791 protein-coding genes, 8 tRNA genes, 7 pseudogenes and 1 other annotated feature (2 of these 807 only partly in view) are annotated in these 922,746 nt (G+C 64.3%); of the genes and pseudogenes, 387 read left to right on the top strand and 419 right to left on the bottom strand.

Annotation, left to right across the window (positions count from 1 at the left end; all coding sequences use genetic code 11):
* The 4 genes from NDN01_RS05370 to NDN01_RS05385 form a co-directional block, all read right to left on the bottom strand.
* A protein-coding gene (locus NDN01_RS05370) for an alpha/beta fold hydrolase (RefSeq protein WP_272626335.1) crosses the window boundary here: on the bottom strand, positions 1 to 307 show its 5' portion. 515 nt of this gene lie to the left of the window's left edge; only the first 307 of its 822 coding nucleotides appear in the window; the start codon lies at positions 305 to 307; its stop codon lies beyond the left edge, outside the window.
* A 66-nt stretch (positions 308 to 373) separates the two neighbouring features.
* Positions 374 to 1,387: a phosphatase PAP2 family protein gene (locus NDN01_RS05375; RefSeq protein ID WP_272626336.1), complete on the bottom strand. Its 1,014-nt coding sequence runs from the start codon at positions 1,385 to 1,387 to the stop codon at positions 374 to 376.
* A gap of 417 nt (positions 1,388 to 1,804) precedes the next feature.
* Entirely contained in the window at positions 1,805 to 2,272 is a 468-nt protein-coding gene (locus NDN01_RS05380; protein WP_272626337.1) for a hemerythrin domain-containing protein, read from the bottom strand.
* A gap of 333 nt (positions 2,273 to 2,605) precedes the next feature.
* Complete coding sequence (locus tag NDN01_RS05385) at positions 2,606 to 4,393, bottom strand: aspartyl protease family protein (protein ID WP_272626338.1); 1,788 nt, start codon at positions 4,391 to 4,393, stop codon at positions 2,606 to 2,608.
* Positions 4,394 to 4,553: 160 nt separating this feature from the next.
* Between NDN01_RS05385 and NDN01_RS05390 the strand changes: the two genes are divergently transcribed.
* Positions 4,554 to 5,060, top strand: a complete 507-nt coding sequence (locus tag NDN01_RS05390; protein WP_272626339.1) for a DUF2867 domain-containing protein — start codon at positions 4,554 to 4,556, stop codon at positions 5,058 to 5,060.
* 19 nt (positions 5,061 to 5,079) lie between these two features.
* On the opposite strand, the gene NDN01_RS05395 is transcribed toward NDN01_RS05390, so the two are convergent.
* Positions 5,080 to 5,235: a hypothetical protein gene (locus NDN01_RS05395; protein WP_272626340.1), complete on the bottom strand. Its 156-nt coding sequence runs from the start codon at positions 5,233 to 5,235 to the stop codon at positions 5,080 to 5,082.
* A 350-nt stretch (positions 5,236 to 5,585) separates the two neighbouring features.
* Here NDN01_RS05395 and NDN01_RS05400 point away from each other — a divergent pair, with 350 nt between their 5' ends.
* Positions 5,586 to 5,897 (top strand): hypothetical protein, encoded by a 312-nt coding sequence (locus NDN01_RS05400; protein ID WP_272626341.1) that lies wholly within the window; start codon positions 5,586 to 5,588, stop codon positions 5,895 to 5,897.
* Positions 5,898 to 5,937: 40 nt separating this feature from the next.
* Here the strand turns inward: NDN01_RS05400 and msrA are convergent, their stop codons facing one another.
* The 4 genes from msrA to NDN01_RS05420 all read right to left on the bottom strand — a co-directional run bounded on the left by msrA (position 5,938) and on the right by NDN01_RS05420 (position 8,332).
* Positions 5,938 to 6,444, bottom strand: coding sequence for a peptide-methionine (S)-S-oxide reductase MsrA (gene msrA / locus NDN01_RS05405; RefSeq protein WP_272626342.1), 507 nt, complete (start codon positions 6,442 to 6,444; stop codon positions 5,938 to 5,940).
* Entirely contained in the window at positions 6,441 to 6,890 is a 450-nt protein-coding gene (gene msrB / locus NDN01_RS05410) for a peptide-methionine (R)-S-oxide reductase MsrB (protein ID WP_272626343.1), read from the bottom strand. Before msrB ends, msrA begins: the two co-directional genes overlap by 4 nt.
* Before the next feature lie 114 nt (positions 6,891 to 7,004).
* On the bottom strand, positions 7,005 to 7,364 hold the full coding sequence (locus NDN01_RS05415; RefSeq protein WP_272626344.1) for a VOC family protein: 360 nt from the start codon (positions 7,362 to 7,364) through the stop codon (positions 7,005 to 7,007).
* 26 nt (positions 7,365 to 7,390) lie between these two features.
* On the bottom strand, positions 7,391 to 8,332 hold the full coding sequence (locus tag NDN01_RS05420) for a pyridoxal-phosphate dependent enzyme (RefSeq protein WP_272626345.1): 942 nt from the start codon (positions 8,330 to 8,332) through the stop codon (positions 7,391 to 7,393).
* 94 nt (positions 8,333 to 8,426) lie between these two features.
* Here NDN01_RS05420 and NDN01_RS05425 point away from each other — a divergent pair, with 94 nt between their 5' ends.
* A complete protein-coding gene (locus tag NDN01_RS05425; RefSeq protein ID WP_272626346.1) occupies positions 8,427 to 8,930 on the top strand; it encodes an Lrp/AsnC family transcriptional regulator in 504 nt (167 codons plus the stop codon).
* 32 nt (positions 8,931 to 8,962) lie between these two features.
* Positions 8,963 to 9,601 carry a GNAT family N-acetyltransferase gene (locus tag NDN01_RS05430; protein ID WP_272626347.1) on the top strand — a complete coding sequence of 213 codons (639 nt, stop codon included), beginning with the start codon at positions 8,963 to 8,965 and terminating at the stop codon, positions 9,599 to 9,601.
* A 29-nt stretch (positions 9,602 to 9,630) separates the two neighbouring features.
* Here the strand turns inward: NDN01_RS05430 and NDN01_RS05435 are convergent, their stop codons facing one another.
* Positions 9,631 to 10,446 carry an APH(3')-I family aminoglycoside O-phosphotransferase gene (locus NDN01_RS05435; protein ID WP_272626348.1) on the bottom strand — a complete coding sequence of 272 codons (816 nt, stop codon included), beginning with the start codon at positions 10,444 to 10,446 and terminating at the stop codon, positions 9,631 to 9,633.
* Positions 10,447 to 10,597: 151 nt separating this feature from the next.
* On the opposite strand from NDN01_RS05435, the gene NDN01_RS05440 reads away from it, so the two are divergent.
* Together NDN01_RS05440 and NDN01_RS05445 are read left to right on the top strand one after the other, a co-directional pair.
* Entirely contained in the window at positions 10,598 to 10,870 is a 273-nt protein-coding gene (locus NDN01_RS05440; protein ID WP_272626349.1) for a hypothetical protein, read from the top strand.
* 77 nt (positions 10,871 to 10,947) lie between these two features.
* Positions 10,948 to 11,340, top strand: a complete 393-nt coding sequence (locus NDN01_RS05445) for a response regulator (RefSeq protein WP_272626350.1) — start codon at positions 10,948 to 10,950, stop codon at positions 11,338 to 11,340.
* A gap of 207 nt (positions 11,341 to 11,547) precedes the next feature.
* On the opposite strand, the gene NDN01_RS05450 is transcribed toward NDN01_RS05445, so the two are convergent.
* From NDN01_RS05450 to NDN01_RS05460, 3 genes are all read right to left on the bottom strand, one after another.
* On the bottom strand, positions 11,548 to 12,351 hold the full coding sequence (locus NDN01_RS05450) for a DUF6454 family protein (RefSeq protein ID WP_272626351.1): 804 nt from the start codon (positions 12,349 to 12,351) through the stop codon (positions 11,548 to 11,550).
* A 150-nt stretch (positions 12,352 to 12,501) separates the two neighbouring features.
* On the bottom strand, positions 12,502 to 12,873 hold the full coding sequence (locus NDN01_RS05455; RefSeq protein ID WP_272626352.1) for a VOC family protein: 372 nt from the start codon (positions 12,871 to 12,873) through the stop codon (positions 12,502 to 12,504).
* Between the two features lie 98 nt (positions 12,874 to 12,971).
* A complete protein-coding gene (locus NDN01_RS05460; protein WP_272626353.1) occupies positions 12,972 to 13,661 on the bottom strand; it encodes a helix-turn-helix transcriptional regulator in 690 nt (229 codons plus the stop codon).
* A gap of 143 nt (positions 13,662 to 13,804) precedes the next feature.
* On the opposite strand from NDN01_RS05460, the gene NDN01_RS05465 reads away from it, so the two are divergent.
* Positions 13,805 to 14,452: an Eco29kI family restriction endonuclease gene (locus NDN01_RS05465; protein WP_272626354.1), complete on the top strand. Its 648-nt coding sequence runs from the start codon at positions 13,805 to 13,807 to the stop codon at positions 14,450 to 14,452.
* On the opposite strand, the gene NDN01_RS05470 is transcribed toward NDN01_RS05465, so the two are convergent.
* From NDN01_RS05470 to NDN01_RS05480, 3 genes are all read right to left on the bottom strand, one after another.
* Positions 14,436 to 15,599, bottom strand: a complete 1,164-nt coding sequence (locus tag NDN01_RS05470; RefSeq protein ID WP_272626355.1) for a DNA cytosine methyltransferase — start codon at positions 15,597 to 15,599, stop codon at positions 14,436 to 14,438. The genes NDN01_RS05465 and NDN01_RS05470 overlap by 17 nt on opposite strands.
* Positions 15,586 to 16,032 carry a very short patch repair endonuclease gene (locus NDN01_RS05475; protein WP_272626356.1) on the bottom strand — a complete coding sequence of 149 codons (447 nt, stop codon included), beginning with the start codon at positions 16,030 to 16,032 and terminating at the stop codon, positions 15,586 to 15,588. Before NDN01_RS05475 ends, NDN01_RS05470 begins: the two co-directional genes overlap by 14 nt.
* A 126-nt stretch (positions 16,033 to 16,158) precedes the next feature.
* Entirely contained in the window at positions 16,159 to 18,474 is a 2,316-nt protein-coding gene (locus tag NDN01_RS05480; protein ID WP_272626357.1) for an ATP-dependent helicase, read from the bottom strand.
* 199 nt (positions 18,475 to 18,673) lie between these two features.
* On the opposite strand from NDN01_RS05480, the gene NDN01_RS05485 reads away from it, so the two are divergent.
* Positions 18,674 to 20,323, top strand: coding sequence for an inorganic phosphate transporter (locus tag NDN01_RS05485; RefSeq protein ID WP_272626358.1), 1,650 nt, complete (start codon positions 18,674 to 18,676; stop codon positions 20,321 to 20,323).
* A gap of 198 nt (positions 20,324 to 20,521) precedes the next feature.
* Positions 20,522 to 21,784: an MFS transporter gene (locus NDN01_RS05490; RefSeq protein ID WP_272626359.1), complete on the top strand. Its 1,263-nt coding sequence runs from the start codon at positions 20,522 to 20,524 to the stop codon at positions 21,782 to 21,784.
* Positions 21,785 to 22,145: 361 nt separating this feature from the next.
* Here the strand turns inward: NDN01_RS05490 and rsmD are convergent, their stop codons facing one another.
* Both rsmD and NDN01_RS05500 read right to left on the bottom strand, forming a co-directional pair.
* Positions 22,146 to 22,685 (bottom strand): 16S rRNA (guanine(966)-N(2))-methyltransferase RsmD, encoded by a 540-nt coding sequence (rsmD, locus tag NDN01_RS05495; RefSeq protein WP_272626360.1) that lies wholly within the window; start codon positions 22,683 to 22,685, stop codon positions 22,146 to 22,148.
* 3 nt (positions 22,686 to 22,688) lie between these two features.
* Positions 22,689 to 24,029, bottom strand: coding sequence for a pseudouridine synthase (locus NDN01_RS05500; RefSeq protein WP_272626361.1), 1,341 nt, complete (start codon positions 24,027 to 24,029; stop codon positions 22,689 to 22,691).
* Between the two features lie 144 nt (positions 24,030 to 24,173).
* On the opposite strand from NDN01_RS05500, the gene NDN01_RS05505 reads away from it, so the two are divergent.
* Positions 24,174 to 24,605 (top strand): response regulator, encoded by a 432-nt coding sequence (locus NDN01_RS05505; protein WP_272626362.1) that lies wholly within the window; start codon positions 24,174 to 24,176, stop codon positions 24,603 to 24,605.
* Positions 24,606 to 24,656: 51 nt separating this feature from the next.
* On the opposite strand, the gene NDN01_RS05510 is transcribed toward NDN01_RS05505, so the two are convergent.
* Positions 24,657 to 25,796, bottom strand: coding sequence for an aromatic ring-hydroxylating oxygenase subunit alpha (locus NDN01_RS05510; RefSeq protein ID WP_272626363.1), 1,140 nt, complete (start codon positions 25,794 to 25,796; stop codon positions 24,657 to 24,659).
* A 64-nt stretch (positions 25,797 to 25,860) separates the two neighbouring features.
* On the opposite strand from NDN01_RS05510, the gene NDN01_RS05515 reads away from it, so the two are divergent.
* Positions 25,861 to 27,192, top strand: coding sequence for an AmpG family muropeptide MFS transporter (locus NDN01_RS05515; protein ID WP_272626364.1), 1,332 nt, complete (start codon positions 25,861 to 25,863; stop codon positions 27,190 to 27,192).
* The gene (locus NDN01_RS05520) at positions 27,189 to 27,938 is read left to right on the top strand and encodes a tetratricopeptide repeat protein (protein ID WP_272626365.1); all 750 of its coding nucleotides are present in this window, start codon (positions 27,189 to 27,191) and stop codon (positions 27,936 to 27,938) included. Before NDN01_RS05515 ends, NDN01_RS05520 begins: the two co-directional genes overlap by 4 nt.
* A 7-nt stretch (positions 27,939 to 27,945) precedes the next feature.
* Here the strand turns inward: NDN01_RS05520 and NDN01_RS05525 are convergent, their stop codons facing one another.
* The 16 genes from NDN01_RS05525 to NDN01_RS05600 all read right to left on the bottom strand — a co-directional run bounded on the left by NDN01_RS05525 (position 27,946) and on the right by NDN01_RS05600 (position 45,840).
* Positions 27,946 to 28,380: a DUF6628 family protein gene (locus NDN01_RS05525; RefSeq protein WP_272626366.1), complete on the bottom strand. Its 435-nt coding sequence runs from the start codon at positions 28,378 to 28,380 to the stop codon at positions 27,946 to 27,948.
* Positions 28,381 to 28,450: 70 nt separating this feature from the next.
* Entirely contained in the window at positions 28,451 to 29,788 is a 1,338-nt protein-coding gene (locus NDN01_RS05530) for a bifunctional folylpolyglutamate synthase/dihydrofolate synthase (protein ID WP_272626367.1), read from the bottom strand.
* A gap of 117 nt (positions 29,789 to 29,905) precedes the next feature.
* Positions 29,906 to 30,760 (bottom strand): acetyl-CoA carboxylase, carboxyltransferase subunit beta, encoded by an 855-nt coding sequence (gene accD / locus NDN01_RS05535; protein WP_272626368.1) that lies wholly within the window; start codon positions 30,758 to 30,760, stop codon positions 29,906 to 29,908.
* Positions 30,757 to 31,569 carry a tryptophan synthase subunit alpha gene (gene trpA / locus NDN01_RS05540; protein ID WP_272626369.1) on the bottom strand — a complete coding sequence of 271 codons (813 nt, stop codon included), beginning with the start codon at positions 31,567 to 31,569 and terminating at the stop codon, positions 30,757 to 30,759. Before trpA ends, accD begins: the two co-directional genes overlap by 4 nt.
* Positions 31,566 to 32,795 carry a tryptophan synthase subunit beta gene (trpB, locus tag NDN01_RS05545; RefSeq protein ID WP_272626370.1) on the bottom strand — a complete coding sequence of 410 codons (1,230 nt, stop codon included), beginning with the start codon at positions 32,793 to 32,795 and terminating at the stop codon, positions 31,566 to 31,568. Before trpB ends, trpA begins: the two co-directional genes overlap by 4 nt.
* A gap of 72 nt (positions 32,796 to 32,867) precedes the next feature.
* Positions 32,868 to 33,506: a phosphoribosylanthranilate isomerase gene (locus tag NDN01_RS05550; protein WP_272626371.1), complete on the bottom strand. Its 639-nt coding sequence runs from the start codon at positions 33,504 to 33,506 to the stop codon at positions 32,868 to 32,870.
* 16 nt (positions 33,507 to 33,522) lie between these two features.
* Positions 33,523 to 34,032, bottom strand: coding sequence for a GNAT family N-acetyltransferase (locus NDN01_RS05555; protein ID WP_272626372.1), 510 nt, complete (start codon positions 34,030 to 34,032; stop codon positions 33,523 to 33,525).
* 6 nt (positions 34,033 to 34,038) lie between these two features.
* Complete coding sequence (gene pyrF / locus NDN01_RS05560; RefSeq protein WP_272626373.1) at positions 34,039 to 34,713, bottom strand: orotidine-5'-phosphate decarboxylase; 675 nt, start codon at positions 34,711 to 34,713, stop codon at positions 34,039 to 34,041.
* Entirely contained in the window at positions 34,710 to 35,066 is a 357-nt protein-coding gene (locus NDN01_RS05565) for a hypothetical protein (RefSeq protein WP_272626374.1), read from the bottom strand. Before NDN01_RS05565 ends, pyrF begins: the two co-directional genes overlap by 4 nt.
* Before the next feature lie 101 nt (positions 35,067 to 35,167).
* Entirely contained in the window at positions 35,168 to 37,462 is a 2,295-nt protein-coding gene (locus NDN01_RS05570) for a patatin-like protein (RefSeq protein ID WP_272626375.1), read from the bottom strand.
* The gene (locus tag NDN01_RS05575; protein WP_272626376.1) at positions 37,462 to 38,157 is read right to left on the bottom strand and encodes an endonuclease/exonuclease/phosphatase family protein; all 696 of its coding nucleotides are present in this window, start codon (positions 38,155 to 38,157) and stop codon (positions 37,462 to 37,464) included. Before NDN01_RS05575 ends, NDN01_RS05570 begins: the two co-directional genes overlap by 1 nt.
* Before the next feature lie 118 nt (positions 38,158 to 38,275).
* Positions 38,276 to 39,763: a tryptophan halogenase family protein gene (locus tag NDN01_RS05580; protein ID WP_272626377.1), complete on the bottom strand. Its 1,488-nt coding sequence runs from the start codon at positions 39,761 to 39,763 to the stop codon at positions 38,276 to 38,278.
* 20 nt (positions 39,764 to 39,783) lie between these two features.
* Complete coding sequence (locus NDN01_RS05585; protein WP_272626378.1) at positions 39,784 to 40,815, bottom strand: cupin-like domain-containing protein; 1,032 nt, start codon at positions 40,813 to 40,815, stop codon at positions 39,784 to 39,786.
* A 16-nt stretch (positions 40,816 to 40,831) separates the two neighbouring features.
* On the bottom strand, positions 40,832 to 41,548 hold the full coding sequence (locus NDN01_RS05590; RefSeq protein ID WP_272626379.1) for a SapC family protein: 717 nt from the start codon (positions 41,546 to 41,548) through the stop codon (positions 40,832 to 40,834).
* Between the two features lie 179 nt (positions 41,549 to 41,727).
* The gene (locus NDN01_RS05595; RefSeq protein ID WP_272626380.1) at positions 41,728 to 44,928 is read right to left on the bottom strand and encodes a TonB-dependent receptor; all 3,201 of its coding nucleotides are present in this window, start codon (positions 44,926 to 44,928) and stop codon (positions 41,728 to 41,730) included.
* A 327-nt stretch (positions 44,929 to 45,255) separates the two neighbouring features.
* A complete protein-coding gene (locus NDN01_RS05600) occupies positions 45,256 to 45,840 on the bottom strand; it encodes a LuxR C-terminal-related transcriptional regulator (RefSeq protein ID WP_443025195.1) in 585 nt (194 codons plus the stop codon).
* 423 nt (positions 45,841 to 46,263) lie between these two features.
* On the opposite strand from NDN01_RS05600, the gene NDN01_RS05605 reads away from it, so the two are divergent.
* From NDN01_RS05605 to NDN01_RS05625, 5 genes are all read left to right on the top strand, one after another.
* A complete protein-coding gene (locus NDN01_RS05605; RefSeq protein WP_272626382.1) occupies positions 46,264 to 47,163 on the top strand; it encodes a hypothetical protein in 900 nt (299 codons plus the stop codon).
* Between the two features lie 11 nt (positions 47,164 to 47,174).
* Positions 47,175 to 47,648 carry a hypothetical protein gene (locus tag NDN01_RS05610; RefSeq protein WP_272626383.1) on the top strand — a complete coding sequence of 158 codons (474 nt, stop codon included), beginning with the start codon at positions 47,175 to 47,177 and terminating at the stop codon, positions 47,646 to 47,648.
* A 32-nt stretch (positions 47,649 to 47,680) separates the two neighbouring features.
* The gene (locus NDN01_RS05615) at positions 47,681 to 48,772 is read left to right on the top strand and encodes a hypothetical protein (protein WP_272626384.1); all 1,092 of its coding nucleotides are present in this window, start codon (positions 47,681 to 47,683) and stop codon (positions 48,770 to 48,772) included.
* 67 nt (positions 48,773 to 48,839) lie between these two features.
* Positions 48,840 to 53,831: a hypothetical protein gene (locus NDN01_RS05620; RefSeq protein WP_272626385.1), complete on the top strand. Its 4,992-nt coding sequence runs from the start codon at positions 48,840 to 48,842 to the stop codon at positions 53,829 to 53,831.
* 137 nt (positions 53,832 to 53,968) lie between these two features.
* A complete protein-coding gene (locus tag NDN01_RS05625) occupies positions 53,969 to 54,313 on the top strand; it encodes a RidA family protein (RefSeq protein ID WP_272626386.1) in 345 nt (114 codons plus the stop codon).
* Positions 54,314 to 54,353: 40 nt separating this feature from the next.
* Here the strand turns inward: NDN01_RS05625 and NDN01_RS05630 are convergent, their stop codons facing one another.
* Positions 54,354 to 54,830 (bottom strand): GNAT family N-acetyltransferase, encoded by a 477-nt coding sequence (locus NDN01_RS05630; RefSeq protein ID WP_272626387.1) that lies wholly within the window; start codon positions 54,828 to 54,830, stop codon positions 54,354 to 54,356.
* A gap of 272 nt (positions 54,831 to 55,102) precedes the next feature.
* Here NDN01_RS05630 and NDN01_RS05635 point away from each other — a divergent pair, with 272 nt between their 5' ends.
* The 3 genes from NDN01_RS05635 to NDN01_RS05645 are packed head-to-tail and all read left to right on the top strand — an operon-like array spanning position 55,103 to position 56,894.
* The gene (locus NDN01_RS05635) at positions 55,103 to 55,735 is read left to right on the top strand and encodes a protein-S-isoprenylcysteine O-methyltransferase (protein WP_272626388.1); all 633 of its coding nucleotides are present in this window, start codon (positions 55,103 to 55,105) and stop codon (positions 55,733 to 55,735) included.
* A complete protein-coding gene (locus NDN01_RS05640; RefSeq protein WP_272626389.1) occupies positions 55,732 to 56,136 on the top strand; it encodes a hypothetical protein in 405 nt (134 codons plus the stop codon). The genes NDN01_RS05635 and NDN01_RS05640 overlap by 4 nt, the downstream gene beginning before the upstream one ends.
* Positions 56,133 to 56,894, top strand: coding sequence for a siderophore-interacting protein (locus NDN01_RS05645; protein WP_272626390.1), 762 nt, complete (start codon positions 56,133 to 56,135; stop codon positions 56,892 to 56,894). Before NDN01_RS05640 ends, NDN01_RS05645 begins: the two co-directional genes overlap by 4 nt.
* A gap of 52 nt (positions 56,895 to 56,946) precedes the next feature.
* Here the strand turns inward: NDN01_RS05645 and NDN01_RS05650 are convergent, their stop codons facing one another.
* Both NDN01_RS05650 and NDN01_RS05655 read right to left on the bottom strand, forming a co-directional pair.
* Complete coding sequence (locus NDN01_RS05650) at positions 56,947 to 57,207, bottom strand: hypothetical protein (RefSeq protein ID WP_272626391.1); 261 nt, start codon at positions 57,205 to 57,207, stop codon at positions 56,947 to 56,949.
* The gene (locus NDN01_RS05655; protein ID WP_272626392.1) at positions 57,204 to 58,268 is read right to left on the bottom strand and encodes a Glu/Leu/Phe/Val family dehydrogenase; all 1,065 of its coding nucleotides are present in this window, start codon (positions 58,266 to 58,268) and stop codon (positions 57,204 to 57,206) included. Before NDN01_RS05655 ends, NDN01_RS05650 begins: the two co-directional genes overlap by 4 nt.
* A 967-nt stretch (positions 58,269 to 59,235) precedes the next feature.
* Between NDN01_RS05655 and NDN01_RS05660 the strand changes: the two genes are divergently transcribed.
* The 4 genes from NDN01_RS05660 (at position 59,236) to NDN01_RS05675 (ending at position 64,162) form a co-directional block, all read left to right on the top strand.
* Positions 59,236 to 59,862, top strand: a complete 627-nt coding sequence (locus NDN01_RS05660; protein WP_272626393.1) for a RibD family protein — start codon at positions 59,236 to 59,238, stop codon at positions 59,860 to 59,862.
* Positions 59,859 to 60,626: a hypothetical protein gene (locus tag NDN01_RS05665; protein ID WP_272626394.1), complete on the top strand. Its 768-nt coding sequence runs from the start codon at positions 59,859 to 59,861 to the stop codon at positions 60,624 to 60,626. The genes NDN01_RS05660 and NDN01_RS05665 overlap by 4 nt, the downstream gene beginning before the upstream one ends.
* Before the next feature lie 17 nt (positions 60,627 to 60,643).
* Positions 60,644 to 62,491, top strand: coding sequence for a WD40 repeat domain-containing protein (locus tag NDN01_RS05670; RefSeq protein ID WP_272626395.1), 1,848 nt, complete (start codon positions 60,644 to 60,646; stop codon positions 62,489 to 62,491).
* 69 nt (positions 62,492 to 62,560) lie between these two features.
* On the top strand, positions 62,561 to 64,162 hold the full coding sequence (locus tag NDN01_RS05675; protein ID WP_272626396.1) for a hypothetical protein: 1,602 nt from the start codon (positions 62,561 to 62,563) through the stop codon (positions 64,160 to 64,162).
* A gap of 54 nt (positions 64,163 to 64,216) precedes the next feature.
* On the opposite strand, the gene NDN01_RS05680 is transcribed toward NDN01_RS05675, so the two are convergent.
* Positions 64,217 to 65,440 (bottom strand): hypothetical protein, encoded by a 1,224-nt coding sequence (locus NDN01_RS05680; RefSeq protein ID WP_272626397.1) that lies wholly within the window; start codon positions 65,438 to 65,440, stop codon positions 64,217 to 64,219.
* 121 nt (positions 65,441 to 65,561) lie between these two features.
* On the opposite strand from NDN01_RS05680, the gene NDN01_RS05685 reads away from it, so the two are divergent.
* Positions 65,562 to 66,716: a glycosyltransferase family 4 protein gene (locus tag NDN01_RS05685; RefSeq protein WP_272626398.1), complete on the top strand. Its 1,155-nt coding sequence runs from the start codon at positions 65,562 to 65,564 to the stop codon at positions 66,714 to 66,716.
* A gap of 6 nt (positions 66,717 to 66,722) precedes the next feature.
* Here the strand turns inward: NDN01_RS05685 and NDN01_RS05690 are convergent, their stop codons facing one another.
* Positions 66,723 to 67,622, bottom strand: coding sequence for a hypothetical protein (locus NDN01_RS05690; RefSeq protein ID WP_272626399.1), 900 nt, complete (start codon positions 67,620 to 67,622; stop codon positions 66,723 to 66,725).
* Here NDN01_RS05690 and NDN01_RS05695 point away from each other — a divergent pair.
* The 4 genes from NDN01_RS05695 (at position 67,572) to NDN01_RS05710 (ending at position 73,083) form a co-directional block, all read left to right on the top strand.
* Positions 67,572 to 68,252, top strand: coding sequence for a class I SAM-dependent methyltransferase (locus NDN01_RS05695; RefSeq protein ID WP_272626400.1), 681 nt, complete (start codon positions 67,572 to 67,574; stop codon positions 68,250 to 68,252). The two genes, NDN01_RS05690 and NDN01_RS05695, sit on opposite strands and share 51 nt — an antisense overlap.
* Positions 68,253 to 68,308: 56 nt before the next feature.
* Positions 68,309 to 70,393 (top strand): GNAT family N-acetyltransferase, encoded by a 2,085-nt coding sequence (locus NDN01_RS05700; protein WP_272626401.1) that lies wholly within the window; start codon positions 68,309 to 68,311, stop codon positions 70,391 to 70,393.
* Complete coding sequence (locus NDN01_RS05705; protein WP_272626402.1) at positions 70,390 to 71,253, top strand: glucosamine inositolphosphorylceramide transferase family protein; 864 nt, start codon at positions 70,390 to 70,392, stop codon at positions 71,251 to 71,253. The genes NDN01_RS05700 and NDN01_RS05705 overlap by 4 nt, the downstream gene beginning before the upstream one ends.
* Positions 71,254 to 71,415: 162 nt before the next feature.
* Positions 71,416 to 73,083: a hypothetical protein gene (locus tag NDN01_RS05710; RefSeq protein ID WP_272626403.1), complete on the top strand. Its 1,668-nt coding sequence runs from the start codon at positions 71,416 to 71,418 to the stop codon at positions 73,081 to 73,083.
* An 89-nt stretch (positions 73,084 to 73,172) separates the two neighbouring features.
* Here NDN01_RS05710 and NDN01_RS05715 read toward each other — a convergent pair whose 3' ends face one another.
* The 6 genes from NDN01_RS05715 to NDN01_RS05740 form a co-directional block, all read right to left on the bottom strand.
* Positions 73,173 to 75,638: a glycoside hydrolase family 31 protein gene (locus tag NDN01_RS05715; RefSeq protein WP_272626404.1), complete on the bottom strand. Its 2,466-nt coding sequence runs from the start codon at positions 75,636 to 75,638 to the stop codon at positions 73,173 to 73,175.
* A gap of 33 nt (positions 75,639 to 75,671) precedes the next feature.
* On the bottom strand, positions 75,672 to 76,712 hold the full coding sequence (locus NDN01_RS05720) for a cupin-like domain-containing protein (protein WP_272626405.1): 1,041 nt from the start codon (positions 76,710 to 76,712) through the stop codon (positions 75,672 to 75,674).
* On the bottom strand, positions 76,709 to 78,211 hold the full coding sequence (locus NDN01_RS05725; protein WP_272626406.1) for a tryptophan 7-halogenase: 1,503 nt from the start codon (positions 78,209 to 78,211) through the stop codon (positions 76,709 to 76,711). Before NDN01_RS05725 ends, NDN01_RS05720 begins: the two co-directional genes overlap by 4 nt.
* The gene (locus tag NDN01_RS05730; RefSeq protein ID WP_272626407.1) at positions 78,208 to 79,740 is read right to left on the bottom strand and encodes a tryptophan halogenase family protein; all 1,533 of its coding nucleotides are present in this window, start codon (positions 79,738 to 79,740) and stop codon (positions 78,208 to 78,210) included. The genes NDN01_RS05725 and NDN01_RS05730 overlap by 4 nt, the downstream gene beginning before the upstream one ends.
* A gap of 67 nt (positions 79,741 to 79,807) precedes the next feature.
* On the bottom strand, positions 79,808 to 83,227 hold the full coding sequence (locus NDN01_RS05735) for a TonB-dependent receptor (RefSeq protein ID WP_272626408.1): 3,420 nt from the start codon (positions 83,225 to 83,227) through the stop codon (positions 79,808 to 79,810).
* 355 nt (positions 83,228 to 83,582) lie between these two features.
* Positions 83,583 to 85,127, bottom strand: a complete 1,545-nt coding sequence (locus NDN01_RS05740) for an MFS transporter (protein ID WP_272626409.1) — start codon at positions 85,125 to 85,127, stop codon at positions 83,583 to 83,585.
* A gap of 52 nt (positions 85,128 to 85,179) precedes the next feature.
* Here NDN01_RS05740 and NDN01_RS05745 point away from each other — a divergent pair, with 52 nt between their 5' ends.
* The 3 genes from NDN01_RS05745 to NDN01_RS05755 all read left to right on the top strand — a co-directional run bounded on the left by NDN01_RS05745 (position 85,180) and on the right by NDN01_RS05755 (position 88,980).
* Entirely contained in the window at positions 85,180 to 86,193 is a 1,014-nt protein-coding gene (locus NDN01_RS05745) for a LacI family DNA-binding transcriptional regulator (protein ID WP_272626410.1), read from the top strand.
* Positions 86,194 to 86,371: 178 nt separating this feature from the next.
* The gene (locus NDN01_RS05750) at positions 86,372 to 88,531 is read left to right on the top strand and encodes a TonB-dependent receptor (protein ID WP_272626411.1); all 2,160 of its coding nucleotides are present in this window, start codon (positions 86,372 to 86,374) and stop codon (positions 88,529 to 88,531) included.
* 62 nt (positions 88,532 to 88,593) lie between these two features.
* Entirely contained in the window at positions 88,594 to 88,980 is a 387-nt protein-coding gene (locus tag NDN01_RS05755; protein WP_272626412.1) for a MerC domain-containing protein, read from the top strand.
* Positions 88,981 to 88,987: 7 nt separating this feature from the next.
* Here the strand turns inward: NDN01_RS05755 and NDN01_RS05760 are convergent, their stop codons facing one another.
* Positions 88,988 to 90,205: an MFS transporter gene (locus tag NDN01_RS05760; protein WP_272626413.1), complete on the bottom strand. Its 1,218-nt coding sequence runs from the start codon at positions 90,203 to 90,205 to the stop codon at positions 88,988 to 88,990.
* Positions 90,206 to 90,254: 49 nt separating this feature from the next.
* Here NDN01_RS05760 and NDN01_RS05765 point away from each other — a divergent pair, with 49 nt between their 5' ends.
* From NDN01_RS05765 to NDN01_RS05815, 11 genes are all read left to right on the top strand, one after another.
* Positions 90,255 to 91,076 carry an AraC family transcriptional regulator gene (locus tag NDN01_RS05765; protein ID WP_272626414.1) on the top strand — a complete coding sequence of 274 codons (822 nt, stop codon included), beginning with the start codon at positions 90,255 to 90,257 and terminating at the stop codon, positions 91,074 to 91,076.
* A 690-nt stretch (positions 91,077 to 91,766) separates the two neighbouring features.
* On the top strand, positions 91,767 to 93,035 hold the full coding sequence (locus NDN01_RS05770; protein ID WP_272626415.1) for a TetR/AcrR family transcriptional regulator: 1,269 nt from the start codon (positions 91,767 to 91,769) through the stop codon (positions 93,033 to 93,035).
* 163 nt (positions 93,036 to 93,198) lie between these two features.
* Positions 93,199 to 95,922, top strand: coding sequence for a TonB-dependent receptor domain-containing protein (locus tag NDN01_RS05775; protein ID WP_272626416.1), 2,724 nt, complete (start codon positions 93,199 to 93,201; stop codon positions 95,920 to 95,922).
* Positions 95,923 to 96,001: 79 nt separating this feature from the next.
* Positions 96,002 to 99,235 (top strand): alpha-L-rhamnosidase, encoded by a 3,234-nt coding sequence (locus tag NDN01_RS05780; RefSeq protein ID WP_272626417.1) that lies wholly within the window; start codon positions 96,002 to 96,004, stop codon positions 99,233 to 99,235.
* A complete protein-coding gene (locus NDN01_RS05785; RefSeq protein ID WP_272626418.1) occupies positions 99,232 to 100,719 on the top strand; it encodes a carboxylesterase/lipase family protein in 1,488 nt (495 codons plus the stop codon). Before NDN01_RS05780 ends, NDN01_RS05785 begins: the two co-directional genes overlap by 4 nt.
* The gene (locus NDN01_RS05790; RefSeq protein WP_272626419.1) at positions 100,716 to 101,585 is read left to right on the top strand and encodes an alpha/beta hydrolase; all 870 of its coding nucleotides are present in this window, start codon (positions 100,716 to 100,718) and stop codon (positions 101,583 to 101,585) included. The genes NDN01_RS05785 and NDN01_RS05790 overlap by 4 nt, the downstream gene beginning before the upstream one ends.
* Positions 101,582 to 103,183 (top strand): tannase/feruloyl esterase family alpha/beta hydrolase, encoded by a 1,602-nt coding sequence (locus NDN01_RS05795; protein WP_272626420.1) that lies wholly within the window; start codon positions 101,582 to 101,584, stop codon positions 103,181 to 103,183. Before NDN01_RS05790 ends, NDN01_RS05795 begins: the two co-directional genes overlap by 4 nt.
* A gap of 2 nt (positions 103,184 to 103,185) precedes the next feature.
* A complete protein-coding gene (locus tag NDN01_RS05800; RefSeq protein WP_272626421.1) occupies positions 103,186 to 104,913 on the top strand; it encodes an AMP-binding protein in 1,728 nt (575 codons plus the stop codon).
* On the top strand, positions 104,913 to 105,251 hold the full coding sequence (locus tag NDN01_RS05805; RefSeq protein WP_272626422.1) for a hypothetical protein: 339 nt from the start codon (positions 104,913 to 104,915) through the stop codon (positions 105,249 to 105,251). Before NDN01_RS05800 ends, NDN01_RS05805 begins: the two co-directional genes overlap by 1 nt.
* Positions 105,248 to 107,803 (top strand): glycoside hydrolase family 3 C-terminal domain-containing protein, encoded by a 2,556-nt coding sequence (locus NDN01_RS05810; RefSeq protein WP_272626423.1) that lies wholly within the window; start codon positions 105,248 to 105,250, stop codon positions 107,801 to 107,803. Before NDN01_RS05805 ends, NDN01_RS05810 begins: the two co-directional genes overlap by 4 nt.
* Complete coding sequence (locus tag NDN01_RS05815; RefSeq protein ID WP_272626424.1) at positions 107,800 to 108,459, top strand: IclR family transcriptional regulator; 660 nt, start codon at positions 107,800 to 107,802, stop codon at positions 108,457 to 108,459. Before NDN01_RS05810 ends, NDN01_RS05815 begins: the two co-directional genes overlap by 4 nt.
* Positions 108,460 to 108,484: 25 nt before the next feature.
* On the opposite strand, the gene NDN01_RS05820 is transcribed toward NDN01_RS05815, so the two are convergent.
* From NDN01_RS05820 to bla, 3 genes are all read right to left on the bottom strand, one after another.
* Positions 108,485 to 108,925 carry a YbaY family lipoprotein gene (locus NDN01_RS05820; RefSeq protein WP_272626425.1) on the bottom strand — a complete coding sequence of 147 codons (441 nt, stop codon included), beginning with the start codon at positions 108,923 to 108,925 and terminating at the stop codon, positions 108,485 to 108,487.
* A gap of 311 nt (positions 108,926 to 109,236) precedes the next feature.
* A complete protein-coding gene (locus tag NDN01_RS05825) occupies positions 109,237 to 111,504 on the bottom strand; it encodes a serine hydrolase (RefSeq protein ID WP_272626426.1) in 2,268 nt (755 codons plus the stop codon).
* Positions 111,505 to 111,604: 100 nt separating this feature from the next.
* Positions 111,605 to 112,699: a class A beta-lactamase gene (gene bla / locus NDN01_RS05830; protein ID WP_272626427.1), complete on the bottom strand. Its 1,095-nt coding sequence runs from the start codon at positions 112,697 to 112,699 to the stop codon at positions 111,605 to 111,607.
* Positions 112,700 to 112,869: 170 nt separating this feature from the next.
* On the opposite strand from bla, the gene NDN01_RS05835 reads away from it, so the two are divergent.
* From NDN01_RS05835 to NDN01_RS05885, 11 genes are all read left to right on the top strand, one after another.
* Positions 112,870 to 113,550, top strand: coding sequence for a helix-turn-helix domain-containing protein (locus NDN01_RS05835; RefSeq protein ID WP_272626428.1), 681 nt, complete (start codon positions 112,870 to 112,872; stop codon positions 113,548 to 113,550).
* Positions 113,551 to 113,582: 32 nt separating this feature from the next.
* Positions 113,583 to 114,908: an amino acid deaminase gene (locus NDN01_RS05840; RefSeq protein WP_272626429.1), complete on the top strand. Its 1,326-nt coding sequence runs from the start codon at positions 113,583 to 113,585 to the stop codon at positions 114,906 to 114,908.
* A 188-nt stretch (positions 114,909 to 115,096) separates the two neighbouring features.
* Positions 115,097 to 117,076: a serine hydrolase domain-containing protein gene (locus NDN01_RS05845; RefSeq protein ID WP_272626430.1), complete on the top strand. Its 1,980-nt coding sequence runs from the start codon at positions 115,097 to 115,099 to the stop codon at positions 117,074 to 117,076.
* A 466-nt stretch (positions 117,077 to 117,542) separates the two neighbouring features.
* A complete protein-coding gene (locus NDN01_RS05850; protein ID WP_272626431.1) occupies positions 117,543 to 118,592 on the top strand; it encodes a DUF1611 domain-containing protein in 1,050 nt (349 codons plus the stop codon).
* Positions 118,589 to 119,758: a YkvI family membrane protein gene (locus NDN01_RS05855; protein WP_272626432.1), complete on the top strand. Its 1,170-nt coding sequence runs from the start codon at positions 118,589 to 118,591 to the stop codon at positions 119,756 to 119,758. Before NDN01_RS05850 ends, NDN01_RS05855 begins: the two co-directional genes overlap by 4 nt.
* A complete protein-coding gene (locus NDN01_RS05860; RefSeq protein WP_272626433.1) occupies positions 119,755 to 121,350 on the top strand; it encodes a serine hydrolase in 1,596 nt (531 codons plus the stop codon). Before NDN01_RS05855 ends, NDN01_RS05860 begins: the two co-directional genes overlap by 4 nt.
* Positions 121,347 to 122,402, top strand: a complete 1,056-nt coding sequence (locus NDN01_RS05865; RefSeq protein ID WP_272626434.1) for an alpha/beta fold hydrolase — start codon at positions 121,347 to 121,349, stop codon at positions 122,400 to 122,402. Before NDN01_RS05860 ends, NDN01_RS05865 begins: the two co-directional genes overlap by 4 nt.
* 81 nt (positions 122,403 to 122,483) lie before the next feature.
* On the top strand, positions 122,484 to 124,118 hold the full coding sequence (locus NDN01_RS05870; RefSeq protein WP_272626435.1) for an N-acyl-D-amino-acid deacylase family protein: 1,635 nt from the start codon (positions 122,484 to 122,486) through the stop codon (positions 124,116 to 124,118).
* Between the two features lie 100 nt (positions 124,119 to 124,218).
* Positions 124,219 to 125,643 carry a serine hydrolase domain-containing protein gene (locus NDN01_RS05875; RefSeq protein WP_272626436.1) on the top strand — a complete coding sequence of 475 codons (1,425 nt, stop codon included), beginning with the start codon at positions 124,219 to 124,221 and terminating at the stop codon, positions 125,641 to 125,643.
* A 56-nt stretch (positions 125,644 to 125,699) separates the two neighbouring features.
* Positions 125,700 to 126,710, top strand: coding sequence for a dipeptide epimerase (locus NDN01_RS05880; protein ID WP_443025196.1), 1,011 nt, complete (start codon positions 125,700 to 125,702; stop codon positions 126,708 to 126,710).
* Positions 126,711 to 126,750: 40 nt separating this feature from the next.
* Positions 126,751 to 128,046, top strand: a complete 1,296-nt coding sequence (locus NDN01_RS05885) for a metal-dependent hydrolase family protein (protein ID WP_272626437.1) — start codon at positions 126,751 to 126,753, stop codon at positions 128,044 to 128,046.
* Between the two features lie 196 nt (positions 128,047 to 128,242).
* Here the strand turns inward: NDN01_RS05885 and NDN01_RS05890 are convergent, their stop codons facing one another.
* Positions 128,243 to 128,500, bottom strand: coding sequence for a hypothetical protein (locus NDN01_RS05890; protein WP_272626438.1), 258 nt, complete (start codon positions 128,498 to 128,500; stop codon positions 128,243 to 128,245).
* A 16-nt stretch (positions 128,501 to 128,516) separates the two neighbouring features.
* Here NDN01_RS05890 and NDN01_RS05895 point away from each other — a divergent pair, with 16 nt between their 5' ends.
* From NDN01_RS05895 to NDN01_RS05905, 3 genes are read left to right on the top strand one after another with little or no spacing between them, the layout of a single operon-like run.
* Positions 128,517 to 130,337, top strand: coding sequence for a serine hydrolase domain-containing protein (locus NDN01_RS05895; RefSeq protein WP_272626439.1), 1,821 nt, complete (start codon positions 128,517 to 128,519; stop codon positions 130,335 to 130,337).
* Complete coding sequence (locus NDN01_RS05900) at positions 130,337 to 131,341, top strand: dipeptide epimerase (protein WP_272626440.1); 1,005 nt, start codon at positions 130,337 to 130,339, stop codon at positions 131,339 to 131,341. Before NDN01_RS05895 ends, NDN01_RS05900 begins: the two co-directional genes overlap by 1 nt.
* 2 nt (positions 131,342 to 131,343) lie before the next feature.
* On the top strand, positions 131,344 to 132,627 hold the full coding sequence (locus tag NDN01_RS05905; protein ID WP_272626441.1) for a peptide MFS transporter: 1,284 nt from the start codon (positions 131,344 to 131,346) through the stop codon (positions 132,625 to 132,627).
* A 642-nt stretch (positions 132,628 to 133,269) separates the two neighbouring features.
* Here NDN01_RS05905 and NDN01_RS05910 read toward each other — a convergent pair.
* The 4 genes from NDN01_RS05910 to NDN01_RS05925 form a co-directional block, all read right to left on the bottom strand.
* On the bottom strand, positions 133,270 to 135,945 hold the full coding sequence (locus tag NDN01_RS05910) for a TonB-dependent receptor plug domain-containing protein (RefSeq protein ID WP_272626442.1): 2,676 nt from the start codon (positions 135,943 to 135,945) through the stop codon (positions 133,270 to 133,272).
* Between the two features lie 514 nt (positions 135,946 to 136,459).
* The gene (locus tag NDN01_RS05915) at positions 136,460 to 138,382 is read right to left on the bottom strand and encodes an acetyl/propionyl/methylcrotonyl-CoA carboxylase subunit alpha (protein ID WP_272626443.1); all 1,923 of its coding nucleotides are present in this window, start codon (positions 138,380 to 138,382) and stop codon (positions 136,460 to 136,462) included.
* 5 nt (positions 138,383 to 138,387) lie between these two features.
* Positions 138,388 to 139,989 (bottom strand): carboxyl transferase domain-containing protein, encoded by a 1,602-nt coding sequence (locus NDN01_RS05920; protein WP_272626444.1) that lies wholly within the window; start codon positions 139,987 to 139,989, stop codon positions 138,388 to 138,390.
* Positions 139,986 to 141,128 carry an isovaleryl-CoA dehydrogenase gene (locus NDN01_RS05925; RefSeq protein WP_272628043.1) on the bottom strand — a complete coding sequence of 381 codons (1,143 nt, stop codon included), beginning with the start codon at positions 141,126 to 141,128 and terminating at the stop codon, positions 139,986 to 139,988. Before NDN01_RS05925 ends, NDN01_RS05920 begins: the two co-directional genes overlap by 4 nt.
* A 98-nt stretch (positions 141,129 to 141,226) precedes the next feature.
* On the opposite strand from NDN01_RS05925, the gene NDN01_RS05930 reads away from it, so the two are divergent.
* The gene (locus NDN01_RS05930) at positions 141,227 to 142,111 is read left to right on the top strand and encodes a LysR family transcriptional regulator (protein ID WP_272626445.1); all 885 of its coding nucleotides are present in this window, start codon (positions 141,227 to 141,229) and stop codon (positions 142,109 to 142,111) included.
* Between the two features lie 45 nt (positions 142,112 to 142,156).
* Here the strand turns inward: NDN01_RS05930 and NDN01_RS05935 are convergent, their stop codons facing one another.
* The 3 genes from NDN01_RS05935 to NDN01_RS05945 are packed head-to-tail and all read right to left on the bottom strand — an operon-like array spanning position 142,157 to position 145,747.
* Complete coding sequence (locus NDN01_RS05935; RefSeq protein ID WP_272626446.1) at positions 142,157 to 143,461, bottom strand: dihydrolipoamide acetyltransferase family protein; 1,305 nt, start codon at positions 143,459 to 143,461, stop codon at positions 142,157 to 142,159.
* A 1-nt stretch (position 143,462) separates the two neighbouring features.
* Positions 143,463 to 144,494, bottom strand: a complete 1,032-nt coding sequence (locus tag NDN01_RS05940; RefSeq protein WP_272626447.1) for an alpha-ketoacid dehydrogenase subunit beta — start codon at positions 144,492 to 144,494, stop codon at positions 143,463 to 143,465.
* On the bottom strand, positions 144,491 to 145,747 hold the full coding sequence (locus tag NDN01_RS05945; protein ID WP_272626448.1) for a thiamine pyrophosphate-dependent enzyme: 1,257 nt from the start codon (positions 145,745 to 145,747) through the stop codon (positions 144,491 to 144,493). Before NDN01_RS05945 ends, NDN01_RS05940 begins: the two co-directional genes overlap by 4 nt.
* Before the next feature lie 122 nt (positions 145,748 to 145,869).
* Here NDN01_RS05945 and NDN01_RS05950 point away from each other — a divergent pair, with 122 nt between their 5' ends.
* The 4 genes from NDN01_RS05950 to NDN01_RS05965 all read left to right on the top strand — a co-directional run bounded on the left by NDN01_RS05950 (position 145,870) and on the right by NDN01_RS05965 (position 152,479).
* Complete coding sequence (locus tag NDN01_RS05950; RefSeq protein ID WP_272626449.1) at positions 145,870 to 146,313, top strand: Lrp/AsnC family transcriptional regulator; 444 nt, start codon at positions 145,870 to 145,872, stop codon at positions 146,311 to 146,313.
* 123 nt (positions 146,314 to 146,436) lie between these two features.
* Complete coding sequence (locus tag NDN01_RS05955) at positions 146,437 to 147,417, top strand: LacI family DNA-binding transcriptional regulator (protein ID WP_272626450.1); 981 nt, start codon at positions 146,437 to 146,439, stop codon at positions 147,415 to 147,417.
* Positions 147,418 to 147,768: 351 nt separating this feature from the next.
* The gene (locus NDN01_RS05960) at positions 147,769 to 150,315 is read left to right on the top strand and encodes a TonB-dependent receptor domain-containing protein (RefSeq protein WP_272626451.1); all 2,547 of its coding nucleotides are present in this window, start codon (positions 147,769 to 147,771) and stop codon (positions 150,313 to 150,315) included.
* An 88-nt stretch (positions 150,316 to 150,403) separates the two neighbouring features.
* Positions 150,404 to 152,479, top strand: coding sequence for a hypothetical protein (locus NDN01_RS05965; RefSeq protein ID WP_272626452.1), 2,076 nt, complete (start codon positions 150,404 to 150,406; stop codon positions 152,477 to 152,479).
* Here the strand turns inward: NDN01_RS05965 and NDN01_RS05970 are convergent.
* The 3 genes from NDN01_RS05970 to NDN01_RS05980 all read right to left on the bottom strand — a co-directional run bounded on the left by NDN01_RS05970 (position 152,454) and on the right by NDN01_RS05980 (position 155,607).
* Positions 152,454 to 153,131 carry a DUF6445 family protein gene (locus NDN01_RS05970; RefSeq protein ID WP_272626453.1) on the bottom strand — a complete coding sequence of 226 codons (678 nt, stop codon included), beginning with the start codon at positions 153,129 to 153,131 and terminating at the stop codon, positions 152,454 to 152,456. The genes NDN01_RS05965 and NDN01_RS05970 overlap by 26 nt on opposite strands.
* Positions 153,128 to 154,576, bottom strand: a complete 1,449-nt coding sequence (locus NDN01_RS05975; protein WP_443025197.1) for a tryptophan halogenase family protein — start codon at positions 154,574 to 154,576, stop codon at positions 153,128 to 153,130. The genes NDN01_RS05970 and NDN01_RS05975 overlap by 4 nt, the downstream gene beginning before the upstream one ends.
* A gap of 233 nt (positions 154,577 to 154,809) precedes the next feature.
* A complete protein-coding gene (locus tag NDN01_RS05980) occupies positions 154,810 to 155,607 on the bottom strand; it encodes a TetR/AcrR family transcriptional regulator (RefSeq protein WP_272626455.1) in 798 nt (265 codons plus the stop codon).
* 57 nt (positions 155,608 to 155,664) lie between these two features.
* Between NDN01_RS05980 and NDN01_RS05985 the strand changes: the two genes are divergently transcribed.
* From NDN01_RS05985 to NDN01_RS06000, 4 genes are read left to right on the top strand one after another with little or no spacing between them, the layout of a single operon-like run.
* Entirely contained in the window at positions 155,665 to 156,153 is a 489-nt protein-coding gene (locus NDN01_RS05985) for a MaoC/PaaZ C-terminal domain-containing protein (RefSeq protein ID WP_272626456.1), read from the top strand.
* Complete coding sequence (locus NDN01_RS05990; RefSeq protein WP_272626457.1) at positions 156,150 to 157,487, top strand: MFS transporter; 1,338 nt, start codon at positions 156,150 to 156,152, stop codon at positions 157,485 to 157,487. The genes NDN01_RS05985 and NDN01_RS05990 overlap by 4 nt, the downstream gene beginning before the upstream one ends.
* Before the next feature lie 11 nt (positions 157,488 to 157,498).
* Positions 157,499 to 159,091 carry a class I adenylate-forming enzyme family protein gene (locus NDN01_RS05995; protein WP_272626458.1) on the top strand — a complete coding sequence of 531 codons (1,593 nt, stop codon included), beginning with the start codon at positions 157,499 to 157,501 and terminating at the stop codon, positions 159,089 to 159,091.
* A 2-nt stretch (positions 159,092 to 159,093) separates the two neighbouring features.
* Positions 159,094 to 159,852 carry an enoyl-CoA hydratase/isomerase family protein gene (locus NDN01_RS06000; RefSeq protein WP_272626459.1) on the top strand — a complete coding sequence of 253 codons (759 nt, stop codon included), beginning with the start codon at positions 159,094 to 159,096 and terminating at the stop codon, positions 159,850 to 159,852.
* A gap of 24 nt (positions 159,853 to 159,876) precedes the next feature.
* Here the strand turns inward: NDN01_RS06000 and NDN01_RS06005 are convergent, their stop codons facing one another.
* Both NDN01_RS06005 and NDN01_RS06010 read right to left on the bottom strand, forming a co-directional pair.
* Complete coding sequence (locus NDN01_RS06005) at positions 159,877 to 161,712, bottom strand: CocE/NonD family hydrolase (protein WP_272626460.1); 1,836 nt, start codon at positions 161,710 to 161,712, stop codon at positions 159,877 to 159,879.
* A gap of 9 nt (positions 161,713 to 161,721) precedes the next feature.
* The gene (locus tag NDN01_RS06010) at positions 161,722 to 163,926 is read right to left on the bottom strand and encodes a TonB-dependent receptor (RefSeq protein ID WP_272626461.1); all 2,205 of its coding nucleotides are present in this window, start codon (positions 163,924 to 163,926) and stop codon (positions 161,722 to 161,724) included.
* Positions 163,927 to 164,248: 322 nt separating this feature from the next.
* Between NDN01_RS06010 and NDN01_RS06015 the strand changes: the two genes are divergently transcribed.
* Together NDN01_RS06015 and NDN01_RS06020 are read left to right on the top strand one after the other, a co-directional pair.
* Entirely contained in the window at positions 164,249 to 165,061 is an 813-nt protein-coding gene (locus NDN01_RS06015) for an isocitrate lyase/PEP mutase family protein (protein WP_272626462.1), read from the top strand.
* 54 nt (positions 165,062 to 165,115) lie between these two features.
* Positions 165,116 to 166,282: a serine hydrolase domain-containing protein gene (locus NDN01_RS06020; RefSeq protein ID WP_272626463.1), complete on the top strand. Its 1,167-nt coding sequence runs from the start codon at positions 165,116 to 165,118 to the stop codon at positions 166,280 to 166,282.
* Between the two features lie 2 nt (positions 166,283 to 166,284).
* Here NDN01_RS06020 and NDN01_RS06025 read toward each other — a convergent pair whose 3' ends face one another.
* Positions 166,285 to 166,935 (bottom strand): SDR family NAD(P)-dependent oxidoreductase, encoded by a 651-nt coding sequence (locus NDN01_RS06025; RefSeq protein WP_443025198.1) that lies wholly within the window; start codon positions 166,933 to 166,935, stop codon positions 166,285 to 166,287.
* 695 nt (positions 166,936 to 167,630) lie between these two features.
* Between NDN01_RS06025 and NDN01_RS06030 the strand changes: the two genes are divergently transcribed.
* The 4 genes from NDN01_RS06030 (at position 167,631) to NDN01_RS06045 (ending at position 171,268) form a co-directional block, all read left to right on the top strand.
* Positions 167,631 to 168,131 carry a helix-turn-helix domain-containing protein gene (locus NDN01_RS06030; RefSeq protein ID WP_272626465.1) on the top strand — a complete coding sequence of 167 codons (501 nt, stop codon included), beginning with the start codon at positions 167,631 to 167,633 and terminating at the stop codon, positions 168,129 to 168,131.
* 168 nt (positions 168,132 to 168,299) lie between these two features.
* Positions 168,300 to 170,360 carry a TonB-dependent siderophore receptor gene (locus NDN01_RS06035; RefSeq protein WP_272626466.1) on the top strand — a complete coding sequence of 687 codons (2,061 nt, stop codon included), beginning with the start codon at positions 168,300 to 168,302 and terminating at the stop codon, positions 170,358 to 170,360.
* Positions 170,357 to 170,881, top strand: coding sequence for a hypothetical protein (locus NDN01_RS06040; protein ID WP_272626467.1), 525 nt, complete (start codon positions 170,357 to 170,359; stop codon positions 170,879 to 170,881). Before NDN01_RS06035 ends, NDN01_RS06040 begins: the two co-directional genes overlap by 4 nt.
* Before the next feature lie 6 nt (positions 170,882 to 170,887).
* Positions 170,888 to 171,268 (top strand): cupin domain-containing protein, encoded by a 381-nt coding sequence (locus NDN01_RS06045; RefSeq protein WP_272626468.1) that lies wholly within the window; start codon positions 170,888 to 170,890, stop codon positions 171,266 to 171,268.
* Between the two features lie 159 nt (positions 171,269 to 171,427).
* On the opposite strand, the gene NDN01_RS06050 is transcribed toward NDN01_RS06045, so the two are convergent.
* Entirely contained in the window at positions 171,428 to 174,541 is a 3,114-nt protein-coding gene (locus NDN01_RS06050) for a TonB-dependent receptor domain-containing protein (protein ID WP_272626469.1), read from the bottom strand.
* Between the two features lie 469 nt (positions 174,542 to 175,010).
* Here NDN01_RS06050 and NDN01_RS06055 point away from each other — a divergent pair, with 469 nt between their 5' ends.
* Positions 175,011 to 176,984, top strand: a complete 1,974-nt coding sequence (locus NDN01_RS06055; RefSeq protein WP_272626470.1) for a S9 family peptidase — start codon at positions 175,011 to 175,013, stop codon at positions 176,982 to 176,984.
* 58 nt (positions 176,985 to 177,042) lie between these two features.
* Here the strand turns inward: NDN01_RS06055 and hutC are convergent, their stop codons facing one another.
* The 15 genes from hutC to NDN01_RS06130 all read right to left on the bottom strand — a co-directional run bounded on the left by hutC (position 177,043) and on the right by NDN01_RS06130 (position 196,533).
* Positions 177,043 to 177,777 carry a histidine utilization repressor gene (hutC, locus tag NDN01_RS06060; RefSeq protein WP_272626471.1) on the bottom strand — a complete coding sequence of 245 codons (735 nt, stop codon included), beginning with the start codon at positions 177,775 to 177,777 and terminating at the stop codon, positions 177,043 to 177,045.
* 139 nt (positions 177,778 to 177,916) lie between these two features.
* Positions 177,917 to 180,514: a M14 family metallopeptidase gene (locus NDN01_RS06065; RefSeq protein ID WP_272626472.1), complete on the bottom strand. Its 2,598-nt coding sequence runs from the start codon at positions 180,512 to 180,514 to the stop codon at positions 177,917 to 177,919.
* Between the two features lie 114 nt (positions 180,515 to 180,628).
* Positions 180,629 to 181,231, bottom strand: coding sequence for a HutD/Ves family protein (locus NDN01_RS06070; RefSeq protein WP_272626473.1), 603 nt, complete (start codon positions 181,229 to 181,231; stop codon positions 180,629 to 180,631).
* A 250-nt stretch (positions 181,232 to 181,481) separates the two neighbouring features.
* Positions 181,482 to 182,798 carry a molybdopterin molybdotransferase MoeA gene (locus NDN01_RS06075; RefSeq protein ID WP_272626474.1) on the bottom strand — a complete coding sequence of 439 codons (1,317 nt, stop codon included), beginning with the start codon at positions 182,796 to 182,798 and terminating at the stop codon, positions 181,482 to 181,484.
* Positions 182,704 to 183,258: a molybdenum cofactor guanylyltransferase gene (gene mobA / locus NDN01_RS06080; RefSeq protein WP_272626475.1), complete on the bottom strand. Its 555-nt coding sequence runs from the start codon at positions 183,256 to 183,258 to the stop codon at positions 182,704 to 182,706. The genes NDN01_RS06075 and mobA overlap by 95 nt, the downstream gene beginning before the upstream one ends.
* A complete protein-coding gene (fdhD, locus tag NDN01_RS06085) occupies positions 183,255 to 184,037 on the bottom strand; it encodes a formate dehydrogenase accessory sulfurtransferase FdhD (RefSeq protein WP_272626476.1) in 783 nt (260 codons plus the stop codon). The genes mobA and fdhD overlap by 4 nt, the downstream gene beginning before the upstream one ends.
* Entirely contained in the window at positions 184,030 to 184,263 is a 234-nt protein-coding gene (locus NDN01_RS06090) for a formate dehydrogenase subunit delta (RefSeq protein WP_272626477.1), read from the bottom strand. Before NDN01_RS06090 ends, fdhD begins: the two co-directional genes overlap by 8 nt.
* A complete protein-coding gene (gene fdhF / locus NDN01_RS06095; RefSeq protein ID WP_272626478.1) occupies positions 184,260 to 187,100 on the bottom strand; it encodes a formate dehydrogenase subunit alpha in 2,841 nt (946 codons plus the stop codon). Before fdhF ends, NDN01_RS06090 begins: the two co-directional genes overlap by 4 nt.
* A 4-nt stretch (positions 187,101 to 187,104) precedes the next feature.
* On the bottom strand, positions 187,105 to 188,724 hold the full coding sequence (locus NDN01_RS06100; RefSeq protein ID WP_272626479.1) for a formate dehydrogenase beta subunit: 1,620 nt from the start codon (positions 188,722 to 188,724) through the stop codon (positions 187,105 to 187,107).
* Positions 188,721 to 189,149: an NAD(P)H-dependent oxidoreductase subunit E gene (locus tag NDN01_RS06105; protein WP_272626480.1), complete on the bottom strand. Its 429-nt coding sequence runs from the start codon at positions 189,147 to 189,149 to the stop codon at positions 188,721 to 188,723. The genes NDN01_RS06100 and NDN01_RS06105 overlap by 4 nt, the downstream gene beginning before the upstream one ends.
* Positions 189,150 to 189,306: 157 nt before the next feature.
* Positions 189,307 to 190,212, bottom strand: a complete 906-nt coding sequence (locus NDN01_RS06110; RefSeq protein WP_272626481.1) for a LysR family transcriptional regulator — start codon at positions 190,210 to 190,212, stop codon at positions 189,307 to 189,309.
* 55 nt (positions 190,213 to 190,267) lie between these two features.
* Positions 190,268 to 192,406: a patatin-like phospholipase family protein gene (locus tag NDN01_RS06115; protein ID WP_272626482.1), complete on the bottom strand. Its 2,139-nt coding sequence runs from the start codon at positions 192,404 to 192,406 to the stop codon at positions 190,268 to 190,270.
* A 239-nt stretch (positions 192,407 to 192,645) separates the two neighbouring features.
* Complete coding sequence (locus tag NDN01_RS06120; RefSeq protein ID WP_336298349.1) at positions 192,646 to 193,359, bottom strand: TetR/AcrR family transcriptional regulator; 714 nt, start codon at positions 193,357 to 193,359, stop codon at positions 192,646 to 192,648.
* Positions 193,346 to 195,001: an AMP-binding protein gene (locus NDN01_RS06125; RefSeq protein WP_336298350.1), complete on the bottom strand. Its 1,656-nt coding sequence runs from the start codon at positions 194,999 to 195,001 to the stop codon at positions 193,346 to 193,348. The genes NDN01_RS06120 and NDN01_RS06125 overlap by 14 nt, the downstream gene beginning before the upstream one ends.
* Positions 195,001 to 196,533, bottom strand: coding sequence for a carboxylesterase/lipase family protein (locus NDN01_RS06130; protein WP_272626483.1), 1,533 nt, complete (start codon positions 196,531 to 196,533; stop codon positions 195,001 to 195,003). Before NDN01_RS06130 ends, NDN01_RS06125 begins: the two co-directional genes overlap by 1 nt.
* Positions 196,534 to 196,738: 205 nt before the next feature.
* Here NDN01_RS06130 and NDN01_RS06135 point away from each other — a divergent pair, with 205 nt between their 5' ends.
* Both NDN01_RS06135 and NDN01_RS06140 read left to right on the top strand, forming a co-directional pair.
* A complete protein-coding gene (locus NDN01_RS06135) occupies positions 196,739 to 199,582 on the top strand; it encodes a TonB-dependent receptor plug domain-containing protein (RefSeq protein ID WP_272626484.1) in 2,844 nt (947 codons plus the stop codon).
* Positions 199,583 to 199,614: 32 nt separating this feature from the next.
* A complete protein-coding gene (locus NDN01_RS06140; protein WP_272626485.1) occupies positions 199,615 to 200,925 on the top strand; it encodes a spinster family MFS transporter in 1,311 nt (436 codons plus the stop codon).
* Here the strand turns inward: NDN01_RS06140 and NDN01_RS06145 are convergent.
* The 9 genes from NDN01_RS06145 to cyoA form a co-directional block, all read right to left on the bottom strand.
* On the bottom strand, positions 200,922 to 202,118 hold the full coding sequence (locus NDN01_RS06145) for a DUF3089 domain-containing protein (RefSeq protein WP_272626486.1): 1,197 nt from the start codon (positions 202,116 to 202,118) through the stop codon (positions 200,922 to 200,924). The two genes, NDN01_RS06140 and NDN01_RS06145, sit on opposite strands and share 4 nt — an antisense overlap.
* Positions 202,118 to 203,329: a glycoside hydrolase family 1 protein gene (locus NDN01_RS06150; protein WP_272626487.1), complete on the bottom strand. Its 1,212-nt coding sequence runs from the start codon at positions 203,327 to 203,329 to the stop codon at positions 202,118 to 202,120. Before NDN01_RS06150 ends, NDN01_RS06145 begins: the two co-directional genes overlap by 1 nt.
* A gap of 298 nt (positions 203,330 to 203,627) precedes the next feature.
* A complete protein-coding gene (locus tag NDN01_RS06155; RefSeq protein ID WP_272626488.1) occupies positions 203,628 to 204,161 on the bottom strand; it encodes a response regulator transcription factor in 534 nt (177 codons plus the stop codon).
* Positions 204,158 to 205,450, bottom strand: coding sequence for an ATP-binding protein (locus NDN01_RS06160; protein WP_272626489.1), 1,293 nt, complete (start codon positions 205,448 to 205,450; stop codon positions 204,158 to 204,160). The genes NDN01_RS06155 and NDN01_RS06160 overlap by 4 nt, the downstream gene beginning before the upstream one ends.
* Entirely contained in the window at positions 205,447 to 206,166 is a 720-nt protein-coding gene (locus NDN01_RS06165) for an SURF1 family protein (protein WP_272626490.1), read from the bottom strand. Before NDN01_RS06165 ends, NDN01_RS06160 begins: the two co-directional genes overlap by 4 nt.
* The gene (cyoD, locus tag NDN01_RS06170) at positions 206,163 to 206,522 is read right to left on the bottom strand and encodes a cytochrome o ubiquinol oxidase subunit IV (RefSeq protein ID WP_272626491.1); all 360 of its coding nucleotides are present in this window, start codon (positions 206,520 to 206,522) and stop codon (positions 206,163 to 206,165) included. Before cyoD ends, NDN01_RS06165 begins: the two co-directional genes overlap by 4 nt.
* On the bottom strand, positions 206,519 to 207,148 hold the full coding sequence (cyoC, locus tag NDN01_RS06175; RefSeq protein ID WP_272626492.1) for a cytochrome o ubiquinol oxidase subunit III: 630 nt from the start codon (positions 207,146 to 207,148) through the stop codon (positions 206,519 to 206,521). Before cyoC ends, cyoD begins: the two co-directional genes overlap by 4 nt.
* Positions 207,149 to 207,152: 4 nt before the next feature.
* A complete protein-coding gene (gene cyoB / locus NDN01_RS06180) occupies positions 207,153 to 209,156 on the bottom strand; it encodes a cytochrome o ubiquinol oxidase subunit I (RefSeq protein WP_272626493.1) in 2,004 nt (667 codons plus the stop codon).
* 13 nt (positions 209,157 to 209,169) lie between these two features.
* Positions 209,170 to 210,351: a ubiquinol oxidase subunit II gene (gene cyoA / locus NDN01_RS06185; protein ID WP_272626494.1), complete on the bottom strand. Its 1,182-nt coding sequence runs from the start codon at positions 210,349 to 210,351 to the stop codon at positions 209,170 to 209,172.
* Between the two features lie 158 nt (positions 210,352 to 210,509).
* Here cyoA and NDN01_RS06190 point away from each other — a divergent pair, with 158 nt between their 5' ends.
* Positions 210,510 to 211,835 carry an MFS transporter gene (locus NDN01_RS06190; protein WP_272626495.1) on the top strand — a complete coding sequence of 442 codons (1,326 nt, stop codon included), beginning with the start codon at positions 210,510 to 210,512 and terminating at the stop codon, positions 211,833 to 211,835.
* A 29-nt stretch (positions 211,836 to 211,864) separates the two neighbouring features.
* On the opposite strand, the gene NDN01_RS06195 is transcribed toward NDN01_RS06190, so the two are convergent.
* The gene (locus tag NDN01_RS06195) at positions 211,865 to 213,598 is read right to left on the bottom strand and encodes a cytochrome c biogenesis protein DipZ (protein WP_272626496.1); all 1,734 of its coding nucleotides are present in this window, start codon (positions 213,596 to 213,598) and stop codon (positions 211,865 to 211,867) included.
* A 160-nt stretch (positions 213,599 to 213,758) separates the two neighbouring features.
* Between NDN01_RS06195 and NDN01_RS06200 the strand changes: the two genes are divergently transcribed.
* On the top strand, positions 213,759 to 214,805 hold the full coding sequence (locus NDN01_RS06200; protein ID WP_272626497.1) for a M24 family metallopeptidase: 1,047 nt from the start codon (positions 213,759 to 213,761) through the stop codon (positions 214,803 to 214,805).
* 201 nt (positions 214,806 to 215,006) lie between these two features.
* Here the strand turns inward: NDN01_RS06200 and NDN01_RS06205 are convergent, their stop codons facing one another.
* A complete protein-coding gene (locus NDN01_RS06205; RefSeq protein ID WP_272626498.1) occupies positions 215,007 to 215,492 on the bottom strand; it encodes a YbaK/EbsC family protein in 486 nt (161 codons plus the stop codon).
* Positions 215,492 to 215,767 carry an HU family DNA-binding protein gene (locus NDN01_RS06210; protein ID WP_272626499.1) on the bottom strand — a complete coding sequence of 92 codons (276 nt, stop codon included), beginning with the start codon at positions 215,765 to 215,767 and terminating at the stop codon, positions 215,492 to 215,494. The genes NDN01_RS06205 and NDN01_RS06210 overlap by 1 nt, the downstream gene beginning before the upstream one ends.
* 221 nt (positions 215,768 to 215,988) lie before the next feature.
* Between NDN01_RS06210 and NDN01_RS06215 the strand changes: the two genes are divergently transcribed.
* Complete coding sequence (locus tag NDN01_RS06215; protein ID WP_272626500.1) at positions 215,989 to 216,495, top strand: hypothetical protein; 507 nt, start codon at positions 215,989 to 215,991, stop codon at positions 216,493 to 216,495.
* A 69-nt stretch (positions 216,496 to 216,564) separates the two neighbouring features.
* Here the strand turns inward: NDN01_RS06215 and NDN01_RS06220 are convergent, their stop codons facing one another.
* Positions 216,565 to 218,640: a CocE/NonD family hydrolase gene (locus NDN01_RS06220; protein ID WP_272626501.1), complete on the bottom strand. Its 2,076-nt coding sequence runs from the start codon at positions 218,638 to 218,640 to the stop codon at positions 216,565 to 216,567.
* 267 nt (positions 218,641 to 218,907) lie between these two features.
* Between NDN01_RS06220 and NDN01_RS06225 the strand changes: the two genes are divergently transcribed.
* Complete coding sequence (locus NDN01_RS06225; protein WP_272626502.1) at positions 218,908 to 220,851, top strand: tetratricopeptide repeat-containing sulfotransferase family protein; 1,944 nt, start codon at positions 218,908 to 218,910, stop codon at positions 220,849 to 220,851.
* 201 nt (positions 220,852 to 221,052) lie between these two features.
* Positions 221,053 to 223,551 carry a TonB-dependent receptor gene (locus NDN01_RS06230; RefSeq protein WP_272626503.1) on the top strand — a complete coding sequence of 833 codons (2,499 nt, stop codon included), beginning with the start codon at positions 221,053 to 221,055 and terminating at the stop codon, positions 223,549 to 223,551.
* Positions 223,552 to 223,801: 250 nt separating this feature from the next.
* On the opposite strand, the gene NDN01_RS06235 is transcribed toward NDN01_RS06230, so the two are convergent.
* Genes NDN01_RS06235 through NDN01_RS06285 form a run of 11 tightly spaced genes read right to left on the bottom strand, consistent with a single transcriptional unit; the run spans position 223,802 to position 236,890 of the window.
* Positions 223,802 to 224,980 (bottom strand): DUF3089 domain-containing protein, encoded by a 1,179-nt coding sequence (locus NDN01_RS06235; protein WP_272626504.1) that lies wholly within the window; start codon positions 224,978 to 224,980, stop codon positions 223,802 to 223,804.
* Between the two features lie 22 nt (positions 224,981 to 225,002).
* A complete protein-coding gene (gene purU / locus NDN01_RS06240; protein ID WP_272626505.1) occupies positions 225,003 to 225,863 on the bottom strand; it encodes a formyltetrahydrofolate deformylase in 861 nt (286 codons plus the stop codon).
* A 27-nt stretch (positions 225,864 to 225,890) separates the two neighbouring features.
* Positions 225,891 to 227,192, bottom strand: a complete 1,302-nt coding sequence (locus tag NDN01_RS06245) for a spinster family MFS transporter (protein WP_272626506.1) — start codon at positions 227,190 to 227,192, stop codon at positions 225,891 to 225,893.
* Between the two features lie 23 nt (positions 227,193 to 227,215).
* The gene (locus tag NDN01_RS06250) at positions 227,216 to 227,653 is read right to left on the bottom strand and encodes a sarcosine oxidase subunit gamma (protein WP_272626507.1); all 438 of its coding nucleotides are present in this window, start codon (positions 227,651 to 227,653) and stop codon (positions 227,216 to 227,218) included.
* Positions 227,646 to 230,360 carry a 2Fe-2S iron-sulfur cluster-binding protein gene (locus tag NDN01_RS06255; protein ID WP_272626508.1) on the bottom strand — a complete coding sequence of 905 codons (2,715 nt, stop codon included), beginning with the start codon at positions 230,358 to 230,360 and terminating at the stop codon, positions 227,646 to 227,648. The genes NDN01_RS06250 and NDN01_RS06255 overlap by 8 nt, the downstream gene beginning before the upstream one ends.
* Positions 230,357 to 230,620, bottom strand: a complete 264-nt coding sequence (locus tag NDN01_RS06260) for a sarcosine oxidase subunit delta (RefSeq protein ID WP_272626509.1) — start codon at positions 230,618 to 230,620, stop codon at positions 230,357 to 230,359. Before NDN01_RS06260 ends, NDN01_RS06255 begins: the two co-directional genes overlap by 4 nt.
* Positions 230,620 to 231,876, bottom strand: a complete 1,257-nt coding sequence (locus NDN01_RS06265) for a sarcosine oxidase subunit beta family protein (RefSeq protein ID WP_272626510.1) — start codon at positions 231,874 to 231,876, stop codon at positions 230,620 to 230,622. The genes NDN01_RS06260 and NDN01_RS06265 overlap by 1 nt, the downstream gene beginning before the upstream one ends.
* Positions 231,873 to 233,021, bottom strand: coding sequence for an NAD(P)/FAD-dependent oxidoreductase (locus NDN01_RS06270; protein WP_272626511.1), 1,149 nt, complete (start codon positions 233,019 to 233,021; stop codon positions 231,873 to 231,875). Before NDN01_RS06270 ends, NDN01_RS06265 begins: the two co-directional genes overlap by 4 nt.
* Positions 233,014 to 234,426, bottom strand: coding sequence for an FAD/NAD(P)-dependent oxidoreductase (locus NDN01_RS06275; protein ID WP_272626512.1), 1,413 nt, complete (start codon positions 234,424 to 234,426; stop codon positions 233,014 to 233,016). The genes NDN01_RS06270 and NDN01_RS06275 overlap by 8 nt, the downstream gene beginning before the upstream one ends.
* Before the next feature lie 2 nt (positions 234,427 to 234,428).
* Positions 234,429 to 235,688, bottom strand: coding sequence for a cystathionine gamma-synthase family protein (locus NDN01_RS06280; protein ID WP_272626513.1), 1,260 nt, complete (start codon positions 235,686 to 235,688; stop codon positions 234,429 to 234,431).
* A complete protein-coding gene (locus NDN01_RS06285) occupies positions 235,685 to 236,890 on the bottom strand; it encodes an aromatic ring-hydroxylating oxygenase subunit alpha (RefSeq protein ID WP_272626514.1) in 1,206 nt (401 codons plus the stop codon). The genes NDN01_RS06280 and NDN01_RS06285 overlap by 4 nt, the downstream gene beginning before the upstream one ends.
* A gap of 144 nt (positions 236,891 to 237,034) precedes the next feature.
* On the opposite strand from NDN01_RS06285, the gene NDN01_RS06290 reads away from it, so the two are divergent.
* The 6 genes from NDN01_RS06290 to NDN01_RS06315 all read left to right on the top strand — a co-directional run bounded on the left by NDN01_RS06290 (position 237,035) and on the right by NDN01_RS06315 (position 245,478).
* Positions 237,035 to 238,015, top strand: a complete 981-nt coding sequence (locus NDN01_RS06290; RefSeq protein WP_272626515.1) for a LysR family transcriptional regulator — start codon at positions 237,035 to 237,037, stop codon at positions 238,013 to 238,015.
* A gap of 76 nt (positions 238,016 to 238,091) precedes the next feature.
* Positions 238,092 to 240,452: a transketolase gene (locus NDN01_RS06295; protein ID WP_272626516.1), complete on the top strand. Its 2,361-nt coding sequence runs from the start codon at positions 238,092 to 238,094 to the stop codon at positions 240,450 to 240,452.
* A gap of 134 nt (positions 240,453 to 240,586) precedes the next feature.
* Positions 240,587 to 240,931: a hypothetical protein gene (locus NDN01_RS06300; protein WP_272626517.1), complete on the top strand. Its 345-nt coding sequence runs from the start codon at positions 240,587 to 240,589 to the stop codon at positions 240,929 to 240,931.
* Between the two features lie 270 nt (positions 240,932 to 241,201).
* Positions 241,202 to 241,402 (top strand): hypothetical protein, encoded by a 201-nt coding sequence (locus NDN01_RS06305; RefSeq protein ID WP_272628049.1) that lies wholly within the window; start codon positions 241,202 to 241,204, stop codon positions 241,400 to 241,402.
* Between the two features lie 429 nt (positions 241,403 to 241,831).
* Complete coding sequence (locus NDN01_RS06310; protein WP_272626518.1) at positions 241,832 to 243,088, top strand: MFS transporter; 1,257 nt, start codon at positions 241,832 to 241,834, stop codon at positions 243,086 to 243,088.
* Positions 243,085 to 245,478: a glycoside hydrolase family 31 protein gene (locus tag NDN01_RS06315; RefSeq protein WP_272626519.1), complete on the top strand. Its 2,394-nt coding sequence runs from the start codon at positions 243,085 to 243,087 to the stop codon at positions 245,476 to 245,478. Before NDN01_RS06310 ends, NDN01_RS06315 begins: the two co-directional genes overlap by 4 nt.
* A 540-nt stretch (positions 245,479 to 246,018) precedes the next feature.
* Here the strand turns inward: NDN01_RS06315 and NDN01_RS06320 are convergent.
* Positions 246,019 to 246,822, bottom strand: a complete 804-nt coding sequence (locus tag NDN01_RS06320) for a FadR/GntR family transcriptional regulator (RefSeq protein ID WP_272626520.1) — start codon at positions 246,820 to 246,822, stop codon at positions 246,019 to 246,021.
* 166 nt (positions 246,823 to 246,988) lie between these two features.
* Between NDN01_RS06320 and NDN01_RS06325 the strand changes: the two genes are divergently transcribed.
* From NDN01_RS06325 to NDN01_RS06340, 4 genes are read left to right on the top strand one after another with little or no spacing between them, the layout of a single operon-like run.
* On the top strand, positions 246,989 to 249,322 hold the full coding sequence (locus NDN01_RS06325; RefSeq protein WP_272626521.1) for a TonB-dependent receptor: 2,334 nt from the start codon (positions 246,989 to 246,991) through the stop codon (positions 249,320 to 249,322).
* A 55-nt stretch (positions 249,323 to 249,377) separates the two neighbouring features.
* On the top strand, positions 249,378 to 250,688 hold the full coding sequence (locus NDN01_RS06330) for an alpha/beta hydrolase family protein (RefSeq protein ID WP_272628051.1): 1,311 nt from the start codon (positions 249,378 to 249,380) through the stop codon (positions 250,686 to 250,688).
* Between the two features lie 58 nt (positions 250,689 to 250,746).
* On the top strand, positions 250,747 to 251,952 hold the full coding sequence (uxuA, locus tag NDN01_RS06335) for a mannonate dehydratase (protein WP_272626522.1): 1,206 nt from the start codon (positions 250,747 to 250,749) through the stop codon (positions 251,950 to 251,952).
* Positions 251,945 to 253,846, top strand: a complete 1,902-nt coding sequence (locus NDN01_RS06340; protein WP_272626523.1) for a glycoside hydrolase family 2 protein — start codon at positions 251,945 to 251,947, stop codon at positions 253,844 to 253,846. The genes uxuA and NDN01_RS06340 overlap by 8 nt, the downstream gene beginning before the upstream one ends.
* A gap of 58 nt (positions 253,847 to 253,904) precedes the next feature.
* Here the strand turns inward: NDN01_RS06340 and NDN01_RS06345 are convergent, their stop codons facing one another.
* Genes NDN01_RS06345 through NDN01_RS06360 form a run of 4 tightly spaced genes read right to left on the bottom strand, consistent with a single transcriptional unit; the run spans position 253,905 to position 257,452 of the window.
* Entirely contained in the window at positions 253,905 to 254,552 is a 648-nt protein-coding gene (locus NDN01_RS06345) for a 2-hydroxychromene-2-carboxylate isomerase (protein ID WP_272626524.1), read from the bottom strand.
* Positions 254,539 to 255,432, bottom strand: coding sequence for an NAD(P)-dependent oxidoreductase (locus tag NDN01_RS06350; protein ID WP_272626525.1), 894 nt, complete (start codon positions 255,430 to 255,432; stop codon positions 254,539 to 254,541). The genes NDN01_RS06345 and NDN01_RS06350 overlap by 14 nt, the downstream gene beginning before the upstream one ends.
* Positions 255,433 to 255,476: 44 nt before the next feature.
* Positions 255,477 to 256,769 (bottom strand): sensor histidine kinase, encoded by a 1,293-nt coding sequence (locus tag NDN01_RS06355; protein WP_272626526.1) that lies wholly within the window; start codon positions 256,767 to 256,769, stop codon positions 255,477 to 255,479.
* A gap of 8 nt (positions 256,770 to 256,777) precedes the next feature.
* On the bottom strand, positions 256,778 to 257,452 hold the full coding sequence (locus NDN01_RS06360; protein WP_272626527.1) for a response regulator: 675 nt from the start codon (positions 257,450 to 257,452) through the stop codon (positions 256,778 to 256,780).
* 132 nt (positions 257,453 to 257,584) lie between these two features.
* Here NDN01_RS06360 and NDN01_RS06365 point away from each other — a divergent pair, with 132 nt between their 5' ends.
* Genes NDN01_RS06365 through NDN01_RS06380 form a run of 4 tightly spaced genes read left to right on the top strand, consistent with a single transcriptional unit; the run spans position 257,585 to position 264,062 of the window.
* On the top strand, positions 257,585 to 258,805 hold the full coding sequence (locus NDN01_RS06365) for an efflux RND transporter periplasmic adaptor subunit (protein ID WP_443025199.1): 1,221 nt from the start codon (positions 257,585 to 257,587) through the stop codon (positions 258,803 to 258,805).
* Positions 258,802 to 261,993: an efflux RND transporter permease subunit gene (locus NDN01_RS06370; protein ID WP_272626529.1), complete on the top strand. Its 3,192-nt coding sequence runs from the start codon at positions 258,802 to 258,804 to the stop codon at positions 261,991 to 261,993. Before NDN01_RS06365 ends, NDN01_RS06370 begins: the two co-directional genes overlap by 4 nt.
* Positions 261,994 to 262,022: 29 nt before the next feature.
* On the top strand, positions 262,023 to 263,411 hold the full coding sequence (locus tag NDN01_RS06375) for an efflux transporter outer membrane subunit (protein WP_272628053.1): 1,389 nt from the start codon (positions 262,023 to 262,025) through the stop codon (positions 263,409 to 263,411).
* Positions 263,412 to 263,414: 3 nt separating this feature from the next.
* The gene (locus tag NDN01_RS06380; RefSeq protein WP_272626530.1) at positions 263,415 to 264,062 is read left to right on the top strand and encodes a hypothetical protein; all 648 of its coding nucleotides are present in this window, start codon (positions 263,415 to 263,417) and stop codon (positions 264,060 to 264,062) included.
* Positions 264,063 to 264,137: 75 nt separating this feature from the next.
* On the opposite strand, the gene NDN01_RS06385 is transcribed toward NDN01_RS06380, so the two are convergent.
* The 4 genes from NDN01_RS06385 to NDN01_RS06400 form a co-directional block, all read right to left on the bottom strand.
* Positions 264,138 to 264,911, bottom strand: coding sequence for a class I SAM-dependent methyltransferase (locus NDN01_RS06385; RefSeq protein WP_272626531.1), 774 nt, complete (start codon positions 264,909 to 264,911; stop codon positions 264,138 to 264,140).
* Positions 264,911 to 266,713 (bottom strand): DUF885 domain-containing protein, encoded by a 1,803-nt coding sequence (locus NDN01_RS06390; RefSeq protein WP_272626532.1) that lies wholly within the window; start codon positions 266,711 to 266,713, stop codon positions 264,911 to 264,913. Before NDN01_RS06390 ends, NDN01_RS06385 begins: the two co-directional genes overlap by 1 nt.
* Complete coding sequence (locus NDN01_RS06395; protein WP_272626533.1) at positions 266,710 to 267,417, bottom strand: SDR family oxidoreductase; 708 nt, start codon at positions 267,415 to 267,417, stop codon at positions 266,710 to 266,712. The genes NDN01_RS06390 and NDN01_RS06395 overlap by 4 nt, the downstream gene beginning before the upstream one ends.
* Positions 267,418 to 267,550: 133 nt before the next feature.
* Complete coding sequence (locus NDN01_RS06400) at positions 267,551 to 268,063, bottom strand: lipocalin-like domain-containing protein (protein WP_272626534.1); 513 nt, start codon at positions 268,061 to 268,063, stop codon at positions 267,551 to 267,553.
* A 79-nt stretch (positions 268,064 to 268,142) separates the two neighbouring features.
* Between NDN01_RS06400 and NDN01_RS06405 the strand changes: the two genes are divergently transcribed.
* On the top strand, positions 268,143 to 268,742 hold the full coding sequence (locus NDN01_RS06405; protein ID WP_272626535.1) for a CGNR zinc finger domain-containing protein: 600 nt from the start codon (positions 268,143 to 268,145) through the stop codon (positions 268,740 to 268,742).
* 93 nt (positions 268,743 to 268,835) lie between these two features.
* Here the strand turns inward: NDN01_RS06405 and NDN01_RS06410 are convergent, their stop codons facing one another.
* On the bottom strand, positions 268,836 to 269,741 hold the full coding sequence (locus NDN01_RS06410; protein WP_272626536.1) for a LysR family transcriptional regulator: 906 nt from the start codon (positions 269,739 to 269,741) through the stop codon (positions 268,836 to 268,838).
* Between the two features lie 49 nt (positions 269,742 to 269,790).
* Here NDN01_RS06410 and NDN01_RS06415 point away from each other — a divergent pair, with 49 nt between their 5' ends.
* Complete coding sequence (locus NDN01_RS06415; protein WP_272626537.1) at positions 269,791 to 271,239, top strand: amidohydrolase family protein; 1,449 nt, start codon at positions 269,791 to 269,793, stop codon at positions 271,237 to 271,239.
* Positions 271,236 to 271,706, top strand: a complete 471-nt coding sequence (locus tag NDN01_RS06420) for a nucleoside deaminase (protein WP_272626538.1) — start codon at positions 271,236 to 271,238, stop codon at positions 271,704 to 271,706. Before NDN01_RS06415 ends, NDN01_RS06420 begins: the two co-directional genes overlap by 4 nt.
* A gap of 302 nt (positions 271,707 to 272,008) precedes the next feature.
* Here NDN01_RS06420 and NDN01_RS06425 read toward each other — a convergent pair whose 3' ends face one another.
* Complete coding sequence (locus tag NDN01_RS06425; RefSeq protein WP_272626539.1) at positions 272,009 to 272,836, bottom strand: alpha/beta fold hydrolase; 828 nt, start codon at positions 272,834 to 272,836, stop codon at positions 272,009 to 272,011.
* A 133-nt stretch (positions 272,837 to 272,969) separates the two neighbouring features.
* Between NDN01_RS06425 and NDN01_RS06430 the strand changes: the two genes are divergently transcribed.
* From NDN01_RS06430 to NDN01_RS06450, 5 genes are all read left to right on the top strand, one after another.
* A complete protein-coding gene (locus NDN01_RS06430; RefSeq protein ID WP_272626540.1) occupies positions 272,970 to 273,989 on the top strand; it encodes a GlxA family transcriptional regulator in 1,020 nt (339 codons plus the stop codon).
* Positions 273,990 to 274,280: 291 nt separating this feature from the next.
* Entirely contained in the window at positions 274,281 to 275,564 is a 1,284-nt protein-coding gene (locus NDN01_RS06435) for a TolC family protein (RefSeq protein WP_272626541.1), read from the top strand.
* Entirely contained in the window at positions 275,561 to 276,580 is a 1,020-nt protein-coding gene (locus NDN01_RS06440; RefSeq protein ID WP_272626542.1) for an HlyD family secretion protein, read from the top strand. The genes NDN01_RS06435 and NDN01_RS06440 overlap by 4 nt, the downstream gene beginning before the upstream one ends.
* A 5-nt stretch (positions 276,581 to 276,585) precedes the next feature.
* Positions 276,586 to 277,752, top strand: a complete 1,167-nt coding sequence (locus NDN01_RS06445; RefSeq protein WP_272626543.1) for an ABC transporter permease — start codon at positions 276,586 to 276,588, stop codon at positions 277,750 to 277,752.
* Positions 277,749 to 278,861, top strand: a complete 1,113-nt coding sequence (locus NDN01_RS06450) for an ABC transporter permease (RefSeq protein ID WP_272626544.1) — start codon at positions 277,749 to 277,751, stop codon at positions 278,859 to 278,861. The genes NDN01_RS06445 and NDN01_RS06450 overlap by 4 nt, the downstream gene beginning before the upstream one ends.
* A 74-nt stretch (positions 278,862 to 278,935) precedes the next feature.
* Here NDN01_RS06450 and NDN01_RS06455 read toward each other — a convergent pair whose 3' ends face one another.
* The gene (locus NDN01_RS06455) at positions 278,936 to 281,122 is read right to left on the bottom strand and encodes a TonB-dependent receptor (protein WP_272626545.1); all 2,187 of its coding nucleotides are present in this window, start codon (positions 281,120 to 281,122) and stop codon (positions 278,936 to 278,938) included.
* 50 nt (positions 281,123 to 281,172) lie between these two features.
* Here NDN01_RS06455 and NDN01_RS06460 point away from each other — a divergent pair, with 50 nt between their 5' ends.
* Complete coding sequence (locus NDN01_RS06460) at positions 281,173 to 281,604, top strand: helix-turn-helix transcriptional regulator (RefSeq protein ID WP_272626546.1); 432 nt, start codon at positions 281,173 to 281,175, stop codon at positions 281,602 to 281,604.
* Between the two features lie 252 nt (positions 281,605 to 281,856).
* On the opposite strand, the gene NDN01_RS06465 is transcribed toward NDN01_RS06460, so the two are convergent.
* Positions 281,857 to 282,036 carry a hypothetical protein gene (locus NDN01_RS06465; RefSeq protein ID WP_272626547.1) on the bottom strand — a complete coding sequence of 60 codons (180 nt, stop codon included), beginning with the start codon at positions 282,034 to 282,036 and terminating at the stop codon, positions 281,857 to 281,859.
* A 234-nt stretch (positions 282,037 to 282,270) separates the two neighbouring features.
* Between NDN01_RS06465 and NDN01_RS06470 the strand changes: the two genes are divergently transcribed.
* From NDN01_RS06470 to NDN01_RS06480, 3 genes are all read left to right on the top strand, one after another.
* On the top strand, positions 282,271 to 282,897 hold the full coding sequence (locus NDN01_RS06470) for an LssY C-terminal domain-containing protein (protein WP_272626548.1): 627 nt from the start codon (positions 282,271 to 282,273) through the stop codon (positions 282,895 to 282,897).
* 405 nt (positions 282,898 to 283,302) lie between these two features.
* Positions 283,303 to 287,802 (top strand): hypothetical protein, encoded by a 4,500-nt coding sequence (locus NDN01_RS06475; protein ID WP_272626549.1) that lies wholly within the window; start codon positions 283,303 to 283,305, stop codon positions 287,800 to 287,802.
* A 131-nt stretch (positions 287,803 to 287,933) separates the two neighbouring features.
* The gene (locus NDN01_RS06480; RefSeq protein WP_272626550.1) at positions 287,934 to 289,529 is read left to right on the top strand and encodes an ArnT family glycosyltransferase; all 1,596 of its coding nucleotides are present in this window, start codon (positions 287,934 to 287,936) and stop codon (positions 289,527 to 289,529) included.
* 70 nt (positions 289,530 to 289,599) lie between these two features.
* Here NDN01_RS06480 and kynA read toward each other — a convergent pair whose 3' ends face one another.
* The 11 genes from kynA to NDN01_RS06535 all read right to left on the bottom strand — a co-directional run bounded on the left by kynA (position 289,600) and on the right by NDN01_RS06535 (position 300,339).
* Positions 289,600 to 290,397, bottom strand: a complete 798-nt coding sequence (kynA, locus tag NDN01_RS06485; RefSeq protein ID WP_272626551.1) for a tryptophan 2,3-dioxygenase — start codon at positions 290,395 to 290,397, stop codon at positions 289,600 to 289,602.
* A gap of 38 nt (positions 290,398 to 290,435) precedes the next feature.
* Positions 290,436 to 291,629 carry a kynureninase gene (gene kynU, locus NDN01_RS06490; RefSeq protein WP_272626552.1) on the bottom strand — a complete coding sequence of 398 codons (1,194 nt, stop codon included), beginning with the start codon at positions 291,627 to 291,629 and terminating at the stop codon, positions 290,436 to 290,438.
* On the bottom strand, positions 291,626 to 293,236 hold the full coding sequence (locus NDN01_RS06495; RefSeq protein ID WP_272626553.1) for an AMP-binding protein: 1,611 nt from the start codon (positions 293,234 to 293,236) through the stop codon (positions 291,626 to 291,628). Before NDN01_RS06495 ends, kynU begins: the two co-directional genes overlap by 4 nt.
* Positions 293,233 to 293,637 (bottom strand): RidA family protein, encoded by a 405-nt coding sequence (locus NDN01_RS06500; RefSeq protein ID WP_272626554.1) that lies wholly within the window; start codon positions 293,635 to 293,637, stop codon positions 293,233 to 293,235. The genes NDN01_RS06495 and NDN01_RS06500 overlap by 4 nt, the downstream gene beginning before the upstream one ends.
* Positions 293,634 to 294,047, bottom strand: a complete 414-nt coding sequence (locus NDN01_RS06505) for an acyl-CoA thioesterase (RefSeq protein WP_272626555.1) — start codon at positions 294,045 to 294,047, stop codon at positions 293,634 to 293,636. Before NDN01_RS06505 ends, NDN01_RS06500 begins: the two co-directional genes overlap by 4 nt.
* Positions 294,044 to 295,210 (bottom strand): acyl-CoA dehydrogenase family protein, encoded by a 1,167-nt coding sequence (locus NDN01_RS06510; protein WP_272626556.1) that lies wholly within the window; start codon positions 295,208 to 295,210, stop codon positions 294,044 to 294,046. Before NDN01_RS06510 ends, NDN01_RS06505 begins: the two co-directional genes overlap by 4 nt.
* A complete protein-coding gene (locus tag NDN01_RS06515) occupies positions 295,211 to 296,020 on the bottom strand; it encodes an enoyl-CoA hydratase family protein (protein ID WP_272626557.1) in 810 nt (269 codons plus the stop codon).
* Positions 296,017 to 296,514, bottom strand: a complete 498-nt coding sequence (locus tag NDN01_RS06520; RefSeq protein WP_272626558.1) for a MarR family winged helix-turn-helix transcriptional regulator — start codon at positions 296,512 to 296,514, stop codon at positions 296,017 to 296,019. Before NDN01_RS06520 ends, NDN01_RS06515 begins: the two co-directional genes overlap by 4 nt.
* Entirely contained in the window at positions 296,511 to 297,275 is a 765-nt protein-coding gene (locus NDN01_RS06525; protein ID WP_272626559.1) for an SDR family NAD(P)-dependent oxidoreductase, read from the bottom strand. The genes NDN01_RS06520 and NDN01_RS06525 overlap by 4 nt, the downstream gene beginning before the upstream one ends.
* Positions 297,272 to 299,554, bottom strand: a complete 2,283-nt coding sequence (locus tag NDN01_RS06530; RefSeq protein WP_272626560.1) for a bifunctional salicylyl-CoA 5-hydroxylase/oxidoreductase — start codon at positions 299,552 to 299,554, stop codon at positions 297,272 to 297,274. The genes NDN01_RS06525 and NDN01_RS06530 overlap by 4 nt, the downstream gene beginning before the upstream one ends.
* A gap of 194 nt (positions 299,555 to 299,748) precedes the next feature.
* The gene (locus NDN01_RS06535) at positions 299,749 to 300,339 is read right to left on the bottom strand and encodes a TetR/AcrR family transcriptional regulator (protein ID WP_272626561.1); all 591 of its coding nucleotides are present in this window, start codon (positions 300,337 to 300,339) and stop codon (positions 299,749 to 299,751) included.
* Positions 300,340 to 300,504: 165 nt separating this feature from the next.
* Here NDN01_RS06535 and NDN01_RS06540 point away from each other — a divergent pair, with 165 nt between their 5' ends.
* The 4 genes and pseudogenes from NDN01_RS06540 to tnpA all read left to right on the top strand — a co-directional run bounded on the left by NDN01_RS06540 (position 300,505) and on the right by tnpA (position 306,251).
* The gene (locus tag NDN01_RS06540; protein ID WP_272626562.1) at positions 300,505 to 302,727 is read left to right on the top strand and encodes a TonB-dependent receptor; all 2,223 of its coding nucleotides are present in this window, start codon (positions 300,505 to 300,507) and stop codon (positions 302,725 to 302,727) included.
* 40 nt (positions 302,728 to 302,767) lie between these two features.
* Positions 302,768 to 304,036: an amidohydrolase family protein gene (locus NDN01_RS06545; protein ID WP_272626563.1), complete on the top strand. Its 1,269-nt coding sequence runs from the start codon at positions 302,768 to 302,770 to the stop codon at positions 304,034 to 304,036.
* Positions 304,037 to 305,728: a serine hydrolase gene (locus NDN01_RS06550; protein WP_272626564.1), complete on the top strand. Its 1,692-nt coding sequence runs from the start codon at positions 304,037 to 304,039 to the stop codon at positions 305,726 to 305,728. It begins immediately after the preceding gene.
* 105 nt (positions 305,729 to 305,833) lie between these two features.
* A pseudogene (gene tnpA / locus NDN01_RS06555) lies at positions 305,834 to 306,251 on the top strand (IS200/IS605 family transposase).
* 41 nt (positions 306,252 to 306,292) lie between these two features.
* Here tnpA and NDN01_RS06560 read toward each other — a convergent pair.
* Complete coding sequence (locus NDN01_RS06560) at positions 306,293 to 306,451, bottom strand: hypothetical protein (RefSeq protein ID WP_272626565.1); 159 nt, start codon at positions 306,449 to 306,451, stop codon at positions 306,293 to 306,295.
* Between the two features lie 161 nt (positions 306,452 to 306,612).
* Between NDN01_RS06560 and NDN01_RS06565 the strand changes: the two genes are divergently transcribed.
* Positions 306,613 to 307,398 carry a hypothetical protein gene (locus NDN01_RS06565; protein WP_272626566.1) on the top strand — a complete coding sequence of 262 codons (786 nt, stop codon included), beginning with the start codon at positions 306,613 to 306,615 and terminating at the stop codon, positions 307,396 to 307,398.
* Between the two features lie 36 nt (positions 307,399 to 307,434).
* On the opposite strand, the gene NDN01_RS06570 is transcribed toward NDN01_RS06565, so the two are convergent.
* A protein-coding gene (locus NDN01_RS06570; protein WP_272624721.1) for an IS3 family transposase occupies positions 307,435 to 308,663 on the bottom strand; the annotation gives its coding sequence in 2 pieces (ribosomal slippage) (positions 307,435 to 308,375 and positions 308,375 to 308,663; 1,230 coding nt in all).
* Positions 308,266 to 308,382 (bottom strand) — a sequence feature (AL1L pseudoknot). Its footprint overlaps the gene before it by 117 nt.
* 211 nt (positions 308,664 to 308,874) lie before the next feature.
* Between NDN01_RS06570 and NDN01_RS06575 the strand changes: the two genes are divergently transcribed.
* From NDN01_RS06575 to NDN01_RS06585, 3 genes are read left to right on the top strand one after another with little or no spacing between them, the layout of a single operon-like run.
* The gene (locus tag NDN01_RS06575) at positions 308,875 to 309,828 is read left to right on the top strand and encodes a hypothetical protein (RefSeq protein ID WP_272626567.1); all 954 of its coding nucleotides are present in this window, start codon (positions 308,875 to 308,877) and stop codon (positions 309,826 to 309,828) included.
* Positions 309,828 to 310,799 carry a hypothetical protein gene (locus NDN01_RS06580; protein WP_272626568.1) on the top strand — a complete coding sequence of 324 codons (972 nt, stop codon included), beginning with the start codon at positions 309,828 to 309,830 and terminating at the stop codon, positions 310,797 to 310,799. The genes NDN01_RS06575 and NDN01_RS06580 overlap by 1 nt, the downstream gene beginning before the upstream one ends.
* Before the next feature lie 10 nt (positions 310,800 to 310,809).
* A complete protein-coding gene (locus NDN01_RS06585) occupies positions 310,810 to 313,116 on the top strand; it encodes a hypothetical protein (protein ID WP_272626569.1) in 2,307 nt (768 codons plus the stop codon).
* Positions 313,117 to 313,520: 404 nt separating this feature from the next.
* Here the strand turns inward: NDN01_RS06585 and NDN01_RS06590 are convergent, their stop codons facing one another.
* The 6 genes from NDN01_RS06590 to NDN01_RS06615 form a co-directional block, all read right to left on the bottom strand.
* Entirely contained in the window at positions 313,521 to 314,720 is a 1,200-nt protein-coding gene (locus NDN01_RS06590) for an IS256 family transposase (RefSeq protein ID WP_272626570.1), read from the bottom strand.
* A gap of 475 nt (positions 314,721 to 315,195) precedes the next feature.
* Positions 315,196 to 315,849, bottom strand: coding sequence for a c-type cytochrome (locus NDN01_RS06595; RefSeq protein ID WP_272626571.1), 654 nt, complete (start codon positions 315,847 to 315,849; stop codon positions 315,196 to 315,198).
* Complete coding sequence (locus NDN01_RS06600; RefSeq protein ID WP_272626572.1) at positions 315,849 to 316,790, bottom strand: fumarylacetoacetate hydrolase family protein; 942 nt, start codon at positions 316,788 to 316,790, stop codon at positions 315,849 to 315,851. Before NDN01_RS06600 ends, NDN01_RS06595 begins: the two co-directional genes overlap by 1 nt.
* A 12-nt stretch (positions 316,791 to 316,802) precedes the next feature.
* The gene (locus NDN01_RS06605) at positions 316,803 to 317,258 is read right to left on the bottom strand and encodes a GlcG/HbpS family heme-binding protein (protein WP_272626573.1); all 456 of its coding nucleotides are present in this window, start codon (positions 317,256 to 317,258) and stop codon (positions 316,803 to 316,805) included.
* Between the two features lie 4 nt (positions 317,259 to 317,262).
* A complete protein-coding gene (locus tag NDN01_RS06610) occupies positions 317,263 to 318,480 on the bottom strand; it encodes an MFS transporter (RefSeq protein ID WP_272626574.1) in 1,218 nt (405 codons plus the stop codon).
* A gap of 2 nt (positions 318,481 to 318,482) precedes the next feature.
* Positions 318,483 to 319,742: an acetamidase/formamidase family protein gene (locus tag NDN01_RS06615; RefSeq protein WP_272626575.1), complete on the bottom strand. Its 1,260-nt coding sequence runs from the start codon at positions 319,740 to 319,742 to the stop codon at positions 318,483 to 318,485.
* A gap of 234 nt (positions 319,743 to 319,976) precedes the next feature.
* Here NDN01_RS06615 and NDN01_RS06620 point away from each other — a divergent pair, with 234 nt between their 5' ends.
* Entirely contained in the window at positions 319,977 to 320,582 is a 606-nt protein-coding gene (locus NDN01_RS06620) for a glutathione S-transferase family protein (RefSeq protein ID WP_272626576.1), read from the top strand.
* Here NDN01_RS06620 and NDN01_RS06625 read toward each other — a convergent pair.
* Positions 320,574 to 321,431 (bottom strand): helix-turn-helix transcriptional regulator, encoded by an 858-nt coding sequence (locus NDN01_RS06625; protein WP_272626577.1) that lies wholly within the window; start codon positions 321,429 to 321,431, stop codon positions 320,574 to 320,576. The genes NDN01_RS06620 and NDN01_RS06625 overlap by 9 nt on opposite strands.
* A 347-nt stretch (positions 321,432 to 321,778) precedes the next feature.
* On the opposite strand from NDN01_RS06625, the gene NDN01_RS06630 reads away from it, so the two are divergent.
* The 9 genes from NDN01_RS06630 to NDN01_RS06670 are packed head-to-tail and all read left to right on the top strand — an operon-like array spanning position 321,779 to position 332,224.
* Positions 321,779 to 324,619 carry a TonB-dependent receptor domain-containing protein gene (locus tag NDN01_RS06630; RefSeq protein ID WP_272626578.1) on the top strand — a complete coding sequence of 947 codons (2,841 nt, stop codon included), beginning with the start codon at positions 321,779 to 321,781 and terminating at the stop codon, positions 324,617 to 324,619.
* Positions 324,616 to 326,163 carry an FAD-dependent monooxygenase gene (locus NDN01_RS06635; protein WP_272626579.1) on the top strand — a complete coding sequence of 516 codons (1,548 nt, stop codon included), beginning with the start codon at positions 324,616 to 324,618 and terminating at the stop codon, positions 326,161 to 326,163. Before NDN01_RS06630 ends, NDN01_RS06635 begins: the two co-directional genes overlap by 4 nt.
* On the top strand, positions 326,160 to 327,272 hold the full coding sequence (locus NDN01_RS06640) for an alpha/beta hydrolase (protein WP_272626580.1): 1,113 nt from the start codon (positions 326,160 to 326,162) through the stop codon (positions 327,270 to 327,272). The genes NDN01_RS06635 and NDN01_RS06640 overlap by 4 nt, the downstream gene beginning before the upstream one ends.
* Before the next feature lie 2 nt (positions 327,273 to 327,274).
* Entirely contained in the window at positions 327,275 to 328,324 is a 1,050-nt protein-coding gene (gene gtdA / locus NDN01_RS06645; protein ID WP_272626581.1) for a gentisate 1,2-dioxygenase, read from the top strand.
* A complete protein-coding gene (locus NDN01_RS06650; protein WP_272626582.1) occupies positions 328,321 to 329,013 on the top strand; it encodes a fumarylacetoacetate hydrolase family protein in 693 nt (230 codons plus the stop codon). Before gtdA ends, NDN01_RS06650 begins: the two co-directional genes overlap by 4 nt.
* A complete protein-coding gene (gene maiA, locus NDN01_RS06655; protein ID WP_272626583.1) occupies positions 329,010 to 329,639 on the top strand; it encodes a maleylacetoacetate isomerase in 630 nt (209 codons plus the stop codon). Before NDN01_RS06650 ends, maiA begins: the two co-directional genes overlap by 4 nt.
* A 12-nt stretch (positions 329,640 to 329,651) precedes the next feature.
* Positions 329,652 to 330,491, top strand: a complete 840-nt coding sequence (locus NDN01_RS06660) for a fumarylacetoacetate hydrolase family protein (protein ID WP_272626584.1) — start codon at positions 329,652 to 329,654, stop codon at positions 330,489 to 330,491.
* On the top strand, positions 330,478 to 331,239 hold the full coding sequence (locus tag NDN01_RS06665) for a GntR family transcriptional regulator (protein WP_272626585.1): 762 nt from the start codon (positions 330,478 to 330,480) through the stop codon (positions 331,237 to 331,239). The genes NDN01_RS06660 and NDN01_RS06665 overlap by 14 nt, the downstream gene beginning before the upstream one ends.
* A complete protein-coding gene (locus NDN01_RS06670) occupies positions 331,229 to 332,224 on the top strand; it encodes a bile acid:sodium symporter family protein (protein ID WP_272626586.1) in 996 nt (331 codons plus the stop codon). The genes NDN01_RS06665 and NDN01_RS06670 overlap by 11 nt, the downstream gene beginning before the upstream one ends.
* A gap of 150 nt (positions 332,225 to 332,374) precedes the next feature.
* On the opposite strand, the gene NDN01_RS06675 is transcribed toward NDN01_RS06670, so the two are convergent.
* Positions 332,375 to 333,241 (bottom strand): alpha/beta fold hydrolase, encoded by an 867-nt coding sequence (locus NDN01_RS06675; protein WP_272626587.1) that lies wholly within the window; start codon positions 333,239 to 333,241, stop codon positions 332,375 to 332,377.
* A gap of 189 nt (positions 333,242 to 333,430) precedes the next feature.
* Between NDN01_RS06675 and NDN01_RS06680 the strand changes: the two genes are divergently transcribed.
* A complete protein-coding gene (locus NDN01_RS06680; RefSeq protein ID WP_272626588.1) occupies positions 333,431 to 334,432 on the top strand; it encodes a hypothetical protein in 1,002 nt (333 codons plus the stop codon).
* Positions 334,433 to 334,607: 175 nt separating this feature from the next.
* Here the strand turns inward: NDN01_RS06680 and NDN01_RS06685 are convergent, their stop codons facing one another.
* The 4 genes and pseudogenes from NDN01_RS06685 to NDN01_RS06700 all read right to left on the bottom strand — a co-directional run.
* On the bottom strand, positions 334,608 to 334,802 hold the full coding sequence (locus NDN01_RS06685; RefSeq protein ID WP_272626589.1) for a hypothetical protein: 195 nt from the start codon (positions 334,800 to 334,802) through the stop codon (positions 334,608 to 334,610).
* 94 nt (positions 334,803 to 334,896) lie between these two features.
* On the bottom strand, positions 334,897 to 335,271 hold the full coding sequence (locus NDN01_RS06690) for a hypothetical protein (RefSeq protein WP_272626590.1): 375 nt from the start codon (positions 335,269 to 335,271) through the stop codon (positions 334,897 to 334,899).
* A 197-nt stretch (positions 335,272 to 335,468) separates the two neighbouring features.
* Positions 335,469 to 336,623, bottom strand: coding sequence for an AI-2E family transporter (locus NDN01_RS06695; RefSeq protein WP_272626591.1), 1,155 nt, complete (start codon positions 336,621 to 336,623; stop codon positions 335,469 to 335,471).
* A gap of 89 nt (positions 336,624 to 336,712) precedes the next feature.
* Positions 336,713 to 336,865 (bottom strand): annotated as a pseudogene (locus tag NDN01_RS06700) (IS5/IS1182 family transposase); the annotation flags it as partial.
* Positions 336,866 to 336,968: 103 nt separating this feature from the next.
* Between NDN01_RS06700 and NDN01_RS06705 the strand changes: the two are divergent.
* Positions 336,969 to 337,295, top strand: coding sequence for a hypothetical protein (locus NDN01_RS06705; RefSeq protein WP_272626592.1), 327 nt, complete (start codon positions 336,969 to 336,971; stop codon positions 337,293 to 337,295).
* A 258-nt stretch (positions 337,296 to 337,553) separates the two neighbouring features.
* Here the strand turns inward: NDN01_RS06705 and NDN01_RS06710 are convergent, their stop codons facing one another.
* Positions 337,554 to 339,161 carry a thiamine pyrophosphate-dependent enzyme gene (locus NDN01_RS06710; RefSeq protein WP_443025200.1) on the bottom strand — a complete coding sequence of 536 codons (1,608 nt, stop codon included), beginning with the start codon at positions 339,159 to 339,161 and terminating at the stop codon, positions 337,554 to 337,556.
* 96 nt (positions 339,162 to 339,257) lie between these two features.
* Between NDN01_RS06710 and NDN01_RS06715 the strand changes: the two genes are divergently transcribed.
* Positions 339,258 to 339,563 carry a DUF1330 domain-containing protein gene (locus NDN01_RS06715; RefSeq protein WP_272626594.1) on the top strand — a complete coding sequence of 102 codons (306 nt, stop codon included), beginning with the start codon at positions 339,258 to 339,260 and terminating at the stop codon, positions 339,561 to 339,563.
* A gap of 4 nt (positions 339,564 to 339,567) precedes the next feature.
* Here the strand turns inward: NDN01_RS06715 and NDN01_RS06720 are convergent, their stop codons facing one another.
* Together NDN01_RS06720 and NDN01_RS06725 are read right to left on the bottom strand one after the other, a co-directional pair.
* Positions 339,568 to 340,344 (bottom strand): alpha/beta hydrolase family protein, encoded by a 777-nt coding sequence (locus NDN01_RS06720; protein ID WP_272626595.1) that lies wholly within the window; start codon positions 340,342 to 340,344, stop codon positions 339,568 to 339,570.
* Complete coding sequence (locus NDN01_RS06725; protein ID WP_272626596.1) at positions 340,341 to 341,744, bottom strand: MFS transporter; 1,404 nt, start codon at positions 341,742 to 341,744, stop codon at positions 340,341 to 340,343. The genes NDN01_RS06720 and NDN01_RS06725 overlap by 4 nt, the downstream gene beginning before the upstream one ends.
* A gap of 204 nt (positions 341,745 to 341,948) precedes the next feature.
* On the opposite strand from NDN01_RS06725, the gene NDN01_RS06730 reads away from it, so the two are divergent.
* The 4 genes from NDN01_RS06730 (at position 341,949) to NDN01_RS06745 (ending at position 345,575) form a co-directional block, all read left to right on the top strand.
* Entirely contained in the window at positions 341,949 to 342,707 is a 759-nt protein-coding gene (locus tag NDN01_RS06730; protein ID WP_272626597.1) for a class II aldolase/adducin family protein, read from the top strand.
* 39 nt (positions 342,708 to 342,746) lie between these two features.
* The gene (locus NDN01_RS06735; RefSeq protein WP_272626598.1) at positions 342,747 to 344,255 is read left to right on the top strand and encodes an aldehyde dehydrogenase family protein; all 1,509 of its coding nucleotides are present in this window, start codon (positions 342,747 to 342,749) and stop codon (positions 344,253 to 344,255) included.
* Between the two features lie 7 nt (positions 344,256 to 344,262).
* Positions 344,263 to 344,670 carry a DoxX family protein gene (locus tag NDN01_RS06740; protein ID WP_272626599.1) on the top strand — a complete coding sequence of 136 codons (408 nt, stop codon included), beginning with the start codon at positions 344,263 to 344,265 and terminating at the stop codon, positions 344,668 to 344,670.
* Between the two features lie 68 nt (positions 344,671 to 344,738).
* Entirely contained in the window at positions 344,739 to 345,575 is an 837-nt protein-coding gene (locus tag NDN01_RS06745; protein ID WP_272626600.1) for a helix-turn-helix transcriptional regulator, read from the top strand.
* 30 nt (positions 345,576 to 345,605) lie between these two features.
* On the opposite strand, the gene NDN01_RS06750 is transcribed toward NDN01_RS06745, so the two are convergent.
* On the bottom strand, positions 345,606 to 346,370 hold the full coding sequence (locus NDN01_RS06750; RefSeq protein WP_272626601.1) for an alpha/beta fold hydrolase: 765 nt from the start codon (positions 346,368 to 346,370) through the stop codon (positions 345,606 to 345,608).
* 195 nt (positions 346,371 to 346,565) lie between these two features.
* Between NDN01_RS06750 and NDN01_RS06755 the strand changes: the two genes are divergently transcribed.
* Both NDN01_RS06755 and fahA read left to right on the top strand, forming a co-directional pair.
* Positions 346,566 to 346,694, top strand: a complete 129-nt coding sequence (locus NDN01_RS06755) for a hypothetical protein (protein WP_272626602.1) — start codon at positions 346,566 to 346,568, stop codon at positions 346,692 to 346,694.
* Between the two features lie 8 nt (positions 346,695 to 346,702).
* Complete coding sequence (gene fahA / locus NDN01_RS06760; protein ID WP_272626603.1) at positions 346,703 to 348,031, top strand: fumarylacetoacetase; 1,329 nt, start codon at positions 346,703 to 346,705, stop codon at positions 348,029 to 348,031.
* Between the two features lie 113 nt (positions 348,032 to 348,144).
* On the opposite strand, the gene NDN01_RS06765 is transcribed toward fahA, so the two are convergent.
* The 14 genes from NDN01_RS06765 to NDN01_RS06830 all read right to left on the bottom strand — a co-directional run bounded on the left by NDN01_RS06765 (position 348,145) and on the right by NDN01_RS06830 (position 362,814).
* On the bottom strand, positions 348,145 to 351,003 hold the full coding sequence (locus tag NDN01_RS06765; RefSeq protein ID WP_272626604.1) for a sensor histidine kinase: 2,859 nt from the start codon (positions 351,001 to 351,003) through the stop codon (positions 348,145 to 348,147).
* Positions 351,004 to 351,215: 212 nt separating this feature from the next.
* Entirely contained in the window at positions 351,216 to 351,512 is a 297-nt protein-coding gene (locus NDN01_RS06770; protein WP_272626605.1) for a GNAT family N-acetyltransferase, read from the bottom strand.
* Between the two features lie 79 nt (positions 351,513 to 351,591).
* Complete coding sequence (locus NDN01_RS06775) at positions 351,592 to 352,884, bottom strand: alginate export family protein (RefSeq protein ID WP_272626606.1); 1,293 nt, start codon at positions 352,882 to 352,884, stop codon at positions 351,592 to 351,594.
* A 146-nt stretch (positions 352,885 to 353,030) separates the two neighbouring features.
* Complete coding sequence (locus tag NDN01_RS06780; RefSeq protein ID WP_272626607.1) at positions 353,031 to 353,720, bottom strand: YoaK family protein; 690 nt, start codon at positions 353,718 to 353,720, stop codon at positions 353,031 to 353,033.
* Between the two features lie 25 nt (positions 353,721 to 353,745).
* Positions 353,746 to 354,186, bottom strand: coding sequence for a DoxX family protein (locus NDN01_RS06785; protein WP_272626608.1), 441 nt, complete (start codon positions 354,184 to 354,186; stop codon positions 353,746 to 353,748).
* The gene (locus tag NDN01_RS06790) at positions 354,186 to 355,085 is read right to left on the bottom strand and encodes a VOC family protein (protein WP_272626609.1); all 900 of its coding nucleotides are present in this window, start codon (positions 355,083 to 355,085) and stop codon (positions 354,186 to 354,188) included. The genes NDN01_RS06785 and NDN01_RS06790 overlap by 1 nt, the downstream gene beginning before the upstream one ends.
* Positions 355,086 to 355,107: 22 nt before the next feature.
* Positions 355,108 to 356,961, bottom strand: a complete 1,854-nt coding sequence (locus tag NDN01_RS06795) for an amidohydrolase (RefSeq protein ID WP_272626610.1) — start codon at positions 356,959 to 356,961, stop codon at positions 355,108 to 355,110.
* 86 nt (positions 356,962 to 357,047) lie between these two features.
* A complete protein-coding gene (locus NDN01_RS06800; RefSeq protein WP_272626611.1) occupies positions 357,048 to 357,296 on the bottom strand; it encodes a DUF1427 family protein in 249 nt (82 codons plus the stop codon).
* Between the two features lie 25 nt (positions 357,297 to 357,321).
* Positions 357,322 to 358,158, bottom strand: coding sequence for an alpha/beta fold hydrolase (locus NDN01_RS06805; RefSeq protein WP_272626612.1), 837 nt, complete (start codon positions 358,156 to 358,158; stop codon positions 357,322 to 357,324).
* An 80-nt stretch (positions 358,159 to 358,238) separates the two neighbouring features.
* The gene (locus tag NDN01_RS06810) at positions 358,239 to 358,895 is read right to left on the bottom strand and encodes a hydrolase (RefSeq protein WP_272626613.1); all 657 of its coding nucleotides are present in this window, start codon (positions 358,893 to 358,895) and stop codon (positions 358,239 to 358,241) included.
* Between the two features lie 458 nt (positions 358,896 to 359,353).
* Positions 359,354 to 360,052 (bottom strand): response regulator, encoded by a 699-nt coding sequence (locus NDN01_RS06815; protein ID WP_443025201.1) that lies wholly within the window; start codon positions 360,050 to 360,052, stop codon positions 359,354 to 359,356.
* Between the two features lie 36 nt (positions 360,053 to 360,088).
* Positions 360,089 to 360,604 (bottom strand): M17 family peptidase N-terminal domain-containing protein, encoded by a 516-nt coding sequence (locus tag NDN01_RS06820; protein ID WP_272626614.1) that lies wholly within the window; start codon positions 360,602 to 360,604, stop codon positions 360,089 to 360,091.
* A 377-nt stretch (positions 360,605 to 360,981) separates the two neighbouring features.
* Positions 360,982 to 361,593, bottom strand: coding sequence for a helix-turn-helix domain-containing protein (locus NDN01_RS06825; RefSeq protein WP_272626615.1), 612 nt, complete (start codon positions 361,591 to 361,593; stop codon positions 360,982 to 360,984).
* A gap of 291 nt (positions 361,594 to 361,884) precedes the next feature.
* Positions 361,885 to 362,814 carry a LysR family transcriptional regulator gene (locus NDN01_RS06830; protein WP_272626616.1) on the bottom strand — a complete coding sequence of 310 codons (930 nt, stop codon included), beginning with the start codon at positions 362,812 to 362,814 and terminating at the stop codon, positions 361,885 to 361,887.
* Between the two features lie 112 nt (positions 362,815 to 362,926).
* On the opposite strand from NDN01_RS06830, the gene NDN01_RS06835 reads away from it, so the two are divergent.
* A complete protein-coding gene (locus NDN01_RS06835) occupies positions 362,927 to 363,625 on the top strand; it encodes a pirin family protein (RefSeq protein ID WP_272626617.1) in 699 nt (232 codons plus the stop codon).
* Between the two features lie 100 nt (positions 363,626 to 363,725).
* Positions 363,726 to 364,622 carry a pirin family protein gene (locus tag NDN01_RS06840; RefSeq protein ID WP_272626618.1) on the top strand — a complete coding sequence of 299 codons (897 nt, stop codon included), beginning with the start codon at positions 363,726 to 363,728 and terminating at the stop codon, positions 364,620 to 364,622.
* Between the two features lie 73 nt (positions 364,623 to 364,695).
* Here NDN01_RS06840 and NDN01_RS25955 read toward each other — a convergent pair whose 3' ends face one another.
* The gene (locus NDN01_RS25955; protein ID WP_443025202.1) at positions 364,696 to 365,229 is read right to left on the bottom strand and encodes a hypothetical protein; all 534 of its coding nucleotides are present in this window, start codon (positions 365,227 to 365,229) and stop codon (positions 364,696 to 364,698) included.
* Positions 365,230 to 365,656: 427 nt separating this feature from the next.
* On the opposite strand from NDN01_RS25955, the gene NDN01_RS06850 reads away from it, so the two are divergent.
* The 3 genes from NDN01_RS06850 (at position 365,657) to NDN01_RS06860 (ending at position 370,221) form a co-directional block, all read left to right on the top strand.
* Positions 365,657 to 366,346, top strand: a complete 690-nt coding sequence (locus NDN01_RS06850) for a response regulator transcription factor (RefSeq protein ID WP_272626619.1) — start codon at positions 365,657 to 365,659, stop codon at positions 366,344 to 366,346.
* Positions 366,346 to 367,734, top strand: a complete 1,389-nt coding sequence (locus tag NDN01_RS06855) for a sensor histidine kinase (protein ID WP_272626620.1) — start codon at positions 366,346 to 366,348, stop codon at positions 367,732 to 367,734. Before NDN01_RS06850 ends, NDN01_RS06855 begins: the two co-directional genes overlap by 1 nt.
* Before the next feature lie 126 nt (positions 367,735 to 367,860).
* Positions 367,861 to 370,221, top strand: a complete 2,361-nt coding sequence (locus tag NDN01_RS06860) for a glycoside hydrolase family 95 protein (RefSeq protein WP_272626621.1) — start codon at positions 367,861 to 367,863, stop codon at positions 370,219 to 370,221.
* Positions 370,222 to 370,391: 170 nt separating this feature from the next.
* Here the strand turns inward: NDN01_RS06860 and NDN01_RS06865 are convergent, their stop codons facing one another.
* The gene (locus tag NDN01_RS06865; protein WP_272628055.1) at positions 370,392 to 373,064 is read right to left on the bottom strand and encodes a glycoside hydrolase family 3 C-terminal domain-containing protein; all 2,673 of its coding nucleotides are present in this window, start codon (positions 373,062 to 373,064) and stop codon (positions 370,392 to 370,394) included.
* Positions 373,055 to 373,840 (bottom strand): amidohydrolase family protein, encoded by a 786-nt coding sequence (locus tag NDN01_RS06870; RefSeq protein ID WP_336298369.1) that lies wholly within the window; start codon positions 373,838 to 373,840, stop codon positions 373,055 to 373,057. Before NDN01_RS06870 ends, NDN01_RS06865 begins: the two co-directional genes overlap by 10 nt.
* Before the next feature lie 149 nt (positions 373,841 to 373,989).
* On the opposite strand from NDN01_RS06870, the gene NDN01_RS06875 reads away from it, so the two are divergent.
* On the top strand, positions 373,990 to 374,796 hold the full coding sequence (locus NDN01_RS06875) for an IclR family transcriptional regulator (RefSeq protein ID WP_272626622.1): 807 nt from the start codon (positions 373,990 to 373,992) through the stop codon (positions 374,794 to 374,796).
* Here NDN01_RS06875 and fucP read toward each other — a convergent pair.
* The 4 genes from fucP to NDN01_RS06895 all read right to left on the bottom strand — a co-directional run bounded on the left by fucP (position 374,793) and on the right by NDN01_RS06895 (position 379,417).
* Positions 374,793 to 376,088 carry an L-fucose:H+ symporter permease gene (fucP, locus tag NDN01_RS06880; protein ID WP_272626623.1) on the bottom strand — a complete coding sequence of 432 codons (1,296 nt, stop codon included), beginning with the start codon at positions 376,086 to 376,088 and terminating at the stop codon, positions 374,793 to 374,795. The two genes, NDN01_RS06875 and fucP, sit on opposite strands and share 4 nt — an antisense overlap.
* Before the next feature lie 53 nt (positions 376,089 to 376,141).
* The gene (locus NDN01_RS06885; protein WP_272626624.1) at positions 376,142 to 377,119 is read right to left on the bottom strand and encodes an aldo/keto reductase; all 978 of its coding nucleotides are present in this window, start codon (positions 377,117 to 377,119) and stop codon (positions 376,142 to 376,144) included.
* Between the two features lie 25 nt (positions 377,120 to 377,144).
* A complete protein-coding gene (locus NDN01_RS06890; protein ID WP_272626625.1) occupies positions 377,145 to 378,077 on the bottom strand; it encodes a zinc-binding alcohol dehydrogenase family protein in 933 nt (310 codons plus the stop codon).
* A 206-nt stretch (positions 378,078 to 378,283) separates the two neighbouring features.
* Entirely contained in the window at positions 378,284 to 379,417 is a 1,134-nt protein-coding gene (locus NDN01_RS06895) for an alpha/beta hydrolase (RefSeq protein ID WP_272626626.1), read from the bottom strand.
* Positions 379,418 to 379,997: 580 nt separating this feature from the next.
* Between NDN01_RS06895 and NDN01_RS06900 the strand changes: the two genes are divergently transcribed.
* The gene (locus NDN01_RS06900; protein WP_272626627.1) at positions 379,998 to 380,972 is read left to right on the top strand and encodes an alpha/beta hydrolase; all 975 of its coding nucleotides are present in this window, start codon (positions 379,998 to 380,000) and stop codon (positions 380,970 to 380,972) included.
* A gap of 50 nt (positions 380,973 to 381,022) precedes the next feature.
* Positions 381,023 to 382,939, top strand: a complete 1,917-nt coding sequence (locus NDN01_RS06905; protein ID WP_272628058.1) for an NPCBM/NEW2 domain-containing protein — start codon at positions 381,023 to 381,025, stop codon at positions 382,937 to 382,939.
* A gap of 646 nt (positions 382,940 to 383,585) precedes the next feature.
* Here NDN01_RS06905 and NDN01_RS06910 read toward each other — a convergent pair.
* The 5 genes from NDN01_RS06910 to NDN01_RS06930 form a co-directional block, all read right to left on the bottom strand.
* Positions 383,586 to 383,984, bottom strand: a complete 399-nt coding sequence (locus NDN01_RS06910) for a hypothetical protein (RefSeq protein ID WP_272626628.1) — start codon at positions 383,982 to 383,984, stop codon at positions 383,586 to 383,588.
* Between the two features lie 360 nt (positions 383,985 to 384,344).
* A tRNA-Thr gene (locus tag NDN01_RS06915) sits at positions 384,345 to 384,420 on the bottom strand.
* An 18-nt stretch (positions 384,421 to 384,438) separates the two neighbouring features.
* Entirely contained in the window at positions 384,439 to 385,296 is an 858-nt protein-coding gene (locus tag NDN01_RS06920; RefSeq protein WP_272628059.1) for a hypothetical protein, read from the bottom strand.
* Positions 385,297 to 385,305: 9 nt separating this feature from the next.
* Complete coding sequence (locus NDN01_RS06925) at positions 385,306 to 385,656, bottom strand: MmcQ/YjbR family DNA-binding protein (RefSeq protein WP_272626629.1); 351 nt, start codon at positions 385,654 to 385,656, stop codon at positions 385,306 to 385,308.
* The gene (locus tag NDN01_RS06930; RefSeq protein ID WP_272626630.1) at positions 385,653 to 386,966 is read right to left on the bottom strand and encodes a replication-associated recombination protein A; all 1,314 of its coding nucleotides are present in this window, start codon (positions 386,964 to 386,966) and stop codon (positions 385,653 to 385,655) included. The genes NDN01_RS06925 and NDN01_RS06930 overlap by 4 nt, the downstream gene beginning before the upstream one ends.
* Before the next feature lie 134 nt (positions 386,967 to 387,100).
* On the opposite strand from NDN01_RS06930, the gene NDN01_RS06935 reads away from it, so the two are divergent.
* Positions 387,101 to 387,679: a PadR family transcriptional regulator gene (locus NDN01_RS06935; protein WP_272626631.1), complete on the top strand. Its 579-nt coding sequence runs from the start codon at positions 387,101 to 387,103 to the stop codon at positions 387,677 to 387,679.
* Positions 387,680 to 387,770: 91 nt separating this feature from the next.
* On the top strand, positions 387,771 to 388,082 hold the full coding sequence (locus NDN01_RS06940) for a DUF2218 domain-containing protein (RefSeq protein WP_272626632.1): 312 nt from the start codon (positions 387,771 to 387,773) through the stop codon (positions 388,080 to 388,082).
* Positions 388,083 to 388,109: 27 nt separating this feature from the next.
* Here NDN01_RS06940 and NDN01_RS06945 read toward each other — a convergent pair whose 3' ends face one another.
* A complete protein-coding gene (locus tag NDN01_RS06945) occupies positions 388,110 to 389,261 on the bottom strand; it encodes a glycosyltransferase family 4 protein (protein ID WP_272626633.1) in 1,152 nt (383 codons plus the stop codon).
* 164 nt (positions 389,262 to 389,425) lie between these two features.
* Between NDN01_RS06945 and NDN01_RS06950 the strand changes: the two genes are divergently transcribed.
* The 9 genes from NDN01_RS06950 (at position 389,426) to NDN01_RS06990 (ending at position 397,240) form a co-directional block, all read left to right on the top strand.
* A complete protein-coding gene (locus tag NDN01_RS06950; RefSeq protein WP_272626634.1) occupies positions 389,426 to 390,133 on the top strand; it encodes a glutathione S-transferase N-terminal domain-containing protein in 708 nt (235 codons plus the stop codon).
* Positions 390,134 to 390,328: 195 nt separating this feature from the next.
* Positions 390,329 to 391,702, top strand: a complete 1,374-nt coding sequence (gene radA / locus NDN01_RS06955) for a DNA repair protein RadA (protein WP_272626635.1) — start codon at positions 390,329 to 390,331, stop codon at positions 391,700 to 391,702.
* 101 nt (positions 391,703 to 391,803) lie between these two features.
* The gene (locus NDN01_RS06960; RefSeq protein ID WP_272626636.1) at positions 391,804 to 392,370 is read left to right on the top strand and encodes a CvpA family protein; all 567 of its coding nucleotides are present in this window, start codon (positions 391,804 to 391,806) and stop codon (positions 392,368 to 392,370) included.
* Positions 392,367 to 392,801 (top strand): iron-sulfur cluster assembly scaffold protein, encoded by a 435-nt coding sequence (locus tag NDN01_RS06965; protein ID WP_272626637.1) that lies wholly within the window; start codon positions 392,367 to 392,369, stop codon positions 392,799 to 392,801. The genes NDN01_RS06960 and NDN01_RS06965 overlap by 4 nt, the downstream gene beginning before the upstream one ends.
* Entirely contained in the window at positions 392,798 to 394,549 is a 1,752-nt protein-coding gene (locus tag NDN01_RS06970; RefSeq protein ID WP_272626638.1) for a cation:proton antiporter domain-containing protein, read from the top strand. The genes NDN01_RS06965 and NDN01_RS06970 overlap by 4 nt, the downstream gene beginning before the upstream one ends.
* A complete protein-coding gene (locus NDN01_RS06975; RefSeq protein WP_272626639.1) occupies positions 394,549 to 394,926 on the top strand; it encodes a diacylglycerol kinase in 378 nt (125 codons plus the stop codon). The genes NDN01_RS06970 and NDN01_RS06975 overlap by 1 nt, the downstream gene beginning before the upstream one ends.
* A 10-nt stretch (positions 394,927 to 394,936) precedes the next feature.
* Complete coding sequence (locus NDN01_RS06980) at positions 394,937 to 395,272, top strand: DUF423 domain-containing protein (protein ID WP_272626640.1); 336 nt, start codon at positions 394,937 to 394,939, stop codon at positions 395,270 to 395,272.
* Between the two features lie 294 nt (positions 395,273 to 395,566).
* Positions 395,567 to 396,532: a poly(ethylene terephthalate) hydrolase family protein gene (locus NDN01_RS06985; RefSeq protein WP_272626641.1), complete on the top strand. Its 966-nt coding sequence runs from the start codon at positions 395,567 to 395,569 to the stop codon at positions 396,530 to 396,532.
* Positions 396,533 to 396,592: 60 nt separating this feature from the next.
* Positions 396,593 to 397,240, top strand: coding sequence for a TetR/AcrR family transcriptional regulator (locus NDN01_RS06990; RefSeq protein ID WP_272626642.1), 648 nt, complete (start codon positions 396,593 to 396,595; stop codon positions 397,238 to 397,240).
* 47 nt (positions 397,241 to 397,287) lie between these two features.
* Here NDN01_RS06990 and aroB read toward each other — a convergent pair whose 3' ends face one another.
* Together aroB and NDN01_RS07000 are read right to left on the bottom strand one after the other, a co-directional pair.
* Positions 397,288 to 398,397, bottom strand: coding sequence for a 3-dehydroquinate synthase (aroB, locus tag NDN01_RS06995; protein ID WP_272626643.1), 1,110 nt, complete (start codon positions 398,395 to 398,397; stop codon positions 397,288 to 397,290).
* Positions 398,394 to 398,933: a shikimate kinase gene (locus NDN01_RS07000; RefSeq protein ID WP_272628061.1), complete on the bottom strand. Its 540-nt coding sequence runs from the start codon at positions 398,931 to 398,933 to the stop codon at positions 398,394 to 398,396. The genes aroB and NDN01_RS07000 overlap by 4 nt, the downstream gene beginning before the upstream one ends.
* A 99-nt stretch (positions 398,934 to 399,032) precedes the next feature.
* Here NDN01_RS07000 and NDN01_RS07005 point away from each other — a divergent pair, with 99 nt between their 5' ends.
* The 4 genes from NDN01_RS07005 to NDN01_RS07020 are packed head-to-tail and all read left to right on the top strand — an operon-like array spanning position 399,033 to position 402,830.
* Entirely contained in the window at positions 399,033 to 399,170 is a 138-nt protein-coding gene (locus tag NDN01_RS07005) for a hypothetical protein (RefSeq protein ID WP_272626644.1), read from the top strand.
* Positions 399,151 to 400,956, top strand: a complete 1,806-nt coding sequence (locus tag NDN01_RS07010) for a hypothetical protein (RefSeq protein WP_336298353.1) — start codon at positions 399,151 to 399,153, stop codon at positions 400,954 to 400,956. The genes NDN01_RS07005 and NDN01_RS07010 overlap by 20 nt, the downstream gene beginning before the upstream one ends.
* Positions 400,957 to 401,009: 53 nt before the next feature.
* A complete protein-coding gene (locus NDN01_RS07015) occupies positions 401,010 to 401,870 on the top strand; it encodes a tyrosine-type recombinase/integrase (protein ID WP_443025236.1) in 861 nt (286 codons plus the stop codon).
* Positions 401,871 to 401,882: 12 nt separating this feature from the next.
* Positions 401,883 to 402,830 carry an acetyl-CoA carboxylase carboxyltransferase subunit alpha gene (locus NDN01_RS07020; protein ID WP_272626646.1) on the top strand — a complete coding sequence of 316 codons (948 nt, stop codon included), beginning with the start codon at positions 401,883 to 401,885 and terminating at the stop codon, positions 402,828 to 402,830.
* Between the two features lie 212 nt (positions 402,831 to 403,042).
* On the opposite strand, the gene NDN01_RS07025 is transcribed toward NDN01_RS07020, so the two are convergent.
* The gene (locus NDN01_RS07025) at positions 403,043 to 403,210 is read right to left on the bottom strand and encodes a Flp family type IVb pilin (protein ID WP_272626647.1); all 168 of its coding nucleotides are present in this window, start codon (positions 403,208 to 403,210) and stop codon (positions 403,043 to 403,045) included.
* Between the two features lie 129 nt (positions 403,211 to 403,339).
* Positions 403,340 to 403,525 carry a Flp family type IVb pilin gene (locus NDN01_RS07030; protein ID WP_272626648.1) on the bottom strand — a complete coding sequence of 62 codons (186 nt, stop codon included), beginning with the start codon at positions 403,523 to 403,525 and terminating at the stop codon, positions 403,340 to 403,342.
* A gap of 55 nt (positions 403,526 to 403,580) precedes the next feature.
* Between NDN01_RS07030 and NDN01_RS07035 the strand changes: the two genes are divergently transcribed.
* Positions 403,581 to 404,009 carry a (deoxy)nucleoside triphosphate pyrophosphohydrolase gene (locus tag NDN01_RS07035; RefSeq protein WP_272628064.1) on the top strand — a complete coding sequence of 143 codons (429 nt, stop codon included), beginning with the start codon at positions 403,581 to 403,583 and terminating at the stop codon, positions 404,007 to 404,009.
* A 144-nt stretch (positions 404,010 to 404,153) separates the two neighbouring features.
* Here NDN01_RS07035 and NDN01_RS07040 read toward each other — a convergent pair.
* Positions 404,154 to 404,846: pseudogene (locus NDN01_RS07040) on the bottom strand (PhzF family phenazine biosynthesis protein); the annotation flags it as partial.
* Between the two features lie 7 nt (positions 404,847 to 404,853).
* Entirely contained in the window at positions 404,854 to 405,738 is an 885-nt protein-coding gene (locus NDN01_RS07045) for a DMT family transporter (protein ID WP_272626649.1), read from the bottom strand.
* A gap of 102 nt (positions 405,739 to 405,840) precedes the next feature.
* Here NDN01_RS07045 and NDN01_RS07050 point away from each other — a divergent pair, with 102 nt between their 5' ends.
* Positions 405,841 to 407,232 carry an aminotransferase-like domain-containing protein gene (locus NDN01_RS07050; RefSeq protein ID WP_336298354.1) on the top strand — a complete coding sequence of 464 codons (1,392 nt, stop codon included), beginning with the start codon at positions 405,841 to 405,843 and terminating at the stop codon, positions 407,230 to 407,232.
* Between the two features lie 7 nt (positions 407,233 to 407,239).
* On the opposite strand, the gene NDN01_RS07055 is transcribed toward NDN01_RS07050, so the two are convergent.
* Positions 407,240 to 408,052 (bottom strand): SDR family NAD(P)-dependent oxidoreductase, encoded by an 813-nt coding sequence (locus NDN01_RS07055; RefSeq protein WP_272626650.1) that lies wholly within the window; start codon positions 408,050 to 408,052, stop codon positions 407,240 to 407,242.
* Complete coding sequence (locus NDN01_RS07060) at positions 408,045 to 408,440, bottom strand: hypothetical protein (RefSeq protein ID WP_272626651.1); 396 nt, start codon at positions 408,438 to 408,440, stop codon at positions 408,045 to 408,047. The genes NDN01_RS07055 and NDN01_RS07060 overlap by 8 nt, the downstream gene beginning before the upstream one ends.
* Before the next feature lie 60 nt (positions 408,441 to 408,500).
* Between NDN01_RS07060 and NDN01_RS07065 the strand changes: the two genes are divergently transcribed.
* From NDN01_RS07065 to NDN01_RS07075, 3 genes are all read left to right on the top strand, one after another.
* A complete protein-coding gene (locus tag NDN01_RS07065; RefSeq protein WP_272626652.1) occupies positions 408,501 to 409,118 on the top strand; it encodes a TetR/AcrR family transcriptional regulator in 618 nt (205 codons plus the stop codon).
* Positions 409,119 to 409,863: 745 nt separating this feature from the next.
* Positions 409,864 to 414,156, top strand: a complete 4,293-nt coding sequence (locus NDN01_RS07070) for a YadA-like family protein (protein ID WP_272626653.1) — start codon at positions 409,864 to 409,866, stop codon at positions 414,154 to 414,156.
* 339 nt (positions 414,157 to 414,495) lie between these two features.
* Positions 414,496 to 414,822 (top strand): hypothetical protein, encoded by a 327-nt coding sequence (locus NDN01_RS07075; protein ID WP_272626654.1) that lies wholly within the window; start codon positions 414,496 to 414,498, stop codon positions 414,820 to 414,822.
* A gap of 98 nt (positions 414,823 to 414,920) precedes the next feature.
* Here the strand turns inward: NDN01_RS07075 and NDN01_RS07080 are convergent, their stop codons facing one another.
* Genes NDN01_RS07080 through NDN01_RS07095 form a run of 4 tightly spaced genes read right to left on the bottom strand, consistent with a single transcriptional unit; the run spans position 414,921 to position 419,519 of the window.
* The gene (locus NDN01_RS07080; RefSeq protein WP_272626655.1) at positions 414,921 to 416,315 is read right to left on the bottom strand and encodes an efflux transporter outer membrane subunit; all 1,395 of its coding nucleotides are present in this window, start codon (positions 416,313 to 416,315) and stop codon (positions 414,921 to 414,923) included.
* On the bottom strand, positions 416,312 to 417,196 hold the full coding sequence (locus NDN01_RS07085) for an efflux RND transporter periplasmic adaptor subunit (RefSeq protein ID WP_272626656.1): 885 nt from the start codon (positions 417,194 to 417,196) through the stop codon (positions 416,312 to 416,314). The genes NDN01_RS07080 and NDN01_RS07085 overlap by 4 nt, the downstream gene beginning before the upstream one ends.
* On the bottom strand, positions 417,193 to 417,408 hold the full coding sequence (locus NDN01_RS07090; protein WP_272626657.1) for a DUF1656 domain-containing protein: 216 nt from the start codon (positions 417,406 to 417,408) through the stop codon (positions 417,193 to 417,195). Before NDN01_RS07090 ends, NDN01_RS07085 begins: the two co-directional genes overlap by 4 nt.
* The gene (locus tag NDN01_RS07095; RefSeq protein WP_272626658.1) at positions 417,405 to 419,519 is read right to left on the bottom strand and encodes an FUSC family protein; all 2,115 of its coding nucleotides are present in this window, start codon (positions 419,517 to 419,519) and stop codon (positions 417,405 to 417,407) included. Before NDN01_RS07095 ends, NDN01_RS07090 begins: the two co-directional genes overlap by 4 nt.
* Before the next feature lie 128 nt (positions 419,520 to 419,647).
* On the opposite strand from NDN01_RS07095, the gene NDN01_RS07100 reads away from it, so the two are divergent.
* Both NDN01_RS07100 and NDN01_RS07105 read left to right on the top strand, forming a co-directional pair.
* A complete protein-coding gene (locus tag NDN01_RS07100; RefSeq protein ID WP_272626659.1) occupies positions 419,648 to 420,427 on the top strand; it encodes an AraC family transcriptional regulator in 780 nt (259 codons plus the stop codon).
* A 224-nt stretch (positions 420,428 to 420,651) separates the two neighbouring features.
* Positions 420,652 to 421,212 carry a YkgJ family cysteine cluster protein gene (locus NDN01_RS07105; protein WP_272626660.1) on the top strand — a complete coding sequence of 187 codons (561 nt, stop codon included), beginning with the start codon at positions 420,652 to 420,654 and terminating at the stop codon, positions 421,210 to 421,212.
* A gap of 175 nt (positions 421,213 to 421,387) precedes the next feature.
* On the opposite strand, the gene NDN01_RS07110 is transcribed toward NDN01_RS07105, so the two are convergent.
* Together NDN01_RS07110 and NDN01_RS07115 are read right to left on the bottom strand one after the other, a co-directional pair.
* Entirely contained in the window at positions 421,388 to 423,460 is a 2,073-nt protein-coding gene (locus tag NDN01_RS07110; protein ID WP_443025203.1) for a S9 family peptidase, read from the bottom strand.
* A gap of 249 nt (positions 423,461 to 423,709) precedes the next feature.
* Positions 423,710 to 424,075 (bottom strand): annotated as a pseudogene (locus tag NDN01_RS07115) (transposase); the annotation flags it as partial.
* 96 nt (positions 424,076 to 424,171) lie between these two features.
* On the opposite strand from NDN01_RS07115, the gene NDN01_RS07120 reads away from it, so the two are divergent.
* The gene (locus tag NDN01_RS07120; protein ID WP_272626661.1) at positions 424,172 to 424,531 is read left to right on the top strand and encodes a hypothetical protein; all 360 of its coding nucleotides are present in this window, start codon (positions 424,172 to 424,174) and stop codon (positions 424,529 to 424,531) included.
* A gap of 250 nt (positions 424,532 to 424,781) precedes the next feature.
* On the opposite strand, the gene NDN01_RS07125 is transcribed toward NDN01_RS07120, so the two are convergent.
* Positions 424,782 to 425,021 (bottom strand): hypothetical protein, encoded by a 240-nt coding sequence (locus NDN01_RS07125; RefSeq protein WP_272626662.1) that lies wholly within the window; start codon positions 425,019 to 425,021, stop codon positions 424,782 to 424,784.
* 14 nt (positions 425,022 to 425,035) lie between these two features.
* On the opposite strand from NDN01_RS07125, the gene NDN01_RS07130 reads away from it, so the two are divergent.
* The 15 genes from NDN01_RS07130 (at position 425,036) to NDN01_RS07200 (ending at position 442,955) form a co-directional block, all read left to right on the top strand.
* Positions 425,036 to 425,109 (top strand) — tRNA-Cys (locus NDN01_RS07130).
* A 140-nt stretch (positions 425,110 to 425,249) separates the two neighbouring features.
* A complete protein-coding gene (locus NDN01_RS07135; RefSeq protein WP_336298355.1) occupies positions 425,250 to 425,837 on the top strand; it encodes an OB-fold-containig protein in 588 nt (195 codons plus the stop codon).
* Between the two features lie 54 nt (positions 425,838 to 425,891).
* Positions 425,892 to 427,583 (top strand): flotillin family protein, encoded by a 1,692-nt coding sequence (locus NDN01_RS07140; protein WP_272626664.1) that lies wholly within the window; start codon positions 425,892 to 425,894, stop codon positions 427,581 to 427,583.
* Between the two features lie 446 nt (positions 427,584 to 428,029).
* Entirely contained in the window at positions 428,030 to 428,698 is a 669-nt protein-coding gene (locus NDN01_RS07145; protein WP_272626665.1) for a protein-L-isoaspartate O-methyltransferase family protein, read from the top strand.
* A gap of 15 nt (positions 428,699 to 428,713) precedes the next feature.
* On the top strand, positions 428,714 to 430,228 hold the full coding sequence (locus NDN01_RS07150; RefSeq protein ID WP_272626666.1) for a TolC family outer membrane protein: 1,515 nt from the start codon (positions 428,714 to 428,716) through the stop codon (positions 430,226 to 430,228).
* A 67-nt stretch (positions 430,229 to 430,295) separates the two neighbouring features.
* Positions 430,296 to 430,796 carry a DUF2497 domain-containing protein gene (locus tag NDN01_RS07155; protein ID WP_443025204.1) on the top strand — a complete coding sequence of 167 codons (501 nt, stop codon included), beginning with the start codon at positions 430,296 to 430,298 and terminating at the stop codon, positions 430,794 to 430,796.
* Between the two features lie 183 nt (positions 430,797 to 430,979).
* Complete coding sequence (locus NDN01_RS07160; protein WP_272626668.1) at positions 430,980 to 433,031, top strand: S9 family peptidase; 2,052 nt, start codon at positions 430,980 to 430,982, stop codon at positions 433,029 to 433,031.
* A 45-nt stretch (positions 433,032 to 433,076) separates the two neighbouring features.
* Positions 433,077 to 433,292, top strand: a complete 216-nt coding sequence (locus tag NDN01_RS07165) for a hypothetical protein (RefSeq protein ID WP_272626669.1) — start codon at positions 433,077 to 433,079, stop codon at positions 433,290 to 433,292.
* Positions 433,243 to 433,908 (top strand): AAA family ATPase, encoded by a 666-nt coding sequence (locus tag NDN01_RS07170; RefSeq protein ID WP_272626670.1) that lies wholly within the window; start codon positions 433,243 to 433,245, stop codon positions 433,906 to 433,908. Before NDN01_RS07165 ends, NDN01_RS07170 begins: the two co-directional genes overlap by 50 nt.
* Before the next feature lie 34 nt (positions 433,909 to 433,942).
* Positions 433,943 to 436,771: a valine--tRNA ligase gene (locus NDN01_RS07175; RefSeq protein ID WP_272626671.1), complete on the top strand. Its 2,829-nt coding sequence runs from the start codon at positions 433,943 to 433,945 to the stop codon at positions 436,769 to 436,771.
* A gap of 144 nt (positions 436,772 to 436,915) precedes the next feature.
* A complete protein-coding gene (locus NDN01_RS07180) occupies positions 436,916 to 438,373 on the top strand; it encodes an MATE family efflux transporter (protein WP_272626672.1) in 1,458 nt (485 codons plus the stop codon).
* Between the two features lie 289 nt (positions 438,374 to 438,662).
* A complete protein-coding gene (gene hemB / locus NDN01_RS07185; protein WP_272626673.1) occupies positions 438,663 to 439,655 on the top strand; it encodes a porphobilinogen synthase in 993 nt (330 codons plus the stop codon).
* A complete protein-coding gene (locus tag NDN01_RS07190; RefSeq protein ID WP_272626674.1) occupies positions 439,652 to 440,194 on the top strand; it encodes a GNAT family N-acetyltransferase in 543 nt (180 codons plus the stop codon). Before hemB ends, NDN01_RS07190 begins: the two co-directional genes overlap by 4 nt.
* Positions 440,191 to 440,724 carry a GNAT family N-acetyltransferase gene (locus tag NDN01_RS07195; RefSeq protein WP_272626675.1) on the top strand — a complete coding sequence of 178 codons (534 nt, stop codon included), beginning with the start codon at positions 440,191 to 440,193 and terminating at the stop codon, positions 440,722 to 440,724. The genes NDN01_RS07190 and NDN01_RS07195 overlap by 4 nt, the downstream gene beginning before the upstream one ends.
* Entirely contained in the window at positions 440,724 to 442,955 is a 2,232-nt protein-coding gene (locus tag NDN01_RS07200; protein WP_272626676.1) for a spermidine synthase, read from the top strand. Before NDN01_RS07195 ends, NDN01_RS07200 begins: the two co-directional genes overlap by 1 nt.
* Positions 442,956 to 442,962: 7 nt before the next feature.
* Here the strand turns inward: NDN01_RS07200 and NDN01_RS07205 are convergent, their stop codons facing one another.
* Positions 442,963 to 443,463, bottom strand: a complete 501-nt coding sequence (locus NDN01_RS07205; RefSeq protein WP_272626677.1) for a hypothetical protein — start codon at positions 443,461 to 443,463, stop codon at positions 442,963 to 442,965.
* 92 nt (positions 443,464 to 443,555) lie between these two features.
* Here NDN01_RS07205 and NDN01_RS07210 point away from each other — a divergent pair.
* Positions 443,556 to 443,632, top strand: a tRNA-Arg gene (locus NDN01_RS07210).
* 117 nt (positions 443,633 to 443,749) lie between these two features.
* Here NDN01_RS07210 and NDN01_RS07215 read toward each other — a convergent pair.
* Positions 443,750 to 446,263, bottom strand: a complete 2,514-nt coding sequence (locus NDN01_RS07215; protein ID WP_443025205.1) for a sensor histidine kinase — start codon at positions 446,261 to 446,263, stop codon at positions 443,750 to 443,752.
* A gap of 419 nt (positions 446,264 to 446,682) precedes the next feature.
* Between NDN01_RS07215 and kdpF the strand changes: the two genes are divergently transcribed.
* From kdpF to NDN01_RS07245, 6 genes are all read left to right on the top strand, one after another.
* Positions 446,683 to 446,772: a K(+)-transporting ATPase subunit F gene (gene kdpF, locus NDN01_RS07220; RefSeq protein WP_272626678.1), complete on the top strand. Its 90-nt coding sequence runs from the start codon at positions 446,683 to 446,685 to the stop codon at positions 446,770 to 446,772.
* 13 nt (positions 446,773 to 446,785) lie between these two features.
* Complete coding sequence (gene kdpA, locus NDN01_RS07225) at positions 446,786 to 448,489, top strand: potassium-transporting ATPase subunit KdpA (RefSeq protein WP_272626679.1); 1,704 nt, start codon at positions 446,786 to 446,788, stop codon at positions 448,487 to 448,489.
* Between the two features lie 13 nt (positions 448,490 to 448,502).
* Positions 448,503 to 450,533, top strand: a complete 2,031-nt coding sequence (gene kdpB / locus NDN01_RS07230) for a potassium-transporting ATPase subunit KdpB (RefSeq protein WP_272626680.1) — start codon at positions 448,503 to 448,505, stop codon at positions 450,531 to 450,533.
* A gap of 74 nt (positions 450,534 to 450,607) precedes the next feature.
* Positions 450,608 to 451,189: a potassium-transporting ATPase subunit KdpC gene (gene kdpC, locus NDN01_RS07235; RefSeq protein WP_272626681.1), complete on the top strand. Its 582-nt coding sequence runs from the start codon at positions 450,608 to 450,610 to the stop codon at positions 451,187 to 451,189.
* Positions 451,190 to 451,198: 9 nt separating this feature from the next.
* Positions 451,199 to 451,888: a response regulator gene (locus tag NDN01_RS07240; RefSeq protein WP_272626682.1), complete on the top strand. Its 690-nt coding sequence runs from the start codon at positions 451,199 to 451,201 to the stop codon at positions 451,886 to 451,888.
* A gap of 214 nt (positions 451,889 to 452,102) precedes the next feature.
* Complete coding sequence (locus NDN01_RS07245; protein WP_272626683.1) at positions 452,103 to 454,064, top strand: TonB-dependent receptor plug domain-containing protein; 1,962 nt, start codon at positions 452,103 to 452,105, stop codon at positions 454,062 to 454,064.
* 3 nt (positions 454,065 to 454,067) lie between these two features.
* Here NDN01_RS07245 and NDN01_RS07250 read toward each other — a convergent pair whose 3' ends face one another.
* The 12 genes from NDN01_RS07250 to NDN01_RS07305 form a co-directional block, all read right to left on the bottom strand.
* Positions 454,068 to 455,417 (bottom strand): ATP-binding protein, encoded by a 1,350-nt coding sequence (locus NDN01_RS07250; protein ID WP_272626684.1) that lies wholly within the window; start codon positions 455,415 to 455,417, stop codon positions 454,068 to 454,070.
* Between the two features lie 96 nt (positions 455,418 to 455,513).
* On the bottom strand, positions 455,514 to 456,281 hold the full coding sequence (locus NDN01_RS07255; RefSeq protein ID WP_272626685.1) for a 3'(2'),5'-bisphosphate nucleotidase CysQ: 768 nt from the start codon (positions 456,279 to 456,281) through the stop codon (positions 455,514 to 455,516).
* Positions 456,263 to 458,200 carry a sulfate adenylyltransferase subunit CysN gene (gene cysN, locus NDN01_RS07260; protein ID WP_272626686.1) on the bottom strand — a complete coding sequence of 646 codons (1,938 nt, stop codon included), beginning with the start codon at positions 458,198 to 458,200 and terminating at the stop codon, positions 456,263 to 456,265. The genes NDN01_RS07255 and cysN overlap by 19 nt, the downstream gene beginning before the upstream one ends.
* The gene (cysD, locus tag NDN01_RS07265) at positions 458,200 to 459,102 is read right to left on the bottom strand and encodes a sulfate adenylyltransferase subunit CysD (RefSeq protein WP_272626687.1); all 903 of its coding nucleotides are present in this window, start codon (positions 459,100 to 459,102) and stop codon (positions 458,200 to 458,202) included. Before cysD ends, cysN begins: the two co-directional genes overlap by 1 nt.
* 93 nt (positions 459,103 to 459,195) lie before the next feature.
* A complete protein-coding gene (locus NDN01_RS07270; RefSeq protein WP_272628071.1) occupies positions 459,196 to 459,414 on the bottom strand; it encodes a hypothetical protein in 219 nt (72 codons plus the stop codon).
* 65 nt (positions 459,415 to 459,479) lie between these two features.
* Complete coding sequence (locus NDN01_RS07275; protein WP_272626688.1) at positions 459,480 to 460,733, bottom strand: N-succinylarginine dihydrolase; 1,254 nt, start codon at positions 460,731 to 460,733, stop codon at positions 459,480 to 459,482.
* Complete coding sequence (locus tag NDN01_RS07280) at positions 460,734 to 461,750, bottom strand: arginine N-succinyltransferase (protein ID WP_272626689.1); 1,017 nt, start codon at positions 461,748 to 461,750, stop codon at positions 460,734 to 460,736.
* A complete protein-coding gene (locus NDN01_RS07285) occupies positions 461,747 to 462,955 on the bottom strand; it encodes a hydrolase (protein ID WP_272626690.1) in 1,209 nt (402 codons plus the stop codon). Before NDN01_RS07285 ends, NDN01_RS07280 begins: the two co-directional genes overlap by 4 nt.
* Before the next feature lie 125 nt (positions 462,956 to 463,080).
* A complete protein-coding gene (locus tag NDN01_RS07290) occupies positions 463,081 to 464,172 on the bottom strand; it encodes a hypothetical protein (RefSeq protein WP_272626691.1) in 1,092 nt (363 codons plus the stop codon).
* A gap of 202 nt (positions 464,173 to 464,374) precedes the next feature.
* A complete protein-coding gene (locus NDN01_RS07295; protein ID WP_272626692.1) occupies positions 464,375 to 465,268 on the bottom strand; it encodes a DUF481 domain-containing protein in 894 nt (297 codons plus the stop codon).
* Between the two features lie 32 nt (positions 465,269 to 465,300).
* Positions 465,301 to 465,777 carry an RNA pyrophosphohydrolase gene (locus NDN01_RS07300; protein WP_272626693.1) on the bottom strand — a complete coding sequence of 159 codons (477 nt, stop codon included), beginning with the start codon at positions 465,775 to 465,777 and terminating at the stop codon, positions 465,301 to 465,303.
* On the bottom strand, positions 465,774 to 466,763 hold the full coding sequence (locus NDN01_RS07305) for an alpha/beta hydrolase (RefSeq protein WP_272626694.1): 990 nt from the start codon (positions 466,761 to 466,763) through the stop codon (positions 465,774 to 465,776). The genes NDN01_RS07300 and NDN01_RS07305 overlap by 4 nt, the downstream gene beginning before the upstream one ends.
* Before the next feature lie 42 nt (positions 466,764 to 466,805).
* Between NDN01_RS07305 and NDN01_RS07310 the strand changes: the two genes are divergently transcribed.
* The 4 genes from NDN01_RS07310 to fdxA all read left to right on the top strand — a co-directional run bounded on the left by NDN01_RS07310 (position 466,806) and on the right by fdxA (position 471,087).
* The gene (locus tag NDN01_RS07310; RefSeq protein ID WP_272628074.1) at positions 466,806 to 467,720 is read left to right on the top strand and encodes a histone deacetylase family protein; all 915 of its coding nucleotides are present in this window, start codon (positions 466,806 to 466,808) and stop codon (positions 467,718 to 467,720) included.
* Positions 467,721 to 467,814: 94 nt separating this feature from the next.
* Positions 467,815 to 469,683 carry a 2-oxoacid:acceptor oxidoreductase subunit alpha gene (locus tag NDN01_RS07315; protein WP_272626695.1) on the top strand — a complete coding sequence of 623 codons (1,869 nt, stop codon included), beginning with the start codon at positions 467,815 to 467,817 and terminating at the stop codon, positions 469,681 to 469,683.
* The gene (locus NDN01_RS07320) at positions 469,680 to 470,714 is read left to right on the top strand and encodes a 2-oxoacid:ferredoxin oxidoreductase subunit beta (RefSeq protein WP_272626696.1); all 1,035 of its coding nucleotides are present in this window, start codon (positions 469,680 to 469,682) and stop codon (positions 470,712 to 470,714) included. Before NDN01_RS07315 ends, NDN01_RS07320 begins: the two co-directional genes overlap by 4 nt.
* Before the next feature lie 31 nt (positions 470,715 to 470,745).
* Positions 470,746 to 471,087, top strand: coding sequence for a ferredoxin FdxA (fdxA, locus tag NDN01_RS07325; RefSeq protein WP_272626697.1), 342 nt, complete (start codon positions 470,746 to 470,748; stop codon positions 471,085 to 471,087).
* Positions 471,088 to 471,096: 9 nt separating this feature from the next.
* On the opposite strand, the gene NDN01_RS07330 is transcribed toward fdxA, so the two are convergent.
* The gene (locus tag NDN01_RS07330) at positions 471,097 to 472,269 is read right to left on the bottom strand and encodes a cupin domain-containing protein (RefSeq protein ID WP_272626698.1); all 1,173 of its coding nucleotides are present in this window, start codon (positions 472,267 to 472,269) and stop codon (positions 471,097 to 471,099) included.
* Between the two features lie 114 nt (positions 472,270 to 472,383).
* Between NDN01_RS07330 and NDN01_RS07335 the strand changes: the two genes are divergently transcribed.
* From NDN01_RS07335 to NDN01_RS07345, 3 genes are read left to right on the top strand one after another with little or no spacing between them, the layout of a single operon-like run.
* Positions 472,384 to 473,757, top strand: coding sequence for a cryptochrome/photolyase family protein (locus NDN01_RS07335; RefSeq protein ID WP_272628076.1), 1,374 nt, complete (start codon positions 472,384 to 472,386; stop codon positions 473,755 to 473,757).
* Positions 473,758 to 473,811: 54 nt separating this feature from the next.
* Positions 473,812 to 475,083 carry an SAM-dependent methyltransferase gene (locus NDN01_RS07340; protein WP_272626699.1) on the top strand — a complete coding sequence of 424 codons (1,272 nt, stop codon included), beginning with the start codon at positions 473,812 to 473,814 and terminating at the stop codon, positions 475,081 to 475,083.
* 5 nt (positions 475,084 to 475,088) lie between these two features.
* The gene (locus NDN01_RS07345) at positions 475,089 to 476,258 is read left to right on the top strand and encodes a serine hydrolase domain-containing protein (RefSeq protein ID WP_272626700.1); all 1,170 of its coding nucleotides are present in this window, start codon (positions 475,089 to 475,091) and stop codon (positions 476,256 to 476,258) included.
* A 49-nt stretch (positions 476,259 to 476,307) separates the two neighbouring features.
* Here the strand turns inward: NDN01_RS07345 and NDN01_RS07350 are convergent, their stop codons facing one another.
* Both NDN01_RS07350 and purF read right to left on the bottom strand, forming a co-directional pair.
* Entirely contained in the window at positions 476,308 to 477,018 is a 711-nt protein-coding gene (locus NDN01_RS07350; protein WP_272626701.1) for an SDR family NAD(P)-dependent oxidoreductase, read from the bottom strand.
* A 116-nt stretch (positions 477,019 to 477,134) separates the two neighbouring features.
* Positions 477,135 to 478,604, bottom strand: a complete 1,470-nt coding sequence (purF, locus tag NDN01_RS07355; RefSeq protein ID WP_272626702.1) for an amidophosphoribosyltransferase — start codon at positions 478,602 to 478,604, stop codon at positions 477,135 to 477,137.
* A gap of 130 nt (positions 478,605 to 478,734) precedes the next feature.
* Here purF and hisI point away from each other — a divergent pair, with 130 nt between their 5' ends.
* Genes hisI through NDN01_RS07375 form a run of 4 tightly spaced genes read left to right on the top strand, consistent with a single transcriptional unit; the run spans position 478,735 to position 481,875 of the window.
* On the top strand, positions 478,735 to 479,097 hold the full coding sequence (hisI, locus tag NDN01_RS07360; protein WP_272626703.1) for a phosphoribosyl-AMP cyclohydrolase: 363 nt from the start codon (positions 478,735 to 478,737) through the stop codon (positions 479,095 to 479,097).
* Complete coding sequence (locus tag NDN01_RS07365) at positions 479,094 to 479,603, top strand: hypothetical protein (protein ID WP_272626704.1); 510 nt, start codon at positions 479,094 to 479,096, stop codon at positions 479,601 to 479,603. Before hisI ends, NDN01_RS07365 begins: the two co-directional genes overlap by 4 nt.
* A 37-nt stretch (positions 479,604 to 479,640) precedes the next feature.
* Positions 479,641 to 480,069, top strand: a complete 429-nt coding sequence (locus NDN01_RS07370; protein ID WP_272626705.1) for a MerR family transcriptional regulator — start codon at positions 479,641 to 479,643, stop codon at positions 480,067 to 480,069.
* Between the two features lie 3 nt (positions 480,070 to 480,072).
* The gene (locus NDN01_RS07375; RefSeq protein ID WP_272626706.1) at positions 480,073 to 481,875 is read left to right on the top strand and encodes an acyl-CoA dehydrogenase C-terminal domain-containing protein; all 1,803 of its coding nucleotides are present in this window, start codon (positions 480,073 to 480,075) and stop codon (positions 481,873 to 481,875) included.
* 70 nt (positions 481,876 to 481,945) lie between these two features.
* On the opposite strand, the gene NDN01_RS07380 is transcribed toward NDN01_RS07375, so the two are convergent.
* The 4 genes from NDN01_RS07380 to NDN01_RS07395 form a co-directional block, all read right to left on the bottom strand.
* Entirely contained in the window at positions 481,946 to 483,304 is a 1,359-nt protein-coding gene (locus NDN01_RS07380; protein WP_272626707.1) for a cell wall hydrolase, read from the bottom strand.
* A 450-nt stretch (positions 483,305 to 483,754) separates the two neighbouring features.
* Complete coding sequence (locus tag NDN01_RS07385) at positions 483,755 to 484,045, bottom strand: hypothetical protein (protein ID WP_272626708.1); 291 nt, start codon at positions 484,043 to 484,045, stop codon at positions 483,755 to 483,757.
* Between the two features lie 98 nt (positions 484,046 to 484,143).
* Positions 484,144 to 485,064 carry a cysteine synthase A gene (cysK, locus tag NDN01_RS07390; RefSeq protein ID WP_272626709.1) on the bottom strand — a complete coding sequence of 307 codons (921 nt, stop codon included), beginning with the start codon at positions 485,062 to 485,064 and terminating at the stop codon, positions 484,144 to 484,146.
* Complete coding sequence (locus NDN01_RS07395) at positions 485,061 to 486,344, bottom strand: MFS transporter (protein WP_272626710.1); 1,284 nt, start codon at positions 486,342 to 486,344, stop codon at positions 485,061 to 485,063. Before NDN01_RS07395 ends, cysK begins: the two co-directional genes overlap by 4 nt.
* A gap of 151 nt (positions 486,345 to 486,495) precedes the next feature.
* Between NDN01_RS07395 and pdhA the strand changes: the two genes are divergently transcribed.
* The 4 genes from pdhA to NDN01_RS07415 all read left to right on the top strand — a co-directional run bounded on the left by pdhA (position 486,496) and on the right by NDN01_RS07415 (position 492,247).
* Entirely contained in the window at positions 486,496 to 487,539 is a 1,044-nt protein-coding gene (pdhA, locus tag NDN01_RS07400; protein ID WP_272626711.1) for a pyruvate dehydrogenase (acetyl-transferring) E1 component subunit alpha, read from the top strand.
* Positions 487,539 to 488,900, top strand: a complete 1,362-nt coding sequence (locus NDN01_RS07405) for a pyruvate dehydrogenase complex E1 component subunit beta (protein ID WP_272626712.1) — start codon at positions 487,539 to 487,541, stop codon at positions 488,898 to 488,900. Before pdhA ends, NDN01_RS07405 begins: the two co-directional genes overlap by 1 nt.
* Before the next feature lie 250 nt (positions 488,901 to 489,150).
* Positions 489,151 to 490,902: an ABC transporter permease gene (locus NDN01_RS07410; RefSeq protein ID WP_443025206.1), complete on the top strand. Its 1,752-nt coding sequence runs from the start codon at positions 489,151 to 489,153 to the stop codon at positions 490,900 to 490,902.
* A 25-nt stretch (positions 490,903 to 490,927) separates the two neighbouring features.
* Positions 490,928 to 492,247, top strand: coding sequence for an ABC transporter ATP-binding protein (locus NDN01_RS07415; RefSeq protein WP_272626713.1), 1,320 nt, complete (start codon positions 490,928 to 490,930; stop codon positions 492,245 to 492,247).
* 16 nt (positions 492,248 to 492,263) lie between these two features.
* On the opposite strand, the gene NDN01_RS07420 is transcribed toward NDN01_RS07415, so the two are convergent.
* From NDN01_RS07420 to NDN01_RS07445, 6 genes are all read right to left on the bottom strand, one after another.
* Complete coding sequence (locus NDN01_RS07420; RefSeq protein ID WP_272626714.1) at positions 492,264 to 493,010, bottom strand: TadE/TadG family type IV pilus assembly protein; 747 nt, start codon at positions 493,008 to 493,010, stop codon at positions 492,264 to 492,266.
* Complete coding sequence (locus NDN01_RS07425; RefSeq protein WP_272626715.1) at positions 493,001 to 493,591, bottom strand: TadE/TadG family type IV pilus assembly protein; 591 nt, start codon at positions 493,589 to 493,591, stop codon at positions 493,001 to 493,003. Before NDN01_RS07425 ends, NDN01_RS07420 begins: the two co-directional genes overlap by 10 nt.
* A complete protein-coding gene (locus tag NDN01_RS07430; protein WP_272626716.1) occupies positions 493,588 to 495,441 on the bottom strand; it encodes a TadE/TadG family type IV pilus assembly protein in 1,854 nt (617 codons plus the stop codon). Before NDN01_RS07430 ends, NDN01_RS07425 begins: the two co-directional genes overlap by 4 nt.
* 175 nt (positions 495,442 to 495,616) lie before the next feature.
* The gene (locus NDN01_RS07435) at positions 495,617 to 496,288 is read right to left on the bottom strand and encodes a TadE/TadG family type IV pilus assembly protein (protein ID WP_272626717.1); all 672 of its coding nucleotides are present in this window, start codon (positions 496,286 to 496,288) and stop codon (positions 495,617 to 495,619) included.
* Positions 496,285 to 496,815 (bottom strand): TadE/TadG family type IV pilus assembly protein, encoded by a 531-nt coding sequence (locus NDN01_RS07440; RefSeq protein WP_443025207.1) that lies wholly within the window; start codon positions 496,813 to 496,815, stop codon positions 496,285 to 496,287. The genes NDN01_RS07435 and NDN01_RS07440 overlap by 4 nt, the downstream gene beginning before the upstream one ends.
* Before the next feature lie 77 nt (positions 496,816 to 496,892).
* On the bottom strand, positions 496,893 to 498,839 hold the full coding sequence (locus NDN01_RS07445) for a pilus assembly protein TadG-related protein (RefSeq protein ID WP_272626719.1): 1,947 nt from the start codon (positions 498,837 to 498,839) through the stop codon (positions 496,893 to 496,895).
* A 179-nt stretch (positions 498,840 to 499,018) separates the two neighbouring features.
* Between NDN01_RS07445 and NDN01_RS07450 the strand changes: the two genes are divergently transcribed.
* Positions 499,019 to 499,717: a squalene/phytoene synthase family protein gene (locus NDN01_RS07450; protein WP_272626720.1), complete on the top strand. Its 699-nt coding sequence runs from the start codon at positions 499,019 to 499,021 to the stop codon at positions 499,715 to 499,717.
* 63 nt (positions 499,718 to 499,780) lie between these two features.
* Positions 499,781 to 500,245 carry an EF-hand domain-containing protein gene (locus tag NDN01_RS07455; protein WP_272628079.1) on the top strand — a complete coding sequence of 155 codons (465 nt, stop codon included), beginning with the start codon at positions 499,781 to 499,783 and terminating at the stop codon, positions 500,243 to 500,245.
* A gap of 293 nt (positions 500,246 to 500,538) precedes the next feature.
* Here NDN01_RS07455 and trmFO read toward each other — a convergent pair whose 3' ends face one another.
* The 5 genes from trmFO to NDN01_RS07480 all read right to left on the bottom strand — a co-directional run bounded on the left by trmFO (position 500,539) and on the right by NDN01_RS07480 (position 505,155).
* Entirely contained in the window at positions 500,539 to 501,855 is a 1,317-nt protein-coding gene (gene trmFO / locus NDN01_RS07460; protein WP_272626721.1) for a methylenetetrahydrofolate--tRNA-(uracil(54)-C(5))-methyltransferase (FADH(2)-oxidizing) TrmFO, read from the bottom strand.
* Between the two features lie 43 nt (positions 501,856 to 501,898).
* Positions 501,899 to 502,345: a hypothetical protein gene (locus NDN01_RS07465; RefSeq protein WP_272626722.1), complete on the bottom strand. Its 447-nt coding sequence runs from the start codon at positions 502,343 to 502,345 to the stop codon at positions 501,899 to 501,901.
* Between the two features lie 226 nt (positions 502,346 to 502,571).
* Positions 502,572 to 503,915: a helix-turn-helix domain-containing protein gene (locus NDN01_RS07470; RefSeq protein WP_272626723.1), complete on the bottom strand. Its 1,344-nt coding sequence runs from the start codon at positions 503,913 to 503,915 to the stop codon at positions 502,572 to 502,574.
* Positions 503,912 to 504,292, bottom strand: a complete 381-nt coding sequence (locus NDN01_RS07475) for a hypothetical protein (RefSeq protein WP_272626724.1) — start codon at positions 504,290 to 504,292, stop codon at positions 503,912 to 503,914. The genes NDN01_RS07470 and NDN01_RS07475 overlap by 4 nt, the downstream gene beginning before the upstream one ends.
* A 314-nt stretch (positions 504,293 to 504,606) precedes the next feature.
* Positions 504,607 to 505,155, bottom strand: coding sequence for a GbsR/MarR family transcriptional regulator (locus NDN01_RS07480; protein WP_272626725.1), 549 nt, complete (start codon positions 505,153 to 505,155; stop codon positions 504,607 to 504,609).
* Between the two features lie 363 nt (positions 505,156 to 505,518).
* Here NDN01_RS07480 and NDN01_RS07485 point away from each other — a divergent pair, with 363 nt between their 5' ends.
* From NDN01_RS07485 to NDN01_RS07500, 4 genes are all read left to right on the top strand, one after another.
* On the top strand, positions 505,519 to 506,184 hold the full coding sequence (locus tag NDN01_RS07485) for a lysoplasmalogenase family protein (protein WP_272626726.1): 666 nt from the start codon (positions 505,519 to 505,521) through the stop codon (positions 506,182 to 506,184).
* Positions 506,159 to 506,590: a DUF488 domain-containing protein gene (locus tag NDN01_RS07490; RefSeq protein ID WP_272626727.1), complete on the top strand. Its 432-nt coding sequence runs from the start codon at positions 506,159 to 506,161 to the stop codon at positions 506,588 to 506,590. Before NDN01_RS07485 ends, NDN01_RS07490 begins: the two co-directional genes overlap by 26 nt.
* Before the next feature lie 149 nt (positions 506,591 to 506,739).
* Complete coding sequence (locus NDN01_RS07495; RefSeq protein WP_272626728.1) at positions 506,740 to 507,126, top strand: VOC family protein; 387 nt, start codon at positions 506,740 to 506,742, stop codon at positions 507,124 to 507,126.
* Between the two features lie 300 nt (positions 507,127 to 507,426).
* On the top strand, positions 507,427 to 508,758 hold the full coding sequence (locus tag NDN01_RS07500; RefSeq protein WP_272626729.1) for a dicarboxylate/amino acid:cation symporter: 1,332 nt from the start codon (positions 507,427 to 507,429) through the stop codon (positions 508,756 to 508,758).
* On the opposite strand, the gene NDN01_RS07505 is transcribed toward NDN01_RS07500, so the two are convergent.
* The 4 genes from NDN01_RS07505 to yaaA all read right to left on the bottom strand — a co-directional run bounded on the left by NDN01_RS07505 (position 508,759) and on the right by yaaA (position 513,546).
* Positions 508,759 to 509,103 (bottom strand): DUF952 domain-containing protein, encoded by a 345-nt coding sequence (locus NDN01_RS07505; protein ID WP_272626730.1) that lies wholly within the window; start codon positions 509,101 to 509,103, stop codon positions 508,759 to 508,761.
* Positions 509,104 to 509,235: 132 nt separating this feature from the next.
* On the bottom strand, positions 509,236 to 512,010 hold the full coding sequence (gyrA, locus tag NDN01_RS07510) for a DNA gyrase subunit A (RefSeq protein WP_272626731.1): 2,775 nt from the start codon (positions 512,008 to 512,010) through the stop codon (positions 509,236 to 509,238).
* Positions 512,011 to 512,107: 97 nt separating this feature from the next.
* Entirely contained in the window at positions 512,108 to 512,797 is a 690-nt protein-coding gene (locus NDN01_RS07515) for an SDR family NAD(P)-dependent oxidoreductase (RefSeq protein WP_272626732.1), read from the bottom strand.
* Positions 512,794 to 513,546 carry a peroxide stress protein YaaA gene (gene yaaA, locus NDN01_RS07520; protein ID WP_272626733.1) on the bottom strand — a complete coding sequence of 251 codons (753 nt, stop codon included), beginning with the start codon at positions 513,544 to 513,546 and terminating at the stop codon, positions 512,794 to 512,796. Before yaaA ends, NDN01_RS07515 begins: the two co-directional genes overlap by 4 nt.
* Before the next feature lie 193 nt (positions 513,547 to 513,739).
* Between yaaA and NDN01_RS07525 the strand changes: the two genes are divergently transcribed.
* Entirely contained in the window at positions 513,740 to 514,987 is a 1,248-nt protein-coding gene (locus NDN01_RS07525; RefSeq protein WP_272626734.1) for a tetratricopeptide repeat protein, read from the top strand.
* 40 nt (positions 514,988 to 515,027) lie between these two features.
* Positions 515,028 to 516,317 carry a hypothetical protein gene (locus tag NDN01_RS07530; protein WP_272626735.1) on the top strand — a complete coding sequence of 430 codons (1,290 nt, stop codon included), beginning with the start codon at positions 515,028 to 515,030 and terminating at the stop codon, positions 516,315 to 516,317.
* Positions 516,318 to 516,374: 57 nt separating this feature from the next.
* Here NDN01_RS07530 and NDN01_RS07535 read toward each other — a convergent pair whose 3' ends face one another.
* Positions 516,375 to 516,842, bottom strand: coding sequence for an Lrp/AsnC family transcriptional regulator (locus NDN01_RS07535; RefSeq protein ID WP_272626736.1), 468 nt, complete (start codon positions 516,840 to 516,842; stop codon positions 516,375 to 516,377).
* Between the two features lie 184 nt (positions 516,843 to 517,026).
* Between NDN01_RS07535 and NDN01_RS07540 the strand changes: the two genes are divergently transcribed.
* The 3 genes from NDN01_RS07540 (at position 517,027) to NDN01_RS07550 (ending at position 520,533) form a co-directional block, all read left to right on the top strand.
* On the top strand, positions 517,027 to 519,390 hold the full coding sequence (locus NDN01_RS07540; RefSeq protein ID WP_272626737.1) for a sensor histidine kinase: 2,364 nt from the start codon (positions 517,027 to 517,029) through the stop codon (positions 519,388 to 519,390).
* Between the two features lie 2 nt (positions 519,391 to 519,392).
* The gene (locus NDN01_RS07545; protein ID WP_443025208.1) at positions 519,393 to 520,442 is read left to right on the top strand and encodes a polysaccharide deacetylase family protein; all 1,050 of its coding nucleotides are present in this window, start codon (positions 519,393 to 519,395) and stop codon (positions 520,440 to 520,442) included.
* Positions 520,443 to 520,456: 14 nt separating this feature from the next.
* Positions 520,457 to 520,533, top strand: a tRNA-Ile gene (locus tag NDN01_RS07550).
* Positions 520,534 to 520,750: 217 nt separating this feature from the next.
* Here NDN01_RS07550 and NDN01_RS07555 read toward each other — a convergent pair.
* From NDN01_RS07555 to NDN01_RS07565, 3 genes are all read right to left on the bottom strand, one after another.
* The gene (locus NDN01_RS07555; protein WP_272626738.1) at positions 520,751 to 523,153 is read right to left on the bottom strand and encodes a TonB-dependent receptor domain-containing protein; all 2,403 of its coding nucleotides are present in this window, start codon (positions 523,151 to 523,153) and stop codon (positions 520,751 to 520,753) included.
* 155 nt (positions 523,154 to 523,308) lie between these two features.
* The gene (locus NDN01_RS07560) at positions 523,309 to 524,262 is read right to left on the bottom strand and encodes a FecR family protein (protein ID WP_272626739.1); all 954 of its coding nucleotides are present in this window, start codon (positions 524,260 to 524,262) and stop codon (positions 523,309 to 523,311) included.
* A 118-nt stretch (positions 524,263 to 524,380) separates the two neighbouring features.
* Complete coding sequence (locus NDN01_RS07565; RefSeq protein WP_272626740.1) at positions 524,381 to 525,034, bottom strand: RNA polymerase sigma factor; 654 nt, start codon at positions 525,032 to 525,034, stop codon at positions 524,381 to 524,383.
* A gap of 127 nt (positions 525,035 to 525,161) precedes the next feature.
* Here NDN01_RS07565 and NDN01_RS07570 point away from each other — a divergent pair, with 127 nt between their 5' ends.
* The 5 genes from NDN01_RS07570 (at position 525,162) to NDN01_RS07590 (ending at position 527,353) form a co-directional block, all read left to right on the top strand.
* On the top strand, positions 525,162 to 525,887 hold the full coding sequence (locus NDN01_RS07570; protein ID WP_272626741.1) for an outer membrane protein: 726 nt from the start codon (positions 525,162 to 525,164) through the stop codon (positions 525,885 to 525,887).
* A gap of 132 nt (positions 525,888 to 526,019) precedes the next feature.
* Positions 526,020 to 526,508: a BA14K family protein gene (locus NDN01_RS07575; protein WP_272626742.1), complete on the top strand. Its 489-nt coding sequence runs from the start codon at positions 526,020 to 526,022 to the stop codon at positions 526,506 to 526,508.
* The gene (locus tag NDN01_RS07580; RefSeq protein WP_272626743.1) at positions 526,505 to 526,813 is read left to right on the top strand and encodes a DUF805 domain-containing protein; all 309 of its coding nucleotides are present in this window, start codon (positions 526,505 to 526,507) and stop codon (positions 526,811 to 526,813) included. Before NDN01_RS07575 ends, NDN01_RS07580 begins: the two co-directional genes overlap by 4 nt.
* A 64-nt stretch (positions 526,814 to 526,877) precedes the next feature.
* The gene (locus NDN01_RS07585; protein ID WP_272626744.1) at positions 526,878 to 527,072 is read left to right on the top strand and encodes a hypothetical protein; all 195 of its coding nucleotides are present in this window, start codon (positions 526,878 to 526,880) and stop codon (positions 527,070 to 527,072) included.
* 204 nt (positions 527,073 to 527,276) lie between these two features.
* A tRNA-Pro gene (locus NDN01_RS07590) sits at positions 527,277 to 527,353 on the top strand.
* 66 nt (positions 527,354 to 527,419) lie between these two features.
* Here the strand turns inward: NDN01_RS07590 and NDN01_RS07595 are convergent.
* The 4 genes from NDN01_RS07595 to NDN01_RS07610 are packed head-to-tail and all read right to left on the bottom strand — an operon-like array spanning position 527,420 to position 531,325.
* Positions 527,420 to 529,336, bottom strand: a complete 1,917-nt coding sequence (locus tag NDN01_RS07595) for an asparagine synthase-related protein (protein ID WP_272626745.1) — start codon at positions 529,334 to 529,336, stop codon at positions 527,420 to 527,422.
* Positions 529,333 to 529,611, bottom strand: coding sequence for a PqqD family protein (locus tag NDN01_RS07600; protein WP_272626746.1), 279 nt, complete (start codon positions 529,609 to 529,611; stop codon positions 529,333 to 529,335). Before NDN01_RS07600 ends, NDN01_RS07595 begins: the two co-directional genes overlap by 4 nt.
* Complete coding sequence (locus NDN01_RS07605; RefSeq protein WP_272626747.1) at positions 529,612 to 530,490, bottom strand: sulfotransferase domain-containing protein; 879 nt, start codon at positions 530,488 to 530,490, stop codon at positions 529,612 to 529,614.
* Complete coding sequence (locus NDN01_RS07610) at positions 530,474 to 531,325, bottom strand: hypothetical protein (RefSeq protein ID WP_272626748.1); 852 nt, start codon at positions 531,323 to 531,325, stop codon at positions 530,474 to 530,476. The genes NDN01_RS07605 and NDN01_RS07610 overlap by 17 nt, the downstream gene beginning before the upstream one ends.
* Positions 531,326 to 531,568: 243 nt before the next feature.
* Here NDN01_RS07610 and NDN01_RS07615 point away from each other — a divergent pair, with 243 nt between their 5' ends.
* On the top strand, positions 531,569 to 531,724 hold the full coding sequence (locus NDN01_RS07615; RefSeq protein ID WP_272626749.1) for a hypothetical protein: 156 nt from the start codon (positions 531,569 to 531,571) through the stop codon (positions 531,722 to 531,724).
* Between the two features lie 239 nt (positions 531,725 to 531,963).
* Here the strand turns inward: NDN01_RS07615 and NDN01_RS07620 are convergent, their stop codons facing one another.
* Positions 531,964 to 533,916: a sensor histidine kinase gene (locus tag NDN01_RS07620; RefSeq protein ID WP_272626750.1), complete on the bottom strand. Its 1,953-nt coding sequence runs from the start codon at positions 533,914 to 533,916 to the stop codon at positions 531,964 to 531,966.
* Positions 533,903 to 534,571 (bottom strand): LuxR C-terminal-related transcriptional regulator, encoded by a 669-nt coding sequence (locus NDN01_RS07625; RefSeq protein WP_272626751.1) that lies wholly within the window; start codon positions 534,569 to 534,571, stop codon positions 533,903 to 533,905. The genes NDN01_RS07620 and NDN01_RS07625 overlap by 14 nt, the downstream gene beginning before the upstream one ends.
* A 443-nt stretch (positions 534,572 to 535,014) precedes the next feature.
* On the opposite strand from NDN01_RS07625, the gene NDN01_RS07630 reads away from it, so the two are divergent.
* The 6 genes from NDN01_RS07630 (at position 535,015) to NDN01_RS07655 (ending at position 544,342) form a co-directional block, all read left to right on the top strand.
* Positions 535,015 to 536,574, top strand: a complete 1,560-nt coding sequence (locus NDN01_RS07630; RefSeq protein WP_272626752.1) for a ShlB/FhaC/HecB family hemolysin secretion/activation protein — start codon at positions 535,015 to 535,017, stop codon at positions 536,572 to 536,574.
* 14 nt (positions 536,575 to 536,588) lie between these two features.
* Positions 536,589 to 541,367 (top strand): beta strand repeat-containing protein, encoded by a 4,779-nt coding sequence (locus NDN01_RS07635; RefSeq protein ID WP_272626753.1) that lies wholly within the window; start codon positions 536,589 to 536,591, stop codon positions 541,365 to 541,367.
* A 26-nt stretch (positions 541,368 to 541,393) separates the two neighbouring features.
* Positions 541,394 to 541,558, top strand: coding sequence for a hypothetical protein (locus tag NDN01_RS07640; RefSeq protein ID WP_272626754.1), 165 nt, complete (start codon positions 541,394 to 541,396; stop codon positions 541,556 to 541,558).
* Between the two features lie 120 nt (positions 541,559 to 541,678).
* A complete protein-coding gene (locus tag NDN01_RS07645) occupies positions 541,679 to 541,840 on the top strand; it encodes a hypothetical protein (protein ID WP_272626755.1) in 162 nt (53 codons plus the stop codon).
* A 290-nt stretch (positions 541,841 to 542,130) separates the two neighbouring features.
* Positions 542,131 to 543,744 (top strand): SulP family inorganic anion transporter, encoded by a 1,614-nt coding sequence (locus tag NDN01_RS07650; protein WP_272626756.1) that lies wholly within the window; start codon positions 542,131 to 542,133, stop codon positions 543,742 to 543,744.
* Positions 543,728 to 544,342, top strand: coding sequence for a ParB-like protein (locus tag NDN01_RS07655; protein WP_272626757.1), 615 nt, complete (start codon positions 543,728 to 543,730; stop codon positions 544,340 to 544,342). Before NDN01_RS07650 ends, NDN01_RS07655 begins: the two co-directional genes overlap by 17 nt.
* A 21-nt stretch (positions 544,343 to 544,363) precedes the next feature.
* Here NDN01_RS07655 and NDN01_RS07660 read toward each other — a convergent pair whose 3' ends face one another.
* A complete protein-coding gene (locus NDN01_RS07660) occupies positions 544,364 to 545,314 on the bottom strand; it encodes a DUF808 domain-containing protein (protein ID WP_272626758.1) in 951 nt (316 codons plus the stop codon).
* A 244-nt stretch (positions 545,315 to 545,558) separates the two neighbouring features.
* Here NDN01_RS07660 and NDN01_RS07665 point away from each other — a divergent pair, with 244 nt between their 5' ends.
* The 4 genes from NDN01_RS07665 (at position 545,559) to NDN01_RS07680 (ending at position 554,570) form a co-directional block, all read left to right on the top strand.
* A complete protein-coding gene (locus NDN01_RS07665; RefSeq protein WP_272626759.1) occupies positions 545,559 to 546,878 on the top strand; it encodes an efflux RND transporter periplasmic adaptor subunit in 1,320 nt (439 codons plus the stop codon).
* A gap of 98 nt (positions 546,879 to 546,976) precedes the next feature.
* Positions 546,977 to 550,024: an efflux RND transporter permease subunit gene (locus NDN01_RS07670; protein WP_443025237.1), complete on the top strand. Its 3,048-nt coding sequence runs from the start codon at positions 546,977 to 546,979 to the stop codon at positions 550,022 to 550,024.
* Positions 550,021 to 553,152 carry an efflux RND transporter permease subunit gene (locus NDN01_RS07675; RefSeq protein WP_272626761.1) on the top strand — a complete coding sequence of 1,044 codons (3,132 nt, stop codon included), beginning with the start codon at positions 550,021 to 550,023 and terminating at the stop codon, positions 553,150 to 553,152. The genes NDN01_RS07670 and NDN01_RS07675 overlap by 4 nt, the downstream gene beginning before the upstream one ends.
* Positions 553,149 to 554,570 carry an efflux transporter outer membrane subunit gene (locus NDN01_RS07680; protein WP_272626762.1) on the top strand — a complete coding sequence of 474 codons (1,422 nt, stop codon included), beginning with the start codon at positions 553,149 to 553,151 and terminating at the stop codon, positions 554,568 to 554,570. Before NDN01_RS07675 ends, NDN01_RS07680 begins: the two co-directional genes overlap by 4 nt.
* A gap of 4 nt (positions 554,571 to 554,574) precedes the next feature.
* Here the strand turns inward: NDN01_RS07680 and NDN01_RS07685 are convergent, their stop codons facing one another.
* From NDN01_RS07685 to NDN01_RS07695, 3 genes are read right to left on the bottom strand one after another with little or no spacing between them, the layout of a single operon-like run.
* Positions 554,575 to 554,901, bottom strand: coding sequence for a DUF3325 family protein (locus tag NDN01_RS07685; protein ID WP_272626763.1), 327 nt, complete (start codon positions 554,899 to 554,901; stop codon positions 554,575 to 554,577).
* Positions 554,891 to 556,495 carry a PepSY-associated TM helix domain-containing protein gene (locus tag NDN01_RS07690; protein ID WP_272626764.1) on the bottom strand — a complete coding sequence of 535 codons (1,605 nt, stop codon included), beginning with the start codon at positions 556,493 to 556,495 and terminating at the stop codon, positions 554,891 to 554,893. The genes NDN01_RS07685 and NDN01_RS07690 overlap by 11 nt, the downstream gene beginning before the upstream one ends.
* Positions 556,492 to 556,731, bottom strand: coding sequence for an iron transporter (locus tag NDN01_RS07695; RefSeq protein WP_272626765.1), 240 nt, complete (start codon positions 556,729 to 556,731; stop codon positions 556,492 to 556,494). Before NDN01_RS07695 ends, NDN01_RS07690 begins: the two co-directional genes overlap by 4 nt.
* Before the next feature lie 176 nt (positions 556,732 to 556,907).
* Here NDN01_RS07695 and NDN01_RS07700 point away from each other — a divergent pair, with 176 nt between their 5' ends.
* Complete coding sequence (locus tag NDN01_RS07700) at positions 556,908 to 559,214, top strand: TonB-dependent siderophore receptor (protein WP_272626766.1); 2,307 nt, start codon at positions 556,908 to 556,910, stop codon at positions 559,212 to 559,214.
* Between the two features lie 17 nt (positions 559,215 to 559,231).
* On the opposite strand, the gene NDN01_RS07705 is transcribed toward NDN01_RS07700, so the two are convergent.
* The 4 genes from NDN01_RS07705 to phhA form a co-directional block, all read right to left on the bottom strand.
* The gene (locus NDN01_RS07705; protein WP_272626767.1) at positions 559,232 to 559,582 is read right to left on the bottom strand and encodes a 4a-hydroxytetrahydrobiopterin dehydratase; all 351 of its coding nucleotides are present in this window, start codon (positions 559,580 to 559,582) and stop codon (positions 559,232 to 559,234) included.
* Positions 559,579 to 560,583: a fumarylacetoacetate hydrolase family protein gene (locus NDN01_RS07710; protein ID WP_272626768.1), complete on the bottom strand. Its 1,005-nt coding sequence runs from the start codon at positions 560,581 to 560,583 to the stop codon at positions 559,579 to 559,581. The genes NDN01_RS07705 and NDN01_RS07710 overlap by 4 nt, the downstream gene beginning before the upstream one ends.
* Positions 560,584 to 560,646: 63 nt before the next feature.
* The gene (locus NDN01_RS07715) at positions 560,647 to 561,861 is read right to left on the bottom strand and encodes an aromatic amino acid transaminase (RefSeq protein WP_272626769.1); all 1,215 of its coding nucleotides are present in this window, start codon (positions 561,859 to 561,861) and stop codon (positions 560,647 to 560,649) included.
* The gene (gene phhA, locus NDN01_RS07720; RefSeq protein ID WP_272626770.1) at positions 561,858 to 562,721 is read right to left on the bottom strand and encodes a phenylalanine 4-monooxygenase; all 864 of its coding nucleotides are present in this window, start codon (positions 562,719 to 562,721) and stop codon (positions 561,858 to 561,860) included. Before phhA ends, NDN01_RS07715 begins: the two co-directional genes overlap by 4 nt.
* Before the next feature lie 244 nt (positions 562,722 to 562,965).
* Here phhA and NDN01_RS07725 point away from each other — a divergent pair, with 244 nt between their 5' ends.
* A complete protein-coding gene (locus NDN01_RS07725) occupies positions 562,966 to 563,436 on the top strand; it encodes an Lrp/AsnC family transcriptional regulator (RefSeq protein WP_272626771.1) in 471 nt (156 codons plus the stop codon).
* Positions 563,437 to 563,456: 20 nt separating this feature from the next.
* Here the strand turns inward: NDN01_RS07725 and NDN01_RS07730 are convergent, their stop codons facing one another.
* The 4 genes from NDN01_RS07730 to NDN01_RS07745 all read right to left on the bottom strand — a co-directional run bounded on the left by NDN01_RS07730 (position 563,457) and on the right by NDN01_RS07745 (position 566,723).
* On the bottom strand, positions 563,457 to 563,771 hold the full coding sequence (locus NDN01_RS07730; RefSeq protein WP_272626772.1) for a hypothetical protein: 315 nt from the start codon (positions 563,769 to 563,771) through the stop codon (positions 563,457 to 563,459).
* On the bottom strand, positions 563,768 to 564,907 hold the full coding sequence (locus tag NDN01_RS07735; RefSeq protein WP_272626773.1) for a class I SAM-dependent methyltransferase: 1,140 nt from the start codon (positions 564,905 to 564,907) through the stop codon (positions 563,768 to 563,770). The genes NDN01_RS07730 and NDN01_RS07735 overlap by 4 nt, the downstream gene beginning before the upstream one ends.
* A complete protein-coding gene (locus NDN01_RS07740; protein WP_272626774.1) occupies positions 564,907 to 565,839 on the bottom strand; it encodes a VOC family protein in 933 nt (310 codons plus the stop codon). The genes NDN01_RS07735 and NDN01_RS07740 overlap by 1 nt, the downstream gene beginning before the upstream one ends.
* Positions 565,840 to 565,967: 128 nt before the next feature.
* Positions 565,968 to 566,723 carry a GntR family transcriptional regulator gene (locus NDN01_RS07745; protein ID WP_272626775.1) on the bottom strand — a complete coding sequence of 252 codons (756 nt, stop codon included), beginning with the start codon at positions 566,721 to 566,723 and terminating at the stop codon, positions 565,968 to 565,970.
* Between the two features lie 86 nt (positions 566,724 to 566,809).
* Between NDN01_RS07745 and NDN01_RS07750 the strand changes: the two genes are divergently transcribed.
* Positions 566,810 to 567,208, top strand: a complete 399-nt coding sequence (locus NDN01_RS07750) for a GlcG/HbpS family heme-binding protein (RefSeq protein ID WP_272626776.1) — start codon at positions 566,810 to 566,812, stop codon at positions 567,206 to 567,208.
* A gap of 97 nt (positions 567,209 to 567,305) precedes the next feature.
* Here the strand turns inward: NDN01_RS07750 and NDN01_RS07755 are convergent, their stop codons facing one another.
* The 10 genes from NDN01_RS07755 to NDN01_RS07800 all read right to left on the bottom strand — a co-directional run bounded on the left by NDN01_RS07755 (position 567,306) and on the right by NDN01_RS07800 (position 579,618).
* Positions 567,306 to 568,157, bottom strand: a complete 852-nt coding sequence (locus tag NDN01_RS07755) for an SDR family NAD(P)-dependent oxidoreductase (RefSeq protein ID WP_272626777.1) — start codon at positions 568,155 to 568,157, stop codon at positions 567,306 to 567,308.
* 11 nt (positions 568,158 to 568,168) lie between these two features.
* Positions 568,169 to 570,145, bottom strand: a complete 1,977-nt coding sequence (locus NDN01_RS07760) for an oxidoreductase (RefSeq protein ID WP_272626778.1) — start codon at positions 570,143 to 570,145, stop codon at positions 568,169 to 568,171.
* A 15-nt stretch (positions 570,146 to 570,160) separates the two neighbouring features.
* Positions 570,161 to 570,460: a hypothetical protein gene (locus NDN01_RS07765; protein WP_272626779.1), complete on the bottom strand. Its 300-nt coding sequence runs from the start codon at positions 570,458 to 570,460 to the stop codon at positions 570,161 to 570,163.
* 68 nt (positions 570,461 to 570,528) lie between these two features.
* A complete protein-coding gene (locus NDN01_RS07770) occupies positions 570,529 to 572,895 on the bottom strand; it encodes a TonB-dependent receptor (RefSeq protein ID WP_272626780.1) in 2,367 nt (788 codons plus the stop codon).
* Positions 572,896 to 573,060: 165 nt separating this feature from the next.
* On the bottom strand, positions 573,061 to 573,654 hold the full coding sequence (locus tag NDN01_RS07775) for a glutathione S-transferase family protein (protein WP_272626781.1): 594 nt from the start codon (positions 573,652 to 573,654) through the stop codon (positions 573,061 to 573,063).
* Entirely contained in the window at positions 573,651 to 574,505 is an 855-nt protein-coding gene (locus NDN01_RS07780) for an alpha/beta fold hydrolase (RefSeq protein ID WP_272626782.1), read from the bottom strand. Before NDN01_RS07780 ends, NDN01_RS07775 begins: the two co-directional genes overlap by 4 nt.
* Positions 574,505 to 575,920, bottom strand: a complete 1,416-nt coding sequence (locus NDN01_RS07785) for an FAD-dependent oxidoreductase (protein WP_272626783.1) — start codon at positions 575,918 to 575,920, stop codon at positions 574,505 to 574,507. Before NDN01_RS07785 ends, NDN01_RS07780 begins: the two co-directional genes overlap by 1 nt.
* Before the next feature lie 310 nt (positions 575,921 to 576,230).
* Complete coding sequence (locus tag NDN01_RS07790) at positions 576,231 to 577,004, bottom strand: IclR family transcriptional regulator (protein WP_272626784.1); 774 nt, start codon at positions 577,002 to 577,004, stop codon at positions 576,231 to 576,233.
* Between the two features lie 57 nt (positions 577,005 to 577,061).
* Positions 577,062 to 578,387, bottom strand: a complete 1,326-nt coding sequence (locus NDN01_RS07795; protein ID WP_272626785.1) for an MFS transporter — start codon at positions 578,385 to 578,387, stop codon at positions 577,062 to 577,064.
* Between the two features lie 46 nt (positions 578,388 to 578,433).
* Positions 578,434 to 579,618, bottom strand: coding sequence for a class I SAM-dependent methyltransferase (locus NDN01_RS07800; protein WP_272626786.1), 1,185 nt, complete (start codon positions 579,616 to 579,618; stop codon positions 578,434 to 578,436).
* Positions 579,619 to 579,817: 199 nt separating this feature from the next.
* On the opposite strand from NDN01_RS07800, the gene NDN01_RS07805 reads away from it, so the two are divergent.
* Genes NDN01_RS07805 through NDN01_RS07815 form a run of 3 tightly spaced genes read left to right on the top strand, consistent with a single transcriptional unit; the run spans position 579,818 to position 583,274 of the window.
* Complete coding sequence (locus NDN01_RS07805; protein WP_272626787.1) at positions 579,818 to 581,014, top strand: FAD-dependent oxidoreductase; 1,197 nt, start codon at positions 579,818 to 579,820, stop codon at positions 581,012 to 581,014.
* Positions 581,011 to 581,811, top strand: coding sequence for a maleate cis-trans isomerase family protein (locus NDN01_RS07810; RefSeq protein ID WP_272626788.1), 801 nt, complete (start codon positions 581,011 to 581,013; stop codon positions 581,809 to 581,811). The genes NDN01_RS07805 and NDN01_RS07810 overlap by 4 nt, the downstream gene beginning before the upstream one ends.
* Positions 581,808 to 583,274: an aldehyde dehydrogenase gene (locus NDN01_RS07815; RefSeq protein ID WP_272626789.1), complete on the top strand. Its 1,467-nt coding sequence runs from the start codon at positions 581,808 to 581,810 to the stop codon at positions 583,272 to 583,274. Before NDN01_RS07810 ends, NDN01_RS07815 begins: the two co-directional genes overlap by 4 nt.
* A gap of 189 nt (positions 583,275 to 583,463) precedes the next feature.
* Here the strand turns inward: NDN01_RS07815 and NDN01_RS07820 are convergent, their stop codons facing one another.
* From NDN01_RS07820 to NDN01_RS07835, 4 genes are read right to left on the bottom strand one after another with little or no spacing between them, the layout of a single operon-like run.
* Positions 583,464 to 584,387, bottom strand: coding sequence for a polysaccharide deacetylase family protein (locus tag NDN01_RS07820; RefSeq protein WP_272626790.1), 924 nt, complete (start codon positions 584,385 to 584,387; stop codon positions 583,464 to 583,466).
* Positions 584,387 to 585,313: a polysaccharide deacetylase family protein gene (locus tag NDN01_RS07825; protein ID WP_272626791.1), complete on the bottom strand. Its 927-nt coding sequence runs from the start codon at positions 585,311 to 585,313 to the stop codon at positions 584,387 to 584,389. The genes NDN01_RS07820 and NDN01_RS07825 overlap by 1 nt, the downstream gene beginning before the upstream one ends.
* Positions 585,313 to 585,996, bottom strand: a complete 684-nt coding sequence (locus tag NDN01_RS07830; RefSeq protein ID WP_272626792.1) for an isochorismatase family protein — start codon at positions 585,994 to 585,996, stop codon at positions 585,313 to 585,315. Before NDN01_RS07830 ends, NDN01_RS07825 begins: the two co-directional genes overlap by 1 nt.
* Positions 585,993 to 586,979 (bottom strand): hydroxymethylglutaryl-CoA lyase, encoded by a 987-nt coding sequence (locus tag NDN01_RS07835; protein ID WP_272628083.1) that lies wholly within the window; start codon positions 586,977 to 586,979, stop codon positions 585,993 to 585,995. Before NDN01_RS07835 ends, NDN01_RS07830 begins: the two co-directional genes overlap by 4 nt.
* A gap of 109 nt (positions 586,980 to 587,088) precedes the next feature.
* Between NDN01_RS07835 and NDN01_RS07840 the strand changes: the two genes are divergently transcribed.
* Genes NDN01_RS07840 through leuD form a run of 3 tightly spaced genes read left to right on the top strand, consistent with a single transcriptional unit; the run spans position 587,089 to position 590,305 of the window.
* A complete protein-coding gene (locus NDN01_RS07840; RefSeq protein ID WP_272626793.1) occupies positions 587,089 to 588,270 on the top strand; it encodes a CaiB/BaiF CoA transferase family protein in 1,182 nt (393 codons plus the stop codon).
* Between the two features lie 2 nt (positions 588,271 to 588,272).
* Positions 588,273 to 589,676 (top strand): 3-isopropylmalate dehydratase large subunit, encoded by a 1,404-nt coding sequence (locus tag NDN01_RS07845; protein ID WP_272626794.1) that lies wholly within the window; start codon positions 588,273 to 588,275, stop codon positions 589,674 to 589,676.
* Positions 589,673 to 590,305, top strand: coding sequence for a 3-isopropylmalate dehydratase small subunit (gene leuD, locus NDN01_RS07850; RefSeq protein ID WP_272626795.1), 633 nt, complete (start codon positions 589,673 to 589,675; stop codon positions 590,303 to 590,305). The genes NDN01_RS07845 and leuD overlap by 4 nt, the downstream gene beginning before the upstream one ends.
* A 253-nt stretch (positions 590,306 to 590,558) precedes the next feature.
* Here leuD and NDN01_RS07855 read toward each other — a convergent pair whose 3' ends face one another.
* The gene (locus tag NDN01_RS07855) at positions 590,559 to 591,296 is read right to left on the bottom strand and encodes a TetR/AcrR family transcriptional regulator (protein WP_272626796.1); all 738 of its coding nucleotides are present in this window, start codon (positions 591,294 to 591,296) and stop codon (positions 590,559 to 590,561) included.
* Positions 591,297 to 591,633: 337 nt separating this feature from the next.
* On the opposite strand from NDN01_RS07855, the gene NDN01_RS07860 reads away from it, so the two are divergent.
* From NDN01_RS07860 to purU (NDN01_RS07880), 5 genes are read left to right on the top strand one after another with little or no spacing between them, the layout of a single operon-like run.
* On the top strand, positions 591,634 to 592,833 hold the full coding sequence (locus NDN01_RS07860) for a sarcosine oxidase subunit beta family protein (RefSeq protein WP_443025209.1): 1,200 nt from the start codon (positions 591,634 to 591,636) through the stop codon (positions 592,831 to 592,833).
* Between the two features lie 11 nt (positions 592,834 to 592,844).
* On the top strand, positions 592,845 to 593,132 hold the full coding sequence (locus NDN01_RS07865) for a sarcosine oxidase subunit delta (protein ID WP_272626798.1): 288 nt from the start codon (positions 592,845 to 592,847) through the stop codon (positions 593,130 to 593,132).
* Positions 593,129 to 596,056 carry a sarcosine oxidase subunit alpha family protein gene (locus NDN01_RS07870; RefSeq protein ID WP_272626799.1) on the top strand — a complete coding sequence of 976 codons (2,928 nt, stop codon included), beginning with the start codon at positions 593,129 to 593,131 and terminating at the stop codon, positions 596,054 to 596,056. Before NDN01_RS07865 ends, NDN01_RS07870 begins: the two co-directional genes overlap by 4 nt.
* The gene (locus NDN01_RS07875) at positions 596,049 to 596,633 is read left to right on the top strand and encodes a sarcosine oxidase subunit gamma family protein (protein WP_272626800.1); all 585 of its coding nucleotides are present in this window, start codon (positions 596,049 to 596,051) and stop codon (positions 596,631 to 596,633) included. Before NDN01_RS07870 ends, NDN01_RS07875 begins: the two co-directional genes overlap by 8 nt.
* Entirely contained in the window at positions 596,630 to 597,472 is an 843-nt protein-coding gene (purU, locus tag NDN01_RS07880) for a formyltetrahydrofolate deformylase (RefSeq protein WP_272626801.1), read from the top strand. Before NDN01_RS07875 ends, purU (NDN01_RS07880) begins: the two co-directional genes overlap by 4 nt.
* Positions 597,473 to 597,636: 164 nt before the next feature.
* Here purU (NDN01_RS07880) and NDN01_RS07885 read toward each other — a convergent pair whose 3' ends face one another.
* The 4 genes from NDN01_RS07885 to moaA form a co-directional block, all read right to left on the bottom strand.
* Positions 597,637 to 599,394, bottom strand: a complete 1,758-nt coding sequence (locus NDN01_RS07885; protein ID WP_272626802.1) for a hypothetical protein — start codon at positions 599,392 to 599,394, stop codon at positions 597,637 to 597,639.
* 406 nt (positions 599,395 to 599,800) lie between these two features.
* Positions 599,801 to 599,875, bottom strand: a tRNA-Asn gene (locus tag NDN01_RS07890).
* 102 nt (positions 599,876 to 599,977) lie between these two features.
* The gene (locus NDN01_RS07895; protein WP_272626803.1) at positions 599,978 to 600,751 is read right to left on the bottom strand and encodes an NAD kinase; all 774 of its coding nucleotides are present in this window, start codon (positions 600,749 to 600,751) and stop codon (positions 599,978 to 599,980) included.
* A gap of 10 nt (positions 600,752 to 600,761) precedes the next feature.
* On the bottom strand, positions 600,762 to 601,757 hold the full coding sequence (gene moaA, locus NDN01_RS07900) for a GTP 3',8-cyclase MoaA (RefSeq protein WP_272626804.1): 996 nt from the start codon (positions 601,755 to 601,757) through the stop codon (positions 600,762 to 600,764).
* 144 nt (positions 601,758 to 601,901) lie between these two features.
* Here moaA and NDN01_RS07905 point away from each other — a divergent pair, with 144 nt between their 5' ends.
* Positions 601,902 to 603,905: a putative bifunctional diguanylate cyclase/phosphodiesterase gene (locus NDN01_RS07905; protein WP_272626805.1), complete on the top strand. Its 2,004-nt coding sequence runs from the start codon at positions 601,902 to 601,904 to the stop codon at positions 603,903 to 603,905.
* On the top strand, positions 603,902 to 604,333 hold the full coding sequence (locus NDN01_RS07910) for a YybH family protein (protein WP_272626806.1): 432 nt from the start codon (positions 603,902 to 603,904) through the stop codon (positions 604,331 to 604,333). The genes NDN01_RS07905 and NDN01_RS07910 overlap by 4 nt, the downstream gene beginning before the upstream one ends.
* 35 nt (positions 604,334 to 604,368) lie before the next feature.
* Here the strand turns inward: NDN01_RS07910 and NDN01_RS07915 are convergent, their stop codons facing one another.
* From NDN01_RS07915 to NDN01_RS07925, 3 genes are all read right to left on the bottom strand, one after another.
* On the bottom strand, positions 604,369 to 606,009 hold the full coding sequence (locus tag NDN01_RS07915; RefSeq protein ID WP_272626807.1) for an ATP-binding protein: 1,641 nt from the start codon (positions 606,007 to 606,009) through the stop codon (positions 604,369 to 604,371).
* 480 nt (positions 606,010 to 606,489) lie between these two features.
* A complete protein-coding gene (mfd, locus tag NDN01_RS07920; RefSeq protein WP_272626808.1) occupies positions 606,490 to 609,945 on the bottom strand; it encodes a transcription-repair coupling factor in 3,456 nt (1,151 codons plus the stop codon).
* Between the two features lie 130 nt (positions 609,946 to 610,075).
* Positions 610,076 to 610,342 (bottom strand): FAD assembly factor SdhE, encoded by a 267-nt coding sequence (locus tag NDN01_RS07925; RefSeq protein WP_272626809.1) that lies wholly within the window; start codon positions 610,340 to 610,342, stop codon positions 610,076 to 610,078.
* On the opposite strand from NDN01_RS07925, the gene recG reads away from it, so the two are divergent.
* Positions 610,341 to 612,476, top strand: a complete 2,136-nt coding sequence (recG, locus tag NDN01_RS07930) for an ATP-dependent DNA helicase RecG (protein ID WP_272626810.1) — start codon at positions 610,341 to 610,343, stop codon at positions 612,474 to 612,476. The two genes, NDN01_RS07925 and recG, sit on opposite strands and share 2 nt — an antisense overlap.
* A 2-nt stretch (positions 612,477 to 612,478) precedes the next feature.
* Here recG and NDN01_RS07935 read toward each other — a convergent pair whose 3' ends face one another.
* The 7 genes from NDN01_RS07935 to serS all read right to left on the bottom strand — a co-directional run bounded on the left by NDN01_RS07935 (position 612,479) and on the right by serS (position 618,962).
* Positions 612,479 to 612,808 carry a PilZ domain-containing protein gene (locus NDN01_RS07935; protein ID WP_272626811.1) on the bottom strand — a complete coding sequence of 110 codons (330 nt, stop codon included), beginning with the start codon at positions 612,806 to 612,808 and terminating at the stop codon, positions 612,479 to 612,481.
* A gap of 65 nt (positions 612,809 to 612,873) precedes the next feature.
* Entirely contained in the window at positions 612,874 to 614,046 is a 1,173-nt protein-coding gene (locus NDN01_RS07940) for a M23 family metallopeptidase (protein WP_272626812.1), read from the bottom strand.
* Between the two features lie 50 nt (positions 614,047 to 614,096).
* Positions 614,097 to 614,417 (bottom strand): PilZ domain-containing protein, encoded by a 321-nt coding sequence (locus tag NDN01_RS07945; protein ID WP_272626813.1) that lies wholly within the window; start codon positions 614,415 to 614,417, stop codon positions 614,097 to 614,099.
* Positions 614,418 to 614,553: 136 nt separating this feature from the next.
* A complete protein-coding gene (gene tyrS, locus NDN01_RS07950; RefSeq protein ID WP_272626814.1) occupies positions 614,554 to 615,783 on the bottom strand; it encodes a tyrosine--tRNA ligase in 1,230 nt (409 codons plus the stop codon).
* Between the two features lie 49 nt (positions 615,784 to 615,832).
* Positions 615,833 to 616,909: a M23 family metallopeptidase gene (locus tag NDN01_RS07955; protein ID WP_272626815.1), complete on the bottom strand. Its 1,077-nt coding sequence runs from the start codon at positions 616,907 to 616,909 to the stop codon at positions 615,833 to 615,835.
* Between the two features lie 11 nt (positions 616,910 to 616,920).
* Positions 616,921 to 617,685 (bottom strand): 5'/3'-nucleotidase SurE, encoded by a 765-nt coding sequence (gene surE / locus NDN01_RS07960; protein WP_272626816.1) that lies wholly within the window; start codon positions 617,683 to 617,685, stop codon positions 616,921 to 616,923.
* Positions 617,685 to 618,962 carry a serine--tRNA ligase gene (gene serS / locus NDN01_RS07965; RefSeq protein ID WP_272626817.1) on the bottom strand — a complete coding sequence of 426 codons (1,278 nt, stop codon included), beginning with the start codon at positions 618,960 to 618,962 and terminating at the stop codon, positions 617,685 to 617,687. Before serS ends, surE begins: the two co-directional genes overlap by 1 nt.
* Here serS and NDN01_RS07970 point away from each other — a divergent pair.
* From NDN01_RS07970 to NDN01_RS07985, 4 genes are all read left to right on the top strand, one after another.
* Positions 618,961 to 619,308, top strand: coding sequence for a hypothetical protein (locus tag NDN01_RS07970; protein ID WP_272626818.1), 348 nt, complete (start codon positions 618,961 to 618,963; stop codon positions 619,306 to 619,308). The genes serS and NDN01_RS07970 overlap by 2 nt on opposite strands.
* A 12-nt stretch (positions 619,309 to 619,320) precedes the next feature.
* Positions 619,321 to 619,977, top strand: a complete 657-nt coding sequence (locus NDN01_RS07975; protein WP_272626819.1) for a hypothetical protein — start codon at positions 619,321 to 619,323, stop codon at positions 619,975 to 619,977.
* Positions 619,978 to 620,529: 552 nt separating this feature from the next.
* Positions 620,530 to 620,994 (top strand): RNA polymerase-binding protein DksA, encoded by a 465-nt coding sequence (gene dksA, locus NDN01_RS07980; protein WP_272626820.1) that lies wholly within the window; start codon positions 620,530 to 620,532, stop codon positions 620,992 to 620,994.
* Between the two features lie 80 nt (positions 620,995 to 621,074).
* A complete protein-coding gene (locus NDN01_RS07985; RefSeq protein ID WP_272626821.1) occupies positions 621,075 to 621,452 on the top strand; it encodes a PilZ domain-containing protein in 378 nt (125 codons plus the stop codon).
* 50 nt (positions 621,453 to 621,502) lie between these two features.
* On the opposite strand, the gene NDN01_RS07990 is transcribed toward NDN01_RS07985, so the two are convergent.
* Positions 621,503 to 621,658: a YdcH family protein gene (locus NDN01_RS07990; RefSeq protein WP_272626822.1), complete on the bottom strand. Its 156-nt coding sequence runs from the start codon at positions 621,656 to 621,658 to the stop codon at positions 621,503 to 621,505.
* A 175-nt stretch (positions 621,659 to 621,833) separates the two neighbouring features.
* On the opposite strand from NDN01_RS07990, the gene NDN01_RS07995 reads away from it, so the two are divergent.
* Positions 621,834 to 622,031, top strand: coding sequence for a YdcH family protein (locus NDN01_RS07995; protein WP_272626823.1), 198 nt, complete (start codon positions 621,834 to 621,836; stop codon positions 622,029 to 622,031).
* A 109-nt stretch (positions 622,032 to 622,140) separates the two neighbouring features.
* The gene (locus NDN01_RS08000; protein WP_272626824.1) at positions 622,141 to 622,590 is read left to right on the top strand and encodes a DUF1465 family protein; all 450 of its coding nucleotides are present in this window, start codon (positions 622,141 to 622,143) and stop codon (positions 622,588 to 622,590) included.
* A gap of 37 nt (positions 622,591 to 622,627) precedes the next feature.
* On the opposite strand, the gene NDN01_RS08005 is transcribed toward NDN01_RS08000, so the two are convergent.
* Positions 622,628 to 623,113, bottom strand: coding sequence for a DUF2141 domain-containing protein (locus NDN01_RS08005; RefSeq protein ID WP_272626825.1), 486 nt, complete (start codon positions 623,111 to 623,113; stop codon positions 622,628 to 622,630).
* 432 nt (positions 623,114 to 623,545) lie between these two features.
* Here NDN01_RS08005 and NDN01_RS08010 point away from each other — a divergent pair, with 432 nt between their 5' ends.
* From NDN01_RS08010 to NDN01_RS08030, 5 genes are all read left to right on the top strand, one after another.
* Positions 623,546 to 624,418 carry a glycosyltransferase family 2 protein gene (locus NDN01_RS08010; RefSeq protein WP_272626826.1) on the top strand — a complete coding sequence of 291 codons (873 nt, stop codon included), beginning with the start codon at positions 623,546 to 623,548 and terminating at the stop codon, positions 624,416 to 624,418.
* Positions 624,393 to 625,196, top strand: coding sequence for a ChbG/HpnK family deacetylase (locus NDN01_RS08015; protein ID WP_272626827.1), 804 nt, complete (start codon positions 624,393 to 624,395; stop codon positions 625,194 to 625,196). The genes NDN01_RS08010 and NDN01_RS08015 overlap by 26 nt, the downstream gene beginning before the upstream one ends.
* Before the next feature lie 63 nt (positions 625,197 to 625,259).
* Positions 625,260 to 625,772: an RNA polymerase sigma factor gene (locus NDN01_RS08020; RefSeq protein ID WP_443025210.1), complete on the top strand. Its 513-nt coding sequence runs from the start codon at positions 625,260 to 625,262 to the stop codon at positions 625,770 to 625,772.
* Positions 625,744 to 626,700, top strand: a complete 957-nt coding sequence (locus NDN01_RS08025; RefSeq protein ID WP_272626829.1) for a FecR family protein — start codon at positions 625,744 to 625,746, stop codon at positions 626,698 to 626,700. Before NDN01_RS08020 ends, NDN01_RS08025 begins: the two co-directional genes overlap by 29 nt.
* Entirely contained in the window at positions 626,651 to 629,032 is a 2,382-nt protein-coding gene (locus NDN01_RS08030) for a TonB-dependent receptor (protein ID WP_336298356.1), read from the top strand. Before NDN01_RS08025 ends, NDN01_RS08030 begins: the two co-directional genes overlap by 50 nt.
* A 33-nt stretch (positions 629,033 to 629,065) precedes the next feature.
* On the opposite strand, the gene NDN01_RS08035 is transcribed toward NDN01_RS08030, so the two are convergent.
* Positions 629,066 to 630,028: an NAD(P)H-dependent flavin oxidoreductase gene (locus NDN01_RS08035; RefSeq protein ID WP_272626830.1), complete on the bottom strand. Its 963-nt coding sequence runs from the start codon at positions 630,026 to 630,028 to the stop codon at positions 629,066 to 629,068.
* 118 nt (positions 630,029 to 630,146) lie between these two features.
* Between NDN01_RS08035 and NDN01_RS08040 the strand changes: the two genes are divergently transcribed.
* The 3 genes from NDN01_RS08040 to NDN01_RS08050 all read left to right on the top strand — a co-directional run bounded on the left by NDN01_RS08040 (position 630,147) and on the right by NDN01_RS08050 (position 634,527).
* Positions 630,147 to 632,738 carry a M1 family metallopeptidase gene (locus NDN01_RS08040; RefSeq protein WP_272626831.1) on the top strand — a complete coding sequence of 864 codons (2,592 nt, stop codon included), beginning with the start codon at positions 630,147 to 630,149 and terminating at the stop codon, positions 632,736 to 632,738.
* 71 nt (positions 632,739 to 632,809) lie between these two features.
* Positions 632,810 to 633,985, top strand: coding sequence for an RsmB/NOP family class I SAM-dependent RNA methyltransferase (locus NDN01_RS08045; RefSeq protein ID WP_272626832.1), 1,176 nt, complete (start codon positions 632,810 to 632,812; stop codon positions 633,983 to 633,985).
* 32 nt (positions 633,986 to 634,017) lie between these two features.
* Entirely contained in the window at positions 634,018 to 634,527 is a 510-nt protein-coding gene (locus tag NDN01_RS08050; protein WP_272626833.1) for a tetratricopeptide repeat protein, read from the top strand.
* A gap of 25 nt (positions 634,528 to 634,552) precedes the next feature.
* Here NDN01_RS08050 and rsmA read toward each other — a convergent pair whose 3' ends face one another.
* From rsmA to NDN01_RS08070, 4 genes are all read right to left on the bottom strand, one after another.
* Positions 634,553 to 635,371 carry a 16S rRNA (adenine(1518)-N(6)/adenine(1519)-N(6))-dimethyltransferase RsmA gene (gene rsmA, locus NDN01_RS08055; protein WP_272626834.1) on the bottom strand — a complete coding sequence of 273 codons (819 nt, stop codon included), beginning with the start codon at positions 635,369 to 635,371 and terminating at the stop codon, positions 634,553 to 634,555.
* A complete protein-coding gene (pdxA, locus tag NDN01_RS08060; RefSeq protein WP_272626835.1) occupies positions 635,368 to 636,363 on the bottom strand; it encodes a 4-hydroxythreonine-4-phosphate dehydrogenase PdxA in 996 nt (331 codons plus the stop codon). Before pdxA ends, rsmA begins: the two co-directional genes overlap by 4 nt.
* Positions 636,364 to 636,378: 15 nt before the next feature.
* Complete coding sequence (locus NDN01_RS08065; RefSeq protein WP_272628086.1) at positions 636,379 to 637,755, bottom strand: peptidylprolyl isomerase; 1,377 nt, start codon at positions 637,753 to 637,755, stop codon at positions 636,379 to 636,381.
* Positions 637,756 to 637,880: 125 nt separating this feature from the next.
* Positions 637,881 to 640,118 (bottom strand): LPS-assembly protein LptD, encoded by a 2,238-nt coding sequence (locus NDN01_RS08070; protein WP_272626836.1) that lies wholly within the window; start codon positions 640,116 to 640,118, stop codon positions 637,881 to 637,883.
* Positions 640,119 to 640,278: 160 nt separating this feature from the next.
* Here NDN01_RS08070 and NDN01_RS08075 point away from each other — a divergent pair, with 160 nt between their 5' ends.
* From NDN01_RS08075 to NDN01_RS08090, 4 genes are all read left to right on the top strand, one after another.
* Entirely contained in the window at positions 640,279 to 641,745 is a 1,467-nt protein-coding gene (locus tag NDN01_RS08075) for a leucyl aminopeptidase (protein WP_272626837.1), read from the top strand.
* A 170-nt stretch (positions 641,746 to 641,915) separates the two neighbouring features.
* Positions 641,916 to 642,356 (top strand): DNA polymerase III subunit chi, encoded by a 441-nt coding sequence (locus NDN01_RS08080; protein WP_272626838.1) that lies wholly within the window; start codon positions 641,916 to 641,918, stop codon positions 642,354 to 642,356.
* 90 nt (positions 642,357 to 642,446) lie between these two features.
* Positions 642,447 to 642,869: a nucleoside-diphosphate kinase gene (gene ndk / locus NDN01_RS08085; protein WP_272628088.1), complete on the top strand. Its 423-nt coding sequence runs from the start codon at positions 642,447 to 642,449 to the stop codon at positions 642,867 to 642,869.
* A 13-nt stretch (positions 642,870 to 642,882) separates the two neighbouring features.
* Positions 642,883 to 643,389 carry a GNAT family N-acetyltransferase gene (locus tag NDN01_RS08090; protein WP_336298357.1) on the top strand — a complete coding sequence of 169 codons (507 nt, stop codon included), beginning with the start codon at positions 642,883 to 642,885 and terminating at the stop codon, positions 643,387 to 643,389.
* Between the two features lie 31 nt (positions 643,390 to 643,420).
* Here NDN01_RS08090 and NDN01_RS08095 read toward each other — a convergent pair whose 3' ends face one another.
* The 4 genes from NDN01_RS08095 to purM form a co-directional block, all read right to left on the bottom strand.
* Positions 643,421 to 644,119, bottom strand: a complete 699-nt coding sequence (locus tag NDN01_RS08095) for a hypothetical protein (protein WP_272626840.1) — start codon at positions 644,117 to 644,119, stop codon at positions 643,421 to 643,423.
* Positions 644,116 to 644,493, bottom strand: a complete 378-nt coding sequence (locus NDN01_RS08100) for an MmcQ/YjbR family DNA-binding protein (protein ID WP_272626841.1) — start codon at positions 644,491 to 644,493, stop codon at positions 644,116 to 644,118. Before NDN01_RS08100 ends, NDN01_RS08095 begins: the two co-directional genes overlap by 4 nt.
* Positions 644,490 to 645,011: a phosphoribosylglycinamide formyltransferase gene (gene purN / locus NDN01_RS08105; protein WP_272628091.1), complete on the bottom strand. Its 522-nt coding sequence runs from the start codon at positions 645,009 to 645,011 to the stop codon at positions 644,490 to 644,492. Before purN ends, NDN01_RS08100 begins: the two co-directional genes overlap by 4 nt.
* A gap of 153 nt (positions 645,012 to 645,164) precedes the next feature.
* Positions 645,165 to 646,271, bottom strand: a complete 1,107-nt coding sequence (gene purM, locus NDN01_RS08110) for a phosphoribosylformylglycinamidine cyclo-ligase (RefSeq protein WP_272626842.1) — start codon at positions 646,269 to 646,271, stop codon at positions 645,165 to 645,167.
* 61 nt (positions 646,272 to 646,332) lie between these two features.
* Between purM and NDN01_RS08115 the strand changes: the two genes are divergently transcribed.
* Genes NDN01_RS08115 through NDN01_RS08130 form a run of 4 tightly spaced genes read left to right on the top strand, consistent with a single transcriptional unit; the run spans position 646,333 to position 651,894 of the window.
* Positions 646,333 to 647,589 carry a heavy-metal-associated domain-containing protein gene (locus NDN01_RS08115; RefSeq protein WP_272626843.1) on the top strand — a complete coding sequence of 419 codons (1,257 nt, stop codon included), beginning with the start codon at positions 646,333 to 646,335 and terminating at the stop codon, positions 647,587 to 647,589.
* A complete protein-coding gene (locus NDN01_RS08120) occupies positions 647,586 to 648,221 on the top strand; it encodes an HdaA/DnaA family protein (protein WP_272626844.1) in 636 nt (211 codons plus the stop codon). The genes NDN01_RS08115 and NDN01_RS08120 overlap by 4 nt, the downstream gene beginning before the upstream one ends.
* Positions 648,218 to 650,392: an RNA degradosome polyphosphate kinase gene (locus NDN01_RS08125; protein WP_272626845.1), complete on the top strand. Its 2,175-nt coding sequence runs from the start codon at positions 648,218 to 648,220 to the stop codon at positions 650,390 to 650,392. Before NDN01_RS08120 ends, NDN01_RS08125 begins: the two co-directional genes overlap by 4 nt.
* 35 nt (positions 650,393 to 650,427) lie before the next feature.
* Positions 650,428 to 651,894, top strand: coding sequence for a Ppx/GppA family phosphatase (locus NDN01_RS08130; protein ID WP_272628093.1), 1,467 nt, complete (start codon positions 650,428 to 650,430; stop codon positions 651,892 to 651,894).
* A gap of 13 nt (positions 651,895 to 651,907) precedes the next feature.
* Here NDN01_RS08130 and NDN01_RS08135 read toward each other — a convergent pair whose 3' ends face one another.
* Positions 651,908 to 652,177 carry an I78 family peptidase inhibitor gene (locus tag NDN01_RS08135; protein ID WP_272628095.1) on the bottom strand — a complete coding sequence of 90 codons (270 nt, stop codon included), beginning with the start codon at positions 652,175 to 652,177 and terminating at the stop codon, positions 651,908 to 651,910.
* A gap of 5 nt (positions 652,178 to 652,182) precedes the next feature.
* Positions 652,183 to 653,361 carry a ribonuclease D gene (gene rnd, locus NDN01_RS08140; protein WP_272626846.1) on the bottom strand — a complete coding sequence of 393 codons (1,179 nt, stop codon included), beginning with the start codon at positions 653,359 to 653,361 and terminating at the stop codon, positions 652,183 to 652,185.
* A 102-nt stretch (positions 653,362 to 653,463) separates the two neighbouring features.
* Between rnd and aspS the strand changes: the two genes are divergently transcribed.
* Both aspS and NDN01_RS08150 read left to right on the top strand, forming a co-directional pair.
* A complete protein-coding gene (aspS, locus tag NDN01_RS08145; protein WP_272628097.1) occupies positions 653,464 to 655,284 on the top strand; it encodes an aspartate--tRNA ligase in 1,821 nt (606 codons plus the stop codon).
* 114 nt (positions 655,285 to 655,398) lie between these two features.
* The gene (locus NDN01_RS08150) at positions 655,399 to 656,175 is read left to right on the top strand and encodes a polyphosphate kinase 2 family protein (RefSeq protein WP_272626847.1); all 777 of its coding nucleotides are present in this window, start codon (positions 655,399 to 655,401) and stop codon (positions 656,173 to 656,175) included.
* 45 nt (positions 656,176 to 656,220) lie between these two features.
* Here NDN01_RS08150 and NDN01_RS08155 read toward each other — a convergent pair whose 3' ends face one another.
* Positions 656,221 to 656,850, bottom strand: coding sequence for a carbonic anhydrase (locus tag NDN01_RS08155; RefSeq protein ID WP_272626848.1), 630 nt, complete (start codon positions 656,848 to 656,850; stop codon positions 656,221 to 656,223).
* Positions 656,851 to 656,999: 149 nt separating this feature from the next.
* On the opposite strand from NDN01_RS08155, the gene lipA reads away from it, so the two are divergent.
* Positions 657,000 to 657,944: a lipoyl synthase gene (gene lipA / locus NDN01_RS08160; protein ID WP_272626849.1), complete on the top strand. Its 945-nt coding sequence runs from the start codon at positions 657,000 to 657,002 to the stop codon at positions 657,942 to 657,944.
* A complete protein-coding gene (locus NDN01_RS08165) occupies positions 657,944 to 658,417 on the top strand; it encodes a type II toxin-antitoxin system RatA family toxin (RefSeq protein WP_272626850.1) in 474 nt (157 codons plus the stop codon). Before lipA ends, NDN01_RS08165 begins: the two co-directional genes overlap by 1 nt.
* Here NDN01_RS08165 and NDN01_RS08170 read toward each other — a convergent pair.
* Both NDN01_RS08170 and NDN01_RS08175 read right to left on the bottom strand, forming a co-directional pair.
* Entirely contained in the window at positions 658,363 to 658,878 is a 516-nt protein-coding gene (locus tag NDN01_RS08170) for a CinA family protein (protein ID WP_272628099.1), read from the bottom strand. The two genes, NDN01_RS08165 and NDN01_RS08170, sit on opposite strands and share 55 nt — an antisense overlap.
* Before the next feature lie 2 nt (positions 658,879 to 658,880).
* Positions 658,881 to 660,035, bottom strand: a complete 1,155-nt coding sequence (locus tag NDN01_RS08175) for a bifunctional 2-C-methyl-D-erythritol 4-phosphate cytidylyltransferase/2-C-methyl-D-erythritol 2,4-cyclodiphosphate synthase (RefSeq protein ID WP_272626851.1) — start codon at positions 660,033 to 660,035, stop codon at positions 658,881 to 658,883.
* Positions 660,036 to 660,121: 86 nt separating this feature from the next.
* On the opposite strand from NDN01_RS08175, the gene dusB reads away from it, so the two are divergent.
* From dusB to hflX, 7 genes are all read left to right on the top strand, one after another.
* Complete coding sequence (dusB, locus tag NDN01_RS08180; RefSeq protein WP_272626852.1) at positions 660,122 to 661,123, top strand: tRNA dihydrouridine synthase DusB; 1,002 nt, start codon at positions 660,122 to 660,124, stop codon at positions 661,121 to 661,123.
* A gap of 78 nt (positions 661,124 to 661,201) precedes the next feature.
* Entirely contained in the window at positions 661,202 to 662,200 is a 999-nt protein-coding gene (locus NDN01_RS08185; protein ID WP_272628101.1) for a two-component system sensor histidine kinase NtrB, read from the top strand.
* Positions 662,201 to 662,210: 10 nt separating this feature from the next.
* Positions 662,211 to 663,665: a nitrogen regulation protein NR(I) gene (gene ntrC / locus NDN01_RS08190; protein ID WP_272626853.1), complete on the top strand. Its 1,455-nt coding sequence runs from the start codon at positions 662,211 to 662,213 to the stop codon at positions 663,663 to 663,665.
* A 52-nt stretch (positions 663,666 to 663,717) separates the two neighbouring features.
* Positions 663,718 to 665,934: a sensor histidine kinase gene (locus tag NDN01_RS08195; protein WP_272626854.1), complete on the top strand. Its 2,217-nt coding sequence runs from the start codon at positions 663,718 to 663,720 to the stop codon at positions 665,932 to 665,934.
* Positions 665,935 to 665,937: 3 nt separating this feature from the next.
* Positions 665,938 to 667,311, top strand: coding sequence for a nitrogen assimilation response regulator NtrX (gene ntrX / locus NDN01_RS08200; RefSeq protein ID WP_272626855.1), 1,374 nt, complete (start codon positions 665,938 to 665,940; stop codon positions 667,309 to 667,311).
* 116 nt (positions 667,312 to 667,427) lie between these two features.
* Positions 667,428 to 667,919 carry an RNA chaperone Hfq gene (gene hfq / locus NDN01_RS08205; protein WP_443025211.1) on the top strand — a complete coding sequence of 164 codons (492 nt, stop codon included), beginning with the start codon at positions 667,428 to 667,430 and terminating at the stop codon, positions 667,917 to 667,919.
* Positions 667,916 to 669,208: a GTPase HflX gene (gene hflX / locus NDN01_RS08210; RefSeq protein ID WP_272626857.1), complete on the top strand. Its 1,293-nt coding sequence runs from the start codon at positions 667,916 to 667,918 to the stop codon at positions 669,206 to 669,208. The genes hfq and hflX overlap by 4 nt, the downstream gene beginning before the upstream one ends.
* Before the next feature lie 27 nt (positions 669,209 to 669,235).
* On the opposite strand, the gene NDN01_RS08215 is transcribed toward hflX, so the two are convergent.
* From NDN01_RS08215 to metG, 6 genes are all read right to left on the bottom strand, one after another.
* Positions 669,236 to 669,862: a hypothetical protein gene (locus tag NDN01_RS08215; RefSeq protein WP_272626858.1), complete on the bottom strand. Its 627-nt coding sequence runs from the start codon at positions 669,860 to 669,862 to the stop codon at positions 669,236 to 669,238.
* Between the two features lie 85 nt (positions 669,863 to 669,947).
* On the bottom strand, positions 669,948 to 670,667 hold the full coding sequence (mazG, locus tag NDN01_RS08220) for a nucleoside triphosphate pyrophosphohydrolase (RefSeq protein WP_443025238.1): 720 nt from the start codon (positions 670,665 to 670,667) through the stop codon (positions 669,948 to 669,950).
* 145 nt (positions 670,668 to 670,812) lie between these two features.
* A complete protein-coding gene (locus NDN01_RS08225; protein WP_272626860.1) occupies positions 670,813 to 671,022 on the bottom strand; it encodes a hypothetical protein in 210 nt (69 codons plus the stop codon).
* Positions 671,019 to 671,783, bottom strand: coding sequence for an MBL fold metallo-hydrolase (locus tag NDN01_RS08230; RefSeq protein ID WP_272626861.1), 765 nt, complete (start codon positions 671,781 to 671,783; stop codon positions 671,019 to 671,021). The genes NDN01_RS08225 and NDN01_RS08230 overlap by 4 nt, the downstream gene beginning before the upstream one ends.
* Positions 671,784 to 671,793: 10 nt before the next feature.
* Positions 671,794 to 672,570, bottom strand: coding sequence for a TatD family hydrolase (locus NDN01_RS08235; RefSeq protein ID WP_272626862.1), 777 nt, complete (start codon positions 672,568 to 672,570; stop codon positions 671,794 to 671,796).
* Positions 672,570 to 674,117 (bottom strand): methionine--tRNA ligase, encoded by a 1,548-nt coding sequence (metG, locus tag NDN01_RS08240; RefSeq protein WP_272626863.1) that lies wholly within the window; start codon positions 674,115 to 674,117, stop codon positions 672,570 to 672,572. Before metG ends, NDN01_RS08235 begins: the two co-directional genes overlap by 1 nt.
* A 376-nt stretch (positions 674,118 to 674,493) precedes the next feature.
* Here metG and NDN01_RS08245 point away from each other — a divergent pair, with 376 nt between their 5' ends.
* Positions 674,494 to 676,941, top strand: a complete 2,448-nt coding sequence (locus NDN01_RS08245) for a TonB-dependent receptor (protein ID WP_272626864.1) — start codon at positions 674,494 to 674,496, stop codon at positions 676,939 to 676,941.
* Positions 676,942 to 677,030: 89 nt separating this feature from the next.
* Here the strand turns inward: NDN01_RS08245 and NDN01_RS08250 are convergent, their stop codons facing one another.
* Both NDN01_RS08250 and NDN01_RS08255 read right to left on the bottom strand, forming a co-directional pair.
* Complete coding sequence (locus NDN01_RS08250) at positions 677,031 to 678,365, bottom strand: HAMP domain-containing sensor histidine kinase (protein WP_272626865.1); 1,335 nt, start codon at positions 678,363 to 678,365, stop codon at positions 677,031 to 677,033.
* A 1-nt stretch (position 678,366) separates the two neighbouring features.
* Positions 678,367 to 679,059 (bottom strand): response regulator transcription factor, encoded by a 693-nt coding sequence (locus NDN01_RS08255; RefSeq protein ID WP_272626866.1) that lies wholly within the window; start codon positions 679,057 to 679,059, stop codon positions 678,367 to 678,369.
* Positions 679,060 to 679,216: 157 nt separating this feature from the next.
* Here NDN01_RS08255 and NDN01_RS08260 point away from each other — a divergent pair, with 157 nt between their 5' ends.
* Positions 679,217 to 679,549 (top strand): GFA family protein, encoded by a 333-nt coding sequence (locus NDN01_RS08260; RefSeq protein WP_272626867.1) that lies wholly within the window; start codon positions 679,217 to 679,219, stop codon positions 679,547 to 679,549.
* Positions 679,550 to 679,756: 207 nt separating this feature from the next.
* Positions 679,757 to 680,599, top strand: coding sequence for a hypothetical protein (locus NDN01_RS08265; protein WP_272626868.1), 843 nt, complete (start codon positions 679,757 to 679,759; stop codon positions 680,597 to 680,599).
* A gap of 331 nt (positions 680,600 to 680,930) precedes the next feature.
* Here the strand turns inward: NDN01_RS08265 and NDN01_RS08270 are convergent, their stop codons facing one another.
* From NDN01_RS08270 to NDN01_RS08290, 5 genes are all read right to left on the bottom strand, one after another.
* Positions 680,931 to 681,911, bottom strand: coding sequence for an AAA family ATPase (locus NDN01_RS08270; protein WP_272626869.1), 981 nt, complete (start codon positions 681,909 to 681,911; stop codon positions 680,931 to 680,933).
* On the bottom strand, positions 681,908 to 682,537 hold the full coding sequence (tmk, locus tag NDN01_RS08275; protein WP_272626870.1) for a dTMP kinase: 630 nt from the start codon (positions 682,535 to 682,537) through the stop codon (positions 681,908 to 681,910). Before tmk ends, NDN01_RS08270 begins: the two co-directional genes overlap by 4 nt.
* Entirely contained in the window at positions 682,534 to 683,703 is a 1,170-nt protein-coding gene (locus NDN01_RS08280; RefSeq protein ID WP_272626871.1) for a D-alanyl-D-alanine carboxypeptidase family protein, read from the bottom strand. The genes tmk and NDN01_RS08280 overlap by 4 nt, the downstream gene beginning before the upstream one ends.
* A 26-nt stretch (positions 683,704 to 683,729) precedes the next feature.
* Positions 683,730 to 684,581: an SPOR domain-containing protein gene (locus NDN01_RS08285; RefSeq protein ID WP_272626872.1), complete on the bottom strand. Its 852-nt coding sequence runs from the start codon at positions 684,579 to 684,581 to the stop codon at positions 683,730 to 683,732.
* A gap of 70 nt (positions 684,582 to 684,651) precedes the next feature.
* Positions 684,652 to 685,671 carry a lytic murein transglycosylase gene (locus NDN01_RS08290; protein WP_272628103.1) on the bottom strand — a complete coding sequence of 340 codons (1,020 nt, stop codon included), beginning with the start codon at positions 685,669 to 685,671 and terminating at the stop codon, positions 684,652 to 684,654.
* A 124-nt stretch (positions 685,672 to 685,795) separates the two neighbouring features.
* On the opposite strand from NDN01_RS08290, the gene NDN01_RS08295 reads away from it, so the two are divergent.
* Positions 685,796 to 685,885 (top strand) — tRNA-Ser (locus NDN01_RS08295).
* A 69-nt stretch (positions 685,886 to 685,954) separates the two neighbouring features.
* On the opposite strand, the gene NDN01_RS08300 is transcribed toward NDN01_RS08295, so the two are convergent.
* From NDN01_RS08300 to NDN01_RS08375, 16 genes are all read right to left on the bottom strand, one after another.
* Positions 685,955 to 687,730, bottom strand: a complete 1,776-nt coding sequence (locus NDN01_RS08300) for a hypothetical protein (protein ID WP_272626873.1) — start codon at positions 687,728 to 687,730, stop codon at positions 685,955 to 685,957.
* Between the two features lie 267 nt (positions 687,731 to 687,997).
* The gene (locus NDN01_RS08305) at positions 687,998 to 688,336 is read right to left on the bottom strand and encodes a PilZ domain-containing protein (RefSeq protein WP_272626874.1); all 339 of its coding nucleotides are present in this window, start codon (positions 688,334 to 688,336) and stop codon (positions 687,998 to 688,000) included.
* A gap of 80 nt (positions 688,337 to 688,416) precedes the next feature.
* On the bottom strand, positions 688,417 to 688,647 hold the full coding sequence (gene rpmE, locus NDN01_RS08310; protein WP_272626875.1) for a 50S ribosomal protein L31: 231 nt from the start codon (positions 688,645 to 688,647) through the stop codon (positions 688,417 to 688,419).
* A 96-nt stretch (positions 688,648 to 688,743) separates the two neighbouring features.
* Entirely contained in the window at positions 688,744 to 689,166 is a 423-nt protein-coding gene (fabZ, locus tag NDN01_RS08315; RefSeq protein ID WP_443025239.1) for a 3-hydroxyacyl-ACP dehydratase FabZ, read from the bottom strand.
* Positions 689,167 to 689,216: 50 nt separating this feature from the next.
* Positions 689,217 to 689,909, bottom strand: coding sequence for an OmpH family outer membrane protein (locus NDN01_RS08320; protein ID WP_272626877.1), 693 nt, complete (start codon positions 689,907 to 689,909; stop codon positions 689,217 to 689,219).
* Positions 689,909 to 692,710, bottom strand: coding sequence for an outer membrane protein assembly factor BamA (gene bamA / locus NDN01_RS08325; protein WP_443025212.1), 2,802 nt, complete (start codon positions 692,708 to 692,710; stop codon positions 689,909 to 689,911). Before bamA ends, NDN01_RS08320 begins: the two co-directional genes overlap by 1 nt.
* 62 nt (positions 692,711 to 692,772) lie before the next feature.
* Entirely contained in the window at positions 692,773 to 693,906 is a 1,134-nt protein-coding gene (gene rseP / locus NDN01_RS08330; protein WP_272626879.1) for an RIP metalloprotease RseP, read from the bottom strand.
* On the bottom strand, positions 693,903 to 695,060 hold the full coding sequence (locus NDN01_RS08335; protein WP_272626880.1) for a 1-deoxy-D-xylulose-5-phosphate reductoisomerase: 1,158 nt from the start codon (positions 695,058 to 695,060) through the stop codon (positions 693,903 to 693,905). Before NDN01_RS08335 ends, rseP begins: the two co-directional genes overlap by 4 nt.
* Positions 695,057 to 695,851, bottom strand: a complete 795-nt coding sequence (locus tag NDN01_RS08340) for a phosphatidate cytidylyltransferase (RefSeq protein WP_272626881.1) — start codon at positions 695,849 to 695,851, stop codon at positions 695,057 to 695,059. The genes NDN01_RS08335 and NDN01_RS08340 overlap by 4 nt, the downstream gene beginning before the upstream one ends.
* On the bottom strand, positions 695,848 to 696,570 hold the full coding sequence (locus NDN01_RS08345; RefSeq protein WP_272628105.1) for an isoprenyl transferase: 723 nt from the start codon (positions 696,568 to 696,570) through the stop codon (positions 695,848 to 695,850). Before NDN01_RS08345 ends, NDN01_RS08340 begins: the two co-directional genes overlap by 4 nt.
* Before the next feature lie 14 nt (positions 696,571 to 696,584).
* A complete protein-coding gene (gene frr, locus NDN01_RS08350; protein WP_272626882.1) occupies positions 696,585 to 697,142 on the bottom strand; it encodes a ribosome recycling factor in 558 nt (185 codons plus the stop codon).
* Positions 697,129 to 697,872, bottom strand: coding sequence for a UMP kinase (gene pyrH / locus NDN01_RS08355; protein WP_272628107.1), 744 nt, complete (start codon positions 697,870 to 697,872; stop codon positions 697,129 to 697,131). The genes frr and pyrH overlap by 14 nt, the downstream gene beginning before the upstream one ends.
* Before the next feature lie 206 nt (positions 697,873 to 698,078).
* The gene (tsf, locus tag NDN01_RS08360) at positions 698,079 to 698,999 is read right to left on the bottom strand and encodes a translation elongation factor Ts (RefSeq protein WP_272626883.1); all 921 of its coding nucleotides are present in this window, start codon (positions 698,997 to 698,999) and stop codon (positions 698,079 to 698,081) included.
* 86 nt (positions 699,000 to 699,085) lie between these two features.
* Entirely contained in the window at positions 699,086 to 699,961 is an 876-nt protein-coding gene (gene rpsB, locus NDN01_RS08365) for a 30S ribosomal protein S2 (RefSeq protein WP_272626884.1), read from the bottom strand.
* 400 nt (positions 699,962 to 700,361) lie between these two features.
* Positions 700,362 to 701,189, bottom strand: a complete 828-nt coding sequence (gene pssA / locus NDN01_RS08370) for a CDP-diacylglycerol--serine O-phosphatidyltransferase (RefSeq protein WP_272626885.1) — start codon at positions 701,187 to 701,189, stop codon at positions 700,362 to 700,364.
* 28 nt (positions 701,190 to 701,217) lie between these two features.
* Positions 701,218 to 701,964: a phosphatidylserine decarboxylase gene (locus NDN01_RS08375; RefSeq protein ID WP_272626886.1), complete on the bottom strand. Its 747-nt coding sequence runs from the start codon at positions 701,962 to 701,964 to the stop codon at positions 701,218 to 701,220.
* Between the two features lie 173 nt (positions 701,965 to 702,137).
* Between NDN01_RS08375 and NDN01_RS08380 the strand changes: the two genes are divergently transcribed.
* Positions 702,138 to 703,358, top strand: coding sequence for an NADP-dependent isocitrate dehydrogenase (locus NDN01_RS08380; RefSeq protein WP_272626887.1), 1,221 nt, complete (start codon positions 702,138 to 702,140; stop codon positions 703,356 to 703,358).
* A gap of 195 nt (positions 703,359 to 703,553) precedes the next feature.
* Positions 703,554 to 705,329, top strand: a complete 1,776-nt coding sequence (locus tag NDN01_RS08385) for a cation:proton antiporter domain-containing protein (protein WP_272626888.1) — start codon at positions 703,554 to 703,556, stop codon at positions 705,327 to 705,329.
* Between the two features lie 17 nt (positions 705,330 to 705,346).
* Here the strand turns inward: NDN01_RS08385 and NDN01_RS08390 are convergent, their stop codons facing one another.
* Positions 705,347 to 707,083, bottom strand: a complete 1,737-nt coding sequence (locus tag NDN01_RS08390) for an alpha/beta hydrolase family protein (protein ID WP_272626889.1) — start codon at positions 707,081 to 707,083, stop codon at positions 705,347 to 705,349.
* A gap of 112 nt (positions 707,084 to 707,195) precedes the next feature.
* Between NDN01_RS08390 and NDN01_RS08395 the strand changes: the two genes are divergently transcribed.
* A complete protein-coding gene (locus tag NDN01_RS08395; protein WP_272626890.1) occupies positions 707,196 to 707,957 on the top strand; it encodes an NRDE family protein in 762 nt (253 codons plus the stop codon).
* A 9-nt stretch (positions 707,958 to 707,966) separates the two neighbouring features.
* Here NDN01_RS08395 and alaS read toward each other — a convergent pair whose 3' ends face one another.
* Positions 707,967 to 710,624: an alanine--tRNA ligase gene (gene alaS, locus NDN01_RS08400; protein WP_272626891.1), complete on the bottom strand. Its 2,658-nt coding sequence runs from the start codon at positions 710,622 to 710,624 to the stop codon at positions 707,967 to 707,969.
* A 42-nt stretch (positions 710,625 to 710,666) separates the two neighbouring features.
* Complete coding sequence (locus NDN01_RS08405; RefSeq protein ID WP_272626892.1) at positions 710,667 to 711,923, bottom strand: M24 family metallopeptidase; 1,257 nt, start codon at positions 711,921 to 711,923, stop codon at positions 710,667 to 710,669.
* A gap of 95 nt (positions 711,924 to 712,018) precedes the next feature.
* On the opposite strand from NDN01_RS08405, the gene NDN01_RS08410 reads away from it, so the two are divergent.
* Positions 712,019 to 713,311, top strand: a complete 1,293-nt coding sequence (locus NDN01_RS08410; protein ID WP_272626893.1) for a dicarboxylate/amino acid:cation symporter — start codon at positions 712,019 to 712,021, stop codon at positions 713,309 to 713,311.
* A gap of 293 nt (positions 713,312 to 713,604) precedes the next feature.
* On the opposite strand, the gene NDN01_RS08415 is transcribed toward NDN01_RS08410, so the two are convergent.
* The 3 genes from NDN01_RS08415 to recA all read right to left on the bottom strand — a co-directional run bounded on the left by NDN01_RS08415 (position 713,605) and on the right by recA (position 716,363).
* The gene (locus NDN01_RS08415; RefSeq protein ID WP_272626894.1) at positions 713,605 to 714,237 is read right to left on the bottom strand and encodes a glutathione S-transferase family protein; all 633 of its coding nucleotides are present in this window, start codon (positions 714,235 to 714,237) and stop codon (positions 713,605 to 713,607) included.
* Positions 714,238 to 714,252: 15 nt separating this feature from the next.
* The gene (locus NDN01_RS08420; RefSeq protein WP_272626895.1) at positions 714,253 to 715,089 is read right to left on the bottom strand and encodes a class I SAM-dependent methyltransferase; all 837 of its coding nucleotides are present in this window, start codon (positions 715,087 to 715,089) and stop codon (positions 714,253 to 714,255) included.
* A gap of 182 nt (positions 715,090 to 715,271) precedes the next feature.
* Positions 715,272 to 716,363: a recombinase RecA gene (gene recA, locus NDN01_RS08425; protein ID WP_443025213.1), complete on the bottom strand. Its 1,092-nt coding sequence runs from the start codon at positions 716,361 to 716,363 to the stop codon at positions 715,272 to 715,274.
* 188 nt (positions 716,364 to 716,551) lie between these two features.
* Here recA and NDN01_RS08430 point away from each other — a divergent pair, with 188 nt between their 5' ends.
* Together NDN01_RS08430 and NDN01_RS08435 are read left to right on the top strand one after the other, a co-directional pair.
* A complete protein-coding gene (locus NDN01_RS08430; RefSeq protein WP_272626896.1) occupies positions 716,552 to 717,565 on the top strand; it encodes an adenosine deaminase in 1,014 nt (337 codons plus the stop codon).
* A complete protein-coding gene (locus NDN01_RS08435) occupies positions 717,562 to 718,077 on the top strand; it encodes a phosphoribosyltransferase (protein WP_272626897.1) in 516 nt (171 codons plus the stop codon). Before NDN01_RS08430 ends, NDN01_RS08435 begins: the two co-directional genes overlap by 4 nt.
* Here NDN01_RS08435 and NDN01_RS08440 read toward each other — a convergent pair.
* The 4 genes from NDN01_RS08440 to smpB form a co-directional block, all read right to left on the bottom strand.
* Entirely contained in the window at positions 718,074 to 718,427 is a 354-nt protein-coding gene (locus NDN01_RS08440) for a response regulator (protein WP_272628110.1), read from the bottom strand. The genes NDN01_RS08435 and NDN01_RS08440 overlap by 4 nt on opposite strands.
* Positions 718,428 to 718,464: 37 nt before the next feature.
* Positions 718,465 to 720,873, bottom strand: a complete 2,409-nt coding sequence (locus NDN01_RS08445; RefSeq protein ID WP_272626898.1) for a hybrid sensor histidine kinase/response regulator — start codon at positions 720,871 to 720,873, stop codon at positions 718,465 to 718,467.
* Between the two features lie 102 nt (positions 720,874 to 720,975).
* Positions 720,976 to 721,542: a DUF2062 domain-containing protein gene (locus tag NDN01_RS08450; protein WP_272626899.1), complete on the bottom strand. Its 567-nt coding sequence runs from the start codon at positions 721,540 to 721,542 to the stop codon at positions 720,976 to 720,978.
* Positions 721,535 to 722,017, bottom strand: coding sequence for an SsrA-binding protein SmpB (gene smpB / locus NDN01_RS08455; protein ID WP_272626900.1), 483 nt, complete (start codon positions 722,015 to 722,017; stop codon positions 721,535 to 721,537). The genes NDN01_RS08450 and smpB overlap by 8 nt, the downstream gene beginning before the upstream one ends.
* 220 nt (positions 722,018 to 722,237) lie before the next feature.
* On the opposite strand from smpB, the gene NDN01_RS08460 reads away from it, so the two are divergent.
* Both NDN01_RS08460 and NDN01_RS08465 read left to right on the top strand, forming a co-directional pair.
* Positions 722,238 to 723,089 (top strand): CmcJ/NvfI family oxidoreductase, encoded by an 852-nt coding sequence (locus NDN01_RS08460; RefSeq protein ID WP_272626901.1) that lies wholly within the window; start codon positions 722,238 to 722,240, stop codon positions 723,087 to 723,089.
* Between the two features lie 10 nt (positions 723,090 to 723,099).
* Positions 723,100 to 724,194, top strand: coding sequence for an acyltransferase family protein (locus tag NDN01_RS08465; protein WP_272626902.1), 1,095 nt, complete (start codon positions 723,100 to 723,102; stop codon positions 724,192 to 724,194).
* Between the two features lie 32 nt (positions 724,195 to 724,226).
* Here the strand turns inward: NDN01_RS08465 and mutL are convergent, their stop codons facing one another.
* Positions 724,227 to 725,999 carry a DNA mismatch repair endonuclease MutL gene (gene mutL / locus NDN01_RS08470; protein WP_272626903.1) on the bottom strand — a complete coding sequence of 591 codons (1,773 nt, stop codon included), beginning with the start codon at positions 725,997 to 725,999 and terminating at the stop codon, positions 724,227 to 724,229.
* 157 nt (positions 726,000 to 726,156) lie between these two features.
* Between mutL and NDN01_RS08475 the strand changes: the two genes are divergently transcribed.
* From NDN01_RS08475 to NDN01_RS08520, 10 genes are all read left to right on the top strand, one after another.
* A complete protein-coding gene (locus tag NDN01_RS08475; RefSeq protein ID WP_272626904.1) occupies positions 726,157 to 727,203 on the top strand; it encodes a rod shape-determining protein in 1,047 nt (348 codons plus the stop codon).
* Positions 727,204 to 727,260: 57 nt separating this feature from the next.
* Positions 727,261 to 728,133: a rod shape-determining protein MreC gene (gene mreC, locus NDN01_RS08480; protein WP_272626905.1), complete on the top strand. Its 873-nt coding sequence runs from the start codon at positions 727,261 to 727,263 to the stop codon at positions 728,131 to 728,133.
* On the top strand, positions 728,130 to 728,642 hold the full coding sequence (gene mreD / locus NDN01_RS08485) for a rod shape-determining protein MreD (protein ID WP_272626906.1): 513 nt from the start codon (positions 728,130 to 728,132) through the stop codon (positions 728,640 to 728,642). The genes mreC and mreD overlap by 4 nt, the downstream gene beginning before the upstream one ends.
* Positions 728,639 to 730,723, top strand: coding sequence for a penicillin-binding protein 2 (mrdA, locus tag NDN01_RS08490; protein WP_272626907.1), 2,085 nt, complete (start codon positions 728,639 to 728,641; stop codon positions 730,721 to 730,723). The genes mreD and mrdA overlap by 4 nt, the downstream gene beginning before the upstream one ends.
* Complete coding sequence (gene rodA / locus NDN01_RS08495) at positions 730,720 to 731,832, top strand: rod shape-determining protein RodA (RefSeq protein WP_272626908.1); 1,113 nt, start codon at positions 730,720 to 730,722, stop codon at positions 731,830 to 731,832. The genes mrdA and rodA overlap by 4 nt, the downstream gene beginning before the upstream one ends.
* A 121-nt stretch (positions 731,833 to 731,953) precedes the next feature.
* Positions 731,954 to 732,029 (top strand) — tRNA-Lys (locus NDN01_RS08500).
* A gap of 244 nt (positions 732,030 to 732,273) precedes the next feature.
* The gene (locus tag NDN01_RS08505) at positions 732,274 to 732,828 is read left to right on the top strand and encodes a phage tail protein (protein WP_272626909.1); all 555 of its coding nucleotides are present in this window, start codon (positions 732,274 to 732,276) and stop codon (positions 732,826 to 732,828) included.
* 22 nt (positions 732,829 to 732,850) lie between these two features.
* Entirely contained in the window at positions 732,851 to 733,375 is a 525-nt protein-coding gene (locus tag NDN01_RS08510) for a phage tail protein (RefSeq protein WP_272626910.1), read from the top strand.
* A 14-nt stretch (positions 733,376 to 733,389) separates the two neighbouring features.
* Positions 733,390 to 733,974, top strand: coding sequence for a phage tail protein (locus NDN01_RS08515; protein WP_272626911.1), 585 nt, complete (start codon positions 733,390 to 733,392; stop codon positions 733,972 to 733,974).
* Positions 733,975 to 734,184: 210 nt separating this feature from the next.
* Positions 734,185 to 735,369: a sugar-transfer associated ATP-grasp domain-containing protein gene (locus tag NDN01_RS08520; protein ID WP_272626912.1), complete on the top strand. Its 1,185-nt coding sequence runs from the start codon at positions 734,185 to 734,187 to the stop codon at positions 735,367 to 735,369.
* Between the two features lie 31 nt (positions 735,370 to 735,400).
* Here the strand turns inward: NDN01_RS08520 and NDN01_RS08525 are convergent, their stop codons facing one another.
* The 4 genes from NDN01_RS08525 to NDN01_RS08540 form a co-directional block, all read right to left on the bottom strand.
* Positions 735,401 to 735,691 carry a PqqD family peptide modification chaperone gene (locus NDN01_RS08525; protein WP_272626913.1) on the bottom strand — a complete coding sequence of 97 codons (291 nt, stop codon included), beginning with the start codon at positions 735,689 to 735,691 and terminating at the stop codon, positions 735,401 to 735,403.
* Positions 735,692 to 735,731: 40 nt separating this feature from the next.
* Positions 735,732 to 736,553 (bottom strand): sulfotransferase domain-containing protein, encoded by an 822-nt coding sequence (locus NDN01_RS08530; RefSeq protein WP_443025214.1) that lies wholly within the window; start codon positions 736,551 to 736,553, stop codon positions 735,732 to 735,734.
* Between the two features lie 65 nt (positions 736,554 to 736,618).
* Positions 736,619 to 737,554 (bottom strand): hypothetical protein, encoded by a 936-nt coding sequence (locus NDN01_RS08535; protein ID WP_272626914.1) that lies wholly within the window; start codon positions 737,552 to 737,554, stop codon positions 736,619 to 736,621.
* 41 nt (positions 737,555 to 737,595) lie between these two features.
* Positions 737,596 to 737,754, bottom strand: coding sequence for a hypothetical protein (locus tag NDN01_RS08540; RefSeq protein WP_272626915.1), 159 nt, complete (start codon positions 737,752 to 737,754; stop codon positions 737,596 to 737,598).
* A gap of 367 nt (positions 737,755 to 738,121) precedes the next feature.
* Here NDN01_RS08540 and NDN01_RS08545 point away from each other — a divergent pair, with 367 nt between their 5' ends.
* Positions 738,122 to 740,032, top strand: a complete 1,911-nt coding sequence (locus tag NDN01_RS08545) for an asparagine synthetase B family protein (protein ID WP_272626916.1) — start codon at positions 738,122 to 738,124, stop codon at positions 740,030 to 740,032.
* Between the two features lie 18 nt (positions 740,033 to 740,050).
* Here the strand turns inward: NDN01_RS08545 and NDN01_RS08550 are convergent, their stop codons facing one another.
* The 3 genes and pseudogenes from NDN01_RS08550 to NDN01_RS08555 form a co-directional block, all read right to left on the bottom strand.
* Positions 740,051 to 741,112, bottom strand: coding sequence for a 50S ribosomal protein L11 methyltransferase (locus tag NDN01_RS08550; RefSeq protein ID WP_272626917.1), 1,062 nt, complete (start codon positions 741,110 to 741,112; stop codon positions 740,051 to 740,053).
* 449 nt (positions 741,113 to 741,561) lie between these two features.
* Positions 741,562 to 741,862 (bottom strand): annotated as a pseudogene (locus tag NDN01_RS25960) (DUF6958 family protein).
* Positions 741,859 to 742,329 carry a hypothetical protein gene (locus tag NDN01_RS08555; protein ID WP_272626918.1) on the bottom strand — a complete coding sequence of 157 codons (471 nt, stop codon included), beginning with the start codon at positions 742,327 to 742,329 and terminating at the stop codon, positions 741,859 to 741,861. The pseudogene NDN01_RS25960 and the gene NDN01_RS08555 overlap by 4 nt, the downstream one beginning before the upstream one ends.
* A 138-nt stretch (positions 742,330 to 742,467) precedes the next feature.
* Here NDN01_RS08555 and NDN01_RS08560 point away from each other — a divergent pair, with 138 nt between their 5' ends.
* The gene (locus NDN01_RS08560; RefSeq protein WP_272626919.1) at positions 742,468 to 743,133 is read left to right on the top strand and encodes a TetR/AcrR family transcriptional regulator; all 666 of its coding nucleotides are present in this window, start codon (positions 742,468 to 742,470) and stop codon (positions 743,131 to 743,133) included.
* A gap of 110 nt (positions 743,134 to 743,243) precedes the next feature.
* Here the strand turns inward: NDN01_RS08560 and NDN01_RS08565 are convergent, their stop codons facing one another.
* Positions 743,244 to 744,359: a ComEC/Rec2 family competence protein gene (locus NDN01_RS08565; protein WP_272626920.1), complete on the bottom strand. Its 1,116-nt coding sequence runs from the start codon at positions 744,357 to 744,359 to the stop codon at positions 743,244 to 743,246.
* Positions 744,360 to 744,665: 306 nt separating this feature from the next.
* On the opposite strand from NDN01_RS08565, the gene NDN01_RS08570 reads away from it, so the two are divergent.
* Positions 744,666 to 745,010, top strand: coding sequence for a hypothetical protein (locus NDN01_RS08570; RefSeq protein WP_272626921.1), 345 nt, complete (start codon positions 744,666 to 744,668; stop codon positions 745,008 to 745,010).
* Positions 745,011 to 745,067: 57 nt separating this feature from the next.
* Here the strand turns inward: NDN01_RS08570 and NDN01_RS08575 are convergent, their stop codons facing one another.
* Positions 745,068 to 746,747, bottom strand: a complete 1,680-nt coding sequence (locus tag NDN01_RS08575; protein ID WP_272626922.1) for an outer membrane protein assembly factor BamB family protein — start codon at positions 746,745 to 746,747, stop codon at positions 745,068 to 745,070.
* A 456-nt stretch (positions 746,748 to 747,203) separates the two neighbouring features.
* Between NDN01_RS08575 and NDN01_RS08580 the strand changes: the two genes are divergently transcribed.
* From NDN01_RS08580 to NDN01_RS08615, 8 genes are all read left to right on the top strand, one after another.
* Positions 747,204 to 750,164 carry a TonB-dependent receptor domain-containing protein gene (locus NDN01_RS08580; RefSeq protein WP_272626923.1) on the top strand — a complete coding sequence of 987 codons (2,961 nt, stop codon included), beginning with the start codon at positions 747,204 to 747,206 and terminating at the stop codon, positions 750,162 to 750,164.
* 162 nt (positions 750,165 to 750,326) lie between these two features.
* On the top strand, positions 750,327 to 752,240 hold the full coding sequence (locus NDN01_RS08585; RefSeq protein ID WP_272626924.1) for a pyrroloquinoline quinone-dependent dehydrogenase: 1,914 nt from the start codon (positions 750,327 to 750,329) through the stop codon (positions 752,238 to 752,240).
* 160 nt (positions 752,241 to 752,400) lie between these two features.
* Positions 752,401 to 752,859, top strand: a complete 459-nt coding sequence (locus NDN01_RS08590) for a hypothetical protein (protein WP_272626925.1) — start codon at positions 752,401 to 752,403, stop codon at positions 752,857 to 752,859.
* Positions 752,860 to 753,043: 184 nt separating this feature from the next.
* Positions 753,044 to 753,445 carry a hypothetical protein gene (locus NDN01_RS08595; protein ID WP_272626926.1) on the top strand — a complete coding sequence of 134 codons (402 nt, stop codon included), beginning with the start codon at positions 753,044 to 753,046 and terminating at the stop codon, positions 753,443 to 753,445.
* Between the two features lie 95 nt (positions 753,446 to 753,540).
* Positions 753,541 to 754,290 carry a GDSL-type esterase/lipase family protein gene (locus NDN01_RS08600; protein WP_272626927.1) on the top strand — a complete coding sequence of 250 codons (750 nt, stop codon included), beginning with the start codon at positions 753,541 to 753,543 and terminating at the stop codon, positions 754,288 to 754,290.
* 456 nt (positions 754,291 to 754,746) lie between these two features.
* Positions 754,747 to 755,607 (top strand): DUF1444 family protein, encoded by an 861-nt coding sequence (locus NDN01_RS08605; RefSeq protein ID WP_272623153.1) that lies wholly within the window; start codon positions 754,747 to 754,749, stop codon positions 755,605 to 755,607.
* Positions 755,608 to 755,647: 40 nt separating this feature from the next.
* Positions 755,648 to 756,049: a lysozyme inhibitor LprI family protein gene (locus NDN01_RS08610; protein WP_272626928.1), complete on the top strand. Its 402-nt coding sequence runs from the start codon at positions 755,648 to 755,650 to the stop codon at positions 756,047 to 756,049.
* Between the two features lie 176 nt (positions 756,050 to 756,225).
* Positions 756,226 to 756,636, top strand: coding sequence for a hypothetical protein (locus tag NDN01_RS08615; protein ID WP_272626929.1), 411 nt, complete (start codon positions 756,226 to 756,228; stop codon positions 756,634 to 756,636).
* A 278-nt stretch (positions 756,637 to 756,914) separates the two neighbouring features.
* Here NDN01_RS08615 and NDN01_RS08620 read toward each other — a convergent pair whose 3' ends face one another.
* The 3 genes from NDN01_RS08620 to NDN01_RS08630 form a co-directional block, all read right to left on the bottom strand.
* The gene (locus NDN01_RS08620) at positions 756,915 to 758,441 is read right to left on the bottom strand and encodes an alpha/beta hydrolase family protein (protein WP_272626930.1); all 1,527 of its coding nucleotides are present in this window, start codon (positions 758,439 to 758,441) and stop codon (positions 756,915 to 756,917) included.
* Positions 758,442 to 758,555: 114 nt separating this feature from the next.
* On the bottom strand, positions 758,556 to 759,026 hold the full coding sequence (locus tag NDN01_RS08625) for a group I truncated hemoglobin (protein ID WP_336298358.1): 471 nt from the start codon (positions 759,024 to 759,026) through the stop codon (positions 758,556 to 758,558).
* Positions 759,027 to 759,038: 12 nt separating this feature from the next.
* Positions 759,039 to 759,923 carry a DUF3034 family protein gene (locus NDN01_RS08630; RefSeq protein ID WP_272626931.1) on the bottom strand — a complete coding sequence of 295 codons (885 nt, stop codon included), beginning with the start codon at positions 759,921 to 759,923 and terminating at the stop codon, positions 759,039 to 759,041.
* Between the two features lie 109 nt (positions 759,924 to 760,032).
* Between NDN01_RS08630 and NDN01_RS08635 the strand changes: the two genes are divergently transcribed.
* From NDN01_RS08635 to NDN01_RS08645, 3 genes are all read left to right on the top strand, one after another.
* Complete coding sequence (locus NDN01_RS08635; protein WP_272626932.1) at positions 760,033 to 760,626, top strand: methylamine utilization protein; 594 nt, start codon at positions 760,033 to 760,035, stop codon at positions 760,624 to 760,626.
* Entirely contained in the window at positions 760,623 to 762,992 is a 2,370-nt protein-coding gene (locus NDN01_RS08640) for an EAL domain-containing protein (protein ID WP_272626933.1), read from the top strand. Before NDN01_RS08635 ends, NDN01_RS08640 begins: the two co-directional genes overlap by 4 nt.
* Before the next feature lie 100 nt (positions 762,993 to 763,092).
* Complete coding sequence (locus NDN01_RS08645) at positions 763,093 to 763,617, top strand: gamma carbonic anhydrase family protein (RefSeq protein WP_272626934.1); 525 nt, start codon at positions 763,093 to 763,095, stop codon at positions 763,615 to 763,617.
* 22 nt (positions 763,618 to 763,639) lie between these two features.
* Here NDN01_RS08645 and guaB read toward each other — a convergent pair whose 3' ends face one another.
* Entirely contained in the window at positions 763,640 to 765,097 is a 1,458-nt protein-coding gene (guaB, locus tag NDN01_RS08650) for an IMP dehydrogenase (protein ID WP_272626935.1), read from the bottom strand.
* A 173-nt stretch (positions 765,098 to 765,270) separates the two neighbouring features.
* Between guaB and NDN01_RS08655 the strand changes: the two genes are divergently transcribed.
* Together NDN01_RS08655 and NDN01_RS08660 are read left to right on the top strand one after the other, a co-directional pair.
* Positions 765,271 to 766,257: an SPFH domain-containing protein gene (locus NDN01_RS08655; RefSeq protein WP_272626936.1), complete on the top strand. Its 987-nt coding sequence runs from the start codon at positions 765,271 to 765,273 to the stop codon at positions 766,255 to 766,257.
* Positions 766,254 to 766,703 carry an NfeD family protein gene (locus NDN01_RS08660; RefSeq protein ID WP_272626937.1) on the top strand — a complete coding sequence of 150 codons (450 nt, stop codon included), beginning with the start codon at positions 766,254 to 766,256 and terminating at the stop codon, positions 766,701 to 766,703. Before NDN01_RS08655 ends, NDN01_RS08660 begins: the two co-directional genes overlap by 4 nt.
* A gap of 19 nt (positions 766,704 to 766,722) precedes the next feature.
* On the opposite strand, the gene NDN01_RS08665 is transcribed toward NDN01_RS08660, so the two are convergent.
* Genes NDN01_RS08665 through NDN01_RS08675 form a run of 3 tightly spaced genes read right to left on the bottom strand, consistent with a single transcriptional unit; the run spans position 766,723 to position 769,225 of the window.
* Positions 766,723 to 767,082 (bottom strand): hypothetical protein, encoded by a 360-nt coding sequence (locus tag NDN01_RS08665; protein ID WP_272626938.1) that lies wholly within the window; start codon positions 767,080 to 767,082, stop codon positions 766,723 to 766,725.
* A gap of 41 nt (positions 767,083 to 767,123) precedes the next feature.
* A complete protein-coding gene (locus tag NDN01_RS08670) occupies positions 767,124 to 767,576 on the bottom strand; it encodes a hypothetical protein (RefSeq protein WP_272626939.1) in 453 nt (150 codons plus the stop codon).
* Between the two features lie 41 nt (positions 767,577 to 767,617).
* Positions 767,618 to 769,225, bottom strand: coding sequence for a phosphoenolpyruvate carboxykinase (locus tag NDN01_RS08675; protein ID WP_272626940.1), 1,608 nt, complete (start codon positions 769,223 to 769,225; stop codon positions 767,618 to 767,620).
* A 181-nt stretch (positions 769,226 to 769,406) separates the two neighbouring features.
* On the opposite strand from NDN01_RS08675, the gene NDN01_RS08680 reads away from it, so the two are divergent.
* The 9 genes from NDN01_RS08680 to NDN01_RS08720 all read left to right on the top strand — a co-directional run bounded on the left by NDN01_RS08680 (position 769,407) and on the right by NDN01_RS08720 (position 778,942).
* Entirely contained in the window at positions 769,407 to 770,114 is a 708-nt protein-coding gene (locus NDN01_RS08680; protein WP_272626941.1) for a response regulator transcription factor, read from the top strand.
* Positions 770,083 to 771,651, top strand: a complete 1,569-nt coding sequence (locus tag NDN01_RS08685) for a sensor histidine kinase (RefSeq protein WP_272626942.1) — start codon at positions 770,083 to 770,085, stop codon at positions 771,649 to 771,651. The genes NDN01_RS08680 and NDN01_RS08685 overlap by 32 nt, the downstream gene beginning before the upstream one ends.
* Positions 771,648 to 772,070 carry an HPr kinase/phosphorylase gene (locus tag NDN01_RS08690; protein WP_272626943.1) on the top strand — a complete coding sequence of 141 codons (423 nt, stop codon included), beginning with the start codon at positions 771,648 to 771,650 and terminating at the stop codon, positions 772,068 to 772,070. Before NDN01_RS08685 ends, NDN01_RS08690 begins: the two co-directional genes overlap by 4 nt.
* The gene (rapZ, locus tag NDN01_RS08695) at positions 772,067 to 773,035 is read left to right on the top strand and encodes an RNase adapter RapZ (RefSeq protein ID WP_272626944.1); all 969 of its coding nucleotides are present in this window, start codon (positions 772,067 to 772,069) and stop codon (positions 773,033 to 773,035) included. The genes NDN01_RS08690 and rapZ overlap by 4 nt, the downstream gene beginning before the upstream one ends.
* Positions 773,032 to 773,439: a PTS sugar transporter subunit IIA gene (locus tag NDN01_RS08700; protein WP_272626945.1), complete on the top strand. Its 408-nt coding sequence runs from the start codon at positions 773,032 to 773,034 to the stop codon at positions 773,437 to 773,439. Before rapZ ends, NDN01_RS08700 begins: the two co-directional genes overlap by 4 nt.
* Positions 773,439 to 773,711 carry an HPr family phosphocarrier protein gene (locus NDN01_RS08705; RefSeq protein WP_272626946.1) on the top strand — a complete coding sequence of 91 codons (273 nt, stop codon included), beginning with the start codon at positions 773,439 to 773,441 and terminating at the stop codon, positions 773,709 to 773,711. Before NDN01_RS08700 ends, NDN01_RS08705 begins: the two co-directional genes overlap by 1 nt.
* Before the next feature lie 127 nt (positions 773,712 to 773,838).
* Positions 773,839 to 774,648, top strand: coding sequence for a TrmH family RNA methyltransferase (locus NDN01_RS08710; protein ID WP_272626947.1), 810 nt, complete (start codon positions 773,839 to 773,841; stop codon positions 774,646 to 774,648).
* 61 nt (positions 774,649 to 774,709) lie between these two features.
* Positions 774,710 to 775,417, top strand: a complete 708-nt coding sequence (locus NDN01_RS08715; protein ID WP_272626948.1) for an META domain-containing protein — start codon at positions 774,710 to 774,712, stop codon at positions 775,415 to 775,417.
* A gap of 168 nt (positions 775,418 to 775,585) precedes the next feature.
* A complete protein-coding gene (locus NDN01_RS08720; protein ID WP_272626949.1) occupies positions 775,586 to 778,942 on the top strand; it encodes a PAS domain-containing protein in 3,357 nt (1,118 codons plus the stop codon).
* 15 nt (positions 778,943 to 778,957) lie between these two features.
* Here the strand turns inward: NDN01_RS08720 and NDN01_RS08725 are convergent, their stop codons facing one another.
* Positions 778,958 to 780,358, bottom strand: a complete 1,401-nt coding sequence (locus NDN01_RS08725) for a DNA recombination protein RmuC (RefSeq protein WP_272626950.1) — start codon at positions 780,356 to 780,358, stop codon at positions 778,958 to 778,960.
* A gap of 98 nt (positions 780,359 to 780,456) precedes the next feature.
* Here NDN01_RS08725 and NDN01_RS08730 point away from each other — a divergent pair, with 98 nt between their 5' ends.
* Positions 780,457 to 782,121, top strand: coding sequence for a formate--tetrahydrofolate ligase (locus NDN01_RS08730; protein ID WP_272626951.1), 1,665 nt, complete (start codon positions 780,457 to 780,459; stop codon positions 782,119 to 782,121).
* 38 nt (positions 782,122 to 782,159) lie between these two features.
* On the opposite strand, the gene def is transcribed toward NDN01_RS08730, so the two are convergent.
* Entirely contained in the window at positions 782,160 to 782,690 is a 531-nt protein-coding gene (gene def / locus NDN01_RS08735; protein ID WP_272626952.1) for a peptide deformylase, read from the bottom strand.
* A 43-nt stretch (positions 782,691 to 782,733) separates the two neighbouring features.
* Entirely contained in the window at positions 782,734 to 783,330 is a 597-nt protein-coding gene (gene recR / locus NDN01_RS08740; RefSeq protein ID WP_272626953.1) for a recombination mediator RecR, read from the bottom strand.
* A gap of 54 nt (positions 783,331 to 783,384) precedes the next feature.
* Here recR and fmt point away from each other — a divergent pair, with 54 nt between their 5' ends.
* Both fmt and truA read left to right on the top strand, forming a co-directional pair.
* Positions 783,385 to 784,305: a methionyl-tRNA formyltransferase gene (fmt, locus tag NDN01_RS08745; protein ID WP_272626954.1), complete on the top strand. Its 921-nt coding sequence runs from the start codon at positions 783,385 to 783,387 to the stop codon at positions 784,303 to 784,305.
* Positions 784,302 to 785,042, top strand: a complete 741-nt coding sequence (gene truA / locus NDN01_RS08750; protein ID WP_272626955.1) for a tRNA pseudouridine(38-40) synthase TruA — start codon at positions 784,302 to 784,304, stop codon at positions 785,040 to 785,042. The genes fmt and truA overlap by 4 nt, the downstream gene beginning before the upstream one ends.
* A gap of 18 nt (positions 785,043 to 785,060) precedes the next feature.
* On the opposite strand, the gene NDN01_RS08755 is transcribed toward truA, so the two are convergent.
* The 8 genes from NDN01_RS08755 to NDN01_RS08790 form a co-directional block, all read right to left on the bottom strand.
* Positions 785,061 to 786,245 (bottom strand): class I SAM-dependent RNA methyltransferase, encoded by a 1,185-nt coding sequence (locus NDN01_RS08755; RefSeq protein ID WP_272626956.1) that lies wholly within the window; start codon positions 786,243 to 786,245, stop codon positions 785,061 to 785,063.
* Positions 786,242 to 787,633, bottom strand: a complete 1,392-nt coding sequence (locus tag NDN01_RS08760; RefSeq protein WP_272626957.1) for an NAD(P)H-hydrate dehydratase — start codon at positions 787,631 to 787,633, stop codon at positions 786,242 to 786,244. Before NDN01_RS08760 ends, NDN01_RS08755 begins: the two co-directional genes overlap by 4 nt.
* Positions 787,630 to 788,010 (bottom strand): hypothetical protein, encoded by a 381-nt coding sequence (locus NDN01_RS08765; RefSeq protein ID WP_272626958.1) that lies wholly within the window; start codon positions 788,008 to 788,010, stop codon positions 787,630 to 787,632. The genes NDN01_RS08760 and NDN01_RS08765 overlap by 4 nt, the downstream gene beginning before the upstream one ends.
* Before the next feature lie 7 nt (positions 788,011 to 788,017).
* Complete coding sequence (ilvD, locus tag NDN01_RS08770; RefSeq protein WP_272626959.1) at positions 788,018 to 789,739, bottom strand: dihydroxy-acid dehydratase; 1,722 nt, start codon at positions 789,737 to 789,739, stop codon at positions 788,018 to 788,020.
* Between the two features lie 7 nt (positions 789,740 to 789,746).
* Entirely contained in the window at positions 789,747 to 790,481 is a 735-nt protein-coding gene (locus NDN01_RS08775) for an N-formylglutamate amidohydrolase (RefSeq protein WP_443025215.1), read from the bottom strand.
* A 211-nt stretch (positions 790,482 to 790,692) separates the two neighbouring features.
* Positions 790,693 to 791,517 (bottom strand): 4-(cytidine 5'-diphospho)-2-C-methyl-D-erythritol kinase, encoded by an 825-nt coding sequence (locus NDN01_RS08780; RefSeq protein WP_272626960.1) that lies wholly within the window; start codon positions 791,515 to 791,517, stop codon positions 790,693 to 790,695.
* Positions 791,514 to 792,938 carry a tetratricopeptide repeat protein gene (locus tag NDN01_RS08785; protein WP_272626961.1) on the bottom strand — a complete coding sequence of 475 codons (1,425 nt, stop codon included), beginning with the start codon at positions 792,936 to 792,938 and terminating at the stop codon, positions 791,514 to 791,516. Before NDN01_RS08785 ends, NDN01_RS08780 begins: the two co-directional genes overlap by 4 nt.
* A 172-nt stretch (positions 792,939 to 793,110) precedes the next feature.
* Positions 793,111 to 794,766, bottom strand: a complete 1,656-nt coding sequence (locus tag NDN01_RS08790; RefSeq protein ID WP_272628117.1) for an electron transfer flavoprotein-ubiquinone oxidoreductase — start codon at positions 794,764 to 794,766, stop codon at positions 793,111 to 793,113.
* 116 nt (positions 794,767 to 794,882) lie between these two features.
* Here NDN01_RS08790 and NDN01_RS08795 point away from each other — a divergent pair, with 116 nt between their 5' ends.
* Genes NDN01_RS08795 through moaB form a run of 3 tightly spaced genes read left to right on the top strand, consistent with a single transcriptional unit; the run spans position 794,883 to position 797,978 of the window.
* Entirely contained in the window at positions 794,883 to 795,644 is a 762-nt protein-coding gene (locus NDN01_RS08795) for a uracil-DNA glycosylase family protein (protein WP_272626962.1), read from the top strand.
* Positions 795,641 to 797,461 (top strand): lytic transglycosylase domain-containing protein, encoded by a 1,821-nt coding sequence (locus NDN01_RS08800; protein ID WP_443025216.1) that lies wholly within the window; start codon positions 795,641 to 795,643, stop codon positions 797,459 to 797,461. The genes NDN01_RS08795 and NDN01_RS08800 overlap by 4 nt, the downstream gene beginning before the upstream one ends.
* Positions 797,451 to 797,978: a molybdenum cofactor biosynthesis protein B gene (gene moaB / locus NDN01_RS08805; protein WP_272626964.1), complete on the top strand. Its 528-nt coding sequence runs from the start codon at positions 797,451 to 797,453 to the stop codon at positions 797,976 to 797,978. Before NDN01_RS08800 ends, moaB begins: the two co-directional genes overlap by 11 nt.
* A gap of 6 nt (positions 797,979 to 797,984) precedes the next feature.
* On the opposite strand, the gene NDN01_RS08810 is transcribed toward moaB, so the two are convergent.
* On the bottom strand, positions 797,985 to 798,500 hold the full coding sequence (locus NDN01_RS08810; protein WP_272626966.1) for a YbjN domain-containing protein: 516 nt from the start codon (positions 798,498 to 798,500) through the stop codon (positions 797,985 to 797,987).
* 72 nt (positions 798,501 to 798,572) lie between these two features.
* Positions 798,573 to 798,920: a VOC family protein gene (locus tag NDN01_RS08815; protein ID WP_272626969.1), complete on the bottom strand. Its 348-nt coding sequence runs from the start codon at positions 798,918 to 798,920 to the stop codon at positions 798,573 to 798,575.
* 50 nt (positions 798,921 to 798,970) lie between these two features.
* Between NDN01_RS08815 and NDN01_RS08820 the strand changes: the two genes are divergently transcribed.
* On the top strand, positions 798,971 to 800,044 hold the full coding sequence (locus tag NDN01_RS08820) for a PA0069 family radical SAM protein (RefSeq protein WP_272626971.1): 1,074 nt from the start codon (positions 798,971 to 798,973) through the stop codon (positions 800,042 to 800,044).
* Positions 800,045 to 800,218: 174 nt separating this feature from the next.
* Positions 800,219 to 800,347 (top strand): hypothetical protein, encoded by a 129-nt coding sequence (locus tag NDN01_RS08825; protein WP_272626973.1) that lies wholly within the window; start codon positions 800,219 to 800,221, stop codon positions 800,345 to 800,347.
* A 7-nt stretch (positions 800,348 to 800,354) separates the two neighbouring features.
* Here NDN01_RS08825 and NDN01_RS08830 read toward each other — a convergent pair whose 3' ends face one another.
* The 6 genes from NDN01_RS08830 to rutB form a co-directional block, all read right to left on the bottom strand.
* Positions 800,355 to 801,038 carry an EF-hand domain-containing protein gene (locus tag NDN01_RS08830; RefSeq protein WP_272626975.1) on the bottom strand — a complete coding sequence of 228 codons (684 nt, stop codon included), beginning with the start codon at positions 801,036 to 801,038 and terminating at the stop codon, positions 800,355 to 800,357.
* A gap of 215 nt (positions 801,039 to 801,253) precedes the next feature.
* Positions 801,254 to 802,372 (bottom strand): SGNH/GDSL hydrolase family protein, encoded by a 1,119-nt coding sequence (locus NDN01_RS08835; RefSeq protein WP_272626977.1) that lies wholly within the window; start codon positions 802,370 to 802,372, stop codon positions 801,254 to 801,256.
* A complete protein-coding gene (gene rutA, locus NDN01_RS08840) occupies positions 802,369 to 803,436 on the bottom strand; it encodes a pyrimidine utilization protein A (protein ID WP_272626979.1) in 1,068 nt (355 codons plus the stop codon). Before rutA ends, NDN01_RS08835 begins: the two co-directional genes overlap by 4 nt.
* Positions 803,437 to 803,440: 4 nt before the next feature.
* Positions 803,441 to 804,211, bottom strand: a complete 771-nt coding sequence (gene rutD / locus NDN01_RS08845) for a pyrimidine utilization protein D (protein ID WP_336298359.1) — start codon at positions 804,209 to 804,211, stop codon at positions 803,441 to 803,443.
* Entirely contained in the window at positions 804,211 to 804,594 is a 384-nt protein-coding gene (locus NDN01_RS08850) for a Rid family hydrolase (protein WP_272626981.1), read from the bottom strand. Before NDN01_RS08850 ends, rutD begins: the two co-directional genes overlap by 1 nt.
* A 4-nt stretch (positions 804,595 to 804,598) precedes the next feature.
* Positions 804,599 to 805,327, bottom strand: coding sequence for a pyrimidine utilization protein B (gene rutB / locus NDN01_RS08855; RefSeq protein WP_272626983.1), 729 nt, complete (start codon positions 805,325 to 805,327; stop codon positions 804,599 to 804,601).
* A 137-nt stretch (positions 805,328 to 805,464) separates the two neighbouring features.
* Here rutB and NDN01_RS08860 point away from each other — a divergent pair, with 137 nt between their 5' ends.
* The gene (locus NDN01_RS08860; RefSeq protein WP_272626985.1) at positions 805,465 to 806,121 is read left to right on the top strand and encodes a Crp/Fnr family transcriptional regulator; all 657 of its coding nucleotides are present in this window, start codon (positions 805,465 to 805,467) and stop codon (positions 806,119 to 806,121) included.
* Positions 806,122 to 806,221: 100 nt separating this feature from the next.
* Positions 806,222 to 806,500: a hypothetical protein gene (locus tag NDN01_RS08865; RefSeq protein WP_272626987.1), complete on the top strand. Its 279-nt coding sequence runs from the start codon at positions 806,222 to 806,224 to the stop codon at positions 806,498 to 806,500.
* A gap of 21 nt (positions 806,501 to 806,521) precedes the next feature.
* Here the strand turns inward: NDN01_RS08865 and NDN01_RS08870 are convergent, their stop codons facing one another.
* Positions 806,522 to 808,120: a long-chain fatty acid--CoA ligase gene (locus NDN01_RS08870; protein WP_272626989.1), complete on the bottom strand. Its 1,599-nt coding sequence runs from the start codon at positions 808,118 to 808,120 to the stop codon at positions 806,522 to 806,524.
* Positions 808,121 to 808,293: 173 nt separating this feature from the next.
* Positions 808,294 to 811,815, bottom strand: coding sequence for a DNA polymerase III subunit alpha (gene dnaE / locus NDN01_RS08875; protein ID WP_272626991.1), 3,522 nt, complete (start codon positions 811,813 to 811,815; stop codon positions 808,294 to 808,296).
* A 129-nt stretch (positions 811,816 to 811,944) separates the two neighbouring features.
* Between dnaE and NDN01_RS08880 the strand changes: the two genes are divergently transcribed.
* The gene (locus NDN01_RS08880) at positions 811,945 to 812,385 is read left to right on the top strand and encodes a MarR family winged helix-turn-helix transcriptional regulator (protein ID WP_272626993.1); all 441 of its coding nucleotides are present in this window, start codon (positions 811,945 to 811,947) and stop codon (positions 812,383 to 812,385) included.
* A gap of 41 nt (positions 812,386 to 812,426) precedes the next feature.
* On the opposite strand, the gene NDN01_RS08885 is transcribed toward NDN01_RS08880, so the two are convergent.
* The 4 genes from NDN01_RS08885 to NDN01_RS08900 all read right to left on the bottom strand — a co-directional run bounded on the left by NDN01_RS08885 (position 812,427) and on the right by NDN01_RS08900 (position 817,824).
* Positions 812,427 to 812,918, bottom strand: a complete 492-nt coding sequence (locus NDN01_RS08885) for a glutathione peroxidase (protein ID WP_272626995.1) — start codon at positions 812,916 to 812,918, stop codon at positions 812,427 to 812,429.
* Between the two features lie 58 nt (positions 812,919 to 812,976).
* Positions 812,977 to 813,651: an ABC transporter ATP-binding protein gene (locus NDN01_RS08890; RefSeq protein ID WP_272626997.1), complete on the bottom strand. Its 675-nt coding sequence runs from the start codon at positions 813,649 to 813,651 to the stop codon at positions 812,977 to 812,979.
* Positions 813,644 to 814,894 (bottom strand): lipoprotein-releasing ABC transporter permease subunit, encoded by a 1,251-nt coding sequence (locus NDN01_RS08895; RefSeq protein ID WP_272626999.1) that lies wholly within the window; start codon positions 814,892 to 814,894, stop codon positions 813,644 to 813,646. Before NDN01_RS08895 ends, NDN01_RS08890 begins: the two co-directional genes overlap by 8 nt.
* 413 nt (positions 814,895 to 815,307) lie before the next feature.
* Entirely contained in the window at positions 815,308 to 817,824 is a 2,517-nt protein-coding gene (locus tag NDN01_RS08900) for a TonB-dependent receptor (RefSeq protein ID WP_272627001.1), read from the bottom strand.
* 256 nt (positions 817,825 to 818,080) lie between these two features.
* Between NDN01_RS08900 and NDN01_RS08905 the strand changes: the two genes are divergently transcribed.
* Together NDN01_RS08905 and NDN01_RS08910 are read left to right on the top strand one after the other, a co-directional pair.
* On the top strand, positions 818,081 to 818,551 hold the full coding sequence (locus NDN01_RS08905) for an Hsp20 family protein (protein ID WP_272627003.1): 471 nt from the start codon (positions 818,081 to 818,083) through the stop codon (positions 818,549 to 818,551).
* Positions 818,552 to 818,684: 133 nt separating this feature from the next.
* On the top strand, positions 818,685 to 818,915 hold the full coding sequence (locus tag NDN01_RS08910) for a hypothetical protein (protein ID WP_272627005.1): 231 nt from the start codon (positions 818,685 to 818,687) through the stop codon (positions 818,913 to 818,915).
* Positions 818,916 to 818,952: 37 nt separating this feature from the next.
* Here NDN01_RS08910 and NDN01_RS08915 read toward each other — a convergent pair whose 3' ends face one another.
* Both NDN01_RS08915 and secG read right to left on the bottom strand, forming a co-directional pair.
* Entirely contained in the window at positions 818,953 to 820,587 is a 1,635-nt protein-coding gene (locus tag NDN01_RS08915) for a CTP synthase (protein WP_272627007.1), read from the bottom strand.
* 87 nt (positions 820,588 to 820,674) lie between these two features.
* Positions 820,675 to 821,034, bottom strand: a complete 360-nt coding sequence (secG, locus tag NDN01_RS08920) for a preprotein translocase subunit SecG (protein ID WP_272627009.1) — start codon at positions 821,032 to 821,034, stop codon at positions 820,675 to 820,677.
* Positions 821,035 to 821,251: 217 nt separating this feature from the next.
* On the opposite strand from secG, the gene NDN01_RS08925 reads away from it, so the two are divergent.
* From NDN01_RS08925 to eda, 8 genes are all read left to right on the top strand, one after another.
* Complete coding sequence (locus NDN01_RS08925; protein WP_272628123.1) at positions 821,252 to 821,572, top strand: MarR family transcriptional regulator; 321 nt, start codon at positions 821,252 to 821,254, stop codon at positions 821,570 to 821,572.
* 40 nt (positions 821,573 to 821,612) lie between these two features.
* Entirely contained in the window at positions 821,613 to 821,882 is a 270-nt protein-coding gene (locus NDN01_RS08930) for an SH3 domain-containing protein (RefSeq protein WP_336298360.1), read from the top strand.
* A complete protein-coding gene (gene argC / locus NDN01_RS08935; RefSeq protein ID WP_272627012.1) occupies positions 821,879 to 822,808 on the top strand; it encodes an N-acetyl-gamma-glutamyl-phosphate reductase in 930 nt (309 codons plus the stop codon). The genes NDN01_RS08930 and argC overlap by 4 nt, the downstream gene beginning before the upstream one ends.
* Positions 822,809 to 822,893: 85 nt before the next feature.
* Positions 822,894 to 824,354, top strand: coding sequence for a glucose-6-phosphate dehydrogenase (gene zwf, locus NDN01_RS08940; RefSeq protein WP_272627014.1), 1,461 nt, complete (start codon positions 822,894 to 822,896; stop codon positions 824,352 to 824,354).
* Between the two features lie 105 nt (positions 824,355 to 824,459).
* On the top strand, positions 824,460 to 825,170 hold the full coding sequence (gene pgl / locus NDN01_RS08945) for a 6-phosphogluconolactonase (RefSeq protein ID WP_272627016.1): 711 nt from the start codon (positions 824,460 to 824,462) through the stop codon (positions 825,168 to 825,170).
* Positions 825,167 to 826,984: a phosphogluconate dehydratase gene (gene edd, locus NDN01_RS08950; RefSeq protein WP_272627018.1), complete on the top strand. Its 1,818-nt coding sequence runs from the start codon at positions 825,167 to 825,169 to the stop codon at positions 826,982 to 826,984. Before pgl ends, edd begins: the two co-directional genes overlap by 4 nt.
* A 2-nt stretch (positions 826,985 to 826,986) precedes the next feature.
* Positions 826,987 to 827,955, top strand: coding sequence for a glucokinase (glk, locus tag NDN01_RS08955; protein ID WP_272627020.1), 969 nt, complete (start codon positions 826,987 to 826,989; stop codon positions 827,953 to 827,955).
* Entirely contained in the window at positions 827,952 to 828,557 is a 606-nt protein-coding gene (gene eda / locus NDN01_RS08960; RefSeq protein ID WP_272627022.1) for a bifunctional 4-hydroxy-2-oxoglutarate aldolase/2-dehydro-3-deoxy-phosphogluconate aldolase, read from the top strand. The genes glk and eda overlap by 4 nt, the downstream gene beginning before the upstream one ends.
* On the opposite strand, the gene NDN01_RS08965 is transcribed toward eda, so the two are convergent.
* From NDN01_RS08965 to fabD, 7 genes are all read right to left on the bottom strand, one after another.
* Positions 828,540 to 829,811: a hypothetical protein gene (locus NDN01_RS08965; protein WP_272627024.1), complete on the bottom strand. Its 1,272-nt coding sequence runs from the start codon at positions 829,809 to 829,811 to the stop codon at positions 828,540 to 828,542. The two genes, eda and NDN01_RS08965, sit on opposite strands and share 18 nt — an antisense overlap.
* Before the next feature lie 71 nt (positions 829,812 to 829,882).
* Positions 829,883 to 830,851 (bottom strand): endolytic transglycosylase MltG, encoded by a 969-nt coding sequence (mltG, locus tag NDN01_RS08970; RefSeq protein ID WP_272627026.1) that lies wholly within the window; start codon positions 830,849 to 830,851, stop codon positions 829,883 to 829,885.
* 6 nt (positions 830,852 to 830,857) lie between these two features.
* Positions 830,858 to 832,117, bottom strand: a complete 1,260-nt coding sequence (gene fabF / locus NDN01_RS08975; RefSeq protein ID WP_272627028.1) for a beta-ketoacyl-ACP synthase II — start codon at positions 832,115 to 832,117, stop codon at positions 830,858 to 830,860.
* 133 nt (positions 832,118 to 832,250) lie between these two features.
* Complete coding sequence (locus tag NDN01_RS08980; protein ID WP_272627031.1) at positions 832,251 to 832,487, bottom strand: acyl carrier protein; 237 nt, start codon at positions 832,485 to 832,487, stop codon at positions 832,251 to 832,253.
* 106 nt (positions 832,488 to 832,593) lie between these two features.
* A complete protein-coding gene (fabG, locus tag NDN01_RS08985; RefSeq protein ID WP_272627033.1) occupies positions 832,594 to 833,331 on the bottom strand; it encodes a 3-oxoacyl-[acyl-carrier-protein] reductase in 738 nt (245 codons plus the stop codon).
* A gap of 1 nt (position 833,332) precedes the next feature.
* Positions 833,333 to 833,758 (bottom strand): GxxExxY protein, encoded by a 426-nt coding sequence (locus NDN01_RS08990; RefSeq protein ID WP_272627035.1) that lies wholly within the window; start codon positions 833,756 to 833,758, stop codon positions 833,333 to 833,335.
* Between the two features lie 142 nt (positions 833,759 to 833,900).
* Complete coding sequence (fabD, locus tag NDN01_RS08995; protein WP_272627037.1) at positions 833,901 to 834,836, bottom strand: ACP S-malonyltransferase; 936 nt, start codon at positions 834,834 to 834,836, stop codon at positions 833,901 to 833,903.
* A gap of 176 nt (positions 834,837 to 835,012) precedes the next feature.
* On the opposite strand from fabD, the gene NDN01_RS09000 reads away from it, so the two are divergent.
* The 4 genes from NDN01_RS09000 to rplI all read left to right on the top strand — a co-directional run bounded on the left by NDN01_RS09000 (position 835,013) and on the right by rplI (position 836,837).
* On the top strand, positions 835,013 to 835,393 hold the full coding sequence (locus tag NDN01_RS09000) for an RcnB family protein (protein ID WP_272627038.1): 381 nt from the start codon (positions 835,013 to 835,015) through the stop codon (positions 835,391 to 835,393).
* A 167-nt stretch (positions 835,394 to 835,560) separates the two neighbouring features.
* A complete protein-coding gene (gene rpsF / locus NDN01_RS09005) occupies positions 835,561 to 835,983 on the top strand; it encodes a 30S ribosomal protein S6 (protein ID WP_272627039.1) in 423 nt (140 codons plus the stop codon).
* A gap of 14 nt (positions 835,984 to 835,997) precedes the next feature.
* On the top strand, positions 835,998 to 836,222 hold the full coding sequence (gene rpsR / locus NDN01_RS09010) for a 30S ribosomal protein S18 (protein WP_034158365.1): 225 nt from the start codon (positions 835,998 to 836,000) through the stop codon (positions 836,220 to 836,222).
* 12 nt (positions 836,223 to 836,234) lie between these two features.
* A complete protein-coding gene (rplI, locus tag NDN01_RS09015; RefSeq protein WP_272627044.1) occupies positions 836,235 to 836,837 on the top strand; it encodes a 50S ribosomal protein L9 in 603 nt (200 codons plus the stop codon).
* Positions 836,838 to 837,475: 638 nt separating this feature from the next.
* Here the strand turns inward: rplI and dapA are convergent.
* The gene (gene dapA / locus NDN01_RS09020; RefSeq protein ID WP_272627046.1) at positions 837,476 to 838,357 is read right to left on the bottom strand and encodes a 4-hydroxy-tetrahydrodipicolinate synthase; all 882 of its coding nucleotides are present in this window, start codon (positions 838,355 to 838,357) and stop codon (positions 837,476 to 837,478) included.
* Between the two features lie 88 nt (positions 838,358 to 838,445).
* On the opposite strand from dapA, the gene NDN01_RS09025 reads away from it, so the two are divergent.
* From NDN01_RS09025 to NDN01_RS09035, 3 genes are all read left to right on the top strand, one after another.
* Positions 838,446 to 840,437, top strand: coding sequence for a lytic transglycosylase domain-containing protein (locus NDN01_RS09025; RefSeq protein ID WP_272627048.1), 1,992 nt, complete (start codon positions 838,446 to 838,448; stop codon positions 840,435 to 840,437).
* A 125-nt stretch (positions 840,438 to 840,562) separates the two neighbouring features.
* Entirely contained in the window at positions 840,563 to 841,045 is a 483-nt protein-coding gene (greB, locus tag NDN01_RS09030; RefSeq protein ID WP_272628127.1) for a transcription elongation factor GreB, read from the top strand.
* A 77-nt stretch (positions 841,046 to 841,122) separates the two neighbouring features.
* Entirely contained in the window at positions 841,123 to 841,503 is a 381-nt protein-coding gene (locus tag NDN01_RS09035; protein ID WP_272627049.1) for a DoxX family protein, read from the top strand.
* A gap of 119 nt (positions 841,504 to 841,622) precedes the next feature.
* Here the strand turns inward: NDN01_RS09035 and NDN01_RS09040 are convergent, their stop codons facing one another.
* Positions 841,623 to 842,288, bottom strand: a complete 666-nt coding sequence (locus NDN01_RS09040; protein ID WP_272627050.1) for a DUF3108 domain-containing protein — start codon at positions 842,286 to 842,288, stop codon at positions 841,623 to 841,625.
* A 262-nt stretch (positions 842,289 to 842,550) separates the two neighbouring features.
* Here NDN01_RS09040 and NDN01_RS09045 point away from each other — a divergent pair, with 262 nt between their 5' ends.
* The 3 genes from NDN01_RS09045 to NDN01_RS09055 all read left to right on the top strand — a co-directional run bounded on the left by NDN01_RS09045 (position 842,551) and on the right by NDN01_RS09055 (position 843,871).
* Complete coding sequence (locus NDN01_RS09045) at positions 842,551 to 842,817, top strand: acylphosphatase (RefSeq protein ID WP_272628129.1); 267 nt, start codon at positions 842,551 to 842,553, stop codon at positions 842,815 to 842,817.
* Positions 842,818 to 842,952: 135 nt separating this feature from the next.
* Positions 842,953 to 843,249 carry an acylphosphatase gene (locus tag NDN01_RS09050; protein WP_336298361.1) on the top strand — a complete coding sequence of 99 codons (297 nt, stop codon included), beginning with the start codon at positions 842,953 to 842,955 and terminating at the stop codon, positions 843,247 to 843,249.
* A 49-nt stretch (positions 843,250 to 843,298) separates the two neighbouring features.
* Complete coding sequence (locus NDN01_RS09055) at positions 843,299 to 843,871, top strand: Uma2 family endonuclease (protein ID WP_272627051.1); 573 nt, start codon at positions 843,299 to 843,301, stop codon at positions 843,869 to 843,871.
* A gap of 79 nt (positions 843,872 to 843,950) precedes the next feature.
* Here the strand turns inward: NDN01_RS09055 and ettA are convergent, their stop codons facing one another.
* A complete protein-coding gene (gene ettA, locus NDN01_RS09060) occupies positions 843,951 to 845,630 on the bottom strand; it encodes an energy-dependent translational throttle protein EttA (RefSeq protein WP_272627053.1) in 1,680 nt (559 codons plus the stop codon).
* A 183-nt stretch (positions 845,631 to 845,813) separates the two neighbouring features.
* On the opposite strand from ettA, the gene NDN01_RS09065 reads away from it, so the two are divergent.
* Both NDN01_RS09065 and NDN01_RS09070 read left to right on the top strand, forming a co-directional pair.
* Entirely contained in the window at positions 845,814 to 847,202 is a 1,389-nt protein-coding gene (locus NDN01_RS09065) for a M20/M25/M40 family metallo-hydrolase (protein WP_272627055.1), read from the top strand.
* A 131-nt stretch (positions 847,203 to 847,333) separates the two neighbouring features.
* Positions 847,334 to 847,567: a hypothetical protein gene (locus NDN01_RS09070; RefSeq protein ID WP_272627057.1), complete on the top strand. Its 234-nt coding sequence runs from the start codon at positions 847,334 to 847,336 to the stop codon at positions 847,565 to 847,567.
* A 92-nt stretch (positions 847,568 to 847,659) separates the two neighbouring features.
* Here NDN01_RS09070 and mgrA read toward each other — a convergent pair whose 3' ends face one another.
* Together mgrA and NDN01_RS09080 are read right to left on the bottom strand one after the other, a co-directional pair.
* A complete protein-coding gene (mgrA, locus tag NDN01_RS09075) occupies positions 847,660 to 848,721 on the bottom strand; it encodes an L-glyceraldehyde 3-phosphate reductase (protein ID WP_272627059.1) in 1,062 nt (353 codons plus the stop codon).
* Positions 848,722 to 848,884: 163 nt separating this feature from the next.
* A complete protein-coding gene (locus NDN01_RS09080; protein WP_272627061.1) occupies positions 848,885 to 852,118 on the bottom strand; it encodes a TonB-dependent receptor in 3,234 nt (1,077 codons plus the stop codon).
* Positions 852,119 to 852,328: 210 nt separating this feature from the next.
* Between NDN01_RS09080 and NDN01_RS09085 the strand changes: the two genes are divergently transcribed.
* From NDN01_RS09085 to NDN01_RS09095, 3 genes are read left to right on the top strand one after another with little or no spacing between them, the layout of a single operon-like run.
* Complete coding sequence (locus NDN01_RS09085; RefSeq protein WP_272627063.1) at positions 852,329 to 853,879, top strand: tryptophan halogenase family protein; 1,551 nt, start codon at positions 852,329 to 852,331, stop codon at positions 853,877 to 853,879.
* Positions 853,876 to 855,381, top strand: a complete 1,506-nt coding sequence (locus NDN01_RS09090; RefSeq protein WP_272627065.1) for a tryptophan 7-halogenase — start codon at positions 853,876 to 853,878, stop codon at positions 855,379 to 855,381. The genes NDN01_RS09085 and NDN01_RS09090 overlap by 4 nt, the downstream gene beginning before the upstream one ends.
* Positions 855,378 to 856,913, top strand: coding sequence for a tryptophan halogenase family protein (locus NDN01_RS09095; protein ID WP_272627067.1), 1,536 nt, complete (start codon positions 855,378 to 855,380; stop codon positions 856,911 to 856,913). Before NDN01_RS09090 ends, NDN01_RS09095 begins: the two co-directional genes overlap by 4 nt.
* A 23-nt stretch (positions 856,914 to 856,936) precedes the next feature.
* On the opposite strand, the gene NDN01_RS09100 is transcribed toward NDN01_RS09095, so the two are convergent.
* A complete protein-coding gene (locus NDN01_RS09100) occupies positions 856,937 to 857,278 on the bottom strand; it encodes a LytR/AlgR family response regulator transcription factor (RefSeq protein ID WP_272627069.1) in 342 nt (113 codons plus the stop codon).
* Here NDN01_RS09100 and NDN01_RS09105 point away from each other — a divergent pair.
* A complete protein-coding gene (locus tag NDN01_RS09105) occupies positions 857,265 to 857,624 on the top strand; it encodes a hypothetical protein (protein WP_272627071.1) in 360 nt (119 codons plus the stop codon). The two genes, NDN01_RS09100 and NDN01_RS09105, sit on opposite strands and share 14 nt — an antisense overlap.
* Before the next feature lie 121 nt (positions 857,625 to 857,745).
* Here the strand turns inward: NDN01_RS09105 and NDN01_RS09110 are convergent, their stop codons facing one another.
* On the bottom strand, positions 857,746 to 858,783 hold the full coding sequence (locus NDN01_RS09110; RefSeq protein ID WP_272627073.1) for a cupin-like domain-containing protein: 1,038 nt from the start codon (positions 858,781 to 858,783) through the stop codon (positions 857,746 to 857,748).
* Positions 858,784 to 858,857: 74 nt separating this feature from the next.
* On the bottom strand, positions 858,858 to 859,874 hold the full coding sequence (locus tag NDN01_RS09115; RefSeq protein ID WP_443025217.1) for a LacI family DNA-binding transcriptional regulator: 1,017 nt from the start codon (positions 859,872 to 859,874) through the stop codon (positions 858,858 to 858,860).
* A gap of 266 nt (positions 859,875 to 860,140) precedes the next feature.
* On the opposite strand from NDN01_RS09115, the gene NDN01_RS09120 reads away from it, so the two are divergent.
* The 4 genes from NDN01_RS09120 (at position 860,141) to NDN01_RS09135 (ending at position 863,437) form a co-directional block, all read left to right on the top strand.
* Positions 860,141 to 861,340, top strand: coding sequence for an endo-1,4-beta-xylanase (locus NDN01_RS09120; protein WP_272627076.1), 1,200 nt, complete (start codon positions 860,141 to 860,143; stop codon positions 861,338 to 861,340).
* A gap of 39 nt (positions 861,341 to 861,379) precedes the next feature.
* The gene (locus NDN01_RS09125) at positions 861,380 to 861,985 is read left to right on the top strand and encodes a hypothetical protein (RefSeq protein ID WP_272627077.1); all 606 of its coding nucleotides are present in this window, start codon (positions 861,380 to 861,382) and stop codon (positions 861,983 to 861,985) included.
* A 39-nt stretch (positions 861,986 to 862,024) separates the two neighbouring features.
* Complete coding sequence (locus NDN01_RS09130) at positions 862,025 to 862,270, top strand: fibronectin type III-like domain-contianing protein (RefSeq protein WP_272627079.1); 246 nt, start codon at positions 862,025 to 862,027, stop codon at positions 862,268 to 862,270.
* Positions 862,271 to 862,696: 426 nt separating this feature from the next.
* A complete protein-coding gene (locus NDN01_RS09135; RefSeq protein ID WP_272627080.1) occupies positions 862,697 to 863,437 on the top strand; it encodes a metallophosphoesterase family protein in 741 nt (246 codons plus the stop codon).
* 232 nt (positions 863,438 to 863,669) lie between these two features.
* Here NDN01_RS09135 and NDN01_RS09140 read toward each other — a convergent pair.
* Positions 863,670 to 864,421, bottom strand: a protein-coding gene (locus NDN01_RS09140) for an IS5 family transposase (RefSeq protein ID WP_443025240.1) whose coding sequence is annotated in 2 segments (ribosomal slippage) — positions 863,670 to 864,103 and positions 864,103 to 864,421 — 753 coding nt in all. Because the reading frame shifts where the segments join, the coding sequence is not laid out codon by codon here.
* Positions 864,422 to 864,715: 294 nt separating this feature from the next.
* Here NDN01_RS09140 and NDN01_RS09150 point away from each other — a divergent pair.
* Both NDN01_RS09150 and NDN01_RS09155 read left to right on the top strand, forming a co-directional pair.
* Positions 864,716 to 865,987: an RES family NAD+ phosphorylase gene (locus NDN01_RS09150; protein ID WP_272627082.1), complete on the top strand. Its 1,272-nt coding sequence runs from the start codon at positions 864,716 to 864,718 to the stop codon at positions 865,985 to 865,987.
* 217 nt (positions 865,988 to 866,204) lie between these two features.
* Entirely contained in the window at positions 866,205 to 867,035 is an 831-nt protein-coding gene (locus NDN01_RS09155) for a DUF6615 family protein (protein ID WP_272627083.1), read from the top strand.
* A gap of 111 nt (positions 867,036 to 867,146) precedes the next feature.
* Here NDN01_RS09155 and NDN01_RS09160 read toward each other — a convergent pair whose 3' ends face one another.
* The 4 genes from NDN01_RS09160 to NDN01_RS09175 all read right to left on the bottom strand — a co-directional run bounded on the left by NDN01_RS09160 (position 867,147) and on the right by NDN01_RS09175 (position 871,422).
* A complete protein-coding gene (locus NDN01_RS09160; protein ID WP_272627085.1) occupies positions 867,147 to 867,860 on the bottom strand; it encodes a hypothetical protein in 714 nt (237 codons plus the stop codon).
* 28 nt (positions 867,861 to 867,888) lie between these two features.
* Positions 867,889 to 869,517 carry an RNA-directed DNA polymerase gene (locus NDN01_RS09165; protein ID WP_272627086.1) on the bottom strand — a complete coding sequence of 543 codons (1,629 nt, stop codon included), beginning with the start codon at positions 869,515 to 869,517 and terminating at the stop codon, positions 867,889 to 867,891.
* A 357-nt stretch (positions 869,518 to 869,874) separates the two neighbouring features.
* Entirely contained in the window at positions 869,875 to 870,906 is a 1,032-nt protein-coding gene (locus NDN01_RS09170) for an oxidoreductase (protein ID WP_272627087.1), read from the bottom strand.
* Positions 870,907 to 870,918: 12 nt separating this feature from the next.
* Positions 870,919 to 871,422: a hypothetical protein gene (locus tag NDN01_RS09175; RefSeq protein WP_272627088.1), complete on the bottom strand. Its 504-nt coding sequence runs from the start codon at positions 871,420 to 871,422 to the stop codon at positions 870,919 to 870,921.
* Between the two features lie 164 nt (positions 871,423 to 871,586).
* On the opposite strand from NDN01_RS09175, the gene NDN01_RS09180 reads away from it, so the two are divergent.
* Together NDN01_RS09180 and NDN01_RS09185 are read left to right on the top strand one after the other, a co-directional pair.
* Positions 871,587 to 872,858, top strand: coding sequence for an MFS transporter (locus NDN01_RS09180; RefSeq protein ID WP_272627089.1), 1,272 nt, complete (start codon positions 871,587 to 871,589; stop codon positions 872,856 to 872,858).
* A complete protein-coding gene (locus tag NDN01_RS09185; protein ID WP_272627090.1) occupies positions 872,855 to 874,513 on the top strand; it encodes a glycoside hydrolase family 43 protein in 1,659 nt (552 codons plus the stop codon). The genes NDN01_RS09180 and NDN01_RS09185 overlap by 4 nt, the downstream gene beginning before the upstream one ends.
* On the opposite strand, the gene NDN01_RS09190 is transcribed toward NDN01_RS09185, so the two are convergent.
* Both NDN01_RS09190 and NDN01_RS09195 read right to left on the bottom strand, forming a co-directional pair.
* On the bottom strand, positions 874,510 to 874,728 hold the full coding sequence (locus NDN01_RS09190; protein WP_272627091.1) for a DUF4287 domain-containing protein: 219 nt from the start codon (positions 874,726 to 874,728) through the stop codon (positions 874,510 to 874,512). The genes NDN01_RS09185 and NDN01_RS09190 overlap by 4 nt on opposite strands.
* Positions 874,729 to 874,735: 7 nt before the next feature.
* On the bottom strand, positions 874,736 to 875,137 hold the full coding sequence (locus NDN01_RS09195) for a DoxX family protein (RefSeq protein WP_272627092.1): 402 nt from the start codon (positions 875,135 to 875,137) through the stop codon (positions 874,736 to 874,738).
* An 87-nt stretch (positions 875,138 to 875,224) separates the two neighbouring features.
* On the opposite strand from NDN01_RS09195, the gene NDN01_RS09200 reads away from it, so the two are divergent.
* Positions 875,225 to 875,749 (top strand): MarR family winged helix-turn-helix transcriptional regulator, encoded by a 525-nt coding sequence (locus NDN01_RS09200; RefSeq protein ID WP_272627093.1) that lies wholly within the window; start codon positions 875,225 to 875,227, stop codon positions 875,747 to 875,749.
* A 24-nt stretch (positions 875,750 to 875,773) separates the two neighbouring features.
* Here NDN01_RS09200 and NDN01_RS09205 read toward each other — a convergent pair whose 3' ends face one another.
* The 4 genes from NDN01_RS09205 to NDN01_RS09220 all read right to left on the bottom strand — a co-directional run bounded on the left by NDN01_RS09205 (position 875,774) and on the right by NDN01_RS09220 (position 880,516).
* Positions 875,774 to 878,236 carry a TonB-dependent receptor domain-containing protein gene (locus NDN01_RS09205; protein WP_272627094.1) on the bottom strand — a complete coding sequence of 821 codons (2,463 nt, stop codon included), beginning with the start codon at positions 878,234 to 878,236 and terminating at the stop codon, positions 875,774 to 875,776.
* Between the two features lie 19 nt (positions 878,237 to 878,255).
* Positions 878,256 to 879,209: a FecR family protein gene (locus NDN01_RS09210; RefSeq protein ID WP_272627095.1), complete on the bottom strand. Its 954-nt coding sequence runs from the start codon at positions 879,207 to 879,209 to the stop codon at positions 878,256 to 878,258.
* Between the two features lie 33 nt (positions 879,210 to 879,242).
* A complete protein-coding gene (locus tag NDN01_RS09215; RefSeq protein WP_272627096.1) occupies positions 879,243 to 879,758 on the bottom strand; it encodes an RNA polymerase sigma factor in 516 nt (171 codons plus the stop codon).
* A 98-nt stretch (positions 879,759 to 879,856) separates the two neighbouring features.
* The gene (locus tag NDN01_RS09220; RefSeq protein WP_272627097.1) at positions 879,857 to 880,516 is read right to left on the bottom strand and encodes a M23 family metallopeptidase; all 660 of its coding nucleotides are present in this window, start codon (positions 880,514 to 880,516) and stop codon (positions 879,857 to 879,859) included.
* A 136-nt stretch (positions 880,517 to 880,652) separates the two neighbouring features.
* Between NDN01_RS09220 and NDN01_RS09225 the strand changes: the two genes are divergently transcribed.
* The 10 genes from NDN01_RS09225 to NDN01_RS09270 are packed head-to-tail and all read left to right on the top strand — an operon-like array spanning position 880,653 to position 891,771.
* The gene (locus tag NDN01_RS09225) at positions 880,653 to 881,462 is read left to right on the top strand and encodes an aldolase/citrate lyase family protein (protein ID WP_272627098.1); all 810 of its coding nucleotides are present in this window, start codon (positions 880,653 to 880,655) and stop codon (positions 881,460 to 881,462) included.
* A gap of 6 nt (positions 881,463 to 881,468) precedes the next feature.
* Positions 881,469 to 882,308 carry an inositol monophosphatase family protein gene (locus NDN01_RS09230; protein ID WP_272627099.1) on the top strand — a complete coding sequence of 280 codons (840 nt, stop codon included), beginning with the start codon at positions 881,469 to 881,471 and terminating at the stop codon, positions 882,306 to 882,308.
* Entirely contained in the window at positions 882,305 to 884,191 is a 1,887-nt protein-coding gene (locus NDN01_RS09235) for a polysaccharide biosynthesis/export family protein (RefSeq protein WP_272627100.1), read from the top strand. Before NDN01_RS09230 ends, NDN01_RS09235 begins: the two co-directional genes overlap by 4 nt.
* 5 nt (positions 884,192 to 884,196) lie before the next feature.
* On the top strand, positions 884,197 to 885,303 hold the full coding sequence (locus tag NDN01_RS09240) for a capsule biosynthesis protein (protein ID WP_272627101.1): 1,107 nt from the start codon (positions 884,197 to 884,199) through the stop codon (positions 885,301 to 885,303).
* Entirely contained in the window at positions 885,300 to 886,283 is a 984-nt protein-coding gene (locus NDN01_RS09245; protein ID WP_272627102.1) for a glycosyltransferase family 2 protein, read from the top strand. The genes NDN01_RS09240 and NDN01_RS09245 overlap by 4 nt, the downstream gene beginning before the upstream one ends.
* The gene (locus NDN01_RS09250) at positions 886,280 to 887,578 is read left to right on the top strand and encodes a hypothetical protein (protein WP_272627103.1); all 1,299 of its coding nucleotides are present in this window, start codon (positions 886,280 to 886,282) and stop codon (positions 887,576 to 887,578) included. The genes NDN01_RS09245 and NDN01_RS09250 overlap by 4 nt, the downstream gene beginning before the upstream one ends.
* Entirely contained in the window at positions 887,575 to 888,588 is a 1,014-nt protein-coding gene (locus NDN01_RS09255) for an NAD-dependent epimerase/dehydratase family protein (protein WP_272627104.1), read from the top strand. Before NDN01_RS09250 ends, NDN01_RS09255 begins: the two co-directional genes overlap by 4 nt.
* On the top strand, positions 888,585 to 890,405 hold the full coding sequence (locus NDN01_RS09260) for a thiamine pyrophosphate-binding protein (RefSeq protein WP_272627105.1): 1,821 nt from the start codon (positions 888,585 to 888,587) through the stop codon (positions 890,403 to 890,405). The genes NDN01_RS09255 and NDN01_RS09260 overlap by 4 nt, the downstream gene beginning before the upstream one ends.
* A complete protein-coding gene (locus NDN01_RS09265; RefSeq protein ID WP_272627106.1) occupies positions 890,402 to 890,818 on the top strand; it encodes a GtrA family protein in 417 nt (138 codons plus the stop codon). Before NDN01_RS09260 ends, NDN01_RS09265 begins: the two co-directional genes overlap by 4 nt.
* The gene (locus tag NDN01_RS09270; RefSeq protein ID WP_272627107.1) at positions 890,815 to 891,771 is read left to right on the top strand and encodes a class I SAM-dependent methyltransferase; all 957 of its coding nucleotides are present in this window, start codon (positions 890,815 to 890,817) and stop codon (positions 891,769 to 891,771) included. Before NDN01_RS09265 ends, NDN01_RS09270 begins: the two co-directional genes overlap by 4 nt.
* On the opposite strand, the gene rfbG is transcribed toward NDN01_RS09270, so the two are convergent.
* The gene (rfbG, locus tag NDN01_RS09275) at positions 891,729 to 892,811 is read right to left on the bottom strand and encodes a CDP-glucose 4,6-dehydratase (protein WP_272627108.1); all 1,083 of its coding nucleotides are present in this window, start codon (positions 892,809 to 892,811) and stop codon (positions 891,729 to 891,731) included. The two genes, NDN01_RS09270 and rfbG, sit on opposite strands and share 43 nt — an antisense overlap.
* Complete coding sequence (gene rfbF / locus NDN01_RS09280) at positions 892,808 to 893,581, bottom strand: glucose-1-phosphate cytidylyltransferase (RefSeq protein ID WP_272627109.1); 774 nt, start codon at positions 893,579 to 893,581, stop codon at positions 892,808 to 892,810. The genes rfbG and rfbF overlap by 4 nt, the downstream gene beginning before the upstream one ends.
* Positions 893,582 to 893,610: 29 nt before the next feature.
* On the opposite strand from rfbF, the gene NDN01_RS09285 reads away from it, so the two are divergent.
* Complete coding sequence (locus NDN01_RS09285; RefSeq protein WP_272627110.1) at positions 893,611 to 895,266, top strand: ArnT family glycosyltransferase; 1,656 nt, start codon at positions 893,611 to 893,613, stop codon at positions 895,264 to 895,266.
* A 15-nt stretch (positions 895,267 to 895,281) separates the two neighbouring features.
* On the opposite strand, the gene NDN01_RS09290 is transcribed toward NDN01_RS09285, so the two are convergent.
* The 3 genes from NDN01_RS09290 to NDN01_RS09300 all read right to left on the bottom strand — a co-directional run bounded on the left by NDN01_RS09290 (position 895,282) and on the right by NDN01_RS09300 (position 902,556).
* Positions 895,282 to 899,487: a translocation/assembly module TamB domain-containing protein gene (locus NDN01_RS09290; protein ID WP_272627111.1), complete on the bottom strand. Its 4,206-nt coding sequence runs from the start codon at positions 899,485 to 899,487 to the stop codon at positions 895,282 to 895,284.
* Entirely contained in the window at positions 899,487 to 901,592 is a 2,106-nt protein-coding gene (locus NDN01_RS09295; RefSeq protein ID WP_272627112.1) for an autotransporter assembly complex protein TamA, read from the bottom strand. Before NDN01_RS09295 ends, NDN01_RS09290 begins: the two co-directional genes overlap by 1 nt.
* Before the next feature lie 280 nt (positions 901,593 to 901,872).
* The gene (locus NDN01_RS09300; protein WP_272627113.1) at positions 901,873 to 902,556 is read right to left on the bottom strand and encodes an O-methyltransferase; all 684 of its coding nucleotides are present in this window, start codon (positions 902,554 to 902,556) and stop codon (positions 901,873 to 901,875) included.
* An 83-nt stretch (positions 902,557 to 902,639) separates the two neighbouring features.
* Between NDN01_RS09300 and NDN01_RS09305 the strand changes: the two genes are divergently transcribed.
* Positions 902,640 to 903,434, top strand: a complete 795-nt coding sequence (locus NDN01_RS09305) for an AraC family transcriptional regulator (protein WP_272627114.1) — start codon at positions 902,640 to 902,642, stop codon at positions 903,432 to 903,434.
* Between the two features lie 250 nt (positions 903,435 to 903,684).
* The gene (locus NDN01_RS09310) at positions 903,685 to 904,263 is read left to right on the top strand and encodes a CC0125/CC1285 family lipoprotein (RefSeq protein WP_272627115.1); all 579 of its coding nucleotides are present in this window, start codon (positions 903,685 to 903,687) and stop codon (positions 904,261 to 904,263) included.
* Between the two features lie 39 nt (positions 904,264 to 904,302).
* Here the strand turns inward: NDN01_RS09310 and secA are convergent, their stop codons facing one another.
* The 3 genes from secA to NDN01_RS09325 form a co-directional block, all read right to left on the bottom strand.
* Positions 904,303 to 907,038: a preprotein translocase subunit SecA gene (gene secA, locus NDN01_RS09315; RefSeq protein WP_272627116.1), complete on the bottom strand. Its 2,736-nt coding sequence runs from the start codon at positions 907,036 to 907,038 to the stop codon at positions 904,303 to 904,305.
* 100 nt (positions 907,039 to 907,138) lie between these two features.
* Entirely contained in the window at positions 907,139 to 907,402 is a 264-nt protein-coding gene (locus tag NDN01_RS09320; RefSeq protein ID WP_272627117.1) for a hypothetical protein, read from the bottom strand.
* 63 nt (positions 907,403 to 907,465) lie between these two features.
* Complete coding sequence (locus NDN01_RS09325) at positions 907,466 to 907,930, bottom strand: energy transducer TonB (RefSeq protein ID WP_272627118.1); 465 nt, start codon at positions 907,928 to 907,930, stop codon at positions 907,466 to 907,468.
* Positions 907,931 to 908,038: 108 nt separating this feature from the next.
* On the opposite strand from NDN01_RS09325, the gene argJ reads away from it, so the two are divergent.
* The 3 genes from argJ (at position 908,039) to NDN01_RS25965 (ending at position 910,278) form a co-directional block, all read left to right on the top strand.
* Entirely contained in the window at positions 908,039 to 909,268 is a 1,230-nt protein-coding gene (gene argJ / locus NDN01_RS09330; protein WP_272627119.1) for a bifunctional glutamate N-acetyltransferase/amino-acid acetyltransferase ArgJ, read from the top strand.
* Between the two features lie 53 nt (positions 909,269 to 909,321).
* On the top strand, positions 909,322 to 909,933 hold the full coding sequence (locus tag NDN01_RS09335) for a glutathione S-transferase family protein (protein ID WP_272627120.1): 612 nt from the start codon (positions 909,322 to 909,324) through the stop codon (positions 909,931 to 909,933).
* A 156-nt stretch (positions 909,934 to 910,089) separates the two neighbouring features.
* Positions 910,090 to 910,278, top strand: a complete 189-nt coding sequence (locus NDN01_RS25965; protein ID WP_443025218.1) for an SEC-C metal-binding domain-containing protein — start codon at positions 910,090 to 910,092, stop codon at positions 910,276 to 910,278.
* Here the strand turns inward: NDN01_RS25965 and NDN01_RS09340 are convergent.
* From NDN01_RS09340 to addB, 11 genes and pseudogenes are all read right to left on the bottom strand, one after another.
* Entirely contained in the window at positions 910,261 to 911,358 is a 1,098-nt protein-coding gene (locus NDN01_RS09340) for an IS630 family transposase (protein ID WP_272627121.1), read from the bottom strand. The two genes, NDN01_RS25965 and NDN01_RS09340, sit on opposite strands and share 18 nt — an antisense overlap.
* 173 nt (positions 911,359 to 911,531) lie before the next feature.
* On the bottom strand, positions 911,532 to 913,961 hold the full coding sequence (locus NDN01_RS09345) for a glycosyltransferase (RefSeq protein WP_272627122.1): 2,430 nt from the start codon (positions 913,959 to 913,961) through the stop codon (positions 911,532 to 911,534).
* Between the two features lie 10 nt (positions 913,962 to 913,971).
* Positions 913,972 to 915,087 (bottom strand): hypothetical protein, encoded by a 1,116-nt coding sequence (locus NDN01_RS09350; protein ID WP_272627123.1) that lies wholly within the window; start codon positions 915,085 to 915,087, stop codon positions 913,972 to 913,974.
* Positions 915,088 to 915,318: 231 nt separating this feature from the next.
* A complete protein-coding gene (locus tag NDN01_RS09355; RefSeq protein WP_272627124.1) occupies positions 915,319 to 916,071 on the bottom strand; it encodes an FkbM family methyltransferase in 753 nt (250 codons plus the stop codon).
* Between the two features lie 517 nt (positions 916,072 to 916,588).
* Positions 916,589 to 917,056: a glycosyltransferase family 2 protein gene (locus NDN01_RS25970; protein ID WP_443025219.1), complete on the bottom strand. Its 468-nt coding sequence runs from the start codon at positions 917,054 to 917,056 to the stop codon at positions 916,589 to 916,591.
* A pseudogene (locus NDN01_RS09360) lies at positions 917,040 to 917,177 on the bottom strand (IS5/IS1182 family transposase); the annotation flags it as partial. The gene NDN01_RS25970 and the pseudogene NDN01_RS09360, both read right to left, overlap by 17 nt.
* An 18-nt stretch (positions 917,178 to 917,195) precedes the next feature.
* Positions 917,196 to 918,259, bottom strand: a protein-coding gene (locus tag NDN01_RS09365) for an IS630 family transposase (protein ID WP_272628134.1) whose coding sequence is annotated in 2 segments (ribosomal slippage) — positions 917,196 to 917,765 and positions 917,768 to 918,259 — 1,062 coding nt in all. Because the reading frame shifts where the segments join, the coding sequence is not laid out codon by codon here.
* Positions 918,260 to 918,352: 93 nt separating this feature from the next.
* Positions 918,353 to 918,526, bottom strand: a pseudogene (locus tag NDN01_RS09370) (IS630 family transposase); the annotation flags it as partial.
* Positions 918,527 to 918,704: 178 nt separating this feature from the next.
* Positions 918,705 to 919,052 carry a thioredoxin TrxA gene (gene trxA / locus NDN01_RS09375; protein ID WP_272627125.1) on the bottom strand — a complete coding sequence of 116 codons (348 nt, stop codon included), beginning with the start codon at positions 919,050 to 919,052 and terminating at the stop codon, positions 918,705 to 918,707.
* A gap of 49 nt (positions 919,053 to 919,101) precedes the next feature.
* The gene (addA, locus tag NDN01_RS09380) at positions 919,102 to 922,542 is read right to left on the bottom strand and encodes a double-strand break repair helicase AddA (RefSeq protein ID WP_272628136.1); all 3,441 of its coding nucleotides are present in this window, start codon (positions 922,540 to 922,542) and stop codon (positions 919,102 to 919,104) included.
* On the bottom strand, positions 922,523 to 922,746 hold the final stretch of the coding sequence (gene addB, locus NDN01_RS09385) for a double-strand break repair protein AddB (protein ID WP_272627126.1). It continues 2,746 nt past the right edge of the window; only the last 224 of its 2,970 coding nucleotides appear in the window; its start codon lies beyond the right edge, outside the window; it ends in the stop codon at positions 922,523 to 922,525. The genes addA and addB overlap by 20 nt, the downstream gene beginning before the upstream one ends.

Below are 922,746 nucleotides of genomic sequence, written 5' to 3' on the forward strand. Positions count from 1 at the left end.
GGGCGACTTCGCCGCCGCCGGTCGAATGGCCGATATGGACCGCATCGTTCAGGTCGAGCGCGGCGGTCAGTTCAGCGACGTCGTCGGCATAGGTGTCCATCTCGTTGCCGAAGGACGGCTGGCTGGAGCGGCCATGGCCGCGACGGTCGTGCGCGATCACGCGATAGCCCTGCCCGAGGAAGAATAACATCTGCGTATCCCAGTCGTCGGCGCTCAGCGGCCAGCCGTGATGGAACATGATCGGCTGCCCGGTGCCCCAGTCCTTGTAGAAGATATCGGTGCCGTCCCTGGTAGTTATGGTGCTCATCGCGGTATCTCCTCGTAAGGTGAAGACGATAGCCGGCCGGATCGTCAGACCCGCGACGGCAATGGTCTAGGCCCGTATGGTGACACTATCCATCATCCCTGGAGAGGATCGGCGCGCTTCGATCAGCTTGACCACGAAGATGGCGAAGATCGCGACCAGGGCGCCGGCGATCATGTCAGTCAGATAATGCGTGCCTTCTACCGGCGTGGATAGCAGCATGGCGATATTGACGATGGTCAGCGGCCAGCGCAGCCGGCGGAACGGCCAGGCGGCGGCGATGAATAGCACGGCGCTGGCGGTGTGGAAGCTGGGCGCCGAGACGAGCCCGCGCAGATCGCCGAGATCGACATGGCTGATCATGTGCAGGCGCAGCTCCGGAATGATCGTCGATTCGGAGAGCTGGCTGACCGGCATATAGGGGATTGGCCCCTGCCATTGCGAAGCGAGCGGCCCCTGCGCCGGGATGAAGCAGAACAGGACGAGGGAGATCACCGCCGCGAGCCAGAAGGAGGCGATGAACGAGCGCGCCGCCCCGCGATGATCGCGCCAGGCGAAATAGCCGAGCAGGATCGCTGGCGTGATGTAGATGCTCTGATAGGCGGCCGTGCCGAGAAGCTGGAGCGACCGGTGGGCGACGACCAGATCGTACCATGCGAGCCAGTTGAAGCGCAGCATGTCGTCGATGCGCTGCAGCGTGGGATCGATGAAGCCCTGGGTGCCGGCTGACAGCGGATAGGTCGCGATGGCGCCCATCAGGGAGATCAGCGTGAATAGGCCGAAATATTCGGCGATGTCACGGGCGATGCGGCGGCCGGGCGTAGGCGGATGGCGCAGCGCATAACGCGTCGCGGCGGCGGTGACGCCCAGCGTAAAGAAGATGATCGTGCTCCACGCCCAGGGGTCGATCCTGAGACCCTGCCACAGCATCAGCGCGATCAGGGTGGCGAGGCTGAGCAATGTGCCACCGGCGACCCAGGCGCCCGGAATGGCATGGGCGTGATCGGTGGCTGGGTCGGTTTGCGCATCGTCGCTGAGGCGGGTGGCTCGGAAAGTCGGTCGGGAAAAGTGGAACAAACGCATGCCTCGAATTGGGGCGCCGGGACGGCGTGCCTGCTGATCTGGTTCACGATGGGCGTGCTGTGACGCCGATATCGTGAACGGGCCATGACGTCCCCATGAACTTGCTACACGGCGAGGACCACCTGATCTGGGTTAACACAGGCAATGAACGACTCGCAACAGGTTGGAATTGCATAGCGAAGCCTGCGGAGCCCGGTTGAAGCCACGAAGGACGGGCGATTTTTGCCGGTTGGTCCAGGAACGGGATATGATCGATGAGCATCTGGCGCTGAGTCCGAACCCTAAGTAACTATCGAGCCTGCCGAGATCGCGTATCGAGGGGCAGGCGTTTTGCGGGCCGCCTCTGAGTCGATACGGCCACGTCTGCTAGGCTCCGCTCGGGATGAAAATAGGGGCGATCTCGATCACGATGTTCTTCTAGACGGCGCGCGTGGCGTCGCCCGGGCAATCGGTCGGAAGTACGGGCCGTGGATCGGCGCGTTGCACCGGCAGGAAGTGATGGATGCCGGATTCCTCCGCTGCGATCCGGGCGCGAAGCCGCCGTATCAGGGCTTGAACCTCGCGGCGATAGGAGGACCATTCCGTGGTGGCTGGCAGTCCTTTCCAGCGATCCATATGGTTCTCCAAATCGTCATGGAGGGTGCGGAGCTGAGCCCGGGATTGGGTCGCGAGTTGCGCGATATGCGGTCTGCGGTCTCCCATCAACGGCACGAGCAAAAGGGCGTCGTCGTTCGACAGATGACTCAGCACCTCACGCGTGAAGTTCCAGCGAGACCGCATGAGAAGGCCGTGGGTTTCGGGGCGAGGCCCTGCCACAATCGCTTCCAGCGATCCGGCCAGTTCCAGGATCCGGCGATGTTCGCATTCCAGCTTCGCGATCGGCATTCGACACCCCTGTGTTCACTGGCGATGTTAGCGAAAGCAGGGCAACCAAGGTGTTGAGGAAGGCTATTGTGTAAGTACGTAAGCCATTGGTCTAATCTAGATTAATAAGGGTATCGGAAGACATAAGATTTGAATGGAACAGTCAGCTTTCGCGCTTGTTGTATTGCCATCGAAACGATCGAGAGGAGCGTGTTGTGGGAAAAGGTGTTTTGCTGTGGCTGATCGGCATTCCACTTCCGATCATCATCCTGTTGCTGATCTTCTGGCACTGACGGGTGCGCGGTTTTTCGTAGAATATGAGATCCTGGCAGGGCTGAGATGTGCCGGCTACGTCTATTTCGGCACGTCCAGCCCGAGTTTCCTGGCTTTCTCTGGAAGATTCTTCTGCATCGCGATAGCGGCGTCGATATCCGCCTTCGCCTGTGCCGCCAGTCCCATCCTGTGTTCGACGAGGCCACGTCCGTAAAGCGACCAGGCCATTTTCGGCTGAAGCGCCAGAGCTTCGTTGTAATCCGCCAGTGCCTTGTCGAGATCGCCGCTGCGAAGCCTCGCCAGGCCGCGACTGTCGAGAAACGCCGCGGTGTGCGGCCGGAGCCTGAGGGCGCGATCGCAATCCCCGATCGCCTTGTCGAGGTCCTTGCCGGAGAGTGCCCGTGCCCAGCAGCGGCCATTGAGCGCCATCGGCATGCGATTGTCCGCCGGATGGGCTGCGATCCAGCGGTCATATTGGGACACGGAGGCGCCGGGATCGTCGAGCGATTCATAATAGGCGCCCAGTGACAGGCGTAAATCGGAGGATTCCGAGAGCATGCGATCGGCCGCCTCCAGATCCGCGCGGGCGCCTGTCCGGTCGTCGGCGCGGAAACGGACCGATGCACGCATCAACTGTGCTTCCGGATAGTCGGGCTTGAGGGTCAGCGCGCGATCGAGATCGATCCTTGCCTCGCCTGGCTTCTCGGTGCGGACGAGGATAAGCGCGCGCTGATACCGATAGTCCGCATTGTCCGGGGCGAGATCGACGGCGCGTGTCAGATCGGCGAGGGCGCCCTTGAAATCGCTGCGTGCTGCGCGTGCGTTGCCGCGAAGGCTGAAGTCCTCCGCGGTGACAGGGCCGGTGGCTGGGACTCCGCCCGCAGCGGGGGCAGGCGCGCTTTTCGCTTCAGTCGCCGCCATCGCTTCGGCCTTTCTGACACTCAGATCGAAGACAGGGCCGCCATTATAGGTGAAGAACATCCGCCGCTGCGCGTTCGATACATAGACGCGGTGCGAAAGGAAGAAGTCGGCGCCGATCAGCATGTCGAAGCCACTTTCGTTGATATCGGCGAAGCGGAGGCGGATCTTGCGGATTTCCTCATTGCCGATCTTCAGGCCCTGGAACGGCCCGATCCAGCTTGGATAGGTGCGCCGCCCGAGGCCGCCGGTGGAACCGGCAGGCTCCACGCCGGGCATGTCGGGCTTGATGCCAGCGCGGGCCGCGGCGCCCCTGGTCAACATCGAGGTGGGGGCGCCCGTATCGAACACGGCGCGCAGCTTCACGCCGTTCAGGATCACCGTGGCTGCCGTGTGCGACAGGATGGAGGTGGGCGCTTCGATCTCGAGCTCCGAGACGGCGAGCGCCTTTTCCTTTGCCCAATAGGCAAGATTCACATTGTTGCAGTTCTTTGCCCGCATCAGGCGGATGGCACCGCCGGCAAGATCATATTCCACGTCGCCGATGCCGAGGACGTTCTGGCCGAGCAGCCCGGTGCCGCCGATCTCGCTGCCACCGACCATGAATTCGATATTGTGCAGGGTGACCGGCCCCAGGCCGAAATCCTTGACCCGCGCGACCGATATGCGCGTCTCCCCGCCGATGCCGACAATGTGCATGTTCCCGGGCGCATCGCTCAGCTTCAATCCAAGCTCGGCGGCCGAACCGGGCGAGATGGCGCTGTAGAAGGCGCCGCTGTCGACGATGAATTTCACCTCGCGGCCGTTGATCCTGGCAGGCACCATCGGACGGAGACCGGACATGGTGACCGGCAGGGCGAGCATCTGGCCGACGGAGCATTTGGTTTCGGCGACGGCGGGCAGGCTTGTAGCGCCGGCAACAAGCGTGGCGAGAATGGCCAGGGTCCGCATCCAGGGTCCTCTTCTTTTTCTTTGCCGCGTGTCGCGCCGGCATTGGTCGCGCGGACCCGGGGCGCGGTCAAGCTTGTGTCGACGAGGTCGTTCAAGCAGGTTTGCCGCTCCAGCGGATCGCATGGGGTGATGGGATGGTGCGGCCGTGATAAACCGTGCCATGACCAAAGCCATTGAAGTGCCTGCGCCGTCCGACAGTATGCTGGCGGCGCGCTACGCCGGCGCTGATCTGCTGGATGCCTATGCCATCGCGCTGCCGGTGGCGGCCACGGAAGATATCGAGCGGCTGACGCGAGCGGTGCTTGCGCGGCCGGCGGGCTGGACACGGGCGTTGATGCGCATCCGCGATGGGGTGATGGCGCCGCTGGGGGTGAAGACGTCAGCGGCGATCGCGCGCAACGCGAGGGGAGAACTGATGGACTTCTTCCCTGTCGTTGAACGATCGGCACGCGAACTGGTCGTGGGCGAGAACGACCGGCACCTCGATTTCAGGACTTCCATCCTGCTTCGCGACACGGCTGACGGCGAAGGGCGGGAGCTTGTCGCGATCACGGTGGTGCATTGCCACAACCTGCTGGGGCGGGCCTATCTTACTGTGATCGCGCCGTTCCACCGGATGATCGTCAGGTCGTATCTTGACCGCGCGGCGGCACGGGGATGGCGATGAACCGGGATACCTTACCGGTTCAGGCCGGAACGGCCTTGCCCCGAGTCGCCACCAGGTTCTTCAGGACGGCGATGCGTTGCCGCTCCTGGCTGGAGTCCCGCGAGGGATGCGCCTGAATCTGGTCGAGAAGGGCGCGAAGCTCCTTCTCCCATTGTTCGCCGTTGATAGTGGACATGATGCCTCCATGCTTCACGTTGCGCCCGTCGAAACGACGATGGGATGCGCAGGGTTCCGTTCCCAACATATAGGGCGCCGGGCGTTAAATCCGAACCCCCGTTCTCGTCGAATAGCCGTCGAGCCCGTCGAGATGGCATATCGAGCTTCGCCTGCCCGGCACGAATGGGAACAGAGGACGACGCCGATTCCCGGAACGATACTCTGGTCCAGGGAAGGGATCGTTTGAAGGCACTATTCCGACGGTCCTTTCTGGCCGCGGCACCGTCGGATCGTTTCGGTCTGGCTGCGCAACTTTCCGGGCGGTCCGTCAGTTCTACCTGAATCGCCATGTCCATGCGGAGTATATCAATGCGCAACGCAATCCTCGCTTTCAGCGCTTTCTCGCTGGCAGTCCCAGCGACGCTGATGATTCCGGCGGGTGCCGCCGAAGCGCGCACGCGGCATCACTACACGCACGGTACCTACAGCCATCATAGCCGTCATGGTTGCCGCTATTCGAAGGGCACCACCGGTCTCGTGGCCGGGGGTGTCGGCGGAGCGCTGGTCGGGCGGTCGATCCTCGGTCACGGGCTGCTCGGCACGGTGGCGGGTGGCGTTGGCGGCGCCTTTGCCGGACGAGCGATCGACCGGTCGATGACCGCGCATCGCCGTTGCCGCTGAGGGTAGGCTGAAACCGCGGGGATGGGCTCCCCGCGGGTGGTCACGCGTCGGCGCGGTGGGGCAGCTTCCAGCCCGGCCGCACGAAGTGGCAGGTGTAGCCGTTCGGAATCCGCTCCAGATAATCCTGGTGCTCGGGTTCGGCTTCCCAGAAATCGCCTGCGGGAGTCACCTCGGTGACGACCCTGCCTGGCCAAAGGCCGGACGCATCGACATCGGCGATGGTATCCTCGGCCACGGCCTTCTGCGTCTCGCTCATATAGAAGATAGCCGAGCGATAGCTTGCGCCGACATCGTTGCCCTGGCGGTTCCGCGTCGTCGGATCGTGGATCTGGAAGAAGAATTCGAGCAGGGCGCGGAAGCTGGTGACGTCGGGATCGAAGACGATCTCTATCGCCTCGGCATGATTGCCATGATTGCGATAGGTCGCGTTGGGCACCTCGCCGCCCGAATAGCCGACTCGGGTTGAGATCACGCCGGGCTGGCGACGGACCAGATCCTGCACGCCCCAGAAACAGCCACCTGCAAGAATCGCGGTTTCCCGGTTCATGCCACTTCCTCCACCTGAGCCAGATAGGCGCCATAGCCCTGGGCCGCCATGTCGTCGCGATGGACGAAGCGGAGCGAGGCCGAATTGATGCAGTAGCGCAGGCCCCCGCGATTGCGCGGCCCGTCATCGAACACATGGCCGAGATGGCTGTCGCCATTGGCCGAGCGTACCTCGGTACGAACCATGCCGAGGCTTGCGTCGCGCAGTTCGTTCACATTGGCTGGCTCGATCGGCTTGGTGAAGCTGGGCCAGCCGCAGCCCGATTCATATTTGTCGGTCGATGCGAACAGCGGTTCGCCGGAGACGATATCGACATAGATACCCGGCTCCTTGTTGTTCAGGTACTTGCCCGTGCCGGGGCGTTCGGTCCCGCTCTGCTGCGTGACATAGAATTCTTCCGGCGACAGGGCGGCGACGGCATCGGCCGTCTTGCGATACTCGGTCATTGGGTATCTCCTCTTCGCAGGGAATATGGGATCGCGGCGCGGATTCTTCCACCGGGGAAGTTGTGCCCGGCCGACGACCCTCTCAAACGGGAAACGAGGAGGACTCTGACGGCGTCATCCCGGCTCGTGGCAGACGAATTCGACGAGGCGATCGTCCGGATCGCGGAGATAGCCGGCGTAGTAATTCGGGTGGATATGCGGGGCGAGCGCCGGTGCGCGGTCGATCCGGTGGCCGGCCTCGCGGCCGAGCGCATAGATACGGTCGACCGTGGCGCGATCCGGCGCGCGGAAGGCGAAGTGAACATTTGCCGACGGTTCGCCCTCGACCAGGAAGACATCGAGCGACACGCCGTCGCCGAACCCCTTGGCCGGTCCGTCGACCCTTTGCGCATAGCCCAGCGGGGCGAGCAGGTCGGCATAGAAGCAGATGCTCGCCGCCAGATCGCGGGTCCTGAGTTCGAGATGGTCGATCATGATGGTCTTTACCTTCTGAGCGGGGCTCAAGAGCGGGAAGGGGAGGCTGGCCCGTCGACATTGCCGCCGCAGAGCGGGACGACGACCTTCTGCCCTTCCCAGCGATCGGGCTGGGCGATCAGGGCGGCGAGGCCGGCCGCGCCGGCCGGCTCGACGGTGAGGTCGAGATGCTCGTCGATAAGCGCCATGGCGGCGCGAATGGCGTCGTCATCGACCAGCACGACGTCATCGACGACCGGGCGGATGCAGGAGACGGCATAGGGGATCGGCACGCGGACCGCGATGCCGTCCGCGATCGTATCGACCGGGGATCTGTCCTCCCGCTGGTTCAGCACCGCCTGCGCCATCGCCGGCGCCCCGGCCGCCGCGACGGCCACGACCCTGACTCCGGGGGCGGCACTGGCCAGCCAGGCACCGACCCCCGACACCAGTGCCCCGTTGCCGAGCGGCAGCAGGATATGGTCGAACGAGTCGGCGTCGCGCGACAGTTCGACGCCGATCGTGCCGGCGCCCTCGGCGATGGCTGCCTCGGCGCCGTCTTCCACGTAAATCTGGCACAAGCGCCGTGCATGGGCGGCCGCGAGTTCCTTCGCGGCGTCGAAATCATGCCCGGCGAGCCGGACGTCGGCGCCGAGCGCGTTCATCGCCGCGACCTTGCAGGCGGCTGCATTGACGGCGGCGAAGATGGTAACCGGAATGCCGCATCGCCGGGCCGCCCAGGCAAGTCCCTGGCCGAAATTGCCGGCGGATCCGCACACCAGATGCTCATTATGGTCGAGCCCGGCGACCAGGGCGCAGGCGCCGCGACCCTTGAAGGAGCGGATCGGATTGGCCGTCTCGTCCTTGAACTGGATCTGGGCGCCGACGGCGCGGTCGAGCGCGGGGGACCGACGCATCGGGGTGTCGCGGAAGACCGGGTCGATCATATCGAGCGCGGCGGCGATTCGGGCGGGGGTTGGGTATCGCATGGCCGGTAGGATATCGGGCAGTGGCGCGGGAAATCGGCGAAGATGCCGTCTGAAATGCCGGAAACCGGCGAATGATCGCTATAGATGACGGACCATGCCGAACACCGATCTCGACCGATTCGACCGCAAGCTGCTTCAGATCGTGCAGCGCGAGGGCGATCTTACCGCTGACGCGCTGGCTGAGCGGGTCGGCCTGTCAGCGTCGGCCGTGCTTCGGCGGCTGAAGCGGTTGCGACAGGATGGCGTGATCCTTGCCAATGTCGCGCTGGTCGATCCGGTAAAGGTGGGCAAGCCGAGCTTCTTCATCGTCGCGCTTGAGATCGAGCGCGAGCGGCCGGAACTGGTGGGCCGGCTGCGGCAATGGATGGCGGCGGAAGATTGCATCCAGGAGATATTCTACGTCACCGGGACGGCGGATTTCATCCTGGTCGTCGCGGCGCCCGATATCGAGGGCTATGACGCACTCATGAGCCGGCTGGTCGCCGACAACCCCAATGTGCGCCGCTTCACCACCAACGTCGCGCTTGGCGTCGGCAAGCGCAGCCTGGCGATTCCGGTCAATGTGGTCGACGAACCGCGCGCCCGGCGGGACCCTTGATCGCGAGCGGCCGGCCATATTGAAGGACCCTCATGAGCACCCTGTCCGTTGATCCGATGATGCTGCACGCCTGGCTGGCGGCGCGTTCCATTGCGCGGGGCCTGCCGGCGCCGGTGCCCGAGCATGGCGGGTTCCGCGTCGAGACCCACACCGACGAGGAGATCAGGCGATGGGTGTTCCCACGGGTGGGGACCGGGCTCGTCGAACTCGGCAGAACGATACATGAGCCTCTGCACCTGCTGAAATTATGCGGCCCCGCCGACGCCTTGCTGGCTTCGCTGCCGCACGGCTGGCAACTCCATCCGCCGACCTATTTCATGACGGCTACGACGGGGTGGACCGAACGGCCCTTGCCCGCGGGCTACAGCGTCGAGGTCTCCCGCCGCGACACGGTGATCGAGCTTCGGGTGATGTCAGACAGCGGCGATCTGGCGGCGAGCGGATACGCAGCTGAAACGGCCCATGCGTTCATCTACGATCGCATCATCACCGCGCCGGATCATCGCCGGAAAGGTCTTGGCCATGTCGTGATGGCCGGCCTTTCCCGCGCCCGGCAAAATCCCGATATACCTCAGTTGCTCGTTGCCACGGAGGAGGGCCGGGCGCTTTATTCCACCCTTGGGTGGCGAACGCTTTCGCCCTATTCAACCGCGTCGATCATGGCCGGCTGATCCGGCATTCGGGCGCCCTCGGATGGATGTCAGAAGAACTCGTCGAGCATGAGGTGGAAGCTGATCTTCCGCTCGTCGGGCTGGTCGATGCCATAGGTCGCGAAGAACCGCTCCTGCAGCGGTCGCCCGAATTCGGCGAGGCCGTGCCACACGATCGCGAGATCCTGGTAGCGATCGGCGATCCCGGCGCGGCCCGCATCGATGCAGCCGGCATCGCCATTGTCGGCGATGAGGATATTGTCGAGCGAGATGTCGCCATGAGTGACGACCGGATCGGGCGCGAACGGCAGCAGGGCGGTCATCTCGTCCCAGACCTGCTCGGCGGTCCAGCCCTCGCGCTCCTCGTCGAAATCGTCGACATCGACGAGCCCGGCATCGAGCCGCCAGCGCGCTTCGCCGAGCCGGAAGCGATGGTCGCTGTTGAACGGGCAGCTTTCCGCCGGGATGGCATGCAGCCGGCGCAGGAAATGCGCGATCGAATCGACGATGGCGATCCGGTCGCCGGGCCGGCTTTCGAGCAGCTCATAGGCTGTCTGGCCGGGCAGGGCGGTCATCAGCAGCCACGCCTCGTCCGGCGTGGTGATGAAACAGCGGATGGCGGGCACCGCGATATGCGAGGCGAGCCAGCGCAGGCGCGCCATCTCGTCCGTCACGTCCGCGATGGTGAGGTCGTGCGCATGCTTGAGGTAGAGATCGGGCTCGTCCCCGGGCCCCTGCAGGCGATAGACGGCGTCCCCTGACTCGCCGACGATATTCCGGGACCAGCGATGGCCCTGCACCAGCGGTGCAAGGGTGGCCGGAAGGGCGATCGGCTGAATGGCGGTCTCACGCGGGGCGGTTGTCATGGGCCTGGCTCTTGAATCACTGGGTCGATGTCGATCCCGGTAAAATCGCCGTCGCTACAGGGCAAGAGGCGGCCGGAAACATGCTTGCGCCATTCGCTTTTCGGCAAGGATTACGGACTAGGGTGTCCCGGCGTACTGGAGGCTGCTGTCCTTGATCGAGATCGAAGTTCAGAACGAGACGCACCAGACTCAGGTCGGGCTGCGCTTCGCTGCCGTCCCGCGGATCGGCGAGGGCCTGCGGCTGCGCCAGCCGGACGGCTTCTGGGCCTCCTATGATGTGATCGACGTGTGGTACCAGAAGGCCGAGTTCGGCGAGATCTGGGTGCCCTATATCCATGTCCGGATGACCGAGGCCGACCAGGCAGCGGTCGCCGCGACGAGCCAGGTCCTCAGCCAGCGGGAGCCGCAGCCATTCACGGTCTGATCAAGCGCCTGCGCGGCCCGGGGGCGATCGGCCGGTCCGCGCCCCTTGCCGATGAAGCACCGCCGCCTGTGGCGGTAGTGCCGGAGCCCGTGGCGCCGCCGCGCCCGCGGCACTGCCTGCTGGTCGAGGATTCTCGGGTGATCCGCAAGGTCGCCCACCGCATCATCTCTGGCCTCGGCTATCAGGTGATCGAAGCCGAGAATGGCGAGGAGGCGCTGGCCCGCTGCAAGGCGGCGATGCCGGACCTGATCCTGCTCGACTGGGAAATGCCGGTGATGAGCGGGGTCGAGTTCGTCGCCGCGCTGCGCCGGATCGAAGGTGGCGTGACCCCGAAAGTGGTGTTCTGCACCTCCAAGTCGGAAACCACCGACATCTACCGGGGCATCGGCGCCGGCGCTGACGAATATGTCACCAAGCCGTTCGACCAGCAGACGCTGCTGGCCAAGCTTCAGCGGATCGGGGCGGCATAACTAAAGCGCCGTTCGCGAAATCTGAACTATTGAAGACGCGGCTTCCATCCCTTCTCTCGCTTCCCCGGCGAAGGCCGGGGCCCAGTTGGAAGGTCGATGTAACGTCTCGCAGCATCCGCCAGGCTCGCCCCCCACCTGGGCCCCGGCCTTCGCCGGGGAAGAAGGGAAGTGTACGCTCGCTCGCGACTGGATTTTACGCGCGGGGCTTTAGACTTCCCGGTCTCTCAATCTGAAATGGAACAGCCGGCTCGGCCCGTCTTCCGGGACAAGGAACAGGTCGCGGCCCTTCAGTGCCATGCCCTCGCCCGTATAGGGTCTGGCCCGGTCGGTGACGCCGGTGCGGGCCGTCCGCGCGAGCTTCATCGATGGCCAGTCGATCCAGTCGATCGTCCCGCTGAACGGCGTAACCGGTCCGCCCGCGACAAGCTGGCGGCCGACGAACTTCATGTCCTGATAGCGCGTGGCGAAGGGGTTGGGCACGACCCGGACCTCCTTCCCGCTCGGCAGGTCGAAGATGCGCAGCAACCGGCTGTCCCAATTGCCCGCGATGAGGGTGCGGCCTGAGACCGCCACGCATCCCAGATGGTCGGCGACCGGAATCCTGCGCCGTATCCGCAACGAGTCCGTGTCGATCTCCACGAGCGCGGCCGAGCTGTCCGGCGTCATTTCAGCCACGGCGACCCAGATCGACCCGTCGGCGAGCGACAGCCCGCCCGGATGATATCGCGGCCCGTCCGTCAGCTCCACCCGCCGCAGCAATCTGCCGCTGAGCCGGTCGAATTCATGGAGATAGCCTTTGCGGCCGGTAAGATCGACCGAGGTGACCCAGATGCGCCGGCTGTCGAGATCGACCCCCTGGACGTGAAACACCTCCCCGCGGAGAGGGAGGATATCCACGAGGCGAGCGTGCTGGATCGCCTCGCTGCTTTCCTCCTGCGCGGCCGCCGCGGTCAGGCTCAGCAACAGCAGGGAGAGGGCGGTCAGGGCGCTCCGGATCTTCTTGCGGGTCATCGGGTCGCCTCCGGGGCTTGCGGTGCATCAGCAGCGGATGCGCGCCCGGTAGCGTTGCTATGCGACGGTGATGTGAATGGGGTCCGAGGGTAGCTCCGTTGGCCGGGCCGAAAAGGCCCGGCCAGGATCACTGCGATCGTGAATCGCGCTTCACGCGGCGGCGGGGGCGAACACGCGCAGTCGATGACCATCGGGATCGAGCGCGACGAAGGTGGTGCCGAAGCTCATCTTCGTCGGGGCCTGGATGATGTTCAGCCCGCGCCACTTCCAGTCGTCGTGCGTTGTCTCGACGGCGCCGGCGTCGGCAACCGCGAAGGCGATCTCGCTCGCGCCCGTCTGGCCCGAGCTCTTCGGTTCGATCGTCTCGCCGGACCACAGGCCAAGCATGACTCCGTCGCGCAACGGCAACATGGCGAAGCCCGATGTCTGGTCGAGGATCGGGATGTCCAGCAGATCATTGTAAAATTTGGCACTGGCCGCATGGTTCTTGACGTGCAGCAGCAGGAAGCTGAAATCAGGCATGAAAGGTCTCCTTGAGCCGGCGGGCGGGGTCGCGGGCCGGCGGGAAACGCTTACGCAATCATGCTGTCAGTTTATGTCAGCAGTCGCCACCCGAAACGTCATTGCTCCGGAATGCCGCGGAGCGTCCGCCATTCCTTCAACAGCGTGGCACGGCGGCGCGGGTAGCGTCCCGTCGTCACGTCGAGCGCGGTGATCCGGTCGGTCCTGAAATGACGATAGCCCTCGCGCAATTCGCACCATGCGGCGACGACCCGCACGCGATCGAAGAAGGCCAGCGCAAAGGGCCAGACGGTCCGCTCCGTCGCGCTTGCCCGCTCGTCCGTATAGACGATCCGCGTCTTGCGCTCCGACCGGATTGCCTCGCGGATCGCGGCAAGCTCGGCGTCTCCGGCGGCGATCGGCTCGCCCGGGCCGATCATCAGGCCCGACGCATCGATACTGTCCTTGAGGTCCTCGGGAAGCACCGCGCCGATCTTGGCGAGCACGTTGCGCGCTGCCTTGCCCAGCAGCCCGTCCGCCCGCTCCGAAACCCAGCGCGAGCCAAGCACTAGCGCCTCGATTTCCTCCTCGGAGAACATCAGAGGCGGCAACATGAAGCCCGGGCGGAGCACATAGCCGACACCCGCCTCGCCATCGATGTGTGCGCCCTGCGCCTTCAGGGCATCGATGTCGCGATACAGGGTGCGCAACGATATGCCGAGCTCGTCGGCCAGCACCGCGCCTGCGACTGCCCGGCGGTGCCGGCGCAGCACCTGGATCAGGTCGAGAAGGCGTTGCGCGCGAGACATGGGGGCTGGTTACCCGATCGTGGCCAAGGCATGCCTGCTGCCATACTTTGGCAGTAGGTGGTATCAAATAAGCAGTAGTTGGTATCAAATTAGAAGCGCATCGCTGGATGACGGGGTTTGGACAACTGTGCCATAGACGGCGCATGCCTGATTCGGAATTCGATCCGCTCGCCGTTGAAAACGTAGGCGTAACGCTTGCCGTCCAACTGCTTGAACAGCCTACAACCGACTTCCCGCCGCCAGTTCGATTCAACGGCCCGGGTGTTTATGCCCTTTACTATACCGGCACGAATCCGGCCTATGCGCCGCTAGTTGAGCTTGACGACGGGCGCTGTACCTACCCTGTCTACGTTGGACGTGCAGCGCGCGAGAATAAGAGCCAAGGCTTCAGTCCGCGCGCGAGTAAAGGCGAGGAACTATATAAGCGGATCAAAAAACACTACGACTCGGTAATCCAAACGTCGAACATTAATGCGGCGGATTTTAAAGTTCGGTATCTGGTTTTGAAACCCGCTTACATTAATCTTGCTGAATCTGTGCTGATTATGGCTTTTCGCCCGCCTTGGAACGGCATGGGCCTTGGAAGCAACGTGACTGGTGGACCGAGAATGGCGGGCAAGGGGTCGCTCTGGGATTCGCTTCACCCTGGCCGTAAGGGGCGACCCGCAGGATCAGATGAGACTGCGAAGCTCGCTGCTGACCTCATTGCGGAGCGAGTGGCAGAACTTCACAAGCCTTCGTCAGATGCAATCATTCGCGATATGCACGAGCGGATCATGAAGTTTGTATAAGGCAGTCCCGAACTTGGGTGGCTACTGCCGCGCCTAGTCTGCACGGCACAGCATTGCCGAGCTGTCGCATCGCTTCTGTCCAAGAGCCATGGAAGATCATGTTGTCAGGGAACGTCTGCAACCGGGCGCTCTCCCGGACTGAGAAGTAACGGACCGAGCCATCAGCTCGACGCAGCATATTCTCGCCACCTGGCACGCCATGCACACCAGCCTTTAGCGTCTTGGCCGGCTCATCCAGAGGACTACCTGTGTGGCCGGGATACGATCGCGCGCCCGGCTGGAGTTTATGGTCATGGTGACGGCTCGCGACCCCCGGCATTAGTTCGGGGTCTGGGAGATCGGCGATAGCGTCGCGCACGGTTTGCCAAGGTTCGAGTTGCGGGAATTTACGGAGCAGTGCTGCGCGCGCCGCGCCTCGGCCAGGAGTCGGGCGGTCCTTCTTTGCTACGCGGTGAAGATCCCAATAGAGATTAGTCCGATATTGCCACCATAGTAGCGCGTCATGAGAGTGGGTAGGTGTGGGGAAATGCCACTCAACGCCGAGATCGGAACGAAAGCCGACAATGAACACTCGCTCGCGCTTTTGCGGTACACCGTAGTCGGCGGCATTCAATACGCGCATGACCACGTTGTAGTGCAAGCCATCGTGCTGGCCCCTCGTCTCATAGTCCTCAAGTCGCGCCAGATGGTCTAGCCACGGCTCCCGCTTGTGGGTGCCCAGGTCGGGGTGGCGTAGTTGAAGTCTAATATATTCAAGGTAGTTGGCAAATGTCGAACGCGTCAGTCCCTTCACATTCTCGAACACGAACGCGCGCGGTTTCAACTCACGCACCGCGCGCACAGCCTGCGGGAACATATCCCGCTTATCGAGGAAGGCGCGATGCTGACCGCCAAGTGAGAAAGGCTGGCAAGGCGGTCCGCCGGTAACCAGATCGACCGTTTCTCGCAATTTTTTGAAGTCGAATAGGCTCACGTCGCCTTCGGTGAGGGGCCACTTGTCCAGCGGCGATAGCCCGCGTTCCTTGTTCTGGCGGATCGTATCACATGCCCAGCGGTCCCAATCGACCACAGCGAGCGGCTCGAAGCCAGCTTGGCTCACACCGATGCCCAAACCGCCTGCGCCTACGAACAGCTCAACCGACTTCATCGAGAAACTCCCTTATCGCGTTCTCTAATTGTTCGCGCTTCTTGCACTGGCATTCCCAGATTTCCAAGACCCCCCAGCCTTGTTCCATCAGTTCACGTGCTACTCGTTCATCCCGAGCTCGATTCCCTTCAAGCTTCGGTATCCAAAAATCATGCCGGGATTTGGGCAAGCGCGCTAGCTTGCATTCGGGGTCGGGATGGCGGTGCCAAAAGCAGCCGTGGACAAAGATGACCTTGCGGCGGCCTGCAAATACGAGATCCGGCTTCCCTGGTAGGCCGGCCTTGTGAAGGCGATAGCGGTATCCCAAGCGGTGGGTGACCCGCCGTACCAACATTTCCGGCTTCGTGTCTCGCGATCGTACACGACTCATTCGCTCGGAGCGTTGGATCGGAGATAGCGAATCCATTGCTCCATATAACTTGGTGAATGCCATCTGGCATTGTTTATGAAAATCCCACGCTTGAACTGGGCATGGTTCGCGACGAAGCGGGGTTGTCGGGTATCGCTATGTTTTTATTGAAGGAAAAAATGGCCCGCTGGTAGGGCGTCAACTGCTATTTCACCCCAAGCTCACAAAACTATCCATCATCCGCTTCCGCCCGGCGGTCTCGAAGTCGATCTCCAGCTTGTTCCCCTCGATCTCGGCGATCTCGCCATACCCGAACTTCTGGTGGAACACCCGCATCCCCACGCTCAGGTCATCGCGCCCCTTGTTGCCGATGCTCACCGCGCTGGCCCGCGATTCCACCACCCGCGACGGCTCCCGCGTAAAGGTCCGGCTGGTGAACGTCCCGCCATTCGGCATCACCCCCGCTGCGCGCTGCCAGCCCGGGCCCCGTCCCGTGCCGCGCCCCACATCAGCGAACGGATCGGCCCGTTCGGACCAGTTGGCGCGCCACAGGCTTTCGCCGCCGCTCATCGAATTCTCCTGCTCGATATGCGCATCGGGCAGTTCGTTCACGAAGCGGCTCGGGATGCTCGACGTCCACTGGCCATAGATCCGGCGATTGGCGGCGTGGAGGATGACCGCGCGGCGCCGGGCGCGGGTGATCGCGACATAGGCGAGGCGGCGTTCCTCCTCCAGCGAGGCCACGCCGCCCTCGTCGAGCGAGCGCTGCGAGGGGAACAGGCCTTCCTCCCAGCCGACGAGGAAGACGGTGTCGTATTCGAGGCCCTTGGCGGCGTGGATCGTCATGATCGTCACCTTGGCCTCGCCCGCCTGCGCCTCGTTATCCATCACCAGGCTGACATGTTCCAGGAACGCGCCGAGGCTTTCATACTCCTCCATCGCGCGGACGAGCTCGGTCAGGTTCTCCAGCCGGCCCGCTGCCTCGGCCGATTTCTCGGCCTGCCACATGCCGGTATAGCCGCTCTCGTCCAGGATCTGGCGGGCCAGTTCGGGATGGGGCAGGTCGTTCGCCATGTCGCGCCAGCGCGCCATGGCGCCGACGAGATTGCCGAGCGTTCGGCGCGCGGCCGGGGTCAGCTCGTCGGTGTCGAGGATTCGCGCGGCGGCGACGGTGAGGGGGATGCCCTCCGCACGGGCGAGCTGGTGGACCTTCTGCACCGCCTTGTCGCCAAGGCCGCGCTTGGGCACGTTGACGATGCGCTCGAACGCAAGGTCGTCGGCCGGCTGGGCGACGACGCGCAGATAGGCGAGCGCATCGCGGATCTCGGCGCGTTCGTAGAAGCGGAAACCCCCGACGATGCGATAGGGCATGCCGATCGCGATGAAGCGGTCCTCGAACTCGCGGGTCTGGTGCTGGGCACGGACGAGGATGGCGATTTCATCGATCGACTTGCCGCCCCGCTGGCATGCCTCGATCTCGTCACCGACCCGGCGGGCCTCCTCCGGGCCATCCCATACGCCGAGGACCTTGACCTTCTCGCCCTCGCTCTCGTCGGTCCACAATGTCTTGCCGAGCCGGCCGCTATTGTTGGCGATCACGCCCGAGGCGGCAGCGAGGATATGCGGGGTGGAGCGGTAATTCTGTTCGAGCCGGATCACTTTCGCGCCGGGAAAGTCCTTCTCGAACTTCAGGATATTCTCCACCTTGGCGCCGCGCCAGCTATAGATCGACTGGTCGTCGTCGCCGACGCAGCAGAGATTCTTGCGCTCCTGCGCGAGCAGGCGGAGCCAGAGATACTGGACGCTGTTGGTGTCCTGATACTCGTCGACCATGATATATTTGAAGCGCTGCTGGTACATCGCCAGGACCTCGCGGTCCCGCTTCAGGATGGTCAGCATGTGGAGCAGCAGGTCGCCGAAATCGCAGGCATTGAGCGCGCGCAGCCGGGCCTGATAGGCGGCGTACATCTCCCCGCCGCGGCCATTGGCGTAAAGCTCGCTTTCGCCCGCGTCGATGTCGGCCGGGGTCAGGCCCTTGTTCTTCCAGCCGTCGATCACCCCGGCAAGCTGGCGCGCCGGCCAGCGTTTCTCGTCGATATCGGCGGCGAGGATGATCTGCTTGAGCAGGCGGAGCTGGTCGTCGGTGTCGAGGATGGTGAAGTTGCTTTGCAACCCGACCAGTTCGGCATGCCGGCGCAGCATCTTCGCGCCGATCGCGTGGAAGGTGCCGAGCCAGGGCATGCCCTCTACCACGTCGCCGACAAGACGGCCGACCCGCTCGCGCATCTCGCGCGCCGCCTTGTTGGTGAAGGTGACCGATAGTATCTCCGACGGCCAGGCTTTCCGTGTGAACAGCAGATGCGCGAGGCGCGCGGTGAGCGCTGCGGTCTTGCCCGTGCCGGCGCCGGCAAGGACAAGCACGGGTCCTTCAGTGGTGAGCACTGCCTCGCGCTGCGGCGCGTTGAGGCCCGAAAGATAGGGCGGGTCCTGGGGGCTTGGCGGACTCTGGGGCACGGGGAGACTCATCGGTGAACAGGTAGGGAACGCGGCCGATTTGGGCAACCACGCTTTCCGGCAGGCGTCCGTGGCCAGGCGAAGGAGGCCGGAGGACGGGCTTTCGATACCGGGCGACAACTATCTTTGTGGGTAGGCCGCAAGTGGAAGCGGCGCTATAGGACGGCCAGCAGTCATCAACCTGTCACATAAGCGCGCAAAGCGGTTCACCATGGCAACGACATTCTCCACGCTCTCCGAATCGGTGGAGCGGCCGTCCGGCGGGCCCAGGCTCGACCAGGCGATTCATCCTGCCGGCCGCTGGCTGTTCCTCGCTGCGCTGGTGGGGGGGCTTGCCTATGCCGGGATCAGCATCTTCACTGATACCGCCCAGGTCGGCGAGCAGATGGCGACCGGGGTCTTCCTGTTCCTCGGGCTCGCGCTGCTGATCGCGCTCGGCTTCGAGTTCGTGAACGGATTCCACGACACCGCCAATGCGGTCGCGACGGTGATCTACACCAATTCCATGCCTGCCTCGGTCGCGGTGGTGTGGTCGGGCTTCTTCAATTTCCTCGGCGTGATGTTCTCCAGCGGGGCGGTGGCCTATTCGATCATCACCCTGCTGCCGGTCGACCTGATCCTTCATGTCGGCAGCAATGCCGGCTTCGCGATGATCTTCGCGCTGCTGCTCGCGGCGGTGCTGTGGAATCTCGCCACCTGGTATGTCGGCCTGCCCAATTCCTCCAGCCACGCGCTGATCGGGTCGATCCTCGGCGTCGGCTTCGCCAACCAGCTCCTGTCGTCTGGCAAGGGCGGCACCGCGGGCGTCGACTGGGGCCAGGCGGAAAAGGTCCTGTCGGCACTGCTGTTCAGCCCGATGATCGGATTCATCGGCGCGTTGCTGTTGCTGCTCGCGATGAAGCTCGTGCTGCGCAATCCCAAGCTCTACACCGAACCCGAAGCCAACACGCCGCCCCCACGGGGCATCCGCGCGCTGCTGATCGCGACCTGCACCGCCGTCTCCTTCGCCCATGGCGGGAATGACGGGCAGAAGGGCATGGGCCTGATCATGCTGATCCTGATCGGCTGCGCCCCGACCGCCTATGCGCTCAACCGGACGATGCCTGAAAGCGCGACGCCGGCCTTTGTCGCCAGCGCGACCACCGCCGCCAATGCCTTTGCCGCGAAGAGCGGCGGCGCGGGCAGCGGTGTCGAGGCGGCCCGCGCGACGCTGACCGTCGCCTTGCAGACCAAGCAGGCGGCCAGCCCGGCTGTCTATGGGGCGGTCGACACGCTCTCGCGCGACGTGAGCCAGCGGATCGGCGGCTATGGCTCGCTTGAGAAGGTGCCGGCAACGGCGACGCCGAACCTGCGCAACGACATGTATCTGGTGCTCGACACCACCCGTCTGCTGACCAAGGACGCGGCCGCGGCCAAGGCGTTCTCCGAACCCGAGCTCAAGGCGATCGGCGATTATCAGGCCAATCTGGAACGCGGCACGCGCTATATCCCGCTCTGGGTGAAGATCACCGTCGCGCTGGCGCTTGGTCTCGGCACGATGGTCGGCTGGAAACGGATTGTCGTCACGGTCGGCGAGCGGATCGGCAAGACTCACCTGACCTATGGCATGGGCGCCTCGGCCGAGCTGATGGCGGCGGGTACGATCCTGCTGGCGCAGAATTACGGCCTGCCGGTGTCGACCACTCATATCCTGACCAGCGGCGTCGCCGGTGCCTCGGTCGCGAACGGCGCCGGGCTGCGCGCGAAGACCGTGGGCAGCATGGCGCTTGCCTGGGTGATGACCCTGCCGGTCGCGATGGCGCTGTCGGGCGGGCTCTACTGGCTGTTGCTGACCCTGCTCGACGCCTTCGGCGCACGCTGATCGGATTTCTCTCCAAAATCTCCCTCTCCCCCTGTGGGAGAGGGAAGGAGGAGCGAAGCGACGGAAGGGTGAGGGGGAGTAAGGTTCGGAACAATAGCGAGTGTCCCCTCAGTCGACCCAATGCTCATTTCCCGACGGGAAAGGGAATGAAGGGACTCAGCGCTTGACCGCGATCCGCCCCCGCGCGAACCAGCGGGCATGAATCCCGTCCCCATGACAGCGCACAAGCGCGTCCTGCTCGCCAGCCTGATCGGCACCTCGGTCGAGTTCTACGATTTCTACATCTACGCGACCGCCGCCGCGCTGGTGTTCGGGCCGCTGTTCTTCCCGGCGGAGGACAAGGCGGCGCAATTGCTGCTGTCCTATGCCAGCTTCGGGCTTGCCTTCATCGCGCGGCCGGTGGGCGCGGCGATCTTCGGGCATTTCGGCGACCGGATCGGACGCAAGTCGACGCTGGTCGCCTCGCTGATGCTGATGGGCGGGTCGACCGTCGCGATCGCCTTCCTGCCGACCTATGCGCAGATCGGCTGGGTCGCGCCGCTGATCCTGTGCCTGCTGCGCTTCGGCCAGGGGCTTGGGCTGGGCGGCGAATGGGGCGGGGCGGCATTGCTGGCGGTGGAGAATGCGCCGCCGGGCTGGCGCAACCGCTACGGCATGTTCCCGCCGCTCGGCGCGCCCGTCGGGTTCATCGCGGCGAACGGCTTCTTCCTGCTCCTCGGCGCCGCGCTGACTGATGCGCAGTTCCGTGACTGGGGCTGGCGGCTGCCCTTCCTGGCGAGCGCGGTGCTGGTCGCGCTCGGGCTGTGGGTTCGGTTGAAGCTGACCGAGACGCCGGCCTTTCTGGAGGCGGCGGCGCAGGAGAAACTGCCCAAGGTGCCCATCGTCGTGTTGTTCCGCGATCATCTGCGCCCGACCATGGCCGGTATCTTCGGCGTGGTGGCGTGCTTCGCGCTCTTCTATCTCGCGACCGCCTTCGCGCTTGGGTACGGCACCACCGTGCTTGGCCATGGGCGGCAGGCCTTTCTCGCGATCGAGCTGGCCGCCATCCTGTTTCTCGCGCTGGGCGTGGTGGTGGCGAGCGTGCTGGCTGACAAGCGCGGGGCGATGCCGATGCTGCGCTGGGGCTTTGCCGGTTGCGCGGTGGCTGGCTTGCTGATGGGGCCGATGCTTGGCGCCGTATCGCTGGCGATCGTCTTCCTGTGGCTTGCCTTCGCCCTGTTCGTGATGGGCTTCGCTTATGGCCCGCTCGGCGGCTGGCTGCCCGAATTGTTTCCGGCCGAGGTGCGCTACACCGGCGTGTCGATGACCTTCAACATCGGCGGAATCCTGGGCGGGGCGATGGCGCCGATCGTTGCGTCCTGGCTGGCGGAAAAGGGTGGGCTCGACCTGGTCGGCGGATACCTGCTCGTGGCGGGATTGCTGAGCTTTGGCGGGCTGGCGTTGCTGCGCACGAGGCGCTGAGACCGCCATCGTCATGCTGCCGGCCGCGGCGATTCAACCTTGCCCGCCCCGCGCCTAGACCCTTGCGGGCGTATGATGCGAGGGCGTGCAAGTATCGTCGGAAGAAATACCGATACCCCTCGCGAAATTCGGCAAGTCGAACGGCTGAATTGGTGTTGGAAGGGTTCGAATATTGGCCACTATGGCGAGCGGCGCTGTCCTGAACAGCCGAAGTTTCCGTCGCTGGGCGGCGCACAGCCGTCAAGAAACGCCTGAATCCGCCTCCCTCGTCAATGGGTCGCGAAAATCAGCGATGACTTGCGATGGCCCCGTCCGCTTCCAACACCAATTCAGGCGGAGGCCCGCACGGCATGGCTGGATATCAGGCGCTCCGGCGCAGCAGGGTGATTTTCATCTTGCCGTGCGTGCGTTCGGCATCGGTCTCGAACCCGTCGACCGCGACCGTCTCGGTCTTGGCTGTCTCGATGCTGATCCAGGTCGCGTCGCTCACCCAGCCGAGCCGGTTGAGCCGGTCGAGCGCGACCATGCCGGCGCCGGTGCCATAGGGCGGGTCCATCAGGATCAGGTCGAGCGGCTGAGTCGCCGGCGGGAGCGCCAGCACGGATTGGGCGCGGATATCGGCTTTCGTGCCGAGCTTCGCGATATTGGCCTTCAGCGCGTCGATCGCCGCCCGGTCCTGCTCGACGAAGATGCACGATCCGGCGCCGCGCGACAGCGCCTCGAGCCCGAGCGCGCCCGAGCCGGCGAAGAGATCGGCGACGGCCAGCCCCTCGAAGCTGCCGAGGCGGCTGGTCAGCATGGAGAACAGTGCCTCGCGCGTGCGGTCGGCGGTGGGGCGGGTGGCGTCGCCCTTTGGGGCGATGATGGGGCGGCCGCGCCATTGGCCGGCGATGATGCGCATGATTTATTTCCGGGTGCGGGGCTTGGGCTTGGGTTTCGCCCAACCGGTTTTGGAACGGGGCTTTCCGGCGGGCTTGGCCGGGCGGGCGTCGGAGGGAGCATCCTCACGCGTGGGACGCGGGGTCTTGGCGCGGACGTTGCGGCCGAGCTCCGGGTTGAAGACTCGGGCCGGGCGGCTCTCGGCCTGAGGGGCGGCCTTGCCGTCTGCCTTTGGCTTCGCGTCGTAGAAACGCTTGGGCTTCGCGCCCGCGGGGGCCGGGCGGGCGGCGCGTTCCTCCGCCGGGCGGCTGTCGCGCGGGGACCAGGTCGATGCCTTGTCGCCGTCGCGCGGCGCGCGGCGGGCCGGGCGGACGTCGAAGGCGGCGCGATCGGCCCTTGCCGCATCCTCGCGGGTTATGCGCGCCGCCGGGCGGACCGCACGTTTCGGGGCCTCCTGCGCCACCCGCGCATCGCGGGCGGCGGCGGGCCGCTCCTCGTGGCGCGGCGGGGCGGCCCGACGTTGCGGCGCGACGCCGCGAGGCTGTTTCGGACGGACCTCCGCCACCGGGGCGGGCGCCGGCGCGCGGCGCTTGAGCTCAGGCGGCGTGTATTCGGGCGTGATGTTCTTGGTCGGGTTCTTGCGGAAGGCGATGACGTCGACCTGGCGCACCTCGCCGACCTCGCCCACCGGCAGGTCGCCCAGCACGAACGGGCCGTAGCGGGTGCGGATCAGGCGGGAGACGCGCAGGCCGAGATATTCGAGGACCCGGCGGACCTCGCGGTTCTTGCCCTCGGTCAGGATCATCTCGATCCAGACGTTCGCGCCGGTGCGGCGTTCGAGATTGGCGTTGATCGATCCGTAGCGCACGCCTTCGATCTCGACGCCGTGGATCAGTTCCTCGAGCTGCGCCTGGGTCACCATGCCATAGGCACGGGCACGATAGGCGCGTTCGACGCCGGTCGCGGGCAATTCGAGCTGGCGCTTCAGCTCGCCATCGGTGGTGAGGAGCAGCAGCCCCTCGGTGTTGAGATCGAGCCGGCCGACGGGGACGAGGCGGGGCAGGTCTCTGGGCAGCCTGTCATAGATGGTCGGGCGCCCGCCGGGATCGCGCTCGGTGACGAGCAGGCCGTTGGGCTTGTGATAGAGGAACAGCCGCGCCGGGGCTGCGGCCTGGACCGGGTTGCCGTCGACCGTCACGCCGTGGAGCGAGGTGAGGATGGTCGCCGGCGTATCGATGACGGTGCCGTTGAGCGCGACGCGCCCTTCGGCGATCATGCGTTCGACTTCGCGGCGCGATGCGACGCCCGCGCGGGCGAGCAGCTTGGCGATCCGCTGCTGCTCCCTGGATTCTCTGAAAATGGACACAGGCGCGCTGATACCCCTTTTCTTCGCGACGACATGAAAAAAATGTTGCGGCCTATCTCGTAGCCGCGCGTTAAGGGACGGATGCGTAACAAGGCCGGGGGAAGATGCTTCCCGCGGCCCAGTAACAAAGGCGGGTACCGGACCATGCTGTTCGGCAGGAAGAAACGGCAGATTTGCAGGTTGCTGATCGTCGAGGACGAACCGCTGGTCGCGTTCGATACGGAACATTTCCTGCGCGAGGCTGAATTTGAGATCGTCGCGACCGTCGACCGCGTCGCCACCGCGCTCGAGGTGATTCGTACCGAAAGGGAGCTCGACCTTGTGCTGGTCGACATCAGCCTGGCGGATGGCAGCGGTTTCGACGTGGCGCATGCGGCGCACGGCGCTAGTATTCCGGTGCTGTTCGTGACCGGCGCCTGCCCGGAAGGCGCGCGCGACGTGGCGGCCGGTTGCCTGTCCAAACCCTATGCCCAGCGCGACCTGCTGGCGGCGATCGACGCGATCGAGGCAGTGATCGTGGGCAAGAAGCCCAGGCGTCTGCCGGATGGGTTCAGCCTGTTCGACAAGGCTGCTTGATTCAAGTCGCCCTTGCTCCGCGGTACAGGCGCATCGGGAGGGACAGGGGAATCAGAGGCGGGCTTCGACCTGGTCGTGGAAAGCGCGGATGCCGGTTTCAAGCGTGCCGAGCGTGACCCGCTCGATGGCGCCCGAGGCAAGCCCCTCCTGGCCGAGCGCGGCGGCCCGGAAGTCCTCGGACGCGAAGACGCCGCCATCGAGAAGGTTCCAGCTCTTCTCCCAGTGCGCCAGCGCCTTCTCGGTCGTTGGCGCCTCGGGAATCAGCATGAAATCCTCGACCAGCACGCGGCCCTCGGACTGGGGCATCAGCACCATCAGGTTCATATAGTCCGGGCTGACGATCAGCACCGTGCCGGGGAACATCTGATAGGTATAGGTGATCGCGGAGCGCAACGTCGGCCAGTCCTCGGCCGAGCAGGCGGCAAGCGCAGCCTCGCGACCCACGGCGGAGCGCTGGTGCGGTCCGATATGGTCGCCCGTCGAGACGCCGTCCTTGAAGAAGGGGCCGATCGTCTGCGCGTGCAGCCGCTGGACATGATAGCTTTCGAGGAAAGCGTCCATGATCAGCTTCCAGTTCGCGGGCACGTCATGAGTCCGCCTGCGGAAGAGATGCTGGCCGGCCATGTCGAACGCGTCGAAATCATGGCCGAGCGCTTCGGCTTCGGCGAAGTCGGCGCTGTCGTCGAACGCGAACCAGATCAGGCCGCCGGCCTCGCGGGTCGGCAGGCGCTTCAGGCCGAAGCCGCTCTTGTCGAGGCCGGGGAAGCTGTCCGGGCGGGGAAGGCCAGCCAGCGCGCCGTCGAGCGTATAGCTCCAGGCGTGATAGGGGCAGATCAGGCGCGGCGCGCAGACCGGCTCGCTGCCCTCGACCAGACGGGTGCCGCGATGCTGGCAGACATTGAGGAAGACCTGGGCCCTTCCTTCCTTGTCGCGGGTGATGAGCAGCGGCTTGCCGAACCCGTCATGCGGCACGGCCATGTTGTTCTGCGGCAGCAGCGCGGACGGGGCGATGACCAGCGGGACGCGGGAGAAGATCCGGGCCTGTTCGGCTTCATGTCTCTTCGGGGCGGTATAGGCCGAGGCGTCGACATGGGTGATCCCCATGTTCGGCCGCGTGCCGCCGGCCGCGAGCTGCGCGGCGAGCGCAAGCTGGCCGGGGGTGGGCACTGCAATCTTCGCGGGCGCGTTCATCTCGCTTCCTCTCCCGATTTTAGACGCTAGTGTCTGCCGGATAAGGCCGGGGAGCAAGAGCGGGATGAGCGAACTGGAAATCGAGCGGCCGGGGACGTGGTGGGACGGCATCCGTCCCTATGTCGAAAAGGCTCCGCTGGCGGCGCTGGCGCTCGGCATCTCGTCCGGCTTTCCGTTCGCGATGATTGGCGCGACGCTGACGACGCGGCTCGCGCAGGACGGGATCGACAAGAAGACGGTGACGGCGTTCAGCCTGGCCTTCCTCGTCTACAACCTCAAATGGATATGGGCCTGGGCGGTCGACGGGGTGAAGCTGCCGATCATCGGCCGACTGGGGCAGCGCGTGTCCTGGCTGATCCTGGCCGGCATATTGGTGATGGCGGCGGTCGCCAATCTCGCGCTGATCGACCCGAAGGCGGATATCATGGCGGCGGCGATCGCCGCGATCCTGGTGGGGGCGGCGGGCGCCACCTTCGATATCGTGATCGACGCCTATCGCATCGAAATCCTGGAACCGCGCCAGCTCGGCGTCGGCTCCGGCATGTCGCAATATGGCTGGCGCATCGGGTCGGCGGGTGCCGGCGCGCTGGCGCTGGTGATCGCGGCGCGGGGCGGGTGGGAATGGGCCTATCTCGCCTGCGCCATGCTGGCGCTGCCGGCGATGCTGGCGGGGCTGATCGTCGGCGAGCCTGCGCGCCATCAACAGGTCGCCGTGCGGCGCGGTCTCGGCGCGATGCTCGCCTCGATCTGGGGTCCGTTCGCGCAATTCTTCACGCGCGAGGGCGCGGCGATCGTGCTGGCGTTCATCCTGATCCACAAGGTCGGCGATACACTGGCGAACCTCACCTTCCGCTTGCTGTTCGACGATCTCAAATTCACCAATGACGAAATCGCGTTCTACGACGTGGGCATCGGATTCTGGGCCTATCTGATCGGTATCTTCGTCGGCGGCGTGCTTTACGCCAAGATGGGGATGAAGCGATCGGTACTGCTGGCATTGGTGCTGATGGCGGTGTCGAACCTGAGCTTCGCGGCGCTCGCCCAGGCGGGGCATTCGAACATCGGCATGGCGGGCGCGATCGGCTTCGAGAATTTCTCGAGCGGCTTCGGCGGCGTCGCTGTGGTCGCCTATTTCTCGGCGCTGACGGACCTGCGTTTCACCGCCGCGCAATATGCGCTGATCTCCGCCGCGGCGAGCATCGTCGGGCGGTTCGTGACCGGCACCACGGCTGGCGGGCTGATCGAGACCTTCGGTTATGTAAACTTCTACCTGCTTACCACGGTGATCGCGCTGCCTGGCGTCTTCCTGTTCTGGTGGATGATCCGGACTGGCCTGGTCGACCGGTCGATCGGCAGCGCCGGCGGTGGCGAGGAGCCGGAGTCGCCAACCCAATGATCGTCTATCTCGCGATCCTGGCGATCCAGGTGATGCTGGTCATCGATGTGATCCGCAACGGGCGCAACCAGTTGTGGATCATGGCGCTGATGTTCCTGCCGGGGCCCAGCACGATCGCCTATCTGGTGATCGAGGTCTATCCGCGGCTACGCGGTAACCGGCATGTGCGCACCGCCCGGGCGAAAGCGGTCGCGGCGATCGACCCCGAGCGCGAGGTGCGAGCGGCACGCGACGCGCTGGATCTTGCCGATACCGCTGCCAACCGCATCAGGCTGGCCGACGCGCTGACCAGGCTCGGGCGCTATGGCGAGGCGCTCCCGCTGCTGCGCGAGGCAATCGAGCGCGGACCGGCGGATATGCGGACGGGCGAGAAACTGGCCCGTGCCCTGTTCGAGACGGGCGACGCGGCGGAGGCGCTGGCGACGCTCGACAGGAACGATCCGGCGAGCGCCCAGAGCGATCGCGACCGGCAGGGCCTGCTTCGCGCGCGTATCCTGGAAGCGCTCGGGCGCAAGGAGGAGGCGATGGTGCTCTACGCCGACCTCGTCACGCGCCTGCCCGGCGAGGAGGGGCGGTGCCGCTATGCCGCGCTCCTGCTCGACCAGGGGTGGGACAAGAAGGCGCGCACCGTGCTTGAAGAGGTGGAGGCAAGGATGAAGCGGCTCGACCGGCAGCAGCGGGCGGCAGAGGCCGACATGTATCGCTGGGCGATCGACCGGCTGGGCGAATTGCGCACCGCGCGCTGAACTGAACTCACACGGAGATCGGGCGCCCGGCATCGGCAAAAGCGGCGGCGAGGGCGGTCGCGCTGGCGAGCACGCCGTCGATGCGGCGGACGCCGAGCAGGTCGGCGAGCAGCAATCGGGCTATCTCTGGCGCTGTCTCGGCGCGGGCGAGGACGGTCAGCACGGCGCTTTCCGCCGCGGTCATGCGCATGCAGCAGCAGGGCGCGATCGAGATGTGCCCGTTCGCGCTGGTCGCGAGATCGGCCATCAGCGCGCGCATCAGGATGAGCGGGCGGCGAAAACCCTCTCCGAAACCGTTGAGCATGGCATGCGCCGCATGAGCATCCGCCAGGCCGTGCGCACCGATCCGCCGGATCGCGAACAGCGCCAGCCGTCCGTTGGGGCAAAGCGGCATGGTATGCGGCAACATCTGCGCGGGGGCGGGGGCTGGGGTGACCGTCATGATACGCGACTCCGTCTGCTGGAAGTGCAGGGTCGCTTTTAGGTTATTGCAAGTCAATAGCAATAAGAAGTCAGTCTGGCGCTTCATCGTTTGCGGCGAGCACTTCACCCGCAAGATAGAGCGAGCCGAGGACCAGGATGATCGGCGGCTCGGCCGGATCGGCTGCGGCGGTAATGTCAGCGAGGGCTGACGGTACGTCGGTCGCCGTGTTCGCGGCGATGTGTAGACCGCGCGCGATCGCAACCAAAGCCTCGGGGCTGTGATGCTCATGGCTGGGTACCGGAACCGCATGCAGGGTGGTGGCGAGATCGGCGAAGGGGGCGAGCAGCCCGGCGGGATCCTTGTTGGATAACATGCCGAGGATGAGGTGCACCTCGCTTCGGCCGGTGCCGGGAAAGGCGATCTGGCGCAGCGTCGCGGCGACCGTCGCGGCGGCGGCGGGATTGTGGCCGCCGTCAAGCCACAGCTCGCTCCCAGCGGGCAACAGGTCGGCGAGCGGGCCCTTGCCGAGCCGCTGCATGCGGGCCGGCCAGCGGGCTGTTCCGGCGGCCGTGCGCAATGCCTCCGGCGGGATGGCCAGCCGGTCCTGATGGCGGAGCATCGCGATGGCGAGGGCGAGATTCTCCGGCTGGTGCGGGCCAGCAAGGTTGGGCAGGGGAGTCTCGATACGGCCGGCAGCGTCCCGATAGACGAGCTTGCTGTCGTCGGCGGAGAAGAACCAGGCGTCCCCGGCAGCGGATATGCGCGCCCGCGCGACGCGCGCCACCGTCTCTACACGATCCGCGACGGACGCGGGATAGCGCATGGTGACGAGGGGGATGCCCTGCTTCGCGATGCCGGCCTTCTCACCAGCGATCTCCTCGGCGGTATCGCCGAGGAAGCTCTGATGATCGATGCCAAGTTGGGCGATGCCGGTGACGAGTGGGCGGGCAATGACGTTGGTCGCGTCGAGCCGGCCGCCCAGGCCGACCTCGACAATGCAGGCGTCGGCGGGGGTGCGCGAGAAGGCCAGGAAGGCGGCGGCGGTAGTGACTTCGAAGAAGCTCGCGCCGATATCGCCTGCGATATCGAGTACTTCCTTGAGCAGGGCGGCGAGGGCGTCGTCCTGAATCAGGCTGCCGGCGATGCGGATTCGCTCGTTGAAGCGGACGAGATGCGGGCTGGTATAGACATGCGCGGTGAGGCCGGCAGCCTCGATCGCAGAGCGGAGAAAGGCGCAGGTCGAGCCTTTGCCGTTGGTGCCGGCGACATGGAGGACCGGCGGCAGGCTGTCCTGCGGGTTACCGAGACGAGCAAGTAGCGCCGTGATGCGCTCAAGGCCAAGGATGTCGGCACCGGGGGAGAGCGACCAGAGGCGGTCGAGCTGGTGCTGGACGGCGGGTGAGGCAGAGGTGGCGAAGTCAGGCATCAGGCATGCACCTTCGTGAGGGGGATGCCACTCCCCGTTCGTGTCGAGCGAAGTCGAGACACTTGGCGCTCCATCAGGGTTTCTCGACGAGGCTCGAAACGAACGGGTTTCTCGATCTTACGCCGCCTTCTTGGCGGAGAGATAGTCGATCACGCTCGCGAGCGTCGTGCGCAGATCGCGGCGGTGCTTCACCATATCGAGCATGCCATGTTCCAGCAGATATTCTGCGCGCTGGAAGCCCTCGGGCAGCTTTTCGCGGATGGTCTGCTCGATCACGCGCTGGCCGGCAAAGCCGATCAGGGCGCCGGGCTCCGCGATCTGGACGTCGCCGAGCATCGCATAGCTTGCCGTGACGCCGCCCGTCGTCGGATCGGTCAGCACGACGATATAGGGCAAGCCGGCATCGTGCAGCATCTGGATCGCCACGGTGGCGCGCGGCATCTGCATCAGGCTGAGAATACCCTCCTGCATGCGTGCGCCGCCGGCTGCGGTGAAGATGATGTACGGGCAATTGTCCTCGATCGCGTTCTCGACGCCGCGCACGAACGCCTCCCCGACCGCCAGGCCCATCGATCCGCCCATGAAGGCGAAATCCTGCACGCCGACCACGGCGCGATGTCCTTTGATCGTGCCGCGCGCGTTGATCAGCGCATCGCCTTCCGACGTCGCGGCGCGGGCGGCCTTGATTCGGTCGACATAACGCTTGGTATCGCGGAACTTGAGCGGATCGTCCTGCACCTTGGGGAGCGGGATGATGGTGTAGCTGCCGGCATCGAAGACATATTTGAAGCGCAGGACCGGGCCGATGCGCTCATGATGCTGGCAGTTCGGGCAGACATGGAGGTTGTCCTCCAGCTCCTTCACGAACACCATCTGCCCGCATCCCTTGCACTTGTGCCAGAGGTTGTCGGGCGAATCCTTCTTGGGGACGACGAACGACAGCGCGTTCCTGACGCTGGTGAGCCAGCTCATACTGTTTCCTTTCGGGCCGCGGCAATCGCCGTGGACAGGGAACGGATATAGGCCTCGACCGGCGCGCCTGCACCTTCGGCGTGCTGGCCGACCAGCTCGACGATCGCCGAGCCGACCACGACACCGTCGGCGACACGGGCGATCGCGGCGGCCTGATCGGGCGTGCGGACACCGAAGCCCACCGCGACGGGAATGTCGGTGGCGGCCTTGAGGCGAGCGACGGCGTCCTCGATCGAATCCTGCGCTGCCTGCTGCAGCCCCGTGATGCCGGCGACCGAGACATAATAGAGGAAGCCGCTCGCGCCGGAAAGCACCGCGGGCAGGCGCGCGGTATCGGTAGTCGGCGTTGCAAGGCGGATCAGATCGATACCGGCGGCGCGGAGCATTGGGCCGAGCTCGTCATCCTCCTCGGGAGGCAGGTCGACGCAGATCACGCCATCGACACCGGCATCGCGCGCGGCACTGGCGAACCAGTCGGCGCCGCGGCGGAGCATCGGGTTGGCATAGCCCATCAGCACGACCGGCACACCGGGATGTCGTGCGCGGAAGGCCCTGGCGATCGCAAGAATATCGGCGGTGGTGGTGCCGGCGCCCAGGCTGCGGAGGTTCGCGGCTTGGATCGCCGGACCATCGGCCATCGGATCGGTGAAGGGCATGCCCAACTCGATCACGTCAGTGCCGCCAGCGACCAGCGCGTCGAGGATCGCGCCGGTGGCCCAGGGCGCCGGATCGCCGGCGGTGATAAAGGTGACGAGCGCGGCGCGATGCTGTTCGCGGGCGCGGTCGAAGGCGGCGGAAAGGCGGGTCATATCTCTACCCCCAGCGCTTCGGCGACGGTGAAGATATCCTTGTCGCCCCGACCGCACAGGTTGCACAGGATGATCTGGTCGCGCTCCATCTCGCGCGCCACCCGGGCGACGGCGGCGATGGCGTGGCTCGGCTCGAGCGCTGGGATGATGCCCTCAGTGCGGCAGAGCAGCTGGAAGGCGTCGAGCGCTTCGGTGTCGGTCGCGCTGGTATATTGGACGCGGCCGATCGAATGGAGCCATGAATGTTCCGGGCCGATGCCGGGATAGTCGAGCCCGGCCGAGATCGAATGCGCTTCCGCGATCTGGCCGTCCTCGTCCTGCAGCAGATAGGTCTTGTTGCCGTGAAGCACGCCCGGCGATCCGCCGGCCAGGCTGGCGGCATGCTGCTTGTCGAGGCCGTGGCCGGCGGCCTCCACGCCGAGCATGGCGACATTGGCGTCGTCCAGGAACGGGTGGAACAGGCCGATCGCGTTCGATCCCCCACCGATCGCTGCGACCAGAAGGTCGGGCAGGCGATCGATGCGGCTCAACATCTGGGCGCGGGCTTCCTTGCCGATCACGCTCTGGAAATCGCGGACCAGCTCAGGATAGGGGTGCGGGCCGGCGGCGGTGCCGATGATGTAGAACGTATCGTGGACGTTCGCGACCCAGTCGCGCAGACCCTCGTTCATCGCATCCTTTAGCGTCATCGCGCCCGAGGTGACGGGGCGGACCTCCGCGCCGAGCAGCTTCATGCGGAACACATTGGGCTGCTGCCGCTCGATGTCGCGCGCGCCCATATAGATGACGCAGGGCAGGCCGAAGCGTGCGCAGACGGTTGCGGTGGCGACGCCGTGCTGGCCGGCGCCGGTTTCCGCGATGATCCGGGTCTTGCCCATGCGCATCGCGAGGAGGATCTGGCCGATGCAATTGTTGATCTTGTGCGCGCCGGTATGGTTCAGCTCGTCGCGCTTGAACCAGACCTGCGCACCCTTGCCCTCGGGGGCTGACTCGCGAAGCGCCTCGGTCAGCCGCTCGGCATAATAAAGCGGGCTGGGGCGGCCGACATAATGTTCGAGCAGGTCCTCGAACTCGGCGATGAAGGCGGGATCGGCCTTGGCGGCGCGATAGGCCTCATCAAGCTCGAGGATCAGCGGCATCAGCGTCTCGGCGACGTAGCGGCCGCCGAACTCGCCGAAATGCCCGCGATCGTCGGGCTGGGCGCGGAAGGAATTGGGCACGTTCATGGTGCGGGCGCTTTAGCACCTCGTGAGAAGGTGTCGAGTTGCCTAAAACTGTTCCGCGAAGAAGCGCGAATTCTATAGCGCTTTTACCGTGTCGAGGAAGGTCGTGATCTTGGTCACGTCCTTGATGCCCGGCGCCGACTCCACGCCCGAGGATACATCCACCATCCGCGCGCCGGTGATCGTCACCGCCTCGGCGACATTGAGCGGATCGAGCCCGCCCGACAGCGCCCAGGGAAGCGGGTGGCGGAAGCCCTGGAGCAGGCTCCAGTCGAAGCGCACGCCCATGCCGCCGGGCAAGGTCGCACCCGGTGGCGTCTTGGCGTCGTAGAGAATGCGGTCGGCGGCACCGGTGAAGGTCTCGGCCATAGCGAGATCGCCGCGCGTCTTGATTGCGACGGCTGCCCATACATCGAGGCCGGTGCCTGCCCTGATCGCGGCAGCGCGGGCCGGGCTGGTATTGTGAAGCTGGAGCGTCTGGAGCTCGCCGGCACCGATCGAGGCTTCGAGCAGGGCATCGTCGGGATCGACAAACACACCGACACGGATGACCCGGCCGGGCACTCGGGCAGCGAGTTGCGCGGCACGCTCGCGGCTCAGGCTGCGCGGGGAGGGTGGGAAGAAGACGAAGCCGACATGGCTCGCCCCGCCCCGGATCGCGGCGTCGAGGGTTTCAGGCGTCGACAGGCCACAGATCTTCGCAGTGACGGACATGATGCCGCCATAGGCGTCAGGCGAGGGGCTTGACCAGTACCGTCATGTAGAATGGCGGTATGACGGCGACCGGGAAGTCCCGCCGTTCCCCCGTGCGGACATAGCCACGGCGCTCGTAATAGGCGATCAGCTCGACCCGGTTCTCGATGACGGTCATTTCCATCGCCGACGTACCGAACGTGCCGCGGGCGAGGGTCTCCGCCGCATCGATCAGGCGCTTGCCGAGGCCTGCCGTCTGCAGGGTCGGTTCGATGCACAACAGGCCGAGATAGGCGAGGCCGTCGCCGCGATCGGTGACCTGGACACAACCGATCGGCGTATCGCCGTTCAAGGCGACCAGCAGTCGTTCGGCGGGATTCGCCAGCGATGGTTCGAGCGTTGCGATGTCGGTACGCGTTCCGTCGAGCAGATCAGCCTCATGGGTCCAGCCGGCGCGGGCTGAATCGCCACGATAGGCCCGCTCGATCACAGGATGCAGGCGCGGCAGATCGTCACGGGCGGCAAGGCGGATCGTTGCGTTGGACATTTCGGATTACAGCGTCGCGCCGATCTCGCGGGCGGCCGTATCGGGGTCTTCGGCCTGGGTGATCGGACGGCCCACCACCAGGATCGAGGCACCGGCGTCGAGGGCCTGGCGTGGCGTGACCACGCGCTTCTGGTCGCCGACCGCGCCATTGGCGGGGCGCACGCCGGGAACGACGAAGAACCCCTTAGGCCAGAGCGCCTTGGCGGCAGCTACCTCAGCACCGGAGCAGACGACGCCGTCGACGCCCGCCTTCATCGCCAGCTCGGTCAGGCGAAGCACCTGATCGTGCGGATCGTCCGGGCAGCCGATCGAGGCGAGATCGCGCGCGTCGAGGCTGGTAAGCGTAGTGACCGCGACGACCTTGGTGCCGGTCGGCGCGGCTGCCTTGGCGTCTTCAAGCATCGAGCGGCCGCCGGCGGCGTGCACCGTCAGGATAGCCGGTTCGAGTGGGCGTAGCGCCATGATCGCCTTGGCGACGGTGTTGGGGATGTCGTGGAACTTCAGGTCGAGAAAGATCGGCAAGCCGAGTTCCGCCATCTCGCGCACGCCGGCGCGACCATTGGCCATGAAGAATTCGAGGCCGAGCTTGATGCCGCCGACATGGTGATGGACTCGCTGCGCGATCGCCTTGGCTTTTTCCAGGTCGGGCGTGTCGAGGGCGACGAAGATTCGGCTACTCATGCGCCACCCGGCGGGACGGCGGTTGGGATGGCTGCCGGAGCAGGCGGGGGCTGGATCGCCGGCGGCTCGGGTTCGAGCGGCGTCGCCACGACCGGCGCAAGTACGCCGCGCAGATCCGCCAGGGTACGCTCCGACGTGGCAAGCCGGTTGCGCAGCCGCCAGCGGATGGCGTTGTAGTAGAGCATCGTCGGCACGAGGCCGATCAGGAAGGTGATGAACAGCAGCAGGGGCAGGTTCACCTCGGCGATCAGGCCGCCCCACAGCTTGAGCGGCACCGTCGTCCAGTTACCCAGGGTGAACACCGCGGCGACGAAGGCGAGCAGGCACCAGAACAGGATCTTCAGGAACTGCATCGAGCGGTGTGGCCTCCGAAACTACCCAGACTGGGCATTTCTACGTCCGCGATGTCGCTTTGACCAGCCTAGCGGCCAAGTTCGTCACGCCGGGTTCGGACTTAGCCGATTTCCTTGCGAAGCGACGCCACCAGCCCGGGAATTGCTTCAAGCTTCGGTTCTTCCTCGTCGAGGATGGCGAGGAAAGCGGCGCGCTTGATCGCTGCGACGCGCCCTGGTTTCAGCCGTGCGTTGCCGGTGAGCGATGACAGCACGATGTCGATCATCCGCTCGGCACCGTGGAGACGGCCCCAGAGATAGTCGTTCTCCCGATAGGCACGGCTGAAAAAGGCGCCGAAGCTATTGAACTGGACTCCCTTGAGCGTCGCCTCGGCGCCGCCCGCGCGGATCGACTTGGCGTCGTCGGGGGAGATGCGATCGACCTTGATCGGATCGAATTCGTCGAGTCCTTCGCCCTGAAGCAAGGGAAGTGTGGCGACATCGAAATAGGGGAAGCCTAGGTAGGTGAGCAGGATCGGCCGCTTCAGCCCGCGCGCCAGGCCGGTGAAGGCGGCGGCGAGCCGCTCTTCGGTTGCTGTGTCGAGCCGTTTCAGGTCGAGCGATTCGGCAAGCTTGTCGAGCAGCGGTCCGGCATCGCCGCGCAGCAGGCGTACCTCCTTGCGCAGATGCGCGTGCCGGTCGGTGCGCTTGCATTCCAGATAGTCTGCGAGCGAGGCGTAGACTGCCTCGCGGATCGGCTCCAGCTCAGCTTCCTCGTGGTCGTTTTCCAGCTCGGTCAGACGACGGGCGAGCAGGCGCAGGCGGCGAATGCGGAAGCCGAGATCGTAGGAGCGCAGGAAGCTGATCGTCGTCGTGCTCGCCCCGTCGAAGAAGCTGGGCTTCATGTCGTCGAAGCCGCGGTTACGCACCGCATCGGCGATATGGCCGCGAATTCGCTCCCAGCGCTGCGGCCCGGGTTCGCCGCCGGCATGGTAGAGCAAGGATGTGAGCGCCTCGATCACGCCGGCGATCTTGAGATGCCCATAGGCGGCATAGCCATAGCCGGCCGCCTTGGCGGCGGCCGACTGGGCGCGAGCGCGCCACGCGGCTAGCCGCGAGACCGTCGGGGAATCGAGGAACAGGGTATAGCCGAACAGCGCCTCGACCCGCGCCTCCACCTCGGGCCGGATGCTGGCGACGATGCCGCGCATCCGCTCGATCGTGCGCGAACGTTCGGCGATGTCTTCGAGATTGTCACGGATCGGTTGCTGGCGCGGCAGCTCGGAAACAGCACCGATGATCGTCTGGAAGAAGCCCGGCGCGTTGGGATTGTGCGGGCCGAAGCGAAGCTTCACGCCGGGGGAGGGATCGATATAGACGAAGCGCCGGTCGATCTCGCGCCGGGCGGGGCGCTCGCGCAGGGCCTCGATCGCGGGACGGAACGGGGCATTGGCGAGAACCGAGCCGTCGATCAGCACCGCCTGGTCGGCCGCGTTGGCGGCGAACTGGCGGGGCAGCACTCGCTTGAGGAAGTCGTCGCGTTCGGGCCAATCGACCTTGCGATGCTTCAGCACCTTGTCGAGCTCGCCGACCATGAAGGGCGGGAAGGCACCGGGAAAGCTCGACGTCGACCGCGCGGCGAAGGCGAGTTCGGCCGGATGGGCGAGGGTTTCGCTGGCCACGCCGTGATCGGTGAAGGGGACGACGAGGCGATGCTCGGTTTCAAGCACTTCGGGCGGCGAGTTGAGCATCAGCCGCTCGGGATGGCCGCGAAAATCGGTGACGGTGACGAACAGGTCGAGCGGCTGACCCTCAGGCAACAGGCGCGCACCGCGTGGCGCTGACGCCATGGCGTTGAGCGCGTCGAGGATCAGGCCGGTGAACAGGGCGCCGCCAAAGGGTGGTTCGAACCAGCGCGAACGGATGAAGTGGGAGAGCTTGCTGCGCACCTCGGTCCGCGCGCCGGCCTCGACCAGTTCGTCGATATTGTCGCCGCTGCGTTTCTCGGCGAACCAGGCGATCGGCAGGGCCCACATCTTTGAGTAGCGCGAAGCCGGGGCCTGATGCGTATCGATCAGCGCCTCGATGTCGGCGGAGTCGAGCCAGAGCTGCGTCAGCGGTTCGAGCGACTGGCCGGTGGAGATCGCCTGGGCAAGGAAAACGCCGTTGATGCCGCCAGCGCTGGCTCCTGCGACGATGTCGACCAGCACGCGCATGCGCAGGCCGGTCTCTTCCTCGATCTCCTGGAACAGATCGCGATACACGCCCTGGCTGCCATGGTCGGAGGTCTCGCCCTTGTGAAAGGCCTGGCTTGCGCGGGCGAGGCGCCAGATCTCCTTGGTGATCCCGTGCATGTAGACAGCGAGGCTGATGCCGCCATAGCAGACCAGGGCGAGACGAAGTTCCTTCTGGCGCATCAGGCGGTTTCCAGCATTGCCCAAATCGGGAGATGATCCGACGCCTTGCGCGCCATCGCGCTGTGATGGACTCCGCAATCGGCGACGCGGAGATCGGTCGATACCATGATCCGGTCGAGCCGGGCGATCGGCCGGCGGACATGGAAACTCGGGCCGGTTGCGGCGAAGCTGTAGTCGCGACCGAAATCGCGCAGGCAGCCGGCTTGCGCGCTCCATTCGTTGAGATCGCCCATCAGCACGGTGGGGCGGCGCGTCGTACTCGAGTCGACATGAGCGAGGATCGCATGTGCCTGCCGCCGGCGCCACAGGCCGGACAGGTCCAGATGCATGCCGACGATACGGATCGGCACGCCGGCGGCGCGGACATCGGCCATCACCGCGCCACGTGGTTCCAGCGCGGGAAGGTGGATCGCTTCGCAGTCGATCACCACTGAATCCTTGCGGACCAGCAGGACATTGCCATGCCAGCCCATGCTGCCGGCGCGCGCGCCGAACGGCACCGCCTTCCAGGGGCTATGGTCCTCAAGCGCGTGGAGGGGAATCACTCCGGATTTGGCTCCGAAGCGTCGATCCGCCTCCTGCAGGGCGATGATGTCCGCGTCGATCTCGCGCAGGACATCGAGGATCCGGTTGGGATCGCGGCGGCGATCGAGGCCGATGCCCTTGTGGATATTGTAGCTGGCGACCTTGATCATGTGCGTGATGGAACGCCGATCGGCAAAGATGGTTCGCCGCGCGTTGGAATACGCCCGACTTTCCCGTCGTATATGCCCAGTTTCGCGCCAGGCCAGTGCGAAAATCACATCCGGCGTGTCATGCCGGGGCGCGGCAGTGAAACTGCAGGAAGTCCTGGTGACTTGGCATCCTTGCGACTGCGCTGGCGATACCGGCCTTCAGGTCGCCGAGCGCCTGCCGCAACTGGCCCGGCGGCATGAGGCGGGCGACCTGATGATAGCCATTGGGGCGGATTCCCTGGCCGAGCATGACCTGAACCCAGGAATCCACGCGGAACAGTTCGTCCGATGCCTGATAGGCCCGGGCGCTCTCGCGGAACAGCGCGATACGGCGGACGAGCGAGTCGGGGATGTCCATGGTCCGGCAACGCCGCCAGAAGGCGCTGTCGTCGCGTTCGGTGAGAAAATAGTGGAGAATGACAAAGTCCCGGACGCCCTCGAGTTCGGTGCGCGACAACTGGTTGTAGCGGTCGATCAGCGCCGCGTCGAAGCCATTGAAGGGGAAGTACTGCATCAGCCGCGTGACCGCGATCATGATGAGATGGATGCTGGTTGATTCGAGCGGTTCGATAAAACCGCTCGCCAGGCCCAGAGCGACGCAGTTCCTGTTCCAGACCTTGCGGCGGGTGCCGGTGCGGTACCGGATCAGGCGTGGGTCGAACAACGGCTCACCCTCGATCTGGTCGAGCAACAGCGCCTTCGCTGAATCGTCCGTCATGTGCTTGCTTGAGAAGACGAGCCCGTTGCCAATGCGGTGCTGGAGCGGGATTTGCCAGCGCCAGCCTGCCTCATGCGCGATGGCGCGGGTATAGGGAACGGCCGGGCCGACCGATTCAGTCTGAACCGCATAGGCGCTGTCGGTGGCGAGCCAATCGCCCCAATCTTCATATCCGGTCTCAAGAGTTCGTTCGATCAGCAGGGCACGAAAGCCGGTGCAATCGATGAACAGATCACCTGAGACAATTTGACCGGATTCGAGAACAAGTGATTGAATAAATCCAGTTTCTGATTCTTGTTTGATGCTGGCGATCTTGCCCTCGACGCGCTTTACTCCGTCTGCTTCGCTTCGCGCGCGCAGGAAGCGGGCGTAAAGTGTCGCGTCGAGATGATAGGCGTAGTTGATCTGGCTGTTGTCGCCAGTGGCAAACCTGCTCGCCTCGGCGGCCTGCAATTCGAAGCAATAATCGCCGATGTCGCCGGCGAAGCCCTCGGCCCGGGCCTGGAGCCAGAAATGATGGAAGTCGGCCATCCAGGTCGATTTGCCGAGCACCCCGAAGGAGTGGAGGTAGCGATCGCCGCTCCGTCCCCAATTCTCGAACGCGATGCCCAGCTTGAAGCTCGACTGGGTGGCGCGCATGAATTCCTGCTCGTCGATGCCGAGGAGGGAATGGAAGGCGCGGACGGTGGGAATGGTGGATTCGCCGACGCCGATCGTACCGATCTCATCAGATTCGACCAACGTGATGTCGAGCAGCCCGCCCAGTTGCTTGACCAGGGCGGCGGCGGCGAGCCAGCCGGCGGTGCCACCACCGGCGATGACGACCTTGCGCACGATCTGTCCGTCCATGCCGGCTTCTCCCATGTCCGTCAGCGATTCAGGCGGTTGAGCAGCATCGCACGCAGGCGGCGCGCCCTCATCTCGTCGAGCGGGGCGAGATTGCCGCGCGCTGCTTCCGGCAGGTGGGCGCCGGCTTGGTCGGCGGGGCCGAAGACATAATAGTCGAACAGCGCGCGCCACGCCCGCTTCTCCGGCTCGGGACGATCGCGCAGACTGAGCATCGCGTGCAGCAGCGTGTTCTGCGGCGTGTCCATGAAGGCCGGGGATGCGTTCCACCAATAGTTGATAAGCACGTTGAAGCGGTCAAGCGCCTCGACATGATGCCACCAAAGCGCCGGGTAGAAGAGCACGTCGCCCGGTTCCAGATCAGCGATCTCCCCGGCTGCAAGTGCCTCGGCGAAACGCGGATGGCGGTCGAGATCGGGGTTGCGGAAATCCACCATGCTGACGACCTGTCCTCCAGGAGTCGGTTCAAGCGGGCCGGGATAGAGATTGCATACCTGTTCGGGTGGGAACAGCGTGAAGCGGCGACGCCCGACCATGCAGCAGGCGATGTTGTTCGACATGTCGTAATGGGCAGACGCGATCGTGCGGTTGCCGATCCAGATGCTGACGATGGGCGGCGCGCTGCCGACCACGGCCGGGTCTAGCGCGAGGTCGTTCTCCCGGCGAAGGCCCGGCAGATAGGTGTCGAGATCGGTGGAACCGACATAATAGGAGGGCGGCCGATCGTCGTTCCATTCGACCTGGAGCCGGTCGAGCAGTTCGCCGAGCAGCATGCGACCGGCCTCGAAGTTCATGGCCGTCACATCGTCGTTGTAGAAGAAGCGCCCTTCGATCTCGGGGCGGCCGACAAAGCCGACGACAGGCTTCCCTGCGTAAAAGGATTTGAGATAGGCGATCGCTTCTTCCGGTGAGGACAGTCCTGCGCGCGCCAGCGGCCAGTCGCGCACGAGGCCCTTCAGGATGACGGGTTGCTGGGCCTCCATGAGCGCGTCGAGCGGGATCGCATCGGGCGCGACGCCGTCGATCACCCTGGTCCTGCGCGCGATGGCCGTCATCTGTTCGTGCTACCGGTCACGCGACTCCCGCCTTTCGGTTCTTGAGGTCGATCAGACGCCCAATATTGCCCATCGAGGCGATCACGAGGAAGGCGAGGGGCAGGAAGCCGCTTGTGTTGAGCCGTTCGAGGCGGGAGCCGTCGAGCTGCGCCAACGCGCCGCGAGCGATAGTGAAGAGATCGGGCAGCACATATTTACGCGCCTCGTCGAGTTCGATTTCGACGGCGACCGGCTCGATCAGGCCGGCTTGGTCAAGCGCCTCGAACATTGGCTGGTTCGCCTCGATTCCGGTGTAGATGGTTCGCAAAATTCCAGCAATATGTTCGAGATATGGCGTATTTCCACCATGTGGTAGGAAGAGTGGGAGCCCTTCGGTTCGGCTGACGCGGGAATGGTCGAGGTCGATATGGATCATCGGCTCGCCCTCTGTCCCGCCATCCTTGAAGCCGATCAGGAACGGGCCGCGCTGCAATATGGCTGGGACGTAGCGGCCCTGCCAGCCTTTCTCGCCAAGGAAGAGATTTTCGTCCCGGTCGAGCCCGAGCAGCGCGACGGCCTGCAGCGCACCGGTCTCGTCCCGCCGGAAGAAGATCGGATATTCGCGCTGGATCTCCTCGAACTCAGTGGGAAAAACCAGCACCTGGTTGACGCTGTCGCCGAACTCGGCGCGGTGACCGGCAATCACCCGCAGATCCGGGTGATCGACATTGTTCAACGGTACCCGGTTGGTCATGCGATGGTATCCAGCCCTTTTAAGCGTGCGGTCAGACGGATTTTCGGCGCTCTCCACCGCCGGACGGGCGTTGCCGGTCATGATGGGGCAAAGATCGACGAAGCTCAATTTCGAACGGGAAAAAGGCCGCTGCAAAACAGCGGCCTTCCTCCCCCAATATTGTCGATCGACAAGACGGATCAGAACTTGAAGCGTGCACCCAGCATGAAGCGGCGATCGAGTTCCTGGGCGAACCACAGCTCGGACTTGTCCCGGGCATAGGTACGGACGCTTTCCTCGAGCAGGTTGATACCCTCCAGCGTGACCGACACATTCCTGGTGACGTCATAGCTGATGTTCATGTCGAGCTGACCGAACGGCGCCGTGAACTCAGGATTGCGAGAGCCCTGGCGATTGATCCCGGAAAGGAACTTGTCGCGCCAGTTATAGGCAAGCCGCGCCGAGAGGCCGTTCTTGTCGTAGATCAGCGTTGCGTTGAACGTGTCGCTCAACCCGAGCAGCGCGAACTGATCTTCCGCCGGAATCGCCCCGATGTCGAAGCCGACATCGCCCCGGACCATCGTATAGGCGGCCGATACGCCGAGGCCGGTATTGCCAAGAAAATACTGGCCGGCAACTTCGATGCCCCAGATTTTCGCATCCTTGTTGTTGATCGGGCGCGAAACCTGGAATTGGTACAGCGGATCGCTTGTGTTCGCGTTCACGTCCAGCGTGTTGTTGATCGTCTTGACATAGTCATCACTCAGCGAATGCGTGACGGGATTGAAATTGGCGGCGAATTGCGTCGTCGCCGCCGCCACGGATCCGGTCGACTGGATCAATGCCGTCATCGCGAACAGGTTAACGTCGCTGGTATCGGCGCCAAGGCCCGCCAGCGCCGCTTTTGCGGCTCCGGAACGGCTTCCAGCCGCACCGGAGCTGGGGTCGCGCAGACCGAACAGGTCGCTGGTGAACTGGCCACGGCCGATGAAGTTGTGCACTCGCTTGTCGAACAGGCCGACCGATATGTAGCTGTCCGGCTTGAAATAATATTCGAGCGAGACGTCGAAATTGTCGGACGTGATCGGCGAAAGCTGGGCATTGCCCCTCGTCGCCGACGCAATGCCACCATTGTTGATCGGGCGCGGCGGTCCGGCCACCGTCGTGGCGGTAAACAGATCGCTGTAGTTTGGGCGGGCGATCGACTTGCTGAACGAGAAACGCGCGACGAGATTGTTCATCGGCTCGATCCGGAAATCGAATGACGGCAACAGGTTATTATAGCTGCCCTTGCCGGTTATGAAGTTGCTCTGATTGGAGATAACGACGGTGAAGTCGTTGTCCGACACCCAGTTGATCGCGCCCGGCACAGCTTCCAGCGACGTCGTGGTCGATTTGGTGCTCTCATACCGGACGCCGGCGACCATGCTGGCTTTGCGCCCGGCGATCTCGCCGTTCCAGGTCATCTGACCATAGGCTGCCCAGATGGTTTCCTTGACCCGGTTATCCTGGTTGCTGGTGATGCCGATGGCATTCCCCGCCTTGGCGTAATAGGGGGAAAGGATGGAATAGAGATTGGCGGCGTTGCCACGGAAAGCGAGCTGCGAGGCAGGGTCGCCGCCCGGATTATACTGGTTGAACTTGCATTCGAGGCAGAACGCCTGGAGCGCACCCGGCGCGAGCTTGTTCACGTCGCCCGGGTTGGTGATGCCCCAGTCACCCAGCGTCTGCTGGGTGGAGACGAAGGTCTGGCGCATGTCGGCGGTCCGGTAGTTACCGCCAAAGTCGAAACGACTGCCGCCGCCGAGGTCCCAGCCGAAGTCGGCCCGGATTTCCTTCACGGTCTGTTTCTGGGTCGAAGCGTTGGTACGACCGACCTGCGATCCGACGTCGTTGACGTCGAGCGCGCCATTGCCGGCACTGCTGATCGTCACCTTCTGCTGCGGAATGCCGCCGCTGCCATAATCGACCGAGTGCGCCGCCACGACATTGGCGCCCATGCCGACCAGGGTCGAGCTCTGGCCGTTGGCGTTGTCCGGGCGGCTGTCCGACTTGCTGATATGACCGTCGAGATTCAGCGAGAAGTTCTCGGCAAAGTCCCATTTGGCGTTAAGCCCGTAATCCTGAAGCGTGCTCTTCTGGGCGCGAGATTGCGCTTCGAAGCCTTCGTCCTTCGCGCCGTTGATCGTCTCGTGGAGATAGGTCGCGGTGGCGACCGTGGGGTTGCCGTCGAAGGTGACGACGTCGAACGGCCGGCTGAACCAGTTGGACAAATCCGAACGGGTCTCGCGCTGCGTGTTCTGCGCATACAGGGCGTCGGCGGTCAGGGTTAGGGAGTCGGTCGGTCGGAATTGCAGGACGGCCTGGCCGTTGAAGCGCTCGCGCGTGCCTTCGGCATAGTGATAACGGCTGTCATTCGGGATCGCGACGAGTTGGTTGGGGTTTTTCGGCGCGTTGTTGACGACGGTGCAATTTGAAGCAGGTGTGCTGGTGGGGCAGATCTGCGGTATGGCATCGGCACCAGGAATCGCGCCCGGTATGTTACGCGCGAATCCACCCGTAAGGAACGTGCTGTACGGGATGATATTCCAGTCGTTCGACGTGGCGCTGATCGAGGTGTAGTTGCGCTTCTGATAGCTGCCGAACAGCGAGACGCCGAACTTCTCGGACGGGTCCGTCCAGTTCAGCACACCGGATACCTCGGGCGTGACCTTGGAGCCGCAGTCGAGGCAGCCGTTGACACTGGTATCGTACACTGCCTTCGCGCCGATGCTGCCCGAAAGACCCGAGGGTCCGTCAAGCGGATGTCGCGAGACAACGTTGATCGTCGCGCCGATGCCGCCTGAAGGAATCGCGGCGCGGCCGGTCTTGTAGACTTCAAGCGTCTTCACGCCTTCCGAGGCGAGGTTGGAAAAATCGAAGGAGCGGCTGGTGCCCTGCGCGCCATCGGCATTCTGGTCACCGCCGACCACGGACACGATCGAGGTCGCCAGGGTGCGGCCGTTGAGCGTGACGAGATTGTAGTTGGGCCCGAAGCCACGCACCGTGACCAGTGCGCCCTCGCCGTTCGTGCGGTTGATCGACACGCCGGTGATGCGCTGCAGCGACTCGGCCAGGTTGGTATCGGGAAATTTGCCGATGTCTTCGGCAGAGATCGCATCGACCACGCCGGAAGAGTTCCGTTTGATCGCAATGGAACGCTCAAGGCTGGCGCGAATGCCGGTAACGACGATATCCTGCTCGGCGTCGCTGGCCTGCCCGTCGGCCACGTTGACTGTCTTTTCCGGATCAGCCTGTGCCAGCGCCGCGCCCGGCATCATCAGGCACGCGGCGACAGCGATCACCGATGTGGAGCGCGCAAGCGCCGACGAACGTCCAAAGCTCTTCCCAAAGCTTTTCATAATCACCCCTCCTCAACGACGCTCTCCGACAGGCGTCGACATTGTTTTTGACGAGCAGGCTTCGTGCCTCTCGATGGTAACGCTACCAAAATGTCTGACGTTGTCAATTGGAGTTGAGTGCAATCCGAAGGGGGATTGAACCAAAATGGCTTGATTTATCATGGTTTTGGAGGGAGGTTATCGATGTTAACGTTCTCAATTCTGCTGACGCTCTCGCGCCACCGAGGAAATCCGGGTCAAATGTAGCGACTGACTCGATATCTGTTGCCGGGATCGGGGAGTCTGGTCGACGTCGCGACAGGCAGGCGCCCGCACTATTCCACGCGCTCAGCCTGCGGATAGGTTGCGATCGTGCAGCAGGGGTTGCATTGCCAACAGCGCCTGGGCGCGATTCTGCACGCCCAGTTTTCTGAAGCTCGCGGAGAGGTGGGCCTTGATGGTCGCCTCGGTAACGCCGAGATCGCCTGCAATCTGTTTGTTCGAGCGGCCGTCCGCCAGCGCGAGCAATACGCGAAGCTGCGCATCGGACAGTTTCCGCAAGTCCCGCTGAGCGTCCTGGGCTCGCCCGTCCGCCACGGCCCCAGGCAGGGGGAATACCGCGATCCCCTCAAGTACCCGGCGCAAGGCAGCCGTCAGTTCGTCGACCGGCCATGTTTTCAGGAAATAGCCAACGGCGCCCAGCGCGCGGGCGGTCTCCACCGTTTCCAGACCGGCGCTTGCGGAAAGAATCACAATCGGGACCGGGCCGAGCTGCCGTTGGATCTGGAGGAAGCCGGAGAAGCCGAATGATCCCGGAAGCGCTGAGTCGAGGATGGCGAGACGATAGCTGCGGTGGAGGCGTGCCAGCGCCTCAGCCTCGATGACGGTGCCGGCCGTGTCGATAACGATGGAAGGCGCAACTGACCGCGCCACCAGGACCAGCCCCTCCCGCACAAGCGGATGGCCGTCCGCTATCAAGATTCGGGCTGCAAACGCCACCGGATACTCAAGGCAACATTCAACATATGTCGACATCTTTACGTGAATTCCGGCCTACGGTCTAGGGAATGTGAGTTCGAAATGGAGTAGTGTCGTATAAAAACTCATACAATCTTAGGATAATCGGGTAGTGGTATCTGTGATGAAGAGAAAATGACTAAAAGTACGTACAATTACGTATAACATTATACCTTAGTCTAATCATCGCACGTTTCGCAAATCACTTTAAATCGATGGTAACCAGAAAAACCACTCTTCTCGTGTATGGAGATGCATGGGGACTGTAGGATGCCGAAAGGCCCCGGTGGTTCAAAATCTGCCGAAATGCTGGTTGTCGGTGGCGTCTTGTTTGCCGGCATGCCTGCTTACGCTGCTACGCCTGCCTGCATATCTGTTTCCAATGTTGCCTCTACCGCCTTCACTCTTGGTGGAGCCGGCGGGTCGCTCAATTCCAACGTTGCAACGATCCGCATCGACGAGCTGCTCGACCTGACGCTATCGCCAGGATCGGGCACTGTCTCCATTCCCACCAAGGAACTGGCAGCGGTGCCGTTCGTCCTGGTCAATACCGGCAATGGTCATGAGGCCTTTCTGCTCGGCGGCCGGATCGACGGGGCCCAGGCCGTGGTCGAGGGCTTTGCCGTGGACCGGGATGGTGACGGCCATTTCGACGGCGCGACCGATCTGGCGATCGATCCTGCCTCCGCGACGCCGCCGCTCGCACCCGGTGCATCGCTGCGGCTGCTCGCGCTGGTTCGGGGTGGCGCTGCGGCTGCCAGTGCCACGCTCGTCGTAACCGCGCGCGCGGCGACCGGATCGGGTCGCCCGGGCAGCGAATTTCCGGGCCAAGGGGACACCGGGTGCGACGCCGTGGTTGGAGCCTCAAGCGGGCTTGCCACGGCCACGGTTGCGCTCAGCGTCGCGCCTGGCACTGACACGGGCCAGATCGCACTGGTCAAGTCGCAACGCATCGATGCGCCGGGCGGCGGCGCCGATCCTGTGCGTGGCGCGACGGTCACCTACACCATCGAATCCCGCTTCGGCGGGACCGGTGTCGTCCGGGCGGCGCGCGTCGCCGATCCCATCCCAACCGGCACGGCCTATGTGCCCGGCAGCCTCCGCCTGGACGGCACCGCACTAACTGACGCCGCCGACACCGATACCGGCGATTTCGACGGCTCCGCCATCCACGTCGCGCTCGGCGACGTGCCCGCGCCGGTGACGCGCACGATCCAGTTCCAGGTCACCATCCAATGAGGAGTAGCATCATGTCCCACCTTATGAAGTTAGGCGGCGCCGTGGCGCTGCTCGCGATTCCGGCGGCCGCACTGGCCCAGCCGGTCGATCTCACGGCGCGCGCGATGGTCGAGCAGCGCAAGGCGGCGCCTGACGGCACCACGAAGATCACCCTGGCACCGGCTGCCCGGGTCACGCCCGGCGACCGGATCGTCTACCAGCTCAGCTATCGCAATACCGGCCGCGAACCGGCGCGCGACCTGGTGATCGCCAATCCGGTGCCGGCAAACCTGGTTTATGCCGGGACGGCGGAGGGTTCCGCCGAGCCAGAGCTGTCGGTCGACGGCACCCGCTTCGGCCGCCTCCAGCAACTCACCGTCCGCACTGCCGACGGCAAGGTCCGTCCTGCCCTGTCCGCGGATGTCCGGGTCGTGCGCTGGCGCCTCAACGATCCTGTTCCCGCTGGCGGCTCTGGGCAGGTCGCATTCAGGGCAATTCTGAAGTGATTTAACTTACTATTATAACAGGGAGTATTTCCATGAAACTCATCCATAGATTGGAACTGCTGGGCGGGGCAGCCATCACTGCCCTGATCGGAACTCCAGCCTTTGCACAGGAGACGCCAGCCGGCACGAGCATCGCCAACCAGGCAAGCGTCACCTATTCGGTTGGCGGTACGCCGCAGACCAGCACGTCCAACACCGCGACGTTCCTGGTCGATAAAAAGGTCAATTTGGCGGTTGCCGAAGTCGGTGGCGCGGCCACGCGCGTGGCGATCGGTTCAACCGATCAGGTGACGACCTTCACCGTGACAAACCTGACCAACTCGGTGCAGGATTTCCGCCTCGTCCCCGGGCAGCAGACCGTATCGATCCCGCTGCTCGGTACTGATGACTTTAACGTCAACAACATGCGCGTGTTCGTCGATTCCAACGGCAATGGCACCTATGATGCCGGCGTCGACACGGCGACTTTCATCGACGAACTGGCGCCCGATGCGACTGTCACGGTGTTCATCGTCGCCAACATCCCCAACACGCAGGGCATCCACACCGCCATCGTCAGCCTGGACGCGATCGTCGCGGCCGGCGGCGGCGCGGGCACGCTGGGCGCCGATCTGGTCGCGACGTCGTTGCTGACGCCGGATTCGCCGAACACGGTCGACATTGTCTTCGCTGACGGCGCGAACGTGCTCGATCTGCCACGCGACGGTCAGCTCTTTGCGTTCGATGCCTATACGATCGACACGGCCGCGGTCACCATCAGCAAGACCTCGCGGGTGGTAAGCGATCCGTACAATCTGCTGGTGAATCCCAAGGCAATTCCGGGTGCTACGGTGGAATATTGCATCACGGTCACCAATGCCGGCCCCGGTATTGCCACCGGGGTGAGCATGTCCGATGCCGTGCCGGCCAACACGACCTATGTGTCCAACTCGCTGACCGTCGGCGGCCTCGGGGTCGGTGGCCAATGCGTGTTGAACGGCACGATCGAGGACGACGATACCACTGGGCCCGACGAATCGGATCCCTATGGCGGCTCGTTCGACGGCACCACGGTTCGCGCGACTTTCGGCAGCGTACTGCCGTTGATCCCGCTCACCGCCTCGTTCCGCGTGGTTCTCAACTAGCCCACGCGGATCGGGTCTTCCTCTCCGGTACGCGGCCCCCTCCTGCGTGCCGGGGAGGATTAAGCCCATGGCGATCTTCCGCTTCTTCGCCCCGATCGCGCGCGCGGTCGCGATGGTCGTCATCCTGACGCTTGCCATTTGCGGCCCGACCGCGCGGGCGCAGACGATCAGCAACACTGCCTCGCTTACCCGCACCGTGAATGGTGGCGACAGCGTCGTGCTGTCCAATACCGTATCCTTCACTGTCCTCGGCAAGCTGCCCACGCGGTTCGATTTCCGCCAGTTGCCACCCGGCTTCGCATTGCAGGGCATGGCATGCGGCGCGGGCTCCAACTTCACCCCGGCGCCGGTTTCAGCCAGCGAGCTGGCGGCCGCCAGGCCGCTCGACGTGCTCGATATCGACAGCCCGCTGATCCTGGTGCTCGAGGCGCCGGGCGAGAACCGCGATCCGCTGACACGGGAGACCGTCCGGATCACCGAGCATACCGCGAGCCGTCAGGGCACGGTCGTGCTGCTCGAGACTGGTCCGAACACGGGCGTCTTTGCCGGCGGCATGCCCGCGACGGGGCAATATGGTGCACTCGCCGCCTGCGACCTCGGCCTTCACCGCGCCGACGGCAATCTCGTGCTCGACTTCGCTGGCAGCGACTATAGCCTGGCCTCGACCGCCTCGCTGCTGCTCGATCCCGAAGGCTATGTGTTCGATTCACGTACCGGCGACCTGGTCGATGGCGCGACCGTGACCCTGATCGACGATTCAACGGGTGCGCCGGCGGCGCGGGTCTTCGGCGACGACGGAGTCAGCGCCTATCCCGCGACCGTGATCAGTGGGGGGACGGTGACTGATGCGGGAGGCAAGGTCTATCGTTTCCGTCGCGGCAATTTCCGTTTCCCGCTCGGGCCGCCGGGACGGTACCGGCTGCGCATCGTGCCGCCGGATGGCTATACCGCGCCGTCGGCGGTGACGCCCGCTGCGATAGCGTCACTGCCCAATTCGGTCGGTGGTTTCATCATCGAGGACGCATCCTATGGCGGCGTGCTCGTCCTTCAGGGCACGGCGCCGATCCGGGTCGACATCCCGCTCGACCGGGCGACGTCGGGCGCGTTGGTGCTCGACAAGACGGCGTCGGTGCGTGAGGCCGAACCGGGCGATTTCGTGCAGTACCGGCTTGAATTGCGCAACACCGGCGTCGCCGCGGTGATCAAAGTCGGCCTCACCGATACCTTGCCGCGGGGACTGCGCTATCACGCAGGGTCGACACGCGGCGTATCCGAGCCTCTCGTCTCCGCCGATGGGCGGACGCTCAGCTTCACCCTGGCGTCGCTCGCCAGTGGAGCAACCGCGCAGATGACCTATCTCGTCGAGATAGTGCCGGGTGCTCCCCAGGGCGAGGCGGTCAACAGCGCGGCGGCAAGCGCGTCGGGCTCAGCCGCGAGCAATCTCGCCAGCGCCTCGGTGCGGATCCGTGCGCCGCTGTTCACCGATGCCTTCACCGTGATCGGACGGGTCACCGAGGGCGGCTGTCATGATCCCGAGCGCGGCCGCAAGGGCGTCCCGGGCATCCGGCTGCTGATGGAAGACGGCACCTATGTAGTCACTGATGCCGACGGGCTCTATCATTTCGAGGGCGTTTCCCCGGGCACCCATGTCGTCCAGATGGATCTGGCCAGTGTGCCCGCGACGCACGCGCCGGTGGTGTGCGACGCCGACACGCGGGTCGCGCACAGTCCGATCTCGCGCTATGTCGAGGGCGGCGGCGGAAGCCTGCAGCGGGTCGATTTCCAGCTTCGCCTGACAGGCAAGGCTGCCGCCGCCGCTGACCTGCTGCCGATCACCCCGCTCGGCGACGCGCAGGCCGCGGGCAATCGCGACGACTGGCTCGCGGTCGCCACGCCGGGCGTCGGCTGGCTGTTCCCGGACGAGAACCACAATCCCCGCGCGCCCGCCGTCCGCGTGGTGGTCCGTCATGACGTCGCCCAGCGCGTGGCGCTGACGCTGAACGGCAAGCCCGTCGATCCGCTGAGCTTCGACGGGACCGATAACGACAAAGCACGCAACGTCGCCATATCGCGCTGGACCGGCCTGGCGCTGATCGATGGTGACAACCGACTCGAGGCGCGGGTGCTTGGGGCTGACGGTAGCGTGGCCGCCACGCTGACCCGTATCGTCCATTACGCCAACACCCCGGCCCGGGCGACCTATGTGGCCGAAAAGTCCCGGCTGGTCGCTGACGGCCTGACGCGCCCGTTGATCGCGGTGCGGGTGACTGACAGCGAGGGGCGGCCAGTGCGCGCGGGGACGATTGTCCCGTTCCGCGTCGATCAACCTTATCGCGCTGCCCAGCAGGTTGCCGCTGAGCAGGGCCGCCAACTCGCGGGGCTCGAACGTACTCAGACGACAGCTCAAGTGGTGGGTGACGAAGGGCTTGCCTTCATCGCGCTTCAGCCGACGCGTCAGGCGGGCATGGTGCGGATCGCCGTCACGCTGGCCGATCGCGAGCGCGAACTGGTCAGCGAGGTGAAGGCGCGTCTCACCGCGCCGGCGCAGGACTGGGTCGTGGTCGGCTTCGGCAAGGGAACGCTTGGCTACGACATTCTCTCCGGTGCTGAGCGGACTGCGAGAGGGAAGCGCGGCGAGGTCGTCACCGACGGTCAGCTTTCGCTTTATGCCAAGGGCCGGATCAAGGGATCGTGGATGATGACCATTGCCTATGACAGCGACAAGGACGAGCAGCGGCTGCGCGACCGCGGGGTGCTCGGGACGATCGACCCGAACCGCTATTACACCGTCTATGGTGACGGAACCCTGCAGGGCTATGACACGCAGAGCCGACGTAAGCTCTACCTCCGGCTGGAACGGCGCGATTTCTATGCGCTGTACGGCGATTTCGAGACTGGCCTCGTCGATACCAAGCTCGGTCGCTACAGCCGGACGATGAACGGCGTGAAGGCAGAGTTCGCCAGCAATCGGGTCCAGTTCACCGCCTTCGCGGCGAATGACGACAGCCGTTACGGCCGCGACGAAATCCAGGGCAACGGCCTGTCCGGTCCATACCGTCTGTCAGCGCAGAATCTTGTACCCAACAGCGACAAGCTGCGGCTGGAGACGCGCGACCGGTTCCGGCCTGATCGCGTGCTCAACAGCCAGTTGCTGACTCGCCACATCGACTATGACATCGATCCCGTCGCGGGTACGCTGCGGTTCCGCGAGCCTGTCCTGAGCCGCGATTCCGATCTCAACCCGATCTTCATCGTGGCTGACTATGAAACCTATGGCGGCAGCAAGAAGCTTGCCGCGGGCGGCCGCGCCACCGTGAAGGTCGGCCGTGCCGAGATCGGCGCAACGCTGTTGCGGGACGAGACAAGTGGGAACGGCACCGTTGCCGGCATCGACCTGCGTTTCAAGGCAACCGCGAACACCGAAATTCGCGCCGAGGCAGCGACCGGCGGCAGGGATGGGATCGGAAAGGGCCAGGCATGGCTCGCCGAGGTGGAGCATCACGGTCCCCGCGCTGATATGCTCGCCTATGTCCGCCAGCAGGATCGCGTTTTCGGGCTCGGCCAGCAGAATCTCGGCGAGGCTGGGACGCGCAAGATCGGCGTTGACGGCCGGCTCAAGCTGGGCGGGCGCTGGTCGCTGGCCGGTTCAGCATGGTATCAGAGCGACCTGGACGAGGCGGCGCGGCGCATCGCGGGCGACCTAAAGGTCGAATATCGCCGCCAGACCGGCACGCTATATGCGGGTATGCAGGTGGCGTCCGATCGCGGGATCGGCGGCACGGCGCTCGATTCGCGGCTATTGACGCTGGGTGGCACGCGGAATCTGTTCAAGAACAAGCTTGAGTTGAATGCGGAATCGCAGGTCCCGCTTGGCGGCAAGGATGCGAGTGTCGATTTCCCGGCACGCCAGCGGATCGGCGCTTCATGGCGTTTCAACGACTGGCTGAAACTGATTGGCGGCTTCGAATATGCCAAGGGAGACAAGTTCACCGCCCAGACCGGCCGTTTGGGGTTCGACGTCGCGCCCTGGGGCGGCGCCCGCCTGCTGACCACGCTCAATCAGGGTGCGATCGGCGAAAATGGCTCGCGCACCTATGCGCAATATGGCCTCAGCCAGTCACTGCCGCTCGGCAAGCGCTGGACGATCGACGCGACGGTTGATTCGAGCGGTACGTTATCCGGCCACATCCCGCGCGGCGACATCGTCAATCCGTTTCATCCGCTCGCGTCGGGCGGGTCGTTGAGCAGCGACGGGATCAACGGCGATTTTGTTGCTGCCACGCTGGGCGCAACCTATCGCGGTGCGCTGTGGAGCTGGAACGGACGAGTCGAGTATCGTACCGGCACGCGCGAGCGGCGTTGGGGCGTGACCAGCAACCTGCTGCGGACGCTGGGACAGGGAAGCACGATCGCCTCCAGTATCCGGGCCTATCGGGTCCGCGAGGCGAGCGGCGCGGTCGCCTCGTCGATTGACGCGGATGTGGCGCTGGCGGTGCGTCCGCTCGATAGCCGCTGGTCGTTGCTGGAACGCTTCCAGCTCCGCCAGGAAGGGGCGGGCGCCGGGATCAGCGCCAGCAACGCGCTGGCCGTGCCGACCTTCGCGGAAGGGACGAACACCACGTTCCGGGCAATCAACAATGTCGCGGTCAATTACCGGACCGGCAGCGAAGGGGGCCGTCACGGCCTCGAGGCGAGCGTCTATTACGGCGCGAAATATGTCCGCGGGCGCTACGCCGACGAACGGGTCGACGGGTTCCTCGACGTGGTCGGGGTCGAGATCCGCAAGGACGTGACCGGGCACCTCGATATCGGTGGCAATGCAAGCATGCAGCATAGCTGGACCAGTGGCACGGCGCAGCTGTCGCTCGGCGCATCAGTCGGTGTGTCGCCGGGCAAGAATCTCTGGTTCACGGCTGGCTACAACATCACCGGCTATCGCGACCGGGATTTCGAGGAGGCGCGCTGGACGCGGCAGGGGCCGTACATCACGGCGCGGCTGAAGTTCGACCAGCTCTCGTTGCGGGACATGGCGCGACCGATCCTGGGGCGTGGGCAATAACGGCGTTCCCGCGCGATCCGTTCCAGGGCGTTGCACCTCGACGACATCTCCGGCAGGCAGCGCGCGATCGACTCGGGAGACCGCACGATCGACCGTTTCACAAGGCAAGCGCGCCCAGGCGCCGGGAGATTTGAAGCATGACCATCACTCGCATCGACGCGGGGGCTCGCATGAGCCAGGCAGTAGTCCATGGCGATACCGTGTATCTGGCAGGGCAGGTCGGCGCACCGGGCGAAAGCGTGACCGCGCAGACGAAGGCGATCCTCGTCCAGGTGGAAGAACTGCTGGCGCGCGCTGGAAGCGGCAAGTCGAAGATCCTCGCGGCGACGATCTGGCTCGCCGACATGAGCGATTTCGGCGAGATGAATGCGGTGTGGGATGCATGGGTCGACGGGCAGGACGCCCCCGCGCGCGCCACCGGCGAAGCGAAGCTCGCAACGCCTGACTACAAGGTCGAGATCATCATCACCGCTGCTCGCTGAGCCGGCATTCGGGAAGCACGGGACCAGGCGTGGTTCCGTGCTATTCCCCCAATATCTTGCGCTGGGTCACCACTGCGGCGCCGCGCGCATCGATCTCGAAACCCGTGACATGGAAACCATGGCGCAGGTTGAGCAGGATCATCGAGTTGTTCTCCGCGCGCGTGCGGGTCTCGACCTGATGATAGCCAAGCGCCCTGATTTCCTTATGCTGGCGCTCCATCAGCCGTGCCGCAAGGCCGATGCGCCGCGCTTCCGGCGCGACTCCACCAAGCCAGCTGTAGAACAGTCCGGTCCCGCGCCGATAGCCGAGCTTGAACCCCGCGGGCGTATTATCCTGGCGCCGCGCGAGCAGCAGATGCGGATCGGCGACGTGCGGCAACCGGTCGGCGAGATACGCCGGATCGAAGGTTGCGAATACCACCCCACAGAGCGGGAGGAGCAGCGCGAGCGCTTCGTTTGTGTTGCCTGAGAAGGTTTCGATGAGCAGTCCGTCGGACGGAAGGGGGATTGGCGACATCAGCCTTATCTGCCGTGCATCGCGCTCTTCCGCCAGTCCTGAGCGGGCATAGCCGGATTCCAAGGCGCGAGGCGTCGAGCGTGAAGATGCGTTCCTCTGCCTCCGTGCCGCGCAATGACGAATGGGTTCGATGCCGCACGGCGGTTCACTGATTTAATTTATAGATATTGAGAATCATTCGCAATTATGCGAAGGCTTGTCTTCGAACCAATGGGCAGGAGAGTCTCATGCGTCGACAGAGTGGAGCAGCCGCCGGTGCAATGGCGACCGCGTTGACGATCCTCGCATTCGCGCTGCTTGTCCTCGCCGCAACACGCTGGGCCGAAAACGGATGGGGTTCGGCCGCCTGGCTTGCCGTCTTTGTGGCGATGTGCGTGATCCGTGTGCCTCATTCCCTCCGTAACCGGGCGAATATCGTCGTGGACGCCCACAAGGATGTCTTCGAGATCGGCCTTCTTGCGATGATGTTCACTACGATGATGCTGCTGCCGCTGTTGCATCTCGCAACCGGCGCTTTTTCGTTCGCGGCGTACCGCCTGCCCGACTGGGTGATCTGGATCGGCGTCCTGGCCCAGCTTCCATTCCTCTGGCTGTTCTGGTGCAGCCATGCCGATCTCGGACGCAACTGGAGTGCGGGGCTTGAGGTGCGTGAGGACCACACATTGGTGATGGACGGGGTGTATGCCCGCATCCGTCATCCGATGTATCTGGCGATCTGGATTTCGGTGCTTGCGCAGCCTTTGCTGGTGCAAAACTGGATCGCCGGTTTTCTCGTCATTCCCGCCTTTGCCGCGATGTGGTTTATTCGTGTGCCCAGGGAGGAAGCTCTGATGCGTGCGCGCTTCGGCGCAGCGTATGACGATTATTGCCGCAAGGCCGGCCGGATGATGCCGAGGGCGTCATGATGTATGTGCCCATTGCGGGTGCGGCATCGCCCGTCCTGCCCGAGGTGATGGTGATGCAGGCGGCGCGACTCTGGCGTCAGGCGAGAAATGCCGGTGATCCGGTGCAGCCCGTATTGCATGGCCTGTTCGCATCCCATGGGTACGACATGCTCGCACCGACCTTCGACAGCGTGATGACGCTGTGCGAAAGCCGGTTCGACCGATCGCTTTGTACAGGATGTCCGCTCGCGCCTTCGTCTGACGAACGCCTGTTGTGCCGGCTGTTGGCATCTCCGGAAGAGCTTTCCCGCATCGCGCCATGTCGAAATTCGGGTTCAAGAGGAATCGAGGCGGCGCTCGGGTGCGCACTCGTCTCGGCACGCATCATGGCAATGGCTGCAATGGAAGGGCGACCGCAATGACTGACTCCCCGTTTGCGTCCGATACCGCTTCGCGCCGTTTTCGCGCGACGCGACCAAACCGGATCGAGAAGGCGCTGACTCAATGGCTGACCCGCACCGCAACGGTCACCGCGGTCGAGCCCTTGTCGCCGCGTTTTCGGTTGATCGACCTTGAGGGCGAGGCATTCAGGCATGTGGCCTGGACCGCAGGCGACAAGATCCAGGTGATACTCGGCGGTCTCCTTACCGCGCGGACCTTTACGCCGATGTCATGGGATGCGCGGCAGGGACGTACACGCCTTCTCGTCTGGTCGCATGGCGAGGGGCCGGGCACTGAATGGGCGACAGGATTGGCACCCGGCGATGCCTGCCAGTTTTTCGGGCCGCGGCGTTCGCTCGACGCCGGCGATCCTGCCACGCCGCTTGTCGTGTTTGGCGACGAGACATCGTTCGGCCTGGCTGCTGCGCTGGCCGGGCGTTCGGGCGCGGAGCCTCCCAGGCTGTTTTTCGAAGTCTCCGAGCCGGACGAATGTCGGCACGTGCTGCGGCGGATCGGCGGGGAGGAGGCCATGCTGGCTCAGCGAACCAAGGACGACGCCCATCTGGAAGCGATGGCCCTGCAGCTTGCGGCTCTCGATACCGGGGCTTCGCTATACGTGGTGACGGGGCGGGCACCGGCGATCAGGCGGATCGTCACCATTCTGAAGGCAGGAGGCGTTCCTTCCTCGCGACTTCGTACCAAGGCGTATTGGGCGCCGGGCAAGGTCGGGCTGGATTGACGTTGCAGCATCGATCACCGCCGATCCAGCCCGGAGTCTCCGAAGAGACCTGCTATCCTGGGGTCTCGAAATCCAGCGTCACCTCCTCGATCAGGAACTGGGCGCGCAAGGTTTCCGCCAGGATGCGCGCACCATAGGCATCGACATCGATTGCTTCGATCTGGATCCTGATCAGGCCGGCGGAGCGCCGGATCAGCGCGAAGGCAGGGACCAGTCCGCGCCGTGCGAACTGGCCGAACACGCGTGGGATCAGTTCGGGATCGTCGACACCCTGGACCCGGTATCGCGCGACGGGACGTGGCGGCTCCATCACGGCGCTGCCATCGCCGGTGCCCTGCCGCGCGCGATCGTCGCGCGGGCGAGCCGGTCTGCCGCCAGGTTGACCGCGATGCCGGCCTGCTCGGCATCCGCCCAGACCTGGTGGAGGCGATCCGGGATCGCGTCGATCCGGGCGGCGACCTCGTCGCTATCCCAGCCGAGATACTCAGCGCAGACGTTGATGATCCCGCCGGCATTGACGACATAGTCGGGCGCATAGAGCACGCCGCGCTCAGCCAGAGCGGTGCCGTCCTCCTCACATCCGAGCTGGTTATTCGCCGCACCGCAGACGATCGCGGCGCGCAGTTTCGGGATCGACCGGGCGTTGAGGACGCCGCCCAGTGCGCAGGGAGCGAAGATGTCGCAACGCGCCTCGATCACGGCGCCAAGCGACGCCACTTCCGCACCCGTCCGCGTCGCGACCGCTGCGGCGACCGCTGAACGCGGTTCGGCGACGATCAGCCGTGCACCGGCCTCGTGGAGCAGATCGGCAAGAGACGCGCCGACCGAGCCGAGGCCCTGGATGGCAACGGTGCAATCGCCAACCGGTCGCCCGAGGCGATGTTCGGCTGCCGCCTGCATGGCGCGGAAGACGCCCAGCGCCGTCCAGGGCGATGGATCGCCACCCGGCCGCCCGTCGCGAGGCGGCAGGCCGGCGACGTAGCGAGTGTGCCGCGCCACCTCGGTCATGTCGCCGACGGTGGTGCCGACATCCTCGGCGGTGACGTAGCGGCCGCCCAGTTCCTCCACTGCCTCACCAAAGGCACGGAACAATGCGGCGCGATCGAAATCGCCCTCAGGGCGGCGCAACACTGCCTTGCCGCCGCCGAGCGGCAGGCCGGCAAGCGCGTTCTTGTAGCTCATCCCTTCGGCGAGGCGGAGCGCGTCCTGTGTCGCCTCGGTAAAATGAGGGTAGGTCCATAGCCGGCATCCGCCAGCGGCCGGGCCGAGCAGGGTGGAATGAAGCGCGATGACGCCGTCCAGTCCGCCGGCGGAATCCTGCAGGCGCACGACCTGTTCGGGCGGATGCGCATCATGCGCACGAGAAAAATCCATGTGGGGTAGCTCCGGAAAACACTGAATTACGTATGCGGCGTGGCGGATGCGTCCCGCGCCAGCGCCTGTGACCGATGGGATCAGATCGCGAAGATCTGCCCGGTCGTAATTCGGGTCCGGGTAATAAGTCGGATCGAGGCGCAGGCGGGGACGCCAGGCATTCGGGCGCACGAAGACAGGGCGTGAGCCGCTGCTTTCTTCGTCACTACCATCATGCCTTGCACGGTCTTGCGGTTCCTCGGACGACCACGCGATTCTTCATCGCTGCAGCCCCGATAGCTGGCCGAGAATGAAAAATCCGCAACTTTTTTTGCGATAGTCGTAAAAATCGCTCATGCATGGGTTCGACGGATTCGAGGAAAAGTCGCCCCGAGGGGGCACGGACCTGAACGTCGCAAGCGTGATGCGGTGTGGTTGACCCCAGTTAACAAAATGCTCAGGACGAAATGTCCTCGCGCTTTCCATTGGAGGGAACTTTAAAATCCGCGATGTGAGGCGATTAAACCGGAACGGTACCAGTTCAGGTTGACTCTGCATCGACGCAAGATGGTTTCTGGATGTTGCAGTGGCGAATGAAGCCGGCGTTTCATTCTAAAATGGTTGCAACACTTCTTTCGCTCTATTCTCCGTATGCTATTCAGTTCCGGCGCGGTGGAGGGATGTCTGATGCACATCGTCGGCGCTGTCGCAGCGCATGGATTCAGGTGGATTGCCCGCCACACATCTGCGGTGCGGGCGCGCCATCTGGCTGGGGCAACTCTTCGCCGGCGGGGCCGTCCACGCTCGATCATCGTCGCGTCGCCCTCTGATGTCGCGCACGCTGGCCGGTCGGGTTTTGAGCCTGGGAAGCGCTTCCGGTTTCAAGTCTTGCCCGGGTCCAGTCTCATATCGTTGCCGAACCCCGTTCTCCTCGGAATCCAACTCTCGCCGATGAGCGGTTCCGGGCAGGAAAGCACTGGAGAAGCGAATGCGGCGACCTTTCATCCATATTAATTTCGCTACGGAAGACGTTTGCAGCGTTCGGCAGCCGCAAGGCATTTCGGGCAATATTTCCTGCGGGGACGACTGGCACAGGGTCCATATCCTGAGGGAGCGCTACGACGCCATCGCGGTGGGCGGGAAGACGTGGAACATAGATCGCCCGCGCCTCACCGTTCGTCCGGAGAAGCTGGGTCGAGAGCCGCGCAGGCAACCGAACCGGGTGATCTTCGCCGGATCGCACCCCTGCGCGATGTCGCATCCCGGAGCGCCGGCCTTCGTTATCAGCTCGCACCATCATGTCGACCCGAGCGCGGTTGCCCTGGCGATGACAGGGCATGACCTGCATGGTCCGTTGGAATCCCTCTACGATTACGGCATCGAAAGCCTGCTGGTCGAGGGCGGCCCGACGCTGCTGCGATCATTCTTCAGCCAGGGGTTCGCTGACAGAGTGACGATCTACGTCCGCGCCGGCACCGCCGAAGCGGCCGACCGCGGCGCCCGCGATACCCTGGGCGCCCTGCCTGCCACCTTGCACGCAAGCGCCTTTGGCGAAGGATTCCTGCTCGAATCCGGGGTGCCGGGAATGGGGGGCGAGATGAGGGCTGCCGGATGAAGAGCGAAAAGGCCACCCGGTTCGTCGTTTTCGCGGCGCCAAGGACGGGCAGCAACCTGTTGTGCAGCCTGCTGAACGCGCATTCCGATATCCTGTGTCATCACGGCCTGTTCAACCCTAGCGGAATCCATTGGGCGAGGGATTGGCAAGGACGGCGCGACCTCTCCGACAATGTTGTCGCGCGTGATCGCGACCCGGCAGGCTTTATCGCTTCCGTCTGGGCTGCCGGTGGCGGCGCGCGGGCAGTCGGCTTCAAGATGAACCGGGATGAGAATGACGCCGCCGTCGATTTGCTGCTGCGTGATCCTTCGGTCCGAAAAATCCTGCTGAGGCGGCGCAACCGCGTGCGGACCTATGTATCCGAAGAGATCGCGCGCCTTACCGGCATCTGGGAGAGTTTCGCCGCGCGGGCTGAGGCGGCGGTCCCGGCGCTTCATGTCGAGGCGGCCGACCTGATCCGGCACAGCGGGCTAAATGCGGCCTATTATGCGGCGCTCGAAACCGTTCTCCGCGCGACGGGCCAGACATGGCTCGACACCCAGTATGAAGCGCTCGGGGACCGGCGGGAAATGGGCAGGATAATCTCCTTTCTCGGGGTCGAGGCGCCTTTGTCGCTACCGGCGGCGAGCCACAAGCGCGGCCCGGCCGAACTGGGCGCGGTGGTGGAGAATTTCGACGAACTGGCCGGAGCCCTGCGGGGAACCGCGCTTCTGGACGATCTCTATCGCCGGGACGCTCCCGAACTCCGTTTCCTCCGATTCTAGCTGCTGGAGCGACACCGATGCTCAATGCCCATCTCTCCCCGATCGTCGCCGACAGCTTCACCCGCCATCGCGGCCCGGTGACTTCTGTCGCCGCGATCCCGGGTCGCGCGGCCGTGGTTGCCGTCGCCTATGACGGAGCGGTGGCGCTGTTCGATCTCGAGGCCGCCACCGTCGATCTGCTGGGTTACCACCGGCATCTAGCCAACCATGTGACGGTCGATGAGGGCGGGAGCAGAGCAGCTTCCTCCTCCTCCGACTATGATATCTACATCTGGGACCTGACCGGTCGTAAGCTGGCCCTGGTGCTGCGCGGGCATAGCGACGACGTGGAGGGCTTCGCTTTCGTTGACGACACCACCGGCGTTTCCGCCTCGCGCGACCGGAGAATCATCGTCTGGGATCTCGTCACCGGCGCGATCCGGCGGACTATCGAGGGGCATGAGAAGGACGTGCTCTCGGTCGCCTGCCGCGACGGACTGATCTATTCGTCGGGCGACGACATGACCCTGCGGCAATGGGATCTCGCCACCGGAGCGCTGATCCGCACCTGGGGCCCGTTCGAGACCGAGACTGACACCTGTGCCATTGACATGCTGAACCACCGGGTGGTGCTTGGGTGCGACGACGGTGTCATCCGCATGTTCGACAGCCGCGACGGTACGGCGCTGGCCTCGATCGAGGCACATGGTTCGGGCATCAAGAAGGTGGCGGTCTCCCCCATCAACGGCGACATCCTGTCCTGCGCTTATGACCAGCGCATCACCATCTGGGATGCGTCGTCCTTCAGCCCGAAGGTGAACCTGGAGAACCATCCCTCGAAATGGGAACGGTCGTTCGGCTGGTCGCCCGATGGCGCGTCGATCCTGGCGGGGACCTTCGATGGCACCGTCGTGCAATGGGATGCCGCGTCGGGCCTGATCGTCCGGGAGGTGGGCGGTGCCCCGGGCGACCAGGGCAATGCCTGTTTCAACGAAGCCGCTGCCGCGCCGGACGGCAGCGTCGCGCTGGTCGCAGATGATGGAATGGTCCGGCTGATCCGCCTGACCGAGCGGGAAGCGTGCCTTGCCGCCCGCACTGAGCCCCCTGGCGGGCGCCGGTTGATGAATGCGGTGACGCGCGATCCAGGCACTGGACGGGTCGTTGCCGGCGCGCATGACCACAAGCTGCATATCTTCGGCGCCGGTCTGGAAAGCGCCGTCGAAGTGGCGCTGGGGCAGGGACCGATCAACTCGATCCGGGTGGCGCAGTGCGAGGGTCATGAGGGTGCGCTGTTCGCTGCATGCTATAGCGGAGCGATCGTTCGCGTATCCCCTGACGGGAGGGATGTGCTGGCCCACTCGCTGCACGACGGTGCGGTGAAGGCGCTGCGCCTGCATCCGCACGAACCGCTGGGTGTCAGTTGCAGCGCCGATGGCGGGCTCCTGTCCTGGACTCTGGACGGCGAGATCCTGCAGCGCTTTCCCGGGCACACCGCCATCGTCGACGATGTCGATCTTTCCCCTGCGGGCGATCGTATCGCCAGCGCCTCGCGCGATTTCACGCTGAACGTCTATGATGTGGCGGATGGCCGGCTGGCCCATTCGATCGAGCTTGGCCGCCGTTCCCCGAAATCGCTCTGCTTCTGGGATGCGGATACGGTGATCGTCGGCGACTATTGGGGGGCGTTGATCAAGGCCGACCTGCGCACGGGCCGGGTCACGCGCAGCACGATCGCCGCGAACGGCATCAGTTCGCTGTCACGCTCTGGAGAGAGGCTGGTCGCCTCTTCCTATGACGGCGGGGTCTATCTTGTGTCGGTCGAGGATCTGTCGGTGCGCAACGTCTATCGCGCGATGACTCAGCGGGTCGGTGACGGAGGTTCATAGCCCGACCCGGCAATTGCCCAATGTTGTTGGCGTTCCTGGTATTTTTCGATTCTTGAAGGAGCATGCGAAATGACACCGAGCAAATGGCTATTGTCGGGGTGCCTGTTTCTGTTTGCAGGCGTCGCGGCCAAATCCTCAGTCCAGTCCCAGATACCTGTCGGGCCGGCACCGCTATGCGCGGTCACCAGCGCTGAATTCGCCACCTGGAAAGTCGGCAGCAATTTTGCCCCGCCGGACAGCGCCAGCTTCGATCCCTCGTCCGACTGTGCATTCTACAAATGGTCGTCGCAGATGTTCCTTTGGTTGACGACCAAGGATGTGCGCGGGAACCTGCTGATGTTCTCGCCCAAGTTCGACAACGCGGTCGAGGACACCAGCACGGGCGCCTTCCAACTGGTCAACAGCACTGGCCTGGATGCACAGAACAAGACCAATGTGTCGTTCCGGGTCCGCGTCAACAAGCCCAAGGTGTTGCTGCTCAAGTCGGCCGGCAGCACCAACAATGTCGTGGGCGGTCCGGCGGGGGATACCGGTTCGACCGGCCAGGCGGGCGGCGGCGTGCTGATCGTCAATGGAAAGCCGATCCCGGTATCCGGCAAGACCGGGCTGTCGACCTATCCGGTCGTCTATTACGCGATCCAGGAGAACGACGTCTTCACCGCGCTCAAGGAGCATTGGCGCAAGGTGCCCTATTATAATGCCGGCCCGAACAAGACGAATTTCCCGATCACGCTCGACCAGGCGAAGGAGATCCAGAAGGCCTCGGGCAAGACTCTCCCCAATCTGAGCCAGCTCGCGATCGAGGTGAAGACCGCCTGGATCGATACCGCCTACATCACGCCAGCGCAGGCCAGCAGCCTTATCCAGATCAAGTCGGATGTGCCTGCCTTCACGCAAGCGCTCAACGCCAAGAACCAGCTGGTGCTGAGCTGGGACGGCACGACCATGGTCACGCGCACGCTGGCGATGGTCGGCATGCATGTGGTGGGATCGGTCAACCATCATCCGGAGATGGTCTGGGCGACCTTCGAATCGAACTTCAACAGCCCGGATGCGACCTATTCCTATCTCAACCAGAATTACGATCCGACCACCAAGGCGTGCAAGACGGGTACGACCTGCCTCAACACCGTTACCTTCAGCACGACAAGCAGCCAGTCATCGATCTTCTATAATGGGCCGAAGGGCGCTTCCACCGCGCCTGACGTGATTGTCGAGACGGCATCGTCGGGCGACGACAGCAGCATCGTCGCCGCGGGGAAGACGTTGACGGCGACCAGCGTGGCGCGCCTCAATCCATGGGGAAGCCAGCAGCCGGCAACACCGTCACTGAGCGATCCGGCCGTGCTCAACAACACGCTGCTCGTCTCGCTGATGAACTCGCTTCAGCCGAAGTTGGCTGCGTCGGGCGGCACCGGCAAAGCGCTGGCCAATTATTTTCTGGTCGGTGCGATCTGGAGCAACCGCATCATCCCGCCGCAGCCGGGTTACCAGCTGATCGGGTCGCAGTTCGCCGCGAACACCACCATGGAGACCTTCCAGCAAGTGCGGCCGGGCAACCCCGATCCAAACGCCACGGCGAACAATTGTTTCAGCTGCCATGGCGACTTCGATGGTACCCAGGGCACCAGTGTCAGCCATGTCTTCCCCAACACGGTGGTGTTCCGCTGATCGCTGCCTGACCTTGCCCCGCCGCGAACCCGGTTCGCGGCGGGGTTTTATTCATCAGAACCGGATCGAGTGCCGATGGAAGGCGCGGGCGAGAAGCGGATCGCCGCCATGCGCGAAATAGCGGTCGCGATAGTCGCGCGCGGTGATGGCGTTCACGCTGCTGTTGCTATGGTCCGACCCGTACAGGAAGATTCCCGGCGCCGTTTCGGAGAGGCGGACGATCCAGTCCTCGTAGATCCGGCGTTTCTGTTCGAGGCTGTAGTGTGTCGCGCTGAAGATGGTGCAGAAGGCGTTGCTCCACCAGATCAGCGAGCCGGGTTCGTCCCGGATTCGTTCGAGCAGGCTATCGGCCTCCAGGATATTGCAGAGCAGATAGTCGTGCCGCAACTCGCGGAACTGCCGCCAATGGTTTTCGAACCTGTCCGCGCCACCCCAGCGCGCCAGTTCTGCAGACCATAGGCGCTCCAACTCGGCCCATTCCATGTTGTCGGGCGAGGCGCCGGGCCAAAGATAATAATGGGCACCATTTTGCCGCTCGAACAGGCTGCGCAGGAAACCGGGATAGTCGTGACCATCCCATTCGGCGTCGAGCCGTCGCCTGAAATCCAGCGCCTGCGTGCTATAGTCGAAAAAGACGACGCTGCTGTCCGAATCGATCCCATGCGTGGCCAGGATACGGTTCGGCTTGAGGCCGGCGGCGACGCAATACAAGGTGGAGACGGGCGCGGCAAAGCCCGGAGGCGGGTCGGCGACATCGTCATAGGATTCATAGTTCAGGACGAACACGCCGCGACCGGCTTTTTCCGACATGTCGTCGAGAAAGGTCAGGAAGTCCGCGGCGTTGCCGAGGTCGGATCGCAGATCGATCAGATGGCCTTCGAGGTCGGGCCCGAAAGGAATCGTGATTGAGTCGGTTGGTTCGCCGTGCTGCGTCCAGGCATTGAGGTTGACCAGCAGGCAGCGACCGGGGACGCCGGCGATGATGAAGTCGCGGTTCTCCGTCCATTCCTCCAGCGCGTCGAAGAAACTGCGGGCCTTGCCGCCATTGGGGCCGGCATGCTCGGCGACAACATGCCCATAGCCCTGCACGAGGCAGTAGCGGGCGCCGGCCACTCTTGCCCGTAAGAGAAGCCGGCCGAGGTCGGCATCTTCGATGATCTCGCCGAAATAATGCCAGCGCAGCCATGAAACGGTCAGATCGCGAGCCCGACCGTTTGCCTCCCTTGTGCCTGTCGTTTCCAGTGGTGAACCGAGCAATCCGCAGATCAGGTCGCGCACACGCCTCTCCCTCAACTGTCGATGCTAAAGTGTATCCGGGGAAGGAACATAGTCGATGTCCCCATTTTGACCGCTAAACATGGCTTGACCGCGATGCTCGCACTGCGGCGTACTGGAGGGAATGAGCACCAGAATACTCCTGTTGCAGGATGCCGTGTATTTTCCGTCCTATGGCGGGGGCAACAAGGCCAATCGGCTTTTGCTGACCGCGCTGGCGGCGCGGGGCTTCGAATGCCATGCGGTGTCCCGGATGCCTCGCGAACGCGGGATTCTCGCTGACAGATTCAGTGCGGAAACGCTAAGCGCGCGCGGTATCGCCGTCGAGCGTCACGCGGCGGGAAGCATGTCCTATCGCCATGAGGGCGTCAGGGTCGAGGCGCTGGATCTCGACGATCCCGAAGCTGCGGCGCGGATCGGCGCGGTGATCCGCGATACGCGACCCGACTGGATCCTCGTTTCCGACGACCGTCCCGCGATATTGCTCGATATCGCGCTGGCCTATGCGCCCGACCGGGTGGTTGCGCTGGTTCATACGCACTTCCATCTGCCGTTCGGTCCGGAGGCTGAGGCTGGAAATGAAGAACAGCACGCCCGGTTAAGACGCGTCCGGAGCATCGTCGCGGTGAGCGAGCATAGCCGCGCCTATCTTCGGGAATATGGCGGGCTGGATTCTGTCCTGCTGCGCTTTCCGGTATTCGGAGACGGGCCGTTCGAACCCCCGGACCGGGCCGCCGCCGGCTCAGTGACGATGATCAACCCTTGCCTGCTCAAGGGACTGCCGATCTTCCTCGACCTGGCGAGGCTGTTCCCCGAAACGCCTTTCGCCGCAGTGCCGACCTGGGGCGTGGACGAGACGGTGCTGCGCGACCTGTCGCTGTTACCGAACATGACGGTGCTCGAACCCGCCGACGATGTCGGTATCGTCCTTCGCGACGCGCATATCCTCGTGGCGCCGTCACTGATTCCGGAAACCTTCGGCTATGTGGCGATTGATGCGATGCTGCGCGGCATCCCGGTTCTTGCCGGCAATCTCGGCGGCCAGCCCGAAGCGAAGCTCGGTATCGACTTCATCCTGCCGGTCGAACCTGCCCGGCGAACCGGGGCAGGCCATGTCGCGCCGCCCCAGGATATCGCGCCCTGGCAGGCTGCTCTGGGCACGCTGTTGTCCGATGAAGAGGCGTATCGGTGCTGCTCGCTTGCGTCCCGCGCGGCTGCGCTCAGCTTCCTGCCGCAGACCGATGCCGGACATTTCTCCCGGTATCTCGCCTCTCTTTAGTATCGCTCAGCACCCCAACTCATGGAGTTCGGCCTCGAGGTCACTGCCTCGCAATTCTTCGCTCAGCGTGTCGAAATTCGAAATCGTTTCGCGCAGGGCGACCGGAGTCAGTTTCAAGGTCTGGCCGTTCGGCTGGACCGGTCGGCCGGCGGCGCCGAGAAAGGCGAGGGCGGGCTCGATCCCCCGTGGGGAAAACAGATCCTCATACCAGAGAAGGACGTGATCCTGCGCAGTCTCGTTCAGGCTGCGCTCGGTCTCGGCATAGAAGCGCTCGTGCAGCGCGATATTCTCCGCCAGGGCCGCGCGGTCGACATGGACCCGGGGGCGAGGCGCCGGTGCGCCGCGATCATCATAGACGACCCATTCCCCGGTCTGCCGCGCCAACAGCAGGGACACGAAGCTTTTGACCCGGTTGCGCCGCTTCAGGAGGACCTTCCGTACCCCGTGATCGGGCAGCACCGCCCGATAGGCCGCCTCATGCTGCCACAGGCACATTTTGAAACCGACCGCTGCCCGTCCGAGATTGGTGCGCCAGACGCGATCGAGGAATTCCACCGGGTCGCTTTCCCGCTCTTCCATGCTGCCCAGCCGGAAATCGCTGTCCTGAAGGTGTCGCGCCACACCGATCACGTGCGGATTGAAGATTTCATGGTGACAAAGAATGTCGGGATGAGAGTTTAGTACCGTGCACAGGAAATTACTGCCGGTTCTGGTTGCATTGAGAATGATGAATCGAACCGGAATGGGGAGTTCTGTCACTGTCCGATCCATTGAAGATTTCTCCGGCGGGCCGTAATTCGTTTTAACGGGAATGTAGCGCGGCTCTTGTCGACCGACAAAGGATCTTCGTTCATCATGACGACTGACGAACGTTATGCGGTAGCGGAGGTATGGGACAGGCGGCATAGCGCGATCCTCGCCGTGGGAGATCCGGACCGGTCGAGCCAGTGGCTCGAACCATTCCTGCCGCTGCTGGAAAGCCATGGCTGCCGCGACGTGCTCGATCTCGGGTGCGGCACTGGATATGACGCACTCGCGCTGGCGCGCCGCGGATATCATGTCCAGGGCTTCGATTATGCCCAGGTCGCCATTGACGAGGCGATCCGGCTCGCACAGGCGGAGGGCCTGACGGTCGATTTTCGCCAGGGCGATGTCGGACTGCCCTTGCCTTGTAGGGATGGCAGTTTCGATGCGGTGATCAGTAACCTCGTTCTGCATTCTTTCGCCGATGCAGCGCTTCGGAGTATCGTCGGCGAGGTCGATCGCTGCCTCAGGCCGGGAGGATTGTTCCTCTTCCATGCCAATTCCACGGACGATCTCGAACGACGGCTTGCCGTGCAACCGCCGGAGCGCCAGCTGGGACCGCGATCCTATGTCCTGGCCGGTGGCCAGACCATGCATTTCTTCAGTCGCGACTATTGCGAGACCCTGCTCGCCGACTGGCTGCCGATCGGGATCGAGGCGGTGACGCGGCTCGATCCGGAAGGCCAGCCGGTGAAGAGCGTCTGGCGGGTCGCCGCCCGGAAGAGGGGCTGATTCCGCCCGTGGCCTGTCGGGTAGTGGCTATCGTCGATCCCTATGACGCAGGTTCAATGCTCGCGCCAGCCTTTGCCGACCATGGCGTCGAAGCGGTGATGGTCCGGAGCACGTTGGCGATACCGAGCGCCGAGGCGGCTTCCTTCGTTCCGGCGAACTTTAGCAATGTGCTGCCCTGGCACGACGATATCGCACAGACCCTGGTCGCCCTGCGGGACCTTCACGTCGATCATGTGATCGCCGGGTCGGAGCGGGGTGTGATGCTGGCCGATCGGCTGAGCGAGGCGCTGGGCCTAGCCGGCAACGGCACGCTCCTCAGCGAGGCGCGCCGCGACAAGGCCCGCATGATCGAAGAGGCCGGCGCGCGCGGTGTCCGGGTGCCGCGTCAGATCCAGTCGGGCAGGCTGCATGATATCATGGCCTGGATCGACAAAGGCGGCCAATGGCCGGTCGTGCTCAAGCCGCGCTGGTCGAAGGGATCCGAGGGTGTGTACCTGTGCGCATCGCGGGAGGAGGTGTCGCGCGCGTTCCATGCCGTTCACGATCATGTCGATCAGATGGGCTTTCGCAACGACACCATATTGGTACAGGAATTCCTGGCCGGGCGGGAATTTGTCATCGACACCGTCAGCCATGACGGGCGCCATCGCCTCGCGGCGCTATGGGTCTACGGCAAGCCGGTACCGGGCTTTGAATCGATCGGCCTGCTCTCCACCAAGGAATTGCTGCCGTCGGACGGGCCGCTGGCCGACATGTTGTTCGCCTTCGCGGTGCAGGTCCTGGGGGCGCTGGAGATTCGTCACGGCGCGGGGCACTGTGAGGTAATCGTCGATGCTGAGGGGCCGGCGCTGGTGGAAATCGGGGCGCGACTGCATGGCGGTCCGCCGGCTCATCTGATGTGCCGGGCCGCCATCGGGACGAGCCAACTAGACCTGCTGGTGCAATCCTGCGTTGATCCGTCCGGATTCCTAGACAGCCTTTCCAGCCGCTACCGCCTGGCGGGTGGTGCGATGATGGCGTTGTTGCGGGACGCCGCGTTGAAGGGGGAGATCGAGACCCTGCCTTCCGCCCGGTCCGTCGTCTGGAACGAGCGGGGAGGGGATCCTCCACCGGCGGTGGCGGGCCTGGCCACGCTGATCCACCCGGAGCGGCAGGTGGTCGCGGACGACCTGTCGATCGTCACCGGCGAACTCTCCTGCGAGATTCTCGGGCAGCGTGGCGCAGTCGAGGCGATGGCGCCTGAATGGCGCGCCTTGCTCGGCCGCTCGCGCTGCAACCGTGCCTTTGGCGGGCCGACCTGGTATCTGGCGGCGCTCGATGCCTGGCCTGACTTGTCGCCGCTGGTGATCGTGGCGCGTCGGGGCGCGAGCATTGCCGGCGTATTTCCGCTGGCCTGGCACCGGAAGGACGAAAAGGCGGGCTTCGCCACTGTGCTGAGCGACTATAACGACCTGGTCGTGGCCGATGGCGATATCGCGGCGGCGCGGCGCCTGATGATCTTTGCGCGGCACCGCTTGCCGCACTTGGATCTCACCTGCATCCGTGCAGATTCGAACTGCGCGACGGCCGACGGGCGAGAGCCGGTGCTGGTCGAGAAGAAATTCATCTGCCCGATCGCCGATCTCTCCGCTGGCTATGACGGCTGGTTTGCCGCGCGAAGCCCCGGCTTCCGGCGCGAACTGGCTTTAGCCACCCGCCGAGCGGCGCGTAACGGCGTTCGCGCCTGCCGGCTTGATCCCGTGCGCGATGCGGCGATCGATCCCGGCGCGTTCTTCCTGGAGATGCAGCAGGCGCGCTTCGGTGAGCGCAGTCTATTCCTGCGCGATCCGGCGGCCCGGAATTTTGTCACCGCCGCGCTGCCGGCGCTATGGCGCGAAGGCACCGCGCCGCTGTTCGGCCTCTGGGTAGGAAAGCAACTGATCGGATTGAACATCTGCATGCTGGGTGCCGACAGCCTGGGCAACTGGAACGCGGGTTTCCTCTCGGCTTTCGCAACCTTCTCTCCCGGCATGCTGATGGCCGATGCCGCGGTGCGTGAGGCGTGTGCGATGGGCCTGGCGGAGTTCGACTATCTCCGCGGAATCGAGACTTACAAGCTTCGGTGGTGCTCCGGGCGGCGCGAGATCGGGCGGCTGGAATGACCGGGCCGCTTCCGGACGATCCATGGTCGATCGGTCTTTACGTCGGCCCCGACCCGCTGCATCTGGCAGCACCGCGCGATCGCGCAAACCCGATCATGACTCGTGAGCAGGTGACTGACATTCCGGCGGCCTTCGTCGCCGATCCATTCCTGCTGCCGCACAGGGACGGATGGCACCTCTTTTTCGAAGTGCTCCATCACGAACGCGGGCTGGGCGAGATCGGGTGGGCCAGCAGCCCCGATGCGGTCGCCTGGTCGTACCAGGGCATCGTCCTGCGCGAGCCCTTCCACCTGTCCTATCCATGCGTGTTCGAGCATGGGGGTGAGGTCTTCATGGTGCCGGAGACGCTCGACGCGGGCGCCGTCCGCCTTTATCGTGCCGATCCCTTTCCGGCACGCTGGGTGCCGGTCGCCGACCTGCTCCAGGGCAGGCTCGCTGATCCGACGCTCTTCCGTTTCGAGGGGCGCTGGTGGATGTACGCGTGCCCTGCACCGTCCAGCCATGACGCATTGTCGCTGTTCTTCGCCGACGCCCTTGCCGGCCCCTGGCATGAACATCCGGCGAGCCCGCTGATCGCCGGCGACAGGAGCAGGGCGCGACCGGGCGGACGGGTCGTCTGCTGGGACGGGCACCTCTATCGTTTCTCTCAGGATTGCGGGCCGCGTTACGGAAGTGGAGTGCGTGTTTTCGAGATCACGCGACTGACGCTCGACGACTATGCGGAACGGGAATGTGCTGAAAGCCCCATCCTCGGTCCGTCAGGCACGGGATGGAACGGCAAGGGCATGCACCATGTCGACGCCTGGCAGATCGCGCCCGATCATTGGATCGCGGCGGTTGACGGTATCAGGATCAAATGATTTCTGTTCCGGTTACCATTGTGGAAGAGTTTCCTGTCTGGATGCAGCCATTCTGGCCTCTTCTTGGATTGATGACATTTTGATGCGGCCATAGATTAAACAGGATCAATTTACTGTCATAATTTAAGGTATTTGTCGATCTCTGCCAAAAAGGGGGCCGTTATGAAGACCATTGCTTTGTTGCTTTGTGCCGGATCGGTGGCTGCCGCGGCTGCCGTAGCCCAGACATCCTCGACATCTTCAGCGCCGCCTCCACCACCCTTCGGGCCCTCAGTCACCGCGGGCCAGACGTTGCAGACGTCCGACATGACCAATGCCAATCCGCTGATCCCTGCGGATATCTATCGTACCAACGCCGTCGCGCACCAGGATCTGGCGACCTTCGCCTGGCTTGAATTCATCTCCGCTGTGGCGCCGAATGCGGCGGGGAGCCGGGGGGTGCCGGGCGGCAGCTTCGCCACTTCCGGCAGCGGTGGCACCGGGCCTTTGGTCTGGGAAACCTACCAGCACCGCACCGAGCTTTTCCCGTGCAATGTCAACGGGACGTCATCGGCCCCCACGCCGCCCCAGCCCTGGGGGGCTTCCCCCAAATATGTGACGACCGTCACGAATTCCAATCCGCAGCTGTGCAGCACCATCACACTGCCGGGCGGCGGGACACTGCCGTATAATAATCTGGATGAGGCCAACCAGATTGGACAGAATACCCTGTTCTTCCCGACCACGCCGGGAAACCCCCAACCGGCGACCGATGCGCAGGTGCTGTTCGAGGCCAAGGTCAACCAGTATGAATCCAATTATGTGAACCAGAATTATGCGAGCTTCATCCCGCAATTTTCTCCCTTCCGCCTCCCTGCCGGGACCGTCACCTTGCCAACGACGACGGTCGAGGTGAAAGCCGCCTGGCGTCCACTGTCCTCGATCCCGTCGAGTCAGCGCTATCGCTATCATGTTTCGAACGTCCTCACTTATGGCGGCAGCGATTCCGCTCCGGTGCCGAGAGTGGTGCCCTATGCGCTGATCGCCCTGCATATCATCCACAAGACGCCGAACTATCCCGCGTTCATCTTCGCGACCTTCGAACAGGTCGACGATTTCAAGAACCAGGTCACGGGACAGCCAACGGGCGTCTATTATGTACCAGCCTATGGATCGGTCGGATATACGACCCCTACAAGCACCACCTTCCCGCCCAGTGGCAAGAAGGTCCCCAATCCCAATATCAACTTCAACACCTCAACGCCCAGCGCGACGCCTTATGGAACGAAGGGCGTGGCCTTGCCGCTTGGTAACGTCAGCAGCATCCCGGGTGCCAAGGTATTGAAGAATGGGGCGGTTGCCATTCCCGTCACCTCGCCGGTGCCGACAGTGCCGGAGATCACCGCGGTGAACAACCGGGCGCTGACCGCAATGAAGGGCATTCCGGGCTTCAACCAGAATTTCATCTGGCAATATTACAAATTGACCGGTGTCCAGGCGATCCCGACCAATGATGAAACCACCAGGGATTTCTACCTGGCCAATATCGTCGTCGAAAGCAGTCAGCCGGGCATCCAGCTCTTCCGGGGCTTCCCGCCGATCACCAACGGCGTGCTGACCAATATCCGGAACCAGGTCAACGTCATCGACTATCACAATGGCCTCGGCACCCTGACGTCCAGCGGCGGTTGCCAGGGCTGCCATGGCGTCGCCCAGACTCAGAACGGCTTCGATTTCAGCTTCCTGTTCTTCGGCGTGGCGGGCGGCGGATTCTCGCCCGAAACGGCGGGCCTGCCCAGCCCGCAGCTCGCGGCGGCGCGGCTTGCGAACAAGAAATACTTCACGAAATAGGTGCCGAAACAAAAAGGGGAGGCGACGGGCACGTCGCCTCCCCTGTCTTCATGCGGGGATAGTTCCCAGTCCGTCGGGCGCGTGGCGGGCTATTTCACGCCGCCGATCATGATTTCGGACTGGTCGGGAGAATAGGGCAGCGAGAAGCCAAGCGTCTGTGCCGTGTCATCGTGATGCGCAGCGAGCACCTTGCCCCGATAGGATACGGGCGCGTCAGCCCGCATGCCATGGACGGTGACGGCAAGCTCACGCCACCATGGGCGGAATGTGCCGTCGCCCGGTGCGACGATGATGCGCATCTGGCCGGTTTCCGAAACCTCGCAGCGGATCGTCCGGCGCAGATAGGCCTTGCGCTGGAACGCGAGGCTGTGGCCGTCATCAGCATAGAGCGTGCCGGTGCAATCGGGGCCGGGATAGACGTCGAGCACGAGCGGCCCTGACGGCGTCTCGGCGGTGCTCTGCACCAGCGGCTGGCGCGGGAGGATCGTCCCGGCGCGGACATAGACCGGCAAGTGATCGAGCCTTGGCGTTTCCTTGATCTTGTCGGTCGCCGCCGTGTCCGGCGCGACCTTCGTCACCGGCAGCCCGCCCCACAGATCATACCAGCCGCCCGAGGGCAGGCAGACGTCATATTCCTGCGGTGATTCAGGCCTGGGCGGCGGCGCGATCAGCAGGGCCTTACCCAGGGTAAACGCCATCGACTGGTCGCAAGGGGCGGTGAGTGCCTGGGGATAATCGTAGAAGACAGGGCGCATGATCGGATCGCCGGTGCGCGCGTTCAGGTCGGCGAGGCCGTAGAGATAGGGCATCAGGCGATACCGTTCCTCGACGAAGCGGCGGCGGATGGCGAGATGCTCGGTGCCGTCGAGCCAGGGCTCAGCGCGCGGGGTGTCTTTTGCGGAGTGGTTGCGGAAAACCGGCGTGAACGCAGCGATCTCGTACCAGCGAGTCATCAGGTCAGGGCTCGGCCCGCCAGTGAACCCGCCGACGTCAGCCCCGGCATAGGAGAAGCCGGAAAGGCCGAGGTTGATCAGTTGGTGGACCGACAGCTTCAGATGATCCCAGGTCGCGCTGTTGTCGCCGGTCCAGGTCGCCGCATAGCGCTGGCCCCCGGCATAGCTGGCGCGGGTCATGACGAAGGGACGTTCGTCCGGGCGCAAGGCGCTCAGGCCGTCAAAGGTCGCGCGGGTATTCTCCATGCCGTAGACATTGTGGATCTCGGCATGGCTGGCTGACCGACTGGCGAAATCGTCGCTGTCGATCTTGTGGACGACGTCGAGCGGCATGGTCGCGGTGGGCGTCTCGAACACCGATGGCTCGTTCATGTCGTTCCAGATGCCGGCGACGCCATCGGCGACCAGCGGCGCGTGCAACTTGCCCCACCAGGCGCGGGTGCCGGCACTGGTGAAGTCGGGAAAGACCGAGGGGCCGGGCCAGACCTTGCCGACGAACATCGATCCGTCGGGGTTGTGAACGAAATGATTGCCCGCAGCGCCGCTGTCATAGGGGACATATCCGTCATTGGGTGCCGCGGCGACGTGAAGGTCGGCGATCGTGACCAGCTTCAGCCCCTGCGTGCCGAGTTCGGTCGCGAGTCCCTTCAAGTCCGGAAAGGCGGTGCGGTTGACGGTGAAGGGCCGGTTGCGATCCTGGAAGTCGATATCGAGCCAGATGACGTCGGTCGGGATCGCATCCTTGCGCAGGCGCGCTGCGAGTCCCCGGACCTCGCCCGCGTCCATGTAGCTGTAGCGCGATTGCTGGTAACCGAGCGACCAGAGCGGGGCGAGCGGTGCCTTGCCGGTCAGGTCGGTATAGCGGCGCACGACGTCGCCGGTGGTCGGTCCCGCGATGACATAATAGTCGATCGGGCCGTCCGGGGCGCCGAAGGCGGTGACATCGTCCTCGCGATGGCCGAAATCGAACCAGGCGCGCCACGTGTTGTCTAGCAGCACGCCATAGCTGCCGCCGGCGCCGCCCGCGCTGACGAAGAAGGGGATCGACTTGTAGATCGGATCGGTCGAGCCGGTGAAAGCATAGGCGTCGGTGTTCCAGTCGACGAAGCTCTTGCCGCGCCGATCGAGCCCGCCGGTCTTGTCGCCAAGCCCGAAAATATGCTCCCCGCGCGGCAAGGCCTTGCGCAGGGTGAAGCCCTTGCCGTCGAGCTTGATCGGGGTGCTGTCGTCGGCGCTGATGAGGCGGCCGTCCCTGTCCTCGATCCTGAGACGCAGATCCGGGCCGACATGGACCCGCAGCCGGGCCGTCGCAAAGCCGTCCGCGAGGCGCTGGACGGGCACCGATTGCGCGCGGCGATCCCTGGGCACGGCCCAGCTCGCATCTTCCGGCAGGGTGCCGTCCCGCGCGATCCGTACCCGCAGGATGGAATCGGTGAGGGCCGTCACGGTAAGCACCATCGGACCGTGACGGGCCTCGATCCCGTTCGCCCGAGCGGCGAGGCTCGCGGGCGCCTGCTGGCCGGCCTGCGCCAGGGCAGGGGGCGCCAGGGCGATCGCGGTGCCGATCAGCAGGGAACGCAGGGACAGGCTCGGTACTGACATGTAGAACTCCCGGTTACGGACGCGCACTGGTGATCACGAGGATTTGAGGATCGTCATACGGAGCTGGCGCCTGAGGTCGGCGCGCTGGTCGGCGCGCATCTCCCCGAGCTGACCGCGCAAGGCAGGCGGAATATGGGCGACGGCATCACCGCTATCGTCGAAGACATGGGCCTCGAACATCGCGCGCCAGTATCGCCGTTCGCTCGGCGGCAGCGCCTTGATCGCGAGCAGAGCGCTCAGAAAGGCGTCCTGGGCATGGCCGAGCCCGCGCGGCACATCGCCCCACCAGTAATTGACCATCGCGTTCCAGGGAGCGCGCGAGGTGACGTGGTGCCACCAGTATCGCGGCATCAGCAGCGCATCGCCGGGGTCGAGATGCGCGACCCGCGCCGCATCGAGCGCTTCGCGAAAACGCGGAAACCTGTCGAAATCGGGTGCCTCCGGATCGACCAGGGAGAGCGGGGGCGGATTGTCCAGGGGGCCGACATAGAGATTGGCCACCTGTTCCGGCGGGAACAGCAGGAAACGGCGCTGGCCGGCTATCACGCAGGCCAGGTTGTGGTCGCGATCATTGTGGATCTGGGTCTTCACCGGTCCGCCGAGCCACAGCCGGGGTTCGGCGGCCGGCGGGACCAGCGGCATTGGGTTGTCGCGCGCGAAGTCCGGGAACTGCGTGCCGAGCGGTAGCATCTGGATCGCGATATAGGGCGCGCCGGGTGTGGTCGTCGCACGCTCGATCCGATCGAGCGTTTCGCCCAGCGGGCGTTGCCGTTTGGTGAAGCTGAACTCGCGCAGATCAGCGGCATAGCCGAACCGCCCGCCGCTGCCCGGTGAGGCCTCCATTACCGGTACCGGTGCCCCGCGGTCCATCGCCCGGAAATAGGCGCCGAGCGCGGCCTGCGACCGACGTCCGGCGGCCAGCGCCGGCCAATGCTCCACCAGCCCCTTCACGATCACTGGCATGCCGGCGGCGAGCAGCGCAGCGATATCGGCCGAAGACCGAACGCTTGCAGTAGGGACTGGCGGCAGCGCGTCCAGGCGATCGGAACGGGTGGCAATCGAGACGGCGGTCACGCTGCCTCGCTCCGGCCGAGGTTCGCGAGATAGCCGTCATGGGTCGGCTGTTCGAGGACCTTGCGCTTGATGAAGCCGAGGATACGACGAAAATCGTCCTTCATGCGCTCCGGCGCCGTGCGGTCGATCGCGGGCGGCCAGCTTTCCGGCGTCTCGCCCAAGCCGGTGAACAGCGCCTGCCAGAGATCGGGTGCGAAGCTTTCGTCCTCCATCGGCGCGATGTCGCCGCGCGCGCGGAAGATCGCGAGCTTGTGCCCGACCGTGGCAGGCGTTGTCGCGCCGCGCGCCGCCCCCCAGAACCCCGTCGGGCCAAAGCGATTGGCGGCGTAGAAGGCAGACTGGAAGTCACGCACGCGCTCGAAGGCGGAGCGGGTGATGCGGTTATATTCGTTCCGCTCTGCAGTGAAGGTCGCGCCCGCCGGGAACAGTGCAAGCAGGTGCACGATGCCGAGCTGGATTGCGTGCAGTTCGACGTCGAACAATGGATCGAAGCTGCAGGCCGCGCTGCCGATCGCCACGCAATTGGCTGACCATGCCTGATGTCTCATGCCCTGTTCGACGGAAGCGGCGACAGGGTCGGAAAGCGTCAGGCCGGCAAGGGTCCCGGCTGCTGCCAGCGCTGACTCGTCGTCCTGCTCCGCCGAAGCAAAAGCGTAGCTGATGTAAGTAGCTGCCTGGGTGGCGTGGAGCGCGGTCCAGCCGGAAGCGCCCGCCCTGATTTCGGCATAGGCAGGAACCGAGGCGAAGCGTGCCGCCCGCGCCGTCAGGCGGCGGTCGGTAACGAAGGCAGAGTGCCAGTCGTCCCGGCCGAGGCCCGGCATCTGGCCGATCAATATTCCTTCCGGGCCGCTCGCGTCCACGAAGAGATCGCCTTCGACGCGCCTCTCGTCGTCGAGCCGGATAGCACTGATCGAGCCGGTCTCGTTCTGGCGCTCGACGTCGATCGTGCCGCTGTGATGCACGGCAATGCCGAGCTTCGCGGCGCGCGCCTTGAGGGTGGCGACATAGGGAAGGGAGGGGAGATGATAACCATAGTCGGTCCGGCCGAAGAGCTGGGTTTCCTCGTCAGGCAACAGCATTCGGCCCTGGCGGGCTGCCATTGCGGTGAGGCAGAAATCCTCGAACGCGGCTTCCAGCCCGAACCGCCGCGCCTTGAGCCAATAAGGGAAGAAGCCGCCGCCATCGATGGGCGCGCCATAGGACCCATGGGCAAGGAGGAAAGGCCGCGTGCCGGATGCAAGGCCCACCACATTGTGGCCGAGCGAGAAGCTTCCGCCGGTTGCGCGCAACAGTGCGGATTCCTCAAGCCCCAGCTTGTTGTGCAGTGCCTCCAGCGGCGGGAGCGAGGCATAGGCGGAGGCTGGACCAAGATCGGTGGGAAGCTCGATCGCGACTACCGATATCCCTGCCGGCGCCAGTGCGCGCCGAAGGACGGTCGCGCTGAGCCAGAGCGCCGCGTCGCGCCCGACGATGACGATGCGGTTGGGTTGGCCGCTCATGCCGGGACGCCCTCCGCCGCACAATAGTTCGCGATGAAGTCGGCATGGGACGACATCGCAGCGACACTGCTTTCGATTCGCCCTGCAAAATCGTCCAGCCGGGCGACGAGCATATCGAGATCGAAGGTGTCGGCGAGGCGGTCATAGCCTGCGGGCATGATGCCCTGGCCGATCAGCACCGAGAGCCAGCTATCGCGCGCGAACAGGCCATATTGGTAATTGGGTGCCATGGCGCGGGCGCGGAACAGCTCGAGCTTGTGCGTCAGGCTGTCCGGGATCGGCATGTGGCGCAGATAGTCCCAGAGCGGCTCGCCCTCGCGCCGGTTGGCGATGTAGTGAAGCACGAGGAAATCGCGCACGCGCTCATATTGCATCACGGTCAGGCGATTGAATTCGTCCGCCAGCCGGGGATCGATGCCCTCCCGCACGGCACGCGGGCTCGGCATCAGATTGATCAGATCGATCACTGCCGCCTGGATCAGATAGATGCTGGTCGATTCAAGCGGCTCGAGAAAGCCGCTGGCGAGCCCGATCGCAACGCAATTGCTGCGCCAGGCGCAAGCACGTCGTCCCGGCGAGAAACGCAGCAGGCGGGGTTCGGCAAGCGCCTCGCCGTCCAGATTGGCGAGCAGCGTTTCCCGGGCCTCCTCCTGCGAGCAGAAGGTGCTTGAGAAGATATAGCCGTTGCCGATGCGGTGCTGCAGCGGGATGCGCCATTGCCAGCCGGCGCGTCGGGCGGTCGCACGGGTATAAGGCGTCAGGTCCCCGCCATGCGCGCAGGGCACGGCAAGCGCGCGATCACAGGGCAGCCAGGGCGTCCAATCTTCCCATCCGACATCGAACTGGCCGGCGAGCAGGAGCGACCGGAAGCCGGTGCAGTCGACGAACAGGTCGCCGCTGATGCTGACGCCCGATTTGAGCGCGACCCCGGCGATCGCGCCGGAAGCCTGGTCGCGGCTGATATCGCACACCTGGCCTTCGATGCGGGCCACGCCATGGCCGGTCGCCCAGCGCCGCAGGAATTCGGCATAGAGTCCGGCGTCGAAATGATAGGCATAGGAATAGGTGGAACGGATCGACTTGGGATTCTCGTCGGGCAGCTCGAACGCATTGGCGCGCGCTGCCGCGACGGCATAGGAATAGGCCTGAAATGGCGCCACCGGTCGGCCGTTCGCCTTGGCGCGAAGCCAGTGATTCTGAAATTCGACGCCGCCCCATGGCTCGCCGAAGGCACCGAAGGGATGGATATAGCGGTCGCCGGGGCGATCCCAGTCACAGAACTCGATGCCCAGCTTGATGGTCGCCCCGGTCTCGCGCATGAACTGCGCTTCGTCCAGGCCGAGCATGTCGTTGAAAAGCTTGATATGCGGCAGCGTCGCTTCGCCGACGCCCACCGTGCCGATCTCGTCGGATTCGACCAGGGTGATGGCATAATCCGCCCCCGGTAACTGCCGGACCAGCCCGGCGGCCGTCATCCAGCCGGCGGTGCCCCCCCCGACGATGACGATATGGTATCGATCATCCTGCATCAGACTACCCTCTCACAAGGGCTGCGCTGCCGTCCATCGGACGGCAGCGCAACTAGGGGGTGCCTCATCAGAACTTCGCGCGGACCCCGAACTGGAAGCGACGGTCGACCCTGCTCCAGGACGAGTCGCGGAAGACCGGCTTCGCACCGGGCGTGACGGGGGAGTCGCCGAAGATCTGTTGCTGGTAGACGCTCGTTGTGTTCAGCAGGTTGCTGCCTTCGACCGAGAGCTCGATATAGCGATTGACCGAGAAGCGGATCGACCCGTCGAGGAACCCGGATGCCTTCTGGAACACCGGCAGGCCGATGCAGCAGTCAAGGTTCTGGGTGAGGTAGCGCGAGCGCCAGTTATAGGCGAGGCGGATACCCACCGGGCCCTTTTCGTACAGTCCAACGACGTTGAACGTGTGTTTCGAGATGCCGGCGAGCTGATGCGAGTCGATCACCGGACCTGAACCGCCGGCGGCGGGAATGCCGATGCCGACCGCGCCGACATCGCCGCCTGAAGTCGCGTTGATCAGGTTCGAATTGTTGATCCCCGACTGCTGCACGAAGGTGTAGTTAAGCTGGGTTCCCAGGCCACTGAGCAGGCCGGGCAGGAAGGTGAAGAAGGTCTGGTACGAGGCTTCGAAGCCGTAAAGCTCGCCACCCTTTTCGACATTCTGCGGGCCGTTGACCTGAACGAGCTGGGTCGAGCCGTTGTTGGTGAAATTGCGGAACGACTGGCCGTAGGAGATGCTGTTGCTCAGCTTCTTGTAGAAGGCGTCGATCGCGAAGGACGAACTCGCGCCCATATAGCGTTCGAACGAGATATCTAACTGGTCGGCGATCATCGGCCGCAAGGCGGCGTTGCCGGCATTGGCCTGGAAGACGAAATTATAGCCAGTGACATTGGCCGGAATGTGCGCCGCCGTCGGCGAATTGTAGACGACATAGGGCGAGTCAGCCGTGGTGTTGTACGTCGGCGCGTTGATCGCGACATAGTTGCGCAAGAACCCGATATCTGGCCGGGAGAGCGCGCGCGAATAGGCGAAACGCACGAAGTTCTTGTCGTCGAGCCCGAAGCGGACGTTGAAGCTCGGCAGCCAGTTGGTGAAGGAGCTCTTATAGGTATTGGGTGCCCCGCCGCCATTGGTGAAGTTGCGGAGTGCCTGGGTGACGTAGCAGCTCGGATTGACCACGTTGTTGCCCGAGAGCGGCGTGTTGCACGGTACGAGCTGGTCAAAAAGGTTGCTTTGCGGAAAGCCCGCAGCGCCGTCGCTACGCTCGACGGTGCGGATCACGCGGACGCCGATATTGCCGAGCACGCTGATCCCGCCGAAGATCGTCTTGTCGTTCCCGCCGAAGCGCAGCATCGCATAGGCCGCCTGGGTCTCCTCCCGAAGATGCATCACCTCTGATGGCGTGAAGCAGTTGTCCACGGTCGCCTCCGGGCGGTCGCAGATCGGGGTATAGCCGGTGCCGAGGGGCGAGTTGGTCGTCGCGCCGCTCAGGCCGTTCATCAGCGCCTGGTAGTTCGTCAGCATCGACTGGTTGACGAAGGCGAGCGAGCCGTTCGGGAAGACGTTGCCGTCGAACAGGCCGCCCATCGGATAGGGGCCGAAGATGCCGGCGCCATAGCCCTTGAACGGGGCGTGCCCGGCGGCGCAGGCGGGATAGGCTCCTCCCGTCGTGTTGTCGGCGTTGAAGCCGGGACCGTTGCAGTTCCAGTTCGCCGCGATCGGCGTCCAGTTGAACGTCGAATAGCGCACCGTCTGGCGACGATCGGCATAGCGCACGCCGACCTTGAGGGAGTCGAGCCAGCTACCCTCGGCGAAATCATATTGTACGTCGCCACGGATCGCGAATTCGTCCGCGTCATTGTCCTCGACATGGCCCTGGATGAACGGGATCCAGTAGTTGTGCGGGTTGGCGAGACCGCCGGCCGCATAGTTCACGTTGGAGCCCGGCAGCAGCTTGACCTGCGGGGTGCCGTCCTTGTTCACGCTATAGTCGAAATTGGCGATCGAGCCGGTCGCGACGAGGATGTCGTTGTTGTAGGTCGACGCGGTGATGTGCTGGATGTCGAGATTGGCATGGAGCCGGTCGCTGACATCCCACTGAATATTGCCCGAAAAGTCCCTGGTGCCTTCACGATGATCGAAATCACGCGATTCATTCTGCAGATAGAGGCCGTCGCGCAGCGTCGTGCAGTTCGATCCGGCGCCGCAATAGTTCACGAAAGGCATGCCGGGTACGGCCGAGCCTGTGTTGATCGCATCCTGGAGGCTTGAAAAGGAGCCGAGCCAGTCCCCGTGTGGCCGGGTAAGGACTCCGGATTGCAGCATGCCGTTGGAACCGAAGGACAGAGCCGGGGTGCCGTCCGCCGGCCCGAGAACGGACGATGCGCGAGGATTGTAGGAAGAGGTGTTGAAATAGCCTCCGTCGAAGATCGTGTGGCTAGCGCGTTCAAGCCAGGCGTTGCGATATTGCGAATCCGTATATTGCGCCGATATGCGGAAATTGCCGGAATTGTTCTCGAATTGGCCAGCGACGACGAAGCCGTGGCGCTTGCGGTCATAATCGACCTGCGAAAAGCGGACGCCGTCCGGCGCATAGGCCCAGCCGCTGCCACCGAACGAATTGGCGGTGCACTGCGCCACGCCGTTGGAGAGGATCGCCTTGTTGTTGGCATCGACCGCGCCGGCCGAGCAATAGGTGTCGATCTTGTCCATGATCACGCTCTCGGTGCGCGTGATGACGTGCGACCAGGCATAATCGGCGAGGATGCCGAAACGGCCGATCCCGGTTTCGAACGTGTCGCTGATCAACCCGGAGAATTCGGGCGTCCATTTACCCGATCGGTCGCCATAATTCACCCGGGCGTTGGCCGCGACGACGAGGCCCTTCTGGTCGAACGGCATGCGGGTCCGCAGGTTGACGGTGCCGGCGATGCCGCCCTCGATCATCTCGGCGGTCTGGTTCTTGTACGCATCGACCCCGGCCAGCAGCTCGGGCGAGATATCGTTGAAGTTCAGGCCGCGCGCTGAGTCGGCCGAGAAGCTGTCGCGCCCGTTGAATTCAGTGCGGACCTGGGTGAGGCCGCGGATCAGCACGCCGGTCGGTTCGCCCGACGGGTGGGTGCTGTCATCCGCTGACTGGAGCCGGTTGACCGTGATGCCGGGCACGCGCTGAAGCGCTTCCGCCGCGGATTTGTCGGGGAACGCGCCGATGTCGGTCGCCGTGATCGAGTCGACGAAGGTGTCCGCGTTCTTCTTGATGTTCTGCGAGGTGGCGAGCGCCTGTCTGACACCGACCACGACGATGTCGCTCGCCGGAGGGGCTTCTTCGCGATCTTCGGGCGCAGTGGTTGCGGATATCTGCTGCAGCCTGGCGGTATTGTCCGATGCCTGCGCGTGCGCCGGTGCGGCGAGCCCCATCACAGTCATTGCCAGCAGCGAGGCGCTGCCCTGCAGATAGCGCTGACGCGTCGATACGATGCGATTCATCCCTCTCCCCTCTCATTGTCGCCCTGTCACGGGCCGTTGGCGCGCGATGAACGAATCCCTCGCGGCTCAATTCTATTTGCGTAAATTTGCGCAAATTTGCGTCATGCGCAAGCAGCTTCGTTCGGAAATATTTTAACTGTTGTTTATCAGTGTATTGCGCGAGAAATTGCGTAACATTCGGTCTAGATGTGCGGTAAAAATGCAACGTTGTTTCGCTTCAAGTTGAACCGAATTGCGCAGTTTATGCAAAAGTTTGCATAGATCGGGGACTCGCTATAGGGAGGGTGAGATGAAGCCGATCCATTTGTCCGGGATGAATTCGGGAAGGCGCGAGGTACAGGGCCGGCGCGGCCAATCAGCCTTTGGAGCGCGCCCGTCCCGCACGATCGGGGATGGTCAGCGCCACGGTTGCGGCAAGCGCGATCGATGCGGCGGCAAGCACCAGCGCCCGCGCAGGTTCTCCCCCCAGCAGGCGATCCACCGTCCAGCCGAGCAATGCGGCCGCGACGAGTTGCGGCAGCACCAGGAAGACATTGTGGATGCCCATATAGACGCCCATCCGGCTTGGCGGGACGGCGCTGGAAACCATGGCGTAGGGTGCGGACAGGATCGAGGCCCAGGCGCAGCCGATGCCGAGCGCCGGAATCCACAGCCAGCGTGGATCAGTGACGAGCGCGAGGCCGAGCAGCCCCGACGCGCCAAGGAACAGGCAGGCGGCATGGGCCTCGCGCCGTCCGATGCGGGCGACCAGATAGGGGAGGGCGAATGCCCCGATCGCGGCCACGCCATTGTAGAAGGCGAACATCACGCCGACCCAGTCGGCGCTGGCATTATAGGCGGCACTGGTCGGATCGGTACCCGCCCCGCTGTCAGTGGCGATGGCCGGCACGGCGTAGATCCACATCGCGAACAACCCGAACCAGGTGAAGAATTGCACGATCGCCAGCCGTCGCAGCACGTCAGGCATGTGGATGATATCGTCGACGATTTCGAGCAGGCCGGTCGGCCGGATGCCGTGCCGTGCGCTCCACGCGGTCAGCCATTGGCCGATCCCCAGCAGTCCCACGATTCCTGCGATGAGGTAGAGTTCGCGGCGATACCCCTCGATCGCGGTGGCCAGCGCGATCGCGGCCGCGGCGATCACCCACAGGGCGCCGTTGCGGACGAGCGACGCCCCGCTTGTGCTCGCCCATTCGGGCCGGGCCAGCGACGCGGCATCGGCGGCGATGTTTTCGGGTGGCTGTTCGCTGGTGGTCGCGACGGTCAGTCCGACACTGGCGAGCAGCCCGACCGCGCCGATATAGAAAGCGGTTCGAAGCGAGGGCGGCAAAACGCCAGGCGGCGCTTCGCTGGCCAGTCCGAACCAGTTCGACAGGACCCAGGGCATGGCGGAGGCAAACACCGCGCCAGTGCCGATGAATACGACCTGCAGCGAGAACGCCGTGGTGCGCTGATCCTCGGGCACGACATCGGCGACCAGCGCGCGGAATGGCTCCATCGCCACGTTGATCGCACCGGTGAGCAGCCACAGCACGACGCTCGCTGCCCAGATGCTCTGGACATTGGGCATCAGGACGAGTGCCACCGCGCTGACCAGCGCCCCGCCGAGCAGATAGGGGCGCCTGCGGCCAAGCGGTCCCCAGGTCCGGTCGCTCAGATGGCCGATGATCGGCTGGACGAGCAGCCCGGTGATCGGGGCCGCGATCCACAGGATCGGCAGTTCGTCGAGATTGGCACCGAGCGTCTGGAAGATGCGGCTGGTATTGACGTTCTGGAGGCCCCAGACGATCTGCACGCCGAGCAGACCGCAGCACATATTGGCCAGCGCGATCCGCGACAGCCGTGCCTTCGCGGCCAGGGAGCACCTGACCCTTTGCTTCGCCGCTGCCCCCGCTTGCAAAGCCGCCCCTTCGGTGTCCTAAGTCTTCCTATCCTCGTTCAACCTGAGCGCAATGACCGATAACAGCAACAGCAAAACGACGCTCGAGGATCTGGCCCGACTCGCCGGCGTCTCCATCTCGACGGTGTCGCGGGCCCTCAACGATCAGCCGCTGATCAGCATGCGGACGAAACAGCGCATCTGGGCGCTGGCGCGCGACCATAATTATCCGTTCCGCAGTTCGATGCCGACCGCACCGATCGGCGCCGAGGGATCGATCGCGATCGTGACGCCGCATATGCGTGGCCGGGCGCTGCCGCTGTCCCATCCCTTCTTCCTCGAACTGCTCGCCAGCATCGGCGAGGCGGCGCGCGCGCGCAGTTGCGACTTCACCGTGAGCCATGTCGCGCCGGCAAGCTTGGACGATCTCGTGCTGGCGACCACCACCAGCCGCGCCAGCGGGGTGATCTTCCTCGGCCAGAGCATGCTGCATGAGGAATTGAACCAGCTTGCCGGGACCAATGCCCGCTTCGTGGTGTGGGGCGCGCATATGCCGGGACAGAAATACCGCTCGATCGGGTCCGACAACCTGCTCGGCGGCCGCCGGGCGACGTCTCATCTGGCGCGACTCGGTCGCAAGGCGATCCTGTTCATTGGCGGCAGTGATCCCGAGGCAGAGCAAAGGCGACTAGGTTATCTGGAGGCCCTGGCGGAAAATGGGATCGAGGCTGATCCGAAGCTGGTCGCGCAGGTCGAGTTCGAACTGGAATCCGCCGAAGCCGCAATCACCCGCCTGCTGCGTCGCGGCATCAGTTTCGACGGCATCGTCGCGGCCAGCGACCTTATCGCGCTCGGCGCGATCCGGGCGTTGCGCCGGGCGGGCCTGTCGGTTCCTTCCGACGTGTCGGTGGTCGGCTATGACGATATGCTGCTCAGCCGGCTCAGCACGCCCGCGCTGACCACGATCAGGCAGGATACGTTCCACGCGGGGCAATTGCTGGTCGCCAGCATCCTCGAGCCGAGCCAGGACCGGTCGCCGGGTTATCTGCCGACTGAACTCATCGTTCGGGAATCCTGCGGGGGGTGACAGGATCGGTGCCGGTTACGGTCATCGAATGCGCAACAAGGCCTCGGTTCACCGGCGTTTTCGGCCATTTCATCGTTGCTCTTGAATCATGACAACAATGTTATGATGTATCATTCTGCTGTTGCGTCTATCGGGCCGTCCGTCGGCAAGGCTGACCGAATGATGTGAAAGGATCGCGATGAGAAGATCGGTGTTGCTCCTGGGCTGCGGCCTTGGGCTTTTGGCGGCGCCTTCGGCCTGGGCGACGGACGCGCCGACCGATCCGGCATCCGACTCGACCCCGAAGGATATCGTCGTCACTGCGCAGAAGCTGGACGCGGCGCGCGACGCCATCCTGCCGTCGCTTGGCGCGAGCGACTATAGTCTCGACCGGACCCTGCTCGAAAAGCAGCCGGGCGGTGTCGATCGCAGTCTCTCCAAGGTGCTACTGCAGGCGCCGGGCGTCACGCTCGACAGCTATGGCTCGATCCATGTGCGCAATGAGCACGCCAATCTGCAATATCGACTGAACGGCGTGATCGTGCCGGAGAGCATTTCAGGCTTCGGGTCGACCTTTGATCCCCGCATCGCCGATTCGATCGACCTGCTCACCGGCACCTTGCCAGCGCAATATGGCTATCGCACTTCGGGCGTCGTCAGCCTGAAGACCCGGTCGAGTGCGTTCGACGATGGCGGTGATGTCGGTTTCTACGGCGGCAGCCGGGGCACATTGTTGCCGAGCGCGTCACTCCACGGGGCGAGCGGCAACCTGAACTATTTCGTTTCGGGCAGCTATCAGGAGAATGATCTCGGCGTCGAGAACCCGATCAACACACGCGATGCCATCCACGATCACACTCGCCAGTATCGCGCCTTCGGCTATCTCTCCGATATCCTCTCGGACACGAGCAGGCTAACCGCGTTCGGCGGCACGTCGATCGGGTATTTCCAGATCCCCAACCGCCCGGGCCAGGGCGGGGCTGGCCCCAATGGCATGAACTGGAACCTCAACGGCATTTCGGACTTCGATTCGGCGAAGCTCGACCAGAACCAGCGCGAAATCACCCATTATGGCGTGCTCGCCTATCAATATGCCGGTGGCGCTCTCAACTTCCAGGTCGCGCCTTTCGTCCGCTATTCGCAGACGCTTTTCACGCCTGACCCGCAGGGAGGCGATCTCATCCTGGCCGGTGTCGCCGACAATTCGCGGCTTTCCAGCCTGACCGCCGGGGTGCAGGCGGACGGCAGCTACAAGCTGTCCGACAGCCATATGCTGCGGTTCGGCGTGTTCTTCCAGAACGAGCGGACCCGGTCGACGGTGACCTCGCGGGTGTTCCCGGTCGATGGCGACGGCAACCAGACGTCCAACGTGCCGCTCACCATTACCGATAGCGGCGGACGTAACGGGCAACTCTACGGCGTCTATCTTCAGGACGAATGGTCGCTGACCCCGACCCTAACGCTCAACTATGGTGCCCGCTTCGATGCGGTCCGCGCCTATACGCGCGAGCAGCAGGTCAGTCCGCGCGTCAACATGGTCTGGAAGCCTAGCGAGGGAACCACCTTCCACCTCGGCTATGCGCGCAACTTCACGCCGCCGCCGCAGGAACTGATCGCCGCACCGACATTGGCCCTGTTCGCCGGGACGACCAAAGCGACCCAGATCACAACGGCCGACCCGGTGCGCGCCGAACGCGAGCATTATTTCGACGGCGGCGTGCAGCAGACGATCATGCCGGGGTTCAAGGTCGGGCTCGACGCCTATTACAAGATCAAGCGGAACCTGCTCGACGAAGGGCAGTTCGGCCCCTCGCTGGTGCTGTCCCCGTTCAATTATGCGAAGGGCTATGCCTGGGGCGTCGAGCTCAGCGCCAACTATACGCACGGTGCGGTCGATCTCTATGCGAACGTCGCGCGCGGCGAGGAGAAGGGCAAGGGCATCATTTCGAGCCAGTATTTCTTCGCGCCCGACGAGCTTGCCTACATCGCGAACCACTACATCTTCACCGACCATTCGCAGAACTGGACTGCGTCGGGCGGCGGCAGCGTCACCATTCATGACGGGATCGGCACGCTCGTGCCGACGGTCGATTTCCTCTACGGCGACGGCCTGCGCGCGGACGATCCGGCCGGCATCGTGCCCAATGGCGGCAAGCTGCCTTCCTATTTCACCGCCAATTTCGGGATCGCACAGAATCTTGATGGCCCCGGCGTGCTCAAGGGCCTTTCGGTCAGGCTCGACGTCACGAACATCTTCGACAAGAGCTATCTGATCCGCGACGGCTCCGGCGTCGGTGTCGGGGCGCCGCAATATGGGGCGCGGCGCGGCGTCTTCGCCGGAATCCGCAAGAGCTTCTGAAAAGCGCGATATCAGCGGCGCCGATTGCGCCCGAACCACATTGACCTGGAACACGACACGCAATGCACATCACTCGATCCGATCGTCTGTCGCGGCTTGACCGGCTTGGCCTCCTGCTCTCCGGCATCTGCCTGGTGCATTGCATCGGCCTGCCGATCCTCATCCTCCTGCTGCCGGCCATAGCCTTCGCCCTCCCGTCCGACGGGGTGGTGCATGCGGCGTTGATCGTCATGGTGCTGCCGGTCAGCGGCTTCGCCCTGTCGCGCGGCCTGTCAAAGCACGGAAACAGATGGGCCGCGCTTCTGGGCGTGAGCGGCCTTTTGTTTCTCGTCCTTGGGCTGGCCTTCTTCGAGTCGGAATCGGTCGAGACGATCTCGACCGTGACAGGCAGCCTGATGATCAGCCTCGCCCATATCCTCAACTGGCGGGGCCATCACCGCACCGGGTGATCCTATTCTAGGCCGACGCTGCAGCCGGTCTGGGATCGGGCAGGAATATCGCAAGCAGGCCGATCGCCGGCAGGAAGGCGCAGACGGCATAGACCATCTCGATGCCTGCCCGATCGGCGACTTCGCCCAGCACGGCCGCCCCGATTCCACCCATGCCGAACGAGAAGCCGAAGAACAGGCCGGAGATCATGCCGATCTTCCCCGGTACCAGTTCCTGCGCGAAGACGACGATCGCGGGGAAGGCCGAGGCCAGGATGAGGCCGATGATCACGGTTAGCGGGCCGGTCCAGAACAGGCTCACATGCGGCAGCATCAGAGTGAAGGGCAGAGCGCCAAGGATCGAGAACCAGATCACATATTTCCGCCCGAACCGGTCGCCCAGCGGGCCGCCGGCGATAGTGCCGACCGCTACGGCGCCGAGAAAGGCGAAGAGGTGCAGCTGTGCGACCTCGACCGACACGCCGAAGCGATGGATCAGGTAGAAAGTGAAGTAGCTGGTGAGGCTCGCCAGATAAACATATTTCGAGAAGATGAGGGCGAGCAGCACCGCGATGCCGGCCAGCACCTTGCCCCGCGGCAAGGTCATCCCGGCCTGCCGGCCAGCGCCGCCGCGCGACAGGCGGGCAAGGCCGTGATGGCGATACCATTGGCCGACATTCCACAGGATCGCGCAGGAGAGCAGCGCCAGCAACGCGAAGAAGGCGAGGCTGGTCTGTCCCCAACGCATCACCACGACAGCCGCCGCGAGTGGCCCAAGCGCCGAGCCGGCATTGCCGCCGACCTGGAACATCGACTGGGCAAGGCCGTGCCTGCGTCCTGCCGCCATGCGCGCGACACGGGAGGATTCAGGGTGGAAGACCGACGATCCCATGCCAAGCAGGGCTGCACCGACCAGCACCAGCCAATAGCTGTGCGCGCTCGACAGGACGAGCAGACCGGCGAGCGAGAACAGCGTCCCGCCGGGCAAGGCGAGCGGGGTCGGGCGCTTGTCGGCATAGAGGCCGACCAACGGCTGCAGGATCGACGCGGTCATCTGGTAGACGAGGGTGACAAGGCCGATCTGGCTGAACGAGAGATCAAGCTCGGTCTTCAGATTGGGATAGATGGCCGGCAACAGCGACTGCATCATGTCGTTGAGCAAATGGCAGAAGCTGATCGCCAAGATGATACCGAACACCGTCGTCTCGGTGGTGGGCAAGGGCGGGGCAGCTCTGGTGGCGTTCATCAGCAAGGTCCATCCATCAAGTCCAGGCGCTCCCTTAGCGCCTCACATCATGACCCGCATTCCTGTATGGGTCTTTCGCTTTTGCGAGTGGGACAGTCTCATGCCCTGGAATAATCCTGCCCTGGTCGAGCATCTTCCCCGGCCGATCGTCGCCATCGGCAATGAATATCCGCCCGCGTTCGAGCTCGACTGGCACCAGCACCGGCGCGGTCAGTTGCTGTATGCCGCGCGTGGCGTGGTGGTGGTGAGCACCCGACACGGTGCGTGGGTCGCACCGCCGGAGCGCGCCATCTGGACTCCGGGCGGCTGCAGCCACGCGGTGAGGATGGTGGGCCCGGTCAGCACGCGCAGCGTCCTCATCGAGCCGGACGCGCATGGGTCGCTGGGCGACAGGAACAAGGTGATACAGGTCTCGCCGCTGCTCCGCAGTCTGTTGGAGGCGGCGTGCGACGTCGAACCTGAATATGATGTCGACGGGCGCGATGGCATGGTGATGGCGCTTCTCCTGGAAGAACTGGCGCGCGCGCCGACCGTCCCGCTGGCGGTGCCCTTTCCCAAGACCGTCGAGATCGTGCGTAAGTGCCAGTCATTTCTCGACCGGCCGACGGCGCATGATACGATCGACCAGTGGAGCGCCGACCTGAACATGGGGCGGCGCGTCTTCACCCGCATGTTCCGACGGGAGACCGGGCTCAGCTTCGGCGCGTGGCGGCAACAGGCCTGCCTGCTCATCGCGCTGCCCAGGCTGGCCGCTGGGGAGGCGGTAACGACGATCGCGCTCGACCTCGGCTATGAAAGCCCTGCCGCGTTCTCGACGATGTTCAAGCGGTTGATCGGCGTCGCGCCCAGCCGCTATCGCATGAGCCTGTGACTCTGGCTGCCATCGCGGTTTGGTCGCGCGAATCTTCGGCTTCGTCGCACGAAGGGGGCTGGTATTTCGCGCCTGCCTAAAAAGGACGGTGGCTGATGGATGGTGGACGAGGAAATCGAATGTTGCGGCGCTCGCTCGCCATCGGCTGCCGCGACATGATATGGGCCGCACGCACGGATCGAGGGGCCTCGTCGGCGAACTGCGGCCGGGCTGGGATAACGAGTAGAACGCCTGCCGTGCTGCGTCGGCGATACCGCACAACAAGAAGTATCTTCCTGTACAAATATTCAAAATATGGTATTTGGCGATCGGGTCCGGGTTTTCGGCATTGGCCGCAATCGGTACAGGTGATGTGATTTCGCGTGCGGTGCACGACGAATTCCGTTGGAAGGGAAGTATTGAATTCGATTTGTCCCCGGGCGTCAGACTTTTTGCGTAGCTGGAACTGCGTTTCACAGGGATCCGCCAAAGATGGCGGGTGCGATCGGGCCGGCATAGAGTGTCGATATATCCTGGATTGCATGTGAGACTGGGTCGAATTCCACGGGATAGGACGTTGCGATACGCAGGCTATTTGCCGCAAGGTGCGTTGTTGCCCTGGCTCTCTGGCCTGCCCGGGTCCTTGGGCGCTGGGTTTCACAACTTGGGCGGCCGTGCCGGGTGCTTTGCTGGAAGGGGATGAGTGTAATCGTGGCATCGACCAAGCCTGCTGCCCCTCAGCAGTCGCACCAGAACGAACAGGCCAGGCAGGGCAGCCGGTCGGCACGAACCAAGGCAAGAATCGCGGATGCCGTCATCACGGTACTTGCTGAGGCGGGGTCGAGCAGGTTGACTCATCGTCTCGTCGCGGCTGCCGCGGGCGTGCCGCTTGCCGCCACGACATATCACTACGCAACCAAGCGCGACATGATTGCCGACGCATCCAGCCGCCTGCTCGATGGCTATGTCCGCTCGTTTCGGCGGGCGGCGGAGCGGCAACGGCGCGGGGACGGCGTCGTAACCGATCTTGCCGGTTTCGCGACCAGGCTTCTCGCTAACGCCACCGGACGCCACCGCAAGTCAGCACTGGCCTGGTGCGAGATCATCCTCGACGCCGCGCGGAGCGCCGAGGGCCATGTGCTGGCAGACGCCTGGTTTCATGAACTGCTTACGGTGTGGAACGATCTTGCCGATGCGATGGGCGGTGAGCGTAACGACCACGCCGTCGAGTCGGCGATCGATACCGTCATCGGTCTGTTGTTCATCACGCTGCCACTAGACCTGACCTCCGCGCAGCTCGGGGCGGTGCTCACTGGTGGCGCTGATCCTGCCGTGGAATGGGCGCCGACGATCGCGCCTCAGGTCAGCGACGCGCCTTCGCCCACGCGCCGGACCAACAAGGCGCGCGAAACGCGGGAGCGGATCCTGGACGGCGCGATCGAGGTGCTCATCGCGCAGGGCGCGGGTGCCATCACCTATAATGCGGTCGCGGCGCAGAGTGCCCTGACCACGGCTGCGCCAGCCTATCATTTCGGCTCGATCGAAGGGTTGCTCAAAGCCGCCGAGGGTGAACTCTTCGCGCGTTCCAAGGGCCGGTATCGGGACATGGTGACATCAGCCCAGGTCGTGGGACCACCACTTGATGTTCTGGCCGACATGACGACCGCCGTCTTCGTTCGCGAGGTCACCCAGCATGGTCGGGCGGCAATCGCGATTTACTCGATTGGCCTCGAATCGTCGCGACGACTCGAGCTTCGCCCTGCGGTCTGGGACGTCGTCATGGACCAGACAAAGGCGTGGAAGCGCCGGTTGGAGCTGCTGGGCCCGACGGCCAGCCCGCTCGACGCGATGCGCATGCAGGCCGTCTTCATCGGCAAGCAAATCCGGGCACTTTCAACAGGTTCCCCGCTTGCTCGCCTGGCCCTCGCCCGGGGTGAGTTCAGGAGTGAGATTGTCGCCATTATCGACAATACCAAATAACGGTACATTCTTTTAAAAATATTGACGGGGGCTTCCCGTGCCCCTACTGCCCGTCCTGCAAGCCGCCGCGACGAGCGGGCTGCGTCCGGAGAAGCGAAGGCGTTGGCCTCGCTAGGTCTCCGGGCGAACAGGCGTCCGCCAGTGGCGCATCGGGGAGGATGAAATGACGGGCGATTTTTCAGCACTTGGTGTTTTGGGGTTGCGGTCGTTGCGCCTGGGCGTTTCGGTCGCCGCGCTGACGAGCGGGCTTGTCTGCGGAGGCCTGGCTCACGCCCAGACCAACCAGTCGTCCGCTCCGGCTGCTTTGCAGTCGCGGGTCGATCCGGTCTCGGGGCGGCAGCTCGATCCCGAAGGCGAGGTCGATGTGGCATCGCAGGAAGCCGATATCGTGGTCACCGGCACGCTGCTGCGCGGCGTCGCGCCGACCGGTACCAACGTGATCGCGGTGACTCGTGACGACGTCCTCGCCACAGGCGCCGCGTCGTCGAACGACCTGCTCTCCTCGATACCGCAGGTCGGCAGCTTCGGAACGGTACCCTCCGGAACGGCGAGCTTCGCCAGCCCCGTCGTGCGCCCCAATATCCGCAACCTGGGTGCGTCGGGCGGCGTGACGACCCTGGTCCTGGTCAACGGACATCGCATGGTCGGCGCCGGCGTGCTTCAGACCACGTTCGATCCTTCGGCGATTCCGCCCGACATCATCGAGCGTGTCGAAGTCGTGCCCGATGGCGGCTCGGCGATTTACGGCTCGGATGCGATCGGTGGCGTGATTAACTTCATCACTCGCAAGCGCTTCAACGGCGTCGGGGCAAGTGCCCGCTACAGCTTTGCCGACGATTATCGCGGCGTGGACGGCAATCTGACCGTCGGCCGCGACTGGGGCAGCGGGTCGCTCTTCGTGTCCTATGCCTATGCCTGGCACGACAATATCCTCGGCATCGATCGCGACTATGTCCATGCCGACAACAGGGCGAAGGGCGGCACCGATTTCCGGACCGCCACCTGCGCGCCAGGCACCATCACCGCCGGCGGGATCAGCTATGCGCTGCCCGGGCTCGTGCCGAACACGAGCAACCTGTGTGACAGCAACGCCTATGCCGACATCTATCCGCGCGAGCAGCGTCATTCGGTCTATGCGGGGCTGACCCAGAAGCTGAACGACAATGTCGATTTCCAGGCGACTGCCTATTGGTCGCGACGCGACACGACGACGCTCAGCTCGCAATCGGGCTTCACCGGCTCGATCCTGTTCACCAATCCCTATTTCCGTCCGATCGGCCTTTCGCCGATCCAGGGGGTCGCGCTGTCGTTCGCCGATGTGTTCGGCAAGAGCGCGACCAGCAAAGCGCGGTTCGACTCCTATGGCGTGACGCCAAGCTTCACGGTCGGGCTTGGCGGAAACTGGCAGCTTCGCGCGCAGGCGAACTTCGGCGAGAGCTACAATGTGGTGCGCGAGCAGACCATCAACTCGGCCGCCGCGACGGTTGCGCTGGCGGGAACGACGACTGCCACCGCGCTCAACCCGTATAACCTCGCTGCGACCAACCCCGCGGTGCTGGCGACGATCGCCGATTTCGAGAATTTCGGCGATGCCACCCAGGCCCTTGCCGAAGGTCGGCTCGTCCTGGATGGCTCATTGGCCACATTGCCTGGTGGTGACATCCGGCTTGCGGTCGGCGCGGAATATCATTTCGAGCAGCTCGATTCCCGCATCTCGCAGGACCGGCGCAACGTCTTCACCAACGCGATCAATTCGTCGTCCAATCGCGACGTGAAGTCGGTCTTCGCCGAACTGCTCGTGCCCATTTTCGGGGCGGGTAATGGTGGGCCGGGCATGCGCAGCCTGCAGATTTCGGGCTCGGTCCGTCATGACGACTATAGCGATGTCGGCGGCACGACGAACCCGAAGGTCGGCATCAGCTACAAGCCGTTCGACGACTTCACGCTGCGCGGCAATTACGGCACCTCCTTCCACGCCCCGAGCCTTGCCGACACGACGAGCACGGCCGACTCGCGGGTGCAGGTCTTCCTGTTCAGCCCCTATCGCGCGGCCAACAGCTCGCCGCTCGACATCCTGCGTCCGATGATCGTCATCGCCGGCGGCAATCCGGACCTCAGGCCGGAGAAGGCCAAGACCTGGTCGGTCGGTTTCGACTGGGTGCCGAAGGCAGTGCCGGGCCTCGTCGCGAGCGCGACCTATTGGAACGTCCGTTTCACCGATGGGATCGCGGTACCGCCGATCACCTCCCCGGTGCTTTATTCCGACCCGAATTATGCCAGCTTTTACATCCTGAGCCCGACCCTGGCCCAGGCCCAGGCAGCGGCGGGCAACCTGATCGTCACCGGCGCGCCGAATCTCGCCAGCCTCTATCTCGGCGGCACGACACCCTATGTGCTGTTCAATGCGCGGCGCACCAACCTTGCGTCGATCCATGTCGATGGCATCGACTTCAATGTCGGCTATACACGTGAGACGGGTTTCGGCTCGATCAATGCGAACGTCTCGGGCACCTATACGTTGAACCGCGAATCGTCCGCGGTGGCGGGTGGACCATTCAGCGACGAGCTGAAGAACGGCGTCGGGCGTACCACGCTTGTCGCAGCCGTTGGTGCCCGTGTCGGTGACCTGACCGGGCGGGCGACGCTAAACTATCGCGGCGGCTATCCGATCCTCGGCCTTCTCACTCAAAACCATGTCTCGTCGTTCAAGACAGTCGATCTGTTCCTCAGCTACGATCTCGGCAAGCTGCTCAAGAACACGTTGCTGACCCTCAACGTCGACAATATCTTCGATCAGGACCCGCCCTATCTCAACAGTGCCAGTGGTTATACCAATGGCAGCACGCTCGGGCGGCTGGTCTCGCTCGGCATCCGTACCAAATTCTAGGAACAAGCCTTTGCTGGTGTCGAGGATCTGGACGGAACGGACGGAAAGCGGCTCGCAGGTGGGCCGCTTTCCCCTCCTTTTGCTGGCGACATTCTCCCTTGTCTGGCTGATTCAGCCGGCACTTGGGGAACCGGACACCAGACCTTCCACATTGAAGGCCGAATATACCGAGGCCCCGCTCGGGCTAGACGAGCCGGCGCCTCGCCTGGCGTGGCGTTCTCCTGTAGCGCGGCAGACCGCTTATCGGATTCGCGTCGCTACATCTCCGCAGGCGCTGGAAAAGGGCGATCTCGCCTGGGACAGCGGCAAGGTCGCGTCTGGGGAGGGCACGCAGATTGCTTATGCCGGCCCCCAGCCAAAGGCTCGCCAGCGTTATTGGTGGCAGGTGCGGGTCTGGGATGGCGACGATCGCGCGAGCGGCTGGAGCACGCCCGGCTGGTGGGAGATGGGGCTGCTTGCACCGGCCGACTGGCGCGCGCGGTGGATATCCGGTCCCGAGCGCCGCGATCATGACTGGAGCGACGTCACCCTCGACGTCGATCTCACGCTCACCGGCAATGCAGTCGATCTCCTGTTTCATGCGCTGCCCCACGGCAAGAGCTATGGCGACGCCTATGTCTGGACGTGGAGCGACGGCAAGGATGGGCCCGTCCTGACCGAGGCGGTGCGCACCTATCCCGGGGGCACCAGTTCCGCCGTCAAGACGGAGGTGCTCAAGCGCGTGCCGCTGACGGTGCCGCTAAAGGGGCAGCGGCATCGACTCACCGTGCGCACAAAGGGCACCCAGATCGTCACCCGCCTTGACGGCCGGACGATCGATACCCTCGAAGATCGTACGCACGGGCACGGCACGATCGGTTTCAGCGCTCGGGAAGAGCGCGCGGCGGTGATCCACGCCGTCGCTGTTTCCGGAAGCGGCAGCCCGCCGGCTCGTGCTGATTTCGCGCGCAACGACAACCCGTTCACTGGCGGCAGCGTTTCGGCCGAAGGGCTGGTCGTGGCCAGTGGCGTGAAGAATGTAGATATGGTCCTGCCGATCGAGGCACCGGCGCCGCTCGTCAGGCGTGCCTTCGGCGTTTCGGCCAAATCCGTCCTTCGCGCGCGGCTCTATCTGGCCGGCGCCGGCATGCCGCGCATGATGTTGAACGGGACCATGGTTGGCTCGCCGCTGGGCGCCGGCTTCACCGCCTATGACAAGCGCGTGCTCTCCTACACGCACGACGTGACTGCGCTGCTGCGGCCCGGGCAGAATGTGCTGGGCGCCGAGCTCGGGCGTGGCTGGTACGGGCTGACCGATCCGAACGAATGGTATTTCCACGTCGCGCCCTGGCATGCCGAGCCTGCGCTGAAGGCACAGCTGGAAATCACCTACACCGACGGCACGACCCAGACGGTCGCGACGGGAGCCGACTGGCAGACGATATCGGGCCCGACCATCAATGATTCAGTCCATCGCGGCGAACGCTATGATGCAAGGCTGCTGCCGGTCGGCTGGGACAAGCCGGGCTTTCGGCCGAACCGCTGGAGTGCCGCGCGGATCGTCACGGGGCCGACGGGTGTCCTGGTGGCCGCCAATTCGGAACCGATCGAACCGGTGCAGTCCATCGCTGCGGCAACGATCAAGCAGGCGGCGCCGGGCGTCTGGGTCTATGATTTCGGCCGGATCGTGGCTGGTCGGCCCGTGCTTGACGCGGAGGGGCCACGGGGGGCGACCGTATCGATGGTCGCGGGCGAACAGATCGGTCCCGATGGACTGGTCATTCCGGCATCCGGGCTGATCGACGCGCAGCTCCAAACCGATCGCTACACGCTTGCCGGCACGGGCCGCGAGCATTGGGAACCGAGCTTCGGCTATCGCGGCTTCCGTTACATCCAGCTCGATGGATTCCCCGGTACGCCGACCGCAGCGACGCTGAGTGCGCGCGTGGTGCGTTCGGCGGTTGCGAAGACCGGCAGCTTCGCCAGTACCGATCCGCTGCTGGCGAGCATCGACGCAGCCGGCACCGCGACGATCCTCAACAACATGCACGGCTTCCAGACCGATACGCCGACCTATGAGAAGAATGGCTGGACCGGCGATGCCCAGGCCTCGGCAGGTGCGGCGGCGCGCAGCCTGGATGTCGCGCGGGTCTGGACCAAATGGCTCGGCGACTTCCGTGACTCGCAGTCGCCCAAGGGAGAGATACCCGAGATCGTGCCGGCCACGCCTTATTACGGCTATGAGGACACGCCAGGCTGGAATCTCATCTGGGGCCCGACGACGCCCTGGGACGTGGCGGCGATGATCCTGCCCTGGGAACTCTACACGACCTATGGCGACACGCGCATCCTCGCGCGCAATCACGACATGCAGCGGCGTCTGGTCGATTACACAGCGACCGTCATCAAGGCGCCCGATTACTATCGCGCGAAGGGCCTGAGCGAATGGTCGCCGCCGGGGAGCATGGACTTTTTCAACGCGCGCGGCGGCGGCATCGATGCGGTGACCACGGCTTATTTCTTCCACGAGGCGGACGTGCTGGCGACGTCATCCGGGGTCATTGGAGAGGCGCAGGATGCGGCGCGCTACCGGGCCCTCGCGGACGCGATCCGCAAAGCCTATAATGCGCGCTACTGGGATGATGCGAACGGCTGGTACCGGACGATCGACGCAAAGGGCGTGGCGGGCGCGCCGCTGCAGATCCAGAATGTGCTGGCGCTGGCTTTCGGCATGGCGCCGAAGGGCCGGGAGCAGGGCGTTGCCGATACGATCGCCCGCGACGTGGAGAAGCAGGGGCTGCGCACGGGCGTATATGGCACGCGCTACGTGCTTGAGGTGCTCAGCGACCATGGCCATGCCGATCTCGCCTATCGCGTGGCGACCCGCACCGACGAACCGAGCTGGGGCTGGTGGATCGCCAACGGCAATTCGACGATGTTCGAAAGCTGGGGCCTCGGCAGCCGTTCCCGCGACCATCATTATTTCGCATCGATCGGTGACTGGATGCGCCAGCGGCTGGCTGGCCTGAGGCCGGGCGCGCCGGGCTACAAGGTCGTGCTGGTCAAGCCGGCGATCCCGGAAGGGCTCGCCAGCGCCGATGCAGCGATGGAAACCGCTTATGGACGCGCCGCGACGCAGTGGCGGGTCGAGCAGGGCAGGCTTGTGCTGCGGGCCGAGGTGCCGCCGAACGCAGGCGGCGAGATCTGGGTGCCGACTCGTTTCGGCGCCATCGCTGCCCCGGCCGGTGCGACGCTGGCCCGACAAGAGACGGGATATTCGGTCTATCGGACCGGCCCCGGAATTCACGAATTCCATGGAGGAGACGCGCGATGATCCGTCCACTGATCGGGCTTGCTCTTCTGGTGGCGGCGTCGTCGGCAATGGCGCAGGAGGTCCGCACCGAGTCCGGGCCGGTCCGCGGCGTTGGGGTCGAAAAGGACGTGGCCTTCAAGGGCATTCCCTATGCGTCGGCTCCCACGGGGGACCTGCGCTGGCGGGCGCCCGCCGCGCCGGCACCCTGGAGCCAAAGCCGGGACGGATCGAGTTTCGGGGCGGATTGTCCGCAAAATGCGCTCGCCGGTGTCACCGGCAGCGGCCAGCCGAGCAGCGAGGATTGCCTGTTCCTCAATGTCTGGACGCCCAGGGCGGTCGCCGGCGCGAAGCTTCCGGTGATGGTGTGGATCCATGGCGGAGGTTTCGTCAGCGGATCGAGCGCGCTGGCCGAGACTGACGGTGCCCGGCTGTCCGGACAGGGCGTGGTGCTGGTCAGTTTCAACTACCGGCTGGGCCGGCTCGGTTTCTTCGCTCATCCGGCGCTCACCGCGGAGGTTGCGGGGAAGCCCACCGGAAACTGGGGCCTGATGGACCAGATCGCGGCGTTGCAATGGGTGCGCAGGAACATCGCTGCCTTTGGCGGCGATCCGGCGAACGTCACGATCTTCGGCGAATCCGCGGGGGGTGAATCGGTTTCCAGGCTGATGGCATCGCCCGCCGCGGCGGGCCTGTTCGCCAAGGCGATTTCCGCCTCGGGCGGCGGCCGCGACAAATGGCCGGTGCTGGCGGCGGCGGAGGCGAAGGGAAGCGTTTTCGCTCCAGGCGCGACTGTAGCGGCGTTGCGCGCCCTGCCGGTTGCGATCGTGCTTGGTGGCATCAACATGCTGAGCAAGGAAGAAGATCGTTATTCAGGTCCAATGACCGATGGGGCGATCGTGACCGGCGACGTCGATCACCTGTTCGCTGAAGGCAAGCAGGCACATATCCCGTATATCGTCGGCAACAATGACGACGAACTCGGTTTCGTACCGGCGGCATTCCTCCCGATGGTGAACGCGCCGGCACTGGCCGGACTGGGGGCAGGGGCCGCAGGAGTGATGGCGGCTTATGTTTCCCAGGAAGATGCCAAGCGTCACGTCGCCGCCGACATCATGTTCAGCGAACCGGCGCTGGCCCTCGCGCTTCGCCATGCCAGGGCAGGATCGCCGACCTGGCTCTATCGCTTCGGCTATGTCGCGGAAGCGAAGCGGAAGGACGGTATCGGCGCTGGCCATGCGACCGACGTGATTTTCCAGTTCGGCAATCTGGCGAAGGGCGATGTCGCGCCCAGCGCCGCCGACCAGGCCGCGGCTGGCCTGTTCGCGAGCTACTGGACCAATTTTGCCAGGACCGGCGATCCGAACGGGAAAGGGATTCCCGCCTGGGGGCGGGTCGATGCCAGGACGCCGGGCATGATCGAGATCGGGATCGGCGGCACCCGGATGGTGCCGGCATCAAACCCGGTGCTCAGCGCCATCGCTACCGCTCGCGACTCCGCCAAGTGAAGGTATTCGATATGCGCCGCCTGCTTGTCCTGTTCGCCCTGCTTTCGGTGACCGCTTCGGGGGACGCCCAGGACGTCGTCCGCCTTCGGGCGGGCACCCCTGCGACACCCCAGGCGGAGGTGACGGAGACCCGCTTTCCGTTCGGCAAGATCGTCCGCAATGTCTCCGATGCGACGCTCACCGCCTATCTCCCCGATCCGGCGATCGCTACCGGCACGGCGGTGATCGTCGCGCCGGGCGGCGGCTTTCACATGCTGTCGATCGAGAGTGAGGGCGCAGCGGTGGCGCGCTGGCTGAACAGCATGGGCGTCGCTGCCTTCGTGCTGAAATATCGCCTGGTGCAGACCGATGACGGATTTGTGCCGCACTTCTTTCAGCTTCTGACTCATCTTCCGGAGCTGGCCGCGGTGGTCAAGCCGGTGCGCCCGGCGGCGACCGCCGATGGCGAGGCCGCGGTCCGCTATGTGCGCGCGAACGCCGCACGCTATGGCTTGAAACCCAACCGCATCGGCATGCTTGGCTTCTCCGCGGGCGGGGCAGTGACGGTATGGACGATGCTGGCCAATCATCCCGCCAGCCGACCGGACTTTGCCGCGACCATCTATCCCGGCCTGTTGCCTGATCCGATCGTCGCGCCGAAAAAGGCGCCGCCGCTGTTCGTGCTGGTCGCCGATGACGACGCGATCGCGCGGGGGGACAGCGGCCGGCTCGAGGCTGCGTGGCGGGCCAGCGGGGCAAGTACCGAATTCGTGACGTACCCCAAGGGCGGCCATGGCTTCGGCATGGAGACCAAGGGCAAGCCGACCGACGAATGGACGGCGCGGATGCGCGCCTGGATGCAATCTCAGGGAGTGTTGACCAAATGAGCGATCTTGTCCGGTACGGCTCGCTTGGCGCCTTCGCACTGCTGGCCGGTTGCGCCGCGCGCGAGAATGCCCCGCCCGCGATCGCGGTGCAGAAGGTTGCGACGTGCGAGGCGCTGGTCGGTATGCCGCTCGGCAATGGGCGGATCGACACCGCGGTGCCGGTCGCCAAGGGCGCGACGGTTTCCACTGATCCGGGCAAGCCCGGTTTGCCGGCGGCGGGTGCTTTTTGCCGGGTCCAAGCGACGCTGACCCCGGTGAAGGGATCGTCGATCAAGGTCGAGGTCTGGCTTCCCGAGCGCGCCGCGTGGAACGGCAAGCTGCTCGGTGCCGGCAATGGCGGGTTCGGGAGCAATCTGACCGTGCCCTCGCTGCTGATGCGGGGCGGGGTCGAGAAGGGCTATGCCTCGGTCGGCACTGACATGGGGCATTTCGGCGAGAGCGACGTCGACGGGAAATGGGCGCTGAATGCGCCGGAAAAGATCAAGGATTTTGGCTGGCGGGCCAATCATCTGGCGGCCGAGACGGCAAAGAAGGTGGTCGCTGCCTATTACGCGACGCCGCTTGCCGCGAGCTATTTCCATGGCTGTTCGGACGGCGGCCGCGAAGCGCTGATGGAGGCGCAGCGTTATCCGGACGATTATGACGCGATCCTCGCCGGTGCCCCGGCCATCCCCTGGACCCGGATGGCCAGCGCCTTTGCGATGGATCACCTGGCAGTATTCGGCCGTGCCGAATCCAGCATTCCGAACCCCAAGCTCAAGCTGCTGCAGGCCGCCTCGCTGGCGAAATGCGACAAGCTCGATGGCGTGGCAGACCGGGTGATCGATGATCCGCGTCAGTGCCGGTTCGATCCGGTGGTGCTTCAGTGCAAGGCCGGCGATGGGCCGGATTGCCTGACGGCGCCGCAGGTGGAGGCGGCGCGCGCGCTGTATCGTGGCCCGGTCGGTGTGGACGGCAAGCCATTCTATTTCGGAACCCAGCCTGGCGCCGAGGCATTTGCCGGGACCTGGGATTTGTGGCTGACCGGTCCCGCGGCGCAGCACGGCAAGTTCTCGACCGAGTTCATGCGCTATATGGTCCATTCGAACCCGGACTGGCAGGTCTCCAGTTTCGACCTGGCGCGCGACTATCCGCTGGCGAAGCGGTTGCAGAGCGAGAATCTCGATGCCGACAATCCCGATCTGCGGGGTTTCTTCCGCCACGGCGGCAAGCTGATCCTCTATCATGGCTGGCAGGATGCGGCGATCCCGCCGGAGAACACGATCGACTATTATCGCCGGGTGCAGCGGGCCAATCCCGCTGATGCCGCCAAGTCTACCCGACTGTTCATGGTGCCGGGGATGTCGCATTGCCTGACGGGCCCTGGCCCCAATGTGTTCGACGCGCTCGGTACGCTCGATGCCTGGCGGCAAGGTGGGGCAGCGCCGGAGCGGATGACCGCCACCAAGTTCGACAATGATCTGTTCGCTTATCTCGGCCTGCCGGCCAAGCCGATCCGGACCCGTCCGCTCTGCGCCTTTCCCAAGGTGGCGCGCTGGAACGGCACGGGCTCGACCGACGACGCAGCGAACTTCAGCTGTTCGGCGCCGAGCAGCTGATCATGACACTGTTGAATATCAGCCATGTTCGGGGACCGGCGGAGCCGCCGCTGCTCGATATGACGATCGGCGCGGCGCTTGTCCGCGCCGCTGACCTCTGGGGCGAGCGTGAGGCGCTGGTCTCGGCCGAGCAGGGCGTGCGCTGGAGCTTTGCGGAGCTGCTGGCGCGGGCTGACTCGCTGGCGGCCGGCCTGATCTCGCTTGGGCTCGAGCCGGGGGACCGGATCGGAATCTGGTCTCCCAACTGCGCCGAGTGGACGCTGCTCCAGTTCGCGGCGGCGCGGGTCGGGCTGATCCTCGTCACGATCAACCCGGCCTATCGCCTGTCCGAGGTCGAATTCACGATCAATCACGTCGAGCTGAGTGCGCTGGTCGTCGCCGAGCGGTTCAAGACGAGCAACTATGTCGAGATGATCGAAGCGCTCGCCCCGGAACTGGCGGGCAGCGTGCCGGGTGGCTTGCGTGCCGAACGATTGCCGTCACTGCGCTGCGCGATCCAGATCGACGGGGCCTCGCGGCCTGGGTGGCTGCAACTGGGCGACACCGCGGTGGTACGCCCGGGCGTGCGCGAACAGCTCGACCGGATCGGGGAAGGGCTCGACCCTGACGATGCGATCAACATCCAGTTCACCAGCGGCACCACCGGCTTGCCCAAGGGGGCAACGCTTTCCCACCGCAACATCCTCAACAACGGCTATTTCGTCGGACGCGGCATGGCGCTCGGGCCGAATGACCGGATCTGCATCCCGGTGCCGCTCTATCATTGCTTCGGCATGGTGCTGGGCAACCTCGCCAGCCTCACCCATGGCGCGGCGATGGTCTATCCCTCTCCCGGCTTCGATGCGGGGGCGGTACTGAACGCCGTCGCGGCTGAGCGCTGCACCGCGCTGTACGGCGTGCCGACGATGCTCATCGCGGTGCTGGCTCATCCCGACTTCGCCTCGTTCGATCTCTCCTCGCTCCGCACCGGCTGCATGGCTGGCGCGATCTGCCCCGAGCCGCTGATGCGCGACGTGATTGGCCGGCTGAACATGCGCGACGTGACCATCGGCTACGGCATGACCGAGACAAGCCCGGTCAGTTTCCAGACCGGGCTTGACGATCCACTCGAGCAGCGGGTCGGATCGATCGGCCGGGTCCTGCCGCATCTCGAATGCAAGGTAGTCGGCGCCGATGGTGAGGTCGTGCCCGTCGGCCAGCCGGGCGAGCTCTGCACGCGCGGCTATTCAGTGATGCTCGGCTATTGGAACGATCCTGAACGCACGGCTGAGTCGATCGATGCGGACGGCTGGATGCACAGCGGTGACCTCGCGACCATCGACGCGCAAGGCTATGGCAACATCGTCGGCCGGCTCAAGGACATGGTCATTCGCGGCGGCGAGAACATCTATCCGCGCGAGATCGAGGATTTCCTGTATCGCCACGCCGGGGTCGAGGACGTCGCGGTGGTGGGGGTCCCCGATCCGAAGATGGGCGAGGAGCTCTGCGCCTGGGTGCGGCTCAGGCCTGGCGCCGAGGCCGATCCGGAGACGTTGCGGTCGTTCTGCCGTGGCCAGATCGCCCACTACAAGGTCCCGCGCTATATCCGTGTCGTCGACGCCTTTCCGACCACGGTCACGGGCAAGATCCAGAAATACCTGATCCGCGATGCAATGATCGCTGAACTCGGGCTCGACGAAAGAGCCTTGGGCCCGTCGTTCGAACCCCATCACAAGCAAGAGGTGAAATAATGAAGCTGTTACTGACTGGCGCTGCCCTCGCGGCTTTCGCCACCGTTTCCGCGGCGAGCGCGCAAACCGCATCCCCGCCGCCCGCGGCTCCGTCGGCAACACCAGCACCTGCATCGACCGCGGGTGCGAAGTTTTCGCTCGATACCCCGATCCAGGACATCGTAGCGGACGAGCGCGGCAAGGCGGTGATGGACAAGAATTTCCCGGGCATGACCGCCTTGCAGGAATATGACATGTTCAAGGCACTGAGCCTGCGCCAGGTCCAGCCCTATTCGAACGGCAAGCTCACCGACGAAATCCTCGCCAAGGCCGAGACCGATCTGGCGGCGATCAAATGAAGCAGCTTGGCCGGCATCTGGGCAATGGCGTCGCACTTCTCGCGCTGATCGGCGGCGTCGTGCCGTCCGGGGTCGCCATGGCGGCGGCTTCGCAGGAAGTGCCGGCCTACAAGGACCGCGGCGCGCCTCTGGAGAAGCGCGTCGCGGATCTGATGGGTCGATTGACGCTCGACGAGAAGATTCTCCTCCTCGCCGGGGAGACGTCGATGACGCTCAACCCGATCCCGCGGCTGGGCATCCCCTCGCTCAAGATGACCGACGGGCCTACCGGTGTCCGGTCCCCTGACGGCAAGCCGGCAACCGTCTTTCCCGTCGGCGTGGCACTGGCGGCCACCTGGAATCCCGAACTGGTCGGGAAAGTGGGCGCGGCCATCGGCCTGGAGAGCCGCGCCCATGGCGCCGACGTCCTGCTGGCGCCGACAGTCAATATTGTGAGAACGCCGCGCTGGGGGCGTAATTTCGAAACCTATTCCGAAGATCCCTGGCTCACCGGCCAGATCGCGCTCGGCTATGTGCGCGGCGTGCAGGGCACCGGTGTAGGTGTATCGATCAAGCATTTCGCGGCGAACAACCAGGAGACCAACCGGTTCGTTGTCGACTCGGTCGTCGATGACCGGACGATGCGCGAAATCTATCTGCCGGCGTTCGAAACCGTGGTGAAACAGGCTGATCCCTGGTCGGTCATGGCATCCTACAACAGACTGAACGGTACCTTCGCGACTGACAATCGCTGGCTGTTGACTGACCTCCTCAAGAAGGAGTGGGGTTTCAAGGGTTTTGTCGTGTCCGACTGGGGCGCCACGCACTCCACCGCGCCTGCCGCCAACGCGGGCATGGACCTGGAGATGCCCGGTCCGCCATCCAATTTCGGCGCGAAGCTGAAGGCTGCGGTCGATGCCGGCAAGGTGAGCGCGGCGCAGATCGATGACAATGCCGGCCGGATAGTGCGCTTCATCGTGCGAAGCGGCGCGCTGGACCGCGCGCCGGCGACCGAGGCGACACCGGGCGCGCTGCATCATGCCGCCGTCGCCCGAAAGGCCGCCGAAGAAGCGATCGTGCTCCTCAAGAATACGGGCGTGCTGCCACTCGATCCGTCGATCCGATCGCTCGCCGTGATCGGTCCCAATGCCGATGTCTCCCGCATCCAGGGCGGGGGCAGTTCGGCGGTGGAACCGTTCGATGCGATAACGACGCCGCTTCAGGCGTTGCGCGCGGCATTGCCGGGCGTGCAGGTCACCTACGCGAAGGGCGTCGATAACGAAGAGACGCCACCTGCGGCATTGCCGGCCATGTTCAGCCCGGGACAGGATCGCGCCGAAACCGGCATGGCTGCCACCTATTACGCCACCGCTGACGCCTCCGGAACGCCGGTGCGGAGCGAGCGGGCGACCAGCTTTCTCAAGCGGATCAGCGGCAATGTCGCGGGTCCGCAGGTGACCGGCTATAGCGCGCTTCGGTGGGAGGGTCTTTTCTGGCCCAAGACCTCCGGGCCTCACGAATTCAGCGTTCGCGGCACTGGTAACGCCACGATCACGTTCGACGGCAAGACCATCCTCGACAAGGCCACCGCCTCGACCCCGGATATCCGCGACGTGCTCGGTTTCCCGATCCCGCGGCGGACCGTGGTGGTGGAACTGGTCGCGGGGCGCGGTTATCCGATCCGGCTCGACTATAAGACCGGGCAGACACCGTACGAATATCTCAGCTTCGGTGTTCGCGAACCGCGGCCCTCGCTCGATGCCGCTGTCGCGGCGGCACGCGCGGCCGATGCGGCGATCGTCCTGGTTGGGTCGTCCTCGACGACTGAAGGCGAAGGGTATGACCGCACGTCGCTCGATCTGCCGGGGGACCAGAATGGCCTGGTCGAGGCAATCGCGGCGGCCAATCCGCGTACCGCCGTCGTCGTGAACGCCGGGGCTGCGATGACGATGCCCTGGCGGGACAAGGTGCCGGCAATCCTCGACATGTGGTTGCCGGGCGAAGGCGGCTCGGCCGCGCTGGCGGATATATTGTTCGGGCGGGTGAATCCCTCAGGCAAGCTGCCCGTCTCGTTCCTCGCGCGGACTGAGGACGATGTGGTGAATCTCAGAAATCCGAAGAGCAGTTACTTGGAAGGGTTACTGGTCGGTTATCGCGGGTACGAGGCGCGAAGCGTAAAGCCGTTGTTCCCGTTCGGTCACGGACTGTCCTACACCAGTTTCGCCTATTCCGGTCTCCAGGCGCCTGTGAAGACAGGTGGAAGCGCGTCGGTGAAGGTACGGCTGACTGTCCAGAACAGTGGATCACGTGGCGGACAGGAAGTCGTCCAACTCTATGTCGCGCCTGCGGTTCCCCTGGCGAATGAAGCGGCGAAGCAGCTTCGTTCCTTCGCGAAGGTCGAGATACCGGCCGGCGGGAAGCGTCGTGTCGAGCTCACGCTCGATCCACGATCCTTCTCCTATTATGATGTTGCTGCCAAGCGCTGGCAGGTCAGGCCGGGCGAGTACAAGCTGATGGCCGGTGCCTCGTCGGAGGACCTGAGGCTGGTTCGCTCGATCCTCGTGTCCAAGTGACGGTCGCCGACGACAGGGCCGACCGCATGGCGGCCTCGAAGACACTGCAACGCGGCCTCGATCTGATCGAGGCCGTGGCGCGCGGGGAGGGGCATCCGGTCAACCTGGCTGACGCTACCGGGCTTACCTACAGTACCACGCATCGCATTGCGGGCGTGCTGGTCGAACGGGGCTATCTCGTTCCGATCAGGCGTGGTGGTTACCGGCTTGGCCCGACTGCTGCGCATATCGGGTTCGAGGCGCAGCGCCAGCTCGACCTGATTCAGGTTGCGCGGCCGCATCTTGAGGCCGTTGCTGCCGCGACGCGTGATACCGCGAGTCTCGCGGTCCTGCGGGAAGACGGGGTCCTCCATCTCGACGTGGTCCTGGGCACACGGCCCACGATCGTCGCGCGGCGTCTCGGGGAACGCCAGCCATTCGACTCAGCGATCGGCAAGGTCCTTCGCGGTGCCGAATTCGCGGCTGGCGAGGAGGAGGGAGGGCAGATCTACTGCGCTGCCGCTCCCGTGCGCGGTTTCGCACGGAACGTGGTCGCCGCGCTCGCGCTGTCGAGCCCGGCGCGCGATAGTGACGAAGCCCGCGCCGGAGCGCTGGCGCGTGCTGTCACGGCCGCAGCCGAAGCCCTGTCGCACGACCTTGGATCGGTTGCCCGGTAGATCGAGGCTTTCCCGCTATCTCTCCCTATTGCGAGGGCGATTGCTCGACTCGAACCAGACGAAGCTCGATGGTCTGGCCGGCCGGCGGCAGATTCATATGCGTGTCGGTGATCCAGAGCAGCTTGCCGTCGGCGCCGAGAATGCGGGCTGACACCGAATAGCGATTGCGCGCTATAATCCGGGCAGGGTCGTAATCGAGCGAGAACGCCAGTGGCACCTGCCGACCCTTTGTCGGGATCGTGACCTGGGCAATCGTCACCGACGGGGCATCCATGAGGCTGACGTCGCTGATGGTGACGACGAGTTGCGCGTCGGCCGGGAGCGCGATTCGTTCACGATAGAGTGCCGTTCCTGACAGGGTGACGGTCTGTTTCGAGGATGGCAGGCTAGGCCCCTTGTCGACGGTGGCGGGATGGCACGCGCTAAGGCCGATGAGCAACGGCAGGAAAAGGTGCGAACTTCTCATCGGGATTTCCTCTCATCAACTGAATGAAGGTCTTGCGTTCACTTCTGTCGAGGGCCGGTCAATCGCAGGCGGCGTTCTCCAGTTCGGCGTTTCGACCGGCGCTCGCGACGACCCTACTCCCGATCTCTCCGCCGCCAACGGACTGGTCGTAGGCATTTTATCGGCGCCGATGCCATTATCGCAAACCTTTTGACTGATAGATAGTCGTCACGCTGGCGATAGGATGTCCGGCATGCGCGCATCTTCCTCACGCGCAGAAAGGGGAGGCGCGGGATGGTAGCGGATCCTTTGTGTTCCGCTCTCGCCAGGCCTCATTGACCTGGTGCGGCGATATCCTGGAACGACCGGTTGCCGATCGGATAGTCCTGCCAGCCGACCAGATCGAAATGCCACCATTCCTGGGCATAGACGGTGAATCCGTCACGCTCCATCGCGGCGCGCAACACTTCGCGTAGCCATCTTTGCTCGTCGCTGCCGCCGACATAGTTGGAATAGGAACGGCTGGAGAACTCGTCATAGCGCCCCGTCGTCACGATCGGCGCACCAGTGGCGAGATCGAACATGGTGAGGTCGACGGCAGCGCCGCGATTGTGACGGGAGCCCTGGCCTGGATCGGCAACGAAGATCCGGTTGGAGGGCGGCGTGGCGTCCCAGAACATCTTGGTGACGTACCATGGGCGATAGGCGTCGTGAATCATCAGGCCAAAGCCCTGCGATGCAAGGGAACGATGAACCCGCCCGATCGCTTCCGCCGCCGGGCGCTGCATGAATGCGCCTGCGCGTTCGTAGATTTTCTGGCCCATGAAGTTGTTGGTGGTGGCGTATCGGATATCGAGGCGAATGCCGGGATCGGTGGCGGTCAGCGCCACAAGATCCGGCATTTTGACCGGACTGGCTTCAGCGGGCGGGCTGGCGGCCCGGGCGGCGGTACGAAGCGCGTCGATGCCTGTATTCATGACCGAATGGACGGCGGCTTCCGCTTCGGCGCCAAAGTCACGTCGCGGAAACCGGATCGCGCCCAGCAACGCCGCAGTCACCTTGCCCGAGGCATCCCGTTCGAAGCGCAAGGATTCCAGCGGATAGAGCCCGAGACGTTCGGGGAAAGCGTAATGGTCGGCTTCCAGTCGCCGCAATGGTGACCAGCCAATCCATTCGATCCGGGCATAGGGCCTGTTGTCGCGCTGGTAGATGCGAAGGATATTGTGGTCCCAGCCATATTCGCCGATCAGGCCGGCCAGTTCGGTGTCAGGCTTTGAGGGACGCTGCCAGTCTGTGCGCACATAGCGCCTGCCTGCCAGTTCGACCGAACTCGCATCCGGGGCGAAGGCAAGCGCATCGCTGAAATACTGGGCATCATCCAGGTAATAACGGTCGCCGTTCTGCCGAACTTCCGCGGCTACTTCCGGACCATCGAGCACAAGACCACCGTCGAAAACGCGAACGTTGACGCTGTCGTCGCCGTTGACGAAACGGCCCGATTTCCGCACGGCGTCGACACCCGATATCCTCCGGGTCTGCAACCATTGCGGCAGTGCCGCCCCATCCCGCGCGGCGAGCAGGCTGCGCAGCGCGAAAGTGCCGATCCGGTCCGCTGTCGGCCCGGCATCGACGGTGCTGAAAACGACCACGCCGATACCGGCATCGGGCATCATCCGAACATCGGCCACATGGCCATAGACGGCGCCCGAATGTCCCACGGTACGCTGGCCGTCGAGCGTCCCCAGTATGAAGCCGAGTCCGAAACGGCGCGCGCCGGGCGGCACCTCAAATTGGGGCCGCCACATCTCCGCCAGGCTTGCGCTCCGCAAAAGCGCGCCATTGTCTCCGGGTAGTGCGCCGGCATTGAGCATCGAGGTGACGAACAGGCCAAGATCACCGACATTGGTGTAGAGATTACCCGCAGCGGACGTCCCCAGATCGAATGCAGGGGCCTGCCAACGGCCACCGTCGAACGACGCCATCTGACCATGGGCGACCGGGACCTTGAGCTCGGTGCGCGCGAAGCTGCTGGCATTCATGCCGAGCGGGGCAAGCACCAGGCTCCGGACGGCATTTTCAAACGGCATGCCGGTAGTGCGCGCGACCACCTCGCCCACGACAGCTAGGCCGGCATTGGAATATTTCGTTATCGTCCCGGGCTTCGCGACCAGGGTCGTGTCGTTGATACTGGCGACTGTGTCCGCCTGCCCCTTGGGGGTGGCATCGAAATAATTCCCGTGGGGCGGCTCGCGGACCAGGCCGCTGCGGTGAGTCATTAACTGTCGCAGGGTGATCGTCGTCCCAAAGGGGTTATGTGGCGAGAATTCGGGTAGATAGCGTGTGACGGGCGCATCGAGATCGACCTTGCCCTGCTCGACCAGCCTCATCACCGCGACATCGGTGAACAACTTGCTGACCGACCCAGCCCGATAGAGGGTGGCCGGGCTTGCCGCTTGGGTGCCTGCCGCATCGGCGGTACCCCAGGCCCCAGACCAAATCACGCCCGACCTGTCGACCAGCGCCACCGCGATCGAGGGGATCGCCTTGTCCTTGAGTTCGGCGCGCGCGGCGGATTCGATATTGCGTGCGGCGGCTGCCACGACGGGCGCGGGTGTCGCCGGGTGACTGGATTGGGCCGTGGCTGGGCTGATGGCCGCGGCGACCGCCACAGATAGGATGAGCAGGGGCCGGATCATTACTTCAGCCGACCAGAAGGAAGTAATCATAGGCCGCGCGGGCGATATCGGCGATCACGCGCTCCTGCACCTCGGTACCCTTGGTGTCTCCCTTGACATAGACGGCGATGGCGAACTTGCTTCCATCGGGCAGCGTGACGAGACCAACGTCGTTGGCGATGCTCATCAGGGTACCGGTCTTGTGCGCGACAACGGTGCCGGCCGGCAGCAACCCCTTGAGGCGCTTGTCGCCGGTGTGGCAGCGCTCCATGATTCCGAGGAGCGCCTTGGTGCTGGCAGCGCTGACCGCCTTGCCCGACTGGATCTTCAGCAACAGGTCAAGCATCGCTTCCGGTGTCGTGCTGTCTCGGGGATCGTCATTGAAGGACTTGTTCGGTTTCCCGCTGGCGTCCTGATCGCGCTTCGATGGATCGGCGGCAAAGGCTGCCTTGATCCGCTCCGCAAAGGTTCCGGGCCCGGGCGGGATATCAAAGGCGCGGTAGATGATATGGGCGGTATCGCCATCGATCTGCTGGCCGGTCACGCCGAGTTTTCGAAGCCAGGCGGTCACGGCGGCCGGGCCGCCGGCCTGCGCAGTGAGCACGTCCGTCGCCGTGTTGTCGCTGCGGGTCAGCATCAATTCAAGCAGGTTGTAGAGCGACAGCGAAACGCCGGGATGCGGCGTCTGCTCGGCGATTCCATCGGAGTCCACGACGATCGCCGGATCAACCGCGATCATCTGGTCGAGCTTCAACTCCCCCTTGTCGATCCGGGAAAAGATGGTTGCAGCCACGGCGATCTTGAACGTGCTGGCGAGCGGAAATGTCGTGCCCGCATTCAATACTGTCCGGCTGTTCCCATCAACGCGCTGCACGGCGACGCCCACCGTGCCGTCGGTCTGCTTCGCCAGCCGCGCGAATTCGTTGGCTAGTCGCGTTCTCGCATCCATTGCCCCCGGGTCCGGTGCGGCGGCTGCGCCATGCGCGAAAAGAGGCGAACCCGCTAGAAGTGCCACGGCGCTTATCGCAGACAGAAGAGGCATTTTTTTCATGGAGACCCTTTTCAATCTGATCGAGGGGAGGGGAGCCACGGACTCTTGCCTCTCACCAGCGGAGTTCATCGATTTTTTTCGGTTTTGTCAACTAATGTCCCGGTTGGGCAATTTTGAGCGGTGAGAGCAATGGTTGAGCCGAAGTTCGATCTGAAAATGGACGCTTTTTCGGGTTTTTAGCTCGTGATGACAGTGATATCGGTATGTGCTAAATAAGAAAATCGAGTGAAAGGAAGAGAATGCGGCCTGCCAGTCTTCGCGAATCTCCGGCCAGTGACCGACAGGCGTTCGCGGAGGACAATCCTGGAGCGGTCCTGCGTGAGATACGCAGAGCCAATGGCTGGACACTTGCCGATGTCAGTCAGCGCACTGGTATGCCAGTCTCCACGCTTTCCAAGGCCGAAACCGGCAAAATGTCGCTCAGCTATGAAAAATTGCTGCGTATCAGCCGCGGTCTCGAGATCGATATAACCAGACTCTTTTCGACCGCGGCGCCGGCCCCCGTCAGTCGAAGCGCCGTTACGGGGCGTCGCAGCATCACGCCGTCAGGCGAGGGGCCTTCGATCCGCACCGCAACGTATAATTACGTCTATCCGTCGGCGGATCTGCTTCACAAGACGCTGAATCCGATGATCATCGATATTCAGGTGCGATCAATCGCGGATTTTGGTGATCTGATGCGCCACCCGGGCGAGGAATATGCCCTGGTTCTTGAAGGGCAATGTGAATTTTATTGTGATCTTTATGCGCCGTCTCTTCTCAAGACGGGGGATTCCATTTATTTCGACGGGACGATGGGGCATGGATACGTGGCGGTAGGTGAGGGGCCTTGCCGTATTCTGTCCATATGCTCGGCCAACGATGCGGATTTGAAATCTGCCCTGACGCCGATCGACGGCCGTGATGTTTCCAATCTTTGAAAATTTTCTAATATTGAAAAAATAATCCTGTCGTGCCAATCATCGCTGATGGTACGGGGGTGATGATGGGCATATCGAAGCAAAACGCCGCCAAGGCGCCGATCGACTGGTGCTTCAAGGGGTGGCCGGCCAATGCGCCTGCCTGTACGCCGGACACGCTGGCGGATCTCGGCTGGTCCATCCTGAACGAGGATGTCATGCTGCCCGTCGCGGTGCTGAGTGAGAGCGCCATGCGTCATAACAGCACCTGGATGCGCCGTTTCACCGAACTGGCGGACGTCAAGCTTGCGCCGCATGGCAAGACGACGATGAGTCCCGAGCTGTTCGACCTCCAGTTCGCGGATGGTGCATGGGGCATGACGGCGGCGACGGTGGCGCAGGTTCGCGTCTATCGTGCGCATGGGATCAGTCGCATCATCCTGGCCAATCAACTTGTGGGGCGTCAGCCGACTGATTATGTGCTGGGCGAACTGCGCGACGATCCGGATTTCGATTTCTACTGCTTGGTGGATTCGGTGGCGGCGATCGAGCAACTCGAGCGGCGGATGTCCGCCTATCCGCTGGCCCCCAAGATCCAGGTGTTGCTGGAACTGGGGCTCGATGGTGGGCGGGGTGGCGTCCGGGACGATGAGGAAGCCATGGCGATCGCCTCGCGCGCGTCAGTGTCTCATCATCTGTCATTGCGGGGTATTGAGGCGTTCGAGGGCATCCTTCAGGGCGGAGGCCCGGAGGGGGAGGCCAGGATGTGCGGCCTCCTGCAGCGCATGGTCGATATCGCCGAGCGGTGCAGAAGGAACGGGCTGTTCTCGGGGCGGCCGATATTGTCGGCGGGGGGCTCGTCTTTCTTCGATGTGGCGGCGGCTGTTCTGCACCAGGCGGGCGAGCGTGCGCCCTATGAGGTGATCCTGCGCAGCGGATGTTATCTGGTCCATGACAGCAGCTTCTATGCTGAACTGGTGGAGCGACTGATCGCGCGATCTCCCAAGGCGGCAAGCCTGGGGGAGGGTTTGCGGCCGGCGCTTGAAGTTTGGGCCTATGTGCAGTCCCGCCCCGAACCGACCCGTGCGATCATCGGGCTCGGCAAGCGGGACACTTCGGCCGATGTGCGCGACCCGACTCCGGTGCGTTGGGCCCGGCCGGGCGAAGGAAAGCCTCTCCCGCTTGGCGCGGGGCACAGGACCGTGCGGCTCGACGACCACCATGCCTATGTCGATGTTCCGGAAGATTCTCCTTTGCAGGTGGGGGACATGGTCGCCTTCGGGGTGTCGCATCCCTGCACCACCTTCGATCGCTGGCCTGCATTGTTTGTGGTCGACGATGCTTTGACCGTCACGGGAGCCGTAAGGACATTTTTCTAGGGCAGGTTTGGTATCGTTGATGTGGGAGGCTCGTCTGGAGCTGCTTGCTCAAGGGTGCCGCCATTTTAATTGACAAATCCCCGAGCGGGATGATTATATCTAAAATCGATAATAATTTCGATATAAGAAAAACTTTCAAGCGCGTTCGCCCCTGGCCTGCGCGTCGAACCGGCAGGGATGGGGACGGGATGCGGTCTTTACGTTCGTTCAAGCTGATTGCCGCTGGCGTACTCGCGATGCTCGTTGCGCCGGCCACGGCCCAGCAGGCAAGGCCGCAGGCGGCTTCGTCGCCCCGGCCGGTTGCGGATGCGCGGGCTGCCCTTCCCGGGCCGCAACTGACCAAGGCCGATGTGGATGCATGGCTGGACGGCTACATGCCTTATGCGCTCAAGCGGGGCGATGCTGCCGGCGCGGTCGTGGTCGTGGTCAAGGACGGCGCAATATTGACCCAGCGCGGTTTCGGTTATGCCGATATCGACGCGCGCAAACCCGTCGATCCGGAAAGCACGCTCTTTCGACAGGCGTCCGTGTCCAAGCTCTTCACCTGGACCGCGGTCATGCAGATGGTCGAGCAGGGGAAGATCGATCTCGACCGGGACGTGAACGCCTATCTCGATTTCAAGATTCCGCTCCGTGATGGAAAACCGATCACGATGCGCAATCTGATGACGCACACCTCTGGTTTCGATGAAGTCCAGCGCGGCATTTACAGCAACGATTCCAGAAATATTCCGCCGCTCGGCGCCTTTTTGAAACAATCGCTGCCACGCCGGATCTTTGCGCCGGGTACCACGCCGGCTTACTCCAATTATGCGACAGCCCTGGCCGGCTATATCGTGGAGCGTGTCTCGGGCGTGCCGTACGACGATTATATCGAACGGCATATTTTCGCGCCGGCCGGCATGAGGTGGTCGACGTTCCGCCAGCCTCTGCCACCCCGGCTCCAGGCGCTGATGGCGAAGGGATATACCCTCGGGTCAGGCAAACCGAACAAGTTCGAAATGAACCATCTTGTCCCGGCGGCCGGCCTGACATCCTCGGGCGCCGATATGGGGCGTTTCATGATCGCTCATCTCGACAATGGCGGCGCGCTGCTCAAGCCTGCAACCGCGCTACAGATGCATACGAGCATGCTGACCGTCATACCGCCGCTCAACCGCATGGCGCTGGGTTTCTACGAACAGAACGTCAACGGCCGCGAGGTATTGTCTCACGCGGGCGATACCGTGGTCTTCCACAGCCAGCTCTGGCTTTTTCCGAATGAAAAAGTCGGCATCTACATGTCGATGAACGCTGCTGGCACGCAGGGCGTGTCGGGGGTCATTCGTAGTCAGCTGCTCGACTCATTCGCCGATCGCTATTTCCCGGCCGAACAGCATGACGCGACGGTCGATGCGGCGACCGCCCGGGAGCATGCGCGCCTGATGGCCGGCACTTATGTCAAATCCCGGCGACTGGAATCGAGTTTCCTGAAGGTTATGGAGCTTGCCGGCGGACAGGTGAAGGTCGGGGTCGACGGCAAGGGCGCGCTTCGTCCGCAGGCTTTCCCCGGCCTGGGTGGGCAGGCGCGCAAATGGGTCGAGATCGCGCCGTTCGTATGGCGGGATCAGGATAGCAAGATGCGTCTCGCCGCCAGGGTGGAGAACGGCAAGGTCACGCGTTTCAGCCTGGACGCGACTCCTTTCATGCTGTTCGAACCCGTGGCTTGGTATCTGTCCAGTGCCTGGCTGACTCCTGCCCTATTGCTCAGTCTGGGAGCGCTGTTGCTCACGGCCCTCTCCTGGCCGGTCTCCGCGCTTGTCCGTCGCCACTATGGGGCCAAGCTGGCGCTCACGAGAACCGAACTGAAAAGCTATCGTCTGACACGCGGCTTCGCTGCTCTTGCGGTTGCGGTCATGCTGGCGTGGCCTGTGTTCATCACCATCCTGCTGTCCGATTTCTCGTTCCTGGGCGGGCAGCTCGATTGGGCATTGATCCTGCTCCAGCTTCTTACACCGATCGCCTTTCTTGGCCTGGCTTTCCTGACAGTCTGGAATCTCTGGCTGGTCTGGAAGGGCAAGCGCGGACGGTTCTCGAAGGTCTGGAGCGTGGTTCTGCTGCTCTCGTCAATCATCCTCCTATGGGTTGCCGTCGGGTTCCACCTTATCGGTTTTGGTACCAGTTTCTGATCGTCGAAAGAGGCGGTGCCCGATGTGCAGTTCGGGCGCCGCTCTTCTTCGTGACGGTGGCGAGAGCCTCAGCGCAGCGAGGCGGGCAGGGTTCGGTGAGTTTTGCGCCGCCGCATGAGGATCGTCGGATGAGAAAATTTCGATTCTATTTGCAATTATCCTAATTGGAAAATACGATCCTGATCGGGATAGAGGTGCTGGAGCGGGAGGGGCAATGCGATTATTTCCACGAACTTTCCCCCGCCACATGATTGACCGTCCAGCGGCGGTTGAATCCACCACTTGTCCGACAGGCAGGGGCGCGCCTCGCCACATCGCCGGGCAGGGTCCTGCTTTTCTCGCACGTGTCGGACGATCCTCCGATCACGATTCAGCAATCGACAAGCCCGATTTCATCGGGCGGCCCGGGCTCGGCCACGTGCCGCGGGCGGACCGTCGATCTTCTCTTTTGATTTGCAAGGTATGAATGGTGGGTACCAACACATCCTTTGATGCGGGCACGATTAGTCTGAGCCTGCCCCAGCCCTATCTGTTGTTCCTCGGGGACACGACCCAGGCCGGATTCGCCAAGACCGCCTTTGGTCTGCGGGACTGGGCGCCCGACAAATGCACGGGCGAATATGCATTGCCCACCGCAACCGTCAGCACCGGGTTGCCGGTATTGACCCCTGCGGAAGCCCATGCCCGGGGTGCGCGATCGATGCTGATCGGTGTCGCCAACAGCGGCGGCGTCATCCCCGCGAGCTGGATTCCGGCTCTGGTCGAGGCGCTTGAGGCTGGCCTGGACATCGTCAGCGGCATGCACGTCCGCCTGGCGAGCCTGCCTGAGCTGGCCGTTCTGGCTGAACGGCTTGGACGGCAGCTCATCGACGTCAGGCATCCGCCGCTTGGCCTGACCGTGGGCACCGGGCGGAAACGAACGGGCAAGCGGCTGCTGACCGTCGGAACCGATTGTGCGCTGGGCAAGAAATATACCGCGCTCGCGGTGTCGCGGGCCTTTGCCGGCCGTGGGCTCGACGTGCATTTCCGCGCCAGCGGGCAGACGGGGATCATGATCGCGGGCGGCGGGCTTCCCATGGATGCTGTCGTTTCCGATTTCGAGGCCGGCGCTGCCGAGATGCTCAGCCCGGATGCTGCGCCCGAGCATTGGGACGTGATCGAAGGGCAGGGCTCGCTCTTCCATCCGGCCTATGCGGCGGTGTCGCTCGGCCTTCTCCACGGCAGCCAGCCCGATGTCCTCATCGTCTGTCATGAGCCGGGCCGGACTCAGATGCTGGGTACTCCAGGCTATGCGTTGCCGAGCCTCGAGGAGACGATCGATATCAACCTGCGTCTCGGGGCCCGGACCAATCCGGCGATCCGGTGTGCGGGCATTTCGTTCAACACGGCGCATCTCGGCCAGGAAGAGGCGATCGCGGTAATGGCCGAGGAGAGCCGGAAGCTGGGTCTTCCGGTTGCCGATCCCATTCGCGGCGGCGATCAGTTCGCCCGCCTGGTCGACAACTGCCTCGCATGACCGGCACGGCTGCCATGACGGGAAAGGGTGGATCCTCCTGGTTTCAGCGTTTCCTGTTGCCAGGCTTCGCCTTCAAGGCGGTGGTGATCGGCGGCGGCTATGCCACCGGACGAGAGCTTGCCGAATTCTTCCTGCCGAGTGGGCCTTGGGGCGGCCTGGCCGCCATGCTGCTGGCGATGGTGTTGTGGAGTGTCATCTGCGCGGTGACCTTCGCATTCGCCCATGCAGTGGGGGCTTTCGATTATCGCAGCTTCTTCGAGGAGTTGCTGGGGCCTGGCTGGATCGCATTCGAGATCGGCTACATCCTCTTCGTTACCCTCATCCTAGCCGTATTCGGTGCGGCCGCGGGCGCGATCGGAAGCGCGATGTTCGGCTGGCCACCGCTTGCCGGCACCTTGTGCCTGGCCGCGGCGATCGCGCTGTTCGCCACCTATGGCAACAGTTCGGTGGAGCGGCTTTTCAAATATGTCTCGTTCCTGCTGTACGGCGTCTACGCCTTGTTTCTGGTGTTGGCGCTGAGTGATTTCGGCGACCTGATCGCGGCGAATTTCAGCATTTGGGCACCGAGCGACGGCTGGGCTTTGGGCGGGCTGACCTATGCCAGCTATAACGTCGTCGGGGCAGTGGCGATCCTGCCGGTGGTGCGCCACATGACCAGCCGGCGCGATGCGGTGGTGTCGGGGATGATCGCGGGGCCTCTCGCCATGGCGCCGGCACTTCTCTTCTTCGTCTGCATGATCGCCTTTTATCCCGGCATCGTCCACGAGACGCTGCCTTCCGACTTCATGCTGCAGCGTCTCCAGCTGCCGTTCTTCCATGTGCTCTTCCAGTTCATGATCTTCGCCGCACTACTGGAAAGCGGGACCGGCTCGGTGCATGCCATCAACGAGCGTATCGATGCGGCGCTGCGCGCGCGCTGGAACAGGTCGCTCAGTAACCGGGCGCGGGGCATCATCGCCGGCACGCTGCTGATCGGGTGCATGTTCCTTGCTGATCGCTTCGGCCTCGTGGCCCTGATCGCCAGTGGCTACCGCGCGCTGGCCTATGTCTTCCTCGCGATCTTCGTCTTGCCGGTGCTCACCATCGGTGTCCTTCGACTGATGTCGCGCAACCCAGGCCGAAAGAAACAGGCGTCCGAAAGCGTCGCCAAGGGGATATCATCATGACATCGACCAGATCGTTCCGCTGCGCCGCGTTGTTCATGGCATCGGCGATGTTCGTCGTCGCGCCCGTCATGGCGGCGGCGCCCGAAGGGTTCAACGCGCGGGTAGAGTCCCTGCGCAAGCAGGCCGGTGTGCCGGGCATGTCAGTGGCCATCGTCGAACAGGGCAAGGTCACGCTTGCCGAAGGCTTTGGCGTTCGCAAGCTTGGCGGCAGCGACAAGGTGGATGCGGATACCATCTTCCCCACCGGCTCGACCGGCAAGGCGTTTACGGTCGCTGCGCTGGCCGTGCTGGTCGATCAGGGCAAGATCAAATGGGACGACAAGGTGACGGATCACCTGCCCGGCTTCCAGATGTACGACCCCTGGGTAACACGCGAGATGACCATCCGCGACCTGCTGGTCCATCGCAGTGGACTCGGATTGGGGGCGGGCGACCTGCTGTTCGTGCCACGCTCCAATCTCAGCCGGGCCGAGAGCGTGAAGCGGTTGCGCTACATCAAGCCGGCAACCAGTTTCCGCAGCGGCTACGCCTATGACAATGTGCTGTACATGGTGGCGGGCCAGCTCATCGAGGCCGTCAGCGGCCAGACATGGGAGGCATTTACCCACGAGCATGTCCTGAAGGCCGCTGGCATGAAGGAATCGACCAGCGATGGCGAAGCGCGCTTCGCGACCGCCAATCGCGCTTTCCCCCATGCTCGGATGAACGGTGGACTTCGGGGCGCCGGCGACCAGGAACAGCTCGACGAGCATGACGAACTGGGCCGCAATGCCGCGCCCGCCGGCGGGATGGCGATCAGCGCGAGCGACATGGCGCGCTGGCTGCAGATCCAGCTTGCCCATGGCAAGCTGCCGGAGGGCAATGGCCGCCTGTTCAGTGAGGCATCATCGCGCGAGATGTGGAACCCCGTGGTGGTGATGCCGATCCGCCAGCTCCCCGAGCCGCTCAAGGCAGCGCAATCGCAGTTCGACGCCTATGCGCTCGGTTGGAACGTGCGCGACTATCAGGGGACGAAGCTCGTCATGCATGGCGGCGCGGTGTTCGGTTTCCTCACCATGGTCGTGCTGATTCCGGAAAAGCAGGTGGGCTTTTCCATCGTCATCAACTCCGAGGACCGCGAGCTCGTCAACGGCCTCGCCTATGAGCTGGTCGATCACTATCTGGGCAGGCCGAACGCGCACTGGCCTGAAAAATGGTCGGCCTTCAACAAGCAGCAGGTCTCCGACGCGCAGAAGGCACTGAAGGCGGTCCAGGCGACGCCAGCGAAGATCGGCCCCTCCCTTTCGCTGGAGCGATACGCTGGGACCTATGCTGACGCCTGGTACGGCAACATTGCCGTGGGCGGGGGCAAGGACAAGCTGACGATCGATTTCACATCGACCCCGCGGATGTCGGGCACGCTTGAACATTGGCAATATGACACCTTCGTCACCCGCTTCGACGACAAGGCGATCGAGCCGGCCTATGTGACCTTCGGTCTCGACGCCGATGGCAAGGTGGATCGCGTGACGATGCGTCCGGTCTCTCCGATCGCCGATTTCAGCTATGATTATCAGGACCTTCTGTTCACGCCTGCAAGGAAAGAGAAATGAGCAAGGGCTCCTGGTGGCCGCGCACGAGGCGCTGGCTGAAACGTATAGTGCTGGGCCTTCTCGCCCTGTTGCTGCTCGTGATCGTCGTTGGCGTGGTCTATGAAATTCTGGGCCGGTGGAATGCGGAGAAGGCATATCCGCCGCGCGGGCAGATGGTCGATATCGGCGGACGGCGCATCCATATCGATTGTCGCGGAACGGGATCGCCGACCGTCATTCTCGAGGCCGGGCTTGGCACGGGCGGGACGATCGACTGGAGCCTGGTCCATGACAAGATTGCCCAGTTCACGCGCACCTGCGCCTATGACCGGGCCGGTATCATGTGGAGCGATCCCAAGGACACGCCACAGGATGCGGCCGCCGTCGTGGAGGACCTCCACGCCACGCTGAAGGGCGCCGGGATAACCGATCCGCTGGTGCTGGTCGGGCATTCGATCGGCGGCCCGTACACGACGACCTATGTCGGCAAATATGGCGATCAGGTTGCCGGAATGGTCATGGTCGACCCTTCCCATCCGGATCAGGTCGCGCGGCTTGGGAAAGTGGTGAAGGGCAATGTCGATCCGATGCAATCGCTGGGACTGATGAAGACCATTTCGGCCTTGTCCTGGACGGGGGCTGTGCGGTTCGGATTCAGCATGGCCAACACAAAGGTCACGAAAGTCCCGAGCAAGGAGATGGCCAAGGCGTCCGCTTATGCCAGCACATCAGTCAATGGGGCGATTTCCGAACTCGAGGGGTTCAATCGTACGATGGCCCAGGCACGGACTGTCCATAGTTTTGGGAACCGCCCGGTGATCGTGCTGACCGCCATGGCACCTCTGACCCCCGACCAGCTGAAGAGCCTGGGCGTACCTCCGCAGCAAGGCGTGCTCTTCAAGCAGACATGGCGGGCTCTCCATCAGGAACAGGCGCGAATGTCGACGCGAGGGCGCGAACAGAGCGTGTTCGACGCGACCCATTACATCCAGGTCGATCGGCCCGATGTCGTGATCGCTGCGGTCAAGGAAGTGGTCGATACGGTCCGCGCGGACGGCAAGACTAGCAAGTAGCAGGCATATCGCGCGCGCCGCGGGCTCCCGGGCCCGCGGCCGATGCGCGGAGCATTCGAACTCCGACAGGGAGAGGGAATAATGAAGCATATTTTTCTTGGCTGCGCCGCATCGATGCTGCTCGTCGCGAACGCGCCCGCACCGGAATATGACCCCGTACCGGAATATGACATCGTCATTCGCGGCGGCCGCGTTCTCGATGGGGCGGGCAATCCGTGGGTCGGTGCCGACGTCGCCGTCAAGGATGGCCGCGTGGTCCGCATTGGCAAGGTTTCCGGACGGGGCAAGAAGGAAATCGATGCCAAGGGACGTTACGTCTCGCCCGGATTCATCGACATGATGGACCAGTCAGGCAGCATCCTGCTCAAGAACGGTGCGGCCGAGAACAAGCTGCGCATGGGGGTAACGACCGTCATCGCCGGCGAGGGCGGAACGCCGGTGGATGCGGCCGCGATTCCCACGTATTTCCAGACGCTTGAACGCCAGGGCATTTCGGTCAATTTCGGGACCTATTATGCCTCCACCCAGGCGCGCGTGAAAGTGATGGGCGATGGCGCGGGTTCCCCCACCGCCGCGCAGCTCGACGCCATGGGTCGCGAGGTGATGACGGCAATGCGGGCCGGCGCGTTCGGCATCACCAGCGCGTTGATCTATTCCCCGAGCAGCTTCCAGACCACGGCGGATCTGGTGTCGCTGGCGAAGGTCGCGGGCCGGTGCAACGGTTTCTACGCGACCCATATGCGCGACGAGAGCGCCGACCTTGTCCCGGCGATCAAGGAAGCGATCGAGATCGGCGAGAAGGGCGGGGTGAAGGTCGAGATATTCCACCTGAAGGCTGCCTTCGCCCCAGAATGGGGCAAGCTGATGCCGCAGGCGCTGGCGACCATCAATGCGGCGCGTGCGCGTGGCGTCGACGTCGCAGCCGATCTCTATCCTTATACCGCCGGCGGCACCGGTCTGGAGATCACCGCCCCGAGCTGGGTGTGGGCCGACGGCGTCGAAAAGGGCATCGAAAGGCTCCGCGATCCCCAGGTTCGCGAGCGCATGAAGAAAGAACTCGCGGCCGGGTCGATGCCCGGCTGGTCGAATCTCGTCTTTGCTTCCGGCGGCTGGGGCAATGTGGTGCTCGCCAACGGCTTCAGTGCGAAATACGCCCCCTATCATGGGCAAAGCCTCGAAAAGATCGGCGCGGCCCTGAAGCGCGACCCGGCTGACGTGGCATGGGACATCCTGCTGGAGGGGCTGCCGAACCGGTCTGTCGCGCTGTATTTCATGATCAACGAGAAGGACATCGAGGCAGCGCTGCATCAGCCTTGGGTCAGCATTGGCAGCGATGCCGCGGCATCGGCGAAGCTGGGTGAGATAGACGCGCTCGGCCTGCCACATCCGCGCGCCTACGGCACCTTTCCGCGCATCATTGCCGAATATGTGAAGCGTCGCCCCGTTCTGTCGCTTGAGGATGCCGTGCGGAAAATGACGAGCTGGCCCGCGCAGCGGATGGGACTGACCGACCGGGGTCTGATCCGCGACGGGATGCGCGCCGACATCGTCGTTTTCGACCTCGACACGCTGGATGACGTGGCAAGCTGGGAAAAGCCCACGGCGCTTCCTGCCGGGATCGAGACGGTGATCGTCAACGGCGTGGTCACGATCGAGGGCGGCAAGCACAATGGCGCGAAGGCAGGCAAGGTCCTTCGTCATAGCTGCGACGCCTAGGCCGTGCAGCATTCATGCCCATGCGCCGTCACATCCCGAACCCTCGTTTCTGGGCACCGGCGGTGAGGGCGGGGCGACACGATCTCCAGAGGAATTGCGCATGATCCGACATGTCTCCAGAGCAAGCCTCGCCGGCCTGGCGCTGGTCGCGTCGACCGCGGCCCTGGGTGGCGAGAAGGTTTCCGCCCCGGCCGATCTCGGCACTGCGGTGTCCGCGCAGATCGCCTGCGCGGGGATCTTCGTAACGGGGCGGGCCGAGGCCGATGTCCTGCGAGACGATATCCACGCGCTTGCGCCGTTCACCAGGGCCGTGACGCTTTCGGTCGATCGCAAGGCGAACACGGTCGCGGCATCCGCACCCGGGGCCACGACACGCACGGCGTTGTATCGTCAGGCCGTCGGCTGCACGTTGCTGACGGGCAACGTCGCCCGCGATGTGCTGGAACGTCAGGCGGCGAAGCTGAAACCCCTGAAGACACAATCGGCAAAGCCCTGGCCGATGGGGGATGCGCAGCCGGCTGGCGCGGCGGTGAAGGTGGATCAGGCCGCGCTCGACAAGGCGGTGGGAGATGCCTTTGAGGAGCAGAACAAGGACGGATATCCTGATACCCGGGCGATTGTCGTCGTTCAGGGCGGGAAGATCGTCGCCGAACGCTACGCGCCGGGCTTCGACCGGAACAGCCGACTGCTCGGCTGGTCGGCAAGCAAGAGTATCGGCGGAACGCTGATCGGCCTTCTGGTCGACGATGGCGTGCTCAAGCTCGATGCGCCCGCGCCGGTTCCCGAATGGCAGGGGGCGGGAGATCCGCGTGGCAAGATCACGCTATGCCAGTTGCTGACGATGTCGAGCGGCCTTCGCTTCGTGGAGCGCTACGATCCCGGGACCGATTCCATCGCGATGCTGTTCGCCGCCTCGGACATGGGCGGGCTGGCGGCATCGCTGCCGCTGGACAAGGCGCCGGGCACCGTCTGGAGCTATTCGTCGGGCACGAGCAATATCTTGTCCGGGATCGTGTTCCGCGCGACCGGCGGGTCGCTCGACGCCGTTACACGGTTCGCGCGCAAGCGATTGTTCGAACCTGCCGGGATGACGAGCACGATCATCGAACCCGACGAAGCGGGTGCGCAGATCGGCAGTTCCTATGCCTATGGCACTGCGCGGGACTGGGCCCGGTTCGGCCTGCTCTATCTCAATGACGGGGTGGCCGGGGGCAAGCGCCTGCTCTCTAGGGATTGGGTCGATTTCATCCGGACGCCGACCGAGGCAGCGCCGCGCCCGTTCTATGGCGGGCAATTCTGGCTCAATCTTGGTGATGATGCGGGGGATCGCCGGCGGATCTTCAAGGATTTGCCGCGCGATACCTTCATGGCGATGGGCCATAACCAGCAGATGGTGGCGGTCATTCCTTCAAGGGACACCGTGATCGTCCGGCTTGGCTGGACCCCCGAAGGGCAAACCTTCGACTTCAACAAATACTTCTCCCGGATCGTGGCTACGCTGGCGCCCGGTGCGGTCGCCCCGTGATGTGAAAAACGAGACTGGTTTCGGCACGGCCGGCCGGTCGACAGGAAGGATTGAACATGAATATGCGTACCGGGCTTTCGCTCGATTATACGGTTGAATCGCTGCCGCTTGCCAAGCCGTTCCGCATTGCGGGCCATGTCTTCACTGAAGCATCCGTGGTGGTGGTCACGATTTCGGATGGCACGCATTTCGGACGTGGCGAGGCGTCGGGCGTCTATTATCTTGGCGACGACGTTCCCGCGATGCGCGCCGCCATCGACGGGGTGCGCCACGCAGTGGAAGCGGGGGTAACGCGCGCCGAGTTGCAACAGCTTCTGCCGGCAGGCGGAGGCCGCAATGCGATCGATTGCGCGCTGTGGGAACTGGAAGCGCGGCGCAGCGGCAAGGCGGTATGGGAAAGCGCGGGAGTGTCCAAGCCAAATCCGCTTCTCACCACTTTCACCCTCGGCGCCGATGATCCGGATGCGATGGCGACGGGTGCGCGTGCCTATGCTCAGGCGCGCGCCCTGAAGCTGAAACTGACCGGGGAGCTTGCTCTCGATATCGCGCGTGTACAGGCGGTGCGCGCGGCGCGGCCCGAATGCTGGATGGGCGTGGACGCCAACCAGGGCTTCGCGATCGGCGACCTGGATACGCTTGTCGCGGCGCTGGTCGCGGCGGATGTGAAGCTGCTTGAACAGCCGCTGGCGCGGGGCAGTGAAGCGGATCTCGATGGCTATGAATGCCCGATCCCGATCGCCGCGGATGAAAGCGCGCTGACGTTTGGCGACGTCGAGGGGCTCGTCGGAAGGTTCGACGTGGTCAATATCAAGCTGGATAAATGCGGTGGCCTTACCGAGGGGCTGGCCATCGCAGAGCGCGCTCGCGCGCTGGGACTCGGCGTGATGGTGGGCAACATGGTCGGCTCCAGCCTTGCCATGGCGCCTGCCTTCGTTCTCGGGCAGTTGTGCGACATTGTCGACCTTGACGGGCCGATCTTCCTCGCCGCCGATCGTATCCCGTCGATCCAGTATGAAAACGGCAATGCGTGGTGCGCCGAGGCTATCTGGGGTCGCGAGGCCATCTGATCGCGTCGAGCGCACCGAGACTGAAAATGGAGAGGGATATATGAAGAAAACGATCGTCGCCGCGCTGATATCCGCCGCCTTCGTCCAGCCGCTCATGGCGCAGGAGCAGGCGGGAATGCCCAAGACCTATATCCACGCAGGGCGACTGCTTGCCGATCCGGCGACCGGCCGTGTCGAAACCAACAAGACCATCGTCGTCGAGGGCAACCGTGTCGCCGACATTCGCGATGGCTTCGTCGGCGAAGGCAAGGTGATCGACCTGCGCGACGAGCTGGTCATGCCCGGCTTCATCGACAGCCATGTTCATCTCACTTTCCAGTCTGGCCCCACCAGTCAGTTGGATGCGGTGACCAAATCGACAACGGACCAGGCCTTTGACGGCGTCGTCTATGCCAAGCGGACCGTGCGCGCCGGATTCACCACCGTCGTTGATCTGGGCGCCGATCCGGAAGCGATCAACGCGCTGCGCGATGCGATCGCGTCCGACAAGGTGATGGGGCCGCGGATCATCGCGGCGGGGGGTGTTGCGGCGAATGGTGGCCATGGCGATATCCATGGCTATCGCACCGAGATCCTTGATCTCTTCCGGTCACCGACCTTGTGCACCGGCGCGGACGATTGCGCCCGCGCCGTGCGGCTCGCGGTGCAGCATGGGGCGGATATCATCAAGACGGCGTCGACCGGTGGCGTGATGTCCAATACGGCGGCCGGGCTGGGCCAGCAGATGAGCGACGCTGAACTGACGTCGATCGTCGAGACCGCACATCGGCTCGGACGCAAGGTCGCCGCACATGCACATGGCACCGACGGCGTTAATGCAGCACTTCGGGCAGGGGTCGATTCGGTCGAGCACGGCACCTATCTCGATGCCGAGTCGATCCGCATGTTCAAAGCGAAAGGGACCTATCTCGTCCCGACATTGCTGGCGGGCGACACGGTCGCGCGTCAGGCGGAAAGCGCTGAATGGATGCCCGCCGCGGTCCGCGCCAAGGCGAGGACGGTAGGTCCCGTGATGATCGCTGCATTGCGTCGCGCGCACGAAGGCGGCGTCCGGATTGCTTTCGGCACGGATTCAGCGGTGTCGCCGCACGGAGAGAACGCTCAGGAATTTGCGCTGATGGTGAAGGCTGGCCTTACGCCCCTGGACGCGATCCGGTCGGCCACCGTCTGGGGAGCGACGCATATCGGTCTCCAGGATGAAATCGGCACGCTCGCCAAAGGCAAGGCGGCTGATATCATTGCGGTGAAGGGCGACCCGTTGGCCGACATCCGGGTGCTTGAGAAGATGGCCTTTGTCATGAAAAGCGGCGTGGTAGCCCGCGCAGTAACGGAATAAGGGGCGGACGACCCAGAGCCCGGCAGCTTTGCCCTGCTCCATGCGAATGGATGCGGGGCAAATCGTCGGCAGCGGTTTCCGTCGTGGCTACATAATTCCGTCCTTCCTGGTGTTCGGCTCCGCAAGGGCTCGCTCGTGACGTCGGATGCGGAGTGCCGTCGCGCGCCAATTTGGTCCAGATTGTGTTGACAGTTTTCTATTTTGGACCATTGTGTTCGAAATCGGAAATTTTTTCCAGATTGGTGTTTTTGCCCACGGTCCCGTGATCGTGGCGATATGGGCAAGAATGGGAGGGGACGTAGGACATGCGCTCAATCAAGTTGTTGGCGCCATTGGCATTGATGCTGATAGGCGGTGGCGCGATTGCACAGCAATCGGCGCGGATCACCTCATCCCCGGTGGCATCCACGACTCCTGAAAAGCGGGTCGCTCCGCTGCCAGCCCCCGCAGCCATTCCCGGCGAGCGAGCGATGACCAAGCAGGATGTGGACACCTGGCTTGACGGGTTCATGCCTTTCTCTCTCAAAAAGGCGGATGTTGCGGGGGCCGTGGTCGTCGTCGTCAAGGACGGACAGGTCCTGACTCAGCGCGGATTCGGTTATGCCGACATCGCGAAGCATGTGCCGGTCAATCCCGACACCACGCTGTTCCGCCCGGGTTCGGTCTCCAAGCTCTTCACCTGGACGGCGGTGATGCAGCAGGTCGAGGCCGGGAAGATCGACCTCGATGCCGATGTGAACAACTATATCGATTTCAAGATCCCGCTGAAGGACGGGAAGCCCGTCACGATGCGCCAGATCATGACTCACACGGCCGGTTTCGAAGAGCATGGCAAGGAAACCATCTTCGACGATCCCCAGTATCTCACGTCGCTGGGCGATTATGTGAAGCGCTCGATTCCCAAGCGCATTTACGCGGGTGGATCGACCCCGTCCTATTCCAACTACGCCACGGCGCTGGCCGCCTATGTCGTCGAGCGGGTCACGAAGATGTCCTTCGACGATTATATCGAACAGCGCATCTTCAAGCCTCTCGGCATGACTCGGTCGAGCTTCCGCCAGCCGCTGCAGAAGACGCTCATGCCGCTGATGGCGACTGGCTATAGCCAGGCGTCGGCCGAGCCGTCGAAATATGAATTCATCGGCCCGGCCCCGGCGGGCAGCCTGGCGTCGCCGGGTGCCGATATGGCCAAGTTCATGATCGCCCATCTCAATCAGGGCCAGGGCCTGCTGAAGCCCGAGACGGCACGCATGATGCACGATACGCCGCTCACGCTGCTTCCGCCGCTCAACCGGATGGAACTGGGTTTCTTCGAGACCAACATCAATGGCCGGCAGGTGATCGGCCATCTCGGCGACACGCAGCTTTTCCACACCGCGCTCCACCTTTTCATGAACGAGAAGGTGGGTCTCTACATGTCGTTCAACAGCACGGGCGAGCAGGCCGGAGTGGGGCCGTTGCGTCGTGCCCTGTTCGAGGATTTTGCCGATCGCTATTTCACCGATCTCAGCAAGCCTGACGGACGTGTCGACGACAAAACCGCGGCCGAGCACACGAAAATGCTCGTCGGGCAATGGCTTAACAGCCGCCGCGCGGAATCGAACTTCTACGCAATCGGAAATCTGCTGCGTCAGGCATCGGTCAGCGTAGATGCCAAGGGCAAGCTCGTCGTTTCAGCCGGGCGCACCGCCAATGGCAAGCTGATGAAATGGGTCGAGATCGCGCCCTTCGTCTGGCGGAACATCGACGGTCATGAGCGGCTCGCGGCCAAGGTGGTCGACGGCAAGATCGTGCGCTGGAGCATCGATGGCATATCGCCGTTCATGGTCTTCGACCGCGCACCGGCCTCACAATCCTCGACCTGGATACTTCCGTTGCTCTACGCGAGCGTCGGAATCCTGTTGCTTACCTTCCTCCACTGGCCAGTCTCCGCATTGATCCGCCGGAACTACAAAGCGCCGCTCGCGCTCCAGGGCCGCTCGCTCCTCGCCTATCGCGGCGTCCGGCTTGGTGCTGGGCTGACGGTCGCGCTGCTCACGGCGTGGTTCATCACCGTGTCGACGCTGAAGGCGACGCCCGCTTTCGACGCAAGGTTGTGGTCGCTTCAGATCGGCGGATTGATCGTCTTCGTTGGCGGTGTTGTGCTGGCTGGATGGAATCTCCTGATCGCGACGCGAGAGAAGCGCGGCTGGTTCGGCAAACTCTGGGCGGCACTCATCCTGCTCGCGGCGGTCATGGTGCTCTACACCGCCTGGACCTTTGGCCTGCTTTCCATGACGGTGAATTATTGATGCCGAAGCTGAAACTTGGGGTGGCGGTCGAAACGCTACGGCTCGCCGCCCCATTTCGTATCTCGGGCCATGTGTTCGATGGCCGGGATGCGATTATCGTCACGCTTGACGATGGTGAGCATGTGGGACGCGGAGAAGCCTCGGGCGTCTATTATGTGGGCGATGATCTGGGCCATATGCTGACCGCGCTGGACAATGCCCGGGACGCGATCGAAGCTGGTCCCTCCCGCGACGAACTGCGCTCCATCCTGCCGGCGGGCGGTGCGCGCAACGCGGTTGACGCCGCGCTGTGGGAGCTTGAATCCAAACGCCTCAGCAAGCCGGTATGGGCGCTGGCCGGGCTCGAACGGCCCCGGCCATTGCTGACCACCTTCACGATCGGCGCCGACGAGCCGGCGAAGATGGCCGAGACGGCAAGGGCCTATGGCGATGCCCGCTCGATCAAGATCAAGCTGACCGGCGAACTCGATCTCGATATCGCGCGCGTGAAAGCGATCCGGGCGGCGCGACCCGATGTGTGGATCGGCGTGGACGCCAATCGCGGCTTCTCCATCGGCGATCTCGATGCGCTGGTCGATGCGATGCTCGCGGCCGGGGTCTCGCTGATCGAGCAGCCGCTTGCACGCGGGCGCGAAGCTGATCTCGACGGCTATGGCTCGCCCATTCCCCTCGCGGCGGATGAGAGCGCACTTACGTTGGAGGATGTCGCCGGCCTGAAAGGCAGGTTCGACGTCTTCAACATCAAGCTCGACAAGTGCGGAGGCCTGACCGAGGGGCTGATGATCGCCGCCGCGGCGCGCGACGCCGGGCTGGGCGTGATGGTGGGTTGCATGGTGTGCAGCAGCCTGGGCATCGCGCCGGGCTTTGTGCTGGGCCAGTTCTGCGATCTCAGCGATCTGGACGGACCGATCTTCCTGAAACAGGATCGGTCACCCGCCACGGTCTATCGCGACGGCACGGTTTGGTGCGACGACGCCATCTGGGGTGTCGGGGCGATCGCGTGAGGATGACAGAGGAACGTTCGTCCACCTGGTTCGGTCAGCCGCGCGGGCTGACCGTGCTGTTCCTGACGAACATGTGGGAGCAGTTCTCCTACTACGGCATGCGCACCTTGCTGGTCTATTACATGACCAAGCAATTGCTGATGAGCCAGCAACAATCCTCGCTGGTGTACGGCGCCTATACGGCGTGCGCCTATTTCACGCCGATCGTGGGCGGGGTCATTGCCGATCGTCTCCTCGGCAAGCGCCGTGCGGTCGTGCTGGGCGCGAGCATCATGGCCGCGGGGCATTTCATGATGGCGTTCGAATCGTTCTTCTATGTTGCGCTTCTCACCATCGCGCTCGGAAACGGGCTGTTTCTTCCCAGCCTGCCGAGCCAGATCAACGACCTGTACAAGGCGGGCGATCCCAGGCGCGGCTGGGCGTATAATGTCTATTATGTCGGCATCAATATCGGCGGTTTCATCGCGCCGCTGATATGCGGCACGCTCGGGGAATTCTACGGCTGGCACTATGGTTTCGGTGCGGCCGGCATCGGCATGTTCGCCGGGCTGCTCATTTATCTCTGGGGGCAGCGTTACCTGCCGCCCGAACCACCCCGAGTACCGACCGTCGACATGCCGGCGGCACGATGGGCGGACCACAAGCGCACCTTCATGGTGCTGGCCGGGATCGCGCTGTCCGTGACGGTATTTCGTGGCGCTTATGAACAGGTCGGCAACACGGTGGCTCTCTGGGCGGACAGTGGCCTGGATCGAGGCGCTGGTGGCTTTGTCATTCCGATGACCTGGTTCCAATCGCTGAATCCACTCCTCGTCATGCTGATGACGCCGCCGCTTCTCAACTATTGGCGGCGCCGCGCCGATGCGGGCCAGGATAGTTCCCCGGCCAGGCGCATGGCGCTTGGCGCTGTGATCGTCGCCTGCGCTTATCTGCTGCTTGCGACGGTCGAATGGAGTGGTGGCGGCGCGAAGGCCACATGGCTGTGGTTCGTGATGTTCTTCGCGATCTTCACGCTGGGTGAGCTCTTCGTCCTGCCGACGGGCCTCGGGCTGTTCGCCAGGCTTGCGCCGCCGCGGCTCGGCGCGACGACGGTCGCTGCATGGTATCTGGCGATCTTCACTGGCAGTCTGTCGGCCGGAATGGTTGGCATGTTGTGGAGCCGGACAAGCCATGGGGCCTTTTTCGCGTTGCTCGGCCTGATAGCGCTGGCGTCCGCGCTGCTCTTGCGCTCGCTCGACGGGCAGGTGCGCAAGGTCGATCCAACCTGGAAGCCCGACATAGATTGATAACCTCCCGAAGGGCGCGCGACGTGGCTGTATCCACGCGCGTCGACCATTGGCCAGCCCCGCGATCGGGATATCATCGCAAGGCTGTGTCTTGCCTCAAAAACAGGGCTGGCGAGATCGCTGGTGCGGATTTGGTCGAAACAGTTCAGCAGCCTCGCGCCACAGCATCCTCGAATTGGGTTTGCCCGGCTTGCTGCGCACCCTGGTCATTGTCGAAACCTGTCATCGCATATCGGGATTGGCGATTGGTCTGTGATGTGATGGCCTGACCGCCGGTGTCTGCCTTGGCGATCGAAGGGGCTGTTCTTTCCTCCCTGGAGGGACAGAGGCTTCGACACGGGGGGCTGGACGCGAACGGGATGCCCAGCAGCGTCCCTGTTTCAGATGGGAGAGTGCTTCCGCGAGACGGATCGCTCACTGGTCTTTTGCGGCGACCAAAGAGGAGCCTGGAAGGGGAAGGCAACGCGGAGCGAGCTCCCGTAGGCTATTTACCCTGCAGGCCATTTACGGCGCCTGGATGAGCGGGGCGACGGATCACAGTTCCCGGAAATGCTTCGGGGCAGCGGTGGATCTCACCGCTGCCCCGATGGCCGCGCTTGGGAGCGGCCGGATGGTGCCCCGTGCTGGGGGCGGTCGTGACGATCAGAACTTCACTTTGACGCCGGCCGAGAAATAGCGACCGATCACGTCGTAGTTCGCGTTGGTGTACGGAACATAGGGCGGGGCGACATCGAACATGTTGTTGACGTTGCCGAACAGGGTGAAGTCTCCCACCTTGAAGCGCAGGCCGAGGTCGACATAGGTCCGGCTGCTGATCTGGTTGTTCAGGATCGCCTGAGTCTTGCTGTAGATACCACCACCGACATAGCGTGCGCGCAGATCGGCCCCGAAACCTGCATTCTCATAGGTCACGGTGCCGGTCAGCCGCCATTTCGGTGTCGAGAAGGCAGTGTCCCCGCCAACGACGCCTGCGACATCCGTCGAGCTGTTGGCATTGGCAATCATCAGATCGAAGATGTGATTGGCGAGCACGCGGAACCCGAGTTTGCCATTGCCCAGCGACGTCCGGTACGATGCCTCGATATCGAGCCCGCGGGTGCTGTACGAAACGAGGTTCCGATACGTAGCCGCAATTGACTCCATTGCACCGTTCGCGCCGCGGGTGATCACGCCGCCGCAGGTGGGATCATTGGGGTTCGTACGGAAACACTGTGCGAGCGTGTCCGTCACGGTGACCACCGTGATCACATTGTCGATCTTGATGTCGTAATAATCGACCGAGACGCTGAATCCCCGCACGTAATGCGGCGAATAGGAACCGCCGACCGTCAGGGTGTGGGAAATCTCGGGCGTCAGGTTGGGATTGCCGCCGGTATAGATTCTCACGCCGGCCTGGGTTGCTTGCCGGAAAGGATCGTAGAGGTCCGCGATATTGGTCGAGCGAGTGGAGAAATATTCGGGGACGCTCGGGGAGCGAATGTCACGCGAATAGACGGAACGCAGCAGCAGGTCATTGGCGAGGCGCAGCGTGCCGCCGGTTTTCCAGGACCAGATGCCACCGCTGGTGCTGTAGTCCGAATAGCGCGCCGCGCCGTTGATCTCGAAATGCACAGCATCCTTGAGATCGATCAGCGGCAGGTTGACCTCGCCGAAAACTTCCTTGACGCTGAAGCGGCCGTTGGTCGGCGCTGAGTTGAGCGTCGCAAAGGCATTCGCCTTGGACATCGGGTCGATATAGTTGGTGACGAGAGCTTCCCACCGGAAATCCGTACCAACGGCGATGTCCACCGGCCCGGCCCAGGTCGAGAAAGGATGGCCGTGAAGGCTGGCGCCCGCCGCGTCGAGCTTGATCGTGTTGATGGACCGGGTTCCGCCAAACGCATAGGCGACGCCCGCCGCGGAGATATTGCCGTTGCCGAGCAGGTTGATCGGCGTACAATTCGGATCGGTAACGGTGACGGCATTTACACGACATACCGGCGTGCCGTTCACCAGCACTGCGTCGATGGCGCGATCGAAATTCGCCTTGATCCGCTGGTTGTAGAGCGACTGGTCGCTCCGGACTTCGCCATGATCGTAATAGGCATCATAACCCCAGCCGTCGCCGAAACTTCCCTTGAGGCCGACCGAGCCTTCGAGGTTGCGGCGGGAGAACTTGAAGTTCAGCATGCGATTGGGGCCGACATCGTCAAGAATCCGGCCCAGCAGGAAGGGCCCGGTGACGCCGGCGGCGCTAAGCTGGCTGCGCGCGGCCGGCGTCAGGAACGCATTGTCCGGCATGATCGCCACGATCGGCGTTTCCGGGAAGAAGCTGTAGTTGCCCCACATGCGGCTGTAGCTGCCATCGGCCCAGAGCTTCAGGGAATCGGTGATATCGAAGGTGGCGCGCGCGTAAACATTGTTGCGCTGATAAGGCGAACTTACGGCGACATAGTCGTAGATGTTCTGGCCGTTGCCGCCGACGGTGAATTGACCCGCCGTCTGGCTGCCGAGCGGTAGCGGACCGACGCTGCCGTCGGGGTTGAAGATCAGGTTGTAGGGCGTGCCATTGGTGCGCAGGAGCGATCCGCCGCGATTGAGGACGGTGTAGTTGACGTCGTTGGCGAGGATCAGCTTGCCATCGGGGCGCTGGAAGACGGATGATTCGAGATTGGGACGGTCCTTGCGGCCGAAGGCACCCTTTTCCTGAAGATAGTCGGCGGAAATCATGAAGTGGCCGCGATCGCCCGCGAAGCTCGTTCCCCATGCCATATCGACGCCGTAGCGGCCCATGTCGCCGCGCGAGGAGACGCCTGTCTGCGCACCCATGCGCAAGCCCTTGAGTTCGTCGTCAAGGATGATGTTGACGACGCCGGCGACCGCGCCCGAACCCCAGGCGGCGGAGGCGCCGCCGGTGACGACGTCGACACGCTTGATGAGATTCTGCGGCACGATGTTGAGATCGTTGCTGCCCGTGAAGCGGTGTCCGTTGAGGAGGGTCAGCGTCCGCACGGCACCCAGCCCCCGCAGATCGGCGGTCGAGACGCCGCTGGTCGTGTTGCCCACCGTCGTCGCCGGAGTCGACGTGCCGCGGAACTGCGGCATATCGTTCAGGACCTGGGCAATGCTCGGGCGATTGCCCTGGCGCAGCTCAGCTTCGCCGACGACCGTGGTCGGCGTCGGCGCGTCGAAACCGGAACGCTGGATTCGCGATCCAGTGACCACGATTTCATCCGCCGCTTCGGCATCGGTATCGGCCGTTTGCGCCGAAGCCGGCGCCAGGCTCAAGGCCATCGAGAGCGCGGTGCTGGTGTACCAGAACAGGCGAATGGACTTCATGCATACCCCCCTTGTTTATAGATACGGAAAATCGGTTGCCATGCGCCCGGCTCCATTCTCGTTTTTTCAAACCGGAAGCCGTTAACGATCTCAACATTTACCGATTGCGATAAGATCAGGTAGTTTCCGAAAATGCAATCCCAATTTGGATATAATTATCTTTTTTGGAAAATTTTCATTCAGAGAAACCCGTTCAGGTCGCTGGCATAAGGGTGGTGCGCCCGGTGGCGATTTAGGCCGCGCCGCCACTCTGGAGGGCCAAATGGATCATGCGGATCATTATAAATTATTGTAATATAAGTGAAATTATTGAGGCGGTTGGCGTGCGTCACGCCGCGGCAAGAGTCGGCCAGGGTGGAGCGGGAGATCATGAGCGCCCCTATTCGGTTCGCCGCGGAAATCCCGGTGATCGACGCTCGCGCCTTTGCCGAAGGCGGACACAATCATTCTGGCGGAATCGGTAGCCGGATGTCGGAGCCGGAATCAGCGTGTGATACCGGTTGCGTCGAAGGTATCAGGCGGATTTTACGGAATCCGCCCGTTCGATCCGCGCGAGCACTGCGCCTTCGCTTACCTGTCCGCCAGCCTCGGCATTGAGTTCAGCCACGATGCCGTCGAACGGGGCGACAAGGCTGTGCTCCATCTTCATCGCTTCCAGGGTGAGCAGCTTCTGGCCTTTGGTGACGGCGTCACCCGCCACGACGTCGACCGCGATGATGCGGCCGGGCATGGGGGACAGGATCGCACCATCGGCGGCAGCGCCAGCGGCGCCTGCGCCCTCGACGCGACAGGGCCGCGTCTCGAACGCTGCACCGCCTTCGAACAGGGTGGTGGACTGGCCGGCCTGCACAGCGTCCGGATTTTCGTCGGAACGTGAGTCTAGGATATAGTCTACCTCGGTCGCGCGACCATCGACAGCCAGGCGAACCCGCCGATTGGCCGGCGCGTTCAGCCTGAACCCGAGCAGTCCGCGCAGCCTGTCGAAGTCCGGATCGCCGGCGTGGCCGGCAACGAAGTCGGCATGGAAGATCGCCCGATCGGCTGCCGCCTGAAGCAGCGCGGGCCCGGGCTCCGGCGCGCGCGCCAACCGGTCGGCGTGATCGGCGATGAAGCCGGTGGTGACGTCACCCGCGCGAAAGCAGGGTTCCTTCAGGAGCCGGGCGAGGAACCAGGCATTGGTCTTCACCGGTTCGCACATCACCCGCGAGCAACCATCGGCCAGGGCGCCCAGCGCCTTGTCGCGAGTTGCCGAATGGGTGACCAGCTTTGCGATCATCGGGTCGTAGAAGGGCGATATCGTATCGCCCTCTTCGACACCGGTTTCGATCCGCAGGCTCTGCGGCAGTCGGAGACGGTCGAGAGGGCCGGTCGACGGGAGGAAGCCTGTTGCCGGGTTCTCGGCATAGAGTCGCGCTTCCATCGCCCATCCGTTGATGGAAAGCTCATCCTGCCGTTTGGGCAACATCTCGCCGCTGGCGACACGGAGCTGCCATTCGACCAGGTCCTGTCCGGTGATTTCCTCGGTGACGGGATGCTCGACTTGAAGGCGGGTGTTCATCTCCATGAACCAGATGCGGTCGGCGCGCAGGCCATCGCTTGCATCGGCGATGAACTCGATCGTGCCGGCGCCAACATAGTCGACCGCCTTTGCTGCCTTGACCGCGGCGGCGCAGATCGCTTCCCGCGTGGTCTCGTCCATGCCGGGGGCAGGGGCTTCCTCGATCACCTTCTGGTGACGACGCTGGAGCGAGCAGTCGCGCTCGAACAGATGCACGACATTGCCGTGCGTGTCGCCGAACACCTGCACCTCGATATGCCGGGGCGAGAGGATGTATTTCTCGATCAGCACCTGGGTGTTGCCGAAGGAGGAGGCCGCCTCGCGCTGGCAGGAGAGCAGGGCGTCGGCAAAGTCGTCAGGTGCATTGACCCGGCGCATGCCCTTGCCGCCACCGCCGGCGACCGCCTTGATCAGCACGGGATAGCCAACCTTGGCAGCCTCGGCGGCGAGGCGTTCGGGGGACTGGTCGTCGCCGAGATAGCCCGGGGTCACCGGCACGCCGGCTGCGATCATCCGCTGCTTGGCGGCGTCCTTCAGGCCCATCGCGCGGATGCTGTCGGGCTTCGGCCCGACCCAGACGATGCCGGCATCGATCACGGCCTGGGCGAAGTCGGCATTCTCGGAGAGGAAGCCATACCCCGGATGGATCGCCTCGGCGCCTGTCTGTTTTGCGGCGGCGATGATCTTCTCGCCCACCAGATAGCTTTCGCGGGCGGGCGACGGGCCGATAGGCACTGCCTCATCGGCCTGGCGGACATGCAGCGCCTTTGCATCGGCGTCCGAATAGACCGCGACCGTGCGCACCCCCAGCTTCCGCGCGGTGCGGATGATCCGGCAGGCGATCTCGCCCCGATTGGCGATGAGAAGGGATTTGATCATCGTCATCACATTCTGAAGACGCCGAACTGCGCGCGTTCTGGCACAGGGGCGTTGAGGGTTGCGGCGAGGGCGAGTCCGAGCACGTCGCGGGTCTGGGCGGGATCGATGATGCCGTCGTCCCAGAGGCGGGCGGTGGCGTGCCAGGGATTGCCCTCGTCCTCGTATTTCTGGCGGATCGGGGCCTTGAACGCCTCGGCCTGTTCCTCGCTCCAGCTTTCCGCATCGCGGTGGACGGTGGCGAGCACCGAGGCAGCCTGCTCGCCGCCCATCACGCTGATCCGGCTGTTGGGCCAGGAGAACAGGAAACGCGGGGAATAGGCCCTGCCGCACATGCCGTAATTACCCGCACCGAAGCTGCCGCCGATCAGGATGGTGATCTTGGGCACGCTTGCGGTGGCGACCGCGGTGACGAGCTTCGCGCCGTGCTTGGCGATGCCCTCCGCCTCGTAGCGCCCACCGACCATGAAGCCCGAGATGTTTTGCAGGAACAGCAGCGGAATGCGCCGCTGGCAGGCGAGCTCGATGAAGTGGGCGCCCTTCACCGCGCTCTCCGAGAACAGCACGCCGTTATTGGCGAGGATCGCCACCGGCATGCCCCAGATATGCGCAAAGCCGCAGACGAGGGAGCTGCCATACAGCGCCTTGAACTCGTGAAACTCGGACCCGTCGACCAGCCGGGCGATCACTTCGTGCACGTCATAGGGCGCACGGACGTCGTTTGGAATGATGCCGTACAGTTCTTCCGCATCGAACTTCGGTGGACGCGGCTCCTTCAGGGCGATGTCGGGCTTGCGGTTCTCGGGCAGCGTCGAGACGATGTCGCGCACGATGGTCAGCGCATGCTCGTCATTCTCGGCGACATGGTCGACCACGCCCGACTTGCGGCCATGAGTCTCGGCGCCGCCAAGCTCCTCGGCCGAGATCACCTCGCCGGTCGCCGCCTTCACCAGAGGCGGTCCGGCGAGGAAGATCGTGCCCTGGTTGCGCACGATCACCGTCTCGTCGGACATCGCCGGGACATAGGCGCCGCCTGCCGTGCAACTGCCCATCACGCAGGCGATCTGCGGGATGCCCTTGGCTGACATATTGGCCTGGTTGAAGAAGATCCGCCCGAAATGATCGCGGTCGGGGAACACCTCGGCCTGGTGCGGCAGGTTGGCGCCGCCTGAATCGACCAGATAGATGCAGGGCAGGTGGTTCGCCTCGGCGATCTCCTGCGCGCGCAGGTGCTTCTTCACGGTCAGCGGATAATAGGTCCCGCCCTTCACCGTCGCGTCGTTGCACACGATCATCACCTGCCGGCCAGACACCCGGCCGATCCCGGCGATCATGCCAGCCCCCGGCACCTCATCGTCGTACAGGCCGTTCGCGACCAGCTGGCCGATCTCCAGGAAGGGCGATCCCGGATCGAGCAGCCGCTCCACCCGCTCGCGCGGCAGCAGCTTGCCCCGCGAAACATGTCGCTCGCGGCTCTTCTCCGATCCCCCCAGCGCCTTCAGCGCCACGTCCGACCGAAGCCGCTCCGCCAGCCCGCGATTGTGCACCGCATTTGCCCGAAAGACCTCGCTCTCAGGCGACAGCTTGCTCTCCAACGCTGGCGCGCTCATGCTCCGATGAGTTCCCGGCCGATGAGCATGCGGCGTATTTCGTTGGTGCCTGCGCCGATATCGAGGAGCTTTGCATCGCGCAGGAAGCGCTCGACCGGCCAGTCCCTGGTGTAGCCGGCGCCGCCAAGCGCCTGGACTGCCTCGCCCGCGACGCGGAAGGCGTTCTCGCTGGCGAGCAGGATGGCGCCGGCAGCATCGAAGCGGGTGGTCTTGCCGGCGTCGCAGGCGCGGGCGACGGCATAGACATAGGCACGTGCCGAATTGAGCGCGACATACATGTCGGCGACCTTTGCCTGCATCAGCTGGAAGGCGCCGATCGGTTTGCCGAACTGCTTGCGCTCGCGCAAATACGGCAGCACCACGTCGAGACAGGCCTGCATGATGCCGAGCTGGATGCCGGCAAGCACGGTGCGCTCATAGTCCAGCCCTGACATCAGCACGCCTACACCGCCATTGACCGGCCCCATGACATTCTCGTGCGGCACCTCGCAATCGGTGAACACCAGTTCGGCGGTGGGTGATCCGCGCATGCCCATCTTGTCGATCTTCTGGCCGATCGAGAAGCCGGGCATGTCCTTCTCGATCAGGAAGGTAGTGATGCCGCGACTGCCCTCGCCGGTCTTGGCATAGACGACCAGCGTGTCGGCATAGGCGGCGTTGGTGATCCAGAACTTGGTGCCGTTGAGCACATAGCCGGCATCGGTCTCCTGCGCGCGCAGCTTCATCGAGACGACGTCGGAACCGGCGCCAGCCTCGGACATGGCAAGGCTGCCGACATGCTCGCCCGAGACGAGCTTGGGCAGGTACTTCGCCTTCTGCTCTGGGTTCGCCCAGCGGCGGATCTGGTTGACGCACAGGTTCGAATGCGCGCCGTAGCTGAGGCCGATCGAGGCCGAGGCGCGGCTCACTTCCTCGCAGGCGATGACATGCTCGAGATAGCCGAGGCCAAGTCCGCCAAACTCCTCCTCCACCGTGATGCCGTGCAGGCCGAGCTCGCCCATCGCTGGCCACAATTCCTTCGGAAACCAGTCCTCAGCGTCGATCCGCGCCGCCAGCGGCGCGATCTGCTCACTCGCAAAACGCTGCGTCACATCGCGGATCATGTCCGCATTCTCGCCAAGCGCGAAATCTAGGGTCATGTCCAACGCTGCTCTCCATTCAATCTTTCCACGGTGATAGCACGTGGCAGGAATCAAGAAAAATTGAACATATAGTGCCTATGCTATAGATGGTATCTATGATTGATCGTTATCTGCTGCGGTATTTCCTGGCCGTTATCGACCATGGCAATTTCTCTCGTGCCGCCGGGGCTTGCAGCGTGTCGCAGCCGACGCTCTCGGTTGGTATCGCCAAGCTCGAGCGCGAACTCGGCCAGATGCTATTCCACCGCACCAACCGGCGGATCGAATTGACCGAGGCTGGCGCGCGCTTTGCCGCGTCAGCCCGGCGGATCGAGGCGGAATTCCTCCTTGCCGAGCGCGCCGTGCAGGAAACGCCAGCGCGTGAGACGTTTCGCCTTGGCGTGCTGGCGACGATTCCGACGCCGTTGATCGAGGATTTCCTGATCGAGCTGCGCCGCGAAGGCTCGGCAATGCGGCTTGAGATCGTCGAGGCCGGCGAGCGCGACCTCAATGAGCGCCTCGGGCGCGGGCGAATCGACGCCGCTGTGACGCTGCTACGCGGCGATCGCGACAAGCAATCGGGTATCTCGCTTTTCTCGGAAGGCTATTCGCTGGCGATGGCGGCCGACCATCCGCTCGCCCATCTGCCTGTGATCGAACCGCGCCAACTCGCCGACAATGTGATGATCGTGCGTCGCCAATGCGAGTTACTGTCCGAGACGAGTCGCTATTTCACCAGCCATGGTGTTCGCCCATTTTTTGCGGCGCGCACCACCAATGAGGATCGCGCCCTGGCCCTTGTCCGCCGCGGCCTCGGGGTGACAGTGATGCCCGACTGCTTTCGTCATGCCGGTGTGGTGCGCCCGGCTCTGGCCGATTTTGCCTTTACCCGCACGATCGGGATGGTGTCGGCGGCGCATGCCGATCCCCAAACGATCGAGCGGAGCAACATCGTTCAGGCACTTCGCCGCACGTTGACGAGACCAGTAACGGACGCCTGATAGCGGAACGGCCTACCTCGCTGTCAGAGCTGGCCCGGGTGGGAATCACCCGTCAGAGAAGAGGAGGACGGGGGTTTCGAGATATTTCTTGAGGGCCTGGACGTAGCTTGCGGCATCCCAGCCATCGACGACGCGGTGGTCGCAGCTGATAGACAGGTTCATCAGCCTGGCGCGGACGATGTCGTCGCCGCGGAAGACGGGGCGCTCGACGATCTTGTTCGGACCGATGATCGCGACCTCGGGCCGGTTGATGACGGGCGTGGTGGCGATGCCGCCGAGCGGCCCGAGCGAGGTGATGGTGAGGGTCGAGCCGCTGAGCTCCTCCGACTTCGCCTTGCCGGTGCGGGCTGCCTCGGCGAGGCGGGTGATCTCGCTGGCGAGTTGCCAGACGTTCAGGTCCTGCGCGTCGCGGATCACCGGGACCATCAGGCCGACCGGGGTCTGCGTCGCCATGCCGAGATGGATCGATCCGTGACGCGTCACCACGCCGGCCTCGTCGTCATAGCGCGCGTTGAGCATCGGGAAGTCGGGAATCGACCGGCAGATCGCGACGATCATCAGCGGCAGCATGGTCAGCTTGGGCCGGTTGCCGCGGTGCGCGTTGAGATCGGCACGCATCTCCTCGAGCGCGGTGACGTCGATCTCGTCGACATAAGTGAAGTGTGGGATGGTCCGCTTCGAGGCGGCCATGTTCTCGGCGATGCGGCGACGCATGCCGATGACCTTCACGGCCTCGTCGGCGCGGGCGCGGCTGGCGTGCGGCGCGTGATAGCCTTGGCCCGAACCGTAGCGCAGATACGCATCGAGATCGGCATGGCGGATCCGGTCGCCCTCAGCCTTCACGCTGCCAAGGTCGATGCCGAGGTCGGCGGCGCGAGCGCGGACCGCGGGGGATGCAAGGACATGGGCGCTCTTCTCCCTCTCCCCTTGGGGGAGAGGGGCAGTTTCGAGCGATGGCGCTTGTGACTGCGCCTCTCCCAAACCCTCTCCCCGATGGGGAGAGGTCTTTTCAGCCACCTCCTCGGCCCCCGGCGTTTCCGCCTCGATCTGTTCCTCGATCTCTTCGGCTTTGGTCTCGACTGGCGCGGCATCGGCTACCGTCTCGGCGGCATCGGTCTCGATCACCACCAGTGCGGCACCGATCGACACTTGGTCGCCGACCTCACCGGCCAGTTCGACCACCACGCCCGCCACCGGCGATTCCATCTCCACCGTCGCCTTGTCCGTCATCATGTCGGCAAGGCCCTGGTCCTCCTCCACACGATCCCCCACCGCCACGTGCCACGCGACGATCTCCGCCTCGGAGATGCCTTCCCCAATGTCTGGAAGCTTGAAGGTGAAGCGTGCCATGTCAGAGATCCATTACAGTAACATCGGCCATCACGCGCCGAAGCGCGGCGGCGACGCGGGCCGGGCCAGGGAAATAGTCCCATTCGAACGCATGCGGGTAGGGCGTATCCCAGCCCGCCACGCGCTCGATCGGGGCTTCCAGGTGATAGAAGCAGCGTTCCTGCACCAGTGCCGACAATTCACCGCCAAAGCCGCCAAACCGGGATGCCTCGTGAAGGATGACGCAACGTCCGGTCTTCTTCACCGAGGCTACGATCGTATCGATATCGAGCGGTACGATCGACCGCAGATCGATGAGTTCGGCGTCCACGCCGCTATCTTCGATCCCGGCCCGCGCGACATGCACCATGGTGCCGTAAGCAAGGATCGTCGCCTCATTGCCGGCGCGAACGACCGCGGCCTTGCCGAGCGGGACGGTATAATGGCCCTCGGGCACCTCGGCTGAAGGATGGCCGGCCCAGCTTGCCACTGCCTGGTCGTGACGGCCGTCGAACGGGCCGTTGTAGAGGCGCTTGGGCTCCAGGAAGATCACGGGATCATCATCCTCGATCGCGGCGATCAGCAGCCCTTTCGCGTCATAGGGCGTTGACGGAATCACGGTCTTCAGGCCGGTGATGTGCGCGAAGATTGCCTCAGGGCTCTGGCTGTGAGTCTGGCCGCCGAAGATGCCGCCCCCATAAGGCGAACGGACAGTGATCGGCGCCCAGAATTCGGCGTTCGATCGATAGCGCAGGCGCGCCGCTTCCGACACGAGCTGGTCGAAGGCGGGAAGGATATAATCGGCGAACTGGATCTCGGCGACCGGCCGCAATCCATAGGCACCCATGCCGATCGCGGTGGCGATGATCCCGCCTTCGGAAATCGGCGCGTCGAAGCAGCGCTTGAGGCCGTGGCGCTGCTGCAGTTTGTCGGTGACGCGGAAAACACCGCCGAAATAGCCGACATCCTGGCCAAAGACGAGAACGTCGGGATCGCGCGCAAGCATGGTGTCGAGCGCCGAATTGAGCGCCTGGATCATGTTCATCGCGGTCATGACCGGATCCCCAGTTCGCCGCGTTGTTCGATCACGCGCCAGTCGGGCTGCTTGAACACGCCCTCGAACATCTCGGTAACGTCGGGCTTGGACTTGCCTAATGTCCCGACCGCTTCCGCCTCGCGCTGGGCGTCGCGCAGGATCTCGCTCAGTTCCGCCTCCATCTGCGCATGACGCTCCTCGGTCCATTCGCCGATCAGGATCAGGTGCTGCTTCAAGCGTTCGATCGGGTCGCCAAGCGGCCAGTGCGCGGCTTCGTCCGCCGGGCGGTATTTGGTCGGGTCATCGCTCGTCGAATGACCGGAGGCGCGGTAGGTCACGAACTCGATCAGCGTCGCGCCGCGATTGGTCCGTGCCCGCTCGGCCGCCCAGAGCGTCGCCGCCCAGACCGCCAGGAAGTCATTGCCGTCGACTCGCAGACCGGGCAGCCCGTAGCCGATGGCCTTGGCGGCGAAGGTCGTGCTCTCCGCGCCTGCGATCCCCGAAAAGCTGGAGATCGCCCATTGGTTGTTGGTGACCGCCAGGACCACCGGCGCGCGGTAGACCGCCGCGAAGGTCAGCGCCTCGTGGAAGTCGCCCTCAGCCGTCGTGCCTTCGCCGATATAGCCCAGGGCGATGCGATGGCCGCCCTTATAGGCCGACGCCATCGCCCAGCCGACGGCATGGCCGAAGCGGCTGCCGACATTGCCGGACAGCGAGTAGAAGCCATAGTCGCGCGCCGAATAGAGGATCGGCAATTGCCGCCCTTTCAGCGGATCGCGCGCATTGGAGTAGATCTGGTTGATCATGTCCACGATCGGATAACCGCGGGCGATCAGCCAGCCCTGCACCCGGTAGGTCGGGAAACACATGTCGTCGGGGGCGAGCGCGAGCGACTGTGCAACCCCGATCGCTTCTTCGCCGGTCGATTTCATGAAGAAGCTGGTCTTGCCCTGGCGGTGTGCCCTGAACAGTCGGTCCTCGAACAGACGGGTCTGCACCATCGCCCGCAGGCCCTTGCGCAGTATCTCCGGCGCGAGCTGCGGATTCCACGGGCCAAGGGCCTCTCCGTTATCGTCAAGCACGCGTACCAGCCCATAGGGGAGTTCCCGCATCTCGGCCTCGTCCGTCGAAATATCAGGGCGACGCATCGTCCCGGCCGCGTCGAGCCGCAGGTGGCTGAAATCGGCAACGTCGCCCGGACGTGCTGTCGGTTCTGGAATATGGAGCGACAACGCGATCGCGTCGGCCCCCGGTATCGCCGGCTTTGTCATGGCCGCGTTATTGCCGATCCGATGAGGAAAGACTTGTTCTCGTTGTTCCGATATGGCGAGCAATCGCGCAAAAATTCGTGCGTTATGGGTGGCGATATTAGGATAGAAATTGCGTGGACAAGATGGATCGTAAAATCCTGGCTTCCCTTCAGGCGAACCCGCAATGGTCGGTCGCCGACCTGGCGAGCGATGTCGGCCTGTCGCACACGCCATGCTGGCGCCGCCTCAAGAAGCTGGAGGAAAGCGGGGTGATCCGCGAGCGCGCGGTAATCCTGGATCCGCTGCTGCTCGACCTGACGGTCAACGTTTTTGCCGAGCTTCGCCTGAAGCAGCATGACGAGGAAACGCTTGAGGCGCTGGAAGCGCAGGCGCGAGACCATCCGGAGATTGTCGAATGCTTCTCGATGAGCGGGCAGGGTGATTATCTGATGCGCGTCGTCGTCCGCAGCGTCGGCGACTATGAGGTGTTCCTGAAGAAGGTGTTGCTCCACCTGCCGGGCGTGGGCTCGATCAATTCGAGTTTCGCGCTGAACTGCATCAAGCTGACGACCAGGCTTCCGCTCTAGCTGCGCGTCTCAGGCAAGGAACGAGTCGCTTGATGAGAGATGATTGTAGATCATAGTAGCGCAATGACGACGAAACAGGCGCCCGAGCGCTCCGAGCCTCGTACGGGGGAAGCGAGACCGACGATGCAGGACATCGCGCGTATCGCGCAGGTGTCGATGCCCACGGTGTCGCGTGTCCTCAGCGGCAGTCCCCTGGTGACCGAGAAAACGCGCGAACGGGTGCTAGAGGTGGCGCTGGCGCAGGGTTATGTCGTCAATCGCAATGCACAGAAGCTCCGCCATTCGCGGACCAGCACGATCGCGGTGATGCTCGATTTCGGATCGCACGTTCACGGTGCGATCGGCGATCCGTTCGTCTTCGAACTGCTCGCTGGCGTGTCCGAGGCGCTGTCGATCCGCAATCAGGATCTTCTTCTGTCTCCTCCCGGCCTGGACGACGTCCGGGCCTTCCGCGATTTCTATCGCGCGCGTGGCGCCGACGGCTTCATCGTGCTGGGGCAGGGGACGCGCGACGCGATGCTTCGAAGCCTTGGCCGTCACGATGTACCTCTGGTGGTGTGGGGCGCAGTGGCGCCCGATACCGGCTACTGCGCCGTCGGTAGCGACAATCTCCTCGGTGGCCGCCTGGCAGGGCAGCACTTCGTTGCGGCGCACCGCAAGCACTGGTTGTTCGTCGGCGATATCAGGCATGAGGAATTGCGCCTGCGTTTCGAGGGGCTGAGAGATGTCGCCACCGAGCAGGGTGACGTTGCGATCGATTTTCTCCCGATCGCATCGATGGGCTTCACCGCGACCGCGGAGACTGTCTCCGCCTATCTCGTCGGCGCGCGCCAGCCGGACGCGGTCTTCGCCTTCTCCGATACCGCGGCGATGGCCGTAATCGGCGCGTTCAAGGAGCGTGGCCAACTCGCGGGGCGCGATTTTTCGTTGGTCGGGTACAATAATATCCCTCCGGCGGCGCATTTCAGCCCCGCGATCACGACGATCAGCCAGAAGACCGATGTCGCGGGCGCGTTGCTCGTGGAGAAGCTGATGCAGCAGATCGACGGCGGCCGGCCGCGTTCGACCACCCTTAGAACCGAGATCGTGGTCCGCGATACCTGACCTTTATTTTTTGAAAACGATATCACTGGCTGCGGCGCGATTATGTGGGCGCCTCGAAAGGATTTTCGTGTTTCGAGTGCAACGGCCAGACTTGGAATGCCAACGGCTGTGGCCCCCTAGCATGGGATGAGAGGAAGCAATCCGGGCAATTTCGCCTAGTGCCGGCGTGTTGTCGAATGATTCTCCGCCGCGGCGGATGACTCCGTGGTGCGGCACGGGGGCACGTTGCCCGTCTGCAACAGCTTGGTCAAATTTCGCAAAAATGTTGCAGAAAAGGTTTTCAAAAAAACGTCCCGGGACTAATCGGCCCGCGAGCCGGAAGACCCGGCGATAGAGTGACTGGGAGGATCTATGCAGTTTTCCATTCGTGCCGGCGTTCGCGCCGCGCTGCTGGCAGGCGTCGCCACGATGCCGTTGACTGCCGCTTTCGCGCAGAACGTGCCGAGTGACACGGCGGCGCCCGCGGCGGTCCAGACGCCCCCGAGCGATGACGCCCAGCCGTTGACTGACATCGTCGTCACCGGCCAGACGACGCGCAACCGCCCGCTGATCACCGCTTCGGCCGACATTACCTATGCCGATCGCATCGCCCTCGATCGCAAGGCGCCGCGGTCGACCGCCGACATGCTCGAGCTCGTGCCGGGCATCTTCGTCGAGGCGACCGCGGGCCAGGTCTCGAACAACTATTCGGTACGCGGCCTTCAGGGCGGCGGCCAGCGCTTCGTGCAGCTGGAAGAGGACGGCATGCCGATCCTCTACAATGGTGGCGGCGCGGATTTCTTCTTCGACCAGGACCTCACCATCGATCGCCTGGAGGCGGTGAAGGGCGGTTCGTCGGGCGTGCTGACCGTCAATGGCGCGGGCGCGACGATCAACTTCATCTCCAAGACCCCCAATTTCAAGCAGGCCGAGGGGATTGCCCGCGTCACCGCCTATAATTACGGGCTGAAGCGCGGCGATTTCTATTATTCGCAGCCGATCTCCGACCACCTCGCGTTCAACATTGGCGGTTATATCCAGTCCAGCCCGGGCGTGCGTGACAACCCGTTCGACTATGCCGGCTGGCGCCTCAAGGGCGCGCTCGAATATCGCTTCGACGATGGCGGCTATATCCGCCTATCGGCCAAGGGCGGCGATATGGAGAACGCCTATTATGCCGACCAGCCCTATCGTTTCACCAATGGCAAGCCGGGCGGCATTCCCAGCCTCGACACGCAATTCGGCAATGTCGGCGGCGACGCCTTCTCGAACATCGCGGTGCCGGTCTCGACCGCTGCCCATCCGAGCGGGTTCCGCGATTTCCGCTACCGCGACGGCATCAAGGCCAAGACCGCGCAGATTCGCCTCGACATCGACAAGCCGGTGAGCGATTCGATCGATCTGTTCGCCAAGGCGCGCTATCTGAAATATTCGTATGATTTCAACGGCCTGTTTCCCGGTTCTGGCACCGGTAACGCTGGCCTGACGAGTGCGGTCAACTATCTGACGCCAGGCGCATCCTCGCCTATCGACAGCCTGCTGACGGCCGGGCGCGCGGCTTTCCCGACGACGGTGCGCTTCGGCATCAAGAACCTGCGCACCGGCGTGCTGCTGGGCGCGAACCAGACGGCGGAGCTTAACGCGCTGAACGGCAATGGCTTCCTTCAGCGCACGACGCTCAATCATGATTATCTCGACGGGCGTGACTTCGGCCTGAATGTCGGTGGCCGCTGGGAGTATCAGGGCGACAGCTTCAAGAACTCGCTGACCGCCGGCGTGATGTACTACAATACCAAGCGGTCGCAGGATCAGTCGGCGACGGCCAGTGTCGTCAATGACGTGCGCACCAATAGCGACATCTACGACGTCGTCGCGCTCGATGCGAACAACAAGGTCATCGGCACGCTCAGCGACAACGGCCTCGTCTCCTATGGCGACTGGGGTGGCGGCATCCGGGAGCGCAAGGATTCGTCCATATCGCTCTACGTGAACGATGAGTTCGCGATTGGTGATCTGCGGATCGACGGCGGCGTTCGCTGGGAAAGCGACGACGCGACGTTCCGCGATGGTCAGACTGCGGCGGTGAACCAGCCGGTGCAGCCGGGCGTGGGTGGTGTGATCCGCAATGTCGGCTCGACCTTCAACGGCACCTATATCACGACGCGGCGCACGCAGAAGAAGGCAGCGTACACCGTTGGCGTGAACTATCTCTTCACGCCGAACTTCGCGGTTTATGCGCGTTACGCCAACGGGTTCCAGACCAACAACACTGATCCGATCACGACGATCGAGCTCTATGAGGCGGGCGTCCGGTATCAATATGGCCGTATCTTCAGCGGGTCGGTCACGCTGTTCCGCACCAACTTCAGGAACCAGAACTATAATTTCGCCGACCCGGTGAACCCGGCGGTACAGAGCAACATCAACGCCGATCTGCGTACCAACGGTGTCGAGGTCGATCTCAACGTCCGTCCGATCGACTGGTTCGCGATCGACTTCCAGGGCGTTTTCCAGGATCCGAAGCTCGTCAACCTGGCGATCAACGGCGCCAACCAGGCGGGCTTCGAAGGCAACCGGCCCGAGCGCACGCCGGCCAAGCTCTTCACCATCACCCCGACCGCGAAGCTCCCGAACGGGCTGGGCGAAGTCTATGGCCGCTACAAATATATCGGCAAGATCTTCGCCGATGCGGGCAACGGCGTCGCGCTGCCAAGCTATGGCGTCACCAGCCTGGGTGTTAACTTCAATGTCACCGACCGGCTCCAGCTGAACTTCAATGTCGACAATCTGTTCGATGTCGTGGGCCTGACCGAGGGCAATCCGCGGCAGGGACAGACTCAGGCGGTCACCGACGGCTATTTCTATGCCCGCGGCATCGTCGGACGGACCTATGGCGGCTCGATCACGATGAAGTTCTGATCCTGTCGATGATTTGATATGTTGACGGGGGCGCGGCGGCTGCAAGGCTTGCCGCGCCTTCGTTATTCCGGAAGCTGAGGAGAAGACGATGCGGCATCATTTGCGCAAGTTCACGGCCGGGGCGCTGCTGTTGGCGGCGGGCCAGAGCATGGCGGCCGGCGAGCAGCCGACGGCTCGGCCCGAGCTTGCCTATCGCCTGGTCGAAGGACAGAATCTCAACACCTTCGTCCGTGACGGGAAGGTCGCCGCGCACCTGCTGCTGCGCAACGGGGCGGATCCGCGAATCCTCGTCGCCTTCCCTGCGGGCAATAGCGGCGTAGGGTTGTGGTTCGCGCCGCTCGCGGCACCGGTGACGTGGCAGCTCGAACAATCGCCTGCTCCAGTGACGCTGGCCGATGCGAAGGGGCGGCCGCTTTACGGTATCGCTGCGACCGCGTCGCTGACGACACCGCGCCTCACGGTCCGGCAGGCGGTCCTGTCGAACGTCCGCTTCCTGCGCGACTATCAATCGGTCGGACGCTTTCCTGCCGATGTTGCAACGCCTGCCCGGGTCGAGGGATCGCGCCTGATCTACGCCCGCGACCGCGTCGATGGAGCGCCGGGATATCGCCTCGAGATCGAAGTGCTCGAAGGGCGGATCGAGGACAACACGATCACGGCCGGCGCGAGCGGCCGGATTCGGATGCGGATCGTCGCGGCAAGCGGCGATATGCCCCTGACCGGCCTGACCGAAGCGGAACTTCTCAACTCGCACGCGGCGCGCGATCCCGCCGCGCGGGACGCGCTACGCTTCCTCAGCTATCGCGAGAAATTCCTCGCCGGGTCATGGCGTTTCGATACCTATTTCGGTCGCGACACGCTGATGTCGGTGCGCTTGCTTATGCCGGTACTGCGCGGCCCCGCGATCGAAGCAGGGATCGGCGCGGTGCTTGCCCGGCTCGACCCGTCAGGCGATGTCGCGCATGAGGAGGGATTGTCTGAATTCGCGATCGTGGACCATCGCCAGCACGGACAAGCGGGTGGCGGCGCGCCGACGCTCGATTATGCGATGATCGACGACGATTATATGCTTGGCCCTGTCGCCGGCGATTATCTGCTCGATCATGCAAGTCCGACGGAAGCCCGTGCATTCCTGGCACGCGCCATCCCCAGCGCGGCGCATCCGGGCAGCGCCGAATCCGCGGGCGCGCTGTTGGTACGCAACCTCCGCTTCGTCCTGACCGCCGCCGGACCGTTCGCCGCTGAGCCCGAATGGAAACGGCTGGTCGCGATCCTGCCGGGGCGGTTGACCGGGCAATGGCGGGACAGCGAAGAGGGACTCGGTCGCGGGCGCTACCCTTATGACGTCAATGCGATCTTCGTGCCCGCCGCGCTTGAGGCTACCGCCAGGCTTCTGAAGGCGGGGCTGCTTGAGCCCTATCTGACACCGGCCGACCGCGTGGCGTTCGCCCGTGCTGATGCGCTCGCGCAAACATGGCGCGAACAGGCGCCCCGCTTGTTTCGGGTCGACGTACCCGCCGGCGAGGCTTCGGCCCAGGTACGACGTTATGCCGGACGCGTCGGCGTCCCAGCTGCGCCGGCGCTTGCGGCGCTCAAGGGGCAGTCGCTGACTTTCCACGCGATCTCGCTTGATGATCATGGCGTGCCCGTGCCGATCATCAACTCCGATGACGGCTTCCTGCTGTTGTTCGGCCATCCCAGCCCTGCCGAGCTCGGCACCTATGTGGGCGCGCTCGCCCGACCGTTCCCCGCAGGCCTGATGACCGATATCGGGCTGTTGGTCGCCAACCCGGCGCTGGCCACGCCGGTGGTGCAGGATCGCTTCACGCCGGCGGCCTATCATGGCGCGGTGGTGTGGTCGTGGCAGCAGGCGCTGTTCGCGGCCGGGCTGGAGCGTCAACTCGCACGCCGCGATTTGCCCGCGGCGACGCGCGCCATCCTGATCGACGCGCAGACCAGGTTGTGGCGCGCGATCGAGGCGACGCGCGCGACACAGAGCTCGGAACTCTGGTCCTGGGCCTATGACAAGGGGCGCTACCGCGTCGTTCCGTTCGGTGCGGGCAAGCAGGATGTCGACGAATCGAACGCGGCCCAGCTCTGGAGCACCGTCTATCTCGCGGTACAGCCGCCGCAGCGGCTCAGTCAGCGGAAAGGAAAGCGGTGACAGTCAGCCGACCCGTCGCCGGGTCGGCATCGAGCGGCGCGCCCGGCCGGATCGCGCCGCTGTGCAGGATTGCGCTGCGATAGATGACGGCTCGGTTGTAGCGCGCGCCGACCTGCGCGGTCCGTTCGAACAGGGGTGTGTCGTCATGGACATAGGCATGCGGCGGCATGCCACCCTCGTTCAGTTCGGTGTTGAGTCTGGCGAGATAGCCTGCGGATCGCTGGCCATCGATCGTCTCGAACCCGCTGGCGCGATGCCGGAAGAAGGCGGTGCCGTCGCCGTCGTCGCGTGACAGATAATGGACAAGCGCGATCCGGCCCGGCTGCACTGCATCGACATGCGGCAGGCGCTGCTCGATGGTCAGGTCGGCTGGCGGCGCGGTCACGATCGAAAAGCTCGCGTCGATAAGGTCGATTGCCCCGGCATGGCCGAATACCTCCCGCAATACCATCGCGAGGACCGGTCGAACCTGCGTGAAATAGTCTTTCGGCAGAGCCGCGCGGATGCCCGGATAGTGGCGATGTGCGGGTTCGAACTGCGCGGATTCCGCCGCGCTGCGCAACCGTTCGGGATCGGGATGGAAGCCCTCGACGATGACGATCGGCTGCCGCTCGTCGCCGATACGCCGCGCGGTGATCTCGGGTTTGATCATCCCGGGGACGCCATTGCCTGAGCCAGTGCGTCATCGTGCCGGGGCAGAGTAGGCACCGCGCGCGCAATCACCGCGGCAATCTGGCGGACCTGCGCCACGTTCGTCGCGGCATCGAGCGCATCCGCAAGCGGGTTGTAGTCACCAGCCTCGATTCCCTGTCCGTCGAGTACTGCCAGCCAACTGGCGTCGCGAAACAGTTCGTCGGAACGGAGCATCAGCCGTCCGGAGCGGCGATACTGGTTTTCGCGCTCCACCAGTGTTTCGGGCAGCGGCATCGCGCGTCGTTCGGCCCAGAATGGCTCGGGCTTGTCGGTTGTTGCGTGATAATGAAGGATCAGGAAATCCTTGATCGTGTCCATATCGGCATTGAGCAACGCGTTGAACCGCTCGGCGAGCGTCGGATCACAGTCGCGATCGGGAAAAAGGGTCAGCAGCTTGGCGATGCCGCTCTGGATCAGGTGGATGCTGGTCGATTCGAGCGGTTCGAGGAATCCGGAAGACAGCCCGATCGCCACGACATTCCCGATCCAGGCGCGACGCCGCGTGCCCGCCTTGAAGCGTAGAACACGTGGGTCGGCCAGTGCTTCGCCGTCCAGGTTGGCGAGCAACGTCGTGGTCGCTTCGTCATCACTGATGAAGCGGCTGGCGTAAACATACCCGTTGCCGGTGCGGTGCTGGAGCGGAATGCGCCACTGCCACCCCGCCGTTCGCGCGGTGGAGCGGGTGTAGGGCGTTGTCTCCGCGACGCGGGCGCAAGGTACGGCCACCGCCCGGTCACACGGCAGCCAGTGCGACCAGTCCTCGAAGCCGCCGCCCATCACCTGATCGATCAGCAATGCGCGGAAACCCGAGCAGTCGATGAAGAGATCGCCTTCCAGTCGCTCGCCCCGCTGGGTGGTGAGGGCGGTAACGAAGCCGCTCGACGGATCGCGCTCGACATCCTGTAGCCGGCCTTCGATCCGTGTGACGCCCGCCGTCTCGGCGATGCCGCGCAGATGCTGTGCGTATAGGCTGGCATCGAAATGATAGGCGTACCCAAGCGTTGACAGGATCGACCGCGCATCGCCCGCCGGTTTGGCGAAGCGGTTCTCCGCCGCGAGCTTTCCGGCCAGCGAAAAGCTCGACAGCGGCAGGTCGACGCCTGCAGCGCGCGCCTTGAGCCAGCGATGGTGGAATGCCACGCCTGGTAGGCGCGCACCGAACTCCCCGAACGGGTGGAAATAGCGGTGGCCGGGCCTTTTCCAATCGACGAATTCGATGCCGAGCTTGAAGCTCGCCTTGGTCGCGCGGAGGAAGTCCGCCTCGTCCAGCCCGATCAGCTCATTGAACCAGTGAATGGTCGGGATTGTCGCTTCACCGACTCCCACCGTCCCGATTTCTTCGGATTCTAGCAGCGTGATAGTCACCGCGCGTCCGAACGAGCGGGCGAGCGCGGTTGCCGTCATCCACCCTGCCGTGCCCCCACCCAGGATAACGACCGAACGGATTCGGCCCGGCCCGAGCGGGTGTTCCCTGTTGGCTGATGACGTCAAAAAATCTGTCTCCTGCGAATCGTGCGGCATTTCTCGTCACGTCGAGCGATGCGATCGATCGCCAATAGCGTGACCGGTGCCAGGCCCGATAGCCTGAGATGACGACTGGGAAAGCCAGTCCTGCAAGGCAGCAGTCCAGTTGGTCGCTATCTCGCGCCGGCGACCACCGGCGAGGGCCAGGAAGCGATGGCGCGGGCGACCGCATGCAGGTCTCCGTCGATCGGCACGCCTGGATATAGCGTCCGCATCCAGAGCACGCTCGCCGCGTCCGCGGCGACGACGTCGTTGGCGCCGAGTTGTCCAAGCAGCGCCAGTAATCCTTCATCCGGATAGACGACGAGCTTGCGCGCCAGGTCATCCATGATCGCGCCGAGCATATAGGCGACCAGCAGCACCAGGGGTTCCGACAATGCCCCTTCGGGATAGCGGCGCGTGACACTGGCGGCGATGCGTTCGTACCAGCGCCGGTTGCTGTTCTGGGCCATCTGGGCGAATTCGGGATCGGCATCGCCCACCTGCAGCATGCATCGCATCAGGCCCGAATTGCTGCGGCAGATGGCGAACCAGCGCCGGTTGGTCCGGCGGATCGTGTCGAACGGCCCCTCATCGGACTGGCTGGTCAGATTGACGCCGAAAAAGTCCTCGAGCAGCGATGTCAGCACCGCCAGCGTTACTTCGGTCTTGTCGCGGAAATAGACGTAGAAGGAGCCCTCGGCGACTTCCGCCGCTTCCGCCACATCGGCGACTCGCAAGGCGTGATAGCCTTTCTGCTCCAGCACCCGCGCGGCGGCGATCTTCAGCCGTTCACGGGTGCGCTGCCCCTTGGTCGGCGGTGGCGCCGAGGCAAGCCGCTCGCTCAGGAAGTCGATGAAGGAAAGCCCGGTATCGGCGGCGGCGGTGAACGGCGCGGCGGTGGTCGGACGAGGGGCGGTTGACGAATTCATAAAACTGAGCTCAATATCATATTTATTAGCGGATCAATTGTACTCACGGGAGACTGCATGTCCACGCCCAGCTTAGACCGAATGTCGCAAGGCTTCACGCCAGGAAGCCTGATCGGCATATCGGACTGGATTACGGTCACGCAGGAAATGATCGACGTCTTTGGCGCGACCACGCTCGATCCGGACCCGATGCATATCGATCCGCGATGGGCGGCCGCCAACGGGCCATTCGGCGGCACCATTGCCTTCGGTTTCCTGACCATCGCGCTGCTGACGCGCATGTTCCATGACGCGACCGGGCAGGGCTGGGACACGGACCCCGCCGTAGTCGGATACAATCTAAATTACGGCTTCGATCGGCTCCGGCTCGTTTCACCGATTCCGGCTGGCGCGCGGGTCCGCGGGCATTTCGAAGTGGCGGACGTGCGCCGCGACGACAAGGGGCGGCGCATCACGGCGATCGATTGCGAGATCGAGATAGAGGATGCTGACCGACCTGCCCTGGTCGCGCGCTGGCTGACCGCCTGGGTGCCGCCCTCGGCATGATCGCCCGCGCTCCGGCACCACCGGCTTTGACCATCTCGCGCGCGGCGACCGGAGTCTATGCGATCGGCTCGCTCGCGAACGGCGTGTTCTCGACCGTGCCGACGGTGCTGCTCCTCTATTTCTGCACCGAGACCCTTGCGATTCCACCGGCGTGGGCGGCGATCATCCTGTTCGTGCCCAAGGCCTGGGCGATCTTCTGGGATCCCTTTGTCGGAGCTTGGTCGGATCGGACCCGGTCGCGCTTCGGGCGACGGCGACCCTTTCTATTGGCGGGGGCGATCGGCCTGCCTCTGGCATTCGCTGCTTTGTTCACGGCCCCGGTAACGGGCGCGGTGAACGGCTTTCTCTGGGCGGGTGGATGCTATTTCCTTCTCGCCACATTCTATTCGCTGTTCGCGGTTCCCTATAGCGCCGTACCCGCCGAGATTACGCCCGATGCGGGCGGCAGGGGCCGCCTGGTCGGGTGGCGGATGACCGCCTCGATGGTCGGTGTCCTCGCGGGTGCGGGGGTCGCTCCGGCGCTTGTCGCCTATTATGGCGGCGGCAGGACGGGTTATGCCGCGATGGGCCTTGTCGTCGCGGCGGCCTGCCTGATCGCGATGATCGGACCGATCGCGATGTTGCGGCGCCACGATCTCGCAACACCCGTCGAGCGAGGGCCTGTCGAGCGAGGGTCAAGGCCGCAGGAGGGGCTTGTCGCTCAACTCCGGCTGGCGATGGCCAACGCAGGATTCCGCAGACTTGCTTGCGCCTTTCTTCTTCAACTCACCGCCGTCGGGGCGGTGTCGGCCGCCGCGCCCTATCTCGTCACCGGGGCATTCGGCCGGTCGGAGCGCGATATCGGCGTCGCGCTCGGGGCAATGCTGCTCGCCACCATCCTGAGCGCGCCGTTCTGGTCGCGGCTCGGCCGGCGCTTCGGCGAAAGGCGGATGCTGGCCGCGGCGGCGCTCGGTTATGCTGCGGCCGCGACGGCGGTGGGGAGCGCGGCGTGGCTCCACGCTCCATGGGGGATCGCCATTGCCTGTTTCGTCAGCGCGGGGGCACCCTTTGCCGGGTTGCAGGTCATGCCGTTCACGCTCGCCGCCCATATCGCGCACGCCGAAAGTGCGGGGCGAAGGGCAGGGGGCGAAAGCGGGATCGAAGGCGTCTTCACCGGAATCTGGACGTCGATTGAAAAGCTCGGCCTCGCGCTCGGTCCGGCGCTTACCGCCTTGATATTGTCGCTGACCGGCAAGGCGGGGCCGGCGGTGGCGGGTTTCGTCGCCTTCGTGCCGGCCCTGCTGGCGCTGGCGTCCCTTCTCTTTCTCGTCCCGTCGCGCGGTGGTCGATCATAAGGAATATGCAGATGACGGGTATGGAATCGGGCGCCCCCCGGCTGGACCGGGTCAGCGACTATCCGGCCTGGATCGCGGCGCGGGCGCCGGATGCCGAAGCGATGGTGCTGGACGACAGGCGCTGGACCTATGCGGCGATGCGCGACGCGATCGACCGGCTGGCGCGGTCGCTGATCGCTGCCGGCGTAGGCAAGGGCGATCGCGTGGCCACCCTGCAGACACCGCATCCGGAGTATCTGATCGCCTTCCTCGCAACGGCGTCGATCGGCGGAATCTGGATCGGCCTCAATCCGCGCTACACGCTGGATGAGCTTGCCTATGTCGTCGGCGATGCCGCGCCCCGTGTGCTTCTGACCCGGACTCGCATCGGCGAGCGCTCTTACGGGGGCGAGATCCGTGCACTACGTGCCGCTTCCTCCGAGCTCGAGCATATCGTGGCGTTCGACGGCGAGCCGCCGGTCGCGGGGGTGAGCCCGTGGTCCGATTTCCTCGCGGCAGGCAAGTCGACGACCGACGCGGCACTGGCGGCTGCCCGGGACGGGTGTGGCGGGCGTGCCCCCTGCCTGATCGTCTACACATCGGGATCGACTGGACAGCCCAAGGGTGCGCTGCTGCATCATGAGGGCCTGGCTGCGTTCTGTCTCGAGCAGAATCGTCTCTGGCCGGTCGAGCCGTTGCGGGCGGTCAATTACTTCCCGATCAATCACGTCGGATGCGTCGTCGATGTCAGCTTGCCGGTCCTGCTCGCGGGTGGGACGATATTGTTTCTGGAACAGTTCGATCCGCGCCGATGCCTGGCATTAATGGAGGCGGAGCGCGCGACATTGTGGGGATCGGTGCCGAGCTGTTTCCAGATGCAATTGGCGCTGCCGGATTTCGACCATTTCGATCTTTCGGCGGTGCAGCTTATCCTCTGGGAAGGCGCCGCGATGCCGCGGGAAATGATCGAGCGGCTGTTGCTGGTGCATCCGCGGCTGGCGACCAGTTATGGCATGACGGAGACGACCAGCGGCATCACCGCGCTTGAGCCGGGCGATGATCCCGACCTGTTGGCGGAGTCGGTAGGGCGGCCCTTCCCGGGTGTGGAGGTCCGGCTGGTCGGAAGCGACGGACGGGATGTGGCGACCGGCGAGGCCGGTGAGGTCTGGGCGCGCTCGGCCTATACCATGCTCGGCTATTGGAACCGGCCGGACGCAACGGCCGGGGCGCTGACGGCCGAGGGCTGGTTCAAGACCGGCGATCTTGCCGTCGCGCGATCCGATGGGCACTACCGGATCGTCGGACGGCTGAAGGAGATGTTCAAGTCCGGCGGCTACAACGTCTATCCGCGCGAGATCGAGGCGGTGATCGAAACCCATCCGGCGGTGGCAGAAGCGGCAGTGGTTTCCGCCGAAGATCCGATCTGGCAGGAAGTGGGCATCGCCTTCGTCGTCGCCGAACGGCCGGTCGCAGCGGACGAACTGGAAGCCTGGTGCCGGGCGCGACTGGCCAATTACAAGATTCCGAAGCATTTCGTTTATGAAGCTGCCTTGCCGCTGCTGCCGATCGGCAAGGTCGACAAGGCGCTGCTCAAGCGCCGTGCCGCGATGCTGGCGGCAGGTTGAACGTGCCGCTTGCGACCCTTGAGCGCCGCGATGCCGTGGCCATCGTCAGCCTGGACCGCGCCGAGCGGCTCAACGCGATCAGCTTCGACCTGCTCGGCGATCTGATCGATGCGCTGGATCGTGCCGCGGACGACCCGATGGTGCGCGTGATCCTGTTGCGCGCCGAGGGGCGGGCCTTCTGCGCCGGCGACGATCTGGCCGAGTTCATCGAAGGGTTCGGGAAGGAGAAGGCACATGCGTTCATCGACCGGCTTCAGGCGGTGACTCGGCGGATCATGCTGGGAACGAAGCCGGTGGTTTGCGCGATCCAGGGCGCGGTCGTGGGCGGGGGTGCGGCGTGGCCGGTCAATGCCGATGTCGCGATCGCGGCCGATGACACGATCCTGTTCTGCCCCGAAGCCGCGTTCGGCCTGTTCCCTACCGGGGGCATGAGCATGCTGCTCGACGAACGCTGCGGCCCAGCCCGCGCGACTGACATTCTGTGGCTTGGTGAACGCCTGGACGCACATAGCCTGTTGCGGGAGAAGATCGTGAGCCGTGTCGTCGCACGCCCGATGCTGGAGGAAGCCGCGCTGGCCGTGGCGGATCGGCTGACGACGTTGCCGCCCGAAAGCCTGGCCCGATTCAAGGCGGCGCGGGTGGAAGATATCGGACTCCGGCTTGACGTCGCGCTGGCACGGGAGAGCCGCCACTGCCTTGTGGCAGGCGATTCTCCCGAGGTGCGGGCCCGTGTGCACGCATATCTTGAGGGTGGTCGCTGAGACTGGAACCGCGGCCGTGGCGCGTCAGGACGGTTTCCAGGGGCGCGTGGTGATCTCCAGCCCGCTCGGTGCCCCGGCGCCGTAGGAGATGGTGAAGATGTCCGGCCCGCCGTTCGAATAGGCATGGAAGGTGTCGGCGTCGGCACCCGCGATCGCGACGCGGAGGCGATGTCCGCGCCTGATCAGGGCGGCGGTGGGGAAGAGGGCGAAGCGCAGCGTCATCCGCGCGCCGGGCGTGACCGCCAGCGCGTCGGCCCTTCGGAAACTGTGCGGCGCTGGTCCCTGATCATAGGGTAGGGTGGCCGGATCGGCCGGCTTGCGGTGGATTGCGCGGAACTGGCCCTCGCCGAGATAGGTCGACCGGCCATCGGGGGCGACATCCTCAAGATAGACGAAGACGGCCGGATCGCTCGTTCGTGCCGCCATGTGGAGCGTGACCACAGGCGTACCGACCAGCTCGGTATCGATATCCATCGGGTTGCTGTCATAAGTCAGCAGCCTGGCGTCCTGCTCGCGCCGGTCGGGATAGGCAGGTGGCGTGCCGAATTGCGTCGACCAGCGCGTCGCCTTGCCGGTGGTGGCGGTGAAATCGACCGAATAACGATCATCGCCACGCTGGCCCGGTATGCGCGAGGCGAGCGACCGGCCCGGAGCGAAGTACAACGTGGCCGGTTTCGTATCCGCCGGTGGCCACGCCGCGGTTGTACGGAACTCCTTGGCGCCCATCACATAATAATGGATCGCACGCTCGACCCGGGCCCCCGCGCGGACGTGATCCGCGAAGGCGATGTTGCTGGCGAAAATGTCTGTGGCAGCGGGTATTGGCGTGCGCTCACCGGGAAAGAAAGGATCGGCGCCGACACTCTGGCCATGATTGTTGGCGGTGATCCAGACCTCGGCCGGCACCTCGGGCGCCGAGCGATAGCGCGCGAGCGCGGCCTCGGCCATTCCGGCATCCAGCCAGGAACCCCAATATTGCACCGGCTTGCGCTCCCGTCGGATGGCGGCGAGCTGCGCGGCGGGAGAGGAGTCGAACAGCGTGTGGCTATTCCTCCCCGGCTCGTCCCGGAATGCGATGCCGTCATAGTCCTCGGGCCCCCAATGAGGGCCGCGCGTCGCCAGGGCCTGGCGCAACAGGTCGAAACTCTCATCGCCATCGACCGGCTGGAGGGTGGGAAACAGTCGGGCGCAGTCCGCGACCTGCTTTAGGCAATCGGCCGCACCACCTTCGGGATCGCGCCCCATATCCATCTCGCGGACTGCGTTTCCCCAGTTCCGGAGCATCCAGTCGTTGGAGACGCCGCCGGGGCTGAACAGGTGCAGATAGGTGTCGAAGTCGGTCTGTCGTGGAATTGCGGCGAGGAGGGCAGGGGCAGGACGGCTCGTCGCCAGATCGGCGGTGTCGGCCATATAGGATACGCCCGAGGCGATGACCTGACCGTTCGACCATGGCTGGTGCGCCAGATGGGCGATGATCTCGTCCATGTCGCGCTGCTCCTCGGGCCCGATATCGACCCGACGCGTGCCGAAGGAAGCAGTCGATCCGCGCGTGTCGACAATGGCGACGACATAGCCGGCGCGCCGCCAGGCCGAACCGAAATCAGCTTCGCCCGCACGCCCGTATCGCGTCTGGATCAGCATTACCGGCGCCGGCTTTTCGGGCGGCACGCCACCGGGGAAGTAGAGGCTGACCGCCAGTCTGACTCCATCGCGCATCGACAGATAATAGGACTTGTCGCTCCACCCATCGGGCCGCGATGACGCGGCGGTGGGAACGGACTGCCCGGCCCGCGCGCCCGGGCAGATGATCGCGCCGGCTACCAGCGCGGCCGTCAGGAGAAAATGGTTCTTGCAGGTCATGGCCGGTCCTCAATACCTCAGCTTGAATTCGGCGCCGAAGGTGCGGGGCTCACCGAGGATGATGAACTTCTGTCCCACCAGTGGCTGGTCGGACAGATCGAACAGACGCTGTTCGTACGTCCGGTTGGTCAGGTTCTTGGCCCAAAGGGATATGCGCCAGCGTTCGTCATGGGATTGCAGCGAGAAGCGGATGTTGAGCAATCCATAAGGATGCACGACGCCATCGGGATCGGTGTCGTTGCTGAGATAGGTTCGCCCACGCAATTGATACTCGCCGAACAGGGAGACCGATCCAAGCCCGGCGACCGGAACGCGATATTCCGCGTTGAGATCGGCGGTATAGGCCGGCGCATAGGGGATGTGGTCGAGCAGCGCCCCGCTCGGCAGGCGTCCGCCGTCGAAACGGGCGTCCTGCACGGACAGGTTGCCGCCCAGCGTCCAGCGGTCGGTTGGCCGCGCGCTGACCTCGATTTCGACGCCCTTGCTGTGCGCCTTGCCGGCATTGAGGATGATCGGATCATAGACCGGGGTGGCCGGATTGTCCTCCGACAGCTGGATCTTGCTCCAGTCCATGTAATAGAGCGCGGTATTGATCACGAGCCGTCGGCCAAGCAATTCGGTCTTCAGGCCGAGTTCGTAGTTCCACAGCGCTTCCGGGCCGAAGGCGATTCCGTCGGCGCTGCCCAGCGCATCGTTGAAGCCGCCGCTCTTGAAGCCCTTGCTCGCGGTCGCATAGCCCATGACGGTCGGCGAGAAACGATAGCGGATATTGGCATTGGGCGTGAACTGGTCCCAGCTTCCGCTCGTCCTGATATCGGTGTTGCCGCCGAGCAGGTTGATCACATCGCGCTGGACATAGTGGATGGCCTTGCTGTCGCTGGTGTAGCGGCCGCCCACCGTGACATCCAGGCGCGGCGTGACCTTCAGGGTCGCGCTCAGGAATGCGGCCTTGCTGGTCGTGTCGAGATTGCCGTCGGATCCGGTGCGAACCCCCGTCAGCGTAGGATCGCCCAGGATGGTGGCGAGATCGGATCCAATCTCCACGAAGCTCTGGTTGCGGCTGTTCTGGCGGAAATAATAGAGGCCAGCGAGCCAGTCGATCGGACCCGTCGAGAGATCGAGGCGAAGCTCCTCCGACCAGCGCCAGACTTTCTCCGGATCGCCATCATACAGGAATTTCAGCGGGGAGCGGTCGGTGTCGGCACGGCTGAAATAATCATGGTCGTGATAGGAGGCGATGTTGGTGATGCCGACACGGCCGATCCGTGTCTTGAAGGTGGCCGACACATCCCATGCCCGCAACCGTTCCTGATTGGGGCTGTCGGAATAGACCTTCCGGTCGAACGGATCGGTATTGAGCGGCAGGCCGGCGGCGACCAGCGCCTGGGGCAGATCGGCGTTCATATTGTAGCGCCGTGTTTCGAAGACGAGCTGTTCCTGGTCGGCCTTCCGGTAACTGGCGGTCAGCAACAGGCTGGTGGTTGGCGCGATGTCGAACAGCAACTGGCCGCGTACCGCCCAGAAGCGATGATTGTTCACGTCGCGGTCGAGCAGTACGTTGTGATCATAGCCGCTGTTGACGTCCCTGATCGCGGAGATCTTGGCGGAGACCACGCCGGGTATGATCGGCCCCGAAACCGATGCGCCAAGGCGAAGTGCATTATAGTTGCCGATATTGGCGGTCGCGGACGCGGTGAAGGTATCCGAAGGGCGCTGCGTGGTGATGCTGATGACGCCGCCGATTGTGTTGCGGCCGAACAACGTTCCTTGCGGTCCACGCAGCACTTCGACACGTGCGATGTCGTAAAGGTCGAGATCGGCGCCCGGACCCTGGGCCTGATAGATCTCGTCGACATAATAGCCGACGGCCGGGTCGGCGCCGGCGGAGCCAGACCCGCCGACGACCCCGCGCAGCGAAGTGGGGGACAGCTTCATGTCGCCGAAATCGCCATATTGCAGGCCGGGGGTCTGGCGCGCGATATCGGCGATATCCTTGATCCCTTTGCGCTCCATTCCCTCGGCGGTGATGGCGGTGATCGAAATGGGAGTATCCTGCAGTCGCTCCGACCGCTTCCGCGCGGTCACCACGATGTCCGCGGCATCGCTCGCGGCAGCGTCCCCATCTGCGCGTCTGTCGGCCTGTGCCCAGGCAGGCGTGGCCAGCCCGAGAGCGATAAAAAAGCCGACACGGGTCCTGGAATCGACGCGCAGCATATGACCTCCCCTCTTGATTATTAAATATGAGCTCAGTATCAATTATTGCTATCAAGGCTGTGGTGCTTGTCAAGAAGCATCCACTGCGGGCCGATCTGGAAAGGGAGGAGACAGGATGTTGATTGGCGTTCCCGCCGCCCCTGGAGTCGCTGGCAGATGATGATCGTCGGCTTGCGCAAGGTGCTGTCGCCCAATCTTCCGGGGTGCTTCGCTCCGGCGATCCGGGCAAGGCGGGGCGGTGTCATCGATCCCCGTGGAAGGAGTCAGTGAACTTATGAGCGTGAGAGCAGCTTTGCGGCATCGGCTGGCAGGCGACGCTATCGTGCGGGCGCCGGGGGTCTTCGACACCCTGTCCGGACTGCTGGCGGAACAGGCAGGTTTCGAAGCTGTCTTTCTTTCCGGTTCGGCGCTGGCCTGGTCGCATCTGGGCAGGCCTGATATCGGCCTGATGTCGGCAAGCGAGACCGCAACGATATTGGCGCGGCTGTGTGACCGGATCGGCATCCCGGTGCTGGTCGATGCCGACAGCGGCTTCGGCAACGCGATCCAGGTCGCGCGGACGGTGCGCCAGTTCGAGGCAGCGGGCGCCGCTGCGATCCAGATCGAGGATCAGGCCGAGATAAAGTCGCCCGGGGCGCCACTGGGAAGACCGCTGATCTCCCTGGGAGCCATGGTCGGGAAGCTGAAGGCAGCGCAGGACGCGCGCCGCCATGACGACACCCTGATCAGTGCACGAACCGATGCCGCATCGAGCCTCGGCTTCGACGATGCCCTGCGCCGCGCTGTCGCCTATGCCGAGGCAGGAGCTGATCTGATCTTCGTCGAATCGCTCGCCGAGCCGGATCAGGTCCAGCGGCTGGTGGATGAACTCGGCGGTGTGCGGCCACTGGTCCACAATATACTGGCGGGCGGGACGTCCCCGCTGACCTCCGCCGCGGCAGCCCGGGAGGCAGGCTTCTCGCTTGTTCTGTTCCCAGGTGCAGTGATCCAGGCGACCGCTCATGCCGGGCAGACCGCGCTTCAGGCTCTGGCGGCTGGAGTGCCGTTCGCCGGGCCGACATTGGATCGCAGCGCCCTCAACGCGGCGATCGAAGGGCCCGCCTTTCTCGCCGCCGCCGCCGGTTATGCGGGCTGAGGGATTTTCCGTCTTTCAATGCAACAGAGTGAGGGCAGCAGAATGAGGATCGTGATGAGACAACGCCGCCGGGTCGCCGCGGCGACACTGTTTGCGAGCCTGATCCTCGGGACGTCCGCCCGCGCAGAGAATGGGGCGGCCGATCTGGAGCGCGAACTTGCCGCATTGCAGGTCGGGTCGCATGTCCCCGGTTTCTGCGTCGTTATGTTCGATGCCGATCATATGATCTACGAGAAGGGTTTCGGCTTCGCCGACCTTGCTGCCAGACGACCCTATACGGTCACCACCGTGCAACCGATCGGATCGATCAGCAAGACTCTGATCGGGATGGCCTTGATGAAAGGGGTCGAGCGTGGCTGGTTCAAGCTGGATGACGACGTCAATACGATCCTGCCCTTCCCGGTGCGCAATCCCGCTTTTCCGGACCGGCCGATCACACTGCGCCAGCTTGCCACCCATACATCAGGCATCGTCGACCGGGAAACCGTCTACGCCGCAAGCTATGTTCCCGGCGATCGCAATCCGCTGCGGATCGACGCGTTCCTGAAGAGCTATTTCAGCAAGGACGGGAAAACCTACAGCAAGCGCAACTTCGCGGCGACCGCGCCGGGCAGCACTTATGCCTACAGCAATATCGGGGCGACGCTGGCTGCCTATGCCGTCGAGGTGAAGGCGGGCGAATCCTATGCGGACTTCACGCGCAAGACCTTCCTTCAGCCGATGGGCATGAAAAGCTCGGGCTGGACCGATGCCGAGACCGGGGCCGACCACGCGATACTCTATGGCGAGAAGCTCAAACCCTATCCGCTCTATACGTTGGCGACGTATCCCGACGGTGGCCTGCGTACGTCCTGCACTGACCTGGCGCGACTGGTGACGGCGGTACTGAAGGGGCGGGCTGGTGAGGATGGTATCCTGAAGGCTTCGGCGATCGCGGCATTGCTGAAGCCCGAATTCGCGGCTGGCGAGATACCTGCCGGCCTGTCTGCAAAGGAGCCGAACCAGGGCATCTTCTGGCAATATCGTCGTGAGGGCACGATCGGCCATTTCGGCGGCGATCCAGGCGTCACGACCTTCATGGGCATCGACCCGAAGACCAATATCGGGCGTATCGTGCTCGCAAATGTCGGCGGCGAAGAAGCGTTGCGCGCTTATGGCGGTGAACTGGCGGCGATCTGGCGCGCGGTGCTTGCCCACGTGCCCGCGGTCGCGCCGAAATAACGTCAGGCCGGCAACAAGCGCAGGGCCCACCCGACAAGCGCCCAGCGGCGCGTCACGAAGGCGTGTTTCGCGCGTCGTCGGATGGCCGAATGGATGCAGGCGGCGGCTCGATCCGGGGTCGCGACCCAGAATGGTTTGTCTGCCTTCATCATCGCGGTGTCGACGAAACCCGGACAGGCCTCCGTCACGGCAATGGGCAGCTTGCTCGCCCGTACCTTGTCCCGCAATCCGTCGAGATAGGTCGAGACGAACGCCTTGGAGGCGCTATAGGCCGCAGCGTCGCCGCTTCCTCTGAACCTGGCGACCGACGATATCCCCACAAGATGGCCGCGACCTCGCTGGAGGAAATGATCGATAGCGAATTGCGCCAGTGCGGCGAACCCCGTCACATTGACGTCGATGGTTTGGCGGTCAGGGCCCCATTGCAGGTCAGGATTGAGCTCGCCCGTGCCGGCACTCAGGACGATCAGGTCAGCGCCTCCAAGGGCTTCGAGCAGGGAGGCAAGCTCGACACGGGCCCGCTCCGAACTGGCGACATCGATCGCGCGGATGACGGTTCCCGTGCCGAGCTCCGAGGCAAGGGCTTCGAGTTTCGGGAGGCGGCGCGCGGCAAGGCCGAGGCGCCAGCCGGCGGCCGCCAATCGCCTGGCCAAGGCTTCTCCGATTCCGGATGACGCGCCGACGATGACTGCAGTGCCTGTGCGTTCACCCAAGTTTGTTGCTCCTTGTCCGCTTCTGCGACGGGTTTGCCCGGTTAAAAGCGTAACCTACCGGGCAAGGGCGTATCAATGTCGGCTCGAACATTGCGATTGATAATCATTATTGAAAAATCTATCGGCTGATCCGGATAGCGGGGGAGCCCTGTAACCGTTCGTTGGATGTTGGCCTGATCATGCTCATCTCGACAGACCCGGTCGTTCCTGTCCAGTCGCGAGACGACGGGGCCGGAGCAGCGGGAGACTGACTCGTGCGACACGATGCCAAGTCTCTCCCTGCGTCCACCTGCACCGGTTCGCCATGGTCGTTTGCCGCGTCCGCGAGCGTGTCCGTGTCCGGCGGATGCATCGATCACCCTTCGGCAGTCGAAGAAGAAGAGACCCTCTACAACGGGGTCAAGCTTATCCTGCTGCTCAGCGGTTCGCTTGAGTGCAGCTCGCCGGACATCGCGCGAGTCAGGATAACCGGGCCATCACTATGTGCTGTCCTGAACGACGGTGATCATGTCGCTTCCCAGGCATTCCATCCGCACGAGCGGCTTTGCTACGTCAGCGTGTGCTTCGATCACGAGACCGGGGCTACACTCTTCGGAGCAGATGGCGGCGCTCTGGCAGGGGGCCATCATCCCGGGGTGCCACGCCTGATCCGCAGGCCGGTTGGCGCGGCGTTGGCCGGCGTGGGGCGGCAGATGCTGACCTCTCGCCTGCGACCCGAAGCGGCATCTCTTTATATGATCGGCAAGGGCTTCGAACTCGGCGGGCTCGCTGCCGATGTCCTTGCCCGCGATTCAGCCGACAACCGGAAGCTCCGCTTGTCGACATCCGAGGTGGAGCGTTTGCAGGAGGCAAGGCGGATTTTGCTGGCATCGCTCGGCGACGCCCCGGATCTTGCCACTCTGGCGCGGCAGGTCGGCCTCAACATACGCAAGCTCACGACCGGCTTCGACGCGCTTTTCGGTGCAACCCCCAGCAGCTTTCTGCAGGCGGCGCGACTGGACGCCGCGCATCGGATGATCGCGACGGGCGAGTGGGGCATTGCACAGGCAGCGTGGCGGGTCGGCTACACGCCCGCTGCCTTCTCCACCGCCTTTCGCCGTCGCTTCGGAATACCGCCAAGCCACCTGCTCAGCTGATCTTTTCACGAAACTCTTAGTCGGTTTCGCGAAAGCCAGGCGCGTTTCGATTGGATGATATTGCGAGTAATTCGCAAATGTCATCCAATCGATCCGGGGGTATTTTCCTTGTTAAGAATTACGGCGTTCGAACGTATCGGACGCGCCCGCTTTCTCTGCGCCGGTGCCATGCCGCTATTGATTCTGGCGCCCCCCGCCCTTGCCGAGGAGGAGGTGTCGTCACCTGACGTCCAGGCGGAGACCATCATCGTCACAGCGCGTCAGACTGCATCCACCGGAAGCAAGAGCGGCACGATTCTCGTGGAGGTGCCGCAATCCCTCTCCATCGTCGATCGCGATCTGATGGAAGCACAGGGCGTTCAGAGCGTGAGCCAGGCGATCGCTTATCAGGCGGGCGTGTTCAATGGTTCGACCCCGGCCAACGGCCGATATGATCGTATTTCGCTGCGGGGGTTCGATGTAACCAATTCCGGCGTGCTGCAGGATGGCCTGCGCCCCACAACCGCGCAGAGCTATACCAAGGCCGAGCCTTATGGCCTGGAACGGATTGAGGTGCTTCGCGGTCCGGCATCCTTGCTCTACGGCCAGAATGCCCCGGGCGGGCTGGTGAACATGATCAGCAAGCGCCCGACTGACAAGCCGATCCATGAGGTCGAGTTTCAGGGTGGGAGCTTCAGTCGAAAGCAGGGACAGTTCGACCTTGGCGGGCCGCTGGGCGAGGGGGTGTCCTTTCGACTTACCGGCCTCGCCCGTGAGGCGGATACGCAGATCGATGTCATTCCGGACAACAAGCTCTTTCTCGCGCCCGCCCTCGCCTGGAAACCCGGGCCTCGCACCACGCTGACCGTGTTGACGAGCTATTCATACGAAAAATATGGCCCGCCGGCCTTTGGAATTCCGTTGCAGGGGTCGCTGCTGCCCAATCCGAACGGAAAGATCGCGCGCAATCTCTACACCGACGAACCCGGTGTCGATAACCACCGGGTACAATATGCGGCAGGTGTCCTGTTCGACCAGGATCTGGGTGGCGGGTGGAAGATGCATTCGGCTGTCCGCTACACTGACACCGATTTTCTCACCAACACCGTCAGCGCGCGGGGCGCGCCACTTGGCGGCCGGCTGTTGAGCCGGGCCTATTATCGTTTCCGCATCACCGGCGATGTCATCGCCGCGGATAGCCAGATCCATGGCGACTGGATATTTACCGGCCTCGCGATGAGAACCATGGTTGGCCTCGACTATCGCCATACCCGTGAAGATTATGTGCTGAACGGGGGACCAGCCGCCTCGATCGACGTCTTCGCACCCGCCTATGGCAAACCTTATGGCCCGGCCGCGATGCCGATGGCGAGCACGCTCCAGATGTCGGATCAGATCGGTCTTTATGGAGAGCAGCAGATACGCTTCTCCGAACGATGGATTCTATCGGCGGGGTTGCGGCATGACTGGTCGGAGACGTCGACACGCAACCGCCTTGCCGTCACGCAGGCGAGGCAGGACGACCAGGCCACCACGTGGCGCGCAGGTCTCGTCTATCGTGGCCCCTGGGGGCTCACGCCCTATGTGAGCTATGCGACCTCGTTCAATCCGATTCTTGGCACCAATTTCGATGGTCAGCCTTATCGCCCCAGTGAAGGAAAACAGCTGGAGGGCGGGTTACGGATCGAACCGCCGGGCTGGCGGACCTATCTGACTCTTTCGGCATACCGGTTGACGCAGACCAACGTACAGACGACCGATCCGAACAATCCGGTCAACCAGATCCAGACGGGGGCGATCCGCTCACAGGGTTTCGAAGCGGAAATCGTCGCCAGCCCGATCCGCGGACTGAACCTCACCGGATCGCTGACGATCGCCGATCTGGCGGTGACGAAGACCATGGTTGCGGCGCAACTCGGCCGGAGGCCAGCGGGACAGCCCGATCGAACCGCCGCGCTCTGGGCGGACTATAGCGTCCCGGCGGGCCCGTTCGCAGGGTTCGGTCTCGGGGCCGGTATCCGCCATGTCGGCGCGAGCTATGCCGACGTTGCGAACAGCATTCGTGTCCCCGACTATTCCCTGTTCGACGCCATGGTCAGCTATGATGTCGGCCGGTGGCGCCTTTCGGTCAACACCACCAACCTGTTCGACAAGCCCTATTATGTGAGTTGCTCGGCGAGTGGCTGCGGCGTTGGTGCGGATCGCACGGTGATTGCGAGAATTCGCTACCGCTGGGGAGCTCGCAAATGAGGGGGCTGGCATATGCGGGGGCGACACTGGCGCTTCTGGCGAGCACGCAGGCCTTTGCGACGCCGGCGCAACTCTCTTCGCAGACTCCGCCACCCGAGCGCGATCTTGCGTGGCGCGGAGAGGAGCGTTGGCGCCTCACCCTTGCGGAGGAGACAGGGCTCCTCCGGCTGGCATTCATCCAGGTGCCTGGCGGCGACTATCTGCTCACCGGCACCCTGCAACTCGACGATGCCGAGCTTGGCGTAACCGGTTCAGGCCGGTGGCGGGGCGGCAAACTCATTCTCGATCTGTCGATCAGCGGTGGCGTGCGCGCGACCGCGCCCGATGAGGAAAAGCGACGCCTCTTTGCTGATCGAAATGCTCCGGCTCTGTTGGATTCAGCCGGCTTTGCGATGATGCGGGCAGAACTTGACCCGACGACGCTGGATGGGATCACGCAGCAATATCAGACAAATATCGTGACGGGAAATCGGTTGCAGGGACCGATCTACCGGGCTGGCCTCCTCCGCCATGTCCGTTGAACAATCATGAGACGAATCAATATCGCTGACCGTCTCGCCTGTATCGGCTTCACTGCACCGGATATTCTGGCGACCTATGCCTGTGAAGGGCCGGCCATGATCGGCCTGGTCCGGATTGCCGCGGGGAGTACCGACCATTTCTGGGAGCGTCATGGCGACGGAGACGAACTGCTGTTCCTGGCGGAAGGGCGGGCGCAGTTCACGTCGCGCGATGCAGCATCCGATGACACCATGATCGAGGTGGGCGCCGGGGACATTGTGCTGCTCTCCCGCGACGAAGCGCATCGCGCGCGTGTACAGGAGGATCTGTGCCTGCTGTTCATTACGCCACGCGACGGGAATGTCGCGTGGTCGGACGACCCGGCCGCGCCGCTCCGGCACGGCTGAACAGCCTTTCAGGCGGCGGCTCCTCTACAGGAAGATATCATCGAGACCATGCAGGCCGAACTGCGCTGACGCGGCATACCAAGGCGGCGCTTAGAAAATCGGGACATTGGTGCCTGTGGCCCGGCGCTCCGGCCGGAGCCACAGGAAGTTTCGTAGAGATCAGAACTTCACATTCATCGATACGGTGTAGCGCCGCCCGAGCAGATCATATGCGGAGAGTTGATCGTAGGGGAAAGGAGGTGCGGTATCGAACAGGTTGGTGACGGTGAAACGCATCGTCGCGCGATCGCCGATCTTCTGCGAGAGGGCGAGGTTGAACAGCCACTGGTCGTCCAGTTCCAGGATATCGCGGCTGTCCGCATTAAAGAGCATGTCGTATTTCGCCTTGCCGGTGTAATTCGCCTGCAGGCTGATTCCGATTCCACCCTTGCCGGCATAGCTGACATTGAACTGCCCGCTATATTTCGGGGTGCCGATCTCGCCAGCCTGAGGATCGACCGTCACGCCGTTGTTCGATGAGCGCAACGTGTCGAGATAGAAGAAGGTCCCATCGAGGCTGAGCCGGCCGCCAAGACCGATGCCGCCGAGCGGAATCAGGTACGAAGCGGTCGCCGTCAGCCCCTTGAACTCAATGAAGCTGCCGTTGACGAAACCGGTGCGGATGCCGGGGTTCGCCGGATTGGCGGCGATCTGCCCGTTGGCGTTGGCATCGGAACTGTGGACGCGCGTGAACTGCGTGCAGAAGCTGTTGCCGGCGTCCGGATTGCCCAGGTTGAAATTGGGGTTGTCGTAGCAGCCTTCGGCGATATTGGCGGCGGTCAGTGAGGCGATATTGCCGGTCACCTTGATCCGGTTCCAGTCGATCGCTGCCTGGAAGCGCGGCAGGAAGCGCGGCCTGAGCACGACGCCGAAGGTGTAGGAATCAGCCACCTCGTTCTTCAATGTCGGATTGCCGCCGGTGACACCCGGCACCGCTGAGGTGCGGGCGATTGAATCGAACGTCGACGGGTTGATGCCATAGGCATCGAAAAAGGCCTTGCAGTTGCGTTGGCGGATTGTGGGGTTCGTGCCGCCGCCGATATTGGCGCGGTCGCACGGGTCCGGGAAGAAGGAGCCTGCATTGGTCTGTGGGGTGAACAGCTCGACGATCGACGGGGCACGGAGCGAACGGGTATAGTTGCCGCGGAACTCGATGTCGGGGATCGGCCGATATCGTCCGCCGCCGGTGTAGGTCCAGAAGCCGCCGTTGATCGAGTTGTCGACGTAGCGCCCTCGTCCCTCAAGTGTCAGGCTGTCGACGAGCGGAACATTGTTGTCGCGCGAGACTAGGGGGAGCAGCAACTCGCCAAACACCTCGTCGGTATCGAAGCTGCCCTGGTTGCCGACGATCGCCGCGCCGCGGCCGCGTCCGGCGACCTGGAAGGGATCGGGCGTGAACTTGCCATATTCTCGGCGATGCTCGTAGCCGAGGTTGAAACCGACCCCGCCCGACCAGAGCGTAACCACGTCGGACGAACCGATGTTGACGTTGTAGACCTCCTGTTCGAGTACCGAGCGCGCTGTGGAGAAATAGTTGACATAGGCAACGGCGCCGGGATCGAGCCTTCCCGGTCCGAACGGGTTGAGCGCGACGCAGGCAGAATCGGCAATCGGCCTGATCCCGCCAGGTGCAGCGTTCACGACCGGATTGGGATTGCAGTTGTTGATCGCGTTCACGAACTTCTGCTGGTCGAGCAGAACCTGGTGGAAAGCGCCCTCGGTACGGCCATAATTGACCGACGCTTCGTAGGTGAAGGTCTTGCCCAGCGCATGGATGTCGCCGGTCAGGCCGAACACGCCGCGATAGACATCGGTTTCTGAACTCGCGGCACCGTTGGTGATGTCGACGAAGTCGCGTGACAGATAGAAATTGGTAACTCCATATCCCTGCAGGATCGAACGGGCCTGAGCGTTAAGGCGCGGATCGTTGATGTTGAAGGTGAGCGCTGAATTGGCGCCGCCCGGGAACAGCGGAGAATTATAGACCGGCTGGTCGATCACCTCGCGGCCGATGCCGTGATAATAGGTGCCTTCGAAGAATGCCTTCACCGCCGGTGTGATCTCATATTCGGCGACGATATTGGCTGAATAACGCTCGAGATCGTTGGTGAGTGGCCGCGTGTCGGTCAGGTTGAAGCCGTCGCCGCCGCTGCCATAGGTGTTTCCGAAAGGGCTGCCCTGAGTATAGGGAATGATATTCCCGCTTGCATCGAATTGCAGACGGTTGAGGCCTCCGGCGCCGAAACCGGGGACGTTGCCGTTGCTGATGCCGTTGACTGAAGTGGTCGGCAGGATCAGACCTGCGGTCGATTCCGAGAAGATGCGCGTATTGCCGATCAGCACCGTATTCGGAATACCGTCGCTCGATCCGCCGTTGAACGGAATGTCGGGATTGATGCGGCCGTCATTCCCCGGCGTGCGGCCGGGAAACTGCGTGCCGGCCGTCGACGCGCTCGGATTCGTCTGGAAGGTGAGGGCTTGCCGCGCCCGCTCGCGGTCCACGGCGCGCAGACCGTCGTTCCGATCATAGGAGCCGCCGATCAGGACGTGCCCACGTCCATCCCCGATTTTGAAACCAGCGATTCCCGACAGGTTGAGGCGGTAATTGTCGCCCTTGTCGCTGATGCCGTTGAGCGTCTGGAGTTCGACCCCTTCATACTTCTTCTTCAGGATCACGTTGACCGTACCGGCGATCGCATCTGAACCATAGACCGGCGCGCCACCGATCGACACATTCTCAATACGGTCGACCATCAGCGACGGGATCACGTTCAGATCGACCTGGAGGCCCGCCGGGTTGCCCAGCACGGTCGGAGCGTTGGTCGAGACGAAGCGCCGGCCGTTGACGATGGTGAGGGTGCGGGCCGTGCCCAGGCCGAACTTGTTCACGAAATTCTGGCTGACGCCGTAGCTGCTCTGGCCGCCCTCGGCGTTCTGCGGAATGCCGAAGCCGGGCTGCTCGTTCAGTGCGTCGGCGACGTTGGTGATGCCGCGGACGTCGAGATATTGGGACGAGACGACCGTGGTCGGTTCGAGCGCGTCATATTCGGCGCGGCGGATGCGCGATCCGGTGACGACGATCGTATCCGTGTCCTCCACCGCTTCGCTGCCGACCAGCGGCGCATCTTGCGCTCCGTCGGGCGAGGTTTTTGCCGCAACCTGGGCTTCCACCCGTGTCGAAAGAAAGAGAAGCGTCCCCGCCAGGGCGCTCGCCGTCAGCAATCGATTCTTCATCCCGGATCCCCTTATTCGTGAGCCTCTCCTTCCCTGCGTTTCCCGGTTCGTCTGACGCTTTCGGCCGCTTCCGATGAATTTATTTGTATAGACATAAGCTATCACGTCTTTGCTGCCGTGCAACACAAAAGGCATAGAACGAGAATGAATATTTCTTGTTGGATTGTTTTTGCCTGAGAATCTTCCAGAAAATAACCATTCTGGCGGAAGGGTCGCCGATTAGGTGGGGCCTGAAGGCTTTTTGTATAGACATTTAGGTGTCCCGATAGGACACTCGGCGCCGTGCTGAGTCGGCGCGGTCAGGGAATAAGAACATATGAATCACAAAAACCGATCGGGGTACAGGGTGGGGCGTCCCGCGATCCTCGCCGGTGTGGCCCTGTATTGCGCAAGCATCGTCGGGGGCGTGCCGGTGGAGTCGTGGACGTCGCGAGCCGCCGCGGCTGAAAATCTGCCTGCGGGCTTTCCGATGAACGAGGAAATCAGGACCAGGGTGCGCGCGATGCGCGGCATCGCCCTGTCAGCTGACGGCAAATCGGTTCTCGCCGGCATTACCGACACCACGGCGGAGGGAGGCCTGCCGCATTTGTGGCTGCTTGGCACCGGAGCGAAGCCGCGCCAGCTGACCTTTTCGCGTTCGGGCGAGCGCGGTGGCGAAACGGCCGGACAATTTTCTCCGGACGGGAGTTCGGTCCTCTTTATCGCAACCCGTGACGGGACGCGCTCCCTGTTCAGGCTGCCGCTTGCCGGAGGAGAGCCTGAACGGCTGCAGATCGCGAAGGACGCGAGTGGCGTTGTAAGCGCGGCCTGGGGTGGGGCCAGGAAGGACAACCCGCTTTCCGCCGGCGGCTTTGCCTTTTCACCCGACGGCAAATATCTCGCTTTCTGGGCCGAGGATCCCGAGACGGCGGCGGTGAAGACCCGCAAGGAACGCAAGGACGACGCCTACAACCACAGCGAGGACGATCATCGCACGCATCTCTACCTGCTCGATCCGGCCAGCGGCGCGGCGCGGGCGGTGAAGTTGAACGGCGTGTTCGACCAGGTGAGCTGGTCCTATGACAGCGCCGATATGATCGTGACCACCGATCCCAAGTCGGACCTTACGGGCCCGGACGCGACGACCTGGAAGGTCACCCCGGATCTGGCGGTGACCAGGCTGGATCTTCCGAACACGGCAGCGGACGCGGCCTATCTGCCCGGGCGCAGGAGGATGGTCTATACGGACAATTGCGCCGACGACGCGCCGCCGCGCTGCAACGACCTGTTCGTGAAGGACCTGGCAACCGGGCGGGCGCGCAATCTGACGCGCGGCTTCGATGGTGCGGTCCCGTCCGACTTCACGGTGCTGCCGAGCGGAGATCTTGTCGCGACCATCGCGACCCATATGCGCAGCCGCCTTGGGCGAATCTCGACGACCGACGGATCGGTAACCTGGTTCGACATTGGCCGCCCGGTCGTTGGATCGCTGGCGACCAACCCCGGCCAGACCGCCTGGGCGATGACCGGGAGTGGTCCGACCGATCCCAGCACGGTGTTCGTGATGCCAAGGCTCGGCGCCGCGGCTTCACCGCTTGAAGCGCCGCCCCTCGTGCCTGCAAGCTGGGCGAAAGTCCCATCGAAGCTGGTCAGCTGGCAAAATGAAGGCCTGACGATCGAGGCGATGCTGTACATGCCGAAGGTCGCGCCGGGCACCAAGGTACCGCTGGTGGTCAGCATCCATGGTGGCCCCGCCGGTCGTTTTGCCGATGATTATTCGAACCTCATCCAGATGCTGGTGGCGGAAGGCTGGGCGGTGATGCAGCCTAATATCCGGGGCAGCACCGGCTATGGCGCGAAGTTCCTCGCCGCCAACAGGAACGATCTGGGCGGCGCTGACTATCGCGACGTCATGACCGGCGTCGACAGCATGCTGAAGGACTATCCGATCGACGAAAAGCGCATGGCGCTGATCGGCTATAGCTATGGTGGTGAAATGGCCGGCTTCGTCGTCGGCAAGACCAACCGGTTCAAGGCGATCGTCTCCGGCGCACCGGTGATCAACCAGTTCAGCGAATATGGCACTGAGCGCGGCACTTTCTACGATCGCTGGTACTATGGAAAGCCATGGCTGAACTTCGCCGATGCGTGGCGGCAGAGCCCGATCTCCACCGTCGCCAATGCCAGGACGCCTTTCCTGCTGTTGCAGGGGGCCGAGGACGTGACCGATCCGCTGGGGCAGTCGCTCGAGATGTGGCGGGCGCTCAAGCAGAGCGACGCGCCGGTCGCGCTGATCGTCTATCCCCGTGAGGGGCATGGCGAGACCGGTGCCCATTTCCGTGCGCTGGTGAGTGCTGAGCCATGGCATGGCATCGACCTGCGGCGGCGGATGTTCGGGTTCCTTCGCTCCGCCTTTGCGGGTGAATCCGACCCGCTCGCCATCGCGCGGAAGGATGTTCCATAGTCCGAAGAAAGGTGGTCGGGGCGTCCTCTGAGGGCGCTCCGGTCGCTTGGAGCAGAGTTCAGGAGCCCGAGACGAACCGCGCGGTCAGGTCGAAATTGTCGCCGTTGAACACTTGGCGGACATAAGTGATCGATTCCTGCTCTCGCCATGTCCAGCGTTCGAGCACGAGACACGGCTTCTCCTCGCGGACCGCGAGCATCCTGGCCTGCTCGCCGGCTGGCGCCGCGGTGATGCGGTGCTCGGCCTCGGTCCAGGGTACGTGGTTGAGCAGCCAGCTCCCGGGCGGCGTTTCCGAAAAATCGGCGTCGATTGCTTGGGGGACTGCGTTCAGGTTGATGAACCTGTCTTCGGTGGCGAAGGGCACGCCATCGGCGAGATGGAGGCAGCGCAATGCCAGCAATTCGCCTTTTTGCGGGATACGCATGATCTCGCCGGCCTCGCTGTCGGCATCGAGCACGACGCAGCTTAACAGGTGGAGCCGGTAGACATGGCCGCGCCGCACGATCTCCTCGCGCATGTCGGGTATCTGCAGCGCGGCCATCTGGATACGCGGCCGGTTGACGAAGGAGCCGCGGCGGCGCTGGCGCGAGATCAGGCCGGCGGCAGCGAGGCTCGACAGCGCCTTGTTCACCGTCATGCGCGAGCAGCCATATTCCGCCATCAATTCATGCTCGATCGGAATACGGTCACCGGGACGCAGCGCACCGGACATGATCTTGGTCTCGATGGCGTCGCGGATCTTCTGGTAAAGCGGCCGATGATCCGGCGGGGAGCGCTTCAGATGGACTGCCATCGGTGCTCCGCCGCTTCGCGTACCTTGACTGAGATAGTCACCATGATTCGAGCACACGACATTTGAGAGAGAAAGGGCTCGAAGGCCAAAAGGTCAAGCGCGGACTGGCTTGGCCGGCCCGCGCATTCCAGTCCGTCGGTCAGTCCGGTTTTACCTCGAGCGTTGAGGCCTCATGCGTCGGATAGGCGTAAAGCAGGTTGAACAGCAGCTTGTAGGTGCCATGCGCCTGGCCCCGCCATTGCGGCTTGAAGCCATAGAGGAAGATGCGTCCCTTGCCGTATTCGACCTCAAGCGCCGCCGCCTTGCCACGGATCTTCTCCGGATGGAGCAGCACGCCGCTACGTAGCGGATTGCCTTCGGTGGGGTAGGAAGCGAGGACATTGCCCTTGAACCCGACGGCCGGCTGGAAGACCGGGCCCTTCTCGAACATCACGACCGGCTCGGCCGACATGCCAGCCGTTGCCCGCGATGGCGTCGCAAGCTTGATCTGCAGAAGCGCGCCCGAGCAGAAGAACTCGTCGCTCCGCGCATTCTTGACGATGTTGGTGACGGGCAGGTCGAACAGGTCGATCGCCGAATCCGCCGCGCCGTTCATGGCGACCAGCGTGCCGCCGTCGGCTACGAACTTCTTGAGTGCGATCGATCCTTCGTCGCCGATGCCGCCGGTATATCCCGGGGGCGCCTCGGTCGCGTCCAGGCCGTTCAGCAACTGATCGCGGCTGCGCAGGTCAGGCAGGATGATAGTGTCGAATTTCGCCGACAGGCCACCCTTCTTGATGTCGTCGTTGCGCAGCGAGACCGGGGCGTATTGATATTGCTCGAGCAGCCAGCGGGTCCAGCCCTCGTCGATATTCGACCCCCAGGGACGATAGAGGCCTACACGCGCGCGCTTCACCGCTTGCGTGGCGGGTGACGATGCGCCGGCGGCGGTGGCGCTGGTCGCGGCGGTGATCGCCGCCATTGCATCGGCACTGATTCCGCTGACGACGATCGCACCGGTCTCTTCGCCGTTGGAGGTAGTGACAGGTGCGGTCGAGAAGCCGATCCTGGCACCCCGCCTGGCTGCCTGGTTGGCGGCGAGGAAACTCGCATTGGCCTTTCGGCTGAGCACAAAGGCGTTGCCTGCGCCGGTAACGCTGCCCTCGACTTTTGCCGTGGAGACGGGGGTGAGCGCGGCCAGCGCTTCGGGACTGAGCTTTTCGGCCACCGCGACCGCCTTCACGCCGAATTGCAGCGGCAGGGTCCAGCCGGTCACGTCATAGGGGAGGTCAACGGGTTTGCCGTCACCCCCGAGGATCGCGTCGGGATATTTCTGCGTCTCGAACAATTCCTGCGCGAGGCCGGCATAGGGCTGGTCCATTTTCACGACCCAGGACCCGGAAGGATAGGTCTGCGCGCCCAGGCTGACCGCCGAGGAAGCCTTGCTGATCGTTAGGCCTTGATCGATCAGCTTCTGCGCCAGCAGCGCGGCTTCTGGCGCGTCGGTCTGGCCGGCGGGGATCACCCAGGCATAGGGCCCATCGCCGCTTGAATATTTCCTGATGGTGTCGCGCGCCGCCTGATAGCGATTGTAGAGCAGCACCTCGCGGTAGCGGACCGCGGTATCGAGCGTCGACATCGATGCGACGGTTTCATAGCGGATCGAATCCGCGAAATGCCACCAGCCGCCTTTCCACGGCGAGGGATACATCACCTGTGCCTTCAGGTCCTGCATGTTCCGCGGGAATTTCTTGGAATCGTAGAATTTCGGCGTGGCCGACGCATGGGCGACCTCGGTGAAGTAGGAGATCGTGTTGCGGAAGACATGGGTATAATCGAGGAAGCCCGGATACCAGTTGTCGAAGCGTGCCTGGGCGATCGCGCCCGGCATCTGCTTCTCCTCGAACGCGTTCATCATGTTGACGCCGATCGCCGTCGTCCACATCCGCATATAGGGGCTGATATTGCTCGACATCGGATCGGCGAAGGGCGGTACCCAGATGCGCGCCGGGAAGGGCGCGACCTGGTGATGAGTGTACCAGATGGTCGGGCTGTAATCCTGCTCCGCCTTGAAGACGTTCTGCGATTCCAGCATGTTGAGCATATAGCCGTCACGATTGTTATCGTGCCCGACATATTCCTGGTAGAGCCAGGGCATGCCGCTGGTCTCCCATGGGGTGCCGCGGTTCTTGCGGTACCAATCCACCACCATGGTCATGCCATCGGGATTCAAGGTCGGCCAGAGCACGACGATGACGTCCTTCAGGACCTTCTGGACTTCCTCGTCGTCGGGCGAGGCAACGAGCTTGTAGGCCAGCGCGATCGCTGATTGGTGAGCGGACACCTCGCTAGAATGCAGGCCGCCATCGATATGGACGATGATCTTGCCGTCCCTTGCCAGCGCCTTGGCGCTCGCGTCATCAAGGCCGTTTGCGGTGGAAAGGCGTTTCTGCAACGCCTTGGCCTCTTCCCATTTCGCCAGATTCTCGGGGGAGGATATGATCGCATACTCGATCGTCCGCCCCTGGGTGGTCTTGCCCGCCGTGACCATCTTCATCTTGTCGGTCGAGGCGGCCAGCTTGTGGAAATAGGCGACCGCGTCTTCATAGGAGGCGAGATAATAATCCTCACCGATATCATGGCCCAACACGGATTTTGGAGTGGGCGGCTGCGGTTGTGATTGCGCCAGGCCCGGTGTCGTCATCATCAAGCCGACGATGATCGCCGAGAGCGCCGCGCCCGATTTCAATCCCCGCATCGATTATCTCCGTCCCATGGCCACGGCCTGAATGACCTCGTTTGTCGCGCAAGGCTAATCCGGAGATTTTGTATATACAATAGAAGCGAGAAAAATTTTTGGGGTGACTATTGCCTATTTTTTAGGCGTTTTGTCACCCTGATACAGTCGCAACCGGATTACGAAGCTCGATGCAGCGCTCTTGACGGCGATGGACTCAGGAATGGGTGCCTCGAACAATAGGGCGTCGAATGGGCGAAGCCTTTCAACGCTGGCGCCGTGAGCGACGGCCGCGTCGCTTGTAGCGACGATCATCAGGCATGTCTCGCCTTTGCCGTCGACATGCACTGTACCGCCCGGCAAGCGTTCAACCTCCGCCTGACACACGTTCCGGCGTACCATCACATTGAGGTCGCGAACGTCGCCACCGATTGGCGTGCCCGTCACCGGTATGTCGGCGGGGAAGGGGAGTGGCGTGTCAGCCGAGGTCAGCCGCCTTTCCGGGGCATCCGCTACCACCAGCGCAAGCTCGCCTTCGAGCACTGACAATATCCGGTCGACGCCGCGAAAATCAGAAAATGGCCCGACGGTGCGCACATCGGCGATGCTGACTCGCCACGTGAAGTCGTTCATGCCAGCATCTGCCGGAAACACTGCCAATTCGGTTGTGGTGCCGCCGCCGTTCTTCCAAGGCGTGGGGCGGCGTGTCGCTGCCGGGAGGAGACGCCGGATGCTCACTCGAATACTCCGGACGAGAGCGGGTTTTCTGGGTGATCGCAATCGATGTCGGTCCCTCCACGAATCGCGGGGAGGATCAGCTTGCTATCGTCCATACGAAACACGAAGGTTCCTTCCGTTCCCAGGGGTGGTGCGGTCAGCATAGTCTGGCTCCGTCCCCTTCCTGCTTGCCTCATCGCATTTGCGACTGGGAATTGTATATACATAATTTGAAGGTGAGTCGGACGTCGGGGCATAGGCGTTCCTGAAACTATTCCAGCGATGCCGCCAACGGAAAGCTGCGCGCGCGCGGGAGGCCTGCCTCCTCATCGACCGCGACCCACCGGTTCGCGCTTAGTAATGGGCGCATCATGTGGGATCGCTGGTCCGGCAGGATTTCAATCGATTGTCCGCCGTCGGCCGCTGATTGCCGGGCCTTGAGCAGCAATGTGGTTCCCGGCCGTGTCGGGAGATCGGCCGGCACGGACTGCCCTTCTTCGAGTGGCCGTCCGGCCATGGCGCGGATCGCAGCTGAGACGAAGAAACGAAAGCCGACGAGCGCGGCTACCGGGTTGCCCGGCAGCCCGAAAAACATCGGACCGCCTTCGAAGGTCGCGAAAAGAACTGGCTTGCCCGGTCGCATGCGGACACCGTGGAAATGGACTGTCGCGCCCATCGCGCGAAGCGTTGCTGAAACATGGTCATGGTTCCCAACCGAAACGCCACCGGTCGAGATGATGATGTCCGCCGATCCTGGCGTCAGCGCCGCCCGCAGCGCGTTCTCGATCGATCGGGGGCAATCGGCGACCGGCGCGCTTCGGGTCACCGGAAGGCCAAGCGCAGCCGTCGCGGCGGCGATCATCGGCCCGTTGGAATCGGCGATGCCGGAAGGCACCCCGTGACCGACGAGTTCGTCGCCGGTCGGGATGATCGCGACGCGCGGCTGCGCCCATAGGGGCAGGTCGACAAGTCCGAAACAGCCCAATGTCCCGATCGTCTCCGGGCTGATCGCGCTGCCGATTGGGAGAACCAGTTCTCCCGCACGAACGTCTTCGCCCCGGCGCCGAACATTTCGGCCGGCGGTTTCGGGAGCGTCGAATCTCAGAGACGCATGTCCCGCCAAATCGGCGATCGACGCGCGCTCGGTGGCGATCACCGTGTCGTACTCAGGCGGCATCATCGCGCCCGTACTGATTACGCAGGCCGCCCCCTCGGTGACAGAGGGGAGGGTGCCCCCAGCGCGGCTTTCGCCGCTGATCGGCAGGGTGACGGGGCGGTCGGCCGTCGCGCCGGAAACATCCCGTGCAGCGAAGGCGAAACCGTCCATTGCGGACGCATCGAAGGCGGGATGGTCCCTCGCGGCTCGTATATCAGCGGCCGTCATACGACCCAACGCATCCGCCAACGGCATTTTCATCAGGCGCGGGCGGGGTGCCAGAGCTGCGACGAGCGCACGCGCTTCGTCGAATGCGGGACGACAGACTCGTGCTGACTCAGTCAATCGGCTTGCTGCCAGACAGCGCGGCAAGGTCGGCGGGCGTATTGATGTTCGGCAAATCGCCCGGCAGCACAATCGCCGTGGCGGCATTCTTCTTTGCCCAGCCGCGCATCGAATGTTCCAGCCCGCTCGCGAGATGTTCATCGAGCAAGACGGCAAGGCTGGACGGCCAGAATCCTACGACAGGCATCCCGTCGAGAAATGACGGGCCAGCCGCCGTCCGAAGCCGGGCGACCAGGTCACGCGGCAGGGAAGGCATGTCACATCCGATTGTGACCACGGCGTCGAAACCGCTTTCGCGCGCGTGGTGCAACGCAGCATTGAGGCCACCGAGCGGCCCCAGCCCGGCGATTGGCCGATCGGGGATCGCGCCTACCCCGCTATTCCCCGGAGGGCGTCCCACGATAATGACCTGATCTACCTGCCTGGCGAGGCAGTCGATCGCATGCTCGATCAACGGCCTGCCCGCGAGAAGCGCCTGCGCCTTGTCGGTACCGAACCGCCGCGACTGGCCGCCCGCGAGGATTGCCCCAAGGACACCCGTCTTCACGGCGAAACCGTCAGGATCGCGTCGGCGCGTGCAAGGACGACTAGGCGTATGCCGGCCTCGCGCGCGCGTTCGACCGCGAGGGTGGTCGGCGCTGAGATGGTCACGAGCATCGGGCAGTTGGAGAGCGCCGCCTTTTCGACGAGTTCGTAGGAACAGCGGGACGACAACAGGGCGAAACCGCCGGCCCAGCCTTCGTTCGCGCGGGCCATTGAGCCGACGAGCTTGTCGAAGGCGTTGTGGCGGCCGACATCCTCGCGGACGGAGATGACGGTGCCGTCGGACGCACATCGTGCGGCTGCATGGACCGCCCCGGTTTCACGGTTCAGGGGCTGCATCCCGCGCAGGCGCCCGATCGCTTCGAATATGGCGGCGTCGCCGACCTCGCTGGCTGCCGTAACTCTCGGCAAGGGCCGCAACGCCTGCTCCAGATTCTCGATGCCGCATAGCCCGCAGGAGGAATCTGAAACCCGATGGCGGACGCGCGCCAGCAACGTGTCCGAGCGTGAGGCCGCCAGCGAGATGCGCAGGATATGCCCGGCGGCGGAATGATGATGATCGATCGCGACGATCTCGCCCGCATTGTCCACCAGCCGTTCACTGAGCGAGAAGCCGGTCGCGAAATCTTCCAGATCAGCGGGTGTCGCCATCATCACCGCATAGCCGATGCCGTTGAACTCGACTGAGACTGGGGCCTCGACCGCGACTGCCCGAGACACCTCGCTGTCTTCGCCCTTCGGCGTCGTCCTAAGGAAGCTGATCGGCAGAGCTGCGTTATCCATCCGGCGACCGTTGGCGCGCCAGCATGGCAATTGCCTGCAGGCTGGTTTTGGAGAGTCCTTCGCCGCCGGCATCGAGATGACCGATGATCTGCGCGCACATCCGTGGATCCCAGAAATGCCAGAGATGGTCCCAGGTGGCTCGTGCCGCCGTAGCCGGCTCCTGGTTCTCGAACTCGGTCGCGATCTGGTTGACCATGCGGACGAGCTTGTCGAGCGTACTGCTCATTCGGCGGCGACCGTTTCTATCCGGCGTGAGCGGCGACCGAGTTCTTCATATTTCTCCTGCCAGTCGGTCGGGCCGTTGGAGCGGCCCACCTGAACTGCGGTGACCTTGTATTCCGGGCAATTGGTCGCCCAGTCCGAATTGTCGGTGGTGATGACGTTCGCCTGGGTGCTTGGGTGGTGGAAAGTCGTGTAGACCACGCCCGTCGCTACCCGGTCGGTCAGCAGCGCGCGCAGCGTCGTATCGCCGGCGCGGCTGACCACCTTCACCCAATCGCCATCGAGGATACCGCGCTGTTCGGCATCGTGCGGGTGGATTTCAAGCCGGTCTTCCTCGTGCCAGCGGCTGTTCTCGGTCCGCCTCGTCTGGGCACCGACATTATACTGGCTGAGGATTCGGCCGGTGGTGAGCAGTAACGGGAAGCGGGGGCCGGTGCGTTCCTCGGTCGCGACATATTCGGTGCGGACGAACTTGCCCCGCCCGCGCGCGAAGCCGCCGAGATGCATCACCGGCGTGCCCTCGGGCGCCGCCTCGTTGCAGGGCCACTGGATCGAGCCGCGTTCGTCGAGCCTCGCGAAGGAAACGCCAGCGAAGGTCGGAGTCACCCCGGCGATCTCGTCCATGATCTCGGACGGATGGGCATAGTTCATGTCATAGCCCATCGCCCGGGCGAGCAACTGGGTGATTTCCCAATCCTCATGACCATTCCTGGGCTGCATCACCTTCCTGACGAGCTGAATGCGGCGCTCGGCGTTGGTGAAGGTGCCGTTCTTTTCGAGGAAGGTCGATCCCGGCAGGAAGACATGCGCGTAATTGGCCGTTTCGTTGAGAAACAGGTCCTGCACCACGACGCATTCCATTGCGGCAAGGCCGGCTGAGACGTGACGGGTGTCCGGATCGGACTGGAGGATATCCTCCCCCTGAATGTAGATGCCCTTGAACGTCCCGTCGACCGCCGCATCGAGCATGTTGGGAATGCGCAGGCCCGGCTCGCGGTCGATCTCGACGCCCCAGAGTTCCCTAAACATCTCGCGTGCGGCATCGTCCGATACATGTCGATAGCCCGACAATTCGTGCGGGAAGCTGCCCATGTCGCAGGCACCCTGGACGTTGTTCTGGCCACGCAGGGGATTCACGCCGACGCCGTCGCGACCGAGATTGCCGGTCGCCATCGCGAGGTTGGCAATGGCGAGCACCGTGGTCGAGCCCTGGCTGTGTTCGGTGACGCCGAGACCATAATAGATCGCGCCGTTGCCCCCGGTCGCATAGAGCCGGGCCGCGGCGCGCAGGGTCGCGGCGGGCACCTGGCTCATCGGTTCGGTGGCCTCCGGGCTGTGGCGCGGATCGGCGACGAATTCGGCCCAGTCCTCGAATTCCGACCAGTCGCAGCGCTCGCGCACGAACGCCTCGTTGACCAGCCCCTCGGTGACGATGACATGCGCCATCGCTGTCAGCACCGCGACATTGGTTCCGGGGCGCAGGGCGAGATGATGGGCCGCCTCGATATGCGGCGAGCGGACGATGTCGGTGCGTCGCGGGTCGATCACGATAAGCTGCGCACCCTGGCGCAGGCGGCGTTTCAGCCGGCTGGCGAAGACGGGATGGCCATCGGTCGGGTTGGCGCCGATGATGACGACGACGTCCGCCGCCATCACGCTGTCGAAATCCTGGGTGCCGGCCGAGGTGCCGAAGGCGGTCTTCAGGCCGTAACCGGTCGGCGAGTGGCAGACGCGTGCGCAGGTATCGACATTGTTGTTGCCGAAGCCGGCACGGATCAGCTTCTGGACGAGGAAGGTCTCTTCGTTGGTGCACCGGCTGGAGGTGATGCCGCCGACCGAATGCTTGCCGTAGCTTGCCTGGATGCGGCGGAACTCGGACGCGGCATGCGCAATTGCCTCGTCCCAACTGACTTCGCGCCACGGCTGGTCGATCGAGGCGCGGATCATCGGATTGAGGACGCGCTCCTTGTGGTTGGCATAGCCCCAGGCGAAGCGGCCCTTGACGCAGCTGTGACCGCGATTGGCCTTGCCTTCCTTCCACGGCACCATGCGGACAAGCTCCTCGCCACGCATCTCGGCGCGGAAGGTGCAGCCGACGCCGCAATAGGCGCAGGTGGTGACGACCGATCGATCGGGCGTGCCGATCTCGGCGACTTTTTTTTCTATGAGGGTCGCGGTCGGGCATGCCTGGACACAGGCACCGCACGATACGCACTCGCTGGAGAAGAAATCCTGGCCCTGGCTCGGCGAGACCCTGGAACCGAAGCCCATGCCCTCGATCGTGAGCGCGAAGGTGCCCTGTACCTCGTCGCAGGCGCGAACGCACCGCGAGCAGACGATGCACTTGGAGGGATCGAAATCGAAATAGGGGTTGGAGACATCCTTGGCTTGGCCGAGATGGCCGGCACCGGCGGCGTAACGAACCTCGCGCAGGCCGACCGCGCCGGCTTGGTCCTGCAATTCGCAATCGCCATTGGCGGCGCAGGTCAGGCAGTCGAGTGGGTGATCGGAGATATAGAGCTCCATCACGCCACGCCGGAGCTTCTTGAGCTTCTCGGTCTGGGTGCGGACGATCATCCCCGGGGCAACGGTTGTGGTGCAGGAGGCGGGATAGCCGGCGCGGCCCTCGACCTCCACGAGGCAGAGGCGGCAGGAGCCGAACGCGTCGAGATTGTCGGTCGCGCAGAGTTTGGGAACGCTGGTGCCCATCAGCGCCGCGGCGCGCATCACCGAAGTGCCCTCGGGTACTTCGATCGCCTGGCCATCGATGGTGAGCGACACCATCGGCCCGGCGCCGGGGGCGGGCTTGGTGCCCAGGTCGATCTCGCCGCGCCATGCCATGCCGCTACTCCGCAGCCACCGGAAGCGCTGTCGCGCCGCCGAAATCCTCAGGGAAATGATCGAGCGCGCTCAACACCGGATAGGGCGTGAAACCACCCAAAGCGCAGAGCGACCCGAACTTCATCGTGTCGCAGAGATCGCGCAGGAGGGTTATCTGACTCTCCCCCTCTCCCTGTGGGAGAGGGAAGGGGCCCGCGCCGAAGGTGTGGGAAGGGTGAGGGGGACACTCGCTAGTGTCGCGAACCTCACTCCCCCTCATCCGGCGTTTCGCGCTACCTTCTCCCACAAGGGGAGAAGGAAGGGTGGCGATAATCCGGTCGATCAATTCCACACCGCGGGTCGATCCGATCCGGCAGGGCGTGCATTTGCCGCAACTCTCCGCCGCGCAGAACTCCATCGCGGAGCGTGCCATCCTTGCCATGTCGACACTGTCGTCGAACACCGTGATGCCGGCATGGCCGATCAGCCCGCCAGCCGCGGCGAAGCTTTCGTAGTCGAACGGCAGGTGGAACATGGACGGGGGAAAATAGGCGCCGAGCGGCCCGCCCACCTGCACCGCGCGTACCGGGCGGCCACTCTCGGTGCCGCCGCCGATCCGCTCGACCAGGTCGCCCAGCGTCACGCCGAAGCCGATCTCGTAGAGGCCGCCATTCTTCACATCGCCGGCAAGCTGCACCGGCATGGTGCCGCGCGACCGGCCGAAGCCGACTGCCGAATAAGCTTCCGCTCCCTCGGCCAGGATGAAGGGCACCGCAGCAAGGCTCAGGACATTGTTGATGACGGTCGGCTTGCCGAACAGGCCGGCGATTGCCGGCAGCGGCGGCTTGGCGCGGACCTGGCCACGCTTCCCCTCGATCGACTCGAGCAGGGCGGTCTCTTCGCCGCAGACATAGGCACCGGCCCCGACCCGGACCTCGAGCGTGAAAGGGGCCACCCGATCGGCCGAGCGACGGATCGCCTCGCGCATCGTCGCGATCGCGAAAGGGTATTCGGAACGGATATAGACATAACCATGTCCCGCGCCGACGGCATGGGCGGCGATCGCCATGCCCTCGATCAGGCAATAGGGATCGCCTTCCATCAGCATCCGGTCGGCAAAGGTGCCGCTGTCGCCCTCATCCGCATTGCAGACGATGAACTTCTCCGGTCCAGCGGTATCGAGCACTGTTTGCCATTTGATGCCGGTCGGAAACCCGGCGCCGCCCCGGCCGCGCAAGCCGCTGGCCTTCACGATCGCTACGACTTCGCCCGGCTGAAGCGCGCGGGCAGTGTCAAGGCCAGCCCAGCCGCCATGCGCGGCATAATCGTCGAGATCGACGGGATCGATTATGCCGCACCGGGCAAAGGTGAAGCGCTGTTGCGAGGCGAAGAAGGGAAGGTCGGCGATCCGGCCGAGCCGATGGGGATGGGTGGCGTCGAACACTTTGCCCACATCCTCGGGTGAGACGGGGCCGTAGCCGATCCGGCCTTCGGCGGTCTCGATTTCGACCAGGGGTTCTATCCGGAACAGGCCGTGGCTGCCGGTGCGGACCACCTCGGCGCCAGCCTGGACGAATGCTTCGGCCACTTCATCGGCGCCAAGCGCGACTGAAGCTGTATCGCGACTGATAAAGACGCGGGTCATCCCGTCCCCTGTTCGAGCAACCGGTCGAGCTTCGGGCCGTCAAGGCGCGACACGATCTTCCCGTTGATGATTGCATTGGGCCCTGTCGCGCACAGGCCTACGCAATAAACGGCTTCGAGCGCCACCTCTCCATCCGAACGCGTAGTGCCCATCGGTGTCCCGAGCCGCTCGACCGCCGCCTGCTCGATCGCATTGCCCCCGCGTGCCTGGCAGCTTTCGGCACGGCAGAGCCTGACGGTATGGCGTGCGGGCGGGCGGCGGCGAAAATCATGGTAGAAGGTAACCACGCCGTGCACGTCGGCGCGGCTGAGGTTCAGCGCTTCGGCGACATGCGGCACCAGGGCATCGTCGATATAGCCGAATTCTTCCTGAAGGCCGTGAAGCAGGGGAAGCAGCGCACCGCGCGTGTCCGTCTCCCGGGGCATCAAGCGGCGAATGGCATCAAGATAGGCGGCTGATCCCGTTGCCTCGTTTGCACTCGATCGGTGGGTCTGTGTTGTCGTGCGCATCACGCTGCGAGATAGCCCTATTCGCCAGTCTCAGGTCAAATCGACTCTCTTCATCGTTGATAGAAAAAATCTATCAACGATGGCGATAGGAGCGCGGCAGTTTGACGGCATGGGCGGCCGCGAGCGCTGCCTGGGCGAGCTGGCTCGAGGGCCGTCGATCAAGCACGACCAATCCGACCCGGCTTGCCGGGAACGGTTCGGCGAAGGGCAGGATACGCGCCCAGGTCCCCGCCGGAATCAGCGCGGCATAGCCTTCGGGCACAACCGTCGCGAACCCGCCTGCCTCGACCATGGCGAGCAGGGCGACATAGGAATCCGCTGTCGCCTTGGGGTGGGCGGCGAATCCGCGCCCGGCGAGGTTGGTGTCGAAGATCCGGCGGTTCTGCATGCCTTCGTGCAACAGGCACAGGGGCTGTGTGAGGACGTCCGGCCAATCGACCGCCTTGTGATCGTCGAACCCGCTTCCCGCACGGGCCACGAACATGGCGCGTTCGGTATAGAGCGGCACGGCGATCACCTGCGCAGGAGGTTCATGGTCGAGATAGGTCAGTCCCGCGTCGAGTTCGAACGCCGCAAGCGCCTGCTCGATCTCGCGCGAGGTGAGGGAGCGCACTGAAAGGGTCAGTTCCGGATTGGCGGCGCCCAGGGTACGGGCGAAATGGCCGACCACGGGCATCGCGGCCGGGATTGCGCCGAGCCTGAGCGTGCCACGCAGCGGGCCCCGCGCGGTCTCGGCCGCATGGGCGAGACCGTCGATCATCGCGATCGCCTGCTGCGCCCATGGCAGGGCTGCCCGGCCCTCTTCGGTGAGACCGATGAATCGCCGGTCGCGATCGATCAGGCGCTTGCCCAACTGCTCTTCGAGCGCGGCGATGCCGGCTGAGAGAGTGGGCTGGGTGACATTACAGGCCGTCGCGGCACGGGCGAAATGGCCTTCGCGGGCGAGCGCGACGAAATATTCGAGGAGGCGCAGTTGCATGATCGGCCTCTTCTATCAGCCAGTCGATGAAGATGCACATTCGTGGGAGGAAGGGCTAGTTGGCCGGCCGCTCGGCGCGGGCATCGGTATCGCTCGGCGCCCGAAGCTTCAGCGCCGGTTTGGGTCGCGGGCTCGTTCCCTGTCCGTTGACGAAATCGATGCCGACGCGACTATTTCTTGCGGCGCGTTCCGTCAGCGCGTTCACCTGCTCAACCATGTCGCGCGCGAGTGTCGCCTGCTCGTCATTGCTGAACGGATAGCCGGTCGGCTGAGCGAGTTTCCCCATTGTCTTTGCGCGAATGTCGATCATTTCTTCAATGCTCGGCGCAATATGACCCGCACTGCCGGTCGGGCTTTCTCCTCGCTCGAGATCTGTCGTCCAGCCCGTCGTGAAGCGCGATGCGGCAACCTCCAGTCCTGCCAGGAAAGAACGGAAACGTACCATGCGGTGGTTGGCCCAATTGAGTACGAGCTTCTCCTTCGGACGGAGCGGATCGCGAAGCGTCCCGGGAAGGAAGCGCTCGGCGATCACCGCGCCCGCCTTCTCGCCGCGGGCCTGCAGATCGTCGATGGTTGAAGCGTCCATGTCGAAGTTGAAGCCTCCTTCGTTCTTCCGCATTCTGATATGGACGATGCGGTCCCTGTAGCCGGGCACGTCGATCAACTGATTGTCGCCCCATTGACGGGCGGTCGTGACGATCCGTCCGGCGAATTTCAACAGGGCGCCCATGCCGTCCGACGGCAGGGGCGTATAGGCGGAGACCCGGCCGCGATTGCTGCGCAGCATATAGACAAGTTCTTCGGGCGGAGCCTGGGTATCCATCGTGAGGCCGTCGGACTGCTGTTCCGTGCCGCCGCCGGCTAGGTTCGCGCCGCGCTCGTCCGGTTCCAGCTCGTCATCATGAGAGAGAAGATTGAGGCAGAAGGTGGGGCGGGTCGGAATGGGCGCGTCGAACAGGTGGATCGGAAAATTGGATGTGATTCCGCCATCCGCGATCCAGAGTTCGGACAGGGCCTGCGTGTCGCCAGGCCGATGCCTGATGATGTAGAGGCGAACCGCACGGAATAGGAAAGGGAAGCTCAGCGACATCCGGACCGCGAACAGGATCGGCAGATTTTCCGGCGCGGGCAATCTGATCAGATCGGCTGGGTCGATGTCGCCCAACGTGACGCCCGCAAGGTCGCTTGTGCGGGCATGCGCGATCATCCAGTCGACGACGATATCCGGAAACAAGTCTTTCAGATCGGAGATGCGCGCGTAAAGCCGGTCTTCGCGCCGCATGAAGGGGAGCTGCACTGACTGGGCGCGGGTGATGTCGGAGGCGACCAGCGCCAGTTCGATGTCGCGTTGAAGAAGATCGAGGACCGGGTCCATCGTCTCCATCCGGTCCTTGTTCGCGCCGGCCGCGATCATGGCTTCCGCACGGTTTCTCCCCGTGGTCCTGTGTTCGGCGATCCACAGGTCGCCGAAGCACAAGGGTGATCCGTCATCCAGGCCCGCAAGCGTCTGGAACTTGTCGTGCAACCACCCCGATAGGGAAGGAAGACTTCTACCGGAGGCGGTGCGGTGCTGCGCTTTGCCCGAGCAGAATCCGAAGCCATGCGTCCCGGCCGCCTTGAGCCCGTTCGACACGACCGGAGCCCAGTCGAGTATGAGAAAGGCCACCAGCATGACGAGCGTGGCGAACAGGAAGAGCAGCGCCAAAGCGATTCCGGTCGCAATACCCGTTGGATGGGCGGAAAGGGCGAACAGGCCGGCGACCAGGATGAAGGCGACAAGCATCGCCAGGCCGAGAGGCGGCAGGAGAATATGCAGGGCGGCACCGGCCACCCCGCGGGTGCGTTTGATCGCGGCGAGCTCCATCAGCCGAGTGAACAGCCGCTCATTGTCAGGCTCGGGCTCGAACATCCGTTGCAGAAGGGGACTTCCATCATGGTCCTCGGCCAGCTCTTCGGAAAGCGCTGCCAGCATTGCCGGTGCATCGGGGTTTCGGGCCGAACGTCGACCGAACTCCATCGCCGCGGCCGCGGCCGCGCCGATCGCGCCGGCGGAGGTGCCGCCGACTGCGCGGAAGCGATAGTCTTTCGCGATCCGGGCGATCGCGGCCGGATAGACGATGCCGCTGGTGACGCCGCCTTTCAGCACGAGGTCGCACTCGTGGGAAGGTTGTAGTGCTGATGCCTGGGCCGTCATGCGGGTGTCCGCCCAGGCATCCCGCACGCGACGCAGCTATTCAGGCCCAATCCCATTGCGTGGGTATAGTCGAGCGGCGGGCGTCGGCCCGTGGGACAGGTCTCGCCGCGATTCATTGCCCCGTTCATGATGAGTCCCCGCAAGACCGATCCCGATCGCCTGCCTATCACAGCGGAGCGGGGGAGAAAGCGGTGCGAGACAGGGAACCCGAGCCATATTGGCGAGTGTTTCCGGGCTCGTCACGCCTTCCCGGTCGCGGTGCCCGCCAGCCGCTCACGCGTGCGCGCTTCGCAGATTGCCTGGAAACCCCCGGTCATGAAGGTTGCCATGCGTGCCTTCACGGCTGCGAAGTCATCGGAATTGCACAGCCCGTTCGACAGCCGGTCGATCCGGCCGGTACGGGCGAGGGTCAACAGCAACCCGCCCGTCACGAAATGATAGCCCCAGAAGATATCCTCTTCGGGACTGTCGGGCATCGCCTGTTTCAGGAAACCGATCAGGCGGAGCACGACCGGGTCGAAATGCTCGTCCATCAACTGGGCGCCCCATTCGGTATTGCTGACCTGTCCCCCCAGAGCTCCCCAATTGCGCCAGCCTTCGCCGCCGTTGATGTAGAGATCGAGATCGGTGTCGAGGAAGGCGTGAAGCGCGCCTTCAACGGTGGGCTCGCCGGCGCATTCCACCTCGTATCGGTCGAGCGCCTTCATCCGGAGCTCGGTGGTGACCGCCGCCCTGCGCTCGAATACGGCCAGGAACAGGGTGCGCTTGTCCTCGAAATAATAATGGATGAGCGAGGTATGGATACCGATCCGTTTCGCCACGTCCTTCAGCGTGACGCCGTCGACGCCGTGCTTGGAAAACAGATATTCGGCGGCATCGAGGATCGACTCGAGGCTTTCCGCCCGCTGTTCCGCCTTCGATCTGCGTTTCGGTTTGGCCTCAGTCGTCATCATGCCCTCGATTTTCGGGTTGGGCCGGAGCAGCGTCGACAAGGTCTGCTGCGGATGCACTGTCCCGCAACACGCCGAACTCGGCCCGCAAGCGTATTTTGTCGATCTTGCCGGTAGATGCCAGTGGCATCCGCTCGACGCGTATGATCGCGTTGGGCAACCACCAGTTGGCGATTCGACCGCGTAGGGCATCGAGCAGCGCCGCGTCCTCTATGCCGGGCCCAGCCGAGGGTTCGATGATCAGCAAGGGCCGCTCGCCCCATTTGTCGTCGACGCGGCCGATGACCGCGGCAAGGGCGACACCCGGAATGCCGCCGACGATGTCTTCGATCTCGGCGGGATTGATCCATTCGCCGCCGGATTTGATCAGGTCCTTCGCGCGGCCGGTGATCGACAGGTCGCCATCATGGCCGATGACGGCGAGGTCGCCCGTATCGAACCATCCCTCCGCATCGGTCGCCGCCTCGATATGGCCGAAATAGCGTTCGACGACGCTTTGCCCCTTGACCTTGAGATGGCCTTCGACGTCCCGTTGCTCGGGCAGCGCCCGGCCTTCGGCGTCGGTGAGCTTGAGGTCGAGGCCGATCGGCGGGCGCCCCGAGCTGCCGGGGCGAGTCCCGCTCGTTCCCCTGGAAGAGATCGTGCCGAGCGGCGACAATTCGGTCATGCCCCAACTGGTGTGGACGGTCACGCCGAGGCGTTCCTCGATGCGGCGCTGGACAGCATGAGGCAGGGGAGCGCCGCCGAGAAAAAGACGCCGTAGCGAGGGCAGTGCCTGGCCGGTCGCTTCGAGATGATCCAGCAGACCGAGCCAGACGGTGGGCACGCCTGCCGCGACGGTCACCTGTTCCTCCACGATCAGCCGGGCAAGGCCGCCACCGCTCGCGTCGCGGCCCGGCAGGACGAGCTTTGCCCCAACAGCGGGCGTGGCGAAAGGGATGCCCCATCCATTGGCATGGAACATCGGGACGGCTGCAAGCACGCTGTCGTCAGCACCCAGGGCGAGTGAATCGACCTGGAGCAGGCGAAGCGTGTGCAGGTAGCTCGACCGGTGCGTGTAGAGCACGCCCTTGGGGGCGCCCGTCGTACCTGAGGTAAAGCAGAGTCCGGCCGCGCTCGATTCCTCGAAGGCACCCCAGGCGGCAGGTTCGCCCTTCGTCCCGATCAGCGTCCCGAGTGTCCATTGTTCCAGTGTCGCTGCGGTGGACTCCAGTTCGCATCCGGTGTCGTCGAGCGCCACCACGTGCCGGATCGTCGGACACAGCGCCACGATCTCCGCGACCATCGGCGCGAGCCCGGCACCGAACGCCAGCACCCGGTTTTCCGCCTGGTTGATCATCGCGGCGATCTGCCGGGTCTCCAGGCGGGGATTGAGGGTGTGGCAGACAATTCCGACACCCACGGCCGCGTACCAGATTTCGAGATGAGCGCGGCTATTCCAGGCGAGTGTTGCCAACCGGTCTCCTTCGCCCAGTCCAAGTGCGAGCAGCGCACCGGACAAACGGTTGGCGTCCCGCCGCAGCCCGGCATAATCGGTCCGCGAGGGTTGCCCGCCACCGGTGACGATCTCGACATCGCCATGCCATTTGGCGGCATGGTCGATGAATTTGTCGAGCGTCAGCGCATAGGATTGCATGCTGGACATCAGCGGGCTTGCATCGCTGCCCAATGTTTCTTCGCGTCGTCGAGCGCCAACGCCTGAACCCTTTCTTCGAGCGGGGTCAGTCTGGTCGCGTACGTGTCGGTGCCGATGACCAGATAGTCGGTCGGTTGAGTCGAAACCGCGGGCCAGTTCGGTGCCCCCCCGCCGTTCGGATTGCCGGTGCGTGCGAACCGGACCCAATAGTCGCCGGTCAGACGCGAAACCTTCTCGTCGGCCGCGTCCCAGCGGTGCTCGGCTGCCTTGTTGCCGAACAGGTATTCGATCTCACCGCCGTGCTGCGTGCCAAGCGATCCGGCGCGTTCGTCGACGGGAACCTGGGTGAAATAGAAGCCGTAAGCCTTCGCGCCAGCTGCCGCGTGCAGATCTGCGACGAAGAGCGATTGAAGGACTGACGCGGCATCTTCGACCAGATCGATCGCGGCGCTCTTTTCCGTGCTGCCCGGCCGTTTGGCATAGGCAGCGAGCAGTTCTGGATAGGCATCGCCAAGGATCGCCTTCGCTGGTTCCGGATTGTTGCCGATCAGGCTGCCCTCGTTCGAATTGGATCCGATCATCAGCGGGATGCGCATCTGCTTGCGCTGGTAGAAGCCCTCGCCCGGGCTTTGCACGACGACCTTGCCGTCGATGAACGGGAAACTGCGACCCTTGATGATTTCCGCGAGCGGGATCGCGCGCAACTGGTCAGCAGTCGCGTCGCGCAGGCCAAGGCCGTCAGTCCAGCGCTGGCCGAGCGCCTCGGCATTCAGCGCTCCGCCCCGGATCGGGAACAGCGCGGTCCCGCCGGAACCGGATTCCGAGATCGCCTTCTGGAACAGTCCGGTCGAGACGGGCGATGCCATCAGCAACTGCACGACGCCCGCACCGGCGGATTCGCCGAACAGCGTGACATTGGCCGGATCACCCCCGAAGCGGGCGATGTTGCGGCGTACCCAGTTAAGGGCGGCCACCTGATCCATGATTCCGTAATTGCCGAGCTGACCGTCCGGGTCCTCGCGGGTGAGGGCGGGATGGGCGAAGTAACCGAGCCGGCCGAGCCTGTAGTTCAGCGTGACGATTACCGCGCCGCGCTCGGCAAGATGCGTGCCCTCGTAAAGTGGCACCCCGGCGGCGCCATAGGTGAAGCCGCCACCGTGCAGGAACACCATAACGGGGTAGGTGCCCGCGCGTTTCGGGCGCCACACATTCAGGAAGAGACAGTCCTCGCTGGTCGGGCCGACCTGTGCCCATGCTTCCTTGTGATCGGGCGCCTGGGGGCAGGCCGCCCCGTAATGGCTTGCGTCGCGCACGCCTTCCCAGCGGCTTGCCGCTGCCGGCGCTTTCCAGCGCAATGGCCCCACGGGCGGCGCTGCATAGGGAATGCCACGAAAGGCCAGCGTCTTCTCGCCAGCGGTTCCAGCAATCTCGCCGGTGTCGATCTGAACATGGGGCCTGTCCCGTTCGGCGGCGATGGCTGCGATCGGCGATGCCGATCCGGCGAGTGCCGCGATGCCCGCGGCGATGTGCATCCATCCCATTGTCCTGCTCCTCCGGCTGCGGATCGTCCGTGACGGGCACCTGCCGGTCGCGTCGATCAGTCTCGATGCGCCGACTAGAACGCTCACTGAGCTGCTAGTCAATAAGATATTCATTCACACGACAGTCAGTATTGACTTGGGATCGCTTTCCTGTGACATCCGGGGCTCTGGCGACGCAGATCGCCATCGATCAGGAGAGGTCAGCATGAAGCGGAGCCTATTGTTCGCGTCGGCGTCGTTCGCGGTTATCGTCAGCAGTTCAGCCATGGCGCAGGTCGCGCCGCCACAGTCAGGCGTGGACGCCGCACCGCAGGATGAGGCAGTCTCGCCCGCATCGGCGAACGATCAGGACATCGTCGTCACCGGTTCACGCACCATCGTCGACGGTTCGCGAGCGCCGACTCCCGTAACGGTCGTTTCGGCCCAGCAGCTCCAGGCTGGGGCGCCCGGGACGGTAGGGGAGGGGCTGAACCAGCTCCCCGCGTTTCGTGGATCGACCAACGCCGCTTCCGGCCAGACATCCTCGACGAGCGCGAATTCAGGCAGCTTCATCAACCTGCGCAACCTTGGCGCGCAACGCACCCTGATCCTGCTTGACGGGCGCCGTGCGCCGCCGTCGACGGTCCTTGGAACGGTCGACACCAACATCCTGCCGCAGGAATTGATCAAGCGTGTCGACGTGGTCACCGGCGGCGCCTCCGCAGCCTATGGGTCGGACGCGGTAGCCGGGGTCGTCAATTTCATTCTCGACAGTCGGTTCGAAGGCGTGAAGGGCAGCCTCCAGGCGGGCACGACCACCTATGGCGACAATGGTACGCAAAAGGTCACGCTGACCGCCGGCACGTCGTTCGCGGGTGGACGCGGGCACATCGTCGCCAGCGGCTCCTATTACAACGCTGACGGCGTCGACAGCACGTTCGCCCGTGCCTATGGCCGCGCCGCCAAGGTGGTGATCCGCGATCCAGCGAACCCGGCGCAGAGCATCATCGTCTCCAACTATCACAACACGATCTTCACGCCCGGCGGGCTGATCTACGGTGGTGCGGGGCTTGGCCTTGGTGTCCAGCAATTCGGCCCCGGCGGTACGGTGTTGCCGTTCCGTCCCGGCACGATCGCAAACGGCGTCCAGACTGGTGGCGACGGCCCCCTGCTCGACCTGACGCTGATGGCGAAGGTCCGCACCAAGAGCGCCTTCACGCATGTCGAATTCGACGTCAGCGACAAGTTCACACTCTATGCCGAGGGCTCTTACGGGCATACGCGCAACCAGTATCGCCAGGTGCCCGACTTCTTCATCCCGGCCTTCAATGCGCCGACGATCATCACTGGCAACCCCTATCTCCCTGCTTCGATCCAGAGGATCCTGACGACGACCGGACAGGTCGGTTTCCAGCTTGGCCGCTATTCGTTCGACACGCCGCCTGCCACCGCGACGACGACCAACGAGACTTATAATCTGGTCGGCGGTTTCCGGTACAAGCTGCCGTCGAACTGGCAGCTTGAGGGCTATTATTCGCGCAGCCAGAATATCCAGCTCACCAAGGTCGCCAACGACCTGATCTACAGCAAATTCTTCGCGGCGGTGGATGCGGTGCGCGATCCCGTCTCGGGCAACATCGTCTGCAACGTCACGCTGACCAACCCCGGCCTGTATCCCGGCTGCGTGCCGATCAACCTGTTCGGCAACGGCAGCCCCTCGCCCGAAGCGATCAACTATATCAAGGGTACGGCGTTTTTCCGCGCCAAGGTTGTCCAGCAGGTCGCCGAACTCAGCGTCAGGGGAACGCTGTTCGATCTGCCCGCCGGCGAGGTGGCGGTCGCCGTCACCGGCGACTACCGGAAGAACTCCGTGGTGCAGATCGCCGATCCGCTGTCGTCGACCCCTGTATCGGCGACCGGCCTGCGCGCGGTTCCCGCCCAGGTCCTTGCCGGTGCCGGCAGCTATCAACTCGGCAACGTCCAGCCGCTCAATGGTGCGTTCGACGTCAAGGAACTCGCTGGCGAGATCAACGTGCCGATCCTCGCCGATACGTCGGCGATCGGCTCGCTCTCCTTCAACGGTGCGGTGCGCTACACTGACTACAGCATCAGCGGCAGCGTCACGACGTGGAAGGGCGGTGCGGTCTGGCGGCCGGTCCCCGCGATCACGCTGCGCGGGACGGTCTCGCGCGATATCCGCGCTCCGAACATCTCGGAACTGTTCGGCGGTTCGATCCAGAGCCAGGTCGCGGTCAACGATACGCGCAACAATGTGCCTGCGAACGTGATTCAAAGCCAGGTCGGCAGCACCAACCTCGCTCCGGAAATCGCCAAGACCTATACTGCGGGAATCGTGTTTTCGGGCGTTCGCGGGCTGACCGCCTCCGTCGATTATTTCAACATTGACGTGAAGGACGTCATCGCCTCGCTGACGCCCCAGCAGACCATCGATGCCTGCACCGCGTCGGCCACGTCATCGCAATGCGCCAATCTCGTCTACTCCAATCCGGCGGCGCGCACCGGGCTGGTCCGGGTCTTCACGCCCCGGCAGAATCTGAGCAAGCTGAAGACCAGCGGGATCGATTTCGAGTTGAACTATGCGACGCCGCTCGGTGGCGGCGCGCTCCAGGTGCGCGGCCTGATGTCGTATCTGCTTGATTACGAAATCGGGATCCCGGGCGGCGCCACCACCGACTATACGGGTGTCGTCGGCACGTCGGCCAATCCCAAGATCACCGCATTGGCGAGTGTCGGCTATACGACTGGTCCCTTCACTTTCTACGCGCAGGAACGGCTGATCGGCAAAGGCCATTTCCAGGCGTCGAACGAGTTCTACAACCCGGCCCTGGCGGACAACAGCGTGCGAGAGACGTGGTATACCGACGTCACGGTGAAGGCCAATGTCGGCACGACACGACGCCTCGAGATATTCGGCACCGTGAACAACCTGTTCGATCGTGCGCCGCCGGATATTCCGGGCGGGTCCTTCCAGCTCGACTATCCGACCAATGCCAGCCTGTACGACGTGGTGGGCCGCACCATTACGGCGGGTGTCCGTTTCAAGCTCTAGGCTCGATACCGCGCTATCGGCCGGATGGGGAAATGATGACGATCGACAGCATGAACGTGCGCGACATCGCGCACGCGGGGCCGAAGGCCAGCCGCTACGCCTGGTCGGTGCTGGGCGTGCTGTCGGTCGTCTACCTGCTCAATTTCCTCGACCGGCAATTGCTGTCGATCCTTGCCAAGCCGATCCAGGACGAACTGCACCTGAGCGATGGCCAGCTCGGCCGCGTCGGCGGACTCTATTTCGCCCTGTTCTATGCGACCATCTCAATCCCGGTCGCGTGGCTTGCCGATCGCGGCAACCGCGTGCGAATCCTGACGGTCGCTTGCCTGCTCTGGAGCGCGGCGACCATGGCGTGCGGTCTCTCGCGCAGCTACGCCGAACTCGTTCTGGCGCGCATGTCGGTTGGCGTTGGCGAAGCGGGGGGTGCCCCGCCATCCTACTCTATCATCGCGGATTATTTCCCTCCGGAAAGGCGCGGCATGGCGCTGGGGTTGTTCAGCCTGGCGACACCGCTCGGCCAGTCGCTTGGTGTCGCGCTCGGCGCGGGGATCGCGGAGGCCTATGGCTGGCGCATGTCCTTCCTGATCGTCGGCGGCGCGGGCCTGTTCGCTGCCGCGGCGACCGCATGGTGGGTTCGCGAACCGAAAAAGGGGGCGACAGACCGCCTCGCCGAACCCATGATTGCCGGGACCGGAACTGGTTTCATCGCGACCGTCCGAATGTTCTTCACAAGGCCTGTCCTGTACCTGTCGGCGCTGGCGGCCGGCGCATGTTCGTTCTGCGGCTATGCCATACTGGGCTTCGCCACCCTGTTCCTGATGCGCGAGCGCGGCATGGCGCTTGGCGAGGTCGCTATCTGGTATGCGCTTGTCGTGGGGATTGCGACGGCGGGCGGCATCTATGTTTCCGGCTGGCTGATCGACCGGTTTGCCGTGCGCTCGCGTCAGGCTTATGCGATCGTACCGGGCGTCGCCATCCTGGCCTGCATCCCGTTTTTTATAGGGTTCGTCTATTCGTCGAGCTGGCAATGGGCGCTGGCCTTCCTCGCCGCGCCCCTGTTCCTGTCGGTCTTCTATCTCACCCCCGCTGCGACGCTGGTGCAGAATTCGGTCGGCGCCGGGCAGCGGACGATGACCAGCGCCCTGTTGTTGCTTGTCCTCAACGTGATGGGTCTGGGCCTCGGTCCGACCTATCTCGGGGCGATGAGCGACTATTTCCGGGCGACCGACCCCACCCATTCGCTGCAACTGGCCTATCAGACGCTGATCCCGTTCTTCGCTCTTGCCGCGTTGCTCCAGTATCTCCTGTCCCGTGCCTTGGCGCGAGAGGCGAGGATCGTCTAGCGGGCGGTTCCCCGCGCCGCGGTCCACGCATCGACGCGATCACGGGCATTCTGGCGCAACGACGCGTAGAAGATCCCATAGTCGTTCAGATGATAGCTGCCGAACAGGATGCTCAGCTTGTCGATGAAGCCGGAAGGGGCGGACCACGGGATATCGACGTCGAGCAATCCGTTGCGACAGACGGCCCCGGTAAGATTTCTGGTCAAATCAAGCGTTTTCGCCTGTGTGCCGAAGGGGGCCGTAGGGAAGGGGAGACTTCCCGCATTCGCGCCTGCGGGTGCAGAGCCTTCGCGGCGCCAGGTCAGCGGGTTGACGCAGATCGCCGGCGCCTGTCCCTTGCTCTTCTCCACGCCGCGCCACCAATAGACCTTGTCGTCGATCAGCATGCGTGCGCCGGTGCGTCCTGTCTGGCTGGTGTTGTAGGAGAGTACGCATCCCGTCGCGCGCGGGGCATCGCATGTCGGGAGGCCAAGTTCCTTGAATGTCGCAGGCGTATAGCCGCCGATCAGATAGGCCGCTACCAGCCGGGATTGCAGCGGGGTGCCGAGGATTTCGTCCTGCAGCAGCCGTACCGCGTGCGCGGTGCCCTGGCTGTGTGACGCGATGATGAAGGGACGTCCCTTGTTCTCGTGCGCGAGGTAGTAGCGGAACGCCCGGGCCACGTCGGAATAGGCGAGCTCGACAGCCGGCATGCTCTTGCCCAGGGCCGCCAGGGTCGCCTGCCTGTAGCGCGGCGCATAGATGCGACAACAGCCATTGAAGACGCTGGCCTGTCCGATCAGCACCGGGGGATTGTACGGTGCGGCGGAATCGGATGCGTCATAGCGCGCGTTCCAGACGGGACTGCCCTTGAAGGTGGTCGGGTGGATGAAGAATACGTCCGCCGGGGCACTGGCCTCGTCGACGACGGTCATGCCCTTTGGTGCGGATCGTTCCAGTCCATTTCTGCCGGGAAAGGCTAGCCAGGTTTCAGGTCGGGCATAGTCCGGGGCGGGCGGGGCGGTTTCCGGTGCGAATGCCGTCGAGGGGCCGCGGAGGCTGCCGACAATGGCATAGCCGCCTAAGCCGATGAATGCGGCGGCGGGCAGCAGGACGATCCCCGCTCCCCACAGCGCGCGGCGTTTCCAGCGCCCCTTCCCGGGGCTCGTCGGGGGCGAAGCGTTCGCGGGGATGATCGGACCTTTGCCAGACATCAAAGGCGGTTCGCTCTCGCCTGCGCACCGAGATAGCGGGCGCTTGGCTTCGGGCTTCTGCGGAAGGTGGCACGATCGACGGCGATCAGCCCGAAATGCTTGTCATAGCCGGCGGTCCATTCGAAATTGTCGAGCAGAGACCAGTAGATATAGCTTTTCACGTCGATGCCTTCGGCGATGCAGGCACGGACCTCGGCGATCGTATCCCTGATGAAGGCGACACGCCGGGCATCGTCTTCCGTCGCGATGCCGGTCTCGGTCAGATAGATCGGCTTGCCGATGTGCTTCGCGGCATAGCGGATCGTGGCGCCCACCGCGGCCGGGTAATATTCGTAGCCGGCTGCGGTCAGTTCGGCCCCCGAGGGCGACGGCAAGAGGCCCTTGTCGCCGATGCGCAGCCTCGAATAGGTCTGCACCCCGATAAAGTCGCTGTTGCGCGCAGCCTCGATCCAGCCGCCATAGATCGTATCCTCGACCGAGTGCGCGAGGTTAGCCGGACCGACGCCCTGGATCTCCTGCATCGACAGAGTCACGCCGACCGGGAAGTCGCCGGGCCCAGCCTTGATCGCGGCATAGGCCTTGGCGTGGGCGTCGAGCATGACGGTGCTGATCTTATCGGGATCGCCGAACAGCATCGACGAGAAACCGGGCGAAGCGGTACGGCGGGCGGCCGCCACGATCATCGCCCTGGCGTTCGCTGCCGCTGCTTCTGTCGCAAACCGAGGCAGGACCTTGCGCAGAAGGACGATGTTCGCCTCGTTGAAGGTCGAGGCAATGCCGATCAGCGAGCCCAGATGCTCGGTCGCCCGGCCGCAGAAACGGGCGAACAGGTCGGCACCATCAGCCACCTCGAAACCGCCACGCTCGGCGAACCAGAGCGGGACGGTGAAGTGGTTATAGGTAACCATCGGCATCAGGTTGCGCGCGTGGCAGGCCTCGAGCACCCGGCGATAATGGTCGAGCTCCGCCAGCGAGAACCGCCCCGGCTCGGGTTCGATGCGCGCCCATTCGATGCCGAAGCGATAGCAGTTCAGCCCCAGCTTCGCGGCGAGATCGAGGTCTTCCTCGTACCGGTGATAGCTGTCGCATGCATCACCCGATGGTTCGGTGAATGCGGTCGGCGTTCCGTTTTCGAGAAACCATGCGTCGGAATGCACATTGTTGCCCTCGCTCTGGTGAGCGGAGATCGCGGTACCCCACAGAAACGGCATCGCCGCCTTCCCGCTGGAGGGCGTTGCCGCTTTGCTGGCGGATCCTGCGCCCAGGGTGAGCAGCGCGGCGGTCCCGCCAACGAGTTCCCGTCGCGTCGGTCGGACAAATCGCCGGCTGTGACCTTGGTCGCCCATTTCTCCTGCCTCTCCTGCTTCGACACGCGGTTTCGAAACCGCTTTTCACCTCACTGTATGACAGGGCAGCGATCGTCAGGAAAGATATTCATTCATTAGTCAGTTAGTAAAAATATCTCGTGGCAAGTAGCGCGGGGATATTCCCGGATGCCGGAGATGACGATCAACGCAGCTGCCGTTTCTCGAGTTTGCGCGCGAGCGTGCGGCGATGCATGCCGAGCCTGCGCGCGGCCTCGGAGATGTTGAAGTCGGTCTCCACCAGGGTCTGGTGGATATGCTCCCATTCCACCGTCTTGATCGAGGACGGGCGGGCGGCGAGTGGTGCGTCCGGGTCTCCCGCCTCGCGCTCGAACGCAGCTTCGATGTCGTCGGTGTTGGAGGGTTTGGCGAGATAATAGGATGCGCCCAGCTTGATGGCCTCGACGGCGGTGGCGATGCTGGCGAAGCCGGTCAGCACCACGATCCGCATCGTTGCATCCTGGGCATGCAGGGATTGAACGCAGGCTAGGCCGGAGGCGCCGCCGAGCTTGAGATCGACCACCGCGTAGCCGGGCGCGAAGTCGACGAGCAGCGCCGCAAGCTCCTCGTGGCTCGCGGCCACGCGCACCTGATAACCCCGGCGCTCGAACGAACGCTTGAGTGTCCGCGCGAAGGCTTCATCGTCCTCCACGATCACGAGCCGGCTGGCGTCGGTCATGCCTGGTTTCCCGCGGGGCGGGCGATCGAGTCGAGGGGCAGCCGAAGGCGCACCACTGCGCCGCCGCCCGGTCGATTTTCAGCGCTCGCGGAGCCGCCCAGCTTGCGCAGCACATTGACGAGAAGGAACAATCCCAGCCCTCCGCCCGCCCGGCCCTTGCTCGAGCGATAGGGCTGGCCGAACGTCTCGAGCATATCGGCGGGGAAACCCGGGCCGCGATCCGCGATCTCGATCACCAGATCGTCTCGCTCGCGCAGCGAGGTGATTCCGATCCAGTCGGGCGAGACCTCGGCCGCATTGTCGATGACATTGCCCAGTACCTGGCGGAGCGCGGGATCGGAGACGATGGGTACGTCGCCGCCGAAGCGGTCGATATAGTCGAGCGTCTCCGGCAACCGGCTGGTGCGCCAGTCGGCCACAACAGCATTGAGGAAGCCGCGCACCGTGGTGAATTCGGGGGCGACACCGCGGGCCTCCCCGGCGGAAAGCAGGATGCCGCTGACGATCGCCTTGCAGCGCGCGACTTCGGCCTGCATGTCGGCGATGTCCTGGCCAATATCCTTGTCTTGGACGAGCCGTGGCATGCGCTGCCAGTCGCCAAGGATGACCGACACCGAGGATAGCGGCGTCCCCAGTTCATGCGCCGCGCCCGAGGCGAGCAGGCCCATGCGGACGATATGGTCCTCCTCGGCAGCGCGCTGGCGGATGGCGGCAAGCGCGGCGTCCCGATCGCGCAGGTTGCGGCTGATGCGGGTGACGAAAAGGACGAGCAGCACCGCGATCAGCGCGAAGCAGACCATGCTGCCGGCGAGATAGAGTTGGAATGGATCTCCGAATGCCGGGGGGACCACCAGTGGCACCGGCTGGACGGCAATGGCCAGGAGCCCAAGGCTTGCGGCGCCGACGATCGTCCAGCTCGACCAGGGGCTGAGGAGCATCGCGCCGATCACCACCTGCAGCAGGAAAAGCGAGGCAAAGGGATTGGCGAGCCCGCCCGAGAAATGCAGCTGCCAGGCGAGCGCGACGACGTCGAGAAGCAGCGCTGCCGTGAGCTCGCTATTGGCGATGGCCCTGCGGCGGCCGAGCAGGGACTGGGTGGCGAGATTGATCGCTGCCAGCAACAGCGGCGCGACGAGCAGCGGGACGAGGGGCAGGCGTACGCCCATTGCGAAATGGACGATGGCGATGGTGAGTAGTTGCCCGCCGACCGCGATCCAGCGGAGCTGGACCAGCAGACGCATGTTGCGCTGGCCGGCATCGGTTTCGGGTGGAGGCTCGGCGCTGATCATGCCGGGGTGTCGTCCCGCCGGATCATCCGCGCCGCTGCCCACAACGCCAGGCCGGCAAGCGTGAACCAGGTGAGGGCGTAGAGGAGATGATTGTCGGTGAAGCGCACGACGGTGAGCCCTCCGACAGGGTAGCCGCCCGGATTGGGCGTTGCGTCGGCGTCGATGAAATAGGGGGCAACGCTGCCCAGTCCGCGCGCGGCGGCGATGGCGGTGACGTCGCGCGAATACCAGCGGTTTGCTGCCGGATCATTTGTCCGCAGGAAACCGCCGCCCGGCTCGCTGACGCGCAGCAGGCCGGTTGTCGTCACTATTCTATTGTCGCTCGTCTGCGGGCGCGTTGCCGGATCGCGCCGGTCGGGAGGTACGAAGCCGCGATTGACCAGCACGGTGAAGTCCGGCGTCTTGAGCGGCGTCAGCACCCAATAGCCACCGCCGCGTTCAGTGACGGCCTGCACCAGCGTCTCGCGATCGTGCAGGAAGCGGCCGGCGATCCGGATAGGGCGATAGGCGTCCTGCGCTGCGGAAATCCCGTTCCAGGCTGTCGGCCCGGGCGCCGGTACGGGTGCGGCGTGCACACGCGCGTCGACCGCCGCGATCAGGCTATGCTTCCATGCCCGCCGTTCGAGCTGCCACACACCCAGCGCCGCCAGCACCGCTGCGCAGAGTACCGCCGCCGTGGCGGCCCTCCACGCACGGGGCCGGCGTGCTGCGGTCACGGCAATTGGCTCGGGTCGTGCGGCATCGGCATCATGTTCGTGTTGAGGTGGTACATCACCCAGAGCGATCCGGAGAGCATGATCGCGACGATGATGATCGTGAAGATGAGCGCAGTCATCGTCCATCCGCCTTCGGCCTTGGGACTCATATGGAGGAAATAGACCATATGGACCACCATTTGTACCGCCGCGAACGCCATCACCGTCACGGCGGTGGTCACGTCGGAAAAGGGCCGCGCCATCACCAGCCAGAACGGAATGGCGGTGAGAACCACCGACAACAGGAAGCCGGTCGCATAGTCGCGCAGAGATCCGTGCGGGACCTCGATCTCGTGAGCGTGCGGATCGTGGCTCATCGCAGCATTCCCATCAGATAGACGAAGGTGAAGACGCCGATCCAGATGACGTCGAGGAAGTGCCAGAACAGGCTGAGGCACATCAGCCGGCGCCTGTTGGCCGGGATCAGCCCGAAGCGGCGCACCTGGACCATCAGCGTGACCAGCCAGATGGTGCCGAAGGTTACGTGCAGCCCATGGGTGCCAACCAGCGTGAAGAAAGCCGAAAGGAAGGCGCTGCGCCAGGGACCGGCGCCCTCATGGATCAGGTGGTTGAACTCATAGAGTTCGATGCCGAGGAACGCCGCGCCGAACAATCCGGTGACGGCGAGCCAGAACAGCACCTGGCCACGCTGCCCGCGCTGCATCGTCAGCATCGCGAAGCCATAGGTGATCGACGAGAAGAGCAGCATCGCTGTGTTGAGCGCGACGAGGGGGAGGTCGAACAGGTCGCGGGGGCCCGGGCCGGCCGCATAGCTGCCGCCGAGCACCGCGTAGGTGGCGAAGAGGATCGCGAAGATGAGGCAGTCGCTCATCAGATAGATCCAGAAGCCAAGCATGGTGCTGTGGCCTTCCGGATGCGCATGCTCGTCGAGGTCGTAGAAGCGGACGGTCTCGTCCGCGACGGGAAGCGTAGTGGTGGTCACGGCGTCAGGCTCCCGCAGCGAGCAGGCGGGTGCGCGCCGCCTCGGTTTCGGCGACAGTCTCGGCCGGGATGTCGAAATCGCGCTTGTAGTTGAAGGTATGAATGATCGTGGTGGCGATCAGCGAGACCAGGCCGACCACCACCAGCCACCAGACATGCCAGATCAGCGCGAAGCCGATCAGCGTGCTGATGCCGGCCAGGACCACGCCGGCGCCGGTGTTGCTCGGCATATGGATCGGGCGGAAGCCGGTCACCGGGCGTTCGGCGTTATGGCTCTTCATGTCATGCCACGCGTCGAGCGAATGGATCACCGGCGTGAATGCGAAATTATAGTCGGGCGGCGGCGACGAGGTCGCCCATTCGAGAGTGCGCCCGTTCCACGGATCGCCGGTGGTATCCACCAGTTCCTCCCGCCTCCAGATGCTCACCGCGAACTGGATGAGCATCGCGGCGATCCCGACGGCGATGACGACCGCGCCGATCGCGGCGATCACGAAGAAGATCTGAAGCGACGAATCGTCGAACACGCGCATGCGCCGCGTCACGCCCATCAGGCCCAGGATGTAGAGCGGCATGAAGGCGAGCCAGAACCCCGTCACCCAGCACCAGAAGCTCACCTTGCCCCAGAACGGGTCGAGCCTGAAGCCGAACGCCTTGGGCCACCAATAGTTGATCGCCGCGAACAGGCCGAACAGCACGCCGCCGATGATCACATTGTGGAAGTGCGCGATCAGGAACAGCGAGTTGTGCAGCACGAAGTCGGCCGGCGGTACCGCGAGCAGCACACCGGTCATGCCGCCAACCACGAAGGTGAGCATGAAGGCGACTGTCCACATCATTGGCAGTTCGAAGCGGATTCGGCCGCGATACATGGTGAAGAGCCAGTTGAAGAGTTTTGCGCCGGTCGGGATCGAGATCACCATCGTCGTGATGCCGAAGAAGCTGTTGACGCTGGCGCCCGATCCCATGGTGAAGAAATGGTGCAGCCAGACGAGGTAGCTCAGGATCGTGATGACGATCGTGGCATAGACCATCGAGGTATAGCCGAAGAGCTTCTTGCCGGAGAAGGTCGAGGTCACTTCCGAGAAGACCCCGAACAGCGGCAGGATCAGGATATAGACCTCGGGATGACCCCAGATCCAGATCAGGTTCACGTACATCATCGGGCTGCCGCCGAAGTCGTTCGTGAAGAAATTGGTACCGGCATAGCGATCGAGGCCGAGGAGCGTGAGCACGGCGGTGAGCACCGGGAAGGACGCGACGATCAGCACGTTGGTGCACAGCGAGGTCCAGGTGAAGACCGGCATCTTCATCAGGCCCATGCCCGGCGCGCGCAACTTCAGGATCGTCACGATCAGGTTGATGCCCGATAGGGTCGTCCCCACACCCGCGACCTGAAGCGCCCATATGTAATAATCGACGCCGACGCCGGGACTGTAGGTAAGCCCCGACAAGGGCGGATAGGCGAGCCAGCCGGTCTGGGCGAACTCGCCGACGAACAGCGATACCATCACCAGCACCGCGCCGCCGGTCGTCATCCAGAAGCTGAAATTGTTGAGGAAGGGGAAGGAGACGTCGCGCGCGCCGATCTGCAGCGGCACGATATAGTTCATCAGGCCGGTGACGAACGGCATCGCCACGAAGAAGATCATGATCACGCCGTGCGCGGTGAAGATCTGGTCGTAGTGATGGGCCGGCAGATATCCGTCCGATCCGTTGAACGCGACCGCCTGCTGGAGTCGCATCATGATCGCATCGGCGAAGCCGCGTAGAAACATCACCAGTCCCAGGATCATGTACATGATCCCGATTTTCTTGTGGTCGACGCTGGTGAACCACTCCTTCCAGAGATAGCCCCAGAGCCGGTAGCGCGTGAGCAGGCCGATCACGGCGAGGCCACCAAGCGCGACGGCCGCGAAGGTCGCGAGGAGGATCGGCTCGTGCAGCGGCAGCACGTCAAGCGAGAGCTTGCCCAGGATCGGGCTGACGGGTGCGGGGTGTTGAATCATGGCTGACCAGCGATCACGAAAGAGGGCGCGGCCGGATTTCGGACGCGAAATTTGGGGCGGGCGGGGTCGACCGATTGGGCAGCGGCAGGCCGGCGCCGGCAAGCGGGGCGAGGTTGCCGGGACGGATCGGCGCGCGCAGCATCGGCGTCATCGGCGCGGCACACATCGCGCCGACGAAATTACGGTTCGCGAACGGCCCGCTGCCGCGACCGGCGAATTTGTCATAGGCCAGCTCGCGCACATTATAGAGGCCGGCCTTGCCCAGCCCGCCGCGCGCGTCGATCGCCATCATGTCGTGCATGCACATCTTGCCTGGCTCGACGCAGAGGTTGGTCACTGCATCGAAGAGCCCGGCTTCGACCTTGGCGAAGCGGCGTACCGGTTCCTGCTCGCTCGGGCGCTCGAGCTTCAGATAGGCGGCGCGATCGAGCGTGCCGCCACCCCGACGCGCCTCGGCCACCCAGGCGTCGAACGCGCCGGGACCAAGGCTGCGGGCGCGGAAGCGCATCGAGGAGAAGCCGGCGCCGCTATAATTGGCCGAGAAACCGCTGAAGTCGCCAGTCTTGTCGAACACGGCGTTGAGCGGCGTCTCCATGCCTGGCATCGCATAGATCTGCCCGGCGAGCGCCGGGATGTAGAAGGAATTCATCACCGACGAGGCGGAGATGCGGAAACGCACCGGCCGGCCGGCCGGCGCCGCCATCTCGTTGACCGTCGCGATGCCGAGTTCGGGATAGATGAACAGCCATTTCCAGTCGAGCGCGACGACCTGCACTTCGAGCGGGCGCACATCCGCCGCGACCGGCTTGCCGGGTGCGGTGCGGGCGAGCGGCCGATAGGGGTCGAGTAGATGGGTGCCCACCCAGGTCAGCGCGCCAAGACAGATGATGATCAGCAGCGGCGCCGCCCAGATGACCAGTTCGAGGCTGGTCGAATGATCCCAGTCGGGGTCGTAGCGCGCTTCCTTGTTGGCGGCACGATAGCGCCAGGCGAACAGGCCGGTCAGGGCCATCACCGGCAGGATGATCACCAGCATCAGGGCGGTGGATGCTATCACCAGATTACCCTGCTGACGCGCGACGTCGCCGGCGGGGTCGAGCACGACCATGTTGCATCCGCCGAGCATTGCGGCTGAGAGGAGCGGCAACAGGAGGCGAATCCGGCGACGAGCGGAGGGGGGGCTGGGGTTGCGCATTCGGCGCGCCTAGTCGGGTTATGCTGCACCGCACATAGGACATTTTGTCCAATCCCCCGAACGGTTCGGAGCAGGCTAGAGGGCCGGAAGCCGGCACACCGGATTCCTGGAATTGAAGAATTGCGCCTGCGCGCCCTGTTGCAGAAAGTTCGAACCCGATGAGCGGTGAAACCGTCCCCACCCTTCAGGCAGAGCGGGATGCGCGCGCGCTGCACGCCCATGGCCACCGTATCGCGCCGGGTGAGATCGCGATCGGCGTGATCATCGGGCGCACGTCCGAGTTCTTCGACTTCTTCGTTTATGCGATTGCCTCGGTGCTGGTGTTTCCGAAGCTGATCTTCCCGTTCCTCGATCCGCTCAGCGGCACGCTGTGGTCGTTCGCGATCTTCGCGCTGGCGTTCCTGGCGCGGCCGGTGGGCACGCTGATCTTCATGGGTGTCGACCACGCTTATGGCCGTGGCACGAAGCTCACCGCGGCGCTGTTCCTGCTCGGGGGCTCAACTGCGGCGATCGCCTTCGTGCCCGGCTATGAGACGATCGGCATCGGCGCCGCCGTGCTGCTCGCGCTCTTTCGGATGGGACAGGGCGTGGCGCTGGGGGGCTCGTGGGACGGCCTCGCCTCGCTGCTGGCGCTCAACGCGCCGGCGAACCGGCGCGGCTGGTACGCGATGATCCCGCAACTCGGCGCGCCGCTCGGCCTGATCGTGGCGAGCCTGTTGTTCGCCTTCTTCGTGTCGGAGCTGTCGGCGGAGGATTTCCTGGGCTGGGGCTGGCGCTATCCGTTCTTCGTCGCCTTTGCGATCAACGTGGTCGCGCTGTTCGCTCGGCTGCGCATCGTGGTGACGCCTGAATATGCGCGGCTCTTCGAAGACCGCGCGCTACAGCCCGCCCCGATCAGCGAGACGCTACGCTTCGAATGGCGCACCGTCGCGATGGGCGCCTTCGCGCCGCTGGCGAGCTTCGCGATGTTCCACATGGTGACGGTGTTCCCGCTTTCCTGGGTGTTCCTCTATACCGGCGACAGCCCCGCGCGCTTCCTGGTGATCGAAGCGGTCGCGGCCGTGGTCGGCACGCTTGCCATCATCGGTTCCGGCCTGCTGGCGGACCGTTTCGGCCGGCGTACCTTGCTCGGGATGTCGGCAGCCGCCATCGCTGCGTTCAGCGGTTTCGCGCCGCAATTGCTCGCGGCGGGCGAGACGGGCGAAATCGCGTTCATGCTGATCGGTTTCGCGCTGCTTGGCCTTTCCTTCGGACAGGCTTCGGGCGCTCTTTCATCGAGCTTCTCGCAGCCGCATCGCTATACCGGTTCAGGTCTGACGTCGGATCTCGCCTGGCTGTTCGGGGCGGGCTTCGCGCCATTGGCCGCACTGCTGCTGGCAAGCCGGTTCGGCCTTCTGGCGGCCGGGGCATATCTGCTCTCGGGGGCTGTCGGCACGCTGCTGGCTCTCTGGCTCAATCGCGAACTGGGCCGTGTCATCGAATAGGATGGGCACGGGCGATGGGACGGCTTCGATCAACCGAAGGTGAAGGCGAACGCCTGGGCCCCGGGGTTGAGGAACTCGATGTCGAAAAGCCGTTCGCGGACCGGGCCTGCCTGCCGGATCAACTGGTACAGCCGCTGCTCGGTCACGATCCCCGAGCCGCCCGGCGTCACGTCGACGCCGTGATCGGCGCCTGGAACCTTGCCGTCGATCGTCACCTTGAACCGGACCGGTCGATGGTCAGCCGATGGCCCCAGCACCAGATGGAGATCCCGCGCCCGGAAGCGATAGGCGATCCGGCCGCCCGCGGCATCGGCGGATGCATGCTCGGCGCCGATCGTCCACCTGCCGGCCAGAGCCCAGTCATTGAGTCTGGAAAGCGCCGGCGCCGTATAGTCATGGGGAGCATCCCTGATGCCACCGCCGGGCGATATGAAATTCTCCGCCCGCGCATAGCCGATATAGGTTTCGGGTGACCGGACGTCCCGGCCGCTGGCAGCGCCAACGCCGCGCGCATCGACCTTGACGATGGTCATGTCGCCGACGGCATTGCCGTTTTCGGCGAGGAGGCGCTGGATCACCTTCTCGGATTCGGCATAACCGCCCTCGCCGAAATGATGATAGCGGATGCGGCCCTGGCCATCGATGAAATAATGCGCCGGCCAATAGCGATTGGAGAAGGCGCGCCAGATCGCGCGATCATTGTCGAGCGCGACCGGATAGCCGATACCGAGATCGCGAACCGCGGCCCGCACATTGGCGGGGTCCTTCTCGAATGCGAACTCGGGTGCATGCACCCCGATCACCACCAGCCCCTGCGCCTTGTATTTTTCCGCCCAGGCCCGGACATAGGGGAGCGTGCGCAGGCAGTTGATGCATGAATAGGTCCAGAAATCGACAAGCACGACCTTGCCGCGCAGTTCCTCCCGCGTCAGCGGCGGCGAGTTTATCCATTCCGTCGCGCCCGACAGGGGCGGCATCACGCCTTCGATCGCCAGCGCGTTCCCCTCCGCCATGGCGGCTGACGGCATGTCCTTGCCTGGATTGAACCGGTCGAGCAGCGACTGCTCGACGCTCGCCGTGCCCGACAGCGAGAGACGGGTGAGCAGTCCGGTATCGAGCCCCAGCGCGATCGCCGCGACACCGAGAAGGACTGCCGCGCCAAGCCCGCGCCGGATCCATTCGCTGATCCCCAGCGACCGCTTCATCGCCGCAAAGACCTTGCCGCCCACCAGCAGGGCAAGCGCCAGCGAGGTCGCCGCGCCGGCGGCATAGGCAAGCAGCAGCAGCGTCGTCTGCGCGCTCGCGCCCTGCAGCGCGGCACCGGTCAGGAGGAGGCCGAGGACCGGCCCGGCGCAGGGCGCCCAAAGCAGGCCCGTCGCGACGCCAAGCAGCAGCGACGCGGCGAAAGTCGATGCGGCGTTCCGGCCCGCGGTCGCCGATTGCGAAAGCCGCGAGCCAAGCTGGACCAGCGGCCGGGTCGCCTGATCGGCGAGGGCGGGAAACAGCAGCAGCAACCCGAAACCGGCCAGGATGACCAGTGCCGCCAGTCGCCCATAGCTGTTCGCCTGCACAGCCCAGCCGCCGCCGACCGAAGCCAGGGTGGCGACCCCGGCAAAGGTGACCGCCATGCCGAGCAGGAGTGGCAGGCCGCTGCGGGCGAAGGGCTGGTCGGCGCGTGCGAAGACGAACGGCAGGACCGGCAGGATGCAGGGGCTGACGATCGTCAGCGCACCGCCAAGATAGGCCAGGAGGAAAAGGATCATGAGCGTGCGCTTCCGGCCGTTGGAGTCGATTCCTATACGTCGCAGATGCGGCGTCGGTTACCTCCCACAGTCTTTTCTCGCAGAGAAGGCTATGGCTGAAAACGCCGATCATGGAATAGGTCGCCCAGACTGGCGAGTGCGGGGCAAGGGAGTCTTTCAGGTGACGGATCAGGAGCCAATCCATCTTTTCTCTTACGGGACGCTGCGCCGTTCCGACGTTCAGATGGCGTCCTTCGGCCGGCTCCTTGACGGATCGGAAGACGCCTTGCCGGGATATCGCGCGGCCTTGGTGGAGATCACCGACCCTATGGTCCTGGCGACCAGCGGTGAGCGTTTCCACCCGATCATCGAGCCGAGCTCTTCACCCGATGACGAGGTGCGCGGTACCGTTTTCCGGATCACCGAGGCTGAACTCCGGGCCGCCGACGCTTACGAGGTTTCGGACTATGTACGGGAGCGCGTAAGGCTGAAATCGGGCGTCGATGCATGGGTCTATGTCAGTGCGGCAAATCGGCGCCAGGCAGGTCGCCTGGAATCCCTGATCGTCGCCGAGGAGCGAGCCTTTGGCCTTCTCGACACGCTGGAGAGAGCCGGTGTCATCGCCGCTGGCCGGACGGAACTGGAAATCGAGCGAGACATCTTCACCATCGCGTCGCGGGATTTCGGGGTGCGCGAGCATTGGCACGACCGGGTCGTGCGCGCCGGGATCAACGCCTTGTGCATAGCCGGCGAAGAGGCCCCCGATCGCGTCGTTGCCGAGGATGATATCGTCTTTCTCGATCTCGGGCCGGTGTTCGAAGGGTGGGAAGCGGATGTGGGGCGCAGCTATGTCGTCGGCAACGATCCGGAAAAACACAGGCTCGTCGCGGATCTCGAGATAATATTCGGCCTGGTCGAACGGCGGTTCGAGAAAGATCGGGACATTACGGGCGCTCAGCTCTACGCCGCAGCGCTGGAGGAAGCGGAGAAACGCGGCTGGCGGTTCGGCGGGAAGATCGCCGGCCACCTCGTCGGCAGGTTTCCCTATGCGCGCTCTCCCGCCGCGAGGGATGGTGGTCGAATCAGCCCCGGCAACCCGCAGCGGATGCGCGATCCCGATCCCAACGGACAGCCGCGTCACTGGATCCTCGAAATTCACCTCGTATCGCCTGACGGCTCCTTCGGCGGTTTCTACGAAAGACTTTTGCGGAGAACCCAAGGCGTTTAGCCCCGACGAGACTTGGTGAGGTTCGGTCGCGCCCTTCATTCCTGCGCTGGTGCCAGACTGGCCGCTTGATCCTCCGGCGTTTGCTACGGGCGTCAGGGCAGAGTTTGCCAATCCGACGATCGAACCAGCCGGAATCGTCCGTGAGATTGAGTCGAGCTTGCGGCTATCGCGCCGTTCCCGTCGTGACAGGGCGATTGCCCGCTATGCCTCAGGCGTGAAGCCCTCATCTGCCCGGCACAGGTCAACCCATTGGGCGTCGGTCAGGGCGGCCAGCCGCTCCGGCGTCAGGCAGACCGAGGCCGTACGGGAACCAGCGGCCGGATAGACGCTGTCGAAGCTCCTCAGCGAAATATCGCAGTAGATTGGTAGCGGGTTCGCCAGTCCGAACGGGCAAACGCCGCCTGGGGGATGGCCTGTGACGAACTCTACCTCGTCTGCGCCGAGCATGCGCGGGCGGCCACCCAGCGTCGCCTTGGTCTTGCTATTGTCGAGCCGGGCATCGCCGCGGGTCACGACCAGTATGACGGTTTCCTTGACCCGCAGCGACAGCGTCTTCGCGATGCGGCCGGGTTCGACACCGAGCGTGGCGGCGGCCTCGGCGACTGTCGCCGTGCTCGCCGCCTGCTCGATGATCGCGATATCGGGGGCCTTCTCCGCGAAGAAGGCCCTGACCGATTCGAGGCTCATCAGGCGTTGATCTTGTCCTTGAGCGCCTTGGCTGCGGTGAAACCGAGCTTCTTCGAGGCGGCGATCTGGATGGTGGCGCCATTGGCCGGGTTGCGGCCTTCGCGCGCTGGGCTCTGCTTCACCTTGAACTTGCCGAAGCCGTTGAGCGAGATTTCTTCGCCGGCGACGGCCGCGTCGGTGATCGCACCGAGGACGGCGTCGACCAGCTTCTTCGCGTCGGCCTTGGTCAGGTCGTTGGCTGCGGCGATCTTGTCGGCGAGGTCGGCGTTGTTCATTTGTATCTCCATTGAAATGAAGCGACGCCCGCTAGCGATGACGGTGCCGCAGGTCCATGGCAAATCAGGCAAACGCGTCGAACTTTTCGTCGCGCCGGTCGCCGGAGGCGGCATGGCGATATGACGAGGCGCGTTGACTTGCCTCGCGGGTCTCGGTCGTGTCATCCTGGACGAGACGCGAACGACAAAGGATCGCGGGGCTTTTGACGAGAGGATTGGCGATGGTGCGATCGGGGCTTGCGATGGCGCTCGGCCTTGCCCTTTCCGCCTGTGGCGGTGCCGGCATGGACGGCAATGCGGCTGATAATGCTGCAGCCAAGGTGATCACCGCTACCGACAATGTCGCCACCGGCGGTCCGGCACCTGGAGCGCTTGACGTCTGGACGGGCAAGCATCCCTCGGAAAAGATCGACGGCGTCACCTTTCTTGGCCAGCCATCGGTCAAGGCGGCGGTTATTGCCGTCGTTCCCAGCGGGAAGGTCCGCGATTTCGTGTTCGGATATAACGGCCCCGATGCGCCGATCGTGAAAAAGGACGGACGTCTCCTCGCCTGGGGCTGCGAAGCGCATAATTGCGGCTATCACAACTGGTCGATCGCGATCACCCCGGACGGATCGAACGCCGAAGTCTGTTTCTACCAGGATGACGCGAAAGCCGATGGCCCGTCGACCTGGTATGTCGCGGGCGGCAAGACCGAACAACGGCCGGGGAATTGTCCGTCCCAATAGCCGGCCATGCATGGCGCCGCCGTCTCGCACGTCAGCGGGGAATTCATATCGCCTTCGCCATGCGCGTCGTTAAACCAAGCTTCGTTTGATCGATCGCTTGGCTTCCCGTGAGAAGACAGGAGCACCATTATCGAAGGCCTTGATCGTCTCGACGATGTCGAACGCCGCCGATGTCGATCTTACTTCAAAGGCGATGCGAATCTCGCAATTCCAGTCGTCGCGGCGATAGCGGCTGACCCGCTCGCCCGACCAGATGCCACTATTGGGATCGCCACGCGTAATCCTCGCGACCGTATTGGGACCATAGCCTGATAGTTGCGTGCCATTGGCGCAGGTCCGGGGCTTGTCGGGCCAGACACCCGAGACGCTCAGCCGGCCATCCTCGTCGGTCGTCTTCACCACGACGTCGCCCTTGTCCGGCGCGATCGGCACGATACGGACCGGCATCGCCGCTTCGATCGGCGGCGACACGCGGATCGGCAGGGTCAATGTGCTGCCCCCCGGCTCCAGCGTGAGTGTCGGGCTGTCGGGAGAGGGCCAGGCCAACGGCCACAGCCCCTCGGAGATGGCGAGCCTCAGGCGTTCGCCCGCCTTCAGCCGCTGGGCAATGAACCCGAGCGAAATCTCCACCTCGACTGGCTTGCCCGGGATCAGCCGGCGCGGCGCATCATGCCCATCGCGATGAGTCAGGTTGAGCAGGCCATAGGCAAGCCGCCACGACGTGCCGTCCGGCATCACCTTGCACAGCCGCGCGGCGACCTGCGCGACCGGCTTGTCGGCGGCCACGCGCAGCCTGACCGTCGGGACGCCTAGCAGATCCATATCGGCCTCGAGCGGCGCAAGGTCATAAGTGATCGAAAGAGCATCGTCGGCCCGCTGGTCGCCCGGCATTTCCTCCTGTCCGAAGGGCACCCATTCCGGCGTTTTCAGTCCGACCGCATTGTGCGATTGATGGCGGCGTGTGGAAGCTGGCCCGGGGCTTGGCGAGAGACCCTTGTCGGTCAGATATAGCCTGCGCGGCCGGATATGTCGCGATGGCCACACCGCTTCCGCCGCCCACTCGCCCGGCATCTCGCCCGGGGCGGATTGGGCAGCGGTTGCGGTCGGCCGGTAGAAGCGCAGCATGGGCTCTTCCATGATGCCGGTGTCTTCGCCGCGCAGCCACTGCGACCACCAGCGTATCTCCTCGAACGCCCAGTCGAGCGCCGGGCCGGGGCCACGGAGCCAGGGATAGGTATGGCCCCAGGGGCCGACCAGCGCCTTGCGGAGGCAGGTGAGGCCTTCGAGCAGTCGTGGCACCGAATGGACATAGGCGTCGGCCCAGCCGCCTACGACATAGGTCGGGCATTTCACCGCGGCATAGTCGAACCTGAGCGATCCGTGCCGCCAATAGGCATCCTCGTGCTGATGCTCGGTCCAGCGGGCGATGATCGGCGGGGACGCCTCGAGCCGCTCCTGCCACATCCGTTTCCAGGCCGGGCCGGCAATGGCAGGGTCCGGTGGGCCGGCCATGACGGCCTTGAAGTTGGTCCCCCATTTGAAGTTCGTCAGGCCGAGGCAGCCCCCGATATAATGGGCGTCGTCGGTGTAGCGACGGTCCGAACAGGCCATCGGCATGATCGCCTTCAGCGCAGGCGGGTTGAGCATGGCGGTCTGGAGCGTGGAAAAGCCGCCCCAGGAAATACCGCGCATGCCGACCGAACCGTTGCACCAGGGCTGGCTGGCAAGCCAGGCGATGATCTGCGCGGCGTCATCCTGCTCGCTCGCGAGATATTCGTCGTGCAGCAATCCCTCGGAATCACCCGAGCCGCGGATGTCGATACGGGCAAAGCCGATGCCGTGGCTGGCGAGTGTTTCGCCCCAATAATCGTCCGCCGCGCTATAGGCATCGCGGGTACGATAGGGGATATATTCGAGGACGACCGGTGCCGGTTTCGTCTCCGCATGAGCCGGCAGCCAGAGCCGGCCGCACAGCCGGATACCGTCGCGCATCTCTATTCGCACGACATCGATGCGTTTCACCTCGCCCTTTTCAGGCAGATTCCAGGGTGCGCGGCCACCGGCCCGGGCGACCGCGCTTCGCCCGAGGGCAAGCCCGGCGACTGTCGCTGCCAGAAAATCCCGGCGTGAATTCAGCATGGTCATGACCCCCTCCGCCCCGGAAAACCGGCATCCATGCCGTTCACCGGTCGTTTTCGGCACAGCCTGCGGGGAACCTCCTCGCGTCACCAATGCCTTTTTGCAATGCCATCATAGATTTTCGGTGGCGCGCTGATAGACAGGCGAGCTTATCCTGCGCCGCGCCATCCCGCTCTGCCCGAGATATCGAATTTCGGGACACCTGTTCTGCCCACAGCCGTCGACGATCCTCCATCCGCGCCCCGGGAACCGACCATTGCCCAGGCCAGGCAGATGCTGGGTACCGATCCGGCTGGGGCGGTGGCGGTCGCGCGAGCGCTTCTGAAACGCGCTCCTCACGCGATGGAGATACGCTTCATCCTCGGCGCGGCGCTTCGCCGCTGCGGCGATCTGCGCGAAGCGCTGGCGGTGCTTGCTCCGCTCACCGACGCTCGGCCTGACGCATGGGGGCTCCACTACGAACACGGGATGACGCTGGCGGCGCTCGGTCAGGAGGCAGCCGCGTCCGCCGCTCTGACGCGCGCGACCGCGGCCAATCCCAATTCGTCGCTGGCATGGCATGCCCTTGGAGATCAGCTGCTCCTGACCGGCCAGCCGGTCGACGCCAGGGAGGCTCAGTCGCGCCCGCTGCCGGGCAGTCTCGGCGACGGGATGTTTGCCGAGGGAGCGAGCGCGCTGTTCGACGGTCGCGAGGGTGCGACGGACATGTTGAGGACGCGCTTCGGTCTGGACCTGAACGATGTGGCGGCACTGTGCCTTCTGGCCGATGTCGGTATGCGCCTGGGGCGTGACGAGTCCGTTCTGCCGCTCCTCGCGGCCGCGACCCGGCTTGCGCCCGGCTATCTCCCGGCATGCTATCGTGAGGCGATTGTTCGTCATCGGCTTGACCGGCCGCAGGCAGCCCTTGCGGCGATCGATCCGGTGATTGCCGCGCGGCCCGGTGTCGCCTTGTACCAGGCACTGCGTGCGGCGATTCACTTGCAACTCGGGTACGAAGGGCAGGCGGTGGAGGATTTCGCCGCGGCGCTTGCGCTTGATCGGAACGATGCTCACGTCTGGCACGGCTATGGTCACGCCCTACGCGCGGTCGGACGACAGGCCGATGCCGTGGACGCCTATCGCCAGGCGCTCGCCCGGGCGCCGGCGTCTGGTGAAGTCTATTGGAGCCTCGCCAATCTCAAGACCTGGCGTTTCGAATCCGCGGATGTCGATCGCATGGAAACTCTTCTCTCGGACAGGGAGCTGTCTTCGGAGGATCGCTGCTACCTGCATTTCGCGCTCGGCAAGGCAAAGGAGGACGACGCGCGTTTCGCCGATTCTTTCGAGCACTATCGGCAGGGAAACGCGGCGCGACGCGTGACGCTTCCCTATGACGCGGCGGCCCATGCCGATTTCGTCCATCGCACGATCGCGACGTTCAGTCCGGATTTCCTTGCGGCACGATCGGGCGTTGGCCTTGATTCCGCCGCTCCGATCTTCGTGCTCGGCATGCCGCGATCGGGGTCAACGCTGATCGAACAGATCCTGGCCAGTCACAGCGCGGTCGAGGGCGCGTCCGAATTGCCGGACGTCACGGCAATGGCACGGCATCTGGCGAGGCGCGAGAGCAAGTCGCATGCCTATCCCGGTTCGCTTGCGGATATGCCGCCGGTCGCTTTTGCCGAACTCGGCGCAGAATATCTTGAACGGACGCGTGTGCGGCGATCTTCGGGGCGGCCTTTTTTCGTCGACAAGTTTCCCGGCAATTTCCTCCATGTCGGGCTGATCCACCTGATGCTGCCAAAGGCGCGGATTATCGATGTGCGCCGCAACCCGCTCGCTTGCTGCGTCTCGTTGTTCAGGCAATGCTTTGCCCAGGGGCAGGCGTATAGCTACGACCTGGCCGATCTCGGCAGCTACTTCGTTCAGTATGAAAAGCTGATGGCGCACTTCGCCACGGTTCTTCCCGGTCGCATCCTGCGCGTGTCGTACGAGGATCTGGTCGACGATCCGGAGCTTCAATCGCGCCGGCTGCTCGACTATTGCGGGCTCGATTTCGAGATGGGCTGCCTGAGGTTCTTCGAGACCGACCGGGCAGTCCGGACGCCGAGTTCGGAGCAGGTGCGACGCCCGATCTTTCGCGACGGGCTTGATCAATGGCGTCGTTTCGAGCCATGGCTCGGGCCGCTGGTCGGAGCCTTGGGGGCGCTCCCGGACGAAGGCGCGGCGCGGCCATGATGCCTATATTGGATGCGCCCATCCGATTATTTTGCTTTCCGCTTGGGCCGAATCGCGAGACCTTCGGCATCAATCGGGGGCAGGCCCCGGACAATCACAAGCTGACGCCCATGCAGGCTCGAGGCTGTGACGGACGGGCCTGATATACACTTTCGTCAAAATGGGGGGCTAATGACAAAGTCATATGAAAAATCGGGCCGGATGAGCCGTCGTGCGCGGTTGCTGGCGATCCTGATGGTATCCGGTGCAAGCCTTGTGGCGGTCGCGCCCGGCACTGCCTTCGCTGCTTCCGATCCTTCCCCGGCGACCCCTCCGGTAGCGACACAGGCCCAGGACGCAGAGGGTGCACCGGCAGACTCGGCTAAGAGCGGGGAACTCGCCGATATCGTCGTCACCGCCAATCGCTCCGGCGCCGAATCCCTGCAGAAGGTGGCGATGGCCGTCTCCGTGGTGAACGTCGACCAGATCACCAAGTCGGGGCAGGGCAACCTGTCCGATCTCGCCAAGTTCACGCCCTCGCTGTCCATCACCGAAGGCGCGCCGGGCTACCAGAAGTTCAATATGCGCGGCCTTTCGACGGGCGGCTATGCCTCGTCGGACACATCCGATCGCTCACTGGTCGCAGTGTATCTCGACGACACGCCGATCTCGGTGCAGGGGCAGACGCCCGACCTCAAGGTCTATGATCTTGAGCGCGTCGAAATCCTGCGCGGGCCGCAGGGAACGCTCTACGGGGCCGGCTCGATGGCCGGTACCGTCCGGTTCGTGACCGCCAAGCCCGATCTCAACCGGATGTTCGGAACGGCCGAAGCCGGTGTCTCGACGACCGAGCACGGGGCGGCCAGCTACAATTTTCGCGGGATGGTCAATCTGCCCGTCGTGTCCGATCAGCTTGCGGTGCGGGCGAATTTCTATGTCGGTCGCGACGGCGGCTACATCGACAATATCGGCACCTACAACAAGCAGAATGCCAACAGCAATCGCACCTATCAGGGGCGCGTCGCCATCCGCTGGACGCCCACTCCCGACCTGACGTTTGATGCGAGCATGACCTATGAGCGCAGCATCGCGAACGGCCTCAGCACGGGCCTGAGCGGACTTGCGCCCTACACCGTCTCGACCAACGGGCCAGAGGGTACCGACGATCGTTTCCGGCTCTACACGCTGGGCGCCGACTATGATGTCGGTTTCGCCAACCTGGTCGTCACCGGTGCCTATACCGATCGTGCGATCGGCTTCGATGCCGAGCCCGGTCCGCAGATCGGCTATTTCTTCCAGGACTATAGCGGCGGTACGCTGCCGATAAGTTCGACCACCTATCCGCTGTTCAAGGCACCGACCAAGTACGACCAGTCGGTCACCAACAAGATCCCGGCCGAGCTGTATCAGATCGATCAGAAGCTCAAGGACTATATGGGCGAAATCCGCCTGGTTTCGAAGGATGGCGGCGCGGTCAAATGGACCGTTGGTGCTTTCTACGAGAAGCAGAAGCGCCATCTCCGGCAGGATATCCCGACGCCCGGCTTCGATACGCTTTCCTACATGAATTACTTCTACGGCCCGTTCAACACGCCGAACGGCAAATATGATTCGAAGCTGGTCGATGGCGCGTTCCAGTCGAACGACATCTTCTCGGGCCTCCAGGACATCGACGAGCACCAGATTGCGGCTTATGCCGACGGCACCTGGCACGTCACCGACAAGCTCGATCTGACGGCTGGCCTGCGCTACTTCAACTTCAAGGAAAAATATTACCTATTCGAGGCCGGCGTCTATGGCGTGGTCAACCATGTGCCGTTGACGACGAACGCAACGCTGAAATCGGACGGCGTCAACCCGCGCGGGAACATCTCCTACAAGATCAACGACAATGTCATGATCTATGGCGAGGTCGCCAAGGGCTTCCGCTATGGCGGCGGCAACCAGCCGGTGCCGCTTGGCACGCAGGGCGTTGCCGGCCAGTGCACCCAGAATCTCGCGGCTTATGGGTATAGCGCCGCACCGCTGACCTTCGGGCCCGACAAGCTCTGGAACTACACGATCGGCGAAAAGGCCAAGCTCGCCGGGGGGCGGATCACCCTGAACGCCAGCGCTTATTATATCGACTGGTCCGACGTGCAGACCCGCCTGCGCCTCGATTGCTCCTATTTCTTCACTGACAACAAGGGCAAGATCACCAGCAAGGGTGTCGAGCTGGAGACGATGATCAAGGCGAGTCCGGAGATCACCCTGGTCGGCAGCGGATCTTACAACAGCTCAAAGGCCAAGGGCGATATCCCGACGGTCGGTGCGTTCGATGGCGACCGGACGCCTTATTTCCCGGCCTGGACCGGCTCGGCATCGATCTTCTACGATCGGGATGTCGGCCCGGGCCAGTTGCATCTCCAGGCGAGCTATCAGTACCAGTCCGAGCAATATACGACGTTCAACAATTTCGCGACCAAGATCGTGAACGGGGTCCTGACCAAGAACGGCCCGAACTCGTCCTATGCGGTCATCCCGGAATCGAACAATGTCAGCGCGTCGATCGCCTATGATATCGGCAATATCGAGCTGGGCGTGTTCGGCAATAACCTGACCAATGGCGTGAAGATCACCAACGTCGCCCGCGCCACCTATTACCAGGTCTATCAGGCGGGCGACCGGGTAACCTATGCTCGGCCGCGGACGATCGGTTTCCGGGCGAAGGTGAAGTTCTGAGGCTTTTGCCCAGAAGGTCGAAGGGGGTGGCGCATGCCGCCCCCTTTTTTGTCTGCGCCTGACGAGAACGGACTGAAGCAGATCCTTCGCGCCGTGATGAAGGAACGTTGGAGAGTTTTGTCATGCCTGTCTGGGCATGACTGCTCGGGCATGAGGAATATTATAAAATAAAATCATATTCTTGTGCGCGTAATGTGTCGTATTTGTTGTTGGAGAGTGTGACATAATCAGTGCGGCGGAGCATGGCGATTCAGGGCAAAACCTTCCCGCTCAGGCGATGCCGTCGATACCATGCCGCACTCTGGCTGCCGATCAGGCGGGCGAGATCGCCTTCCACGATCGCCATGTCGACGACATGGAAGCCCCAGTCGGGATAGTCGGTGTCGCCGACCGTCGCGGTGCCGATAACGGTGTCGGCGAGGTCGGTCGCGGTGCCCGATTCTACATGAACCGACAGATAGGAAAAGCCATTCCGGACCGTGCATTCGGCCGATAAAAGGCCCGGCATCCGCACGAAGCGGGTTGGCACTGACTTGCCCTTTGCCGACCAGATGGCAGGCTGCTTGAACTGCGCGACGCCGCCGCGCCACCATGGGAAGCCGAGCAGGGGATCAAGCGGTGCCTTGCCGCCCTCCAGCTTCGCCGGGTTGGTGCACCCCGCCTCCAGTTCGGCAACCGACGTGCCGATCAGCGGCGAGCGGCCGAACAGGCCGTTCGCCGGTGGCGGATTGGTGTCGCGATAGCTTGCCCAGGTGAGGACGCATCCGGTCTCAGCCCCCGAACGGCAGAGCGGCGTGGCCTTGAGGTCGCCGCCGACATGCTTGCCATAGGGTACCATCACCGAGACACCGGGCAGGATCGCGGAGAGCATGCGTCGCTGGATTGGCTTGCCGTCGATCTCTTCGACCAGCAGACGCTTCAGCATCGCCGAGCCCTGACTGTGTCCGACGAGCACGAACGGGCGTCCGCCATTGTCACGCGCCAGATAATCGCGCCAGGCCGCAAGAACATCGGCATAGGGCAGGGCGAAGTCCTCGGCCGACGGCGCGACACCCTTGCGCATAGCAGCCCGCAGCGCCGGCAGCGTCACCTGGCGGTAGATCGGTGCGAAGATACGGCACTTGTCGCGGAGCGGGGCGGCCTGCGAGGCGACCATGCCCTGTTCCTGGCGATCCGGAATCATGTCGCTGTGCATCGTCTCGTCCATCGACGTGGTCGGATAGACATAGAAGCAATCGGCCCTGGGCTGGCTTGCCGTCACGGGCCGGTCGGCCTTGATCGCACCCTCAACGGCGATGACCGTCGCGGCCATGTCACCCGAGCAGACGTCAGTCCGGCGGGGCCGACACAGCCAGGTTTCGGGACGACGATAGTCGTTCGGCGCGGGTGCCTGCGCGGCCGTCGCGGCGATCAGGAGAAACAGGCTCATGGTCGATCCTTAAGGCTGGCGGTCAATCCCGAAACACGATGGTGCGCGCGCCATTGGCGAGCACGCGGCCGCTGAGATGAAGGCCGACCGCGCGGGAGAGAACCCGCCGCTCGATATCCCGGCCCTTGCGCACCAGGTCCTCGGCGGTGTCGGCATGGCTGATGCGCTCGACATCCTGTTCGATGATCGGCCCTTCGTCGAGATCGCCGGTGACGTAGTGGGCCGTCGCGCCGATCACCTTCACGCCGCGCGCGTGGGCCTGATGATAGGGCTTGGCGCCCTTGAAGCCGGGCAGGAAGCTGTGATGGATATTGATGCAGCGATCGGCGAACTTCGCCGACAGTTCGTCCGACAATATCTGCATGTAGCGCGCGAGCACGACCAGGTCGGCTCCGGTCGCCTGATAGACCTCCCAGATCCGGGCTTCCTGCTCCGGCTTCGTCGCCGCGGTGACGGGAAGATAGTGGAAGGGGATGCCGTCCAAGTCGAGCGTGGCGAAGGTTTCCGCCGGGTGATTGGAGACGATTCCGACCACGTCCATGTCGAGCTCGCCGATGCGGCGGCGATAGAGCAGGTCGACCAGGCAATGATCGAATTTCGAGACGAGGATCAGCACCTTCTGCCGTTCCGCCGCCGGGCGCAGCGTGAGCGTGATGCCGTAGCGGTCGGCCAGGTTGTCGAACCCGCGCTGGAGGACCGCGAGGTCGGTGCCGCCCGGAAGGGCGAAGGCGGTGCGCATGAAGAAACCACCCAGTTCCGCGTCGTTATACTGGCTGGAATCGGTGATATTGCCGCCGCAGGCGAAGATATGCGCGGAAACGGCGGCGACGATGCCCGGCTGGTCCTGGCAGGATAAAGTAAGGATGAAATGCTGCGCTGGCATCGGGGCTCCAAGTAGCGATGAAAGGGATCAGGCGGTTGCGGCGGTCAACTGGATCCGCTGGCCGTCCGCGACGTAGGTCCGGACGCTGGTCCAATAGTGATAGGCAGCCCAGAAGCCGGTCAGCGACAGCGCCATCAGGGCATAACGCAGGGATTCGGCATTGCTGTGCAACGGCCCGGCGAGCGTGTCGCTGATCCAGCCGACCACCAGTGGCGCCACAATCAGATTGGCCACGTTCGCGGTCAGGAGACTGATCGCCATGCCCTGTGCCCGCATCGAGCAGGGTAGGAAATTGAGCAGCAACGCCATGGTCGGCCCGACATAGAGATAGATGGCCGGCACCACGATCCACAGCATCAGCGTCGCGACCCACAGTGAATGAGTCCAGTAGATGACGAAGGACGGGATGGTCGAACACAGGGTTATGCCGGCGAGGAACCAGGCGATGCGTTTCGGCTCGCGCATCTGCGGCATGGCGCAGATCGCGCTGGTCGCCAGCGTCGCGGCGATGCCTGCCCAGAGATAGATCGTGCCGAGCCGGGCGCCCGCCTCCGCTGTCGTCAGCCCGTAGTTTCGTTCGAGAAAAGTCTGGGTCCAGTACATCAGGCCCCAGCCCCACAGGCAGATGACCGTGCCCGCCGCGTTGATGTGCCAGGCCGAGCGCTGCGACCAGAGGAAGCGCAGCGTCTCGCCGAGCGAGGTCTTTTCCTCGGTGATCGGGTCGACGCACTCGAAGCGCCCGCGCACGGGCTCCCGAACAGTGAGGAAGATGATCAACCCGAACAGCACACCGGGCGCGCCGAGCGCGATGAAGGCGGCGCGCCAGCTGTGGAAATGATCGACGATCTGGCCGGCGACGTTCGAGCCGAGCCAGGCGCCGAGCGGGAGGCCGAGCGCATAGACCGTCAGCGCGAAGGCCCGACGATCGCGCGGGAAATAGTCGGCGATGATCGAGGTAGACGGGGGCGTGCCACCGGCCTCGCCGATCCCCACGCCAATGCGCACCAGCAGGAACTGCCAGAAATTCTGGGTGAGACCGAGCAACGCGGTCATCAGCGACCACAGCCCCATCGCGACGGCGACGATGTTGCGCCGGTTGGATCGATCGGCGAGCTGGGAGATCGGGATGCCGACGGTAATGTAGAACAGGGCAAGCGACACTCCGGTCAGCCAGCCCACCCCGGTATCGGAAAGGTTGAATTCGATCCTGATCGGTTCAAGGACCGTCGAGACGACATAGCGATCGGCGATGTTCAGGGCATAGACCAGGCCGAGGACGAGCACGACATACCAGCGGACGGATTCCAGACGCGGCGTAGTCGGTGTCATTATCTGCCCCCCTTAGTCCCCGGTCATGCCGGGTTGTTTGCGCCCGCCCATAGCTCGGTCAGGGCAGGCGCGTAGCTGCTTGCCATAAAGACTTCACATGCCGTGTCGCGTGTCACAGCGATCCAGACCGGTATGTGATGGATCGTCGTTGCCGCGACCTGGCCGATGCCGAAGCTCGGATCCTCGGCGTCGAAGCAACCGCTGACCATGAGGAGCGTGCGCCAGCCGGGGCCGCTGAGCGTCGCGCGAACGAGGCCGCCGCCGATCGTTGTCGCTGCACCGCTGTCAGCGATCCGGACAGCGATATCGTCGGCACGTTCGCCGGCGTCGATCAGCCACCAGCGCCTCGGCTCGACCTGAAGCAAACGGATTCCGTTCTCGGCCGGGGGGGCATCGGCAGCCCAGAGATCAAGGACGATCACGTCGCCTGCCGGCGCGGTGGTGACGGACACATCAATCACGATAACGTGTTCCCTCGCCATCGTAGAAAACCGGGTCGGTCACCGTGACTCGGACATGCTGGTCGCGGGTCGGCGAGGAGGCGAGCAGGACATCGCCCTTGTGGGCCTGGCCATCGACCAGCAATCCAAGCGCGATCGCGCCGTTGCCCAGCACGCGACCTGCCGCGGATGTGACATGACCCTGCACCGGCGCGCCTGTCGCCGCGATCAGCATCGATCCTTCGGGGATTGCCTCGTCATGCGCTTCCAGGCCGACCAGTTGCATCCGTCCGTCGGCAGACAATGCCGGTCGAGTGAGGCCAGCGCTGCCGATGAAGCCGGCGCTCTTGCGCAGCATCCGGCCAAGCCCGAGGTCGTGCGGTGTCGTGCGGCCATCGGCCTCGGCGCCGATCACGATATGGCCTTTCTCGATGCGCAGGAACTCAAGCGCTTCCAGGCCATAGGGGCAGCCGCCGTGCGCGCGCGTTTCGGTTTCAAGCGCATCCCACACCGGCGCTGCTTCGCTGCCCGCAGCATAGATTTCGAAGGCGCGTTCGCCGCTATAGCTTGCGGCGAGGACCAGTACCGGGACGCCGGCGATCGTTGCGTCGGCAACGCCCATATGGGCCGGCGGATCGATGCCGGCCAGCGTCGCGAGAATATCGCGCGCGAGCGGCCCGGCCAGCGCGATGCCTGCAAGATGTTCCTGCTGTGCCACCACCGACACGCGCAGATGCGGGGCCAGTACGCGATGCGCATAGCTCAGATGGGCCTCCATCCGGTCCGCGCCGCCGGTCGAACTGGTGAGCAGATAGCGGTTTTCCTCCAGCCGCCAGAAAGTGCCGTCGTCCATCACCATGCCGTCTTCGCGCAGCATGATGGTGTAGCGCCCTCGTCCGACCGCGAGCTTCACTCCCGTAGCGCAGACGATTTCGAGCAGGGCCGCCGCGTCGGGGCCTGACACGGCAAACTTCGCGAGGGTGGAGACGTCGACGATACCGGCGGCGGTGCGCACCGCGCGGGCTTCGCGCGTGGCCGCGTCATGCAACGTCTCGCCTGCCAGCGGATAGGCACGGGGACGATGCCAATAGCCGAGCGGCTGCCAGATCGGGTCGAGCCGTTGGTGCCGGTCGTACAAGGCAAGGCGGCGGCTCGGCGCGGCATGCCCACCTCCATCGGCGCCAACAAGCGTGCCCAGGGTAAGCGGCGTGAAAGGAGGACGGAAGGTCGTGAGGCCGGCTTGCGGGATATCGACCCCGGCGGCGCCGGCGAGGCGGGCGAGGGCGGCCATGTTGCTGGTCTTGCCCTGGTCGGTCGCCATGCCCAGCGTGGTGTAGCGCTTGAGATGCTCGACCGAGCGATAGCCCTCCCGCCAGGCGAGATCGATATCGGCGGCGGTCACGTCGTTCTGGAAATCGATGAAGCTGTGCTTGGGATCGGGCAGGGCGGCAGTGGCCGGGGCGATGGCCGCAACCGCGCCGGCCGCGGCGCCTACGCTGGTCACCGCCTGACGCGAGGCACCAGGTACGAATGCCTGGATATCGCCGCGCCAGTCGAGCGCGCCGCCCGCTTGGCTGTGGAGATGCACGACCGGCGTGAAGCCACCCGACATGGCGAGCAGATCGGCATCGAACCGCCGCCTGTCCGTATCGATCCGTGCCTCGACCGATGCCAAGTGATGACGCCGTCCCTTGGTCGAGAGCGGTGCTGCATTGGTGAAGACCGGGAAACGTGTCTCGGGCGCGGCATTACGGGCGTCGAGGATCGCGACGACCTCGCCACCGGCTGCTGCGACGGCTTCGGCGGTGGCATAGGCATCATCATTGTTGGTCGCGATCACCACGCGCCGGCCGGGCAGGACATCGAAGCGGGAGATGTAGGTCCGCACCGCCTGGGACAGCATCACGCCGGGGCGGTCGTTGCCCGCGAAGGTCAGCGGCCGTTCGAACGCCCCGGTCGCGAGGACGATCCGCTCAGCCCGGACATGCCAGAGGCGCTGGACCGGCGTACCGGCCGGGGGTATCTGGCCGGGTTCGGCCAGCCGTTCGGCGAGCGTTGCGAAGCCATGATCCCAAAGGCCCGATGCGGTGGTGCGCAACAGGGTGCGTATACCGGGCGGTGCGTCCCCACCGAGGCGATGATCCTGTTCGACCAGGATGACGCGTGCGCCGGCCTGCGCCGCCTGGTGCGCGGCGGCGATCCCGGCCGCGCCACCGCCGACCACCAGCACGTCGCAAAAGGCGGCGCGGTGTTCGTGACGATCCGGATCGGCCTGGGTCGGCGCCTTGCCGAGGCCGGCGGCACGGCGGATCAGCTTCTCGTAAAGCATCCAGCGCGAGGGCGGGCCGAAAAAAGTCTTGTAGTAGAAGCCGGCGGCGAAGAACGGCGAGGCGAGGCCGTTGATTGCTCCCAGGTCGAAGCCGAGGCTAGGCCAGCGGTTCTGGCTATGCGCGACCAGTCCGTCATAGACGAACAGGTCGGTTGCCCGCGTATTCGGCTCGGTCCGGCCGCCTTCGCCGACCGTCACCAGCGCGTTCGGTTCCTCGACTCCGGCAGCCATGATCCCGCGTGGACGATGATATTTGAAGCTCCGCGCAACCAGCCCGACGCCGTTTGCCAGCAACGCCGCCGCCAGCGTGTCGCCCGGCCGGGCAAGCATCGCGACACCGTCGAAGGTGAAACGCAACGTGGCAGCTGCGCCGCCGGAAATCCGCGAAGGGCCGCTCACCGGGGCACTGCCGGAACATAGTCAGTGACTGAGACAATCTCGTGGGTCTGGCGATGACGGCGCAGCACCAGCCATTGCCGGCAACCGAGCCCGTGGCGCCACAATTCGTCATCCAGTCCGCGCGGATTAGTGCGGGCATAGAGCCGCGCGACCGCTTCATTGGCCGGCATATCGAGCGTCACGATCGAATCGAGCGTACGTTCATAGCTGAACTCGATCTGCGCGCGGGGACCGCAATGGGGGCAGTGGATCAGCATCATCAGCGAAGCTGCGGCATGAAGCCGACCCCCGCTTCATCGATCGTTGCACCGCGTGCGAACCGGTCGAAGCTGAAAGGTGCTGCTAGTGGATGGGGCTCGCCGGTGGCGAGCAGATGCGCATAGCACCAGCCCGATCCAGGCGTCGCCTTGAACCCGCCATAGCACCAGCCGCCGTTGAGGTAGAGGCCGTCGACCGGCAGGGCCGAGATGATCGGCGATCCGTCGAAGCTCATGTCGGTCGTGCCCGACCAGCAGCGCACCATGCGCAGCCGCGACAGGGCAGGGACAAGCGCGATCGCTTCCGCCGCTGCCTTCTCGATCCGGGCAGGCAGGCCGCGCTGGGCATAGCTGGGGAATTGATCGGGGTCGCCGCCAAGCACGATGCCACCCTTGTCCGACTGGCTGATATAGCAATGCAGCGACTGCGACATGATGACCGTATCGATCATCGGCTTGACGGGTTCGGTGACGAAAGCCTGAAGAGTCTGGGCCTCGATCGGGAGCTTGATTCCCGCCAGAGCGGCGACGGGCCCGCTATTGCCGGCCACGCAGATGCCGACACGCCCGGCGCCGATCGCGCCGCGGCTGGTCTCGACGCCGGTGATGCGCCCGCCCGCCATGACGAGGTCGGTCACTTCGCAATTCTGGATCACATCCACCCCGAGCGAGTCGGCGGCGCGGGCATAGCCCCAGGCGACGGCATCGTGGCGGGCGGTGCCGCCGCGCCGCTGAGTCAAGCCGCCATGGACCGGGAAGCGCGCGTCCGGCGACATGTCGAGCAGCGGCACGATCTTGTGGACCTGGTCGCGGGTCAGCAGTTCGGCGTCGATTCCAGCGCAGCGCAATGCGTCACCGCGCTCGGCCAGCCGAGTCATGTCCGAATCCGAATGGCCGAGGAACAGCGCGCCGCGCGGGCTGAACATGACATTGTAGTTCAGCTCGTCGCTCATCCCCTCCCACAGGGTCAGTGCGAAATCGAACAGGTTGTGGAGGGCCGGCTGGCGATAGTTGGAACGGACGATCGTGGTGTTGCGCCCGGTATTCCCACCGCCGATCCAGCCTTTTTCCAGTACGGCGATCGATTTCATGCCGTGCACCTTGGCCAGGTAATAGGCAGTGGATAGTCCGTGCCCACCGCCGCCGATGACGACCACGTCGTAATGCTTCTTCGGCGCCGGGTCGCGCCAGGCGCGGGGCCAGTGGCGCTGCCCCGTAAAGCCTGCCCGCAGCAATGCGAGCGCCGAATAGCGCGTCATGCCGCCCAGCCGCGTTGCTCGCACCAGTCGGGCTCAAGCGTTGCGAAGCGGGCGAGGCCGAGCTTGGCGATATCCGCGAAGGAGCAGGCGCCATCGATCACCAGATCGCGGATCGCATGGCCGCTGGCCGGCGACAGGCCGAAACCGACGCCGGACATGGTCGCGACGGTGACGTTGCCGGGATCGGTGAGCCGGTCGAGGATCGGGCGTCCGTCCGGTGTGTTCTCGATCACGCCCGCCCAGGAGCGGATGACGTTCAAGCCGGCGGCCCGGGGGAACATCTCGGCGACGCGGCGGGCGAGGTTGCGGACCAGCGGCGAGGTTGGCCGTGCAACCGGACCCGCCGGCTCCACCGATATCCATTCATGCGGCCCGCCGCCAAAGGCGAGATTGCCGCGCAGCGTCTGGCGTCCGTAGAGGCCGTTGCCGTCGACGCCGCCGATTGTCATCAACGGGGCCGGCTCTGTCACGATCATCTCGGCACGAGCCGAGGCCAGCGGGAAATCCACGCCCAGCGGCGCAAGCAACATACCGGATTGCGGGCCTGCCGCCACGACGAGCGCATCGCACGCGATCCGACCGCGCGGAGTCTCTACCGCGACGACCTTTCCTCCCGCGGTCACGATCGACAAGGCGGGGCAATGCTGCAGAATCTGCCCGCCCAGATCCTGTAATGCCCAGGCATAGGCCTGTACCGTACGCTGCGGATTGGCATGGCCGCCGAAGCGAAGATGGATACCGCCAAGACAGGTCTCGTCGGTCAGCGGCACCATCTCCTGCGCCTGCTTCGAGTCGAGATCGTCGACGCGATAGCCCATCGCGGAGCACATCCGCCCGACGGCGCGATAGTGATCGAGCAGATCAGGATCGCGCTGGATGATGATCCGCTCACGGCGATATTCGGTGGGATAGCCGAGCAGTTCGTCCATCATCGGCCACATGCGCTGTTCTTCGGCGAAGAGCGGGCTCTGATAATGCGAGGCGCCGCCGCCGTTTCGGCCCGATGCTTCCCAGCCGACAATGCCCTTGTCGAGAACGACGACGTCGAGGCCGGATCGCGCCAGCCACCAGGCGGCGCTCAGCCCCGTCACACCGGCGCCGATGACGATGACGGATGCGCCCTTCGGTGCTGCCGGCTCAGACATGCATGTTGCCGCCAAGACCCGCGACATGGTCGGCCTCGTCCGGTGTGCCGATCACGGCATAGGGAGTCCATTGAGTCGGAATGCCGAACCACACGTCCCAGCCCCTGGTCATCTCCGGGCCTTCCTGCCAGTCGGCGAGAATGCCGAGCGGCACCGGGCGAACCGGCGCGCGGAAGCTGGCGACCGGCACCGAGGCGAGCGGCACGCCCTGTTCCTGTGCGAGCAGACACGCGACCTGATCGCGACAGCGGCGCCCCTGGCACTGGCCCATGCCCGCCCGGGTCAGCCGCTTGATCTGGTCGGGATGGGCCGGGCCGTCGTTGAGCAGGCTCGACAGCGACCGCGCGGCCATGCGCTCGGATCGGTCGAGATAGGACGGTGGCTGAACCCCGATCAGGTCGGCACGGGTCACCTCTTCGCACTGGCAGACGATCGTGTCAGCCGGGGCATGGCGGCCCAGCGCCCGGCTCCAGGCTTCGATCCGTTCGGGAGCGGGTGGGGAGGTGGTGGCGCAATCGCCGACCAAGGCTATCCGGTCGCTGGCCTCTGCCCCCGCGGCATCGAGCAGTTCGGTGGCTGGCCGGGTGCCGATCGCGAGGCAGATCGTGTCGCATGCAATGTCGACGATCGCGCTGCCACCGGCTGGTGCGATCCGGGCGGTCTCGACACCGTCGATTCCGCCCGCCGTTGAAACGATCGTGTGGCCGAGATGGATCGGCACACCCGTTGCCGACAGACGTTCCGCAAGGTCGTCCGGGCCCTGCACGGTGTCTGCAATCTCGATGATCCCCGCGACCTCTATCCCATACGACAGTGCGAGCAAGGCAGTCTCCAGACCGAGCCTGTCCGATCCGACGATCAGCACCCGGCGGCTGGCGAGCGCATCGTAGCGGGTCAGCAGTGCGGCGAAGCCCTGAGCGCCGATAACGCCGGGCTGGTTCCAGCCGGCGAAGCCAAGCACCAGATCGCGGGCGCCGGTCGCGAGCACGAGCCGGTCGAAGCCGATCATCGACGCGCTCTCGGCGTCGGCAATCCCCACCATCGGCTCGGGCATGGCGCGCATCGCCGGGCCGTTGATGTAGAGCCCCCAGGCAACGGTGCCGAGGCGGACATCGACGCCCGCCTCGAATGCTGCTTCAAGCGCGGGGTTGCTGGCGAAAACCTGTTCCAGCATGCGGCCGGGCTGCTGCACCGCGGCGGTCATCCGGCCGCCGTAGAAGAGTGGCACGTCAGTGCCCATCAGCCCGCCCGGCACCGGATTCTCGTCAACCAGCAGGACCGAGGCCCCGCCCGCCGCCGCGTCGATCGCGGCTGCCGTACCGGCCGATCCGGCGCCGACGACCACGACGTCGAAACGGGCGTCGGGGGCCGGCAGCTTGCCGTCGATCGCGTGAATGTCGCGCACCGTCACACCGCCTCCAGCGCCTGGGCGAGATCCGCGAGCAGATCGTCGACATGCTCGATGCCGACCGACAGGCGGAGCGAGGCGTCGGTGATGCCACCGGCCGCCCGCTCATCGGGCGACAAGGCATAATGCGTCGTCGTCGCGGGGTGGGTGATCAGCGTTTCCGACCCGCCCAGGCTGACCGCGAAGCGCAGCAGTCGCAGCCGGTCGAGGAAGCGAAACGCTTCGGGTTCCCCGCCCTTTACCGCGAAGGAAAAGGTCGAACCCGCCGCGCGGCATTGCCGGTCATAGACGGTGCGCGCAGGCGTGCCTGGCGCGAGGAAGCCGAGATAGGTGATGCCGGCGATTTTCGGATGATCGCGCAGGAATTCGGCGACGATACGGGCATTGTCCATGGCGCGCTCGACACGCAGATGCACCGTTTCCATCGATCGCAGCATCAGCCAGCTTGTATAGGGATCTAGGTGGCTGCCGAGCGTTGTGCGCAGCAGCCGCAAGGGCGCGACCAAGGCTGTCTTGCCCGAAACGCCGCCCGCCAGCAGGTCGCTATGGCCGCCGCAATATTTGGTGAGCGAGGTCATGCACAGATCGGCGCCGAGTTCGATCGGCCGCTGCATCAGGGGGCCGAGCAGTGTGTTGTCGACGACCACGATCGGGCGGATTCCGGTGCGCGAGCCCACCGCATCGGCGATCGCCACGACCATCGCGATGTCGACGATCGCGGCGGTGGGATTGGCCGGGCTTTCGACCACGATCAGCTTCAGCGCTCCCTTGGCCAGCGCTTCCTCGACCGCGGCTTCGACGCTCTTCCGGTCGCACCCATCGGTGAATTCGGCATGAGCCACGCCAAAGCCGGGCATCAGCCCCGTGTAGAGCCCGTTGGTCCCGCCGTAGATCGGCCGGCTGAACACGACGCTGTCGCCGGGCCGCAGATGCGCGAGAGCGATGGCGCTATGAGTAGCCATGCCGCTGTTGAAGACAGCGGCTGCCTCCGCCCCGTCGAGCGCCGCTAACCGTGCCTCGACCATGTCGAGATTGGGGTGGCCGAGCCGCGAGTAAATGTGGCCGTTGCCACCGACTTCGGGCCCGGTCCCGTCGAAATAGGCCTCGTGGATATCCTTCGCCTGCCGCGCGGAGGCATAGGCGAAGGTCGAGGTCATGTAGATCGGAGGCTTGGCGGCGTTGGCTGCACCAGCCGGATCATAGCCGGCGCGGACCGCCAGCGTCTCGGGGCGCCAGGCGGGATCGTCGGCGGCGCTCATGCCGCAGCGCGATCGAGATAGTCGGCCGCCTTGGCGCAATACCAGTCGACGAAACGAAGCGTCAGCGATTCCGCGTCGGGGCTGTACGGGCCGGGCGTGTAGCCGGGCGAGTTGACGCCGAGTTGATTGTTCTCGGCGAATTCCTTGTCCTGAAGGTTGGTGCGCGTCCACAGGTCGGTAAGCGTCTCGACGTCGTAGTCGACGCCCTCGACCGCGTCCTCGTGCACCAGCCATCTGGAAACGACATGAGTCTCGGTCGGCGAGACCGGAATCGCGGTGAAGGCGAAGGTATATTCGCTGGTCGAGTGGCAGAAATTATTGGGTTCGACCGCCCAGCGCAGCGAGCCGGTATCCCCGCCGCCTGCCTCGCACATCAGCTTCCTGACGTTGAACTGGCCGTCGGTGGTCATCGCGACGGTACCTGGGTTGAGCGGGAAGCGCACCGCCTGCCACCAGTCCTCGCCGACGGGGCCCATCGGCAGTCCGATCTCGGCCATGCGGCGACCAAAGGCGAGCGCTGGTTCGTCCTCAAGGTCGAAATAGGCCGAGGCGTTCACCGGGAAGGTCAGCGACAATTCCGGATGGCCCGTCGCGCAATGATAGCATTCGCGGCCATTCTCCATTACCAGCTTCCAGTTCGCATATTCGACCAGGGTCGATTGATAGGCGAGCTTCGCATGCTGCAGATTGTGTGGCGCGAGCAGCGGAGTCAGGTCGCGCCGCATCGTTTCGATATCGGGCGGCGTCTCAGCGAGGCAGATGAAGATCGCGCCGGCGACCCGTTCGAGGTGAACCTGCTTCAGGCCGTGGTCGCTCTTCTGGAAATCCTCGGGCATGCGGCCTGCCGCGAGCAGGCGGCCGTCGAGGCCATAGGTCCAGCGATGATAGGGGCAGGTCAGGCGCGCAGTATTGCCCTGTCCGGGCTTGCACAGGATCGAGCCGCGATGGCGGCAGCTATTGTGAAAAGCGCGCAATTCGCCGTCGCGGCCGTGCAGGATGATGACCGGCCAGCGGCCCACCATGAAGGACAGATAATCGCCGGGCTGCCTGATCTCAGCTTCGAAACCGGCGAACAGCCATGATTTCCCGAAGATCGCGGCGAGATCGAATTCGAACGCCGCGGCGCCGGTGTAGAATGCCTGTGGGAGCGAATGGCCCGCCGGGCGCGCACGCAGCAGCGCTGAAATATCCCCCAGGTCCAAAGCAAAATCTCCAACTTGCCCCATGGGATGAGTGGCATGACCCGATGGCCAAGCTGAAATCGCATTTGCGCATGGTGGCATGCCAAAAGCTGCAAGCGGCGGAAGCGTGGGCCTGATGCCGTTGCATCAGCACAAAAAACGCGCTTGGTATCGAAAAAGGGCATAGCCACTACACACGGGGAGATAGCCATAGCACGCACATCAACGGTCAATCGGCGCTGGCTCCCTCTGAACGCCCTGCGGGCGTTCGACGCCGTCGGTCAGCGACTGAGTTTCACGGCCGGCGCGCAGGCGCTGAACGTCTCGCAAAGTGCCGTCAGTCGTCACGTTATCAGCCTTGAGGAACTGCTCGGGCACAAGCTGTTCGACCGGTCCGGCCAGACCCTGGTGTTGACTGCCGCCGGCAAGGCGCTGCTGCCCGAAGTCAGCAAGTCGTTCGACCGGCTGGAGCAGACGATGAACGCGATCTGCGCCAATCCGAATGCGAGCCGGCCGATCAGAATCCATATCCCGCCGTCGCTGCTGCATCAGGTGGTGATGCCGATGATCCAGGCATTCCATGCCGAGCATCCCGACATCCGGATCGACATTTCAAGCTCGGGCGTCACCGGCCTGCCGAGCAACGAGACCGACATGGCGATCGTGTTCGACCGGCCCAATATCGACGACCGGGTCACCGACCTGTTGTGGATGGTCCGCGTCGCGCCCGTCTGCTCGCCGCAAACCGCTGCTGCTCATGCGGGCAAGCCGCTGGCGCAGTTCCTCGCCGACAACGACTTGCTTCACGTCAAGCTGGACGGCGAACCGCGCGGCCTGCTCTGGAGCATCTTCGCGCGGCAGTGCCGGATCGACCTCAACGTCGATCGCGGCCTTGCCTTCGATACGGCTCTCCTCGCGGTCGGCTATGCGATGAACGGCGGGGTCGCGCTGACCGATATCGACATGTTCGCGCCGGAGATTGCCGCCGGACGGCTGGTCGTCCCCCATGATTGCGTGATCGACGATGGTTTCGGCTATTATCTGAAGCTTCGCCCGGAAGACCTGGCCGATCCGACGATCAGCCTGGTACGAAGCTGGCTGATCGCGCGGTTCGCGGCGCGCCAGGCAGATCAGGCGGCGGCATGATGACCTGGGGTTTTTGCCCCATGACAAGATTGGCATCGCACGCGGCCGGGGATCGGCTATTCGGGGTTTCATGGACATGACCACGATTCCCCCAGAACGCCGGGCCGATCCGGCCACCATCGCCGTGCTCGAGACGATCGAAACCAGGCTGCGCTGGCTGTCGTCCTGGACGATCCACAACGCCAATCACCTGCGGGAGAGTCGCGACGGGCTGAAGGTCGGCGGGCACCAGGCGAGCTGCGCCTCGATCACCGCGATCATGACCGCGCTCTATTTCGGCGCGCTCAGGCCGCAGGACAAGGTGGCGGTGAAGCCGCATGCCGGCCCGGTGCTCCACGCGATCCACTATCTGCTTGGCCAGCAAAGCCTGGATGCGCTGCAGCGCTATCGCGGCATGGGTGGTGCGCAGAGCTATCCCAGCCGAACCAAGGATACGATCCCGGTCGATTTCTCGACCGGATCGGTCGGCCTCGGTGTCGCGATCACTGCCTTTGCCAGCCTGATCCAGGATTATCTGGTCGCGCATGGCGAGATGGCCGAGGCGGATACGGGCCGGATGATCGCGCTGATGGGCGACGCGGAGCTCGACGAGGGCAATATCTACGAATGCCTGATCGAGGCGTACAAGCACGATATCCGCAATTGCTGGTGGATCGTCGACTACAACCGCCAGTCGCTCGACAGCACCACGGCTGACCGCATGTTCCGCCGCTTCGACGATATCTTCGAAACCTGCGGCTGGCGGGTCGAGACGCTGAAGCACGGCAAGACACAGCGCGAGGTGTTCGCGCGGCCCGGTGGCGGGGCGATCGCCGACTGGATCGACGCCTGCCCCAATGCCGAGTTCGCGGCGCTCACCTATCAGGGCGGCCCGGCCTGGCGTGAGCGTCTGCTGGCTGACCTGGGTGCTGACGGCGCGGCGCGGGCGCTGATCGAGGCGCATGACGATGCGGCGCTGGCTGCCCTGATGACCAATCTCGGCGGGCATTGCATCGAGACGCTGCTCGACGCCTTTGCACGCTGCGACGACGATCGGCCGACACTGTTCATTGCCTATACCGTGAAGGGCTATGGCCTGCCTTTTGCCGGGCACAAGGATAATCATGCCGGATTGATGAACCCGACCCAGATCGAGGGGCTGCGCAGCGATCTCGGTATCGCGCCGGGCGAGGAATGGGCGCCCTATGGCGGCCTTGGCGACAATGCCGCCGCTGCGGTGCGCTCCTTCGTCGAGGCGAGTGCGCTGGCGCGGCCGCGCGGTGTCGCCGCCGCGGCACCCGTCGCGGTGCCGGCCGTGCTGCCGGTCCCGGACGGCGCCGAACTGTCGACCCAGGCAGCATTCGGCCGTATCCTGCTCGATCTCGCCAAGTCCGGGCACCCGCTTGCCGATCGCATTGTCACCACGTCGCCCGACGTCACCGTCTCCACCAATCTCGGCGCGTTCGTGAACCAGCGCGGGCTGTTCCGCCGCCAGGAACTCAAGGACGTCTTTTCCGCCGCACGAATTCCGTCTGCGCAGAAATGGGCCGGGCACGGCGCGGGGCAGCATATCGAACTCGGCATCGCCGAGAACAACCTGTTCCTGATGCTCGCGGCGCTCGGCCTGTCTGCACCTTTGTTCGGCACCCGGCTGATCCCCATCGGCACGGTCTATGATCCGTTCATCGCCCGTGGGCTCGATGCGCTCAACTATGCCTGTTACCAGGATGCGCGCTTCCTGCTGGTCGCGACGCCGTCGGGGCTGACGCTCGGGCCTGAGGGTGGCGCCCACCAGTCGATCAATTCGCCGCTGATCGGTATCGGCCAGCCCGGCCTTACCTATTTCGAGCCGGCCTTTGTCGACGAGCTCGCGCTCATCATGGGCTGGTCGTTCGAGCATCTCCAGGCAGCGGAGGGGGGATCGGTATATCTGCGCCTGACGACGCGGGTGATCGAGCAGATCGAGCGCACCGATGACGGCTGGCAGCAGGACGCGCTGAAGGGCGGTTACTGGTTGAAGCGGCCTGGCGGCGACCGCGATGTCGCCATCGTGTTCACCGGCGCCGTCGCACCGGAGGTTCTCGAAGCCTATAAGGAACTGGCTGGCGACCTCCCCGGGCTGGGTCTTTTGATGGCGACCTCGCCCGACCTGCTCCACCGGGGTTGGTCGGCACAACGCGCAAGCCGATGGACGGGGAAGGGGCGAGGCGCCTCTCACGTCGAAAGCCTGCTTGGCGACCTTGCGCCTGGAGCCGGGCTGGTAACGATCATCGATGGATCGCCGTCGACGCTCTCATGGCTTGGCGGTGTCTGGGGAATGCGCGTGAGCCCGCTCGGAACCGACAGCTTTGGCCAGACGGGGGACCTGCCAGACCTGTACCATCGCTACAGGCTCGATACCGATGCCATCATCGATTCCGTCGCGAATATCTTCCTGGATACCGCGAACGGCAAATAGGCGACCGGTTAGCCGGTCTTCCTGCCGGGCATCGACATTTGCGCGCGCTGGGCGCAGCCTATCTTTCCTGGGAGAGCAATGGCTCGCCCTGACCTTGGGAAGGATCGGAGATCATGGCAAAATCGCCAGGTAAAGTGGCCGCCAAGCCGGCCGGGAAGACAGCAACAGCCGCACCAAAGGCCACGCCGCCAAAAACGCCCAGAAAGGCAGTGTCGGCGAAGATCGCGACCATCGCGCCGGCGCCCAAAAATACCGGCAAGACGGCGAAACCCGCCAAGACCGCACCGCTCAAGCCAAAGGCAGTGGCCAAAGCCGCGCTCAAGGAAACCTCCTCCCGGATTTCGCAGCTCGCCTCGGATATCCTGACCGACCGTATCGTGCCGACCATCGAGCAGATCAAGGCGATCGCCGCGTCAGCGCTCGGTCAGGACGAGACCAAAGGCGGGAAAGGAAAGGGCAAAGGCAAGAAGAAAAAATAGGAGCACGGCGGCCCCGTTCGACGCCATAGAGGCACATCGTCAGCCGGGCGCGGGTGAACGATCGGCTTCACCGTAGGGCACGTTATCGCAACGACCATAGCATATGGCCGTTGATTCCGATCATCGGGCGAGTTCCCGCGTTTCGCTTTCCGGACAGCGACGCGTTGCCTGATATCGTGCCGGATCGTGGCATAGAAGGCTGCGCCATTGAGGCCCACCCGCCTCATGCTGGCTGGACAGCCCGGCATGCTCATGACTATCGGTCCGGGGATGAGTGTCATCGCAACCATCATGAATACGGCCACTGGCCAGCCCATCCAGAAATTCACCTTCGGTCGCATGCCGAAGCCATGGGTCTCCTTCAATCTGGATACAGGCGAACTGGTGACTGCCGACCGGGTCGAGGTCGGAAAGCCGGCGCCGGGCAAATTTGCGGTGCCCGTATCGGTTTGGGTGACGCCGAAAAAATAGCGGCACGGGGGCTGGCATGCTCCCGCAATACGGCTGGCCGCAGGGTGGCAGCGGACATTTGGGAAGCGGTTCGTCCGCAATCCCCGATAGCACTGCCTGAGACGGTTTGCTGGCGGTTCGGCCTGTCGCTGACCGCCTGGAGATCAATGCCGGCCTGATCGGCTTCGTTTCGATCGGTTTGGACCGCGCGGGCTCCCCTCAACATCACCTCGACGGGATACCGTCCTTCAAGCCCGGCCATCGTTGCGCGAGGCGATCAATGTCGCTGGTCGGCCCCGCATGGTAATTGGCCTGACCTCTCTGGACAGGCCATTGCAGGTACGATAGCCTTCATGCGTGGATGACCGCGGGGCTTGCCTTCCGTTGCCGGACTTTCACGGGGGGCGCAAAGCGTCGAGAAAATGTGACGTGGAGGGGAAGGGGAGAGGCATGAAGCGGATACCCCATCTGCGCTGGTGGATCGTCGCGCTGGTCTGTGCCGGCACGATCGCGAACTACCTTGCGCGAAATTCGCTGGGCGTGCTCGCGCCGCAGCTGAAGACCAGCCTGGCGATGACGACTCAGCAATACAGCTACGTCGTCGGCGCGTTTCAGCTCGCCTACACCGTGATGCAGCCGATCGCGGGGTTCGTCGTCGATCGCTTCGGCCTGCGCGTCGGGTTCGCGCTGTTCGGCGTCGCCTGGTCGTTCGCCAACATGTTGCATGCGCTCGCGGCGGGTTGGCTGGGACTAGCGTTCTTCCGCGGGCTGCTCGGGCTGGCCGAATCCGCTGCCGTGCCGTCGGGGATCAAGGCGATCGCCGAATGGTTCCCGGCGCGTGAGCGTTCGGTGGCGGTCGGCTGGTTCAACGCCGGCACGTCGCTTGGCGCGCTGATCGCCCCGCCGGTCGTGATCGCGGTATCGCTCTGGGCTGACTGGCGGGTCGCGTTCATCGTCACCGGCGCGGTCGGCCTCGTCTGGGCGGCGGCGTGGTATGCCTTTTATCGGAGCCCGGCGGCGCACCCGGCGATCACGCCCGAGGAGCAGGCGCTGATCGCGGCCGACCGTCCGAGTGTGCCGGGACCGCGCGCGAGTGCCCGCGAGATCCTGGGTTCAGCGAAATTCTGGGTCATCGCCGTACCGCGTTTCCTGGCCGAGCCGGCATGGCAGACGTTCAGCTTCTGGATTCCGCTCTATCTCGCCACCGAACGCGGCATGGACCTGAAGCAGATCGCGCTGTTTGCCTGGCTCCCGTTCCTCGCGGCTGATATCGGCGGTGTGCTTGGCGGGTATTTGTCGCCGTTCCTGGTCAGGCGCTTCGGCGTTCGGCTCATCACCTCGCGCGTTGCGGGCATCAGCCTTGCCGCCGTGCTGATGATCGCGCCGGGTTGCATTGGCCTCGCCGTCAGCCCCTATACCGCCATCGCCCTGTTCTGCGTCGGCGGTTTCGCCCATCAGATGATCTCGGTGCTGATCAACACGCTGTCGGCCGACGTGTTCACGCCCGAGGAGGTCGGCACCGCCAATGGCTTTGTCGGCCAGGCGGGCTGGATCGGCGGATTGCTTTTCTCGCTGCTGATCGGCCAGCTTGCGGACACGGTCGGCTATGCGCCGCTGTTTGCCGCCCTGTCCGTGTTCGACCTGATCGGTGCCGTCGTCCTGATCGTCGGCATAAGACACCTGACTGTTCCGGAGCCCCGCCGATGAGACGTGCCACGCTTTCCAACCCGCCGCTGTTCTCGCTGGCGGAGCAACGTCGCGGTCGCCTGACCCTCGTCGCCGATACTGGCGCCGTGGCGCATATCTTCGTGCTGGAGGAAGATATCGCGCGGCTCCTGCTGCTGGCCGACGGCGTTGTGACGAGTCCGCCGAGTTGGGCGATCGCGGCGGGGGCAAGTGACATTGCCGAGCCCGGACGCGACCGGATGGATGTGGACGGGTTCACCTGCCCGGATTTCGCCCTTGCTGTCGAGGACGGGCAGATCGTCGTCGAGACGATGCTGCTGCGCATCACCATCCGCCTGCACGGCCTGCATTGTACCTGGGAGCAGCGCGATGGCGAACAATGGCGGCTGATGGCGGCTGATCGCCCGACCCAGGCCTATGATTTCGGCTGGTGGGACGGCCGGGTCTACCATTATTGCGCGCGCCAGACCGGCGAACGCTATTACGGGCTCGGCGACCGGACGGGTGACAGCAATCGCGCCGGGCGCAGCTTCCGCCTGACCAACCTCGATCCGATGGGCTATGACGCCGAACAAAGCGACCCGCTCTACAAGTCGATCCCCTATATCCTCGTCGCTGACGCCATGGGCCGCTGCCACGGCGCTTTCTACGACAGCGTTGCCGGTGTCAGCGTCGACTTCGGGCGCGAGCTCGATAATTATCACGGGCACTACCGCCACATCGTCGCTGATACCGGGGACCTCGACCTGTGGATGATCGCCGGGCCCGATCCGCTGGCGGTAACCCGGCGGTTCACCTGGCTCACTGGACGTCCGGCGCTGATGCCGCGCTGGACGCTCGGCTATTCCGGGTCGACCATGAGCTACACCGACGCGCCGGACGCGGCGGAGCAGATGGCTGGGTTCCTCGACAAGCTCGGCGAGCATGATCTCGGCTGCACCTCGTTCCATCTGTCGTCCGGCTACACTTCGATTGGCGACAAGCGCTATGTGTTCCACTGGAACCGCGACAAATTCCCTGACCCGGCCGCCTTCGTCGCCAGCTATGCCGGGGCGGGCGTTCGGCTCGTGCCCAATATCAAGCCCGCGCTGCTGCGCAGCCATCCGCGCTATGACGAGGTCGCGGCCGCCGGCCTGTTCGTAGGTGACGGGCAGGGTGCACCGGTGGAGGCGCAGTTCTGGGATGAGGTCGGAAGTTATATTGACTTCACCAACCCGGCCGCCGCCGCCTGGTGGCGTGACCAGGTCAAGTCGGCGCTGCTCGATCAGGGCATTGTCGCGACGTGGAACGACAATAACGAATATGAGATCTGGGACAGGCGCGCCCGTTTCTATGGCTTCGGTTCGCCATGTTCCGCCGCCGCGATGCGGCCGGTGCAGCCGATGCTGATGGCCCGCGCGTCCCGCCGTGCGCAACAGGAGACCGCGCCCGGGTCGCGGCCCTATGTCGTCACCCGGTCGGGCATGGCCGGGCTACAACGCTATGCGCAGACATGGACCGGCGACAACCGCACCGAGTGGAAGACCATCCGCTACAATGCGCGCATGGCGATCGGGCTGGCGCTGTCGGGCGTGTCGAACAGCGGGCACGATGTCGGCGGCTTTGCGGGCCCGGCGCCTGAGCCGGAACTGCTTCTGCGCTGGGTGCAGGCAGGTGTGTTCATGCCGCGGTTCAGCATCCATAGCTGGAACGACGATCGCACGGTCAACGAGCCGTGGATGTACCCCGAAATCCTGCCGGCCATCCGCCGGCTGCTGGCGCTGCGCCAGACGCTGGTGCCGTTCCTCTACGACCTGCTGCATCGTTATCATGCCGCGTGCGAGCCAATGGTGCGGCCGACCTGGCTCGACTTCCCCGGCGACGCGCGCGCCTGGGACGAGAATGACGAGCATTTGCTCGGTTCGGATCTGCTGGTCGCGACGGTGATGGAGCCGGGGGCCACGACGCGGTCCCTGCGAACGCCGGCGGGGGCTGACTGGATCGATATGTGGACCGGCGAGCATGTCGAGGGTGGCGCTGAGGTCACCCTCGCGGCGCCGCTCGACGGACCGCCGCCACTGCTCGCGCGTGCCGGATCGGCGATGCTGGTCGATCTCGCGAAGGGCGGATGGCGACCTGAACCCTATCAACGCGGCGTGTGGCTGTTTCCGCCACGCGAAGGCGCGTTCGCCTGGAGCGCGATCGAGGATATGGGCGACGGCGACGGGCCGGTCGATCGCTGGCATGTCGATGGTCGCGCCGACCCCGAGCGCATCGCGATCACGGTGCGGCGCGAGGGGCCGGGAAGCGGTGGTGACGGAAGGCTTACATTGCTGCTGCCGCCCGGGGAGCGGCGCTTGCTACAGGTCAATGACGGGATTGGCGATGCCGTGACTCACGACGGACGTCGCGGCGTTACGCTGGCCGTCTAGTGCATCCAAAGTTCATATCGAGGTACGATTGGAGCGCGAAACGCTTGCCCTTCGATACGCCATCTCGACAAGCCTGTTTCGAGCGTCGTCGTGGCTCTTGCGGCGGCCTTACCAATCCAAATTCCCTGATCTTCGCCGATAACAGGGAATTAACAGGGAATTTGTTTATTTTTGGCGTACATTCGGCCGAGATATCGGAAATATGTGGAATATATTCAATGCCTTGATACGGATTTCCCTGTTATCGAATAACAGGGAAATCCTGTTCCGATAACAGGGAAAGAACCTCCCGGAACAGGGAGTTCGGATAGGCCCAACGATGAGAAACAGCGACGCGGCCAGATGCTCTGCGCATCGTCATGATGCGACGAAGCTCGCTTCGTTTGAATCGATCATGGACGACCCCGCGAGTGTCCGCAGCCGCCGTGAGCACGCGCCAACCGGTGCGCGCTAGTCGGCTTCCGACGCCGTGAGACCGTGCCATCGCCGCTGCGTACCGCCAATCGCAGCCGTCCTTGTTTTAGTAGCCCACGCCTCAGCTCAGACCGCCACCCGCCGTGCAAGATCGCTCCGCTTCGCCTCCACCTCGGCGCGGGCGCGTTCGAACGTGTCGCTCTCGGTCGCGGTCAGCAGGCCATCGATCACGCGCGCAAGGTGATCGCGCATCTCCCGCCGTGCCGCATGGGGGTCGCGGTCGCGGAGCGCGGCGAGGATACGCTGATGCTCGTCGATTCGCGGCTGGACGCCGACGCTGCGCGCCCGCTCAAGCATGTGCGTGCAGAGCGGCGACCGGTAGCGCGCGTCCCATAGCGATTCGACGACATCCACCACGGCCGAGTTGCGTGTCGCCCGCGCGATGGTCAGGTGAAAGGATCGGTCGGCATGCTCGCCGCTGATATTCTCGAGATTCTCTCGCTCCATTTCGCCGATCAGCGTCTCGAGTGTCGCGATTTCGTCGTCGGTGATCGACACCGCTGCAAGCGCCGCCGCCTCGCCCTCGAACAGGCGACGTGCCTCGGTGAGTTCGAAGGCGCCGATGTCGAGCCCGATCATCGCGGCATCCTTGGGCGGATTGTCGACGACGAAAATGCCCGAGCCATGGCGAGTCCTGACCAGCCCGATCACGTCCAGCGCGATCATTGCCTCGCGGATCGTCGGGCGGCTGACCTTATATTCCTCGGCCAGGTCACGTTCCGAAGGAATGCGCTGGCCCGGCGCGAACTCGCCGCGCTGGATCGCGCCGGCGACGGCCGCTGCAACCTGCTGGTACAATTTACGCGAATCCGGCTGCGGGCTGGCGGCCGGAGGTGCGGTGATTGGTCTGGTCAGTTGTTTCTTCGGCATAAGATAGCGCGAGACTAGCATCGGCGGTGCCATGCCGCAACTCGCTGACGCGACTGGTTAGAGCGGCATAGTTTGCGAAAGCTTGTATTTGGTAAGGCCATTTGCTAGCAACACGTCAGACAGGTTTACGGACGACAGAATCCGCGACCGACATGAGGGGGTTGAAATGAGCAAATATCACGATTCCGTTTGCCGCGCCGCACTGATCGCCTCGCTCGCGCTCGGTGCCTCGCCCGCCTTTGCCAAGGACGCGGCACCCGAAGCTCTTGCCAATTCAGCGCAGAGCTCCCCGACTGGCCCGACCAGCGATGCCACGCCGTCGCCGGACATGGGCGGCGACATCATCGTCACCGCGCAGAAGCGCGCCGAGAACGTCCAGCGCGTGCCGCTGGCCATTTCAGTGGTCTCGCAAGCGCAGCTCGATGCGACGGGCGTTCGGCAGTTCCAGGATCTCGGCAAGATCGCGCCCTCGCTGACGGTTCGTCCGGCCGAGCATCCGGTCAACGCCAACGTGTCGCTGCGCGGCGTCGGCACCTTCGCCTTCGGCATCGGCGTCGAACCGAGCGTCGCGGTACTGGTTGACGAAGTGCCGCTCGCCTTCCAGGCCCGCGCTTTCACCGACCTGCCCGACGTTGAGCGGATCGAAGTGCTGCGCGGCCCGCAGAGCACGCTGTACGGTAAGTCCGCTTCGGCCGGCCTGATCAACATCATCACGCGCCAGCCGACGGACACGTTCCACTTCCGCGCCAACGCACTGGCGACAACCGACAGCGAATATGGCGGCAATTTCAGCGTCTCGGGTCCCATTAGCCAGGACCTCGGCTACGTCTTCTCGGCCAGCTATTCCAACTGGGACGGCAACGTCCGCAACCTGTTCAATGGCAAGAAAGTGAACGGGCGCGAGGCGGTCAACGCCCGCGGCAAGCTTCGCTGGGAACCGGCCTCAAACGTCACCATCACCCTGTCGGGCAACTATCTCAACGGCAACACAAGCGTCGGGCGGCCGTTCATCCGCCTCGATCCGACCGCATTGCTGCGCGGCGTCGCCGGACAGACGGCGGGGGTCGTGTTCCCCGGCGTCACGGTCAGCGAGGGCAATCAAAACATCAGCAACAACTACGATTCGCGCACCAAATATCACGGTGGAGGTGGCTCACTGCGCGCTGAAGTCGGGCTCGGCGAGATGACCCTGGTGTCGATCACGTCGTACGACAAGTTCCGCCTCAACGACTATCTGGACCAGGACGACACCTCGTCGCCGACGGCCAACGGCAACAACATCCAGGTCGGCCAGTTCCGGTCGAAATTGTTCACGCACGAACTCCGCCTGCTCTCGCCCGGCGACAAGCCGTTCCGCTATACGCTGGGTGCCTATTATGCGAACGTGGCGTTCGAGCGGCCCTTCCTTCGCGGCCCCGCTTTCTCGCTCGCCAACTGGTATGCGACATCGAAGTCGGAGCAGATCGCCGCTTTCGCTCAGGTCGACTGGGAGATCGTTCCGCACCTGACCCTGACCGGTGGCGGACGCGTCCAGAATGAAAAGATCTATTACACCTTCCGCGACAATCTCGCCGCGCCCGCATCGTCCTTCTTCAGCGGCAATGCCGAGGATACGGCGGGCACCTATCGTTTCAGCGGGCGCTATGAGGTCACACCCGACATCATGCTCTTCGCCACCTATTCGACGGGCTACAAAGGGCAGACCTACGATCTGACGACCGGCTTCAACGCGAACCGGGCCGCGGCGGGCCCGATCAAGCCGGAACGGTCGCGCGACAGGGAAATCGGCGCGCGCATGCAGTTCCTCGACCGGCGCGTGACGGTCAACGTCACCCTGTTCGATACCGACTATGACAATCTGCAGGCACAGACGATCGAGACGCTGGCCGACGGGACGTCCAATTTCCGTCTGACGAATGTCGGTGGGCTGAATACCAAGGGCATCGAGTTCGACAGCTCGGCGCGGATCGGCAGCGACCTCGACCTCAACGCCTCTGTCGCCTATCTCGACGCGAAGTATACGTCGTTCCCGGTCGGGCAATGCTATCCGCTGCAAACCGCGGCGCAGGGATGCATTCCCGCGGTGCCCGCGACCCCCACGAAGCCGGCACAGCCCGCCTATCAGAACCTGACCGGCGCGCGCGCCGTGCAGGCGCCCAAATGGAAGTTCTCGGTCGGCGCCGACTATTCGCCGTCCTTGGGCGGCGACCTGCGCGGCGTGATGCAGGCCAACTGGCAGTATCAGGGCGATGTCTATTATGTGGCGGAGGATCCGCAGACGTTCCAGCGGGCCTACAGCATCGTCAATGTCGGGCTCGGCGTGCGCGACAGCGACCGCAGATGGGAAGTGGTCGCTTTCGTGAACAACCTGTTCGACCAGCAATATTTCCCCTCGCTGGTCAATACAGCGGGCAATTTCGGGAACAAGCTGGCGACCCAGGCGCTCCTGCCGCGCGACTTCCGTCGTTATGGCGGTCTCCGGCTCGGCGTGAATTTCTGATGACGGCGGGGCGCGCACGTCGCCCCGCCACACCACTTGGATCGGGGGCAATGTGATGTTTCGTTTTGCGCTGCCGTTGGCGATGGTGGGCGCCGCGGCAATGTTGTCGGCCGCGAGCCCGCCTGCCCAGGATGCGCCGGCGAAACCCGGTGTCGATGCGCCGGAACTCGCCGCGCTCGGCTCGTATCCGGTCGGCGTTGCCAGGGTTGAGTTCGTGCAACCCGGCCAGCTCGACCCTCTGCAGGGGGCGGACAGGCCCGCCACGGTGGATCGCCATCTGCCGCTCAGCATCTGGTATCCGGCCGCAGCGGCGGGAGGCGGCACACTCTACCGGTCGGCGCTGCCGGGGAAGAATGGTTCCGACATCGCCTTCACCGTTCCCGGCATAGCCTCGCCGGACGCGCGTGCTGCCGCGGGGCGCTTCCCGCTCGTCATCCTAGCGCATGGCTATAGCAACACCCCGGAGGTCCTTTCCTGGCTCGGCGAGAATCTCGCGAGCAAGGGCTATGTCGTCGTGGCGCCGGCCTTTCGCGACCCGCCGATCACCGTCCGCACCGCGGCCGCCGCGGCAGGCCCGATCGCCCGGCGACCGCTCGATATCGTGTTCGTCGCCGCGGAGGCGCAGCGTCGGGCGCGGGCAGGGCAGGGGCCATTCGCCACCGCAGATGCCGACCGTACCGCGCTGATCGGCTATTCGATGGGCGGTTATGGCGTGCTCACCGCGGCCGGCGCGCCACTTGATCCCGGCCTGGCCGCTGCCACCCGCGATGTGCTCGCGCCTTATATCGCCGGTGGGCCCAGGGCGGGCGAGCTCAAGGTCGCCGGTCTCAAGGCGGTGGTCGCGATCGCCCCGCCTCGCGCGGTGCGCGGCGCCGACATGTGGGCGCCGCCCGGTGTCGAGGCGATCCGCGCGCCGACCTTGTTCATCGTCGGCAGCCAGGATCACACGGTCGGCTACGATCCTGGCGTCCGCACGTTGTTCGACGACGAGGTGCATGCGGCACGGTATCTGCTGACCTTCCGTGAGGCCGGGCACAGCATCGGCCTGATCGGCGCGCCGCCGGAAATGCGTGCGGACTATTGGGACAAGGACTGGTTCGAGGATTCGGTGTGGCGCAAGGATCGGCTGATGGCGATCGAGACGCATTTCATCACGGCGTTTCTCGAGCGCTACGTGAAGGGCGACATAAGCAGGGCAGCCTATATCGATGGGCTCGTGCCCAATTCGAACGACGGTATCTGGGCCGGCGCACCGCCGGGTCGTTATGCCGGCTACAGTCCCGGCCCCCCGGCGGCGACCTTGTGGAAGGGATTCCAGCCGAACAAGGCGTCGGGCATGTCATTCGAGTTCAAACCTGCGTCCTAGACTACGAGCAAGAGGTCGCCATCGCATGACGCGGATGTCGGCAAGGGAGTGCCAGTATATGTTCATGACGCAGACGATGCGCTGGTTCGGTCCACCCGATCCGGTCTCGCTGCGCGATATCCGCCAGGCGGGTGCGACCGAGGTCGTGACCGCATTGCACGAGGTCGCCAACGGCGAGGTCTGGACGCGCGAGGCTATCGCGGCGCGCAAGCGCGAGATCGAGCGGGGTGGGCTGGGCTGGACCGTGGTCGAGAGCCTGCCCGTGCATGAGGATGTCAAGACGCGCGGGGCGGCATGGGACCGGCTGATCGATCATTATCGCGAGAGCCTGCGCAATCTCGCGGCATGCGGCATCACCACCGTCACCTATAATTTCATGCCGATCCTCGACTGGACCCGGACCGATCTTGCCTGGCCGCTTCCCGATGGGGCGCTGGCGCTGCGCTTCGAGCTGGAGGCGGTCGCGGCCTATGACCTCCACATCCTGCGCCGGCCGGGCGCCGATGCCAGTTATGCGCCCGTCATGGTCGAGGCCGCGACGCGCCGCTTTCATGCGATGGACGAAACGGCGCGCCATGGGCTCGAGCGGACGATCATTGCCGGACTGCCGGGCAGCGAGGAGAGCTTCACCTCCGCCGAACTCCTTGCCGCGATCGATACCTATGCCGATATCGACGCCGAGCGCCTCCGCGCCAACCATGCCGACTTCCTTGCCGCAGTGTGCCCCGTTGCCGATGAACTCGGGTTGCGGCTCGTCGTTCACCCCGACGATCCGCCCTTCCCGATCTTCGGTTTGCCACGCGTGGTGAGCAACGAGGCCGATCTTACCGCCTTGTTCGCCCGAGTCCCCAATCCTTCCAACGGCTTGTGCTTTTGCGCTGGATCATTTGGTGTGCGGGCCGACAACGACCTGCCCGGCATGATCGAGCGGCTGGGCGACCGGATCGGTTTCCTGCACCTGCGTTCCGTGCAGCGCGAGCCGGACGATGCCTTTCACGAGGCGGCCCACCTCGAAGGCGATGCCGGGATGGCCGGGATCGTGGCGGCGGTCCATCGGTTGCAGCAGCGCAGCGGCCGCTCGATCCCGATGCGCCCGGACCATGGCCATCAGATGCTCGACGACCTGACCAAAGCGACCAACCCCGGCTATTCGCTGCTTGGCCGCATGCGGGGGCTGGCTGAACTGCGCGGGCTCGAACGCGGGATCGCACACGCGACACCCGGAAGATCATCACGAACAGAAACGGGAGACGGATGTGCTTGAAGGAATGAAGGCCGGATGGCTCATCGCCGTCGCCGCATTGTGGGCAACTCCCATAGCCGCGCAGCAGGCCGCCGCGCCCGCCTTGCCCAAGGCGACGGCGCAGAGCGGGCCGCTGCTTGTCTCGGCCGACATGCGCCAGGGGACCGACCTGTCCGGCGCCTGGCATTATTCGATCGATCCGTACCGCTCCGGCCTCGCCGGCTTCCACGGTGAAACGCCCGATCGCGGCCAGCAGCGCTACCGCGATGTCGATGTGCGCAAGGAAATGGCGCAGGACAGCCGGGTCCTCTATGAATTCGACCTCGCCCATTCGCCGATCACCACATTGCCCTCGTCCTGGCTGACCGAGGCGCCTGAGCTTCGCTATTATCAGGGGCTCATGTGGTATCAGCGCACCTTTCCGGTGCCGGCGCAGCGCAAGGGGCGCACCTTCCTCCGCTTCGGCGCGGCGAATTATACGACCGTCGTCTATCTCAACGGCCAGCCGGTCGGGCGGCACGAAGGCGGCTTCACGCCCTTCGCTTTCGAGGTCACCCGATTGCTGCGCGACGGCAGCAACCAGATCACGGTCGGCGTGGATTCGCAGGCGACCGAGGCGACCGTGCCCCCGCCCGTCACCGACTGGGAAAATTATGGCGGGATCACCCGGCCTGTGCGGTTGATCTCGACGCCGGACACTTATGTCGATGACGCCTGGGTCCGTTTGACGCGAGACGGCCGGATGGCGGTCGATGTGCATCTCGACGGACCGCAGGCGGCCAACCGTGCGGTCAGGCTGCGTATTGCCGAGCTTGGCCTCGACCAGGCCGGCACCACCGACGCCGCGGGCAACTGGCGCGCGACCATGGCCGCGCCGCGCGCGATGGTCCGCTGGTCACCCGAACGTCCCAAGCTCTATGACGTCACGATCGCGACCGGCGACGACCAGTGGCGCGATCGCATCGGCTTCCGCACCATCGAGGTGCGCGGTCCGGACATCCTGCTCAACGGCAAGCCGATCTTCCTGCGCGGTATCTCGCTGCACGAGGAAGAACTGGGCAGCGAGCCGACCCGGGCGATCAGCCCGGCGGCGGCGCGGGCCCTGCTCGGCGAGATCAAGGACGGGTTGCATGGCAACTATGTCCGCCTGGCGCACTACCCGCACACCGAGATGATGACGCGCACCGCCGACGAACTCGGTCTGCTCGTGTGGAGCGAGGTGCCGGTCTACTGGCTGGTCGCCTGGTCCAATCCGGACACGCTGGCGACCGCGCGCAACATGCTGGCGGAGAACATCCTGCGCGATCGCAACCGCGCGTCGATCGGGATCTGGAGCGTCGCCAACGAAACGCCCGTCACCGAGGCGCGCAACACCTTCCTCCGCACGCTCGTCGGCGATGTCCGCCGCCTCGACGATACGAGGCTGGTCAGCGCGGCGCTGCTGGTCGAGCGTTCGAAGGACGCGAAGACTCCCACGATGACCCTGGCCGATCCGCTCGCCGATGTGCTGGATGTGCTGGCAATCAATACGTATAATGGCTGGTATACCAACGACCGGCTGACCGATCTTCCCGCCAGCGTCTGGCAGGTGCCCGCCGACAAGCCGCTGGTCTTTTCCGAATTCGGCGCCGACGCCCGGGCCGGGTTCCACGACCTGACCGGGCCGCAGAAATTCTCGGAAGAATATCAGGCGGACTATTATCGCGCGACGCTCAAGATGGCGGATTCTGTGCCGACGCTGCGCGGCATGTCGCCATGGATCCTCAAGGACTTCCGTTCTCCACGCCGGCAGAATCCCGATTTTCAGCAGGGCTGGAACCGCAAGGGGCTCATCTCGGAAACCGGGCAGCGCAAGCAGGCATTCGACGTTCTGGCGAATTACTACGCTGCCAAGGATGGTGCGGTAAGCCGCTGACGACGGGCCGGACGGGGGGAGGGGCGAAGTCCGACGCTCCTCCCGCGATAGTTTCGCTTCAGCTTCGCTTTTGCGGGCGCGTTACGCCGGTAGGTAAAGACCCGAGCCGCGCCATCTCTCCGGTCGTGAAAAGGGCGGGGTTGTCGAGGAAGTCGATCAGCATCTCCGTGCTGTCGTCGCCCCAGAACAGATCGTCGCCGACTGCGATCGTCGGAACGCCGAATACGCCGCGCTCGATCGCGCGGTCGGTGTTCGCCCGCAGCTGGTTCTTGACATGGGGCTGGGCGATGGCGCCTGCGACGTCCTCGAGGCCAAGGCTGTTCCCGATGATCTCGAGAATATCGGGTTCCGAAACGTCCAGCCCGTCGCGGAAGGCGGCATCGAACAGGGCGTCAACTACTGCAGGCGTCGCATCGAGCGCGACGATCAGGCGCAACGCTGCGATCGGGTTGAACGGATGGGCCGGCGGAAAGCGGAACGGGATGCCGAGCGTGTCGGCGCGCCACTGACATGTCCGATAGGTGTGGAGGCGTTTCGGGGCGATCTCCGCTGGTCCCTTCTGTTCCCAATGGCCGAGCAATGCCCCGAGCACGACGGGAACGGGAACCAGGCGAACGCGGTCGCCGAGCCGGCCGCGAGTCTTCCACTGGAGATAGGCGAATGGGGAGATGACATCAAAATACCAGTCGCAGTCACGGCCGCTCATCGTTGCTTCCTTTGGTTCGTGCCTCAATCGCGCGGATCACGGCCGCCATGTCGAGGCGACCATGCCCCAGTTCCTCGCTCTCGCGGTAGAGAAGGTGACTGGCATCCAGCAGCGGCGACGCAATCTCCGCCTCGCGCGCGGCATCCGCGACCAGCCGGGCATTCTTGAGCACGTCGGAGATCGCCGCCTGCACGTCGAAATCCTGCTCGACCAGCTTGGCGAGCTTGATACGCGATACGCTGCTCGCCATCGGCCCGGCATCGAGAATCGCGCGGAATTGCTTCATGTCGAGGCCGTGGCATTCAGCGAAGTGAGCGGCCTCAGCCAGACCAGTGACCATGGTGATGAGAAAGCTGTTGACGGCGAGCTTCATGGTCAGGGCACCCGGAACCGAGCCGCAGCGGAATATCTCCTGGCACATTGGTGCCAGCAGCGGGCTTATTTCGTCCATGACGCTCTCGTCGCCGGCGAGCATTGCCACGAGTTCTCCGGCTTCGGCCGGCTTGCGTGAACCGGAAACGGGCGCTTCCACATAAGCGCCGCCGGCACTGCTGATCTCGATGCCCAGGTCTCGGGAATAGCCGGGAGGGACCGTGCCCATCTGGACGATGACATGACCTGCCACATTGGCCGCGAAGTCAGGCGTGCCGCGACCGAGGACCACGTCGATCGCTGCTTCGTTAGCCAGCATCAGGATCACGATCCGCGCCTGGCGAAACAGGGCGGCTGGATTGTCGGCCACCGCCGCGCCGGCCGCCCGCAATGGGTCGTTTCGTTCGGCAGTCCGGTTCCAGACGATGAGCCTGGTGCCGGCGCGCGCCAGGTTGATCGCCATTGGCTGGCCCATGACGCCCAGGCCGATGAATCCCGTCAGTTCCATCTCGTCCTCGTCTCGCACATCCGCTGCCTGTGGCTCGTGCCGTCCTACAGATCGTCAAGCGCCATCAGAAAGACGAGGCCACGTTGTCCCGATCCGCGGTGCACCGTGAGCGCGCCATGATGGGCATGCGCGACACGCTCGACGATCGAAAGGCCGATCCCGGATCCCTCGATATTCGCCCCCGCGCCCCGCCACAGCCTGTCCTTGAGCCGAACGAAATTCGCCTCCGGGATCGGATCGCCATTGTCGCCGACCGCGATGAGCGCTCCCGGGCCAGAGCTGACCACGATCGCGGTGCCGGGGGGCGTGTGGCGTGCGGCATTGTCGATGAGGTTTTCGAGCGCCAGTGTCAGTGCCTCGGCGTAACCGCGTACCCGTGCCGGTGTGTCCGCGCGTTCAAGCGCGATCGAGCGGCCGGACGCGATGATCCCGGGCGCGCGGTCGGAGACGACGCCTTCCGCCAGCGCATGGAGGTCGACCGAGGTTCCGCCATCCTCGATCGGGCGCTCGATCTCGGCGAGCGCAAGCAACTGGGCGATGACACGGGCCGCCCGATCCACCGCCGACATCATCGCCGTGCGGACCTCCGGGTTCGCGACGGCATCGGCGCGAAGGCGGACGACGGCAAGTGGCGTGCGCAACTCGTGCGCGACGTCGGCGGCAAATGCCGCCTGCACATGAATCGCGGCGGCCAGGCGGTCGAGCGCGGCGTTGGTCGCCTCCGCCAACGGCTCGGCCTCGACCGGGAGAAGGCCGCTCGGCAGGCGGGTGTTGAGCGATCGCGGGCCGATCGTCGCGGCGATCGCTGAGACAGCGCGCATCCGAAGCGTCATGCGCCGCGCGATCAGCGCCCCGATCAGAGGAACCAGCGCCGCGATCGGCAGGCAGATCAGCGCGAATCTGGGCAGGAAGCTACGCACGATATCGTCGGTGACGACCGCCGGGTCGGCATCGTCTTGCGAAACGACGATCCAGCCGCTCCCCACGGGCACGCTATAGCCCTCGACCACACCGCTGCGAAAGAAATGCGCTGTCCCGTCCAGCGGCGCCACCGCCAGTATTTCCGGACGCGCCGGACCATAGGATCTTTCCACGCGGCGGTCGGCCCCGATCGTGCTGACCGCCATGCCGTTGGTCAGCACGACGGGTTGCGCATTGCGCGTATCCGGGCCCGCCGATGCGGCGGATAGCGCCGCTTGCCGACGCAGCAGGTTGCGCTGGAAATGATCGGCTGTCTGGTGGAGCAGGGCGGAGGCGCTCCATAAGAGGGCGATCGCTGCCGCGAGTGCAACCGCCACGTGCAGTGCGACGAACTGCCCGAGCAGCGAGCGAGGCACCGTCAATCTCATGCGACCGGAACGATCATATAGCCCACGCCGCGCACGGTTTCGATCCGGACCCGGGTCGCTGAGTCCTCGAGCCGCTTGCGCAAGCGGTGGACATATACTTCCACCGCGTTGGAGCCGAGATCGCCATCCAGGCCGAACAACTGGTCCTCGACGATGCGTTTCGGCACGACCTTGCCTGCACGGCGCAACAGCAATTCGAGCAACTCGGTTTCCCGCACCGACAGGCTGAGCGCTTGCGATTCAACATACGCCATGCGCGTCTCGACGTCGAACTCGAGCGCGCCGCAACGGAGGGATTTCCCGACATAGCCGTCGCGCCGCCGCAGGATCGCGTGAAGGCGGGCATATAGTTCGTCCACGTCGAAGGGCTTGACCATATATTCGTCGGCCCCCTCGTTCAGGCCGAGGATGCGCGCGTCGATCGAGCCGCGTGCGGTCAGAACCAGTACGGGCCGGGCATCGCCGCGCGCGCGCATCCGCATGAGAAGCGAGATACCGTCTTCGTCGGGCAGGCCCAGATCAAGCAGGACGGCCGCATAGTCGATCGCTTCGAGATATGCCTCGGCTTCCTCGCTGGTACGTGCCCGATCGACCGTCAATCCGCGCCGCGACAAGGCGTCGACGAGCGGCATTGCCACCGCGTCTTCGTCCTCGATCAGCAGGATCCGCATCGTCTCGCTCTTCCGCAACGCAGCAATTTGTAAGCCCGCTGTAAGCGAGCCTGCCTAGGGGTGCCAGCCCTCACCGTAACAGGCCCTCCGATGCACGCTCCATCATCGCCGCACCCGCTGCCCACGATACAAATGTTGCCGCGCCGCGAGCAGGTGCGCTGGCTTGTCATCGCCGTGGCTGTCATCGTCGGCATCGTCGTGCTGTGGCTGGCGATCGGAAGCATGACGCGTCACGATCAGGTCGCCCCTCCTGCCACGCCGCCGGGTACTTTCCGGCCGACGGCGGAGCAGATGGCCGCGCTGAAGACGATCCGGGTCGGCTATGCTGCATCGGAAGACCGCACCCTGGCGAGCGGGGCAATCACGGTCGATGGCGATCGCAGCACGCCGGTGCTGATGCCTTATGCCGGGCAAGTGGTGCGCGTGCTCGCCGATGCGGGTCAATATGTGCGGCAGGGCCAGCCGCTGCTGCTGGTCAAGACGAGCGACTTCGTCGATGCGCGCAGCGGATTGTTCGCCGCCCGCGCCGCCTTTCAGAACGCGCAGGCGCAACTCGTGACGGCGACGCGCAACGCAGAGCGGCAGCGCCAGATATTCGAAACCGCGGGCGGGGCCCAAAAGGACTATCTTCAGGCGCAGACAGATCTGGTCGCGGCGCAGGCCAGCGCGCGGACCACGGCGGCCGCGCTCGGCGCGGCGCGCGACAAGCTCGCGATCCTCGGCAAGTCGCCCGGTGAGATCGGGCAGCTTGAGGGGGCTGGCGAAGTCTCCGGCATCCACGATCGCACCACGCTGCACGCACCGATCGCGGGGCTGATCGCCTCGCGCGACGTCTCGGCCGGGCAATATGTCTCGCAAGGTGGCGACAAGCCGGTGATGACGATCACCGACCCGTCGCATGTGTGGCTGATCGCGCAGATCGCCGAAGGCGATGCCAATGGGGTGCATCTCGGCGATGTGGTGACGGTAACGACGCCCGCGCTTCCCGGGCGCAGCTTCCACGCCACCATCGATCTCGTCGGGGCGGCTCTCGATCCGCAGACTCATCGGTTGCCGGTGCGCGCGACCATCGCCAATCCCGATGGCGCATTGAAGCCGCAGATGTTCGCCAGCTTCTCGATCCAGCGGCCGCAGCGCGGCACCGCCTTGCGCGTCCCCGCCGCTGCCGTGATCCATGAGGGGGATTCCGCGCGTGTCTGGGTCGTTCGCTCCGATGGCCTGTTGCAGGCACGCGCCATAACCGCGGGTGACGCGCAGGACGGTGCGGTCGTCGTGCTGGCCGGCCTCAGGCCCGGCGAGCGCATCGTCACGGCCGGGGCGCTGTTCGTGAACGAGGCGGGTCTTGGCGAATGAACCGCATCGTCGAGTTCTCGCTGCGCCAGCGCCTGCTGATCGTCGGCATCTTCTCCGCGATGTTGCTCGCGGGCGTGGTCGGTTTCTGGAACCTCAATATCGAGGCCTATCCCGATCCAGTCCCGCCGATGGTGGAGATCGTCACGCAGACTCAGGGGCTTTCGGCCGAGGAGATGGAGCGAAACGTCACCATCCCGATCGAAGTCGGCATGGCGGGCATCCCGCACCTGACGGCGATCCGCGCGATCTCGCTGTTCGGCCTGTCCGACATCAAGATACAGTTCAGCTACGACCTGACCAACGAGGCCGCGAAGCAGCAGGTCATCAACCGCCTCTCGCAACTGCCACCGCTCGCCGGGGGCGCGCAGCCAACGCTGTCGCCGACGAGCCCGGTCGGGGAAATCTATCGCTATAAGCTCAGCGCGCCGGCCGGCTATTCGGTGATGGACCTGAAGACGCTGCAGGACTGGGTGCTGCAACGTCGCTTCAAGCGCATTCCCGGGGTCATCGACGTGACCGGCTGGGGCGGCAAGCTTCGCGCCTATGACGTCGTGATCGACAATGACCGGCTGGCCGCGCACGGCGTCTCGGTCGGGCAGGTGCTCGCCGCGCTCGGCAAAAGCGACGGCAATGTCGGCGGGCAGACGATCAATTTCGGTGCGCAGGCCGCGATCGTGCGCGGGGTCGGGCTTATCCAGTCAGTTTCCGGAATCGAGAATGTGCTGGTCGGCACGGCGAACGGGCAGCCGATCCTGCTGAAGGACGTCGCCCATGTTCAGATCGGGAATGCCCCGCGGCTCGGCATCGCCGGCTACAACGACCGCGACGACATCGTGCAGGGCATCGTGCTGATGCAGCGCGGCGCGCAGTCGATGCCGACGATCCAGGCAGTGCAGAAGGAGGTCGCCGACATCAACGCATCTGGCGCGCTTCCACCCGGCGTCCATCTCGACCGGGTCTATGACCGCTCCGATCTCATTCGCCTGACGATCCATACCGTGCTGGAGAATCTACTCGCTGGGATATTGCTGATCTTCATTCTTCAATGGGCGTTTCTCGGCAATCTGCGCAGCGCGATCATCGTCGCGGCGACAATCCCGTTCGCGCTCGCCTTTGCGATCCTGATCCTGGTGCTTCAGGGCGAGAGCGCGAACCTGCTGTCAGTCGGGGCACTCGATTTCGGGCTGGTCGTCGACGCAAGCGTCATCATGGTCGAGAATATCTTCCGCCACATGGTCGAACGATCGGCGCATGTCGAAAACGGGCACGGCCACTACACCATGGCCAGCCGTTTCTCGGCGGTGCTTGGCGCCAGCCACGAAGTGAGCCGCGGGATCTTCTTCGCGGCGGCGATCATCATCGCCAGCTTCCTGCCGCTGTTCACGCTGGCCGGGGTCGAAGGGCATATTTTCGGGCCGATGGCCAAGACCTACGCCTATGCCATCACGGGCGGGCTGATCGCGACCTTCACCGTCGCGCCGGTGCTGGCGACATTACTGCTGCCGGACAAATTGTCGGAGGTCGAGACCCGCATCGTCGCCCGGTTGCGGGGCTGGTACGAGCCAGCGGCCGCCTTCGCGCTGGCCAACCGCGTGCTGACCCTTGGTGGTGCGCTGCTGCTCCTCGGCGCGGCGGTCGTCGGGGTGCGGTCGCTCGGCATCGAGTTCCTGCCGCATCTGGAAGAAGGCAACATGTATATCCGCGCGAGCCTGCCGGCCTCGATCAGCCTCGAGGCTGGCCAGCCCGTGGTCAACGGCGTGCGGCGGATGATCGCGCAATATCCAGAGGTGGAGTCAGTGCTCTCGCAGCATGGCCGCCCCGACGACGGCACGGATTCCACCGGCTTCTTCAACGCCGAATTCTTCGTGCCGCTCAAGCCCTTCGGTACCTGGCCCGCCGGTGTGACCAAGGAGACGCTGACGGCCGAACTCTCCAGTAAATTGCAGGCTCGCTATCCCGGCGTCGATTTTTCCTTCTCGCAATATATCGAGGACAATGTCGAGGAAGCGGCGTCGGGCGTGAAGGGCGCGAACTCGATCAAGCTGTTCGGGCCGGACCTGCCGACGCTCGAAAAATATGCCGATGCGATCAAGGCCGAGATGGCAAAGGTGCAGGGGATCGAGGATCTCGGCGTGTTCCAGTCGCTCGGCCAGCCGACCGTACGGATCGACATCGATCGTGCCAGGGCTTCGCGTTACGGGCTGACACCCGACGACATCAATGCGACGGTGGCGGCGGCGATCGGGGGACAGTCCAGCGCCGAGCTGTACGAAAAGGGCACCGACCGGCACTTCCCCATCGTCGTGCGCCTGCGCCCCGAACAGCGCGACACAGTCGACGCGATCCGCCGCATTACCGTTGGCGCGCCCGCGCCGAACGGCAGCGGTACGATCCAGGTTCCGCTGTCCGAAGTGGCGGATGTGCGGCTGACATCGGGCGCGTCCTTTATCTACCGCGAGCATCAGGAGCGCTACATCCCGATAAAATTCTCGGTGCGCGGGCGCGATCTCGGTGGGGCGGTCGACGAGGCGAGGGCGCGGATCACCCGCAACGTGCATCTGCCCTCGGGTTATCATCTCGAATGGGCGGGCGAACTCGACAATCTCAACAACGCCGTCGCCCGGCTCGAAATCGTCGTCCCGGTCAGCCTGTTGCTGATTCTGCTGCTGCTCTACGCCAATTTCGGTTCGATCCGGGACAGCCTTCTTGCTTTTTCCGCGATTCCGATGGCGATCGTCGGCGGTGTGCTCGCCCTCGCTCTGACCAGGACGGCGTTCAGCATTTCATCGGCAATCGGGTTCGTCGCGCTGTTCGGCATCGCGGTGATGGACGGCATCCTGGTCGTCACGACCTATAATCATGCGATCGACGAAGGCATGACGCGGCGGGACGCGTTGGCGACGACGGTGCGGCACAGCCTGCGCCCGGTGGTGATGACCTGTCTCGTCGCGGCGATCGGCCTGCTTCCCGCTGCCTTGTCGAATGGCATCGGCAGCCAGGTGCAGAAGCCGCTCGCGCTGGTCGTGGTTGGCGGGATGACACTGGCACCGCTTCTCATCCTGCTCGTCCTGCCTGTGCTGATCGACTGCTTTTCCAGGCGCGTGGCACCGGAATATCGGGGCGCGCATGGCCGAGATGTCGGTCACCTGCCATCGCCCGAAGCCGATCATGGGGAGGTTCGGACGTGAAGCCTCTCTTCCTTCCGCTTCTCGCGCTGATGGTCACCGCCTGCGCAGCGGGCCCGCGCGATCTCGACCCCAAGGTTACCTTGCCTCCGCTGCAACCGCAGCAACGCTTCGCGCCGCAAGCGGGCCCGGAACAGGTGACCGCGGATACCGTGGTCGCAGCTGACTGGTGGCGTGCCTTCGGGTCGCCGGAGCTCATGGCGCTGGTGGATGAGGCACTGGCGCACGCAACGGATATTGCCGTCGCCGATGCCGCCCTGCGCCAGGCGCGGGAGCAGGCCGGCGCGGCCGCCGGTGCGGCTCTGCCGGAGGTCGATGCGAGCTACCAGGCGCAGCGAACACGTGTCTCGAACGCGCTTGCGCCTGCGGTCACCGATTCATCGCAATATCTCTACACGCTGCACACCGCGCAGGTGACGGTCAGCTACGGACTCGACCTGTTCGGTGGGACACGTGCCCATATCCGCTCGGCGCGCGCCGCTGCCGAGGTGCAGCGCCATCGGCTCGAGGCGGCCCGTGCCGCGGTGGTCGCCAACCTCGTGCAGGCAGTGATCCAGCGCGCTTCGTTGGCCGACCAGGTTGCGGCGGGCGAGACAAGCGTGTCGGTCAATCGCGATATCCTGCGGAACCTGCTTCAACGCCAGCGGCTCGGCGCGGTCGGCGCGGCCGATATCGCCACGCAGCAGACAGCGCTGGCGACCGCCGAGGCCGCGCTTCCGGCGCTGGTTCGGGCGGAGGCGCACCAGCGCGTCGTGATCGGTACCTTGCTCGGCCGCGCGGCGGGCGTCGAGCTGCCGCCTTTGCCGAACCTCGGTGCCCTTGCCCTGCCGCACGACCTGCCGCTGGCGCTGCCGTCCGATCTTGTTGCGCGCCGGCCCGATATCCGGGCAGCGCGCGCACAACTGGAAGGGGCGGGCGCCGATGTCGGCTTGGCGATTGCGGCCCGGCTGCCCAATATCCAGCTCAGCGCGAGCGCCGGGGGCGCCGCGCAGCATCTGTTCGACCTGTTCCAGGGCGGCAATCCATTCTGGTCGCTGGTCGGCGGTGTCACCCAGCCGATATTCCATGCGGGCGCGCTGCGTCACCAACAGCATGCGGCCGAAGCCGCGCTGGACGGTGCCAAGGCGCAATATCGCGCGGCGGTCCTGCAAGCCTTTGGCGACGTCGCCGACGCGCTCACGGGCCTGCGTACCGACGCGGATGCGCTCGATGCCGCCGCGCGGGCGAGCGACGCATCGGGGCGTGCGCTGGGGTTCATTCGACGCCAGCTAGAGTTGGGGGATGTCGGCACGCTCGCCTTGCTCAACGCCACCGCCGCCGATGCGCAGGCGCGGGGTCAGCTCATTCAGGCCCGTGCAGCACGCCTGACGGACACCGTCGCGATGTTTCAGGCTGCGGGCGGCGGTGTCGTGGAGAATTGAATCATGGCGGGCGTGATCGGGGCGACCAGCGGCAAGTTCATTCTGGTTGGGGCGGCATTGCTGCTGCACGGACGAGTCGATGAAAAGACGGTTAGCGTTTCGATTGCGCCGGGCATTGCCACCTCGGCCATGACTCCCGAGCTGGCGGAGCATGTGAAGATGCGGGGTGGCGGTCCCGACGTAGCAATTCATCTCCGTGCCGAGTCATTTCGCGCAAGGGTCGCGGCGGTCGAAACAGAGCCCGGCCCGGATGCGGCATTGCGGATCGGGCAGGACCTGCTCGACGAGAACCCGATCGAGATCGACTTCGCCCATCATGTGCTGCAACCGCTTTCGGCAAGCGAAGCGCGCCGGCTGGAACGTCGTTCCCAGCCGATCGTGATCAGGCACGAACCTGACGGGACGCTGTCGGTGAACATTGCGGCGGATGGTGGCGCGCCGCTGAGCGCGCGCCTCGATCTCTCCAGTGTCGGGGGCGTCACCGCTCCCGGTTTCGGGCCCGCGAACGCAGTGAAGGTCGGGGGCGTCGAGGTCCCCAAAACAGAAGTGACGGACGGACCTCGGCCGACGGTTGGACTCTACGCCTTCAGGCACGCCCGGGTGATCTTCGATCTGGGGCACGACCGCATCTGGGTTACCCGCTCGGGATAGCGAGTGGAGCGCCTGAAGCCGGCGGCCGTGCCGCAGGCTGCGGCCGAGCTATGATTTCCACGAGCGGGGCGGAGGTCAGCGGGGCTTGCGGAAGCGCAGGACGAACTGATCGGTCTTTCCGCGAATGGCGGGATCGAAAACCGCGGCGGTTCGGGGATCGGCGGCGTTGCGCAAGGCCGAGGACTCGCCGTCGAGCACGAACCCGGCCGCCTCTACCTCGCTTTTAACCAATGTCTCGTCGATCCGGTGCACTTTGGCCATGCCTGCATCGTCGAGTCCCGGCGTTCCGGCATGATCGACGATGACATAGAGGCCACCTGGCTTGAGGGCGGCAAATATCACCTTGTTGAGCGCGGCCGTGCCCTGTGCGCCTGCCCAATTATGGACGTCATGATAATTCTGGGAGGTCCAGACCAGGTCGACCTTGCCGGGCACGCCCAGCGTATCGGCATTGGCGACGCCGTCATGGACGTTACTGCGTCCAGGCTCTCCGGAAACCGACGGCGGAAGCGGCTTGCCCTTTAGCCGGTCGATCAGGATCTGGTCCCATACGGCATATACCGCTCCCTTGGGACCGACGGCATCGCTGAACAGCCGGGTGAAATACCCTTTGCCGGGAAGGTAATCGACCACGGTCTGACCGCGCTTGACCTTGGCGAACTGCATCATGATCGTCGGCTTGCGGTCCGGGTCGCGCGCCTTATCGGCATCGGGGCGTGTGGCGGCCGTGCTGGCGACGGGAGTGGAGCCTTCGCGCTGCGCCAGGGCTGGATATGCGGTGACCGCAACGGCGCCGGCAAGGCAGACGGTCCACAGCATGCGGCTGTGGCCAGAAACAAGGCGGTTCATCAGAATCGATCCTTTCGTGGTGAAGCGGGTAGGGTGGTTAGAGTCCCGGCGATCCAGGCATCGATGCGCGTCTCAAGCACGTCCAGCGGCAGTGCCCCGTCGCCGATGATCCGGTCGTGAAAGTCCCTGATGTCGAACCGGTTGCCAAGCCGGGACCTGGCGCGCTCGCGCAGTTCGAGGATCTCGAGCTCGCCGATTTTGTAGGACAGCGCCTGAGCAGGGATCGAGATGAAGCGATCGACTTCCGCCTGAATCTGGGTTTCGTCCTCGCCGGAATGGGCGTGGAAGAAATCCACCATCTGCTGGCGCGTCCAACGCTTGAAGTGAACCCCGGTATCGATCGCGAGCCGGTCGGCGCGAAGCAGTTCGCTGGACAGTCGACCATAGTCGGACAGCGGATCCTTGTAGAATCCGACCTCCTTGCCCACCAGCTCGGCGTAGAGCGCCCAACCCTCGATATAGGCGGTATAGTCAGCCTGTTGCCGAAAGGGCGGCAAACCGGGCAGCAACTGGGCGATCGAAAATTGCAGGTGATGCCCCGGAACGCCTTCGTGATACGCGGCCGATTCAAGCAACAGCGTTGAGCGAGTCTCGAAATTGGCGGTGTTGACGTAAACCCTGCCGGGCTGCGATCCGTCCGGCGTCCCTTGATGATAGTCGGCGATCGGCGCGGCGGATTCGAGGAAGGTGGGAACTGGCACGACAACCAGATCGGTCCTGGGCAAGGTTCCGAACAATTTGGGGAGCATGGGCTTCATCTGCGCGATGAAGCTGCGATACCGATTCAACATATCCTCGCGTGAGGAGGCATGAAGGCTGGGATCGGTCTTCAACGCCGCGCGGAAGCTTGTCAGATCCGAAAAACCTTGCCCCTTGGCGATCAGGGTCATTTCCGCCTCGATCCGGCTAACCTCGGCCAGCCCGACCTTGTGCATATGTTCCGGGGATTGTGTGGTCGTCGTTTGCTGCTCGGCCAGATACCGATAGATCGCATCGCCGTTCGGCAGGCTCCACAGACCGGGTTCGGCGCGACCGTGGGGCGCGTAGTCGTTCGCCAGAAAGCGGTTGAAACGTCGATAGGCGGGCCTGACCACCTCCTCGATGGTGGTCACCATCTCGGTGCTGATGCGATCTCGCGCTGCCGACGGTATGCCTGCCGGAAAGCGGGTCAGTGGTTGGGCGAAGATGCTGTCCGTGCCGGATGGCGCGACCAGGCCGTCGATCCGTGCGACCAGTTTTTTCAGCAGGTAGGCCGGCGGTATCAGCTTGTCGCGCTGGCCCTGTCGCGCCACCTCGACCGTTTGATCCAGAACCGTGGGGATGCGCTTCAGGCGCGTGATATAGTCGTCATAGTCCCTGACGGTGTCGAACGGGAAATCGGCCGCATAAGTAGGGAGCGCCAGGGGCGTCGAACTGCGCCACTGGTAGATCGGCATCTCATAGAGCTTGAGATCGAATCCTTTCAGCGTTGTCCGCAACTGGCGGACCATCAGGAGATGGGAGAGCTTGTCCTCGCTGGAGAAGCCGGTGGTATCCACCGCGGCAAATCGCTTGAGGAACGCCGCCGTCGCGCCGCGTTCCGACCGGGCATGCGCCAGCGAGGCGTCGGTCCATCGATCATTGTAGCGGCGATCGCCCAATAGCGTAGCGGCTTCGGGATTCGCCTGGAGCTGATGCTCCCACTGCTCGGACAGCAGTTTGTGGAACGCATCGATACGCGCATCGGGCTGTGCGGCCGTCGCCCCACTGAGCGATATGGCCGCAGATCCCAGCGCAGCGACGATGCGCAGGGACCGTTTCACAAAAGGCCCCCGCCATCGACGTCGATCAGCGCCCCGGTGACGAAGCCGTTGGTCATGACGAACAGATAGGCCTGGGCCAGTTCCCGTGGCGCACCAATCCGCCTGACGGGCAGGGAGGCTGACACGCGCGCGATGGTAGCGGCGCGCGTTTCCGACCCGATTTCACCCCACAGGCTCGTGTCGACGACACCTGGGCTGATGACGTTGACTCGACGTGGCGCGAGTTCCTTGGCGAGATGACGGCCCGCGGCATCCACAGCTGCGTTGACCGTGCCCTTCACCAACGTCCCGACACCATATTTGCGCGACACCTGCCCCGACGTGAAGGTGATGGAGGCGGCCGGTCCCAGATACGGCAGCGCCGTGCGTACCGCCCTGACAGCACCGAACAACTTGGTCTCGAACGTATGTTGCAGCACCTCGTCGCCAAGTGATTTGAGAGGCGCCGACCCCATCCGGCTACCCACGGTATAGACCAGATGGTCCACCGCGCCGACTGTCTGCAATGCCGCGGCGAGCGCCACGCGGTCAGTGACATCGACGGCCTTTCCTTCGATGCCGTCGGGGGCGCCGCCCGAGCGGCTGAACGCCACGACGTGAGCGCCCTCGACCTTTGCCAATTCGGCGACTGCGGCACCGATTCCGTCACTGCCGCCAAGCACGACGACGGTTTGATTTTTCAAAGTCCCGGTCATCAGGATCATTTCCCTGCGCGTATTGGATCTGCCCGCCAGGCGCTGGCACAATGCTCCCTTGCGAGAGCCGCTGCGCTGTCGGCGACGCTCGCCGAAAAACGGGTGTGGTGATCGATCCAGGCCAGATTGGTGGCCCCGTTTCTCACCGGACAGCGTCCGGGATGTGCCGCCAGACGGAATAGGCGGTCGTGCCATTGCCGGAAGCGCTGGCTGGAACGGCGTAGGTCAGTACGCCGTCCGTGAACGTATAATCGCGTACCTGAGTCTTCCCTTCCCAATTGGGAAAGGACGCTGCCTCGACCATGAAGACGAGCTGGTGCCTGGTGCGGTCGATCGCCACCGTGCCGAAATGCGTGCTCGAACCGAGCGCGGCTGCGCGATACTCCTCGGGCGTCCCCTTGGCCTTATCGCCGCTGGCGAAAACGGGTCGGCCGATCCTGAAGATCTGCAGATTATAGTGCCCGGACGAGTCGACCGTCAGCAAACCCTTCGGATGCTCGCCATAATTGGTGGTCCGGCTCCCGTCGGCATGAATCTCGTAAGCCGAGTCCATTACCCATCTGCCCTGAAGCGAAGCTAGGTCCTGGGCTTGAGTGGCGGTCGGCATCGCGAGGGTCGCGGCCAGAACGGCAGCGACGGCATAGGGCAACCTCATCTCATTCCTCCACTGAATGCGTAACCTGTCAATGAGGTTACCAATTGCTCCGAGATAAGAAACCTGTCAATGGGGTTACATGATGCAGGCCAAAAATCATGGACATCCGGCCGATGAGCGCGATGGCTTCCGGTTTCGTGGCGGACATAGTGCGATCGATTTGCCAGCGACGTTGCAGGCCCGACTGAAGCCAGCACCGCGAGAATTGCTGAAGGCGCCGGGGGATCTGGCGCGCTGGCTGGTGGCGGCTGGCCTGACCCCGACGGTCCCCGAAACAACCGAGGCGGATCTCGCGCTGGCGCACGCCTTGCGGGAGGCAATCTATGCCCTGGCCAACGCCCGGCTTTCGGAGGGGACGGATCCTTCCGCCGCGCGCGAAATCGTCAACGCGATCGCCGCCAATCCGCCGGCGATTCCCCATTTGTCGCCCGAAGGCACGATCGGAATGATCGGGCCGGCCAGCGCTCTGCTCGCGACGCTGGCGCGCGAGGCGATCTATTTGTTCGGAAGCGAGATGGCCGGTAGCATCCGGCAATGTCAGTCGCCGACCTGCACCCTGTTCTTTGTCGATACGTCGCGATCGGGCGACCGGCGCTGGTGCTCGATGTCGGGGTGCGGGAACAAGGCCAAGGTCGCCGAATTCCGCAGCCGCAAACGCAAGGCGCGGACTGACGCGTGAGCGCTGGGCAGGGGCGATGAAGATGTTGGCGTCGCAACCCCGATATGGGGGAGATGGGGGTGTCGTTGGTCGAGCCAGTCGTCCGGCGAGACGTTACGACCCGTATTGGGCGCTTCTCCAGGCCAGCAGCGCAACCATCTCGGCGACGAGTTGCCCAATACGGCCGCTCGCTTCCCAGGCGTAGAGTGCGACGGCCATCGGTTGCTCTTCACCCAAAGCGCGATGGATGCGGACGTCTCGCCCGTGGGTCGACAGACAGGGCAGAAGCGATATCCCCATGCCGGCCTCGACGGCCACGAGAACGCTCGACAGGCTGTTGCCGGTGAATCCGATGTACCAGCGTCGCTTTTCGCGTTCGATCCGTTCGAACATCTCTTCGCGATAGAGGGCGCCCGGCGGAAACGTCACCAGGGGGATCGGATCGGGCCAGTCGCGGGTGGCCGAGGCACTTTCGAACCACGCCATCGGCTCCACGAAGAATGCTCGGCAGTCGCTGTTCGCCAAGGGCTCCTTGACGACGATCACGTCGAACTCGCCATTTCGATACCGGCGCGAGAGATCACGGCTGAGCCCAGTCGTCACGTCCAGCCGGATCGCCCGATCCATCTCGGAAAAAGCCGCGAACACGCCGGCCATCGCCGGGGTCAGGATGTCTTCGGCGACGCCGATACCCACCGCATGCGAGCCGGCGGGGTCGGCGAGCAGGTGGGCCGCCTCCGCTTGCAGTGCAAGAATACGCCGTGCATGGCCAAGCAGCCGTTCGCCCGCCGGCGTCGGCACGACGGGCCGAGCGCTCCGGTCGATCAATAGCTGGCCCACCGCTTCCTCGAGTCGCGCCAGTTGCTGGCTGATCGTCGATTGAGTCATGTTCAGCGCGGTCGCGGCACTGGTGAAGCCGCCGTGCTCGGCAATGGCGACGAAGGCCTGAAGAAGACGAGGGTCCAGCATGACGACATTCACATAGTGGATGATGTGCATCAAAACATCTAATTTGCGCATGAGTGCCTGTCGGCGATAAGTCTTGCGCGATCAAAGAAGGGTGGCGCAGGTGAAGATTGCTCGCATCATGTTGTCGGCGGCCATGCTGCTCCAGCCGTTCCAGGCCGGGGCGCGGGAACAGGCCGATGTCCTGATCCGGCATGCCACGGTGATCGACGTCGAACATGCCCGCACTATCCCCGATCAGGCGATCGCGACCCGCGGCGAGAAGATCGTCGCGGTCGGCGACGACGCGGAGGTAGCGAAGGCGTGGGGGGCAGGGCGTGAGGTCGACGGGAAGGGCCGCTTCCTGATCCCCGGCCTGTGGGACATGCACATGCATTTCGGTGGCGGTCCGGACCTGGCCGAGGAGAATAAGGCGCTGCTGCCGCTCTACGTCGCCTATGGCATCACCACTATCCGCGATTGCGCGGGCGACATGCCCTATGATGTGCTTGGCTGGCGGCAGGAGATCGCTGACGGCAAGCTGTTTGGTCCGCGACTGCTCACCTCCGGGCCGAAGATCGAGGGGATCAAGCCCGTCTGGAAGGGCACATTGGAAACCGGTTCCGAAGCCGATGTCGACGCTGCGGTGGCGAAGCTGGCCGGGCTTAAGGTCGATTTCGTCAAGATCACTGACAGCACGCTGAAGCCGGAACTGTTCCTCTACGCGGTCGGCAAGGTGCGTGCGGCGGGATTGCGCGCTTCGGGCCATATTCCGATGGCGCTCACGGTAGGGCAGGCGGTCGATGCCGGGATCAGCTCGATCGAGCATCTGAGCTACGCCTATAAAGCGGGCGTGAAGGACGAGGCGCGGATCGCGGCCGATTTCGGCGCCGGCCGCATCGATCGCGCGCAGGCACAGGCCGAGCTTGCCGCCGGCTTCGACCCGGCGACCGCGATGGCTTCCTATGCCAGGCTGCGCGACCGCGGCGTGTTCGTAACGCCGACGCTCAATATCGAACGAACGCTTGCCTATCTCGACAGCGACGATCATTCCAAGGATGCTTTCCTTGGCCTTATCGGGCCGGGAATCCGCAAGACCTATCAATGGCGCATCGACCGCAGCGCGAAGGCGACGCCGGGGGAGATCGAGGCGCGGCACCAGCAATATCAGAAGACGGCGGCAGTGATGCCGATGCTGGAGAAGGCGGGTGTGACGATCATGGCCGGCACCGACGCGGGCTTCCTCAATTCGTTCGATTATCCTGGGCTGGCGCTCCATCAGGAACTGGCACTCTATGTGAAGAACGGGCTGAGCCCTGCCGGGGCGCTTGCCGCCGCGACACGGGCGGGGCCGAAATGGTTCGGCGTGCTCGATCGTTACGGCTCGGTGGAAAAGGGCAAACAGGCCGATCTGCTGCTGCTCGATCGCAACCCGCTTGAGGACATCAGCGCGACGCAGAGCATCGACACCGTGATCCTGCGCGGCGCGGTGCAGGATCGCACGGCGCTCGACCGGCTGCTGGCGGAGGCCAGGGCGAAGGTCGCGCGCTGGGACGCGGAAATGGCCAAGTGACGACGGGCGACGACGACCGGTTCTTGCGCGCTGCGATTGATCTGGCGCGGGAAAACGTCGCATGTGGCGGCCAGCCGTTCGGCGCGGTGGTAGTGAAGGACGGCGCAATCATCGCGACCGGCGTCAACGAGATCATCGCCACCCACGACCCCACCGCTCATGCCGAATTGGGCGCGATCCGGGCTGCGAGCCGGAAGCTCGGTTCGGCCGACCTTTCGGGGTGCACGGTCTATGCCAGTGGCCATCCATGCCCGATGTGCATGGCGGCGATGCGGATGGCCGGGGTGGCCGGAGTGTCCTTCGCCTATACCAATGAGGAAGCCGAGCCGTTCGGCCTCTCGACCGCCGCGATCTATGCCGATCTCGCACGGCCATTCGACGCTCAGTCGATGATCATTCGCCACCTGCCGATGGACGGTGCGGCAGAGCCTGGGGTCTATGCAGACTGGTGGCGCACCCGGCACTGATCCGATGCGAGGGTTGGAGCAATTGTCTTGCCGACGAGATGCCCAGCGTCACGTGCCAGCCGGAATTGATCGGGCGATGCAGCCATCGCCCATCAGCGAGATGATCGGAGATCGCCGTTGTCTGGCTCTCGGGCAGGCGGCTTGTGCGGCGGACACCCCGGTCCGCCGATGGTTGTTGCCCAAGGGTGCAGCCGTCGATCCTAGAAGCGGCCATTCCACTATGACCTTCGAGTCAGACAGGAGTGGGTCGAGGGTAGGCGCTTCACCCTCGACCCGTTGTTTCCCGGGAAATGTTGTTCGGATCAGTTCCGGATGAAGTCGAGAAGGTCCCGATTGATGATATCGGCATGCGTGGTCGGCATGCCATGCGGTAATCCGGGATAGGAGATGAGGCGGCCATCCCTGACAAGCTTCACCGAGCGCGCGCCCGTGATCGTGAAGGGACAGATCTGATCGTCTTCACCGTGCATTACCAGGACAGGGCATTCGATCACGGCGAGATCGTCATAGAACTCGGTCTCCGACAACACCCTGACGCATTCCCATTGGGCGATCGCTGCACCCATCATGCCCTGGCGCCACCAATTGTCCCGGATGCCCTGCGACACCGTCGCGCCCTCGCGGTTGAAGCCGTAAAATGGGATCGTGATGTCCTGATAGAATTGCGACCGGTGGTTGGCGGTGCCGTCGCGAAGGCCGTCCACCACATCTTTGGGCACGCCATCGGGATTGCGTTCGGTCTGCATGAAGGCCGGCGGGATCGCGCTGATCAGCACGGCTTTCGCGACGCGGCCTTTGCCATATTTCGTGACATAGCGAGTGACTTCGCCGCCACCGGTCGAGTGACCGATGTGAACGGCGTTGGTCAGGCCGAGCTTCTCGACCACGGCGAAAGCGTCGGCGGCATAGGTGTCCATATCGTGGCCTTCTGCGGTCTGGCTCGACCGGCCATGGCCGCGGCGATCATGGGCAATGACGCGATACCCCTTGGCGAGGAAGAACATCATCTGGCTGTCCCAATCGTCCGCGCTCAGCGGCCAGCCGTGGTGAAAGAACAGTGGCTGCGCGTCCTTGGGACCCCAGTCCTTGTAGAAGATCTCGGTGCCGTCTGCGGTGGTGACCTTTGCCATCGTCCTAGCCTCTCGTTTGACCGGGAGGAGCTGCTTCCATCCCGCAATTGAATAGCTACGGCGGATGCGGCAGCATCGGGATCGGCGGTTCCGACAAAAACGGAGCCAAAACTGACAATCGGGTGATCGTGCGATGACCGTCAAAGACCACGCTGCCGACGTTCAGCCGCGAGGGACGCACCCGGAGATCGAGGTTGGCATCCTGCTTTATCGCGGCTGCCAGTCGGCGATGGTCCATGGCATGACCGATATGCTGGTTACAGCCGGCGACTTTTCCCTGTCGCGCGGTGGGCAGGCGTTGCGGTTGAGCCATTGGTCGCCCGACGAAGCTGGCGAGTTCGATCGTAGCCACGACACTCATCCAGGCGTTGACGGCTTCCCCGACATCATCGTCGTACCGGGGCGACTATCTGGCCCAGTAACCACAGAGGAAGCCGTGCCGTTCGCGCGCTGGCTAACGGCGCAGCACGCGCGTGGGGCGGTTCTGGCGTCCAGTTGCGGTGGCGCTTTCCTGCTGGCTGAGACCGGACTTCTCTCCGGGCGATCCGCGACCACCCACTGGATGTTCGCTGACCTTTTGCAGACCCGCTTTCCCGACCTCAAGGTCGAGCCAGGGAAGATTGTGATCGACGATGGCGACATCATCACGGCCGGCGGATTGATGGCCTGGACCGATCTTGGCATGCGCCTGATCGACCGCCTTCTCGGTCCGAGCATCATGGTCGAAACCAGCCGCTTCTTCCTGGTCGATGCGAGCGGGCGCGAGCAGCGCCACTTCGGCAGCTTCGCCCCTCGGCTGACGCATGGTGACGAGGCGATCCTGAAGGTCCAGCACTGGCTGCAAGCCAAAGGCGCGCGCGCGGTCAATGTGGCTGACATGGCGCGAGAGGCGGGACTGGAGGAGCGCACCTTCCTGCGACGGTTCAAGGCAGCCACCGGCACCAAACCTACGGAATATGCCCAGTGCGTACGGATGGAAAAGGCGCGCGAGTTGCTCCAGTTCACGAAGCGTCCGATCGACCAGGTCTCATGGTCGGTCGGGTATGAGGATACCACGGCCTTCCGCCGGGTCTTCAACCGGGTGGTTGGATTGGCGCCGGGGGACTATCGGCGACGGTTCGGAGCCGATCAGACAGCTTCCGCGGCCGCGTGACGTCGGCCCGCTAGCCGTGGCCCGGGAGGGGGCATGCCGAGCGGTCTATTTCATGCGCGATCCGATATGGCGCTATGGCTGACACGACGGAAAGCGCTGGAAATGGATGAGATATGCCCGATCCACCGCGCGCGCCGATCACCAAGAAATCGCTCTTTACAAAAACCGAATGATCGTCATCAGTTCGAGCTTGGCGTTCGCGGGGTTTGGTCGATGCGCGTTTGGGCGTTATCGTTTTACACACTTTTCTGCGCATCGCCGGTCTTCGCGCAAGTTCCGGAACCGCTGGCATTGGACTATCGGTCCGCGCAGGACAGGCTCCTCCAGCGCTCCGATGCGATCGAGGCCTCCGCTGCAAATCTGCGTGGTAAAGAAGCGCAGGAAGGCGCAACGCGCACGCTCGGTCGGCCCGATGTGGATGTCGAGGCGCAACTGCTTGAGTATCAGAAGACCCTTTATCTCCCCCTGGGGTCATTGGCGCCGGTCGCTGAATCCTTCGGGATCCGCGATCCGCTGAAGTTCCAGCAGGAGCGGACATCGACGCGGCCGATCGTCACCGCCACCTTGCCGCTCTATGCTGGCGGACAGATTTCCGGGACTCAGGCCGGCGCGCGTGCTCAGGTCGCGCAGGCTAGGGCGGATCGGGATATCGCGGTGGACAATGCGGTCGTCCAGCTCGTGCAGGCCTATTACGGCCAGCAACTGGCGGAGCGCGCGTTGGGCGTCCGCCGCGACGTGCTCGACGGGCTCAACCGCCACGTCGCCGACGCGACGAAGCTGGAGCAGGCGCGCTTCATCAGCCGGGCGCAGCGCCTTCAGGCTGAGGTGGCGCGAGACGATGCGGCGCGTGAATATGAGAAGGCGATCTCAGACCTCGGCACCGCCAATGCGGCGCTGGCCGGAATGCTGCGCGTGCCGGCCGGCGTGCATCCGGTCAGCCCGCTCGGCGTCAACTCGCGCCCGCTGGAACCGCTCGACACATTCAAGGCGGCGGCGCTCGACGCTCATCCGCAGCTCGCGCGGTTGAAGGCGCTGGAGGATCAGGCGCAGGCCGGGGTGACGATCCAGCAATCGAAGCTGCGACCCACGATCTATGGCTTCGGCCAGTATAATTTCGACCGGCGCAACTCGCTGCTGACCGATCCCGACTGGTCGGCCGGCATCGGCCTCAAATACAAGCTGATGTCCGGCGCTGGCCGGCGGCAACAGGTTGACGCAGCCCGCGAGACGGTGGCGCAGGCGGAGGCCGGGCTGCGCGAGGCACGCACTCAGCTCGAGATTGGCGTGACCAAGGCATGGGGGGAGACGGAGGCGGCGCGCAGGCGCTTTCTCCTGCTCGACAGCGCGCTTGTCTCGGCGGAGGAGAATCTGCGGCTCCAGACGCTTTCCTATCGCGAGCAGCAGGCCACCTCGCTCGACGTGGTCGACGCGCAACTGGGCTTCGGCCGCGCCCGCATACAGCGCGCGCAGGCGGCCAATGATTATGTCCAGGCGCTCGCGCAACTGCTCAGCATGAGCGGCCAGATGTCCCGGATGCCCGATTATCTCGCCCGCGCGGACAAGGTGATCCCATGACTGATACCGCGATCGATGACGAAACCCCCGGCCTCGCCAGGCGGCGGCGCCCGATCGCGCTGATCGCTGCGCTGGTCGTCGCGGCGTTGCTCGCGCTCGGCCTGTGGCTCGCCTATCGCCCCGCGCCCGACCAGATCCAGGGCATGGTTGACGCCCGCGAGTTGCGCATCACCAGCAAGGTGACGGGTCGCATCGCAGCCTTCCATGTCGAGGAAGGGCAGGCGGTGAACGCAGGACAATTGCTTTACACGCTCGACAGTCCGGAGGTTGTGGCCAAGTCGGAACAGGCGGGTGGTGTGCTGGCCGCGGCGCAGGCGGTGGAGAGCAAGGCGGACGAGGGCGCGCGGCCTGAAGATATCCGCGCGGCGGAGGCGCAATGGCGCCGTGCGCAAGCCGCCGCCGATCTGGCGCAGACTACATCGGTACGCACCCAGCGGCTCTACCAGCAAGGGGTCATCGCCGGGCAGAAGGCCGACGAAGCCCGCACCAACGCTGTCGCTTCCGTTGAGCAGGCGAAGGCGGCGCGCGCGCAATATGATCTCGCGCTGGCCGGCGCGCGACGGCAGGACAAGGCGGCGGCGAGCGGGCAGGTACAGCAGGCGCGCGGCGCCGTTGCTGAGGTGAAGGCCGCCGCTGACGAGACGCGCGTCCTCGCTCCGGCGGACGGCGAAGTGGGCAAGAGACTCGCCCAGTCCGGCGAACTGGTGCCACAGGGCTTCCCGGTGTTCGTCCTCACCGATACCGCGCATCCGTGGGTGACGCTCAACGTGCGCGAGGACCAGCTCCACGGTCTCGTTCGCGGCAAGGAGATCGATGGCGCAATCCCCGCGCTCGGCAACCGGCGCGGACGCTTCCGCGTGGTCTACACAGCGCCGGCCGGCGATTTCGCGACATGGCGCGCGACTCGGCAATCGAGCGGGTTCGACATCAAGAGCTTCGAGGTGCGCGTCGTGCCGGTCGTGCCGGTCGAGGGGCTGCGGCCTGGCATGACCGTGCTGTTCGACTGGCCGGTATAATCGGCGTGGCAGGGGCCTTCGGCAGCTCATTAAGCCGGGAACTGCGTTTTCTCGCTACTCATTTCTGGGATCTGGCGCTGGTGACATGGGTGCCGCTGCTGCTGATGGCGGTGGTGGCGGTCCAGCTTTCTTCAGGGGTGATGCGCGGCCTGCCGATCGCGGTGGTCGATGAGGATGGCACCGCCGTCTCGCGCGAGTTGACGCGGCGGCTGGACGCCGCGCCAGGCCTTCGCGTGGCGGCGCGGCCGGCGGACATGCGTGCGGCCGAGGCATTGGTGCGATCGAACCGCGCTTATGCCGTGGTGCTGATCCCGGCGAATACCGAACGGGCGGTGCTGCGCGGTACGGCCGGCAGCGTCACCACCTTCTACAATGCCAGCTACTCCACCCCCTCGGGCGCGGCGCTGCGCGAGGTGGGCAATGTCGTGCAGGGCTATGCCGCGACGCTCGCCGCCACACAGACCGCCGCGACCGTCGGCCCGGGCAAGGTACGCCGCCCGCCGGTCGCCGCGCAAAGCGCCGTGCTGTTCAACCCGCAGGGCAGCTACGAACTGCAACTTGTTGCGTTGATCCATCCCGCGTTGCTCCATCTGATCTTCATGGTCGCGGTGGCCAGCGCGCTGGGCCGCGAACTGCGGGACGGCACGATCGGCGCATGGATCGGCGGCGATACGCCGGTACGGGCGACTGCCGCGGTCGCGGGAAAACTTGTGCCCTATATCGCGATCTTCACGGGTTGGGGGCTGCTGGCGATCGGCTATCTCGCCGTGCTGCGCGGCTGGCCGGTCGCGGGGAGCGTGGCGATGCTGCTCACCGGTTATGTCGCGATGTACCTGGCCTATATCGGCGTGACCCTGCTGATCGTCGGGCTGACGCTGACGATGAGCAAGGCGCTTTCGGTCGCGGGACTTTACGCCGGTGCCTCCTTCGCTTTCGCCGGCGCGATCTTCCCGGTCGAATCAGCGTCCGCCTTCGCGCGATTGTGGAGCGCGCTGCTGCCCTATTCGGCCTTCGCCAAGCTGCTGGCCGAACAATGGATCATGGGCGCGCCAGTCGGCCAGTCGCTGTGGCAGGTGTTGGCGATGCTCGCCTTCCTGCTGGTCGGCGGCGGCGTGGGTCTGCCGCGGTATCTGGCGGCTACGCGACGGCCGGAAACATGGGGCCGGCGATGATCGCCCGCGCCTTCCTCGCCACGTTCCGTGCGATCTTCGCCGATCAATCCGCGCTCATGCTGTTGATCGGATCGTGCATCCTCTATGCCTTCTTCTATCCGTCGGCCTATTCCGGCGAGGTGCCGGTCAGGATGCCGGTGGCGGTGGTCGACATGGACCATAGCGGCACCAGCCGCTCGCTGGAGAATCGCCTCGGCGCGGTGCAACAGGCGGAAATTGTCTCGCGCCCTCCTTCGCCTGCCGCGGCGCTGCGGCAGCTCCGGGAGCGACAGGTCAGCGCCATCGTGGTGATCCCGGAGGGGTTCGAGCGGCGCATCCTTTCGGGAGGTCAGGGCGTAGTCGCTCTCTATGGCAACGGCGCCTATCTCCTGCGCACCTCGACTGCGCTGGCCGGCGTCGGAGCGGCCCTCGGCGTGGTGGGACGCGAGGCGGCTGTCGATCAGGCCATGGCGCAGGGGCCGCCCGCGCCGGCCCCGCTTGCGATGATCCAGCGTCCGCTGTTCAACACCCGGGAAGGCTATGGCAGCACGATCTTCCCCGGCGTCGCTTTTCTGATCATCCAGCAAACCTTGCTCATCGGCCTCGCCATGCTCGCCGCAACGATGCGCGAGCAGCAAGGCACGCCCAGTCTCGATCCGCGCAGCCTGTTCGGCATCGCACTTGCCTTCTTCGTCATCGGCTGCGCGAACATCGCGTGGTTCACTGGCTTCGTCTTCTGGTTCCAGGACTATCCGCGCGCGCAGGCTGATCCAAGCGCACTGATCGTCTCCGCCACACTGTTCGTGGCGGCAACCGTGGCGGGGGCATTGGCGCTCGGCAGCTTTTTCCGCACGCGCGAGAGGCCGATCCAGCTCTGGATCGTCACGTCCGTCCCGATCTTCTTCCTCTCCGGCCTGTCATGGCCGATGGAAGCGACACCGCAGTGGCTGACGCTCGTTGCTCGCCTGCTGCCGACGACACCGGGCATTCGTCTGATGGTCGGCATCAACCAGATGGGTGCCACGCTGGACGAGCAGCGTGGCGAGTTGGTCAATCTCGCACTGCTGATACTTCTCTACGGCGGCATCTCTGTTCTACGGTACCGAAGGACGGCAGCGCCGCAGCTTTGAGGCCGTGAGTTTGATAACGGGAGCGTCTCCCACCGGGTGTAATACTGCCCTGGCGATATTGCTTTCCCTGCCGCTCAAAGCTTCCATCCCAGCTCGATGCCGACCTGCCGGGATCGTCCGACCGGCGCGTACCAGTTGCCATCGTTGCCGAAGGCGAGGTTACGGAAGGCGAGGCCGGTGGCGCGGCGGACATCAGTGAGATTGTCGACGAAGAGGCGCGCCGACCAATGATCCTTCTCGTAACCGGCTTGCAGGCCGATCGTCTGCGTTGCCGGCTGCACCGCCTGGCCCAGGCTCTCGAGCGACTCCTTGCCGGTCAGTGACAGTTCGGCGCGCGCGAAGAGGCCGTTCCGGGTCTGGTAGCGCGCGGCGAGATAGCCGTCATAGGCTGGCACCAGCTTGACCCGCCGTCCGCGGACGTTGGTCGTCGCATCCACCTGGAGATTACGATAGCGCGCATCGGTATAGCCCATATTGGCGGTCAGCGTCAGGCCGCGCACCGGCTCGGCGGAGGCCTCGAGCTCGAAGCCCTTGCTCTCGATCGACGCGTTCGAGCCGATATAGTCGGACGAGATGATCCGCCCGGACGGATCGGTCGCGACCTGGATTTCCTGCCAGTTGCTGGCACGGATGAGGAAGGCCGCACCGGCCAGCCTTATGCGGCCATCGGCGGAGCGCCATTTGAAGCCGCCTTCGTGGCTCCACATCGTCTCCGACCGGAATCGCAGCACGTCGTCGGGCAGGCTGGCCTGAGCCGCGGTCAGGTTGAAGCCGCCTGGAATATAGCCTTTCGCGCTGCTGACGTAGAGACTGAGCTGGGGCGACGCCTTGTAGCGGATCGAGAAGCGCGGCAGCACCGCGTGGAAATTCCCGGCAAGCGAGGCGTTGCGATAGAGGAACAGGTTGCCGCCGCCGAGATCGATCTGCCCGGCATTCTGCTGTGCTGCCCGATGCGCGGAATCGTAGCGGATGCCGGTGCCCAGGGTCAGCTTGGGCAGGAAGACCGGCGACCAGTTGGCCGAGGCGAACACGCCCCAGTCGCGCGAATGGGCGAACTGGAAGGGCGCGGGCTTGTAGGAATCGATCGTGCCCGGCCCGACGAACGTGGTCTGGAAACGGTCGGAATCCTCCCGATAGTGAGTGATGCCGATGATATAGTTGAATGGCTTGCCGGCCGGTGATGCGAAGCGCACCTCTGCATTCCAGAAATTCCGGTTCTTGTAGTCCTGGCCGGCGGCGGTGGGCAGGGCGGTGAAGTCGAAATCGAGGCCCTTCGCATTGCTGCGATATTGGCGGTAGGACAGCGCCACGTCGATCTTGCCATAACCGGTATCGTAGCTGGCGCTGAGCCCGCTCACGATTTCGCGCTGCGCGGTGCGTTTGGGCGCGTCGTTGATATAGCTGTACCGGCCGATCCGCCGTCCGCCATTATACGCATCGCCATAGGTGCGATTGTAGAGATCGACATCGAGCGGCACATATTCCTGATCAAAGATGCCGGGCGCGAGCTTGGACAGGATATAGGCGGTGCCATTGACGGTCAGCCGGTCGGTCGGCCGCCAGCGCAGCCGGCCCTGCAGGAACAGCTCGCGCAGGCTGCCCCGGGGTTGGCCGGGCTGAAGATTGCGCAGGAAGCTGTCGGCCTGTCCCGCCTTGAAGGCGATGGAGCCGGCCAGCTGGTCGCCGGCCAGCGGTCCCCCCACGAACCCGTCCACTGTGCCGCCCATGCCATTCCCGAAGGCGATGCCGGTCGCACGTGCTTCCGCCACCAGATGGTCGGTAGGCGCGCGGGTGTTGATGACGATCAGGCCGGATTCACTGTTGGCGCCGTACAGCGTCGCCTGCGGGCCGCGCAGCACCTCTACTGATTCCACCTGGTTGAGCACCGCGTTCGACAGTTCGCGGAACGGGATGCCGTCGATATAGACCGCCGCGCGATTGACGATGAACGGATTGGATTCGATGCCGCGGATCGAGATGAAGGTGCTGCCAAGCTGCCCGCTTTCATTGAACTGCACATTGGGCACCACGGCGTCGAGTTGTCGCACGTCGCGGATGCGCGCCTCGTCCAGTGCCTTTCGGTCGAGCACCGTCACCGACATGTCGGCATCCTGAAGCCGGGTGTCACGGCGCGTGCCGGTGACGATGATGTCGCCGGGAGGACTGACGGCGGGCGTGCTGACATTCTGGGCGAAAGCAGGGCGAGCGAGCGTGCAAGCGATGAGAAGGGCGGAACTCGAATAAAGACGTTGGCGTTGCATGGTTCCCCGGACGGCGATTGTTGAGAATGATTCTTATGGTATAATGTCTCATGATTGATTCACCGCTCCGATCCGGGATAAATTGCTCCGATCCGGGATTTAAGGGCAGGATCGCGGCCGATCGCGCCGGGATCGAGGCCTATGCGGCGGCGGATGGGGATGTGCATCGCCTGTCGCATGCTCGGCTTAACCGTGTCCTTGCCTATGTCGATGCCCGGCTCGGCGACAAGCTGTCGGTCGTAGACCTGGCGGCTGTCGCCGGCATGGATCCCAGCGGGTTCACCAGAGCGTTACGCGCACGGACCGGGCTCGCGCCCTATGCGTGGCTGACCGGTCTGCGCATGACACGTGCGGCGCAACTCATTGCGTCGGGGATGCCGATCACGCAGGCGGCAAGCCATGTTGGTTATTGCAACGCCGGCAAATTTGCCGCGGCGTTTCGTCGTACGCTCGGCTATTTGCCGTCGGCCGCCGCGGCCTGATACGCCTCCTATCGTGCATGAGGATGGCATCGCGATGCAGGACTGAATCCCGAGGAAGTCGGTATGGTGCCGGTATAGGAATCGAACCCGTGACCTTCGGTTCACAAAACCGCTGCTCTACCAACAGTGCTAATCCGATAAACGTCCGACAGCCGCAGAAATCGGCGGATTTTTGACAGTATGGCCGCATAGTCACATACAAAGAGCGCGCCTGATCAGGGCGGCGCTCCAGCACGAAATGGCAAAACGTTGTTACTTTGCGCCAGTGCCGGGTTTCGTCGTTTTGGAAGCCTTGCCATCCTCGATGCGGCCCTCGTTACGAAGGTCTCGGCCCTCCTGGGCCTTCTTCTTGCTCTCCGGTGATTTGCCGTACTCGAAGGCTTCCTCCTTCACGAAACCCGCGGCCTCCTTGATCTTGCCTTCGACGCTCATGATACTCTCCTCAAATCTCAGAGTTGCCCGCCTGGGTCATCAACCCGGCGTATCGAGGGTCGTTCCCAGCGTCGTCCCTCACCCGTCGATCTATTTCTCAGTTGCGGAAGATATTGATCTTGTGTGCTTCGCGGCACTTGGCCAACCTGCTGCTTCATGAAGGCGCCCAAACCGCGACATTGGTTTCTGCTGGCGGTGCTGGCTGTCACCCTGCTTCCCGCCATCTGGTTCATCATGGCCTATGCCGGATTACCGCGGTTGTGGAGCCGCCATGAGCACAAGCTGATGGCGGACAGGCGCCAACTGGTTTCCTACACTTCACAAGATATTCCGGGCGATCCCATAAACCTGAGGATCAGGGGATCGAAATCCGAGATCAGCTGCGCTTTCTCTCAGGGAGGCTGGACAAATGCGGATGACGTCACGGTGGGTTCCGGTTTGAAGATCGCGGAAAGCGTCGCGTTCCATCGACCCTATCCGCAAGCGCCGGTCAGTCCGCTCTACGTCGCTGATCGGGAGGAAGACCTTGCGTTCGAGCGGGAGGAAGGCAAAAGCGCAGACAAGCGTCACCATGTCAGGCTGTGGCGCATCGGTGACGAAGACTGGCTGGCTGCGGCAAGCTTCGACCGGGGTGTCGGCCTCAGCCTGTTCACGCTGCAGATTACGCATCGCATCGGACCTGATGTTGATCGCGAACGCGACATGATCGGGGCCCTGCTCCTGAACAACGGCGGAAAGTTTCTGGGCACCATGGGATCGGGCGTTCGGGGCGGCGTGTGGCACCGCAACGGCGGTGGGAATCGCTATCGCACTGACGGGATCGTCAAGGTTTTCGCTGCCGGGCAAACCTGCAAGATATGACATCTGAGCGCGTGACCGGCAAAGGCTGCCCCCGGGTAGGGTAAGGGTTTAGGTCCGATCGACTCTGACGATGCGATAATCGGCCTTCGGCAGCGCGATTGCTTCCCGCTTGTCGCCAACAATGGACGGCTCCCGTCATCGCTCGAATGAGAATCAAGCGTTTGATTTCAAACTATAGATTAATCTGGAACGCGGTGTGCCAGCGCCGTTCAGCAGCAATGACGCGTTCGAGGTTGGCGGTCCAGGCGAACGATTTCGAGTATCGAGGCCACTCTCCGCGTAAGAAAAGCCGAAGTCGTTGTTTTACGGGTTCGAAATTTATGCGGGTTGCAATGTTGGAAATGATTTGTTCTCTATATGTTCCAGTTGGCGCGTTGGCCTTTTCTGGAAATCGGAGTTACAATCATGCAGATTCTAGGACCTAATCAGCTCGTCTTCGCCGATGGATCGACGCAGAAAGACCTGGCGTTGACGACATCGGGCGCTACCGGCTCGGTCGGCTTCACTGTCACCCAAATTCCCGCGCAGATCGCCTCTGTTCGCAAGACTGCAGCTTCGGCGCCGCTTGCGGTTGGCGCTACCCTGACGTCTGCTGAAGCGGCAAGCCTGGTTGTGACGCGCCCTGGTGGGACCGGAAGTTACGGGCCGACGATTCAGGCCTCGTCGGTCGTCGGGCTGAGGACGCGCGTGTTTGCGTCGGGCACCACGGCGCCTGCGTTCACGGTCGGCGATGCCACGTTCGTGCAGGCGATCAAGGACGGCAATATGTGGTTCCCGAATTTTCCGAGCGGCGGAACGGGGACGCTGACAGTCGACATGCTGTTCGACATCGGCACGGCGATGACCCTGGGCAAGGTCGTGGATTGGGTCATGAGCCTTAATTATGGCGGCCAAACCACTGACCAGTGGACCGGTATAACCGCAGTCGCCCTGGCAAGCACCGACGGGGTGACGATCGCGACGCTCGATGCCCTGACGATCACGCCTGACGCCGCCGATCAATTTGGTCAGAAGAAGCTGAACGGTACCGTAAGCGGCGCGACAAGCGGTCGGTGGGTCGGCATTCGTCTGCTTAACGTGCCGATCAAATATCCGTTTATCGTCAAGGCGCTTGGGGTGCAGGCGCAGACCGGCAGCGGTTCGATCCCGCTACTGGCGAACCCCGTCTATTTTGGCGTCCACGCGGTCGAAAGCTCGGGCTCGGGAGCGTCAATCTCCGCAAGTTCCGTGGTCGGTGTCAAGACCCGGGTCTTCCAGCCTGGCGGCTCGACGCCGGCGCTGAGCGATGGCGGCTCGGTCGGTGTCCGGGCGGTAAAGGACAATAATTACTGGATTCCGAACTATCCCGGCAGCGCAACCGGGCCGGTTACGGTTGATATGATCATGGACGTCGGCTCGGCCGTCACGCTCGGCCAGATTGGCGATTTCCTGATGAGTGTCGGTTATGGCGGTGAGACCAGCGATCGCTGGACGGGCATCACCGCAAAGGCGCTTGTCAGCACTGACGGCGTTACCGTGACCGCGCTCAACACGCTGACCATCGCGGACGGCGCGACCGAACCGTTCAGCAACAAGAAGATCAGCGGAGCGGTGACTGGTGCTTCTCCTGCGCGCTGGCTGGGGATCCGGCTCGAAAATGTCGCAACGTCTCTCTATCCATTGATTCTGGAGGGCTTTGGCGCACAATCGGGCGGCGCCGGTGCCGGCGCTACCGCCGACTTCACCGTGGCGATCGGCGACAGCTCAACCGACTTCGGCACGACGCAGCCCCCGACGGGAAGCATAACCGTCTACGGCGATCCCGGCACGCGTTTCCCCCTCGACATCTATCTGCCGAACTTGGTCGCCAGCTATACGCTGACCGTCCCCGCAGGGTTGTCACTCGTCGAACGGACATCGACGACGGTGACGACAGTGACGGGTTCAGCCTATCCGCTCGGCAACGCGACGGGGCCGTTCTCCCCGACCCAGACCGGCGGGGGGGCCACCAATGCCCAAATCGCGATCATCGGGTCCGGCAAGAGCTTCGACGGGACTTTCCTCAATCTGGCCGCAGGCACCTATCTCGCCAGTCCCGCGCTTGGATTGAATGTTCCGACCAGCCCCGACGCCAGCAAGACGCAGGCGCCGATGGGCATGACCCTCAAGTTCGTCGGCATCATCCCGGCCAACAGCTATGTTGTCGCTTCGGTCTATTCTTACGGCGAAGGAGGTATGACCCTGTTCGGCAACTCGACCGCGGGTACCGTCGTCATTCGCATCGAACGCAATGGCACGATACAGGAGTTCACGAGCAGCGCTGCCTTTTCGAACACGCAGTCCGAGGATGTCTCGGTCCGCTATACCGACAATACGAGCGGCGCGGGCGGGACGATCGTCTTTCTCCGGGCCGGCGTGCAAGTCGGTCCGGCGCAAACGACCACGATCAAGCCCCGTCTTACCGCCTCGGCGGCGATGGAGAGCAACGCGCTGACCGGGAACACCGCCGGGGGCACGGCGCTCAAGATCAGGAATCTTGGCTTCACATTGGATGTCCTCACGCCCAGCTACGGCTATGTCCCGGTCGGTTCGGGCGCTGCCTCGGCAACGCGCGTGCAGAATCTGTACGTGGACGCGACGGGCGTCTCGACACCCCAAGCTGCGAAAACCGTCACGTACCAGCCGAGCGGTGGAGCGGCGCAGGGCGTAGACGTTGTAGTTGGGCCGTTGGTGGTCGCCGCGGGATCCGCCTATCGTGCGGTGCTGGAGGATTGGTCGACGGGTGCTGCGGTCAGCCACGCCAATATTCTCGTCATGACCAAGCCCGCGCGCCAGAATTGCCGGTTTGAAGATGCGCAACTCTACAGCCTCCAGGCACCATGGACCGAATGTCTGCCGCAGGGCCCGGTGCCCGTGATCAACAACATCGCTTATTATTGCGAAGCGGTGCGCGTGGGCAGCTACGTCCAGTTCCAGTTCGGGTACGACTGGACGCCTGCCACCATGCCCAGCAATCCCTTTGGCGATCCGACCGGCAAGGAAAGCTACATGGTTCCGCACAAATGGCGGATCGAGGATAGCGCCGGCAACCTCATCGCGCGGGTCCAGCGTCCCGATGGCGGCGCGCTGAACGGCACTGATATCCCGCGCATCTTCGCGGGAAGCTATGACGGCAACGGTGCGGCAATCACCAACGCGACCAACAAATGGTACCCGCATGGCACCGTCCGTTCGGGTGTGATCTGGCGGTCCGGAACCCCGACTGCCTATACCCAGGCGGTCATTACCGCACAGCTGCCGAGATACGATCTGACCGTTCCTTACGCGATGCACACCGGCTACTCGAACAATGGCGGTGACTTGCGGATTCTTGGCAATGATCAGCTGAACGGCTTCGGCAACACGCGCGTCATGTCATATGAGCCGAGCAACTACGCAACGCTGACTCCGCAGGTCAACGTGACGCAGGACCCTTATCGCGCATCGCTCTATTCGGGGAATTCGCTCGCGGCGGTCGCGTCGACCTGGCTGCGGTATACGCCGTTCAATCAGATGGGACGTTCGCCGATCACCGGGCCCGGCGGCGTGCGTGACGATCGCGCGGCGATCGCCGAGCCGGTTGCGCAATATATGTATGACATCACGGCCAGCAGGCCGCATGATGCGAAACCCTATGGAGTAATCGCGCTCGATTTCATCACTGGCTATGTCAGCGATCCGTATCACTGCTTCGAGGCGGGACGCTGCGTGCCATTGTTCAAGGGTGCCAATGCGACGCGGGTCATTACGTTGCGCAACCACTATTATGGACCCGGAGAAGCCTCGACACCGGCAGATCGCGCCTATTACATCCAGGGCGGTCCCACCTACACATTGGTCGCGTCGCAGAACCCCTTCCGAACCTATGTGCCATCAAAGGGCTCGGCGGCCGACAAGCCCTATTTCGGCACCAACGAGATCGATGCGGCCCACGCGCACCAATTTCCGCACTGGGGTTCGATGCTTTGGCAATCGCCGGAGTTTGCCTTTCTGGGCCACAAGATGTGGGATCAGGATCGGCTCTACTGGAATATCATCATCGCCGAGCCGTCGGCAACGCGGTGGGCCGAGCGGGACGGGGCGTGGCAGTTTCTCCATGCGGCGCTCGCCTGGAAGACGGCCTCCTCCAACTCCGACCGTCTCTATAGCCGGGCTGAGGTGATCGCCTTCGTCAGGCAGGACTTCGAATGGTTCAGCGACAATCACAAGACCTCGACGCCGGGCTTCGATAACCCGCCAACCAATGTCTATACTGGCGGACAGACCGACACCGCCAAAGTAGCTTATGCCGGTGCGTCCCGCTTCGGCGTGATGTTCCCTGTTGGCCCGGGCTTCGGCCAGCATGACTTCTTCGCCGGTTATTGGCTGACGGCCCTGTCGATCGGGGAAAAGCTCGGCTTCAATGCCGCGGTGCGTGCGGCATCGACGAAAGCGGGCGCCGTGCTCGACTTCCTGATCGCCAGGCACAGGCAACGGGTCGTCGGCCGAATCAATCAGGCACCGCGCGCCAATCCAGGCGGTGGCGCAGACTATGAGTTCGTGATCTGGACACAGGCAGCGATCGCGGCTGCGAGCGGCACGGTCGCGTCACTGCCGCAAAACTACGCGGCGGTTGCGATGCAGAACGGGAACGGGCCGACATGGGACAAGATCATCGTGAGCGGCTCCACGATCGATCGCGACGGCCAGGGCCTCGACCAGTTGATTGCCGGGCCATCGCAACTCAAATATCAACTTGGCCTGTCCGGGTCGGATATCGATACGGCCCAGTCGACGGTTACCGGGTGGCGTAACCAAAAAAAGAGCGAGCAGGCAGCACTCGGTGTCAATGCAGGATCGAACTGGTTCAAATATCTGAACGCGATCAATAATCCCGCCATCAGCTAATATATCTCATATGTGGAACGGCAGGGCCGATGCTTCGCAAGGAGCATCGGCCCTGTGCCATCAGGCATGGCCACTTGTCGGGAGATATTGCGATTAGGAATTTTTCAAGCGCCGGCTCCTAGGACAGCCCTATGCTCTACGGGGGTCATGTTCGGCGAACTTTCGCACTGGGGCTGCTACTGGGGCTTACCGCCCTGGCGCTTGCCGGAATGACTGGCGGATTGTCGCGCAGCTTCCTCGATCCCGATGAATCCGCGCACTATGTCAACACGCTCTTCATCGCCGATTGGCTGCGCGCCGGCTTGCCAGCGCCGATGACCTTCGCGCGGGACTTTTACGCGCACTTTCCCAAGCTTTCGATCGGTCATTGGCCGCCGGGCTGGTATGCGCTGCTCGCACCGTCATTCGCGATCATGCGGCCCTCACCATTCGGCGCCGCAATGATAAGCGCGTTCATTGCCGGTCTGCCGGCCGTTCTGACTGGCTGGGGACTGTTCCGGTCGGGCGCACCGCGCCTCGCCATCGCCGCGGCTTTCGTCGTCCTGTTACTGCCGCTGACGGTGGAAAGCGCGCGCTATTTCCTGCTTGACCAGCCAGTGGCGCTTATCGTCGGCTTTGCCGCGATCGCCTGGCTTGCCGCTGCTGAACATCCCTCCTGGAGGCGCTACGCGCTGTTCGGCGCGCTCGCGGTCTTCGCCACCCTGGTCAAGGGCAATGGCACGCTGGTCGTGCTCATTCCCGCGATCGAGATCGGCCTGTCGCGACGATGGAGGCTGCTTGCGGACAAGCGGCTCTGGACCGTTGGGGCGATCACCTTTCTCCTGATCCTGCCTTGGTATCTGATCTCCTTCCGTATCTCGGCCGGCGGCTTCAACTACCAGCCGGGATTCGCCTATGCATGGGCCTCGCTTGCGACCAATTGCACGGCGGTCAGAGACAATATCGGCTGGGTAGGGCTGCTCCTCGCGTCGCTCGGGGCGATCCATGATTGGCGGGATCCCCGTTCGGGGCCGGTCGTTAGAATCGCTCTTGCTACGATCCTGGCGACGCTGATCTTCCAGGCCGGCGTCCCGGTCGCGCTGGCAGATCGCTATATTCTGCCGTTGTTGCCATGGTGCGTCCTTCTGGCGTCGCTGGGTGTCCGAGCGCTGTGGAACGTTCATGGCCTGGGACGTCTTGCCGCGGCAGCAAGCGTTGCCGTCGCTTTCATTGTGCCGATCACGACCTTGATGCATGCGACCGTCAAGCCTGATCTAGGGGCTCCGGCGATTGCGCAAGCAATGGTCAATAGGCCGGGCGTCTGGCTGGTCGACGGCCGCGCGGGCGGTGAGGGCGCGGTGATCGCCGCCGCTGCCTATGCCGATGGCGGCCGACGCCGCATCTGGGTTGCGCGCGCCTCGCAATGGCTGTCTACCAGTGACTTCATGGGGCGGGGGTACGCGCTGACCGCACGATCGCCGCGCGAAGCGAGCGCCATACTGGACCGGCTCGGTGTGCGCGGTGTCGTTCTTGTCGGCGAACGGAGCAAGCTCGCTTACCCGCACAGCGCTGTTCTCCAGCAAGCCCTTCGTCGATCGGCGTTTCATGGAAACACACGCCCATTCGCCGCCGGTCGTGGTGCTACCCTCGTCGCCGCGCGGGACGCGCCGGTGCTTGCACGCCCAGACCTGCTCGCTGCCGGTAGCGGCTCGCATAATTTTTCGATGATGACCGCCGGGACGCGATAAAGAGTCTGAACCAGTCAGATCGGTTTGGAAGCTCCCCACGGGTATTCCTGGGAAAGCCAGATGCGCATTCTCACAGCTCAGTTCTGACTTTCCACAATTCGGGAAACAATACCGTGTCGAGCATGCGGCGGAGATAGGATACACCGCCCGTCCCGCCAGTCCCCGCCTTCAAACCAATGACGCGTTCAACGGTGGTGACATGGTTGAATCGCCATCGGCGGAAATAGTCCTCGAGATCGATGAGCTTTTCGGCCAGTTCGTAAAGCGCCCAATGTTCCGCCGGGGCGCGGTAGATTCGCGCCCAGGCCGCAAGGACCTGCGGATTCTCCTGCCGTGAGCCGCGCCAGTCGGTCCGTTCAGCATCCGAGCCAATGTCGAAACCAGTCCGTGCCAGCAAGCGAAGCGTTTCATCGTACAGGCTCGGCGTGGCAAGGATCGCCTCCAGGAGCGCGGTGATGTTTTCCCGATGGGCATGTGGCTTGAGCATCGCCAGGTTGCGGTTGCCGAGCAGGAACTCGATCGCGCGATATTGATGCGATTGGAAGCCGGACGACTGGCCGAGTGAATCCCGGAAACTCGTATACTCGCTTGGCGTCATCGTCCGCAGGACGTCCCACGCGCTATTCAATTGCTCAAAGATGCGCGAGACTCGTGCGAGCATCTTGAACGCGGGTTGGAGATGATCATCGCGGATCGCCGCGATCGCTGTGCGGAGCTCATGAATTGCCAGTTTCATCCACAGTTCGGATGTCTGGTGCTGGACAATGAACAGCAGTTCGTCGTGCGCATCAGACAGGGGCGACTGGGCGTCGAAGATGAGGTCGAGACGGAGATAATCGCCGTAGGACATGCGTCCGTCAAAAGACATCTCTGCTCCTTCGACTGCCGGATTGTAGGGGCAACCGCTCATGTGACGAGTCCTTTTGTCGTATATTCGGGCGAATCCCACAGGCGGCGGTCGATGACGTCGACCAGGACGTCGACAGCGCCGATGATATCGCGCTTGTCGATGTAGAGTGGGGTCAGGCCAAATCGCAGGATGTCGGGAGCGCGAAAGTCGCCGATCACACCGCGGGCGATGAGCGCCTGCATGACCGCATATCCATCCGGGTGACGGAACGACACCTGGCTGCCGCGCCGGGTGCCGTCGCGCGGCGACGCGAGCACAAGATCAGGACAGCGGCTTTCGACTTCGGCGATGAACAGTTCGGCCAGGTCAAGCGAAGCCGTGCGGATCGCCGCCATATCGACGCCCTCCCAGACATCGAGCGCGGCGTCGAGCGCGGCGAGCGCCAGGATCGGCGGGGTCCCGACGCGCATGCGCTCGATGCCCGCGCCGGGACGATAGGACAGATCGAATGCGAAGGGGGCTTCATGCCCCATCCAGCCCGACAGCGCCGGCCGCGCCTGGTCGGCGAACCGGGGCGCCACATAGATGAAGGCGGGGGAGCCCGGGCCCCCGTTCAGATATTTGTAGGTGCAGCCGATCGCAAAGTCCGTGTCGGCACCGGTGACATCGACCGGCAGCGCGCCTGCGGAATGTGCGAGATCCCAAACCACCAGCGCGCCCGCCGCGTGCGCCTTGTGGATGAGGGCGGGCATGTCGTGTCGCCGGCCCGTTCGATAATCGACTTCGGTCAGCAAAAGAACGGCGACCGTCTCGTCGATTGCCGCTCCGACATCTTCGGGCGCAACGATGCTCAGCTCATAATCGCGCTGGAGCGAGGCCAGCAGCCCCTCTGCCATGTAGATATCGGACGGGAAGTTGCCGCTGTCAGTGAGGACGACCCGCCGTTCCGGGTTCAACTCGAGCGCCGAAGCGAGTGCCTGATAGACTTTGACCGACAGCGTATCTCCCATCACGACGCTACCGGTTGGTGCGCCGATCAGGCGGCCGATCCGATCGCCGATCCGCCGCGGCATGGTCATCCAGTCGGCTTCATTCCAGGCGCGAATCAACCGATCACCCCATTCGGCATTCACGGTATCGAGCAACCGGCGTTCGACGCCGCGTGGCAGCGGGCCCAGCGAATTGCCGTCGAGATAGATGATGCCCTCGGGAAGCTTGAACAGGCCACGGGTCGTTGCAAAGTCAGTCAAGGTCTTGTCTCCACGGGTGCCTGGCGCAGCGCAAAACGCTGGATCTTGCCGGTCGCGGTCTTCGGCAGCGCATCGAGAAAAGCGATTTCGCGCGGATATTTATAAGGAGCGATCGCCGCCTTGACATGATCCTGGAGCGCTTTCGCCAAGCTCGGGTCAGCCGTACATCCCTCCGCCACGACGATGAAGGCTTTCACCTTCATGCCGCGCTCTATGCAGGGTACGCCGATCACCGCGCACTCCAGCACGGCCGGATGCCCATACAGCGCCTTTTCCACCTCGGGCGCGCCGATATTGTAGCCGCTGGAGACGATCATGTCGTCCGAGCGCGCTACGAAATGAAAATAGCCGTCCTCATCGCGACGATAGGTATCGCCGGTGACGTTCCAGCCATCGATGACATAGTCAGCTTGGCGTGGGTCATTAAGATAGCGGCAACCGGTCGGGCCCTTCACAGCAAGTCGTCCTGTTCCTATTGGCATCGTGTGGCCTGCCTGATCGAGGATCGTCACCTCGTACCCGGGGACCGCGCGGCCGGTCGCACCGGGGCGATTGTCGGTGCCGGCCGCCGAAACAAAGATGTGCATCATCTCCGTCGCGCCGAGGCCGTTGACGATTTCCAGGCCAGTCGCATCGCGCCACGCATGCCACACCGCCTCGGGAAGGTGCTCGCCGGCTGAAACACAGAGGCGCAGCGATGACGGGATGTGCGATATGATTCCCAGCATCGCCTTGTAGGCAGTCGGGGCCGTGGCGAGGATCGTGACGCCAAACCGCTCGATGGTCTCCAAAAGGCCTTGCGGGGAGGATTGTTCGGCCGTGACCGCGACGCCGCCGAAGCGCAGTGGGAAGATCAACTGCATGCCGAGGCCGAACGTGAAGGCGATCGGCGCCGAGCACAACCAGCGATCCTGCGCGGTGGGCGCGATGATGTGCCGGGCAAAACTATCCGCGGGCGCAAGAATGTCGCGATGGAACTGAACACAGCCCTTGGGCTTGCCCGTCGTGCCGGAGGTAAAGGCGATGAGCGCGGGGTCGTCGCGGTGTGTCGCGATCGGCTCGAACCCGGGCACGACGGTGGCCATCCGCGCTTCGACGTCGCCCGTGCCGGCATCGCCATCATAGATCAGGCAGGAGCGGAGCGTTGGTGCATTTGCCTGCGCCGCCTGGAAATCGCTCAGGCCGCGACGATCGACGATCGCATGCGTGATTTGCGCACGATCGAGGATCGTCACGATCTCGCTTGCGCGCAGGATCGGCATCGTCGCCACGACCACGCCACCAGCCTTGAGAACGCCGAGCCACGCGGTGAACATCAGCGCCGTATTGGGCCCGCGCAACAATACGCGATTGCCCGGTACCAGACCTTCTTGTTCGACCAGAATGCGGGCGATCGCATCCGAGCGCTCTCGCAACTGGCCATAGGTCCAGCTGCCCGTTTCGTTGATGATCGCCACCGCGTGGGGATCATGACCTTCAAGCAGGGCGACCGCCGCGTTAAGGTGATCGGGATAATGAAGCTCGGGCAGATCGAACCGGAATTCCGGCTGTAGTGACGATGGCGGCAGCCGGTCACGAACGAACGTGTCGACATGCGCCGTGATCATTGCTTGGGCACCACCGCGGTGGTTTCGATCTCGAGCTTCGCCCTTCGTTCGATCAGTCCGGCAACGATGACCACGGCCATGGCCGGGAAATTTCGTCCCAGCATCTCACGATAGACCGCACCGATCTCGCGCCCCGCCGCGAGATATTCGTCGCGGTCCGTAATGTACCAGGTCATGCGGACGATATGCTCGGGACCCGCGCCGGCTTCGGCCAGGATGGCGAGCGTGTTGACGATCACCTGGCGGAACTGGCCGACAAAGTCCTCCGCCTCGATGACCTCTTCGGCATTCCAGCCGATCACTCCGGCCGTGAAAACCATCCGGCCTGTCGCGGCGATGCCGTTGGCATATCCCCTGGGGCGAACCCAGGCAGGGGGGTGCAGGATATCATGGACACTCACAGCATCGTCTCCTCGACACGGGCACGCCAGTCGGCCGGCCAGGGCAGCGAGCGCATCGCGCCCAGCTCGACCAGCACCTGGGTATAATGCGTGGATAACCGGTGCTCGCCGGCACAGGACATGGCGAGCGCGAGATCGATCGAGCTGGTGCCGATCCGTTCGACGGTGAGCGCGAAATCGAGCCAGTCGCCCAGCCGGCTGGGGCTGGCGAACTGGACCCGCATATCGACCGTGGGCAATCCGCGGCCCAGCTCGAGATGAAGGATACGGCGCGGCACGCCGATGACCTGCTCGGTCCAGTCCTCGATGACAGCATCGGCGAGTTCGAGCAGCCGCGGATAATAAGCGATCCCGGCGGCGTCGCAGTGCGCGAAGCGAAGGCGGTGCCGTGCCGAGAAAGCATGACTCACGGCCGGAACGCCTTGAGATGCTCGCGGGCGATAACCACGCGCTGGACTTCGGACGCGCCTTCATAGATGCGCAATGCGCGAACCTCGCGATAGAGCGCCTCTACCGCTACCCCGACCGTCACGCCCATGCCGCCGAACAGCTGCACCGCCTTGTCGATCACGTGCTGCGCGCTGTCGGTCGCATGGAGCTTGGCAAGGGCTGCCTCGCGCGTGTTGCGGACCTGCTTGACGTCGCGGAGCCAACCGGCCCGATAGATGAGCAGCGCCGAGGTATCGATGTCGAGCACCATCTCGGCGAGTGACGCCTGGGTCACGGCATTGTCGGCGAGAACGCCGTCGCCGAGCCGGCGGGTCAGCGCGCGTTCGGTAGCTTCGTCGAGCGCGCGGCGCGCAAAGCCGAGCGCGGCGGCGCCGACGGTGGTGCGGAAGATGTCGAGCGTCGCCATCGCCTGGGCGAAGCCGCGGCCGCGTTCGCCAAGCAGTGCATTGGCGTCAAGTCGGACATCATAGAAGCGCAAGGTTGCCAATGGGTGCGGTGCGATGACCTCGATCCGCTCACTCGCGTCGAGGCCTGCGACACCGGCATCGACGATGAAGGTCGAGACACCCCTGGCGCCGGGCGCCTCGCCGGTGCGTGCGAACAGGACGTAATAGTCTGCGATGCCGCCGTTGGAGATATAGGTCTTGGCGCCATTGAGCGTGTAACCATCGCCGTCCTCGACTGCCGTCATCTCCATCGACGCGACGTCGGAGCCGGAAGCCGGTTCGGTCAGCGCGAAGGCGGCGATCTTTTCGCCGCGCGACACAGCCGGCAGATAGGCCTGCTTCTGTGTCTCGGTGCCGAACAGGGTGATGGTGCCGGAGCCGAGCCCCTGCATCGCAAAGACGAAATCGGCGAGCCCCGAATGGCGCGCGAGCGTCTCGCGGATCAGCGCCAGCGAGCGCACGTCGAGCCCCTCCAGCGCGCCACCATAAGCAGCAGGAACGCAGTAGCGCAGCCAGCCGCCATCGCCGAGCTTGCGCACCAGCGCACGGCACTCAGCATCGACGTCGCCGCCATGGTGCGCCTGGATGTTTTCACTGCACCAGGCATCGAGCTCCTCGCCGAGCGTGCGGTGCGCCGGCTCGAAGAACGGCCAGTCCAGAAAAGCGCGGTCGGCCATTCAATTACCCTCGAATACCGGCGAACGTTTCTCGGCAAAGGCCTCGAACGCGCGCCGGAAATCCTGGGTCGCCATGCACAGCGCTTGCGCCTGAGCTTCCATCTCGATCGCTATGTCGATGCTGACCGCCCATTCGGTGGCGAGTTGGGTCTTGGTGATGCCGTGGGCGAAGGTCGGCCCGCTCGCCAGCGACGCCGCCAGTATCCGTGCCTCGCTCATCAGCGCGGCGCGTTCGACCAGCCGGTTGTGGAACCCCCAGCGCTCTCCTTCGCTCGCCGACATGACGCGGCCGGTGAACAGCAGTTCGGATGCGCGGCCTTGCCCGATGATGCGTGGTAGGATGGCGCAGGCCCCCATGTCGCAACCGGCGAGGCCGACGCGGGTGAAGAGGAAGGCGGTCTTGGTCTCGGGTGTCGCCAGCCGCATGTCGGACGCCATCGCCATGATCGCACCGGCACCGACGCAAACCCCATCGAGAGCGGCGATGATGGGTTGGGGGCACCCGCGCATGGCCTTGACCAGATCGCCCGTCATACGCGTGAAGGCGAGCAACTGTGGCATCGCCATTCCGGTCAGTGGACCGATGATCTCATGGACGTCGCCGCCCGATGAAAAATTGTCGCCCGCGCCTGTCACGATCACGACCTTGACCTCATCGGCATAGACGAGCGCGCGAAAGGTGTCGCGCAGCTCGGCATAGCTCTCGAACGTCAGCGGGTTCTTGCGCTCGGGCCGGTTGAGCGTGACGGTCGCGACACCGTCGGCGAATTCCCAGCCGAAATGCGTGGGGGTGAAGCTGGCCGGGTTCATGGCTGTTCCTTTCGCGTCGCCTCGCCGAGCGAGGATTTGAGATGGCCGAGCGCGGCATAGAGCGCGTCGCCTTCGTCAGAGGTCAGGCTGGCGAAGAGATCGTCGATCCAGCCATGATGGGCGGCGGCCATGTCGTTGAAATGCGCCCGCCCGGCATCGCTCAGGCTGACCACTGACGATCTTTTGTCGGTGGGATGCGGGGTAGTGACGACTAGGTCGTCGCGGCGAAGCGACTGGACGATCGCGGTGACGTTGCCATTGGCGACGAGGAGGGCCCGCGACAGCTCGCTCATCGTCATGCCATCGACGCTGCGGTCGAGGGCCGCGAGCACGTCGAACCGCGGCAGGGTACTGGCGAACTCCGCACCCAGCCTGCGCTGGACCAGCTTCTCGATCGTCATCGTGCAGCTGAGCAGGCGCAGCCAGATGCGCACGCTGGCGCGGTCGTCGAGCGCGCCTTCATGCTTTTCGATGATGGCGGGTTTCGCCGTCATGCGGTCTCTCCGCCCGACACCGAAATAGCCTGGCCGGTGATCGAGGCGCTGCCGGGCTGGCACAGCCACAATACCGTGTCGGCGACCTCGCGCGGCTGGATCAGCCGGGCCTGCGGATTGAAGCGCGTCAGTTCGGTCACCGCCTCTTCGGGGCTGCGGCCGGTCGTGCTCCCGATTTTCGCCACGGCATCGGCGACGATGGCCGTGTCAGTGAAGCCGGGACATACGGCATTCACCGTGATCCTGGTCTTCGCCAGTTCGAGTGCGAGCGCGCGGGTCAGGCCGATGGCACCGTGCTTCGCTGCGACATAAGGCGCGGTATAGGCGTATCCGCGCAGGCCGGCCGTCGAGGCGATTGTCACGATCCTGCCCGCGACTGCCGCCTTGAGATCGGGCAGGGCCGCCTGGCAGCAATGGAACAGCGCATCGAGATTGACCGCCATGACCCGTCGCCAATCGTCTTCGGCGACCCGACCGAAAGGCGCGCTGGCGGCGATACCGGCATTGTTGACGAGGATCGCGATCGGACCGTGCGCCGCGCGTGCGGTTTCGAACGCGCGATCGACCTCCGCGCGAACCGATACGTCGGCGGGCGCGATGCAGGCGCTGGGGATTTGGCCAGCGACCTCTTCGAGCTTGGCGCGGCGCCGCCCGATCAGGCTCAGATTGGCACCCTGGTCAGCCAGTGCGCGGGCGATTTCGGCACCGATCCCCGTGCCGCCGCCGGTGACCACGGCGTGGAGCCCTGCCAGCTGAGTCATGCGCGCGCCTCCATTTCCGCGGCACGCGCGAGATTGCGCGCAAGCTGGGCCTGGCCGGCGAGATAAGGCGGGGGCACGAAGATATCGCGATGGCCCGCGGCAGCGGCGGCGCGCAGCGTCCACATCGGATCGATCAAATGGGGCCGGGCAAGCGCGACCAAATCGGCGCGTCCCGCAGCCAGGATCGAATTGACGTGATCGGGCTCGAAGATGTTGCCCACCGCCATCGTCGCGACGCCCGCTTCGTTGCGGACCCGATCGGCGAACGGCGTCTGGAACATGCGGCCATAGACTGGCCTGGCATCCGCCCAGGTCTGGCCGGCCGACACGTCGATCAGGTCCGCGCCGGCAGCCGCAAAGGCGCGCGCGATCTCGACGGCTTCGTCCGGCGTCACGCCGTCCTCTCCCGCCCAGTCATTGGCCGAGATGCGCACTGACATCGGGCGGTCGGCCGGCCATGCGGCGCGCATCGCGGCGAAGACCTCGAGCGGAAAGCGCAGCCGGTTTTCGAGCGGCCCGCCATATTCATCGCAGCGCTTGTTCATCAGCGGCGTGATGAAACTCGAGATCAGATAGCCATGCGCGGCGTGGAGCTCGATCATGTCGAAGCCGGCGTCCACGGCCATGTGGGTCGCCGCGACAAAGGCGTCGCGCACGGTATCCATATCGGCGCGGGTCATCGCGCGTGGCGCCTGGTTTGCTGCGCTCCATGGCACGCCGGAGGCTGAGAGCAGCGGCCAGTTTCCCGTCTCGAGCGGAACATCATAGCCTTCCCAGCCGACCCTGGTCGAACCCTTGGGACCGGCATGGCCGAGCTGGAGGCAGATTTTCGCTGCGCTGTTGGCGTGGACGAAGTCGACGATTCTGCGCCAGCCGGCGACGTGGTCGGGCGCGTACATGCCGGGACAGCCTGGCGTGATCCGGCCATCGGCGGAAACACAGGTCATCTCCGTATAGACGAGGCCAGCGCCGCCCTGCGCCCGAGAGCCGTAGTGGACGAGATGGAAATCGCCCGGCGTGCCGTCAGCGGCCGAATAGGTCGCCATTGGCGAGACGACCACGCGGTTGGCCAGCGTCATCCCGCGCAGATGATAGGGCACGAACATCGGCGCCAGGGCGTCATTCGTGCCGCCCGCGAACCAGCGCTCGACGCTCTCCAGCCAGGCACGGTCGCGCAACCGCAGATTCTCGTGGCTGACGCGCTGCGATCGGGTCAGCAGCGAATAAGCGAACTGGATGGGCTCGAACCCGAAATAGCGGTCGAGCGTCTCGAACCATTCAGTCGAATTGCGGGCCGAATTCTGTAGCTTGAGCACCTCGACGGTGCGCTCCGCCTGATATTCGATGAGCCCCTGGTCGCGCGACAGGCCGGGCCGGTTGAGCACCTCGGCCAGCTTGATCGCGTCCTCCAGCGCGAGCTTGGTGCCCGATCCGATCGAAAAATGCGCGGTGTGCGCCGCGTCGCCCATCAGGATCAGCTTGTCGTACGCCCAGGCATCGCACAGCACGCGCGGGAAATTGATCCAGGCGGCCGATCCGCGCAGATGCGCGGCATTGGTCATCAGCGCATGGCCATCGAGGTGGCGGGCGAAGATCTTCTCGCACAGCGCGATTGCCTCGGGTTGTTCCATCTCACCGAACCGGAGCTTTTCCCAGGTATCGGGCGCGCACTCGACGATAAAGGTCGAGAGATCGTCAGAGAAGCGATAGGCATGAGCCCAGACCCAGCCAGCCTTGGTCTGTTCGAAGGCGAAGGTGAAGGCGTCGAAGGTCTTGTGCGTGCCAAGCCAGATGAACTTGTTGCGCCGGACGTCGATATCGACCCGGAAATGTTCGGCATAGCGCTTGCGGAAACGGCTGTTCAGGCCGTCGGCGGCGATGACCAGATCATAACCGGCATAGTCTGCGAGGTCGTCGCTCGATTCATGTTCGAAATGGAGCACGACGCCGAGTGCTCGCGCCCGATCCTGCAGGATCTGGAGCAGCCGCTTGCGGCCGATCCCGATGAAGCCGTGGCCCGACGAGCGGATCGACTCGCCGCCGATCGACACCTCGATATCGTCCCAATGAGCGAATTCGCTGGCGATGATACGGCCGCTCACCGCGTCGTTCGCCATGAGATTCTCGACGGTCTGATGCGAGAATACGACGCCCCAGCCGAACGTGTCGCCGGCCCGATTGCGCTCGAACACGTCTATCTCATGCGCCGGATCGCGGAGCTTCATCGAGATTGCGAAATAGAGTCCCGCCGGTCCGCCGCCGACACATGCGATGCGCATCGATCTCTCTCCAAACTATTTCAAGCTTGAAGCAAATCGTGCGACCTTGCAAGTTTGGTCTTTCGAAACGGGAGGAGCGCTGACTGACCGCTTTCGTACCGCTCGAGTGGCAGTATCCTTTCCTCATCGACGTCCGCCTGGCGAGGTGGAGTAGATGATCCGGATGCGCGGCAAGCCGATCGCGACGATAACAGTTATGGCTCGGCGGTGAAGGGCTTCAGTGCGAGGCGCAGCGCCGCTTGGTAGCGCGTCAGGTCGTAATCCGGGTCGGCCATCTCGGCGAATTGGGCAGTGAGCACCATCATGCTGAGAAGCGTGAGCACGGTATCCACATCTGCATCGGGGCGAAGGCGCCCATGGTGTTTCGCCGACAGCACGATCTTTCGGAGCGCATCGCTACTGACCTGCCAGTGGCGGCGCCCCTTTTTCGCCATGTGGGAATCCCCGCGCATTCGGGTATAAATTTCCCAAATATATGATTCGTTGTCGTCAGACTCCAGTTGAATGGAAACGAAATCATCGTGCAGGAAGTGATCCAGGGCATCAGGGCGGTTTAATAATTCTTCACCCCTCTGCTCTATTCTTGCAGTATGTGCGTCAATCAGGGCGTCGAGTATCTCGGATTTGCTTTTGAAATAATAATATAGATGGCCGGGGCTGATATTAAGCTTGCCGCATATGTCGTCTATCTTTGCCTCTTTGATGCCCTTTTCGGAAAAGCAGATGCCGGCCGCCGCCAGAATCTCCGAGCGACGCGCCGCAGCCTTCTTGGTGGGACCGGTCATATCATCTCCTAAAAAATAGGTTCGATACTCTAAAACCGCTTGACAGCAGGAGCCAGCGATAAATAGTAGAGTCCTTACTCTAAAAAATAAGAAATCGATCCTGAGGAGGGGGACTGTATGAATCCAGCTCGCCGCGTGGCCCTGATGGCCACTTGTTCGTTGGCTTTGGCTGCATCATTTGGCGCCGAGGCTCAGGCTCAGGCTCAGGCTCAGGCTCAGGCCCTGGCTGGCGCGTCGGAGGCGCCCGCGCCAGGCCCGGTCACTGAAGGTCCTGCCGCGCAGGAAGGAGTGCCGGAGCAGGACATTGTCGTTACCGCCAACAAGCGCACCGAGCGCCTGATGGACGTGCCGGCATCAGTCACCGCGATCAACGCCGAAGCGCTGGTAGGCCGTGGGGCGAACGGGTTTGAGGATTACGCGGCGAAATCACCCGGCCTGAACATCAACAATGCGTCGGCCAGCGGCGGGCTGAATCAGATTTCCATCCGTGGCGTGACCACCGGCGGCGGCGGAAACCCCACGGTGGGCTTCTACATCGATGACGCTCCGTTTGGCTCTAGCACCAACCTTGGCGGTGGCGCGATATTCGCGCCGGACCTCGACCCTTCCGACCTTACCCGGATTGAAGTGCTGCGCGGTCCGCAGGGGACGCTCTACGGGGCGGGCAGCATGGGCGGGCTCGTTAAATTCGTGACCCAGGCGCCGAATTACGAACAGTTCAGCGGTCGCATTCAGGTCGACGGAAATCAGATCGACGGCGGCGGGACAGGCTATGGTGTGCGGGTGGCCGCGAATATACCGCTCGGCGGCAATCTTGGCTTGCGGGTCAGTGGCTTCAATCGCTGGGATCCAGGCTTCATTGATGATGCGGCTCGCGATGCGCGCAATGTAAACGGCGCCCGCTTCACCGGTGGCCGGGCGTCGCTGGGCTGGCGCGTGAACGAGGACTGGACCGTTCGCGCATCGGCTCTCATCCAACATCAGAGCGGGCGCGGCACGCCGACAGAGGACTTTGATCTCGCCACCGGCAAGCTCCTGTACGGTGATCTGCGTCAGGTGCGTGCGCCGGGCACGGGCGCCACTCGGGCGACCTATAATCTCTACGATGTCCGCATCGAAGGTCATCTGGGCGCGGCGGACCTTGTATCGGCGACAAGCTATGGAAAGCTGACGTCGCGGATCAACACCGACGCCACGCCGCTCTACGGACCGATGCTGAGCGAGGCGCTCGGGCTGCCCGGGCTCGGGGCGGCGATCCAGGGCCAGTCGGGTTTGAACAAGGTCACGCAGGAATTGCGCCTGAGCTCGCCTTCCGGCCAGCGCTTCGCCTGGCAGGTCGGGCTGTTCTATACGCACGAAAGCTCGATGGTAACTCAGGAACTGCCGCTTTTCATGGCGGCGACCGGTGGTCCGCTACCCGTCAGCTTGCCGGCCGCGCTCAAGGTTTCGGTTCCGTCGACATACAGCGAGATTGCCGTATTCGGTGATGCCACCTATCGCTTCAGTTCCCGGTTCGATCTCATGGCTGGCCTGCGTTACAGCCGAAACCGCCAGTCGGCGGACCAGGGCACGCAGGGGTTCCTGATCGGGCCGCCGAGCACGACGCACCTTGCTTCTCGTGATGCCTCGGTGACGTTTCTCGTTACGCCGCGCTTCCACCTCAGCGACAATACGATGGTCTATCTGCGCGTGGCGTCGGGCTATCGGCCGGGGGGTCCGAACATCGTCGTGACCGACGTTCCCAACAGCTACAAGCCGGACACGCTGACCAATTATGAGGCGGGATTGAAGATCGACCTGTTCCATCGGCTTCTCAGCCTGGAAGCATCGGCGTTCTATATCGACTGGAAAGATGTTCAACTGCTCCAGATATCCCCGCTGGGTACGAGTTATTACAGCAATGCGGGCAAGGCTTCGAGCAAGGGAGTGGAGGTTTCCTTCTCACTGCGTCCGGCGCGCGGCTTCGTCGTTGATGGAAATCTCAGCTACATCGATGCGACGCTTGGTCGGTCACTGCCGCTCCCGACGGTCGGCATGAAAGGCGACGCGCTGCCGTTCACGCCGCGCTGGAGCGGCCAGGTCAGTGCTGAATATCAGTTCCCGCTGGGGGATGCGTGGACTGCCACGGCCGGCTCCGATCTACGATACGTGGGCAATCGACAATCCAGCTTCGCCGAGGAGGCTGGCCAGCCTCGGTTCCAGTTGCCGGCTTATGACGTGGTCGATCTGCACGCGGGCGTTCGCAAGGGCGGTCTGTCACTCAACTTCTATCTCAAGAATGTCGGGAACACGATTGGCCAGGCGAACGGATTTATCCTTGGCCCGATCGTCGAGGTGTCGGTGATCCGTCCTCGCACCTTCGGTTTCTCGATCGCCCAGACCTTCTGATCGCGGCTCCCGGTCGCGTCCCTTCAATCGAGAGATGTCCATGAAACACCTGCCTGCTCTCGCATCGGCCCTGGCCTTGGCATTCACGTCCCAGGTCGAGGCTCAGACGGTCATTCACGCGGGGCACTTGCTCGCCGAGCCAGGGCAGCCGGTGAGCGATCGCCAGTCGATCATCATCAAGGATGGACGGATCGTCGCCATAAAGAACGGGTATGTCGATGGCGAGCGGGTGATCGATCTTTCTAACGACTGGGTGATGCCCGGCCTGATCGACATGCACACACATGTGTCGATCACGATGGACATCGACTTGCCCAATCCGGCGGCTGACATGCTGCCGGCGGTACTGGGGCGGCCGGCGCAGCGCGTCCTTGCGACGATACCGCGCGCGCAAGCCATTTTGCGCAATGGTTTCACTACTATCCGCAATCTGGGTGATCCCGCCAACGTCACCTATGATCTCAGGAACGCCATCAATGCCGGGATCGTGGCCGGTCCGCGCATCATCGCGGATGAACCGATGTTCGGCGTATCCGGCGGAGACTATGATGCGAGCGCTTTCGGAGCGCGTGCCGATCTGGAGCCGTTGTTCCGCAGTCACGGTACCTGCACGGGGGCGATCGATTGTGCGCGGGCGGTGCGGGAAGAAGTTCGCCGCGGGGCGGACGTCATCAAGCTTCGGCTGGCGGCGCAAACATCCGATCCGAAAAGCGGGCCGATGGAAACCCCCGAAGAAATCCAGGCCATCGTTACGACCGCCCACCGCCTCAATCGGAAAGTAGCTGTCCATTCCGCGGGCTCCGACGTCGCCAACGAAATCGCCATCGATGCGGGAGCCGATACCATCGAGCATGGCCCGCTCAGCGATCGCAACATCGCCGGCATGATGTCGCGTCGCACTGCCTACACGGCGACGATGATGGCGGCAAAGATGGCGGAAGGGAAATTGGGCGTCGAAGGCGGCTATTATTCCCAGGTCGCCGGCAGCGTCCGCAAGGCTTATCGGGCCGGCGTGCCGATCCTGTTCGGCTCTGACCTGCCAGTCGTCCCTATTGCACGCGTCGCCGAAGAATTCGTCTTGCTCAATGAGGCGGGCCTTACCCCGGCTGACGCCCTGAAGACAGCCACGGTCAATGCTGCCCGGGCCTTGGGCAGGGAGAGCGAGATCGGCTCGATCGTGCCAGGCAAGGCCGCCGATATCATCGCTGTGGCGCACGATCCGCTCAAGGACCTGCGGGAGATGGGCAAGGTCACCTTCGTCATGAAGGGTGGTCAGGTGATCCGGGATGATTCGTCGAAGGCGCCATGAGTGGGCGCTGATCCGCCGCTGATCCGATCCCATAAGATGGAAACCTCCGACATGCGCTCAAATCCAATGTTTACAAGCACGCGGCGTCAGGCGTTGCTGGGATTCGGCGCCCTTGGTGCGGAAGCCGTGCTGGCTTCAGGCAGTGCCAAGGCCGCTCAGCCAGTTTCCGGTATGCCCGACCTTGATGGCATGGTTGGCTTGGCGATGCGGGCGTTTGGTACGCCCGGGCTGTCGATCGCGCTGATCTCCCCCGGCAGCGAACCGATTCTTCGTGGCTATGGCGTGCGCGGGTTGGGCAAGGCGGCACCGGTCGATCCGGGCACCGTCTTTGCCATAGCCTCCAATAGCAAGGCCTTCACGGCGGCGGCGCTGGCCCTTCTGGTGGATGAGGGGCGGCTCGACTGGGACGACCCGGTCGGCAATCATTTGCCCGGCTTTCGCCTGTACGATGCCTATGCCAGCCAGCAGATGACGGTGGCGGATCTTTTGACCCACCGCAGTGGCCTGGGTCTGGGGCAGGGCGATCTGCTCTTCTGGCCGGGCGGGAAGCGCACGGCCGCCGAAGTCGTGCGGCAGTTACGGTATCTGAAGCCCGCGACAAGTTTTCGCGCGAACTTCGCCTATGACAATGTTCTTTATATCGCGGCGGGGGAGCTGATCCGGTCTGTATCGGGACTGAGCTGGGAAACGTTCGTTCAGCAGCGGCTCCTGTCTCCCATGGAAATGCAGGATTCCGCGCCGGACCAGAGCCTCCTGACCACATCCAATCGCGCGGCCACCCATGCGCGGATCGATGGGCCGGTGCGGGGCACCGGGCGGATGCAGATCATCAGCCCGCTGAACGTGCCGGGCTCCGCCGTTCCGGATCCGTCCAACGCAGCCGGAGGCATCTACGCCAGCGCGCGTGACATGGCGCGTTGGTTGCAGGTCCAGCTCGCTCGCGGCAAAACACCTGACGGCAAGCGGCTGTGGAGCGAGGAGGGCGCATCGCAGATGTGGCGCCCGCGCACCCTCGTCAGCGCTTCCGCGACGCCGCCGGCGCGCGACGGCGATCCGCATTTTCTCCTTTATGCCTTGGGATGGGGTTTGCAGGATCACGGCGGCACCCCGTTCCTGGCCCATTCCGGCGGGATCGAAGGGGCGGCGTCCCGGGTGGTGCTCGTGCCGGAACTGGGTGTCGGCTTCGCAATTCTGACGAATGCCGAGGAGCAGGGTTGCCACATGTCGATCGCCGGCATGCTGTTGGATCACTATACCGCGCGGACGCCGACGGATTGGATCGCGGCATGGAAGGCGAAGGGAGCCAGTTCGCAGGCGGCGGCGCTCAAGGCGATTGAGGCCGCGCAGAATATCCGCGCTACTGGTGGGGCGGCTTCTCTGCCGCTTGCCGCCTACGCGGGAATCTATCGGGACGATTGGTATGGCAAGATCGTCATCGCACCGGCGGGCGCGGGGCTGGCGATTGATTTCACCCGCAATGCCGGCATGCGGGGGCGGCTGGAACATTGGTCGCGAGATACATTTCGTACGCGTTTCGACAATCCAGTGATCGAAAACGCCTACGTCACCTTTGCTTTGAACGAAGATGGTTCGGTGGACTGTGTCAAGATGCGGGCCATCTCTCCCATGGCTGATTTCAGCTACGACTATCAAGATATTCTATTGACGCGCGTCAATGATGCTCAAAGATAAAGATGTAATCTATATTATGATATATTTATATTCCTTAGTGTCATGTCGCGCTATTTAGAGTGCTCTGTGAGGAGGAGCTCCTCCGACTTCAGTCGGATACAGACTATGGGCTATTGGACCGGTTGTCACACGACATTCCATCATCGCTATCATCTTGTCTGGCTACCGAAATATCGGTTCAAGGTGCTGCGCGGCGAGGTTCGCTTGCGGGGTCCGTGAGATTATCCGGCAAGTCTGCGCCGAAATGGGCGTGAGGATCATCAACGGCGCCTTGTCGAGCGACCACGTTCATATGTTCGTCGAAATCCCACCGCACATCTCGGTCAGCGACTTCGTGCGCCGCGCCAAGGGACGCTCGTCGCGCAAAATCCAGCAGGAGTTCGAGCATATCCGCAAGCGCTACTGGGGGCAGCGATTCTGGCAGCGAGGCTATTCAACCATCTCCGGTAACATCACAGACGATTTCATCATGCGGCATCTCGACAAACACACCCACCAGGAAGGCTTCAGCCAATCCCAATGATCCTACCGGCGTCAGCCGGTCAGTCTTTCAGACGTGTCCGTTCATGCATGTGAAAAGACAGCAGCTTTCGGGATCGCCGCTGCGTCAATGAACGACGACATTTGGGTGCGTGGCTGACGCCCCAGCAGGTCGGTAAGTAAACGTCGGTTCCTGACCAGTTTCAGCCATCCTTCCACCGAATGCAGCACGGTGCCGGTCACCTATCAGCGGCGGCATCACGATCGAACAGCCAATAACTTTCGCGGCAGCTATCGCCGGCGCACAGAATCGGTATCAATGCGGGGTCGCACCTGCTCAGTTCACCGACCTCTACCATCCGGACCCGATCAAGTGGCGATCCTCCACCAAGCAGGAATCAACAATGCAAGACAATGCTCCGATCGATATTCCGACCGCGATGTTGAATGCCATCACCAGCTTCCTTGGCCAGGGAACCGTCGATTTCCCTCCGTTTCGGTTTTACTTTGGCCCTACGGGTTTTGCCCCAGCCCCAGCCCAGCGGTTATACATTCCATCAGGACCTGAACCAGTCGGGGGGTGGCATTTTTTGTGGGTAACGCCGCTGCCGGGGTACGAAGACGCCGTCATTCCCAACGGGGTTCCTAACGAGGAATACGTCACTCTCTCTCCCCTTGGGAGTCCATGCTGGCAGATCCACAAGCGCTATCTGATGCCGCCCGGCAGCACGCCGCCGAACGACTGTTTCCTCATCAACCCCACCATGCCGGACGCGAACCCGACCTATGCATTGCTGCTGAAAAAGAACTTCCTCGACGTTCCCGGATTTCCCGTTGCCGCACCTACCTTCGATCCCACTTTCAGCGTCGGTCAGGAAACATCCCCCGGGATCCAGAACGTCAGTATCCTCTTCGATGGATCGGCGACAGGCGATGCCCCTTGGAACTGGAACGGATCGTTCCGCTTCCTCGCCAACGAGGCCTATTGGGTGTGCACGAGCACAAATTCGACGCCCGAGGGAGGCAGTGAATCCGTCACGCTGTCGGTCGGCTGCTCAACCGATGACTATCAGCGCTTCTACGACGATCGCAAAATCACCGTGAGTGTCGATGCTGGCGTCATCGCCAAGATGTTCGATTTCGGGGTGTCCGAGGATATGTCGAACGAGATGTCGATGACCGTGATCTGAACCGCGCCGGGTCTGCCGGAGGCCTTGGGTTGTGAGTCACGCTGCCATATCGAGGTTGCTTGCGGCAGCATAATATTGATCTTCGGCTTCGGCAGGCGGGATGTTGCCGATAGGCTCCAGCAGCCGGCGATGGTTGAACCAGTCGACCCATTCGAGCGTGGCGTATTCGACGGCTTCGAAGCTGCGCCACGGCCCGCGCCTGTGGATCACCTCAGCCTTGTAGAGGCCGTTGATCGTCTCGGCCAAAGCGTTGTCATAGCTGTCACCGACGCTGCCGACCGAGGGTTCGATCCCGGCCTCGGCGAGGCGCTCGGTGTATTTGATGGACACGTATTGCGAGCCCCGATCGCTGTGATGGATGAGGCCGCCCCGATGGGCCGGCCGGCGATCGTGAAGCGCCTGCTCCAGGGCATCGAGGACGAAGCTGGCATGCGCCGTCCTGCTGGCCCGCCAGCCGACGATCCGCCTGGCGTAGGTATCGATGACGAAGGCGACGTAGACGAACCCCGCCCAGGTCGCGACATAGGTAAAGTCCGACACCCACAGCATGTTCGGCGCTGGCGCGTAGAACCTGCGATTGACGTGATCGAGCGGGCACGGCGCCGCTTTGTCACTGATGGTCGTGCGCACCGGCTTGCCCCGGATCACCCCTGCCAGGCCCATCTCGCGCATCAGCCGTTGCACGGTGCAGCGCGCTATCGGAAAGCCCTCCCGCATCATATGCCGCCAGACCTTGCGTACGCCGTAGACCGCGAAGTTCTCGGCAAATACGCGCGCGATCTCCGGCTTCAAGGCGACATCGCGCTGCGCCCGCGCCGACAGGCGTGTCGGATCCTGTCGCTGCGCGACGCGCTCGTGATAGGTGGATGGGGCGATCGGCAGAACGCGGCAGATCGGCTCGACCCCATAGGCATCGCGGTGATCGTCAATGAAAGCGATCATCGCCGGAACGGGCGGTCGAGCTCCGCCTGCGCAAAATATGCCGACGCCTTGCGCAGAATCTCGTTGGCCTGCCGCAGCTCACGGACCTCGCGCTCCAGCGCCTTCACCTTGTCGGCAACCTCGGTCGGGACGCCCGCCCGCTTGCCGCTGTTCACCTCGGCCTTCTTCACCCACTCCAGCAGCGTGTGGCCTGAACAACCGATCTTCTCGGCAATGGATATGATCGCTGCCCATCGCGACGGGTGATCGTGCTCGTGATCCAGCACCATCCGTACCGCTCGCTCGCGGACCTCAGGTGCAAACTTGTTCGTCGTCTTGCTCATACAGGCTCCACCTTCTCAGGAGTTGGAGCCTCCGGCAAACCCGGAGCGGTTCAGCGCGCGAATGGACGCTCATAGTACAAGGGAATCGCGAAGCAGCGCGATACCCATCGTAGCAGTCGCGGTTCGATCGGCTTGCGGTACTTGCAGTAATGTTGCACTCATTCCCCGGGGGAAACGCCAAGCGCTCTTTAGTCATTTTTAGGGGGAATGAATGGCACTGTGTCCTATTGTCCGCGCGTATCTACTAGACACGGTTGATGGGAAACTCTTGGGCGGCAATTCCGCTTCGGCAGTCCGTAACGGGCACGTGACGACGGCGGGATTGATCGACTATTTCAATCGCGCGCACACTAAGATGTTGGCGGCGCCGGGCGGGGCTTCCTCGGACAATTTCGAAAGCGCCTTGCACGACTTGCGCTTCGCGCCGTTCGAACATGGCGTCCGGAGGGAGGTCCACGATTCCGGCCTGGGTTTTCCCGACGCGGACTTATCAGGGCTCGCCGGCCAAACCTTCTACCATGTCATGAAGCTGCGGTTTCTCCACTTTCTGGTGGACACCGAATCCCCGCTAATGAACGACCTCGATCTGCCGCTCGGTAAGGATCCGCGAGAGTCCGATGCGTTCCTCGCCGACTGGGAGGAACTGACCGACGATGAGCGGCGCTTCTCGCTGAATGGTTTGCTGGGAAGTCCGATAGTGTGGTTCACCAACGAGGATGGGGCCAAGGCGGCGCGTCTTTACAGCGCCGCGAACGGAATCGGCCTGGCCGATGCCTTCTGCGAGGTGCTGGGCCTGGGCCACCACCATGCCGGCGACTGGATGGTGTTGCTGCATATCCCGGGGAGCGCGATCGAGAAGGCCAATCACTATCGCCCCTTGTTTTGCGACGCGGTCACCCATCGCTACTTCATGGCGCACAGCTGCCTGGTGCCGGGTCCGACGCGCCCCTGGGGGCAAACGGCCAACCTACGCGAGCTCGTTCTCGGCACCATCGACTATGACGGTGCGGTCGAGCGCGTTTCACATCAGCTGACGCCATCGCATTTCGAAGCTGACGAAACCATATATGTCGAGATGTTAGGATCGTTGCAGCGTACCAAGATATTCACTGCTGCGCCGAAGCGGCTTGCCGACGAGGTCTGGGTGCGAAGGAGGGCGGCATAGTGCGCCAACCTGGCAACGATGATCTGACTGTGCTGCGCGGCGTCCCAGCGGAATGGTTTCAGCAGTGGCTGGGCTTGGGGCTGCGGGAATATCTGTTCGAACGCCGCGGCCGCTACGCTTTCCCCGGCGCCGAGCCTTTCATCGAGCAAGGCGAGGGCAATATCGCCAGCGATCTGGTAATTATTGCCGGCGCGCTGGGCGTGCGGGATCGCCATTCCTTCGGGCAGGGCCTGATCGCGCTGCTCGCAAGCCTCGACTTCGGCACCGACTTCGGCGCGATCATTGCGGCCTATCTGATCGAATTGGGGGTAGGCGTCCGTGCCGCTGGCATGCCCCGGATCATCGCCAACAAGGCGTTCAGCATTCAGCCGACCGAAAGCGGCCGGAAACTATACGAGCTCGCATTTACGGTCGCCGGCCAGTTGGCCGACCTCGAAGCGGAGGACACGGTTATATGTCTCCGACATTTGATCAACCAGCCGCGGCTGTTCCGGTCATCTCTGTCCGGCCGAGCCTTGCTGGCGCTCTGCAAGGCGCGGCCGCGTGCGTTCCCGGACCATTTCGACCTCCTCCGCAAGCCGCTCGAGGAAAAACTCGGCAGGAAATCGCGCGTGGCGGCCGAGGAGCAGCGCCGCGTCCGCCAGCGCCGTCGGCTCATTGCCACGCTCGTCGAGATCATGCCGGAGCCCAACTTGCTCGCTTATCCCTGCGCTCCGAACGCCCGGCGCGAGCGCGAAGAAGACAATTGGTGGCTGATGGCGCTGTCGGAGGATTTCCCCGATTTGCTCAAGGAGTTCGTTATCATCGCAGATGCCGAGGCCGCCATACAGGCTGAGGAGGCCCCTGCGGAGGATTTGCCGGTCCTTGCCGTCGGCGCCACGAGACAAGAAATGTGGTATTTCGCGATGGACCTGCTCGGGCCGTACGCGGAGGAGGAATATCTCGAGTCCGAAGATGCCTTTGCGATATGAACATCCATCCATGACCAACGCCGACACCCTAACCAATTGCTACAAGGATGCCGCGCTTCAGCGTTATCTGATGCAGTCCCGCGACGGCGATCGGAAGCTGATCGAGGCAGGATGGCGGTTGTTTTATGCGGTCGACAGTAATGTGGTGGGGTTCTTTCTGGAGCCGCATCGCCATGCGGTGCGAAGCGTCGATCGACGCATTGGATTGGGCGACATATTCCAGCTCGATTCCCTAAGAAACCAGCACGATATCTCGGTCCTGGTCGCCGACTATCCGATACTGAGCCTTGACATGGGTTGCCCCCTTATTGCGATCGAGCCGATCAACGAGGAAATCCGGGCGATCTATGAACGCCACAGCACGGCCTTCTTCGCAGCGCAGGAGGGTCACCTCAATGGGCAACAGCTGGCCGATCGCCTCAATGCGCTCGACATCGATAAGCTGTCGCCCAAAGACCGGGTGCTTCTGACCCATGCGGTCACGCTTGACCATCCTGTGGTTGCGGCGGCGGATCGCATCTATTCGCTGACGCGCGCGGGCAGAATTTTGAGCAGCGAACGTGTTAGTGGGCGCACCCATAGTCCGGAGCTGGCGCGTGCGCTACGGATGTCGGCGACCGCGAGCGACACCATCGCCTTCGCGCTCGGCCGGGCCAAATGGCTCGGCGTGTTCGCCCATGTCGGCCGGCAGAAGGACGGGCGCGCCCAGCGCGACGCAGCGGCCTTGGCGCGCCTCGAACTCTGCAACACCCGCCTACGCAATGCAGGCGTGCGTCAACGCCTCCATTATATCACTGGTGACAGTTTTCTTCTTGAGGCGGCAGAAGGCGTACCGTGGGAGGAAGTCGGCGGCATCGACACCTTCGCGGCGGCGTTCCTCCGTCACCCGCGCGCGTTTCTCGACGAACCCGAGGTGCTGCAGCCGACGGAGGAAGATCGGTCCGAGGAAGGCACGACTCTGGCAAACTGGCTTAAGGTCCTTCTCGGGCGCATTGATCAATCGACGCCCAATCTGCGGCCCGTCGATGGGCACATCAGCTTCTCAGACGAAGTCATCGGCATGATGAATCAGGTCGTCGCTGAAGACGACGGGGCAGCCGAACGCATTCTGAATCGGTGGCGGGAATTCACCCGGAGAGTGGCCGATACCGGAGTGGCGCCCAAAGCCAATGTCGAGCGCCTCACGGCGTTGCTGCATAATCAGGCGGCGATCGACGAGGTCGAGCGCCTGCGCAACCAATTGGAGGCCGAGGTCGAAGAGGCCTGGACCAAAGTTTTCTATGTCAGCGCGGCGGCCCGGCTCGCGCTCGAGGTCGCGGCGCACGACGGCGGCTATGATGTCCCTGACCGCGAAGTGCCGAGGCTCGTCTTCCAAGCGCGTCCGGCATTGGCGCACTTTCTGCGCGAGGCTGGACGCTGGTTCATCCCCGGCGGTGAGTTCGATCATGCGACCTATGAAGCCATGCGACAGGCGGTGCGCAGGGAGGATGAGACCCAATATGGCGACTATGTGGGTCATGCTTTCGTGCTCGCGCAGCAGGGGCAATGGAAATCGGCCAGTATCCTGGCGGGACTGGCGACGAGCAGGGTCCACGGGCGCAATGACTTCGCGCCGCAAAAGAGCAACGGACGCGAGTCCGCCTACCTCCAAGCCTATTGCACGCGATTGACGTCGCGAAGCCCCGACGACCTGGCCAAGGCATTTCAGTTCATCGACCGGGCGCTCGAAATCGCCGGAGTCGAACAGGAGCACACCGTGGCGCTCGGCCTCGTCCATGAGGCGGTGAGCGAACGTTTCGAGATGGAACGGTTCGTGCTGCGCGCGACCATGGCACTCTATCAGTGGCAGGCCGGCAATGCCGACTATCTGCGTCTGACGTTCGAGGAGCTCTTGCCGGAGATCCAGGATCTGGCCGACCGCATCCGCGTCAAGCTGAGCAATCTCCACGAGCATCCGCTCAACGCGGACTACGATCCCAAGATGATCGAGATCGCTCTCGTCTCGGTCCTAGGCCGGTGCTTGCGAACAAGCTTGGGCATGCGCTTCCACTTGGGGGATTTTGGTGAGGTTTCGCGCCAGATCTGGACCGAATTGGACACGTACTGCGATCACAACAAGGCGCCGAGCCAGTTTTCTGAGTTCCTGTGCCGCGTCGGCCGGGCTACATTCGACGAGCAGATCAGCTGGCGCCACCGGCGCAAGAATCTCGATGCTCTCGCTTTCCGATTGCCGGCCAGAATTTTGCCTTACGACAGAAACCGGTACGACACGATTTTGAATCGCGCTCGGGACGCATTGTCCGCGCAACGTCGCTGACTCCGCATTGCAGGCGGTTGATCGATCGCGCCGCAACTGCGACGGGTCGCCGGTAAGCTGCAGCCGATCGGCGATACTGTCGTCGCAGACTCGGGGCCGACCGCTCGACCAGCTTGGTAAGTTCATCACGCGGGGATATCGCCTGCGGCCTCCAGATTAGGCCCGATCCCTTACATGCACCTGCTGGTGCCGTGCGAGCGCGATCAGCAGAACAGGAACATGACGAACAATGATGGCGATCTTTACGGCTGGAGTGATCTGTTGCGGACCGTGTTCAGACTTGTACGGCGTGGCTGACCACCCATGCGAGAAACCTCGCCGATTAGGGTCAGTTGGTCGTGTCCCGGTGAGTGGTGTAACTTCGTCTGCGCGGGCCCGACGATCTTCCGGCTTTGGCCGGATGATCAGGCTGCCATGGCGGGCAGTCCGATGGTTTGATTGTCGCTCAACGGAGCGACGGTTTCCAGCGTCATGTAGCGGGCACGCCGGACGGCCCATTCGTCGTTTTGTTCGAGCAGGATAGCGCCGACGAGGCGGGTGATCGCGGCCTCGTTGGGGAAGATGCCGACGACACCGGTGCGTCGCTTGATCTCGCCATTGAGGCGCTCGATGGGATTGTTCGAGTGGATCTTGGTACGATGGTCCTTGGGGAAGGACATGTAGGTCAGCACCTCGGTTTCCGCATCGTCCATGAAGGCGGTGAGCTTGGGGACACGAGGCCGCAGTTGATCGGCGACCTGTCGCCACTGCGCCTTGGCGGCAGCTTCGTCGTCCTGCGCGAAGGCGGTGCCGACAAAGGCTGAGACGACGCGGCGCTGGGCCTTTCCGGCATGAGCGAGCGCGTTACGCATGAAGTGCACCCGGCAGCGTTGCCAGCTTGCACAAAGCACCTGGGACACGGCGGCCTTGATGCCCTCATGCGCATCCGAGATCACCAGCTTGACGCCCCTGAGGCCGCGCCGGGTGAGCTTGCGCAGGAACGCGGTCCAGAAGGTCGCCGCCTCCGATGCGCCGATATCCATGCCGAGCACCTCGCGCCGGCCGTCGCTGTTGACGCCGACGGCGATGATGACCGCGACCGAGACGATCCGGCCGGCCTGGCGGACCTTTAGATAGGTGGCGTCGATCCAGATATACGGCCAGTCGCCCTCGATCGGCCGGTCGAGGAAGGTGTGGACCCGTTCGTCGATCTCCTCGCAAAGCCGGCTCACCTGGCTCTTCGAGATGCCGGCCCCGCCCATGGCCTGCACCAGATCATCGACCGAGCGGGTCGAGATGCCCTGGATATAGGCTTCCTGGATCACCGCGGTCAGCGCCTTCTCGGCAAGCCGGCGTGGCTCGAGGAAGCCCGGAAAGTAGCTGCCCTTGCGTAGCTTGGGGATGCGCAGCTCGACCGTGCCCGCCCGGGTCTCCCAGTCGCGCTCGCGATAGCCGTTGCGCTGCACGACACGCTCGGCATCCTTCTCGCCGTAGGCGGCACCCGTCAGGCCACCCACCTCCAGTTCCATCAGCCGCTTTGCCGCAAAGCCGATCATCTCTCGCAGGAAATCCGCGTCCGGGCTCTTTCCCACCAGCGCGCGCAGGTCCATCGTGTCGTCGGTCATCGGTGTGTCCTCGTTCAAGTTGAGCTCGCAACCCAACCTTATCCGAAGATCATCGGTGACCACCCACACCAGCTACACCACTCACCGGGACACGACCGGTCAGTTACCCTGTTCCGACTGGACGTCGGCATTCTTTGACGTCGCGTCAATAGCTGGCCGTCAGAAATTGGCCCAGGCTTGCTCATTCGGAGCGATTGCACGACGAACGAGTAAACGACCGCTTCTGTCCGAAACAGTCGTTCACCGTCAATACAAGGAACCGCGGCTTTGTCCCAAAGTCGGTCATTCCCTGTCAACAGGTCGAACGGCGGCTTTCGGGATCGATAGCGCGGGCCCGGAACTACCGCCTTTAGGGCGACGAAGCCTCATTGGCTCGTAGGCCTACGGTGCGTCGCGACTAACCATGTGAAATGTCGGGCAGCAGGCAATGTTCTTCGGGCCTTGTGTGCGACATACTCAGGTACCTCGTCCTCGATTATTCGACCGGCTTGCTCGGTCGCATCGCGAGATAGTCGGCGAGCGGGCCCGCGAGCTCCGGTTTTATGCGTGGCGCGATGAGCGACATCAGCTTGCCGCGGTGACCGCGCAGGCGCTCCCAGTTCCGAAGCTCATATTCGAGATAGGCAGGCTCCTGCGAGGCAAGATTGGGGAAGTCGGGGCGGATGCCCGTGGCATCCATCCGGTGACAGGCCGCGCACGCCGGGAGATCATCCTCCGGTTTCCCGTGGAGGAATATCTGCTCGCCGAGCGCTACGCGGGCCGGATCGCGCGGTTTCGACGGCTTGCGCCAGATCTGGGCGTACCACGCGGCGACATTCGAGCGATCCGCCTCGGAAAGAGCGCGCACGATCGGCGCCATCACCGCGCTTTCGCGGTGACTGGGGGCACCGGCCGGCGCTGCGAACGCCGCTAGCTGCTTTTTCAGATATTCGGGATATTGCTCGTTCAAGGTCGGCACGCCCGGCGCCTTGTCGACACCGGGTGACCCGTGGCAGGCAGCACATCTGGTCTGGGCGATCTGCTGGCCGAGCCGCGGATCGCCGCCCAGCCGTTCAGTGTCCGATGCGGATTGCGGCGAGCACCCCGCCAGACCCGCAATCGCCGTAAGCATGAGCAGACGGTTCGGCATCACCCGATCCGGTAACTTGCGGGTTCATCGGCGATCAACGGGTTCGACAGCACGCCAAGCCCTGACACTTCGATCTCGACCCGGTCATCGGGCCGCATATGGACGAGGCCCGGCGTCGGGAACGGACCATATTGCCGCGAAAGGTCGCGACCTTCGGTGTCATTCTCTGCGGGCGGGAGCGCGCCCGGGGTTCCCATCGCGATCATGTCGCCGGGCCGCAGGCGATAGCCTTTCGACAGATAGGCCACCGTCTGCGCGACGCCGACCAGCAGGTCGTCGAGCCCGGAGCGTTGCCGGACGATACCGTTCAACCGCGTCTCGATACTGTGCCTGGTGGGGTCGCCGAACGCGTCGCGGGTCACCATCCAGGGGCCATAGCTCCCCGAGGCCTCGAAATTCTTGCCGAGACCGAACTGGCGGTTGTGCATCTGATATTCGCGCACCGACCCTTCATTGACGATCGTATAGCCGGCGACATGCTCGAGCGCTCGCTCGACCGGGATATGCCGGCCGGGCTTGCCGATCACCACGCCCAGCTCGCCCTCATAGTCGAAGGCACGGGCGACTTGCTCGGGAGGCGCAACGATCGGCTCGCCACTCCCGACATAGGAAGCCGCCGTCCGCAGGAACAGATGCGGATAGTCGAGCGAGGTCGTCAGGCCCGTCTCGGCGATATGCGTCTTGAAGTTGAGCGCGAGCGCCCAGAACGCATTGGCGCGGCCGAGAAAGGGAAGGAGCGTTATCTGGGACAGGGGGCGGCCGGGGCCGGCGGCTGCGAGCAATGCCGCCAGCCGGTCGAGCGCGCCGTTTGACCCGAGCACTATTTCGATCTGGTTGGGGAGGTCGGGCGCGAGGGCTGTGACCGCGTGAAAGGTGATGCCGTCGGCCGATACGCCAAGCGCTCGGTCGGTGTCCGCATCGCGAAAAGCAAGAAGACGCATGCGCTTGTTCCCTCAGTTGGCGGTCGGGCCGACCACGGCCTCGAGTGTTGCGGTGATCACCGCCACATCGACCGCGGACGGAGCGCCGCTGGCGCCGATCGCGCCGATCACGCGCCCGTCGAGCTTGATCGGCAGCGAGCCCACGGCAGGGAGCATCGGTGCGCCGTAGCCAAGCGGGCCGGCATTGCCCCAGACCATCGGGTTCTCGCGATAGCGCTGGTCGAGATTGTCGCCCGGCTGGCCGCCGGTCGCGGCGCTCGCAAAGGCCTTGCCGCGCGCGATCTCGACCGACACGAACGGCGCTCCGTCCATTCGCGCCGAGGCGACGAGATGGCCCGAGCTATCGACGACCGCGAAGGACAGGGTATGGCCCAGCCGGTCGGCCTCTGCGATGCCGGCGTCGATCAGCGTTCGCGCCATGCGGCAGCTGACCAGATATTGCACGATGCAGGTCGAGTCGGATTCCATGATGTCAGTCTCCCTGCGGGACGGGGGTTGAGCGGGCGGACCGGGCAAGGCCGACCGCGAAGAGCACACCGATGAGCGCCACAAGGGCGATTGCTGCGAAGGCGGTCGCGACCGACGCGCCGAGACCGAGCATGATCCCAATCGCCAGCGGCCCCAGGACCGTACCTGTGCGGCCAACCCCGAGCGCCCAGCCGATTCCAGTCGAGCGGGCCGCGGGCGCATAGGTGCCCGACGAGACCGCAAGGAGCGTGCCGCCGGCCGCCGACGCCGCGCAGCCCGCGCCGATCGCGAGAATGGCAAAGGCGAGCGGCGTGCCGGTCAGAAGGCCCATGAGGCCGATCAGGCATCCGGCAAGACCAAGGGTCGCGATCAGCGCGCGGTGCGCGCCGCTGCGGCCGATCAGCATACCGATCGCCAGCGTGCCGACGATCCCGCCGGCATTGTTGAGCGCCAGCATCGTCGCGGCCTGCGGCGCGGACCAGCCGGCGCGCTGCAGCAGCGCCGGGAGCCACAAAGCGGTGACCACCAGCGTCGACCAGGTCATGAACGAGGTGATCCAGAGAAGGAGTGTCGTTGTGCGGATATCGCCGGCGAAGAGCGACCGGACGGGAGCTGCCCGTGCCGGTGCAACCTCGCGCGATTCGGGGAAAAGAAAGGCGATCCAGACCAGGATCGGAAGGGGGGCAAGTGCCCCGATCACGAAGATCGCATGCCATCCATGATGCGGGAGGATCTGGCCGGTCGTGTAAGCGCCGACCATCCCGCCAAGCGGCACCGCTGCCCAGAGCATCGTCACGGCGCGCGCGCGGCGTTCCTCAGGCGCGAACTCGCCCACCATGCTGATGAAGTTGGGGCTGGCCCCGCCAAGGCCGAGGCCGGTCGCGATCCGGCTGATGATGAGCATCTCGAGCGAGCCCGACAGCGCGGTCGCCATCGTGCCGACCGCGAAGAGCCCGGTCGTCAGCAAAAGCATCCGCTTGCGACCGAACCGGTCGCCCAGCGCGCCGAACAGGAAGGCGCCGATGAGGAAACCCACCTGCGAGGCGCCGAGCACCGAGCCCATCGCATCGGGCTTGAGCCCGAGCTGGGCCGCGATCGCGGGGATCGCCGGCCCGATCGCCTGTGTGTCGAAGCCATCGAGGAACGCGACGATCGCACATCCGATGATGACCCGCCGCGCCAGGGCCGTTCGGCGCGCGTCGGCAGGACAGGGTGCCGTCACGTTCACGCGCCGGGCCGTAAGGACCGCGAGATCTGTTCGAGCCGCGAGGCGTCGAAGATCGCCTTGGGCAGTATCCCGTGCACCGCCTTGCGCGGTGCGCTCGTGTACACGCTGCCTGTCTGGTTGGCATATTGGGTGATGCGGAAGCTGCCCGCGATGCTCGCCAGCGCGTAGATGTCCGGCCCGGTGAGGCCGGTCGCGCCCGACAGCCAGGCGATCATTTGGCGGATGGACCCGGCAAGCGCCTGGTCGACTGTGTCGCCATACGCCAGCACGATCCAGGCGTCGTGGGTTTCAGCGACCGGTGTCGCGACCGCGACCTTCTTGTGAAGGATATACTGGATACGCAGGTCCTCCATCGCGGTTTCGATCGCGGTCTGGTCGACGACCCCATCGCCCTGCGCGGCATGGCTGTCGCCGGTCCAGAGCCGCCCGCCGGGGACCTCGACCCCTAGGAACAGCGAGGTGCCCTCGGTCAGGTCACGCAGTGAGATATTGCCGCCATAGCGACCCGAGAGGATGCCGCTGACCGGCTTGTCGCCCGCGGGCTGCACCGCCATCACCGCCTGGATCGGCGCCAGCGGGATGCGCACGCCCTTAGCGAAATCGGCATAGCGCCGCTGCGGGTCCAGCTTCAGATAGTGAAGATAGGGCTGGTCGAAGGCGTCGGGCAGCGCGCCCATGCCCTTGGGCGTCGAGTTCCATCCCCAGTCGATCGGCTTCAGCCGGATCATGCGGCACTCGATCACGTCGCCGGGTTCCGCGCCCTTCACCGCGATCGGCCCGATCAGCGAATAGGGCCCGGCGGGGTAGCGCTTGCGGATGCTCTCGCGCTCGGCGAACGGCATGCCGAATTTAGCCTCGTTCGCCCAGTTCACCCAGGTGTTGGGATAGTGAACGATATCGCCGCTTTCGATCTCGAGCACGACCGGCGTTGCCGGATCCATCGCGCCGACCTTCACGGTCTGCGGTGTGGACGGCAGTTCATGGAGGCGCCCTGCCGGCAGCGCGGCAAGCGCGGGGCCGGCGGTCCGGGCGAAGGCGGGGCTCGCGGCCGCGGGCACGAACATCGCGGCACCCGCGCCGGCCGCCAGCATGGCGCGTCGGCTGATCCCGCGCTGATCGAGGCTCTCGCCAAGTGCGTCGCGGTCGACGCCGTCGATCGCCTGCGCGTGGTCGCTGTTCGCGACGGCGTGATGCGCCGCGATATGGCGCGGGCAGGGGTCATGTGCTGGGCAGCAGCAATTGGCCGGTTGCGTCATCCTCATCCTCTCTTGCGGTTATTCTTGAGCTAAAGACCGCGTATCGGGCCGCCTGGGATCACTATTGGCTGAAACCAGCATGTTCGATGTTATCAAATCATCCGGATTTCCAAGTTTCGTGAACATTCGGACCGTGCGGTAAGCGACAGGACTTCCCGGCATCCGCACGAGAAGCGCGCCGATCTAGAATGCGCGTAAAGGACACAAGGCCCGGCTTTGCGAGAGAGATGCTGCATGTTAAAGATCTGGGGGCATCGCGCGGCGCCCAATGTCGCCAAAGTCCTGTGGACCTGCGGCGAACTCGGACTCGAGTATGAGCTCGTTCCCACCGGCGGTCCGAATGGCGGGCTGGACGCGCTCGCCTATCGCCGGCTCAATCCCAACGGCCTGATCCCGACGCTCGACGACGATGGCTTCATCCTGTGGGAATCGCACGCGATCATGCGCTATCTCGCGCGCCGCGAGCGTGCGGAAAACCTCTATCCGGCCGAGACGCGGCCTGTCGCCCGTGTCGACCAGTGGCTCGACTGGCAAGCGGCGCATGTCGCTGAAGCCGTGCGCGACCTCGTGCGGCTGACGATCAAGGCGACGGGGCCGGTGCTGGCAGAGCAACTCGCGCATGCTGAAGCCCAGGCCGATGCCCTGTTCGGCATCATCGACCAGGTGCTTCGGACGTCACCCTATATTGCAGGCGCTGACTTCACGCTCGCCGACATCCCGATCGGCGTGGCGGTCCGGCGCTGGACGACCTTGCCGGTCACGCGCGCGCCGCTGCCGGCGCTTGATTCATGGGCCGACGACGTCCTGTCCCGCCCGGGCGCGGCCGCGCTCTCAGCCTAGCGGCGGATCGTCGAGTTGATGGGTCTGGCGACGGAACTCGCTTGGGCTAACCGCCATGTGCTGGGCGAAGAAGCGCGTGAAATTGCTGTGTGCGCCGAAACCCAGCTGGTCGGCAATCTCCACCAGCGGTTCGTCGCTGGTGCTGAGGCTGCGGGTCGCTGCCTTCATCCTGATATGGTCGATATAATGTTGCGGGGACGCGCCAACGCAGCGACGGAACTGCTCGAAGAAGCGTGAGCGCGACAGCCCAACCATCCTGGCGATGTCGTCGATGCGCGGGTTCTCGAAGGCGTGCTCGTGAATATAGTTGAGCGCCTTGCGGATCCGGAAGTCGATCGGCCGCATGGCCGTCGTGCCCGTCCGCTCGACGTCGGGGGCGATATAGGCGCTGATCACCGCATCGATGAGATCGAGCAGTAGCGCTTCGCGGTCGGCGGCGTTTTCGACAAGGTCGCGCGAGATTGCCGCGGCGAGCCGCTCGGCCTGCATGCGGACATTCTCGGTCACCTGCTCGCGCGGGCGCGGGAAGATGAGGCCGGGTCTCAGTCCCTGCGCCTCGAGCACGCGGTCGATCCAATCCGTCTCGATGATCAGCGACAGGATCATCGTCGGACCCGCCTCGTTGGCGAGTTTGAGATGCGGGACCCATGGATTGAACAGGAGCACGGACCCCTCGTCCAGGGCCAGGTCCAGCGTGCCCGAGCGAAACTTCGTGTCCGCCCCACCGAGCATGAACAACATGTTGAACTGCTGATGCGCGTGCTCGACCAGGGCACGATCGGTGAGATTGACCGTTGCGCGCCCGAAATCGCCTGAGACGATCCAGATCGGCGTTTGCGCATGCACCATGGGCGCTCCTCTCTTTCCCCGGCGAAGTTCCCTCGCCTTGGTCCCAGAGCGTAGCGAACCTGGCCGCCGATTCAACGTTTGCTCGATTGCTGCGCAGCATCATTGCAGGTGGTGATCGCTTTGCATGCAGAAAGCCGGTTCATCCAGACACGATTATCGGACGCTTTGATAAGCTTTCGGAGCCTGTAGTTACAAGAAATCCGGTGCTCTCCCTCATAAGCAGGCGAGCCCGAAGCGCCCTTTCGAAGGATGGCGCGGGAGAGGCAAGTCGAGGGAGAGAGCCGTCCATGTTCCGCATGCAACTTAGCAACTGTCGCTCCGAGTTTTGCCGCACGTCGGCGCTGGCGTTGATCCTCGCATGTGGCGCAACGCCGGCGTTCGCACAGGATCAGGCGACGCCCGCCAAGCAGGCCGAGGCTGAGCCGCAGGGCGCGGCCCGCGCTCCGCAGGCCGCCGCACCGGCGGAAACGCCGAACGCCGCCGATATCGTCGTTACCGGCAGCCGCATCGTCCGTTCGGGCTACACCGCCCCGACACCGACGACCGTGATCGGCGCCGAGCAGATCCAGTCGGCAGCGCCCGCGTCACTTGCGGACTATGTCAACGAACTGCCCGCGCTCGTCGGCTCGACGACACCGCGCGTCGCGACCACCGGCGCCTCGGCGACGGTCGGTGCCAATCTCTATAATCTGCGCGCCCTGGGCGCGAACCGCACGCTTGTCCTGCTCGACGGCCACCGCGTCGCACCGTCGACGCTCACCGGCAATATCGACGCTGGCCTGCTTCCCCAGGCGCTGGTCGAGCGCGTCGATGTGGTGACGGGCGGCGCCTCGGCCGCCTGGGGTTCGGACGCTGTCGCCGGCGTCGTGAACTATGTCCTCAACAAGAACTTCACCGGGGTGATGGGCAACATCCAGTCCGGCATTTCGGGGCAGGGCGACGTGCGGACATTCAAGGCTGAACTGAGCGCCGGCGCCAAGTTTGCTGACGGCCGCGGACATATCCTGGTCAGTGGCGAATATCATGACGATGCCGCGGGCGACGCCGTGACCTCGCGCGACTGGTTCAAAAGCTACAAGGTCGTCAACAATCCCGCTTTTGTCGCCGGGAACGGGCAGCCCAGGATGTTGCTGCAATCGGGCGTGGGCCTGGGGGTCGCGACCGATGGCGGCCTCATCACCTCGACCACGACTGCCGGCGGTGTCACCGCGTCGAGCGGCGCGCTGGTGAACACGCAATTCAACGGCTCCGGGACGCCGGGCCCCTTCAGACCTGGCTACAAATCGGGTGTGCTCTCCTTCGGCGGTGACGCGCAGGACGTCAGCCAGATCATCCGGCTCGCATCGCCGGTGAAGGGCGGCACCATCTATGCGCGTGCGAGCTACGATCTCACCGACACTATCACCGCTTATGGCGAGTTCGGCTATGCCAACGTCAAGAGCAAGATCTTCGCGCGCGTTTACGAGCGCGACGGCAACATCGCGATCAAGGCGGACAACGCATATCTCGATTCGTCGATCAAGGCGACGATGGCGGCAAACAACCTCGCAAGCTTCACCCTCGGCAAGATATTCCTCGACTGGGGACCTTCGGTCGGCCGCAACGATCGCGAGCAATTCCGGTATGTCGGCGGCCTGGAGGGAAAGTTCGGTGCGGGCTGGACCTGGGACATCTATGGGCAGCACGGCGAGACCAAGTTCCTGAACGGCGACTATAGCAACAACCCGATCACCGCCAATTTCAACAATGCGGTCGACGCGGTGGTCAACCCGGCGACCAACCAGATCGTCTGCCGCTCGACGCTCACCAATCCGACCAATGGATGCGTGCCGTACAACGTCTTCGGCACGAGCAAGAGCACACCGGCCGCGCTCGCCTATATCTACGGCACGTCGCTCCAGAACATCACAATCAAGCAGGACGTGGTCTCGGGCTCGCTCCACGGCGAACCATTCTCGAGCTGGGCCGGGCCGGTCTCGATCGCGCTCGGCGGCGAGTGGCGCCGCGAATCCTACGCGGCGACCACGACCGCACTCGACCAGACCAATGCTTTCTTCCTCGGGAATTTCCGTCCCTCGAATGGGAACTATAATGTGAAGGAAGGCTTCTTCGAGACGGTCGTGCCGCTCCTGAAAGACCAGCCCTTCTTCCATGCGGTCGATTTTAACGGGGCGATCCGATACACCGATTACAGCCTGTCGGGCAGCGTCGTCAGCTGGAAGCTCGGCCTTACCTGGGACGTCGACGATCAGCTGCGTTTCCGCGGCACGCGGTCGCGTGACATCCGCGCGCCGAACCTCGCCGAATTGTTCCAGGCGGGTAACAACCTCAACCAGACGATCAGCGATCCGGTGCTCAACAAGAGCTACAGCGTCCAGCAATATGCCGCCGGCAATCCCAATCTGGTGCCGGAAAAGGCCGATACAACCGCGCTCGGCGTCGTCTACCGCCCGCACTGGTTCCCGGGCTTCGCCGCCTCGGTCGATTATTTCAACATCAAGATCGACAGGGCGATCTACTCGAACACCGCGCAGGCCGTGATCAATCTCTGCCAGGGCGGCAATCAGCAGCAATGCTCGTTCATCACCCGCAATGCAGCCAATCAGATCACCTTCATCCAGTTGTTGCCCCTCAATATCGGCGGCGAGGGAACCAAGGGCGTCGATTTCGAGGCAAGCTACCGCCGGAGTCTTTCCGATATCGTGCGCAACTGGGGTGGCAGCCTCAATCTGCGTATGGTCGGGACCTATGTCGCGCATCGCACGGTGACCATCGGGGGCGTGACCACCGAATATGCGGGCCAGAACGCCAATTTCGACCAGAACTCCCAAGCGGTGCCCAGCTGGCGCTGGCTTGCCTCAGCGACGTACGACTCCAACCATGTCACCGCGACCTTGACCGAACGCTTCATCGGCGCGGGCAAGATCAACAATGCCTGGGTTCAGGGCGTCGATATCGATAACAACCATGTGCCCGCGGTGTTCTACACCGACCTCACACTCGGCTTCAAAATCCCCGAATTCGGCAAGGGCGCGCAGGTCTATTTCGCGGTCCAGAACCTGTTCGACAGAGATCCACCGGTGGCTCCCATCTACGGCGCTACGGGCTTCCTCAGCACGGGCACCAACGCTTATCTTTATGATGTTATCGGCCGCCAGTTCCGTGCCGGTGTGAGGTTCAAGCTTTGAGCGTCCCGGATTCTTCGGCCTCGTCGGGGAATCTCTCGGCACGTGACGTTGTCCAGGTCCTGATCGTCGGTGCCGGCGCTGCCGGGCTGACGCTGGCGATCGACCTCGCTCGCCGGGGCGTCTCGTTTCGGCTGATCGAACGGGGCGCGGAACCCTTTGCCGGCTCGCGCGGCAAGGGGCTCCAGCCCCGGACGATCGAAGTCTTCGAACAATTGGGGATGATCGATGCCTTTCTCGCGGCCTCGGCACCCTATCCGCCGGTCGCCAATTACGGGGGCGCAGGCGGCGAGGTCCAGGTCGTTCGCAGCGAACCGGAACGCCGGACCGGCGAGCCTTATCCACAATCGCTCATGATCCCGCAGTGGCGGACCGAGGCGCTTCTGCGCGCCCGGCTTGCCGAGCTGGGCGGCCGGGTGGAGTTCGGCGTCGAATTTATCGAGTTGGTCGAGGTCGACGGCCTGGTCCGGGCCCGCGTCACCGCGAATGGCGAGGAGCAGGCAATCGCTTGCACCTGGCTGGTGGGCACCGATGGTGCGCGCAGCGTGGTCCGCAAGCAACTCGGCATCGGCTATCCCGGTGAGACGGGTACGTTCCGCATGCTCATCGCCGATCTTCCGATCGCCAATCTCTCGGATGAGGCCTGGCACCGCTGGCCCAAGGCGCCGGGCGGACAGTTCGCGCTGTGTCCGCTTGCCAATACCGACAGCTTCCAGCTCTCGGCCGAGCTCACCACCGTCGAGGAGCCGGGACAAAGCCGCGAGGCGCTCCAGTCGCTGATCCTCGCACGGACCGGCAATGCCTCGCTCATAGCGGGTGAGCCGACATGGACCTCGATCTACCGCGTGAATTTCCGCCTCGCCGACGCGTATCGGCAGGGCCATGTCTTTATCGCGGGCGATGCCGCGCACGCTCATCCGCCGACTGGCGGGCAGGGTCTCAACACCAGCGTCCAGGACAGCTTCAACCTCGGTTGGAAGCTTGCCGCGGTTGTGGCGGGCGCTGATGAGAGGCTCCTCGATACCTATGAGATGGAGCGGCGGGAGATCGGGGCCGGTGTGCTTGCGATGAGCAAGGTGCTGCTGAGCGCGATGGCCGAAAAGGCCGACATGCGTCGCGGTCGCGATACGCTCCAGCTCGACCTCAATTATCGCGAATCACCGCTCAGCGAAGAGCATCGCACCGAGGCTTGCGGGATTCGTGCCGGCGACCGCGCGCCCGATGCGACGCTATGGGCGCCCGACGGCGCGCCGACGCGCATCTTCGATCTCTTGCGCCATCCGGCGTTCACGCTGCTCGCGGTCGGCGGCCGAGGCCAGCTTGGGCTGAGGACCGAGGCGAGCGTGAGGCTCGTTGAAATCGACCGCGGGCCTGGCGCCTATGTCGATGAAACAGGGATGTTCCGCGACAATTATGGCCTGACCGGCGACAGCCTTCTGTTGATCCGCCCCGACGGTTATATCGCGCTTGCCGCCGATGCGAGGCGGACCGATCTGGTCGAGGACTGGTTTCGCCGCTGGATCGAGCCGGCGAGAATAGTCGCATGAGCGGCCCTGCAATGCGCTGGGTGTCGACCGCGGCGGGGGGGAGCCGGTCGGCTCCCGATAGCGAACGGATCCCGCTTACCGGCATGCTCCTTCAGGCTGGTGAGCGCCCGTCGCGATCGGCCTACCTGTTTCTGCGGCCGGCCGGTGCCTGGCACCTGATGCCGCTCGAGGAAGCGATCGTCGCGCGCGGGATCGACCTGCTCGCCGTCTCGACTCGCTACGCGCGTAACGAGGCGCTCGCGGTCGTCGAACGCGGCTTGCTCGATGTCGGCGCCTGGATCCGCTTCGCGCGCACCGCGCTCGGCTATGAACGGATCAATCTGCTCGGCTGGAGCGGAAGCGGGACACAGGCGGCTTTCTATCAGGAACAGGCGACCCGCCCGACCGTGGTTGCGACGCCCGATGGCGCGCCGCTGGTCCTGGCCGATGCCGGGCTCGAGTCGGCGGACGGGCTCGTCTTTCTCGGGGCGCATACCGCGCGCGCGCGTCTGCTCGCCGATGCGATCGATCCGTCGATCGGCTGCGAAGAGGATTCGGAGACGCGCGATGGCTCGCTCGATCTCTATGCTGCGGGCGCTGCCACGCCGCCCTATGATCCGGGCTTTCTCGCAGGCTACCGGGCGGCCCAGCTTGCCAGGGTGAGACGCATCTCCGGATTGGCGCGCGAGCGGCTTTCGCGCGGGCGTCTCGATCCCTTTGTCGTGCCGCGCACCATGGCCGATCCGCATTTCCTCGACCCGTCGATCGATCCCAATGGTCGCGCCGCCGGTCGATGCTGGCTTGGTTCCCCGGCCTTGGCCAACATTTCGCCCGCAGGGATCGCGCGCGTCGCGACACCCGAGGCCTGGCTCTCGCAATGGTCGATCGACGACAGTCAGGTCGATGCGGTGCGATCGGTCGCCTCGATCGACCGTCCGCTGCTGGTGGTCGAAAACGGCGCCGATGACGCGGTGCCTCCGGCACATCTGCGCGAGACCTTTGCCGCGGCCGCGTCGCCCGACAAAACTTACCGCGTCATTCCAGGCGCGAGCCACAGCTATGCGGGGCAGCCCGCCGAGCTCGACGATGTCGCCAATCTTGTCTGCGGCTGGGCCGCGGAAAGGGACTGATCATGTCCATATTGATCCCCAACGACCAGCGCGAGCAGCTGGAGCAGCTCTATAAGGCAATGGCCCCAGAGAGCCTGACACCCTTGTGGGAAGTGCTGGCGGCGCTCGTATCGCCGACCCCAACAAGTCCGGCCGTCGCGCACCATTGGCGCTATGCCGATGCCGCGCGGTATCTGATGCGCGCCGGCGACCTCATCAGCGCCGAGCAGGCCGAGCGGCGCGTTCTCATCCTCGAAAATCCGGGCTTGCCGGGCCAATCGGCGATCACGCCGAGCCTCTATGCCGGGCTCCAGCTCATCCTGCCGGGCGAAGTCGCCCCGGCGCATCGCCACACGCAGAGCGCGCTGCGCTTCGTGATGGAAGGCGAGGGGGCCTATACGACGGTCGATGGCGAGCGCGCCGTGATGCGCCCCTTCGATCTCGTCCTTACCCCGTCCTGGCAGTGGCATGATCATGGTAACGAGACCAGCAGGCCGATGGTCTGGCTCGATGGCCTCGACATCCCGACCGTCCGGCACTTCGCGGCGAGCTTCGCCGAGAAGACCGACGAGCCGGTCCAGACGCGGCTGGTCGCCGATGACGACAGCCTCAGTCGCTATGGCCGCAACCTGCGACCCTTGCGCGGCAGCCTCGCTGACCGCCGGCCGGCGAACCGTCCGCTGTTCCATTATCCTTTCGCCGAATGGCGCCGGAGCCTTGCCGATCTCGGCGCGGGCACCCCCGATCCGCATGTCGGCCACGCGCTCGAATTCATCAATCCGGCCGACGGTGGCCCGGTGCTCCCGACCATCGCCGCGCAGGTCCAGCTGATCCCCGCCGGCACGGCAACCCGCCCGCGCCGGTCGAGCGACGGCGCCATCCATGTCGTGGTCGAAGGAACGGGGACAGCCCGGATCGGCGAGCGCGCCATCGCGCTCTCGCCGCGCGACTTCTTCGTCGTGCCCTCCTGGACCACGCTGTCGCTCGACGCGGCAAGCGACCTTGTCCTGTTCAGCTATTCCGACCGCGCCGCCCAGCAGCGCCTCGAACTCTACCGGGAAGAACGCCTGTGACCAATGTGATCGAACCTGCGCCACCGACCCTGGCTGCGACCAGCGATGGCCGGTGCTTTCCTGTCCGGCGCGTCTTCTGCGTCGGCCGCAACTATGCCGCGCATGCGCGGGAGATGGGCCGGGATCCCGATCGCGAAGCGCCGTTCTTCTTCACCAAATGGGCCGAGGCGGTCGTCCCCGACGGGGAGGAGATCGCCTATCCGCAGGCGACGAGCAATTTCCACTATGAGGCCGAGCTGGTGCTCGCGATCGGGACCGGCGGCCGCAATATCGCGATCGGCGATGCGTTGGAGCATGTCTGGGGCTATGCGACCGGCAACGATCTGACCCGGCGTGACCTCCAACTCGCCGCGCGCGAAACCGGACGACCCTGGGATGCCGGCAAGAATGTCGAGGCCTCGGCACCGCTCGGGCTCATCCATCCGGCAAGCGAGGTCGGCCATCTCTCGAGCGGGGCGATCCGCCTGCTCGTGAATGATGTGGTCAAGCAGGAAGCAGATATCGCCGACCTCATCTGGTCGGTGCCCGAGATCGTCTCGATCCTCTCGACCTTCTGGCGGCTTGAACCGGGCGACCTCATCTTCACGGGCACACCGGCCGGCGTCGGTCCGATCGGCCCGGGCGATCTGGTCCGCGTCGAGATCGATGGCCTCACCGCGCTTACCAACACGGTCGGGCCAGCGGCGTGATCCTCCACGGTTATTTCCGCTCTACCTCGAGCTGGCGCGTGCGCATCGTCCTCGCCCTGAAAGGTATCACGGTCGAACAGCGCGCGCATCATCTGCGGCGCGGCGAGCATCAGCGTCCCGATTTCCTAGCGCTTAACCCGCAAGGCCAGCTGCCGGTGCTCGAACTCGATGACGGCACGGTCCTGACTCAGTCGCTCGCGATCGCCGAATATCTCGATGACCTCCATCCCGAGCCGCCGCTGCTTCCCGCCGCCCCCGTGGCGCGGGCACATGCGCGCGCGATTGCCCAGTTGATCGCCTGCGACATCCACCCAGTCCAGAATCTGCGCGTGCTTACGCGGCTGCGGGCGATGGGGCATGGCGACGCCGAGGTTAAGGGCTGGGCGGCCGACGTCATCCGCGAAGGGCTGGATGCCTGCGAGACACTGCTCGGTCGGTATGAGGGGCCTTATTGTTTCGGCGCGTCGCCGACGCTCGCCGATGCGGCTCTCATCCCGCAGCTCGCCAACGCCCGCCGCTTCGGCGCCGAGGGTGACTGGCCGCGCATCCACGCCATCACCGCGCTTTGCGCGGACCATCCCGCCTTCATCGCTGCCGACGCGAGTGCGCAGCCCGACGCCGAATAGGAGCCCATTTTCATGAAGTTCATCAGTTTTCGACAGGGCGGAACCGCGCGCTGGGGCGTTCTGCGCGACGACGGCGCCGTCATCGATCTCTCGGATGCCGGTTTCGGTTCGACCCTGCGCCAGGCGATAGCCGCCGATCTCCTCGGCGCCGCCGGAACGCGCGCCGAGCAGGAAACGCCCGCCGGTCAAGTCGAGGACGTGGAGCTCGACAGCCCGCTCCCCGATGCGGGCAAGCTCCTTGCCGTCGGTGCCAATTATAGCGATCACGCGGCCGAGATGAACCGCGACGTCGGCGGCGATCCGCAATTCTTCATTCGCCTGCCGTCGAGCGTGGTGGCGCACGGCGCGCCGATCCTGAAGCCCTTTGTTTCGGATCACCTCGACTATGAGGGAGAGCTTGCGATCGTGATCGGAAAGCCCGGGCGGCATATCGCGATCGAGGACGCGAAGGACCATATCGCGGGTTACACGATCTTCAATGACGGCACGGTGCGCGACTATCAGCAGGTCTCGCTTCCGGTCGGCAAGAACTTCAAGGCGAGCGGATCGATCGGGCCGTGGTTCGTGCCCGCCGCCGACATCAGTTTTCCCCTGACGCTCGAAACCCGGGTGAACGGAGAAGTTCGCCAGCACAACACGACCGACAATTTCACTTTCGGCCCGGCGCGACTCATCGAATATGCCTCTCGCTTCACGCGCCTCGAGCCCGGCGACATTATCGCCAGCGGGACGCCCGCCGGCGTCGGCGCGCGCCGCGATCCTCCGGCTTGGCTCAAGGCAGGCGACACGCTCGAAGTGGAAATCTCGCAGATCGGCATCCTTAGGAACGGGATCGTCAATGAGCCTGCATGATCCGGTCCTTGCGCGGGAGGTTGCCAAGCCGGTGGCGTTTCGGGCACCCATGCCTCCCGCCATGGATAACGCCACCTCGCAATCGCTGACCCGCAAGGCTCTCGACCATGTACGCGACCTGATCGTGCGCGGCGAGCTGCCGCCGCGCTCGCGCATTCGCGAAAAAGAGCTTTGCGAGAAGCTCGGATTGTCGCGCACGCCGCTACGCGAAGCGCTGAAGGTCCTCGCGACCGAAAATCTGGTCGAATTACTCCCGCGGCGTGGCGCCAGGGTCTCCGAGCTCGATCCCAGACGCCTCCGCGAACATTTCGCGGTGATCGCCATGGTCGAGGCGGAAGCGGCGCGCATCCTCTGCAAGTCAGGGACGACTGAACAGATCCGCGACCTGCGCGTTATCCACGACGCGCTGAAGTCGGCCTATGTCAGCCACGATCCGGCGCGCTATTATCTTTCGAACGAGCAGTTTCACCGGGCGGTCGTCGTCCAGTGCGGCAACCGGACGCTCGCCGAAATCCATGCAAGCCTGATCGTCCATCTCCATCGTGCGCGTCATTTCGCGCTGACGACCCAGGAGGTGAACCTCGAATTCGCGCATGATCATGACGAGATCATCGAGGCGATCGAGCGGCGCGACACCGAGGCTGCGGGACGCAAGATGGCCGGGCACCAAGCCGGCGTCGCCGAGCATGTCCTGGCGGCCCTCCATCCTTCGCGGTCCGCGGACGAAGAGGCTCGCCATGAAGATTGACGGCTTTGTGCTCGCCATGCTCGGGGCGGTAGCATTCGCACTGGCCATTCCGTGGCTGGGCACCGGGGACGGCCCGCTACATCTCGGAGTCGTGACCACGATCGGCATCGCGTTCGTGTTCTTCCTGCACGGCGCTGCCCTTGCGCCCGCCGCGATGCGCGCCGGTGCGGCGAACTGGCGCCTGCACCTCGTGGTTCATGGCAGCACTTATCTCCTTTTCCCCGCGATCGGCGCCGCGATCTTCTTCGGCCTGCAGGGCGTACTTGCGCCCGAGATCCGGCTCGGCATCTTCTATCTCTGCGCCTTGTCCTCGACGATCTCCTCCTCTGTCGCGATGACCGCGATCGGGCGCGGCAATGTGCCGGCCGCGATCTTCGATGCCACCATCTCCGGGCTGCTCGGCATGGTACTGACGCCACTCCTCATCAGCCTGGTTGCCAAGACCGCGACGGGCCATCTGGCGCTCTTGCCGGCGATCTGGGACGTCATGAAGACGCTGCTCCTGCCGTTCGCGGCCGGCCAGCTCCTGCGCCCCTGGATCGGCGTCCTCGTGACCCGGAACAAGGCCTGGACTTCGAAGGCGGACCGGCTCGTCATCCTGCTGATCGTCTATTCGGCCTTCTGCGAGTCGACCGCGGCGGGTCTCTGGTCGCGTTACGCGCCAGCGACGCTCTTCGTCATCGCCCTTCTCGTGCTGCTCTTGCTGGCAAGCGTGATCATGATGACCACATTGGTCAGCAGGACGCTCGGGTTCAGCCGGGCGGACGAGGTCACTGCCGTCTTCTGCGGCTCGAAAAAGAGCCTCGCGAACGGTGCGCCGATCGCGCGGGTTCTGTTCGGCCAGAACCCGGCGCTTGGCATGATCGTGCTGCCGCTGATGATGTACCACCAGGCGCAACTGATCGTCTGTTCGGTGTTGGCACGACGCTATGCCGAAAAGGCCGAGGGCGATCGGCCGGTCTCCGAGCCGTTCCCCGCCACTTGATCCCGTTGGGCCCGGCAGCTTTCGAGATCAGCGGATCGCGCCTCAAACGACGATTATTAGGGCGCTTAGCCCCCATAGGTCGCAACCTGAATGATCACTTATTGTGTAGCGGCGGAGCGAACACATTTCGCTCCGCCGCGCCGTGCCGTATCAAGCAGGCGTCGGTTCCGCCGCGACAGGTTCCGCGGCCACGCCCGCCTTTTCTTCGATGAAGGCAAGCAGATCGGCGTTGACGCGATCCGGATCGGTGATCGCGATGCCATGGTTGCCGCCTGGATAGACGATCAGCCGCGCGTTCGGGATGATCCTGGCGGCAGCCCGGCCGCCGGCGTCGATCGGCACGATCTGATCGTCGTCGCCATGGATCACCAGCGTCGGGACATCGATCTTCTTGGCATCCTCGGTGTAATCGAGCTGCCAGCTGAACGACGTCTCATATTCGGCGAGCAGCCCGCCTTGTAGGCCCTGATACCAGAACAGATCGCGCATCCCCTGCGTTACCTTAGAGCCCTCGCGATTGGCGCTGAAGAAGGGAATGGCGACGTCCTTGAAGAATTGCGACCGGCTGCCGAGCGTGCCGGCACGGATCTGGTCGATCGCCTCGATCGGCACGCCGGCCGGGTTGTCGGGCGCCTGCAACATGCGCGGAACGATCGAATCGAGCAGCACGACCTTGGCGACGCGGCTGGTGCCGTGGCGGCCGATATAGCGCGCGACCTCGCCGCCACCGGTCGAATGGCCGACGAGCACGACGTCATGGAGATCGAATTTGTTAAGGAGGTCGGCGAGATCGTCGGCCCAACTGTCGACATCGTTGCCGAAATCGGGTTGATCTGAGCGACCATTGCCGCGCCGGTCATGCGCGATCGCGCGATAGCCATGGGCGCGCAGGAACATCATTTGGTTGTCCCAGGCATCGCCCGTCAGCGGCCAACCATGGCTGAACACGACCGGCTGGCCCTTGCCCCAGTCGCGATAATAAATCTCAATCCCGTCGCGTGTGGTTAGATACGGCATTTCGACGTCTCCTCGTGAGCGGCACAAACGACTATTGCCCGCGACCGGGCGCAGGTAGGCTACCGGCAACGATTCCAGGTTGTAGAGACTCAAGTTGCAGACAGCAGGTAAATGCTATCACAAATAGGTCGACGGCTACAGGCGGAATCGTTTTGGCCTTACCCTATAGTGGTCATAGGAGCGCCTACCATGCCGGCCCACAGCAAGCGTCGCGTGCTGATCTATTTCGCCTGGAGCTATCCGGCAGAGACGAGCGCGCCGCTCGATGAGATCGACGATCGTTTCCCGGCACTCTTCGAGCTCCGGCGGCTATTCTATCCCAAATATGAAGGGCTTTCAGACGAGGTCGGCGTCGAGCGAGGGATTGGTGGTTTCCTGGACCATATCCAGCGACCGAATTTCGCCGCCTTCGCGGCGCTAGCGGAAACGATCACTGGCAACGCTGCTATCCAAATAGAGCGCGTGCGACGTGATGGTGTCAAAACACTGCTCAATGAGGAATTGATCGCGGACGCGGACACCATCGTTGTCATCAGCTTCGATTCCCTACGAACCAACCAGGCAGCGACAGATGCGGAGGTCAAGGCGGTCACGCATTTTCTGAGCGATCCCGGTCATATGCTCTTCGTCTGCCCGCACCACGATATCGGCGAAGCCGATGATGTGACGCTGCCCGAGCGTCGGAGCGTGCAACTCGCCGAGCATCGTCATCACGGCGATTCCGGCATTCCTCCGCGCCAGGGCTTTGGCGGCTTTGCACGCTCGTTGCTTGCCGGCCTTGGCGTGCCTGTCGAGAACCGTTTCGGCTTGCGCCCGGCCGTAACGCCCGAGGGCGAGCCTAGCCCAATCGAGGCCGACGCGAGTAAGGACGTCTTAGGTTTGCTGAATGGTGTAGGGGCGTTCAACCTGCACCCGCATTTGCCGCAGCTCGAACGCCTGGAAGTTGCCATCGAGCGGATGGATGTGCTCGCACGGCAGAACATCGATCTCGCCGTGCCGCCCCACCCTTTTACGCAAACCGGGCGGTCCAATTTCGATGCGCTGCTCCAATCAAACGCTGACGCCTTCGCCGGCAAACTACTGGTGTGCGATACGACGATGTTCAGCTCAACGGCCGGAGGGCTCGCGAACCTGCAGCAGTTATGGAGCAACATCCTCCAGCGGAGCATAGAAAAAGCCATCGTGCAGTGATCCGCGACCGACTGCTTTTAGACACTTTGTGTGCGTTGCAACCGACCGCTGTCCATGAAGTCAGCGGTCCACCCCCAAATGATCTTCTTGGAAATAGGCCAACTGGTGCCGGATCGTGCTGGCCGGAACGGCCGGCCCACTCACATGACGTCGCAACCCGCCCCGGGGCATATCCTCACCGTAATCCCGACTGGCGTCGACGAGCCCTTGCCACAAAGACGCCAATGACCGGCAGCAAACCGAGCAGCGCGACAAATCCGCTCAGTCCGGCGAGCATATACCAGCCGCTGCGAGCGCCTTCCGGCCCGGTCAACAGCACATAATAAGGCTCGGCGACCGGAACCCCGAGCCGCGCGAATTGCCGCGACACCGTGTTGGGCAGGCCGCCTTCGACCAGGACACCCTTGAACCGGTTGCTGGCGTCGGTGGGAAGCGGCTGGATAATGGCGCTGTCGCCATATTCCTCAACGAAAATCCGCGCTGTCGTGCCTCGCTCCGGGCATGGTCATTGCGGCAAAGAGATATCGACCGCCGACGCCCTTGGCGCCGATCGCCTTCCTCGCCACATGGTCACTATCGATCGTGCCGCTCAGCGTCACACGCCCCAGAGGCGGCGCGGCGGCCCCGAGCGTGGCGAGGTCGACATCGACCGACGGACCGGCCCGATCGGGGTAGTGCTGCGCCAAGAGCAACGCGCCCGCGCGCACCAGCGCGCCACCCAGCCCCACGGTGCCCATAACCCGCATTACCAGTTTTTCGGCCCGTACCGGATCGACCGGCTGCGGCGCGGCCGGCATCTTGCCGAGCCGAAACCGTAGGAACAGAATGGCGGGCATCATCAGAAGCAGGGTAGGGGGAAGGAAGGTCAGGAACCCGTCATATTCTCCGACGGATGTGAGCTGCCACTAGCCCAGCCAGCCGATCGAAAACCAGTCCGCTGCGCGCGATCTTGCCATGGGGCTGTCCCTCGGGTTCACCGTTCGTCGGCCGCGTATCCTCGGGTCGAAGCCGGTAGTGTCCGTCGATCCTATGACGGTCACACGTGTCGTTTCATGACGATAGGTCCTCGCCGCCGCCCCTTTGGCGGAGACGGAGCCGTCTCGAGGCCGATCCACTCATTCGAGACGATCAGCAGTGCGGCCATGATCACCGGACCGATGAACAGACCGACCAGGCCGAACTCGGCCAAGCCGCCCAGGGCGCCGATCATGGCGAACAGGAACGGCAGTTCCACCGCATTACCGATAACGGCCGGCTGCACGAAATTGTCCCCGACCGCCATGATCACCGTGCTGAAGGCGAACAAAGCCACCGCGGCAACGATATGGCCCTGCGCGAGCAACACGAGCGTCGCGAGCCCGAACGCGGCCCAAGCACCGAACGGGATCAAGGCGAACACGATCGTGAAGGTCGCGAACAATAGCGGCTGCGGCACGCCCGCGATCCAATATCCGATTCCGATGATGGTACCCTCCAGCACGGACACGCCGATCGTGCCGTTCACCGTGCCACGTACCGCGCTGATCATGCGCTCGAGAAAGTCTTCGCCGAACTGTCCGAACATCCGTCGCGATATGATGCGGGCCCGGTCGTTTACGTGGCGACCTCGCGCGAGCATCGTCGCCATGATGACCAGGGTGATTGCAAATAGGCTGGTATCGCGCGCGATCTCGCCGCCGATCGAACGCATCCAGCCGAGGACCGACGCGCCGCTTATCGACCCCAGCAAAGCGCCGGCGCCCCTGGGGTTGCTCAGATGCTGCTGCCACCACGCTGCAACCCTATCGCCGGCGAGCGGAATTCCGGGCAGCCAGCTTGGTGCCGGTAGCCCGGTTTGCTGTACATGCTGGACCCAGGCGATGGCAGCTTGGCTTTCCTGCGCCAGCGTTACCGCCGCGAATGACAGCGGGCCGAGCACGAACAGTGCGGTTGCGGCCGTAAAGCCGAGGGCTAGCCATCCCGGATGGTTGGGGAAACGTTTCAAGGCGCGCTCATACAGAGGCCATTCGGCCATTCCCAAAACCGCCGCCCAGGCGATCGGAACGAGAAACTCCCAGGCTACCCACACCGCCGCCAGCAAGATCGCTAACGTCAGGTAGAGCTGCCGCGTGCGGACATTCGCCTCGGTTTCCGCGATCTCGGTCGGGGAAGACGGCACGGCGGCCGTGGTGCGCGTTTTGCTGGTTGCCACGTTATCCCCTTATCGGATCGCGCCGCTTGCTTAGCAGCGACGCGCGGGTGGAGCTATCGTCGACATCGCCTTGGAGCCCGTCTCGAATCTCATGCGCAAAGAGCCGGCTGCCGGATGAGCAGCATAGCGGAGCCAGCGTATAGGAAGGCGGTGGCGGATTGGATTGTCTGTTGGAAGTCCTTGGCGAGGCGGCGGTTTCGGTTGAGCCAGGGAAAGGTTCGCTCGACGACAAAGCGGCGCGGATGCGCGCATTGTGCCAACGGCATCTCTCGAACGACGATAACGGCCTCACCGGACGCCTACCGTAGTTATCAGCCATTCATATCTTGAAGATAACCTGCTGGCATGAAGCGCTATCTGCTCCACATCCTCACCAGTCCTATCACCACTATGGCTTCTATGATGTTTCTGCTCGCCAGTTGTCAAAGCTTTGGCGAGCGTGAGATCGCGCGAGCCCGTCGAGACGACACTTGTGGCGCGCGTGCCTTGCGCCCCTTCATAGGGCGTAAGGCCGATCAACCCACGCGTAGCGCGATCGAACGGAGCGTCGTCGACAAAAGGCGCATACGTTGGATCGTTATCGGAGAAGATATTCTCGCCGACCTTCAAACCAGCCGTGTGAATGTCGTGCTAGCCGAAGACAGCACCATTATGAGCGTAGCTTGCTACTAAGCTTAGATGTGACGGTGACATCCGTTTTCCTAGGATTATCTATCTTCAACGCAGGACGGCTGGAATAACTGCAAGTGAGTCGTATGTTACCGGTCAGATGATGCTAATGGAGAGATGGAAGCTCTTGTTAGATCGGCTCCAGAAGGCGGACAGGAGCCTAAATATCACTTCCAGTAGTAACGGTACTTATACTGACATTGTCTTGCTCAGCGCATGCGGTCAATCACTTGCCCGGGCCGGCGGCTCGGCCGTTCTTCCTTAGGGCCACGCTCGCTCATGCGGTTGGGCAGTACCCCTAATCCTGGGCAGCATGATCAGCTGCCAGGGGCTCGGCATCTCGCCCACCGGCACGTGGATCAGCGCCGGCTCATTGGCGCGTAGCGCCTCTGTCAGCGATTGCTCAAGCGTGGCCGGTGTCTCCGCCCGCACCGCGCGCACGCCAAAGCTCTTGGCATAAGCGACGAAGTCGGGGTTATGCAGGCTATCAGCGATACGCCGACCGCCATAGACTTGGTCCTGGATTCGCCGGACATTGCCGAAGGCACCGTCATCGAAGACGATCGTGACCAGCGCGATATTGTGCTTGGCGGCCGTTGCCAGTTCGAACGCCTGATAGCCGAATCCTCCGTCGCCGGCGATCGCTATGACGGGCCGGTCACCGACCGCGACCTTCGCGCCGAGCGCGGTGCCAAACCCGAAACCAAGATTGTCCTGCTGGCCGCCCGACAGGAACGTCCGGGGCAGGACCGCCTGCCAGGCGAGCCTTGCGGCAAATCCCATCTGGGTCACTTCATCGACCAGGATGCCTTCGGGCGGAAACGCGCGCCGGATGGCGGCGAGAAACGCCATTTGCGGTTCGAGTCTGACAAGCTCGCTCCTCATCCAGCCACGCTCGGCCGACAGGTCGCGTGTCTCGCGTGCATCCGTGTGACGGGGCAGCGCCTCAGCAAGCGCCGCAAGGGCGGCCCCTGCGTCGGCGACGATCGCGCAATCGGGGTCGCGGAACCGCCCCGGTTCCTCAGGCTCGATATCGATCCGCACGATCTTGAGGTCGTCATCGACCCCCCAGACGCTTTGCTGGGTATAGAGCCTGGTCCCGACCGCGAGCACGACATCGGCATCGCGCCACAGCCGGTGGGCGGTCGGCAAATTGATCGCCAGGGGGTGCGCGCCCGGTAGCGCGCCGTGCCCGCGCCGGTAACAGCCGACCGGCGCCTGGAGCATCTCGGCGACCCGGGCGAGCGCCTCGCCGGCACCTTGCGCGCCGCCGCCTACCATGATGAGCGGACGCTTCGCTTTGCCGAGAAGCCTTGCCGCCTGCTCGACCGCGTCGCTATCGACCGCCGGCTGCAGGACCGGCAAGGGCAGGGTGGAAGTGCCCGGGCCTCGCGCCGGCCAGACATCGATCGCGCATTCGAGCGCCACGGGTCCGGCACGGCCCGACCGGGCGAGCTGGAGTGCGGAGGCAAGCTTCGCGCCTGTATCCGCGGGTCCTGCGATCCGCTGCGCGTCCTTGGTCAGATGCCGCAAGAGGCCGAGCTGGTCGCGGATCTCGTGAAGATGGCCGTGTCCGCGCTCGATCGCATTCGAGGGGATCTGGCCGGCAAGCGCCAGCACCGGTGCGTTCATGCCATAAGCGGTAAGCAGGGCGGCGGACGCATTGAGGATGCCCGGACCCGGGACTGCGGCGAAGACCTGCGGGCGTCCGGTCGCGAGTGCCGCGCCCAGCGCCATATAGCCTGTCGTCTGCTCATGCCGGGCATGGACCGTGCGTACCCGGTCGCGCGCTGCATGGAGCGCGTCGAACAGCGCATCGTTATGGATGCCGGGTACGCCGTAGAGAACGTCGATCCCATGCGCGATCATCGTGTCAACCGCGAGTTCCGCTGTGCTCTTCGCTGTATTTTCTAGTGACACGTAAATTCCTATTCTATAATTAAGCGTCATGAACGTGGAGAATGGATGATGAAGCCTGCTTATTGGATTGCTCGTTCTAAAGTAATCGATCCGGAACAGTATTTAGAATACGTAAAAAGAGCCGGTCCCGCGTCCCAGAATTACGGAGCGAGGATTTTATCCCGTGGTGGCCGCTTCGAAACATTGGAAGGGACGTTGGAGTTTCAGCGATTTGTTCTCGTCGAATATCCTTCGTTCGATGCCGCCATGGAATTCTATTACTCGCAGGCCTATCAGGAGGCCGCCGCCTTCCGGCGCGCTGGCGCCGGCATCAACGAGCTGGTGATCGTCGAAGGGGAGGACAGCGGCTGATCGCTCACGCGAGCTTCTCGCGGAAGAAGTGGATGAACCGGCTCGCGAGATGGTCATAGGCAAAGCCGCTCGGCACCACCTCGCCGAAATGGCCGAGCACCGGAAACAGTTCGAGCGTCACATCGGCGTTGCCGGCCGCCAGCACCTTGTCGCGGACCATGATCGACTGCTCGACCGGCGCGTGCATGTCATGCTCGCCGTGCAGTAGCAACAGCGGCTGGACGATGTTCTGGACCTGGTCGATCGCCTGGATGCTTTCGTAGAAAGCGCGACCGGTGACGGGATCACCCAGCCAGCCGGTGATCAGCCGGTGGCGCGCGGGCGCGAACGCCGCCGTGCCAAAAGCCTGTTGCAGGAAGTCCGAGACGGTGCCGAATGTCGCGATCGCTTTGAAGCGGTGGTCGGCAGCTGCGGCACGGAGCGCGGCATTGCCGCCGCGCGACACGCCGAACAGCCCGATCCGCTCTGCGTCGATGAAGGATTGTCCGGCCAGCCAGTCATAGGCCAGCGAGATGTCCTCATGATCGTGGCTGGGCAGGCCGCCGCGATAATTCATGCTGAGCACATGGAAGCCGGCCGCACAGAGCCTCGCGGCGGCCCATTCGATGATCTCGAACATGCCCGTCCCCATGCCGCCGGGGCAGGTGACGATCGTCGGCGCGGGTCCTTCGGTTGCGGCCTTGTAGAGCAGGGTGGCGAGCGACGTGCCGTCGGGAAGAGCGATTGACTGCGGCGCGCCCGTCAGGACGACCGGGCCGCCATCGCGCGGCGTGAGTATCATGCGAGACCCCTGTTCTTGATGAGATGCGTGCGTGTGTCGGCGCGGCCACGTGTCTGGATGAAGGCGAGGATGCCGAGCGCGACGGCGCTGAAGAGCCCCGGGATGATGCCGGCAAAGAGGATGTGCGCGGGATTGATCCCGGCACTCAGCAAGATGCCGCCAAGCGCTGGTCCAAAGAGCGAGCCGCAGCGCGCGACCGCGTTGTTGAAGCCGATCCCGGTGCCGCGCAGCGCCGTTGGGAAAAAGGCGGTGATATAGGCGGACAGCGTGATTTGCGAGCCGATCAGGAAGAAGCCGCTTGCGCCGAGCGTTGCCATCAGGACGGGCAGGGGCACCCCTTCGAGCAGTGTCGCCGTGCCCGCGCTCAGGATCGCTGCGACCGCGAAGAGATAGGAGATGGCGAGCACCGTCGAACCGCGCAGACGCCCGTCGACCACCCGGGATATCCCGAGGCTGCCGACAATGCCTGAAAGATTGAGGACGATCGTGCCCAGGATCGCGTCGCTCAACGGGATGCCCGCGCGCTCGAGCAGGGTCGGCGTCCAGTTTACCAGCATGAAGGACAGCAAAAGGCTCGTGAACATCGCGGCTGACAGAAGGATGGTTCCGGCTGCCAGGCCGTCGCGGAACAGTGCGCCGATCGTCGCGCGCCCGACCCTCCGCTCGGTCAGCACGAACCGCGTGTCCGCGGATACCCGAAGGAACGGGCAGATCCGGCGCAGGATGACGAGCAGACGCGGGTCGTTGCTGTCCTTGAGCGCCAGGAAGCGGACCGATTCGGGAAGGCCGATCCAGAGCAGCGGCACGAGCAGGACCGGGGCGATGCCCGCGACCAGCAGCATCGCGCGCCAGTCGGCGAGCATCAGGACATTAGGCGCGATGAGGCCTCCGAGGACGGCGCCGAGCGGGGTCCCCCAGGTAATGATCGAGACGATCGTCGAGCGCCGCCTCGCTGGCGCATATTCCGCCGCCAGCGCCAGCATGTTGGGGATTGCGCCGCCAAGGCCCAGACCGGCGACGAAGCGCAGGAGGACGAGCGAGGTGATGCCGGTCGCAAAGGCGCAGGCGATCGTCAGAAGCCCGAACCAGAGGATCGCCACCATGACGAGCTTCTTGCGCCCGGCCCGATCCGCAAGCAGGCCGAGCGTCGCGGCGCCGATCGCTGCCCCCAGCAGCGTCGCGCTGAACACAAGCCCGAAAGCCGCATGCGAGGCGCCCCATTCCTGCGTGATCGCGGGTGCCAGGAACGACATCACCATCGTATCGAAGCCGTCAAAGATCGAGGCGGCCAGCGTCAGCGCGAAGACGCGCCACTGGAGCGCGCTGATCGCGGCGCTATCGATGGTTGCGGCGATGTCGATCTCGTTTGCCGCGTTTCCCTGCGGGGTATGCCCTTGCAAGTTTCTCTCCTTTGACACTGCTACCTCGCCTGGGTTCCCGCTGCTCCGCTGCTTGTTTTGCATGCAGAACTGGGGACGCGGCTGTGCTGTCCAGGGCTATGCTTCGGCGAGGCTTTTGAGGCCTTATCAGATAGTCCGAATATGTTGACCGGAAGGGGCTGGGCGAATTGACCCGACTGGTTCGCGCCGCCTATCCATTTTTGCATGCAGAATAGCCTTTCCCCTTCGACATCATCGTTCAGCGAGGCTGAATGGGCCGCGCGCCAGGACCTGGCCGCCGCCTACCGGATGATCGACCGCTTCTTCCCGACCACCGACGGGATCTACAATCACCTGAGCCTGCGCGTGCTGGACGCGCCGCGACACTTCCTGATCAAGCGCCACGCGCTGCTCTACCGCGAGGTGACCGCCTCGAACCTGGTGCGGGTCGACATGGATGCGGAGCTCGACGAGGCGGCCGGGGTCAACCGACCGGGCTTCGTGCTCCACAGCGGCGTGCTGAGGGCCCGGCCCGATATCGAGTGCGTGTTCCACATGCATACCGCGATCGGCATCGCCATGTCCGCGCATGGCGGCGGCCTGCGGATGATCTCGCAGGCCGCGATCCGCTTCTACAATCGCATCGGCTACCACCCGTTCGAGGGCGTGACCGACAATGCGGACGAGCGCGAGCGCCTGGCGGCGGCGCTCGGCGACAATCACGCGCTGTTCCTCCGCAATCACGGGATTGTGGTCGCGGGCGCGAGCGTCCGCGAGGCGTTCGAGCGGACGCGCGACCTCATGACCGCGTGCGAGATCCAGCTCCTGCTCGAGGCCGCAACCGACGATATCGTCGAAGTGCCGGCGGCGATTTGCGAAAGCACCGTCCGCCAGCTCGATCAGCATGACCGCGGACGGGGCAAGGCCGACTGGCCTGCCTGGCGCCGCCTGATGGACGACGTAGCACCCGACTACGCGAAATAAACCCGAGCGCTTGAGCGCCGATAAACCAGGAGAGGCTGCATGACCGCCATCGCGCTTGAAAATGATCTGTCGCGCCTGCCGCCGGCGGTACGGCGCTGGCTCGACCGCAAGCCTGCCCATTTCATCGATGGCGCCTGGCACGCGGCGTCCGCTGCGATGACGGTCGCCGATCCGTCGAGCGGCCGCGAGATCGCCGAGATCGGAAAAGGTGCCGCGCCCGAAATCGACATGGCGGTGAGCGCTGCCCGCGCCGCGCTTGCAGCACCCGAATGGCGTGATGCCGGTCCAGTGGCGCGCGAGGCGCTCCTTCACCGCCTGGCGGCGCTGATCGAGGCGCGGGCGGACGATCTGGCGGTGCTCGACTGTATCGACAACGGCATGCCGCTCTGGCTGGCGCGCGCCGTCAATGTCGGCGGGACGGTCGATGTCTTTCGCTATTATGCCGGCTGGCCGACCAAGCTCGCCGGCCGGACGGTCGAGGTCTCCGCGCCGCCGGGCGTGGGTCGCTTCCAGGGCATGACCCGACGTGAGCCGGTCGGCGTGATCGCCGCGATCGTGCCGTGGAACGTGCCCTTGATGATGGCGGCATGGAAGCTCGCGCCCGCACTTGCCGCCGGCTGTACCGTGGTCCTGAAACCTTCCGAGGAAGCCTCGCTTTCCGCGCTGGCCCTCGCCGAGTTGATTGAGGAAGCCGGTTTTCCAGCGGGTGTCGTAAACGTCGTGACCGGGCTCGGGCGCGAGGCGGGCGACGCGCTCGTGCGCCACCCAGGCATCGACAAGATCTCCTTCACCGGCTCGACCGCGACCGGGCGCGCGATCGCCCGCGAGGCAGGCTCGTCGCTCAAGAAGCTGACGCTCGAGCTCGGCGGCAAGTCGCCGACCATCCTTTTCGCCGACGCCGATCTCGATGCCGCGATCATGGGCGCGGCCAACGCCATCTTCCTCAATTCGGGGCAGGTGTGCGTCGCGGGCTCGCGGCTCTATATCGAGGACAAGGTCTACGACCAGGTGGTCGAGCGTCTCGGCGCGCATATCCGCTCGATCCCGGTCGGCGCCGGCCTGAGCGAAGGCGTGTTCATGGGGCCGCTGGTGAGCGGCCGGCAGCGCGAGCGGGTGACGGCCTATCTCGATGCCGCGCGCGCCGGCGGCATGGGAGTCGAGGAGGCCGCCGACTATGCGGGCACCTCGGGCTTCTACGTCGCCCCGACGCTGGTCACGGGCGCGGCGCATGACGATCCGATCACCCAGGAAGAGATTTTCGGCCCCGTTCTCGGTATCTACCGGTTCGAGGGCGAGGATGATCTGCTCGACGCCGCGAACGGCACCGAGTTCGGCCTCGCCGCCAGCCTGTGGACGCGCAATGTCGACCGGGTCCACCGCCTGTCATCTGCCCTCCAGTGCGGCAAGGTTACCGTCAATGCCGGGGGCTTTCCGTATCCGGGCCTTCCGGAAGGGGGCTACAAGGGGTCGGGCTTCGGCCGCGATCTCGGCCCCGACGCCGTGGAGCAATGCCTCCAGACCAAAACTCTCCTCGTCCATATTTCGTGAGGCATTCATGCGTGAACTGAAAGAATTGGCTCTGCCGGTCGGGCGGGCATTGATCGTCGCCCTGTTCCTGTGGAGCGGCCTGCGCAAGCTCGGCCATCCCGATGCCGTCATCGCCATGATCGGGCGGAGCCTGCCCTATCCGACGCTCGGCTTCGGCATCTCGATCGCCTGCGAGCTCGGCGTCGGGACATTGCTCCTCCTCGGATACCGGACCCGGGCGATGGCGGTCCTGCTCGCGCTCTTCACGCTTGCGACCGCAATCGCCTTCCACAGTGATTTCGGCGACCGCGACGCACTGACCAACTTCTTGAAGAACCTCTCGATCCTGGGCGGGCTCCTGCATGTGGTCGTCGCGGGCGGCGGGCGTTTCTCGATCGACGGGCTGCTCGTGCGCCGCGACGGGGCGCAAGCCTGAACCCGACCGCCACATGCAAAGATGCAAGCGGACGAGGACAAGAAAATAGGGATGAGAGGATTTCCGGGATGCATCAGGAAACACCGATCTGGATCGTTACCGGTGATTTCGGTCGCGCGACGGTCAACGTAACGGATCGAGCGCTGGTCGAGCATGCGCACCAGCAGTTCAACATGCTCTTCATGCTGGGCGGCGCGGAAACGGTGTTCCGGTCCGGGTGCGACGATCTACCGCTCGATTGTTCGAGCGTGCTCCTGTTCAATCCCTGGGTTCCTCATTTGAAGCACGCCAATTCGGGCGAGCGGACGATGATCCTCTCGCTGGTCATCGAGCAGGACTGGATCGACCGGGTGCTGGAAGCCCAGGGCTTTCGTACCGGTCTCCGCTTTCCCCATCGCCGCGAAGGCCTGACGCCCCTTGTGCAGCGTGCCGCGCAGCGCCTGGCAGGGACCATCTCCAAGGGCGTGCTCGACAATGGCGAGGATCCTGAGCGGCCGCTGGTCGAACTGATCGATGCCGTGGTCGAGGCCTATATCGCGCCCGAGGCCGCGACCGTGGCGGCAAACGGACCGCCGATCGATTTCAGGATCCGCAAGGCGCTCCTCTACATCCATGATCACGCCTTCGAAAATCCGCGGATCGACGAGATCGCACGGATCGTGGGCCTGTCGCGCTCGCATTTTTTCGAGCAGTTCCGCCGCTGCGTCGGCGCATCGCCGCGCCATTACATCGACCATATTCGCATGCGCGCGGCGATGCATTGGCTGAGCACCAGCGAGCGCACGCTGGTCGAGGTCGCGGACGAGCTGGGCTTTGGCGCGCACAGCAATTTCACGCGCTTTTTCGCGCAGCACATGGCGGTCTCCCCGAGCGAATATCGCCGCCAGACCTCCGCGGTCGCCTGAAGGGAAGAGCGCGGGGCGGATGGCGAGGCGTCAGCGCGGGATGTCCGGGTCGATAAAAGCGATGATCCGGGCGGCGAGCGTAAGCGGGCTTTCATCCATCGGGTAATGTCCGGCCTCGGGCAGCACCGCGAGTTCGGCATGCGCAAGTGCTGCGAGCCACGTCGCCCGAAGGACCTCCTCGGGAACGCCCCGGTCATGCGCGCCCGCGATCACGAGCACCGGCCGTTCGACCCCGGAGGCGGCTTCGGCAAAATCGTCGCCCGCCCAGGATTCCAGATAGGCGGCAAAGGCGTCACGGTCGCTGATCTCCATCGACCGTTCGGCGTTCGCACGTAGCCAGGCGCTCGGCAGGCGTTCGCCCGTCGTCGTGTCGAGAATGGCCTGGCGCGTGCCGACATCGCCGGCCGCCGCGCGGAAGAAGCCGAGGGTAGGGGGATCGAACGGCGCCGGACCGGCCCAGACCGGGGTGATACCGATGACCCGCTCGACGCGCTCGGGTGCAGCTACCGCAAGCGCGAGCGCGGCCTTGCCACCCATAGAATGGCCGATGACCGAGAAGCGCGTCCAGCCAAGCTGATCCGCGACCGCGAGCATGTCGGCGGCCGCGGTCGCCATGTTGAACGGCCCGCTGGACGAACGCCTGGGCCCGTAGCCGCGCAGATCCGGGAGCGCGATGCTGAAGCGATCTGGATCGAAGCCGGGCAGCATCCCATCAAAAGCGGCACTGTCGTTGAACCAGCCATGGATCGCGATGATCCGGCTCGGGCCGTGCCCGTGGATCCTGATGGGCGGCATAGTATCTCCTGTTTTTCGTTCTCACCGCATTGCTTGCGCCGGTCCGGGACCCGCAGGCAATCCATGCGGGGCGATTGTCGGACTGGTCGATAAGCCACCGGAGCGGGGCATCAGGCCAATCGCCCACGGGCCTGTAGAAGGGCCGCAAATCGAAGGAGGACAGCCGCCATGCGGTCAACCAGGGGAGGCGAAACGATGAACGCAAGCGCGCAAGCCCGATACATTCCGGGATTTGGCAACACGGTCTCGACCGAAGCCGTCGCCGGCGCACAGCTCGACTATGACGCGGTCTGGGCAGGCTTCGAAAAGGCGAAAATCCCGTGACCGCTGGCATGATCGATGAAACCCATGATCCCAAGCGTCGGAGCTGGGTCGAGAGCGCCAACGGGCATGCGGATTTTCCGATCCAGAACCTGCCACTCGGCATCTTCTCGCCGGTAGACGGGGATCCGCGCCCGGGCACCGCGATCGGGGACAGCATCCTAGACCTGCGCGCGATCGCCCATTTGCTTGCCGTGGTGCCGGGCGAAGCGCTCTCGGGCACCGCGCTCAACGACCTCTTGGCCCGCTCGCCCCACGAGCGCCGCGCGCTGCGCCAGCGCCTGTCGGCTTTGCTCTCCGATCAGCAGCATGAACCAACGCTTCGCACCCATCTCCATGACGCGGCACATTGCCAGCTCCATCTGCCGGCGCGGATCGGCGACTATACCGACTTCTATGTCGGCATCCATCACGCGACCAATATCGGTAAGTTGCTGCGTCCGGATACACCGCTCCTGCCGAACTATAAATGGATCCCGATCGGTTATCACGGGCGGGCATCCTCGATCCGCCTCTCGGGCGATCCTGTCGTCCGGCCGGTCGGGCAGCGGCGCGAGCCCGACAGCCCATCGCCAGTTTTCGGGCCTTCGGCCCGGCTCGACTTCGAGCTGGAGCTTGGCCTCTGGGTGGGCGCGGGCAATCCGCTCGGCGAACCCGTCGCCATCGCGGACGCCAGTCGGCACATGGCGGGCATCAGCCTTCTCAACGACTGGTCGGCGCGCGACTTCCAGGCCTGGGAATATCAACCGCTAGGGCCGTTCCTATCGAAGAACTTCCACTCCACGATCTCGCCCTGGATTGTCACGATGGAAGCGCTTGCGCCCTTCCGCGTCGCGCAGGCGCCGCGGCCTGAAGGTGATCCTAAGCCGCTTCCGTATCTGTGGGACGATGCCGACCAGGCGAGCGGAGCCTTCGCCATCGAGCTCGAGGTCACGATGACCTCGCTGGCAATGCGTGACAGGGATGTCGCGCCTCAGCGACTAAGCCTCAGTGACGCCCGTGCAATGTACTGGACCGCCGCCCAGATGGTCGCGCACCACACGGTCAATGGCTGTAATCTCAATCCGGGCGATTTCCTGGGGACCGGGACCTTGTCGACCGACAGCCCTGGGGGACTTGGCAGCTTGATGGAAATGACGCTTGCCGGCAAAGCGCCGATCACCCTTCCGACCGGCGAGCAGCGCGCTTTCCTGCTCGACGGGGACGAAATCTCATTCAGTGCGCGCGCCGAGACGCGAGGGTTCGTCACCATCGGCTTTGGACCCTGTCGGGCAATCATAGTGGAAGGAATGGGGCACTATCGGTCTGTAGATGCTTGCGATACGATTACCCTTTTATAGTCGCTGGCTCGCGATCCTTCTACGTGGTGTTGGTTGTGATCTGGTTCGTCCCGGATCGCCGTTTTGCCCGTCTCATAGGGAATTGAGGCCTCATCAGAGGCCGGTCCCCCCGGCTAGCGATAGGCAATTCTTGCCGGAATGATCAGGCGAACATCCGTTCCCGATGGGGTTCCATCCAAAATCTCAAGCCTGGCGCCCAATCGGGCGGCACGCTCGCGCATGCCGACCAGCCCGTAATGGCCTTCCCGCTGGCCCGACCTTCTGACTTCTTCCTCAATCCCGACGCCATCATCGGCGATCGATATCGCGACGCTAGCCGAATCGTTGATAATGCGGATCTCGACCTTGCGCGCGCGCGAATGGCGAAGCGCGTTGAACAAGGCCTCGCTGACGATGCGGTCGATGTCTTCCGCAACGGGCGCGCAGACCGCATCCGCTCGTCCGATTTCGCTGACACTCCACGCCAGATGGCTGTCCAATACCTCGTCGGCGATTTTCGAGAGCATCGGCTTGAGGGCGACCGGTTCGGTCCGCTCGCGCAGATAGCGAACCCTGTCGCGTGCATCCTGAAGCACATCGTCGGCACGCTCCAACGTGGCTTCGAGTTCGGCGCGCGTTGCATTCCCCTTGGGAAGCCGTTCGACGATGGACTGGAAGCGAAGGACCAGCCCCTGAAACCCCTGCAGCAGCGTGTCGTGGAGTTCCTGAGCGATATGCTCGCGGATAGCCAGACGATCCTCGATACGCGTCCGGTTCAACTCCGCCGCACCGCGGATCTTCCATCGCACGAATGCCCATAAAAGCACGGCAAAGAGCAGACCCAGGCCTGCCTTGAACCACCATGTCTGCTGGAAGAACGGCGTGATCACGATTGTCATGCTGGCGCCGGTGGGGTTCCACACCCCATCGGAATTGGCGGCGATGACGTGGAATCGATATTTACCTGGAACAAGCCCCGTATAGCTGGCCTGCCGCTTTGAGCCCGCCTCGATCCAGGAGGCATCCACGCCATCGAGCCGGTAGCGATAACTGTTGTTCGCCGGGTCGGTCAGGCTGAGCGCGACATAGTCGAACTGAACACGCGACGTGCCCGCCGGCAATGTCACCTGGCTCCGCTCATAGCGCGCGCCATTGGCCCCCAGGCTGCGAATGCTGACCGGTGGCGCCACGAGGTTGCGCTGGATGCGGGCGGGATCGATCGAGAAGATTCCGCGGTTCGTCAAGAACCAGGGACGTCCCTGCGCATCTAACACGGCATCGTCGGCCATATAGGCCGAACTTCTGGCGGACACGCCCAGACCTTGGCCCACGAACTGGTGGGCAAGCGGCTTATGCGGCGCCTTGAAGGCTTCGGCCAGATCGCGCGCGGACAGTCGAGCGATCCCCGCGTTGGAGATGACCCAGGCATCGCTTTTCCCGATCGTGAGTCCGGTAACTCCGCTCAGCCACGGATGATCGTGGTACTCCAGGGTTTGGAATCGCCGGCCATCATAGCGCGCCAGCCCCCGTTCGCCGCCGATATACACATAGTCGCCTATCCGCCTGATCAGCTTGACAAAACCCACGGTTATGTCGTCACCTTGCCAGACCGTCTGACTTGTTCCCGGCTTGAGCAGCAGCAGGGCGCGCAATGCCTGGCTGGCATATAATCGTTCGGTGCCGTCGCTGACCATGAAGTTCACCTGGGGCCATTGGTCCTCGCGGTTCCATTTTCCATCGGCCAGGCGATAGATCCCGACGCCGCCGGCCGAGGCCCAGATGGTGCCGGCGGGATCGATCGCGCAGCCGCCCGATACGAACATCTTTCCGGGATCGGGATATTTCGACCAGATACCTGACCGCCTCAGTTGAGTTCCGTCACCAGCAACAACCAGCAAGGATCCCGACCCCGCGCACAGGGCGGTCACTTCCGGCGATTTCAGGATCAGGCGGGGAGGCCCGTCGGCGATTCGATAGACGCCTTCGTCCGTTCCCACATAGAACGCCTTGTCAGCAGCTACCGCGAACCCGGTGGTCGCGGATCCCGCGAGCGGCTGGGCGATAACCGGAGATCGAATATAGTTCAAAAGCCCGTCAGGACCGCCACCCCAGATCGTCCCTTCGCGATCGCGAAAGAGCGTCCTTGATCGTACGTGAACCGTTTCCTGGGTCCTGGGAGCCGCGCCATCGACCGACGTTCGAACAAGGCCGGCTCGATTTCCGGCGATCCAGGCCAGGCCGTCTTCAAACAACAGGGATCGTTCCCCATAAAGACCGCCGCTCTGATAACCTGCCTGGATCAGCTCGGCGCGGCCAGGGCCCGTCAAACGCTGAAAACCTCGGCTCGAAAGCAGCCAGACATTGCCGTGTCCGTCCTGGGCAAAGGATGCGGCAAAACCGGTTTTCGCCGAAACGCGTTCTATCCGGTTGGCGCCGCGCGCGAGCCGCCGAACGGTCGGATATCCCGCGATCCAGAGCGTGCCGTCGCTCGCGATGAAGACGCTCTGGACGGGTTCATCGCCCAGCCAGCTGGTCCTGTCGTAAACCTGCCAATGCCCATTGCGCCAATGCCGGAGCTCCGAGCCGTAACTGCTTTGCACCGCTACCCAGACGTCGCCATCGAGCCCGACCGCGATTGCCCCGACTGACCCACGCGGATGCGGCGCTGGATTCGCGTCGATCAGGCGACCGTTGCGATAGAGGCCGACACCACCATTGTCATAACCGACCCACAGAGCTCCATCGGGTGCCGCAGCAAGAGCGGTTATCTGGTTGGACTGCCAGCGGTCAAATGCTCGCGGCTCGATCTTTTCGAAGGTAAGGCCATCGAAACGATGCAGGCCGTTCGAGGTTCCCAGCCACAGAAAGCCGTCCCGGGTTTGAGTGATTGCCCGAATGTCCGAAGGCGCGCCCTCTTCCACGTCCCAATGCTTGTGCCTGTATCCTTGAATCTGCTGCGCTTGCAGGGCGGGAAAACCACCAGCCAGCGCCAAGACGACAACGAACCCGCGAAAGAGGGCGCCAGACCGGTGCCGCCTCGGTAGACTTCTCAACCGTCCCTTGCGGTCCCGTGCTCCGACAACAGTTTTCGGGCAAGTGCGGCGGCTCGGTGCCGTCATCTGCGCCGTAACTCTTGGACCGGCATTGCCTTCCTTACCCCTTCATTCCACGATAGCGGATAGCCCATCGGGCCATTCTCGCCGCTCTATCCGTCCACGACATCGCCATAATCTGGGTGCCGTGCAAACCAGATGTTCATGAAAGGGCAACGCAGCACCAACTTGAGACCTTCTGCGCGGGCGAAGTCGAACACACCGCGTGCAAGTGCGGAGCCGATGCCTCGACCGCTATATTCACTCGGCACCTCGCTATGGATGAGGATCAGGCGTCCTTCGTCGTCGGTCTGGTAATAGGCGGCTGCGATATCGGCTCCTTCAATCGGAAGTTCGAATCGATGTTGCGCCATATTGCGGACGACGCCCCGTGCGACCGGCAGAATCATGGGTCCATCTCCTCATCAAGTCATCCGACGTCAGCGTGCGAGCCGAAATCGGCTGAATAGCGATTGGTACGGCGGTGATTCACCAGCCAAATTTTAGCTCGATACCAAGATAGTTGCTGTCGCGACCGCCAGCCGCCCGGATGGTTTCGCCGGAATCAAAATGAACGACTTCCAGCGCCCCTGAAAGATTGGCGCTCGCCTTCCAGTCGATGCGGAACTGCGCATAGGCACCGGTCCAGAGATGTCCGGTGCCGATGGTGCGGGGCACGGGGACATTGGGCTGGGTGTAGATTGCGTCGCCGGTCGTCATTCGCCATTCGGCAGCGATTGCCCCCATCATCGTCAGGCGTGGGGTTGGGTTTACGGTGACCGATGGCTTCACATGAACGAAATTCGCATAGCCCGTATAGCCGCCAAGGTTGAGATAGGCACCGTTTGGAAAGAGCGGATTAAAAGTACCCAATGTGCCGTCCGCGCGGTTGCGATCGCCCGAGGCCAAGTCGACCTGCATGCCCAGCCTGGGCTTCAATGCGTTTGCGAGAAAGCTGTAGCCGATCTTGCTGCCCATCGCCCATGCGCGCACGCGGTACGCGCCGACATGTCCGGTCTGCGCCATCGCCTCCGTGTCCCAGTCCACCGGACCACGCCTGCCCGCAAAGCGAATGTCCCACACATCGCGCCGCTCCAGGCCGGTGGCTGCCGGGAAGCTCGCCAGATCGTTGGTGAACCGCGACCAATAGGCTGAAAGCTCGTTGGTCCCCAGCACGTGCCGTTCAAGGCGTATGCCGTAGAAGCGGTTGCGGCCCGAACTGCTGTCGTCGAAAGGATGGTCGTCACGGTTGATGACGGGCTGCGTATAATAAGCGATCAGCCGCCACGGTCCGATCTCATAGTCCGCCCAGGCTGCGTCGAACGACTGGCGCACATTGGGGCCGTCGCGCACCGAGACAAAGCGTTGGAGGTCGAAAGCGAACTGCTGGCGGCCAAGGCGGAGCTTGAGTGTGCCCGAGCCGACCGGCTCCGTGATCGCGACAAAACCTTGCTCAAGGTCGAGCCTGTCGCTGTCGACGAGAGTTTTGGTCTTTTTCCCCGGCGCGAAATCACTTTGAAGCTGGAGGAATATCTGCACCGGCCCGGCCCGTAGATCGGCATGTGCCTCTAGTCGGCTGATTACATAGCTATCGGCCCGGCCGGGTGTGGTGTTGAAGCCGGGCGCGTCGTTGGTCTCGAACCGTTCGCGCAAACCGCCGCCCAGGGAGAGATAGGTTTTCGGATCGTCGGCCGACAATGCGATATATTTGAAGCCGTCGAACGGCCGCGTTCGCAGCGCCGGATCTGCCAGGGCCGACCAGTCCTCCTGCCAGCGGTTCATCGATATCGTCGGCCGCGTGGGGGTGGGCTGACTATCCTTCGCGGGCGAGGATGTGGGCTGCTCCACATCCTGCGCTAAGGCTGGATCTGCCAGGCTGAAGAGACCCGCTGCCGGGATCAGGAAGCAAAGGGTTGACGGCCGACTCATCACCCGTCGTGCGGCAGGTCGTGAGCCAGCGCTATGGTGGCGCCCAGCGTGATGAGCGCGCCAAGCGCGAGCGGCAGCGCAAGCCCGACATGGAGCACCAACAGTGCGCCGATGAGCGCGCCGATGAGGATCGCCAATATCGCTCCGATCCGGCGGCCGAGGTTCGGGTTGCCGCCGCCGCTGGCCGCCGAAGAATCGGCGGCCAACCCTGCAATAGTGAGGGTAAGCACGGTGGTAGTAAGATCCGCGACCTTAAGCTGTCGAACGGTTGCGTTTCGGAAACCCATCGCGGCGGCTGTAAGCGCGATCATCGCAAGCACTGCGATCTCGACCGGCAGCGTCCCTCCCGCCAGCGCGCAGATAGCAGCGAGTCCTAGCAGGATCGCTTCGATCGAGCCGGCCCATAACAACCAGCGCCGCCGACTACGCAGTGCGTGAATCTTGCCCACCCTGCCTGCGACGCCAGCGCCGCCGAAGAAGAGAAGGAGCGCCGTGACGTAGAGCTGCCAGGAGAAGCCCGGTGCGCCCGCCAGCGCAAAGCCAAGGAACACGATATTCCCGGTCATGTTGGCGGTGAACACCTTGCCCAGCCCGAGCACGCTGACGGCATCGACAAGGCCGGTCGTCGCTGAGATCAGTAGCAGAAGCGGAACGATCGCGTCCTTCGGCGTATCTTGCTGCCCGGGCATTTCCTTCATTTCCCCCTTCGTCGGTTCAGGATGCGCGCTTCTTGCGCTGGTTGTATTCGGCGATCATCGCAACGAGCATGAATCCGCCAATGAGGCCAAGATGCTCGAAGAAAGCATTGGTCGCAGCGAAACGCTCCGGCCCGGACGGCATGGTCCAGAAGGCATTGGCGGTACACGCCGCCAGCAGGGTGAACGCGCCCAGCATGCCGGCGCCCAGCCAGACCAGGCGACTGGAAAGGATGAGGAGCGGCCCGACAAGCTCGATCGCGATTGTGAGGCCGGCCCAGAATGCGGGAGGATTCATGCCGAAATGGGCCTGCTCCGCGACCGCGCCGGACCAGTCGGTCAGTTTGACAAACCCGCCGAGCAAATAGGCCCCGACGAGCATCAATCGCGCAAGGAACCAGGTCGGTGGCCAGTCCAGGATGGCGTCGACGAAACGCGGATCGCGGTCGTGGCGTATCATCACCTGACCCGATCGGAATGGATCTCGGCGATATAGCCACCCGGAAACCGGACGATCGCAGTCTGGCGGTTTCCGACGGTAGCCGGCGCCACGAGAATCTCGACTCCTGCGGCCGTGGCTTTAGCAAGCGTCGCGGATAGGTCGCTGACCGCGTAACCGGTCATGTCACGGCCATAAGGCCAGGGCAGTTGCCCGTCGGAGACGAACACGAGCATCTTGCCATAACCGCTCTCGATCGCGACGCGCCGGATCATCTTGTCGGGTTGGCCAACCTCGTTTCCCGGCGCCGAGCGGGTATCTGAGACGATCTTGCCATGCGCAAAGCCGGTCCAGCCGGTGATGAAGCGATCGGCGACGTCCGCTGTCAGATAGATCCGGTTCTCCGGCACCGTCGAAAGCGGCGTGTAGTTCGGCTTGGTGGTGTGCCAGTAGATCTGCATGTTCACGCCGCCCGGCCACTGGATCAGCGAATCCCGGCCAATAGGATCAGGGAAGGTCGCGATTCGACGGATCGCGCCATGTTTGACAGCAGCGGTTACTGCCGCGTCCATATCCGTGACAAGATAGCCCGTTCGCTCGTCGCCGAACGGGTAGGGGATGGGGGTCTTGAAGCCAAAGACCGAAACGGTCCCGGCAGGCGTCAGCACAAGCTGAGACTTGGTCAGGCTCTTGGTCGGCGTGACCTGAAACTCGCCCTGCTTGGACGTCGTGCCGCCGAAGGTCGCAACGAAGCTCGCGACGAACTGGTCGAACTCCGCCTCCGGCACATAGACATGGGTCGTGTCATATTGCGGGCCGACCGAATAATCGGCCGTCGCCGTGTCGCGAGCCAGGACCGGTGAGGCGATCGGCGCTGCGGTTACGAGCGCGGTGGCAATGAGAAAGGCAATACGCTTCATTTGTCGTCTCCGCGATATCGGTTTAAACAGCCCAGCACCCGCAGCCGAGCGCGCCCCAGAAGGTCTGGACATCCGCGGCGGGAACGGTTGCTGCGAGCGCGCTCGCATGATCATGACCATGTACCGAACAGGCCGAGTGGCAGGCGCAAGCCGCCGCGATCTTGGCCTTGGCCTCCGGTGTCTTGTGATAGCCACCGAAGGTTGCCACAGGCGACCAGTCGGGCATCGGTTTCGGCAACTCGGGGGCGATCCGGGCATAGTCGCCCTCGCCATGCACCACCTTGCCGCCGAGCAGCGTGAGCATCGAGCGGATATGGACGATCTGGTCTTCGGGAACGGAGAAATAATCGTCCGACAGGACCGCGAGGTCCGCGAGCTGGCCTTCCTTGATCTGGCCTTTCTTGCCCACCTCGTTCGAGAACCAGGTGTTCTCGTGCGTCCACATCGCCAGCGCCTTGTCCCGACTCACGCGGTTAGCACCGGGATAAAGCTTGAGGCCGCCCATGGTACGACCGGTGACGAGCCAGCTTAGCGACACCCAGGGATTGTAGCTCGCCACACGGGTCGCGTCGGTCCCGCCGCCGACCGGAATGCCGGCCGCGATCATCCTGGCGATGGGAGGCGTGCGTTCGGCCGCCTTCGCGCCGTATCGCTCGACGAAATACTCGCCCTGATAGGCCATTCGGTGTTGGACCGCGATGCCGCCGCCTAGCGCTGCGATCCGGTCGATGTTGCGGTCGCTGATCGTCTCGGCATGATCGAAGAACCAGTTGATCCCGTGAAGCGGGATATCGCGGTTGACCTTTTCGTAGACGTCGAGCGCACGGCCGATCGTCTGGTCATAGGTTGCATGGAGCCGCCAGGGCCAGCGATGTTCGGCGAGCAACCGGATGACGGGCTCGAGATCTCCCTCCATGCTGGGCGGCATGTCCGGGCGTGGAACCCGGAAATCCTCGAAATCGGCGGCCGAATAGACCAGCATCTCGCCGGCGCCATTGTGACGGTAGCTGTCGTCGCCCTGGCCGGGCGTTACCTGCTTCACCCAGCCGGCGAAGTCGGCGAGCTCTTCTTTCGGCTTTTGCGTGAACAAATTGTAGCTGATCCGGACGGTAAGATGGCCGTCCTGATGGAGCTTCTCAATGACCTGATAATCGTCGGGGTAGTTCTGGAAACCGCCGCCGGCATCGATCACCCCGGTCACGCCCAGGCTGTTCACATCACGCATGAAATGGCGCGTGGAATTGATCTGATACTCGAGCGGAAGCTTGGGCCCCTTGGCGAGTGTCGAATACAGGATCGCTGCATTGGGCTGGGCAAGGAGGAGGCCGGTCGGATTGCCGGCTCCGTCGCGGACGATCTCGCCGCCCGGCGGGTTCGGCGTGTCCTTGGTATAGCCGACGACGCGAAGAGCCGCCGCGTTGAGCAGAGCGCGGTCGTAAAGATGCAGGATGAACACCGGGGTATCAGGCGCAACCAAGTTCAGTTCGGCAAGCGTTGGCAATCGCTTTTCAGCAAACTGGTGCTCGGTAAAGCCCCCGACCACGCGCACCCATTGGGGCGCAGGTGTGCGGTCGACCTGCGATTTCAGCATTGCCATCGCCTCGGCAAGCGTCGGCACGCCGTCCCAGCGCAGCTCCATGTTGAAGTTGAGGCCGCCACGGATGATGTGCATGTGGCTGTCGATCAGGCCGGGGATGATCCGACGGCCCTTCGCGTCGATCTCGTCGGTACCGGCCGCGACGGCAGCGCGAACTTCCGCCTCGCTGCCCACCGCCAGGAACTTCCCGTCGCGAATGGCGATGGCTTCCGCCTGCGGATTGGCGCGATCGAGCGTCGATACCTTGGCGTTGGTAATGATCAGGTCGGATTGGGCCATCCTGGGGTTTCTTCCAAACAAGGGTGAGGCGAACAGCGCGCCGGCTGTTGCCGCGCCTGCCGCGATGGTTTCTCGTCGCGTGAGGTTCATGCCTTTTCATCCGGCTTGTCGATGGGCAATCCCAGGACGTGTTCCGCGCAATCGGTACGCAGGAAAGCAACCACTTCCTTGCCCGAGGTCAGACGCTTCGCGATCGGTACGACCTGCTCACCGAGCAACATGCCGAGCAGGCCGAGAAGTGCAATCGCGGGAGGCGCGGGCGACTTGACGCTGAGGAGACTGTAGATGATGCCGACCAGCAGGCCGACGGCGAGCGAAAGTAGGTACGGTTTCATCTCGTCATTCTCCCCAGCAAATCCGTCACGAGCGTACGAAGGCAAGCAGATCGGGATTGATGATGTCGGCGTTGACCGTCAGCATGCCGTGCGAGTAGCCTTTGTAGACCTTGAGCGTCGCGTTGGGCAGGATCTCCGCCTGCAACAGGCTGGCGTTCTGATACGGTACGACCTGATCATCGTCGCCCTGCAACACCAGTGTCGGTACCGTTATGGCCTTCAAATCATCGGTCTGGTCGGTCTCCGAAAAGGCCTTGATGCCGTCGTAATGAGCCTTGGCGCTGCCCATCATGCCCTGACGCCACCAATTGTCGATGACTGCGGGCAGAATCTTCGCATCCGGTCGATTGAAGCTGTAAAAAGGGCCCGATGCGACATCGCGGAAGAATTGGGCGCGATTGGCGGCGAGTCCCGACCGGAGGCCGTCAAACACGTCGATCGGCAGGCCACCCGGATAGCGATCGGTTTTAAGCATGATCGGCGGCACCGAACTGACCAGCACTGCTTTGGCGACCCGGCCCTGCGGCAGACCATGTTGGGCGACATAGCGGGCGACTTCGCCACCGCCGGTCGAGTGACCGATATGCACGGCGTTCCTGAGATCGAGATGCTCGGTGACGGCGGCGGCATCCGCGGCATAATGGTCCATGTCATGACCTTCACTCACCTGCGCCGAACGACCGTGACCGCGACGATCATGCGCGACGACACGATATCCGTTCGCGAGAAAAAACAGCATTTGCGCATCCCAGTCGTCGGATGAGAGCGGCCAGCCATGGTGAAATACGATCGGTTGGGCATCCTTAGGACCCCAGTCCTTATAGAAGATCTGGGTTCCGTCCTTGGTGGTGACAAAGCTCATTTCGGGATTCCTGTTGCTAGAAGTGAAGTGGGGACTGGCGGTAAGGGGAGGAGTGCGGTCGTCGCCAATCCCGTTCCATATCAGTGCCCTTCGGAGGCGCCGAACATCGTCTTGGCGTAGGTGATGCCAAGGCCGTAAGCGCCGCCAAATTGCTTGGCGATGCCAGTGGTGGAATCGTAGGTATCGGTCCGCGCCCAGTCGCGTTGCATCTCAAGCAGATACTGAATGGACGTCATCGGCTTGGCGCCGAGCTGGATCATCCGCTGGACCGCTCGCTCATGCGCTTCCTCGGAAACGTCACCACAGGCGTCGGAGATGAAGTAGACATCGAAACCCTGGTCGATGGCCGAGGCCACCGGGCCGACGATGCATACACTGGTCCACAAGCCAGCCATCACCAGGCGCTCCTTGCCGATCCGATTCACCTCGGCGATGACGGCTGAATCTTCCCAGGTATTCATCGAAGTTCGGTCCAACATCGGCTGGTCCGGAAAAGCGTCGGTGATCTCGGAGAACATTGGGCCGGAGAAGCTTTTCGAGGCAACCGTGGTCAGGATGGTCGACACGTTGAAGGACTTGGCCGCGTGACTGATCAGCGCGGCGTTGTTCCGCAGCAGCTCTGCCGAGATCGACTTGGTCGCAAAAGCCATCTGTGACTGGAAATCGATGAGGATGAGGGTGTGGTCGGTCGGGGTAATCAGTGACTTGCCGGGTGTGGGCGTGGCGGTGATCGTCATGCAAGGCCTCCTCTATTGGGCAGCGTCCAGCTGCTGTTGAACCACGTTAGTCGCGGTCTTGATTTCTGATAAGTCGCTTAAAATGAGACTAATCGTTCGATAAAACTGAAAAGATATCATGCGTCCGGCCGAGATGTGTCCCGTCAGCGACGATCCGCTGGCAACGGTTTAGGGCATCGGGCTGTGACATCGCGCGGATCCTATGCGCGCCAGACACATCCGTCTTGGATCGGTTTGACGTAAACCTGCGTGGGCGACCGGAATCGCTCGTCGATTTTCTTGATTTTGCTGCGCGAGATCAGCCCCGGTGATAAAAAAGTGGGCGGTACCTCAACATCATTGCCGTTGGTCCGAACCGTTCAGCCTCTGCGCGGGACGTACATGGCATGCCCGGGCAAACCGCCTGATCTCGGGCAGGCGACGTCAGTTTTCTACGAAAGAACGGGCGGCGGGCGACCCTAGAGGTCGATCAGACCCCTTTTGGCCGCGATAGTAACCGCATGGGTACGATCGGTCGCGCCAAGCTTCGAAAAGACGATCTTCATATGTCCCTTGACGGTCTCTTCGGAGATTTCCAGCCGAGCAGCGATCTGCTTGTTGGAATTCCCCCAGGCGGCCAGCGACAAGACCGCTACCTCCCGGTCGGAAAGGGCATCGTCCAGGACATGCATCGCGATCGCCGTCGCAACAGAGGCATCAAGATGCTTTCCTCCGATATGGACTGATCGGATCGCGTCGAGCAGTTCGTTTCGAAGGCTCGCCTTGAGAAGATAGCCCATCGCTCCGGCCCGCAAGGCCTTGATTGCGCGACCGTCGCCAGAATAGGTCGTGAGGACAAGGATTTTGGCCTCGGAGTCGGCCATCCTGATGGCCGTGATCGCATCGACGCCGGACATGTCGGGCAATTGGAGATCCATCAGCACGACGTCGGGCTTGAGCCGCGCATATTCGGCGATGGCTTCCGTTCCGTTGCAGGCCTCGCCTACGATCAGAATATCTTGCTGCGTTCCTACAACGGCGCCCACGCCCTCGCGCAGCAACACATGGTCGTCCACCACCAGCACCGAAATGGCGGATGTCGGGCTCAGCCGCGCAGATCCGTTCGCTGCACCGTTTCGCACGCCAGAAATAACATTCTCCGATCTGGTACTATCCATATCTTACCGCCGCATTTTTCATATCCTCAAATCTCTTCAGGGCAATGAGTCGAACGCCCGGCGGAAGGCTGCCTCCGTCCGGCGATCACCGTCTTGTTGGACGAAGAATGTCCATTCAAGAATGTGACCTTCAGCGGGACTCTCCGCTTCGTCGATCGCCCTGACAGCGCCCTGGATCATGATCGCAGCGGACGCTTCAACGATGTCAGCCGGCGTCTCACCCTCCAGCCATGCAAGAAGACAACCTGCCGATTGTACCCGCATCCGAAGCGCCGCGCGCATCGCGAGTTCTGCAGGATGGCCGAAGACTGGATAGGTCGGAGAAAGGCTGGCACCCATGCCGACCAGCATCAGCGCCCGGGCCTGGATCGGTGCCGGCGGTGTCGTTAGCATCATCGTCTCGCCCGATATTCCTTTGAAAATGCCGCCTTCGCGCAACCGGCCCAACGTTCCGTGCAGCACATGGTCGAGCCGACGAGCGCCGCCGATCGGCTGATTGGCGGCATCTCGCTCGAACATGCCGACGACAAGAAGGTCGAGCTTCGCGGTCACCGCATCAACATGCGCGACCTTGAAGGTGACATCTCGCCGGTGTCCAATCGTCCGCGCAGCGACCTCATCCATGCGTCAATCTCGATTTGTCTCTGCTTGCTTATCGGGAGCAGCGTCTAGATTTCAGAATCCTCCCGGAAAATCGGTACGTCATGTTCCCCTGTGATGGAATTTGGACAGGCCTGAGTGAAAACGCTTGCCGCGCAACTGACCGCCAGGGTCGGGTCGTCCACGCGCGTTCCGGACGAGCGGCGTCTTCGTCGGGCGCAGCAAATCGCCACTTCGGCAGGGCCCACAATCCCACCGGGCTGGTCCACATCTCCTGGAGGCCTTGCCTGGGGGCCAGATCAACCTGTCTCGACGTACAAGTTGGCACCTCAGCCAGTGCACTGCCAGTTGCGCCTCCACGACATTGGCGTCGTGCCGAGAATGCTCCGAAAGAGCCGGGTAAGATGGGCTTGATCCGTCAAGCCGCAGGCACAGGCTATTTGCGAGAGGGTATCGCGCGACTTTAGCATCAGCATCTGCGCTCGCCTGATCCGCTGGCGGATGATGTAGGCATGCGGCGTCTCGCCAAGGCTCGTTTTGAAGGCCCGGCAGAAATGACCGGTGCTCAAGCGCGTGACGATGGCGAGATCCTCGGTAAAAAGAGGGGTATCGAGCCGGTATTCGATATATTCAGTCACGCGCCGCTCTTGCCAACTCGCAAGACCGCCCTTGGCCAGACACCCCGCCTGGATCAATCGCTGCGGCAGCAGAATGCTCTCAAGAACGGCATCATCAAGATCTGGCTCGAAAATCGCCGACAGCTGCTCAAGATAGTGACGGGCAAGATCCAAGTCGCCGTCGAGCGAGTTCCTCGCTCCGGCGAGCAACGCTGCAACATGCACCGGAGAGCCGGCGTGAAGGTAGGCCGCCGGTTGCTCATATCGAGATGACGATGAGAGGGCGCTCTCGGGCATAATACACTCCACCAAAAAATGCTTCATCGGGAGTGTCGTTCAGGCGAGCGCGCGGCCGATAGCCCTGGCCGAGATCGATTTTGCCCCCCAATAGAGGGGCCTGCCGACGACACGAAAGGGTTTTTTCGTCAAGAAATCCTGTGTTTTCTATTGTTTATGTTCGTGCGCTAGTTGTCGGTGCTCGCCCTCATGCCGTTACCCTCGCTCGATCCAAAACCGGCCGGTATTCGACAATAGTCCCTCGACGAAGCGGAAGGGCGCCGCTGGTTCCTGTTCGAGGCGTCCCGCAACACCTGAGATGCTCGACTCCCGTCAGCCTCAGATGTCGGACAGACCGAAGCTCGGCTGGTCGTCCAGGTCCAGCCTGGCGAAGCTGTCGACCAGCCAGGATCCCGCCGGGCCTGATGGCGTGTCACGTCGCCAGATCCCGGCAAAGCGGTACATCCCCCCCTTATGGTCCGGCATATCGAGGCGGATCAAGGTTCCGGCCACGAGATCGGCCTCGATCATTGGCAGCGGCATGTTGCCCCAACCGATGCCTTCACGCAGCAATGCGTGCTTCGCGCTCAGGTCGGCCAGACGCCAGGTCTTCGGGCTCATGACGGAATAATCCTGTCCCTCGGTGAACCGGGACCGATCGGTCAGGACGAGTTGGGTGAAGTCGCGTCCGGCGCCGGACGCGATCTGTGCCATGCGCCCGAGAGGGTGATCGGGCGCGGCCACGGGTACCATGAGGACCGCTCCCGCAGCCACGCTTTCGATTCCGTCGACGCCCGCAAAGAGCGGGCCGGACAAGCCGATGGCGGCCGCACCATCGAGGACCATCGCAACAACGGCTCCAAGGGTTTCGACGTGGAGGCGAAGCTGGACGGTCGGAAACTCCACCGCAAATGCCCGCAGGATCTTCCCCAGCTTCTCGGCGGGAAGCATGACATCGACCGCGAGATCCACCTCGGCCTCAAGGCCGTCGAGCAGCCCTTTAACCTTTGCGCGCAGCCCATCGATACCGTGCGAGACGGTCCGTGCTTCGGCGAGCACCGCACGACCGGCGATGGTCAATCGTGGTTTGCGTGTGCCCTCCCGCTCGAACAGGGGAAGGCCCAGTTGCGCCTCGAGATTGCCGATACCGTAACTGATCACCGATACCGCCCGATGGAGTTTGCGGCCCGCGGCCGCGAAGCTGCCTGTCTCCACGATCGCAAGAAAAATCTTGAGCTGGTCGAAAGTTGGCGTGCCCGGATTGTTCACTTTTCAGGTTCCTGGAATGAATCAATGCATTTTATCTGACTAAAATGAAAAGATCATGCGGTCTAGATGGGTGTGTGCAAGGGCGGCTAGGCCGCCAGACAGGAGACCCAACATGATCGAACTTCGTCCCTTTGATCGCCTCGGCGGCGCCAATCACGGTTGGCTCGACGCCAAACATCACTTCTCGTTTGCGAACTATTACGATCCCGCCCGGATGGAGTGGGGCAATCTTCGCGTCTGGAATGACGACACGATCGCACCCAAGACCGGTTTTCCGGCCCACCCGCATCGCGACATGGAAATCATCACCTATGTTCGGGAAGGTGCGATCACCCACGAGGACAACCTTGGCAACAAGGGGCGCACCGAAGCGGGTGATGTTCAGGTAATGAGTGCCGGCACCGGCGTTCGCCACTCGGAGTATAATCTTGAGGACGTAACCACGAAGATCTTCCAGATCTGGATCGTGCCGACGAGCGCCGGTGGCGCGCCGAGTTGGGGCGCCAAGCCTTTCCCCAAGGGGGAACGCTCCGGCCGGTTCGTGACACTCGCCTCGGGCTACGACAATGACGACGATGCCCTGCCGATCCGCACCGATGCACGTATCGTAGCCGCGACGCTCAAGGCTGGTGAAACCGCGGAATATCCGCTGGGCAAGGATCGCAGGGCCTATCTGGTCCCGGCGACCGGCGCTGTTCAACTCGATGACGTCCGGGTCAATGCACGCGATGGCGCCGCGATCAGCGATCTCGGCGTCCTGCGGGTCACCGCGATCGAGGATAGCGAAATCGTTCTCGTGGACGCTGCCTGAAGCAAGGAAGGCGGGCGGCGCGTCGTCGCCCGCCTTTTCGCCCAGCAACGCGGAACCGGCGACCAGCTTCGCCGGCCCTCCTTCAGCAAGGAAATGCGCTATGTCTGTCTTGTCCACTGAGGTCGACCCGGTCGACCTCGTCATCCTGCCCCCGGTTCGCGACCTCGGCGATGGCTTCCATGTCCGGCGCGCACTTCCCTCTGCCCAGCGGCGTATGGTCGGCCCGTTCATCTTCTTCGACCAGATGGGTGAGGCCGTGTTTCGCAGCGGCGAAGGTCTCGACGTTCGGCCGCATCCGCATATCGGCCTCGCAACGCTGACCTATCTCCTGGAAGGCGAGATCCTCCATCGCGATTCGCTTGGCTCTGTCCAGCCTATCCGGCCTGGCGAAGTAAACTGGATGACCGCCGGGCGCGGGATCGTCCATAGCGAGCGCACATCGCCCGAGGTGCGCGCCAGCGGTGGAGCGCTTTTCGGCCTGCAGACTTGGATCGCATTGCCCAAGCACGCCGAAGAAACTGCTCCGGGGTTTGCGCATCACAAGGCCGATACGATTCCGAGCATCGAGGATGCGGGCACGAAGCTGACCCTGGTGGCCGGAACGTCAGACGGCCTCGTGTCGCCGGTGAACACGTTCAGCGACATGTTGTATGCGGACATCGTGATGCAGGATCGCGCGCGCTACCAGCTTCGCGCCGAGCACCTCGAACGCGCGATCTATGTCGTTACCGGTGAAGTCGAGGTCGTCGGACAGTCAGGCGGCTTCGCGGTCGGCAAGCTTGTCGTCTTCAAGCCCGGAGCCGAGATCCTGTTGCGGGCGAAGGGGGAGGTTCGCCTCATGCTGCTGGGCGGCGAGCCGCTTCCCGAGAAGAGGCACATCTTCTGGAACTTCGTGTCGTCCAACGCGGAGCGGATCGAGCAGGCCAAGAGCGACTGGAAGGCCGGACGATTTGCCAAGGTGCCCGAAGAGCACGAATTCATCCCGCTTCCCGAATAGCCGAAGAGGAGGATTTCAATGGCACACGGCACCGCGCATATCGGGTCGACGCGTTACCGCACGGATATCACCGTCAGCGGCTAAGAGACGGCCCGAGGGATTCCCGACTGAATACGAACCAGACAGCGGCCAGAGCAAACACGGCCGCTGCCCGAGACTCACGCTCGCCGACGTACTGGCCTGGATAAAAACGCGCCCTCTGGTAGAATTGCAGGGGCGCTACGACTGGGTGGAAGTCGTTGGTATCAGGAATGCTCAGCGCTTCGGCTACGCCAACATTTCTAGGTTTCGTGGACAAAAGGGAGCCACAGCAATGCTGAAGCGAGGCTGACGAAGCCGAGGTAGGATTCTCTGGTTTTGTCGTGACGTGTGGCGACGCGTCGCCATTTCTTGAGCTTGTTGAAGAGTTGCTCGACACGTTGCGCTGGCGGTATTTGTCGCGGTCGTGGAGGGCTGGGTTGCGACGTCCGCGCTTGGCGGGGATCACCGCCTGGACGCCATGGAAGGCGATCTCCGCGCGGATGGCGTCGACATCATAGCCACGGTTGGCAAGCAATGCCTTGGCCTTGTCCGTGATCATGCGGAACAGCGGGCCAAAGCCCTTCACATCATGCCCTCAAAGAAGGGACGATTGTCACCAGCCGGCCGGCAACCGCGTCCTCGCTCCGACGGAAGCAATGGCCCGATCAGATCCCACTCCTCGTCCAAAAGACCAATCCGCTCGCCCAACGCCGCCTCCAAAAGGCAGCCTTGAATCAACCCCAATCCACCGCGTCAAGCTTCGTCCACGAAGCCTAGGATGCGCTCTATGTCCGGTTGGGAAAAGGACCCAACATGTGAGGGGCCGTTCCGGAGCCGCACGGCGCGTTTCTCGTTCATCGAGATGAGGTTTGTCGCGCGTTCCCGACGCCGGACAAAGCTTGTAACGGTGATTTGTAGCATATTGTCGCCAAGCCCTTTCGCTCTCGCCCGCACGACCTATTGCTCTTCTTGTGACCGAAAATACACATCTTCCCCCGGGACGCCTTCTCGTCGTGGACGACGATGATGAGATCCGGGATTTGGTGCGCGAGCAGCTTGTTCGCGCGGGTTTCGAGGTGGAAACCGCAGGCGATGTCCGTCAGGCGACCCTGGCTTTGTCTGCAAGTGCGATCGACATCGTCATCCTCGATCTGACGCTTCCCGATGGTGACGGTATCGATCTGTGCCAACAGCTACGGACAGGGCAAACACATCCAGCGATCATCATCGTTTCCGCGCGAGACGCGGCGGCTGATCGGATCCTGGGTCTCGAAACGGGAGCAGACGATTATCTCGTCAAACCCTTCGAGCCCCGTGAACTCATCGCTCGGGTGAGAGGCCTGCTCAGGCGCGTGCAAGGGTCGCAGGACGATTCACGCGAGGTCGGCGCCCGCTTTGCGCGATTTGGCCCCTGGAGACTTGATCTCGTCAAACGCAGGCTCGTCGCTCCCGACGACAGCGTGGTCGTGCTTCCCTCGGGGGACTACGAGGTCCTGCTTCGCTTCGTTCGTGCGCCCCACAGCGTGCTGCAACGCGACGACCTGGCGCCGGAACGAAAGATGACGGTCTGGCTGGATCGGTCGCTGGACAGCCGCATTTACCGAATTCGCAGGAGGCTTGCGCGAGAACCCGGTGGCGAAGACCTGATATTGTCGGTCCGCAATCAAGGCTATTGCCTTGCCAGCGACGTCGAATTCCTGTGATGGCGAACACGGCGGTCCGCTTCTTCGCATCGCTGGCGGGTCGATTGGTCATCATCCTGACGATCGGGATGAGCGCGGCCGCAATCTCTTCGCTGGCGGTGGCCGAACGCGTCCGTCAACACGAGTTCGAGCGGTTCAGGGCCGAACGTATCGCCCTGAGCGCCGAAGATGTGCTTCGCCGCCTGGATAGTGCGCCGGCGCAGACTTCGTCGCTTCTTTCGAACGGAGGCATTATCGGTGCGCATTCCTACAAGGGAAAAACGGGCGGGAGCCAACCGATCGATCGCGCCTTGGAGACCGCCTTGCGCAAGCGTTTGCCTCAAGGGCGCGACGCCACCGGGTTCAAGGCGCGCTTCGAGGAGTGTTTCGGACCATTCACCAAAGATCTGGAAGCCAAATTCAGTCAGCGGGCCGCCGGCTTTGTCCCGCTTCTGCCGGAATGTTGGGTCGTAAAGGCTCGCAATCCGGAAGGAGGACCGTTCACCTTGATCGCGTTCGACTTGCCTGCGCTGGGCGTTCAGCGAAGTGCGACGCTCAATCCGGTATATCTGTTGCTCATCATCGTGGCCGCGGCGATCCTCTCGATTATCGTAGCCCGGCTGGCGCTGGCTTCGCTGGACAAGCTGACCCTTGCCGCCCATGCCTTCTCGGACGATATCGATGCCGAGCCGATTGCAGAGACAGGCCCGACCGACGTCCGGGATGCGTTCGTCGCGTTCAACATCATGCAGCGGCGGGTGCGCGAGGGAGTCCGTGAACGGACACGGATCCTGGCTGCCATCAGTCACGATCTCCAGACGCCTCTTACGCGAATGCGCCTACGCCTTGAGCAGATCGACGACATTGCCCTGCGCGAGCGTCTGATCACCGACCTTGCGATGATGCTCCGTCTCGTCAGGGAAGGCCTGACGCTAGCACGCAGCAGCGAGTCCAACGAGGAATGGGCAATGCTCGACCTGAACTCGCTGATCGAAAGCCTTGTCGACGAAGCGGTGCAGGATGGACACGATGTTACGAGTCGGGAGTGTCAGCTCGTGATCCGCTCCAAGCCGGACGCTCTGGCGCGCGTACTTCAGAACCTCCTCGACAATGCGGTACGCTATGCTGGTCGCGCACGTATCATTGCCATCTCTACCGAAAGTGGCGTGACCATTGAAATCCATGACGATGGTCCCGGTATTCCCGGCACCGATCTTGAGCGAATGTTCGAACCCTTTGTGCGAGGAGAAGCGAGCCGCTCTCGCTCAACCGGAGGGACCGGGATCGGCCTGACGATCGCTCGAGCGCAGGCCAAGACGTTTGGCGGCCGTGTCTTTCTCGCCAATGCGCCAGGCGGCGGCTTGATCGCGACATTGGCGCTGCCAAGACCCTCTCTCAACGCTGCTTAGACATGCCGAGAGGACGCCAAACTCGCACCAAGCCAGTCAGGCTAAAAAACTATATATGAGAATTGGATTTCACTTGTAGAATGAAGGTTGCGGTGGGTCCGCGCTGCATCGCATGGGGGGGCATGGATGACGAGTGGCGATAACAAAGACATTTCGCGGCGAACGGTTCTGAGAGGGTCTGCCGGCGTTGCAGCCGGGTTGATGATTCCGGAAAAGTCGGCCGCCGTCACTTCGCCCCATCAACACCGTCTATGGTATCGTCAGCCGGCGCGCGAATGGACCGAGGCGCTGCCGGTCGGCAATGGCCGCCTGGGCGCTATGGTCTTCGGTGGAACCGCGCAGGAACGGCTACAGCTGAACGAGGACACGCTATGGGCCGGAGGCCCATATGATCCCGTCAATGGCGAGGCGCGTGCCGCCCTGCCTAACGTGCGAAACCTGATCTTTGCGGGCCGATATGCCGAGGCGCAGGCGCTTGCCAATGCCAAGCTCATGGCCAAGCCGCTCACCCAGATGCCCTATCAGACGATCGGCGATCTGCTGATCGAGATGCCGGGGGCGGCAGGCGTGGCTGTGACCGAGTATGAGCGTGAGCTGGATATCGATGGGGCGATCGCTACGACCCGTTTTGTGTCAAATGGAGTTCACTTTCGCCGGTCGGTCGTGGCATCCCCGATCCGCCAGGTCATCGCTGTTCATATCGAGGCGAGCCTAGCGGGCGCCATCGATTTGAACGTCATGTTGAAGTCGCCGCACGACGCCGAAGTGAAGGTCTCCGGCGCCACGATCCAGCTCGCCGGACGCAACCGCGCGGAGAAGGGTATTGCTGCCGCCCTCAGGTTCGAGGCCCGTGTCCAGGTGCGTCCCACAGGTGGTACGCTCACCGTGGGTGACGCGGGCCTGGCCGTTCGGGCGGCCGACGCAGTCACATTGCTGATCGCGATTGCGACAAGCTACCGTGGACCTCAGGACGTCGCGGGTGACCCGTCGCAGGTTACAGCTGAGCAGATCGCTGGGGCGCGCGCGCTCGCCTTTCGGCAGATCGCTGCCGAAACGACAGCCGAGCATCGGCGTCTCTACAGGGGCGTGTCTTTCGATCTTGGATCGACACCTGAGGCCGACCGCCCGACGGATGAGCGGATCCGGACCAGCGAAAGCTCCAACGATCCAGCACTCGCCGCACTGTATTTCCAATATGGGCGCTATTTGCTGATCTGTTCTTCACGGCCGGGGAGCCAGCCGGCAAATCTCCAGGGCATCTGGAACGAAAGCATCGCTCCGCCCTGGGGATCCAAATATACGATAAACATCAATACCGAGATGAATTATTGGCCCGCCGAGCCGACTGGGCTCGCCGAATGCACCGAGCCGTTGATCAAGATGGTCCGTGAACTTTCAGAGACAGGTAGCCGGACGGCGCGGGAAATGTACGGCGCTCGCGGCTGGGTCGCTCACCACAATAGCGACCTGTGGCGTGCGACGGCGCCGATCGACGGAGCGCAGTGGGGCTTGTGGCCGCTCGGCGGCGCATGGCTATGCACGCATTTATGGGATCGCTTCGATTACGGCCGGGACCTTGCCTATCTGCGCTCGGTATATCCGCTTATGCGCGATGCAGCCCTTTTCTTCCTGGACGTCCTGCAATCCGATCCCACCAGCGGGGAACTCGTCACCAACCCGTCGCTGTCACCGGAAAATGTGCATCCAAAAGGTGCTTCGATCTGTGCCGGCCCGGCAATGGACATGCAGATCTTGCGCGACCTGTTCGATCAGGTGTCAGCTGCGGCGGGAATCCTGAACGTCGACGCGGACTTTGTTACCCAGGTGCGGGCGACCCGCGCGCGTCTCGCCCGCGACCGGATCGGCGCGCAGGGTCAGTTGCAGGAATGGCACGAAGACTGGGACGCCCAGGCGCCAGAGCCGCATCATCGGCATGTGTCGCATCTCTACGGCCTGTATCCGAGCCATCAGATCAATCTTGACGACACGCCGGACCTTGCGCGTGCGGCACGGCGATCGCTCGAGTTGCGGGGCGATGAGTCGACGGGATGGGCGACCGCCTGGCGCGCCAATCTCTGGGCGCGATTGCGGGACGGCGAGCATGCGCACCGAATCCTCCGGTTTCTGCTCGGGCCCGGGCGCACCTATCCCAACATGTTCGACGCTCACCCGCCGTTTCAAATCGACGGCAATTTTGGCGGTGCAGCAGCCATGGCGGAGATGCTCATGCAAAGCCGTGGCGATGAGATTCTGTTGTTGCCCGCATTGCCCTCGGCATGGCCTACCGGCTCGATGACTGGCCTCCGGGCGCGAGGTCGCTGCCGGGTTGATCTGGCCTGGAAAGACGGCGAGATTTTGTCGGTGACCCTGACGGGCGGTATCGCGGGCAAGCGCACCGTCCGCCTTGGCGACGCACGAACGATCGTCACGCTGAAACCGGGCAAACCTGTTCGCCTAAGAGGGCGCTCTCTCTCGCGCCAAGTCTGATGGCTGATGGCAATGGCGCGTGCCTTCCGCACCGCTCTCGCATGTCAAAGCAAGGCTAACTCGGACCGACGGACGCCGCGACCGGGGCGCTCCCAAGGAGGACGACGCGATGCCACGCCGGCATTACCGGGCCCGACATCGCTGCTGATACCGCATCGCCTCCGCCGCAATCATTTTGGCAGATCGACGGGATCATCGACTCTAAAGACGGCAGATTGGCCTGCCACGCCTGTCTCAGGCTGACCCGAACCCACCGTCACGCGGTACTGTCCCTTCAGGACCCGACGGGTACCGTCGAGTGCGACAGTGCTCAGGTCGCGCGGGCTGAGGTCGAAGCTGACCTTCCGCGCCTCGCCCGGTTTCAGGGAAAGGCGTTGGAAACCCCGCAGCGCGACACGCGGCGTGCCGGGCTCGTCCGGGAAGTTCAGATAGAGCTGAGCGACCTCGTCGCCGGGCCGGGTGCCGGTGTTTCGGATCTCAGTTGTAATGCGGACGCCCTTTTCGGCTCCGCCGCGGGCCGTATCGACCTTGACCGGCGCATAGGCGAAGCTGGTGTAGCTGAGCCCGTAGCCGAAAGGATACACCGGCTTGCCAGTGAAGTAGCGATACGTGCGTCCCTTCATGTCATAATCGCCAAAGGGCGGCAGATCGCCAATGCTCCGGTAGAAGGTCAGTGGTAGGCGGCCGCTCGGGTTGGTGCGGCCGGACAGGACGTTCGCGATCGCGAGGCCGCCAGACTGGCCGGGATACCAGGCCTCGATCAGCGCAGCTGAATTATCCTTGGCCCAGGACAGGTTGATCGGACTTCCGTTCATCGCCACCACCACCAGCGGCTTTCCGGTCGCTTTCGCTTTCTGCAGCAGGGCAATCTGATCGGCAGGGAGATCGAGCGTCGTCTTGTCGCCGCCCTTGAATCCCGGAACCTCGACGGGCGATTCTTCCGCCTCCAGGTCCGATGTCAGACCCACGACCGCTACAAGGACGTCGGCCTTCGCGGCAGCGGCGGCGAGAGCGGCACCCGGCGTATTGGAAACGCGTTTCCAGACCAAACCCGTCCCGGCAGACCCATGAGCGGTCGCTGTGATTTCGACCGGATAGCGCTTGCCCTTGACGAGTTCGACAATCTTCATCGTCGGAAGGCTGTTCCACTGAGACTTGCTCAGATCGACGAACGGCTTGCCGTCGAGCGTCATCTCGCCGTCCGTCCCGTTCATGCCGAGCCGATAGGTCCCACTCTCAGGGGGGACGATGAAACCGGTCCATACGACGCGGTGATAGTCGGTGACTTCCTTCAGCGACAGACCGCGTCCGCCGACATCGGCCTCGCGCCGCGTAATCGACGGCGTGGGCGCGTATTTCAGATCGGCCAGGTTCTTGCGCGAGGCATTTGACGTGAAAAAGCGCGGAGGAGTGGTCGTCGCATTGTAGTAGCGCGCGAGCAGGCCGGGCGCACCATCGGGTGTCCGTAGCGCGGTCGAAGGGATTCGGTCTCCGTCGGTGAACGTGGGCGCCGCTGGCGCATAGCTGATGCTGGCGCCCGGCATGGCTTGGCGAAGCCCGTCCAGGACAGAAATTGGCGGCGCAGACATAGGTGCTGAATAGTTGCCGCGCAGAACGCGGGTAGCGTCGCCGAGCGGGCCGATCACCGCGACGCGCACGCCGCGGCGAAGCGGCAGGACCCCATCATTCTTGAGCAGGACAAGGCTTTTTTCGGCGGCATTCAAGGCAATCCGATCATGTTCGGGCGCTCCGATGGCCGATGACGGCACGGTGTCGGTGCGAAGGCCCGGCAAGTCACCAGTTCGGATGCGCGCGGCGAAGAGCCGGATCAGTGCGCGATCGATGTCGCCGATCGAGATCAGCCCGCGCTCCAAGGCCTCGCGATAGCGTTCCCCGAGACCGCCGGCGTCACCGAGCGTCGCACCATTGCATTCGCTATCGACCCCGGCGCGCATCGCCGCGGCGACTGCGGCGGCCGCATCGGGGGCATATTTGTGATTGTCGCTGATGTCCCTGACCGCATCGCAGTCAGAAACGACATAGCCGTTAAAGCGCCATGCGCCGCGCAGATGATCCTTCAGCAGAAGATCGCTTGCACAGGCGGGCTGACCGTCGATCCGGTTATAGGCGCACATGACCGACCCGGCCTTGCCCTCCACGATAGCGGCACGGAAAGCGGGCAGGTAGGTGTCCTCCAGATCATGCAAGGAGACAAAGACGTTGGCGCCGTGGCGGGTCGATTCCGGGCCGCTATGGACCGCAAAATGCTTCGGCGTCGCGATCACGTCCGGAAGGTCGGGGTTCGGTCCCTGAATGCCGGTGATGAAAGCAACACCGAGCCGGGCGGAGAGAAACGGATCCTCTCCGTACGTCTCCTGACCGCGTCCCCAACGCGGATCGCGGAAGATGTTGATGTTTGGCGACCAGGTATCGAGACCGGTCCCGATCCGTCCGGTCTTGCCGGTCTGGCGCGCCAGCGTGTGCAGGCCGCGCACTTCGGTGCTGATGACGCCCGCAACATCCTTGACCAAGGGGGCGTCGAATGTGGCGGCAAGCCCGATCGGCTCGGGAAAATTGGTGGTCGGGACCGAGCCGAGCGCTCCATGAAGCGATTCTGTCCACCAGTTATAGTCCGGTACGTCGAGCCGCGAGATGGCAGGGGCGACGTTGACGAGTTGATCCAATTTTTCGTCGAGAGTGAGCTTCGTGACTATCTGTGCAGCCATGCGGTCCGCAGTCGCTTTGGCGTCGCTGACGCCCGATTGCGCAGTGGCGGGCGTTGCCGACAGCGCAATGCCGAGAAGCATTGCCTGCCGCAGTTTGCGAAGTCGGCTCATCGCCATAGTCTCTCTCCCATCTTCCTCGTTTGCTCGGTCTGCGACAGGCCGTAAAATTCTGCGGCCGCACCAGCGAACAGGCGCTCGTGTTGCGATTTGCCAAGCCCGGTGAGGCGCGTCGCTGTGACGACCCATTCGTGATACCTGTCGCCCGAAAGACGCAGCACCGGCCAGTCGCTGCCCCACATCAACCGGTCCCCGAAAATGTCGATTAGGTGCTCGACATAGGGTCGGAGCGCCGTCGCAGGTTGGCCGGCACTCTGTTCGGTGCGCAGGCCTGAAAGCTTGCACCAGACGCCGCGGGCCGCCAGCGCGGCTATTTCCATCCGCCAAGGATCGAGCATCTCTCGCGAGATGTGCGGTTTCCCTCCGTGATCGATGACGATCGGAAGATCGGGCCAGCGGTCGGCAAAACGAGCGAGCATCGAGAGGTGTCGAGGCTGAACCAGCGCGTCCAGCCTCAAGCCGTGCTGCTGCATCGCGACAATCGCGGGCGCAACCGCGTCTCGCAGCAGCCACCTGGTGTCGGTTATCGATTGGAGCATGGGGCGGAGGCCCCGAAGCTTAGGCGCTTGCGCCAGTGTTGCGATTCTTTTCGGTGCGTCGCGGGCGGTTATGTCCACCCACCCGACCACCGCTGCAACCAGCGAGGTTTTCCGTGCGAGGTCCAGCAACCAGTCGGTGTCCGCATCACTGGGTTGAGACTGCACGAGCACGGTGGCCTCCAGGCCAAGCCCGAGCGCTTCTCTCGCCAGGTCCTCCGGGCCGAAATCCCGGTGGATCGCAGGCTCGTTACGAGTCGGCCATTAATGTCCCGGTGTGGCGAGAGTCCAGAAATGCTGATGAGCGTCGATCATCGACGATCTTTCCCGAGCTTTACACGGAGGTCGGCAACGATGCATCTGGACATGAAGAAGCGCGAAAGAGGTCCATGGTCCGCACCGTCCCAAAGGGAACCTATTCGGCGCCCGCGATCGAAAAGACGTTCGAGATCATCGAACTGCTGGCCGAGCGGCCGGATGGAGCGCTGGTGAGCGAGATGGCCGGGGAACTCGGCCGGTCGGTCGGCGAACTGTTCCGCATCGTGATCGTGCTCGAACGGCTCGGTTATCTCCGAAAATCTGCCCGAACGGATCGCTACACCGTAACCTACAAGCTCCTCGACATCGCGTTTCGTGCGACGCCTGCGCAGGATCTCACGCGTGCAGCGCTCCCGGAAATGCAGAGGCTTGCGCGTGAGACGGGACAGTCCTGCCATTTCGTCGTTCCGAACGGGGGGAGCGGGCTTGTGCTCGCGCGTGAGGAGCAACCTGGCATGCGCGGTTTCTCGCTGAAGGTCGGAAGCCGCGTCGATATGATCCGCAGCTGTTCGGGACAGGTTATTCTTGCTTTTTCGACCTCGCAGCGCGCGGACGCGATCATCGAGGCAGCGCAGGCCGTCGCCACCGCTGAATTCGACCCGAGCCAGCTTTTGGATCATCTCGCGACGATCCGAAAGCGCGGCTTCGACAGCAGGCAAAGTCCCATTACATATGGCGTGACCGATATCAGCTGTCCGGTGTTCGGCTTCGACGGTGCGGTGGTGGGGGCGCTGACGATCCCCTTTCTCGAATTGATCGACGGCTCGCAAAAGGTTGGCCTTGACGAAGCTCGCACCAGGCTCGACGAGGCGGTGGCGAGAATTTCGGAAGCTCTTGGACATAGTGCAGTGAGCCACGCGGAACCGCCTTCCGCCTAACGCCAAGGACTGGCGGTGCGCGCCAGCTGTGCGTAGCCGGCGATCACGGCGAAGCATGCCAAGGGCAACAGCAAGGCGGCCGGCACGCCGCCTGCACGCTCAGCGATCGCTCCCATCAACGGCGGAAAGATCGCGCCACCGATAATCGCCATGATGATGAGGGAGGATCCGAGCGGGCGCGCAGTGTCGAGGTCCTCCACCCCGAGGGCAAAGATCGTGGGAAACATGATCGACATGAAGAAGCTGGCGAGAATGAGCGCGGCCAGAGAAGCCACGCCAAGTCCTGTTGCCGCCAAGCCGCAGAGCAGGATATTGACCACCGCGTAGATACCCAGGAGTGTCGCCGGCCGGACACGCCACATAAGCGCCGCACCGCTGAAGCGACCGATCATGAAGAGAACGAGGCTGACCGACAGCAAGAAGGCAGCGTTACGTTCGCTGATCTCGGGTGCGACGTCTTTCACGAAGTCGATGAAAAAGCTCCAGATGCCGACTTGAGCGCCGACGTAGAAAAATTGCGCGATCACCGCACCAATCAGCGGCCGATGACGGATCAGCGCCGCAAACTGCGCGCCGAGCGGAGCAGTCGTGCTGGAACGTGCCTCGGGCAATGGTGCGAAAGCCACCGCCGCCGCAACTGCGAGTGCGGCCCCTGCGAGCAGCAGGTACGGCAACTGCACCGTCGTTGCCTCCATCGCGCGATAGGCGGCAAGTTCGGACGGGGACATGGCCACAAGGGTCTCGCCGGAATGCTCGATGCCGGAAAAGATCAATAGTCCCCCGACAATCGGTGCGATGAAACCGCCCAATCCATTGAAAGCCTGGGCGAGGTTGAGCCTCTGCACCGCAGTATCCGGATTCCCGAATGCGGCCGTATAGGCGTTCGCCGTCGTCTCCAGGCAGGCAGCGCCCGCTGCGATGACGAACAAGGCGAAGAGAAACATCGCGTAGCTCAGCATCTGCGACGCCGGATAAAAGAGCAGGGCGCCGCCTGCGTAAAGGCAAAGCCCGGTCAGGATACCGGCGCGATAGCCGAACCGCCGCATCAACAGGCCGGCCGGCAGCGCGACGACGAAGTAACCGATATAGAAAACGAACTGGATGAACCCAGCCTCCGCCCTATTCAAACCAAGCGACTTTTGAAATTGACGTATCAGGATGTCGTTGAAGTTATTGGCAAGCGCCCAGAGGAAAAAAAGACTCACGACCAGAACGAAACCCCAGCGGAACCGCGGGGTGACGAAACCGCGCCTTTCGCCCGTCAGCTCGGTGGCTTCTGAAGTGACGTTCATCTTTGTCCCCAACATCCCGCTCGACTTTTTTCTTTTGCTTTCGCCTGATCCGATCAGGCGGGGGGATCCCCCGTCTGCAGAACCGGTGCCAGTGCCTCCCACAGGGCGTCGGGCAGCGAAATCCGACTAAACTCGACTGCGGCGTAGACCTCGGCCGCGTTGCTTACGCCAATCACGGGCAGGGTCACTCCCGAGTGGCGCGCGACGAACCGCAGGGCCGCCGATGGAAGCGATACGTCGAAAGCCCGGCATATTCGCTCGATCGCTTCGACGCGTGCTCGCACGCCTTCCGAGGCGGGCGCATAAGCGTGGCGGGCGGCGGGGCTGGCAGGGCCGGTGGCGAGGATTCCCGAACTGAACACACCCGCGGCCAGGATGCCGACACCACGTTTGCGGCAGATATCGAAAAACGACGATGCGCTTTGATCGAGCAAACTGAGGCGTCCAGCGATCAGGAAGAGATCAAAATCGGCATGGGCGACGCTGTCTTCACAGACGGCGATCTCGTTTACGCCGAGCCCGATGGCCGAGACGACGCCCTGATCCCGGAGTTCCATAAGCGCGCGGAAGCCACCGTTGATCGCTTGTTCGGACATGCGCCGATGATTGGAACCGTGCGTGCTACCGCCTAGATCGTGCATGAGCAGGATATCGATACGGTCGAGCCCGAGCCGGTGAAGGCTTGCCTCGAACGACCACATGACGCCATCGTAACTATAGTCGAAGACAGGCGCGAACGGCATCGGTGAGTGGAAACCGTCCCGGACACCGCGGGTCTCGGCCGGGAACAGCAGGCGGCCAGCTTTGGTCGACAGAATATAGTCGTTCCGGTCGTAGCCGCGCAACGCGTCGCCGAGCCGCCGTTCGCTCAGTCCGAAACCGTAAAATGGCGCGGTGTCGAAATACCGTATGCCATTGATCCAGGCAGCCTCCACCGCTCCTCGAGCCTCGGCGTCGGTGACCTCGCGATAAAGATTGCCGAGCGAGGACGCGCCGAACCCGAAAAGCCCGCTCGCCGCGAGCCGCGCCAATAGCGCGGCGCGGGCTCTCGGATGTTCAGAAATGAGCGATAGCCTTGAGGACATTATCGGCTTCGGCGATGAGCATGGGGATGCGCTTCGGAAGGTCTTCGGCCTGGACGCCATGCGTCTTCAGGGCATCGAAGGGGATGTGTCCGGCACGAATGGCCGCGATGACGCGGTCGAAATCCGCCGACAGCGCGTTGCGGCTGGCGAGCAGCGTGGTCTCGCGCTTGTGGAACTCGGGGTCGTCGAAAATCAGATTGCCCGGGGCGACCCCGACAAGCACGAGTGTGCCCCCATTGGCTACGAAGGCGAGGCTCTGGGCCATTGCCGACAAGGCCCCGGTGGCGTCGAACACCACGTCGAACATCTCGCCCGCGGTCCGTTCGGCAAGTTTTGCGGATAAGTCTGGACCGGCCGTTTCGATATCTGTCAGGTCGAGGTTTTTGAGCGCATAGTCGAGACGCGCCTGTCGCGTATCGACCAGCGTCACCTTGGCACCTTCGATCTGGGCGAAGAGAGCGGTGGCGATGCCGATCGGCCCGGCCCCAGTCACCAGGACATGGTCCGTCGACTTCAGTCGTGCGCGGCTCACAGCGTGCGCGCCGATTGCGAGGAATTCCAGCATGGCCGCCTGATCGAAAGTCAGTCCGGTAGCGTCGATCACCGCGCTTTCCGGCACTGCCAGGATATCGCACATGCCACCGTCCACGTGGACACCCAACACCTGGATATTGGCACAGGCATTCGGCTTGTCGTGACGGCAGGCAATGCAGGTTCCGCAATACAGATACGGGTTGATTGCGACGACCTGGCCCTTGTGAAACGCCGATCCGGACGGGGCCTGTTCGATCTCGCCGGCCAGTTCATGTCCCATGACTCTGGGATAGGCCAGGAATGGATGGCGGCCGGCGAAGATATGGTAATCCGTGCCGCACAACCCGACCCGGCGGATCCTCACCAGCACTTCGCCGTCCGCCGCCTTTGGCTCCTCGCGTTCGGCGAGTTCAACCTCGAACGGGGCTTCGCATACGACGATTCTCATGCAGGCAGACTATGGCCTATATTTCGTATATGCAATCTTGATCCTGTATATGAGATTAGATGTGCGCCGATCTGGCCCGTCAGCGATCCACAGCAGGGAATCGGGTGGCACTGCAGCCGAGCAAGCGCTCAGCGTCGTGGAGCTAGAAATCCGTTGGTATCGAGCCACAGCACGAACGCGTCGAACCATCCGGTCGTCGTTGTGCCTTTCTTGCCGAGGCCGAAGCCATGGCCCCCATGTTCGTACAGGTGAAATTCGACTGGGCGACCGGCCTGCTGCCACGAGTCGATCAGCCCCAGGCCTTTGCGCGCGAACAGCGGGTCGTCTGCGGCAAGCACCGCAAACATGGGCGGCGCATCGGCTGGGACTGTCACCGGCTCCATGGACCCATAGATCGGGCCGATAAAGGCTGGCTTCGTCGCCGGCATTCCAAGAAAGGTGGTCATCGTGACCATCGCGCCCGCCGAAAAGCCGATCATCCCGACGCGCTGAGGATCGACATGCCACTCGTGAGCGTGGTCGCGGATGAGCTTGAAGGCGGCGGACGCATCGACCATCGCGTCGCTTACGCGTGCCGCCGCTGCGTCCGGCTTGAGGCGGCTGTCACGCCGGCCTGCGTTTGCGAACATGGCGTCCATCGCGGCCTTGAATTCCAAGGCTCCTGCGGGTGTCGGTCGGGTCCTGTACTTCAGAACGAACGCCGCGATGCCGCGGTTCGCGAGGGCTTGCGCGACTTTCCAGCCTTCGGCCTCCGCCGAGAGAAAGATGCCGCCTCCGCCGGGCGCTACGATGACGGCTGCGCCGGTGGCCTTGGCGGGGTCCGGCAGAAAAGGCGTGACCGTCGCGACACTGACGTTGCGGGTGAAAGCCGTGCCATATTGACGAAACCAGGACTCAGGGGCCGTCGATCCCGCGACTCCACCTGTCGCCAGGGCAATGGCGTTCGGCTCGGCCGGCGAGGCGAGGGGAGTTATGCTGTCGTCGGCGGATATGCCTATAGCGCCTGGGGGCTGTTGAATCGGCTGAGCGGAAAAGGCGGGAACAGCGAATACCAATGCCACGCCGGGAGCGATACGCCGCGCGGCGCGCGAAACCTTGGGGACCAGGCTCGATGATGCAAAAGAGATCATATTCTTGATCCTGTGCTGGATTCTGATGATGGAATTACCCCGGAATGCGGCTTGGTTGGATAAGCGCATAACCAATACTCTGAGTAAAGTGCGATCGTGGTTGCCGCTGGTTCGTTCCAAGTCAGCCAACATTTGTAATCCTCGCGCGGTCGCGAAAGGCCGAAGCGTGGCGGATACAATCCGGCGTGGCGAGCGCGGACTGGGGTGACGATAAGAGTTTTTACGGGCCGCTTCGGTTTGTAGTCCACCAAAAATCTCTGAAAAACCTCGTTTTTACTGGGTTGACCAGCAGGACGGGCGGGCCGCTGGCGCGTGGATTTCCACCCCTGCGAAGCCGCGAATACGGTGCGGTCGATGCGAGACCGCGGGTGAAGCGGGCGCCCGCAGACAGAACCATTTCTGGTCTCGTCTCCGGATCAGCCTTGCAGCTTGGGCAGCGTGCTGCAATAAGTCTGAGTAATCATGAGCGGTGATCAAACTGCCTCAACCAGGGGAGGTCTCTGTGAAATCTGTCATTTCGGCGGTGCTTGTCACGATAGTCTGCGTCGGATCGGCTTCGGCTCAGACTGCCAAGCCGGTAGGCGATGCTCCTGCTCCGGCAGTGAAAGAAGATTTCAAGCCTTCGTCCGTCAACCAGCCCGGACAACAATATCCGCAGGTCAATTCACAGGGGCATGTCCGTTTCCGTGTGGTAGCGCCGGAGGCGAAAGGCGTGAGCGTGAGCCTGGGTCTTGGCGGCAGAGGCGGAACCGTCCTGCAGAAAGCCGCCGATGGCGCGTGGACCGGCACCACCGCCGGCCCGCTCGACCAGGGCTTCCATTATTATCATCTCACTGTCGATGGCGGCACCTTCAATGATCCCGGGACACTGAACTTCTACGGCTCGACGCGGTGGGAGAGCGGCGTGGAGATACCGGCGCGAGACGCGGATTTCTATGCGTTGAAGGACGTGCCGCACGGGCGGGTCGAGCAGATACTCTTCGCATCGCCGAGCACCGGGACCCAGCGACGGGCCTTCGTCTACACCCCGCCGGGATATGACAAGAATTCCGCCACGCGTTACCCTGTCTTGTATCTCCAGCATGGTTGGGGCGAGGATGAGACGGCATGGTCCAACCAGGGGCATGCCAATCTGATCATGGATAATTTGATCGCGGCCGGAAAGACGAAGCCGTTCATCATCGTCATGACCTATGGCATGACCAACGATGTGCGGCCCGGCGGGCTGGCGAGCTTCGACATCAAGCCGTTTCAGACGGTCCTTGTCGACGAACTGATGCCGTATGTCGACACGCACTTCCGCACCCTGGCGGATCAACGCCACCGCGCGATGGCCGGGCTTTCCATGGGCGGGTTCGAGACCAAGCTGATCACATCGGCCAACCCGGACAAGTTCGCTTATGTCGGCCTGTTCAGCGGTGGCAGTTTTTCGGTTGAAGACGTCAATGCAACAGTCGGTTTCAAGAACAAAGTGAAGCTGGTTTTCGTCAGTTTCGGAAGTCGGGAACTCCAGGGTGGGCGCAGCGGGCCGCCCGGCGGCCCAAGGGTGGATCCCCGTGCAAACGCTGATGCCTTGAAAAAATCGGGGTTCAACAGCGTCTTCTACGTATCGCCCGACACGGCGCATGAATTTCTTTCCTGGAGAAGAAGCCTTCGCGAATTCGCGCCGCTCCTGTTCAAGGACTGATGATGTACCAGGAAATCAAACTCGCGCGGCAAGCTGCACCCGGACGATCCATGTCGCGACGGCGGATCAAGGCGACGTTGGCGGTTGGCTTTGCAACAGCCCTGTTATCGTCGCCCATTTCCGCCGCGCCCCAGGATCCGCTGGCTCCGACGGGACGCTGGTCGGCCTATACCGCCGGGCGCGCGGAAACGCCGCCGATGGGGTGGAGCACCTGGAACGCTTTCGCCACCGATATCGATGAGGAGAAGATCATCGGGTCAGCGCAGAGGATCGTCGATACCGGGCTGGCTGCCAAGGGCTATCGCTACATCAATATCGACGATGGCTGGGCGCTCAAGCGCCGTATGCCCGACGGGCGGATGATTGTCCGCACCGACAAATTTCCTTCAGCGGACGTCAAAGGCGATGACGCTCCCAATTTCCGGCCATTCACCGATCGGCTCCATGCGATGGGCCTGAAGGCCGGCATCTATTCCGATCTTGGCCGCAATACTTGCTCGGAGGCCTGGTCGCTGACCGACACGGATTTGCCCAAGGGCAATGTTCTTGAGCGCGAAGTCGGTTTGCATGGGCGCATCGACCAGGACATCGCGCTCTATTTCGCGAAGTGGGGCTTCGATTTCATCAAGGTGGATGGGTGCGGCCTTCGTGACTATGGAACGGACAGCGCACGGGTCCGTTCCGGCAAGTTTCGGGCTCTTGGGCCGATCCTGGATTCGGGCGCGGTTACTCGAACCGACATTCCTGCCGTGCAGGCCCTTTTCCGTCAGATCAACGTGGCGCTCGCGCGCGAGAATCCCGACGGCGACTATCTGTTGTCCCTGTGCGTCTGGGGTGCGGCCAATGTCCGCGCATGGGGCAAGGACTATGGCGGCATCTCGCGCACCAGCGACGATATCTCGCCCGCATGGGGGCGGCTGCTGGTCAATTATGATACGACGGTAACCCGGTCGCTCTACGCGCATCCCGGATCCTGGAACGATCCCGACATGCTGCATATCGGGGCAGGGGATTTCGATGCTGACCATTTGACCGAAGCGCGATCGCATTTCGCGCTGTGGGCGATGCTCAATGCGCCTCTCATGATCGGCACCGATCTGCGCAAGACGCCAAAGGCCCTGCTCGATATCTTCGGTAACGCGGATATCATCGCGATCGATCAAGACCCGGCCGGCAACCAGGCAACACTTGCCTATGATTCGAGCGACCTGCAGATCCTGGTCAAGACCCTGGCGTCCGGCGACAAGGCACTTGCGATCTTCAACCGGGGATCAGGGGACTATGATGTCGATCTGAACGCATCTCATCTGAAATTCGATGATTCCGCGCCCATCGAACTCGTCGATCTGTGGACCAGACAAAAGACCAGCTTCGCCAAGACGACCAGGCTTCATGTCAAGCCGCGTGAGACTCTGATCTTTCGCGCGCGCGGAACACGGTTGCTGCAAGGCGGCTATTATCTTTCGGAACAGCCTGGCACGGTAAATCCAGCCGTTGACGGTGTGGTGAAGCCAACCGCCGACCCGACGATCTTCCGCACGGCTGCAGGCTGGGCCGGCACCAACGGCGCCGGCGACAGGCCAAGCTACGCCGGCTGGGGCGGGGCAAGGGCGGACAGCGCACCCTACGGCCAAATCCTACACGTTGCGGGTAAGCCTTTCGCAGCAGGCATCGGCATCCTGGCGAACTCCCGCATGGAGGTTCGCAATCGTGGCGCAACACGATTCACCTCGATGGTCGGTGTCGATGACAGCGCCACGGACAAGCGGGGCAGCGTCACATTCCTCGTCTATGGCGATGGCAAACTGCTCGCGACCAGCAGCCCGCTGAAATGGGGGACGCCGGCGCAGCGGTTGTCGGCTTCAGTCACGGGCACCAAAGTGATCGAACTGGTCGTCCGCGGCGCATCTGCCGATAACCAGCAAATGCCCGTAACTTGGGGCGAAGCTGCCTTGTTGGAGCGGTAAGTCAACAGGGTCGCCACCCCAGGAAAGGCGAGAGTCTCTCGGATGGGCCCGAAGGCTTCCGTCGCCGACATCATGGTAGGTCGATCCAGCCAAAACCTCTCACTCTTCCGACCAAGTCGAGGTCGAAAAGGGGAGGGCACGTCTGCTCTGTGCGATGAGGCGGCATCAGTGTTTGAATCGCCGTCGCGCTCTTTTGCAGATCTAGGTCGCGCTGCCATCCATCGGACACTGCCATTTGGCCCGGAGAGCGGCTCTTCGGCCGAATGGCTCAAACCGACATACATAAAGACTTTGGCACCCTTGGCGATCGACGAAATTGCTCGCAGCAGATTTTTAGTTTGAGTCTTCTCGCGAGCGTCTATCCCCGACCTTCCGGTTTTCTGTGCCTTCGTCTGTTCATAAGCGACTGGGATGTAACCCTTCCGGATCTGCTCGACGTGAACTCTACCACGTTGAGCCACGAACTGCGGTCTGCGAGCCACAGGCGAGATCGGCCCTTCTGTTGAAAGCCAAGCGAAGCCAACTCGGCTTTCGCAGCGGTGGCGATGATCCTGCTGTGAATATCACTCATGCACGCGGTGCTAACCGCTATGTTGGTTCTTCACCAGTTATCGCCGCTCCACGGTTTTCCGACCACGCTTACCCTTCAGGCAGTTTGATGATCCTCATGTCCCCAGACCAGCACCCAGAGCCCGTACAACAAGACAGCCAGAACGGCCCCGTCCGTCAACCAGGCTACACCATTCAAGACAGTGAGGGCGAGCAACCCGATCACCGCCAGGACCAACAGCAGAACCACCGCGATGGGTCGCGCCCATGTCGCTGACGCCTTCAGGCCGCGCCCGATGAGACCTAGCGCTCCCGCGAACAGCGCTGCGGTCAGGGCAAGCACGGCCAGTATCGCAAATATCCCGGAGACCACCCCGTTCATGAACGACAAGGCGGCGCCTAGGCCCGTGGCGGTGTTCGATAGAAGCCCGACCAGGCCGTATGTTGGCACGTCCAGATACTGCGGCGGCCGCGAGGCATGATCCGACCCGATCATGAACGCGCTCCCTCCCAGGACAAGCGCCATGAGCAACGAGGGGACGCCCAACAGCCACGCTGAGATCTGGAAGCCGCGGGTGACGATCCGCCGATGGTTCAAAGGCGGACGAGGGGTAAGCCGGCTAGACAATCTCCGCCTCCTTGTCGTGGTTGCGAACTGCGCGATGCTGTCGAACAGATTCCGAAGTCAAGGTGGCCTTCGGACCTCGCTTACCATTCAGAGCCGGTGGCAATTTAGCGCATCGTTGTCGGAATCTGGGGTTTGATAAAACCCCCAGAAAAACCCCAGCTTTCAAAATGCAGCGCTGGAAAGCCTAGATCGATGCGCAAAAAAAAGACTATAGGATAATACGTTAGGTGGTGCCGGTTGCAGGAATCGAACCCGCGACCTTCGGTTTACAAAACCGCTGCTCTACCAGCTGAGCTAAACCGGCACGTGGCTGCCCAATGCGTCAGACGACGCCGAAGGTCCAGCCCTCTCGTTCCACAATGTTCGCGGTCAGGCCGGGCGGATGCCAGAGATCGGTCCGGCCGGCATTGGCGCGGAGCCATGCGGCGGTCAGGATCGCGTCGGTCGCGTGGTCGGTATAGCGTGCGAGCGGCGCGTGCGGCTTCGATCCGATGACGGCCAGCGCCGCGTCCAGCGCCTCGGCGTCGCGGAACTTGCTCAGGCCCTTGCGCTTGCCCGCGGCACGCGCGGCGATCGAGGTGTAGATCTCCACGACCAGCGCGCCGGTCGATGGGACCGGGTCGAATGGCCAGACGGGGATTGCCGTACCGAGATGATGCAGCAATCGCATGCCGGCAAAACTTGCCTTGGCCACCTGAGCGGCACCGATCGCGTCATAGGTGCTGGCGGGCTTGTGCCCGCCACTGTCCCTGTAGCGCGCCTCGCATCGGCGAAAGTGCATGAAGTGCGCCTTGGGGCCGTCCGCGGCGCCCAGATAGAAATGCTTGCCCCGCCGCGTTTCGAGAAAGGAGGCGGCGCCGAGATCCTCGTCGTCGCTCGCCGCGTCGACATAGGCCCAGAAGGCGCGCGGCGTCGTCGGCGTGTCCTCATCGGGCAGATAGGCGCCGCGCTCGATGAACGGGGGCGCGAAGCTGCAATCGAAGCCGACCAGCAACGGCTCGTCCGCGCGGTCGAGGAGCCATTGGAGGATCTGCGTGCGCGACCAGGCCCTGCCCGGGGGGGCGACCAGCACGGGCGCCGTATCGCCTGCCTCGCACACAGCAAGCGCGATGCCGGGATGGCTGCGTCCTTTGGCGCCGGACCAGTCGATTGCGGCAAAGCGGGTGAACCGGTCAGGAATGGTCAGCGCTCATGCCCTGGTCTTGCGCGGTTTCGGTCGCGGACGCGCGGCGGCCCAGTCGCGTGAACGCTCGATCATCGCATGGACCCGCTCCGGATCGGTGCTGTCGTACCGCACCAGCAACCCCGGCCAGCCCTGATAATGCGGTGTCTGCCAGAAGGTGTCCGGATCGGTCTCGATCAGCATCTCCTTGGTATCCTGGTCGATGGCGAGCACGAAGGAATCCGCTTCGCGGCTGGGATGGAGAAATGCGCGCCCGTTCGACACGATCTTGACCGCCGGCTTGCCATAGCTGGTCGACAGCTCGGTGTCGGGAAGCGCCAGGGCGAAACGGGTGATGCTGTTCCAGTCGAGACTCATTCGCCGCGCTCCTTCAGCTCCTGCCAATGGGCCATGCGTTCGGCGATTCGCTTCTCCAGGCCCCGGTCGGTCGGGGTGTAGAAGGTCTGCGGGTCCATCTCCGCCGGCCAGTAATCGGCCCCGGAAAAACCCTCCGCCGTGTCGTGATCATAGGCATAGCCTTTGCCGTAGCCGATATCCTTCATCAGCCTGGTCGGTGCGTTGAGGATATTCTGTGGCGGCATCAGCGAGCCGGTTTCCTTAGCGCTGCGCCAGGCTGATTTCTGGGCGACGTACGCCGCGTTCGATTTGGGGGCGACCGCGCAATAGAGACAGGCCTGGGCGATCGCGAGTTCACCCTCGGGTGAGCCGAGGAACTCGTACGCATCCTTGGCTGCGAGGCACTGTACCAACGCATTGGGGTCGGCCAGGCCGATATCCTCGCTGGCGAAGCGGGTGATGCGGCGGAGCACGTATAGCGGCTCCTCGCCCGCGGTCAGCATGCGCGCGAGATAATAGAGTGAGGCCTGGGGATCTGACCCGCGCAGCGATTTGTGCAATGCGGAGATGAGGTTGTGGTGCCCCTCGCGATCCTTGTCATAGACGGCGACGCGGCGTTGCAGGAATGCTGACAGTCCCGCCGGATCGAGCGGTTCGGGCAGGTCGACCGAGAAAAGTGTCTCAGCCTGGTTGAGCAGGAAACGACCGTCGCCATCGGCGCTCGCGATCATCGCGTCGCGGGCGTCGGCGGTGAGGGGCAGGGGGCGTTCCTCGATCTCCTCGGCGCGGTCGAGCAGTTTTTCCAGCGCGGCGCGATCGAGCCGCTGGAGTATCAGCACCTGCGCGCGGCTGAGCAAGGCCGCATTGAGCTCGAAGCTCGGATTTTCGGTGGTCGCGCCGACCAAGGTGACAGTGCCGTTCTCGACATAGGGCAGGAAACCGTCCTGCTGCGCCCGGTTGAAGCGGTGAATCTCGTCAACGAACAACAGGGTGCGCTTGCCGATCTTCGCGTGGTCGCGCGCTTCGACAAAGGCCTTTTTCAGGTCGGCCACGCCCGAGAACACCGCCGAGATCGCAACGAAACGCAGGCCGACCGCATCGGCCAGCAGCCGCGCGATGGTGGTCTTGCCGGTGCCGGGCGGCCCCCAAAGGATCATCGAGGAGAGGCGTCCCGCCGCCACCATCCGCCCGATCGCACCTTCCGCGCCGGTCAGGTGCTCCTGGCCGACGACATCCTCCAGCTGCTGCGGGCGCAGCCGATCCGCAAGCGGCGCGTTTTCGGCAAGCGCTTCATGGGCGGGCGGGTCGAACGTGGCGAAAAGGTCGGCCATCGCTGGAACATAGGGTGGCCGGCTGGAACTGGCCACCCCGACAGGTGGGAGCGATGCCACGCAAAATTTCCTCTTGTCAAAACCGATTCAAGATATATCTTAGAGCCATCTTGATACAAAAAGGACTAATGTTAATGTTTCATCATCATATGCGTGGCCGCCAGTGCGGCCCCCGGGGCGGGCGTTTCTCGCGCGGCCCCTTCTCCTTCCAGTGGGAAGTGCACGGCCATGGCGAGCGTGGCGGCCGCAGCCGTCGGATGTTCGACGGCAGCGAGCTTCGCCTCGTCCTGCTCAAGCTGATCGAGGAGCAGCCGCGTCACGGCTACGACCTGATCCGCGATATCGAGGAGCGCACCGGCGGCGCCTATGCGCCGAGCCCGGGCGTGATCTATCCGACGCTGACCATGCTCGACGACATGGGCCTGATCGAGGAGCAGAAGTCGGAAGGCGCCAAGAAGCTCTACGCCATCACCGTCGCGGGCAAGGCGCTGCTGACCGAGCGCGAGGAAGAGGTCGAGGCACTGTTTGCCCGGCTTGAGGACCTCGGCTCGATGCGGGAACGCACCAGCGGCGGACCGATCCGGCGCGCGATGGGCAATCTCAAGGCGGTGCTCCAGCAGAAGCTCGGCGAAGGCGACGTCGATGGCGACACGCTGCATCAGGTCGCGGCGCTGATCGACGAGGCGGCGCAGAAGATCGAGCGGTTGAAATAAGGGCGTGACGCGCCTGCAGTTGTTGCGCCGGCGGCTGGATATCGACCCCGTCGCCGGCGCTCCCTGTCTGATCGAGAAAAGGAACGAGCGCATGGATAGTGCAACCGCCAGCGTGCCGACGGCAAGCGGCAGCAAATATCTCCAGCAACTCTGCAAGCACTGGCAGCACAATCTGGCGGTGGAATTCACCCCGGAGCATGGCACCGTCGTCTTTCCGAAGGACGCGCGCGGCGCCGATTATCCCGGCGACGGATTGGTGACCTTCGACGCGCGTGCCGAGGTACTGGAGGTCAGGATCGATGCGACTTCGCCTGAACAACTCGATGGATTGAAGGGGGCCGTGGCGCGCCACCTCGACCGTTTCGCCTTTCGCGAAGCGCCATTGACCTTCGACTGGAAATAAAAAAGCGGTCCGCCGAAAGGTGGCGCGTCAGGCTTTCCGTCGTTCCAGCACCGCGAGATAGGTATCCAGCACTGCTTGGTTGACCGTTTCCCAGCGATAGCCGGCGGCCTTGGCATGGCCGGCCTCTCCCGCCGCGTGGCGGAAGGCATCATCCTCGCAGAAGCGCTGGAGGGCGTCCGCATAGCCCTGGATGTCGGTCGGCTCGACGATCAGCCCGGTGACGCCGTCGTCGATCAGTCCGACGGCGCCCGACGCATGGGCGGCGACCACGGGCACCTTCGCCGCCATTGCCTCAAGCGTCACATTGCCGAAGGTCTCGGTCACGCTCGGGTTGAAGAACACATCCATCGAGGCGACCGCGCGACCCAGATCGTCGCCTGACTGGAAGCCAGCGAACACTGCGTCTGGGATTTCCTGCGCGAACCAATCGCGCGCCGGGCCCTCGCCGACCACCAGCGTCCTGCGGCGCACGCCGCGCGCGGCGAGGGCGTGCATTGCCTCGGCGAACACGTCGAGGCCCTTTTCCTTCACCAGCCGGCCGAGAAAGCCGATCGCGATCTCGTCGTCGGCGATGCCGAGGGAACGGCGCCATTCCATACTGCGCCGGCCGGGATTGAAGCGGTCGTGATTGACCCCGCGGGACCAGCGCGAGATGTGCGCGGTCACGCCCCATTCGTGCAGGATCTCCCCCATCATCTGGCTGGGTGCCAGCACCTCGTCGACGCGCGAATAAAATTTGCGCTGGGCGTTGATGATGATCGGTTCGAGGAAACCGATGCCGTAATAGCGGACATAGGTCTCGAACCGCGTGTGATAAGACGCGACGGAGGCAATATGGTGCTTCTCCGCATAGCGTACCGCCGCATGCCCCAGCCAGTCAGGCGCCGAGACATGGATCAGATTCGGCGCGAAGGCGTCGACGTCCCGCCGGGTCTTCGCCGGCATGCCGCGGGCGAGCTTGTATTCGTCGCGCCCGCCGGGAAGCTTGATCGAGGGCACGCTGACCAGGTCGCCGGTCTGTGCGAAGGCCGGGCGGCGGCTTGTCGGGGAATAGACGCGCACCGTCGCGCCCTGCTTCAGAAGGTGGCCGACAAGAAGGTTTAGCGCCTGATTCGCGCCGTCGCGCGTATAATTATAGTTGCCGCTGAACAGCGCGACGCGGAGGTCTTTCGCTTGCATTGCGGGCGCATAGACCTGCCGGAGCGAAACGCCAATCTCCGTAGACGCATCGGATGACTTTATTTCTCAATTGTTTCGCAAATGCGGCGGTGCGGCCGCGAGGCGGCAGGGAAGGGGTGCAAGACGATCCCGGCGCTCCTACCTTGCGCGTGAAGGAGCCCCCAATGACCGATCTCTCCGATTTTCCGATCACGCAACGCTGGCCGGCGCAATATCCCGACCGCATCCAGCTTTATTCGCTGCCGACGCCCAACGGTGTGAAGGCGTCGATCATGCTGGAGGAAACCGGGCTGGCCTATGAAGCGCACCTCATCGATTTCGGCGGTAACGATCAGAAATCGCCTGAGTTCGTTTCGCTCAACCCCAATGGCAAGATTCCGGCGATGATCGATCCCGACGGGCCGGGCGGCAAGCCGATCGGTCTGTTCGAAAGCGGCGCGATCCTGCTCTATCTGGCCGACAAGACCGGTCGGTTCATTCCCGCCGATCCGGCAGGCCGCTGGGCGGCGATCCAGTGGGTCATGTTCCAGATGGGGGGCATCGGCCCGATGTTCGGCCAACTCGGCTTCTTCAACAAATTCGCCGGCAAGGCATGGGAGGACAAGCGTCCGCTCGGCCGGTATGTCGACGAATCGAAACGCCTGCTTGGCGTGATGGATGGCGTGCTGGCCGGGCGGGACTGGTTCCTCGGGAACGACTATACCATCGCCGATATCTCGATGCTCGGCTGGGTGCGCAACCTGATCGGCTTCTACGAAGCGCGCGACCTTGTCGGGTTCGACGATTTCAGGAATGTCGGCGCCTGGCTTGAGCGCGGCCTTGCGCGGCCTGCGGTGCAGCGCGGCCTCACCATCCCTGCAAGACCGGCCTGATTGACGCTGGATCATTCACCATGTCACCCCGGACTTGTTCCGGGGGCCACTGTACCGCACGTTCATCGGCGTTGAGGCGTGGAACGGTGGATGCCGGAACAAGTCCGGCATGACGTAGTGGTGGGGATGTCAGTCGCGTTCCCAGGAGCGGAAAAGTTTGTTCCCCTCTCGTTCCTTTCTCGCTAAGGCGTGGGTATGGCGAAACCTCAGAAACGCTATGTCTGTCAGGCCTGCGGATCGGTCGCGAACCGCTGGGCGGGGCAGTGCGCCGATTGCGCTGAATGGAACACCCTGGTCGAGGAGGTGGGTGGCACCGTCACGCCGTTCCAGGCCAAGCATAATCTCCAGTCGGGCGGTCGTGCCGTGACGATGGTCGGCCTCGATGCGGAGGTCGCGTTGCCCGAACGCATGCCGAGCGGCATCGCCGAGCTTGATCGTGCGCTGGGTGGTGGTTTCGTGGAAGGGTCGGCGACCCTGATCGGCGGCGATCCCGGCATCGGCAAGTCGACCTTGCTTCTCCAGGCGGCGGCGAAGATGGCGCTCTCGGGGCTGCCGGTGGCCTATGTGTCGGGCGAGGAGGCGGCCGATCAGGTCCGTCTCCGCGCGCGCCGGCTGGGGCTGGGCAGCGCGCCGGTGCAACTCGCCGCGGCGACCTCGACCCGCGATATCCTGACGACCCTGGGGCAGGGGCGCCCGCCCGCGCTGCTGGTGATCGATTCGATCCAGACCATGCATTCGGACCTGATCGAGGGCGCCCCAGGCACCGTCAGCCAGGTGCGCGCCTCCGCTCAGGAACTGATCCGCTTCGCCAAGGAACGCGGCACAGCCGTGGTGCTGGTCGGCCATGTCACCAAGGACGGCAGCATCGCCGGCCCGCGCGTGCTCGAACATATGGTCGATACGGTGTTGAGCTTCGAGGGCGAGCGCAGCCATCAATATCGCATCCTCCGCGCGATCAAGAACCGCTTCGGCGGCACCGATGAAATCGGCGTGTTCGCGATGGTGGCGGAGGGGCTGGCTGAAATCTCCAATCCGAGCGCCTTGTTCCTCACTCAGCGCGACGAGGGCGTGACGGGCACGACCGTGTTCCCGGCGCTTGAGGGGACGCGCCCGGTACTGGTCGAGATCCAGGCACTCGTCGTCCGCCTCGCCAGCGGCGCGACGCCGAGGCGGGCGGTGGTCGGCTGGGATTCCGGCCGGCTTGCCATGGTGCTCGCCGTGCTTGAGGCGCGGTGCGGTCTCAGCTTCTCGGCGTGCGAAGTCTATCTCAACATCGCGGGCGGCTACCGGGTGCAGGATCCGGCGGCCGATCTGGCGGTGGCGGCGGCGCTCGTCTCGGCGCTGTCCGAGCGGCCGGTGCCGGCGGACGCGGTCGCATTCGGCGAGATCGCCTTGTCCGGGGAGATCAGGCCGGTTGCGCATGGCACCCTGCGATTGAAGGAATCGGGCAAGCTCGGCTTCGAACGCGCGCTGGTACCGGCCGCTATTACCGGCGAGAAGACCCCGTTGAAGCTCTCGGGATTCCGCACGCTCGGTCAGTTCGTTGACCATATGCTGGGGCGCGGCTAGCGCTGGACGCCGAAGACACCTACCTGCCATTCGTATCGAGCATAAGCCGGGCTTGTCGGGAGCCCGCTGCCGGAAGCGAGCGGGGGAAAGCAAGGCGTAACATGGGACTTACTGCACTCGACATCCTCGTCCTGATCGCGGTCGGCGGGGCAGCGATCCTTGGGTTGATGCGCGGTTTCGTAACTGAGATCCTGTCGTTGTTCGCCTGGGTTGCGATCGTGTTCGCGCTGAAGCTGTTTCACTCGCCGCTCGCCCAGTTGCTGTCGGGGTCGGTCGGGACGGTCACGGGGGCCGCGGTCCTGTCTTTCGCGATCATCGCCGGGATCACCTATTTCGCCGGGCGCGCGGTTGCCAACGCGCTTGGCTCGCGTACCCGCGATTCGGTCATGGGTCCGGTCGACCGCGCGCTGGGGTTCGGCTTCGGCGCGCTGAAGGGTCTGATCCTGGCTAGCCTTGGTTTCCTTCTCGTCGCGCTCATGACGGACACGGTGAGCGGCGGCCCCACCCACCGGCCCGAGTGGCTTACCTCGGCGCGGACCTATCCTTTGCTCAATACGACCAGCGCGAGCATCGCGGATTTCGTTGATCGCCGCCGCAAGGGAAAACCGGTGTTCGGCACCGCCGACAACGCGACCGCTGCCGTCAATCTGAGCGAGGCGCGGCGATGAGTGGGGCGCTCTACAATGCGGAGATTTTGCGGCTCGCCGCGACCATTCCGCATCATGATCGCCTGTCCGATCCGATGGGCAGCGCGGAGAAGCGCTCGCCCATCTGCGGCAGCCGTGTGACCGTGGATGTGAATCTCGATTCCCAGGGGCGCGTGAGCGAGATCGGTCTGCTGGTGCGCGCCTGCGCGCTTGGGCAGGCATCGTCGTCGCTGATGGGGGCGAGCGCAATCGGCAGGTCGCCCGAAGAACTTGCCGTCGCGCGCGACGCGCTGACTGCCTGGCTGGCGGGGAGCGGACCTTTGCCCGATTGGCCGGGCTTCGACCTGTTCACCCCTGCGCTGCCGCACAGCGCGCGTCATGCCTCGATCAGGCTGGCGTTCGAGGCTGCCACCGAGGCCGCCGAAAGCGCGCGCGCCGGGCTTCACGCATGAGCGAATCGCTGCTCTTCGATGCGGTGATGCTGCTCGGCTTCGGCCTTGTCTTCGTGCTGATCTTCCGCCGGCTCGGACTTGGCGCAACGCTGGGTTATCTCGTCGCCGGCGCGCTGGTGGGGCCCCAGGCGCTCGGCCTGGTCGGCGGCGCCGAGGACAAGATCAGCGTGGCCGAGCTTGGCATCACGCTGCTGCTGTTCATCGTCGGGCTTGAACTCAATCCGGCGCGGCTGTGGCGGCTGAAGAAGGAGATTTTCGGGCTCGGCCTGATGCAGGTCGTGTTCTGCGGTATCGCGGTCTCGGCGGTGGTGTGGCTCATCACTCAGTTCTCGCCCGCCGCTGCGCTCGCGCTTGGCCTGCCGCTCGCCCTGTCCTCGACCGCGCAGGTCTTGCCGATGCTCCAATCGGCCGGCCGCCTGCGCACGCCTTTCGGCGAACGGGCCTTTTCGATCCTGCTGTTCCAGGATCTGTCGATCGTTCCGCTCATCACCATCGTCGCGGTGATGTCGCGCAATCCGGCCGATGCAGCCGGGCCGCCGGGGTGGCTGCTGTTCATCTACACCGTGCTGGCGGTCGCAGGCCTGATCCTGATCGGACGCTATTGCCTTCGTCCGCTGTTCCGGATCATCGGCAATATGGGCGAGCGCGAGATGTTCGTCTTCGCTGGCCTCTTCACCGTCATCGCGGCCGCCGCCCTGATGGAGGCGCTTCATCTCTCGACCGCGCTCGGCGCGTTCGTCGCGGGCGTGATGCTGGCGGACAGCCCGTACCGTCATGAGCTTGAGGCCGATGTCGAGCCGTTCCGCTCGATCCTGCTCGGCCTGTTCTTCCTCGCGGTCGGGATGATGCTCGATCTCCATGCCATTGCTGAACGGCCCTTTTTCGTGGTCGGCATGGCGCTGGCGCTGATCGCCACCAAGCTGGCGATCATCATGGGGCTCGGACTGCTCTTCAAGATGACGTGGCGCGGCGCGCTCGCGCTCGGCCTGCTGCTCAGCCAGGGCGGGGAATTCGGCTTCGTGCTGTTCGCCCAGGCGCAGAATGCGATGCTGATCGCGCCCGAGGCGGCGAGCCTGTTCGGTGCGATCGTCACACTCTCCATGGCGACAACGCCGTTCCTGATGAAGATTACCCAGCGCGTCCGCACCGAGCCGGAAACCGATGGCGGCACGCGTGAAGGGCCTATGTCGGACGGGGCGAACGCGCTGATCGTCGGCTATGGGCGCTTCGGTCAGACGGTCGGACAGATGCTGATCGCCCAGGGCGTACCCGTGACCTTGATCGACACCGATATCGAGATGATCGATGTCGCCGCCAATTTCGGCGCCAAGGTCTATTATGGCGACGGCACGCGGCTTGAGCTGCTGCGCCAGGCAGGCGCGGCTGAGGCGGAGCTGATCCTGTTCTGCACCGATGGCGACCAGGTCACCCCTGAACTGGTCGAGGCGGTGCATGATTCATTCCCGAAGGCGGCGATCTTCGTGCGTGCCTATGATCGGCGCTCGCTGATCAAGCTGAAGGGCGCGCCGGTGCGCGGCGTGGTTCGCGAAGTGCTCGAATCCGCGATCAAGATGGCGCGGATGGCAATGTCGAGCCTCGGCATAGAGGACGAGGAGATCGCCCGAACCGAGGACATGTACCGCGCGCGGGACAAGGAACGGCTCAAGGCGCAGGTCGAGGCGGGCGATCTTCGCGCCGCGGTCGACCGGATCATCACCCAGCCGCTGCGGGGCGGGGAAGAAGTCTGATGAAGAACCGCTCGCTCGCTGCCCGTATCGGCTTCGCCGTGTCGGGCTGGAAAGCCGCATGGCAGCGGGAGCGCAGTTTCCGAACTCAGGCATGGTGCGCGCTGCTCGCCCTGGGGGGCTTGTTCCTGCTTCAGCCGCCGATGCTCTGGTGGGTGGTCGTCGCGGTGGTCTGCGCGCTGGTGCTGGCGCTCGAACTGATCAACTCGGCGCTGGAGGCGCTGCTCGACCTGCTCCATCCGGAAGTCCACCCGGAGATCAAGGTCATCAAGGACATGCTGGCGGGGGCGGTCCTCGCGATCAGCTGCGCGGCGGTCTTCGCTGCCATCGCCATGGCGGCAAACTATGTCTGGGCTCAACTGCTCTCGCTGGAAAGCTGAAGGAACCGCCATGAGCCCGATCGTCCTTTTCGCGGCGCTATCCGGTGCGCTCGCCGTCGCTGCCGGCGCATTCGGCGCGCATGGCGCGAGCGGGCCCGCGGTGGACTGGCTCAAGACCGGCGCCCAATATCAACTGCTCCACGCGATCGCCGCGCTCGCGGTGCTTCGGCTGGACGCCAGGGGGCCGGCGACTCTCTTCCTCGTCGGGGCAGCGATCTTCGCGGGCACGCTCTATCTGATGGCGCTCGGCCTGCCGCGCTGGCTGGGCGCGATCACCCCGATCGGCGGCGCGCTACTGATCGCAGGCTGGCTGTGGCTCGCCTTGCTGGCCGCACGCAGGGCCTAGACATCTAGGCTGATGGCACTGGATTCGCGCGAAGGCGCTAAGAGAAATTATATAGAAAGAGGGGCCAACTGGCATCCACTCGAGCGACATGCTCTGCGGATATGATCGCGTTTCCGCCCCAATAATTCCTTTGCGCCTTCGCGCTTCGCGTGAATCCGCTTCTTCTTTTCAGCCCAGCGCCAACCTAGATGCTAATTCGCTATCCCGTTGGATAGCGAACTTGCCCAGCCTTTCTTCCCATGCCATCCTGCCCGTCGATCGGCGCACCAGCCGACGACCGGAGGAGAGGATTGCATGAAGAAAGCCATTTTGCTGGCGACAGCCGCGTTTGCCGTGTTTTTGAACGCCCCCGCGTCGGCCGGGCCGAACCTGCCAACCAAGCCGATCGAGCAGAAATATTATGCCGATGGTGCCTGGACGGTCGCCCAGAGCTTCACGCCCGCCGGTTGCGATTCCAAGGGCAATCCCTGCGACATCTTCTATCCGGCCAATCTCGGTGCGAACGGCGTGCACCATCCGATCATCGTCTGGGCGAACGGAACCGGCACCACGCCGATCCCGGCGACCACCTATGCCTATCTGCTCCGCCACCTCGCTTCTTGGGGTTTCGTCGTCATCGCGACGCGGGACGGCACGACGGGCACCGGCCAGACCGTGATCGACAGCGCAAACTATATCAAGGCGCGCAATGCCGACAGCGGCAGCATCTTCTATGGCAAGCTCGATACGACGCGGATCGGCGCGATGGGGCATTCGCAGGGTGCCTCGGGCGCGATCAACGCAATGCTGAAATCGGGCGGCGCGATCCGCACCGCGGTGACCTTCCATTTGCCGCGCCAGTCCTGGTGCAACCCCGCCGATAATTGCCTGCTGACGGGCGACCTCGCGGCAGCGACGAGCGGATCGATCCTCTATGTCAGCGGCTCGACCGACGTGCTGATCGCGCCCGATACGCAGCTCATTCCACCGGGCCAGCTCAACTCGATTACCGCCTATTACAACGCCACCCCTGCGCCGCTGCTCAAGGCCAAGGGTATTATCAAGGGCACCGCGCACAACGATGTGCAGGGCAATCCGACCTGTGCCGGGGCCGCCTTTCCATGCAGCAACGGGGTCCATGGCTATCTCGGCTATTCGACGGCCTGGATGATGTGGCAGTTGATGGGCGCCGCCGATGGCCGCCAGGCCTTCGTTGCCTCGGGCGGCGAGATCTTCACCGAGACGACCAACTGGCAGGGCGTGGCAAGCAACATCCCCTGATCGTGCGCTTTCGCTTCGACGGGGTTGCCGATACGGTACGGCAACCCCCGAGAGGACCACGTGACGGCATCATCATCGACCAGGGCGCCGGACTCGCCCTCGATCCGCCAGCAGCGGCTGCGGAATACGGGCAAGGCGATCCTGGCGAGCGCCCTCGATCATTTTTCGCGACGCGGCTTCGAAGGCGCGTCGCTGCGCGATATCGCGGAGGATGCCGGCGTCCGGCACGGCATGATCCGCCACATCTACCAGACCAAGGAAGAACTCTGGCGTCAGGCGATCGCCTTCCTGTTCGACCGCATGGAACGCGAGATGCCGGCCTCGCTGTCGGTATCCGAGCCCAAGGGTGGCGTGGCTGGCTTCAAGGCCTTTATCCGCTGGTATGTCGGCTATTGCGCGCGGCATCCGGAACATGCCCGGCTGATGGTGCAGCTCTCGATCCTCGAAGGGCCTGAGCTCGAATGGACGGCCGAACGCTATATCGGCGAGGGGTATCGCTGGTATGAGCCGGTCGTCGAGCGGCTGCGCGAGAGCGGCAATCTGCCCGCCGTCGATCCGCTCTCGATATCGCTGATGCTGACCGCCGCCTGCCAGATGCCCTATCTGCTCGCGCCGGAGATCAAGGCCGTGGCGGGCCGCGACGTCCACGCCCCGGCCGAGATCGAAGCGCATGCGGAAGCGGTGATCCGTGTGTTCCTGCGGGAATGATGTCGCGCTGACGAACGGACGGCCGGTCCGTCGCGGTCCGGGCCTGTCTATCCGGCGCGCGCGCCGTGCTCGTCGAGGAACGCGGCGACGTCGTCCAGCTTAACGGATCGGTCGAGGAAAGTGCGCCCGATCCCGCGCGCGAGAAGGAAGGGCAGGGTGCCCGCGTCCATCTTCTTGTCGTGAAGCATATGCGCCACCAGGGTTTTGCCATCGGCGCTCAATCCGGCTGCGGTAACCCGGTCCGGCAGGCCCACTGCGCGCAGATGAGCCGCGACCCGTTCGGCATCCTGGCCTGGCGCAAGGCCTTTCGTCGCTGAATAGCCGAAGGCGAGCGCCATGCCCGCCCCGATGGCTTCGCCATGGAGCAGACGGTCGGAGAAGCCCGCTTCCGCCTCAAGCGCATGGCCGAAGGTGTGGCCCAGATTGAGCAGCGCGCGGACGCCGGTCGTCTCCCGCTCGTCGGCTGCGACGATCCGCGCCTTTGCCGCGACTGAATGGGCGATGGCATATTCTCGCGCCGCGGCGTCGCCGGCGAGCAGCGCCGGCGCATTTGCCTCGCACCATTCGAAAAAGGCGAAGTCGTCGATCAGCCCGTATTTCACCACCTCGGCATAGCCGGCGCGGAGCTGGCGCGGGGGCAGCGTGTCGAGCACCTGCGGATCGATCAGGACGATCGCCGGCTGGTGAAAGGCGCCGATCAGGTTCTTGCCGGCGCGCGAATTGATCGCGGTCTTGCCACCCACCGAGGAATCGACCTGTGCAAGCAAGGTGGTCGGGATCTGCACGAAGCCGCAGCCGCGCTTCACGATCGCCGTCGCGAAGCCGACCAGATCGCCGATCACCCCGCCGCCCAGCGCAATGACATGATCGCCGCGCTCCACGCCAAGGTCAAGCAGCTGGTCGGTGAGCTGTTCCAGCGTTGCCCAGCTCTTGGAGCCTTCCCCCGGCGACAGTATGATCGCTTCGCTCGCGACACCCGCCGCCGTGAGCGAGGTCTGCAGCGTGGCGAGGTGCGGCAGGACATTCTCGTCAGTGACGATCGCCATGGTCCGCCCGCGCGACAGCGGCGCCAGGCGTTCGCCCGCCCGTGCCAGCAGCCCGTCCTCGATCACGACCTCATAGCTGCGCGCACCGAGGGAGACGGGGATGACGGTCATAGGTCGAGGGCTTTCAGGATCGAATTCACGGTCGATTCGTGTGGTGCGTGGTGGCTCGGCACACGGATCGGTGCCAGCGCGTAGATCGGATTGCGGACCTTGGCCAGTTCGTCGAGCACTTCGCGCGGATCGCGATTGCGCAACAGCGGCCGGGTGTCGCGACGGCCGACCCGATCGGCCAGCACGGCCGGATTCGCGTCCAGCCAGATCGCCAGCGCCTGTTCCAGGATCAGTGCCCGCGTCTCGTCGTTGATGAAGGCGCCGCCGCCTGTCGCGATAATCTTGGGGGTGCCGTCGATCAGGCGGGCGATCACGCGGCGTTCGCCGTCGCGGAAATGCGCCTCGCCGAATCGTTCGAAGATCTCGGTGATCGACATGCCGGCGGCTGCCTCGATTTCCGAATCGGCGTCGACGAAAGGCAGGCGCATGCGCGCCGCCAGGCGGCGGCCGACGGTGGATTTGCCGGCGCCCATCAGCCCTACAAGGACGATCGGCAGGCCGGTCCAGTCCGGGATGGGGGTGTGTCTTTGCAACATGGAAGCGGGGGCTATACAGCGAGGGCGCGTCTCGGGCAAAAGGCCGCGCGCAGTAGATTTTCTCACGTCTGTTTTAACGTGTCTGTACAAGGTTCGCTCATGTCCCGTTCGCTCATTGCGCTCATCGTCATCCTTGTCGTCGTGATCGGGGGCCTGTTCTTCCTGGCCGGGCGGACGAACGAGAAGCCGCTTACCCGGGTCGAGAAGGTGGTACCGCTTGCGAATCTCTCGAACTAGCGTCGCGCTCGGCGCGATCGCCGCGGTACTCGTCAGCGCGGGGCTTCCCGCGCTGGGCCAGCAGAAACCCGAATCGCTGTTGCCGCCCGGCTTCGGAGATCCCGTCGCCGCGCCCGCGCCCGCGCCGACTCCCGCGCCTGCTCCGGCGCGCACCGCCACCCCGGCACAGCAGCCCGTCCCCGCGGCTACCTCCACGCCGGTGGATGGCGTGCTGCCGACCCCCACGGCATCGGCCACGCCGGTCGAGCCAGTGCCGGTCGATCCGGCCGTGCTGGCGCGCTACGACATGCCTGATTATGCGCGCCGCTCGCTCGGATCGGTCGGTCCGGTCGGTCCCGATGGCGGCGGGCTGACTCCGCGTGCCTTCGGCAATGCCGACGGGCGTTATGTCGAGGAACTGATGCGCCGTCTCGACGTGCCGATCGCGTCGCGCTGGCTGTCGATCGCGCTGCGCCGTGCCCTTGTGTCGCGAGTCGACACGCCGCAGGGCATCAACGGGGCGGATTTCGCGGCTGAACGGGCGTGGCTTCTGCTGCGCATGGGCGAATCGGTGTCGGCGCGGGGCGTGGTGCAAAGCGTCGACAGCGACAATTACACGCCCAAGCTTTACGAGATCGCGATGCAGACGGCGCTCGCCACGGGCGATCCCGGCCTTCTCTGCCCCGTTGCCGAAGGCGGTGCCGCGCTCCGTCGGGAGCGTGCCTGGGTTCTGGCGCTCGCAATCTGTGCCGGCCTCGCCGGCGAACCGCGCAAGGCACAGTCGCTGATCGCCTCGGCGCGCACGTCGGGCCTGGCCAGCGGCATCGACCTGCTGCTTGCGCAGAAAGTCACCGGTACCGGCGCGCGTGGGCAACAGGCTGTGACGATCGAGTGGGACAGCGTCGACCGCCTGACCGCATGGCGTTACGGCCTCGCCACCGCGAGCGGGGTGGAAATTCCCGCGCCGCTGTTCGCGACCGTCTCCTCCAATGTGCAGGCGTGGCGGGCGCAGTCCCCGGCGCTGCCCGCCCGCGTGCGGGTCGGTCCCGCCGAGCAGGCGGCAGTGCGCGGCGTCTTCTCGAGCGCCGCCCTGGTCGATCTCTATGGCGCGATCGACGCCGATGACGATCAGTCGCTGGCGGAGAGCGGCATCGCGCGGGATCTGCGCAGTGCGTATACGGCGCCTGATCTCCAGGGCCGGTTGAACGCGATCAGGCAATTGTGGGACGAAGCCAAGACGTCGGATGCGCGTTTTGCCCGACTGATTCTCACGGCGCGTGCCGCCGCGCGGATTCCCGCCGGTACCCAGGGGGCTGACGCTGACCGGCTGGTCGCCTCGATGCTGACGGCGGGGCTCGATCGTGCGGCAATGCGCTGGCAGGCGAGCGTGCCCGCCGGCGGCGATGCCTGGGCGATGCTGGCGCTGGCCGATCCTGTGCCGGTTTCGTCGACCTGGTCCGACGTCAACCGCTATTCTGGCGCGAATGACTCGAACGGCCTGAAGAAGCGCATGTTTTTCGCCGGCATGGCGGGACTGGGGCGCCTGTCCGCCGACGACGTCGAACGCGGCGCCCGGTCGCTCGACGTCACCATCGGCATCGACAACGCCTGGACCCGCGCCCTCGCCCGTGCGGCGCAGGCGCGGCAGCCGGGCTCGGTGCTCGTGCTGGCGGGCATCGGCATGCAGACCCCGCTATGGCAGGGGGTGCCACCGGAGGCACTGTACCATATCGTCACCGCCTTGCGCGCGGTGGGGCTTGAGGCGGAGGCGCGCATGATCGCCGCCGAGGCCCTGGCGCGACTTTGACCGGCCCGCCCGGCCCGGGCAACGACCGTGCGCTGATCGAGCGCTTCCTGGAGATGATGGCCGCCGAAGCTGGGGCAGCTAAGAATACGATCGCCGCCTATCGCAGCGACCTGCACCTCGCGTCGGGTTTCCTCCTCGGCGGATTGGGGGGCGCCTCGGAGGCCGATCTCGCGCGCCTGGGCGGGCAATGGCTCGACCTTTCCCGATCGAGCGTCGCGCGCAAATCCGCCGCGCTCAGGCGGTTCTTCGCCTTTCTTGCCGATGAGGGGCATCGCACGGATGATCCCGGCGCGGCCTTGCCTCGGCCCGGTGCGCAGCGCGCCTTGCCTAAGGTGCTCGGGCATTATGACGTCGACCGGCTGTTTGCGGCTGTCGCGGCGCGGATCGCACGCGTGCTCGGCGACCCCAATGATCTGCGGCTCTCCGCCCTGGTCGAACTGCTCTACGGTTCCGGCCTGCGCGCCACCGAGCTGGTATCTCTTCCGCGCAACGCGATCGCGCCCGACCGGCCCTATCTGATCCTGCGCGGCAAAGGCGGACGGGAACGGCTGGTGCCGATCTCGGATCGTGCCCGTGCCGCGGTGGCGGCGTGGCGCGCCCATGTCGCCACTGACCGGGTCTGGCTGTTCCCGTCGGGTAAAGCTCATCTGTCGCGTGTAAGATTATATCAGTTGCTCAAGGATTTGGCTGCCGAAGCCGGTATTCCGCCTGAACGCGTCAGCCCACATGTCCTGCGCCACGCCTTCGCGACTCATCTGCTTGCCGGCGGGGCTGATCTGCGTGCGCTGCAATCGATGCTTGGCCATGCGGACATCGCCACCACTGAGATATATACCCATGTCGACGCCAGCCGGCTGGTCGAGCTGGTCAATACCCGTCATCCTCTCGTTGACGTGAAGAGGCGCGGGGCTTAACCGACGCGGCCGATGGCAAGCTTCCTCGATTTCGAGAAACCGATCGCCGAGCTTCAGGGCCGGGTCGACCAACTCCGTGAGACCGCCGCCGATGGCACGGTCGATATCGATTCGGAGGTCGCTCGGCTTCAGGCCAAGTCCGACAAGCTCCTGCGCGACACCTATTCCAGATTGACCCCATGGCAGAAGACGCTTGTCGCTCGCCATGGCGAGCGGCCGCACTTCAAGGACTATGTCGCCGGCCTTTTCGACGATTTCATGCCGCTCGCCGGTGATCGTGCGTTTGGCGACGATCAGGCGATTCTGGGCGGTTTCGCGAATTTCCGCGGCCGCAAGGTCATGGTGATCGGCCATGAGAAGGGCGACGATACCGCCAGCCGTCTCCGCCACAATTTCGGCATGGGCAAGCCCGAGGGCTATCGCAAGGCGATCCGCCTGATGCAACTCGCCGACCGGTTCGGCCTGCCGGTGCTGACCCTGGTCGACACTTCGGGCGCCTTTCCCGGTGTTCAGGCCGAGGAACGGGGCCAGGCCGAAGCGATTGCGCGCTCGACCGAGCAATGCCTTGCACTAGGCGTTCCGATGATCTCGGCGGTGGTGGGTGAGGGCGGTTCGGGCGGCGCGATCGCGCTTGCTGCGGGCAATAAAGTGTTGATGTTCGAACATGCGGTCTATTCGGTGATCTCGCCGGAGGGCTGTGCCTCGATCCTGTGGCGCACCGCCGACAAGGCGCCCGAGGCGGCCGAGGCGATGAAGGTGACCGCGCAGGACCTGAAGGAACTGGGCGTGATCGATACGATCGTGTCGGAGCCGCTTGGCGGTGCCCATCGCGATCCGGCACTCGCCATCGCCAATCTGGGCGAGGCGCTCGATGCTGCGCTGGCTGAGCTGGGCAATCAGGGCGCCGATCAGCTCCGCCGCGGCCGGCGCGAGAAATTCCTGGCGATCGGCAGGATTTAAGGCGGGGCGCGATCGTCACGCATCCTCTAGCCGCCTGTTTGCCGACAGGTTGGTTCGTCTCCAGCCACTCATGCGATCGGAACGGGACTGGCTCAGCGTGCTGGGTGTCTCTGCGTGAACTCTTTCTTCGCAAAGCCAGCTTTTGGCCACGCACACGAAAAGGGCGGCGGAACCGAAGTTCCGCCGCCCCGATCTCGTTAGCTGATAAGAGCTTACGAAGCCTTCATGTTCGAAGAAACGTTCGTGAAGGTCGTCTTGAGCTGGTTGCCCAGGCCCTGCATCGCAGCGATGGCGGCAACGGCGATCAGCGCGGCGATCAGGCCGTACTCGATTGCGGTGGCGCCCTTGCTGTTCTTGATGAACTTGCGAATGGTCTGCATGATTCCGGTCTCCAATGGTTCTAAAGCTTCAGTACCCGGCTGAACCGGCAGGACCGGACCAGCGCTTTCGGGTCTAGGGGCGGTAGGTTGAGAAAAGTTTAAGCCGGGACGTGGAAATTGCGGAACCAATCAGCCGCCGGTGCGTGCGGTTTCGATCTTGGAGTTGACGTTGCTCCACATGCCAGTCGTGGTGTTGGCCAGCTCGACGAACGACGCGACCATGGTGATCACGACCAGGGCGGCGATCAGACCATATTCGATTGCCGTGCCGCCCTTGCGGTCCTCCACCAGTTTCTGGATCATGTTGAGCAGCATGCAGGGTTCCCGGTCCCGGATATCTTGTCAAACGCTAGTATGGGAGAGTTAACGAATGCCGAATGTCGCTGAAGACCCTGCAATTTCAACGCTTTTCCCGGTGGTCGCGGTTGCGCTGATTGATCGTGAGGGGCGGGTACTGGTGCAGCGCCGGCCCGCTGGGAAGATGATGGCTGGCCTGTGGGAGTTCCCCGGCGGCAAGGTCGAGCCGTTCGAGACGCCGGAAACCGCGCTGGCCCGCGAACTCGTCGAGGAACTGGGGATCGTGGTTGACCCGGCTGTGCTTGAGCCGGCTGCCTTTGCCAGCGAACCGCTCGCGGGGCGGCATCTGCTGTTGCTGCTCTATATCTGCCGGGATTGGGCAGGGACGCCGGATGCGCTTCATGCCGAGAAACTGCTCTGGTGCCGGCCAGAGCAGCTCTACGATCTTGCGATGCCGCCGGCGGATCTGCCGCTGATCGGTCGGTTGAAGGCGCTGGTTTGAATGCTCGCGTATCAGATCGTCGCGGTACCCGAGAACCGGGTTTTGTGTATTGCCCCCGATCCATATCTGGCCATTCGGATCGCGATCGACATGGACAAGTCCGTTGCGCCCCACGCAGCTGCCCTGTGTCGCCAGATAGGGCGCGCTGGCCCGGCCGCTATCGATCAGCCACTGGGCCACCGAAGCATTGAGGCTGCCGGTCACCGGATCCTCTACCAGCCCGCCGAACGGATCGCTGAACAGCGCGCGGACTTCATAGGCGGCCGGGCTGCCCGGCGGATATAGACCGACGACACCGATATCGATCCGCGTCGGGTGCGACCGTTCCGGCTGCACTGCCCGCACTGCCTCGGCCGATGCGAGCATGACGGCCACCCAGCCTGGTCCGTTATCCACCCATTGGGCATCCACGATGTCGGTGACGTCGATGCGCAGCACGCCGGCGATCTCGGCCAGTTTCCCGGTGTCCACCGGGCCTGACCGCGTTATCGGCGGGGCGGCGAAAGCGAGGGAGCCGGCACCCTGACGGATGCAGACAAGGCCGGCACCGCATTCCTGTACGACTACCCCTTCGGTCCGGGGCACGCCGCCGGCTTCGAGCCATGCATGGCAGGTGCCGAGCGTCGGATGCCCGGCAAAGGGCAGTTCACGCTCCAGCGTGAAGATACGCACGCGATAATCGGCGCCCGGATCGGTCGGTGGCAGCAGGAATGTCGTCTCGGACAGGTTCAGCCAGCGCGCGATCCGCTGCATATTCGCCGCGTCGAGGTCCACCGGCGTCGTGATCACCGCGAGTGGATTGCCAGAGAAGGCGTCGTCGCCGAACACGTCGATCATTTTGAAATCATGAGTCACTGGGAATTCTCCTCGTTGAGAAATGCCGGGCGCCGGCGACGCACGCAACCACCGCCAGCGTCGTCACGATCATTCCGGGCCCGATCGATTCGTGCAGCAGGCTCGCCGCGAGACCGAGCCCGAACAGGGGCTGGAGAAGCTGGAGCTGGCCGACCGCAGCGGTCCCGCCGAGCGCGAGGCCACGATACCAGAACATGAAACCGATCAGCATGCTGAACAGCGAGACATAGCCGAGGCCGATCCAGGCGGGCAGGCCGACCGTCGACCAGGCCGGCCAGGGCAGCAAGCAGAGGATGCCGAGCATCACGGGGAGCGCCAGGGCGAGTGCCCAGCAGATCACCTGCCAGCCGCCCAGCCGCCGCGACAGAACGGCACCCTCCGCATAGCCCAGGCCGCAGACCAGGATCGCGGCCAGCATCAGCAGGTCTCCTGCCAGGCTCGAGGTCGTGCCGCGCATCAGGGCGAATCCGGCAATGAGCAGGCTGCCGAGCAGCGCGAACAGCCAGAAGCGGCGATCCGGCCGTTCGCCGCCCCGCAGCACGGCGAAGCCGGCGGTGGCGAGCGGCAGCAACCCGGTGAACACGATCGACCGGCCGGCGCTCATATGTTCGAGGGCGAGCGCCGAAAGCAACGGGAAGCCAACCACGACGCCGAGCGCCACGATGATCAGCGACCGGAGATCCCGCCTTTCCGGGCGTGGCTGGCGCCATGTCGCAAGCAATGCCAGCCCGATCGCGCCGGCGATCCCGGCGCGGACCAGGGTAAGGAACAATGGGTCGATATCGCCGATCGCCACGCGTGTCGCCGGCAGCGAGCCGCTGAAAACCAGCACTCCTGCGAACCCGCTCAGCCATCCATCTGTCGTACGATCCATTGCTCGCTCCTTCGCCGTGCCATTGCGCGACGAGGAAGGATTGGTGATAGGGACAGTGCAGTAAGCTTTGGACAAACTGTACTGCTTGATGCGGAGGTAAGCTTGGCGACCGGAATTCACGCTGAAGGCACGCTGGTGGAGCGGGTGATGGGTGACGTCCGCCGCCGGATCGCGTCGCGGGCGTTGCAGCCAGGGGCGAAGCTGCCCTCGATCCGCCGCCTCGCGGAGAGCGCCGCCGTCTCCAAATCGACCGTGGTGGACGCTTATGAGCGACTTGCCGCCGATGGGGCCATCGTCTCGCGCCGCGGATCGGGTTTCTTTGTCGCGCAACAGGCCGCGCCGCTGTCGCTGGCGGACGTGACGCCCCGGCTTGACCGGGCGATCGATCCGCTCTGGGTCTCGCGCCAGTCGCTTGAGAGCGGCGATCATGTGCTGAAGCCGGGATGCGGCTGGCTGCCGCCGCACTGGCTGCCGGAGGAAGAAGTGCGCCGGGCGCTGCGTGGGCTGTCGCGCGCCGATGACGGCGCCCTGGCCGATTATGGCACGCCGCTGGGCCTGCCGCCCCTCCGTCAGCTCCTGTCGCGACGGCTTGGGGAAAAGGGGGTACCCGCCGGGGCCGATCAGATCATGCTCACCGAGAGCGGTACCCAGGCGATCGATCTGCTCTGTCGCCTGCTGATCGAGCCCGGCGACACTGTGCTGGTCGACGACCCCTGCTATTTCAACTTCCACGCTTTGTTGCGGGCACATCGCGCGACGATCGTGAGCGTACCGATGACGCCTGATGGCCCTGACCTCGCCGTTTTTGCCGCGGTGCTGGAGGCTTGCCGGCCGCGTCTCTACATCACCAACTCAGCCGTTCATAATCCGACCGGGGCGACTCTGTCGCTGCCCACCGCGCATCGTGTTCTCAAGCTTGCCGAAGCACATGACCTCGTCATCATCGAGGATGATATCTTCGCCGATTTCGAGGAGGAGCCGGCGCCCCGCCTTGCGGCGCTCGATGGTCTCGATCGGGTGATCCAGATCGGCAGCTTCTCCAAGACGCTCTCGGCCGCCGTCCGTTGCGGCTATATCGCGATCCGGCGTGACTGGCTCGACCGGCTGATCGACCTGACCATCGCGACATCCTTCGGCGCGGGGCGCCTGTCGAGCGAACTGGTGCTGCGCGTGGTGCAGGACGGCAGCTATCGGCGGCACCTCCACGCCTTGCGAACCCGCCTCGCAACGGCACGGCGGGATGTCGCGGATCGCCTTGGCGAGATCGGCATCCGGCCCTGGATTCAGCCCAGGGCGGGCATGTTCCTGTGGTGCACCCTGCCTGACGGCCGGGATGCGGCTGACCTGGCGCGGGATGCCCTTGCCCGCGACGTGGTGCTGGCGCCCGGCAATGTCTTCAGCCTTTCCCAGTCCGCCGGCGGATATATGCGCGTGAACGTGACTCAATGCGCCGATCCGGTGGCGTTCGAGGTGATGAGCAGGGCCCTGCGATAGGAGCGCCTCAGTGCATCAGCCGTCCTCCGGCAACGTCCAGGGTGGCCCCGGTCACCCAGCCGGCGCTGTCCGACGCAAGGAACAGTGCCATGGCCGCAATGTCCGCAGGCGACCCGAGGCGCCGGATCGGGTGGCTCGCGGCGACCTGCTCCTGCACTGCCGGGGGCATGTGCGCGGCCGTCCGGTCAGTGAGAATGGCCGATGGGGAGATGCAATTGACTCGCACCCCGGCCGGGCCGAATTCCTGGGCCGCCTGTTGAGGCAGGTGGATGATCCCCGCCTTGGCAACGCCGTAGCCGAGTGGAGCGGGGGACGGAGCCCGGCCTGCGGTCGATGCCATGGTGATCGCCGCGCCCCCGCCATCCTGCTTGAGGCTGGCCCCGAACACCTTGAGGGTGAGAAAGGTCGCTGTCAGGTTATTGTCCAGGCTCGAACGCCATGCCGCTTCGGTGACCTCTTCCAGGGGCCCGGGCCTGCTTTCGCCGCCGCCCGCGAACGCCATGAGGATATCGAGCTTTCGCTCTCGGCGGATGAAGTCCGCGCGGGCTGCTTCCAGGTCGGCCAGGATCGCGCAATCGGCGCGTAGCACGGCATGTCCGGGGGAGATCGAAACGAGGGATCGCAGGACGGCATCGAGCTTGGCTGCATCGCGTCCCGTCACGGTGACGCGAACGCCGTTATGCGCCAGCCACCGGGCAGTTTCGGCGCCGATGCCGCCGGAGCCTCCGGTTACCAGGGCGGTCTTGCCTGCAAGATCGCGATAGGTCGGAATGCCGGGTCCGGCGATGTCCGGTCGAGCGGATGAGGCTGGACTAGACATAGCGTGCGACCGCCATGCAGACGACCGTCACCATCAGGAGCCCGGCCGAGACCCGGTAGATCGGTGCGAGAGACGCGGGTGTGGCTGCATCGGGGGAGCCTGCAGCGCGTAGCGCACGCCCAGCGCCAATCGCCTGGACAGCCAGGGCGAGCAGCGCGGCTGCGATTCCCAGGCTCAACACCTTTTCCGGATATCCCCACCCATCGGCATGGGTCAGGTGCCAGAGTATTGCGCCGGAAACCGTGGCGACGATCGCCGCGCCCATCTGCGGCCTGAACAGACGCGCGGCCCCGACGCCACCGTTCCGCGCCAGCACGAAGGTCGTGCCGGCCCAGAAGACCGATGAAAGGACGTGAAACGACAGGACAATGATCAGGAACCACGGCATGGACGTCTCCTCCCACGGCACTGGAGTGCCGGGCATATTGAGTATACAGGTTGTATAGCTATGTCCAAGCCCGACCCTGCGTCAAGACCTTATGCAAGCGCCAAGCGGAGCGCGAAGGCTGCTGAAACCCGGGAGAAGCTGATCACGGCCGCCGCCGCGGTGCTCCGCGATCAGGGGGCGGCCGCTCTGTCACTCGAAGCGGTCGCGAGCGTTGCGGGCGTGACCCGCCTGACGGTCTATCATCAGTTCGGGTCCCGCCGGGGGTTGCTCGAGGCGCTGTTCGATCGCCTGGCCGAAGCGGGTGGGATGATGGACATTGCCTCGGCGATGAGCGCACCCGACCCTCGGGACAGTCTGGCGATGCTCGTGAAGGTTTTTTGCGTTTTCTGGAGTTCCGACGACAGCCTTCCAGGGCTCTACGCCGTGGCGGGGATCGACCCGGAACTGATGGAGGGGCTCAACGCCCGAAACGCGCGCCGGCGTGAGCTTCTTGCCGCGCTGGTCAGCCGTTTTGGAGGACGCGATGCGGCGGCCGAGCAGGATGTCATCGACATATTGTTCGCGCTGACCGGCTTTGGGATGTTTCAGTCGATGGCCTGCGGCGGTCGGAGCCCGGATGCTGTGTGCACCTTGCTGCAGGCGCTGTGCGACCAGACCCTGGCGCAGTTCGCGATCTGATCGAGCGACGGCAATAAAACGAAGCTATCCAGATCGAAGTCGATGACATAATTCGTTTCTTTCGGCGCGATGTTCGTCCCGGGGGCTCTCGGCCGACGAACCTGGTTTCGTGTGTGACAGTCTTGAAATGCCTGCAATCGGATTTCGCTGTCACGTCGCGCCGGGGATGGCGATGACTTGCATGCATGCTAGCCCCTTGGAGAATGGTATCTCGCTGGCACTTCTTCTGTTGTTTAAGTTGTGAGATGGATACTTTTTCATAAATACGCAAATTGCTTTAGGTAATTTACTTTTATCATAAATATTATACCAAAGTATAATAGTAATATGGTGAACAAAATTGGATGCACTCATTATTCACGTGTTTGTTCCATATTGATATGCTCCGTTTTAGATGAATTATTAACAGTAATGGACTAATTTTTATTGTGCTGACGTAGCGCTAAGTAATGATCCATTAAGAAATGAAGTTCAGTTTCGCCGAGGGTCAAGCAAGGCTCATGGAGTGAGGTAGCTTCGTGAATTAGTGGTTTCGGGAGAATAACGAAGTCTCACTCTCTTCAGGAGAGTAAAGATGCGTATCGTTATTAAAAGGGGTCGCGCTCGCCTTGGGTCGGACTCTGCAAATCAATATTCTTCGGATGGCCGTGGGCCGTCGCGTAAAAGTCTGTCCGTCATTGCTGTTCTGCTCAGTTCGGCATGCTTCACGGCCGAGGCCAATGCCCAGGCGGGAACGCCCAACCTGGTGAGCGCCTGCTCTGGCGTCAGCCTGCCGCGTTCCGTGGTGACGGGGATCATGACGCCCGTGATCAATGGCGTCGTCACGCCGATACAAGGTACGGTGAATCCGATCCTCGGCGCGGTCGGCGGCCTTCTTGGCATACCGAACCTCAATATCGATACGGTGACCCTGCTCAACAACGCAGCGTCAGGCGCGCCGATCACGCTGCAGGTTCTCAACGCCAACGGCACAGTGGTCGGCCCGGCCGATCGCTGCGATCTGCAGGCTGACTCGTTCGGCCTCAACACTCAGGGCGGCATCTCCATCGGCGGCAATCGCATCACTGGCCTGGGAACGAACGGTCGCGAGGCGGTGGCTGGCGAGATTAACTCGATCGCTTTCGGCAACTCCGCGGCAACTGATGCGACATCGGCCAATTCGATCGCGCTCGGAACGGCTGCGATCGTTGGCCCGAACGCGGCCGGCGGCATCGCCTTCGGCGCTGGCGCTCATGTAACCGCGGCCAACAGCATCGCGCTCGGCACCAATGCGCTCGCCAGCAGGGGGGCGCTCGCCGGTTATACGGCGCTCGGGCTGACCACGCCGCAGACGTCGGTCGGCGAATTCTCCGTCGGTGCCGCCGGCGCTGAGCGCCAGATCACCAATGTGGCGGCCGGCTCGGCTCCAACTGACGCAGTCAACGTCGCCCAACTCTCGGGGGTCGCCGCTCAACTGGGCGGCCTTTCCAATTCTGCCGTGCTTTATGACGGCGTCGACAAGAGCAAGGTCACGCTCGGCGGCGCGGCCGGCACGACGATCACCAATCTCGCGCCCGGTGCGCTCACGGCGGCGTCGACCGACGCGGTCAACGGCAGCCAGCTGTTCGCGACGAACGGTAATGTCACGACGGTCACCAACGCCGTCACCAACCTGACCACCAACATCCAGAACGGCTCGGTCGGCACGGTCCGGTATTCCAACCCCGGCACGCCGACGGTGCCGAATGGCGGGACACCCACCAACGACCTCACGCTGGTCGGCGCCGCACCCGGCGCGGTCGGCCTGCACAATGTCCGCGACGGTGTCGTCGCGGCCGGGTCGACTGACGCGATCAACGGTGGTCAGTTCAACACGCTGAGCAATCAGGTGGGAACATTGAACACTCTCGCTGTCCAGTATGACGATGCCACCAAGGCACGGGTGACGTTCGGCGGCACCGGGGCACCCGCCGTGGTGCTCGGCAATGTGGCGGCGGGCCTGCTGGCGACCGGCTCGACCGAAGCGGTCAACGGCGGTCAGCTCGTGGCCTTCGGCAACACCACCGCGGCGGCGCTCGGCGGAGCCACGACCTACAATCCCGCGACGAACAGCCTCCAGACCAGTCTGAGCTATGGCGGCACCAATTATGGCAGCGTCCAGGGCGTCTTCAGCGCCATCGACGGGGCGGTGAACGGCAGCGCCGGCATCCGCTACTTCCATGTCCAGTCGGCGCTAGGCGACTCGACCGTCTCGGGCACGAATAGCATCGCGATCGGGCCGCTGGCGAACGCCTCGGCCGCCAACAGCGTTGCGCTCGGCACCAATGCGCTCGCGGGCAGGGGCGCCCTTGCTGGCTATACGGCACTGGGGCTGACCACGCCGCAGACATCGGTCGGCGAAATATCGGTAGGTGCTGCCGGTGCAGAGCGCCAGATCACCAATGTGGCGGCCGGCTCGGCGGCCACGGATGCGGTGAACGTCGCCCAGCTGACCGGCGTCGCCAATCAGGTGGCGTCGCTCGGTGCGACATCAGTGCAATATGACGGCATCGACAAGAGCAGGGTCACGCTTGGCGGCGCGGCCGGCACGACGATCACCAATCTCGCACCCGGTGCGCTTACGGCGGCGTCGACTGATGCCGTGAACGGCAGCCAGTTGTTCGCGACGAACGGTAACGTCACGACGGTCACGAACGCCGTCACCAATCTGACCACCAACATCCAGAACGGCTCGGTCGGTACGGTCCAATATTCCAACCCCGGCACGCCGACGGTGCCGAATGGCGGGACGCCCACCAACGACCTCGCCCTGGTCGGCGCCGCACCCGGCGCGGTCGGCCTCCACAATGTCCGCGACGGCCTCGTTGCGGCCGGATCGACCGACGCGATCAACGGCGGCCAGTTCTTCACGCTCAACAATCAGGTCGGCGCGCTGAACTCCCTATCGGTGCAATATGACGATGCCACCAAGGCCCAGGTGACATTCGGCGGCACCGGGGCACCCCCGGTGGTCCTCGGCAATGTGGCAGCCGGCCTGCTGGCGACTGGTTCCACTCAAGCGGTGAACGGTGGCCAGCTGTTCGCAACCAACGCCAATGTCACGACGGTCACCAACGCCGTGACCAACCTGACTACCAATATCCAGAACGGCTCGGTCGGCACGGTCCAATATTCCAACCCTGGCACGCCGAACGTGCCGAATGGCGGGACGGCTACCAACGATCTTGCCCTGGTCGGTGCTGCCGCTGGTCCGGTCGGCCTGCACAATGTCCGTGACGGTCTCGTCGCAGCCGGATCGACTGACGCGATCAACGGCGGGCAGTTCAACACACTGAGCAACCAGGTAGGGACACTCAGCACCCTCTCCGTTCAGTATGACGATGCCACCAAGGCACGGGTGACGTTCGGCGGCACCGGAGCGCCTGCGGTGGTCCTCGGCAACGTGGCGGCGGGCCTGCTGGCGACCGGCTCGACCGAAGCGGTGAATGGCGGGCAGCTCGTGGCGCTCGGTAACACTACGGCGGCGGCGCTCGGCGGCGGCTCGATCTATGATCCGACGACGAACAGCCTTCAGACCAGCCTCAGCTATGGCGGCACCAATTATAACAGCGTCCAGGGTGTCTTCAGCGCCATCGACGGGGCGGTGAATGGCGGGGCGGGCATCCGCTACTTCCATGTCCAGTCGGCGCTTGGTGACTCGACGGTCTCGGGCACCGACAGCATCGCGATCGGGCCGCTGGCGAATGTCTCGGTTGCCAACAGCGTTGCGCTCGGCACCAACTCGACGGCGGCGCGTGGAGCGCAGGCCGGGTACAGCGCTCTCGGCGTTGCCACGCCGCAGACATCGGTCGGCGAAGTGTCGGTCGGTGCCGCCGGTGCCGAGCGTCAGATCACCAATGTGGCGGCCGGATCGGCGGCCACTGACGCGGTGAACGTTGCCCAGCTGACCGGTGTCGCCAATCAGGTGGCGTCGCTCGGTGCGACGTCGGTGCAATATGACGGTACCGACAAGAGCAAGATCACGCTTGGCGGTGCAGCCGGCACGACGATCACCAATGTGGCCCAGGGCGGTCTCTCCGCGACATCGACCGATGCGGTCAACGGTTCGCAACTCTACGCCACCAACGTGAATGTCGCGAACAATACGACCGCGATCAACAATCTCACCAACAGCATCGCGAACGGCAGTGCCGGGCCGGTGCAATATTCCAGTCCGGGCAATCCGACCACGCCCAATGGCGGTGTCCGCACCAATGACCTGACTCTGGTCGGTGCTGCCGCCGGTCCGGTCGGGCTCCACAATGTCGCGAACGGCTCGATCACGGCCGGCTCAACGGATGCGGTCAACGGCGGACAGGTCTTTGCCCTCGCCCAGGCCACGGCCAACGCCGTTTCCTATGACACCGACGGGGCCGGCAACCGGCTCAACACCATCACGCTGGCCGGTGGCACGGCATCGGCGCCCGTCACCATCGCCAATGTCGCTGCCGGCACGGTCTCCGCCGGTTCCACCCAGGCGGTGAACGGCGGTCAGCTCTATGTGACCAACCAGTCGGTGACGGCGGCCCAATCCACCGCCAACACCGCCCTCGCGCTGGGTCAGAATTCGATCCAGTACGACAATGCCAGCCGTACCGATGTAACGCTTGGTGCTGGCAATGGCGGTGCGCCCGTCTCCGTCCACAATGTCGCCGCCGGAACATCGGCGACAGATGCGGTGAACGTCTCCCAGCTCAACAGCAGCATCAACAACGCCCTGATCCAGGCGAACACCTATACGGATCAACGCCTGGCCGCGATCACCTTCGATATCCGCCAGGTGCGGAAGGACAGCTATGCCGGTACGGCTGGAGCGCTGGCCGCGGCCGGTCTGCCCCAGGCCTATGAAGCCGGACGCGGCATGGTGGCGATGGCCGGCGGCACGTATCAGGGCGAATCCGCCTTCGCGCTCGGCCTGTCCAAGGCGATGAGTGACGGGCACACGGTGGTCAAGTTCAGCGGAACCTATGACACCCAGGGACGCGCCGGTGGCGCGGCCGGTATCGGATATCAATTCTGATATGCGCCGGTGGGCGGCTTTGCCGCCCACCGAACTGACAAGCTCTACTGCCGAACCCTCAATGCAACGGGCCGATCTCATATATTGTGATCGGCCTGTTGTATGTCCGTCTTGTTCGGGTTGTTCAAAGTTTAAATATCATATATTATTTGGCTGAACTATAAAACCATCGGAATTGAATGTTTGTAGGGCCAGAATGGCCTAAATACTGTATTGGATATGCGGTTTGTTCCATGGCATGCGTCGCCATTTTAGAGTATATTTCTCTGAGTCAGATGGATCGTGATTCCCGAGTTTATCGTCTCGAAATTGAGTTGAGTGGGGCGAGGGAGAGTTTTCATGGGAATATCTTTTTTCCGAGAATTTCGGAATGGAAAGCATGATGACCGCGTTCAATTCGCCGCGCCGGTGGATACGCTTCTGTCTTCCATTGCCGAAAAAGCTTTGGTCGGCCGGCATTATCGGATTTACGGGGCAGGCGCCGATGGTCGTGCGATCCTTCTTACCCGGAGTGACCCGCCCTTGATTGTCGAGGTGGAGAGCAGGTCATTCGGGGCCGGCCGTGGTACCGCGTTCATCATCAACGCGGTCAGGCGGGCCCCGGTGAACGGCTGGCATTTGCATGATGAACTCGACCATTTCTGGGATCGGCCGATAGAATCCTGAAAAAGGTGTCGATTTGCGATACCGCTCCTGCAGCTATTCCAGGCGGAATGTCGCAGGTTGGACGGTGGCGTCAGCGTCACGAAAGTACCACATGTAAGTCATTCCCACCCCCCACCGAGGGCGATGAACAGGTCGATCTGGCGATCTACAAGGCTCGCGCGCGCGGCCGACAGGCTGGTTTGCGCGCCGGCATAGCTCGCCTGGGCGTTAAGCACGTCGAGGAAAGGCGTGCGGCCGAAACGCTGGAGTTTTTCGGCGTCGGCGCTTGCCTTGCCGGCCGCGCCTGCGGCCAGCTCCAGATCGGTCAGGCGATCGCGGGCGCGGGCGTAGGCCGAGAGTGCGGTTTCGGTCTGTTGGAGAGCAAGAAGCACCGATCCGTCGAAGCGCGCAAGGCTGGCTTCGGCATCGGCCCCCGCCTGGTCGACGCGGGCGCGTACCACTTTCCGGTTCGGGAACGACCAGGATAGCAGCGGGCCGAGGCTGAAGCCGAAGGAGGATGGTGCCAGCAGCTTGCCCGCGGGTCCTGCCGTGCCTGCCGATCCGCCGAGGCTGACCTTCGGGTAGAGTTCGGCTTCCTCGATCCCGATCGTGGCCGTCGCCGCCGCGAGGTCGCGTTCCGCCATACGGATGTCGGGCCGCCGCCTGAGGAGCATCGCGCCATCGCCCACCGGGATCGGGCGAGGGATGGAAGGGATAGCGCTGCAGCTCTCCACGTCCCGCGGATATTCGGCGGGCGGGCGGCCGATCAGCGCGGTCAGTTCGAACAGCGCCGCCCGTCGTTCGGCGAGGATGTCGGGGATGGCCGCGTTGGCGGCGTAAGCTGCCGTGCGTGCGCGGTCGATGTCGAACCGCGTGCCACGGCCGCCTCGTGCCATACGGATCGCCACGTCGAGGGTGGATTGCTGGATCGCGGCGACACGGCGCGCGGCGGCGAGCGATACGTTGGCGGTGCAGATTCGAGCATAGCTGCGCGTGACGGCGGCGGCGGCGACCACGCGCACATGGTCGCGCGCGGCCAGTGTCGCTTCGGCGTGCGCATTGGCTGCCTCTATGCCGCGCCGGATGCCGCCGGCGAGGTCGAGCGGATAGCCGATATCGAACCCGAGCGCGTAGCTGAAGGTGCCGGGCAGGCCGGCGGACGGGCCGCCGACGCGCGCGCCGAGCGCCTGGCCGGAGACAGCCGTGGTGACGGTGCGTCCTGCTTCGGTCTCGCGCACGATCGCGGTGGCGCGGCGCAGGTTCGCCTCCGCCGCGCGCAAGTCGGTATTGGCCGCCAGCGCTTCGGCGACATAGGAATCGAGCCGTGCATCGCCGTACAGCCGCCACCAATGGGCCGGCAGGTCCTCTGCGGTCGCCTGCGCGTCCTTTTGCCCCAGGAACGGTACGGCTGCCTCGGGGCGTTGGGCGATGGCGGTGGGCGGGACCCGATAGTTCGGGCCCGCGACGCAACCGGCCATCAGCAGCGCCGGGAGCAGCGATAGCAGGCGCTTCATGACCGGGCCCTTGTTGCGGCGGTTATGATCTCGACGGTCGCGGTCCGGCCGGCGATCAGCCTCGCGCCTGGGGGCACCCGATCGATATGGATGCGGACAGGAATGCGCTGTGCCAGCCGGACCCAGGAGAAGGTCGGCGCGACCCTGGGGAGGAGATTGCCCGTATCGTCGCGCTGGTCGTCGGCGATGGCGGCGGCGATGCTCTCGACGCGGCCGGTGATCTCGGTATCGTCCCCCATCAGCCGGATGCGGGCGGGATCGCCGATCGCGACATTGTGGAGCTTGGTCTCCTCGAAATAGCCCTCGATGCGAAGCGAGGCGGTGTCGACCAGCGCCATCGCCTGCGCGCCCGCTGCCAGATAATCGCCCGGATGGATATCGAGGTTGGTGACGATGCCGCCGACGGTCGCCCGGATTTCGGTCCTTGCCATGTCGACGGCTGCGACATCGCGATCCGCGAGCACGCGCTTCAGGGTCGCTTCCGATGTCCGGACCCGGGCGACATTCTGCTCCCGGGCCTCGGTGGCGACTAGGTCACCCAACGCGATGTCGCGCCGCGCTTCCTTGCGCGCTTGTTCCAGTTGGGCCTGCGCTTCCGCGATCGCGGCGTCGGCGCGCGCGATCGATGCGGTAAGCCGCGGGCGATCCAGCACGAGCAGAAGCTGTCCCGGCCGCACGATCTGGTTGTCGCTGACGAAGACCTGCGTCACCAGTCCGCCGACGTCGGTGGACACGCGCACCACGTCAGCGCGCACGCGTCCATCACGCGTCCATGATGCCTGTTCGTAGCGTCCCCACGCATGCCAGGCGATGACGGCGGCGACTGCGACGAGGCACAGCGTCAAGGCATAGCGGCCGAGAAGAGCGAGCAAGGATTTCATTGGAAAAGTCCGATGGAAGGCAGGAACTGCACGAGCAGACCGTAGAGGATGGCAAAGGTCGCGAGCTCGACCAGCGGGCGATAGGCGAATGCGCGGGCGATGCCGGCGATCGTGAAGATGCGCAGCACCACGACCGTGCCGACCAGCGCGACGATGGCGAGCACCAGCAGGCCGGGGATGAGGACGCCGCCGATATTCAGGTCGACGATCATGCCCCGCGTCCCGAGTTTCCTGCACCGCTCGGCGTCAGTGCCAGTTGCAGATCGATGAGCAGGTCGAGCAACCGCGAACGGTCTGCAATCGCGCTGTCCTGGATCCGCGCCATCAAGCTATCGGCGCGTTGCTCCAGATCGACGGTGTCGGCAGGTTTCGTCCAGCTTCCCGTGCCGAAGCGGACGGCGATCGCCGAAAGAAAGTCACTCGCGTCGTCGGCAATCTCGCCTTCTCCGCTGCGGAGCGCCTTACGGAGCTGACCGGCGGCGTGACCCAGGCTGAGATGGTGCAGCGTCTCGTCGAGGATATCCGGTGCCGCGCGTTGGGACAGTTGCAGCCTGGGAAGCAGCAGCGCCGTCCTGTCGATCATGAGGCTCGTCCAGCGCGCTTCGTCGGAGCCGCCGGCCAGGGCTCGCCGCCTGACATCCCTGCGGCTCAGGCGAAGCAGCCGATTGATCGCCACGTCGACCGGTACCGTCTGGAACAGGGTCATGCTGACCAGCGAGAAACCTATGCCCGCAAACAGCGCGAGGACGCTGTTGAGCGATTCGGCGAAGTCGCCGCCATATCTGGCGCCCAGTCCGGCGAGGATCGGGATGGTGAGCGTGACGCCGAGCGCCTTGAACGTCGTCTGCGGACGCGCCTGAAGCGATCCTGCCCATAGGAAGGCGGGCGCAAGAACCGCCACGAGCACCACGAAGTCAGTCACCCGGGGAAGGATCACAAAACTATAGGCGAGGCTGATTGCCACCCCATGGATCGAGCCGACCAGATATTTGCGGACATTCGGCGCTGGCGTGTCGACATTGCCGAACAACGCGCAGCTTACGCCAAGGATCGAGACAGCAAGCCCGCCGTCCGGCCAGGCCGACCAGATCCAGAAGCCGCAGCCGAGAATGATCCCCAGGGCGGCGCCCAAGGCAGCCCGCGCCGCCATCGGCGGATCGCGGTGATGGACATAGCCCCTTGCGGCGGACCCCGGCCACTGGAGCGATGCCGCATCGCGTGTCCGTCCGGGCGTCGCGATGTTCCGCGCGAGCTGATCGCAGTCGTACAGAAGACCGGTCATCTCGGCGAGACGGCCCGCGAGATTGGCGACGAGTCTTTCGCCCGGCTCCGCTTTGTCTTCACTCGTACGTGCTTGGAGCAACCGCGCGCGGCCGATGAGGTCGAGCGCGAGACCGTCCCGCTCGGCCGCGCCGGCCATGTCGATCCAGGATCGAACGTCGTCCAGCAAGGCGGTCAATTCGGCGCGCGCGTTTTCGTCGCCAACTGCTTCGATCCGCTCCTCGATTTCGGTCGCAAGCAGAAGCAGCCGGGCAAGACGGTCATGGATGAGCCGCAGCTTCCCGGCGTGCGGCGTAAACGGGGCCGGATCATAGGGAAGGTGCGCTGCAAGACCTTGCAGCGCGAGAAGATCCGCTGCGAGCTGAAAGCGATCGTGACGGGATGCCCTGGACGGCATGCCGTCCAGGGCATCCCGGGCCAGCCGTCGCGCGTCGCGTAGCGTTGCCGACAGTTTGTCGAGAAACGCGCCGCTACTATGCTTGGGGAGGACCAGGCGATGCACCAGCACCGCACAGAGGATCCCAAGTGATATCTCCTGTACCCGCAGCGACGCGGTGTCGAACACCGCGCCGGGATCTGCCACGCTGGGGAAGCCGATCAGGCTCGTGGTGTACCCTGCCAGGACGAACGCGTAGGCGCGTGGCGTACGATCGAGCAGCGAGAAAAAGAGGCAGAGCCCGATCCAGCCTGCAAGGACGACGCTGCACGCCATCGGACTGTTCACGAAGGTCGGTACGATCGCCACCGTCGCGATCGCGCCGCCGATTGTGCCGGCCAGGCGATAGACCCCGCGACTGAGCGACGCGCCGGCTGAGCCCTGCGAGACGATATAAACGGTGAGAATCGCCCAATATGGCTTCGGCAGCCCGATGCGCAGGGCAACGTAATAAGCCAGCATCGCTGCGGCAAAGCTCTTCGCCGAGAACAATATTGCGTCAGCGTCCGTCTTCCTTGCGGGCGCCCGCAGAAAGGAGAAGGCGCTGCGTGCCGCTGCCGCCATGTCGCCCGGATGCCGCAGGTTCGGAAAATGTGCGGTGATCATGGCTTGTTGATAGCGATTTGCAACAAGGCGCGAAATTCGCTATCCTGTCAAATAGTCACTAAATCTGGCCAAATATTATGTCCGCGGCGCGATCCGCCATCGCCACATTCGACCCCGATCGCACCGACTTGCCGGCGGTCGCCCATCAACTCGACTTCGCGGATCACGAGGGGGAGGTGCCGCGGCACGTGCATCGCAAGGGTCAGCTGATCATAGCGCTGCACGGCGCGGTCACCTGTACGGCGAAGAACGAGATATGGATCGTGCCGCCGAATTGCGGCGTGTGGATTCCAGGCGGGGTACCGCACAGCGCGAAGGCAACCGAGAACGCTCGGCTCAACTATCTGTTCGTTGAGCCGGGAGCGGCCAGCTTGCCCGAGGAATGTTGCACGCTCCTGATCTCCCCGCTGATCCGGGAAATGGTCGATCGACTGGCGCGGGAAGGTGCGGACTATCTCTCCGACAGCCATGCGGCACGGCTCGCAAGGGTGGCGCTGGACGAACTGGTCGGGATGCGGCGCGAACGCTTCAACCTGCCTGTCTCCGCCAATCCGAAAATCCGGGCAATCGCCGACGCGCTGACGGTCGAGCCATCCGACCGCAGTACATTGGGAGAGTGGGCAAAGCGCGTGGCGGTGAGTGAGCGGTCGTTGGCTCGATTGATGATCGCTGAGACAGGGCTGACATTCGGACGCTGGCGCCAGCAACTGCACCTTGTCATCGCACTGCGTGAACTGGCGAGCGGAGCGACGGTGCAGGCTGTAGCGAACGCGTTGGGCTATGAATCGGTCAGCGCTTTCATCACGATGTTCAAAAAGGCGCTGGGGAGCACGCCAACGCAATACTTCACGCGGCTCGGTAGCTCGCCACCCTTGTCGCCACCCCGGGGATTCCATCCGGACGAATGACCGGGCAAGCTCGATGAATGATATGTTGCGGGCTGAGCGAGAGGTGCGTCGAAGGCCTTGAGGTGAGTCGCCAGCCGCCGCGCTTGACCGTCGGGGCTTCATGGCATCCACGATGCGCCAGGCATCCGGCGGCGGCGTGCTGAAGACTGGCCATGGCAGTGCCCTGATATCTTCCGGCTCCGGACTCTTGTATTCCCGCCGGGGGCGATGCAACCCCTGCGCGGATGCACAGCGACACGGATCTGGAAACCATTCTGCTGGGGCCGGTTCTCGCTGACCGTGCCTGTGGCGATTGCGTGGCGTGCTGCACGGTCCTCACGGTGGATACGCCCGACTTCAAGAAGCCGGCGGGAACGCCTTGCGGTCACCTCACGTCGCATGGGTGCGGCATTCATTCGGTGCGGCCCCATATCTGCCGAACATGGTTCTGCGCCTGGCGAAGGGTCGCGGACATGCCCGACGAAGCCCGGCCGGACCGGTCAGGCCTTCTGGTGTCGCTCAATTTCGAGCACGAGCCGCGCAACTGCTTCGAAGGTGTTTCGATCAACGTCCGCGCGCTCGCCGGCAGTGACGCGATCGACAATGGCATGGCGGCAACCGTCCTCGACAGCCTGTGCGATCAACTGATCCCCGTGTGGTTCAGCGACGGGGCGAAGAAGATGCTGATGCACCCCGAGGACGAGGTCGCCCGCCTGGTCCTGTCGGGAGAAGCTGCCCCTGCGCATCTGCAGGATGAGGTGGCGGCGTGGCGCGAGCGCTATGGTGTGTTCGCGGCAAACGGCTAGGTCGGATCGCGCTGACAAGCCCACCCACAAGCAGGCGGCTTATCAGCGCGACGATCATGCTCATATCAGCTCAGCGTCCTCCGCGCCTCCGCGCGAACGATCATCTCTGGGCTGCCAACGGATCGGTTCTGAGCGTCGACGAACCCTGGACGTTGGCGCGCCGGTCGTCCCGCGTTCAGGGCTTGGCGTTGCCGGTCGAGCTAGGGCCGGAGTTCGTACGATAGCGATCGAACCAGGCAATAATCGCGGCTGCTTTCGCTGCTGACTGCGATGGCCTTGATGCGAGTCCGCCATGGCTCGCGCCCGGGACCTTGACCAGGGCGGTCGGCACCCCGCGGATTTGAAGCGCAGCGTAATATTGTTCGGATTCGGAGACTGGCGTGCGATAATCCTCGCTGCCGACCACCACCAGGGTAGGCGTTTTTACGTTGCCGACGAGGCTGAGGGGCGAGCGGCTCCAATAGCTCATCGGATCTTCCCAGGGCAGCTTGGTGAACCAATAGCGTGACGTGAACAGCGTATTGTCCATCGTCAGCGCTTCACTGACCCAGTTGATGACCGGCTTCTGAGTCGCCGCCGCCTTGAACCGGTTGGTCTTGCCGACAATCCAGGCGGTCAACACACCGCCGCCCGAGCCGCCGGTCACGAACAGATTGTTGGGATCGGCGGTCCCGTCGGCAATCGCTGAATCGACCGCCGCGATCAGGTCGTCATAGTCGGCGGAGGGGTAGGCCTTGTCGATAAGATTGGCGAACTCCGCACCGTAGGAGGTCGATCCGCGCGGGTTGGTCCACAGCACGGCATAGCCCGCGGCCGCATAGAGTTGGATGTCGGTTGCGAAACTCGGCCCGTAGGCGGCGTTGGGGCCGCCATGGATCTCCAGGATCAGCGGCACCCGCTGGCCCGGCACCCGGCCGGCCGGCGTCGCAAGCCAGGCGTCGATCGGTTTTCCGTCAGGCGCCGTCACGGCAATTTTCCGTACTGAAGCGAGCGCCTTCGATTCGGCCATCATCGCGTTCAGGTGAGTCAACTGGCGGGCTTTGCCGCCGGCCCAGACCCAGACGTCGGCGGGGGCTTCCGCATTGCCGCCCGTAAACGCGATGGTGCCACCGCGCGAGACGGAGAAGTCGCCGCCGGTATAGGGCCGGTCGAGACCGCCGCCCTGGACATTATCGACCAGTGGCGTGGTTTTGCCATCGAGGCCGATGCGCGCGATCCGGCGTTTTCCATGATCGTCATAGCTGGCGTAGAGTTTGCGTCCGTCCGCCGCCCAGACGACGTCTTCGATCCCGCGATCCAGCGATGCCGTGAGCGAACGCGGGCCGGCCGTGTCGCGGTCGCCGACATAGAGCTGGACGTTTTCATAGCTCCGCCGTTTGTCGTCGAAGCCGAGCCAGGCGATCCGGCTTCCGTCCGGGGACACGCGGGGCTGGGCGTCCGGTCCGTCGCGCGTGGTGAGGGTACGCATCGCGCCGCTGGCAACGTCGATGGCGATCACATCGGAATTCATCACCTGGCGATCGGCCTCCGGTCCACGGATCGCGGCGAACACGATCGTGCGTCCGTCGGGCGTCCAGGATAATGGCCCGCCATCGTCGAAGGCGCCGAAGGTGAGCTGTCGCGGTGCACCACCCTCCGCCGCGACCACGAACAGATGATCGCGGCCCGGCTTGACGTATCCGCCGCCGTCATTGCGATAATTGACCCGGTCGATGACGGTCAGCGGCTCAGCCCATTTGGCACCTTCGGGCTTTGCCGGCGCCTTGCCGAGCGTGGTCGGCTCGCCCGCAACGGTGGCTACATAGGCGATCTGCTTGTCATCGGGCGACCAGGCGAGCGCCTGCGGGTCGCCGGGAAAGCTCGTGATCCGCGCGCTGGCGCCTGTCGCGACCCAGCGGACGAACAATTGGGATCCTTCGCCATCGGCCGCGACATAGGCGATGCGCGTGCCGTCCGACGACCAGCGCGGGCTGCCTCCTTGCGCCGCAAAAGGCGTCTGGCGGCCGGATGCGACGTCGATCAGCCACAAGGACGACTGCATCCGGTCACTCATCACGTCGGCGGCGCGCCGGACATACACGATCGTCCGCCCGTCCGGGCTGATCTGCGGGTCCGCGGCGATCGACAAGCCGAACAGGTCAGCCCCGGTGAAGGTGCGCGTCGCTTCGGTGGGCGGCGCGGCGTTCGGCTGCTGCTGCGCGATTGCCGGGGTCGTTGCCAGGATCAGGAGTGCGAAGGGCAGGCGCAAGACGAGGCTCCTTGGATAATGTGCGCTCGATCATGCCCGATCGTTGCGGTGATGCAACCGCGAGATATTTCTCCCGGCGTGCGAATGTTCGACTTCGACATGGCTTGCTGTAAGTTGGAGTTGGATCGCTAGAGTTGAAACCACCCCGTTCGGCCCGAGTAGCCATCGAGCCTGTCGAGATGGCGTATCGAGGGGTGGGCGTTTCATGTGTTACCTTTGCACCGGTACGGCTCCCACTCGGCGCTACCTACAATGGTCTTGACCTCCTTTTGCCGCGCAGCCTGCTGGTGCGCCCCGATGCGCCCCGATGCGCCCCGATGCGCCCCGATATAAATTGCTGTCGATCATTTGGATGTTACCATTGTGGGCGGCTGTGATGGCGTTCATCAGCTGGTCCCACATGCCCGCTTTCTGCCATCGGGCTAAGCGGTTGTAGCATGTCGTGCGCGGGCCATAGCGCTCGGGCAGGTCACGCCAGGGCGCACCGGATCGCAGCACCCAGAAAATGACGTTCAGCGCGAGCCGGTCATCTATGCGCGGCACGCCTCGCAGCTTGTTGGAAAGCCGCAGCTTGATCATGCGCCATTCGAAATCAGTCGGGTCACATGGGCTCATGCCGATGCTGAATCTGCATTCAGCGAACTACAAAAGCAGCGAGGAGGTTATCGATACGATGGCAGATGTTTAGCAATGGCGGGTAGTCTGGGGTTCATGTCGATCTGCTTCGAAAAATCGCAAGATGCTTGGTTCGCGCAAGGCGGCAAATACGAGATGCACCGTGAAGGTCGGCGAGTCGGTCAGCGCTTCACCCTACTTGTGAATGGTCAGCGTGAAGCATCGTTCTTCGCATGGCCCGAACAGGCACCTGGTTCTGGCGGCCCAGAGTATACATGGACACTTGGGGTGTCGCATAAGACTGCGGAAACAGCAGTAGGTTTCGAAACATACGCTTCGCTGTTCACTTCTTTCTTGAAAGCCTATCAGAACACGACGGGGCTGCCGCTCGGCTCCGTGAACATTGCTTTTGATCCGGATATTGAAAGAAAAGCTCTGGATCAGTGGGGACCGTAGAAACGTAAGATTTTAACCGATATCGGACATTTCAGATTTAGCGGTTCACAACCTAATAGGAGGCGCGGGTTTCGCTGGACACATATGCTTGATTCAACAGGAGCATGAACAATGCTGGATGTAGCCCGGCGGTGCTTCGGCTTGCCGCCCGGCTCTTTCTCATTGTGGTTCGAATGCTGGAGGCATTTCTTCCGTTGATCAGCGGTAAAGTCGCGTCGTTTCCCTGAAATTCCCGCGCGTTTTTCCGCTGTTATGCGATAACAGGGAAAAACGTACTCAAGACGTTGGTTTCTGGTGTGAAAATACCGTTGAAAATCCAACATAACAGCGGAAGAAAAAACGGATCGGCGAACAGCGGCATCGCCGGCTTCAGGAAGGTCGCTGGCGGGATGCTGGCCTTTTGGGCGTTTGATGTCCTCGTCGCCGAGCGCGAAGCTGAATCAGCCGCATCTGCCAAAGCACGGTTGACCCCGCGACAAAAACCAAGCATCTGCGCCCGCCTCTGGCCCGATGGCGGAGTGGTGACGCAGAGGACTGCAAATCCTTGCACCCGGGTTCGATTCCCGGTCGGGCCTCCACTTCCTTGATATAAATCGTTTCCTCCCCTTGCGGGGCGAAGCGGAGTCCGCACCGATCCCGCTTGACGCGGGTCGGGTGCGCACGGGATGATCGCATCATGTTATCGATCTTCCTGACGCCAGATTATTTTCCGTTCGCGGTGGCCTTCGTCGTCATGCTGGGGATCGGTCTGGTCGAAGCGGTTGGTCTCGGGCTTGGTCATCTCGATCTCCATCCGGGCATTGACGGCCATGCCGATTTGGACGCGCACGGCGTGCTGGACTGGTTGGGCCTTGGCGGTGGGTTGCCGCTTCTGATCTGGCTGACCTCGCTGCTGTGCTGTTTCACGATCGCGGGCGTCGCGGTGCAGCAGATCGCCACGGGAGCCTTGGGCGCGCCACTTCACTGGGGCATTGCCTCGGCCGCCGCGCTCGCGACCGGCGGATTCGCCAATGTCTTCGTCGCGCATGGGCTAGGGCGAATCATGCCCGGCTACGAATCCAGCGTGATTGACACCGGGGATCTGCTCGGTCGTCGCGGGATCATCCTGGAAGGCACCGCACGCCGCGGCTTCCGGGCGCGCGCGCGGGTCGTCGACCAGCATGATCAGGCCCATTATGTCATGGTCGAACCTCATGACGACGCCGATACCATCGCACAGGGCGAAACCGTCCTGCTCGTGCGCCGCGAAGGCGTGATTTTCTATGCAATGCCGGAAAACCATCCGACCTTGCGCCCGCTGTTGTAACCACCCGCTGTTATGGCGACCTCTGTCAAAACGATTCGTCCTTAGGAGAACCCGGTGCCCGCATCTCTGCTGAACATCCTGATCTATGCAGGCATCGCCATTATCGGCCTGATCGTCATCATGCTGATCCTGACGCGGCTCTATCGTCGCGCCACCAAGGATGTGGCGCTGATCCGGACCGGCTTCGGTGGCGAGAAGGTCGTTCTCAACGGCGGCATTCTAGTCTTCCCCGTGCTGCACGAATTGATGCAGGTTCGCCTCACGACGGTGAAGCTCGAGGTATCGCGTCTCAACAAGGACGCGCTGATCACACTCGACAAGCTTCGCGTCGATGTGGTCGGCCTGTTTCACATCAAGGTGAAGCCCGACGCCCAGTCGATCGCCGCCGCCGCCCAGACGCTCGGCGAATCGGTCAACAGCCCCGATGCGGTGAAGGCGCTGCTCGACGGCAAGCTCGTCTCGGCACTGCGCTCGGTCGCGGCGACGATGACGATGGAGCATCTCCACGCCAACCGCGCCGACTTCATCCAGAAGGTACAGGAGGCGCTGATGACCGATCTGGACATGAACGGCTTCCAGCTCGAATCGGTCTCGATCACCCATTTCGACCAGACCGCGTTCGAGCATTTCAACGAGAACAACGCATTCGACGCTGAAGGCCTCACCGTGCTCACCCGCACGATCGAGGAACGCAAGAAGATCCGCAACGATATCGTCGCGACCAACCGGGTCGAGATCGAGCAGCGCAACCTCGATGCCAACAACCAGTCGCTTGAGATCGCCCAGGCGGCCGAGCAGGCGCGGCTGACTCAGGAACAGACGCTTGCCGCCCGCCGCGCGGAGCAGGCGACCGCGATCGCAACCGCAGAGGCCGAGCAGACCCGCCTCGCCGAGATCGCGCGCATCACCGCAGAGCAGGCGCAGACCGTGGCTCAGACCGAGGCCGACAAGGTCATCCAGACTGCGACTATCGCGCGCGACGGGGCGGTGCAGACGGCGACGATCGAACGCGACCGCAATATCGAACTCGCCCGAATCACGACGGCGGTGCAGACGGCGCAGAAGTCAGAGGAGGAATCGACGGCTACCGCCGCCGCCAACGAGGCGCGCGCGCATGCGATCCGCGCCGAGGAAAGCGTCGCCACAGCCAAGGCAACCGAAATCGCCAACCGTACGAAGAACGTCGCGGTTATCGCTGCTACGCAGAAGGCCGAGGAGGAGGCGGTCCAGATCACCGTCGCGGCCCGCGCCGAGAAGGAAGCCGCGGAAGCCCGTGCCATCGCGCTTCGCACCGAGGCGACCGCCGAGGCCGATGCCGAAAAGGCCCGTGCCGAGGGCCGTGAGGCAGCGTTCAAGGTCGATGCCGCCGGCCAGACGGCGATCAACGAGGCGACCAACGTCCTCAACGATGCCCAGACCGCATTGCTGGTCCGCAAGGCGATGCTCGAGGCGCTGCCGGGGATCATCGCCGCGGCGAGCAAGCCGATGGAGCAGATCGACAAGATCAGCATCGTCGACGCACGGGGCCTGCACGGCAATCCGGGAGCCGCGGATGGCGGGGAAGGGGGTGGCAACCTCGCTGACGCGGCGGTGGCGGCCGCGATGCGCTACCGCGTCGGCGGACCGCTTATCGACACGCTGATGGCTGAACTCGGCATGGGCGGCGCGACGATGAACAGCCTGCTGGGTGGCGCTGCGTCTGCCCCTGCAAGAAACGTCGGCGAAGAGGCGGATTCTTCAGAATAGGCGGCGGATGGTTTGTCACGCCTTCGGAGAGCGGTCGTCCCCCGTACCAAGAAGCTGTGTGCTGAAATCATCCTTGACCATTCGCCGCCCGCAGCCGCGGCAAACGCTTTCGCGTCGTCCGTCGACGAGGCGCGAATGCCTGCTCGATCGCACATGATGGCCCGTCGCGCATCGAAGCAGCTGGATAAGGTGCATCTGGAGTCCTCCCGTTGCTCTGACTCAGCGCCCCTGGTGCACGCTGCATAGCACAATGGAGATGACAAGGCATTGACGTATGAATGAATTCGTCCTGCCAATCCGTGCGTTCGCCCCATCGTGGCACTCGGACGCCGCCATGATAATATCGCTGCGGCCGCGCTTGGCGTGAAGGCAAGCGCGCGATACAAGCCGCGCAGCGACAACATGTGTATTGCATGACTAAAACAGTTGTGCGACAGGGTGACCCAATGGAAATGACCGCAACCGATTCATCTCGCTTCGAGGCGATGCGCCACGCGATGGTGGCAAGCCAGCTGCGTACCAACGCGGTAAGCGATCCGCGCATCGTGACCGTGATGGCCCGCGTCCCGCGCGAGGCGTTCCTGCCGGCCGAGGTGCGGGAGATCGCCTATCGAGACACCGCCGTGCCGCTTGGCCGCGCGCGGTTCCAGAACGTGCCGATCGCGACCGGGCGCCTGTTGACCGAGGCCTATCTGCTGCCGTCCGACCGGGTGCTGCTGGTCGGTGCGGCCGGGGGCTATACCGCCGCCGTGCTGGCCGAACTGGTCGCGCATGTCGTCGCGGTCGAAAGCGATCCCGTGCTCGCCGCCCAGGCGCGTGAGGCGCTTGCCGGTCGTGCCAATGTCACCCTTGTCGAGGGCCCGCTCGAAGCAGGGCACGCGGCCGATGCGCCTTATGACGTGCTGGTGATCGACGGCGCTGTCGAACATGTACCCGATGCGCTGGTCGCACAGCTCGCCGCCGGTGGCCGTGTGGTGACCGGCATCGCCGATCGCGCCGTCACCCGACTCGCATCGGGCCGCAAGTCCGGCGGGGGCTTCGGCCTGCTCGATTTCGCCGATATCGATTGCGTTCCTCTTCCGGGTTTCTCCCGGCCCAAGACCTTCACCTTCTGAAAGATGCCGCGACCTATGCGACGGATCCATTTGCTAACCGGTGTTGCGGTACTGTTGACAACGACAGCCCCGGTGGCGGCGGAGACGCTGCGCGAGGCCTTGGTCAAGGCATATAACACCAACCCGACGCTCGCGGCCCAGCGCGCCAATGTCCGCGCGATCGACGAGAATGTGCCGATCGCCCGCTCCGCCGGGCTGCCGTCAGTCAGCCTGACCGGCGGCTATACCGAGAATGTGCTCAAGGCGGCGAACAGCTTCGTGGCGCCCGACCGCCAGTTGACCGGATCGTCGACGCTTTCGGTTCCCATCTATAGCGGTGGCGGGGTGAAGAACTCGGTGCGTGCCGCTGAAACGCGCGTTGAGGCCGGGCGTCTCAGCTTGCGCGGTACCGAGGCTGATCTCTTCACCGCTGTCGTAGGCGCCTATATGGACGTCATTCGCGACGAAGCGATCGTCTCGCTTAACGAGCAGAATGTGAAGGTGCTCGACGTCAACCTGCAGGCGTCCAAGGATCGCTTCCAGGTGGGCGACCTGACCCGTACTGACGTTGCTCAGTCCGATGCCCGCCTGGCGGTTGCGCGCAGCCAGCTTCAGACGGCGCAGGCCCGGCTGATCTCAAGCCGCGAAAGCTATATCCGCCTGGTCGGTACGGCACCGGGAAATCTGGAAGTGCCGCCCGCACTGCCCAATCTTCCCGCTGATCCGGACTCCGCGGTCCAGGTGGCGGTTGATCACAACCCGGTGCTGCTCGCGGCGCAGAAGAATCGCGACGCCAGCGGTTTCGATATCGACGTGGCCCGCGCCAACCGTTTGCCGACGGTCAACGTCAATATCGGCGGCAACTATTATAATTATCTTGGGTCGCTCGGCTCGGGAACCGGCGTGGCTGTCGGTCAATCGGGCACTTCGGCTAGCGCCGGACTGGGATTGACGGTGCCATTGTTCCAGGGCGGTCGACCGGCCGCGCAGGTTCGACAGGCGCAGGAGCGTCGCGCCCAGGCCTCCGAACAGGTTACCGAGACGGAGCGCGGCGTAATCGCCCAGGCGCGCTCGGCCTATGCGGTGTGGAAATCGTCGCTTGAGGTGATCGCCTCGTCGGAAGTCGCGGTGAACGCGAACAAGCTCTCGCTGGAAGGCGTCCGCGCCGAGAACAGCGTCGGCAACCGCACGATCCTGGATATCCTGAACGCCGAGCAGGAACTGCTCAACTCGCAGGTGACGCTCGTGACGTCGCGGCGCGACGCCTATGTTGCCGGCTTTGCGTTGCTCGCGGCGATGGGCGATGCCGAGGCGAAGGATCTCGGGCTCGACGGCGGGCCGCTTTACGATCCGATCGCGCATTACAAGAGCGTGCGCGGCAAGATCTGGGATTATGGTTCGCAGCCGGATCCGGCCCTGGTCGGCACCAGCACCGTGCAGACGCCGGCTCAGGGCTCGGTCGTCACCCGGCCGCTCGATCCGATCCTCGATGCCCCTGTAGAACCCGCAGTTGACACGACGGGCCCGAATCCCGCAGGTGTCAGGAAGTAAGGACCGCTGACGAGCGGTCTTAGGGCACGGGGTTCGTTCGATGGGGGATATCAGCGCGGAGCCTTCGATGGAGGACATCCTCTCGTCGATCAAACGCATCATTGCCGAAGAAGGCGAGAGCGCCACCGCGAGCCGCGCTCGTCGCGTGGCGCGCACCACTGTCGCGCCGCGCATCGATCCCGCGTCGTTTGGGCATGACGAGATCCTCGAACTCAGCGATCCGGTGCGATCCATCGACGAGGAAGTTCCCATGATCGATGAGGAGGAACCGGTGGCCCGCTCGCCCGTTGTACCAGCCTCGATGGCGCCTCCTCCGAAGACACCCGCAATCCCAGTGACCCAGGCTGATCCGATCCTGTCGTCCCGTGCGGCCGAGGCGAGTCGGGGTTCGCTCGACGCGCTGTCGCGCATGGTCGTGAAGCCCGAGGTCCAGGGCAGCGACACGCTCGAGGCAATGGTGCGCGAGATGCTCCGCCCGATGCTGCGCGACTGGCTGGACGCCAATTTGCCCGCGATGGTGGAGACGATGGTGTCGCGCGAGATCGCCCGGATCACCGGCTCGCGCTGAGCTTTCGGCGTTGACTTGAATATGGCGGTGTCGTGCGCGACTCGCGCCCGTCGAGTGCGGTTTGAGACGTTTATCCTCGATACTCCCGATGGCTGCTCGATGCTGCCGTAATCTGAAATTGCGCGGTTACGATAGCGCGTCCCCCGATTGCGGGCCGCGCGCCCTTCTGCTCTATCGGGAGGCATGAAAATGCTTCTTTCCGCGAGTATCCTCGCACTCACCGCCGCCACCGCGCCTGCCTATGCGCGCCAGCTCACCATCGATGACGTCTCGATGCTCTCGCGCGTCGGATCGCCCACCGTTTCGAAGGATGGCCGCTGGCTCGTCTGGCAACAGCGCGAGACTGACCTTTCCGCCGATCGCGGCCGGTTCGACCTGTGGCGGCTCGATCTGACGAAGAAGGGGGCCGCGCCCGAGCACCTCGTCGCGGAGCCTGACGTCAACGAAACCAGCCCCCAATTCTCGCCTGATGGCAAGTCGGTGTACTTCCAGTCGGATAAGGGCGGCGATGACGCCGTCTGGGTGGTCGGGGTGACTGGCGGCGCGCCGAAACAGGTGACCGGCTTCAAGGGCGGGCTCAGCGGCTTCAAGGTCGCCCCGACCGGCGACAAGCTCCTCGTCTGGGCCGATCGTCGTCCCGGTGCCCCGAGCCTTGAGCCGGCTATAGTCAAGAAGGATGCGAATGCCGGTGCCGGCCGCACCTATGATCAATTGTTCGTTCGCCATTGGGATACATGGGCGGACGGCACCCGGTCGCAGCTCTTCGTCCTGCCGTTGACCGCCGAGGGTGCGGCTGGCAACGGCGTCGCGATCGAAGGCGCGCTGGTCGGCGATACGCCATCGAAGCCGATGGGCGGCGGCGAGGAGGTCGACTGGTCGGCGGACGGCAAGACCGTGTTCTTCGCACTGCGCGAGGCTGGCCGGATCGAGGCGACCTCGACCAATCTCGACATCTTCTCCGCTCCGGCGGATGGCTCCGCGGCTCCGACCAACCTGACGTCCGACAGCCCCGGCATGGACAATCTTCCCACGGCCTCGCCCGACGGCAAATGGCTTGCCTATTTCTCGATGAAGCGGGCAGGCTACGAGGCCGATCGCCAGGTGTTGATGCTGCGCGATCTGGCCACCGGTCAGGTCCGCGCGCTGACCGAAAGCTGGGACCGCTCGGTCGCCTCGATCACCTGGGCCGACAATGGCAGGACGATCTACGTCACCGCCGACGATACACAGGAAACCCCTGCTTTCGCGGTGGACGTGGCGAGCGGCAAGATCGCCCGGCTGACTCAGGAAGGGCATGTCTCCTCGATCAATGTCACGCCCAAGGGGCTGGTGCTGGCGATGAACAGCCTCACCGCGCCTGATGATTTCTACCTGCTCTCAGGCAAGAAGACGGCGCGGCTTACCTCGGTCAACGCAGCGAAGCTGGCCGATATCGAGATGCCGACGGTTACCCGCTTCAGCTTCACCGGCGCGAACAACGACATTGTCTGGGGCTATGCGGTGAAGCCGGCCGGCCTCGCCGCCGACACCAAGGTGCCGGTCGCGTTTATGGTCCATGGCGGACCTCAGGGGTCGAGCAACAATAGCTGGTCCTATCGCTGGAACCCCGCCGTGTTCGCGGGCGCGGGTTTCGGCCTGGTCGCGGTCGATTTCCATGGATCGACCGGCTATGGTCAGGCCTTCACTGATGCGATCCGCAACAACTGGGGCGGCTGGCCGCTCGAGGATCTGCAAAAGGGCCTCGCCGCAGCGACGACGAAATTCACCTGGCTCGACGGTGGCAATGCCTGCGCGCTGGGTGCTTCCTATGGCGGTTATATGATGAACTGGATCGAAGGGCAGTGGCCCGATCGCTTCAAATGCATCGTCCAGCATGACGGCGTGTTCGACGCCCGCGCCATGGCGTACGAGACCGAGGAGCTGTGGTTCGACGAATGGGAACATGGCGGCAAGACCTATTATGAGGATCCCGCCGCGTTCGAGAAATGGAACCCGGTGAACTTTGTCGACAAATGGAAGACACCGATGCTGGTCATCACCGGCGAGAAGGACTTCCGCATTCCCTACACCCAGGACCTTGCCGCCTTCACTGCGCTCCAGCGCCGCGACATCCCGTCGCGCCTGCTGGTGAATCCCAATGAGAACCACTGGGTGATGAAGCCGAAGAACAGCCGCCAATGGTATCGCGAGGTGCTCGGCTGGATGGACAAATGGACGGGGAAGAAGGTGCAATAACCCTTTCCGAAGATGGGTGGGGCTACTATCTTCAACTCGGAGGCCATGATGACCAAGGTGATGCCGAAAATCCGTGCCAGCGATTTGCAGACCAAGCGTATCCGCTCGCCGGACGGACAGATCATCGCGGTCAAGGTCGTTCAGTCCGATAGTGACACGCTTGAAGCGGATTTCCTTGCCGCCTTCCGGTCGAATGTGCGGCGGATAAGGGATGAACGCCGCGATCGGACGGTTGATGCAGCGGTCACTCCGGAAGGTTGAACGACCGATACTTTGGATCATTGCCGGGCCGAACGGGTCCGGCAAGAGCACGCTGTATAATCGTACCGATATCGAGGACTGGGGCGGTTCCGTATGGATCGTGAACCCCGATCTCCTGACCGCCAGATTGCAGACCGTGGAGAAGCTGGCGCTGGATGTCGCCAACGCGGCGGCGCTTGATCGCATCCAACGATGGCTGGATGCCTCGATCGAGGTTCACCAGACGATAGGGGTTGAGACGGTGCTCTCGACCTCGAAATATCGCGCCCTGATTGAAACGGCGCGCGGCAAGGGCTTCGAGATACGCATGCTGTATGTCGTATTGGATTCTGCTGACCTGCAACTCAGTCGGATCCAGATCCGCGTCGTGGAAGGCGGTCATGATGTCCCAAAGGAGAAGGTGATCGACCGGCGGAGGCGCTCCTTCGGTCAACTGGCGCTCTTTGCAAAGCATCTCGATCGCCTGATGATTTTCAACAATTCAACCGGAGCGCCTTCGCTGGCGGCGTATAAGCGGTTCAAGCAACCGCTTCAGCTTCTGGAGCAGCTTCCGATCGATCTGATGGCCGCGCTGGTTGCCGGTCAGGTAGCGATGGAGGAACGCGCCAGCGATTGACCGCCGCGTCGCCGCCGTTAAGGCCATTCGCATCATGACCGAGCTCCCGAAAACCTTCGACCCCGCTGAAATCGAGTCCCGCTGGTATGCGCATTGGGAGGGGGAGGGCCTGTTCCACCCCGATCGCCCGAGTGCCGAGCCCTGGACGATCGTCAACCCGCCGCCGAACGTGACGGGCAACCTCCACATCGGCCACGCGCTCGACAACACGCTGCAGGACATCCTCGTCCGCCACGCGCGATTGAAGGGCAAGGATGCGCTGTGGGTGGTCGGCACCGACCATGCCGGTATCGCGACTCAGATGGTGGTCGAGCGCAACATGGCGCTTCATCAGCAGAAGCGTACTGACTTCACCCGCGAGGACTTCATCGCGAAGGTCTGGGAGTGGAAAGCCGAGAGCGGAGGCAGCATCACGCGGCAGCTTCGCCGTCTCGGCTGCTCGATGGACTGGGCGAACGAACGCTTCACCATGGACGAAGGCTTCAGCAAGGCTGTGCTGAAGGTGTTCGTGGATCTCCACAAGCAAGGCCTGCTGTACCGCGACAAGCGGCTAGTGAACTGGGATCCGGGCCTCGGCACCGCCATCTCCGACCTTGAGGTCGAGACGCGCGAGATCAATGGCCAGTTCTGGCACCTCCGCTATCCGCTGGAAGATGGCAGCGGCCACATTTCGGTCGCTACCACCCGGCCGGAGACGATGCTGGCCGACATGGCTGTTGCGGTGAACCCGACCGACGAACGCTACACGGCGCTCATCGGCAAGAACGTCAGGCTGCCGATCACCGGCCGCCTTATCCCGATCGTTGCCGACGAGCATGCCGATCCCGAACTCGGCTCTGGCGCGGTGAAGATCACGCCGGGCCACGACTTCAATGATTTCGAGGTGGGCAAGCGCGCCGGGTTCAGGGCCGGCGACATGCTCAACATGCTCGACGCAAAGGCGGAGGTCACGCAGACCGCTGACGGGCTGATCCCGGGCGACCTGATCGGTCTTACCAGCGCCGAGGCGCGCAAGCGGGTCGTCGCGCTGATCGAGGCCGCGGGATTGCTGGAACGAGTCGAGGATCGCGTGATCCAGACGCCGTTCGGCGACCGCTCCGGCGTGGTGATCGAGCCGTGGCTGACGGACCAATGGTATGTCGATGCCGCGACGCTGGCGAAGCCGGCGATCGAGGCGGTAAAGTCCGGCGCGATCAAGGTCGTCCCCAAGACCTGGGAGAAGACCTATTTCAACTGGATGGAGAACATCCAGCCCTGGTGCGTGTCGCGCCAGCTCTGGTGGGGGCACCGTATCCCGGCCTGGTATGGCCCCAAAATCGAAGCCAATGATCAAGGGTTCAAGGTACATATTGTCGAAGGCGGTGAAACTCCTTGGTGGAATTTTGTCTACCTAACGGAAGCGGAGGCTATCGAAGGTGCTCGGCAGAAATACGAACAGATCACAGGCCTATCCGTTCAATTCCGAATAATCGACCAGTCGGAGGTCAAATATCAGTTTGATGGAAGTTTCGTCCGAGCAATTGATGCTAAAACGCTCGAAGTGGATTTGTTTCGCGAGACTGATGTTCTCGACACCTGGTTCTCATCCGCACTCTGGCCCTTCGCGACACTTGGCTGGCCTGAGGACAGCAACCCGACGCTCCATGGCCGCTACCCCAATGACGTGCTGATCTCCGGCTTCGACATCCTGTTCTTCTGGGATGCGCGGATGATGATGCAGGGCATGCACTTCATGAAGGACGTGCCGTTCCGCACGCTCTACCTTCACGGCCTGGTCCGCGCGGCGGACGGGCAGAAGATGTCCAAGTCCAAGGGCAACACGGTCGATCCGCTCGGCCTGATCGACAAATACGGTGCTGATGCGCTGCGCTTCTTCATGGCGGCGATGGAAAGCCAGGGCCGCGACATCAAGATGGATGAGAAGCGGGTCGAGGGGTATCGCAACTTCGCGACCAAGCTATGGAACGCCGCGCGTTTCTGCCAGTCCAATGGTATCGGCGCCAGCACCACGCTCGAGGCGCCCGAGGCTGCGCTGGCGGTCAACCGCTGGATCATCGCGGAGACGATCGAGACGGTGCAGGCGGTCGATATCGCGCTGGCAGACTATCGTTTCGACGGCGCGGCGAATGCCATCTACCAGTTCGCATGGAGCCGTTTCTGCGACTGGTATATCGAACTGATCAAGCCGCTGCTCGGCAACGCGGAAGGACCGGCGACCGGCCCTGAGGCCGACGAAACGCGCAAGGTTGCTGGCTGGGTGCTCGACCAGATGCTGGTCCTGCTCCATCCGTTCATGCCGTTCATCACGGAGGAACTGTGGCATGCCCTGGGCGAGCGCGAGTCCGATCTGATCGTCGCGAAATGGCCAATGGCCGATGCCCGGTCGATCGATCCTGAAGCGAGCAAGGAGATCGACTGGCTGATCCGCCTCGTCAGTGACGTTCGCGCGGCGCGCAACGAATTGAACGTCTCCCCCGGCGCGCGCATGCCCTTTCATGTTCGCGATGCCGATGCGACGACCCTTGCGCGGCTGGACCGGCAGGCCCCGGCAATCGCGCGACTGGCGAGGATCGATCGGGCCGAAGGCGACGCTCCGGCAAGCGGTGCGGTTCAGGTGGTTATCGACGAGGCGACTTTCGTCCTCCCGCTTGAGGGCGTGATCGATCTCGACACGGAACGGGCCCGCCTGACCAAGGGGATCGAGGCGGCTGCCAAGGAACGCGACTCGCTTGCCGGCCGGCTGGGCAATGCGAGCTTCGTCGAGCGGGCCAAGCCCGAGGCGGTCGAGAAGGCGCGCGCCGATCACGCGGAGAAGTCTGCCGAGGCCGAACGCCTGACCGCGGCGCTCGCGCGGCTGGGTTAAACCTCTTCCCCTCCCTGCAAGGGAGGGGCTAGGGGTGACCGAGAGAAAGTCGGGGGCTCCCCGGCTTTTTCTTCCTGCCCCATGCGAGACGCGCGCTCGCACCCACCCCAACTCCTCCCTTGTGGGAGGCGAGTGAGAGACGCGATGGCCCCACCTCCTTCCCGTCCCGGTCAACGCGACCTCACCACGGGGCCGATCGCGGCTACCTTGCTTGCCTTCGCCTTGCCGACGCTTGGGTCGAACATCCTCCAGTCGCTCAACGGATCGATCAATTCGATCTGGGTCGGGCGCTTCCTGGGCGAAAGTGCGCTAGCCGCGACATCGAACGCCAACATCATCATGTTCCTGATGTTCTCCGCCGTGTTCGGCTTCGGTATGGCGGCGACGATCCTCATCGGCCAGTCGGTCGGGCGTCACGACATCGAGGCGGCGCGGCGTGCTTTCGGGTCCACGGTCGGCCTGGTGGTCGGCGGCGCGGTGGTGATCTCCGTCCTCGGCTGGCTGTTCACGCCGCAGATCCTGCGTCTGCTTGCTACTCCCGGCGATGCGCAGAATCTGGCACGCGACTATCTTCGCGTGATCTTCCTCGGCCTGCCTTTCTCGATGCTGGGTGTGCTGATTCAGATGAGCCTGCGTGGCACGGGCGATTCGCTGACTCCCTTGTGGTTCATGCTGCTCAGCGTGTTGATCGACAGTAGTTTCAATCCACTGCTGATTGAAGGAATCGGTCCGTTCCCGCGCATGGGGATCGCGGGTTCGGCCACGGCGACGTTGATTGCCGGTATCGTTTCCTCGGCGGGGCTTCTCATTTACGTCTATTGGCGCGACCTCCCGATCCGCCTGCGCGGCCACGAACTGCGCTATCTGATTCCCGAGATGGCGCTGGTGAAGACAATCGTCGCCAAAGGGTTGCCCATGGGAGCCCAGATGCTGGTGATGTCGACCGCCGGGCTCACCATGGTCGGGCTGGTCAATCGCCTCGGCGTCGAAACAGCCGCCGCCTATGCCGTGTCGCAACAGCTCTGGACCTATATCCAGATGCCGGCGATGGCGATCGGCGTCGCGGTCAGCAGCATGGCGGCGCAGAATATCGGCGCGGGCAAATGGGAACGGGTGAACGCCATCACCCGGGCCGGGATAATCTATAACACCGCCATCACGCTCGCCGTGATCGTCGCGATCATCCTGTTCGACCGGCAGGTGATGGCGCTGTTCGTCGGCAGCGAAAGCCCGGCAATACCGATCGCGCGACACATCCAGCTTATCGCAAGCTGGACCTTCGTGATGTTCGGCGCGACGATGGTGCTGTTTTCGACGGTACGCGCGAATGGCGCCACGATGGCGCCGCTGGTCATCCTGGCGATCGCCTTCTATCCGGTCCGGATCGGGTTCGCACTCCTCGGCCCACGGCTCATGGGGCCAGATGCCCTATGGTATTCCTTCCCGCTTGGATCGCTCGTCTCGCTGTCGCTCGCGATCCTCTATTATCGCAGTGGCCATTGGCGCGAGCAGGTGCTGATCGTGCCACCCAACTCCGAAGAGGCTGGGGAGCAGGCTCATGCGGCCGGCGAACCGGCGGGACGGCTGCATCCGACGGGCTGAGCCTGCGCCGGCAAGGCTCAGGTCTGGTCTATACGATCGTTTAGTGGAAATAAGTCTTTGATAAATTTATATATATTGTGAAATCCCCGCCTTTGTGAAGGGCTGCTCCGCCGCTCGTGATCGGCGCTGAAATGTCAGTGACCCTACTGACATTCCCAACAAGCCCCTGATTCCGCTTTCCGCGATTCAACCGCGCGACATTCTTGCCTATCCGTTATCTGCGGGCCTGAGCAGGGAGTCGCCCAGCCCCGGGCTTGCACAGGCGGGCGGGAGGGATCAAAAGCCGCGCATGTCCGCTCAATACCCCGCTCTTCGCCTTCGCCGGACCCGCGCTTCGGCGTGGAGCCGTCGCATGCACGCCGAAACCGTGCTCACCCCGGCCGACCTGATCTGGCCTTTGTTCATTTCCGAGGGCGAGGGCGTCGAGGAGCCGATTGCGAGCCTGCCGGGCGTGTCGCGCTGGTCGGTCGACAATGTCGTCGCCCGCGCGAAGGAAGCCCGCGATCTCGGCATACCGTGTATCGCCCTGTTCCCGAACACGCAGGCCGATCGCCGGTCCGATCACGGCGAGGAGGCACTGAACTCGGACAACCTCATGTGCCGCGCGATCCGCGCGTTGAAGGATGCGGTGCCCGAGGTGGGTGTCCTGACTGACGTCGCGCTCGATCCTTATACCAGCCACGGCCATGACGGGCTGCTCGACGATACGGGCTATGTGCTCAACGACGAGACGGCTGATGTGCTGGTCGGCCAGGCGCTCAATCAGGCGGCGGCGGGCGCTGACATCATCGCGCCAAGCGACATGATGGACGGCCGCGTCGGCCTGATCCGCGCGGCGCTGGAAGGCGAGGGCCGCACCAACGTCCAGATCATGGCCTATTCAGCCAAATACGCCAGCGGCTTCTACGGCCCGTTCCGCGACGCGGTCGGTTCGCGCGGGCTGCTCAAGGGCGACAAGAAGACCTATCAGATGGATTCGGCCAATGCCGAAGAGGCTCTGCGCGAGGTTGCGCTCGACCTGGCAGAAGGGGCGGACAGCGTGATGGTCAAGCCCGGACTACCTTATCTCGACATCATCCTGCGGGTGAAGAGCGAGTTCCAGATACCGGTCTTCGCTTATCAGGTGTCGGGCGAATACGCGATGATCGAGGCGGCGGTCGCTGCGGGCGCCGCCGAGCGCGACGGTGTGGTGCTTGAAACGCTGATGGCATTCAAGCGTGCCGGCTGTTCGGGCGTGCTTACCTATCACGCGGCGCATGCGGCGCGTCTTCTGAACGCGTGATCGAGACCGGACGCCTGCTTCTGCGGCCGCCGACGGCGGCGGATCGCGCGATGCTGCATGCGATGTGGGCGGACCCCGTGGTCATGGCCGATCTCGGCCCGGTCAAATCGCCGGAAGACAGCGATGCGACGATCGCGCGTCACGCCGCATATGGCGTCAGGCGCGGGTTTGGCTTTCACGTCGTCGAGTTGCGCGAAGGTCGCGAACCGATCGGTTTCTGCGGCCTGAAGCCGGGTGCCGAGGGCACGCCGATCGAGGGTGAGATCGAGATCGGCTGGAGCCTCGCCCGGCCCTGGTGGGAGAAGGGCTATGCGTTTGAGGCTGCTTCCGCCTGCCTCGACTGGGCGTGGGTAAACACCCCGGCACTTCGGGTCGCCGCGATCACCGCGGCGCGGAACCTGCGCAGCCAGATCCTGATGGAGCGACTCGGCATGGTACGACAGCCTGACGATGACTTTTTCCATCATCTGTTCGCACCCGACGACCCGCTCGGGCAGAGCGTCGTGTTCGCGATACACCGGCCGGGAGACACCGCATGATCCACACCGACCGTCTCGTCCTGCGCCGTTGGCGCGAGGCGGACGTCGAGCCTTTTTTCGCCATCTGCTCCGATCCCCGGGTGATGGCGACGATCGGGCCGCTCCAGACGCGTGACGAGATCGTGGCGGCGGTCGCCCGGCAGAACGGTTTTCAGGACCAGCACGGTTTCTGTTTCTGGGCGATCGAACGTCGCGAGGATGCTGCGATGGTCGGCTTCTGCGGGATCAAGCCCGGTGCCGAGGGCACGCCGATCGAGGGCGAAGTCGAAATCGGATGGCGGCTTGGCTTCGCTGACTGGGGCAAGGGCTATGCGCGCGAAGCCGCGACCGCGTCTCTGGAGTGGGCGTGGGATCGTCGGGATATTTCTGCTGTCGCTGCAATCACGACGGTGGGAAACAGCCGCAGTTGGGGCTTGATGGAGCGCCTCGGCATGGTCCGCGCCTCGGGTGAGGATTTCGATCATCCCGGCGTGCCCGACGACAGCCCGCTCAAACCCCACATCGTCTATCGCATTGCGCGGCCCGCCTGATGGTGGGCATTGCCGTGCCGGTGCGGTTTGCCCGGCCCTTGTTCGTCGTGACGATCCTGGCGGGGTCGTTCCTGCTGTTCCTGGTCCAGCCGATGGTCGCGCGCATGGCGCTGCCCCGGCTCGGCGGCGCGCCCGCCGTCTGGAACTCGGCGATGCTGGTCTATCAGGCACTGCTGCTCGGCGGTTACGCCTATGCGCATTGGCTTGGCCGGGTGACGCCGCGCTTGCAGGCGGCGATCCATCTCGCGGTGCTGCTGATCGCGGCCCTGTGGCTGCCGATCGGCCTGATGGCGACTCAATTGCCAGCCAACGCCCAGCCAACCATCTGGGTGCCGTGGCTGCTCGGTGCGTCGATTGGCCCGTTGTTCTTCGCCATCTCGGCACAGGCGCCGCTGCTGCAGCGCTGGTTCAGCGTGTCGAGCGAGGGGGAAGATCCTTATGCCCTTTATGCTGCGTCCAATTTCGGCAGCTTTGCCGGTCTGATCGCCTATCCTTTGTTCGTCGAGCCCGGCTTGGCGCTCAACGGGCAGAGCAGGCTGTGGACCATCGGCTATATCGTCGTAGGCGTGCTCGTCACGGTCTGCGCGATGACGCTGCCGAAGATGAAGATGCGGATCGTCGACGGGCCGGTCGCGGAAAGCGCGCCGCCGACCCGCAAGCGAATCGCGCACTGGATCGCTTTGGCCTTCGTGCCTTCGGGCCTGATGCTGGCCACCTCGACGTACATCACGACTGATGTCGTCGCGATGCCGCTGCTGTGGGTGCTGCCGCTTGGCCTGTATCTGCTGAGCTTCACCATCGCCTTTGCGAGCCGGCGCGGCCCGGCGGATTTGCTCACAAGGCTCGCTCCGGTCGTCATCCTGCTGATCGGCGGGGTGCTGGTCGGCGGGTTGCAGGGCAAGCCGTGGCTCAACGCCGTGCTTGCGCTGGTCCTGCTGTTCATGGCCGCGGTGGCTCTACACACCGCAATGTACCGGCTGCGTCCGGAGGCCGACCGGCTGACCGGCTTCTACCTAGCCATGTCGGTCGGTGGCGTGCTGGGCGGCGTGTTCGCCGCTCTGATCGCTCCGCTGGTGTTCGACTGGACCTATGAATATCCGCTGCTGGTGCTGGCTGCCGGGGTGCTTGCGCCCCAGAGCTTCCTGATTCCCGAGATCGGCATGTTGTGGGAGCGAAACCGGCAGTATCGCCGCTTCATGACGGTCGCGGTGGCGCTGCTGATGTGGGCAGTCATCCTTGTCGTGTTGAACAGCCCGGGCGCTGAATCTGACGATTCGGGGCCGGTCCAGGGGATTGTGTTCGTCGTGATGGTCGCTGTCGGCGTCTTCACCATCGGTATGCGCGGTGCCTTCGTCATCGCACTGGCTGGCGCGTTGATCGTGTTCGGCGGTTACCGCTCGATCCTGCTGTCGTTCGAACCGGGTGCCCGGACGCGCAGCTATTTCGGTGTCTACACGATTCGCGACTATGAGGAGATGCGCCAGCTCCAGCACGGCACTACCGTGCACGGCACGCAGCTGCTCGGTAGCGTGGGGCGTGAGCGAACGCCGACCGCTTATTATGTTACTGGCTCAGGCGTGGGACAGGCAATGCAGGCGGCACCTGCCTTGTTCGGCGATCACGCCCGAATCGGCGTCGTCGGCCTCGGGGCGGGAACGCTCGCCTGTTACGCGCATCCAGGCCAAAGCTGGCGCTTCTACGAGATCGATCCCCTCGTGGTGCATATCGCGCGCGACACGGGGCAGTTCACCTTCCTGAAGAATTGCCTGCCGAACCCAAGGATCGAGGTCGGCGACGCTCGGCTCAACCTTGCCGCCGAAGCGACCGGTTCGCTCGACCTGCTCACCCTCGACGCCTTTTCGTCAGACGCGGTGCCGATGCATCTGATGACGCGGGAAGCGTTCGACACCTATGGTCGGGTGCTCGCGCATGACGGCGTGCTGCTCTTCCACATCTCGAACAAGTTTCTCGACCTTGAACCGGTCGTGTCGGCAGCGGCCGCCGCCGGTGGATGGAGCGCGGCAAAGCTGCTTTACTTCCCGGGCCCCGATGTTGAGGCGCCCCGCGCCGTATCCTTCTGGGTCGCGCTGTCGCACGATCCGGCGACGATCGCGGCCCTCAAGGCACGCGATGCCAAATGGCGGCCGCTCAACCGCTATCCGGGGTTCACGCCGTGGACCGATGATTATTCGACGATCGTACCGCTCGTGAAGCTGTTCCGTAAGCCGTAGGGCAACCTCAGGTTTCGGGGAGCATCGCCTGGATGGCCGCGATTCGCGCGGACTGGGTCTGGAGCTGCGCCTCGGCCGCGGTGCGCAACGAATCGATGCCGGGATAGTCGGGTTCGCCGGCGGTCGCGCGTGCGATCGCCAGATCCTCGATATCGGTAAGGACGGCGGAGGTAGTTGCGCGATAGCCGTCAAGTTCGGCCAGTGCCGACTGGGCGGTGATCCAGCCCTCGCTGCCGGCCGGCTGGCCCTTCGCCGCGACGGCGGCCCGTTCGGCACGATCGGCGGCAGGGGCGAAAGCTGTCGCCGATTCGTCCAGCGTCACCTTCATTGCGGCGAGCTTTGCATCGGTCGGCGCGTCGGGAGTCGCTGTTGCCGGCGGAGATACTTCCGGTTCGGTGAGGCTCGTCGTCTCGACCGGCCGTGGCAGCAGCGAGGGATAGCGAGTCGTCGACCGTGCGGCACACCCGCAGAGCAGGGCAAGGCAGGCAAGGGGGAGGGCGCGTTTCATGCCCTTTCGCTCTATGCGGCAAATAAGATGTGCGCAACGCACGCAACACACTTGCGCCCCGCGAAAGACGCATCTATGTGCCCACTTCCCAAGCGCCCGTAGCTCAGCTGGATAGAGCATCAGACTACGAATCTGAGGGTCGGACGTTCGAATCGTTCCGGGCGCGCCAAGGTTTAGATAAGCCGGAATTTCCCCATTTGCGGGGAATTCCGGCTTATTCTTTGGTCAAGATTCCTGTATCAGATTCGGGCGCCAGTCTGACCGCCTCAAACCAGACCGCCCCCTGCTAAGCCGCAGAGAGTTTGTTGAACTCGAGGGTGAACACGGCGCCGCCTTCAGCGTGATTGCCCGCCCGGACGCCGATCTGCATCGCGTCGGCAAAGCCCTTCACGATCGCCAGCCCAAGCCCACTACCACCTTCTCGATCGCTGCCTGCGCCACGTGTGAAGATTTCGAACAGGTCCCGATCCGGCATCGGGAGCCCCGGGCCGTCGTCGCGAATCGCGATCGTCACCGCGTCGGCAGTCCGGCGGCCCTCGATCGTGATCGTGCCGGTGGTGCCGCCATGCTGCGCTGAATTGACCAAGAGGTTGATCAATATGTGGTGAAGCAGGGTAGCGTCAGCCTGCACGAGCGGCAGGTTGGCCGGAACCTGGAAATCGATATGCTTGCTGCGCAGCAGGTCCTTCAGGTCGTGGATCGCGCCGCTGACCGCGTCGGTCAGGTCGGTCGGCTCGATCGACAGTTTCAGCGCACCGGTATCAAGCCTTACCATGTCGAGCAGATTGTCAAGGAAGCGCCGCAGGCGCTGCATCTCGGCGCGCGCGACGGGGATGGCGGCCGAATTGGGATGCTCGGCCGACACGCTCTCGATCGCTGTCGTCACGGCGGTCAGCGGCGTGCGCAGGTCATGGCCGATCGACGACAGCAGGGCCGCGCGCAGCCGGTCGCGCTCCTTGAGCACTGACAGCTCGCGCATCTCGTCCTCAAGCCGCAGCCGTTCGTGCGCGAGCGAGGCTTGACCGACCAGAGTTGAGAGCAGCACCGCGCGATCCGACGGAACGGGATCGCTCCCGTCGTTTCGCGCAACGCCAAGCACCCCCAGCACGCCGAGCGACGTCTTGAGCGGATGGAACTGCCAGTCCGAAGCGTTGAGCGTCACGGTGCCGTATCCGGCGGTCTCGCCGCGCTTGAATGCCCAGTCGGCCGCGGCGACGTCGATTGGGGTGAGCCCGCTGGCCGGTGGCGCGGCCGCCATGATCTCCGGTTGCCCGCCCCGATCCGCCAGCAACACGGCATTGACGTCGAGCAGCCGAGACACCTCCTCGCACACCGTGTCGGCGGTGGTCTGCGCGTCCGATACTCGGGTCAGAGCCTGGGCGAAGGCGGCGAGCGCTGCGTTTTCCCGCGCGCTGCGCACGCCGATCGCCGCGCGCGAGCGCATCCCACCGGTCAGCCGGCTGGTGAAGGCGGCGATACCGATCAGGATCAGCACGGTCAGCACGCTTTGCGGGTCGGCGATGGTGAAGGTGTAGAGCGGCGGCAGAAAGAAGAAGTTGAAGGCCAGCGCGGCGAGCAGGCCGGCGGCCAATCCCGGCTTCAAGCCGTAACGGCTGGCGGCGGCGACCACCGGCAGCAGATAGATGAGGTCGACCGCTCCCGTGCCGATCCAGGGTTCGACCAGGCGGGCGAGCAGTGTGGTCATGGCGACGAAGGCGACGACCGCGCCATAGACAGCAGGCTTCGCATCCCAGCGAAGGGCCTTTCGGGGGCGTCGCGACGGTGCGGGCGCGCCGGCTGGAATGACGTGGATCGCCAGCCCTTCGACATTGCGCAGCAGTTTTTCGACCACTGAGCCATGGCGTAGTTCGAACCACCAGCTCCGTCGCGACTTGCCGATCACCAGCTGAGTCGCGCGCATGCCCTCTACCTGGGCGTGCAGGCCGTCGATGACGCTTTCGGCTGGCACGGTAGCGATCGTTGCGCCAAGGCTTGCGGCGAGCCGGAGCGTGGCCGCGATTCGCGCTTTCTCTTCGATGCTGAATTCTTCAGCGCGGGGCGTCTCGATGTAGACGGCGGTCCAGGGCGCGCGGAGGGCGTCGGCGAGGCGCTTGGTCGTCCGCACCAGCGCTTCGGCACCGGGCAGTTCGCTGACGGCCACCAGCACCCGCTCGCCGGCCGCGAACGCGCCTGATAATGCGCTCGCATCGAGATGTTCGAGCATCTGCCGGTCGACACTCATCGCCGCGCGGCGAAGCGCCATTTCGCGCAATGCCGACAGATTGGCCTTGGAGAAGAAATGGCCGAGTGCGCGAGTCGCCTCGGCGGGGATATAGACCTTGCCGTCCTTCAGCCGCTCAATGAGCTCGTCGGGCGGGATGTCGACGACCTGGACCTCCGCGTCCTCCAGGACGCTGTCGGGCACCGTCTCGCGCACCCGAACCCGGGTGAAGCTGGCGACCACGTCGTTGAGGCTTTCGACATGCTGGATGTTGAGGGTCGAGAAGACGTCGATGCCGGTGTTGAGCAGTTCCTGGATATCCTGCCAGCGCTTCGGGTGACGGCTGCCCTCGACATTGGTGTGAGCGAGCTCGTCGACCAGCACGAGCGCGGGACGCCGGGCCAGGATCGCATCCAGATCCATTTCGGTCAGCGTCTGGCCGCGATAGTCGATGGTGCGGCGGGGAATCACCTCGAACGGCGTGACCAATGCCTCGGTTTCGGCGCGGCCATGAGTCTCGACCACGCCGATCACCACGTCGATGCCGGCCCGCAGCCGGGCAGCACCCTCGTTCAGCATCTCATAGGTCTTGCCGACCCCGGGCGCGGCGCCGAGGAATATCTTGAGCTGCCCGCGCGCCTCACGCTCCGCGGCGCGGAGCAGGGCATCGGGGGAGGGGCGTTTGTCGGTGATGGCGCGCCTTCCTTACTTCAGCTCCTCGCCTTCCCATGAAGAAGAGGGGCTGGGGAGAATATGACCGTCACCGCACCGAAACACCACGCCCCCGCCGCAATCTATATGCGAACTTAACGCCCGCGCGTTCCATTCGCCGTCGCACCTTAACGCCCCTCGCGCCTATCTGCCCTTCCGACCCGGCCAATCGGCGCCGGCCCATCGGAGGCACAGCCCCATGACCGATATCCTGTGGCTCGGCGCTCTCGCCGGGCTGTTCGCGCTGACGCTCGCCTATATCCGCCTGTGCGACGAGGCGTGAGGCGATGACGCTCCATCTCACGCTGGCCGCGATCACCGCCGCCGCACTCCTCCTTTACCTCGTGGCCGTGCTCCTGCGGCCCGAGCGTTTCTGATCGGTATCGCGTCATGGATATTCAGGGCTGGGGGCTGATCGCCCTCTTCATCGTCATTCTCGTTGCGCTGGCCAAACCGATGGGCATGTGGCTGTTCGCGCTCTACGAGGGGCGTCGCACGCCGCTCCATTATGTCTTCGGGCCCGTCGAGAAGGGCTTCTACAAGCTCGGCGGAATCGACCCGAATGCCGAGCAGAGCTGGCGCCGCTACGCCGTCCACATGGTCGCGTTCAATCTCGCGCTATTGCTGCTGACTTATTTCGTCCTGCGCTTCCAGGACCTTCTGCCGATGAATCCGCGCGGATTTGCCGGCATCGCGCCCGACGGCGCGTGGAACGTCGCGATCAGCTTCACCACCAACACCAACTGGCAATGGTATTCGGGCGAGGCCGCCCTTTCGAACTTCAGCCAGATGTTCGGCCTCGTGATCCATAATTTCCTGAGCGCCGCCACCGGTATCGCGCTTGCCTTTGCCCTGTTCCGCGGTTTTGCGCGGCGCGAGGCGAAGTCGATCGGCAATTTCTGGGCCGATATGACCCGGGTCACGCTCTATCTCCTGCTGCCGATCTCAATCGTCTATGCGACTTATCTGATCTGGAGCGGCGTTCCGCAGACATTCGCGCAGAGCATCGACGCGACCACGCTGGAAGGCGTGAAGCAGACCATCGCACTCGGCCCGGTCGCCTCGCAGGAAGCGATCAAGATGCTGGGTACCAATGGCGGTGGCTTCTTCAACGCCAACAGTGCCCATCCGTTCGAGAACCCCTCGGCGCTCACCAACCTGGTCGAGATGCTGTCGATCTTCCTGATCGGGGTCGGGCTGACCTGGACGTTCGGCAAGGCAGTGGGCAACACCCGCCAGGGCTGGGCGATCCTCGCCGCGATGCTGGTCATCTTCCTCGCAGGGACGAGCGTCGCCTACTGGCAGGAAGCAGCCGGCAATCCGATGCTGCATCACCTCCATGTCGCCGGCGGCAATATGGAAGGCAAGGAGGTCCGCTTCGGCATCGCCGCCTCGGCCCTGTTCGCCAGCGTTACCACGGCTGCCTCGTGCGGCGCGGTCAATGCGATGCACGACAGCTTCACCGCGCTCGGCGGCATGATCCCGATGATCAACATGGAATTGGGCGAGATCGTCGTCGGCGGCGTGGGTGCGGGTATCTACGGCTTCCTGCTCTTCGCCATCCTCGCGGTGTTCGTCGCCGGCCTGATGGTCGGCCGCACGCCCGAATATGTCGGCAAGAAGATCGAGGGCCGCGAAGTGAAGTTCGCCGTGCTTGCCATCGCCGTGCTGCCGCTCCTGATCCTGGGCGGAACGATGATCGCGTCGGTGACGAGCGCCGGGCTGGCCGGTCCGCTCAACAAGGGACCGCACGGTTTCTCTGAGATCCTCTACGCCTTCAGTTCGGCAGTGGCGAACAACGGATCGGCCTTTGCCGGTCTGACGGCGGGCACGCCCTTCTACAACGCGTTGCTCGGCATCGCGATGTGGGGCGGACGTTTCTTCATGATCGTGCCGATGCTGGCGATCGCCGGCAGCCTCGCGGCCAAGAAATATACGCCGCCCTCGTCGGGCTCCTTCCCGACGACCGGACCGCTCTGGGTGGGGCTGCTCATCGGCGTCATCCTGATCATGGGCGGCCTGACCTTCCTTCCCAGCCTCGCGCTTGGCCCGATCGCCGATCATCTCGCGATGATCAGCGGCCACCTCTCCTGATCGGATCACGACAATGTCCGCACCAACCTCCATCTTCACTGCGAGCCTGGTCGTCCCGGCGATCGGCGACTCGTTCAAGAAGCTCGATCCGCGTGAGCTGATCAAGAACCCGGTGATGTTCACCACGGCCATCGTGGCGACGCTGCTGACCATATTGCTGCTCATCGGCGGGGAGCCGCTCAGCTTCGGCTTCCAGATCCAGCTGATCGTCTGGCTGTGGCTGACCGTGCTGTTCGGCACCTTCGCCGAGGCGCTGGCCGAGGGCAGGGGCCGTGCCCAGGCCGCCTCGCTCCGCGCGACCAAGGCAGATCTCAAGGCAAAGCGCCTGCTCGGTGTCGGCGAGACCTATGAGATCGCCTTCGCTACCCAGCTCGAGCGGGGCGACGTGGTCCTGGTCGAGACCGGCGACCTGATCCCGGCCGATGGCGAGGTGATCGAGGGAGTCGCCTCGGTCAACGAGGCGGCGATCACCGGCGAAAGCGCGCCGGTGATCCGCGAGGCGGGGGGCGACCGTTCGGCGGTGACGGCGGGTACCCGCGTCATCTCCGACCGGATCAAGGTGCGCATCACGCAGGAGCCAGGCCAGGGTTTCCTTGACCGCATGATCGCCCTTGTCGAAGGCGCGGAGAGGCAGAAGACGCCGAACGAGATCGCGCTCACCATTCTCCTCGTCGGCCTGACCATTATCTTCCTGATCGCGGTCGCCACGATCCCCGGCTTCGCAACCTATGCCGGTGGCGAAGTGCCGGTGGCCGTCCTCGCCGCGCTGCTGATCACGCTGATTCCGACGACGATCGCCGCCTTGCTTTCCGCGATCGGCATTGCGGGCATGGACCGGCTGGTGCGGTTCAACGTGCTCGCGAAATCGGGCCGCGCGGTCGAAGCGGCTGGCGATATCGACGTGTTGCTGCTCGACAAGACGGGCACGATCACGATCGGAGACCGTCAGGCAAGCCAGTTCCATCCAGTCGGTGGAATCGACATCGACACGCTGGCAAGCGCCGCTTCGCTGGCCAGTCTCGCCGACGAGACGCCCGAGGGCCGCTCGATCGTGGTGCTTGCCCGCGAACGTCACGCCATCCCGGCGCGCACGATGCCGGCCGATGCCGAGATCATCCCCTTCACTGCCCAGACCCGCGTGTCGGGGATCATCACGGGCGGCAGCACGATCCGCAAGGGCGCGGTCGATGCGATCCTCCGTGCAGATCCGGGTCTCGGCGACAGCCCGGTCGCGGCCGAACTGCGCCGCGTGACGGAGGAGATCGCACGTTCCGGGGCCACGCCGCTCGCCGTCTCCCGCGATGGCAGGCTGCTCGGCGCGATCGCCCTGAAGGACGTGGTCAAGGCCGGCATCCGCGAGCGGTTCGGCGAGTTGCGCCAGATGGGCATCCGCACGGTGATGATCACCGGCGACAACCCGCTGACCGCCGCCGCTATCGCCGCCGAGGCGGGCGTTGATGACTTCCTTGCCGAGGCGACGCCGGAGGACAAGCTCGCGCTGATCCGCAAGGAACAGCAGGGCGGACGGCTGGTCGCGATGTGCGGCGACGGTACCAACGACGCACCGGCGCTGGCCCAAGCCGATGTCGGTGTGGCGATGAACACTGGCACCCAGGCGGCGCGCGAGGCGGGCAACATGGTCGATCTCGACAGCGATCCGACCAAGCTGATCGAGGTCGTGGGCCTCGGCAAGCAATTGCTGATGACGCGCGGTGCGCTGACGACTTTCTCGATCGCGAACGACGTCGCCAAATATTTCGCGATCATCCCGGCGATGTTCGTCGCGCTCTATCCGGGGCTAGGCGTGCTCAACGTGATGGGCCTCGCGACACCGCAATCGGCGATCCTGTCGGCCATCATCTTCAACGCGCTCATCATCCCGCTGCTCGTCCCGCTCGCGTTGAAGGGCGTGACCTATCGGCCGATGCCGGCGGGGGCGCTGCTCGCCCGCAATCTCGCCGTCTATGGGCTGGGCGGCCTGCTTGCCCCGTTCGTCGGGATCAAGCTCATCGATCTGGCCGTCACCGGCCTCCACCTCGCCTGATGCTTGTGTCCCCGCGAAGGCGGGGACCCAGTCTGGGCTCCCGCCTTCGCGGGAGCACATAAGGAACTGAAGACATGCTCACCGACCTGAAATCCGCCCTGCGTCCCGCCTTTGCGCTCACCGTCGGTTACGCGCTGTTGCTCGGGCTGGCCTATCCACTCGCGCTAACCGGCCTCGGCCAGGCGCTGTTCCCCTCCCAGGCGAATGGCAGCCTGATAACCCAGAACGGCAAGGTCATCGGCTCCGATCTGATCGGCCAGGCCTTTGCCGCCGACCGCTACTTCCACGGCCGTCCATCCGCCGCGGGCAAGGGCTACGACGCCAGCGCGTCTTCGGGCTCGAACCTGGGCCCGACGTCGCAGGCGCTGGCCGACCGCGTCAAGGCCGACATTGCAATCAATCCGCCTTCACCGGATTCTATGGTCCCTGCTGATCTGGTGACGTCCTCCGCCTCGGGACTGGATCCCCATCTCAGCCCCGAGGCGGCTTTTTATCAAGTGAACCGCGTCGCGAAGGCGCGGGGCCTCAGCCCCGATGCCGTGCGTGCGCTGGTGACCGCGCAGACCGAACACCCGCTACTTGGGTTCCTCGGCGAACCGCGCGTCAATGTCCTGGCGCTCAATCGGGCGCTCGACCAAGCGACCGCGCGGCCCTAACAACAACGCATGCCGATCGCCGCCAAGGTCCTGATCGTCGAGGACGACGCGCACATCCGCCGGCTGCTGCGCGTCGCGGCCGAACGGGCCGGGTACAAGGCGGGTGAGGCGGCGACGGCGCGCGAGGGGCTGTCGCTGCTCGATATCGACAAGCCCGACGTGGTGCTGCTCGACCTCGGCCTGCCGGACAGGGACGGGCTGGAACTGATCCAGCTCATCAAGGCACGCGGCGCGACGTTGATCGTCGTCTCGGCGCGAGAAGATACCGCGGAGAAGGTCGCCGCGCTCGATCTCGGCGCCGACGATTATCTGACCAAGCCGTTCGATACCGAGGAACTGCTCGCCCGGATCCGCACCGCGCTGCGCCACCGCCTGGCCGATCAGGCGGTACAGCCAGTGGTGAGGATCGGCGAGGTGACGATCGATCTCGACACCCGCCGCGTGCTGCGCGGCGGGGAGGAAGTTCATCTCTCGCCCAAGGAATATGGCGTGCTGGCTGAGCTGGCCAGACGGCCCGACCGCATCGTCGGCCACACCCAGTTGCTCCGAGAGATATGGGGCCCGGCGCATGAAAGCCGCGTCGAATATCTGCGCATCGTCGTCCGCAATCTGCGCCAGAAGCTTGAGCCGGACCCGGCCAGACCGACGATCATCCGCAACGAGATCGGCGTCGGCTATCGGTTGACGGGGGCGGGATAGACCCGTGGTCCCGACGGTTGCCTGCGACGCATCAATGACATTGCAGGGCGAGACGCCGCCGATCATGTAGCGCCTCCCGCCAAAAGCCACTAGGGCGGCCATGGCATTGCCGAATCATATAGGATGACACCGGCGTCACCCCGGAAGAGGATTTCTGCCCGTGCGTTGTTTTTACGGTCTTCCTCTTGTCGCCCTCCTGCTACCGGTTCCGGCTGTGGCGCAGACGGTGTCGCCCGACGCTTCGGAGCCCCCCGACATCGTCGTTCTCGGCTCGGGTTTGCCGCTGCCGCCGGGCACGCCGGCCTATGGATCAATGGTGATCGACCGCGCCCGCCTGAGCGGAGACGCTTCCGGCCGGGTCGAGGACGTGCTGGCCGATGTCGCCGGGCTCCAGCAGTTCCGCCGATCGGATAGTCGGTCGGCCAATCCGTCGGCGCAGGGCGTGACGCTGCGCGCCCTGGGCGGGAACGCATCGAGTCGGGCGCTCGTACTGCTCGACGGGATACCGCTTGCCGATCCTTTCTTCGGTTACATCCCGTTCAACGCGCTGGTCGCCGATCGTTTTTCGGGTGTGCGAATCACGCGCGGGGGTGGCGCGGGAGCATTCGGCGCCGGCGCGGTCGCCGGGACGATCGAACTCGCGAGCGCGACGCGCGCTGAACTGCCGCTGCTCTCCGGCAGCGCTTTCTCCGGCAGCTATGATTCGCAGAATGTCACGGCCAGCCTGACCCCTGATCTGGGCAGCGGCTTCGTCTCCGTGTCGGGCAAATGGGAGCGTAGCGACGGTTATCGCACCACGCCCGAATCGCAGCGTACCATTGCGGATTCTCGCGCCCGGTTCGAGGACTGGTCCGGCGGCATCCGCGCGGTCGCGCCGATCGACGCCGAAACCGAGATCCAGGCGCGGGGCCTTGTCTTCCGCGACAATCGCACCCTGCGTTTCAAGGGTGCCGACAGCAGCTCTGAAGGCCAGGACGCGAGCATCCGCTTGGTCCATCGCGGCGACTGGGCGGTCGACGCACTCGCCTATATCCAGGCGCGCAACTTCACCAACAAAGTGATCAGCTCGACCAGTTTCAAGCTGACGCTCGATCAGCGCAACACGCCGTCGACCGGGATCGGCGGCAAGATCGAATTGCGGCCGCCGGTCGGTGGTGACCATGTCCTGCGGATCGGCGTCGACACGCGCCTGGCGGACGGCGCATTGTTCGAGGATGCTTATAATGCGAGCGGCGCCGTCACCGCCCGGCGCAATGCGGGCGGCAACAGCAGCACGATCGGCGCGTTCATCGAGGACGATTGGACGATCGGCAATCTCGTGCTGACCGGGGGCGTACGCGGCGATCGCTGGACGATCACCAACGGTTTCTTTCGCGAACTTTCCGGAACGGGCGCGATCAACAGCGACAAGCGCTTCGCCGATCGCGAGGGTTTCGAGGCCACGGGGCGCGTCGGGGCGTTGTTCCACGCCAGCAGCGCGATTGCGCTTCGCGCGGCGGGTTATACGGGCTTCCGGCTGCCGACACTCAATGAACTGTACCGGCCCTTCACCGTGTTCCCGATCACCACCCTGGCCAATGAGAATCTTGGGCTGGAAAAACTGAAGGGCGTCGAAGGCGGGGTCGACCTGACGCCGGCGCCGGGCATTTCGCTTGGCGTCACGGCCTTCTACAATCGGCTGGAGAATGCCATCGCCAATGTGACGATCGGCACCAACCTGCGCCAGCGCCGCAATGTCGATGCGATCGTCGCCAAGGGCGTCGAGGTGACGGGCGGTATCTGCCGGGGGGCGGTCTCGCTCGACGGTTCCTATGCGTTCAGCGACAGCCATGTCCGCGCCTCCGGCAGCTCGGCAGGCCTGAACGGCTTCATCCCGGCGCAAAGCCCGCGACACGCGGCAAGCGCGACCCTTGCCTGGGAACCCAAGGCGGGCCCATCCCTCTCGACCACGCTGCGCTATGTCGGCAAGCAATATGAAGACGATCTGCAAACTGATGTGCTGCGCGACGCGTTGACTGTCGACGCAGTCGCACGCCTGCCGATCGGCCGGCATTTCACGGTGATTGCGCGGGCCGAGAATTTGTTCGACGAAACCATCGTCACCCGCAACCAGGGCGGGTCGATGGACCTTGGTACGCCGCGCACTCTCTGGATCGGCGTGAAGTTCTCGAGCTGACTGTCAGGTGGTCGGCGGCGCGGCGGGCAGGATCACCGTCACGCGCAGCCCGCCGATCGGGGATCGGCTCGCCTCGATCCGCCCATGATGCGCCTCGACGATCGCCTGCGCGGTCGCAAGGCCAAGGCCGGAGGTCATCACCGACTCGCCCGGTTCGGTGCTGGTGCGGTAGAAAGGCTCGAACAATTCCTGCGCCAGTCCGACATCGATCCCGGGCGCGCTGTCGTCGATGATCAGCCGCCACGCGTTGCGTTGCCCTTCAAGCCCGAGCAGGATTCGCCCGCCGCCGGGCGTGTAGCGCAGGCTGTTCTCGATCAGCGCGGTGAAGAGCTGTTCGATTCGTGGGCCATCCCATTTCACCGGGACGGTCGCCTGGGGAAGATCGCCGGGCTCCAGCGTCACATTCTGGGCCTTCGCGCGCTTGCTGCTCGTCCAGATCGCATTGTGGATCAACGCGCGGGGATCGACTGTCGCGAACCGGACCGGCAGGCGGCCAAGATCGGCGAGCGCGACGGCGTGGAGGTCCTCCGCCATCTCGCCCAGGCGGCGAACGCCTTCAACGACTTCCTCGAACGCTTCGGCATCGGTTGGCGGTGAATCCGCGCGGATGGCCGTGAGCCGCCCGGCCAGGGCATGGACCGGCTTACGCAATTCCTCGGAAACCGAGACCAACCAGGTACGCCGCGCCGTTTCGAGCCGGTCGAACGACCGGGCGATCCGGCCCAGATTGCGCATGGTCCCGCGCGTTTCGGACGGCCCGCTCTCGGTGACGTCCGCGTCATAATCGCCTTGCGCGATGGCGCGACTCGCACGGTACAGGGCTAGTTGAGGTTCGGCCCAGCGGCTTGCGATGAAATAGCCGGCAACCAGAAGGATCAGGAAGATCGTGCTCATCGCAACGACGATGCCGATCACCTGGTTTCTGATGAAGGCGAAGCTCGCGGCGTTGGTCGGCGGCGCGCGCACGATCCGGGCGATCGCAACTACCCGGCCGTCGAGCTTCACGGGACGTTCGGCGCGCACCCGCTCTCCACTGGTGGCTGGTCCCGCGATGTGGCTGCCGGTTGAGCCGACCAACTCTACCCGGTCGCGCAACGGCGCCGCCGGATCGCCCGCCAGGCTGTTTTCCCTGAAGCTTGATTGCACGACCTGCAGCGCGTTCGCCATCGGAACACCTGCCTTGAGTTCCGCCCCAAGCAATGTCGTCATCGCGGCCAGGGCCTGCCGGTCCTGTGCCTCCATATAGGCGGTATTGCCGCGATTGAGATTCCACACGAGGACGGCGCCGGGGAGGACAGCCGCAAGAAGCGCCTGACCCGCCAGCAGCAGGAACAGTCCGGCGAACAACCGCACGATTTTCTCCCCCGAGGGCGGCACGGCCGCCGCCCGTCGCGTAGCGTGAATGGCGGACGGAAACAATCTGGTTCCCGGCCGATTCACTGTGTCCCGCTAAGGGTTCGCGGCGGCCACCGCAGCGAGCACTGCCTCCACATATTCGGGTCGGCAGATCAGCACGTCGGGAAGCAGGGGGTCGGCGCAATTATAGACGAGTGGGCTGCCATCGATCCGTGACGCGTGGAGCCCGGCGGCCTGCGCCACCGCGACCGGCGCGCAATTGTCCCACTCATATTGCCCGCCCGCATGGAGATAGATTTCAGCGCGCCCCTCAACCACGGCCATCGCCTTGGCACCGGCCGAGCCCATCGGAACCAGTTCGGCGTCGAGCGTCTTCGCCACGCGCTGTACAATTTCGTGGGCGCGAGTCCGGCTGACGACCATGCGCGGCCTCGCGGGAAGCGGAGGAAAAGTCGGGGGAGCGTCATCGGTCACGAATATCTGGTGAGTCGCGGGCAAGGCGACGGCGCCTGCCACCGGCACCCCGTCGACTGCCAGTCCGATATGTACCGCCCAATCCTCGCGTCGCTCGCCGAATTCACGGGTGCCGTCGAGCGGATCGACCACCCACACCCGGCTTGCGGCGCACCGGCTGCGATCATCAGCCGCTTCTTCCGACAGGATGAAATCATCGGGCCGAGCAGCGCGTAGGCGATCGAGGATCAGCGTGTTCGCTTCAGCGTCACCACGTCGCTTCAGATCGCCATCAGCGCAATTGCCGGCAACGCAGAGCGTGCGCAACAGCGCAGCCGCGTCGAGCGCTACTGAGCGGGCGACTTCGGAGTCCGTTTCCACTGCCGGCGTCACAGGTCGGGGCTCCATACGCCCATGATATGTTCGACGATCCGTTCCGCAGCTGCTTCCGGGCTCTCGCGGGTCGTGTCGACCCGGACCTCGGGGTGCTTGGGCGCTTCATAGGGGCTGGAGATACCCGTGAAATGAGCGATCTCGCCACTGCGTGCCTTGGCGTAGAGACCCTTCACATCGCGCCGTTCAGCTTCCACGAGCGGGGTATCGACGAAAATCTCGACGAACTCGCCATGCGGAAGCATCGACCGCACCAGCTCGCGCTCCGCCCTGAAAGGCGAGATGAAGGCGGTCAACACGATCAGCCCGGCATCGGCCATCAGCTTGGCAACCTCGCCGATACGGCGGACATTCTCGATCCGGTCGGCATCGGTGAACCCGAGATCCTTGTTCAGCCCGTGGCGGATATTGTCGCCGTCGAGCAGGAAGCTGTGGCGGCCCTGCGCATGGAGCTTCTTCTCGACCAGATTGGCAATGGTCGACTTGCCCGATCCGGACAAGCCGGTGAACCAGAGCACCTTGGGATTCTGGCCCTTTTGCGCGGCATGCGCCTGACGGGTCACATCGATCGCCTGCCAATGGACGTTCTGCGCACGGCGAAGCGAATAGGTCAGCATGCCCGCCGCGACCGTCGCATTAGTCGCGCGGTCGATCAGGATGAAGCCGCCAAGATCGCTGCCGTCACTGAAAGATTCGAAGACGATCGGCCGGTCGGTGTAAAGCTGGGCGACACCGATGTCGTTCAGCCCCAGCGTCTTAACCGACAATTCGGCAAGTGTATTGATATCGACGGCATAGTCTGGCGGCTGAACGGTCGCGCCGACCGTCTGCGTGCCGATCTTCATCCAATAGGTTCGGCCGGGAAGAAGCTGATCCTCCGCCATCCAGACGATAGTTGCCTTGAACTGATCGGCGACCTCGGGCGGCGAAGCGGCGGCGGCGATCACGTCGCCACGCGAGCAGTCGACCTCGTCGGTCAGGGTTAGCGTGACCGACTGTCCGGCAACAGCTTGGTCGAGATCGCCCTTTCCATCCTTTCCTGGCATGGTGACGATCCGCGCGACCGTGCTGGTCTTGCCCGAGGGCAGGATGCGCACGGCATCGCCGGGGCGCACGACGCCCGAGGCGATCATGCCGGCGAAGCCGCGGAAATCGAGATCGGGGCGATTGACCCATTGCACTGGCAGGCCGAATGCACGGTCCTGTGCGGCGTCCGTGCCGAGCGGCACGGTTTCGAGATGCTCGATCAGCGAGGGGCCAGTGTACCACTCCATCGCTTCGGACCGCGACGCGATATTGTCGCCGGCCAGGCCGGATATCGGGATGGCGGTGAAGCTTTCGATCCCGATCGAGTCGGCAAAGGCGCGATAATCGGCGACGATCGCGTCGAACGCCGCCCGATCGTAGCCGACCAGATCCATCTTGTTCACCGCGAGCACGATGTGACGGATACCAAGCAGATTGACGAGATAGGAGTGGCGGCGAGTCTGGGTCAGCACGCCCTTGCGCGCGTCGATCAGGATCGCGGCGAGATCGGCGGTCGAGGCACCGGTCACCATGTTGCGCGTATATTGTTCATGGCCGGGCGTGTCGGCGACGATGAACTTGCGCTTCTCCGTGGCGAAGAAGCGATAGGCGACATCGATCGTGATACCCTGCTCGCGCTCGGCGGCGAGGCCGTCGACGAGGAGGGCAAAATCGATGTTCTGCCCTTGGGTGCCGACACGCTTGCTGTCCGCTTCAAGCGCGGCGAGCTGGTCCTCGAAGATCATCTTCGAATCGTAGAGCAGGCGGCCGATCAGGGTGGACTTGCCGTCGTCGACCGACCCGCAGGTGATGAAGCGCAGCAGGGATTTGTTCTGGTGCAGCGCCAGATAGGCGTCGATGTCCGAGGCGATAAGGTCGTCGGTTTGGTAGGAAGGTGCGGAGGCCATCAGAAATACCCCTCCGCCTTCTTCTTCTCCATGCTGGCCGTCTGATCGTGGTCGATCGCGCGGCCCTGGCGTTCGCTGGTGGTGGTCAGCAGCATCTCCTGGATCACTTCCGACAGGGTCGCCGCCTCGCTCTCCACCGCGCCGGTCAGCGGATAGCAGCCGAGCGTGCGGAAACGGATTGAGCGTTCGACCGGTACCTCACCGGGGTTCAACCGGAAGCGGTCGTCATCGACCATCAGCAACAGGCCGTCGCGTTCCACCGTCGGACGCGGGGCCGACAGATACAGCGGCACGATCTCGATGTCCTCGGCAAGGATGTATTGCCAGATATCGAGCTCGGTCCAGTTGGAGATGGGGAAAACCCGCATGCTCTCGCCGCGGTTTTTTCGGGCATTATAGAGCTTCCACAATTCCGGCCGCTGATTCTTGGGGTCCCATCGCTGATGGGCCGAGCGGAAACTGAAGATGCGTTCCTTCGCCCGGCTCTTCTCCTCGTCCCGCCGCGCGCCGCCAAAGGCTGCGTCGAAGCCGTATTTCTCCAGCGCCTGCTTCAGCCCTTCCGTCTTCCACATGTCGGTGTGGAGGCTGCCATGATCGAACGGGTTGATCCCGCGCGCCTCCGCTTCGGGATTGCGATGGACGATCAGTTCCATGCCCGCCTTGGCAGCCGCACGATCGCGCAGGGCATACATGTCGCGGAACTTCCACGTCGTATCGACATGGAGTAGCGGGAAGGGCGGGGGCGCCGGGAAGAATGCCTTGCGTGCGAGGTGCAGCATCACCGCGGAATCCTTGCCCACCGAATAGAGCATGACCGGGCGTTCCGCCTCGGCCACCACTTCGCGCATGATGTGGATGCTTTCGGCTTCGAGGCGCTGGAGATGGGTGAGGGCGACGTTCATTGCCGTCCAGATAGTGGCGTAAGCGCCAAGCGCGATCAACTTATCCTGTTGGCGGTTAAAGTTGCCTCGCTGCGCTCGCGGGCAAAAGCCCGCTCATTCAGAGCGGGAGCGCTCGACCGAATCCAGTATCCGCGCACCGGCCATGAACACGGCGATCGGGCAGACTGCGAACAACATCCAGCCGCCAGGGCCGGGATATTGGTGCAGATAATGGACGCCGCGCTCCACCGCGCCGAGGCCGAGGCCGTAGATGACGGCGAACGCCTCGAACTTGGTCTTGATGACGAACAGTCGGGAAAATTTCGTCCACATGCCCGTCATTAAGCAATGACCGGGCCAATGGCGGATTTCCGGGATTCAGCGCTTAACGAATATGGTTAGCTGTCAATTAACTCGACAATGCCGAGCGCTTCCAGAAGCGCCGTGCGGGCGCGTTCGATCATGCCGATCAGCGCCGGATCGGCGATCGCGGCATGGGGAATCTCCTCCGGCCAATGGCGTTCGACGACACTCGCGATCAAATCGAGCCGGGCATCGTCAACCAGGAAGCGCGGGTCGATTGTCGCAGGGTCAGCCACCACGCGCAGGCGAAGGCAGGCGGGACCGCCACCATTGGCCATCGACTGGCGGACATCGACCACTTCGAGCCTGCGGATCGGGCCATTGCCTGCGATCATCTCCTGCAGCCAGGTCCAGACTGCTTCATTTTCTCGCGCTTCCTCGGGCAGGATCAGCGCCAAGGCGCCATCCGGCAGGGTCACGAGCTGAGCATTGAACAGATAGGAGGAAACGGCGTCGGCTAGGCTGACACGCGACGCAGGGACCTCGACGATCTCGACTTCGGGCATCATGCCGCGCAGATCGGCGTAGAAGCGCTCCCTGTCGGCGAAAGCCTGTTCGTGCGCGAACAGCACCCGTTCATTGGCGACGGCGACCACGTCATTGTGGAAGGCACCGGCGGCAATGGCGTCTTCCGACTGCTCCACGAACAGCGTGTAGCCAGCGTCGAGCCGGTGCCGCCGCGCGACCGCCATGCTTGCCTCGCGATGCTGGCGGGCGGGGAAGGGACCGCCCGAGACGCCGTAGACGAAGACCTCGACACCCGGTTGGCCGTGGGTCGCGCATAGCCGCATGTGGTTGGCCGCCCCCTCGTCGCCGAACGGTGCGGGCACCGGGCCGTGCACAGTGAACGCTGGATTAGCGAAGGCGACGCGCAACTGGCCCAGCGTGCCGGGCCATTCATGGCTGCGGTGCGGCATGGTCACGAGATTGGCGACCGAGAGGTGACAACGGCCATCGGCGGTGTCTGACGCGGGCGAGACCGTCGCGGCATTGGCGGCCCACATCGCCGAGGCGGACAGTGCTTGGGCCTGGAGGTGCGGCGCGGCCTCGGCATAGCTGGTCGCGATGCTGTCGAGCCAGCCATGGTCGGGGCGGGCGAGCGGCAGCAAGATGCCCTGGGTTAGCCCCAGCGCGAGGTTCGAGCGCATCTTGGCAATGCCTTCAAGCGCGGCACGGCGCGGGGCAGCTACCTTGCCGGCATTGCGAGTCGCGGCAAGATTGCCATGGCTGAGGCCGGCATAGTTGTGGCTCGGGCCGATCAGGCCGTCGAAATTGATCTCGGTCAGCATTCAGGCACGTCCAACATGGCTGATCTCTTCGTTCTCGGTGATGCCCAGCGCCGCGGCGCAGGTGCGATCTATTGCGACTCCGTCGCCACAGGTGCGTACCCGGCCATAGGCGCTGCGGAAATCCGCCAGCGTTCCCGTCGCGACCAGGGCAGCGTCGCCGCCGTCCTCGTCGATCGCGGCAACGCGGGAAACACGAGCCTCGTGGATCGTGCGGACATTGTCGGTCTTCGTGGTCATGGTCGGACCGCCGTCGAAAATGTCGATATAATTCTCGAAGGCGAAGCCCTCATTCTCAAGCATCCGCATCGCGGCGCGGCCGGACGGGTGCGGAAGGCCGATCGAGGCGCGCGCCGAGTCCGACAGCATCGCGACATAGATCGGATGCTTGGGGAAGAGATCGGCGATGAACTGGTGCCCGCGCACCGCATTGAACTGGTCGGCATCCTGGAAGTTCATGCCGAAGAAACGACCGGCAAGTCCGTCCCAGAAAGGTGATCCGCCCGCTTCGTCGATGACTCCGCGCAGTTCGGCCAGGATACGGTCGGCGAAGCGCGCGCGGTGACGCGCGATGAACAGATAACGGCTGCGCGCAAGCAGCATGCCGAGGCCACCGGCGCGCTCGCCGGGATGGAGGAACAGGCCGCCGACCTCGCTGCATCCTTCTAGATCGGTGGTGAGCGACAGCATATCGGCACGGAAGGTCCGGCCAAGCTCCGCGCTGTGCTGGGCCAGCGTGCCGATGCGATAGCTGTAGAAGGGATAGCGCTGGCCGACCTGGGTGAAGATCTGGCAGGTGCCGCGCACTTCGCCCGTCGCGACATTTTCCAGTACCAGCACGAACAGGTCGTCGGCGAGGCTGTCGTCGGCGCGCGCAAACGCATCATGGCTGCGGGCGAGCTTGGTTTTCAATGCCGCGCGATCGGCTGGCAGATTAGTGAAGCCGCCCCCAGTGAGTTTGGCCATCTCGTAGAGCGGCTGCAAATCCTCGTCGCGCGCGGATCGGATACGGAAGGTCATAACGATCCCTTTTCGGCGATGCGGAGAATGGTGAGGGCGGACAAAGCGGCGCGCTCCGCCAGGCTGTCGACGATGAGGAATTCGTCGGGTGAATGGATCGCGCCGCCGCGCGGCCCCATGGTATCGACCACCGGCACGCCGCAGGCGGCGATGTTGTTGCCGTCGCACACCCCACCGGTCGTGCGCCAGGCGATGGCAAGGCCGAGGGCGGCGCCGGCGGTCTTGACCAGTTCGAACAGGTTCGCCGCGCCCGGATCGATCGGTTTGGGCGGGCGGTTGAAGGCGCCATGGACATGGACCTTCACGTCGTGCTCTGCTGCCACCGCGGCTACCACGTTATCGATCGCGGCCTTGGCGCGGGCGATCTCCTCAAGGGAGGAAGGTCGGAAATTGATGCGGAGAATGGCGAGTTCGGGCACGACATTATTGGGGCCGCCGCCCTCGATCCGCGCCGGATTCACCGCCAGCAGCGGGCTGCGCAGCTTGCTGAGCCTCAGCGCGATGTCGGCGGCTGCGACGATCGCGTTGCGGCCTTCCTCGGGGTTGCGGCCGGCATGCGCGCTCTTGCCGTGCACCACGATCGAGAAATTTCCAGTGCCGCCGCGGGCACCGGCCAGGGTTCCGTCGGGTAAGGCTGGCTCATAGGTGAGCGCCGCGACCTTGCCGCGCGCGCCCTGCGCCAGCAGCGCGGCTGAGGAGGCTGAGCCGGTTTCCTCATCCGAATTGATCACGACCTCATAGCCGATCCGGCCAGCGAGCGGTGACGCTTCGACCGCGTTCAGTGCCGCGAGCATCACTGACAGGCCGCCCTTCATATCGGCAACACCGGGGCCGTTGAGCGTGCCCTTGTCGAGGAAGGTCAGGGCCTGAAACGGGTGATCGAGCGGATAGACGGTATCCATATGGCCGGTGAACAGCATCTGCACTGGCGCGTCGGGCCGGACAGTCAGGTGGAAATGCCGTCCATGGGCGAGATCGGAGACGGCGCCATCCGGGCCGACACTGGTCACCGGTGCAGGGGCGACCAGATCGATCTTGCCCGGCAATACGGCAAAGGCGTCGGAGAGTTTTCCCGCCATCGCCGCGACTCCGCTGATGTTGCGAGTGCCGCTGTTGATCGAGGACCATTCCTGCACCTGGGCAAGCATCGGCGCGTCGGAGAGGGAAGCTAGGGCATCTCGTTCGATGGTCGAAAGCGTGGTCATGAGGCGCTGTTAGCTGGATTTAGGCGGCGCGGAAACACCGGCTGCCTTCCTCTCTACCGTGTCATGACAGCGAAGAGTGATGACCAGAACAGGGAGAGCGCGGCGATAGCAAATATTGATGAGGATCAGGCGATGGGGCGCGAACGAGGGCGCTGCAGCTCGGTTCTCGGCAATTGCGCTCTTATCGACAGTGGCAGCCTGTTCACCAGAGACCGGCGCATCGGGGTCCACCAGATCGCGGCGGAAAGGATCAGCACCGCCATGGCGACGGCACCGAACAGGACGGGCCAGGATCCTTCGCGGGCGCCTGACAGAGTAGCAAATGCCGCAAAAGCGAAGACCAGCCCGGACACTATCAGGGCACGCCGGTCGGTGATGAGGGAGACGATCGCAAAAGCGGCATAGAGGGCGAGGATCGAGAACGCCTGTGTGGTGTCGAGCGACATGAGGGTCGATCGAAGCTGTTCGTATTTCTCGATACCGTTCACGGGCATGCCGATGGCGAGGCGCAGACCGACATTGGCGATCACCAGGGCGGCCAGGCCGTGAAGCCAGAAAGCGACGTCGGCACGACGGGTCTGGCGATATACGTCAGTCATGTCCCACCACATGGCGACGGCGAAGGTGGCAATGCCGCAACCGAGCAGCAACACCCCTTCAAGAGTGGGCGCGACCCCGGGGACGACGATCAGCGCGATCATTCCTGGGATATTGTACAGAGCCAGCGCCATCGCGGCGTAGGCAATGGGGACACGAAAGCGAAGCCAGTAGAGGCCGCACAACAAAGCCATTCCGCTTGAAATTGCGATGTTGCCCAGCGGCGACAACGAGGCCGCCGTCGCTGTACCGGAGACGTCGAGCCACAGGGTAAGAAGGCCATAGCCGCCGCCGCCGATCAGGGCGACCAGGAGCAGGAAGCCGGGAAGGAGCATCTTGCGCTGTCGCACGAAATACTCGGCCAGCAACCATGCGGTCGGTACGTAGAATAGACCCGAGACGGGTCCGAGAGACCGGGTCGCCACATAGAGGCTGAAGAACAGCAGGGCGATCCCAACTGACGCGAGGATATCGGAGAATCCTCTGGACAGGCGGAAATGCTCGTCATCTGCGGGCAATTGCGCGGCCTGTTTTGCCGCAAAGCTGCGGAACTTCTCGGTCGCGTCGGCCGGGAAAATGCCTGCCTTCACCGCGGCATCGAGATCGGCATTTTCATACATGGATGAGATCCGCCCACAGGTCCGTGGAGATCGCTAACGTCTGTTCCTCAACAAACCGGTAAGTGCCGGGCCTGGTTGGAGCGAACTGCCCTCAGATTCGTGCTTTTTGTCCGAAGGCGAACCTTTCCCACCCTTCGGCACTGGAGGCATTCCCGATCCGGGTACCACGTCGCTGAAACACAGGCCCGATATGGTGTTCGCCCTAGAAGCTGTACGCCAGCGACGCGCGGCTGGTCGTGTCGGTGCTGACCCGGCCAAGGGTAGGCATGCTTTCATATTGCACGACATAGGAGAGACGAGCCGCAAGAGGACCGATGAGCTTGGCGCTCAACGCGGTCGTGCTGCTGACGGTGCTGTTATAGTGTTGCACATAAGCGGAAGCGGCCTGGCTGACCGAGATCGTCTTGGTCAGTTTCCAGTCGAGATCGAGCGATCCGCGCGCGGCGATGCTGCTTTCCGTCGTATGATCGGTGAAGGAGGTGTCGCGATAGGCCGGGCCGACTTCCAGATCGAGCGAGAGGCCCGGCTGCTTGATCGCGCTGTAGCCGGCGCCGACCGATGTCGAGTAGCGGCTGGTATAGCCGAGGAACCGATCGCTCTCATATTGCGTGGCGCCATAGACATAGCCACGCGGCGAGAATTTGAAATTGGGCTCATAGGCGGCGAGGTAATGTTCGCGGCTCACCACGCCCGCGCTCCGCTTGTAATCGGCGGCGAGACGCAGCTTGTGCCGCCAGCGCAGCGTTTCTCGATTCAGATCGACCGTCCCGCTAACGCCTGCGTCATGGGTGTTGCCGGTCGTCAGATAGCCGCCCAGCTCCGCACGCCCATGCCACAGATCGAGCACGCCTGCGTTGCGTAGCGTCGCCTCGCGTTTCGCCGCGCGCTCCTTGCGCCATGCGTCGAGCGAAGCGGCGATGGCGGAGGCTGCCTCCGGCGCGGTGGCGCGCGCATATTTCGCGACGGTGGCGACTTCGCCTTCATTGCCTGACGCCATGGCGGCGTCGAGCATCGCCTTCATGGCCGGTGGGATCGGCGCCGGGTCCGTATTGGCGAGCAGCAAAGGTGCCGCGAGCAGGGCGATACGTAGGTGCATGCTGGCCGGATAACCCGTCGATCGGCCCACGATCAACCCAGATGGTCGGCAAAAGCCGCCAGAACGTCCGTGTAGAGCGCTTTCTTGAAGGGGACGATGATCTCCGGCAGCTCGGCGGGGGCGACCCACCGCCATGCGCGGAATTCCTGGTGTTTCGTCGCGATGTCGATGTCAGTGTCCTCGCCGAGGAAACGATAGAGGAACCAGCGCTGCCGCTGCCCGCGCCATTTGCCTTTCCAGACCTTTCCGATCAGATCGGGCGGCAGATCATAAGTGAGTTCGTGCGGTGCCACAGCGATCAGCTCGACCTTGTCGGGTTTGACGCCGGTTTCTTCGCCCAGTTCGCGGATCGCGGCGGTTTCGGCGTCCTCGCCATCGTCGATCCCGCCCTGTGGCATTTGCCAGGCTTCCACCGTCGAATCGATTCGCTGGCCGACGAACACCCGTCCGGCGCGGTTTATCAGCATGACGCCAGCGCACGGGCGATAGGGAAGGGAGGAGCCGTTCATGCCGCCGCCTGTGCCATCACGCGCTCGCCTTCGGCCTCGACGATTACGGTTTTCAGTGCCGCGAGCGCACCGGCGACATCGCCAGCCGACGAAGGGATTGCCTGTCGGAGCGTGACGAAGCCGTGGATGTTGCCTTTGGCCTCGCGGAACACAACCGGCACGCCTGCGGCGGCGAGCGCCCCCGCATAAGCACGGCCCTGATCCCCGATCGGGTCGAGGCTGGCCGTCAGCACCACCGCGGGCGGCATGCCGGTCAGATCGCCGACCAGCGGCGAAGTCCGAATATGGGTGACCTCCGCATCATAGGCGGCCTGGAACCATTCCATGCTCTCGCGGGTCAGCAGGAAACCGTCGGCGAAGATGCTGTATGACGGATATTCCTTCGAAGCGTCTGCCGCCGGGTAGATCGCGAACTGTGCGATCACCGGTACCGCAGCCGGTGCATCGCGAAGCGCCATGGCGGTGACGATCGCCAGGTTTCCACCCGCGCTGTCGCCGCAGACCACAAGGCTGGCGACCTTGCGGCCGAGCTCCGCCGGATTCCCGGCCACCCAGCGCGCGGCGGCTTCGCAATCGTCGGGTGCCGCAGGCCAGGGATTTTCCGGCGCGAGGCGATAGTCGACCGAAATCACCGGGATATCGAGAGTCCGGGATATCTCCGCGCAGAAACTCGCATGAGTCTCGATATTGCCGATCACGAAGCCGCCGCCATGATAGAAGAGCATCGCCGGCCCCGGCTCACGGTTCGCCTTCGCGTCGAACAGCCGGGCCGGAATCTCGCCGGCTGGGCCGGGAATCGCCAGATCCGCCACGATGGCGAGATCGCCGGAGGGCAGATCGGCCACATCCTTCATCGCCATATAGACGGCGCGGGCTGCGGGCGGCTCCATCTGGTGCATCTTCGGCCCAGGCATATTGTTCAGATAGTTGAGGAAGCCGCGCACATCGGGCCGGACGAACGGGTCGGTCACTATATTCTCCCACATCCCGCATTGGCGCTGCGGATCCTGGCCAACTACCTACGTATGATGATCGCGGTCGTCCATCACCCCGCTTATGTCGTTGCCGGCGGGCGCGTGGGGCAGGTTACGAAGAATGCCGCGATCCGCGATCTGCTCCGGGCAGAAGGCGAGACGATCGAATGGATCGAGCCCGAGCTGATGCCGCGCCCCTGTATCGAGGCAGTGCACGATCCCGACTATGTCGACGAAGTGCTGAATGCCCGCGTACCGCGCGAGAAGGAACGGCGGATCGGCTTTCCGGTGACCGAGGCAGTGGCCCTGCGTTCGCAAATGGTGGCGGGCGGCACCTGGCTGGCAGCACGAATCGCCCTCGAACGCGGCTTCGCGGCGAATAGCGCGTGCGGCAGCCATCATGCCCTGGCAACTACGGGGGCGGGTTATTGCGTGCTGAACGATCTCGCCATCGCCGCAGTACGGCTGGTGGAGGAGGGGACGGTAGCGCGGGTCCTGATTGTCGACGGCGATGTCCATCAGGGCGACGGCACGGCCGCCTTGACCGCTGGCAGGCAAGGCATAGCAACCTATTCGATCCATGCCGAGCGCAACTTCCCGGTACGCAAGGCGCGCTCGACGCTCGATATCGCCTTGCCGGACGGCACCGGTGACGTCGCCTATCTGGACGCACTGGAGTCGAGTCTGGCGCCGCTGATGGATGAACAGCGGCCCGACTTGATTCTCTATCAGGCGGGAGTCGATCCGTTCGGGGGTGATCGACTCGGCCGGTTGGCGCTCACCAGGGAGGGGCTGATCGCGCGGGATCGACTCGTTGCGGGACTAGCCCGGAAGCGCGGCATTCCGCTCGCGAGCACGGTCGGCGGCGGCTATGACGAGGATGTTGCCGCAGTGGCCCGACGTCATGTCGCGGCGATCCTCACGCTGGGATCGGTGCTTTTACCGGCCCATGATCGGGCATTGCCTTAAAAGAACCATTTGCAGGCGCCTCCGATCAAACTAGGTTGGCCAGTCAACGCTCCGGGCATAGAGGGCGTCGGATAAATCCGCAGGACAAACATAAATGGCATCCGCCGTTCACGAATTGACGCCCGCCGAGGCGTCCGCAAATCCCCCCGCCGAATCGATCGTTGTGCGCTTTGCCGGAGACTCCGGTGACGGCATGCAGCTCACCGGCGGGCAGTTCACCCTTTCGACCGCGCTAGCCGGCAACGACCTTGCGACCTTCCCCGATTTCCCCGCGGAGATCAGGGCGCCGCAGGGTACCTTGTTTGGCGTTTCCGCCTTCCAGATCAATTTCGGGTCGACCGCGATCGAAACGGCGGGCGACGCGCCCGACGTGCTGGTCGCGATGAACCCGGCAGCGCTGAAGACCAATGTCGGAGCGCTGAAGCCGGGCGGGCTGATCATCGCCGACGAGGGCGAGTTCGGCGAGCGCAATCTCGCCAAGGCGAAATATGAGGTCAATCCGCTGCGCGACGGTAGCCTCGCCCGGTGGCGGGTGCTGGCGTTCAACATATCGCAGCTGACGCTTGATGCGGTGAAACCCTTCGGCCTCGGCAACAAGGAGGCGCTGCGCTGCAAGAACATGTGGACGCTGGGGCTCGCGCTCTGGATGTTCGATCGTGACCGCCAGCCGCTGATCGACTGGCTCAAGAACAAGTTCGCCAAGAGTCCGACGCTGGCCGAAGCGAATATCGCCGCGCTCAACGCCGGCCATGCCTATGGCGAGACGGCCGAACTGGCCGGGCCGATGAAGCAGCATCATGTCGCGGCGGCCCCGGCCGAGCCGGGTCTGTACCGCACCGTTACCGGGGCCGAATCGATCTCGCTTGGTCTGGTCGCGGGCGTCCAGCTTGCCGGCGTGAAGATGTTCTTCGGCGGCTATCCGATCACCCCGGCCTCGGCGATCCTGCATCACCTGTCGCGGCTCAAGGAATTCGGCATCACGACCTTCCAGGCGGAAGACGAGATCGCCGCGATCGCCAGCGCGATCGGCGCGTCCTACGCAGGACAGCTTGGCGTCACCTCTTCCTCGGGCCCGGGCATCGCGCTCAAGGGCGAGGCGATGGGCCTTGCGATCATGACCGAGTTGCCGCTGGTCATCGTCAACTCGCAGCGCGGCGGCCCCTCGACGGGCCTGCCCACCAAGACCGAGCAGTCAGATCTTTATCAGGCGGTCTATGGTCGCAATGGCGATGCGCCGATGCCGGTCATTGCCGCACGGTCGCCCGCCGACGCGTTCGACTGCGCGATCGAGGCGGTGCGAATCGCCGTCCGGTACATGACTCCGGTGATGCTGCTGACCGACGGCTATATCGCCAATGCCGCCGAGCCGTGGCTGGTGCCTGACATGGACAGCTATACGCCGTTCCCGGTCACCTATCTCGAGGAAGCGCCGGAAGGCGGCTTCCTGCCTTATGGGCGTGATGAGAAGCTGGCGCGTCCGTGGGTGAAGCCTGGTACGCCCGGCCTGCTCCACCGTATCGGCGGCATTGAGAAGCAGCTTGGCACCGGCAACATCGAATATGGCGCCGCCAACCATCAGGCGATGACCGAGATTCGCCGCGACAAGGTGCTTGGTATCGATGTGCCGGACCAGAAGGTCGAGATGGGTACCGAGAGAGGCAAGCTTGCGATCGTCGGGTGGGGATCGACCTACGGTCCAATCCATCAGGCAGTGCGGCGTGCCCGTGCCAGGGGGCTGGACGTCAGCCATATCCATGTTCGCCACATCTGGCCGCTGCCGGGTAATCTCGGTGCACTTCTCAAGGGTTATGAGAAGATCCTCGTACCCGAAATGAACACCGGTCAGCTCAAGACCGTGCTGCGCGACCAGTATCTGGTCGATGCAAAGCCGCTCAACAAGATTTCCGGTCAGCCCTTCATGATCGCTGAGATCGAAGCGGCGATCGAGGAGGCGCTCGCATGAACGACATGACCCCTATCGCGAAGACCAGCCCGAAGGATTGGGAGACCGACCAGGAGGTGCGCTGGTGCCCGGGTTGCGGCGATTACGCGATTCTGAAGGCAGTGCAGCGCACTATGCCGGAAATCGGCGCGCGACCGGAGAATACCGTGTTCGTCAGCGGTATCGGCTGCTCGTCGCGCTTTCCCTACTACATGGAAACCTACGGCTTCCACACCATTCACGGTCGTGCGCCAGCGGTGGCGACGGGCGTGAAGCTGGCCAATCCCGATCTCGACGTGTGGATCATCACCGGTGACGGCGATGCACTGTCGATCGGTGGCAACCACACCATGCACCTGATCCGCCGCAATCTCGATTGCCAGGTGCTGTTGTTCAATAACGAGATCTACGGCCTGACCAAGGGGCAGTATTCGCCGACCAGCCATGTCGGGACACGCAGCCCGTCGACGCCGTTCGGTTCGCTCGACCGGCCGCTGACGCCCTGTGCGTTCGTACTCGGTTCGGGCGCGCGGTTCGTGGCGCGGGCGATCGACGTGAACAAGAACCTGCCGGCAGTGCTCAAGGCTGCCTATGCGCACAAGGGCACGGGCTTCGTCGAGATCTTCCAGAACTGCATCGTCTATAATGACGATGTGTTTGCGCCTTTCACCGAAAAGGCCAACGCGGCCGGCAGCCAGATGTGGGTCGAGCACGGCAAGCCGTTGCTGTTCGCGGGCGGCACCAGGGGCCTGGCGCTCGATACCGAGAAGCTGGTGCTGAAGGTGGTCGATGTCGAGGGCGGCGACTGGGAAGCGGCGAAGGTCATCGTGCACGACCAGGCCAATCGCGCTGTGGCGCACATGCTGGTCGAGATGCCGTTCGGGGCGTTCCCGATGGCGCTTGGCGTGATCTATGACGATCCGGCTCCAACCTTTGAGAGCGCGGTCGTCGCGCAGAATGCGCAGGCCAGCACGGGCAAGACGCCCAACCTGCAAAAGCTCCTTTCGCAGGGCCAGACCTGGCAGGTCGAGAAACAACCGCACACGATGTAGCTGCGGGGTAGGTGCGGGCAGGGGGCCGGCAATGACGTTCGTCGTCACGGATGCCTGCATCCGGTGCAAGTTCATGGATTGTGTCGAAGTCTGTCCCGTGGAAGCGTTCCGCGAGGGTGAGAACATGCTCGTGATCGATCCTGACGAGTGCATCGATTGCAATCTCTGCCTGCCCGAATGCCCCGCCGACGCCATCGTGCCGGATATCGAAGACGGTGCCGAGGCCTGGATCGAGCTTAACAAGACCTATGCGACGCGATGGCCTGCGGTGTCGAGCAAGGTCGGCCAGACGCCGGACGATGCCGAGGCGTTCAATGGGGTGATGGGCAAGTTCGAGCAGTATTTTTCGGCTGAACCAGGCAAGGGCGACTGACCGGGGGCGTCAGGTCGACGTGTCGGACAGCAGCACGATTGATGCGCGCGCGAGGCTGGATACGGCCTCGCGCACCTCTCGCTCCGACAGGTGGGGCAGGTCCGCGACCAGTGCACCCAAGGTCGATGCATCCCGATCCAGCAGCATGGCCAGAACGGCACGCTCGACGGGCGTCAGCGGCGTTGTCGCGGTACCGTGGCGAATCTGCGTCGTGTCCTCGGCAAGCGGCAGGCGGCGGCGCAGCATCGGCCGGATCTCGATATCCGTGTGGAGAGGATCGGACAGCCCGAGGTTGAGCGCCTTAAGCGATTCGCGCTGCCGGTCCGCCATGGCGAGGAAGTCATCCAGGTCGATCGTATCCACCAGCCGATGGAGCGCCGCGCGCAGATCGTTCTGCCGCGTCGCCAGCGCCTCGCGCCCCGGCAGGGCCGAGATGTCCCGTCGGAACAGTTCCTCTTCGAGGCAGCGCCGCCCGATCCATTGTACGACGTCGCCGCCACGCGGATAGGCGATACCGATCGTCAGGTGGAGTGAATGCCCCTCCTCGACCTGTGCGCGATGGATATCGCCACGGGGAATATAGAGGATGTCGCCGGGTTCGAGCATCGCACTCCATTCCGGCTGTTCGGAGGCGCCGATCTTGGCGAACGCCGTCACGCCCCTGATCGGATAGCGATCGCGCTGGCCGTAGCAGAACCACCGTTTGCGCCCGTGGACCTGCAGCACCATGACGTCATGGTCGTCCCAGTGCGCTCCGAAGGCGCTGTCCCGGCGGAAGCTCACATAGGCATTGACGCTTGCCCGGGCACGCAGGTGGCGCTCGATCATCGCGGCGAGCGCGCTGATGCCCGGTACCAGCCGCTCGATGTCGTTGATGACCAGACTGAGTCCCTTGTCGGCGAGCGACTGGAGCGTGTCGGGTGCCAGCTCCTGAACGCCGGAACTGCTCGAGCGTGTTGTCAGCATCGCCGGGGGCATATCATGCCCGTTGCGGATCGTGCGGACCTGTCCATTCTGCAGCCGCTCGAGGGTGATCAGCGCGTTGAAGGCGGGCCAGGGAAGAAGGCTGGCGAAATCGGCCTGTCGCGCGCTGTGCAGATGCAGCCGGTGTTCCTCGGCGATCGCGTCGGCAAGCGATGAAAGCGGGTTCGGCGCGATCAGGCTTTGCAGGTCGGTGATCATGTGCCGGCTTCCCACTGCCTTGGTCATTCCACCTAGACCAGAAACGACGACCATGGAAAGTGACGCACGAAGTGTCTCTTGCGGCCATTGCGGTCGACGGGCATGGCGGCAGCGATGGATGCGCCGACGCTTCTCTGGTTTCGCCGCGACTTGCGTCTGTCGGATCAGGCAGCGCTGGTTGCCGCGGCGGGCGAGGGGCCGGTGATCCCCGTCTATATCCTCGATGACGAGAAGCCGCGGCATCGCCGCATGGGCGCTGCTTCGCGCTGGTGGCTGCACCACAGTCTCGCCGCGCTTGACCGGCACCTGCGAGACAAAGGGTCGCGCCTGATCCTACGGCGGGGTGAGGCTGCGGCAGAGCTTGGCAGGCTGGCTGAAGAGACCGGGTCACGGCGGGTTCATTGCCTGCGCCACTATGAACCCTGGTGGCGCAACGCCGAACGCGCGGTAGCGAAGACCCTCGATCTGGTGAACCATGACGGCAATTATCTGGCACCGCCGGGTTCGATCACGACAGGATCGGGACATCCCTACAAAATCTATACGCCGTTCTGGCGTGCCTTGCGGGAGCATATGCCGCCGCCGGCGCCGATGTCTGTGCCGCACGTCATTCCGGCGCCCGAGACATGGCCGGAGAGCGATCGGCTTGAGGATTGGGCGCTACTGCCGGCGAAACCCGACTGGGCAGGCGGCTTTCGCGACGAATGGACGCCGGGCGAGGAGGGCGCGAAGGACCGGCTCGAGGATTTCGTTCCGAGAGCAGCGGCATATGACATCGACCGAAACCTGCCGTCCGACGAGGGCAGTTCGCGCCTGTCACCGCACCTGCATTTTGGAGAAATATCGCCCGCGACGGTCTGGCATCATGTCGTCGGAGCATCGGGCGATTCAACCACCTTCCTGAAGGAGCTTGCCTGGCGTGATTATGCGCAGAATGTGATCCTGCAATTTCCCGACTATGGTTCGAAGAACGGGCGTGAAACGCTCGATGGCCTGGCCTGGCGGACTGGCAAGACAGCCGATGCCGATCGCCGCGCCTGGCGACTCGGCCGCACCGGTTATCCGATCGTCGATGCGGGAATGCGTCAGCTCTGGGCGACCGGCTGGATGCACAATCGCGTGCGCATGATCGCGGCGAGTTTCCTGATCAAGCATCTGCTGGTCGACTGGCGCGACGGCGAGGCATGGTTCTGGGATACCCTTGTCGATGCCGACTACGGCAACAACAGCGTCAACTGGCAATGGACCGCGGGCACTGGGGTGGATTCCAACATGTTCGTCCGCATCATGGCGCCGCTGGTTCAATCGACGAAATTCGATGCAGCGCGTTATATCCGGCAATGGGTTCCTGAGCTCGCCGACATCCCCGACTCGGCAATCCACGATCCTGAGGCCGCGGGTTGCCGGCCCGACGCCTATCCGGCGAAGATCATCGGTCACCGCGAAGCCCGGGAGCGCGCGCTGGCTGCGGCGAAGCGGGCGCGGTGATCGTGATACGAATCGCTTTTCCAGCGCTATCGCCGAGTGCATGAGAGCGGCTTCATGAACGCTTCAGCGCCGAACAGGGGACGTCGTTTCGGGACGCGCGCGAGGCCGGCCTATGGCTGGGTCGACTGGTTCCTCACGCCTTGGGCCGGCGTCTTTCACCGCCTGCTCGATCGCATCGATCAGGGGCTTGAGGCAGGCTCCATCAAGGCATCCCTGCCCGACGGAACCCACCGCGTTCTCGGCGGACGCGCCGGCGGCCCGGTTGCGATCGTCGAAATCTCCAGCTGGCGCGCGCTGATTCGCCTGGCGATGGGGGGATCGGCTGGCTGGTATGTCGGCTGGTCGCGCGGCGAGTGGCATAGCCCCGATCCTGTACCGCTGTTCGACCTGTTCATGCGCAATCGCCGGCCGCTGGGCGAGGTGGGGCGATCGCGTGGCGCCATGCGGCGGGTGCGGCGCCTCTGGCATGCGCTGCGGCGCAACCATCGCAGCGGGGCGCGGCGGAATATCGAATTCCATTACGACCTGGGCAATGATTTCTACAGCCTGTGGCTCGATCCCGGCATGACCTATTCGAGTGCGCTGTTCGAAGAACCGATCTCGGCTGCGCAATCGTTGGAAGACGCGCAGGCGACCAAGCTGCGCGCCATTCTGAATCGAACCGGGGTCGGACCGGGCGATGCCATCCTGGAGATCGGCTGCGGCTGGGGCTCCTTTGCCCAGATCGCGGCGGGGGCCGGGGCGAGTGTCCATGGCATCACGCTCTCGGCGGAACAGAAGCGTGCGGTCGAGTCGCGCATGGCGGACGCTGGGCTGGACGGCGTCACCGTCTCATTGACTGACTATCGCGATGTGATCGGGCAATATGATGCCGTTGCCAGCATCGAGATGGTCGAGGCGGTCGGCGAAGAATATTGGCCGGCCTATCTGCAGTCCATTGCAGGAGCGCTTAAGCCGGGCGGGCGGGCAGCGATCCAGTATATCGCGATCGATGATGCGATCTTCGATGCCTATGCCGGCAACGTGGATTTCATCCAGCGCTTCGTCTTCCCTGGCGGCCTTTTGTTGTCGGAGAGCCGCTTTCGCGCGATTGCCCGGGCCCATGGCCTGACCTGGCACGACCAGCGGGAATTCGGGCTTCACTATGCCGAGACGCTGAAGCGCTGGCGCGCCGCGTTCGACGCTGCCGTCACCGCCGGCCGCCTGCCTGCCGAATTCGATCGCCATTTCGTCGATCTGTGGCGATACTATCTGATGTATTGCGAGGGCGGGTTCAGAGGCGGCGGGATACACGTCGCCCAGGTCACGCTGATCAAGGGGGAGTGATGCGAATGAAACGCCGGATGTTGACCACGCTTGCGCTGGCGGGCGCGGTATTGATGCCGGCGCAGGGTTTCGGACAGGCGCAACCCGCGCCGGCCGCGGATGAGGCGACGCAACGCCAGGTCGGTGCCGAGATACTGTTCTGGTCGCAGGCACAGCGCGATTCGAATTTCCCGGCGATGGAGAAGATCTTCCCCGGCAACACCATCAAGGCTGATCCAGCGAAACTGCGCGTGCTGCCCGCAGGAAAACCGCTCCCCATGGCGACCGCGGACGTGAACGCGTTCATGACATCGATGAACGTTGCTGGCCTGATCGTGCTGCAGGACGGCAAGGTGCGGCTCGAACGCTATGCGCGCGGGCTGACCGCGGAAGGGCGCTGGACCAGCTTTTCGGTCGCGAAATCCTTCACCTCGACCCTGGTTGGCGCGGCGATGAAGGACGGCTTGATCAAATCGCTGAACGATCCGGTGACACGCTACATCCCCGATCTGGCCGGCAGCGGCTATGACGGCGTGACGGTCGCCCAGTTGATGACGATGACCTCGGGCGTGAAATGGAACGAGGATTATACCGATCCGAAGTCCGACGTGGCACGGATGTTCCTTGAGCCGGTGGCGGCGGGTGTCGATCCGACCGTCTATTTCATGCGCAAGCTGCCGCGCGAGACCACGCCGGGGACCAAATGGGTCTACAAGACGGGTGAGACCAATCTGATCGGCGTGCTGGTGCGCCGCGCGACGGGCAAGACCCTGGCCGCCTATGCCGAGGAAAAGATCTGGAAGCCCGCCGGCATGGAGCGCGACGGTTTCTGGATGAAGGACCAGACCGGTGCCGAGGTCAGCGGTTGCTGTCTGTCAGTGTCGCTGCGCGACTATGCGCGCTTCGGCCAGTTCGCGCTGGAAGGCGGGCACGGCATTGTCAAAGATGGCTGGTTCGCTGATGCGACCAGAGCGCATGCCAAGGTCGCTCCAGGCGGTTACGGCTATGGTTATCAATGGTGGACCTATCCTGAAGGCCGCTACGGCGCACAGGGGATTTTCGGCCAGATGATCACGATCGATCCGGCGTCGAAGGTGGTTGTCGCGATGGTCAGTGCGGCACCCAAGGCGAGCGACCGTCCGCTGACGCTGGCTCGGCTGGCGTTTTTCCAGAAGCTGATGGCGGCGGCGAAGTAAGGGCTTCTCCGCTTCTCATTCCCCTCCCGCGAGCGGGAGGGGAGAAGGGTCAGTCGACTCGCTCGAAATGGCCGTTTTCGAAATCTTCCGCCACCAGCGCCGTGATCCGGTTCGCCACGACTTCCGGTGCCTTCACTGAGGCGGGGTCCTCGCCGGGATAAGCGCGCTCGCGCATCTTGGTACGGGTCGCGCCCGGATCGACGATCGCGGTGCGGATGCTGCTGATATGCTCCATCTCGTCGCCATACGCGCCCAGCAGTGTCTCGAATGCGGCCTTGGAGGCACCGTACAGGCCCCAATAGGCGCGCGGGTTGCGGCCGACGCTTGAGGTGATGCCGATGACCCGGGCGCGCTTCGACTTGCGCAGCATCGGATCGAACGCGGTGATGAGGGCGGCCTGCGCGCTGACGTTGAGGGTCAGGACTGTCGCCAGTTCCTTCGAATCGATCGCCGGCACGGCTGCGAGGCTGCCAAGCGTCGCGGCATTGAGCACCATGATGTCTAGTTGCGACCAGCGCTCGCCGATCGCGGCGCCGAGGCGGGCGATGCTGTCGGTCTCGGTCAGGTCGAGCGGGGCGATGGTCGCGCTGCCGCCCGCCTCGAATATCTCGGTCTCGACCTGCTCCAGATCCTTCGCCGTGCGCGCGGTGATGACGACATGCGCGCCCGCGGCGGCAAGAGCCCTGGCGGTTGCCGCGCCGATCCCGCGGCTGGCGCCGGTCACGAGGGCGATCTGGTTGGCGAGGGGTTTGTCAGTCATTCTCGTCTCTCTTTGTCACCCCGGACTTGTTCCAGGGCGCACCGGCCCGCACGAACGGACGCGGTGGCGCTTGCACCACGGTGGACGCCGGAACAAGTCCGGCATGACGGGTCTGGCTAGATCACCCGCTCAGCGAGGAGGGCGAACTGGTCGACCGAGGCGACTTCGTCCTGGTCGGTCAGCATCGTCGGGTAATCCCCGGTGAAGCAGGCGTCGCAGTGGCTGGGACGGATATCGGCGCGGTGCGGTTCGCCTAGCGCCTTGTACAGGCCGTCGATCGACACGAACGCCAGGCTGTCCGCCTGGATATATTTGTTCATCTCGTCGATGTTCATGTTCGCGGCGAGCAGTTTTGCGCGCTCCGGCGTGTCGACGCCGTAGAAGCAGCTATGCCGCGTCGGCGGGCTGGCGATTCGCATGTGCACCTCTGCCGCGCCGGCCTCGCGCATCATCTGGACGATCTTGAGGCTGGTGGTGCCGCGCACGATCGAATCGTCGATCAGCACGATCCGCTGGCCCTTGATCAGCGCGCGATTGGCGTTGTGCTTCAGCTTAACGCCGAGATGGCGGACCTTGTCGCCCGGCTGGATGAAGGTGCGGCCCACATAATGCGAGCGGATGATGCCAAGTTCGAACGGGATGCCGGATTGCTGAGCATAGCCGATCGCGGCGGGCGTGCCCGAATCGGGTACCGGGATGATCAGGTCGGCCTCGACCGGGCTTTCGATCGCGAGTTGCGCGCCGATTTCCTTGCGCACGGTATAGACGCTGCGGTCCTCCGAGATCGAATCGGGGCGCGAGAAATAGACATATTCGAAGATGCACGGACGTGGCGAGACCGGCGCGAACGGGCGGTGCGAGCTGATTTCGGTACCGCGCACGATCACCAGCTCGCCCGGCTCTATCGAGCGGACGAACTCGGCGCCGACTACGTCCAGCGCCACCGTCTCCGACGCGAAGATCACTGATCCGTCGAGTTTGCCCATCACGAGCGGCCGGATGCCGAGGGGGTCGCGGCAGGCAATCATGCCCTCGGGCGTCATCACGATCAGCGAATAGGCGCCCTCGACCCGCTTCAGCGCATCGATGAACTTGTCGACGAAGGTGCGGTAGCTCGACGTCGCGACGAGATGGATGATCGTCTCGGTATCGGAGGTCGACTGGAAGATCGACCCGCGCTGGACGAGATCGCGTCGCAGCCGCATTGCGTTGGAAATATTGCCGTTATGGGCGATGGCGAAGCCGCCTGAGGCGAGGTCGGCATAGAGCGGCTGCACATTGCGCAGCGCGGTCTCGCCGGTCGTCGAGTACCGGACATGGCCGCAAGCGACGGTGCCGCGCAGCGCCTGGATGATGTCGTCGCGGTCGAAATTACCGGCGACGTGACCCATTGCACGATGGGTATGGAATTCGGCGCCGTCGAAACTGGTGATGCCCGCTGCCTCTTGGCCACGGTGCTGCAGCGCGTGCAGGCCGAGCGCGACGAGCGCAGCCGCGCCATCACTGCCGGATACGCCGAAAATGCCGCACTCTTCGCGCAGCTTGTCCCCGTCGATAGGGGCTTCAAATGGGTTCGTAGTAAGCATGGCGCCCTTCGGGGGGAGTAGCGTCGCCCGCCATATAGGGACGCCTTTCGGCTTTGTCGCGCTTTTGTCACATGGATTATTCGCCAACCGTCGCATTGGCGGTTTTGCGTGGGCAGGCTAAGCGTCGCGCATGCCCGATTCCCGCGAAACCGGCCTTGCGCTTGACCCGAAATACGACGCCGCCGGCCTGATCACGGCGGTTGCGACCGACCGCACTACCGGCGAAGTGCTGATGCTTGCCCATATGAATGCCGAGGCGTTCGCCGCCACGGTCGCCACGCGGGAGGCGCATTTCTGGTCGCGCAGCCGCGGGCGACTCTGGAAGAAGGGCGAATCGTCGGGGCATGTCTTGCGAGTCGCCGACATCAGGATCGATTGTGACCAGGATGCGGTGTGGCTGATCGTTGATCCCGCCGGCCCGGCTTGCCACACCGGCGAGCGCAGCTGTTTCTATCGTCGGATCGACGGCGACCGACTCGCGACGGTCGAATGAAGCGCGGCCTGTTGCTGTCATTGCTGTTCGTCGCTGGATGTTCCGGTGGCGAACCCCAGCCAGCGAACAACGCGACCGCGGCTACGGGCCTTGAGGCCGCTGCGATCGAGGTCGGGGTGATTCCCGATCCCAACAACACTGACATCACTGGTCTCTACGCGCGCGACACGGACCGGGTCTGCATCGTGCCCAGCGCCACCGCCTATCGGATAGGCGTGTTCGTCGATTATGGCGACAAGGTGATTTGTGGCGGATCGGGCACGGTTACGCGTGCCGGGGAGAAGCTCCAGCTCGAGTTCGACGGGGTCGACGGGTGCAGCTTCGAGGCGCGCTTCGAAGGGGACCGGATCGTATTTCCCGGCAATCTGCCGAGCGCCTGTCAGAAGCTTTGCGCGCAACGTGCCTCGATGGCGGCGCTGGATGTAGCCCGCCTCAGCGAGTCGGTTTCGGAAGCTTCCACCTTGCGGGACGGGAAGGGCAAGCTGCTCTGCAGCAGCGGCGGATGAACTTGACGTTCACGTAAACGGCATTTAGCTTTGCCTCATGTCAACAGTCGCAGCCTATGCAGCGATCGAGCGCCATCCCGATCGCGATCACTTTTCGATCTCCGATCTGTCCGCCGAGTTCGGTGTGACGGCACGGGCCCTGCGATTCTATGAGGATGAAGGGCTTATCGCGCCGGAGCGGCGCGGCACCGCCCGTATCTATTCGCAGCGTGATCGTGCGCGGCTCGCCTGGATCCTGCGCGGCAAGCGTGTGGGTTTCAGCCTTGGCGAGATCCGCGAGATGATCGACCTCTACGATATCGGCGATGGCCGCCAGGTCCAGCGAACGGTCACGATCGATCGTTGCCGCCAGCGCGTGTCGCTGCTGAGTTCGCAAAAGCACGATATCGATGCCGCGATCGACGAATTGAACGATTTTATCACCCTGCTCGAAACGCACGGCGCACAAGGCCGGCTGAAGGACTGATCCATGCCCCAATATACCCCGCCCGTGCGCGATACGCGCTTCATCCTTGAGCATGTGGTCGGTCTCGATCGCTATGCGAACCTGCCCGGTTTCGCCAACGCGACCCCCGATGTGGTGGACGCGGTGCTTGACGAGGGCGGCAAGTTCGTCGCCGAGGTGCTGTTCCCGCTCAACCAGTCGGGCGATCTTGAGGGGTGCACCCGCCACGAGGATGGCTCAGTCACCACGCCAAAGGGCTTCAAGGAAGCCTATGACAAGTTCGTCGAATCGGGCTGGGGCACGCTGTCCGCCCCGGCCGAGTTCGGCGGGCAAGAGATGCCGCACGTCGTCTCGACTGCGTTCCAGGAATATATGATCTCCTCCAACATGGCGTTCGCCATGTATCCGGGCCTGACCCATGGAGCGATCGCGGCGCTGCTGGTCAAGGGTACCGACGAGCAGAAGGCGAAATACGTCCCCAATATGGTTTCGGGCAAATGGGGCGGGACGATGAATCTGACTGAGCCGCAGTGCGGCACCGATCTGGGCCTGATCCGCACCCGCGCCGAGCCGCAGGCTGACGGTTCCTATGCGATCACCGGCACCAAGATCTTCATCTCGTCGGGCGAGCATGACCTGACCGAGAACATCATCCATCTCGTCCTGGCCAAGACGCCAGGCGCGCCGGAAAGCTCGAAGGGCATCTCGCTGTTCGTCGTGCCGAAGTTCTTCGTCAATGACGACGGATCGCTCGGCGCGCGCAACGCGGTTTCGTGCGGCTCGATCGAGCACAAGATGGGCATCCACGCCAACTCGACCTGCGTGATGAACTATGACGGGGCGACGGGCTGGCTGGTCGGCGAGGAGATGAAGGGCCTCGCCGCGATGTTCATCATGATGAACGCAGCGCGCCTCGGGGTGGGGCTGCAGGGACTCGGCGTCGCGGAGACAGCTTATCAGAACGCCGTCCAATATGCGCATAACCGTCGCCAGGGCCGCGCGCTGACCGGCGCCAAGGATCCTCAGGAAAAGGCCGACACCCTGTTCGTCCATCCCGACATCCGTCGGATGCTGATGGATTCGAAGGCGCTGACCGAGGGGCTGCGCGCGCTCTGCCTGTGGGGTGCCCTCCAGGCCGATCTGGAACACGCCGCCGCGAGCGAGGAGGAGCGTCAGCTCGCCGCCGACCTGGTCGGGCTGCTGACCCCTGTCATCAAGGGTTATGGCACCGACAAGGGCTATGAGATCGCGACCAATGCGCAGCAAGTCTATGGCGGCCATGGCTACATCGCCGAATGGGGCATGGAGCAATATGTCCGCGATGCCCGGATCTCGATGATTTACGAAGGCACCAACGGAATCCAGGCGATGGACCTGGTCGGCCGAAAACTTGCCATGAACGGCGGCCGCGCGGTGCAGGCGTTTTTCAAGGTCGTCGGCGAGGATGTGGCGGCCGGCAAGGCGGACCCCGCGACCGCCGATTTCGCTGAGCGCCTCGAAAAGGCCAGCGGCGAATTGCAGCAGGCGACACTCTGGTTCCTCCAGAACGGCATGAAGAGCCCTGACAATGTCGGAGCGGGCGCTCAGCCCTATCTGCACCTGATGGGTATCGTCGCAGTCGGCCTGATGTGGCTGCGCATGGCCTCGGCCGCTGCGAAGCTGAAGGCAGCGGGCGAGGGTGATGGCGCCTTCCTCGATGCGAAGCTGGTGACGGCGCGTTATTTCGCTGAGCGGATCATGCCTGATGCCGGGGCGTTGCGCCGGAAGATCGAGGGCGGTGCCGAATCGCTCATGGCCCTTCCGCCGGAGATGTTCGTCGCGGCCTGAGAGGTCGGAGAACGGTCCAGGGCAGTGCCTCGTTTACTTCCGGCATGACGCTTGAGGTAGATGAGGGGACTTACCGGGCAGCCGGCGACTGATTGGCGGGCGCCGGCAGCGCAGTCGCAGGCTTTGCCGGGGGAGGTGCCGCTTCCACCTTCCGCCGTACGCCCGACAGCTCCGGTATTGGTCTGATCGTCGTCGCCACTGGGGGCGGCGATACCGATGTAGTGCCCGCCAGGCTCTCCAGCTTGAAAGTGTCGGCCTGTCGCGCAACCGGCACCAGCACCTGCAGTTTCATGCACTGGCTGAAATCCGTCCGCTTGAACTCCGTGCAGTTCCACAGCGCCTTGTCGTAATTGCGGGCGCGGTCGCGCAGATAGCTGAATGACATCGCCGCGATCTGGGTCGGCTGAAGTGGCAGGGCGCCTGGTGTCTTCGCCTTGTTCGTCCAGCCCATCACCTTGCAATAAGGGCGCTCCCCGCAGGTGCGTGTGGCGAGCAGGGCAAAGGCGTCCGGCGGCATGTGCGGATCGAGCGTCAGCAGGAAGCTGTTGGTGTCTGTCGTCAGCGACGGTGGCAATGCGGCGCCTGCGGCAGCCGCTTCGACGACGGCGGAGGACGCTTCGACCAGCGCCGCGCCCGTCTTGTGCGCATCGGAATAAAGCGCGAGCTGCGAAACGACGGGTTCGTCGGACGATACATGCCGGTTGAACGCGGGTGGCGTGCCCCACCAGCCGGTCCAGCGGAAGAACAAATGGGTCCGGACCGCGGCGATCTTGTCCAGGCTCGACTGCCAATAGGGTACGACCCAGTCGGTATGGTAATGGGTGGCATAGCCGACCGGTTTGTAGACGTCGCCGCTCAGTGCCAGCGTGGCGGTCTCGCGGGCTCGCATCCAGGCAGCGTCGGACCAGCGATGCCTGACCAGCGCGCCATCGCAGGTGAAGGTGAACTGGCATCCGGTCACCCGGTCGGAACCCTGGAATACCACGCCGCAGATCGTCTTCGGAAAGGCCGGATGACGTGCCCGGTTGATCACGACTTGCGCCACCGAACGTTGGCCAAGCGTGTCGTCACCGGCTTCGTAGAGTACGCCGGCGGCGAGGCAATCGATCGCCCGCGCGCGTTGTTCGTCGGTGCCGACGAATTTGAAGGGGCGTGCCGCCGGATTCGGACCGGTGGAGAACGGGACTGATGCGTTGAACGCCCGGGCATCGTCGGGTGCCAGATCCTGGAATGCCACCGGCTCTACCGGAGGCAGCTCGGCCTTGGGAACGACTCGCTGCGGCAGCCGCTTGACCGGATGATGTAGCAAGACCGGCGGCGCTTTGAGCACGACAAACGTCGGCAGCGCGATCGCCGCAATTGCGACCAGTAACAGAAGGTGGTTCAGGCCGAGACGTGGCGCGCCCGGCTGGGCGGAAGGCTGTGGCATGGGCGCAGGCGTTCAGTGATGAAGGAAGCGGCGCGGAAGGGAGATCAAGGGCGGCTCCTGGCGGTCGGACTGGTGGGCCTTACTCCAGAACGCTTCGGACACGAAATGGTTCGAGCGAGTCTCTCAGAGGGACAATGCCTGGTTGACCGGAACCGCTGGGGTGAATCGGTTTCCTGACACCCCGCATGCGAGTCGCGACGCGGAGAAGAGGTTGACCTGTCTCGTTCCCCTTTGGATGTGATGTGGAGCGAAGACCGTGTTGGAGATAGTTCTGGCATCAGTCGGGCTGGGGGTGTCGCCTAACCATCGTCGATGCCAGGCGAGCGTGCCACGGCGTTCGGCCTCTGCCGACCAAGCGTAATCAAAACGAACTGGTCGATGGCAGACCCGACAATTGCCACCAGCGGCCGTCACTCCGGGATCATCGCCCGCCCTTGGCAAGGTTGTTGCCTATTCCGGCCAGAATCCAGTGGCTTCACAAAGATCCCATTGATCTGCCGTCTTGATGCCACAGGCCCGGTCGCCTTTCGGGCAGTGTTGGACTGACGACTGATATCGGCTGTAGCAGCTCTTGGGAGGGGCAATGCCTGGCCGGCTCACCTTGGCCGGGATCGGGATTACCTTCACCATCGCGACGGCTGGAACGATCTTCGCCACTACCGGAGTCGCGGTCGCGGCGGATGCGGTGCTTTCGCCGCGCTGCCCGAAAATCATGGGCCACACCAGAAACAACGCCAGCATTACGCTGACGCAAATCATCGCCCTATGCATTTCCTGTCCCCCGCAACGCCCCCGCGCCGACCAACGAAATATAGCCGACGCGGATGCTTTACGCGAGATTAACTTTCGGGAAGGAAGTCCGGGACCGACAGATAACGCTCGCCCGTGTCGTAGTTGAATCCAAGCACCCGGACGCCGTCGGCAAGATCGGGCAGCTTCTGGAGGATAGCGGCCAGCGTCGCACCCGAGCTGATGCCGACCAGCATGCCTTCCTCGCGTGCCGCCCGGCGGGCCATGTCCTTGGCAACCGCCGCGTCGACCTTGATCGCGCCGTCGATCGCCTGGGTATGGAGATTGGCCGGAACAAAGCCGGCGCCGATGCCCTGGATCGGGTGCGGACCAGGTTGTCCGCCCGAGATGACCGGCGATGCCTCGGGCTCGACCGCATAGACCTTCAGGTGTGGCCACTCTTTCTTAAGCGTTTCGGCAACGCCGGTGATGTGACCGCCGGTGCCGACCCCGGTGATGATCACATCGATCGGTGAATCGCGGAAATCGTTCAGGATTTCCAGCGCGGTGGTGCGGACATGCACGTCGATATTCGCAGGATTCTCGAACTGCTGGGGCATCCACGAATTGGGCGTCTGCGACACGAGTTCGATCGCGCGCTCGATCGCGCCCTTCATGCCCTTTTCGCGCGGGGTGAGGTCGAAGGTGGCGCCATAGGCAAGCATCAGGCGGCGACGTTCGAGCGACATGCTCTCCGGCATGACGAGGACGAGCTTGTAGCCTTTCACCGCAGCGACCATCGCCAGGCCGACGCCGGTGTTGCCGCTGGTCGGTTCGATGATCGTGCCGCCAGGCTTGAGGTCGCCCGACTTTTCGGCCGCCTCGATCATGCTCAGCGCAATGCGGTCCTTGATCGAGCCGCCGGGATTCGAGCGTTCGGACTTGATCCATACCTCGGCGCCCGGGAATAGCTTCTGCACGCGGATGTGCGGGGTATTGCCGATTGTGTCGAGGATCGTGTTGGCTTTCATCGTGCGGCCTCCATCTCAATATCTGCGGCGTCCTGCGGCGTCGCGGGCGGGTCGAATGTACGGGCGTTGCGGATGCTCGGGAAGAGCCAGGTCCACAGGATAGTGACGACGATCGCGCCGCCGCCGCCGACCAGCACTGCACCGATCGGGCCAAGCGCCGAAGCGAGGAAGCCCGATTCGGCCTCTCCCAGCTCGTTGGACGCTGAAATGGTCAGCTGGGAGACGGCGCCCACCCGGCCGCGCTTGTCGTCCGGCGTGTGGAGCTGGATCAGCGACTGGCGGATATAGACGGAGAACATGTCCGCAGCCCCGGCGATGCCGAGCGCAATCAGGCTGAGTGGCATCGAGGTCGACAGGCCAAACAGCACCGTGGCTGAGCCATAGACAAGCACCGAGCCGAGCATCTTCGGCCCCACATTGGTCTTCAGCGGGCGGAAGGAGAAGAACAGGGCAGTCAGCGATGCGCCTACCGCGGGGGCGGCGGCGAGGGCGCTCAGGCCCTGTGGGCCGACCTTCAATATGTCATGGGCGTAGATTGGTAGCAGCGCGCTGGTGCCGGCGAGGAACACCGCGAACAGATCGAGCGTGATCGTCCCCAGGATCATCTTGTTCTGCCAGACATAAGCGAGCCCATCTGCGATCTGCCTTATCGGATGGGCGGCGCTGACGGCGATGGTGCGGGCGACCGGGCTGATCATCATCAGGCAGATCAGCGCCCCGCTGAACAGGGCGGTCGCGAGGAAATAAGCGGCCGATGGCGCGATGGCATAGGCAAAGCCGCCGATCGCGGGGCCGATAATCGTGCCGACCTGCCAGGAAATCGAGCTAAGCGCGATCGCGGTCGGCAGCACTTCCCTTGGCACGAGATTCGGTGCCAGTGCCGAGAAGGCCGGACCGGCGAACGCGCGGCCGAACCCGAGTAGTACGGCGACCGAGAATAGCACCGGCAGCGACATCCAGCCCTCATAGGTGGCCAGGGCCAGAATGAAGGCGCAGAGGATCTGCAGAGAGACGGTGACGCGCGTGATCCAGCGGCGGTCGAATCGGTCGGCGACCCAGCCGGTGATTGGCGTTGAGAGGAACAGGGGTACGAACTGAAGCAGGCCAATCAGCCCGAGCTGGGCCGCAGCCCCGGCTGGCGACATGGTCTGGCGGGCGATGGTATAAGTCTGCCAGCCGATCACGATGATCATGCCGTTCTGCGCCAGTGTCATGCAGAAGCGGGCGGCCCAATAGGCCCGGAAGTTGGCGATGCGGAACGGGTGGGGAGGCGATTCCATCTGAGCGGGCTTTAGGCGTCCGATCCTCGCGGGAGCAATCGTCGATTGCTTGGGGCCTCGAAACTTCTCATGCACCCGGACGATTGATGTCCGAGACGAAACGGGCCTATAGGCTCGCGTCCTCCCCCTACGGAAACGAGGTTTCCCACACGTGGCCAAAGCCCCTGCTGCTCGGAAAAACGAGCCCCTGACGCCCAACCGCGAGCGTCCCGACGAACCCCAGCCCTACAAGGCGTCCAAGGAAGAGCTGCTCGAATTCTACAAGCAGATGCTGCTCATCCGCCGCTTCGAGGAGAAGGCGGGCCAGCTCTATGGCCTCGGCCTGATCGGTGGTTTCTGCCATCTCTACATTGGCCAGGAAGCTGTCGCGGTCGGCCTGCAATCGGCGCTGACCGAAAAGGACAGCGTGATCACCGGCTATCGCGACCATGGTCACATGCTGTTGTGCGGGATCCCGCCGCAGGATGTGATGGCCGAGCTCACGGGGCGCCAGGCAGGCATCTCGAAGGGCAAGGGCGGCTCGATGCACATGTTCAGCGTCGAGCATAAATTCTATGGCGGCCACGGTATCGTCGGCGCGCAGGTCTCGCTCGGCACCGGGCTTGGCTTCAGCCATAAATACAAGGGCGATGGCGGCGTGTGCCTCGCCTATTTCGGCGACGGCGCCTCCAACCAGGGCCAGGTCTATGAAAGCTTCAACATGGCCGAGCTGTGGAAGCTGCCGGTCATCTACGTCATCGAAAACAACCAGTACGCCATGGGCACAAGCGTCAATCGCTCATCGTCCGAGGATCAGCTCTATCGCCGCGGCGAGAGCTTCCGCATCCCGGGCATCCAGGTCGACGGCATGGACGTGCTTGCCTGCCGCGGCGCAGCTGAAGAGGCTCTGGCCTGGGTGCGCGCCGGCAAGGGGCCGATCATCCTTGAAATGAAGACCTATCGCTATCGCGGCCATTCCATGTCCGACCCGGCCAAATATCGCAGCCGCGAGGAGGTCCAGGCCGTCCGCGACAAGTCAGATCCGATCGAGCATGTGAAGAAGCTGCTTGAGGAACTCGGCGCGAAGGAGGACGAGTTCAAGAAGGTGGATCAGGAGATCAGGAAAATCGTGAACGAAGCCGCCGATTTCGCCGAACAGACGCCTGAGCCGGATCCAGCCGAACTCTACACCGATGTACTGGTGGAGTCCTACTGATGGCGATCGAGATCAAGATGCCGGCACTCTCCCCGACGATGGAGGAGGGCACGCTCGCCAAATGGCTCGTCAAGGAAGGCGACACAGTCAGGTCCGGCGACATCATGGCCGAGATCGAAACCGACAAGGCGACGATGGAGTTCGAGGCGGTCGACGAAGGCACGATCGGCAAGATCCTGGTCGCCGAGGGCACCGACAATGTGAAGGTCGGTACCGTCATCGCTGTGCTGAACGCCGAGGGCGAAGAGGCTGCACCGGCTGCTCCGGCACCGGCCAAGCCTGCCGAGAGTGAAGCACCGGCTGCCGAGCCGGTGACGGCGCCGGAACGTGCCGAGCTCAAGACACAGGCGCCTGAGCCCGAGGTTCCCGCCGGGACCGAGTTGGTCAAGCTGACGCTACGCGAGGCACTACGCGACGCGATGGCGGAGGAGATGCGCAAGGACGACCGCGTCTTCGTTATGGGCGAGGAAGTCGCGCAATATCAGGGTGCCTATAAGGTGACCCAAGGGCTGCTCGACGAATTCGGCGACAGGCGCGTGATTGACACGCCGATCACCGAATATGGCTTTGCCGGCGTCGGCACCGGCGCGGCGATGGGCGGCCTTCGCCCGATCGTAGAGTTCATGACGTTCAACTTCGCGATGCAGGCGATCGATCACATCATCAACTCGGCTGCGAAAACCAACTACATGTCGGGTGGCCAGATGCGTTGCCCGATCGTGTTTCGTGGTCCCAACGGTGCGGCCAGCCGGGTAGGTGCCCAGCATTCGCAGAACTACGGGCCGTGGTACGCCAGCGTGCCGGGCCTGATCGTGATCGCGCCCTATGACGCGGCCGACGCCAAGGGGCTGCTGAAGGCGGCAATCCGCAGTGAGGATCCGGTCGTGTTCCTCGAGAACGAACTGCTCTACGGTCGCACGTTCGAAGTCCCCGCGCTCGATGACTATGTCCTGCCGATCGGCAAGGCGCGGATCATGCGCGAGGGCAAGGACGTCACGATCGTCAGCTATTCGATCGGCGTCGGCCTTTCGCTTGAGGCTGCCGAGGCGCTGGCAGCCGAGGGGATCGACGCCGAGGTGATCGATCTGCGCACGCTGCGTCCGCTCGACAAGCAGGCGGTGCTCAAGAGCCTGAAGAAGACCAATCGGATGGTCGTCGTCGAAGAGGGCTGGGCGACATGTTCGATCAGCTCCGAAATTGTTGCGATCGCGATGGAAGAGGGCTTCGACGATCTCGATGCTCCCGTCCTGCGTGTGGCGAACGAAGATGTGCCGCTGCCCTACGCGGCCAATCTCGAAAAGCTCGCGCTGATCAACGCCGACAAGATCGTCGCGGCGGTGAAGAAGGTAACCTACCGGTAACCACAGCGCGGTGTCTTCGGGCGTCCATCCCGTGATGGGCGCCTGATGGCCGCATGCGGACGAACAGGTTTGACAAGGCGGTGACGGGGGAGCAATCGCGCCCCTGTCGGCGACTCGTCGACGATCAGGAAGCAATCAGACCAATGCCAAGCGACAGTAGTCGATTATCCGCGCCACTGGAGGCGCCCGGCCGGGTCTGATCCATCAGTCTCGCCCCGGGGTGCCGCCAGCGGCGCCCGTCGAGGTGAGAATGAGCATATTGCCCCAAACCGGCCAGAGCCTTGCGCCGTTGTCGCGTATCGTACGCGTGAGAATGGCGTCGAGCTGGGCTGACATGATCGCCTTCCTGCTGCTGACGGGCGCGGCTGTGTTGGTTATTCGCGGCGCGGAAGGGATGGCGGAGCCGCTGTCGCATCTCCGCATGGACCCTGTCACGCTCGATCCGGCGAACCTGCCGGCCTATGCGTTGCGGACCACGCTGCGCATGTTCGCCGCGCTGGGCGCTTCGCTGGTCTTCACGCTGGTCGTCGCGACGCTCGCCGCCAAGAGCAGGCGCGCGGAAATGGTAATCGTGCCCGCGCTCGACATCCTGCAATCGGTGCCGATCCTCGGCTTCCTCACCTTCACCGTCACCTTCTTCATGGGGTTGTTTCCCGGCAGGCAGCTGGGCGTCGAACTCGCGGCGATCTTTGCGATTTTTACCAGCCAAGCCTGGAACATGGCGTTCAGTTTCTACCAGTCATTGCGGTCGGTGCCGTCTGATCTGGAAGAGGTGTCGCGCGGTTTCTCCCTGTCGCCCTGGCGCAGGTTCATCCGGCTCGAACTGCCCTTTGCCACGCCCGCTTTGGTGTGGAACGCGATGATGTCGATGTCGGGCGGCTGGTTCTTCGTCGTCGCATCGGAGGCGATCAGCGTCGGCAATACGCGGATCATGCTGCCGGGAATCGGATCATGGCTGGCACTGGCAATCGACCAGGAGAATTTCCATGCCATCGCCTGGGCGGTGGGCGCAATGGCGGTGGTGATCCTGCTGTATGACCAGCTTGTGTTCCGTCCAGTGGTAGCCTGGGCTGACCGTTTCCGCTTCGAGCAGACTGCGTCGCAGGATCGGCCGCAATCCTGGGCTTACGACCTTTTCCTGCGCGCGCGGCTGCTGCCGGTGGTGTTCGCCCCCCTGATCGGGCTTGGGCGGCTGCTGATGGCGATCGACCGGCGACCGGCGCGTCGGCCCAGAGCACCGCGCGATATCGCGCCCGGGCGGGTCGGGCAGGTTCTGTGGCTTGGTACGTTGGCGGTGGCGCTCGGGGGGGCCGGGTGGCTGGTGATCGGCTATGTCGCCTATCACCTTGCCTGGCGCGATGCGGCGACGGCGTTCGGTTTCGGATTGGTGACCATGCTGCGCGTGCTTGTCTTGATCGCGCTGGCCAGCCTGGTCTGGGTACCGATCGGGGTGTGGATCGGGCTCCGTCCGCGATGGGCTGAACGCCTGCAGCCCGTCGCGCAGTTCCTGGCCGCGTTTCCGGCCAATGTGTTGTTCCCGTTTGCCGTCATCCTGATTGTCAGCTGGCATCTGAACGTCGATATCTGGCTTTCGCCGCTCATGATCCTCGGCACTCAATGGTATATCCTGTTCAACGTGATCGCGGGCGCCAGCGCGATCCCGAACGATCTGCGCGAGGCCGCCAGCATGTTCGGGATACGGCGCTGGCAATGGTGGCGGCAGCTCGTGATTCCGGGAATCTTTCCCTATTATGTAACGGGGGCGCTGACGGCCTCCGGCGGCTCCTGGAATGCGAGCATCGTCGCCGAGGCGGTATCGTGGGGCAGCCAGCATCTGGAGGCGAAGGGCCTCGGCGCCTATATCGCGAAAGCCACTGCCGCGGGTGACTATCCGCGCGTGACGCTGGGTATCGCGGTGATGTCGGTCTTCGTCATCGGTTTCAACCGGCTGCTGTGGCGGCCGCTCTACCGCTTCGCCGACCGCCGCCTCCGGCTCGGCTGACCCCATCAGGAACAAGGAGCCCGACATGGCCACCATCCTCGCCCGCCCGCCAGCGACCCGCCCGCTCGTCACGGTCGAACATGTCCGCCACCGCTACGGGAGGTCGGGCGGCAGCGGGCTGCTCGTGCTCGATGATGTCGACCTGACGCTGAACGAGAATGAGGTCGTCGGGCTGCTGGGCCGCTCGGGATCGGGCAAGTCGACGCTGTTGCGTTCGATCGCCGGGCTGATCACCCCTGACGAGGGCGACATCCGCTTCGTCGCCGATGACGCGGGGGCCGCGCCGACGGTGAGCATGGTGTTCCAGACCTTCGCGCTGTTCCCCTGGCTGACCGTGCTCCAGAATGTCGAGCTCGGGCTGGAGGCGCAGCGTATCCCTGCCGAGGAACGACGTACCCGCGCGCTCGCCGCAATCGATCTGATCGGCCTCGACGGGTTCGAGAATGCCTATCCCAAGGAGCTGTCGGGCGGGATGCGGCAGCGCGTCGGCCTGGCGCGGGCGATCGTCGTCAATCCGTCGCTGCTGTTGATGGACGAGCCGTTTTCGGCGCTCGACGTGTTGACGGCGGAAACGCTGCGCACCGATCTGCTCGATCTCTGGTCCGAAGGCCGGATGCCGATCAAGTCGATCCTGATCGTCACCCACAATATCGAGGAGGCGGTGCTGATGTGCGATCGCATCCTCGTTTTCTCGTCTAACCCAGGCCGGGTCGCGGCGGAGATCCGGGTCGACCTCCCGCAACCACGCGACCGGCTCGATCCGTCTTTCCGCGCGCTGGTCGACGATATCTATGCGCAGATGACAGCACGGGCCGATCCCGTTCCTGCACGCGATGGAGTTTTCCCCGGCAGCGGTATCGCGATGGCGCTGCCGGTGGTGTCGACCAATGCGCTGGCCGGCCTGATCGAGGAGGTCGATGCGATGCCGTTCGACGGGCGCGCCAGCATGGCCGATCTCGCCGACCAGCTTCAGCTGGAGATCGACGAGCTGTTCCCGATGGCCGAGACCTTGCAGCTCATGCGCTTCGCCGATCTTTCGGGCGGCGACCTGGCATTGACGCCAGCCGCGCGACGCTATGCCGAATCAGACGTCGACCAGCGCAAGGCGATGTTTGCCCAGGCGTTGCTCGCCCATGTGCCGTTGGCGCATCATATCCGCCGGGTCCTCGACGAACGATCAAGCCATACGGCTCCGGCGCGGCGTTTCCGCGACGAGCTGGAGGACCATATGTCGCCCGACTATGCCGCCGAGACGTTGCGCGCGGTGACGCATTGGAGCCGGTACGCCGAGATCTTCGCCTATGATGAGGATGACGACCAGTTCAGCCTGGATGATCCCACCTGAACGGAAGGGGCGCGGGTCAACTCGCGTAGAGGTTGCAGGTGGCGCGCGTCGCTGCCGGGGTCGGGTTGAAGATCTGGCTGAAATCGCGATTGTCGCGGACGATGAAGGACGCGACATAGTGGATGCGCGCAGGGCTCATCAGCCAGGTGCCGCTGAGGGGCGTGTAATAATAGTTGATCTCGACGAACATCACGCCCGAGCCCGCTGGCGCGTTCACCTTGGCGTTGGTGTCGCCCATGCCGGTCGCGGCGGCGGTCCCGGCGTTGGTCGACGTCGCCGTCGTCCCGGCGGCCGTCGTGGTAGTGCCGTAGCTCGAATCATAATTGGTGCCGCTTTTCATGCCGAGGCAGCGTTGCCAGTGAATCCGCTGAACCGGTGCGGTATCATAGCTTTGCTGGACATTCTCCAGGCTTGAAAGCGTGATGCGGGCCTTGGTGCCGAGCCCGATTCCCGAACCCTGATAGCGGACGGCCTGAAGGATATCGTTGATATCGACCTCGCGCAGTTGCTGAGTGTTGAGTGCGCTGGTCGTTCCGACACGACCGGCATTGTCGGCGAGGTTCAGGGCGATCTGGCTGACGCGCAGATTGATCAGCGCGAGATTTGCCGTCTCGACGCCGTAGAGCCCCAGAGCAAGGACGACCGGCATGGCCAGCCCGAACTCAAGCATCGCCAGACCATTCCGGTCCTGGCGGAGGTGGGCGATCAGGTTGCGCGGGCGCGACATCACCCGGGGCCAGGCTATCTGCGGGATCAGGTGCATATCGTCACGTTCGCGGTGGTCGTCTGGGCGGCATAAGGCTGGTTCTTCAGCAGGGTGCTCGCCTTGATCGTCTGGGTGGAGGGCCAGCCGAACAGGCCCGCAACGGGAAACAGGCGGGGATAAGTGACGGTCACGGTGTAAAGCGTGACGTCGCTGGCACCGCCCTGGCCCGTGGCACCAGGGTCGGCATCCCACTGGTTGTTGCCGTTCTCGTCGGTGTAGCATTCGCCCGGATCGCGGATGCCGTTGCCGTTTGTGTCGACAAAGGGTTCCGGGGCGACCTCGGTGAAATTGTCGTAGCTCATGCGTGTCGAGCTGAGGGTCGCGTTCTTCGCGATGGTCTGGATCATCGTCTGCACGCGCGCGTCGATCGTCGAGGTGCTGGCTGCCTCGATCGTCGAATCCCGCGCCGCCTTCTGCACCGCGCCGTTGAGGACGCTCTGGGCATATTGCTGATAGAGCATGTCGCCGAGGCCCATCAGGAGCAGCAGCATCACGGGGGAGACGATCGCGAACTCGACGATCGTCGCACCACGCCGGTCCGCTCTCAGGCGAGCGGCCAGGGCGGCCAGCCGCTTCATTGAGAAATCCGCAGCATGGCGACCTGGCCGGCGATGCTGGTGAAGGCGGCGGTGAGCGAGGCGTTGTCGCTGGCATAATAGGCGCTGCCTGGCGAAGCGCAGGCGGTGAGCTGGCTCGTCAGCGTCTGGCCGAAGCCGACGACAAATATCTTGATATTGCGCGCCTTGGCCGCCGAGCATTCCGCGAGGAAGCGGGCGTTGTGATAATCGGTGTCTGACGAATAGGTGCCGCCCGTCACGCGCTTGTCGTAATATTCCATGCCGTACATGCCGTAGATGCTGGTGTTCGGCGCCATGTCGCCGTCAGTCATGAAGACGATGTAGCGGCTCGGCGGGGCGTGGCCTGGCCAGGTGCTGGTGTCGGAGGCAAAGAGTCCGGTCGGCGAAATCAGGCGTGTTCCCCAGATCATGCCCGTATCGTGGTAGGTGCCGCCCTGCGCCTTGAAGTCGACCGCGTTGACATAGTTGGAGACGTCGGTACGCGCCATTGTCGCCAGACGCTGGGCTGGTTTGCCGCACGAAACATAACCGCTGGAGATATTCTGGCTCCATGCCGGGTTGGGGTTGGCGATCATGTTCGTATACTGAGTGGTCGCCCCGTCGGAGGACGTCGGAGCATAGTCCCCATACGGGGTCGTGCTGTTCCCCGCATAATCGACCGAGGTCATGTTGCTGCCGCGATAATAGATCACGTCGGGCCACATCGGCCGCCATCTGGTCGAGTCGTTCGTCGGAACGAGATCAGGATCGAGATCGTAGGGCAGGCTGTTGACGTCAAAGCTCGACGACACGGTAGTGTCGCGTTCCTCGATACAGCCCTGCCACTTCGACGTCGCACCGGTAATCTTCGAGGGATCGGTGACCGTCGCGCCCGCGATGTACTGGCTGACGTTGAACGGCCATTGCGCATAGCGCCAGTTCGGTTTCAGCGGCTGCGTCGTGGTCACGCAAGTGCCGCCATTGTTGTTAGTCCAGTTGGAAGTGACGTTGCTCGCGGTGCCGCTGATCGAATAGCCGCTCGCGGGGCTCCGACCTGTGGCGCGGCCGTTGCAGGTGGTCTGCGACGTGCCGGTGGTAGTGCTGGTGGTGGCCGAGCCGTTATTGGCGTCGCCGATCACCTTGCGCGATTCATAGTTCCAGTTCGTCACCAGATAGTTGCTGGGTAGCAGATAGCCGACGTTCACCGTGGACGTGTAGGTGACGAAACCATAGCGGATATGGGTCAACGGGCTCGAATTGGCAGAAAGCGTGTCGTAGAAATTGAGCACCGCCGAACGGAGTCCGGACAGCTTGGAGCCCGTCTTCTCCGTGACGTAGTAGCCGGTCGTGCCGTCGGGTCTTGTATAGGTGGCGACGGGCTGGTTGCAGCCGGCGGTGCCGTCGGCCGTGGTGCACGCCATCGATCCGGTAGTGTCGAGCACGAACATGATGTCGCTGTCGCCGATATCGTACCGTGCTTGGCAGGCAACGTTGAGGGTTATCGAAGGTGTTCCGAACATCTGCATGATCGTCATCGGCACGATCGCCGATGCGGTGCCGGCAACCTGGCTGTCAGATGTCTTGGTAGGGGTGAAGGATACCGTGTTGGTGGTCATCCAGCCCGTAGTGAAGTTGTTGGTGAAGAAGGCGTTGGCCTGCGCGGCCGCATTCGTATCGAGCGTCGAGCCGGTGGTGGACATGAATTTACGGCCAGCCAGCACGCCGGCATCGCACGCCTGTTGCAGGCGAACCTTCACCACATAGAGGCGGGCCATGTCGACGGCGGAGCCGGCAAGACCCGCCAGCGGGATCATCGCCACCGCCATCAACGCAAGGGTATTGCCGCGGACGTCGCAGGTGAGCGCGGCCATGAAGCCGCGGGATCTTGTGATGAGGTTTCGATCTTGCCTGGACACAGATATTCGCCATTCTTGACGATATGGGCCCCGGGACTTCCAGCTATGGCGGAGGAGTATTAATTTCGAGTCAATCGGAGTGGCCGAGTCGCTTGCGTCGGCAAAGGCGGGAATCTGCTTGTTTGAGACATCAATTGGGACAGGTCGAAGCCGTTACGCCCGCGGAAGGATAGACCTGGGTGAGGTCGCGCCGGTCGCGGACTGCCATCGATGCGAACTCAGTGAAGGTCGTGGTCGGCGCCAGCGTACCGCGTCCCACCAGCGGAACATAAGTGTAGAACACCTCGACGAACATCGTGGCATTGTCGTCTTGCGCCGTCACCTGCCGGCCGGCGGGCCCGATTCCCGTCAGGCTGGTCGTTCCGTTCCCCGGCGGATATTGCCGGGTGTAGGATGTTTTCGCGCCGTAGCAGCGACGCCAGCCGATCTTGTAGGTGCCCGCCGTGTTCGGATTCGAGGTCGGTTCGAGATCGGTCAGGATCACACGGCCGTTGGTTTGCAGATCGAGCTCGCCCGACTGCATCTGCGCGCCGGTGAACAGGTCGTTGATGTCGGCTTCGGTGATGGTCTTCGCCGCGAGCTGGCTGCCGCTGCCCATACGGGCGGCATCGTCGGCGATATGCAGGGCCAACTGGCTGACCCGCATCTTCGCGGTGATATAATTGGTCATTTCGGCGCCGGTGAGCGCCATCATCAGGAAGACGGGGAGGATGAACGCGAATTCGAGCAGTGCGAGACCGCTTTTGTCGTCACGAAACCGGACGTCGACCCGGCGTGGCAGGCGTGGCAGGCGGGCGGTCATGGGCAATTCCTCACGGTCGGCGGGCCGTAGCTTCCCTGGTCGCCATAAGGCTGGTTAGCGAGAACGGTCGACGCGGTGATCTTCGTGGTGTTGGAGCCACCGATGACCCGATACAGCGGAAAGTAGCGTGGATAGCTCATTGCGACGGTGTAGACCGTCTTGTCCTTCGCGCCGCCCTGACCCGAATCGCCGCCGTCGGAATCCCAGTAGGTATTGTTGTTGGCGTCCTGATAGGGTTCGCCCGCGTCACAGGTCCCGTTACCGTTCGTATCTGTCCAGGCTTCTGCCCGCGCTGCCGAGGCCTGGGAAAACGTCCGGTAGTAGCGCCGGGTAATGGTGATCGCCGCGTTGTTCGCAATGGCCCGGACAGAGGCTTTGACCTTGTTGTCCAGGAGTTCTTGTTGTTCTTCTTCCGTTCCTGACTCCAGCGCGGAGTCCCGAGCAACCTTCTGCACGACACCCTGCAGGACCGAGCGCATGTAGAGTGAGTGCGCCGTGTCGAAGGCACCGAGGAGCAGGATCAGCATGACTGGCGCGACTATCGCGAATTCGACAACCGTGACTCCGCGTTGGTCGCGCGCCAGACTGATCGTGAGACCACGCGTCATTTCGTCAGTCTCAACTGCGAGATTTGATTGGCGATCGACGCAAAGGCAGTTTGCAGGGCGGCTGAGTTGCTCGCACTGAAATATTTCCCGGATGAGGCACAGTTGGTCAACCGCGTCACAGTGTTCGGATCGACATAGCCGAAGGAAACGACCCACAGCGTGATATTCTTGTTCTTGATCGCAGTGCATAGGGCGACGGTCCGGGCGTTTACCTGCTGAGTCAGTGTGCCGGTTGTCGTGCACCCGTCGGTGGGAGCGGTGGAAGCGTCAGTCTGGCGCCGGTCGAACCAGGCCAACCCATACGCTTGATAGTTCGAAACGCTGGTGCAGGGATCGCCATCGGTCATGAAGATCATATGCCGCTGGATTTCACCGCCGCTGGGCGTCAGGGCATTCTGCGAGGCAAAGAGTCCCGTCGGTGACAGGAATCGCGCGCCCCAGATCAGGCCGATGTCGTGATAGGTGTTACCGCTCGCGACCATCTGATCAACATAGTTGTCGAAATTGCTTGCATCCCAGGTCTGCAGCTTGCGGGCTTCAGCCGAGCAGGAATAGCTTTCGCCGGTGTAGTTGGTGAAAGTCGTGATGGGATTTTGGCTGTACGGCGTGGAACTGTTGTTGATGTAGGTGGTGCGTCGCGGATAGACGGCGTCGCCCAGGGCGGGAGCCCATAGGGACGAGGCATCCCAGCTGCTTGGTACCCCATCGATGTCGAGATCGCGCGCGCCTGAAGGGATCGGATCATAGCTGCTCTGCCGCACCGTGGCGCGTTCCTCGATGCAACCATCCCAATTGACCGTCTTGCTGATGAAATTGTCCCCGATGGGCAAGCTGATGCTATCGTTCCAGCCGGTTCCGTTCTTTAGAGGGGACAGATTGATGGACACCGGCTTGTAGAGCCATGCCGGGACGGCGACGGCGCCGCTGGCGTTGACGGTCGTGCGATCATACCAGGCGCGCCGTTCGATCGAGCGTGTACGCACCTGGATCATGCAGATCTTGGTCGAACTGTTATAGACGCGCTGATAGTTGCTTTGCGTGGTGCCGGCATAGGCCTTGAACTGGGTGTCGCTTTCGTTGCTGCCGCCGCTCGCGGTATTCCCCACGATCGTATAGCTGTCCGCCGGGACTGCGAGGTTGTTGCTACACGTGCTGCTGTTGTTGGCGCTGATATAGCTGGTCGTGTCGGACCAGCCGCTATAGCTTCCGGCGTTGCGGGTCGTTGTGCCGTCCCAGCTGTTCCATCTGCCGTACAGGCTTGACTGCTGCCGGGATTGATAGGTCCAATTGTCGGCAAACCAGTTGCTGGGCAAAAGCTTCCCGACATTGACGTTGGTTGCATAGGGTACGAAGCCGAACCGAATCTGAACCTGAGTCCCGGTGCCGCCGCTTGGGGTGCCGGTGGTGCAGTCGGCATCGGTATCGAGACGCGCAACGATCTCGTAGAAGCATTTCACCGCAACCTTGAGACCTGCCATTTTCGAACTGGAGCCTGCCGAGCCGCACGAATTGCCGTTCGAATCGCAGTCCATCGAGCCGGTGTTATCGAGCACGAACATCACGTCCGTGTTCGGCAACCGCATTTCCGCGTCGCAATTGACCGAGAGCGTGGCAAAGGCCCAGTCCTTGGTCACGACCTTGACCAGGGTCATCTGCAACTCGACGGATGCCGTGCCGGATACCTTGCCGGCGCTTTCCGTGAAGCTCTTGGTCAGGTTGCGGGTACCGTAGCCGCTGGCCGGGAAGTTCGCGTCGAAGAATCTGACCGCGGTGGCATTGGGCATACCGTTGCTCTGAGTCCAGATGCCGCCGCCCATCGCCTTGCGTCCCGCGAGGGCACCAGCGTCGCAGGCGTGTTGCAGCCGCGTCTTCGTGATGTACATGCGGCTCATGTCGATGCCACCACCCATCAACCCCGCAAGCGGGACCAATGCGATAGCCATGATCGCAATCGTATTACCGCGTATGTCGCTTGCGAGGCGACTCAGGAAGCCGCGCGTCTCCGCGCGCTTCTTCGGATTCTTCGGCAGCATTTGTTAACCCCCGGTGGAAACAATTCCCGCTCGATCGGCTATGGCGAGCAAGGAATAATCACTCTTCAAGCGATATGGTTAACAGAGCGATGGCAAATGCCTTTTCAGGCGAAAATCTTTCCTTCCCCCACGATTCCGAGTGGGAGCTCGCGCTGCACTATGCGCCGCGTGCGGCGGTGCCTGGCATGGTCGCGCTTTTCGGGCTCGATGCCCTTCTCGCGCAGATCCTTCGCACGACCCGTGAGCCGATGGTCGGGCAGATGCGGCTGACCTGGTGGCATGAAGCGCTGACCCGGCTCGACAGCGCGCCACCGCCGGCCGAGCCGGTCCTTCAGGCGCTGGCGCGACATGTCATTCCCCATGGTATTACCGGCGAGCGGCTCGCCTCGATGATCGAGGGTTGGGAAGAACTGCTCGATGCCCCGCCGCTCGGCGACGAGGCGATCGCGCGCCATGCGGTGCTTCGCGGGGGTACACTGTTCGAGATGGCCGGCGTCCTGCTGGGCGCAAGGGCCTCCGATCCGCTGGCGGCGGCGGGGGAGGGGTGGGCGCTTGCCGATCTCGCCCGTCACCTGCGCGACCGGCCGAACGCCGAACGCGCGCTGGCGCGCGCTGCCGCGCCGCTCGCTCAGGCGAGGCGGGGGCATTGGAGCCGCCAGGCGAGGCTGCTCGGCGCGCTGGCGCACCTCGCGCGCCTGAACCTGGCCGTGCCGCTCGACCAGCCAGTGCCGGCCGGCGCACCGCGCCGGGTCGCTCGTATCCTGCTTCACCGGATGACCGGTCGATAGGCTTCCCCGCCGCCCGGAAAGGCGATAGCGTTTCGCTGGTCGGAGCGGGAGGAGACAGGGATGATGTGGCGCTATATCGCGGGTGGTGCTTCGGCGCTGCTGCTGGTCACCGCGGGAGTCATGCTGTCGACCGGCCGGGCCCGTCCACCCTCGCCGCTGGCGACGCAGCCGGTCGCGGCGGTCGCGCAGGACGAGCCGCTTCCTGCCGGCGTCCCCGAGGCGAGCGAGCGGACCCGGGAACAGAAGCGCTTCGACCGGTACGACAAGGATCGCAACGCCCAGGTGACGCGCGAGGAATATCTCGCCCAGCGGCGCAAGGCCTTTGCGAAACTCGACACCAACCAGGACGGCCAGCTCTCGTTCGACGAATGGGCGGTGAAGACCACGACGAAATTCGCGCTGGCCGACAAGGACAAGTCGGGTGCGATGAACGCCGCGGAGTTCGCGACGACCGCGCCCAAGCGCACCGTCAAGCGCAGGCCGAACTGTCCGCCAGCCCAGGCACCGCGCGAGGACGAGGAAGCCTGATTCTCCAACGGTGCCGCTGTTTTCAGCCTTTCGTTTTTCTTTCCGCTGTTATGTCGGATTTTGGAGCGGAAATCCTGCCATGCTTACAATGGCTTGATGCGCGTTTTCCCTGTTACGGCATAACAGCGGAAAACCTGGCCGCAAAAGCGGAGAAATGGCCGGGATTTTCCGCTGTACCCGGCGGAAAACGGCCCAGCAAATCGGTCATGTCAAAGAGCGTGTCGGGGACCTTGGCCGGCACCCCGATCGCCCTGTGCTGTCACAATCCAGGCGATGGTTGAATCAACGGCAGGTCAGGCCGCGATCCAGGCTCCGAACGCTTCGCGCGCGCGATCGGTGTACATCTTCTTGCGGTCGGCCTTTTTGGTGCGGCCCGGGATCGGGGGCATCAGCCCGAAATTGACGTTCATCGGCTGATAGGTTTCCGCGACGGCCGCGCCGGTGATGTGGTGGAGCAACGCACCGAAGGCCGTCTCGACCGGCGGCGGGACGAGCGATCGCCCGCCAAGCTCCGCCGCGGCGAAGCGGCCAGCCAGCAGCCCGATCGCGGCACTTTCGATATAGCCCTCGCAGCCGGTGATCTGGCCGGCGAAGCGGATGTTTGGCTTGTTCTTCAGCCGGAGCGTCGGATCGAGGAGTTCAGGCGAGCGGATGAAGGTGTTGCGGTGGAGCCCGCCAAGCCGGGCGAACTCCGCCTTCTCCAGCCCCGGAATGGTGCGAAACAGGTTGACCTGTTCGGCATGCTTGAGCTTGGTCTGGAAGCCGACGATGTTCCAGAGCGTGCCCTGGGCATTGTCCTGGCGGAGCTGGACCACGGCATGGGGCCAGCGCCCGGTGCGCGGATCGTCAAGGCCGACCGGCTTCATCGGGCCGAAACGAAGCGTGTCGAACCCGCGTTCGGCCATTACCTCAATCGGCATGCAGCCTTCGAAATAGGGCGTGTCCTTTTCCCATTCCTTGAAGTCGGTCTTCTCGCCCGAGATCAGCCCGGCATGGAAGGCAGCGTACTGATCCTTGTCCATCGCGCAGTTGATGTAGTCCTTGCCCTCTCCCTTGTTCCAGCGCGACTGGAACCAGGCGGTCTCCATATCGATCGAGTCGAAATGGACGATCGGCGCGATGGCATCGAAGAAAGCGAGCGCGTCGGCACCGGTCGCAGCGCCGATGCTGGAGGCGAGGCCGGCGGCGGTGAGGGGGCCGGTGGCGACAATGGCGAGGCCGTCGTCGGGCAGAGCGTCGACCCGTTCCCGCACGACCGTGATGTTGGGGTGCGCGGTGATGGCGGCAGTGACGCCGGCCGAGAAGCCGTCGCGATCGACAGCGAGCGCCGAGCCGGCCGGCACCTTGTGGATATCGCCCTCCCGCATGATCAGCGAGCCGAGCGCGCGCATCTCGGCATGGAGCAGCCCGACCGCGTTGCTGGTCGCATCGTCCGAGCGGAAGCTGTTCGAACAGACCAGTTCGGCGAGGCCGTCAGTGTGATGTGCGGGCGTCATCTCGCCCGAGCCGCGCATTTCGGAAAGCTTCACCCTGAAGCCGGCTTCGGCAAGCTGCCACGCGGCCTCGGAGCCGGCGAGGCCGCCGCCGATGATCTGGATGTCATGAGTCATGGCGCGGGCAGATAGCAGCGTGTCCGGCGATCGGCCAGCGGGGCTAATCCTGGTCGGGCCACGCCGTCAGGTGCCGGCAGATCAGGGCGCAGACGATCCCGGGGACGGTGAAGGAGAGGATCAGGAGGAGGAGCGGGCCCTCGCCGTTGCCGTCGCGCGTCAGGGACGCGACGAAGGGAATCGAAAACAATGTCGCCAACGCGGCGCCGGCAGCAGCCCATACCGAGTATGATCGCGACTTCGGCGCGTGTCGCCCCAACCAGGACATGACCGAGGCGCCGAAGAGGATGGGCAAGCCCCCAATGAACAACCCCACCGGCATCGATGCGGCCAGCAGGAGTATGACGAAGCCGAAATGTTCGACCCCGAGGCTTTGAAGCTGCTCCGGATACTGGATCACGAGGCCGGTCAGTAAAGAAAACAAGAGTAGCGGGCCGACGAGTAACGAGGCTGCGATGGTTCCGGCAAGGATCGAGGAGGTGCTGCGCATCCAGTTTCGCTAACATGCGCTTCTTGAAGGGCCGATAGCGGTGCGCGATCTGCACCGTAAATCCACGCACTGCCCATCGGAAGTCCGACGGAGTTCAACCGTGTCCTCTTTCTCCCCGTCACGGAGAGGGGGACCAGCGAAGCTCGCAGACGGTGCGTTTGCGGAGAACCCCCTCTACCACGCGCTGAAGAAGCGCGCGGTCCCCCTCCCCGTGCCGGGGAGGAGTTCAGGTCGTCGTCTCCTCCTCTTCCGCAAGCTCCGCACAGACCCGAGCAGTGTGCTCGTCGGCGGGGAAGGTGCAGTCGATCCGTATCTCGTCGAGCGTCACGTCGTGCGGTGCCGCGAAGGTCGTGAAGGTTTCGAAGAAACGAAGCTCGCCGCGCGGGCTGCCGAAGATGAAGCTGATGATCGGCGCCGGTTCCTCGCCGAGATCGCGCAGCCGCCAGCGTTGGGGCACGCCGGGATAGCTGAACGCCTCGTCGAGCAAATGCCGCGTCCGGCGATCAGGCGGATTAGCTTTGAGATCATCGTGCAGGTGGCGGATGAAGCGCCCCGCCACCTCGGGCCAGTTGACGATGACCGAGCGGAAATCGGCCGGATCGAAGAGCTGGTGGATCAGATTGGCGTGCGGGCTCTGGCGGCCGCCGGTCAGCAGGTTGTTGAGGCGCACTGCCGCGGCATTGGTCATCAGCACGTCCCAGTGCCGGCTGATCACGAAGGCGGGGTAGGGCTCCTGATGCGTGATGATCAGGTCGACCGCCTGGCGCATCCGGTCGAGCGCCGGGGCGGCGAGATCGCGCTCCGGATGCATGGCCGCATAGCCTGCTGCCCTGAGCAGGATATTGCGCTCGCGCAGCGGCATGGCGAGCGTATCGGCGAGCCGGGATATTGTCTCGCGACTGGCCTGCGCCTTGCCGGTTTCGATGCAACTCAGATGGCGGGTCGATATACCCGCCTCCAGCGAGAGATCGAGCTGGCTCATCCGACGCGCTGCCCGCCATTCGCGCAGCAGCATGCCAATCGGCATCATCCGCTGCGTGTGTGGCCATGGCGACTCCTTGGTTCGGAGCGCCTGAATAGCTGGGTTCAGGGTTCGCTCACGGGTTCTTCGTGCTGGTCGGTGCCGCCACTGGACCCGACGGCGGCACAGCAGCGCGCAGCATGCTCCGGTGAAGGTGAAGGCGATAAGCATGGAGTGTGTATCGGGTCGTCCGTCACCGAAGGCCATGACGGGTACGGCGCAGGCGAGGGCGCCCGCCAGCGCCCACATCACTGGCATGCGGGCCGCCTCGTTGCGGTCCCCTAACCAGGTCATGAGTTTCGCGCCGATGAGATTGGGCAGCAAGGCGAGGAGCGACCCCACCAGCGCCGCAACCAGCCCAAGTATCGGGATGCCCACGATCATGGCGGCGCTCATCCGGACCCCGAAGCCCCGGCCGGGATCGTCTGCCCAGATGCCGATGCAAATACCGAGCAGGAAGAGCGGCCCGGCCGATGCGCTGGCCAGCGTGACGCTGGGCAGGTTGATCGGCGTGCCCGTCATCGTCCGCTCCTCCTGCGCGAGGTTCACGCGAAAGCCTCCTGGCGATTTTCACGATCATCGAGCCAGCGATTCACCTTGCGGCCGAACTGAGCGATGGCGCCCATGTTGAAGAAGTGCATCGCGCCAAGCACGATCACCGCAAGACCGACCTTGCCGCTGAGGAAGCGCATCGCGCCCGTGACTGTCGTCGGTTCCTGGCCGAGACTGAGGGTGAGGGTGATGAAGCCGATATTGACGAGGTAGAAGCCGACCACGAGCAGGTGATTGGTCGAGCGCGCCAGCGTCTCGTTCTGGCCGAAACACTGGATGAGGAAGACGACGCCGTTCTTCGACAGGGTGCGCGCGACCCAGATCGTGATCGCCAAGGTGATCGCGAGATAGAGGAGATAGGTTGTCTCGACCATGGTGATTTCCTTTTTTTCTGTAATGAGAGAAATATGTGGACGTGGAACGGTTTCTCCTTCGACGATTTTGATCCTCAGTGTAGGGTGTTGGAGGCGATCGAAAGCAAGATATCAAAAGGGGTTAGCGGCCGATTTTATTCACGCGAAGACGCGAAGAGACATTGTGCAGGACGAGAACAATCCAGCGTCGATCCCCGCGGCGCACTCCACATTTTTCGATCGCGGCTTCATCAACTATTTCCTTCGTGTCTTCGCGCCTTCGTCTGAACCAATTTTCCTGTCGGGATGAGCGTCGTGCCAACTGCCCATTGGACCTAGTCCGCCTTTGCCTTGGCGCCGGGGATGAAGCGGGCGACCTTGCTGCCGAGCTTCATCAAGGTGACCAGGGTGGGCTTGGGCAGGGTGCGGACCTGATCGTACCAGCCGCCCAAGGTCGAGATGAACTCATGCATGCGCGTCACCCGATCGCGGACATGGGCGGGCGTGGCCTTGTCGTTCTTCATGCGCTCGGACAGTTCGGCGAGCAGGGCGAGGGTGGGGTCGATCTCGCGTCGTTTGCGCTCGGCGGTGATGCGCATCAGCATTTCCCACAGGTCGGTTTCCGCGACGAAATGGTCGCGGCGGTCTCCCTCGACATGGACGCGGCGGACGATGCCGTAGCCCTGCAGTTCCTTGAGCCCGGTCGACACGTTCGATCGGGCAAGGCCGAGGGCCTCCACGATCGCTTCGGCATCGATCGGCCTGTCGGACAGATAGAGCAGCGCGTGGATTTGCGCGACCGACCGGTTGACGCCCCATTGAGTGCCCATTTCCCCCCAATGGAGGATGAAGGCCTTGACGTCGGGATGGTCGGTGATCGTCATATGTTTCTCTTTTCTGTAAAGACAGAAATATAAGATATTGAGTGCTATGTCAACGGGACGTTCGCGCGAGATGCCAGCGCGAAGCAGCAGGTGAATCGACCAACCATATTCCATTGCTCCGGCGAAGGCCGGGACCCAGTCGGGAAGGTTGAAGTAGCTGCGAGCAACGCCAGCCAAGGATCGTCCACCGACTGGACCCCGGCCTTCGTCGGGGATGGCCAGAGGGGTGGGGAACGGTAACTCGTGGGCGTGGCGTGCGGTAGTCCGCCCCTGATGGATCAATGTCGCGATCGCCCGCCATATGCCCGGCCGATCCTCGATCGCCGGATTGCGCGATCGGCCGCGCAGCGCGATACCGGCGTCATGATCAAGACCAAAACATCGCCATTTCCCAACTCCTGGCTCATTCCGGCCGCGATTCTTGCCGGTGCCACCTTCTGGGCGGCGAGCCATATGGGGCTGTCCGGCGCCTTGTTCGTTGCCTGGAAGGGGTTGGCCGTCGGGTTGCTGACGCTCTGCGCCGCTCTTGCCGCGCATGACCGCAACGGCTGGTTGCTCGCCGCGCTGCTGGCGCTGGGCACGCTGGGCGATGTGCTGCTGGAAACCTCCGGCATTGTGATCGGCGGGGTGGCTTTCTTCGCCGGGCATCTGGTCTCGATCCTGCTCTATCTCTCCAATCGCGGGAAAGAGGGGTGCGCAGTGGCGGTTGCGATTGCCCTGGCGGTTCCCGTCGCGGCCTTCGCCATCACCCATGATGCGGGCGCGACGGTCTATGCCGCCGGGCTGGGCGGGATGGCGGGCGCTGCGTGGTACAGTCGTTTCCCGCGGAGACTCGTCGCGACCGGCGCCCTGATGTTCGCCGCGTCTGACCTGCTGATCTTTGCCGAACTCGGGCCGCTGAAAGAGTCGATCCTGCCGGTCCTGACGATCTGGCCGCTCTATCTCGGCGGCCAGACCCTGATCGCCTATGGCGTGCTGAGAACCCTCGAAGCGAGGAAGCGGAATGAAGATCTTCACCATCGGCTATGAAGGCACGACGATGGCCGACTTCCTCGCCGCATTGAAGAGTGCCGGCGTGGAGCGGGTGATCGATGTGCGCGCGTTGCCGCTGTCGCGCCGCCCCGGCTTCTCCAAATCGACGCTCGCCGCTTCGCTGTTCGAGGCGGGGATCGGCTATGTCCATCTGAAGGCCCTGGGTACGCCCAAGCGCGGGAGGGACGCAGCGAAGAAGGGCGATCGCAAGACGCTGGAAGAGGTCTATGCGGGGCAGCTCGAACTGCCCGAGGCCCAAGCCCAGGCAGCACAAATGCTCGATCTGGCGCGGGAGAAGCCAAGCGCCCTGCTGTGCTTCGAGCGTGACCCTTGCGTATGCCACAGGACCCTGTTGCTTGACGCTGTTGGCGAGGGTGCCGAAGTGGTCGATCTGTTCGCCTGAGCAGGCGCTCTTCTCAGATCGACATCATTACATCGTATCCGATGATCTCTACCCTGGACCGGCAACATGACTTCGCCAATCGCTTGCCTGTGAAGTCGCGCCCGCTACGCTGATCCGGTTCGCCTGAACCCCAATCGAAAGACCAAATCATGATCGACCATATGGGCATTGCCGCCTCCGACTTCGACGCCTCCCGCCGCTTCTATGAGACGGCGCTTGCCCCGCTCGGAATCGGGCTGGTGATGGAAGTCACGCCGGAGCAGAGCGGCGGGTATCACGGGCTCGGGCTCGGCAAGCAGGGCAAGCCGTTCTTCTGGGTCGGCAATGGCGGGCCAAAGGGGGCAGGCATCCATATCGCCTTCACCGCCGATGCGCGCGCGCAGGTCGATGCGTTCTACGAAGCCGCGATGGCGGCCGGCGGGCGGGACAATGGGGCGCCCGGCATTCGTGCCTATTACCATCCGAACTATTATGGCGCGTTCGTGCTCGACCCCGACGGCATCAATGTCGAGGCGGTTTGCCACCTGCCTGAATAAGGCCGGCTGCCTGCCCCGGGGCCGGCAGCGCATTTTTCTGACTGAACGACTGGGCGGATTGGCATTCAGAACCGGCCAGTCGGGAGTGCAAGGTGGTTCGCGCAGAGGCGCCGAGGGCGCTGAGAAAGTCCGGTCAGGGGCCCGGGCAGTTTGCAATGACGAACATGTCCACAAGCAGGCAGCTTCTCGGCGGGCGGTGATCAAGTCCGGAAATCAACTCCGCATTCTTTGCGCCCTCTGCGCGGATCCTCCTTTCTGCCGAGGTGGTGCCCAAAGAGGGGAATGTCGATCTGACCCGGGATGGACGGTTTGCCGGCACCCCGGACGCGTGACATACCAGTGCCGGGACGATGGTGGGGACTGCCGGTGGTGATCGCTCGATTGCGCGCGTTGCGGACGGCCGTTCCGGGGCCGGGATGGATGTTGCTGGCGCTGGTGTTCGGCTTTGCCGCCGGGACGCTGATCGGCACTGGCCGGGCAGGCGTGATCGACACGATGCGGCTGATCGGCGGTCTTTGGCTCGATTCGCTACGCATGACGATCGTCCCGCTTGTTTTCGCGCTGGTGGTGACGGGCGTCGCCGACCTGGCGACCGCCGACGATGGCCCCGCGCGGCGGATCGGCGCGCGGTTGCCGTTCGTGCTGGTCGGATTCCTGCTGCTTGCGGCCGTGGTCGCCGCCTTGATCGTGCCGCCGCTGCTGGCGCTGTTCCCCTTGCCGGCCGAAACCGTGGCGGGCCTGCGCGCCAATTTCCCGGCGAGCGCACCGCCCGCAATCCCGTCGACCGTCGAGGCGATCAGGGCGATGGTGCCGGTCAACGTCATCGCCTCCGGCGCAGAAGGGGCGATCGTGCCGCTGGTCGTGTTCGCGGTGGTGCTCGGGCTGGCGCTGAGCCGGATCGGGCGATCACGCGCGGCGGCGACGCTTGAACCGTTTCGCGGGCTGGCCGACGCGATGATCGTGTTGGTCGGGTGGGTGTTGCGAGTGGCGCCTGTCGGCATCTTCGCCCTGGCCCTCGTGATCGGCGCGACTGCCGGGATCGGCGCAGCGCTGGCGCTGGGGCATTACATCCTGATCCAGATTGTGCTGGCGCTGGTGCTGACGATGATCTGTTATGGGCTGGCGCGCTGGCCCGGGGGGATCCCGCTGTGGCGTTTCGCCCGGGCGCTTGCCCCGGCCCAGGCAGTCGCGGCGGGAACTCAATCCTCGATCGCGACCCTGCCGGCAATGCTCGCCAGCGCAGAACGGGTCGGCATTTCCGATCGCGATGCCGCCGTCATCCTGCCGCTGGCGGTGGCGGTGTTCAAGGTAACGGCCCCGTCGGGATCGTTGCTGTTCGGGCTGGCCATGGCGTGGATGGCGGGGATCGAGATTTCGCTCGCGCAGATCCTGATCGCGATCCCGTTGGCGGTGCTTTCAACCCTGGTGGTGATCGGCATGCCGGGGGCAGTCAGTTTCTTCGCCGCCGCGACGCCGACGGCGATTGCCCTGGGGGCCCCACTGGAGCTGTTGCCGATCCTGCTGGCGGTCGACACGATCCCGGACATGTTCCGCACGGTGGCGAACGTGACGGCCGATGTGGCGGTGGCGGCGATCGTTGCACCGCCGGCAGCGGAAGAGCGCGCCGGCTGATCAGCCGGAGACGGGTAAGCGTATCTTGCCCTGCTCGTCGCGGTCGAGCGGGCCATAAGCGATCACGGTTTCAAGCAGCAACGGGCCATAGATGTGCGGAAAGAGCTGGCCGCCGCGTGACGGCTCCCATTTCAGCGTATCGCCCTGGGCAGCGAGATCGACGGCGGCGACATGCAGGCCTGATTGTCCGGCGAAATGCTTGTCGACGGTCTCGTCAAGCTGGGCGGCGGTCGACAGGTGGATATAGCCGTCGGTGAGGTCGACTGGCGCGCCTGCGAAGCTGCCGGTTTCAAGCGCCGCCATCTGCTCGCCCGTCAGCACCTTGTAGGCTGTCGTGTCTCTCATGCGAATTCCTCGTCCCTGATATGTCCCCCGTGCCGTTCGTTTCGAGGGACGTCGAGAAACAGATACCGGGCGCGGGAGGCGGCTTCTCGACGTCGCTCGAAGCGAACGGCGTGTTGAAAGCCGCCCCTTCTCCTAAGCCTCGCCGCCGTCGGCCAGATCCTCGCCAGTATCGCCGTCCGGGGTCGCTTCACCAGCGACCGGACCGTCGGCCAGATCGACCTCTGCCTCTTCCTCGGTTTCCTCGATGCGGGCGGCGGAGACGACATGCTCGTTCTTGCCGACGTCAAACAGCTTCACGCCCGCCGAGCCACGGCCGATCACGCGCAGGTCGCCGAGCGACATGCGGATCAGCTTGGCCTGGTCTGTCACCAGCATGAGCTGATGGCCCTTGGATGCCGGGAAGCTTGCCACGACCGGGCCGTTGCGAGCGATGTTGTCGATATTGGTGATGCCCTGGCCGCCGCGGCCGGTGCGGCGATATTCGAAGGCGCTCGACAGCTTGCCGTAACCGTTGGAGCAGACGGTTAGGATGAACTGCTCGCGGGACATCAGCTCCTCGAAGCGTGCGTCATCCATCAGGCGCGGCGCGCGATCGGCCACTTCAGTGTTCTTCCAGGGGGCGTGGCGGAGATAATCGTCACGCTCGTCCTGGTCGCGGACGCCTACCTTGTGCAGGATCGAGAGCGACATGACCTCATCGCCCGCGGCCAGCCTGATGCCGCGCACGCCGGTCGAGTTGCGGCTCTGGAACTCGCGCACCTCGTCACCGGCAAAGCGGATCGCCTTGCCCTGGCGCGTGGCCATCAGCACATCGTCGGCTTCATCGAGCAGCGCGACGCCGATCAGCCGATCGTCCTCGTCCTCGCCCTCGAATTTCATCGCGATCTTGCCGTTCGAGGGCACGTTGGTGAACGCATCCATCGAGTTGCGGCGCACATTGCCCTTGGCCGTGGCGAACATGACGTGGAGCTTGCCCCATTCAGCCTCGTCTTCCGGCAGAGCGAGCACGGTCGAGATCGTCTCGCCCTCGGCCAGCGGGAGCAGGTTGATCATCGGCCGGCCGCGGGTGGCGGCGCCGCCCTCGGGCAGGCGCCAGACCTTCATGCGATAGACCTTGCCGAGGGTCGAGAAGAACAGCACCGGCGTGTGAGTCGAGGTGACGAACAGCTCGGTGACGATATCCTCGTCCTTGGTCGCCATGCCGGCGCGGCCCTTGCCGCCGCGGCGCTGGGCGCGGAAGGTGTCGAGCGTGGTGCGCTTGATATAGCCCTGCATGGTCACGGTGACGACCATGTCCTCGCGCTCGATCAGGTCCTCGTCGTCGATGCCATCGGCGGCGGCGGCGATTTCGGTCTTGCGCGGGGTGGCGAAGGCGAGGCGTACTGCGGCGAGCTCGTCCTTCATCACGCCGTAGAGCTTCACCCGGTCGCCAAGGATCGCGAGCAGCTCGGTGATCGATTCGGCGAGCGTCTTGAGCTCGTCGCCGATCTCGTCGCGGCCGAGCGCGGTGAGGCGGTGCAGGCGCAGATCGAGGATGGCGCGGACCTGGATGTCGGACAGGCGATAGACGTCGCCCTCGATCTCCTTTTCGACCGCTTCGACCAGCTTGATGTAGGGCGCGATCTCGGCGATCGGCCATTCGCGCGCCATCAACGCGGCGCGGGCGACGGGCGGGCTGGACGAGCCGCGGATGATCTTGACCATCTCGTCGAGATTGGTCGTCGCGACGACCAGGCCGAGCAAGATGTGGGCGCGCTCGCGAGCCTTGGCCAGCTCGAACTTCGAGCGGCGGGTGATGACCTCCTCGCGGAACTTGACGAAGGCCTCGATGATGTCGCGCAGGTTGAGCGTCTCGGGCCGGCCGCCGCGGATGGCGAGCATGTTGGCCGGGAAGCTCGACTGGGCCGGGGTGTGGCGCCAGAGCTGGTTGAGCACGACCTCGGCGGTCGCATCGCGCTTCAGGTCGATGACGATGCGCACGCCGTGACGGTTCGATTCATCCCGGATGTCCGAGATGCCTTCGATCCGCTTGTCCTTGGCGGCCTCGGCGATCTTCTCGACCAGGGCGTTCTTGCCGGTCTGGTAGGGGATTTCGGTGAGGACGATCGAGCGCTTGTCGTTCCGGCCTTCCTCGACGACATGGCGCGAGCGGACCATGATCGAACCGCGCCCCTCATGATAGGCGCCCTTGCAGCCGGCGCGGCCGAGGATGATGCCGCCGGTCGGGAAATCCGGACCCGGCACGATCTCCATCAGTTCGTCGATGGTGATCGCGTCGCCGCCGTCGAGCGAGCGCTCGATATAGGCGAGACAGGCATCCACCACTTCGCCGAGATTGTGCGGCGGGATGTTGGTCGCCATGCCGACGGCGATACCGCCGGCGCCGTTGACCAGGATATTGGGGAAGCGCGCCGGCAGCACCGTCGGCTCCTCGCGCGAGCCGTCATAGTTGGGCGCGAAATCGACCGTGTCCTTCTCGATATCCTCGAGCAGGGCCATCGCCGCCTTGGTCAGCCGCGCCTCGGTATAGCGCATCGACGCCGGCATATCCGGATCCATCGATCCGAAATTGCCCTGGCCGTCCATCAGCATCACGCGCATCGCCCAATCCTGGGCGAGGCGGGCGAGCGCCATGTAGATCGAGCTGTCGCCATGCGGATGGTAGTTGCCCATCACGTCGCCGACGATCTTGGCGCATTTGCGGTATGGCCGGCCGGGGACGAAGCCGCCTTCCTGGCTGGCGAACAGGATGCGGCGATGCACCGGCTTCAGCCCGTCGCGCACGTCCGGCAGCGCGCGGCTGACGATGACGCTCATCGCGTAGTCGAGATAGCTCGACCGCATCTCGTCGACGATCGAGATCGGTGAAATATCGGAAGGGTCGGCGAGGATGGTCTCGTCGGTCAAAGTTTCGAGTCTTTCGGAAAGTTATATGTCTGCTGGATGACGGTCTAGCGAAGCCGGCTCCCGATGTCACGCGTGCGCGCGTACGCGTGAGGGCCAATCAGGGGGCGATCTCTACACCGTCCCAGGAGAAATGCTTGCCGCTGTCGGGAATCTTGAGGCCATCGATGCCGTCGAGGAGTTGGACCGCCGCGCGATCGGGGTCGAACAAAGTGCCGGGCGTGACGCTCGCCTGAAACCGGCGTGACAGGGCGGTGTCGACCGTGCCCGGGTGGAGCGCGACGACGATAGACCGGTCGTTGCGGCGCCTTTCCTCGATCGCGAGGGTGCGGACCATCATGTTGAGCGCTGCCTTCGACGCGCGATAGCCGTACCAGCCGCCCAGCCTGTTGTCCGCGATGCTGCCGATCCGTGCCGACAGGACAGCGAAGACGGTACGGCCGGTGCGTGGCATGAGCGGCAGGAAGTGCTTGGCGACGAGCGCGGGGCCGATCGTGTTCACCGCGAACAGGCGGGCGAGCCATGCCGGGTCGAGTTCCTGCATGGCCTTTTCCGGGGCACGATCGCTCTCATGGAGAATACCGGTCGCGACGATGATCAGGGATGGCGCGGGACCTCTGGTGACGAGCGCAGCGGCCGCGGCGATGCTCGCTTCGTCGGTCAGGTCGGTGCCGGTCCCGCTGCGGGAAAAGCCGTGGACCGTGTCGAAGGCGCCTTCGTCAAGCAATGCGGCATGGAGCGCGCCGCCGATGCCGCCCGACGCGCCGATGATGACCGCGCTGCCGCTCATGCGCGAACGAAGCGCCAGCTGTCGGGTTCGCTGGCCTCGGCATCGAAACGATAGCCGGCGCTGTCGAACCCTTTCATCGACTCGGCATCGGCGATTCGGTGCTCGCACAGCCAGCGCGCCATCATCCCGCGTGCCTTCTTGGCGTGGAAGCTGACGAAGCGGGGGCCGTCAGGGCCGGGTTCGCGGAAATCGACGTTGATGACCCGCAGCCCCCCGAGCCTGTCGGCGACGGCGGCGAAATATTCCTGGCTCGCGAGGTTGAGCACCACGCCCGAACCTTCCTCCTCGACATCAGCGCGTACCGCCTCCGCGATTCGGTCGCCCCACCATGCGTAGAGGCTCTTGCGGCGCGGCGCCCAGCGGGTGCCCATTTCGAGCCGATAGGGCCGCATCGCATCGAGCGGGCGGAGCAGGCCGTAGAGGCCTGAGAGCATCCGCACATGATCCTGGGCGAAGGCGACCCCCGATTCGTCAAGCGTCCGTGCCTCAAGACCGAGATAGACATCGCCGGCAAAGGCGTAGAGCGCGGGACGTTCCGGCTGGGCATCGAACCCGGCAAAACGATCGGCGTTGAGCTTGGCCAGCTTCTTCGAGATGTCCATCAGTTCGGACAGACGCTTCTGGCTCAGATTCGCGGCCGACGCGGCGAGGCTGCTCGCCTCCGCCGCGAAGCGCGGCGTCGTCGTCCCGACCGGCGGCACCGGCCGTTCATAGTCGAGGGTCTTGGCGGGGGAGAGAAGGGCGATCACCCGTCGCGCCTAGGCGGGGGAAACGGCCTGAGTCAAAGGGGCTGTCGAAAGTCGGGAGCCGAACATATTCAATGCGCGTTCAGAGCCTCGATGCCATCCGGTCTCAATCCCGCCGCTTGAACGGCGATGCCCCGCCAATTAGAGGCGTTTGCGAATTGAACGCTCGCCCTATTCCGCCTGAGGAGTTTTCCCGATGAAACTGGTCCACCCCGTTGCGTATGCGCTGATGCTTTCCTTGGGTGCCACGGCGATGGTCGCCGTGCCTGCCGCCGCCGCCGAGAAAAAGAAGAACGAGAAGGACGCAGCGCCCAAGATCGTCCCGTCGCCCGGGTTTGCCAAGCCCGCGGTCGCCGTCGACACCGCGATCAAGGCCAAGGACTATGCGACGGCCGAGACTCAGCTCGCCGCGGCCGAACCGCAGGCGAAGACCGATGACGACCGGTATTTCGTGGGCATGTTCCACCTGCAGATCGCCAGCGCGAAGAACGACAATGCGGGCGTGGCAAAGGCGCTCGACCTGTTGCTGGTCAATCCCAAGACGCCGGCCGATTCGCTCCCGGCTTATTACAATGTGCGCGGCTCGATCGCGCTCGACCAGAAGCAGGAAGCCGACGCGGTCAAGTATCTGCTCAAGGCGCGCGAACTTGGCTATCCGGGCACCGACACGACCGTGTCGCTGGCGCGGGCCTATGGCGCGACCGGCAAGATCGATGAAGCGATCGCCGAGCTGGACAAGGCCATCACCGCGGAGACCGCGGCCGGCCGCACCGCGCCCGAGACCTGGTATTCCTTCGTCGTCAGCAATCTCTATGCGAAGCACGATGTTCCGCGGGCCGAAACCTGGCTGGTCCGCCAGCTCAAGGTCTATCCGAAGATCGCCACGTGGCGCACCGGCGTGAACAATTTCCGCAAGGTGAACGATCCGACCGGGACCAAGTTCACCAAGGGCCAGAAGCTCGACATGTTCCGCCTGATGCGCACCAGCAAGGCGCTGAACGACAGCAACGACTATTACATCTATTCCCAGTCGGCACTCGATTCGGGACTGCCATGGGAAGCCGCGGCGGTGATCGACGAGGGGCGTGCCTCGGGCAAGATCCCCGCAAGCGATGGCGGCATCGTCCGCGTCTACACTGCGGCACAGGCGGCGATGAAGTCGGAAGTCTCCGCGTCGACGGCTGCCGGCAAGTCCAAGCCCGCGGTTGCCGGCGACATCTATCTGGCGGCAGGCGACTATGCCAAGGCGGCTCAGTCCTACACGGCGGCAGCCGGGCAGGCCGGTGTCGATGCGAATGCGGTGAACCTGCATCTCGGCGTGGCACTGGCGAACCAGGGCCGCAAGGACGAAGCGAAGGCTGCCTTCGCCAAGGTAACCGGCGCGCCGCAGGCCGATCTCGCCCGTCTGTGGACGATCTGGCTGGACTCGCCGCCGCTGGCGTGATTCACACGGACCGACAGCGCCGCATTTGGAGAGTTTGAGTATGAAGACCATTTCGATGACGGCGCTGGCGGCGGCGCTGCTGGTGCCTCTGGCGGTATCCCCCCCGATGGCCGTGGCCGCGGGCAAGAAGGAAGTCGCGCAGCCGGAAAGCCCGACGAACTTCGTCCTGTCCAAGCAGGTGCGGGATTCGGCGGCGGCGGCGGCGGTGGCGCTGAAAGCCAATGATCTTGCCGGCGCCGAAACCGCGATCTCGACGATCGAGCGGACGGCGAGCAACGACAGCGAGCGCTATGTCGGACGGACCCTGCGGGTGCGCCTGCTGAGCGCTTCGCCGCCGACGGTGCAGAGCCAGACAGCGCTGGTGAAACCGCTGACGGAGCTGATCGCCGATCCGCGCACCTCGAAGGACGACGTGGCGCGGTACAATTACACGCTCGGCGATTTCGCCTATGCGCGGAAGGATTACGCCAAGGCGGTGCAATTCTATCGCCAGGCGCGCGAGAACGGCCTGCGCGACGACGAGCTGAACCTGCAGATCGTCCGTGCGAACGTGGAGGGAGGCCAGGTCTCAGCCGGTGCCGCCGAGCTCGATTCGATGATCGCGGCGCAGATCGCGGCGGGCAAGAAGCCGCCCGAAAGCTGGTATCGGTTCGCGGCGCAGCGCCTGAGACTGAAAAAGGCGCCCGAGGCGGCGGCGTGGACCGGCAAGTGGCTTGCTGCCTATGGGAGCAGGGGCAACTGGCACGACGCGATCGCGGTCAACGGCTTCAAGGACGAGGACGAAAGCAAGCTGCCCGCGGCAGAGCGCCGGGATCGCGACACGAGGTTCGTCGACCTCTACCGGCTGATGCGCGTCACCAAGAGCCTCGGCGGCGAGAAGGAATATCTGGAATATGCCCGGCGGGCCAACAATCTGGGCCTGAAGGACGAGGTGAAGTCAGTGATCGAGGAAGGGCGCGCCTCCGGCGCGATCCCGCCCAAGGAACCGGAAAGCGTCCGCCTGCTCGCCGCCCCGGCCAAGGGCAAGGCGGCGCCGGCCGCGCCGACCGAGGCGGCCGCGCGAAAGGCGGCCAATGGCGCACTGGCCGCGCAGCTTGGCGATGTCAGCATCGGCAAGGGCGCCTATGCCAAGGCGATCGAAATGTATGACGTGGCGCTGGAGAAGACCGTCAAGGATACGGACGACGTCCGCCTGCATCGCGGCATCGCTCTCGCGCTGTCCGGCGACAAGGAACGTGCCCGCGCCGATTTCGGCGCGGTGGCCGCCGCACCCGACAGCGACACGGCGACGCTCTGGAAGATCTGGCTGGATAGTCCGCCTGCCGTTTGACGCCCGGCGGCACGGCATCGGTTGAGAAGGGGCGGCACATTGCCGCCCCTTTTTTTGTCAGTCCTGCCGTACCGGGATGCCCGGCAGTGCCTTGGCAGTGCGGATCGTCAGGGAGGTCTTCACGCTCGCCACATTGGGGGCGGGCGTCAGATGAGTCGTGAGGATTTCCTGGAAGCTCTTTAGGTCGGTCGCGACGATCTTCAGGATGAAGTCGATCTCCCCGTTGAGCATATGGCATTCGCGAATCTCGGGGATTTGCGCGACATGGTCCTCGAAAGCGGCAAGATCATGCTCGGCCTGGCTGCGCAGGCTGACCATCGCGAACACCGTGATCGGATAACCGAGCGTCGCCGCGTCGAGTTCGGCATGATAGCCGCGGATCGCGCCGACTTCTTCCAGCGTGCGGACACGGCGCAGACAGGGGGGGGCGGTCAGACCTACACGTTCCGCCAGATCGACATTCGTCATCCGGCCATCATCCTGCAGCAATCCCAGAATCCGCCGGTCGATCGAATCAAACGCCATTACACAAAGCTCCCCGCCGGCTCTGACTTTCTGGCGAGCGGCCAGCGTTCAGCATAAGATAATTGCGAGCGAACGCAATTGTCCCACATTGCTACGTGTCAAAATCAGCTGTTTCACTCCCGAGTCCGGCCGGTTAAGAAATCCTTAGGGCACGACCGTCGTGACCGGTTGGGGAAAGTGACCTTTGCGCTTCGACGACAGTCTGGAAACGGTGCTCTCGGCAGACATGTCGACCCCGTTCGGCGCGCAATCGGCATGGCGACAGCTGGTCGACCTGATCGGCCGGCGACGCGTGCCCCCCGGTATCAGCGCGATTGCGAAACTCAAGGCGATTCGCCGACATGTGCCGCCCCCGATCCGTGCGGCCAGCGCACGGGGCCTGGCCTTTGCCGATCCGCCCGCGGCGCTCGTCCAGCTCTTCGCCGAAGACGATCCGGTGATCGCGGCGCCGGTGCTGCGCACCGCCCGCCTGCGCGCCGACGAATGGATCGCCATGCTATCCGGCATGTCGCCCGCGGCTCGATCGATCCTGCGCCATCGTCGCGACTTGCCGCCGGTGGTGAGTCGCGCGCTAGAGGGCTTCGGCAGCGTCGATTTCGTGCTGTCGGCCGGTACAGCGGTCGCGCTGGACGAGAGGCGCGCCGGGACGCCCGCGGCGCCGGTCGAGGTGGAAATCCCACCGGCGGTCGAGATACCCGGGATCGAGGCCGGAGAAGCCGAGTCTGCGGAAGTCGAATCCGATGGGGCCGAGGCTGGCGGGGTCGAGGCCCCGGAAGTCGAGACTGAAGAGGTCGAGACTGAAGAGGTCGAGACTGGCGCAATCCGATACGAGGGATATCCGCCGGCCGAGGCGAAAGAGGCGACAATCGACTGGACCGATGTGCTCGGCCCGCTCCCCGCCAACGAACCGGAGTCGGCGATCCTTCACGTCACGGCACCCAAGCCGGAACAGGCAATGCCTGAGCCGGAAGTCACGGAGTCGCGAACTGAGGAGCCGCGGCTTGTCGCCCAGCCACGGGACGTGGTTGTGAAGCCTGTCGTCGAAGCACGGTTGATCGCGCCGCCCGAATCCACCTTCGTCTCGTTTGCCAGTGTCGCACTCGGATTGCCGGTGGTGGCCGAGGCGTTTCGTCAGACTGGTGATGCGGGCGAATGGATTGAGCCACCCCAGCCTGCCGAGGCAGCAGAATCCTTCGAACCTGCCGAAATTCCAGAGTCCGCTGAAATTCCCGAGCGCGCCGAGAGCTCTCAGCCAGTCGAAGCGCTCGCATCCGGGCCACCCGAGATGGTGGCCCCCCAGACAATCGCCTCGGAGCCAGCCGGCCCAATGCCAGTCGCCGAAGTGATCGAGATCGCCAAGCTGCAGCCGCCGCCGGCCGAGGCAGCGTCGGGCATGTTCCAGATCGCCGAGCTGGTCGCCCGGATCGACGCATGGCAGCGCCAGCGCGACGAATCGCCTGCGTCACCGATCCAGTCGGAAATCCAGCCCGAGCTGTTCGAGTTCGAATCAGTCCAGGCGCAGAGTTTCCGCTTCGAAACCGATGCGTCGGGCGTCGTCCGCTGGATCGAGGGGGCTGCCCGCGCGCCGTTGATCGGGCTTTCGCTCGATCTCGCGGCGCTGCCGGGCGGGTCGCGCGTCGATGGTGCCGCAGCGGGTGCGTTTCGTCGCCGGGCGGGCTTCGCCAATGCTCGCCTCGTCGTCGATGGCGAGTCGGATGCGGCCGGCCATTGGCGAATCACCGGCATTCCGGTGTTCGATCGCGAGAGCGGCCGCTTCACTGGCTATCGCGGTACCGCCCGCCGCCCACGCCCAGACGAGACCGCCGAACCGCGCCCGAACCGCAACCCTGCATCCGACGCGCTACGCCAGCTCGTCCATGAGCTGCGCACCCCGACCAATGCGATCGCGGGCTTTGCCGAAATGATCGAAACGCAGATGCTCGGTCCTGTACCGCAGGTATATCGCACTTATGCGACCGACATCCGCAATCAGGCGGGCAGCCTGCTGACGGCGATCGACGATATCGACATGGCGGCGCGGATCGATTCCAAGGCGCTCGACTTGCGCCCGGGGGAGGTGTCGCTGGTGCCGTTGCTGAAGCGGATTGCGGACGACCTCGCACCGCTGGCGACGCTGCGCGGCACCCTGATCGACGTCTATGCCGGCGACCGCGAGCTTGCCATCGCGGGTGACGACCGGGCGGTCGAGCGGCTGATCGGGCGACTGATGGCGACTCTGGTCGCATCCGGTGGGCGGGACGAACGCATCGGCATCGCCGCGACCCTGGAGGCGGACAGTGTCGTCGCAATCGTGTTCGATCGCCCGGCCGCGCTCGCTGCTTATGGTGGCGACAGTCTGCTGACGATCGATGCCGAGGCCGAAGCAGAGCGGGACGGTGCGCCCCTGCTCGGCACCGGCTTCGCCCTGCGGCTTGCCCGGAACCTCGCCGCCGAGCTGTGCGGCACTCTTGTCATTGCCGACAAAGCCTTGACTTTGCGCCTCCCGGCCGCCGTTATCGACAGCGTGGAGCAGGTTTCTTTAAACTGATCGTGGACCAGTCCACATCATCTCAAGGCGCGGTGCCGGGATACCGCGTCCCGCCACCGCCCGCCGCCGACCTGATCGCCTGGCCTGAGGGTTTCGGTACACGTTTCACGATCTTCGTCGATACCGAGGAGGAGTTCGACTGGAACGCGCCGCTCGGGCGGGATACCCATGGCCTGTCGCACGTGGCAGCGATCCCCGAGGCGCATCGGCGCTTCGCCGATCGAGGCGTCCCGCTGACCTATATGGTCGATTACCCGATCGCGACCGACCCGCAGGCGATCGACATGCTCAGCGCGGTGCTGGCCGACGGTGTCTCGGCAATCGGCACTCAGCTGCACTCCTGGGTCAATCCACCGTTCGACGAGGCGCTGACCCCGGCCAACAGCTTTGCCGGCAATCTCCCGGAGGCACTCGAAGCCGCCAAGATCGATGCGCTGACCGCCGCGATTACGGCGGCGTTCGGCGCAGTCCCCCGCGCCTATCGCGCGGGGCGCTACGGCATCGGCCCCGCGACGTTCGGCCTTCTGGCGGCAAGGGGCTATGTGCTCGATAGTTCGATCCGGTCGGCCTATCGCTATTCGGACGAAGGCGGGCCCGATTTCGGCGCGATCGGCAATCATGCGTTCAGGGCAGGACCGGGCGGTGCGATCATCGAACTGCCGCTGACCACGGTCTTCACCGGCTTCGCCCGGCGCGGCGGGATCGGCCTGTACAATGCGCTTGGCAGGCTACCCAAGGGCCGCGGCATCTTCGCCCGGACACATTTATTGTCGCGCGTCGCGCTGACGCCCGAGGAAATGCCGCTTGCCGATGCGCTGGAGGCGGTCGCGGTCGCGGTGGGAGAGGGGGTACGGGTGCTGAACTTTTCCTTCCATTCGCCATCCGTCGCGCCGGGGCACACGCCCTATGTCCGCGACGCAGCCGGGCTCAGGGCTTTTCATCATTGGTGGGACCGGATCTTCGCCGATCTGGAGCGGCGCGGGGTTGCGCCTGCCTCGCTTCGCGAAATCATCGACACGGCGGCCTTGCCACCGGCAAGTGCGCTCCGCTAACGAGCGCGTCGGTGGGGCCTGTAGCTCAATTGGTTAGAGCTGCCCGCTCATAACGGGTAGGTTGCGGGTTCAAGTCCTGCCGGGCCCACCAACGTATCCTTCATAGCTTCGATATGGCATATATAAATCCTTGCTTATCAAGGACTTTCTGAAGAATCTTCACTCAAGCTCATCCGGGGGGGAGATTGCGGTTCCTCGTCGCATCTGCGCGTTCACCGGGGTATCGACGAAGAGAATTTCAGGCTGGCCGAGTCGGGAGGACCCTGCCTTCCGAGACCGGGCCGGTCGCGGCGCGATCGCGACTATCTTCAGAAACCGGCGGCGATGCCGACGCGGATGCTTCGCGGTTCGAGCGGCGTGCGCTGATCGAGATTGCCGGTCTGAAGCAGATTCCCGACCGAAAATCTGTTTCCGCGACTGTCGAGCAGGTTCCGCATGTCGACGAACATTTTATATCGCCCGATACGATACTCGGCGAGGGCGCTGGTCTGCAGGAAATTGCCCTGCGGCACCCTGAGGAGCGGCCCCACGCCGACCCATGACCGGCTCACATAGCGCAACCCGACGCCAACAGTGAGCGTCCGCCCGGAAGGAAAGATCTTGCGATAGTCTGCCGCAAGCCGGGCCGTGACGGCGGGCACATTGGGCAATTTCTGGCGACGCGTGATCTCGATGTCCCGCGCGGGCTTGTCGAGGTTGCTTTCCGCGAGGAATATCCCGCCGGAAAGATTGATTCCCTTGCGTGCCTGCCAGTTCGCGTTGAATTCCAGCCCGTTGACGTGACCGTCGCCGACATTGGCGGTGAACGGCCCGTCCGGCCCGGTGAGGTCGGCCTGGATGTTCCGCCACCGCGCGGCGGAAACGCTGACATTGCCGCTCAGCCCATGGCCGTACGCGCCGAACCGAATGCCCCCTTCGATGACGTCAAGCGTATCGGGACGGAAGCCGGACACGCCTACCTGGCCTGCGACCCCAGTCTCGCCGAACGGCACGACGGCGAAGCCGCCGACGCGATAGCCGCGCTGATAGCGGAGATAGCCGGTCATCGCCGCATTCGCTCGCCAGGTCATGGCCACGCCCGGCGCGAACACGACAGTGTCGCGATCATTGGTCACGTAATCCAATTTCAGTTCATCGCGAGTCGGCAATATCTCAAATCCGCGGAGCCGGATCGCTGACAGCCGACCGCCAACGGTGACCTGCAGCCGCGGCGCAACATCGACGGTCGCCTGCCCGAACACCGCGGTATCGAGCACATAGCTGCGGATACCCCGAAGGAAGTTCAACGTTTCGTCCTTGCCGATCAGATAGAGCAATTGATCGTCGCTCGAGGTGATATGCGCGCCGATCACCCACCCGGTCCCGTCCGCCCGGAGCCGGGAAAGGCGGGCCTCCGTGGTCAACAGATACGCCATGTTGAGCGAATCCGCTTCGGTGGCCTCGACGCCGGTGAGCTTGCTCGCGTCATAGACCGTAACCTGCTGATTGCGTACCAGCCCGATCGAGCCGACCAGTTCCTTGCCATCGTCCCACAGCTTGCGGACGGTGATCTGGCCCAGATAGAAGCGGCTTTCCGAAGGTTCGGCGATCGAGGTCGCGCGCGACAATGGCCGTCCGGTTCCTTCGGTATATTGCGCATCGCCGTTGCGGGTCGACTGAAAGGCACCGCCGAGTTCGACTGACCAGTGGTCGCCGGGCTCGAAGAAGAATGAGCCCCGCGCGCCGAGCTTTCGCGTATCGTTCACGTCCTTCAGGCCGCGCTGCAGATCGTCGATATAGCCGGGCGACCAGCTGCCATAGCCGAGCACGCGAACCGCGGCACCTTGCCAGAGCGGCACGTTGACCACGCCCGCGGCGTCGCCCCCCATGCCGCCATGCCATGTCGCGCCGACTGCCGCCTGGACGCTGCCTTCCCAGATACCCGGCTTCGCCTGATGCGGGATGAGGCGGACCACGCCGCCCAGCGACCCCGCGCCATAGAGCGTTCCCTGCGGCCCCTGGAGTATCTCGACGCGTTCCATATCGTAAAGACTGAGATCCGGATCGGGCGCATTGTAGTTCAGCTGCACCTCGCCCAGATATTGTCCCACCGTCGCCTGACTGGCGCCCGAGAAACTGCTGTCGGCGATGCCGCGGAGGAAAAGTTTCTCGCGACCGGGGCCTAGGCTGGTCGAGGTAAGCACTGGCAGTTCGTCGACCAGCGCTCCCGTGCCGCGCGCACCGGCGTAACGCAGGCGTGGCGTATCGAACCACACCACCTCCGCCGCTCCGGGATAGAGATCCAACGGGTTGCGCTGCTTTCCGGCGGTGACGACGATATCCGTTGGCTCCTCCGCCGGCGGTGGCGAGACGGGCGGCGGAATAACCGGTTTCGGACGAGCGGGGGGCCTGGGTCGCGATGGCGATGGGCGCTCGATCCTGAACGCACCGGGGCCGATCCGCGCGGCGACGAGCCCCGTGCCAGCGAGAAGCCGCGTGAACGCAGCCTCGATCGTCAGCCTGCCCCTGACGCCTTTGCTCCGCGTGCCATTGATGCCGGAAACCGTCGTCGCGACATTCACGCCCGCTTGCCGGCCCATCGCGACAATCGCATCCACCAGCCGGCCGGCGGGAATATTCAGCGTGATCTTGTCACGGTCAGCGGCCTCGGCCGGCGTCGCCACAGCCGAAATGATGGCAAAGAGGAAACCGCCCGCGACAAACCGTGACACGTGAATCTGTTCATTCCCAAAATCGAAGCTGGATGGCGGCGCGGTGGCTCGAATCCGGTCAAGGCCGAGCCGAAAATCGCACTCCCATAGGCTGGTTTTCGATCATCCCCAAGCTATCGCGCAGTGCGCCGTCCGCTAGAAATCGTGACCTGCACCTAACGCCGGGCCGGCACGATTGCGCGCTGGCCATTGCGTTCCTCGATTCTGATCGGGAGGAGCTGCTCCAGCTGGTGGTCGAGCGTCGCCGGATCGCCGATCCTGATAACCCCGGTCACGCGAATATCCCGCAGCGCCGGGTCGACGCTGACCACCCCGCCGTCATAGCGTGCCAGATCGCGCGCGACGGCGTCGAGCGGTCGATCAGTATAAACCAGCCGCCCCTGCATCCAGGCAAAAGCATCGTCGACATCGCCGCGCGAAACCGTGTCGGCCTTCGCTCCGGCGGGGCGCAGCAGCGCTGCACCGGCAGGAAGCCGGGTCGTCTCCGCACCCTTCGCACCGGATACCGCCACCAGCCCGCGCCGCACGGCCACGCCGAACATGCCCGACTGGTTCAGGACGTCGAATTCGGTTCCCAATACCCGGATTTCGCGGCCGCCGGCCGCAACGACGAAGGGGCGCTTTGCCTCGTGCCTGATATCGAATGCGACTTCGCCTGAGGCCAGTTCCGCGGATCGCTTGTCCTGGCCGATATGGACGGTGACTTCAGTGTTGCGGTTGAGCACGATCCGCGAACCGTCGGCCAGCGTCACGGTGCGCGTGCCGACGGCATCGGTGCGATAGGTTTCGCCCGACGGGCCGAACCGAAGCAGGCCGGACTGAAGCGTCACCGCGCCGACCATCGCCGCGGCAACGGCGGCCGGAAGCCAATAGCGATATCTGGCCGATCGCTCGGCGCGTCGGGCGCCCAGGTCGATCACCTCGGCTGAGGCATGCTCTTCAGCATCCACCAGCGGAAGATCCTCGCTTTCGATCCAGATGCGTTCGACCGCCGAATACGCCGCTGCATGCGTCGAATCCGCCTCCAGCCAGTCCTGATGTTCGAGCCAGACCGACTCGTCATCGCACTCCCGGAGCCTGACGAACCAGGAAACGGCCTCGTCTCGCATCGCTTCGCTAAAATCCGTTAGGGTCATAGTTCCTGCTTTCCGAAGGGCGACCCAGCCAGCTTCAATGACGAAGCCCGGCGGCCCCCACCGCAATGAAAATCGATGTGCCGAAAGTTCATCACCCAACCCTCGCGACGAGATGCTTGAGCGCGCGCATCATGTGTTTCTCGACGAGGCTGCGCGACACGCCGAGCTGCGCGGCCACTTCGCTGTGCGACAATCCTTCGAGCTTGTGCATTCGAAAGGTTCGCTGGACCGCCTCGGGCAGGTCGGCAAGCGCGTCACGAAGTCGGCGCAGCCGATCGCGCGCGATCATGACCTCGTCGGCCGGGACACCCTCGCACACCTCCTCGCCGCTCGTGACGACGGTGCGATTCACCCGGCGCCATTCAGCATCGCGGGCAGCGCGGGTACGTTCCTGGCGCAACCGGTCGAGCATCACATTGCCGCAAAGCCGGTAGAGATAGGCGGCGGGATTGCGAACTTCGTCGTTGGCGGGCTGGGATGCCACGCGAAGCCAGGTTTCCTGCACCAGATCTTCGGCCTCGGCTTCGCCCACCCGCGCCGTGAAATAGCGCAGCAAGCTCGCCCTGCGCTCCATGAAAATGGACAATAGCGGATTGAGTTCGCTCATCGGATCAAGCTGATGTCCCTCGCAACGACAGTCGTAAGGCGCTGCCAAACCGCTGTCGATTCCGATCAGCTTCGGAAACAGACGGAGCAAAACGGCCACCGCCTCACAGTTTTTTTCTCGTGCTTCCCGACGAAGCATCCGTCAGCCGCCCGCGTCATTTCCGCGATGCAAATTTCTTTGAGGTGGTCCTGCCACGACACCGTCTCAAGCCTCGCAGCCCGGGATCGAATGGGCTGTGACCCAATTGCATTGCAAGGACACGACAATGTTTTCTCGTTCGACTACCGGCACCACCGGCGCGGCAGCCCTGGCCTTCGCGCTTGCCGCGACGCTCCCCACTTCCGCAGCGTTCGCGCAGACCGACGCCGCGCCAGGCACCTATGTGGTGGTCCGTGCCGGACCGCAGCTCGATGCCGACCTGCACATGAAGGGTGGGGATATCACATCGCCTTCGACCTTTCAGAAGAACACCGATTTCAAGACCGGCCTCGTCGGCGAAATCGGCCTGGGCTACGATCTTGGCGGTTTCCGCTTCGAGGGCACGGTGGGGTATGACACCGCCGGCGCCAATCTCGAAAAGCTCGCCAGCAAGCAGATGGCTGCGAGCGGTCGCCTCAAGACGCTGAACCTCGGCATCTCGGGCTATTACGACCTCAACCTCGGCGGCGGGCTGCGTCCCTATGTCGGCGGTGGCATCGGCGTGGCGCGCACCACGGTGAACCTCTCGCGCATCAGCGCCGTGGCGCCGACCGCAGGCACCGGCAGCACCCTGAGGGGCAGTGACTGGGGCTTCCGCTGGCATCTCGACGCCGGCGCCGGCTTCTCGCTGTCGCCCGCCACCGTCCTGGAAGTCGGCGCGCGCTATTCGAACGTCAACCGCCTCAGCATTGACGGCACCATACCGAACAGCACGGGCGCGCCCGTGACCCGGCAATACAAGCCGCGTGCGACCTCCACGGCGTTGCTGGTTGGTCTGCGGCAGAAGTTCTGAGATGCCGGATGCGTCCCGCTGCTCCCCGGACAGCACAGGCGGCGGGACGCATGAATCGGATCGAGCTTTGAGGTGATCCCTCGCCGGCTTCGTCATCTCAGGGAAGACCCGGCGTCAAACGTCGGCAAGCGAATGCGGTTGCGCAGCAATTTCACGGTGAGATCGATGAAGATGGCTATTCCCAGATTCCGCAGATTGTCTCTTTCAGTTGTGATGGTGGCGTATTTGTCGGGCGCTGTTTCCGTCGATGGCATCGCCTATGCGCAAGACAGGCAGGATTCGCCGCGGCGTGAACGGGGCGGTGACAACTGGTCGTCGCGCGACTGCGACCGCTTCGAAAATCGCGATTCCCGCTGGTGTCGGCGCGATCGGGACGATGAGCGGCGCCGCCATGAAAAGGAGCGCGAGCGCCACAAGGACGATGTCGCCAAGGGCGCGGTCGCAGGCGCGGTAGGTGTGCTCCTTGTCGGAGGGATCGTCGCCGCGCTCGCGAGCAGCGGAAAGGACAAGGAGAAGCGCGCGCGCGAGCGGCGGCGCTACTGCGTCGATCGCTACGGCAGCTATGACGAGCGGACCGATACCTATCGCGCGAGCGATGGCCGCTGGTATCCGTGCGAATGACCGCCGAGACGGAAGAGCGATGGGTGGCGATCGCCGCCCATGCGACGCGACCGCTCCTGCTCTACGCGCGCTTCAGCGGCCGCGCATCGCGGGAAGAATTCGGCTGGTTCCTGCTTGCCGCGCTGCTGATGCTGGCGACGAGCTATTTGCTCGACTGGCTGATACTCTCCTCATCCGCATGGGCGCATCCCGATTTCTTCCGCCTGTCGAGTATGGCACTGCTTCTGTCGCCCACGCTGGCCGTCACCGTCCGGCGCTTGCGCGACATCGCTTCGGAACCGCGCTCTGTTCAGTGCAAGGAGTAGCACGCATAGGATCTGGCCGCAGGTCATCGGGCAAGGGCATGTCCGGTCCGGTGGGAGAATGACAATGCGGGATCCGCTCAGGCTGAATCCGGCAGCAATCGTGACGGGTGCAGGAAGCGGAATCTGTCGTGCCGTCGCGCTTGCCCTGGCTGAGGCAGGGCGGCGCGCTGAGCTGGCTGGGCGACCTCGCGAGGCACTTGCCGGGACCGCTGTGCTCAGCGCGACGCCGATGCTGGCCGTGCCGTGCCGTGCGATGTAGCCGACGCGGGGTCGGTCGACGTTCTGTTCTACGAGGTATTCGAGGCGTTCGGCAGGGGGCGACCTGCTCTCAGCATGCCCTTGTTCGGGCGAGGGTGACCCTTGCCGACATCGCGACTTCCCGGCCGTTTCGAAGCCGTTCTCGCAGTGGCTGGTTCAGGGCCCTTGCTTAGCTGGGCGCGCCCGCCTAAAGCCGCCCTCCAGTCGGGGAGTGGCGCAGTCCGGTAGCGCGCCTGCTTTGGGAGCAGGATGTCGCAGGTTCGAATCCTGTCTCCCCGACCATTGCCGTTTTCAGAAGTCCCTGAGACTCCCGGAGGGCCCCAGCCGCCGCGGCAGTTTCGGGAATCCCTAAGCCCGGTTGGAACCTTCGACAAACCGTATGAAGCGGGCTGCCGTGATCGCGCGGGGCAGGGCATGTTGTATCAGGTTTATGCTGTCCCTGTTCCCGGCGCTATCCGGCGTCCAGTTCTCCAGCGCCGTGCGCAGCTTCGGCAGATCGAGCCGACGCGCCATCGCCGGGTTCTTCGCCAAGGCTGCCAGTTCGTCGATCAGGGCGTCGCGATCGCGCGCGATCCTGACCGACCAGTCGGCCGCCTGGCGGCCGCGTCGAGTCTCATTGAGCACCATGTCGGGAATTCTGCCCCGCAGCATCCGGCGTGCCAGCCAGCGATTCCGGCCGCCGCGCAGATATTGGTCGTCGGGAATGCCGATGCAGAGTTCGACCAGCGGGCGGTATGCCGTCGGATCCCGGCTGGGGATGCCGTGGATCAGATCGAGGCCCTGCCTGATATCGCCAAACTCGCTCATCGAATTGCCGAAACCGGCGATGCGATATGCCCGGCTCGACCGCAGGGCGCGGAAAGAGACGTCGTGGCCCATCTCGCGGGCCCGATCCTGCACCGCCATCTCACGGGCATAGTCGGGATCGAGCGGGCACCAGCTATCGAGCGCATCACCGTCGCCCGCTGAATGCCGCCCCGCCCAGCGTCGATACAGGGCATCGGGCATGAACGGCAGCAGCGCCTGCGATGCGAAGGTGCGGGCGAGCGAACGATCGCCACGCACCGCATTCAACTCGCGCGCCAGCCGCAGCCATCGGCCACGCGCGAGCCACGACGGAAACGCACCCTTGCCGTCGAAGCTGAACGACAGGTTCCCGAGCGCGCCGAGCAGCAGGACATCGCAACCCTGGGCCTTGGCGCGGGCGCGCAAGGCGTGAATCCAGTGGAGGTTCATGGCGTTGCGCGGCGACGCGCCGGCCATCAGGAACATCGCGGAAAGCTTGTGATCGAAGGACAGGCCGGCAGCGTCCAGCGTTTCGGTTTCGAGCGCCGGGTACATGGCGGCAAGTGCCGCGACATGGTGGCGTTCGTCACCAAAGACGGAGGGAGGTTCGATGCCGTCCCAGCCGGCTTCGGGCACGCTGGTCAGGCCGAGCAGGGGCCGGTCGCCGCCCGTCGCTTCCATGGCGAAGGCCGCCACCGCCTGCGAATCCAGCCCGCCACTCAGGCTGATTGCTGGCCGGGCAAAGCCATGCAGCGCGGCCCTGGTACCATCGAGCAACAGTGCATTCGCCGCTTCGACATAGTCGGCGTCGCGTTTCAGGCGGATGTCGGGCAGTGTCGCGCAATCATAATAGCGCCGCGTCACCATCCTGCCGGGCGTAATGGTGGCGTGCGTGCCGGCCGGAAGGCGCGTGACATTGCGGTACCAGCCGCGCTCCTCCTCGATATAGTTCAGATAGAGGCTGTCGGCGATCTTCTGCTCGTCGATTTCGGGCGTGATGCCCCCGCTGGCGAACACGATCCGCGCGGTCGAGGCGACAATGACGCGCTCGCGGTCGTGCCAGACATGCAAGGGCGGCGCCTGCAGGGGGGAACGCGCAAGACGGACACGGCGCTCGCCGGGGTGCGCAAGGATGGTGGAGAACTGGCCGACCGCCCGCAGATCGATCGCGTCGCCCCACCGGGCGTAACCGGCGGCGTAGAGTGTCGCGGCGTCGCGGGTGGCGATGTCGAGGTCCCGGCGCAAGGTGTCGGTGTTGTCGAGATAGCCGTTGAACAGGACATGCGATCCGCATGGTGCGACCGCCGGTCGCCATGCGCGCGCCAGCACTGGCTTCGCGCAATGCGCCGCGAACAGCGCGCCATCGGTACGATGATGCCCGACAGCCACATCGATTCCTGCGCCGAGCGACCGGGTAAAGCGATCGACAACTCCCGGATCGACCGGTTCGGCGTGCCAGTTGAGGTAGAGCCCGATCACGCCGCGATCACGAAGCCCGCTTGCTCTAGCTCGCTGAGAAACGCATCGACATCGGCGGCGCAATCTTGCGGGTCAATGTCATGGCTTTCGGCCAGCAGGGCGGCGATCGCGGCGAGATCGCGGTGCCCATCGATCGCTTGCCAGATCGCTCGCCCGGTGTCCTTCAGGGCATTGAATCGCCCGGTATCGACCTTCATCAGTACGGACTCTCCGTCGATGTCGGTCTCCAGAAATTGCCCGATATTCTTGCGAAAGATCACCAGTCCGGCCTCCATTCAGTCGGCTTCGGCGTATCCGAAGCGGCGCATTACGGGAAGGTGCGCTGATCGGATTCGATCGGCCTGTGCGATGGACAAATGGGCCAGCCAGTCGCCGGCACGTCCGCTGCGGAAAAATTGCGTCGTGCGGCGCGGCGCCTCGCGAAAGCCATGCTCGCGCTCGGCAGACTGGAGTGCCTCGATCTGGCAATGCCGCACGGCCTGGTCGATCCTGTCCGGGACGATGGTGGTCTCCGGTCGTGCAAAGGCGATCACTCGGGCAAGCGCGCCGGCGGTATCCGCCAGCATGTCCTCATAACGGAGCACGAGGACCGGAATGTCTGACTGATCCACCCAACTCGATACATGCGCGCTCCAATCGCCGAGATGCTGCGGGATCTGCGACGACGCGCGCGTGCCGATCGTCATCGCGGGATCGCATAATTTGGCCACCGCGCGCTCCATGTCGGCATGGCCGTCGTGAAACGCATTCGACACCGCGACGTCGAGCGGGTTGCGAATGATGTACACCGCCACGCCCGACGCGGCGGGCGGGAAAAGCCAGCTGCCGTCCTCCAGGCGTTGCTGGCGGTCATGGACCTTCAGCCACACTGGCGCGGCATTGCGACGGGCCATGACATGGTAAACCTGCGGTTGCAGCGCGAGTGCTTCGTGCGGCAGCAGGTCGCTGCTGGATAGCCCCAGGAAATTGTCGAACAGCCAGCGCGACCTGGCCACGCCCCGGGTGACGCCGGGCGCGTTGATGTCGTGCGGGTCGTCGGTCTCGGAGAAATAATTGGCGAGCAACAGCCTGAGCCAGGTGTTGCCCGACTTGGGATAGGAAGCGAGCCAGTCGATGCGCCCGCCGGTCTTGGGAATATCAGCCGTGGGTGCCACGGATATCGGCCTCGATCATGGAAATGCCGGCGGCGAAGTCCGTCGTGTCGCGCGAACGGTTGAATCGCGAGATGGTGATTGCCGAACTGAGGCGCGAAGCTGTAGCGAAATAGTCCGCCTGATCGGCGATCGCACTACAGAATTGCGGGCGGTAATAGGCCGAGCGTAGTGCTGCAAAACGGTCCGCGCCAATAATCGGCCCGATGCCCGGATCGGCGTTGACGACGCTTTGCAGCATGTAGAGCCGGCGGATCGGCAAGGGCTGCGCATCGAACGGGATCTGGTCCGCGACATAGAATTTGTCGATGCCAGGCCGGACGGCGTCGTCCGACCGTCGGTCGGTCAGCGCGAGTGCATCCGCCCACAACTTCAGCCGCCTGTGGCCGGGGACCGCCATCACCTCGCCCGGCTCGGTCAGGTCCAGCACCAGGACATCGTCTGAACAAACCGTCAGGCCGCGTCGGGCGAGGGCCGCGGCCAAGGTCGATTTTCCCTCGCCAGAGACGCCGGTAAAGGCATACACGCCGCCGGCATGCGATACGGCCGACGCATGCAGCGGGACCAGTCCGTTCAGCCAAGCGATCGCGCCATAGACCGAACCGTCGAAGAACAGGCTCACTTCCTTGTCGGAAACGCTGGCGGCGCACGCATAAATGGTGCCGGCGCCGCGACGATAATGGAAGGCAAGGCCCATCGGCAATCTGAGCAGGAAGGCGTCGCGTGAAATCTCGTAGGTCCGGGTAACGGTCAGCGCGTCGGGCAGCGATTCCGGCACCGCCCCCTCGCGCAGCACAGTCTCCGCCTGCAGCCGCGCCATGCCGGGAGATGTAGCCATAAGATCGGAAGCTCCCCGTTGTCGCGGTGGGCCCTATAGAGTCGGCATCTCGGGAAAGTCATCAGTTTTTTGGACATTGATCCCTGGCTGAAGTGCCGATGGGCGACGCGCCGGTATTTCCTCACTCTTGCCGGCACGATCGAGCAGATCCGGGACTCCTGCGACGCGATCTGAAATGCCCCAAACACAGTTGCTTATTCGATATTGCTTCCCTATTTCGCGCCCTCTTTCCTGGGAGCGAAAATGAACATCACCGACATGCCCGACACCGAACCAAAACCCAAGCTGCTCTGGACAGCGCCCAAGCTGGAAACGCTCGGTGACATGAACGACACGATGCTGAGCGTGATGCAGCCGCCCAGTGATGGATCCTTGTCGCCCACCCGCATACCTTCCTGAGACACACGCCAGCTCACCAACATAGCGGCGGAGATTTCGTCACGATCGGGAGTATCCCCGGCGCCGGTGGCTATCCGGCGCCGGGCCTCTGAGGCTCTTTTTTGCCAGGCTGAAATTGAACACCAAGCGATAGGCCCGACACCGCGCCCAACGAGGGAACCGGGTCGCTTCACAACCACACATCCTGAACGATGCGTCCGCGGGGCGCTGCGGTTGGCGACATCGACACCATGAGCGCGTCACGCCGGTTTTCGGGCATCATCTTCCGACATCGAATCCCGAAGCACTGACGGCTGGCGGATCGGCAGGAACAGCGTGAACCGCGTCCCGGCGTCCCCGGATCGGACGTTCACGCGTCCGCCGATGGCCGCGGCACGATGGGCCTGATTGTGCAGGCCGCGACCACGCCGCGCCAGGGCAGGATCGAAACCCCTACCATTGTCGGCGATGCCGATCACCACCTCGCCGTCCGCGACCCGGGTACCGACCCGTACCTCGCTTGCATTGGCGTGTTTGATCACGTTGGCGAAGGCCTCCTGCAGGATGCGCAGGATGTGAAGCGAGTGGCGCTGGTCGAGCCAGGCGAGCGGTGGCGCCTCGGTGACTTCCCAGCGCAGGCGGATATCCGTGGTCTCGAGCCGGGGCTGCAGGCGGAAACGCAGCGTGCCGAGCAGCAGCAGCAGGTCGGTCTCCACCGGTTCCATCGAATCGATCGTAAGCTTGAGATCGTCGATACAGCTCTTGAGCAATTCGGCGATGGCGGCCTCGTCCAGTTCGCCATGTTCCACTACGCGCAGCGCGGTGATCAACGACGAGCCAAGCCCGTCATGCATGTCCTGCATCAGGCGCTGGCGCTCCTGATGGATGAGTTCGCGCCGCTCGATCTCCCGTCGTTTCTGGTGACTTGCGAGCAGTTCGGCCTCGCGTTTCGCGAGTCGGTCGGCGAGGACGATGTTGGCGCGTTCGACCTCGCCCACCGCGACCGTATAGCGGCTGAGGATGACGTGGCAGAACGCGATGGTCATCGCGGTTTGCGCATAGACGGACAGGAATATGTTCTCGATATTGACGAAGTTGTTCTGGAGCATCCAGTCATAGGCCCCGAGCAGCGCACCGAGCACGCCCCAGGCGGCAAGCGCGCATCCCTGCAGCGAGCGAGCGCGCCAACTCCAGTAGAGCCCGTTCAGGCAGACGAGATTGCCGATCACGAACATCGCCGGATACATCAACGGCGCGACGATGGTCGCGTCCTGCGAGCCTGCCATGAGCGGTAGCGTCGCGATCGCGAAGAACGCCGTTATGATGGCCACCGTCCAGGTCAGCAGCGTCTGACGATGCAGGTGGATTCTGATCAGGAACAGGTGGACGCTTGCGACGATCCACATGATCGAATTGACGGTCAGCCAGCCAAACCAGGCATCGGAAATCGGCAGACGATCAAGCCCCATGTAATTGTGCATCGTCCGCACGAACGTGGCGACGGTCACGGTGAAGAACAGCAGGTAGAGGGTTTCCCGCCGCCGGCCGAACCAGACGAACAGCGCGAAGATGCCACTCGCTAGAAAGGCTGCGCTGCCGATATACGGCAACTGGGCCTGGAAGAAGTTGCGCACCATGTAGGCGGGACCAACTTCCGCATAGCTGCCGACCCAGAGGCTCGACAACGCACCGCCGATGCCGCGAACATGACGCAGCCGTACCACGATGTCGCGTGGCGGCGTGCCGCCTGCGGTGTCATCGAACGCTATCCAGAGCGGCTGGTTCGAGCCATTCCATTGCAGGTTCGCATGCGACTGATAGTGGAGGGCACCGTCGACATAGATCGCGATCTCACCGTCCGTCTTCCAGCGTGGGATATAGAGATAGGCCTCGGGGGGAGGATGGGCCCCGGCGGGCAGGCGGAAATGATACCAGGTGGTTTGGGTCGGCGTGATCGAGACATCATCGGCTTGCCCCGGCAGGATCTTGGGGTGTGGCGCATAGGGCAACTGGACGTGGTGCCAGGTGCCCATGATCAAGCGTGGATCTACCGTGCGGGGCGGCCGCGCATAGCCATCGGTGTATTGGATGAGGATGTTCGCGTCGGTGAGATGAATGCCGTTTGGCTTGCTCGCCGAGTAGATGCCGACCAGCGTCGCAACCACCGCCAGCATGACGAAGGCGTAGTTGCGAAGATCTCTAAAGAATTCCATGGCTTCGGGCTTCGAAAATTGCTTCCGCCTTCGATTTCACCTCTAGCTTCTGGTAGATTCGCCGAACAAAGGTCATCACCGTGTTACGAGAAATCGACATGAGTTCGGCGATCTCGTCATAGCTGAAGCCCTTGGTAATGAGCTGGAGCGCTTCGCGCTCGCGCGGCGACAACGGGGCAGCCAGCGGTGCCAGCGCCTCTGGCTGAGGCTCGTTGGGGCGGAAGCGCAGCAGGATCTGGCGCGCGATACGCGGGCTGATCGGGCTGCCGCCCGAATGGAGGCAGCGTATTTCCTCGGCCATCCTCTGGGCCGAGCTGTCCTTGAGCAGATAGCCCGTGGCACCTGCTTCGATCGACGGGATGACGTGCCGGTCGTCGGCGAAGGTAGTGCTGACCATGATCCCGCAGGACGGCCACGCGACATGGGCCGCGCGGATGACATCGATCCCCGATCCGTCCGGCAGGCCCAGATCGACGACGAGAATATCGACCGGCTGGCCCTCCAGCAATCTGGACGCCTGGGCGACATTGTGTGCTGTGCCCGCGAGGATCATGTCGCCCGCTGCGACAACCGCGGCGGCAAAACTGTCCTGAAACGAAAGATCGTCCTCGACGAGCGCGACACGCAGGATGGCCGAACCGTTGGTCGCAGTCATCGGCCGATCCGTTCCCCCGCAGGCGCTCGCCCTCCCAGGCCGCTATCCAACGGCTTGTTCGAACCGGTTTTACCATAACCGGGCTGGGCGTCATGTCGCTATTTATAGCGATATGTGGATCTATTTCTTCACCCTAGAAATGATCGCGAGACGGGGTGCCGGACGCATGGCGTTCGAAATGACAATCAGCCTTGTCACCGTTCGACCGCCGGGGGAGCGACGCGATGCTAGCGGGGATATCATGCGACGGCAGCATCGCTGGCCGTATGGCAGCCCGGCATAGGATAGGTCGTCGGACGGTCGCGGGTGTCGGGCTGTTGGCAGGCGCGTCGGCCGGGATTCCGGTTCTGGCTCAGACCGCGAGCCAGATCACGCCCCCGACCTATGCTCCCCCCGTCGAAGGACGATCCACGTCGCCATTGGTATTGCCAACGGACGCGCTCATGGCGCCGCCCGCCGGGGCCGAGACACTGTTCGTGACACCCGCGGGCGTCGAGACGGAGGACGGGGCATTGTCATCCGCCACCCTCGCTGCCTTGCGCGAAAGCCTGGTCGGCAAGCGGATCAGCATCGCCGCCATCTTCGCGGCGGCGGGCATGGCGGAGGCTGCCGAGGCGCGGCGGGGGCGCGTCCTGCTGCGGGTCGTGGTGCCGCGGCAGGATATCGCCGACGGGGCGACGATACGCTTCGCGGTCGTCGAGGGGTTTATCGAACGGGTCGACCTGTCTGGAGTGCCGGCGCGGGTGCGGGGACGGATCGGCACGGTACTGGCGAACCTGACCGGGCGGCCCGACGTGACGTTGGGGCAAATCGAGCGCCGGCTGACACTGGCTGCCGAGGTTCCTGGTGTCGTGGTGCGCTCAACGCTTGCGGCCGGCGTGCGGCCTGGCGGTACCGTGCTGAGAGTCGACGCCACCTGGCGGCCGGTCAGCGGTTTCTTCACCGTCGACAACTCGCTCGGCGCGACGCTGGGGCGCGAGGCATTCGGGGTCGGCATCGATCTCAATTCAGTGTTCGGGGCGGGCGAGGCCATCTATTTGCGCGCCTCCGGCCTTCCGACGCTGGGTCGCGAGACGAGCTTTCTCGATTCCACCCCGCGCAACCGTGCGCTCGCGGTGGGTGCGATCATACCGGTCGGCCGCGACGGTCTCGCGATCACGGTAGAGGGCACCGACGCGCGTACCGCACCACGGCACGACGTGTCGCTTCCCGGGTTCGCCAGCCGTTTCCGCCGTCTGTCGCTGGCGGTGCGCTATCCTGTCGTGCATCGACGGGCGCTGACAGTCGGTGTCGAGGCTCGCCTCGATGCCGAAGATGAACGTGTCGGGATCATTACCCCGGCGATCCTGCCGCTGTCGCTCGACCGGCTGCGCGTCGCCCGGACCAGCCTGGATGTGAGCGCGTATCTGCCCGGCGGCGGCAGTGCGAGTAGCCGGGTCGAGGCGTCCTTTGGAATCAATGGACTCGGTGCCCGGTCCGCGGCTGACGCAAGTGCCGCGCTGCCGTTGTCGCGTGCGGGCAGCGATGCCGATTTCGCCAAGCTGCTGCTGTCGGCGAGCATCGACGAGCCGGTCGCCACTCATCTGGTGCTGGCGTTGCGCGCGCGTGGGCAGACAAGCTTCGGCCGCCCGCTCGGCAATGCAGAACAGATCGGCGTGGCGTCGCTCGACGCCATCTCACCGCTATCGTCAGGCACGCTTCAGGGCGATGCCGGCTATGTTGCTCGCGGCGAAGCGCGGAGCCCCTTTGTGTTCGGGCGAAAAGGCCTGTTGGCCAGCGTCGCGCCCTATGCGTTCGCCGCCCAGGCGCAGGTTAGGCTGATGCAACCGACGATCGTCGAGCGACGCAGTGCGGATGCATTCGCCTATGGCATCGGGCTGCGGCTGGCGGGGCAGGCCGCACGCGGTTCTCCCGGCGTGTCGACCAGCATCGAATTTGGCCGAGTCCACCGGGACGGATTCACCTCCGGTCGCGCCGCCTTCACCCTTTTCACCCGCTTCTGATCGAGGAAGTTCTAATGAATCGCATGCTCCCGCTCGCGCTGCTCACCTCAACCGCGCTGATTCCTGCCACTGCCATCGCGCAGGAACTGCCGACCGGCGGCCAGCTTCAGGCCGGCGCGGCCACCATCGCGAACCCCTCGGCAGGGACGATGCAGATCACCCAGACGAGCGACCGCGCGATCATCAACTGGCAGAGCTTCTCGGTGGGGGCGGGCGGCCGCGTCGATATCAGCCAGCCCGGCGCGACGTCGGCGCTGCTCAACCGCGTTACCGGCAACACCACCAGCGAGATCGCCGGGCAGATCACCGCCAACGGGCGCGTGTTCCTGGTCAATCCCAACGGGATTCTGATCACCGCGACCGGGAGCGTCAGGGCGGCGGGCTTCACCGCCTCGACTCTCGACATTGCAGACCGTGATTTCATGGCGGGTTCGGACGAACTGACGGTCACGGCGCCGCGAGCGGGGCAGGAGGTGCGCTATATTCGCGGCGGCTTTGCGGGGGCGATGCGCGGCGATGCCCGCGGCCTGGTCCAGGCGCGGTTGCGGTCGCTCGGTGCCTCGGGCGAGCAGGCGGTGGACCTTGGCGGCGACGGCTTCCTTCAGGTCAAGGTACCGTCCGCCGGCGTGACGGTCGCGGGACGCATCACCGCTGACAACATTGTCCTTACCGCAGGCAGCGCGCGCGACATGGCGCGCGGCGTGGTCAACGTCTCGGGGGTGCTCGACGCGACGAGCATCTCAAGCCATGGCGGTACCATCTCGCTTACCGGCGCGACGGTGAAACTGACCGGTGCAACCCTCGACGCTTCGGGCGCGACGGGCGGCGGGGCGATCCGTATCGGCGGCGACTGGCAGGGGTCGGGCACGCTCGCGCATGCCACGCAGCTGGAGGTCGATGCCGCCTCGGTGATCAGGTCGGACGCGACCCGGGCCGGCGATGGTGGCCGGATCGTCCTGTGGTCGGATGAGCGCACCCAGTTCGCCGGGACGATCAACGCACGCGGCGTAGGGGACAGTGCCGGTGGCGAGGCTGAGGTCTCGAGCAAGGGTCTGCTCGGGTTTGGTGGCGCGGTCGACCTTTTCGGCGCGCGGTCTGGCACGCTGCTCCTCGATCCCTACAACGTCACGATCGTGGCCGGCTCGGGCGGCGCGCTGTCGAGCGGGACGTACACGCCCGGCGCCAATGATTCACAGATCGGCGTGACGACGATCACCAACGTGCTCGCGGCGGGCACCAATGTGACGATCACCACGGGGTCGTCGGGGTCGCAGGCCGGCAACATCACCGTCAGCTCGGCGATCAGCTGGTCGGGCAATGCCGGCCTGACGCTCACTGCCGCCAACAACATCGTCGTCAACGCGGCGATCACGGCAACCGGCACCGCCAACGCGAACAAGAAGGTCACGCTGAACGCCGGCAACGACATTTCCACCAGTGCCACCATCTCCAGTGTCGCCAACGGCACGGGGAATGTGATCTCGCTCAACGCGGGGCGCGATATCACGGTCGGCGGGGCGATGACGGCCAACGCCGGCACCGGCACCACGATCAACCTCACCGCTGGCCGCAATATCGGCATCACAAGCACCATCTCGGCGACCAGCACGAGCGGCGGCACCGTGACGCTCACCGCCGGCAACGACACCTATACGGGCGCCACCGTGTCCGAAAGCGGTAGCGGTACGATCTCCGCCAACCGCCTGCGGCTCACGAGCGGCGCGACCGCACAGGCCGACAAGGCGGCGTTCACCCTCAACGGCGCGAACAATTCGATCGTGACGCTCGCCGGCTCGGTCGGGTCGCTCAGCTACACCGGTCGCAGGCAGCTGATCGTCGGCACGGTCACTACCGCGGGTCTTACCGCCAACGGCGCCATCTCGCTCACGACAACCAATTCGAGCGGGATACAATTCAACAGCGCGGTCGCGACGTCCGGCACGCTGACGCTGAATTCGACGGCTCCCCTGGTCACCGGTGCGGGAGGAAGCGTGAACGTCGGCAAGTTCGTGCTGGCGGCCGGTGACTGGCAGCAGGTGGCCGCCGTCCTTCCCGCCTTCTCCGCTGGCGATTTCCAGGTCGCGGCCAGCGGTGCGTCCTTCCTGCGCGCGACGGGGGGCAATGGCAGCGCCGCCACGCCGTATCTGCTGGCCGACGTCTATGGCCTGCAAGGTATCGGGACCGGCGGATATTTTGCCTCTTTCAATTACGCGCTCGCCGGCAATATCGACGCGAGCGGCACGGCCGGCTGGAATGGCGGCGCGGGCTTCGTGCCGATCGGCGGCGGCACGTCGAGCAACATCTTCCAGAGCGGCGTGTTCGACGGCCGGGGCTTCACCATCGCCGGCTTGACGATCAATCTGCCGGGCGTGAACTCGGTGGGCCTGTTCGGCGCCAGCGGCACCGTGATCAAGAACGTCAATCTTACCGGCGCCGATATCACCGGGGCTTATGGCGTCGGCATATTGGTCGGCAGCGCTGACGGTAGCGCCACGATCCTCAACTCCTCGGTCGCCGGTGCCGTTCACGGCACGCTGAATAACAATAGTCAACTCGGCGGCCTCGTCGGGAGCAATGGGGGGCTGATCGACGGATCGTCCGCCAATGTCACGATCGACACCGCCACGGCCTATTCCAGCGGCGGGCTCGTCGGCTCGAACGCCGGCAGCATCACCAATTCCCATGCGGCGGGAACGGTTTACGGGGCACAGTGGGTTGGCGGGCTGGCCGGCTATAATAGCGGTACGATCGACACCTCCTATGCGTCGGCAAATGTCGTCGGCAGCCCCGACGGTGCGGCCGGCAATTCTTCGAACATCGGCGGGCTCGCGGGGCTGAATGACGGCGCGATCAGTCGTTCCTATGCCACCGGCGACGTCGTCGGCGGCACCGCGGTCGGGGGATTGGTCGGTACCAACGGCGCATCCTACGCGGCGACCATCACGAGTTCCTATGCGCGCGGCAACGTCACCGGTTCCCAGCAGGTCGGCGGGCTTGTCGGTAGCAACGGCAAGATGTCCTATGTCTGGAACGGATCGGGGGTCACGCCCGTCACGGTCGCTGGTTCGATTACCGGGTCCAACTATGGGGGAGGGACCGTCACCGGCGATTTCCTGGCGGGCGGATTGGTTGGAGAGAATTTTGCCGGCTCGATCACGCAATCGTTCAACAGCGGCACGGTGGTCGGGGGCCAGTTCACTGGCGGGCTGATCGGACGCAACGACGCCGGCGCGACTGCGAGCGGCGTGTATTCGACCGGCACCGTGACCGGGTCGGCCTATGGTGTCGGTGGTCTGGTGGGCGAGAATTACGGTTCGATCGGCGATGCCTATTCGACCGGTGCGGTCGGCGGCACCGCCGGCTGTTATTGCTACACCGGAGGCCTTGTCGGGCTGAACAGCGGTACCCTGCAAAATGTCTATGCGACCGGTGCCGTGAGCGTGGGCGTCGTTGTCGGCGGTCTGATCGGCAGCCAGTCCGATGGAAATGTCAGCAACGCCTATTGGGACAGCTATTCGACGGGCCAGGGCAGCGCCTTTGGGTCGACGACTTCGGGCAGCGTGACCAATATCCTGTCCGTCACGTCCGATCCGACTCAGTCGGGTGCGGCGAACTATGCCTACAAGGCGGGCGCCTATGCCAATCTTGCGGCGGCGGCCGGTATCGGCACCGCGACCCCGACCGGCTTCGTGTTCCTGGCGGGCAATTCGACGCGACCGTTCCTTGCCTTCGAAGTACCGACCAGCTTCACCACGACCACGGATGCCGGCGGGCGTCTGCTGATCTCCAACAGCCACCAGTTGCAGTTGATCGGCTATGATCAGGCGCGCCTGTCGGGCAGCTACAGCCTGGCCGGGAATATCGACCTGACCGACACCGGTGCGGTCGTCGCAGGGACCCCGGACTCCTATTCGGGGATGTGGGCGGGGACTGGCTTCGTGCCGATCGGTACCGATGGCCTCGGCAATGTCTGGAACGGCACCAGCCACGTGCTGCTCGCCAACGTCACCAGCGGCATCTACGGCTTCACCGGGACGCTCAACGGCAATGGCTTCACGCTGTCCAACCTGCGCATCAATCGCTCGACGCTCAAGAATGTTGGCCTGTTCGGCCTGTCCTCGGGCACGCTGAGCAATCTCAATGTAAGCGGCAGCGTCAACGGCCTGAACGGTGTCGGCGGTCTGGTCGGGATACTTTATAATGGCGGCAGCGTCAGCGGGAGCAACAGCGCGGTCAACGTCACTGGCAACAATCTGGTCGGCGGGCTGGTCGGCAACCAGAGTGACGGATCGAGCATCACCCGAAGCGGCGCGAGCGGCACGGTCAGCGGCGTCAGCAATGTCGGCGGACTGGTCGGCTATGCCTCGGGCGCGACGATCACGCGGTCGTTCGCGACCGGCACAGTGGCGGGCACCAACTATGTCGGCGGGCTGGTCGGTTATCAGTACAACTCAACGACCGCCAACAGCTATGCCACCGGTCAGGTCGGTGCATCGACCAATACCGCGGGCGGGATGATCGGCTATCTCTACGGCGGCAGCCTTGCCAACAGCTATTCGACCGGACTGGTGATCGGCACGCGCAACGTGGGCGGACTAATCGGGCAGAAGGCGAATGGCGCAACCGTCACGAGTTCCTACTGGAATGTCCTGACCAGCGGGCAGGCGACCAGTGCCGGAGGTGCCGGCCTGACCACAACACAGATGCAGGCCCCCCTCAGCTATGCCGGTTGGGACTTCGTCACGATCTGGAACACCCCTAACGCCAGCGCCTCTCCGGCACTCCGCCCCTGATCCTCCTCCTTTCGCGAGACCGAACGATGACCACCCACGACAATCACGATATCCCGGACGCCGCGCTGACACCCAGGCGACCCTGGACCACACCCCGGCTCGAAAGGCTCGGCAGCATGGACGACACCATGCAAGATGCCACCCAGCCGCCCAATGACGGATCGGCATCGCCCAGCCTCCACGCATCCTGAGCGATGCGCCACCGGATGGCACGATCCTGCTGAAGACGCGGTTCTATCGCGCCTCGACTGAAACCCCGTTTGCGAGGAGGTACAGTGAGAGAGATTGTCGGGTTCGCCCTTTGCGGAACAATGTTCCTGATCGCGCTTGGAAGCGTCTGGATGTTGGCGACCCGTCGTCGTCGACGCCGGCGCATTCCCAGGCAGCGCCTGAATATCGTCGCCAGCGTCCAGAACGCCGACGAGCATGATGTTGCGATCGCGCATTTTGCCCTTGGCAGGCGCCGGGCCTGAGCGCTTTCCGATTGCCTTTTCGGTGTAGCTCTTAATTGAAGCGTCTTCATGATATGAAGGTCGTGGATGACGGGTGCATCGATCGAGATGACGCTGGAGTTGCGGGTATCTGAGCTGCGAAACGCCAGGGCGCCTATGCTGTGGGGGTTCCCGCCATCGCGCGTCGCAGCATCGGCGCAGATTCGGCGGCCCTTTCTCAGGTCGAACGATTGGCGCACTGGATATTCGTCGACGGAAGGGGTGTCTTGAAGACGCCCTTCAGTATTGCGGCGATCCCTCCTCAGGCCGCCATGAACGTTGTCGCGGGCCTCTCCGTGGCCGGGCTGATGCTGCCGGAAGCGGTGGCTTATGCGGGCATCGCCGGGTTCACGCCGGGGCGGGCCATTCTCGCCGCGCTTGCCGGTGGCGTGGCCTATGCGGTGCTCGGGCGCAGCCGTTTCGCGATCGTCGGGCCGACCTCTTCCTCGGCCGCCATTCTCGCGGCGGCACTGGCGACCCTGCCGGGGAGCCCGGCCGACCGCGGCGCGATGGCGACGGTGATGGTGGCGATCGTCGGAGCGCTCTTCGCGCTCATCGCGCTGTTCAGGCTCGGCAGCCTGTCGGCCTTCATCGCACGGCCCGTGCTGCGCGGTTTCGCCTTCGGCTTGGCGATCAACATCATCATCCGCCAGGTGCCGCATTTGCTCGGGCTGAAGGTCGCTTCGTCCTCCACGCTGGCCCTGCTTGCCGAGATCGCTTCGAATCTCGGCCGGACGAATATCGCAAGCATTACGATCGGCGTGGTCGCACTGGCGCTGCTGCTTGGCTTGCGCGCGACGACTCGCCTTCCTGCCGCGCTGATCGCCCTGATGCTGGGCGTCGCCGCGTCGCGAATGATCGATCTGACGGCATTGGGCGTGGCCTCGGTCGGGCCGATCGATTTCACTCTTTCCGCCTGGACCTTGCCTGACTTCAGCTTCGCGCGCTGGTCGCGCCTTGCGCAGCTCGCCGCCCCGTTGACGCTGATCCTGTTCGCTGAAAGCTGGGGCACCGTTCGAACGGTCGCGCTGCGCCACGGCGATACGCTGTCCGCCAATCGCGAGTTCGGTGCGTTCGCCGGCGCCAACCTGTTGTCTGCACTCGTCCAGGGCATGCCTGTCGGCGCCGGTTTCTCAGGTGCCTCGGCGAATGAAGCCGCCGGCGCGACGAACCGCCTCGCCGCGATCACGGCGCTGGTCGCGCTCGCGACGGCGGCATTGCTGGCGGGGCCGACGATCGAGGCGCTGCCCGAGCCGTTGCTGGCAGCGGTGGTGATCGCCGCGCTGACTCATGCGCTGTCGCCGGCACCGCTCACGCGATTGTTCATGATCGACCGCGACCAGTGGATCGCGCTGGCGGCGGCATGCGGGGTCATCCTGTTCGGGGTGCTCGACGGAATGCTGATCGCGGTGGCATTGTCGATCGGCGCGCTGCTCAACCGTCTTGCCCATCCGGTGGTAAGCGAGCTTGGCTCCCTCGACGGCGGCCATGACTTTGTCGACCGCGCGCGCCATCCCGAAGCGCGGGCCGTGGCGGGCATGGCGATCTTTCGCCCGAACGCGCCGCTTTTCTTCGCCAATGCCGAACAGTCGCTCGGCACCATCGTGACGAAGGTGCTGGCGCGGACCGGCGATACGGATGTCGTGCTCAGCCTGGAGGAGAGCGACGATCTCGACAGCACCGCGCTGGAGGCGATTGCCGAGTTCGAAAAGATGCTTGAGGCGAAAGGGTTGTCCCTCCACCTCGCACGGGCGCATGATCGAGTCCGCGACGTGCTGGTAGTGGCCGGGTTCGATCGCCTGGCTGACGGCGCCTCGTTCAGCGTCGCCGATGCGGTGCACGCGGTCAGGGCTGGGAAGGGAAACGACCATGTACAACCTGCTTGAGCCGCGCCTGCAGCCAGTCCCGCTCGCCTCGCTGCGTCCGACCCAGATGACGGTCGGGATGATCGAGGTTGACCGCAAACGACGGCAATGGCTGGATCATGTCGCCGCGAACGGGCCCGATTTCCTCGGCAGCCATATGATCCCCGTGGTGCTTGGGCCGAAGAAGGTGCCGTGGCTGATCGACCATCATCACCTGGCGCGCGCGCTGCATGACGAAGGGGTCGAGCATGTGCTGGTCAGCGTGGTCGCCCGGCTGTGCGACCTGCGCAAGACGGAATTCCTGACCTTCATGGACAATCGCAACTGGCTCCACCCCTATGATGCGAAGGGGACGCGGTGCGACGTCACGGACATGCCGCGCTCGCTGGGCAAGCTGACCGACGATCCCTATCGCTCCCTGGCGGGGGCGGTGCGGCAGGCGGGCGGCTATGCCAAGACCGACACCCCCTATTCCGAATTCCTCTGGGCCGATTTCCTGCGCGGGCGGATCCCCGCGAAGATGGTGGCGGGCAAGTTCGAAAAGGCAGTGAACAAGGCGCTGGAGGTCGCGCACGGCGAGGAGGCGAATCACCTGCCCGGTTATTGCGGGACTTTCTGACCGGCGGCAGCCCCGGCCGGATCAGTGAGCCTGAGGCGCGTGACCGGCTTTACGCGGGATCAGATGAAGCACCGCGACGATGACGCCACCGACGACCATGCCGACGATCGCCGCGCCGACCGCGCCGACCAGCCACTCGACCAGCCCGGACGCTACGGGCGAAGCGTGTCCGACTGCCTTCGCCACATCGTGCAGTCCATGCGAGACGACTCCGAGGCCGAATTCGCTGAGCCCGTGCACGATGAAGCCACCGCCGACCCAGGCCATGGCGACCACGCCGAGCGTCGACAGACCCTCGAGCAGCAGCGGCATCGCCCGCACCAGGCCGCGACCGATCGCGCGGACACCGGCCGAGCGGCGCCTGGCGAGATGCAGGCCGATATCGTCCATCTTCACGATCAGCCCGACCACGCCGTACACGCCGACCGTGATCGCGATACCCACCGCGGCAAGCACGACGCCCTGCATCAGCACCGATTGTTCAGGGATATCGGAAAGGGCGATGACCATGATCTCCGCCGAAAGGATGAAGTCGGTGCGCACCGCGCCGCCGACCTGGCGCGATTCCAATTCTTTCGGATCGGTGATCCCGACCACTTCCCTGGCATGGCTCGTGCCGGTGACGGCCTCGACAATCTTCTCGGTCGCCTCGAAGCAGAGATAGGCGCCGCCGATCATGAGCAGCGGCGTGATCGCCCAGGGTGCGAAGCTGCTCAGCAGAAGCGCTGCCGGCAGGAGGACGAGCAGCTTGTTGCGCAGCGACCCCGCGGCGATCTTGGCGATGATCGGTAATTCGCGATCGGGCGTCAGGCCGACGACGTAACGAGGGGTGACCGCGGTATCGTCGATCACCACGCCCGCCGCCTTCACGCCGGCCCGACCCGCCGCCGCCGCGACATCGTCGACCGAGGCGGCCGCCAGCTTGGCGATCATCGCGATATCGTCGAGCAGTGCTACCAGACCACCAGGCATTCGATCGCTTTCCCTTGTTGTGTCGACCGCTGGTATCGCATTCGGCGCGAAGCGCCAGTGGATGGATGGCGGAAGAGAGGACGGGAAACATAAATCCCGCGGGCATTCTACCCCAGGTCCTGAAATCCCGCCCGCCTTCCGTTCCCTTTATTCAAGCAAAATGGGCCAGGCGACTGAGATCAATCAGTCCTTCCTGTCAGAATCAGGTCATTCCAATGAAATTGGATTCACTTGACTGCTTCTCATGTCGGTTCGACACTCAGGCACCACGGCTGGGAGCGGCATCATCGTCGAACCATCGCAAAGTCCCGACATCGAGCATAACGATGCCGGCCATCCGGCGGATACGATCCAGCGGTCGCCGCGGAGCAGGCGCAACGCGCTGTTCGTCATCCTGGCGGTGATTGTCGTGATTGCCGCCGTCTGGTGGTTTGCCGGCCGCGAGCCGACGAAGGGCGGAGGCAGCAGCGGCAGGGGTCGCCCGGCGACCACCGTCGGCGTCGCGAAGGTCACCCGAGCCGACGTGCCTTTGACGCTGTCGGCGATCGGCACTGTTCAGCCGGTCGTGGCGGCGACGGTCCGCGCGCAGATCGCGGGCGTGCTGCAATCGATCCGCTTCACCGAAGGGCAGGCAGTTACCAAGGGCCAGTTGCTCGCACAGGTCGATCCGCGCCCGTCGCAGCAGGCGCTGCTTCAGGCGCAGGGCACGCTGGCGAAGGATCAGGCACTGTTGAACAGCGCCCGTGTCGATCTCGTTCGCTACCAGACCCTGCTGGGACAGGATTCGATCGCGCGCCAGCAGGTCGACACCCAGGCCGCATTGGTCAAGCAATATGCCGGGACGCTCGCCGCCGATCGCGCCGCGGTGAACGCCGCCGCGCTCAATGTCGGCTATACGAGGGTCATCGCGCCGGTGTCGGGACGGGCAGGGCTGCGGCAGGCGGATGTCGGCAACTATGTCACACCGGGCGATGCCACCGGCATCGTCATCATCACCGTGGACTCGCCGATCGATGTCAGCTTCGCGATCCCGCAGAGCGATCTCGCCAAGGTGCAGATGGCGGCGCGCGCCGGTGGCGGACTGGCCGCGACGGCGCTCGACCAGAATGGCCAGACAGTGATCGCCCAGGGGCGCTTCCTGACGCTCGACAATGTCGTCGACACCACGACCGGCACGGTCAAGGGCAAGGCACGGTTCGATAATGGTGCGGGCACGCTGTTTCCCAACCAGTTCGTCAACGTCCGCCTGCTGATCGGCATGGCCAACCAGGCGATCGTCGTTCCCGTCAGCGCGGTGCGGCACGGGCCCAATGGCGATTTCGTGTTTACCCTGGTCCAGGGCAATGTCGCGCGGCTGGTCAAGGTGACGTCCGGGGCATCGGATGGCGCCCGCACGGTCGTCACCGCCGGGCTGAACGGCAACGAGACGGTCATCACGGACGGCGCCGACAAGATCGATGACGGATCGAAGGTTGTGCTTGCCGGCGCGCAACACGGCGCGGGCGCACACGGGGGCAAGGGCAGGGGCGGTGGGGGCAAGCGAGCGCACGGCACGGCGCCGTGACCGATATCCCCAGCGACGCCGCTCCCCCGCAATCCGGCACGCCGGCGGCGAGCCCCTCGCGGCTGTTCATCGAACGCCCGGTAGCGACGACCTTGTTCATGATCGCGATCCTGCTTGCGGGTCTGATCGCGCTCCGCATGCTGCCGCTTTCGGCCCTGCCGGAGGTCGATTATCCGACGATCCAGGTTCGCACGCTCTATCCCGGCGCCAGCCCCGATGTCATGGCCGTGACGGTCACCGCGCCGCTCGAACGCCAGTTCGGTCAGATGGCGGGATTGAAACGGATGACCTCGGTGTCGTCGGGCGGTGCAAGCGTGATCACGCTGCAGTTCGATCTGTCGCTCACTCTCGACGTTGCCGAACAGGAGGTGCAGGCAGCGATCAACGCGGCAAGCACCCTGTTGCCGACGGACCTGCCGGCACCGCCGACCTATGCCAAGGTCAATCCCGCCGATGCGCCGATCCTGACTCTCGGCATCACCTCCAACACCCGTTCGCTGGCCGATGTCGAGAATCTCGTCGACCAGCGGCTCGCCAACAAGCTGGCCCAGGTTTCGGGGGTCGGCCTGGTCTCGCTATCCGGCGGGCAGCGTCCGGCGGTCCGCATCCAGGCCAATGTCGACCGGCTGACGGCACTCGGCATCAGCCTCGACAGCGTGCGCACCGCGATCGCCGCGGCGAATGCCAATGGCGCCAAGGGCAGCTTCGACGGCCCGACACGGAGCTGGTCGATCGATGCCAACGACCAGCTGAATTCAGCTGAGGAATATCGCGCGCTCTCGATCAAGGCGGCGAACGGAACGATCGTGCGGCTTGGCGACGTCGCCACGGTGATCGACGGGTCCGAGAACCGTCGGCTCGGCGCGTGGATGAACAACAAACCCGCGATCATCGTCGATGTCCAGCGTCAGCCCGGCGCGAATGTGATCGGCACGGTCGATGCGATCAAGGCGGCGTTGCCCGGGCTAGAAGCATCACTGCCCGCCGACCTCCATGTCACGCAGCTCGCCGATCGCACGATTGGCATCCGGTCCTCAGTTTCCGACGTCGAGTTCGAGCTCGCGCTGGCGGTGGTGCTGGTGGTGATCGCGATCTTCCTGTTCCTGGGCTCGCCCCAGGCCACGCTGATCGCCAGCATTTCGGTGCCGTTGTCGCTGATCGGCAGCTTCGCGGCGATGTATTTCCTTGGCTACAGCCTGAACAACCTGACGTTGATGGCGCTGACCATCGCCAGCGGGTTCGTCGTCGACGACGCGATCGTCGTGATCGAGAATATCGCCCGCCACGTCGAGGAGGGGGCCAAGCCGTTGACGGCAGCGTTCGACGGTGCCCGGGAGATTGGGTTCACGATCATCTCGCTGACGGTCAGCCTGGTCGCGGTGCTGATCCCGCTGCTGTTCATGGGGGATGTCGTCGGGCGGCTGTTCCGCGAATTCGCCGTCACGCTGGCGGTGACGATCCTGATCTCGGCGGTGGTGTCGCTGACGCTCGTGCCGATGCTCGCCGGGCGCTGGCTCAAGCCGGAGCATGATACGCGCGCGCCGCGCTTCGTCCAGCGGACTCGGGCGTTCAGCGACCGCCTCGGCGAACGCTATGGCGCAGCGCTGGAGCGCGTGCTGGCGGCGCGCGCGCTGGTGCTCGTCATCTTCGCGATCACGATGGCGTTGACCGTGCTGCTGTTCGTCATCGTGCCCAAGGGACTGTTCCCGCAACAGGATACCGGCCAGTTGCAGGCGACGGTTGTCGCCGACCAGAGCGTCTCGTTCCAGCGAATGGCGGTGCTTCAGCAGCAAGTCGCGGATATCGTCCGCAAGGACGTCGCGGTCGATAGCCTCAGCTCGACCATCGGCATCGACGGGATCAACACGACGCTCAATCGCGGCCGGATGCTGATCAACCTCAGGCCCAAGAATACGCGCGAATCGAGCGCGGCCGTGATCGTGCGCCTCAACAAGCGGGTCGCCGACGCGATTCCCGCGGTCCAGCTTTATGTGCAGCCAGTGCAGGACCTGACGATCGATGCCGAGAGCGGCCCGACCGCCTATCGCTTCGCCTTGCAGGGGGCCGACCAGGCAAGCGTCGACAAATGGAGCCTGGCCGTGACTCAGGCGCTACGCGACGTGCCGCAGGTGCGCGACGCGGTCAGCGACGTGCAGAATGACGGTAATTCAGTATCGATCATCGTCGACCGCGACAGCGCGGCACGGCTCGGCGTGACGGCGGCGGCGGTGGATTCGGCGCTTTACAATGCGTTCGGCCAGCGCATCGTGTCGACCATCTTCACCCAGTCGACCCAGTATCGGGTCATCCTGGAAAGCCAGGCCGACCTGCTGACCTCACCCGACTCGCTTGGGCGGATCTATGTCCCGGGCACCAACAACATCGCGGTGCCGCTGTCGACGATCGCGCGGATCACGGCAGGCACCGCACCGCTCGCCGTGTCGCGCGTGGCGCAGTTCCCCGCCTCGACGATCGGGTTCAATACAGCGCCGGGCGTCTCGCTGGGCGCCGCGGTCGATGCGATCCAGAAGACGGAGAAGCGGATCGGCGTGCCGGCGACGATCACCACCCAATTTCTCGGCGCGTCGGACGCGTTCCGCAGCAGCCTCGCCAATGAGGGCTGGCTGATCCTCGCCGCCGTGGTGTGCGTCTATATCGTGCTGGGGGTGCTCTATGAAAGCTTCATCCACCCGGTGACGATCCTGTCGACCCTGCCTTCGGCCGGGCTGGGTGCCTTGCTCGCGCTGCTGCTGACCGGCAACGACCTTGGCGTGATCGGGATCATCGGCATCGTGCTGCTGATCGGCATCGTGAAGAAGAACGCGATCATGATGATCGACTTCGCGATCGCGGCGCAGCGACAGGAAGGCAAGTCGCCAGAGGAAGCGATCCGTTCCGCAGCGCGGTTGCGGTTCCGCCCAATCATGATGACGACCTTCGCGGCCTTGTTCGCTGCGCTGCCGCTCATCTTCGGCGGCGGCATGGGATCAGAACTGCGCCAGCCGCTTGGTCTGGCGGTCGCGGGCGGCCTGATCGTCAGCCAGGCGCTGACCCTGTTCACCACGCCGGTCATCTATCTTGCGTTCGAGGGGCTTGGGGCACGCTGGCGCGAGCGGCGGCAACGGCGCCAGGCCGCGACGACGTGAACCTTTCAGCGCCCTTCATCCGCCGACCGATCGGCACTTTGCTGCTGACCATCGGCATTGCTTTGGCGGGGATCGCGGCGTTCTTCGCCCTGCCGGTCGCGCCGCTGCCGCAAGTCGACCTGCCGACGATTCAGGTGCAGGCGTCGCTGCCCGGCGCAAGCCCTGAAACCATGGCCTCAAGCGTCGCCTCGCCGCTCGAACGCCGCCTCGCGACCATTGCCGGCGTGACTGAGCTGACCTCGAATTCGGGGATCGGCCAGTCGCGCATCACGCTGCAATTCGATCTCTCGCGCGATATCAACGGCGCCGCGCGCGACGTGCAGGCGGCGATCAACGCGGCACGCGCCGACCTGCCGACGTCGCTGAAGACCAATCCGACCTATCGCATGGCGAACCCGGCGGATGCGCCGATCATGATCCTCGCCCTCACGTCCAACACGCGTTCCCCGGATGCGGTGTACGATGCGGTCTCGACCGTGGTGCAGCAGGCGCTGGCGCAGATCGCCGGCGTCGGCAATGTCGAGCTGGGCGGGGCCGCGCTCCCCGCGGTCAGGATCGACGTCAACCCGCTCGAGCTCGCCCGGCTTGGCGCCAGCCTGGACGACGTGCGCGCGGCCATCGCGGCGACCAACGCGAACCGGCCCAAGGGCGTTGTCGAGAACGGGACAACCGCCTACCAGATCTACAGCGCCGCGCCGAGCCAGTCGGCGGCCGACTATGCCTCGATCGTCGTGGCGTCACGCGGCGGGGTCAATGTCCGCCTGAGCGACGTCGCAACGGTCTATAGCGGCCCCGAGGATATCCGCACCCTCGGCCTGTTCAACGGCAAGCGCGCGGTAACGGTGATCCTCAGCCGCCAGCCGGGCGCCAACATCATCGCCACGGTCGATGGAATCAAGGCGGCGCTGCCTCTGTTGCGGGCGCAGATTCCCGCGGATATCCGGCTCGACATCGTCTCCGATCGCACGACCACGATCCGCGCCTCGCTGCGGGAGGTCGAGACGACCCTGGTCATCGCGACGCTGCTGGTGGTCGCGGTGGTCGGTTTCTTCCTGCGCAGCCTTCGGGCGACCCTGGTACCGGCGGTCGCCGTCGTCGTGTCGCTGCTCGGCACGCTGGGGGTGATGTACTTGCTGGGCTATTCGCTCGACAACCTGTCGCTGATGGCGCTGACCGTGGCGACCGGATTCGTCGTCGACGATGCGATCGTCGTGCTGGAGAACATCAATCGGCATATCGAGGCGGGTATGTCGCGGGGTGAGGCCGCCCTGCTTGGCGCACGCGAGGTAGGCTTCACCGTCGTGTCGATCAGCATCAGCCTTGTCGCGGTGTTCATTCCCCTGCTGTTCATGAGCGGGATCATCGGCCGGCTGTTCCACGAATTCGCCATGACGATGACGATCGCGGTGCTGATCTCGCTTGTGCTGTCGCTGACGACGACGCCGATGATCAGCGCGCTGATCCTGCGCGACCGGACGACGGCTTCGTCAGCATCGGGGCGCGGCGCGCGCATCTCGGCGCATGCCGAAGCAGCGGTTGGCTGGGCGCATGCCCGTTACACACGCAGCCTCGACTGGGCGCTGGCCAATCGCGGGGCGACATTGTTCCTGCTGCTCGGTGCGGTGGTGCTCAACGTCTATCTGTTGCGCGTCGTGCCCAAGGGGTTCTTTCCCGAACAGGATACGGGAGCGCTGATGGGCGGAATCAGGGCCGACCAGTCCATCTCGTTCACTGACACCGGCGACAAGCTGACCAGGCTGGTCAACATCATCCGCAAGGACCCTGCAGTCCAGAATGTCGTCGCCTTTACCGGCGGATCGCGCGCTGGTGGCGGATTCCTGTTCGTCATCGAGAAACCGCGCGGCCAGCGCGCGTCGTCGCGCGAGGTGATCAACCGGCTGCGTCCGCAATTGTCGCGCGTGACCGGGGTCAGCCTGTTCCTGTCGCCGGTGCAGGACATGCAGATCGGCGGGCGCGGCGGCAACGCAACCTATCAATATACGTTGAAGGCGGATGATCCCGCCGTGCTGGCCAAGGCCGCCGACAGCCTGACCCGTGCCCTGAAACGCGACAAGATGCTGACCGACGTCGACAGTGACCGCAACGACAGCGCGCTTGCAGCGTATCTGACGATCGATCAGGACGCCGCCGCCCGGCTGGGCCTGACCAACACGCAGATCGATTCCATCCTTTACGACGCCTTTGGCCAGCGTCAGGTCGCGACCATCTACAGCGGGGTCAACCAATATCATGTCGTGCTGGGCGTCGCGCCCGGCTTCGCCGGATCGCCCGGTTCCCTGGACGGAGTCTATCTGCCCGCCAGCCTCACCACGACATCGACCGGCCTGTCGACCGCGACGTCGACCATGACGCCGCTGTCGACGATCGCGCGCTGGGATACGCGCAGCGCCGCAGCGCAGGTCAACCACCAGGATGCCGGGCCGTCGACCACGATCAGCTTCAACCTCGCCAACGGCGTATCGCTCGGCGAGGCAAGCACCGAGATCGCCAAGGTCCAGGACAGTCTTGCCCTTCCCGCCGAAGTGCGTGGGGCCTTTGCCGGATCGGCGCAGGTGTTCCAGCAATCGACCAGCTCGATCCCGCTGCTGATCGGGGCCGCGCTGCTGACGATCTATCTCGTGCTCGGAATATTGTACGAAAGCGCGATCCACCCGCTGACGGTGCTGTCGACCCTGCCCGCGGCGGGAGTCGGCGCCGCGATCGCGCTGCTGGTGACGGGCGCCGAACTCGACCTGATCGCGATCATCGGGATCATCCTGCTGATCGGCATCGTCAAGAAGAACGCGATCATGATGATCGACTTCGCGCTCGAGCGCGAACGCGTGCAGGGCATGTCGCCGGTTGCCGCGATCCGGGAAGCGGCGCTGCTGCGCTTCCGTCCGATCCTGATGACGACGCTGGCGGCGGGATTCGGCGCGTTGCCGCTGGCGATCGGCTTCGGTGACGGCTCCGAACTGCGCCGGCCGCTCGGCATCGCGATCATCGGCGGGCTGATCGCCAGCCAGTTCGTAACCTTGCTGACGACGCCGGTCGTCTACCTCGCGCTGGACCGATTCCGTCGCCGGCCGCGCGCATCATCGTCGTCCATCGGGCCAGTAACAGCATGACCAGAAGCCAGCCTTTGCTCGCCATTCTTGCCTCCACTGCCTTGACCGCGTGCAACCTCGTCCCACCCTATCAGCGGCCGTCGATGGCGATCCCGGCCTCGTTCAAGGAAGCGCCCGGCTGGCAGCCGGCGTCCCCCGCGGACGACAAGCCCCGGGGTGACTGGTGGGCCGGGATGAAGGACCCGGTGCTCGATGATCTCGAACGGCAGGTCGCCACCCGGAACCAGACCGTGGCGGGGGCGATCGCTGCGTATGACCAGGCACGGGCGGTCGTCCGCGAAAGCCGGTCGGCGCTGTTCCCCTCGCTGACCGGATCGCTCGGCGTTTCGAGCACCGGTACCGTGGACGGATCGACGGTAAGCACGAGTACGGGAACCGCGACCGGCACGCGCGAGACGGCCAGTCTTGGCGCGACATGGCAGCCCGATCTGTTCGGCGGCCTGCGTGCCGGGCTGGCGCAGAGCAAGGCCACGGCGGCGCAACAGGCGGCTGCCCTCGGCAATGTCATCCTTGCCGCGCAGGGTGAACTGGCGAACGATTATATCCAGCTTCGCGGTGTCGACGCGCAGATCGACGCGTATGACGCGACGCTGACGGCCTATCGCCGGACGCTCCAGATCACCCAGAATCGCTACAATGTCGGCGTGGCTGCCCGGATCGACGTGCTGCAGGCGGAAACCACCCTGCGCAACGCCGCCGCCCAGGCAACCGACCTGGTGCGTCAGCGCGCGATTTACGAACATGCGATCGCGGTCCTCGCGGGGGAACTCCCCTCGTCGCTATCGCTGGCGAAGACGGACTGGGTTCCGACGGTGCCGGTCGTCCCGCCGGTGATCCCCTCGGCCTTGCTCGAGCGGCGCCCCGATGTGGCCGCTGCCGAACGCGCCGTCATCGCGGCCAATGCCGGCATAGGCGTGCAGCGTGCCGCCTTCTTCCCGAACCTGAGCCTGACCGCCGGGCTCGATCGCAACGCCTCGAGCATCGGCGGCCTCGCATCGCTCGGCGCAAGCGTCTGGTCGCTTGGATTGACCGGGGCGATGACCCTGCTCGATTTCGGGGGCAGAAGCGCGAAGGTTGCGCAGGCGCGTGCTGCCTATGAGCAGGCAGTGGCCAGCTATCGCCAGACCGTATTGACGGCATTCCAACAGGTCGAGGACGGGTTGTCGGGGACCGTCGTGCTCGACCGCGAGATCGGTGACCTGAAGGCAGCATCGGTCGCGGCCGACCGAGTCGAGCAATTGACCCTCAATCAGTATCTCGGCGGGATCGCCGACTATACCACGGTCGTTACGGCACAGGCGACTGCGCTTACGGCCCGCCGCGCGCTGATTGCGGGTATCGTCAACCAGCAGCTCAATGCCATTGCTCTGCAACAGGCGGTCGGTGGCGGGTGGGATGCGTCCGCCGCTGTGCCCTGACAGGTCAAAGCCACGCCGACAGGGCCAGCGGCACCGCGAGCAGCATTGCCGGCAGCCATGCCTGGAGCGCCCGGTCCGGCCAGCGGGACATGGCCAGGACCAGCACGAGACCGCTCAGGCTGAGCAGTCCGAGCCAGGCAACGCCGCCCTGGAACTGGCCAAAGCGGATGAACGCGGCGATGCAGGAGGCCGCGAGCAGGGCCCAGCCGGTGATCTTCGCCAATCGGGGAGAGGTGAGCGGACCGCGCGAGGCGATATGGCGGTGCCGCTGACTCCCGCGCGCCAGGCTGGCAAGCCCGGCATAGCCAAGACAGGCAATCTCAAGCGGCATCGGCCATCTCCCGCGGCACCGCAGCATTCTGTCCGGGTGCGCGACGCTTGCGCTGGGCCTGGACTGGTTTGCGCGCGGCCAGCCGGGCGGCGAAGCCGAGCAATGCGGCCATCGAAAGCATGACCAGGTCAACCGCGACGAACAGCCAGTCGCCGGCCATGATCGACTGCACCAGCCCGCGATCAGTGGTCAGCGCGTTGGCCACCGGCACCGCAACGCATATGGACGAGGCAACCGCCAGCGTCTCGATCCATGCCCGCCGCACCGGGCGCAGCAACGATGCCGCCGCCAGCCCGAACCAGACCCAGAACATCGCCGACACCTCCATATCCTCCCGGCCAGGCAGAGACGCCGGAATCAGCCGGTTGGCGAGCAGGAACGCGGCCATGCCCGCAGGCAGGCAAGCGATGGCGCCAATATTGAGCCGCTGGACCAGACGATAGCCGACAAAGGGCACCGCGCCCGGCTTGGCGCGCTTGGCGGTCCACAGCATCAGCCCCGTCGCGACCATCGCGGCGCCGATCAGCCCGAGCAGGAAATAGCTCCAGCGCAACACAGGGCCGGCGAACCAGCCCATGTGAAGCCCGAGCATCACGCCAGCGGTCTCGATCGCCGGGCCCGGGGCAGGGGATGCGGAGAGGCGGTGCCCGTCCGCGCCCGAATAGGTGATCGACTGCCCGCGCGCATTGAGCGTATCGGCGCCGCTGCGGACGATGGCGATTGTCGCAGCCGAATCATTGGGGTTGCGCACCACGATCCGGCCTGCCCGGCCCCCCCTCCATTCAGCGGTCGCTTCCCGGAGCAGCGGTGCGATATCGATCAGTGGGGCAGGGCGCCCCGATGCCTTCGTCTCGACCTCTCTACCATAGGCATCCGCCGCGAAGGCGTCGAGCGGCGCATAATTCGCCGCGATCGGCCAGGGCATGTACATCAGCACGAGCGTGATCAGCCCCGTATAGGTGATCATCGCATGGAAGGGCAGGGCAAGCACCGCCGAGACATTATGGGCATCAAGCCAGCTCCGCTGGCCCTTGCGCCAGCGCAGCGTGAAGAAATCGGCGAAGATGCGCTTGTGAGTGATCACACCCGAGCCGATCGCCGTGAGCATGAACATCGCGCACAGCCCGGCAAGCCAGCGTCCCCAGGGATGGGGAATCTGGAGCTGGAAGTGGAAGCGATAGAAATGCTCGCCGCCCCGTGTCTCGCGGGCGCTTAGCGTCGCGCCCGTGGCCGGATCCAGGCGGATCTCCGGCGTGCGGGGCGGCCGGGGCGCATTGGGATCGGGATTGGCGCGGGCGCGGGTGAAGATTCGTGTCGCGGTCGTCCGGTCGTCGGGCAGGTAGATGGTCCATTGCTCGTCGTGCGGAAACGCTGCCTGCATGTGCGCGATGGCGGTCTGCGCCGCACGTTCGGGCGACACCGGCTGCAACGCGATCTCCGGCTGCATCCAGCGGGTGATCTCCGGTCGGAAATAGCTTGCCGTTCCAGTCAGGAACATGGCGAACAATATCCAACCGGCCAGCAGCCCAAGCCAGGTATGTATCCACGCCATCGAGCGGCGCAGGCCGCTCTCCTTCACCACGGTCTGCTTCACGGCCTGACGCCCAGCAGCATGGCCGCGCCGATCGACAGCGCGGCCGCGCCCCAGACGAAGCCCGCCACGCGCAACAGTCGCCGTTCATGGAAGCACCAGAGGGCGATCGCCGCATAGAACAGGAAGGACAGGATCATCGCCCAGCCCGTCGCCTCCGCGCGCGCGATCGGCAGCAGCCGGGCCGATAGCGTCGCAAGTCCGGCCGCCGCCGCATAGCCGCCGGCCAGCGCCGTCACGCACCGTGCTCCAATCGCCCATGCGCCCGAAAGAGATCGGGATCGTGCCCGATCGCCGGTTGCTCCCGCATTTCTCAAGACCGTTTGCCCCCTTTCCGCTTTCGACTCTTGCCTTAGCCCCAAAGCGGCCCTAACGGCAATTGCGAATCGTTAGCAATAAGAGAGAGTGTCATCCCTTGATCGCAAAGTCGCACCATGCCCGCCGCGCGCGCCGGCTTCTCCGTTCGCTGCTCCTGGCGACGGCCCTGCTGACGCCGCTGCAAGCCCAGGCCAGCGAGGATGAGACGAAGGATGAGGCTTCCGCCGAGACCATTGTCGTGACCGGCGTGCGGGAGAAGCAGGCGGGGGCGGGGACTAAGACCGACACGCCGTTGATGGCAACCCCCCAAAGCATCACCGTTATCGATAGCGAAGAGCTGGTCCGGCGCAACGCGCTGTCGATCAACCAGGCGCTGAGCTATGTGGCGGGCGTGTCTCCCAACCAGCGCGGCGGCATGGTGACGCGGTACGACCAGCTTATCCTGCGCGGCTTCGCGCCGGGCGTCTATCTGGACGGGATGCGCCTGATCGCCGGCCCTTATTCGACGCCGCAGATCGATTTCAATCGAATTGACCATATCGACGTGGTCAAGGGGCCCGCCTCCGTCCTGTACGGGAACTCGACCCCGGGCGGCCTCGTCAACCTGACCAGCAAGACGCCCGAAGCGACGGCGTCTGGCCGGTTCGAGCTGCAGGCCGGGAACTATAACACGTGGCGCGCGACGGGCGACGTGAACCAGCCGCTCGACGCCGATGGCCGTATCCTCGCGCGGATCGTCGGCGGCTGGCAGAAGGGCGACGGGCTGACGTCGGGCACTTTCGCCGAACGCTGGCATGTTAGCCCGATGCTGACCTTCGCCCCCGACCCGGCAACCAGCCTGACGATCATCGCCACTTATCAACGCTCGCCCAGCGGCGGGGGATATTCAGGCGTGGCAGCCTATGGATCGGTCCTGCCCAATCCCAAGGGCGAACTGCCGCGTGACATCAACACCGGCGATCCCGGATATGAGCGCTACGATCATCGCGCCAAATCGATCGCGGCATTGTTCCGGCACGACTTCAACGAGCATCTTTCCTTCCGTTCGAACGCGCGCTTCCAGAACAACCGGCTGAGCTATCGCCAGCTCTACATCGCCGGGTTCGCGACGACGGGCACCGGAACCGCGCGCAACACCGATTTTGGTACGATCATCCGCGGCGGCGGCGGCGCGGATGAGGATTTCGACACGCTGACGCTCGATAACAGCCTGAACGCGAAATTCGCGACCGGGTCGATCAAGCACAATGTGCTGGTCGGCATCGATTACCAGCATATCGCCGGCGAGAATGTCCAGCAGTTCAACACCGGCGTTTCGGCCAATCCCCTGACCAGCATCCCGAACCTCAACCTCTTCGCACCCGTCTATGGCGGCGTGTTGCCCAGCTTCGACCTGACCCAGCTTTCGTCCGCTTATGTCAACACTTATGGCAAGCGAGACCAGGTCGGCGTGTATATCCAGGACCAGATCGCGATCGGTCGGTTGCAGCTTATCGCAAGCGGGCGGTACGACTGGTACGACCAGACGACGCTCAACAAGCGCAACAACGCGGTCACGGCCCTGTCGCAGACTGCGTTCACGATGCGTCTCGGGGCACTCTACGAACTGCCATTCGGCGTCTCACCCTATTTCAGCTATTCCGAATCGTTCGAACCCCAGGCGGGCACGACCTATCTGGGGGTGCCGTTCGACCCGGTGACCGGCCGGCAATATGAAGCCGGGATCAAATATCAGCCGGCGGGTACCCATGCGATCTTCACCCTTTCGGCTTATGACCTGAAACGCCAGAATGTGCCCGTCGGTGATCCGCGCGCAGGCACGGGCGGCATTCCGACCAACGCCCAGATCCAGATCGGCGAGGTGCGCGTGCGCGGCGTCGAGGTGGAGGGGCGGGGTGAAGTCGTGCCGGGCTTCGACGTGGTCGCGGCGCTGACCTATACCGACGCGATCATCACCCAGGGAACGCCCGCCATCGCGCCGACAGCGACCAACACCGGCACGCCGACCACCACTGGCACGCGCCAGCTCGGTACGCCCAAATGGCTGGGATCGACCTTCCTGTCCTATGATTTCGGGAAATCGGGGAAGATCGCCGGGCCGCTGGCCGGCCTCACGCTTGGCGCTGGCGCGCGTTATGTCGACGGATCGGACGGCACGACCAATTATGCGGTGATCAATGGTGTCACCGCGTTCGAGCGCTTCACCACTCGCAGCTTCGTGCTGGTCGACGCCCTGATCGGCTATGATCTCGGCCGCGCCTCGCCGTCGCTCCGGGGTGTCAGTCTGGCGGTGAATGCCGCGAACCTGCTCGACAAGCGCCATGTCAGCGCCTGCCCGTTCAGCAATAGCTGCTATTTCGGCGCAGCGCGCACCGTGATGGGGTCGGTGCGCTACGCCTGGTAAGGAGGCATGGCAGGCGGTCAATCGGACGATGATTGTCCGCCTGCCGAACTTCCGGTATTTCCGGGGCGCAGTTCGGGAAGCTGTCCATCGTCAATCTGTCGAGCGAGCGCGATGTCTCGCTGCGAAAGGCCCCCGGCGTCGTGTGTCGTCAGCAGGATGTCGATACGACCATAGACGTTCGACCATTCGGGATGGTGATCGGCCTTCTCGGCCAGCAGCGCAATTCGAGTCATTGCCGCAAAGGCATCGATGAATGAATCGAAGGTCAGCGTTCGGGCAATCGCGTCGCGCTCAGGCACATAGGTCCATCGCGGTAACGCGGCGAGCGCAGTTCTACGCTCATCATCCGAGAGACGCGCGATCGTCATCGACATATCTCCTGGTCGATGACGCCGAAAATCGGCCGTCCCAGTTCGTCGTCCATCGAGATCCGTACGCGATCACCGTAACGAAGAAAGGTGGTTCGAGGCTTTCCCTGCCGGATGGTCTCGACCATGCGGATCTCGGCGATGCAGCTATAGCCCTTGCCACCGTCGGCGACCGGGCGACCGGGGCCGCCATCGGCATCGCGATTTGAGACGGTTCCCGAACCGATGATCGTGCCGGTTCCGAGCGCGCGTGTTTTGGCGAGATGCGCGATCAGCGTCCCGAAATCGAAGGTCATGTCGACATGTGGTTCGGCACGGCCGAAGGGGGCGCCGTTGAGATCGACCTTGAGAACCCCGTGCAGCTTGCCGTCGCGCCATCGCTCTCCCAGCGCCTCGGGCGTCGCGAAGACGGGCGAGAGTGCGCTCGCGGGCTTCGACTGATAGAAACCGAAACCCTTGGCCAGTTCAGCGGGAATGAGATTTCGCAGGCTCACATCGTTGACGAGCCCGACCAGCCGAACGAATCCCAGCGCGTCCTCGCGATTTACGCCCTGCGGTACATCCCCGGTGACGACGACGACCTCGGCTTCCATGTCGCAGCCCCAGTCTTCGTCGAAGAGATGGATCGAGTCACATGGCCCGAGAAAATGGTCCGAGCCGCCCTGATAGACGAGCGGATCGTGCCAGAAGCTTTCCGGTAATTCGGCACCACGTGCCTGTCGCACCAGCGCGACATGATTCACATAGGCCGAGCCGTCCGCCCATTGATAGGCGCGGGGTAATGGGGCCGCGGCTGCCGTTTCATCGAACGGCATGCCCGGTTCGACGCCGTTTTCGAGATCGGCGGACAGCGCTTGGAGAAGGGGGGCGACGCGATTCCAGTCATCGAGCGCCGCCTGCAGCGTCGGCGCGACCAGACCAGCATCGACGTAGCGAGCGAGATCGTCGGACACCACGACGAGACGACCATCACGGCCGTGGCGAAGGCTGGCGAGTTTCATGTCGCAGGCTCCTGATGCAGCCACTTGGTTTGACGTGGGGCCTTTTCCATACGCCTCCATTCATCAGGCATCGCCGGTGTTCCTGAACTGATCGCCATCAAGAAAGGGCGTGAGGGCGTCCGTGAAGCGGGCCAGATTGGCGGCATTGAGGCCGGCGACGTTGATCCGAGCGTTGTCGGCCATGTAGATGCCATGCGCCTCGCGAAGCGTCTTCACTGCTTGAGATGTGATGGGAAGCAGGGAAAAGAGCCCGCGCTGCGCCGCGATACCAGCGAGTCCGGGATGCGCCACGGCTAGCGCGGTACGCACAGAATTGAGACGCTGGCGCATCGTCGCGAGTTCGGCGCGCCATATGTCCGCAAGATCCGGATCATCGAGAACGATCCGCACGGTCGCCGCGCCATGATCGGGAGGCATTGACCAAAGGCTGCGCGCGAGCGCGAGCAGATTGTCGCGCGCGATCGCGAGGCGCGCGGGATTCCGCGTCTGGATCCAGAGCGCGCCGACCCGTTCGCGGTAGAGGGCGAAATTCTTGTCGCAACTATAAGCGATGAGCGAATCCGGCACGCTGTCCAGCAGGAACCGCATCCCCGCCGCATCTTCTTCAAGCCCATTGCCGAGGCCCTGATACGCCAGATCGACGAACGGGAGCAGGCCGCGCTCGGCGCAGACGGCCGCGACTGCGCGCCACTGGTCGACGGTCAACTCGGTGCCGGTGGGATTGTGGCTGCAGCCGTGGAGCAGCACCGCATCGCCCTGCGTCGCCGCGTGAAGTGCTTCAAGCATCGCACTGAAGGCGATGCCGCCGCTCGTCGCGTCATAATAAGGATGGAAAGCGGGTGTGAGCCCGGCCTCCGCGAAGATCGGCGCATGGTTGGGCCAAGTCGGGGTCCCGATCCAGACACGTGCAGCGGGCGCCGTCCGCGCGAGGAGTTCGGCACCGAGCCGTAACGCACCGGTACCGCCCGGCGTCTGGAGTCCGAAGCGAGGCGGCTGGTTCGTCCCGTCACCGAAAACGATCGGCGCGAGCAATTCGATAAAGCGCTGATCACCTTCAGCGCCGAGATAGGCCTTACTCGATTGCTCCGCGACGAGCCGATCTTCGGCGGCTTTTACCGCGCGCAGGACCGTCGTTGCCCCGGCTTCGTCGCGGTAGACGCCCACCCCGACGTCGATCTTTTCGGTGCGCAGGTCGGCCCGACACAGAGCGATCAGCGCAAGCAGCGCGTCGGCCGGCAGCGGCGCGAGCCGGGCAAAGGCTTCCGTGCCGGCGCTCATGATGCCGTCCTGGCTAGAGCATAGGCCTGAGTGCCGCGATGGAACATCCGGTCGCCCGGGGCAAGTTCCCCTACATCGATTGCCGGCTGGTCGCGGAGCCTTTCGTAGATCGGCCGGAAATCAGCGTCGCGAGTCCGTGCGAGCAGGTCCTCGAAGCTGTCGATCACGAAGTAATTCTGCTGATAGTCGTCGATCCGATAGCGTGAGCGCATCACTCGCTCGAGATCGAACCCGATGCGATTGGGGGACGCGTCGTCGAGCGCGAAGATGCTCTCGCCATAGGACGAAACGATGCCTGCGCCATACAGCTTCAGATCGGCACCGTCGCGGATTAGGCCGAACTCGACGGTGTACCAGTAGAGCCGCGAGAGCGCGTCGATCATGCCGAGCTTGGCCGCGCGCAAGCCGCCCGCGCCGTAAGCCTGCATGTAATCGGCGAAGACCGGATGGACGAGAAGCGGCACGTGGCCGAAAACATCGTGGAAGATGTCCGGCTCTTGCAGATAGTCGAGCTGTTCGGGAGTGCGGATGAATCGTCCCGCCACGAAGCGGCGCTCGCTGAGATGCTGGAAGAACATCTCATCGGGAACGAGGCCTGGCACTGCGACCACCTGCCAGCCGGTTGCCTTCATCAGCCGCTCGTTGAGCTCATCGAAATCCGGGATACCGGGCTTGGTCATGCGCAGGACGTCGAGTCCTTCCATGAAGGCCGGTATCACACGTCCGGGCAGCATCTCCGCCTGCCGCGCGAAAAGCCGATCCCACATCGCGTGCTCGTCAGGAGTGTAAGACGCCCAGTCCTGCGGGATCGTCCAGTCGGGAGCCGCGTGTGGCGGCGGTGTCTTGTCGTCAGTTGTCATGATTAGAATCTAGCGGATTGCGCTGAAAACAGATTCCAAATAGCGCGTATGTTGCGCTAGCGATGATCGATATGGACCATATTTTTGCAGATTACGGATTGTTTCGATCACGGAGCGATGCGGTAGGAGCCCATGCACGAAAGGGGATGCAATTGATTCGACCATTGGCCGTGCCCGACGATTCTCCACGGCGCATAGCGGTCGAGGCATGTTGTCTGCAGCCCGGCGCTCGCAGGGTCGGCGCATGAGTACGCGGCGGGCTCTCGATGCGATCGATCGCAAGCTGCTTTGCGAACTGCAGCGCGACGCTTCACTCAGCCACGCCGAGCTTGCTGAGCGGGTCGGGGCATCGACCGCTTCTTGCTGGCGGCGCATTCGCGCTCTCGAGGCTGATGGCGTGCTTGGCAGCCATGTCAGGCTCGTCGACGCTGGCCTTGTCGGGCGCGGCGTCCATGTGCTTTGCCATATCCGGATGAAAAGCCATGCGGCCGAAGCTGTCGAAGCCTTCGAGGCATTCGTGGCGTCGCGCGACGAGATCGTCGAATGTTACTCCATGTCAGGCGACTGGGATTATCTGCTGCTTGTTCTTGTCGCTGACGTCGAGGACTATAATCACTTCCTGATGCGGACGGTGCTGCGTCATCCCTCGGTCAGCACCGGTTCTTCTCATTTCGCGCTGGCGCGTGTGAAGTACACCACGGCGGTTCCGATCTGATCCGCTGAATGCGCGGCGCCTCAGCCGCTGGCGGCGGCCCGAGGGTCGACCATCACGCGCAGGACGCGCAATTGCAGCGCTTCCAGCGCCTCCTGCCTTTCAGCGATGGCAACGCTGGGGAGGGGCGCATTGCGCAGGGCGTCGGGCGTTATGCCCCGCAGGCCAGCGACCTCGCGTTCCAGCAGGTCGATCCGATCGTTGGCGACCGAGAGCTCGACCAGAAGCGCGAGCGCGATGGTCAGCACCTGTTCGGTTTCGACATTGTCGAGGCTGGCCGGGCGCGTGCCCCGGCCAGCGGCGATCACCGAGTGGATCGCGTCAGTCGCACTGGTCATGCTGAAAGTCCTTCGGAAGGCTTGCGGCCACTGATCACGTACCAGCGATTGAGGTTGCTCACCGCCGGAACATTATGTTCTTCGACGTCCCTCGCTGCGAAGCCGGCGGCGAGCATGTCGGCCTCAAGATCGGCTTCGGTATAGGTCTGCCAGAATATCTCGCCGTTGAAGCGGGTATCCCAGTTCTTCTCGACGCGGTGCACGTCACTGGGCGCGAAGCGAGTATCGACATCCTGGAAAATAACCACACCGCCTGGCCGCACTACGCGCAATGCCTCGGCCATTGCCCGGCGCCGTTTGTCGGCGCCGATCTCGTGCAACATGTTGTGCGATACGACGAGGTCGAAGCTGTTGTCGGCGAAGGTCAGGGCGGCGGCGTCCATCTGGCTGAAATGCACCGCGACGTCGAGCGCTTCGGCCCGGGCATGGGCATATCGCAGCATGCCGGCGCCGATATCGATCGCGTGCACCTCCGCATCGGGGAAGCGATCGGCATAGGCTGCGGATGCCGCGCCGGCCGAGCAGCCGAGATCCAGGATGCGCGTCGGTTCGAAGCCAGCGAATGCCTCGTCGAGCAGGCGGAAGACGACGCCGGCCTTGCTGTCGCTCTTGCCCGCCCCCTGGCCGAAGGAGAAGACGTTGCCGCCCGTTTCGTAAAGGGCGCCGGCGACGACATCGCCCGGACCGTCGTCGAGCGCATAGCCGCCGGGCTGAAGATGCACGTCGGTGCCGGCCAGTTCGGGCGAGGGGGCATGGGCTGGATCGAGCGTCAGGCTGCCCTTGCGCGTCTCTGAGGTGGCAAGCGCGTGGGCGGCAGCCTGCATCCGCTCACGATCTCGAAAGATCGGTTCGCCGACAGAGACCCAGATCATTTCCTGCGCGGCGCGGTTGGCCGCACTCCACATGCGGTATCCCGTCGATTCGAAGAGCGCCTGGGAAATCTCTTCGGGAGATTGAGGCTGGCGATCGTGCCGCGCGGCGAAGGCCGGTGCGCCCTCGTCATGGAAGCGGCGGACATTCTCGGAGCGGACGCGGGCGTTGAGCAGCTTGCGCAGCGAGACGACCGCGCGCTGGCGGCTCAGTTCCTCGGCATTGGCACGCGGCAGGATCGGGTGCTGGACGTCGCGGACATTCATTATGCTGCCTCCTCGATGAATTCGATCAATTCGCCGGCCGGCCCGCGCACGGTGCATGCCAGGCGGCCGTCATAGCCAAGCCCATCGCGCCGCACCGGCGGCGTGATGGCGAGCGGTGCGACCCGGTCCATTGCCACCGTAGCGATGCTTGCCATGGCACAGCCCGGCGGGAGCATGCCCGGCGCGCAGGGGCGCGGGCCGGCGATCAGGCCCGGACCCGGGGGATATTCGTCGAATTCGAAAAGATAGCCATGGTCGCGCAGGCCCGCCGTGGTCATGCGGGTCACCGTATCGGGGGCCAGGCCCTGTGCCGTCTGGATGAGAGAGATCCTGCTGTCGCGCAAGGGGCGGCGCTTGAGATCGAACAGGTCGCAATACCAGTTGCGCAGCGCGTCGAAGTCAGGCCCGGCGATGACCAGGATGAACGGCCGGTCGATCAGCGAGCGCGGCCGTGGCAGGATCGAGGTGGAACGATCGCCGCTTTCCGTGGTGAAATACAGGCACTCGCCCGACGGACCGACCGCCTGCATCGCGACGATCGATGGCATGAACTGCAACGGTTTCGGCTCGCCGATCACGGTGAAGGCAGTGGCCTTGATCAGTTCATGCACCTGATGGACGTCATCGACGATGATCTCGAACGCAGCCCAGCCGAAGGTGGTGAGCGCACGGTATTCCGGGACGGGATCAGTTTCGACCAGACGGATATAATCGTCACTCGCGCCAGCCGTGCTGAGGATAACGTACCGCTGCCCGGCCATGCCCGGCGTGCCCCAGCTTGCGGCGAGATCCTCACCGACCGCCCCGCTCTCCCGCACATAGTAGCCGATGGATGCATAGTCCCGTTCACAGCCGTCGAGATCCCCGGTGCCGACCGTTGCGAACCGGAAACGTGTCAGCAGCGGGTCGCCATTGGAGGTCCAGTCGTTCATCTCGTCGCCTTGCCGTGGGACGACAGATTATCACCAATTACACTTATTTCTATATCAAATGATCGATCCATGGCAGACATACCGCGATGTTCGCGAAATCCGCACATTTCCGCCATTCCGAACCGCCATCAGGCGCGCGCGGAATGCAGGTCGAGCTTGATCTGGTAGAGATCGGGTCGGAATTGCGCGAGAACGTGCTGCACCGGACGGTCGGTCGTGTCGAATACGGTGCGGCTGACTCGCAGGATCGGCGAGCCAATGTCCACCTCAAGCAGATTGGCGAGCGTCCCGTCCGCCAGCGAGGCCGAGATGGTCTGGGTCGCGGCGCCGATCTGCACCCCCGCCTGTTCGAGCAGGCTCAGCATCGGCGTCGTCTTCAGCGCGGTACGATCCATCGCCCCGCTGAGCTCGGCGGGGACATAGCTGACCAGATGGCTGATCGGCTGATTGTCAAGCCAGCGCACGCGGGCGACGCGCAGCACCTGTGTGTCGGGCGCGACCTTCAGCGCGTCGCTGATCGGCGGGCGGGCGGCGATCAGTTCGAGCTCGAGGATACGGACCTGCGTCTTGCGGCCATAGGTGATCAGCGATTCGAGCGCCTGTTCAAGGCTGCCTTCGATCGGTTTCGCGGGCGACTGGTAAGTGACGTGCGTGCCGACACGACGCTTGCGCTCCACCAGATGGGTGTCGGCGAGTTCCGCCAGCGCGCGGCGCGCGGTGATGCGCGACACCCCGAAGCTCTCCGACAATTCCTCTTCGGTCGGCATGCGCGATCCGAACGCGCGGCTGCCGTTGATGATCTCCTCGCGAAGCTGGAGGAATATCTGATGATAAAGCGGCATCGCCTGAAGGCGATCGACCTGGTCTTCGTTGCGCTTGCTCAAGGCCGGCCGTCCCCTCTTTCCATCATGCTCCGCTGGCCTGCCTCGCTTGTCACTTAACCACCTGTCCACCAAGAGGAAAAGAAACCATGATCGCCAAATATGGCCTGAGTGCCGACGAACTCGACCGGATGCTGGCCGCGGCCCGCGCGAAAGCGGGCGAGCTGGGGCTGGCCGCCTCGATCGCGATCGTCGACGAGGGGGGCTATGCCTTTCGGCTGCATCGTGGTGACGGGGCCGGACTCATGACGCCGACGGTCGCGATGGCCAAGGCGCGGACTGCGGCCCTGATGCGCGCGCCAAGCGGCGCCCTGACCGCGCGCCTGAAGGATGAGCCGGAATTGCTGCGCCTGACCGAATATCTGCCAATGCCCGGTGGATTTCCGCTGCGGTATGAAAATGCGGTCATCGGTGCGATCGGCGTGTCTGGCGGGACATCGCTTCAGGACGAGGCGATCGCCCAGGCCGCGCTGGATGCGCTGGCCTAGACTCGTTCCCGACAAGATGGCTCCCGCTCCGGGGAACGGGCGGGCGCCGCTTCGGCTGGCGAGAAATGACTCCAGGCGAAGTGACGAAGGCTGGAGATCAATGCATTTCCTCGCCGCCCGAAACGTTCATCGCCTCGCCGGTGATATAGCGCGCCTGGCCTGAGCAGAGAAAAGCGCAGGCGTTGGCTGTGTCTTCCGGCGTGCCGACACGGCCGAGCGGAATACGGCCGCGCATCGCGTCCATATATTCCTCGATCGTCTGGCCGCGCATCTTCGCCATATACTCGTTCTGCCACGATCCGAGACCGGTAGTGACGTGGTTGGGGCAGACCATGTTCACGTTGATCTGCGCGGCGCCCATTTCGATCGCGACCGAGCGGGTAAGACCGACCAGGCCGTGCTTCGACGCGATATAGGATGAGGTCAGCGCCGAGCCCGATTTCGACCCCCGACTGCCGATCGAAACGATTCGCCCGCGGCCCCAATCGGCCACTTCATCCTGCTTGAGCATCTGGCGGATGGCGTGCTTCATCGCGAAGAAGGCGCCGCGCAGATTGACGTCTAGCACGGTATCCCATTGTTCCTGCGTCTGCTCGATGAACGGCCCGAACAGATAGCCGACGCCGGCATTATTGACGAGGATATCCAGCGTGCCGAATTCGGCGACCGCGCGCGCCACCAGTCCCTCAACCTCAGCCTCGGCGCGCATGTCGGCGCTATGCGTGACGATGTTCGGTTGGATCGTGCGCAGGTCCCCGGCGACCTGCTCAAGTTCGGACAGTTCAGCGACGCCGTGTGCGGGCGCCATCGCGCCCTTGGTCTGGCCGAGATCGTGCAGCACGATGCGCGCGCCGCTTTCCGCCAGCTTGCGTGCGATGGCCGCGCCAAGGCCACCAAGGCGGCCGGCGCCGGTGACGATCGCCACCTTGCCGTCGAGATCGGGATACATGGGCAAGCTCCTTAGAAATCCATGGCGGCGAGATGGCCTTCGGACGTGGCGGCGAGAACGGTGCGCGGCGCATAGGCGTCACCGATCAGGCACACATCGATGCCCGCCGCACGGAGCGGCACCTCAAGCGTGACATCGGGAACACGGGCCGTGGCATAGGTGAACAGGGCGACGTCAGTGAGTATCGTTTCGGCGCCGCTATGCACGTCGACATAGGCGACCTCGCCCTCCTCGAAGCGCGAGGCGGCGAGCGGTCGGACCGATGTGACGAAGGCGATCTTCTTGCGCCCCAGGCGGGCATACACGCCCTGACGGGTCACCAGCGCCTCGTCGCTCGCGAGGCGTTCGCGGTCGGTGAGCAGAACGACGCGGTCGAAGCGATCGTGCAGCAGTTCGGCGGCGGCATAGACGAACGCGCTGCCGTCCGCGTCGTGGATCACCGCCGTGCCCGCCTGTCGCCCCGGGCGCCGGGCGAGATCGGCCATGGCATCGCGCAGGTCGGGGAAGAAGCCTTCGCCGCGATACTCGTCGGGCAGATAGTCGGGCCAGCCCGGTGTCGCCCCGGTCGCCAGCACGACATGATCGGGGGCGAGGGCGATGATATCCTCAGGGGTCGCACGCCTGTTCCAGTAGAAGGTCGCGCCCGCCCGCTCGGCCGCCAGACGCTGGTAATCATAGATGCTGCTGAGATTCTCTCCACCGGGGAGCAGGGCGTGCAACCGCGTCTTGCCACCGGCTTCGTCGGAAGCGGCGAACACGGAGACATGGTGCCCACGCGCGGCTGCGGTCCAGGCGGCTTCCATGCCGGCGATGCCAGCCCCGACGATCACGACACGCTTGGGGAACGGGGTGGGGCCGGGCTTCCAGTCAGCTTCGTCCGGCGCGCCGACCCGGGGATTGTTGTCGCATTGCAGGCCGCGCCCGACATTGATCATGTGCCAGCAGGTGTTGCACGATACGCAGTAGCGGATCTGCGCCTCGCGGCCCGTTTCAGCCTTAATGCCCCAGGCCGGATCGGTGACCAGCGGGCGACCGAGCATGACGAGATCGGCCAGGCCATCGCGCACGATGCGTTCGCCCTCGTTGGGATCGGTGATCAGCCCGAGGGCGCCGAGCGGCGTGCCGGGTGCCGCCCTGGCCAGGGCGGCGATCCGATCGACATAGGGCGTGCGCGGTCCATGCAGGTCCGGCAGGTGTTCGTACAGCGTGTCGCCATGCGCGCCCCAGCAATAAGTGAGGTAATCGACCGCGCCGGTCGCGTGGACCAGGGCAGTGATCTGCGCGGCGGTGGCGAGATCGATACCGTCGGTCATGCCGTCCTCGGCGGGGAGTTTCGTGCCGATGATGAAGTTGTCGCCACAACCCGATCGCAGCGCGACGATCAGTTCGAGCAGCAGCGTCGCGCGGCCCGCCAGGTCGCCGCCGTAGCGATCTTCGCGTATATTGGATCGCGCGGCGAGGAACTGGTGGAACAGGTGGCCGTGCCCGGCGGAAATCTCGACTCCGGCGAAGCCCGCGCTCTGCAGCGCCCGGGCTGACTGGACGAACTCGCCGATCATCCGGGCTATAGCATCTTCCGACAGCGCATGCGGGATGGTGCCACTGAGATCGTCGGGCAGGGCGGATGCGCCAAACGCGTTGGGATTGCGAAAGCCCGAACGGAAACCGCGCCCATTGTCCTGGACCTGGCCGAGCATCAGCCCGCCATGTTCGCCGACCGCATCCGCCCAGCGTGTCAGCTCGCCCGCATTGATGCCGGACAGGATCGCGGGCCGGGTCGGTAATCGTTGCCAGCCGAGCATCGCCATCGGCTCGCTCACCAGCATGGTCGCGCCGCCCTTGGCGCGATTGGCGTAATAGTCGATCAGGCGGGGTGTAACGCGCCCGCCCTCCGCGAAGTGAGTCGACATCGAGGCATGCACGATGCGGTTGCGCAGGCGGCGTGTGCCGATCGTCACCGGCGAGAAGAGGTGGGGGTAGGCGGTCACTGACGATTCATGCGCTCAATCCGGCGCATGCATTCGCATCACGCGCTGGAAATAGGCGTCGCGCCACGCGGTCCGTTCGGCCTCCACGGCCGGGTCCGCCCGATAGGCTTCGATATCGGCGCGGGAGATCACGTCCTTCCGGTCGAGCAACCGTTCGATCGTGTCGATGCGTTCGCGTGCCACTGCCACTTCGGTCATCAGTTCGAAGAAGAAGGTCATCATCTGGTCGATCGACGGATCGTCGAAGAAAACCGGGCGCTTGCCTTTGCTGGTGCGGGGCAGGCTGACGTCTTCGGGGCGGGTACGTTCGGACATGGGAAATCCTGTGGCGGAAACGCGCATGGCGGAGCGCAAGGGTGCGCTCCGCCATGGGGTCTTGGCAATCAGAAGTCGAAGCGCGCGCGCACCGTCCACCGGCCCGGTTCGTTGAGATACGGGAAGATCAGGAAGGACGACACGTAGTTCTTGTTGAAGCAGTTCGTGCAGTCCGCCGACAGGCTCCAGCCCATGTCGCGATTCCGCAGCATCAGGCCGCCGTTGAACAGGCTGTGCTTGGCCTGATAGCCGCGCACATCGTTCTGCGCCGACGGGAAGCTGCCGTCGGTATAGGCCCAGGTCACCGAGGGGGTCAGCTGGAAGGAGCCGCCCAGATCGGCGGTGTAGTTCGCGCCCAGGGTCGAGTTGAACGGGGCCACACGCGACGGCAGCGCGATGTTGCCAGCCGCGGTGACGATGCCCTGGTTGCAGTTGGTGGTCACTGCCACGCCCGCCCGGCAGCTTGCCGCCTGTGCCAGCACCGATGGGTCGACATTGACAAATCGGGCGTGCTGCAACCCCGCGGTCCAGAAGATGTTGAACCCGCGGACCGGCACGATGGTCAGTTCCGCTTCCAGTCCGTAATTGCGCAGATCTGCGAAGTTGCGCGTGACGTAGAGGATCTGACCCGGAACCAGCGGATTCTCGCGGCCGGCCGGCAGCTGATTGTCATAGTCGTTGAAGTAGAAGCCGTTCAGGTTGAAGCGCACCCTGCGGTCGAAGAACTGGGACCGCAAGCCGCCCTCGAAGGACCAGATGGTTTCGCGGCCGAACGAGAACATGCCAGCCGCGTTATAGGCGCGCGACACCCAGCCGCCGGACTTGAAGCCTTTGGTCGCCGAGGCGTAGATCGAGATGTCCGGCGTGAACTTGTAGTTGAGCGCGAAGCGCGGCGTCCACACCTTGGCGGTCTGCTTTACCGGGTTGCCCGCTGCGATGATGTCCGCAGTGGTGAAAGGTTGGTTGAGCCCGACCGAGGGCAAGGGGCTCGCATTGGGCCTGAAGTGAATGTCCTTGAATTCCGCCGTGTAGCGGATGCCTGCGGTGAAGGTGAGATCGGGCGTGATCTTATAGTCGCCCTGGAAATATCCCGCGATCGCATCGGTATTGTTGTACATCGTGCGATCGGCCGCGAGCGTCGGCACGCCGGCTGCCGTAATCGAGACGTTGGCGAAGCTCGTCTCGTTATCCTCGCGGATGTAATAGACACCGGCGGTGTAGTTCAGCTTCCCGCCGAACGCTTCGCCATTGGCCTTGATCTCCTGGCTGAACTGCCCGTGCCAGCTGTCGTTGGCGAGCACTGACGTGGCACCCGGTACCGCGGTGACGATGTTGCCGGGATCGGTGTAGACAGTCGTCGCGCTGGCCAGGCTCATCGCGCTGTCGGTGAGGTATTCGTTGTAGATGTGGCGATAGCCGGTGATGATGTTGATCGTCAGGTGATCAGCCGCGTCGATCTGCAGGTTGGACGTCAGCGCATAGGTCTGGGCGACGTTGCCGAGCTTGTTGTCGGCGAGTTGCGGCGAAAGATAATTGCGGCCGCCAAAGACCTGCGACACGGTCGAATCCTCGCGCAGGCGCGTGTAGCTGACACGCTTGCCGGTCTTGGGATCGTAGAAGTTGGGGAAGTTGGCGTAGCTCTGGTAATTATAGTCACCAGTCACGTCCCAGCTGGTGTTGCCGGCACCGATCAGACGGAGCGCGCCACGAAATCCATAGCTATGCTCCGAATTCAGCTTTTCGCCGGTGACGCGATTTTCGACATAGCCCGCGTCGTCGATGTAATAAGCCTGGATCTTGCTGAGCAGCTTATCCTTGATGATCGGGATATCGACTGAGCCGCGCACCTGCTTGCGATCATATTTGCCGTAGCTGCCCTCGACGAAGCCGCCAAAATCCGCGCCCGGCTTCTTCATGATCACGTTGATCGCGCCGCCGGTGGTGTTGCGGCCGAACAGGGTGCCCTGCGGCCCGCGCAGCACTTCGATGCGTTCGACGTCGAACAGCGAGAAATTGTTGGCGCTTTGCCGCGACATATAGACGTCGTCGACATAGGTGCCGACGGGCAGATCGAAGGTCGAGATCGTCTCGTTATTGTTCAGGCCGCGCATCGAATAGCTGTTGGCCGTGCCGACCGAGGTGTTGTTGTGGCCGATCAGGTTGGGAACGTAGGACAGGAGGTCGATCGTCCGCGTGATCTGGCGCGTCTGCAATTCCTGCGCGGTGAAGGCGGAAATGGCGATCGGAACATCCTGCAGCCGCTGCTCGCGGCGCTGTGCCGTGACAACGATCTCCGGGAGGCCCTCTTCTTCCGCCGCCGGCGCGGATTCGGCGGCTGTCGTCGGAGCTGTCTGGGCGTCAGCCTGGCTGGCTACTGCCAGCGCATAGAGGCTGAGACCAAAAACCGTGCCGTACCGCAGCTTGTTCGTCATCATTGACCCTTTCAAAAAGCACCCGTCCCCCGTCGACCATGTCGGCGTGGCTCCACCTGCAAGCGTCGTTTGTTATTTGTTATAAAGCTATGACATATTAACGCGACTGTCACGCAAATTGTGCACTGAACTGCGGGATCGCCGCTGGTGTGTCATGGGCGCAACATGTCACCCGTCATAGGCCGGGCGCGCTGTCGCGCGGTCGAGCCAAGCAAGCACATAAGCATATGAATCGAGGGACACTTTTGCCGGCCGCGCAAGCGCGGCGATTGCCGCGAGATTGATGTCTGCGACGGAGAAGTCGCCGCCCAGCAGCCAGTCGCGGTCGGCCAGTGCCGCATCGAGCACCTTGAACGGTGCCTGGAGTTCAAGCTCGGCACGTTCAGCCGCTGCCGCATCGCGATCGGAGTCGGCTTTGATCGCGCGCTCGAACAGGCAGACGGTGAGTCCCCGTTCAAGCTCGTTCAATCCCCAGAAGGTCCATTGCCAGACCTGGGCTTCCTGTTCGACGCTCTCGGGATAGAGGCGGCCGGTACCGTATTTCTTGGCGAGGTACAGGCTCTCGGCGAAGGATTCGAACAGCGTGAAGCCCTCATCGACCAGCGCCGGGACCTTGCCGTTTGGGTTGATAGCCAGAAAGGCGGCATGTTTCGTCTCGCCCGGCGCTGGTTCGATGTTCTGTACGGACAGGCCAAGTTCGCGGGCGACCCATAAGGGGCGACGCGCGCGGGATCCGGGACGGCCGTAGATCGTGATCGTCATGGTTGGTGGCGGCCTTTCGACTGGCGGAAGTTGGGCTTGGCGACGTCGCCGAGGAAATCGAGGATCGGCGCCGCCCATTCGGGCGCGCGTTCGAACACCATGCCCGCGCCGCCGGGCAGCTCCGCATAGGCCCAGTCGGTGCGGCGTTCGACGAGCTGGCGGCCCATCGGAAACAGGCGGTCGGCATGGCTCGCGATGACCAGCGTGGGGCAGGCGATCGAATCGAGATCGGCGTCGAGATCATAAGCGGGCGCCGCGCGGTGGCCGTCCTCTTTCCAGGGGCCGTTGGCGAAATAAGCAACGATGCCGATATGCACCGTCTCGTCGCTCCATGCCGGATCGGCGATGCGGCGGACCGTTGCCCAACGATCCGTAAAGTGGCTTCCGTCCGGCTTGATCTCCTGCACGTCCTGCACGCCGGTAGCGCGTTCGGTGCGCTGCTCAGGTGAATAATAGGGCATATTGTCGGTGACCAGCGCGGTGATCCGGTCAGGCCGTGTTGCCGCGAGACGTGCGGCGACCAGCGCGCCGCCATGATGGCCCGCGACGGCGATCTTCCCGAGATCTAGCGCGTCGATCACCGCCGCGGCCGCGTCGGCATAGCCGGCGATGCTTGCCGTTTCCCGTGGCGGATCCGACATGCCGTGACCAGGCATGTCGGGGACGATCACCTGGTAGCCGGCCGAGGCCAGTACCGGCATCGCCCGGTGATACTGGATCGATCCCCAGGGTGCCTGATGGATCAACATGACCGGGGCGCCCTCGCCGAGCGTGCGGCAGTGCACCTGCCCATCGGGGCCGTCGATATAGAAGCGGCGCTCGCCGGACAGGATGTTGACGGAAGGCAGCATCAGTTCACCCCGCCTGAAAGCCGCTGGCCGAGCAGCCGGCCGAAGGTCAGGGCAGGGGTGACCATCATGCCACCGCACGCCGCTTTCCCCATCGTCTGGCCCGAGCCGAGCAGTTCACCGGCGGCGTAGAGGTTGCCGATCGCGCTGCCGTCCTGGCGGACGACCTGGAGGTCGGTGTCCACCGCCAAGCCGATCGCGCCGGTGATCGCGCTGCCCTGCATGCGGATCGCGTAGAACGGGCCTTGCCCGATCATTGCGGGAGCGGGCGCCCGACCGAGGAAGTCATTGCCGGTCTGCACGCCATAGGTGAACGCATCTACCGTGTCGGCCAGTGCCTCGGCATCGATCCCGGCGCGGCCGGCCAGCTCAGCGATGCTGTCGGCGGTGGAGAAGGAGGGACCATCCTCCACGAATGCCCGTGCCAGATCCTCGCGGCTCCAGCCCACCACGATCGGTGGCGCGGTATCAAGGATGTGCTGGTCGAAGATGATCCAGTAGCGTCGGTCGGGCTGCAGGCTCAGCGCCATTTCGCGTGCATCGACGCTGGGCATATCTTCGCGGATGAAGCGTTGCCCGTGCGCATTGACATAGATTTCCCATGGCATGCGGCGTTCTGGGAAATGCTCAACCGTGCCGATCGCACGCGCGGGGAAGGTGGCGCTGTTGTAGAGCGTGCCGAAATTATTGAATACATTCTCGAAGCCGCGCAGATAGCCACCGACCGACTGGCCCAGCTTCAGGCCCGCACCACGCGAAAAGGGGTAGGGGGCAGCGTTGTAGAGCGGATAGCCGTTCAGTTCGGCGAACAGTGCCGGATCGGCGGTATAGCCGCCCGAGGCGAGGACGACGTTGGTGCCCGCGAAATCATGCGGGGTTCCGTTTGCGTCCTGCGCGATGACGCCGATTACGCGGCCCTCCGTATCGGTGTGCAAGTCAGTTACTTCATGCTGGAGCTTCAATGTCACCGCGCCGCTCGCGACCAGCCCGTCGACGATCGGGACCAGCACGTTCTTGACGCTGATCCCGCCTTCCGGACCCCAGTAATAGCGTTTTTCCCGATATGGCTCGTGGCCGAAGCCGGTAACGGGATGATCGGGCATGGGTGCGAAACCGCGGTCCATCAACCAGTCGAACGTGTCGGCGGCGTTGTCGATCGCAAGGCGGGCAAGCGCGGGATCGATCGTGCCCCGGCTGATCCGCATCACGTCCTCGAAATGGGCATCGGGTGTGTCGGTGATGCCGTTCGCGGCCTGCAGGCGCGTGCCGGCCGCGCTCATCTGGCCGGTCGCAACCCACAATGTACCGCCCAGCTTGTCGGCTGCGTCGAGAAGCAGAACCCTGGCGCCATGTTCCGCAGCGAAGATGGTTGCGGGAAGTCCCGCCGATCCGCCGCCCACCACGATCAGGTCCCACATATCCCGTCCTCGATGTTGTTCTGAATTATAGAACATCGTTCCATAATAAAGCTAAGCTGCGCCGGGATGCGGGGTCAAGCAACATTTTTGCGGAGATCAGCGCCGGGCGGAGGGCTCGTGCGAAGTGATGGACCCGTGGCAGTGACTGGCGCCCCGATCCTGTCCAACACTCAAATAAGTGTCAGTGAGCAGGCACCGATTGATCAGGCGCGCTGTCGGACTGGCGGAGGCGGTCGAATTCACCCGCATCCGCTGGACGCGCGAGTTCGATAGCTGACTGTGGATACGGGCGCGTCAGCCGGAAACGATTCTAGGCGACCAGGCGCGCCTCACCCTCGATCTGGGACACCGATGCGCCGAGTGTGCGTGATGCCTGGGCGGCTGCGGCGCGGACCTGTGCGATCAGGACGGTGGAATTCTCCTCGCCGAAGCGGGACAGCGGCAGCGCCAAACCCATCGCGGCAATGATCTGATTGTCCGGGCCCCAGACCGGCGCGGCGACGCCCCCGACCGCCGCTTCCCATTCTCCGCGATTGATCGCGATGCCCGCCGCACGGACCGCTTCCACCGCGGCAACCAGGGTATCGGGATCAGTGATCGTGCGCGGGCTATAGGTGCGCAAGGGATGCTCAAGCGTCTCGCGCAACGCAGTCGGATGGTACGCCAGGAATATCTTGCCGGTTGCCGAGCAATGCGTCGGCGCGCGTTCCCCGATCTCGGAGAAGGCGCGCACTGAATGCACGCCCTCGGCCTTGTCGATATAGATGACGTCGGCACCGTCCGAGATTGCGAGATGGACGGTCTCCAGCGTTGCGCGAGCGAGCTGATCCATGATCGGGCGGATGGTGCGGCGCAGGTCGAGCCGTTCGATCACCTTGGCGCCCTGCTGCCAGATCTTCAGTGTCGCCGAGTAGCGACTGTCGGCCGCCGTTGCGTAGCCCAGCGCGATAAACGTCTGCAAATACCGATGGACGTTGCTCTTGGTCAGCCCGACCTGCCGGGCCAATTCCGACACGCCTATCGGTTGCTGTGCGGCGACCAGCGCTTCGAGCACCTGCATGCCCTTGACGATCGTCTTATCCAATTCAGTCTCCGCTTATACCGTTCACACCGGAGTGCGTTCTTCAACTATGGGCGCGGATCAATTATGCCCGTGCGCGGGTGCATTCGCCAGTGCCAACTCAAGTTCCACAACGGCCGCGCGGTAATATTTCAGGCCCGCGATGCAGATCAGAATCGCCGGGATGCCGAGTACCAGCACATAGCAGCTCAGTACCACGCCGATCTTTTTCGGATCGCCCGTCATGTCAGTCGCGAAACCGATGATCGGCGGGCCGAGCAGGGGCCCGATCAGCGATATGAAGGTGTTGAAGATCGCCATCGACTGGGTGCGCACCTCACCCGGCGTGATCTGCGCCATCGAGGCAGGGCCACCCGCCGTTGCCACCGATTTGCCGATGAACGCGATGAACATGAACACCACGGCAAATTCAGCGCTGGGCATGATCGGATAGAGCGCGCTGCACGGCACGCAGATCAGCAGGCCCAGGATCAGCACGCGCATCGATCCGTCGACCCGCCCGATCGCGAAATGCCGCTGCGCCCAGACCGCGAGCGCGGTGCCGATCGGGCCGGCGGTAAAATAGAAGATGCCGGTGACGAACCCGGTCTCGGCGATGCCCCAGCCCCACAGGCGCGAGAAGAGTGGCACGTTCCACAAGGTGAGCGCGCTGAGCGCGAAATTGCAGGTCGACCCCACGATCAGGGCGCCGAAGCCGCGCCAGCGCTGCCCCATATAGCGGAACGCGGCGCTTGCGGGCGCGCGCGCCGATATGGTCTCCTGCCGAACCGGCTCCTTCACCGTCATCATCAGCCCGGCGAAGATGAAACCGGGAATGCCGACGAGCACGAATGTCGCCTGCCACGGTGCCAGCGTGCCGAATATCGGCCAGTTGACATGGCCTATCGTCTGCAGATGCCCGACGATAAGGCCGCCGAGCAGGAACGCGAGGCCGGCACCGAGATAAGGCCCGGCCATATATACGCTGATCGCGCGGGGTCGTTCGCGGCGGTTGAAATAGTCGCTGATGATCGACACCGAACAAGGGCTGACCACCGCTTCACCGAGACCCAGGCCGAGGCGCATCAGGAACAGCGGCAGGAAGGTCGCGACGAGACCGCTGCCCACCGTCATCGAGCACCAGATGACGATGCCGGCGAGCAGGAGATATTTACGGTTCGAGCGATCGGCATACCAGCCGAGCGGGATCGCGACGAGAACGTGGAACGTGGAGAAGGCCGGCCCGAGCAGCAGCCCGACCTCGAAATCGCTGAGCTTCATCGCCGCCTTCAGCGGTTCGACCAGCAGGCTGAGGATGAAGCGGTCGAAATAAGAGAGGATGAAGACGCCGAGCAATAATATGACGACATACCAGCGATATGCCGGGCCGTTCTTTTCCAATGTCACGCTCGATGCCCCTTATGCTGTCTGATGGCGGATATCGGTGGGTTGGTCAGGCGGGCTTGCGGCCGCCGAACACGTACCAGCCACCCTTGCCGTGGCGCGGCCGTCCCGGCTCGTCCCACGCGAACGCGGTGCCGCGATCGGGATAGGCATTGATGTCCGGCAGGATGTGCGCGAAGCTTGCTTCCGGGTCGAACCCAGCGCCAGCCATCAGCGCGATCGGATCCTGTCTGCGCCATGCGGTATAGCCGGGCTCGTTGTTGTTACGTGTGTCCCAGTTCCAGAAGTAATTTTCCCACGTATCGACGAGGTCATGCGCGGGAAGCTCCTGATGGACCATCAGCCCGCCGGGCCTGAGCAGGCGATAGCATTCAGCGATCACCTTCCTCGATGCCCAGACCGGGATTTCGTGGAAGAAGAAACTCGATACGATCAGGTCGAAATGCCCGTCGGGGAAATCGGTCCCTTCGGCATTTTGCTGGCTGAAGTGGATCGGGACGTTCTCATGTTCGGCGACGGCATGGCCGTAGCGCAGCAGTGGCGCCCCGACATCGATGCCATGTGCCTCAAGCCCCGGGAAAGCCTGTACATAAGGGATCAGGTTCTTGCCCGACGTGGTGCCGAGATCGAGCAGCCGCCGGGGGGCAACGTCTGGGAATTCGGTCTTGATCCACCGGCTGATGACGCGCGCCACACCGCCCCAGGAGCGATGGCTCTGCTGCGCGGTGAACACGCGCGAGCCGAGGCTCACCACGGCGCCCTGCGCCACATCGTCATCAGTCCATTCGCTGTGGAAACAGCCTGGCGTCAGGTGCACGTCGAGCGTGCTGACATAGGACGGTACCTCGAAGCCGGGTGTGAGGCGGAGCGAACCACCGGCCGGGCTGCGCTCCGCGGCATCGCGTGCGACGGCGATCAGTTCCGGGAGCGCGCGTTCCACCTCCGGCTGAACCGACTGGAAACACATTTCCTGCGCGTTGTAGCGTAGCGTGCTGTAGAAGCGGTAGCTCGGCTCGTTCTTCATCGCGCGATCAATGTCGTGCCAGTCGTTCGGCGCAGGGAGGCGCGGCGCGACTCGATTGCGATAATCGCTTTCCAAGGCGCCTACGAAATCCTGGATCGCGTGGCGGCGAAGCGTGCTGCAGAAGCGCTGGCGGGCGATCTCGTCATGGGTCGGCTGTGTCACCGATTCGATGTCGGCAACCGCGGAATTCGAGACTTGCAGATCGGCCATCGGAGCCTCCTCGGCGTATCTTATCAACATATAGAACGATGTTCCGAAATGAGGCTAACACGCTCGTGGGATAGTGGCAATCGGGCGAATGCGATTCTCGAAAGAGCCGGTGACGACCTGCGCCCGACCGCGAGAAAACCGCTTGCACCCGGCTTATTACTATTAGAAGTAGTACAAATAAGCGATAGCTGGAGCGGGTATGGAAACGGGTGTGATCGTCGTCGGGGCAGGGCCGGTTGGGCTGACCGCAGCCTATCTGCTCAGCCATCACGGCATTCCCTGCACGTTGATCGCGGCGGAGCCGGTGCTCGCCAATGACCTGCGCGCCTCGACCTTCCATCCGCCGACGCTCGACATGCTCGATACGCTTGGCCTAGCCGAACCGCTGGTCGCTCAGGGGTTGCGCAGCCCGACCTGGCAAATCCGCCTGCATGAAACAGGCGAGCGTGCGGAATTCGATCTCTCGGTCCTTGCCGGGGATACGCGCCACCCGTTTCGCCTGCAATGCGAACAGTCGCGACTCTGTGCGCTGCTGCTCGATCGGCTGCGGGCGGAGGGCAAGGTGCACCTGATGCTTGGGCAGCGGGTCGAGGAGGTCTTGCAGCACGATGGGGGCGTCAAGGTGGTTGCCCGCCCGGTCGACGGCGGTGATCCGGTACTGCTCGAGGGGCGTTATCTGATCGGCGCCGACGGATCACGCAGCGTGGTGCGTCAGGCGGCGGAAATCGCTTTCGTGGGCAAGACCTACCCCGAAACGACGATCCTCGCCACCACCCCATTCCCGTTTCAGGATCATCTGCCGGGTCTCTCCAACGTCAACTATGTCTGGAAGGCAGGCGGCACATTCTCGCTGCTTCGCCTGCGCCATCTGTGGCGTTGCAGCCTCTATCCCGACCATGACGAGAGCATTGACGACGGGCTGCAGCCCGAGAGCATCGCTCGCAAACTGCAGGAGATCGCGCCTGACGCGGCGGGGCATGAAGTGCTCGAGACGCGCGCCTATCGTGTCCATATGCGAATCGCGGACGATTATCGCGCCGGCCGTATCCTGCTCGCAGGCGACGCCGCGCACGTCAATTCGCCCGCCGGCGGCATGGGCATGAACGGTGGCGTCCATGACGCGTTCGAACTGGCCGACACATTGCGGCAGGTGTGGAACGGCGCCGCGCCCGACTTGCTCGATCGCTATACCCGCAGGCGTCGCCCGATCGCGGAGCAGGAGGTCCTCGCCCAGGCCGATCGCAATCGCGCCCGGATGCAGGAGCGCGACCATGACAAGCGCCGCGACATGCTCGCCGCGTTGCAAGCCACTGCGGCCGATCCGATCGCGGCACGCGAGCATCTGCTGCGCAGCTCGATGATCGCGGGGCTGCGCCGCGCGGCCGAGATCGCATGACGATCGTGGAGCCGGCAAGCGGCGGCTATGATTATGGCCGCGGGGGGCGCATCGCCATCGGCACACCGCAGGCCAACCCGACGGTCGAAAGCGAGTTCGCCATCCTGCTGCCGCCCGCCGTCAGCCTGACAGTCACCCGGCTGACCAGCACCGCGCCTGCCGCCAGCGACCGGCTGCGTGAGTATCTGCTTGGCCTGGCTGATTCTCTCGCCACGTTCGATACATTCCGGCCTGATGCATTTGGCTTTGCCTGTACCGCGTCCTCCTATCTGGTCGATGCAGCGCAGGCGCGCAGCGTGATCGCCGCCTGCGAGGACAGGCTCGGCTATGCGATCGTCACCGCGGCTGATGCGGTGGATCGCGCACTGCGCCACATCGGCGCGCGGCGTATCGCGCTGCTCTCACCCTATCCAGCGCCGCTCGCCGAGGCCGCCACGGAATATTGGCGCGGGCGCGGTTATGATCTCGCGGTGGTTGCCGCGGCTGGCGATCTCGCGCCCGATGCTGATACGCGCGGGATTTATGCGCTGGGCAGCGATGCGGCCGCCGCCGCGCTTGCCCGGATCGATCTGGCTGGCGTGGACGCGGTGCTGCTCAGCGGCACCGGCATGCCGTCGCTGCCGCTGATCGCCGCTGCGCCGGTGGGCATGCCGATCCTCTCCTCCAACCTCTGTCTCGCCGCCGGCCTGTGCGCGCGCATTGGTGGCGGGGACTTGCTCGATCCGACTTCTCCCGCCTCGCAGGCCTGGCATGCGCGCTGTGTGGCGGCGACTGACCCCGAAAGGACGAAGATATGAACATGATCACCGCGTTGATCGACGGCGAAATTGTCTCGACGGGCCAAGCGCCGATCCCGATCGTGGATCCGGCCACCGACCTGCTGATCGCGGAACTGCCCGAAGCGGACGACGCGACGGTCGACCGTGCCGTCTCCGCGGCCCGCCGGAGTTTCGATGAAGGCGTGTGGCGGACCATGCCGGTCGACAAGAGGCAGGCCGTGTTACGGCGCTGCGCCGACCTGATCGACGCCGCCACCGATAGTCTGGCGGATATCGAATGCGGCAATACCGGGCTGCCCCTGGCGCAGATCCGAGGTCGGTCGATTCCCCGTGCGGCGGACAATTTCCGCTTTTTCGCCGATTATATTGGTCAGAGCACGGGCGAACTGTACGAGCAGAATCCGGACTATCTGACGCTGGTGCGGCGCGAAGCGATCGGCGTCGCGGCGCTGATCAGCCCATGGAATTCGCCGCTCGCCCTCGGGTCGATGAAGATCGCCTCGACCATAGCCTTCGGTAATTCATGCGTGCTGAAGCCGTCCGAACAGGCACCGTTGGCGATTAGCCAGCTGGTGGCGCTCCTTGGAGAAGCGGGCCTGCCCTATGGCGTGGTCAACCTCGTCAACGGCCGAGGCGCGACGACCGGGGACCGGTTGATCCGCAACCCCGATGTCGATGTCGTCACCTTTACCGGTGGGACGCCGACCGGACGGTTGATCATGCGCACGGCGGGCGAGTTGCTCAAGCCGGCGACGGTCGAACTCGGCGGGAAATCGGCCAATATTGTGTTCGACGATGCCGATTTCGAACAGGCGGTGGATGGCGCGCTGCTCGGTATCTTCACCAATAACGGCCAGCAATGCCTCGCCGGTTCGCGCATCCTGGTCCAGCGCGGCATCGCCGATCGTTTCATCGAAGCATTCGTGGACCGTGCACGGCGCATCCGGATCGGCGACCCGCGCGACCCGGCGACCGAAATCGGCCCGCTCGTCTCGGCACGGCACATGCAGCATGTGCTGAGCTTCGCGCCGCAGGCGGGGGAGGAGGGCGTGTCGCTGCTCACCGGCGGTCGCCGCGCGGTGGGGTTCGACAAGGGCTGCTATGTCGAGCCGACCCTGGTGCGCGCTGAATCCAACGATGCCCGCGTCTGTCAGGAGGAAATCTTCGGGCCGTTCGCCGCCTTGGTGGTTTTCGATACCGACGAGGAAGCATATCGGATTGCCAATGCAAGCCGCTTCGGACTGGTTTCCTATGTCTGGTCGCAGAGCCTAGCGCGGATCATGGAGGCGCAGGAGCGCATCGCCGCCGGCATCGTGTGGTGCAACACGCCGATGATGCGCGAACTGCGCGCACCGTTCGGCGGGTGGAAGGAGTCAGGCGTCGGCGCCGACGGCGGCCGTGCCTGCGAGAATTTCTACACCCGGCAAAAGACCGTCACTATCCCGCGGCGCCCGCTGACGTTGCGCAAGATCGGCGTGTAGGGGCGGTCGCCCCCCGATATCCGACCCAGACGACTGGGCCACAGCGGGGACTTTGGTCCATATAGCGGGCGGAAGGCAAATTACCCGGCCATCTGCGGCGAGCGACGGGCCCGCGACAGATGGCCGAACGGTAGGATCGAGGATGACGTCGGCCGGGTTTCCGTCATCAAGGCCGCGCGGATGCCGCGCCTAGATCGCCGGCATCGCGGCATCTACAATCTCGTCGCCGCGCGCGAACCAGGTGCCCGGACGTGCCGCGAGCGTTGCGAGCAGGGCCTCGAACGCGTCGATGCGATAGGGCAACCCCATGATGTATGGCGTGACGTTCAGCGGCAGCATCCGCCCGCCGAATGTGGCGCTCTCGCGTTCGAGCAGATCATAGGCGTCGATCATCTGTTCGGCATAGGAATCGACCGAATGCTGTTGCGCGACCAGGATCTGGCGGTCTGACAGTTCGTGGTTGAGCGGCAGGTTGACGATCTCGCCTGCCGGCGTGGCGAAGCGGTAGGGCAGTTCGTCGTTCACCCAGTCGCACATATAGTCTAGCCCGGCTTCGACCAGCAGGCCGGGCGTTGCGAAGCTCTGCGAGCGGGCGATCGAGTGCCAGCCGCGCGGGCGGATGCCGGAGGCTTTTTCAAGCGAAGCGAGCGCGCGCAGGATCAGCGCGCGCTCCTCGTCCGGGTCGATACCGCTGGCGATCGTGCCGTTCATGTCGGTGGAATGGGCGACGATCTCATGGCCCGCCGCGACGATATCGGCGATGATCGAGGGATAGCGATCGGCGATCGCGCCGTTGACCGCAACCGACACCCGCGCACCGATCTTCGCGAAGGCGTCGAGCAGGCGGTAGAAGCCGACACGCGTGCCATATTCCCGTGCCGTATAGTGGCGATAGTCGGGATAGGATGTCTGCATATGCCCGGGCGCGCGAAACGGTTTGTCCCGTGGCACGATCGGAAACCATTCGAGATTGACCATGATCCACACCGCGACGCGCTTGCCGTTCGGCCAGGCGATCGGCGGGCGTTCGCTCATGCTCGACCAAGGATAGAATTCATGGTCCATGCCGTGTCGGCGCTTGGGATAGTCGAGATAGGCGGAATCGAGCGCCATCAGCGGGCCTCCGTCTTGTAGCGCGCCGCATCCACGGCCGCGGCGTCATAGTCATGAGCCAGGAAATGATCGGCAATGTCGCCGCTGCGCGTGATCCACGCCCGGCCGTCGGCGGCGATATGGCGCAGGACCTCCTCGAACGGGCCGATGCGATGCGGCTGGCCGATCAGATAGGCATGCAGCGGAATGCACATCACCGTCCCGGACGCCGCCCCTTCCGCCGCGAGCCGATCATACTGGCGGATCAGCGTTTCGGCATAGTCGCGCGGGCTCATATTATAGACCGAGAAGCCGTAGTGGTCGTTGACCTCCAGGCTGTACGGCATCGACACCAGCCGCCCCGATGCGACATGCACCGGCCCCGGCTGGTCGTCATGATACAGGTCGCAGGTATAGGTCAGGCCATAGTCGGCGATCAGGTCCAGCGTGCGCGGCGTGTGGGTCAGCGCGGGAGCAAGCCAGCCCTTGATCGTCTGGCCGGTTGCCTCGCGGACAGTCCGGATCGCGTCCTCGATCAGGGCGCGCTCCTGCGCTTCGTCCATGCCGTAGGAATAGCGGGTGTTGTACACGCCGTGGCTGAAGAACTCCCAGCCGAGCGCATTGACCTGCGCGACGATCTCCGGATGGTGCTGGCACATCGCGACCGACAGCGAGACCGAGCCCTTGAAGCCGTGACGCTCCATGACATCGACGAGCCTCTGGTGCCCGACACGATTGCCATAATCGCGATGGCTATAGCCGACGACGTCTGGATGCGGTTTCGTCCAGCTCTTGCGGTGCGGATTGATCGGCGGATCAAGTTCGTAGAATTCGATGTTCGGCGATACCCATACAGCGACCGACTTGCCGTCGGGCCAGGCGATCCTGGCGCGGTCGCGATAGGGGCGGAAATCGTACAGGCCGGGATCGGCTTCACCCTCCCGCATCAACGCGCCTCCAGCCAGTCGATCACCGTCTGCACGGGTTCGACATCGGCATATTTCAATTGCAGATCGGTCAGGTTGGCGAAGTGATAGCTCTCATGCTTGTCGGCGCAGGTCTCGATCGGCACGATCGTGCGGTAGCCGCGCGACAGCGAATCCACCGCGGCGGCGCGCACGCAGCCTGACGTCGATCCGCCGGTGATGACCACCGTGTCGACCTTGTGCCACACCAGCAGGCTCTGGAGCGGTGTTTCGAAGAAGGGCGACGGCATGCGCTTGGTGTAGATCGCATCCCTGGCATGGTCGATCTCGCAGCGATCGTCGAAAGCGTGGCGGCGTGATCCATATTTGATGTTCTGCAAGGAATCCGGCGTGTTCGTCCGCGTGCCCCACACGCCGGCGTCGGACGCATCCTCGGCATAGGCGACGTGAGTCCAGATCACCGGCATGCCCTTGGCGCGGGCGAGCCTGGAGATCGTGTTGACATGTTCGATCTGACGCGGGTCGGTTTCATAGGCGGTCTTGAACTCGTCGATCCGCGTATAGGCGTTCTGGAAATCGACGTTCACGATCGCCAGCTTTTCGCCGAAGCCGAATTTGCTGCGCGCGGGGTTCGCCATGACTTCGTCGAACAATTGCCGCGCGGTCTTGCCGTCGCTGACCATCTTCGTGCCGACGATATTCATGATGCCTCCTTGATCCGACGCGCGCCGGCCGTGTTGAAACCCAGCGGCAGGCCCGCGTCGGGAATGAAACCATAAAGCGGTTCGCCGGGCATCGCGCGACACAGGATATCACGGACCGCGGTCAGCCGGTCGATATCGATTCCGGTGCGCAGGCCCATCGCCTCCAACATGAACACCAGATCCTCCGTCACAATATTGCCCGAGGCGCCGGGCGCGAACGGGCATCCGCCAAGGCCGCCGAGCGAAGAATCGAGTGTCGTCAGCCCACAGTCGAGTGCGGCGAGCGCGTTGGCAAGGCCGAGCCCCCGCGTGTTATGCAGATGGATGCCGGTCAACGCCTGCACTCCTACGACGCCGTGCAGCAAGGCGATCAGCCGCTTCACCGCCGCAGGATCGGCATAGCCGGTCGTATCGGAAATGCCGACCTCGTCGCATCCGGCTGCCATCAGCCCCTCGGCGAGCCGCGCGATCTGCGCGTCGGGAATCGGTCCCTCCAATGTGCAGCCGAACGCGGTGGACAAGCTGCCTTCGAAATGCGGACGGCGCTCGGCCGGCAGGGTTGCGATCAGCCCGGCAATCTCCTTCGCCTCGGCCAGTACCTGGTCATGTGTGCGACGCAGGTTGCGCAGCGAATGTGTCTCCGACACCGACAGGGGCAGGGTGATCTTGTGAGCGCCCGCCTCGATCGCCGCCACGGCACCGCGCATGTTGGGCACGAGCACGGCGACGGTCAGACCGGGGATGGTCAGCGCATGGGCAACGATCTCCGCGGTGTCGGCGAGCTGCGGCAGGATGCTTGCCGGTACAAAGCTGCCAACCTCGATCTCGCGTACGCCGGCCGCCGCTTCGGCATTGATCCACGCTTTTTTTGTTTCGGTCGGCATGATTTGCGATACGCTTTGCAACCCGTCCCGCGGGCCGACTTCGCTGACCAGGATGTCGATGCCGGAAATGGCGGCGTCGGGAATGTCGAGGCCTTGCATGGGGTTCACGATCGATCCGCCCTTTCGTTGCTGGTTGCGTTATTTGTCATAAGTCTATAGCAAATCAGCGGCGCCATTCAAGGCGCGTGACAGCAATATCGAGAGATGGATGCAAACGAGCGCTTTCCCGCTGGCTGGTCTGAAAGTCATTGAATTTACCCATATGGTGATGGGGCCGGCGGTCGGCGTCATCCTCGCCGATCTGGGCGCGGAGGTCGTCAAGGTCGAGCCGATCGGCGGCGACCAGACGCGCGATCTGCTCGGTTCCGGGGCGGGGTATTTCCCCATGTTCAACCGCAACAAGCGCAGCATTTGCCTCGATCTCAAAAGCGCTGAAGGGCTGGACGTCGCACGGCGCCTGCTTGCCGACGCCGATATCCTGATCGAGAATTTCCGTCCCGGGACACTCGCCAAGCTCGGACTGTCCTATGAGTCGCTCAAGCAGGACAATCCCCGGCTGATCTATTGTTCGGCCAAGGGCTTCCTTGCCGGCCCGTACGAACAGCGCACCGCGCTGGACGAGGTGACTCAGATGATGGGCGGCCTTGCCTATATGACGGGCCCACCGGGACGGCCCCTACGCGCCGGTTCATCGGTGATCGACATTACGGGCGGCATGTTCGGGGTGATCGGCATCCTTGCGGCGCTGGAGCGCCGTCACACTACAGGAGAAGGTGGCGAAGTGCGGTGCTCGCTGTATGAGACGACCGCCTTCCTGGTCGGTCAACATATGGCACAGGCGTCGGTGACAGGGCAGGCGGCACGGCCGATGCCGGTGCGCATCTCCGCCTGGGCGATCTATGATGTGTTCGATACCGCGCTGGCGGACGAGCAATTGTTCGTCGGCGTGGTCAGCGATACCCAGTGGACCGCATTCTGTAGCGCCTTCGGACTCGAGGCATTGGGCGGCGATCCACGCTTCGCCAAGAATAATCAGCGAGTCCTGTCGCGCGACGAGATACTCCCGCAGATTCGCGCGCTGTTCGGGGCGATGTCGCGCGCCGACCTGATCGCCAGGCTCGAAACGATCGGGCTGCCGTTCGCGCCGATCATGCGGCCGGAGGATCTGTTCGACGACGCGCATCTCAATGCCGGGGGGCTGATCGACCTGACGCTGCCGGACGGCCGTACGACCAAGCTGCCCGGCCTGCCGGTCGAACTGGACGGTGAGCGGTTGAGCCTGCGCCGCGACATCCCCGGCATCGGTGCCGACAGCGATGCGGTGCTCGCCGAACTGGGCTATGCGGCATCGGCGATCGCCGAGCTCAGGGCGAGCGGGGGAGTCGCCTGATCGTGGGACGCACGCTGTTCGACAAATTATGGGACATGCACGCGGTTGCGGATCTTGGCGAAGGCACCAGCCTGTTGCTGGTCGACCGAATCCTGCTGCACGAACGCACCGGCGGTGTCGCGCTGCAAAGCCTGGCCGACGCCGGCCGCGCGGTCGCCGATCCGAATCAGGTCTTCGTGACGATGGACCATATCGTCGACACCCTGCCTGGTCGTGGCGACAGGACGATCATGCCGACCGGTACGCAGTTCATTACCGCGACGCGGAAAGGGGCGCTCGATGCCGGGCTGACCCTGTTCGACATCGGCGATCCGCGCCAGGGCATCGTTCACGTGATCTCGCCCGAACAGGGCATTGTGCTGCCGGGCCTGTCACTGGTTTGTCCAGATAGCCACACATGCACGCAAGGTGCGCTCGGCGCGCTCGCTTGGGGCATTGGTTCGACCGAGGCGGAACACGCGCTTGCCACCGCCACGTTGCGCGTGCGCAAGCCGAAAACGATGCGCATCACCATCACAGGCCGACTCGGCACGGGCGTGACCGCCAAGGATCTCGCGTTGCACATCGTGTCGCATTTCGGCTCAGCGGGGGCGAGCGGCCATCACCTGGAATATGCCGGCGAGGCAGTGCGCGCGCTCGATGTCGAGGCGCGGCTGACGTTGTGCAACATGGCAACCGAACTCGCCGCCTTCTCCGCGATCATCGCGCCGGACGAGACCGTGTTCGCCTTTCTGCGTGGCAGGACCTATGCGCCGGCCGGTGCCGACTGGGACGACGCGGTGGCCTTCTGGCGGACGCTGCAGTCGGACGATGATGCAGTGTTCGATAGCGATCATGTCATCGATGCCGGTGCCGTGTCGCCGATGGTTTCGTGGGGAACCAGTCCGCAACAGGCCGTAGCGCTTGGCGATCCTGTGCCGACGTTCGATGCGGCAGCCGCCGGCACGCGGGCAAGCCACGATCGCGCGCTCACCTATATGGGGCTTCAGCCCGGCGACCGACTGGAGACATTGCCGATCGACGCCGCGTTCATCGGATCCTGCACCAACGCGCGCCTCTCCGACCTGCGCCGTGCCGCGGCGATCCTGCGCGGGCGCAGGGTGGCGGTCAGTGTGAAGGCGATTTGCGTGCCCGGCTCGACCGCGGTCAAGGCGGCGGCGGAGGCCGAAGGGCTCGACCGCATCTTCCTCGACGCCGGCTTCGAATGGCGGGAGGCAGGCTGTTCAATGTGTTTCTTCGCCGGTGGGGAGAGCTTCGGGTTCCGGCAACGGGTCATCACCTCCACCAACCGCAATTTCGAAAGCCGGCAGGGGCCGGAGACGCGCTCGCATCTCGCCTCGCCGGAAACGGTCGCCGCTTCGGCGATCGCCGGGCATATCGCCGATCCGCGCCTGGTGGCGGCATGAGCGCGGCACCGTTCCGCGCGTTGAACGCGGTCGCCCTGCCGCTGATGCGCGACAATATCGATACCGACGCGATCATTCCTTCGCGCGAAATGAAGTCAGTGTCGAAAACGGGCCTTGCCGAAGGCCTGTTCGCCGGCTGGCGCTATACCGAGATTGGCGGACGCGATCCCGATCCTGCCTTCGTACTCAATCGTCCTGAATATGAAACGGCACGGATCCTGATCGGCGGGGCCAATTTCGGTTGCGGATCGAGCCGGGAGCACGCCGCCTGGGCGCTGGCCGAATATGGCTTCCGCGTGGTGATCGCCCCGGGCTTCAATCCCATCTTTCGCGGCAATTGCGTGCGCAACGGCATCGTGCCGGTCGAACTGGCTGAAGAGGCAGTGCGCGAGATCGCCGCGCTTGTGGAAGCGAGCGATGGCCGGGAAACCGTCACGGTCGATTTGGAGACTATCCACGTCACGGTGGCGGATCGTGCATGGTCGTTCCAGATCGAGGACGAGGCGCGGCGCATGCTGCTGCTCGGCATCGACGCGATCGACCTGACGCTGGAGCGCGGTGCGGAGATCGACGCGTTCCGCACCCGCGACCGGGCCCTGAGGCCCTGGGCGTATCTTCAGGCGCAGTGAACATCTCCCTTCCAACGCTCGCGCCGTCCAGTGATCAACGGTCCAGCGGCGCACCCAGGCAATCCATGAAGAAACGCATGATGCGGAGAGCCTGAAACGACGAGCAGATCGAATTGCTTGTTCGCACGGACTTCGCATCGATGATCGAGCGGGCGCAGCCCCGGGGCTGCACTATAGGAGAAAGCGCCTAGCAGAGGGAAACCGCTATTGGGCTACGCGCGACACCTCGCGGCCGGGAAGGCCTGTGGGCCGATCATTCCCTCTCCCCGGCGCCAGCTCTCCAGGCGATCTTGGTGGCTGTTCCAGCCGGGCTGAGCAACCTTTCCCCACAATCAACGTAGAAATGGGCGAGGTCCTGCAAGGTCACCGCCGGCATCTTCCCGAAAAAGGGTATCTGAAGTCGCTCGTGCGACGCGAAGCCGTGGATTATCGAGTCCACGAAAAACAGGAATGTCGCCTGCTGGGCAATTCTGTCGCCGCCATCGACCGCGGCAAGGATCAATGTGAAAAGGCGCTGTACCACGGCGGAACTCTGGCGATGGAATATCTCCCAGCCCGATGGCTGACGCTCGAACTCGAGCGCATTGAGGAAACGCACCGCGGACAAGCCCCAGGGCTCGCGCGCGATGATCGCGGTATAGGGCTCGATCAACAGTTCCAGGACCTCGCGCAACGCGATCTTCCCGCCTTTGTCGAGTCGGCTTTCGAGCGCCTGGAAACGGTCTTCGCGTTCGCGATCGAACCAGTCCTGGATGTATCGAACGAGATGATCGATCAGACCGGATTTCGACCCGAAATGATAATGCAGCGCGGAACTGTTGCGGACACCGGCCTTTTTCGTCAGCTGTCCGATGGATGTTCCCGCAATCCCGTTCGCCGCGAATTCGTCCAAAGCCGTCAAAAGTAACGCATTTCTGGTCGCGCCCGCTCCGGCAGCGCCGCCGGCGTGATCAAGTTCAATCAATGATGGCGTATTCAGATTGGTGCTCACGGCCCCGTCCTGTTGGCGGTCAGTTTTCGATCGTTCGGGTGGCACTATCACTTGACTGTCTCTAATGTGAACCTATTAATGCGATCGCATTAAGGTAAAAGCATGAATCGGCCTCGGCAGCTGAAATGGGAAAGGGACCTTGGCCGGAGAACAGGGGTAGCGGGGTCGAGTGCAGTTCCGGCCAATGCCCTCCGGCCGAAATATCCATTGAATATAAATCAAAGGCAGAATCGGATTCATTGAATAATTCAGTGAATCTATAAGCGAATGATAGTTCTAGGAGTCGAAGTTGACGAGACGATATTCAGCATTGTCGTTACTTCGAGAGGGGCTATCGGTGCAACGGGGCTGGGAACCGGCGTGGCGCGACGAACCGATCAGGCGCAACTACGACGCCATCGTGATTGGCGGCGGCGGGCATGGGCTTGCAACAGCCTATTATCTTGCGAAGAACCATGGCCTGACGAACGTCGCGGTGCTGGAGCGCGGCTGGATCGGCGGCGGCAATACCGGGCGCAACACGACGATCATTCGTTCGAACTATTTCTTTCCGGAATCGGCTGCCTTTTATGATTTTTCGCTGAAGCTCTATGAAGGGCTAAGCAACGATCTCAATTACAACATCATGTTTTCACAGCGCGGCATGTGGGTGCTGGCGCATGACCGGCATGGTGTCGAGATGGCGCGCCGCTCGGTGAACGCGATGCTGCTCAACGGTATCGATGCCGAGTATCACGATGCTGAAAGCGTGCATCGGCACATCCCCGGCCTCAACCCCAATCCGCGCTTTCCGATCCTGGGAGCGATGAACCAGCGGCGCGGCGGGTCGGCCCGTCATGATGCGGTCGCATGGGCCTATGCCCGCGCCGCTTCGCACCTCGGCGTTCATATCATCCAGAATTGCGAGGTGACCGGCTTCATCATCCGGAACGGCCGGGTCCAGGGTGTCGAAACCAGCCTGGGGGATATCCATGCCCCTAGGACGGGCGTGGCGGTTGCCGGGCATTCTAGCGTGATTGCCCGCAAAGCCGGGCTCAGGCTGCCGATCAGTTCCTATGCGCTCCAGGCCTTTGTGTCAGAGCCAGTCAAACCCTGCCTCGACACGGTGCTGCTTTCGCCCGCGACCGGTGTCTATGTCAGCCAGTCCGACAAGGGGGAGCTCGTGCTGGGGGCGGGGCTCGACCTCTATCTATCCTATGCCCAGCGCGGCAATCTTCCCTGGCTTGAAAAGGCCGCGGCGGGCCTGGTCGAGCTTTTCCCACAATTCTCGCGCATGCGGTTTCTCAGGCAATGGGCAGGCATTGTCGATGTCGTCCATGACAGCTCGCCGATCATCGGACGCACCGATGTCGACGGATTCTACATCAATTGCGGCTGGGGGACGGGGGGCTTCAAGGCGATCCCGGCCGGCGGCTGGTGCCTCGCGCATGTCATGGCCACCGGCGAATCGCATCCGCTCGCCCAAGCCTTCGGGCTCGAGCGCTTTCGAACCGGCGCGTTGGTCGACGAGGCATCAGCCTCCGGCATCGCGCACTAAAGGGAGGGCATATGCTTCTCATTTCCTGCCCCTATTGCGGGCCGCGAGCCGAGATCGAATTCCGCTGCGGCGGTGAGAGCCATATCGTGCGCCCCGGTCCGCATGATACCGTTTCAGACGAAAGCTGGGGCGACTATCTCTTCTTTCGCCATAATCCCAAGGGCGAGCATCTCGAACGCTGGTTCCATGCCGCCGGCTGCCGTCAATGGTTCAACGTCGCGCGCGACACCGTGACCCACCGGATCACCGCGGTCTATCTGATGGGCGAGCCAAAGCCAGCAGCGGAGATCAGCACATGAGCGGCTGGCGCATCCCCTCGGGCGGCCTCGTCAACCGGAGCCGGCCCATTGCCTTTACCTGGGCGGGCCGGCGCTATTCGGGGTTTGCCGGCGATACCCTCGCTTCGGCGCTGCTTGCCAACGGCGTCTCCATCATAGGGCGCAGCTTTAAATATCATCGCCCGCGCGGTCTCATCGCGGCAGGGCTGGAGGAGCCCAACGGCATCGTCCAGCTCGAGGCCGGGGAACACACGCAGCCGAACATCAAGGCGACGCAGATCGAGCTGTATGACGGGCTGGCAGCCGGGCCTGTCAACGCCAGGCCGAGCGCCGACTTCGACCTGATGGCGGTCAACGGCCTGTTCAAGCGGTTCATCCCGGCCGCTTTCTACTACAAGACCTTCATGTGGCCGCGATGGAGCCTGTTCGAGCCCTCGATCCGGCAGGCCGCAGGGCTGGGGGTCGCCCCCGACGCGCAAGATCCGGATCGCTACGAGCATCGCTTCGCCTTTTGCGACACGCTCGTCATCGGCTCCGGTGCCGCCGGGCTCGCCGCGGCGGAGCAGGCGGCGGACGGCGGCGGCCGGGTACTCCTCGTTGAAGCCGATGCCGAGCTTGGCGGCGGACTTCTTTTCGAGCCAGGCCTTGTCGAAGGATGCCACGCCGCCGATTGGCTTGCCGCGGCGCGTGCCGCGCTTGCAAGCCGTGCCAACGTCACGGTGATGACGCGCACCATGGCGTTCGGTTTCTATGATCACGGCCTGATCGGCCTGGCGGAGCGGTTGACCGATCATCTTCCGCTCACGCACCGCAGCGGGCCAAGGCAGCGTCTCTGGAAGGTCCGCGCAGGGCGTGTCATCCTGGCGACCGGGGCCTTCGAACGGCCCATTCCCTTTGTCGGCAACGACCGGCCCGGCGTGATGCTCGCCTCGGCTGCGCAGACTTATGCGTTGCGTTACGGCGCGGCACCCGGCCGGCGCGTCGTCGTTGCGACCAACAATGACAGCGCTTATGCCGCAGCCTTCGCGCTTCACGACCGAGGTGTCGCGATCGCTGCGATCCTCGATACGCGCAAGCAGGCGAGCGACTGGGCCCATGCCGGTGCCGTCGAACGGTCCATTCTGATCATGATGGAAACGACGCCCCTCAAAGCGTCAGGGGCACGTGGCGTCAGAAGCCTCCAGGCCGAAGGGCTCGATGGAAGGCGCAGGCAGAAGATCACCTGCGATGCCGTGCTGATGTCAAATGGCTGGAACCCGGCGGTTCATCTTCATTCGCAATCGGGCGGGTCGCTTTCCTTCCACCACGGGCTGCAAGCCTTCGTGCCCCTGCAGGCGGTGCAGGATTCGGTCAGCGTCGGTGCGGCTGCGGGCATCTTCGCGATCGACGCGGCGATGGCAAGCGGCCGAGCGGCCGGTGGGGGTGAGCCGATCTCGACAGGTGAGGCGGGGATGGTAGGACCGACCCGCCATTTCGCCAATGGCGACGCGGGTGCCGCGAGCGCCTGGGTGGACTATCAGAATGACGTGACCGTCGGTGACGTTCACCTCGCCGCCCGCGAGAATTTCCGGTCGGTCGAGCATCTCAAGCGCTACACCACGCTCGGCATGGCGTCCGACCAGGGGAAGACATCGAACGTCACGGGGATCAGTATACTTTCCGATCTGATCGGCAAGTCAGCGTCGGCGATCGGGACGACGAAGTTCCGCCCGCCATTCGATCCCGTCACCATCGGGGGCTTCGCCGGACGCGCGGTCGGGGATAATCTCGCGCCTCGCACCCGTCCCGCGGCGCACGACCGCGCTGTGGCGGCGGGCGGCAGCTTCGAGAATTACGGAAGCTGGCTGCGCGCTGCCTGTTTCCCTCGTGCCGGCGAGAATGAACATCAGGCAATCGCACGCGAGGTGTTGAACGTGCGCAAGTCTGTCGGCCTCTTCGATGCATCGCCGCTCGGCAAGATCGAGGTCAAGGGGCCGGATGCAGCGGAGTTCCTGCAGCGTATCTATGCGAACGGCGTCAAGACACTCAAGGTTGGTAACTGCCGATACGGCCTGATGCTGAACGAGAACGGCATCGTCTTCGACGACGGGGTGTTTGCGCGACGCGCGCCCGATCATTTTCTGGTCGGCACGACGAGCGGTCATGCCGGTGCGATCGCCGACACACTGATCGAATGGCTTCAATGCGAATGGACTGATCTGCGGGTGGCGGTCGAGAATGTGACCACCAACTGGGCGGTGATGAACGTCGCCGGGCCGCGCGCGCGAGACGTGCTGGACGCTGTCGGTACCGATATCGACCTCTCCCGTGAGGCCTTTCCGCACATGGCCTGTCGCGAAGGCACGGTCTGCGGGGTTGAGGCTCGGATCGAGCGCGTCAGCTTCACCGGTGAGCTCTCTTACGAGATCGCGGTGCGCTGGGGGCACGGCGCCGCGCTCTGGGATGCCCTTATGGCGGCGGGGCTGCCGTTCGGGATCGCTCCGTTCGGGATAGAATCGCTCATGGCGATGCGGATCGAGAAGGGCTTTCTCCATGTCGGGTCCGACACCGACGGCATCACCATGCCTCAGGACATCGGCTTCGGAGGCATCGTCGCGAAAAAGACCGATGACTTCGTCGGGCGGCGTTCGACCATGCGGCCAGACGGCCTGCGCGCCGACCGCCGCCAGTTCGTCGGCCTCGAAGTCACCGACGGCGGGCCGGCGCTTGAGGCTGGCGCGCATGTCCTGCCCGCTGAAGCGACAGCGCCCGGGAGAAGTCAGGGCTGGGTCACCTCATCGGTCGCTTCGCCGACTCTCGGCCGGCCGGTCGCGATGGCGCTGATCGAGCGCGGCCGGGAGCGCATGGGGGAAGCGGTGAAGATCTGGGACATCGGCCGATGGCGCGAGGCGCGGATCGCCGATCCCCATTTCTACGATCCTTCAGGAGACCGCCTCGATGGCTGACACCGCTTCGACGCTGCTCGCGCGCGCCGCGCCGGTCGCCACCGGCATCCGCGCGCATGGCTTCGTCCTCGATTTCGAGCCGTTCCTAGGTGTAGTGAAGTTGAATCTGCTCGAGGATGGCGCGATCCGGAGAGTAGCGCTTGTACTAGGCGCTACTCTGCCATCCGCCTGCCGTGAAATAACGATCGGCTCCGTCTCCTGCGCGTGGCTCGGACCGGCCGAATGGATGCTGACCGGGCGCGAAGCGCATATCGCGCCGCTGGTCGAGCGTTGCCGTGCGGCGGCGGGGGATGAGGGTCTGGTCGTCGACCTGACTCATGGCCGCGCCAGTTATATCCTGTACAGACGCGGCGCACGCGATGCGCTTTCCACCTATTGCCCGCTCGATCTCAGCGACGAGGCCATGCCTGTCTCAAGTGCCGTGCGGTCGCTCCTTGGCGATGCGCCCCTGTTCGTCGCCCGGCTGAGCGATCGTGACGGCCATCCAGCGTTTCGTCTGATGCTCGACCAGACCATGGCGACCTACGCCCGGCGCCTCTTCGCTGCCCTTGATCAAGCTCCAGGAGTCAATGCGTGACCACCTCCCATCTCGTACTCAAGTTTCGCGCACCGGACAGGCCGGGGATCATCGCCAGAATCGCCCCTCTTGTTGCCGCTCAGGGCTGCGATATCCGCGAAGCGGCGGTCTATGGCGATCCCGACACCGGGTCGTTCTTCTCGCGCATGGGGCTGATCAGCCCACTCGACCGGGATTCGCTTGCCGCCGTCATCGCGCCAGCAGCCGAAGACCTCCATCTTGAATGGGACCTCCAGGACCTTGGCCGCAAGATCCGCGTTCTCCTTGCCGTCTCGAAGTTCGGTCATTGCCTCGTCGACATCATCCACAAGCGGGAAATCGGCCAGCTCCCCATCGACATCGTGGGTGTCGTCTCCAACCACGACTCCATGCGTCGGACGGTCGAGTGGCATGGTATTCCTTATCATCACTTGCCGACGACCGACGGCAAAGCCGCGCAGGAAGCACAGTTCATCGAGCTGATCGAACAGACGGGGGCGGAACTTACGGTGCTGGCGCGCTACATGCAGATTCTCTCCGACGACATGTCGCGGGCGCTGTCCGGCCGGTGCATCAACATCCACCACAGTTTCCTGCCGAGCTTCAAAGGCGCCAAACCCTATCATCAGGCACATGGGCGCGGTGTAAAGCTGATCGGCGCGACCGCGCACTTCGTCACGGCCGATCTCGACGAGGGGCCGATCATCGAGCAGGATGTGCGCCGCGTCACCCACGCCGTCACCGCCGACGAGATGGTTGAGATTGGACGCGAGATCGAAGCCTCGGTCCTCTCGCGCGCCATTCGCTGGTACGCTGAGCATCGCATCTTCCAGAACGGCTCCAAGACGGTGATCCTGTGAGCATCCAGCGGGGGGAAGCATTCTGAAATCATGCCCACCATGGTGTCAGGGAAACGCACCGCCTCGATCATCGCGAGGGCGGATTTCCCCGCTGCCCGCCACCAGCGTGGTGGCGACACGATCGCCAATGCATTGCACCAAACCAGGACTGTAGGATGACGCTATCAGGAGCCGGGCCGCCGCGCCATTGCATCGGAAATTTCCTGCTTGAAACCTGTTGGCCGCACGAAACAGGTCCAGCCAGCGTCAGTGTGATTCTGGGCGAGCTCTTTCGCTTTCGGGGCGCAGAAATCTGAATCGTTTTCCGCGTAGAAAGGAAGATAGTCCTTACCGCCTTTTTGATAAACAACCGCGCAAGCGAATTGAGTGGGGCCGTCGCCGAATACCGTGAAGATCGAGCGCTGGTCGAGGCGAGTCTTTTGTTCACCGGCAAGCGTCGGTTGAGGGACCTGGGCCACGGATTCTTCCGCAACATCACCAGCGCAGAGATATGCATCGGCACGCGATTCCGCCTTGGTGTTCTGGCGGCCGGCAGCGCGGGCCTCCCGATCCTTCTGAATAGCCTCAGCAATCACCTGCTGCGTCCCGGCCTCGGTGCCGAGGTACGTGACCACGATGGCCGGCACGATCGTCGCCTGATTGGTCCAGCCGCTAAGCGGTGCGGTGATCACCCACTGGTCGTGGAATATCGCCATGGCGTTCACGCCGGGAATCTTGGCGATGCCGTTCATCACCGGGCCGTTCTCGGAAATAAGCCAGTTTCCCTCGCCCGAGCTGGCGAGGCCGACATAGGAATAGCGAGGATCGACCTTACTGATATCGATGATTGGCTCGTTTGCGTCGTTGCGGAGGAAATTCCCCTGAGCATCGAGCTTGAACCATTCCTTCGGCGGCGCGCAACTGGCCCCGGATGCCGGCACGGCCAGGGTGCAGAAGGAGCCTTCGGTTGGGGATTTTACGTTCTCCGCCAAATCCTGCCCGCCGGTGAATTGCCGATAGCCATCCTGGATCACCATCATGCCGCCGGCCTTCAAGAAGCCATCTCTGACGGCGTCGCCATCGCCTCCGGCGGCAGCTACCGCGAGGCCACCGATGGCACCCGCGACGATCGCTTTCTTTGCGATATCCGGTGCGGGATTCGCCGCATCGACCGGCATCCCGCTCACCGCGCTCAGCCCCGCGCTTGTCGCGCCACTAATGATTCCAGCCTTGATCGCGAGGCCGACGTCGCCATCGGATGCGCGATAAGCGTACCAGGCAGAATACGCTGCCGCGCCGCCCGGGCCGCCGTAAGCGGCGGCCGCCGCTGCGCCGACGGTATTGGCGAGAGAACTTTCCTGGGCAAGCTGCGCTGCACGCCCCTCCTCCGCCGTCAGCGGATCTACGGCTGAATGCCAAAGGGCGTCAGCAAATTTGCCTTCTCGCAAGCGCTTCTCCGTCGCGCTCATCATAACCAGCGTATCGTCTGCTTTAGCCACAAAGTATTTGCGGAGGGCGGTCCCAAGCTCGTTGACATTCTCGACGGCTCGCCCGGCCTCTGCAACCGCGTCATCCTTTGCCTTGGCTATTGTCGCCGCCGTGTCGGCACCGGCATTGCGGCCCGCGCGGTAGACATTGGTAGCAACCGTGCCGCCCGTATGCAGAACTTCCCCGACAGGCTGGCCGATCGCCTTGCCCGTCCGGCTGGTGATATCCGTAACTGTATCCACTGGATTGCCGACCGTAACGCGCGGGGTCCCAATGACGATGCGCGGGCGAACGACCGTTATCCGGGGGTTTCCTATAGTCACGCGGGGCTTGCCAACCGTGACTCGTGGCTTCCCGACGGTGATCCTTGGTTTGCCGATCCTGCAACATGCCGCGGCATCTGCCGCTGGTATAACCACGGCAATGATGAGACCGGATAAAAGATAGAATTGCATTGTTGCCCCTTCGTCGATGCAATCGAGTAGGTGGTACGCAACTGGCGATACGCGAACGTCGCGCGCAGAGAACTAAAGATAAAACAGGCGGCGGCAAGCCCAACGCACCGCAACGACAGGTCCACACCGCCAGATCCTCCCCAGATAGTTACGGAACATCGTCGCGGACGGGCTTTAGCACCCTTCACGGAGCGATTTACGACTCGATATCAAGGCGAACCGGGTGAAGGAGCGGGCTATTTGCGGCAAAGCGGTGCGCGCATATCGTCCCGTTGACCGTTTCGAGCCAAAAATGGCGCGCGTCTGCAGCCTTGGACAGGGGCGAAGGTCACGGCGCTTGTGATGACAGAGGATCGCGTACCGACCCTCGGACCGCCAGAAAATGGCTGTTTTCTAAAACTTACCTTGGCTCCCCGGGCCGGATTCGAACCAGCGACCATTCGATTAACAGTCGAACGCTCTACCACTGAGCTACCGGGGAATGCCGGGTTTCCGCTGGGCTCAGCCCCGCGGGAGGCGCGCCTATAGCAGCGGGGTTTCGCAGTTTGCAAGGCCCTGCGACCAAAGAATTGAGGACCCGAAATCAGGCGATGAATTGCTCCATCGTTATCCGGTCGTCGAGGGCATGCTCGGGGTCGAACAACAGGGTCAGTTCGCGCGTCCGGTCGATACCGACGTCCACCCGGGCCACCTCGCGGATCTCGCGCTGATCAGCGACGGCGCTGACCGGACGCTTAGCGGGTTCCAGCACGCGCAGCGTAATACGAGTCTTGTCAGGCAGGATGGCACCACGCCAGCGTCGCGGGCGGAACGGGCTGATCGGGGTCAGCGCGAGCAACGCGGAGCCGAGCGGCAGGATCGGGCCCTGTGCCGACAGGTTATAGGCGGTCGACCCGGCCGGCGTGGCCACCAGGATGCCGTCACAGGCGAGTTCGTCGATCACCACGCGTTCGTTGACGGTCACTTCCAGCTTCGCGGTCTGGCGCGTTTCGCGCAGCAGCGAGACTTCGTTGATCGCGGGTAGGGTGAAGACTTCCCCATGCACCGTCTCAGCGATCATATGGAGCGGGATAACTTTGAACTCCTTGGTCCGCGACAGTCGCTCATCCAGCCCGTGGCGCCGCCATTCGTTCATCAGGAAGCCGACGGTGCCGAGATTCATGCCGAACACGGGCACGACCGGCTTGCGGCGCTCAAGCATGGCGTGAAGCGTCTGCAGCATGAAGCCGTCGCCGCCCAGCGCGACGATCATCTCCGCATCCTCGACCGGCACCCAGTCATAGGTGTCGGCGAGCTCAGCGGCCGCGGCTTGCGCCGGCGGCGTTGGAGAGGCGACCAGCGCCCGGCGAATTGTCATTGGGGTATTCTCATCCGCCGGTGACGCTCATGTGGCGCGACACCGCCGGCGTCGCGGCGGCGATATCGAAATCGTGACGCGCCGGCTTGGTCGCCATCGCACGGTCAAGAGCAGCGTCGAGGCCGGCCAGTCCGCCCTCGCGCAGCGCGCGTTTCAGGTCGACCCGGTCGTCATGGCCGAGGCAGGTATAGAGAATACCCTCGGTCGTCAGGCGTACACGGTTGCAGGTGTCGCAGAAATTGGCGGTGAGCGGCGAGATCAGGCCGAGCCGGCGCTCCGTCCCGCCGACACGCCAATAGCGTGCCGGGCCGCCGCTGCGATGCGTGTCGCTGACCAGTGGGAAGCACCCGGAAAGGTCGTCGAATATTCGAGTGAGGGGCACGAAACGGTCGGCGCGGTCCTCATCGATTGCGCCGAGCGGCATGGTCTCGATCAGCGAGAGGTCGAAGCCATGCTCCACGCACCAGTCGAGCATCGGCGCGACCTCGGTATCGTTGAGGCCCCTCAGCGCGACCATGTTGATCTTGACCGAGAGACCAGCATCGCGCGCGGCGAAGATGCCGCCGATCACACGTTCCACGTCGCCGTGGCGCGTGATGTAGCGGAACGTCTCCGGATCGCGGCTGTCCAGGCTGACATTGATGCGCCGGATACCGGCCTCGATCAGGTCGCCGGCATGGTCGGCAAGGCGATTGCCGTTGGTCGTCATGGTCAGCTCGTCGAGCCCGGCACCTACATGATATCCGAGCCGCCGGACCAAGTCGCCCACGTCGCGGCGAACCAGGGGCTCCCCCCCGGTTAGACGTATCCTAGTGATGCCGCGCGCGATGAAGCGTTCAGCGATCACCGCGATCTCGTCCAGGCTCAGCAGGGCGGTGCGGGGCAGGAAAGTCATCTGCTCGGCCATGCAATAGCGGCAGCGCAGGTCGCAGCGGTCCGTCACCGAGATCCGCAGATAGCTGATCGTGCGGCCATGGCGGTCGATCAGGGCGGGGGCGCAGGCCATATGCAGGAGCTAAGCCTTCACGGGGGCGCTAACAACCCCGTTTGGCATATGGGGTTCTTGTGGCCCCGGCATCGTCCGAGCCTTGTTCTTCCCGGCCAAAGCTCGGAAGAAGGCGGCAGCGGTCCCTCGACAAGCGCAGGACGAATGAAGAAGAAGGAGGCCGTGATCGACACCGAACCCAGCTATGGTCCCGCGCCCCTTTTCATTCTGTCGTTCCGGCAGCGTGACGAGCTTGCCGAGCTGGCGGCGGGAGCCGGCTGGCGGGTCGTGGCCGCGCGCCGGGCAGCGGGCGCCGAGCGGCGGTTCCTGACCAGCGGCGCCGCGGTCGCGGTGATCGATGCGCGAGGCGCGCTCGGCGAAGGACGGGAGGCGGCATCCGCCATCGGCGGGGCGATCGCCGCCAATGGCGGCGCGTTGCTTGCGCTCGTCTCGCGCGGGGACACGACGGCGATCGGCGATTTCTACGATGCGGGCGCGACGCATTTCCTCGCCAGCCCGTTCAGCGAGGGGGAGTTCCTTCAGGCACTGCGCTATGCGGCGCGCCACGCCGAACGCATGGCGGGCGAGTGGCGGGCGACGGCGCCGGCGGAACCGCTTGGCTGGCGGCTCGATGTGACGACCCGGTCGTTGCTGCTGACCCCGGGGTTCGCGCGGCTGCTCGATGTCGACGAGCATCCCAAGCTGGTCGCGCTGTGGCGGCGGATCGACCCGACCGAACGCCGGGCTGCCATGGCGTCGATCCGGCGCCTTTCGGCGACACGCCAGGCAACGGCGTTCGCGCACGACCTGCCGGGGCTCGGCCGGATCGTGCAGCATCTCCAATATGACGTGAAGACAGGGCGCATCGATGCGCTGGTCGAACCGTTGGGCAGTGCCCCGGAGCCGGCATCGGTCCTGCGCGACGCGCTGATCGGCACGCGCGACGCCGGCAGCGCGCGCCGCTGGATGGACCGGCGGCTGGCAGATCCGGACGGACGGCCGCTGACGGCGATGCTGGTCGCGCTCAACCGTTTCGACATGGTCAATGCAGCTTATGGCCGGGCGGCGGGTGACGCGCTGCTCCGCGCCGCCTTCAAGCGGATCGAGGAGGCGGCGAGCGGTGCGCTCGTCGCGCGGCTCGGAGGATCGGAATTCCTCGTCGCGATCGAGGATGGGGGCTCCCGAGTCGACCTTGTCGCCGAGCGGATCGTGGGGGATCTTGCCAGGCCGTTCGTGACCGGGGAGACGATCGCCGTGCTGGGCTGCCGGATCGGTGTTGCCGGGCGCGAGCCGGGCGATACCGCCGCCAGCCTGCTCCGGCGCGCGAGCGAGGCACTGGCCGACGCCCGCGCCTCCGACAGCGCGACGGTGCGAGTCGCTGAGGCAGGCGGGCGGGAGGAGTCGATCGATGTGCTGGCGGTGGAACTGCGCCACGCGATAGACCGCCGCGAGATCGACATTCTTTTCCAGCCCCAGGTCTCGGTGCCGACCGGCGCGATCGTTGGGGTCGAGGCGCTGGCGCGCTGGGACCACATGCTGCTCGGCACGATCGGCGCCGATATCCTGTTCGCGGCGGCCACACGGGCCGATCTGGAGATCGGACTTTCGGATCATATCCAGCGGATCACCCTCGAACGGGCGGCTGCCTGGCCGGCGGCGCTCCACGGGCTGCGCCTGTCGCTCAACCTGACGGCCGGGGACATTGCGCGGCCCGGCTTTGCCGACCTGTTCCTCGACCGGGTGGACGCCAGCGGCTTTCCCCGCTCGCGCCTCACGGTGGAGATCGTCGAGAGCGGGCTGATCGAGGACCTCGGCATGGCCGCCACCCTGCTGGCGACACTGCGCAGCGCTGGCGTCCGTGTCGCGATCGACGATTTCGGGACTGGCTATTCGAGCCTTGCCTACCTCAAGTCGCTGCCGCTCGACTATCTCAAGATCGACAAGAAGCTGGCGCAGGACATCACCGGCACGCCGCGCGACCGGGTGGTGGTACGCGGCGTGATCGACATGGCGCGTTCGCTCGGGCTGGTGGTCATTGCCGAGGGCGTCGAGACCCAGGAACAGCTCGACCTGCTCGCCAAGGAAGGTTGCCAGATATACCAGGGATTCCTGCGTTCCGGGGCGATCTCGATCGGGGCGCTGGTTGGGCTGATGGAGACGGCACCATGAGGATGACAGTAGCGATCGCTATCACGGCATTGGCAGTGCCGGCGGTGGCCGCGCCGCGCGAGGATGCGGAGGCCGCGATCATGGCAGCGATGCGGGACAGCGCGGTCGCCTGGACTGCGGGCGATCTCGACCGTTTCATGGGAATCTACGCCGATGACTCGACCTTTGTGGTCGCCGAGGGCCTGATCCGAGGCAGGGCCGCGATCGCCGCGCGCTATGCCCCGCGCTTCACGCCGGCGGGCACGGCGAAACGCGGCGCATTGAGTTTCGAGGAGCTGGCCTTCCGTCGGATCGACCCGACGCATGCGTTGCTCGTCGCGCGATACCGGTTGAAGATCGACGGGTCAGCGGACCAGACGGGGCCGACCTCGCTGCTGTTCGAGAAGCGCGATGGTCTTTGGAAGATCGTGGCCGATCACAGCAGCTGATCCGCCCTCGCGGCTGACTATCGTCGCCAGTCGGGTCAGGGCCGGTTGGCGCCGCCGCCGTCGAGCACCTCCCGCACCTTCCAGGCGAGCTGGGCGATGGTGAAGGGCTTGGGCAGGAACGCCACGCCGGCATCCAGCATGCCGTTATGGACCACGGCGTTGCGCGTATAGCCGGTGGTGAACAGCACCGGGATCTCGGGGCGCTGCGCCCGTACCTTGTCGGCCAGCTCGCGACCGCTCATGCCCGGCATGACGATGTCGGTGAACACGAGATCAAGCCGCGGCTGTACTGCAAGCTGTTCAAGCGCCTGATTGGCGTCGCTTGCCTGGACGATCGTGTAGCCCAGCTCGCGCAGGGCATCCACGGTCATGTGACGGACCTGGTCCTCATCCTCGACGACCAGGATGATCTCTTCGGCGCCGCCGGTCGGCAGTTCTTCACGCATCTTGTCGGGTTCGGTCGACGATCCTGCCGCGCCGAGATGGCGGGGCAGATAGATCTTGACCGTCGTGCCTTGCCCGATCTCCGAATAGATTTTCACGTGGCCGCCGGACTGCTTGACATAGCCGAACACCTGGCTGAGCCCGAGGCCGGTACCCTTGCCGACGCCCTTGGTGGTGTAGAAGGGGTCGAACGCCCGCTCGATCACCTCGGGCGGCATGCCGGTGCCGCTGTCGCTGACGCAGATCATGACATATTGGCCCGGCTCGACCTCGGCATGGCTGCGGGCATAGCGATCGTCGAGTTCGGTATTCGCCGTCTCGATCGTCAGCTTGCCGCCGTCTGGCATCGCGTCACGCGCATTGACCGCGAGGTTCAGGATCGCGCTTTCGAGCTGGGAAGGATCGGCGAAGGCGTGCCAGAGGCCACCGGCCAGGATCGTCTCCACCCGGATATGCTCACCGATGGTTCGCCGCAGCAACTCTGACATGCCGCCGACAAGCTGGTTCGCCTGCACTGCCTGGGGGGCGAGGGGCTGCTGGCGCGAAAAGGCGAGCAGCCGCGCCGTCAACGTCGCCGCGCGCTGGGCACCCTGGCTCGCATTGTCGATGCTCTGCAGGATCTTGGGGTGTTCGGACCCGACCAGACGCCGCTTCGCCATGTCGAGCGACCCGATGACGATCGCCAGCATATTGTTGAAATCATGCGCGATACCGCCGGTAAGCTGGCCGATCGATTCCATCTTCTGCATCTGCCGGAGCTGCGCCTCGACCTGGGCGCGCTCCGTCACCTCGGCCTGCAGCGCCGCTGTGCGTTCGGCCACCCGGTCCTCAAGCTGAAGGTTCAGCGCGTGCAATTCGGCCTCGGTCCGGATCTGCGCCGCATGCGCGACGAACATTCCGTGAGTCAGGACGACGATGATTACGGTGGTGAAGGCGTAGAATCCCATCGCGATCCAGCCCGACGGCCAGATCAACATGAGCGACCCGAACGGCTCGATCAGATAATATTTCGCAAGCAGGCCGGACAAGATGGCCGCCAGCATGCCCGGCCCGAAACCGCCGACGAACGCCACGATGACGACGGCCGGCAGGAAGATCAGAAACGGGTAGCCGTCCAGTGTCTCGCCGATCCGCAGCCGGAGCCACAGGGCGAAGACGACGAGCAGGATGGCAAGCAGATAGCCCGGCCACCGTTTTTCGCGGATCGATTGGGTGGCGGTGACCAGGTTCATCAACCAATGCGATATCCCGCATCAGGCCGATAAATCAACGCGAAGTTAGGCCCCGGGATCACAGGATTACCGAGGCTTTCCACGAGGCTGGCCTCGCCGGGTCCGGGATGGACAACAAGGACCGGGCGAGGGTCTATCATCCCGGTTATGCGGCGTTACTGCCCGACCCCGACGGCAGCAATATCGGGGCAGTCTTCCGCGGAAGTCCAAAAGGCAGAAGCGGATTTCCCTGTTCCTGGCGATTAACAGGGAAATTAACAGGGAATTTGATTTTTTCGTCACGCACTTCGGCGGCATATCGTCAATTATCTACATTATAACAATATCTTGAAGGAAATTCCCTGTTATCCGATAACAGGGAATTTATGCCGCCCGAACAGGGAAACGATACCATCGATGAGAAGGAGCGGGCAGGACGCGGCAACACGCCCAAATCCATGCTGCACCTGCATTTGCCCTCATTGAATCGACGGCGGGCAATCACCCCGCTGCCTTGGCCAGCCCCTTGGACAATTGCAGCGCGCCGTTAAGCCGCGCCTTGGGATCGCCCCAGGCGCGGGTGACCACCAGCTTGCTGTCTGGCCGCAGCCTCGCGACTCCATCGAGACGCGCGATCCAGGCAAGCAGGCCGTCGATATTGGGCGGCTTGTCGTCGTGGAAGCTGACCAGTGCGCCGCGCGGCCCGACGTCGATCTTCGCGACGCACGCCTTCTTGGCGTTGAGCTTGATCTCCATGAGGCGGATCAGATTCTCGGTCGGATCGGGCAACGGGCCGAACCGGTCGATCAGCTCCGCCGCGAAAGCCTCGACCGCCTGCGATTCGTCGAGGTCGTTCAGGCGGCGATACAGGCCCATGCGCAGGTCGAGGTCCGGAACATAGTCTTCCGGGATGAGAATCGGCGCATCGACGGTGATCTGCGGAGAGAAGTCGCGTGGGCGCTGGGCGAGGCCGCCGGCCTTCGCTTCCATGATCGCCTCTTCCAGCATCGACTGGTAAAGTTCGTAGCCGACCTCCTTGATATGCCCCGACTGTTCGTCGCCGAGCAGGTTGCCGGCACCGCGAATATCCAGATCGTGGCTGGCAAGCTGGAAGCCGGCCCCGAGACTATCGAGATCGCTGAGAACCTTCAGGCGCTTTTCGGCGGTCTCGGTGACGATCCGGTCGGCCGGAGTGGTGAGATAGGCATAGGCCCGCGTCTTGGCCCGGCCCACGCGGCCGCGCAGCTGATAGAGCTGGGCGAGGCCGAAGCGGTCGGCCCGGTGGATGATCATCGTATTGGCGCTGGGGATGTCGAGCCCGCTTTCGACGATCGTGGTGGAGATCAGCACTTCGAATTTCTTGTCGTAGAAGGCGGACATCCGCTCCTCGACTTCGGTCGGGGACATCTGGCCGTGCGCGGTGACCGCGCGAACCTCCGGGACATGGTCGCGCATGAACTGCTCGATATCGGGGACATCGGCGACACGAGGCGTGACGAAGAAGCTCTGGCCGCCGCGATAATGCTCCCGCAGCAATGCTTCGCGCAGCACGACCGGGTCCCAAGGCATGATATAGGTGCGTACCGCAAGGCGATCGACCGGCGGTGTCTGGATCACCGACAGCTCGCGCAGGCCGGACATCGCCATCTGCAGCGTTCGCGGGATCGGGGTGGCGGTCAGCGTCAGGACGTGGACATCGGTCTTGAGCGCCTTGAGCCGTTCCTTGTGAGTCACGCCGAAGCGCTGCTCCTCATCGACGATGACGAGGCCGAGGCGCTTGAATTCCACTGACTTGGCAAGGATCGCGTGAGTCCCGACAATGACGTCGATCGTTCCGTTTTCCAGTCCTTCACGCGTCGCCTTGGCCTCGGCGGCGGGAACAAGCCGGGAGAGGCGGCCCACATTGAGCGGAAAGCCTTCGAAGCGGGCGGTGAAGTTCTGGAAGTGCTGGCGGGCGAGCAACGTGGTCGGGCACACCACCGCGACCTGCAGGCCTGACATGGCGGCGGCGAAGGCGGCGCGGAGCGCGACCTCGGTCTTGCCGAAGCCGACATCGCCGACGACGAGCCGGTCCATCGGCGTACCGGTGGCGAGATCGCCGAGCACGTCGTTGATCGCGCGGTCCTGATCCTCGGTTTCTTCATAAGGGAAACGATCGACGAAGCTGGCGTAACCGCTCTGGTCGGGCTCGATTGCATCGGCGGGGCGGAGCGCGCGTTCGGCGGCGGTCGCAATCAACTCGCCGGCGATCTCGCGGATTCGCTCCTTCATGCGGCTCTTGCGGCGCTGCCAGGCCTCGCCACCGAGCTTGTCGAGGCTCGCGCCCTCGCTGTCCGAGCCGTAGCGGGTAAGGACTTCGAGATTCTCGACCGGCACGAACAATTTGTCGCCGCCGGCATAAGTCAGCGCGACGCAATCATGCGGGCTCTGCCCGACGGGGATCGAGGTCAGTCCCTCATAGCGGCCGATACCGTGATCGACATGGACGACCAGATCACCGGGCGTGAGCATCGCCAGCTCGGCGAGGAACGCGTCAGCGGATTTCTTGCGCTTCTGGCGGCGGACCAGACGGTCCCCGAGCATGTCCTGCTCGGTCAGGAGCGCGACCTGCGGGGTCGAGAAACCATGGTCGAGCGGCAGGACGATCAGCGCGATGCCCTTGTCAGCGGCTCCGAGAGCCTCCTGCCAGGTATCGACCTTGGTAGCGGCCTTCAAGCCGTGATCGGCGAGGAGCGTGGACAGCCGTTCACGCGCGCCGATCGAATAGCTCGCGAGGATCGGCTTGCGGCCGTCGCGGCGGAGCGTCGCGATATGGTGGACGACAGCCTCATAGACATTCGCGCCGCTTGACCGTTCCGCACCGAAATCGCGCGGGCCATCGACGTTGAAGTCGAGGACGATGGCGCTTTCGGGCTCGTGGAACTGGGTGGTGAGATGGGCCGGCGCGTGTTCGAGCCGCTCGGCGAAGTCCTTGGCGGTGAGGTAAAGCGCATCTGGCGGAAGTGGGCGATAGCTGCCCGGATCGCTCGACTGCGCCTTGACCCGGTTGGCGTGATAGTCGGTGATCGCCTCGAACCGCTGTTCAGCCGCGCCGAGCACGCCGGCATCGCGGACAACCACGGCGTCGGCCCCGAGATGGTCGAACAAGGTCGCCATCTTCTCCTCGAACAACGGAAGCCAATGCTCCATGCCGGCAAGGCGGCGGCCATCGCTGATCGCCTGGTAGAGCGGATCGCCGGTCGCGGTCGCGCCGAAGCGTTCGCGATAGCGGCTGCGGAACCGCTTGATGCTGTCCTCGTCGAGCAAGGTCTCGGACGCCGGCAGCAGGGTGAAGCCGTCGATCCGGCCCGTGGTGCGCTGATCGGCGGGATCGAAGGTGCGGACGCTTTCGATTTCGTCGCCGAAGAAATCGAGGCGAAGCGCCTGATCCTGGCCCGAGGGAAAGAGGTCGACCAGACCGCCGCGTACCGCGAACTCGCCCGAATCGGCGACCGTCTCGACCCGCGAATAGCCGTTGGACTGGAGCAGTTCAGCGAGCCGGTCCCGACCGATGCGTTCCTTGGGCGCGAGCGTCGCGACAAGCTGGCGGATGCGAAAAGGTGTCAGCGTGCGCTGCGCGGCGGCATTGGCGGTCGTGATGAGGAGCTGGGGCCCTTTGACTAGCTGCTGGAGGCGGTGGAGCGTCGCCATGCGCTCGGCCATGACGTGCAGCGTCGGCGAGGCGCGATCGTAAGGCAGGCAGTCCCAGGCCGGGAAGGTCAGGACCTCCAGCTCCGGCGCGAAGACCGGCGCGGTCGCGGCGATGGCGCGCATCGCGGCTTCGTCCGGTGCGATGAACACGGCCCGCGTCTTCGCGGCGCGGGCGAGGTCGGCGAGCAGCCAGGGCTCGAACCCCGTCGGCACGCCGGCGAGGGTGAGAGGCGTCTTGGCCGAAAGAATTGTCTTCAGGTCGGGCATCAAATTTCAGCTTCCGTTGCCGCCATGCCGGACTTGTTCCGGCATCCACCGTTGCGAAAACGCCAGGGCTTCGATGCCCCGCGGGCCGGTGGCCCCCGGAACACGTCCGGGGTGACGCACTTGGTTTAACTCAGCGAGAGATCGGCACGTAGGTCAGCACGCGCATCGCTTCCATGATCGGCCCCTCGTAGCGCGCCGGGCAGGTGTCGGTGCCGATGGCCCAGGCCATGATATCGACATCCTGTTCTTCGAGCAGCTCCTCGAACAGATCGATCTCCGCATCGTTCCAGCCGGAAGCGGCGGCATCGCAAAAGCCGCCGATCAGCAAATCAGCCTCCTTGGTGCCGCGATGCCAGGCTCGAAAGCGCAGGCGTTTCAGGCGGATGTCACGATCCATGGTTTTCCAACGACAATTGGCCGGCGGGCGCTGGCGGCGCACGTCGGCTGGGGGTAGGAGCATGCAGATAGTCATGCGGCCCGATATCCTCAATCCATTGTTCGCCGAGATCACGGCATTGAAAGGCGTCGGCCCCGGACTGGCCAAGCCGCTCGACAAGCTCGGCCTGCACCGCGTGATCGACATGGCATTCCACCTGCCGACCGGCTGGATCGACCGGGTGCCGCGCGAAGAGCTCGACATGGCGGATGCCGGCCGGACGATCGCGATCACGCTGACCGCCGTCGAGCACCGATCGGGCAATGGCCGCGGGCCGAGCCGGGTCAGGGCCGTCGACGCCAAGGGCAACCATGTCAGCTTGGTCTATTTCGGCGGCCATCCGGGCTGGGCGAAGAAACTGCTGCCGACAGGCGAGCCGCGCCGCGTTTCCGGCCGGCTCGAGATGTACGGGCAGGAATTGCAGATGGTCCATCCGGACTATGTGCTGCCGCTCGACGAGGCGCCTGATGTGGGCGAGCGCGAGTCGATCTATCCGCTGTCGGAAGGAATCACCTCGCGCCGGATGGGGCAACTCACCGCGCAGGCGGTGGAGCGCTCGCCGGATCTGCCGGAATGGATCGAGCCGGGACTGCTCGCGAAACATGGCTGGCCATCGTGGCGCGAAGCGCTGGGGCGAGTGCATGCCGACCCGTCCGATGCCAAGGCGAAGGAGCGGCTTGCCTATGACGAGCTGTTCGCCAACCAGCTCGCGCTGATGCTGGTGCGGCAATCGTCCAGGGCGCGGCGGGGCAGGGCGCTTGCCGGTGACGGGCGGCTGCGCGACGCGCTCGAACTGCCCTACGCGCTGACCGGCGCTCAGGCGCGGACGGTGCGGGAGATCGAGGGCGACCTGCAACAGGCCCAGCCGATGCTGCGCCTGCTGCAGGGCGATGTGGGGTCGGGCAAGACCCTGGTCGCGACGATGGCGCTGCTGATGGCGGTCGAGGCGGGGGCCCAGGGCGCGCTGCTCGCCCCGACCGAAATCCTCGCACGCCAGCATTTCGAGACGCTCCGCCGCCAGCTCGGCGGCCTGCCGGTCGAGCTGGCGGTGCTGACCGGGCGCGACAAAGGCAGGGTGCGCGAGGCGACCCTGATGGGGCTCGCCTCGGGCGCGATCCATATCCTGATCGGCACGCACGCGATCTTCCAGGAGACAGTGACCTACAAGGACCTCGCGCTGGTCGTGGTGGACGAGCAGCATCGTTTCGGCGTGGCCCAGCGCATGATGTTGCAGGCCAAGGCGGAGCGCCCCCCGCATCTGCTGGCGATGACCGCGACGCCGATCCCGCGCACGCTGACTCTCGCCAATTACGGCGAGATGGACGTCAGCCAGCTCGATGAGATGCCGCCGGGCCGCCAGCCGATCGAGACGCGGGTCATCTCCGAAGATCGCCTGCCGGAGGTCGTCGATGCACTGGCGCGGCATCTATCGGACGGCGGCCAGGCTTATTGGGTGTGCCCGCTGGTCGAGGAGAGCGAGAAGAGCGATCTGGCGGCGGCCGAGGATCGGGCGGAGACGTTGCGGACACGCTTCGGCGATCGCGTCGGGCTGGTGCACGGCCGGATGAAGGGGTCGGAGAAGGACGCGGTGATGGCCGGCTTCGCCGGCGGGCGGACCGGCGTGCTCGTCGCGACGACGGTGATCGAGGTCGGGGTCGACGTGCCCAATGCGACGCTGATCGTGATCGAGCATGCCGACCGGTTCGGGCTGGCCCAGCTTCACCAGTTGCGCGGGAGAGTCGGGCGCGGCAGCGGGCGGTCGATCTGCCTGCTGATCCGCGGCAACCAGCTTGGCGAGACGTCGCGGGCCCGGTTGGCGTTGATGCGCGAGACCAATGACGGATTCCGTATCGCCGAAGAGGATCTGCGGCTACGCGGGGCGGGCGACCTGCTTGGTACGAAACAGTCGGGCGAAGCGGGGTTCAGGCTGGCGACCGCCGAGACGCTCGAGGCGCTTTTGCCGGCCGCCGCCGCTGATGCACGGCTGCTGATCGATCGCGACGGCGGGCTGGAGGGTGCACGAGGGCAGGCGGCACGGACCGCCCTGTATCTGTTCGAGCGCGACGCGGGAGTGGCGTTGCTCCGCTCGGGCTGATCTCAGCGCATTACCTCCGCCTGGCTGACCAGCATCGCCAGCAGCTCGCCATATTGTTCGGGGCCGATCGGCTGGTCGAATTCGCAGCCGATCCGTCCACCCAGCGACCAGCGCAGCCTGGCGCGGCAGGTACCGATCAGGGGCAGCATGATCTGGAGCCATTCGCCCGGAGCGAGCTGGGCGTCGCACCGGGCCATCAGTCCGTTGGCTGACAGGTCGACGATCACCAGCGACAATGCCTGCCCATCCGGCCCGGTGGCGCGGGTCCGGTGAAAGACGGGAATGCGTTCATCGACGCGCTTCTCCTGGAAGGGATGGCTTTCCAGACCCATGGCTTACCCCTGGTACGCCGGGGAATACTCGGTCGCGTACCTGCACGACTTTGGCCCGAACGCGTTTAACGCCGGGTTTGCCGCGGCTTAAGGGATTCCACGGTGCCGAAAGCGAGGACGATGTTGAAGCCGGGCCATTCCCGGAGGCGCTCCGGCGTGAGATCCTTCGGGGCGTGCCATGGCACCTTGCCGAATTGAGCCATGTCGTCGATCCGCCCAAGCAGGACGAAACGGTCGAAGACGAAGGGGACGCCCTCGGCACCAAGCAGCGAATTGGCGTCGGCCAGATGAAAATGGAGATGCGGCCCGGTCGTATCGCCGGTGAAGCCAAGCCTGCCGATGACCTGCCCCTGCCGGACCCGCTCACCCAGTCTTACCCGAACATTGCCTGGTCTCAGATGCTCGTAGAAGGCGACCTGTCCGTTCCCGAGGCGGAGCGCGACATAGTTGCCCGCACCTTCGCCAAGGGGATGGGCAGGGTTCCGGGAGATTAGCGCGCTCTCAGCGACATCGTCGCGCATGCCGACGATCTCGCCATCCGCCACGGCGAGCACGTCGTCGCCATAGCCGAAGGCATCGCCAGTCCGGTCGGCATCGCCGGTGGTGGTGCGGCCCTGCTGATCGAGCTTGACGAAATCAATCGCATAGCGGCCGGGAAGGCGTGCCCGCCCGTCGATGGTGTAGAAAACCCGTCGATGGCCGCGTTGCCAGGAGGGGTCATGGACCGCTGCCCAGGGCCCGCCCGCGAGTGGCGGCCCCAGGATGACGGGTGAGGCAGCGTTGATCTCCTGCCACGGAGCTTCCGTCCGGAAGATCCGATCATCCCCGGCCACCTTATAGTCGATGATGGGGCGAAACGCCCGAGGGACACCACCGGGCTGAAGGTCGGTTTCCACGAACAGGACCGAGCGAGATCCCGGCGCCACGGACCCGCCCGGGCCTGAAACGCCCGCCAGCCGCCGGTCAAGCGTCTCGCCGGCGAATTCAGCGAGGGTCTTGTTTGCGCGGTCGAGGATCCGGATGCGTTTCACCGTCAACGGCGAATCGCTGAAGTTGGTGAGGTGGATTTCGTAGGTCAGCTCGGCCTTGCCCAGTATTTTTACCGGCGTCGGCGCCTGCGGAACCGTGACATCGAAAGACTGCCTGACGACGGCGGCGGGTGGTTCTTCCCGGGCTTGTCCAGCAGCGGAAAGGAGCGCCAGGCCCGGCAGGAGCGGCCAGTGGATCGGTCGTATCATCCCGGCCACGCTCGCATGCTATGCCACGGTGTTCAACGATTACTGAAGCGTCAGCGGCCGCGCAGCAGCACCGCGAGCAGATCGTAATAATCGGCCAGCTCGATCGCCTGGTCGAGCTCGCAACCGATCCGGCCGCCGAGGAGCCAGCGGATCTCGGTGGAGATCACGCCAACGACCGGCAGCGTGACCGTCAGGCGGTCGCCCACCTTATAGGGCACGTCGCATCGCGCCATGAGGCCGAGCGCCGAGATGTTAACGATGAGGAGGTTAACCGGCCGCGCATCGGGGCCGAAGGCGCGCGTACGGAAATGCACCTCATCGCGCGGCGTGCCACGTTCATCGACCGGTCTCGCACTCCCGAATGCTGCCATGGCTCACTCCCTCGGAGTGCCAAGGCTACAGCGCAGGAGTGAATCCGGTCGAAACGAAATTGTTTAACGACTCCTTGCTTCGCCTCCAAAGCACTTGTGCTTCAAGGGTTTATGGCAGCAATGTTACGTACAAACCCTAGCCCGCGACAAGAATCCCATGATGCTTCTTGCCAGCGGCGATGCGCACCGGCTCTCCGCCGACACGGATGGTCAGCGCTTCATCCGTCACCTTGTCAGCACCGACGCGGGCGCCGCCACCCTTGATCAGGCGCCTCGCCTCGCCCTTGGAGGCGCACAGGCCAAGCGAGACCAGCGCATCGACGATGCCGATCTCGCCGCCCGCGACCGTGTAGGTCGGCAGAGAATCCCCGGCGGAACCTTCCTCGAAAGTACGGCGTGCGGTCTCCGCTGCCTCGGCGGCGGCGGCTTCGCCGCGGCACATCGCCGTCGCCGCATCGGCCAGGATTTTCTTGGCCTCGTTGATCTCGGCACCTTGCAGCGCTTCCAGCCGCGCAATCTCGTCGAGCGGCAGATCAGTGAACAGCCGCAGGAAACGGCCGACGTCGCGATCGTCCGTGTTCCGCCAGAACTGCCAGTAGTCATAATGGGGCAACTGGTCTTCATGGAGCCAGACGGCGCCCGACATGGTCTTGCCCATCTTGCCGCCATCCGCCGTGGTGATCAGCGGGGTGGTGATCCCGTACACCTCGGTCGAATCGACCCGGCGCGACAGCTCGATGCCGTTGACGATATTGCCCCACTGATCCGATCCGCCCATCTGAAGGCGGCAGCCAGCGCGACGCGACAGCTCCAGGAAATCATAGGCCTGCAGGATCATGTAGTTGAATTCGAGGAAGCTCAGCGACTGCTCGCGATCGAGCCGAAGCTTGACCGAGTCGAAGCTCAGCATCCGGTTGACCGAGAAATGCTGGCCGATGTCACGCAGGAACGGGATATATTCCAGCGCATCCAGCCACTCGGCATTGTCGAGCATGATCGCGTCGGTCGGACCATCGCCGAAGGTCAGGAAGCGTTCGAAGATGCGGCGGATCGACGCCACGTTGGTCGCAATACCATCCTCGCTGAGCAGCTTGCGCGCCTCGTCCTTGAAGCTCGGATCGCCGATCTTGCCGGTGCCGCCGCCCATCAGCACGATCGGCTTATGCCCGGCCTGCTGAAGGCGGCGGAGCAGCATGATCTGAACCAGGCTGCCGACGTGCAGCGACGGCGCCGTCGGATCGAAACCGATATAGCCAGGCACGACCTGCCTGTTCGCAAGCCCATCGAGGCCGGCGGCATCGGTGAGCTGGTGGATATAGCCGCGCGTCGAAAGCAGGCGGAGAAGATCGGAGGTATGCTCGGTCATGATGCGGCGGCGCTTAGCATCGGCGCGCGCCCGTCGCTAGCAGGGGCAGCTAGCGGGAGGGCAATTGTCCGAGCGGATCCACCGGCGTGCGGCCCTTGCGCATCTCGAAATGAAGTTCAGGCCGGTCGGCGAGACCCGAATCGCCCGAGGTCGCGATCGTCTGGCCCTTCCTGACCGACTGGCCGCGCTGCACGAGCAACTGGCTGGCGTGACCATAGACGGTGGTCCAACCGTCGCCATGCTTCAGGATCACCAGCCCGCCGAGATTGGCGACCTCGTTCCCGGCGTAAGCGACCACGCCATCAGCGGCGGCGAGGATCGGGGTACCGAGAGGAGCCGCGATCTTGATGCCATTATAGCGTTCGCCGCTCGCGCCCGGGCCGAACCGCGCGACGACGGTACCGCGCAGCGGCCAGGCAAAGGCCCCGTGCAGCCGCGCCGGCTCGGCGAGCGCGGCCGAGGAGGGGAGGACACGCCCCGGAGAGCTGGTGGGCCGGGCCGGGCGCTGGTTGCTGGCGAGGGCCGGCTCGCCACCGGTGACGATATCGTCGACATCGAGACGGAAGGCGGCGGCGCGTTCCGCCACCGTCTGGGGGCCACCGGGAATCAGCACGCGCATGCCGACCCGCAGCGTATAGGGCTGGCTCAGGTCGTTGGCGGTCACGATCCGCGACCAGTCGACGCCATAGGCGCGCGCGATGGCGATGCCCGTCTCGCCCGCGCGGACGAGGTGATAGCGACCCGCCGGGATGGCGAGTCGCTGGCCCGCGCGGATCACGAACGGCGCCGACAGGCCGTTGGCGCGTGCAATCGCCTCGGAACCCGAACCCGTCTTGTCGGCGATGCCGCGCAGTGTTTCGCCGGGCTGGACCACATAGGTGCTGGCGCCGATCGTCTGTGCGGTGGCCGTGACCGGGCGGGCCTGCCATGCGGACGGAGCGGTAGGGGGGCTGCGTACGTCGTTGTCGACGCTCTGGCGTTCATAGCTCTGGCGCTCATAGGGGATCGCCGGAGCCGGCGCGTAGGGCGGATCGGCCGATTGCATCTGCGGGATGCAACCGCACAACAGCGCGAGCGGAAGCGCCGACAGAGCGTGGCGCGCGCGTCTCTCGATATGTCCCCCCATGCCGCCCCCCTTTAGCTATAGGCGGCGTTAAGCATAGCCAGAGATTCACCATGTGTCAGGTCGAGATGAAGGGGCGTGACGGCGACATAGCCGTCGGCGATCGCTTCCAGGTCAGTCGAATGCGCCGGGGTCTCGATGGTCGGTCCAAGCGCGAACCAGTGATATTCGTAGCCGCGCGGATCGCGGTTGCTGACGATCTGCAGCCGGCCGTAGTCGCGCAGGCCCTGGTTGGCGACGCGGATGCCCTTTACCGCGTCAGCCGGCCCGGCGGGGAAATTGACGTTGACCAGCGTGCGCGGCGCGAGCGGGGCGTCGATCAGCGGGCGAAGCACGCGTTCCCCCCAGGCAGCGGCTGCCTCGAACGGCACCGTGTCGCCCATGCCCTCGCGCGAATAGACCTGGCTCAACGCGATCGAGCGGACCCCGGCCAGGGCACCCTCCATCGCGGCCGAGACCGTACCCGAATAGGTGACGTCCTCCGCCAGGTTCGCGCCGCGATTGACGCCCGACAGGATTAGGTCGGGCGGCGAATCCTTCATGATCCGGGCCAGCGCCATCATCACCGCGTCGGTCGGGGTGCCCGCGACCGCGAAACGCCGGTCGGAGAAGCGCCGCACGCGGATCGGGCGGGTGAGGGTCAGCGAATGGCCCGCGCCTGACTGTTCCTCGGCCGGGGCGACGATCCAGACATCGTCGGAAAAGGCCGAAGCGATTTCCTCGAGCACCTTGAGACCCGGGGCATGATAGCCGTCGTCATTGGTCAGGAGGATGCGCATCAGGCCGGCCCCAGCCGATTGAGGCCCCGCAGATAGGGTTGCAGCGCGTCGGGAATGGCGACCGACCCATCCTCCTGCTGGTAATTCTCCAGCACGGCGACGAGGGTGCGGCCGACCGCGAGACCCGAGCCGTTGAGGGTGTGGACGAAGCGCGTGTTCTTCTCGCCCTCCGGCCGGTAGCGCGCGTTCATCCGGCGTGCCTGGAAATCGGTGCAGGTCGAGCAGCTGGAGATTTCCCGGTAACGGTCCTGGCCCGGCAACCAGACTTCGAGATCATAGGTGCGCGCCGCGGTGAAACCCATGTCGCCGGTGCACAGCTTCATGCGGCGGAACGGCAGGCCGAGCGCGGTCAGGATACCCTCGGCGCAAGCGGTCATCCGCTCATGTTCCGCCTCGGAAGTCTCGGGTGTAACGATCGAGACCATCTCGACCTTCTCGAACTGGTGCTGCCGGATGAAGCCGCGCGTGTCGCGGCCCGCGGCGCCGGCCTCCGAGCGGAAACAGGCAGTCAGAGCGGCGAAGCGCAGCGGCAATTCGTCCTCGCTCAGGATCTTCTCGCGCACGATGTTGGTCAGCGAGACCTCGGCCGTGGGAATGAGCCAGCGGCCATCGGTGGTGCGGAACATATCCTCGGCCGCCTTGGGAAGCTGGCCGGTGCCGAATACGATCTCGTCCCTGACCAGCAGCGGCGGGACGACCTGCTCATAGCCATGGTCGTTGCACAGATTGTCCAGCATGAACTGGCCCAGCGCGCGGTGCAGCCGCGCCGCGGCCCCCCGAACAAGGGTGAAGCGCGCGCCGGCAAGCACCACGCCGGTTTCGAAATCCAGTCCGAGGGCCGGGCCGATCGAGTCATGCTCCTTCGGTGCGAAGGCGAAGGTGCCGGGGGTGCCGCGCTCGGCGATCAGGACATTGTCCTCCTCGTCCGCGCCCTGGGGCACGTCGGCGAGCGGCAGGTTGGGAAGGATAGCCAGCTTTCCGTTCAGATCCTCGCCCAGCGCCTTCTCCTCGGCTTCGATCGCGGGCAGCCGTTCCTTGAGGCCGGCAACCTCGGCCATCAGCGTGGCGGCGGTCGCTTCGTCCTTCGACGCCTTGGCCGCGCCGATCGCCTTCGACGCCTCGTTGCGGCGGGCCTGGCCGGCCTGCGCTTCGGTGATCAGCGCGCGACGGCGCTCGTCGAGGGCGACCAGGGTATCGGCCACCGGTGCGAGCCCCCGGCGCGCAAGGGCGGTGTCGAAGGCGGCGGGATTTTCGCGGATGAAGCGGATATCATGCATGGCGGCAGGCTATGGCGGCGGCTCAGCCCCCGCGCAACCCGTGGCGTTGTCCCGGGCGGTCTCAAGCGGAACCTTGCGATTCGAGTCGGCGACAAAGGTCGCCGGAGCCGAACCGGGAAGCGTCGGGGATCAGGCCGAGACGGCAGTTTTCCTGGAGAAACGCTTGCGCGCGACCAACGCGGCCGCCGCAGCGCCGAACAGGAGGACCATCGGCGGCGCGGGCACCGGTGCCGGCGGCCCTCCGCTGGATCCGGTCGAACCGTTGCTGCCATGGCCGCCATTGGAGCTCCAGCCGCCATTGGAACTCCAGCCCTTGCTGCTCGATCCGTGGCTGGACGAGCCATAGCTCGACGAACTGGTGCTGGTGCTCGACCCGTTCGAGGAACTCGAGGTGCTGGTGCTCGATCCGTTGGACGAGCTGGATGTGCTCGACGAGGTCGAGGAGGACACGCCGCTCGACGTGCTGGTCGACGACGAAACGCCGCTGGAAGTGCTGGACGAAACGCCGCTCGACGTGGACGTGGACGAGCCACCGGTCGAGGAGGTGCTGGTGCTCGAAACGCCGCCCGTGCTGGTGCTGGTCGAGGAGCCTCCGCTGCCACCGCTGCCACCGCTTGACGTGCTGGTCGAAGAGCCGCCGGTCGAGGTCGATCCGCCGCTCGTGCTGGTGGACCCGCCGGAACTGCTCGACGTCGACGAAATGATGATGCCGGAGCTGCCGCCGCCCGAGCCGCCGCCGCCGAAGAAGCCGCCTGCGAAGAAACCACCGCCGCCAAAGCCGCCGCCACCACCGACGATGACTGGGCCGCCACCGCCGCCACCCGAAACCATCGGCATCTCGCCGCTCGACCCGGCAAAGGCCGGGGGCAGGGGAATGGGCGCGCCCTGGCTGGTCACCGTCACCACCGCGGGCGCGCAGGTCGCGCGGGTCTTGGTCACGACTCGACGAACCCGACTCACCGGGCGCGCCGCGACCTTGGTCTGGTGGACGACTCGCTTGGTCTGCTTCTGCTGATAGACCTGACGGGTCTGGGACTGTTCGGCGACATGCACCGCGCCGCCGCCGACCAAGGCACCGCCGCATGTGCAGGCACATAGTTTAGCCAAGGCCATCCGCACCGACATTGTTGTCACTCTCTCGCTATCGATACCGGTACGAACCAAATGATCCGGTCCATCACGGCGTCTGACGTGTCGCTATTCAGCAAAGTGCCGAAGAAAGCATTAAGTTCAAGCGCGTTAACCAAGCTTTGGCGGAACTCCAGCCCATTTGTCGCGTTCGCATCGCCATTATCCTGGTTAACGTGCCGCAATGGTACGGCTTCATGGTTAACGCCGCCGGCACGCTTCGCCCAGACGACAAGGCAGCCTGGATGTGGAGCCTGAATGACAGGCCGGCTTCATGAAAGTGCAATGTACGGCTGGCTAGGGGCGATCGCACAATGCCCGGCGATAGTTTTGGCGAGGGGTTGCTTGTGGTGCCCGGGCGGCATGGCTATAGGCCCGCTCGGGATGGAGCGGCGGCGAAGGTGCTCGTAAGGCACCATGTCGCCGACGGGAGAGTGGGATGGCGACGGTCTTGAATCGATTGGACGAATCCGAAAAGTTTCAGCCGCCCGCGGGCGAGGGTGGGGATGGCTATCGGCCAAGTGCCGAGGAGCCGTTCATGAACCCGCGTCAGCAGGCATATTTCCGGGACAAGCTGCAAGCCTGGAAGGAAGCGATCCTGCGCGAAGCCGCCGGCACGCTTTCCCAGCTCCAGGTCGATTCGCTGCGGGAGGCCGATCTCACCGATCGCGCGTCGAGCGAAACGGACTGGTCGATCGAATTGCGCACCCGCGATCGCCAGCGCAAGCTGATCTCCAAGATCGACGCGGCCCTGCGACGAATCGAGGAAGGCGAATATGGCTATTGCGAGGTGACCGGCGAGCCGATCTCGCTCGCGCGCCTTGAAGCCAGGCCGATCGCGACCATGACGGTCGAGGCGCAGGAGCGCCACGAACGACAAGAGAAAGTTTCGCGCGAAGACTGATTTTCCGCATACGTCCTTAAGCGATTGGATACGGTTCGACCGCTATCGTCAGGCGAACGGAGGTCGTTTCGAGCGTTACGATGGACCAATTTTCTCAAGATCCCTACGGCGCGGTCGCTGGCGAAGACGGCGCACACAACCGCAACGACTCGCGTGACAGCCTGTTCCTGATGGCTGACATGCGCGTGCCGGGTGCTTCCAGCGTGCTTCAGGTGCGGGTTCGCAACCTGTCCGCCGGCGGCCTGATGGCTGAATTCCCGACGGGCCTGGATCAGGGCACGCTCGTCGAATTCGATGTGCGTGGTATCGGCTGGGTTCCGGGCAAGGTCGCCTGGTCGGCAGCCGGCAGGATCGGCGTCGCCTTCGACCGGCAGATCGATCCGATGCTGGCGCGCAAACCCGTGGGTACGGGCAACACCACCCCGGTCTTCGTCAAGCCGGTGCTTCCGCGTCGCTGATGCTCGCCTTTGCCTCGCGCGGGCGCACCCGCGCGAGGCGATTCAGCGTCTTACAGCGCCGACATTTCCTCTTTTACGCGCAGTTTCTGCTTCTTGAGCGCCGCCAGGGCGGCTGAGTCGGGCAATGGGCGCTGCGACTCGGCACTGATCTTGCGATCAAGTACGGCATGCTTGGCCTCGAGGGCCGAAAAATGCGCGGTCTGCATGGAAGCGTTCCTCCTACATTGCTGGGCGGGGTAGGGAGTAAAACACGCTCGTCCTTAATTGTCTTCCCCCATTTTGGGCATAATCGACATGCCGAGGGTATTTGAGCGACGGCATGTTTTTGCGGCTCGCGGGGGCCGCGCAATTTGCTAAGGGCAATGCGTGAACGGGGAGCCCATGGACGACACGCAAATCGCCAAGCGTCTGGAAATCCTGCGCGTGGAGCATCGCGATCTCGATTCAGCGATCGCGGCCCTGCTCGATACCGGTTCGACCGATCAACTTCAGATTGCGCGACTCAAGAAGCGAAAACTCCGCCTGCGCGACGAGATCGCGCTTCTCGAGGACCAGATGATCCCGGACATCATCGCCTGACGCCTGCGAGCCTGATCCTTATTGGGACGGCTTTGGCGGCACCCCGCGCAATCCCTATGTCGCCGATGGCCACTTTATGTCACCTATGCTGTACACGAACGGGGGGAACATGAGCGAGCCGCGCATCCACCGACGCCTCATCGATACGCTCTACATCGACGCGATGGTGCTGGCGGATGAGGCGCGGAGCTATTTCGACCAGGGCGGCAAGGCGGATCGCGACGTGCTTGATCCGCTGGCGCGCGTTTCCTTTTCCTGTGAATCGCTGAAGGTCACGACCCGGCTGATGCATGTGATCGCCTGGCTGCTGACCCAGCGCGCAGTCGATTCGGGGGAGATGGCGCCGCGCGACGCGCTCGATCAGTCGCGCCGGCTGGGGCCCGCGCCCGTCAGTGAGCGCGCCGCCGTCGAAGCGATGCCGCCGGCCGCGCAGGCGCTGATCGAGGCGAGCACCGAACTGTATCGTCGTGTGGCCCGGCTCGACCGGGCGCAGGCGGCCAACGATACCGCCGACAGCCCGGCCCGGTCGATGCTTGAGCGCCTGGCGGCCGCCTTCTGACCCTAACGCGGATGAACGCGCTGCGGAGCGGCCCGCCTCAGTCGATCGCCGAGAATCCAAGCCCGCGCAGATACTGGACCTTGATGTTGACCACGGTGACCCCGGGGCCAGCATTGACCGCCGCTTGCTCGAAGGTCGGCTTGGATCGCCCCATCGACCGGTTGGTGGCAACGCCGGCACCATCGCTCCACACGGAAAACTTGTCCCTGCCGATTCGGTTGTGCCGCAGCATCAGCGAAAACCGCCCGGGATGGGGCACGCGCACACAGATCGCCACCTCGCCAGACACCGGCGGTTTCGATCGGGTGCGACGGAATACCCTGCCTTCGGCGAGCAGCGTTTCGTCGGGACGAAGGAAATCGGCCTGAGTGGCCGGATAGAGCTCAAGCCAGACTTCCCCCGTGCGATCCTTCAGGCCCAGAACGTTGACCTGGATCGCGGGGCCGTGGCCAGCCGCGCACAATGCCGCGTCCTCACCGATCGTCTCCGCTGCGAGCGCGGACGGGGCAATGGCCAGTGACACGGCACATAAAACACCGGCAACGGATATAGGCGTCATGAAACATATGTCCGATTGTTGGAAGCAAATGTCCCATAGACGCCGTGGACGGCAGCGATCCTCACTGTTCAGCGCCGAACTCAGCGAGGCGGCGCGACGCCCCGCCGCCGATAGACGAGCAGGCGGTCGATCTCACGCAGCACGGTAAGATCCAACGCGATCATTGGGCATCGGCGCCACCGCGGCGATGCGTCCACTGTGCGGATTCCGCGACGTTAGCCGACATTCGTCGATTTTCGCTCCCGTGGAGTGAGGGTCGGGGCGCGCCATATCGTCTTTAAATCGAGGCACCGGTCGGCGTCGGGACAAAGTTTGGCGGGTATCCGGGGGGAGGCCGCGGTGAACTGGTTCCGATGCCGGCCAACGGAACCTGCCTCGGTTTCGATGGATACGCGCATGTATTTCAATCTCGCTTCGGCTCGCTCCGACCACGCGACGTCAAACGCAGCGCCATCCGCGCTGCCCTGGACCGTCTTGATTCCCTTCTTCAACGAACGGGATTTTCTCTCTGCGACCATCGCGAGCCTGTCCGAGCAGACCCGTCCATTCAGGCTGGTCCTCATCGACAATGGGTCGACCGACGGCAGCGCGGCGATCGCGCGCGCGGAATGCGATCGGCTCGGGCTCGACTATCTGCTGCTGACCGAACGCAAGCCGGGCAAGGTCGCCGCCCTCCGCACTGGCCTCGGCTGGGTGCGCACTCCGTTCGTCGCGACCTGCGATGCGGATACCGTCTATCCGCCGCACTACCTTGCCGAGGCGGAGCGCGTGCTGGGCAAGGATGGATGCGTGGTCGCAGGTGCCTTTTTCGTCGCGCGGGACGCGATGCCGGTCGATATCGCCGCGGAGGGCCGCAAGATCAACGGCGCGGCGCGGCTGTTGCCGCGCCAATGTCATACCGGCGGTGCCGGCCAGGCGTTTCTAACGGTCGCATTGCGTGCGGCCGGCGGGTTCGACCCCGACCGCTGGAACTATGTGCTTGAGGATCACGAGGTCATCCATCGGGTGATGAAGCTCGGGTCGATGCGCTATTCGCATGATTTGTGGTGCGCGCCCTCGCCGCGCGAACGGGATCGGGCCTCGATCCGCTGGACGCTGGTCGAGCGGCTTGCCTATTCGGCGACAGCGCCCTGGGCGGGAGACTGGTTCTTCTACCGTTTCCTCGGCCGCCGGTTGCGGCACCGCCAGTTGCTCAGCCACCATATCCGGGAACGGCGATACCAGAACGTGGAAGGGGCGATTTTTGCCACGACTAATCCTTTGTTCTGACGACTTCGCCTTCTCGCGCGAGGTAAGCCTGACGATTACCGGACTGGCCCAGGCGGGCAAGCTCAACGCCATCAGTTGCATGGCGGTGATGCCCGGCTGGCCGACCGACGCGGCGCTGCTGCGCTATCTGCCCGATCATGTCGAAATCGGCCTGCACCTGACGCTGACGGGAGAGCGCCCGCTTACGGCGATGCCTCGCCTCGCACCTCAGGGCCATCTGCCGGCCATCAACGATCTCGGACGTCTCACCCGGGCCGGCACGGCGCCGCTCGATGAAATCGCGGTCGAGGTTCGCGCGCAATTCGACTCATTCATCCAGGCGCTGGGCCGTCCACCAGCCTTTGTGGACGGCCATCAGCACGCCCACGCCCTCAACGGCATTCGCGATATCGTGCTCGAGGAGACCGCAATCCGAGCGCCGGGCGCGTGGGTCCGCTGTTGCACCGATTCGTTCATCGCGATGATGTCGCGGCCATTTCGCGGCAAGGCGCTGGCCAGCGCGTGGCACTCGCTGGGCCTGAAACGGGATGCGACCAGGCACGGCTTGCGCTGCAACGACAGCTTCGCCGGGCACTATGATTTTGCCAGCGACTACACATCCCTGTTTCCGGTTTTTTTGCGCCGTCCGGGGATGGTTCATCTGGTAATGTGCCATCCTGGGAAGGGTGATCGCGCCAACGACGAGATAGCATCGGCACGGGTGCGTGAAGCCACGGCCTTGCGTGCTCTGTCGATCGCGGACATGGCAGCCGCCGAAGGGCTGGCGTTTCCGGCCTGATCTAGGGGTCGATCGACAGTGGCTGGCGGCGGTCTCAGGGCCATCTTTCTCGAACAGCGGCCAATGCTGCTACGCTTGCTCGTCGCGCGCCTGGGCAATAGCGACGATGCCGAGGACGCGCTGCAGGACATGTGGCTGCGCATCGACCAGCTCGCCGATCGTCCCGTCGCGCAGCCCAAGGCGTTCCTCTACCGGGTTGCGGCGAACCTCGCCACCGACCGCCGCATCGCTGGCGGCCGTCGCGGCGCGCGCGATGCCGCCTGGCTCGACAGCCAGCCCGACGCGGACGAACTGCCCGACGCCGAGCGCGCGCTGATTGCCAGCGACCAGCTCAGGACAGTCGCGGCGGCGGTCGAGGCGATGCCCGAGAGGATGCGGATCGCGCTGCACCGGTTCCGTATCGAAGGCCGGTCGCAACGCACCATTGCCGAGGAGCTGGGAATATCGGTGAGCGGCGTGGAGAAGCTGTTGCAGCGCGCCTATCGTCAAATTCACGATCGCCTCGAAGCGACAGGTGTGGAAGTCGCCTCACCATATCGTCTATCTGATGAAAGGGGCACGAACCGTGCAGGGTGACGAGTCCACTATCATCGACCAGGCGATCGAATGGCATCTCCGCCAGACGGAGATGTCCGATCAGGACTGGGAATCATTCGTGACGTGGCTCGAGATCAGCCCGGCGCATGCGAGCGCCTATGACAGCGTCGTGATGCAGGAACACCTCATCGACCGGACCGACTTCCCGATCGAGGTCGTGCGTCGGGAACTGCCCGCGCGCCGCTGGCCCTGGGCGGTTGGCGGACTCGCGGCGGCAGCCGCGGCGGTGGCGCTCCTCATGCCGCTCGTGACGCCCGCCCGGCCGTCCACCTACGACGTCGCTACCAGGGCCGGGGAGCGGCGCACGCTGCACCTGGCCGACGGCTCCAGGATCGAAATGAGCGGCGACACCCGCCTGCGACTCGACCATAGCCGGCCGCGTCTCGTCGACCTGGAAAGAGGCGAGGCCACGCTGCACGTCCGGCACGATCCCGCCAATCCGTTCACGGTGACGTCCGGTGACCTGACAGTCCGTGATCTTGGGACCGTGTTCAATCTCGCCCGCGATGGAGACCGGCTTGCGGTCGAGGTTTCGTCGGGGTCGGTCCTGTTCCAACCAGATCGCGAATCGGTCGAGCTGGCACCCGGGGATGCGCTGGTCGTCCGTGAGGACAGCCACACGATGACCAGGGCGAAGATATCGCCCGCGTCGGTCGGTGGCTGGCGAACCGGCACGCTGAGCTTCGATGGCGAGCCGCTGGGAAGCGTCTTTGCCTCCATCCATCGTCTCAATGCGACGCAGGTCGTCCTTGAGGGCGGCTTGTCGCAACGGCCGTTTACCGGCATGGTCAAGCTCACGGGAGCCGCCGATCGGGATATACCCCATCTGGCCGCCCTGATCGGGGCGACTTGGCGGCGTGACGGAGACCGATGGATATTGGCGGGTAGCACGGCGCCTTCGCGCTAGGCTGTATCCGGCACTGTTGCTCGCGGCGACCGGCCTGTCGGCGCCGGCAATGGCGCGCGACGTCACTGTAGCGGTACCGGCGACCACCCTCGACAAGGCGCTGACCGCACTCGCCCGAGAGGCGAACGCCGAGATCATCAGCACCGAGGCCGGGCTCCGCACGATCCGCACTCAAGCGGTACAGGGCAGGATGTCGGTGCGGGAGGCGCTGACACGGCTGCTCGCCGACACAGGCTATCGTGCGATACCGATCGGAAGCGGCGGTTATCGAGTCGTACGTGCGCCGGTACGCATCACACCGCGCCGCCGCCCGCCGGCAGGCCCGCCGCCCATCGACCCCGCTGACATCGTCGTTACCGCCAGCAAACAGCGCGTCCCGTTGCTGCGCTATCCGGGCAGCCTGACGTCGATCACCGGCACGCCGACTCTTTCCGCGGCCGGGGTGGGGGATATGGCTGACGTCGCGGTTGTCACGCCCGTCCTGCAAAGCACGCAGCTTGGGGCGGGTCGCAACAAGATCTTCATTCGCGGCGTTGCCGACAGCAGCTTCAACGGCGCCAGCCAGTCGACCGCAAGCATCTATCTGGACGACGTCCAGCTCAGCTATTCGGGCCCGGACCCCGGCTTGCGCCTGTACGATATGCGCGGCATCGACGTGATGGAAGGACCGCAGGGCACGCTGTACGGCGCGGGAGCGATCGGCGGGATCATCCGCCTGACGTCCAATCCGGTGGACCTGCTCGGTACGCATGCCTCGATGGCGTCGGGCGTGACCGCGACACGCGAGGGCGAGGCCGGGTTCGATATAGCCGGCATGGTGAACCTTCCGCTCAAGACCGACGTCGCTGGCGTGCGGGTGGTGGGATATCGCATCCGGGATGGCGGCTATATCGACGATCATGGCCGCGGTCTTTCCGACATCAATCGCACCGACACGACTGGCGGCCGCCTGGCGTTCCGCGTCGATGCGGGCGATGGCTGGCGGATCGATCTGAGCGGCGCCGGCCAGCAGATCGATGCCAGGGACGGGCAATATGCCGAGCTGCCCGAAGGCCCGCTGGCGCGGCGCTCGCGGATTGCTCAACCCTTCAGCAGCCGCCTGCTGTTCGGCCGGCTGGTGATCACCCGTGACTGGGCGAGCGGCTTGCACCTGGTATCGGCATCGGGGCTCGCGGCACTCGACACGTCCGAAGTGTTCGACGCGAGCGCCGCAGTGCCCCCGTCGCCGAACCCGACTAGCTACGATATCGGCAATTCGAAATTGTTGCTGACCCAGGAGACGCGGCTTTCCCGATCGCTCGCCAATGGCGGGTCATGGGTGGCTGGCTTCGCCCTGCTGAGCAATCGCGATGTCCTCTCGCGCACGCTTGGGTCGGCGGGCAGCGAGGCCACCATCATCGGCGTGACCAACGTCACACGGGCGGCGTCGCTGTTCGCCGAGGCGACGATCGCGCTTCGCCGGAGTTTCTCGGTCACGTTGGGCGCGCGCGCGACCGCCGCGCGGATCGATGGCGAGCCTTCCAGCAAACCGCGATCCAACGCGTTCGTGAAGGGACGATCGACCGAGCGGATCGATCCCACCATCGCGCTGTCATGGGTAATCGCACCGCAACTCGCTGCATTCGCGCGCTATCAGACCGGGTATCGGACAGGCGGCCTGGCGGTCGCTCGTGGAATCGGGCGAGTCGCGGACTACAACGCCGACTCGATCACCGTCGGCGAGATCGGTATCCGCAGGCTACGCAGCGGCCAGACCGGCCTGACCTTTTCCGGCAGCTTCTCGATCGCTCGGTGGACCGGCGCCCAGGCGGACCTGATCAATCGGCGTGGACAGCCCTATACCGTCAATCTCGGCGACGCGCAGATCAACTCGCTTGAGGGGATGGTCGGGTGGACCCCTTTGCCGGGCCTCAACGCAAGCGGCACGTTCCTCTATACCCGGAACAGCGTCAGCGCGCCGCTCCCCGGCCAGCCCGCCAGGGACACGAACCGCCTACCCGAGACGCCTTCCTTCGCGGCCCGGGGCAGCCTGTCTTACGAGTGGACCGTCCGGGATGTGACATTCCACTCGCAAGGGTCACTGGGGTATGTCGGCAGTTCCATGCTCGGCACCGGCGACCTGCTCGACGTCAGCCAGGGGAATTATCTGACGCTTGACCTGTCCGGCTCCATGAAGTGGCGCAACATGGAGATATCGCTGGCCGTGGCGAATGCGACGAATGCCACCGCCAATCGCTTTGCGTTCGGCAATCCCTTCACCCTCGCGGCACGCGACCAGGTGACGCCGCTGCGCCCTGTCAATGTGCGGCTGGGGGTGGCAATCAACTGGTAGGCAACCGGCGGAAAACAATCGCCCCGATGCCGATCAGCCGAGTGCGAGCCTCAGTCGCGCGGCCTCGTACTCCCTTTCGAGCCGGTCAACCCGCGCCCCGACGGATTCGACCTTGTCGATCACGCCGATGCCCTGGCCCGATCCCCAGATGTCCTTCCATGCCTTGGCCTTGCTGCCATTGCCGCCACCGAAATTCATGGTCGACAGGTCGCCCTCGGGCAGGTTGTCGGGGTCCATGCCAGCGGCGACGATCGATCCCCGCAGATAATTGCCATGCACCCCGGTGAAGAGGTTCGAATAGACGATGTCAGCGGCCTTTCCGTCGACGATGCCCTGCTTATAGCCGGACTCGGCATTGGCTTCGTCAGTCGCGATGAAAGGCGAGCCGATATAGGCAAGGTCAGCGCCCATCGCCTGCGCGGCGAGCACCGCGTCGCCCGTCGCGATCGAGCCCGAAAGGGCGAGAGGGCCAGTGAACCACTGGCGGATCTCCTGGACGATCGCGAAGGGGGAGAGGCGTCCGGCATGGCCGCCAGCGCCGGCCGCGACCGCGATCAGCCCGTCAGCACCCTTTTCGATCGCTTTCCGCGCGAAACGATCGTCGATGATGTCGTGCAGCGTGATGCCGCCCCAGCCATGCACTGCCTGGTTGAGATCCTCGCGTGCGCCAAGCGACGTGATGACGATCGGCACCTGCCACTTGGCGCAGGTCGCCAGGTCGGCCTCCAGCCGTTCATTCGAACGGTGCACGATCTGGTTCACGGCGAAAGGTGCGGCCGGGCGGTCGGGATGATCGCGATTGTGCTGCGCCAGTTCCTCGGTGATTCGGTGCAGCCATTCGTCGAGCAGGCTTTGCGGCCGGGCATTGAGCGCCGGGAAGGACCCGACGATTCCCGCCTTGCACTGGGCGATCACCAGTTCGGGGCCGGAGATGATGAACAGCGGTGACCCGATGACGGGCAGCCGGAGGCGATCGAACAGGGGCGGCAAGCTCATCTGCGTTTCATAGCGCAACTGAAATGACTGTCCAGCAGCACGAGTTGCCATGTCGCGGCAATGGCTTATTAGGCCAACACACCGGGATACATTATATCTGGCTTCGGAGTCCTCCTTCATGAAATTCGCCCTCGCGTCGCTGCTGCTGGTCAGCGTCTCAACCCCCGCTCTCGCGGTGGGGCAGCTGCCCGCCAACGTCGCCCCGGTCGCCTACGACATCACGGTAAAGCCCGACGCCAAGGCAATGACCTTTAGCGGTACCGAGACGGTGACGATCGACGTCAGGCAGGCGACGAGCACGATCGTGCTGAATGCGGTCGAGCTGAAGCTGGGCAAGGTGACCTTCGACGGGAAGGACATGCCCTTCGCGATCGACGATACGACCCAGCAACTCACCGTCACCTTGCCCGCGCCGGCCAAGGTCGGCACGCACACGATGAGCTTCGCCTGGGATGGCAAGATCAACACGACGTCCGCGGGCTTCTTCGCGATCGACTACAAGAACCCGGACGGGTCGGCGGCGCGCATGCTCGCGACCCAGTTCGAGGCGCCCGATGCGCGCCGTTTCGCGCCGATGTGGGACGAACCCGCGTTCAAGGCGAAGTTCACGCTCAGCGCGGTCGCTCCGGGCAACCAGACCGCCTTTTCCAACATGCCGGCCGCCAGGGTGACCAACCTCACCGACGGCACGAAGAAATATACGTTCCAGCAGTCGCCCGTCATGTCGAGCTATCTCCTGTTCCTCGGCATGGGCGATGTCGAACGCAAGACGGTGATGGCCGGCAAGACCGAGATTGGCGTCATCACTCGCCGCGGCGTGGTCGACCAGGGCGATTATGCGCTGGCCGAGGCAAAGCGCCTGCTGGTCTATTACAACGACTATTTCGGCCAGCCCTATCCGCTGCCCAAGCTCGACATGATCGCCGGTCCCGGCTCGAGCCAGTTCTTCGGCGCGATGGAGAATTGGGGGGCGATCTTCTATTTCGAACCCGAACTGCTGTTCGATCCCAAGCACGCTACTCAGAGCGGGCGCGACCGGATCTTCACCGTCGTGGCGCACGAGATGGCGCATCAATGGTTCGGCGATCTCGTCACCATGTCCTGGTGGGACGATCTCTGGCTCAACGAGGGCTTCGCCTCGTGGATGGAGAACAAGACGAGCCGCGACCTGAACCCGACCTGGGATGCGCGGGCAAGTGCCGTCGCCTTCGATCGCGAGGGGGCGCTCGGCCTCGATGCCACCTCGGCGACCCATCCGATCATTCGCCATGTCGAGACGGTCGATCAGCTTGGCGAGGCGTTCGACAGCATCACCTACCAGAAGGGCCAGGCCGTTATCGGCATGATGGAATCCACGTTGGGCGACGATGTCTTCCGCAAGGGCATCCGCAGCTACATGGCGAAGTACAAATACGGGAACACCGTGACCGACCAGCTCTGGACGGAACTTGGTGCCGCGGCCGGCAAGCCGGTCGTGGACATCGCGCACGACTTCACCCTGCAGGGCGGCGTGCCACTGGTGAAGCTCACAGGCGCGACGTGCAATGGCGGCACCACCCAGGTGAGCATGACTCAAGGGCGGTTCGGCTATGACGAGGTATCGAAAAAGCCCCAAACCTGGCGCGTGCCCCTGACGCTCGGGCCGATCGGCGGCCCGGTGACCAGCACGATCGTGCAGGGCGCCGTGCCCGCCACCGTCGCGGTCCGGGGTTGCGGCACGCTCGTCCTCAATCGCGACAAGGGCAGCTATGTCCGTGTCCAGTACGACGATGCGAGCCACGCGGCGATCGTGCGCGACTTCAGCAAGATGGCACTGACCGATCAGGTCGGCACGCTCGGCGACGATTATGCCCTGGCACTGAGCGGCGACCAGTCGCTCGACCGCTATCTCGCAGTGCAGGCGGCGGTGCCGCTCGATGCGAGCCCGCTCGACTGGTCGGTGGTTGCGGGCAATCTTCGTTCGCTCACCAATTTTTTCCAGGGTACGCCGCTTGAAGCACCGCTTAGGGCGCGGACGATCGCGCTGCTGTCGCCAGTGATGAAGCGCGTCGGATTCGACGCGAAGGCAGGCGAATCGCCGCTGATCACCAACCTGCGTGAAACGCTGGTCGGCCGGCTCGGCTATAGCGGTGATCCCGATGTCGCGGCGAAGGCACGTGCCTATGTCGCTGCGCTGGCAACCGATCCGAACGCCATCCCGCCGGCGATCCGCGCGCCGATCCTCGGTGTCTATGCGGTGAACGCCACACCGGCCGAATGGGAGGCGCTGTTAGCGATCACCAAGGCCGAGAAGAACCCGGTGACACGCAACACCTATGTGCAGTTGCTCGGCACTGCGCGCGACGATGCCCTGGCGCAACGCGCGCTCGACCTGCTGAAGACGGGCGAGTTCACCAATCCGCAAAAGGCGGGCCTGATCCGTGCGGTCGCCGGGCGGCATCCGGAAATGGCGTTCGATTTCGCCGTGGCGAACAGGGATATGGTAAACGGCCTGCTCGAAACGAGCACCCGATCCAGCTTCATCGTCAGTCTCGGCACGACCTCCAACGATCCGGCGATGCCCGGCAAGATCACGGCCTATGCCGAGAAAAATCTGCCCGAGGCATCGCGAGGAGGTGTCACCCGCGTGCTTTCGGCTATTGCAGTGCGCAAGCAGGGTGCCGACCGTGTGCGTGCCGATGTGGCGAAATGGGTGAGCGCCGGGAACTGACCGTCCCGGTTTTCGGTGAAGTGGGGCGCCTGATCGTCTCTTCGGATATAGAGACGTGAAGGAGTGATATCATGACCCCAGCAGCCCGCGTCCAGGCGGCGATCGAACTGCTCGATTCGATCGTCGTCGCCGCCCGCGATTCAGGGGCCGCGGCCGATACGCTGATCGCGCGCTATTTCGCCGAGCGTCGCTATGCCGGCAGCAAGGACCGGCGTGCCGTGCGCGAACTGGTCTATGCCGTGATCCGCAAGCTCGGCGAACGCCCGGCCAATGGCCGTGTCGCCATGCTGGCGCTGGCGGAAAGCGATCCGGAGATTGCCGGGCTGTTCGCGGGTATCGGCCATGGCCCGGCAGCGATCGGTCCCGACGAGCAGGCCGCGGCGCCGGGGATCGCCCCTGGCTGGATTCTCGCCCTGCTGAAACAATCCGGGCTTGAGGGGGAGGAGCTTCCCGCGCTGATCGACCGCGCGCCGCTCGATATCCGGCTGAACTGGCTCAAGGAGGCTCCCGGCCCGATCGAGGGGGCCGAGCCGATCCCCGGCCTGCCCGATGCGCTGCGCCTGCCGTCGGGTACCAATATCGAAGCGCTCGCCGCCTATCAGGACGGCGCGATCGAGGTGCAGGACGCCGGCAGCCAGATCGTCACCCTCGCGGCAAAGGCTGCGCCGGGCATGCGTATCGTCGATCTCTGCGCCGGTGCGGGCGGCAAGACGCTCGCCCTCGCGGCGCTGATGGGCAATGAAGGTGCGCTGCTCGCGACCGATACCGACCGCGCGCGGCTTTCGCGCCTGACGCCTCGCGCGGCGCGCGCCGGCGTGGAGATTGTCGAGACCCGGCTGCTCGATCCAGGGCATGAAGCGGAGATTCTGTCCGACTGGGCGGAGAGCGCCGACTGCGTGCTGATCGACGCGCCCTGCTCGGGCACCGGCACCTGGCGGCGCAATCCGGAAGCGCGGTGGCGGCTGACACCGGAACGGATCGACCGGCTCACCCATACCCAGCGCCATGTCCTGGAAACGGGTGCCGCGCTGGTGAAGCCCGGCGGCGCGCTGGTCTATATCGTCTGTTCGCTGCTTGATGAGGAAGGGACGAACCAGATCGCCGCTTTCCTTGCCGGGCATCCCGAATGGCGTGCTGATCCGGTAGTGCTTCCGGCTGGTCGCCCCCATGGCGCAGGGGTTAGGCTCACGCCCGCGCATGACTCAACCGACGGGTTTTTTGTCGCAAGACTGCAACGTGCGTGCTAGCCAGAGGCATCGTGCCGAAGCTGGAGTTGATCATGCGTTATTCGTCCGTCGCCGCCGCTGCTGCGCTGACGCTTCTTGCGATCTCCACCTCGCTTCACGGCCAGCGCCCCGACGATCAGGTCGATCCGCGCTCGATGGCGCTGCTCGCGAAGGGCAAGGCCGCACAGGCGGCCGGTAATCTCGACGGCGCCACTGATGCGCTTGAATCCGCCCTTGCGGTCGATCCGCGCAATCGTGCCGCCTTCGTATCGCTCGGCCAGGTCGCTGAAGAGCGTGGCCTGCCGGGCAAGGCGATCCGCCTCTACCGCGAGGCGCTGCTGCTCGAGCCCAACGACGTTTCGGCGCTGAAGGGGCAGGGCGAGGCCCTCGTCGCCAAGGGCGCCGTCGCGCGTGCCAAGGACAATCTCGCCAAGATCCGCACTATCTGCGGCAAGGCAGGCTGCACCGACGCGACGGTGCTGGCGGCGACCATCGCCAAGGGCCCGCCGATCGCGACCGCTTCGGTAGAGATTCCGACGGCCAAGCCTGCCGCGAAAGAATAGGGCATCAACGCCGGCGATGCAGGGTTTAGCTGAGCACGCGCGCCAGCTCGACGAACTCGGCCACACTGACGGTCTCCGCCCGGCGAGTCGGCTCGATCCCCACGGTTTCCAGCGCGTCGAGTGCCCCATGAACCGATTTCAGGCTCTGGCGGAGCATCTTGCGCCGCTGGCCGAAGGCGGCGGCCGTCAGCCGTTCAAGCACGCCAAAGTCAACGCCCGGCGAAGCCTCCTCCGGGACAATGTGCACCACGGCTGACATCACCTTGGGTGCTGGCGTGAAGGCCGAGCGGTGCACCGGCATCGCTAGCTTCGCACTGCTGCGCCACTGCGCGATCACCGCGAGCCGGCCGTAGTGATCGTCGTCGGTCTTCGCGACGATGCGCTCGGCGACCTCTTTCTGGAACATCAGGGTCAGGCTTCGCCACCACGGCGCCCATTCGGCCGACAGCCAGCGCACCAGCAGCGCCGTACCGATATTATAGGGGAGGTTGGAGGCGATGTGCGGCTTGTTCTCGAACAGCGGCACGGCGTCGATCTCAAGGGCATCGCCCTCGATCACACGCAGCCGGCCCGGATAGAAGTCGCCGAGTTCGGCCAGCGCCGGAATGCAGCGCCGGTCGCGCTCGATCGCGGTCACCTTTGCCCCCGCGGCGAGCAAGGCGCGCGTCAGGCCACCCGGGCCCGGGCCGATTTCAAGCACCTCGGCATCGGCAAGGTCCCCCGGAATCCGGGCGATCCGCGCAAGCAACTGCGCATCGAGCAGGAAATTCTGCCCGAGCGCCTTGCTCGCGGCAAGGCCGTGGCGTGCGATGACGTCACGGAGGGGAGGAAGGGTAGGGCTCACGCTCCGGCGGCGGCGCGACGTTCCGCGGCGCTCGCGGCGAGCCGAATTGCCGCAATCGTCGCGCCGGGCTCGGCCCGGTCCTTTCCCGCGATACCGAAGGCTGTGCCATGATCGGGCGAGGTGCGCACGATCGGCAGGCCCAGCGTGATGTTCACGCCTTCGTCGAAATGCAGTGTCTTCAACGGCACCAGCGCCTGATCGTGATAGCAGCAAATCGCCGCGTCATAGGTTGCCCGCGCCCGCTCGTGGAACATGGTATCGGAAGCGAACGGCCCGGTCGCGTCGATCCCTTCCTCGCGGAGGATCTCGATCGCGGGGATGATGAAGTCGATTTCCTCCCGGCCGATCGCGCCGCCTTCGCCCGCATGCGGATTGAAGCCGGCAAAGGCCAGGCGCGGGATCAATATCCCGAAATTGCGGATCAGCCCGCGCGCCGTCGCGCGCGCCTTGGCCACGATCAGATCGATCGACAGCAGCCCGGAAACGCTCGCCAGCGGTACATGAGTAGTGACCGGCACCACGCGCAGGCTTGGGCCGGCGAGCATCATCACCGCATTCTCGCCAGCGATGCCGCACCGCTCGGCAACGAATTCGGTCTGGCCGGGATGCGTGAATCCGATCTGGTAGAGCTGGGCCTTGGAAACCGGTCCGGTCACCAGCGCGCGGGCAGTGCCTGACCGTGCCAGCCCCGCGGCGATTTCAAGCGCGTGCAGCGCGCAACGCGCGCCGTCGACATCGGGGATGCCGGGGGTGATCTCGCCCCCGTCTTCGACGTTCAGCACCGGCAGTGCGGAGGTGAACACATCGTTCGCCTCGGCCGGGTCGAAGATCCGTTCGACCGGCCCGTGCCACACCGCGCTGATGGCGCGCACGTCGCCGACCGCGAAGAACGGTGCAAGCTGCTCCCGCTCGCGCGCGGCCCATGCCTTGGCGATCACTTCGGGGCCGACCCCGGCCGGATCGCCCATGGAGACCGCCAGTGGCGCGATCATCGCGAAAACGCTCCCTTAGCGATATTCGATCACGGCATCGCGGCGAAGATCGCGCAGCACGCCCTGCGCGCGCAGGTTGACCCGCTGCTGTTCGATACGGCTCTGGACCTGGTCGGCCTGGGGCAGCGCAGCGGTCTGCGGATCGTCACGGCCGCACAGCACGAGCGTGCGCACGCCCTCGGTGGGCGATCCGAACCAGGGCGTCGCCTCGCCGATCTGCATCTTGAGCACCATTTCCTGAAGGCGGGCTGGCAGGTCGCGCGCCTTTACCGAGGCATTGTCCACCACCTCGGCGTTCAGTTCGCCGGCCACCTTGGCGACATTGCCGCAACCCTGCATGGCATGGGTTACCTTCTCCAGCTGGGCGACACGCTCGCCGGCCGATGCCTGGGTCATGCCCGGGGGAAAGCGGACCGTCAGCTGCTTCAGGGTGAGCTGAGCGTCACGCGCATCGGCCATCAGCACCTGCCGCTTGTCGACCAGATAGAGGATGGAGAAACCGCCCGGCACCTCGATCGGCCCGGCAACCTCGCCGACACCCATCTTCTGCGCTGCCTCGGCCAGGCTCGGGGGCAGGTAGGTGAGCTGGCTGGTGCTGACCCAGTCAAGATCGCCCTGCGTGCTGCGCGTCGACGCATCGGAAAACTGAGTATAATATTCAAAGGGTTTGCCGCCCTTTTCGATATCCTGGATCATCTGGCGCATATTGTCGAAGACCTGCTGGGCGCGGTCAGGCCCCGCCGCGAGATAGATCTCCTTCAGATGATATTCGTTGCTGCCCTGCGCGGCCTTCAGGCGCTCGATGATGCCCTTGACCTCTTCCTCGCCGACATTGACGAACGGTTCCACCCGGCGACGAAGATAACGGTTCCAGGCCAGATCGGCCTCGATCTGGCGCCGCAGCGAGCGGTCGGACGAGCCGACGCTGCGCAGATAGGCGCGCATATCCGCCTCCGACTTGCCGAACTGCTGCGACACGCGGGCAAAGCTCTGGTCGATCTCGTCCTTGGTCACGACGATCTCGTTGGTCCTCGCCTGCTGGATCTGCAGCGTCTCGTCGATCAGGCTGCGCAGCACCTGGAGCCGAAGCCGGTCATGTTCCTCGGGGTTCAGCTTCAACTGGTTCGCCGCAACGATCAGGTTGATGCGCTGATCGACATCCGTGCCGGTGATGACGGCTTCGTTGACGATCGCCGTCGCCTTGCGGATATTGGGATCGAGCTTTCCGAAGATCTGCATGTTCTCCGGGATATTGAGTCCGACGGTCGGCACGCTGTTGTCGCTGACGGTCTGGGCCGGGAGGCCGCTGGTCACACCGACGATTGCCAGCAGACCTGCGCTCGCCATGCCGATCCTGCGCCCGATACCGGCCGTCTTGTTCTTCGAAATCATCACGTTTTCAAAATCCCATCCCGCGCCGTCGCAATCTGGCCTATTGTTCCACCATTGCTGAACCGGCGCTTAGCGGCCCAGATCGCTGTTCGATCGTCCTGAAGTGCAGTTTCCAACCCCAGCGTCTAGCGCCCCAGATTCTTGAACGCCAGCGAGAACAGGAAGCTGTTGCCGGCGCGGGCATCGCCGGTGTCTTCGTAATTGCGCCGCCAGGTCAGCCCGAGGCGAAGACAATCATCCTCATAGGTGACGCCAATGCGGTGGCGGACCGGAGAGAAGCCGTTGGACAGCGACAGCGGATCCTCGGCGCGGTCAGTAAGGTCGATCACGACCGATCCGAACGCCGACCAGAAACGTGCGAACTGGATTCGACCGGCGACACGGGCTTCCTCGCGGTCCTGCAGATCCTCCAGCGTCGTACCGATATCGCGATTGAGCCGGAGATAGCCGAGCAGCACATAGGTGCTGCGCGACCCGATCGTCGCGTCGATCTCGTTGCGGCGCACCGCGAAGCTGTCCTTGTCGAGCCGGTAACGATGCGTGATCGACACGAAATCGCGGAACCTCAATTCTGTCCGGCCGACGATATCGGACGTGCGGTCGCTCAGGCCGGTGCCTTGCGGGAAGAGGGAAGAGCGATTGTCGAGCCGATAGCTTTGCCCGACCGTCGTATTCATCGAGAAGCCCGGCAGGTCGACCGCCCAGTCGACGCCATAAGTGACCCGGCTCGAATCCTCGAACCGATCATAACCGGCGAAGCGATTGAGCGCGAACAGGTTGGAATCCTCGAGATCCACCGCGCGAGAATCCTCGTTGGGGATGCCAAGATTCTCCGTCTTCGGCGCGGCGACGATCTGGAATCGCGGCGTCAGGCGCTGCGTGCCGCCCAGGAAGGATCCGATCAGGGGATATTTCACGTCGATCGCGAACGCCCCCATCGCCCGGGTCTGGAAACCCTCGTCGCCGCGATAGCTGGCGACCGTCGTCGCGAGCGTGTCGCTGGCATTGTACATGTCGCCGCGGACATAGGCGGTGAACGTCACCTCCTGTCCCCACGGCGTCAGCTTGCGCAAATCCCATTGCGCGCTGGCGAAGGCGCGCTGGGTATCCTGTCCCGCGGAGCGGGTGATCGCCAGGGTATTGAGCTCGAATTCGAACTTGCCGCCGAGCAGGCCCTCGTTCACCCGCCGGCGATAGTCGATCTCGGGCAACGCGATCGGCTGAAGCCCCTGGCGGTCGTTGACGCGCAGCGTCTGCACGAACCAGCCGGCCGCCGAGAAATAGCTGTCGGCATCGATCCGCTCGACCTTCGCCGTGGTGCGCAGCCGATCGTCGTTGGAGATGTCGTAGCGGCGCAGGAAGGTGCGGTCGGTGGTCAGGCGCAGCGATCCACTGATGCTCCAGTTCGGATCGAGCTGATAGCGCGCCACGCCGTCGAGATAGCCTCGGAACGCCTGCTCGGTGCTGGTCGGTGTCGTCGTCAGCAGGTCGTCGCTGCGGCGGCTCACCGTGGCATAGGCGCCAACCTTGAACGCCCCCTTCGAGCCCAGCGCGCTATAGTCCGCCTGGAGCATCGGCAGCACGGCGCTGTACACTCGCGGCGTGATGGTCAGGGCCCGATTCGGGCCGAATGCGAAGAAATAGGGCTGGGCGAACTCGAATCCGTTGACGCCATTGTAGCGGAACGTCGGGCTCAGCAGGCCGCTGTCGTTCTCCCCACCGGCCGGATGCGAGAAATTGGGCAGCGGCAGGGTAGGCAGGCCGAACAGGTTGATCTGGGCGCTCTTGTAATAAATCCGGTTCTTGTCCGGCCGGTACACCACCCGCACGGCGGTGATCTTCCACGACGGTTCCTTGGGACAGCCGGTCGAGGTCGTCACGGCGCAGGGCGTATATGCTGCATCGTCCAGCGTGACCGTCTCGTCCAGCGCGCGGGTACCGCGCCGTGCCGCGAGCCGCCCGCCACGCTCGAGCACGACGAGCATGTTGTCGACCACGCCGTCCTTGAGTGAATCGGTCAACTCGATCGAATCGCCATAGGCGGTGTCGCCACCCGGATTGACCACCACGATATTGCCGGTGGCGAAGACCTTGCCGGTCTTGCGGTTCCAGGTGACCTTGTCGGCGCGGAGCCGGTCTCCGCTGCGATACATGCGAACGTCGCCTGTCGCGATCACCGTGTCGCTATCGTTGAGATATTCGAGCTCGGCGGCGCTGAACTGCACCTGGTCGTCCGCCGGCTGCGTTTCGGCAGGCGGCGGCAGCGGCACGGCGGGAATCTGCAGGTCCTGCGCATGCGCGGCGGTGCCGAGCCACAGCGCGAAGGGAAGGGCGCAGGTTGCGAGAAGATCGGAACGCTTCACGTTGGAAAAAACACCTCCAAGCGCGCCGGATGCGGTCGCGATGATGCTGCCCTATCGCACCCGACGCCGCGCGCTGCAATCGTGGCGGTGCTTTGCCAGCGCGATGCGGGTGGCCTAGAGGGCTACGACTCAAACCAAGAAGCCGAAAATCGAGGTTCCCATGCAGATCAGTTTCTCCACGATTCCTTCCGCCGCCGTGCTGGCGCTTCCCGTGGAGAAGGACGGTCTCGACCGGCTGACGACGACCGCGCTCGATGCGGATGCGCTCGGCGTCGTGAAAGGAGCGGCCCGTGCGAGCCGCTTCGACGGAGAGACCGGCGTCTTGGTCGAAGCCTTTGTGCCGCACGCCGGCGGCGTTCGCCGGGTCCTGTTGCTTGGCACGGGCGCCGGCAGCGAAAGCGATTATGAACGGGCCGGCGGCGCGCTGACCGGTCGGCTCCTGACCTCCGGCGTGGAAGCGGTCGCAGCCGATTTCGGTTCCGCCGGCGCGACCGCCAAGGCGGTTGCGCGGTTCGCGGGCGGCGCGGCGCAGCGCGCCTGGCGACTCGACATCTATCGTACCAAGCTACCCGAAAAGTCGAAGCCGACGCTGAAGTCGCTCACCCTGCTCAACACGCCCGAGGGCAGCGAAGCAGCCTGGGCCCCGCAAAAGGCGTTGACCGAGGGGCTTGAACTGACCCGCACGCTGGTGGCCGAGCCGCCGAACGTCATCTATCCCGAAAGCTTCGTCGCGCGGGTGCTGGCCGAAACCGAGGGCCTCGGCCTCGAAGTGACCGTACTCGGCGAAGCCGAGATGGCGGAACTCGGCATGGGCGCGCTCCTCGGCGTCAGCCAAGGCTCGGCCCGTGACGCGCGGCTGCTCGCGCTCAAGTGGAATGGCGCGGGGGAGGGCGATCCGTCGCTGGCGCTGGTCGGCAAGGGCGTTACCTTCGACACCGGCGGCATCTCGCTCAAGCCCGGCGCAGGCATGGAGGACATGAAGTGGGACATGGGCGGCGCCGGGGCGGTCGTCGGCACCATGAAGGCACTTGCTTCGCGCAAGGCGAAGGCCAACGTCATCGGCGTGTGCGGGCTGGTCGAGAACATGCCCGACGGCAATGCCATCCGCCCGGGTGACGTGCTGACCTCGATGTCAGGCCAGACGATCGAAGTGCTCAACACCGACGCCGAAGGCCGGCTGGTGTTGTGCGACGCGATCACCTGGGTCCAGCGCACCCATCATCCCAAGACCATCGTCGATCTTGCCACGCTGACCGGCGCGATGATCATTAGCTTGGGTAACGAGCATGGCGGCTGCTTCTCGAACGACGATTCGCTGGCCGACCAGCTGCTCGCGGCGGGCAAGGCGTCGGGCGATTTGCTGTGGCGCTTCCCGCTGTCCGATGCCTACAACAAACTGATCGACTCGCCGATCGCCGACATGAAGAATGTCGGCCCGCGCGGTGCCGGCTCGATCACCGCGGCACAGTTCCTCCAGCGCTATATCGATACGGGCGTGCGCTGGGCGCATCTCGACATCGCCGGCATGGTCTGGGCCGAGAAGCCCGGCGCGACCTGGGACAAGGGCGCGACCGGATATGGCGTTCGCCTGCTCGACCGGTTCGTGGCCGACAATTTCGAAGGGTAATTCGGCAGGTTTTCGGGAGGGTTTTGTCACACAAGCCAACAGAGATGCTGTTGGAGTTTTCTACTAAACACCTGATTTTATAGAAAATATATTCTGGTTCATTTTCGAATGCTCCCGGACAGGTGTGACAAAATCCTCCAACTTTTGCCGAGTTTGGCGGACAGGAAACGATGCAGGTCGACTTTTATCATCTGACCGCCCAGCCGCTCGACCGAGTCCTGCCCCGTATCGCGGAACGGGTAGTTGAGACCGGCGCCCGGCTGCTGATCGTCGCGGAAAGCGCGGTACAGCGCATCTCGCTCGACAAACTGCTCTGGACCTATGCGCCGGAGAGCTTCCTCGCCCATGGCCAGGCTGGCGGGAAGGGCGATACCCTCCAGCCGGTCCTCATCGCGAGCGCGCCGGAACCGGCCAATGGCGCGCGCAATATCGCGATCGCCGACGGCGTCTGGCGCGAGGAGGCGCTTGGTTTCGATCGTGCCTTCCATTTCTTCGACGGCGATCGGATCGCCGAGGCGCGCCTTGCCTGGAAGGGCCTTGCCGATCGCCCCGGAATCGAACGCCGCTATTGGAAGCAGGGCGAGAGCGGCAAATGGGAACAGGCGGCCTGAGCGCTCCCATCGGCCTTGCATCCCGGCCGGCTCCCGCCTAGGGGAGCCGCGACTTTTCCGCCCCACCAAAGACAGGAGCCCGTGACCGTCATGGCCGCGAACCGTACCTTCTCGATCATCAAGCCCGATGCCACCCGCCGCAACATCACCGGCGCCGTCACCAAGATGCTTGAAGAGGCCGGCCTGCGCGTCGTCGCCTCAAAGCGCATCCAGATGACCAAGGAACAGGCCGAGGGCTTTTACGGCGTTCACCGCGAGCGTCCCTTCTTCAACGACCTCGTTGCTTTCATGATCTCCGGCCCGGTGGTCGTTCAGGTGCTCGAGGGCGAGAATGCCGTTCAGCGCAACCGCGACATCATGGGCGCGACGAACCCGGCGAACGCCGATGCCGGCACGATCCGCAAGGAACTGGCCGAATCGATAGAGGCGAACTCGGTCCATGGTTCGGATTCGGACGAGAATGCAGCGATCGAAATCGCCTATTTCTTCAAGCCCGAAGAGCTGGTCGGCTGAGATGAGCTGGCGGGTGCGACAGGCTAGCGCGGCGGATGCCGCCGCGCTGTCGCTTGTCGCATCCGCTACTTTCCTCGAAACCTTCGCCGGCTTGCTCGGCGGCGACGACATCGGCGCCCATTGCGCCGCGAACAACACGCCTGAAAAATTCACCACCTGGGCGAATGATGCGCGCGGCGCCGTGACCATCGCCGAGGTCGAAAATGGCCATGCCCCCGTCGGTTACGCGGTACTGACCGTACCCGACCTGCCCGTTGACGCCGGCCCGGCCGATGTCGAACTCAAGCGCATCTACACTCTCTCGCTCATGCACGGCAGTGGCCTTGGTCCCGCGCTGATGGAAACCGCGGTCGATCATGCCGTTCGGCTTGGTCGCAAGCGTATCCTGCTCGGCGTCTATGGCCGCAACCTGCGTGCTCAGGCCTTCTATAAGCGCCAGGGCTTCCAGGTGATCGGCGAACGCAAATTCCAGGTGGGCACTACGTTTCACGACGATGTGATCTTCGCGCGGGACATTTAGGAACTGTCTCCGGGGGACGAGGCAGGTGCTTCTACCCCGCAGGCTTGGGCTTCTCCCGCGCCCACAATGCTTCCAGCCGCGCCGGCTGCGACGTCCGTTCCCGCAGCATGATTCCCTTCAGTCGCAACGCTCGCCCGCGCAACAGGCGGCCCTCGGTCCGCCAGACCACGTCATAGATCGCGCTGTCGCTACGCTGCTTGTCGGCATCCCAATAACTGCTGGTGATCAGCACGGGCAGACGCCCCTCGCGGGCATCCGCCCCCTTGTCGGTCGCTTTAAGGATCGCGTCGGCGAACCAGTCGGCCTCGATGCGCGGTTCCAGGATGCTCGACTGGTTGCCCACCCCCAAAGCGGCGGGGAAACGGATATCGACGCTCTGGATCGGATGGTTTTCATCCTTCAGCGCCAGCCGCGCGCCGCCATGTTCCGGTGCCGCCGTCAACAGCACAAGCGTACGCGCCTTGCTCTCGTTCGCTTTTTCGACCTGCTTTCCCTGTTCGTCGGCGCGGCGATCAGACCAGTTCATCCACAGGCTGAGCGCGGCGATCAACAGGCCGGCGACGCTAACGATTTCGGCCAATGTAACCCAGCGCCGTCGCGTCGCCGCTGCCTCGGCACGCTCGACCGCCTGCTGAACCGTGCTTTCGACAACGGGGTCGCGGCGGGGAGCCGCAGGGGGAACGGAATCCGGTTCAGCAAGAGGCGAGGGGGCCGGAATGTCGTCGTTCATCTTCCACGTGCCTCAAGCAATTTGCGCGGCGCCACCAGTTCCCAGCTTGTCGCGATGCGGTCGCCGACATGGTCCCAGTCAGTCTCGCCGGTGTCGAGCCGTAGGCCGATCCAGCCGGCATGGCCGATATAGGCCGGCACATAATAGAGATCGGGGTCCATCTCGACGAGCATGGCCTGCTCCTCGAGCCCGCTGGTCTTGACCTGCACGGCGGTGCGATCGTCGCCATGGTGGTTGTGCGAAAAAGAGGCGAAGACCTTGCCCTTCTCGATGAAGAAGGTCGGCGCGCCGTGCGAGATTTTCTCGACGGCGCAGGGCAGGGCCATGCAGATTTCGCGGACCTTGGCGAGAACGGGCTCGGGATCGGGACTCATCGCATCGCGAAGTCTGCCAGAACCTTCGGGTAAAGGCGATGCTCTTCGGCGAGCACGCGTGCCGAGAGGCTCTCGACGGTATCGGCCGGCAGGATCGGCACCTCCGCCTGCCCGAGCACCTCGCCGCCATCTAGTTCCTCGGTAACGATGTGCACCGAGCAACCGGCAACCGCGTCGCCTGCCTCGATGGCACGCTGGTGCGTGTCGAGGCCCTTGTATCTGGGCAGCAGCGAAGGATGGATATTGATGATTCGCCCGCGCCAGCGCGAGACGAAATCATCGGAGAGCAGGCGCATGTAACCGGCTAGGGCGATGATCTCCACACCGGCATCGCGAAGTGCCGCGTCGATTGCGGCTTCATATTCGGCCTTGGGCATGCCCTTGGGCGATTGAGCGAATGTCCTGAGGCCGGCGTCGCGCGCCCAGGCCAGGCCGGGCGCGTCCGGCTTGTCCGAGGCGACGATGCCGATTTCATACGGGCTGGCTGGATCGTTCGCGGCTTCGGCCAGCGACATCATGTTCGATCCGCGCCCCGAGATGAGGATGCCGACCTTGCGCCTCACTTCTGCCCTCTCGCTTGCAGGAGGGGGTGGAGGGTACCGCCAACGGCACCACTCACGACAGGCCGGGAGCCTGCCCCCGGCCCCTCCCGCAAACGGGAGGGCAGAAGACTACGCCTCATGCGTCGCCGACCATGCCGCGCGGGCGCTCCATGCCTCGTCACTGCCGAAGACGGTGCATCCCCGTGCGCCAGCCTCGATCGTTCCAATCGCGAACACCGTCTCGCCCGCCGCTTCGAGCGCCTGCTTCACGCCATCGGCCTCATCGGCGGCCACCACGGCAACCATCCCGATCCCGCAATTGAAGGTCCGCGCCATCTCTTCCGGCTCGATCGCCCCCTGGCCCTGCAGGAACCCCATCAGCCGCGGCTGTGGCCACGCATCGGCGTCGATTCGCGCGTGAACGCCTTCGGGCAGCACGCGCGGGACATTCTCCAGCAATCCGCCGCCGGTGATATGCGCCAGCCCCTTGATCCGCTTTTCGGCAAGCAGCGGCAGCAGTGATTTCACATAGATGCGTGTCGGCGCCATCAGCGTGTCGATCAGCATCACGTCCTGGTCGAACAGGGCGGGGCGATCGAGCTTCCAGCCCCGATCAGCCGCAAGCCGGCGCACCAGCGAGAAGCCGTTCGAATGCACGCCCGACGAGGCTAGGCCAAGCATCACGTCACCCGGCGCGATCGCAGCGCCGGTCAGCACCCGATCCCGCTCGACCGCGCCGACGCAGAAGCCGGCGAGGTCATAGTCGCCCTCGGCATACATGCCCGGCATTTCCGCCGTCTCCCCACCGATCAGCGCGCAGCCCGCCTGCTTGCAGCCCTCGGCGATCGAGGCGACGACTCGTTCGGCAACCGCCGCGTCGAGCTTTCCGCTTGCATAATAATCCAGGAAGAACAGCGGTTCGGCACCCTGAACGATCAGGTCGTTGACGCACATCGCGACCAGATCGATCCCGACCCCGTCGTGACGGTCATGGTCGATGGCAAGCTTCAGCTTGGTCCCGACGCCGTCATTCGCCGCGACCAGCAGGGGATCGACGAAGCCGGCCGCCTTGAGATCGAAGAAGCCGCCAAAGCCGCCCAGGTCGGCATCGGCGCCGGGCCGTCGGGTCGACTTGGCCAATGGCGCGATCGCGCGCACCAGCGCGTTGCCCGCGGCGATAGAGACGCCCGCCTGGGCGTAGGTGTAAGGACCATTGTCCCGTTCAGTGTCGCTCATTCCGGTCGCCTAGCCATATCCTGCTTGGATTTCCACGTCTGCTTCGCCAAAAGGGCCCGCAATGAACTCCCGCCGCCTTGTCCGTCTGCTTCCGATCGCCCTGACGATCGCCGTCACCGGTGGAATCGTGCTGGCGCAGGATGAAGAAGGCAGCAGCCCAGCCGTGTCGGCCGGCGACGGTTCCGGCAGCTATGAAGTGAGCGGCGTCAACGTGGACGTGACCGGCAAGACCGCCGACGCGGCCCGCACCGGGGGCTGGCGCATTGCCCAGCGCAAGGGCTGGCAGATGCTGTCGCAGCGGCTCGGCGGGGACGGTAGCCTGGTCTCCGACGGCACGCTCGATTCGTTGGTATCTGGCATCGTCGTCGAGAATGAACAGATCGGCCCGAACCGCTATGTCGCCCGACTGGGCGTGCTGTTCAGCCGCGCCCGCGCCGGCGCCCTGTTGGGAGTCGCCGGCCGTACCATGCGCTCGGCACCGATGCTCACCATCCCGATCGAATGGTCGGGCGGGGCCGGACCGGCGTTCGAGCAGAAGACTCAGTGGCAGGAAGCATGGAACCGCTATCGCACCGGGAACAGTGCGATCGATTATGTGCGACCGGCCGGTTCGGGCCCAGATTCGCTGCTGCTCAATGCCGGGCAGGTGGGCCGGCCGGGCCGGGCGTGGTGGCGGACGATCCTCGATCAATATGGCGCATCCGACGTCCTCGTCCCCATGGTCCGTCTTTCCCGCCAATGGCCGGGCGGCCCGATCATCGGCGTGTTCGAAGCACGGCACGGCCCCGACAACCATATCATCGCCCGCTTCACGTTGCGCGTGGGCAATGGCGACGCGTTGCCGGTGCTGCTCGATGCCGGTGTGAAGCGGATCGACGACGCCTATCAGGCGGCGCTTCGCAACGGCACGCTCCGCACCGACCCGACGCTTTCCTCGCGCCCGCCTGAGCCGACTCCGGTCGTCGAGGAAGAAGCCCCGGGTGAGAGCGCGGTCGAAACCAACGATGCCGTCCAGATATCCGGTGGCGTTGCGATCAATATCCAGGTCGATACCCCCGGCGCTGCGTCGGTATCGGCAACCGAGGCAGCGCTCCGGAATATTCCGGGCGTGCGCTCGGCGCTCACCACCAGCCTTGCGCTCGGCGGCGTCTCGGTGATGCGAGTCAGCTTCGATGGCGATCCGGCCACGCTCAGGCCGCTGCTCGAAGCCCGCGGCTGGGCGGTCCAGGGAACGGGAACGACACTGCGTATCCGGCGAGCCGGCGCCCCTTCGCAGGGCGTGACAGCGCCGCCGGCGGAAAACGCGACTAGCGGATGAGCCAGATCGCGCTGCCATTTGATTGGCCGCCGGATCCGCGCGACGATGAGTTTCTCGTCAGCGATTCGAACGCGCGCGCCGTCCAGCTGCTTGAACGCTGGAGCACATGGCCGGTGATGGCTGTCGTGCTCACCGGGCCGCGCAAGTCCGGCCGAAGCCTGCTCGCGCGGATTTTCGCCGCGAAGAGCGGCGGCGAGATCATCGACGACGCCGAACGCCAGAGCGAGACGGCGATCTTCCACGCCTGGAACCGGGCGCAGGAAAGCCGGCACCCGCTGGTCATCGTCGCCGATGCCGGACCGCCCGAATGGACGATCAAATTGCCGGATCTTCGTTCACGCCTCACCGCCAGTCCGATCGCCCGAATCGGGCCGCCCGACGAGGCGCTGATGCAGGCCCTGTTCGAGCGGCAGTTCCTGCGGCGCGGCCTGGATGCCCGCCCAGACCTGATCCAGTGGCTGATTCTTCGCGTCGAACGAAGCCATGTCGCCCTCCTGCGCACGGTCGATGTGCTCGATCAGGCAGTCCTCGCCCGCCACAAACGCTTGTCGATTCCGCTCGCGCGCGCCACATTGGCTGAAGCGGGGCTGATTGCCGGTCGCGCACCCGAATTACCGATCGAGAACCTATGACACGGCCCGCCCATATCGTGCGTCTGGACGATGACGACGATCCGTTCGTCAGCGAAGGCAGCGACCGCTACTTCAACCGCGAGCTTTCCTGGCTGGCCTTCAACCGGCGCGTGCTGGAAGAGGCATGCAACCCGGCGCATCCGCTGCTTGAGCGAGTCCGGTTCCTGTCCATCTCGGGTTCGAACCTCGACGAATTCTTCATGGTGCGAGTCGCTGGGCTGAAGGGGCAGCAACTTCAGGACGTCGACCGCCTCTCGGTCGACGGCATGTCGTCGCGCCAGCAACTCGCCGCGATCGTGGCGGAGGCCGACGAACTGGTCGAAAGCCAGCGCTCGGTCTGGCGCGATCTGCGTCATGAGCTTGCCGAAACCGGGATCGAGGTGCTCGGCTCGAAGACGATCGACGCGGCGGTCACGCCCGAGGAGCTGGCCTGGCTCGAGACCCATTTCCGCGAGCAGATCTTCCCGATCCTGACGCCCCAGGCGCTCGATCCGGCGCACCCGTTCCCGTTCATGCCCAACAAGGGGCTGGCGGTGATGTTCGATCTGGTCCGCCTGTCCGATAACGAGCCGATTCGGGAGCTGGTCATGCTGCCGGCACCGATGGCGCGATTTGTCCGGCTTCCGGGCGAGCGAGCGCGTTATGTCGCTGCCGAATCGCTGGTGAAGCGCTTCTCGTCGCTCGTCTTCCCCGGATATCGCGTCGAGGGTGGCGCTGAGTTCCGCGTGCTGCGCGACAGCGATATCGAGATCGAGGAAGAGGCCGAGGATCTCGTCCGCTACTTCGCCAACGCGATCAAGCGGCGCCGCCGTGGCCGCGTCATCCGTCTCGAGCTGGAAAGCGGCATGCCCGAGGGCCTGTCCAAGGCCCTGCGCGACGAGCTTGGCGGGGCCGACGCCTTTGTCACCGAAAGCGGCGCGTTCCTCGGCGTGGGCGATCTTGAATCGATCGTCGACGAGGATCGGCCCGACCTCAAATTCCCGCCCTATAGCCCGCGTTTCCCCGAGCGGATTCGCGAATTCAACGGCGACTGTTTCGCGGCGATCCGTGCCAAGGACATCGTCGTCCATCACCCCTATGAGAGCTTCGACGTGGTGCTCGCCTTCCTGCGGCAGGCAGCGGGCGATCCCGATGTGGTGGCGATCAAGCAGACACTCTATCGCGCCGGTAAGCAGCCAGCCGTCATCAACGCGCTGATCAACGCGGCCGAAGCCGGCAAGTCGGTCACCGCGGTGGTCGAGCTCAAGGCGCGCTTCGACGAGGAGCAGAACCTGCTCTGGGCCTCGGCGCTGGAGCGCGCGGGCGTGCAGGTCGTCTATGGCTTCATGGAGTGGAAGACCCACGCCAAAGTCTCGATGGTGGTCCGGCGGGAAGCGGGGCAATTCCGCACCTATTGCCACTTCGGCACCGGAAACTATCATCCGGTCACGGCAAAAATCTACACCGATCTCAGCTTCTTCACGGCCGATCCTCGCATCGGTCGCGATGCCGCGCAGATGTTCAACTACGTCACCGGCTATGTCGAGCCGCACGACATGGCGCTGGTCAGCCTGTCGCCGCGCGATCTGCGTCCGCGGCTGATGAGCCTGATCGACAAAGAGATCGAATTTGCGAGAGCGGGCAAGCCCGGCGCGATCTGGGCCAAGATGAATTCGGTGGTCGATCCCGCGGTGATCGAGAAGCTGTATGAGGCGAGCGCCGCCGGGGTGCGCATCGACCTCATCATCCGCGGTATCTGCTGCCTGAGGCCGGGCGTGCCCGGTCTGTCCGAGAATATCCGGGTGAAATCAGTGATCGGCCGTTTCCTGGAGCACAGTCGCATCTGGGCATTCGGCAACGGAAAGGCGCTGCCCAATGACGGCGCGAAGATCTTCATCTCCTCTGCCGACTGGATGCCGCGCAATTTCGACCGGCGGGTCGAATATATGCTGCCGATCGAGAATTCGACGGTGCATGACCAGATCCTCGACCAGGTCATGGTCGCCAATTTGATCGACAATGAGCAGAGCTGGGAGCTTCATGCCGACGGCAGCTATGTGCGGGCCGAACCTGGCGACCGGCCGTTCAACCTGCATCGCTATTTCATGACCAACCCATCGCTGTCCGGCCGGGGTGCCGCCTTGTCGGCCAGCGATGCCGTACCGAAACTTTCGCTGAACCGCAGGCGTTAAGGGGCGTGGCCACCGTTTTGTTCCGCAAGCCGAAAATGGAATCGGCTGTCGAGCCGCGCACCGGCATCATCGATATCGGCTCCAATTCGATTCGCCTCGTCGTCTATCAGGGGCCTGAACGGCTGCCGGCGATCCTGTTCAACGAGAAGGTAATGGCCGGCCTGGGCCGCGGTCTTGCCGAGACCGGCGCGATCGCCGAACCGGCGCTCGACATGGCGGCCGAGGCGCTTGCCCGCTTCGCCGCTGTCGCGCGCGAGATGGAGGTGACCCGGCTGCGTACCGTCGCGACCGCCGCGGTCCGGGATGCCTCCAACGGGCAGGTGCTGCTCGATACCGCCCGCGGGCTTGGTCTTGAGGTCGAACTGCTCTCCGGCGAGCAGGAAGCTACCGCCGCCGGGCATGGCGTGCTCTCGGCCATTCCGGAGGCTGACGGCATCGTCGGCGACCTGGGGGGCGGCAGCCTTGAACTGGTCCGCGTTTCAGGCGGGCGGGTGCGCGATCGCGCCTCCTTTCCGCTCGGTGTCCTGCGCATTGGCGCGTTTCGGGCGAAGGGGCAGGGCGCGCTGGAGCGCCAGCTATTCAAGGCACTGAAAGCCGCCGGCTGGCTCGGGCGCGGCGAGGGGCTGCCCTTCTATCTGGTCGGCGGATCGTGGCGCGCCCTGGCACGACTCGACATGCACCTCAACAGCTATTCGCTGCCGGTGATCCACCAATATTCGATGACGCTGCCGGCGATCGCCCGCATGGGCCGTACGATCAGCCATGTGCCGAAAAGCTGGCTGCGCGCCATTCCGGGTCTCTCCTCAGGCCGCGCAACGACCCTTGGCGATGCCGCCGCGCTGCTCGCGGTATTGCTCAAGCATCTGCAGTCCGACACCACGCTCGTCTCGGCTTTCGGCCTGCGCGAGGGCCTGCTCTACGGCGCGCTCGACGAAACCGTCCGCGCGCAGGACCCCCTGATCGTCGCCGCGCGCGACGAGGGACAGCGCCATGGACGCTTCGCCGAGCATGGCGACCTGCTCGATCACTGGATCGCGCCCCTGTTCACCGGGGATTCGGCTGCCCAGGCGCGGCTGCGGCTCGCGGCTTGCCTGCTCGCCGATGTCGGCTGGCGTGCCAATCCCGAGTTCAGGGCCGAACGCGGCGTGGAGATCGCGCTGCACGGCAATTGGGTCGCGATCGATGCCCGGGGCCGCGCGGTCGTCGCGCAGGCGCTGTTCACCAGCCTCGGCGGCGGCACTGAAATTCCGTCGCCGCTTCATCTGCTGGCGCCGGCCGACGACCTCAAACGCGCGATCACCTGGGGGTTGTCCATGCGACTGGGGCAGCGGCTGAGCGGCGGGCTTGCCGGACCGCTACGCCGGTCCCGCCTGACCGATGACGGCGAGATCGTGACTCTCCACGTCACGCCCGACGACCTGGCGCTTTACGGCGAGGCGGTCGAGCGTCGCCACGCGGCGCTGTGCACCGCACTCGGCAGGAAACCGATCGTTACCGCCTAGAATCCGGCGACTATCAGCCGCAATGGACGCCGGTGACGACGTCCTTCTCGTCGAGATCGACGTTCAGCCGGTCGATACGATAATCCATCGTCACCGCCATGCCCGGCCGGATCACGCGGACGGTCTTCGATCCCGACGCGATTCGCGCCTTCTCGACCGCATCCGCTGAATAAGGCTTGCCGATGATGGCATTGGCAGCGTTGGCGTTGCACGCACTCTCGGTTGCGGACTTTTCCGCCGGCGGGACCGGCGCGCAGGCCGCCAGCGCGGCCAGGATCACCATGATTCTCACGACGTCGCCTCCTCGGTCCGGGTCATCTTGAGCTTGCCGTTGACGACCGCGAAGGCAAGCCGTCCCTCGACCAGGTCGAGCGCGTCACGGCCGAACTGGTCGAAGCGCCAGCCTTCGAGGATCGACAGGTTGTCGCGCTGCCCCGCTGCGAGCGCCTCAAGGTCCTCGCTACGCGCCAGCAGCCGCGCGGCGACGTCGATTTCCTTGGAACGGATCTTGAGCAGGAGCTTGAGCAGATCCGCGACGAGCGCGCCGTCCTTGCCCAGGCCCGGCTTGCGATCGTCGCGCGCCGGCATCTCGTCGACGCTCATCGGCTCGGCAGCCTCGAGCGCGGCCATCAGCCGTGCGCCAATATCGTTTCCGGCCCAGGTCGCGGAAAGACCGCGCACCTTGGCGAGATCGGCCTGCTTGCGCGGCGCATGGCCGGCCAGGTCGGCCAGCGTCTCGTCCTTGACGATCCGCCCGCGCGGCAGGTCCTTGCTCCGCGCCTCAAGCTCGCGCCACCGCGCCAGCGCCTTGAGCCGGCCGAGAACATCGGCCTTGCGCCCGGCGATTCGCACGCGTTTCCACGCCTCTTCGGGGTCATTGGCATAGTTTTTCGGATCGCCCAGCCGCTCCATTTCCTGGTCGAGCCACGCTCCGCGCCCGGTCCGGCGGAGGCGATCGAGCATCTTGGGGAATATCTTCGCGAGATGGGTGACGTCGCCGATCGCATATTCGATCTGCCGCGAATCGAGCGGGCGCCGGCTCCAGTCAGTGAAGCGTGCGCCCTTATCGACCTGGATGCCCAGATAGGCGTCGACCAGGTTGGAATACCCGACCTGCTCGCCTTGCCCCAGCGCCATGGCAGCGATCTGCGTGTCGAACAGCGGGTGAGGGGTCTTGCCCGTCAGGTTGTAGATGATCTCAAGATCCTGGCCGCCGGCGTGGAAGACCTTCAGCACGTCCTCATTCCTGACCATCAGGTCGAGCAGCGGAGTCATGTCGAGCCCCGGTGCCATCGGGTCGATCGCCGCCGCCTCGTTCACATCGGCGATCTGGATCAGACAGAGTTCCGGCCAGAAAGTGTTCTCGCGCATGAACTCCGTGTCGACGCAGACGAAGTCGGCCTGGCCGAGTCGGGTGCAGAGATTGGCGAGGGTTGCGCTGTCGGTGATCAGGGGATGGATATGCATCGCAACGCCATAGACATGTGTCGCCGCCTTGACAAAGCGGCGTATGACGGGGAAGCGCGGCGCTTCGCGTAACTGCCGAACATTTTGAACGAGAAGACGATCATGCACGCCTATCGCACCCATAATTGCGCCGAACTGCGTCCCGAACATGTCGGGCAGGAAGTGCGCGTGTCAGGCTGGGTCCACAAGAAGCGCGACCATGGCGATCTCGTGTTCGTCGATCTGCGCGACCATTATGGCATCACGCAGATCGTCACCGACGTCAGCGGCCCCGTGTTCGCGGTCATCGAGTCGCTGCGCAATGAGTCGGTCGTGACGATCACCGGCACCGTCGTCGCCCGCGCGGCCGAGGCGGTGAACCCCAACCTCGCGACCGGCGCGATCGAGGTCCGCGCCGACGCGGCCGTCGTCCAGTCAGTCGCGCACGACCTGCCGATGCCCGTCGCCAGCGAGAATGAATATCCGGAGGAGATCCGGCTCCGCTACCGCTTCCTCGACCTGCGGCGCGAGCGGCTTCACGCCAACATCATGCTTCGCTCCAAGGTCATCACCTCGCTGCGCCAGCGCATGATCGGCCAGGGCTTTACCGAGTTCCAGACGCCGATCCTGACCGCGTCGAGCCCCGAGGGCGCGCGCGACTATCTGGTGCCGAGCCGCGTGCATCCGGGCAAGTTCTACGCGCTCCCGCAGGCGCCGCAGATGTTCAAGCAGCTGCTGATGGTCGCGGGCTTCGACCGCTATTTCCAGATCGCGCCCTGCTTCCGTGACGAGGATGCGCGCGCCGACCGCAGCCCCGGCGAATTCTACCAGCTCGATTTCGAGATGAGCTATGTCACCCAGGACGATGTGTTCGCCGCGATCGAGCCGGTGCTGCACGGCGTGTTCGAGGAATTCGCCGACTGGCAGGGCAAAGGCCGCACCGTCTCCGCGCTCCCGTTCAAGCGAATCCCCTACCGCGAATCGATGCTGAAATACGGCAACGACAAGCCCGACCTGCGCAACCCGATCCTGATCTCTGACGTGTCCGAGCTGTTCAAGGGCTCGGGCTTCGGCCGCTTCGCCTCGATCGTCGAGGGTGGTGACGTCGTACGCGCCATCCCGGCGCCTGGCACTGCGGACAAGAGCCGCAAATTCTTCGACGACATGAACGCGTGGGCGCAAAGTGAGGGCTTTGCCGGTCTCGGCTATGCGACTCGCAAGGCTGGCGTGTTCGGCGGCCCGATCGCCAACAACCATGGCGAAGAGGGCATGGCGAAGATCGCCGATGCGCTCGGCCTCGGTCCGGATGACGGCGTGTTCTTCGCCGCGGGCAAGGAAGGGCAGGCGGCGAAGCTTGCCGGCCTGGCGCGCACCCGCGTCGCCGAGCAACTCGGCCTGATCGACCAGAACCGCTTCGAATTCTGCTGGATCGTCGATTTCCCGATGTTCGAATATGACGAGGACGCGAAGAAGGTCGATTTTAGCCACAACCCCTTCTCGATGCCGCAGGGCGAGATGGAAGCGCTGGAGACGAAGGACCCGCTCGATATCCTCGCATATCAGTACGATATCGTCTGCAACGGCGTGGAATTGTCGTCGGGCGCGATCCGGAACCACAAGCCGGAGATCATGTACAAGGCGTTCGAGATCGCCGGCTATACGCGCGCCGATGTCGACAGCAATTTCGCCGGCATGATCAACGCGTTCAAGTGCGGCGCCCCGCCGCATGGCGGCTCCGCGCCTGGCGTCGACCGCATCGTGATGCTGCTTGCCGACGAGCCCAACATCCGTGAAGTCATCGTCTTCCCGATGACGCAGAAGGCCGAGGATCTGATGATGGGCGCGCCCAACTTCGCCACGCCGAAGCAGCTGCGCGAACTCAACATCCGTACGGTCGAGGTTGCCGCAGCGAAGCCGGCCGTGGAAGCGGTACGGCCGGAGTAACCAGCTTTACCGTCACCCCGGACTTGTTCCGGGGGCCGCCGTGCCGCATGAATCACGCTCGCAGCGTGTGCGGTGGATGCCGGAACACGTCCGGCATGACGGATTTGGCGACCTATGACGATCAACCTCTCCGATTACGAAGCCGGCAAGAAATATGACGGCGATTACGACGACGACCTGGCGAAGCTGCAGGAACGGCTGGCGCACATTCAGGTCGCGCATATCGTCCACAAGCGGCGCGCGCTGATCCTCCTCGAAGGCTGGGATGCAGCGGGGAAGGGGGGCATCATCCAGCGCCTCACCTCCGAATGGGATCCGCGCAATTTCCAGGTCTGGCCGATCAAGGCCCCGACGCTTGACGAGCTCGGCCATCATTTCCTCTGGCGCTTCTGGAAGAAGCTGCCCGCCAACGGCAATATCGCGGTGTTCGACCGGAGCTGGTACGGGCGCGTGCTGGTAGAGCGGGTCGAAGGCTTCGCCAAGGAAGCCGAATGGCGGCGCGGCTATGACGAGATCAACGAGTTCGAGGCGCAGCAGGGCGATTCGGGCACCACGATCGTCAAGCTGTTCGTCCATGTGACCCAGGAGGAGCAGGACGAGCGCCTCAAGGCCCGGCTCGAACATCCGTGGAAGCGCTGGAAGACCGGCGCGGAGGACTATCGCAACCGCGACAGGCGCAGCGAGTATCTCGATGCGATGGCGGAGATGTTCCGTCGCACCGACACGCGCTGGGCGCCCTGGCACGCCATCGACGGCAACAACAAGAAGGCCGCCCGCATCGCCGCGCTCACCGTGATCGCCAAACGGCTCGAAGCCTCGGTGCCGATGGACGCCCCACCACTCGACCCCGAGGTGGAAAAACTGGCGCGCAAGGCATTGGGGATGAAATAGGGTCCCACCGCCTGGCGCCCTCCCGAAACGGCCTCGGGGCTGCGCTTACGCAGCCCCGAAGTGGCCGAGTTCGTCCATCACGTGCAGTTTCCCGTCGGCGATAGCGAAATAGGCGCCGTGCAGCCTGAGCGTCCCGGCGTTTTCGCGCTCCGGAATGCACGGGAAGGTGCGCAGGTTGCGAAGGCTCACTCTGACCGTCTCAAGCTCCATTTCGCGCACGGCCGTCGGACCAACGCCATATTCAGCCACGATCCGGTCCCGTGCCTCGTCGAGCATGTCGACCCAGTGCGCGATGAACCCGCCGGCGCCGGGCGCCCGACCGGCGAACCGCCTGGATAGCGCTGCCTCCACGCCACCGCACGACCCATGGCCCATCACCACGATGTCGGAGACCTCGAGCTGAGTCACCGCGAATTCAAGCGCGGCCGAAACGCCGTGGCGACTGCCGTCTAATTCGAACGGCGGCACCAGATTGGCGATATTGCGAACGACGAAGATTTCCCCCGGTGACGTATCGAAGATCTGGGCCGGGTCGACTCGGCTGTCCGAGCAGGCGATCACCATCACGCGCGGGTTCTGGCCGGAGCCCAGCTCCACCCAGCGCCCCCGCTGGCGCGCCCAATCATGGGCGCGGAAACGCCGATACCCGTCAAGCAAATCAAGATAACCGCTCATTGAACCTCCGATCGCTCCCGGGCTGCCGCGCGACTCCGGACAAGGCTCGCCCGGACATTGCTGGCGGTCGCGTTAGAAGATCATGCGGGGCTTCGACAAGCTCGGTCGCAACGGTTGTGGGGGAGGGCACTGATCGCTATCTGGCGCTCATGAACGAGATGACACCCGTCGCCCCTCAAAACCCTTCCGCTCCCCGCCAGCGCAAGCCGGACTGGATTCGGGTGAAGGCGCCGACCAGCACCGGTTTCGCCGAGACCAAGGCGATGATGCGCCGCCTCAACCTCAACACCGTGTGCGAGGAGGCAGCCTGCCCGAATATCGGGGAGTGCTGGACGAAGAAGCACGCGACGGTGATGATCCTCGGGGACACCTGCACGCGGGCCTGCGCCTTCTGCAATGTGAAGACGGGCATGCCCCGCGCGGTCGACGCGCTCGAGCCGCAGCACACCGCCGATGCGGCCGCCGAACTGGGCCTCGAACATATCGTCATCACCTCGGTCGACCGCGACGATCTGCCGGATGGCGGCGCGTCGCAGTTCGTGAAGGTGATTCAGGCGCTCCGCCGCACCACGCCAAAGACCACGATCGAGATTCTCACGCCTGATTTCCGCAACAAGGCGCAGGCGGCGGTCGAATCGATCGTCGAGGCACGTCCCGACGTCTACAACCACAATCTCGAAACCGTGCCGCGGCTCTACCCCACGATCCGTCCCGGCGCGCGCTATTATGCGTCGCTGCGCCTGCTCGAATCGGTCAAGCGCCACGATCCTTCGATCTTCACCAAGTCGGGCGTGATGGTCGGGCTCGGCGAGGAACGGCTCGAAGTCCATCAGGTGATGGATGACATGCGTTCGGCCGACATCGATTTCCTGACCATGGGCCAGTATCTCCAGCCGACGCCGCGCCATGCCAAGGTCCTCGATTTCGTGACGCCCCAGGCGTTCGACGCCTATGCCGCGATCGCCCGTGCGAAGGGCTTCCTGCTCGTCGCGGCCTCGCCGCTGACCCGGTCGAGCTACCATGCCGGCGACGATTTCGCGAAGATGCGGGCCGCGCGCGAGGCCCAGCTTTCGAAGGGGCGTGCGAAGGGCTGATGCCGCGCCATTCGGAAACCCGCCGGCTTCCCTATTCGCGGGAACAGATGTTCGATCTGGTCGCCGACGTTGGCAGCTATGCGCAGTTCCTGCCCTGGGTCACGGCGGTGCGGACCCGGTCGAACAGCGAGACCGAGATGGTCGCCGACCTGATCGTCGGCTTCAAAGGCCTGCGGGAGACCTTCACCTCGAAGGTTGCCAAGACCAGGCCCGATCGAATCCATGTCGATTATCTCGACGGCCCGCTCAAATATCTTCGCAACGACTGGGTATTCCGCCCGCACGCTGACGGTTGCGAGATCGACTTCAGTGTCGATTTCGCTTTCAAGAACCGCATGTTCGAGATGCTGGCGGGGCAGGTTTTCGGCGCTGCCCTGCGCAAGATGATCGGGGCGTTCGAGGAACGCGCCGCGAAGCTCTACGGACCTTCCGAGGCCGGCAGCAGCAACTCGAGCGCGCACAAGGCCGCCTGAAGCCTGATTCCGCCCCGACCCAGATCGCCGAAATCCTTACGATCGGCGACGACATGCCCGGGATCGCCGCCCTTCTCGGCGCGGGCGAATACCACTGTGCCGACAGGTTTCTTCTCGGTCCCGCCGTCCGGCCCGGCCACGCCGGTGATGGCCACCGCAATATCGGCCCCGCTCAGTTCAAGCGCCCCCTGCGCCATGCTCCACGCCGTTGCGATCGAGACCGCGCCGAAGGTTTCGAGCACATCAGGGCTGACCTTCAGCATGTCGATCTTGGCATCGTTCGAATACGTCACGAAGCCGCGCTCGAAGATCTCGGATGATCCGGGGATTTCGGTGATCGCCGCCGCGACCAGCCCGCCGGTGCAGCTCTCGGCAACGCTGATATGGCGGCCGATCGCCTTGTTGGCGTCGACCACCCGCTGCGCGGCCGCGACCAGTTCGGCGGGGAGGATGGTGTCCATGCTCATGCCTGATCCCCTGCTATCCTGATGGTGGCGATCGCCTGCGCGGCAATGCCTTCGCCGCGGCCCGCAAAACCAAGCCTCTCGGTCGTCGTTGCCTTCACGCTGACCTGATTCGGTTTCAGCCGCAACAATGCCCCGATCCGGGCGCGCATCGCCTCGCGGTGCGGCCCGATCTTCGGCGCCTCGCAGATCAATGTCAGGTCGATGAAGTCGATGATGCCGCCCTGCGCCGCGACCAGTGACGCGGCATGTTCCAGAAACTGCGCCGAATCGGCACCCCGCCATTGCGGGTCGCTCGGTGGGAAATGAGTGCCGATATCGCCCTCGGCGATCGTGCCGAGCAGTGCGTCAGTGATGGCGTGCAGCGCGACATCGGCATCGCTGTGTCCGGAAAGGCCCTTGTCGTGCGGGACCAGCACGCCGCCGAGCCACAGTTCCTCGCCCTCGACCAGGCGGTGCACATCGAACCCGGTCGCGCTGCGCACACGCATCGTAGCCGCATGGCGTGCCTCGGCCGCCGCGAAGTCGGCCGGATAGGTGATCTTTTCCAGCATCATGTCTCCCTCGACGAGCGCGACATGGGCGCCGGATGCGCGCAGCATCTGGGCGTCGTCGGTCGGCTCCTCGCCCTGCCACGCTCTATGCGCCGCCAATATCGTCTCGAAGCGGAATGCCTGGGGTGTCTGAACGCGGTACAGGCCGTCACGCGGTACGATCTCGCCCAGTGTCTCCGCGCCGCGCGCCAGTGTGTCGGCTACGGGCAGGGCAGGGATTGCCCCCTCATGCGTATCGAGCGCGGCAAGCAGCCGGTCGATCACCGCCCCGGTCAGGAACGGGCGGGCGGCGTCATGGATCAACACGCGGTCCGGCTTGTCGCCGGACAGCGCCTCCAGTCCGGCACGGACCGATGCGCGGCGAGTCGCGCCGCCGGTGACGTGCACGGCGTCGCCCAGCGCTGACGCCAGCGCCTCTTCCTGGTCAGGGCCGATCGCGACGATCACCCGGGAAATCCCGGGATGCGCCACTAAAGCTGCATAACTATGGGCGATCATCGGCTTGCCGGCGAGCGTAGCGAACTGCTTGGGCGTGGTGCCCCCGCTTCGCGTGCCCTGTCCGGCGGCGACAATCAGCGCTGCGGTACCCCCTGGCGTCATCGCGCTCGCCTAGCTGAACCGAACGATCACCGCCAGCCTTGCCGCCAGGACCATCCTCCCTTATAGGGTGCCCGTTTTTCAGGCACATGACCCAGACACTTGCCCCCATCCAGATCGGACCTGTCCGGATCGAGCGCCCCGTGATTCTCGCGCCGATGACGGGCGTCACCGACATGCCGTTCCGCACGATCGTGCGACGCTTCGGCTCCGGCCTCAACGTCACGGAGATGGTCGCCAGCCAGGCGGCGATCCGCGAGACCCGCCAGTCGCTGCAAAAGGCGGCATGGGATCCGGTCGAGGAGCCGGTATCGATGCAACTCGTCGGCTGCACGCCGCACGAGATGGGGGAAGCGGCGAAACTCAGCGAGGATCGTGGCGCCGCGATCATCGACATCAATATGGGCTGCCCCGTGCGCAAGGTGACGAGCGGCGACGCTGGATCGGCGCTGATGCGCGATCTCGACAATGCCGGGGCAATCATCCGGGCGACGGTCGACGCGGTCAGCGTGCCGGTAACGGTGAAGATGCGCATGGGCTGGGACCATTCGAGCCTTAACGCGCCCGATCTCGCGAAGATTGCACAGGATCTCGGGGCGAAGATGGTCACCGTTCATGGCCGCACCCGCAACCAGATGTACCGCGACACGGCCGATTGGGCGTTCATCCGGCGCGTGAAGGACGCGGTGTCCATCCCCGTCATCGTGAACGGCGATATCTGCTCGATCGAGGATGCGGAGGCGGCGCTTGACCAGTCAGGCGCAGACGGCGTGATGATTGGCCGCGGTGCCTATGGCCGTCCCTGGCTGCTGGCGCAGGTCATGGAGTGGTTCGCCACGGGCCGGCGTGTCGTCGATCCGTCAATCGAACAGCAATATGACCTGATTGCAGAGCATTACGAAGCAATGCTCTCACACTACGGCAACGAAGTCGGCGTCAACATGGCGCGCAAGCATATCGGCTGGTACACCAAGGGCCTGCACGGCTCGGCCGAGTTCCGTAACCGCGTGAACCAGATTCCCGATGCGAAGACGGTCCAGGCAATGCTCGCCGAATTCTACGCACCATGGCGCAGCCGCGCGGCGGCGTGACGTCATGACGGGCGCCTTGTGACGGAAAAGGCGGGGCCAAGCTTCGCCGGTCTCTTCGCTGCCTTGCCGGTCGCGGTCATGGTGATCGATCCGGAAGGGCGGATCGCTTTTGCCAATGCCGAGTGCGAAGTGCTGCTCAACATGTCGGAGCGCGCGATGCGTGGCCAGCCGGTGGACAGCGTGCTGACCGCGCCCGGTGGCCCCAGCCGGCGCGACAATCAGGGTTTTTCCGCCTTCGATGCTGAAATAGAGATCGTCCGCGGCGGGCGGGTGATGGTCGACTATATCGAGGCGCGCGTGCCTGACCATGCCGGCTGGCGGTCGATCACGCTTCATCATGGCGCCACCTCGCGCCGGATGGGGCAGTCGGTCGATCGTGCCTCGGCCGCCAGGGCCGCCGTCGGTGCAGCTGCCATGCTGGCCCATGAGATCAAGAACCCGCTCTCGGGAATTCGCGGCGCCGCCCAGCTGCTCGCCGGCGGCGGCAACGACGAACTGACCACGCTGATCACAACCGAAGTCGACCGAATCGCCGCGCTGATCGACCGGATGCAGGATTTCACCGACACTCGTCCGCTGAGCCTTCATCCCGAGAATATCTATCCGCTGCTGGATCATGCCCGACGCGTGGCGCTGGCCGGGTTCGCCCGGCACGTGACCATCGACGAACGTTTCGACCCTTCGCTTCCGCCCGTGCTCACTGATCGCGACGCGATTCTCCAGGTCGTGCTCAACCTGATCAAGAACGCGACCGAGGCGATGGTCGGACAGGCCGACGCTCGGATCACGCTCGCCACCGCCTATCGCCACGGCATGGCGGTCAGTCCTGCGCCCGGCCGTCCGCGCCAGCCTTTGCCGATCGAAATCTGCGTGATCGACAACGGCCCCGGCGCGCCGGAGGACATTGCCGACCACCTGTTCGACCCGTTCGTCTCGGGAAAGCCGGAGGGGCAGGGACTCGGTCTCGCGCTCGTCGACAAGCTGGTGCGCGACATGGGCGGTATCGTGCAATATGCCCGGGAAGGATCGCCACCCCAGTCGGTGTTCCGCATCCTGTTGCCCCGAGGATCAGCATGAAGGTCTCCTTATGAAGAACCAGGGCACGATCCTGGTGGTCGACGACGATTCGGCGATCCGCACCGTCGTCGCACAGGCGCTGCGGCGCGACGGCCATCGGGTGACGACCGCGGCCACGATCGCCGAACTGGACGTGCAACTCGCGGCGGGGCTTCCCGACGTTCTCATCACTGATGTTGTCCTCCCCGACGGCAACGGTCTCGACCGGGTCGAACGGCTGACGGCTGAACATCCCGGCCTGCCGGTGATCGTCTTTTCGGCGCGCAACACCCTGACGACAGCGGTGCGCGCTACCGAGGTCGGCGCCTATGATTATCTGCCCAAGCCGTTCGACCTCGATGTGCTGGCGCGCGCGGTGCACGGCGCGCTCGCCCGCGATCAGGGCGCGCCGGAGGAGAGCGTCGAGGAGGTCGATTCGGCCCTGCCGTTGATCGGCCGTTCGCCGGCGATGCAGGACGTCTACCGCATCATCGCCCGTGTCGTGTCGAACGACCTTACCGTGTTGATCTCGGGCGAATCGGGCACCGGCAAGGAACTGGTCGCCCGCGCGATCCACGATCTCGGGCCGCGGCGCCGTTCCCCCTTCGTGGCGCTCAACATGGCCGCGATCCCGCGCGACCTCATCGAAGCTGAACTGTTCGGGCATGAACGCGGCGCCTTCACTGGCGCGCAGGCGCGCTCCGCCGGTCGCTTCGAACAGGCTGAAGGGGGGACACTCTTCCTCGACGAGATCGGCGACATGCCGATGGAGGCGCAGACCCGGTTGCTCCGCGTGCTTCAATCAGGCGAGTTCACCACCGTTGGCGGCGCGCGGACGATCCGCGCCGATGTCCGCATCGTTGCCGCCACCAATCGCGAGCTCGCCCAGCTCGTCGCGACCGGGCAATTCCGCGAGGACCTGTTCTACCGCCTCAACGTCGTGCCGGTCAGCCTGCCGGCGCTCCGCGCCCGGCGGCAGGATATCGCGCTGCTCGCCCGCCACTTCCTCGACCGCGCCGCGGAGGGCGGCCTGCCGCGCAAGCAACTCGACGCGGCCGCCATCACGTCGCTCGAGAGCTATGACTGGCCGGGCAATGTCCGCGAGCTCGAGAATATCATGCGCCGGATCGCCGTCCTGAGTCGCGATGAAAGGATCGGCGCTGACGAGGTTCGGGCGATGATGGGGGCAGCGTCCTCGGCCCAGGCGGCTCTCCCCGGCGACCCCGGCATCGAAGCCGCGGTTCGTGCCCGCCTTGAACGCCTGGCGCGCGAGGAACCGGCGGCGCTTGACGATGGCAGCCTCTACGACAGAATCATCGCGGAGGTGGAGCGCCCGCTGATCGAAGCGCTGCTCGCGCGGCATGGCCACAACCAGCTTCGCGCTGCCCGCGCGCTCGGCATCAACCGCAACACGCTGCGCAAACGGCTCGATACATTGGGGATCGATGCCGACGCGGGACGGTCGGGCGGGGCGGATATCGGCTGACCCGTGCGCTTTGTGTGTTTTCCTTGCAACAAAACGTTGTATTGAAGACACGATGACAGCCGAGACGGCTCCCGCGAAAAGAACCAAAGCGCTGAGTTTACGCTTCAGCGTGACCCCGTTCGTCGAGTTGCTCGTTCTGGCCGTTGCCGTCGCGATCGCCACTGGCAGCTATTTCATCATCGTCAGCGGCGCGAATTCCCCGACGCTGCTCACGCCGCTTCTCGTTGCCCTGCTCCTCGTCTCGAATCTGGTGCCGGGCGTCGCGTTGCTCGTTCTGCTCGGCCGGCGGATCGCCATGCGCCGCGCCGCTCGGTCACCCATGGGCGGACGCGGGCGGCTGCATGTCCGGCTGGTCGCGCTCTTTTCGGTGATCGCGGCGGCGCCGACCTTGCTCCTCGTGATTTTCGCCTCGCTCCTGTTCCAGTACGGCGTTGAATTCTGGTTTTCCGACCGCGCCCGGGGCATGCTGGAGAATGCGACATCGCTGGCGCAGGAGAATTACAAGGCGGAACTCCACCGTGTCAGTGAGGAAACGCTGACGATGAGCGGGGATCTCGCCGACTATCTGAAATCCTATTCGATCGACAGCGACGAGTTTTCCAAGGGGTTCGGCTTCCAAGTATTTCGCCGGAACCTGTCAGAGGCAGTGATCACGCGTGTCATGCCGGACGGGCAGATGCAGGCGCTGGCACTGGTGAACCCCTATGACCGGGCGCTCGACCGGGTCATCACCGCCCCGATGATCACCGGGATCAATCGCGGTTCGCCGAGCGTCATCGTACAGAACAAGGATCGCGCGGCTGCCGTCGTGAAGCTTGCCTATGGCAACAACACCTATCTCTATGCCGCCCGCATCTTCGACCCGCAGCTTGCCACCCAGTTGAAGCGTGGCGAGACCATCCTGAGCGACTACAGGACCTTGCAGACGCGCTCACGCTCGTTGCAGCTCAAATTCAATGCTGCATTGTTGTTCATTTCCCTGCTGATCGTCGGGATCGCGGTGTGGATCGCGCTCGAGGTCGCAGACCGGCTCGTCCGGCCCGTGGGCGAACTCGTCGCGGCCGCGCATCGGGTCGCCACTGGCGATCTCACCGCACGCGTGCCAACACCGAAGACCGATGACGAGGTCGGCACCCTCGGCACTGCATTCAATCAGATGACCCGCCGGTTGCAAGAACAGACCGGTGCGCTCGAAAGCCGCCGCGCTCTGATCGAGGCGGTGATGTCGGGGGTTACCGCTGGCGTCATCTCGATCGCCGGGGACGGAACGATCCGGCTGATCAACCGGTCGGCGGCGATGCTGCTCCACACCGGCGACGAGGATCTTGTCGGCAAGCCGCTCGCGGACATTTCGCCCGAGCTAGACGCGGTGATCCGCGGCGAGACGCGCGAGGCGATCGTCGAGGTCGATGTCGACGGAGAGCCCCGGACTCTGGCCGTGAAGATCGCGCGTGCCGATGAAGGGCCGATCCTGACGTTCGACGACATCACCGGGCAATTGCTCGACCAGCGCCGGGCTGCCTGGGCCGATGTCGCGCGCCGCATCGCGCACGAGATCAAGAATCCGCTGACCCCGATCCAGCTCGCCGCCGAGCGGCTGCAGCGGCGCTACAACAAGCAGCTTCCGAATGACGACGGCACCTTCACGCGCCTGACCGAGACGATCGTCCGCCAGGTCGGTGACTTGCGGCGGATGGTCGACGAATTCTCGTCCTTCGCCCGCATGCCGAAGCCGACCTTCCATGAGGAATCGCTGGTCGATATCGCGCGACAAACCCTGTTCCTTCACGAGGTCGCGCATCCTTCGATCCACTTCGATCTCGTCCATGACGATCCCGCCCCGATGCTGGTGTGCGATCGCCGCCAGATCGGCCAGGCGCTGACCAACATCGTCAAGAATGCCGTGGAGGCGATCGAGGCGCGCGCAGAGGGGAGCGAAGGCGCGGTCACCATGACGCTTACGCAGCAGGGCGCGTCGCTCGTCGTCACGGTCGCCGACGACGGAGTCGGCCTCCCCGTGGCACGAGAGCGGCTGGTCGAACCCTATGTGACGACCCGCGCCCGCGGCACCGGTCTTGGCCTCGCGATCGTGAAGAAGATCGTCGAGGAACATTGCGGCACGATCGCCTTCACTGACCGCGAGGGGGGCGGGACGGTGGTGACAATGGCGTTCGATACCGCATCGCTCGCGGCAATGGACACCGGCGGCCGCGACACGACGGAGGGGGAAGACCGTCGCACACCTGAACTCACGCGAAATCGGACCTGAACTATGGCACTCGACATCCTCATCGTCGACGACGAGCACGACATTCGCGAACTCGTCGCGGGCGTGCTTGAAGACGAAGGCTATGAGACGCGCGGTGCGGCGGACAGCGACGCCGCGCTTGAAGCGATCTCCGCCCGCCGCCCCTCGCTGGTGCTGCTCGACGTGTGGTTGCAGGGATCGCGCCTGGACGGGCTTGAGCTGCTCGACGAGATGAAGCGCCGCGACCCGTCGATTCCGGTGCTGGTCATCTCGGGTCATGGCAATCTCGACACCGCGGTGGCTGCGATCCGGCGCGGCGCCGCCGACTTCATCGAAAAGCCGTTCGAGGCTGAACGCTTGTTGCTGATGGTCGCGCGTGCGACCGAGACGGAGCGGCTCCGGCGCGAGGTGGCATCGCTACGCGCCTCGGTCGGCGCCAACAACGATCTGACCGGCAACTCCACCGCGATCAACGGTGTCCGCGCGACGCTGAAGCGTGTCGCCTCGACCGGCAGCCGCGTGCTGGTGATGGGCGCTGCCGGCGTCGGCAAGGAAGTCGCCGCGCGGCTGCTCCACGGCTGGAGCCAGCGGGCCGGCGCGCCCTTCGTCATCGTCAGCGCGGCGCGGATGACGCCCGAGCGGGTCGACGAGGAATTGTTCGGGGTGGAGGAGGGGGGGCAGCTCGTCCGCTCCGGCCTGCTCGAACAGGCGCATGGCGGCACCCTGTTCCTCGACGAGATAGCGGACATGCCGATCGCGACCCAGGCGCGAATCCTGCGCGTGCTGACCGATCAGAGCTTCACCCGGGTCGGCGGCCAGCGAGTCGTGAAGGTCGATGTCCGGGTCGTCTCCGCCACTGCGCGCGACCTGACGCTAGAGATCGCCGAAGGGCGTTTCCGCGAGGACCTCTATTACCGCCTCAACGTCGTCCCCGTGCTGATTCCCGGCCTGGCCGAGCGGCGCGAGGATATTCCGGCGCTGGTCGGCCATTTCATCGCGCACTACGCCTCCGAACGCCGCGTACCGACGCCGGAGATCGCGCCCGATGCGATGGTCGCACTGCAAAGCTATGAATGGCCGGGCAATGTTCGCCAGTTGCGCAACGTGGTCGAGCGCACGGTCATCATGGCACCGGGCGACCGGATCGGCCGAATCGACCTCGATCTCCTGCCGGCCGAGGTGCTGGGCGATCCGGGCGAGATGGGCGGCAGCACCAACGCGATCATGGGATCGCCGTTGCGCGAGGCGCGCGAGACCTTCGAGCGCGAATATCTGCGCATCCAGATCCGTCGTTTCTCGGGCAATATCTCGCGCACGGCAAGCTTCATCGGGATGGAGCGTTCAGCGCTGCATCGCAAATTGAAGCTGCTGGGAATCACTGAAACGCGCGACGAATAGTGGACGAAACGGTCGATCGCTCCTAAATGGTGGTACCGCGCTCAGCGAGCGCGCATCCGACGCCGGGAACCCGGCGCATCGCGGGAAATCACCCGCCAAGAACAAAGGATCGACCGATGGCCGACAAGCAGACGTCGCTGCAAGACCTCTTCCTCAATGCGCTCCGGCGTTCGAAAACGCCGGTGACGATGTTCCTCGTCAAAGGCGTCAAACTCCAGGGCATCGTGACCTGGTTCGACAATTTCTCGGTGCTACTCCGCCGCGACGGCCAGTCGCAACTCATCTACAAGCATGCCATCTCGACGATCATGCCCTCGGCCACGGTCGATGTCGCCGCGATCGTCAATGCGGTCGGCGAAGCGCAGAAAAAGGCGCCCCTGCTCCAGGAAATCTTCCTGAACGCGGTGCGCAAGTCGGACGACAACGTCACCATGTTCCTGGTCAACGGGGTCATGCTCCAGGGCCAGATCGCCGCGTTCGACCTGTTCTGCATGCTGCTCCAGCGCGACGGCATGTCGCAGCTTGTCTACAAGCACGCGGTGTCGACCATTCAGCCGGCGCATCCGCTGAATTTGGCTGACGAAACAGCAGGTTCGGAAGACGATTGACCACAGGCTTCGAACGTGATCGCGATGAGTTCGCACGGGGTGCGCGGGCCATCGTGGTCTATCCCGAACATGGCGTCTCCTCGCGCGATGCCGCTGCGCGCCTCGACGAGACTGCCGGTCTTGCCGAGGCGATCGGCGTTGTCGTGGCCGAAAAGATCGCATTCCGAGTCCGCCAGGCCAAGCCGGCAACGCTGATCGGCAGCGGTCAGGTCGAGCAACTCGCGGCGACGGTACGGATGGAGGAGGCGGGGCTTGTCGTGTTCGACGCGCCGCTGACACCGATCCAGCAGCGCAATCTCGAAAAGGCGCTCGAAGCCAAGGTGATCGATCGCACCGGCCTGATCCTCGAGATCTTCGGCGAACGCGCCGCGACTGCCGAGGGGCGGCTGCAGGTCGAGCTCGCCCATCTCGATTACCAGGCCGGCCGCCTCGTGCGAAGCTGGACTCACCTCGAACGCCAGCGCGGCGGCTTCGGCTTTCTCGGTGGTCCTGGTGAAACCCAGATCGAGGCCGATCGCCGCCTGATCCGCGACCGCATGGCGCGACTGCGCAAGGAACTCGACCAGGTCACCCGCACGCGTGGCCTGCACCGCGACCGGCGCCAGCGCGCGCCTTGGCCGGTGATCGCGCTGGTCGGTTACACCAATGCCGGGAAATCCACTCTTTTCAATCGGTTGACCGGTGCTGATGTCATGGCGGAAGATTTGCTCTTCGCCACGCTCGACCCGACCCTGCGTCAGATATCCTTGCCCGGAATCGACAAGGCGATCCTGTCGGATACGGTGGGTTTCGTTTCCGAATTGCCGACCCAGCTCGTCGCTGCGTTCAAGGCGACCCTTGAAGAGGTCATCTCAGCCGACCTGCTGATCCATGTCCGCGACATCGCGCATCCCGACAGCGCGGCGCAAAAAGCTGATGTCGAGGCGGTGCTGACGGAGATCGGCGTCGCCATCACCACGCCGCAGATCGAGGCCTGGAACAAGCTCGACCTGCTCGAAGACGATGCGCGCGAGGAAATGATAGGAGAGGCGGCCCGCCGCACTGACGTCGTCGCGCTGTCGGCGATGACGGGGGAGGGCGTCGACACCCTGATCGACACCGTAGCAGCGTTGCTCACCCAGGGCCATCGCCGCTACCGCATCCAGCTTCCCGTATCGGACGGCGCAGGCGCCGCGTGGCTGCACGCGCATGGCGAAGTGATCGGGCAGGAGATCGACGGCGACGAAGCGGTCTATGAAGTCCGCATGGCCGAGCGCGATTACGAGCGGTTCAATCAGCGCAACGATTGATCCGTTGCGGCGCGTTGCGACGGGCGGTCATTGGAAAATCTGCCAGTTGGCATTCGTCAAACCGCCCAAGCGGGCGACCTCGTCCACGAATGGCATCAATTGCTCGGGTTGATTGCAGCCTATGGTCACCTGCGAGTAGCGATAGTCCTTGTCTGCGGCCATTTCCATTTCAAGAAGCTGGCAATCGACGAATACGTCATCTTTGCTGTCCCAGTGCTCAATCGGAAATTCCCAGATCTTGGCTTGGGTAGCCAGCGCGTTGAGCTTTGTTAGCTGCTGAGCGGTGAGGGGGGACCGGCGGATTGGAATAGGGTCCGTACTGTCGCGGTGGTAGTCGACTCCACCCGTCTCTATCTTCCCCGTTCCGTCGAATTTTTCTCTGATCAGAACGTATCGAAAGAAGTGGCCATGCCCTTCGGTAAAGACGAAGCGCATGACCTTCTTGTCTTTTCCGGCGAAATTCCGCCAAAGGGGCCGCTGTCCCAGACGTTTCAGGGGGCAGGCGGAAAAGCCCATGCTCCAAAAATACTCATAAGTCTCTTCGGGATAGAGGCCGCAGCCCTCCCTGGCGTTCGATTGGCTCGTCAAAGTCAAAGCCAAAACGAGCGCGCAAAGAGAGAAAAATGGTCTGATCGGATTGGTAGCGACCTTCACGCCTCTCTTACCCCTTGGTCGGGTTCTTCCGGTCGCCATGCTGTTCCCATTTTGTTCGCTTGCAAAGCGTAAGCTGAGAGCAATTTCAACTATTCTCAGCCCGCTTGGCCGATACCCAAAGTGCTTCCTTCGCCTCTAGGTCAAGCGCCGCGAACGCTTCGCCGGCCTCGGCCTCCATTGCCTTGAACCGCCGCTCGAACTTCGCATTCGCCACGCGCAGCGCCGCCTCGGGATCGACGCCGAGGTGCCGCGACCAGTTCACCACCGCGAACAGCAGGTCGCCAATCTCTTCCTCGCGCTCGGCGGGAGAGGCAGCCTCGATCTCGGCGATCTCCTCGTCGATCTTGGCACGGGCACCCGAGGGATCGGGCCAGTCGAACCCGGTCCGCGCCGCGCGCTTCTGCAGCTTCTCGGCACGGAGCAGCGCTGGCAGGCCGATCGCGACTCCATCGAGCGCGCCGGCATCGCCCTTTGCCTCGCGCTCGGCTGCCTTCAGCCTTTCCCAATGCTGCTCATGGCCACCGTCGCTGTCGCCGAACACATGCGGGTGCCGGCGTTCCATCTTGTCGCTGATCGACGCCACGACGTCAGGCAGCGCGAACAGGCCGGCTTCCTCGGCCATGCGGCTGTGGAACACGACCTGGAGGAGCAGATCGCCGAGCTCGTCCTTAAGATCCGCCATGTCGCCACGGGCGATCGCGTCGGCCACCTCATAGGCTTCCTCGATGGTGTACGGCGCGATCGTCGAGAAATCCTGCGCGACGTCCCAGTCACATCCATGATCGGGATCGCGCAACCGCTCCATGATCGTGACGAGGCGTTCGATCTTCGAAGGGCTGCTCACAGGCAGGGGCGCCCCGCCTTAGCCGCATCCATCAGTTCGATAATATACATTATGTTAAATTCAGATATGATCACAGGAGATCCCCCTCGCGGTGTCACCAAGGTATTTATCGACCAAACAAACTACCGATTGCTGCACCGGTACCGGTCGCCTGCTGCCACAAAACCACTAGGATGAACGCGACACCGAAGATCGCGATCCAGGCCAGTGCCATCTTGAACACGTCCTTGATCGGCAAACGGCGCGCCAGCAGCGCCGACAGCGGCAAGACCAGCAGCAGCAAGTAAAACACGATGTCGAACGGCTGGTCGGTCACGGCGTCACCTCCATCCCGTCATAACCGGGTTCGACGCCAGCCGGAAGCGCAGCGCGCAGCGTGGCATAGTCCATCGACTGGTCCATATGGATGAAAGCGGTCCGACGCGGCCGCAACGCCTCGATCCAGCCAAGCACGGTCGGCACATCGGGATGAGTCGGATGCGGCCGATAGCGCAGCGCATCGACGATCCATACGTCCAGGTCCTGATACAGCGCGCGCATGTCATCAGTCAGGATATTGAAATCCGTGGCATATCCGATCGATCCGGCCGGCGTGTCGAACCGCAACCCGGCAGACAGGATATTGCCGTGCGGCTGGTCGACGGCACGGATCGCGACGTCGCCGATGGTGATCGCGTCGGGCAGCGTCTCCATCGCCACGGTCGATGGATAGCCGTCACGCCCGAGAAACGCATAAGCGAAGCGCTCGACCAGCGCGTCCCGCGTCGCCGGCCGAGCCATGCCGCGCACCGGATGGCCCATCGCATGATAGACCTGCCGCAGATCGTCGATTCCGTGGCAGTGATCGGCATGGTCGTGAGTCCAGATCACCGCGTCGACCGTCGCGACATCAGCCGCCAGCAACTGCTCGCGCATGTCGGGGCTCGTATCGATCAGGATGCGGGTCGTCCCCGTCTCGACCAGGATCGAGGCCCGCAGCCGACGGTTGCGCGGCTCAGCCGGATCGCAATCGCCCCAGTCATTACCGATGCGCGGCACGCCCGAGGATGTGCCAGATCCGAGGATCCGGACTTTCACGCCTTCACTCTCACGCGGTCGTCTTGGCAAACAATGCGTGAAAGTTCTCGGCCGTCTTTTCCGCCAGCACCGACACATCCTCGCCGCGCAGCTTCGCCAGGAACTCGGCGGTATCGGCCACGAACGCCGGTTCGCCGGTTTTTCCGCGATGCGGCACTGGCGCAAGGAAAGGCGCGTCGGTTTCGATCAGCAGCCGCTCGATCGGCAACCGCGCGGCGGTTTCCTGCAGGTCCTTGGCATTCTTGAACGTCACGATGCCTGAAATGGAGATATAAAGGCCCAATTCCAACGCGATATCGGCAAAAGTGCCGCTCGCCGTGAAGCAATGGATCACGCCGGGATAGGCGCCCTTCCCCATCTCCTCGCGCAGAATCTCGGCGGTATCGTCCTCGGCGTCACGCGTATGCACGACGATCGGCAAGCCGGTCTCGCGCGCCGCCGCGATATGCGCGCGGAAACTCGCCCGCTGCCGGTCGCGGTCGCTGTGATCGTAATAATAATCGAGCCCGCTCTCGCCGATCCCAACGACTCGTGGATGCAACGCGCGCTCCACCAGCCGCGCCGTGCCCACATCGGGATGCTGGTCGGCCTCATGCGGATGGATGCCGACGGTCGCCCACACGTCCGGCTCGCGCTCGGCCGTGCCGATCACCGCATCCCATTCGCTCTCGCGCGTGGAGATATTGAGCATGGCGGACACGCCCCGGGCCCTGGCGCGGGCTAGTATCTCGGGCTGCTGCTCGTACAATCCCTTGTAGTTCAGGTGGCAATGACTGTCGGCGAACATCAGGCGGCCTCCGTCAGCTCCAGCCGCGGGAACACCCCGCTCGGCGCCGGCAGTACGGTGCCCGCCACCACTGGCACGCCCAGTGAATCGAAGTCCCGCGCACCGGTCTCCTGGCCAAGCAGATCAAGCAACCGGTCAGCGCCATCCGGGATCGCCCAGCGCGCCATGATCGCGATCCGCCGGATCGCCTCGATTGTCAGGTGCAGGATCGCGTCGGCGCGCCCTGGATCGGTCTTGCGCACGCTCCAGGGCGCGGCGTCGGCGAAATACTGGTTCGCATCGCGCGCCGCCGACCACACGGCATCGAGAGCATTGTGGATCGCGAGGTCGCTCATTGCCGCGTGCATACCGGCCTCGGCGGCGTCGACGCTTGCCAGCAACGCGGAATCGGCATCGGTTCGCACGCCCGCCACCGGCACCCTGCCGCCGCAGTTCTTCGCGACGATCGACAGGCATCGCTGCGCGAGATTGCCGAGATTATTCGCCAGGTCGGCATTGCACCGCGTGACGATCGCTTCCTCTGAATAACTCCCGTCCTGGCCAAAGCTCACTTCGCGCAGCAGGAAATAGCGGAGCGCGTCGACGCCGAAGCGCTCGACCAGCTCCATCGGGTCGGTCACGTTGCCGACCGACTTGGACATCTTCTCCCCGCGGTTGAGCAGGAAGCCGTGCCCGAACACCTGCTTCGGCAGTGCCAGCTTCGCCGACATCAGGAAAGCCGGCCAGTAAACGGCATGAAAACGCACGATATCCTTGCCGATCACGTGCAGGTCGGCCGGCCAATAGCGTGCCAGGTCAGCCGCATTGTCGGGATAGCCAGACCCGGTCAGGTAATTGGTCAGCGCGTCGACCCAGACATACATGACATGCCCGGGGCTGCCCGGCACCTTCACGCCCCAGTCGAAGCTGGTGCGTGACACCGACAGGTCGGAAAGCCCACCCTCGACGAAGCGCATCACCTCGTTGCGCCGGGCCTCCGGCCGGATGAACTCAGGATGGGACTCGTACAGGTCGAGCAGCGGCTGTTGATATTTCGACAGCCGGAAGAACCATGTCTCCTCGACCGTCCATTCCACTGGCGTGCCCTGCGGGGAGAGCCTGGCCCCTTCCCCGCCTTTTTCGTCGGCGACAAGTTCCTTCTCGTCGTAGAAGGCTTCGTCTCGGACTGAATACCAGCCCTCGTATTTGTCCATGTACAAGTCGCCGGCAGCTTCCATTGCCTGCCAGATCGCAGCGCTCGCCGCATGGTGCGCCGGTTCGACGGTGCGGATGAACCGATCATAGGAAATGTTCAGACGATCGTCCATTTCCTTGAAATAGGACGACATCTCATCGGCAAGCGCGCGCGTCTCGACACCGCGGTCGCGCGCCGTCTGGACCATTTTAAGGCCATGTTCGTCGGTGCCGGTCTGGAACCGCACGTCGCGCCCGGCCTGACGGTGATAGCGTGCGATCGCGTCGGTCGCGATGGCCTCATAGGCGTGGCCGATATGCGGCCGCCCGTTCGGATAGCTGATCGCGGTGGTGATGTAATAAGGCTGACCCATGCCGGCCTCCTAGCGCGGTTGCCGCGCGATTAGAACCACCCGGTGCCGGCGTTTCTGCTGCGGAGATTGCGTTGGCGTTCGAGACCAGATCGAAGAACATCAAGTTCCATGCCGCCACTCTTGCGACACCTCGGCAGTAGAATATAAAATGTACCACCGATTTTCATCATCATCAAAAAGAACATCAGCAAATCAGCAAGAAGTCTGTGAAATTTTAGATTAATTAATATTGGTATTTCGGCATATTAGATAAAAATGATGCGAAAATGACAGGACTGTATTGCTTATATTACAATCACTGTAACATTTCTGACCTTCATACTGTGTAGCGGCCACGAAGTCGGGACGGGATGTCTCGCTTAAGGGGAATCTACATATGCACAATCCCAAAGCCTTCCGGCTTCAGCTGTTGCTGGGCGGCGCCCTGCTGGCAACCATGGCGTCGCCGGCCCTGGCCGAAACCGCCCCATCGGCACAGCCTGCCGCGGACGAAGCCAAGCCAGCCGATGCGGCCCCGGCTGACGCCGGGCAGATCGCCGACATCGTCGTGACCGCGTTGAAGCGCGAGACCAACCTCCAGAAGACCCCGATCGCGATCTCCGTGGTCAGCCCCGAGGTGATCGCCGACCGGCACGTACAGAGCCTGATCGACCTGGCGGACGGTGCCGTCCCCTCGCTGCGGATCGCGACCTTCGAGGCGCGCCAGTCGGCGCTGACCGTCGGCATCCGCGGCATCGTGCCCTTCGACGCCAACCAGACGGCGCGCGACCAGGGCGTCGGCGTCTATATCGACGGTATCTATCTCGGCCGCCAGCAGGGCCTCAACGCCGCCCTGTTCGATGTCGAGCGCGTCGAAGTGCTGCGCGGCCCGCAGGGAACGCTGTTCGGTCGCAACACCGAAGGCGGCGCGCTGAGCATCGTCACCAAGGCCCCGACCGGCGAGTTCGACGGCCGCGTATCGGCCGGTATCGGCAATTACGGGCAATATGACGGGCAGGTTCATCTCGACCTCCCCGCATTCCACAATTTCGCGGTCAAGCTCGACGGCGTGATCCAGCACCAGGATCCCACGGTCAAGGATCCGCTCGCGGGCCAGATCGGCTGGAACGCCTATAATCGTGTCGGTGGCCGCATCGCCGCGCGCTGGCAGCCCTTTGACGGCTTCACCGCCGACTTCTCGTTCGACAAGGCCAAGGACGAGAACACGCCCTTCTTCAGCCAGCTGATCAACTACAACCCGCTTGGCCGCACCGTTGGCGTGTACACCGGCACCACGCTTGGGCCGCCCCCCGGCGGCACCTGCACCCCGGCCTGCATCGCACCGTTGTCGCCCCTGGTCGGCATCCACCCGGATCGTCAGGACGTCGCCGATGTCGGCGTGCCGCAGCAATACAGCGTCGACAGGACCAGCGGAGAAAGCGCCAAGCTCTCCTACAAGGTCTCGCCAGCACTTGAGCTGCGCTCGATCACCGCGTGGCGCAAGGTTTCCACCAACCAGTGGGACAACTCGGGCGGTCCGGAGCGGGTTCAGTTCGTGCCGAACGGCAAGACCAGCCGCTACAGCCTCTCCGACCTCTATCAGAACCAGTTCAGCCAGGAATTCCAGGCGGTCGGCAGCTTTGCCCAGGTCGATTACGTGGCTGGCCTGTACTATTTCAACGAAGAGGCCCGGGAATCGGCGGCGACTCCGTCTTCGATCCAGTGGAACGCGAACGGCACGGCCTATACGATCCTTCCCTCCCAGGTGTTCGGACCGATCACCTCCAGCAATCAGGGCTGGGACTATAATTCGCGGTTCCTGCAGCGTGCCAGTGTCAACCGCACCCGCAGCTACGCGGCCTATGGCCAGGCAACCTACACGCCTGACTTCGCCGATGCGCTGCATCTGACGGTCGGCGGCCGCTACACCAAGGACAAGCGCGACGGCGTCCTCTATATGGTGTCGGGCGTGCCGACGAACTATCAGCTCCACTATGATCGTGGCCGGTTCGATCCGATGGTCACGCTGGCGTTCGACGCGACGCCGGACGTCAATCTCTACGCCAAATATTCGACTGGCTTCCGCGCCGGTGGCGCGAACGACCGCTCGTCGAATTTCTCCGCTTTCGGCCCGGAATCGGTGAAGGCCTACGAAATCGGCGCGAAGATGGACCTGTTCAATCGCAAGGTTCGCATCAACCTCGCCGGGTACATCATGGATCGGTCGGGAACTCAGATCGACTTCGACAATGTCGACACCAACCAGTTCCTGCCCGGCACCACGACGCCTAACCCGAACTTCAACCTGCACACCGAGAACACGGCCAACGCACCGGGTATCTCCAAGATCCGGGGCGTCGAAGTCGACGTTACCGCCCGGCCGATCGAGCATCTGACGCTTGGTGCGTCCTATGCCTATACCTACACCAACGTGCCGCTGACGCCCAACCCGAACCCGGGGCCGACGTTCGGCGTGCTGACCCAGGTGTTCGTCGTCTACACCCCGCGCAACGCGGCTTCCGGCTATATCGATTATGAAGTGCCGGTCGGTGGCAGCGATGCGAAGCTTCGTCTGCACCTGGATGCCAACTACGCTGACCCGAACTACAGCTTCCAGGCCGAAAACGTGAAGACCGACTCCAGCTTCATCGTCAACGGCCGCCTCGCGCTGGCTGGCGTGCAGATCGGCGACGCCAACAAGGCGACCTTCTCGGTCTGGACGCGCAACCTGTTCAACGAGCAGCACATCTATCGCCGCTCGGGCGCCAATGACGCAGTGCTGGGCAGCTATGCCAACTTTAACACGCCGCGGACCTTTGGCGGCGAGGTAAGCGTCAACTTCTGAAGCATCGGCTGCGGGCATCCCAGCGGTGCCCGGCCCGACGATGCACTGACCCGGCCCGGGTGGCTCACGCCACCCGGGCCTTTTTTTGTTCAGCGCTGAAGTGGCAGCGCGACCACGGCGCGCAGGCCCGGCGCTGCATCTTCCAGGACGAGCGTGCCGTCATGCAGTCGCGCGATCGCGTCTACCAGGGTCAGGCCCAGTCCCTGGCCCGCTGGCTTGCCCTCGGCTTCGAGCCGTCCGAAGCGTCGGATCACCGTGTCATGCTCGGCCGCCGGAATGCCCGGCCCGTCATCGGCGACGATCACCGCGACCGAATTTCTGCGACGCTCCGTGCTCACCATGATCCGGGTACCCCGCGGCGTATGCCGGATGGCGTTCTCGATCAGGTTGACGAGCATCTGGCGCAACAGGTTCGGATCCCCCCGCACCGGCAGGCTGCCGGCGATATCGAGGTGCAGCGGACGTCCTTCTTCCTCGGCGACCAGTCTTAGCGACTCGCCAGTCTCCCGCGCGAGGTCGCCCAGATCGACATCGGCAAAACGCTCGCGCCGGTGGCCGCCCTCTATCTCCCACAACCGCAACAGGCTCCCGAACAGGTCGATGATCTGGTCGGTCTGCGCCAGGATATCGGCGATGTCGGCGCCGATCGGCTCTCCCTCGGAACGCCGTGCAATGGCGGCGGTGCGGGCACGTAGCCGGGCCAACGGGCTTTTGAGCTCATGGGTCACGTCCCTCGCAGCGTGCTTGATGTTCGCCATGAGGTCGTCGATCCGGTCGAGCATCTTGTTGAAGGCAGCGGCCTGCTGGTCGAATTCGCTGTGGGTCCCGTCCAGCGGGATCCGGCTTTTCAGGTCCCCGTCCATCACCGCATCGACGGTGCGTTGCATGGCCCTCATCCGCCCACCGATCACCGTCATGATGCCGACGGCACCACCGATCAGCATCAGGGCTGTAATGCCGAGTCCGAGCAGTTGGACGCGGAACAGCAGGCTGTCGAAGCTTTCGACGACGTCGTTGTCGGAGACGACCACCAGCGTGGTGCCATCGGTGGCCTTTCGGGCCAGCGCGCGGCCATGCATCACGCCTTCGACCTGGGCGTCCTCGCCGAAATTGGAATAGCCGATCGGCGGCAGGCGTTTCAGGCGCAAATTGCCGCCGATTCGCCGGCCGTCCCTGTCGACCAGCATGTAGAACAGGTCGGCAGTGTCATGCTCGCGTTGCGCGGCGGCGATCCGCTCGATCATCTCCCCAGGAGGAATCCCTCCACCGCTGATCGCGCTCGCCTCGCTCGCCAGGCGGCGGTCGACCTCCTTTCGCAAGGCGGCACTGTCGATGGCGTAGTTGACGGTACGAATCGCCACCAGCGCGACCAGGAAGACGACCACATAGACCGTCATGATCGCGCGGAGGGATCTCGGCCGCATGTCAGTCCCCGCCCGTGTCCGTCCGATCGGTGATCATGTATCCGACTCCGCGGATGGTGGCGATCGGGTCTCGCTCGCCCGGCTGGTTCAGATGGAGCCTGAGATGGCGGATGTAGGATTCAATGATGTTCGTTGTCGGCTCGAAATCATATTTCCAGACATTCTGATAGAACATCTGCCGGGTGACGATGCTGTTGGCATTCCGGACAAGCTCGCATAGCACCTGGAATTCCAGCTTCGGCAGGACGAGCAGTCGGCCGGCCCGGGTTGCGCGGTATTTGACCTCGTTCACCTCGATATCGCCGACCCGCATGATGCCGGAATCGCTCGTTCGGGCCGCCCGCCGGACGATCGCGCGCAGCCGGGCGTCGATCTCGGCCGGTGCCGCCGGCTTGACCAGATAATCGTCAGCCCCGGCATCCAGCCCGATCAGCCGCTGTTCCAGATCGGCGAGCGCGGTGAGCATGATGATCGGCACGTCGATATCGCGGTCGCGTAGCAGCTTGGCGACCTCCACCCCATCGACATAGGGCAGCATGATATCGAGCAGCACCGCCTCGAACCTGCCGTCCGTGGCAATGGCCAGCGCCGCCCGGCCGTCAGCCGCCACGACCGCTTCATGGCCCAGTTCTTCAAGGTCGGCGACAAGCTGTTTCGCCGCGCGCGGATCGTCCTCCACGACCAGAAGTCGCATCTCTGTCGGCCCTCAATGGGAAATCGGTGAATGCCTCCCATATCCTTTGCGCGGCCGATCTCAACCTCGGTAACGGGAACCGCTATCCGGCGTTGACAAATCGGCGCGTCCGCTCGTGCCGATAGCGGACAATCCACAATCGCGGTAAAGGGTCGTGATGAGCGTTCTTGGAAGCTGTCACTGCGGTAACGTGCGGATAGAGCTGCCAAGCCCGCCGGAATGGGTGGCGGACTGTAATTGCTCCCTCTGTCGTCGGCTGGCATGGCGTGTGGCTTACTTCCCGCCGGAACAGGTGAAGATTTCAGGCCAGACGACGGCCTATATCTGGGGCGATCGAATGATCGGCATTCACCACTGCCCAATCTGCGGCTGCGGTACTCACTGGCAGACCCTTGGGGAAGATTTCGGCAAAATGGGCATCAACGCCCGTTTGCTCGACACATTCGACGAAAAGATCGTCGAGGTGAGGAAGGTCGACAACACGGATTAGGTCCGTGGCTGGCATGCGCTTTCCCTCCTTGCCGCCGGCCGGCACGAAGCATTGCAGAGCGTCTTCCTCGGGCTGTAGCAGGCTGATGCATCAGCTCGGCGATCAACCGAACCATAAGGTTGCTTTTAAAGGGCGACTTGCAGGGGCGATTGTAGCGACGCAGTTTGCAGGGAGCCGTCACCCGTGATTCTTCGAGGAGAAAGCACCGTGAAAACACCCCTGTGGATTACAGGCCCGGTACTGACCGGCCTCGGACTGCTTGCCGTGCCCGGTTTCGCCCAGACCGCGCCCGGGCTGGAGGATATGGTCGGCGCTCGGGCAGGCCAGGCTGAAGGCGCGCTGCAATTGCGCGGGTATCGTTTCATCCGCACCACCACCGGAGACGACCGAAAATGGAGCTATTGGTGGAATGATGCGCAGCGGCAATGCGTGTCGATCGCGACGGTTAACGGACGATACGACTCGATCGTTGCGACGCCCGCGCCCGATTGCGGTCAGCGCCAGTCCGGCAGCGGAAACCGTCCGGAGCAAAGCTCCCGCCCCGATCCGGGCTATCGTCCCCGGCCGGATAGGCCCGGCCGCCCGGATTATGTTCAGCCCGGCGAGGATGGTTTCCAGGTCGCCGGTCGTCGCATCGACCTCGGCCTGGTCTGTTTCGGCGACGGACAGCGGCCGGCGCTCGCGACACGCTATGGCTGGTCCTGGAACGATCGGCGCGATCGCTACGATTTCGGCAACCGCACCGAACTGACGACCCAGCAGTTCGACGCCTCGATCATGTTCCAGCTCTGGAGCGATGGCGGGCGCGTCCGCTTGCCGAAGAAGCTCATCCCGCCGATCAACTCGCGCGGCAATGACGGCTGGTGGGACCTTTACGATGTCTCGGTGCGGCCGGACATCATCACGGCAACCTATCGCCTGAACGGCCTGAACAAGCCGCGCATCACGATCGATCGCCGCAGCGGGCGCATCACTGTGCAGGGGGCCTATAATTACGGTTTCCGCGGCACCTGCGACATGATCGACGGACGCGATCACCGGCGCTTCTGATCCGGTGTCGCCCGCTACGCCGGGGAGAATGATTCAACATTGCCGCCGATACCGGCAGCGTGGCGCAGGACAGGGCCGGTCGGCTCCTGTCCCGCTCTTTCACATGACGATGATATTGGACGATCCGGTTCGATCGTGATCACGCTCGAATGGCGGTATTTCCGTCCTGTTCGCATCGGTTTTTCCGCTGTTATGCCATAACAGGGAAAACACTCACCAACCGATTGAAAAGGCACCGGGATTTTGGCCCAAAAATCCACCATAACAGCGGAAGAAAAAATTGAATGGCCCAACAGGCGAAAACGCGCCGCTGTTGAAGGGAATCCCGGGTCTATGCCTCGGCGAGCTTCGCCACCAGCCCGGCCATTTCATAGACCGTCGCCTGCGAATCCAGCGACAATCCCCGGGCGGTCGCGGCCAGCGCGCGCGCCGCGTCATAGCTGTCGAGCGCCGTCTGCAATCGCCGTCCCTGTCGGGACGGCGCTACTGAGGCAATGAACGCGGGCGCGCGATCGAGAAATGCCTCGTAGCGCGGCTGGGCCGCCTTGGGCGCGAGCATCTTGGCCAGCCTGCTGCGCCGCGCGTTGCCGGGATCGCCATCGCGCGCGATCGCAGCCATGGCGTCATCGAGCTTGGCCAGATCAAGTCCGGCAAAGCCGAGCGCGCGGCCCGGCGCGCCCTGTCCCGCCTTGACCAGTGCGGCGATCTCAGCCTCGTCGCATTCGGGCAGCGTGCGGCGGAGCACGCCGGCCATCGCCACATCGTCGAGCGGGTCGAAGCGCAGCAGCCGGCATCGCGACCGGATCGTCGGCAGCAACCGACCCGGGGCATGGCTGATCAGCAGGAAGATCGTGCCGGCGGGCGGTTCTTCCAGGTTCTTGAGCAGGGCGTTCGCCCCGCCCCGCTCCAGATCGTCGATCGCGTCGATCAGCACCATGCGCCGCGACGACATTGACGGCGTGGTCGCGAACATCGGCTGGAGCGACCTGACCTGCGCGATCGTGATGCTCCGCGCGAGATCCTGCCCCGGCTTGTCGGCGTCCTTGGGCTGGCGTGCCAGTTCGCGATAATCGGGATGCGATCCCGCGGTGACCAGCGATCGGGTCCGGTCGCCCTCCGGCACGTCGAAGCCTGGTGGCAGCGTGCCCGGCGAAGCGCCTTCGGCCAGAAGCCGAAGCGCCGCCGCTCGGGCGAAGCTCGCCTTGCCGACACCCTCGGGCCCGGCGAACAGCCAGGCATGGTGCAACGCCCCGCTCGCCATCGCTGCCGCAAAGGCAGCGTGCGCCGCTTCATTGCCGACCGGCAAGGTCATGGTAGCAGGTCGCCGAGATCGGCGAGCAGCGCTTCGGTCACCGTCTCGGGCGCGCCCGACGCGTCGATCAGCCGTACCCGTTCGGGCTCATGCTCGGCGAATCGCCGGAACGCGGCGGCGACGTCGGCATGAAAGGCATCGCCCCGAGCCGCGAAGCGATCCGCCCCAACGCCGTCACGCACCTCGGCGCGGGCGCGGCCCTGTTCGGGCGGCACTTCGAGCACGAAAGTACGATCGGGCAAAAGGCCGCGCGATCCGAACGCGTGGAGCGCCAGCACGGCGGCATCATCGATCCCGCCCGCAACGCCCTGATAGGCGCGCGAGCTGTCGATGAAGCGGTCGCAGATCACCCAGGTGCCGGCGCCGACAGCCGGGCGGATCAGCTTCTCGACATGGTCGGCGCGCGCCGCCGCGAACAACAGCGCCTCGCTGTGGGGGCTCCAGCGCTTGACGTCGCCTTGCATCAGCAGAGCGCGGATCGCCTCCGCGCCCTCGCTGCCGCCAGGCTCGCGAGTCACCAGCGTCTCGATGCCGCGTGCGCCCAGCGCCTCGGCCAGCCGCTTCGCCTGAGTCGATTTGCCGGCCCCTTCCCCGCCCTCGAGCGAGATGAAGCGCCCGGTCGTCACCCGCCGAACAGGCTCTTGAGGCCCGCCCAGGCCCGGCCGAAGAAGCCCGCCTCGCCGACATCGGTCTCCGCGACCAGCGGCAATCGCTGCGGCTGCATGTCGGGCGTCGTCACCACCAGGTCGGCGATATGCTGGCCGGCCTTGATCGGCGCCTTGATCGGGCCGTCATAGACCACACGCAGCTGGATATCGGGCGAGACGCCTGCGGGCAGCGTCGCGGTCAGGTTGGTCGGCGCGACCAGCCCGACGGTGCGCGAATCGCCGAGCTGCACCTCGGCGGTCTCGACCTTGCGGCCCTTCGTCACGAGCGGCTTGGACTGCCAGGCACGGAAACCCCAGTTCATGAACTTGACCGATTCCTCGATCCGCTGGTTCGAGCTGGTCAGGCCGGCCATCACCATCACCAGGCGACGGCCATTCTGCTGGGCAGAGCCGGTGAAGCCATAGCCCGCCTCATCGGTATGGCCGGTCTTGAGCCCGTCGGCACCGGCGATGCGGCCGAGCAGCGGATCGCGATTGGCCTGGGTGATGTCCGCGCCCGCGCCCAGGGTCTTGCCCCAGGTGAAGTTCGGGAGGGAGTAGAACTTCTTGTAGAGTTGCGGATGATCCTGGATTGTCGCCGCCGCGAGCTTGGCCAGGTCGCGCGCCGTGACATAGGTCACGCCATTGTCGGGCCAGCCGTTCGAATTGCCGAAATGGCTGTTGGTCAGGCCAAGCTTCGCCGCCCGCTGGTTCATCAGATTGGCAAAGGCTTCCTCGGTCCCCGAAATGCCCTCGGCCAGCACGACGCAGGCGTCGTTCCCCGACAGGGTGACGATGCCCTTCAGCAGATTCTCGACGCTCACCTTCTCACCGGGCGAGAGGAACATGGTCGAACCCGCTGCGGGACCGTGCCATTTCTTCCATGTGTCGGGGCTGACCTCGATCTGTTTGTCGAGCTTCAGTTCGCCGCTCCTGATCAGGTCGAACGCCACATAGACAGTCATCATCTTGGCCATCGACGCCGGCGGCATGCGGCGATCCGGCTCCTTCGAGTAGAGGATCGCTCCGGTCGAAAGGTCCTGCAGGAACGCGACGGGTGCCGGCGTCGGGAAATCGGGCGCGGCGGCGACGCCGGGGCAGGCCAACACGATCGCGAGGGCGGAGGCGGCGAGCAGTTTCTTCATGACAACAGGTCCGTGACGCTAGGGGGTTACTCGATATGCAGGATGCGGGCATCGGCATAGCCGTGCCGGGCGGCCTCGTCACGTGCGCGCTTGGCGCTCGCTGCGTCGGCGAACGGACCGACCTGGACTCGGAACAGGGTGCCGGCCGGGGTGATACGCCCGCCGACCTGGCGGGCGGCGGTCTGGGCGCGCTCGCGCGTCGAGAAGGCAGCGACCTGGACGAGATAGCCGGACCGGCTCGGCATTGTCCTGGCGGGCTCCGATGGCGGCGGGGAATAGCCTGCGCCCGGGGGTGGTGTAACGCTGCGCGCCGGGCGGGCGGGCACTGGAGTAGCTGATGCGCGCACCGGCACTGGCGCCACCCGAGCGGACAGCTTCCGGCGCAGCGCCGTCAGCAGTGATGGCGGCGCGTCCATTCTCGCCGACGCGGTGTGGCCTGATCGCAGCGCATTTTGGTCCTGGGGCGACGGCGTCACCAGCCGGATACGCACTGGAGCACCCTCGCCCACGCCGAGTTGTTGCGCGGCTGCCGGCGACAGATCGACGATTCGGCCACCCGAACCCTGTGTCGCGACCAAGGCGATGATCGTCCGCCCGGTATCGAGCGCGGTCAGCTCGACATAGGAACCGATCGGCAATGTCGCGTGCGCGACGCTGACCGATCCGGCAGCCGCACCACCACCATCGAACGATCCGGCATAGCCGACCGTGTCGTAGCGCTGTTCCTGCCCTGACGTCCCACGCGGCCCGGTGCTTTGCGGCAGATCCGCCGGTGGTGCTTCCTGGTCGAGTGTCGACGCCGGCACCACTACTCGGGGAGAATCGGGCGTCATCGGAGTGGGCCTGGCGCGTTGCGCGGCGGCAGGGGCCGCAGCCATGAACGGCGTTCCCGCATGTCTCTCACTGCCGCCGAATGCGACGAGCAGGAAAGCCAGCGCGACCGTGCCACTATCGTTCAACGGCATCGGCCAGCAACCCCACGGAAAGCGCATAGAAATTCGAGCAATTATAGTCGAGGATCACCCGGTAGTTGCCCGTCAGCAGATAGGCGGTCTTGCCCGGCCCGTCCGGCTCCATCAGCGTCGCCAGAACATTGTCTGCCGGCCAGTTGCGCGTCTCCGGCACCAACCCCATCGCGCGCCATTCCGCCACCGTCTTCCAGCCGCTGTGCCGCGCGAAGACTCTCGGGCAGCGGGGCGAAACGGTGCGATTGACGATCTGGTTGCGATCGAAACCCGGCGGCACGCTTACCGCCAGACCCCAGGGTTGCCCCGGCCGCCAGCCGGCATTGGCGAAATAGTTGCCGATCGAAGCAAGCGTATCCGCCTCGCTCGTCCAGATGTCGATCCGCCCGTCCCCGTCCCCGTCACGCGCGAGACGCAGATAGATTGACGGCAGGAACTGCGGCCCGCCGGTGGCACCTGCCCAGCTGCCCTTCAACTGCGAGAGCGGCACGCCCCGGTCGACCATCAGCAACGCCGAGATGAACTCGTCCGCGAACAGCTCGCGCCGCCGCCCTTCATAAGCGAGCGTGGCGAGCGCGCGGGGCAGATCGAACCCGCCCATTACCTTGCCGTAATTGGTCTCATGTCCCCAGATCGCGACCATGATCGATTCAGGCACGCCAGTCTCGCGCTCGATCCGCGCCAGCCGCCCGCGCTGGGCGAGATAGGCCTGCCGCCCGCGCGTGATCCGCGCGGTGTCGACATGCTGCGCCTTGTACGGCGCGAAATTCGGAACCGCCGACGGATTGTTGGCAGCGCCGGGCTGAGCCCGGTCGAGCTCGATTACACGGGTATTGAGTGTCAGTCCCGGCATCACCGCATCGAGCGTCGCGCGGCTGACGCCCCGTGCCTCGGCCTGGCCGCGAAGCGTACGCAAATAGGCCTGGAAGCCGGCTTCATCCTGCGCGACCGCCGGACCGCTCGCCCCGAAACACAGGATCGCGGCCAATACTCCGCCCGCCATCCTGCTCAACCATGTGGAGAAATCCCGCATGGCCGGACTCTGCCACAGGCCCCGCGCGACATGAACCCCTTATAGTCGTGGCCCTTGCACAAAACAGCGCTCACGCACTAAGCGCATTCCCAGCGGAGAGGTGGCCGAGTGGTTTAAGGCAGCGGTCTTGAAAACCGCCGTGGGTGCAAGCTCACCGTGGGTTCGAATCCCACCCTCTCCGCCACATGCCGCCGTGCTGCTGCACGCATAGTCCCAGCATGCGCCATCGCGTGAGCAATCATCGGCGACTTTTCTACAGCCGTTCCATCCGGAGCCACGCCCGATCGCCCTGCCACGCACGCTGGAGCGCCTGCCGTGCTGCAGCAGCTTCAAGCATATGCCCTTGCGCCTTCTCGCTTTCGACGAGACCATAAAGCGCCCAGCCATTTCTGGGCGTCTGCGCAAGGGCCGCACGAAAGGCCTGGCTGGCCTCATCATAGAGCCCCGCCTGGTAAAGGGCTGCGCCGAGAGACTGATTCACCGGGTAATACCAGTAAGGCGGCTCCTGATATGGGATCTTCGCCTCAAGCGCGATGGCTTCGCGATAGAGGTCTATGGCCCTGTCATAGCGTTTCTCCGCATAGGCAAGGCGACCACGTGCGACTGTTTCGGCGAGTGAGAGAAGCTCCGGCGCGGGCACGCCCTGCTCGATCATGCCCGCAAATGCCTTGGACGTCCGAAGCTTCGCAAGAGTAGCAAGCTCGCGCTCGACACCTGCGCTGTCGCGCCGCTGCGCTTTGGCGACAGCGCGAGCGTACAGCCGCATCGCCGCAGCATAGGGGAGTCGCGGGTCGGGAGCGGGCATCGCCAGTATCGCTTCCGGCTTGGCGAACTGCGCCATTGCCAGAAAGGGCGCGGCATCGATCGCCTGTATCCACGCGATCCGGGCGGAAGTCTCGGGATCGAGGACTTTCTGCAGGCGTCGTGCCTCGGCGATCGCTGTTCGCATGTCGCCCGCCAGTTGTGCCGAGGTCACGATGAAGTGGATGTTATGGGGATAATAGCCGTAGCGGACGAGGCTTTGATCATTGGTGTCGCGGATGAAAGCTTCGTCGGATCGCGCGGCTGCGATATTGACACGGATCGAATCCGAATAGCGCCCCACCAGTTGATATATATGCCCGGGCATATGAACCAGATGGCCAGCGCTCGGAGCAAGCGGCCGCGCGAGCCGATCGGCCGCAGCTTCGGCACGGCGCGGGTCAGCGCTGTTCTCCATGAGATGGATGTAGAGATGCGCGGCCTGGAGACTGGCGGGGTTGCGGGCGAGTACCGTCTCGATCAGCCGGACCGCCTCGCCGCTCCGCCCCACCGGCGTACGTTTGTCCAGCCGCCAATAATTCCAGGGACTGGTATTCATCACAGCTTCGGCTGCGAGCACCGCAACATTGTCATCCCTGGGAAAATGATGGACCGCATCGAGCATCGCATCGGCATAGGCAGCATCGAGAACGGCACGATTGCTCTTCGCGTCGCGGGAGTAACGACGCGAGATCGCCTCGATCAGCACCTGCTCGAGCGACGAGGTATTCGTGCCCAGCACCCGTGCGCGATCCATCGCCGTCAGAGCGGTGTGACGATCACGATCGTCCATTGGGGCGTTGATGTTGGGACCCAGAGCGAGCGCTTCTCCCCACCAGCACATCGCGCAGCCGGGATCGAGCCGTTGTGCCGCGCGGAACGAGCGAACCGCGCCGGCGTGGTTGAAGCCATAAGTGAGTAACAACCCCTGATTGAAATAGCGCCGCGCCTGCTCGCTCGACGTCGAGACCAGTAAACCGGAGACTGAGAGATCGGGATAGAGCGGTATTGGACTGGAAGCCGATCCAGCAGGTCCAGTGACCGCGCTGGCCAACATCAGTTCGCGTTTCAACGCGGACGCCATCGCCTTGCCGCCGCAAAGCGAGGAGGCAAGCTGGCTAGGATCAAGCATCGCCAGGGCTGCAGGAGAGAACGCAAGCCCAGGCGAGAAGCTGGTGAGAATGCCCCCAATTCCGGCGAGTATGATGCTTTTCAACAGCTTGTGCATTCCAGCAACCCTTGGTCGAGAGGGGGTGCCAACGAGACGTTAGTTCATGGTATCATTTCGAGCTCGCTGCCTCAACTTTGCACGCGCGGCACATTCCCACTGCCTGGAGTCGGTCGCGGTCTGATTGAGGTCCAATTCGAACTGGTCGATAACCGCTAAACTTATCGAGAATCGGTCCGCACTACGGCCGGTCCATTCGATGTTCATGGCGACACTCATGTGCCGGTTGCCAAATGCCCCGGGGTTGCGTGGGTTCGCTGGAAGCGCTCAGGCAGCGCGAGGTTGTGGCTGCATTCCATGATCGACCAGCGTCGCAAAATCGCCGTCGTCGAGCGGATGCTGGAACTGGCAGCCAGCCTCGAAATCATCCGCCCACATGATCGTAGCAGCCACCTGACCGAGCCTCGGCAGGGTCAGCCAGATCATCGAGCCCTTGCGCAGGCTTGAATAGGTATGAAGCCGCGCGCCGTGAAGCGACACGTCGGTCACCTTGCACAGAGCACGATCGAAGCCGCCGCGCCCGATGCGCGCATCGAGCGACACTGGCGCGCGCGGGCTACGCCGGCGTCCGTTGCTCATGGCTGGTTCGAATTCTGCGGCGAACATGGCTTCCCTCTCGCATTGTGCGACGAGGGAAAGCCTAGTCCTCGATAGCTAACGCGCCATTAACGACGGCGCGTGCCATCTTACTTCTTGTTGAGTGTCAGTCCGCCAAAGCGCTTGTTGAAGCGCGCAACCTGGCCACCCGAATCAAGCATCGTGCCGCGGCCGCCGGTCCATGCCGGATGCGCGAGCGGATCGATGTCGAGCGTCATCAAATCGCCTTCCTTGCCCCAGGTCGAGCGGGTCTCGAACTGGGTTCCGTCGGTCATCTGCACCTTGATGGTGTGATAATCGGGATGAATATCTTTTCTCACGTCGAATTCTCCGGAAAGCCACTGGTTTCCGACCAGCAGCGAAGGCGCGGCCCCTAACAGAGGGCCGCGCCGAGTGCAACCTATGGGTGGTTTGTATCAGGCCTTGGGCGGATCGGTGATCATCGCCATGAACTTCGCTTCGGCGGCGAGCTTGCCGTCGATCGTCGTACGTCCAGCGAATTTGGTGGCGCGGGCGCTCTTCTGCACGATCTCGACCTCAAGGCGCAGCAATACGCCGGGCTCGACCGGCTTGCGGAACTTCACCTCGTCGATCGACATGAAGTAGACGAGCTTGCCGGAGCCGGCGAGACCAAGCGATTCGACCGCCAGGATTCCCGCAGCCTGCGCCATCGCCTCGACGATCAGCACGCCCGGCATGATCGGGCGCCCGGGGAAATGGCCCTGAAAGAAGCTCTCGTTGATCGTCACCGCCTTGATCGCCGCGATCGACCGGTCGAGGATCAATTCCTCGACACGATCGACCAGCAGCATCGGGTAACGATGGGGGAGCGCCGCCATGACCCGCCCGATATCGAGCGGGCCGAGCGCCCCCGTCGCGACCGCCTCGGTCACCGGCCCTTCGGCGGTGTCGTTGCGGGGCGTCCGGCAGGAGCCGCCGGTGCAGGCGCTGCGGGTGCGCCCTGAGCCTGTTGACCCTGCTGCGGCTTCGGCTGCCATGCGACAGGCGGCGGCACGGCGACGCTGGTCAGCGTGCGATCGATCTCGGCGCTCACGGCCGGCGTGATATCGGCAGTGGCATCGCCGAGCATCAGCACTGCTTCCGGCTTCACGATGAGGCCGACCTTGCGGGTCTTGACCACGCTGGTCACGGCGTCGGCGATCTTGGAACCGACCTGCTCCTGCAAATACAGGCGTGCGCGAGTGACGGGTTGCAATATGCGGCCGAGTTCAGCCTGACCGGCTGTCTGCTTCTGCTCGATCTGGGCGAGTTCCGGCCGCTTGCTGTCGCGGGCGCGCTGGATCTCTTCCTGCGAAAGCTGGCCGTCGCCATTGGCATCGAGCGCCTTCAGCAGCGGCTGGATCTCGGCATTGATCGCTTCGTTACGCGCCTTCGCCTGATCGATCTGTGCCTTGTAGGTGGTATCGATCGTCGTCCAGGTGGTGGTCCAGACCTTCGAATTCTGCATGGCGGCATCGGGATCGAGCATCGCAACGGTCTGTGCCTGGGCCCCCGCCACGCCGAACACGAAGCCCGGCACGACAAGCGCCGTGGCAAGCAGAACCTTCTTGTACGTCTTCATCAGAATTGTGTCCCTACGTTGAATGTAACGAGCTTGGTATCGTCGCTCGGGTCTTTGAGCAAAGCATAAGCAACGTCGATACGAAGCGGCCCGAACGGCGAGTTCCAGTTGACGCCCGCTCCGACCGACAGCCGGGGCTTGGCGGAATCACCACCGAAACGTTCGAGAAACGGCTGCACCGTCCGGAGAGCGGGAGCGTTTACCGATGTGCCGGCGCAATCAGTGCCCCCCAGCGTCGCGGAATAGCCGACTTTGCAGGTCGTGGTGAAGCCGGCATGATCTGCGTCGGTCGTCGGAACGGTGTATAGCGGGTTGCCGTTGTTAAACAGCTGCGTCTCCAGCGGCAGCACCGTCTTCTTGCCTGTGAACGGATCGACGAAGACCGGGAAGGTCGCTGTCGGCAGCGGCCGGGTGATGCCGAACAACGCACCGGCCTGGATGTAGATCGACGGACGCAGGCCCATCTCGCGCGCACCCGCACCGAGCGGAATCTCCATCTCAAGCCGGCCCAGATAATAAGCCCGGCCACCCAGGGCGTCATCGACGAACTGCGTACGGTCCGTCTGCAGCGTCTGGTTGCCGGTTGTCTGGTCCGTGACATAATTGATGCGCTGAACTCGTGGGCCGACGCCGCGGATATCGAAGCCGCGGAAATCGGGTTCGCCGAGATAGAAGCGGTCGGTGATGCGAACACTGTCGATGCCCTCTCCACGACTCTTCTCGAGCGACTTGATGTACCCGCCCTCGGCATTCGCCGAGAGGATGAAGCCGCTGCCAAGCCCCCAGTATTTCGCGCCCTCGAAGCGCGTGCGGACATATTTCACGTCACCGCCGAGCCCGGCGAAATCGGCGCTGAAGACCAGTCGCTTTCCCGCACTTGGCCGCAAGCGGCTGTTGAGGCTGTCGTTGATCAGCGAGAAACCGACCGACGACGTAACGCGGTTGCCGATCGCGTCGCAGAGATACCGCCCTGCCAGCAACCGATCGCAAACGCCACCGGTATAATAGGTCGACTTGTCGAGCCCGACCTGATCGTAGGACACGCCATAGCGACCCGACAGCGACCAATATTCGGTCAGCGGCAGGCCCGCGCGAATCTGGAAGCCGGTCGAAACCTGGGTGTAGGTCGTCTGGCGCTGATCGCCGACATAGTTGAACGCGTTGTAATCGCGGCGGAAGATGTCACCGCCGATCGCGATATTCTTGTCGAACAGATAGGGCTCGGTGAAGCCGACCTCGACCGATTTCGAATAGCTTGAATAGTTGACGCTGGCACGCAACTCCTGCCCCTTGCCGCGGAAGTTTCGCTGGCGGATCGAGGCCTGGATGATGAACTTCTCAAGGCTCGAATAGCCCGCGGAAAGCGACAGCTCACCCGTAGACTTCTCTTCCACGTTCGCCGCCAGGACGACACGGTCGGGCGCCGATCCCTGCGTTTTCTTGATCTCGAACTTCTCCTGGAAGAAACCGAGCGAGTTGATACGATCCTGCGAACGCTTGAGCTGGAAGCTGTTGAACGCGTCGCCCTCTGACAGGCGGATCTCGCGCCGGATCACCTTGTCCTGGGTCTGGGTGTTGCCGTTGATCTCGATCCGCTCGACATAGGAGCGCTGGGCCGCCGCGATGTGGAAGTTGATCCCCATCGTCAGCGTTTCTTTGTCGCGGTTGAACTCCGGGTTCACCTCGGTGAAGGCATAGCCGAACAGGCCGGTCGACTCGCTCAGGCTGTCGACCGAATCCTCGACCTGCTTCGCATTGTACCACTCGCCCTTCTTCATCGGCAGCGTGGCGGCAAGGCGCTTGTTGTCGAAGTCGCGGATATCGCTGTCGACCGACACCTCACCAAATTTGTAGCGAGGACCTTCCTCGACCACATAAGTGATGATGAAGTCCTTCTTGTCCGGAGTCAGTTCGGCGACCGCTGACGTGACCCTGAAGTCGGCATAACCGTTGGTCAGGTAGAACTGACGCATCTTCTGCTGGTCATAGGCCATGCGATCCTGATCGTAGCTCGTGTTCGAGCTCAGGAGCGTGCTGAGGCGTGCCTGCTTGGTCGCCATCTCGCCGCGCAGCTTGCTGTCGGAGAACACTTCGTTGCCGAGGATGTTGATCTGGCGGACCTTCGATTTCGGGCCCTCGGTGATCTCAAACACGACGTCGACGCGATTCTGGTCGAGCGCGACCATCTTCGGCTCGACAACCGCGGCGAAGCGGCCCTGGCGACGATAGAGTTCAACGATGCGGCCAACATCCTGACGGACGGCGGTGCGCGTGAAGATCTGCCGCGGCGCGAGCTTGATCTCCTTCTTGATCTTGTCTTCCTTCAGCCGCTTGTTGCCCTCGAGCAGTACCCGGTTGATCACCGGATTTTCCCGGATGCGCAGCACGATCTCGCCCGATTCGGCACCGCTGATCGACACGTCGGCGAACAGATCGCTGGCGTAGAGATCTTTGATCGCCTGATCGAGCGTCTCGTTGGTGAAGGACGTGCCGACGCGGAGCTTGGTATAGGAAAGCACGGTATCGGATTCGATGCGCTGCGATCCTTCGACTCGCAACGACTTGATCGTCCGGGTCACGGGGGGAGCCACCGGAACTGAATCAGGCTGAGCGGGAGCTGCTGCGGCCGGTGCCGCCTGTCCCTGAGCTGGTGCAGCTGGTGCAGCTCTACCGCGGGCTGGTGCAGCCTGGCCCGCGGCCGCCTGGGCGCTCGCGGCCATCGGCACGCCCGACAACATCGTGCCCGTAAGAAGCACGACGGTGGCGCGGGCGCCGAATGATGTAACCTTGATCGCTGTCACTATCCCACCCCAGTCGGAGAAAATATGCGGGCCGCCTATCCGCTAGCCCTGCCTCAACCACGTCAGCCGATCAACCCGGCCAAATTGTTCCACAGGCCGAACGAACCCAGATCATTGAACGTCACCAGCAGCATCAGGGCAAGCAATGCCGCAAGGCCGCCGCGAAACGCCCATTCCTGCACTTCGGGTCCGACCGGCTTACGCCGAACCGCTTCGATCGCGTAGAAGAACAAGTGACCGCCATCCAGCATAGGAACTGGCAAGAGGTTGATGAATCCCAGATTAATCGACACCAGCGCTATCAACCAGACAAAGGCCGGCGCGCCGAGGGTCAATTGCTCGCCGGACACTTTGGCGATGCTCAGCGGCCCGCCCAGTTCCTTGACCGAGCGGCGTCCCGTGATGACCTGTCCGAGCGTCTCGACCATCATGCTGACGATCTCGCCGGTCTGGCGCACGGCGACTGCGGGCGCCTCGATCAGGCTTACGGTCACCAGGACCGGGCGTGCGCTGGCGATACCCAGTCGGCCGACACGATATTCGTTGCCGAACCGGTCGCGCTCCACGTCGGTTCCGACCACCGCGTCGCGCGACATCGGCGTGGCGCCGCGCGTGAAATCGATTCTCACCCGCTCGCCAGCGCGAATCCGCACATAGCGGACCATGTCGTCGAAGGTTTCGACAGAGCGCCCGCTTAACGCGACGACGCGATCGCCTGCCTGCAGTCCGGCCTTGGCCGCGGCGCTGTCGGCAGCGATGGCGCCGGCGACGGTCGGCGTACGGCTCTCGCCATAAGCGACCGCGAACCCGGCAAGGATAAGGATGGCGATCACGAAATTGGTGACTGGCCCGGCCGCGACGATGATCGCGCGCTGCCATACCGGCTTGGAAGGAAAGGTCCGCGCCCGCTCTTCCGGCGGCAACATCAACCAGTCGGCATCGGGCACGCTCGCCGGGTTCATGTCACCGGCAAAGCGCACATAGCCCCCAAGCGGGAGCCAGCCGAATTTCCAGCGCGTACCGCGCCTGTCGGTCACACCGAAAATCTCGCGACCAAAGCCGATCGAGAAAGCCTCGACCTTCACGCCGAACAGGCGACCGGCAAGGTAGTGGCCCATCTCATGAAGGAACACGAGCGGCCCGATGACGAGCGCAAAGGCCAGAATGGTCAGCAACAGGCCGGGGCTAGTGATCAAGCGACGCAGTCCTTTACACGCTCGCCCGCGAGCCTTCGCGCTTCCGTGTCCACCATCAGGACGTCATCAAGCGTATCGGGGGCGGGCGGATCGTAGCGATCAAGGGTATCGGCGACGATTGCGGCAATTTCGAGGAAGCCGATCTGGCGCGCCAGGAACGCCGCAACCGCAATCTCGTTGGCTGCATTGAGGATCGCCGGCTTGGCGCCGCCCGCGTCGAGTGCATGGCGCGCCAGCGCGAGCGCGGGGAATCGCACGGGATCCGGCGCCTCGAAATCGAGTCGGCCGATCGAGACCAGGTCCAGCGGCGCCATCGGCGTTTCCATCCTGTCTGGCCAGGCAAGGCAATGCGCGATCGGCGTGCGCATATCGGGCGGCCCAAGCTGGGCAAGAGTCGATCCGTCGATATATTCGACCATCGAATGGATCACCGATTGCCGGTGCAGGATGATCTCGATCCGGTCGGTCGGTATCGGAAACAGCCGCGCCGCCTCGATCAGTTCGAGACCCTTGTTCATCATCGTCGCGGAATCGATCGATATCTTGGCGCCCATCGACCAGTTGGGATGTGCCACCGCCTGTTCGGGTGTGACGCCACGCATCTGATCCGTCGTCCATTCACGGAACGGCCCGCCGCTCGCCGTGAGAATGATACGGCGAACGCGGCCAGCCTGCGCCGCATCGAAGCACTGGAAGATCGCGTTATGTTCGGAGTCCGCCGGCAACAGGGTCGCGCCGTGATGTGCGGCCGCGGCCAGAATCACGTCACCTGCCGATACCAGGGGCTCCTTGTTGGCAAGCACCACGGTACCGCCCTGCTCCACCGCCGCCATGACCGGCTCTAGACCGGCACAGCCGACGATCGCCGCCATCGTCCAGTCGGCGCCGAGATCGGCGGTCCGGCAGACTTCTTCGGGACCGCCCGCGCAGTGGATATTGGTACCCGCCAATGCCTCTCGCAGCGCCGGAAGGCAGGTCTCGTCGGCTATCACCGCCACCCGGGCACGGGTGCGGATCGCCGCGGCGGCCAGCTTCGCGACATCGCGATGAGCCGTAAGCGCGAACACCTCGAAACGATCTGGCTCCCGCTCGATCAGGTCGAGCGTGGAACTGCCGACCGATCCGGTCGCGCCAAGGATGGTAACTGTCTTCATGAATAGAATCTCGGCAGAATGACGAGCAGCGCGGCGACCGGCGCGACGGGCACCAGTCCGTCGAGACGATCGAGCACGCCGCCATGCCCGGGCAGGAGGTTTCCGCTGTCCTTTACCCCCGCCCGCCGTTTCAGCCAGCTTTCGAACAGGTCTCCGCCCTGCGCCAGTACCGCCAGCACCGGTGTAGCAAGCGTCAACCGCCAGGGCAGTCCATAAAATACATGCATTGCCGCGCCAAACGCACCAGCCAGCAGGACGCCCCCGGCCAAGCCTGCCCATGTCTTGTTAGGACTGATCATAGGCGCCAGCTTGGGCCCGCCGATCGTGCGACCGCTGAAATAGGCACCAATGTCGCAGACCCACACCAGAGCAAGCGCCCAGAAAGTAAAGACGATGCCCTCTTCCTGCCGGCGGATCAGCAACAGCGCGAGGATGGGCAACCCGACATAAACCGCCCCCAGAGCAAGGGCCGGGCGACGCTGGACGATAACGATGAAGAACGCCGCTGCCGCAATCAGCCCCAACGCAAAGAAGTCAGGCCCCGCGGCCATCGGCGCCATGATCGCCAGCGGCACGGACAAGGCAAATTGGGCCAGTCGCTTCTGCGATGCCGTCGCACCGTCTAGATCGGCCCATTCGCCCATCATGAAAATGCCGAGTACTGAACACAATACCCAGAATATCGCATCGCCGAACCACAAGGCGGTGACGGCGACCGCGACCAAGCCGAGGCCGACGACCGTACGGAGCGCCAGGTCGGACGGTCGCTTGGTCGGTGATGTAGTGTTCACAAGCCTCCGAAACGACGCTGGCGATTGCCGAACGCCGCCACTGCGTCGGCCAGGGTGGTCGCATCGAAATCAGGCCATAAGGTGTCGACGAACAGCAACTCGGCATAGGCCGCCTGCCAAAGCAGGAAGTTCGACAAGCGGATCTCGCCAGAGGTGCGGATCAGCAGGTCGAGCGGCGGCAGGTCGCTGGTGTCGAGTTCAGCCTCGATCGCCGCCGTGTCGATCGTCAACGGATCAAGCGTGCCATCGCGCGCCTTTTCGGCAAGCCGCCGAGCCGCCGCGGCGATCTCTGCCTGCGCGCCATAGTTTAGCGCGATCACCAGGATCGGGCCGGTATTGGCCGCTGTCCGCGCGATCGCATCTTCAACCAGCGTGACCAGATCCGGCGAGAAGCGGCGATAATCGCCGATTACGCGCAGTTGCACATTCTCGCGCACCATCTCGTCCAGGTCGGTGCGGATGAACAACCGCAACAGACCCATCAGGTCGCTGACCTCATCCTCGGGCCTGCGCCAGTTTTCGGACGAGAAGGCGTAGAGCGTCAGCGCCTCGATTCCCATCGCGCGCGCCGCGCGGGACACCCGGCGTACCGCCTCGACGCCTTGGCGATGCCCGGCGACGCGTGGCAGGTGCCGCTTCTTCGCCCAGCGGCCATTGCCGTCCATGATGATCGCGACGTGGCGCGGCAACCCCGCGCCTCCCGCCGGGATCGGTGCCATGGCGGGCGACGAGCTCACTTGCCCAGGATTTCCTTTTCCTTGGCCGCAGCGGCTGCGTCGATATCGGCGATCGTGCTGTCGGTCAGCTTCTGCACCTCGGTCTCGTGCCGTTTGCGCTCGTCTTCGGAGAAGACGCCCTTTTTCTCGTCCGCCTTCAGATTGTCCATGCCGTCGCGGCGCACGTTGCGCGCGGCGATGCGTGCCTTCTCGGCATATTGGCCGGCGAGCTTGGCCAGTTCCTTGCGGCGTTCCTCGGTCAGATCCGGGATAGGAAGGCGCAGCGTCGTGCCATCGACGATCGGGTTCAGGCCGAGCCCGGCCGAGCGAATCGCCTTGTCGGCCGGGCCGACGTTCGACTTGTCCCACACCTGTACTGACAGCATGCGCGGCTCCGGTGCCGACACGGTCGCGATGGTGTTAAGCGGCATGTGCGAGCCATAGACCTCGACGGTCACGGGATCGAGCAACGAGGTCGAGGCGCGGCCGGTGCGCAAGCCCCCGAGATCGTGCTTCAGCGCGTCGACGCTGCCGGCCATGCGGCGTTCGAGATCGACCTTGTCATAGGCGGCCATTGGCTTCCTCCTCTTCGTTTCTGACGATCGTCGACGTCCCCTCGCCCCGCAGGACGGCGGCGAGATTGCCTCCGCCGCGAATGTTGAAGACGACGATCGGAATATTGTTCTCGCGGCACAATGCCACGGCGGCGGCATCCATCACCTTGAGATTGTCGGCAAGTACCCGGCCGAAGCTCAGGCTCTCATAACGGGTGGCCGTCGGCACGATCTTGGGATCGGCATTGTAGACGCCGTCGACGCTGGTGCCCTTGAACAGCGCATTGCAGTTCATCTCGGCGGCGCGAAGCGCGGCTGCGGTATCGGTGGTGAAGAACGGATTGCCGGTGCCGGCGGCGAAGATAACGATCCGGCCCTTCTCGATATGGCGCTCCGCGCGTCGGCGGATATAGGGCTCGCACACGCTCGCCATCGGGATCGCTGACTGGACGCGGGTCTGCACGCCGATCTTTTCCAGCGCGTTCTGCACCGCCAGCGCGTTCATCACGGTCGCCAGCATGCCCATATAATCTGCGCTGGTGCGATCGAAGCCCTTGGCCGCCGCCGCGAGCCCCCGAAAGATATTGCCGCCGCCGACGACCAGGCACAATTCATGCCCGGCCTCCTTGGCTGCCTTGATCTCGCCCGCGACACGGTCGACGGTCGCCGGGTCGATACCGAACTGGTTCGGACCCATCAGGACCTCGCCAGACAATTTCAGCAAAATGCGTTTGAAGCGCGGTATTGTCACAAGTTCCAACATGCTGAGGGCCGGGGCGGCGCGAACCTTAGTAGCGCGCCAGCGCGATGCCAAGCGATGATACCACTCGCGAACGGTGCAGAACCGATGCACCGTCCAGTCGAAATCGTTATATCACAGCTATTTAAATAACAACATATAAGAAGGGCGAGGCCGGCAATGCCGGACCTCGCCCCCCATATTCGGTATCGAAGCGATCAGACGCCGGCGGCCGCCGCGACTTCAGCCGCGAAATCGCTGACTTCCTTCTCGATGCCCTCGCCGAGCTGGAAGCGGACATAGTCCTTCAGCTCGATCGGCTTGCCAGCCGCCTTGGCGGCATTGGCGACGACATCGGAGATCTTGGTCTTGCCGTCCATCACCAGCAGCTGGCTGACCAGCGCGTTTTCCTTGCGGTACTTCGCGATCGACCCTTCCACCATCTTGGCGACGATGTCTGCCGGCTTGCCCGATTCGGCGGCCTTCTCGGTCGCGATCGCGCGCTCGCGCTCGATGATCTCGGGGTCGAGACCGTCCTCGTTCAGCGCCAGCGGGAAGGCAGCGGCGATGTGCATCGCGATCTGCTTGCCCAATGGTTCGAGAACGTCGGCACCGGCTTCGCTCTCGAGCGCAACCAGCACGCCGATCTTGCCGAGGCCGGCAGCGGCGGCGTTGTGGACATAGGGAACGACCGCGCCCGACGTCACTTCAAGGCGCTTGGCGCGACGGATCGTCTGATTCTCGCCGATCGTCGCGATGTTGTTGGTCAGAATTTCCTCGACGGTCTTTTCCCCGAGTTGCGCAGCCTTGATCGTCTCGATCGAATCGCCCAGCTCGAGCGCGACCGAGGTCACGTCGCGGACAAACGTCTGGAACTGGATGTTCCTGGAGACGAAGTCGGTCTCGGAATTGACTTCGACCGCAGCGCCCTTGGTGCCGGACACTTCGATGCCGACCAGGCCTTCGGCCGCGGTGCGGCTCGATTTCTTGGCGGCGGCGGCGAGGCCCTTGGTGCGCAGCCAGTCCATCGCGGCGGTCATGTCGCCGTTGTTTTCCGTCAGCGCCTTCTTGCAGTCCATCATGCCCGCGCCGCTCTTCTCGCGCAGATCCTTCACTGCTGCTGCCGTGATCTCGGCCATGTCTCTTGTCCTCTTGTGCTTCGGATATGGTTGCGGACGGGGAAAGGCCTGCGCCCTACCCCGTCCGTATGTCAGTTCGGCGACGCTCAGGCGTCGAGCTGGCGCTCTTCCTCGGCTGCAACGGTCTCGTCGGCCGCCGGAGCGACGGCTTCGGGTGCCGCAGCGGGCGTGAAGTCGATCGCTTCGACCGGCGCGGCGGCAAGCGCCGGCTCGACGGTCAGCGCTTCCTCGACGGGCGGAGCCTCCATCGAACCGACATCGACGCGACGCGCCATCTGCTCATGGCCACCACGGGTCGCTGCGATAGCGATCGCCTCGCAATACAGGCGGATGGCGCGGCTGGCGTCGTCATTGGCGGGCACCGGGAAGGCGATGCCGTCCGGCGACACGTTCGAATCGAGGATCGCGACGACGGGAATGCCGAGGGTGTTGGCTTCCTTGATCGCCAGCTCCTCCTTGTTGGCGTCGATCACGAACATCACGTCCGGGATACCGCCCATGTCGCGGATGCCGCCGAGCGAAAGCTCGAGCTTGTCCTTCTCGCGGGTGAGCTGAAGCACTTCCTTCTTGGTCAGGCCGTGCGTGTCGCCCGAAAGCTGCTCTTCGAGCGTCTTGAGGCGCTTGATCGAGTTGGAGATGGTCTTCCAGTTGGTGAGCATGCCGCCCAGCCAGCGATGGTTGACAAAATGCTGGCCCGAACGGCGGGCCGCGTCGGCGACGGGCTCCTGCGCCTGGCGCTTGGTGCCGACGAACAGCACCTTGCCGCCTGCCGCGACCGAAGCGTTCACGAATTCGAGCGCGCGCGCGAACAGCGGCACGGTCTGCGAGAGATCGAGGATATGGACGCCGTTGCGGTCGCCAAAGATGTAGGGCTTCATCTTCGGGTTCCAGCGGTGGGTCTGGTGGCCGAAGTGCGCGCCCGTTTCGAGCAATTGCTGCATGGTGACGACAGGTGCCGCCATAAGGTAGTTCCTTTCCGGTTGTGCCTCTGGGAAGCGAGTAATCCGGATTGCTCCGGACACCGGCGATGTGTGCTTCCCATGCGGTGTGAAGGCGCGGCCTCTAGCTGAGCCTCTGTTGGAAATCAAGCATTGACAATGGGAACATCAAGAGAACATACAGTGACCGCAACAGGGACATGGAACGGAACGCAAGGCTCCGCGGTTCTCCGGCTTCGGTTTCTGCCCACGCAATCAGGGAGTTGGGCAATGATGGCAGTTCTCGGCATGGTGGTTTTCGCTGGCGCCTTTGCTGCGGCGGCGTGGGTGTTCGCGTTCACGCTCGTTCCGGCATTGCCCCGAATCGTGGCGTTGCTCCGCGGCGAGGCTGATCCGGCCCATGTGATCGCCCCGATGCTGACTCTCAGCGACCGCCAGCTTCGCGCCCGGGTTCGTCCGGTGCCGGCAGCGGCAATTGCGGCTCGGTCGCGGGCGTTCCGCGCAGCCGCCTGACCCGCCGATAGGCAGTGACGCTGAACGGCATCGACCCAAGATAGGCAATGCAGACGGCCGTCAGCGTGTGCCAGGGTGCCGAAATCAGCGCCGCGCCGAGCAGCACGACGATTGCGATCGCCTCGAACCTTATGTTGTTGCGAAGCCTGAGCGACGACCAGCTATACGTCGCGATACTCGAGACCATCAGCATGGCGATGACCGCGACCCAGGGCGCGACCAGCCAGGGCGAGCGAAGCAACGGCTGATCGTTCCAGAAGGACAGATAGATCGGCAGCATCGCCAGCCCCGCACCGGCGGGCGCCGGGATGCCGGTCAGGAACCCGGCCGATTTATGCGGCTGCTCGGTCACGTCGATATTGGCGTTGAAGCGGGCGAGGCGCAGCGCACAGAATACCGCGAACACCAGGGCGACCAACCATCCGAGGCGCGGAATATCCTTCAGCGACCAAAGGTACACGATCAGCGCCGGCGACACCCCGAACGAAATGGCGTCGGACAGAGAATCGAGTTCGGCGCCAAACCGGCTCTCGCCGCGCACCAGCCGGGCGACGCTGCCGTCCAGCCCGTCGAGGACACCGGCGATCATGATCATCGTCACCGCGGTCTCCCACTGGGCGGAGATGGCGAAACGGATGCCGGTCAGGCCGAAGCACAGCGCCAGGGCCGTGACTGCATTGGGGGCGACCGCGCGAAGCGGCAGACCGCGGGGCGACCGTCTCTGGAGCGGGCGCCTCACAAGGAGTCGCTCGCCATCTGGAAGCAGGTCATTGGGCAATACCGGTCGCCGCGCTCACGCCGGGCCGTCCAAGAACGGTCTCACCCGCGACGCTACGCTGGCCGAGTGAGACCTGTGGGGCAATATCGTCGGGAAGATAGACGTCCACCCGGCTGCCGAAGCGGATCAGGCCAACGCGCTGGCCGGTCGCAACCATATCGCCTGGCTTTACGAAACCGACGATCCGCCGCGCGACAAGGCCGGCGATCTGGGTGAAGCCGATGCGGCGCGTGTTTCCGTTTGAGTCCGGACGCCCCTCGACGACGATATGCTGGCGCTCATTCTCCTCGCTCGCCTTGTCCAGATCGGCATTGAGGAATTTGCCGGAGATATAGACGACCTGGCGAATCGTGCCGGCGATCGGCGTACGGTTGATGTGCACGTCGAACACCGACATGAAGATCGAGACGCGGATCAGTGGCGCATCGCCCAAGCCGTTCTCGCCGGCCAGCTCGCGTGGCACCGGCATACGCTGGATCATCGTGATCAGCCCGTCGGCGGGAGCAATGACCAGCCCCTCCCCTTGTGGCGTGACGCGCACCGGATCGCGGAAGAACGCCGCCACCCAGACAGTCAGGCCGACCAGCGGCCACGCAACGAACCAGCCGAACCACGAGAGCGCCACGAGCGTGACAGCGCCCGAGACGAGAACATATTTGCGCCCCTCGGGGTGCATGTCGGGAAAGCGCCATTTAATCGCGGGGGTGCCCGACGGCGGCGTGTCTGATGAAGCCATCGGCCCGGTCTATCTCCTGCGCGATCCCAAGACAATGACCGGCGAGGGGTTGAGGAGGATCGACGAGGCAATCCACGGGCATCCGGGAGAGAAGGTCGCCACGACGATGTTGATCCGCGCCGACCTTCCTCCTAGACGCTCACCGAAACCTCCCCTCTGGAAAGCGAGTATCGATGGCGAAGATCAAGGTAAAAACGCCTGTCGTGGAGATCGACGGCGACGAGATGACGCGGATCATCTGGCAATGGATTCGCGAGCGCCTGATCCTTCCCTATCTCGATATCGACCTCGATTATTACGACCTGGGTATCCAGAAGCGTGACGAGACCGACGACAAGATCACTGTCGACAGCGCCCGCGCGATCCAGAAATACGGCGTCGGTGTAAAGTGCGCGACGATCACGCCCGACGAGGCGCGGGTCGAGGAATTCGGCCTCAAGAAGATGTGGAAGTCGCCCAACGGCACGATCCGCAACATCCTGGGCGGCGTCGTGTTCCGCGAACCGATCGTGATGAAGAACGTTCCCCGGCTGATCCCGGGCTGGACTCACCCTATTGTCGTCGGCCGCCACGCGTTCGGCGACCAGTATCGCGCGACCGACTATCGCGTCCCCGGCCCCGGCAAGCTGCGTCTTGTGTTCGAGGGTGACGACGGCACCGTCATCGACGAGGAAGTATTCCAGTTCCCGTCCTCGGGCGTCGCCATGGCGATGTATAATCTCGACGATTCGATCCGCGATTTCGCTCGCGCGTCGATGCATTATGGCCTCAACCTGGGCTGGCCGGTCTATCTCTCGACCAAGAACACCATCCTCAAGGCCTATGACGGTCGTTTCAAGGACCTGTTCGCCGAGGTATTCGAGAGCGAGTTCAAAGACCGCTTCAAGGAAGCCGGCATCGTCTATGAGCATCGCCTGATCGACGACATGGTCGCGTCGGCGCTGAAATGGCATGGCGAATTCGTCTGGGCCTGCAAGAACTACGATGGCGACGTCCAGTCCGACCAGGTCGCCCAGGGCTTCGGCTCGCTCGGCCTGATGACGTCGGTGCTGCTCACGCCTGACGGCAAGACGGTCGAGGCAGAAGCCGCGCACGGCACCGTCACCCGCCACTTCCGCATGCACGAGCAAGGCAAGGCGACATCGACCAATCCGATCGCGTCGATCTTCGCCTGGACCGGTGGCCTCAAGTATCGCGGCAAGTTCGACGGCACCCCCGAGGTGACCGAGTTCGCCGAACTGCTCGAAAAGGTCTGCGTCGACACGGTCGAGAGCGGCAAGATGACCAAGGATCTCGCGATCCTGATCGGCCCGGATCAGCCCTGGATGACCACCGAGCAGTTCTTCGAGGAGGTTCGCATCAACCTCGAACAGGCGATGGGAAGCTCGAAATAACCCATGGCAACACCGCCGCCGCGTCCGGATCGGGCGCGGCGGCGATGTTCATGCCCTCACAGTCGCCCCTGATGCGGGGGCAATATCGCGTGCCGGCGGCACAAACGCCCGGCTGACGGCAAACCAAACCGATAATCGACATATCGCCGCTACTCATCGGCTGACAAAGTCGTTTCGCCATGCCTAAATACCCCCATGGCGATGGGATTGGACAATAAGGGCTTCAGCGACGCACTCGTCATTCTTGGCGCTGCGGGACTGGTTATTCCGGCATTTGCCCGGCTGAAGATCAGCCCGGTGATCGGGTTCATTCTGGTCGGCCTCCTCGTTGGCCCTTCGGGTCTCGGCGCGCTCGTCCACGAATATCCGTGGCTCTATTATCTCACCATCTCGGACGCGCACGCAATCGAGCCGTTCGCTGAATTCGGCATTATCCTCCTGCTTTTCTCGATCGGGCTCGAGTTGTCGCTGAAGCGCCTCTGGTCGATGCGGAGGCTGGTGTTCGGCACCGGCGCCGCCGAACTGCTTGGGTCCGGCCTCATCATCGGCGTGGCCATCCATCTGACCGGACAGAGCTGGCCCGGGGCGATCGGCCTCGGTCTGGCGCTCGCCCTCTCCTCCACCGCGCTCGTCCTGCCGATCGCGGGCACGAGCAGCCCGGTCGGCCGGTCCGCCTTCGCGATGCTGTTGTTCGAGGATCTCGCGCTCGTCCCGATCATCTTCGCGCTGGCGGCGCTCGGCCCGGGCGCGGGTGAAGGCTTGAGCGCGATCGCCGGCGTGATCATTGGCGGCATCCTGACGATCGCCGCGATGTTCATCGGTGGGCGGGTGATCCTGCCGCGGCTCTTCGCCCAGGCTGCGCGGACCAAGAGCCCGGAACTGTTCCTCGCCGCCTCGCTGCTCGTCGTGATCGTCGCCAGCCTCGCCACGACCGCAGTCGGACTCTCGCCGATCGTCGGTGCGCTGCTGGCCGGCGTGCTGATCGCCGAGACCGACTATCACAGCGAGGTCGAGGTGATGACCGCGCCCTTCAAGGGCCTGGCGCTCGGCGTGTTCCTGATCACCGTCGGCATGAGCCTTGACCTTTCCTCGATCCTCGAGAACTGGCCTGCGCTGCTGGCGGCGATCGTCGCCGTGGTTGCGGTAAAGGCGCTGGTGACGTTCGGCCTGCTCAAATTCGCGGGCATCCGCAACGGGGTAGCGGCCGAAACAGGCCTGTTGATGGGGAGCCCGTCCGAAACCACGCTGATCGTGCTCGGCACGGCGGCGCAGGCGAGGCTGATCATGCCGGACACCGCGAGTTTCTGGCAGACAGTCACCGCCATCGGGCTGACCATCACCCCCCTGCTCGCCTGGCTCGGCCAGCGCGTCGCCCGACGGATCGAACTGCGTGGCGGCAGCAACGAATCCGAAGCGGAAATTCCCACGGCAGGGCCCGGCACGGTGGTGATCGGCTTCGGCCGCGTCGGGCGCATGGTGGCCGACATGCTCAAGGTGCATGACCAGCCCTTCATCGCGGTCGAGGCCGATATCGACGCGGTCAAGGCAGCGCGAGCGGAAGGATATCCCGTCATCTTCGGCGACGTCTCCCGGTCGGAACTGGTCGACCGCCTCAATCTTGGTCGTGCCAAGGCGCTGATCCTGACGATGGACGATCCAGTCCTGTCAGTGCAGCTCACCCGCCGCGTGCGCAGCTGGGTGCCCAACCTCACTATCGTCGCCCGCGCCCGCGATACCGCCCATGCGGCGGAACTTTATCGCGCCGGCGCCACCGACGCCGTGCCCGAAACGCTGGAAAGCTCGCTTCAATTGTCGGAGGCGCTTCTGGTCGATCTCGGCATTGCCGTTGGTCCGGTCATCGCCTCGATCCACGAAAAGCGAGACGAATTGCGCAAGGAGATCAAGGAAGCAGCCGACATGGTGCGCGAGCCGCGCCTGCGCCGCGCTCGCAAGGCAGCCATCGAGACCTGATTCCCCGATGACACGGATCAGCCCTGGGTCGCCGTCCCGGCCACGACATAGAGGGTAACCAACATCCCGCCCAGCATGGCGCCGGGCCGATGGCTGCCGGTGCGGCTCCAGCCAAAGGTGATGATCGCCGCCACCGCGGCCAATACCGGCACGAACTGGATCGCGATGATGGTCGATAGCGGATCGAACCCGCTCGCCAGCGTACCCGTCGCGAAGAACGTCCCATAGACCAGACCGAGCAGCACGACGAACCCGCCACTCAGCACCAGCATGGGCGAGATATAGCGCGCCACGCCCCGGTCACCCGCGACCGTCAGCGAGCGCAGCACTCGTCCCGTCATCAGGAAGGCGACTGTCATCGGCACGACGTAGATCAGCGCAATGAGCCATTGCCGAACGCTTGGCGGCTTGATCGCCATGATCCAGAAGCGAAGATCAGTTGTCAGCACGTGCTGCACCAATGCCAGAACAAGATAGGCAACCAACGTCACGGCAAGCGCGAGCAGGATCGTCTTCAGCCAATCGATTCCAGATTCCCGTCCGGCCGATCGCCCTCGCCCGAAGAACCAGGTCAGCCCCGCCCCCGCGAGCGCCCACACTGTCACCTGGGTCGTCACCGTCTGCGGCAGGAACGCCGTCGCCGGCACCAGAAGGAAGATCCCGATGAAGACCGGGAAGAAGATCAACACCGGCACCACGGCGGCCATCGCTGCCCCACGCCACCATCGCGCGTCCCTAGCGGGCACCGCGGCGACGGCGTTGCCCCGCAGCGACGCAAAGAAGGGAAGCGCCAGCATCAGATCGAACAGCCCCAGCACCAGCGGCACAAAGCCGAGCAGGCCGAGGCCGGTGCCAATCTCCTTCCAGAACCATATCTGATCCCCCGCCGGACGCGGATGGCCGCCAGCGAGCGTGCGAGCGAACCAGTCGGTTGCGGCACCGATCGCCGCCGCCGAGATATGATCGCCCGGGTGAGTCGTCGACGGCTGCACCAGATATCGCGCCGTTCCCGCCGGAATCGAGCCATAGAGCCTACCCGCCTGCACCGCCTCCGACGTGCCGAACAGCTGCTTCAGCTTGACGCTTTGCCCAACATCCATGGCGCGCCCGACACCCCACATCAGCTGGGAGAATTCGTCATAGCGGCTATAGACCAGCCCCAGATTGCGCGGCCATCCGGGCGTGCCTTCCTTCGCATAAGGTGCGCCGGTGGACGATCCCTCAAGCACGATCGCGCGATAGGCATCGGGCATCGCCGCCGCCGCGGCGAGCACGGTCCAGCCGCCCATGCTGTGCCCCTCAAGCCCGATCTCGTCCTTGTCGACGAACGGCAGCGAGCGAAGATACGCGAGCCCGTCCGGCCCGCCAAAGCCATTCGAGAATGCCTTGCCGCCGCTATAGCCATGGCCGGTCTGGTCCGTCGCCAGCACGACATAGCCGCGCCGGGCGAACTCGATCGCAAAGCCGTCCTGCGTCTCGCGCGAATTGATATAGCCGTGCACCGCCAGGATCCCGGGCGCCGGCGTTGCCGGGGTTGCGGTCGCCGGAACGTAGAGAAGCGCGCTCATCTCGGTGCCGCCGGCGCCGTTGAAACGGATATCGCTCACCCGGACGCCGCCGGAGGTCTGGATCGCGCTTGCGAGCAGCGCCCCGCCCAGGATCATCACCATGCCGATCGCCGCCAGCATCCAGCGCGGCCATCGCCGGGCCTCGAGCGGTTCGAGCCCGACCGAATCCTGCTGCTGGCTATCCATCGCATCCCCTCCCCTTCGGGCGCGGTCGCGGGGCGCCGACGCTCTCCGACGATGTCATGCGCCACTGCACGAACCGATGTCAAAGCCGCCCGTGCCGTTCTAAGAAACCCCGATGTGTGTCCTGGCCTTTGCGTGGCAAGCGCATCCTCGCTGGCGGCTTCTGCTGGCCGGAAATCGCGACGAACTCCATGCCCGACCGGCTCAACCGCTTGAGCGCTGGCGGGAACCGGATCATCTGCTCGCCGGGCGCGACCTCCAGTCGGGCGGGACCTGGCTCGGCGTGTCCGAACAGGGCCGCCTTGCCGTGGTCACCAACCTACGCGGCTTTGGCTTGCCGGAGCCCGGCCTGGCCTCGCGCGGGGCGCTGGTGACGGACTATCTGGCGGGGAACGGTCCTTATGCGGATGCGCTCACCGCTGATCTGTCGGTCTTCAATCCGGTCAACCTGATCGTGGCTGACCGGCGAGGAGTGCATTTTCTCTCGAACCGGCCGGACATCACGCGAAGCACCCTCGCCTCAGGCCTGTACGGCCTGTCGAACGGCCGGCTCGACGAGCCGTGGCCCAAGACAATGCGGCTCAAATCACGGCTGCTCGACTGGATCACCGGCGACGCGATCGATCCCGAATTACTGTTCACTGGACTGCGGGAGCAGGTCCTGCCCGACATCGGCCTCGAACCCCACACGCCTTCCGATGTGCCGCAGGAACCGCTTCATTCACCGATCTTCATCAGCAATCCGGTCTATGGCACACGGTGCAGCACCATAGTGGCAATCGACATGTCGGGAGGCGGCGTCATCATGGAACGACGCTTCTCGTCCGATGGCCAGGAGACCGGCAGGACAAGCCTGCCCTTCTCCTGGCCTGAATGACATCAAGGTTCAGGCGGTTGCCTGATCCTCGGCAAGGGCTGCCCTGATCGCATCGATCGCCTCGGCGCCCTTCGATCCGTCGGGGCCGCCGCCCTGCGCCATGTCGGGCCGACCACCGCCGCCCTGCCCGCCAAGCACGGCGACCGCACGACGGAGGAGGTCGACAGCGCTGTAGGTCGCCACCAGATCGTCGGTAACCCCAACCGCGATCGAAGCACGCCCCTCATTGACCGCGACCATCACCGCGACGCCCGACCCGATCCGTTGCTTGGTCTCGTCGACCGCGCCGCGCAGGCCCTTGGCATCGAAATCCTGGACGACCTGGCCGACGAAGCTGACCCCGCCGACCTGCTCCGGCCCGGCCGCGGTGGCCGAGCCGCCGCCAAGCGCCAGCGCCTTCTTCGCCTCGGTCAGTTCACGTTCCAGCCGCCGCCGGTCTTCGACCAATGCGGCGACACGTGCCGGCACGTCATCGGGCGATGTCTTGAGCGCCGCCGCCGCGTCGCGCAGCTTCTCGTCGCGCGCAGTGAACCACTGCCGCGCCGCCTCGCCGGTCAGCGCCTCGATTCGCCTGATCCCGCTCGACACAGCGCTCTCGCCGATCACCTTGAACAGGCCGATGTCGCCGAGCTGCTTCACATGAGTGCCGCCGCAGAGTTCGAGCGAATAGGTCCTGTCGCCCTCGCGACCCATCGAAACGACGCGAACCTCGTCGCCATATTTCTCGCCGAACAGCGCCATCGCACCCTCGTCGATCGCCTCTTCGGGCGTCATCAGCCGGGTCGAGACTTCGCCATTCGCGCGGATATGGCGGTTCACATCGGCTTCCACCTCGGCGATGCGGAGCGGCTCAATCGCGGTGGGCTGCGAGAAATCGAAGCGAAGCCGGTCGGGCGCGACCAGGCTTCCCTTCTGCGCCACATGCAGGCCGAGGCGCTGGCGCAGCGCCTCGTGCAGCAGGTGAGTCGCGGAGTGGTTGGCGCGGATTGCGCCGCGACGGCCCTGGTCGACGGTCAGTCGCACGGCATCGCCAATAGCGATCTCTCCGGCCTCGACATAGAGACGATGCGCCCAGAGGCGGCCGAGATGCTTCTGCGTATCCTGGATCGAACCACGCAGCCCCTTTTCGCTACCGATCGATCCGGCGTCGCCTACCTGGCCGCCACTCTCGCCGTAGAAGGGGGTCTGGTTGACGACCAGGTCGACCGTATCGCCCGGGCCGGCGCGATCAACCCGCTGACCATCCCTGACCAGCGCGATAACCTGACCTTCGCCCTCTTCGGCGCTGTAGCCGATGAACTCGGTACCGCCGGTTTCCTCGGCGATGTCGAACCAGATCTCGTCCGAGGCGCGGTCGCCCGAACCCTTCCAGGCGGCACGCGCAGCGCGCTTCTGCTCGGCCATCGCCGTGTCGAAGCCCGCGCGATCCACGCCGAAGCCCTGCGCCCGCAACGCGTCCTCGGTCAGATCATAGGGAAAGCCGAACGTGTCGTAGAGCTTGAACGCGGTTTCACCCGCCAGGGTGGCTCCAGGCACCATGCCGGCTGTCGCTTCATCGAGCAGGCGCAAGCCGTTGGTCAGCGTGCGGCGGAACTGGGTTTCCTCCTGCAGCAGGGTGGCCTCGATCGAAGCCTGCGCGCGCAGCAGCTCGGGATAGGCGGTGCCCATCTCGGCGATGAGCGACGGCACCAGCCGGTGCATCAGCGGCTCCTTCGCCCCGAGCAGATGCGCATGCCGCATCGCGCGGCGCATGATCCGGCGAAGCACATAGCCGCGGCCTTCGTTCGCCGGCAGCACGCCGTCAGCGACGAGAAAGCCCGAAGCGCGCAGATGATCGGCAATAACGCGGTGGCTCGCCTGGGTCGGGCCGGTGCTGGCGGTACGGGTCAGCGCGCTCGATTCGGCGATCAGCGCCTTGAACGTGTCGGTGTCGTAATTGTCGTGCACGCCCTGCAGCACCGCCGCCACGCGCTCCAGCCCCATGCCGGTGTCGATCGACGGGCGCGGCAGATCGGCCCGGGTGCCGTCAGCCGATTGCTCGAACTGCATGAACACCAGGTTCCAGATCTCGACGAATCGGTCCCCGTCCTCGTCGGGGCTGCCGGGAGGGCCGCCGGGGATATGATCGCCATGATCGTAGAATATCTCGGAACAGGGGCCGCATGGCCCCGTATCGCCCATCGACCAGAAATTGTCCGAGGTGGCGATGCGGATGATTCGGCTCTCGGGCAGGCCGGCGATCCGGCGCCAGAGGTCGAACGCCTCGTCGTCCGTATGATAGACGGTGACGGTCAGCCGGTCGGGCGAGATGCCCCATTCCTTCGTGATCAGATTCCAGGCGAGCGAGATCGCGCGCTCCTTGAAATAATCGCCGAACGAGAAGTTCCCGAGCATTTCGAAGAAGGTATGGTGCCGTGCCGTATAGCCGACATTGTCGAGATCATTATGCTTGCCGCCCGCGCGGACGCATTTCTGCGACGAGGTCGCGGTCGAATAGGCGCGCGTTTCGAGGCCGGTGAACACATTCTTGAACGGCACCATGCCCGCATTGACGAACATCAGCGTCGGATCATTGTGCGGCACAAGCGGCGCGGACGGGACGCGCGCATGTCCCTCGGCTTCGAAATAGTCGAGGAAGGATCGGCGGATGTCGTTGGTCGATGTCATGGGCGGCGATTTAAGCGGGACTTCGCGCCTTGCCAAGGAACATCACCCGAACGGGGCGTCGATCGTCGTCGGAGGCTGCGAAAACCATTTCGGGCCCGCCGGAGTCATGTGAAAACAATCCTCCAGCCGTACCCCGAACTTGCCCGGCAGATAGAGTCCCGGCTCATCCGAAAAGCACATGCCGGCGGCCAGCGGCGTAGCCTCGCCATGGACCAGGTTGACCGGCTCATGCCCGTCCAGCCCGATGCCGTGGCCGGTGCGGTGCGACAGGCCCGGCAGCTTGTAGCGCGGGCCATAGCCAAGCGCTTCATAACGGCGGCGGACCGCGTCATCGACGCTCCCGGCTGCCGCCCCGAGCTTCGCGGCGGCGAACGCGGTCGCCTGGCCTTCGCGCACATGATCCCACACTTTGCGCTGCTCGGCATTTGCGGTGCCGAACACGAAGGTGCGCGAGACGTCAGACTGATATCCCTGCACCGTGCAGCCACAGTCCATCAGGACCACCTGCCCGTCCGCCACGACCTGCGGCGCGCGGCTGCCATGCGGATAGGCTGCCGCCTCGCCGATCAGGACCAGCGCGAATTCGGGATCACCGCCCAGCTTGCGCGTCGCCGCATTCATCAGCGCGCCGATATCGGCCGGCTTCATGCCTTTCTCGATTCGCGGATATGTCCAGCGATAGGCGGCGATCGTCACATCGGTCGCAGCCTGCATCAGCGCGATCTCGGGCGCTGTCTTGATCATGCGGCAACCGCGCACGGCCGGATTGGCGGAGACGAGTTTCGCGCCCGGCAGCGCCCGGGCGAGGCCGTTCACCGCGAAATAGCGCAGGGTCTCCTCGATCCCGATCGGGCGCGCGGCGAGCTTGCGATCCTTCAGGAAGCCAGCGACGACGGCCAGCGGGTCCTCATCCTCCTGCCACACCCGCACCTCCGCCGGCACGCCGAGCGTCTGGCGAACCGAGGGTTCCTCGAAAAAGGGCGTGACGATGCACGGGTCGCCCTCGACCGGCAGCACCGCGGCGGTCAGCCGTTCGCTCCGACCCCAGCGAACGCCCGTGAAATAGATCAGCGACGATCCGGGCTCGATCAGCACGGCCCCGATCCCGTTTGCCTTCATCAGGCCCTGCGCGCGGGCGATTCGGGCCCGGCGCTCTTCCGCGCCGATCGGCGCCGTGCCGGCTGCGATATCGTTCAGCGCGGAAAGATCAGGCTCGGCCGCTCGGAGGATCGACGGCACGGCGAGCAACGAAAGACCCGTCACCGCGCCGCCGAGCAACTCGCGTTTCGTCACCAGCATAGGGCCTCTTTCCGTTTGTTGCGTCCGGACATAAGGCGCTTGACCGCGCGGCCGCAATCCCCTTCCCTGCCGCGCAAATCTCCGGGGACATCTTCATGGCCAAGCGCCTTACGCTCTACATCGTTATCGGCCTGGTGCTTGGGCTCGTCGTCGGCTGGGGTCTGCATCTCGCGATAGACGACAACACCCCGGCCTCCGCGGCCGCACTGGAAAAGATCGCCGGCTATTTCTCGATCATCACAACGCTCTTCCTGCGCCTGATCAAGATGATCATCGCGCCACTGGTCTTCTCGACGCTTGTCGTCGGCATCGCGCATATGGGGGATACCGGCGCGCTGGGCCGTGTCGGCCTTCGCTCGCTCGCCTGGTTCATCTGTGCAAGCCTGTTGTCGCTGACGCTGGGCCTCATCCTGGTCAACATCCTGCAACCCGGTGTCGGCCTCGGCCTGCCGATCCCGCCCGTCAATGCGGATGCAGGCATCGTGAAGACCGGTTTCAACCTGAAGGATTTCGTTACCCACGTCGTCCCGTCCTCGATGATCGAAGCGATGTCGACCAACGAGATCATCCAGATCGTGGTCTTCTCCGTGTTCGTCGGCGTCGCGATCACGGCGGTCGGCGACAAGGCAGCGCCCCTTGTCCGCGCGCTGGAGGGGCTGGTCGCGGTGATGCTGCAGATCACCAACTATGTGATGCGCTTCGCCCCGTTCGCCGTGTTCGCCGCAGTCGCCAGCACGCTCGCCGAACGCGGACCTGGCGTGCTCGCCGATCTCGGCTATTTCATCCTGTCCTTCTATATCGCCCTCCTGCTGCTCTGGCTGCTGCTGATCGGGCTCGGCTACCTCTTCATCGGCAAGCGGACCTCGCTGCTGGTACGCTATATCCGCGATCCCCTGATCCTCGCCTTCACGACCGCCTCGTCCGAGGCAGCCTATCCCCGCACCCTCGAGGCGCTCGACCGGTTCGGCGTGCCGCCCAAGATCGGCAGTTTCGTGCTGCCGCTCGGCTATTCGTTCAATCTCGACGGATCGATGATGTACATGACGTTCGCGTCGCTGTTCATCGCCCAGGCCTATGGCGTCCACCTGTCGCTCGGCGAGCAGATCACCATGCTGCTGGTGCTGATGGTCACGTCGAAGGGCATTGCCGGCGTCCCCCGCGCGAGCCTGGTGGTGATCGCTGCCACGCTGTCGCTGTTCAAGATCCCCGAGGCAGGGCTGCTGCTGATCCTCGCGGTCGACCATTTCCTCGACATGGGTCGTTCAGCCACCAACGTGGTCGGCAACGCGATCGCAGCGAGCGTGGTGGCGAAATGGGAAGGCGATCTCGACCCGATCGAGCCTGCCGACATCGATCCGCCGCAGGCGCCATCGAAGGGCATGCTTTAAAAAGCCCGAGGAAATTCCCTGTTCCGGGCCAGTAACAGGGAATTTCCTTTTTTTCATCCGGCTTGCAGCGGATTATCCGAATATTCCCGTTTAATATCAATTCAGTATAATAGATTCCCTGTTATCCGAGAACAGGGAATTCAGGCGCGGATAACAGGGAAAATTCCGCGCCGAACAGGGATATCTGCGGCGTATAGCGATGAGAAAGAGCCCGTCGGTTCCCGAGGGTTCCGCGCAGCCCCTATCCTGCAGCCAGCGTTCACCACATTGAATCAACCGCGCTCGATCGGCGCTCAGGCATAGGCATAAGGCCCGCCCTTTGCCAAAGCCGCCCGATAAGCCGGGCGGGCGTGGATCCGGTCGAGCCAGGCGATGGTATGCGGGCGCGAACCGTCAAGCCCGGCACGATTGCGCGCTGCCTCGAGCGGGAAGCTCATCATGATATCGGCACCGGTGATCTCCTCGCCCGCGAACCATGGGCGCTGGGCGAGTTCGGATTCGACATAGTCAAGATGCACGTCGATCATCGGCTGGATGCGCTTCGCCGCTTTCTTGCCGAGGAATGGAATACGATTGACGACGAGCAGCACAAGCAGGGGCGGCATCAGCGACCCTTCGGCATAGTGCAGGAACTGGCGGTAACGGAGGACCGAATCGCGGTGCGGCAGCGGCCCGAGCCGCCCGTCGGCCTTCTCGACCAGATAGTCGATGATCGCGCCGGTCTCCGCGATCACCCGGCCGTCGTCGCTATCCTCGATGACCGGTGACTTTCCGAGCGGATGGACCTTCTTCAGCTCGGGCGGTGCGAGCATGGTCTGTTTGTTGCGCTCGTAGCGCTTGACCTCATACGGCATGCCCAGTTCCTCGAGCATCCACAGGATACGCTGGGAGCGGGAGTTTTCGAGATGGTGGACGATGATCGTCACGGCAATCCTCTCTCTCTATCCGTCGTTGTGCGCAGACCATAACCACGCCGCGGCCGGGAAATCCACGGCATCGTCGACATGGTGCCGCGCGATGACCGCCTCGACCCGGCCAAGCATCGCCGCCCGCTCCCCGGCCGGCGCCTGGCGAAGGATCGGCGCAACCGGCCCGATACGCTGGAACAGGCTCAATGCATCGGCAACCGGATCGGCGCCCTCGCCAGCGCGATAAGAGAACTCGACTGGCCGGCAATCGATCCGCGACCATCCCGCCACGCTCAGCAAAGCGCGAACGCTATCGGGATCTGCGAAGGCGAAAGGCCCGGGCACATAGCCGGTGGGCGGGGGCGGCGACTCTCCCTGGGCAGCGACGACAAGCTCCGTTGCCCAGGGATTGAGCGTGCTGGCCCTGAAACAGGAGAAGACGAGGCCGGCACCCGGCACGGTTTCGCGTCGCAATGCCGAGAAGGCGGCAACAGGATCGGGAAAGAACATCACCCCGTGACGCGAGACGAGCAGGTCGACCGGCGCCAGACCGGCGAGATGCTCTTCCGCCGGTCCACAGCGGAAGGAAAGATTGTCGAGCCCCTGGCCACGCCCGGTTGCGATCTCGACCAGGCTGGGCGATATATCGATTCCGACCACCTGCCTGCCGGGTAGCGCCCCGGCGATCGCCAGGCTGGTGGTACCGGCACCGCAGCCGATATCGACGATCGCCGCGCTGCCGGAGAGAGCCATATCGAGAATCGCGGCGTTCAGCTGCGTCGCCAGCCCGGCAAAAATACGATCAGTCCTGCGCCATTCAGCCGCCCAGACATCGCCTATCGACCCTGACCAGTCACTCGCGGTCGTCATCTTCTTTCTCCGCACCGGGCGATCGTTCATGGGGCCGGCCCGAGCAGCCCTATCCCGCGGTCACCATGCAGGCCAGCGCTGCCGGGTTCCAAAATTTCCATGGCCCGAAATATGAAAGGCCCGCCAACGCAGGCGGGCCTTTCCGGGTTTTGCGACGGGAGAACGCCGCGTAAAATCAACTCTCAGAGTTCGTCGTCGTCCTCGGCATCGGGACCGGCCATCATCTCTTCGGCCACCTTGTCGGTACGAGCCCGGATCGCCTTTTCGAGGCGATCGGCCATTTCGGGATTCTCTCTGAGGAAATTCTTCGAATTCTCACGGCCCTGGCCGATGCGAACGCTGTCGTAGCTGAACCACGCGCCCGATTTCTCGACCAGCCCGGCCTTCACGCCGAGATCGAGGATCTCGCCGATCTTAGAAACGCCCTGGCCATACATGATGTCGAACTCGACCTGCTTGAACGGCGGCGCGACCTTGTTCTTGACGACCTTCACCCGAGTGGTGTTGCCAATGATCTCCTCGCGATCCTTGATCTGGCCGGTGCGGCGGATGTCGAGGCGGACCGAAGCATAGAATTTCAGCGCGTTGCCGCCCGTCGTCGTCTCCGGATTGCCGTACATCACGCCGATCTTCATGCGGAGCTGGTTAATGAAGATCACCATGCAGCGCGAGCGGCTGATCGAGCCGGTCAGCTTGCGCAACGACTGCGACATCAGGCGGGCCTGAAGGCCGACATGGCTGTCGCCCATTTCGCCCTCGATCTCGGCACGGGGCACCAGCGCCGCGACCGAATCGACCACCAGCACGTCGATCGCGTTGGAGCGGACCAGCGTATCGACGATCTCTAGCGCCTGCTCGCCGGTGTCGGGCTGCGAGACGATCAGCTCGTCGATGTTGACGCCGAGCTTCTTGGCATAGACCGGGTCGAGCGCATGCTCGGCATCGACGAACGCTGCCGTTCCGCCGGTCTTCTGCGCCTCGGCGATGACGTGGAGCGCGAGCGTGGTCTTGCCCGAGCTTTCCGGTCCGTAAATCTCGATCACGCGGCCGCGCGGCAGGCCGCCGACGCCGAGCGCGATGTCGAGCCCGAGCGAGCCGGTCGAGATCGCCTCGACCTGCATGGTTTCCTTCGAGCCGAGCCGCATGGCCGACCCCTTGCCGAATGCGCGATCAATCTGTGCGAGTGCCGCGTCGAGTGCCTTGGCTCGCTCTGAGCTCGCCTTATCGTTGGAGACTGCCATTTTGTTGTCGATGACCTTCAAAGATGCCGCCACTGGAGCCTCCGTCGCTAGACTGATCACATCGCGCGTTCAATGCGTGTTGGAAGTCCCGTATATGGTTTGTTCCATAAGAACAAGAGTGGAACAAGAATTTTGTGGGATCCGTGAAACGACCCGTTCCGGGGTGCGGCCCCTTCTCGTTCCGGCTTGCTCCCCGATCGTGCCCGCGCGATGAAGGAGAGATGACCGACCACGATTTTATTACCGGCCTGCCCAAGGCGGAACTCCATTTGCATATCGAGGGCAGCCTCGAACCCGAACTGATGTTCGCCCTGGCGCAGCGCAACAAGGTCGCGATCCCCTATGCGAGCATAGAGGAGGTTCGCGCGGCTTACAGCTTCTCCAGGTTACAGGATTTTCTCGACATCTATTATGCCGGCGCAAACGTGCTGCAGAAGCAGGAGGATTTTCGCGATCTCGCTGTCGCCTATTTCGATCGCGCCGCAGCCGACGGCGTCGTCCATGCCGAGATCATGTTCGACCCCCAGACCCATACCGATCGCGGCATCGCCTTCGGCACGGTGATAGAGGGCCTGCTCGCCGGCATGGCCGACGCGAACGCCCGGTACGGCATGACATCGAAGCTGATCCTGTGCTTCCTGCGCCATCTCGACGAAGATGCCGCCTTCGTCACGCTGGCGGCGGCTGAACCGTGGCTCGACCGGATCGACGCCGTGGGGCTCGACTCGTCCGAGCTTGGCCATCCGCCCGAGAAATTCGCCCGCGTGTTCGCCGCTGCCCGCGCGAAAGGACTTCGGCTGGTCGCACACGCCGGCGAGGAAGGACCGCCCGACTATGTCCTCCAGGCGCTCGACCTGCTCGAGATCGACCGGCTCGACCACGGCAATCGCAGCCTCGAGGATCCCGTTCTCACCGCGCGGCTGGCGCGTACCGGCATGACGCTGACGGTATGCCCGCTTTCGAACCTGAAACTGTGCGTGGTCGACGACATGGCCAATCATCCAATCGACCGGATGATCAAGGCGGGGCTTCGCGCCACGATCAATTCGGACGATCCGGCCTATTTCGGCGGTTATATCGCCGACAATTACCGGGCGGCTGCCTCCGCGCGGGGGCTCGACCGCGGCGATCTGGTCCTGCTCGCCCGCAACAGCTTTCTCGGATCCTTCCTGCCCGACGACGCGGTGGCGGCGCATCTCGCCCGGCTCGATGCCTATGTGGAGGCAAGCCGATGACCGTTTTCACCGAGATCCCGCACGAGGCGTTCGTCGCCGCCGTTCGCACGCTTGCGGCGCAACTGGCCGAGGACGACTGGAAACCGGATTTCATCATCGGTATCGGGCGCGGCGGCCTCGCCCCGGCCGTCTATCTCAGCCATGCCACCGGCATGCCGATGCTGTCGGTCGACTATTCGAGCCAGGTGAAGGATTTCGCCGACGAGCCGCTGGTCAGGCTCGCGCACCGCACCCAGGCAGGCGAAAGGCTGCTGTTCCTGGACGACATCAATGATTCGGGCCGCACCATCGGCCATCTGCGCGAGGTCCTGCGTGCAGCCGGCGCGGTACCGGACAGTATTCGCTTCGCCACGTTGATCGACAACGCCAAATCGGCGCAAAGGGTCGAGTATCGCGCCCGCACGATCGACCGCACCGTCGACAAGGACTGGTTCGTCTTCCCCTGGGAAGCCGTCGCCCCTGCCCAGTCTCTGATCGAGGATGCGGCGGCGGTGCCAGAACGGATCGCCTAACCGAGCGAGTCGAGCGCCCGCGATACCGCATCCATGGTGAAGGGCTTGGACAGCGTCGGCCGGCCGCGATAGGCCTCGGCCACGCTCTCGGCCGATCCACCGGTCGCCAGCACAAACAGCACGCCCTTCGCCGCCAGGGCATCGGCGATCGGCCAGCTCTTCTCCCCGCCGCGCAGGTTCACGTCGAGGATAGCCGCATCGATGCCGCCCGCCTCGACAAGTTTCAGCGCATCGGCGACGTTGTCGGCCGTGCCTGCCATGGTCTTGCCGAGGACGTCGAGAAAATCCTCGAGCATCATCGCGATCAGGGGCTCGTCTTCGACGATGAGGATATTGGTCGGGGCGGTCATCATCGCCCCATAATCTCCGGCGCGTATCGCCGCCAAGTCATTTCGCCGCCAGCACGTCCCGCGCCGCCTCGGCAAGCTGCTGTACCGAGAAGGGCTTGGCGAGAAAGGTGACATTGTCGAGGTCGATCGACTTGCGCAACTGCTCCTCGGCATAGCCGGACATGAACAGGATCGGCAGGTCGGGGTAGCGCGAGCGGACCTGGCGAACCATGGTCGGCCCGTCCATCACCGGCATGACCACGTCGGAGATCAGCAGGTCGGGCCGAGCGCTCTTTGTCAGCACGTCGAGCGCGACCTCGCCATTTTCCGCGGTCAGTACCGTATAGCCCTGCCGGACCAGCGCGCGCTCGGCGACCGCGCGGACCATATCCTCGTCCTCGACCAGCAGGATCGTGCCGGTGCCCCACAGGTCGGTCGGCTTGTCCCTGTTCCTGGCCGGGCTCACCGGCTTGGCGGGCTGCGACGCGGTATGGACCGGGAGGTAGATGGTGAACACCGCCCCCTGCCCGCGCCCCTGTTCCCTGTTGTCGGCGAAGATATAGCCGCCCGATTGCTTGACGATGCCATAGACGGTGGAGAGGCCAAGCCCGGTCCCCTTGCCGACATCCTTGGTGGTGAAGAAGGGTTCGAAGATCTTGGGCAATATCTCGGGCGGGATGCCGCCGCCAGTATCGGCCACCTCGAGCGCGATATAATCGGCGATCGGCAGGATGTCGGACCCCATCCGGCGCACGTCGGTTGCGGTCACCGACTTGGTCTGGATCGACAGTTCGCCGCCGCCGCGCGGGTCCTTCGCCAGCATCGCGTCGCGCGCATTGACCGCGAGGTTGACCACGACCTGTTCGAGCTGCCCCGGATCGGCGCGCACCGGGCCCAGGTTGCGGCCATGCTTCACCGTCAGCGTCACCGTCTCGCCGAGCAAGCGCTTGAGCAGGTTGGAAACCTCCGAAATCACGTCGGGCAACTGCAATACCTGCGGCACCAGGGTCTGCTGGCGGGAAAAGGCGAGAAGCTGCCGGGTCAGGCTCGCGGCGCGGTTCGAATTGGCGCGGATCTGCTGGATGTCATCATAATCGCTGTCGCCGGGCGAATGGCGCATCAGCATCAGGTCGCAGTGCCCGATGATCGCGGTCAGGATATTGTTGAAATCATGCGCGACGCCACCGGCAAGCTGACCGACCGCCTGCATCTTGGTCGCCTGCGCCACCTCGCGCTTGAGCCGGGTCTCCTCGCTATTGTCCTTGAGGCTGAGCAGCACCGCCGCATCGCCCAGGCCGCGCGCGCCAGCGATCGACAGCGCGACCGGCTCCTCCGGATGATCCTTCAGACGCACGGCGAGATCGGTCGAATGAGTCGCCCCGTTCGCGAAACGCCGGATCGCGTCGGCGACCACCCCCTTGTCCTCGCGCACCAGCAGATCGCCGGGATAGAGCGGCGGCGCCGCCGCATCGACCTCCGCCGCGCGTGCGAACGCATCGTTCATCTGGAGAAAGCGGCCGTCACGATCGACCAGCGCCATGCCGAACGGCATCAGCGAGACGAGGCTGCGGACATGCGCGCTGGCGCTCGCCCCGATCGCCGGCTCGTTGGCACCGCCCTCCTCATCAAGCAAGACGACCAGCATCGGCGCATCGTCGCCGTCGAGGAACGGGATCTGCAGGACTCGCAACGGGCTGCCGGTCAGCCCTTCGCGCTCGAACCGGACAAGGCCGTGGCTGTCGGTGATGAGGAAGCGGGCGAAGTCGCGGCCAGCCACGGCGCCTTCCTCATGCCCCATGGCGCGGGCGCGCAGTACGCGGTTCGCGGCACGTATCCGCCCGTCGGGCGCGATCAGGGCGGCCATGATCCCCGCCGCGGCAAGCCGGTCCCCGGTCGGTCCGCCGATCACGCCTTCGACGGTGGCGGCGAGATCGAGCGCCTCGACGCCACGGAAACGCCAGACGAGCAGATCGTCGTCCGCTCCCGCCCGCTCGATCTCCGCCCTGAGCAGCGTGCCGCGTGCAATCAGCCGGGCAACCGAGGCAGCGCCGTCACGCCAGGCGGTGCGGCCGGCGGCACCAAGGAGGTCGATTCCCGCATCGTCCACCGGCAATGCCGGGGGAGTCGGGAAACCGGCGAACAGCGCCTCATACCGGTCGTTGGCGCATACCAGGCGTCCGGCGCGGTCAGTGATCGCCACCGCCTCCGGGCTGCTAGCGGCCAGCGTGCGGGCAACGCTCCAGTCGGGTTCGACGCTTTCGGCACGTCCAGATGGGAACAGCCTGCGAAACAGGAGCAGCGATCCGAGGATCACCAGGGAAGTCGCCACGAAGGCCGCCGCCACCGGCAGGTTGCGCAGCACCACCAAAATCAGCAGCGCCGCAGTAAACCCGCATGCAGCGGCGATCAACGCCGCGCCGCGCGCCGGCGAGAGCGTCGAGGCGGAGGATGCTGGAAGGCTTGCCATCCTGCCTCTCTTTGGCCGCGCTCAGGTAAGCGTCAAGCTGCTTAAAAGATGCGAACGCGCTGTATTTGCTTGCGGCCGGTCAATGCCGAGGCCGCGAGCGGTTCACTGCTTCAGCCTGGCATGGGCCCGGCTGCGCCACTTGCGCGCGATCCACCAGCGCCAGCCGAGCGCCGCCGCGGCATAACCGACCACCGACAGGACCAGGGTGATGATGAACAACCCGACGATCGTCGCGGGCCCGGCAGTCGACAGCAGCCAGTGAAGCCAGCTCGAATTCGCCGCGACCTGGGTTGCGATCGGGGCGCCCGGCACCTGTGCGTCGAGATGCAGTGCCTGCTTCCCGATCCAATAGGCCGCCACCCACAGAAACGGCGTGGTGAACGGGTTGGTGATGAAGGTCATCGCCGCGGCAACCGGAATATTGGCGCGGATCGGCAGGGCGAGCACCGCCGAAAAGGCAATCTGCGCGACCGGGAAGAGGATGCCGGTCACCATGCCGAGCGCGACGCCGCGCGGCACTGAACGGCGCGTGAAGCGCCACAGGGCCGGGGCAAGGACGCGGTGCGCGATCGGCCGCAGCAGGCGGTTCTGCTCCATGCTCTCGCGTGTCGGCATGGTGCGCTGCCACCAGGCGGCGACGCGCGTGAAAAGGCGTGGCCGCTCAGCCACGATCACGCATGATCCTCCCCTGCTCGCGCTTCCAGTCGCGTTCCTTGATCGTCGCGCGCTTGTCGTGGTCCTTCTTGCCCTTCGCCAGCGCCAGCTCAACCTTCGCACGTCCCTTCGAATTGAAGTAGATCATCAACGGCACGAGCGTCATGCCCTCGCGCGCCACCGCGCCGTGCATCTTGTTTATCTCGCGCTCGTGAAGGAGCAATTTGCGCGGCCGCTTGGGCTCGTGGTTGAAGCGGTTGCCATGGCTGAATTCGGGAACGTTCGAATTGATCAGCCAGACCTGCCCGTCCTTCACCTCGGCATAGCTCTCCGCGATCGACCCGGTGCCGCTGCGCAGCGACTTCACCTCGGTGCCGGTCAGGGCGATCCCGGCCTCGTAAACGGTATCGATGGCATAATCGAACCGCGCCCGCCGGTTCTCGGCGACGATCTTGGTTTTCTCGAAGACGGGGGGCTTGGGACGGGACATGGGACGCGCGATGTAGGCGCTCCCCGCGCAGAACGAAAGCGGGGTTGGTGAGGATTCGGTCGAGTTGCCTGGAGTAACCGATGTTTCAGCGAGGCAAGTCCACTGATAAAACATGAAAAGATGACACAACTTCCCGGGGCTTGCGGTTGTTCTTGTCACGATAGCGACCTGAGCCTATCCGGAACGTCAGACAGCGTTAAGCTGCTGGCAGGGCGAACTCATGTGGCTGAACAGACTCTGGAAAGTCCGAAAAGCTGCGCCCTCCACAATGGTTCGGGCACGCATAGGGTATCTCGCCGACGGATCTTCCCGTCCCCGCGCTGACCGCATCCAGCCGGAACGATCAATTGTCCCCTTCGAGGACAGGGAACTCCCGATCCACGACATGCGCCACGCTGCAGACCCGGCCTCGCTGTCCAAGGAAGGGTTCGCGCTGGTCCGGCACGAAAGCCGCGTCGCCGACTTTACTGATGCCGCTGAAGTGGAAGGGGTCTATCTCGCCGAGGTCGAGGAGCTGGTGAGGCAGGCCAGCGGCGCAACCCGGGTGTTCGCGCTTCCGCGCCCGGTCTTGCGGTCCAGCCGTCACACGACGGACGCGACCGGCATGATCACCGAGGTGCCGGCCCCGATTGCACACACGGATTTTACCGATCGCTCGATCCAGGCAGCCGCGGCCACGGCGCTTGAACGGGCGGGCGCTATTGGCGCCGGCACAGACCGCGTCATGATCTACACCGTCTGGCGTTCGCTGCGCCCTCCACCGCAGGACAGGCCCCTCGCCCTGTGCGACATCCGCACGGTGGCGAATACTGACCTCGTGCGGGCGGATGCCGTCGGGAATCCGGGCAGCGCCGAAGTCGAATCGGAATTCTACCTGTTGAAAGCCAATAGCCGCCATCGCTGGTGCTATTATTCGGCCATGACACCCGACGAAGCGCTGATCTTCCGCCAGTCGGACTCACTGTCGGACGGGCCGTCGGGGTGCCCGCATACCAGCTTCATTCATCCGGAGAGCCAGGGAGCCGTGCCTCGCCTGAGCATCGAAGCACGCGCATGCGTGTTCCTTGACTGAAGGATCGGTCTTGCCGGCATCGGGCTCGACGGTGACGGGACAGGAATCCTTCGACCGTCATGAGAGTATGAACGTCCTGCCCATTGTTCCAGACGCCCAACGGTTCCTGACGCTCGACGTCCTGCGCGGCATCGCCGCGATCAGCGTTCTTTTCGTCCATATCGGTTATGTCGGCGGCTATCGCTGGCTGGCGCCACTTGGCTATCTCGCCGTCGACCTGTTCTTCATGATGAGCGGGCTGGTCATCGGCTATGCCTATGAACGCAAGCTGCTCGACGGGATGCGCTGGCGCAGCTTCATGGCAGTCCGGATCGCCCGCCTCTACCCTGCCCTGTTCCTTGGCGCCCTGATCGGCCTGGGTGTTCAGGTCTGGCTGCACGGTGCAGCCGGCCTCGGCTTGCACTCCCTCGGCCAGTTCTTCCTGGTGCCGGATTTCACGTCCCCGATCCTGTTCCCGCTGAACGGCGTAATCTGGTCGCTCTTTCTTGAACTCATCGTCAATGCCGCGCATGCTGCTGCCGCGCGCCGGCTGTCCACATCGCGTCTCGCCATGCTGACGATAGCCTGCGGCATCGCCTGGGCCTGGATCGCCGGATCGACCGGCAACTGGGGCGGCGGCGGGAACTGGTCGACCCTCGCCGGTGGTTTCGCGCGCATCGGGTGGAGCTATGGTGCTGGTCTTCTCGTCTATCGGCTGATCGTCGCGGGACGCCTGAGGCCGCCCGCCTTCTCCGCCATCTGGCCGATCGCAGCGACATTCTTCCTGCTGATGCCCCCGCGCTTCGGCGCGATGGTCCCGCGGATCGACGCGACGCTGTTCCTGCTGTTCCCGATCATCGTTCTGATCGCGACACATGCCCGCCTCGCCCCGGCCGCGAGATGGCTCGCCAAATGGCTGGCTGCATTGTCCTATCCGCTTTACGCCGTCCATTATCCTTTGCTGCTGGTTGCCGCTGACTCGATCGGCGCCCGTTCCGGGGCGGCGGCGTTGTGGATCCTCACCGCCGGGACCGTCATGCTCTTCGCGACGATCGCCGCCTATCTTTATGAGACGCCGGCGCGAAGGTGGTTGAGAAGCCGCCTCGGACAAGCGGCGGGGGTATAGCGCCGCCCGCCTCGGGCGCGCCGCATTGCGCCTCACTTCCGGCCGAACAGCTTCTCGATGTCCGAGTGCTGCAGTTTCACCCAAGTCGGCCGGCCATGATTGCACTGGCCCGAATGGGGCGTGATCTCCATCTCGCGGAGCAGCGCGTTCATCTCCGCCACCGACAGCACCCGCCCCGCCCGGACCGATCCGTGGCAAGCCATGGTCGCCGCGACATGATCGAGCCGTTCCTTGAGGCTGAGCGTCTCGTCGAACGCCGCCAGTTCGTCGGCGAGATCAGTAACGAGCCCGGTGACGTCGCTTTGCCCGAGCATCGCCGGCACGCTGCGCACCAGCATGGCGCGCGGGCCGAACCGCTCCAGATCCAGCCCGAACTCGGTCAGTTCCGCAGCGCGCGCTTCCAGGCGATCGCAGGCCGGCTCGTCAAGCTCGATCACCTCGGGGAGCAGCAACGCCTGCGCGGCGACGCCACCATGCGCCATCGCCTTGCGCATCCGTTCAAGCACCAGGCGTTCATGGGCGGCATGCTGGTCGACCAGCACCAGCCCGTCCTCGGCCTCGGCGACGATATAGGTCTTGGCGACCTGGCCCCGTGCGACACCCAGCGGGAAGGACACCGTCTCCGGCGGCGGCGCATAGGCCGGCTCGGCCCGCGCCATCGGCGGGGCGATGAAATTCGGACGGCGCTCGAACACGGCGTGCTGGCCAGTCGCCGGCCGGCTGTCCCATTGCCGGTCTTCCCAGAGCTGTGGCGAGGCGGGCGCCATCGGTTCCTGCTGCCACGCCGCCAGCGCCGTCTCGCTCAGGCGCTGGACGCTACGATGCCCGGCTTCGTCCAGCGCGCGCTTTAGGCCGCTGACGATCATCCCGCGCACCATCGCCGGTTCGCGGAAACGCACCTCGGTCTTGGCCGGGTGCACGTTCACGTCGACCATGTTGGCCGGCACCTCGAGGAACAGAGCGACCACCGCGTGCCGGTCGCGGGCAAGCAATTCGGCATAGGCGCCGCGGACCGCGCCGACGAGCAACCGGTCCTTCACGGGGCGCCCGTTGACGAAGAGATATTGGTGATCGGCGATCCCTCGGTTGAAGGTGGGCAGGCCCGCGATCCCGCCGAGTTTCAGCCCCTCGCGTTCCAGATCGATCGGCACGCCATTGTCGATCAGTGCCCGGTCAGTGAGCGCGGCGACCCGGTCGGGCAGGCTCTCGCCGGCACCGACCGACAGCGAGCGCCGCCCGTCATGTTCAAGGCTGAAGGCGATATCGGGCCGCGCCATCGCCAGCCGACGGACGACATCGAGGCTCGCCGCATATTCCGATCGCGCCGATCGCAGGAACTTGCGCCGTGCCGGCACACGCTCGAACAGCGCGTCGACCCGCACCCGCGTGCCGGGGGGAATCGCCGCAGGCCCTTCAGACACGAGCGCCCCGTTGTCGACGATCCGCGACCAGCCTTCCGCCCCGCGCACCCGGCTTTCCAGCGTCAGCCGCGCGACGCTCGCGATCGACGGCAACGCCTCGCCGCGAAATCCCAACGTCGCGACGTTTTCGATCGCTTCATCGGGCAGCTTGGAGGTCGCGTGCCGCTCCAGCGCAAGCGCCATGTCGGGGGGCGTCATACCGCACCCGTCATCGGTCACCTCGATCAGGTCGGTCCCGCCGCCAGCGAGACGAATCGCGATGCGGCGGGCGCCCGCGTCGATCGCGTTTTCGACCAGTTCCTTCAACGCGCTGGCGGGTCGTTCGACCACTTCACCGGCGGCGATACGATTGACGAGATGTTCGGGCAGGCGGCGTATTGACATGGGTGTGGCTCTAGCCCAAGCGACGGCATCCCGCGACCCGCATCTACTCGGCAAACTGAGCGTGGAATTTCCAGCTCTGGCCGGGCGTTCACAGGTGTTGGAAGTGGTAGTGCGAACTGCCGGACCGCAAAACGGCCGGCCTGGAACGGAACGATCAATGGCCTTCTTCTCGCGTTTCTTCAGACTCATGTCGCACGATATGGCAATCGACCTCGGAACCGCGAATACAGTGGTGTATCTGCGCGGACGCGGCATCGTCCTCAACGAACCGTCGGTGGTCGCGGTTGAAACGATCAACGGCGTGAAGCGCGTCAAGGCAGTGGGCGACGATGCCAAGCTGATGATGGGCAAGACCCCGGACAGCATCCAGGCGATCCGTCCACTGCGCGACGGCGTCATCGCCGACATCGATGTCGCCGAGCAGATGATCAAGCATTTCATCCACAAGGTGCATGGCGGGCAGCGCAGCTTCATGCGCTGGCCGCAGATCGTGATCTGCGTGCCCTCGGGCTCGACCTCGGTCGAGCGTCGCGCGATCCGCGACGCAGCCTCCAATGCTGGCGCCTCGCAGGTGTGGCTGATCGAGGAGCCGATGGCCGCCGCGATCGGTGCTGACATGCCGGTGACCGAGCCGATCGGCTCGATGGTCGTCGATATCGGCGGCGGCACGACCGAAGTCGCGGTGCTGTCGCTGCGCGGCCTCGCCTACACCACCTCGGTCCGCGTCGGCGGCGACAAGATGGACGAGGCGATTGTCTCGTACGTCCGCCGCAACCATAACCTGCTGATCGGCGATTCGACCGCTGAGCGGATCAAGCAGGAAGTCGGCGTGGCGAAGCCGCCGCCCGACGGCATCGGCCTGACCATCCACGTCAAGGGACGCGATCTGGTCAACGGCGTGCCGAAGGAAATCCAGATCAATCAGGGCCAGATCGCGGAAGCGCTCTCGGAACCGGTCGGCCAGATCGTCGAGGGCGTCCGCATCGCGCTGGAGAACACCGCGCCGGAACTCGCCGCGGACATCGTCGACCAGGGCATCGTGCTCACCGGCGGCGGCGCGCTGCTGAAGGGCATCGACGAGGTGTTGCGCGACGAGACCGGCCTGCCTGTCACGATCGCCGACGATCCGCTGACCTGTGTCGCGCTCGGTACGGGCCGCGCGCTCGAGGATCCGGTATTCCGCGGTGTGCTGCACAGCGCGTGATCAGATGATGAAGTCCCGGTGCCGATAGGCGGTACCGGGCCTTCCTTGAGGGGGAATATGGCGCCGTCTCGTAACCGGCGCCCGGGTTTTTCGCGGCGGGCGCAATACAGCCTATTCCTGAGCTACGTGATCGCCGTTGCGGGTTCGCTCGTCGGCGCGGTGCTGCTCGCCCTGGCCACGCTCGACCCACCGGCTTTCGCCGCGTTGCGGGCGACCGTTGCCGAGGTGACCACCCCGGTCTCGTCAGGCATCGCCGCGATCGGCCGGGGCATCGCCTCGATCCCTGCCTCGGTCTCCGACTATATCGGCGTGCGCAGGCAGAACGAGCAGCTCCGCAAGCAGCTCGCCGACAACCATGCCCTTCTGATGCGCGCGCGCACGCTGTCCTACGACAACCGCCGCCTGAAGGCCCTGTTGCAATTGCGCGAGCGCTCTCCCGGCCCCGTGGTGGCGGCGCGTCTCGTCAGTTCCTCGGCATCGAGCACGCGGCGTTTCGCGATGCTCAACGCTGGTGCCTGGCAGGGTGTGAAACCGGGCCAGCCAGTGCGCGGTCCCGAAGGACTGATCGGCCGGATTCTCGAAACCGGTCCGAATACAGCACGCGTCCTGCTCCTTTCCGATCCTGAGAGCATCGTTCCGGTGCGCCGTACCCGGGACGGCCTGCCCGCCCTCGCCGCAGGGCGTGGCGACGGGTTGCTCGATATCCGGTCAGCCTCGCTCGCCAATGTCGGTTTCGAGCCCGGCGACATCTTCGTGACCTCAGGCACCGGTGGCATCTATTCTCCCAACATCCCCGTCGCACGCGTGTTGAAACGCGCCCGTGATACGGCGCTGGCCCGCACCTTCGCGCAGCCCGACACGCTCGATTTCGCGCTGGTCCAGCAGGCTTTCCTGTCGGTCGCACCGCCGGCGGCCCCGCAAAAGCCATGAGGCAGCCGACCCGCGGGCCTTTCGACGCCGCGCCCCCGCCCGCGGCGGCGCGGCTGTTGCCGCCCGCATCGGTGCTGCTGGCATCGCTCGCCACGACCTGGCCCTTCGTCGCGACCTTTCCCTTCCTGCCGCCGCTAGGGCTGATGGTACTGCTCGGCTGGCGACTGGCCAGGCCGGACGTGTTTCGAATCTGGGCACCGCTGCCGCTTGGCTTCTTCGACGATCTGGTCAGCGGGCAGCCACTCGGCAGCGCAATGCTGCTCTGGACCCTGTGCTTCTTCATGATCGACCTGATCGACCAAAGGCTGGTGTTCCGGGATTTCTGGCAGGACTGGCTGATCGCATCCGGCGCGATCGGCTTCTGCCTCATCGTGGGACGTCTCGTCGCAGCCCCTATCGGCGCCCATGTCGATACCGTGTTATTACTCCAGATCGTGATCTCGACGATGCTTTTCCCCCTTGTGGCGCGGTTCTGCGCCTGGCTTGACCGCAAGCGCGAGGGCGCATGAACCAGCCGACCCGCGTGATTACCGAGGCGACGCAGACTTACAGCTTCTCGCGCCGCGCGCTGGTGTTGGGCGCCGGGCAGGCAGCGGTCGGCCTGCTGCTCGCCGGCCGAATGACCTGGCTCGCGGTGGCCGAGAACGAGCATTACAGCCTGCTCTCCGAAAGCAACCGCGTGAACATGACGCTGGTGCCGCCCCGGCGCGGCTGGATCGTCGATCGCAACGGCGTTCCGATCGCCAACAACCGAACCGACTTCCGTGTCGACATCATCCCTGACCGGTTGGAGAACAAGGATCGCACGCTCGGCTTGCTCCGCGATATCCTCAGCCTTCCGCCAGAGGCGATGGATCGGATCACGGCCGACCTGAAGCGCGCCGCGGGATTCCAGCCGGTGCAGGTCATCGAGAATCTCGATCTGGAGAAGTTCGCCGCGGTCAGCGTCCGCCTGCCCGAACTGCCCGGCGTGGCGCCCTCGCGCGGTTTCGCCCGCAGCTATCCCTCGGGCGCGGCGGTCGCACATCTGACCGGTTATGTCGGCGCCGCGTCGGCCGAACAATATCAGAAGACCAAGGATCCGCTAATGGTCACCCCCGGCTTCAAGCTGGGCAAGGACGGCCTTGAAAAGACGCTCGAGCCGGAACTGCGCGGTTCGCCCGGCGCGAAGCGCGTCGAGGTAACCGCCCGCGGCAAGCTGGTCCGCGAGCTCGCGACCCGGCCCGACGTACCCGGCAAGACCGCGCGGCTGACCATCGACGCAGGCCTGCAGGAATATGCCGCACGCCGTCTCGGCACCAATTCGGGTTCAGCAGTGGTGATCGATTGCCTGACCGGCGAGATGCTCGCGATGGTCTCGATGCCAGCATACGACCCGAACAGTTTCTCCGACGGGATCAGCCATCTCGAATGGAAGATGCTGTCTGACGATGATCACGTCCCGCTGATGAACAAGGTGCTGCAGGGTCTTTACCCGCCCGGCTCGACCGTCAAGCCGATGAACGCGCTCGCGCTTCTGGAGGCGGGCGTGCATCCGGACCAGTCGGTCCATTGCTCCGGCGCCCTTAAGGTGGGCAACGGCACCTTCCATTGCTGGAGGCGCGGTGGCCATGGCAGCGTCAACATGCGGCGTGGCGTCGCGCAGAGCTGCGACATCTATTTCTATCAGATGGCACGCGACATCGGATATGACCGTATCGCGCCCATCGCCCGCAAGCTTGGCCTCGGCCAGAAATTCGATCTGCCCTTCAGCTCGCAGCGTTACGGCACCGTCCCCGATTCGGCGTGGAAGCTCCGGCGCTACAAGCAGAACTGGACGGTCGCCGACTCGCTGAACGCGTCGATCGGCCAGGGCTATGTTCTCGCCAATCCCCTGCAACTCGCGGTCATGGCATCGCGCATCGCATCCGGACGCGCGCTTCAGCCGAGCATCCTGATGGACAAGGTGCATCCCGCCGCAGCGCTTGACGTCTCGCCCGAGCATCTTGAGATCGTCCGCGACGCGATGTTCGCGGTGGTAAACGACGGCGGCACCGGCGGCGCTTCACGCCTCCAGATTCCGGGCATGACCATCTCGGGCAAGACCGGCACCGCGCAGGTGCGTCGCATCTCGATGGCTGAACGGCGCAGCGGCGTGCTCAATAACGCCTCCCTGCCCTTCAAGATGCGCGACCACGCACTCTTCATCTGCTTCGCGCCATCCGACAAGCCGCGTTATGCCGCAGCCGTGGTGCTCGAACACAACGCCCATCTCATCCGCAATCTCGATACGCCGATGATCGGGCGCGACATCCTGACCTATCTGCTCGACCGCGAGCGGGCTGTGGCATCACTGGCCGAGGTCGAGCCGACCTGGGGTGGCGACATCAAGACCCGCATGACGGCGCAGGCCACCGCCTATCGCGCCGCCGCCAACGCGCCACCACCGATGGTCGGTGCGGCGACGGAATTCAACGCCACGGCGGCCACCGACGCGCCGGCGGTGGAGGCTGCGACCAGCGCCGCCGACGCAAGCGCTGAGGCGCTGGCCAACGCCACACGGGCAGGGGCCGGGGTCGCCGAGACCGGTTCGACGGAGAGCGACCGATGAACGGGCTCAATTTCGTTCCGGAGCCGCTGGCCCAACTCCCCTGGAAGATCATCCTGCTGGTCATAGCGATCGGCAGCTTCGGGCTGCTGGTAATGTATTCCGCCGCCGGGGGCAGCATACGCCCCTGGGCACTGCTTCAGGGCATCCGCTTCTTCATCTTCCTCGCCGGCGCCGTGGTTCTGTCCCGCGTGCGCGAATCGATGTGGCAGGCACTGGCGATTCCGGCCTATGTCGGGCTGATCGTCATGCTCATCCTTGTCGAACTGATCGGCGCGGTGCGCGGTGGCGGGCAGCGCTGGCTCGATCTCGGCATCATTCGCCTACAGCCGTCAGAACTGATGAAGGTGTTCATCGTGCTCGCGACCGCGCGTTTCTATCACGCGTTGCCGCCCAACGAGACCCGGCGCTTTACCGCGATCTGGCCCGCGGGGGTGCTGATCCTGATCCCGGCGGCCTTGGTCATGAAACAGCCGGATCTCGGCACTGCACTCATGATCGTCGTGGGCGGGACAACCGTGATGTTCCTCGCGGGCGTGCCTTTGCGATTGTTCATCGGTGCTGCGCTGGCGCTGGGCGCGGCGATCCCGCTTGCGGTGAACTTCGTTCTGCACGGGTATCAGCGCAACCGTATCCTGGTCTTCCTCGATCCCGAAAGCGATCCGCTCGGCATCGGCTATCACATCAGCCAGTCGAAGATCGCGATCGGGTCCGGCGGCATCTTCGGCAAGGGTTTTCTCAACGGTACGCAAAGTCATCTGGATTACCTGCCCGAAGGCCAAACCGACTTCGCGCTGGCGACGATGATGGAGGAATGGGGGCTTGTGGGCGGCATATTGCTGATCGTCGCCTTCTTCATCATCATCCAGTGGGGCGTGATGGTCGCGTTGCGTGCGCAGACCCGCTTCGCCCGGTTGACCGCCGCAGGCATCGCGACGACGATCTTCTTCTACGTAGCGATCAACATGGCGATGGTAATGGGCCTTGCGCCGGTGGTGGGCGTTCCCCTCCCCCTGATCAGCTTCGGCGGATCGTCCCAGATGACGATCATGCTATGCATCGGAATCCTGATGTCGATCGATCGCCAGAACCACCAGACGGTGCGCTGGTAGGCGGGGCGAGCTTTTTTTCCCGTTGCGGGAAAAAAGGGTTTGCATCCGGCGGGCCTGATGCTAACCGGCGCCCTCCCCGATGCGGCGGCGCCTCCAACGCGCCACTTCAGCTGCCCGGTATGGACGCATAGCTCAGTTGGTAGAGCAGCTGACTCTTAATCAGCGGGTCCTTGGTTCGAGCCCAAGTGCGTCCACCATCCTTCATATCCGATCGTCGTTGCCCTGCATATGCATCCATTCCAGAGGTGTTTCCGCAGCTTCGAATGGTGACACCCCAAGTCGTTGCGTGAATTGAATCCATTCTGATCGCAGTTGGCTGATTACGCCTTCCAACCCTATCGACGTTGTCCGCGAACCATGGTTTTCTGGCACTCGCCCCTCGCGCCGCGGCCCTCCCGGCCGATCGCGGGAGGCATCGGGTTGACGATCACGGGAACTGCTATGTCGGATAGTTGGCTCAGCGAAATTCGAATATTTCCATATGGCAAGATACCGAACGGGTGGCATCTCTGCGACGGCACGATCCTGCAAGTCACGGCGAATCAGGCATTGTTCGCCTTGCTGGGGAATCGGTATGGCGGCGATGGCCGGGTCACCTTCGGGCTGCCCGACATGCGCGGACGCGTGCCGATCCACGTGAATCCCGCTGATCCCACCTGCAATCAGGTCGGCATGGCAGGTGGGGCCGAAGGCGTGACGCTCACCGTCAATCAGATTCCCGCGCATAGCCATCAGGTCTCCGCCTTCAGCGCCAACGGGACCGTTCCAATCCCGCTGAACGGCTACCCCTCGGCGGTGGCGCCCAACGGGACGGCCGGGACACCGTCGCCCCCGCAGATATATGGCCCAATACCCACCGGCACGGGCACGACCACGCTGCTCAACGCCGGGTCAGTCCTTGCCGAAGGCAGTGGCCAGGCACATGAGAATCGCCAGCCGACCATGGCGATGAACTGGTGCATCTGCGTTTCGGGTTTCTTCCCATCCAGAAACTGAGCGGACAGCAAGGAACGCAATCATGGATCCCTATATCGGCGAAATTCGCCTGTTTGCCAGTATCTACGCACCACGTGGCTGGGCCCTGTGCGCTGGCCAATCACTGCCGATAATCGGCAACGAGGCTCTCTTCACACTAGTTGGCACGACCTATGGCGGCGACGGGAGAACTACGTTCAACCTTCCCGACCTCCGCGGGCTACTGGTCTGCGGGACGGGGCAGGCCCCCAGTTCACCCATCACATACACGTTGGGACAGTCCTTCGGCGTCGCGCAGGTCACGGTGACCGAGGCGCAGATGCCGCCACATACCCACTCGATCACGGCATCCACCCAGCCCGCGAACGCTCTCGTCCCAACAGGCAATGTCTTCGCGGCGCCGAGCAGCGTGCCGGAATACGTCAATTCCGGCGCGACCGGGTTCGTCGCCCGCAACCTGGCGGCGACCGCACTCTCCAGCGAAGGGGGGAGCATGCCGCACGCCAACCTGATGCCGACAATGGCGGTGAACTACATCATCTGTATCCAGGGCATCTTTCCCGCCTGAAGGGGACCAATAAAATGAGCGATCCATTTATCGGCGAAGTTCGCGGCTGGGCGTGCACCTACGCTCCCCGAGGCTGGGCGCTGTGCAACGGCCAGCAGATGCCGATCGCCCAGGCACAGGCCCTTTTCGCCATCACCTCCAATCTCTACGGCCCTTACACGCAGCAGGTGTTCACGCTGCCCGATTTGCGAGGACTCTCGCCAATGGATGCGGGCAATCCTGCTCCGGCCTGGGTCGCGACCGGCTTGCCATCCACCGTCGCGGTCGCCCAAAAACTTGGGACGAGCTCGGTCACACTAAGCTACAGCCAGATGGCCAATCATACGCACCAGGCCGTCGCCGCGACGGCTCCCCCGGCTTCCATGACCGTGACGCCAAGCTCGAACAGCTTTGTCTCACGACCGCTGATACCCCCGTCTACGAGCTTTCCTACGGGCGTTTCCTATAGCGCATGGACCAATAGCGGTTCACCCAACGTCGGGATGGCGCCTCAGTCGATCAGCGTGGTCGGTGGCAGCCAGAGCCACGAGAACCGACAACCCTTCATGACCTTCAATTTCTGCATCGCGCTCGAGGGCGTCTACCCGTCACGGAACTGATCGTCCGCCTCGTCGGTGCCTCTTTCAAGAGGCACCGACGGAGTCCTGAATACACGATATCGGGCATGGTTTCCCACGCCGGATCGGCTATTCGGTCGTGATGAGATCGGTGTCGCGCAAAGAGGTCGCGGAAATCGCTATTCCCGATCGGGGGGAAAAGACGGCGAATCTCTCACGGGCTTTCGTACCGCATAGCCGTCTGTCGCGACGGTGAGACCATTCCGTCGCGTCGCCGCCGCACTGATCGCCTATAGCCAATATGGCTTCCCGTTTCTGCCGGGGCCCGCCCCTACGCCCACGGCACGGCTCAGACGGCTCACCGGACCGAGCTACCTGCCGAAACGGCGCGGGTTCCTTCGTCCGCTGGTGTTCGTCACGATGATCCTGGCGTGGCCAGTGGGCGCGCTGGCGACGGCAATCAGGGTCCAGCGGCGGGACACGCCACCCGGACGGCTGCGTCGCATCGTTGACGCATGGTGGCTGGCGGTGACGCGCAACGTACCGCCATTCGAATATCGCGCCTACCACCTCGACAAGCCGGATTCACGCGCTGACCTGCTCCAGTTCGTCTTCTGGACTGACCTGCGCGCATTCGCCGAGCTGAACGCGCGGCGCGGGGCGGTTGAACAGACAGTCAAGGACAAGGCGCGTTTCGCCAGCATCTGCGAGACCCATGGGCTGTCCTCGATACCCACCCTGGCGGTGTTCCGGGATGGAATCCAGATGATGCCGGCGGCGCCGTTCGTTCCCGAAGTACCCGAGCTGTGGGCGAAGAGCCTGGCTGGCCATGGCGGCCAGGGCGCCGCGCTGTGGCGGCGTGCCGACGATTCCTATCGCAACGACGATGGCGCGACGGTCACCGTCGAAGAATTCGCCCAACATGTCGGCGGAACCGACTGCATCATCCAGCCACGGGTTCTGAACCATCCGGCGATAGCCGATATTACCAATGGCGCTCTTGCCAGCCTGCGGATCGTCACAGGCATCGATCGCGAGCAGCGCGCGACAGTCGTAGCCGCGATGCTCTATCTGCCCAGCGGCGATCGGATTACCTCTATCGCCGGCATCGGCTGCGCCATCGATATGGATCATGGCGTGCTGACCAGGGCGCTCGACTTTCGCAAAGGCGCCCCGGACATCACGCGACACCCCGATACGAACGCGCAGATCACGGGAAGGACGCTACCCTTCTGGCCCGAAAGCCTGGCGCTCGCTGCCCGGGCGCACGAAACCGGCTTCGGCCGATTCATATTCCTCGGCTGGGATATAGCCCTTACACCGGAGGCCCCCCTGCTGATCGAGGCCAATTCCGGCTGGCTCGCCCTGCATCTTCAACTACTGAACGGCCCTCTGGGCCGGACCGAATTCTCGCGCATCCTGAACGAGCATCTATGAACAGGTCGCCCCGCCGGTTTGAGGGCTGGCTTCAGGCGACGCCGACAAGATTCTCCCCGACAAGGTGCTCGATTACCGACCGGACCTCGGCACGACAGGTCTCCGGGTCGACATCATATTCCCCGGTCAGGCACTCGATGAGGTCGGCCAGGGTCCGGGGTGTTTCGAGAAGCTCCCAGATTCGCCGCGTAACCGGCGACAACTCGAAATAGCTTCCCTGTTCCACGCTAAGCATCAGCAACTTTTCACCCAGCGGGGCGCCAAGCGTGCCCGGGCCGCGTTGCAGAACCATGGCGTCGTCGATCGGAACTGACGGAATCATCAAATGCTTTCCCGGAATATGAAAATTGAAAGCGGCACCCCTATGGCGCCGTCATGGCCGCTGCCTCGCGATCGCGCGGATAGCCCAACCTGTCCATCATGAGACCATGCGCGCGCTCGAGCGAGGCCACAAGATCGCGATCAAGCAGCGCGCGACCTTCCCCGGGCTCTGCCCGGCGAAAGAAAGGGATTTCGGGTTTGAAGCGTTCCGAAAATCCATGTTCCAGCTCTTCCCGCTGGAGCCGCCCGAAATCCGTAAAGGCAATGGTGCGATCGACATCATCGGGCGCGACCCGAATTTTCAGGAACTCAAGCGCGCGCGTCAGCCATTCTGCCGGCGACGCCAGCAAATCCTCATAGCGGATGAGCAGGGTCGGCACAGCGTCCTGGTCGAGCCAGCTTGTGACGTGTGAACTCCAGTCCTGAGTCTTCTGGAATATCTGCTTGGAGAAATGTTTCGGGATGCCCTGAAGGTCACCCTCCGGATCGTTCATGAAGGAGACCGTCCTGTCCGGGGACCAGTTCCAGAAGGTGGCGAGGGACAAGGCAATGTCGCGGGGATCCCGCACCAGGTAGAGCGCCACCTGGCCTGGGCTGGCTCCGTGGATCGGAATGCCCTCGCGATTGAAGCGATAGGCATCGTGGCTTTTAAAAAAACATCGATCAGTCTCGGCGCGGGCTTCCGCGTCGCACAACCGGGGTCGCAGCAGGTCCTGCTCCTCGGCGGTCAGCAGCGAGGTTTCGATAAACGATGCCTCGTCAATGACGCTACGCGGCAAGGGCCCCGTGCCCACGGTGATTTGCTGATCCGGCGTCCACCGCGCCGCCTCGGGTTTCAGGAGATGCATCATCATCAGACGCATCCAGGTGTTCCCGGACTTCATGTACGACGCGATCCACACGGGACCATCCGGCCCGCCGGAGGACATCACACCAGCGATTCCCAATGCGCCTTCAGGCAGGCGACGCTGCGCGGATTATCAGCAACGGCCACTGAGCGACGAAAGACATAGACGGGCACGCGATCGACAAGCTGCGCCATCAGCGCAAATCGCTGAGAGATATCGTTGATCTGGTTTGCGAGAAGACGGCGATAGCGCTGGTGATCCAGCACGACCGCAGCCTTCCCGGCGGCCAACTGTTCGATGATCGGATCGGCACCATCCGGCAGGGCTTCGAGAATATAGATAGCGCGGAGCGGCAGCACGGTTTCAACACGCTGCGCCGGAAGCTCGACATGGAATTTGTGGATCTGGCTTCGCACCGCCTTGCGGCGGTGGTCGGCCACCTCCATCCAGTCGATCACATCCTCCCACAAGCGGAACCTGCGCCCATCGGCCTGAAGGACGGGGAAGTCACCGCCAAGATTCAAAGCGGAAACGTCGTCGCTCACGATTTCGCAGCCACCATGCAGACAGAGGAGCGCCGCGAGCGTGGACTTGCCTGCACCCGAGGCGCCGCTGAACGCGAACACACTGCCGTTAAACGCCACCGCCGATGCGTGCAGGACCAGCGCGCCCCGCTGGTAGAGCGCGATCGCGATCGCCGTTCCGATGATGAAGATCGCCGCATCGTCCAGCGCGACGCCATCCACAGGCTCGACAAGGATATCGGTGCCGGACGTTACCAGGAAACGCACGACCCCGGGCACTTCAACCAGGAACGAAGGAGGGGCGCACTGCCAGTTCGGCCCGATCAGGACCGCGTCATCCAGAACAGCAGGAACGCTGCCAAGCCGGATATATATATCGGCGTGCTCGCTGCCGCCGTCCTCGATACTGCCGTACAACGGGATATCCGACTGCACGCGCAAGCCGGATATCCGATAATATCGGGCTTCACCGACCAATACCGGCGCGGGCATGGGCATCCAGCCAGCGACCGAATGTCAGATCGAGCGAAGCGTCAGGACGCCGGGCCGGTCGTGGACGTGAATTCGGTTACCGTCCTGTATTTGCCCTGCGTCTCGCGATTCAGGTCATAGCGCTCGAAAGTGGGCGTCTCCCAAGACTTGCGATCGTTGGAAAGCGCGTTCCGCTTGGTCGACTGGGTCTCGTGATCCATCCCAATATTCCCTCAGTTACCTCGAAGCTGCGACAGACGCCATCGACGGTGACGGGCCCCGCGTCAAGACGATATGGTGCAGTTGCGAACAAAGCTGCCATGCCGCAGGACGAAATTATAACAACATGTTGCTCGATTGTGACTCTTGCACAATCGGAGCGGGCTTGGCCAAAATGAATTGCCCGGCGTTTCCCGGCCGCTGTGTTTTGCGGGCATCTTGCTGTTCCAGCCAGTCGGAAAACGCTCTACGGCAAACCATGCTCGCTTTCGAGATCCTTATCCTTCGCCACAGCGCCGGTTCGCATTTCCCCGGCGGGATTGCGGACCCATACCGCGTACCGCACCCGGAATTTCCGACGGAACCAGGGTGTCGCATCGCACCGTGGCCGGGAATGCAATGCGCCTGATCTGCGGCATATGGCATCTCGACGGCAAGCGAGCCGACCCCGCCATGCTCGATGCGATGGCGGCGGGAATGATCGCGGCGGGGCTCGCCCCTGAGATACGCCACGCCGTGGGGGGTAATGTCGGCCTTGCCGAGGTCGATTTTGCGGCGGCGGCTTCCGGCACCTCAGTGCCCGTATCGAAAAGTGGCACCATGCTGGCGGCCGATCGCCGGCTCGACGCACCCGGGCAGCTTGCGGCATTGCTGGATTGTCCGGGCGCGGACCAGGATATCCTCATCGAGAGGGCGATCGAGCGCTGGGGAAGCGACGCACCGGACCATTTGTCCGGGGACTTTTCCTTCGCCTATTGGGACGCCGGGGCAGGCCGCCTGCTGTGCGCGCGCGACATATTCGGGGTCAGGCCCTTTTATTACGCGTGGCGCCCGGGAGAGTGCTTTGCCTTCGCATCCTTTCCATCCGGTCTCCATGGCGGCGGGCTGGTGCGGCGAACATTCAACCGCAGGGCGCTGGCCCGTCACCTCGTCCAGCAGCAGAGCCCGGATGAAGCGTTGTTTGCTGGCATGGCACGCCTTCCCGCCGCCCATCTTCTCGAGGTTTCGGCGAACGGCTTGGCGGTGCGACGCTACTGGGCGCCGGATGAAGGAATTGCGGGTCGCCGGCATGTGATGCCTGACGAGGCCGCCATCGGCCTGCGCGCCCGGCTCGATGCCGCTGTCCGCAGCCGCCTGCCCCAATCCGGCGACGTTGCGGCGCATTTGAGCGGGGGGCTCGATTCGTCCGCCATTGCCACCCTGGCCGCACGCCAGCTTCACGAAAGCGGCCGACGCCTGCATGCTTGGTCGTTCCTCGACGTCCAGCGCAATGATGTCGTGCTCGACGATGAAACCGCTTTCGTTCAGGCGGTGCTGGAACAAGAACCTGCGATAGCCTGGACCGCGGTGCGCCCACCGCGCGATGATATCGACCCTGGGCCGTTCCATTCCGATCTTCCGGTATCGGTCGGGCCGGACGATCCGGATTGCGCGGTCTGCGCCGGCGCGGCTGCGGCTGGAGCCCATATCGTCCTGTCTGGCTGGGGCGGTGACGAAGCCGCCACCTTCAACGGGCGCGGCGCGCTGGCCGAGCTTTTCCTCAAGGGGCGGTGGCGTATGCTGGCCCGCGAATGCTCGGCGCTCAAGCGCGAACGCGGCATGAGGATCGCCGACATTCTGCGCGGAGAAGTGATCGGCTATCTGCTGCCCACCTTCTGGCACGCGGCGCGATCCCGCAAACGCGGCGACGGGCTAAGGCATCGCCTCCTGCGGTGCTTACCGAACGACATTGCGACGGCGCTCGGGAAAGATCGAGACGGAGCGCTGTCCATGGGACCGGACGCGGGGGCAAACCGAGTACGGCTGATCGGTTCGCCCCATATCGCACAGCGATGCGAGAACTGGGCGGCGCAGGGCGCGCAGCATGGTGTCGCCTTCGCCTTCCCGATGCTCGACCGCCATGTGGTGGAGTATGCCCTGTCACTTCCCAGCGAGCTGTTCCTCCGTGACGGCTGGAAAAGGCGGGTGTTTCGCGACGCGATGCAAGGGGTGCTGCCCGATATGATCCGCAAGCGCCACGCCAAGGCCACGCCCTTCCCGGCCCTTCCGCTGATCATGGCCGAGCAGAAGGAAAAGCTGGCGGCGCGGATCGAGGACGTGGCGACGAACGACATGGTTCAGTCCCTTCTCGATATCGGCACGCTGCGCGCGCAAGTCACCGCCCTGCCCGATCCGGCAAAGATCAAGACCAGCCTCAGCGGCAATCCGGCTCCCTCGGCCGATGCAGCTGCGCTGCGCCAAATCCTGCGCCTCGCCGCCTATATAGCCCAGGACCGTTGATCGCGCCCAGGCCTTTGTTCATTCTCCAGGCTCGGCCCAGATACTGAACGTCTCCCGATCATGGGCTCCAACTACGGCGACGGCCTGGCCAGCCACCACATCCATCGTATCGCGAAACGGATAGAACAAGGTCGCCCAGCAGGACGAACTGCCAGGTCCGGGCCGATTCTCGTAAACGATCTCGTCGTCCATCTTCAGGCGGATCCATTGCAGCACGCCGTTGACGGGCCGGCCATCGGCGACCACCGTGGCACGCTGCTCCTGGGGACGGAACGGGCCACCCGACCGAAAGTCGAATTGCATCAGATCCGCGCTCGAACTCCGAACGTCGAGGCTCGGGTCGCCGACAGCGTGCGGCCACACCGGGGATTCCAACAGATTGAACCCGGAAAGGTCGAATCCGTCGATAATTCCCATGCGCCGCTTTTCGAGAGCGCTGCTCCAGGCAAGTGCCACCCGGACAGTTCCCGCCTCCGGGATCATCCGTCCATCGGGCTTCAGCCAGCGGGCGGATTCTTCCATGACGGCGAGGCACCCCTCGCCGATCAGGTTGTTGCTGACGATCTCCGACACCAGCACATCCACGGGGCCGCCCAGATCCCGCTCCACATCGAGCTTGGACGAATGCGTGGCAATCAGCCGGACACTGCCTGCAAACCCGTTCGCATCGAGAATCCGCGTCGCTGCCCCGGCGACCGCCGCATTCTGCTCACAGGTAACGACGTCCTGCGCTCCGGCACGTGCTGCCATCATCGCGAGCAACCCGGTACCCGTGCCGATATCCAGAACACGCGATCGGGGAGTTACGGCTCGGCGCAGGGCCTGGTCATAAGCCTGGTTACGGGCATGATCGCGCACGATCACGAAATGCCAGTCGGGCACCATTTCCTTCAGCAGCGTTTCTGCCGCGCGGGCGACAGAGGCCGGCGGCGCCATCGCAAGCACCTTGTGGACAAGTGCCGCCGCGCGATCGGGCCGAGTTCCGGTCATGGCCTTCGCGACGTTGACCAGGGCGCGCGGGTCGCCTGCTCCCTGTTCAGCAAGTATCTCAAGCGCGTCATGCATATCGGCTCTCACCATGCGCGGATCTCCAGGCGCTCCTCTGGACGACGGTGCGCACCCTCAGCCCGTTAAGACGTTCGGCGATCCGATGCGAATGGTGTTTTGCGACAAAAACATCCGATACGCGCGCTTGTGCGGCAGGAATCGAGCGGGTGACACAGCGCTCTTCTCGGCCTTGTCCAATCCGTCGCAATATCGGTTACATTCTGATGACATTGCGATGACTCGCGGCTAGTCTGCCCTGTGCTTTCAGACCCATCCCTGGTTGCGGCCCGCCGGCCCGAGCATGAGCTACGGGGTCAATGGGGCATCTACTCGGCCCGAAACGGTCGCTGGATAGATGTCGTCTTCGCCTCGGAACGTGAGGCAGTTGACTCGATCAGGGTACTCAATGGCGAACGGAACCGCCGCGGCTGAGTCTCGACTTGCCGCCAGAACCAGCCAATATTGAAATCTTGGGCAGACAGCTAGAGGCGATGCAGGCGAAGCGGCTTGCTGTTCTCGCGCACGATAGTCCTCTTCGCTTCCAGATCCAATTGCACGCCCTTGAGCCACCAGCCTGCCTTAGCCCCGCCCGGGAACAACGAGGCAGGCAATAGCGGCAGCAGTCGCTCCTTCTTCCGCTACCGTCAGTCCGGGCGTAATCGCCGGAAGAACCATCAGAAGGGCATCCCTCATCGCGTGATATTTGTCCGCGTCCACCCGCACCGGCCGGTCAGGGCTGTTCGGGTTCTCCATGGCCACCTTGGCGAGTCTCACGGCGGTCATGAGCGCAAGCCCGCGACGCCAGGCGCGCGAAAACCCATCGCTATCCAGGCGCGGAGTAGCCTCCACATGAATTTCCCCGAATGCGTTGCGTAATTAGGCATGTCATCCGACAACACCACGCCGTCGCGCCGGTCCCGGGTCATCACGCGCATGTCGAGCGGCGGCGCGCCAGCCAGCCGGTCGCGATACACGCTCAGCCAATGGCCCTTGCTGAATTCAAGAAACATTGCCGAATTGCAGCATGTCGCCACCACGCGCCGCGTCGGCGCACCGGGGGTGAGACGATGCTCTTCCAGCTGATCGCCACCCTTGGCGCAGCGGATTCGATCCTTGCGTTGAAGCACGAAATCGGTGCCCCCGTCGGCACCTAGCACCCGCGGCGCGCCGGCAAGCTGCTCGATCAACGCGCCAGCCTTCTGACAGCTCGCGCAATAACTGGAGACGCTCATGATCGGCGTACCGGTCATTTCGAACGTCACAGCGCCGCATCGACACGAAGCAGTCAGGGATTCGGTCCGTTTCACGCTCATCGGATTCTCCGCTCGAAGTCTTGTATAGAACTGTACCGTCCAGTACTAAGAGTCAACGGAGACCAGTGGCTGAAAATGATGGCGGACGCGACAGACCCGATGGAGATCGAACCGACCAGCCGGTCTGAACGAAAACGGAAGGCGATCCTTGATGCAGCCACGGACATTTTCCTGCATCACGGTTATCTGGGCAGCAGCATGGACGAGGTTGCCGCGCGCGCGGCCGTTTCAAAACAGACCGTCTACAAGCACTTCTCCAGCAAGGAGGCCCTGTTCGTCGCGATCGTCAGCGATATGACGGGCGCAGCCGGTGACAAGGTCCAGCGCGAAATCGCCGATCTGGGCGAGCAGGATGACCCGGAAAGGCAGTTGCTGGCCTATGCCGAGCGGCAGCTCACATTAGTGCTGACACCGCGGCTGATGCAGTTGCGCCGCCTCGTCATCGGCGAAGCAGGACGCTTCCCCGAACTGGGCCGCGCACTCCAGGAAGGCGGCCCCGGGCGGGCCGTCGCCGGTCTCACCTCCGCCCTCGCGCGCTGGACCGAGCGCGGCCTGCTCGCGATCGGCGACCCGCAGGCAGCAGCGTCGCACTTCAACTGGCTGATAATGGGCGAACCGGTCAACCGGGCCATGTTTCTCGGCGACGCCGCCATCCCCGACCCGGCTGCATTGCGCCACCACGCAGCAGACGGGGTACGCGTGTTCCTCGCGGCCTATGGAAACCGCACTGGCGCCCCCTGAAGGTTCCGACGCCCCGACGATAGCGCAGCATGCCGGGCTATCGCGCTTGAGTCGGGTCACCCGATCAAATCATTCGATTTTCGCAAAGACCAACCGGGCAAAGAACCTGTCTAGCGCCTTGCGGGGTAGTCCCCGCTAAACCCCGTTCTCGCATTCGTGACCTTCATCCGACGATCCGGCCAGACCGAAACGTCGAGCCAAAAGCCGCCATCTTCCCTCCCTTCCGGATTGGCGATGAAGTCGACGGGCCGGTTTACCTCAGGGCTCCTGGTCGCATGGTGAAGCTGCCATATCGCAGGATGCGATGGCGCCGCTGCGATCGTCCGGAACACCCGCGCGTCACCGCCCTTGGTCGCGCCATTGGCCATCAGCGCGACGCGCGGCTGCAGGGCGGCCAGCAACGGTGGCGTCGTGCTGAGCTGCGATCCGTGATGCGACACCACGAGCAGGTCGGCGCGCCCGAGCCGGTTGATCCGGCAGACCAGCCCGATTTCCACATCCGCGGTGAGATCGGCGAGGCTGACGATCCGGGCTTTGCCATAGCTCGCGACCACACCGATCGAGCGCGGATTCTCTTCGCCGCCATTGCCCATATCGGGCAGTCTCGGTGCGTCGCAACCGGGCGTCGACCCGCCCGCCCCTTCGAGTATTCGCGGCAGCAGATCGCGATCCGCCGAGACGATGTCCAGTGTCAGCGGCCCGATGGTAATCCGGTCGCCCGCCTTGGCGCTTCGATGTTTCCGACCGCCGAGCAATGCCTCGTAGCGCGCATATAGCGACGCGATCGCATCCGGGCCCGCCACCGCACCAGCCGGCGGCATTTCCCGATTGGGGCCGTGGTCGATGATCTCGCCGACCGGCATCACTGCAAGCAGGTCCTGGATGCCGCCTAAGTGATCGAGATGGTAGTGGGTGACGATCAGGTAATCGATCCTGGTGACGCCCAGTGCCCTGGTCGCGGCAAGAATGCGGTTCGCGCTCGATTGCGCCAGCGGCGTGCCACGCACGCCCGCCGGCCATCCGGCGTCAAGCAATACCGATTGCCCCTGCGGCGTAACGAGCAGCGTTCCCCCACCACCCTCCATGTCGATCGACACCACGCGAAGCGGTTTCGCCGGTTGGGCAGCAACCGCCACGGTCGCCGGAATGGCGAGCAAACCGACCGAAAGCATCGCACCCAGCCCGAGTACGGGATTCCTGCCATATCGGGCAATCGTCGCTGGCATCCGGCATTCCTCTCGACTCTTCGGCCCATGCACCGGGCGGCGATCGTGTCGTTTCGATCAGCCTAGCTTCCAGCCATGCACATCGCAATCATTGTATACAGAAAATCGGCGATTCGAAACTGATCGTGAGTCGGCCGGACTGGCCCTGATACCTTGACCACCATCGAGAAATTTCGACCTTCTCCAATTTGTCCCGGGACCAAGGTCGCCTTGTCGGTTCAGCGTTGCGAAATCTTGCATACATGATAGGAGGCCCGACGCGGCGACAGCCTCGGGAAGCCATTCCTCACTGGAGTTCATGTGACAATGCGGACGAAGCGTGGTTTCGTGGCAAGTGCTGCCATCCTGACCCTCGGCCTGCTGATCGGCCATAGCCTCTCGGCACAGCCGCCGGTCACGATGCCCGATGCCCGGGTACCGCCGCCCGGCCCGGCCCTCGATCTGATCGACAAGCAATGCAGCGCGTGCCACACCACTGCGACCGTCTTCGCGCAGCGCAAGTCCGCCGACGACTGGGCCTCGACGGTCCAGATGATGGTTGATCGCGGTGCCGAGCTGAAGCCGGCAGAGAGCGACACCGTCATCGACTATCTGACAAAGAATTTCGGTGACGCACCGGCCGCCCCGGCTGCGCCCACGACCACTCGCTGAATCGAAGAGGGCGGAACACCGGCCCGCCCTCTCCTTCCGCCCTGTCCACACTCAACGCTATTTACGGACGCCCAGCGCATAGACCCGGGCGTCGTGCGACACGAGATAGACTTTCCCCAGCGCCACGACCGGCTGACTGAAATGGGTCCAGTCCTTGATCATGTCCTTGCTCGAATAAAGCTGCTTTCCCGTCTCCGCATCGAACGCGTACAAAATCATGTTGCCGACCGGCGTGGAGCGAAAGCGTGCCGAGGCAGCGGTGGCGCTGTTCAGGCGCGATCCGTCCGGCAGGGTCGGATTCTGCATCGCCTGGCCGCCGGTCTGGGTCGCGTACACCACGCCGTTCGCGACCACGGGCGGATCGGGCATGATCATGTTACCGGAGATCCATTCAGGGCTCAGCGAGATCTTGTCGCCATCGTTGACCACCTGGAACGCCATGATGCTGCCATTCGGCGACTCTCCGGCATCGCTCTTGAATGCCGGCGCGAACCTGGATCGCGGGCCCCACATGGGGAGGTAGAGATATCTCTTGCCCTCGGGGTTCTCATAGGTGGTGATCGCCCCCCACACGCCCTGGCTCGGATCGGTCCCGGCCGCCACGTCGTTACCGAGCTGCGGCGACTTGTAGAGCGGTATCTGGTGGTTCCTCGCCTGGCCGCCGCCCATGTCGTTGGTGTCGAGCAGATAGAGGATGCCCTCCTTCTGCGCGGTAGCGACCAGCGTCTTGCCGCCGAACGGGAAGACCACCGGGCTGGCCGAACCGGCAAGATCATGCGCGAAGATATATTTGAAATTCTCCGGCGTGAACGAATCGGCCACGCGCGTCGCCTTCGGCGTCAGCTTCATGATAGTGTCGCCCCAACTTCCCGCCGCGGGATCATAGACACCATCGGAGGTCTCGAAGATCACCGTGTTGCCCGGGCCGCGGGCAAGTCCGCCACGCCCCCATGGGGCGGCGGGTCGCCCCCCGCTCGTATAGAAGCGGGTCAGTTGAGGGCTGGCCAGGTCGCGCACGTCGACCGCGGTCACGGCTGAGGGATCGGTCATCACCGAAGGCCCGGCCGGGGCGGCGCCGCGCCGCACGATCGGCGCCACCGCTGACGCCATAGCCGAGCGCGGATCCTGCACCTCGCCGCAAGCCCGGCCGCTGGTAGTGTAGACGATGTCGTCGATCAGGTTGAGGCTCCACGCACGCGTGAACGGCGCCACCGTCTCGACCGGGGCCATGCGCTCCGCCCCGTCTCCGAGGTCAAGCGCGCGCAGCTTCCCGTCGCTGGGAATGAAGAAGATCAGGCCCCTCGCCTTGTCGACCACCGGAGTCGCGTTCGCCGTGTTCGGGCACAGCCAGGTGGCGTTCTTCCTCGCCCTGATCGGATTGGGGAAATTCTTCTGCCAGGCAATTGCGCCCGTATCGGCATCGAGCGCGAACAAGGTATCGTCAGCGCCGAGCAGATAGACCAGGTTTCTCGGACCCTGCGGCGTCGGGACGCCCGCGGCGATGATCGGCGAGGTCAGGGTGGACAACACCACATCGGTGACCGGCGTTGACAGCTTCGTGCTCCACTGAAGCTTCAGCTTCGAGACGTTCTTCCTGTCGAGCGTGCGCTCGCCTCGGTTCCAGGCTGTCCGCTCCTGATCATAGCCCCAGGTAGTCCATTCGTTCGCGGCGGCGGGCGCTTGAGCGGAAGCGGCCTCCTGCGCCTGCCCGGCCCCCGCACCGGCGAACGAAATCATCAGGGCCGGAAGGAGCGTAAGAAATTTTCTGGACATCGCAGCCTCATTTTCTGCCGGTAGGGAAACATCCGAGGGCGAGCCCTCTCATGGCGACGCGAAAGCTCACCGGCAGCGCCTGTATCCGGTATACATGTTTTGATGAGCCACACAATTTTGGTTGTCAATCCCGCGAACGGGACTTCGGGTCGTGGAATGAACGCCTCTCGAACCGGTTGCCTTCGAGCCGAGCCCAGCCTGTCCTTCGTGATGACCATGAGCAGCAAGCTCCTCTATAATATATTGATTCTGAATTAATATTAGATCCGATAACGGCGACATATCCGCATCGGTCCATCGATCGGAAACAGCACATGCCGGCCGTGCGCGAACCCCGACGACACTGGTTGACGACCCTTCGTGCAAATGTATACAAGAATCAAATAATAGAAACCGAATCAAAAACTAGAGGGGATGCACGTGTCAAAGATATTGAAGAATCTCGCCCGCGGTGGATCAAGCATCGCGCTGGGCACGGCCCTGTGCATCGTCGCCACGCCGGCATGGGCGCAGAGCGCTTCCGGCGCGGAAGCGACCCAGGTGACGGCGGAGACTTCACTCCCGACCGCCGACGACCAGAGCGTGGCGGAGCCGCAGCAGGATATCGTCGTCACCGGCACCAGCATCCGCGGCGTCGCCCCGATTGGATCGAACCTGGTCGCGGTCGGCGCGGAAGCGCTGCACGATACCGGCGCGCAGACAGTCACCGGCGCGCTTGCCTCGGTCCCCTCGCTTTCCGGCATCACCGGCCAGGGCAATACCTCCGCCTTCTACCAGCCAAGCATCCACCAGCTCGGCGCCAGCGCCAGCAATTCAACGCTCGTGCTGATCGACGGCCATCGCGGCCCGACCGGCGGCACCAACCATACTTTCCTCGACCCGAACATCGTACCCAACATCATGCTCGAGCGCGTCGAGGTCCTCGCCGAGGGCGCATCGTCGATCTACGGGTCGGACGCGGTCGCCGGCGTCATCAACTTCATCACCCGCAAACGCTATGACGGCATCCAGGCGGAAGGCTCTGTCACCCTGCGGAACGGCACCACCGGCTATAGCGCCGGCCTGCTCGCCGGCCAGACCTGGGATCGCGGCTGGGCAGTGATCGGCGCGCAATACAGTTATCAGGACAATCTGCGGAACCGCGACCGCGCCTTCACCAACCCGAACCATATTGCGCAGGGCGGCACCAATTTCCTGACGCGCAGCTGTTCGCCCGCCGGCGTCCAACCGGGCGGCTCGGGCGGCATCTATTACGGCCCGTATACGAACGCGTCGCTGCCCAATAACACCGCCAACTATCAGTGCACGAATTGGGGCGTGACCGACCTGATCGGGTCGGAAGAACGCCAGAGTATCATGGGCAAGATCAGCTTCGACGTCACGGACAAGCTGACGATCGGTCTCGACCTGCTCTATGCGCGCCGCCGCAACGACACGCTGCAAAGTGCCGGCACCTTGCAGACGACGGTCTTCCGCACCGGGGCGCGGGCCAATCCCTTTTACGTGAACCCAACCGCCGTCTCGCCGTTCCTCGCCGACGGCGTCACCCCGAACCCGGCCTATGACAGCCAGACCGTTACCTGGGATGCGACTGATCTGGTCGGGCCGGCGCATGGCCGCTCGGACTCGGATTCGATGTATGCCAATTTCACCGCGACCTATGAACTGACCAGCGACTGGCATGTCGACTTCCTCGCCAGCGCAGGCCGCGACGAAAGTACGACCTACACCACCGGGGTGATCAACAGCAGCGTCGCCAACCTGGCGCTGAACGGCACGACCAACAGCGCCGGCAACCTCACCCAGCCGTCGATCCCCGGCACCAGTACGATCGTAACCCAGCTGCCGCTTACGGCGGCCAACGCGCTCGACGTATGGAACCCGGCCGGTGCGACCAATCGCACCGGCGCGGCGACCATCGCTCGCCTGCTCGACAACACCAATCGCCTTCGTGCCACCAGCGGCTATCAGCAGTTCCGCGCCAGCGCGAGCGGCTCGCTGTTCGATCTGCCGGCCGGCCCGGTCAAGGTCGCGTTCGGCGTCGAACTGCTCAAGACCCAGCTCAGCCAGCTGGTGACCCGCGCGAACAACAGCGGCCCTGCCTCGACCGGCTCGCAGCAGCTGTTCTTCCCGTTCGATCGCACCGTCTGGTCGGGCTTCGTCGAGTTGAACGTGCCGATCGTCTCGCCGGACATGGATACGTTCATCCGCCGCGTCGACATCTCGCTCGCCGGCCGCTACGATCATTATGACGATTTCGGCAGTACCACGAACCCGAAGATCGGTTTCAACCTCGAACCGATTCAGGGCCTTCGCCTGCGCGGCAACTGGTCGACCTCGTTCGTCGCCCCGCCGCTGACGATCATCGGCGACCGCTTCGGCGCGTTTGGCACGGCCGGTTGGAATACCCAGACCAACAACATCTCCGTACCGGTCGCCGCCTATCCTGATGTCCTCAAGATCCCGTCTTTGGCCACCATCTGCTCGGCGAGCCAGCCGCTCTGCAACATCGGCACGCTCCAGGGCATCCAGAACACTACCGGCGATCCCAATGCGAAGGCGCAGGAAGGCAGCGGCTGGTCGCTCGGCTTCGATGTCGAGCCGTCGCTCATCCCCGGCCTGCGCGCCGGCTTCACTTACTGGAATACCAAGTTTACCGGCGGCGTGACCGGTCCGCAGCTCGCCAACGTTATCAACACCGCCTCGGCGCAGTATCTGCTGACCTTCTACCCGAACTGCGCCACCGCGGCGGAGATCGCGGCGGTGACCCAGGGTATTCCGCAGACCAACGCGACCGCCGCGTGTACCAACTACATCTTCCACACGCTCAACACGAACTGGCTGAACCTCGACATCTCGGGCATCGATTACCAGATCGACTATGATTACCGCACCGACAATGCCGGCACCTTCAGCGCAGGTCTCTCGGGCACCGAATTCACCAAGTTCGACCAGTCCTTCGGCTCCGGCCCGAAATACAGCGTGCTGAACACGGCAGGCAACAACGGCACCTTCCCGTCGCTGAAGCGCAAGGCGCGTGCCTATCTCGGCTGGGCAAACGGTCCCTTCTCGGCCCGGCTGTTCGCCAACTATACGGGCGGCTTCCGCAACTGGTCGTCCAACACCGTCACGCCGCTCACCCGCGATGCCAATGGCAACCCGAACGGTGGTGGCGACAAGGTCAAGGCGCAGACCAGTTTCGATCTCAACATGGCCTATGAGTTCAAGGGCAGTTTCCTGAACGGCACCCGGATCTCGCTGTCCGGCCTGAATATCTTCGACCAGGATCCGCCCTTCTACAACACGGGCGCCGGTTACTACAGCCTGATCCACAATCCGTTCGGCCGCACCGTTACCCTCGCGCTGAACGTGAAGTTCTGACCCACCCTGGCCCGCCTCTCCGTTCAGTCGGGGAGGCGGGTCCTTTTTAGTTTTTCGCTCGATTCTCGCGGAATGAGCACGGTTCGCAACATACCCGGCATCGGGCCTCGGCACGGGATACATGCCCGATGCCCCGCCCTTGCGGCGTCAAAAGGTAGATACATGCTGCGCAAGATCGGGTTCTTCACCCTCGCTCTGTTCCCGGCTTCGGCGCTCGCGCAGGATCGTACGGACTGGCCGACCTATGGCCATGACAAGGGCGCGATGCGCCACTCGCCGCTCGACCAGATCACGTCCGCCAATGTGAACGACCTGCGGATCGCCTGGGTCTACCGGATGAAACCGGCCAATACCGAGGCTGCCACTGACGCGGGCGAGACCGCCCGCCGCGCAACCGAAGGGGCGGGCGCGCAGCGCGCCTCGCAGTTCGCCGGTTCGGAGATGACGCCTTTGGTCGTGGGCAACCGAATGTATATCTCCATGCCCTATTCCAGGGTCGCCGCGCTCGATGCGACCACCGGCAAGGAAATCTGGGTCCGCGAGATTCCCGGCCCCGGCCAGCCATCTTTGCGCGGCGTCGAATATTGGCCCGGCGACGGCAAGGCCGGGCCACGCCTCTTCTTCGGGACGCGCGACGGCCGGCTGATCGGCCTCGATGCGGCAACCGGCGCCTATGCCCCAGGCTTCGGCGAGAACGGCGTCGTCAACCTGAAGACCGACGAGATCATGAACGGATCGCAGTCAGCCCCCTATGGCATGACGTCCCCGCCGATCGTCTACAGGAACCTGATCATCACCGGCTCCTCAGTGCAGGAGAATCCGGCGCTCGGCGCGCGCGGCGACGTCCGCGCCTGGGATGCGCGCACCGGCAAGCTCGTCTGGACCTTTCACACCGTCCCCCGCAAGGGGGAGCCCGGCCATGATACATGGGCACCCGGCAGCACGGAAAAGCGATCGGGCGTCAATGTCTGGGGCTTCATGAGCCTCGATGCGAAGCGCGGCATCGTCTATCTGCCGATCGGCGCGCCGGCGCATGATCGCTATGGCGGCGACCGGCATGGCGACAACCTCTTCAGCAGCGCGCTGGTCGCGGCCGATGCCGCCACCGGCAGATATCTCTGGCACTTCCAGGTCGTGCATCACGACATCTGGGACATCGACCTTGAATCGGCGCCATTGCTGTTCGATGCCAAGGTCAGCGGCAAGACAGTCCCTGCCGTCGCGGTCGTCGCCAAGAATGCGCTGCTGTTCATGCTCGACCGGGTCACCGGCAAGCCGATCCACCCGGTCGAAGAGCGCCCGGTCCCGGCCAGCATCGTGCCGGGCGAGCTTGCTGCGCCGACCCAGCCCTTCCCGATCACCCCGCCGCTCGCCCGCACCACCTTCTCGATCGAGAAGGACATCGCCGATGTCACGCCCGAGCTGAAGAACTGGTGCGAGAACTGGATCAGGAACAACAACATGGCGGAAGGAGTCCAGTACCAGCCGATGCTCCCCGACCGCCCGCTGATCGTCTTTCCGGGCACCGAAGGCGGTTCCAACTGGGGCGGCGCGACGTTCGATCCGAAGACCGGCTGGCTTTTCGTCAACACCAGCAATTTCGGCCAGGTCACCACCCTGGTGAAGACCGACGGACCAGTCGCCTGGATGCCGGGCGGCGTCGGCGGGCGATTCCAGCAACCCGGCACCGGCCTGATGTGCCAGCGCCCGCCCTGGGGCCAGCTCAGCGCAGTCGATACCGCGACCGGCAGGATCGTCTGGCAAAGCACGCTCGGCGTGACCGACAGCCTGCCCGAGGGCCTGCGCAACACGGGCCGCCACGGCACCGGCGGCGCGATCACCACCGCGGGCGGCCTGATCTTCATCGGCTCGACCGACGACTCGCGCTTCCGCGCCTTCGAGACGAAGACGGGGAAGGAAATATGGACCCACAGGCTCGAAGCCTCGGCCCATGCCACGCCGATTTCCTATCGTGGCGCCGACGGACGCCAATATGTCGCGGTTGTCTCGACCGGCGGCAGCTACCACAACAGCCCCAGGACAAGTGACGCACTGACCGCGTTCGCGCTGCCCTGAGACCCGCCCGACGCGTGGGTCTCCATCGACGACGCGGCAGCTTCTTTCACCCCGCCGGTTCGCTTCCTCCGAGACGTGCGAGCGTGACGACCATCACGCGCATGCCACGCTTTTTCGCGCCATCCTGCCCATCACCGAACATGAGAGGTGGAGGTGTGACATGACATTGCGCGGCACGCTCAGGATCAACAATGCGCCGGGTCTCGCGGACGCTGGCAACGGCGGCACAACCCAGCAGGATTCCTATCTGGGCCAATTGACCAAGCTCTTCCCGGTTGAGGTGGTTTCCATCTATCCCGCCGGCATCATCCTCCTGAAAGCCGTGGAGGTGAAGACATGGTGGTTCGCATGGCTCTGCGTGGTCGGCATCATCCTGTTCCGCAGCATCGCGACCACGTCGAAGGATGGCGGCAGCGCGCAATATGCCGCGGTCGGCGTGGCGCTCATATCCTTCCTGCTCTGGGTCGTCGTCCTGGGCGGATGGTTTCTGCCGAACGACGCGCTTCCCTCCGAAAAGACGATCGCGATCGCCACGGCGGTAAGTCTCGTCTGGACCTGGCTGGCACCACTGATCGTCGCCCGGTTCGAGCCGACGGCAACATCAGGAGCAGCCCGATGACCAGCCATATTCCCACGCTTTAGGCCGGAGGCGTGATCCGACAGGCCGAAGCGTTAAAATACCCCCGAAAACCGTTGAATTCCTTGCCTGCTGTCTTGCCCCTGTAACAGGACACGCGTATCGCTTGAGAATAAGTCGCAAAAAGCGACAGCGCTAAAAAAAGGGGTCTCAGGAAGGATGTACCATGAGCTTCGCCCCAGCCGCGCCCACCGCCCAATCCGTTACCTCGGCGATTCTTGAAGCGGTTCGAGGCTGGCGCATCGCGCGCGATACCGGCAATTCAATCCAGCCCGCGCTGTACGCTCCCCTGGAAACGCGCGGCTATGGCCTGCTCGCTCCGGTACTCGATGGTCTGCTGACCCTGTTCGAGGCGGCCTCGCGCCGGCGCTTCGATGCTGGTGCCCCGTCGGACAGCGCCATCACTGGCGACGAACACCGCCTGCTCGACCTGCTGGAAGGCGATGACATCGCACCGCCTGCCGACCAGTTCAGGCCGGATCTCGTATCGGCGATGCGAGTCGCTGTGCGGTCGGCCCGCGTGATGCTGCACTCGATGATCCGCCCGGAGATAGCGGCAACGGCGTGATCCTGCCGTCGTTCGTGCGTGCATCCCCGCGCTATTTCCTATAGGATTCGACATCGAGCGGCACGGCAGCCGCCGATATCCAACGGGAGACATGCATGCGGGCCATTGCCACCTTCAGCCTGATCGGCGCGTTTGCGCTGTCCACCGGGCAGGTTTCAGCGCAGACATCGACCAGCCCCGCCGCCCCAGCGGCGACCGCCAGGCCACCGGTCGGCCAGGGTGAGAATGGCGACTGGGCGTTCATCGGCCGCTACCGCGAGGCCAACCAGCCGCTGCTTGCCGCCGCCGATCCAAAGCGCGTGGTGTTCATGGGCGATTCCATCACTCAAGGCTGGGCTGAGCAACCCTTCGTCAAGGGCAACGCCCATTTCGTCGGGCGCGGCATTTCCGGCCAGACGACACCGCAGATGCTCGTCCGCTTCCGCAGCGATGTCGTCGCGCTGAAGCCGGCGGTCGTCCACATCATGGGCGGCACCAACGATGTCGCGCAGAACACCGGCCCGACGACGCCCGAGGAGACGGAAGGCTATATCACCGGCATGGTCGAGATCGCCCGCGCCAACGGCATCAGAATAGTCCTCGCCTCGATCCCGCCAGCGCTCGATTTCCCGTGGCGCAAGGACCTGTCGCCCGGCCCCAAGATCAAGGCGCTCAACGCCTGGCTGAAGGACTATGCCGCGCGGAAGCACCTGGTCTATGTCGATTACTGGCCGGCCATCGCTACTCCGGAGGGCGGGATGAAGCCCGGCTATTCGCACGACGGCGTTCATCCCAATGCGGAAGCCTTCGCCGCGATGGCGCCGCTTGCCCAGGCAGCGATCGACAAGGCGATGCGGGGGAAATAGCCTCCTTCCTAGGGCGCCTTCCAGCCGATCTGCCGGTCGGCCCAGGCGATGAAATATTTCATGTTCGGCGCATCGGTATGCCCGCCGTCATGCTGGCGCAAGGCAAGCCGCTTCGTCCCATGGAAACGCCCGACGACCTCACGGCAAGGACGCTCTACGGTAATCTCGTGGTCCTTGCGATCGCCACGGGTCTATGCGCATTGCGCGCATCTTCGCCAAGGTAGCGTGATCGTGCGGCCCGGTGAGCGTGTCCGGCGCGGCTGGCGGCGACCCCGGCACCACGTCGCAACGCGATCCCGCTTGATGGCGACATCGTCGGATACCCCTCGACACGTTAGCCGGGCAGCAGATTCGGCCGTCATGATCGGGATCGCGGTGGCCTCGGATCATTCAGCCTTCCTTTTCGTTTCCGACACAGGTTACGCATCGTTCGATCGCCCCTTTGAAAGTCCGCTGATGTCATTGCTCAAGAAGCTGTTCGGCTCTCCTCCACCACAGGACCGGATGCTGACCTATCCGGACTACGTCCGCCGCTATGCCGCCCTCATCGAGAGGCACTGTCCCGCCAATACCGTCGAAGTCCATGTCGGTGCCAGTGCGACCGAATCCTGGGTGATCTGGACGATGCCGAAAGGCACCCGGGCGACCCAGTATTTCGGGAACTGGTATGCGCGCTATCGGAACGGCGAAGCCGGGATCGACGCCCTGATGGCGGCGCAACTGGAAGAGGCTCGGTTCAACGACGATCTCGGCGAGACGACGGATCCCGCCAGGATATTCCCGGTAATGAAGCCGGCGGCATGGGCCGGCTCCGCCAAGCGCCAGATGGATGGCGCAAGGCTCGATGCCGCCGATGCCTCGTTCATCACGAGCCCGTTCTGCGGCGATATGGTCGTCGCCTACGCGATCGATACGGGCGACACCATGGAGTACATCACCCGAAAGACGCTTTCGGCGATGGGCCTGGACGAAGCGGCTCTTCATGAGCGCGCCATCGCCAATCTGACCGCCATGCTCCCCGCATTGAAGATCGAGGGCAGCGATGGGCGCTACGCCGCGCGACTGGATCGCAATTACGACGCGTCGATGCTGCTGATCCTGCCGCAGTGGCGAGGCGGACTGGCGCTTGAAGGACCGATCTGCATTGCCATGCCGGCGCGCGATGAGGTCATGCTGTGCGCCGCCGAGGATCGCGACGGGCGAGAGTCGCTCGCGGCCGTCGCCGCGGAGATTGCCAGTGTCTCGGCCTATTCGCTTTCCCGGCACCTGTATCAGTGGACATCGGACGATGGCTTCTCGGTCGCCGATGCGCGCTGAGCCGCAATGCCGCATGGGTCATGCACGCCACGCCATCCTCGTGGCGGCACTGTCATGGGCTGCCCACCCCGCCCTGGCCGAGAATGGCCGGAGGGACGCGACCGCTGCGGCGCTAGATCACTGTCTGGCCGATCCGGCCCATGCATCCACCGGAGATCAGACGGCCTGCGAGACGCGCGCCGCCGGGGACTATGATCGGCGGATGAACGTCGCATACGCCGCCCTTCTTCGGAAACTCCCGCCGGATGCCGCCCGCAAGCTGCGCGACGCCCAGCGTGCATGGCTGGCCTATCGGAATGCCGAGGCCGGCGCGCGCGAGGCGATCTACGCGACGCGGCAGGGCACGATGTTTGTACCGCTGGAAAGCGACGATGCGGTCGTCATCGTCGGCGATCGCGCGCGTCTGCTGGAGCGCTACGTGCGGGCAATGGCGGTTGAGTAAGAGCTCTCGACACGCCGTTCCGTTGCCGGAGATCGTGTCTCATGCCGAGCCCTACAACGATGACCACGGACGTACCTAGGAGCCGAATGAACGCCATACTGCTTGGTCGTCCGCCGTTCGTGTTGCGCCGCCGTCGAGTTACGGAGATATCGTTCGCGATCGCTGGCGCCGTCGTGATGATCGCGGGCATGGCTTTCGCGACCCGGGAGCATTTCCGTTTCGTTGGCCTGCCGCTGGGTGGGGTCGGCCTGTTCGTATTTCTGTTCGGCATTCTTCAGGTCGTGCGGCCTACGAAGCTGATGCTGGAGCCGGCCGGTCTGCACTACAGCATTCTGGGGATCCATCGATCCTGGCCGTGGCAAACCGTTTTCGGCTTCCGAGTGGCACATATCCGCAGTGGCGAGCCCATTGTGTTCGACATCGCGTATCCGGACAGGTCAGGCACTTTCGCCATCCCGGCCTTTTCCTCGATGCGCCCCGGCCCGCTCGCCGATCTATTGAACGACGCTCGATCGCAATGGATCGACGAAAACTATACGCGCGGCGCTCATGCGTCTGCTGTCGGTGCATCACCAAGCGTCGATTAGCCGTCTCAGCCAGGAAACCCACCGGGACGGCCTGAGCGCAGCCGACGCCGCCGTCATCCATAGGCATCAGTTTCCCGATTTCCTTTTCCCGGAACCGACTGTTGGAGAAGGAGAAACGGGAACGCTAAATTGCGTTCGAGCAACCCGCTTCAGGACGACAGGGCGGGCGGCGAAACATCCTGATTTGAGCGCGACTGGTGACCGGTAGCTGTGGCAGCGGCCCGCGCCGCCGCCGGGCATGCGCGTTAAGTTAGCGCCTATGGGAAATAGCCCCCTTCCTAAGGCGCCTTCCAGCCGATCTGCCGGTCAGCCCAGGCGATGAAATATTTCATGTTCGGCGCATCGGTATGCCCGCCGTCATGCTGGCGCCAGGCAAGCTGGCCGTCGAGCATGTCGGTCAGCACCGGCGGCATGCTGGCAGTGCGATAGTCGTTGCCGACGCCCAGGTCCTTCGCGCCGAGCAGCGTCCACACCTGCCCCGCCGCGACGGTCGCCATATAGCTGCCCTGCTGATCGAGCCAGTTGGCGTCGCCTTTCTCCGGCACGCCATAGCTGATGAAGGTCGGTCGCGGCGCGCACAGCGCGATCAGTTCATGCGAATCGACCGGGATGTCACCGGGGGTCCTTGCGCCGAAGCTTGCCTGCGACGCGCCGTATTTCAGGAAATTGCCCGCCATCCAGTGATAGCCGCCGGTTCCGGTAAGGTTCTCCACCGCTTCGCCGAAATTACGACGGTGCGGCTTGGCGCCGCCTTCGCCGGACGATCCCACCAGCACCATCGCGAACCGCTGGTCGAAGGCCATGGCGACCAGCGCCGCCTTGCCGTAGCGTGACACGCCCTCGATCCCGACACGCTTCGCATCCACCCCGGGCACGGTCTGGAGATAGTCAAGTGCCCGGCTCGCGCCCCAGCCCCAGGCCCGAAGCGCCCCCCAGTCGTCGGGCTTGCGCGGCTGGCCCCTGTTGACGAGGCCGATGATCCCGCTGCGCAGACCAGCCCCATTGTCGGCCTGGATGCTTGCCGTATCGACCAGCGCCACGCCCCAGCCGGCCGCGACCAGCGCCGGGACGCGCTCGTCACTCGGCGCCGCTGGGAAGAAGCTTGGCGGGTTGACAAACATAAAGCCTGGATGGGCCTGGAACGCGGCAGCCAGCGACGGGTCCCGTGCTACAAGACTGGCCTTCATCGCCGCATCAATCCGTGATGCCTCATCGGCGGTCGGCTGGCTGGGCGCGGGATAGCGTGCCGCGCCGAACATCATCAGCACCGGCACCGGCCGGGTCGTCTCGGCGGGCAGCACCAGCGTCACCTTGATGCCGACATCGATCGCGGGATGGGCGCTGTTGTCGGCACGGCCGATCAACTGCTTCGCCACCATGCGCTTGCCGGCGATGAATTCATTGTCAGTGCTGGCGACCGACCAGACGATCCTGGGCGCGTTGGCCGGGACACGCCCCACCACCTCGCGCTCGAACGCCTCGACGATCTCAGGCCGACGCTGCGTCCACCACGCATCGGCAGTAGAGACTTTCCCGCCGTTGTTCAGCGTGAGGATTTCGGGCCAGTCGGGAAAGGGGTTCGCCCTGGCGGGATCGTAATTGGCGGGATTGGGTCCGTCCGGCTGCCCGCTATGGCCGGGACGCAAGGCCTTGATGCCAAGCTGGTCCATCATGTTCCGGTGGTCCTGCTCGGCGGTCCAGGATGCTGATGCCCCCTGCCGCGACAGGGCCGGGGTCGATCCGGACATCGTCATGCCGGACAGCATGGCCAAAGCGCAGCACGAGCGCAGCAACGCGAATTTCATGGCATTCCCCTCCCGAGCGAGCGTATGCGCGCTTCACATCCTATAGGATATACGGAGAGAAGATATTTGCCAATCGGCTTCGCTCGCGATCCCGGACCTGGTCCGGAGTTCGACCTAGCGCTCGACCGTATCCCGTCGCATCGGCGCGAGCTTCGCAAGGAAGCGGTTCTGCGCGAAGAACGGCACCCCCTCCTTGCGCATCGCCGCCTGAAGATCCTCGACCAACGCCCCCATGTCGGCATTCTGAATGCCGAGGTCCTTATGGGCATCCTTCATCGTCCGGCCGCTATAGTCGCAACCGCCGTTGAGGATGTAGCAGAACTGCTCCTTCAGCAACCGGCGAAGGCGGACCATGTCCTGCTTTTCCAGGATCGCCGAGATACGTTTGTCGGCGTTGATCCGCTCGACCAGATCCTCGACGATCCGGTCGATCCCGGCGCGGCCATGAAAGGCATCGAGCATCGCCGTGCCCTCGAACGGCTTCGCCCCGGCATTGGCATTGCCCTGCGTATAGGGATCGACCGGCTCCTCGCCCGGCGGAACTGCCTGGAGCGCGGCGGCGGCGGCAAGTGCGAACATCAGCATGGCGTAGACCCCTCAGAAGTTACCCTGGATCGACAGGAAGGCGCCGCGCTGCCGCTTCACCGTCGCGATGTCACCCAGATCGACATAGGCCGCGGTCAACCTGACATGCCGCGCGATCGCCCAGGCGGCGAACACGTCATAGGTGCTATTCTCCTTCGCGAAGCCAAGATTGTCCGGCTTGGTGCGATATTCGGCACCGACCAGCAGGCGTCGCGACAGCAACAGGCCGGCCGATCCTTCGAACTGCGGACGATAGGCATCTTTCTTGTCCCCGCCAAAGCCGAGCAGGCCGAACTGGTTGGCCTTGGTGAAGCGGACGGTACCGTTCACCACCATGCTCTTCGAGAGGATCACCTTGGTCGCGGCGATATAGAAATCGGTGCCGCGACTTTGCTTGCCGCCGACCGCAGCGATGATCGGCCCCTTGTCGGCCCGCTTGTACTGCATGCCGACCGAGATCTGCGGGAGCAGCCGATCCTGATCGTATACCGCATCGCCGACCAGCCTGACCTTCGCCCCGAATATATCCTGCGCGAAAGTGAAGCCGCGCCCGAGACCAAGCGCCGCCCCGGCCCCGCGCGTGTCGAAGCTTTGATGCGCATAGGAAAGCTCGATCCGGTTGCGGAAACCGATCGCGCCGCCATAGCTGGTCAGGTCGAAATCGGGCAGTGCGACATAGGTCGCGTGAACGCTGCCGCCGACGCCGGCATCGGTTTCGTCGCCGGCGATCACCGCCCAACTGGCAAGTCCGCCGCCCGCCGCACCTTCGACACTGGAGACGCCGCCGGTCAGCAACAGCTTGCCGCCATTGCGCAATTCATCCGCCGAAGCTGGCTGTACCGACAACGCAGCCATCAGCACAGCACACGCGAAGCGCGCCACCAGCCAAATCTTCATGAGGGCCCCCGGATTTACAACCAATCTGGATATATTGTGGATGTATCGTTTTTTTTCGGTAAACGAAGCCTTTAGAAGTTGGACACTTCTGGCCCCTAGGTACGTAATAATGCGTATCGCTTCCGCCCTGCTGCTGCTTGTCGCGCCTGTGTCGTCCCAAGCCGCCACCGTCGATATCTCGGTGCGCGGCGCCGACGGCAAACCGCTCGCCGGCGCGGTGGTCTTCGTCGATACGCCGCGCAAGCCAGCGGCCCCGGTCCGTTTCGCTTGGGGGACGGAGATGGCGCAGCGTAACATCGCCTTCGATCCGCATGTGCTGATCGTTCCGACCGGTTCGACCGTCACCTTCCCCAACAAGGACAAGGTACGCCACCACGTCTATTCCTTCTCGAAGGTGAAGGCGTTCAATCTCAAGCTCTATGGCCGGGATCAGGTGCCGACGGTGGTATTCGACAAGCCCGGGATCGTCGCCCTTGGGTGCAACATCCACGATTCGATGAGCGGCTTCATCGTGGTCGCCGATACACCCTTCGCGATGCAGACCGACGCCGCCGGCCATGTCTCGATCCCTGACGTGCCTGCCGGTGGCGCGACGCTCCGGCTTTGGCACCCTGCGATCCGCGCGTCGGGGAACATGCTGAGCCAGACGGTGGTGATCGCGCCGACCGGCTATTCCACCACGCTCGTCGTCCACGGCAAATGAGGCTCGCCCCGTTGCGTCATTTGCCGTTCCGCGGCGGCTTCGAGCACCTGCGTACGCGGCTCGCCGTATTGTACACGGCGCTCTTCACCATTTCGCTCATCGTCGTCGCGATCGTTGCCCAGGCGATGATCTGGAACCATGCGCGCGAATCGGTCCGCGCCGAATTGGCGACGAGCGGGGCGGTCTATGACCGGATCTGGGCACTGCGCGCAAAATCGCTGGCAGGCTCGGCCGATGTCCTTGCCCGCGATTTCGGCTTCCGCACCGCCGTGGCGAGCGGCGACCGGCCAACCATCGAATCCGCCATCGTCAATTTGCGCGAACGGGCAGACGTCGCCAACGCCTTCGTCGTCGACATGGCCGGCGACGTCCTGGGCGACGGGCCGGCCGATCTCCGCGCCGCCGTGGCGCGCCTTCCCTCCAGCCTTCCGGGCGACCGCCACGATGCCGTGATCGCCGCCGGCGACGGCGTGTACCGATTGATCGTGTCGCCTGTCCTCGCGCCGACGGAGATCGGCCGGGTGGTCTTCGCGGTCCCGCTCGATGCCCGCGAGATGCGGGCGCTCGAACGGCTCTCCGCCATCCCGCTGACTGCAACGATCCTCCGGCGCGGCGCCGATGGCCATTGGGCGTCGAACGACGGCACGACCGACGCCGATCCCGATATCGACAGCCTCGTCGCGCGCAGTGCGGGCGGCGCCAATATGGTACCAGCCACGCTCGCCCTTCCCCAAGGGGCTGCCTTCGCGGTGGCCCGCCGTCTCGACGGACGTGGCAGCCAACCAGAGGCGGCGCTGCTGCTCAGCTATCCGCACGGCAAGGCGCTCGCATCCTATCGATCGCTCCAGGCTGGTATCGCCCTCGCCGGCTTGCTCGGCCTGGCCCTCGTCCTGGTCGGCAGCCGCCGTCTCGCCAACGGCATCGCGCGGCCGATCACCGCGCTCGATGCCGCTGCGAGAGCGCTTGAGGAAGGCACCCGCGCCGAAGTCGAGGTCCGCGGATCGGACGAGATCGGGCGGCTGGCGGAAAGCTTCAACCGCATGTCGGCCGGCATCGTCGAGCGCGAGCATCGCATCACGCATCTCGCCTTTCATGATTCGCTCACCGGCCTGCCCAACCGCACCTTTTTCCGCCAGCAGCTGGAGGCGAGCCTCGCCCGGGCGCACAAGCTGAACGAAAAGGTCAGTGTCCTCTGCCTCGACCTGGACGGCTTCAAGAGCATCAACGACACGCTCGGCCATCCTGTCGGCGACGCCCTGTTGCGTCATGTGGGCGCGGTATTGTCCGAGCTCGCCACCGACGGCCTGGTTTCGCGCCTGGGCGGCGACGAATTCGCGGTGATCCTCGACGATCGCGGCGCCGACGATCGCCCCCGCGCGCTGGCCCAGCTCATTCTCGACCAGATGCGCCAGCCGATGCGTCTCGACGGGCATCAGATCGCGACGGGCGCGAGCATCGGCATCGCGATCGGGCCGGGCGATGGCGACGATCCGGACATGCTGCTCAAAAATGCCGATCTTGCGCTCTACCGGGCCAAGCAGGATGGGCGCGGCGTCTTCCGCTTCTTCGAGCCGGCGCTCGACGCGGCCGCCCGCAAGCGGCGCCAGCTCGAGCTCGATCTGCGCGAGTCACTCCAGACCGGCCAGTTCAGGTTGAACTTCCAGCCGATCTTCGACCTGAAGAAGGATCGCATCGGCGGCTTCGAGGCATTGCTTCGCTGGGAGCATCCGACGCGCGGCAACGTCCCCCCGGTCGAGTTCATCTCCGTGGCCGAGGATACCGGGCTGATCGTGGGTATCGGCGAATGGGTGATGCACGAGGCCTGCCGCCAGGCGGCCGCCTGGCCCGACCATGTCCGCGTCGCGGTCAACGTCTCGCCCTTGCAGTTTCGCAGCACCGGCTTCGCCAATGTGATCTTCCAGGCGCTGTCGCGCAGTGGCCTCGCGCCGGGCCGGCTTGAGGTGGAGATCACCGAATCGATCTTCCTCGAGGGTGAGAAGTCGGTCCTCGCGCTGCTGCACCAGCTTCGCGCGATGGGCATCCGCGTGGCGCTCGACGATTTCGGCACCGGCTATTCGTCGCTCAGCTATCTGCGCAGTTTCCCGTTCGACAAGATCAAGATCGACAAGAGCTTCGTGAACCACGTCGCCGACGATGAAAGCTCAGCGGCGATCGTCCGCGCGATCGTCGATCTCGCGACCGCGCTCCATATGGAAACGACCGCGGAGGGCGTCGAGGACAACGACCAGCTTGCTGAGCTGCGAGGCCAGGGCTGCAGCAGCATCCAGGGCTATATCTTCAGCCGACCGGTCGAGGGCGACAAGGTGATGGGCCTGATCGACGACCGCCAGAGCGTGGCGGCCTAGGAGCACTTCACGCCCGATGACTGGAGGGCTCAAGACGTCGCCTTGCCCCTCCCCCTCACCGCCCCTCCACGCTATGCGGGACGAAACGAGGAGGATGCCAATGCCGCTTTATGCCATCGACGGAAAACAGCCCGTAGTCGGAACCGACGTCTGGGTCGCCCCCAGCGCCGACGTGATCGGTGACGCGCGCCTCGCCGACGGATCGAGCGTCTGGTTCGGGGCGGTGATCCGGGCTGACAATACGCCGATCATCGTCGGCACCCGCAGCAACATCCAGGAAAGCGCCATGTGCCATTCCGATCCCGGCGCACCGCTGACGATCGGCGCGGACTGCACGATCGGCCATCACGCCATCCTCCATGGCTGCACCATCGGCGACAATGTGCTGATCGGGATGGGCGCGATCGTGCTGAATCTCGCGGTGATCGGCGATGGCTGCATCGTCGGCGCGGGCGCGCTAGTGACCGAGGGAAAGGTGTTCGAACCCAACAGCCTGATCGTCGGCAGCCCCGCCAGGGCGATCCGCACGCTGGACGAGAAGGCGGCGGCGATGCTCAATGCATCCGCCCAGCATTATGTCGACAAGGGCAAGGCCTATGCCGAAGGCCTGACCAGGGTCGGCTGAGTTCCCGCAGGACCCGAGGGGGTTATTGAGTCGGGTAGTTCGGCGCCTCGCGCGTGATCGTCACGTCATGGACGTGGCTCTCACGCAGGCCGGCGCCGGTGATCTGGATGAAGCGGGCGCGCTTCTGCAGGTCTGGTATCGTCGCCGAACCGGTATAGCCCATCGCAGCGCGCACGCCGCCGACAAGCTGGTGGATCACATCGCGCGCCGCGCCCTTGTAGGCCACCTGGCCCTCGATCCCTTCGGGAACGAGCTTGAGCTGGTCCTTGATATCCTGCTGGAAATAGCGGTCGGCGGATCCGCGCGCCATCGCGCCGACCGAGCCCATGCCGCGATAGGATTTGTACGAACGGCCCTGGTAGAGGAACGTCTCGCCCGGCGCTTCCTCGGTGCCCGCGAGCAGCGATCCGATCATCACCGTCGAGGCGCCCGCGGCAATCGCCTTGGCCATGTCGCCCGACGTGCGGATGCCGCCATCGGCGATCACCGGCACGCCCGACTTCGCGGCTTCCTCGGCGCAATCCATCACGGCGGTGAGCTGCGGCACGCCGACGCCGGCGACGACGCGGGTCGTGCAGATCGAGCCCGGGCCGATGCCGACCTTGATCCCGTCTGCGCCCGCATCGATCAGCGCGCGCGTCGCCTCCGCGGTCGCGACGTTGCCGGCGATCACCTGGACTGAATTGGAGATGCGCTTGGCACGCTCGACGGCACGCGCCACGTCACGGTTATGGCCGTGCGCGGTATCGATCACGATCAGGTCGAGCTCAGCGTCGATCAACGCCTCGGTGCGCTCGAACCCCTTGTCGCCGACCGTGCTCGCGGCGGCGACGCGCAGGCGACCGGTCTCGTCCTTGGTCGCATTCGGATACATCACCGCCTTTTCGATATCCTTGACCGTGATCAGGCCGATGCAGCGATAGGCCTCGTCGACGACGAGCAGCTTCTCGATTCGGCGCTGATGGAGCAGGCGGCGTGCCTCCTCCTGATCGACGCCGGGCGACACCGTCGCGAGATTTTCGTGAGTCATCAGCTCGGCCACCGGCTGATGCGGGTTGCCGGCGAACCGCACGTCGCGGTTGGTAAGGATGCCGACCAGCTTGCCGCTCTTCTCGGTCACCGGGATGCCGCTGATCTTGTGATAGGCCATCAGCGCCTGAGCCTCGGCCAGGGTCGCCTCCGGCGTGATCGTGATCGGGTTGACCACCATGCCCGATTCGTACCGCTTCACGGCACGGACGGCGGCGACCTGCTCCTCGATCGTCATGTTGCGATGAAGCACCCCGATGCCGCCAAGCTGCGCCATGACGATCGCCATGTCGGCCTCGGTCACGGTGTCCATCGCGGCGGAAATGACCGGGATATTGAGCGCGATGCCGCGGCTCAGGCGAGTCGCCGTATTGGTCTGGCTCGGGACGATGTCGGATTCCGCCGGGTACAGAAGTACGTCGTCGAAGGTAAGGCCGAGGCGAATATCCATGGGGTGCCAGATTCCTGCGGAGGGCGAGTCGTGGCGGTCCATGTAAACAAAGGCCCCTCGCGACGCTAGGGTGCGCTCGGATGGTGTCGCATTTCGCTATAACGGCCCCGCCAATCTGCTAATCTGCAAAGCGTCGGCCGCGCCCCTCGCGGCCATATTCGGGGGTTCGCACCATGACTCTCACGCTTGCCGGCCTGGTTCTGGTCGTCGTCATTTTCTATTTCATGACCAGCATCAAGGTGGTCCGCCAGGGCTATCAGTACACGATCGAGCATTTCGGCCGCTTCACCACGGTCGCGCGGCCCGGCCTCAATTTCTATCCTGCCTTCTTCTATCGCGTCGGCCGGCGCGTGAACATGATGGAGCAGGTGCTCGATATTCCGGGCCAGGAGATCATCACCAAGGACAACGCGATGGTCGCGGTCGACGGCGTGGTGTTCTTCCAGGTGCTGGACGCGGCCAAGGCAGCCTATGAAGTCAGCGACCTCTATCTCGCGATCATGCAGCTTTCGACCACCAACCTGCGCACGGTGATGGGCTCGATGGACCTCGACGAGACACTGTCGAAGCGCGACGAGATCAACACCCGGCTGCTCCAAGTGGTCGATCAGGCCACCGAGGCCTGGGGCGTAAAGATCACCCGCGTCGAGCTGAAGGACATTCGTCCGCCGGCCGACATCGTCAACGCCATGACGCGCCAGATGAAGGCCGAGCGCGAGAAACGCGCGACCATCCTGGAATCCGAGGCCGCGCGGCAGAACGAGATCAACCGCGCCGAGGGCCTGAAACAGGCGCAGATCCTCGAGGCGGAAGGCCGCAAGGAAGCCGCGTTTCGCGATGCCGAGGCGCGCGAGCGCTCAGCCCAGGCGGAGGCGACCGCGACCAAGATGGTGTCGGATGCGATCGAGGCAGGCAGCAGCCAGTCGCTCAACTATTTCATCGCGCAGAAATATGTCGAGGCGGTAGGCAAGTTCGCCACCTCGCCCAACGCGAAGACGATCCTCTTCCCGGTCGAGGCGACCCAGTTGATCGGCACTCTCGGCGGCATCGGCGAACTGGCGCGCGATGCGTTGGGCAGCGACCGTTCGCCACCGGTGCCACCGGCACCGCCGCGCCCGCCGGTTCGCCCGCGCGGTCCGTTCGAGGGAGGTCAGCCATGAGCTTTCTCGGCTTCATGTGGAGCCATGGCGCGCTCTGGCTCGCCGCGGCGCTCGCGCTGGCGATCGCCGAACTGATCGCGCCCGGTTTCTTCATGGTCTTCCTTGCGGCAGGCGCCGCCTCGACTGGCTTTGTACTTCTCGCGTTGCCAGGCCTCCCCGTGCTGGTTCAGGCTCTACTGTTCGCGATTTTCACTGCCGTCGCGGTCGGCCTCGGCCGACGCTGGTATCACCAGAGCGAAGTCCCGACCGAGGATCCGCAACTCAACGACCGCACCTCGCGCCTGATCGGAACGACGGCGGAGGTCTGCGACGCGATCACCGCCGGCGAAGGCCGGGTGAAGGTTGGCGACGGCGCGTGGAAAGCCCGTGGCCCGGACGTCGCGGCTGGCACGGTCGTCCGGATCATCGGGGCCTCGGGGAGCGTGCTGCTGGTCGAACCGGCCTGACGACTGGCTCTTCCCAGACTCAACTCTTGCCGAACAGTCCCTTGGCGAAACCGGCGATCTCATTCATCGGATTACCGTCGCCGTCCTGGTCGAGCATGCCACCGACCTTGCCGAGCATACCCGACCCCTGCAGCAGGCCCGCGAACTGACCAAGCGCGCCTTCACCCCCGATATGGCCGACGATCTGCTGGAGAACATCCGTCGGCAGGCCGGTCGAGGAAGCTGCGGTATCGACCGTGTCAGTGGGAGCGGCGTGCGCCTGACCGAGCGCGACCACGGCGCTTTCGACCTGTTCGGGGCTCAGACCCACCTTGGCCGCGAGGTTCGTGATATCGACATTCTGGGTCACCTGTCCGAGCAGTCCGTCGAGCATTCCCATGATGTGTGTTCCTCAGACCGTGTTGAAGAGGATTCGATCTATCACAGGGTTGGAAGCGGCGCGAGGTCGGGCGGCAGGAATTTGCGCCGGGCCGCCACTGAAAACAGACGGTCCCTGCTGTAGAAGCGAAGCGGCCAGTCGCGCCTGCCAATCGGGCTCGCCAGCAGCGCGTTGACGGATTCGACCAGGGTTTCGCTTGTGTCCCGCACCATGAGGTGACAGCGGATCCCGGTGACGAATACGTGCGTGATCGTGTCGTGATAGCCGTTCATGTCGTCGTTCACCCCGCCGACGCTTTCATTGTAGCGGGAGATGATCCCCGCGATCTCCGCATCGACAGCCACATCGGGCCGGTCGCGGATCAACCAGAGCGTCGCGGCAAGATGCCCTTCGTGAGTCCAGTCTGCCCGCGGCAAGGTACATGCAAGCAGCCCTTCCCCGATCCGGTGGATCGCGGCGTCGTCGGCAAAGGGGCGATAGGGAAGGTCGGTCATCGATCGGGCTCTTTCATTGGCCCGATCGATGACCGGGCAGATCAGGCGGTTTCGGCGGTCCTGGGGGCGGCTTGTCGAACGCCCTCGTCCACATCGTCAGCGAATTGCGCGAAATTCTCGACGAACAGATCGACCAGCCTGGCGGCCGTCGCGTCATAGTCGGCTTTGTTCGACCAGGTCTCACGCGGATCGAGGATCGCGCTGTCGACTCCCGGCACGCTCACCGGTACCTTGAAGCCGAAATTCGGATCGGTGCGGAACTCGGCATTATTCAGGCTGCCGTCCAGAGCGGCGTTGAGCAGCGCGCGGGTCGCCTTGATCGGCATGCGGCGACCGATGCCGTATTTGCCGCCGGTCCAGCCGGTGTTGACCAGCCAGCAATCCACGCCGCCCTTGGCGATCCGCTCCTTGAGCAGATTGCCATAGACCGACGGATGCCGCGCCATGAACGGCGCACCGAAGCAGGTCGAGAAGGTCGCGTCCGGCTCGGTCACGCCGATCTCGGTACCGGCGACGCGCGCGGTATAGCCGGAAAGGAAGTGATACATCGCCTGGTCGGGGGTCAGCTTCGAGATCGGCGGCAGGATGCCATAGGCATCGGCGGTCAGCATCACGATGTTGCGCGGCACCGGCCCCATATTCTCTTCCGAGGCATTGGGGATGAAGTCGATCGGATAGGCGCCACGGCTGTTCTCGGCGAGGCTCGCGTCGTCGAGGTCGAGCTGGCGCGTGACCTGATCCATCACGACATTCTCGAGCACCGTGCCGAAACGCTTGGTGGTCGCGAAGATCTCGGGCTCGGCATCGGCCGACAGACGGATCATCTTGGCGTAGCAGCCGCCCTCGAAATTGAAGACCGCCGTATCGGACCAGCCATGCTCGTCGTCGCCGATCAGCGTGCGGCTGGCATCGGCCGACAGTGTCGTCTTGCCGGTGCCCGAAAGCCCGAAGAACACGGCCGTGTCGCCGTTCGTGCCGATATTGGCCGAGCAATGCATCGGCATCACGCCGGTCGGCGGCAGGAGATAGTTGAGCAGGCTGAACACCGACTTCTTCATCTCGCCGGCATAGCGGGTGCCGCCGATCAGGATCAGCTTGTCGGTGAAGTTGACCGCGATCACCGTCTCGCTGCGGCAGCCATGCCGTTCCGGATTGGCGCGGAAGCTCGGCAGGTCGATGATCGTGTACTCGGCCTCGAAGCCGCGCAGTTCGCTCTCTTCCGGGCGTACCAGCATCGTCCGGATGAAGCTGTTGTGCCAGGCGAGTTCAGTCACGACCCGCACTCGGACGCGATGCTCGGGCTGCGAACCACCGAACAGGTCCTGGATGAACAGGTCTTCCTTATCCTTCAGCGCGGCCAGGAAATCCGTCTTGAGCGCGGCAAAATGTTCCGGCGTCATTGCCTTGTTGCTCTTGCCCCACCAGACGGTGTTCTCGGTCTCGGCGTCGCGGACGATGAACTTGTCCTGCGCCGAACGGCCGGTGTGCTGGCCGGTCTCGACGACCAATGGCCCGTCCGCTGAAAGCTTGCCTTCGCCGCGCGCGACGGCCGCCTCGATCAGCTTGGCTGTAACCAGATTCCAGTGCAGGGTGGCGCGTGTCTCAATGCCTTGCGCTTCGAGGCCTGCGTCGGGAATACGATCGCTCACGGTCCTTGCTCTCCTGAAATTGGGCGCGCGGTCGATGCCGCAGTTAAATGCCGGAATGTGAGTCGCGCATATCGCCACGGACGGGCAAATGTCCAGTCGAGACAATCGAATGCCGCATTGAGTTGAGCGCTGCGCCGGTTTGGACTACCTCACGCGTAACAGCACAAGGGTTGCACCGCCGATGACGGCTTCGATCGCGCTCGTCGACGACGACCGCAATATCCTCACCTCCGTTTCGATCGCCCTCCAGGCCGAGGGATTCGTCACGCGGGTCTATTCGGACGGCGAGACGGCGCTGAAGGCGCTGATCGAGAATCCGCCGGATCTCGCGATCTTCGACATCAAGATGCCGCGCATGGACGGGCTCGAGCTGCTGCGCCGGTTGCGCGAGAAGAGCACCACCCCGGTGATCTTCCTCACATCGAAGGACGACGAGCTCGACGAGGCGCTCGGCCTGGCGATGGGGGCGGACGATTATATTTCCAAGCCCTTCTCCCACCGGCTGCTGATCGCGCGGATCCGCGCGATCCTGCGCCGCTCCGAACTGGCCGTCGCCGGCACGGCGGGCGAGGAGGAAACCCCCGGCGGGACGTTGGTCCGCGGGCGACTGGCGATGGATACCGCCCGCCATCGGGTCACCTGGAACGGTGCCGGCGTGACGCTGACCGTCACCGAATTCCTGATCCTGGAGACTCTCGCCCAGCGACCGGGCATCGTGAAGACCCGCAACCAGCTCATGGATGCGGCCTATCATGACGACATCTATGTCGACGATCGCACGATCGACAGCCACATCAAACGCGTGCGCCGCAAGTTCAGGCAGATCGACCCCGAGTTCGATGCCATAGAGACCCTATATGGCGCGGGTTACCGATTCTCCGAGGAATGACGACCGCGAGCTGACGCTTCGCTGGTCCGGGCAGGTATCGCTTACGCCGCGCATCCTCGCGGTCAACATCATCGCGCTGGCGATGCTGGCGGGCGGTTTCTTCTACCTCGACAGCTATCGCAGCCGGCTGGTCGACAGCCGCGTCGCCCAGGCGAGCCGCGAGGCGCGCCTGATCGCCGAGGCGATGGGTTCGGTCACGCCGGAGCGCCACAATCTCCTCGCGCTCCGGCTCGCGCGCGATACCGGTGCCCGAATCCGGCTGTACGACGCCAAGGGCACGCTGATCACCGACACGCGCGCCCTGGGGCTGCGCAATTTCATCCTGCGCGATCCCGACAAGGAAAACTGGCAGCAGGATACCGCGCGATTCCTCGACGCAGTGATCGACACCGTGGTCGGCGCGCCCCGCGCGCCCTTGTATCGGGAACGTGCGGAGGGCCTGGAATGGCCAGATGTCCACACGGCGCGCAGCACCGAAAGCGCCCCCGCCACGGTGTGGCGCGCGCCCGATCGCACGCCCGTCATCACCGCCGCCGCGGCATTGCCGACGGGCGGTGTGGTGATGACCACCGTCAACGCCCGCGACATCACCCAGACAGTGCGGGTCGAACGCTTCCGCCTGGGGGTGGTGCTGGCGATCGTATCGGTCGTCTCGATCCTGCTCTCCCTGTTTCTCGCACGGACCATCGTGCGTCCTTTGCGACGGCTTGCCCGCGCCGCCGTCCGCGTGCGGCTCGGTCGTGCCCGCGAGGTGGTGGTGCCCCGCCTGCCCTCCCGCCGCGACGAACTGGGCATGCTCGCCCGCGCGTTGTCGGACATGAGCCTGGCGCTGCGGGCCCGGATCGACGCGACCGAAGCCTTTGCCGCCGATGTCACCCACGAGATGAAGAATCCGCTCGCCTCGCTGCGGTCAGCGGTCGAAGGCCTCAGTTCAGTCAAGGACCCCGAGTTGCAGGAAAGGCTGCTGGCGATCGTGCGCGACGACGTGCACCGCCTCGACCGGCTGATCACCGACATCTCCGAGGCATCGCGCCTCGACGCGCAGCTCAGCCGCGCCAAGTTCGAGGATGTCGATGTCGGTGCGATGATCGGCGCCCTGCTCGATCAGCGAGCCGAACGCGGCGTCGAGCGGGACATCCAGATCCGTTTCGACCATCGCCCCGGCGAGGCGCTGGTCGCGATGGGCGAAGGCGCGCGGCTTGAACGCGTGTTCGAGAATCTGATCGAGAACGCGGTTTCCTTCTCCCCTGATGGCGGCCTGATCGTGGTCTCGGCAGGCCGCGACGACGATGAACTGGTCGTGCGCGTAGAGGACGAAGGCCCCGGCGTGCCCGAGGAAGCCCGCGAACAGGTGTTCAGCCGCTTCCAGTCGCTACGGCCAGACGGCGAGGAATTCGGCAAGCATAGCGGGCTCGGGCTCGCCATCGCGCGGACCATCGTCGAGGGCCATCAGGGCATCATCGCCGTCGAATCGCGCGAGGATCGGCTCAGCGGGGCGCGATTCGTCGTCCGCCTTCCTATATCGGACCGGCGATGAGCGAGACGATCCACGCCTCCACCGTGGCGATCGGCGGCCGTGCCGTGTTGATCGAAGGGCCCTCCGGGGCGGGCAAATCCGACCTGGCGTTGCGGCTGATCGATCGCGGCGGGGTGCTGGTAAGCGACGATTATACCGTGCTGACGCCCGACGATGGCGTTCTTACGGCAAGCGCGCCCGCCACTATTGCGGGCAGGCTCGAAGTCCGTGGGATCGGAATCATCTCCGTTACCCATATTGAGCGCGCCCCGGTCACATTATTGGCACGGCTTTCCACCGAGGTGGAGCGCATGCCGGAGGCCGAGTCGCGCGAGATCGAAGGAATCGCCATTCCCGTGATCGTTATCGACCCGCGCGAGGCATCGGCACCGATCAAGGTGGAACTTGCCCTCGGTCGCCTGCTAGAGCGCGCGCCATGAAGCGCGACCCCAAGGATATATTGCTCGTCACCGGCATGTCCGGCGCGGGCAAGTCGACCGTATTGCGGACGCTCGAGGATCTCGGCTGGGAAGTGGTGGACAATCTGCCGCTGCTCCTGCTCGACCGGCTGCTGGGCGCGCCGCTGCCGGAAGGTGCCGAACGCTCGTCGCAGCCGCTCGCGCTCGGCATCGGTGCCCGGACCCGCGACTTCGATCCCGACCGAATCGTGAAACGAATCAAGAAGCTTCGCGAGGAACATGGCCATGATATCGGCATCCTGTTCCTCGACTGCTCCGGCGGCGAGCTCGAGCGCCGCTATTCGGAAACGCGCCGGCGCCATCCGCTGGCGCTCGATCGCCCCGCCTCGGACGGCATTGCCCGCGAACGCGAACTGCTCGCTCCGCTGCGCCGCTGGGCGAACCGGCTGATCGATACGACCAACCTCACCGGCAACGAACTGGCGCAGCAGGTTCGCTCGACCTTCTCTGGCGAGGGCCTTGGCGAACCGACCCTGTCGGTGATGTCGTTCGGCTATGCCCGTGGCCTGCCGCGCAATGCCGACCTCGTGTTCGACATGCGTTTCCTGCGCAACCCCCATTGGGACGAGGCCCTGCGACCCGGAACGGGGCTGGACAAGGACGTCAGCGCCTATATCGCGGCGGACCCGGCCTATGACACCGCGATGGAGCAGATCGAGTCGCTGCTGCTGGTCCTGCTGCCGCGCTATCGGGCCGAGGGGAAATCCTATGTCACCATCGCGTTCGGCTGCACCGGCGGGCGGCACCGTTCCGTGCACGTGGCGGAGCGTGTTGCTGCACGGTTGCGCAACGAAGGATTTTCGCCCACGGTCGCGCACCGCGATCTCGCTGCTGCGCCGCAGGACTCGCTCGAGGGTGTGGCAGAAAATGCCCAAGGGGACGGTCTTTCAGTGATTGAAACTGCTATGAAAGAGTCGGGGCAATGATCGGCCTGGTTCTGGTGACGCACGGACGCCTCGCCGAGGAATTCGTGACCGCGATGGAACATGTCGTCGGCAAGCAGGAACGGATCGCGACGATCGCGATCGGCCCCGATGACGACATGGAGGCGCGCCGCGCCGACATCGCCAAGGCGATCGCCGCCGTCGATACCGGACGCGGCGTGATCGTGCTGACCGACCTGTTCGGCGGCACGCCCTCCAATCTCGCCATCTCGCTGATGGAGCGCGGGCGTATCGAGGTGATCGCCGGCATCAACCTGCCGATGCTGATCCGGCTCGAATCGGCGCGCAAGGCGATGAAGGTGGTCGATGCCGTCGCCGCCGCGCGCGAAGCGGGCCGCAAATATATCTCGGTTGCCTCTGAAGTGCTTGGCGAGGCTGCCGCCTGATGCAGGTCAGCCGCACGGTCCTCATCACCAACAAGCGCGGGCTCCACGCCCGGGCAAGCGCCAAGTTCGTCACCCTCGCGTCGACCCAGCCGGTCGAGGTTGCGGTGGAGAAGGACGGCGCCGGCAGCGTGACCGGCACTTCGATCATGGGCCTGATGATGCTGGGCGCGGCGATGGGCGATTCGATCGTGATCAGCGCCGAAGGCGACGGCGCGGAACAGGCCGTCGGTGCGCTATGCGAACTGGTCGAAGCGAAATTCGGAGAGGATTGACCTTCCTCCTCCCCTCCCGTTTACGGGAGAAGCTGGGGGTGAGCGCGCGCTCACCGCGAATGTGCCGTTTGAGGAAACCGGGAGCCCATCCCCGGCCCCTCCCGCAAGCGGGAGGGGGGTAGATAAGATGCCCCGCGAGATCACCGCCTATTCCAACCCGCTCATCAAGCGTGTCCGTGCGCTTCGCGAGAAGAGGCACCGGCGCGAGGAAGGCCTGTTCCTCGCCGAGGGTCTGCGCATCCTGACCGAGGCCCGCGAGAGCGGGCGCCTGCCCGAATATCTGTTCTTCGCCCGCGACAGCGCGGGCCACCCTCTCGTGCGCGCGCTGATCGCCGATGTCGAGACAGCCGGCGGCGAAGCAATCGAGACGGTGCCCGACATTCTCTCCAAACTCTCCGGCAAGGATAATCCGCAAGCCGTGGTCGGTGTGTTCGCGGAATTCGCAACGTCGCTGGAGACGCTTGACCGGCACAGCGCCGCGATCTGGCTGGTTGCCGAACGGCTGCGTGATCCGGGCAATCTCGGCACCATCCTGCGCACCGGCGACGCCGTCGGCGCCGGCGGCCTGATCCTGGTCGGCGAGTGCGTCGACCCCTTCTCGGTCGAAGCGGTGCGCGCCAGCATGGGCGCACTGTTCACCGTGCCGATCGTCCAGGCCGGCTGGGCCGAATTCCTGCCGTGGCTGCGCGCCGGACCGGGACAACTGGTCGGATTGAGCCTTGATACCGACCAGGACTATCGTGCTGCCACCTATCATGCGCCAACCTTCCTGCTGACCGGCAACGAGGCGCAGGGCATGCCGGCGGAGTACGCCGCCGAATGCGACCTGCTGGTGAAGATCCCGATGCTCGGCAAGGCCGACAGCCTGAACGCAGCGGTGGCCACTGCGGTGATGGCCTATGAAGTGCTGGCGCAGGCGAAACCTTCGCCCCGCTGAACGGTTGCGTAACGACCGGTTCAGCCGGGCTTGTCTATCCGGCGATCCAAGGAGACCCGATATGAAGTTCGCGCACGTCCTTTTCGTCCCTGCCCTGCTGGTCTCTGGCGCTGCTGTCGCCCAGACGAGCGACACATCGTACAAGGCGGTCGGCACCGAACCCGGCTGGGCGCTGACGATCGAGAAGGGTCTGATCCGCTATGTCGGCGACTATGGGCGTACCCGCGTCACCGCACAGGCGCCGGTTCCCCGGCCAAGCTTCAACGGCCTGCGCTATGTTACGCCGAGGGTCACGATCGACATCACCCGGTCTCGCTGCAGCGACGGCATGAGCAATCGCGACTATCCCGATAGCGTGACGGTGACGGTCGGCCGCCGGACGGTGCACGGTTGCGGTGGCGAGCCGATCGTCTCTCCGCCCCGGGCGACGGTGATCGAGGGCAAATGGGAAATCCAGTCGATCGAAGGCCGTCCGGTACGCGGGCCACGGCCGGCGACGATCGCGTTCGCCGGCGACCGGATCAACGGGAACAGCGGCTGCAACAGCTTCGGCGGCTCGTTCCGCTTCGAGCGCGGCTATCTGACCGCCGGTCCGCTGATGTCGACCAAGATGGCTTGCATGGGGCCGGCCATGGCGCAGGAACAGGCGATCATGCGCCTGCTCGGCGAGCGCCTGAGCGCGAGCACGAACCGTGAGGGCAAGCTGGTGCTGAGCGCATCCGGATTGCGGACCCTGGTACTGGTTCGTTCAGGACCGGCCCCGCGCTGAACAGTGCATGGGCCCGGGCTCCGACGATGTCGCGGAACCCGGGCCGCCCAGCGTCGTTACTCCGTGCTTAACGCCGGGAGGGGGCCAGATGATCGATCGACGTAGCGGGATTCCATTTCTTCCAGGCCATTCCGTAGCTCCACGTCGCCGCCCGTGACGGATTCTGCAGTGAAACAAAATCCGGACCTGTTCATCGGCAATGGCGAAATGGCGTCGCTGATGCGCGCCAAGGACTGGTCGCGAACGACGCTCGGTCCGGTGGAATACTGGCCAGAAGCGTTGCGCGTCGCGGTCCGCATCCTGCTCACCAGCAAGTTCGACATGTGGATCGGATGGGGGACGGATGTCGCCTTCCTCTACAACGATGCCTATCGGCCGACGCTTGGGCAAAAGCATCCCGACGGGCTGGCGACGCCGACAGCCGAACTCTGGGCGGAGATCTGGCCCGATGTCGAGCCGCTGGTCCGGACGGTCTACGAGACCGGCGAAGCGACATGGAGCGAAGCGCTGCTGCTCCTGCTTGAACGCAACGGCTACAGCGAAGAAACCTATCACACCTTCTCCTACAGCCCGATCTTCGATGACAGCGGCGCGGTTGGCGGGCTGCTGTGCGCGGTCGTCGAGGAAACCGACCGAATCATCACAGCGCGCCGGCTGGATACTCTCAGGGTGCTCGCGTCGGACCTGACGGCCGTGGACACCATCTCCGCGGTCACGGCAGCCACGCGTATCTGCCTGGAGAGTAATCCATACGACCTGCCCTTCACCCTTATCTATCTGTTCGAGAACGGCGTGGCGCGGCTCGTCGAGCGAACCGGTTTCGACGGATCGCATCCCGCAGCTCCGGAGTCGATCTCGCTCGACGAGCCCGCGCCCTGGCCCCTGGGCGGCGGCCAGACGCAGATCCCCCTGGCCGATATGGGAGCCTTCCCGTGCGGCGCCTGGCAAAAAACGCCTGATCATGCCGTGATCCTGCCACTCCAGCGCCGTGGCGGGGAGGCACCGGTCGGCGCGGTCGTGGTCGGCCTCAACCCCCATCGGCGAGCCGATCCCGATTATCTCGGCTATCTCGATCTGCTGGCCGGCCAGATATCGTCCGGCCTTGCCAGTGCCGAAGCCTATGAAAGCGAGCGGCGGCGCGCGGCCGCGCTTGCCGAGGCAGCCGGACTCCGGGAGGCCGCGGCCGAAGTGTTGCGTGAGGTCAACGCCCGCCTCGAATCCGAAGTCGAGGCCCGCACCGGCGAACGAGACCGCCTCCGCGCCCTGTTCCAGCGGGCACCGGGCTTTATGTGCGTCTTGCACGGCCCCGACCACGTCTTCGAATTCATGAACGAGGCCTATCTCCAATTGATCGGGCATCGCGACGTGAACGGCATGCCGGTCCGCGACGCGCTTCCCGAGGTCGACGGCCAGGGCTTTTTCGATCTGCTCGACCAGGTCTATCGCACCGGCCAGCCCTTTGTTGGGCAGAGCATGCCGGTCGACCTCCAGCGAGAGCCCGGCAGCCCGCTGGAGAAGCGGTTCCTGAACCTGGTCTATCAGCCAATCGTGGAGAATGACGGGGCGATCACCGGCATCTTCGCCGAAGGCCATGACGTCACCGACCAAGTCCGCAGCGAAGCCGCGCTGCGCACACTCAACGCCGATCTCGAACGCCAGGTGATCGAACGCACCCAGGCGCGCGGCAAGACCTGGCATCTCAGCCCGGACCTGCTCGGCGCGCTCAACCCCCTTGGCTATTTCGAGACGTCGAATCCGGCGTGGAAGACCCTGCTCGGCTGGAGCGAGCAGGAGGTCGCCAGCATGTCGATCTTCGAAATGCTCCATCCCGACGATGTCGAACGCACCCGCAGCGGCTTCACGCTGACTCAGCAGGGCGAGCCGGCGATCCGCTTCCCCAACCGCTATCGCTGCAAGGATGGCAGCTATCGCTGGATATCCTGGGTCGGCATTCCCGAAGAGGGCATGGTCTATTGCAGCGGGCGCGACATCAGCGAGGAGAAGGCGGCCGAGGCCGAGCGCGACCGGCTATGGACGCTGTCCGAGGACATGCTGGCGCGGGCCGACTATCAGGGCAGGATGGTGGCGGTGAACCCCGCCTGGACAAAGGTGCTGGGGTGGCGCGAGCGCGACCTGTTGACCAATCCCTATGCCGATATCATCCATCCCGACAATATCCCCGCCGTTGCCGCCGCGCTGGAGGAGATGAACCGCACCGGCCAGCCCACACGGTTCGAGAACCGGATCCTGTCGGCCGGTGGTGACTGGAAACCGATCGGCTGGACGGTCTCGCCCGAGCCCGACGGTATCCATTTCATCGCGGTCGGGCGCGACCTGACCGAGGACAAGGCGCGCGAACGGGAACTGGAACAGGCACAGGACGCGCTTCGCCAATCGCAGAAGATGGAGGCGGTGGGCCAGCTTACCGGCGGTATCGCCCATGACTTCAACAACCTGCTGGCCGGTATTGGCGGCAATCTCGAGCTGCTGGAACTGCGCATCGGCCAGGGCAGGACGATAGGGCTCGATCGCTATATCGGCGGCGCGCAGGACGCGACCCGCCGCGCGGCATCGCTGACACAGCGGCTGCTCGCCTTTTCCCGCCGCCAGACGCTCGATCCGAAGCCGACTGACGTCAACCGGCTGATCGCTGGCATGGAAGACCTTATCCGCCGCACTGTCGGCCCCGGGATCGAGGTCGAAGTCGTCGGCGCGGGCGGACTGTGGCTGACACGCGTGGATACCTCCCAGCTTGAGAATGCGCTACTCAACCTCACGATCAATGCGCGCGACGCCATGGCCGGCGGCGGCCGCATCACCATCGAGACAGCCAACAAATGGCTTGATGACCGCGCCGCGCGGGAACGCGAACTTCCCCCCGGGCAATATCTCTCGCTGTGCGTGACCGACACCGGATCCGGCATGGCGCCCGACGTCGTCGCCAAGGCGTTCGATCCGTTTTTCACCACCAAGCCGATCGGCCAGGGAACCGGGCTCGGCCTCTCGATGATCCATGGTTTTGTCCGCCAGTCCGGCGGGCAGGTGCGGATCTATTCGGAACCGGGCAAGGGCACGACGATGTGCCTCTATTTCCCGCGTTACGCGGGCGAAATGAATCCGGGTGAGGACGACGAACCCCATCTTGCCGATCCCGGACATGGCGAGACCGTGCTGGTGATCGATGACGAGCCGCTCGTCAGGGCCCTCGCCGTCGAGATCCTGCGGGATGCCGGCTATATGGTGATTGAGGCAGCCGACGGCCCTTCCGGGCTCAGGCTGGTTCAGTCGGCGGCACGGATCGATCTGCTGGTCACCGATGTCGGCCTGCCGGGTGGACTGAACGGCCGCCAGGTCGCCGACGCAGCACGCGTTACTCGTCCTGGGCTGAAAGTACTCTTCATCACTGGCTATGCGGAGAATGCAGCCGTCGGAAACGGTCTGCTCGGCGCTGGCATGGAGGTGATCACGAAACCCTTCACGGTCGTCGCGCTCGGCAACAAGGTCAGGGAAATGCTCGATCGTTGATCGCGCGGACGGTGCCTATTCCGCCGCCTCGCTGACTGAACCATCGATGAGGATCGGCGTATCGCCATAACGGGCCAGCGCCTCGACCGGCTCCACGCCCTCGATCTCGCGCGCGCCGGGCTCGATGTTGAGGTCGCGCAGCTTGCGCGCCGTTACCAAAGTGCGGCTTTCGAAGCTGCTGACGAAGGTGTTGTAATTGTTGACGGCCGACGTCAATCCGCCACCCACCTTGCGCAGATCGCCCGCCGCCTTGGCGAGCCGGTCGTAGAGTTCCTTGCCAAGCTCGCCGATCTGGCGCGCTTCCTTGGCCAGCCGTTCCTGCCGCCACACGGCGGAGACGGTGCGCGCGATCGCGATCAGATTGGTCGGCGTGGCCAGCAGCACGCGCTTCTCGAAGGCGAAGTCCCAGAGCGTGGGATCATGCTCGAGCGCGGCTGACAGGAAATGCTCGCCCGGCACGAACATGATCACATAGTCGGGCGCATCGGCGAACTGGCTCCAATAGGCCTTGTTGCCGAGACCGTTGACATGAGCGCGCATCGACGCGGCGTGGGCGGCAAGCCCGACCAGCCGCTCCGCCTCGTCGACTGCCCCGAACGCATCCTGATAGGCGTTGAGCGAGACCTTGGCATCGATGACGAGCGCCCGACCGCCGGGCACGCGAACGATCGCGTCGGGGCGAAGTCGCCCGCCTTCGTCCCCGCCAGACACGCTGACCTCGGTCTGGAAATCAGTATGCTCCGACAAGCCACAGGTTTCCAAAACATTTTTCAGCTGCTGTTCACCCCACCGCCCGCGTGACTTGGGCGCGTTGCGGAGCGAATTGACCAGCTTCGCGGCTTCGCTGCTGACCTTCTCCTGACCGACGCGAAGCCCCTCCAGCTGGCCCTTGAGCTGGTCGAATGCTCCTTGGCGCTCGCTCTCGACCTTACTCACGGTCTCCTCATATTTCAGGAGGCGGTCGCTGACCGGCTGGAGCATGGATTTCAGGTTCTGCCCGGCCGTCTCTTCGGATTGCTTGAAACGCGCCTCGGCGCGTTCGAGAAACTGCTTCTGCGCATCGTTGAGCAACTTACTCGCGGTCTCGTTGAAATGACCGGTCATCGCCTCACGCGAGTTCTTGAATTCCTCGAGCCTCGCCTCGAACGCCTCGGCATGGGCGCGAAGTGTTGCGTTCTCGGTGCGAAAGCCGTCGCGCTCTTCCCGGATCGCATCGAGCTCATCGCGAAGCTGTGCCGCGACGCGCGCACGCTCCTCGGCACCGGCGAGGTCGACGATGGCCCGCTTGAACTCCTCGGTCCGTGCGTCGCGCTCGGTCCTGACCTCGACTACACCGCGTCCGCCCAGCCACCAGCCCACAGCAAGTCCAACGAGCAGAACGGCGATCATCGCCAGGGAAATCGTCAGGCCGGTCATGCTTTACCTCGTTGGAACATTGCGCGAACTTGTACTCTCCATTGCCATTTTGGCAATGCGGCTTGCGGCTGGCCGGGCGTTCGCTACGACTGCGCGCCATGCTGACCGATATCGCAATCTCCCGCGCCGCCACCCTGAAACCCATTGCCCAGATCGCAGCCGGGCTCTCCATTCCGCCGGAGGCGGTCGAGCCCTATGGGCATTTCAAGGCGAAGATCGATCTCTCCCGCCTCCCCGCTACGGACAAGGCCGGCAAGCTGATCCTCGTCACGGCGATCAGCCCGACACCGGCGGGCGAAGGCAAGTCCACCACCTCGGTGGGACTGGCCGACGGGCTCAACCGCATCGGCCGCAAGACAGTGTTGTGCCTGCGCGAGCCCTCGCTCGGCCCCTGCTTCGGCACCAAGGGCGGCGCGGCGGGCGGCGGCTATGCCCAGGTAGGGCCGATGGAAGATATCAACCTCCATTTCACCGGCGATTTCCACGCGATCACCAGCGCGCACAATTTGCTCGCGGCGATGATCGACAATCATATCCATTGGGGGAACGCGCTCGATATCGACGTGCGACGGGTCGTATGGCGTCGCGTGCTCGACATGAACGATCGGGCACTGCGGGACATCGCACAGTCGCTGGGCGGACCGGCCAACGGATTTCCGCGTGAATCCGGCTTCGACATCACCGTCGCGTCCGAGGTGATGGCGATATTGTGCCTGGCAAGCGGGCTTGAGGATCTGGAAGAAAGGCTCGGCGCGATCGTCGTAGCCTATACCCGAGACAAGCGCCCGGTGACCGCGCGCGACCTGAAGGCGGATGGCGCCATGGCGGTGCTGCTCGCCCAGGCGATCAAGCCGAACCTGGTGCAGACGCTCGAGGGCAATCCCGCCTTTGTCCATGGCGGGCCGTTCGCCAACATCGCCCATGGCTGCAACTCGGTGATCGCGACGCGCGCCGCACTTGGGCTTGGCGATTATGTCGTGACCGAAGCGGGGTTCGGCGCGGACCTGGGCGCGGAGAAGTTCTTCGACATCAAATGCCGGCAATCGAGGCTGAAACCCGACGCCGCGGTGATCGTGGCGACGGTGCGGGCGCTGAAGATGAATGGCGGGGTGGCCAAGGCCGACCTCGCCACGCCCGATGCCGAGGCGGTGCGGCGCGGTGGCGTCAATCTTGCCCGCCATATCGAGAATGTGCGACAGTTCGGCGTGCCCGCGGTCGTCGCGATCAATCTGTTCGGCACCGATACCGAGGCAGAACTGGAGGTGATCCGCGACATCGCGGCGAACCACGGATCGGAAGCGATCCTGTGCACCCACTGGGCCGATGGGGGCGCCGGTGCCGAGGCGCTGGCGGCTAGGGTCGCCGATCTGTGCGATCATGCCACTCCGCAATTCGCGCCGCTCTATGACGACGATCTCTCGCTGTTCGAGAAGATCAACACCGTCGCCACCCGGATCTATCGTGCCGAGGAGGCGATCGCCGATCCGGGCGTCCGGGCGCAGCTCAGGCGCTGGGAGGATGCCGGGTTCGGCCATCTGCCGGTGTGCATGGCCAAGACTCAGTACAGCTTCTCGACCGATCCGGCGAAGCTCGGCGCGCCGACCGGCCATGTCGTGCCGGTGCGCGAGGTACGGCTAGCGGCGGGCGCCGGTTTCGTGGTGGCGATCTGCGGCGAGATCATGACCATGCCCGGCCTGCCGAGGGTACCAGCGGCCGAATCGATCCGCTTCGGCGCCGGTGGCGAGATCGAAGGCCTGTTCTGACCCTCGGGCCTCTCCCCTCCGGGGAAAGGGCCTATGGCTCAGGCAGCCTTGCGCGCCTTGGCCAGCTTCTTGAGCACCATGTCGCGCTTCAGGCGCGAGATGTGGTCGATGAACAGAACACCGTTCAGGTGATCGATCTCGTGCTGGATGCAGGTCGCGAGCAACCCGTCGAAATCATCCTCATGCCCTGCGCCATCGGCGTCGAGCCATTTGACCCGGCATCCCGACGGACGCTCAACCTCCGCATATTGCTCCGGGATCGACAGGCAGCCCTCGTTATAGACCGAGACTTCCTCGCTCACCGAGACCAGTTCCGGGTTGATATAGACCAGAGGATTGCGGACTGGCTTTGCGCCTTCCTCGTCGCTCTCGGGCTCCTGCAGGTCGATCACGACGATTCGCTGCTCGATGCCGACCTGCGTGGCGGCAAGGCCGATGCCCCGCGCGTCATACATGGTGTCGAACATGTCGGCGACGATCGCGCGAACTGAATCGTCGATCTGCGCGACAGGCCTGGCGACGGCGCGAAGGCCGGGATGCGGAACTTCGAGGATTTCTAGTACTGACATGCAGGCGAGCTAGGAAAGCGCGGGCCCGACGTCAAGCGACTGGCTATGCGACCGGCCGTCTTGCCCGGAGCGCCTGGGCAAGCGTCCCCTCGTCGAGATAGTCGAGCTCGCCTCCCACGGGCAGGCCATGGGCTAGCTGTGTCACGCGCACCGGGAAGCGCTCGATCCGCTCAGCAATGTAGTGCGCGGTGGTCTGGCCCTCGAGCGTTGCATTCATCGCCAGCACCACCTCATCGATTCCCCCTGCCTCGATCCGGCGAATCAGCGAATCGATGCTCAGGTCATCGGGGCGCACGCCCTCCAGCGCCGACAGCCGCCCGCCAAGGACATGGAAACGGCCGGGAAACAGCCGTGAGCGATCGAGCGCCCAGAGATCGGCGACTTCCTCCACCACGCAGAGCGAGCGCGAATCGCGACGCGGATCGGCGCAGATACCGCATGGATCGATCGTATCGATATTGCCGCAAATCGAACAGGTTGAGAGACGATCCTCAACCGCGGTGAGCGCGGATAATAGTGGCCCCAACGCCGTTTCTCGCTTCTTGAGCAGGTGAATCACCGCGCGTCTGGCCGAGCGCGGACCGAGACCGGGCAGCCGGGCCAGCGCTTGAGTGAGGGCTTCGATCTCGGGAGATGCCATGGCGGAACAGATAGGGGGTTGCGTGGCCCTCTGCCAAGCGGCCAGAGCGTGACCATGCGGATCGTCTTCATGGGAACGCCCGAATTCTCGGTGCCGGTGCTTCAGGCGCTGGCGGATGCCGGCCACGACGTCGTGGCGGCGTACAGCCAGCCTCCACGCCGCGCCGGCCGTGGCAAGTCCCTCACCCCCTCTCCCGTCCAGGCCCGTGCCGAGGCGCTGAGCATAGCCGTCCGCACGCCGGTGTCGCTGCGCGATGCGGAGGCACAGGCCGAATTCGCGGCTTTCGGAGCCGATGTGGCTGTGGTGGCGGCGTACGGCCTCATCCTGCCGCGCCCGGTGCTTGAGGCGCCCCGGATGGGATGCCTCAACGTCCACGCCTCGCTGCTGCCGCGCTGGCGGGGCGCCGCGCCGATCCAGCGCGCGATCCTTGCGGGCGATGCCGAGACGGGCGTTGGCATCATGCAGATGGAGGCCGGCCTCGATACCGGTCCGGTCCGGCTCGAGGGCCGGACACCCGTCGACGGCAAGACCGCCGGGGCGCTGACCGATGAGCTCAGCGCCATGGGCGCCCGCCTGATGGTCGAGGTACTCGGCGACGTGATCACCTATCCGCCGGTGGCGCAACCCGATGATGGCATCACCTATGCCCCGAAGATCGACAAGGCCGAGGCGCGGATCGATTTCTCCAGAAGCGCTGTCGACGTCGAGCGGCAGATTCGCGCGTTCAACCCGGTGCCGGGCGCCTATTTCGAGCATGCCGGCGAGCGGGTCCGTATCCTGACCGCTTCGGTAGCGCCCCAGTCCAATCTCCAGCCCGAGGTTTCACCCGGCGAGGTCATCGACGATCGACTCGCCATTGCCTGCGCCGATGCTGCGGTGCTGCCGCTGACCGTGCAACGTGCCGGACGTGGCGTCATGACGGCATCCGAGCTGCTAAGGGGTTTCGCCATCCCGGCAGGAACGCGGCTGACATGACGCGTTTCGCGCTGACGGTGGAATATGACGGCCGACCGTTCATGGGCTGGCAACGCCAGTCGCACGGACCCAGCGTCCAGGAAGCCATCGAGACGGCAGCACACGAGATCACCGGCGAAACCGTCGCGGTCCATGCCGCCGGGCGCACCGATGCCGGGGTCCATGCCACGGGGATGCGTGCGCATCTCGACATCGCACGACCGATCAGCCCCTTCCGCCTGATGGAAGCGCTCAACGCCAGGCTGCGCCCTGCGCCGGTCGCCATCCTCGCCTGCGAGAGCGTCTCCGGCGACTGGCACGCCCGCTTCTCCTGCTTGGCGCGTCATTATGAATACCGGATCGCTACCCGGCGCGCGCCGCTTACCTTCGAAACCGGGCTGGCGTGGCGGGTGCCGACGCCGCTCGATGCCGACGCGATGGCAGAGGGGGCCGCCCGACTGGTCGGCCGGCACGACTTCACCACTTTCCGTTCGGCCCATTGCCAGGCCGACAGTCCCTTGCGCACGCTCGACCGGCTCGATGTCGTCGCAGTCGGCGACCGGATCAGCATATTCGCCTCCGCGCGTTCGTTCCTGCATCATCAGGTGCGCTCGATGGTCGGCTGCCTGGCATTGGTCGGACAAGGGAAATGGTCGCCCGGGGACCTCCAAGCCGCGCTTGAAGCGCGAGACCGTTCGAAGCTGGGTCTCAACGCGCCGCCGGACGGCCTGTATTTTCTGCGCGCCGACTATCCGTAGCGACACGCATCCGGGACATCAGCGGACGAACCGCGCCGCCAGTTCCACATGCGTTGACCAGCGGAACTGACCCACCGGCTGCACCCACTCAAGGGTATAACCGCCCTTGCACAATATATCCGCATCCCGCGCGAACGTACCGGGATTGCAGGAAACATAGGCGATGACCGGCGTCCTGGCTCCCGCCAGTTGCTGCACCTGCTCGCGCGCCCCCGCCCGCGGTGGATCAAGCACGATCGCGTCGAACCGATCGCATTCAGCCGTCGTCAACGGCCTGCGGAACAGGTCACGGTGATCGGCGAAAAGCATACGCCCGGCCCGGGCGCCAGCCGCCTTGAGCGACAGAATGGCGTCACGTGCCGCTTCCCCCGCATAGACTCGCCCGGATAGTGCCAGGGCGAAGGTCCCCAGGCCGGAGAAGAGATCGGCGATCGTCCCCGCCTGCCCGACTGCCTCGCGCACGGCCGCGACGAGCGCCGCCTCTCCCTCGCGCGTTGCCTGCAGGAAGGAATTGTGCGGCATCGGCACCGGGATTCCGGCAAGCGTGATGGTGACGGGCTCCGGCTCCCACCGTGTCTCGGGCCCCAGGCCATTGTCGATGGAGAGGCGCGCGACGCCATGGCGCTGGCAGAAGGCAGTGATCGCTTCGGCCGCCGCCAGCCCTTCGGCCTCGATCCCCTCGATCAGCAGGTCGATACCCTGATCGGCTTCGGTCAGATGAAGGCGCGCGCGCCGGTTGGTCTTGAGGAAGCGCGCCAGCAGCGCCCGCAATGGCGCCACCAGGCCGAAAAGCGCGGGGGTGAGTATCCAGCATTCCTGGAGATCGACCAGCGCATGACTCGATCCTTCGCTGAATCCGATGCGGATACGCCCTCCCTTGGCCTCGGCCTGCAGCGCGGCGCGACGGCGCGTTCGGGGTGCCGATAAAGCCGGCGGACGAATGTCGGCGATGAGCCCCTGCGCTTCGAGCGCGCCGGCGATCCGGTCGCTGATGAAGCGCGCATAGCTCTCATCATCGAGATGCTGGAGCTGGCAGCCGCCACAGGTCGGAAAATGGCGGCATGGCGGCGCCTGACGATGCGGACCGGGGATCACGGCACCTTCCTCGGTCAGCATGTCGCCGGGTGCCGCCAGCGCGGCGTGGCGGCCATTGGCGGTGATGCCGTCGCCCCGTGCAGCGACGCGCACGATCGTGTCGCTCACAATAAACCTCTGACGGCGGTAAGTGCCTGGGCCAGATCGTCGGCAATGAAACTGCCACCGAGCCTGTCGGCAGCCGCGCCGTGAAGCCAGACTCCAGCCGCAGCGGCATCGATCGCCGATTCGTGGCTGCCAGCCAGCATCGCACCGATCGCACCGGCCAGCACATCGCCCGTGCCGGCGGTGGAAAGCCAGCCGCTCGTCCCCTGCGCAACCCGAACCATTCCGTCGGGCGCCGCGATGACCGTGTCAGCTCCCTTGAACACGACAGTCGCGCCCGATTTCCTCGCCGCAGCCCTTGCGCGTTCGATCTTGCCGCCGCCGCCCTTGCCGAACAGCGCGTCGAACTCACCAGCGTGGGGTGTCAGCACGACTGGCGCCCCATGGCCGCAAACCCGCGAAAGCCGCTGCTCGTCGAGCAGATGAAGCGCATCGCCGTCGATCACCAACGGATGCGAGGAGGCCAGTGCCAGATCAAGCCGGGTTCCTGCGACCGCTCCGCGGCCCAGGCCGACGCCGATCACCACCGCGCCGATGCGCGCATCGCTCAAGGCTTCCCCCGCGAAAGGCCTGCGGACGATGGCATGGGGTTGGCCCGCCAGTCCCTCTCCGAGCAAAAGGACATAGCCGGCACCAGCCCGCATTGCCGACAGCGCGGCTAGTTCGGCAGCGCCAGGCATCTCACCCGCAATGACCGCGACCATGCCGCGCGTATATTTGTGGGAGTCCGGTCCCGGCGTCGGCAGGCGCGGGTCTCCCAGCACGACCGCGTCGCTCGATGTCGGAACCCCGATATCGAGGACCCTGATGGTACCGCAACGCCCAGCCGCCGGGTAAAGCAGGTGCGAAGGCTTAGCCGCTCCAAGCGCCAATGTGAGATCGAACACGGGAACGTCGTTCAGCACACCACCGTCATCGGTCGCGACACCGCTTGGCAGATCAACTGCGATCGCCAGCCTTGCCTTTTCCCGCAGGCGCGCGAGATCGCCCGCGATCGATTCGCCCAGTGGCCGGGACAGGCCAGTCCCGAACAGGGCGTCGACCAGAATCGGCGCAGGTGCCGTTTCCGCGAGCGCCTCGACGGGGCCACCCCAACCGGCGCGTGCCTGCCTCGCCGCTTCAGTGCGGGGTTCGGCACAGGCAGCCACGCGTACCGGGAGTCCGGCAGCGAGCAAGGCCGTCGCAGCGACATAACCGTCCCCGCCATTGTTGCCGGGTCCGCACAGGACAAGCACCTCATTGCCTGAGGCCAGCCGCCGGACCATCCCCGCGACTTCGAGACCGGCCCGGTGCATCAGGCTTTCGACCGTTGCCCCCCTCGCGATCGCTTCATCCTCGGCCGCGCGCATTTCCGCCGCCGTCAGCAGCGGCTTACCGGAAAGTGACGTCATGACGCCGGCTTCGGCGATCCGCGCACGGTCGCCGGTAACCGGTACCGGTCGCCGCCCAACGCCACCTCGATACTTTCCTTGTCCAGTATCGTGACGACCGCCTTTTCCGCGCCGTCAGCGGCGATCACGCCGCGACCGTCCTTGGTCACCAGCAAGCGGTGGAAGGCGCCGTCAGGATAGCGGAGGGTGAGCACCAGGCCTTCGTCGCGCTGCTCGCGATCGACGGTGCAGACTCGCGCAAAATCATTCGATCCCGCCCTGGCGCAGACGATATTGCCCGATTCCTCGGCACGCGCGGTCTGCGCCGCCTCGGCATTGGCAAGCGTGCCGTGATCGGTCTTCGCCTCGCCGCAGGCGGCGAGGCCGAGGGCAAGCACCAGTGCGCTAGATATCCGCGTAGACATGGGTTTCGGCACTGGCTCCAGGGTGCGTGACCGCGCCCTTATAAGCAGGGCCGACCGTGGCCGCATAGCGCCAGAGCGCACCGGATTGATAGTCATGCGCGCGCGGCACCCAATTGGCGCGGCGCGCGGCAAGAACATCTTCCGCCACATCCAGATCGATCGTGCCGGTTTCAGCATCGATGCGGATGATATCGCCATTCTCGACCAGCGCGATCGGCCCGCCGTCAGCCGCCTCCGGCCCGACATGCCCGATGCAGAAGCCGCGCGTGGCACCCGAAAAGCGCCCGTCAGTGATCAGCGCTACCTTCTCGCCCAGGCCAAGCCCGTAGAGCGCCGCGGTGGTGGACAACATCTCGCGCATGCCGGGACCGCCCTTGGGCCCTTCGTAACGGATGACGATCACCTCGCCTTCGTTGATCTCGCGCGCCTCGACCGCGGCAAAGGTGTCCTCCTCGCAATCGAACACGCGTGCCGGTCCGGTGAATTGCAGCCGGTGCATGCCAGCCACCTTCACGATCGCGCCATTGGGCGCCAGCGTACCGCGCAGGCCGACAACGCCGCCAGTCGGCGTGATCGGTGCCTTCACGTCATAGATCACCTTCTGGTCGGGATTCCACGTCACCCGATCGATATTCTCGCCAAGCGTCTTGCCGGTCACGGTCAGGCAATCACCATATAGCAGACCATTGGCGAGCATCGTCTTCATCAACATGTAGACGCCGCCGGCCTCGTACATATCCTTGGCGACATACTTACCACCCGGCTTCAGATCGGCAATGTAAGGTGTTGATTTGAATATCTCCGCCACGTCAAACAGGTCGAAATCGATGCCTGCTTCGTTCGCCATCGCCGGCAGGTGCAATGCGCCGTTGGTCGACCCCCCGGTCGCCGCGACGATTCGGGCCGCGTTGATGAATGCCTCCCGAGTGCAGATGTCGCGCGGCCGGATATTCGCGGCGATCAGTTCCATTACCTGGGCGCCGGCCGCGACCGCGATCTGCTCGCGCGTGGTATAGGGCGCCGGCACCATGTTCGAATTGGGCAGCGACAGGCCGATGGCCTCGCCGACGCACGCCATGGTGTTGGCGGTATACTGGCCGCCGCATGCCCCGTGCCCCGGGCATGCGACCTTCTCGAGTTCGGTCAGGTCCTTGATCGGACAATTGCCGGCGGCATGCTGGCCGACCGCCTCGAACACATCGACAACGGTGACGTCACGATCATGATAGCGGCCCGGAAGAATCGATCCGCCATAGACGAAGATGCTCGGCACGTTGAGGCGGAGCATCGCCATCATCATGCCAGGCAGCGACTTGTCGCAACCAGCGAAGCCGACCAGCGCGTCGTAGCAATGACCGCGCACGCTAAGCTCGACCGAATCGGCGATCACCTCGCGGCTGACCAGCGAGGACTTCATCCCCTGATGGCCCATCGCGATACCGTCGGTGACGGTGATGGTGTTGAAGCGTCGCGGCATGCCGCCGCCCTGGATCACGCCGGCGCGCGCGGCATCCGCCTGCGCGTCGAGCGTGGTGTTGCACGGTGCACTGTCGTTGCCCGCGCTGGCGAGCGCGACGAAGGGCTTGGCAATGTCCTCCTCGGCGATCCCCATCGCATAATAATAGCTGCGGTGCGGGGCACGCTCGGGACCGACCGACACATGGCGGCTGGGGAGCTTCGATTTGTCGAACTGATGAGTCATGCCGCGCCTATGTCGCCAGAGGGGCCTTTTGCGCAAGACTATTGCTGATTTTTATCAGAATAGGCCCGAGAATGTCGGCCCAGCGCGCAACGCCAGCCTCGTCGCTGATCAGATCGTTGCGGATTTCGATCGCGAGACTCGGGATGCCATTGGCCTCACCGTGACGGTTGAGCGTCGCGTTGAGCACCCGGCCCGAATAGGGTTCATTGTCTCCAGTTTCGATCCCCGACGCCCGCAACATCGCAACGGCGAGGTCAGCCGCCCGCCGATCGCGATTGTACAAGATGCCGGCATGCCAGGGCCGGGCGCTCGCCCCGCCACTCTCCAGTTCGGGCGTGAAGCTGTGGATCGAGGCAAGCAATGTCGGGCTGGTCGCCTGGATCAGCCTGGCCAGCGCGCGATGATAGGGTGCGTGGAATCGGGCGACACGATCCGCCCGGTCAACGGCGACATTGCCGGGGATTGCATGGCCATCGCTTACCACCGGGATAAGCGACGCGTGGTCGGGCTGGCGGTGGAGGTCGATCACCAGGCGCGACACCGTCGCAAGGATCGCCGGCGCCTCAAGCCGGGCCGCCAGGACTCCGGTCAGCGGTGCCGCGCCGATATCGATCGCGATGTGCTTGTGCAGCAACGCGGCTGGAATGCCGAGATCCACCCCGTCCGGCACTGCGTTCGAGGCGTGATCGCAGATCAGCATGATACCGCCGGGCGCGCCGGGCAGGATGACGGGCGCGCTCACCACGCACTTCCACGCAAAACGGCGGCGGACTCACGTCCGCCGCCGCCATGGGGGGATGACGCCCGGGGGGGCCGGGGATCATCAGCGGGCGCGGCGTCTGGGACGGCGGACCCGTTCGATCCGTACCCAGCAAGAGCAGTGCCAATAGCGGTTTGCCATGGCGCGTAGCGCGGGCTTGGGAGGAGGCGTGTCATTTCGGGGCAAAAAACCGTCACGCGAGTACCGATTCGAGACACCACCAGCCAGGACGCGCAGCGCGGACGGCGTTGGCGGCAGCGGCCCGGTCTTCGGGCCAGTCATATAGCGCGAAGCAGGTAGCACCTGAACCGGACATCCGGACCAGCCGCGTCCCAGCGCCATCGAGCAACAGGGCGAGCGCGTCGCCGATTGCCGGGGCGATGCTCCGGGCCGGCGCTTCGAGATCGTTGCGGCCGAGCAATGCCCGACCAAGCAGCGCACCATCGCCGATCGGGCCGCGGTCCCGCCCGTCCCAGGCGGCGAACACCGGTCCGGTCGAGACGGCCACCCCCGGGTTGACGAGCAGGACGGGCATGCCGGTGAGGCCATCGACCGGCTCGAGCTGCTCACCCCTGCCCCGCCCGAGCGCGCTTCGGCCAAGCAGGCACGCCGGAACATCGGAACCGAGCGAGTCAGCGATGGCAAACAGGCGCGGATCGTCGAGCGACACACCGTCTCGCCGTGCGAGGGCGCGCAGGGCAGCCGCGGCATCCGCCGAGCCGCCCCCGATGCCCGACGCTACCGGCAGGCGCTTCACCAGCGTGAAGGCACCGCCCGGCTTGGCGAACACAGCGGCATAGGCGCCTGCCGCGCGCGTGACGAGATTGTCGCCCTCGCCCGTCAGCACCCCCGCGAACGGGCCCTCGATGGCCAGCGATGGCGGCCCATCGGCGAGCCGCAATTCGTCGCCATCCTGGACGAACGCGAAGAGGGTCTCGATCTCATGATAGCCGTCGTCGCGCCGCGACCGGACGTGCAGCGCCAGATTGATCTTGGCCGGAGCTTGCTCGACGATCACGGCTGAACGCGAACCCCATCGGCGATCTTCGCCGCTATGCGTGGCCCGTCCTTGGCATCCGCGACGATGGCGGCTGCCTGCCAGGCATAGCGTGCCTCATACCGGCGCCCGAGCGACCAATAGGCGTCACCCAGATGCTCGTTGATAGTGGCGTTGGCGGGCTGCCCCCGCGCGGCAAGCTCAAGCATGGGGACCGCCTTGCGTGTATCGCCATGCTGGAAATAAGCCCAGGCGAGCGAATCGATGATCGACGCGTCACCGGGCTGGAGCGCATTGGCCTTCTCCAGCAACTTGATCGAGATGGCGGGATCCTCCCCATGTTCCAGTCGGGCATAGCCGAGATAGTTGAGCGCGACCGGTTCCTCGGGTGCCATCTCGACTGCCCGTTCAAGCGCCTTGCGCGCCTCGGGCCAGCGGCCTGCCTGATCGAGCGTGCCGCCGAGTTGAAGAAAAAGGGTCCAGGACGGCGTATCGCCCGCACGCCTGATGGCGAGCGAATAGGCGCGCGCCGCATCCTCGAAGCGGCCGGCCGAGGTGAGAAGATCCCCCATCCGGACCGCATCGGCACTTGTGGCATCCTTGCGATTGGACAGTGCCGTCGCTGCGGCGAGAGCCCCGGCGTCTTCACCTGCATTGCTGAGCACCGAGACGCGCGCTTCCAACGCGCTTTCATGGAACGGACTCGATGGTTTGACTTGGTCGAGCAGTGCAAGCGCCCTTTCGCTCGCCCCGCCTCGCACCAGAGCCCGGGCCAGCAGGATCCGCACTCTATCATTGTCGGGGTCGAGACGCAGCGAGGCCCGCATCAGCGCGGTGACGATCGGCGTCGGATCGCCCTCGGAAAGATCGGCGGCAAGGCGGGCAAACACGCGGGACGCGCCGAACGCACTCGACGGCGGCACGCCCCGGCCGATGGTGCGCCGCAGTGCGACGACCGCGCTGTCGCTCCCGCTCAGCAGCGCCCTGGAAATATCCGCCCTGCCCTTGGCAGCCAGCAGTTCCGCGGCATTGATCCGCAGATCGAGGCTCGCCTGATCAGCGCCGAGCAGCGCCTGAAGCGCGATCGCGCCTTCATCGACCTTGTCCGTCGCGATCAGCAGGAGCGCGCGATTCTCCGCCATATAGCGGCGCGCGACCGGGCTGGACTTGCTCTCGGCAAGCTTTGCGACCGGATCGCCGCCCGCGTCATAGACAGCCCATGCCCCCAGCAGGCCGGCAACGAAGTCGAACGGCCCCGCGCCGATCCGGGTCAGGATCGCGGCCGCCCCCTTCTTGTCTCCGGCGCGAACCGCGCGCGCATAGCTGAACAGGATCGCATCGGGCGGCGCGGCGCGCGCCGCATCGAGCGTCACGATCGCGCGATCGGCGAGCAGATCGTCGCCGGCCTCCATCGCCTCGCGATAGGCCCGTCGCGCGATCATGAGATTTCCCGGCGCTCCGGCGAGCGCCGTGGCATAGTCGGCCGCCGCCTGCTCCGCGCGACCGTCACCATCGGCCGCACGGGCACGCGCATAGGCTGCGAGGTCGTCAGCCCCGCGATCCGCCCAGGCGGGCGTCGCGACGGTAAGCGCCAGCAGTACCAGTCCCAGGCGATCACATGTTCGGATAATTCGGCCCTCCGCCGCCTTCCGGCACCACCCAGTTGATGTTCTGGGTCGGGTCCTTGATGTCGCACGTCTTGCAATGGACGCAGTTCTGCGCGTTGATCACGAACTTCGGATCGCCGGTTTCCTCGCCCACGATCTCGTAAACGCCCGCCGGGCAATAACGCTGCGCCGGCTCGTCATACATCGGCAGGTCATAGGCGACCGGGATGGTCGGGTCCTTCAGCGTCAGATGGACCGGCTGGTCCTCCTCATGATTGGTGTTCGACAGGAACACGGAGGAAAGCCGGTCGAAGGTCAGCACGCCGTCCGGCTTGGGATAATCGATCTTCCGGGCCTCGTCCTTGCGCCACAGGCTCTCATTGTCCGGGTGATGCTTCAGCGTGAACGGCATGCGGATGCCGAAATTCTCCAGCCACATGGTGATGCCGGCGAGACCGGACCCGATGAAATCCCCGAAGGTCTTCACCAGTGGCACGACATTGCGGACGACCGACAGTTCCTTCTTCACCCAGCTCTGCTCGAACGCTTCCGGATAGGCGCTCAGTTCATCGCCGGCGCGGCCTGCCTGGACCGCATCATAGGCGGCTTCGGCGGCCATGATCCCGCTCTTCACCGCGGTATGGCTGCCCTTGATCCGGGGCACGTTGAGGAAACCGGCCGAATCCCCGATCAGCGCGCCGCCCGGAAAGACCAGCTTCGGCACCGATTGCAGCCCGCCATCGCTGATCGCGCGCGCGCCATAGGACACTCGCTTGCCACCCTCCAGCATGGCCGCGATCGCCGGATGGGTCTTCCAGCGCTGCATCTCCTGGAACGGCGAAAGATAGGGGTTGGTGTAGTTGAGCCAGGTGACGAACCCGATCGCGACCTGCCCGTTCGCCTGGTGATAGAAGAAGCCGCCACCGCTCGCCCCCTCGGACAGCGGCCAGCCCTGAGTGTGGATAACGCGGCCGGGAACATGATGTTCCGGCTTGATGTCCCACAATTCCTTGATGCCGAGGCCGTAGACCTGCGGCTGCGCGTCCTTCGCCAGATCGAAGGTGCGGATCAGTTCCTTGGTGAGATGCCCGCGCACCCCTTCGCCGAGGAACGTATATTTCGCATGGAGCTCGAGGCCCGGCGTGTAATCCGGCTTGTGGGTGCCGTCCCGCGCCACGCCCATGTCGCCGGTCGCGACGCCCTTCACCGACCCGTCGTCGTTGAACAGTATCTCGGCCGCGGCGAAGCCCGGGAAGATCTCGACGCCCAGTTCCTCGGCCTGGCCAGCGAGCCAGCGGCAGAGATTGCCCAGCGATCCCGTATAGGTGCCCTTGTTGTGCATGAAGGGCGGGGTGAAGATGTGCGGCAGGCCGAATTTCTTCGTCTTCGTCAAAATCCAGTGCTGGTTGTCGGTGACCGGCACTTCGGCCAGCGGACAGCCCTTGTCGCGCCAGTCCGGAATCAGTTCGTCGAGCCCCTTGGGATCGACCACCGCGCCCGACAGGATATGCGCCCCGACCTCCGAGCCCTTTTCGAGCACGCAGACGGAAATTTCACCACCCTTTTCGGCCGCCAACTGCTTCAGCCGGATCGCGGCGGACAGGCCCGCAGGCCCGGCACCAACGATCACGACGTCATACGGCATGGACTCGCGTTCGCTCATCATCGTCTCCAATAAGGACGAAGCGGGCGCTCTCGTCGCGCCACAGCAACGTCCTGTCCATTCAGCGGTGCCAGCGAATTGACCGCGCCGTCAACACACGACTCTATAGGAACATCATGGGGGCGGACCAGCATATCGATTGGCGAACGGCGGCGGCGAGCGCGCTTGAGTGGTGGCGCGACGCCGGAGTCGACGCGTCGATCGACGAGTCGCCACGCGACTGGCTGGCGCCGGTCGAACCGCCGAAACCAGTCAGACGCGTTCAAGCCGTAGCGGCAGCACCGGTCGTCGCACGGCCTCTCCCGAGCACGCTGGCGGCCTTCGAGGCGTGGCGCCTCGGGCCCGAAGCGCCCGAGGCAGACTGGCCCGGCCAGCCGCTCGCGGCACAGGGGCCCTGTTCTTCCAACATCATGGTCCTGATCGACCTGCCGGAACGCGAGGATGCAGATTCGGGTATCCTGATGAGCGGCCCGGCCGGGCGACTGTTCGATCGCATGCTCGCCGCGATCGGGCGGGACCGGGGCTCGATCTATCTCGTACCGGTCTGCGCCAGCCGGCCCGTCGCCGGGCGGGTTGCGCCCGAAATCGAGGAACGGCTGAACCAGGTAGCCCGTCATCATGTCTTGCTCGCTGCGCCGAAACGGCTGTTATTGCTGGGCAATGCGCCAAGCCGTGCCCTGCTTGGGGCGGATGCGGCGCGCATGCGGGGTAGTTTACATGGCATTAACCTTGGTGGCGGAAAAGGGCCGCCGGGGGATAACGACGTCGCGACACAGGCGGTGGCGAGTTTCCATCCCCGCTTCCTGATCGAGCGACCGGCCGCCAAAGCCGAAGCATGGAAAGATTTGCAGATGCTGATCGGGGATCTGGACACGTGACCGCGAAATTCATCCTGGCCTGCACACTTGCGCTGGCACCGCTGGGCACCGCACATGCCGCCGACGCCCAGCGCATCGGCTCGACGCCCGCCACCGGCCGCATCGTACCCGATCAGCTCGATGCTGAGCAGCGCGCCGGCTATCGCGCCGTGTTCCAGAGCATCCGCGGCCAGAAATGGCTGGACGCGCAGATCCAGCTCGATTCGATGAAGCCTGGGCCCCTTCACGCCCTTGCCCGCGCTGAACTGCTCACTGCCAAGGGGTCGCCCAAGGCCGATCTCGATCCGCTGATGAAGCTGCTGAGCGAAGCGCCTGAACTGCCCCAGGCGCAGCAGATCGCGGTGCTGGCCAGTTCGCGTGGCGCCGTCGGCCTGCCCCCGCTGCCCGAGGCCCGCAAGCTCACCTGGATCGACGGCGCCCCTGCCCGCCTGCGCGCCAAGAGCATCAAGAGCGACATGATCGCCGGCGAGCTCGCGATCCGCATGCAGCCCTTCGTGAAGGCCGATGACGGCGTCTCCGCCCAGGCACTGCTCGAATCGATGCAGAACCTGTCTCCCGACGCGCTGACCGAGTGGCAGCAAAAGGTCGCCTGGATGTATTTCCTGGCGGGCGACGACAATAATGCCCGCGCGATGGCGACCAAGGCCTCGACCGGCACCGGCGACTGGGCCGTGCAGGGCGACTGGGTCGCGGCACTCGCCGCGTGGCGGCAGCGCGACTGCACCGCCGCCGGGCAAGGCTTCACCAGAGTGGCCGCGCGCGCCAGCGATATTGAGCTTCGCGCGGCCGGGCTGTACTGGGCATCGCGCGCCGACATGCAGTGCGGTCGCCCCGACCTGGTCGAAGGCCGGCTGAAGAACGCCGCCCAGTATCGCGAAACTTTTTATGGCCTCCTCGCGCGCCAGACGCTCGGCATTCACGATCCCGCCGCCCGCCAGGCCGATACCCTGCTCGCCGGTGACTGGCAGACACTCGCCCGTCGCCCGAACATCCGGGTCGCCGCGGCCCTGGTCGAAATCGGCGAGAATGGTCTTGCGGACGCGGTGATCCGCCAGCAGGCGCGAATCGGCGACACCTCCGAATTCCCGGCGCTTGTCAGGCTGACCGGTGCGCTCAACCTGCCCAGCACCGTCGTCTGGCTCTCGCATAACGGGCCGGTCGGGGCGACGCCGCCGGTCGAATCGCGCTATCCCGCACCGAACTGGACGCCCGATGGCGGCTGGCGTGTCGACAAGGCCCTGGTGTTCGCCCACACGCTCCAGGAATCCCGGTTCCGCACCGACGTGGTCAGCCCGGCCGGCGCCTATGGCCTGATGCAGGTCCGCCCCGGCGCCGCGACCGATATCGCGCGCAAGCAGGGCCGCAGCTTCGATCGCTCGGCGCTGAGCAATCCGGGCACCAACATGGAAGTCGGCCAGAGCTACCTTGAGCAATTGCGCGACCAGGCGTGCACGGGCGGCCTGCTGCCCAAGGTGATCGCAGCCTATAATGCCGGCCCGGTCCCGGTCGAGGCATGGAACGCCCAGGCCCGCGATGGCGGTGATCCGCTGCTCTATATCGAATCGATCCCTTATTGGGAGACGCGCGGCTACGTCATCACCGTGCTGCGCAACTACTGGATGTATGAGGGGCAGACCGGAAAGCCCAATTCGCCCAGCCGCGTCGCCCTGTCGCAAGGCCTGTGGCCGCGCTTCCCCGGCATGGCCGGCGCAAGCGCCGTTCGGCTCAGCTCGAGCGCGCTGAATCCCGGCACGTCCACCAATTTCAAGGCCATCAGCTCGGTATCGGTCCCGGCATCGGTCGCCAGTGCCAATTGACGAGAACGCCGCCTTCCTGCCGGTCAGGATCGCGGTGCTCACCATCTCCGACAGCCGCGGCCTCGCCGACGACCGGTCGGGAGACATTCTTGTCGAGCGGCTGAAGGCAGCGGGCCATATCCTTGCCGACCGCGCCATCGTCACCGACGACGTCTCGTCGATCGTCAGCCGCCTCCACGCCTGGATCGATGAACCGCAGGTCGATTGTGTGATCACCACCGGCGGGACCGGCGTAACCGGGCGCGACGTGACGCCCGAGGCGATCGAGCGAGTCCAGGACAAACCCATTCCCGGCTTTGGCGAACTGTTCCGCTGGCTCAGCTACCAAATGATCGGCACCTCAACCATCCAGTCGCGCGCCTGCGCCTGCGTCACCCGCGGCACCTATATCTTCGCGCTGCCCGGATCGACCGGCGCGGTGAAGGACGGGTGGGACGGTATCCTCAAGGACCAGCTCGACAGCCGCCACCGGCCCTGCAACTTCGTCGAGCTGATGCCGCGCCTGCTTGAACGCTGACAGGGTTCAGCTGGTCGAGCCTTTCGGCTTTCCGCCCCCCGCCGCTTCGCGCTTCTCCCTTATGAAACCGGAAAGATCCGAATCCATCGACGCGTACCAGTCGATATAGTCCTTGAAATTGTCGTAGGTCATTTTGCCCAGGGCCGACACGTAGAGAGATTCGGCAAGGTCGCCGTCGCTGTCGATGGTGACCTTCAGGAAGCGCTTCTTCGCATTCCACTCATTCGCCATGGCGACCGAGAAGAAGGGCTCCTTCTTGAAATAGCTGTAGAATTCGAAGGAATTGCAGCCGGCGTCATTGGTGCAGCCATAGAATGTCAGCTGGAACCAGCTGCCATTGGCGCCGCTCTCGATATAGCTGCTGCCGTCGTCGCCCTTCTTGATCTCAGCCTTGTACCCGGCCTCCTGGAGAAGCGCGGCGACATTCTTCACGCTGCTGACATCGACCACCCGGTCGGCGGCCATGCCCGCCGACGGGACCGCCATCGCCGCCAGCCCCAGCGCATACAGCCCTATCTTCATGTTCCTGCCCTCCCGACGCCAGTTCGATACCGAGCCGACCATATGTCGCCCGAAGGCGACACGCCAGACGCGCTATGCCTTGTCGGCATCCGGCTGCATCGCCGCGAGTTCATGGCCAGCCGGATCACGAAAATGGAAGCGCCGCCCGCCCGGAAAGGCGAAGATCGGCATCGTAATGGTTCCACCCGCGGCGCCGACCGCGACCTCGGCCGCTGCGAGATCGTCAACCTCGATCACCGGCAGCAACTGCGCCGTATGCTGCGACGTATCGCCGTCAAGGCCCAGATCGGTATCCCCCGTCGTCGTCGCTGCATATGCGGGTCCGAAATCGGTGAAGGTCCAGCCAAAGGCTGACGCATAAAAGGCTTTAGCCGCCGGGACATCGGCCACCGGTAGCTCCACATAATTCAAGCGCGCCATATCGCCTCCTTGTTCTTGATATGTTCTTACCGATGAACTACGCTCAGTCAATGGCAAAATCCCGTCCCGTCCGCGGCGCGACGCAAAACCGGGAAAGCGTCAGATTCAACCTGCCCGAGCGGGATGCGGATGGCGACTGGCTCGACAATCGCGAGCTGCTCGACGAGGGACCTCCGCCGTTACGCACCACCGTGACGGTCGAGAAACCGCGTACGATCATTACCCGCAACACCTCGCCCGACATCGGTTTCGATCGCTCGATCAACCCGTATCGCGGCTGCGAGCATGGCTGCATCTACTGCTTCGCGCGACCGACTCATGCCTTCCACGACCTGTCGCCCGGCCTGGATTTCGAAAGCAGGCTGTTCGCCAAGCCGGAAGCGCCTGCACTGCTTCGCGCCGAACTGGCGAAGCGCGGCTATGTCGTTCGACCGATTGCGTTCGGGACCAACACCGACCCCTATCAGCCGATCGAGGCCGACTGGCGGATCACGCGGCAATGCATCGAGATATTGTCCGAAACCGGCCATCCGCTGACGATCACCACCAAATCCGACCGGGTCGTCCGCGATATCGATCTGCTGGCGCCGATGGCGGCAAGGGGGCTCTCGGCAGTGGCGGTGTCCATCACATCGCTCGATCCGCGTATCGCGATGACGGTCGAGCCCCGTGCCCCTACCCCGCCGCGGCGCCTCGCGGCTGTGCGCAAGCTCGTCGACGCGGGCATCCCGACCTATGTCTCGATCGCGCCGGTTATTCCGGCGATCACCGACCACGAGCTCGAGCATCTGATCGAGCGCGCGGCCGAGGCTGGCGCGTACGGCGTCACCTTCCTGCCGGTCCGCCTGCCCTATGAAGTAGCCCCACTGTTCAGGGCGTGGCTTGACGAACATTTTCCAGATCGCGCCGGCAAGGTCATGGCGACGATCCAGTCGATCCGAGGCGGGCGCGACAATGATCCGCAATTCCATAGCCGGATGCGCGGCAGTGGCCCCTGGGCTGAACTGTTGAGGACACGCTTCAAGATCGCATGTCGCAAACATGGCCTGGTCCGCGAATGGAAACAGCTTCGCACCGATCTCTTCCGCCCGCCGCCAGGCCGTCAGGGTGAATTGTTCGGCTGAATCTCACAATGTCGTGACAATGTGGCCCACGCCATCTTCATCGCCTTAACTTCGCCTTAGCGGTCTTCATGATATGACCATTGGCGGAAACAGGAGTTTATTCGCCGGCGCCGCTTTCTCCTTGGATCACGAGCGTCTCTATCATTGCGGACAGGTTTTCAATGGGAGGAGTTGGTGGCAGAAACGACCTCGAACGATCGGCCGTCGAACGACAAGCGCGCCGGCGACCGCCGCAAGGAACAGGACCCGCTCTATACCGGCGAGGAGCGCCGCAAGGGCGACCGACGCAAAAGCGAGTCCTGATCCCGTTTTATCGTTTCAGGGGGGCACCGCCGGGCCGGGCCTCAGTCGCCTCGTCAGCGGGCACCCGCACAGCACCCGGCCGGCCATTGCCACGGGACGGACCAGTCGACAGTCGCGGCAATTCGCTACGCTCGATCTTCCCGTCGCCATTCTTGTCGAGCATCGCAAAGCGGACATCGGCAGCGTGCTGGAATTCCGCCGCATCGACACCGCGGTTGAAGTTCGTGTCGGCAATCGTCACCGGCTCGGGAAAGTCGAAATAGCTGTAACGCGCCGCGCCCTGCTTGCCATAGGTGACCCGGGTCTCGCCACTGCCCTGGGCGCTGCTCTGACTAGTATCGGCTCCGCCGCCACCGCCATGACGCCCACCACCACCACCGCCTCTACCACCGCCGCCGCCCCCGCCGCGATGCCCGCCTCCGCTCCGGCCGCCGCCGCTGCCCGAAAAACGCCCGGCGCCGCCATCCCCGCCACCGACGCGGATCTCGGGCGCCAGCACCGTCTCGTAATATTCGATGTCATCGGGATCGATCTCGCCGTCATGGCCACGATCGAGCACGGCGAAGAAACGCGACGCGTCCTTCGAGAATTCAGCGCGGCTCAACGCCCCGTCATGGTCAGTATCGGCATTCTGGAACCAGATATCCTGCGGATCGATGCCGCCGCGTTCGCTGCGGAATGGCTCTCCCATCGGGCTGATGAACAACCGCCCGCGCGCACTTGCGCTTTCAGCGCCGCCGCCATGGAAGCCCCCAGGAGGGCGCCCGTGCCTGAATTTTGGCTGCTGGCTCCCGGCGCAACCCGCCGTCAGGAGGGCCAGAGATGTGAGGAAGACAAGGCGCATGACTTACCCGCTCGCTTGAGGAGCTCCCGGATCCCCAACAAGCGAACCAGTCTATGGCAATTTCAAGGTCCAAAGGCCCGAAACGGTCCCTGATAAGCGGGCGTCGCAGCAATGCGTCCGATCTCCGCCTGGAGCAGGTCAGCGAGATGCTTGTGATCCTTCAGCGAGGGATGCCAGTCGCAGCCCTCCAGATCGAGCCTCTCGAAATGGATAGTGGAGACCCGCCCCGGCGCCTTGCTCCCGAGCTCGTCCGCAACCTGCCGGACATCGGCGATGAACGCGTCGGCACCCATCAGGATCAGCCGCGCGTTCGGCTCGCGTGCCATCAGGTCGCGCGCGAAACCGAGATAGCGCGCGCGATAGGCGGTGTGGAGCGCAGCCTGGCTCGCCCAGGGCTCGCCCGCCTGGAGAGGCGTGGAGAAGTCGTTGGTACCGAGATTGACGACGATGAACTGCGGATGCCAGCCACGGGGATCGATCTCGACGGGCGCCGGATCTTTCGGGATAAGGCGCTGGTAGAGCCCCGGCATGCTCTCGCCGGGTCGGCTTCCGCCATAATTGCGGACCATGCCGAAACCAGAATAGGCGTTGACCCGATAGTCCGCCCCCAGTCGACGCGCGACGATTGGCCCAAAGGCCCGTTGCGTGTCGGTGGTGTCCCGCACCTGGGCGGTCGTGCAAATCCTTCCGGGCGACGCATTGCCGTAACCGACCGTATAGGAATCCCCGATGAACTCGATCTGCCGGCCGGTCCGCCCCGGAGGCGAGAGCGGAACCCCCTCCCCGGCCGCGAAGATGCCGAACAGACGACTCTCGTCGTTCTGGGTTTCGCCGAGCTTTTCGAGGCGAACGCTGTGCTCGCCATCGCCAAGGCCATCGATTCGCGCGTCGACCTGCCCGGTCCGTGTGAAGCTCGCTTTCTCGACCCCGTCGATCAGCAGGCGCAACCGGTCGGCTCCGTTTCGGAGCCTGACAGTCAGGCCGTTGCCCTTGAAGCGCCCCTCGAAATAAACCCCCGGCCAGCCGAAGCGCATCGATCCATCCGTGTCGACAACCACACGACCGCCGACATAGAGCGGGACAGGCGCCGGCTGCTTCTTCTCCGCGCAAGCCGAGGCAGTTGCCAGAAGGAGAATGAGAACGCCGGCAAGAGGCCCGGGCTTCTCCCTGACAACCCTCATGCCTTGCCGGCGCGGCACTTCATCAGCGGCTGGATACGGGTGCCGAACATTTCTACCCCTTCGATGAAATCATCGAAAGTAAGCAGCACGCCGCCCGTATTCGGCACCTCCGCCATCTCGTCGAGCATCCGCGCCACGCTTGCATAGCTGCCCACCAGCGTGCCCATGTTGATGTTCACGGCCCCCTCCGGCGCCGCGAGCTGGCGGACATTGGTGGTGGGGTTGTGCTTGTCAGCCGCGCCCTGGTCCGCGAGCCAGGCGATCGCGTCGATATCGACCCCGTCATTATAGGATTTCCACTTGGCCATCGCCTCCTCGTCGGTTTCGGCGGCGATGATCATGATCAGCACGAAGACCGAGACGTCCCGGCCCGTCCTTGCGGTCGCGACGGCGAGGCGATCATTGTTGAAGGCGAAGGCCTTGGGCGTGTTGACCCCCTTGCCGAGGCAGAAGGCATAATCAGCCCATTTCGCCGAGAAGGCGAGGCCGGCATCGGACGACCCGGCGCAGATGATCTTCATGTCGCCGGTCGGCGTCGGCCTGACTCGGCAATCCTCCATCTGATAATATTGGCCTTTGAAGTCCGACACGCCTTCGGCCCAAAGCTCACGCAGAATGTGAGCATATTCGTCCAACATCTGGTAACGGTTTCTAAAATGCTCATCGCCGGGCCACATGCCCATCTGGCTGTACTCTGGCCGCTGCCAGCCGGTGATCAGGTTGAGCCCGAAGCGCCCGTGGCTGATCGAATCGATCGTGTTGCACATCCGCGCAGCGAAGGCGGGCGGGATGACGAGCGTCGGGCAGGTCGCGTAGATCTTGATCTTCTCGGTGACGGCGGCAAGCCCGGCCATCAGCGTGAAGCTCTCCAGCCCATATTCCCAGAACTCGGTCTTGCCACCGAAACCGCGCAGCTTGATCATCGACAGGAGAAAATCCAGTCCATGCTTTTCCGCGCTGAGCGCGATCTCCTTGTTCATGTCGAAGCTCGGCTTGTACTGCGGCGCGTTCTCCGAAATCAGCCAGCCATTGTTGTTGATGGGCACGAAAACGCCGACTTGCATGTGCTTAGCTCCCCAGAAAATCGAGCACGATGGTGTTGAAGCGATCCGGATCGGTGACGTTGCAGGCATGGCCGCCCCACGGCATCGCGACGCGCGTCACGTCCCCCAGGCGCTGGGCAAGCAATGCCGAACAGTGTGATGGCACGAGCATGTCGTCTTCCGACACCAGCAGCAGGATGTCGGCGGCGATATCGGACGGCAGTTCGAACGCCCTGGCCGCCGCAATCCGCTTCTCGAGAATCTTCGCGGGCGGGAAATGGGCAAGTTGGTGGGCGCCCTCCGCATCGAGGCGCGCGACATTCTTCGATAGCCAGTTGGCCGGGTAGAGGAAGAAGGGCTGCGCTCGGACATAGGCTGCCGGCCCGCTCTTGTGCAGCAGCTCGAGCCGCGTCTCGAAGCATCGCTCGAAGTGCGGATCGAGAGTAGCCCAGCCATTGACGACGACGATCCTCCCGATCCCGGGGAATATCCGTGCGAGTTCGAGCCCGATCAGTCCGCCCAGCGCATGGCCGACGAAATGCGCCTGCCCGATCCCTAACTCCTCGAGCAGCGCCAGCACATCGGCTGCCATGGTCGCGACGGTGACGCCGTCGGGCAGCGATCGTTCGCTCCGTCCCGTGCCGCGATGATCGTAGAGCAGCAGCCGATACCGTGCACCGAGCGCCGCCAGGTTCGGCTCCCAGTATCCCGCCGAGCCCCCCATTCCGGGCGAGAGGATGAGCACCTCCCCGTCCTGGACACCATGCCATTCATACCAGAGCCCGGCGGCCTCCATCAGCCGATATGCGCCACGCTGGCGATCTCGACGAGGCAATCGGCCTTCACCAGATCGCATTTGATGCAATAGCGCGCCGGCTTCGCGCCTGGGAAATATTCGGCATAGACCGCGTTGAAAGCAGCGTAGTCAGCCAGGTCCTTCAGGAAGATATGGTTCATCGCCACATCGGCCAGTGTCGCGCCGCCCGCCTCCAGCGTGATCCGGATGACGTCGAGCACGTGGCGGGTCTGGGCCGCGACGTCGCCGACATGCAGCACTGCCCCGCCCTCGCCCAGCGCCAGCACGCCGGAGACATAGACAGTGTTTCCGGCCCTGGCACCGGCGGAATAGGGTGCGATCGGGGTCGGGAACTGGGGCGGATTGATCGGTTCGAACGGCATCGCATTACTCCTTGGGGGTCTGGCCGAAGCTGCCGCAGAAATCGGCGACGGTGGAAACCCAGCCGAAGAATTTCTCGACATTGTAGACCGTCGCCTGCTGAATGAACTCCGGCCCCAGGTGATGCGTGGCATCCTCCAGCATCACGCCGAAATATTCGAGATGGAAGCCGTCGCGCAGGGTCGATTCCACGCAGACATTGGTCGCGATGCCGACGAACACGATGTTGCGGATCCCCCTCGCGCGGAGCGTGCTGTCGAGCTGCGAATTGAAGAAGGCGGAATAGCGGGTCTTGTGCAGGCTGATGTCGCCCGGCTGCGGCTTCAGCGCATCGACCAGTTCATAATCCCATCCGCCGCGCGCGAGCAGCTTGCCGGCGAGTTCAGGGCGCCTGCGCATCGTCTTCAGCGCATTCGACTTGTGCCAGTTGGGCGATCCCGGCCCACCCGCCTCGACATAATCGGGGTCCCAGCCATTCTGCAGATAGATCACCTGCACGCCGGCGCGACGCGCGGTGTCCAGCACGGTGGCGATCTTGCCGATCGTGCCGGCGGCCCCCGAAATGTCGAATCCCGCCTGATCGACATAGCCCCCGGGGGAGGCATAGGCATTCTGCATGTCGATCACGACAACGGCGGTCTCGGTCGGCGACAGGCGTAGTGCCTCGGGCCGGGCGGGCAGCGTCACCGCACCCGTCGCACTCCCCACATCCACCGTCGTGCCCTCGTCCGCCACGCGCCAACTCCCTGAAACCAGCCGGGGAGCTTGAACCAGTCGGGCTTCACCCGCAAGCCGGGCTTGTTCACCGCGTCTGCTTTGCCCATGATGCCGGTCGGGTCGCTTTCCAACGAGGGAGCGCACGCATGTTTTCAATGGACAATCTGGTTCTGCAGCTGGGCTACGCCCTGCTCGTCGTCGCGCTGCTGGCGCGAACGACACGGCGAATGCGAATGCTAATCGGGGTTGCGGCGATCGCGATACTGGCGAACGCGATCCTGCGGGCCGATCCTGTGGCGGCCGGCCTGATGCTGGTCCTGCTCGCAATCTGGATCGTCAAGCTTTGGGGGGACCGCCGGAAGGACAGGAAAATCCGCTTTACCCCGATGGAGGAGGCGATGCGCCGCACCTTTCTCCACACGCTGCCGCGCGATGCGGCACGGGAGTTCATCGATCTCGGCCTGTGGCTGCGCGGCCGGGCCAATGACGTGCTGACAAGCGAGGGCGAGCCAATCGCCAATCTCTACTACCTCGTCAGCGGCGAAGCCCGGGCGACAATCCAGACGCGGGAGATCGGCATCTGGCGCACCGGCGATCTGATCGGCGAAGCAACCATTTTATCCGGTGACGATGCCACGGCCACCGTCACGCTGATCGGCCCCTGCACTTTCTGGTGCGCCTCGACGCCCACGATGAGACGCTTCCTCAACGACCATGAGGGGCTGCGCAGCGCGATCGAACGAAGTCTCTCCAATGCCGTCAAGGACAAGCTGCACACCCCCAATCTCGCCATCGCGAAGGGGATCGGCTGACATCCTCCGCCCTGAGGGAAAGTCGAAGCGTGACGCCGGTCACGCGCATGGCATCCGGCGCTGCCCTATCCCGCGCTCATCGAGCGAAAGGAAATGGACCATGCATATTGAGAACGGCATCATCGGCAGCGTCACGCTGGCCTTCTCGGTCGCGTCCTTCTACCTGTTCTTCAGGAACGCGATCAGCACGAAACCGGAGCCGGCCGACATCGCAGAACGCGTGCGGGAGCTGGCCCCTGGGCTTGACCTGCCGGCAATCATCAAGGCAATCGCCGATGCCTTCTCCAATCTTCGGCCAAGTCTGTCCGCGCTGCTTGGTTCGATCCTGTTCCTGCTGATGTCGGGCGCAGCTGTTGGCGTCTACAAGATTGCCGGGTAGCCGAGCCGCCACAACGCTCCCCTAGGCAACCGCCAGCTTGTAATCCTTGAATCGCGCCCGCAGTTCGGTCTTGAGCAGCTTGCCGGTCGCCGTGTGGGGCAGGTCGTCGACGAAGACGATCTCGTCGGGCAGCCACCATTTGGCGACATGGCTGGCCAGATGCGCCGTGATCTCGGCCGGGGTCACCGCGCTGCCTGGCTTGCGGACCACCAGCAACAGCGGGCGTTCGTCCCATTTGGGATGATAGATACCGATCGCCGCGGCTTCGGCCACGCCCGGGCAGCCGACAGCGGCGTTCTCCAGATCGACCGAGCTGATCCATTCGCCGCCGGACTTGATCACGTCCTTGGCGCGATCGGTGATCTGCATCGTGCCGTCGGGATGGAGCACCGCCACGTCGCCAGTATCGAACCAGTTGTCGGCGTCCACCGCATCGGCATCGGCCTTGAAGTAGCGCTTGACCACCCAGGGGCCACGGATCTGGAGGCGGCCCGAACTGAGCCCATCGCGCGGCAGCACGACATCGTCGTCGTCAACGACGCGCAGTTCAACGCCGAACGGAATCTGCCCCTGTTTCGAGACATGATCGAGTTGCTCGGACAAGCTCATCTCGTCCCAATGCGCTGGCGGGAAGCCCGCCGTGCCGATCGGAGAGGTCTCCGTCATGCCCCAGAGATGCTTCACCGTCACGCCCATGCCCATGATCCGCTCGATCATCGCGCGCGGCGCAGCCGATCCGCCGATCGTCACCTGCTGCAGATATCTCGGCTCCTCGCCCGTCGCGTCCATATGCTGGAACATCGACAGCCAGACAGTCGGCACGCCCGCCGAATGAGTCACCTTCTCCTGGTTCATCAGCCGGCACAGGACGACGGCATCGTTGACCGCCGAATACACGAACTTTGCACCCGACAATGCCCCGGCAAAGGGCAGGCCCCAGGCAGCGGCGTGGAACATCGGCACGATCGGCAGCACCACCGCGCGCGGCGACAGGTTGAACACCCAGGGCGCCACCTCCGCCATGGCGTGGATCATCGTCGAGCGGTGCTGGTAGAGGACGCCCTTCGGGTTTCCGGTCGTACCGCTGGTATAGCAAAGCATGCAGGGATCGCGCTCGGGGCCCTCCACCCAGACATAGTCGCCGTCCTCCCGCGCGATCAGCGCTTCGAAACCGTCCCCCTCTGACTCATGCGGGTCGAACACCACATAATGCTCGATGCTGGTCCATTGCGACTTTAGCCGGTCGACAAGCGGCTGGAACACCCTGTCGTAGAAGAGAACGCGGTCGTCAGCATGGTTGGCGATATAGACGAGCTGTTCATCGAACAGCCGCGGGTTGATGGTGTGGATCACCCCGCCCATGCCGATCGCGCCATACCAGGCGACGAGGTGGCGGCTATGATTCATGCCCAGGGTACCGATACGGTCGCCGGGCTTACAGCCCATCTTCTCAAGAGCTTGTGACAGCTTCCTCGAATCACGTGCGATACCGGCCCAGTTCGTCCTGGTCTCCTTGCCATCGGCCCAGACACTGACGAGTTCCCGGCTGCCATGCTCCCGCTCGGCATGGTCCAGCAATCGCGGCACGCGCAACTCGAAATCCTGCATCCCACCCAACATTCAGCTCTCCCGCCTCGTTCTTGTGGTCATTGTCGTCCGCTTTGCGCGTGTTTGTACAGCCTTGGCCTGTCTTGACCGAAACAGCCGATACGAGCGTCAGGGATGTGTCGCGTATCGTCAAGCCAGACACGGATCGGCAACACACAGCACCCACCGGAGAACCCGCCTCGCGATCAGCCGACGAGAGCCAGTTTCGTCTCGGAGGTCTTCAGCACCACGTTGCTCACCCCTGGCAGATGTTCGATCCGGGCGGCAAGTTCGCCGTCGAGCAGGAAATCCCGGCCCAGCAGCACGCGAGCCGCACCCCCGTCAGGAAGCGCGGCATTGGCCCATACTTCGCCCCGTGCCCCGCGAACTTCAGCCAGCAACGCGCCAAGCGCCGCCATCGCCGCCGGCGTTTCCACTGACAATTCGACCACGAAACGCGCCGTATTGGCGAGCGTCTCGAACGGCTGGATGCGCTTGATGCTCACGCGCGGACTGTCTTCGCCGGGCCGGCGGTCCAGTTCCACCGTGATCAACCCGCAGCCGCCGTTGCGCGCCGCCTCCTCCAGGTCGGCCGCCACCCCATCGTCGAAACAGGTGGCGATGAACTGCCCCGAAGGATCGGACAAGGTCGCCATCATGTACCGCTTGCCCCTGGCCGAGGTCCGCCACCGCGCGTCCTCGACCAGGGCCGCCATCGTCGCCCCGGCGCGCGTGCCGTCATCGGGAATGGAAAGTTCACCCAGCGCGGCATAGCTCCGCGCGCCGTGCATCTTGGCAAGGTGCGAATGACGATCGACCGGGTGGGCCGAGAAATAGAAGCCGAATGCCTCCTTCTCCTGCTCCATCCGCTGCGCGAGCGTCCAGCGGGCCGACAGCGGCAACTTGATCGCCGGTTCGACAGCGTCTGCCGTACCGAAGAGGCCACCCTGCCCGCTGGTGCGCATGTCGTGGACCCGCGCGGCGGTCGCGAGGATCGTCTCGGCGGTCGCGAAGATGCCCGCACGGTTCGGATCGATCGAATCGAACGCCCCGGCCGCCGCCAGCGTTTCAAGCTGGCGTTTGTTCAGCAGGCGCGGGTCGACGCGGCGGGCAAGCTCGTCAAGCGTGTCGAACGCCCCATTCTCGTCGCGCTCGGCGACGAGCTTCTCCATCGCGCCCTCGCCCACGCTCTTCAGCGCGGCAAGCGCGTAGCGCACCGCCAGGCCGTCCTCGGTGCTCTCGACCGAGAATTCTGCCTCGCTGCGGTTGATGTCAGGCGGCAGGCAGGCAACGCTCATGCGCCGCATGTCATCAGTGAAGACGCCAAGCTTGTCGGTCAGCGCCATGTCGAAACACATCGAGGCGGCGTAGAATTCCTCAGCATAATGCGCCTTCAGCCACGCCGTCTGATAGGCGAGCAGGGCATAGGCAGCGGCGTGCGACTTGTTGAAGCCGTATCCGGCGAACTTGTCGATCAAGTCGAACAGCTCGTTCGCCTTGCCTGCCGGGATCTTGTTGACCGCTAGGCACCCCTCGACGAACCCGGCACGCTGCGCGTCCATCTCTGCCTTGATCTTCTTGCCCATCGCGCGGCGCAGAAGGTCGGCCTGACCCAGGCTGTAGCCAGCCAGGATCTGCGCCGCCTGCATCACCTGTTCCTGATAGACGAAGATCCCGTAGGTCTCGGACAGGATCCCTTCGAGCAGGGGATGCGGATAGGTGATCTCCTCGCGCCCGTTCTTGCGCGCGCCGAAGCTCGGGATATTGTCCATCGGGCCGGGGCGGTAGAGCGAGACGAGCGCAATGATGTCGCCGAAATTGGAGGGGCGCACGGCCGCAAGCGTGCGTCGCATGCCTTCCGATTCGAGCTGGAACACGCCGACCGTGTCGCCCTTCTGGAGCAGCTTGTAGACGCCTTCGTCGTCCCATTCGAGCGCGTCGAGATCGACGACGATGTTGCGGTTCGCGAGCAGGTCGATCGCCTTCTTGAGCACCGACAGGGTCTTCAGGCCGAGAAAGTCGAACTTCACCAGCCCTGCGCCCTCGACATATTTCATGTCGAACTGGGTGACCGGCATGTCGGAGCGCGGATCGCGGTAGAGCGGCACCAGCTCGGCGAGCGGCCGGTCGCCGATCACCACGCCTGCGGCATGGGTCGAGCTGTGCCGCGGCAGGCCTTCTAGCTTCATGGCCAGGTCGAGCAGATGCTTCACCCCGCCATCGCTCTTGTATTCGGCCAGCAGTTCCGAGACGCCGTTCATCGCGCGCTCGAGCGTCCAGGGATCGGTGGGGTGGTTGGGCACCAGCTTGGCCAGGCGATCGACCTGGCCATAGCTCATCTGGAGAACGCGGCCGGTATCCTTGAGCACCGCGCGAGCCTTCAGCTTTCCGAACGTGATGATCTGGGCCACCTGGTTGCGGCCATATTTTTCCTGGACGTAGCGGATCACCTCGCCACGCCGGGTTTCGCAGAAGTCGATGTCGAAGTCGGGCATCGATACGCGTTCCGGGTTGAGGAACCGTTCGAACAGCAGGCCGAGCTTCATCGGATCGAGATCGGTGATGGTCAGCGACCAGGCGACGACCGAACCGGCGCCCGATCCACGGCCCGGTCCGACCGGGATGTCATGGTCCTTCGCCCATTTGATGAAGTCGGCGACGATCAGGAAATAGCCTGGGAAGCCCATCTGGATGATGACGTCGAGCTCGAATTCCAGGCGCTTGCGGTAAGCGTCGCGCCAGTCCTCCTCTGCCACCGCCTCCCCGGCGGCGACTGGAGCATGCGCCGAAAGCTCCTCGATCCGCTTGAGCCGCTTCTCCAGCCCCTCCCGCGCATCGTGACGCAGCGCCTCGGCTTCGGCCGCCGGATCGCCAGCAAGGCTGGGCAGGATCGGCTTGCGATACGGGGCCATCACCGCGCAGCGCTGCGCGACGACCAGGGTGTTGGCGATCGCCTCGGGCAGGTCCTCGAACAGCAGGCGCATGTCCTTGGCCGGCTTCATCCAGGCGTCGGGGGAACTGCGCGGCCGGTCCTCGCTCGCGATATAGGTCGAATTGGCGATGCACAGCATCGCATCATGCGCATTGCCGAAATCCTGGTCGGCGTAGCAGCAGGGGTTGGTCGCCACGATCGGCAGGTCGCGCGCATAGGCGAGGTCGAGCAGCCCGGCCTCCGCCCTGCCCTCGGTCTCGTCGAGCCGACGGACCAGCTCGATATAGAGCCTGTCGCCGAACAGGTGCTGGAGGCGATCGGCATAGGCCAACGCCCGTTCCGTCTGCCCTTCCGCGATCAACCGGGTCAGCCCGCCCTCGCCGCCGGCGGTCAGCGCGATCAGCCCAGCGGTCCTGCCTTCGAGCGCGGCGAAATCGACGTGCGGCGACAATTCGAGCGGCCGATCAAGGTGGGCGCGGGACACGAGCGCGCAGAGATTCTGATAGCCGGTCTCGTCCTGCGCGTAGAGCGCGATCCAGTCGACCGGCGCTTCGATGCCGTCGGGCATATCCGGTCGCGCGATCCCAAGCATCGTGCCGATGATCGGCTGCACCCCCGACGATTTGCAGGCATCCGAATAGGCCATCGCCGCATAAAGGCCGTTGCGATCGGTCAGGGCCGCTGCGGGGAAACCCAGTTCCTGCACGCGCTTGGCGATCGCCTTGGGTTCGATCGCGCCATCGAGCATCGTGTAGGACGAAAAGATACGTAGAGGCACGAAAGCTGAATGCGGCATTCAACGACTATGGGTGTCCAGGCCGATTCGGGAAAGCCTTGTGCGCCGGATTAGCTGTGGATTGCGATCCATGTCATGACAATGTAAATGATTGTCATGACATTAACTATCCACAAAGAAGCGGATCGCGTGGCCTTCTGGCACGATCGCGTATCGCAGGTGCTGCAGGGCGACCTTGAGCGCCGGTTCGCGGCATTCGGCGTGACACCTTCGCAATACCGCCTGCTCGCGGCGCTGGCGCGGCATGATGCCGATACCGTTAGAGGCCTTGCTTCCTCCCTGCGGCTCGACGGCGCGGCGGTCACGCGCCTTGCCGACCGGCTTCAGGCCAAGGGGCTGGTGGTGCGTGCCGCCGATCCGACTGATGGTCGATCCGTGCGGCTCTCGCTCAGCGAAGCGGGCGCCGATCTGGTGCCGCTGCTCGACGCCGAGGCGAGCGCGCATGAACGGGCCTGGTTCGGATCGCTCAGCTTCGCCGAATTGCGCCAGTACAAGCTCACCCTTGCCAAGCTGCTCAAGCGGGCGGGTGACGGACCTGATGAGGTCTGGTTACGACGGGAACTCTATTGAAGCCGATCCTTCCTGAAGGCCGGTTTCAGCAGAGTAGCCGTTCAGCCCTGATGCTGACGCAGCTTCTCGATATCGCTTTCGATATCCTCGGGCTTGGTGGTCGGTGCGTAGCGTGCGATCGCCCTGCCACTGCGATCGACCAGGAACTTGGTGAAGTTCCATTTGATCGAGGTCGATCCCAGCAAACCGGGCGCGTCCTTCTTCAGCCGCTCGAACAGCGGATCGGCATTCGATCCATTGACGTCGATCTTGGCGAAGACCGGGAAGGTCACGTCATAGGTCAACGTGCAGAAACTGGCGATCTCGGCCGCGTCGCCAGGCTCCTGTGCCCCGAACTGGTTGCATGGGAAGCCGAGCACCTCGAAGCCGCGATCCGCATATTTCCGGTGCAGCGCCTCAAGCCCTTCATATTGCGGCGTGAAACCGCATTTGGAGGCTGTGTTGACGATCAGCAGCACCTGGCCGGCATAAGCGGAGAGGTCCGCCACGCCGCCGTCAGCCGCCTTGACGCTCATCTCGGTGATCGCGGTCATGCCTGCTCCCCTGTCGTTTCGTCAGGAGATAATCGAGTTCTGCGCAAAGCGCGAGCGTTCAGGCCAGCCGGCCCTCGTGCAGCCGCACCACGCGATCCATCTTGAGCGCCATCCGCTCATTGTGCGTCGCGACCAGCGCCGCCGATCCCTCACCGCGCACGAGGCGCAGGAATTCGGCAAGCACCACGTCAGCGGTCGCTTCGTCGAGATTGCCGGTGGGCTCGTCCGCCAGCACCAGCGCGGGCTTGTTGGCCAGCGCGCGCGCCACCGCGACTCGCTGCTGCTCGCCGCCGGAAAGCTGGCTTGGCCGATGAGTCAGCCGATGACCGAGTCCGAGCGCGGTCAGCAACGACTGGGCCCGCTCATCGGCTTCGGCGCGGCTGCGGTCGCGGATGAGCTGGGGCAGCACGACATTCTCGGTCGCGTTGAAATCGGGCAGCAGGTGATGGAACTGATAGACGAAGCCGAGATAGTCGCGGCGCACCATCGTCCGGCCATGCGCGTCGAGTTGCGCCGCCTCTTCCCCGGCAATGCGGATCGATCCGCCGAACCCGCCCTCGAGCAGGCCGACCGCCTGGAGCAGCGTCGACTTGCCCGATCCAGACGGGCCGAGCAGGGCGACGATCTCCCCCTGCCCAACCGCTAGGTCGACACCGCGCAACACCTCGATCGTCGCGTCCCCCTGGGTGAAGCTCCGAGTCAGGCCTGAAACTGCGAGAACCGCCTTACTCATAGCGCAACACCTGTACGGGATCGGTGCTCGCCGCCTTGAACGCCGGATAGAGCGTGGCGAGGAAGGTAAGCAGGAAAGCGATCAGCACGATCGCGATCATCTCGAACGGATCGGTCTTTGACGGCAGGATCGTCAGGTAGCGGATCGTGGGATCCCACAGATTCTGCCCGCTGATCCACTGGACGAAATCGACCACATTCTGGCGGAAGACCAGGAAGGTGAAGCCAAGCACCAATCCCGCAAGGATACCGAGCACGCCGATCGTCGTGCCCACCGTCATGAAGATCCGGATCATCCCAGTCCGCGTCGCCCCCATGGTGCGCAGGATCGCGATGTCGCGCGTCTTCGCCCGCACCAGCATGATCAGCGACGAGGCGATGTTGAACGCCGCGACCAGGATGATGATGCACAGCACGCAGAACATCACGACCCGCTCGATCGCCAGCGCCTCGAACAATTGAGCGTTCATCTGCCGCCAGTCGGCGATCACTGCCCTGCCCGCGACCTTGTCGGCAAGGGGCGCGAGGATTCTCCCCACCCGGTCGGCATCGGCCGTCTGAAGCTCGACCATGCCCACCGAATCGCCCATCATCAGCAGGGTCTGGGCATCCGGCATCGGCATGACGACATAGGCCTTGTCATAGTCATAGACGCCAATCTCGAAGATCGCGCCGACCGTGTAGGAGACGATGCGCGGCACCGTGCCGAACGGGGTGGTCTGCCCTTGCGGGCTGATCAGCGAAATCTCGCTGCCGACCTGTGCGCCTAGCGCCTCGGCCAGCTTCGATCCGATCGCGATTCTGCCGCTGCCGTCGGTGAGGCTGGCGAGCGATCCCATCACCACCTTCGAATTGATCGTCGCGTTGCGGCGGATGTCCTCCACCCGCATGCCGCGGACCAGCACGGCCTCGACCCGGCCGTTATAGCTCGTCATCAGTGGCTGCTCGATCAGCGGCGTTGCGCTGGTCACGCCGGGCGTCGCCTTTGCGAGGTCGACGACGCGGCGCCAGTCGGGAAGCTCGCCGCCAATGCCCTGCACCACGGCGTGGCCGTTCAGCCCGACGATCTTGTCGAACAATTCGGCCCGAAAGCCGTTCATCACGCTCATCACGATCACCAGCGCGGCGACGCCGAGCATGACGGCGCCGAGGCTGAAACCGGCGACGAGCAGGATGAACGCCTCGCCCTTGCCCGGCAGCAGATAGCGGCGGGCGATCATGCGTTCGTAGCGCGACAGGATCATGATGTTCGGAGCAACCCGTCCGTGTAAGATCGACTCGCTCTAGGCTGCACATGCGCGGCTGGCAACTGAAGCCGCGTGTTGCGCAATCGCCACAGGGTCGCCGCAATCCGCCCCACCCTGCCACATTCCCGGTGACAAAGCGCAGGGTCGATCCTAGCGTTGGGCCACTGAGACACAGGCAACGGCCGTGGTTCGGGGAATGCTTTCAGTTCCGCCCATCAGGGTGTGTAGCGGAAGCGGGACAAGGGGGCTGACGAGCAGTCGTCACGCAGGCGCCCGGGCTGGAAACGGTCCGGGCGTTTGGTTTTTCAAAAAACCGCGATCTTTGCTTCAGGCCAATGGCGGCCCATCAAAAAATGGCACTGGTGCTGGCCGCAACCCCGGCGCGCCGGAGTTGCGGTCCTGCGAAACCGTCAGAAGGATTTGCTGATGGTGCCACCAAAGGTGCGCGGGTCACCGGGCTGGCCGACGATCAGGCCGGTGCTGCCCGACTGAGTCGACAACAGTTCGAAATAATCGCGGTTGAAGGCGTTGCGGACCCAGGCGAAGACGTTGAAGTCATTCTTGCGATAGCCCAGGCGGAAGTTCGACAACGAACCTCCCTCGATCCACGTATAGGCCGAAGGCGACGGGTTCGACGAGAAACGCGAGCGATAACTGCCGTCATAGCCGACATAGACCTCGCCGCCGGATCCGCCGACCGGCACATTATATTCGCCGCCGAACGAGAAGGACCATTTGGAGATGCCCGGCAGACGCTGACCCGAGATATCGCAATAAGCGGGGCTACGGCCACCCGGTGTCCCTGCAGGATCGGTGACGCCACCAGGCGCGGTTGCCGTGCCACCTGAAAGCTCGGGTGGGCATGGCGCATTCTTGAAATCGATATATTTGGCGTCCGTGAACGCCCCGTTGACGTACAGGTTGAGTCGCTTGCTTGGCCGGAAACTGGCATCGAATTCCGCGCCGCGCGACCGGACCTTGCCAGCATTGGCAAGATAGCCGCGGATCACATTGATTGCATTATTGTTTACGGTCGCCTGGTAGTCGGTGATGTCGGTCCAGAATCCGGCCAGATTCAAGGTCAGACGACGGTCCAGGAACTGGGTCTTCAACCCCAGCTCATACGCGTTGACCTTCTCCGGTTTCACGGTCTGCGTGGTAAGGTCGACGCCGGTGCTCGTCGAGTTGAGCGGCAGGCCAGAGAGGTTGATGCCACCCGACTTGAAGCTCCGGGAATAGGTCGCATAGCCGTGAACGTCAGGCGAGAAATCGTAGGACAGCGTGACGTCGCCCGACACGTTCCAGGCGCTGAATCTTGGGCTATAGCGCTGCGGGGCCAGCGTGTTGATCTGGTTCTGGAAGGTCGTCCTGGCGGCACTGCCTGCCGGATTGGCGGCGAGCAGGGCGGCGACATTGTCTGCCGTCGCGACAAAATCATACTGGCTGTTATGGAGGCTGACGACCGCATCGTAGAAGCCGGACTTCTTGTCATAGTTTACGCGAAGACCAGGCTGGATGTGCAGCTTGTCCGTCACTGCCCAGTTGAGCTTGCCGAACACCGCGAAGCTGGTGTTGTCGAAATTGATCGTGTTGGTCGAGGTCAGGCCGTTCAGGACATTGGGATTCGATGCATCCGCGCCGGACAGCAGGAAGCGGCTCGCGGCCGAACCCTGGACCTGTGATCCCTGCGTATTGATGGTTTGATGGAAGAAGAAGGCGCCGACCGTGTAATCGAGCTTGTTCTTGCCGTTCGAGGCGAGCCGGATTTCCTGTGAGACCTGCCTCTGCTGCGACGGATTTTGCGATACCGTCGTGATTGGCAAGCCGGTAAAGTCGCGGTCGTTTTGCGGCTGCCAGTCCCAATAGCGCCAGGCGCTGACCGAGGTCAGCGTCGCCGCGCCGACATCCCAATTGGCGACCAGCGAGACACCGCCTATTTCCTGACGGGAATTGATGCTCGCATCGAGGTCGGTAACCCGATCGAACGGATTCTTGCTGGGCGGCGAATAGCCGAAAGCGGCGGCAAGCGCGTCATATTGGCGAGCAAGCGGCCGCTGGGTGCGACCTACGCGCGCATAATATTGCACGCAGCACTCTGGGTTCTGGACGTTGAAGTCACCGGACAGGGTCAGGTCGAGCGTATCGGTTGCTTTCCACAGCAACGCGCCGCGCAGGCCCAGGTTGCGCTGGCGGTGTAGATACTCGTCACTGGTAACGTCGTAGATCGTTCCCTTGCGCGTGGTCGCGGACGCCGATAGCCGCAACGCCAGATTGTCGGCCAGCGGGCCCGAAGCAGAAGCCTTGGCCTGGACGAAGTCGTAATTGCCGCCGCTCACTTCGACCCTGGCCTCTGGCGAGAAGCTCGGCGCGCGCGTGGTGACGTTGAGCGCGCCCGCCGTGGTGTTCTTGCCGTACAGCGTACCCTGCGGGCCGCGCAGCACCTCGACTCGCTCCACATCGACAAAGTCGAAGGTCGAGGCGCCGATCCGGCCGATATAGACGCCGTCGACATAGAAGCCGACGCCCTGCTCGATGCCGTCGTTGGTCAGGCCGAACGGCGCGCCCAGACCACGGATGTTGATCGCCGAGTTGCGCGGATTGCTCGAATAGAATTGCAGCGACGGCAGCTGCTGCTGAAGCCGGTTGACGTTGAATGCGCCGCTCTTCTGCAATTCCTCGCCACCAATCACCGACAGGGCGATCGGCACTTCCTGCACGCGCTCCGTGCGCCGTCGCGCCGTGACGACGATGTCGCCGGCTCCGCCGGATTTCTCCGCAGCCTCATCCTCCGGTGCCTCATCGACCACAGGCGTCGTGACTGCAGCGGTCGCAGCAACCGCTGACGCCGCACCCGCATCAGTGATCACCACCGTCTGGGAGGCGAGCGCAGTCTGGGCAAGCAACAACATGGGCAGAGTGGCGAGCATTGATATCCCCTTTGGGCTCGTTGGTCCGAGTCGCCACTACAATTCCCATCTAATCGCTATGGTTTCACCCCCGGAAGAACTTGCCGAGCGCAAAGCTGAACTTTCGCCCGCGGAAATCAGCCGTTTCACCTCTTGAACCAGCGACGGAACGCCCCAGATCTGCGGTGCGCGGTGCCGATCGGGCCGCGTGAAGACCGGGTGTCGCGCCGTAGCGGACACCATGACGACCATCTCGCTTTGAATTGAGGAGACTCACATGCGTCAGTTTGATTTGACCCCTTATCGCCGTTCCACCATCGGCTTCGACCGCCTGTTCGACATGCTCGAAGCCAGCGCGCGCCAGTCGGCGGTGGACAATTACCCCCCTTTCAACCTCGAGCGTCTCGCGGAAGACCGTTACCGGATTACGCTTGCCGTAGCCGGCTTCGGTCGCGACGAGATCGAGATTACCGCTCAGCAGAACCTGCTTCAGGTGAAGGGCAACAAGGCCGAGAAGGACGGCGGCACGGCCAATTTCCTGCATCTCGGCATCGCCAACCGCAGTTTCGAGCGCCGTTTCGAGCTGGCCGACTTCGTCCGTGTCGATGATGCGCGGCTCAATGACGGCCTGCTGACGATCGAACTCGTCCGCGAGGTGCCTGAGGCGATGAAGCCCAAGACGGTCGCGATCAAGACGGGCGCGCCGCTCGCCGCGGTCGACGACGGCAGGGACAGCGAAGCGGCATAAGAGCCGTCGCCACTCCAGGCAGAAAGGGCGTCCGGACCATTCCGTCCGGGCGCCCCTTTTTTGTCACATCGCGGAACCCTTGATCCAGATCAACGTTTTAGCGTGAACAGGCTTTGTTCCACGGGGGCTTCAGATGAGAGGGCGAATCGAATCCGTCGAACCGCTGGTCGATTCGGCGCTGCTGACGATCCCGCAGCCGGAAATGAGGCTGGCGGAAAGTCCCGAGGTGGCCACGCTGCACAGGCTGGCCGAACGGTGCCGCCGGCTGGCGACCACCGTCGGGGATCGCCATACCGTCGAAACTCTCATCACCATGGCTCAGGAATATGAGGCCCAGGCCGACCTGGCCGACACGTCTCACTAACGGACGGCTCGCGCTCCGGCCTGTGGATTGACCGCCTCTAGACCAGCCGCGATTGTCTTACCGCCGCCCCGATGAAGCTCGCGAACAGCGGATGCGGATCGAATGGCTTCGACTTCAGTTCGGGATGGAACTGCACACCGACGAACCAGGGATGGTCGGGCCGCTCGACGATTTCCGGCAGCATGCCGTCCGGCGACATGCCCGAAAAAACCAGCCCGCCCTTTTCCAGCGCGTCGCGATAGCCGGTATTGACCTCATAGCGATGCCGGTGCCGCTCCGAGATATCGGTCGCGTCGTAGATCGAGGCGACCACGCTGTTGCCATCGAGCTTCGCGTCATAGGCACCGAGCCGCATCGTGCCGCCCAGATCGCCGCCTTCCTCGCGCTTTTCGATACCGGCCCCGGTCATCCATTCGGTGATCATGCCGACGACCGGCTCATCGGTCGGGCCGAACTCAGTCGAGCTTGCATCCTTGATGCCGGCCAGATTCCGCGCACCCTCGACACAGGCCATCTGCATGCCGAAGCAGATTCCGAAATAGGGGATTTCCCGCTCGCGCGCGAACCGGACGCTGGCGATCTTGCCCTCGGCACCGCGTTCGCCGAACGCACCGGGAACCAGGATCGCGTTCATCGGCTCCAGCTTGGCCGCAATATCGTTGTCCTCGGACTCGAACAACTCGGCGTCTATCCACTCGATGTTGACCTTGACCCGGTTGGCGATGCCGCCATGCACCAGCGCCTCGTTCAGTGACTTGTACGCGTCCTGCAGCCCGACATATTTGCCGACCACGCCGACCGTGACCTCGCCTTCCGGATTTGTCAGGCGATCAACGATGTCAGACCAGCGCGACAGGTCGGGCGCCGGGCCGGGTTCGATGTCGAAAGCCCGGAGAACCTCGGCATCCAGGCCTTCCGCATGATACTGCATCGGCACGGCGTAGATGCTTTTCGCGTCGAGCGCCGGGATAACCGCTTCCTTGCGGACGTTGCAGAACAGGGCGATCTTGGCCCGGTCGCTGGCCGGAAGCGGCTGCTCGCACCGGCAGACCAGCACGTCGGGCTGGACGCCAAGCGCCGCGAGTTCGCGCACTGAATGCTGGGTCGGCTTGGTCTTCAACTCGCCCGCCGCCGCGATGTACGGCACCAGGGTGACATGGATGCTGACCGACTGGCCACGGCCAAGATCGTTCCTGAGCTGACGGATCGCCTCGATGAACGGCAGCGATTCGATATCGCCGACGGTGCCGCCGATCTCGCACAGCACGAAGTCGAGATCGTCGGTCTCGGCCTGCGCGAATTCCTTGATCGCGTCGGTGACGTGCGGGATCACCTGCACGGTCGCGCCGAGATAGTCGCCGCGGCGTTCCCGCGTGATGATCTGCTGATAGATGCGGCCGGAGGTGATGTTGTCCGACTGGCGCGAGGCGACGCCGGTGAACCGCTCATAATGGCCGAGATCGAGATCGGTCTCCGCCCCGTCGTCGGTCACATAGACTTCGCCATGCTGATAGGGCGACATCGTGCCGGGATCGACGTTCAGATAGGGGTCGAACTTGCGGATGCGCACGCGATACCCGCGCGCCTGCAGGAGAGCAGCAAGGCTCGCCGCCATCAAACCTTTACCGAGCGAGGAGACCACGCCGCCGGTGATAAAAATAAACCGCGCCATGGGAGAAAAGGCCTAGCGTCAACATGGGTCGCGCGACAAGCGCGCGACTCCACTTCCATTACAAAAAAATGCGAAGGGGGCCCGCGCTTACTGCGCGAGCGGGACCGCGCTGTTGCTGGCGGGTGCCGGTGCGGTCGTGGGTTGCGCCGTCGGTGGCGGCGGCAGGACGCCAGCCGCAGCAGGAGGCGTCCTGGCCAGGGTCGGATCGATCTTGGCGGTGTTGTGGCCCATCGAGGCAATCACCGCGAGGACAATCGCCAGTCCGACGAACAACGATGCCAGAATAGAGGTCGCGCGAGTCAGGAAATCCGCCGCGCCCCGCGCCGACATCAGGCCGGAGGGGCTGCCGCCCATGCCAAGCCCGCCGCCTTCCGAGCGCTGCATCAGGATCACGGTCACCAGGCTGGCGGCGATGATCGCATGGACGACGAGAAGGAACTTGAACATGAACGGGCGCAACCTGTGGCTTGGGAAGGCGGGCACATAGGCGAGCGAAGGCTCGCGATCAACCGCAACCGGAAACAGGCGGGCCGGACATTTCGTTTCCGCACTGAAACCACTGGCGATTATGAACGTTATAAGTCTGGTGCCCCAACGTGCGGGGCCTGGGCAAATGTGGAATTTCTTCGTGGCCACTCTTCCTGATCGATCGCTTGGCGGCTGGATGCGGACGCTGGTGGATTATGTGAGGTCGGGCGAGCCCGATCTGACCAACCGGCAGATGGCGCTGTTGCTGGTGGTATATCTCAATCCCGGTCCCCATACTGTGCGTGGACTCGCGCGTGTGCTGAACGTTTCGAAGCCGGTAGTGACGCGCGCCTTGAACAGGCTCGGTTCGCTCGGCTATCTGCGCCGACAGCGTGACGAAACCGACAAGCGCAACATATTCGTCGCGCGCACGTCTGAAGGGGCAGAATTTCTTGAAGAGTTTGGCCAGTTTATCGGTGATGCCGAACAGCCAGTCCACCAGCGGGCCTCAGCGTAGGAGCTTCGCGCTTCTCGGGCCGTCCGCCGTCCTGGATCCGTTGCACGACGCCGTCAGGCGCGATGTCGCTGACATCCGCCTCGCCGACCGGGTGTTCGCCCCGCACTACGCCGCCCCCATGCCGCGTCGGATCGCGATTCAGGCGTCGCTTCTCGCAACCAGTGCCGACGATGCGGCGATCCTGGCCGTGCTTCGTCCCGGCGATATCTTCGAGGTGCTTGATATCGCCGGCGGCAAGGCCTGGGGCATTGCGGTGGCGCAGAAACTGGTAGGCTATATCGACTCAGCCGCGCTGGAGCCCGCACAATGACAGTGAAGGTCTTTATCGACGGCGCGGCCGGGACGACCGGCCTGGAGATTGGCGACCGGCTGGGCGGTCGCGACGACATCGAGTTGCTGACCTTGAGCGAATCGCGCCGCAAGGACGCGAAGGCCCGCGCGAAGCTGCTCAATGATGCCGATTTCGTCATTCTCTGCCTGCCCGACGATGCCGCGCGCGAAGCGGTCACGCTGATCGAGAACAGCCACACCCGGGTGATCGATGCCTCGACGGCCCACCGTGTCGGTGAAGGCTGGACTTATGGCTTTCCGGAGCTCGAGCCCGGCCAGATGACAGCGATCGCCGAGGCCTCGCGCGTTTCCAATCCCGGTTGCTATCCGACCGGATTCCTCGCGCTCGTCCGGCCGCTGGTGCGTGCGGGTCTGATCCCGGTCGACTGGCCCATCTCGGTCAATGCAGTCTCCGGCTATTCGGGCGGCGGCAAGTCGATGATCGCCGAGTTCGAAGGGCCCAACCCGCCACCCGCAGCGCGCCCCTATGCGCTGGGCCTGGCGCACAAGCATGTGCCCGAGATGCAGAAGCATGCCCGGCTTGAGCATCTGCCGATCTTCACGCCTTCAGTCGTCAATACCTATCGCGGCATGATCGTCGAGGTGCCGCTGCCGCTCCACATGTTCGTGCGGCGCCCGACGCTCGTGGCCTGCGAGACGGTCCTGCGCGAGGCCTACAGGGATTCGCCGATCGTCCGGGTGGTGGAGGCTGATGCCGATACCGTGGCGATCGAGGACGATGCCGGCACCGACCGGCTGACCCTTCGCGTCTGCGGCAATGCCGAGACCGGTCAGGCTCGCCTGATCGCGACGCTCGACAATCTCGGCAAGGGCGCTGCCGGGGCCGCCGTCCAGAACCTCAACATCATGGCCGGATTCGACCCCGTCGCCGGATTGGCGCTTTAATCCGCCGGGCCGACTGCGTATTCACCTTGGCCCGGCGCGCCCGCGTCTGTTAGGCGCATCGGCTACACGGCCATCAGGAGACATTATGCGCGACCCGGTAGGCAAGCTTCTGCTGTTCGGTGCGACGGGAGACCTCGCGCAACGCATGTTGCTGCCGTCACTCTATGGGCTTCACGCCGACGGGCTCCTGCCCGCCGGCCTGACCATCACGGGTACGGCCCGGTCCGACCATGACGATGCGAGCTATCGCAAGTTCGCGAAGCACGCCCTTGACGAGTTCCTTCCCGAGGACCGCAAGGACGAGAAGGCGGTCAAGAGCTTCCTGGAACGCATCGGCTATCAGGCATTGGATGCGACCGACCTCACCCATTATGATCTGCTGGCGAAGAAGGTGGGCGACGTCTCGGACGGCCTCGCCATCTTCCTGTCGACCGCGCCGTCGCTGTTCGAGCCGGTAATCCGCGGGCTCGAATCGGCTGGGCTGGCAGGAGACACCGTTCGCATCGGCCTGGAAAAGCCGCTCGGCTACGATCTGGCGTCAAGTCGGGAGATCAACGACACGGTCGCGAGCGCCTTTCCGGAGAACCGGACTTTCCGGATCGACCATTATCTCGGCAAGGAGACGGTCCAGAACATCCTGGCGCTCCGGTTCGGCAACAGCTTTTTCGAGCCGGTGTGGAACGCGCAGGGCATCGACAATATCCAGATCACGATCTCGGAGACGGTCGGGCTGGAGGATCGCGCCGGTTATTACGACACGGCCGGCGCGTTGCGCGACATGGTCGCCAACCACATGCTGCAGCTGCTCGCGCTGATCGCGATGGAGCCCCCTGCCCGCTTCGACGGTACGGCAATCCGCGACGAGAAGGCGAAAGTGTTCCGTTCGCTCCGCAAGATGAAGCCGGAGGAGGTGCCCCACGCCACCGTAACGGGCCAATATACCCAGGGCGCGGTCAATGGCGAGATCGTGAAGGGCTATATCGAGGAACTGGGCAAGCCTTCGACCACCGAGACCTTCGTCGCGATCAAGGCGCATGTCGACAACTGGCGCTGGCAGGGCGTGCCCTTCTATCTCCGCACCGGCAAGCGCATGCCGAACCGGCATTCGGAGATCGCGATCCAGTTCAAGGCGGTGCCGCATTCGATGTTCGCCAGCCGCGGCGGGCTGCTCCAGCCCAACATGCTGGTCATCCGACTCCAGCCCGAGGAATATATCCAGTTGCTGGTGATGGCCAAGGAACCTGGCCTCGACCGTGACGGCATCAGGCTGCGCGAGGTGCCGCTGAACCTGAGCCTCGACGCTGAATTCGCCGGCACGCGTCGCCGCATCGCCTACGAACGGTTGCTGCTCGACCTGATCGAGGGCGATCCCACCTTGTTCGTCCGACGCGACGAGGTAGAGGCACAATGGGAGTGGATCGACGCGATCCGCGCCGGCTGGACCGCCAATGACGTGAAGCCCAAAAGCTATGGGTCGGGCACCTGGGGTCCTTCCGCGGCAATCGCGCTGACCGAGCGCGACGGGGTGACCTGGCAGGACGATTGAGCGACCGACCCTGTCGGGCCCCCGTATCGAGACACATGTTCCTCGATACGCCATCCCGACAAGCCCGAGAGCACTCGGGACGAACGGCAAACATTAGGACGAAGCATGAGCGAAGAAATCGAATGGTGGGATTATGACGACGCGGCCGAGATGGCGGCAGCCGTCGCGGGCGACATCGGCTTCGTGATCGAAAGTGCGATCGATGCGCGCGGCGGGTGCGTCATCGCGCTCGCGGGCGGCAAGACGCCGCTGCCGATCTACGAGAAGCTCGCCGCGACCAAGCTCGACTGGAAGCGCGTGACGATCATCCCGACCGACGAGCGTATCGTGCCGCTCGGCGATCCGCTGTCCAACATCACCGCGATCGGCAAGGCGTTCCTGCCCAAGGGCGCGCGCGTGATCCCGATCGTGAGCGAGTCGGCGAAGGATTATCGCGCGGCCGGCAAGGCAGCCGATGCGCGGCTCGCCGACCATCACTGGCCGCTCGACCTCTGCTTGCTCGGCGTCGGCGAGGACGGGCATACCGCCTCGATCTTCCCCGGCCCCGACTATGAAGAAGCCATTGCCGGTCCGCACGAACGCCGCGCGCTCGGGGTCATGCCCGATCCCCTGCCCGCCGATGCGCCCGTCGCACGGATCACGCTGAGCCGCGCCGCGATCGTCTCGGCCAAGGCGCTGATGATCGCCGTCACTGGCGACAAGAAGCGCAAGGTGATCGAGCAGGCGATCAAGCAGGGCCCGTCCTCCTCCTATCCCATCGGGCGCGTGCTGGCCGATGCGGAACTGCCGGTCGACATCCATTGGAGCCCGGCATGACGCTTCACGCCGATGTGAGCGCGGCCACCGACCGGATCATTGCCCGGTCGAAGCCGACCCGCGACGCCTATCTGGCGCTGATCCGGCGCGAGCGCGACAATCATGTCGACCGGCCCGCCCTCGGCTGCGCCAACCTCGCGCACGGCTATGCCGGCACCGAGGAAGACCGCGAGACGATGAAGGCAGGCGGCCGAATGAACATCGGCATCGTCACCTCGTACAACGACATGCTCTCTGCGCACGCGACCTACTATCGCTATCCCGAGCAGATGAAGGTCTGGGCGCGCGAAGCCGGGGCCACCGCACAGGTGGCGGGCGGCGTGCCGGCGATGTGCGACGGGGTGACCCAGGGCTATGCCGGCATGGAATTGTCGCTGTTCAGCCGCGACACCATCGCCCTGTCGACCGCCGTCGCGCTCAGCCACGGCATGTTCGAGGGCGCGGCGCTGCTCGGCATCTGCGACAAGATCGTGCCGGGCCTGCTGATGGGGGCATTGCGCTTCGGCCATCTGCCGATGATCCTGGTCCCCGGCGGACCGATGCGGTCGGGGCTGCCCAACAAGGAAAAAGCGGCCGTCCGCGAACAGTTCGCCGAAGGCAAGGCGACTCGCGAGGACCTTCTCGACGCTGAGATCGCCGCCTATCATTCGAAGGGCACCTGCACCTTCTACGGCACGGCCAATTCGAACCAGATGATGATGGAGGTGATGGGCCTGCACATGCCCGGCGCCGCCTTCGCCAATCCCGGCACCAAGCTGCGCCAGGAACTGACTCGCGCCGCGGTCCATCAACTGGCGAAGATCGGCTGGAGCGGTGACGATTATCGCCCGCTTGGCGAATGCGTCGATGAAAAGGCGATCGTGAACGCGGCGATCGGCCTGCTCGCCACGGGCGGATCGACCAATCACCTGATCCATCTTCCCGCCATCGCGGCGGCGGCGGGAATCGTGATCGACTGGGAGGATTTCGACCGGCTGTCGCGCGCCGTGCCGCTGATCGCGCGCGTCTATCCCAACGGGTCGGCCGATGTGAACGGCTTCGAGGATGCAGGCGGCATGGCCTATGTCATCCGCGAGCTGCTCGACGCGGGCATGCTTCATCGGGACTTGATGACGGTCGCCGGGGATGACATGACAACGTACGCCAAGCGCCCGGCCATCAAGGACGAGGCGCTGGTATGGGGGGATGTCGGTGCCAGCGGTGACGAGACGATTCTGCGCCCGGCCGCCGCGCCCTTCGCGCCCGAGGGCGGTTTCCGCATCCTCACCGGCAATCTCGGCCGGGCCTGCATCAAGGTGAGCGCGGTGGAGCGGGATCGCTGGACGATCGAGGCACCATGCCGGGTCTTCGCCGACCAGCTCGACGTGCAGGCCGCCTTCAAGGCAGGCGAGCTCGAACGCGATGTCGTGGTGGTCGTGCGTTTCCAGGGGCCCCGCGCCAACGGCATGCCCGAACTGCACAAACTCACCCCGCCGCTCGGCGTGCTGCAGAATCGCGGTTTCCGCGTCGCGCTCGTGACCGACGGGCGCATGTCCGGCGCCAGCGGCAAGGTGCCCTGCGCGATCCATTGCTCGCCCGAGGCGCTTAGCGAGGGCCCGCTCGCGAAGCTGCGCGACGGCGACATCATCCGGATGTCGGCCGATACCGGTGAGCTGGTCGCACTGGTCGATCCCGGGGAATGGGCCGCGCGGCCTTTCGCCGAAGTACCGGCCGCCGCCCAGGGGATGGGCCGCGAGCTTTTCGCCATGTTCCGCGGCGGCGCCAATGAAGCAGAAAAGGGCGCCTCAGCGATGCTCGCCGCAATGGGATGGTAGGAATGGAAGTCGTCGCAGTCGATATCGGCGGAACTCACGTCCGTTTCGCCATCGCTGAAGTCGCGGAGGGCCGTGTCGTCTCGCTCGGCCAGCCCGCGACCCTGAAGACCGCCGAATATGCCAGCCTGCAGACTGCCTGGCAGGCGTTCGGCGCTTCCCTCGATCGCCCCATGCCCCGCGCGGCGGCCATCGCCGTTGCCTCCCCGGTCGGCGGCGACCTGATCAAGCTGACCAACAATCCGTGGATCATCCGCCCAGCGCTGGTGCGCGAGCGCCTCGAGGTTGACGAGTTCGTCCTGATCAATGATTTCGGCGCGGTCGGCCATGCCGCGGCACAGATGCATGACGACAGTTTCCTGCATCTCTGCGGCCCCGACGAGCCCTTCACGACGCACGGCGTGATCACGGTCTGCGGTCCGGGCACCGGGCTCGGGGTCGCCTACATCCTGCGCGCGCCAAACGGCTACCACGTCATCGAGACGGAGGGCGGCCATGTCGATTTCTCCCCGCTCGACGAGATCGAGGACGCGATGCTCAAGCGGCTGCGCAAGACCTATACCCGCGTTTCGACCGAACGGATCGTCGCCGGCCCCGGCATCGTCACCATCTACGAAACGCTGGCCGAGATCGAGGGCCGCGCGGTGCAGCGGCTCGACGACAAGGCGATCTGGACCGAGGCGCTCGACGGCGAGGACAGCCTTGCGCTTGCCGCGCTCGATCGCTTCTGCCTCAGCCTCGGCGCGGTGGCGGGGGATCTCGCCCTGGCGCAGGGCGCCAAGGGCGTGGTCATCGCCGGTGGACTGGGTCTCCGGCTCAAGGATCATCTCGCCCGATCGGGCTTTGCCGAACGATTTGCCGCAAAAGGGCGTTTCCGTACGATGCTCGAGGCGATACCGGTGAAGCTCATCACTCACCCCCAGCCCGGCCTGTTCGGCGCCGCGGCCGCCTTTGCCCAGGAGCATGCCCGATGAGCGGTATCGAAACGATCATGCGGACGAGCGCCGTGATCCCCGTGCTGGTGATCGAGGATGCGGCGACGGCGCGCCCGCTGGCGGAGGCGCTGGTCGCCGGCGGGCTCAAGGTGCTTGAGGTGACGATGCGCACCGCCGCCGCGCTCGACGCGATCCGCGAGATGAAGCAGGTGCCCGGCGCGATCGTCGGTGCCGGCACCGTCGTCTCGACCGAGCAGTTCGAGCAGGTGATGGACGCTGGCGCCGAGTTCATCGTCTCGCCCGGCCTTACCGAACGGCTGGCGACGCCGATCGTCGACAGCGGCGTGCCCTATCTGCCCGGGATCGCCACCGCCGGCGACATCATGCGCGGGCTTGATCTCGGGCTCGAACATTTCAAGTTCTTCCCCGCCGAAACCTCAGGCGGGCTCAAGGCGCTGAAAGCACTCGCCGCGCCCTTCTATCAGTGCAAATTCTGCCCGACCGGCGGCATTACTGAAGCAAGCGCGCCAGACTGGCTGTCCTTCGGCCCCGTGCTGTGCGTCGGCGGAAGCTGGGTGACCGGCGGGACGATGGCCGAGGTCGAGGCGAAGGCGCGCGCCGCGTCAGGCTTGCGGGGCTGAGACCGGCCGGGCGACCGGCTGGTCATTCACCCAGTCGGGCGCCCGCGTCAGGACAGCGTCGACGATCGTCCATAACAGGGCAGCGTCACGCACCGCCACCGCGACCAGAATCGCGGTCTGCCCGGTGGCAGGCCAGGCACCTTCCATCCCGGCGAACATCCAGAACTCGGCGAAATAGGCGAGCATGTCCCCGACGATGAATAGCGCGACCGGCCAGAGCCGGCGCGACGTCACCAGCATCAGCGGCAGAATCCACAGGTCGAATTGCGGCGAATAGACCTTGTTGACGAGCAAAAACCACGCAACGATGGGGGTGAACAGCACCCAGAGGTTAAGCCAGTGCCGCCGGGCGCCCGTCGCGACGATCGCCCCGGCGCCGGCCAGGAACAGAATGGCCGACCACAGGTTACGCTGTTCGATCGTCGTCTGGAGCAGGTTGAACTGGCTCGCCAGCTCCCACAGGGACCCGGCAGTGCTCCCCCGGCTGCTGGAGAAAAGGTAGAATTCAAGCCAGTTCGCGCGAGCGAATATCGCGGCGGGCAGGTTGACGGCGCCCCAGGCGACGACGGCAGCCGCGATGAGGATCACCACCGTATGAATCCTGCGCTCGATCAGCGGACGAAGCCCGAGCAGGGGAAGCAACAGCAGCGGAAAGAGCTTGGCGGCTCCGCCAAGCGCGGCAAGCCCCGCCGCATAGGTCAGCCGCCCGCGCCGCGCCAGCGCCACCGCGCCGACCGCCAGCGCGATCGCGAGGATGTCCCAGTTATGCCCGATATAAAGGATCAGCGGCGGGGCCAGCGCCCAGCACCACAGGCGCGATCGAGCCAGTCCCATCGACCATAAAAGCCAGGTCACCAGCAGGGCGATCACCGTGTTCACCAGGGCGACGACGAAAAGAAAATGCGGCGCTGACGCCATACGGCCGAACAGTCCGGCAGTGATGCGCCCGTCGAGATAGATCAGCGCGCCGGTAAGCACGGGATATTCCATCCGCGCCTCGAAATAGGGCAGTTTCCCCGCCGCGATCTCGCGCCCGCCCCAGAAGGGCATCGCATCCGAATAACAGCCAGTCGTATATTGCTCGGATGCGGTCCAGCCTCCGTCGTCGAAGGTGCAATGCGCCTTGAATAGCCAGCCGAGACTACAGGTGAGGAAGGTCGCGATCAGCAGCGCGACGAGCAGGCCATCCGGCCGGACGAGACGAAGGCGCCGCGAGGCGGTCGCGACGTCAGCCGTGCCCGAGTTGATTGTCACGATCTGCCCCCGACTGCCCTGCTCCCCTTATCGCCGTGAGCGATCGGGGGAAAGGCACGGTTGCACCAGCCCTACATTTCGCCGCGCGACTTCCTGATCGCGTACCATTTCTGCACGTTCGCATTGTGCTGCTCGAGCGTGTCGGCGAACACATGACCACCCGTTCCATCGGCGACGAAATACAGGGCACTTGACTGTTCGGGGTCAAGCACAGCGTCGATCGAGGCCCGGCCGGGATTGCAGATCGGGCCGGCGGGAAGCCCGGTCATCGCATAGGTGTTGTACCCGTTGTTTGCCTGCAGTTCGGACCGCAGGATGCGGCGACCGAGCGGCAGCCCCTTGGTGACCGGATAGATCACCGTCGGATCGGCCTGGAGCATCATCCCGCGTTTCAGCCGGTTGGAATAGACGGCGGCGACCATGCGCCGCTCGCTCGGCTTGCCGGTTTCCTTCTCGACGATCGACGCGAGGATCAGTGCGTCGCGCGGCGTAGTAACCGCGATGCCTGGCTTCCGCTTTTCCCAGGCGGCGGCGAGGTAGCGGGTCATCGCGCCCTGCATGCGCTCGATCATGAACGCCTTGGTATAGCCTCGTTCGAAACTGTAGCTGTCCGGCAGCACGGTCCCTTCGCCCGGCACCGGCGCTGCCCCCTCAAGCCCCGGCGTCTTGTCCAGCGCCTTCTTGACCATCACCGAGGGCCAGCCCTCCGGAATCGTCACGAAGCGTTGCAGCGTCTTGCCGCCCTGCAGGACCTTGAGGATATCCGCCTGGCTGAGACGCGCCGGCAGCCGGTATTCCCCGGCCTTGATCGGCGCATCGGAGCCAAGGAAGCGCGCGAACAGCCGGAACTGGCTCGCCGAGCCGATCGCCCCGGCCTTTTCGAGCTGAACCGACGCGGTCGCGAGGCTGGTGCCCGACGCGATCTGGACGCTGGTGGTACGCTTCAGCGGCCCCGGCCCGGCCCAATATTGCAGCCCGATAAAAGCTGCCCCGATCGCCGCAAGGACGACGAGCAGGCCGAAGCACCCAAGCTTGCGCATGGCTCCCTAGACGGCCCGCATGACGAGGCTTGCGTTGGTGCCGCCGAACCCGAAGCTATTGTTCAGCACCGCCTTGACCGACCGCTTCTTCGCAACGTGCGGCACTAGGTCGACGCCGGCGCAATTCTCGCTCGGATTGTCGAGATTCAGCGTCGGCGGCACGATCTGGTCGCGCAGCGCGAGGATGCAGAAGATGCTCTCCACCGCACCAGCACCGCCGAGGAGATGGCCGATCGCCGACTTGGTCGAGCTCATCGACAGCGTGCCGATATTGTTGCCGAACAGGCGACGCACCGCGTTCAGCTCCAGTTCGTCGCCAAGCGGCGTCGAGGTACCGTGCGCGTTGATGTAATCGATGTCCGACAAGGCCAGGCCCGATTTGCGCATCGCCATTTCCATGGAGCGGAACGCTCCCGACCCTTCCGGGTGCGGCGCGGTGACATGATAGGCGTCGCCCGACAGGCCATAGCCGATCACTTCGGCATAGATCTTCGCACCGCGCGCCTTGGCCCGTTCATATTCCTCCAGGCAAACGACGCCCGCGCCCTCGCCCATCACGAACCCGTCGCGATCGGCATCATAGGGACGGCTGCCCTTTTCCGGCGTGTCGTTGAAATTGGTCGACAGCGCACGCGCCTGGGCGAAACCCGCGATACCGAGCGGGCAGATCGCGCCCTCGGCACCGCCCGCGAGCATCACATCGGCATCGTCCATCGCGATCATCCGCGCTGCGTCGCCGATCGAATGCGCGCCGGTCGAGCAGGCTGTCACGACGGCATGATTCGGGCCCATCAGGCCGTATTTGATCTGCACCTGGCCGGTGATCAGGTTGATCAGACGGCCATGGACGAAATGCGGCGAAACCCGGCGTGGGCCCTTTTCATGCAGCACGATCGATTCGCTGGCGATGCCCGGCAGGCCGCCGATTCCCGCGCCGATCGAGCAGCCGGCGCGGAAACGCTCTTCCTCGGTCATGTCGGTCAGGCCGGCATCCTCGAGCGCCTGGCCGGCGGCATCGATGCCGTAGATGATGAACGGATCGACCTGGCGCTGCACCTTGTGGTCGACGCGCCTGCCCGGATCGAAGCCATATTCATGCTCCGGCGGCTTCACCTCGCAGGCGATACGACAGGCATAGTCGGTCGCGTCGAAGCGGGTGATGATGCCCGCGCCCGATTTGGAGGCGATGATGTTCGCCCATGCGGTTTCCACATCGGCACCCAGCGGCGTCACAAGCCCGAGCCCGGTTACGACAACACGGCGCATGGCCATCTCCGTTCTTCACTTCGTCAAACAGGAACGGCTCCCCGCCCCTGTTGGTTGCCCTGGGACGGGGAGCCGTTCATTCATTTCTGCCCGATTGAGGGCAAGGCAGGGCGCCGGGGCGCCATCCGCCAGATCAGTCCTTGTGCTCGTCGATGAAGGTGATCGCGTCCTTGACGGTCGTGATCTTCTCCGCGGCATCGTCGGGGATTTCGACTTCGAACTCTTCCTCGAACGCCATCACCAGCTCGACGATATCGAGGCTGTCCGCGCCCAGATCGTCGATGAAGCTCGCGTCTTCGGTGACCTTGTCGGCTTCGACGCCGAGATGCTCGACGACGATCTTCTTAACCCGGTCTGCGGTCTCGCTCATTGTTATCGTCCCTCTATCGCTGGGGGTTTCATTTCCCGAACGCACGTAGAACGCGCTCGGTGCCCTTGCAAGGGGGCGTTGCCCCCTGAAACGGCACCGATGACGATCAGATCATCGCCATGCCGCCGTTAACGTGCAGAGTCTGGCCTGTAACATAACCTGCCTCACGGCTCGCAAGATAGACGATGGCGGCGCCGATGTCCGCACCTTCTCCCATATGGCCAGCGGGGATTCGCGCATTCAGCGCGTCCTTCTGCGCGTCGGGCAGCACATCGGTCATCGCGGTGCGGATGAATCCGGGCGCGACACAATTGACGGTAATGCCCCGGCTGGCGAGTTCCTGCGCCAGCGCCTTGGACATGCCGACCAGCCCCGCCTTGGAGGCGGCGTAATTTGCCTGGCCCGGATTACCGGTCGTGCCGACCACCGACGTGACCGAGATGATGCGACCGAAGCGCGCCTTCATCATCGGCCGCGCGGCGGCCCGGGCGATGCGAAACGCGGCTTCCAGATTGACCCGGATCACCTGATCCCATTCGTCGTCCTTCATCCGCATGACCAGATTGTCGCGGGTGACCCCGGCATTGTTGACGACGATATCGAGCTTGCCGAGCGCTTCCACCGCCCCCGGCACCAGCGCATCCACCGCGACTGCGTCGGAAAGGTCGCAGGGCAAGGCGACATGATCGCCACCGAGGCTGGTCCTGAACGCATCCAGCTTGGCCGCATTCGAACCCGAAACCGCAAGCCGCGCCCCCTGCTCCGCCAGCGCCTGCGCGATCGCGGAACCGATTCCTCCCGAAGCGCCGGTCACCAGCGCAGTCATGCCTGTCAGCTCGAACATCTTATTCTCCAATTTTCTGGTTCACGCGGAGGCGCGAAGACCCAAAGTTCGTGTGGCCATTGACGACACGTTGCAGCCCTTCCTTGAGCGTCGCGCCGCCGAAATTGATGAGCAGCCCAAGCGGCTGATTCGTAAGCCTGAGGTAGGTGAGCAACTGTTTTGCGTGAACGGTGCTCAGGCGTTCGACCGATTTGATCTCCACCAGAAGGCTGCCGTTCACAAGCAGGTCGATCCTGAACGCAGCCTCGAACCGCAGGTCGTCATACTCGATATCGATCGCTTGCTGACGGCAAACGTCATAACCGAGCTTTGCCAGCTTGCCGGCGAGGATCGCCTCATAAACACTTTCGAGCAGTCCGGGTCCGAGACCGCGATGCAGTTGGAGTGCCTGGTCGACGACATCGGCAGCAATTGTCTCCAGATCCATTGGCGCCCCCATCCTCGAAGGAATGATTCACGCGAAGGCGCGAAGACGCAAAGAGATTTGGTGCAGAGCGGCGCCTCCAGAAATTTCTTCGCGCCTTCGCGCCTTCGCGTGAAAGTCTTCTTCCTGGAAAATTCAAGAATAATTACAGCGCTTTCGCTAGTGCTTCGATATCGCCCATCGTGATCACGCTCGACGCATCCACGTCGGACACGATGCGCTTGACCATCGGCGCCAGCACCTTGCCGCCGAATTCGATGAAGCGCTCCACGCCCGTATCAGCCATCGCCAGCACCGATTCCCGCCAGCGCACCATGCCGGTCACCTGCTCCACCAGCAGGCGGCGGATCGTGTCGACGTCGCCGACCGGCGACGCCGTGACGTTGGCGAAGACCGGCACCAGCGGCGAATCGATCCGCGCCTCGGCCAGCGCCTTCTCCATCGCGTCGGCCGCGGGCTGCATCAGCGGGCAATGGAACGGCGCTGAAACCGGCAGCAGAACCGCACGCTTGGCACCATATTCCTTGGCGATGGCAATCGCTCGCTCGATCGCGCCGCGGTGGCCCGAGATCACCACCTGGCTCGGATCATTGTCATTGGCGACGGTGCACACCTCGCCCTCGGCTGCCGCGTTGGCGATGATCCGCGCCTTTTCGAGATCGGCGCCCAGCAGCGCGGCCATCGCGCCCACGCCCACCGGCACCGCCGCCTGCATCGCCTTGCCACGATGCTTGAGCAGCAGGGCGGTGGTCGGCAGATCGAGTGTGCCCGCCGCGCACAGGGCGCTATATTCGCCGAGCGAATGGCCCGCGACATAATCGGCCTTGTCGGCAAGGCGAATGCCGCCCTCCTTCTCCAGCACGCGCAGGGTGGCGATCGCGTTCGCCATGATCGCGGGCTGGGCATTCTCGGTAAGTTGCAGTTCGTCCTCAGGCCCTTCGCTCATCAGCCGGAAGAGATGCTGGCCCAGCGCCTCGTCGACCTCCTCGAACACCGCGCGGGCGATCGGGCTGGCCTCGGCCAGCGCCCGGCCCATGCCGACGGCCTGGCTGCCCTGCCCTGGAAAGATGAATGCGCGCATGTGGCTGGCTCCTGTCAGATCAGGCGCGTGGGACTAGAAACCTGAACGGACTTAGGCAAGCCGCGACACTTCGCGACCATTTCGCCCCTTTGCCGGCACGAGCTTGCGACAACCACCTCCTAGATAGGGTTTCGACGCCGGACGAGGCGCCGTAACGACACCGAGGAGTGAGTATCATGAAGAAGTTCATCCTGAGTGCGATCGCCCTGTCGATGGTCGCAGGCCCGCTGGCGGCGACCGCCGCTTCAGCCGGACAGTACCAGCCGCAGGATCGCCACACGACGATTGTCCGCCAGCAACCCGGCAGGACCGTGGTGGTCAATCGCGACGTTCGCCATGGCCGCCCGCAATATCGCGACGGATGGCGCAAGGGCGAGCGCTTCGACTATCGCCAGGCGCGCAACTATCGCGTGATCAACGATTATCGCGCCTATCGCGGTCGACACCTCTATGCGCCGCCCCGTGGCTATCACTGGGTGCGGTCGGGCAACGACGCGGTTCTGGTCGCCGTTACCGGCGGCCTGATCGGAGCGGTCCTGGCCGGCGCGTTCAACTAAGCGCCGGCATGACGGGCGGGAGGCTTGCCTTCCGCCCGTTTTCAGCTATGGAGCCGCGATCGGGGTGGGAAGCGCCAGCTTTCCGCCCCGGTTGTTTTGAGACGACAGCCGGAGGGGCGTTGCGCATGGGGCGTACGTCAGCGATCGGCCAAGAGAAGGTAAGAACCATGGCTCTTTACGAGCATGTGTTCCTTGCGCGCCAGGATCTGGCACAGGCGCAGGTGGACACGCTGGCGGAAACCGCCACCAAGATCATCGAGGACAACAAGGGCAAGGTCGTGAAGACCGAGTCCTGGGGCCTGCGCAGCCTCGCGTACAAGATCGCGAAGAACCGCAAGGCGCATTACGTGATGCTCGAAATCGACGCGCCGGCCGGCGTGGTCGCCGAGCTGGAGCGCCAGACCCAGATCAACGAAGACATCATCCGCTACATGACCGTCAAGGTCGACGCCCTCGAAGAGGGTCCGTCGGTGATGATGCGCAAGAGCGATCGTGACCGTGAGCGTCGTGGTGACCGCGAGGGCCGTGGCGACCGTCCGGACCGTGGCGACCGTGGCGACCGCCCGCGTCGCGACTTCGACGGCGAATAAGGAGCATATAGACAATGGCACGCCCATTTTTCCGCCGCCGCAAGAGCTGCCCGTTCTCCGCGAAGGATGCCCCCCGGATCGACTATAAGGACGTCCGGCTGCTTCAGGGCTTCGTGTCCGAGCGTGGCAAGATCGTCCCGAGCCGCATCACCTCGGTGAGCGGCAAGAAGCAGCGCGAGCTCGCTCAGGCGATCAAGCGCGCCCGTCATCTGGGCCTCCTGCCCTATATCGTTAAGTAAGGAGCCGGACTCATGGATGTGATCCTGCTGGAACGAGTCGAGAAGCTCGGCAACATCGGCGACGTGGTGAAGGTGAAGGACGGTTTCGCCCGTAACTTCCTGCTGCCGAACAAGAAGGCGCTTCGCTCGAACGAAGCCAACCGCAAGGTCTTCGAAAAGAACCGCGAGAAGATCGTGGCCGACAATGCCGCGCGTCGCGGCGAAGCCGAGACCGAAGCCAAGTCGATCGACGGCATCACGCTGACGTTGATCCGCCAGTCGTCCAACACCGGCCAGCTTTACGGCTCGGTCGCGGTCCGCGATCTGCTCGAACTGCTTGAGGCCGAAGGCCATAAGGTGCCGAAGTCGGCGATCGTGCTGAACAAGCCGATCAAGGCCATCGGCGTCTATGACGTGAAGGTCTCGCTGCACGCCGAAGTCGCCGTGACGATCAAGGTCAACGTCGCACGCTCGCCTGAAGAGGCCGAGATGCAGGCGAAGGGCGTCGATGTCATGGCCGCCATGTTCGAGAAGGACGAGGCAGGCTTTGTCGAGGCGTACGACCCGAACGCTGAGCCGGGTGCGACCGCCGAGGTCCAGTCCGAGCCGGCAGGCGAGGCATCGGCCGAAGGCTGAACGACCGCAAGGTCGGCATAGAAAAAGGGCCGTCCGGACGATGTCCGGGCGGCCCTTTTCTTTTGCCTGCCGTGAAACGGCGAATGAGGTAACTCGGCGTTACGGCACCGCGACACACGCTCCTACCACCGCGACCAGCGGGATAAGGGCAAGGAAAAGCGGAACGACGGACTTCATGGCCTGTTCTCGTTTCGTGTTCGAGGAACTTGAAGCGGAAAATGCGCACGCGAGCCAAAGGTTTCAACAGGATGAACGAGAATATTTTTACGCCGAAGCGGAACTTTCCAGCGACGAACCGAGTCGCGCGCGCCCGATCGATTCAATGATTGGGTGAATCATCGCACCCAGACCGGCGGTCGAACGGCTGCTGCGCCGCGACCCGCTCTTTCTCATGCGATGGCATCGGGCCCGTTGGTCCGGATGCGACAGGAATCCCTGTTAAACCGGGTTTTTCCCTGTTCGCGCGGAGCCGATTTCCCTGTTACCGAGCAACGCGGAAGATCCAAATCATTGCGATCACAAGATAAATTCTAAAATATGTGCCTCGCCGGGGCCTGGAAAAAGAAAAATTCCCTGTTAATTTCCCTGTTACGGGACGGGAACAGGGAAAATCTTGTCCGCCGCGGAGTGCCTGCCCCTTACAGTAGCCCGGCGCGTGCCAGACCCGCATCGACCGCGCGCTGGCTCGCGTCGCTTGGCCATGTCATCGGCAGGCGGAGAGCCTTCGGGAAATCGGGGCGGACGCGGTTGAGCGCATATTTCACCGGACCCGGCGACGCGTCGGTAAACAGCGAGACGTGCAGCTCGAACAAGCGGTCCTGATATTCCAGCGCCCTGGCATAATCGCTCGCCAGGCATGCCGCCTGGAACTCGGCGCACAGGCGAGGCGCGACGTTCGCCGTCACCGAGATGCAGCCCCGGCCGCCGGTCGCCATGAACGCCAATGCCATGTCGTCATTGCCGGAGATCTGGCAGAAATCCGCACCGCACGCGTCGCGCTGGCCGGAAACGCGCTGGATGATCCCGGTCGCGTCCTTGACCCCGACGACACTGGGAAAAGCCTTCGCGATTCGTCCCATCGTCTCCACCGCGATATCGGTCACGGTGCGGCCCGGCACGTTATACAGGACGATCGGCAGGTCGCAGCTGTTCGCCACCGCCTCGAAATGCCGGAAGATGCCTTCCTGATTGGGACGATTATAATAGGGCGGCACCATCAAAGCCGCATCTGCGCCGGCATCCCTGGCTGCCTTGATGTTCTGGATCGCCACTCGCGTGTCGTTCGATCCGGCACCCGCGATCACGGGCACCCGGCCGGCCGCCTGCTCGACGCACACCCGGACCACATGGAAATGTTCTTCGGCCGACATCGTCGCCGCCTCGCCGGTCGTGCCGCACGGCACCAGGGCAGTCGACCCTTCGGCGATCTGCCAGTCGATGAACGCGCGGTACGCGCTCTCGGCGAAACGCCCGTCTTCCTCGAACGGCGTGACGAGCGCCGGGATCGAACCCGAAAACATGTTGATGTGCTCCTACGGGACGGTGATTCCGTCGCATTTTTGTAAATTGTTCAGCGACAAATAAGGTCGGCTTCCATATCCTGTCCACATGATACCGTCATTGATCAAGTCGGGATTGCTGTTCGCCGGTGTTTCGGGCCTGGCGATGACCTCCGGGACAGCGCAGGATCAACTCGGCTGGGGCCGGGCGCAGCAGGTCCTTGAGGGCTCGGCAGCCGCCAATAGCGGGCTGTCCGCCACGATCACCGAATGGAAATCGCTCCAGGACAGTTCGGGCTATCCGTTCGAGACCTATGCCCGCTTCCTGCTCGCTCATCCCGGCTGGCCCGGCGAAATGAGCATGCGCCGAAGCGCCGAGAACGCGCTCTCCGCCGGCACCTGGTCGCCCGGTACCGCCGTCACCTATTTCCGCCGCTATCCGCCGCTCACCGGTGTCGGCCGGACCCGTTTCGCCGAGGCCCTAGCCGCGACCGGCTCGCGCGACGAGGCGAATCTCGCCGCAGAAAAGGCCTGGGTATCGGGATCGCTTTCCGCATCCGACGAGGCGAAGCTGATCGGCGGCTTTTCCAGCGCCCTCACCCCGGCGGATCATGACGCGCGCATGGACATGCTCCTCTGGCAGGGATCGATTCAGTCGGCCCAGCGCCAGCTCGCCCTCGTCACTCCCTCGAAGCGTCCGCTGTTCGAGGCTCGGCTCGCCCTGCGCACCAATGCTGCCAACGCCTCGGATCTCGCCTCGGCGACCAGCACGATCGGCGCGGGCGATCCTGGCTATCTCGCTGACCGGGCGGCCTGGTTCCGCAACAACAATGCCTCGCCAAGCGCGCGCAGCCTGCTCGCACGGCGCCAGGCGCTTACGTCGCGTCCCGGCAGCCCTGAAAAATGGTTCGAGGCGCTGCTGACCTATGCGCGCGGCGCCGCGGCCGATGCGCAATATTCAACTGCCTTCGATATCGCCCGGCAGATCGACGACGCCTATCCGGCGGGTACCGACGTCAGCGAACAGCCCTATGGCGAGCGGGACGATTATACGAGCCTGGCATGGCTCGCCGGGCAGACCGCGCTGAAGCAGCTGGGGCAGCCGGCCGACGCGATCGGCATGTTCACCCGCTATGGCAGCGCATCGAAGACGCCGACGACCCAGTCCAAGGGCTTCTATTGGGCGGGCCGCGCCGCCGAGGCTGCTGGCCGCCGGGAAGAAGCCAACCGCTATTACGCGCGCGCGGCCGGTTTCCGCGACATGTTCTACGGCCAGCTCGCGATCGAACGGCTTGGCCAGCCGCTGACGCCGCCGGGCGATCCGCTGATGAAACCGGTCGACCCGCAGGTACGCGCCGCCTTCTACAACCGCGAGGCGGTGCGCGTGGCGCAGTATCTCGGCACGGTCGGCGCCTGGCAGGACCAGACCGCCTTTGTCCGCCAGATCGCGATCGACGCCAAGACCGACAGCGACCATGTCCTCGCCACCGAGCTTTCAAGAACGCTTGGCCGCCCCGACCTGGGCGTCATGGTGGGGCGCAGCGCCCTGCAGAACGGGCTGAGCGAATATAGCACGGTTGGCTTCCCCAGCGTCCGCGTACCGGCGGCCAGCCAGGATAGCTGGACGATGATTCACGCCATCGCCCGGCAGGAAAGCCAGTTCGATCGCGCGGCCGTCAGCCACGCTGGCGCACGCGGGCTGATGCAGCTGATGCCGGGCACCGCGCGCGAGGCCGCGGGCAAATTGGGCATGTCCTATGAGCCGGGATCGCTGACCAGCGACACCGATTACAACATCATGCTCGGATCGAGCTATTTCGAGCGAGTCTACCGGCTCTATGGCAGCTACCCGCTGGCGCTGGCCGCGTACAACGCCGGCCCGGGCAATGTGAACAAATGGCTGAAAGCCAATGGCGATCCCCGCATGCCGGGCACCGACATGATCGACTGGATCGAGGCGATCCCGATCTACGAGACCAAGAACTACGTCCAGCGCGTGCTGGAGAACGCGGTCGTCTATGACCTCATGAACCCCTCGCACTCGCGCTCAAGCGGCCCGCGGCGGATCAGCTGGTATCTCGGCAAGAACACGCCAGGCTGAACGGCTGCGGGCAACATATTCCGTCACGCCGGGCTTGTTCCGGAGTCCGCCATGCCGCACACATCTCGTCCGCCGCGCCTGCGGAACAATAGATGCCGGAACAAGCCCGGCATGACGGATTGCCTATGGATCGCCCCAACTACATCACCCCATCCGGCTACAACACGCTCAGCGCCGAATATCGCACCCTGCTTGGGGACGAGCGGCCCAAGCTGGTCGAGGTGATCTCTTGGGCAGCCGGCAATGGCGATCGTTCGGAAAATGGCGACTATATCTACGGCCGAAAGCGCCTCCGCGAGATCGACCGACGGCTCGGTTGGCTCGCAAAGCGGATGAAGGCGGCGGTGGTGATCGATCCCGCCGCACAGCCTGACCGGACCCGCGTCTGGTTCGGCGCCACCGTCACGATCGCCGACGAGGACGATGTCGAGCGTGTCCTCACCCTGGTCGGCGACGACGAGACCGATGCCGCGGCGGGGCGGATCGGCTGGAACGCGCCGCTCGCCCGCGCGCTGCGCGGCGCGGCGCTGGGCGACCTGCGCCGTGTCACGCTCCCGGCCGGCGAAAAGGAATATGAGGTGATCGCCATCGCCTACCCGGCAACCTAGCGTTTCCCGCGGGCAGATTGACGGCAACCGCCCGTCATGAAACGATCGCGCAACGAAACGATCCGAGAGGAACCGTCATGCCGATCCCCGCGACCTGGTCTTCCCAGCTTCTCAGCATCCTGCGCATTGTCACCGGCCTGGGCTTTCTCCAGCACGGCGTCTCGAAATTCTTCGGCATCCCGCCCTTCCCCATGCCGCTCAATCCCTTGCTCACAACAGCGGGGGTGCTCGAACTGGTCGGCGGTACGCTGATCGTGATCGGGCTCTTCACCCGGCCTGTCGCGTTCGTCCTCTCCGGCATGAGCGCGGCCGCCTATTTCATCGCCCATGCTCCGCAGGGTTTCTTCCCGGCCGCCAACAACGGTGAGCCAGCGATGCTCTACTGCTTCATCTTCCTGTACCTCGCTGCTGCCGGCGGCGGCATATGGAGCGCGGACGCCGCCCGCGCCAAAGCATAGTCGCCCCTTGCTGGGTGCGGGGCACGCCCCCTATTCGGCAAGTACCCTTTCGGGCTGCACCTTTTCCTGCAGTGCCGCGGAAGCAGCGCTTGCCCCGACCGCAAGCACGGTCGTCAGGATCATGCTTCCAGTCCGCTGCAATCGCCGCCGAGGCGCGTGGAGAAACCCGGCGCCCGGCTACCGAGTTCGGTACCGTTCGCCTTGCCGATGAGATAGGTGACTAGCCGGTCAGCGCTGGTAGCGACGTCGACGGTCCAGGCATCGACCTTGCCTGCCGGGGTCTCGACTATGTCGCTGCCCGTCACCTTCAGCGTGAATGTCCCGAAGCCCTTGTCATATTGATAGAAGGGCAACGCATATTCGCCGCCCTGAGCAAGGGGCAGCGCGCCAAAGGTCAGGCCCCAGAGATTGCCCTCCCAAACCTGTGCTGGCGCCGCGAGATCGACCGGCACCACGCCGTCCTTCTCCATCCGCGATCCAGTGATCCAGCCATTGGCATAGCGCAGAGAGACATATTCCTTGCCGAGCTTGCGATTGTCGAAGGCGATCGGCCGCAGGTCCTTGCGCGCCAGCACGAAATGGTCACGCAGGTCGAAGGCCGCGCCGACCCGCTGGTGTACGACGATGTCCCATGCCGGCTCCCCCGCCACCTCGGTCGAGCGAACGCTTTGCCATGTCGCGCCGATCACGGAGGCATCCCGCATGATTGCGTAGCAGGCGGTACCGGCGGTCAGCTTTTCACCGTCCGGCAGCGCGGTGACCGCCAGCAAGGTTGCGAGAATCATGGCTGCATCTCCCGATCGATCTGTATTATTCAGGCAATACGCTACGATCCCGATTTCGCAAGCTGCGAGCCCGAACGTGTGAGAAGCACTCGCTAACCATCTCGAAAATCAGTCATCCCACGCTGAAATCTGCCGGAATCGCGGCGAATATGATTGCACCCGGCTTTTGGCCGTATCGGCCGCTGTTAGGGTTTGCCCCTGGCCGGGCGGGGGTCGCACGGTCGTGTAGAGCGAGAAACGACAAATGAGCGCGACACAGAGAATGATCGTGAGCGGCAAGGTTCAGGGGGTCGGATACCGCAACTGGGCTATCTGGACGGCCAATGCGCTGGGCGTAACCGGTTGGGTGCGCAACGTTCGGGATGGCCGGGTCGAGATCATGGCATCGGGAGAGCACACCGCACTGGAGGCGATGGTCGAGGCCTGTCGCCAGGGACCGCAGCTTGCCCGCGTCGACGACATCGAGGTGCAGGCTGTCGGCGAGATTCATCTCAAAGGATTCAATAAGCGCCTCGGGATAGAGGCATAGCGGACATCAGTTCCGGGCGATGCCCGGCGATTCGGCAATGCCGGATGTTCGGCGATCAGGCCGGCCGTTCGGCGCCGCGGCCGCATGCGTTTGCATTAAGATCGGCACTGTCAGGGCCGACTCCCGGGACACGAAATGATGACCGATACCAACCCGCCCACGACTCAGCGCGTCTTCATCTCCGGCAAGGTCCAGGGTGTCGGCTTCCGCGACTGGGTCGTTCGCAACGGCAAGGCGCTCGGCCTGATCGGCTGGGTCCGCAACCGCACCGACGGCCGGGTAGAAATCCTGATCATCGGCGACAGCGACGCTTCCGCGGCACTGATCGACAAGTGCCGGGAGGGCCCGCCCCTGGCGCGGGTCGATCATATCGAAGCCCATGCCGATGGCGAGCGTCCGCCCAAGGGTTTCACGAAGCGTTTTACGGCATAATAGATCGCACCAAGGTGGAAAATCACGTTTTCCGTGGTATCTCCCAGCCATGACGGAGCTTCTGCCCCTCAACACCTCCCGGTTGCCCGTAAAATTGCGGGTGGACGATTATCTGCTGCTCGACAGGTCAGGTGCATTCGACGCCTATCGCAAGACCGAACTCATCGAGGGGGACGTTTATTTTATGAACGCCCAACACCGGCCGCACGCACTCGCCAAGACAGAATTATATGATGCCCTGCGCGATGGATTGCGCGCGACCGGTTCGCCCTTGCGTCCTTTGATCGAAGCCAGCGTGGCACTGTCGGAGTTTGACGCACCGGAACCGGACATCGTGCTGACAAGCGAGCCCAAGGGCGAAGGGCTTGTTCCCGTCGCTTCGGTGGCGCTGATCGTCGAAGTTTCCGACACGACGGTGAAAGACGACCTGACACGCAAGGCCATCATCTATGCCCGTGCGCATGTGCCCGAATATTGGGTGGTGGATGTGAACGCCAGGGTCATCCACAAGATGTGGCTGCCGGAAGACGAGGGCTATGCGGAATGCAAGGTCGTCACATTCGGACAGCCGGTGACGAGCGAAAGCATCGCGGGCCTCATCGTGGAAACCACCACGCTATAATCCGCATACGCCGCTGAACGATCGCGATTGCGGGCGATCTTGCAGGCGTGGCGCCGTTCGGGCGCCACGCCTGGTTCCGTCAGCGCGTCAGCTTCTTGTACGCCAGGCGCGTCGGGCGATCCGCCGCGTCGCCCAGGCGACGGCGCTTGTCCGCTTCATAGCTCTCGAAATTGCCCTCGAACCATTCGACATGGCTGTCGCCCTCGAAAGCCAGGATATGCGTCGCGAGGCGATCAAGGAAGAAGCGATCATGGCTGATCACCACCGCACAGCCGGCGAAGCTCTCCAGCGCCTCTTCGAGCGCGCGGAGCGTCTCGACGTCGAGATCGTTGGTCGGTTCGTCGAGCAGCAGGACGTTGCCACCCTCCTTCAGCATCTTGGCAAGATGGACGCGGTTGCGCTCACCACCCGATAGCTGGCCGACCTTCTTCTGCTGATCTTGGCCCTTGAAGTTGAACGCCCCGACATAGGCCCGCGTGCCAAGCTCCTGCTTGCCGAAGCGGAAGACCTCTAGCTTGTCGGAAATCTCTTCCCACACATTCTTGTTGGGATCGAGGTCGTCACGGCTCTGGTCGACATAACCGAGCTTGACCGTCTGGCCGACATCGATCGTGCCGCCATCAGGCTGTTCCTGGCCGGTGATGAGCTTGAACAGGGTCGACTTGCCGGCGCCGTTCGGCCCGATCACCCCGACGATACCGCCTGGCGGCAATACGAAATCGAGATTCTCGAACAGCAATTTGTCGCCATACGCCTTGGTCAGGCCCTTCGCCTCGATAACCTTGCCACCGAGACGTTCGGGCAACTGGATCAGGATCTGCGCCTTGCCGACCGAGCGGTTCTCCTGCTTCTCCATCAGTTCGTCGAACGCGCGGATACGCGCCTTGGACTTGGTCTGGCGCGCCTTGGGGGTCTGGCGCATCCAGGCGAGCTCGTCGGCGATCGCCTTGGCCTTGCCCTGTTCCTCACGCTCTTCCTGCTCGAGCCGCTTGACCTTCTTTTCGAGATAGCCCGAATAGTTGCTCTCATAAGTATAGTAACGACCGCGATCGAGCTCGAGCACCCAGTTGACCACGTTATCGAGGAAGTAGCGGTCATGGGTCACCAGGATGACGTTGCCGGTATATTCCTTGAGGTAATTCTCCAGCCACTGGACGCTCTCGGCGTCGAGATGGTTGGTCGGCTCGTCAAGCAGCAGGATCTGCGGTTTTTCCAGCAGCAGCTTGCACAGCGCGACACGGCGCTTCTCGCCGCCCGAGAGATTGGTGACGGGGCTGTCGCCCGGCGGACAGCGCAGGGCCTCCATCGCGATCTCGAGCTGGTTGTCGAGGCTCCAGCCATCGACCGCGTCGATACGGGCCTGGAGATCGCCCATCTCTTCCATCAGCGCGTCGAAATCGGTGTCGTCCTTCGGATCGCCCATTTCGGCGGAGATCGCGTTGAAGCGATCGACCAGGTCGGCGACGGGGCGCACACCGTCCTTGACGTTGTCGATGACGTTCTTGGTCGGATCGAGCTGCGGCTCCTGCGCCAGATAGCCGACCTTGATGCCCTCGGCAGCCCATGCCTCGCCGACGAAATCGGGGTCGATGCCGGCCATGATCTTCATGAGCGTCGACTTGCCGGATCCGTTCGGCCCGATGATCGCGATCTTCGCGTCGCCGAGGAACTGGAGGTGGATGTTGTTAAGCACCGGCTTTGCGGCACCCGGGAAGGTCTTGGTCAGACCCTTCATCACATAGCTGTACTGCACGGCCATTGCCGATCGGCTCCGTCGTTTGAATGCGGGGAATTTCGGTGGCGCATGTAGTGGTTGCGCGGCCGATTGGCAAACCGGATCGTGTTCAAAAATCCGTACATGCGGCGCTTGTCGAGGCACCGTTCCTGCTTCTAAGCGACAAAGCGACTGTCCTCGACATTTTCGGGGCGAACGGAGGACCCGATGGTGCGCAATGTATCCCTTCTCGCGGCACTTGCCGCCTCCACCATCGCCTTTCCGGCCGTCGCCCAGCAGACGCGATTCGACCCCGCCATCGGCAGGCTCCGCGACGCTGCGCTGAAGGACCAGGTTGCCTGGGATATCGTCGAAGGGCTGACCACTGAGATCGGGCCGCGCCCGGACGGCTCGCCGCAACAGGCCAGGGCACGCGAATGGGGCATGGCCAAGCTCAGGAGCCTTGGCTTCCAGAATGTCCGGATCGAAACCTATCAGTTGGACACCTGGGTGCGCGGGCTTGAGAGCGCCGAGGTCGTGTCGCCCTACCCCCAGCCCCTGCGCCTGACCGCGCTCGGCAATTCGGGCGCGACGCCGCCCGACGGACTCACCCTGCCAATCGTCTTCTTCCCGGGCATCGACGATCTGCGCGCCGCCCCCGACGGCAGCCTGAAGGGAAAGATCGCCTTCGTCTCCAATACGATGCAACGGACGATGGATGGATCGAGCTATGGCAGCCAGGGCGCGGCCCGCCGTCAGGGTCCGAACATCGCCGCGAGGAAGGGCGCGAGCGCCATCGTCATTCGTTCGATCGGGACCGATCACGGCCGTGGGCCGCACGCGGGCGTCACCAATTTCGAACCAGGCGTGACGCCGATCCCCGCCGCCGCCCTTTCGGTGGCTGATGCCGCCAATCTGGAACGCATGGTGAAGCGCGGCAAGCCCGTCACGCTCCACCTGCTGCTCACCCCGAAGCGGGTCGGCCTGCGCGAATCCGGCAATGTCGTGGCAGAAGTGCCGGGCAGCGATCCTGCGGCGGGCGTCGTCCTGATCGGCGGGCACCTCGACAGCTGGGATCTTGGCACCGGCGCGATCGACGATGCCTCCGGCGTCGGCATCACCACGGCGGCGGCCAAGATGCTGCTGGATTCGGGAAAGCCCCGCCGCACGATCCGGGTCGTCTGGTTCGGCGATGAGGAAACCGGCGGCTTCGGCGGCGCCGCCTATGCCAAGGCGCATGCCGGCGAACGCCATGCCATCGCGGCTGAATCCGATTTCGGCGCTGACCGGGTCTGGCGCTTCCAGACCAACCTGCCCGACAGCGCCAGGCCGGTCGTCGATCGGTTGACCGCAGCGCTCACGCCGATCGGCGTCATCCGCGGCCTCGGCGTGGCGAACGGCGGGACCGATGTCGAACCAGTGCTCGCGACCGGTGTCGCCGGGATCGACCTGAACCAGGATGGCCTGCGTTATTTCGATTATCATCACACGCCCGAGGACACGATCGACGTGATCGACGTCGAACAGCTCCGTCAGAATGTCGCGGCATGGACGGCAATGCTTGCGGTGGTTGCGAACGCGCCGGAAGAAATCGGACCGATGCAAATCAAGAAATGACGGAAAACCGTGACCGAACCTTTCTGCAAGATGAATTGCGATTGACGCACCTGCGCCGTCCGCTATGAAAAGCGCCTCGTGGTAAGCAATCGGGCTGGCCGCGAATTTTTGCTATGCTTGGGAGCATCCGCATGAAGAAGATCGCCTTTGTTCTCGTCGCCGCCGGCCTGATGTCGCTTGCCGCCTGCTCGAAGCCCACTCCTGCCGAGAACAACGCTGAAGCAGTGGCCGACAACCTGGATGCGACTGCCGACAACCTGTCTGCAGTGGCCGACAACACCTCGAACGCCGTTGCAGCAGACGCGCTCGAGAATGCAGCCGACAACCTGCATGCCGCTGCCGACAACGTCACGGCGAACCAGTAATCAGCTCGGCCGGGCTTCGGCCTGGTCAGCTGTTTAGAGAGGGCGTCCCTTCGGGGGCGCCCTTTTCGTTTGGCGCCCCGTCCGTCCGGACCTCAGCTTACAGATTCGCTTCCAAGCGTTGACGACACCTTCCACAGGTCGATCCCACCTTCACCGGCATATTGATCGATCTCGCGCAATTCGGCTTCGTCGAATTCCAGCCGATTGACCGCATCGAGCGAATCGTCGAGCTGCTGCACCGTCCGCGCACCGATCAAGGCCGAGGTGACGCGCGGATCGCGCAGCACCCAGGCGATCGCCATCTGCGCCAGGGTCTGGCCGCGCCTTTCGGCGATCGCGTTGAGGGCGCGGATGCGCTCGAGATTGTCATCGGACAGCATCCCCTGACCAAGCGATCCGCTTTTGGTCGCCCGGGCGCCTTCGGGCATCCCGCCCAGATATTTGCTTGTCAGCATCCCTTGCGCGAGCGGCGAGAAGGCGATGCAGCCAGTACCCAGATCCTGCAACGTGTCGAGAAGGCCGTGCTCGACCCAGCGATTGAGCATCGAATAGCTCGGCTGGTGGATCAGTAACGGCACCCGCTCCTCGCGCAGGATCGCCGCCGCCTTGCGGGTCAGCTCGGGCGAATAGGAGGAGATACCGACATAGAGCGCCTTGCCCTGGCGCTGGAGATGGGCAAGCGCGCCCATCGTCTCCTCCAGCGGCGTCTTCGGATCCACACGGTGCGAATAGAAGATGTCGACATAGTCGAGCCCCATGCGCTTGAGGCTCTGGTCGCAGCTCGCGATCAGATATTTGCGCGATCCGCCGACATCGCCATAGGGTCCTGGCCACATGTCCCAACCGGCCTTGGTCGAGATGATGAGCTCGTCGCGGTGCCCGGCAAGGTCGGCGGCCAGGACACGTCCGAAATTCTCCTCCGCCGACCCGTAAGGCGGGCCGTAATTGTTCGCGAGGTCGAAATGGGTGACGCCCCGGTCGAACGCACGGCGCAGCATCGCCTTGCCCGTCTCGAACACGTCAGCGCCGCCGAAATTCTGCCACAGGCCAAGCGAGATTGCCGGAAGCTCGAGCCCGCTCCTGCCGCATCGGCGATAGGGCATTCGTCCATCGTAGCGGGAAGGATCGGCGGCGTAGGGTACAGGATATGGCACCGGAAAACTCCTGTCGGTGAAGCGTGGAATTCGGGGCCTGACGGCGACGCGACTGCTATACCATTCAGCCAGCGCATCGAATGCTTCTTTGCACGATCAATCAAGAAAAGGGGCTTCAATCCCGTTGGATTGAAGCCCCGAGCATCGCCGAAGGCGCGCGCGCCTAGCTGCCGAACTTGGCGCGTATCGAGAAGACGATCCGTCGATCGTTCATGAACCAGGATCTTGGGCGGCGCAGGAGATCGTTGTTGATCACCTGTGTCGTCCGCAGCGTCGAATTAAGCAGGTTCACGCCCTGGAAGCCCATCTTGATGTTAGGCGTGACGCTGTAGAACGCCGAAGCGTCGAGCTGGCCGGTCGCCTCGTTGAACACCGGCGCGAAAGGCACGATCACGTCGCGCACGGTCAGCAGATACCGTGAACGCCACGAATAGGCTGCCCGAAGCTCAAGCCCGCCCGCCTGATAGAAGGGCGCGATGTTCACGGTGTATTTCGACAAGCCCTGAAGCGGCAGCTTGCTGGTATCGACATTGGCGATGCGGCCCGCCGCGACGTCGGGATCAGTGGCGGAGAGCGTGCTCTGGCTAACCCCCTTGGATTCCACATAGGTGAAATTGCCGCTGAACCCGAGGCCACGCAGGAACCCTGGCAGGAAGGTGAAGGTTTGCTGGTAACCGACCTCCAGGCCCTTCACCCGACCCGTCTCCGGCGAGTTGAACGGCGTGGTGACGATCGCATCGAAGGTCGCGCCGTTGTTCGTGAATTTCAGGCGATCGGTGCCGTTGGCGATCACACCGTACAGATCCTTCTTGAACAGGGAGACGGTGAGCTGTCCCACGCTCGAGAAATACCATTCAGCCGTCAGGTCGTAGTTATTGGACCGGATTGGCTTGAGATATGGATTGCCCACGTTGAACAGGGCGACCGGCGCCCCGTTGTTGGTGATGGTCGTGTCGAGCGTATCGAGCACGACATTATAGAAGGCGCGCGTCAGGCCGAAATCCGGTGGCGCGATGCCCTGGTTGAACGCGGCGCGGAACTGAAGCCCACCGCCCGCTTCAAGCTTGAGGTTCAGGCTGGGGAGGAAATAGTGATATTTCAGTGACGTCGACACTGGGGTCAATGCACCGTTCTGGAACGCATTGGCGTTGGCCACGACGGCCGGGCCGAGCGCGCAAAACTTCGTCTGCGGCTGCTCGTTCTGAGGTGGATCGCAGGTGAAGGTTCGTCTCGGGAACGAGAAATTCCCCTGCGCCTCGCGTGTCGTGGCCGTATAGCGCAGGCCGACATTTCCGCTCAGCTTCATCCCACCGTCGCCGATCGGGTTGCCGAACCGGATCAACCCGTAAAGCGCATTGTTTCGCTCATGCACGGGGTTGATCTCGCCGGGCAGGAAGGGCGTGCCGGCCACGGTGTCGCAGCGTTGCGCCAGCGGCACCCAGTTCTGCGGACAGGGGGGCGTGTTCGCCAGCCTGGGACGCCACTCGTCGCCGATCGCAAGCGCCGCGTTGCCCGCCGCCTGGTAATTCCGGATCAGGTCCTGGGGGACAAACAACCGCCCGGGACCACTCGGCAGGTTGACGCTGCCGCGGAAGAAATTGGGAAAGGAATAGGCTTCGCTCGGTCCCGGCGAACCGCCCGGCGTCGCCGGGTTGCCGTTGACGGGATCGTCCATCCAGACCGGACCGCCACCGCCCCAGATCTCGCTGAGCACACCCCAGTTATAGCTCGAGAAACGTGCATTGTTCTCACGATCGGCAAACCGATAACCGGCCCGGATCGAGCTCAGCCAGCTATCCTCGGGGAAGGAATAGTCCAGGTCGATCCGCGCGGCATCCTCATTGCCGTCGCTATCCTCGATATGGTCCATCGCCGACCGGTAGAAGCTGTTATACGGGTCGACATAGCTCGGGTGCTGGGCATTCATGTAATTGGTCGCCCCCGCATTGGCAAGCGGCAGGAAATTCACATAGGCCGGCTTATCGCCATTCATCCTGATATCGACATTCTGGAACGTTGAAGCCCAGATACCGAAATCGGTGTTGGTGACGCGGGATTTGGTGTGCTGGTAATCCAGGCTCACGCCAAGCCGGTCAGTGACCTTCCACTTGAAATTCGCGCCATAATCGTCGGTCAGATACCGCTGGTCCACCGCGCGTACGATATTGTTGCTCTGCAACCCGTTGATCGGCGTGCGAAGATCACCCCCCTGGTCGGCGCGATAGCCGTTCGGCGCGGTGATGGTGCCGCTGGTGAAGACGCCCTGGTCATCGAAGGAAAAGCTGGTGCCGGGAAATGGCTGAGCGTCCCCGTTGCTCGTCACATTGTCCGTGGCGATCTCGATCGCGTGCTCAGTCCATTTCTCCCGCGAATCCGACCGGAGGAACTGAAAGGTGGCAGACATGGATTCATCATTGCTGCGCCACTGCGCCGCCGCGGAGTAACCGTAGCGCGTACGCTCGGTTTCCGTGCTGCGCATCGCGGCGCCGCGTGGGACGAAGACGGTACGGCCCGTATAAGGCTTGTTCGTGGCGGGATCGATGGCGTTAGGCGCGTAATAGGTGCCGTCGGAAGCCAGGGTCCGCTGGCCATAGTTGGAAATCTGCAAGCCGTCGGAACGGGACACAAGCTGCGACCGCACGAAGCTGGCCAGCAGACCGACCTCGCCAATGCCGGTGTTCCAGCGATTGCTCGCCAGCAGCGAGACCGTCGGCGCGGATTTGTGGATAAGATCGCCGTAATTCACCTCGACGGCACCGGCGACGACCAGCCCCTTTGAATCGAAGGGAACGCGCGTACGAAGGTTGACGGTACCGGCGATGCCGCCCTCGACCATGTCGGCGCTGGGGCTCTTGAAGACATCGACGCCTGCCAGAAGTTCTGACGGAACGTCGGCGAAGCTAAGGCCGCGGCCGTTATTGGCGGTGAAGGTGTCGCGCCCGTTAAGCTCCGACCGGGTATAGGTCAGCCCGCGCACGACGACGCCGGAGCCCTCGACCGAGAAGTGATCCGGGTCTACGCCAGCGGCGAAGCGGCTGATCGCCACGCCCGGCACACGCTGCAGCGCCTCGGTAACGGACCGGTCCGGCAGCGCGCCGATATCTTCCGACGAGATGGAGTCGCTGACGATCTCGGCATTCTGCTTCAGTGCCTGCGCGGTCTTGAGGCTCTGGCGGATGCCGGTGACGACGATGTCCGCCTCATCCTGAGTCACCGCGTCCGACATTGCCTGGCCTGATGCCGACTGAGCCGCCTCCGCGGCTTTCGGGGCAATCTCTGCCCAGACTGGCGACGCCATCGAGACGACGCAAAGGGCAAGCGTCGAGACGCCCCCTTTCAATGAAAGGCCGATTCTGCCGCGAGTCGCGACTCCACCGTTGTGCGAGTTATCACTCATCAGGTCACCCCCTACCCTATGATACCGCTACCAATTTTTGGTGCGATTTGTTCTTGGCTATCTTTGTAGCTGCGGCCATGATGCAGCAACAAAAACAAAATGCAAGAGGTGGCCGGCAAAAAGTCCCACGTGGGACATTTGTGGTGGACGACAATGTGATCGGAACCACACATTTGCTGAATTGTCGGCAGCGGGCGCGCAGGAGGGGTGATGACAAAGCTGGAGACGGCAAGAGCCGCCGCAGACGGGCGACTTCGTCGTATCGTCGTCGTCGGTGGCGGAACCGCTGGCTGGATGACCGCGGCGTCGCTGGGCTGGGCGCTTTCAACGCTCCCGATCGAGATTGTGCTGGTCGAGTCGGAAGAGATCGGAACGGTCGGCGTCGGCGAGGCCACCGTGCCGCACATCCGCTTTTTCAATCAGCGGCTCGGCATCGATGAGGCCGATTTCATGCGGCGCACCAACGCGACCTTCAAGCTCGGCATCGAATTCCGCGACTGGGCACGGATCGGCGACAGCTATATCCATCCGTTCGGCGATTTCGGCCGGGACGTCGCCGGTCTTCCTTTCCACCAGCATTGGCTCCGCCTGGTCCGCGCGGGCCGTATCGTGCCCGCACTGGAGGCATTTTCCCTGCCGATCCTGGCAGCGCGCGCCAACAGGTTCGCCCCACCCTCCCCCGACCCGTCGGCGATCGAATCCACCTTCTCCTATGCTTATCAATTCGATGCCGGCCTCTACGCCGCCTATCTTCGCAGCTATGCCGAGCAACGCGGCGTCCGGCGGGTCGAAGGCAAGATAGGGCCAGTCGGCCAGAACGGCGAAACAGGCTTCGTCCACTCGGTCACGCTCGAAAGCGGCGAAGAGGTCACCGGGGATCTGTTCGTCGACTGCTCCGGCTTTCGCGGGCTGCTGATCGAAGGCGCGCTCAAGGCTGGCTATGAAAGCTGGTCCCACTGGCTGCCTTGCGACGCAGCGCTCGCTGTACCCAGCGCGCATGGCGGCCCCCTGACCCCCTATACAAGTGCAACGGCCCGCGATGCCGGCTGGCAATGGCGCATCCCGCTCCAGCACCGCGTCGGCAACGGCCATGTCTTCAGTACCGCCTTCACGGATATCGATTCGGCGCGCGATATCCTCATGTCCAATCTCGAGGGCGAGGCACTCGCCGAACCAAGGTTGCTGCGGTTCGCCACGGGCAAGCGCAGGAGCCAGTGGCTCGGCAACGTCGTCGCGATCGGCCTTGCCTCGGGCTTCCTCGAGCCGCTCGAATCCACCAGCATCCACCTGATCCAGCTCGCTATCACCAAGCTGATCGACCTGCTGCCGCTGGACGGCTGGGATCCGCTCGACGCCGCCGAGTTCAACCGGTCGATGGCGGTTGAGTATGAACGCGTCCGCGACTTCCTGATCCTGCACTATTGCGCGACCGAGCGGACCGACACCGCGTTCTGGAACCATTGCCGCACGATGAGCCTGCCTGAGTCACTCGTCTACAAGATGGCGGCGTTCCGCGAACGCGGTGTCGTGGTCAAATATCGCGAGGGCATGTTCCTCGAACCAAGCTGGCTCGCGGTCTATTACGGCCAGCGGGTCGAACCTGGACGGATCAACCCGCTGGTCGAAGCGCTGCCGATCGACGAGGTCGCGTCCCGCGCTGAAGCGATGGCCAGCGCCTTCCATGCGGCAGCCGAGGCGATGCCCGATCACGCAGACTATCTCCACGATCTATGCGGTCCCGCCGGAGCGGTGCGCGCATGAGCGGGAACGACATACGCACCGTCGCGATCCTCGGCGGCACTGTCGCCGGCTGGATGGCGGCCGCGGCGCTCGCCCGGCGGCTACCGCGCCATCGCTACCGGATCATGGTGGTCCGGACCGACCGCGATGGCGACGGCCTGGGCGATTTCGGCACGACACTGACGGCACTGCCATCGATCGCGCCCTTTCATGAATCCATCGGCATCGACGAGAACTTGCTGCTACGCGCGACGCGGGGCAGCTTTGCGCTGGGCGTCGCCTTCTCCGGCTGGGCCGCAAGCGAAACTGCCCATTTCCTGCCGTTCGGCGCGGTCGGCGCCCCGCTCGGACCGGTTGCCTTCCATCAGTTGCTGACGCGCCTGCGCCGGGAAGACCGCGCGGTCAGGGCCGCTGACTATTCGATCGCCGCCATCGCCGCCCAGGCAAGCCGCTTCGCCCGTCCTTCCACCGACGGGCATAGCGTGCTCTCGTACTATGCCTATGGCCTGCATCTCGACACGCCGGCCTATCTCGGAGCGATGCGGGCGACCGCCGAGGCGCATGGCGCCCACGTTGCGACCGCCCTTTTCCGCCACGCCATCACGGACGCCTCGGGCGGGATCGCCGCGCTGGAACTCGACAATGGCGATTCCCTTCCGGCCCTGCTGTTCGTCGATGCCACCGGCACCGATGCACGCCTGTGCGGCGAGGCGCTGGGAGTGGGTTTCCAGAGCTGGCGACAATGGTTGCCTTGCGACCACGCCACCGCCAGGCGCATCTTCGATCAGTCCGATCCGCCGCCATTCGGTCATGTCGAGGCGCAGTCCGCCGGCTGGCAGAACGACACCCCTTTGGTTGGAGAGGCCGGCCGGTTGCAATGCTGGAGCAGCGCATTCGGCAATGCCCCGTCCTGCGCCGGGAGCAATGAACCGGTCCGCCGAATCGCCTTCGAAAATGGTCGGCGTATCACGCCCTGGCACCGCAACTGTGTCGCGATCGGCGGCGCCGCATGCGTGCTTGAGCCATTGCACCCGATCGGGCTCCATCTCGTCCAGAGTGCGCTCGCCCGGCTCGTCGCCCTTTTTCCCGATGCCGCCGAGGCATCGGTAGAAGCGACCGAACATAACCGGATGACCATCAACGAGATGGAAAGCGCCCGCGACTTCCTGATCGCCCAATATGTCACGAATGGACGCGTCGGCGAACCCTTCTGGGATGCGATCAGGTCCGTCGCTCCTCCCGATCGCCTGGCCTACAAGCTCGCCTTGTTCGCGGGCGGAGGGCGCATGCCGATGTACGATGACGAGGTGTTCGAGGAAGCCGACTGGATAGCGTTGCTCGACGCGCAGGGAGTACGGCCGCGTCGCCACGACGCACTGGCCGGCACCGTGCCGATCGAACGGATCGAGCAGCATCTCGCCCGGCTGCGCGAGGCGATCATCGCCGGCGTGAAGACCATGCCATCGCATGCCGAGTATCTCAGGCGCGCCCATGCGGCGCCCCCGCGCGGTGCCGCCGCATGAGCGCGCCGGTGCCGGTCCGCAGTGTCGTCATCGTCGGCGGTGGCACTGCCGGCTGGATGGCGGCGGCGGCTCTCTCCCGCCTCATCCGCACCGAGGTATCGGTGACGCTGGTCGAATCCGACGCAATCGCCACGGTCGGGGTCGGCGAGGCGACGATCCCGCCGATCCGCAACTTCAACGGACTGCTCGGGATCGACGAGAATGACTTCCTCGCGAAGACTCAGGGCTCGATCAAGCTCGGCATCGACTTCGTCGACTGGACGCGCGAAGGGCATCGCTACACGCACCCCTTTGGCGAATTCGGCTTCGATATCGAGGGTGTGAAGTTCCATCATTTCTGGCGCAAGCTCTACACGGCGGGCCAGGCGAGCTGGATCGAGGATTATAATCTCTGCGCCACCGCGCAGAAGCTCGGCCGCTTCACCCAACCTGTCGCCGATCCGGCCTCGGTGCTCTCGCGGCTGACCTATGCCTATCATTTCGACGCATCGCTCTATGCCCTTTATCTGCGCGCCTATGCCGAAGCGCGAGGCGTGGTACGGATCGAGGGCAAGGTCGAGGACGTCATGCTGCGGAGCATCGACGGGCATGTCGATGCAATCCGCCTTGAAGGCGACCGCCGAATCGAGGGCGAATTGTTCGTCGACTGCACCGGTTTTCGCGGGTTGCTGATCGAAGGCATACTGCAGACCGGGTTCGAATCCTGGAAGCAGTGGCTGCAGTGCGACCGGGCGGTCGCGGTGCCTTCGGCGAGCCCGGGCCGCGCGATCACGCCTTTCACTCAATCGACCGCGCGCCGCGCCGGCTGGCAATGGCGCATCCCGCTTCAGCACCGCGTCGGCAACGGTTATGTCTATTGCAGCACTGATATCAGCGACGACGAGGCAGCCGCCACTTTGCTCGCCAACCTTGACGGCGAGCCTCTGCGCGATCCGATGCTGATCCGGTTCGAGGCCGGCCGGCGCAAGCTGGCATGGAATCGCAACGTGGTCGCGCTCGGCCTTGCCTCCGGCTTTGTCGAGCCGCTGGAATCGACCAGCATCCACATGATCCAGACTGGCGTGTCGAAGCTGATGGCGCTGTTCCCCGACCGCAGCTTCTCGCCCGTCGAGCGCGACGAATATAATCGCCAGACCCAAGTCCAGATGGAGCAGATCCGCGACTTCGTGATCCTGCACTACCACGCCAACGAACGAACCGAGGGCGACCTGTGGCACCGCGTGCGCGACATGGCAGTCCCCGAGACGCTTGCGCGAAAACTCGATCTGTTCCGCAATCGCGGGCGCCTCTTCCGGTACGACGACGAATTGTTCGCGGATTCGAGCTGGATTGCGGTCCTGCTCGGCCAGAACGTCATGCCCGCCGGCTGGGACCCGCTGGCCGACGCGGTCGCCCCGGCGCTGGTGCGCCAGCGGCTCGACCGGATTCGCGAGGTATTCCGCCGCGCCGCCGAGGCGATGCCACGCCATGAGGACTGGATTGCCCGCAACTGTCCAGCGTCGGGGACACCTGTTGCACGAAAGACCGCGTGACAACGGCCTTAGGCAAGCCAAGGTTACCCCGTGGACACCTCGTTCGTCCCTAACAGAGCGACAATGCCCTTCCAGTAGGTACGTCCGAGCGGTAGACGTGTGCCGCCAACAAGTTCGATGGTCCGGCCGGTTTTTCCGGCCCGGTGGAGCACCGCGATCTTCTCCTGGTTGACTGCGTGGCTGCGATGGACACGGAGGAAACTGCCCGGCGCCAGGCGCAGGATCGCCGCGAGATTGATCGTCGCCAGCAACTCCCGCCCATCGACAAGATGGATGACGCCGCAATCGTCGTCCGCCTGCACATGAAGGATATCGCGGAGCGCCACGCGGTGCTGCGAGCTGCCATTGGGAATGACGGCAACCACGCTGGATCAGTCGCCCCGCGCTACCAGATCCTATCGCAGTGTTTCGCCTACCGTCGGATGGATCGACGGTTGCCCCGCCTACCGGGCGGCAGTCGGCGGCTATTTTAGCACGGCGCACGACCTGCTCCAATTCGCCCACAGAGTCTGTAATACAGGCTTCCTCTCGCCTGCGTCCCGGTCGGCGCTGACCAAGCTGGAAATCGCTAGCGATTCCTGCGCACTCGGCGGCCTCATCCGCAAGGTGCCGATCGTCGGCAAACTGTCGTCGCCGCGTGGGAAACCGGCAATATCGCCGGGTATCGGTACGTTCTCGGGCACCGACTCGATGGACAGGGTTCAGTTGTGATCCTCAACAACACGGCGATATCGCAACGGACGATGGACGAATTCGCCGAAGCCCTGTTGCGGTTACCTGTCTAGCGAGGCGGGGTCGTATTTGCGTGGCATCGAAGGGATGCGCAAGCCGCCTAGCCGCGCGAGGAGAGCATCCCAAGGAGATAGGCACGAATCCGTTCGCTCCTTTCCTTGCTCGGCCCGCCCAGCACCCCGCGAACGGCTTCGGGCAGGTGATCGCCGGCATGGACCGCTTCCTCGTCGAAGACGAGATGGTCGAACCAGGCCCGCCATGCCTTCTTCTCCGCCGACGGGAGGTCGCGCACGCTCATCAACGCATGGATCATCGCCACGAAGGGGGTCGCTGACGTGTCATAGGTCCACCAGTAATTGACCAGCACGTTCAGCCGGTCGAACGCACGGACATGATGCCACCAGATCGCTGGGATGAAGAGCATGTCGCCCGGCCCAAGCTCGGCGACCTGGGCATGCCGCAGCGCTTCGGCGAAACGGGGATAGCGCTCCAGGTCGGGTTCGTCGGGGTCGACCATGCTGGCAGGGGGGCCCGCGAGCGTACGGTCGAGCGGCCCGACATAGAGGTTCGCGACCTGCTCCGGCGGGAACAGGGTGAAGCGCCGCCGACCTGCCACGACCGCCGCAAGATTGGGCGACGCGTCGTAATGCGTCGCAACCCGCGTCGCGTTGCCGATCCATACACGCGGCGTCGCCCCCGTCGCGGGCAGGTCGAGCGGATTCGCCTCGTCCCAGCCGGGCAGATGGTCAGGCGCCGCGGCGGCATTGGCATAGATTGCAGGCGGATTGGCCACCCCCTCCTCGGCGAGGCGCAGCAACTGCCCCATCAGCGCCCCGAGCGGCACCTGCTGGCGGACGAAGTTGAAGCCAGCCATGTCGTCGCGGTAGAAGAAGCGGCCCCTGATCTCCGGCTGTCCGACCAGCACTTCCAGCGGCTTGCCGCCCGCGAAGGCCGCGACATAGTCCGCCAGCGCCCGTTCTCCGCTCCTGCCCGCCTCGACCGCCGGCCAATGCGCCACCTGGCCGCGCAGCACGACCGGGGCATAGCTTGGCGCGATCTCGCGAGCGAAGGTTTCGGCATCGACAGCCGCGCGTTCTGCGACGCGGGTCTCGGTGGCGGCTTTGACATCGACGGACATGTCAGCCTTGCTAGCTCCAACCGATGCTGCGCGCCACCGCGCAAACGGCACCCCCTGTTACCGTTACCGGACCCTCAGGCGGTATGGGCCGACCTGGAGGGCGGGCGGCGGCGCGGCGCGGCATCCGACTGGCGCCGGACCAGCGTGAAATCCAGCACGATGTGCTGCTGCCTGTCGTCGTTCGCCCGCGGGCGGCGAATCGTCGAGACGAGCATCTCCACGGCCGCGCGCGACATATCGGCGATCGGCTGATGGATCGTCGTCAGCTCGGGCCAGATCGCGGTGGCAAGCGTGGTATCGTCGAAGCCGCACACGGTCAGGTCGCCCGGCACGTCAAGGCCGCGACGGTGCGCCACCGCGACGCAGGCCGCCGCCATGTCGTCATTGCTGGCAAAGATCGCCGTCGGCGGGTTCGGCACGTCGAGCAGCTTCTCCGCCGCATCAAGCCCTGACCGGTAGGTAAACAGGCCCTGCACGATCAGCGCGTCGTCAACAGGGATGCCCGCCTTTACCAGCGCATCGCGATAGCCGCGCAGGCGCTCGTCGCTGGCGGTCTGCTCCGGATTGCCGATGACGAAGCCGATGCGGTGATGACCAAGCGAGAGAATGTGGCCGGTCATCGCATGCGCCGCCGAATATTCGTCGATGCTGACCGCGTTCAGGTCTCCGGCCGGGCGACCACTGCCGACCAGGACAGCCGGTATGCCCTCCCCGGCGATGGTCTTGATCAGCTTGAGGGAATCGCACAGGGGCGACGGCAGGATAAGCCCGTCGATCCCGCTGTCGATCAGATGCCTGGCGACCTCGATCTCGTGGTCGCCCAGTTCGCATTTCTCGATGACCACCTGCACGTCGCTTCGGCTCGCCTGGTCGAGGCTGCCGACCAGGAACTCGCTGAGATAGGCAGCGCTGGGGTTGCTGTAGAGCAGCCCGATCCGCACCGGCGCCGCCCCGGCCAGGCTGCGCGCGGCCGGATTGGGGGAATAGCTGAGCGCGGCGATCGCCGCGTTGACCGCGTCGCGGGTCGTCGGGCGGACATTGGCTTCGCCATTGATGACGCGCGATACGGTCATCGAAGAAACCGAGGCCATGCGGGCAACGTCTCTGATCGTGGGTGCCGTTCTGCGACGGCGGGAGTTCTTCTCGTTCACGGTACCGTCGGTCTCCTCCGGGTCGCTAATAGCTTATTATTTCAATTTCGCACCATGTCCGCATGGCCACCGGACTTGCGGGTAGGAAGACGCTCCGCAACCGAGCGCCCGCAGACACTTCCCGGCCCTATTGACAAGGTCAGCCAAACGGCGATCATGATACCGCTATCAGGACCAAAGAGTCTCAAGCAGGAATGGAGGGGACGATGACTCGCATTTCGCGCCGCGAGGGCCTGATGATGGCCGCCGGAATGGTGCTCACCGCCTGCGGCGGCAGCGGCCCCTCTTCCGCCACCGATGCATCCGCCGGGCCGACACCCGCGCCATCGCCGAGCCCGGCAACGCCTCCGGCATCGCTGAATGCCGACGCCCGCGCCAGGGGCATGCGGTTCGGTTCGGCCTATGCCTGGAGCACGCCCGGCGCCGATCGCGGATCCTTCGCCAACCCGTCCTATGCGGCACTGCTCGAAAGCGACTGCGGCATCCTCGTTCCGGAGAACGAGCTGAAATGGCAATTCATCCGTCCAGGCGCGACAGCGTTCGATTTCAGCCGCTTCGACGCGATGATGGCCTATGCCGAGAGCAAGGGGCTGGCGATGCGCGGTCACAATCTTCTCTGGCACCAGCCAAAATGGATGCCGGCCTGGGCGGAAAGCCACGATTACGGCCCCAATCCCGCGATCGAGGCCGACCGGATCCTGACCGAGCATATCCGCACCGTCTGCACCCGCTACGGCACGAAGATCGGCAGCTACGACGTGGTCAACGAAGCGGTGAATCCGGCCGACGCCAGCCTCTACGAAACGGCGCTGTCGCGGGCACTGGGCGGCGCGACCGCCACGCTCGACCTCGCCTTCCATACGGCCCGCGCCGCCGCGCCGCACGCTCAGCTCGTCTATAACGACTATATGAGCTGGGAGCCGGGCAACGCGAACCACCGGGCCGGGGTGCTTCGCCTGCTGGAGGGGTTCAGGACGCGCGGCACGCCGGTCGACGCGCTCGGCGTGCAATCGCATCTTATCACGCAAGGGACTGACACCGGCACAAGCGTCTCCGCGCAACAGGCGGAATGGCGCCGCTTCCTCGATCAGGTCGTCGCGATGGGCTACAAGCTGCTGATCACCGAATTCGACGTGCGCGACAACAACCTGCCCGCCGACATCGCCGCGCGGGACCGGGCGGTGGCCGAGTATAGCCGCGCCTATCTCGACGTGATGTTCGCCTATCCGCAACTGTCCGATGTTCTCGTCTGGGGCATGTGCGACCGGTATAGCTGGATCGAGGGGTTCGAACCGCGCAACGACGGGGCGAAGCGCCGCCCCTGCCCCTATGACGGCGATTTCAAGCCGAAACCGATGCGCGCCGCCTTCGCCGAGGCACTCGCGGCGGCACCGACACGACCGTGACACGAGCCGCGTAAGGCGGCCTTTGGAGGAGCGGAGGACATGCGACACAGATTGACGATCTTTCTGGCGGCCGGCGCGACCATTTTGGCGATGCCCGCCCCAGCACAACAGGCGGGAGCTCCGGCGGCGAAGAGCGCCTCTTCCGACGACATCATGAAGAAGGCAGTCAACCAGCCCGGCACCAACTGGCAGGTCTATGGCCCGAACCAGAAGGCCAAGGCGCTGAACGACACCGGCGTACCCGGCGGCCAGGTGATCCGCGTGACGGTGTCGGCCAAGGGCACCAATGCCTGGGATGTCGGCTCCAGTTCCCCGATCCAGAAACCGATCGCCGCCGGCGACACTATCCTGGTCGCGATGTATCTGCGCGCGCCCGAGCTGAAGGACGGCGAGACCGCCTCCATCCCGTATATCGGCGCGAACGGCGTTGCGGCGCCCTATGAAAATCTCCTCGGCAATGGCGTGACGATCAGCAGGGACTGGAAGCTCTATTACGCCTCCGGCAAGGCGACGAAGGACCTTCCCGGCGGGAGCATGCGCGCCACCGCGCACCTCGCGGCGAACAAGCAGGTAATCGATCTCGGGCCCGTGTTCGTGCTCGACTTCGGCCAGAACTACGATCCAGCAAAACTGCCCAAGAACTGAGAAAATGAGACGATGAAGCGTGCCTGTGGAGCGGCCGTCATGGTCGCATTGTCGACGAGCGCGGGCACGCCGATCGTCACCACGCCCAAGGTCGCGCTGGCGCCGGATGCCTTGAAGCAGATGGCCATGCAGATCGAGCCGCGCCTGCCGGCGACCTGGGACGAGGCCGGGCACCAGTGGCGGATCGTAGCGGGACGTTACGACGTTATACTTGGCGGCTCCTCGCGCGATATTGCGCAAAAGGTACGGATTCGGCTCCCCGAGGGCGTGTTGCCGGTACGGTGATCTCCAAATCGAGGCGGATGACCGAGTATAGGTCAAGTATCCGCCATCATTCCTCAAATCATCTTCAAGATAGATTTTCCCCGAGGCGGATTTACGCGACCCATCCGCGAAGGGGGTGGAATCGCGCCCAACAAATAGTGGCTTAGTTAAAAACACCGGCCCGTCCCGTGGCAATTTCCCATGCCCGCGCCAGTCGCGACAGCGACGTGGCCGGTCGCGCCCTGACAAGAATTCGGAAGTATTGAATTTCGCGAGGGTCATGATGAGGACTGTTCCTGCCTCCGGCGGAGGAAATCCGCCAATGGTGGTAGGGCAGCGCCGTTCCAGGTTGAATCGGCCCCATCCGGCGGCGCGATCGAACCGGCAACCGGCGCCCTTCGGGCATCGGGGGTTACGCGGAGGACGTCAGTTGATTAACCGGAGGCGATGAGGATCGCCGTCATCTCCGACATTCACGGCAATATCGCCGCGCTCGATGCCGTGCTTGCCGATATCGCTATGCGCGATGCCGACCTGATCGTGAACCTTGGCGATATCTGTTCGGGCAGCCTGTTTCCGAGCGAGACGGCGGATCGGCTGATACCGCTGGCGCTGCCCACCATCCGGGGCAATCACGAGCGGCAGCTGGTGACACTGCCGCGGGACCGAATGGGCCAGTCCGATCTCTATACGGTGGAACGGCTGCGGCCGGATCAACTCGCATGGCTGGGCAGCCTGCCGACCAGCCTCCGTATCGCGGACGACGTGCTGCTGGTGCATGGAACACCCGATAGCGACCTGACCTATTTCCTCGAGACCGTCACTGAAGACGGGTTGCGGGAGGCGACCCTGTCGGAGGTGGAACAGCGCGCAGGCGACACGGATGCCGCGGTGATCCTGTGCGGCCACACCCATCTGGCCCGCAGTGTCCGCCTCACCGACGGGCGCCTCATCGTGAACCCGGGGAGCGTCGGGCTTCCGGCCTATGACGACGACCGGCCCTTTCCCCATGCGGTCGAGAGCGGATCGCCCCATGCGCGGTACGCCATGATCACCCGGGCTGAAGGGCGATGGTCGGCCGAGTCGATTATGGTCGATTATGATTGGGAAACCACGGCACAGGATGCCGAGGCGCACGGCCGCCCCGATTGGGCGTGGGCGTTGAGGACGGGGCGGGTGCGGGCGTGACTATATAGAACGGCAAGGATCGGGATGCAGTGGAGCCGAGCGGAAGCTGCCCGGTAGAGGTCACACGAACCGGTCGTTCCTGGCCGATTCTGGATCCGTAAAGCCAGTCGTTCACCGGTAGGAACGCCGGCAGCAAAACGCCCCAGTTTACGCCGTTCGGTCACGCGGCGGGCGATTCTGCAAGCTGCCATACGGTCATATGCGGCAATGCGGATTTAGGCCGGATCGACATTCATCGTAGCCAGATCATGGCGGCGGCGAGATGGACGAAGCCGGTGAAGTGGATGGTTCGGCGATCGTAGCGGGTTGCGAAGCGCCTGAAATGCTTCATGCGGCCAAAGCATCGTTCGATCTGGTTGCGATGCCTGTAGACAGCTTCGTCGTGGGGGATGAAGACCTTGCGGTTCCGCTTGGAGGGGATCACCGCCTCGGCCTTCATGCCGACGATCAACGCACGCAAGTCGTTGCTGTCATAGGCTTTATCGGCGAGGACTGCGTCGGCCTTCTGTCCTTTCAGGAGATCGGTAGCAGCGGTGATATCGTGCGCCTGACCAGCCGTGATCCGGAAGCGCAACGGTCTTCCTAATGTGTCGGCCAGCATATGGATCTTGGTCGTCAATCCACCTCGGGAACGCCCCAGCGCCTGGTCCTTGGCCCCCCTTTTCCAGTCGCTGCCTGCTGGTGGGCGCGAACGATGGTACTGTCGAGCATCAGATAGCTGTTGTCCCGGTCGGCCGTGAGCGTGTCGAACACCCGCTCCCAGACACCGGCATGACACCACCGGCTGAACCGTTGGTGCACCGTCTTCCACCGGCCATAGCGTTCCGGCAGATCACACCAGTGCGCCCCTGAGCGCAGCACCCACAAGCATCCGTTCACGAACAAACGGTTATCAGAACCCGTCCGCCCAGGATCACTCGCCTTGCCCGGCAGCAAGGGCGCTATCCTCGCCCACTGCGCTTCGTTCAACTCGTACCGCTTGATCCCCATCGCCCGCTCCGCGCTTCAACACGGAACCTCATGAATCAGACATCACGCACTTTGGAAATCCTGATTGTCGATCCGGCCTAGTGAACGGCCGACATTGGGGGTGGGTTCAACGGGTGGCCCGAACGTCCGCTGTTGCCAAAACCCGACATTCGAGAGACGCGTATTTTGACCGATTTGTGTTGAAAGGCTGACCATTGCCGTCGGCAGTCCAAAGGCGAAGCCTCATTCCACGCTCGCCGTTTGAATGATAGCTTGACGCGCCTTGGCCAAGCTGGCCAATTCTTGCAAATGACCCTCTTGTGCCCCGAATGCTTTGACAACAACACGCTTAAGCGGCGGCTAGAAGAGATCCGACCCGATGTCGGCCGGGGCAAGTGCGATTTTCATCCGACAAGAAAAGGTATTCCGGTCTCGTCGATCTGCGAGATCGTCGATGAGGTCTTCCGCAACAACTATGCGCGATCGGACGATACAGGGCGAGGCAACGCCACCACGCTCGCCGACACGATCTGCGAAGTGACCGATGCGGACAAGGAGGAGATCGCTGAAGCCATCGCGGACTGTCTGGTTGAAGAGGACGATCCGAACGTCGCGGACGGCGAAGACATGTTTTACGCCGACGAGTTTACTTATGAGCAGGTGACCGTTCAGGATCACCTCCACGGCGCATTGTGGAGGGATTTCAGAAAGTCGATCGTTCATGGGCGCCGCTTTTTCAATGACGATGCCCGGACGCTGCTGGCCGGCATCTTCCGCAACATCCATCTTCAGCGCGACCTTAAACGCAATCCTCCTGTTTACATGCTTGAGCCGGAGCAGGCCGGTCCGGTGTTCCGTGCACGCATCATCACCGACGACGATGCCCGAAAGATATCGGAAGCACCGGTCGCGGGTCTCGGACCAGCCCCCCTACTCAAAGGCAAGGCGGGACGCATGAACGTGTCGGGAATCCCGGCCTTTTACGGCTCGTTTGACCTCGCCACTTGCGCAGCAGAACTGCGGCCGGCGGTCGGCAGCAAGATCGCAAGCGCTGAATTCAAGCTCGCACGGCCGCTTTGCGTGCTCGACATGACACGCTTCCGCAAACGCCCCAAGCAGCTCGATCTCTTCGCCAAGGACCATGTGCGGCGGCTGACGCAGTGGCGGTTTATGCAACGCTTCCGCAGGGAAATTGCTAAGCCGATCCTTAAGACGGACGAACATATCGACTATGTACCGACGCAGGTTGTCGCCGAGTATCTGAATGCCGTCCACGAGGTCCGCATGGGTGGCGAGCGGCGGCATATCGACGCCATCATCTTCAATTCCGCCCAGCGGCCCGAAGGGCGAAACATCGTTGTCCTCGGTGACGCGGCAACGGTCGAGCCGCTCGCAGGCGTCGCGGCGCCCTCGGCTTCGGGACCAGTGGCCCCAAGCCTGGACCTCTTTTTGCAGGAAACGCCGGCCGCACCAGGACTACGTATCGCTCCCGCAACGATCACGATCGCCACAGTAAAAAGCGCTGAGATCGGCCTCGATGATCCTGAACCCCTCGGGTTGTACCTCGACCCGCCTTTTTGACACAGTGTGAGCATCTCAGCTGCGATTTCGTCGTGTTACGACAGCCCGCATTCTCCCGCGCTGCTACATTAGCATGCCGACGGCTTTCGGGGGGGGAGTCAGTATCAACCCTTCCTAATTCCACATCGGCGCAACAGTACATCCGTCAAGAGTGATATAAATGCATACAGGATTATTGAATTCCCTACTCGAGCTCGCTCATGCAACTTCGGAAAACTTGGCCTTCGCGCACAAGAAAGATGTGAACGTCAGTTACGGCGAGGAAACGATCACCGAGTCGAACTTACTGGAGTTGCGACGGCGGCATCCCGCTATCATCACTTTGCACACGTTCGGAAAGAAGAAGGAGGCTAAGAACGGTGCGGACTGGGAGTGGCATATTATTGGTCGCGCAAGATCCTTTGGAATGCGGGTTCAGGCCAAGCGCCTTCAACAGGACAATGTCTTGAAAATCCCACATGTGGTCAAATCAACCAAGGCCGAGCAGATCAATCTATTGATCGACGATGCAAAAAAGCATGGCTTAATGCCGGTTTACTGCTTCTATGCGACAGAAGCGCAGCGCACCAAATGGAAAGCAACTAGCGCGCCGGGCGGATTAAGCCCCTTTGAGTTTGGCTGTCTGCTAACCAGTGCTCATAAGGTCAAAGCGAAAATGCCCAAAACGTTGAGTGCGATCGAGTCGGATTGCGTGCCGTGGCATTATTTAGTGGACCGTCGGCGATTTAGGCGTCTGTCAGGGAGTCGCGCCATCGGCATTTCACGCGGCCTCAGTTTTCTGGCTGCCAAAGGTCTTATCGAACTGCCGGTCCCGGAAATGACGGCAGATGGGAATGGAGATATCGGCCTTCCGACGATCGACGAACTCAACGACCCCAGAGTTACGCTGAAGAGGCGTGAAGGTATCGTTGAGCGCGACGGTAGTTCATCTGGCCCAGTCCTATCAGTAGACCATTACCGCGAGCGTGGGATCAGCAAGCTTGTCGAAATCAATGTTTGCGAGTTCCCGCTCCGGGATGATCCTCTGGACGCACAATCGGAAACCTGACGCCGAACATAGAGAACGTTGCTGCTCATCGGGTTCAAGCAAGGACAGTCGTTCAACTCACGGCCGCTCAACGTCCTGAGTTGGTCGGCTGCCGTCAGTCGATACACGGTGTCACCGACGCTCGATTTCCTGGCTAACGGCGGATCGCAGAAGTTCGATAAGTTCCACCCGATTCAGGCGCGCTGAGGCAGATTGCAGGAGATAGTCATAGCTCAAGAGTAGGGCCGCATTCCGGCGTGGGTTGAGAAAAAGAATTTCCGACCAGACATCATCGTCATTTTCGATTGAGCGGGCATATTTCAACAGCCAGTACATCATGACTTGCCGGAAGTCGCCCGAGCCGAAATTACGCTCCGTATGCTTGACCTCGACGAGCGTCGAGCCGAGCGCGAAATCCCCGTTACCTGACGCAACCCAGCCAAGGCCAGGGATGACCGGGCTTTGCTCCAGAGCCATGCCGGCGCGCTGAGCTTGCACGCTGTTCAGCATAAAAACCAAATTTCCTGCCGCGTGTTCAGCGATCGCAATATCTCCTTCGCTCACGGATTCTGGAATGCGCGCGTCATAATGCTGCCTCTGGCGCTGCGATGCGGACCGGAGATATTCCCCCCAATCTGCAACCTCGTCGCCGCGAAGCATTCCTTCTGCCCGGGCGACAGACAATTCGAACACCATGGCCTTCTGCAACTGTGTCTGTTCGATCATGACCTCCGGTACCGCTACGATGCCTTCGAATGAGAACATCTGCTTGTTGAGGGATGCGACCAGCCCCCCGGTCAGCCTTGGGAACAACACGTCGAGAACACCCGGGATATCCCGAGCCACGGTTCGGGGATCCTTCCTAGGCAGACGGTCAAGCCGCATTTTTTGCCCAACTTTCATAGCATGCGGCGAAACTGCTTTCGAAGCCGAGACTCCAAGATTGCGCGAGTGAGGCGCGTAACTGGTCTTGCGCCTTCTTGCCGTCGTCATTGAATGCATCTGCAGCGAGCCAGAGCATGCGTTGCTCATTCGGCCCCAAATTGCTCCATTGGCCGCGCAGGCGGATAAAGCTTGGACGGTCCCGCCAGTATCTCCAACAGTCGATACATGCTCGCTTGACGGTCGAAGAGGATGTCCTGTCATATGTTTGCCGTACGAAACCGCCGCGAACCTCCGTCCTGACAAAGCGGATCGCCCGCAGGAAATGCAGCAGATTGGCTTCGGGGATCAAAAGGTGCGGCGCGGCGCTGGGAATTCTGTCGAGCAGCGTATCGAGCGCGGGAAATATGGCCTCGAAATCCGGCCGGGAGCGCACAGCGTAGATACCGCGCATAATCTTGGACCAGGAGGCTCGGAAAGAGTCGAGATTCTTGGGATCGAGGAGAGTGGTACACAGCTGTTCGGCCACTTTGGGCTCTTGGAACTTGAGGGCTCTCCCAACCTGGGCAACAACAAAAGCATCCGGCTGTGATTTTTCTAATTCTAGGCCGAGCAGGAATGAAATGTCGATCTTATCGAACGATTGCTTCAGCTTTTCATATTCTCCTCGCGCATTATCCGAATAGGGATCGAAGTGCAGATCCATCTCACGGAGAGCAGCACTGGATTCGTCGCCGACCCCGAGCTGCGTCGATATGAAGTCCTTATAATGCTTGGCACTGAGGAAGGTCGTTTTGCTGCGGTTCAATGACAGGCCATAGTCGGCAAGAGCATGAGACAGCACGGACAACGCCTTATAGGCATCCTGCTGTGATCGGCAGACCAGCGTGAAGTCGTCGACATAGCGGTGCCATATTAGGCCGGCGTCAGACAGGGATTGGTCAATCGGGGTCATCATGACTTCCGCGAGCACCCGGGCGCATTGCCCCCCTACAGGCAAGCCGAACGAACGGCCCGAGGCCAGCTTGTTCAAGATGCGGTCGATCTGGAGCGCAATGGTTGATCCGTCTGCGGCTAAGTCTTTGACGACGTTCTCAAGCCTGTGATGATAGATATGTTCGTAAAAACTCGCGATGTCAGTTTGTATGACGACTGCGTCGTCCTCATTCAGCACGGGCTCTTGGAGCGTGGCTTCCTTGAAGGAACGCCAGGACCGAGCCCGATCAAAAAAATCGGCTGCGTCATTGCCCAAGCGATAGGAATGCACGCGCGCGCTTCGGTTTCCCTCATTGGCTTCCGCAATGGCCAGACCGAGGCCATTCAGGTAAAGATTCCAGAAAGGGTGGATTTTGGCAGTAATGCGGAATCCATGCGAACCTGACGGAACGAGCAATCGTTCGGAGATAATCGTCAAGCCGCTCATGAAATCTTTCGGCCTACCAAGCTTGCCACTTTCGATCGCGCTGAACAAAGCGATGCAGATATCTGCGAGATCGCCAGACTTCTCCTTTATGAAGGCGGCATCTATGTCATATGGAAGTGTATCATTTTCACCGCTTTGACCAATTTCCAAGGCGGCGCGCAGGAAATGATTCTTTTCGACTTTAATCATACCGGTCATGTGCCTCGGTTCAAGCCCCTCGCCAAGCCACTCTTTCTTCCTTAGTCTGGACGGCAGACGAACCTACGAGAGTCTTGAACCTCAAATTATAGAGCGCGTTGATGTGTCAGTGGGCTGAGATCCGTGCGAATGGCAGGTTCCTACAGAAGCTGCCGTTGAAGGCGGGACTAGCGAACGGCGGGCTTTGGTCGACAGCTGCCGCAACGTTTCGTGTGAATGAAAGACAGCTATCCTCAACCTATCAGTCGGCAATCGGCCATGCGCCGCCAAAAAAAAGGGGAATGGCAGCGTCGTATCTGTCGCCCACGGGCAGTCAGACCACTCGCCACCAATCCGCTCACGAATTCCCACCCCGGATCAAACGGTCAGCCTGCGCCCCTCAGCAGCACTCCGCCGCGCCAGCGCAATCAGCTTGAGCCCGGTCAACGCATCAGCCGGATCGACTGGCACCGGCGCATCGCCCAGGATCGCATCGGCCACGCCCTCATAATAACGCCGCCAGTCGCCGCGGATCGAGGGCACCAGCTCGGGCTGGCCGTCCGCGACGGTCAGGGTGCCGAACGCTTCCGGTGCTTCCTCGCCGAAGCCGGCGTCATTGGGGCTCACGCCGGCGCGCAGCATCGCTTCCTGCGGATCGAGGCCGTGTTTTACGAAACTGCCCTTGCTGCCGTGCAGGGCGAAGCGCGGCCGCGCCGAGACGACCAGGGTGGAGGCGGACACAATCACGCGGCGTTCGCCATAGTACAGCGTTAGCTCGAAATAATCGTCGACCACCACATTCGGGCGTTGCGCGGCGATATGGGCGGTGATCGCCTCTGGCGTGCCGAACAATTGCAGCGCCTGATCGATCAGGTGCGGCCCGAGATCGGCGACCATGCCGCCGCCCTGCTCGACCGTCGCTTCCCGCCAGCCGGGCTTGATCGCGGGACGGAACCGGTCCCAGCGCAGTTCGGCCAGCATCACCTCGCCCAGCGCACCGCTGCCCAGCACATCGAGCACGGTCAGGAAATCGGCGTCCCAGCGCCGGTTGTGGAACACCGAGAGCACCAGCCCGCGTGCCGCCGCCAGTTCGATCAGCGCGGCGCCATCGGCCGGATCGACCGCGAAGGGCTTGTCGATCACGACATGCTTGCCTGCCTCAAGCGCCGCCTTTGCCAGCGGCGCGTGCAGTTCGTTGGGCGTTGCGATCACGACGAGGCCGATCGAGGGGTCGGCGATCAACGCCTCGGCCGTCTGCACCACCGCCACGCCGGGAAAGGCCCTGGCGACCTCCTCCTTGCGCGAGGTGACGACGCCCGCGAGCTTCAGCCGGTCGACCGCATCGACCAGCGGCGCATGAAAGCTTTTGCCGGCCAGCCCGAACCCGATCACCCCGACATTGATCATCATTCTTCCTCTCGATCAGCCATGCTGCGTCGACAGGATTTTCGGGTCACTGGCAAGGCTGTGGAGATAGGCATGGCGTTCGGGCGTGCCACCGCGCAGCTTCGACAGATGGCCACGCTGCTCCTTGGTCAGGCGGAACCGGACATAGCCGAGCGAGGTCAGGCATTTCTCCAGCGTCGATTTCTGCAGCGCGGCGATTTCGCGGAAGCGCTGCTCCGGCCGCGCGCCCTGAACCGCCATCGCGATCGCCTCAGCCCCCGAGACAGGTTGAGACGCCGTCTCGTTGATGTTCGACGGCAGGTTCTCGATCAGACTGGATGCCCTTGCCAGCGCCTTTGCGGCGGGAGTGTCCGACACGTCAAGATAATAGGCCTGGCGCCCGCACAGGACCGCATCCTCGCGATACCGGTCGAGCGAGACCCCCGCCTTGCCCCAGCTCTCTCGCGGTGCGCTCGCGGCGAGGGCGGCCGGGGAAAAGAGGATGGTGCCGAGGACAAACGGCACAAGGGCACGAGGCATTTCCGCTCTCCCGAACTGGCCTGCTACCGGTATCACTTCGCCACCCTCCTCGCAAACCGACCTGCGTCGTCCCTGTGATCTTGCCAGTACCGGTCAGATCGTTATCGCTACCATAGAGCGATCGCGCCCGGACGACAGGGCCTGACGCGCGGGGGAGACGGGCGATGCGGCTGGGCAGGATGATGAAGATCCGGTGGTGGATCATCGGGCTGGTGATGATCGGCACGATCCTGAACTATCTGACTCGCAGCATCATGGGCGTGGCCGCGCCGACCGCGATGGCCGAGCTTCATATCAGCACGGAGCAATATTCCTGGATCACCGGCGGTTTCCAGCTCGGCATCATGCTGCAACCGGTCGCGGGCTATATCCTCGACATGATCGGGCTGAAGACGGGCCTTGCCCTGTTCGCCGCGGCCTGGGGGATCATCACCATGGCGCACGCGCTGGCGACAGGCTGGATCAGCCTGGCCGGCCTGCGCGCGCTGCTCGGTTTCGCCGAGGGCACGGCGCATCCCGGCGCATTGAAGGTGATCTCCGAATGGTTTCCCGCGCGCGAACGTGGCTTTGCCGGCGGCGTCTACAATATCGGCGCCTCGCTCGGCTCAGTGCTGGCGCCGCTGCTGGTGGCGGGCGCGGTGATGGTGTGGGACTGGCGCGGCGCCTTCATCGTGGCGGGGATATTCGCGCTGATCTGGGCGGCCTCCTGGCGCCGTTTCTATCATTCGCCTGAAAACCACCCTACGGTTCCGCCAGGGGAAAGGGCGGAAATCCTGGAAGGCCAGGAATCCTATCTCCGCGCGGACACAGTCAAGCCGCCGCTCGGCCGGCTGCTGCGCCAGCGTAATTTGTGGGGCATCGCCCTGCCCCGGTTCCTCGCCGATCCGACCTGGGGCACGCTGACCCTGTGGATGCCGCTCTATCTGACCACGGTGCGGCATTTCGACCTCGGCCAGATCGCCATGTTCGCCGGCCTGCCCTTCATCGCCGCCGATCTCGGCTGCCTGTTCGGGCCAGCCGTGGTGCTGTGGCTGCAACGGCGCGGGATCAGCCTGATCAACGCACGGCGCGGCGCCTATACGCTCGGCGCGGTGCTGATGACGGGCATGATGTTCGTCGGCCAGGTGGAAAGCGCCGCCGCCGCGGTCGCGCTGCTCTGCCTCGGCGGCTTCGCGCACCAGACGCTGTCGGTCACCTGCATCACCATGGCATCCGACCTGTTCCCGCGCAACGAGGTCGGCACCGCCGCCGGCATCGCCGGAACCATGGCCAATCTCGGCGTCCTCCTGTTCTCGCTGGCGATGGGGCATTTTGTCGAAACCATCGGCTATGGCCCGTTCTTCATCGCGCTCGGCGTGCTCGACCTGTTCGCCGCCGCCACCCTGTGGATTCTCGTCCGCGCCCCCAAACCCCAGAAGGACCCGACGACCGCATGATCCGCAATCCCATCCTTCGCGGCTTCAACCCCGACCCGTCGATCGTCCGCGTCGGCGAGGATTATTATATCGCGACGTCGACCTTCGAATGGTTTCCGGGGGTTCAGATCCACCATTCGCGTGACCTGGCGACCTGGACGCTTGTAGCCCGCCCGCTCGTCCGCGCGAGCCAGCTCGACATGCGTGGCGACCCCGACAGTTGCGGCGTATGGGCGCCCTGCCTCACGCATGACGGCAATCGTTTCCACCTGATCTACACCGATGTGAAACGCTATGGCCGGACCACCACCGGCGGCGCCTCCGGTGCGTCGCTGCGCGATTTCCACAATTATCTGGTGACGAGCGAGACGATCGAGGGCGACTGGTCCGATCCCGTCTATCTCAACAGCAGCGGCTTCGATCCGTCGATGTTCCACGACGATGACGGGCGCAAATATCTGACCAACATGCTGTGGGATCACCGGCCCGGCCGCAACCGTTTCGCTGGCATCGTGCTGCAGGAATATTGCGCAGCAAAGCAGATGCTGATCGGCGAACCGCGCCTGATCTTCGAGGGCACCCCGCTCGGCCTGACCGAGGCGCCGCACCTCTACAAGCGGAACGGCTGCTATTATCTCATCACAGCGGAGGGTGGCACCGCCTGGAACCATGCGGTGACGATGGCCCGCTCGCGCGACCTGACCGGGCCGTATGAACTCCACCCCGATATTTACATCCTCAGCGCCCGCGACCGGCCCGATGCGTCGCTGCAGCGCGCTGGCCATGCCGACCTGGTCGAGACTCCATCGGGCGAGCCCTGGATGGTCTATCTCTGCGGGCGTCCCCTGCCCAATCGCGGGCGCTGCGTGCTCGGCCGCGAAACCGCGATACAGCCGATGCGCTGGGCTGAGGATGGCTGGCTCTACACCGCGAGCGGCGACAGCATCCCGCAACTCGACATCCCCGGCCGGGCGGTGGACGCCCCGCCGCCCGCCGTCCCCGACCGTGCCGATTTCGATGACGGCCTATTGCCGATCGACTTCCAGTGGCTCCGCTCGCCCGACCCCGACGGACTGTTCAGCCTCACCGCCCACCCCGGCCATCTGCGCCTCCACGGCCGGGAATCGCTTGGCAGCCTGTTCGAACAGGCGCTCGTCGCGCGGCGCCAACAGGCGTTCTGCTATTCAGCGGGCACGGTGGTTGAGTTCGACCCGCAAAGCTACCAGCAGGCGGCGGGCCTGATCTGCTATTACAACAGCTCGAAATTCCATTATCTGTTCGTCACCGCGGGCGAGCATGGCGGGCGGCAGATCCAGGTCATGTCGGCGCTCCCCGACTCACCGCAGGCGGACGCCTTCTCGCAGATCCACGACATCGCGGCTCAGGGCCGAATCCATCTCCGCGCCGAGGTCGACTATGAGCGGCTGCGCTTCGCCTTTCGCGTGGAGGGCGACAGCGAATGGACCTGGCTGCGCGAGCAGTTCGACGCCAGCATCCTTTCCGACGAGGCGAGCGCGCCGGGGCTGCCCAACTTCACCGGCGCGTTCGTGGGCATGGCGTGCCAGGACGGATCGGGGCGGCGCCTGCCGGCGGATTTCGACTGGTTCGACTATCGCGAGCGGGAATATCTCCCGGACCCCATGCGTGCCTGGTGCTTGAGCGACCCGCGAGGCTAGGACGTCTTTCCCTTGAGAAGCGCCACGATCGCCATGGCGTGCCCATGGCCCAGGCCGAAATCCGCCTTGAGCCATTGAATGACGTCGCCCGCCTTGACGCCGGCGCTCAGCGCGCCGTCCGCAGCATAGCCTTTCTGCTCGGCCATTGCCTTGAAGTCCTCCGGGCTCTTGCCCGTCCTGGTTTCGATATTGTCGAGATATGCTTGGAAGGACATGGCGCCTTCACTCCGCTGGACGGTCGAGACGGATCGGAAAAAGGGCACGCACCGCGGCGTCCCGCAGCCAAAGGCCGCCCCACATGAACAGCCCCAGATAGACGCTGAAGAGCGTGTGGCTGAACAAGGGGCTTCCTACCCGCAACTGCGTGGCCAGGGAGCCACCAAGCAATGCGGTCATCAGCACCGCGCCCAATATGTTGGTTCGCGGCAGGAGATACAGGATCAGGCAACTGAGTTCGATCAGCCCGATCAGCAACGTATAGCTTCCCGGCCAGCCCAGGGCGACGAGCGTATCCGTGGCCACGGCGGCCCCCACCAGCTTCGGCGCGATCGACGCGCCGAGCATGAACAGCCCGAACAGGCCAGTCAGGGTCCAGCCGGCACGCCGCATTGCTGTCGACCTCATCGCTCTGCTTCCTTTCGTATCAAATTCGTTGATTTCCGTCAGTGACGGGTTATCTCGTCGTCAAGATAATTGACGGATAATATCTCGGTGTCAAGATATAAACAGGACATATCCCCCGACCGCATCGACCATGTCGAGGAACGCAGACGCCAATGGGCCATCGAATTGCCTGACGTCGACACGATCGGCATGGCCATTCTGGGACGCGCCAGATGGATCACGCTGCGCGTGCGGCCTTCGATCGAGCAGGTCTTCGCGCGTCACGATCTCGATTCTGGCGAGTTCGACGTCCTCTCCACGCTGTTGCGTTTCGGGCCGCCCTATCGCCTCAGGCCGACGGAATTGTTCAAATCGCTGATGATCTCGTCCGGCGGATTGACCGACCGTCTTGCGCGACTGGAAAAAGCCGGCCTGGTGGAACGCCTGCCCAGCGACACCGACGCGCGCAGCCTGCTCGTCCAGTTGACGGCAGCCGGCCGGCAACTGGCCGAAACGGCATTCCGGGAGGACATGCTGGTCGAGGCCGAACTGCTGGCCGCCCTGAGCGCCGAGGAACGCGCGCAACTGGGCAATTTGCTCGCCAAGCTGGCCAGCGGCCTCCCGGGCGATTGAGCGCCGCCGGCGTCTTGAGTCGGTCTAAAAGGCCGCGTCGAAGCCGAGCCTGACGCTGCGTGGCTGAAGCGGGGTGATCTGGTTGCGGTCGCGAACCAGAAACGGTGATCCAAGCGCGAAGCGATTGCCGCGCGCGTCGAGAAGATTGGTCAGCGACAGGGTGACGGCGCGGCGCTTGGTGCCGACCCTGAATTCAAGGCCCGTGTCGAGATAGTCGCCCTGCAACTGGCCGAGGATGGGGCCGATGCCCAGGGTCGACTTTCCGACATAGCGGCCAAAGCCGTTCACTTCGAAGTCGACGGACGATGACAGCGAGGTGGCATAGGCAAAGCCGAGCCTGCCGGTCGCGTCCGCCACATTGGGGAGACGCTCCAGATTTGCCCTGGCCAGGTCGGACGGCAAGGTCGCGAAGGCAGGGGCGGTGACCTTGCTGTCATTGACATAGACGGCGGCATCGAACGACAGGCCCCGAACTGGCTGCCAGCGCCCCGCCAGCCCCACCGACAGGACTCGTCCGTCCCCCACATTGGCCGTGGTCGGGAAACCGAATCCATCGATCAGGTCGGCCTGGATATCGCTCCATCGCGACCAGGACGCGTTCAGCGACAGGCTGAAGTCCCTGACGCTGTAGCGCGCGCCCGCTTCCGTCGTCGCGACCCGATCGCCCTTGTAGCGCTGGACGAAATCCTGCCGGACCGCGATTCCACCCGGCCGGAAGCCTTCCTGATAGCGCGCGAAAAGCGTCAATTGGTCAGACGGGCGATATGCCAGGGCGGCTGAAGGCAGCAGGCGCGTTTCCGATCGGGCCGCGCTCGCGCCCGGATCGACCCGAAAGGCGAACATCTTCAGCACGTCCTCGGAATCGCCCGAGAGTCGGGAATGGGTAAGTCGTCCGCCAAAGGTCAGTGTCAGCCGGTCGAGCGGCTTTATCGATGTCTCGCCATACAGCGTCTGCTCGTCCACCTGGTTGCGCACGCCAGTCAATGTCAGCGTATCTGCTGGCTGGATCGATATCACGCCGGGGAATGTCTGCCCCGTCGTCGAGCCGCCCGAACCGGCTGACGCGAGGTAGAACTGGTCCATCTGGCGATTAACGCGCGCGACATTGTGGAGCAGGCTGACGCCGATCACCCAGCCAGTCCCTTCCGGACCGCGCCGGGCCAGCCGCGTTTCGGCCGTGATCATCGAGATATGGTCGGTCTGGACATAGGCGGCAGGCGCGGCACTTGCGGATGGCGCGACCGTGAGATCGGTTGAATCGGCAAGCGCCACGCCTTCGAACTGCTCGAAGACATATTGATTGGCATAGCCGAAGGAGGAGGTTAGCTCGAGCTGGCCCCATTGCTTGCGGACGACCAGGTCGCCGAGCCAGTAATCGTTGCGATAGGGCTGGGCTATGCTGCTCGCGCGGCTCAGGCCGTCGCCGCCGCGCTCCGCATATTGGCTGTCCAGGCCGTCGATGCGCTGACCGACGCCGCTGAGGTCGATCGTCCAGTCGTCCGCCGGTACGAAGCGGAGGGCGGCACGGCCACCGATGGTGCGGACTTCGTTCACATCCTTCAGTCCGCGTTTCGTGTCGTCGATATAGCCCCCGTCGATCGACCCGAAGGCAAGCGCACGGAAGGCCAGCCGATCGTCGACTATCGGCACGTTGAGAATGGCGCCGCCATCAACCCCGGGCTGGCCGTGCTGCACGGCCTGGGTCCCGCCCCAGATCGTGCCCCCCGTCATGCCCAGATCGGGCGCATGCGGAATGACGCGGACCACCCCGCCGAGCGAGCCGGCGCCATAGAGCGTACCCTGCGGCCCTTCCAGCACCTCGATGCTGCGGATGTCGTAGAGCCGCAGGCTCGGGTCCGGCGCGCTGTAGGTGATCCGGCTGTTGCCCCAATATTGGCCGACGGTCGCCTGTGTCGGACCAACGAAGCTGGAATCGGCGATACCACGGATGAACAGCTTGTTCCGCCCGGGGCCGAGGTGAGTGGATACGACGCTGGCCACCCGGGCCCCGATCGCGTCGGTGCCGCGCGCGCCCTCGGCCATCGAGAGCGTGTCACCCTCGATCACCTGCACTCCGCCCGGATAGACGCTGAGCGGCACATTGCGCTTGCTTCCCGTCACGATGACCTCATCGGCCACGCTATCGTGTGGTACGGTCGCCGGTGGTTGGGGAACGGGGCGCGCGACCGGCCGGGGTGCCGGCGGCAAGGCAGCCCGCTCGATGAGATAGGTGTTCGTCGCGACACGCCTGACTTCGAGGCGGGTACCGCTCAACATCCGCTCCAGCGCCTGGGCCGCGGTCAGCTTCCCGCGCACTGCCTTCACCCCGAGCTTCGCGATCGCTGAATCGCGAAACCCGATGCTCGTCCCGCTTTGGCGGCTGAGAAGCCTGATCGCGTGATCCAGGCGAGCGGCAGGGATATCGACATCCGCCACCCGTTCCTGGGCATGTGCAGGCGCGCCGATCAGCAAGGCTGCGGCGATCAACGGTATTGCAAGAGCGGTATTAGCGCCGCCGGGCATTGGCAGGAGTCATCGTCCATGTATCGCCTTGTTTAGCGAAGTTCACGCCCAGCAGCGGGCCGGCGCGCGCAAGAACCTCGCGAGGTGGTCCCTCAAGCACCAGCGTGCCCGTAAACCGCATCCGCGCCGCGCCATCCACCACCCGGATCGAACGGCCGGTGTTACGGGACAGGTCACGCGCAACCTGGTCGAGCGTCGCATCATCATAGTGGAGCTGGCCGGATTGCCAGCCGCCTATCCCTTCAGGACTGGTCTTGCGTACCGCAGGCGCGGCATCTCGGTCGGGCCGGGACAGTGCGTCACCCTGGTTGAGCCGTATCCGCTGCGCTCCCGCTTCATAGTCAACGGCGCCGTCAGCGACCGCGACATCGATGGCGCCGCCGTCGCGCACCACGTTGAAAACGGTGCCGACATCGACCAGCCGGGTGCCGTCGGCAACGACGACGAACGGATGGCGCGCGTCATGCCGCACCTCGAACAGCGCCTCACCCTCGGCAAGCGTGATTTCTCTCGGCTTGTCAGGATCGAGCACGATCCGAGTGCCGCCGTTCAGAACGATGCGCGAGCCGTCGGCCAGATCGACTGTCCGGTGCTCGCCCGGCGCGGTCGCTACTTCGCGCCGGGGCGCATCCCGGGTCACCACCGTCCAGCTCACCACCCCGACGAGCGCCGCGGCGATCGCGCCGCCTGTTGCAAACCAGCGCCCGCGCGGGGGGTAGTGCGCGGGCGCTGTCGCCGCCGCGACAGGGGTATGTGCGGCGAAGAGCTGGCCTGCCCAGGCGTCATCCTCCAGGGCGACCTCATAAGCGGGCAAATGCCGGGGATCGCTCTCGAGCCAGTCGGTGAGACCTTCCCAATCGGCGAAAGACGCATCCTGTGCGCGGATCGCCCACAGGCGCGCCGCCTCTCCGATATTGTCGAACTCGTGTGCCATCATGCCCATATCCCTGACATGACGGAGCCGTTCCCGCTATTCCGCATCGAACTGCGCCTTCAGTTCGGCAAGGGCGCGATAGGCCTTTTGCAGATCCTTTTCGACTGAGCTGAGACTGACACCCAGGTCGCGAGCGATGGCGGCCTGTCCCAGGCCTTCGAGACGGTAAAGGCGGAATACGCGGTCGACGCGCGGGCCAAGCCCGGCCAGCATCGCTTCGGCCTGGCGCATGCGCTCGCGGGCGATGAGCACTCGCTCGCCCAGCGGTTCTTCCTCGGCCGTAACGCTGGTCTCATGCCAGTCCATCTGCCGGCGCTCGCGACTGAAGGTCGAGCGGCGCCGGTCGCGCATCAGATTTTCGGCCGCGCGGAACAGATAGGCGACCGGGTCGGCCACGGGCTGGCTCGGGGCAACCGCGAGGCGCTGCCACAGGTCATGCAGCACGTCCTCCGCCTCATCGCCCGCGCCGCGCGCGGCAAGGAAACGGAGCAGCCGGGCGCGCTCGTTCAGGATAACGCGCTGCAATCCGTCGATATGCTCACTCCCGGCCATGGCACCACGCAAAGCACTCGCCGGCTGGCTTGCCAAGTCCGGCCGTCTCCCGGCAGCGGCAACCTGTCGCTGCGGCCGGACGGGTTCCTGGAGAAGCATCAGAACCCTGCCTCAACTGTCGACTCCGGCGCTGACTCTGTACGTGCCCGCGCAAAAGCGGAGACATGGGGCTCGGCGGGCTGCCGGGGCACCCGCCCAAGCAGGCGCCGGCCCGAGAAATAGGCAAGTGGGCCGGTTGCCTGGCCATTCACGCGTACCTCGAAATGGAGATGACTGCCGGTCGAGCGGCCGGTCGAGCCCATCATGGCAATGGTCTCGCCCTGCTCCACGCGTACGCCGGGACGTACCAGCGACCGGGAAAGATGCGCGTAGCGCGTGACAAGGCCATTGCCATGATCGATCTCGATCATGTTTCCATAACCGCCCGCGCTGCCCGAATAGTCGACGACACCGCCGGCCGCGGCCATCACCGGGGAATGGAGTGGTCCCGGTATGTCGATGCCGCTGTGCATGGCCCAACCGCCGCGGATCGGATCGTGACGATATCCAAAACCCGACGAGAGGCGCGGCAGCGCCGCCGGGACAAGATCCTCCGGCACCTGGCCTGCGGAGGCCGGTGTCGACCAGACCATCATGCGCTGGCGAAATGCGGCACCTTCGCCACCCGGCAGCCTGTCGACGCCGTCACCCGCGGCAGGCCCATAGCCGCCAAGAAGCAGCAGCGCGGCGGTGAGCGGCAGGGCGGGAATCACTGGCATTATGCTTGAGGACGGAGACCTCGCGCCGGTTCCGTAAGCCGCAGGCAATTATTTTTTACCTCGCCGTTTGCTTGCGGAAATGCCCGGGCAACTCCGTCCCCTCCCTCGTCAGTAACGCTTTAACCAGGAGGCGAGGATGAATTCCACAGAACGCCGCATGCTCGACATGCTCAAAAAGGGCCGCGATCGCTTCGGGGTCGTCGCCGTGAAGGCTGAGTTCGAAGCTGAGGGCACGCGTCCGGACGAGTTGCTGCGCCTGCTCGAGCTCGCCTACCGCGCCGACCTCAAGGTCGCGCTCAAGATTGGCGGTTGCGAGGCGGTGTCGGATCTTCACGCCTCGAAGCTCTACGGTGCGAACTATATCATCGCGCCCATGGTCGAGACTCCTTACGCGCTGTCGAAGCTCGTCGAGGCCAAAACAAAGGTCTATGGCGACGACACGGACACGCAGTTCCTATTCAACCTCGAAACCGAATCGACGCTGCGTAATCTCGACGCGATGATCCCGCTCGCCAAGGCAGCGCTTGACGGCATCGTGTTCGGGCGTGTCGATTTCACGCTCTCCCGCGGGCTGCCACGCGGCGCGATCAACCAGCGCGAGATTACCGAGGCGGTCCTTACCGCCGCGCGCGCCTGTGCCGACCATGGCCTTGAACTGGTGGTCGGCGGATCGGTCGCTGGCGAATCCGGGCCGGCGCTGCGCGAAATGCGCCGCATCCGCCTGGACCGCTTCGAAACTCGCAAGGTGATCTTCGACGGCGCCGCCGCCGACATGCCCGGCTTCGAAGCCGGGATCGCGAACGCCGTTGCGTTCGAACTCGCCTGGCTTGAGAACAAGCGCGATTATTATCGCACCATCGCTGACGAGGATTTGGCGCGCATCCGGATGATCCAGGAGCGCAGCGCCGTCGCCGCGCGCGGACGGCTGGCAAGCGTCGCTGCCTGACCCGCCATGTCGTTGAGGGATGAAGTCTCGGCCATGATGCGAGGCGTTGCCGCGACAGCGGTAACGCCGCGTTTCCGCATGCTTGCCGATCATGAGATTACCGAGAAGAGTCCGGGCGAGATCGTCACCAGTGTCGATCGCGACGCCGAACGTCGCTTGCACGACCAGCTGGAGACGCTGGGAATCGGGGCCCGTATCGTCGGCGAGGAAGCGGCGGCGCACGAGCCGGGACTCCTCGACGATATCGGCCAGGGGCTGGTCTGGCTGATCGACCCGCTTGACGGCACCGCCAATTTCGCTGCCGGCCGCGCGCCCTTCGGCATGATGGTGGCGCTCGTCGAAGACGGCGTGCCTCGCGCCGGCTGGATACTGGATCTTCTGAGTGGACGGATCTGCCATGCCGAATGGGGTGCCGGCGCCACCTGCGACGGCATCCCCGTGCGGACCCGCCCGACGGAAGGTACAATGCCGGTCGCGGCGTTGGGAACGCATTTCATGACGCCCGAACACCGTGACCGGGTCCATGCTCATGCCGCGCAGCATTTCGAGATGGTGCCCGTCCCGCGTTGCGCCGCCGAAAGCTATCCGCGTCTGGTGCTCGGCCAGAATGATCTCGCGGCGTTCCAGCGCACCCTGCCCTGGGATCATGCGGCAGGCGCCCTGTTCCTGACCGAAGCAGGTGGCGTGGTGACTGACTGGAATCGAGCCCCCTACCGGGTCGGCTCAGGCCGCGGGCTGCTCGCCGCGGCCAATGAACGCCTCTGGGAAACGGCCGCCGACATCCTGCTTGGTTCGGCAGCCGGCCTGACCGCGAGCCTGATCGAAAAAGAAGATTGCACCGCATGACGACCCCTTGGAAACAATTGCTGGCTGGCTGCGTGTTCGCGCTGCCGCTGATCCCGGCGCAGGCATCAGCCCAGTTATCCCCGCCGGTGTCGCCAACGGAACAGTCCGGCGGAGGAGCGAGCGCGATCTCACGGGGCGCCGCGGCGGCGCAGGTCGCTGTCCCGCCCGCCGAGGTGCGTTCCTACCAGCCAACCGTGATCGATGGCGCCCCCGCCACGCCGGAGGCCAATGGCAGCGACCAGCCCACGCCGCGTGGCCAGCGGACAAAGCCGGTATCGCCTGTCGCCAACGAGTTCGAGACATTTGTCTCGAACGCGGCCGGCAAGCCGCTGCGCCGCTTCGGTGCCGAATTGCTGACACCGGGCGGGCGCGATTTCACCGCGCCCTCCACCACCATCGTGCCGCCGGACTATCGCCTCAACCCCGGGGACGAAGTGCTGCTCGGCCTGACCGGATCGGTACAGGCGGCGGATCTGCGGCTGACCGTCGACAAGGAAGGGCGCATCTTCGTGCCACGCGTCGGCGCCATCACCGTCGGTGGGGTGCGCTATGGCGACCTGCGCGACGTCATCGCCCGCCAGGTGGCGCGCCAGTATCGCGCGTTCGACCTGCAGGTGACCGCAGGACGGCTGCACGGCATCACCGTCTATGTCACCGGTTTCGCGGCGACCCCGGGGTCCTACACCGTCAGCAGCCTTTCGACATTGGTCAACGCCGTGCTCGCGGCCGGCGGTCCCGCACCCGGAGGAAGCTTCCGGTCGATCCAGCTTCGCCGGAACGGCCAGTTGATCTCCGACTTCGATCTCTACGACCTGTTGCTCAAGGGCGACAAGAGCGGCGACGCCGCGCTGCAGAATGGCGACGTCATCTACCTCGCGCCGGCCGGAGAGCAGGTGGCGGTGATCGGCAGCGTCAATCGCGAGGCCATTTTCGAGATCGCTCCCAACGAGACGCTCAACGACGCGATCCTCTATGCCGGCGGCATCAACACCGTGGCCGATGACAGCCGCCTGATGGTGCTCGATTCCCTGGGCAAGACCGAGTCCGGATGGCGGCAGGTCACCGCCGCCGAGGCACGCACGCAAAAGGCCCGGCGCGGCGACATCATCCGCATCCTCTCCGATGTCGGCATCGCCCGCCCGCTCGACCAGCAACCGGTGCTGGTGACGATCAGCGGCGAAGTGGCCCGGCCCGGCCGCTATTATTTCCGCCCCGGCACGAGGATGGAGGACGTGGTGGCACAGGCGGGCGGCCTCACCACCCTCGCCTTTCCTTATGCCAGCGTGATCACGCGCGAGAGCGTCAAGGCGCAGCAGAAGCTGAGCTTCGACCGCGCGATCCAGGACATGGAATTTCAGCTCACCGCCCAGCCGGTCGTCTCCGCCAATCGCGCTCAGCTCGCCCAGCCGGGCAATCTCGCTCTGGTTCGTTCGATCGTCGAGCAATTGCGCGCACGCGAACCGAGCGGCCGGCTGGTCTTCGACCTGCCGGTCGCCGCAGCCGCCTTGCCCGGCGACGTGATCGTCGAGAATAACGACACCATCTATATTCCGTCCCGGCCGGTGACCGTCGGTGTCTTCGGCGCGGTACCGAGCCCTGCCTCCTTCGCCTATCGCGAGGGCGCCTCGATCGGCGACTTCGTCCAGTCCGCTGGCGGCGTGCAGCAACTGGGCGACAAGGCCGAGATCTTCGTGGTGCGCGCCAACGGCACGGTGGTCGCGAACGGCAAGCGGGTGCTGCGGGCACCGGCGCTGCCGGGCGATCTGGTCTATGTGCCGGTCGACGCCAATCGCGGCGAGTTCTGGGCACGTCTTCGCGACATCACCGGCAGCCTGTTCGGCGGACTGGTCGGTGCCGCCTCGATCAAGTCGCTCGCGCAATGAGCGTCATGACTCGCGCCGTCGGCGTCGTCCGCAATCAGCGCTCGCGCCGCATGGCCTATGCCGTGCTTGCCTTGCTGCTGGCCGCACTCTGCCTGTTTCCGCATCCCTATGTAGCCCGCGCGAAGATGCTCCCGCAGGATAGCAACAGCGTCGGGCTCGGCTCGATGATGAACGCGCTCGGGGGCCAGCTCCAGGGTTTCGCGGCACTGCTCGGCGGCGTCAAGCAGCCGGTCGACTTGTATCTCGCCATCTCGCGCGGCACTGAGGTGACCGACGACGTGATCCGCCGGCTGCGGCTGGTCGGGCCGCAGGGCTATGCCAGCGTCGACCAGGCGCGCGTCGCCCTGGCGCAGAAGGTTGACGTCCATTCCCTGACCGGTGGCATCGTCGAGGTGGAAGTCCGCATGCACGATGCGGTCCGGGCACAGGCGCTGACCGAGGCCTATGTCCGCGCGATCAGCGACCGGATCATCGCGCTGGGGCGCGACCGGGTTCGCCGCAAGCGCCAGGTGGTGCAGGATCGCTTCAAGGAAGCCGCGGCCCGGGTGGCGACGGCTGAAACCGCCCTCGACGGTTTCCGCCGGCGCAACAACCTCGCCGAGCCCGAGGCACAGCTGGGATCGGCACTGTCACTGCGTACCGGGCTAGAGGCGCAGCTTCAGGCCAAGCTGGTCGAGCTTGAGACGCTGCAACGCTTCCAGGGGCCGGACAACCCGCAACTCCAGTCGGTCCAGTCGGAAGTCGCCTCGATCCGCGCGCAGATCGCGCGCACCGCGCAGGCCCGGCTTGGCGTCACGGGGCCCAACGTCACCGGCCTTTCGCAAGTCTCCGGCGAATATCTCAACCTCTATCGCGACTATCGCTTCGCCCAGGCGCTCTACGAGGTCTATGCCCGCTCATCCGAGGAAGTGGCGGTCGAAACGCTCGCGTCGGAGACGGCTTCGGACGTTCAGATCATCGAGGCGCCGCGCCTCGACGCCGACCGGAAGTACAATATCTCCGCCGTCGCGCTGCTTGCGCTGGTGATCCTGGCCGCGCTGTTCACGGAGATCTATGCGCCGGCCACCGGCATCAACCTCGGCCTGCGGCAGCGCGAGGATGGCGAACGATGACGCCCGGCGACGGGGCAATCGAGCTGTCGTTCGTCATTCCCTGCTTCAACGAGGAAGAAAATGTCGGGGCGATCTGTACGGCGGTAACGGCCGAGGCGGAGCGCCATGTCCGCTCGCACGAGATCATCCTGATCGACAATGATTCGACTGACAATACCCGTGCCCTGATGCGCGACCTGTGTGCCGGGGACCCGCGTATCCGCGCGATCTTCAACAACCGCAATTACGGCCAGATGCGTTCGCCGACCTACGGCATCTATCAGGCCGAGGGCGCCGCGGTGATCGGCATGGGCGCCGATTTCCAGGATCCGCCGGCGATGATCGGCGCGCTCGTCGAACAATGGCGCGCCGGTGCGCAGGTGGTGCTGGGACAGCGCCGGTCCGAACGCGCATCGCCGTTGCTGAGGATGGCCCGCGGGCTTGGTTATGGTTTCCTGCGCCGCTACGGCGACTATCCGGTGATCCCCGGCGCGACCGGTTTCGGCCTGTTCGATCGTGAAGTGGTCGACGCGCTCGCCGCGTGGAACGAGCCCGAACCCTTTTTCCGCGGCATGGTGGTCGAAAGCGGCTTCCGCATCGCGGTCGTGCCGTTCGACCGGCCGGAGCGCGCGGCCGGCGAGACCAAGAACGGTTTCGCGACCCTCTTCTCCTTCGCCCTCTCCGGACTGGCCGGATCGGCCAAGTCGCTGCTGCGGCTGCCCATTCCCCTCGCCTTCCTCGCAGCCGCCGCAGTCATTCCGCTTTCCGCCGGGACGATCGTGACCGCGATCGGCGGCGGCAGCGCCTGGCCCCTGTTTGGGATGACGCTGGCCACGGCGATGTTCGCGGTGCTCCTGCTCTTCCTCGGCCTGATCGGCGAGCAGGTACGCATGCTTGCCGAACGCAGCCGCAACGTGCCGCTGGTGATCGAGCGGGAACGGCTCAACTTCCCCCAGGACCGCGCCCGGCCCGCCGAACGGACGCTGGTCCGCAGGCCATGAACCGGCGAGCACTGCCGTCCCTGCTGCCCGAGATCGCGCTGATGCTTGCCGTGGCGGCGAGCGTCGCGTGGACGGCATGGCGTTTCCACGACCTCGGCTATCTGCCCCAGCCCTTCGTGTTCGATACCAACGACACCTTCATGGACTGGTTCAACACCGCCTATTGGGCGAACCATCCCGGTGCCTTTTCGGTGTGGCGCACGGTGTACCCGCCCTTGTCCTTCGTCTTCCTCGACCTGTTCAGCCTGCCGGGCTGCTATCTGCAGTCGCCTTTCCATGCCCGGGACTGCGACTGGGTGGCGCGCACCACGATCCTGGCTCTTTACGGGCTGAACGTCGCGCTCGCCTGGTGGAGCTTCCATCGCACCGACCCGCGCACCGCGCCGATGCGGGCGATTGCCTTCGGACTGGGCCTGCCGCTGCTGTTCACGCTTGAACGCGGCAACCTGATCCTGGCCGCCCTGCCCTGCTTCATCCTCGCCCATGGTCCGCTCGTCCGCTCCGCGGCGTGGCGATCCTTCGCCGCTGCCGCGACGATCAACTTCAAGCCCTATCTGCTGCTGCCGGTACTGGCGCATGCGGTGAAACGCGACTGGCGCCCGCTCGAACTGGCGGGGATCGCCACCATCGCGCTCTATCTGGTGACGCTCGCGATCATCGGCAGCGGCACGCCGATGGAAATCGCCGCGAACACCGCCAACTGGGTGGTCTTCCAGGGCGGGCAGGTATGGAACGAGATCCATTATTCGACCAGCTACGCGCCACTGCTTCAGGTCCGCAACTCGCAGATCCCGGTGCTCGAGTTCGTGCCATCGCGTACGGTCGAGATGATCGAATGGCTGGTGCCGGTGGTGATCCATGCAAGCCAGGGCATCGCGGTGCTGGCGCTGGCCGCCGCCTGGCTTCAGCCGCGCGCGCTGCCGTCGTATCGCATCTCGACGATCCTGCTCGGCATGTTGCTCGTCACCCAGTCGCCGGGCGGCTACACCCAGGCTTTTCTGCTGTTCCTCGTCCTGCTCGAAGCGTGGCGCGGCATCGGGCCGGTGGTGGCGATCGTCTGCGCCTATCTGCTGTGTCTCGTGACCGACTGGCCGCTCTCGACGGTGCTCGATCTCTCCCTCGAAAGCTGGCTCGGCGGCCGGCCGGTGAGCCCCAGCTTCGGCCTCGCCATCGGGCATTTCGTGCGGCCGGGCCTGGTCGCGCTGATCCTCTGGGCGCTCGCGCTGGACAGCGTGGCGCGCGTAGTCCGCGCGCACCGTGAACATCGCCCGTCGCTCGGGCTGGTACCCGCATGATCCTCGATGAGGATCTCGATGCGGTGCAAACCGCGCTCGCGCCGCTCTGGCCGCGGCTGGAAGGCGCACGCATCTTCATGACCGGCGGCACCGGGTTCATCGGCCGCTGGATGCTCGAAGCGCTGAACCGCGCCGACATCGACATCGACGTGACGATCCTGAGCCGCGATCCGGGCGCCTTCGCAACCAGGGTACCGCATCTCGCCCGGCGCTTTCGGTTCGTGGCGGGCGATGTCATCAGCTTCGTGCCGCCGGAGTGCCGGTTTACCCATGTGATCCACGCCGCGACCGATGCCAGCGCCGCGCTCAATGCCAACGATCCGCGTCTCATGTTCGACACGATCGTCACCGGTACGCGCCGCGCGCTCGATCTCGCCGTCGAATGCGGCGCCCGGCGCTTCTTCTTCCTCAGTTCAGGCGCCGTCTATGGCGCGCAGCCCTGGGATGTCGCGCATGTCCCCGAGGATTGGACGGGCGGCCCTGATCAACGCGATCCGCGCTCGGCCTATGGCGAGGGCAAGCGCGCGGCCGAGATGCTCTGCGCCATCTATGGCAAGCAATTCGGGCTCGACGTGGTCAATGCACGCATCTTCGCGCTGCTCGGGCCGCTTCTCTCGCTCGATATCCATTTCGCCGCGGGCAACTTCATCCGCGATGCCATTGCCGGGCGGACGATCCGGGTCGACGGCGCGGGAACGGCGGTGCGCTCCTACCTCTATGCCGCCGACCTGACCGTCTGGCTCTGGACATTGCTGATCAGCGGGGACGCGGGCGCAGTGTTCAATGTCGGGTCCGAGGAAGCTGTCTCGATCGCCGACCTGGCGCGGCGCACCGCCGCCCTGCTCGGCGGGCCCGGCGTCGAGATTCTCGGCCGGCCCGATCCCGGCTGGAACCCCGGCCGCTACGTGCCGTCGACCGAGGCAATCCGCTGGGCGCACGGCCTCTCTCCCACGATCGGCCTCGACGAGGCGATCCGGCGCACCGCGCTTTCGAACAGATGGACACGATGACCCTGATAAAACTCTCCGACTGGGTGGCGAAACAGCTCGTCAGGCACGGCATCGAGCATGTCTTCATGCTCACCGGCGGCGGTGCGATGCACCTCAACCACTCGCTCGGCACGCATCCGCGCCTCGCGACGACCTTCACTCATCACGAGCAGGCGCTGTCGATGGCGGCGGAGGCCTATTACCGGCTCACCAACAAGCTGGCGGTGGTGAACGTGACGTCCGGGCCGGGCGGGACCAATGCGATCACCGGTGTCTATGGCGCGTGGGTCGATTCAATCGGCATGCTGGTACTCTCCGGCCAGGTGAAGCGCGAGACAACGGTGCGCGCCACCGGCCTGCCGCTGCGCCAATATGGCGACCAGGAACTCGACATCGAGGAACTGGTTCGTCCGATCACCAAATATGCGACGATGGTCACTGATCCGCGATCGATCCGCTACCATCTCGAAAAGGCGATCTACCTGGCGACCAGCGGGCGTCCCGGGCCGGTATGGCTCGATATCCCGCTCGACGTGCAGGCGATGAAGATCGACCCGGATACGCTGGGCGGGTTCGATCCAGCCGAACTGGACGAGCCCTGGACTCATGCCGACCTGCCGACGACTGCGGCAGCGATTCTCGACCGGCTCCGCAACGCGGAACGGCCGGTGGTGTTCGCTGGGGGCGGCGTGCGGCTTTCCGGCGCCTATGCCGATTTCCTGCGCCTGATCGACCGGCTCGGCGTTCCCGTCGTCACCGGCTGGAACGCGCACGACGTGCTGTGGAACGATCATCCGCTCTATGCCGGCCGCCCCGGTACGGTGGGCGACCGTGCCGGCAATATGGTAACCCAGAGCGCGGACCTGCTGGTGGTGCTGGGCAGCCGCCTCAACATCCGCCAGGTCAGCTATAACTGGCAGAGCTTCGCGCGCGCGGCGTTCAAGATCTGGGTCGACATCGATCCGGTCGAGTTGCGCAAGCCGAACGTGGTGCCGGACATGCCCGTGGTGGCTGATCTCGGCACGCTGATACCGGCGCTGCTCGACCAGCCCTATGAGGGGCCGACAGCGGGGCATCGCGAATGGATGAACTGGGCGCGCGAGCGGGTCAGCCGCTTCCCCGTGGTGCTGCCCGAATATCACGACCACGGGCCGCACCTTCACCCCTATGTCGCGATGGATGCCCTGTTCCGGCAGCTCGGCGAGGACGATGTCGTCGTCACCGGCAATGGCAGCGCCTGTGTCGTCAGCTTCCAGGCAGCCGAGATCAAGCGCGGCCAGCGGCTCTGGACCAATTCCGGCTGCGCGACGATGGGCTACGACCTGCCAGCCGCGATCGGCGTGTGTGCAGCGACCGGCGGCAAGCAGCGGGTGATCGCGATCGCCGGCGACGGCAGCATCATGATGAACCTGCAGGAGATGCAGACGATCGCAGGCTATGGCCTGCCGGTGAAGGTCTTCCTGATCAACAACAGCGGCTATGTCTCGATCTTCCAGACTCACCGCAACTTCTTCGATGGCGTCGAAGTCGGCGGCGGCCCCAAGAGCAACGTGACCTTCCCCGATTTCGGCAAGGTCGCCGCCGCCTTCGGCTTCGCCTATTTCCGGGCGGAAACTCACGACGACCTGCCCGGCACCATTGCCGAAGCCCTTGCCGCGCCGGGGCCGGTGCTGTGCGAGCTGGTCGTCGACGAAAATGTCTCGTTCGCGCCCAAGCTCGGCGCCAAGGCGCATCCCGACGGACGGATCACCTCGCCCGCGCTCGAGGACCTTTCGCCCTTCCTCCCGCGCGAGGTGCTGCGCGAGAATATGCGGATTCCGTTGTGGGAAGAATCGTGAAGGCCGGCATAGCCGGCAACGGACGGCGCCCGCTGCGTTTCCTGGTGGCGGGGGCGGCGAACACCGGCTTCGGCCTGGGTATCTACCCGCTGCTGCTGTGGAGTTTCGCCGCACTCCAGCATCACTATATGCTGGCGTTGGCCATCGCCCAGGCGGTGAGCCTGTGTTTCGCCTTTGCGACCTACAAGCTCGGCGTGTTCAGGACCCGCGGCAATCTGGCCCGCGAGTTCGGCGCCTTTTCCAGCTTCTACCTGTTCAACTATGCCGCCAACTGGGCAGCGTTGCCATTGCTGGTCGAGGTCGCCGGCCTGCCGCCGATACTGGCCCAGCTGGGTTTCACCGCGATCCTGATCGTCGGCAGCTATTTCTGGCACAGCCACGTCACCTTCCGGCCGGCTGGAAAGGAGACATGATGGACCATGAATTCCTGCGGCGCCCATGCCCGCTATGCGGCACCAATGACGCTCGGGAGGAAGTCCGCAGCGCGCAGCGTGCCGAAGCGAAGACCCTTGAATCGCTTCGCCCCTTCTGGTCCGGGCTTTTCAAGGAAAAGCTGTTCTTCTCCTATCATCGCTGCCTCGCCTGCGGGCTGCTCTACAATCCGATCTTCTTCGATGGCCCGCAGCTCGCCAATCTCTATTCGAGCATGGCGCCGAATATGGATCTCGTGACCAGCGACGCGATCGCCGCCACGCAGCGCGGCTATTTCGAGGCGGCAGCGGCGCGCGCCATGCTCGATGGCGACTATCTCGAGATCGGGCCCGACATCGGCTATATCGTCGGGGAAGCGGCGCAGCGCGGCGATTTCGAGCATTTCTGGCTGTTCGAACCCAATCGCGCCATCCATGATCAGCTGCGCAGGGCAACGGGCGGGCGCCCCGCGACGGTGCTTCCCGACATGGACGATCTGTCCGCCGTGCCGGACGGTTCAGTGAGCCTGGCGGTGATGGTGCACGTACTCGACCATCTGCTCGATCCGCTTGCTGCCCTTGAGCAGATACGCACCAAATTGCGCGCTGATGGGACGCTGATGATAGTGACCCATGACGAGCGTTCGCTGCTCCGCCGCGTGATGGGCGTGCGCTGGCCGCCGTTCTGCCTCCAGCATCCGGAACTCTACAATCCGACGACGATCCACAATCTCCTGATCCGCGCGGGCTATGGCGAGGTCGCGGTGAACCGCAGCTACAACCATTTCCCGATCGACTTCCTGGCCCGACAGGCGGCGTGGACTATCGGCCTGAAGCTTGATCGCGTGCCCTTGCCGGCTTTCCCGATCGCGCTACGCCTGGGCAATATGCTGACGCTCGCGAGCGCACCGGCTCAGGCAGCCGAGCGCTCGTCCAGCCGGCCCGTAGCGGTTTGATAATCAGTGATCTGCGCGCGCGTGACTGTCCGTGCGTCCGCGCCGGATGCCACGGCCTTGTGCCACGCAACGATCCAGTCGAGCGCCTGCTCCAGCGTCAGCCCCGGCCGCCAGCCCAATGCCGCCCGTGCCCTGGAGCAATCGAGCCGAAGCAATCCCGCCTCATGAGGGCGTGCGCCGGTGTCGGGCACCGCGTCGGCCGCGCCGCCGCCCCAGCCGGCGCGCATCCGCTCGACGATCCAGGAAACCGGGCGGGCATCCTCGTCGCCGGGCCCGAAATTCCAGGCATCGGCAAACTGTCTTTCACCGGCCAGCAACCGCTCCGCGATCATCAGATAGCCGCCGAGCGCTTCAAGCACATGCTGCCATGGCCGCACCGCATCTGGCGCGCGGATCAGCGGTGCCGCACCGGCCTCGAACGCGCGGACCAGGTCGGGCAGCAACCGATCCGCCGCCCAGTCGCCTCCGCCGATGACGTTGCCCGCACGGACCGACGCGAGCAACGGCCCGCCCTCGGCGAAGAAGGAACGTCGCCAGGCCGATACAACCAGTTCGGCCGCCCCCTTGCTGCTGCTATAGGGGTCGTGCCCGCCCATCGGATCGTTCTCGCGATACGGCCAGATCCATTCGCGATTCTCGTAGCATTTATCGCTGGTGACGCAGACGATCGCCTTCACGCCGGTCGCGCGCCGTGCCGCTTCGAGCATATGGACGGTGCCCATCACATTGGTTGCGTAGGTCTCGACCGGTTCGACATAGGACAGGCGGACGAGCGGCTGCGCGGCGAGATGGAAGATCACCTCGGGCCGGCTCGCCTCCACCACTGCCCGGACGGCCGCCAGGTCGCGTACGTCGCCTTCCACATGCCTGACCAGCCCCGCGACCCGCGCCGTCTCGAACAGGCTCGGCTCGGTCGGCGGCGGGAGGGCGAAGCCGGTGACCTCGGCACCCATCGCATTGAGCCACAAGCTGAGCCAGCTCCCCTTGAAGCCGGTATGTCCCGTCACGAGCACCCGGCGGCGGGACCAGGTGCCGCTCACCAGCGTTTCCATGGCGCGCTGCCGGTGTTCCACAGTTCGTCGAGCTGCATCTTGTCACGCAGCGTATCCATCGGCTGCCAGAACCCGTCATGCTGATAGCTCATCAGTTCTCCGCATCGTGCCAGCTGCTCGAGCGGGCCGGCCTCCCAGACGCTCTCCGGCCCGTCGACCAGATCGAGCACCGACGGATCGGCAACGAAGAAACCGCCGTTGATCCGCCCTCCGTCGCCCGCGGGCTTCTCGCGGAAATCGATGACGCGGTTACCATCGAACTCAAGCGCGCCGAAGCGGCCCGGCGGCGAGACCGAGGTGATCGTCGCACGGAGCCCATGCGCCTTGTGGAAGCGCACCAGCTCCGCAACATCGATATCGGCGACGCCGTCGCCATAGGTGAAGCAGAAGGGCTCGTCCGGATCGAGATAGTGACGGATCGCCGCCAGCCGCCCGCCGGTCATCGTCGCAGGCCCGGTCTCCACCAGGGTGATGCGCCACGGCTCGCTGCGGGCATAATGCACCTCCATGCCGTTCCCGCCGCGCAGGTCGATCGTGACGTCAGAGGTGTGCAGGAAATAATTCGCGAAATATTCCTTGATCAAATAGCCCTTGTACCCGAGGCAAATGACGAAGTCGTTGAATCCGGCCGAAGAATAGATCTTCATGATGTGCCAGAGAATCGGCATGCCGCCGATCTCGACCATCGGTTTCGGCCGGACGCTGGTTTCTTCGCCGAGCCGGGTGCCCAATCCGCCGGCCAGGATTACGGTTCGCATCGTCGCTCCACGTCATGTCTTTCGATACCATGACGAAACCGATCGCTCCGGCCCGTAACCGGCTGCTCGTCCAATGGACGGAAGCTGGAATATTGATGCTCATCCTGGCGATCGCGGCGGGATTGCGGATTTATGGCGTCGGCTTCGGCCTGCCCGCGCTGAATGATCCGGACGAGCCGCTGTTCGTGATGAAGTCGCTCGACATGCTGCGAAACCACAGCCTCAATCCGGGCTGGTTCGGTCACCCGGGCACCACGACCCTCTATTGCCTCGCCCTGGTCAGCCTGGGCGTGGGCGGCCTGGGCATCGCCACCGGCCGCTTCGCTGACAGCCAGGCGCTCATGGCAGCCGTCTATGCCGATCCCGGCATCCTGTTCCTGCCAGCCCGGCTGTTCATCGTCGCCTGCGGCATTGCCTGCGTCTGGCTCACCTGGTCGCTGGGCAAAAGGCTTGGCGGCCCCAGGCTCGGGCTGGTCGCCGCGGCGTTCCTCGCGGTGAACTCGGTCCATATCGAATATTCGCAGATCATCCGCACCGACGTGCAGGCGACCGTCTTCATGCTGCTGAGCACCCGATCGGCGGTGGCCATCGCGCGCGGGGGCCGGCCGCGCGACTACCTGATGGCCGGCGTCTGGGCAGGCCTTGCCTGCGCGACCAAATGGCCGGCGGCGATCATCGTCCTCAATCCGTTGTGCGCCGGCCTCTATCGGGGCTGGCATGATCGCCACGAACTGCGGCGCGTCGCGCTGCTGCCCGTCATGGCGCTTGCCACCCTGCTGCTCGTTTCGCCCTATCTGCTGCTCGATTATCCCACGGTAGTGCAAAACCTCGCCGGTGAAGCGCGGACGGCACATCCCGGTGCGACGGGCGGCGGTTTCCTGGCCAATCTCGCCTGGTATGCGGGCCATCCGCTATTGGCGTCGTTCGGCGGAGCTGGCCTCGCCCTGGTCCTGCTCGGCGCGATCGGCGCATTGCGTCGCGCGCGGGTTGCAACCGTCGCAGTTCTGCCCGGCGCCCTCGCGTTCCTGCTGGTCATCGGCGCTCAGGCCCTGCTCTGGGAACGCTGGATCGTGCCGCTGTTGCCCTTCGCGGCGATCGCGGCAGCGGCGGAGCTGTGCTGGCTGGCCGACTGGTTGCGCGCCCGGGTGAATCGCCGCCTCCCCCTGCTCGAAGCCATGGCAGCGCTGTTGCTGGCGCTCCCGATGCTCCAGGCCGCGAAGGTCAGTGCAACAGAGCGTGCGCATGACACGCGCCAGGCCGCCAGTGCCTGGATCAGGGAAAACGCTCCGCCCGGCAGCAGGATCGTGGTGGAACATGCCGCGTTCGATCTGCTTCAGATGGGCGCCTGGCGCTTCCTGTTTCCCCTCGGCTCCGCCGGTTGCGTCGATGTCGAGGATATCCTCGCCAAGCGAATCCGCTATTCGGAGGTAGAGACCCTGCGATCGGGACGGGCCGTCGTCGATCTTGCCCATGTGGATGCCGCGCTGCTTCCCACCTGCCGCGCCGACTTCGTCATCCTGAGCCATTATGACGGCTATCGTGCCGACCCGGCACATTTCCCGGACGAACTCGCCCGATATGCTCAATTGCTACGCGGTGGCAGGCAGGTCGCCGTGATCCGCCCCAAACCCGGTATCCGGACCGGGCCCGTGGTCCGGATCATCAGCCTGTCGCCGGCACGATAGCCTCGGGCTCTATCGTCAATAATCCTTGGAATAGCGCAGGTTGATCGCGGTGCCGTTGGAGCCGCCGGTCTGGCTCAGGATGCTCAACGCCTTCGACAGGGCGATCTCGATCTGGGTCGCGGTGAAGCCCCGGGTATCGGTGACGATCTCCACATAGATATCGTTCGAGATATATTTGCCCGCGGCGACCGACGTTCCGCGCCCGGTTGCCTCGTCCGCCCCGAGAACCCGCAGGCGATCGATGCCGGAAGCCGACCGTAGCTTGCCGAGCGGATTGAGCCCGCCGCCCGAGCCGCGCAACGAATTGAGCGCGGCGGCAAGCTGGATCGCCTGCATCGGCGACAATTCGGTCACCGAATTGCCGAACAGGATCCGCGAGAGCAATTCGTCCTGCGGCAGGCTGGGCGAGGAGCTGAAGGTGATCTGCGGGTTCTGCGCCCGGCCGGCGATATTGATCGTGACGGCGGTGCCGGAAATGGTCGCCGTCGCCTTCATCGACAGCAACGGGTTCGTCACCGCGCCGCCCTCGAAACGGATCACACTCTCCTGATCAAGATCGAAGCGCTTGCCCGCGAAATTGTAGGTGCCGCGCACCAGATCGACATTGCCGATGACTTCCGGCGTGGCGGAGGTGCCGCCGACCCGCAAATCCGCGCTCCATTCGCTCTCCAGGCCCATGCCGGAAACGAACAGGCGATTGTCGGCATGGATTCGCAGGTCGAGCTTGAACAGGCTGGGCACGCCTGCCGCCGCCGCGGCGGCATCGCTCGCTGCCTGGGCGCGGCTGGTGCCCTTGCGCCGCACGCCCTGGAGCTCGGCGACTTCGGCCGCGCCCTGGCGGATGATCTCGTACCGTACCTCGGGCAGGTTAAGCGTACCGGAGACCAGCCCGCCATTCGCCTTGCTGTTGGTGACGGCGATATCCCCGGAGACGGTCGCGCCAAGTGCATCGCTGCGGGCAAGCTGCGCGTTGCTCAATGTCGCCCTTATATCGATCGGGAAGCCCGCATCGGCCCCGAAGCCGACGCTGCCCTTTGCTGAAACGCTGCCCTTCCCGGCGCGCCCGTTGAATTCGGTGATCTCAAGCCGGTCGCTGGTGAAGCGGCCGCTCAGCCGGATCGCGCTGATGCGCGTGCCATAGGTCTCATTGTCATAAGCGAGCGCATTGGCCCGGATCAGGCCGGTCAGTTGCGGGCTGGACAGACGGCCGGAGAAATCGGCGGCAATGCCGATCTGGCCGGTAAGCGTCTGGTTCGCGAGGCCGGCCAGGCTCCACAAGACATCGGCCGGGCCATTGTAGCGGATTCCGCCGCCCAGCGGCGCATTCATCAGGGCGGTCGTCCAGTCCCCCTCGCCGACAGGCTGCAACCGCACCTGCGCCCGGCCGATCGCCGCCCCGCCGCGCTTGATCAGCGCACCAAGCGTGCCGCCTTCGGGACGGAGCGTGCCAAGCGCGGAGATGTCGACCGGCGTCGAGACGACCGCGGCCCCCGAACGCGTGAAACCGCGAACGTCGAGGTGCAGATCGGCGCGCGGCATTCCCGACCCGGCCTGTACGAAGTCGAGGCTGCCGGTCGCGCGGCCGCCAATGCCCGCACCGGCAGCGAACGCATTGAGGATCGCGAGATCGAAATTGTCGAACCGCGACTGAAGCTCCAGGGTCTTGCCATAGCGCCCGGCAACCCGGACCTGCCCCTGCGGCACGACGATCGCGACCGGCGCGAGCGCATAGGTGCCATGATCGTTCCTGATTATCGCCGGCTGGGCCAGATGGAATGCCACGGTGCCGACCTGCCCCTGCGCCGCGACCCGGTACAGGTCAGGCGAAAGCTGCGCGTTGGCGGCGACGCGGAAGCTCACGCCGCTCTCGCCGTTGGCGACGACTTGCGCGGTGCCGTGGCCACCCTGATAATTCACCTTGGCGCGCGCGGTCTGGAGGTAGAAGCCGCCCTGGCGGACGCCGGCAAGCTGTATATCGGCGACGATTTCCGGCGCCTTGGCATAGAGCGTGATCGTCGCCTCAACGATCGCGCGTTCGATCACGAGCTTTGCCTCGCCGGGGATATGCGCGCCGTTTGCGCGGGCCGAAACCTGGGCGCGCTGCACGGCGCCGACCGCCGACAGGGTGACGGTGCCGTTGATCCCAGACCCGTTGGCGGTGAGCCGGCCCAGGAACGGACCCGCGGGTGCCTGACGAACCGTGCCGGCGAAATCGACCCCGGCGAAACGCGCACGGTGGATGTCGATCGTCAGCGGCCCTCCGCCGGTGCGGATCAGCACGTCAGCGTTGAACGGCCCGTAGGGCGATCCGCCGGTCGCCACCACGGCATAGCCGGTGCCTGTGCCCCGGATCGTCGCCTCCACATCGCTGAGCTGCACGCCGACATTGGGACGACTGGCGCGCAGCCTGATCAGCGGGCGCTCGGCGGTGCCCGACACGACAAGCGCGAGCGGGCCATATTGCGTCGAACTGCCCTGCGCGGTGAAGGCGATTCGGCCATCGGGCAGATAGCTGCCCTGGCCTCCGGTGAGGCGGAAGCTTGGTGCCGCAACGCGCAGATTCTCGACCCGGAACACACCCTTCGGATCGAAGCTGATGTTGCCGACGATCACGGCGCGGCCGCCGAGGAAATTCTCGACGCCCGCGTTGTCGAGCTTCACCGTGGCGACCCCGAACCGCCCCTTCAGCCCGAAGCCACCCGACGCTACGGTAACCAGCTTCATGTCGGTCGTGGCGTTGATGATGCCGACTCCGTCGATGCGGTAATCGTTGATCCGGCCCTTCAGGCCAGCACGATATATGCCGGTCGAGAGGTCGGCGACCACGATCGCGGTCGCGTCGATCTGCGGCGAACGAATGCGCAGATTGTCCGACAGGATGGTATCCCCGGAAATCGCGAACTCGCCGTTCACGGTCACCTTGGTGAGCAGTCCGCCGGCCGCAGCGTTCAACCCGGTGACTCGCGCGATGCGGGCCGAGACGGGCACGATGATCCGGTCGGCATCAACCCGGCTGCGCCCCTCGGCATAAAGGCCCTGCACCACGGTCTTATCGAAGCCGATCGCCGCCGCGCTGATCTTGTAATCGACCAGCGGCCGGACAAAGGCACCGTCGAGGCGAAGCGAGGCGCGGACATCGCGACCGTTGAGATTCGGTGCGATCGATCCCGGGGTGAGCAGCCCTGCCTCGACCTGCATGCCCTCGAAACGACTCTTCGCCAGATCCACCACGCCATTAGCCGTCACCGCCAGCGCATTGGAGCGCAGCGACAGCCTTGTGGTCGCGCGGCGCGCAGCGAGCGTGGTGGTGAAGTCGACCAGCAACGCCGGTGCGGTCAGCCGCTCGACCGGCCCGGCCAGGATCAACCCGGGATGAAGCGGCCCGCGCACGGTGAAGGTGCCGTTGCGCGCGGTGACGTCCAGCGCGGCAAGCGTCTTACCGCCGAGCGCTGCCTCGGCCTTGCCCTGCCAGGACGACCAACTTCCGCGCCCGTTGATCTGCGCGGCCAGCGGCTGCTTCAGCCCGGCCATCCCCGCGACGATCCCTCCGGCCGGAGCATTGAGTCGCGCGTCGACGATCAGGCGATCCTGGTCCGGCACCGCATCGAGCACGAGCGCAAGCCGATCGCCCCCGTCGAGCGCGGCGGCGTTGCCGGTGATCTGCGCGCGAGCATCGGCGATATGCGCCACCGCATCGAGCGTCATTGTCCGTCGCGTGCCCGTGATCGGCGCGCCGAGGACGAGACGTCCGACCTTCAGGCGCCCGATATCGATGTCGATATCAGGCAGGGTCGGCGCATTGGGATCGCTCGGCACCGGCTTCAGCTCGGGCAACCGGGCGAGCGTGATCAACGGCGCGGCGGCGGAGCGTATATCAGCGTGGTTGCGGATGAAGGCGAAGGGCCGCCAGTCGAGATCGATCCGCGGCGCGGTCGCGAAGACTCCCTTCGGGTCGCTGATCCTCAGGTCGCGGATGGTGAGCTTGCCGTAGAGCGAGCCGTCCAGGCGCCCGAGCTCGACCTTGAGGCCGGATGCCGTTTCATAGCCTGAGAGCTTGCCGACCAGAAAACGCCGGCCAGGGTCGGTATTCAGCGCGAAGACCGCGACGATCGCCAGGGCGAGCAGACCGGCGAGCGCGATGGCCAGCCAGGTCGCGATGCGCCCGATCGGGAAACGGCGGCGCGGTGCCGGTGCGGCGGTCTCGACGTCGGTTTCCGGCATCAGAAGGCCTGTCCGATCGAGATATAGATCGCGACCTTGGATTCGCCCTTGCGCCGGCCAAGCGGGGTGGCGACGTCGAAGCGAACCGGGCCGAAATTGGTATAATAGCGCGCACCGATGCCGGCGCCGTAGCGCAGGTCGGTGAATTTGGGCTGGGTCGAGGCATAGGCCTGGCCGACGTCGAAGAAGGGTACGATCCCGAAATTGCCGAACCGGTACCGCGCCTCGATCGCGCCCTCGACCAGGCTGCGCCCGCCCACCGGATCATTGTTGCTGTCGCGCGGACCGAGTTGCTGATAGCCGAAACCCCGCACCGAGCCGCCACCGCCCGCATAAAGCCGACGCGAGGGCGCGATCGCATCGCGCGGTGCGCCGGCGATCGAGGCAACGCGGATTCGACCCGCCATCACCAGGCTGTCCGTGACCGGGTAATAGGTGCTGCCGTCCATCTGGGCGCGGATATAACGATAGTTGCTGCCTTCGGTCTGTGACGTCTCGGGGCTGATGCGGACCATCGCGCGGAAGCCCTTGGTCGGATCGAGCAGGCTGTTGGTGCTGTCGAAACCGACCTGGCCGTTTATCCCGGCGATGCCGTAATTCTGATAAGCGCGCTTGCCCGTCGCCGCCTGGAACGTGTCTTCGCGCGATCCAAGCAGTTCGAAGCCATAGGCCCAGGTCCAGCGCTTCTGCCAGATCGGCGTTGAATCAAGCGAGATCCGGCCGTTGATACCCAGCGTCAGCGCCTTGTATGCGTCGAAATTCTGACGATTGGCGGTAACCGAAAGCAGCACCGTCTTGTCGCGCCGTCCGGCATTGGCCCGGCGGAACGTCGCGGCCGCGCCCTGCTCCTGGGTTCCTGCCGTGCCGCTGAACGCAAGCGACCCTTCCGCGCCGAACAGATTGCGATGTGTCCAGCTCGCATCGAGTCGCAGGCCCTGCCCGGTCGAATAGCCGGCAGTCGCGGCCAGCCGTCGGGGCTTACCCGCATTCTGGGTGACGAGCAGGTCGACCACCTCGGTCCCATCGGGCGCGAGCTGGCCTGTACGCCGCGGCTCGACCGCGACACTGTCGAACAGCCCGGTCGCGACCAGCGCCTCGCGCAGATCGTTGACTCGGCGGTCGTCATAGAGTTCGCCCGGCTTGAACCGCGCGAGGACGCCGACATGGGCCGCGTTGAACGCCAGCTTGCCGGTCGTGGAGTACGTGCCGAACGACGAACGCGGTCCGGGATCGACCGGCAGCGTATAGGCGCCGAGATGAGTCGCATCGTCGAGCTCGATGTCGCGCTCCCCGACCTTGACGAAGGGATAGCCCTGCTGCGGCAATTGCAGCGCCACGCCACCCTCCGCTGCCTCGATCGCGCTGGCGACGATCGGATCGCCGGTCCGCAACGCAAGCGCGCTCCTGACAAGGCCCGGCGGCACCGTCTCGGGCCCTTCGATCACGATCGCGCCGAGCGTATAGCGCGAACCGGGCGAGGCGCTGATCGTCGCGGTGACTCGACCGGGCTGGTTCTGCACCGGCTCGACCAGCGACGAAACGACGCCGTCATAATAGCCTTCGGCCCGCAACATCCGCAGCGCCAGGCCCTCATCCTCCCGGGCACGGGCTGAAATCACCGCGCCGTTGGCGCCCTTGCCGTCCCCCTTGTCGAGCGAGGAGAGCGCCCGGAAGGGATGCTCCAGGCCGACCGCTTCCAACCCCTCGACCTTGACCGAATACCGAAGCTCGGGAGGCGCATCGGAGGCCTCCTTGCCGGTGGCCGCGGCAGGCGGCTCGACGTCGAAGCCCGCTAATGGCGGCAGTGGTTCGGCGAGCGCCGGGTCGACCGCGGCGGGCGCGGCGGCGGGCTGCTGCGCCGGTTGCGCACCGGCAGGAGTGGCTGGCTGCGTCACCGGCATCAAATCAATGCTTTCGATCGGCGCGAGCGGCTGGTTCAGGGCGGGGTCGATCGCCGGCAATGCCTGCTCGAACTGCGAATCCGGGATGATCGGCGCGTCGGCACCCTGTCCCGCGGGATCAGTCGCCTTGGCGGATTCTTTCTGACTATCCCGCGCCTGCTCGAGCGGATCTGGACGCCGTTGCGCCGTGGCAGGTTGTGCCATCGCGCATGCGCTGGCCAACAGGATGACGCTCGACCGTGAATGCAAAACCGCTTGCCCGCCCCCAGCTAGAATAATCGGCTACTCTCGCAAAGCCTTACGGTTCACGAGCATAGCGGTCCATATGCATTGGAACCGTCCCGGCCCTTCCTTATAACCAGCCGGTCGCCTTCATGTTCCGGCCGCGCCCAACAAAATCCGCTTGAGCAGCGATTGGGCAGGCGATCCCATAGGCGCTAGCTTAGCATTCGAGGCGTTTCGACGTGGAGATATGCCAGCCCGCTCAGCTTTCGCGTACGGCCACGAGTGTTCCGCTTCTGAAAGGCAACATGCTGGTCCGCCAGGTCGGGCTCGACAGACGTTCGATCACCGGCTTCAATTCCATGCGGAACTGCGCGACATTATCGACGAACACGATCGCCCCATTCGATAACGACGGCTCGACCGTTCGAAGAACATCGAGCGCAAGTTGCGGCCAACCATCAAGCAAGAGAAAGTCCACCTGCTCATCGAGGCAGGCTAGCGTTTCGCGTGCGTCGCCCTCGCGGATCTCCACCAGGTTGGCGAGACCGGCCGCCGCGAGATTCGCTTGCGCTGCCGCCGCCTTCGCCGGCACCAGTTCGGTGCCTATCACGCGTCCGCCGCAACCCGCGTCCCGAATCGCCGAGGCGAGATAGATGGTCGAGACGCCGAAGGATGTGCCGAATTCGACGGCGCAGCGCGGTCTCCGCGCCCGGGCAAGCAGGTAGAGGAGATCGCCTTGCGCAGGATTGAGCGGCAGGAGTTTGTCGTCGAAGAAGCCAATGTCCCTGGGCGGCTTGACCGGGCGCCCGAGCAGCATGGAAGGCAAGCGGGGCAAATAGTGGCGAAAGAGCGTCGGTAGCTGTTTGCTCGCTTTTCTCTGCAGCCGATCGACGACAGTTCGCGCGGTCGGATCCAGAACGGAAGGATGAAAAGCGTCAGTCATAGATCGATACCTCAGACTGTACCTTACTGTCTGCGGCACGACGGCTGTAAAGCATTGCAGCCATGATGTAGCATGGAGCTGCCATGATCGCTTATGGACCCACCGCCGTTCCGCTGCCCGTCGGCGAGATCCTGGTCGCCGCCCGCGGCCGCGATCCGGCGGGTCACGGCTCGCTGCCGCACCGACACCCGGAGGGCCAGCTCTTGGGATCGCTGAAAGGCCTGATCTCGGTCGGCACCGAAAAGGGCGTGTGGGTGGTGCCGGCAACTCATGCAGTATGGCTGCCGCCACATGAGCCGCACTGGGCACGCTCGCATGGGGCAATGGATGGGTGGACCGTCTATGTGGCGGAAGATGCCTGCGCGGGCCTGCCCCGCGAGGCCTCCACGATCCGTACCTCCGGCCTGCTGCGCGCGGCAGTGCTGCGGGCCGCGGGGTGGACGCCCGGTCCGAAGGGCCCCGCCGCCGAGCGGGTTGCGGCCGTAATCCTCGACGAGATCGGCGGCCTGCCGGTGGAGACGTTCGGCCTGTCGCTACCACGCGATCCACGAATGCTGCGGGTTGCGCAAGCGCTGATCGACGACCCCGCCGATGATCGCGCAATCGGCGCCTGGGCGGCGCTGGCGTGCGTGAGCGAGCGCACGCTCAGCCGCCGGTTCGTTGAGGAGACGGGCTTCAGCTTGAGGGTCTGGCGCCAGCGCTCGAAACTCATGCGCGCCCTGGAGATGCTGGCTGAGGGACAGGCGGTTACCACGATCGCGCTCGACCTTGGGTATGCCACGGCAAGCGGTTTCATCGCCCTGTTTCGCCGGACGTTCGGCGAACCGCCTGCCGCCTATCGCGCCGAGGTGATCGATGCGGATCGCGCCGACCCTTAGATTGCAACGATTCTCGAAACACCCTTCCCAATCGACTCAATAGCTAAGCGTTACGGACAACCGAGCCCCGCACCGTCTTCCTCGCATGAGCTGGAGCTGTCCCGGCAGGCGCATTCGGGGGTCGGATCATTACCATTCCGTGACGATCTGCTGACGACTTTGTCACGGACACTTGAGCTCAGTCGAACGTTCCACAACTGACGGCCGCTGCGGCACGCTTTGCCGCATCGGTCCGTGCCTGGAGGAAGAGATGAAGACGACGAGAACTTCGCGGGCCGCACTGTTTGCAGCGCTGGGTGCCGCAACCCTGATGACCGCCGGCTGCGCCACCGAAACGACTTACCGGCCAGCGACCGGCACCGGCTTCGAGCGGGCCGGTTATAGCGACCGGATGATCGAGCCGAACCGCTTCATGGTGAGCTTCGCGGGCAACAGCTACACATCGCGCGACACGGTCGAGCGCTATCTGCTGTATCACGCGGCGGAGCTGACGGTTCAGCACGGCTATGATTATTTCATCCTGGCCGATCGCAATACCGATCGGAAGACGCGGACCTACACCACGCCGGGCGCCTTTGGCCCAGGACCATATGGATATTGGGGCGCGAGCTGGCGCTATCGCGGCCGCGGCTTCGGCTGGCGTAGCTGGGATCCGTTCTGGGGCGATCCGTTCTGGGATCGCGGCGTCGATGTCACCACCGTCGACAAATATGAAGCCAGTTCGGAAATCGTGCTCGGTCGCGGTCCCAAGCCGGCGGACAATGTCCGCGCCTTCGATGCGCGCGAGGTGATCAACAACCTCGGCCCGTCGATCGTCGCGCCGAAATAACCAAAGGGCTCCCCCGCTCGTCGCGGGGGAGCCCCTTTCTCATACCGCCCCGTGGCAGTGCTTGTACTTGCGGCCCGACCCGCAAGGACACGATGCGTTGCGGCTCACCTTGCCTTCCCAGTCGGCCGGGTCCTCGCCCACCTCCTCCCCGGTCGGCCGCGGGATCGATAGCGGCGGCAAGGTCGTGGTCAAAAGGCCGCGGGTGCCGGCGTCGAAATCCGCGCTGTCGTCGTCGCCGCTGAACGGGTCGAAATGCGTGGTGATGAAGTCCGGCAGGTCGGGCAACGCCGGCCGCTCCTCGAGCTGGAACTGCGCATGCGCGATGGTGCGGGTCACGTCCTCGCGAATATTGCCCAGCATCCGCTCGAACAGCGAAAAGGCTTCCTGCTTATATTCGTTGATCGGCGTCTTTTGCGCATAGGCGCGCAGGTGGACGACCTGGCGCAGCGCGTCGAGCGTCGCCAGATGCTCCTTCCAGTGATGGTCGAGATTCTGCAGCAGGATCGACTTCTCTACCTGGATCCACTGCTCCGGCTCAAGCATCGCGGCCTTCTCAGCGACCATCGCATCGGCCGCCTCGCGCACGCGCTCCTCGACTACCTCCGGATCGATCGCCTCTTCCTTCAGCCAGTCGTCGATCGGCGGCTCGAGCGCGAGCATCTCGGCCAGCTTCGTGCGCATGCCCTCGATATCCCATTGCTCGGGATAGCTGTTGGGCGGGCACGCATCGCCGACGATTGAATTGACCAGTTCGGTGCGCATGTCGGCAACGACATCGCCGACCGTGTCGGCATCCATGATGTCAGCGCGCTGCTCGTAGATCACCTTGCGCTGGTCGTTCATCACGTCGTCATATTCGACGACCTGCTTGCGGATGTCGTAGTTGCGCGCCTCGACCTTCTTCTGTGCCGTCTCGATCGCCTTGGAGAGCCATTTCGATCCGATCGCCTCCCCGTCGCCGATGTTCGACCGCATCATCCGCGCGAACAGCGTGTCCGGCCCGAAAATGCGCAGCAGGTCGTCGTCGAGGCTCAGGTAGAAGCGGCTGAGGCCCGGGTCGCCCTGACGGCCCGAACGACCGCGAAGCTGGTTGTCGATGCGGCGGCTCTCGTGCCGCTCGGTGCCCAGCACGAACAAGCCGCCCGAAGCGAGCACCTCCGCCTTCTCGGCGGAGATCTCAGCCTTGATCCTGGCGATCGCGGCCTCGCGCTCCGGCCCCTCGGGCATCTCGGCCAGCTCGTCGTTGACGCGGAATTCCAGGTTGCCGCCAAGCTGGATGTCGGTGCCGCGGCCGGCCATGTTGGTGGCGATCGTCACCACGCTCTTGCGCCCGGCCTGCGCCACGATGTGCGCCTCGCGTTCATGCTGGCGCGCGTTGAGCACCTCGTGCTTCACGCCTTCCTTGACGAGGAATTCGGACAGCAATTCCGACTTCTCGATCGAGACGGTGCCGACCAGCACCGGCTGGCCCAGCTCGGCGTGATGCTTGATCTTCTTGGCGATCGCCTGGAACTTGTCGGCGGTGTCCTTGTAGAACTCGTCCTCCTCGTCGACGCGCTTCACGCCGACGTTGGTCGGGATGGTGACGACATTCATCTTGTAGATGTCGTAGAATTCGGCCGCTTCGGTCGCCGCGGTACCGGTCATGCCGGAGAGCTTGGGATACATGCGGAAATAATTCTGGAAGGTGATCGAGGCCATGGTCTGGTTCTCGGGCTCGATCTGCACGCCCTCCTTCGCCTCGACCGCCTGGTGAAGGCCGTCCGACCAACGCCGGCCATCCATCATCCGGCCAGTGAACTCATCGATGATGATGACCTTGCCGTCCTTGACGATATAGTCGGTGTCGAGCTTGAACATCATGTTCGCGCGCAGCGCCTGGTTGGTGTGGTGCACCACCTGGGTGTTCTCGAAATCATAGAGGTTCGCGCCCTGGAGCAGGCCGGCCGCCTCGAGCATGCGCTCGACCTTCTCCGTGCCGTCCTCGGTCAGGATGATCGACTTCTGCTTCTCGTCCTTCTCATAGTCCTCGGCGGTGAGCTGCTTCACCACCGCGTCGACGCTCTTGTACAGATCGGACTTGTCGTCGGTCGGACCGGAAATGATCAGCGGCGTGCGCGCCTCGTCGATCAGGATCGAATCGACCTCGTCGACGATCGCGAAGTTGAAGGCGCGCTGCACCATCGAGCTGCGCTCATACTTCATGTTGTCGCGCAGATAGTCGAAGCCGAACTCGTTGTTCGTGCCGTAGGTGATGTCCGAATGGTACGCGTCGCGGCGCTGCTGGTCGGTCAGGTTGGGGATGATCACGCCGACGGTGAGTCCCAAGAAGCGATAGACCTGGCCCATCCAGCCGGCATCGCGCTCCGCCAGATAGTCGTTGACCGTGACGACATGCACGCCGGTGCCCGGCAGCGCGTTGAGATAGGTCGCGAGCGTCGCGACCAGCGTCTTGCCCTCGCCGGTGCGCATCTCGGCGATCTCGCCGCGGTGGAGCACGATGCCGCCGACCATCTGAACGTCGTAATGGCGCTGGCCGAGCGCCCGCTTCGCCGCCTCGCGCACCGTGGCGAACGCCTCGGGCAGCAGGTCGTCGAGCTTGGTGCCGTTCGCCAGCCGCTCGCGGAACAGGATGGTCTGGTTGGAAAGCTCGGCGTCGGTCATCGCCGAGATGGTTGGTTCGAACGCCGCGATCTTCGCGACGATGGAGCCGAGCGACTTGACGTAACGGTCGTTCGAAGAGCCGAAAAGCGATTTGGCAAAGCCGCCGAGCATGGAGAATTCCCGATCTTTGAAGGCATGGCCGCCGGATCGTGCCGGGCGGCGGAATGGACATGACGAAAGGAACCGGCCGAAGCCGGATCAGGCGGTCGCGCTATTCGCGACGACGCTCCGCATAGAGCGGATAGGCATGGTCGAGCGAAAACACCGCATTCACGCCCACTGACGCTGCCGCGACGAGCGCCGGCATCGCCTGAACGATCGGCCGAGCCGCGACGCGCGCGGCGGCCGGCGCAGTCGTGCGCGCCGTGGATGCCTCGACCACTGCCTGATGCAGCCGCACCTCGGGAGCCCGCACGCCGGAAATCGCGCCGGTCAGCGCGCTCAGCAGGGCGGAAAGGATGAGAAGCAGTTCCATCGCGGCGTGCGATGTAGTGGGTCGGGATGCGGGCGTCCAGCGATTGCTCATCACGAAAACCGTTCAGTTCTGCGGCAATACCCATCGGACCGGCACCGTATAATCGCCGATGGTCGCCACACCGTTTCGATCTCGTGCCGGTGTGAAGGTCGCCTGCTTCATCAGGATCGTACAGGTCGTTGAATCGAGGCTCTTCGATCCGCTGCCGGTTGTGATCGTACAATCGGTCGGTGCCCCTGTCGCATCGACCACGACTTTCGCCACCGTACGCCCCTGTTGACCAAGGCGTATTGCGTCGGGCGGATAGGCATCCTCCTCGAACCAGACGCCCGGACTATCGACTGGCGCCGCCTTCGCTCCGGCCAGCGTACGATCAGGCGGCGGCACGACCCGTCCGCCAAGCGCGATCCACAGGCGCGGCCCATATTGCTCGAAGCCGAGGACGATCATCACGATCAGCAACAGGAAGAGCACCACAGCCGTGAAGACCACCGCGATCGTGACGCTCCGCCCCTCTCCGATGATCATGCCGCCTAAATTGTCCCCGTCCCGATGATACAGGCGAATGGCGCGCTGGCCACGCTTTTGGCGGCAACGGCATTTGCCTCCCGCACGCCGGGCCTTATTAGGGCGCCCATGTCCAGCACCCGCTCCCCGCTCGCGCCTGAAGGCTTTCCCGATCTCCCGGCGATCCCGGGCGTGACGCCGCGCATCGCCCGCGCGCGCTACAAGAGCTGGGATCGCTGCGACCTGACCTTCGTCACGCTCGATCCGGGCACGGCGGTGGCCGGCGTGCTGACCCGGAGCCGCTGCCCGTCGCCCGAGGTGGAATGGTGCCGCAAGGCGCTGGTGCTCGGCCAGGCGCGCGCGCTGGTGGTCAATGCTGGAAATTCCAACGCCTTCACCGGCGATCGCGGCCGCGCGGCGGTGGAGAATCTCGCCGCCCGCGTCGCCGGCCGGCTCGGTTGCCAGCCCTCCGACGTATTCGTCGCCTCGACCGGCGTGATCGGCGTGCCGCTGCCGATCGACAAGAGCGAGGCCGGTCTCGATGCCGCCTTCCAGGCCGATCCGTGCAGTTGGGAAGACGCCGCCGCCACGATCATGACCACCGATACCTTCACCAAGGCCGCGGTCACCCAGGCAGTGATCGGCGACAGGACGGTCAGTCTCGTCGGCATCATCAAGGGGTCAGGCATGATCATGCCTGACATGGCGACGATGCTCGGCTTCATCTTCACCGATGCCGCCGTCGATCCCGCCTTCCTCCAGGCCGCACTCTCCGACGCGAACGTGAAGAGCTTCTCCTGCATCACGGTCGACAGCGATACCTCGACCAGCGACACCGTGCTCGCCTTCGCGACCGGCAAGGCAGGCAATGTTCCGCTCGCCTCGTCCGACGACGCCGGGGCTGACGCCTTCCGTGCGGCGCTTGCGGATCTCTGCCTGCAACTTGCCCATCTCGTCGTGCGCGATGGCGAGGGGGCATCGAAGTTCATCACTATCGACGTCACCGGCGCCGAAAGCGACCGCAGCGCGCGAGTCATCGCGATGTCGATCGCCAACTCCCCGCTGGTGAAGACCGCCATCGCCGGCGAGGACGCTAATTGGGGCCGTGTCGTGATGGCCGTCGGCAAGGCCGGCGAACCGGCCGAGCGCGACAGGCTCGCCATCCGCTTCGGCGAAACCCAGGTCGCGCGCGACGGCCTCGCGGTGACCGGCTATGACGAGACACCCGTCGCGGCGCACCTCAAGGGCAGCGAGATCGACATCGGCGTCGATCTGGGCCTCGGCGACGGACGCGCCACGGTTTGGACCTGCGACCTGACCCACGGCTATATCGCGATCAACGCCGATTACCGGAGCTGACCCCCTTCCCCGGCCCTCGCCGGGGAGGCGCATTATTTGAAGGGCACGGAGGCATGCTGACCATCTGGGGTCGCCTGAACTCGCACAACGTGAAGAAAGTCGCATGGTTCGCCGAAGAGGCTGGCCTCGCCTATGTCCGGCATGATGTCGGTGGCCAGTTTGGCATGGACGCCGACTATCTCGCGCGGAATCCCAACGCCCTGATCCCGACGATCGACGATGGCGAGGTGACCCTGTGGGAATCCAACGCGATCCTGCGCTATCTCGCCGCGCGTCATGCGCCGGATCGTTTCTGGCCCGCTGCTCCCGCTGCGCGGGCGATGGCCGATCGCTGGATGGACTGGCAGATCGATTATGCCGAAACCCAGCGCGACGCGTTCGTGAACCTGGTCAGGCGCCCGGAAGGACAGCGCGATGCTGATGCGATCAGGCGATCGGTCGACGCCTGCACCCGGAAGATGGCGGTGCTCGACGCCCATCTCGCGCTGAGCCCCTGGCTGTCGGGTGACGCCTTCGGCATCGGCGACGTACCGATGGGCGTCTATGCTCATAGCTGGTTCACCCTGCCGATCGAGCGGCCGGACCTGCCCAACGTAACCGACTGGTACACCAGCCTCCAGGCACGCCCCGGCTATGCCAGCCAGGTGATGATCCCGCTCACCTGACTTGACGGCCCCTTCGCCCCGGGGCATTCGGCCGCCGTCGCACTCAGGCGACGTTATGACAGGAGGCCGTCATGCACCGCATCGACCAACTCGCCGACCTGCCCTGCTTTCGAGGTCAGCTCGAAGCGGCGTAAGGGATATCCGTCCGAGACGAACGTGAAGCGGGGCTTCCGCTTCGTCCATGGTGATATCGAGCTCATCGAAAAACTCGGCCGGAACGACCCCTGCCCTTGCGCCTCGGGGAAGAGATTTCCGCGCCTGCTGCCTGCAAAGCGGCCGGTTTCGATGGCGCTGAACGCCATGACTATTATCGCTAGTCATCTGAATCTAAAGTTCGGGACATAAATTTTGCTCGGTCTTTTGGCAGGATCGTTTGATCGCGGCGAGGATATCGTCAGCGGATTTTGTCCATCGGAAGGGTTTTGGGTTGGCATTATGCCGCTCGATGAAGCTGCGGATATCGGCCTCCAACTGGGCAGTTGAGGTGTGAACACCGCGCTGGATTTGCTTGCGGGTGAGCTCGGCGAACCAGCGCTCGACCTGATTGATCCACGACGCCGATGTTGGGGTGAAATGGACGTGATAGTGCGGCCTGCGCGCTAACCAGGCCTTGATCATCGGCGTCTTGTGGGTGGCATAATTGTCCATGACAATATGAACGTCGAGGCCGTCTGGAACATTGCCGTCGATCTGTTTGAGAAAATCGAGAAACTCGGTTGCCCGATGCCGCTTGTAGCATTTGCCGATCACTGCGCCGGTGGCGATGTCGAGGGCCGCAAACAACGACGTCGTACCATGCCGAACATAGGTGTTCGTGCGTCGCTCGGGCATGCCGGGCATCATCGGCAACACGGGTTGCTCACGGTCGAGCGCCTGGATCTGCGACTTCTCGTCGACGCACAGGATCAGGGCATGGGTCGGCGGCGAAAGATAAAGGCCGACAATGTCCCTGACCTTGTCGACGAACAGCGGATCGGTCGACAGCTTGAACGTCTCCCCCCGGTGGGGTTGCAGCCCAAAGGCGTTCCACATCCGGCGGATCGTCGTATGGGAGTGACCAGCCGATGCCGCCATGGAACGGATCGACCAGTGGGTCGCATCAGCGGGTAGCGTTCGCAACGTCCGTTCGATCACCGCCGCGACAGCATCGTCGTCGATCGAGCGAGGGCGGCCGGATCGTGGCTCATCGAGTAACCCATCGATGCGCTCGTCCACAAACCGCCGACGCCACTTGCCGACCATATGCTCGCTAACGCCCAGTTCCGCTGCCACTCGCTTGCTTTGCAGGCCATCGGCGCAGCGCAAAACGATACGGCAACGCTCCGATAGCGAGCGCGTCACCCGATGGCGTCGTACCTGTCCCTCCAGATAGTCGTGCTCAGCCGCCGTCAAAATCAGGACATCAACAGGCCGACCTCGCCCCATCTCGCTTGATCCCGTCGTTCAGACAGGATCAGCATACAATGTAACTTACTTCAGTTCCAGATGACTAGGTCGATAAGCAATAATACTTCGACATTTCCGTTCACACTTATCGGAAACTTGCAATTAAAATACAAATTATTCACCGAGATTACTGTCATGCCTTGCGCGCATTATTACCAATACCTACCTTCAGTTCTTCCATGTAAGACGTAATGCAACAAAGGATTCATGCCCGCATCTTTCACATCGGGATTAGCAAGGATATAACGGCCTGAATCGAAATAAGGGTTCGGAAACCTTCCCTCGAATCCGCCGAATTTCAAATAATGGTCCAGCGGATCCATTCCCGACTGTGCCACGTCCGGATATTGCGACACATACCAGCGATCGTCGAAAGCCTCGGAATGACGCAGTCGATCATAGTCGGAAATCTTCCTGCGCCATCGGGTGAGGAACCGGGGGAGCCTGTTGTAGAACCGGCGGCTTCCGATCGTATCAACTCCAGCATGGCTATCCCCGCCCCCTGACAAATGGGCTTGTCGCTTCTGGACGTCGAAATTGCCTGGCAATTCCCGGGCCACGGTTTCATTGATTTGGCGCGCACTATTGGCCGCAGAAAGACTTGCCAAAAGCCAAAACGAGCCTTCGGCGACAGATTGCGACGATGTCGTCTGCACAATTTGATGCTGATTCAAAACGCCGCTAACATAGTGTGAATTTCTTATGTTTTCATCATGGCTTTTAATGTCACAAAACGCATATGCTGCATTCAGTGTCATGATCCGACCCTGCCGTGACTGGAGGCAGTGATTGAACGACCATATCAGGTCGGCGTGCAACTCCTCATCGAACTTCTGACTGACCGCGACGTCTCGCCGGATCGCAATCGGCCCATCGCCAACCCGGTTCCTGACATGTCCGACAAGCGCAGCCTCCCCAACGGCGATGCTGTATCTTATACAGCCCATAGCATGATCGACAGCCGGCGGAGAGTCTGGATCGAAGAAGCCGATCTGACATCCTATGGCATCGATCGATCCGTCGCGATCAAATGCGCTCGATACCCTGTAGAGAAACATGGAATGAAGCAGAGCTCCCGCCGGGACGATTATGACATAGTCGGAGGTGCAGGATTGCACCGCCCTGTTCAGGCTCGCCCCAATGGATTTATCCGTCCTGCTCAGGGAAAGCCGGACGTCGGGAGACCGTGCCTCTTTGATTTGCCTTTCGAGCAGGTTGCGCGCGTCGTCGCCTTCGCCGCTCCATGCGAGAATCAACTCGACATTGCCATGGGCCGACGCTGCAATGTTCCTCATTGTACGCGCGACCTTGGTGGCGTCACCCGCGCCATAGATCACGACGGAGATCCGCGGATCGTCCGCAGAACCCTCGCGCGGTGGAAGGGCGGGCTTCTCCATACGCCATGGATGCGCAAACGCGGGCAATTGGACTATGGTCAGTCGGTCGTCGAACGACGATGCGTGTTTCAGGGCACTCGCCAATCCCGTGGCCGTTCCATCGAATTTGATGCAGTTTACGCCATCGTGCCATAATGTATCCTCTGCGAAGGAGGGGTTAGTGCCGTTAAGGATGACAAGTGCCCCGAGAAGCGATGCCTCGAACGCAGCCAGGCAGAAGGATTCGCAGGCGCTGGTGATTACCACGACGGAGCGCGCGATGAGCGCATCGCGGTCAGCACCCTGGATGTCGCCGTCGAATTCGAAGCGTGAACCCAGCGACGACGGAATCTGGTCGATGACGCTCTGCTTTGAATTTGCGTCGGTAATACGCGCGCAGAATATCGCGCTCCAACCGTTTCCCGCATCGGAATCCAGAAATTCCGAAACGCCGCGAACGAAGATTTCCGGTCGCTTCACATGCTGGAATTTCGACGTAAAGAGCACTTGGCGTTGCCCGTGCCCCGATCTCCAGCTGACGTCAGGATCGAAATCGGTGATTACTGGCGGCGGAGAATAAAAATAGCGACTCTCCCACTCTGCAGGATCGAAGCCGAAAACCTCCCTCACCTTATCGAAGTAGGGCCGGGTTTGAGCAATGACGAGATCGCAATCGCGAAGGGCCTTACGCTCAATGTCGAATATGCTCAGATCGTTCTCGGTGACCGCATAACGCTCCGTACAAAGCAGCACCCCATGAGGTCCATGGAGCCTTATACCGATCGGCACCTCGGTGAAGGCGAGACCTAATTTCTTCTCCTGTATCGTACAATAGCCCAAGCCCCCCCAATCGGTGAACTCGATATAGGCAATCGCGCATTCCTCCGACAACTGGCGCAGCGCCCGCATCGCCACATAGGATCGCCAGTGCCACTCTGTGGCGTCGAAAGCCCATCGCGGCGGAAACACCGCTTCGCCATCGGTCAAGCCGTGCTCGTCATTGATGTCCGCAAAGATCACATCGATCCCGCGCAATTTGGTCGGGACTTTTTGGGGGGGGGCATAGTCGCCGACAATAACGACCGTTACATTCTCTCGCTCTTCGGCCGGTATACTCTCCACCATATTATATATGGCCCTTCCGATACCTCCCCCCGTCAGGGGATAAAGTTCGAAAGTAACGAAAACGATGCGAGCGCCGGTCATATGGGACACCTTAGATTTTCAAAAACTCAGCATAACGATCAAGCGCCAGTGCATCTATCTTGCCTTGATAGTCCAAGACCATATCTTGAATTTCTTTATGTGGCATATCAAGAACTTTTTCTACCGTTTTACGGATTTCGTAAGGTGAGTTATTATGACCTACTGAAACCAGTTTCACATAGTCATGATCTTCATACTGATCGAGATAGAGATCCGATCGAACGCAAGGACGCCCCAAAGATTGAGCTTCTACATTGACCATAGGGTGACAGTCGATCAGTGACACGTTCAATGTCACACGGGATGCAAGATATCTTTCGAACGTCTCTTCCCTATTCGTCGGCTTCAAAATAATGAGCTTTTCCTGCATCGGGAATGGAAGTTCAAGTCCGGAAGCAAACGCCCAGACCTCATCGACATACTCACTTAGACTGGCGCCATAGGCACTTCCGAAAACATTCTTTATCCAATTGTTCCAACCTGGAACGAATGCTGCAACGCGATCGGACTTTCGCATGGCCTCCTGCTTCATGCCATGCTTGGGGGAGACATTATAAATAAGGGGCTTGAACAATGGCGCGTTGGGTAATTCCATGCCATTCTTCATGATATGGATACCGGAAAAGTATCCATTTTGAGCCATATCTATCATTTCGAATACAAATTTTCGTTCCACCTCGTTCCACCACTGGGCGGGCGATCCGTGGAACACCGCGAACAGCCTATCCGTAAGGCCGGCATCGTGGAGCCATCGAATCAGGCTCGCCATATTCGCGGAGAACCCGTGGAATATTATCCGATAAGGATTTTCATCCTGAATCTGCAGCGCCAGGACATTCAGCAATGCCTCAGACAGGGTCACTTCCGGAATGACCAACTTTCTCCCAGGCAACGAACCTGCAGCAGCGCGGATGCCGTGCCATTCCCGGTGGAAAATATGCAGGACGTTGCCAAGACGGGAATCATGCTGCGCATAACGGACGTCCTGTTCATCGTCCCAGGACCAAGCAGCGCCCTGGCCTGCCCGCTGCGCATCAAGAGCGATGCTTTCCTGGTCAAAACGGGCGAGTATCCGTTCCAGATCCCGCGAGAACGGGGACCGCTGCCTTTGGCCTTTCAGCATCATAATCTCCTGTAACCCATCGGGCACGCGGCTTTCGTAGCGCAAACCTGCGCTGCCTGGCGGTCATATGAGGGTGGAGATGACATTCAGCGGGCGGTCGGACACCTGCCCCTCCTGCAATGCCAATTGTCTCTCCGTCCGCTATATCCGAGCGATCAACGGATGCAGGCGGTTTGGTCCCGTCAACGTCATCTGTTGATGTGCCGATTGCTATCGCCGTGAGTGTCCGACGCGCTAATTGCGATCGATGAGATCGCCCAGGCGCTTGTTGACAAACAACACGTCGCTTTGGTCATAGGCGTTCGGCAGATGGCTGTCGCCCAGCAACTCGAACCCATAGGAGGCAATCAACTCCTTCATTTCGGGCGCCAGCTTCTGACCAGACCAGAATTCTTTCCATTCCACCTCGGCACGAAGAAAGAGCGTCTTCTTCAGAACCTCCTGAGCACCAAGGAGAACCTTGTCCAAAGCGCCTTCCACATCGATCCACAAGGCAAATGTATTGCGCTTGATTATGTTGGCTCCAAAGCTCGCATCCAATGTCGAGCAAGGCACGGTTACGGCAGTCGATGCCACTCCATCGGTTCTTGGGAGAATGGAATTTGCAGCCCGTCGCCAGTCGTTGGCTTCGCCGGCATCCAGTACGTTGAAGGTGATCTCTCCGTTATAGTCGGAGATGGCCCGATGGTTGATGCGAAAATTCGGCAGGTTAGCGAAACGCTCGCTATCGAGATAGAACTGCTTGTAATTGCGCGGGCTCGCTTCGAAAGCGACAACCGTGCTTTCCGGCATGGCGGCCGCAAATCGATAGCTTTCGTCACCATTGAACGCGCCTACATCACATATGTAGCTAGGCTGATATATCTTGCAGTGGCTGTCGAATATGTCGCGCAGGAGATCGTCCCGCCCACTCATCCGTTGGAAGGGGATATTTGGATCCTCTGTGACGGCACCGTTATCCACGCTATCGATGGCAGCATCACTCATGAATTATCGTCTCCAAGCAGGCTTTGGGTGCGACCTAGCATTGTTCACAAGGGAGGGGAATGAGGCGGCACCGAAAAATTGGGCATGGCCCAGGCACTGATCCGACGAGAGGGATCGAGGCGACCTCGTCGACGTGGGCAGGCCTCCGACAGAAAATATCGATTAACCTATTGATATTAAATCTTCGTGTTTAGTTGGAATGAGGCTTGGCCCGGACGAGGATTTTCGCTCCTTCCATCGTCGATCTTTCGTCGGGGGAGGGAGAGGCACGCAGTGCATAGTATGGGCGGGATTTGCAGGCGCGATCCCGACCTCGGCGGACCTGCCCTTATCGCGACATGCGGCGGTGAATGCCATTGGCAGGGACCAAGCTTTGGCGCGTTTCAGCGTCGGCGGGCCGTGGAGAATCTATTGTCGATGATTCCCGCCCGCATAGCCTCGCCCATGAATAGGACATATCGTACAGTATCCATATTATCGAGTTGGGATTCATCGGACACGAATTCAGTTTACGGAATTACGATAAGATATTCGTGTTTTTCTCGAGAGCATTCACGCCCACCTCCACAAAATCATTTATGACCATATCTTCGACATCTATCGTCAGAATGTATTTTACGCGCGCTTTGCGAATGCCAAAATTTCGTGCAGCGGAAAGGCCTATATTTGCCAGGCACCGAACTATGTGGATATCTACGCGACTCGAGGATTTGCCGATGGAGTCCAAGACGGATTGGCTATGTCGATCCGTCGAACAATCATCGACGACAATAATTTCGATCTTCGAATAGGTTGACGCCAGAACGGAATCGATCGTTCTGTGTCTATATTCCCCCATGTTGAAATGGGGGATGATGACGAAAACCAAGGGCTTCTCGTCATCCGACCATTCACTCCTTACTCGCTTCGGCGTGACGGATGTCCAATATGGCGTTGAGCTTGCCTTATATCGAAGGGGAGACAGCAGCCTAGGTCGTAGACTCATTAGCGCGAAGCCAAAGCCGAATTGAGGCGAGCCGGACCATGGCGAGGAAGTTGTCCGCCAGCTTGTCGTAACGGGTGGCAACCCTGCGGAAGTGCTTCAGTTTGGAGAAGAACCGCTCGATGATACCAGCCTGCATTGATCATGACCTACGGGTCCATTTGCGGCGTCCGATGGTCATGATGCGCCATGGCTGATCGACGAGCTTGTTCCAGGCTTCGCAGCACTGGTCGACGATGTTGTCGTAGGATGTGAAGACGCGGTTGGAGAGCCAGTTATCGCGCATGAACTGCCAGATATTCTCGACCGGGTTGAGCTCAGGGCATTTGGCCGGCAGCGCGATGATGCTGATATTGGCGGGCACATCGAGCTTGCCGGTCATGTGCCAACCGGCCTGATCCATCAGCACGACCGCGTGAGCCCCCGGCGCGACGGCGAGCGATATCTCGGCCAGATGCAGCGACATTGTTTGGGTATTGCAGAAGGGCAGGACCAGCCCTGCGGCCTTGCCTTCCTCCGGGCAGATCGCGCCGAAGATATAGGCTGATTTCGTGCGCTGATCCTTTGGAGCCGAGGGTCGTGTCCCGCGCCGCGCCCAGCGCCGCGTGATCTTGTTCTTCTGACCCACGCGCGCCTCGTCCTGGAACCATATCTCTATTGCCGCGCCCTTGGGGAGGCTTGCTTTGACCTTTGCCAACTCGGCGGCGAAGCCCCCTTTTTGAAGTCCTCCATGGCAAGTTCGTTCTGAGTATGATGGCGAGGCCGCGCGGTCAGCTTAACGTAGCCCAGCTTCCTCAACTCCCGACCCACGGTCGTTTCATCGAGCGACACTGCGAACTCGTCATGGAGCCACTGCGCCAGATCGATCAGCCGCCAGCGAACGACGCCGTGGATTGCCGGGATCGGGCCGCGCTCGACCGCCTCGACCAGCGCCCGCCGTTGGGCGTCGTTGAGCCGGGAACGGGCCCCGGGGGCCTTGCCATCAAGCAGGCCGTCCGGCCCGTCGGCGTTGAACCGCACCACCCAGTCGCGCACGATCTGCAAACCCACCCCGCCGATCCGCGCCGCGGCCGTCCGGCGGCCGCCATCGTAAATCTCGGCCAAGGCCAAAAGCCGCCGCGCCTGGTTCGCGCTCTTCGACCCTCGCGCCAACCGTCTCAGCGCAGGTCCGTCAAAATCATCCCGCAAACTGATCGCCGTTCCCATGGTCGCGCCCTCCAAAACCCAGCGCGCCATTGATTCAGACTTTCAGCAGCCTGGGAATCCCTCTCGTGAGTCAGCATCATCGCAACCTGGTATAACGCCCAGTTCCGCTGCCACTCGCTTGCTTTGCGGGCCATCGGCGCAGCGCAAAACGATACGGCAACGCTCCGATAGCGAGCGCGTCACCCGATGGCGTCGTACCTGCCCCTCCAGATAGTCGCGCTCATCCGCCGTCAAAATCAGGACCTCAACAGGCCGACCTCGCCCCATCTCGCTTGATCCCGTCGTTCAGACAGGATCAGCATACAATGTAACTTACTTCAGTTCCAGATGACTAGAGCATCGTGCTCGAAATCAGCGCCGCCAGTTTCGGATCGTCCGGAGCGGGGGTCCTGACAGACTCATTCTATGAAAAGGGTCGCACGAACCGCCGTGCGACCCTTTTCCGTCAATTGGCCGCAGTGCTGACTGACGAAGCGAGTTCCCCTTCGAGCCAAGCCTTGATCCGGCCCTTGGGCTCGGCACCGACCTTGGTCGCGGCGGGGGCCCCGTTCTTGAACAGAATCATCGTCGGGATACCGCGCACGCCGTAGCGACCCGGGGCATCGGGATTGTCGTCGATGTTGAGCTTGGCGATGGTCACCTGCTCACCGAGTTCCTCGGAAATCTCCTCCAGGCTCGGGCCGATCATCTTGCACGGCCCGCACCACTCTGCCCAGAAATCGACGAGCACCGGCTTGTCGGAACTGATGACGTCGCTGTGGAAGCTGTCGTCGGTGATCTGCTTGGTCGCCATGATGGAATCTCCTGTGTTGCGCGCAATCTAGGGACCGGGGGCCCGGCACTCAAGCGGGCAGGTCGTAGCTTTGCTGGGGTGCGGCATAGCCCGGCTTGTGGCGATCGAGGACCGACGACGGCAAGCCAACCAGTGTCGGACCCGCCGTGTAGAGCAATGCCGCCTCGATCTCCCGCCCGGGAAAGATCACGCGCAATGCCTCGACATAGGCCGCCATCTGGCGCGCATGATAGGGCGGGATATCGTCCGGCGTCTGTGGGATCTGCCGTCCCGTCTTGTAGTCGATCACCTGAATCAACTCCGGCGTCACCAGCAGCCGGTCGACCGTGCCGGATACGACCAGCCCCTCGCCGACCACCGCCGCGATAGGCGCCTCCGCCAGCGACTCCGGCCCGAACAGGTCGGCAAAGCGAGGATCATCCAGCACCTTGAGCACGGTTTGCCCGATCTTCGCCCGCGCGACAGGATCAGCGACCGCACCGACCCGCTCAAGCCAGCGATCGGCCGCGCCCTCGCGGCTCGCGCGCGACACCGACGGCAGGCGCTCGAACAGCGCATGGATCAGCCGCCCGCGATCGGCGGCGGCGCGCATCGCAGGCGTCGGGGGCGGATCGGCCACGGCATCCTCGCCCAATGACGATGGCGCGAGCGGGCGCGGCGGGCGCGCCTCGACCGGCGCGCGCTCCTGAGTCCAGCCGGGGAGCGAGACATCCTCTTCCTGTTCCGCCGCTTTCCGGCCCGAAACGGCGACCGCCTTTTGCGGCACGATTCCAGTGAAGCTCCGCGCATCGGGCGACGGTGCGACGCCCAGCGCGGTCATCGCGCGGTCGGCGGCGGCATACCAGCTCGATGGCGGCGGCTCGCCCTTGGCAAGCGGCCCCAGCGCCCCGGCGACGACCAGCCGTTCCTCGGCCCGCGTCGCCGCGACATAGAAGAGCCGCCAATGCTCCTCCAGCTCCCGCTGCGCATCCGCATCGAGCACGTCACCGAGCGGCCCGCTGCGTTCGCTAGCACGCGGGCGGAAGATCGGCAGCGCGTTCGCCATCCCCTCCGGCGTCCAGTTGAGCGTCGAGCGCGGCGAACGCGTCGGATCGACCGCCGCATCGGCCAGGATCACCAGCGGCGCCTGCAATCCCTTCGCGCCGTGCGCGGTCATCACCCGCACCGCGTCGAGCGGCGCTGACGGATCGCGCTTGATCTCCACATCGCCGCGATCGAACCAGTCGAGGAAGCGCTGCAGCGACGGCGTACCGAGCGATTCGAAATCGAGCGCTGCGTTGAGCAATTCCTCGATCGGATCGCGCGCTTCCTGCCCCAGCCGCCGGATCAGCTTGCGCCGCCCGTCGAGCGACCCGGACAGCATCTCTTCGAGGAACTGATAAGGCGTGGCGATATCCGCCCGGTCGAGCATCCTGTGCAGCGGATCGAGCGCCTCGCGCGGCTGGGTGCGCGACAGATGCCGCCACAGGCTACCGGAGTCGCGCGGCGCGGCCTGCATCAGCCGCTCCTGGCTCCAGCCGATCAGCGGCGAGACCAGCAGGCTGGCGAGCGACAGATCGTCCCCCGGCTGCAACACGAAACGGATGGCGGCGAGCAGGTCCTGCACCGCAAGCGGCGCGTTGAGCCGCAACCGGTCGACCCCCGCGACCGGCACGCCCTCTGCATAAAGCCGCGCCACGATCAGCGAGGCCAATTCACCGCGCCGCTTGACTAGGATCATCACATCCTCGGGGCGCAATGCCCGCCCCTTGCTTTCCAGCATCAGCGTGCCGATCCACGCCTTGATCTGCTTCGCGATCTGGCTGGCGAGCGCTCGGGTCGAATCGGCGATCCAGCCTTCCTCATCCTCCTCGCTGCCGCCGGCGACCGTCAGCGGCCACAGGGTGACGGTGCCGGGCCCCTGGACTTCACTGGCATGCGGCTCGCGCTCGGCAATGGTGCCGAGCCCTGGTTCTGGGATCGCCTCGATCGCCGCATCGACGAACTCAAGCACCGGCAGGGTCGAGCGGAAACTGTGAGTCAGCGAGAGCCGGTCGAAACGGAGCCCCTCCCCGTCCGGCCCCTGGGCGTCCTCGGCCAGCCCGCCGAAATGCCGCTCGGCGGCCTGGAAATAGATCGGGTGCGTACCCTGGAAGCCGAAGATCGCCTGCTTGTAGTCGCCCACCGTGAACAGGGTCCGCAGCCGCTCGTCATGCGCGCCCAGGCCGGCGAAGAACTCGTCGGCCAGCGCGCGGACGATCGACCATTGCTCGGGATTGGTATCCTGCGCCTCGTCGATCAGGATATGCTCCGTCACCTGGTCGAGCTTGTAGCGTACCCATTCGCCCATGCCGGGCTGGCCAAGCAAGTCGATCGTCGCGCGGATCAGGTCGTCGAAATCGACCCCACCGATGCGCCTTTTCGCCCGGGCATAGGCCGCCGCATAATCACGCCCCACGTCGAGCGCGTCGGCCAGAAGGTCGGCATAGACGGCGCGGACTCGCAGATCGAGCAGCTCCGCGCACCAGGTGTAGAGCCCGCTCGCCAGTTCGGGATACTCTTCCTCTTGCGGCGCCTGCCCCTTGGCGAAGGAGCGCATGCCGCCATCCGCCTTGGCCCAGACCTTGTGGAGATCGACGAGCGCGGCGGCGCGCTCAACGACCGGTTTTTCAAGCCAGCCATAGATGATCCCGGCGCGTTCGACCCCGCTCTTGGTACCCCAGCCGCTGTTCATGCCGCCGATCGAGTCGAGCGCCTCGTGATCGACCATATCATCGCCACAAGCACTCAGGATCACGCTCTCGATATCGCCCGTCGGCAGGTCGAGCGCGCGGCGGAGGAACGGGCGCAGTCCGTCGCCGCGCGGCAATTCCTCCATCGCGGCCGGCGCTCGGCCACAGGCGCGCAGGAAATTCTCCGCCTCGCCCTCGCCAAGCCGCACGCTCAGCCGGCCGATCGTCTCGATCGGCTTCGCCCTGCCGTCGCGGTCCGCCTCGACCAGCATCTCCGCCAGCGCCTCGCGCGCCAGCACCGATTCCTCGCGCTCTTCCAACGGACGGAAACCCGGCACCAGCCCGGCCTCGACCGGGAAGGCGGCAAGCAACCCCTGGCAGAAGCTGTGAATCGTCTGGATGCGCAGGCCGCCGCCGGGCGCGTCGAGCACCTTGGCGAACAGGGTGCGGGCATAGGCCGTGCGGCGTGGATCGAGATGATCCTCGCCCAGCGCATACAGGTCCTTCTTCAGGTCGTTCTCGGGCATGCGCACCCAGGCGGCGAGCCGGGCGCTGATCCGCCCCGCCATCTCTGCCGCGCCGGCCTTGGTGAAGGTCAGGCACAGGATCGCGCCGGGATCGACCCCGCGCAGCAACAGGCGAAACACGCGCGCGGTCAACACCTGCGTCTTGCCCGTGCCGGCCGAGGCCGACAGCCAGACATGAGCATCGGGCGCGCTCGCGGCGGCCTGATTGCCCTTCAAATGCGGAAGGGGCCGGTTATCCGCGCTCACGGCCATACCATTCGTCACGGCGCATCAACTGATCATAGTCGGCATAGGGTGCATATTCGGGGTGGAGCTTGGCGGTGAATGCCTCCCCGCCGGTCAGCCAGGCCGCGACCGCCTCGGTGAAATGATGCGCCGCCAGCGCGGGAAAATCTTCCGGCCGCACCTTTTCAGCCTTGCCCGCCGGGTCGACCGGCGAGGTGATATAGCCGAAAC

Source organism: Sphingomonas sp. QA11 (assembly GCF_028473665.1).
GTDB classification, from domain to species: Bacteria; Pseudomonadota; Alphaproteobacteria; order Sphingomonadales; family Sphingomonadaceae; genus Sphingomonas; species Sphingomonas phytovorans.

Bases quoted from the DNA above. Each gene is read 5' to 3' on its own strand.
- NDN01_RS05925 (WP_272628043.1), bottom strand. From the start codon at position 141,128: ATGACCCTAGATTTCGCGCTTGGCGAGAATGCGGACATGATCCGCGAT.
- NDN01_RS05945 (WP_272626448.1), bottom strand. From the start codon at position 145,747: ATGACAAAGCCGGCGATACCGGGGGCCGACGCGATCGCGTTGTCGCTC.
- NDN01_RS05470 (WP_272626355.1), bottom strand. From the start codon at position 15,599: ATGAAGTCGGTTGAGCTGTTCGTAGGCGCAGGCGGTTTGGGCATCGGT.
- NDN01_RS06305 (WP_272628049.1), top strand. From the start codon at position 241,202: ATGAGTGTCATCGCAACCATCATGAATACGGCCACTGGCCAGCCCATC.
- NDN01_RS06905 (WP_272628058.1), top strand. From the start codon at position 381,023: ATGTCGCGACGGCGGATCAAGGCGACGTTGGCGGTTGGCTTTGCAACA.
- NDN01_RS08670 (WP_272626939.1), bottom strand. From the start codon at position 767,576: ATGACCGACCTTCCCTATCGCCCCTTTGCCGACGACGCCGCGATCCAC.
- purM (WP_272626842.1), bottom strand. From the start codon at position 646,271: ATGAGCGACACTGAACGGGACAATGGTCCTTACACCTACGCCCAGGCG.
- NDN01_RS09215 (WP_272627096.1), bottom strand. From the start codon at position 879,758: ATGGCCGGGAGTGAGCATATCGACGGATTGCAGCGCGTTATCCTGAAC.
- ndk (WP_272628088.1), top strand. From the start codon at position 642,447: ATGGCCGCGAACCGTACCTTCTCGATCATCAAGCCCGATGCCACCCGC.
- NDN01_RS09175 (WP_272627088.1), bottom strand. From the start codon at position 871,422: ATGCCTCGTGCCCTTGTGCCGTTTGTCCTCGGCACCATCCTCTTTTCC.
- NDN01_RS07505 (WP_272626730.1), bottom strand. From the start codon at position 509,103: ATGAGAGACACGACAGCCTACAAGGTGCTGACGGGCGAGCAGATGGCG.
- NDN01_RS06410 (WP_272626536.1), bottom strand. From the start codon at position 269,741: ATGCGCAAATTAGATGTTTTGATGCACATCATCCACTATGTGAATGTC.
- NDN01_RS05425 (WP_272626346.1), top strand. From the start codon at position 8,427: ATGCCGAACACCGATCTCGACCGATTCGACCGCAAGCTGCTTCAGATC.
- NDN01_RS08335 (WP_272626880.1), bottom strand. From the start codon at position 695,060: ATGAAGACAGTTACCATCCTTGGCGCGACCGGATCGGTCGGCAGTTCC.
- NDN01_RS07490 (WP_272626727.1), top strand. From the start codon at position 506,159: ATGAAGATCTTCACCATCGGCTATGAAGGCACGACGATGGCCGACTTC.
- mltG (WP_272627026.1), bottom strand. From the start codon at position 830,851: ATGCGCAAGCTTGGGTGCTTCGGCCTGCTCGTCGTCCTTGCGGCGATC.
- NDN01_RS06480 (WP_272626550.1), top strand. From the start codon at position 287,934: ATGCTCTACGGGGGTCATGTTCGGCGAACTTTCGCACTGGGGCTGCTA.
- NDN01_RS08885 (WP_272626995.1), bottom strand. From the start codon at position 812,918: ATGACCGCGATCACCGAGATGAGCGTCAAGGCGGCTGACGGCGGCGTG.
- NDN01_RS06690 (WP_272626590.1), bottom strand. From the start codon at position 335,271: ATGATGCCCGCCATTCTGTTCCTACGGTTTCGGCTCGGCAAGATGCCG.
- NDN01_RS06930 (WP_272626630.1), bottom strand. From the start codon at position 386,966: ATGGCCGACCTTTTCGCCACGTTCGACCCGCCCGCCCATGAAGCGCTT.
- NDN01_RS05605 (WP_272626382.1), top strand. From the start codon at position 46,264: ATGCCTGCTTACGCTGCTACGCCTGCCTGCATATCTGTTTCCAATGTT.
- NDN01_RS08175 (WP_272626851.1), bottom strand. From the start codon at position 660,035: ATGACGCCAGGGGGTACCGCAGCGCTGATTGTCGCCGCCGGACAGGGC.
- NDN01_RS05970 (WP_272626453.1), bottom strand. From the start codon at position 153,131: ATGATCAAACCCGAGATCACCGCGCGGCGTATCGGCGACGAGCGGCAG.
- NDN01_RS06460 (WP_272626546.1), top strand. From the start codon at position 281,173: ATGATTGATTCACCGCTCCGATCCGGGATAAATTGCTCCGATCCGGGA.
- NDN01_RS09135 (WP_272627080.1), top strand. From the start codon at position 862,697: ATGAGGATCGCCGTCATCTCCGACATTCACGGCAATATCGCCGCGCTC.
- NDN01_RS07425 (WP_272626715.1), bottom strand. From the start codon at position 493,591: ATGAAGCGGCTGGCCGCCCTGGCCGCTCGCCTGAGAGCGGACCGGCGT.
- bla (WP_272626427.1), bottom strand. From the start codon at position 112,699: ATGAACTCCGCTGGTGAGAGGCAAGAGTCCGTGGCTCCCCTCCCCTCG.
- NDN01_RS08890 (WP_272626997.1), bottom strand. From the start codon at position 813,651: ATGAGTAAGGCGGTTCTCGCAGTTTCAGGCCTGACTCGGAGCTTCACC.
- NDN01_RS06055 (WP_272626470.1), top strand. From the start codon at position 175,011: ATGAACGAGGAAATCAGGACCAGGGTGCGCGCGATGCGCGGCATCGCC.
- NDN01_RS05390 (WP_272626339.1), top strand. From the start codon at position 4,554: ATGACCAAAGCCATTGAAGTGCCTGCGCCGTCCGACAGTATGCTGGCG.
- NDN01_RS08620 (WP_272626930.1), bottom strand. From the start codon at position 758,441: ATGAAATTCGCGTTGCTGCGCTCGTGCTGCGCTTTGGCCATGCTGTCC.
- NDN01_RS06210 (WP_272626499.1), bottom strand. From the start codon at position 215,767: ATGAACAACGCCGACCTCGCCGACAAGATCGCCGCAGCCAACGACCTG.
- NDN01_RS05845 (WP_272626430.1), top strand. From the start codon at position 115,097: ATGCGGTCTTTACGTTCGTTCAAGCTGATTGCCGCTGGCGTACTCGCG.
- NDN01_RS07095 (WP_272626658.1), bottom strand. From the start codon at position 419,519: ATGATCACCGCACATTTTCCGAACCTGCGGCATCCGGGCGACATGGCG.
- NDN01_RS05810 (WP_272626423.1), top strand. From the start codon at position 105,248: ATGAAGCAGCTTGGCCGGCATCTGGGCAATGGCGTCGCACTTCTCGCG.
- NDN01_RS09295 (WP_272627112.1), bottom strand. From the start codon at position 901,592: ATGGCACAACCTGCCACGGCGCAACGGCGTCCAGATCCGCTCGAGCAG.
- NDN01_RS06100 (WP_272626479.1), bottom strand. From the start codon at position 188,724: ATGACCCGCGTCTTTATCAGTCGCGATACAGCTTCAGTCGCGCTTGGC.
- NDN01_RS05525 (WP_272626366.1), bottom strand. From the start codon at position 28,380: ATGACGGTCACCCCAGCCCCCGCCCCCGCGCAGATGTTGCCGCATACC.
- NDN01_RS07625 (WP_272626751.1), bottom strand. From the start codon at position 534,571: ATGACTGCGACCAACGGTTCGGCCATCCTGCGTGTCGCGCTCGTCGAG.
- NDN01_RS07715 (WP_272626769.1), bottom strand. From the start codon at position 561,861: ATGAGCGCCGGCACGGAAGCCTTTGCCCGGCTCGCGCCGCTGCCGGCC.
- greB (WP_272628127.1), top strand. From the start codon at position 840,563: ATGGATCGCCCCAACTACATCACCCCATCCGGCTACAACACGCTCAGC.
- NDN01_RS09240 (WP_272627101.1), top strand. From the start codon at position 884,197: ATGACTCGCGCCGTCGGCGTCGTCCGCAATCAGCGCTCGCGCCGCATG.
- rsmD (WP_272626360.1), bottom strand. From the start codon at position 22,685: ATGCGCATCATCGCCGGCCAATGGCGCGGCCGCCCCATCATCGCCCCA.
- NDN01_RS05520 (WP_272626365.1), top strand. From the start codon at position 27,189: ATGATCGTCTATCTCGCGATCCTGGCGATCCAGGTGATGCTGGTCATC.
- NDN01_RS07565 (WP_272626740.1), bottom strand. From the start codon at position 525,034: ATGCTTCGTCGGGAAGCACGAGAAAAAAACTGTGAGGCGGTGGCCGTT.
- gtdA (WP_272626581.1), top strand. From the start codon at position 327,275: ATGTCCATATTGATCCCCAACGACCAGCGCGAGCAGCTGGAGCAGCTC.
- NDN01_RS07800 (WP_272626786.1), bottom strand. From the start codon at position 579,618: ATGGCCGATCTGCAAGTCTCGAATTCCGCGGTTGCCGACATCGAATCG.
- NDN01_RS08895 (WP_272626999.1), bottom strand. From the start codon at position 814,894: ATGATCCTGTCGCGCTACGAACGCATGATCGCCCGCCGCTATCTGCTG.
- fdhD (WP_272626476.1), bottom strand. From the start codon at position 184,037: ATGGATAACGCAGCTCTGCCGATCAGCTTCCTTAGGACGACGCCGAAG.
- NDN01_RS06545 (WP_272626563.1), top strand. From the start codon at position 302,768: ATGAAACACCTGCCTGCTCTCGCATCGGCCCTGGCCTTGGCATTCACG.
- NDN01_RS05805 (WP_272626422.1), top strand. From the start codon at position 104,913: ATGAAGCTGTTACTGACTGGCGCTGCCCTCGCGGCTTTCGCCACCGTT.
- kdpC (WP_272626681.1), top strand. From the start codon at position 450,608: ATGCTCACCGACCTGAAATCCGCCCTGCGTCCCGCCTTTGCGCTCACC.
- NDN01_RS06595 (WP_272626571.1), bottom strand. From the start codon at position 315,849: ATGCCGAACCGTCTGCTCATGCTTACGGCGATTGCGGGTCTGGCGGGG.
- fabZ (WP_443025239.1), bottom strand. From the start codon at position 689,166: ATGGCGGCGCTCCCCCATCGTTACCCGATGCTGCTGGTCGATCGTGTC.
- NDN01_RS08385 (WP_272626888.1), top strand. From the start codon at position 703,554: ATGGCGATGGGATTGGACAATAAGGGCTTCAGCGACGCACTCGTCATT.
- NDN01_RS06720 (WP_272626595.1), bottom strand. From the start codon at position 340,344: ATGATACTCACGCCGCGCGATGGCGGCCCGGTCGTCCTGACGGGCGCG.
- NDN01_RS06520 (WP_272626558.1), bottom strand. From the start codon at position 296,514: ATGACGGCGAAACCCGCCATCATCGAAAAGCATGAAGGCGCGCTCGAC.
- cyoD (WP_272626491.1), bottom strand. From the start codon at position 206,522: ATGAGCCACGATCCGCACGCTCACGAGATCGAGGTCCCGCACGGATCT.
- NDN01_RS06120 (WP_336298349.1), bottom strand. From the start codon at position 193,359: ATGATGACGACTGAGGCCAAACCGAAACGCAGATCGAAGGCGGAACAG.
- NDN01_RS07085 (WP_272626656.1), bottom strand. From the start codon at position 417,196: ATGAAATCCTTGCTCGCTCTTCTCGGCCGCTATGCCTTGACGCTGTGC.
- NDN01_RS06400 (WP_272626534.1), bottom strand. From the start codon at position 268,063: ATGAGGTTGCCCTATGCCGTCGCTGCCGTTCTGGCCGCGACCCTCGCG.
- NDN01_RS08150 (WP_272626847.1), top strand. From the start codon at position 655,399: ATGACGATCAACCTCTCCGATTACGAAGCCGGCAAGAAATATGACGGC.
- NDN01_RS08615 (WP_272626929.1), top strand. From the start codon at position 756,226: ATGATCGCGGGCATGGCTTTCGCGACCCGGGAGCATTTCCGTTTCGTT.
- NDN01_RS07765 (WP_272626779.1), bottom strand. From the start codon at position 570,460: ATGTCCGAACGTACCCGCCCCGAAGACGTCAGCCTGCCCCGCACCAGC.
- surE (WP_272626816.1), bottom strand. From the start codon at position 617,685: ATGCGCATCCTCCTGACCAATGACGACGGCTATCATGCCCCGGGTCTC.
- NDN01_RS06515 (WP_272626557.1), bottom strand. From the start codon at position 296,020: ATGAACCCGGCCAGCTTCACCCCCACGCATTTCGGCTGGGAATTCGCC.
- NDN01_RS07570 (WP_272626741.1), top strand. From the start codon at position 525,162: ATGTTTTCTCGTTCGACTACCGGCACCACCGGCGCGGCAGCCCTGGCC.
- rodA (WP_272626908.1), top strand. From the start codon at position 730,720: ATGAACGGGCTCAATTTCGTTCCGGAGCCGCTGGCCCAACTCCCCTGG.
- NDN01_RS05800 (WP_272626421.1), top strand. From the start codon at position 103,186: ATGACACTGTTGAATATCAGCCATGTTCGGGGACCGGCGGAGCCGCCG.
- NDN01_RS06715 (WP_272626594.1), top strand. From the start codon at position 339,258: ATGATGAAGCCTGCTTATTGGATTGCTCGTTCTAAAGTAATCGATCCG.
- NDN01_RS05485 (WP_272626358.1), top strand. From the start codon at position 18,674: ATGGCAACGACATTCTCCACGCTCTCCGAATCGGTGGAGCGGCCGTCC.
- NDN01_RS07015 (WP_443025236.1), top strand. From the start codon at position 401,010: ATGATGGCCGCCGAAGCTGGGGCAGCTAAGAATACGATCGCCGCCTAT.
- cysD (WP_272626687.1), bottom strand. From the start codon at position 459,102: ATGAACGTCGCCCTCACCCATCTCCAGCGCCTCGAAGCCGAAAGCATC.
- NDN01_RS08095 (WP_272626840.1), bottom strand. From the start codon at position 644,119: ATGAACGACGACATTCCGGCCCCCTCGCCTCTTGCTGAACCGGATTCC.
- NDN01_RS05630 (WP_272626387.1), bottom strand. From the start codon at position 54,830: ATGTCGCCAATCCCCCTTCCGTCCGACGGACTGCTCATCGAAACCTTC.
- NDN01_RS05795 (WP_272626420.1), top strand. From the start codon at position 101,582: ATGAGCGATCTTGTCCGGTACGGCTCGCTTGGCGCCTTCGCACTGCTG.
- NDN01_RS06950 (WP_272626634.1), top strand. From the start codon at position 389,426: ATGACCGATCTCTCCGATTTTCCGATCACGCAACGCTGGCCGGCGCAA.
- NDN01_RS06475 (WP_272626549.1), top strand. From the start codon at position 283,303: ATGCAGATTCTAGGACCTAATCAGCTCGTCTTCGCCGATGGATCGACG.
- NDN01_RS07805 (WP_272626787.1), top strand. From the start codon at position 579,818: ATGGAAACGGGTGTGATCGTCGTCGGGGCAGGGCCGGTTGGGCTGACC.
- NDN01_RS08910 (WP_272627005.1), top strand. From the start codon at position 818,685: ATGAGAGGGCGAATCGAATCCGTCGAACCGCTGGTCGATTCGGCGCTG.
- NDN01_RS06705 (WP_272626592.1), top strand. From the start codon at position 336,969: ATGAAGCGCTATCTGCTCCACATCCTCACCAGTCCTATCACCACTATG.
- NDN01_RS08170 (WP_272628099.1), bottom strand. From the start codon at position 658,878: ATGGACACCATCCTCCCCGCCGAACTGGTCGCGGCCGCGCAGCGGGTG.
- aspS (WP_272628097.1), top strand. From the start codon at position 653,464: ATGCACGCCTATCGCACCCATAATTGCGCCGAACTGCGTCCCGAACAT.
- NDN01_RS06810 (WP_272626613.1), bottom strand. From the start codon at position 358,895: ATGACGATCACCGCCACGCCCACACCCGGCAAGTCACTGATTACCCCG.
- NDN01_RS09210 (WP_272627095.1), bottom strand. From the start codon at position 879,209: ATGATGGCACACGAGTTCGACAATATCGGAGAGGCGGCGCGCCTGTGG.
- NDN01_RS09235 (WP_272627100.1), top strand. From the start codon at position 882,305: ATGACGACCCCTTGGAAACAATTGCTGGCTGGCTGCGTGTTCGCGCTG.
- NDN01_RS07415 (WP_272626713.1), top strand. From the start codon at position 490,928: ATGGCCACCATCCTCGCCCGCCCGCCAGCGACCCGCCCGCTCGTCACG.
- NDN01_RS07610 (WP_272626748.1), bottom strand. From the start codon at position 531,325: ATGGCTACATCTCCCGGCATGGCGCGGCTGCAGGCGGAGACTGTGCTG.
- purN (WP_272628091.1), bottom strand. From the start codon at position 645,011: ATGATGTCGCTGGCCGAAGCCGCGAACGATCCAGCCAGCCCGTATGAA.
- NDN01_RS07455 (WP_272628079.1), top strand. From the start codon at position 499,781: ATGTGGCGCTATATCGCGGGTGGTGCTTCGGCGCTGCTGCTGGTCACC.
- alaS (WP_272626891.1), bottom strand. From the start codon at position 710,624: ATGACATCGACCAACGACATCCGCCGATCCTTCCTCGACTATTTCGAA.
- NDN01_RS06585 (WP_272626569.1), top strand. From the start codon at position 310,810: ATGACCAACGCCGACACCCTAACCAATTGCTACAAGGATGCCGCGCTT.
- NDN01_RS06430 (WP_272626540.1), top strand. From the start codon at position 272,970: ATGACCGTCAAAGACCACGCTGCCGACGTTCAGCCGCGAGGGACGCAC.
- NDN01_RS07580 (WP_272626743.1), top strand. From the start codon at position 526,505: ATGACCGCCGAGACGGAAGAGCGATGGGTGGCGATCGCCGCCCATGCG.
- kdpF (WP_272626678.1), top strand. From the start codon at position 446,683: ATGACGCTCCATCTCACGCTGGCCGCGATCACCGCCGCCGCACTCCTC.
- NDN01_RS05610 (WP_272626383.1), top strand. From the start codon at position 47,175: ATGTCCCACCTTATGAAGTTAGGCGGCGCCGTGGCGCTGCTCGCGATT.
- NDN01_RS06160 (WP_272626489.1), bottom strand. From the start codon at position 205,450: ATGATCAGCGCCGAGCCTCCACCCGAAACCGATGCCGGCCAGCGCAAC.
- NDN01_RS07330 (WP_272626698.1), bottom strand. From the start codon at position 472,269: ATGATCACCGACCTGCAAAGCCTGATCGCGCCGAACCCGCTTTCATCG.
- NDN01_RS08380 (WP_272626887.1), top strand. From the start codon at position 702,138: ATGGCGAAGATCAAGGTAAAAACGCCTGTCGTGGAGATCGACGGCGAC.
- NDN01_RS09025 (WP_272627048.1), top strand. From the start codon at position 838,446: ATGATACCGTCATTGATCAAGTCGGGATTGCTGTTCGCCGGTGTTTCG.
- NDN01_RS07385 (WP_272626708.1), bottom strand. From the start codon at position 484,045: ATGCTGGCGTTGTTTCTGGTGTGGCCCATGATTTTCGGGCAGCGCGGC.
- NDN01_RS06325 (WP_272626521.1), top strand. From the start codon at position 246,989: ATGAGCAAATATCACGATTCCGTTTGCCGCGCCGCACTGATCGCCTCG.
- NDN01_RS08550 (WP_272626917.1), bottom strand. From the start codon at position 741,112: ATGGTGAGAGCCGATATGCATGACGCGCTTGAGATACTTGCTGAACAG.
- NDN01_RS05915 (WP_272626443.1), bottom strand. From the start codon at position 138,382: ATGATCAAATCCCTTCTCATCGCCAATCGGGGCGAGATCGCCTGCCGG.
- NDN01_RS07770 (WP_272626780.1), bottom strand. From the start codon at position 572,895: ATGATGACGAACAAGCTGCGGTACGGCACGGTTTTTGGTCTCAGCCTC.
- NDN01_RS07670 (WP_443025237.1), top strand. From the start codon at position 546,977: ATGATCGCGATCCTGCTTGCGGGTCTGATCGCGCTCCGCATGCTGCCG.
- NDN01_RS05475 (WP_272626356.1), bottom strand. From the start codon at position 16,032: ATGGCATTCACCAAGTTATATGGAGCAATGGATTCGCTATCTCCGATC.
- NDN01_RS06035 (WP_272626466.1), top strand. From the start codon at position 168,300: ATGCCGCTATTGATTCTGGCGCCCCCCGCCCTTGCCGAGGAGGAGGTG.
- pyrF (WP_272626373.1), bottom strand. From the start codon at position 34,713: ATGAGTAGCCGAATCTTCGTCGCCCTCGACACGCCCGACCTGGAAAAA.
- NDN01_RS06815 (WP_443025201.1), bottom strand. From the start codon at position 360,052: ATGGATAGTACCAGATCGGAGAATGTTATTTCTGGCGTGCGAAACGGT.
- NDN01_RS05505 (WP_272626362.1), top strand. From the start codon at position 24,174: ATGCTGTTCGGCAGGAAGAAACGGCAGATTTGCAGGTTGCTGATCGTC.
- metG (WP_272626863.1), bottom strand. From the start codon at position 674,117: ATGGGTCAGCCTTATTACATCACCACCGCGATCAGCTATCCGAACGGG.
- NDN01_RS07255 (WP_272626685.1), bottom strand. From the start codon at position 456,281: ATGGAGCCCCGACCTGTGACGCCGGCAGTGGAAACGGACTCCGAAGTC.
- NDN01_RS05640 (WP_272626389.1), top strand. From the start codon at position 55,732: ATGATGTATGTGCCCATTGCGGGTGCGGCATCGCCCGTCCTGCCCGAG.
- hisI (WP_272626703.1), top strand. From the start codon at position 478,735: ATGCCCGATTCCCGCGAAACCGGCCTTGCGCTTGACCCGAAATACGAC.
- NDN01_RS09355 (WP_272627124.1), bottom strand. From the start codon at position 916,071: ATGAGTGATGCTGCCATCGATAGCGTGGATAACGGTGCCGTCACAGAG.
- NDN01_RS08255 (WP_272626866.1), bottom strand. From the start codon at position 679,059: ATGCGACTTCTGGTCGTGGAGGACGATCCGCGCGCGGCGAAACAGCTT.
- NDN01_RS09325 (WP_272627118.1), bottom strand. From the start codon at position 907,930: ATGATCATCGGAGAGGGGCGGAGCGTCACGATCGCGGTGGTCTTCACG.
- mreD (WP_272626906.1), top strand. From the start codon at position 728,130: ATGAGGCAGCCGACCCGCGGGCCTTTCGACGCCGCGCCCCCGCCCGCG.
- aroB (WP_272626643.1), bottom strand. From the start codon at position 398,397: ATGACCGTCATCCCCGTCTCCCTCGGTGCGCGCAGCTATGAGGTCGTG.
- NDN01_RS08600 (WP_272626927.1), top strand. From the start codon at position 753,541: ATGCGGGCCATTGCCACCTTCAGCCTGATCGGCGCGTTTGCGCTGTCC.
- NDN01_RS05745 (WP_272626410.1), top strand. From the start codon at position 85,180: ATGACCGATAACAGCAACAGCAAAACGACGCTCGAGGATCTGGCCCGA.
- NDN01_RS05510 (WP_272626363.1), bottom strand. From the start codon at position 25,796: ATGAACGCGCCCGCGAAGATTGCAGTGCCCACCCCCGGCCAGCTTGCG.
- NDN01_RS07465 (WP_272626722.1), bottom strand. From the start codon at position 502,345: ATGCGCAGCACCTCCTCGATCCTTGCCGGAACCATCGCAGCCTCGTTA.
- NDN01_RS06965 (WP_272626637.1), top strand. From the start codon at position 392,367: ATGAGTGGGGCGCTCTACAATGCGGAGATTTTGCGGCTCGCCGCGACC.
- NDN01_RS06795 (WP_272626610.1), bottom strand. From the start codon at position 356,961: ATGGCCCAATCCGACCTGATCATTACCAACGCCAAGGTATCGACGCTC.
- NDN01_RS06860 (WP_272626621.1), top strand. From the start codon at position 367,861: ATGACGAGTGGCGATAACAAAGACATTTCGCGGCGAACGGTTCTGAGA.
- NDN01_RS08460 (WP_272626901.1), top strand. From the start codon at position 722,238: ATGTGGCTGAACAGACTCTGGAAAGTCCGAAAAGCTGCGCCCTCCACA.
- NDN01_RS06245 (WP_272626506.1), bottom strand. From the start codon at position 227,192: ATGACACCGACTACGCCGCGTCTGGAATCCGTCCGCTGGTATGTCGTG.
- NDN01_RS07445 (WP_272626719.1), bottom strand. From the start codon at position 498,839: ATGGCTATCGCATTGGTCCCGCTTGCGGGGTTGATGGGTGGTGGCATC.
- NDN01_RS08320 (WP_272626877.1), bottom strand. From the start codon at position 689,909: ATGAAGACGTACAAGAAGGTTCTGCTTGCCACGGCGCTTGTCGTGCCG.
- NDN01_RS05515 (WP_272626364.1), top strand. From the start codon at position 25,861: ATGAGCGAACTGGAAATCGAGCGGCCGGGGACGTGGTGGGACGGCATC.
- NDN01_RS07410 (WP_443025206.1), top strand. From the start codon at position 489,151: ATGAGCATATTGCCCCAAACCGGCCAGAGCCTTGCGCCGTTGTCGCGT.
- NDN01_RS06320 (WP_272626520.1), bottom strand. From the start codon at position 246,822: ATGCCGAAGAAACAACTGACCAGACCAATCACCGCACCTCCGGCCGCC.
- NDN01_RS07970 (WP_272626818.1), top strand. From the start codon at position 618,961: ATGGCGGCAGGCTATGGCGGCGGCTCAGCCCCCGCGCAACCCGTGGCG.
- NDN01_RS08835 (WP_272626977.1), bottom strand. From the start codon at position 802,372: ATGAGGGTTGTCAGGGAGAAGCCCGGGCCTCTTGCCGGCGTTCTCATT.
- rpsB (WP_272626884.1), bottom strand. From the start codon at position 699,961: ATGGCGGCACCTGTCGTCACCATGCAGCAATTGCTCGAAACGGGCGCG.
- NDN01_RS09085 (WP_272627063.1), top strand. From the start codon at position 852,329: ATGACAAAGCTGGAGACGGCAAGAGCCGCCGCAGACGGGCGACTTCGT.
- NDN01_RS07105 (WP_272626660.1), top strand. From the start codon at position 420,652: ATGCACAGCGACACGGATCTGGAAACCATTCTGCTGGGGCCGGTTCTC.
- NDN01_RS06495 (WP_272626553.1), bottom strand. From the start codon at position 293,236: ATGATCACGGCGCATGTCGACACGTTCGTTCGTGACCGGCTGCCGCCA.
- NDN01_RS08850 (WP_272626981.1), bottom strand. From the start codon at position 804,594: ATGCCGTTCGAACCGATCAATCCGCCCCAGTTCCCGACCCCGATCGCA.
- mutL (WP_272626903.1), bottom strand. From the start codon at position 725,999: ATGTCAATACGCCGCCTGCCCGAACATCTCGTCAATCGTATCGCCGCC.
- NDN01_RS06345 (WP_272626524.1), bottom strand. From the start codon at position 254,552: ATGAGCGGCCGTGACTGCGACTGGTATTTTGATGTCATCTCCCCATTC.
- NDN01_RS06935 (WP_272626631.1), top strand. From the start codon at position 387,101: ATGTTTCATCATCATATGCGTGGCCGCCAGTGCGGCCCCCGGGGCGGG.
- NDN01_RS05910 (WP_272626442.1), bottom strand. From the start codon at position 135,945: ATGAAGTCCATTCGCCTGTTCTGGTACACCAGCACCGCGCTCTCGATG.
- NDN01_RS07955 (WP_272626815.1), bottom strand. From the start codon at position 616,909: ATGGGGGGACATATCGAGAGACGCGCGCGCCACGCTCTGTCGGCGCTT.
- NDN01_RS06975 (WP_272626639.1), top strand. From the start codon at position 394,549: ATGAAGAACCGCTCGCTCGCTGCCCGTATCGGCTTCGCCGTGTCGGGC.
- NDN01_RS07090 (WP_272626657.1), bottom strand. From the start codon at position 417,408: ATGATCGTCGACCTGAATATCGGCGGCGTCCTCATCCCCGGCCTGCTG.
- NDN01_RS07180 (WP_272626672.1), top strand. From the start codon at position 436,916: ATGGCCCCACCTCCTTCCCGTCCCGGTCAACGCGACCTCACCACGGGG.
- NDN01_RS05460 (WP_272626353.1), bottom strand. From the start codon at position 13,661: ATGTCTCGCGCGCAACGCCTTCTCGACCTGATCCAGGTGCTGCGCCGG.
- NDN01_RS07620 (WP_272626750.1), bottom strand. From the start codon at position 533,916: ATGGAATTCTTTAGAGATCTTCGCAACTACGCCTTCGTCATGCTGGCG.
- NDN01_RS05760 (WP_272626413.1), bottom strand. From the start codon at position 90,205: ATGAACGCCACCAGAGCTGCCCCGCCCTTGCCCACCACCGAGACGACG.
- rapZ (WP_272626944.1), top strand. From the start codon at position 772,067: ATGAAGCGCGACCCCAAGGATATATTGCTCGTCACCGGCATGTCCGGC.
- NDN01_RS09050 (WP_336298361.1), top strand. From the start codon at position 842,953: ATGATGACCGATACCAACCCGCCCACGACTCAGCGCGTCTTCATCTCC.
- glk (WP_272627020.1), top strand. From the start codon at position 826,987: ATGGAAGTCGTCGCAGTCGATATCGGCGGAACTCACGTCCGTTTCGCC.
- NDN01_RS08925 (WP_272628123.1), top strand. From the start codon at position 821,252: ATGCGGACGCTGGTGGATTATGTGAGGTCGGGCGAGCCCGATCTGACC.
- NDN01_RS05530 (WP_272626367.1), bottom strand. From the start codon at position 29,788: ATGCCTGACTTCGCCACCTCTGCCTCACCCGCCGTCCAGCACCAGCTC.
- NDN01_RS06780 (WP_272626607.1), bottom strand. From the start codon at position 353,720: ATGCCCGGGCAGCAAGATACGCCGAAGGACGCGATCGTTCCGCTTCTG.
- NDN01_RS07380 (WP_272626707.1), bottom strand. From the start codon at position 483,304: ATGCCACAGCCTTCCGCCCAGCCGGGCGCGCCACGTCTCGGCCTGAAC.
- NDN01_RS07885 (WP_272626802.1), bottom strand. From the start codon at position 599,394: ATGCAATTCTATCTTTTATCCGGTCTCATCATTGCCGTGGTTATACCA.
- argJ (WP_272627119.1), top strand. From the start codon at position 908,039: ATGTCCAGCACCCGCTCCCCGCTCGCGCCTGAAGGCTTTCCCGATCTC.
- rfbF (WP_272627109.1), bottom strand. From the start codon at position 893,581: ATGCGAACCGTAATCCTGGCCGGCGGATTGGGCACCCGGCTCGGCGAA.
- NDN01_RS07480 (WP_272626725.1), bottom strand. From the start codon at position 505,155: ATGACGATCACCGACCATCCCGACGTCAAGGCCTTCATCCTCCATTGG.
- ilvD (WP_272626959.1), bottom strand. From the start codon at position 789,739: ATGACTCATCAGTTCGACAAATCGAAGCTCCCCAGCCGCCATGTGTCG.
- NDN01_RS06230 (WP_272626503.1), top strand. From the start codon at position 221,053: ATGAGCCGTCGTGCGCGGTTGCTGGCGATCCTGATGGTATCCGGTGCA.
- NDN01_RS08605 (WP_272623153.1), top strand. From the start codon at position 754,747: ATGTCATTGCTCAAGAAGCTGTTCGGCTCTCCTCCACCACAGGACCGG.
- NDN01_RS09165 (WP_272627086.1), bottom strand. From the start codon at position 869,517: ATGACCGGTATGATTAAAGTCGAAAAGAATCATTTCCTGCGCGCCGCC.
- NDN01_RS06960 (WP_272626636.1), top strand. From the start codon at position 391,804: ATGGGACTTACTGCACTCGACATCCTCGTCCTGATCGCGGTCGGCGGG.
- NDN01_RS09335 (WP_272627120.1), top strand. From the start codon at position 909,322: ATGCTGACCATCTGGGGTCGCCTGAACTCGCACAACGTGAAGAAAGTC.
- fmt (WP_272626954.1), top strand. From the start codon at position 783,385: ATGCGGATCGTCTTCATGGGAACGCCCGAATTCTCGGTGCCGGTGCTT.
- NDN01_RS05880 (WP_443025196.1), top strand. From the start codon at position 125,700: ATGAATATGCGTACCGGGCTTTCGCTCGATTATACGGTTGAATCGCTG.
- NDN01_RS08590 (WP_272626925.1), top strand. From the start codon at position 752,401: ATGACATTGCGCGGCACGCTCAGGATCAACAATGCGCCGGGTCTCGCG.
- NDN01_RS07345 (WP_272626700.1), top strand. From the start codon at position 475,089: ATGAAACGCCGGATGTTGACCACGCTTGCGCTGGCGGGCGCGGTATTG.
- NDN01_RS07640 (WP_272626754.1), top strand. From the start codon at position 541,394: ATGACCACCCACGACAATCACGATATCCCGGACGCCGCGCTGACACCC.
- NDN01_RS07635 (WP_272626753.1), top strand. From the start codon at position 536,589: ATGAATCGCATGCTCCCGCTCGCGCTGCTCACCTCAACCGCGCTGATT.
- rnd (WP_272626846.1), bottom strand. From the start codon at position 653,361: ATGCATATCCATCCCCTGATCACCGACAGCGCAACCCTCGCCAATCTC.
- NDN01_RS08410 (WP_272626893.1), top strand. From the start codon at position 712,019: ATGGCCAAGCGCCTTACGCTCTACATCGTTATCGGCCTGGTGCTTGGG.
- NDN01_RS09130 (WP_272627079.1), top strand. From the start codon at position 862,025: ATGGTCGCATTGTCGACGAGCGCGGGCACGCCGATCGTCACCACGCCC.
- NDN01_RS09095 (WP_272627067.1), top strand. From the start codon at position 855,378: ATGAGCGCGCCGGTGCCGGTCCGCAGTGTCGTCATCGTCGGCGGTGGC.
- NDN01_RS07990 (WP_272626822.1), bottom strand. From the start codon at position 621,658: ATGCAGACCGCGCATTTTTCGGCCCTCGAGGCCAAGCATGCCGTACTT.
- NDN01_RS08445 (WP_272626898.1), bottom strand. From the start codon at position 720,873: ATGGCAAGCCTTCCAGCATCCTCCGCCTCGACGCTCTCGCCGGCGCGC.
- NDN01_RS08155 (WP_272626848.1), bottom strand. From the start codon at position 656,850: ATGAGCGGTTATCTTGATTTGCTTGACGGGTATCGGCGTTTCCGCGCC.
- NDN01_RS07060 (WP_272626651.1), bottom strand. From the start codon at position 408,440: ATGCCGTGGTTCCTGATCATTGTCCTGTCGTTTCACGTCCTTTCATCG.
- NDN01_RS07150 (WP_272626666.1), top strand. From the start codon at position 428,714: ATGCGACGGATCCATTTGCTAACCGGTGTTGCGGTACTGTTGACAACG.
- NDN01_RS06825 (WP_272626615.1), bottom strand. From the start codon at position 361,593: ATGAAGCATTTTTTGGTGGAGTGTATTATGCCCGAGAGCGCCCTCTCA.
- recG (WP_272626810.1), top strand. From the start codon at position 610,341: ATGGTTTTCCAACGACAATTGGCCGGCGGGCGCTGGCGGCGCACGTCG.
- fucP (WP_272626623.1), bottom strand. From the start codon at position 376,088: ATGAACGTCACTTCAGAAGCCACCGAGCTGACGGGCGAAAGGCGCGGT.
- purF (WP_272626702.1), bottom strand. From the start codon at position 478,604: ATGCTTACTACGAACCCATTTGAAGCCCCTATCGACGGGGACAAGCTG.
- NDN01_RS06425 (WP_272626539.1), bottom strand. From the start codon at position 272,836: ATGGCAAAGGTCACCACCGCAGACGGCACCGAGATCTTCTACAAGGAC.
- NDN01_RS06865 (WP_272628055.1), bottom strand. From the start codon at position 373,064: ATGGCGATGAGCCGACTTCGCAAACTGCGGCAGGCAATGCTTCTCGGC.
- NDN01_RS07025 (WP_272626647.1), bottom strand. From the start codon at position 403,210: ATGCAGACCATTCGCAAGTTCATCAAGAACAGCAAGGGCGCCACCGCA.
- NDN01_RS06075 (WP_272626474.1), bottom strand. From the start codon at position 182,798: ATGCCGCCACGGCGATTGTGCTGCCGGGCGATTTGCCGAACATCAATA.
- NDN01_RS06065 (WP_272626472.1), bottom strand. From the start codon at position 180,514: ATGCGGGGATTGAAATCGGGCGCGGCGCTCTCGGCGATCATCGTCGGC.
- NDN01_RS08535 (WP_272626914.1), bottom strand. From the start codon at position 737,554: ATGCCCGCGCCGGTATTGGTCGGTGAAGCCCGATATTATCGGATATCC.
- eda (WP_272627022.1), top strand. From the start codon at position 827,952: ATGAGCGGTATCGAAACGATCATGCGGACGAGCGCCGTGATCCCCGTG.
- NDN01_RS06225 (WP_272626502.1), top strand. From the start codon at position 218,908: ATGCTGGGTACCGATCCGGCTGGGGCGGTGGCGGTCGCGCGAGCGCTT.
- NDN01_RS05980 (WP_272626455.1), bottom strand. From the start codon at position 155,607: ATGAATTCGTCAACCGCCCCTCGTCCGACCACCGCCGCGCCGTTCACC.
- NDN01_RS08435 (WP_272626897.1), top strand. From the start codon at position 717,562: ATGACCGTTTTCACCGAGATCCCGCACGAGGCGTTCGTCGCCGCCGTT.
- NDN01_RS09055 (WP_272627051.1), top strand. From the start codon at position 843,299: ATGACGGAGCTTCTGCCCCTCAACACCTCCCGGTTGCCCGTAAAATTG.
- NDN01_RS07365 (WP_272626704.1), top strand. From the start codon at position 479,094: ATGAAGCGCGGCCTGTTGCTGTCATTGCTGTTCGTCGCTGGATGTTCC.
- NDN01_RS07895 (WP_272626803.1), bottom strand. From the start codon at position 600,751: ATGACAATTCGCCGGGCGCTGGTCGCCTCTCCAACGCCGCCGGCGCAA.
- NDN01_RS05380 (WP_272626337.1), bottom strand. From the start codon at position 2,272: ATGCCGATCGCGAAGCTGGAATGCGAACATCGCCGGATCCTGGAACTG.
- NDN01_RS07945 (WP_272626813.1), bottom strand. From the start codon at position 614,417: ATGGCAGCATTCGGGAGTGCGAGACCGGTCGATGAACGTGGCACGCCG.
- serS (WP_272626817.1), bottom strand. From the start codon at position 618,962: ATGCATGATATCCGCTTCATCCGCGAAAATCCCGCCGCCTTCGACACC.
- hutC (WP_272626471.1), bottom strand. From the start codon at position 177,777: ATGGCAGTCCATCTGAAGCGCTCCCCGCCGGATCATCGGCCGCTTTAC.
- NDN01_RS05955 (WP_272626450.1), top strand. From the start codon at position 146,437: ATGCAGGACATCGCGCGTATCGCGCAGGTGTCGATGCCCACGGTGTCG.
- NDN01_RS05665 (WP_272626394.1), top strand. From the start codon at position 59,859: ATGAAGAGCGAAAAGGCCACCCGGTTCGTCGTTTTCGCGGCGCCAAGG.
- NDN01_RS07600 (WP_272626746.1), bottom strand. From the start codon at position 529,611: ATGGAGGCCGGACTGGTGATCTTTCGCAAGAATATCGGGCAATTTCTG.
- NDN01_RS07295 (WP_272626692.1), bottom strand. From the start codon at position 465,268: ATGCACCTACGTATCGCCCTGCTCGCGGCACCTTTGCTGCTCGCCAAT.
- uxuA (WP_272626522.1), top strand. From the start codon at position 250,747: ATGTTCATGACGCAGACGATGCGCTGGTTCGGTCCACCCGATCCGGTC.
- NDN01_RS08795 (WP_272626962.1), top strand. From the start codon at position 794,883: ATGGGGGCGGACCAGCATATCGATTGGCGAACGGCGGCGGCGAGCGCG.
- NDN01_RS06665 (WP_272626585.1), top strand. From the start codon at position 330,478: ATGAGCCTGCATGATCCGGTCCTTGCGCGGGAGGTTGCCAAGCCGGTG.
- NDN01_RS06090 (WP_272626477.1), bottom strand. From the start codon at position 184,263: ATGAGCAGTACGCTCGACAAGCTCGTCCGCATGGTCAACCAGATCGCG.
- kynA (WP_272626551.1), bottom strand. From the start codon at position 290,397: ATGTCTTTTGACGGACGCATGTCCTACGGCGATTATCTCCGTCTCGAC.
- NDN01_RS08865 (WP_272626987.1), top strand. From the start codon at position 806,222: ATGCATATTGAGAACGGCATCATCGGCAGCGTCACGCTGGCCTTCTCG.
- NDN01_RS07995 (WP_272626823.1), top strand. From the start codon at position 621,834: ATGGACGACACGCAAATCGCCAAGCGTCTGGAAATCCTGCGCGTGGAG.
- NDN01_RS09090 (WP_272627065.1), top strand. From the start codon at position 853,876: ATGAGCGGGAACGACATACGCACCGTCGCGATCCTCGGCGGCACTGTC.
- NDN01_RS07205 (WP_272626677.1), bottom strand. From the start codon at position 443,463: ATGAAACGCGCCCTCCCCCTTGCCTGCCTTGCCCTGCTCTGCGGGTGT.
- NDN01_RS08025 (WP_272626829.1), top strand. From the start codon at position 625,744: ATGAAAGGGGCACGAACCGTGCAGGGTGACGAGTCCACTATCATCGAC.
- NDN01_RS07395 (WP_272626710.1), bottom strand. From the start codon at position 486,344: ATGGAATCGCCTCCCCACCCGTTCCGCATCGCCAACTTCCGGGCCTAT.
- NDN01_RS08690 (WP_272626943.1), top strand. From the start codon at position 771,648: ATGAGCGAGACGATCCACGCCTCCACCGTGGCGATCGGCGGCCGTGCC.
- NDN01_RS06260 (WP_272626509.1), bottom strand. From the start codon at position 230,620: ATGATGCTGATCCACTGCCCCCATTGCGGTCCCCGCGCGCAGATCGAG.
- NDN01_RS07825 (WP_272626791.1), bottom strand. From the start codon at position 585,313: ATGCGGGAGGGTGAAGCCGATCCCGGCCTGTACGATTTCCGCCCCTAT.
- NDN01_RS06605 (WP_272626573.1), bottom strand. From the start codon at position 317,258: ATGGAATCCGACTCGACCTGCATCGTGCAATATCTGGTCAGCTGCCGC.
- NDN01_RS05930 (WP_272626445.1), top strand. From the start codon at position 141,227: ATGATTGATCGTTATCTGCTGCGGTATTTCCTGGCCGTTATCGACCAT.
- NDN01_RS05695 (WP_272626400.1), top strand. From the start codon at position 67,572: ATGACGACTGACGAACGTTATGCGGTAGCGGAGGTATGGGACAGGCGG.
- rpsF (WP_272627039.1), top strand. From the start codon at position 835,561: ATGGCTCTTTACGAGCATGTGTTCCTTGCGCGCCAGGATCTGGCACAG.
- fabF (WP_272627028.1), bottom strand. From the start codon at position 832,117: ATGCGCCGTGTTGTCGTAACCGGGCTCGGGCTTGTGACGCCGCTGGGT.
- NDN01_RS06215 (WP_272626500.1), top strand. From the start codon at position 215,989: ATGGTGCGATCGGGGCTTGCGATGGCGCTCGGCCTTGCCCTTTCCGCC.
- NDN01_RS05550 (WP_272626371.1), bottom strand. From the start codon at position 33,506: ATGTCCGTCACTGCGAAGATCTGTGGCCTGTCGACGCCTGAAACCCTC.
- NDN01_RS07430 (WP_272626716.1), bottom strand. From the start codon at position 495,441: ATGGCCGCGCTCACCTGCGACGTCCGCGGCAATACCCTTGCGTTGATG.
- NDN01_RS08705 (WP_272626946.1), top strand. From the start codon at position 773,439: ATGCAGGTCAGCCGCACGGTCCTCATCACCAACAAGCGCGGGCTCCAC.
- NDN01_RS07815 (WP_272626789.1), top strand. From the start codon at position 581,808: ATGAACATGATCACCGCGTTGATCGACGGCGAAATTGTCTCGACGGGC.
- NDN01_RS07905 (WP_272626805.1), top strand. From the start codon at position 601,902: ATGAAGAAGAAGGAGGCCGTGATCGACACCGAACCCAGCTATGGTCCC.
- cyoA (WP_272626494.1), bottom strand. From the start codon at position 210,351: ATGCGCAACCCCAGCCCCCCCTCCGCTCGTCGCCGGATTCGCCTCCTG.
- NDN01_RS07145 (WP_272626665.1), top strand. From the start codon at position 428,030: ATGGAAATGACCGCAACCGATTCATCTCGCTTCGAGGCGATGCGCCAC.
- NDN01_RS05735 (WP_272626408.1), bottom strand. From the start codon at position 83,227: ATGAATCGCATCGTATCGACGCGTCAGCGCTATCTGCAGGGCAGCGCC.
- NDN01_RS08630 (WP_272626931.1), bottom strand. From the start codon at position 759,923: ATGAAGATTTGGCTGGTGGCGCGCTTCGCGTGTGCTGTGCTGATGGCT.
- NDN01_RS07475 (WP_272626724.1), bottom strand. From the start codon at position 504,292: ATGGTCGAGACAACCTATCTCCTCTATCTCGCGATCACCTTGGCGATC.
- NDN01_RS05385 (WP_272626338.1), bottom strand. From the start codon at position 4,393: ATGCGGACCCTGGCCATTCTCGCCACGCTTGTTGCCGGCGCTACAAGC.
- NDN01_RS07165 (WP_272626669.1), top strand. From the start codon at position 433,077: ATGATGACCAAGGTGATGCCGAAAATCCGTGCCAGCGATTTGCAGACC.
- pdxA (WP_272626835.1), bottom strand. From the start codon at position 636,363: ATGATCGCGCCACTGGCGGTCTCCATGGGCGATCCGGCCGGGGTCGGC.
- NDN01_RS05660 (WP_272626393.1), top strand. From the start codon at position 59,236: ATGCGGCGACCTTTCATCCATATTAATTTCGCTACGGAAGACGTTTGC.
- NDN01_RS07910 (WP_272626806.1), top strand. From the start codon at position 603,902: ATGAGGATGACAGTAGCGATCGCTATCACGGCATTGGCAGTGCCGGCG.
- NDN01_RS07420 (WP_272626714.1), bottom strand. From the start codon at position 493,010: ATGCACCTGATCCCGCAGATAGCCTGGCCCCGGGTGATGTCGCGCCCG.
- NDN01_RS06205 (WP_272626498.1), bottom strand. From the start codon at position 215,492: ATGAGCCTCGAATCGGTCAGGGCCTTCTTCGCGGAGAAGGCCCCCGAT.
- NDN01_RS07835 (WP_272628083.1), bottom strand. From the start codon at position 586,979: ATGCAAGGCCTCGACATTCCCGACGCCGCCATTTCCGGCATCGACATC.
- msrA (WP_272626342.1), bottom strand. From the start codon at position 6,444: ATGAACCGGGAAACCGCGATTCTTGCAGGTGGCTGTTTCTGGGGCGTG.
- NDN01_RS08430 (WP_272626896.1), top strand. From the start codon at position 716,552: ATGACCGACCACGATTTTATTACCGGCCTGCCCAAGGCGGAACTCCAT.
- rpsR (WP_034158365.1), top strand. From the start codon at position 835,998: ATGGCACGCCCATTTTTCCGCCGCCGCAAGAGCTGCCCGTTCTCCGCG.
- zwf (WP_272627014.1), top strand. From the start codon at position 822,894: ATGCGCGACCCGGTAGGCAAGCTTCTGCTGTTCGGTGCGACGGGAGAC.
- NDN01_RS06365 (WP_443025199.1), top strand. From the start codon at position 257,585: ATGTTGCCGCGCCGCGAGCAGGTGCGCTGGCTTGTCATCGCCGTGGCT.
- trxA (WP_272627125.1), bottom strand. From the start codon at position 919,052: ATGGCGACCAAGCAGATCACCGACGACAGCTTCCACAGCGACGTCATC.
- NDN01_RS06745 (WP_272626600.1), top strand. From the start codon at position 344,739: ATGCATCAGGAAACACCGATCTGGATCGTTACCGGTGATTTCGGTCGC.
- NDN01_RS06680 (WP_272626588.1), top strand. From the start codon at position 333,431: ATGCCGGCCCACAGCAAGCGTCGCGTGCTGATCTATTTCGCCTGGAGC.
- edd (WP_272627018.1), top strand. From the start codon at position 825,167: ATGACGCTTCACGCCGATGTGAGCGCGGCCACCGACCGGATCATTGCC.
- NDN01_RS08510 (WP_272626910.1), top strand. From the start codon at position 732,851: ATGGATCCCTATATCGGCGAAATTCGCCTGTTTGCCAGTATCTACGCA.
- NDN01_RS08660 (WP_272626937.1), top strand. From the start codon at position 766,254: ATGAGCTTTCTCGGCTTCATGTGGAGCCATGGCGCGCTCTGGCTCGCC.
- NDN01_RS06220 (WP_272626501.1), bottom strand. From the start codon at position 218,640: ATGACCATGCTGAATTCACGCCGGGATTTTCTGGCAGCGACAGTCGCC.
- mfd (WP_272626808.1), bottom strand. From the start codon at position 609,945: ATGCCCGACCTGAAGACAATTCTTTCGGCCAAGACGCCTCTCACCCTC.
- NDN01_RS08990 (WP_272627035.1), bottom strand. From the start codon at position 833,758: ATGGATCTGGAGACAATTGCTGCCGATGTCGTCGACCAGGCACTCCAA.
- NDN01_RS07705 (WP_272626767.1), bottom strand. From the start codon at position 559,582: ATGACGATCGCGCGTCTCTCGGATGATGAGCGTAGAACTGCGCTCGCC.
- NDN01_RS06805 (WP_272626612.1), bottom strand. From the start codon at position 358,158: ATGAGCTTTGTCACCACCAAGGACGGAACCCAGATCTTCTATAAGGAC.
- NDN01_RS06010 (WP_272626461.1), bottom strand. From the start codon at position 163,926: ATGCTGCGCGTCGATTCCAGGACCCGTGTCGGCTTTTTTATCGCTCTC.
- NDN01_RS05685 (WP_272626398.1), top strand. From the start codon at position 65,562: ATGAGCACCAGAATACTCCTGTTGCAGGATGCCGTGTATTTTCCGTCC.
- NDN01_RS08420 (WP_272626895.1), bottom strand. From the start codon at position 715,089: ATGACGACCGCGAGTGACTGGTCAGGGTCGATAGGCGATGTCTGGGCG.
- cyoB (WP_272626493.1), bottom strand. From the start codon at position 209,156: ATGATTCAACACCCCGCACCCGTCAGCCCGATCCTGGGCAAGCTCTCG.
- NDN01_RS07125 (WP_272626662.1), bottom strand. From the start codon at position 425,021: ATGCTTGGTTTTTGTCGCGGGGTCAACCGTGCTTTGGCAGATGCGGCT.
- NDN01_RS08245 (WP_272626864.1), top strand. From the start codon at position 674,494: ATGCACAATCCCAAAGCCTTCCGGCTTCAGCTGTTGCTGGGCGGCGCC.
- NDN01_RS05775 (WP_272626416.1), top strand. From the start codon at position 93,199: ATGACGGGCGATTTTTCAGCACTTGGTGTTTTGGGGTTGCGGTCGTTG.
- NDN01_RS09115 (WP_443025217.1), bottom strand. From the start codon at position 859,874: ATGGCCTCGGTTTCTTCGATGACCGTATCGCGCGTCATCAATGGCGAA.
- NDN01_RS06510 (WP_272626556.1), bottom strand. From the start codon at position 295,210: ATGGCCGACCGCGCTTTTCTGGACTGGCCGTTCTTCGAGCCGGCGCAC.
- NDN01_RS08075 (WP_272626837.1), top strand. From the start codon at position 640,279: ATGCAGATCAGTTTCTCCACGATTCCTTCCGCCGCCGTGCTGGCGCTT.
- guaB (WP_272626935.1), bottom strand. From the start codon at position 765,097: ATGGATATTCGCCTCGGCCTTACCTTCGACGACGTACTTCTGTACCCG.
- NDN01_RS08790 (WP_272628117.1), bottom strand. From the start codon at position 794,766: ATGAGCGAACGCGAGTCCATGCCGTATGACGTCGTGATCGTTGGTGCC.
- NDN01_RS05715 (WP_272626404.1), bottom strand. From the start codon at position 75,638: ATGTCAGTACCGAGCCTGTCCCTGCGTTCCCTGCTGATCGGCACCGCG.
- NDN01_RS07300 (WP_272626693.1), bottom strand. From the start codon at position 465,777: ATGAACGGCTCCTCCCTTCCCTATCGCCCGTGCGCTGGCGTCATGCTG.
- NDN01_RS08730 (WP_272626951.1), top strand. From the start codon at position 780,457: ATGCTGACCGATATCGCAATCTCCCGCGCCGCCACCCTGAAACCCATT.
- NDN01_RS05435 (WP_272626348.1), bottom strand. From the start codon at position 10,446: ATGACAACCGCCCCGCGTGAGACCGCCATTCAGCCGATCGCCCTTCCG.
- NDN01_RS08195 (WP_272626854.1), top strand. From the start codon at position 663,718: ATGACAGCCGAGACGGCTCCCGCGAAAAGAACCAAAGCGCTGAGTTTA.
- NDN01_RS05430 (WP_272626347.1), top strand. From the start codon at position 8,963: ATGAGCACCCTGTCCGTTGATCCGATGATGCTGCACGCCTGGCTGGCG.
- NDN01_RS06135 (WP_272626484.1), top strand. From the start codon at position 196,739: ATGAAGCGGAGCCTATTGTTCGCGTCGGCGTCGTTCGCGGTTATCGTC.
- dnaE (WP_272626991.1), bottom strand. From the start codon at position 811,815: ATGCCGCATTCAGCTTTCGTGCCTCTACGTATCTTTTCGTCCTACACG.
- NDN01_RS06235 (WP_272626504.1), bottom strand. From the start codon at position 224,980: ATGAGCCTGTTTCTCCTGATCGCCGCGACGGCCGCGCAGGCACCCGCG.
- NDN01_RS07645 (WP_272626755.1), top strand. From the start codon at position 541,679: ATGTTCCTGATCGCGCTTGGAAGCGTCTGGATGTTGGCGACCCGTCGT.
- fdhF (WP_272626478.1), bottom strand. From the start codon at position 187,100: ATGGCATGGCGCGGCGAGATCGACCTGGGCACCAAGCCCGCCCCCGGC.
- NDN01_RS09190 (WP_272627091.1), bottom strand. From the start codon at position 874,728: ATGTCCTTCCAAGCATATCTCGACAATATCGAAACCAGGACGGGCAAG.
- NDN01_RS07195 (WP_272626675.1), top strand. From the start codon at position 440,191: ATGATCCACACCGACCGTCTCGTCCTGCGCCGTTGGCGCGAGGCGGAC.
- dksA (WP_272626820.1), top strand. From the start codon at position 620,530: ATGGCGACGGTCTTGAATCGATTGGACGAATCCGAAAAGTTTCAGCCG.
- NDN01_RS06710 (WP_443025200.1), bottom strand. From the start codon at position 339,161: ATGATCGCGCATGGGATCGACGTTCTCTACGGCGTACCCGGCATCCAT.
- NDN01_RS08860 (WP_272626985.1), top strand. From the start codon at position 805,465: ATGGACAATCTGGTTCTGCAGCTGGGCTACGCCCTGCTCGTCGTCGCG.
- NDN01_RS07005 (WP_272626644.1), top strand. From the start codon at position 399,033: ATGTCCCGTTCGCTCATTGCGCTCATCGTCATCCTTGTCGTCGTGATC.
- NDN01_RS05580 (WP_272626377.1), bottom strand. From the start codon at position 39,763: ATGGACGGACAGATCGTGCGCAAGGTCGTCATCGCCGGTGGTGGCACC.
- NDN01_RS06005 (WP_272626460.1), bottom strand. From the start codon at position 161,712: ATGACCTGCAAGAACCATTTTCTCCTGACGGCCGCGCTGGTAGCCGGC.
- NDN01_RS09070 (WP_272627057.1), top strand. From the start codon at position 847,334: ATGAAGAAGATCGCCTTTGTTCTCGTCGCCGCCGGCCTGATGTCGCTT.
- NDN01_RS06315 (WP_272626519.1), top strand. From the start codon at position 243,085: ATGAGACGTGCCACGCTTTCCAACCCGCCGCTGTTCTCGCTGGCGGAG.
- NDN01_RS06455 (WP_272626545.1), bottom strand. From the start codon at position 281,122: ATGCAACGCCAACGTCTTTATTCGAGTTCCGCCCTTCTCATCGCTTGC.
- NDN01_RS06985 (WP_272626641.1), top strand. From the start codon at position 395,567: ATGAAGAAAGCCATTTTGCTGGCGACAGCCGCGTTTGCCGTGTTTTTG.
- NDN01_RS07680 (WP_272626762.1), top strand. From the start codon at position 553,149: ATGACCAGAAGCCAGCCTTTGCTCGCCATTCTTGCCTCCACTGCCTTG.
- NDN01_RS06565 (WP_272626566.1), top strand. From the start codon at position 306,613: ATGCAAGACAATGCTCCGATCGATATTCCGACCGCGATGTTGAATGCC.
- NDN01_RS07320 (WP_272626696.1), top strand. From the start codon at position 469,680: ATGAACGACATGACCCCTATCGCGAAGACCAGCCCGAAGGATTGGGAG.
- NDN01_RS08270 (WP_272626869.1), bottom strand. From the start codon at position 681,911: ATGACCTTGCCGGTCGGCAATGAAGCGGCGCACGCTGCCTTTGCGGCA.
- NDN01_RS05480 (WP_272626357.1), bottom strand. From the start codon at position 18,474: ATGAGTCTCCCCGTGCCCCAGAGTCCGCCAAGCCCCCAGGACCCGCCC.
- NDN01_RS08640 (WP_272626933.1), top strand. From the start codon at position 760,623: ATGAGGCTCGCCCCGTTGCGTCATTTGCCGTTCCGCGGCGGCTTCGAG.
- NDN01_RS05940 (WP_272626447.1), bottom strand. From the start codon at position 144,494: ATGACCGCGATGAACATGATCCAGGCGCTCAATTCGGCGCTCGACACC.
- accD (WP_272626368.1), bottom strand. From the start codon at position 30,760: ATGAGCTGGCTCACCAGCGTCAGGAACGCGCTGTCGTTCGTCGTCCCC.
- NDN01_RS05575 (WP_272626376.1), bottom strand. From the start codon at position 38,157: ATGATCAAGGTCGCCAGCTACAATATCCACAAGGGCATCGGCCTCGAT.
- NDN01_RS06125 (WP_336298350.1), bottom strand. From the start codon at position 195,001: ATGTCCAGCATGCAATCCTATGCGCTGACGCTCGACAAATTCATCGAC.
- NDN01_RS05850 (WP_272626431.1), top strand. From the start codon at position 117,543: ATGGTGGGTACCAACACATCCTTTGATGCGGGCACGATTAGTCTGAGC.
- NDN01_RS06045 (WP_272626468.1), top strand. From the start codon at position 170,888: ATGAGACGAATCAATATCGCTGACCGTCTCGCCTGTATCGGCTTCACT.
- mreC (WP_272626905.1), top strand. From the start codon at position 727,261: ATGGCGCCGTCTCGTAACCGGCGCCCGGGTTTTTCGCGGCGGGCGCAA.
- mazG (WP_443025238.1), bottom strand. From the start codon at position 670,667: ATGGAGCGGTTGCGCGATCCCGATCATGGATGTGACTGGGACGTCGCG.
- NDN01_RS09000 (WP_272627038.1), top strand. From the start codon at position 835,013: ATGAAGAAGTTCATCCTGAGTGCGATCGCCCTGTCGATGGTCGCAGGC.
- NDN01_RS09170 (WP_272627087.1), bottom strand. From the start codon at position 870,906: ATGATGATCAATGTCGGGGTGATCGGGTTCGGGCTGGCCGGCAAAAGC.
- NDN01_RS09345 (WP_272627122.1), bottom strand. From the start codon at position 913,961: ATGACCGGCGCTCGCATCGTTTTCGTTACTTTCGAACTTTATCCCCTG.
- NDN01_RS06775 (WP_272626606.1), bottom strand. From the start codon at position 352,884: ATGAACCGCTGGCAGGAGGACTGGTCGGCCCTGGCAGATCCGGCGCTG.
- NDN01_RS08525 (WP_272626913.1), bottom strand. From the start codon at position 735,691: ATGATTCCGTCAGTTCCGATCGACGACGCCATGGTTCTGCAACGCGGC.
- tsf (WP_272626883.1), bottom strand. From the start codon at position 698,999: ATGGCCGAGATCACGGCAGCAGCAGTGAAGGATCTGCGCGAGAAGAGC.
- NDN01_RS06620 (WP_272626576.1), top strand. From the start codon at position 319,977: ATGTTAAAGATCTGGGGGCATCGCGCGGCGCCCAATGTCGCCAAAGTC.
- NDN01_RS07615 (WP_272626749.1), top strand. From the start codon at position 531,569: ATGAACATCACCGACATGCCCGACACCGAACCAAAACCCAAGCTGCTC.
- NDN01_RS06330 (WP_272628051.1), top strand. From the start codon at position 249,378: ATGTTTCGTTTTGCGCTGCCGTTGGCGATGGTGGGCGCCGCGGCAATG.
- NDN01_RS06980 (WP_272626640.1), top strand. From the start codon at position 394,937: ATGAGCCCGATCGTCCTTTTCGCGGCGCTATCCGGTGCGCTCGCCGTC.
- NDN01_RS06535 (WP_272626561.1), bottom strand. From the start codon at position 300,339: ATGACCGGTCCCACCAAGAAGGCTGCGGCGCGTCGCTCGGAGATTCTG.
- NDN01_RS07915 (WP_272626807.1), bottom strand. From the start codon at position 606,009: ATGAACCTGGTCACCGCCACCCAATCGATCCGCGAAAAACGGTGGCCG.
- argC (WP_272627012.1), top strand. From the start codon at position 821,879: ATGACAGTGAAGGTCTTTATCGACGGCGCGGCCGGGACGACCGGCCTG.
- NDN01_RS07275 (WP_272626688.1), bottom strand. From the start codon at position 460,733: ATGCTGACCGAGATCAATTTCGACGGCCTGATCGGCCCGAGCCACAAC.
- NDN01_RS07985 (WP_272626821.1), top strand. From the start codon at position 621,075: ATGGACCAATTTTCTCAAGATCCCTACGGCGCGGTCGCTGGCGAAGAC.
- NDN01_RS08815 (WP_272626969.1), bottom strand. From the start codon at position 798,920: ATGGCGCGCTTGAATTATGTGGAGCTACCGGTGGCCGATGTCCCGGCG.
- NDN01_RS06050 (WP_272626469.1), bottom strand. From the start codon at position 174,541: ATGAAGAATCGATTGCTGACGGCGAGCGCCCTGGCGGGGACGCTTCTC.
- NDN01_RS05960 (WP_272626451.1), top strand. From the start codon at position 147,769: ATGCAGTTTTCCATTCGTGCCGGCGTTCGCGCCGCGCTGCTGGCAGGC.
- NDN01_RS08645 (WP_272626934.1), top strand. From the start codon at position 763,093: ATGCCGCTTTATGCCATCGACGGAAAACAGCCCGTAGTCGGAACCGAC.
- NDN01_RS06270 (WP_272626511.1), bottom strand. From the start codon at position 233,021: ATGTCTGAGCCGGCAGCACCGAAGGGCGCATCCGTCATCGTCATCGGC.
- NDN01_RS05565 (WP_272626374.1), bottom strand. From the start codon at position 35,066: ATGCAGTTCCTGAAGATCCTGTTCTGGTGCCTGCTCGCCTTCGTCGCC.
- NDN01_RS06375 (WP_272628053.1), top strand. From the start codon at position 262,023: ATGGTCACCGCCTGCGCAGCGGGCCCGCGCGATCTCGACCCCAAGGTT.
- NDN01_RS08300 (WP_272626873.1), bottom strand. From the start codon at position 687,730: ATGCACAAGCTGTTGAAAAGCATCATACTCGCCGGAATTGGGGGCATT.
- NDN01_RS05875 (WP_272626436.1), top strand. From the start codon at position 124,219: ATGATCCGACATGTCTCCAGAGCAAGCCTCGCCGGCCTGGCGCTGGTC.
- NDN01_RS07710 (WP_272626768.1), bottom strand. From the start codon at position 560,583: ATGAAACTCGCCAGCCTTCGCCACGGCCGTGATGGTCGTCTCGTCGTG.
- NDN01_RS08130 (WP_272628093.1), top strand. From the start codon at position 650,428: ATGGAATCGGCTGTCGAGCCGCGCACCGGCATCATCGATATCGGCTCC.
- NDN01_RS08665 (WP_272626938.1), bottom strand. From the start codon at position 767,082: ATGGGAATGCTCGACGGACTGCTCGGACAGGTGACCCAGAATGTCGAT.
- NDN01_RS07875 (WP_272626800.1), top strand. From the start codon at position 596,049: ATGGCTGACACCGCTTCGACGCTGCTCGCGCGCGCCGCGCCGGTCGCC.
- dusB (WP_272626852.1), top strand. From the start codon at position 660,122: ATGACCCAGACACTTGCCCCCATCCAGATCGGACCTGTCCGGATCGAG.
- NDN01_RS07780 (WP_272626782.1), bottom strand. From the start codon at position 574,505: ATGCTGCCTTCCGTCAACATCCTGTCCGGCGAGCGCCGCTTCTATATC.
- NDN01_RS07020 (WP_272626646.1), top strand. From the start codon at position 401,883: ATGGCAAGCTTCCTCGATTTCGAGAAACCGATCGCCGAGCTTCAGGGC.
- NDN01_RS05450 (WP_272626351.1), bottom strand. From the start codon at position 12,351: ATGACCCGCAAGAAGATCCGGAGCGCCCTGACCGCCCTCTCCCTGCTG.
- NDN01_RS06740 (WP_272626599.1), top strand. From the start codon at position 344,263: ATGCGTGAACTGAAAGAATTGGCTCTGCCGGTCGGGCGGGCATTGATC.
- NDN01_RS06440 (WP_272626542.1), top strand. From the start codon at position 275,561: ATGACTGATACCGCGATCGATGACGAAACCCCCGGCCTCGCCAGGCGG.
- NDN01_RS06750 (WP_272626601.1), bottom strand. From the start codon at position 346,370: ATGCCGCCCATCAGGATCCACGGGCACGGCCCGAGCCGGATCATCGCG.
- NDN01_RS05555 (WP_272626372.1), bottom strand. From the start codon at position 34,032: ATGTCCAACGCAACGATCCGCCTTGCCGCCCGTGACGATCTGCCGCGC.
- NDN01_RS06295 (WP_272626516.1), top strand. From the start codon at position 238,092: ATGACCACGATTCCCCCAGAACGCCGGGCCGATCCGGCCACCATCGCC.
- NDN01_RS07935 (WP_272626811.1), bottom strand. From the start codon at position 612,808: ATGGGTCTGGAAAGCCATCCCTTCCAGGAGAAGCGCGTCGATGAACGC.
- def (WP_272626952.1), bottom strand. From the start codon at position 782,690: ATGTCAGTACTAGAAATCCTCGAAGTTCCGCATCCCGGCCTTCGCGCC.
- NDN01_RS08185 (WP_272628101.1), top strand. From the start codon at position 661,202: ATGGTGATCGATCCGGAAGGGCGGATCGCTTTTGCCAATGCCGAGTGC.
- NDN01_RS08040 (WP_272626831.1), top strand. From the start codon at position 630,147: ATGAAATTCGCCCTCGCGTCGCTGCTGCTGGTCAGCGTCTCAACCCCC.
- NDN01_RS05870 (WP_272626435.1), top strand. From the start codon at position 122,484: ATGAAGCATATTTTTCTTGGCTGCGCCGCATCGATGCTGCTCGTCGCG.
- tyrS (WP_272626814.1), bottom strand. From the start codon at position 615,783: ATGACCGAGCATACCTCCGATCTTCTCCGCCTGCTTTCGACGCGCGGC.
- NDN01_RS06360 (WP_272626527.1), bottom strand. From the start codon at position 257,452: ATGCGGATCCTGCTGATCGAGGACGAAGACGCGGTGGCAATGCCGCTC.
- NDN01_RS09150 (WP_272627082.1), top strand. From the start codon at position 864,716: ATGACCCTCTTGTGCCCCGAATGCTTTGACAACAACACGCTTAAGCGG.
- NDN01_RS07630 (WP_272626752.1), top strand. From the start codon at position 535,015: ATGGCGCCGCCCGCCGGGGCCGAGACACTGTTCGTGACACCCGCGGGC.
- NDN01_RS05905 (WP_272626441.1), top strand. From the start codon at position 131,344: ATGACAGAGGAACGTTCGTCCACCTGGTTCGGTCAGCCGCGCGGGCTG.
- lipA (WP_272626849.1), top strand. From the start codon at position 657,000: ATGAACGAGATGACACCCGTCGCCCCTCAAAACCCTTCCGCTCCCCGC.
- NDN01_RS08625 (WP_336298358.1), bottom strand. From the start codon at position 759,026: ATGCTGATGTTCGCACTTGCCGCCGCCGCCGCGCTCCAGGCAGTTCCG.
- NDN01_RS06405 (WP_272626535.1), top strand. From the start codon at position 268,143: ATGATGCAGGCCAAAAATCATGGACATCCGGCCGATGAGCGCGATGGC.
- NDN01_RS08905 (WP_272627003.1), top strand. From the start codon at position 818,081: ATGCGTCAGTTTGATTTGACCCCTTATCGCCGTTCCACCATCGGCTTC.
- NDN01_RS07725 (WP_272626771.1), top strand. From the start codon at position 562,966: ATGAGTACGCGGCGGGCTCTCGATGCGATCGATCGCAAGCTGCTTTGC.
- NDN01_RS09185 (WP_272627090.1), top strand. From the start codon at position 872,855: ATGATCCGCAATCCCATCCTTCGCGGCTTCAACCCCGACCCGTCGATC.
- NDN01_RS07530 (WP_272626735.1), top strand. From the start codon at position 515,028: ATGAAGACCATTTCGATGACGGCGCTGGCGGCGGCGCTGCTGGTGCCT.
- NDN01_RS08565 (WP_272626920.1), bottom strand. From the start codon at position 744,359: ATGCCAGCGACGATTGCCCGATATGGCAGGAATCCCGTACTCGGGCTG.
- NDN01_RS09035 (WP_272627049.1), top strand. From the start codon at position 841,123: ATGCCGATCCCCGCGACCTGGTCTTCCCAGCTTCTCAGCATCCTGCGC.
- NDN01_RS08570 (WP_272626921.1), top strand. From the start codon at position 744,666: ATGCGGACGAAGCGTGGTTTCGTGGCAAGTGCTGCCATCCTGACCCTC.
- NDN01_RS08560 (WP_272626919.1), top strand. From the start codon at position 742,468: ATGATGGCGGACGCGACAGACCCGATGGAGATCGAACCGACCAGCCGG.
- NDN01_RS05705 (WP_272626402.1), top strand. From the start codon at position 70,390: ATGACCGGGCCGCTTCCGGACGATCCATGGTCGATCGGTCTTTACGTC.
- NDN01_RS06105 (WP_272626480.1), bottom strand. From the start codon at position 189,149: ATGCCCCGGGAGACGGACACGCGCGGTGCGCTGCTTCCCCTGCTTCAC.
- NDN01_RS08725 (WP_272626950.1), bottom strand. From the start codon at position 780,358: ATGACCGGCCTGACGATTTCCCTGGCGATGATCGCCGTTCTGCTCGTT.
- NDN01_RS06925 (WP_272626629.1), bottom strand. From the start codon at position 385,656: ATGAGTCTCGACTGGAACAGCATCACCCGTTTCGCCCTGGCGCTTCCC.
- NDN01_RS06660 (WP_272626584.1), top strand. From the start codon at position 329,652: ATGAAGTTCATCAGTTTTCGACAGGGCGGAACCGCGCGCTGGGGCGTT.
- NDN01_RS06840 (WP_272626618.1), top strand. From the start codon at position 363,726: ATGTCTGTCTTGTCCACTGAGGTCGACCCGGTCGACCTCGTCATCCTG.
- frr (WP_272626882.1), bottom strand. From the start codon at position 697,142: ATGGCCGCCTATGACAAGGTCGATCTCGAACGCCGCATGGCCGGCAGC.
- NDN01_RS07750 (WP_272626776.1), top strand. From the start codon at position 566,810: ATGATCGCCAAATATGGCCTGAGTGCCGACGAACTCGACCGGATGCTG.
- NDN01_RS07155 (WP_443025204.1), top strand. From the start codon at position 430,296: ATGGAGGACATCCTCTCGTCGATCAAACGCATCATTGCCGAAGAAGGC.
- NDN01_RS08260 (WP_272626867.1), top strand. From the start codon at position 679,217: ATGAGCGTTCTTGGAAGCTGTCACTGCGGTAACGTGCGGATAGAGCTG.
- NDN01_RS08345 (WP_272628105.1), bottom strand. From the start codon at position 696,570: ATGGCACCGATCCCGGCGGGAGGCGCGGGGTTGCCGCGCCACGTCGCG.
- NDN01_RS07495 (WP_272626728.1), top strand. From the start codon at position 506,740: ATGATCGACCATATGGGCATTGCCGCCTCCGACTTCGACGCCTCCCGC.
- dapA (WP_272627046.1), bottom strand. From the start codon at position 838,357: ATGTTTTCGGGTTCGATCCCGGCGCTCGTCACGCCGTTCGAGGAAGAC.
- NDN01_RS07740 (WP_272626774.1), bottom strand. From the start codon at position 565,839: ATGAACGACTGGACCTCCAATGGCGACCCGCTGCTGACACGTTTCCGG.
- NDN01_RS05585 (WP_272626378.1), bottom strand. From the start codon at position 40,815: ATGACGGCCATCGCGCGCAGGACCAGGGTGATCGACGGCGTCGCGCCC.
- NDN01_RS07305 (WP_272626694.1), bottom strand. From the start codon at position 466,763: ATGTGGGAGAATATAGTGACCGACCCGTTCGTCCGGCCCGATGTGCGC.
- NDN01_RS05895 (WP_272626439.1), top strand. From the start codon at position 128,517: ATGACCAAGCAGGATGTGGACACCTGGCTTGACGGGTTCATGCCTTTC.
- fahA (WP_272626603.1), top strand. From the start codon at position 346,703: ATGATCGATGAAACCCATGATCCCAAGCGTCGGAGCTGGGTCGAGAGC.
- NDN01_RS09260 (WP_272627105.1), top strand. From the start codon at position 888,585: ATGACCCTGATAAAACTCTCCGACTGGGTGGCGAAACAGCTCGTCAGG.
- NDN01_RS05975 (WP_443025197.1), bottom strand. From the start codon at position 154,576: ATGACGGCAACCGCGCTCGCCCGCTCGTTCGGACGCGCGGTGACTATC.
- NDN01_RS05765 (WP_272626414.1), top strand. From the start codon at position 90,255: ATGACCCGCATTCCTGTATGGGTCTTTCGCTTTTGCGAGTGGGACAGT.
- NDN01_RS07450 (WP_272626720.1), top strand. From the start codon at position 499,019: ATGGCAAATGCCTTTTCAGGCGAAAATCTTTCCTTCCCCCACGATTCC.
- ntrX (WP_272626855.1), top strand. From the start codon at position 665,938: ATGGCACTCGACATCCTCATCGTCGACGACGAGCACGACATTCGCGAA.
- NDN01_RS06625 (WP_272626577.1), bottom strand. From the start codon at position 321,431: ATGGTGCATGCGCAAACGCCGATCTGGATCGTCTCAGGCGATTTCGGG.
- NDN01_RS05785 (WP_272626418.1), top strand. From the start codon at position 99,232: ATGATCCGTCCACTGATCGGGCTTGCTCTTCTGGTGGCGGCGTCGTCG.
- NDN01_RS06590 (WP_272626570.1), bottom strand. From the start codon at position 314,720: ATGACCGACGACACGATGGACCTGCGCGCGCTGGTGGGAAAGAGCCCG.
- NDN01_RS08710 (WP_272626947.1), top strand. From the start codon at position 773,839: ATGCCCCGCGAGATCACCGCCTATTCCAACCCGCTCATCAAGCGTGTC.
- NDN01_RS07160 (WP_272626668.1), top strand. From the start codon at position 430,980: ATGAAAATGCTTCTTTCCGCGAGTATCCTCGCACTCACCGCCGCCACC.
- NDN01_RS07080 (WP_272626655.1), bottom strand. From the start codon at position 416,315: ATGAAGCGCCTGCTATCGCTGCTCCCGGCGCTGCTGATGGCCGGTTGC.
- ntrC (WP_272626853.1), top strand. From the start codon at position 662,211: ATGAAGAACCAGGGCACGATCCTGGTGGTCGACGACGATTCGGCGATC.
- NDN01_RS09105 (WP_272627071.1), top strand. From the start codon at position 857,265: ATGACGGCAACCACGCTGGATCAGTCGCCCCGCGCTACCAGATCCTAT.
- NDN01_RS05855 (WP_272626432.1), top strand. From the start codon at position 118,589: ATGACCGGCACGGCTGCCATGACGGGAAAGGGTGGATCCTCCTGGTTT.
- NDN01_RS07940 (WP_272626812.1), bottom strand. From the start codon at position 614,046: ATGATACGACCGATCCACTGGCCGCTCCTGCCGGGCCTGGCGCTCCTT.
- NDN01_RS08405 (WP_272626892.1), bottom strand. From the start codon at position 711,923: ATGCTGGTGACGAAACGCGAGTTGCTCGGCGGCGCGGTGACGGGTCTT.
- NDN01_RS06940 (WP_272626632.1), top strand. From the start codon at position 387,771: ATGGATAGTGCAACCGCCAGCGTGCCGACGGCAAGCGGCAGCAAATAT.
- NDN01_RS08980 (WP_272627031.1), bottom strand. From the start codon at position 832,487: ATGAGCGAGACCGCAGACCGGGTTAAGAAGATCGTCGTCGAGCATCTC.
- NDN01_RS07515 (WP_272626732.1), bottom strand. From the start codon at position 512,797: ATGAGCGGCAGCGCGGTCATCATCGGCGCGTCGGGCGGCATCGGCGGC.
- NDN01_RS08830 (WP_272626975.1), bottom strand. From the start codon at position 801,038: ATGGGAGAGCCATTCCGCAGCGAACGCGGCGGCATCGATCCGCAGGAT.
- NDN01_RS08530 (WP_443025214.1), bottom strand. From the start codon at position 736,553: ATGCGTCTGATGATGATGCATCTCCTGAAACCCGAGGCGGCGCGGTGG.
- NDN01_RS06450 (WP_272626544.1), top strand. From the start codon at position 277,749: ATGATCGCCCGCGCCTTCCTCGCCACGTTCCGTGCGATCTTCGCCGAT.
- NDN01_RS07375 (WP_272626706.1), top strand. From the start codon at position 480,073: ATGCCCCAATATACCCCGCCCGTGCGCGATACGCGCTTCATCCTTGAG.
- NDN01_RS08915 (WP_272627007.1), bottom strand. From the start codon at position 820,587: ATGGCGCGGTTTATTTTTATCACCGGCGGCGTGGTCTCCTCGCTCGGT.
- NDN01_RS07840 (WP_272626793.1), top strand. From the start codon at position 587,089: ATGCAAACGAGCGCTTTCCCGCTGGCTGGTCTGAAAGTCATTGAATTT.
- NDN01_RS08375 (WP_272626886.1), bottom strand. From the start codon at position 701,964: ATGGCTTCATCAGACACGCCGCCGTCGGGCACCCCCGCGATTAAATGG.
- NDN01_RS05985 (WP_272626456.1), top strand. From the start codon at position 155,665: ATGTCCACGCCCAGCTTAGACCGAATGTCGCAAGGCTTCACGCCAGGA.
- NDN01_RS08305 (WP_272626874.1), bottom strand. From the start codon at position 688,336: ATGTTCGCCGCAGAATTCGAACCAGCCATGAGCAACGGACGCCGGCGT.
- NDN01_RS05920 (WP_272626444.1), bottom strand. From the start codon at position 139,989: ATGAGCGCGCCAGCGTTGGAGAGCAAGCTGTCGCCTGAGAGCGAGGTC.
- truA (WP_272626955.1), top strand. From the start codon at position 784,302: ATGACGCGTTTCGCGCTGACGGTGGAATATGACGGCCGACCGTTCATG.
- kdpB (WP_272626680.1), top strand. From the start codon at position 448,503: ATGTCCGCACCAACCTCCATCTTCACTGCGAGCCTGGTCGTCCCGGCG.
- NDN01_RS08715 (WP_272626948.1), top strand. From the start codon at position 774,710: ATGAAGTTCGCGCACGTCCTTTTCGTCCCTGCCCTGCTGGTCTCTGGC.
- radA (WP_272626635.1), top strand. From the start codon at position 390,329: ATGGCGAAACCTCAGAAACGCTATGTCTGTCAGGCCTGCGGATCGGTC.
- NDN01_RS07030 (WP_272626648.1), bottom strand. From the start codon at position 403,525: ATGCTGCTCAACATGATCCAGAAACTGGTGGAGGACCGCAAGGGCGGC.
- NDN01_RS09245 (WP_272627102.1), top strand. From the start codon at position 885,300: ATGACGCCCGGCGACGGGGCAATCGAGCTGTCGTTCGTCATTCCCTGC.
- NDN01_RS05420 (WP_272626345.1), bottom strand. From the start codon at position 8,332: ATGCGATACCCAACCCCCGCCCGAATCGCCGCCGCGCTCGATATGATC.
- NDN01_RS05835 (WP_272626428.1), top strand. From the start codon at position 112,870: ATGCGGCCTGCCAGTCTTCGCGAATCTCCGGCCAGTGACCGACAGGCG.
- NDN01_RS07730 (WP_272626772.1), bottom strand. From the start codon at position 563,771: ATGACCAGTGCGACTGACGCGATCCACTCGGTGATCGCCGCTGGCCGG.
- NDN01_RS08035 (WP_272626830.1), bottom strand. From the start codon at position 630,028: ATGAGCTTGCCGCCCCTGTTCGATCGCCTCCGGCTGCCCGTCATCGGG.
- NDN01_RS05990 (WP_272626457.1), top strand. From the start codon at position 156,150: ATGATCGCCCGCGCTCCGGCACCACCGGCTTTGACCATCTCGCGCGCG.
- NDN01_RS25970 (WP_443025219.1), bottom strand. From the start codon at position 917,056: ATGAGTCTACGACCTAGGCTGCTGTCTCCCCTTCGATATAAGGCAAGC.
- NDN01_RS06370 (WP_272626529.1), top strand. From the start codon at position 258,802: ATGAACCGCATCGTCGAGTTCTCGCTGCGCCAGCGCCTGCTGATCGTC.
- NDN01_RS06835 (WP_272626617.1), top strand. From the start codon at position 362,927: ATGATCGAACTTCGTCCCTTTGATCGCCTCGGCGGCGCCAATCACGGT.
- NDN01_RS05950 (WP_272626449.1), top strand. From the start codon at position 145,870: ATGGATCGTAAAATCCTGGCTTCCCTTCAGGCGAACCCGCAATGGTCG.
- NDN01_RS05615 (WP_272626384.1), top strand. From the start codon at position 47,681: ATGAAACTCATCCATAGATTGGAACTGCTGGGCGGGGCAGCCATCACT.
- phhA (WP_272626770.1), bottom strand. From the start codon at position 562,721: ATGACAACTGACGACAAGACACCGCCGCCACACGCGGCTCCCGACTGG.
- NDN01_RS06385 (WP_272626531.1), bottom strand. From the start codon at position 264,911: ATGAACCGCCTTGTTTCTGGCCACAGCCGCATGCTGTGGACCGTCTGC.
- NDN01_RS07055 (WP_272626650.1), bottom strand. From the start codon at position 408,052: ATGTCTAGTCCAGCCTCATCCGCTCGACCGGACATCGCCGGACCCGGC.
- NDN01_RS09320 (WP_272627117.1), bottom strand. From the start codon at position 907,402: ATGGAACTGCTTCTCATCCTTTCCGCCCTGCTGAGCGCGCTGACCGGC.
- NDN01_RS09065 (WP_272627055.1), top strand. From the start codon at position 845,814: ATGGTGCGCAATGTATCCCTTCTCGCGGCACTTGCCGCCTCCACCATC.
- NDN01_RS08115 (WP_272626843.1), top strand. From the start codon at position 646,333: ATGAACTCCCGCCGCCTTGTCCGTCTGCTTCCGATCGCCCTGACGATC.
- rutD (WP_336298359.1), bottom strand. From the start codon at position 804,211: ATGGAGGCCGCCGGGCTCTGGTATGAATGGCATGGTGTCCAGGACGGG.
- NDN01_RS08045 (WP_272626832.1), top strand. From the start codon at position 632,810: ATGACCCCAGCAGCCCGCGTCCAGGCGGCGATCGAACTGCTCGATTCG.
- NDN01_RS07755 (WP_272626777.1), bottom strand. From the start codon at position 568,157: ATGTATCCCGATCTCGACGGCAAGGTGGCGATCGTCACCGGCGCCGGC.
- NDN01_RS09045 (WP_272628129.1), top strand. From the start codon at position 842,551: ATGATCGTGAGCGGCAAGGTTCAGGGGGTCGGATACCGCAACTGGGCT.
- NDN01_RS08020 (WP_443025210.1), top strand. From the start codon at position 625,260: ATGCTGCTACGCTTGCTCGTCGCGCGCCTGGGCAATAGCGACGATGCC.
- NDN01_RS07655 (WP_272626757.1), top strand. From the start codon at position 543,728: ATGTACAACCTGCTTGAGCCGCGCCTGCAGCCAGTCCCGCTCGCCTCG.
- NDN01_RS08655 (WP_272626936.1), top strand. From the start codon at position 765,271: ATGACTCTCACGCTTGCCGGCCTGGTTCTGGTCGTCGTCATTTTCTAT.
- NDN01_RS07200 (WP_272626676.1), top strand. From the start codon at position 440,724: ATGGTGGGCATTGCCGTGCCGGTGCGGTTTGCCCGGCCCTTGTTCGTC.
- NDN01_RS07270 (WP_272628071.1), bottom strand. From the start codon at position 459,414: ATGTGGACGAAATTTTCCCGACTGTTCGTCATCAAGACCAAGTTCGAG.
- NDN01_RS08080 (WP_272626838.1), top strand. From the start codon at position 641,916: ATGCAGGTCGACTTTTATCATCTGACCGCCCAGCCGCTCGACCGAGTC.
- NDN01_RS07810 (WP_272626788.1), top strand. From the start codon at position 581,011: ATGACGATCGTGGAGCCGGCAAGCGGCGGCTATGATTATGGCCGCGGG.
- NDN01_RS06280 (WP_272626513.1), bottom strand. From the start codon at position 235,688: ATGAGCGCCGCCGACGATCCCGCCTGGCGCCCCGAGACGCTGGCGGTC.
- leuD (WP_272626795.1), top strand. From the start codon at position 589,673: ATGAGCGCGGCACCGTTCCGCGCGTTGAACGCGGTCGCCCTGCCGCTG.
- NDN01_RS09080 (WP_272627061.1), bottom strand. From the start codon at position 852,118: ATGAGTGATAACTCGCACAACGGTGGAGTCGCGACTCGCGGCAGAATC.
- NDN01_RS06675 (WP_272626587.1), bottom strand. From the start codon at position 333,241: ATGCCGTATCTAACCACACGCGACGGGATTGAGATTTATTATCGCGAC.
- NDN01_RS07440 (WP_443025207.1), bottom strand. From the start codon at position 496,815: ATGCTGATCCTGCTCCTCGGTGCCTTCGACACGGCGCACTCACTCTAC.
- NDN01_RS08760 (WP_272626957.1), bottom strand. From the start codon at position 787,633: ATGACGTCACTTTCCGGTAAGCCGCTGCTGACGGCGGCGGAAATGCGC.
- NDN01_RS06910 (WP_272626628.1), bottom strand. From the start codon at position 383,984: ATGATCGGGTCGGATCATGCCTCGCGGCCGCCGCAGTATCTGGACGTG.
- NDN01_RS08285 (WP_272626872.1), bottom strand. From the start codon at position 684,581: ATGGCTGCGGCCCCTGCCGCCGCGCAACGCGCCAGGCCCACTCCGATG.
- NDN01_RS09285 (WP_272627110.1), top strand. From the start codon at position 893,611: ATGACGAAACCGATCGCTCCGGCCCGTAACCGGCTGCTCGTCCAATGG.
- NDN01_RS07830 (WP_272626792.1), bottom strand. From the start codon at position 585,996: ATGAATATCGTCGGCACGAAGATGGTCAGCGACGGCAAGACCGCGCGG.
- smpB (WP_272626900.1), bottom strand. From the start codon at position 722,017: ATGTCCCGTCCCAAGCCCCCCGTCTTCGAGAAAACCAAGATCGTCGCC.
- NDN01_RS06640 (WP_272626580.1), top strand. From the start codon at position 326,160: ATGAGCGGCCCTGCAATGCGCTGGGTGTCGACCGCGGCGGGGGGGAGC.
- NDN01_RS07285 (WP_272626690.1), bottom strand. From the start codon at position 462,955: ATGACCACGCTTTCGACCATCGAACGAGATGCCCTAGCTTCCCTCTCC.
- NDN01_RS07350 (WP_272626701.1), bottom strand. From the start codon at position 477,018: ATGACTGACAAACCCCTCGCCAACCAGATCGCCCTCGTGACCGGCGCC.
- NDN01_RS08440 (WP_272628110.1), bottom strand. From the start codon at position 718,427: ATGACCGCCCCGACCAATATCCTCATCGTCGAAGACGAGCCCCTGATC.
- NDN01_RS08120 (WP_272626844.1), top strand. From the start codon at position 647,586: ATGAGCCAGATCGCGCTGCCATTTGATTGGCCGCCGGATCCGCGCGAC.
- recR (WP_272626953.1), bottom strand. From the start codon at position 783,330: ATGGCATCTCCCGAGATCGAAGCCCTCACTCAAGCGCTGGCCCGGCTG.
- NDN01_RS09040 (WP_272627050.1), bottom strand. From the start codon at position 842,288: ATGATTCTCGCAACCTTGCTGGCGGTCACCGCGCTGCCGGACGGTGAA.
- NDN01_RS06470 (WP_272626548.1), top strand. From the start codon at position 282,271: ATGGCCTATGCCGGATTACCGCGGTTGTGGAGCCGCCATGAGCACAAG.
- NDN01_RS08540 (WP_272626915.1), bottom strand. From the start codon at position 737,754: ATGGATCACGAGACCCAGTCGACCAAGCGGAACGCGCTTTCCAACGAT.
- NDN01_RS08395 (WP_272626890.1), top strand. From the start codon at position 707,196: ATGTGTGTCCTGGCCTTTGCGTGGCAAGCGCATCCTCGCTGGCGGCTT.
- msrB (WP_272626343.1), bottom strand. From the start codon at position 6,890: ATGACCGAGTATCGCAAGACGGCCGATGCCGTCGCCGCCCTGTCGCCG.
- NDN01_RS06020 (WP_272626463.1), top strand. From the start codon at position 165,116: ATGAGACAACGCCGCCGGGTCGCCGCGGCGACACTGTTTGCGAGCCTG.
- NDN01_RS08555 (WP_272626918.1), bottom strand. From the start codon at position 742,329: ATGACCGGTACGCCGATCATGAGCGTCTCCAGTTATTGCGCGAGCTGT.
- pgl (WP_272627016.1), top strand. From the start codon at position 824,460: ATGAGCGAAGAAATCGAATGGTGGGATTATGACGACGCGGCCGAGATG.
- NDN01_RS05670 (WP_272626395.1), top strand. From the start codon at position 60,644: ATGCTCAATGCCCATCTCTCCCCGATCGTCGCCGACAGCTTCACCCGC.
- NDN01_RS08000 (WP_272626824.1), top strand. From the start codon at position 622,141: ATGAGCGAGCCGCGCATCCACCGACGCCTCATCGATACGCTCTACATC.
- NDN01_RS05860 (WP_272626433.1), top strand. From the start codon at position 119,755: ATGACATCGACCAGATCGTTCCGCTGCGCCGCGTTGTTCATGGCATCG.
- NDN01_RS08065 (WP_272628086.1), bottom strand. From the start codon at position 637,755: ATGATTTCGAAGAACAAGACGGCCGGTATCGGGCGCAGGATCGGCATG.
- NDN01_RS05590 (WP_272626379.1), bottom strand. From the start codon at position 41,548: ATGACCAACCGGGTACCGTTGAACAATGTCGATCACCCGGATCTGCGG.
- NDN01_RS09220 (WP_272627097.1), bottom strand. From the start codon at position 880,516: ATGCCAGTGATTCCCGCCCTGCCGCTCACCGCCGCGCTGCTGCTTCTT.
- NDN01_RS08135 (WP_272628095.1), bottom strand. From the start codon at position 652,177: ATGGTGATCCTGGCCGCGCTGGCGGCCTGCGCGCCGGTCCCGCCGGCG.
- NDN01_RS06040 (WP_272626467.1), top strand. From the start codon at position 170,357: ATGAGGGGGCTGGCATATGCGGGGGCGACACTGGCGCTTCTGGCGAGC.
- hfq (WP_443025211.1), top strand. From the start codon at position 667,428: ATGGCCGACAAGCAGACGTCGCTGCAAGACCTCTTCCTCAATGCGCTC.
- NDN01_RS07045 (WP_272626649.1), bottom strand. From the start codon at position 405,738: ATGGATCGTACGACAGATGGATGGCTGAGCGGGTTCGCAGGAGTGCTG.
- NDN01_RS07585 (WP_272626744.1), top strand. From the start codon at position 526,878: ATGCGGGATCCGCTCAGGCTGAATCCGGCAGCAATCGTGACGGGTGCA.
- NDN01_RS09270 (WP_272627107.1), top strand. From the start codon at position 890,815: ATGATGGACCATGAATTCCTGCGGCGCCCATGCCCGCTATGCGGCACC.
- NDN01_RS06465 (WP_272626547.1), bottom strand. From the start codon at position 282,036: ATGAGCGTCGAAGGCAAGATCAAGGAGGCCGCGGGTTTCGTGAAGGAG.
- NDN01_RS05455 (WP_272626352.1), bottom strand. From the start codon at position 12,873: ATGCCTGATTTCAGCTTCCTGCTGCTGCACGTCAAGAACCATGCGGCC.
- NDN01_RS06530 (WP_272626560.1), bottom strand. From the start codon at position 299,554: ATGCGCATCGCATGTGTCGGCGGCGGACCGGCGGGACTCTATTTCGCA.
- NDN01_RS09110 (WP_272627073.1), bottom strand. From the start codon at position 858,783: ATGTCCGTCGATGTCAAAGCCGCCACCGAGACCCGCGTCGCAGAACGC.
- NDN01_RS07405 (WP_272626712.1), top strand. From the start codon at position 487,539: ATGGCGATCGAGATCAAGATGCCGGCACTCTCCCCGACGATGGAGGAG.
- NDN01_RS07310 (WP_272628074.1), top strand. From the start codon at position 466,806: ATGATCGCGGTCGTCCATCACCCCGCTTATGTCGTTGCCGGCGGGCGC.
- NDN01_RS08870 (WP_272626989.1), bottom strand. From the start codon at position 808,120: ATGTTGGGTGGGATGCAGGATTTCGAGTTGCGCGTGCCGCGATTGCTG.
- NDN01_RS06735 (WP_272626598.1), top strand. From the start codon at position 342,747: ATGACCGCCATCGCGCTTGAAAATGATCTGTCGCGCCTGCCGCCGGCG.
- NDN01_RS06855 (WP_272626620.1), top strand. From the start codon at position 366,346: ATGGCGAACACGGCGGTCCGCTTCTTCGCATCGCTGGCGGGTCGATTG.
- NDN01_RS07120 (WP_272626661.1), top strand. From the start codon at position 424,172: ATGTCGATCTGCTTCGAAAAATCGCAAGATGCTTGGTTCGCGCAAGGC.
- NDN01_RS06730 (WP_272626597.1), top strand. From the start codon at position 341,949: ATGCAGAATAGCCTTTCCCCTTCGACATCATCGTTCAGCGAGGCTGAA.
- NDN01_RS07175 (WP_272626671.1), top strand. From the start codon at position 433,943: ATGACCGAGCTCCCGAAAACCTTCGACCCCGCTGAAATCGAGTCCCGC.
- NDN01_RS09310 (WP_272627115.1), top strand. From the start codon at position 903,685: ATGAAGACGACGAGAACTTCGCGGGCCGCACTGTTTGCAGCGCTGGGT.
- NDN01_RS08900 (WP_272627001.1), bottom strand. From the start codon at position 817,824: ATGCTCGCCACTCTGCCCATGTTGTTGCTTGCCCAGACTGCGCTCGCC.
- NDN01_RS05655 (WP_272626392.1), bottom strand. From the start codon at position 58,268: ATGGATTTTTCTCGTGCGCATGATGCGCATCCGCCCGAACAGGTCGTG.
- NDN01_RS09300 (WP_272627113.1), bottom strand. From the start codon at position 902,556: ATGACTGACGCTTTTCATCCTTCCGTTCTGGATCCGACCGCGCGAACT.
- NDN01_RS05710 (WP_272626403.1), top strand. From the start codon at position 71,416: ATGAAGACCATTGCTTTGTTGCTTTGTGCCGGATCGGTGGCTGCCGCG.
- NDN01_RS07665 (WP_272626759.1), top strand. From the start codon at position 545,559: ATGTCGGTTCGACACTCAGGCACCACGGCTGGGAGCGGCATCATCGTC.
- NDN01_RS09350 (WP_272627123.1), bottom strand. From the start codon at position 915,087: ATGATGCTGAAAGGCCAAAGGCAGCGGTCCCCGTTCTCGCGGGATCTG.
- NDN01_RS05820 (WP_272626425.1), bottom strand. From the start codon at position 108,925: ATGAGAAGTTCGCACCTTTTCCTGCCGTTGCTCATCGGCCTTAGCGCG.
- rutA (WP_272626979.1), bottom strand. From the start codon at position 803,436: ATGCAAGTCGGCGTTTTCGTGCCCATCAACAACAATGGCTGGCTGATT.
- NDN01_RS09120 (WP_272627076.1), top strand. From the start codon at position 860,141: ATGACTCGCATTTCGCGCCGCGAGGGCCTGATGATGGCCGCCGGAATG.
- NDN01_RS05675 (WP_272626396.1), top strand. From the start codon at position 62,561: ATGACACCGAGCAAATGGCTATTGTCGGGGTGCCTGTTTCTGTTTGCA.
- NDN01_RS07335 (WP_272628076.1), top strand. From the start codon at position 472,384: ATGGATGCGCCGACGCTTCTCTGGTTTCGCCGCGACTTGCGTCTGTCG.
- NDN01_RS05645 (WP_272626390.1), top strand. From the start codon at position 56,133: ATGACTGACTCCCCGTTTGCGTCCGATACCGCTTCGCGCCGTTTTCGC.
- NDN01_RS05995 (WP_272626458.1), top strand. From the start codon at position 157,499: ATGACGGGTATGGAATCGGGCGCCCCCCGGCTGGACCGGGTCAGCGAC.
- NDN01_RS09290 (WP_272627111.1), bottom strand. From the start codon at position 899,487: ATGCCGGAAACCGACGTCGAGACCGCCGCACCGGCACCGCGCCGCCGT.
- NDN01_RS07500 (WP_272626729.1), top strand. From the start codon at position 507,427: ATGGACGGTTTGCCGGCACCCCGGACGCGTGACATACCAGTGCCGGGA.
- fabD (WP_272627037.1), bottom strand. From the start codon at position 834,836: ATGCGCGCATTCATCTTTCCAGGGCAGGGCAGCCAGGCCGTCGGCATG.
- NDN01_RS08680 (WP_272626941.1), top strand. From the start codon at position 769,407: ATGACGGCTTCGATCGCGCTCGTCGACGACGACCGCAATATCCTCACC.
- NDN01_RS06875 (WP_272626622.1), top strand. From the start codon at position 373,990: ATGGTCCGCACCGTCCCAAAGGGAACCTATTCGGCGCCCGCGATCGAA.
- NDN01_RS07370 (WP_272626705.1), top strand. From the start codon at position 479,641: ATGTCAACAGTCGCAGCCTATGCAGCGATCGAGCGCCATCCCGATCGC.
- trpB (WP_272626370.1), bottom strand. From the start codon at position 32,795: ATGAACGTGCCCAATTCCTTCCGCGCCCAGCCCGACGATCGCGGGCAT.
- NDN01_RS06350 (WP_272626525.1), bottom strand. From the start codon at position 255,432: ATGGAACTGACGGGATTCATCGGCCTGGGCGTCATGGGCCAGCCAATG.
- NDN01_RS06155 (WP_272626488.1), bottom strand. From the start codon at position 204,161: ATGACCGACGCCAGCCGGCTCGTGATCGTGGAGGACGATGAAGCCTTC.
- moaA (WP_272626804.1), bottom strand. From the start codon at position 601,757: ATGGCCTGCGCCCCCGCCCTGATCGACCGCCATGGCCGCACGATCAGC.
- NDN01_RS05865 (WP_272626434.1), top strand. From the start codon at position 121,347: ATGAGCAAGGGCTCCTGGTGGCCGCGCACGAGGCGCTGGCTGAAACGT.
- NDN01_RS06755 (WP_272626602.1), top strand. From the start codon at position 346,566: ATGAACGCAAGCGCGCAAGCCCGATACATTCCGGGATTTGGCAACACG.
- cysN (WP_272626686.1), bottom strand. From the start codon at position 458,200: ATGGCCTCCGCACCTTCCTACCAAACCGACGACCTTATCGCCTCGGAC.
- NDN01_RS09225 (WP_272627098.1), top strand. From the start codon at position 880,653: ATGAATTCCACAGAACGCCGCATGCTCGACATGCTCAAAAAGGGCCGC.
- NDN01_RS05725 (WP_272626406.1), bottom strand. From the start codon at position 78,211: ATGAGCGGCCAACCCAACCGCATCGTCATCGTCGGGCGCGACGCGGCG.
- trmFO (WP_272626721.1), bottom strand. From the start codon at position 501,855: ATGACTCATGACATCCAGATCATCGGCGGCGGCCTCGCCGGCTCCGAG.
- fdxA (WP_272626697.1), top strand. From the start codon at position 470,746: ATGACGTTCGTCGTCACGGATGCCTGCATCCGGTGCAAGTTCATGGAT.
- NDN01_RS08685 (WP_272626942.1), top strand. From the start codon at position 770,083: ATGGCGCGGGTTACCGATTCTCCGAGGAATGACGACCGCGAGCTGACG.
- NDN01_RS06265 (WP_272626510.1), bottom strand. From the start codon at position 231,876: ATGACGCGCTATTCGGCGCTCGCATTGCTGCGGGCAGGCTTTACGGGG.
- NDN01_RS05490 (WP_272626359.1), top strand. From the start codon at position 20,522: ATGAATCCCGTCCCCATGACAGCGCACAAGCGCGTCCTGCTCGCCAGC.
- hemB (WP_272626673.1), top strand. From the start codon at position 438,663: ATGTCCGCTCAATACCCCGCTCTTCGCCTTCGCCGGACCCGCGCTTCG.
- addA (WP_272628136.1), bottom strand. From the start codon at position 922,542: ATGGCCGTGAGCGCGGATAACCGGCCCCTTCCGCATTTGAAGGGCAAT.
- NDN01_RS06310 (WP_272626518.1), top strand. From the start codon at position 241,832: ATGAAGCGGATACCCCATCTGCGCTGGTGGATCGTCGCGCTGGTCTGT.
- NDN01_RS07660 (WP_272626758.1), bottom strand. From the start codon at position 545,314: ATGCCTGGTGGTCTGGTAGCACTGCTCGACGATATCGCGATGATCGCC.
- NDN01_RS06195 (WP_272626496.1), bottom strand. From the start codon at position 213,598: ATGATCCTTTTCCTCCTGGCCTATCTTGGCGGTGCGCTGACGATCGTC.
- NDN01_RS05755 (WP_272626412.1), top strand. From the start codon at position 88,594: ATGCACATCACTCGATCCGATCGTCTGTCGCGGCTTGACCGGCTTGGC.
- NDN01_RS07315 (WP_272626695.1), top strand. From the start codon at position 467,815: ATGGCATCCGCCGTTCACGAATTGACGCCCGCCGAGGCGTCCGCAAAT.
- NDN01_RS07435 (WP_272626717.1), bottom strand. From the start codon at position 496,288: ATGACCGCCCGCCTGCCACGCCTGCCACGCCGGGTCGACGTCCGGTTT.
- NDN01_RS05700 (WP_272626401.1), top strand. From the start codon at position 68,309: ATGCTCGCGCCAGCCTTTGCCGACCATGGCGTCGAAGCGGTGATGGTC.
- NDN01_RS08010 (WP_272626826.1), top strand. From the start codon at position 623,546: ATGTATTTCAATCTCGCTTCGGCTCGCTCCGACCACGCGACGTCAAAC.
- NDN01_RS05690 (WP_272626399.1), bottom strand. From the start codon at position 67,622: ATGCCGCCTGTCCCATACCTCCGCTACCGCATAACGTTCGTCAGTCGT.
- secG (WP_272627009.1), bottom strand. From the start codon at position 821,034: ATGTTCAAGTTCCTTCTCGTCGTCCATGCGATCATCGCCGCCAGCCTG.
- NDN01_RS09255 (WP_272627104.1), top strand. From the start codon at position 887,575: ATGATCCTCGATGAGGATCTCGATGCGGTGCAAACCGCGCTCGCGCCG.
- NDN01_RS07290 (WP_272626691.1), bottom strand. From the start codon at position 464,172: ATGTATGAAAATGCCGATCTCGATGCCGCGGTGAAGGCAGGCATTTTC.
- NDN01_RS08785 (WP_272626961.1), bottom strand. From the start codon at position 792,938: ATGATCGCGCGACGGGCCTATCGCGAGGCGATGGAGGCCGGCGACGAT.
- NDN01_RS06970 (WP_272626638.1), top strand. From the start codon at position 392,798: ATGAGCGAATCGCTGCTCTTCGATGCGGTGATGCTGCTCGGCTTCGGC.
- NDN01_RS07785 (WP_272626783.1), bottom strand. From the start codon at position 575,920: ATGTGGGACCTGATCGTGGTGGGCGGCGGATCGGCGGGACTTCCCGCA.
- NDN01_RS07215 (WP_443025205.1), bottom strand. From the start codon at position 446,263: ATGCTGAACGAGGGTGCTGCCCGGCTGCGGGCCGGCATCGACGTGGTG.
- NDN01_RS08235 (WP_272626862.1), bottom strand. From the start codon at position 672,570: ATGTTCGCCGACAGTCATTGCCACCTGAACTACAAGGGATTGTACGAG.
- NDN01_RS08515 (WP_272626911.1), top strand. From the start codon at position 733,390: ATGAGCGATCCATTTATCGGCGAAGTTCGCGGCTGGGCGTGCACCTAC.
- NDN01_RS06140 (WP_272626485.1), top strand. From the start codon at position 199,615: ATGATGACGATCGACAGCATGAACGTGCGCGACATCGCGCACGCGGGG.
- NDN01_RS07535 (WP_272626736.1), bottom strand. From the start codon at position 516,842: ATGGCGTTTGATTCGATCGACCGGCGGATTCTGGGATTGCTGCAGGAT.
- NDN01_RS09305 (WP_272627114.1), top strand. From the start codon at position 902,640: ATGATCGCTTATGGACCCACCGCCGTTCCGCTGCCCGTCGGCGAGATC.
- NDN01_RS09195 (WP_272627092.1), bottom strand. From the start codon at position 875,137: ATGAGGTCGACAGCAATGCGGCGTGCCGGCTGGACCCTGACTGGCCTG.
- NDN01_RS06150 (WP_272626487.1), bottom strand. From the start codon at position 203,329: ATGCCGTTTCTGTGGGGTACCGCGATCTCCGCTCACCAGAGCGAGGGC.
- NDN01_RS07280 (WP_272626689.1), bottom strand. From the start codon at position 461,750: ATGACCTTCCGTATCCGATCCGCGCGCGACGAGGATTTGCAGCCGCTC.
- NDN01_RS05375 (WP_272626336.1), bottom strand. From the start codon at position 1,387: ATGCGTTTGTTCCACTTTTCCCGACCGACTTTCCGAGCCACCCGCCTC.
- trpA (WP_272626369.1), bottom strand. From the start codon at position 31,569: ATGACCCGCCTTTCCGCCGCCTTCGACCGCGCCCGCGAACAGCATCGC.
- NDN01_RS08700 (WP_272626945.1), top strand. From the start codon at position 773,032: ATGATCGGCCTGGTTCTGGTGACGCACGGACGCCTCGCCGAGGAATTC.
- NDN01_RS08280 (WP_272626871.1), bottom strand. From the start codon at position 683,703: ATGAAGAAACTGCTCGCCGCCTCCGCCCTCGCGATCGTGTTGGCCTGC.
- NDN01_RS07065 (WP_272626652.1), top strand. From the start codon at position 408,501: ATGTCCAAGCCCGACCCTGCGTCAAGACCTTATGCAAGCGCCAAGCGG.
- NDN01_RS09250 (WP_272627103.1), top strand. From the start codon at position 886,280: ATGAACCGGCGAGCACTGCCGTCCCTGCTGCCCGAGATCGCGCTGATG.
- purU (WP_272626505.1), bottom strand. From the start codon at position 225,863: ATGCCAGCGCAGCATTTCATCCTTACTTTATCCTGCCAGGACCAGCCG.
- NDN01_RS06110 (WP_272626481.1), bottom strand. From the start codon at position 190,212: ATGCAACTGCGCCTCCTCGAATATTTCGTCGCGCTCGCCCGCGAAGGC.
- NDN01_RS08390 (WP_272626889.1), bottom strand. From the start codon at position 707,083: ATGGATAGCCAGCAGCAGGATTCGGTCGGGCTCGAACCGCTCGAGGCC.
- NDN01_RS08050 (WP_272626833.1), top strand. From the start codon at position 634,018: ATGCGTTATTCGTCCGTCGCCGCCGCTGCTGCGCTGACGCTTCTTGCG.
- NDN01_RS05415 (WP_272626344.1), bottom strand. From the start codon at position 7,364: ATGATCGACCATCTCGAACTCAGGACCCGCGATCTGGCGGCGAGCATC.
- NDN01_RS07775 (WP_272626781.1), bottom strand. From the start codon at position 573,654: ATGACGATCACGATCTACGGCCGTCCCGGATCCCGCGCGCGTCGCCCC.
- NDN01_RS06945 (WP_272626633.1), bottom strand. From the start codon at position 389,261: ATGCAAGCGAAAGACCTCCGCGTCGCGCTGTTCAGCGGCAACTATAAT.
- NDN01_RS07560 (WP_272626739.1), bottom strand. From the start codon at position 524,262: ATGCGAGACGAGGCCGTTTCCTGGTTCGTCAGGCTCCGGGAGTGCGAT.
- NDN01_RS05465 (WP_272626354.1), top strand. From the start codon at position 13,805: ATGCCTGATTCGGAATTCGATCCGCTCGCCGTTGAAAACGTAGGCGTA.
- NDN01_RS08250 (WP_272626865.1), bottom strand. From the start codon at position 678,365: ATGCGGCCGAGATCCCTCCGCGCGATCATGACGGTCTATGTGGTCGTC.
- kdpA (WP_272626679.1), top strand. From the start codon at position 446,786: ATGGATATTCAGGGCTGGGGGCTGATCGCCCTCTTCATCGTCATTCTC.
- NDN01_RS06115 (WP_272626482.1), bottom strand. From the start codon at position 192,406: ATGACGGCCCAGGCATCAGCACTACAACCTTCCCACGAGTGCGACCTC.
- NDN01_RS06895 (WP_272626626.1), bottom strand. From the start codon at position 379,417: ATGTTGGCTGACTTGGAACGAACCAGCGGCAACCACGATCGCACTTTA.
- NDN01_RS07240 (WP_272626682.1), top strand. From the start codon at position 451,199: ATGCCGATCGCCGCCAAGGTCCTGATCGTCGAGGACGACGCGCACATC.
- NDN01_RS06790 (WP_272626609.1), bottom strand. From the start codon at position 355,085: ATGAAGCGTATTGCCTTTCTCATTGCCACCGCGCTCGTAACCGCAGCG.
- NDN01_RS06770 (WP_272626605.1), bottom strand. From the start codon at position 351,512: ATGATTCTGCCGGTCGCACGGGGCGTCGTCCGCAATATGGCGCAACAT.
- NDN01_RS07685 (WP_272626763.1), bottom strand. From the start codon at position 554,901: ATGCCGCTTGAGATTGCCTGTCTTGGCTATGCCGGGCTTGCCAGCCTG.
- NDN01_RS06615 (WP_272626575.1), bottom strand. From the start codon at position 319,742: ATGACGCAACCGGCCAATTGCTGCTGCCCAGCACATGACCCCTGCCCG.
- NDN01_RS06800 (WP_272626611.1), bottom strand. From the start codon at position 357,296: ATGAAACCGTACCTACTTTCGCTCGCCGTCGGCCTGCTGGTCGGCATC.
- NDN01_RS08505 (WP_272626909.1), top strand. From the start codon at position 732,274: ATGTCGGATAGTTGGCTCAGCGAAATTCGAATATTTCCATATGGCAAG.
- NDN01_RS08585 (WP_272626924.1), top strand. From the start codon at position 750,327: ATGCTGCGCAAGATCGGGTTCTTCACCCTCGCTCTGTTCCCGGCTTCG.
- NDN01_RS08820 (WP_272626971.1), top strand. From the start codon at position 798,971: ATGGCAAAATCCCGTCCCGTCCGCGGCGCGACGCAAAACCGGGAAAGC.
- NDN01_RS06395 (WP_272626533.1), bottom strand. From the start codon at position 267,417: ATGATCCTGATGACCGGGACTTTGAAAAATCAAACCGTCGTCGTGCTT.
- NDN01_RS07925 (WP_272626809.1), bottom strand. From the start codon at position 610,342: ATGGATCGTGACATCCGCCTGAAACGCCTGCGCTTTCGAGCCTGGCAT.
- NDN01_RS07000 (WP_272628061.1), bottom strand. From the start codon at position 398,933: ATGTTGCAAAGACACACCCCCATCCCGGACTGGACCGGCCTGCCGATC.
- NDN01_RS07170 (WP_272626670.1), top strand. From the start codon at position 433,243: ATGAACGCCGCGATCGGACGGTTGATGCAGCGGTCACTCCGGAAGGTT.
- NDN01_RS07650 (WP_272626756.1), top strand. From the start codon at position 542,131: ATGAACGTTGTCGCGGGCCTCTCCGTGGCCGGGCTGATGCTGCCGGAA.
- fabG (WP_272627033.1), bottom strand. From the start codon at position 833,331: ATGTTCGAGCTGACAGGCATGACTGCGCTGGTGACCGGCGCTTCGGGA.
- NDN01_RS08595 (WP_272626926.1), top strand. From the start codon at position 753,044: ATGAGCTTCGCCCCAGCCGCGCCCACCGCCCAATCCGTTACCTCGGCG.
- NDN01_RS05595 (WP_272626380.1), bottom strand. From the start codon at position 44,928: ATGAAAAGCTTTGGGAAGAGCTTTGGACGTTCGTCGGCGCTTGCGCGC.
- NDN01_RS09230 (WP_272627099.1), top strand. From the start codon at position 881,469: ATGTCGTTGAGGGATGAAGTCTCGGCCATGATGCGAGGCGTTGCCGCG.
- NDN01_RS07035 (WP_272628064.1), top strand. From the start codon at position 403,581: ATGCCGAATGTCGCTGAAGACCCTGCAATTTCAACGCTTTTCCCGGTG.
- NDN01_RS06670 (WP_272626586.1), top strand. From the start codon at position 331,229: ATGAAGATTGACGGCTTTGTGCTCGCCATGCTCGGGGCGGTAGCATTC.
- NDN01_RS07870 (WP_272626799.1), top strand. From the start codon at position 593,129: ATGAGCGGCTGGCGCATCCCCTCGGGCGGCCTCGTCAACCGGAGCCGG.
- NDN01_RS05620 (WP_272626385.1), top strand. From the start codon at position 48,840: ATGGCGATCTTCCGCTTCTTCGCCCCGATCGCGCGCGCGGTCGCGATG.
- rplI (WP_272627044.1), top strand. From the start codon at position 836,235: ATGGATGTGATCCTGCTGGAACGAGTCGAGAAGCTCGGCAACATCGGC.
- NDN01_RS05885 (WP_272626437.1), top strand. From the start codon at position 126,751: ATGAAGAAAACGATCGTCGCCGCGCTGATATCCGCCGCCTTCGTCCAG.
- NDN01_RS06785 (WP_272626608.1), bottom strand. From the start codon at position 354,186: ATGATACGCCACGACCGCGATCCGCGTTTCGTCGACGCCATCCTGGAC.
- NDN01_RS05395 (WP_272626340.1), bottom strand. From the start codon at position 5,235: ATGTCCACTATCAACGGCGAACAATGGGAGAAGGAGCTTCGCGCCCTT.
- NDN01_RS08125 (WP_272626845.1), top strand. From the start codon at position 648,218: ATGACACGGCCCGCCCATATCGTGCGTCTGGACGATGACGACGATCCG.
- NDN01_RS08810 (WP_272626966.1), bottom strand. From the start codon at position 798,500: ATGAAGATAGGGCTGTATGCGCTGGGGCTGGCGGCGATGGCGGTCCCG.
- mrdA (WP_272626907.1), top strand. From the start codon at position 728,639: ATGAACCAGCCGACCCGCGTGATTACCGAGGCGACGCAGACTTACAGC.
- ettA (WP_272627053.1), bottom strand. From the start codon at position 845,630: ATGGCCGTGCAGTACAGCTATGTGATGAAGGGTCTGACCAAGACCTTC.
- NDN01_RS07340 (WP_272626699.1), top strand. From the start codon at position 473,812: ATGAACGCTTCAGCGCCGAACAGGGGACGTCGTTTCGGGACGCGCGCG.
- NDN01_RS09340 (WP_272627121.1), bottom strand. From the start codon at position 911,358: ATGGGGCGAGGTCGGCCTGTTGATGTCCTGATTTTGACGGCGGCTGAG.
- NDN01_RS07075 (WP_272626654.1), top strand. From the start codon at position 414,496: ATGGGAATATCTTTTTTCCGAGAATTTCGGAATGGAAAGCATGATGAC.
- NDN01_RS06380 (WP_272626530.1), top strand. From the start codon at position 263,415: ATGGCGGGCGTGATCGGGGCGACCAGCGGCAAGTTCATTCTGGTTGGG.
- NDN01_RS06525 (WP_272626559.1), bottom strand. From the start codon at position 297,275: ATGACTCAGCTGGCAGGGCTCCACGCCGTGGTCACCGGCGGCGGCACG.
- NDN01_RS05400 (WP_272626341.1), top strand. From the start codon at position 5,586: ATGCGCAACGCAATCCTCGCTTTCAGCGCTTTCTCGCTGGCAGTCCCA.
- NDN01_RS08165 (WP_272626850.1), top strand. From the start codon at position 657,944: ATGCCGCGCCATTCGGAAACCCGCCGGCTTCCCTATTCGCGGGAACAG.
- NDN01_RS07820 (WP_272626790.1), bottom strand. From the start codon at position 584,387: ATGGCGCTCGATTCCGCCTATCTCGACTATCCCAAGCGCCGACACGGC.
- NDN01_RS05965 (WP_272626452.1), top strand. From the start codon at position 150,404: ATGCGGCATCATTTGCGCAAGTTCACGGCCGGGGCGCTGCTGTTGGCG.
- NDN01_RS06130 (WP_272626483.1), bottom strand. From the start codon at position 196,533: ATGGGATGGATGCACATCGCCGCGGGCATCGCGGCACTCGCCGGATCG.
- NDN01_RS07865 (WP_272626798.1), top strand. From the start codon at position 592,845: ATGCTTCTCATTTCCTGCCCCTATTGCGGGCCGCGAGCCGAGATCGAA.
- NDN01_RS06190 (WP_272626495.1), top strand. From the start codon at position 210,510: ATGAGCGGTGAAACCGTCCCCACCCTTCAGGCAGAGCGGGATGCGCGC.
- NDN01_RS07485 (WP_272626726.1), top strand. From the start codon at position 505,519: ATGATCAAGACCAAAACATCGCCATTTCCCAACTCCTGGCTCATTCCG.
- NDN01_RS06145 (WP_272626486.1), bottom strand. From the start codon at position 202,118: ATGTCTGGCAAAGGTCCGATCATCCCCGCGAACGCTTCGCCCCCGACG.
- NDN01_RS08635 (WP_272626932.1), top strand. From the start codon at position 760,033: ATGCGTATCGCTTCCGCCCTGCTGCTGCTTGTCGCGCCTGTGTCGTCC.
- NDN01_RS05570 (WP_272626375.1), bottom strand. From the start codon at position 37,462: ATGCGCCAGAAGGAACTTCGTCTCGCCCTGGTCTGCTATGGCGGCATC.
- NDN01_RS07575 (WP_272626742.1), top strand. From the start codon at position 526,020: ATGCGGTTGCGCAGCAATTTCACGGTGAGATCGATGAAGATGGCTATT.
- NDN01_RS07735 (WP_272626773.1), bottom strand. From the start codon at position 564,907: ATGAATGTCCGCGACGTCCAGCACCCGATCCTGCCGCGTGCCAATGCC.
- NDN01_RS07525 (WP_272626734.1), top strand. From the start codon at position 513,740: ATGAAACTGGTCCACCCCGTTGCGTATGCGCTGATGCTTTCCTTGGGT.
- NDN01_RS05890 (WP_272626438.1), bottom strand. From the start codon at position 128,500: ATGGCTGCGGGGGCTGGCAGCGGAGCGACCCGCTTTTCAGGAGTCGTG.
- secA (WP_272627116.1), bottom strand. From the start codon at position 907,038: ATGCTCGGCGGCTTTGCCAAATCGCTTTTCGGCTCTTCGAACGACCGT.
- NDN01_RS05750 (WP_272626411.1), top strand. From the start codon at position 86,372: ATGAGAAGATCGGTGTTGCTCCTGGGCTGCGGCCTTGGGCTTTTGGCG.
- NDN01_RS08290 (WP_272628103.1), bottom strand. From the start codon at position 685,671: ATGGCGGGCGGAGTATTGGCCGCGATCCTGTGTTTCGGGGCGAGCGGT.
- NDN01_RS06600 (WP_272626572.1), bottom strand. From the start codon at position 316,790: ATGCGTCTTCTTGCTTTTCGCGATGCGGACACCGACCGAGCGCTTGGC.
- NDN01_RS08575 (WP_272626922.1), bottom strand. From the start codon at position 746,747: ATGATTTCGTTCGCCGGTGCGGGGGCCGGGCAGGCGCAGGAGGCCGCT.
- NDN01_RS08100 (WP_272626841.1), bottom strand. From the start codon at position 644,493: ATGAGTCCCGATCCCGAGCCCGTTCTCGCCAAGGTCCGCGAAATCTGC.
- NDN01_RS09125 (WP_272627077.1), top strand. From the start codon at position 861,380: ATGCGACACAGATTGACGATCTTTCTGGCGGCCGGCGCGACCATTTTG.
- NDN01_RS06575 (WP_272626567.1), top strand. From the start codon at position 308,875: ATGGCACTGTGTCCTATTGTCCGCGCGTATCTACTAGACACGGTTGAT.
- NDN01_RS05625 (WP_272626386.1), top strand. From the start codon at position 53,969: ATGACCATCACTCGCATCGACGCGGGGGCTCGCATGAGCCAGGCAGTA.
- NDN01_RS09180 (WP_272627089.1), top strand. From the start codon at position 871,587: ATGCGGCTGGGCAGGATGATGAAGATCCGGTGGTGGATCATCGGGCTG.
- NDN01_RS05935 (WP_272626446.1), bottom strand. From the start codon at position 143,461: ATGGCACGCTTCACCTTCAAGCTTCCAGACATTGGGGAAGGCATCTCC.
- NDN01_RS08475 (WP_272626904.1), top strand. From the start codon at position 726,157: ATGGCCTTCTTCTCGCGTTTCTTCAGACTCATGTCGCACGATATGGCA.
- NDN01_RS05900 (WP_272626440.1), top strand. From the start codon at position 130,337: ATGCCGAAGCTGAAACTTGGGGTGGCGGTCGAAACGCTACGGCTCGCC.
- cysK (WP_272626709.1), bottom strand. From the start codon at position 485,064: ATGAAAGCCAACACGATCCTCGACACAATCGGCAATACCCCGCACATC.
- NDN01_RS05730 (WP_272626407.1), bottom strand. From the start codon at position 79,740: ATGCAGGATGATCGATACCATATCGTCATCGTCGGGGGGGGCACCGCC.